The following is a 922,746-nucleotide window of genomic DNA, read 5'->3' on the forward strand; positions in this document are numbered from 1 at the left end:
CCGGCGTCGGGCCGGGGTCGGTGATGGTGAAGGCCGCGTCGCTCGTGTCGGAGGTGGCCACGTTGGCCGTGTCACTCACCCGCACCTTCGCCACCGTGGTCGCCGTGCCCGGCACCGTCCAGCTGTAGCTGCCCGCCGAGGCCGGCGTGCTGGCGGTGATGACGTTCCACGTGCTGCCATCGAGCGTGTACTCGAGCTTCACGTTCGTCACGTTGCTCGCCGTCCAGGTGATGGTCCCGCTGAGGCCACCCGTCCAGCTCTCACCCCCGTTGGGCGCCACCACCGTCACGCTCGCCGTGGGCGTCGTCGTGTCCGCCGGGATGAGGAAGTCCTTGATGACGGCCATGTGCTGCATGTTGGTGGAGCCGCTGTCACCGAACTGCGCCGGGGAGATGTCCGAGAGCGGCGTGTACACACGCGTGTCCACCACCACGCCCGCGGTGAAGGAGCTGGAGCCGAGGACCGTGGGCGTCTGGTAGGCGCGCAGGTCCAGGTCCACGAGCACGTGATCGTAGGGCTTGTTGCGGTTGGCGTTGGTGTCGGGGTCGCCCTTCTGGTCCACCGGATGCGGACCACTGGTGGTCACCACCTGCTCGAAGGTGGTGAAGCAGGACTCGGAGCGGCTGTCGGTATTGAAGTCCCCACCGATGGCCAGGTAATCGCCCGCGGGCACGAGCTCGTTGATGCGCTTCACCAGCTCGATGGCCTCGTTGTTGCGGTCACCGCTGGTGCCCGAGTTGAGCAGGTGCACGCTCACCACCCAGAGGTCCTTGGAACCCGGGGCGTCGATACGTGCCCAGGCGAAATCGCGGTTGGAGACGACCGGGTCATTCCACTGGCCCGATGCGAGGATGGGCCAGCGGCTGATGACACCGTTCGGAATCTGCGCCCCCGTCTCCCGGGAGTAATAGAAGCCCGTCCCGAAGGCGGTATCGACGAAGCTCCGGAGGGCGGCGGCCGAGTTGTCCTGGTAGTTGAACTCCTGGAGCATCACCACGTCCGGCCTGGTGCCCTGGAAGATGCGGATGCCCTCGCTCCCGTAGCTCTGGCCATTGCCGCTGGTGATGTTGGCGGCCATCAGCCGCACCCGCACGTCCGCGAGCGGGGCCTCGCTGGTGGACACGCCTTCGTCCACGGGCTCTCGCGAGTCCACGGCACTCCCACCACAGGCGGCGAGAGCGAGGGTGAGCAGCGGCGCCAGCAACCAGGACCAGCGCCCGGTCCGCGTCGAAAAGGTGGGGGAATGTCGCATACGAAGACTTCCTGCCCGCGAGGCGCGGGCGCGTGGGAGGAGGACAGCGGGCGCCATCATCTCCCATTTCCCCCCTGTCGTCTCGCAGCCCTACGGTGAAATTCCAGTCTGGCTCGCCGCGATGACGGAAAGGGCGACAAAGAGGTAGCGCAGCGCCTTGCCCAGGGAGACGAACGCGACGAAGGGCCCCCAGCGCATGCCCACGAGGCCGGCGGCGAGCACGAACACGTCCCCCACCACGGGCACCCACGCGAGGACGAGCACCGGAGCGCCCCAGGTGGCCAGCCGCGCCTGGGCCCGCTCCAGCCGGGGGCCCTCGTGGGCCCGGCGGCGTTGCACCCAGCGCCCCACCGGGCCCCCTCCCCCGCGCGCCACCCAGCGCCCCAGGAGGTAGACGGTGATGGCCCCGAGCACGTTGCCCCCGGTGGCCACCCCCACGGCCCATGCCGGGTGCACCCCTCCATAGATGAGCGCGGCCAGCACCGCCTCGGAGGGCGCCGGCAGCACGGAGCCCGCCATCACGGCCACGAGGAAGAGCCCGGGCAGGCCCCATTCGGCCAGTGTGGAGGGGTCCGGCATGGTGGCGCCCACTTTAGGACGTTCCCGCTCCCGTCCGTGCAGCCACGAACTCCCCGTACTCCCGGGAGGGATGGACGCCTGCCTGCCCATTCCTACCTTCTGGCCAACCCATTCCCCGTACCGAGGTCTCCCATGAAGCCTCTCGTCATCCTCGCGGCCACGGGCGCCGTGCTCGCCAGTGGACTCTGTCTGGCCCAATCCGCCCGGTACACCGTGAGGATCCGCGAGCTGTTCCTCCTGCCCGGAGTCTCCACCCCCACCACCAACCAGAGCGCCGTCGGCGAGTGGAAGGACGTGCTCCAAACCACCCTGACGACGGCCCAGAAGAAGAACCTCGCGATGCGGGTGGAGCTCGAGACCGGCCTGCACACGGACGCGCCCACGCGCGGCAGGGCCTTTCCCGGGGAGGTCTCCGCCCGGGGCCAGCTGGAGGTGCGTGTGCTGGTGGACGGCGCCCAGGTGGCCCCCGGCCCCCTCGTCATTTCCGAGAGCACCCAGCCGCAGATGACCCGCTTCGGGGACCTGCTCTCCAGCTGCGCCGACACCAACGCGGATGGCACCGTCCTCTTCGACGAGTGCATCTTCACCCTGGAGGAGCAGCGGCGCGTGCTCGGGGCGCTCGAGGCCCGGGCGCTCTCCTTCTCCCTGGACGACATCGACACCGGCACGCATGACCTGCGCGTGCAGGCGCGCGTCAGAGTCTCCAGTCAAGGCGCCAGCGGCTCGGCCTCGGCGGGCGCGTGGCTCGGCCGGGGCAGCATCAGCCTCGAGGAGGTGCGGCTGGTGAAGAGCTTCGACATCCCCGACTGAGCACGCTCAGGGGGCGGCCCTGGCGGGGACGAGCGAGGCCACCACGGAGAGCAGCTTCGAGGGATTCAGCGGCTTGGGCAGGTGCACATCGAAGCCCGCGGCCAGGGCACGCCGCCGGTCCTCGCTCCGGGCGAAGGCCGTGAGCGCCACCGCGGGGAGGTGCTCCCCGTTGCGCTCCCGCTCCAGGGCGCGGAGCTGACGAATCAGGCTGTAGCCATCCTCGCCCGCCATGCCGATGTCCGAGACGAGCATATCGGGCCGGAGGGAGCCGAACAGCGCCAGGGCCTCCCGGGTGCTCGCCGCGCGCATCACCTGGGCGCGACAGCCCTCCAACACCTCGGAGAGGAGCGCCAGCGTATCCGGCTCGTCCTCCACCACGAGGATGAGAAGCCCCTCCAGGGAAGGTGTCCCGGCCACCGGGGGCTGCGTGCCCCGCACCGTCCGGGCCTGAACGGACGGTGGTGGCTCCGGCGCACCCGGAGGGGCCAACGGCAGGGTGACGCGGAAGGTGGAGCCCCGACCTGGCCCCTCGCTGTGCGCCGACACGGAGCCCCCATGCATCTCCACCAGGTGGCGCACGATGGCCAGCCCCAGCCCCAGGCCTCCATGGGCGCGCGTGGAGCTGCTGTCGGCCTGGCTGAAGCGCTCGAAGACATGGGGCAGGAAGGCCGGGGAGATGCCCTCGCCCGTGTCCTCCACCTCCAGCCGGGCCTCGCTCTCCCCACGCTCCAGCCGCACCACCGCCTGGCCTCCCGCGGGCGTGAACTTGATGGCGTTGGTCAACAGGTTCCACACCACCTGCTGCAAGCGCTCGGCGTCCACGGACAGGGGTCCCACATCGGGGGCGACCTGAAGGGACAGCCGCACGCCCCGGGCCTCGGCCGCCGGGCGGACCGCATCGAGCGCCGCCTCCAGCACCGGCAGGGAATCCAGTGGACGCACGTCCAGCCGCAGCTTCCCCGTGACGACCCGGCTGATGTCCAGCAGGTCCTCGATGAGCTGCGTCTGCGCCCGCGCGTTGCGCTCGATGGTCTCCAGGGCCCGCCGGCGCTTGTCCTCCGGCATCTCGCGCGTGCGCAACAACTGGGCCCACCCGAGGATGGAGGTGAGGGGCGTGCGCAGCTCGTGGGAGAGCGTGGAGAGGAACTCGTCCTTCATCCGGCTGGCGGCCTCGGCCTCCCGGCGGGCCTGACGCTCGAGAACCAGCAGGCGCTCGCGCTCCTGTTCGGCATGGGCCTTCTCCATCGCCACGGAGGCGATGTGGGCCATGGTCTCGATGAGGTGCAGCTCGTGCTCCGTCGGGGCCCGTGGATCCTTGTAATACATGGCCAGCGTCCCCAACACCCGCCCCTCCGAGGAGAGGATGGGCCCGGACCAGCACGCCTGCAGCCCGAGCTTCTTCACGAAGTCCTGGTAGGGAACCCAGTTGGGGTGCGTCTTGATGTCCGTCACCACCACCATTCGCTTCCAATACGCGGCCGCGCCGCAGGAGCCCACGGTGGGGCCGATGGGCAGCCCCTCGACGGCGGCGTTGTAGGCGGGCGGCAGGCTCGCCCCAGCACCCACGTGGAGGAGGCCGGCGTCATCCAGCAACAACACCGAGGCCATCATTCCCGGGCTCAACAGCTCGATGGCGCGGGTGATGGACAGCAGCATGTCCGGCAGCGGAGTGCCGCGAGCCACCAGCTCCAACAGGCGGTTCTGCATCGCCAGACGCGCTTCCACCTGGTCGCGCCCATCGGCCTTGTCATTCACCGTTCCGGCGAGCGCCTCCAGTTCTCCCAACAGCACGTCCGATGTACCCGGCGAGGAAGCAGACGGATGCTCCATGGGAACCCCTCATTCACGCGAATCCTCATGAGGGGAACGCGCCAATCCCCATTCTATGAGCCGCGCGGAGTCGTCGCACGGCGGGCCCTCGTCCCCCCAGGCGTCGGCTTCGAGCGCCGCGCCCCGCGTCACGCCGCGGCGGCGTGGTCCAGCGAGCGCCAGGTGCCCAGCGCCCAGTCCTGCTCGTCCGGGTCGTCGAAGCTCACCACGCATAGCGCGCGGTGCGCTCCGGCCTCGCACAGCGCCGTCAGCCGGCACTCCTCCCGGCCCACGTGCAGCGTGGCCCTTCCACTCACCCGCTCCCCCTGGTGCTGGAACTCGTACGGCAGCGACTCCTCGGGTCCCGGTGCGATGCCGCTCACGTCCTGCAACGGCACGAAGCGCACGCTCCGCCGGTGGTCCCTCGCCACCCAGCTCCCATCCGCCAACCGCTGCTCGGCCAGCGAGCCGGGGATGCGGATCTCCCAACCCTCGGGCAGCGTCACCTGCACCGCCCCCCGCCGGTAGCCAATGAGCGAGCCGGATGGCGCCTCGGCGGCACGCCGCGACACCTTCTCCGCCAGCGTGCCTCCAATGCCCAGGAACCCCAGCACCTCCTGCCACTCGCGCCACGGGTACGGCAGCGTCGGGTCCTCCCGCCACGCCAGCTCCAGCAACCGGGCCACATCGCGGAACAGGTGCCGCTCCTCCTCCAGCAGCGGCGGGCGCCACACCATCTCCGTCCAGATGCGGCTGAGCGCGCGGCCCAGCCGCGTCGAGGCCCCCAGTCCAGGCTCCCACCACGGGAAGATGTCCCGGCCGTTCCGGGGATCCTCCAGCACGGCGCGCAGCCACGACTCGTCACGAGGGCCGAGGGGTGTCAGCAGGGCGCCGGGGTACTCGAAGCCGTGCCCCGAGCGCATGGACAGCGTGGCACCCGAATGGCCGAGCCTCCGGAAGTCCAACACCCGGCCCGCCATCTCCGACAGCCAGGCGAGCATGCGCGGCTCGATGTCACTCGCGTCCCCGGTGTGGAAATAACCCGTGGGGTCCCCCACTCCGGCGGTGGTGAGGGCGGGGTCGGCCCAGTCCACCTGGAGCGCGTCCCCCAGGGCGTGCAGCAGATCACACAGGTAGCGGTGGTAGCCGGGCCCCACCATGGAAGTGTTGGCCAGGACGACGACCCGCCCCTGCCCGGCGGCGACGATGGCCACCTCCTCCGCGGCCGGGTGCAGCCGCAGGAAGAGGACGGGTCCCTGGGGACTCTCCACCGTGCGTGAGCTCTCCAGCAGCTCCTCCGCGGCCTCATGGACCCAGCGCTCCACCTTCCGCAGCCAGGGCCGGGGAGCCTCGGGCGCGCTGAGCTCTCCCCCATACCAGCCAGCCAGTAGCAGCTTCACTCCCATCGCGTCGTCTCCTCTCCGTCCGGCGGCGGACCCATCCCCACGCAACGGGCGACAGGAGCCGATTATGTCTCGGACCCCGGGAAGAGGGGACAGCCATCAACTCCAGCGGATGTCATAATCGACATCGAGGGTCGCCAGCCGGTGACCCCGCACCACGAGCTCCTTCGCCGTGGACTGCTCCATCGAGTAGGTGAGGACGCCCTCGTTGTAGGCCATGGGCAGGAAGTCCCGGCGCATCTGCAACCTCGCCTGCTTGTCCCCCAGGTGCTCCACGGTGCGATTGCCATAGCTGACCGCGGCCCGGAAGGCGCTGGGAAAGCTGTTGACCACCCGAAGCGGATCCGTGCCGGCGAGCGCCAGCATCGTCTTGCCCACGGTGGATTGGTGGAAGTCCTCCGTGGCCCGCCTTCCCAGCAGGGTCATCACCGCGTCCCGCCCTCCGTGCTTCGGCCCGAGCAGGTCCGCGGCGGTGAAGACGGCCTTGAGGAAGTCCGCCACCGGGTAGCTGAAGAAGTCCACGTAGCGTTTGGCCCCGGCGGCCACGTAGCACCGGGCCCGGACCTCCTCTCCCCCGAGCTTCCGCACCGCTTCGAGCATCCCGTTGAAGAACATGCCGCGGCACGTGTCCGCGGGTGTGGCCAGGGTGAGCAGGTGCTCCAGGTCGGGGGCGGGGATGGCGGACGCGGTGGACATCGACACGGGGGGACCTCTGCGGGGGGCATGCCCGGTGAGCACTCGGCCGGTCACCGGGCAAGGGGGGAGGCCATTACACCCCAAAACGCCGCTCCCCGGGGTCACGCCGTGCGGATGGACGCCGCGGCCTCCAGCCCCAGCTCCGCCACCGCCACCTCGCGCATCCGGAATTTCTGGATTTTCCCCGTCACCGTCATGGGGAACTCGTCGACGAACTTCCAGAAGCGGGGAATCTTGAAGGTGGAGATGCGGCCGGTGCAGAAGCGGACGAGCTCCTCCTGGGTGACGGTGGCGCCGGGCTTGGACTTCACCCAGGCCATCACCTCCTCGCCGTACTTCTCGCTGGGCACGCCGATGACCTGGGCCTCGCTGACGGCCGGGTGGGTGTGGAGAAACTCCTCTATCTCGCGCGGGTACACGTTCTCGCCGCCGCGGATGATCATGTCCTTGATGCGGCCGACGATCTTCACGTAGCCCTCCTCGTCCATGGTGGCCAGGTCGCCGGTGTGCATCCAGCCGGCCGCGTCGATGGACGTCCGGGTGGCCTCGGGGTTGTTCCAGTAGCCGAGCATCACGCTGTAGGCGCGCGTGCACAGCTCGCCGGGCGTGCCGCGAGGCACCACCGCGCCCGTCCCCGGATCGACGATCTTCACCTCCACGTGCGGATGCACCCGGCCCACGGTGGAGACGCGCTTGTCCAGCGGGTCATCCAGCGAGCTCTGCGTGGACACGGGCGAGGTCTCCGTCATGCCGTAGCAGATGGTGACCTCGCGCATGTTCATGCGCGACTGGACCTTCTTCATCACCTCGATGGGGCACGGCGAGCCGGCCATGATGCCGGTGCGCAGCGAGGAGAAGTCGAACTCGCCGAAGCGCGGGTGGTCCAGCTCGGCGATGAACATGGTGGGCACGCCGTAGAGCGCGGTGCAGCGCTCGGCGCCCACCGTCTGCATCACCGCGAGCGGATCGAACGCCTCGCTCGGAATCACCATGGTCGCGCCGTGGGAGGTACAGGCCAGGTTGGCCATCACCATGCCGAAGCAGTGGTAGAAGGGCACGGGGATGCAGACGCGGTCCTCGGGCGTGAGGCCGATGCCCTCTCCCACGAAGAAGCCGTTGTTGAGGACGTTGTGGTGACTGAGCGTGGCGCCCTTGGGAAAGCCGGTGGTGCCGGACGTGTATTGGATGTTGATGGGGTCGTCGAACTGGAGCGAGGCCTCGCGGTCCGCCAGGGTGCGCTCGCTCACGCGGGTCCCGTTCTCGAGCAGCAGCTGCCAGTCATCGTCCAGCACCAGGGCGACGCGCAGGCCGGGGCAGCGCGGGCGCACCTCCTCCAACATCTTGCGGTAGTCCGACTGGCGGAAGCCGCGCGCGAGCAGCAGCACGCTGGTGCCGGACTGGTTGAGCGCGTACTCCAGCTCCGCCGTCTTGTAGGCGGGGTTGAGGTTCACGAGGATGGCGCCGATGCGGGCCGCGGCGTACTGGGCCACCACCCACTCGTAGCGGTTGGGGGACCAGAGGCCCACCCGGTCCCCCTTCTCCACGCCGAAGGCCAGCAGCCCCAGCGCCACCCGCGTCGTCACGTCCCAGAACTGGCGCCACGTGGCGCGGTAGCCCTGGGAGACGACCACCAGCGCTTCCCGGTCGCCATGGCGCTCGACGGTGCGCCGCAGGTTCTGGCCGATGGTCTCCCCGAGCAGCGGGGTCGTGCTGGTTCCGTGGACATAGGAAGGAGAGGGCATGAGGTGGATCCTCCCCGTCCCCCCTCGGCCCGCGCAAGCCCCGCGAGCACCACGGCCGCGCTTGTCGGGAACCGGACCGGGCTGTATGGGGGCGCGGTGAAGTCCCCTTCCATGAGCCCGAGCCTCGTCTGGATGATGGCCGCCGCCGCGGGCCTCGCCGTCGCGAACCTCTACTACCACCAGCCCCTGCTCGGAGACATCGGCCAGACGTTCCAGGCCTCGGACCGGGCGCTGGGGTTCATCCCCACGTTCTCCCAGGTGGGCTATGCCCTGGGCCTGCTGCTCGTCGTGCCGCTGGGTGACAGCCTCGAGCGGCGGCGCGTCATCGTCATCATGACCGTGCTGGTGAGCCTGGCGCTGATGGGCGTGGCGCTGGCGCCGAACCTGCCGTGGATGGTGGTCGCCAGCGGCCTGGTGGGGGTGACGACGGTGGTGCCCCAGCTCATCGTCCCCTTCGCGGCGCACCTGGCGCCCGAGACCCAGCGGGGCCGCGTGGTGGGCACGGTGATGAGCGGGTTGCTCATCGGCATCCTGCTGTCGCGCACCGCCTCGGGATTTCTCGGGGTGCAGTTCGGCTGGCGCGCCATGTTCTGGCTCGCCGCGGGGCTGATGCTGGTGCTGGCGGTGGTGCTGCGGCTCACCCTGCCGAGCCTGTCCCCGAGCGCCACCCTGCCCTACCCCGCCCTGCTGCGCTCCCTGGGCGGACTGGTGCGCGAGGAGCCCCTGCTGCGGCTGCACTCGGTGCTGGGGGCCCTCACCTTCGGCTGCTTCAGCGCCTTCTGGGCCACGTTGGCGCTCTACCTCCAGTCCATGCCCCAGCGCTACGGGGCCCAGGTGGCGGGGCTCTTCGGCGTGGTGGGCGTGGCCGGCGCCATCGCCGCGCCACTGGTGGGGCGGTACACCGACACGCGCGGAGACCGGCGCATCAACGCGCTCGGCATTGGCATCCTGTTCGCCTCCTTCGGGGTGCTCTGGCTGCTGGGCCAGTGGCTGTGGGGCATCGCGCTCGGCGTCATCCTCCTGGACCTGGGCGCGCAGGCCAACCACATCTCCAACCAGACACGCGTCTACTCGCTGCGCCCCGAGGCCCGCAACCGGCTCAACACCGTCTACATGGTGACGTACTTCGCCGGGGGTGCCACCGGCGCATGGTTGGGCAGCCTGGCCTGGAGCCACTGGGGCTGGAGCGGCGTCTGCGCCGTGGGCGGAGCGCTGTCACTCACCGGGTTGCTGGTGCTGGGGCTCGCCCGGCCGAAGCGCCCGGCGGCCTGAGCGGGCCCGCCGGGCGGCGATTCAGCTACTTGTCCTTGCAGGGCGAGGGCTCACGCAGCGCGAAGCCCCTGCCCAACGTGCCGAGGGTGCCCTGCAGGCACACGAGGCCGAAGGGCCCCCGGTAGCTGGCGGGCAGCATCACGCTCCGGCCGTCCTCGGTGGTGCCGGTCTTCAGCGGGAAGGGGGAAGCGCCGCCTTCGGTGACCTTGAGCCACAGCCGGGTGCGCTGGCCCTCCGCGAGCGCTGGCGAGGGCCGGGGGGCCCGGCTCGCATCATCGGAGCGGCGGCCGTTGTGGAAGCGCAGCACGGAGCCGCGCTCGTCCACCTGCAGCAGGCCCCAGAGCTCCACGAGCTCTCCGGCCTTGGGCGTCCAGTCGAACGCCTGGCCCTCGACACGAAGCGCGTAGCGGTCATTGGACACCACGCCGCGCACCAGCTCGGAGAATCCGGCCTCGGCCAGGTAGCGGCCGGAGACGCGCACGAGGCCGGGGGCCGGTTGGCCCTGGGCCAGGGTGCTCAAGTCGAGCGGGCGGTAGGCGGTCTCCGCCGGAGCGGCGGCCAGCAGCAGTGCGAGCGGCAACAGGTACATGGCTCACCGCGCCTGGGAGAGGAGGGCCTGGAAGAGCGACGAGGCGTCCGCGGAGAGCCGGGGCTGTAACAAGCCCTCCGGCAACACGTCCGCGTCCTGGCCCGTGAGGCCCGTCAGCACCTTCATCTGCACGTCCACGCCCGACACGTCCGAGCCGACCCGGAGGATGGCGCAACTGGTGCTGAGGCCCGTGGTGTAGCAGCCGGAGTAGTCGCCAGCGCCCAGCTTGCCGTCACCGTTGACGTCCTTGTACGCGAGGACGATGTAGTCGGCCGGCTCCACCTGGAGCGAGTAGTTGGAGCTCTGGGACGAGGAGCGGAACTGGCCTCCCCGCGTCTTGAACGAGCGCTCGTCGCACTTGCCGTCGACGACGTGGCAGGCCTCCAGGACCGCCCCCTGCAGGGAGGTGCCCAGCGGGGCGGTCACCTTTCCGGTGATGGCCTTGGTGCTGTAGGGCAGCGAGCCGGGCAGCCGCGCCACCACCGCGTAGGGCGATGCGCCGTTGAGCGCCTGCACGGTGATGCTGGCACTGCCGCCGGTGCCACGGCCCACCAGGTAGCTCATCGAGCGCGTGGTGCCGGTGGCGCCACTGCTCAAGGGGCTGTAGCCCAGCATGGACCAGCTCCCGTCACGCAGGTTGATGCCCTGGTAGTCGTAGCCCGTGAGCAGCCCCGTGTGGTCGAGCATGAGCGTGGTGGCCCAGTCGAGCATCAGCTCGGGGAAGGGAGAGCCCGTGTGCGCCTCCAGGTTGGCGATGCCCTTGTCGGGGCCCGCGGACCACCCGCGCCAGAACTGGGCGTGCCCCTTTCTCTCCGCCGCGCGCCAGATGAGCAGGAAGTTGTAGCCGTAGATGCTCAATCCCTCCTGGGGCGCCTCGGGCCGGCTCGCGTACACCGTGCGGAAGCCCTGGGGAGAGATCAGGCTGTAGCGCGCGTAGGGCTGGACCTCGCCCACCTGCGTGCCCAGTCCCGCCAGCTGCTGGGCGGCCATGGCGCTGCCCTCCTCGATCCACAGCTCCTCGACGGGACGCTCGGGGACGGAGAGCACGCGCGTGCTCGTGGCGATCTGGTGCTTGAGCTCGTGCACCATGGTGGAGGGCATGGAGACGCTGAAGTAGCGGGCGCGGGTCATCCCGGAGAGGGTGCTCGGCGTGGCGGCGTAGAAGATGTCGCCCTCGTTGCTGCGGATGCCGTACGGCGCCGTCTCCGCGTCGGTGAACAGGTCGGCGGGATGCACGTAGCCCAGCAGACCATCGGGGCCCAGCAGGCGGCTGAAGATGATGAAGATCTTCCCATTCTGGTCCACGTCCGAGAAGTCACCGAAGTACTGCCGATCGGACGGCACCACCTTGGTCTCGAAGTCGTTGGCGAGGCTCTGCAGCTCGGCCTCGGAGAAGTCGCTCGCGTCCTCGTTCTGCACGAACCAGTAGGCATTGGCGCTCGCGTGGCGCAGCGTGGCGGTGATCTGCTGCTGCGTGTCGCCGCTCATGATCCAGAAACCGCACCGCAGGGTCCCCACCGTGTACGGGCCGGGGCACGGGCCGATCGGCGTCTGGGCCTGGGCGCGCAACTGGCCGGCACGGCTCGAGGGGCTGACCCCCGCCTGCTTGAGCCGCTCGGCCCACCGCAGGCCCTGCTCCAACCGGCGCAGGTGCGCGTCGGAAGGCAGGGAGGACGCCTCGTCCGCCTGGAGGCCCGCCGCCTCGGGGCTGGTGCTCATCATCCGCTGGAGCTCGGGCATCAGCCCCTGCGCCGTCATGCCGCTGGTCGTGATGCCGTACTGGAAGCCATCCACCTTGGAGGACTGACTGGCGTGCACGGGGATGATGGCCACGCGTTCCTCGGCCCCCAGTGACGAGAAGGTCACCGTGGCCTTGCCGCCCACGAAGTCCTCGGGGCGCAGGTACTTCACGTTCTCCGACATGGGCTGGTGGTTGCCGGAGCCCTTCATCTGCAAGGCGATGTCGATGCCCATCACGGGCGGAGTGACGGCGACAGCCTCCGAGCCCCCCTTCACATACTGGCCCGAGTAGTCGCCATCATCGAACGCGTCGTTGTTGTTGGAGTCCTTGACGGCGATCACCTGATAGTTGCCGGCGGCCAGGCCGTCGAAGCTGTAGGCGGCACGCGAGCCCGATGCCTGCAGCACCACCCGCTTCGTGTTGCTGGAGTCGAGCGAGCACTCGTTGTTGATGACGAAGCACGCCACCAGCTCCGTCCCCTTGATGCTGACTCCGACGGGCGCCGACACCGAACCTCGGATGTAGAGGCTGCCGGGCTCTGGCTCCGGTTTTCCCGGGCAGCCGAACAAGGGCACGGCGAATCCCGCGCAGGCGAGAAGCTGGAGGAACCTTCGCATCGACTCTCTTCCTTTCCGATGGGGAAACAGGACGGACCGGGCCACGGAACCACGGGAATGAAGCCCCCCCGTCCACGCGGCCCGCGTCGCATCGGCACGGCAGCCTACACCCCGGCCTCGTGGCGATTCACCTGCCAAACATTCCCATTTACCGAGACGTCACGCGAGCGATGCGGGTCGAGCGATGGACGGAGTCGTCCGCTCGGAGGGAGGAGGAGCCGGGCAACCATGCCTCCACGCCCCCTTGCCGTGGGTGCGAGCCGGTACGACCCTCAAGGCGATCCACACCCCAAGGAGGCGGCGATGGCGGACAGGCGTCGGCATGGCATGGAGCGGCAGGGACTGGGCCAGGACCCGGAGCGGGGCACCCGGCGAGATGTCACGGAGCGCGGGCGGGACATGGGCCGCACGCGAGAGGCCCGCGACGAGGATCGGGGCCCGGGCCGCGGCTACCGCGAGGAGGACCGGGACCGGGGCCGCTTCGGGGGTGGCGGAGGCATGAGGGGCAGCGGCTACGGCGATCGCGACGTGGGCCGCTACGGCCGGGGCTACGAGTACGGTGGTGACGAGGACCGGGGACGTTTCGACCAGGACAGCCGTGAGGAGTACCAGCGTGGCGGGCTGATGCGGGGCGCGCCGGGCGTACGCGCCGCTGGCGGCCCCGGCGAGGAGTTCGGCGAGGGCTTCTGGAGCGAGGTGACGCGCGAGCGCACCCGGGGCGACTTCAACCGCTACGGGGACCGCGGCGCCGTGCGCACGCAGCCGTACGACACCGACCGCTGGGACCGGGGCACCTACGCCCTGGGCGCCGCGAGGGACCCCGAGGACATGCGGCGCTACGGCTGGGGCGAGGGCTGGAGCCAGGACCAGGGGAACGATCGCGGCTACGAGCCCCCGCGCGTGCAGTCCTCGTACATCGAGCAGCGCCCGCGCACCGGCTACGCCACCAGCCCCACGCGGGACATGGACCGCGAGATGGGCCACGGCGCCGGCCGTGGCGGCATGCAGGGCGCCTATCCCTACTACGAGCAGTCCCCCGAGCTGCCCCGGCGCCAGGGCCGGGGGCCGCGCAACTACCAGCGCTCGGATGAGCGCATCCGCGAAGATCTCTGCGAGCGGTTGATGCGGGGCTGGATGGATGCCGATGACGTGGACGTCCGGGTGGAGAAGGGCGAGGTCACCCTCACCGGCACGGTGAAGAGCCGCGACGAGAAGCGCGCCATCGAGGACGTGGCCGAGGACATCCTCGGCGTGAAGGAGGTCCACAACGAGATCCGGGTCGCCCGCGAACAGCAACGCGACCAGGGACAGGAGCGCCGGGTCGAGGATCGGGGCTCGAAGCAGGAAGGCCGGACGCTGCAGTGAGGCGGCGCCCCACGCAACCCGCAAGAGAGGAGTCCACGAATGGCACGGCGTGACAATGACGGTTACGGCGACAGCTACGGCCAGGAGCAACGCTTCCCGGTGCGCGCGCGGCGCATGGAGCGTCCGGTACAGGACCCAGGTCCCCGGCGCGGCGAGCCGGGCCGCCCGGGGTACGGCTCGTTCGGTGCCGAGCGGGGCTACAACCAGGGTGGCTACGGGGGGATGGGCGCCTACGAGCGCGGCTACCAGCCTCGAAGCTACGACGCGATGCTGGAGCGGACGGAGGCACGGCGGGGTCCGGTGCGCCCGCCGCGCGGCTACCAGCGCGCGGATGACCGCATCCGCGAGGACGTCTGCGAGCGGCTCATGGAGGGGCCCGTCGACGTGGGGGACGTGGAGGTCACCGTCAAGGACGGCGAGGTGACGCTGATGGGCACGGTGGAGGAGCGCTGGGAGAAGCGCGCCATCGAGGACATGGCCGCCCACGTGCGCGGAGTGCACGACGTGCACAACCGCATCCGCGTGAAGCCCCGGGAGGACAGGCCGGTGGCCCAGGAGGCGAAGCGGCTGCGCGAGGAGCGTCCCCAGGAGCCGCGGGGCGATCAGCCGCACATGGGCTCCTGACGGCCCGCCGCGCCCGAGCGGGGGCGCGAGGGGACCCCGGCCCCACTCAGGCCAGGCCTTCCGCGCCCTCCTCCTCGTCCTCGCCATCCAGCTCCCGGCCCCGGGGCATGTCCACGATCGCCCCGAGTGGGTAGATGGTGAGGTGCCGCTGGGGCTCGCTGCCGTGGCTCACCGTCTCCAGGTGGTAGCGCGAGACGAGCCGGTGCTGCAGCTTGCGCAGCCGGGGAGGCCTCGGGGCCAGGGGCACCGCCACGCTCTCGCTCAACACGCGCTGGATGGCATGCTCGGCCTCGCTCACCGCCTCGCGCACCTGATCCTCGTCCACGCCCTCGGCGATGAGGAAGGCGTCGCGCAGCACCCGCCGCATCTCCGACGAGCTGTTGCGCTTGATGGCCAGCACGCGCGCGCCCGTCTTCTCCGACACCTTCCGCAGCTTCGGATCATTCGCCCGCGAGCGCAGCGTGATGACGACGTCCGCGTTCTCCAGGCGGCCCGCCACGCGCGCGTCCGCGCCAATGTCCCTCAGCACCCGCTCGAGCAGGTCCCTGCTGGCCGCGTGCGCGTAGATGCGCGTCGTGCCCTGACGAAGGCCGGGCTCGCGCCGGGGCGGCGGTGCCACCCGGGACGGCGCTCGACCCGCAGCGGGCTCCCGGGAAGTTTCCCGGGTCGGCCCCCTCGAGAGCCCGCGAGGGGCCTCGACGGCTCTGGGCGGCAGCGGGGCCACCGACTCGGGCTCCTCCTTCACCTCCACCTGGCCCTCGACGAGCAGGCGCCGCTCACCACCCACGTTCTCGCCCGCCAGCAGCCGGTCCACCGACTGGGCGGTGTCGCGGTGCACCAGCACCTCGTCGCGGTTCACCATCTCCACCACCACGTCGAAGGTGGGCGGAGCACGGCGCTCGCTGATCGTCTTCTGCGTGCGCCGCCGCCGCGCCTCCTCGTCGCTGAGCGTGACGACGTGCACGCCGCCGACCAGGTCCGACAGCGTGGGGTTGAGGACGAGGTTCTCCAGTGTGTTGCCGTGAGCCGTGGCCACCAGTTGCACGCCGCGCTCGGCGATGGTGCGGGCCGCGGCGGCCTCGGCCGAGGTGCCGATCTCGTCGACGATGATGGCCTCGGGCATGTGGTTCTCCACCGCCTCGATCATCACGTCGTGCTGCCGGTCCGGCCGCGACACCTGCATGCGGCGCGCGCCGCCGATGCCCGGGTGGGGGATGTCGCCATCGCCTCCAATCTCATTGGAGGTGTCCACCACCATGACGCGCTTGCCCAGGTCATCGGCGAGCACGCGGGCCACCTCGCGCAGCTTGGTCGTCTTGCCCACTCCGGGCCGGCCGAGCAGCAGGATGTTGAGGCCGCTGCCGATCAGGTCCTTGAGCATGTCGATGGTGCCGAAGATGGCGCGCCCCACGCGCAACGTGAGGCCCACGACCTTGTTCTGCCGGTTGCGGATGGCGGAGACGCGGTGGAGGGTGCGCTCGATGCCGGCGCGGTTGTCCTCGCCCACCGAGCCCACCTGCCCCAGCACGTGCTCCAGGTCCTTGCGGGTGACGGGAGTCTCGGACAGGCGCACCACGCGCCCGGTGAGCCGGGCCTCGGGCGAGCGGCCGAGGTCCATCACCACCTCGAGGACCTCCGCCGGAGACAGCTCCTTCATCGCCGCCTGCAGGGGCTCGGGCAGGACACTCACGAGGAGCTGGAAGTCGTCATGGGGAACGGCAAGGGCGTCGCGCGAGCTCATGGCGTGTCTAAAGGTGAATCCTTCCGAGTCGGGTTGCACGTGTCCCCGCGGCCGAGGGGCAACGAGGCACCCGATGCTAGCGAGCATCCAGGGGCACCGCTCCCTTCTCGTGACTGGGTACGCCGCGACACCCTGCATAGCTCAGCAACAAGGGCATGACTGGAGGCCGTCGCCCCCAGCCTCCACGCCCGAGGAGCAACCTCATGGCCCGATACGACAAGGACAAGAAGCTCGACCTCCCCCAGAACCCGAACCACATCGACAAGCCCAAGGGCGCGATGAGCATCCGCGAGGCCGCCTCGATGGAGATGGAGGAGCACTCCACCGGAACCACCGTCATGCGGGGGAAGGCGGTGCACGGTTTCGGAAACGGGACCGACACGTCGAAGCGACATGGCGACACGCGGCCCATGGAGATGCGGATGATGGAGGTTCCCATGGACACGGGCCCGCAGCCACCGAGCCCCGGTGAGTCGGTGACGCGGATCATGGACATGATCTTCCAGCTCCCGTTCCACGCGCAGCTCAGCGTGATGCGGATGATGGCGCCCAGGGTGCTCGGGGCCATGGACGCGAGGGACCTGGACAACTTCCTGCGCGACCTGCGCTCGGAGATCTCCCGGGTGGAGTCGAGCGAGGAAGGCACTGGAACGCGCGTCACGGAGACGCCGGACATCCAGGGGACGTGAGCGACGTCGTCCCCACCGGCCAACGTGGGGGGGGCTCGCCCTCCACCGAGGGTGCCTCCCCGCTCCGCTCAGTCCTTCTCGTCCCGGCGCGCGGGGGTGCCCAGACCGAGCGCCGAGGAGCGGATTCCCGCGCTGGCGCTGGTGGCCATGAACCGGAGCACCTGCCGCGGGTCCTCCATCATCTTCTTCAGCTCGCCCCCGAGCTCCTGGAACAGGCTCCGGTAGACCTCCATCTTCTCCGCATCGGAGAGCGGGGAGGCATGTCCCAGCGGTGGCAACCGCCGCTGCCAGGCGCGCGAGCGCAGCAACTGCGTGCGCAGGAAGTCCAGGACATCGATGGGCGTCGGTGGCATGAGGCCCACCGAGATGGAGATGGACTCCTGCTCCGGCGCGCTCACGTGGTGCCAGTAGCCGCCGGGAATGTAGAGCCAGTCACCGGCCTCGAGCCGGCACTCCTGCACCGGCGTCCGCTCGCGCGAGACGTCCGGTGCATCGGTGAGTGTCTCGTGGAGGGGGGTGGGGTTGAGCGTGTTGCGCCGCAGCAGGTAGCTCTTGGCCCCCAGCGTCTGGAAGATGAAGACCTCCTCCGGGTCGCAGTGCCAGCCGAAGCTGCCGTGGCCCGCGGGGGTGCAATAGAGCTGCAGGTTGACCGTGCCTTGCAGCTCGGCGGAGAGGGTACGCCCCAGCTCCGCGAGGCCGGCGTCGTGCCGGTCCGCGTGCCGCAGGACGATGGAATATCCCTGCGCGTGGAGCGCGCGGGCCTCTCGGGCGCTCGCGGGCCTGGGGCCGGTCCACAGCTTGCCATCGCGCACCAGCAGCAGGTCGCACGCGGGCGTCTCGATGAGGCGCTCGGCGGTGTCCCACGTCGCCAGCTCCCGCAGCTTCGCCGCGGTGGAAGGCCGCGCGAGCGGTTGCTGGAGGTAGTGCTCCTGGAAGAAGACGGAGCGCGGAAGGTCACCCAGCAGGGTATCGATGAGCATGACGCGAACATTGTACCGGAGAGACAACCCTCGGGGAGGGATGTCACACGGTGGAGCTCGTGGAGGGAGACGAGACGGGCAGGTAGCGCAGTCCCTCGGGAAGCCCGCTCCTCTCCGGTCAGCCCCGTGGCGCTTCTGGACCCGAAGCGGCGGTGTCGCGATTCAGGGCCGCGAGCCCCACCGTGGGCCCCTCGTATCCCTGGCCGAAGCCCTTGGCTCCGGGGTCCAGCGGATGCGTGCCCGAGAAGAGGCTCCTCGCGCGGCCGAACAACCAGCGCACGCCCTGGAGCCCGTCGCGCAGGAGCGCCCGGGGTGCCTCACGGGACAGGAGCGGCGGCCCCTTCAATGTCCCCGACGCGGTGTCCGTCGGCATCGGGTTGATGCCCACGCCCAGCTCGTAGACCATCTTCCCGCCGAGCGAGGCGGTGTACAGCGCCGCCACGTTCGCGAGCAGCCCGAGCACGGTCTGGCCCACCGAGGGAGGCCGGCTCAGCCGCCACAGCGTCACGCCCACCGCCCCCAGCGTGATGCAGGCATTGCCCAGACCATGGAGGAACACCATGTCCCGAGCGCGGGGTTCCTCGAGCTTCACCTCCTGGGAGGCGGCCAGTCCGGCCAGCCCCGAGAAGAGCGCGCTCACCGTACCGGCCACCCAGAGCCGCCGGCCCACCTTCGCCCAGGCCCGGTCCCCGCTGGTGACCGCGATGAGATCGGCCACCGCCGCGGTGGGCAGCAGGGCCAGTGGAGCGTGAACGACAGAGGGATGGAGTTCGTGAAGGAGCATCTTCATGCGGGGAGGGTAGGCACCCCGCCGCTTGAGGCTCGCTCCCCTGCTCGGAGACCATCCGCCACGCGCTGAGTCCGACGGGACCCGAGCACGGAGAGCAGGCGGACCTGCGCTGTCCTTCCTTCCGTGGAGGACACCAGCCACGGCTGGCCTCTCCCCAAGAAGGCCCGACGGTGAGCAATTTATGGCTGCGCGAACCCAAGGGCCCACACCATGACAGCGTCTGACAAGGAACGAAGAATCGCGACGGACCAGGGTGGCGAGCAGGCTCCCGAGGACATTCCTCCGAAGGAGACCCGCTCGACCGGTCCGGATCCGATCCCCTCCCCCCCTGGAGGAAAGGCCTCGACGGCAGCCGGCGAGGACAACCAGAGATGTGCATCGGACACCATCAATGAAGGCGACGGGAACTACCTGGAGCCGCCAGACTGAACAGGAGGACATGACTCCGCCACCCGGCACCATGCGCCCTGCTCTCTTTCGGGTGGGCGGCGGCGCGGCCCCGCTATAGCGTCCCGGTGCGGAGGGAATGTCGATGAGAGTCATGGTGACGGGCGGTGCCGGCTACATCGGGAGCGTGGTGACGGAGGAGTTGCTGCGGGGGGGTGACGAGGTCGTCGTCTACGACAGCCTCTACAAGGGTCACCGGGAGGCGGTGGTGGAGGGCGCCACCTTCGTGAAGGGCGACCTGCTCGACACCGCGCTGCTGCGCGAGACGCTCGTCCAACACAAGGTCGAGGCGGTGGTGCACATGGCGGCCGACTCGCTGGTGGGCGAGTCGGTGAAGGTGCCAGCGAAGTACTACCGCAACAACGTCCTCGGGGGGCTCAGCCTGCTGGACGCCATGCTCGGGGCGGAAGTGAAGTACCTCGTCTTCTCCTCCACCGCCGCCGTCTACGGCGAGCCCGCGAAGCAGCCCATCGAGGAGAGCAATCCCACCCAGCCCACCAACCCGTATGGCGAGACGAAGCTGGCCTTCGAGCGGGCCCTGCGCTGGTACGACGGAGCCCATGGGCTGAAGTACGTGAGCCTGCGCTACTTCAACGCCGCGGGCGCCACCGAGCGCAGTGGCGAGCGCCACGATCCCGAGACCCACCTCATCCCGCTGGTGCTCCAGGCGGCGACGGGCCAACGGCCTGAGGTCACAATCTTCGGCGATGACTACCCCACCCTGGATGGCACCTGCGTGCGCGACTACGTCCACGTCGTGGACCTGGCGCAGGCGCACATCCTCGCCCTGCACGCGCTGGCCAAGGGACACCCGAGCTCCATCTACAACCTGGGCTGCGGCGGGGAGGGCTACAGCGTGAAGCAGGTGATCGACTGCGCCCGCCGCGTCACGGGCCGGGAGATTCCCGTGCGCAAGGGGGCGAGGCGGGCGGGAGATCCGGCGGTGCTCATCGCCAGCTCCGCGCGCATCGTGCGGGAACTCGGCTGGCGCCCCACGCAGCAGAAGCTGGACGCCATCGTGGAGTCCGCCTGGCGCTGGATGCAGCGCAACCGCTAGCGCACGAGGACGAGGAAGGACAGCGGCGCGTCAGTCTTCTGGCGCCTCGCGCCCCTCCACCACCGTCGCCCCGAGCTCCTTCGCCAGTCGCACCGGCTCCGCCCGCGAGCGCTTCGCGATGGCCTGGGCCAGGGGTTCGGCGTGCGTCGTCACCCAGACCTGGCTGTGCATCGAGGCATCCACGATGAGCCGGCCGAGGGGCTCCAGCAGGTCCGGGTGGAGGCTCGTCTCCGGCTCGTTGAGCGCGAGGAACGCCGGGGGCCTGGGGCTCAAGAGCGCCGCCAGGAGGCACAGGTAGCGCAGCGTCCCGTCCGACAGCTCGCGCGCCGCCAGCGGACGCAGCAACCCCGGCTGGTGGAGGAAGAGACTGAAGCGCCCCTGTGGCGCCTGCACCTCCAAGCGGGAGCCGGGGAAGGCATCCTCGAGGGCCCGCTCCAGGGCCTCGTGGTCCCCAATCTCGATGATGGTCCGCAGGGCGGCGGCCAGGTCGCGCCCGTCATGCGCCAGCACCGGAGTGCGCACGCCCACCTGCGGCGAGCGCATGGGGGCGTCCGGATCCGTGCGGAAGTGGTGGTAGAAGCGCCACATCCGCAGCGTGCGCTGCAGCTCGGACAGGCGCGGGAAGCGGTGCGGCTCTGCGAGTTGGGACAGCACCGACTCGCTGGCCCAGAGCTGCGCGGGGAACGTGGTCCGGTTCCCCTCCGAGTCGCGCACGAAGGCCGTGCGGTCCTTGCGCTCCATCAGCACCGCGCGCCGCTTTCCCTCCACGGTCCACAGGTGCTCCTCCTTCACCTCCGGGTCCAGGTTGAAGAGGCTCAGGGGTTTGCGCTCTTCGTCGAGGATGGGCGGCACCGGACCGAGGCTCAGCTCGTACGCGAGCTCATCCAGGGTGACGCCCACCGTCATGCGCACGGGCTTCTTGTCGCGAGAACCCGCCCAGAGGACGCTGGGCACGCCGCCCTCCTCCGCGAGCGTCTGCGCCAGCCGGCCCTCGGCCGCGGCGGACAGCAGGTAGAGCGAGCGGTAGAGGTTCGTCTTCCCGCTGCCGTTGGGCCCCACGATGACGGTGAGCGGCCCGACGGGAAGGACGAGCTTGCGCACCGAGCGGTACCCGGCGACCTCGAGCTGGGTGATGGGCATGATGATGAACCCTAGAACACGCCCGGGACCCGGTTCAGGGGTATCTTGACCGGTTGGCTGCACATAGAAAGAGCTGGCACGTGTTAGCAAGCCCCCTTCCGCGTTGAGCGGGCCTGGTCTGGTCATTCTCCATGAGAGAGCACTACCCGCGCGTACGTCTCTACAAGAACAAGCTCGTCGGAGGGAGCCACCTCTTCATCCGGGAGAGTGTGAGCATCACTCTTTATATGAGGCGTTCCTACCAGGAGGTAGTGCAGCAGGTGATTCGCTCCCTGGAAGCGTATCGCCACGAGATCGGGCCCCAGGCGCTCGGTTGGTACGTCGACCCAGATAGCGGCGACTGGGAGCAACTCGAAGACAACAGCTGGGCGAACTTGCGGCAGGTGTTGCTCACGGGAACCGTCGCCCAACTCTGGCTGAGTGAGTCCCCCAGTGACACCACGGGCTACGAGGTTCTCTATTATGGTCGGCTGCTCGACGTGGCCGATGAGGGTGAAACGAGCGTGGTGTCCTTCCGCCTCCCCACGGAATACCTGGAAGAGCACGGGCCAGGGCAGGTGCGGAAGCTGGCGCTGGAACTGGCGGCGGAGCTGCCCTTCGCCTCAGGCCACGCGGGCATCGTCTTCCACTTCCCGGAGAGCACAATCGGCACCACGGAGCGCATCCGAGACCTGTCCTTCCGCCATCCCGGTCTGGACATCCCAGGAGTGCACTTCGAATCCCTTTCCATCGGCACGCGGGTGGACGGAGTGCACTGGCTGAACTTCCTGGGCCAGCCCGTCCTGGGCGAGCTGGGCGGCGCTACTGGCCTGCGACAGCGTCTTCACTCGCCCGGCACCACCGTGCAGGAGCTCGACGGAGAGCGGGCGGTGGTGACCCTGGGCCAATGGCCGGAGGCAGGCGATACGGAGCAGGGCCACACGCTACCCGCGTACCGCGAGCTGGCGCGCGTACTGGAACCCTGGCTGTACATGGACCGCTCTCGCTGGGACGGCTTCAGCGAGGAGGACATGCGGCGGTGGGAGCGGCGCTTCCTCGACTGACGCGCGTTGCCACCCAGGTGACACTGCACCGCCCGTGAGAACTCGCGCCGCGTGAGAAGCACCCAACCGCGCATTCTCAGAGCGTGCGAATCACTCACGGTGCATGTCATGCAGCTCGCTCGCCTGCCCCCCTGCGGGCATGTGTGCCGTACAGGAGACAACGCACGTGCGCGAAGCGCCATCCTCCCACACTCCCCGTGCCTGAAAGCCATTCCTAGTTCTAGGCCCTCACGCGCTGTGCGTGCCTCGAACAAGGGGGATGGTGTGGGACTGGAACACGCGACGCTCCGAGGCCTCTTGCGGCCCGCGAGTCAGCTGATGGGCTGGCCGCTGATGGCCGCCCTCTGGGTGGCGCCCGCCTGGGCCGAGACGCCCGCTCCGCAGCAGGAAGGAGAGATCTCCAACCTCGCCGAGAGCGCCTCGTCCAAGCATCAACTGGACTCCTCGTTGGACAGCGAAGACGAGGAGGCCCCTCCTGAGTTCACCCTCGGACCCGTGGAGCAGGTGCCCCCGGGCGAGCGCCGCTGGGTGCACAAGTTCGAGCGCGCGGACCTCACGTCCTACTTCGCCGAGGGAGAGCTCGCGAAGGCCAAGGACGCGTATGACCGGGGCCGCTACCGCACCGCCCGGCAGATTCTGGAGAAGCAGGACGCCACGCCTCCGGTGCGCTACCTCCGGGCGATGAGCGCCCTGCGCATGGGCCAATGGGCCACGGCGGCCGAGGAGCTCGCGTCGCTGGCGGAGGCGCACCCGCCCCTGCGCGACTACTGCCACTTCGAGGCGGCCCGCGCCTACGAGCGGCTGCGCAAGTGGACCGAGGCCGTCCAGCACTACTCGGCCGTGGCTCCCGGCGCCCGGCGCTACGAGGAGGCCCGCTTCGGCATGGCGTACATCCTCGAGAAGAAGAAGCGGGACTACGCCGGGGCCCTGGCGGCCCTCACCCCGCTCGTCCAGACGGAGACACCCAAGCCCAACAACCCCGCCCAGGCCGAGGCGTGGCTGACCATCGCCCGGCTGGCGCGCTACCAGGCCGACTACAACGGCGAGCACCGCGCGCACCTCGCGGTGTGGGCGCTCCATCCCTTCTCCAGGGAGGCGACGGAGGCCGTGAAGGGCCTGCGTGACCTGCCCTACGTGCCCAAGTGGAAGGTGGCGCGCGCCGAGACGCTGCTCTCCCTGCACCACAACCTCGAGGCGTTGGACATGCTGGAGCGGCTGCTGCCCAAGATGGAGCTGCCGGATCCGCTCGCCTGCCGCGCGCAGTTCGCCTACGGCACGGCGCTGCGCAAGGAGCGCAAGCACTCGCTGGCCATCCGCGCGCTGCGGCCCGTCGTCGAGCAGTGCCAGGACACCGCGCTCCGCCCGCGCGCCCTCTACGTGCTGGGCTACTCGGAGTCGGTGGTGGAGCCGGAGAGCTCCATCGCCACCTACCTGAAGCTGGCGCAGGACTACCCGCAGCACCCCTACGCGGACGACGCCCTCTTCTACGCGGCCGGCAAGGCGCTGGAGCGCGGTGAGAAGGCGGCGGCCATGAGCTACCTGGACCAGCTCATCGCCCGCTATCCGGAAGGCAACTTCGCGGCCGAGGCCCTCTTCCAGCGCTTCTGGGTGTACCGCGCCGAGAGCCAACCCGACGCCGCGCTCGAGGCGCTCTCCCGCATCGAGGCCCTCCAGGGCAAGGGCTCCACGCACGAGTCGGTGCAGCGGGCCCGCTACTGGCGCGCGCGCATGCTGATGACGCAGAGCCGCGCCGCGGAGGCCCATGCGCTGCTGGAGCGGGTGGCGGCCGAGGGCGCGGCCACGTGGTATGGACTGATGGCGCGCTCCCGTCTGGCGCGTGAGGCGCCGGAGCGCGCCCGTGCCATCACCGAGAAGCTGCGCGCGCCCGTGAGCGTCATGGACGTCTGGCCCCTGGACGCCGGCACCCTCGCGAAGGATCCGCACTTCATCACCGGCATCGAGCTGCTGAGGCTGGAGCACCGGGAGGGGCCCGCCGAGCTGCTGGCCGTGGACCGCAAGGGCCGCAGCGAGGAGTCCATCCGGCTGCTCTTCCACATCCTCAACACCACCGGCTACGAGCGGCACGCGCGCCCCATCGCCTGGGCCCTGCGTCGCGAGGGACTGGCCGCGCCCACCGAGGCCGAGACGCGCCTCATCTACTCGGCGGCCTACCCGCACGCCTTCCGCGACCTGGTGGTGCGGCACAGCCGCGCGGCGCGGGTGAACCCGGACCTGATGCAGGCCCTCATCCGCGAGGAGAGCGCCTTCAACCCCAGGGCGCGCTCGTCCACCGGGGCGCTGGGGCTTGCCCAGCTCATGCCGGCCACGGCCTTCGCGGTGGCGCGCCAGCTCAACGTGACGCTGGCCACGCCCACGGCGCTGCTCGAGCCCCGGGAGAACATCCGCCTCGGCTCGGCGTACCTGGGCAGCCTGCAGCGTCGCTTCGCGGGCAACCCGGCGCTCGCGGTGGCCAGCTACAACGCCGGCCCCGGCGCGGTGGACCGCTGGCTGTCGCGCTTCCCCGACGCCGAGCTGGACGAGTGGGTGGAGCAGATTCCCGTCGAGGAGACGCGCCTCTACGTCAAGCGCGTGCTCGGCAGCGCCGCGACCTACCAGCTCCTCAACGCCTCGGACTCGCTCACCACGCTGGCCTTCGGGGAGCGCGGCTCCAATAATGCGGGCTCGCGCTGAGCCCCATGTCCATCGACGAGATCCACGAATCCAACACCCGGTTCCATGACACCTGGCGCTTCTTCGCCAGGAACAGTGTCGCCGGTGAGGTGCTCGACCTGCCCGAGGTGTCCATCGCGGCGAGCAACGTCGCCTGGTCGATGATGAACGCGGCCTTCCTCCCCGGTCCCGTGGAGACCGAGGAGGCCCTGACGCGGGCCGCCGCCACCGCCGCCCGCTACTTCGCGGCGGGCAAGCACGGGTGGATGTTCGCCCTGTGCGAGGACCAGCTGCCGCCCCGGCTGAGGACGCGAGCCGACGGGCTGCTGGCCCCACACGGGTTGACGCCCTCCATGGTGGCCACGGGAATGGTGGCCGAGCGCCTCGCGCCGCCCATGCGGCCCCTTCCGGTGATGGACATCCGCCAGGCCAGGGATGCCGAGGGCCGGCAACAGCTGTGCGACGTCAACTCCCGCTGCTACGACATGCCGATACCGATGGGGCGCGAGGCCTTCGACGTTCCGGCCATCTTCTCGGGGGACGGCAGGGGCTATGTCGGCTTCCGCCAGGGAGAGGCCGCCACCAGCACGGCCGTCATCCGGGTGCACGACGTGGCCTACATCAGCATGGTGGCCACACTGCCCTCGCACCGGCAGCTCGGCTGCGCCGAGGCCGTCATGCGGTACGCGCTCGACGAGGCGAAGCGGGCCTGGGGCATCGAACGCACGGTGCTGCACGCCACCCCGGTGGGGCTTCCCGTGTACCGCCACATGGGCTACCGGCCCGTGACGCGCCTCCACTTCTACATGGCGGCGCCCCCCCGGGGCCGGTGAGCCGGCTCAACGGCTGGCGGAGGGCAGCGCGAGCGCGCTCCGCAGCTCACGCAGCTTCGCCTGGATGGCGCGTGCGTTGGCCGGCCCCATGCGCAGCAGGTGCTTCTGCGCGGCGCCGAGCTGCTCCAGCTCCGGAGCCGCGTAGGCGTAGTGCACGCCGGGCGTGTCCACCACCTCGATGTCACCCTCGGGCACGGGCGTGTCGAGCAGCCGCTGGATGGCGCTCGCGAGCGTCTGGTCGAAGCGCTGGCCGGGGCGGCTGATCTCCTTGGAGGCCTCGTCGATGAGTGGCGCGAGCGTCCGGTACACCCGCGCGGTGGCCTGCGTGTCGAGCGAGGTGAGGACGCGCGCCACGGGGTCATAACGGGCGAAGCTCTCGGGAGCGATGACGGTGCGGCCATCGCGCTCGGCGACCTGGAAGGCCCCCTGGGGCGCCAGGAACGCGAGCGCGGCGCGCGGGCTCTCGCCCTCGGCGATGTTGCCGACGGCCGAGGTGAAGCGCCGCACGAGATCCTCCGCGGAGGCGAGCCACTTCTGAAGCTCGGGCAGGGAGGACAGCGGGCCCACCAGCTCGCGCACCCGGGCATCGCTCTGGGACAGCGACGGCAGGCGCTCGGTGGGAGTCCCGGCGTCCTCGCCCGTCGAGGGGGCCGGAGCGGCGGCCACCGGCTCGGCGGGAGTGGCCGGAGCCGCCGGTTCCTGCTTCTCGCCGCGCAGGAAGTACCAGCCGAGGCCGGCCCCCAGCACCAGGACCACGACGATACCCGCCACCAGGGCCTTGCTAGAGGACCTGGGCGGCGGTGCGGCGACGGGGGCACCTCGAGGCTGCTGCGGATCGCTCATGATTCCTCCTGAGGGATGCGTGCCACGTACTGCTCCAACCGGGCGATGCCCAGCTTCTTCATTCGACTCTGCAACGTGGAGGGTTTGAGACCCAACAGCGCCGCCGCGCCTCCGGGGCCGTAGATGCGGCCCTGCGTCAACGCCAACACGCGCAGGATGTGCTGGCGCTGCACCTCCTCCAGCGTGGGCACCGCGCCCTCCGGCAACGGTGACGGCGGCAACGGCTCCGCCTTCGTCCCCGGCGTGCGCAGGGGCAGGTCGAAGGACTCCGCCCCCAGCTCCGGCTTGCGCGACAGGATGGTGGCCCGCTCCAGCGCGTTGGCCAGCTCGCGGATGTTGCCTGGCCAGTCATAGGCCGCGAGCCGCGCGATGCCGTCCGCCGTCACCTTCATCCCCCGCCGCCCGGTGCGCTTCGCCAGCTCCGCCAGGAGGAACGCGCACAGCTGCGGCAGGTCCTCCAGCCGCTCGCGCAGCGGGGGCAGCCGCAGGGGGAAGACGCTCAGCCGGTAGTACAGGTCCTCCCGGAAGCGCCGCTGGGCGATGGCCTGCTGCAGATCCACGTGGGTGGCCGCGAGGATGCGCGCGTCCGAGCGCACCGTGCGATCGCTCCCCACCGGCTCGAAGGTCTTCTCCTGGAGGGCCCGCAGCAGCTTGGCCTGGAGCTCCACCGGCAGCTCCCCCACCTCGTCCAGGAAGAGCGTGCCTCCGTGCGCCATCTGGAAGCGCCCCGCCCTGTCGCGCGTGGCGCCCGTGAAGGCCCCCTTCACGTGGCCGAACAGCTCGCTCTCCAGCAGCCCCGCGGGAATGGCCGCGCAGTTGAGCGTCACGAAGGGCCCCTCCGCCCTCGCGCTCCAGCGGTGCACCGCCCGCGCCAGCCGCTCCTTGCCCGTGCCCGTCTCACCTAGCAACAGCACCGGCGTGTCCGTCTCCGCCACCTGCCGCCCCCGGAGCGCCAGCTCGCGCACCGCCGGGCTGCGCGACGTCTCCAGCACCCCCACCTCGTCCCCGCCCAGCTGCGACTCCAACAGCCGCGCGTGCTCGTGCTCCCGCCGGTGCAGCACCTCGAAGGTGCTCTTCTGCTCGGCCTGCTGCAGCGAGGTGGCCAGCATCTGCCCGTACACCTCCACCAGGTCCACCACCGCCTGCGGGTACGTCTCGCACTCCGTCCTGTCCAGCGTCAGCAGGCCGTAGCACCGCTCCCCCGCGCACAGCGGCACCACCATGCACGAGTGCCCCGGCGGCAGGTCGAGCACCCCATCGAAGGGGTCTCCATCCCCGTGCGCGTGGTCCTCCTGGGTGAAGGCCCGGGCGCGGCGCGTCTCCAGCGCCTGGCCCAGCGTGGGAAAGTCCGTCAGCTTCAGCTCGTGGCGGCGCACCTTCTCCGAGGCCAGCGGCCCCCGCGCCGCCACCGACACCAGTTTCCCTTCTCGCAACAAGAAGAGGGTCGCCAGGTCGAAGCGCACCACGCGGGTGAGCCAGTCCAGGCCCCGGCGCAGCAGCTCCCCCACGGCCTCCTCGGAGGTCGCCAGCTCGATCAGGTCCCGGGCATCCCTCAGGGGTCCGGTTCGCGTCACCGCAACGATGTCGTCCGCCATGCGTCCGTTTAAATAACCGGAGCGGCACCGAAATGTCAGTGGCGCCGGACACCGAAATTTCGGTATGCACCGGTCCGGCGGCGTCGTTCAGGGAGTGAGGAGGAGTCAACCCTTTGGAATCACGGGTGGCGTTTCCCTGGCACGGAGGCTGCTCCAAGTAGTACGCGAAGAAACCCTTAGCCGGTCTGCCAGGCAGGCAGGCCTCAACAACCCAAAGGAGTCGAACCAAATGCTGACCGTTGGCGACAAGCTTCCCGCATTCAACGTGACTGGCGTGGTGAGCCTGGAGAAGGGCAAGGAGTTCAAGGAGATCAACCAGGACACCTACAAGGGCAAGTGGCTGGTCCTCTTCTTCTGGCCCAAGGACTTCACCTTCATCTGCCCGACCGAGATCGCCGAGTTCGGCAAGCGTGAGAAGGACTTCCAGGATCGCAGCGCGCAGGTGCTCGGCGTGAGCACCGACAGCGAGTACGTGCACCACGCGTGGCGCACGCACCACCCGGACCTCAAGAACCTGCCCTTCCCGATGCTGGCCGACATCAAGCGCGAGCTGAGCACCGGCCTGGGCGTGCTGCACAAGGACGCGGGCGTGGCGCTGCGCGCGACCTTCATCATCGACCCGCAGGGCATCATCCGGCACGTGTCGGTGAACGACCTGTCGGTGGGCCGCAACGTGAGCGAGGTGCTCCGCACGCTGGACGCGTTCCAGACGGACGAGCTGTGCCCCTGCAACTGGCAGAAGGGCGAGGAGACCCTCACCAAGAAGCTGGCGAAGGCGGGGTAATACGCCATGGCGTCGCTCGAAGTCGTTCGCGGTGAGCTGGCGGATGCCCACAGGGACACCCGCCTCAATCTCCAGTCGGTACTGGAGAGTGGCAGCCTGACCCCCGAGCAGCGCTGGGGGGTGGCGGTGGCGTGTGCCTTCGCGGCTCGTAACGAGAAGCTGAAGGAAGCCATCCTCCACGAGGCCCGCCAGGCGCTGGGCGAGAAGGCCGAGCCCGTCGTCGAGGACGCGCGCGCCGCGGCCTCGCTGATGGGGATGAACAACGTCTACTACCGGTTCCGCCACATGGTGGGGAAGGAGTCGTACTCCACCAAGCGGGCCGGCCTGCGGATGAACCGGCTGGTGCAGGTGCTCACCAACAAGGTGGACTTCGAGCTCGTCTGCCTGGCGGTGAGCGCCATCAACGGCTGTGAGATGTGCGTCCAGTCGCACGAGAAGGTCGTCATCGAAGGCGGCCTCTCCGAGGACCAGGTGCACGATGCCGTCCGCATCGCCTCGGTCGTCCACGCGGCGGCGGTGGGCCTCGAGTCGTAGGCGTTCCGCTTCACGCTGACATCAGACGCGCCCTCCGGTGGAAACGCCGGGGGGCGCGTCGCTTTCCGGCACAGCGCATCCAATTTCCAAACGACACGCGAAAGGACGAACACATGTACCGCAGCCCGAGCCCCCTTCCCGAGCAGAGCCGCTCCGCCATCTCCGCCACCCTCAACGAGCGCCTGGCGGATGGATTGGACCTGCACAGCCAGATCAAGGTCGCGCACTGGAACATCAAGGGTCCGCAGTTCGCGGCGCTGCACCCGCTCTTCGAGACGTTCGCGGTGAGCCTGGCGACGCACAATGACTCCGTGGCCGAGCGCTCGGTGACGCTGGGAGGCAAGGCGTACGGCACCACCCGGCACGTGGCGAAGACGAGCCGCATCCCGGACTACCCGCAGGAGACGACGAGGGACCTGGAGCACGTGCGGCTGCTGGCCGAGCGCATCGAGGCCTACCTGACCGGCGTGCGCGAGAGCCGCAAGCTGGCCGAGCAGTACCAGGACACGGACACGGTGGACCTGCTCACCGGCATCATCACCGAGTTCGAGAAGCACGCCTGGTTCCTGCGCGCCTCGCTGGAAGGCTGAGAGAGTCAACGCGAGGAGCCCCGCCATGGCAGACCCGGAGTCCGCCCCCACGCGCACGGACAAACGTGCGCTGAGCACTCAGGAGGTGCGGCTGCTGCGCCGGGTGTTCGCCGAGGGCATCTCCTACGAGCCCGTGCGGCTGGTGCGGATGGCCACCATTGTCGCACGGGTCAACAACAGCCGCGCCTTCGTGCTGGGCAACACCCTGCACCTGCCCGACGCCGAGTACGAGCGCTTCGCCCGGGGACAGAACCCGTCCCTGCTCGTCCACGAGGCCACCCACCTCTGGCAGTACCAGCACCACGGCTGGAGCTATGCCGTCGAGGCGCTGTGGGCCCAGGGCCTCGGGGACGGCTACGACTACGTGAAGGCCCTGCGCGAGGGGAAACCCTGGCGGAAGATGAATCCCGAGCAGCAGGCCCAGCTGCTCCAGGACGCCTTCCGTGCCGGGTACTTCGATGTCCCCGAGACTCGCTTCGGCGTGGTGGGCAACGCCGTCGCGGTCATCCGCTCCAACCGGGCTCCTCCCCAGGGCTACGCCGACTACACCCCCGTCCTCGTCGAGGCCCTGGAGGAGCTGCGCAAACCCTCGTGAGGGCTACTCCTGGACTTCGTCTTGCCGTCCTTCAAGGAAGGGAACGGGCAGCCGGGAGTGCGCCCGGATGCCCGCCCGTCCTGATTCAGCGCGCCTGGTTGGCCGCGACGGCCTGCCCGGGGTTCACGCCCATCTGGTACAGCGTGAAGGCCCACAGGTCGGAGTACTCCTCGATGACCTTGGTGGTGGGCTTGCCGGCGCCGTGGCCCGCCTTCGTCTCGATGCGGATGAGCACCGGGGCCTCGCCGGCCTGCGCCTCCTGGGCGGCGGCGGTAAACTTGAAGCTGTGGCCCGGCACCACGCGGTCGTCATGGTCCGCGGTGTGGACGAGCATGGGCGGGTAGCGCGTGCCCGGCTTCAGGTTGTGCAGCGGCGAGTACGCCTGGAGCGCCTTGAACTCCTCCGCGTTCTCCGAGGAGCCGTAATCGCTCGCCCAGGCCCAGCCGATGGTGAACTTGTGGAAGCGCAGCATGTCCATCACGCCCACGCCGGGCAGGGCCACGCCGAACAGCTCCGGACGCTGCGTCACCGCCGCGCCCACCAGCAGGCCCCCGTTGGAGCGGCCGGTGATGGCCAGCTTCGGGGTGGACGTGTACTTGTTGGTGATGAGCCACTCGGCCGCGGAGATGAAGTCGTCGAAGACGTTCTGCTTCTTCAGCTTCGTGCCGGCCTCGTGCCACTCGCGGCCGTACTCGCCACCACCGCGCAGGTTGGCCACGGCCCAGACACCGCCCTGCTCCATCCACACCAGGCTGCCCACGCTGAAGCCCGGCGTCAGCGACACGTCGAAGCCGCCGTAGCCGTACAACATGGTGGGGTTGTTCCCATCCAGCTTCAGCCCCTTCTTGTGGCTGAGGAACATGGGGACGCGGGTGCCGTCCTTGCTCGTGAAGAAGACCTGCGTCGTCTCGTACTGCGACGGGTCGAACTTCACCTTGGGCGCCTTGTACACCTGGCTCTGGCCGGTCTTCAGGTCATACCGGTAGATGGTCGCGGGCGTGGTGTAGCTGGCGTAGGAGTAGAAGGTCTCCGTGTCCGTGCGCTTGCCGCCGAAGCCGATGGCGGTGCCCAGGCCGGGCAGAGCCACCTCGCCCAGGGGCTTGCCCTCGCGCGAGTACAGGCGCACCTGTGAGCGAGCATCCTTCAGCACGTTGACGATGAACCGGTCATTGACGAAGCCCACCGAGGAGATCGGCTCCTCGCCCTGGGGGAGGATCTCCTTCCAGTTCTTGCGCTCCGGCTTGCGCAGGTCGATGGCGACGATGCGGCCACGCGGCGCGTCCAGGTCCGTCTTGAACCAGAAGAGCGTCCCGTCGTTGTCGATGTAGTCGTAGTCCGCGTCCCAGTCGCGCAGCAGCTCGACGACCTTGGCCTTGGGATCCTTCAGGTCCTTGTAGAAGACGAGGTTCTTGCGCTCGGTGCCGCGCGAGACGTTGATGAGCAGGTAGCGCCCATCGTCGGTGACGTAGCCGCCGAAGCCCCACTCCTTGTGGTCCTTGCGCTCGTAGACGAGGATGTCCTCGCTCTGCGGCGTGCCCAGCTTGTGGAAATAGAGCTTCTGGAAGTAGTTGGCGCCGCTCATCGCCTCGGCGGCCTTCGGCTCGTCATAGCGGCTGTAGAAGAAGCCCTTGCCGTCCTTCGTCCACGAGGCGCCGGAGAACTTCACCCACTTGATGATGTCCGGCAGGTCCTTGCCGGTGCGCACGTCGCGCACGTGCCACTCGACCCAGTCACTGCCGGAAGCGGCCAGACCGTACGCGAGCAGGTTGCCGTCATCCGAGACGCGCATGCCGCCGACGGCCACCGTGCCGTCCGCGGACAGCGTGTTCGGATCCAACAGCACCCGGGGCTCGGCCTCGAGCGAGTCGGCCGTGTAGAGCACCGACTGGTTCTGCAGACCGTTGTTGCGGCTGAAGAAGTAGCGGTTGCCCTGGCGCGAGGGCACGCTGAACTTCTCGAAGTCCCACAGCTCGGTGAAGCGCTGCTTGAGCTGCGCGCGGCCCGGAATCTTCTCCAGATAGCCGAAGGTGAGCTTGTTCTGGGCTTCGATCCACTGGCGGGACTCGGGGGAGTCCGGGTTCTCCAGCCAGCGGTACGGATCCGCCACCTTCGTGCCGTGGTAGTCGTCGACCACGTCATCCTTGCGCGCGGCCGGATAGGCGGGGCGGGAGGAGGCCTGGGGGGCGGAGCTCGCCGGAGTGGAGGCGGCGGTCTCGCTGGAGGCGGGAGCCTGGGACGCGCTGGAGGACTGGGCCTCCAGCTGCGCCGGAGCATGACTGCAGTGCGTGAGCCAGAGGGCGCACGCGGCGGCGGAGAAAATGCGGATTCGCATGGTGGCGCGCGAACCTACCAGCCCGGGGGCGTATTTCCGAAACGGGCCATGACTCGCCGCGTCGGAAGCGCCCCCGGGGGCGCGCCGTCCACTCACCACACCTTGACGCGCTTCTCGGGCGGCAGGTACGCGCCGTCGCCCTCCTTCACACCGAAGGCGTTGTAGAACTCGGGCATGTTGCGCACCACGCCGTTCACCCGGTACTCGCCCGGGGAGTGCGGATCGGTGAGCAGCTGCTGCCGGAGCGCGTCGTCGCGGTTGAGCGAGCGCCACACCTGGGCCCAGCCGAGGAAGAAGCGCTGGTCGTCGGTGAAGCCCTCGATGACCGGGGCCTTCTTGTCACCCAGCGACAGCTTGTAGGCCTTGTAGGCCACCGTCAGGCCGCTCAGGTCGCCGATGTTCTCACCCAGGGTGAGCTTGCCGTTGACGCTCATGCCCTGCAGCGGGCTGAAGCCGGAGTACTGGTCCGACAGCATGCCGGTGCGCTGCTGGAAGGCGGCCTTGTCCGTCTCGCCCCACCAGTCGCGCAGGTTGCCGTCGCCGTCGGAGCGGGCGCCCTGGTCGTCGAAGCCGTGGCTGATCTCATGGCCGATCACTCCGCCGATGGCGCCGTAGTTGGTGGCGTCATCCGCCTCGGGGTTGAAGAACGGCGGCTGGAGGATGGCGGCCGGGAAGACGATCTCGTTCATCGTCGAGCTGTAGTAGGCATTCACCGTCTGCGGCGTCATGCCCCACTCGGCCCGGTCGATGGGCTTGCCGAGCCGGTTGATGATGCGGGCGTACTCGAACGCGTCGGACCGCTTCATGTTGCCGTAGAGGTCCGCCTTGTCGATGGTGAGCGCGGAGTAGTCGCGCCACTTCTCCGGGTAGCCGATCTTCACGGTGAACTTGGACAGCTTGGCCTGGGCCTGGGCCTTGGTGGTCGGGCTCATCCACTCGAGCTGGTCGATGCCCTGCTTGAAGGCGACCTGCAGGTTCTTCACCAGCTCCTGCATGCGGGCCTTGCTCTCGGGGCTGAAGTTGCGCTCCACGTAGATCTTGCCCACCGACTCGCCCAGCGCGCCCTCCACCGCCTCCACGCCACGCTTCCAGCGGGGACGGTTCTCCTGCAGGCCCTGCAGCGTCTTGCCGCGGAAGGCGAAGTGGGCCTCCTCGAAGGGCGTGCTCAGCAGGGGCGCCGCGTTGTCGAGCAGCTTGAAGGTGAGGTACTGCTTGAGCACGGGCAGCGGCGTGCTGGCCAGCAGCGCGTCCGCGGCCTGGAAGTAGTCCGGCTGGCGCACGACGATGCCCGGCGTCTTCTCCGCGCCCAGGGCCTTGATGTAGCGCGACCACGAGAAGCCCGGGGTGAGCTTCTCCAGCTCGGCCACGCTCTTGAAGTTGTAGGTGGCCTCACGGTCGCGGTTGCGCACGCGGTCCCAGTGCTTCTCCGCCAGGGAGGTCTCCAGGGCCAGGATGGCCTTGGCCGCGCCGGCCGGATCCTTCTCCCCGCCCAGACGCATCAGCGTCTCGATGTAGGTGAGATAGGCGGCGCGCGTCTCGGCCAGACGCGCATCCTGCTTGAGGTAGTAGTCGCGGTCCGGCAGGCCCAGGCCACTCTGGTTGACGTAGGCGATGTAGCGGTCCGCCTGCTTCGCGTCCTGCCCCACGAAGAGGACGAACGGCGTGGGGACACCCGCGCGCGTCAGCTCGGCGAAGAGCTCGGGGAGCTGCTGCTTGTCCTGGAGGGCGGCGATGCGGTTGAGATCCGCGCGCGCCGGCTCGAGACCGAGCGCCTGGATGCGCTCCGTGTCCATGAAGCTCTCGTACAGGTCGCCGATCTTCTGCGCGTCCGTGCCGGCCTTCTTCTCCTTGGCGGCGGCGACCTCCTCGATGATGGTGCGCAGAGCGGCCTCGCTCTTGTCGCGCAGCTCGATGAAGGAGCCATAGCGGCCCTTGTCCGCCGGAATCTGGGCGGTCTTCAGCCACGTGCCGTTGACGTAGCGGTAGAAGTCATCCTGGGGGCGCACGCTGGAGTCGAAGTTCTTCGTGTCGACGCCGAGCGCCCGCGGCTTGGACGCCTGGGCGGACGGGGTGTTCTGGGTGGTGGCCGTGCACCCTGTCAGGAGGAGGCAGGCCCCGAGCGCGCCCTGCGCCCAGGAGTTGCGGAGGAACTTCTTGCTGTTCATGAGTGCTCGCTGTGCTGTGTCGGGTGAAACGAAGGCCGCCAACCCGCCAGGCGGGGAAGAATTCCCAAGGCCCCCTGGATTCCGCCAGCCCGTCGGGTGGGCGCATGGTGCCCGAGCCGGACGAGGAGCATCCACCCACCCCCCGTGAGCCCCTCCGACACGGAGCGTCGTGACTGGGGATGGGCCCGAGGGCCTACCTTGCCCTGGCTCCACCTTCTTCCAGACAATACCCGCCATCGGGACAATCCCTGTCCATCACACCCTCCGGGGGGCACATGCAGAGGCTGAAGAACAAGGTCGCGGTCATCACTGGCGGCGGCGGCGGTATCGGCGCGACGACCGCGAAGCTGTTCGTGCAGGAGGGGGCCAAGGTCCTCATCGTGGGCCGCTCCGAGGACAAGCTGCGCAAGGCGATGCAGGAGATCAACCACGAGAACATCAGCTACACGGTGGCGGATGTCTCGAGCGTGGAGGACACCCAGCGCTATCTCCGGGAGGCGGTGCAGCGCTATGGCGGCATCGACGTGCTGGTGAGCAACGCGGGCGTCGAGGGCCCCTTCAAGCCCATCCTCGAGCACTCCGTGGAGGACTTCGACCAGGTGCTGGCCACCAACGTGCGCGGCGTCTGGCTCTCCATCAAGTACGTCATCCCCGAGATGCAGAAGCGCGGCGGTGGGAGCATCGTCACCACCTCGTCCATCATGGGGATCTCCGCGTTCCCGGGGCACTCGGCGTACACCGCCAGCAAGCACGCGGTGGTGGGACTGTCGCGGGCCCTGGCGCACGACGGCGCGCCGTTCAACATCCGGGTGAACACGGTGTGCCCCGGCGTCATCGACAACGACATGATGGCGGCGGCCCACCGGCGCATCGCGCCCGGTGCCGAGGAGCAGCTGAAGAACACCCTCGCCTCCCGCGTGCCCGCCAAGCGCTACGGCACCAACGAGGAGATCGCCCGCCTGTACCTCTTCCTCGCCAGTGACGACAGCAGCTACTGCACGGGCGGGGTGTACACGGCGGACGGCGGAGTCACCGCCGGCATCATGTAGCCGGCGGGACGAGGAGCCCCGGCCCTCAGCCGCTCACCGCCTCCGCGGACGCGGACGCGGTGAAGCCCCGGGCCGGGCGCCGACGGTCCTCCTGGTAGCGCCGCGCAATCCACTGGCCCACGGGCCGGGCGCCCAGGGCCGCGCGCAGCTCCGCGATCGCGGGGGACACCGCCTGGCCGGGGCGGTGGTAGGGAGAGCCCTCGGGGCCCATCAGGGGAGCGTAGAGGGACGCCGCGGCGATGTCCGCGATCGACAGGGACGCGCCCACCAGGTAGCGCGAGGGGTCTCCTCCAATCTCGCGCTCCAGCCGGTCGAGCCCCTCCAGCAGCTTCACCCGGGACTCCTCCACCTTGGGGGGAGTCAGCTGGTACTGGCGCCGGATGACCACCTTGATGACGGGAACCAGCGCACGCCCGAGCAGGCGCAGCGGTGGGGGAAACGCACCGAACATGAGCGGCGTGATGTCCACGCCACCGCCGAAGAGCTGCGCGTACACCCAGCGGCGCACGTGCTTGCCGGCCGTCTCGTCGAAGTAGGCCTCCAGCTCGAGGACACGCTCGCGCTCGGGGCCCGAGGCGGGAATCAGCGCGGGAGCCGACGGGTAGGCGCGCTCCAGGTGCAGGGCGATGTCGGTGGAGTCCGTGACGACGGTGCCGCGGTCCACCAGCAGGGGCACGGTGCCGCGCCCCCCCTTCGTGAGGCGCTTCGTCACCAGGCGGTGCGGGCCGGGAAGGAGGTTCTCGATGCCGTAGGAGAGGCCCTTGGCGTCGAGGTTCCACCGGGTCTTCTCGCAGTAGTGCGAGATGGGGAACTGGTACAGGGTGCGTTCGGGATGGGGCATGTCGGGAGCCTCGGAGGCAAGCGCGCCCGGAGCATGCCGTTCCCCCGTCCCCCGGTACAGCCGGTCCGGACACCAGTTGTCACCCGCATCGACCCGGGTGTGCAGTCCCCTGCACGGACTCCCCCTCCCCCCCTCGGGACTTCGGGGGTTTGCGCGAGGCACGCGGGTTGCTCTCCCAGGCCTGCGCCCCCCGCCCTGTGCAGTGGGCCTCCATCCAGAGGACAATCCCCCCCCATGAGAATTCAAGCCTGCCTCGCCCTCGTCATCCTCTCCACCGCCTGCGGCAAGGAGCCGCCCACGAAGGAGGAGATCGAAGACGCCCGCGCGCGAGTGGACCTCGCGGTGCTCGCGGCCAACCAGGTGCGCGTGGCGCTCGAGGTGCTCGGAATCCTGCCCGTCTACACCTGCGGCGAGTCGCGGCGCACCTTCGTGGGCCGGGCCGCCGAGGGCGCCCGGTCGAAGGTGGCCTGTGTCACCGCCACCGCCGAGTCCCTGGACGACGCCTCGGACGCGGTGGTGCTCTCCTTCCCCGACACGGGCTGCTCCGTGGGCGGGCGCTCCGTGTCCGGGCAGAGCTCCTTCATCTACAACGGCGGAGAGGAGCGGATGGACCTCTTCGCGGATCTCCGCCAGCTGAAGGTGGAGGGACAGCCGCTCCAGGCCAAGGTGGGCTACGGCACCTGCAGCGACGAGAAGCGCTTCTGGGCCGAGAGCGCTGGCGACCTGCCGGGCCGGGCGAACAGCAGCTACAGCGTGAACGCGAACGTAGGCGTGCGCGACGGCGTCCCGATCATCGGCGGCACCACGCTGGTGCTCAACGGCCCGGGCGAGGTGACCGGCACCCTCGGCACGGACCGCGTCACCTTCTCCGAGCTGCAGTACGAGGTGGGTGAGTATCTCCCCAAGAAGGGCGAGGCCCTCATCGAGACGGCCAAGGGCCACCAGGTGCGGGTCAACTTCAGCGAGGTGCTCTGGCGCCTGGGCAAGGTGGAGGTGGAGATCGACGACCGGGCCCCCATCACCGTGCCCGTCATCCGCTGAGCCCGATGAGGTAGATTGCGCGGCATGACCGCCCCAGACTCCCGCCCCACCCCTGGAATGCTCGCCCGTGCCCTGAAGACGGTCGGGCGACTCACCAGCTCCGAGACCCGCTCGGGCAAGGTCTTCGCGAAGGCCGAGCAGGGCCTCACCCAGGTGGCCGCGCGCCTCGCCGAGAGCCCCACCTTCCTGCGCCTCAGCGGCGGGCTGATGCGCCGGGGCTTCAGCCTGCAGATCCGCCGCACCTCGGTGATGGAGAAGACGCTGCACTCGCTGCGCGTGCCCACCGCCTCCGAGGTCGAGGTCCTGCGCGACCAGCTGCGCCGCATGGGAGATCAGGTGGAGGCGCTCGGCTCGCAGCTCGAGCACGTGGTCGAGCTGTTGGAGCGCCAGGAGCAGCAGTCGGCCCCCCCTTCCGACGTGCCCCCCGCGCCCCGCCGACGCCGGACCAACGCCGCCCGATAGCGCGCCTGGACCATGCCCCGGACCCCCCAGCAGTACCAGCAGCTCAAGGAGGAGCGCAGGAGCGCGCTGCTGAAGGCGGCCCGCGAGGTCTTCGCCCGCCGGGGACTGGCGGCCACCAAGATGACGGACCTGGCCGCCGCGGCGGGGATCAGCTACGGGCTCGTCTACCACTACTTCCCGGACAAGGAGTCCGTGTTCGCCACACTCGTCGAGGAGGCGATCCAGGACGGCATCCGGCTCCTCACCGCGGAGCGGCAGGGTCCCGGTACACCCTGGGAGCAGCTCCAGCGGTTCTGCGCCCAGATATTGGAGCACGTCCGGGAGGAGACCTCGATTCCGCTCATCCTCGTCCAGGCGCGCGCCAGCGAGAGCATCCCCGCCCCGGTCCAACGGGCCCTGGAGCGCTACACCACCCAGTTCTTCCAGCAACTGGTGGAGCTCATCGAGGCCGGACAGAGCGCGGGGCAGATCGTGAAAATCCCCGCCGCGGAGCTCGCGCGGCTCCTGTTGTCCACCGTACAGGGGCTCGCGCTGACGCAGGTCCTCCCCCGGCCGGACGACGCCCCGTTTCCGGCCACCGACACCGTGCTCCGGCTCTTCAGACCCTGACACACAGGAGCGCCCCGCCGCGCTATGGTGGGGACTCCTGCTTCCCGGAGTCCCCCCGTGAATCGGCCCGCCCAAGCCTTCCAGCGGATCCGCTCGTTCGTCTCGTCCCAGGTCGACGTCTCGCGCTCGCTCGCGCAGGCCCTGCAGGACCGCTCCATCAACCCCTACCCGTACCTCAAGCCCTTCATCGAGAAGGCCGCTGGCGTGCGCGAGCCCCCCATCAGCCCCACGCCGCACTCGGTGGTGTACACGCGCGGCAGCATGCGCCTGTTGCGCTACGCCGCGCCCCGGCGCCGCCACCGCACGCCCATCCTCTTCGTCTACTCGCTCATCAATCGCTGGTACATCCTCGACTTCCTGCCCGGGCGCAGCCTCATCGAGTACCTCACCCGCCAGGGCTACGACGTCTACGCCATCGACTGGGGCATCGCCGGCCCGGACGAGCAGAACCTCAGCTGGAGCGAGCTGCTCGGTGGCCACCTGCGCAGCGCCGTGCGCTGGACGCTGCGCGTGAGCGACAGCGAGGACCTGACGCTCTACGGCTACTGCATGGGCGGCACCATGTCCCTGGCCTACACGTCCCTCTACCCCGAGGGCGTGCGCAACCTCGTGGTGCAGGCCACCCCCGTGGACTTCAGCAAGGGCGGCATCTACTCGCTGTGGACGCAGCAGCGGCACTTCGACGTGGACTCGCTGGTGGACGCCTACGGCAACGTGCCCACCTACGTGCTGGAGAGCGGCTTCTTCATGGCCGGCCCCGTCCAGCGCATCACCAAGTGGCTCGACGTGTGCCGGCAGATCGATGACCCGGGCTTCGTCACCACCTTCCTCGCGCTGGAGCGCTGGGGCTCGGATGCCGTGCCCTTCCCCGGCGAGGTCTACCGGCAGTACATCCGTGACTGCTACCAGCAGAACCTCTTCTGCCAGAACCGCATGGAGGTGGGGGGCGAGCGCGTGGACCTGGGCAGCATCCAGTGCCCCGTGCTCAACATCATCGCGGAGCAGGACAACATCGCCCCGCCGGCCATGAGCGAGCCGCTGCCGGACCTGGTGAAGGAGTGCGAGACGATGCGCTTCCCGGTGGGCCACATCGGCCTGTCGGCTTCCAGCAAGGCGCCGGTGAAGGTCTGGCCGCGCATCGCCGCCTGGATCGGGCAGCACTCGCGGCCCATGGAGGGAGGAGAATGAACGAGGTGCGAGTACGGGAAGAGGGAGCCCAGGTGAGGGAGGGCTCCATCCGGCTGCGCGACGGGCGCCGGCTGGCGTACGTCGAGTCCGGGAACCTGGAGGGCAGTCCCGTCATCTTCCTGCACGGCAATCCCGGCTCCCGCTACATGCGGCACCCGGACGACGGGCTCACGGCGAGCCTGGGCGTGCGGCTCATCACCCCGGACCGTCCCGGCTACGGGCTGTCCGACTTCCAGCGGGGACGCACCCTGCTGGACATGCCCGCGGACATCGAGCAGCTGGCCAACGCGCTGGGGCTGGGCCGCTTCGCCGTCATGGGAGTGTCCGCGGGAGGCCCCTACGTGGCGGCCTGCGCGTACCGCCTGGGCGAGCGGCTCACGGGAGCGGCCATCATCTCCGGCTCCGCGCCCTTCAACCGCAGCGGGGCCGTGGAAGGCGTCAACCGGGACTACCGCACCGCCTACGCCCTGGCCACCTGGCCGCACTGGCTGCTGCAGCCGATCATGACCCTCCATGACAGGTCCGTGCGCCGCCGGCCGGATCGGGCCCTGGCGGCGGTGATGGCGCACTGCTCCGCCGATGACCGCGCCGTGCTGTCGGACCCGCTCATCGGCTCGCAGGTGCAGGGCTTCCGCACCGAGGCCACGCGCCAGGGCGTCCAGGGCATGGCGCGGGAGGCCCGGCTGCTCACCACGCCCTGGGGCTTCCCGCTCGGGGACATCCGCGTGCCGGTGCACCTCTGGTACTGGGAGGGAGACTCCATCGTGCCGCAGCAGATGGGGCGCTACCTGCACGCCCGTATCCCCCACACGGTGCCCCACTTCCTGCCGGGCGGAGGGCACTTCTCCATCTATACGCATTGGAAGGACATCCTCAGGGAGCTCGTCCTCCGCTAGCGTAGGGGCGTGAGCGACGACATCTCCCTGCCAGCGTTCCGCACCGTGCCCCGCACGGGCGTCATCTATGTCACCACCGAGGCCATGCGCCGGGGCTACCGGGGCGGAGACCCCGAGTGGTGCAACCTCGGCCAGGGCCAGCCCGAGACGGGCGAGCTTCCCAACTCGCCCCCCCGGGTCGGCAGCGTCACGGTGGACGTGAACGACCTGGAGTACGCGCCCGTGGCCGGCCTCTGGGAGGTGCGCGAGGCCATCGCCTCCCTCTACAACCGGCTCTACCGGCGCGGCCTGCCCAGCCAGTACAGCGCGGAGAACGTCTCCCTGTCCGGCGGTGGCCGGGCCGCCCTCACCCGCGCCGCGGCCAGTCTCGGCACCGTCAACCTCGGCCACTTCCTCCCGGACTACACCGCCTACGAGGAGCTGCTGGACGTCTTCAAGGCCTTCACCGCCATCCCCATCCTCCTGGAGGGCGAGCGCGGCTACGCCTTCACCCACGAGGATCTGCGCCGCGAAATCCAGGGCCGGGGCCTGTCCGCGCTCCTCTTCTCCAACCCCTGCAACCCCACCGGCAAGCTGGTGCAGGGCGAGGAGCTCGCGCGCTGGGTGTCCGTGGCCCGTGAGCTGGAGTGCGGCCTGCTCATCGACGAGTTCTACTCGCACTACATCTGGACGGGCCGCCCCGGCCAGCTCCCGGTGGAGAGCGCCGCGCGCTACGTGGAGGACGTCAACAAGGACCCCATCGTCCTCTTCGACGGCTTCACCAAGAACTGGCGCTACCCGGGCTGGCGCATGACGTGGACGATTGGCCCCCGCCAGGTCATCGACGCGGTGTCCAGCGCGGGCAGCTTCCTGGATGGTGGCGGCAGCCGGCCCCTGCAGCGCGCGGCGATTCCCCTCCTGGACGAGCAGGCGGTGGTGAAGGAGACGCTGGCCATCAACCACCACTTCCGCGAGAAGCGCGACCGCTTCCACTCGCGCCTGGAGCGGCTGGGCATCCGCACGGACCGCCCACCCGATGGCACCTTCTATGTCTGGGGAAATGTCTCCGGACTGCCCCCGCCCCTCAACGACGGCATGGGCTTCTTCCGCGCCGCGCTCGACCAGAAGATCATCACCGTGCCTGGCGAGTTCTTCGACGTGAACCCGGGCAAGCGGCGGGCCCGCCCCTCGCGCTTCCGCAGCTACGTGCGCCTGTCCTTCGGACCCTCCATGGAGGTGCTGGAGAAGGCCCTGGGCCGGCTGGAGGCGATGGTGTTGCGCTACACCGGCGGCTGAGTGGCTCGTGCGGGTGACGGACCCCGGGGGTGCCTTCCTGGCCGCTGCCCGGGCAACCCCAAAAGGGAGTCACATTTTTCGTCCGTCACACTTTCGCGGCCCATCACAAATGTCGGCGCGGGAACTCCAATTCAAGCGAGTGGCAAGGAACGCATCATGCGCCGGCCACTCATCAATCCCCACAATTGGAGCATCCCAAGATGAGTATGATGAGGTGGAACGAGGATGAGGCTCGCCGACTGGTCCTCGGACAGCTGGTGTCGCTGGTGGAAGGTGTGCGGACGCTCGCCATTCGCACCCAGCAGGGCAAGTTCCGCAAGCACGAGCCGATCTCCGTCTTCCGGCCCCAGACGCTCCAGGAGCTGATGGGTCAGGTGGAGGTGGAGCTGGAGAAGCTCGCCACCGAGCACGACCAGCTCCGGGACTTCGCCAACGCGATGCGCGCCCTGCTGCACCGGCTCCCCGTCACCAGCCCCCGAGAGATGTACGACGCGGTGATGGACGCCTCGGAGCAGTGGCTGGGCGACGTGGCGGACGAGGACGCCGACGGCCTGCGCTCCGACTCGCAGCACCCCTCGCAGCTCGAGGAGGTGTCGCTCCTCATCGACGACCTGCGCCGCGAGCGCCGCAAGCCCACCCGGCGCGAGAAGCTGGCCATCCACATGGCGCACGAGGAGCTCGCCAACGGCGCCCGCCTGCAGCTGCCCTACAAGCCCCTGCCCATCCCGGGCTTCGGCGACACGCAGACGAACATGTCCGTGACCGACCCCGGCGAGGGCCACATCGCGGGCACCACCACGCGCGAGGAGTGGATGCGCGGCGTGCTCGTGCACGTGGAGCACCTGGAGCGCGGGCACCAGGACCGCGAGTCGGTGGAGTCCTACCGGATTCCCCGCATCCTCAACGTGGCCAAGGTGCGGCTGCACGTGGCCGGCCGCGCGCCCGTCACCAGCTTCATCGGGCGGCCCATGTTCGACAGCGGCAAGTTCCACCTGGACCTGTGGAAGACGGTGCAGACCATGGCCGGCACCTGCACCGCCATGTTCCAGCTGGGCGTGGCCGAGTGCAAGGTGGCCATGGAGCGCATGACGGCCTCGCAGATCCTCGAGTTCATGCGCAGCCTGCGCAGCAACATCCTGCGCGACACGCGCACCCAGCTGCTGTCCGCGGCCTTCAACCTCAACACGCCCATCCTGGATGACCGCGACGGCGGCTCGCGGCTCGTCACCGGCCGGAAGGAGATCGGCCTGCTGGGCATCGAGCTCGTCAAGATGGGCGGCTTCGACAAGGTCACCTGGGACGGCTCGGCGGACACGTACCCCAGCGTGCCGGTGATGGAGCAGCTCACCCATGCCGAGGCGCTGGAGCTGGTGCACCGGGCACACGAGCGCGGGCTGCGCACCTACTTCTCCGCGGGCTTCCGCTTCCCCCACATCCCCCTGGCCGTCTACACCGGCGTGGACGGGGTGGGCATCGGCGGCGCGCAGATCCTCCGGTACATGGACTCGCGGACCGGCTACCACGGCCCCTTCCAGCCGGAGAACATCTCGCGCATCCTCGCCATCCGCGACGAGGCCGCTCGCAGCCCCCTGGGCCGCGCCGCCGCCCTGCTCGCCCGGCTCGACTGGCTGTCCTCCCAGCGCCGCCTGGATGACCGCCAGGAGCAGCTGCGCATCGAGCTCTACGAGGCCCTGTCCCGCCAGCAGGTGGACGGCCTCCTGCGGGACATCGACGCCCAGCCCGCCGCCTGAGGCGCCCCGCTCCACCCCCTGAAGAACCGCAATGCCCCCGCCGGGCGCGAGCCCGAGCAACTGGTCCGACAGTCGGACCAGTTCGCGCGAAGCGCGCCCGGCGGGTCCCCTCCCCCATCCCTCGAGCACCCCACTGGAGGTGCTCCTCCCCCCTTGGAGAGACACCCGATGCAGCCCGCAGCCGTGACCCTGGAGGAGCCGCGCTATATGGAAGCCACCGCCACCGTCCGGGCCGAACCGTGCACCTTCGTGCTCTTCGGCGCGTCCGGAGACCTGGCCCGGCGCAAGCTCCTGCCCGCGCTCTACCGCCTCGCCCTGGAGGGCCACCTGCCCCCGGAGTCCGCCATCGTCGGCGCGGCGCTCCCGGTGATGAGCACCGAGCAGTTCCGCGCCAGCATGCGCGAGGCCCTCGAGTGCGCTCCCGGGGTCGGCCCGGTGGACGAGACGGCCTGGCACGCCTTCGCGCGCAGGCTCCACTACCTGTCCATGGACCTCTCCAGCTCCGAGGACTACCGGCGCCTGGGCCACCTGCTCGAGCGGGTGGACCGCGAGCACGGCACGCACGGCAACCGCGTCTTCTACCTGTCGCTCGCGCCCACGCTCCACGCGGAGACGGTGCGCCACCTGGGAGAGCTCGGGCTCACGCACGGCCGGGGCTGGTCGCGGCTGGTGGTGGAGAAGCCCTTCGGAACGGACCTGGAGACGGCCCAGTCCCTCAACCGGCACATCCACCGCTACCTCGACGAGTCGCGCGTGTACCGGATGGACCATTACCTGGGCAAGGAGATGGTCCAGAACCTGCTCGTGCTGCGCTTCGCCAACCGCATCTTCGAGCCGCTGTGGGACCGCGGGCACATCGACCACGTGCAGATAACGAACGCGGAGACGGTGGGCGTGGAGGGACGCGGCGGCTACTACGAGAAGGCGGGCGTGGTGCGCGACATGCTGCAGAACCACCTGCTCCAGGTGCTCGCGCTCGTGGCCATGGAGCCGCCCTCGAGCCTCTCGCCGGAGGCGGTGCACGACGCGAAGATGGAGGTGATGGCGGCGGCGCGTGCCTTCTCGCCCGAGCGCATCCGCACCGAGTGCGTGCGCGGCCAGTACGGCCCGGGGCTGCTCGGCGGCCAGCTCGTGCCCGGCTACCGGCAGGAGCCGGGCGTCGCCCCCGACTCGCGCACGGAGACCTTCGCGATGCTGACGATGCGCTTCGACAACCCGCGCTGGGCCGGCGTGCCCTTCTACGTGCGCTCCGGGAAGCGGCTGGCCCGGCGGCTCACCGAGGTGGTGGTCCAGTTCAAGGAGGGGCCGCTGGGCCGGGGCTCGCCCAACCAGCTCCACCTCCGCATCCAGCCCGACGAGGGCATCGCCCTGCGCTTCGCCACGAAGGCGCCGGGACGGGCGGCGCACCACCATGAGGTGGCCCTGGACTTCCGCTACGGGGACACCTTCGGCACCCGGCTCGCCGAGGCCTACGAGCGTCTGCTGCTGGACTGCATGCTCGGCGTCTCCACGCACTACGTGCGCAACGACCTGGTCGAGCGCGGCTGGGAGCTCATGATGCCCCTGCTGGAAGCCTGGGGCTCGAAACGCGACGAGGTGCCCCTGCACACCTACGCCGCGGGAACGTGGGGCCCCACCGCCGCGAGCGGCCTGGTGGAGGCCCAGGGCCGACGCTGGAACGGGTACTGAGTCCGGGGGTGGACACGGGGCGCTCACCTGGAGAGGAGGCGGGCGGCCCCGTGGCGCGTCCGGATCCCAGCCGTCCTGCCCCTCAGTCCGTCACATCCCTCGACCTCCCACTCAACCTTTGCGGCAGGAGGCGGAACCCTGGATGACCGGGCCACATGCAGAGGGCCTCCTGGCAATGAAGACCCGGTCAGGAGCAACGACAATCATGTTGCACGGTGAAACCCAGCTTCGCGGCAACAACCCTCCCGAGTCGCAGTTTCACGCCCGGGGACGCTTTGGCCGGCTCTTTTCGGGGCTACCCCCCTTCGCGCCAGACAACGAGAAGGTCCGCAAGGCGCTCTTCGAGATGGGCAAGCGGGGCGGATTGATGGACGCCAAGGATCCCGCCCCCGGTCAGCAGCCCGCTCCCGATGCCAAGAACGAGGACAACGACACCATCTCCGCGGGTTTCACCTTCTTCGGCCAGTTCGCCGACCATGATCTGACATTCGACCCGACCTCCATCCTGGAGCGGCAGAACGACCCGGAGGCCATCGAGAACTTCCGCACGCCGGCGTTCGAGCTGGACAACGTGTACGGCGCGGGTCCCCGGGTCTCCCGCCACCTCTATGACGTCAAAGACCCGGCGAAGTTCCTCGTCGAGAAGCTCGGGGGGCCGGACTCGCAGGATGACCTGCCTCGCAACAGCCAGAACACCGCGCTCATCGCGGATCCGCGCAACGACGAGAACGTCATCGTGTCGCAGTTGCACCTGGCGATGATCAAGTTCCACAACGCCATCGTCGATCGCCTGCGCGCCAAGGGCGTCCCCGGCCAGCAGGTCTTCGACCAGGCCCAGCGGATGGTGCGCTGGCACTACCAGTGGATCCTCCTCAAGGAGTTCCTCCCGAAGATCGTCGGGGAGGCGGTGGTGAAGGACGTGCTGCGCGACCACCCCAAGGACCGGCTCTTCCAGTGGAGGAACGAGCCCTTCATCCCCGTGGAGTTCTCGGTCGCCGCCTACCGCTTCGGGCACAGCCAGGTGCGCCCGGGCTACCGGATGAACACCAGCGGCCCGTTCGCCGCGGCCATCTTCAACAACACCCTGCCGGCGGACAACCCGGACCCGAACGATATGCGCGGAGGCAAGCGCGCTCCGCGGCGCTTCGTGGAGTGGGAGAACTTCTTCTCCATCGGCGACCCGACCCGGCGCCAGCTCAGCAAGCGCATCGACACGCGAATCTCGAGCGGGCTCTTCGGCCTGCCCGGTGGAGCCCCCGGCCAGCCGTCCCCGGATGGCGGCGGAACGCTCGCCAACCCGGAGTCGCTCGCGCAACGCAATCTGCTGCGCGGACTCGCCCTCCGTCTGCCCTCGGGCCAGGCCATGGCGAAGCGCATGGGCATCAAGCCGCTGAAGCCCGAGCAGCTCGAGGAGCTGAAGCAGTTCGGCGTCGGCTTCGAGAGCTCCACCCCGCCCTGGTACTACATGCTCCGGGAGTCGGAGCTGGAGAAGGGCAACGAGGGCAAGCACCTCGGCCCCGTGGGCGCGCGCATCGTGGCCGAGGTCTTCATCGGCGTGCTCCAGGGCGACCGGTTCTCGTTCCTCAACGCCAACCCGCACTGGCGTCCGGAGCTCGGCAACGGCAAGGGCGAGTTCACCATCGGTGACCTGCTGAAGATCGCCGGCGCCAAGCTGACGGCCTAGGTGCCAGAGCCCGCAGGCCGGGCCTCCCGAGAGGGGGGCCCTTCCTTTCCCCCTCCAAGGAGCAGAACGCACCATGGACTCACTCGAGCCTGGCCAGCCCTCGTCGAGGCCCCACTGGAGTGGTGCCACCCGGGAGGCGCTCGCTGCGGAGTTCCTGTGCATCGGCCTGTCCTACCGGACGGCCTCGCTGGCGGTGCGCGAGCGGCTGGCGCTCCCCGAGGTGGAGCAACGGGAGCTGCTGAAGCGGCTCGGGCAGGCGCCCACCGAGGCGCTGCTCGTCTCCACCTGCAACCGGGTGGAGCTGTACCTGGCCGCGCCGGACGTGGCCCAGGCGCGCCAGCGGGCCCGGGAGGAGCTGGGCCGGCTGGGAGGGCCCGAGGTGCTCGACTGTCTCTATGAGCACTCGGGAGAGGCCGCGCTGACGCACCTCTTCCGGGTGGCCTCCAGCCTGGACTCCATGGTGCTGGGCGAGGCGCAGGTATTGGGCCAGGTGAAGGACGCGCTCGAACGCAGCCAGGCGGCGGGCACGGTGCGTGGCGAGCTGGCACGCATGTTCGCGGCGGCCTTCCGGTGCGCCAGGAGGGTGCGCTCGGAGACGGCCATCGGCATGGCAGCCACGTCCATGGCCGGCGCGGCCGTGGCCCTCGCCAGCAAGGCCGCGGAGGGCCTGGAGGACAAGACGGTCCTGCTGGTGGGAGCGGGCGAAATGGCGGCACTGGCCGCGCGCCACCTGAAGCAGGCGGGGGCCGGCCACATCCAGGTGGTCAACCGCACGCGGTCGCGCGCCGAGGCGTTGGCGGCCGAGGTGGGCGGCACCGCGTACCCCTTCGAGGAGCTGTTCACGCTGCTCGCCTCGGCGGATGTCGTGGTGAGCGGCACGTCCTCACCCGAGCCCCTCTTCACGCGGGAGAACGTGGCGGAGGTGCTCGAGGCACGGAGGCACCGGCCGCTCGTCATGGTGGACCTGGCCGTGCCCCGCAACATCGCCCCCGAGGTGGGCACGCTGGAGCAGGTGCGAGATCTGGACCTGGACGACATCCAGAGGTTCGTGGCCCACAACGAGGCCGTCCGGGCCGAGGAGGCACGCAAGGCGGGCGTGATGGTGGTGGAGGAGGTGACCCGCTTCATGCGCGACCGGGCCGTGCGCGAGGGAGTGCCCGTGCTCTGCCGCCTGCGCCAACGCGCCGAGACCATCGCCCGGGCGGAGGCGGAGCGCACGATCGCCTCGCTCGGTGAGGGCCTCACCGCCCGGCAGCGCAAGAGCGTCGAGGCCATGGCGCGCGCCATCGTCAACAAGCTGCTGCACGAGCCCACGACCCGGCTGCGGACGCTGGAGGCCGGACAGGACGGAGAGCGGATCGCCGGGGTCGTCGCCAGTCTCTTCGGGCTCGAGCCCCACTGAGCCGGCTCCGCTCAGCGCCTCCGGGGGCGCGCGAGGGCGAGACGATGCACGGCCTCGCGCAGCTCCTGGGGAGTCAGGGAGGCGAAGCCCAACCGGAAGGCGGAGGGGCCCCGGCCCTCGAGCGCGAAGGAGCGGCCTGGAGCGACGCGCACTCCATGGGAGGCCGCGCGCGCCACCCAGTCCGCCGTGTCGAGCGCCTCGTCCACTCGCGCCCAGAGCGCGAGTCCACCGGCGGGAATCTCGAAGTCCACGGAGCCGCCGAGCTCACCGCGCAACGCCTCCACGAGCGCGTCCCGGCGGACGAGGTACTCCCGGCGGGCCTTGCGCGCGTGGCGCTGGAGCTCGCCCTCCTGCAGCAGCTCCGACACGGCACGCTCCAACGGGGCATCGCCCTGGCGATCCACCACCATCCGCAGGGCCGCCAGGGCGCTCACCAGCGGCGCCGGAGCCACCACGTAGCCGAGCCGCAATCCCGGAGCGACCAGCTTGGAGAGCGAGCCCACGTAGACGACACATCCGGCGCGATCCGAGCTCGCCAGGGGCAGCACGGGCCTGCCCTCGTAGTGGAACTCGTGGTCATAGTCGTCCTCCACCACCGCCACGCGGGCCTCGGCCGCCAGGCGCAACAGCGCCATCCTCCGGGCGGCGGTGAGGGTGACGGTGGTGGGGTACTGGTGGTGCGGCGTCACATAGACGGCACGTACCGGCTGCTTCGCCAGCAACGCCTGGAGCGCGTCCACCTTCACCCCCTGCGCATCCACCGGCAGGCCCACGAGCCGGGCTCCCGCCAGACGCAGCGCGTCCCAGGCCGGCCGGTACCCGAGCGCCTCGACGGCCACGACATCCCCCGGGCGGATGAGCGCGCGCGCCACGAGGAAGAGCGCCATCTGGCTCCCCCGCGTGACGAGCACATCGTCCGCTCCGGCGGCGAGCCCCCGCGTGCGGCTGAGCATCCCGGCGAGGGCCTCGCGCAGACCGGGCTCTCCGCGCGCATCGCCCACGCCCAGCGTCGTCCGGGCGCGGCTGGTCAGGACCCGCCGGAAGGCACGCGCCAGCGCCATCGAGGGAGCCAGCCGCACGTCGGGAGCACCATCGTTGAACTCCAGCGTCCCCCTGGGCGGCGGAGCCACCCGCTCGGGAGCCACCTCCTCCTGGGGAAAGGGAAAGCCCGGCCGCGCGGGCATCCGCTGACGGGGCGTCCCACCAAACCCCTTCGGTGCCGCCACCGGGAGCGCCGTGGAGACGAAGGTGCCGCGAGAAGGCTCGGCGGAGGCCCACCCCTGGTGGATGAGCTCGCGGTAGGCCGCGTCCACCGTGTTGCGGTGCACCCCGAGCGACCGCGACAGCGCCCGCGTCCCGGGGAGCGCGTCGCCCGGGGACAACCTCCCGCGCTCGATGTCACGGACGACGGCGCGTGCCACCTGCACGAAGAGCGGCACGGTCGAGGACGGATCCACCTCCAGGGTCAGCTTCCAGGTGCGTAGCACCGGCCCAGTGTACTTCGCCAAACCGGCTCTTTCGAGGGTGCCAGTCGCTCTCTACCTTTCTCCTCGCTCGACGCGCGGGAGCAACCGCGCCAGCCACACGAGGAGGCCATTCCATGAGCCAGAGCAGCCCTGCCCAGGTCACGAAGTACCACTCCGCGGATTTCGACAAGACACCACCCCGCCCGCGCGTGGTGATGCCCGACAAGCTCTTCCATCCGGCCGTGGAGGGCGCCGGCCAGAACGAGGACTACTCGAAGGAGCGCAAGCACCCCGTCTTCTTCGTGGACCTGCCCTCGCATGCCATCAGCATGACGATCGGCTGGCTGGAGCCGGGCCAGTCCTCCAACCGGCACCGCCACACCTACGAGACCGTCCTCTACGTCCTGGAGGGCGAGGGGTACTCGGACATCCACGGCAAGCGCATCCCCTGGAAGGAGGGCGATGCGCTCTACATCCCCGTGTGGGCCTGGCACAACCACGTCAACACCCACCCCACGAAGCGCGCGCGCTACCTCGCCTGCGAGAACGCCCCCATGCTGCAGAACATGGGAGGCATCGCCCTGCGCGAGGAGGTGCCGGAGAAGGGCCACTCGCTCGCCCACGCCGATGGGGAGGAGGCCTGACATGGCGCGCAACGTCCCGCTCCGCGGCATCATCGGCTACACCATCACCCCCTTCCGGCTCGACGGGAATGTGGACCTCGACCTGCTGCGTACGCTCACCGGGCGCATGGTGGCCTCGGGCGTCCACGCCATCGCGCCGCTCGGGAGCACGGGCAGCCTGCCCTATTTGAATGACGAGGAGCGCGAGGCCGTCGCCGAGACGACGGTGAAGGCCGTCGCGGGCCGGGTGCCAGTGATGGTCGGCGTCTCGAGCCTCACCACCGAGCGGACCGTCCACCACGCCCGCTTCGCCGAGCGCGTCGGGGCGGACGCGGTGATGATCATCCCGATGAGCTACTGGAAACTCACCGAGGAGGAGATCTTCCGGCACTTCGACACGGTGGCCCGCGCCACGTCCCTCCCCATCATGGCCTACAACAACCCGGCCACGGGTGGACTGGACATGACGCCGGAGTTCCTCGCGCGGCTGCTCGAGATTCCCAACGTCACCATGGTGAAGGAGAGCACGGGAGACATCGGGCGGATGCACCGCCTGCGCCAGGTGGCCGGTGAGGAGGTGGCCTTCTACAACGGTTCCAACCCGCTCGCCCTGGCGGCCTTCGCCGCGGGGGCGCGTGGCTGGTGCACCGCCGCGGCGCACCTCATCCCCGGGCTCACCCTGGAGCTGTACCGGGCGGTGGTGGAGAAGGCCGACCTCGCGGCGGCGCGGCGGGTGTTCCAGAAGCAGCTCCCGCTCCTCCAGTTCATCGTGAAGGGCGGCCTGCCTCGCACGGTGGCGGCGGGACTGGAGCTGCTCGGGACCGAGGTGGGACCCCTGCGTGCTCCCCTGCTTCCGCTCCCCGAGTCGGAGGTGGAAGCCCTGCGGCGCATCCTCACGACCCTCGAGGCGTGAGGAGCGCGCGCCTCACAACCACAGCCGCCAGAGCAGACCGATGCGGGTGGTGTAGCCGACGACCGCCCGCTCGACACGGCCCTCCGAGGAGAGGAAGAAGGTGGTGGGGAACTGGTCGACCTGGAAGGCCCGCATGCTCTCCGGGCCCCCCAGGTACACCGGGTAGTCCACGCCCTGCTCCCGCATGAACCGGCGTACGTCCTCCTCGTCCTCGTAGGCCACCGCCACGGAGACGACGTGCGCCGAATCTCCCGCGGTGCGCCGGAGCGCCGAGACGTTCGAGGACTCGACCTTGCACACGCCACACCAGGGCGCCCAGAAGGTGAGCACCACCGGCTTGCCTCGCAGCTCGGACAGCCGCACCTGCTCGCCGGAGAGGGTCCTCAAGGCGAGCTCCGGCGCGGCGGTTCCCGCCTTCGGCAGACGCCGTGTCTGCCAGGCCGCCACCGCCGCCAGGATGAGCACCACCACCGCCAGGTCCACGGCCCAGCGCACCCACCAGCGGGTGCGCACTCGATTCCAGGATTCCCTCAGGCCCACCAGCATCCGTCCTCGGTTCCGGCTGAGACGGAGCCACTCCGTCCAACGGACAGTCTACGCCGGGAAAGGGGTCAACGGGCCCACCATGTCCGGCGGGGTCCGGCGAGCCCGCCCCTCTCCAGGGGCCCCGTGCCACAGCGCGCCTGGTCGTCAGAGTGACTTCAGGTACTCGAGCAGGTCGCGCTTCTCCTCGTCGGACAGCGCGGTCCCATACTCGTGCCCCGCGTTGCCGTTGCCGGGCATCGACACGTCGAAGGTGAAGCGCGGCGCGCCGGAGACCTCGGTGACGTAACCGACCCGCTCCGGGTCGTACTCCTGCTGGCCCATGGGGAAGCGCGCCGGACGTGCCGAGGCCGGCTGCAGCAGGTGCCACAGCGTGGGCACGGAGCCGTTGTGCAGGTACGGCGGAGTCGCCCAGACGCCATCCAATGGCCGGGCCACATAGCCCTCGGGAGCGCGCCAGTAGATGAGGCCAGGGTCCAACGGTTGAATCTCCTCGGCCCTCATGCCCTCGCGCGCATACGCCCGCTGCTTCACCCGCGAGAGCACGTCCTGCAGCGCGGCGGGGAACGGCAGCCCCTCCACCTCCGCCCCGAAGCTCCGGGCCCGGTTCCCATCGGTGCGCACCTCGGACAGGGGCACCACGCTGCCCGTGGGACCATGGCAGCTCTGGCACTCGCGAGCGAAGAGCTGGCTCCCGCGCTCGATGCGCGCCGGGTCCAACTTCCCGAAGACGTCCTGGGGCCACCGGGGCGACTCAATCTTGCGCGAGAGCCGCTCGAGCTCCGCCAGGTTGCGAGGAAGGATGGAGGACGCGAAGGTCTTCGGGTCGACCGTCGCGCCCATGCCGAGCGCCTGGCCGATGTTGCGCTCCATCATCGCGTTGGTGTTCCCATCCCAGTGCAGCCACGGCTGGGTCTGGAACTCCCAGAGGCAGGGGTAGCTCACCGGGGACACGAGCACTCCCGCCGCCCTGGGCCCGAAGAGCACGCCACGCGCCACCCCGAAGGCGTCGACCCGGCCAGGGCCCGCGTAGGTGCCGAACTTCAGCTTGCCCAGGCGCATGAAGTACAGCAGGTGCCCCCGCAGCAGACGGATGGCATCGGGCACGGTGCGCACCTGCTTCCGGCTCAGCTCGTGGACGTACTGCGTGAGCTGCTCATCGAACTCCCGCACCCGCTCCGGCTCCGGCCCGAGCGTCGGAGGCCCACACGGCGTCGGAGTCTGGGAGCCGCAGTACCACTCCACCTGGGCCACGAGCTTCTCCTGAGCGCTCGACTCCCCATCCGGCGTCAGGTCCGTGTCGGGATAGGCCACCTGCAACCGCGCGGCGTCCACCGGTCCGTCGAAGCGCCTCGGTCCGCCTCGCGTCTGCTCGGGCAGGTGCATCGCCAGCCGCTGGAGGAAGTCCAGCAACCGCGAGCGATCCGCGAGCGTCCTGGACAGGACCTCGACCGCTTCCCGGTTGAAGTCATCCATGCTGAGGAGGCTCGGCGCACCATCCACCCGCACCCGGCGACCCCGGTAGTGGAACTCGCCCACATGGCAGGCCGCGCAGTTGACGCCCACGCGCGCCGCGGGTTGACGCTCGCTGGAGGGGACGAGCGCCACACCCACCGGCAATCCCTCGGGGTGCTCGGGGTCCGCCAGCAGGCCGAAGCGCTCGGGGTCATCCAGGAAGGACTGGAACCCGCTCACCCGCCCCTCCAGGGTGGCACGGCTCGGGAGCGCGCGGAGGACGGCGAGCCAGAGGTGCTCGTTGCCCTGGGGCAGGTGGTAGAACTCCTGGCGCTCGCGCCGCGACAGCCCGCCCTCACCGCCGCCGCCCGTACCGGGCTCGGGTGACGGAGAAGCGCGTGGAGCCGAGGCACAGCTCCCCAGCACTCCCGCGAGGACCAGCCAGACGAGCACCCCCCCAACCTTCTTGCCGCCCATACCGCTACCTCCGCGTCTCCGCCGAGAGAGAAACAGGCCCGCCCTACTTGGGAAGTCCCTCGGTGCGGTTCAAGTGGCAAAGGGGCCGCTCGGACCTGGGAGCGATGGAAGGCACCACTGTCCGACAGTGGAGTGGTCCAGAAGGGAGGGTTGCTCCGTTCGATTCCGCTCGAGCCGCGCGGCTCAGGGTCCCGTGCGCGACGGAGGAGCACCGAAATCCAGCGTGTACTCGCGCGTCACGCGGGACAGCTTGCGCTCCAGACGCTCGATGCGGCGCCGCGAGGCGTCGGCGCCCTCGGCGGACGCGGCGAGCCTCGCGTGTTGCAGGGCTCGCGGGAGATCCTTGAGGTCATGTTCGTACAGCTTGGCCAGGGAGAGGTGCAGGGGCGCCGCCTTCTCCCCCCGGGCCGAGGCGAGCGCCTTGTGCAGGTTCGCCGCCGCCGTCTGGTCATCCCCCACCCTCCGGGACAGCCGGGAGGCCAGCGCGAGCGCCTCGACGCCCACCGCCCCCGGGTCTCCCGCGGCGGCGGCCCGGGCGAAGGCATGGGCGCGCTCGTAGTCCCGCGCTCGCAGGGCCACCCCCGCGAAGCCGAGCAGGTCGCGCGGATCCTCGCCCTCCGCGCCACTCGCCCGGAAGCGCCGCACCAGCACGCCCAGCAGCGCCGCCAGCAGCAGCAGGTCGTTCGCGTTGTGCTCCAGCACCGGTGTGAGGTCCGAGCCGTCCGAGCCGCGCAGGAAGCGGAAGTAGAGGTCCGGAATCAGCGAGCCGTCCACGTCGTCCACCCGGTGGTAGCCGAGCACCTGCTCCTCCAGGTGAACCAGCCGCGTCCCCGAGCCGCGGTACTTGAAGACCCGGCGCGCGCAGTGCAGCAGGTCCAGGTGCGGCAGCTCGGCGGGCGGGGGCACGCGGTTGAGCACGAAGCGGGTGCGCAGCAGCGGCCAGTCGAAGCTCTTGCCATTGAACGTCACCAGGCAGGAGGACTCCGCCATGCGCTCGGCCAGCACCCGCAGCATGGGCGTCTCCTCACCCAGCCGGGAAAGGAAGAGCTGATGCACCCGCAGCGAGCGGCCCTCGAACCACGCGAGCCCCACCAGGAAGGGCACGGTGCCCGTCCCTCCCGCGAGCCCGGTCGTCTCCGTGTCCAGGAAGAGCATGCGCTGGAAGTCCACGCCCGCCAGTCCCGGCTGCAGCGCGAGGCTGGCCACCAGCGGCGCCTCCACGTCCAGGGCCTCCGCGAGCGGTGCACTGCCGTGCTGGTGGTCCGGAGGCAGCAGGCGCTCGGCGACATGGACCACGCCGTGGGGCGTCGTGCGCGGCTGGGCGGGAAGCGGGCCCGGACGTGGACGCGGCGCGGCGGAAGGACCCCTGCGCGCGACCGCCGCCTCCTGACGCTCGGCCCAGTCGCCGAGCATCCGGCGCAGCGCGACGATTCGCGGGTCCGGCTCCTTCCGGGGCGGCTCCGGAGTGGGAGGAGCCTCCGGCGAAGCGGCCGGAGCTTCCACCGCCGGGGAGACGGACGCCTCTGGCTCCGGGGCTTCCGGAGCGGGAGACGGCTTCGCCGCCGGCTTGCCACCGGGGCCGATACCGCCGAGCCGTGCCAGCTTTCGCTTCAGGTCCACGGCGCGCCTCGTCTACTGCAGAGCCACGACCCCGAGCGCCGAGAGGATCTCGAGCCCCAGCCGCTTGCGTGGATGAGAATCGACCGGCGCGCTCCCGGGCATGGCGCCCGCGGCCGGCCCGATGCATGCGGGGCACCCGTCCTCGCACGCGCACGACTCCAGCAGCCTGCGCGCGCGCCGCAGCAATTCCTCGCGCTGGTCGAACAGACGCGCGGCCAGCCCCACGCCGCCGGGCACGTTGTCATAGAGGAAGATGGTCGGGTCGAAGCCCACGCCGCCGTCCTTGCGCGGCGGCCCGTCCGCGTCGTCCTTGCTCCCGAGCGTCTTGCCGAGATCCCTCGGGTCGATCATCAACCCCACGCAGGCCACGGTGCGCAGCGCGCTGGCGATTCCCCGGAGCGCGTCGATGACGGCGGGCCGGGGCGCGCCCAGCGAGCGCACCACGGTCTCCGGCACGGTGAGCCAGAGCGAGGTGGTGTGCATCTGCATCTCGGGCAGGCGCACGTCGCCGTAGCCCACGTTCTCGTGCGTGTGGAACTTGATCTTCTTGTAGCCCACCACCTTCTCGATGACGCTCACCTCGCCCATGCCCGCGTGGAGGTCCGGGCCCATGGCGGCGCCCTGGTCCTCCTGGATGACGTTGACCCGCACGTACGTCATCGCGTCGGTGAAGTAGTCCGGCGCCACCTTGCGCACGTAGGCCTTGTGGTTCTCGTAGTCGAAGCGCTCGACCTGGTACTGCTCGGCCTCGTGCTGGTAGATGGCCTGCTCGTGCAGCATGGTGTGCGCCGAGCGGAAGTCCATCTCCGCGAGCGTCCGGTCCGTGCCCAGCTCGATGATGACCACGTTGTCCCAGCCCACACTGCGCAGCGAAACGTGGTTGGCCGGGTACGCATCCGCGGACCAGTGGAACATCTTGCGGCCCTCGGGGCCCGGCGTGGGATGCACCACCTCGTGCTGCGCGAGGAACCCGAGCGCGTCCGTGGTGGACTCGGCCGGCACGTCCCCGAAGGTGTCTCCCTCCTCGAAGGGCAGCTCGAAGGCTGCGCACTTGAGGTGCTGGACGAGGATCTCCACGTTGTCCGGATCGATGCGCGCGTGCTCCACCGGGGCACCGGTGAGGTACTTCGGGTCACCCGCGAGGTACTGGTCCAACGGCGCGCTGGAGGACACGAGGAGCGCGAGGCTGCCCGCGCCCCGGCGTCCCGCGCGGCCGAAGCGCTGCATCAGCGCCGCCACCGAGCCCGGGTAACCGGCGCACACCACCGCGTCGAGCGAGCCGATGTCGATGCCCAGCTCCAGCGCGTTGGTGGCCACCACGCAGCGCACCTCGCCCGCGCGCATGGCGGCCTCGGTGGCCCGGCGCGTGCCCGGGAGGTAGCCACCCCGGTAGCCCTGGATGAGGTTGGGGTCCATCTTGTCCGCGATGAACTGGTCGCGGAGGTACTTGAGCATCACCTCGATGTTGTTGCGCGACTGGCCGAAGAGCAGCGTGGACACCTCGGCGCGCACCAGGTCCGACACCAGCCGCACCGCGCTCTTGAGGTAGCTGGCGCGGATGCCCAGCTCCGCGTTCACCACCGGCGGGTTGTAGACCATGACCCGGCGCTCGCCAGCGGGCGCGCCGCTCTCGGAGACGAGTGACACCTCGCGGCCCAGCATCCGCTCGGCGTGGGCCTTCGGGTTGCCGATGGTGGCCGAGGCCAGCACGAACACCGGCGACGAGCCATGGAAGGCGGCCACGCGCTGCAGCCGGCGCAGCACGTTGGCCAGATGCGAGCCGAAGACGCCGCGGTAGGTGTGCAGCTCGTCGATGACGACGTAGCGCAGGTTGGAGAAGAGCCGCGCCCAGTTGGCGTGGTGCGGGAGGATGCCGGTGTGCAGCATGTCCGGGTTGGTGAGCACCACGCCGCTGCGCTCACGAGCCGCGCGCCGGGCATCCCCCGGGGTGTCCCCGTCGAAGGTGATGGCGCCGTGCTCCAGGCCCGCCTCGCGCATGAAGACGCGCAGCGACTCCTCCTGATCCCTCGAGAGCGCCTTGGTGGGGAAGAGGTAGAGGGCGCGCGCCTGCGGCTCCCGCGCGAAGCGGTCCAGCAGCGGCAGGTTGTAACAGAGGCTCTTTCCCGAGGCGGTGGGCGTGGCGATGACGAGGCTCCGTCCGGCGCGAGCCAGTTGGAAGGCCTCGGCCTGGTGGGAGAAGAGCCGATCGATGCCACGGCGCTCGAGGGCCTCGCGCACCTGGGGCGCCACGTCCTCGGGGATGGGCGCGTATGAACCGGCCCGGGCCGGCGTCACCTCGTCGAGGACGAAGTTGGGCCAGAGTTGCTTGTCGTCGCGCCAGCCCTGGAGGACGGCCTCGAGACCACGCGGACCCGCCCAGGGCTTGCGCCGGGCACCGGCGAAAGCCCCCTCTTCCTTCTCACGCTTCATGGAGCGCGGCACTGTACAGACGTGCACCCGGCGAGGCAACGCGCGAGCGCTCTCCTTCTCCGCCGGGGCCCGGACGAGCGTCGTGACATGGACTTCCGGGGGTTTGTCCCCGCATCGCGGCACCCGGAGCCTCAGCGCACGTTGTGCGCAAATGGATGCCCCCTTCCGTCACTCCTGGCGCTCTCACCTCGCCGATCTGCCAGAGGGAGCGGACTTGAGGAGGTCCAGCGAGCGCCACAGGTACCAGCTCGCCACGGTGCGCCAGGGGCGCCAGCGCTCACCGTGAGCCAGCAGTTCCTTGGGGCGCGGGAGCTCGGAGAGTCCATACGTGAGCATGAAGCCCTTGCGGATGCCGTAGTCGTCCACCGGCAGCACGTCCGGACGGCCGAGCCGGAAGATGAGCAGCATCTCCACCGTCCACTGCCCGATTCCACGCACCTTGATGAGGTGCTCCACCAGCTCGGCGTCGCTCATGCGCTTCGCCCGGGCCAGCGTGGGCACCTCGCCCTCCAGCGCCTTCGCCGCCAGGTCTTTCAGCGCCGCCGTCTTGGCGCCGGAGAGTCCCGCCTCGCGCAGACCCTCCACCGGATGGGCGAGCACCGCCTCTGGCGTGAAACGCTTCCCCGTCCCCACGCGCTCGCAGACCCGCCCGAAAATGGTGGCCGCGGCCTTGCCCGTGAGCTGCTGGTAGACGATGGACTCCGCCAGCGCCAGGAAGGGGCTCTGAATCGAATTCACCTTCATGGTGAAGGGCCCCACCCGCTTCATCAGCTCACCGAGCACCGGATCGGCCTTCGCCAGCGCCCTGCGCGCAGCGGGTGTGAAGCCCTCCGGCAGGAGGCTCTCGGTGGAGGGAACGGCGTCGGTGGTGGGAAGGGCACGAGCGGTCGCGGCGGGCATGGACCCATCGTGCCATCCGCGCGCGCTCCGCGCAGCACCGCTCGACACGACCTACTTCGACGGCAGGGGGAGGAAGGCCACGCCGTCCAATCCCAGGCGCTGGCAGGCGTCGACGAAGCGCTCGGTGCAGACGATGACGCCGGAGAAGTCCTCCAACCGGAACAGATCCCGGTCGTTGGGAAGCGTGCTGGCGTCCAGCAAGAGGTCATCAGGCAGCGAAAGACCAAAGCGGAGACAACGAGAGCAAGGGGGGTCGTGATGGGAGGGAAGACAGTCCGGGTGAGTACGACCCTGGGGAAGGATTTCCAGCTCGAGAAACTCGGGCGAATTGCGCTGGCGAAAGCGGAGCTCGGTACGGCACCCCTTGAGCCCTCGCAGGCCCTCGGCCTCGAGCTTCTCCAGCGCCTCGCGCTGCACCAGCAGCCACCAGGGGTCGGGAGACGCGAATGACCCGAAGCGGCCCCGGGCATTGCCCACCAGCGGGCCCAGACCCGCTCCCGGTTGCAATACGGCTCCCGGAGGCAGCAGGGGGCGAACCAGCGCACACAACCTCTCGTATTCTTCGATGGGCTCTGCCCGAGCTTCCTCGAAGTCGGCCAGGGAGAGCACCGGGCTCAAATCCACCGACGGATACACCTTGGAGCCGCCACTCCAGGTGGCCTTGCAGGCAGGGCACTTGAAGATGCCCGGGAGCCCCCACTTGTGCACGGCGTCAACGCTACCCGTGTAGCCCAATGACCTGTCCTGCTTGATCCTGAAATGGTGCATCCGCAGTTCCTTGCCCCCTTTTAACCGCAGTAGTACGGCACGAGTGGGCCATCTACCCCGAATCGCATCATGAGTTCGCCCGCGAAGCCCCAGATCTTCTCTGGGAGTGCTCCTTCATTCCGCTCCTTGAACTGACGCCAGGCCTCATTCCACTGACCACCTTCGGGCCCTCCACTGTGCAGCCAGGTATGGAAGCTCTTGGGGAGGCGAATGGTGAAGGCGTGGATGTCGATACCTTTGCTCTTGAACCACAGAGCCAGCACTCGCTGCTGAGGGAAGATGTGGTGCTTCTCGAAGGGCTCACGCGCGATGAAGCACTGGTGCAGGAAGAGCCTGCGCGCGCTCGACTCGCGAGTCCTCCAGTTGTGCCAGGGGATCTCGAAGATGGGGGCCGCGTGGCTGCGCTCGGAGAGCGGGTGACCCCACCAGCGGCTCGCACTCGGACCCTCCACCAGGGGCGCGCGGAACATCGGAGCGGGTGCCGAAGGCGGAGCCACGGCCTGCGCCAGGACCACGGCGTGGGGCGCCACCTCCACCACGTCCTGGCAGCGCCAGATGGCACAGCGCTCCTCGTCGCACAGCGGCACCACGCAGGTCGGGTCCGCGCGGGCCTCCTCCCATGAGGAGGACACCACCTCGGGCGCCTCGACCTCCTCGCGCACGTCGGGTGCCGAGGTGACACAGCCGCTCAGCAGTACGCCGAGAAGCGCGAGACACATCCAGGAGCGCGGGAAGCCCATGCTACCCGCCGCCGCAGGCCTCTCCGTTCGTAAACCACGGTACAGACCAGGTCGGCCTTCGCCAGTACCTTGCGCACCTCGGGCAGCGGGCTCCGCGCAGCACCACTCGACGCGTCCTACTTCGACGACACGGGAAAGAAGGTCACGCCATCCAGCCCCAGGCGCCGGCAGGCATTGACGAAGCGCTCGGTACAGACGATCGCGGTGGAGAAGTCCTCCAAGCGGAACAGGTCCAGGTGTTCGGGAATCGTGCTGGAATCCAGCAGGAGCAACGAGTCATCAGGCCGGGTGAGCCCGTTGCGTCTACAGCGAGAGCACGGAGGTTTGCGATTCCGAGGCAGACAATCCGGATGCGCTCGGCCCAGAGGGAGCAGTTCTAGTTCGAGCAGCTCGGGCGAGTTGCGCTGGCGAAAACGGAGTTCGGTCCGGCACCCCTTGAGACCTCGTAGGCCCTCGGCTTGGAGCTTCTCCAGCGCCTCGCGCTGCACCAACAGCCACCAGGGGACGGGAGACACGAGGGGCCCGAAACGGCCTCGGGCATTGCCCACGAGTGGGCCAAATTCCGACCCCGGTTCCAACACCGCCCCCGGAGGTAGAAAGGGACGAACCAGCTCACACATCCTTTCGTACTCCTCGATGGGCTCGGGCCGAGCCTCCTCGAAGTCGGCCAAGGACGCCACTGGGGTCAAATCCACCGAGGGATAATCTTTGGAACCGCCACCCCAAGTGGCATTGCAGGCAGGGCAATTGGAGAGGCCCGGAAGCCCCCATTTGTGCACGGCGTCAACGCGGCCCGTGTAGCCCGACGACCTGTCTTCCTCGACGATGAAATAACGCATCCTCGTGCTCACTCTTCAGTCGCAATAGTACGGCACGAACGGGCCACTCACTCCGAATCGAATCATGAGCTCGCCCGCGAAGCGCCATATTGCATCCGGGAGGGCGCCACTGTTGTTTTTCCGGAACTGACGCCAAGCCTCATTCCACTGACCACCTTCGGGGCCACCACTGTGCAGCCAGGTGTGGAAGCTCTTGGGGAGGCGGATGGTGAAGGCGTGAATGTCGATGCCCTTGATCTTGAACCATCTGGCCAGCACTGGCTGTCGCGGGAAGATATGGTGCTTCTCGAAGGGCTCACGTGGGATGAGGCACTGGTGGAGGAAGAGCCTGCGTGCGCTCGACTCCCGGGTGTTCCAGTTGTGCCAGGGGATCTCGAAGATGGGGGCCGCGTCGTTGTGCTCGGCGAGCGGGCGGCCCCACCAGCGGCTCGCACTCGCACCCTGCACCAGGGGAGTGCGGGACATTGGAGCGGGAGCCGAAGGCGGAACCACGGCCTGCGCCAGAACCACGGCGTGGGGCTCCACCTCCACCACGTCCTGGCAGCGCCAGATGGCGCAGCGCTCCTCGTCGCACAGCGGCACCACGCAGGTCGGGTCCGCGCGGGCCTCCTCCCATGAGGAGGACACCACCTCGGGCGCCTCGACCTCCTCGCGCACGTAGGGCGCAGAGGTGGCACAAGCACTCAGCAGTACGCCGAGAAGCGCGAGACACATCCTGGAGCACGGGAAGCCCATGCGGCCCATGCTACCCGCCGCCGCATGCCTCCCTCTCCGCTCTCGAACAGTCTCCGCCCGTGGACTCAGCGGATCTTCTTCGACTGCAGGCCCTTCACCGCCGGGCCGTTGAGCACCTCACCCGTCGGGCTGTAGCGCGCCCCGTGACACGGGCAATCCCAGGAGCGCTCGGCCTTGTTCCAGTGCACGTGGCATCCCAGGTGCGTGCACACCGGGCTCACCGCGTGCACCGCCCCGCCCTCCTCCTTGAACACGGCCACCTTCTTCCCATCCACCTCCAGGATGCGGCCCTCCCCGGGCGGCACCTCGGACAGGTCATGTCCCTCCGGTTTCGACAGCCGGTCCGCCACGAAGTGGAACGCCACCTCCGCGTTCTCCTGGATGAAGTCCTTCGCTCCCGCCCTCGGCTTCACCCGCGTGGCGTCGTAGAGCGCCGCGTACGGGTTCTGCCTCCCGAGGATGAGGTCCGTGAGGATCATCCCCGACAGCGTCCCGAACGTCATGCCCGTGCCGGAGAAGCCCGTGGCCACCCAGACGTGCCGTGAATTGCTGTTACGCCCGATGTATGCCAATCCGTCCGCCGGCTCGATGACCTGACCCGACCAGCGGTAGTCGATCCGTGTCACCGGGAAGCGCCGCCGCGTGTATGCCTCCAACGCCTCGTAGTGGCGCTCGGTGTCCTCCTCCGTCCCCACCTTGTGGTCCTCGCCCCCGACGATGACGTAGTCCACCCCCTCCACCTTCTGGGTGCGGATGTAGTGATACGGATCCTGGCTGTCGTAATAGAGCCCCGCCTCCAACGGGCCCTCCAGCGGCCCCGCCACCGCGTACGTCCGATACGGATACAGCTTCGTGTGCAGGAAGACGCGGTTGAGCGGCGTCGTGGTCGCCTCCACCACGTCCCGGCACGTGATGACGCCATGCGGGGTGTGCACCCGGCACGGGACGCCCTCGCGCAGCTCCGTCATCTGCGTCTCCTCGAAGATGTAGCAGCCGTCCCCCTGAATCCCCTCGGCGAGCGCCAGCAGGTACTCGCGCGGGTGGAACTGCGCCTGATCCTCCACACGCAACGCCAGCTTCACCGGATACGGCAGCGGCACCTCGTTCGTCAGCATGCACATCAGCCCCGCCCGCCGCGCCGCATTGGCCTCGCGCTCCAGGTCCCGCGCCTCCCGCTCCGTCTCCGCGTAGCGGTACCCGGGCACCCGTTGGAAGCCGCACGAGATGCGCAGTTGCTCCACCAGCCCGGCGATCTTCTCGATGGCCGCGCGAGTGGACTCGGCGGCCATGCACGCGCCCTTCTCTCCGAAGTCCGAGGCCAGGGTGTAGTACGGCGAGTCCAATAGCTCGGTGAGGTGCGCCGTGGTCTGCCCCGTCTGCCCCGTCAGCAGCCGGTGCATCTCCACCACCGCCACACGCTTGCCCTCCTGCTTGAGCAGGTACGCCGTGGTGAGGCCCGCGATGCCTCCGCCAATCACCACCACGTCCACCTCGAGGTCCCCCTGCGGCGCCGGGTAACGCCGCGCCGGGGTCGTCTCCGTCCACAGCGACTTGTGCGTGCGCTCTTCCACCATGTCCTACACGCTAGGAATGCGGCCGAAGGGCGGGAAGGCGGCCCACCAGGCGGCCTCGCCCGCCTGCCTGTCCTCCATTGAAGCTTTGAGGTGTGCACGAGCCAACACCCCTGTCGGCGGGGAGTTGGCCATTCGCCCCGGGTGACGCAGAACCATGGTGATCCTCGGCATCATCGATCCGTAACTCCCGACCCGTACCCCGAGGACACCGGAGCGACGCGTCTTGCCATCCACCGCCGCCCTGCCGTCGCCGCCCGCGCCCGGCTCCGAGGCGCGACTCGCGTTCGCCGAGTTGCTGCTCGGGTGCGACGACGCCCGGACCTGCGCCGAGGCCGCGGTGGCGTGGCTCGTGCACAACGCGGGCGTGCAGCAGGTGCTGTGCCTGGCGCCCGATGAGTCGGACTCGCACTGTCTCGTCCCGCTCGCCTGGCATGGCCTGTCCAGCGCCGAGAGCTTCGTGCTCGCCCTGCATGACGCGAAGCATCCCCTGGTGGAGGCGCTGCAGTGGACCGAGCCCCACTGGTTCCATCCCGGCCAGCTCCCCATGGAGCTGCCCATGGCCAGGACGGGCCTCTTCACCCTGTCGCTCGGCAAGGCCAGCCCGGGCACTCCCTCGCCCGGGCTGCTGCTGGTGGCCTCGCCCGTGCCGGAGCTGTCCCCGGACGTCCCCTGGCTCGCCGGTCACCTGGGCATGCACCTGACGCGCCTGTACAAGGGCCGTCAGCTCTCGCGGCTCGAGGCGGCCTCCACCGAGCTGGCCGCCCGGGTGAATGCCGCCACCGAGGAGCTGGCCACGCAGAACGAGTTGCTGCGCCGTCAGGCCATCCAGCTCGAGCAGGCGAGCGCCGCCAAGTCGCAGTTCCTCGCCAACATGTCCCACGAGCTGCGCACGCCGCTCAACGCCATCCTCGGCTACACCAACATGCTGTTGCAGGGCGTCAACGGCGAGCTCCCCCCGCCCCAGCGCCGCAGCCTCAGCCGCATCGACTCCAACGGCCGTCACCTGTTGGAGATCATCAATGAAATCCTCGACATCACCCGCATCGAAGCGGGCCGGATGCCGCTGCACCTGTCCGAGTTCCGCCTCCCCGAGCTCGTCCAGGAGGTCATGGCCGAGTTGGATCCCATCATCGTGCGCTCGAAGCTGGCGGTGAGCGCCTCGCTGGAACCCAACCTGCCCCCGGTGCACAGTGATCGGCAGAAGGTGAAGCAGATCGTCGTCAACCTGCTGTCCAACGCCCTGAAGTTCACCCACGAGGGGTCCATCAAGGTGTTGGCGTCGTACGAGTTCGCCACCGCCACGTTCCACATCGCCGTGGAAGACACGGGCATCGGCATCGATCCCTGCCACCAGGAGAAGATTTGGGAAGACTTCCAGCAGGTGGACAGCTCGCCCACTCGCGCCTATGGAGGCACGGGCCTGGGACTGTCCATCTGCCGCCGTCTGGCCACCATGCTCGACGGTCGCATCTCGCTCAGGAGCGCCCCGGCCCAAGGCTCGACGTTCACGCTGTACCTTCCACGACGCACGAGGCGGACATGAACAGCATGGCTCGAAATGACAGCTCGCCCCTCGTCCTGATCGTCGACGACTACCAGGATGCCCGGGAGATGTACGCGGAGTACCTCGAGTTCTCCGGCTTCCGCGTGGCGGAGGCCCGCAACGGTCTGGAGGCCATGGAGAAGGCCTTCGCGCTGCACCCCTCCGTCATCCTCATGGACCTGTCCCTGCCGGTGATGGATGGCTGGGAGGCCACCCGGCGGCTCAAGAACGATGTCCGCACGCGCTGCATCCCCGTGGTCGCCCTCACCGGTCATGCGCTGGACGGGAACTCGCGCGAGGCGCAGGACGCCGGCTGCGATGCCTACGTCATCAAGCCCTGCCTGCCGGACGCGCTGGTCCGCGAGGTCGAGCGGGTGCTGGCGGCCGTGTCCCCGGCGGCCTAGCAACGCACGCCCGCCCGCTGGACGAGCAGGTCTCGCTTTTCTCCCTTGAGCCTCACGCGACGTGAGGGTGTACCCATCCTCGCAGCCACACAGCGGTGTGGTCGAAAGGAGCGTGCCTCATGCGGCCCGAGACCCTGAAGGTGGGCGAGCTTGCCCGGAGGACCGGGCTGTCCATCCGTACCCTGCACCATTACGACGAGCTGGGCCTGCTCTCTCCGTCGCTTCGCACGGAGGCCGGTTACCGGCTCTACACCCCGGAGGATGTCGCCCGGTTGCAGCGCATCCTCTCGCTCCGCCAGCTCGGCTTCTCGCTGGAGGAGATCAAACGCTGCATCGACGAGCCCGGCTACTCAGCAGTCCGGGTGCTCGAGCTGCATCTCGCGCGCGCTCGCGAGCAGCTCGCCCTCCAACAGGAGCTGTGCCGGCGTCTGGAGTCGCTCGCCACGCAGCTCCGGTCGGCGGAGACGCCCTCCGTCGAGCAACTCGTTCAAACCATCGAGGTCATGACCATGTTCGAGAAGTACTACACCCCCGAGCAGTTGAAGGAGCTCGAGGCGCGCCGGCAGGCACTCGGCGAGGACGCCATCCGCCAGGTCGAGCAGGAGTGGCCGCAGCTCATCGCCCAGGTACGCGCCGAGATGGAGAAGGGCACCGACCCGGCCAGCGAGCCCGTGCAGCGGCTGGCCCGGCGCTGGGGCGAGCTCGTCCGCGCCTTCACCGGCGGCAACCCCGGCATCGAGAAGTCGCTGGGCACGATGTACCAGCAGGAGCCCTCGGCCGGCGCCAGGTTCGGGCTCGACCCGCGGCTCTTCGACTACGTGAACCGCGCCATGGCCGCGGCGAAGAAACCCGAGTAGCACCAGGGCCCCTCAGCGCCCCCTGGTCACCTTCTCCGCTTCGAGGACGATGGAGTCGGCCCAGGGGGGCAGCTTCGCCCAGCCGGCGGTGTACTCGGTGCGTGCGTAGAACCCACCGCCCGCGCTTCGCGCCACGATGAGCTGGCCGAGGCCCTCGTTCCCGCGCCGGTACTCGACGCGGAACACTTCACGGGGAGCACCCCCGGGCGGCTCCTCGCCACGACCGAGGAAGTCCGCCTGGGCTGGCGCGAGCAGCCACACGCGCTCGTGCCACTTGCGGGCCGTCTCGTCCGGCGAGTCCGGCGTCTCGGGAGGCACGAGCTCCGCCGGACGCCGCGCCCGCTGACGGACGAGGAAGGTACGCGAGGTGTTCCCCAGGGTGACGGTGAGAGCGTCGTACTCGCCGGCCCCGAAGGCATGCAGTGTCCGATCCACCAGACGGTTGGCGGCATTCTCCAGGTCCGGCAGCAGCGAGGGGCCGAGGAGGAAGACGCGCCCATCCGCCTCGCGCCGCAGGTACGGGCTGCCCCAGCCGATCGAGGCTCCCGCCAGGGTGAAGACGTGCTCACCACTGCTCAGCTCCACCACCAGCTTCCGGGGGCTGTCCTTCAGCCCCACCTCGGCCAGGGTCTGTGCGTCCAGTACGCCCAGGCCCCGCGTGGCCCGCAGCGGCGCGAAGCGGGTGAAGAGCTGCTCGGCGATCTCGTTCGCCCGCAGCTCGCGAGGAGCCGAACCGGGCCCCGGCTTCGTTCCCAGCCGCAGCCACAGCGCACCATCCCCGGAGCCCTCGCGGAACAGCTCCACCCAGCCGGACGCGTCCTCGTAGCGCACGCGCTCCAACGCCTGCTTCGGCGCGTCCAGCACCACCTCTTCTCCGGGGAGAACCGCTGGCTCCCGCTGCCAGACGAGGAAGGCCGCGACCAGTCCCGCCGCCGCCAATACGCCTTGGAGCACCACGCCCCGAGCCCTCATGGCGCGCCCCCACCAGGAGCCCGGGGTGCACGCCTCCGGCCCCGGCTCCGCGTCACGAGGAAGCCCGCCCCCAGCACCATTGCTGGAACCAGGAAGACGGCCGAGTAGAACCAGACGACGTCCTTCTGGCGGGTGTGCTGCAGGGGCACGTCCTCCTCGTTGGACACCTCGCCCGCCAGCTCCTCCTCGCCGAGCAGCCAGAGCACCGTGTCCACCAGCAGGTAGGGATTGCCGTAACCGCGCGGGCCTCCGTCGGTCATTACGTCCGAGTCGCCCATGGCCACCACGCGCGCGGGCGAGGCGCCCGAGACGCCCGCCTTCTCCACCGCCACCACCAGGGGCCAGGCCCGCCGGGGCTCTCCCTCATTCGGGATGAAGTCGTGATTGGTGTCCTGGAACGTCTCCGCGGATGCACGCACCGAGACATCGTGCTTCACACCCTTGGGCAGGGGCTCCACTGACTCGAGTGCCGTCGCTCCGGGGAAGACGATCGACGCCTCGCTGCCCAGTGAGGCCAGTGTCCCAACGGAAACATGAGAGGAGAAGCTCGCCGTCACCAGGTTGCCCCGGTCGCTCTGCTGATGGCTGATGCGCAGGTAACGCTGGTCGTTCGCCAGCGGGGCTCGCAGCAGCTTCAGCCCCAGGGGCTCCAGCAGCGGTTCGAGCCCGGGCCCGTCCGGCTCCAGCGCGAGCCACAGCCGCCCACCGTGCTCCACGTACCGTCGCAGCGCGGCGAGCTCCTCCGAGGTGAAGTCGCGCTCGGGCCCCACCACCGCCACCACCGCCGCGTCGCGAGGCACCTCCGTCTCCAGCCCCTCGGCCACGCCCAGCGTGCGCACCTCCACGTTCAGCACGCGCAGCCACTCCTCGAGCTGTGACAGGCCGGGCCGGGCCTTCTCCAGCGCCGTGGCGGCCTGGGGCATCAGTCCCCGCTCGCCATGGCCCACGGTGAGGTACAGCACCCGGCGAGGACGGGCCACCATCCGCAGCCGCCGGTACACGTCCTCGTCCAACCGCTGCAACTGGCCTCGGGCGCGCTCCAGCTCCAGCGGTATCTTCAGCCGTTCGTGGCGCTGGCCCCGGCTGAACACCACGGAGCCGTTCTCCCCCACTCCCATCGACTTCGCCCGCGCCGGCTCCACCGCCTGGTCCAACACCTCCACCTTCAACAGACCGGACTCCCGCGACAGCTCCCGGAAGTACTGCTCCAGGGCCTGCCTCACGTCATTGGCGGGTGGGAAGAAGAGCGTCACCTCCACCGGCGCATTGAGGCCTCGCGCCAGCTTCCGCGTGGCCTCGCCCGGCCGCGCGGTGCGGAAGTACGCCAGGTCCCACGAGACGTCCGCCTGCGTGGCCACGTACATGGTCGAGAAGGCGAAGACGAGCGCGAAGGCCAGCCCCAGCCCCGAGTGCAGCGCGGCGCGCACCCGTCCCATCTCCAGCACCGGCCCTCGCGCCATGGCCGCCACCGCCAGCTCCACCAGCACCAACGGCAGCAGCGTGGCGGCCAGCAGCGCGGGGAAGAGCGCCGCCAGCACCACCGCCAGCCTGGGCGCCTGCTTCTTCAACGGCACGCCCCACGGGGCCACGTCCGAGGAGAGGACGTAGAGCGCCAGGCCCAGCCCTCCCAGCAGGAAGAGGCCGAGCAACCACCGCTCCAGCCTCCGTCCATCACCCGAGGCCCGCGCCGTTCTCGTCACGCGCCACGCCACCGCGAGCAGCACCAGCGCCAGGCCCAGCCCGCTCAGCACGAGCCGCCCCGTACCAGCGCCCGCCACGCGCTCGCCGAGGAACACGGACACCAGGCCCACCACGTACAGCACGGACACCCAGGGCGAGGGCCGGAGGCTCATCGCCACCTCCGCGCCTCGAGCACCCGCGTGGCGGCGAAGAGGGCCACGTAGGTGACGAGCAGGTAGTAGACGACGTCGCGCACGTGCACCACGCCCGCCTGAAAGGGTTGGAAGTGCTGGTTCCACAGCGCCAGCGCGCCGAAGACATCCGAGAGCGGCTGCTCGGTGATGCGGGCCAGCAGCCAGCACGTCAGCAGCGCCACCAGCATGCACCCGGAGAGGACGGCGGCCAGCACCTGGTTGCGCGCCAGTGCCGAGCCGAACGTGCCAATCGCCAGCGACGCACTGCCCAGCAGCAACAGCCCCAGGTACCCGGCGGCGATGTGCCCCACCGACAGCTTGCCGTGCACCATCACCAGCAGCGGCATGAACACCGTGGCCAGCGTCATCAGCGACAGGAAGGCCAGCGCCGAGAGGAACTTGCCCAGGACGATCTCATGGTCCTTCACCGGCGAGGAGTACAGCAGGGGCAGCGTGCCCGCCTGCCGCTCCTCGGCCAGCAGCCGCATGGAGATGAAGACCGAGGCCACCAGCGTGGTGCCGCTGGAGAAGAAGAAGAAGAGCGAGAGCACTTCCGAGGAGCGCTTGCTCACCCCGCCCAGCGCGTAGGCGTTGAAGAGCAGGCCGTCCACCGCCAGCACCATGGCGATGATGATGTACCCCTGAAAGGTGCGCAGGTAGGCCGCGAGCTCCCGGCGCGCGATGAGCAGCGTGCGCATCATGACGCGGTCACCTCCTGACCCCGGGTGAGGCGCAGGAAGAGGGACTCGAGCTTCTCCGTCCCCCGGTCCAGCCGGAGCAGCTCCAGGCCCGCCCCCACCACCGCCTGGGCCACCCTCGGCCGCAGCTCCGCCGGAGCGTCCACCCGGAGCGTCATCACGCCCTCGGCCTCGGCCACCACGTGCACCGGCCCCACGGCCGCGAGCGCCGCCAGCACCCGCTCCCGCTCGCCCCTCACCTCCACCTCGATGAAGCCACCGCCGCCCAGCCGCTGGCCCAGCTCCTCCTCGGTGCCCTGGGCGACGATCTCCCCATCCTTGATGACGAGGAGCCGGTCACACGTCTGGCTGATCTCCGACAACAGGTGGCTGGAGACGAGCACCGTGTGCGCGCCCCGCAGCCCGCGGATGAGCGCGCGCATCTCCACCATCTGCCGGGGATCCAATCCGCTGCCCGGCTCGTCGAGGATGAGCAGCGCCGGCCGGTGCACGAGCGCCTGCGCCACCCCCACGCGCTGCCGGTAACCGTGGCTCAGCGAGGAGATGGGCGCGTCGTCCACGTCGCGCAGGCCCGTCTTCTCCTCGGCCTCGGAGACCCGGGCGGACACCTCGCGCGAGGGCACGCCCCGCAGCCGCGCCACGAAGGCGAGGAACTCCCCCACCAGCATCTCGTCGTAGAGCGGCGGCGTGTCCGGCAGGAAGCCGATGCGCTGACGCACCTCGTGCGGATGGCTCACGACGTCGTAGCCGTCGATGACGGCCCGTCCCGACGTGGGCAACAGCACGCACCCGAGGATCTTCAGGGTGGTCGTCTTGCCCGCCCCGTTGAGCCCCAGGAAGCCGATGACCTCGCCCCGCTCGATGTGGAAGGCGAGCTCCCGGATGGCCGCGTGGCTGCCGTAGTACTTGGTCAGCCCCTCGACGTGGATCATCGGGGCGTTCTTTCGTGAGCCCCGAGCGAAGTCAAGGCGGGCCGTCCGTCACCCGTGGCGGAAGCGAGGCCCCTCGGTCGTCTTCCCGAGCGTGAAGCGCAGGGCCTGCTCCAGCGTGGGGTGGATGAAGGTGAAGCCCTGGCGCTCGGCGGCCTCCGGGCGGAGGTGGGCACTGAGGAGGAGCGTCTCCTGGCCCATCTCGCCGAAGAGGGTCCTCACCGCGCTGGCGGGCAGTGGAACCAGTGCCGGCCGGGAGAGCACCTGTCCCAGGGTCCGGGCGAGCTCCGCCTGCCGCACGGCGTTCGGCGCCACCGCGTTCACGGGCCCGCGCAGCCCCTCGTCGAACAAGGCGAAGTGGACGAGGCCGATGACGTCCTCCAGGGAGACCCAGCTCATCCACTGCCGGCCATCTCCGATGCGGCCACCTCCTCCCGCCTGGAAGGCGGGGAGCATCTTCGCCAGCGCACCACCCCGGGAGCTCAGCACCACCCCCAAGCGCAGGTGCACCACGCGGATGCCGGCTTGCTCCGCCGGGGCGGTGGCCGCCTCCCACTCGCGGGTGACGTCGGCGAGGAAGCCCTCTCCGGACGTGCTGGACTCGGTGAGCACCTCGTCACCCCGGTTGCCGTAGAACCCCATGGCCGATGCGCTCACCAGGACCCGCGGCGGGCGAGCCAGACGTGCGAGCGACTCGCACAGCACCCGGGTGCCCTCGACACGGCTGCGACGGATGAGGGCCTTGCGCTCCTCCGTCCAGCGCCCATCGGCGATGGGCGCCCCGGCCAGGTGCACCACCGCGTCCACCCCCTCCAGCGCGACCAGGTCCATCTCCCCCTGGCCCGGAGCCCAGGCGATGTCCCCGGCCTCGGGCTGACCGCGCACCAGCCGCCGCACCCGGTGGCCTCCCGTGGTGAGGAAGGGGACCAGCGCGCTCCCCACCAGCCCCGAGGTGCCGCTCACCGCCACCGTCAGCGGCTCCCGCCCGGCGAAGGCCGCGTGCCGCCGCAGGTCCTCGCGCGTCACCGCGTGGCGGTAGGCGAACATCCGCTCCAGCCGGTGCCGCGCGTAGCCGCCCCCCACCACGCGCCCGAGCGCCCCCACCGGCAGCGCGTACTCCACCTCATCCTCCAGCACCGTGCCGCCCGAGGGCTCGTCCCACATGCGGTGGGTGTGGACCCACCGGGCGAAGGGCCCCGACTCCTGCACGTCCTGGAAGAGCGAGCCGGGAACATACCGGGTATGCCGCGCCACCCACCGCAGGGGCACGGGCCCCAGGTTCATGCGCAGCACCACCCGCGTGCCCTCGCGGATGCCATCGCCCTGCTTCTCCTCCACCTCGACAGGCTCCCAGGGAGGTGTCAGGCGCTGGAAGGCCCCCTCGCGGGCGTGCCAGGCGAATACCGCCTCGGCATCCACGGGCATCTGGCTGCGAGCCTCGAACACCTGCGACTTGCCCATCGTCCCCTCCGGAGTCCAGATTGCGCCCTACAGGCATGCTTACCTCGGACCTCCTCACACGGGCAGTGGAAACGCTGAAACGCGGTGGCGTCATCGCGCTGCCGACTGAAACCGTCTATGGCCTGGCGGCCAATTGTGAGGACGAGCTGGCCGTACGCCGCGTCTTCGCCATCAAGGGTCGCCCCGCCACCCACCCGCTCATCGTCCACGTGGCCCGCGCCGAGGAGCTCCCCTCCTGGGCCCGCCACATCCCCGAGGACGCCTTGCGCCTGGCGAAGGCCTTCTGGCCGGGGCCGCTCACCCTCGTGCTGCCGCGCACCGCGCGCGCCACGGACGCCGTCACCGGAGGCCAGGACACGGTGGCCGTCCGCGTGCCCAACCATCCCCTCGCCCTGGCCGTGCTGGACGCCCTGGGAGGCGGCGTGGCCGCGCCGAGCGCCAACCGTTTCGGCAAGGTGAGCCCCACCACGGCGGAGCACGTGCGCGCGGACCTGGGGGACGAGGTGGACCTCATCCTCGATGGAGGCCCGTGCACCGTGGGCCTGGAGTCCACCATCATCGACCTGAGCGGCCGGGAGCCGGCGGTGCTGCGCCCCGGAGGCCTGCCGGTGGAGGAGCTCGAACGCGTCCTGGGACGCAGGGTGCCGGTGCGGACCTCGGCCACGGTGCGCGTCTCGGGCAGCCTCGCCTCGCACTACGCGCCCCGGGCGGGGGTGGTGCTCTCCGAGCCCAGGGACGTGGTCTCTCGCGTGGAGGCCCTCCGTGCCCAGGAACAAAGCGTGGGCGTCCTGGGGCCTCCGAGCCTCACCCTCCCCCCGGGAGTCCCCCGCTATGACGTGCCGGAGGACCCGGCCGGCGCGGCGCGCGTCCTCTATATGCGGCTGCGCGAGGCGGACCAGCAGGGCCACGACGTGCTGGTGGCCTGTCTCCCCAGGGCCGAGGGCCTGGGCGTCGCCGTGAGGGATCGCCTGGCCCGTGCCGCCGCGCCCCGGCCGGTGGGGGGTTGAGGGTGGCATCGCGCCCATTTCAAGCCTCGGGCACACTGCCGTAGACTCCAGGACACCGCGAAGCGCAAGTCCCTGCTTCCCTACCCCAGGAGTCTCTTCGTGAACCGGCGCCTCACCGGCCTGCTCGCCGCTCTCTGCCTCACCTCCGCCTGCAAGGAGGATCCTGTCGGCAAGATGGAGCCCATCGCCGCCACCCCCGAGATGGCCGCCAACGTGCTCAAGGCCCGGCAGGCCGAGAAGAAGCCAGCCCCCGCGCCCGAGCCGCCGCCAGATCCCTCCAAGGTGACGCTGCGCTGGAAGCTCGACGCCCCCATCGCCTTCCGTCTCACCACCACCTCCGAATCCGCGCCTTCGGCCGCCAAGGACAAGAAGGGCCAGGACTCCGAGTCTGCGGCCGCCTCGGGTGAGGCGTCCTCCATCTTCGTCCTCGAGAAGACCGGCTCCGGCGACTACGCCTTCCGCATCGTCCCGCAGGGCGAGGGCGGCGAGGCCGAGCAGGGCACCATGAGCGAGCGTGGCTTCGTGCTGGATGGGCTCGCCGGGCCGCTGCGCAACACGGCGGTGCTGGTGCTGGAGCTGCCGAGGGATCCGGTGGGCAAGGACTCCACCTGGGCGCTCGGCGCGGATCTGGTGGATCTGGGCGCCGTGACCAACTTCGTGGAGAAGAAGGCCGAGCGGAAGAACCAGGTGAAGCTCACCTCGCTCGCCCCCGCGGAGAACGGCGAGCAGGTGGCGACGCTCGAGTACGACCTCTCCGAGTCCCTCTCCGGTCAGCTCCGTCCGCAACCCCCGGCCCGCAAGCCGAAGGAAGCGCCCGGGAAGAAGGCCGCGGGCGGGCACGACGACCACGCGGACGAGGCCGCTCAGGCCCCGACGGCCCAGGCCGCCTCCGCCGAGGTGCGGATGACGGGCCGGGGCGAGTTCCTCGTGAAGGCGGGCCGCTGGCGCTCGTGGGAGGGCACCCTCACCACGCACGTGGAGGGCACCACCCTGCCCGGCACGGCCAACGGCGAGCGCACGCTGCGCCTCACCCCGGTCGATCCGGTACCGCCGGAGCTGCTGCAGCCGCAGGCGAAGAAGTAGCCGCGGCCTCCGACTCGCGGACGAGCCGCACCACGGCGTCCGCCCAGGCGGGGTCCGCGTTGAGCGAGGGGACGAGGGTGAGCGACTCGCCCCCGCTCGCGAGGAACTGGTCGCGCCCGCGCAGGGCCACCTCCTCCAGCGTCTCCAGGCAGTCGGAGACGAAGGCCGGGCACATCACGGCGAGGCGCTTCACCCCGCGCGCGGCCAGCTCCGGCAGCACGAAGTCCGTGTACGGCTTCACCCACGGCGTGCGCCCCAGGCGGGACTGGAAGGACACGCTCCACCCCTGGGGCTCCAACCCCAACCGCTTCGCCAGCTCCCGCGCCGTGGCGAAACACTGGGCCCGGTAGCAGTGGCGGTTCGCGTCGGTGATGGCGTCGCAGCACCCGCCCGAGGCCAGGCAGTGCCGCCCCGAGGCATCCGTCCGGCGGACATGGCGCTCGGGCACCCCGTGGAAGCTGAAGAGGACGTGGTCCGCCCGTGCCTCGGTGATGACGGGGCGCGCCACCCGCGCGAAGGCATCCAGGAAGGCCGGGTGGTCGTAGAAGGCCGGCACGGCGCGCACGTTGGGCACGTCCCACGGCTCGGACAGCACCTCGTAGGTGCGCGCCAGCGAGGAGCCCGAGGAGGACGGCGCCTCCTGCGGGTAGAGGGGCATCACGGTGAAGTCACTCACCCCCCGTGCCCGGAGCCGCGCCACCGCGTCCGGCAGGGACGGGTTGCCGTAGCGCATGGCCAGCTCCACCTCGTACTCGCCGGCCAGCCGCTCGGCCACGGCCTCCGCCAGGCCCCGCGAGTACACCATCAGCGGCGAGCCCCGCTCCGTCCAGATGGTGCGGTAGGCGTGCGCGCTCTTCGGCGAGCGGAAGGGCAGGATGATGAGGTTGAGGAGGAACCAGCGCCCCACCGGGTGGATGTCCAACACGCGCGGGTCGCTGAGGAACTCCCGCAGGTAGCGGCGCACGGCGCCGGTTTCAGGAGCATCCGGCGTCCCCAGGTTGACCAGCAGCAGGCCCTTGCGCGTGGAGCTCATGGCCTAGTGCAGCGCGTGGGGTTGCGTGAGGGCGAACTCGCCGATGCGGGCCTCGAACTGACGGCCGTCCGCCCGCTCCATCGTGTAGGTGCCACGCATGGAGCCGAACGGCGTGCGCAGCTGCGCCCAGCTCGTGTACTCGAAGCGCTCGCCGGGACCCAGCCGGGGCTGCTTGCCCACGACGCCCTCGCCCCTCACCTCCTCTATCTTCCCGGTCGCGTCGGTGATGATCCAATGGCGGCTGCGCAGCTGCGCGGGCTCTCCGCCCTCGTTGAGGATCTCCACCGTGTACATGAACGCGTACTGGTGGGATTCGGGGGCACTCCGCTCCGGCCAGTAGGCGGGCTTCACGGTGATGCGGATGCCTTCAGTGGTGGTGGACGACATGCCCCACAATTGGCTGGCTCGCCGCCCGGACGCAAGCCAAACGAACCAGCCCGCGGGGGCTCAGGGGTTGGCGCCTTCCCGGTCCCGCCGCTGCTGCTCCAGTTGCGCGGGCACCTCCGGCTTGGGCCAGATGAGCGAGGCCACGATGGAGGCCACCAGGATGCCTCCGATGATGCCCAGCGACAGCCCGATGGGGACGTGGATGTCGAAGAAGACGATGAGCATCTTCGTGCCCACGAAGCCGAGGATGGCGGCCAGGCCCACCTTGAGCAGGTGGAACTTCTCCATGAGGCTCGCCACCACGAAGAAGAGCGAGCGCAGGCCCAGGATGGCGCACACGTTGGACGTGTAGACGATGAAGGGGTCCTGGCTGATGCCCAGCACGGCGGGGATGGAGTCCAGGGCGAAGAGCAGGTCCGTGGCCTCCACCACCATGAGCACCAGGAACAGGGGCGTCACCTTGCGCCGGCCGTCCTCGATGGTGAAGAAGTTGCTGCCCTCGCCCTGCCGGGCCACCGGCAGCATGCGCCGGGACAGCTTCACGATGAAGGTCTGCTCGGGGTCCGCGGCATCGTCGTCGTCCTTGGAGAAGGCCATCTTCGCCGCGGTGAAGACGAGGAAGGCGCCGAAGAGGTAGAGCAGCCAGTGGAAGCGCTGGACGAGCGCGGTGCCAGCCAGGATGAGCACGGCGCGCATGATGAACGCGCCCATGATGCCCCAGAAGAGCACCCGGTGCTGCACCTCCAGGGCCACCCGGAAGTAGGCGAACACCATGAGGAAGACGAAGAGGTTGTCGACCGAGAGCGCGTACTCGATGACGTAGGCCGTCACCCACTGCATGGACTGGGCGGTGGTCCAGTAGCCGAAGTACCAGAGGCCCCCGCAGAACAGCAGGCTGAGGACGATCCACACGATCGTCCACCCACCCGCCTCCTTGGGCGTCACCACGTGCTCCTTGCGATGGAAGAGGCCCAGATCCATGGCCAACATCGCCAGCACGAAGACGTTGAAGCCCACCCAGAGCGCGACTTGTATGTTCACGAGCGTGTTTCCCCGATGCGGCTGGAGACAGCCAACCCCCCCGTATAACGGGCGGGAGACCGGCAGTCGACATCCTTGAGAGTCCAAACTTCCGCCCGGGTGACTATTCCGTCGCCGGGCGGCGCAGGACCACCAGGGCCCGTCCGGCCACCATCACGGTGCCCCCCGCGGGCGTATGGGTGTGCAGGGACACGCGTGACTGTCCGGTGTCCGCCACCTCCTCCCAGTCCGCGCCCCACTCGATGGCCGGCAGGTGGAAGGTGATGGGCTCGTGGTGCACGTTCATCAGCACCAGGAGTGTGTCCCCGACGATGCGGTTGCCCTCGTCGTCCGGCGTGGCGATGGCATCGCCGCCCAGCAGGAAGCCGATGGAGGGCAGGTAGGGCTTCTCCCAGTCCTCCTTCTTCATCTCCTGCCCGTCCGGGCGGAACCAGGCCAGGTCCTTCAGCTTGCTGTCCCAGATGTGGGAGCCGCGGAAGAACTTGCGCTTGGTGAGCACCGGCTGCTCGCGGCGCAGCCGGCTCAGGGCGATGGTGAAGTCCAGCAGCTTGCGCTGGGAGTCGTTGAGGTTCCAGTCCACCCAGGACAGGGCGTTGTCCTGGCAGTAGGCGTTGTTGTTGCCGCGCTGGGTGCGGCCCATCTCGTCGCCGGCCAGCAGCATGGGCACGCCCTGGGACAGGAAGAGCGTGGCCAGGAAGTTGCGCTTCTGCTGCTCGCGCAGGGTGTTGACCACGGGGTCGGTCGTCTCGCCCTCCACGCCGCAGTTCCACGAGTGGTTGTCGTTGGCCCCGTCCCGGTTCTCCTCCAGGTTCGCCTCGTTGTGCTTCTGGCTGTAGGTGACGAGGTCGTGCAGGGTGAAGCCGTCGTGGGCGGTGATGAAGTTGACGCTCGCGGTGGGCTTGCGGCCGCTCAGCGCGTACAGGTCCGACGAGCCGGTGAGCCGGTAGCCGATCTCCGCCGCCTGCCGCTCATCGCCCTTCCAGTAGCGGCGGATGGTGTCGCGGTACTTGCCGTTCCACTCGCTCCACAGGACGGGGAAGTTGCCCACCTGGTAGCCGAAGTCGCCCACGTCCCAGGGCTCGGCGATGAGCTTCACCCGGCTGAGGACGGGGTCCTGGTGCACCATCTGGAAGAAGGCGGCGCGGGTGTCGTAGCCGTGCCTGTCGCGCCCCAGCGTGGTGGCCAGGTCGAAGCGGAAGCCGTCCACGTGCATCTCCTGCACCCAGTAGCGCAGCGAGTCCATGACGAGCCGGAGCGCGTACGGGTGGGTGGCGTTCCACGAGTTCCCGGTGCCGGTGAAGTCCTGGTAGTAGCGCGGATCCTTCTCCGACAACCGGTAGTAGGCGGAGTTGTCCAGGCCCTTGAAGGACAGGGTGGGCCCGAGGTGGTTGCCCTCGCAGGTGTGGTTGTAGACGACGTCGAGGATGACCTCGATGCCGGCGCGGTGGAACGCCTTCACCATGGACTTGAACTCGGCCACCTGGCCGCCGCGCGAGCCCGAGGAGCTGAAGCGCGCGTCCGGGGAGAAGTAGCCCAGGGTGCTGTAGCCCCAGTAGTTGGTGAGGCCCTTGTTGACGAGGAAGGGCTCGTCCACGTGGGAGTGGACGGGGAGCAGCTCCACGGCGGTGACGCCCAGCTTCTGCAGGTGCTCGAGGATGGCCGGGTGGGCCATGGCCGCGTAGGTGCCGCGCAGGTGCTCGGGGATGGCGGGGTGCAGCTTCGTGAGGCCCTTGACGTGGGCCTCGTAGATGAGCGTCCGGTTCCAGGCAACGGAGGGAGGGCTGTCCCCGTCCCAGTCGAAGTCATCGGTGAGCACCACGCCCTTGGGCACGCCGAGGGCGCTGTCACGGGTGTCGAAGCCGAGGTCCTGCTCCTCGTGCCCGGGCACGTAGGCGTACACGGGCGAGGAGAAGTCCACCTGCCCGTGCAGGGCACGGGCATAGGGGTCCACCAGCAGCTTGTGCGGGTTGAAGCGCAGGCCGCGCCGGGGCTCGTAGGCCCCATGGGCGCGCAGGCCATAGAGGGTGCCCGTCTGCAGCCCCGGGATGAAGCCGTGCCACACGTGCTGCGTCTGCTCCGGCAGCACGTAGCGGCGCAGCTCGCGCGAGGGGTCCTGCGAATCGAAGACGCACACCTCCATCTTCCGCGCATGCTCGCTGAAGACGGCGAAGTTGACTCCGTTACCAAGGTACGTGGCGCCCAGGGGATACGGCTTGCCCGGTAGCACCTCCGCCCGCTTCATCCATCACTCCTCTCCAACAACACCAGCGGGAAGCCCGCCAGCAGGGGAGCCAGGGGCAGCACCGCGCCACCCGCCTGACGACCCGGCCGGACCTCCTGCCCGGTGAACACGTCCCGGAACGTCATGCTCGCATAGGAACCGGGCAGCTCCAGCGACGTTTCTTCATACGCCCCCGCCAGGCCCCCGGAAGCAGCCAGGGCGGAGAGCGTATGGCGCGGTGCGGCGGCGATGACGACGGACTGTCCGTGTTCCCGGGCGAGGGCGATCGCCGCGTCCGCGCGCGGGCCCGCCAGGGTGAGCGCCCGGTACCCGCCATGCCGGAAGAGGGCCGCCTGGCGCTGGCGCAGGCGCAGACCCTCGGCCAGCACGAAGAGCTTGATGCGGCCATCGTCCATGTTCGCCGTCAGCCGGGTGCACAGCCCGGCCCGGTCCGCCTCCGCCTCGCGGTCCAGCGCCTCCAGCAGCCGGGCCCGCAGGGTGTAGTCCACCGGCCGGCGGTTGTCGGGGTCCACCAGGGACAGGTCCCACAGCTCGCAGCCCTGGTAGGTGTCCACCACCCCGGGCGAGGCCAGCTTCATCAGCTGCTGACCCAGTGCGTTGTGCTGCCCGGCCCGCTCGATGTGGCGCTTGAAGGAGCGGATGTCATCCAGGAAGGCGCGGCTGCTGGCCGGGTCCAGGCAGGACTCCACGAAGCGCGACACGGCCTCCTCGTAGGACGGATTGGTGTTGGTCCACGAGGTGCGGACCTTGGCCTCCTTGATGGCCTTGAGCATGTACTCGCGGACGCGGTCGCGGAACCGCGTGAGGGCCTCCCCGGAGAGGGAGGGGCCCATGGGCCAGGCGCCCACCACCGTCTGGTAGAAGAGGTACTCGTCATTGGGGCTGGGCGCGGGTCCCTCGGGCAGCGAGGCGCGGTGGGGCGCGGTGAGCTTCGACCAGCGAGCCACCCGCTGGCGCCACTCCTCGGGCACCTCCGAGAGGACGTTGATGCGCGCGCGCACGTCCTCGCTGCGCTTGGTGTCGTGCGTGCTGGTGGTGAGCATGCTCGCCGGCCAGTGCTCCGCGCGCTCCTGGTTGCGAGAGTGGAAGACGTCGTCGGTGGTGCCGAACTGCTCCGGCTCTCCCCCCACCTCGTTGAGGGAGACAAGCCGGTTGTAGACGTAGAAGACGGTGTCCTCCAGCCCCTTGGCCATGACGGGGCCCGTCACCTGCTGCACCTTCATGGCGAAGGCCAGCATCTCCGCCCGCTCGTGCGGCCCCAGGTGCTCCGGGTAGCGCCGCAGCAGCACGTCCCCCAGGAAGTCGAAGATGCTGGCGTTGAGGGTGGCGTTGCGCGCCTTGGCGTGCCGCAGCGTGTCCTGGATGTAGCGCACGTCGCGCTCGTCCAGCTCCGGCCGCCAGTCGTCCACGTAGGTGCGGTAGACGGGGAAGAGCGCGATGAACTCCGCCAGCGCCCGCCGCAGGCTGTTGAGGGTGAAGTCGCGCGAGCGCCGGTTCATCTCCGACACGCGGTTGAGCCGGTGGGCGAGCACGTTCAGCTCGCTCGACATGAAGTCGCGCAGGATGAGGCGCTTCTTCTCGTAGACCAGCTCCTCGAAGTCCACCGCTTTACCGATGAAGCGGTAGTACGTCTCCGTCAGCGACGCCTCGGCGTCCGGCCGCACGAAGATGCCCCCCACCGCGTTGGCGAAGCGGTACCCGGTGGTGCCGTGCACCGCCCAGCCCTCGGGGATGCGCTCGCGGCCCCCTTGAATCTTCTCCACCGCCACGAAGAGCGCCTTGCGCAGCGGCGAGTCCACGTGCGCCCCCGCCTCCGCCTGCCAGCGCTCGCGCAGCCGCCGCTCCACCTCCGGCCACTTCGCGGACAGCTCGCGATGCTCGGCGTCGAAGAGGGCCCTCGCCCGCTCCACGAAGTACTGCTCCTGCAGGTTGAGGAAATAGGCCGTCGGATCATAGAGCCCGTCCGGGTGGTCGATGCGCAACCCGGTGACGCAGCCCTGACGCAACCAGTCGAAGATGCGCTGGTGGGCCTCGGCGAACACGTCCGGGTCCTCCACCCGGATGGCGGCCAGCCCGTTGATGTCGAAGAAGCGACGGTAGTTGATCTCCTCCCCCGCCACGCGCCAGTCGGCCAGCCGGTAGCAGCACCCCTCCAGCAGCGCGTCCAGCTCGTCGAAGGAGCGCGGGTTGCCCGGGGTGCCGTTGAGGGCCCGCACGTTGGTCTCGATGTGCGCGGCCATCTCGGGGCTGGCCTCGGCCAGGGCGGCCAGGCGGCGCTTGATGACCTCCTTCTCGCGGTTGCGCTCGATGACCAGGGAGCGCTCGGTCTCCGTGCGCGCGGGCAGGTTGCGGATGGCGGTGAGGATGGAGTGCAGCTCCAGCAGGTGCGGATGCTCCGCCCCCAGCCGGCTCTCCAGCCCCTCCAGGTCGCGGCGCAGCACCCGCCCGTACTGCCCGGGGGCCACCGGGAGGACGCGGTCGTAGTAGTGGACCCGGAAGGCCCCGTCCTGGAAGCCCAGCCTCAGCTCGCCCCGCTCCAGCACCACCCCGTACTGATCCCCCAGCACCGGCAGGAGGACCTTGTCCTTCAGCTCGTCCTTCACCGGGCTCCAGTCGATGTCGAAGAAGCGCGCGAACAGGGACGAGGGGCCGTTCTCCAGCACGTCGAACCACAGCGGGTTGAAGGCGTCGATGCCCATGTGGTTGGGCACCACGTCCAGCACCTGCCCCAGCCCGTGCTCGCGCAGCGTGGCACAGAAGGCCGCGTGCTCCTCGGCCGAGCCCACCTCCGGGTTGAGCTGCTTGTGGTCCACGCAGTCATAGCCGTGGGTGCTGCCCGGGCTCGCCTTGAGGTAGGGCGAGCAGTAGATGTCCGTCAGCCCCAGCCGAGCCAGGTAGGGCACAATCTCCCGCGCGGCGGTGAAGGGAAAACCCTTGTGCAATTGAATGCGGTAGGTGGACAGCGGCGTGGCGCGGCCCAGCAGCTCCTCCCGCACGCGCCCGTACAGCGTCCCAGCCAGTGCATCCACGCTCGCCTGCCCCATCACCCCGTCTCCTGCCGACACAACCGTCCCCTCGAGTCGCATATGCATGCAGTCCTAGGGCCGACGGGCGCTCCTGACCACCACCGAGGCGCCGTTCCGCACGCTAGCCAACGCTCTTCCGACCGACCGCCCCCCTGAAATGCAGAGGGCTCGCCACATGTGCGGTGGCGAGCCCTCCAGGCCTTGCGGCCGATGAAGCCGGTGCCTGGCTCAGGTCAGGTTCTTGTTCACCAGCGCCGTCATCTCGAACATGGTGACGGACTTCTTCCCACCGAAGATGGGCTTGAGCTTGTCGTCGGCGTTGATCTGCCGCTTGTTCTTGGCGTCCTGGAGGTTGTTCTTCTTGATGTAGTCCCAGATCTTGCTGACGACCTGGGTGCGGGGCAGCGGCTTGTTGCCGACGATCTCCGCCAGAGCGGCGGACGGAGTCATCTCCTTCATGAACGCCGCGTTCGGCTTGCGCTTGCCAGCCGCGGACTTCTTGGCGGCGGGAGCCTTCTTCGCGGCGGGAGCCTTCTTCGCGGCGGTGGTCTTCTTGGCGGCCATTCTGTTCGGATCTCCTCCCCCTGATTCGAGTGTCCAGGGGCGTTGCACGGCTTGTTCACACCCTGAGCCGTCGAGCGCTCCTAGCACGCCCGAGGCCGAAAAACAGCCCTCCGCTGCATTTTTCCCTCTGAGGGCCGAGGGGAAAATAGTGGTTCTCCCTCGGAAGGGAAGAGTGTTTTCTCCGGGAAAGCACACCATGTTGAACACACTCATCACTGGCGCGAACGGTTTCCTGGGCTCCTGGCTGGTGCGCGCGCTCACCGCGCGGGGACATGTAGCGGCCTGTTTCATCCGTCCCGGAAGTGACGTGTCGAGTCTGATCGGGTTGGAGTACGAGAGGGTGGAGGGAGACGTGACGGACGCGGCCAGCCTGGCCCGCGCCGTCCAGGGACGGGACGTGGTCTTCCACCTGGCGGGCCTGCGCCGCGCCGCCACCCGAGAGGACTTCCTGCGCGTCAACGCCGAGGGGACACGGCTGTTGTGCGAGGCCCTGGTGGCCACCTCCGGGAAGAAGCCGCGGCTGGTGCTGGCCGGCTCGCTGGGTGCCTCGGGGCCCTCCACGAGGGAGCGGCCCCGGACAGAGGAGGACCCCCTGCAACCCGCGGAGTGGTACGGCGAGAGCAAGGCCGAGGCCGAGCGCATCGCCTTCTCGTACGCGGACCGGCTGCCGGTGACGGTGGTGCGCCCGCCGCGCATCGTGGGGCCGGGGGACCGGGAGAACCTCCTCATCTTCAAGCTGGTGTCGCGGGGCCTGCGGCTGGAGCTGGGCGGTGGCCCCCGGCCGCTGACCCTGGTGGACGTGGAGGACGTGGTGGACCTGCTGCTACTGCTGGCCGAGCGCGAGGAGGCCCTCGGCCAATCCTTCTTCGTAGGTCACCCCCAGCCCCTCACGCTGGAGGAGCTGCAGGACATCGCGGCCTCGGAGCTGGGGGTGAAAACGCGCACGGTGCGACTGTCGCCTGGTGTACTGACGGCGCTGGCGAGCGTGGCGGATGGGGTGACGCGGGTGACGGGCCGGCGCCTGCCCCTCAACCGGAAGTTCGCGCGGCAGCTGCTGGTGCCGGCCTGGACGTGCTCGAGCGCCAAGGCCGAGCGCCTGCTGGGCTTCCGCGCCACGAGGGACCCCGCCGACTCCATCCGCCGCAGCGCTCGCTGGTACAGGGAGCAGGGGTGGTTGTGAGCTGATGCGTCATCACAATCCGGGCGGTGCCACTCCAAATCTCTCAGGAGACATCGCATGCAGCCCACCCCCACACTCCCCATCGCCCCGCTTCCCACCCGAATCGTCCTCCCCAATCAGTTCGAGCTGGCTGGCAAGGGCATCTCGCTCAGCTTCTCGACCACCAGCATCACCGGCCAGCCCCTTCTGCATTACAAGGACGCCAGGCACGAGGTGAACGCGAGGGGAGATGAAATCCGCCAGGTGGAGACGGAGATCGGCACCCTGGTGACCATCACCCTGGAGCCCGACGCCGACGCGGGCGCGCTCCTCTTCACCGTGTTGATTCCCCGGGCACAGCTCCGGGACACCGCGAGCGAGGTGCGGATCACCACCGAGGGCGTGCTCACCCGCAGCCGCTTCCCCCGGCTCCCCGCCAACGCCCAGCTCCAGAAGTACAGCGTGGTCCCCCTCCGCGGCAGCGCCCACTTCATCGTGTCCTGAAAGCCGTCGCGAGCAGGTCGCCTCCTATCCCACACGAGAGGAGTGGAGGCGCCTGCCCCCGGAAGCGGAGCGCTGCGTCGGGCCCTCGGGCATCCAGGCAGCCAGCCCGAGCTGGCCCTTTTGCGGGAAATCAGCGGTTGCTCGACTGCCCCACGCGGTCGCCCCCGTCCCGCCTTCTCCGTCGCATTCGGCGAATTCAGCGTCCATTAGCGCGGTTGACACACGCCGGACTCCAATGTCAGGAAGCCCGCCTTGTCCATGCCCGCGAAAGCTGCCTTCTACGATGTCGACGGGACGCTGGTGAAGACCAACGTCGTCCACGTCTACGCCTATTACGCGATGAACCGGGGCTCGCTGCTGGGGACCCTCGGGAGGACCCTGTCCACCGCCGCCAGCGTGCCCCTCTTCGCGGCCATGGACGCGGTGAACCGCAAGGCCTTCAACGAGTTCTTCTACCGGTACTACGCCGGCCTCTCCGAGGACCGGCTCATCTCCATCGCCGAGGACATGTTCGAGGACGTGCTCAAGCCCGCCCTCTACGAGCAGACGCGTGACCTCATCGACCAGGCGCGCCGCGTCGGTTGCCGCATCGTGCTCGTCACCGGAGCGCTGGACTTCAGCATGCGCCCGCTGGCCCGCTACCTGGGCGCGGACGACATGATCGCCAACAAGATGCAGTTCGTTGGCGGCAAGGCCACCGGCAAGGTGATTCCCCCGATCATCGAGGGAGCGAACAAGGCCAACGCCATCCGCTCCTACTGCGTCCGCGAGGGCCTGGCGCTCGACCAGTGCCATGGCTACTCCGACAGCGCCTCCGACTACGCGATGCTGTCCGTCGTGGGACGGCCCACCGCCGTCAACCCGGACATGCGCCTGCGCTCCATCGCCCGGGCCTACAACTGGCCCATCCTCGACCTCAAGTAACGGAAAGCCCTCCTTCGACATGCGCCCGCTCAAGACGCTCCAGAAGCTCTACGACGAGGAAAGCCAGGTGGTCATCACCGAGAAGGGCAGCCCCCCGCGGGCGCTCTTCTCCGGGGAGAACTTCCTCCTGGAGAACCTGCCCGTGGGCACCCGGGTCATCTTCCCCCGGCCGCCCCTGGCCGGTGTGCCCAACGTGAAGGCCGCCATCCGCTGGGCCATCAACCACCCCGAGGGCATGGAGCCGCTGCACGCCCTGCTCCGCCCCGGCATGCGGCTCACCTGCGTCATCGACGACATCTCCGTCCCGCTGCCTCCCATGGCCACGCCGGACGTGCGCCAGTCCATCCTCGAGGTGGTGCTGGAGCTGTGCGCCGACTCGGGCGTGGACGACATCCACCTGATCATCGCCAACGCCCTGCACCGCCGCATGACGGAAGGCGAGATGCGGCGCATGGTGGGCCAGAAGATCTACGACGCCTACTACCCGGAGCGGTACTACAACCATGACGCCGAGGATCCGGACGGCATGGTGGAGCTGGAGCGCACCCCGTGCGGCTCGCACGTGGTGGCCGTCAACCGGCGCGTGGCCGAGAGCGACCTCGTCGTCTACGTCAACGTCAACTTCGTGCCCATGAACGGCGGACACAAGTCCATGGGCACCGGCGTGGCCAACTACGCGAGCCTCCGGGCGCACCACAACCCGAAGACGATCCGCGAGTCCAAGAGCTACATGGAGCCGGGCCACAGCGAGCTGTACCGGCGCAACGAGCGCATCGGCAAGGCGATCGACAAGCACCTCAAGGTGTTCCACATCGAGACGTCGCTGAACAACCGCATGTTCGGCCCGGGCGTGGACTTCCTCCACAAGAAGGAGGAGGACTACACCGAGGGCGACCGGCTGAAGTTCCACGCCATGCGGTACGCGCTGTCGAAGATGCCGCGCGCGGCGGCGCGCAAGGTGCTCAACTCCATCCCAGCGCCCTATGACGTGACGGGCGTGTTCGCCGGAGCCACCGAGCCCACCCACGCCAAGACGCTGGAGAAGAGCTGGCAGCAGTACGTGGTGCCGGTGCAGGGGCAGAGCGACATCGTCATCTTCCCCATCCCCTTCATCTCGCCCTACAGCGTCAACTCCATCCTCAATCCGCTGCTGGTGCAGGTGATGGGGCTGGGCTACTTCTTCAACCTCAACCGCGGCGTGCCGCTGGTGAAGAAGGGCGGCGTGCTCATCCTCACCCACCCGGCCTTCGACGAGTTCGATCCCGTCCAGCACCCCAGCTACATCGAGTTCTTCAACCGGGTGCTGCCCGAGACGCGCGACGCGGTGCAGATCGAACAGAAGTACGAGCGCGAGTTCGCCGAGAACCCCAGCTACGTGCACCTGTACCGCAAGGGCAATGCCTACCACGGCGTGCACCCGCTCTACATGTGGTACTGGGGCGAGAACGGCCGCCAGCACGTGGGCAAGGTCATCGTCGCGGGCGCGGAGAACAACCACGTCCCGGCCCTGCTCGGCTGGGACCGCACCGACACCCTCACCGAGGCCATCGAGGAGGCGCGCGGCTTCATGGGCCGCTCGGCCAGCATCAGCCTGCTGCGCATCGCCCCCACCGTCATGGTCGACGTGAAGTAAGCCCCCCGAGTCCCCCACGATGAGTCTCCCCGAGCTGAACGTCACCCAGGTCTTCACCGGCAAGCGCCTGCTCTTCGCGGGCTCCACCGGCTTCGTGGGCAAGGTCACCCTGTCCATGCTCCTGTCGCGCTACGGCGAGGTGCTGGACAAGCTCTATGTGCTGGTGCGCAAGGGCAGTGCCCCGTCCGCCGAGCGGCGCTTCTTCGACAAGGTGGCCACCAGCGAGCCCTTCCAGCCGCTGCGCGACACCTACGGCGATGAGGGCGCCCTGGAGTTCATCCGCCGCAAGGTGGAGGTGCTCGACGGCGACATCACCGACCCGCTCATGGGCCTCACCCCCGAGCAGGCGGATGCGCTCACCGGCAAGGTGGCCGCCATCATCAACTGCGCGGGTCTGGTGTCCTTCAACCCCTCGCTGGAGGTGGGCCTCAACGTCAACACCCACGGCGTGAAGTACACCGTGGAGCTGGCGCTCAAGTGGGGCGTGCCGCTGGTGCACATGTCCACCGCCTTCGTGGCCGGCAACCGCAGCGGGCTCGTCTTCGAGGACGAGGACGTGGTGGGCTACTTCCCGCGCAAGGACGAGCTGGACGGGCGCGACTTCAGCCTGGAGCAGGAGCTCGCGGACGCGGAGAAGATCGTCGCCCGGCTGCGCGAGCAGGCGGATGACAAGGCGCTGGCGTCCCTCTTCCGCAAGAAGGCGCTGGAGCGGCTGGAGCAGGAGGGCCGCGACGCCACGGACGAGAAGACGCTGCGGCTGGCGGTGGGCCGCGAGCGCAAGCTGTGGCTGTCCGGCGAGCTGGTGCGCGCCGGCATGGAGCGGGCCAAGCACTGGGGCTGGCCCAACACGTACACGTACACCAAGAGCCTGGGCGAGCAGGTGATGGCCAGCACGCCGGGCCTGCGCTACGCCATCGTCCGGCCCTCCATCGTGGAGTCCGCCCAGCACTTCCCCTTCCCGGGGTGGAACGAGGGCTTCACCACGTCGGCGCCGCTGGCCTTCGCCGGCATCAAGGGCCACCGCAACATCCCCGCGGGCGAGCGCGCCATCCTGGACATCATCCCGGTGGATCAGGTGGCCGGCGCCACCATCGGCATCACCGCGCACTCCATCCAGGTGGAGGAGCGGCGCGTCTACCACCTGTCCAGCGGTGACGTGAATCCGTTCTACGCCAGCCGCTCCATCGAGCTGGTGGGCCTGTACCGGCGCCGCTACTACCGCAACAAGGAGACGGGCAACGCGCTGCTCAACGAGCTGCGCTCGCGCGTCGAGCCGATGCCGGTGAGCCGCCCGGTGTTCGAGAACCTCAGCGCCCCCATGTTCGTCAAGGGCGCGCGCTTCCTGCGTCAGGTCATCGACGAGGTGAAGCCCGCCTGGGGCGCGCCCGCGGTGCAGGCCGTGCTGGAGCGCGCCCGCGAGAAGCTGGACGACGTGGAGAACCAGGCCATGAGCCTGGTGGGGCTCATCGAGCTCTTCCTCCCCTTCCTCTACGACAACCGCTACGTCTTCCGCTGCGACAACACCCGCTCGGTGTACGCGCGGATGGACCACCATGACCGGGTCCGCATCCCCTGGGCCCCGGAGGCCATCGACTGGCGCGTCTACTTCCTCGACACCCACCTGCCCGGCCTGGAGAAGTGGGTGTTCCCCGGCCTCGAGGAGGAGACGAAGAAGCGCACCGTCATCCCCGCGAACAGGGACCTGTTGGAGATGCTCGAGGCCAGCGTCAACGCGTGGCGCCACCGGGTGGCCTTCCGCTACGCCGCCGACGAGAAGGAGGAGCGTCTCACCTACGGCGAGGTCAACCGCTACGCCAACCGCGTGGGCAGCTTCCTCCTGAAGGAAGGCGTGAAGCGCGGCGAGCGGGTGATGATCCTCTCGGAGAACCGGCCCGAGTGGCCCGTCTCCTACTTCGGCATCCTCCGCGCGGGCGGCACCGCCGTGCCGGTGGATCCGAGCCTCACCGAGACCGAGGTGGTCAACATCGCCCGCCGCTCCGAGGCGAAGGTGCTGCTGCTCTCGGAGCAGACCGCCGAGGACCTCCCCGGCATCCAGGCGTCGCTCGCCGCCGCGGGCCTGTCCACGCGCGTGGCCAGCCTCGCCGAGGCGATGAGCGGTGACCCGGCGTACCCGGACAACATCGGGCCGGTGCGCCGCACGGCCGCCGCGGACGACGTGGCCAGCCTCATCTTCACCTCGGGCACCACGGGCACGCCCAAGGGCGTGATGCTCACCCACCGCAACTTCGCCTCGCTCATCGCGAAGCTGGCGGGTGCCTTCGACGTGGGCGTGGGCGACGGCGTCCTCTCCGTGCTGCCGCTGCACCACACCTTCGAGTTCTCCGCCGGCTTCCTCACGCCCTTCTCGCGCGGCACGGAGATCACGTACATCGACGAGCTGACCTCGGACCGGCTGGGCGAGGTGTTCGAGACGGGCCGCGTGTCGGCGATGATCGGCGTGCCCGCGCTGTGGCAGTTGCTGCACCGCAAGGTGACGCAGGAGATGGCGAGCCGGCCGCCACTGGTGGAGCAGGCGCTCAAGTCGCTCATGGCGGCGCACGGCGAGCTGCGCAACCGCAGCAGCCTCAACCTGGGCAAGCTGCTCTTCTGGCCGGTGCACCGCAAGTTCGGCGGGAAGATCAAGTTCCTGGTGTCGGGAGGCTCGGCGCTGCCGGACGACGTGCACAAGGCCTTCCACCAGATGGGCTTCAACATCATCGAGGGCTATGGCCTCACCGAGGCGGCCCCGGTGCTGACGGTGTCCGAGACGCGCGTCAACAAGCGCCAGCCCGGCACGGTGGGCAAGGCGCTGCCCGGCATCGAGCTGCGCATCCTCGACCCGGACAACGAGGGCATCGGCGAGGTGCTTGCCCGCGGCCCCAACGTGATGACGGGCTACTTCGGGGACAAGGAGTCCACCGAAGCCGTCCTCAAGGAGGGCTGGCTGTACACCGGTGACCTGGGCCGCCTGGACGCCGAGGGCCGGCTGTACCTGATGGGCCGCAAGAAGGACGTCATCATCGATGCCAACGGGAAGAACGTGTACCCGGACGAGCTCGAGGAGGTGTACGGCCCCCACGCGCACATCAAGGAGCTGTCCATCGTCGGTCTGCCCGACGAGGCCGGCGGCGAGAAGGTCGCCTGCCTGTGCGTGCCCGACTACAAGGACCGGCCGCGCGAGGAGGTGCGCCGCGAGCTGGAGGAGCACTTCCGCAAGACGGGCATGGAGATGCCCTTCTACCGCCGCGTGAAGGTGCTGCGCTTCTGGGACGGTGAGCTGCCGCGCACCTCGTCGCGCAAGGTGAAGCGCAAGGTGGTGGTGGAGGAGCTCAAGCGGTTGGAGCGGCTGGCCTCCTCGGGCGAGAAGGCCCGCGAGAAGGTGCAGAGCACCGGCGGCGTCGCCGACTGGCTCTACCCGCTCATCGCCGAGGTGGTGAACAAGCCCCTCGCCGACATCCGCCCCGAGGCCCGTCTCTCCGTGGACCTGGGTCTGGATTCGCTGATGCTCACCGAGCTCTCGGTGGCCCTGGAGCAGGCCGGTGTGCCGCTGCCCGCGGTGAACGATTTGACGCACGTGCAGACGGTGGACGACCTGCGCAAGCTGGTGGTCGCCAGCGGGCGCCGCCCCGCCGTGGAGACGCGCGCCAAGGACATCTCCCGCGAGGCCGAGAAGTCCGAGGAGGTCGAGATTCCGGTGCCGGAGCCGCTGGTGGCGGTGGGCCGGCAGCTGGTGCGGCTCGGACAGCAGGCCATCTTCGGCGGCATGTTCGACGTGAAGGTGACGGGCGAGCCGTTCATCCCGATGAACCGCAACTTCCTCGTCATCGCCAACCACACGAGCCACCTGGACATGGGGCTCATCAAGGTGGTGCTCGGCGAGCAGGGACAGCGGCTCACCACGCTCGCGGCGCGCGACTACTTCTTCGACACGCCCCTCAAGCGCGCGTACTTCGAGAACTTCACCGACCTCATCCCCATGGACCGGCACGGCTCGCTGCGCGAGTCGCTGCGCATGGCCGGCAGCGCCCTGCAGCAGGGCTTCAACCTGCTCATCTTCCCCGAGGGCACCCGCTCGACCACCGGGGAGCTGCTCGAGTTCAAGCCCACCCTGGGGTACCTCGCGCTCACCTACAAGGTGGACGTGCTGCCCATCTACGTGAAGGGCGCCTACGAGGCGCTGCCCAAGGGCCGCATGCTGCCCAAGTCGCGCGACCTGGGTGCCCACATCGGGCCCGCGCTGACGTACGAGATGCTGCGCGCCAAGACGCAGGGCATGGCGCGCTCGGAGAGCTACCGCTACGCCACGAAGCTGGCCGAGGACTCCATCCGGGCGCTCGCCGCCGGCCGGGTGCTGAGCTTCGCGGAGTCCGCCACGGTGGAGGAGCAGCGCCGCGCGCTGTCCTCGGGAGGGAGTGAGTCGTGAAGCTGCTCGTCACCGGAGGCACCGGTTTCCTGGGCGCGCATCTGGTGCCCAAATTGGTGGCCGCGGGCCATGAGGTGCGTCTCATCGGCCGCTCGAAGCCCGCGGGTCCGGCCTTCGAGAAGGCGGAGTACGTCCGCGGGGATTTGAAGGACCGCGAGGCGGTGCGGCGTGCACTGCAGGGCGTGCAGGCCGTCTACCACCTGGCGGGGCTCGTCTCCTTCCAGGACAAGGACGCCCGGCGCATGTACGAGCTGCATGTGGACGCCACGCGCGAGCTGCTGCATGACGTGCGCGAGGCCGGTGTCCAGCGCGTCATCCTCGCCTCCACCTCGGGCACCATCGCCGTGTCCAAGGAGGAGCGCGTCGGCACCGAGGACGACGGCTACCCCATCACCGTGGTGGGCCGCTGGCCGTACTACCTGTCGAAGATCTACGAGGAGAAGCTCGCGCTGGAGTACTGCCGCAAACACGCCATCCCCCTCGTGGTGCTCAACCCGAGCCTGCTCATGGGCCCGGGAGATGACCGGCTGAGCTCCACGTGGACGGTGATGAAGTTCCTCCAGGGAGAGATTCCCGCCATGCCCGGCGGGGGCATGTCCTTCGTGGACGCGCGGGACGCGGCGGATGCGTTCGTGAACGCGCTGACGCGCGGCGAGGTGTACGGCCGTCACCTGATGGGCGTGAACCTGACGATGTCGGACTTCTTCCACCGGCTGGAGCGCCTGTCGGGCGTGGCCGCGCCGAGGTTGAAGCTGCCCGCACAGGTGAACGTGCTCGGCGCGAAGCTGCTGGAGCGGGTGGCGAAGTGGCGTGGGACGAAGCCCACCCTGGACCCCCAGGAAGTGGACATCGGCGAGCACTGGTTCTGGCTGGACGCCTCGAAGGCCGAGCACGAGCTGGGCTTCCAGGCCCGCGACGTCCACGAGACGCTGCACGACACGGTGCAGTACCTGTACACGCGCATGGCTCCTGGCCACCTGCCGGGCACCAAGGGTCGGATCGAGGGGCTGCGCGAGGGGACCTGAGTGGGAAGACCCTCACCCTGGCCCTCGGGTTAAACCCTCTCCCCCTGGGAGAGGGAGGGAGGGTAGGTGGGTGGAGTGGGAGCGATAGAGGGACTAGCCGACCACCCGGTTACGCCCGGTCTTCTTCGCCTTGTACAGGTTGGCGTCCGCCACCTTGATGAACTGTAGCGGCTCCACCATGTCCGGCGTCATGTCCGCCACCCCGATGGACAGCGTGACGGGAATCTCCTGGTTCTCGAAGGCGAACTGCTTCTCCTCGATGGACCGGCGGATCTTCTCCGCGAAGATGCGCGCCTTGTCCCCACCGTCCTCGGGGACCACCAGCGCGAACTCCTCGCCACCGTAGCGCGCGAAGCACTGCTCCTTGCGCACCAGCCGCTTGATGGTCTGCGCCAGCTCGCGCAGCACGTAGTCACCCGCCAGGTGCCCGTGCACATCGTTGATCTTCTTGAAGAAGTCGATGTCGAACATCGCCAGCGTCAGCGGGCGCCCGTAGCGGTGGCAGCGCCCCATCTCCCTCTCCAGGTACTCGAGGAAGTAGCGCTTGTTGTTCACCCCGGTCAGGCCATCCACGATCGTCAGCGTGTAGATGGTCTCGTGGTACTGCAGCTCCACGTTGTCGCCGGTGAGGAACTTGAAGATGGAGCCGCCCACCTTGATCAAATCCCCACTGCGCAGCGGCGTCTCCTGCGTCACCTCCTGGTCGTTCAGGTAGGTGCCGTTGGTGGAGCCCAGATCCTGCACGAACATCCTCCCCTGCCTGCGGAGGATGCGCGCGTGCTTGCGCGAGACGTTGTCGAGGTCCACCACGATGTGGTTGCCCTCTTCACGCCCGATGGTGAACTCGCTCTCCTGGAGCGTGTACTTCTTCCCCAGCTCCGGCCCGTGAATCTGCACGATGCAGCATTCCGTCTCGACCGGATCATTGGCGAGCTCCTTGATCGAGGAGATCTTGGTTACTCGGGTTTCGTCGCCAGCCATCGCCTGGAAGACATAGCACGGCTCCCCAGGTGGAAGCCACGAGGGCCCGTCACCCCCCGGTTTGGGTACTCAACGAACGCTCCCCAGCGGCCTTGCAGGGCCCGTACCCCTGACTAACGTGCCGGGCCTATGGCCAAGACGCTGGCAATGATCCTCGCAGGGGGCGCCGGAACCCGGCTGGAACCCCTCACTCGTGAACGCGCCAAGCCAGCCGTTCCCTTCGGCGGGCGCTACCGCATCATCGATTTCGTGCTGTCCAACTTCGCCAACTCCGGCATCTACCGGATGAAGGTGCTCACCCAGTACAAGAGCGACTCGCTCAACAAGCACCTGTCCCGGGCCTGGCGCATGACGGCCTTCCTCGGCCATTACGTCGAAACCGTGCCCGCCCAGATGCGGACCGGCATGGACTGGTACAAGGGCAGCGTCGACGCCATCTACCAGAACCTCAACATCATCACCGACGAGGAGCCCGACTACATCTTCGTCTTCGGCGCCGACCACGTCTACCGCATGGACTGCCAGCAGATGCTGGACTTCCACGTGGAGCGCAAGGCCACCTGCACCGTGGCCGCCATCCCCGTCCCCATCGAGGAGGGCAAGGAGTTCGGCATCATCGACGTGGGCCCGGACGGGCGCATGCGCGGCTTCGTGGAGAAGCCCAAGAACCCGCCCCCCATGCCCGGCAACCCCCGGATGTGCCTGGCCTCCATGGGCAACTACCTCTTCTCCACCGACTCGCTCGTCAAGGAGGTGGTGCGCGACGCCGCCGACGAGGCCAGCGCCCATGACTTCGGCAAGTCCATCATCAGCCAGCTCTACAAGCGCGAGCCCGTCTACGTGTACGACTTCGCCCAGAACGTCCTCGCCGGCCAGGAGGAGAAGGAGCGCGGCTACTGGCGGGATGTGGGGAATATCGACACCTACTACCAGTCCAACATGGACCTGGTGGAGGTGGACCCCATCTTCAACCTCTACAACGACCGCTGGCCCATCTACACCCAGCCCAACAACTTCCCCCCGGCCAAGTTCGTCTTCGCCGACCGGGAGAACAACCGCGTGGGCCACGCCACCGACTCGCTGGTGAGCGAGGGGTGCATCATCTCCGGCGGCCATGTGAACCGCTCGGTGCTCTCACCCAAGGTGCGCGTCAACTCGTTCTCCGAGGTGCAGGACTCCATCCTCTTCGAGAACGTCACCATCGGCCGGCGCTGCCGCATCCGCCGCGCCATCATCGACAAGAACGTGGAGATTCCTCCCGGGATGACCATCGGCTACGACCTGGAGGAGGACCGCCGCCGCTTCCACGTCACCCCGGGCGGCGTCGTCGTCATCCCCAAGGGCATGAAGGTGGCCTGAGCCCCTTCTCCCCCTGGATGAGGGCCGGGGTGGGCAACTTCCCCACCCCGAGCCCGAACCCGAGAAGCTCAGCGGAAGGCGGACTTCACCTCGGGCTTGTTGAGCACCACCAGCGACCAGATGCCCGCCGGGATGCCGATGCAGCAGCACGGCCCGAAGCAGGGAATGATGGCGATGATGGAGGCGGCAATGGCCAGGCCGAAGTTCTCCAGGTTCTTCATCTTCAGGGCGCCGAAGAACGTCACTCCGCTCAGCGCGAGCGTGAGGATGTTGCCGATGACCCCAAAGGACTGGGAGCGCTCGAGCCACGGGCGGAACTGCGCCATGTTCGGATCATTGAGCATCTCCGGAGGAATCCCCCCGGCGCCCAGGAGCGCCTGAACAAACCCCAGCAACGCGGCCGCGACGCCCAGACCCGCCGTCACCATCAACAGGATGGCCGGCGTGGACACCTCCTGCCGGGCCGCGGCCGTGTTCGTCGGTCCAGGCCCTCCCGGATAGTTCCCCGGAATGTTCTCCATGTGTGTTCCCCTCTTCTGATGTGGGTGAAGCTTCCGCGAGCCATGGGGGCTCGCTCCGGGACCGATTCCACCCGGAGGCGAGGGGGAGCGCCAGAGAATTGACGCGTCAGGCCTTGAAGGTCATCAACGGAGCCAGCCGCGCCACCTCCCGGACGATGCCGGCCTCCACCTGAGAAGCCACCACCGGGCCAATGGGCTTGTAGGCCGCCGGCGCCTCCTCGATGCGGCGCTCGGCCCGCAGGGTGATGCAGTCCACCCCCCTCAGGCCCAGCACCTCCTCCCTCTGGTCCGCCCCTCCCCGCGCCATGGAGAAGCGCGAGCGCGCCCGCCCCGCTCCATGCGACGCCGAGGCCAGCGCCTCGGAGTTCCCCAGCCCCACCATCAGGTAGGACGCCGCCCCCATGGAGCCGGGGATGATGACCGGCTGCTCCGCCTCCGCCGGGCACGCGCCCTTGCGCGCCAGCCACCCGCCCTCCCACGGCAGGGTGAGGTTGTGCGGCACGTCGTAGACGAGCGGCGCCTCCACGTCCCCGAACAGCTCCCGCAGGGTGAGCCGCAGCAGTTCCGCCAGCAACAACCGGTTGAGGAAGGCGTAGTTGGCCGCCGTGGCCTCGGCCCGGAGGTACTCGCGCACCAGCGCCGGGTCCGCCAGCGGGAGGATTCCGCTCTCCGGGAAGGGCGCCCCCACCGGCCACGCCGCCCGCGCCCGCTCCAGCCACGTGAGCCCCACGTGCTTGCCCATGTCCCGCGAGCCCGAGTGCACCATGAACGCGAGCTGTCCCTCGCGCACACCCCACTCCCACGCCCGCGCCCGGTCCAGCACCGCCTCCACCCGCTGCACCTCGACGAAGTGGTTGCCCCCACCGATGGTGGCCAGCCCCGGGTCCCTCACCACGCCCTCCCGGCGCAGCCCCGTGGGCGCCCACGACGGGTCCCCCTCGAGCGCCCCACCCAGGTGCACCCGCATGGACTCCCGGTCGAGCTGCCCCAGGTCCGCCTTCGCCACCACACCCAGCGGGGCCTCCAGCGTCTCCAGGAGCCAGCCGGGCAGGCCGTCCCGCAGGAGCGCCTCCACCGCGCGCGAGCCCAGCGCCACGTCCCGCGTGCCGAAGAAGTAGTGGCCCTTCATCCGCTCGACGAAGGCGTCGCGGCGGGCGAGGAAGGCCTCCACGGGGATGTCGGCGACATGTAGGCGCATGCCGCAGTTGATGTCCGTGCCCACCGCGGCGGGTACCACCAGTCCCTCCGTGTGCACCACCGAGCCGATGGCCACCCCGGAGTCTCCCGGGTGGAAGTCCGGCGTGGCACGCACGCGCTTCACGCTGCCGCCGCCCGGGTGCTTCAGCGCGGCGAGCGCGGCGAGCTGCTGGAAGGCCTTGCCCTCCACGGGCAGGTCCGGTGGGAGGAGCACCTCGGCGGGCGGCGCGTTCTCATCGCCCTGGAGGCGCACCGTGTAGACACGACCGTCGTACGTCACATCGAGCCCCTCACGGGCGAGCGCCCGCAGGAGCCGGTTCAGTTTCGGCTGCATGACCTTCTCGGAATCTGGCCCGCGCCCGGAGGGGCACGGGGGACCTGGACGAATGGATTCGAGACCTCGGGTCAGCAGCCGCGGTCGGGGCGCATGACGCGCCCGGCACCACCAGGGACGGCCCGGTCCGGCACTCCCTGACGCTCTCCCCATCTGCTGGGGCCGCCGGGTCGGAAAGGGAGGGGGGAAGCCGATTTCGTGGGCTTCGCGGTATGTTGCACATCATTGCGGCGGGAGAGCAGCTTTGTCGCGGGGGGGAAAGCAACCCATGACGATGGCCGACACGCATGGAATAGGCGCGGGATTGGAAGCTTCCGACCTGATGAAGAACCCAGTCCTGGCCGAGTCAGCCGCCCTCGGGTTGCTGCTCCAGGTAGGCGCCAGCCTTCAGGCCATGCTGATCGTCGACAGCCATGGACAGGTCGTCTGGATGGACGAGGCGCTGGCCACCGCCAACGGCTGGAAGGACGGGGAATCCGAAGAGCAAGCCGCCGAGGAGGTGCTCGGCTCCCTGCCCTGGCTCCTCACGGCGCTTCGCACCGCCTTCACGGGCAAGGAGGCGATCGCCGAGGGCGAGTCCCAGGGGCAGCGGACCCGGGCCGTCGTGCTTCCCGTTTTCGGGAACAAAGGCCAGCTCCTGGGCGCATGCGCCCGCCTGAGCCCGCTCGAGTCCACGCCCCCCGTGCCCACTCCCCCCGTGGAGGAGCTGCGCCAGGAGCTCACCCAGACCCAGCGGCAGTACGACGAGCTCATCCACAACATCGACGGCATCGTCTGGGAAGCCGATACGAGCTTCCGCTTCACGTTCGTCAGCCAGCAGGCAGAGCGCCTGCTCGGCTATCCCATCCAACAGTGGATGCAGGAGCCGGACTTCTGGCGCAAACACGTCCATCCCGACGACCGGGACTGGGCCTGTTCCTTCTGCGTGAAGGCCACGTGGGAGTGCAGGCCCCACGAGTTCGAATACCGCATGATAGCCGCCGACGGGCGCATCGTGTGGCTGCGCGACATCGTCACGGTGAAGTCGGAGAACGGCAGCCCCCTCAAGCTCCAGGGCATCATGGTGGACGTCACCGAGCAGAGTCAGGCCCGGGAGCGGCTGGAGCACACGGTCTCGCTGCTGCGCGCCACGCTCGACTCGACCGCGGACGGGGTCCTCGTGACGGACCGCCATCAGCGCATCACGGCCTTCAACCAGAAGTTCCAGGACCTCTGGCGGATTCCCGATGCTCCGCTGGACACGCGGGATGGCAAGCAGCTCCTCGCGGCCCTGCTCCCCAAGGTCCAGCACCCGGAGCAGTACGCCACACGAGTCCGCGAGCTGTACGCGACACCGGAGCTGGAGGGCTTCGACACCGTGGAGCTCCGCGACGGACACATCCTCGAGCGCTACTCGCGCCCCCAGCGGCTGGGAGACACCACCATCGGCCGCGTCTGGAGCTTCCGGGACGTGACGGCGGAGCGCCGCGCGCAGGCGGAGCGGGAGCGGTTGCTACACGAGGCCCACGAGGCCATCCGTGTGCGGGACGACTTCCTCTCCATCGCCTCGCACGAGCTGAAGACGCCCCTCACGCCCCTCAAGCTCCACCTGCAGATGCTCAAGCAGCGCTCGGCCACGGGGCAGCCCCTTCCTCCCCAGCTCGCGGAGAGGGCGCTCGCCCAGGTGGGACGGCTCTCGGCGTTGATCAGCGACCTGCTGGACGCCTCGCGGGTCGAGGCGGGGCGATTGGAGATGCAACGCGTGCCCGTGCATCTCCGGGAGGTCATCCGCGAGGTCCTCGAGCAGCTGCGCCCCGTCAGTCCCCACCACACGCTCGAGTACGAGGCGTGCGCGGAGGACGTCCTCGTCCAGGGAGATCCCGGCCGGCTCGAGCAGGTGATGACGAACCTGTTGGAGAACGCCCTCAAGTACAGCCCCACGGGAGGGGAGATCCGCGTCACCGTCAACCGCACCGGGAAGGAAGTGCTCGTCTCGGTCGCGGACTCCGGAATCGGCATCCCGGCGGACCAACAGGCGCACCTCTTCGAGCGCTTCTTCCGGGCCCGCAACGCTCCCATCTCGGGCTTCGGCGGCGTGGGCCTCGGGCTCTACATCTGCCGCGACATCATCGAGCGCCACGGCGGCCGCATCTGGGTGGAGAGTGAAGCGGGGCGCGGCTCGACCTTCCGCTTCACCCTGCCCCTGATGGCGGGCGAGGCGTAGCACCCCGCCGGCCAACACTCCCGGCTCAGGCCGGCTGCTTCACCGCCTGCGGCCGCTTCTCGAAGGCCATCAGCGTCTGGGCGATCTCCTGGTTCACCGCGCGCAGCAGATCCTGCTTCTCGCGGAACGGGAGGAACGCGCTCTTGAAGCCGGAGACGATGATGGTGGTCAGGTCGTCCAGCGACAGCCCCAGCTCCTTGTGCGACAGCCACAGCTCCTTGGTCACCGTGGTGTCGGTGATGAGCCGGTTGTCGGTGTTGATGGTCACCCGCAGGCCGTAGTCGAAGTAGAACTTGAGCGGGTGCGAGTCCAGGCTGGACACCGCGCCCGTCTGCACGTTGGAGGAGGGGCACACCTCCAGAGGAATCCGGTGGTCGTTCACGTAGTTGAGCAGATCGCCATCCTCGCGCAGACGCGTGCCGTGGCCGATGCGGTGCGCCCCCAGGTAGTGGATGGCCTGGGAGATGGACTCGGGCCCGAAGGCCTCGCCCGCGTGCGCCGTGCAGTTGACGTTGTTCTTGAGGATGAGCTGGAAGGCGTCCTTGTGGTCCTTGGCCGGGAAGCTCGCCTCGGCGCCCGCCAGGTCGAAGCCGATGACGCCCCGGTTCTTGTAGGCCACCGACAGCTCCGCCAGCCGCATGGACGTCTGCGGGTTGATGTGGCGGATGCCGCAGACGATGACGCCGTACTTGATGCCCGTCTCGCGCTTGGCCACGCGCAGACCCTCGAGCACCGAGTCGATGACCGTCGTCATCTTCAGGCCCTTCTGCAGGTGCAGCGCGGGCGAGTAGCGCACCTCGATGTAGCGCACGTTCTCCGCCGCCGCGTCCACCGCCAGCTCATAGGCCGAGCGGTAGAGGGCCTCGGCCGTCTGCAGCACCGAGAGCGTCACGTCGAAGGCCACCAGGTAGTCCTCGAGGCTCTTGCACACCTCGCCCATGTGGATGGCGCGGGCCAGGCCGTCCTCGGTGTCCGCGGGCAGCTTCACCTTCTGCTGCTCGGCCAGCTCGAGGATCGTCTTGAGCCGCATCGAGCCATCCAGGTGGCAGTGCAGGTCCGTCTTGGGCAGCGCGAGGAGCAGCTCCTCGGTGACGGGAATGGCCGGGGGCGGGGCCCAGTCGGACCGGCGTGCGGCTGAGGGAATACCAGTCGAGCTGGGGAGCTCGTCGTCGCGAATCGAAGCCATGTCGGGTTCCTTCCTTGCCAACCATCCTAGGGGTCTGAAAATCCTCTCTCAACCATGCCGCCCCGCCTCCCACAGCGCCTCCTCTTACCGCTCGCCGTCGTGGCGCTGATGGCAGCCTGCCGGCAACCCGCCGACAGACTCTTCGCCACCTCCACCGACGCCCCCTCCCGCTCGGGGCTGCTGCCCCTGGGGGACGGGGTGCTGGTGGGCAACGAGGCCGGCAGGCTCCTGAGGCTGGACCGCCAGGGAGAGACCGTCTGGCGCGTGGAGCTCGGCCGCGAGGTCGCCGCGCGCCCCTCGGTGTCCGGGGACAGTATCCTCGTGGGAACAGTGGGCGGAACGCTCGTCAGCCTCACGCTCGCGCAGGGGACGGAGCGCTGGCGACTCACCGGGCAGCCACCCATGCTCACCTCGCTCGTCTCGGACGCGAACGCCGTGTACGTGGTGGCCCCGGACGGCACCGTGCGCGCCCACGCCGTGGACTCCGGCGCGGTGCGGTGGAGGCACCCGCTCCCCTCGGGCGCGCCCCGCCCCGACGCCACACGCCCCCTGCCCTCTCCCGTCCTCTTCCAGGGCCTCGTGGTGGTGGCGCTCGGGGAGGCGGGGCTGTTCGCGCTCTCGGCCGAGGATGGCGCGGTGCGTTGGCGCCAGCCGCTGTCTCAGGTTCTGGGAATGGAGGCCCAGGGTGAGGTGCTGTACGTCTCCACCCGGAAGGGAGAGGTGCTCGCGCTCGGGCTCGCCGATGGGCAGGTGCGCTGGAGGCGGACGCTGGCCGCGGCCCTCTCCAGTCCTCCGAGCCTCGCCCGGGGCCAGGTCTGGGTAGGCACGGAGGACAATCTGCTCCTGGCCCTGGCGCCTGGGGACGGGCGCGAGGTGTCTCGACTGGCCCTGCCCGCGCCCCTGGTGACGCAGGTGACCGGGTTCCGGGACTGGGTGCTGGTGCCCACGCGCGGCAACCAGGGGTGGTTGCTCGCGCTCGAGCCCGCGAAGGGGCCTCCCATCTTTTCGCTGCGGCTGGATACGCCGCTGCTCAGCCCGCCCGTGGTCCTCGGGGATCAGCTCTTCGTGCTGGGGCATGATGGGCGCGTGCTCTCGTGGCGGCTCCAGCCTCCGAAGTCATGAGCCAGCACACCCTTCGGGTCTGGGGAGCGCTGGCCCTGATCGTGCTCGTGATCGGCTGACGAGATCCGCAGAGAGGGCAGCAGGCTCAACAAACTGCGGACTGAACGGGCACTCCGATAAGGAATTCCTACATGGCAGGCCGCTACTTCGATCTGTTCGAGGATGTCTATATCCCGGACCGCTGGCACCTCCTGGATCAGCCCGTGGATGAACAGGGGCAGGAACTCCGGACCTGGCTGTTCAGGCGGGGCGAGCCCGTTCACATCGAAGGGCGAATCCGGATCCCCATCTACATCCCAGGAAAGGCACTCGACTTCTCCTTTATGGCGGGTGTGCCCATTCCCGTGGTGCATGCCAGGGTAGCGACCATCTTCGCCGAGCTGGCTCCTGGCGATGTACAGCTCATCCCTGTGGAGGTGGACGGGCAATCCGAGCCGTACGTCCTCCTCAACATCACGCGCGTCGTGAAGTGCATCGATGATGAAACGTCCGATGAGGTGCGCCACTGGAAGCCGGAGCATGGACGGCCAGAAAAGGTCGGGCAGTACCAGTCCGTGATCGGCATGCGCATCGACCCCTCCAAAGTGGGCGATGCGCAGGTGTTCCGCACCTGGGGATGGAGCGGGACCATCATCGTCTCCGAGGCCATCAAGAACGCATTGGAGCGCATGGGGGTCACGGGGCCGAAGTTCACGGAAGTCACCGGCCCGAGCGCCATCAGCGAAGAGGAGCGCACGTACAGCCGCAAGTGCCGCGAGCTCTATGAGTCGGCGGACACCGCCCGTGACACGGTCTGGCGCTCCCTGGGCACGCTGGACAAGGAGGCCATCACCCCCATTGCCATGAGCAGCTCGTGGCCGGGCCGCCGGGAACTCTGGCGCGTCATCCATCGCGAGTCAGGGCGAACCCTCCTCGTGACTCACGGGCTCTCCGACCCGTTCATCACCCGCCTGGAACCGTCCGTGGGCTTCGGCCTGGAGCTCGCCGTGGAAACGAACCAGCCTCTCGAATCCATCGAGGCGAGCTGGCCCTTCATGCTCCTCGAAAGGGTCGCGGCGGAGGTGGCGGCGCATGAGCGCGTGCGCGAGCGGCTGAAGGCGGGCCTCTTCTCCATGGAGGTGTCCGGCGAGGGCATGCCCGAGTCGCTCGTCACCAGCGAGGGGCGAGTGGCCGTGCTGCTGGGCGTGCAGTCGCGCACGTTACCGGGCCACTTCTCCACCCCCTTCGGAGACGTGCGGCTCGTCACGGTCAAGGCCCTGCTGCCAACGGAACTGGCCTATTTGCTGGAGCACGGCGCGAAGGGCCAGGCCGAGCTGGCGCGGCGATTCGTGGAAAGCGGCGAGGAACACCTGTCCCAGGTCCGGCAACGGGCGGTCGTGTAGCGCGTTCTCGACGGACTCAGCCCAGGGAGCGCATACCCTCACCCCGACCCTCTCCCAGAGGGAGAGGGAGAGGAGGGACTCAGCCCGGCAGCAGGAAGCGGGCGATGACTCGCTTGAGACCCACGGCTCCACCGAAGTCCACCGTCACCTTCGCGTTGGGTCCGTTGCCGTCCGCCGAGATGATCTTCCCCATTCCGAACTGCTCGTGGCGCACCCGCATCCCTCGCACGTCCCCTCCCACCCCGTCCATGTCCGAGGTCTGCGAGTAGGAGCGGTCCACCCGCGGTCCGTCGTCCTCGTCGCCCCAGTTGCGCTTGCGCTGCACCATCGGCGCCGCCTTCGGCGCGGGCGTCTCGATGTCCTGCTCCGCGAAACCGAACAGTGACTGCGGCACCTCCCGCAGGAACCGCGAGGGCGGGTTGTAGCGCAGCTCGCCGAACAGCGAGCGGCACTGCGCCAGGCTCACGAAGAGCCGCTTGCGCGCACGCGTGAAGCCCACGTAGCAGAGCCGCCGCTCCTCGGCCATCTCCTCCCCGTCCGGATCATCCGCGGCCAGCGAGCGCGAGTGCGGGAAGACCCCGTCCTCCAGCCCGGTGATGAACACCGCGTCGAACTCGAGCCCCTTCGCCGCGTGCAGCGTCATCAGCGCCACCCGGCCCTCTCCCACGTCCGCGTCGGCCTCGCCCACCAGGCTGATCTGCTCCAGGAAGGCGTTGAGCGCGGGCACGTCCGCCGTGAGCGGCGAGGAGTCCAGCCCGTCCTCCTCCGGTGGGGTGGGCGCGGCGTCCTCCCCCTCCTCGTCTCCCACCGAAGAGGCCGCCACCGCCGCGGCCGCCCGGTTGAGGTCGAACTCCTGCGCCGCACCCAGGAACTCGCGCAGGTTCTCCGCGCGCGTCAGCGACTCGTCACTGCCCTCCGTGACGAGCGACTCCACCAGGTGCGTCTCCTTCAGCATCTGGTCCACCGCGCTCGCCGCGTCCTTCGACTCCTGCGCGCAGGCATGCAGCGAGGACACCACCGCGTGGAAGCCGGAGAGCCGGCGCACCGCCGCCGAGTTGAGGCCGGCGATCCGCTCGGGTGCCGCCGTCGCCTCGTACAGGCTCACCCCCGCCTGGTTGGCCCAGTCCACCAGCCGCTCCACCGTGGTGTCGCCGATACCACGCGCCGGCGTGTTGATGATGCGCAGCAGGTCCGCGTCCGAGCGCGGGTTCACCATCAATCGCAGGTAGGCCGCCGCGTCACGCACCTCGGCCCGGTCGTAGAAGCTGCGCCCGCTCACCAGCGTGTACGGCACGCGCGCCAGCCGCAGCGCCTCCTCCAGCACGCGGCTCTGCGCGTTCGTCCGGTAGAAGACCGCCATCCCCGAGTACTTGATGAAGCCCTCGCGCTGCAGCTCGTGGATGCGTCGCGCCACCTCCTGGGCCTCGGCGCGCTCGTCCCGGTTCATCAGCAGCGTGAGGATCTCGCCCTTGGGCCGGTCGCTCCACAGCTTCTTCGGCATGCGCCGCGAGTTGCGCGCGATGACCGCGTGCGCCGCGTCCAGGATGTTCTGGTCCGAGCGGTAGTTCTGCTCCAGCTTCACCACCCGGGCGCCCGCATACGCCTGCGGGAAGCCGATGATGTTGTCCACGCTCGCTCCGCGCCAGCGGTAGATGGACTGGTCGTCATCGCCCACCACCACCAGGTTGGCGCGCGGCGGCGGCGCCAGCAGGCGCAGCAGCTCGTACTGCACGGGGTTGGTGTCCTGGAACTCGTCCACCAGGATGTGCTGGAAGCGCCGCCGGTACTGCTCCAGCACGTCCGGGCGCTTGCGGAAGAGCGCCACCAGCAGCAGGAGCAGGTCTCCGAAGTCCACCGCGTTCGCCGCGCGCAGCAGCCGCTGGTAGGCCCGGTAGGTCTTCTGCACCACCATCCCGCGCAGATCCTCCGTGTCCACCGCCATGTCATCCGGCAGGCGCGCCGCGTTCTTCTCCTGGTCGATGCGGTGGAGGATCTCCCTCGGCTGCATCACCGGGTCCACCCGGACCTCGCGCATCGCGCGCTTGATGAGCTGGAGCTGGTCCCCGTCATCGTAGATGACGAACGAGGGAGTGAGCCCCAGCAGCTCCGCCACCGACTGCTCCCGGAGGACGCGGCGCAGGATCATGGACGCCGAGGAGTGGAAGGTGCTCACCACCAGCTCGTGCGCCTGGAGTCCGAGCAGATGCACGAGCCGCTCCCTCATCTCCCGGGCGGCCTTGTTGGTGAAGGTGACGGCGAGGATGCGCCAGGGGGCGACGCCGCGCACCTGGACCAGGTGGGCCACCCGGCGGGTGATGACGCGCGTCTTGCCACTGCCCGCACCGGACAGCACGAGGAGTGGACCATCCCCGTGGAGGACGGCTTCCCGCTGGGGATCGTTCAGGTCTTTGAGGAGTTCGTCGGCGTTCAAGGCAAGGTGCTTTTCTAGAGGCAAACCTTGCTTCTAACGAGTTTCCGCCCGCCGGGAAGGACGTTCCACGGTGGTCCTCGCCCGCCCGCCCTCCCAGGAAGCCTCTCGCCGGAGGGGAACACCGGCGGCATCAACACCCGCAGTCGCAGTTCTCCACCACCGCCCCGGCCACCTCGGAGCCGTCCTCGCGGATCACCCGCGCCGTCTGTGCCGGCCAGGAGTCGTGCAGGAGCAGCTCCACCTGCCCGTCCCCCTCCAGGTCCATCACGCCCGCCACGCGGCCCCCATCCAGGTCCTTCACGGACAGCACCCGCTCCTCGCCGCCCGGCCCCACCACCACGGCCCGGGTGAGCTGCTCGTTGTAGTCGCCGCCACACTCCGCGTTCCCCTCGCCCGTGATGAAGCGCACCATCATGAAGACGACGTGCCGCCCTTCCGAGGAGAAGCCGAACCCCCTCACGTCCTCGTTCAGCTCCTCCTGCACCTGCTCCGCCCGGAGCCGGCCCTCGGCGAGCAGCGTGGCGAAGCCGGCGGACCGCCTCAGCGCGTCCTCCTGGGCGGCCAGCACCTCGGGAGAGGCCTCGTTCCCGGCCGCGTAGAACACCGGCGCCTTCGTGCCCGCGGGCAGGGCGAACACCACGTCGCTCGGCGTCATCGCGCAGTCCAGCTCGGCGAAGGTCCACGCCCGTCCACAGCCCGGCGCGTCCGGCGGCGGCTGCTGCTGGAAGTAGCCGAAGTGCGGCTTGCCCCGGTTGATCCTCGCGAACCCCGACACCTTGCACCCGGCCTGCACCGCTCCGGCCGCGCCGTAGAGGTCCACGTCGTCCCCCTTCGTGAAGAAGCCGGTCGGATCCTCCTCGGCCGGCGCCATCCACAGGCTCCGGCGCTCATCCACGGGCGAGAGCCCGGTCTGGTCCTCCGCGGCCCCCAGCAGCATGAAGGTGCGCCCGTCGTGCACCTCCACGAAACGCGGCACCGCCCCCTGATTCCGGGCCTCGGCGCGCTCGGCGGCGGCCTGGGCCTCGGCACGGCAGGTGGCCGCCTTCTCCTCGCGGTTGGGATCCAACGGCCCGGCGTTCTTCACGTACGCCTCCAGGCCCGCCTCCGACAACTGCTTCCGGTACTCCTCGGCTCCCGCCTTGTCCGCGAAGGCCTTGGCCACCACCACCTCCAGGCACGGACGCAGGTTCCGGAAGGCATTGGAGGACAGCCGGTCCGGCTCCGCGGGCAGGCCCGTCTTCTTCAGCGCCGCCAGCGCCCCGGTCCCCTCCCCCGGCGTGGCCGAGGAGTGGATGATGACCAGCCAGTTCCTCGCGTAGCGCGCTTCGGGTGGCGGGGTGACCACACTGGGAGTGGAGGCATCCAGCGTCGAGGCGGCCGGGGCCATGGGCGGCTCCTCGGAGGCACCACAGCCTCGGAGACTCCCACACCCGGACACGGCCAGCAGGACGAGGAAGAGCAGGCGCGACAGTCGAGGCATGGACGATGTTCTATCAGTAGAGTCGCGCCATGTCCGACACCCAGGCCCGCCCCACCCAGGAGCAGCTCGACCGCTTCGCCGAGCTGTTCAACCAGAGTCAGACGATGCGGTTCTTCGGTTTGCGGTTGAGCTTTCCCCAGGGCGAGAAGGTGGTCGTCACCCTCCCCGAGGTCCGCCCGGAGCACCGGGGCGGATTGGGCACCGCCGCCATCAACGGGGGCGTCATCTCCGCCATGTTCGACTACGCCATCGGCTGCACGCCCGCCCTGTTGGATCCCTCGCGCCGCTCGGCCACCATGCAGCTCTCCATCAGCTTCGAGCGCCCCCTCCGGGGCGACACCGTGCGCGCCGAGGCCACCATCGACAACGCCGGCACCACCACCCTCTTCGCCTCCGCCCGGCTGTATGACGCACAGGGGCAGGTGTGTGCCCGCTGCCAGGGCGTGGTGAAGTTCTCCCAGCTGAAGTGGGCCTCGGGAGAGAGCCCGGCCGTCAATTGAGCCCCCTGACGCACCCCTTCCGATATGTCCACCCGCACGGGACGTTTCCCAGGCACCGGAGAGCAGGAGGAGCCCGGCGGGCCAACGGAAGCCCGGGAAGACGCGAGGGGTGCGTCCTTGGTGCGGCCAGTGCGAGACCTGGAGGGACTGCGTGAGGACGAGGCCGGGCTCGCACGGCGTGCCCTCGCGGGGGAACGCGCGGCCTGGGACGCCCTCGTCTCCCGCTACCACCACCGCGTGGTGGTCTCGCTGCTCGCCCGCGGTATCCGGGTGGATCGGGCCCACGAGCTCGCCCAGGAGACGTGGGCGCGCCTCATCCAGCAGCAACAGAAGGGGATGCTCACCGAGCTGCGCCTGCCACAACTGGCCCTCGCCCAGGCGGCGTTCCTCGCGGCCGACGAGGCGCGCCGGGTCCGCCGCGAGTCCCTGGCGGGCGCGGTGGAGGAGCTGCCCGAGTCCCACCATCCGGTGGACCCCTCTATGTCCGCCGAGCGGCGCCTGCTGTCCGAGGAGCAGCTCTCCCGGGCCCAGGCGGCGCTCCAGCAGTGCTCGGCGAGCGCCCAACGCGTCTTTCAACTGGCGTGCGATGGTCAGGAGCTGCCGCACGCCGAGGTGGCCGCGCGCGTCGGCTTGTCCGTGCAGCGCGTCCGACAAATCCTGTGCGAGGTCCGCAAGAAGCTGCGGAGCGCCCTCGAGGAGGAAGCACCATGAGCCAGCACATCCGTCCGGCCGACGCCGAGCAGTACGTCCTGGGCGCGCTGGAGCCGGAAGCCGCGGCGGCTCTCGAGGCCCACACGCTCGACTGCCCGCCATGCGCCAGCATCCTCCAGCGCGAGGCACTGCTGGAGGAGCAACTGCGTGAGGTGGCCCAGGCCCCCGCCCCGGAGCCTCGGGTCATCCGCCCCGCCCGCTGGCACCGGGCCCGGCTGGCCGCCGCCGCGGGCGTCATGGTGGCGGCGGCGGCCGCGGTGTCGTTCCTCGTGCTCCGCCCCGAGCGGACCGTGCCAACACCGTCACAGGACGAGGACTTCCCAGTGATGGCCCTGCCGATGGACCTGCCGTCGACTCCGGAGCGGCTGGTGGCGTGCCCCGACCTGGCGAGCCAGGAGGCGTGTGCCTCGGAGGCCCTGGCCCGCGGGCTGCTGGTGCAGTACCCCCAGGGCGTGGGAGAGGTCCCCCGCTACGAGGGGCACGCGGGACTGCCGAAGGGCGCGCTCGACGCCGAAGGGCCCTATTCGCTGTGAGAGACTCCGCCATGATCGATCGGATGAAGCACGGCCTGACGCTCCTGTGGTTGGCGGCGTTCGCCCTGGGCGGACCCGCCTCGGCCGCCGACGACAAGAAGGGCCTGCCCGAGGGGTGGTTCGTCACCGAGAGCTCGCCCCAGCTCTACGAGGCGGGCCTGGACACCCAGGGTCCGTGCGAGGGCAACCGCAGTGCCTGGCTGCGCTCGCGCCAGGGAGAGCCCGCCGGCTACGGCACCTTCATGCAGGCCTTCGGCGCGGGGGCCTTCCGGGGCAAGCGGCTGCGCTTCTCCGCGGTGGTGCGCACCGAAGACGTGAAGGGCTGGAGCGGACTGTGGATGCGGGTGGAGGGGGAGGATGCGCGCGAGCCGCTCGCCTTCGACAACATGCAGTCGCGCGCGCTGGTGGGGACCACGGCCTGCAAGCGCCACGAGGTGGTGCTGGACGTGCCCCAGGACGCCAGGTCCATCATGGCCGGGCTGATGCTGAGCGGCACGGGCAAGGCGTGGATCGGCGCCGTGCGCTTCGAGACGGTGGACACCTCGGTGCCCGTCACCAACCTGCTCGCGGACAGGGGACGGCGCGAGGAGCAGCCCACCGGACGCATCGGCGACGTGTGGTTCAACCGCAAGCAGGTGGAAGCCAGCAACTACCGCGCCCTGCTGAAACCGGACGGCTCCTGGAGCGACAACTACTCGAACACGCTCTCGGTCAGCGGCGGCACGGTGCGGGGAACCTGGAGGCAATTGCCGCTGCGCCTCACCGTCAAGACGGAGGGCTCCTCCACCCGCCTCGAGGGGCAGTGGGGCAGGGAGCCGGTGCGCATCGAGCTGAGCCCGGAGAAGCTCACGTTGAAGCACGGCATCTTCGAGCGGGAGCTGACGCGCGAGGACGAGCGCCCCGAGTACGACCGCAGCTGCATCCGCTACCGGCGTGGCGACGGCCTGTCCCGGAGCGATGAGATCGACGTGTGCGGCGAGGCGCTGCGCCGGGAGCCACCCCTGGCGCAGCTGGTGCTCGCCTTCCTGAACAACGGCTTCCGCGCGGTGCCGCCACCGCACGTGCGAATCCCCGCGCCGTCCACGCCCCCCAGGAACGTGGCGGCACCCGACAGCTCGCACTGAGGGGCCGCGCTCGCCCCTGGCGCCAGTACGCGGGATGTGCTGAGCATCCCGCGCATGGAAACGCAAACACGCACCGCGGTGGTGGCCGGCGCGAGCGGGCTCGTCGGAGGTTCGCTGCTCGACACGCTGCTCGACAGTCCCCGGTACCGGGAGGTGCTCTCCCTGGGCCGGCGCCCGCTGTCCAGGCAGCACCCGAAGCTCGTCCAGCGGACGGTGGACTTCGCCCGGCTCGCGGAGGAGCCCCTGCCCCCCGTCGATGATGCCTTCTGCTGTCTGGGCACCACCATCAAGAAGGCCGGCAGCCAGGAGGCCTTCCGCGCCGTGGACCATGACGCCGTGCTGGCCTTCGCTCGGGCCGCGAAGCAGGCGGGAGCCCGGCGCTTCCTGGTGGTGACGGCGCTCGGCGCCAACCCGCGCTCCCGCGTCTTCTACAACCGCGTGAAGGGCGAGGTGGAGGAGGCGCTCAAGGGACTGGGCTTCGAGTCCCTCGTCATCCTCCAGCCATCGCTGCTGCTCGGAGAGCGCGCCGAGAGCCGTCCGGGCGAGCGTGCCGCCATCGTGGCCTCGCGGGTGCTCGCGCCACTGCTGCGACCGCTCGGGAGCCGACCCATCGAGGCGCGCACCGTCGCGCGGGCGATGCTCGCCCTCGCGCTCGATGCGCCCCAGGGGGTGCGGTTGGCGCCATCGGGAGAGCTGCAGGAGCTCGGCCGGTAGCGCCGGAGCGCGCTCAGGGCGCTTCCTTCGTCTCGAGGATGTTGAACTCCACGCGGCGGTTCTTGTCGCGGCCCGCGGCCGTCGCGTTGGTGCTCACCGGCTTCGTCTCGCCGTAGCCCACCGCCTCGAGCCGCTCGGGCGCGATGCCATCCTGCTCGACGAGGTGCTTGCGCACGCTGTTGGCGCGACGCTGGGAGAGATCCTGGTTGAAGGCATCCGCGCCCTGGCTGTCGGTGTGGCCCTCCACTCGCACCTTGGAGACATGCGGGTTGGCACGCAGCACCTGCGCCACCTGCTTCAGCAGAGAGAAGGAGCGCTCGAGGATCACGTCCTTGTTCGTGGCGAAGTAGACCTTCTCCAGGATGACGATCCGCTCCCGCTCGAGGCGTACCTTCTCCTTGCCCTGATCCGGGCAGCCATCCTCGTCCTGGACACCGTTGATGGTCTCCGGCTCGGCCGGGCACTTGTCGGCCGCGTCCGCGACACCGTCATGGTCGTTGTCCGGATCCGGGCAGCCGTCCGCGTCCTCGAAGCCGTCCTTGTCCTCGGCCACCTGAGGGCAGCGATCCTGGTCGTCCGTCAGGCCATCCCCATCCGAGTCCACGGGCGGCGGGGGAGGCAGCTCGTCTGGACAGCCGTCCGTATCCTCGAAGCCGTTCGAGCTCTCCGCGACGTCGGGGCAACGGTCGTTGACGTCGAGGATGCCATCCTGGTCGGTGTCCGGATTCGGGGGCGGCGGAGGCTCGGTGCGCACGGGCTCGACATGCCGGGCCTCGGTCCAGGCGATTCCCGCGAACAGCCGGAAGGCCGGCGTGCCATAGCCACGGGTGATACCGGGGCCACCGCCCAGGTGCGCCGCCAGCGAGTCCGTGAAGTGGTACCGCAGGGCGGCGAGCAGCTCGAGCGGGCTCTCCTCGACCTGGGTCTCCTTCAGCCCGAGCGCGCCCGCCAGGGTGGCCTCGGCGGAGATCCGGTGCGAACCGAGCTGGAAGGGCAGCTCCGCCCCCAGGCCGTAGGCGAGCTCGTTGCCCGCGTTCAGGTTGTAGAACCGCGCACCGGGCTGGAGGTTGACCCCCACGTTGGCGAGCACGCGCGGGCCTCCGTCCCTGCCCCACTCACCGAGCAGTCGAGGAAACACGGCGACGCCATCGCGGCCGAGGAAGTCCCTGCCGCCCGAGGTGGGCAGGAGCACCGGCACGGCGATACCCAGGCGCAGCCCGCTGTCGGTGGAGAGCAGGCGCGCCTTGGGTACCAGGCGCAGATCTCCCACGCCGGTGACATTCAAGCCCCCGGGGAGGAGGGGGGACACGGACGCGGCGGAACCGGAGCCCTGGGAGGTGATGGGCAGCGCCACGCCGAGCTCGAACCGGTCGAAGAGGGCGACGGAGCCCATCAGGTCGAAGGTGAACTGGTCCCTGACGATCTCGTAGACGAAGTCCCCGGTGCGGGGCTTGAGGAAGTTGAGCGGATCCTTCGCGTAGTTGAAGGAGAGGCCCAGGTTCCAGTCGAGGTGCTGCCCGACCTGGGCGCCGTGAACGCCCAGCACATCGCGCGAGCCCGGGCCCGGCTTGAACTGCTGCACGTCGATGGCCTGGGAGGCGGACTGGGCGTGCGCAGGCGCCGAGACGAGCACGGTGGCAAACAGGCCCAGGAGCCCCCACCCCGCCCTCGAACCGCGGAGCGCCTGGCGACGGCGCAGCAGCGGCAAGGAGAGCAACGACAGCAGCGGCAGCAACGTGCTCGTGCCGGTGGAGGAGCAGCCACGGCCCACGACGGACAGATCGTCCGAGTAGTCGTACGGCTTGCCACCCGCGTTGACCTCCTCGCCATCCAGGGAGCCACCGTGATCGGTGTCGGGATCATTCGGGTCCGACTCCGTGTCCCCGAGGCGGCCGTCATGGTTGGCGTCCTCCCTGCCATCCTCGAGGCCATCACCATCCGAGTCCGCGTTGAGCGGATCGGTGGTGGTGGACGGGTCGGTGTCCGGAGTGAAGAGCGACGGGTCGGTGCCAGTACCCTCGGCCTGTGTCAGGCCCCGCTCCAGGCCATCACTCAGCCCATCACCGTCCGTGTCGGGATCATTCGGGTCGGTGCCGAGCTCGACCTCGTTCGTATCCTCGAGGCCATCACCATCGGAGTCCACCGCGCCCACCGTCACGGTGACGTTGACGATCGTAGTGTCGCTGCTGCCATCGGACAGGGTGTACGTGAACGTCACCGACCCAATGAAACCGGACGCGGGCGTGAACCTCACGCCATCGCCATTGGGCGTCACCTCCACCGTCCCGCCCGTGGTGGGCTGCGTCACCGCCTCGACGAAGAGCGACTCATCGGTGTCCGGCGCGATCGAATCGTTGGCCAGCACGTCCAGCGTGGCGGCACTGCTTTCCTCCTTCAACGGGAACGTGTCGTCCACGCCCGTCGGAGGATCATTCACCGGCATCACCATCACCCACACCGAGGCCGTGGCCGTGCCCTCGTAGCCGTCGGACACCGTGTACGAGAACTTCACGATCCCGTTGAAGTTGGACTCCGGGGTAAAGGTCACCAGGCCGTTGGACAGCTTCACCGTGCCGCCCTCGTCAGGCTGGGACACCTCCGTCACCCTCAGCAGCACACCCGCCTCCGGCTGAGGGGTGTCGTTGGCCAGCACGTCCACCACGCTCGAGGCGCTGTCCTCATCCACCGCCACCTCGTCGTCCATCAAGGCCAGTGGGTTGTTGTCCGCGAGCACCCCGGCGATAGAGGTACCCCTCGTGGGTGCCACCTCCGGAATGCTCCCGGAGGATGGCGCCGCCGAGCACGCGGCGAGAATCCCCACGAGCAGGCCAGCCAGGGCGCTGGAGCGGAGAGGACTTTCGGAACGAATGGAGAGCTTCGGACTTCGGGAATGGCTCATGGATGGATCGCAGCCGGCTCTCACGGTCAGGAACGAACGGCGACCGTGGTGCGCGGCAGCTCCCGCTCTGGGATGGAGGAAGGTTCTGGGTTCGAGGCGGCTGGAATGTCGCGTGGCCTGGGGCTCGCGCGAGAAGACGCCGCTCAGGGCGGCGTCGTGACACGCCGCCATGCTTCGAGATGAACCGAGGCACCGTGCATGCACGCATCACTGCGTGACGTACTGGTAGACCTCGCCCGTCACCGAGAAACCACCTCCGCCGCCGGGCCCTCCTCACGTCGGCGAGCACTGCCGACGCGTCCATCGCGGGTGTTTCAGAAGGTGAAGTCCCGCTCGAAGATCTCGTTGTTGCCCACCCGCACCATCAGGTGGGCGGTGCGACCGCCGCCAGTGCCGAGATCGAACTGGAGACCTTCCGGACCTTGCTGGGGCTTGAGCGAGGGCTTGCCAGGGGCGAGGAACACAGCCGCCGTGACGGGACGCCCCACGAGGGGTTGAACCAGGAGCCGGGCCCGCTGACGCTCTCTGACGAGCACCACGCGGAACTCCCGCCGCTCCTCCAGCACATCACGCTGCTCGGGATGGCGCGCGGCACCTGGCCTGCGCGCTGGCTCCGCCGAGCGCGAAGAGCGGGCGGCGGGGGCGGGCCGCTCCTGCTCCTCCATCGCCTGCTCGATGGCGTCGTCCCCCTCCTCCAACGCCCAGATGGCCTGCGCGCACTCCAGGCAGTCCTCCGTATGGCGATCCACCCAGGCCAGCTCGCTCGCGGACATCATCCCCATGTCGAAGCGCCACAACTCCTCTTCGCTCAGGTGTAGCGGCTGACGCTTGGGGGGAGCTTCGACGGACGCGGTGCTCGACAGGTCCGCGCGGCACGCCGGGCAACTGTCCAGATGGGGACTCGGCCGCTCGGGTTTGTTGCCCAGGGCGGCCATGAAGTCGTCGCACTCGGCCCGGTCGCTGAACCACCAGGCCCGCGCCCGCTCGGCGGCATCGAGCATGTCGCGCTCGGCTCTGCGCTGCGGGTTGAGGGGGATGAACCAGCGGGCCTTCGGACGCAGTGCGGTGTCCAGACGTCCCAGGCCCTCGCGAAACGAATTCAACCGCCGTGCTGTCTCTGCCTCGAGCGGACCATGAAGTGATTCCCACTGCGTTATCGCGCGGAGGGCTGATTCGGCCCTGTCTCGCGCGGAGAGACCTTCCACGGAGGAGGTGCGCCACAACTCCGCCTCTTCTCCTCCGTCCCCGAGCGCCACCTCGGCGGCCTCCTCCGCGGCGCGAAGGAGCGCGGGTTGCAGCGTCTCGGGCTTCTGCGCCCGGAGCCAGGCGTCGATGTCATCGCGAGAGAGGCCCCGAAGGGCCCGCTCGACACCCTCTCCTCCCAACCGCTCGCCGCGCCGGAGGATGTCCCCAATCAGCACGAGCGAGTCATTCCTGGGAGCGCCACCCCGAGCGAGCTGCTCACGCCGGGCCTGATAACGAGAGAGTGTGTCATTCATCGCGTACCCTCCTCCGGGTACAAAGGGCTCACTCCCTCCCGCCCTCCTTCTGGAGGTCGAGCAGATAGAGCCGCAGGTAGGCCTGTGCACGGCTGACGCGCTTGTACGAGTTGACCACGCTGATGTTGAGGCGTCGGGCGCATTCCTCGTGGTCCTCTACGTCCTGGTGGTGGTACAGGTCCCACGCACCCGCTTCCTTGGGATGCTCTTGCTGGAGACGCTCGAAGGCGCGCCAGTAGACTTCCTGGGCCTCGGTGCGCTCCTCGCGCCGGCGCGACACTTCCACCGCGCGGGCCACCTCGGAAGGTGGCTCCTCCATGACGTCATCGGGGTCCGCCGAGGCCGGAGCGAGGTCCTCGCGCTGGCGCCGGTAGAAGTCGATGGCCACGTGCTTGACGATGCGCAGGAAGAACGTCTTGGGAGACGCGCTCCGCCCGGGCATCTGCTCGGAGACACCGCGGAACTGGTCCAGGCCGCGGTCGAGGAACTTGCCGACCGCGTCCTGGTAGAGCTCATCGGCATCCGCCGGGGAGCCGCGGCCGTAGCTGGCCTGGATCTTGGAGATGACGTAACGGGCCGGACGGGCCCAGCGCTCGCAGAGCGCGCCGAGCGGAGCCCCGACGGCCTCGCCCGCGGCGCGGCGCTGGAGCACCTCAGCGAAAAGTTCGTCGTCCGTGAGTTCGTTGAACACCGGAAGGACCTCGGAGCACCGCCAGGAGGCACGAGCCCCCCGCCTGGGCAGGGTGGGGTTCGGTGAAACGGCGGGTCAAGGTAGCACGACGGCATCCGAAGACAGCCTCCCGAAGACACGGTCCCGGGTGTCCGACAGCAGGCACACGGGGGGTGTCCAGAAGGCAGGGACGGAACCCACCCTGGCTTCCTGACAACGATTTTCCGGTCCATTTTCGACCCGTTTTCCCGGTTCCGGGCCCTCGGGCGTCCCCCCACCCCGACAGGGGTACGAGCGGCCTGGACGACCTGACGGGCCCCATCGGTTGGCGTATTGTCACCCCTTGGAAACTCCCAGGGGGAGGAGGACAGGGAATGTGGGGATCCCACCCGGACGTCGAGGCCCCACCCGCTCGGCAGCACGAGGCACGACCCGAGGGCGGGGGGACCCGGCCCGGGGAGGTCGCGGACGCCCGCCTCCTGGTGATGGGAGAGCCTCACTCCGACCTGGCGGGTGTGAAGGCCATGCTGGCCCCCCTGGGTCAGCCCGTACACGAGACCGTCGACTGGAACGGGGAGCTCGAGGCCCTGCTCGACATGGAGCTCGCCTGCATCCTCGTGGACGCGCGCCAGGGCTGGTCCGTGGGCGTCGAGACGGCCCTGCGCCTGCGCGACCAGGAGAGGACCCGGCACATCCCCCTCCTCCTGCTCGCGACGAGCGCCTGTGACCGGGCGGACCTGCTGCGCTGCTGTGGGCTGAGCACGGTGGACTGCCTGCTGGAACCCATCCACCCGGAGTTCCTGCGCGCCAAGGTGGGGATGTTCATCGAGCTCCACCGCCGGGAGCGCACGCTGCGGGCGGCGCTCGACCGGGCCGAGCGCGCCGAGGCGGTGGCACGCGAGAGCGAGCGCATGCTGCGCACCCTGCTGGGAAATCTGCCGGGCATGGCCTACCGCTGCCACGACACGCCCGGCTACCCCTTCTCCTATGCGAGCCCGGGTGCGCTGGAGCTCACCGGCTACGGCCCCGAGGACTTCACCAGCCATCGCGTGTCCAGGGAGGAGCTCATCCACCCCGACGACCTCCGGAGGGTGCGCGAAGGCATCCAGATGGCGCTCGACGCGCGCACGCCCATCACCCTCACCTACCGGATCCGCACGCGCACCGGCAAGGAGCGCTGGGTATGGGAGCGGGGGGTGGCCATCCATGAGGAACCCCAGGCCGAGCTCCCGATCCTGGAGGGCTTCATCACCGACATCACCCCGCTGCACCGCGCCGAGCAGGAGCGGGAGGAGCTGCTGATCCAGGCGAGGGCGGAACACGGCCGCATGGAGACCATCATCCAGCAACTGCCGTGCGCGGTACACATCGCCGAGGCGCCCACGGGGCGGACCCTGGCCGTCAATGCCCGGGCCGAGCAGCTCCTCGGACACCCGATGATCGAGGTGCGCTGCCTCCAGGACTTCGCCCGTTACCGGGCCATCCACGCGGACGGAAGCCGGTACACGGCGGAGGAGTACCCCATCGCGCGGGTGCTGCTCACCGGGAAGGCCCAGCCGGAGGAGGAGGTGCTCTATGATCGGCCCGACGGCTCCGTGCGGGTCTTCCTCATCAGCGCCGGGCCCATCCTGGACAGACAGGGGCAACTGCAGGCGGTGGTGGCCAGCTTCATCGACATCACCGGACTCAGGCGTGCCGAGCGGCGCCAGGCCTTCCTCGCCTCGGTGAGCGAGACGCTGGCCAGCTCGCTCGACTACGAGGCCACGCTGGCCCACGTGGTGCAGCGGGCCGTGCCCGTCCTCGGGGACTGCTGCACGCTGGACATGCTCGAGCCGGATGGCTCCATCCGCCGGCTGGCGGTGGCCCATGTGGACCCGGGCCGGGCGGAGCTCGCCTGGGAGCTGGCCCGGAGCTACCCCATCCGCCTCGATTCGAACGGCGGGTCGGGCGCCGTCATCCGCACCGGGAAGACACAGCTGACGGCCGAAATCCCCGACCACGCCCTCGCCCGGTTCGCGCGCGACGCCCGGCACCTGGAGCTGCTGCGAGGGCTCAGGGCCACCTCCGCGCTGGTCGTCCCCCTGCACGCCCGCGGCCGCACGTTCGGAGCGCTCTCCCTCGGCTACGGTGGCCCGGGCCACCGCTATGGTCCCGAGGAGCAACTGCTGGCCGAGGAGCTGGCGCGCCGCGCCGCGCTCGCGGTGGACAACGCGCGCCTCTACCGTGAGGCCCAGCTCGCGGTGCAGCTGCGCGACGAGTTCCTCTCGGTGGCCTCGCACGAGCTGAAGACGCCCCTCACGCCCCTGCACCTCAAGCTCTCCGCCCTGTCGCGCGAGCTCCCGCGCTGCTGTGTAGGGGACACCCGCTCGCAGGGCCTGCAGCGCCACGTGGACGTGGCCAGACGCCAGGTGCACAAGATGTCCACGCTCATCAACTCGCTGCTCGACGTCAGCCGCCTGTCGCAGGGGAAGCTGAAGCTGGAGCCGGAGGACACGGACCTGGGCGAGGTGCTGGCCGAGGTGGCGGCCTGGTTCGTGCCCGAGGCGGCCCGGGTGGGCTCGGAGCTGCGGGTGGAGGGAGAGACGCGGGTGCCCGGCTGTTGGGACAGGCTGCGGCTGGAGCAGGTCGTCACGAATCTCATCTCCAACGCCATCCGCTACGGAGCCGGCCGTCCCATCATCGCCCGGCTGGAGGTGGAGACGGACCTGGCGCGGCTGGTGGTGCGGGACCAGGGCATCGGCATCGCGCCCGAGGCCCAGGAGCGCATCTTCGGCAAGTTCGAGCGGGCCGTGTCGGACCGGCACTCCGGCGGCCTGGGACTGGGGCTCTACATCACCCGGAGCATCGTGGAGGCGATGGGCGGAAGCATCCGCGTGGAGAGCCGCCTGGGCGAGGGCTCCACCTTCACCGTCGAGCTGCCCCGCTGTCAGGAAGGCCGGTGAGCGCGCGTCCTTGTGCGCGAATCCCATTTCAGGCACCCGGCCGGAGAGGCCCTACAAGCTCGCGGTGGTTCGACGCCACCGCACTGACCTCGAAAATCAGCCAGACCGGCTTCTCCACTCGGGCGCCCACTCCTTTCGAGGAAGCATCACCATGTCTCGCACCATCGTCATCGGAGACCTCCACGGCTGTTACGACGAGGCCCTGGAGCTGCTCGACCGGGTGGGAGCCACCGCGAGCGACCGGATCATCTTCACGGGTGACCTGGTCGACCGGGGTCCCAAGCGCCGCGAATGCGTCGAGCTCGCCATGCGGCACGAGTCCATCCTCGGCAACCACGAGGAGAAGCACCTGCAGCAGCGCCGCCGCAAGGACGCCGACCTCCTTCCGGATCACCTGGAGACCCGGCAGGCACTCGGCCCCGAGCACCTGGAGTACTTCGCCACCCTGCCCCACTTCATCCGCCTGCCCGAGTACAACGCCGTCGTCGTCCACGCGGGCGTCCTGCCCGGCAAGACGATCGAGGCGCAGGATCCCTACCACCTGCTGCACGCCCAGTGCGTGAGGCCGCCGGATCGCAAGAGCTTCTGGCCCTCGAAGGCCCCGGCCGACCACCGCTTCTGGACGCACCACTGGAAGGGCCCCGAGCGCGTCATCTTCGGACACACCGTCTTCGACCGGCCGCTCGTCACCGAGCACGCGGTGGGCATCGACACCGGGTGCGTCTACGGCCGCTCGCTCACCGCGGTGGTGCTCCCCTCGTGGGAGCTCGTCTCGGTGCCCGCGCGGCTGACGTACCGGGGCGGCAAGGACGTGACCCTGATCCCCATCCACGGCGACGTGAACGTGTTCTCCTGAACCCTTTCCAGCGCCGGTGGCCCCCCAGGACACCGCGCGCTATGGTCCCGCCCCGGACCCTCGACAGGGAATCGGAGTGACAACGAACACGCGTGCGTGGCGCTGGGGACCTTTGCTGGCCGTGACCGTGGGGGCGCTCTCGTCCCTCCACTGCATCGAGCTGCCCACGAAGTCCTTCTCCTGCTCGACGGACGAGGACTGCGAGGGGCTGAAGGGTCCTGCTGGAGAGTCGTTCGTCTGTGTGAACGGAGGCTGGTGCGCCTCGCCCGAGCAGTCGGATGCCGGTGTCCCATCGGACGCGGGGACGGACGGCGGCATCTGCCCGCAGAGCTCGACGCCCGCCTCCTGCTCCACCTCCAACTGGTGTTGGGACAACCCGCTCTCCGAGGGCCGCACGCTGATCACCGTCCGAGGCAGATCCGCGACGGACGTCTGGGCGGTGGGGGACAGGGGGGTGGCCCTGCACTGGGATGGCAACTGCTGGGCCCGCATGCCGCCCGGCAACACCCAGCCCCTGCGCGCCGCCTGGCCCGCCGCGGGGAAGACGTGGTGGTTCGCCGGAAACGGCGGCACCCTGTTCAAGTGGGATGGCTCGACCTGGGCGTCCCAGACCCTCGCCGAGCAGTTGATCATCCATGACATCGAGGGGACCTCGGACACGTCCGCCGTCGCTGTGGGGCAGTCCGGCTCCATCTACACCTTCAATGGTCAGCAGTGGAGCGCCCAGTCCTGGGACGCCGGCAGCGCCCCGCCGGATCTGCTGGCCGTGTGGCCCGTCTCGAACACCGAGGCCTGGGCGGTGGGCAGGGGCGGCACCCTCGCGCGTGGAGTGGATGGGCGCTGGTCCATCGTCAGCAGGTCCGGGCCCGGGTCCGTGGACCTGATGGCCATCGCCGCCGGAGCGGATGCCGGTACGGCCCATGCCGTGGGCAGGGGAGTCCTCGTCACCTATTCCAACTCGACGTGGTCGCCGTCCAGCTACGCGACGTCCTCCACCCCCCTCAATGGCGTGTGGACCAGCGGCGGCGTCACGCGGATCGTCGGGCCCGCGTCGAACATCCATGTCCTGGGCAGGTCCGCCACCGAGCCGAGTGGCACGCCCCAGGTGCTCAACTCCATCTGGGGCAACAACGAGGCGCTCTGGGCGGTCGGGGTCTCGGGCACCATCGTGCGGCGGGGGACGACCCAGTGGTCGGAGGTCCCCGGCGGCGTGACGCGCGCCCTCAACGGCTTCTGGGGCACCGATGAGCTCAACCTCTGGGCGGCCGGAGACAACGACCTGCTCATGCGCCGCGAGAACAACCTCTGGTCGCCCGTGACGCCTCCGGAGCAGGGCACCTTCAGGGCCATCTGGGGAAGCGGGGAGCTGCTGGTGGTGGCCACGAGCGGAGGCAAGCTCCACGCGTTCAAGAACGGCCAGTGGGCCCAGGAGGCTGGCGGCAACACCAGCGTCAATGCCCTCTGGGGAACGGGGTCTTCACCGGTGTGGGCGGTGGGCGACAATGGACTCGTCTGGCGCCGCAATGCCGATGGCACCTGGACCGACGAGGGGAAGCTCGGCACCGATCGGATGAACGCCGTCTGGGGCTCCTCCCCCACCGATGTCTGGGCGGTGGGTAATGGCGGAGTCATCCTCCACCGGGACTCGGCGGGATGGAGCAGGCAGAAGCTGGCCACGGCGACGGATCTCTTCGGCGTGTGGGGCTCGAGTCCGAGTGACGTGTGGGCGGTGGGCAACGGCGGGGCCATCTACCACTACGATGGCAGGGCGTGGACGACCACCCCCACCCAGGTGGGGAGCCAGATCTTCCGCGCCATCGCCGGACGGAGCGGCGACAGCGTGTGGGCCGTGGGTGACAATGGCGCCATCGCGTTCTGGAATGGGAGCGGTTGGACGGCCCAGGTGAGCGGAGTCGACGAGAGCCTGCGCGCGGTGTGGGTGACCCCGGGCACCGTCTGGGTGGGTGGCACCAATGGGACGGTGCTCCGACTGAAACCGTGACAACGCAGTACTGGGGCTGACCACCGGGCGAGCAGGGGAGCCCTCATGTTGCCGCCGCCAGGGGGCGGGTTCTCTGATAAGGTCCCCGCCTGTTTCGATGGCCCAGCCTCCCTTCATAGCGTGTCCCACCTGTGGACTGCGCGTCGCCCAGGGCACCGAGAAGTGCCCTCAAGACGGCACGATGCTCGGTGACGACCCCTCCGCCGGGAAGACGCGGCTGACGCCGGCCCAGCCGAGCCCCGCCGTCGCGATGCCCGCCCAGACCCAACCGGCCATGGGCGTCGGGGCCTTCAGGGCCAACCCCGGCTCGCAGAGCGGCATCCCGAGCGTCGCCGATCCACTGCTCGGGACGCAGCTGGGTGAGTACGTCATCCAGGAGCAGATCGGCATCGGCGGCATGGGCATCGTCTACCGGGGCGAGCAGCCGTTGATCGGCAAGAAGGTGGCCATCAAGGTCCTGCGGCCCGACGTGGGCGATCAATCCATGTACGTGGAGCGGTTGCTCGTCGAGGCCCGCGCGGTCAACGCCATCCGCCACCGGGGCATCATCGACATCTTCAGCTTCGGCAAGATGCCGGATGGCCGCCAGTACTTCGTCATGGAGTACCTGGAGGGCACCGCGCTCGACACCTGGCTCGACATCCGCGGCCCCCTCTCCGTGCACGAGGCGATCCGGCTGTCCGACGAAATCCTGGACGCGCTCACCGCCGCGCACGAGGCCGGCGTCATCCACCGCGACCTCAAGCCCAACAACATCTTCCTGGCGCGGCAGCCCGGCGGCGGCCACTACGTGAAGGTGCTGGACTTCGGCCTGGCCAAGCAGCTTTCCAACAACCCGGGGCTCTCGCAGCAGACCCTGCACGGGTTGATCATCGGGACGCCGGAGTACATGGCGCCCGAGCAGGTGCGCGGCGATCCGGTGAGCCCCAAGACGGACCTCTACGCGTTCGGCATCATCCTCTTCCAGTTGCTGACCGGGCAGCGCCCCTTCACGGCCAAGGCGCCCATGGAGTACCTGGTCCACCACCTGGAGCACACGCCGCCCTCGCCGCTCGAGCTGAAGCCGGAGCTGCCCCCCGCGCTCGCCAGGCTCGTGCTGCGGCTGCTGGAGAAGGCGCCGGCCGCGCGCCCCTCGGCAGAGGAGGTGCGTGCCAGTCTCCAGGAGATCCTCGACGGCCTGCCTCTTCCGGAAGGCACGCGCCCCTCGCGGGAGATGCGAAGCATCATGGTGGCCAGCCCGGAAGTCCGGCCAGCCTCCCCCCGGCAGGAGAAGCCGGAAGTGAGCGCCGCCCCGAGTGTCACGCCGCCGCGGTTCCCCGCCCGCCTGGTGGCGGGAGTGGCCGCCGGGTTGCTCCTGCTCACCGCTGGCGTGGCGGTGCTGCTGCGGAGTCCGGCTCCGAAGCCCGTGGCCACGCCCCTGGCCGCCCCCGTGACCGAGGCCCCGGCGAAGCCCACCCCGGCGAAGCCCGCCACCGAGCTCGTCGCCAACCCCAGCCCCGCCATTCCCCCTCCCGTGGTGGAGAACACCCCGCCGAGCCCACCTCCCACTCTCGTGGAGACCCCTTCCCGCGCGAGCGGCCCGTCCAAGGTGAACACCGAGCGCAAGCCGTACCTGCTCACGCGCATCGCGCGCCTGGAGCGGAAGCTGCTCAAGAGCTCGCTGTCCGCGGACGAACAGGAGAACGCGCGCAGCCTGCTGAAGAAGGCACGCGCCCGGGCGGAGCGCGCCTCGACCGCCGACGAGCGCAAGGAGGTAATGCTCAACCTCGACATCTGGGAGCGCCAGTACCTGAGGAACTGACATCCTCGCCCCCGGGACGGACGTGTGCCACCATGGGGCCACATGTTTCCCCTGGTGTTGGCGTTGCTCGTCGCGCAGACCCCCGCCCTGGCGGACGAGATCGAGGCGAAAGGGCTGGTGGTGATGGTCTCTCGCTACGAGGGACTCACGCCCATCGAGGCCGTCACCCTGGCGGATCGGCTCTCGAAGGCCCTGCAGAACGCGAACGTGCCGGTGGCGATGGACGCACTCGAGGTGACCTCCCAGCTCGGTGAGCAGCGTTCCCCGGCATCCTGCCAGGGCAAGCCCGAGTGCTTCGCGAAGCTGGGACGCGAGCTCGGGGTGGCGGCGGTGGTGATCATCGACTCGAGCAAGGTCTTCGATGACCTGCCCATGCGCATCGTCCTGCTGGACACGCAGGAGGGCCAGACCGTCTTCAAGCGCAGCTACACCGCGTCCGCCCTGCGGCCCGCGGAGCTGGACCTGGCCTTCCAGAGCGCCAGCCAGGAGATCAAGAAGACCCTCACGGGAACGGACTCCCTGTCAGCCGACGCTCCCAGGGCGCCAAACCTGTCCCCCACGGCCCAGGCCCCCGGCCTGACCGGACTCGGCCTGCCCAGGCCCACGCCCGTGAACATCACCCGGATAGGCGCCGGGGTGGCCGGAGCCGCGGCCGTCACCTTCCTGGTGCTGGGGTTGTCCCAGGCCGCGCGGCTCCAGAGCGAACGGTCACCGGGCGTGTCCTCCTGGACCTACGACCAGGCGAGGACGATCCGGGAGAAGGCAAATACCCGGCTCACCATCTCGGGCATCTTGGCTGGAGTCTCGGGCGCGCTGCTCGTCACGAGCTTCGTGCTGCCCTCGGAGCCGGAGCCGGCGAAGTAGGTCGCGTACGGGGGAGCCGGAGGGGCCCGTCAGTTGCGAAGTCTCGTGTGCTCAGGGGGCTTGCGCGGCAGCCGGACGCCGAAGGTGGTGCCATCGGACGCCGTGGATCGCACATCGATGGTGCCGCCGTGCGCCCGGACGATGTGGTCCACGATGAAGAGCCCGAGACCGATGCTGCGGCCCGCGGAGTCCGCCTGGCTCGTCCCCCGCCGCATGGGCTCGAAGAGGTGTGAGAGGACGGCGAGCGGAATGGGAAGCCCCTGATTGTGGACCTCCAGCACCACGCTCTCGCCATCTCCAAGCGTCCGCACCAGGACCGGGGTCTCCGGCGGGCTGTACTTCAAGGCGTTGGTGATCAGGTTGGTGAGGATCTGCGCCACCCGGTCCGAGTCCCACTCCCCCTGACCATCACCGGTCGCCTCGATGCGCACCTCGCGCTCGGGGAAGGACATCCGGGTCTCCTCCACCACGCTCCGGGTGAGGTGGTGCAGCTCCATGGGCATCCGATAGAGGGAGATGCCGCCCCCCAGCCGGGCCTTCGTGAAGTCGAGCAGATCCCGGACCATGCGGCTGGCACGCTCGGCCGAGGACTGGATGCGCACGAGCGTCTTGAGGGCGCGCTCGGCCAGGTCCTCGCGGCGCAGCAGGCTCGCGACCCCCAGGGAGATGGCCGTGATGGGGTTGCGCAGATCATGGCTGACGATGCCGATGAGCTGCTGCTCGAAGTCGGTGCGCCGCCGCTCCTCGGCCCGGGCGAGCTCCTCGCTCCGCTTCTTCTCACTGATGTCCCGGTAGAAGACGGCGATGCCTCCGTCCCGCGTGGGGTAGACGCTGACGTCCACCCAGAGATCCCGGGGCGGGTAGTACTCCTCGAAATGCACCGGCACCCGCTCGCGCATGGCCCGGTGGTATTCGATCCAGAACTTGCTGCTCGGCTCCGCGGCCGCGGGCCAGACCTCCCAGAAGTTGCGATCCAGGATCTGGGTGCGAGGCCTTCCGGAGAGGCGCTCCTGGCTGCTGTTGACGAAGAGGACACGGAAGTCCTTGTCGAGCACGACCAGGGCATCTCCGTGGTTCAGCACCTCCAGGACGAGCTGGAGCCGCTCCTCCGCGAGCCCGGCCCGCGTGCGCTGCTCGGTGAAGCGCTTGCGGATGTCCTCCTTCTCCACCGCGTTGCGGACCGCGCGGAACAGGCTCTCGGGCGTCACCTCCGACTTCACCAGGTAATCGGACACCCCGCTCATGAGTGCCTCGACCGCGATCCGCTCGTTCCCTCGCCCGGTCACCATCACCACGGGCGGCCGGAGGTACCCCTCCTCGGCCCGCAACCGGCGCAGGAAGTCCAGGCCACTAAGGCCTGGCAGCTCGTAGTCCAGGAGGACGCAATCCACCTGCTCGCGTGCGCAGAGCTCGAAGGCCTTGTCGACGTCATCCTCTTCCAGGAAGCGGAAGGTGTACTCACCGGTCTGCTCCAGGTACGTGCGGAACACGTGCCGATCCTCTGGACTGTCCTCCAGGAGGAGCAACGTCACGACACGAGCACTCATCTCCGGCTGCCCTCCCCTTCAGGGAGAACGATGTAGTCCAGCCAGAAGTCCTTGAAGAGTCGGATCATTCTCTCGAACCTCGGCAGGTCCACGGGCTTGAGGAGGTAACCACTCGCACCGTGCGCATATGCGCTCTGTACGTCCTTTGGATTGCCCGAGGTGGAGAACACTAAGACGGGGATGCTTTTGAGACGCGGGTCATTCTTGACGTGCTCGAGCACCTGCCTGCCGTCCAAGCCAGCGAGGTTCAGGTCCAGGAGGATGAGACCCGGCCAGGGCGCTTTCTCCGGATCCGCGTAGCGGCCGGTCTGGTGGAGGAACTCGAGCGCCTCTTCGCCCTCGGTGCAGCGGTAGAGGGGATTGGGGATGGACTCGCTCTGGAAGGTCATCTGGAGCATGTCGAAGTCCTCGTCATTGTCCTCCACCACGAGGATGGGCGGAGCGCGGTTCACTTTCCGCCCTCCGTGGAGACGGGTGCTCCCTGCTCGCTGCCGAGGGTGAAGAAGAAGGTGGTGCCCACGCCCGGCTGGGACTCCAGCCAGATGCGGCCGTTGTGCCGCTCGATGAGGCGCTTGACGATGGTCAGCCCCGTGCCGGTGCCACCGCCGAACTTGTCGCGTCCGTGCAGGCGCTTGAAGATGCGGAAGACGGTGTCGTGGTACTCGGGCTTGATGCCGATCCCATTGTCACGCACGTAGTAGGCGGTGCCCCTGTCGGACGTGCTCATGGAGCCGATCTCCACCCACTTCTTGTCCTTGTCGTTGTACTTGATGGCGTTGGTGAGGAGGTTGGTGAAGACCTCGGCCATCCGCACGCGATCGCACCGCGCGGGCGGCAGGGGCGTGGGGACGCGGACCTCCACCTGGGCCTCGTCGATGCGCGGCTTCATCAGCTCCAGCACCGACGCGAGGACCTCGTTGAGGTCCGTCTCCCGGAGGGAGAGCTCGGTGCGGCCCACCTGCGAGTAGTGCAGCAGCGAGTTGATGAGGCTCTCCATCCGCTGCGTGAGCCGCACCACCGTGTCCATGCGCTTCTGGTTGGTGGGATTGAGGCCCTGCCCCTCCTCCCGCAGGACCAGACTGGTGTAGTTGTGGATGCCCCGGAGCGGCTCCTTGAGATCATGGCCGGCGGCGTGGGCGAAGGAGTCCAGCTCCACGTTGCTGCGCTCCAGCTCCGTGTTGAGCTTGAGCAGCTCCTCGCTGCGCTGCAGGACGATGTCGATGATGTTCCTGCGCAGCTCCTCCGCCGCCTCCACCTCGTAGTCCTTCCAGGGCAGGGACTTGCCGCGCACCGTCTCCTTCCAGAGGGCGAAGGACTTGCGCGGGTGGAGCCGCAGCTGGTCGTCCCGCATGTCCACCGGCTTGTTCGGATTGCCGCCCCACTCCACCGTCTGCACCACCTCCGGGCGGAACCACAGGACGTAGTTGTGCCGGCCCCGGGACATGGGCGCGGCGATGAGGCCGGCCGCGACGTCCTTGAACTCCTCGGCCTCGGGGTACACCCGCGAGAGGCACGTGGTGGCGAACACCTCCCGCTGCTCCGGCCTCTCACCCAGCCAGCGGATGAGGCCCTGGAGCTGCTCGTCCGAGGGGGCGGTGCCGACGATGGTCGTCTTGCCGTTGAAGTAGACGGCCGCGCCACTGGCGCCCGTCAGGTCGAGCAGCTCGGGCGGCGGGTGGCAGAGCCCCTCGGCGAAGTCGAGGTTGCGCGTCATGCGCTCCAGCAGCCGGGCCTGGACGGCTCTGGCCCGGAGGCGCTGGTCGTAGTTCTCCTGGTCCTCCTTGGTGGAAAGGAACGAGGACATGAACTCGCCGACGAACTCGCACGCCGTGCGCACCTCGTAGGGGACGTACTTGGGGCCGGACACGTGCGTGCAGGAGATGAGGCCCCAGAGGCGCCCCTGCTCGAGGAGCGAGATGCTCATCGAGGCATACGCCCCCATGTTGTGCAGGTACTCGAGGTGGATGGGTGACACGCTGCGCAGCACGCAGAAGGACATGTCGAGCGGTCCGAGCGCCGCCTCCTCCGGCAGCCCGAGCATGCGCGCGGGGACGTAGTCGACGGTCGGGATGATGCGCAGCCAGTTGAGCGTGTAGAGCTCGCGGGCCTGGCGGGGAATGTCCGAGGCGGGGAAGTGCAGGCCCATGTACGGATCGGCCTTCTCCACCCGGTCCTCGGCGAGCACCTGGCCGTTCCAGTCCGTGTCGAAGCGGTAGATGATGACGCGGTCGAAGCCGGTGAGCCGGCGCACCTCCCGGACGGCCTCCTCGCACAGGGCGCGCAGATCCCTGGCATCGCGCAGGCGCGACATGGAGCCGCGCGCCTGGTGGTAGAAGCCGAAGAAGGGCGGCGCCTCCTGTTCGGTCGCGGGCTCGAGCTCGAGGATGAGCCGGCCCGTGTGCCGGTGCGCGATGCCATTGAAGAAGCGCTCCTGGCCATGGGCCTGGAGGGACAGCTTGAGCGGATTGTTGTCCGCGAGCCGCTCCGACAGGAGGCTGGCGCGAACGCTGGCGGCCTGGGACTCCGGTAGGAGCGCCTCGAGCGCGGTCTCCAGCAGGGCCTGGGCGGGGAGTCCGAGCAGGGCCTGGGCGTTCTCGCTGACCTGACGGATCGTCAGCGCGGGCTCCTGGAGCACCAGCAGCACCCCATGGGGCTGGATGCCCCCCGGAATGTGGATGGGATCCTTGTCACAGTTGGTCAGATCCACTCCCTGACCAGGCCCGGCTGCATCCGTCCTCATCAACTCGTCCTCCACACGAGAGCCTCATGCCACCCGTCTGGCCGGGCCGCCGTCCCCTTAGACCAGAGTGGTGCCCCCCTGCCCCCCCAGCTTACGCCTGGACAGCCGCCTGCTGGCCGAATGTTCAACTCCGAGCACCGGTTGGAGGCTCGGGTGGGGAGTGAAGAAGGTCATGCCCATTCTCGTCCGCCCCCCTGTTATGGGACCCAGCGGAGACAGGCCCGATGGAGCCTCGAACCCGGGCGTATACCTTGCGACAAATGTTCATCGGTCTCAGTGAGATGCACGCGCGCACCCGCGAGCACGACTGGGCCTCCACCCCCGTTGGTCCGGTGGAGACCTGGCCCCAGAGTCTCAAGGCGCTCGTCCGCACACTGCTCTCGTCGAGCTACCCCATGGTGCTGACCTGGGGTCCGTCCTTCACCCAGTTCTACAACGATGCCTACTCGAAGCTGATAGGCGACGGCCACCCGGCGGCGCTCGGCCTGGACATCCGGATCACCCTCGCCGCGTCGTGGGACACGCTCGGCCCGATGATCCACCAGGTGATGACCACCGGCGTGGCGAACTGGACACCCGCCCTGATGCTCCTCATGGAGCGCTCCGGGTACCGCGAGGAGGCCTACTTCAGCGTCTCCCACGCCCCCGCCGAGGACGACGAGGGGCGGATCGTCGGCATGCTCGCCGTCTGCAGCGAGGTGACCCAGCAGTTGCTGGGTGAGCGGCGGACGCGGCTGCTGCGGGACCTGGCCTCCCGGGCGGCGGAGACCCGGAGCGTCGAGAAGACCTGCCGCGATGTCGCCGCCGCCATCTCCGGACATCCCCTGGACGTGCCCTTCGCGCTCATCTACCTGCGCGGCCCGGATGGCAGGACGTTCACACGCCACGGGACCATCGGGCTGGAGGAGGAGAACCCCTCGAGCCCGGCCACGGTGGATGTGGAGAAGGAGGGCGACGGCATCTGGTGCCTGAGGAGCGCGGCGGCTGGCGAGACGATCCTGCTGGGGGATGTCGAGCGCCGGGTCACGCTGACGGGAGGCCCGTGGAAGGACCCGGTCCACTCGGCGCTGGTGATGCCCATCGCCTCCTCGGGGCAGACAGCCCCGCTCGGCGTGCTGGTGGTGGGGCTGAGCCCCAACCGCGCGCTCGACGAGGGGTACCGCTCCTTCTGCGAGCTGCTGGCGGGACAGGTGTCGGTGGCGCTGCGCAACTCCCGGGCCTACGAGGAGGAGCGCCAGCGCGCCGAGGCCCTGGCGGAGCTCGATCGCGCCAAGACGACCTTCTTCAGCAACATCAGCCATGAGTTCCGCACGCCGCTGACGCTGATGCTGGGGCCCGTGGAGCATCTGCTCGCGGGGAACGCGGGACCGATGCCGGAGGCCGCCCGATCCGAGCTCGAGGTGCTCCACCGCAACGCGGGGCGGTTGTTGCGGCTCGTCAACACGCTGCTCGACTTCTCCCGCCTGGAGGCCGGGCGGCTCGAGGCCCACTACGCCCCCCTGGAGCTCTCCGCGCTGACGGCGGATCTCGCGAGCAGCTTCCGCTCGACGGTGGAACGGGCGGGCCTGGAGCTCACCGTGGACTGTCCGCCGCTGTCGCGGCCCGTCTACCTGGATCGGGACTCGTGGGAGAAGGTCGTCCTCAACCTCATCTCCAACGCCTTCAAGTTCACCTTCGAGGGGGAGATCTCCGTCCGCACCCGGGAGCGCAACGGGCGCGCCGTGCTCGAGGTGAAGGACACCGGGACGGGCATCGCCGCCTCGGAGCTGCCGCGCATCTTCGAGCGTTTCCACCGCGTGAAGGACACCCGCTCCCGGACCCATGAGGGCACGGGCATCGGGCTGTCGCTGGTGCAGGAGCTGGTGGAGCTGCACGGAGGCACCGTGAGCGTGGACAGCACCGAGGGCCAGGGGACGACCTTCACCATCGAGCTCCCCTTCGACTCCGTGCACCTGCCACCCGAGCGCATCCGCGCCCCCGACACCCTGAGGGCCACCACGACCGGAGCGGCCCCCTACATCCAGGAGGCCTCGCGCTGGTCCAACGAGGAGGTTCCCGGGCCACGCGCGCCTCGTCCGGACAACGCCCCGGTGACGGGAAGCCCCCCCCGCGGCCGCGTGCTGCTCGCGGACGACAACGCGGACATGCGGGACTACATCCGCCGGGTGCTGTCCTCCGAGTTCGAGGTGGAGGCGGTGGCGGACGGGCAGGCCGCCCTGGAGTCGGCGCTGGCCCATCCTCCGGACCTCGTCCTGTCGGACGTGATGATGCCGCGACTGGATGGCGTGGGGCTGCTGCGCGCGCTCCGGGCCGCCCCGCATACGAAGGATCTGCCCATCCTCCTGTTGTCCGCTCGCGCGGGCGAGGAGGCCACCCTCGAGGGACTCGCCTCCGGAGCGGATGACTACCTCATCAAACCCTTCTCGGCCCGCGAGCTGCTCGCCCGGGTGAGGACGCGCTTCGAGCTGATGCGCATGCGCCAGGAGGTGGCCCGGGAGCGGGCGCGGGTGGAGCACCTCATGGAGGCGGTGCGCGCGCGCGACGACTTCCTCACCGTCGCCTCGCACGAGCTGAAGACCCCGCTCACCTCGTTCCAGCTCAACCTCAACGCCATCGAGCGTGGGTTGAGCCATCTGTCCCAGCACAGCGTCGGCGAGCGGCTGGACGTGGCGCGCCGCTCCGTCCGGCGGCTGGCGAGGCTCATCGAGACGCTGCTGGACGTGTCGCAGCTCACGACGGGCCGCCTGCAACTGGAGCCCGAGCGGGTGGACCTGGCGTCGCTCGTCGGCGAGGTGGTGGCGGACAGCCAGGACGAGGCCCGGCGCCAGGGGACCTCTCTGAACGTGCACATCGAGTCTCCCCTGACGGGGTGCTTCGACCGGGACCGCATGGAGCAGGCGGTGCACCACCTGGTGTCCAATGCCCTGAAGTTCGGCCAGGGGCGGCCGGTGGAGGTCTCCCTGCGGTCGAACGGCAACGGCGCGGTGCTGACGGTCGTGGACCATGGCATCGGCATCCCCCCGGCGGACCGGGCGCGCATCTTCGAGCGCTTCGAGCGGGCCGTGTCCGTGAGGAACTTCGGAGGCCTGGGGCTGGGCCTCTGGGTGACCCGGCAGGTGGTGGAGGCCCACCAGGGGGCCATCCACGTCGAGGACACCCCGGGCGGTGGCGCGACCTTCCACGTCCAGCTGCCGCGCCATGGCCGTGGAGAGGGGCCGGGTACACCTCCGAATTGAGGCGGCCCGTCAGGAAGAGCGGGCCGCCGCGTCCCTCCGGGCAGAACTTCTGGAGGGGCACATGACCACCCACAACCCGACCACCCCCACGCTCCCCGAGGCCCAGCAGGGCCCGGCGGAGAAGCTCCTGGACCTGGTGCTCGGAGGCTCCGCGCACCTGTGGCACAACCGGCCCGGCCTGGATGTGAACGGCGTCTGGCATCCGGCCCAGGGCGCGAGCGCGGACCTCGTGCGCCGCGGCACCCCGGTCCAGCCCGGCCTCTTCGTCCCCGCGACGGTGAAGCTCTACCGCCAGCTGCTGGACATCTACCGGCTCAACACGGACCTGATGGCGCACTTCGCGTCCTACGCGCTCACGCAGACGGACTGGCGTGATCTCAAGGTGGCCACGTGCGCGCTGATGCTCGTGCAGAGCCACTCCGGACAGCCCGTCCGCGACGACGACGGCACCATCGCGTTCCACGACGACGACTTCCGCGCCATCGGCGAGGCCATGGTCCTCCACTACGAGCGCAAGTCCACGCGCATGCTCACGCCCAAGGCGGTGCTGCGGGTGGCCGAGCTGCTCGAGACTCCGGAGATCGCCCGCCTCAACCGCGAGGCCGGCTTCGGCGACCCCGCGTCGCGCAAGCCGCCCCTCGGCCGGTGGAAGAGCGTGGCGACGCGCTGGCTGCGCGTGCGTGAGCAGAACCTGCCCATGCTCCAGGGCCTGGTGAAGGCCGGCTACAAGGAGACGCTGAAGAGGATCGCCCGCAAGGCCGGCTACAAGCCGCTGACGCAGGCCTTCTTCGAGGTGCTCGGCTGGAAGCAGAAGCAGGCGGACGCGGGCCACCGCGAGGTGGGCCTGGAGGGACTCACCCTCCTCAAGCGGGAGCGCTTCGACGGGCTCTCTGAGGCGGAGATCTGCGAGTGGATCGAGCTGGAGCGCCTCTCCTACAAGGAGGTGGTGGGCCGGCTGCCCAAGGACGTGGGCCTGACGCCGGCCATCATGGCGGCGCTGCTGCCCTCGCTGTCGGACCGTGACTTGCGCATGCTGACGCCCACGCTCGAGGAGCTGGGGTTGCTGTCGGACCCCACCATCCGCGCGCGCTGGGAGAAGGCGGTGCAGGCGGCGACCGACCAGCGGGCGCTCCACATCGTGAAGAACGTCCGCAGCCAGGAGCTGAAGGCGAAGCTGGAGGAGGCGAGCGACAACGCGGCGAAGGCGGCGGTGGAGGAGGCGACGGCGGAGACGGACGTGCGGGTGATGTTCCTCATCGACAAGTCCGGCTCCATGGAGGGTGCCATCGAGCAGTCCAAGGAGGCGCTGTCGCGCATCCTCGCGGGCTTCCCGCTGGACAAGCTGCACATCGCGACGTTCGACACGATGGGGACGGTGCTCAAGCCCAAGGCGGCGAGCCGGACGGCGGTGCAGCACATGCTGCAGGGCATCAAGGCGTCGGGGGGTACCGCGCACGCGGCCGGTGTGCAGGCGCTGCACCGGGCGGGAGTGCGGGTACCGGAGGAGGCGAAGCTCATCGTCATCGTCGTGGGTGACGAGGCCGGTGAGTCGGGTGACCAGCTGGCCAAGGCCTTCCGCGAGTGCGGCTACGGCGTGGCCGCGCTGGCGATGCTGGTGAGTGTGGCCAGCAACGCCAACCGGGGCAGCACCGTGCGCACGTGCGCGGGACAGCTCCAGGTGCCGTTCAGTGAGGTGTCGGTGGACCAGTTCGATGACCCGTACCAGGTCCCCCGGGTGCTCAAGGCGCTGTTGGACGCGCCGAAGGCGGCCGGGCCCAGCCGCCAGTCCGGCTGGGTGGAGCGGGTGATGCGCACGCCGCTGTTGAAGGTGGCGTGAGAGAGGAGTGGGTGTCGTGGACTACCGGAAGTTCCTCGGGAAGGTGGAGTCGGAGGTGCTGCCCTACTTCGGCGGTGCCACCGTCGACGCGGCCTCGCGGCGCCTCCGCGTGTCCACGCCGCCCGCTCCGGGCTGGTGGCGCTTCGACGTGCAGGGGCGCACCGCCACCGCGCGGGAGCCGGCCGAGCCTCGAGGGCTCGACGGGCTCCCGCTCGTCCGTGGCCATCTGTGGGGCTCCAGGCTGGTGCGCGAGGGCGCGGTGGCCGAGCAGGTGCAGTTGCTCCCGGAGGAGGAGCCGCCGCGCTTCTCGCCCGTGCGTACGCGGCGCTGGCATGACGGGACGCTCGTCTTCGAGGAGCTCGAATTCGAGGGCGAGGCCGAGGGCACCACGCGCCTCGTGCTGGAGGAGGGCCGGACGCTCGCGGAGGTGAAGGCCGTACCGGCCTCGCTGCGGGCGGCATTCGGCTACGCGGTGTTGGAGAGCGCCTCGCATGCGCTCGGCATCCGCTTCTCCCCCGTCGAGGTGCGTGGACAGGTGCTGACGGTGGCCGAGGGAGGCCCGCCCGCGGCCGAGGCCTGTTTGCGGAGGCTGGCAGCCGGACGCGAGGCCCAGGTGCGGGTAATGGAGGCACGGCTGCGGGCCCTGGAGGACCAGCGGCGGCGGGAGGAGGAGGCTCTCCGGCTGCGGGCGGAGCTGTCGCGGCTGCGGAGCCACCCACGCCACCTGGAGCGACAGGCGCAGGGCATGTCTCGGGTGGAGCGATCGCTGGAGTCAGCGGGGGCGCGGCTGCTGAGCACGAGGCGCCTGGGCAACGAGCGGCTCGAGGTGACGTTCGGCTTCATGGGCGAGCGCTTCATCAGCATCGTGGAGGCGGACACGCTGCAGGTGGTGGACGCGGGCATCTGCCTGGCGGGGTCGGATCGCCAGGTGACGCTGGAGAGCCTGCCCTCGGTCATCCGAGAGGCCATCGAGGACGACGTGCTGGTCATCACCCGGCACGCGTGAGACGCCCCTCTCCCTCTGGGAGAGGGGCGGGGGTGAGGGTCTACGCATGCGACAGCGAGAGGTCTGCCTGCTCATCGGCCGTCAAGGGACAGTGCTGTGGAGCGATGCCTCGGACAGTCCCGTCTTGCTGCCGGACTCCCGCGCGCGCTGGGAAGCCATCTGGCGGCTGCGCGGTGAGCTGGAGGAGATCGCCCACAGCCACCCGGTGGGGCCATTGGGCTTCAGCGCCGAGGACGAGACGACGATGGCGGCACTCACGGAGGCACTCGGCCGTCCCGTGCGTTTCTCGGTGGTGGCGCCCACGGGGATGGTGGTGCGAGAGGGCGGCGAGGACGTGCGCGTCACCGAGGAGCCCGAATGGGTCCCGCGCCTGCGGGCGGAGTCCGGGATGACGCATGGACCCAGCGGAAAACCCTACCAGGTGTAGACCAGGTTGAAGTCCGCTCCGGGATCCCGGTAGTCCGTCAGGGTGACGGTCGGCTCGAGTCCGGACACCGAGCGGATCAACTCCCGGTACATGCCGAGGATCCACGCCGGCCCCGTCACCTCCTTCTTGAAGAGGAGCCGGGCGGAATTGGCACTCAGCTTCTCGTACGCGCGCTCACCATGGCTGGTCGCGGCCCTGGCCGAGGCCGTCGTCGCCGCCAGGATCTGGTGCATGTCCCGACCCGGGAACTTCCACATGGCCCGGCCGAGCGGGGACGCGACGTACCCGCGCGCGGAGAACACGCCCAGCTCCTCCATCGCCTCCGCATAGGAGATGCCGAGTTGACGCTCGACGGCGCTCGCCGCCGCATCCATGACGCGCAACTGTTCGACGACGGGAAGGGTGTAGGCCGCGCCTTGCTCCAACGACGGAGCCACGGCCCGGACCTCCCCGACGGCCTCGGGCCCCAGTCGCTCCTCGACATACGACAGGGTGGAAGTGAGGAACTGCGCCTGGGTTCTCGCCTCGGGTGGCGACAGGGCGATGCGGCGCAGCATGGCGTCTCTCGTGTCCATCACCCGAAAGTCTATCGCCGTCCCCTCAGCCGCTGCCATCGGCCATCCGGCGTCGCCGCATGCACTCCGCTCCTGGGGAGGTCCGTCCATACACGCCTCACATCCTCGTGCCGCGCGCCAGCGGTGGCGTGCTTTCGTGCTCGTTCCAGAACGGAACAACCGCCCGCCCGTTCTCCGGGCAATCGAAGAACCAGAAGACGAAGTGCATGCTCCGCGCGCGAGCTAGGATGGAGCGCGTGAGCACGGACCATCCCGAGGACAGTGGGCGTACGGATCGCTGGCAGAGTCTGGTGGCGGGGGCCTTCCTGCTGGAGGAAACACTGGCCTCCAAGGAGGGCCCCGGGGATACGTCTGGCGCAATCCCCCCAGCCCTTCGCTACCTGGACAGCCTGCTCGAGGTCTTCCCCTCGAGCCTGGATCCAGTGGAGGACTTCGAGGGCTACGCCGTCCGGCGGATGGCCCTCGCCCTGCGGCGCGCCCTGGAGCAGGGCGGCCGCTGAGCGGGCCTCGAAACGGCACGCTACACCGGACGGATCTCCGGGCGGGACTCGCCCAGCCCGACCGGAGGCCGCTGCTCGAGCTTCTGTTCGATGGATTTCACGCCGAACGCGCTGGGGTCCAGCTGCTCGCGGCCCACGAAGACCTGGCGGGCACGGCCCAGCAACCACCCGAGCCCCTTCACCGCGTCGCGCAGGAGCCGCGCGGGCGCCTGGCGCGAGAGCAACGGCGGGCTGCGCTGGTCGAGCTCCTCGCCCTTCATGGTCAGATCCTTCACACCCACGCCGTGCGTGTACACCATCTCGCCGCCCAGCCAGCCGGTGTAGGAGGCGAAGGCGAACGCGCCCAGGCCCAGGATGTTGGAGAGCAGGGAGGGCCGGTGGCTCGCGCGCCACATGGCGACCCCGAAGGCCCCCAGCACGATGGTCACGTTGCCAAGACCATGGAGGAACATCATGTCCCGGGTGTGCCGCTCCTCGACCTTCACCTCCTGCGAGGCCGCCATCCCGGCCAGGCCCGCCAACAATCCACTCGCCGCCGTGGTCCACCACAGCGTCCGGGCGGCCTTGTCCAGCCTCCGGTTGCCGGAGAGCGCCGCCGCCAGGTCGATGACGACCGTGGATGGAAGCAGCGCCAGCGGCGCGTGGATCAACGTCGGGTGCAGCTCGTGTACGCGAGTCTCCATGGAATTCCTCCTCATCTCCGAAACCTTGGGGCGCGACGCTCGGCGGACAACCCGCCCCGCCGGACTCCTGGATGCCCCACCCCCAGGCAAAGAGACGCCTCCAGGGAGGGGCGGACGAGGAAGCACTCCCATTGCCAGGAAGGGCGGGCGTGGGCAGACCACCAGCCCCCGGAGGCGGGGCCTCGGGAGGACACGATGAAATCGACGGGGCTGATGCTGGTGCTGGCGGGGCTCGGCCTCGTCGTCATCGGGCTGCTGGTGTACTCGGGCGCGCTGTCCTGGTTCGGACGGCTGCCAGGTGACGTGCGCTGGGAGGGTGAACACACCCGCGTCTACGTCCCGCTGGTCTCGATGCTGCTGCTCTCCGCGCTGTTGAGCCTGATCTCCTTCGTGGTGCGCCGGTTCCTCTGACCCCCGGCGCTTCACTTCATCGAAGCCTCGCGGCCTCGCGATGCTTACGCATTCGTCGGATGGAGTTCACTCCATCCAAGACGCTGCTTGGGTGTGGACCCGTAGTGACTAGGCTTGCACCCGCTCACCTCAAGGAGGAGCACCGCATGTCGATCGAATCGCGCCCGCCGCAGGAGGCCGAACAGCAGAACACGGCCGAAATGATAGCCCCCACCGCCAACCCGCCCGAGCAGGCCCCCGCCTCCGTGACGCCCACGGGCCAGCCCGGCGCCCGGCGCAAGATGGGCAAGTCGGGGCCTCCGGGGCCGGCCAGGAAGGGCCGCACCGTCGCCAGGCGCAAGCCGGAGAAGAAGCGCCCCGCCCCCGCTGGCCAGAAGCGGGCAGCCGCGGCCCGCAAGAACACGCGGGCCACCAGCAAGACCTTCCGCGAGAAGGAGGGCTGGAGAACCGAGCCCAAGGTGGGCGGCCGCAAGCCCTCGGCCTCGCAGAAGAAGGGTCCCAGCAAGAAGGCGGGACCAGCCCAGAAGACCCTCGCCAAGCGTCCCACCGCCAAGCGTCCCACCGCCAAGCGTCCCACCGCCAAGCGTCCCACGGCGAAGACCGCCGCCCGGCGCACGGTCGCCGCCGCCAAGCGCGCCGTGAAGCGGGTCACCGGACGCCGCTAGACGCCCTCCCCTCCCCTCACGGGCCGGCGGGCCGAGGGGCCTGGATGCGCCGCGCCTCGAGCAACCGGCGGAACACGCTCTCCTTCTGGGAGGAGACGCACACCGCGTGCCCATCGAGCTCGCCGCACACCACCGCCTCCGGATGACGCAGGAAGGGCGTCAGGTACGAGGGGTGCACCACGTAAACGGTCTCGGGTTGGAACTCGCCGCGCTCGGCCTCCTGCTGGAGCGCGGTGCAGTAGGCCCGCGCCAGCACCGGGTCCACGCGCGCCAGGTACGCGCTGTTGAAGGTCATTCCCAGCGCCGCCGCCTGGTACGCGAACATGGGGCTGAAGGGCGCGCCGGGCCCGGGGTACGGGCAGCCCCGGCCATTCCCATCGTGCAGTTGCGGCGGGAACAGCACGAGGTGCCGGTAGTCGCCCTTCATCCGCTTCCACGCGGAGGGGTTCAAACCATTCCAGGCCTGGCTCTGGAAGCGCTCCCGGGCCACGGCGCGGCCGAGGTCGAACACCTGCACGCCCACGGCGAGGGCGAGCAGCCCGATGCCCACCCAGGGCCGGCGGCGCCACGCGCCCAGCACGAGCGCGAGGCCCCCCGTCAGCAGGGCGTAGTGCAGCGGCCAGATGAAGCGCCCCGAGGAGCGGAACGGCTCCACGAACCGCATCACCGGCTGGTAGAGCCCGCTCAAATCCAGCACCGGCCGCCCCGCGAGGGTGACGCGCGCGGAGAGCGCGTACACCCCCAGCAGCAGGCAGCACACGGCCAGGGGCACCGCGCGCTTCCACCGTGGCGGCTCCTCCGAGCGCCGCATCAGCCGGAGCACGAGCGAGGAGCCCACTCCCAGCACCAGCAGGAGCAGGACGCCCGCGCCCAGGTAGCCGAACCCCTCGTACTGGCCCCGTGCCGTGCCCAGGGTGGGCAACAGCCTCGACCAGTCCATGGGGTTGATGAGCGTGAGCAGGTCGGACGAGACGTCGCCGAAGCCCTCGATGCCAGCCGGGGTGCTCGTGCCCAGGTAGCCGAGCACCCAGAAGAGGCCCAGCAGGAGCACGACGAGCCCACCCAGGCCGAGCCCCACCCCTCGCCAGGAGAGCACCCGGTCCACCAGGCGCAGCCGCAGCAGCGCCGCCGCGCCGAGCGCCAGTGCCATGGCCGACAGGTAGGGGTGGAGGGTGGCGCTCAGGCCCACCAGGAGGAAGGTCACCGCCACGGCGCGCCGCGCCGCCGGCTCATCCGGCCAGTCGCGCAGGTTCACCCAGAGGAGCCCGAGGACGAGCCAGTGCGCGCAGAGGCTCTCGTGACCCAGTCGCCACATCAGCACGGGCGCGAGCGCGAAGAGCATCCCGCCCAGCAACTGCGCGACCCGGTGGGAGGTGAACAGCGCCGTCAGCCGGGAGCCCACGAAACCCTGGAGGAAGAAGCACAGCGCGAGCCAGGGTCCCACGTACTGGAAGGGAAAGGGCAGCACCCCGGCGAAGGGCCGCAGGAGCAGGGCCACCAGGGGCGTGGAGTCCGTGAAGCCCACCGTCGTCCCGAGCGGATGGGCCAGGCCGGGGATGGCCCCGAGGGGGAACTGGAAGAGCGGCTCGTTGCGGAAGAAGAGCCAGCCCACCAGGTGCGTGGACCAGTCACCCACCATCAACCAATCCACCTCGCGGGGGTCGAGCGCACGGTCCCCGTGGCCCTGGATGAACCAGAACACGCCGAAGGCCCCGGCCAGCACCGCGGCCACGTACTCCCGCCCCCGTTTCCACGTGCTCATCGCCCCTCCGACTGCGTTCCACCTCACCCCCACCCTTACCGGAAGGAGGGGGCGAGCGTCTCGCCTTCCCGTGAGCCAGGGAGGCGTCCGAGCACTTCCAGCGGCAGGTAGCCCGGAGCTCCAACGGAATTCCCGCTCGCGGAAGGTGGACGGAACGGGAGGGGATTGCCATGGTCCGCTCCATGCGAATTGCTCGTCTGCTTCCCCTCTGCACGCTGGCGTTCGCGGCTCCCGCGCTCGCCGCCCGCCCCCCTGGAAAGTCCCCCATGACGAAGCCCGCCGAAACGAAGCCCGCCGAGACGAAGCCGTTCGATCTCGAGGCGGAGACCCGTGCCTGGCACCAGAAGCGCATCTCGAACCTCACGTCCGAGGACGGCTGGCTCACCCTGGTGGGGCTGCACTGGCTCAAGGAGGGCGACAACCGCTTCGGCTCGGCCGCGGAGAACGACCTGGTCTTCCCCGCCGGGACGCCGGAGCGCATCGGCACCCTCACCCTCAAGGGCAACAAGGTGACGCTGGCCGTCCAGCCGGGAGTCCCCCTCACCCGGGCGGGCCAGCCCTTCACCGGGGGCGAGCTGCGCACCGATGCCGACGGTCAGCCGGACGTGCTCTCCCTGGGCACGCTGCGCTTCTTCGCCATCCGACGGGGCGAGCACATCGGCATCCGGGTGAAGGACACGGAGGCGCAGGCGCGCAAGCAGTTCCACGGCATCCCCACCTGGCCGGTGAGCGCCGCCTGGCGCATCGAGGGCCGCTTCGAGCCCGCCACCACGCCGCGGAAGATGTCGGTGCCCACGGTGCTCGGGACGGTGGAGGAGATGAGCTCTCCGGGCACGATCGTCTTCACGGTGAACGGCCAGGAGTACCGGTTGGACCCGGTGCGGGAGCCCGGCGACGACAAGCTCTTCATCATCTTCGCGGACCCGACCAACCGCACGGAGTCGTACGGCGCGGGCCGCTTCCTGTACGCGGATGCGCCGAAGGACGGGAAGGTGGTGCTCGACTTCAACCGGGCCTACAACCCTCCGTGCGCCTTCTCTCCCTACGCCACGTGCCCGCTGCCGCCGCCGCAGAACCGGCTGAAGGTGCGCGTGGAGGCCGGCGAGAAGCGCTACGGCGACCACTGAGCGTCAGGAACACCGCCTCCCACACGTCTCCCCGCGCGACACCCCGTGCGCAAGGAGACGTGACATGGCGACGCTGAACATCACCTACAACGGTCTGTCCTCGGACCTGCCGCTCGAGCTGGACGGCCACGTGACGGACGTGGACGTGAGGCGCATCGCCGTGGAGGTGGTGCGCTCGGGTGGGGCGCCGGGGATGCACATCGCCCACCTGCGCGAGGACGCCTTCAACCACTACGTGGTGGACCGGTTCCGCGGGCCCCGGGGCGAGGAGCGCATCTACCTGCGGCCCAAGGTGCCCTTCGGGGCGTGAGGAGGGCACCCCATGCGCATCATCTTCTGCGGGGTGGGTGCCATCGGCTCCACGGCGGCGATGCTGTGCCGCAACCTGGAGGCGACGCTCGTCTTCATCGACTTCGACCGGGTGGAGTCGAAGAACCTGCTGGCGCAGGCCTTCGTGAAGCCCTCGGTGGGGAAGAACAAGGCCGAGGCGCTGAAGCTCCAGCTGCTCAACCTGCACGGGGTGAAGGCCGAGTCCTTCGGCGTGCGGGTGACGCGCGACAACGTGGCGGCGCTGTGCGGGAGCGCGGATCTGCTCATCGACTGCTTCGACAACCAGGAGAGCCGCCTGCTGTTGAGCGGGTTCGCCCGGGGCGCGGGCAAGCCGCTGGTGCACGGGGCGCTGGCGGCCGACGGCACCTTCGGACTGGTGCGCTGGGACGAGCGCTTCGTCCCCGACGCCGAGGACACCGTGGGACAGGCCACGTGTGAGGGAGGCGCCCATCTGCCCCTCATCGGTCAGCTCGGCGCCACGCTCGCGCGGGTCGTGCAGGACTTCATCCAGCACGGCACCCGCCGCGACGCCATGGTGAGCCTCGTGGCGGTGACGCCCACGGCCTCCTGAGCATGCACATGTACACTGAACATGCACATGTACACTGGAGGGTCGTGGAGTGAACGATGTATCCTGCGCTCGCCGATCGGGGGGTTCCGATCGGTCCGTACACCACACCAACCCAGGAGACGACACCATGGCCAACGAGAAGAAGACCAAGAAGATCAAGGAGCTGTTCGTGCAGGACCTCGCCCGCATCCAGGGTGGACGTGGTGAGACGGCCAAGCCCTCCGTGATGATGCCCCCCAACACCACCCTGGCCTGTTGTGAGGAGGCGAACGACGGCTGCTGCGCCGTCGACTAGTCCGCCCGCACGGGTATCTGGCGCGTGCCGTCCGTCCGAGGCACGCGCCTCGTGGTTCCCCAGCGAGGGGCCGAGCTCGCGCCGCTTGGGCGGTGCTGGAGCCGCGTGGTACCCACGAAGCGTGCCTCGCTCCAGCCTCGCCACCGTCTTGCGCCGCTACCCGCTCCGGCTCCAGTCCGAGGAGGCCGACTGCGGCCCGGCCTGCCTGGAGATGGTGGCCGCCTACCATGGCGCCCGGCACGCGCTGGCGACTCTCAAGGAGATGACGCACGTCCAGGCCTTCGGCACCTCGCTGTTGGATCTCGCCACCGCCGCCCAGCAGCTCGGCTTCGAGGCCCGGGGCGTCCATGTGGAGGAGCCGGGAGAGCTCGAGGACGAGGAGGGCCGCGCGATGCTGCCCGCCATCGCCCACTGGAACGAGGACCACTTCGTCGTCCTCTATGAGGTGACGCCGAAGGAGGCCGTGGTGGGAGACCCCGCGGTGGGGCTGCTCCGCGTGCCGCGCGAGAAGCTCGGCCAGCACTGGAACGGCATCCTCCTGCTGCTCGAGCCCACGGAGGCGCTCTTCAAGCCCGGTCAGCTCCCGGGAGCGCCGGCCACGCGCCGCCCTCACGTGCTCGGCCGATTCCTGCGCGGGCTGTGGCGCTACCGCGCGCTCATCGCCCAGATCGCCCTGGCCTCGCTGCTCCTCCAGAGCCTGGCGCTCGCCCAGCCCCTGCTGTTCCGGGGACTGGTGGACAAGGCGGTGGGAGGCAAGGACGTCTCGCTGCTCGGGGCCATCGGCGTGGGGCTCGGGGTGTTGATGCTGGCGCAGGTGGCGGTGACGCTCGTGCGGGGCGCGACGCTCTTCCTGCTCTCCAGCGGCTACTCCATGCTGCTGCTGACGCAGTTCTGGAAGCGCCTGCTGTCGCTGCCCATCTCCTTCTTCGCGCGGCGCCACCGGGGCGACCTGCTCAGGCGCCTGGAGGACCACCAGCGCATCCGGCGCACCCTCCAGGGCGCGACGGCCTCGGCGATGCTCGATGCCGTCATGCTGGTGGGCTACGGGGTGGTGCTGTTCCTCTATGACCCCATCGTCTTCGCCATCTTCCTGGCGGGCATGACGCTGTACGCCGGGTGGACGACGCTGGTGCTGATGCGGCGCACGCGGGCGGACACCGAGCGCTTCCGGGTGAGCGCGGACTCCAGCCGCCTGGAGATGCAGATGATTGGCGGCATCCAGACGCTCAAGGCCTGCGGGGCCGAGCGCCAGGCGCGGACCCAGTGGGAGCGGCTCCAGGCGCGAGACCACGCCGCCACCCGCCGCCTCTGGGGACTCGACCTGGCGCACCAGGCCGGTGCCCAGCTGCTCAACCAGGCCATGTACGTGGGCATCCTCTTGTACGAGGCGCGCCTGGTCATCTCCGGGAGCCTGACGATGGGGCAGATGGTGGCCACGCTCGCCATCCTCGGCCTGGTGCTGGCGCCCCTGCAGAACCTCATCGCCTTCGCCCAGCACCTGCAGGACGTCCTGGTGTCCCTGCGCCGGGTGGGGGTCGTCTACGAGACGGAGCCCGAGCTCACCGACGATGCCCCCGTGGAGCCCGCGCTGAAGGCCGCGCCGGAGATCGCCCTGGAGGGCGTCACCTTCCGCTACGGCTCGCCGCACGAGCCGCCCGTGCTCGATGACGTGAGCTTCACCGTGCCCGCGGGGAAGATGACTGCCATCGTGGGCCGCTCGGGCGCGGGCAAGACGACGCTCACCCAGGTGCTCTACGGCCTGTACCGGCCCCAGGCGGGGCGCGTCCTCTACGACGGCAAGCCCCTCGAGGACTTCAACCCCGCGAGCCTGCGCCGCTCGGTGGGCTTCGTGTTCCAGAAGACGGACATCTTCGACGGCTCGCTGGCGGAGAACATCGCGCTGGGGGACCCGAGCCCGGATCGCGAGCGGCTGCTGTACGCCGCGCGCACCGCGTGCCTGGACGACCTGCTCGCGCTCCCCCGGGGGCTCGACACGCGCATCGGGGAAGCGGGCATCAAGCTGTCCGGAGGCGAGGAGCAGCGGCTACAACTGGCGCGCGCCATCTATCGGGATCCCCGGGTGCTCTTCCTGGACGAGGCCACCAGCCACCTGGACGCGACGCTCGAGCGCGCCATCACCGAGGCGTTGCGGCGCGAGGCCCAGGGACGCACGCTGGTGGTGGTGGCGCACCGGCTGTCCACGGTCCGGCGCGCGGACAAGATCGTCGTGCTGGAGAAGGGGCGCGTGGTGGAGGAGGGCACCCACGAGCAGCTGGTGGCCCTTCCCGGCGGACGCTACCGCGCGCTGGTGGAAAACCAGATGGAGGGCTGAAGGCATGCGCACCGAGCACGACGACGAGAAGGATCCCGCCCTCACGGAGGAGATCCGCGCCATCCTCCATCCGAGAGCCCGGCTCACGATGTGGCTCACGGTGACCCTGGCGCTGGGACTGGGCGCGGCGGCCTGGCTGGCCTCGCGCACGCTGCTGGCCGCCCTGTGGCGGTAACGCGCGAGTGGAGTGTCCACGAAGTCTCTGGACATGGTCCGAGGGCCCGTGGATGTCCCCTCTCCCTCTGGGAGAGGGCTAGGGTGAGGGTCTTCCCCCCTGGAGCGCATGACCCCATGGGAGTTCACAGAGGACGGTGAGGGGGGCGGTTGCGTGCCGCAATGCGAGCCGGGGCGAGGAACACGAGGGTGACGACCCTCACCCCCCGCCCTCTCCCAGAGGGAGAGGGCGCATGCGCAACACGATTCTGTCCACGAACTTCATGGACACTCCACTAGCGACGGGTGGGGGCCTCGCCCCGCGCCGCCCGGGCCAGGGTCCGCGCGAGATGGCCCAGGATGTCCGAGCCCGCGCGCGCGTCGAAGCCGAGGAACATGGCCGACGCGTTGAGCTCCAGGAACTTGAGCACCCCGTCCGCGCCGCGCTTGAGGTCCATCCCCGTCCAGCGCAGGCCGAGCACCTCGGCGGCCTTCACGCACTGGCGGGCCACCTCGGCAGGCAGCTCCACCTGCTCGACGCGCTCCTCGTTCTGCCGGAAGTCGAGCGCGGAGGACGTGATGCGCAGGCTGGCGATGATCTCCCCATCCAGCACGTAGACGCGGATGTCCTCACCGGGCAGCAGCTCCTGGAAGGTGACGGGAGCGGCGTCCAGCGAGCCGAGGCGCTCGTCGGTGAGGTCCTCGGCGAAGAGCTCCTTGGTGGCGGCACCGCCGGTGACGGGCTTGTAGGCCACGCGCTGGCCGGCGGCGAAGCGGCGCACGGCTTCCGCGTCATTGGTCCAGAGCGTCCTCGGCACGGGCAGCCCGGCGGCCTTCAGCAGTGCCAGCTGCGTGGGCTTGGGGGTGCGCCAGTCGGACGAGGGGCCGTTGTACAGGGGCACGCCCAGGGCCTCCCAGCGCCCCATGAGGCCCTTGAGCAGGGTGGCCTTCTCGCGGAAGACCACCAGGGTGGTGCGCCAGTCGTCCTCCATGTCCTCGGAGACGTCCACGCCCATGGCCAGCGGGTGGCCGTGGAACTGGCGCACGTAGACGGCGCCGGGCCGCCCCACGGGACGGCCATCCACGGTGATGCCCTCCAGGTCATCCGACAGCGACACCCGCGTCTTCTCCGGGAAGGCGAGGCTGTCCAGCACGAAGGCTTCCACGCCCTCCTCGCCCAACCGGCGCGCCACCACGTCCACGTGGATGTCCTCGGGCGAGCCCACGAGGAGCACGGGCCCCGCCTGCGTCTTCTCCGTCATGGTGCCTTCCCTTCCTGCCTCTTCGTTTCCGGTGGCGCGAGCACCGACAACAGCCCGGGCCGTACGCACCACGCCTCGACATGGGAGAGGGGCGCCTCGCACCTGCGGTCATCGAAGAAGAACGCGGGGACGCCGGGGGTGCGCTCGACCTTGAGCATGGTGGCCGCTCGCACCTGGGCTCGGGCCGTCTCTCGCGCCGCCTCCAGGGCGCCCCTGTCCAGGCCGGTGAGGGCGGCCAGCTCCGCCAGCGGCTCGGGGGCCTTCATCAGCTCGCGGACCGCCTGCTTCGCCGCGCGGAACGCCTGGAGGAACACGCCGCCGCCGAACGCCACGCCCACGCAGGCCAGCGCCTCGCAGAGGGCGACCTCCCTCGGGTTGCCCGGCTCGATCGGGGGTACGCCCACGTGGACGCGCAGCACGTCACCGTGACGGGCCACCACACCCTCCAGCTGCTCCAGCAGGGGGCCACACTGCTTGCATCCAGGGCTCGCCAGCATCACCAGCGTGTGCGGTGCCCCCTCCCCTCCTCCCAGGCGCACACCCACCGCGCCCGCGTCCACCGGCAGCGCCTTCTCGCCCGTGAGGCGCGCCAGGGACGTGAGGGGTGAACGCTCGAGCCGTGCCCGGTCGCGCTCGCGCGAGTCGTCCTCCTCCTTCCGGGAGAGGTGGGGCACGGTGGAGGACAGGAGCAACCCGAAGAGGAACACCAGCAGCAGCGCCGCGGGCAACAGTCCCTCGGGAGGCAGCGACACGCGCGGAGCGAGCCCCAGGAGGAACACCGCCGCGCCCGCCGCGTCCACGGCGTGCACCGCCATGCAGAGGGTGCAGAAGCGCCGCATGCGGAGCTGCACCACCACCAGCAGAGCGGAGACGGGCAGCGTGGGAAGGAAGGCCGCGCCCGCCAGCCACGCGGGCGCCACGCTCCCGGAGAGGGCCGAGGTGCACTGCACCAGCAGGGAGGCACCGAAGAAGGCCGCGCCCAGGCCGGACAGCGGCACTCCGGCGATGCGCGCCCAGTCCGAGAGGAGCACGCTCTCGCAGTCCACCGGCCCGCCACCGCCGCACAACACAGAGGCCTTCTGGCCTCGCGTCCACGCCAGCGCGGTGAGGGACGCGGCCAGCCCCAGCGCGGTGAGGCCCGCGAGCAGCGCGCCCGGCCCCCGCACCCCGGCGGGGAGCGCCGACGTGGCGAGTCCCAACAGGAGCACCGCCATCACGCCCAGTCCCCAGCGCACGACGGGGGAGGACGAGGAGCCAACGAGCCCGGTGCGCGGCCGCCACTCCTCCAGCAGCAGCTCACGAGCGCGGCGCGGAAGGTAACCGCGCTCCGGCGCACCCTCCCCCTGGGGCTCCAGGAAGACGATGACGCCGCTCCACAGCGAGACCAGCTCGTCCCGGGTCAGCTCCTGACTGCCATTGCGACTGTCCCAGACGCGGACGCCCGCGGCCCCGGGCAGCACCGCCTCCAGCAGACCGAAGCCCTCCTCCCCGTCCACGACGAAGTGGAGGATGGCGGGCAGCTCCGAGGCCTCCGTCTCCTCCAGCGTCTCCAGGTCCCCCTGCCCCGCCGTGGGCTCCAGCCCCACCGAGCGCGCCACCTCCACCGCGGCCAGCAGCGAGGTGGGCTGCGGGTGGCTCCTGAAAGCCTCGCGCACGTGGGCCCGGGAGTAGCGCAGGCCCCGGCGCCGGACGACCTCGGCGAGCGCCAGGGCCGGGGTGTCATGGGGGAGGGAGGAGTCGCGGAGCATCGGGCGCGGAAGAGAAACCACAAAAGGCGCACGGGGGCGAGCCCCGCCACGCCCGATGCCGCGAGAGGCCTACAGCGCCGTGGCCTTGCCGGCCTCCAGCCGCAGCACCTTGGCCGGAGCCGCGACCTTCTTGAGCTGGCCCTCGAGCTCCTCGGGGTTGCCCTTGAGGAGTGGGAAGGTGCCGTAGTGCATGGGCACCAGGGACTTGACCTTCAGCAGGCGGGCGGCCCGGGCGGCCTCCGCGGGGCCCATGGTGAAGTGACCGCCGATGGGCAGCATCGCCACGGTGGGCTTGAACTGCTCGGCGATGGTGGCCATGGAGGCGAACACGCCGGTGTCACCCGCGTGGTACAGCGTGGGGCCGTTGGCGATCTCCAGCACGTAGCCCACCGGCGCGCCGGCGTACTGGGCGGGGGACTTGTCGTCGGCGGCGTAGCTGCTGGAGTGCACCGCCTCCACGAAGTGGATGGTGACGTCCTTCACCTGGAAGGTGCCGCCCGCGTTGGCGCCCACGCCCTTGTCCTGGGGCAGGCCCAGCAGGTTGATGAGCTCGTAGGAGCCGAACACCTGCGCGCCCGTCTTCGTCGCCAGCTCCTTGGCGCTGCCCGCGTGGTCGAAGTGACCGTGGGTGACGAGGATGGCATCCACCGTCTCCGGCGGCTGCACGCCCTGGGGCGCCTTGGGGTTGCCCAGCCACGGATCGATGGCGATGACCGCGCCGCCCGGGGTGCGCACGAAGAAGCCGGCGTGGCCCCACCACGTCACCTCCGTCTTGCCCTGCGCCGCGGCCGGCTTCGCGCCCTGCCCCTTGCCCTGGGCCGCCGCCGTCCCGCCCACCCCCATCAGTGCCGCCGCCACCACCACTGCCATCAGATTGGTCCGCATGTACGTCCCCTGTCGAAACGAGAATGACCGTCGCGGAGCCCTGGGCCCTCGCGAACGCGCGATCGACTAGCGCGCCCTCACGGCTTGCTCAATCCCGATTCGACCGTCGACGTCAGAACGCGACACCAAAGGCCAGCCGGGGCGTGGGGACGAGCTCCACCCGGATGGCCTCCTCCTCCTCGGACGACTCGAGGTCCGGGATGGCCCGGTACTGGGCCGAGAACCCCGCCGCGAGCGTGAAGCGGTTGAAGAACACCAGCGTCCAGCCGACGCTCCCGCCGACTCCCAGTCCGAAGGCCTTGCGCAGCCCCTGCTCCCGGCGCTCGCGCTGATAGTCCACGGCGACCTCGGGCCCGAAGTAGATGCCGCTCGGGGCCTTTCCAATCACGAAGATCCTCGCCCCCAGCGTGCCGCCCAGCGTCAGGTGCCAGGAGCGCTCGGCGCGGCCATAGGCGAACTCGGGCGCCAGGTAGAGCGAAAAGCCCCGGCTGAGCGCCCGTTCATACTCGACCCCGAGCCGCCGCTCCTTGAGCACCAGCGGGTTGAGGGTGAAGGTGTTCCAGGGGCCCTTGTCCTCGGGAGGAGGCGCCGGCTTGCCGATCTTCGACAACCACTCCTGGAAGCGAGTCAGCGCGTCGTCCTCCGCCAGCGCCACGCGCGGGCCGAGGACACACAGGGCGGAGAGCAGGATCAGCGTGGCTCTGGACATGGAAACCGCGTGCCTCACGGCACCGTCAGCGGCCTGGGGGCGAGTCGGCGCATCGCACGCCCGGAGAGCACGTCCGCCAGCGCCTCGTCGACGGGCAGTCCGGGGTGCTTCATCAGCCACATGAACTCGCCCGACGGGTTCACCTCGAGGAAGACGTGCCGCCCTTCGGGGGTGACGATGAAGTCGAACGCACCATAGTTGAGCCCCAGCGCGTCCATCAGCTTCAGCACCTGCGCGTGGAGGGGCTCGGGCAGCGTGTAGTGCTTCCACGCGCTGACGAGCGCCGCGCCCTCGCGACGCCAGTCCTCACGGGCCCTCGGCAGCGCCTGCGAGTCGATGGAGGCCGCCATCACCCGGTCGCCCACCACCGTCACCCGCAGCTCCATCGCCTTGACCACGCGCTCCTGGAACGTCATCGGGCACAGCTCCAGGCCGTCCAGGTCCTCCAACTGCTTCGCCTCCAGGGGCGTGGTGAAGACCACCTGCTCCTGGCCCTTCTCGTAGACGGCGAACGACGCCATCATCTTCGTGACCACGCCGCCGGGGCAGCTCGCGGCGAAGGCGCGCACCGCCTCTGGATCATTGGTCATCAGCGTGCGCGGAACGTCCATCCCCAGCTCGCGCGCCAGCTTGAGTTGCAGCGGCTTGTGCTCCGAGCGACGCACCACCTCGAGCGCGTCCAGCTGGAAGACACCGAGCGCCGCCATCATCCCGAACACCACCCGCCGGCTCTCCTCCACCGAGGGGGCGCGCAACTGGGGATCCATGTCCTGGGGAATGCGCGAGCCCGTCGCGTTGCGGCGGTACCAGACGGCGGTGACATCCGCCAGCTCGAGCACGCCCTCGGGACCGGAGAGCCGCCCGCCGCCCGCCTCGTCGAGCGAGAGCTGGAGGTCGGTGGGGAACAAATCCGTATTGAACCGGTAGACCCGCGTACCGCGGGACTCGAGGGCTCGCGCCACGGCACGGGGCGCCTCGTTGTCCTGGGAGTGGGTCACGATGAGGATCGTCATGTGTAGGGAATCCGTGTGTGCCCGTCAGAGGGAGCTGCCCTCGGAGGCGAGCGCCTCGGCCAGGGCCGCCGCGATGGGCAGGCCGAGCTCCTTCTCGAGCATGCCCCACTCCCCGCCGGGGTTGACCTCGAGGAAGACGTGCCGTCCCTCGGGTGTGACGATGAAATCCGCGGCGCCGTACACGAGCCCCAGCTCGGCGACCAGGCGCACCAGGCGCGCCGACACTTCCGCTGGCAGCGAGCCCGTCTCCCAGCGCACCTCCTCCGGCCGGGAACGACGCCAGTCCACCTGGCCGGCCACCGAGCGAGAGGCGTCGATGGCGCCCACGAAACAGTGCTCGCCCACCACCACCACCCGCAGCTCGCGCAGCTTGTCGATGCGCTCCTGGAAGACCATGGGGCTGTAGCGCAACCCCTCGAGCTCCTCGAGGTGCTCGGGGCCGATCGCGCTCGTGTACACGAAGGCCCCTCCCCCGGACATGGACTGCGTCAGGGGCGTCAGCATCTTGGCCACCATCCGGCCATTCACCTGCTCGAAGAGGGCACGCACCCGGGCCGCGTCGTTGGTCACCAGCGTGCGCGGCACTTCCAGTCCGAGCGCATGGGCCAGCCGGAGCTGACGCGGCTTGTTCTGCGCCGGCAGGTCGGCGTCCAGCGGGTTGACGAAGCGGCAGCCCGCCGCCTCCAGTCCGTCCAGGAAGCCCTCGAGCGCCGCCCTCGACTCGCGCACACAGCCCTCGCGGAAGGCGGGGTCCAGCGACTCATCGAGCCGGGGCATCACCAACCGGCGCAACCACACCGACCGGACATCCTGCCCGCGCAGCTCGCCGGACGCGGTCCGCAGCGTCACCTCGGCGCCCTCGTGCCCCAACGCGGACGTCAGCTCCAGCTCGGCCGGAAAGCCATCCGTGTTGATGCGCAGCGGGCGGACCCCCCGCCGCGACAGCTCCTCCGCCACACGATCGACGGTGTAGTGGTCACCGCTGTGGGTGAGGAGGAGGACGATGTCGCGGTCAGGGGGCGTCATGGGTCACGAGGCGCGAAACCGAGCGCCAGCAGGTGGTTTAGATGCCACCCTCGTCGCCGTCCGAGGGGTACTTCATGGTCTGGTTGGCCAGCGAGGCGGACTCCTCGTCACCGTCCGAGGGGTACTTCATGGTCTGGTCCTCGTCGCTGTCCGAGGGGTACTTCGTGGTCGCACCACCCGCCACCTGCTCCAGCTCCTGCTCCTCGAGCAGTCGCGCGAAGAACGGCTTCTTGTTCTCAAGGGTCTTCTTCATGGTCCAGCCTCCTTGGTGCTGATCTGTCCTGTCTTCCAGGCGGTTGTACGAGCAACCGCAACCACTATGGATTTCCGACTTATCCAGATCAAGGCAAACCCGTTGTATCGCGCCCCCCTGACGCTCTGACGTGGCAGCGGGGCTTACATCACGTGTGAGCGACTACACTCGAAGACAACCCGGCTCCACGCATTCTCATTCGAGGGGAAAAATCGAGGGGAAAATACCGTGTCAGGGTTCATGAGGCCCGGCGTCTCTTCCCCATGAAAGGAGCGGTGACGATGCGAACGATGACGCAGCCGGGCACGATGAATCCGAAGCAGCACGACAACCATGCCGGTCTCGCCAACGTGCGCGTCAGCGCCTTGCCGGCCCCCTCCTCGCAGTGGCGGTATCAGCGCTATCCCGTCGTGAAGCGCGGTTTCCGCGGGTGCTTCGACTGGAGCCCCCACCCAGGCCTCTTCTGATGCTCCGCCTCCCGAGTGTGTGAGGCGGTGGCGAAGGAGGCCGGGTGCCCGAAAGGGTCCCGGCCTCTCGCATTTCCAGCCTCATCCATCCGGGGACGTAGAGCGTTACGCGAAGACGCACCGGCCTGTAGAGCCGGAGCCTTCAATGGCCCGCTGGGTTCGACTCCCAGCGTCCCCACTCGGCGGTGGAAGCACCGGTTCGCTGACAATTGAATCGCAGTGGTGAAGCGCCGCCTGCCTTCGAGAGAGGCGGCACACGCCTCCGTAGCTCACGGGTAGAGCATCCGCCTCTTAAGCGGACGGTGAGGGTTCGAGTCCCTCCGGGGGTACACATTCCGGGATCGTCCAATGGGTAGGATGGCGGGCTCTGACCCCGCAGATGCAGGTTCGAGTCCTGCTCCCGGAGCTGTAGCGGCAATGCAATACATTTCACGGTAGCTCAATGGCAGAGCGGGCGGTTGTTAACCGCCGTGTTGGGGGTTCGAGTCCCTCCCGTGAAGCTTCATCGGGATGTAGCTCAGCCTGGACGAGAGCGCGTGCTTGGGGTGCACGAGGCCGTCGGTTCGAATCCGGCCATCCCGACTCTGTTTGAAGTTGTCTTTCCTGGGTGTAGCTCAACTTGGTGGAGCGCGCGGTTCGGGTCCGCGAGGCCGCAGGTTCAAATCCTGTCACCCAGATTTTTGATGTTGGTTTCGATGCGGAGTGGGACCGGACGTCCCACCGGGCCTCATAAGCCTGGGCCGCAGGGTTCGACTCCCTGCTCCGCGACTTCATCATGCCGTCCTGGCGTAGGTGGTCCGCGCGCCCGTCTGAAGAGCGGGAGGACCGGGTTCGATTCCTGGGGACGGCACTCGCAGTACACGCAACACTTGTAGGCCGCGCTCCGGGAGCAGCCTGGACTCCAAATCCGGGCGTGCGGGGTTCGACTCCTCGGCGGCCTGTCGTCATCTGCACTGCAACAGGCTCCCCAACCCGTCCGCGTGGCCCAATCGGGAGAGGCGGCTGGCTCAAACCCAGCTCACGTGCGAGTTCGACTCTCGCCGCGGACATCTCACCCCGAAGGAAACCCCGAGTCATGGAGACGCTGGTCCTCAGCCCATCCTACGAACCCGTGGCACGGATCTCCTGGCAGCGCGCGATGATGCTGCTGTGGCAGGGCAAGGTCGAGGTGGTCGAGGAGTACGACGACCGCATCGTCCGCTCCGTCACCCTGGAGATCCGCATGCCCTCCGTCATCCGCTTCCTGCGCGGCGAGCGGCGCAAGGGCCGCGGCATCAAGTTCAGCCGCGACAACGTCTACATGCGAGACAGCTGCCGGTGCCAGTACTGCGGCCGGAAGGTGTCCCGCCCCGAGGCCACGTACGATCACGTCGTGCCCCGGGCCCAGGGCGGCCGCACCACCTGGGAGAACATCGTGATCGCCTGCGTGCCCTGCAACCAGAAGAAGGGCGGGCGCACGCCGGTGCAGGCGGGGATGAAGCTGCTCTCATCTCCCGAGAAGCCTCGCAAGCTCCCGGGCTCGGTGCAGCTCACCTTCGCCTACGAGAAGGGCATGCCCATCTCGTGGAGGAAGTTCCTCCGTGACGTCGCGTACTGGCACACGGAGCTGCAGGAGTGAGCGGCGGGTGTGGGGGGCCACCAGAGGTGGCTCCCTCCGGACCTGCTCCGTGACAGGAGCGGATTCCGACCGGGGAAGCCAGAGGCGACCCCGGGCCCGTACGCCCCGCACGCCGGCAGGCGGATCCTGCTGCCGGCACCCCTCCACCTTTCGCCATCCACTCCCCCGCGTCCGTGTATACCATGCGCCACATGGCCAGAATCGCCTTCCTCCCCATACCGACTCCGGGGCACATCAACCCCACCTTCAAGCTCGCCAAGGTGCTGCGCGCCCGGGGTCACGAGGTGATCTACTCCAGCCTGCGCGACGTCGAGGATCCGATCCTCGCCGAGGGCTTCGCCTTCGAGCCCGCCTTCGAGGAGCAGTGCCCCAAGGGGATGATGCCGCAGGTCGCCGCGAAGCTGGCGGAGTTGCGCGGGCCGCGACTCTTCTTCTACGCCCGCGAGGTCATCCGGTGGAACAACCTCCTGATGCATGAGATGACCCACGGCGGCATCGAGCGGCAGCTCTCCCGGCTGCGCCCGGATCTGATCCTCGTGGACGAGATGCTCCTCCACGCCCGCATCATCGCCTACGGCAGCCGCATCCCCACCCTCGTGCTCAACACGACGATTCCGGAGATGGAGCCCGGCCCTCGGCCCTCAGGCATCCTCAACACCCTCCGCCACGGGTTGCGCAAGAGCTACAGGGAGGCCATCAACCACCTGCTGCATCTCCTCGGCCTGGACTCTCCCATTCCCACCGGCCGGGCCATCGACGAGCTGAGCCGCAAGTACGACTACCCGCTCCCCCCCGACCCCGACGGCATCATCCGCCTCAGCAACCCGCGGATCCCCGAGCTGGTGCTCAGCCCCCGGGAGTTCATCGAGACAGGCACCACCCGCACCGCCGGCCAGTGCCACTACCTCGGCCCCTGCCTCGACCTGGAGCGACAGGAGCCGGACTTTCCCTGGGAGCGGCTCGCCGAGGGCAAGCCCCTCGTCTTCCTCTCGCTGGGCACCCTGTCCTTCGGCGCTCCGGAGAGCCGCGCATTCTTCGAGCTCTGCCTGCGAACCGCGGCCCTGCGGCCAGACTGGCAGTTCGTCCTGGCCACCGGCTCGGTGATCCCCACCTCGCTGGGCACTCCTCCGCCCAACCTCCTCGCTGTCCAGCAAGCCCCCCAGTTGCGGCTGCTGCAGCGCGCGGCGGCCATGGTCACCCACTGCGGATTCAACAGCGCCAAGGAGTGCATCTACTTCGGCGTCCCCATGGTGGCCATTCCCCAGCGGGCGGATCAGCCCCAGGTGGCCCACCTGGTGGCCCACCACGGCCTGGGCGTGCGCAGCTCGCTCCCCGAGCTCACTCCCCAGAAGCTGCTGGCCCTGCTGGACGAGGTCACCACCCGCCCCGCCCTGCGTGGCACGCTGGAGGCCATGCGCGCCCGCTTCCGCGAGACGAACTCGGACGACCACATCGCCTCCACCCTCGAGCGCTTCCTGCCGACCACCCCGGCCAGGGCCCTGGCCGACTGACCCACCCCTGCATGAGACGGGAGCTCCGCGCCGGCCACCGTGAGGCGGCCCGGCGCGCGCCGCTCTCCCGCGTCAGCGGCCCACCAGCGCCGCCAGCGCCAGCCGGTAGTCCTCCGCGAGCCGCTCGACGGTGGAGCGGCGGTGCACGTTCTCGCTGTACACCCAGTCCATGTGCAGCTTGTCGCGCAGGATGCGGCAGTTGACCATGAGCAGGTGGCGGCGCACCACGCGCAGGCTGTAGGAGAGGCCCGACGACTCGCGCGCCACCCGGAAGCCGGTGGTCTCCGGCTGTGACTGCTCGGTGAAGCCGCCACGGTAGTTGAAGAGCACCCGCGGCTGCGGCAGCGCGCGCAGCGTCCCCATCAGCTCCTCGTCCCCGCAGAGGTAGCGCAGCATGCCGTGGCCAATGCCCCGCTCGGGCACCGCCCGGAGTTGCTCGCGCACGGCCTGTAGCCGCTCGACGGGGCCCTGACCCTCCTCCACCTCCAGCAACAGCGGCACCAGGTAGTTGATCCACCCCACCGTGCGCGACAGGTCCAGGTGCTCCAGCACGTCGCGGCCGTGGTCCTCCAGGTCCACCAGCAGGCTGCGCTGCCCGCTCCAGCGCGTGAGCGACTCCGCCAGGGCCGTCAGCAGCAGGTCGTTGATGCGGATGTCCCGCTCCACCGAGACGGCCTGCTGCAGCGCCCCCGTCAGCTCCGCGTCGAGCACCACCGACACCGTGCGCGCCGAGGCCCCCGTGTGCAAACCGCCGGGGAAATCCTCCGGCAACGGGCCCACCTCGCGCCGCGCCTTGGACAGCCAGTAGTCGGCCTGCTGCCGCACCTCGCGGGTGCGAGCCACCTCCACCATGCGGTCCGCGTACGCGCGCAGCGACGTCGTCTTGGGCGGCAGTTGTACCGGCTCGCCCATGCGCAGCTGGGTGTAGACCGTCAGGCAGTCCTCCCAGAGGATGGGGAACGAGTAGCCGTCGCACAGCGTGTGGTGCGCGAGCAGTAACAGCCGGCAGGGCCGGTCCGGGCCCAGGTCGAAGAGCGCCAGCCTCATGACGGGGCCGTTCACCAAATTCAGGCTCTGCTGCAACCTGGCCGCCTCGCGCTCGATAGCCTCCTGCGACTGCTCGTCCGGCACCGCCGTCAGGTCCACATAGGCGAAGGCGCCGTCATCCCCCGGCGGGGCGATGAGCTGACGCCAGCCATCGGGCCCGGGGATGGAGCGCACGCGCAGCGCGTCGTGGTGGAGCAGCACGTGGCGCACCACCTCGCGCAGCAGCTCCGGCTCCAACCGCACGTCCACCTGGAAGAAGGACGAGATGTTCCACATGTGCCGATCCGGATCCTCCGTCTCGAACGACATGTGCTGGTTGGGCGTGAGCGTGAGCGGACCCACCACCGCCCCCTGCTCGGCCTCGACCAGGCGCGCGGTGCCGGCCACCGCGGCCAGCTCGCCCAGCCGCTGGTGCTGGAAGAGCTGCTTGGGGCTGATGGCCAGTCCCGTCCGGCTGGCGAGCGCCACCACCCGCAGGCCCTTTAGCGAGTCGCCTCCCAGGTCGAAGAAGTTGTCATCCAACCCCACCCGCTCCACGCCCAGCACCTGGGCCCAGATGCCGGCGAGGGTGATCTCCACCGAGGTGGTGGGCGGCACGTAGGCGCTCGCCTGACGGCCGCGCGTGGCCTCGGGCGCGGGCAGCGCCTTGCGATCCACCTTGCCGTTGGGCGAGAGCGGCAGGGAGCCCAGCATGACGAAGGCCGGGGGCACCATGTACTCGGGCAGCCGATCCCTCAGGAAGGCGCGCAGCTCGGCCACCGGCAGCTCCCGCCCGGGCTCGCGCGGCACCACGTAGGCCACCAGACGCTTGTCGCCCGGCGTGTCCTCGCGCGCCACCACCACCGCCTCGCGCACCGGCGGGTACTGCTCCACCACCGCTTCGATCTCCCCCAGTTCCACGCGGAAGCCACGGATCTTCAGCTGATGGTCCACGCGCCCGAGGAACTCGATGCTCCCATCCGGCAGGTAGCGCGCCCGGTCCCCGCTGCGGTACAGCCGACCGCCCGGCTCGGGGCTGAAGAGGTCCGGCACGAAGCGCTCGGCCGTCAGATCCGACCGCCCCAGGTAGCCGCGTCCCACCGCGTCGCCGCCGATGTAGAGCTCGCCGGGCACGCCCACCGGCACCGGTTGCAGGTGTGCATCCAGCAGGTACGTCCGGACGTTGGGGATGGGGCGGCCCAGCGGCACGGAGCTTCCGGCGCGCGAGCCACCGCCGCGAGGCACGTGCTGCGTGAGCACGCCCACGGTGGTCTCCGTGGGACCGTAGTGGTTGAAGACCTCGCACTGCGGCGCCAGCTCGTGGACCCTGTCCACCAGCGCCCAGTCCAACCGGTCTCCCCCCAGCACCAGCCGCCGGCGCGGGAGCACCCACTCGGGCACGGGCGAGGAGAGCATCGCGCCGAGGTGTGTCGGGACGATCTTCAGCCCCTCCACCGCGTGGCGGTTGAAGTAGTCGGCCAGCGCTCCCGGCTCCAGCGCCCGATCGCGCGAGAGCAGGTGGAGGGTTCCGCCGTGGCACAGCGTGGGGAAGATGGAGGTGTTGCCCAGGTCCGCCGCCAGGGTGGAGATGGAGGCGAAGCCGAGCCCCGGCTCCAGCCGTAGGCGCTCGGTGACACCGCGCAGGTAGTTGGTGAGCTGGCGGTGCTCGATGGCCACGCCCTTGGGCCGTCCCGTGGAGCCGGAGGTGAAGATGGCGTACACGAGGTTGCCGGGCGTGGCGGTGGGAGGAGGCCGGGCCGAGGACTGGCGCGCCAGCACCTCCCCATCCGTGTCGAGGCAGATGGCGGGCCCGGCATGACCGACGAGCCGCTCGAGCAGCGGCCGCTGGGTGACGAGCACCGAGGCGCGGGCCTCCTCGAGGATGGTGCGGAGACGCTCACTGGGGTGGGTGGGATCCAACGGTACGTAGGCGCCACCGGCCTTGAGGATGCCCAGCATGCCGACGATGGCCTCCACCGAGCGCTCCAGGTAGAGCCCCACGAGCACCTCGGGCCCCACGCCCAGCGAGCGCAGGTGCCAGGCCAGGGCGTTGGCTCGCGCATCGAGCTCGCGGTAGGTGAGCCGGTCCTCCTCGTACACCACCGCCACCGCCTCCGGGGTGCGCTCCACCTGGGCCTCGAAGAGGTCGTGGAAGCAGGCCGGGGCGAAGGGCTCGCGCGTCTCGTTCCACTCGCCCAACACCCGGGCGCGCTCCTGCTCCGTGAGCAGCGGCAGCGAGGAGAGGGGCCGCTCCGGCTCGGAGACCACGCCCTCGAGCAGGGTGCGCAGGTGTCCGGCCATGCGGGAGATGGTGGCCTCGTCGAACAGGTCGCTGTTGTAGCCCAGCGAGCCGCCGAAGCCCTCCGGCCCATCCGAGAGCGAGAGGATGAGATCGAAGCGCGCCGTCTTGCTCTCCGTCTCCATGTCGCGCAGCACCAGACCGGGCAGCCGCAGGGGCGGCATGGGCGCGTTCTGAAGGGTGAACATCACCTGGATGAGCGGCGAGTGGCCGAGGCTGCGCACCGGCTGCAGCTGATCCACCAGCTTCTCGAAAGGGATGTCCTGGTGGGCGTAGGCGCCCTGCGTGGTCTCGCGCACCCGTCCGAGCAGCTCCAGGAAGGACGGGTCGCCGTGGAAGCGGGAGCGCAGTACCAGGGTGTTGACGAAGAATCCCACCACGCCCTCCAGCTCACTGCGCTGGCGGCCGGCGATGGGCGAGCCCACGCTGATGTCCTCCTGCCCCGAGTAGCGGTGCAGCAGGAGCTGGAAGGCGGCCAGCAGGGCCATGAAGGGAGTGGCCTGGTGCTGCTGGGCGAGCGCCACCAGCCGCTGGGACAGCTCGCGCGGGAGCCGCAACGGCAGGTAGGCCCCGCGGTACGTCTGCACCGCCGGGCGGGGACGATCCGTGGGCAGCTCCAGCACCGGGGGCACGCCCTCGAGCTGCGTGCGCCAGTACGACAGCTGCGCCTCCAGCGCCGGGCCCTGGAGCCACTCGCGCTGCCAGGCCGCGTAGTCCACGTACTGCAGGGGCAGCGGCGGCAGCGGCGAGGGCCGCCCCGCGGAGGCGGCCTCATAGAGCGCCACCAGCTCGCGCACGAGCACGCCCAGGGACCAGCCGTCGGTGACGGCGTGGTGCAGCGTGAGCTGCAGGAGGTGCTCCTGCTCTCCCAGCCGCAACAACAGGGCGCGCACCAGCGGACCCCGCTCCAGCTCGAACGGCCGGCGCGCCTCCTCCGTGGCCCGCTGCAACGCCCGCTCCTGGCGCAGCGCCTCGGGCACCTCGCGCAGATCCTCTCGCACCAGGGTCAGGTCCGGCTCCTGGGAGACGACCTGCACGGGGCGCCCCTCCTCGGAGCGGAAGCTCGTACGCAGCGACTCGTGGCGACGGCAGAGCTCGAGCAGGCCGCGCTCCAGCGCCGCCACGTCGAGCTGCCCGGTGAGCCCCAGGGTGAGGGGCACGTTGTAGAGCGAGAGGCCGGGCTCGAGCTGCTCGAGGAACCACAGCCGCTGCTGGGCGAAGGAGGTGGGGTACGAGTCGGCCCCCCTCGGCTGCGGCGGAATGGAGGTGGGCCGGGACGTCCCCGCGGCCACCAGCGCGGCCACGGTGGGGGAGAGCCTCGCGAGCGTGGGATGGGCGAAGAACTCCCGCATGGGCAGCTCGACCCCGAAGGCATCCCGGATGCGGGAGACGGCCTGGGTGACCACCAACGAGTGCCCGCCCAGGTCGAAGAAGTCGTCGTGGAGGCCCACGCGCTCCACGCCGAGCACCTCGGTCCAGATGCTGGCGAGCCGCTGTTCGAGCTCGCTGCTCGGGGCGACGTAGTCGGAGCCGCTGGCGGAGACCTGGCCCGAGGGGACCGGCAGGGCGTTGCGGTCCACCTTGCCGCTGGAGTTGAGCGGGAGCGCCTCCAGGGTCACGAACGCGGAGGGCACCATGTACTCCGGCAGCTTCTCCTGCAGCCAGGTGCGCAAGGCGGCGGGCTCGGCATCGCCGGAGTCCACCACGTAGGCCACCAGGCGCTTGTCGCCGGGCACGTCCTCGCGAACGACCACCACGGCCTCGCGCACCGAGGGGTGCTGGAGGAGCACGGACTCCACCTCACCCAGCTCGATGCGGAAGCCACGCACCTTCACCTGGAAGTCGAGGCGGCCGAGGAACTCGAGCGAGCCATCCGGCAGCCAGCGGACCTTGTCGCCGGTGCGGTACAGGCGCGCCCCGGGCCGGCCACCGAAGCAATCCGGCACGAAGCGCTCGGCGGTGAGCTCCGGGCGGCCCAGGTAGCCACGGGCCAGACCCGCGCCACCGATGTACAGCTCGCCGGGCACGCCCACGGGCTGCGGTTGCAGGTGCGCGTCCAGCACGTACACCTGCACGTTCTGGAAGGGGCGGCCAATGGAGATGCGGCGAGGATCCACCTCGGTGCTGAGGGTGGCGCAGATGGTGGACTCCGTGGGGCCGTAGGCGTTGATGAAACGCCGCCCCGGCTTCCAGCGCGTCACCAGCTCGGGCGTGCACGCCTCGCCCGCGGAGGTGAGCGCCTCCAGTCCCTCGAGCCCCTGGGGATCGAGCTGCGCCAGCACCGAGGGCGTCAGCGTGGCCGCGGTGATGGCCTGCTCGCGCAACAACCGCTGCAGGGGGGCGCCGGGCATCCGCTCCTCGGACGACGCCAGCACGAGGCAGCCACCCGCCATCAGCGGCGGGAGGATCTCCCAGACCGAGGCGTCGAAGCCGATGGAGGCGAACTGCAACGCCCGTCCGCCGGGACGCAGGGCCATGGCCTCCACGGTGAGCAGGGCGGTGTTGCACAGGGCCTCGTGCCGCAGCAGGGTGCCCTTGGGGCGGCCGGTGGAGCCGGAGGTGTAGATGACGTAGGCGAGGTTGTCGCCATCCACCGCGACCTCCAGATCGCCCTCGTCCTCGCGCTCTACCCGGGCCCAGTGCTCGTCCATGAGGAAGACGTGGCCGCGCCGGTCCAGCAGGTACTCGAGCTCCGAGTGGGTGATGAGCACCGGGGCCCATGCATCCGAGGCGATGAAGTCCAGGCGCTCGGAGGGCAGGCTGGGATCGAGCGGCAGCCAGGCGCCACCGGCCTTGAGGGTGGCGAGCATCGCCACCACGAGGTCCTGCGAGCGATCCAGGCACAGGGAGACGATCACCTCGGGGCCCACGCCCAGCCGACGCAGGTGGCGGGCGAGCTGGTTGGCGCGGGCGTTGAGCTCGCCGTAGGTGAGCTGCTCGGAGCCGAGGCGGACGGCGGGAGCATCCGGCGTGCGGCGGGCCTGGGCCTCGAAGAGGCGGTGGGCGAGGGCCGGCTGGGGCAGCTCGCGGCGGGCTCCGTTCCACTCCACCAGCGACTGGCGCTGCTCCGCCCTCGTCATCAGCGGCAGCTCGGAGAGGCGAGACCGAGGCGAGGCGAGCGCGCCCTCCAACAGCGTGCGCAGGTGGCCCACCATGCGGGTGACGGTGCTCTCGTCGAAGAGATCGGTGCAGTACTCCAGGTAGCCCGAGAAGCCCTCGGAGTCCTCGGTGAGCTCGAGGGCGAGGTCGAAGTTGGAGGTGGGGTTCTCCACCGGCAGGGGCTCGAACGCGAGCCCCGGCACGCGCAGGGACTCACGGGGGGAGTTCTGCAGGGTGAAGAGGGCCTGGAAGAGAGGTGACCGGCTGAGATCGCGCTTGGGCTGGAGCTCCTCCACCAGCCGCTCGAAGGGGATCTCCTGGTGGGCATGAGCGCCGAGCGTGGTCTCGCGCACCTGGTGGAGCAGCTCGCGGAAGCTGGGGTCGCCGGCCATGCGGGCGCGCAGCACCAGGGTGTTGGCGAAGAAGCCGATGAGGCGCTCGCTCTCCGCGTGGCGGCGGCCCGCGATGGTGGTGCCCACGAGCAGGTCATCCTGTCCGGAGTAGCGGTGGAGCAGGGTCTGGTACGTGGCCAGCAGCACCATGAAGGGGGTGACCCCCTCGGCACGGCAGAAGGTCTGGAGGGCCTCGGCGAGGGCCTTGGGCAGGTGCACGGGGAGGTGGGCACCCCGGAACGACTGGACGGCGGGACGAGGCCTGTCCGTGGGCAGCTCCAGGGCATGGGGCACCCCGGCGAGCTGCTGGCGCCACCAGTCGAGCTGGGTCTCGAGCGTCTCGCCCTTGAGCCACTCGCGCTGCCAGGCCGCGAAGTCGGCGTACTGCACGGGCAGCTCGGGGAGCTGGGACTGGCGCCGCCGCACGGCGGCGTCATACAGCTCGACGAGCTCACGCACGAGGATGCCGGTGGACCAGGCATCCGAGATGATGTGGTGCACCGTGAGCACGAGGGCGTGCACGGACTCGCCCAGCTTCAACAGGAGCGTGCGCAGGAGGGGGCCGCGCGCCAGGTCGAACGGACGCTGTGCCTCCTCGGAGGCGTGCCGCAGGGCCGCGGCCTCGCGCTCGCTCTCGGGCAACGTGGTGAGGTCCACCACCTCCAGCCGTTGGAGCGGCTCGGGAGCGATGACCTGGAACACCTGGCCATCGCGGCCCTGGAAGGTGGTGCGCAGCACCTCGTGACGCGCCGCGAGGGCCTTGAAGCTGGCCTCCAGCGCCGCCACGTCGAGCTGTCCCTCGAGGCGCAGTGCCGCCGGAATGCCATACAGCGCATTGCCCGGCATGAGCTGATCGAGGAACCACAGCCGCTGCTGCGCGAAGGACAGGGGCAGCGGGCGGTCGCGATCCACGCGCCGCAACGGGGACAGCGCCAGTGCGTGATCCGCCTTGCCGGCCGACCCCAGGCGTGCCGCCACCCCCTCCACCGTGCGAGCCTCGAAGAGGGTCCGCAGGGGGAGTTCCACATCCAGAGCGAGACGGATGCGCGAGATGGCCTGGGTTGCCAGCAGCGAGTGGCCACCCAGCTCGAAGAAGTCATCGTGGATGCCGACCTTCTCGACGCCCAGCACCTGCGCCCAGACCTCGGCCAGGCGCTGCTCGGTGTCGTTCCGCGGCGCCACGTACTGCCGCTCCGGCAGCACCGCCTCCAGGGCCGGCAGGGCCTTGCGGTCCACCTTGCCATTGGGCGTGAGCGGCATCGCCTCCAGCCTCATGAACGCCGAGGGCACCATGTACTCCGGCACCCTCTTCTTCATGTGCTCCCTCAGCCCCTCCACTCCGGGCCACCCCTCCTCCCCTCCCACCACGTACCCCACCAACCTCTTGTCCTGTGCACCCTCTCCCCGAGCCACCACCACCGCTTCCTTCACCCACGGGTGCTCCAGCAGCGCTCCCTCTACCTCTCCCAGCTCAATGCGGAAGCCACGCACCTTCACCTGCGTGTCCTGGCGTCCCAGGAACTCCAGCACCCCGTCCCCCCTCCACCTCACCACGTCTCCGGTGCGGTAGAGCCTCTCCCCTTCCTTCGTGCTGAAGGGACTAGGCACGAACTTCTCCGCCGTCTGCTCCGGATTGGCCAGGTAACCGCGCGCCAGTCCGTCTCCTCCCACGTACAGCTCTCCCCTCACCCCCACCGCCACTGGCCGCATGTGCTCGTCCAGCACATACACCTGCGTGTTTCCTATCGGCCTCCCAATCGGCACCACCGCCCCTTCCTGCCCCTCCTCCTCCATCCTCCAGCAGCTCGTGAACAGCGTGCTCTCCGTCGGGCCGTAGCACGCCGTCACCGGCACCTTCAGCTCTCCCAACACCCTCCTCACGTGCGGCGCCGACACCACGTCTCCTCCCGTCAGCAGCTGCCTCACTCCTCGCAGCCCCTCCAGGTTCCCCTCCACCATCTGCGCGAACAGTCCCGCCGTCAGGTGCAGCGTCGTCACCCCGTGCTTCTTCAGCACCCCCTCCAACTCCTTCACGTCCCCCGGCGGCTGCGGCGGGTACACCACCAGCCTTCCTCCGTTGAGCAGGCTGCCCCACACCTCCAGCGTCGAGGCGTCGAACGTCACCGGTGCAATGAGCAGGAATGTCTCCTGCGGCCCCAGGTGCGCGTAGTCCACCCCCTTCACCGTCCTCAGCACCCCTCGGTGCTCCGTGCACACTCCCTTGGGCTTGCCCGTACTGCCCGACGTGAAGTCGATGTAGGCTAGGTTTCTCGGCCCCACTCCGCTCTCCACCCTCTGGGCGGACTCGCGGCCAATCTCCTCCTTCTCCAAATCCAGCACCACCACGCGCCGCCCCTCCACCGGCAGCACTCCCAGGTGCTTGCTCTCCGTCACCACCACCCCCGCCTGCGCCTCCCCCACCATCTGCTCCAGGCGCTCCCTCGGGTAGCTGGCCTCCAGCGGCACGTAGCACCCTCCCGCCTTCACGATTCCCACCAGCGCCACCACCAGCTCCACGCCGCGCTCCACGCACAGCGCCACCCTCGCCTCCGCCCCCACTCCCCTCTTGCGCAGGTACTGCGCCAGCCGGTTGGCCCGCTCCTCCAGCTCCCCGTACGTCAGGCGCTCCTCTCCAAACTCCACCGCCACCGCTCCCCGCCTCGCCTCCACCTGCCTCTCGAACTCCGCCACCACCGTGTCGCTCGGGTACTCAACCTCCGTCTGGTTCCACTCCACCAGCACCCGCTGACGCTCCTGCTCCGTCAGCACCTCCACCTCCACCACACGCCGCTCAGTGTTCGCGACGAGCCCTTGCAGTGCCGCCTTCCACTGGCCCAGCAGCTCGCGCGCGCCCGACTCCTCGAAGCGCTCACCCGAGTAGGCGAGCTTCAACCGCAGCGCGTCTCCGGGCAGCACAGCCGCCGTCAGCGCGTAGTTCGTGCGCTCGGTGCCCCGCACGTCCCGGATGTCCAGGATGGACGCCCTCTGCCGCAGCGACGCATCCACCGGGTAGTTCTCGAACACCAGCAGGCTCTCGAACAGCGGCGTTCCTCTCGCCACCTCGCTCCAGCCCTGCACCCTCACCAGCGGACTGTGCTCGTACTGCCTCTGCTCCGCCTGCTGCCTCTGCATCTCCTTCAGCCACGACTCCACACGCTCGCCACCGTCCACCTTCACACGCACCGGCAGCGTGTTGATGAACAGGCCCACCATCTCCCCCACTCCCTCCAGCTCCGGCGGCCTTCCCGCCACCGTCGCCCCGAACACCACGTCCTCCTCCCCCGCGTGCCGGCTCAGCACCAGCGCCCACGCTCCCTGCACCAGCGTGTTCACCGTCACCTGCTGCTTCTGCGCGTACGCCTGCAGCGCCGACGTCTCCTCCTTCGTCAGCTCCAGGCCCACCTCGCCATGCGCCTCGCTTCCCCCTCTGCGCTCCAGGGGCAGCGGCGTCGGCGCGCGGAAGCCCTTCAGCTGCTCGCGCCAGTACGCCTCCGCATCACCCAGCCCTTGCCGCTGCAGCCAGGCGATGTACTCCCGGTACTCCGGCCTGCGCCCCAGCTCCACGTCCTGATGGCGGCTGAAGGCCCCGTAGAAGGTGAACAGCTCTCCGAACAGCAGACCCAGGCTCCACCCGTCCAACAGCAGGTGGTGGTGCGTCCACACGCACCGGTATGCCTTCTCCCCCACCCTCATCAGCGCCACCCTCATCAGCGGCGCCTTCCCCAGCTCGAATCCCCTCGCCTGGTCCTCTCGCAGGTACTCCTGGAGCTTCCGCTCCTGCTCCTCCGCGCTCAGTCCCCTCCAATCCCTCTCCTCGAAGGGCAGCGCCACCCGCTTCTGCACCACCTGCCGCGGCTCCTCCAATCCCTCCCACACGAAGCTCGTCCGCAGCACCGCCGTCCGATCCACCACCGCGTTCCACGCCCCACGGAACGCCTCCACCTCCAGCGCTCCATTCACCTCCCACGACATCTGCTCCACGTACAGCCCCGTCCCGGGCTCCATCAACGCGTGGAACAGCAGTCCCTGCTGCAACGGCGACAGCGGGTACACCTCCTCCACTCCCTCCCGCCCCTTCAGCACCCGCTCCAATTCCTCTCCACCCAGCCCCGCCAGCGGGAAGTCCACTCCCGTGTACCTCCCCGCCTCCTCGCCGCCCCGATCCTCCACCACCCTCTCCAGCGCCTCCACGAACTCCTTCGCCAGGCGCTCCACCGTCCCCTGCTCGTGGACCTCCTCGCTGTACGTCCACGTCACCCGCAGCTCTCCACCCACCACCACCACCGTCACGTCCAGCAGGTGGCTGCGCTGGCCCTTCGGGCTCTGCGACGGGCCCACGCCCTCCAGCGCCAGTCCGAAGCGCGGCGTGCTCTCCAGCGTCGCGTCGAGCTGCCCCAGGTAGTTGAAGCTCACCTGCGGCTCCTCCACGCCCTCCAGCCTCTCCTCCCGCACGTGCCTCAGCAGCCCGTAGCCCAGGCCCTTTCCAGGCACCCGCCGCACCGCCTCCTTCGCCGCCCTCACCGCCTCCGCGCCACCGGCTCCGGGCCTCACCTCCATCACCACCGGATAGACCGTCGTGAACCAGCCCACCGTCCGCGAGATGTCCACTCCCGCCACGACCTCCTCGCGCCCGTGGCCCTCCACTTCCACCGCCACCCGCCCCTGCTTCGTCCATCCCGCCAGCACCTGGGCCAGCCCCGCCAGCAGCACTTCCTCCGGCCGGGCCCGATACGCCCCGGGCACCTCCTGCAGCAGCGCCTTCGTCTTCTCCGCGCCCAGCTTCACCGCCACGTTTCTCGCCGAAGCCACGCGGTTCCCACCGCCCTGCCGGTCCACCGGCAGCTTCCCCAGTCCCTTCGTCCGCTCCTGCCAGTACGCCTTCTCCTTCCCCAGCTCCTCACCCCGCGCGTACTCCCACAGCTTCTCCGCCCACTCCTGGAAGGACGTCGTCTTCGCCGGCAGCTCGACCTTCTGCCCCAGTTCCAGCTGCTCGTAGGCCCGCTCCAGGTCCTCCACCAGCACCCGCCACGAGACGCCATCCACCACCAGGTGGTGCGCCACCAGCAGCAGCCTCGCGCTCCGTCCCTGGCCTCGCTCGATGAGCGCCGCGCTCAGCAGCACTCCCGAGCCCAATTCCAGACTCCGCTGCACCTCCCCACCCACCTCCTCCACCGCATGGGCCTGTGCCTCCTCGGCAATGCCAGACAGGTCCACCCGGCGCACCTTCACCTTCGCGCCCAGGCCCGCGTTCTCCTGCCTCCAGCCCCCCTCACCCCGCACGAAGCGCATCCGTAGCGCGTCGTGGTGCTCCACCACCCGCTGCAACGCCTCCTCCAGGCGACTCACGTCCAGGGGCTGCTTCACCTCCAGCAATAGCGCCTGGTTGAAGTGCGCGGGCTCCTCCCACTCCTGCTCCAGGAACCACTTCTGGATCGCCGTCAGCCTGATGGGACCCTCCACCACGCCCTGCCACGCCTCCACTCCCACGCTCTGTCCCACCACCTCCGCCAGCTCCGCCACCGTCTGCCGCTGGAACAGCAGACGCGGCGTCACCCGCACTCCCACCTGCCTCGCGCGCGCCACCACCTGCAGGGTGAGAATCGAGTCCCCTCCCAACGCGAAGAAGTTGTCGTGCACGCCCACCCGGTCCAGGCCCAGCACCTTCGCCCAGACCTCGGCCAGGCGCTGCTCGGTGTCGTTGCGCGGCGCCACGTACTGCCGCTCCAGCTCCGGCCGCACTCCCTCCGGCGCGGGCAGGGCCTTGCGATCCACCTTGCCGTTGAGCGTCAGCGGCAGCGCCTCCAGCCTCACGAAGGCCGCGGGCACCATGTATTCCGGCAGCTTGCGCTTCAAATGCTCGCGCAGCCCCTCCACTCCGGGCCAACCCTCCTCCTTCCCCACCACGTACCCCACCAGCCTCTTGTCCTGTCCCGCCTCGCCCCGCGCCACCACCACCGCTTCCCTCACCCACGGGTGCTCCTGGAGCACCGCCTCCACCTCACCCAGCTCGATGCGGAAGCCACGCACCTTCACCTGCGTGTCGATGCGTCCGAGGAACTCCAGCATCCCGTCCGCGCGGCGCCGCACCCGGTCTCCCGTGCGGTACAGCCTCGCTCCCGGCTCGGTGCCGAAGGGGTGGGGGATGAACTTCTCCGCCGTCAGCTCCGGCCGCCCCAGGTAGCCGCGCGCCAGTCCCACGCCTCCAAGGCACAGCTCACCCGCTACACCTACCGGCACGGGCCTCAGCCCCGCGTCGAGCACGTAGAGCTGGACGTTGGCCAACGGCGCGCCAATGGGCGGCACCCGCCCATCGTCCACGCACTCGACCAGCGAGGCCACCACCGTTCCCTCCGTGGGGCCGTACGTGTTGACGAACCGCCGCCCCGCTCCCCAGCGCCGCACCAGCTCCGCCGAGCACGCCTCGCCGCCGGAGATGACCACCTTCAGCTCCGGCAGCCCCTCGCTCGGCGTGGCCGCCAACGCCGCGGGCGTCAGGCTCAGCGTGGTGATGGACTGACGCCGCAGCAGCTCCCACAGCGCCGGCCCCGGCACCAGCTCCTCCGCCCGCGCCAGGCACAGCGTGCCTCCCGCCGTCAGCGTGGTGAAGATCTCCTCCACGGAGATGTCGAAGCTCGCGCTGGAGAACTGCAGCATGCGGCTGCCCGGCCCCACGCCGTAGGCCTTCGCCTCGGCACTCACCAGGTTGCACACGCCCCGGTGCTCCACCAGCACGCCCTTGGGCTGGCCCGTGGAGCCCGAGGTGTAGATGACATAGGCGACGTTGCCCGGCCCCACCGCGGCCGGCTCCAGCTCGCCCGACGGTAGCGGCTGCTCCTCCTGCGCATCCAGGCACAGCGTGTGCGGGCGCTTCTCCGGCAGCCGCGAGAGCAGCGACTGCTGCGTCAGCAGCACCCGCGCCCGGCTGTCCTCGAGCATGAAGGCCATTCGCTCCGGCGGCAGGGACAGCTCCATCGGCACCCAGGCGCCCCCGGCCTCGAGCACGCCCAGCATGGCCGCCACCAGCCGCGGCGAGCGCTCCATGCACAGCCCCACCCGCACCTCCGGCCCCACCCCCAACGCGCGCAGCCGCCGCGCCACGCCCCGGGCCCGCTCCCGCAGCTCCCGGTACGTCACCCGCTCGCCCTCGAAGCTCAGGGCCACCGCCTCCGGCGTGCGCTCCACCTGCGCCGCGAAGAGCTGGTGCAGGCACGCCTCCGAGGGGAAGTCCGCCCGGGTACGGTTGTACTCCTCCAGCACCTGCCGGCGCTCGGCCTCGTTCAGCAGCGGCAGCGTGGACAGTCGGCGCTCCGGCCGCGCCACCGCGCCCTCCAGCAGCACCCGCAGGTGCCCCAACAGCCGCTCCGCCGTTGCCTCGTCGAAGAGGTCCGTGGCGTACTCCAGCGAGACCTCCAGCCACTCGGGCTTCTCCTGGAAGGAGAACGTCAGGTCGAACTTCGACGACCAGCCCGAGCCCTCCACCGGGCTCAGCTTCAGCCCCGGCAGAGAGCGCGCCTGGGGGCCGCTCTGCTGCAGGTCCACCATCACCTGGAAGAGCGGCGAGTGGCTCAGGTTGCGCGCCGGTTGCAGCTCCTCCACCAGCCGCTCGAAGGGCACGTCCTGGTGCGAGTACGCCCCCAGCGTCACTTCCTTCACCCGGGCGAGCAGCTCGCGGAAGGTGGGATCCTCCCCCAGGCGCGTGCGCAGCACCACGGTGTTGACGAAGAAGCCGATGAGGCCCTCCAGCTCCGCCTGCTGGCGGCCCGACACGGGCGCTCCCACGCAGATGTCATCCTGCCCCGAGTAGCGCGCCAGCAGGGCCTGGGAGGCGGCCAGCACCGCCATGAAGAGCGTGACGCCCTCGCGCTGGCACAGCGCCTTGAGGTCCGTCAGCAGCGCGGGCGGCAGCCGCAGCGAGCGGCTCGCCCCGCGGAAGGACTGCTCGGCCGGACGGGGCCTGTCCGTGGGCAGCTCCAGCACCGGCGGCGCCCCCGCGAGCTGCTGGCGCCAGTACGCCAGTTGCTTCTCCAGCGCCTCGCCCTGGAGCCACTCGCGCTGCCACACCGCGTAGTCCGCGTACTGCACCGCCAGCGGCGGCAGCACCGGCTCCTGCCCCTTGGAGAGCGCCGCGTAGAGCATCCCCATCTCGCTCACCAGCACGCCCATGGACCACTCGTCGGAGACGATGTGGTGCATCATCAGCAGCAGCACGTGCTCCCGCTCGGCCAGCCGCAGCAGCCGCGCGCGCAGCAGCGGGCCGCGCGTCAGCTCGAAGGGCCTGCCCAGCTCCTCGGCCGCCAGCCGCTGCACCCGAGCATCCCGCTCGGACGCGGGCAACGCGGAGAGGTCCGTCACCGGCAGCGCCAGCGGCGCGGGCGGCAGCAGCACCTGGATGGCGCGGCCCTCCTCCTCGCGGAACACCGTCCTCAGCGACTCGTGGCGGCGCACCAGCTCGCCCAGGCAGCGCTCCAGCACCGCCGCGTCCAGCGCCCCCTCCAGCCGCACGGCCGAGGGCAGGTTGTAGAGCGTGCTGCCCGGCTCCAGCCGGTCCAGGAACCACAACCGCTGCTGGGCGAAGGACAGGGGGAAGGCCGCCCCATCCCTCGAGCGCGCCACCAGGGGGGGACGCGTGGACTGTGACTTGTTCTTCTCGAGCTTGCGCAGGAGCAGCTCGCGCTTCTCGGGGGAGAGGGCCGCGATGCGCTGATGGATATCGCTCATGGGATGTCAGTCCTCTTGAGAATCGGTGTCGTCGGTCACCAGCAGCGATTCGGCCTCGTCCTGCGAGAGCTGCTCCAGCTCCGCGAGCATGGCTTCCAGCTCATCAGGGGCGGCTTCATCGGCCTGCTGCTGTACCAGGAAGGTGGAGAGGGTGGCGATGGTGGGGCTCTCGAAGAGCCGGCGCAGGGGGAAGTCCACCCGGAACTCGGCGCGGATGCGCGCGAGGGCGCGGGTGGCGAGCAGGGAGTGGCCTCCCAGCTCGAAGAAGTCGTCGTGCAGGCCCACCTGCTGGACGCCCAGCACCTCCGACCAGATCTGCGCCAGACGGCGCTCGGAGTCGGTGCGGGGAGGCTCGTAGGTGCGGGCGAGCTGGGGCCGCTCGGAGCCGGGTGCCGGCAGGGCGCGGCGATCCAGCTTGCCGTTGGGGGTGAGCGGCAGGGCCGGTAGCGCCACGAAGGCCGCGGGCACCATGTGCTCGGGCAACAGCCCGCGCAGGAAGGAGCGCAACGCCCCGGGCTCGGGGGTCTGTCCCTCGGCGGCCACCACGTAGGCAACCAGCCGGTGCAGGCCCGGAGTGTCCTCGCGAGCCACCACCGCGGCCTCGCGCACCGAGGGGTGGCCGGCGAGCACCGCCGCCACCTCGCCCGGCTCCACGCGGATGCCGCGCAGCTTCACCTGGTCGTCCACCCGGCCGAGGAACTCCAGCTCCCGGCCCGGCAGGAAGCGGACCCGGTCCCCCGTGCGGTACAGCCTGCGGCCGGGCTCCTGGCTGAAGGGGTTCGGGATGAAGCGCTCGGCCGTGAGGTCCGGACGTCCCACGTAGCCACGCGCCAGGCCCACTCCGCCCACATACAGCTCCCCGGGGATGCCCGGCGGCACCAGCCCCAGGTGCTCGTCCAGCACGTAGAGCTCCACGTTGGGGAAGGGCAGACCGAGCGTGGGGCGCTCCACGTCCAGCGCGGCGTTGAGGGTGGCGCAGACGGTGACCTCGGTGGGCCCGTACGCGTTGAGCAGGCGCCGGCCCACGCTCCAGCGGCGCGCCAGCTCCGGCGTGCACGCCTCGCCCGCGGAGATGACGGTGCCCAGCTCCGTCAGTCCCTCCGGCTCGAGCTGGGCGAGCACCGAGGGCGTCAGGGTGACATGGGTGATGTGCTGGTCCACCAGCAGCTCGCGCAGCGAGGGCCCCGGCAGCAGGGACTCGCGCGGCGCCAGGCACAGCCGGGCGCCCGCCAGCAGCGTGGAGAAGACCTCGCACACCGAGGCGTCGAAGCCCAGGGCCGCGAACTGCAGCACCCGGCTCTCGGGCTTCACCCCGTGCGTGCTCGCCGCCGCCAGCGCGGTGTTGCACAGGCCCCGGTGCGTGAGCAGCACGCCCTTGGGCTTGCCGGTGGAGCCGGAGGTGAAGATGACGTAGGCGGCGTTGTCGGGCCCGACGCCCGGCTCGGGCGGATGCTCCGGGTGACGGGCGAGCTCCGCCGCGTCCGCGTCCAGGCACAGCCGGTGGCCACTGTAGGGGGGCAGCCTGTCCAGCAGGGGCCGCTGGGTGAGCAGCACGGGGGCTCCCGCCTCACCGAGCATGAAGGCCAGCCGCTCCTGCGGGTAGGCCGGATCCAACGGTACCCAGGCGCCGCCGGCCTTGAGCACGCCGAGCATGCCCACCACCAGCTCCAGCGAGCGGTCCACGCACAGGCCCACGCGCACCTCCGGGCCCACGCCCAGGCCACGCAGGTGGTGCGCGAGCTGGTTGGAGCGCCGATCCAGCTCGCGGTAGGTGAGGTGTGCGCCCTCGTAGCTGATCGCGATGGCCTCCGGCGTGCGCGCCGCCAGCGCCTCGAAGAGACGGTGGGCCAACGGCTCGGGCGGCAGCTCCGTGCGCGTGTCGTTCCACTCCACGAGGAGCTGGTGACGCTCGGCGGAGGACAGCAGGGACAGCTCGTTCAGCCGCTGCTCGGGCCGCGCCACCAGCTCCTCCAGCACCTGGCGCCAGTGCTCCAGCAGCCGGCCGATGGTGTCCGGCGCGAAGCGCGAGGTGTCGTAGGCGAGCTTGAGCAGCAGCCGCGCGTGGGGCACCGCCGTCGCCGCGAGCGGGTAGTTCGTCCGATCGCTGCCGTACAGGTCCCTCACGTCGAGTGCCCCTGCCCGATCCTTCAGCGAGGCATCCACCGGGTAGTTCTCGAAGACGAGGAAGCTCTCGAAGAGAGGCGTGCCAGGAGGCAGCTCGCTCCAGGACTGGAGCCGCACCAGGGGCAGGTGCTCGCGCTGACCGAGCTCGAGCTGGCGGGCCTGGATGCGCCGCAACCACGGCAGCACCCGCTCTCCCGCCGGCAGGCGGACGCGCACCGGCAGGGTGTTGAGGAAGAGTCCCACCATGGACTCGACGTCCGGCAGCTCCGGAGGGCGTCCAGCCACGGTGGTGCCGAAGACGACGTCCTCCGTGCCCGCGTAGCGGCCGAGCACCAGGGCCCACGCACCTTGCACGAGGGTGTTGAGGGTGAGCTGGTGCTGGCGCGCGAAGGCGTTGAGCGCCGTGGTCGCCTCGGTGGGCAGGTGCAGCTCGCGCTCCACCACCTCGCCGGACTCCTCCGGCCGGCCGGGCCGGGCACCGGGAAGCGGCGTGGGCGCGGAGAAGCCCGCCAGCGCCTCGCGCCAGAAGGACTCGGCGCTGGAGAGCTCCTGACGCGCCAGCCACGCCATGTAGTCGCGGTAGGGCGGCGTGCGGCGCAGGGCGGGCTCTCGGCCCTGGGCGAGGGCCTCGTAGCTCTCGAAGAGCTCGCGCAGCACCAGACCCATGCTCCAGCCATCCAGCAGCAGGTGGTGGAAGGTCCAGACGAAGCGCAGCACCTCTCCCGGCAACCGGAGCACCGCGAGCCGCAGCAGCGGCGCGCGCGACAGCTCGAGGCCGCGGGTGCCGTCCTCGTGGAGGAAGGCTTTCAGACGCGCCGGCAGCTCGGCGGGCGGAGTGTCGCGCCAGTCATGCTCCCGCCACGGCAGCTCCACCCGGTCCTGGACGGCCTGGAGCGGCTCGGGGAGGTTCTCCCAGAGGAAGGCGGTGCGGAGGATGGGGTGGCGCTCCACCACCGTCTCCCATGCTCGGCGGAAGGCATCGAGCCGCACCGGGGCATGGAAGCTCCACGCGAGGTGCTGGACGTAGACGCCCGAGTCCGGAGACAGCAGCGCGTGGAAGAGCAGGCCCTGCTGCAGGGGCGAGAGCGGATAGAGGTCCTCCAGCCGCGGCACCTGACGCACCACCTGGGCGAGCGTGGCCTCGTCCACCCGGGCGAGCGGGAAGTCCGAGGGCAGGTAGCGCGCGGCGCCCGGCTCCTCGCGCCGGGAGATGAGCTCGCGCAGCGCCAGGAGGAAGCCCTGGGCGAGCGCCTCGATGGTGCCGCGCGAGTGGAGCGTCTCGCTGTAGGCCCAGGAGATCTCCAGGCGTCCGCCCAGCACGAGCCCCGTCACCTCGAGCACATGGCTGCGCGGGCCCGTGTTGCCCTGGGTGGGGCCCATGGGCTCCGAGGCCGGACGGAAGAGGCTCGAGGCCTCCGCCATGGCGTCGAACTGGCCCAGGTAGTTGAAGGCCACCTCCGCCGAGGACTCCAGCACCTCGGCGGGCGGCTGGTAGCGCAGCAGGCCGTAGCCGAAGCCACCGCCCGGCACGCGCCGCAGCGCCTCGCGCACGGAGCGCACCAGCTCGGCCGGCTCCGCGTCGCGCAGGGGCAGCCGCACCGGGTAGAGCGTGGTGAACCAGCCCACGGTGCGAGACAGGTCCACGCCCTCGAAGGGCGGCTCGCGTCCGTGGCCCTCCAGCTCGACCCGCAGCTCCCCCGCGCCCATCCACCGCTCCAGGCCGCGAGCGAGCGCCGCCAGCAGCACCTCGTCGATGCGGGCGTGGTAGGCGGCCGGCACTTCGCCCAACAGCAACCGCGTCTGCTCGGGCTCGAGCGACACCACCACGTTGTGCACGGAGTCGCGCGAGTTGAGGCCGCCCGGCGTGTCGCGAGGCAGCGAGCGCACCGGCTCGCGCAGCTCCGCCAGCCAGCGGGCGCGCTCCCCCTGCGCCTGCTCCGACAGCGCGTACGTCTCCAACCGGCGGGCCCAGGACGCGAAGGCCGTCGTCCTGCGCGGCAGGGACACGGGCTCGCCCCGGAGCCGACGCAGGTAGGCCAGCTCCAGGTCCTCCAGGAGCACGCGCCACGACACACCGTCCACCACCAGGTGGTGGAGGACGAGCAGCAGCCGGCCCGGACGGCCAGCGCCCAGGTCGAAGAGGGCGGCGCCCAGCAGCGGGCCCCAGCTCAGGTCGAAGCCCGCCTGCAGCTCGGCGGCCGCGGCGGCGAGGGCCTCGGACTGCCGGGCCTCCGGCAGTGAGGACAGGTCCACCCCCCGCAGGCGCACGGGGACGGGCTCGGCGAGCTCCTGCCGCCAGCCCTGCTCCGAGCGGGCGAAGCGCAGGCGCAGCGAGTCATGGTGCTCCACCAGGGACTGGAGCACCTGCTCCAGCAGGGAGGCGTCGAGCGGCTCGCGCGTGCTCAGCAGCACCGACTGGTTGAAGTGGTGGGGGTCGGGCAGCTCGCGGGCGAAGAACCAGCGCTGGATGGGGGTGAGGGGGACGAGGCCCGGGGCGGGGGCCTCCTCCTCGCGCACCTGGGCGAGCGGCACGGCCACCCGGGCCAGCGCGGCGAGCGTCTGGTTCTGGAAGAGCTGGGTGGGGGTGATGCTCAGGCCGGCCTGGGTGGCCTGCGCGACGACCTGGATGCTGAGGATGGAGTCGCCGCCCAGCTCGAAGAAGTTATCGTCCACGCCGACGCGCTCCACGCGGAGCACGCGGGCCCAGACCTCCGCGAGCAGCACCTCGTTGGGCGTGCGCGGCGCCAGCCAGACGCGGCCCTGGGGCTGGATGCTCTCGGGGGCCGGCAGGGCCTTGCGATCCAACTTGCCGTTGGTCGTCAGCGGCATCGACTCGAGCGTCACGAAGGCCGCGGGCACCATGTACTCGGGCAGGTGCGCGCGCAGCAGGGTGCGCAGCTCGGCGGCGTCGGGAGCGGCTCCGTCCCGGCCCACCAGGTAGGCCACGAGCCGCTTCTCGCCGGGCCCATCCTGCCGGACCAGCACGGTGACCTCGCCCACCCGGGGGTGACGGGCCAGCGCCGCTTCGATCTCCCCCAGCTCGATGCGGAAGCCGCGGATCTTCACCTGCGCGTCGATGCGGCCCAGGTACTCGATGTCACCATTGGGGCGGAAGCGCGCGAGGTCTCCACTGCGGTACAGCCGCTGTCCCCCGCCCTCGAATGGATCGGGCACGAAGCGCGTGGCGGTCAGCTCCGGCCGGCCCAGGTAGCCACGGGCCAGGCCCGCGCCTCCCACGTAGATCTCCCCCGGCACGCCCACCGGCACGGGCCTCATCCCCTCGTCCAGCAGGTACAGCCGCAGGTCCGGGATGGGGCCGCCGATCACGCTCGCCGTCAGGCCCTCCAGCGACTCCACCAGCGGCCGGTAGCTCACGTGCACCGTCGTCTCGGTGATGCCGTACATGTTGACGAGCACCGGCCTGGCACCGTACCGCGCCACCCACGGGCGCAGGCGCTGGGGATCCAACGCCTCGCCACCGAAGATGACCAGGCGCAGGGAGTTGGACCCCGCGTCGGCCTCCTCGGCCGCGGCCACCAGCGTGTAGAACGCCGACGGCGTCTGGTTGAGCACGGTGACGCGCTCCTGCTCCAGCAGCCTCAGGAAGTCCGCCGGCGAGCGGCTCGTCAGGAAGGGCACCACGACCAGGCGCCCGCCGTACAGCAGCGCGCCCCACAGCTCCCAGACAGAGAAGTCGAACGCGTACGAGTGGAAGAGCGTCCACACGTCCCGAGCGTCGAAGTGGTACCAGGGCTCCGTCGCGGTGAAGAGCCGCGCCACGTTGGCGTGCTCGATGAGCACGCCCTTGGGCCGGCCCGTGGAGCCCGAGGTGTAGATGACGTAGGCGAGGTTGCCCGGCGAGGCGAGCGGCACGGGGTTGTCGTCGCACTCGTCCGCGAGCGACCCGGCGCCCTCCAGCAGCACCACCGAGGCGCGGTGCTCCGGCAGGTGGCCGGAGGCGCTCCGCTGCGTCACCACCACGCGAGCCCCCGAGTCCTCGAGCATGAAGGCCAGACGCTCGCTCGGGTAGGCCGGATCCAACGGCAGGTACGCGCCGCCGGCCTTGAGGATGCCCAGGATGCCCACCACCATCTCCAGCGAGCGCTCCAGGCACAGGGCGACCACTTCGTCCGGACCCACGCCCAGCCGGCGCAGGTGGTGCGCCAGCCGGTTCGCGCGCTGGTTGAGCTCGCGGTAGGTGAGGTGCTCGCCCTGGAAGGTGACGGCCCGTGCGTCGGGGGCGCGCTCCACCTGCTGCTCGAACCACGTGTGGAGGCAGGTGTCACCGGGGTAGGCCGTGCGAGGGCCGCTCCACTCCCCCAGGAGCTGGTGGCGCTCCGCGTCGGTGAGCAGTGGCAGCTCGGACAGGCGAGTCCCCGGCGAGGACACCACGCCCTCCAGCAGCACGCACAGGTGTTCCGCCATGCGGCTCACGGTGGCCGCGTCGAAGAGGTCGGTGTTGTAGTTGAAGTTGGCGGAGAAGCCGTCCGCGGTCTCGACGAAGGTGAGGGTGAGGTCGAACTGGGCGGTGCGCGGCTCGAGGTCGACGACGCTCAGGTCCAGTCCCGGGAGGTGCAGATCGGGACCCGGGGCGTTCTGGAGGACGAGCATCGCCTGGAAGAGAGGAGAGCGTCCGAGGTCGCGATCGGGCGCGAGCGCATCGACGAGCTTCTCGAAGGGCACGTCCTGGTGGGCATAGGCGCCGAGCGTGGTGTCACGCACCTGGTGGAGCAGCTCGCGGAAGCGGGGGTTGCCGGCCATGCGGGCGCGCAGCACCAGGGTGTTGACGAAGCACCCGAGGAGCGGCTCGGTCTCGGGGTGGTTGCGCCCGGCGATAGGGGTTCCCACGCAGATGTCGCCCTGTCCGGAGTAGCGGTGGAGCAGGGTCTGGTACGTGGCCAGCAGCACCATGAAGGGGGTGACCCCCTCGGCACGGCAGAGCGCGTGGAGGGCGTCCGAGAGCGCCTTGGGGAGCAGGAGGCGCTGGTTGGCGCCGCGGTAGGTCTGCGCCGGGGGGCGGAGCCGATCGGTGGGGAGCTCCAGCGCGGGGGGAGCACCCTCGAGTTGCTGGCGCCACCAGGCGAGCTGGGCCTCGAGCGCCTCGCCCTGGAGCCACTCGCGCTGCCACACCGCGAAGTCGGCGTACTGCAGGGACAGCGCGGGCAGCCAGGACGGCTGATGCCGCACGGTGGCGTCATACAGCTCGGCGATCTCTCGCACGAGGATGCTGGTGGACCAGGCATCCGAAATGGAGTGGTGCACCGTGAGCACGAGGACGTGCACGGTCTCGTCCAGCTTCAACAGGAGCGTGCGCAGGAGGGGGCCACGCGCCAGGTCGAAGGGGCGCTGGGCCTCCTCGGCGGCACGCCGCAGGGCCGCGGACTCGCGCTCGCTCTCGGGCAGCGTGGTGAGGTCCACCACCTCCAGCCGTTGGAGCGGCTCGGGAGCGATGACCTGGAACACCTGGCCATCGCGGCCCTGGAAGGTGGTGCGCAGCACCTCGTGACGCGCCGCGAGCGCCTGGAAGCTGGCCTCCAGCGCCGCCACGTCGAGCTGGCCCTCGAAGCGCAGGGCGGCCGGGATGATGTACAGCGAGGTGCCCGGCATGAGCTGGTCGAGGAACCACAGCCGCTGTTGCGCGAAGGACAGCGGCAGCGGGCGGTTGCGCTCGGCGCGTCGGAGCGTGGGTGGCAACAGGGACAGGTCGACCTGCGCGGCCGACCGGAGACGCACCGCCAGTTCCTCCACGGTGGGCGCGTCGAAGAGATCCTTGAGCGCCACGTTCGCCCGCAGCGTGTTGCGCAGACGGGAGACCGCCTGGGTGGCCAGCAGCGAGTGCCCGCCCAGCTCGAAGAAGTTGTCCCGGGCGCCGACGCGCTCGACTCCCAGCACCTGCTCCCAGGCACCCGCCACGAGTCGCTCCACCTCGTTGCGCGGCGCCACGTACTCGCGCTCCGGCAGCACCGCCTCCAGGGCAGGCAGGGCTTTGCGGTCCACCTTGCCGTTGGACGTGAGCGGCATCGCTTCCAGCTTCATGTACGCCGAGGGCACCATGTACTCCGGCACCCTCTTCTTCATGTGCTCTCTCAGCCCTTCTACGCCGGGCCAACCCTCCTCCTTCCCCACCACGTACCCCACCAGCCTCTTGCCCTGCGCTCCCTCTCCCCTCGCCACCACCACCGCTTCCTTCACCCACGGGTGCTCCAGCAGTGCTCCTTCCACTTCCGCCAGCTCAATTCGGAAGCCTCGCACCTTCACCTGCGTGTCCTGGCGTCCCAGGAACTCCAGCACCCCGTCTCCCCTCCACCTCACCACGTCTCCGGTCCGGTAGAGCCTCTCCCCTTCCTTCGTGCTGAAGGGGTTGGGCACGAACTTCTCCGCCGTCTGCTCCGGATTGGCCAGGTAGCCACGCGCCAGTCCGTCTCCTCCCACGTACAGCTCTCCCCTCACTCCCACCGCCACAGGCCTCATGTGCTCGTCCAGCACGTACACCTGCGTGTTTCCTATCGGCCTCCCAATCGGCACCACCGCCCCTTCCTGCCCCTCCTCCTCCATCCTCCAGCAGCTCGTGAACAGCGTGCTCTCCGTCGGGCCGTAGCACGCCGTCACCGGCACCTTCAGCTCTCCCAACACCCTCCTCACGTGCGGCGCCGACACCACGTCTCCTCCCGTCAGCAGCTGCCTCACTCCTCGCAGCCCCTCCAGGTTCCCCTCCACCATCTGCGCGAACAGTCCCGCCGTCAGGTGCAGCGTCGTCACCCCGTGCTTCTTCAGCACCCCCTCCAACTCCTTCACGTCCCCGGGCGGCTGCGGCGGGTACACCACCAGCCTTCCTCCGTTGAGCAGGCTGCCCCACACCTCCAGCGTCGAGGCGTCGAACGTCACCGGCGCTATGAGCAGGAATGTCTCCTCCGGCCCCAGGTGCGCGTAGTCCACCCCCTTCACCGTCCTCAGCACCCCTCGGTGCTCCGTGCACACTCCCTTGGGCTTGCCCGTACTGCCCGACGTGAAGTCGATGTACGCCAGGTTCCTCGGCCCCACTCCGCTCTCCACCCTCTGGGTGGACTCGCGGCCAATCTCCTCCCGCTCCAAATCCAGCACCACCACGCGCCGCCCCTCCACCGGCAGCACTCCCAGGTGCTTGCTCTCCGTCACCACCACCCCCGCCTGCGCCTCCCCCACCATCTGCTCCAGGCGCTCCCTCGGGTAGCTGGCCTCCAGCGGCACGTAGCACCCTCCCGCCTTCACGATTCCCACCAGCGCCACCACCAGCTCCACGCCGCGCTCCACGCACAGCGCCACCCTCGCCTCCGCCCCCACTCCCCTCTTGCGCAGGTACTGCGCCAGCCGGTTGGCCCGCTCCTCCAGCTCCCCGTACGTCAGGCGCTCCTCTCCAAACTCCACCGCCACCGCTCCCCGCCTCGCCTCCACCTGCCTCTCGAACTCCGCCACCACCGTGTCGCTCGGGTACTCAACCTCCGTCTGGTTCCACTCCACCAGCACCCGCTGACGCTCCTGCTCCGTCAGCACCTCCACCTCCTCCACCCTCCGCTCGGTATTCGCGACGAGCCCTTGCAGCGCCGCCTTCCACTGGCCCACCAGCTCCCGCGCGCCCGCCTCCTCGAAGCGTTCACCCGAGTAGGCGAGCTTCAACCGCAGCGCGTCTCCAGGCACCACCGAGGCCGTCAGCGCGTAGTTCGTGCGCTCCTCCAGCCGCACATCCCGCGCGTCCAGCCGCTTCGCCTGCGCCCTCAGCGCCGCGTCCACCGGGTAGTTCTCGAACACCAGCAGGCTCTCGAACAGCGGCGTTCCTCTCGCCACCTCGCTCCAGCCCTGCACCCTCACCAGCGGACTGTGCTCGTACTGCCTCTGCTCCGCCTGCCGCCTCTGCATCTCCTTCAACCACGACTCCACACGCGCGCCGCCCTCCACCTTCACACGCACCGGTAGCGTGTTGATGAACAGGCCCACCATCTCCCCCACTCCCTCCAGCTCCGGCGGCCTTCCCGCCACCGTCGCCCCGAACACCACGTCCTCCTCCCCCGCGTGCCGGCTCAGCACCAACGCCCACGCTCCCTGCACTAGCGTGTTCACCGTCACCTGCTGCTTCTGCGCATACCCCTGCAGCGCCGACGTCTCCTCCTTCGTCAGCTCCAGCACCCACTCGCCCTGGCCCTGTGCTCCTGACCTCTTCTCCAGCGGCAGCGGCGTCGGCGCGCGGAAGCCCTTCAGCTGCTCGCGCCAGTACGCCTCCGCCTCGCCCAGCCCTTGCCGCCCCAGCCAGGCGATGTACTCCCGGTACTCCGGCCTCTTCTGGCCATGCGGCGCCTGCCCACCCACGAGCGCCTCGTAGGTGGAGAAGAGATCGCCCAGCACCAGACCCAGGCTCCACCCGTCCAGCAGCAGGTGGTGGTGCGTCCACACGCACCGGTACGCTTTCTCCCCCACCCTCATCAGCGCCACCCTCATCAGCGGCGCCTTCCCCAGCTCGAAGCCTCTCGCCCTGTCCTCTCGCAGGTACTCCTGGAGCTTCTCCTCCTGCTCCCGCGCGCTCAGTCCCCTCCAATCCCTCTCCTCGAAGGGCAGCGCCACCCGCTCCTGCACTACCTGCAACGGCTCCTTCAGCTCGTCCCAGACGAAGCTCGTGCGCAACACCGCCGTCCGCGCCAGCACGCCCTCCCACGCCCGACGGAACGCATCCACCTCCAGCGCTCCATTCACCTCCCACGACATCTGCTCCACATACAGCCCCGACCCGGGCTCCATCTGCGCGTGGAACAGCAGACCCTGCTGCAGCGCCGACAGCGGGTACACCTCCTCCACTCCCTCCCGCCCCTTCAGCACCCGCTCCAGTTCCTCTCCACTCACCCCCGCCAGCGGGAAGTCCACTCCCGTGTACCTCCCCGCCTCCGCGCTGCCCCTCCCCTCCACCACCTCCTCGAGCGCCTCCAGCCACTCCTTCGCCAGGCGCTCCACCGTCCCCCGCTCGTGGACCTCCTCGCTGTACGTCCACGTCACCCGCAGCTCTCCGCCCACCACCACCACCGTCACATCCAGCAGGTGGCCACGCTGGCCCCTCGGGCTCCGCGACGGGCCCACGTCCTCCAGCGCCAGTCCGAAGCGCGAGGACTCCGCCACCGCCGAGTCGAGCTGTCCCAGGTAGTTGAAGCTCACCTGCGCCGTCTCGACGCCCGCGAGCCGGCCCTCCCCCTCTCGCACGTGCCTCAGCAGTCCGTAGCCCAGGCCCTTTCCAGGCACCCGACGCACCGCCTCCTTCGCCGCCCTCACCGCCTCCGCGCCCCTGGCGCCGGGCTTCACTTCCATCACCACCGGATACACCGTCGTGAACCAGCCCACGGTCCTCGACACATCCACGCCCGAGACCACTTCCTCGCGCCCGTGGCCCTCCACCTCCACCGCCACCCGCCCCTGCTTCGTCCAGCGCGCGAGCACCTGCCCCAGCGCTCCCAGCAGCACTTCCTCCGGCCGAGCGCGGTACGCCCCAGGCACTTCCTGCAGCAGCGCCTTCGTCTTCTCCGCCCCCAGCTTCACCGCCACGCTTCTCTCGGAAGCCACGCGGTTCCCGCCGCCCTCACGGTCCACCGGCAGCTTCCCGAACCCTCTCGACCTCTCCTCCCAGTACGCCTTCTCCTTCCCCAGCCCCTCACCCCGCGCGTACGCCCACAGCTTCTCCGACCACTCCTTGAAGGACGTCGTCTTCGCCGGCAGCTCGACCTTCTGGCCTTTCTCCAGCTGCGCGTAGGCCCGCTCCAGGTCCTCCACCAGCACCCGCCACGAGACGCCATCCACCACCAGGTGGTGCGCCACCAGCAACAGCCGAGCGCTCCTCCCCTGGCCGCGCTCGATGAGCGCCGCCCTCAGCAGCACTCCCGAGCCCAATTCCAGGCTCCGCTGCACCTCCCCGCCCACTGTCCGCAACGCATTGGCCTGCGCTTCGTCGGCAATGCCAGACAGGTCCACCCGGCGCACCTTCACCTTCGCGCCCAGGCCCGCGTTCTCCTGCCTCCACCCGCCCTCTTCCCGCACGAAACGCATCCGCAGCGCGTCGTGGTGCTCCACCACCCGCTGCAGCGCCTCTTCCAGCCGACCCACGTCCAGCCGCTGCTTCACCTCCAGCAACAACGCCTGGTTGAAGTGCGCGGGCTCCTCCCACTCCTGCTCCAGGAACCACTTCTGGATCGCCGTCGGCCTGACGGGGCCTTCCACCACGCCCTGCCACGCCTCCACTCCGGCTCCCTGCCCCACCACCTCCGCCAGCTCCGCCACCGTCTGCCGCTGGAACAGCTGACGCGGCGTCACCTGCAAGCCTCGCTGCCTCGCCTTCGCCACCAATTGCAGGCTGAGGATCGAGTCACCACCCAGAGCGAAGAAGTTGTCGTGCACGCCCACACGATCCAACCCGAGCACCTGAGCCCAGACGTCGGCCAGGCGCTGCTCGGTGTCGTTCCGCGGCGCCACGTACTCCCGCTCCAGCTCCGGCCGTACCGCCTCCAGCGCGGGCAGCGCCTTGCGGTCCACCTTGCCGTTGGACGTGAGCGGCATCGCCTCCAGCCTCATGAACGCCGAGGGCACCATGTACTCCGGCACCCTCTTCTTCATGTGCTCTCTCAGCCCCTCCACTCCGGGCCACCCTTCCGCCCCGCCCACCACGTACCCCACCAACCTCTTGTCCTGCGCTCCCTCTCCCCTCGCCACCACCACCGCTTCCTTCACCCACGGGTGCTCCAGCAGCGCTCCCTCAACCTCCCCCAGCTCGATGCGGAATCCACGCACCTTCACCTGCGTGTCCCGCCGCCCCAGGAACTCCAGCACCCCGTCTCCCCTCCACCTCACCATGTCCCCGGTGCGGTAGAGCCTCTCCCCTTCCTTCGTGCTGAAGGGATTGGGCACGAACTTCTCCGCCGTCTGCTCCGGATTGGCCAGGTAGCCTCGCGCCAGTCCGTCTCCTCCCACGTACAGCTCTCCCCTCACCCCCACCGCCACCGGCCTCATGTGCTCGTCCAGCACATACACCTGCGTGTTTCCTATCGGCCGCCCAATCGGCACCACCGCCCCTTCCTGCCCCTGCTCCTCCATTCGCCAGCAGCTGGTGAAGAGCGTGCCCTCCGTCGGTCCGTAGCACGCCGTCACTGGCACCTTCAGCTCTCCCAGCACCCTCCTCACGTGCGGCGCCGACACCACGTCTCCTCCCGTCAGCAGCTGCCTCACTCCTCGCAGCCCCTCCAGGTTCCCCTCCACCATCTGCGCGAACAGTCCCGCCGTCAGGTGCAGCGTCGTCACCCCGTGCTTCTTCAGCACCCCCTCCAACTCCTTCACGTCCCCGGGCGGCTGCGGCGGGTACACCACCAGCCTTCCTCCGTTGAGCAGGCTGCCCCACACCTCCAGCGTCGAGGCGTCGAACGTCACCGGCGCTATGAGCAGGAATGTCTCCTCCGGCCCCAGGTGCGCGTAGTCCACCCCCTTCACCGTCCTCAGCACCCCTCGGTGCTCCGTGCACACTCCCTTGGGCTTGCCCGTACTGCCCGACGTGAAGTCGATGTACGCCAGGTTCCTCGGCCCCACTCCGCTCTCCACCCTCTGGGTGGACTCGCGGCCAATCTCCTCCCGCTCCAAATCCAGCACCACCACGCGCCGCCCCTCCACCGGCAGCACTCCCAGGTGCTTGCTCTCCGTCACCACCACCCCCGCCTGCGCCTCCCCCACCATCTGCTCCAGGCGCTCCCTCGGGTAGCTGGCCTCCAGCGGCACGTAGCACCCTCCCGCCTTCACGATTCCCACCAGCGCCACCACCAGCTCCACGCCGCGCTCCACGCACAGCGCCACCCTCGCCTCCGCCCCCACTCCCCTCTTGCGCAGGTACTGCGCCAGCCGGTTGGCCCGCTCCTCCAGCTCCCCGTACGTCAGGCGCTCCTCTCCAAACTCCACCGCCACCGCTCCCCGCCTCGCCTCCACCTGCCTCTCGAACTCCGCCACCACCGTGTCGCTCGGGTACTCAACCTCCGTCTGGTTCCACTCCACCAGCACCCGCTGACGCTCCTGCTCCGTCAGCACCTCCACCTCCTCCACCCTCCGCTCGGGGTGCGCCACGAACGTCGCGAGCACCTGCATCAGGTGCCCGCTCAGCCGCTCGACGGTGTCGCGCTCGAACAGATCGGTGCTGTACTCCAGGCTTCCCTGGAAGCCCTCCGCCGAGTCCGTCAGCGACAGGCTCAGGTCGAAACGGGACGTGCCGGCATCCACCGGCAGCAGGTGCGCACGAAGCCCTGGCAGGGTCTGCTCGGGCAGCAGCTCCTGCTGCTGGAAGGCCAGCATCACCTGGAACAGCGGCGAGTGACCCAGGCGCCGAGGGAGCTTCAGCTCATCCACCAGCCGCTCGAAGGGCACGTCCTGGTGGGCGTAGGCCTCCAGCGTCGCCTCGCGCACGCGCGCCAGCAGCTCGCGCAGCCGGAGCCCTGGCGCCACCCGCGTGCGCAGCACCAGCGTGTTGATGAAGAGGCCCACCAGCCCCTCCAGCTCGGTGCGGTTGCGCCCCGACACCGGCGAGCCCACGCACAGGTCCTCCTGCCCCGAGTACCGGTAGAGCACCACCTGCAACGCCGCCAGCAGCACCATGAAGGGGGTAGAGCCCTCGGCCTGGGCCAGCGCCCGCACGCGCTCGGACAGCTCGCGCGAGAGCCTCACTGGCAGGCTGGCTCCACGGAAGGACTGCTCGGGCGGACGAGGCCTGTCCGTCGGCAGCTCCAGCACCGGCGGCGCTCCCGCGAGCCGCTGGCGCCAGTACTCGAGCTGTGACTCCAGCACGGGGCCGCGCAGCCACTCGCGCTGCCACACCGCGTAGTCCGCGTACTGCACCGGCAGCGCCGGCAGCACCGGCTCCCGGCCCTCGGTGAGCGCGCCGTACAGCCGCCCCACCTCCCGCACGAGCACTCCCAGCGACCAGCCGTCCGAGACGATGTGGTGCAGCACCAGCAGCAGCACGTGCTCGCGCTCGCCCAGCCGCAGCAGCCGGGCCCGCATCAGCGGCCCACGGCCCAGGTCGAAGGACTTCCGGGCCTCCTCGGTGGCGAGACGCCGTGCCTCGGCCTCGCGCCCGGCCTCGGGCAGCGTCCCCAGGTCCACGACCTCCAGCCGCCACCCCTCCGGCGGCGCCGAGGTGACCTGCACGGCCTCCTCCGCCCGCTCGTGGAAGGTGGCCCGGAGCACCTCGTGGCGCCGCGACAACTCGCGCAGCGCCCCCTCGAGCGCCGCCACGTCCAGCCGGCCCTCGAGACGCACCGCCCCCGGAACGTTGTAGGCGGGGTTGCCCGGCTCCATCCGGTCCAGGAACCACAGCCGCTGCTGGCCGAAGGAGAGCGCCACCGGCCCCTCGTGCCGGCTCGCGCGCAGCGGCACCTGCTCCTGGAGTGCTCCCGCGCGCACCGCCGCGTCCACGCGCTCGGCCAGTCCGGCCACGGTGGGCGCCGCGAACAGATCGCGCAGCGGCAGCTCTACCTGGAAGGCCTGGCGGATGGCCGAGAACAGCTGGGTGGCCAGCAGCGAGTGCCCGCCCAGCTCGAAGAAGTCGTCATGCAGCCCCACCCGCTCCACGCCCAGCACCCGCGCCCAGAGCCCGGCCAGCAGTTGCTCGGTGGGCGTGCGCGGCGCGACGAAGCTCCGGGGCTCCAGCCCGGCTCCCTCCGGCGCGGGCAGCGCCTTGCGATCCACCTTGCCATTGGGCGTGAGCGGCAGGGCCTCGAGCACCACGAAGGCCGAGGGCACCATGTACTCGGGCAGCCCCTGCCGGACGAGCTCGCGCAGCGCTCCCGTATCCAGCGCCTGCCCCGAGCCCGGCACGAGGTAGGCCACCAGCCGCACGTCTCCCGGGGCCGGCGTCCAGGTGGACACCACCGCGGCCCTCACTCCGGGGTGGCGCGCCAGCACCGATTCGATCTCCCCCAGCTCGATGCGGAAGCCGCGCAGCTTCACCTGGTTGTCCGCGCGCCCGAGAAACTCCACCGTGCCATCCGCCCGCCACCGCGCCACGTCTCCCGTGCGGTAGAGGCGCGCACCGGGCTCGCCGAAGGGATGGGGAACGAAGCGCTCCGCCGTCAGCTCCGGCCGCCCCAGGTAGCCGCGCACCACGCCGGCTCCGCCGATGTACAGCTCGCCCGCCACGCCCGTGGGCACCGGCCGCAGGTGCCCGTCCAGCACGTACAGCCCCGTGTTCGCGATGGGCGTTCCAATCGGCACTGCCCCCGGCGCCTCGTCCACGCGGTGGGTGGAGGACCAGACGGTGGTCTCCGTGGGGCCGTACATGTTGATCAGCCGCCCCGGCACGAACCGCCGCAGCTTCTCGGCCAGCTCGGAGGGCAGGGCCTCGCCGCCCACGAGGAACTGACGCAGTCCCCCCAGGCCCTCGGCGGCGCCCGGCTCGAGCAGCAGCGCCCGCGCCAGCGACGGAGTGCACTGCAGATGCGTGGCGCCATGCCGGCGCAGCGCCGCCGTCACCGAGCCATCCGCCACCTCCTCGCCGTGCACCACCACCTTGAAGCCGCGGGAGAGCGTCCACAGCAGCTCGAGCACGGAGATGTCGAAGGAGATGCTCGTCACCGCCAGCCAGGTTCCCCCGGGGCGCGTGTCGAGCCGCTCGTCCATGCCGGCGAAGAAGTTGGCCACGTTGCGGTGCTGCACCAGCACGCCCTTGGGCCTGCCCGTGGAGCCCGAGGTGTAGAGCACATAGGCCAGGTTGTCCGGCCCCGACCCACCCGTCGCGGTGGGCACAGCTCCGCCCGCGTCCGCCTCATCCAGCGACACCACCCGCACGCCCTCGGCGGGCAGCGTGCCGGCCAGCGCCCGCTGCGTGAGCAGCAGCCGCGCCCCGGAGTCCTGGAGCATGAAGGCCAGCCGCTCGGCGGGGTAGCCCGGGTCGAGCGGCAGGTAGGCACCGCCGGCCTGGAGGATGCCCAGCAGGCCCACCACCATCTCCGGCGAGCGGCGGACACACAACCCCACCACCGTGTCCGGCCCCACGCCCAGCGCGCGCAACCGCCGAGCCAGCGCATCCACCCGCCGCGCCAGCTCCCGGTACGACAGGGACTCCTCGCCGCACACCACCGCCACCGCGTCGGGCGTGCGCGCCACCTGCGCCGCGAACTGCTCGTGGATGCAGTCCGCCGCGTACTCCCGCCGCGTCTCGTTCCACGCCACCAGCACCCGCCGCCGCTCCTCCTCCGGCAGCAGCGGCAGCGCGGACAGCCGCTGCTCGGGCTCCGCCACGGCGGCCTCCAGCAGCGTGCGCAGGTGCGTCGCCAGGCGCTCCACCGTCGAGGCATGGAACAGGTCCGTGCTGTACTCGAAGGCTCCCTCCAGGCCACGCGCGCCAGAGCCCAGGCTGAGCGTCAGGTCGAACATGGACGCCCCCGTGTGGACGTCCTCCAGACGCGACTCGAGCCCCGCCAGCTCGGGCCCCTCCTGCGGCGAGCGCTGGAGGATGAGCATGACCTGGAAGAGGGGCGAGTGGCTCTGGGAGCGCGCCGGTTGCAGCGCCTGCACCAGCAGCTCGAAGGGCACGTCCTGGTGGGCGTAGGCGCCCCCCATGACCTCGCGGACGCGGCCGAGCAGTTCCCGGAAGGAAATCTGTCCGGAGAGGCGGGTGCGCAACACGAGCGTGTTGATGAAGAGACCCACCAGCCCCGCCAGCTCGGGACGGCCGCGCCCGGCCACGGGCGAGCCCACGCTGATGTCCTCCTGCCCCGAGTAGCGGTAGAGCACCGTCTGGAAGGCGGCCAGCAGCACCATGAAGGGAGTGACCCCCTCGCGCCGGGCCAGGGCCTCGATGGCCTCCGCCAGGGACCAGGGCAGGTGCACCGGATGATGAGCGCCGCGAGAGCTCCGCACCGCCGGTCGAGGCAGGTCCGTGGGCAGCGCCAGCGTCTGGGGCGCGCCGGCGAGCTGCCGCCTCCAATAATCGAGCTGGGTCTCGAGCACCTCGCCCCGCAACCACTCCCGCTGCCAGCGCGCGTAGTCCGTGTACTGCACGGGCAGCGCGGGCAGCGCGGTCGGCTGGCCCTCGCGCAGCGCGCCGTAGAGCGCCGCCACCTCGCGCATGAGCACGCCCATGGACCAGCCGTCGGAGACGATGTGGTGCATGGCCAGCACCAGCAGGTGCTCGCGCTCGGACAGCCTCAGCAGCCGGGCGCGCAGCAACGGACCCTCGGCCAGCTGGAACGGCTGGCGCACCTGCTCACGGGCCCGCCGCAGCGCCTCCGCGTCCCGCTCCGCCTCCGGCAGCCCCTCGAGCGACTCCACCTCCAACCGCGACGGCGGCACCGGGCCCACCACCTGCACCGGGCGGCCCTCCACCACCGGGAACGTGGTCCTCAGCGCCTCGTGGCGCCGCACCACCTCCTCGAGACTCCGCTCCAGCGCCCCCACGTCCAGCGCTCCCCTCAACCGCAGCACGGCGGGGATGACGTAGGCGGTGCTCCCGGGCTCGAGCTGATCCAGGAACCACAGCCGCTGCTGCTCGAACGAGAGCGGCCCCTGGCTCTCCGCCAGCCGGCGCACCTGGGGCGCGCGCGTCCCCGAGGACTGGCCTCCACGCGCCTCGACGATGCGCCGCGCCAGGGCCCGGAGGCTCTCGCCCTGCAGCAGCAACTCCATGGGCAGGGCCACGCCCAGCACCTGCTCCACCTCGTGCGTCAGCTCGACGGCGGCCAGCGAGTCCAGGCCGTAGCGGGTGGCGGGAACCTCCGGATCCACCGTCTCGGGGCGCTCGCCCACCCGCGCCGCGAGCCGGGCCACCAGCCACGCCTCCACCTCCTCGGGGGTGGTGGGTGTCTGGACAACCTCATGGGGAGTGGCCTCGCTCGCGGGAGTCTCGGACCTGTCGCCCTCGCGCCAGGCGCCCACCTCCCGCAGGTCGCCTTCGAGGAACGCGGCCCGGCAGGCCCGCCGCTGGATCTTCCCGCTGGAGGTCTTCGGCGTGCTCCCTGGCTCGACCAGCACCACGGCGTGGGGCTGTACCTCGTGCAGCTCCGCCAGGCGCTGGCGGATGGCGCCCACCACCTCTTCGGTCGGTGCGGGCTGCCGGCGCGCATCCACTTCCTGGACGACGACGAGCCGCTCCTCGCCGCCCACGTCCACGGAGAACGCGGCGCCGCTGCCCGGCCGCAACGCCGGGTGGCTCTGCTCCACCGTCTGCTCCAGGTCCTGCGGGTAGAGGTTACGCCCGCGCAGGATGATCAGATCCTTGAGGCGCCCGGTGACGAAGAGCTCGCCCTGCTGGAGGAAGCCCAGGTCCCCGGTGCGCAGGAAGGTGGGCCCCTCCTCACCGGAGATCCGCGCGTGGAACGCCCGCTCCGTCTCCTCGGGCCGCTGCCAGTAGCCATGGGCCACGCTCGACCCCGACACCCAGATCTCTCCCACCGTGCCCGGAGGGCAGCGCCGCCCCGACTCCGGCTCGACGATGGCGACCTGGAGCTCCTCGAGCGCGCGGCCGCAGCCGACGAACGGCTGCGCTCCGGGGCTCCCCGGCTCCAGGGGCCGCACCTCGTTGCGCTCCAGCGCCGCCGCGTCCACGGCCCGCAGCACGGGTGGCTCGTCCTCGAGCCCACCGGAGACGATGAGGGTGGCCTCCGCGAGCCCGTAGCACGCGTAGAAGGCCTGCCGGCGGAAGCCGTGGGGGCCGAACGCCTCCTCGAAGCGCTCGAGCGTCCGCGGGCGGATCGGCTCCGCGCCGCAGAAGGCCACCTTCCAGCTGCTCAGGTCCAGGCCTTCACGCGCCGCGGGAGGAATCCTCCGCACGCACAAGTCGAATGCGAAGTTGGGGCCGCCGCTGATCGTCCCCCCGTAGCGGGTGATGGCTTCCAGCCAGAGCCGCGGCTGGCGCAGGAAGGAGAGCGGAGAGAGCAGCGCCGTGTGCAGTCCCACGTACAGCGGCTCGAGGATGCCTCCGATGAGCCCCATGTCGTGGTAGGGCGGCAGCCAGATGACGCCCACGCTGTCCGTCCGTGCGCCGAAGGCGCCCCGGATGAGTCCCAGGTTGTGCAGCAGATTGGAGTGGCTGAGCATCACCCCCTTGGGGGTGCCCGTGGAGCCCGAGGTGTACTGGAGGAACGCCAGCGACTCCCCCGTCATCTCCGGCCGCCGCCACGCCTGCTCACCGCCCTCGGGCAGCTCGTCCGTGGCCACCCAGCGCAGCTCGGCCAGATCCGGCGCCTGCTCGAAGAGCATCTCCCCCAGGCCCCGCACGAACGAGGTCGTCAGCACCACGCTGGCCCGCGCATCGCGGATGATGGCGCGCAGCCGAGGGAGCGTGCGCTCGAGCCGCGAGGGGTCGGGCGGGTAGGCGGGTACCGCCACCGCGCCCGCGTACAGGCAGCCGAAGAAACCCGCCACGTAGTCCAACCCGGGCGGGTACAGGAGCACCACCCGCTCACCCCGGGCCTTTCCCTCCTGGAGCACCGCGGCGATCCTCCGCGCGCGCCGATCCAGCTCCTCGTAACTCAGCGCCCCTTCTTCGGTCCCGTCATCCGCCAGGAACGTGTAGAGACGCTGCCCTCCTCGCACCGAAGCCCTGAGCTCGAGCAGCTCAACCAGCGTGGACGCATCGTTCAAGCGGGGTGTTCCGTTCATGATGTCCGAGCCATGTCGACGCGGCCGGGCCATCCACCTGGCCCGCCCACGGGAGGGGTGTCGCATTCTGCACAGAAGACACATCGCCAACAATGGCGCCGCCAGGAGCCCACACAACCCGTTGGGTCATGCGGTCAGCGGCGCTCACGAGACCCGTCACGACGGAGAAGAAAGGTTGACGGTGGTTCGAGGACGAGTCTCGTTTTCTTGTTGGCTTGGAGCTTCGCGGGGCTGCGAGCGGTCGTGCCGCTCACGCGCATCGGCTCGCTAGAACGAGGCGCCCACCTCGAACAGCCCCAGGCGCACGGCGGTGGCCTGACCGGGCCACTCCGAGCCCAAGCCCACGCCCAGCTCGACGAGGGAGATCTGCAGGCCGTCGACGTTGAAGCGCAACGGCGCCAGGGCGACCCCCACGGACAGGCCGGGGCCCACAGCGGGAGTGGGGTGCTCGGGCGTGATGAAGGTGAGCTGGCCGCCGAGGAAGCCCGAGAGCACCACCAGGGCGGCCGGCGAGTACAGGCCCCGGCGTTGGATGCCCGCGCCCACCCGCAGCAGCAGCGAGTTGCCCACCATGGTCAGGTAGTTGAGGTCCGCCTGGAGCAGGAAGCGATCCCTCACGGTGTCGCGCACTCCGCAGCCGCCCCCGACGCCTCCCGCCGTCCTCGCATCGGAGAGGTGAATCCCACCGCTCACGCCACAGTAGACGGAGAAGCGGTGCGCGGGCACCGCCTCGTCCTGCGCGCGGGCCGCTCCGGCCCCCAGCAAGGCCAGACCCAGCACTCCCGCGCACGCCGCGCGGCACGGCTTCGAGAAGCGGCTCATCGCGGACCTCCGGCCCAGTAGGCCAACGCCGCCGCCGACACCTGCACCGCCTTGCGGAAGGACACGGGATCCAACGTGGGAGGCAGATCCGACTCCCAGTGGTAGTTGGGGTTGCGGAAGTTGGCGGTGTCAGTGAGGAAGAGGGCGTTGCGGCCGGTGAACCAGAAGGGGGCGTGATCGCTGCGCAGCAGGTTGCCCGTCAGCGGGTAGGCCCCCCTCCCCGGAGACACGACGGGGACGACATTGATGAGGTGCAACGCCTGGCTGAGCGCGTAGAGGTCCGTGGCCTGCTGACGGGAGTCCTCATTGGCGAAGGCCGCCAGGAAGTCCCCCGTGTTGGGGGCGGGGAGGCCGGGCAGCGAGCCCTGGGAGCCCGGGCGGGAATCGTAGTAGCCGATGCAGTCGAAGACGACCGAGGCCACGAGGCGCTCACCGCCGAGCGTATCGACGTAGCGGTTGCTGCCCACCAGCCCCACCTCCTCGAGGTCGAAGCCGACGAAACGCACGGTGCGATCGAACCGGTATTGCGACAGCACCCGGGCCAGCTCCAGCACCGCCGCCACTCCGGAGCTGTTGTCATCCGCACCGCCGAAGTAGGCGTCGAAGTGGGCTCCCACCAGGACGACCTCTTCCGGCTTGGAGACACCGGGCAGCTCGGCGATGACATTGGAAGAGGACCAGCCACCGCCCTCGGCGATCTGACGGGAGACCTTCAGCCCATGCGAGCCCAGGGAGTCCACCATCATCTGCCCGGCGCGATCCCGCGTCAGGCTGCACAAGGCGGGGAAGTGCTCGTCATCCCAGACGGAACAGGGAAGGGGCGTGTCCTCCAGGTGGGCCTTCACCAGCTCGTCCACATGCCGCATGAGCCGCTCCTGATCCACCTGGGCGACCAGCTCCTCCAGGCGGGCCAGATCGGCCCCTTCCAGCGTCCGGGGAGTGCAGGTGACACCGAGCAGGGCCAGCGAGACCGCCAGGAGCTTGCAGGCCAGCCGCTTCATAGCATCCCTCCCAGGCGGACCAGCCCGAGCTGCCAGCGGGTGGTGGCACCGGCCGGCAACAGGCTCGAGCCCAGCTGCACCTCCGCCAGGCTCACCACGAAGCGGCCCAGCCGCAGCCGCAGGGGCGCCGCACCGAAGGCCAGGTAGAGCGAGCTGGAGAGCGCCTCATCCCGCCGTGACAGATCCCCCCCGCGCCAGAGCGGGAAGTCCTCCAGCCGGGTGAAGCCCGTCAACCCCAGCTCGGGGCCAGCCGCCACCTCCCAGAAACCCAGCCGGGCCGTGAGCCGGGCTCGCACGAACGCCTCCAGCGGGAGGCTGGCGCGCTCGAAGGGGAAGCCGGTGCGCAGCCCTCCGCCCCATTGCACCGCGCGTCCCAACCCCGCCTCGGCCACGGGCCGCTGGTAGGCCGCCTCGAAGGCGGTGACGGATCCACCCCTCAGTGGAGATTGGATGATCATCGTGGACACGGCCACGGAGATCTCCTGAACCGGCTCGGCGCCGGCCGCGGATGACAGCAGCAGGCCGGCCAAACCCAGCATGCCCCCTCTACCCAGATGCAAGCCCATGGAACTCCTCACGAGACGAGGCAACCGGCGGATGTTCCCGTTCCCGCTGGGGCAGTGTCAAACCCGCCGGATGTCTTTCCCCGCTGCCCGGTTTCCAACGCCGCCATGTGACCGCCGGACGGGTGAGCCCCCGTTGGCACGCGCCTACTGTCCCCGCTCCCGGCATCCCCCGCCGGAAGAGGGACGACACCTATGCGTGATGTGAAACCTGGACGCTGGATGCTGCTCGGCCTCGCGCTCGCCACCCCCTTGTGGGCCTGCGGCAATGACGACGACGAGGGCACGGACTTCGAGCGCGAGCGGATCGAAAGAGGGCTGGCCCTCTCGCCCGTGGCTCTCAACCTCCAGGGGAAGGACCGCGATCTGGTGGGCCTGGGCAGCTACATCGTCAACGCGCAGAGCGCCTGCAACGACTGCCACACCAACCCTCCCTTCCCCGAGGGGAATGATCCCTTCAAGGGTCAACCGGAGAAGGTCAACGCCGCGCACTTCCTGGCGGGTGGCGTGCCCTTCGGCCCGACCCTCGTCTCGCCCAACATCACCCCGGACGCCTCCGGCAATCCGGCCGGGCTGAGCTACGAGGACTTCGAGCGCCTCATGCGCACCGGCAAGGAGGAGGACGGCGACATCCTCCAGGTGATGCCCTGGCCCATCTACGGGAAGATGAGCGACCGCGAGCTGCGCGCCATCTACGAGTACCTGCGCGCCATCCCCCACGCCGAACCCGGGCCCTGAGCCGAAACGTCGGGCACCAGGACATAAGACCCGGAAAAGTTCGGAATTCGTCAAAGTCCCCCCACCCTGACGCGCGGCGTAGTGAACGCCCCCGTGCGTCGGGAGCATGGATGCACGCTGGACACAAACCCCGAAAGGGAGGACGCACATGGAGTGGCTCGAGTTCAGCCGTTGGTCTCCGGAGGTGGAGCAGCTCCTCGCGCGCCAGGCGGCTCGCCTGAGCGCCACGGCGCGGCCCTACCTCCCTACCCTGAAGCCCGAGAACGCCAGCACCCGGGCCCGGAAGCTGGAGGCGCTGCTGCGGCAGACGCCGGCCTCCAACCCCTGGGGGCACCCGGCCGCGGAGTGCTGAGCCTCGCGGCGGTGCCATGGCGGGCTCGCGCCCGCGCGATAGGGGCGGAAATGGCTCCGGCTCGGGAGTGCCGGGGCCCACCACTGCGTTTCAGCACGCTAGAGTGCCCCCCGCGCCCACCGAGGCGTTCCCGACCATGGCCACGAGGAAGAGCGAGGACAATGAGAGGCTCATCGACCGAGACCTGACCGCGCTGGCGCGGGACGGGAAGCTCACGGCCGCGTACGGCGTGGACGGTCCGGTGATGGAAGTGCTGGGCCTGCTGGCGCGAGGGGGCAAGCATCCACTGCTCTCGGGGGAGCCCGGGGTGGGCAAGTCCGCCCTGGTGCAGGAGGTGGCGCGCCGCATCACCGAGGGCCGCGTGGACGCGGAGCTGGCCCAGGCGCGGATGGTGGAGGTGTCCGTCGCCAACATCCTGGCGCGCAGCACCCAGCGCCAGGCGGCGGAGTCGTTCGAGGAGCTGCTGGCCTGGCTGAGCCGGCACCCCTGCCCCATCGTCTACATCCGGGATCTGCCCGCGGTCATCGGCGGCCCCCTGGCCCCCGTGGCCTTCCGGGCGCTGCGCACCGGGGGCATCCGCTTCATCTTCGAGACCGAGCCCAAGCGCGTGCAGGAGCTGCTGCGCGCGGACGAGTCGTTCTCCGAGCGGCTGCACCTCGTCCCCCTCCAGGAGCCGCCCGCAGAGCGGGCCCGGTGGATATTGGGCCGCGTGGCCGAGGAGCTGGAGCGTCAGCTGCACCTGCCCATCGACCCGGCGGCGTGCGACCTGACCCTGCGGCTGGCCTCCAAGTTCCTGCTGGCCCAGAGGCTGCCGCGCAAGGCCATCGAGCTGCTCAAGGAGACGGCCGCGGAGGCCGCCGGCGGGGCCAAGGACCGCGTGGGCCCCGAGGACGTCCTCACCCGCTTCTGCGCCACCACCCGGCTGCCGCGCTTCGTCGTGGACGACGCGATGGCGCTGGATCTGGAGGAGACCGAGCGCTTCTTCGGAGAGAGGCTGCTGGGGCAGACGGACGCGGTGCAGGCCGTGCTGCGCTCGGTGGCACTGCTCAAGGCGGGGCTCAATGATCCGCGCCGGCCGCTCGGCGTGTTCCTCTTCGCCGGCCCCACCGGCGTGGGCAAGACGCAGCTCGCCAAGCTGCTGGCCGAGTACCTCTTCGGCTCTCCGGACAGGCTCGTCCGCCTCAACATGGCGGACTTCCCCAACGACGGGGACGAGAGCGTCCCCTTCGGGGCCTCGTGGGCGCCCGCGCTCGAGACGAAGCGCGGCGAGCTGACGGCGCTGCTGGAGGGCAAGGTGTTCACCGTGCTGCTGCTCGACGAGTTCGAGAAGGCGGCGCGCAGTGTGCACGACCGCTTCCTGCAGCTCTTCGACGAGGGCACGTTCGTCAACGGCGCGGGAGAGACGATCTCCTGCAACAACACCGTCATCGTGGCCACGTCCAACGTGGGCGCGGAGGTGTACCGCGAGCCGGCCATCGGCTTCATGGGCTCGCGCCGTCCCGAGGAGCTCATCACCGAGGTGGACCGGCGCATCGCCGAGGCCTTCCGTCCCGAGTTCCTCAACCGCTTCGACGCCATCTGCCACTTCCAGCCGCTGACGAAGGTGGAGATCCGCAAGATCGCCCAGCGCGAGGTGGGCCGGGTGTTGGAGCGCGAGGGCATCCGGGCCCGAGGCCTGGACGTGGAGGTGACGCCCGCGGTGGTGGACCTGCTGGTGGAGCGGGGCTACTCGCCGCAGTTCGGCGCGCGCTACCTGCAGCGGGAGATCGAGAAGACGCTGACCGCGGCGCTGGCGGTGGAGATCGCCCGCCGGCCGCTGCCTCCGGGAGCACCGGTGCGGGTGGAGACGCGGCCGGGCAACAAGGTGGTGGCGGTGGCCGAGCACACGCCGCGCCCGCGTGAGGAGACGGCCCAGCTCGCGCTGCCCACGGAGAAGTCGGTGTCCGCGGTGAAGCGGCGGCTGGACAAGAAGTCGCTGCTCAACGAGATGGACCGGCTGGTGGGCCGGGCGCGGGCGCTGTCGGTGTCGGCGAACCGGCCGAGGCTGGAGGAGCGGCGCGCGGAGCTGCTGGCGGCGACCCAGGCGCCCAACCTGTGGGACGAGCCGCAGCGCGCGGCGTCGACGCTGCGGGCCTTCCGGACGGTGGAGGCACAGCTCAACGAGCTGGACCGGCTGGAGGAGCGGACCACCTTCGCGAGGCGGCTGGTGCGCGAGGCGAAGGGCGAGGCGCAGCTCGCGTCGGCGGCGAAGCAGGTGGAGGACGTGGCGCGCGAGGTGCAGATGGCCGAGGTGCTGGGAGCCGCGGGGGCGACGGACCACGGCGACGAGGCGCTGGTGGACATCTGCGCGAGCGAGACGGGCGAGGGACAGGACGCCTGGGTGCAGGAGCTGGCGACCATGTACCTGGGCTGGGCGGAGCGGCGCGGGTACGAGGCCACTGCGGTGGCGGAGGCGGAGGAGCCCTTCCGGGTGGTGGTGCGGATCGCCGGGCCTGGGGCCTACGGCTACCTGGCGGGCGAGGCGGGTCTGCACCGGCGCCTGGAGGAGGAGAAGCGCCAGCGCGCCTACGTGCGGGTGCACCGAGGCGGGCCGGTGGAGGAGTCGGTGAGCCTGGACGTGGAGGGCCGCGAGGTGAAGCGGCACGAGGGCACGTACCTGGCGCGGGTGAAGACGGAAGTGACGGTGCGGGACGAGACCACGGGCCGGATGATGACGCTGGCCGGCGCGGGCGAGCTGGACGAGATGAAGGACATCGCCTCTCGGGTGGTGAAGGGCCAGGGCGGCAGCAGCACGGCGGACGAAGCCCGGCGCTACCACCTGGGCCGAGGGGCTCGGGTGGAGGACCCACGCACCGGAGCTGGCACTCCGCGCGTGAAGGATGTGCTGCGCGGCGAGCTGGATGTCTTCATCGCCGCGTGGATCTCCCGTCCGCCCACGACGAGTCCCACTCCCACCGCGAACTGATTCGAGCAGGAGGAGCCCGCCGGGCGCGGTCCGCGCGAACTGGTCCGACAGTCAGACCAGTTGGCGCGAAGTGCGACCGGGAGGTCCTCTCCTCGTCGCGTTCAAGCGGCTGCCGTCGGATGGCCTAGGATGGAGGCATGAGCCATCCCCTCGATTCGCGAATGGCGAACACCCCCTGGCGGCTGTTGAGCCTGATGGTGGTGGCACTGGCCGTGCTCGGTGGCTGCCGCACCGTTCCCGTGCAGGTGTCTCCCCTGGCCTCGGAGCTGCGTTTCAGCGGCCGGGTGGACCGTGGGCACCCGGGAGGCCCCCGTCTCGCCTGGGGGGGCACGTCCCTGACCGCGCGCTTCACTGGTACCTCCATCGGCCTGCGCCTGCTCGACCTGCCCAAGAACGAGGAGCTCTCCCCCAACCGCTTCCGCTTCAGCGTGGATGGCGCGCCCTTCCGTGACCTCTACGTGGGCGAGGGACGCCTGCTCTACCGCCTCGCCGAGCACCTCCCCGAGGGCGAGCACCTGCTGCGCCTGGAGAAGGAGACCGAGTCCGTCGTCGGCGAGACCCAGCTCCTCGGGCTCGAGCTGGCTCCAGGCGCCCGATTGCTGCCCGCGCCCCCCGCCCCCTCGCGCCGCATCGAGTTCATCGGCGACTCGGGCCTCACCGGCTACGGCATCGAGGGCAAGAACGAGACGTGCAGCTTCAACGCGGAGACCCAGCGCAACTCCCTCACCTGGGCCGCCCTCGTCGCCACGGAGCTCCAGGCCGAGGCGGCCTTCATCGCCTTCTCCGGCAAGGGCGTGGCCGTCAATTACTCGAACGACCCCACCCCCACCCTGCCCCAACTCTACGAACGCACCCTCCCCTATCGCGAGGACAGCCGCTGGGACTTCCACGCGTGGGTGCCCGACGCCGTGGTCATCCAGCTCGGCGCCAATGACTTCTGGAAGGAGCACCCCGGTGAGGAACGCTTCCGCGGTGCCTACCGCTCCCTCGTGGAGGGCATCCGCGGCCGCTACCCCAACGCCCACATCCTCTGTGTCCTCGGCTCCAGCCTCATCGACGAGTGGCCCAAGGACGTCCATGCGCGCACCCACGCCCGCACGCTCATCTCGGGCGTGGTGGAGACCCTGAGTCAGGGCGGAGATGCCCGCGTGCACTTCGTCGAGGTGCCCGCCCGGCGCGAGGAGGAGGGCTTCGGGTGCACCTGGCACCCCAGCCGCAAGACGCACCAGCGCGTCGCCGAGCAGATGACGCCCCTGCTGCGCGAGCTGCTCGGCTGGCGGTAGTCCCGGGAGCCATCACGGCTTCGGCTGCCCGGGAGGCACCGCCGGAGAGGAACCCGGAGACAGCACCGAGTCACACACGCTCCCGTCCATCCACTGGCGCTTGCAGGCCTCGCGCAGGAGCGGCTCGCGGAACTGCCAGAGCATCGCGAAGAGGATGACGAGCGTGAGGACGATCCACGCCCCCGGAGAGCCCTGCTCCGCCTCATCGTCCTCCCGTACCCTCACGAGCACGGAGCGCAACACGTCGGTCCGGTCCACGGTGGCGTGCTTCGGCAGCCTCGGCCTGCGGGTGATGAGGGCCGCCAGGTCCCGTGTCACCATCAACCGGTCGTTGAGCGCCCAGCCCGAGCCCTCCAGCAGCAGCGCCAGGTTGCGCTTGCGCAGCTTGAGCCAGCCCAGCAGGCCCGACGGCACCATGACCAGGAGCGCGACGATGATCGCCGCCGAGACGATGTCGAAGAGCGTGAGCGACTTCGCCTGCGTCACGATGAACGCGAGTGACGAGCCCACCGCCGCGAACGTGATGCCCAGCGCCGCGATGAAGCCCGCCGGCCCCGCCACCGGAACCGCTGGCGCCGGAGCAGCGGGGGCACCCGCGGCGGGCACCGGAGCCGGCGTGAACCCCTTCTCCAGCTGCGCGTCGAGCGACTTCTCCCCGGCCGTCGCCATCCCCTCGATCTTCGAGGAGATGAAGCGGCCGATCCGCTCGAACGGCATCATCATCGCCTCCCACAGCGAGACGGGCTGGTGGAGGACCTGCGTCACCACGGCGTCGAACTCGCGGCCCTCCACGTCGTAGAACACGCCGCGCTTGCCCACCGAGAGGTAGGCGCTCCGGCCTCGCGTGGCGGGCACGGCCACCTCGTAGCTCGCTCCCCCCTCCTTCGCCACCACCTGGACGTAGAGGGTGCACGTGGTGCCCTGGCTCGTCAGCGCCGAGTGCGCCGCGCGGTTCGTCACCAGCACCGCCAGCCTGTACCGGAGCCCTCCCAGGATGAGCGTCCCCTTCTCCACCAGCGCCCGCCGCTTCGTCTGGTAGAGGTCCGGCATGCTGATGAAGTTGTTGGCGAACGTCAGCAGCCAGCGCTGATAGAGGATCAGCCGCTCCAGCTCCTCCACCGCGTCCAGCTTGTCCTTCAGCAACAGGTCCGCCCGGCACGCCACCTCGAGGGCGTCGAGGTCGGACTCGGAGATGTCCGGCAGCACGTCCACCAGTCCGCGCAAGGGGCTCGCGTCGAGCCGCGCCCACCACGCCAGGATGGCATCGGCCCTGGCGGACAGCTCCCGCCAGGCGGTATCCCCCAGTGTCGCCGCGTCCGCGGTGAGGGGCACGGCCACGTCCCGCCGGAAGGCCTCGAGCTTCTCGAACGCCGGGCCCCGGTACAGCCGGGACCAGCGGAGCGCTCCCCCTGGCTCGGGTGGCGCGATGGGCAACTCCGACACCGCTCGCGCGAGCGCCTGCGTGTCCCCGAGCGAGCCCTGCACCCGGCCCGCCTCCAGCTTGAGGCTCGTGACGGCCTCCGGCTGCGCCGCGACCAGCCGGCACTGCAGGAAGTACGTGTCCAGCAGAGGCCGGACCTCCTGGATGCGCCGGGCCTGCTCCACGCTCCGCTCACCCCACACCAGCACCGACTCCCTTCCCGCCAGGTGCGCCAGCAGCGCGCTCCGCTCCTCCCGCGCGCGCTGGAGCATGGGCGGATCCACCCCCGCCTGCCCCGCCCGGTTCCTCACCTCGGGGAAGCTGGCCATGAGCTTCTCCGCCAGCGGGCGCAGCCGCTCGGGCAGGAACGCCGGGGCGACGATGCCGTCCCCGTTCTGCCCCGCCTCGAGCAGCGCCTTCTCGCTGGCCCGCACCTGCTCCAGGGAGATGCGCGTCCGATCCCCGGCCCTCAGCGTCTCCAGCAGGATGCCGGCCACGTCCCGTAGCTTCACCCCCTCCTCGGAGAGCGCGTCCAGCTCGAGCACCTCGCTCGCCGCGTCCGCGCCCTGGTACGACTTCAGCAACTTCGCCGTGTGCTCGACGGCGGCGCGCACCTCGACGACCCGGATGCGCTCGTTCCGGTCGGTGTCGACAAAAGTGAGAAAGCCCCGGTCGCAGTTGAGACCCTCGAGTGGACAGGCCGTGGCCAGCCACTGGGTCTCCGGGATGCGGACCGCCTCCACGAGCACCTCGAACGAGGGGATGGAGACCTGGAGCGAGCCGCCATAACGGCGGTACACGAGCGGTCGTGCCATATGGCGGCGCAAGAGAGCACACCCGTCCGTCCGATACCCGTCCGACCCGACGCGCACGTGCGCTGGCGAACGCCGGGCCGGCTGACAGTCCGCCCGCCCGCCTGCTCGCTCCAAGCCTCGACCTGCTTGCATCCAACCCCCTCACCGGGGCATGTCAGATGGCGTGAGCCAGACAGAGCCGCAGCAGATGGGGTCGATCGACGTGGGGACAGGCCAGCGGGGGCCCATCTTCCGCGCCTACACGGAGCAGCGGCGCCCCCGCTTCCAGCTCCGCTACCTGCTGTACCCCGCCGCGCTGTTGCTCATTGGCGGCCTGGGCGTGTGGACCGTGTCGTACCGCCAGGAAGCCGTCCCCTTCCGCCTCGACACCTACCGGGGCCTGCGCACCGTGCACCGGGGGATGTCGCCCCAGGACGTCAAGGGCATCCTGGGCCAGCCCATCGCCCGGGAGATGCGCGGCAACCTGGAGTGCTTCCAGTACGGCCGCCCCAGCCTCAAGGTGCCGTACTACACCCTGCACACCCTCTGCTACGAGGGCGGCAAGCTGCGCGAGGTGTCCGCGCGGCGCTACAACTCGTGGGTCGTGACGAGCGACGGCGCCATCAGCCCGGCCCCCCTCGAGGAAGAGGAAGCCCCCGCCGCCCCCGCCAGCAACAGCTCGCCGGGCCTGGCCACCACGCCCCAGCCGTAAGGGTGCCCCTCAGGGCCCACGCGGAAGCCGGCGCGCCACCTCGAGCAGCAGGACGCGCCGCCGCAGATGGTCCACGTCGTAGAGCGCGATCGCATCATCCACCACCACCGAGGGCAGGGACGCACCGTGTCCCTCCTGCTTCACCGGTCGCGGCGAGCCACGCTCCTGGCCCTGCGACGGCAACGCGGCCGCCACGGCATCCAGCGCGTCGCGGATGCGGCGATAGGTCTCCACACTCAGGTGGGCGAGCTGGTTCCAGGCGGGTGGGCTGATCTCGACGGTGTACACGGTGGACGAGCTTCGAGGTGTCACGAACCTCCATATACTTTGAGCACAAAGCACGCCAGTTCTCAGTCCTCTTGAAAAAGACTGCCCGCCAGGCGAGTTCAGTACCGGACAGAGGCTTCCACAAACCGTGGACTGAGACAGGGGCCGGGTCTCCGCGAGGGTTCCGCGGCACCCACCGCCCTCGGGAACAAGGCCGCTGACGAGTGCCGTCCAATCCCGCGCCGCGCCATCCAGCGCTGGACGTTCGCCGAACACCCGCTCGACGCTCCGCGTGCAACGCCCCCGGTGCACCCGCCACACCCTGCGCGCCGCGCTCCACCCCGGAGCCGGTGGTCTTCCTCATCCAGACCGGAGTGTGCGCCATGCGTGTCGATTCCCTTCAGGCCCTCGCCTGTCTCCTCCTGCTGTGGGGCTGCACGGAGGTGGAGCCTCCTGAGACTCCGCCCGTTTCTCGCAAGGAGGTAGCGGTGGTGGCGGTGCCTTCCCGTTTCACGGACACGGAGCTCGTCGACGGCCTCGACAGCGCCACCTCCATGGCCATCGCTCCAGACGGACGCATCTTCGTCTGCGAGCAGAAGGGCCGGCTCCGGATCATCCAGGACGGCAAGCTGCTGACCGAGCCCTTCCTGTCGGTGGGCGTCGACGCCAACGGGGAGCGGGGGCTGCTCGGCGTGGCGTTCGATTCCAACTTCCCCGCCCAGCCCTACGTGTACGTGTATTACACGGCCACCGGGCCCTCCGTGCACAACCGGCTCAGCCGCTTCACCGCGAGCGGCAACCGGGCCGTGTCCGGCAGCGAGAAGATCCTCCTCGAGCTCGAGCCGTTGGGAGCCAGCGTCCACAACGGAGGCGCCCTGCACTTCGGGGCCGACGGCAAGCTCTACGTGGCCGTGGGGGAGAACTCGCGCTCGGAGAACGCACCGAAGCTCGACACGCTGATGGGCAAGCTCCTGCGGCTCGAGAAGGACGGCACCATCCCCTCGAGCAACCCGTTCTACACGCGCACCACGGGCGTCTACCGGGCCATCTGGGCACTCGGCCTGCGCAACCCCTTCAGCTTCGCCGTGCAGCCGGGCACCGGCCGCGTCTTCATCAACGACGTCGGAGCCAACGAGTGGGAGGAGCTCAACGAGGGCGTCGCCGGGGCCAACTACGGCTGGCCGGACACGGAGGGCCCCACGAGCGACTCGCGCTTCCGCGCGCCGCTGTTCGCCTACCGGCACGGCACGGGCACGGACAGGGGTTGCGCCATCGCCGGAGGCGCCTTCTACAACCCGGCCGCGCTCCAGTTCCCCGCGGAGTACGTGGGGCGCTACTTCTTCGCGGACTACTGCAACGGGTGGATCCGCACGTACGACCCGAAGGATGGCGCCGTGGCCCTCTTCGCCACGGGACTGAAGGCGCCGGTGGACCTCGACGTCGGGCCGGACGGCAGCCTCTACTACCTGGACCGCCAGGACGACTCCGTGCACCGCATCCGTTACACGACGGACAGCGAGGCGCCCGTCATCACGCGACAACCCGAGAGCCGGACGGGAGTGCCCGGCCAATCCGTGACGTTCACGGTGAGCGCCTCCGGGACGCCCCCCCTGCGCTACCAATGGCAGCGCGATGGCAGGGACCTGGCGGGGAAGACGTCCGCCAGCCTCACCCTGGCGGTGGCCCTCGCGGACTCGGGAGCCCGCTTCCGGGTGCGGGTGTCCAACGACTTCGGCTCGGTGCTGAGCAACGAGGCCGTCCTCACCGTGAGGAACGACACCCCACCCATCGCCACCATCACCGCCCCCGCGACGGGGACGCTCTACACCGCCGGGAGCACCGTCCGCTTCGCGGGCCTCGGCACGGACGCCGAGGACGGCACGCTGCCGGACAGCGCCTTCACCTGGCGCGTGGACTTCCACCATGACGACCACCTGCACCCCTTCCTGCCCTCCACGAACGGGGTGAGGAGCGGGACGTTCACCGTGCCCACCGAGGGCGAGACCGCCGCGAACGTGTGGTACCGCATCCACCTGCGGGTGGAGGACTCCAGCGGGGTCACCCACGAGACCTACCGGGACGTGTACCCCCGGAAGGTGAAGCTGCGGGTGGACACCGAGCCGGCGGGACTCCAGGTGACGCTGGACGGACAGCCCCAGGTCACACCGCTGGAGGTGGAGAGCGTGGTGGGCATCGTGCGCACGCTCGGGATCGTCTCCCCCCAGGTTCGGGGCGGGACGACGTACCTCTTCGACCGCTGGTCGGACGGAGGCGGCCCGACGCATCCCACCCCCACGCCCTCCGCCGACACGCGCTACACGGCGGTGTTCCGCACGGGGGTGGACCCGGGCACCGGCACGGGCCTGCGGGCGGAGTACTTCAACGAGGTCAACCTCTCCCTGAAGGCGCTGGAGCGGGTGGACACCACCGTGGACTTCCGCTGGGAGAGCGGCGCTCCCAACCCGGCCCTGGAAGTCGACACCTTCTCGGTGCGCTGGACGGGGAGCGTGGTGCCCCAGTACTCGGAGACGTACACCTTCCATACCCAGACCAACGACGGCGTCCGGCTCTGGGTGGACGGGAAGCTCCTCATCGATGACTGGGCGGCGCACACCACCACCGAGAACACCGGCACCCTCACGCTCGAGGCGGGCCGCGCGTACAGCCTGCGGATGGAGTTCTACGAGAAAACGGGTCTGGCCATCGCCCGGCTGCTGTGGTCGAGCCCCGGCCAGACCCAGGGCAAGAAGCAGGTCATCCCCCAGGAGCGGCTGAGACCGACGCCTCCCTAGCCTCGAAGCGGGCGGCCGGGCATCTCCCCCATTGATTCATTCGCGCGTTTGCGGCACCAAGCGCATTCCGCTCGTAGCGACGAGGTACCACCATGCCCAGCACGCACCTGACCTTCTCCTCCGCCGAGGCCCACCGCGACTGGCTGGAGGGCCAGTCCGCCCTGCCCCGAGGCTTCCGCGTCGGGCGCACGCGCCTGGAGTTCATGCCCGCCGAGGTGGCGAAGCCGGCGAAGATGAACCTCACCCTCATCGTGCTCGACGAGCCGACCCCGGCGTTCGCGGCGATGTTCACGAAGAACGCCTTCCCGGGAGCGCCGGTGCTCATCGGTCGCGAGCGGCTGAAGGAGCCCACGCTGGGCGCGGTGGTGGTGAACAACAAGGTGAGCAACGTGTGCGCGCCCGGAGGCGTCGAGGCCTCCGAGCGGCTGTGCGCGGCGGTGGCCGGGCAGCTGGGGCTGAGCGCCTCGCAGGTGCTGCCGTGCTCGACGGGCGTCATCGGCTGGCGGCTGCCTGTGGACGCGATGGTGGAGGCGGTGCCCCAGGCGGTGTCCACGCTGGCGGCCGGCTCGGTGATGCCCGCCGCCGAGGGCATCATGACGACCGACCTGTACGCCAAGGTCCGCCGGGCCCGGGTGGGCAACGGGAGCATCGTGGGCATCGCCAAGGGCGCGGGGATGATCGAACCCAACCTGGCCACCATGCTCGTCTTCCTGATGACGGACGTGGACGTGCCGCGCGAGGACCTGCGCACGGCGATGCGCTCGGTGGTCGCGAGGACGTTCGGCTGCATCAGCGTGGACAGCGACACGAGCACCTCGGACACGGTGGCGCTGCTGTCCTCGAGGCAGGTGCCCTGCCCGAGCCTCCGGGAGTTCGAGGCGGCGCTGGAGCAGGTGTGCGCGGACCTGGCCGAGGACGTGGTGCGCAACGGCGAGGGTGTGCACCACGTCATGCGCGTGAGGGTGAGCGGAGCCCCGAGCGAGGAGGTGGCGCGGGGCATCGGCAAGTCGGTGGTGAACTCGCCGCTGTTCCAGTGCGCGGTGAACGGGAACGACCCGAACGTGGGCCGGCTGGTGGCGGCCATCGGCAAGTACGTGGGGGCGCACCACCCCGAGGTGGACCTGTCGGGCTGCACGCTGCGCATGGGCGGCCGGGTCATCTTCGAGCGAGGCACCTTCCGCCTGGACAACGAGGCGGAGAAGGCGCTGGTGGCCCACATGAAGGGCGCGGAGCTGTACGCCAGCGTCCCGCCCGCGGACGGGCTCACCTTCCGCCCGCCGGTGACGTTCCCGCCGCACGAGCGCTCCGTGGAGATCGACGTGGAGCTGGGCACCGGCCCGGCCAGCGGCACGGTGCTCGGCTCGGACCGCAGCCACGAGTACATCAGCGAGAACGCGGACTACCGCAGCTGAACAGCGGCTCCAGCCTCCGCTATCTGGCGGGGAGCAGATCATCTACGCTCCGGGCATGCCTGGAGCGGACGAGCTTCGAGAAGGAAGAGCGTTGAACCAGCCGATGTATTTCGCGGAGCTCACTGTCGAAAACGTCCGTTGTTTCAGCTCGCGGCAGGTGCTCGATCTGCGTGATGGCAACGGCCGACTCGCCCAGTGGACGGTCATCCTGGGCGACAACGGGGTCGGCAAGACGACACTGCTGCAGTGCCTCTATGGCATGAAGCCGACCGTGCTGCCGCCCATGCCCGGTGCGATGGTCGGTACCGTCCCTGACTCCACCTACTGGGCCCCCGAGCTGAAACAAGGGCTTCGCCGGAGCTTGAGCGAGGAGGACAGTCAGCTCAAGGCCAGCATCGCCATCGGTACCTCTCTCGGCGATGCGAGCGATGCCACCGCGCTCCTGTCCCTGGACGAGCAGTGGAACGCGAGGAAGGCGAGCGGCTCCCAGTACAGCTCGATGAATGCCGACATGTTCTGCTGCGGGTATGGGGCCTCTCGGCGGCCCGGGCGGACCGCGCTCTCGGCGGACTCCCGGCCCTGGGCAGCCGCCACCCTCTTCTCCGACAGCGCCGAGCTCATCAATGTCGAGGAGTGGTTGCTCCAGGCGGACTACTCCGCTCGCTCGAACGCACCCGGGGCCAGCAAGCGGTTCGAGCACATCCGCGAGACCATCCTGCGACTCCTGGAGAACGTCTCCGCGGTTCGCATCGAGGGGCTCGACAAGGTGCCACCCCAGCCCATCGTGCAGCTGGAAACCCCGTATGGATGGGTGCGGCCGCACCAACTCAGCCTCGGCTACAGGGCCATGCTGAGCTGGGTCCTGGATCTCGCCAGCCGGATGTTCGAGCGCTATCCCACGAGTGAAGATCCACTCTCCGAGCCCGCGGTGGTCCTGGTCGATGAGATCGACCTGCACCTGCACCCCCGATGGCAGCGCGACATCGTGAGATTCCTGAGCGAGCGCTTCCAGAGGACCCAGTTCATCGTCACGGCCCACAGCCCCCTCATCGTCCAGGCAGCGGAGAACGCCAACCTGGTCGTCCTCCACCGTGCGCCCGACGATGGGGATCATGTCTTGATCCAGAACGACCCGGAGATCGTCCGGGGCTGGCGGGTCGACCAGCTCCTCACGAGCGACCTCTTCGGTCTCACGAGCGCACGTCCGCCAGGATTCACGAAGCTGCTCGAGCGCCGGGGTGAGCTGCTCGAGAAGGCAACACGTACCCCGGAGGAGGAGCAGGAGCTCGCCAACATCGAACGCGAGCTGCAGTCGATGCCGACGGGCGAGACGCCAGAGGACATCGATGCGGGCAAGACGATCCGATGGTTCGCCGAGCAGCTCCGAAAGGACACGGCCCACTCGTGATCCGGATCGTCCGTCCCGAGGAGCCACCAGAGGTTCTCGCCAGGAAGGGCTCCACCCTGGTGCGAAACATGCTCGCCGAGTACCACTCGGATCCTCGGAGCTATCAGGATGGCTCCAAGGCATTCGAATTCGCTCAAGGCGTGTATGGACACCGTGACGTCAAGAAATGCCTCTCGAACGCGCAGCACGAGAAGTGCGCCTACTGCGAGGTACGAATCGTCAGCGATGCCGGAGACGTCGAACACTTCCGGCCCAAGGCATGTGTGCGTCAGGGCAAGGACCAGCCCAAGCAGAGCCCAGGCTATTTCTGGCTCGCCTACACGTGGAGCAATCTTCTTTATGCCTGCTCTCGCTGCAACCGCGAGCACAAGCGGGACCTCTTCCCACTCACGGATCCAACGGCCCGTGCCGATGCCCTACGCGAGGAGGGAAGCACGGCGGGGGAAGCTCCGCTCCTGCTGGACCCCGCCACCGACACGCCAGAGCTCCACATTCGTTTCAACGGGGAACGCGCCGAGCCCCTGAATGAAGGACGGCGTGGACGCATGACCATCGACGTGCTCGGACTCAATCGCATGAGGCTATTGGAAGCACGCCGGGAGAGGCTCGAGCACGTCCGAAAGAGGTTCAATACCTTGCGCCTCGTGCGAGCAGGCCTCTTTCCCATGAACCACCCCGAGGCACGGGAACATCTCCACGACCTGTGCCGGGAGATCCTCGCGGCGACGGATTCCCGTGCGCCCTTCGCGGCGATGATCCGCGGCGCGGTGCGACAGTGGTTCGCACCGGACCTGGAATTCCCCTGCTCCGAGGAACGACTCGTGGCCTGGGCGCTCACGCTCCAATGAAGGTCCGGAGGCGCTCGACCACGAGCTCCGGTTGCCGGATGGGCAGATCGTGGCTCGCGTCCGGGATGGTCTCGCAGACGATTCCCGGCACGAGCGAGCGCGCGCGGGCCATCACCGTCTCCGCATCGTAGATGCGCTCCTGCTGGCCCACGAGGAGGAGCGTCGGCACCTGGATGCGCCGCAGCACCTCCTCCTTCACCACCGCCGGCCATGGACCGCGGTACCAGCCGAAGTGCCGGAGCCCCGTCCACATCACGTCCCCGATTCCGCTCATCACCGCGTCGTACAGGCCCCCCGCCTCCTTCGGCGGAACGGCCGCCCACCGCAGATGGGCGTGAACCCACTCGCGCCGCTTCCAGAACAGGAAGGGAAAGCCCCGCAGGGCGAACTCGGTATTGAAACGGACGAAGGTGGCTCCCGGGGCGATCATCACCAGCTTCGACACCCGCTCCGGGGCCCGCGAGGCGTACTGCGCGGTGAGCCAGCCTCCGTACGACATCCCGCCCAGGTTCGTCCGCGACAGCCCTAGCGCGGTGAGCAGCTCGTCCAACCAACCGAGGAGCTGCTCGACCCGCGTGATGGGACGATGCGGCACGCTGAAGCCGTGATCGCCCGGCAGGTCCACGGCGTAGACCCGGAACGACTTCCCGAGCTCCAGGGCGTTCGCCGCCCACATGCCGGAAGAGACCTTGAACCCGTGGAGGAGCACGAGCGGCGGTGCCCCTTCCCTCCCCCACACCTGCACCCGGGTGCGCGCGCTCGGCGTCTCGACGTCCCGGGACTCGGGTGCGGTGGTCCACAACGACAGCAGGTGCTCATACGCCCGCCGGAAATCAACCTCTGTCTGGGAGCTCATGCCAACCCCACCTCCTTCTCACTCCAGGACCACAGCCGCTCGGCGAGCCCGCGGTCATTCGCCTTCTTCGACACGGAGACGATCTTCTTCTTGTAGAAGTACTCGCCCGAGACACGGGTGACGTCCTCGCTCGCCGCCAGGTACACGGACGTCTCGGCGCCCTGCGCCGGAGTCAGGAAGAACGGCTTGAGCAGGGCCAGGATGGCTCCGCCGAAGCCCGTCTCCCGATCCTTCCCGAGCTGGGTGCCCACCGCTCCGGGGTGCAGGCTGTTGGCGGTGACGGCGGTGCCTCGCAGCCGCTCCGCGAGCGCCTTGGTGAACAGGATGTTGGCGAGCTTGGACTGCGCGTAGCCCTTCCACGCGCCATACTTCCGGGTGAGGTGCGGGTCATCCCAGTGGATGGACCCCACCTTGTGCGCGCCCGACGAGACGTTGATGATCCGCCCCTGCGGCGCCCGCTTCACCTGCTCCAGCAGCAGGTTCGTGAGCAGGAAGTGGCCGAGGTGATTGACACCCAGCTGCGACTCGAAGCCGTCCCGCGTCGCCTGCCGCTTCAGGGAGAAGACCCCCGCGTTGTTGATCAGCACGTCCAGGACCTCGTGCCGGGCCTGGAAGCTCCGGGCGAACTCCCGGATGCTCCCGAGCGAGCCCAGGTCGCACTGCATCAGCTCGACCTTGCCCGGCCCGCCGTGCTGGAGGGCCTCTCGCAGCGCGGCCTCACCCCGCTCGGCACTGCGGCAGACCATGACGACCTTCGCGCCTCGTCGCGCCAGCTCCACCGTCGTGGCCAGCCCCACTCCCGAGTTGGCACCGGTCACGAGCACTGTCTTGTCTTTCATCTGATGGGCTCCTGGATTCAATCCTCGACCATACCGGGAGTGCGTGCTCACATGAAGGAGCGCAGTTCGGGGGGCTGTCCCCATTCCAGGAGGACCCATGTCCGCGTCGCCGTACGAGCTCGTCATCTCCAACGGACTCTTCTTCGACGGGCAAGGCAGCCCGCCCCGGGTGCGCCACCTGGGCATCCGTGACGGCCTCGTGGCGGACATCAGCGAGTCGCCCCTGCCACGGGGGCCCGGCACGCGCGTCATCGACGCCACGGGCCGCTGGGTGATGCCCGGGTTCATCGACCTGCACACGCACTACGACGCCGAGGTGGAGCTGGCCCCCTCGCTCTCCGAGTCCGTCCGCCACGGCGTCACCTCCGTGATGGTGGGGAGCTGCTCGCTCAGCCTCGCGGTGGGTAAGCCCGAGGACCTCGCGGACCAGTTCTGCCGCGTGGAGGCCATCCCCTACGACACGGTGCGCTCGCTGCTCGAGCGCAAGAAGGACTGGAACACGCTCGGCGAGTACCTCACCCACCTGGACGGGCTGCCGCTGGGACCCAACGTGGGCTCCTTCGTGGGCCACTCGGCCATCCGGGCCCACGTGATGGGGCTGGAGCGCAGCCTGGATGACAGGGTGAAGCCCTCCTCGGAGGAGCTGGCCCGGATGGAGGCGCTGCTGCGCGAGGGACTCGACGAGGGCTACGCCGGCCTCTCCATCATGACGCTGAAGTGGGACAAGATCGGCGGGAGCCGCTCCATCCGCAGCCGGCCCCTGCCCTCCACCTTCGCGAGCTGGTCCGAGTACCGCCGCTTCACGCGCATCCTCCGCGAGCGAGGCCGCGTCTTCCAGGGCGTGCCCAACATCACCACCAAGGTGAACGTCTTCCTCTTCCTCTGGGAGAGCATGGGGCTGTTCCGCCAGCCGTTGAAGACGACGGTCATCTCCATGATGGACAGCCGGGCCAACCGGGGCATCCACTGGCAGGTGGGCCTGCTGTCGCGCCTCTTCAACCGGGTGCTGAAGGCGGACTTCCGCTGGCAGGCGCTGCCGGAGATTTTCGACCTGTGGTCGGACGGCATCGACCTGGTGGTCTTCGAGGAGTTCGGCGCGGGAGCGGCGGCGCTGCACCTGCAGGACGCAATGGAGCGCAGGCACCTGCTGGAAGACCCGGAGTACCGGGCGGCGTTCAAGCGGCAGTGGAAGAGCAAGCTGCTGCCCAAGGTGTTCCACCGGGACTTCAACCAGTCCGAGGTGCTGAAGGCGCCGGACCCGTCACTGGTGGGCCGCTCGTTCGCGGACATCGCTCGCGAGCGCGGACAGGACGTGGTGGACACCTTCCTGGACCTGGTGGCGCGCTACGGACCGGAGCTGCGCTGGTACACGGTGATGGCCAACGACCGGCCGCGCGCGCTGGAGTCCATCGTGAGCCACCCGGACGTGCTCATCGGCTTCTCGGACGCGGGGGCGCACCTGCGCAACATGGCGCACTACAACTTCCCGCTGCGCATGCTGCGGCTGGTGCGCGAGGCGGAGAAGCGCGGCGAGCCGGTGATGTCCATGGAGCGCGCGGTGCACCGGCTCACGGGGGAGCTCGCCGACTGGCTGGGGCTGGACGCCGGGACGCTCGCGCCGGGCCGGAGGGCCGACGTGGTGGTGGTGGACCCCGAGCGGCTCGGCGCCGGGCTGGACGTGCCCCAGGAGTCCACCCTGGAGGGCTTCGACGGCTTCGTCCGGCTGGTGAACCAGAACGGTGGCGCCGTGGAGACCGTGCTCATCAACGGCCGGCTCGCGGTGCACGCGGGCGCGCCCATGCCCGAGTTGGGCCGGGAGCGCGGCTTCGGACGCGTGCTGCGCGTCTCACATCTTCCGCAGTCGGATGCGGCGCACCTTGTGGTCGGGTCCCTTCACGAGGATGAGCCGCGCGCGTGAGCGGGTGGGCGCGATGTTCTGCGCCAGGTTGGGGCCGTTGATCTCCCCCCACACGGACTCGGCGCGGGCGATGGCCTGCTCCTCGGTGAGCTCGGCGAAGCGGCGGAAGAAGGAGCGCTCGTCGCGGAACGCCGTCTGCCTCAGGCTCAGGAAGCGGTCCACGTACCAGCGCCGGATGTCCTGCTCGTGCGCGTCGACGTAGATGGAGAAGTCGAAGAAGTCGGACAGGAAGATGTGCGCCGGCTTCCCGCCCGCCGCCGGCCCCGTCTGCAGGACGTTGAGCCCCTCCAGGATGACGATGTCCGGCCGGCGGATCGTCACCCCCTCGTCGGGGACGATGTCGTAGACGAGGTGCGAGTACATGGGCGCGGTCACCTCGGCGCGTCCGGCCTTGAGCTCCGCCAGGAAGCGCACCAGGCCTCGCCGGTCATAGCTCTCGGGGAAGCCCTTGCGGTGCATGATGTTGCGCTCGGTGAGCACGCGGTTGGGGAACAGGAACCCGTCCGTGGTGACGAGCGCCACGTGCGGATGGTCCGGCCACCGCGACAGCAGCGCCTGGAGGATGCGCGCCGTGGTGCTCTTGCCCACCGCCACGCTGCCCGCGATGCCGATGATGAAGGGCACCTTCTGGGTGAAGCCACCGAGGAACGCCTGCTGCGCCGTCCACAGGCTCTGTGTCGCGGCCACGTGGAGGTTGAGCAGCCGGGACAGCGGCAGGTAGACGTCCGCCACCTCCTCGAGATCCAGGTGCTCGCCGAGCCCCCGCAGTCCCTCGACCTCCTCCGCCGTCAGGGGGAGCGGGGTCGCGGCGCGCAGGGCCCTCCACGCATCGCGCTCGAAGTCGACGAACATGGAGGCGGTCTGTGGCTTGGGTGCGGACATGGAGCCCTCCTCCCTTGTGAGGGCGGGTCATCCTACCGAAGCGTCCAGCGCTTGACGGAGTCGTCGTGAGCTGTTCGCTCGTCCACGCCCGCAACATCGCGAGAGCAACACTCACACTGATAGCGACAAATAGGCGTCACTCGGATTGCACTATTGGCGGCATTTTCTCTCTCGACCACACACTCGAAGTGTCGTTGGGAGGTGCACAGTGAAGAATCCAGTGAGGGTCGGGTTACCTGCCGCGATGCTGCTGTGGACGGCCACCCTGGCCTGTGGCCCGGCGGAGGAAGCCCCCGGGGACGAGGAGCCCGCCAGCCAGCGCCAGGCAGCCCGCTCCTCCAACAGCGAGACGCTCAACGGACTGGCCTTCAATGGCCTCGCCTTCAATGGACTGGCCTTCAACGGCCTGGCCTTCAACGGGCTGAACAGCGCCAGCTTCTCGGCCTGGTTCCAGCAGAACGACTCGCTGGCAGACATGGTCATGCGGTACGTCGTCACCTGTGCCGTGCCGGCCGGAGAGACGCGCATGTACACGGATCCCCAGGGAAGGACGTACGTGTGGGCGGGCTCGCTGGGGCTGGCGCCGGACTGGGCCAACGGCCAGCCGGCGACCGTGAGGGAGCAGCAGCTCGTCTCCGGGTGCCTGGCCGCCCACGTCAACAAATACGGGCGGACCGTCCCCATCTCCATCCTGGGCGCCAACGCGCGGGGGCAGCCCATCCCCACCACCCAGGCGGAGCTCCAGGAGTTCTCCCAGCGGGAGGGATGCTTCTTCGGCAACCTCTTCAAGAACGAGGGCATCTACGTCGGCAACGACGCCAGTCCGCTGGGCAGGAACAGGAGCAGCGTGCGGGCCTGTGCGCTCTCGGGCAGGAGTGACGAGTGTCCGCCGATCGTCCCCATCGGGAGCTGCGCCGCGAGCTGCACGCCCGACGCCACGAACACGTACTACACGCGGTGCAACCGCAACGGCATCACCTACGTCCCCCTCATCACCCGCATCCATCCCCAGGACATCTACGTGTGCGGTGACGGCACCTGCCAGTTCACCGAGTCCTGTGGCATCGGCCTGAGCACCGTGCAGTGCACCCTCGACTGCGGCATCTGTCGCTGAGCGCCGGGCACCGAGCGCTACTCACCCGCCGCCTTGAAGATGAAGGGGTACGTCACGGTGACCATCCCGCCCCCCTTGAGCTTGGGGAACACCCACCCGCGCACGCGGCCGGCCACGCACTTCTCCAGCTCGACGTTGCCCGCGGTGGACTGAGACACCTCCGAGGAGGCGACCGAGCCCTCCGCCGAGATGATGAAGCGGACGGCCACCTTGCCGGACAGCGCCGGGTAGCGGTTGAGCAGGCTCTCGTAGCAGTAGCGCACCTGCGAGCGGTTGAGCTGGATGACCCGGCGGATGAGGTCGCGGTCCAGGGGATTGGAGACTTGTGGCTCCTCGGCGGCGAGGCCCACCGTCACGCCCTGCTTCTGCCCCACCCGCGCGGGTCCGTTGCCATAGTCGGACTCTCCCGTGGAGCGGCCTCGGAGTCCCGCGTTGCCGACGAGGCCGACCGTCTCGCCGCCCCCGTTGCCGCCGGGACCGGAGCGCAACCCCAGCATGCCGAGGTTGCCAGCGCTGCTGGTCCGGGTGCTGCCCACGTGTCCCAGGGCGCTCGCGAAGCTGCTTCCCGGGCCCTGGAAGAGGTTGGCGGTATTCACTCCGCCGAGCAGCCCCCGCGCGACCTCGCGGGCATCCATCCGCTTCCCCTTCGAGCCCTTCGTGGAGAGGAGCGGCCCCGGTAGGGCCTTCAGGGGCTTCTCCGCCCGCGGCTCCGGTTCGCGTGGCCGGCTGGCCTCCCGCCGGACCTCGCGCTCCTTCTTCACCGCGTCGAGCTGCTGGAGCAGCCGATTCTTCTGGACCTCGGGCGGCTTGACGATGAGCTTCGCGATGCGCGACTGGCCTCTCGCGAGCTCATCCGCGAACCCGGCCGCGTCCGCGTCGTGGTTGGCGGCGCTGATGACGAAGAAGCCCGCGAGGAAGAACGTCACCAGGAAGATGTTGAGCAGGGTGGTGTCCAGCGAGTCCGTCAGCCGCGCCACCACCGGACGGGGCACCGGCTGGAAGCACACCTCCAGCACCACGCCGCCGAGCTCCACCCGGAGGAAGTCGTCCATCTCCAGCGCGAGGGCATAGGCCTCGCCCTCGTGCGCGGCGAGCCCGGACTCGATGACCGCTCGCAGGTCGCGCGTGTCCCCGCTCCGGGTGAGCTCGCCCTTCATCCTCCCCGTGAAGCAGACGGTGAAGCCCTTCCCGTCGGTGCGCAGCACCTCGAAGCGGGGCGCGCCCAGCCGGGCATCCCCCATGACGAAGTCCACGCCCGCGGCACTGCCCACGCTGAAGCTCTTGCGCGCACCCGGAGCGACGAAGAACTCGCCCACGTCACGGTCTCCCCAGAGGAAGCGCAGGCCCACCCCGAGCGGTCCACGGGCCTTGCGCGGCACCGCCCGGCGCTCGCGCGGCACGGCCACGGGGGAAGGCGCGTCGGGCACCGCCACCGCGGGAACCGGCACGGCCTGGGGCGGGATTGTGCTCGTGGCCACTGGCGCCGGTGGCTCAACGGGCCCGGCACTCTCGACGGCGGAGGCGAGGTTGCGCGCGGCCACCTCCGTGGGGTTCTCCAGGCGGAGCGTCGTGCCGCCCACCTGGAGCTCATCCCCGAAGGTGATGCGACTCTTGCTCACCCGTCTGCCATTGACGTGGGTCCCCCCGATGCTGCCCATGTCCGTGATGAACAGACCGCCGTCGGCTCCCACCTCGATGACGGCGTGGATGCGGCTGACCTTCTCGTCCTCCAGACAGAGGTGCGCGGACGCGAGGCGGCCGATCTTGATGATGTCGCGCTCGAAATCCCGGGACGTGACGAGCACGTCCCCCTTGAAGACCTTGAGTCTGACAGGAATGGCCATGGTGGCTCCGATGCGTTGATGGAGCACCAGACACCCCGCGCGGCCACGGGTTCCCGCGAAGTCGCGGGGCCTGCTCAATCCAGCGGTGTGAACTCGCTACAGATGAAGCCACTGCCCTCCTCGCCCGAGGAGAACATCGCCCGCTTCGGGAAATGGTGGACGGGGTCGTAGTCCACATCCACCCGCGCGGAGGTGTTCAAGCCCGACTCCACCTGCTGGAAGAGGGTGTCGATGGTGGGCGCGCTGTCCACGTCGATGCCGGGTGTGGGCGCGGTACCCTGGCCGACGTAGCGCACCGACACCACCTCGTCTCCCCGCACCTCGATCCGCCACGGCCCCCGCCCGGGCGCGAAGCCCGTCACCGTGTAGTCGTAGCGGTAGTGCTCGGGGTGCGTCTCGTTCCAGGCCTCGCGCTCGGTGCTCCACTGCGACTGCTCGCTCCCGCAGCCCACCAGACCCCACGTCAACAGCAGACCCAGACACCACCCGATGCTCACTCTCCTGTTCATGTCCTTCCTCGATAGGCATGCGTGGCGCTCCCTGCTCCGCCAGCGGTGTGCCCGCCGACCGTGCAAGCCATGCGCCGGGCCGGGCTCCCTCGGAACAGCGCGAGGAGCGGGCCTGTGAGCCTCGAATATTCGAGGGGGCCTCGTGGATTCACGGAGGCCCGGACGTCCCCGCGCGGCTGTGGCACAGTCGCGCTCGTGAACCGCTCCGCACTCCTCGTGTTGCTGCTGCTGTCCTGTGCCGTGGCCTGCTCGCGCCGCATGGAGTCCCAGGCGCTCGGTGTCCAGTACGAGCCCCCGCCGGGCATGACCCCGCGCGCCGAGGAGTCCGGCCCGCCCGCCGTGGCGCGCTTCGAGGGCGGGCTGGAATTGCGCTCGGTGCAGGGCACGCCGCCCAAGCTCGAAGCACCTCCAGAGGAGGTCCTGGCCGCGGCGGGTGTCCCGGTGCCGGGGACGAGGCTCAATGCCACGCAGGGCACGCTCACCGCGGGTCCGGTGGCGCGCTACGAGTTCCAGCAGGGCGGGTCCCGGACCCTCGTGTACTTCCTCCCTCGCACCGACCGGTTCGTGCTCGTCCTCTATACCGCTCCGGAGCGCGACTACGGGCCCGGCTCCGCGAGGGTCGAGCGCTCGCTCTCCACCCTGAAGCCCACGCGCTGACCCGGGGACGTCCCGGGACCTTCCCTCGCCGTGCTTCCTCCTGGGAGGATGCCGGCCATGTCACCCCAGCGCCTGCTGCTGCTGCTGTCCGTCCTCGCCACGCTCCCCGCCTGGGGTGAGGCCGGCCTCACACTGACCGAGCCTCCCGCCTGGGTGGAGCCCACTCCGGTCGATACGCAGCGCCCGCTGCGCGCCGAGGACGCGGTCTCGGGCCTCCATCAGCTGCTGTCCGAGGAGCAGGTCCGCGTCTCGCCCGAGCTGACCGAGCGCTTCCACCGTCAGGTGCGGCGCGTGGCCAGCAGCCGGGGCGTGGAGGAGGGCTCCAAGCTCGAGGTCACCTTCTCCAACGCCCACGAGCGCCTGCGCCTGCACGGCGTCTGGCGCACCCGCGATGGCGTGCGCACCCAGATTCTCCGCGCCGAGGACGTGAAGCTGCTGCAGCAGGAGCGCGGGCTGGACCTGGGCATCTACCGCGACGAGCGCACCGCCCTCGCCTTCCTCCAGGACGTGCGCGCGGGGGACCTCCTCGAGGAGGCCTATACCGTGGAGAACACCCACCCGCTCTTCAAGGGACACCACCTGGACTCGCTCGTCCTCGCGAGCGAGGTGCCCGTGGCCCACTTCGTCCACCGGCTGCTCGCCCCGGCGGGACTGAAGCTCCACTTCAAGACCCATGGCACGCAGGAGGCCCGGCCCGTGGAGCGCGACGTGGGCGGACTGCGCGAGTACCGGTGGGAGCGCGAGGACGTGCCCGCCTTCGAGCCGGAGCAGGGAATCCCCTCGGACCTGGCGGAGTGGCCGCACGTCCAGGTGAGCAGCTTCGGGAGCTGGGCCGACGTGGCCTCCTGGGGCCTCGCGCTGATGGAGGGCATGCCGGAATCCCCCGAGGTGAAGGCGCGGGCCGAGTCCTGGCGCTCCCTGCCCACCGAGGAGGCGCGCTTCCTCGCGGCGGTGCGCTTCGTCCAGGACGAGGTGCGCTACCTGGCGATCGCCATCGGCCCCAACACCCACCAGCCCCACGCGCCGGAGCAGGTGCTCGCCCAGCGCTTCGGCGACTGCAAGGACAAGGCGCTCCTGCTCACCACCCTGCTGCGCACGCTGGGCATTCCCGCGCACGTGGCCCTGGTGAGCGCCCACCGGCACGGCGGTGTGGACCACCTGCTCCCCTCGGCCTGGGCCTTCGACCACGCCATCGTGCGCGCCCAGGTGGCCGGACGCACCGAGTGGGTGGATGCCACCCAGACGCATCGGCGCGGGCGGCTCGGCGCGCGGAGCCCGCTCCCCTACGGGAAGGCGCTCGTGCTCGCTCCCGGCACCACCGCCCTGGAGTCCATTCCCCAGCCCGCCGCCGAGGGGCCGGAGGTGGACACGCGCTACGTGCTCTCCGTGAACGACGACGGCACCGGGGCACTCGCCATCACCAGCCGCCACACGCGCGAGGGAGCGGACAGCCTCCGCTCGTTGCTGGCGGGACTGTCGGCGGAGCAGCTCTCCACCCGGCAGCTCGAGCAATACCGCCCCCTCTTCCCCAAGCTGAAGCCCGAGGGCACTCCGCGCGTGGTGGATGACGAGAACACCAACACGTTGACGCTGGAGGCGACGTACACCCTCGAGGACGCCTGGGCCAACGGTGGCCTGAAGGTCGCGGCCCCGCAGGTGGGCGGGCAGCTCGCCCTCCCCCGGCGCACCGAGGGGCGCTCCTTCCCCCTGGAAGTGGACCACCCCACCCACCTCCGCGTGCGCTGGGAGGTCCACTCCGATTCGCTGCTGAACGTGGCCTCGGAGCGGCACACGGTGGAGGGCCCCGCCTCCCGCATGGAGATGACGGTGACGTCCGACCTCGGCGGATTCACCTACCAGGTGGAGTACCGCAGCCTCGCGGACCGGGTGGCGCCGGACGCGATGGCCCGGCACACCGAAGCCGTGGGGAAGATGGGCCCCCTGCTCGGCCTGTCCTTCGCCGCGCCGGTGGGTACCGTGCTCTCCGCCAACGTCTCCACGTCCGACTCCTTCCTGCTCTCGCGCGAGGTCAGCCTCGCCCTCAGCGCGGTGTTCCTGCTGGTGCTGGCGGTCTTCGGGCTGGGCCTCCCCCGGCGCATCCGCGAATTCGTCCAGAAGCGCCGGACCCGGCAACAGGCCCGCCGGGCCTCACCGGGCGACGTGCGGTACCTGCGCGAGCGCGAGAAGCGCGAGAAGGAGGAGGAGGGAGCGCGCCCCATCCTCGTGGACAGCCTGGAGCAGGCCGATCAGCACATCCGCAAGGAGCGCTGCTCCTGCGGCGGTACCTTCGAGCGCGTGCCGGATGCCCTGCAACTGCGGCACACGGGGAGCGACGGCAGGAACATCACCGTCCTCCGCGTGCGCTGCACCTCCTGCCACGCGCCCCAGTTCCTCTCCTTCGACGTGCGGCCCAGCTGAGTCACACGCGCCGGCTCACGGGCACGGCTCCGCGTACCGCACGGAGCTGCCCACGACCTCCGTGCCGTTGCCGACGAGGGCGTACCAGTAGCCAATGCGCACCTCCCCCAGGGGCCCCAGCCCGAGCGCGTACTCCCAGGGGTGGGTCACCCCTTCCTTCCCATCGAGGGCGATGATGGGAGTGTAGGACCAGGACTGACGCCCCGCGGGCAGGAAGGCACGAACGAGCTTGGGATTCTCGAAGCGGTCCAGCACCGCGTGGAGGTTTCCCCGCGAGTCCGCCACCAGATCGAGCGCGATCCCAGCGGAAGGTCCCACCTCCTCGATCCGCCAGCCGCCGTCCTCCTTCACCGCGTGCTGGACGTACGAGCCACCGTACGAGTAGAGCAGGTGGGGACGCATCGAGGAATCGATCGCCAGCACGGGCTCATTGCCCGAGATGTCCGCGACCCGCTCCTGCATCCAGGTGCCCGAGGCATTGGTGGCGTAATAGATGCCGGACTCGGCATTGGTATGCCAGGCGATGTGGGCATGGCCCCAGGCGTCGACCGCGAGATCCGCTCCGCCGCTACGGGACTGGATGCCGAGATCCGTGATCACCCACTGCCCGGACCGGTTGGTCGCATGGGCGAGGCGGCGCTCGCTGCCCGTCTCCATATCGAGAAGGACATGGGCGAAGCCGGACGGGTCGAGGGCCAGCGCGACCGGAACGCCACGGGCGATCGCGGTGCTCTGCCAACTGACGGATCCGCTGTAGGCGTAGACGGTGCTGCCGGAGTAATCGACAACCAAGTGCCGGCCGCCGTCCGCGTCGATGGCGAAGCCCCGCACGTATCCTTGCAGCTCGCCCGCTTGAATCAGCGCATGCCCCTGCCCCATTCCGCCCACGAACACCTTGCCCTCGTCGGTCATGGCGAGATACCCCAGGCCCTGGGAATCGAAGGCAAAAGCCGCGCTCTCCACATCCACGGCGACCTCCCGCGACCGCCGCCCCTCCACGCAGGAGGCATCCGGCAGACCCCCGTCCGATAGGCCCCCGTCCGATGTGCCCGCGTCCGATAGGCCCCCGTCCGATGTGCCCCCGTCCGATAGGCCCCCGTCCGATGTGCCCGCGTCCGATAGGCCCCCGTCCGATAGGCCCCCGTCCGATGTGCCCGCGTCCGTCATGATCGGAGGCAGACCCGCATCGCCTCCGACCTTGTCCGGAGGCGGGCCTCCATCCTGTGTGTCCTGCACATAGGTGTTGTGGTTCTCGAAGATGATGTCGATCTGGATGGGATCGCAAGCGCCCAGCAGGAGCGAGGTGAGCACCACGGCGGGCGGAAGGACGTGGGGGAGTTTCATGAAGGCGTTCCTCGGTTGGGTGTGCTGTCGGAGATACGAAGCGAGGAGCGCCGCCGGGTCGTCCGCCCTCTCTTTTTCCTCACGGCTCAATGCCCGAGCGACAGCTCCACGCCCCACGTGGCGCCCCACGCCTCCTCGCCATCCGCGGTGATCCGGTCCGTGCCGATGAAGCCCGCCGCGCGCAACCGCCAGGAGTCCATGCGCGCCACCACGCCGCCCGAGAGGTGGCCGGACAGCACGGTGGGATCGCCCTGCAGTCCTCCCCGGAACTTCACGCCGATCAGACTCCAGCCCGCGGCGGCCTCCACGAACGGACCCACCCGCCCGGGACCCTGGAAGCCCGCGAGTCCCTGCACGGACAACCGGTGGAGGGTCACGTCGGCCAGGGACAGGAGCGAGAGGGCGTAGGAGACACGCACGCCCAACGTATAGGGCGCCGAGGTGCGCAGGGCGACGCTCGGCCCGGTGGTGAAGCCCCCGAGCCCGAGCGGCGTCCGCGCGACCACGGCCCCCACCTCCCAGGGAGAGGGGGGCTCCGGCACGAACGCGGCGAGGGGCACGTCCAACGGCACCACCCTGCCCGGCACGAAGTCCACCGGAACGAAGGACGAGGTGGACACGTACCGCTCGTAGAAGCTCCGGTCGAAGGCCACCGAGAAGAGCCCGCGCCGCAGGGCGTCCTCCACCGGCCCGCGCTCCTGCAGCTCGCGCGGACGCAGCCGGGGCACGCCAGCACCGAGCTGCGCGAGCGCGATACGGGCCTCGGCGGTGGGCGTGCGCACCCAGTAGGCCTCCCGGACGGGCAGGCGCAGCGCGAGCGGCTGTCCCTCGGCGCGCCGCACGTCCGCCAGCCTCCGGCCCTCCTCGTCCTCCACCGAGATGCGCGCATGCTCGAACTCCGCCGGGAGCAGGAGGCTCGGCCCCTCGGGCGAAGGGCCCACCAGCGGGCGCCGGGGATCGCGCGCGGGAGCCTGGGCACGGACGGAGAGCCGGGCGGGCAGCGCCTTCACCCCCTGCAACGAAGCGGCGACGAAGCCGGCCAGCTCGCTGTACTCCACCGCGCCATCCCCGTTGACGTCCGCCCCTCCCATCAGCCCCGAGCGCACCACGTGGCTGAAGACGCCCGCGCGCAGGCGGGACCACTCGTGCGTCTCGCCGGTGTCGCTCTCGGCGAAGAGGGCGCCCACGTGGGGCCTCGCGGCGAGCTGCTCGCGCTCCAGCGTTCCACGCAGCTCCGCCAGCACCGCCGCGTCCGCCTGTCCCCGGCTGCCCACCACGCCCGAGGCCCGGCACGCATCCACGATGACGTGGACGAAGTCCGCCCCGAGCGGGTCCACCAGTTGCGCGTAGAAGGCCGTCCGGTCCAGCCGTCCGCCCTTCACGGTGAAGTAGGCACGGCCGACCTCGTCGGTGTTGCCATGCCCCACGTAGACGAGCAGCACGTCCGTCCGCCGCCCCGTGGCGTGGTCCGCCTGGATGGCGCCGCGCAGGGACTCCACCGCCCGGGACACCTCCTCGGGCGTGGGCGGCCGGACTCCCGACGCCAGCACCGCGGCGCCCGTCTGGCGCGTCTCCGCGTCGGGCTCCACCAGCAGCGTGGTCTCCACGCCCAGCCGCCGCAACAGCTCCGTCCACAGCACCCCGTCGTCGTCCGCGTAGCGCAGCGGAGGGAGGGCCGGGTCATCGCTGGCGTTGTGCGCGATGACGAGCGCGCGGCGCACGGGCGGGGCGGCGAGGCCCTGGGAGGCGGCGAGCAGCACCACGGCCGCGAGCAACGTTCCCCAACGGCGGCGAGTCATGGAGCGTCCTCTACCCGAACCGGCATCCGGAGCACCACCGCACCCGGGATGACCTCACCCCGCAGCGCTCCGAGCGCCGACCGGGGCGAGTCCGCGAACGCGGCGGTGACCTCGGCCGTCCCCGGGGACATGGGGAGGGGAATGGTGGCCTCCAGCGGCTGCTCCGCGCCCGGACGGCCGGCGACGGCGTAGGGACCCTCCGTCACCTGGAGCCCGGCTCCGCGCACCTCCACCGCGACATGCGACAGCGGCGCCGACGCCCCCACGGCGAAGGCCAGCACCGAGTCCGGTGGACACGCCTGCTCCCGCTTCAGCTCACGAAGGGGCTGCTGCCGCACGGCGCAGAACACGCGCAGCACGGCACCAGGGGGAAGCCCCACGCCCCGGGATTGCCACTGCCCGACGTCGCCGGGGTGGACGAGCACCAGCGCCGCGAGGCCCAGCGCCGCCACGAGCCCTCCCACCATGGCCAGCGGGGGCCACCGCCAGCGCTCCGCCTCCGAGGCCGCCGCCGACAGCGCCGCCGCGAACCCCGTGTCCGCCAGCACCGCCACCTCCAGCTCGGTGGGGACGTGGAGGTCGCCGCGCTCCAGCATGCGGTGGGCCTGGACCAGCCTCTCGTATCGGCCCCCGCACCGCGCGCAGGCGTGGGCATGTCTCAGCAGCCGGGCGGACTGGCGCGGGGACAGGGTCCCCTCGGACCAGCGCGCCAGCAGGCCATCCACGTGCTCGTCGAACCACCTCATATGCCACTCCCCATTCCACACAGGGCGATGAAGGCCACGAGGAGTCCCTCCGTGGCACGCGAGGAGGCGGGGGCGGAGTCATCCAGCCACCCCCGGACCCGCAGGTATTCGGTGAACCGCGTCCGCAGGTGGCGCTCGCGCACCCGCACCTCGCCGCGCGTGAGGTGGAGGCGCTCGGCGGCCACCTCCTGCGAGAGTCCTTCCATGAAGCGCAGCCGCGCGAGCTCCCGCGTCACCTCGGGCAGCCCATCGAGGAACTCGCGCACCAGCGTGCGCACCTCGGACTCCAGCGCCCGCTCCTCGGGGCCGCTGTCCCCGGCGGGGACCTGGTTCAGCTCGGGGATGTCGTCCAGCGGCACGGCCTCGCGAGCCACGCGGCCCGAGGCACGCAGCAGGTCCAGGGCCGTGGAACGCGCGATGGTCAGCAAGAAGCCGAGGTAGGGCCGCACCCCGTCATAGGCCTGGCGCATGGCGGGGCGGAAGGCGCGGACGAACGTCTCCTGGTGCGCCGCGTCCAGGTCCAACGCCCCCAGCGTGACGCTGTCCACCCCCGCCGTGGAGCGCACCTGGAAGCGTCGGGCCAGGTAGCGCACCACCTCCGGCGAATAGGCGCGGTACACCCGCGTGAGGGTGGCACGGTCCCCCTCGCGGAATGCCCGCAGCACGGCCTGATCGCTTCCGCTCGGCAGCAGCACGACGCTCCTGTTTTCCAGCCCTTTTCCAACATACGAGGCGAGCCCGCCGGTCTGGTCGTTCGAGGTGTCGGAATCGTGCCGGAAACCCGCTCCGGCGGAAAATCACACGGGCACGAAAAGCCCATCTGAAAAGCCCATCTAGCCCATCTAAAGAGAGACGGAGCGTCAGTGGTCCGAGCCACAATGCGCCCCCCACACAGGAGACGACATGAGCATCGGAAAGCCAGCCGCTGAGCCCCTCTGGTTGCAGGGACGTGACGCCGTCGTCGAGAACGATCAGGGTGTGAAGTGGCGCCACGGCCGCCCGGACTATCACCTGACGCGCATCACCGTGGACAAGGAGCGCACGCGCCACTTCCCGGCGAACTCGCTGGAGATGGTGGCGGAGAACCTCGTGCGCGTGTTCGAGATGGAGGTCTCGCACAAGGCCGATCCCGCGCAGTGGATATCGGTCGTGCTCGACAGGTTCCGCACCAACGTCAACGGCGGGCCGTGGGCCAGCGCCCAGGACATCGCCGAGCGGGGCAGCTACAACCTCTTCATCGGTGACACGCCGTACTACAAGGCCAGCGAGGAGACGTTCGAGTCGTCTCACGACATCTTCCACACCGCCTTCCCGGAGGGCTTCTTCTGGGAGGTGCTCGAGGTGTACTCGCCGCCTCCGACGGTGAGCTTCAAGTGGCGCCACTGGGGCAACTTCACCGGCCCCTACAAGGGCCAGCAGCCCACCGGCAAGCGCGTGGAGATCTTCGGCATGAGCGTGGCGCGCGTGGCCGAGGACCTGCGCATCCTCGAGGTCGAGCACTACTACGACAACAGCCAGTTCCTCCGTCAGATCGCCACCGGCTGCCCGATGCACGCCGCCGCGGCGAAGTAGCCGGACCCACACCGTCTGGCTCGACGGACCCACGCCCCCGGTCACATCCGTGGCCGGGGGCTTCGTTTTTCGGGCACCGGACCTGTCAGCCGGATGGATATGCTGCCAGGCCTCGACACCATGTCCGCCTCGCCCCTCACCTCAGAGCAGGCCCTGGCCCTCGCGCCGGACTCCTCCTCGGCCTCCGCCGGCCAGAAGCTGGCCACGGAACGCTCGTGGCAGGGACTCGGCCGGGATGAACGCGCGGCCTGGGGCGAGTGCAAGGGCAGCGCCCTGTACCAGGTGCGCATCGACCTCTCCGACCTCGCCACGAAGTGCACCTGCCCCAGCCGCAAGTTCCCGTGCAAGCACGCCATCGGGCTCCTGCTGCTCGTCGCGGCGGAGCGTCTCCCCTCGGGACAGCCGCCCACGTGGGTGGAGGAGTGGCTCTCCAAGCGGACCTCCACCGCCGAGCGCAAGGCGAAGCGTGAGGCCGCCGGAGCCGAGGGCGCCGCCCCCGCCGACCCGGAGGCCCGCGCCAAGCGCACCGCCGAGCGCCATACCCGCGTGCAGCGGGGACTGGAGGCCCTGTCCCTCTGGATGGAGGACCTGGTGCGCGGCGGCTTCGCCGGGCTCGAGGCGGAGACCGCCATGTGGAACACCCAGGCGGCGCGGCTGGTGGATGCACAGGCTCCGGGCCTCGCGTCCCAGGTGCGCCAGCTCGCGGCGCTCCCGGGCAGCGGCCCCGACTGGCCCCGGAAGATGCTCGAGAGACTCGGGCGCCTCGCGCTCGTCACCGAGGCCTGGCGGAGGATGGACCAGCTCGCGCCTCCCCTCGCGGCGGACCTCCGCTCCGTGGTGGGCATCCCCCTGCGCGAGGAGGAGGTCGTCGCCCAGGGCGAGCGCCTCGAGGACACCTGGGTCGTCGTCGGCCAGGAGGTCGAGGACACGGAGCGCGTCCGCGCGCAGCGGACGTACCTGCTCGGAGCCACCTCGGGCCGCACGGCGCTCGTCCTCCAGTTCGCGGCGGGCCCCGGCGCGCGGTTCGCCGAGTCCTTCCTCCCCGGCACCGCCTTCCCGGCGGAGCTGGTGTACTGGCCAAGCGCCGCGCCCCAACGCGCCCTCGTCCACGAGCGGAAGGGCGACGTCCGTCCCTGGCTGGAGGCCCTGCCCTCGCTCACGCTCGATGGGCTCTGTCAGCGGTTCGCCGACGAGCTGGCCCGGCAGCCCTTCCGCGAGCGCACGTTGGCGCTGCTCGGGGCGGTGGTACCCGTCGTGGATGGCAGGCGGCGCTGGTGGCTCCGGGATGCCACCGGCGCGGCCGTCCTCCTCGGCCCGAGCGACCGGTGGCGGCTGCTCGCGCTCTCCGGTGGCCAGCCGCTCGACGTCTTCGGTGAGTGGGACGGGGAGGAATTCCGGCCCCTGAGCACCCGCGTGGACGGGCGCTTCCTTCCGCTGGGAGGCCTCTCGTGAACGAGCTCGACGCCCTGACACGCCTCGCCACGCTGGGGACCTCCCGCTCTCCGGAGCTCGGGGCCACGGCCGGAGTGGAGGGCCAGGTCCTCCGCGCGCTGGAGGAAGTCCCCCTGGAGAAGCGCCTCCTGCTCGCGGCGGGGGCGCGCTCGGTGGCGCGGGCCGCGGGACGGAAGCTCGCCCGGCTGGAGACGCGAGGCGACGTGGCCCCGCCCGACACGCTCCCCGTGTGCCCGCCGCGCGTGAGCGCCGTTCTCACGGAGCTTCTCGTATCTAATGATGTGGAGGTGCTGCGCGAGGCCTTCGAGCTCCTGGCCCGCGCCCGCCGCCGGCTCCCGCCGGAGCTGCTCCCGCGGGTGCTCGGGCTCAAGGAGCGCGCGCTGCGCGTGGCGGCGGAGCCGGTGCTCGGCGAGCGCGGCCTGTGGCTCGCCCACCAGAATCCCGAGTGGCGCTCCGACACGGACACCCCAGCAGTCGACCCGGCGGACGCCGAGCGCGTGTGGACGGAAGGAACGCCCGAGGAGCGGCGCGCGGCGCTCGTCCAGGCGCGGAGCACCGACCCGGCGAAGGCCCGGGCGTGGTTGCAGGCCACGTGGGCCCAGGAGAAGGCCGAGCACCGCGCCCGGTTCCTGGCCTGCCTCGACGTGGGGCTGTCCCCGGAGGACGAGTCCCTGTTGGAGCTTGGCCGGAAGGACCGCGCGGCCGCGGTGCGCGAGGTGGCGCGGTATCTGCTGGCCCGACTGCCCGAATCGGCCTTCGCGCGACGCATGCTGGAGCGGGCCCGCGCCGTGCTCACCTGGGAGAAGCCGGCCACGCTCCGCGTCCATTTCCCGGACAAGTGGGACGCCGAGGCCGAGCGCGACGGCCTGGACAAGCCACCGGCCGGTGTCGGCCAGAGCGAGCACTGGCTCATCCGCCTCCTCGAGGCCATCCCCCTGAGCACCTGGGAGAGCGGCTTCGAGGCCACACCGGGGCAGCTCGTCGGCGCCGCCGCGCGGACGGACCACGCCATCGCCCTCACGGAGGGCTGGGCCCAGGCGCTCCGGTTGGGAGTCTCCTCCGCCTGGGCGATGGCCCTGCTCGGCTTCTGGACGCGCTGCGAGTCGAAGGTGCTCGACGCCGAGCGGGCCCAGACGCTGGCCATCTCCGTCATGGAGCAGCTCCCGCCCGCCGAGCGCGCCGCGCGCACCCTGCGCATCCTCCTGCGCTCCGAGTCCCTGCCCTCGTTGGACCGGGCCCTCGCGGTGACGTCCGCGCCGTGGCCGGCGGATCTCGGCCATGCCTGGCTCCAGTCCCTGCGCGAGCTGTACGACCCGAGCACCCGGGCCACGGCCCTTCTCGGCGCCCTGCGGAAGGCGTCCACCGCCCTGCCGCCGCAGTGCCTGCCCAACGCCGTGGATCCTCTCGTGCTGCCCTCACCGCTCCAGCGTTGGAACCCGGAGCTGAACCGCTTCCAGCAGACCGTCTCGCTGCGCCGCATCTTGTACGAGGAGTTGAAACCGTGACCGCTACCGCCCTTCTGCGCCAGCACGCCGAACAGCAGTACGCCGAGGAGCTGGCCGAGCTCGCCAAGGCCGATGACCGCCCGAAGCCCGAGGGCTGGAAGCTCTCGCCCTGGGCCGTGCGCACCTACCTGCTCGGCGGCCAGCTGCCGAGTGGCTTCAAGGTGGGAGCCAAGTACATCGGCAACGCGCGGCTGGTGGAGATCGCCGTGGCGACGCTCGCCACGGACCGGGCCCTGCTGCTCTACGGGGTGCCGGGCACCGCGAAGTCGTGGCTGAGCGAGCACCTCGCGGCGGCCATCTGCGGGGACTCGACGCTGCTGGTGCAGGGCACCGCCGGCACGGACGAGGCGTCCCTGCGCTACGGATGGAACTACGCGCGGCTGCTGGCCGAGGGCCCCTCGGAGAAGGCCATGGTGCCCAGCCCGGTGATGAGGGCCATGCGCGAGGGCAAGCTGGCGCGCATCGAGGAGCTGACGCGCATGCCGGGCGAGGTGCAGGACGCCCTGATCACCCTGCTGAGCGAGAAGACGCTGCCCGTGCCCGAGCTGTCCAGCGAGGTGCAGGCCCACGCGGGCTTCAACGTCATCGCCACGGCGAACAACCGGGACCGGGGCGTGAACGAGCTGTCGAGCGCCCTCTTGCGCCGCTTCAACACGGTGGTGCTCCCGGTGCCCGACTCGCTGGAGCAGGAGGTGGAGATCGTCGAGAAGCGCGTGGCGGAGCTCGGCCGCACCCTGGCGCTGCCGGCGGAGAAGCCGGCCCTGGAGGAGATCCGCCGGGTGGTCACCCTCTTCCGCGAGCTGCGGGGCGGCGCGACGACGGACGGCGCGACGAAGCTCAAGACGCCCTCGGGCTCGCTGTCCACGGCGGAGATCATCTCGGTGGTGAACGGCGGCCTGGCCATGGCGGGCTACTACGGGGATGGGGTGCTCCGGGCGCCGGACATGGCCGCGGGCCTGACGGGTGCCATCGTGAAGGATCCGGTGCAGGACCGGGTGGTGTGGCTGGAGTACCTGAAGACGGTGGTGAAGGAGCGCGAGGGCTGGAAGGACCTCTACCGCGCCTGCATGGAGGTGCTGTGAGCGCGGAGGCGGGCGCGTCGGTGCACGTGCTCGGCGTGCGGCACCACGGCCCGGGGAGCGCGCGCAGCGTCCGGGCCGCGCTCGAGCGGCTCCAACCGGACGTGGTGCTCATCGAAGGCCCGCCGGACGCGGACGCCCTGCTGCCGCTGGCGGCGCACGCGGAGATGAAGCCGCCCGTGGCGCTGCTCGTCTACTCGGTGGACCACCCGGCGCGGGCCGTCTTCTATCCGTTCGCCGTCTTCTCGCCGGAGTGGCAGGCCCTCCAGTACGCCCTGGAGCGCACGCTGTCGGTGCGGTTCATCGACCTGCCGCAGATGCACCGGCTGTCCCCCGAGGACGAGGGCGCCGAGAAGCCCGAGGCCGTGGAGCAACCCGGAACGCCCCGGGCGGATCCGCTCGGAGCGCTCGCGCGTGCCGCGGGCTACGAGGACGGTGAGCTCTGGTGGGACCACCTCATCGAGCAGCGCCAGAACCCCGAGGGCGTGTTCGAGGCCGTGCTGGAGGCCATGAGCGCCCTGCGCGAGGGCGAGGGAGAGCTGTCCCCCCACGAGGCCCGGCGCGAGGCCCACATGCGGCGGAGCATCCGCCAGGCGAAGAAGGACGGCTTCCAGCGGATCGCCGTCGTGTGCGGCGCGTGGCACGCCCCGGCGCTCGTGCAGCAGCGGCCCGCGAAGGAGGACGACGCACTGCTGCGCGGCCTGCCGAAGGCGAAGGTGGCCGCCACGTGGATTCCCTGGACGTATGACCGGCTCGGCTGGCGCAGCGGGTACGGCGCGGGCGTGGAGTCGCCGGGGTGGTACGCGCACCTGTGGCTGTCGCCCCAACGGGCGGTGACGTCGTGGGCGGCGCGCATCGCTCACCTGCTCCGCGACGAGGGGCTGGACGCCTCCTCCGCGAACGTCATCGAGACGGTGCGGCTCGCCGAGACGCTCGCGGCCCTGCGAGGCCTGTCCTCGGCGGGGCTGGCGGAGCTGAGGGACGCGGCGCTCGCGGTGCTGTGCGGCGGAGACGCGACACCGCTGGCGCTCGTCCACGAGAAGCTCGAGGTCGGCACCGGGCTGGGCGTGGTTCCCTCCGAGGTGCCCTCGGTCCCGCTCGCCCGGGACCTGGCCGCGCTGCAGAAGTCGCTGCGCCTGCCGCCCTCCGCCGAGAGCAAGGTGCAGGAGCTGGACCTGCGCAAGGACATGGACCGCGAGCGGAGCCGGCTGCTGCACCGCCTGCGGCTGCTCGACATCCCCTGGGGCACACCGGAGGAGGACCCCCGGAATTCGACGGGCACCTTCCGCGAGACGTGGCGCCTGAAGTGGGACCCCGAGCTGGCCGTGCGCGTCGTCGAGGCGAGCCTCTTCGGGAACACGGTGGAGTCGGCGGCGACCTCGCGCGTGGTGACCCGCGCGGCGGAGGCGACCGAGCTCGACACGCTGACGGCGCTGCTCGACGCGGCCCTGCTCTCGGAGCTGTCCGCCGCCATCGACACCGTGCTGCGCCACGTGCAGGCGCTCTCCACGCGCTCGGCGGACGTGCCGAAGCTGCTGAACGCATTCCCTGCCCTGGCGCACGCGGTGCGCTACGGCAGCGTCCGCGAGACGCCCACCGGCCCCATCCTCGCCATCGCCGACGGGCTGTTCGAGCGCATCCTCATCGGCCTGCCCGGGGCGTGCGTCTCGCTGGATGACGAGGCCGCGCACCAGCGCCGGGACCAGCTGCGCGCGATGCATGCCGCGGTGGCGCTGCTGGAGGGCGGGGAGCGCACGGAGGAGTGGGCCGAGACACTGGGCCAGCTCGTGCACCGGGACGCCGTGCACGGGCTCCTGCGCGGGGCGGCGCTGCGGCTGGGGGTCGAGCTCGGACGGGTGCGGGACGAGGAGCTGGGGACGCTCTCCCGGAGGGCCCTGTCGCCGGCCGTGCCTCCCGCCGAGGCGGCGGCGTGGCTGGAGGGGCTCGTGTCGGGGAGCGCGCTGCTGATGCTGCACCGTCAGGACCTCTGGGCGGCGCTGGACGGCTGGCTCGCGAGCCTCACGCGGGAGTCCTTCGTCGAGCATCTGCCCCTGGTGCGGCGCGCGTTCGCCGACTTCAGCACCGCCGAGCGGCGCGCCATGGGGGAGCGGGTCAAACAGCTCTCCTCCGCTCCGGCGGGGGGACGAGAGCAGGCGGCCACGGAGGAGCTGGACGCGGAGCGCGTGGCGCGGGTCCTTCCGGTGCTGTCCACCATCCTGGGAGTGCGAATCCATGAAGTCGCCTGAAGAGGAGCGGCTGGAGCGCTGGAGGCTCGTGCTGGGCGAGCCCGCGCAGTCGACGCTGGGAACGCCCCTGGGCGAGGCGGAGCTGCGCATGGACCGGGCGCTCTCGGCGCTGTACGACTCCGAGCGCAAGGGAGGCCTGGGAGGCTCCTCGCCGCACGTGACGCGCTGGCTGGGGGACATCCGCGAGTACTTCCCGGCCTCGGTGGTGCGCGTGATGCAGGGCGATGCGATGACGCGGCTCGGGCTCACGGAGATGCTGTTGCAGCCGGAGATGCTCGAGGCGGTGGAGCCGGACGTGTCGCTGGTGGCGACGCTGCTCTCGCTGCGCAAGGTCATCCCGCAGAAGACGAAGGAGACGGCGCGCAAGGTGGTGCGCAGGGTGGTGGACGACCTGGAGCGGCGCCTGCGAGCGCCCACCGAGCGGGCCGTCCGGGGCGCGCTGTCGAGGTCCTCGCGCACCCGGAGGCCGAGGGCGGGGGAGATCGACTGGGAGCGGACGCTGCGGGCGAACCTGGGCAACTACCAGCCGGAGCGCAAGGCGGTGGTGGTGGAGAAGCTGGTGGGCCAGGGGCGCAAGCGCTCGAGCCTGCGAGACGTGGTGCTGTGCATCGACCAGAGCGGCTCGATGGCGGCCTCGGTCGTCTACTCGAGCATCTTCGGGGCGGTGCTCGCCTCGATGCGTGCGGTGACGACGCGGATGGTGGTCTTCGACACGGCGGTGGTGGACCTGAGCGAGGAGCTGTCGGACCCGGTGGACCTGCTGTTCGGCACGCAGCTGGGCGGTGGCACGGACATCGACCGGGCGCTCGCGTACTGCCAGCAGCTCGTCACGCGGCCGGCGCAGACGATCCTCGTGCTCATCACGGACCTGTACGAGGGAGGCAATGCGCAGCGAATGATTCAACGGGCCGCGTCGCTGGTGCGCAGCGGCGTGGTGGTCATCTGCCTGCTGTCGCTGAGCGATCAGGGCACCCCGGCCTATGACAGCCACAACGCCGCGCAGCTGGCGGCCCTGGGCATCCCCACCTTCGCCTGCACACCGGACCAGTTCCCGGAGTTGATGGCGGCGGCCATTCAACGACAGGACATTGGAGCCTGGGCGGCGCGCAACGACATCCAGCTCGCGCGCTCGGGCTGAGCCGGTTGTGCTTTCATCCAACGCCCAATGAGAAAGCACACAGCCAGTCGAACAGCGGTGAAGGTGGGCCGAATCCTCGCGATGCTCGCTCGACAGCCCCGGTTCGCGCCACTGCTGCCAAGGGGAGCCGCGGAGGCCTCGGAGCGGCTCATGAAGCAGGTGGGGCTGCTGAAGCCCTGGATGCTCCAGATTCTCGGCGCGCCCTGGTACGGCCGCCTGATCATCGCCATCGAGGGGCACACCCTTCCGGGTATGTCCCTGGAGATCGGGCTGCGCAAGCGCTTCATGGACGATGAGACCCGCGCCGCGCTGGCGGCCGGTACGCGGCAGGTGCTGGTCGTCGGAGCGGGGCTCGACACGCTGTGCTGGCGGCTGGCTCCCGAGTTCCCGGAGGTCACCTTCGTCGAGGTGGACCACCCGGCCAGCCAGGCGATGAAGCGCGAGGCGCTCGGCGGCCTGGGGCCCCTGCCCTCCAACCTGCACCTGGCGGAGGCGGACCTGGCCCGCGTCCCCCTGGACGAGGCGCTCTCCCATGTTCCGGTATGGCGGAAGGAGGCCCCGAGCGTCGTCATCATCGAGGCGGTGCTGATGTACCTGGACACGGCCAGCGTGTCGGCCTTGCTGAAGGCGGTCCACCGGAGCACCGGGCCCGGGAGCCAGCTGCTCTTCACGTGCGTCCGCAATGACGAGCACGGACGGCTCCAGGCGGGACCGGCCACCCGCTGGGTGACGGAGGTCGGGCTGCGGCTCGCGGGCGAGCCACTGCTCTGGGACATCCGGGCAGGAGAGCTGGCCTCCTTCATGGAGCGGCACGGCTTCCGGTTGGACGAGTCTCCCGAGCGGGTGGATCTGCACCGCCGTTACCTGGTACCCGCGGGCATGCCGGAGCAGCCCGTGGGGGGAGTCGAGTTCCCGGCCGCGGCGGAGAAGCGCTGAGCGTCGAAAGCGGCGCACCCAGAGTCGAGAGCCTCACTCACACCGGGTGGGATCGGGCTCCCTCCTGGCGTAGGGCAACGATTTTTCCCACCCCCCGAGGCACTGGGCAGAGCGCTCCATCGGCCCCACCCTCCCCTCACCAATCCATGGGGAGGTAGGGGATGAGAAAGTGGCGTGGGATGGCACTGGCCTGCTCGCTGGCACTGGGGTGCGGCGGGCCGCTACCGGAGGAGGACGTGCAGGAGGGCGAGCGCTCGCAGGCCAGCGCTCCGAGCGAGCAGGGCGAGGGGGAGCTGGGCGCGATGTGGGAGCGCGCGGAGCCAGGCACCGCGCGGCTCGTCAAGGACATCTTCCCCCCGGTCCTGGGGCCGCCGTGGTTCGGGCCCTTCCCGGAGAGCCTCACGGCGTTCCGCGGGAAGCTCTACTTCGCCGCCAACTTCGAGGATGGCCGCAGGGAGCTGTGGAAGAGCGACGGAACCTCGGTGGGCACCGTGCCGGTGAAGAAGTTCCCACCGCTCTCCGGGTTCTCCTTCCCCAACTCGCTGACGGAGCTGACGCCGCGGGGCTCGCGGCTCTTCTTCGTGGTGAGCGACGAGGAGCACGGCCGTGAGCTGTGGGTCAGCGATGGCTCCACCGGGGGAACGCGGCTGGTGAAGGACATCGCTCCGGGGTCCGCGGATGCCTCCCCGTTCAACCTGAAGCTCGTGGGGGACACCCTGCTCTTCTTGCGCGTCGTCCCCGCGACACCGTCCACACCCGAGCGCACCGAGCTCTGGAAGAGCGATGGCACCGAGGCGGGCACGGTGCGGGTGAAGGACCTGGGACCCGAGTCGTCGCTGATCTTCTCGCAGACCATCGTGGGCGACACGCTCTTCTTCGTGCTCTCGGATCCGGAGCACGGGTCCGAGCTGTGGAAGACCGATGGCACCGAGGCGGGCACGGGGCTCGTCAGGGACATCCGCCCGGGAGCCGACAGCTCCTTCCCATTCCATCTCACGGCGGTGGGCCCGTACGTCTTCTTCACCGTCACGACCGAGACCAACGGCTCCGAGCTGTGGAGGAGCGACGGCACCCCGGCCGGCACGGTCCGCGTCGAGACGCTCTCGCCGGGCCCGGAGAGCTTCAACCCGCGGCTGCTCGGCCCCATCGGGAACTGCCTGTACCTCACGCTGTCGGATCCCTCCGACCACCGCCTGCGCCTGTACAAGCTGAAGGTGGACGAGGCGGGCGGCGTCTCCCGGAGGCTCGTCTCGACCCTCCCCAATCCCTTCGCCGACCAGCCCGACTCGGATCCGTTCATCACCACCTTCACCGTCGCGGGCAGGAAGCTCTTCTTCGCGATGGCCATCTCCAGCTCGGGCCCGGCGCCGCGCGACGCCCAGCTCTGGGTGACGGATGGAACGGGCTCGGGCACGAGGCTGCTGCACCAGCCGCTGAGCCTGTTCGACGAGTTCGGGACCACGCTCCACACCCTGGACGACCGCGTCCTCTTCAGTGGCGCCGATGACACCCGGGGCCTGGAGCTCTGGGTGAGTGACGGGACGGTGGCCGGTACCCGGCTGCTGCAGGAGCTCGCACCGGGCGGGGCCTCCTCGTTCCCGCAGGCCTTCACCCGCGTGGGCACGAAGCTCTTCTTCGTCGCCAACGACGCGGTCCACGACGGCGAGCTGTGGATGCTTCCGCTGAATCGCTAGCACCCGACCCGCGGGAGGAGGCCCGCGAGAGCGTCGCGGGCCTCCCGGGCTCTACCGGGCGAACAGGCCGCGCAGGCAGAGGGCCACGTAGGCGGCGGAGAGCCCCGCCATGGCCGACTGGGACACGATGGCGGCGGGCCGTTCGAGCTTGTCACCGCGCAGCAGCGCGGGCAGCCGGGCGAGCGCCCGAGCCGTCCCCAGGAAACCCAGCAGCCCGAGGAGCGCCGAGCCTCCCACCACCGCCTTCCGCTGGGAGCCGCGCCGCCCCAGCAACCCGAGGCCGAGGGCAGCCGTTCCGAAGCCCGCGGGGATGAGTGCCGTCTTGTGCTGCGCTCCCGTCGCGACGAACCCGCCCACTCCGAGCGTCGTCAGCAGGGTCCCGTACCCGAGCGTCCAGTTCTCCACGCCATACCTCCTCGATTTGGATTCACCTGGGCCCGAGAAAGGGCCCCGGGAAATCTGGGCATGGCGCTGGAGTTCTGCTCGACTCCGCCTACTTCCCGACCCGGGTGAGGGTGGCGTTCTGGATGATGGTGCCTGGATACGTCTTCCCCTCTCCCGTGAACATCAGGTTGCCGGAGTAATTCAACTGGACAGCCTTGCCGGAGAGTGAAGCCATTCCGTTCGTGATCGTCTTGGTGAACGTGTAGCCATTCTGCACCTGGGTGCAGGCGGTTCCAGGCCTGAGGGTCGCCACATCACCCTCGACATCCGCGGGATAGGTACACGGTGTCCCCGCCGCCGGGATCTCGGAGATGAGGATGTCCGAGTCGGTCCCTTCCGAGATGCGGTAGGTGAACGAGAGCGGGTTGGTCGAACTCCCCTGGCCCGTCAAGGTGACGGTGGCGGTGCCCGCCACGTTGTAGGTGCCGTGGAACCGCTGACCGCCGAAACCACAGCCAGAGGTGGTGAGCGCGAGCAGGACAACGAGGGAGAGGGACAGGTTCTTCATGATGGCTCCTGGGGGTGTCATCGCGGCGCGTGGATGGATGAGAGGCATTGCCGCGTGTGCGCCGCGCCTGATGCAGGAGCCCTGCCAATCACGGAGGCAGCGGCGTTCCGAGTGACACATCCCTCGAGACGGCCCGTCGGCCATCCGGAAAGCAGGACGGAAATCCCGCCAGCGGGACGGAGCAGCCGTCAGTGCAGGAGCGGAACGGGTGAGCGTTCCGGATGACGGGGGAGCTCCACCGTGAAGACCGAGCCGGCCCCCAACGTGCTGCACACGCAGATGGAGCCACCCAACCGCTGGACGATCTCCCGGACGATCCACAGCCCCAGACCGAAGCCGCCGTAGTGCTGCTCGGACACGGCCCGCTCGAAACGCTCGAAGATGCGCACATGGTCCCGAGGCGCGATGCCGATCCCCTCGTCGCTCACGGTGAGCCACACGGTGTCCGCGTCCGAGCGCAGCTCCACCCGGATGGGCCGGCCCTTTCCGTACTTGATGGCGTTGGTGAGCAGGTTGATGACCACCTGCTCCAGACGCAGCCGGTTCCACTGCCCCACCGCGGGCGCGTCCACTCCGGCCAGCACCAGCATGCTGCCAGAGCGCGACATGTCCTCGTGGAAGCGCGTCACCACTTCACGCACCACGTCGGCCAGGTCCACACGCTCGAGCTGGAAGGACAGGTACCCTTCCTTGATGCGGGAGATGTCCAACAGCTCGTCCACCAGGTGCCCCAGCCGCTCCACCTGCCGGGAGATCACCCGCGCCTTGCTGGACACCTCTCCCGGCCCGAGGGGCCGCGCCTGGTGGGCGCCGCGCAACAGGCTCTGCGCCTGCAACCGCAGCGCCGTCAGGGGCGTTCGCAACTCGTGCGAGGCGATGGAGAGGAACCTGTCCCTCAGCTGGATGGCCTCGTTCGCCTCCTCGTACAATCGGGCGTTCTCCACCGTCATCGCCATGCGGCGCGCCACGTCTCGCGCCAGGGCCAGCTCGGTCTCGCCTGGGTGGCGCGAGGGAGAGGAGGTGAAGACGACGGCACCGAGCACCCGGCCGTGGATCGACAACGGCAGCCGGAGGGAGGAGCCCTCGGGCCCGGTGACGCGCATGTGCCCGGCGACCGGCGGGCCTCCCCGAGGCTCGGGCTCGAGCAGGACCCGCGATTCGGGCAGCGAGCGGAGCCGCTCCTCCTCGTGAGCATCCTGGTGGAACACCGCCACCCGCCGCAGCCGGCCGTCCCTGTCGAGCAGCTCCACCATGCACCCCTCGGCCACCAGGGGCACCACCAGCCGCACGGCCCGGGCGAGCACGGCCTGGAGCTCGAACCCCTCGGCGAGCACGGCGCTCAGCTCCGCCAGCAGGGCGAGGCGCTCGCGGGCGGCCTCCGACTCGGCGTGCGCCGTCTCAGCCGCCCGGGCCTGGAACTCCAGCGCGCGGCTGGCGCGCAGCTCTATCTCCGTCATCACCGAGATGGCCAGTGCCACGAGGATGTCCAGATCGCCATCCGTCCAGGCACGCGGCCGGGTGTCGATGACACAGAAGGTGCCGATGACCTCCCCCTCCGAGGCCGTGAGGGGAACGCCGGCGTACGCCACCACGCCGAGCTGGTCGATGGCCAGGTTCTCCCGCAGCACGGGATGCTGGCGTGCGTCCTCGATGAGGAGGGGCTGGCCCGTGGCCACCACGTGCATGCAGAAGGAATGGGTCAGGGGCGTCTGGCGGACGTCACACCAGGGGGGAGGCAGGCCCACGCAGCTCTTGAAGAACTGCCGGTCCTCGGCCACCAGGGTGACGAGTCCCACCGGGACGCCAATCACCCGCGTGGCCAGCCGGGCCAGTCGATCGAATGCCTCCTCGGCGGGGGTGTCCAGGAGGGCCGTGTGGCGCAGGACCTCCAGCCGGCGCTCGCGGCAGAGGGCGGGCTGGAGCTCCCTCGGCGCCGCATTCCGCTCCGCGCCATGTTCCAGCCCTCCGGTATGAGATGCGGAGTCGGACACAACCCCTCCTGAGCAGGGAACAGCATCGGTTCCGGAGCGATTGCGACCAGAGGGAGAACGGAGCGCCCGAGCCCCCTCTCAACGCTCGCGAGCCGGGCCCAGGTCCGGCTTCAGCGCCATCAACAACACCGGGCCGAGGAACGCATCCGCCAGGCCCGCCACCCACAGCGTCATCCCGGTCAGCAGGCCCAGGTGGGCGATGCCCTCGAAGCGGGAGAGCTGCAACAGCAGGAAGCCTCCCGCCACCGCCGCCGAGGTGACGAACATCGCCCGCCCGCACTCGTTGAGCGACTCCAGCGCCGCGCGCCGGTGCGGAGCCTCGGCCCCCTCGGCCTTCAGCGCCAGGTAGCGCCGCTTGAAGCGCACCAGGTACTGCAGCGTGTCGTCGTCCGCGATGACCAGCGCCATGCTCGCGATGATGACCGTGGACGGCTTCAGGCTGATGCCCAGCAGCGACATCGTCCCGAACAGCACGCCCACCGGCAGCACGTTGGGCACCAGACCGATGAGCGCCAGCTTCACGCTGCGCAGCACCAGGAAGAACGCCAGGAAGCTCACCCCCAGGGCCGACAGGAAGCTGCGCAACAGCCCCTGCGTCAGCATCCCCGTCACGTGCTCGGTCATCGCCAGGTTGCCCGTCACCGTGGCCCGGTAGCCCGGCGGCACCTCGCGCGACACGAAGGCGCGTGCCGACTCCACCAGCTCGTGCATCCGCTCCGAGCCCACGTTGGGCAGCAGCGCCACCACCCCCGCCGCGCTCCGATCCCCCGACAGCACCGTGTCCAGCGGCTGGTACTTCGCCAGCCGCGTCACCGCCCGCGCCGTGGACGCCTCGCTCTTCTCGAGCAGCCCCAGCGGCCCGAACACCGCCCGGTACACCGGCTCCAGCAGGCGCGGCAGGCTCACCACCGGCGGGTGCTCGGGGAGACCCGCGAGGTACGCATCCACCCGCTCCTGGAAGCCCAGGGCCTCCGGCGACAGCGCCGCCCCCTCGCGCCCCCGCTCCGGCTCCAGGAACACGGCCAGCGGCACCAGCCCGCCCAGCGCCCCCTCCGCGTACGTCAGCTCGGCCGCCAGCGGCGAGTCCTGCCGCAGGTCATCGAACACGCGGTACTCGTGCCGCAGCCGCGTGATGGACAGCACGCTCACCACCGCCACCGCGGAGGCCAGCACCAGCACCCGCCGGGGGCGGTGCACCACCTGCCGCTCCACCCATGCCAGCACCGAGTCCAGGGGTCGCGTCCGCGAGGCCTTCAGCTCCCTGCGAGCCCGCGCCGCCGAGGCCCTCGAGCGCAGCGAGAGCACCCACGGCAGCACCAGCATGTTGGCCCCCCACGCCAGCACCACGCCCAGGGCGGTGGCCAGACCGAACTCCCACACCGCCGTGAGGCCGATGAAGCCCATGGACAGGAAGCCCGAGGCGATGACGAGCTCGGTGGCCAGACACGGTCCGGCCGCGTGGGCCATGGCCTCGATCAGGGCCCGTGCGTACGGCGTGCCCGCGCGGCGGCGCTCCTCCAGGTCCGACAGCACGTGCACCGTGTCCGTCAGCGACACGATGAGGATGACGATGGGCGCGAACGAGGTGAGCACGCCGAAGGGCACCCCCACCCACCCCATGGCGCCCACCATCCACAGCCACGACACCACCAACGTCGCCGCCGTGGCGAGCACGGACCAGAGCTCCCTGTACGCGAACGCCACCAGCCCGAGGATGACGAGCAGCGCCAGGGGCAGCAGCAGCCCCATGTCCTCCTCCACCATGCGGGCCAGCGTGGCGCGCACCGCGGGCGCCCCCGATAGTGTCAGCTTCACCTCCGGCCCCGCGTGGCGGGCCAGCAGCTCCCCCGCCGCCAGGGTGAAGGCGCGCTCGGCCAGGATGCGCTCGACCCCCGCCCCCGAGGAGAGCGCCACCTGCACCACCGCGAGCTCCCGAGTGGGGTGCACCAGCACCCGGGCCAGGGGCTCCTTCCGGGCCTGGGCGAGCGCCTCGCGCAGAGCCTCCCCGCTCCCCCGCGACGCCTCGGGGAAGAGGAGTCCCTCCACCGTCATGGCCGACGCGGGCCCCACCACGTGCCGCACGCGGGGCAGGCCGCGCAGCGCCTCCTCCAGCTTCGCCAGCGAGGCCAGCCCCCCGGGGGTGAAGACGCCGGGGCCCTCGGCGATGACGAACACCTGCGAGTCCTCGCCGGGGAAGGCCCGCCGGTAGCGATCGAAGTCCGTCTTGGCCGCGTCGCCGATGGGGTGCATCCGCTCGATGGAGGGATCCATCGGCACGCGCGCGGCCCCCAGGACCGCCACCGCGCACAGCGCGAGCAGGCCCAGGCCCAGGGGCCACCGGCGGGCCAGCAGTCGCTCGAAGAAGGAGAGCCAGGTCACGACCGCTGCCTACGCCCTCCGGAGAGGAAGTACAGCATCTCCTTGCGGAAGCCGAACGGCTCGCGGGCGTGCGGAGGCAGCCCCACGGGCGCGGTGGCCGTCTCGGGCTCGGGCCAGCGCACCGTGCCGAAGACGACGTCCCACACCGTCAGCGTCCCGCCGTAGTTGCCCTTCCCGTCCTGACGGTGGTGGTGGCGGTGGTACGCCGGGCTGATGATGAGCCAGTCCAACCACCCCAGCGAGTACCCGCGCGCCGAGTGGTGGTACGTCAGCACCACCGAGTACAGCGCGAAGTAGAGCTGCACGGACAGGGGAGAGAAGCCCAGCCCCGCGAGCAGCGCCACCATGGCCGTGCCCGACAGCACCACCTCCAGCGCGTGCGTGTGCGTCACCATCCACACGCTGAAGTGCTCCTCGCGGTGGTGCTGGAAGTGGAAGCGCCAGAGGAAGGGGTGCTGGTGCTTCACCCAGTGGCTCAACCAGCTCACCAGCTCGGCCACCAGCATGCAGGCCACGAAGTCCACCACGGGGGGCAACAGGCCCGGCCGCATCAGCGTCGGCAGGTGCGCGTGGAACCACGCTCCCGCGGACTGCACCGCCAGCGTGGGAACGAAGCTGGTCACGAAGAAAGCCCAGTTGCGCCGCCGCCTCGGCCCCGCCTCGAAGCTGTCCGCCCGGAACTGCGGGTCGCGCAGCTCCAGCAACACCAGCGTCAGCATCGCCAGGGCCGTCCCGGTGTGAAGCATTCCTAGGATGTTCATCCGTGAACGAGACTTGCACGAGCCGGGCCGTGACGCCCAGGCACCCCGTCCCCTCCGCCAGCCAGGTGGGAAGGAGGAGCACCTGTGCACGGCGTGACACGCAAGTCGTGCAGCACAGGGACCAACCAGGGGAGCCCGTCCCGAGGGGCGAGCAGAACGGACTTGCAGGAGTCCTGCCCTTTCACTATCTCTCATGAAGGTGCCGAGGGGTGCCTGCCCGAAAAAGACGACGTCACCCTCGTTTGTCCCCGCGGTTCGACATGTTCGTTCTCGATGAATTCCTTCCACGGCCCACACTCGGGTAAGGGCCGACGACGAGGGACTTTTCATGGGAACCGACTCCCGCGCAGCCGTCACTCCCCTCCCACTCCGCGAGTGCAAGATCCGAGCGTCGTTCCTGCTCAAGGATCTGCTCTCTCCCGACACCCAGCGCTCCACCCGAGCGGCTGAGCGTCTGCGTGCCCTTCCGGCCTTCGCGGGCCAGACCCTGGGAGAGGTGCTCGCGAGCAAGGAGCGGATCCGCCGCAAGCATGCGCTCGCCGTCATCGCCCGCGAGCAGGGTCACGCCTCCTGGGAGGAGTTGAAGAACGCTCGCGGCGAGGAGGAGGAGACCCCTCCCCAGGTCGACTTCGAGCGCTTCTTCATCCAGCACTCGAGCGTCTTCCTCAACCGCTGGTTCTCCTCCTACCCGGAGGCACTCGCCTCGCTCCGGGCCATGGGGGGCTACCTCTTCCCCTACCGGCGGCAGTTCTTCATCTGCGAGGCCGACTTCCTGAAGGCTCGCGGCGTGGATGCCGCGGATCCCGACTGGGAGCGGATGGGACGCAACTGGGTGGAGCCGCTCGACCCGGCCGCCCGCGCACGCCTCGAAGAGAAGCTCATCGCGCTCGGCTACGAGAGCTGAAGCGCAGTCCCTTCACATCACGACACGAGGAGAATCCGCATGTCTTCCACCGATGACCGCGCCGCGCGCGGCGGTCCGACTTCGCGCGCCGAGCTGAAACGAGCCTACAAGGAGAAGCCGCCCCCGATGGGGGTGTTCATCATCCGCAATCGCGCCAACGGCAAGGTGCTGGTGGGCTCGGCCCTCAACATGCCGGGCGCGCTCAACCGCGCCCGCTTCGAGCTGGACAGGGGGATGAGCCGCAACCTCGAGCTGCAGGAGGACTGGCGGCGCCACGGGCCCGACAGCTTCACCTTCGAGCAGCTCGACGTCCTGAAGCCGCCGGAGGAGCCGGGCGCGGATCCAAAGGAGGAGCTGCGGGTGCTGGAGTCGCTCTGGCTCGAGCGGCTCCGACCCTACGGTGAGGCCGGCTACAACACCCCGCCGGAGTGAGACCCCGTCCCGGCGTCGGGCGCGGGGTCCACCAGCGAGCGCAGGTCCTGGGAGGAGAACGGCTTGTCGATCCGGCGGTTCTTCACCTGGCTCAGGAAGGTGCGGGCCTTGGGCGTGAAGGCGCCCCCCGTCATGAACACCATCCGCTCGGCCAGCTCGGGCGAGTGGCGTGAGAGCTCCTGGTGCAGCTCCACGCCGCTCATCTCCGGCATCATCACGTCACACAGGATGAGGTCGAAGCACTCTCCACCCGTGAGCCGCTCACAGGCCTCTCGCGCGCTCGTCAGCGTCACGACCTCGTGATCACGCTGGAACGTCCGGCGGATGGCCATTCCGATCATGGGCTCGTCATCCACCACCAGGATGCGGCAGCGCCGTGGCGCCGCGACCTTCACCGGGGTGCGTGGTGGCTCGGCTGGCCGCGCGGCGGCCGCCGCCTTCAGGGTGACGTGGAAGACGCTCCCCTTTCCGACGCGACTCTCCACGCCCATGCGTCCACCGAAGCTGGTCACGATGCCGTGGCAGATCGACAGGCCGAGCCCCGTTCCCACTCCGATGGGCTTGGTGGTGAAGAACGGCTCGAACACCCGCTCCAGGTTGTCCTCGGGGATGCCCGCGCCCGTGTCGTGCACCTCGATGAGGACCTCCGAGCCCTGGGCGCGTGTGACGACGCGGATCTCGTTGCGCTCCACGTGCCCCTCCGGAATGGCATGCGCGGCGTTGACGAGCAGGTTGAGGAACACCTGTCCGAGCCGTCCCTCTTGCGCCTCGACCGCGAGCGGCTCGCCATAGTCACGCACCAGCCGCGCGCGGTGCTTGAGCTCGTTCATGGCCATGCCGATGGACATCTCGAGCACGCGGTGCACGTCCACGGACTCGGGGCGCGCGTCCTCGTCCACGCGCGAGAACATCTTCAACTGCCGGACGATGTCACTCACCCGGACGGCCCCCTGCCGGGTATCGGAGAGCAGCTCGCGGGCCTCTCTCCGCGACCCCTCGGACAGCTCCGCCCGTGGGAGGACGCTCGTCTCCAGGTGGTCGAGGTTGGAGATCACATAGGCGAGCGGGTTGTTGATCTCATGCGCGACGCCCGCGGCCAGGACGCCGAGCGACGCCATGCGGTCCGCGCGCAGCAGGCGGGCCTGCAACTGCCTGCGCTCGGTCAGGTCGCGGACGCACCACAGCAGGCACGGCTTGCCATCGAACATCATGGGGACCTGGGTGATCTCCACGAGCGAGTGGCCGCCCGCCTCGCGCAGGACGCGGTTCTCCCTGGGAGGAATCGGGCACCCCGAGCGCAACGACTCGGAGATGTCATGCTGGAGCTCGACCCACGCTTCCGGTTGAAGGAACTTCTCCCCCAGCGCGGTGATCGATTGCCCCACGAGCTCTTCCCGGGACGAGCACCCCAGCAGGGTGACGAGCGCGGGGTTGGCGTAGATGAGATGATCTCCCTCCTGCACGCTCACGCCATCGGGGAGCCGCTCGATGAGCTCGCGGAAGCTCTCCTGGGAGCCGCGCAGCGCCTGCACCGTGCGCGCGTGCTTGAGCGCATAGCGGATGGACCGCCCCAGGAGCGTCGGCGTGAGCTGGGACTTCTGGAGGAAGTCGTCGGCCCCGGCCTCCTCGGCCTGATGGTCGATGGTGTCGTCCTCCTGCCCGGTCAGCAGGATGAACGGGCCATGCCATCCGCGTTGCCGGGCCCGTTGGAGCAGCTCGAGCCCCGTCATCGAGCCGAGCCGGTAATCCAGCAGGCACACGTCATGACGGCCGGACTCCAGCGCCGCCAGGGCCTGCTCGCAGTTGGCCACCCACTCGAGCACCACCCGTCGCGGACCGATGGAGCGCAGGCAGTCCCGGGTCAGGATGAAGTCGTCCTCGTCATCCTCGACGAGCAGCACCTGGATGGGGGAAGCGTTGGCCTCAAGGCTCATGGGAGCGGCGCGCGGGTGGCAGCTCGACGATCTGGAACCAGTGCTTGTCGAGCACCCTCACGACATCGACGAGCCCCTCGAAGGTCACCGGCTTGGTGATGAAGCAGTTGGCCCCCAGGTCGTAGCTGCGCAGGATGTCCTCCTCGGCCTTGGAGGTGGTGAGGACCACGACGGGGATCATCTTGAGCACCGGGTCGGACTTGATCTCCCGCAGCGCCTCGCGGCCGTCCTTGCGGGGCATGTTCAGGTCCAGGAGGATCAACCCGGGCCGGGGGGAGTCCTTCGGGTCGGTATAGCGGCCGCGGCGGTGCAGGTAGTCGAGCAGCTCCTCGCCGTCCTCGACGAACCGGAGCTCGTTGACGAGCCGGCTCTCCTCCATCGCGGTGCGGGCGAAATCCCGGTCGTCCGCGTCGTCATCCGCCATCAAGATGGTTACGGGCTTCTTCTGCTCCATGATGTCTCTCACTTGTACATGTGCCGCTGGAGCGGCAGCGTGCCGATGAAGGCCGACCCGGCGAGGCCAATTCCCAAATGAGTTTTTCCCCTCTTGGACACGCTCCCCTCAGCCGCCAGCTCTACGGCCGGAGAGAATTTCTACGAGGGGAACGTAGCATGGAGGCAGACGAGGTGAAGCATTCGTCACCTCGGACAGACAGGCATGCCAGGACTCGCACGTGCTGTCTGGGAAGGCGCTGGCGGGTGCTTCTCCCGTTGCTCCCTGGGAGGGTGGTGCACCAGGCGCCCGGCTCGAAGCGGGTGTGCCGGGGTATGGTCCAGGACATGTGGAACCCGGAGAAGGAGCACGAGGCCATCGCGGCGTTGTTCGGGGGCAAGGGCATCGTGCGTGTCTGGAACCTGTACACCGGCGAATTCACTCCACCGTTCACGGCCGTGCTCGCGTGTGAGCTGGAGCCCGGTGGCAGCGTGGGCCCCCACGTCCAGAAGGAGGACGACGAGCTCGTGCTCGCGCTGGAGGGGCACGGCGCCGCGTACGTCGATGGACAGCGTGTCGCGCTCGAGCCCGGAAGCCTCGTCGGCCTGGCGGTCGGGAAGACCCTGGCGCTGGAGAATGCCTCCAGCGAGACCGCGCTGCGCTACCTCATCATCAAGGCGCGCTGAGCCTGGGCTAGAGTCGCCACCATGAAGGCCCTGCTCAACCAGTTGGATGCGCTGCCCCCCGGAGACGCCGTCTTCGATCTCGACAACACCCTGCTCGTCGGAGACATCGGCGAGGCCACCCTGCGGCGTCTGCTGCACCGGCTGCCCCCACGGGCCGCCTCCCTCCTCGGCACCACCGATCCTTGGGGCGCCTACGAGGCGCTGGCGGCTCGCGACTGGTGCGGAGCGGGCGACGTGGCCGCCCAGGCCCTGGCCGGGCTGAGCCCCGGCGAGGTCGAGGCGCTCGCCACTGACGTGCTGGAGCGGGGCGAGGTGCGGCTCAACCCGCACACCGTCGAGTTGGCCCGAGCGCTCTCCCGGCGCCACCGGGTGTGGATCCTCACGGGCTCGGCCGAGCTGCTCGGACGGGTGGCGGGGGCGCGCATGGGCATCGAGCGCGTGGTCGGCATGCGCCTGCGCGAGGTGGAGGGGCGGCTGAGCGATGAGCTGCTGCCGCCCTGCACCTGTGGCGAGGGCAAGGTCCTGGCCACCCGCCAGCTCATCACCGAGCGCCCGGTCTTCGCCATCGGAGACTCCCCAACGGACCTTCCCGTCCTGCGACTGGCCACGGTCGCGCGGACGCTCGGGAAGATCGCCGGCAGGGAGTTCCCCGCCCTGGAGACGTGAGCAGGCAGGGGAGCGAGGAAGCCGGCGTACGATTCCTGAGGGCGCCCGGCCTCCCATGCCCATATATGTAGGCGCATGCTCCATGTGATTCCCCTGGGAGGACTGGGTGAGATTGGCCTCAACGCCATGGTCATCGCCTGCCGGGGGGAGATGCTGCTCATCGACTGCGGCTTGATGTTTCCCCCCAGCGGCACACTGGGCGTGGACATCGTCGTGCCGGACTTCACGTACCTGCGGCAGAACGCCTCGCTGCTCAAGGGCATCGTCCTCACCCACGGCCACGAGGACCACGTCGGCGCCCTGCCCTTCCTGCTCAACGACGTGCCCGTGCCCGTGTACGGCACCCGCTTCACGCTCGGCATGGTGCGCAACCGGCTGGAGGAGCTGGGCGTGGAGGCGGACCTGCGCGAGATAGAGCCCCGCAACCCCTTCCGGGTGGGGGCCCACTTCACCGTCGAGGCCTGCCGGGTCACGCACACGGTGCCGGACGCGGTGGGCTACATCGTCCGCACCCCCGAGGGGCCCGTCATCCACACCGGCGACTTCAAGCTGGATCCGGACCCCATCGACGGCCTGCGCACGGACCTGGAGCGCTGGGGCGAGCTCGGCGACGAGGGCGTGCTCTGCCTGCTGTCCGACTCCACCAACTCCGAGCGCACGCACGAGACGGGCAGCGAGCGCGAAGTGGAGCAGACCTTCGAGCGGCTCTTCCGCGATGTGCAGGGCCGCATCGTGGTGAGCATGTTCGCCTCCAACCTGCACCGCATCCATCACGTGCTGCAGCTGGCGCAGAGGCTGGAGCGCAAGGTCGTCACCATGGGCCGCAGCATGGCGCGCAACATCGAGATGGCGCGCCAGCTCGGGTTCCTCCCCGGCATCCATGACGCCCTCTTCGTCCCCCTGGACGCGGCGCCCACGGTGCCCGCCGGGCGCCTGCTGGTGCTCGCCACCGGCTCCCAGGCCGAGCCGCGCGCCGGCCTCTCGCAGCTCGCCGCCGGAGACGGTGCCCTGCGCCTGGAGCCCGGAGACATGGTCGTCCTCAGCGCCCGCGCCATCCCCGGCAACGAGCGCGCCGTGTCCGGCCTCATCGACCAGCTGCTCTGGCGCGGTGCCCGCGTCATCTACCCGGAGCTGGAGCCGGGCGTGCACGTCTCCGGCCACGCCAGCCAGCCCCAGCAGCGGCGCGTGCTGGACCTGGTGCGCCCGCGCAACTTCGTCCCCATCCACGGCGAGCTGCACCACCTCCACCGCCACCTGGCCACGGCGAAGGAGTCCGGGCTGGCCCCCGCCAACCTCCTGCTCGCCCAGGATGGGGACTTGCTCGTCTTCGAGGAGGGCCAGGGCCGCTTCGCGGGCAGTGTGCCCACCGGCCGCATCTACCGGGACCGCTTCGGAGGAGGTGTGGTAACACCCGACATCCTCCAGGATCGCACACGGATCGCCGAGACGGGGCTGATCGTGGCCGCCCTCGTCATCGACCGGGCGAGCCTGTCCGTGATGGCGGGGCCGCAGCTCACCGGCCAGGGACTGAGCCTGGACGAGCAGGTGTTGCTGCCCCGGGTGGCGGAGGACGCCCGCGCCTTCTTCCTGGAGATGTCCCCCCAGCTCCGGGGGGATGACGCCCGGGCCCGGGAGGAGCTGGCACGCGCCGTGCGCCGGGCCTTCAAGCTGTATACATCCAAGCGGCCCGTCGTGGTGCCGATGATCATCAAGGTGTGATAAGGGCGCGAACTGCCATGCCTTCCTTCGACGTCGTCTCCAAAATCGATATCGCCGAGCTCGACAACGCGGTCAACCAGGCCAAGAAGGAGATCTCCACCCGTTACGACTTCCAGGGCGTCAACGGGGACATCGTGCTCGCTCCGGACAAGACCTCCATCACGGTGAAGGCCAACAGCGAGGAGAAGGTCCAGGCCGCCAAGGAGGTCCTGCTCAACAAGCTGGCCAAGCGCGGCATCTCGCTGCTGGCGCTGGAGTACGAGCCCATCGAGAAGACGGGCCTGTCCAACGTGAAGCAGCTCATCAAGCTGCAGCAGGGCATCCCGGTGGAGAAGTCCAAGGAGCTGGTGAAGCTCCTCAAGGACTCGAAGATGAAGGTCCAGGGCTCCATCCAGGCCGATCAGCTGCGCGTCACGGGCAAGAACAAGGATGACCTCCAGGCGGCCATCGCCCTGTTCCGCAAGGAGCAGGACCGGCTGCAGCTCGACATGCAGTTCACCAACTTCCGGGACTAGCCGTGCGCGCACTCGTCGTTTCCGCCGTGCTCGGGGCGCTCGCCCCGGTGGCCGCCTCCGCCCAGGAGCAGGAGCCGGCTCCGGAGCAGCAGCGTCCCACCAAGGCCGTGCCCTCGCTGCCCAAGGCCCCGAAGCTGGATGGGGACCTCAAGGACTTCCCCGGCACGCTCACCCTCAAGCCCCCCGCGTCCATGGACGCGAGCGCCTCCTTCACGGCCCGCGCCGGGTGGCGCAAGGACATCCTCTACGTGGGGGTGGAGGCCACGGACGATCAGCTCCAGGCCGGAGACGTGCTCACCCTCACGCTCTTCTTCCCCGATGCGGGGGCCACCGCGAGCGGCCACGTGTTCCGCTTCGCCTTCGACGGCAAGCGCGCCTCGCCGCCGGAGAGTGGCACCTCCGAGTTCGCCCAGAAGCTGGTGGACGCGGGGGTGAAGCGCAAGGACAGCAACCTGGCACTCGAGGTGGCCATCCCCGCCCGTGCCCTGCCGCGCATCCCCGCGGTGGAGCCGCTCGTCCTCGACCTGTGTCTCACCTATGACGACGTGGATGGAGCGGGCGCCAAACCCGTCCCCGTCACCAACTGCAAGGACGGGAGCATGGTGGGGGATGCCCTCAAGCTGCCGGACGACTTCCGCAAGGGTCTCAAGCTCAAGCCCCCGGAGGGCGTGGTGGCACTCGAGGGTCAGCCGGACGGCTGGCTGGGCTACGGCGTGCTCCACTATCCGCTGTGGGTGGAGGCGGACGCGCCCCTGACCCCTGGCCTGGTCAAGGCCCTGGTGGCCCCGAATGCCGTCTCCGCGGAGAAGGTCGGCGTGAATGTGCCGGAGACGTTGTCCCTGCCGGATGGAAGGCCCCTGCTCGCGGTGTTGACGGGCGACAATCCGTACACCTCGGACGGCAAGTGCAACGCGGACAAGGAGTTGCGCCTCGCCCTCTACCTCGTGAAGGGGAAGACGGCACAGCGGGTGCTCGAATGGCCGGCCGCCACGTGTGGGCTGGGCCGAGCGACGAATGTGGTGCTCGATGAAGAGGGCGCGTTGAGCATCGGTTACTCGAACGGCCCGACCATCAACTTTGCTTGGAGTGGAGACCACTTCGAGCGGACCGAACTCGGAAAGCGGTAAGAGCTGTGCAGAATCCCCCCGATACCAAGAACCTCTACATGATGACCCTCGGCTGCCCGAAGAACCGGGTGGACTCCGAGGTGATGCTGGGCACCCTCAAGCAGCGGGGCTACGCCCTGGTGCAGGATCCCTCCGAGGCGCAGGTCATCGTCGTCAACACCTGTGCCTTCATCGGGCCCGCCAAGCAGGAGTCCGTGGACTCCATCCTGGAGATGGCCGAGTTCAAGAAGTCGGGGGCGTGCAGCACGCTCGTCGTCACCGGCTGTCTCTCGCAGCGCTACGGCGCCGAGCTGTCCAAGGAGATGCCCGAGGTGGACCATTTCCTCGGCACGGGCGCCTACGCGCAGATCGGCGACCTGCTCGCCGCCGAGGCCAGCCCGCGTCAGGTGATTCCGGACCCGGACTACATCCACGACGCGAAGACGCCGCGCGAGAACTCGATGCCGTCCTACACGGCATACCTGAAGATCTCCGAGGGCTGCGACAACGCGTGCGCCTTCTGCATCATCCCCACGCTGCGTGGCGGCCAGCGCTCGCGCACCATCGAGGACATCGTCGCCGAGGCGAAGCGCCTGTCCGAGCAGGGCGTGCAGGAGCTGAACCTGGTGGCGCAGGATCTGACGGCGTACGGGCATGACCTGCCGGGCAAGCCGAAGCTGCATGACCTGCTGCGCGAGCTGGTGAAGGTGGACGTGCGGTGGATCCGCCTGCACTACGCCTACCCGCGCGTGTTCACCGACGAGCTCATCGAGCTGATGGCGACGGAGAAGAAGATCGCCCGGTACCTGGACATGCCGCTGCAGCACGCGAGCGACAAGCTGCTGCTGTCGATGAAGCGCGGCCGGGACTCGAAGTTCCTCAAGGAGCTGCTGGCGAAGCTGCGCGCCCGCGTACCGGGGCTGGTGATGCGCACCTCGATGATCGTCGGCATGCCCGGCGAGACCGAGGAGGACTTCGAGATGCTCAAGGAGTTCGTGAAGGAGCAGCGCTTCGAGCGGCTCGGCGTGTTCCAGTACTCGGACGAGGAGGGCACGGCGGCGTACGAGTACGAGAACAAGGTGCCCAAGCAGACCATCGAGCGCCGCTGGCGCGAGGTGATGGCCATCCAGAAGCGCATCAACCGCGAGCAGAACAAGAAGCTGGTGGGGCAGCGGATTGAGGTTCTGGTGGAGGGCCCGAGCGAGGAGTCCGAGCACCTGCTGGTGGGCCGCCACGAGGGCCAGGCGCCGGAGATCGACGGACTGGTCTACATCAACGACGGTCTGGCCTACCCGGGCGAGTTCGTCACCTTGGAGGTGACGGAGGCGCACGACTACGACCTGGTGGGCAAGGTGGTCGAGCGGCCGAACCCGAAGGACCGCGTGCACAAGCCGCGTGACTCCTTCCCGATGGCCGTGGTGCCGTCGGCGCGGTGATAGCGCTCAGGGCTCGCTGAAAGGCCAGTATCGGGCAGTTGGAAGGCGGTCCTCCCCATGGAGGCCGCCTTTTTGCTTTCTCAGGGACGCGCCGACCGCCCCGTGGCCATTGCACGCAGCCACTCCCACTCCACATCCAGCTTTCGGATGTCGTCCGGAAGACGCGCCTCCTCTTGTGCCGACAGCAGTCCGGCAGCAGCACGAAGGCTGGTATACGCAACTCCCCTGAGCTCAGCGTCCGCGCTCTCGTTCAACGCGACACGCGCAAGCACCCTGAAGGTCTCTTCATCAGGGGAGCCACAGCGCTCGACCATCGAGCCAGCGGAGCGGGCGGCGAGGAGCAGCACCTCCAAATCCTTCTCTCGCCCCTCCAGCATGGCCCGAAGCATGGGAAGCGTGCGCATGTGCCCCCAATGGAGGCACAAGGCCCAGATGGCCTCATACCGCAGCTCGACATCAGGGCTCTTCATCAACTCCAGCCCTGCATCCACGACCTCATCGGATGGAGGTGTGCCCTTGTCCAACTTGAGTTCTCGAAGGGCATCCAGGATCTCCTCCGTGTCGTTGGAGGTCAGGCGCCGCACTCGCTCTCTATTGTCCACTCGGACCACCTCCAGAAAGGGCTCCCTCCATCCGAGAGATCATGACCCTGGCCTTGTCTATCGTCTTCTGGAGATACGAACGTACGTCGGTTGAGTGTGCCGGGTTCTCCAAACTGCCTTCAAGCGCTCTGACATGCCTCTTGAGGTCTCTCATGGACTGGAGCATCTCGCGCCGATGATCCCAATAGCCCCCACCAGGCTTGGGGATCCGCTGGCCAGCAAGCTCCTTGGCGACCCCCTCGAAATCACTCGGCTTCGCATGATCACGAATGATGTTGTCTATCTTGGTGACGTGCCTGGCTTGTGAATCGAGTAACCCTTGCGGTAGGGGAAACGCCGTTACTGGCCCTCACTTGTGAATTCTGATCGGGTGGCGAACCGTCGCCCTGCCTCATGGAAGTGGCGGCTACGGCCGTGGGCGCCAACACCACGGTCAGTTGCTTGGCGCCCAGCGCCACCGACCGTACCTGCCCCGCCGCCTCCAGCATCACACCCATGCGCGCCGGTGAGGCCAGCGCCGCTCGTCCGAAGCCCGGAAGCTTCGGCCCCTTGCTCACGAAGTTCGTCTCACCCGACAACGCCGCCGTCGCCAGCAGCAGCAGCACGCGCATGCCACTGTCCCCCAGCACCCGACCGAAACGGTGGCCCGCCGCCTTCATCTCCTCGGTGGTGGTGGCGCGCTTCGTCTCCTCCAGCAACTTCCAGCCGGCCTCCACCATGGACCACACCGGCCCCAGGCCCAGGTACGCCACCAGGTACAAAGTCAGTATCGCCGCCAGTCCCTTGGTCACTGGCTCGGGAATCATCAACGTGAGCAGATAGGTGCTCATCGCCGTGCAGACCATGAGCTTGAAAGCCAGCGGATCCAGGTACTCGCTGATGGGCACGGCTGCTCCCTCCCACACGGTGTCCATGGCGGACGAGAGCGCCAGCCGCATGCGTGCCAGCATCTCTGGAGGCGGCGCGCCTGTTGGCGGCACGAGGCAGCCATCCGTGGAGTCCAAGAGTACGCACTGACGATCCATCATCCTCTGGGCCGGGTCTCGCGAGCCTCCTTCCCAAGAAGCGCGCTGTATCCCGCCTTCTCACCGAGGCATGTCCACGGCCAGGGGCATGTCCAGTAGCAGGTCCGCCAGAGACGAGACGAACTCCTCCTCGCGGACTTCCACCGGCGGAGGTTCAGAGGCCGGCGGGGTGTAGACAATGGGCGCGCCCTGACCTGTGTCCAAGCGAATCTGGGGCCCGCTCACACAGCCCACCAGCCAAGGCACCACCAGCAGCAATCCGAGCCCACTCCACGTGCCGCGCATATGCCTCTCTTTTCCCAACAGGTTGGGAGCGTGACACAGGTGCGTAAAGGGCACATCCTGGTGGCCAGAATCCTTCTCGATGGCCGTGGTGCCGTCGGCTCGGTAGCCGCGGATGGGAACCCCGGACGATTGATACCCTCACCCCGTCCCTCTCCCAAAGGGAGAGGGGATAGTGGGTTCAGTGAGGGTCCTCGGGTTCCTGCTCGCGTTCCTTCTGTGTCGGTGGCTTCGGCGTATTGCTTCGCCGAGGCACCGCCATCGTGTCTCCCAGCGGCGTCGGCTGACACTCGCAGACCGTCCGCCCCGTGCTCGGCTGGTGCACGAAGATGCACGCGTTGGGGCATTCCTGCAGTTGCCCCTCCTCGAACAGCGCCAGCGTGTACCCGCGTACTGATTTCAGGGCCTCGCTGCACTCGGGCATCGACTGCGCCAGCCTCGGCCACGGCACCAGGTGCTGTGTCGTCGCGCCCCGGCTCGTCGGCGCGAACGAGAACCCCACCTTGCAGTCCAGTGGCAGCGGCTTGCCGTCCTCGCCCAGCGGCTCCAGGTGCACCCGGCCGCCCTCGGGCAGGTCTCGGAACACCGCCCCCGTGACCGCCGTCCGCCCCTCCGCACCTCGCCTCACGTGCAGCCCGAAACAGGACTCCTCCCGGAGTTCCTCCGCGTTCGGGGCTCCCGATCTCGCGCAGCGCTGGCGGTCCTCGACGACCTGCACGCGCGGCCGGCGCAACACCAGCGTGTCTCCCTGCACGTCCACCGTCGTGCGGAAGTGGCCCCAGACGTCCGGTCCGATACGGCCCAGCGTGGTCGGATTCCTCCACCCCACCCCGGCCTCCATCACCAGCGGCTTCACCCCCACGTCCGAGGACAGCTCCACAGCGTCCACCACGTAGGCCCTCGGGGGCAGATTGGCCGCGGTCTCCAGCGGTTGTATTCCCTGCGCCTCCGCGGCTCCCATCGCGAGCCGCGAGAAGGGCTCACGCGTGCTCAGCACGTAGGGTCCGGTGAGGGCCGCCTCTTCCTGCGTCACCCGCGCCGCGATCAGCGGCCAGTCGCCCACCGGGTCTCTCGTGAGCTCGAGCCGGTACACCTCCTCGGCCGGGTCCGCCCCGGGAGCCGCCGCCTGCGCCAGGTACTCCGCGCGCGGGCGCGACTTCTCGAAGGTCACCTCCCGCCGCAGCGGGTCCACCGTGAAGGCATACGCAGACAGTACGTCCGCCCCCAGCGTCACCGAGCAGGTGCGCTCGCCGGTGAGACCCATGCCTCGAGGTCCCAGCGGAACACTCCCCACCCGCAGGCCCGGCACGCGCACCAGCGGCCAGTCTCGCAGGCCTCCGGGTCCGGCGTAGACGTCCGGCACACGCGCATTGCCCATGATGGGCGGCGGGGGCATCTTCTCATCCCAGCAGCCCTCGGATACCGCCGAGAGCGCCCGGGACACGTCCAGCACCACCGGCACCGGACGTCCATTCAAGTGGCCCTCCACCACGAGCCGCAGGTGGGGCGAGGGCAACAGCGGCAGCGTCTGGTCCGCGAGGCTGCCCGGCCGCTCGGGCGCGGCGGGACCCGCCGCTCCCCGGTGACACCCGGCGAGCACCAGCAACAGGGCCCCGAGACGCGCGCTCCGCACCGGCTACTTCCGCTGCTGCGTCTTGGTGAAGTCGTCGATGCGCGTGCCCTCGGGCGGGTTGAGCTTGAAGGCGTCCGCCGCGACACCCACGTTCGTCTTCAGGTTCAGGAAGGCGATGGCGTTCTCGCTGCCGTCCGGATCCACCACCGTGCTCTTCAGCACCTGCGCCGTCTTCGGGTCCACCTCCAGGCGCACCTGGCGGAAGCGCGGCTCGTTCTTCAGCGGGTCCAGCACCAGCAGCGTGCCCTTGCAGTCCTTGCACTCGCCCTTGGAGATGGAGAACTCGTTCGCCAGATTCCCCTGGCCGAAGAGGAACGTCACCGACGCCGACAGCTGGCTGGTGTCGATGCGACCCACGCTCAGCGTCTGCGCCTCCGGGTCGAACGCGTACACCTTCTCGCCGGCCAGCACGAAGGTGCGCTTGGAGGGCTTCTCGTACTCCCAGCGCATCAACCCCGGCTTCTTGTAGATGACCTTGCCCGTCGAGGTTTGCGTGCGCCGCAGCGCCTTGTACTTGTAGTCCTGCTTGAAGTCGGACGAGAAGTCCTGCGTCTTCTCGTAGAAGGCCTGCATCCGGTCCACCAGGTCCTTCACCTCCGGAGTCATCTTCTTCTCGGCGGCCTTCGGCGCCTCCGCCGGCTTCGGAGCCTCGGCGGCCTTCGGCGCCTCCGCCTTGGGGGCGGCCTGGGGAGCGGGCGCCTGCGCGGCGGGCGCCTGGGCGACCACCTGGTGGGAGACAGTGGCAGGCGCCGTGGCCATCACGGGCGCGGCCAGCAGGGTCACGAGCAGCTTCTCGAGGTACATGGCTTGAGCTCTCTCCAGGCGGGCGCTCGGCCCGCGGTTCCAACTGTACCTACAGACGGGCCCCCGGCCCCTGCATTCAAGGCCTGGACGGGGGCTGCTTCTTGAAGATGCGCCGCCGCTGCTTCACGGCGAGCACGTAGAAGCGGTCACGCAGTTCCTGGGCCTCCGCCTCGGTGAGGTCTCCCACGCGCCCGAGGTGCTCCTCGCGCCAGGAGATCGCCCGGGTGATGGAGGCCGACGCGGCGGCCGAGATGTTCAGGCTCTGGCTGAAACCGCGCATCGGAATCCAGAAGGTGCCGTCCGACTGCTCCAGCACCTCCTGGCTCACGCCCTCGCGCTCGTTGCCGAAGACGAGGGCGATCTTCGAGTCGAAGCGCAGCGAGTAGAGGCTGGTGGCGTCCTCGCGGATGGCCGAGGCGTACAGGGCGAAGCCGCGCGACTTGAGGTGCTCGCGGCACGAGGCGAAGTCCTTGTAGAGCTTCACGTCGAGCCACTTGTCGCAGCCCTGCGCCACCCGCGAGTTCGGCATGAAGGGCGCCTCGGGGTTCACGATGACGTGCACCTCCTGGAGGCCATTGGCCTCGCAGGTGCGCAGCACCGCGGCCATGTTGAAGCTGTCCTCCAGCCGATCCAACACCACCGTGAAGGTGCGCGTGCGCTGGGAGATGACCTTGTCGATCTTCTCCTTGCGCACGTCGAGCAGGAGGGCCTCCGCTTCCACCGGAGCCTTCTCGAGCTTCTCGTAATGAGGACCGCCGCCCGCCATCGCGTCAGGACCTCCGGGCCCGCTTCGGCGCGGCCTTCTTCGACGCCGCCTTGCGCGCCGGTGCCTTCTTCGCCGCCTTCGTGGCCACCTTCCGGGCCGCCGCCTTCTTCACGGGAGCCTTCTTCGCCACGGTCTTCTTCGCGGCCACGGCCTTCTTCGCCGGAGCCTTCTTCACGGGCGCGGCCTTCTTCGCGGCCACGGCCTTTTTCGCGACCGCCGCCTTCTTCGCCGGAGCCTTCTTCACGGGCGCGGCCCTCTTCGCGACCGCCGCCTTCTTCGCGGGGGCCTTGACCGGAGCCTTCTTCGCCGCGGCCTTCTTCACGGCGGGCTCGGAGGGCCGCGCGGCGGGAGCCTTCTTCTCCGCCCGGGGCTTCGGCGGCGGCTCCACGTGCAGCTTGTCCGTCTTGCCGGTGAAGAGCACCTCGGCCACCGCGTCGAGCAGCGGCTGCATGCCCTGGCCCGTGGCGCACGAGACGGGGAACACGGCGATGCCCCGCTTGCGCATCTCCTCTGTCACCGTCCCGAGCCGCTCCTGCGCGTTCGGCAGATCCAGCTTGTTGGCCGCCACCACCTGCGGCTTGCCCGACAGCTCCTCGCTGTACTTGCGCAGCTCCGTGTTGAGGACGTCGAAGTCGTGCAGCGGATCACGCCCCTCGCCCTCGGCGCCCATGTCCAGCAGGTGGATGAGCACCTTGCAGCGCTCCACGTGCCGCAGGAACTGGAGCCCCAGCCCCACACCCTCGCTGGCGCCCTCGATGAGACCGGGGATGTCCGCCATCACGAAGGACAGGCCGTCCTTGTACTGGACCAGGCCCAGGTTCGGCACCAGCGTGGTGAACGGGTAGTCGGCGATCTTCGGCCGCGCCCGGCTCACGATGGAGATGAGCGTGCTCTTGCCCGCGTTGGGGAAGCCCAGCAGCCCCACGTCGGCCAGCAGCTTCAGCTCCAGCCGCAGGGTGCGCTCCTCGCCCTTGGTGCCATCCTGGGCGAAGCGCGGCGTCTGCCGCGTGGAGGTGGCGAAGTTCATGTTGCCCAGGCCACCCCGGCCGCCCTGGCACACCACCACGCGCTGGTCGGCATCGCTCAGGTCCGCCAGCAGCTCGTCGGTGTCCGCGTCCCGGATGAGCGTACCCACCGGCACCTTGAGGACCAGGTCATCCGACGAGCGGCCATTGCAGTCGCTGCCCATGCCCTGCTCACCGTTCTTCGCCCGGTGGTGCTGCTGGTAGCGGTAGTCCAGCAGCGTGGTGAGCTGGGGATCGGCCACGAAGATGACCGAGCCTCCATCGCCCCCGTCTCCACCGCTCGGACCGCCGCGATCGACGTACTTCTCCCGGCGGAAGGCAACGGCCCCGTTGCCTCCGTCCCCGGCCTTCACGTGGATGCGGACTTCATCGACGAATTTCATCCCAGACCCCAGAAATGCGGAACGGGCCGCCTCCACGTCCACCGCCCGAAGGCACGTGGACCGGGAGCGACCCGCTCACGAGGCAAACAGGGACCCGCTACGCGCGGGCCCCTTCAGACGACGACGCCTGGACTAGGCGCTCGCCTGGGCCGGATAGACGGAGACCTTCTTGCGGTCCCGTCCCTGGCGCTCGTACTTCACCACTCCATCCACCGTGGCATAGAGGGTGTAGTCACGACCGAGCTTCACGTTGGAGCCCGGGTGGATGACCGTGCCGAGCTGCCGCACGAGGATGCTCCCCGCGCTGACGGTCTCGCCCGCGAACACCTTCACGCCGCGGTACTGCGGATTGGAATCGCGACCGTTGCGCGAAGAACCCTGTCCCTTTTTATGAGCCATGACACCGATCCCTGATGCTGCCGGCGCGCCACTCGACGCTCCGGGAAGTTGTGACCCGGACTAGCCGGAGATGGAGGTCACCTTGACCTCGGTGTAGGGCTGACGGTGGCCACGGCGGCGCGTCCAGCCCTCCTTCTCCTTGCGGAAGTGCAGCACCTTGCGGTGCTTGTCCTGGGCCAGGATCTTGCCCACGACCTTGGCGCCCGACACGGTCGGCTGCCCCACCTTCGGGCTGTCGGAACCACCGAGCATCAGGACGTCGTTGAAGGTCACCTCGGTGCCCACGTTCCCCGAGACCTTCTCGATCCGGAGCACGTCGCCCTCGGCCACGCGGTACTGCTTCCCGCCCGTGCGAATGACTGCGTACATCGTAGAACCCCTGGTTTTTGTCCGGGTTGTTTCAACCCGTGAAAGGCCGGAGTGCATTTCCTCGGACGGACCTGCCCGAGGATGCAAAGGGGGCCCGATCTACGGGAGAAGACCAGGGGAGTCAAGGCAAGATGGAGGGTTGCCGCACACCCGGTGTACCCCGCCACTCCCCGAATCCCCTCCTGCCCGACTGTGGACAGGACAGGCCCGCCTCCCGCCCGGTCGGCTGCCCGCCCGGTAGGATGCCCCTTTTCCCTCTTCTAACAAGGAGTTGGCCCCATGCGGAAGTCTGGATGGGTGCTCGTCCCCCTGGCCGCCGGGTTCTGGCTCGCCGGGTGCCGGAGCACCGCCTGCGCGGATCTGGCGGCGGCGTACGCCGACGTGGATCAGAAGGCCCGGCCCTGCATGGAGCGCGCGCCCCTGCCCGCCCTGGACCCGAGCCGGTGCGAGCAGAACCTCCACGCGTGCGCCGAGGACGACGTGACCACGATCGAGAGCCAGGTCAGGTGCTACCAGAGGCTCGACACCTGCCAGCCCGGCCAGAAGGACGCCTTCCTCCAGGACATCACCCTGTGCGACAGCAGGGCCCTCAGCAATCCGTGCGAGGCGGCCATCTTCTAGGTGGCCGGTTCACCCCCGGGCGGTTCACGTCACGCCCGGGTGACGGCTACAGTGTGCGCGCCATGTCGCGTTCCTCCCGTCGCATCCCGCTCGTCAACCTGTCCCATTACCGCTCCGGCAACCCCGAGGAGCGCGCTCGCTTCGTCCGGGTGTTCGGCGAGGCCCTCAAGGAGTTCGGCTTCGTCTCCGTGGAAGGACACGGCATCGAGGACGCGCTCATCCGCCGCACCTACGCGGACGTGGAGGCCTTCTTCCGCCTCCCGGAGAACGTGAAGCACCGCTACCACGTCCCCGAGTTCGGCGGGCAGCGCGGCTACACCCCCTTCGGCAAGGAGCACGCGAAGAACCGCACCGTCGGCGACCTCAAGGAGTTCTGGCACGTCGGCCGCGACCTCCCCGAGGGCCACCCGCGCCGCCCCGACGTCGCCGCCCACAACGTCTGGCCCGAGGAGGTCGCCTCCTTCCGCGCCAACACGCTCGAGCTCTACCGCGCGCTCGACGAGGCCGCCTCCGTGATGCTGCAGGCCATCGCCGAGTTCTTCGGCATCGACCGCAACACCTTCAGCGACATGGCCCAGGACGGCACCTCGGTGCTGCGCGTCATCCACTACCCGCCCCTCAAGGACAAGTTCATCCCCGGCGCCGTCCGCGCCGCCGAGCACGAGGACATCAACCTCATCACCCTGCTGTGCGAGGGCACCGCCTCGGGCCTCGAGATCCTCACCCGCGATGGCGAGTGGATTCCCGTGGACACGCTGCGCGGGCAGATCGTCGTGGACTCGGGTGACATGCTCAGCCGCATCACCAACAACGTCATCCCCTCCACCACCCACCGCGTCGTCAATCCGCCCTCGGCCGCCGAGGACAACACGCGCTACTCCATGCCCTTCTTCGTGCACCCCTATCCGGAGTGCGTGCTGAAGCCGCTGCCGGGCACCGTCACCCCCGAGAACCCCGGCCAGCCCCCCATCACCGCCGACGCCTTCCTCAAGCAGCGTCTGCGGGAGATCGGCCTCATCAAGTAGCCTGGTCATGGAACGGTCTTTGGGCCTTCAACGAACCCGGTGAGCAGCAGCTCCGCCGAGAGCAGTGGTTCAACGAGGGCCTGTTCGCCCAGCCGCGCGGCCCGCGCCACGTGCGCCACGCGGTGAATCCCCAGCAGGTGGCGAGCCGTCCGCTCCCATGGAGACGGGTCCACGCCTGCCCCGCGAGCAGGAACGACTTCGGGGCTGGCACGGGTAGTGAACCTGTGGCACTAGAATTCGCATCATGGACGACAACGCGCGCCCCTCTCGCCGTCCGCGTCCGTGGGTGCTCCTGGCAGTGGTGCTCATCACCGGGGCCGTGCTCGCGGCGCTCGTCCTGTCCGCTCGCCACTCGCGTGCCCCCGAGTCCGCCAGCACGCCAGCCGACTCCAGCCTTCCCTCGCTGCGCGGCGAGACATTCCGGGTGCTGCTCATCGGAGACCCTTTCGCGCTGGCCATCCAGGAGGCCTCCGCCGAGTTGGAGCAACTCACCGGCGCCAGGTTCGAGCTCGAGGTGGTCGGCTACGATGACGTGCGGCGGATGACGCTGCGCAACGCCCAGGACAAGCTCAGCGCGTACGACATCGTCAGCGTCGACGCGGTCTGGATGGGCGAGTACGGGGAGCGGAACGTGCTGCTGCCTCTCGACGAGCTCATCTCCCGCTCGCGCGCCCAGGTGGAACCCGAGGACTTCCTGGACATCGCCTACGCCCAGGGCCGCTACCAGGGGCGACAGCTCGGCCTGCCCATCCAGACACACGCCGAGCTGCTCTGGTACCGCGAGGATCTGCTGGCCGCCGATGGCCTGCGGCCGCCCCGTACCACCGAGGAGTTGCTCGCGGTGGCGCGGCAGTACCAGAAGCCGGAAGCCGGCAACTACGGCATCCTCTGGAACGGCCAGCGGGGCCAGCCCTTCGGCCAGCAGATGGCCCACTTCTACGCCGCCTTCGGCCAGCCGCTGCTGGACGCCCGGGGCCGCCCCACCCTGAACACCCCCAAGGGCGTGGCCGCGGCCCGCTTCGCCCTGGAGCTGCTGAAGGTGTCTCCCCCCGATGTCGTCAACACGGCCTGGGACCAGCGCCCGCTCCGCATGGCCCGGGGGAGCGTGGCGATGACCTACGAGTGGGGCGCCCGCACGTACCTCGTGGAGGAGACTCCCTCCTCCGTCGTGGCGGGGAAGGTCGGTTACACGGCGGCGCCTCATGCGCCCGGCGAGGCGGCGGTGACGCCCATCGGCACCTGGAGCCTCGGCATCCCCGCCAACATCGGCCCACGGCGCGAGCTGGCCTGGCAGGCGCTCGTCTGGCTCACCTCGCGCGAGACGCAGCGGTTGCTGGCGGGGCACGGCAGCGGGGGCATGCCGCGCAAGAGCCTGCTGCGCGACCCCGAGCTCGTCCGCCGCTACCCGGTGTTCTCCGTCATGGACCAGCTCGGCCAGGCCGGCCAGCTCCAGGACTGGATGCGCCCCGCCGTGCCACAGTGGCCCCAGCTCGCCGAGATTCTCGGCACCACCTACCACGACATGCTCCTGGGCCGGCTGACACCCGAGCAGGCCGCGGCCCAGGCCCAACAGCAGGCGGAAGCCCTGTTCCCGCCCCCCTCCGCGGAACCTTGAGATGGCCGAGGGACCTCCTCCCCAGCGCGCCGGAACACCTCTACCCGCGGCCGGGAGGCGCCCCTCGCTGCTGCGCTCACCGCTCTACCTGCGCATGGTGGCGCGCGTGGCCCTGGTGCTGCTCATTCCAGCGGCCATCACCTCCATCTACAACATCCAGCGCTCCTCCTCGGCGCGCATCGAGTCCAGCCAGCCACAGTTGCTGCAGGCCACCGAGGCCAAGGCCACCGCCGTCGAGGCCATCCTCCTGCGCTCCATCAACAACGTGCTCCTGCTCGGCCAGGCTCCGCCGCTCCAGCGCTACGCCAATGCCCTCGCCACCACCCCGGCCCCGCCCTCGAGAGACGTGGAGGACCTCTTCCATGGCTTCCTCCGCCGCTCCGGCGGACTCTTCGATGGCATCAGCGTGCTCGACCGCACCGGGCAGGAGCAGCTGACCGTCTCCCTCGAAGGCCGGAGCACCCGGCTGAAGCCCGGGTCCTCGGAAAAGAACGAGGCGCTCCTGTCCGGAGCCATGGGCCTCACCAGCATCTCCGGCCAGCTGGCGCCCGTCTTCGTGAGTCCTATCGAGCTGGCCACCACACCGGACGGACGCCCGCTGTCCCCACCCCGGCCCTTCATCCGCTACGCCTCGCCTCTCTTCGCGCTCGACGGCAGCGTCGCCGGCGTGCTGGTGGTCTCCGCTCCCCTGACGCCCCTCCTCCAACCGCTCACCCCCAACGAGACCTCGGACCACGTGTACCTGGTCGATGCCTCCGGCGACTACCTCTCGGGCCCCGAGCCCCAGCGGCTCCATGGCGGCCAGCGGGGCACCGGCATCACCCTGCGCACCGAGCGCCCGGAGGACGCCGGGGAGATCCTCGGCCGGCCCAGAGGCACGCTGCTGGACACCCCCAACCGGCCCGGCTTCCTCCAGGCCTTCGCGCGCATCCGCCCCGCGGGCCATGCCTCCATCCAGTGGACCGTGGTCACCGAGAGGCCCCTCTCCGCCATCCTCGCCAGCGAGCGGGCGATCGGACTCGTCATCCTCGCCACCACCTTGGGCTCGCTGCTGCTGGCGCTGCTGGTGACGCTGCTCTTCGCCCGCGGCATCGTCATCCCCATCCACCAGCTCGCCACGGCGGCGGGCGCCATCAGCCAGGGAAGATGGGAGACGCCACTGCCCTCCCTCGACCGCCATGACGAGCTCGGCGAGCTCACCGATGCCTTCACGAGGATGGGCCGGCAGCTCCAGTCCGCCTGGCGCGACCTGCAGCAGCACGTGGACGACCTCCAGCGCTCCGAGGCCGAGCTGCGCTCCAGCCGCAACCTGCTGCAGGCGCTGATCGACCACAGCACCGCCGTCATCTACGTGAAGTCGGTCAAGGGTCCCTACCTGTTCGTCAACCGGCAGTTCGCATCGCTGACGAAGCACTCCCCCGAGGACATGGTCGGCAAGACGGATGACGAGATCTTGTCGCCCGAGTGGGCCGCCAGGCGCAAGGCGGAGGACCAGCAGGCGCTGGACGCGGCGGGCCCGGTGACACACGAACAGGAGATACCCCTGTCGGATGGCATCCATACCTATCTGTCCGTCCGCTTCCCGCTGCTCGATACCCACGGCGAGGCCTACGCGGTGGCCAGCGTCGCCACCGACATCACGGATCGCAAGCGCGCGGAGGAGGTGCTGCGCCGGGCCCATGACGAGCTCGAGCAGCGGGTGCAGGAGCGCACCCAGGAGCTGCGCGAGGCCCACCTCCAGCTCGTGGAGTCCGCGCGCGTGGCCGGGCGCGAGGAGATCGCCACCACCGTCCTGCACAACGTGGGCAACGTCATCAGCAGCGTCAAGGTCTCCGCCTCCATCATGGAGAGCCGGCTGCGCCAGTCGCGCATCCAGCCCCTCACCCGGGCCACCAGCCTGCTGATGGAGCACCAGGAGGACCTCGTCCGCTACCTCACCGAGGACCCGAAGGGAAAGCTCCTCCCGCGCTACCTCTCCGCGGCCACCGAGGCGCTCGTCGAGGAGAACACGAACCTCCTGAAGGAGATGGAGGGGCTGCAGAACAACCTCGACCACGTCACCAACATCATCGCCGTGCAGCAGTCGCTCGCCTCCCGGACGATGCAGATCCTCGAGGACGTCGACGTGTGCGCCACCGCCGATGACGCCCTGCGCATCCAGCTGCGTCAGTCGCTCGACATCGAGGTGCTGCGCGACTACACCGAGCTGCCGAGACTCCACACGGATCGGCACAAGTTGCTGCAGATCCTCGTCAACCTGATCAGCAACGCCAAACACGCCCTGATGGCCTCCCAGTCGCCACGGCGCCGCCTGGAGGTGCACATCCGCGACATCGGTGAGTACGTTCAGCTCCAGGTGAGCGACAACGGCATCGGCATCCCCGCGGAGAACATGCTGCGCATCTTCCAGTACGGCTTCACCGCCAAGAAGGACGGCCATGGCTTCGGGCTGCACAGCTGCGCGTTGCACGCCCGCTCCATGGGAGGCTGCCTGCGCGCGCACAGCGACGGGCTCGGCCGGGGCGCGACGTTCACCCTGGAGCTTCCGTGGAACCCGAAGAGCGAGGAACCGTGACCTCCCCCGCCCTCGGCCGCGGACTGCTCCTGCTCGGCTGGCTCACGGCGGCGCCAGCCCTGGCCCAGGCCGAGGAGCCCCGCCCGCTCATGCGCCCGGGCAACCTCGACCTCCGCCTGGAAGGAGCCGCCTCGCTCCTCCCGCTCTCCGTGGAGGCCGGCGCCGCCGTGGACCTCGGGGTCATCCAGGTGGGCCCCGGCACGCTGTCCCTCGGCGCGGAAGTCGACGTCAACCAATGCGCGCTCGCCTGCTGGGTGCCGAACCTGTTCTCCGAGCGCGATGTCTCGCGCCGTGACTTCTCCGGCTTCGGCCGGCTGAGCTACCACTTCACCCTGGCCGACCGGAACTACCGCAAGGCGGACCTCTACGGCGTCCTGCTCGGGGGCGTGATGGAGACGCGCACCACCGTCACCGCCCCGGACTACCGCTACGAGGGCCGGGGCCGTGCGCCGGCCTTCGGCATCGGTCTGGGTGGCAACTACTTCCCCTCGCCCGAGTCCCGCTTCTTCGTGGGGGGCGAAGCCCGCCTGCGCTTCTCCACCGGCGACTACGCGCTCACCCTCACCCGAGGCGAGCATGCGTTCACCCGGGAGGAGCGCCGGTGGACCCGTCTGGGGCTGAGCACCGCGTTCTTCCTGGGGGTCCGGCTGTTCTGAGGACGGCTCAGGCCAGGGGCAGCGTGAAGATGAAGGACGTGCCCTGGCCCAGGGTGCTCTCCACCCGGATCTTCCCACCGTGCGCCTCGACGATGCCCTTGACGATCGCCAGGCCCAGGCCCGCGCCCATGTGACGCGTGTGGCGCGCCTGCCAGAAGCGATCGAAGACGTGCGGGAGGGCGTCGGGCTCGATGCCCGTGCCCGTATCCGAGACGGAGAAGCGCACCCACCTACCGTCCAGCTCCGCCCGCAGGTGGATGGAGCCTCCCGAGGGCGTGAACTTGATGGCGTTGCCCACCAGGTTCTGGAGCACCTGGAGCACCCGCGCCCGGTCGGCGCGCACGGGCGGCAGGGGGGAATCCCGGGTCGCCTCGAGCCGGAGGGCCTTGGCCCCGGCGAGCGGCTCGAGCGTCTCGAGCGCCTGCGAGAGCAGCCGGGACACCTCCAGCGGTTCGGGATCCAACGACAGGCGCCCGGCCTCCATACGGGCCACCGCCAGCAGATCCTCGATGAGCCGGTTCATGTCGCCCACGGACTGGCGGATCCGCTTCAGCGAGTCGCGGGCCCGGTCTCCCTCGTGCGTCTGGGGAATCTGGTACAGCTCGATGGCGCTGCTGAGCAGCGAGATGGCGCTCAGGGGCGAGCGCAGATCATGCGAGACGATGCCGAGCGTCTCGTCCCGCACGGCGATGGCCTGCTGCGCCGTGTGGTACAGGCGCGCGTTCTCGAGCGCCAGGGTGGCGCGACGCGCGACCTCTCGGACCAGGGTGTACTCCTCGACGCCGAAGCGCCGCGCCGGGCAGTTCAGCACCAGCGCGAGCACCCCCAGCATCCGCTCCTGGATGCGCAGGGGAATGGCCAGGATGGGCGCGTCGGAGAGCACCACCGGCTCTCCCGTCCGGGCCGCCTGCTCCAGGGCGGTCCCCACGGGACCCCCGAGGCCGGAAGGTCGGGTGAGCACCTCCCGGAGGGAGCACTCCAACTCCGGCTCGACCGCCGACACCACGGAGGCCTGGCCCGCCGGCTGCCCGCCATCGGCGGTGAGGATGCATCCGTCCGCGAGCCCTGGCACCACGAGCTTCACCACGGCCCGCAGGGTGTCCTGGAAGTCGAGCGAGTACGCCAGCGTGGCACCCACCTCGGCCAGGAAGCGCTGCTGCTCCTCGGCACGCCGCTGCTCGGTGATGTCCCGCAGCACGGCCGTGAACACCTGCTCGTTGCCGAGCTCGAGCCGGGTGATGGAGACCTCCGCCGGAAACACCTCGCCGCTCTTGCGCTGGCCTTCCACGCACAGGCGCGCGCCCATGCGGCGGGAGGCCACCTCGGCCGACGCCGCGAAGCTCCGCATGTGCTGGTCATGCACCTCGCGCCGCGTCTCGGGCAGGAGCAGCGAGAGCGGCTGGCCCAGCACCTCCTCGGGCGTGTACCCGAAGGTGTGGCGCGCGCCCTCGTTGAAGATACGGATGCGCTGCTGCCCGTCCACGGCGATGATCGCATCCGCCGCGGACGAGACGATGCCCCGCAGCTTCTCCTCGGAGGAGCGCAGCGCCTCCTGGCTCACACGCTGCTCGGTGATGTCACGGAAGTAGACGGAGAGGCCCTCGGTGGAGGGATAGGTGACGAGGCGCAACCACCGGTCCGAGAAGGTGGAGGGCAGCTCGGCCTCGAGTGGCCGCTGCTCACCCACCGACTGGTGGAGAAACGCATGGAGCCGCGAGCCCACCATCCCGGGAAAGACGCTCCACATGCTCTGTCCGAGCAGCTCCTCCCGATTCCGGCGGAGGTAGACCTCCGCGTTCCGGTTCACGTAGGTGAAGCGCCACTCCCGGTCGTACGCGACGAAGCCATCGGAGATGCGCTCGAACACCGCGAGGAGGTGCTCGCGGGCCGCCCTGACCCGCTCCAGCTCCAGCGTGGCCGCCTCCAGGCGGGCCGACCTCTCGCGCACGAGCTTCTCCAGCTCCGTGGGGAGCTGCTCCCGCGCCCGCTGCCGCTCGGTGACGTCGCGGGCGATGTGGAAGGCCCCCACGAGCGTCCCCGTCGAATCCCGGAGGGGGCGGAAGCCGAACTCGTAGACGTTCTGGCTGCGTTGCGCGCTCCCGAGGGCGGCGATGGTGGAGTACTGCGCTCCCTGGAGCGCCCGCTGCCACGACTCCACCAGGATGGCCTGTTCACACGGCAGGTGGGCCAGGGCATCCCGCAGGTCCATCCCCAGCTCGATCGGGACGCCGAAGCTCCTGATGAACTCTTCCCGGTAGGCACGGTTGAAAGCGGTGAAGCGGAAGGACGTGTCCAGCGCCGCGATGAGCTCCTCGCTGCTCTCGACGAGGTGCCGCAGGATGCCGTCGGCGGCCCCGCCCGAGACGGCATTGGAAAGGGGCTGCTCTTGATTGGCTGGAGAGAGCGCCTGTGTCGAACACAGGTGGGCTACCGGCGGGGGCGGGGGCATGGGCAGAGCGATCGTTTCTGGAAGCGCAACCTCGCGATCCTACCCAACTGACCTCCTGTTCACACGAGCCGCGAACGTTGGAGTTGCTTCCCATCACCCGTCAGAGGGTCCAGTGCACGGACAGGTGCAGCTGGGCCGAGGGCCGGAGCTCCACCGAGCCATCGTATCGGGGCGCGCGCGTGAGCCCGGCGGAGCCCTCTACTCCCAACAGGAGCCGCTCCGACAAGGAGTACGTCACGCAGGCGAAGGGCCCCACGCCCCAGATGAGTCCCCAGCGCGGAGGCTCCTCGATGCCGAAGATGCGGCCAGCCTGCTCCTCGTCCACCCGGGCGATGGATTGCCGCACCCAGGTGCCCTGTCCCTCGGCCCCGAGGGTGAGCTCCACCGGCCCCGCTGGCAACAGGAGACCCCCGCCCAGCGAGAGCCGCAGCTCCGTCTGGGAGAGAGCGAAGGTCTCGCGCTCCATGCGGGCGCGCGTGAAGCCCAGCCGCGCGTGCGCCACGAACCGGGAAACGCGGTGCCTCAACCCCACCTCGCCGAAGTGCTCCGGCGCCATGCCGCGCACCGAGCCGGAGGACAGGGCGTAGCCGGCGCTCACCGACCAGGGGCGCGGCACCAGGGGCTGGCTCCCCCGCAGGCGGGCCCGCTCGAGGGGGACCCGGATGAAATCGGCGCGTGTCAGCACCCGCTCCGTCCGCCAGCCGAGCAGCACATCCGTGGCCTCCGCGAACCGTCCCTGGGGGAGGACCACCCGGTAGCGGCCGGGCTTCACCGCCAGCCGCTTGGACTCGCCCCGGTACTTGCGGATCTCCGCCACCAGTTCCTGCTGGTGGTCCGCCACCCAGAGGCTGCCCTCCACGTCCTCGCCGAGCACCAGGCTGGCCCCGAGCCGCGCCGGGCGTGCCATCACCCATTCGCCCCAACCGCTCGAGCGGATGTCGAAGCTCGGGTGCTGCGTCCCGGCGCCGCTCAGCGTGGAGCCCGCGAGGGTGTGGCGCCAGGCATGCGCATAGACCTCGGACAGGGTGATGGCGCCATCGCCATCTCCATCCGCCAGGCCGTGCAGGGCCGAGAGCACATGGTGCGTGAAGAGCGAGCCACGCAGGGAGGGCCACTCCTGGGCGGGCTCTCCCTCCGCGGCCGACATCAGCAGCACCGTCCCCTCCACCTGGGAAGGAACCTCCAGGCGGACCGGAACCTCCTCGGAGACGGGCACACCCCCCTTGGCGCGGGAGGCCACGGGCGTGCGGCACGCATCCAGGATGGCGAGCCGCAGGGTGAACGGCGAGGCCGAGAGCACCTGCTTCAGCTCGGCCAGGGGCAACCGCGTTCCCTCCAGGTGCAGCGCCTCCGCGTCGGCATGGGAGGAGACGTAGAGCACCAGGGCACTCGGTCCCTGGGGTCTCTCGCGCGCCAGCACCCGTTGCGCCTCGGCCAGCGCGCGACGGACCGCCGCCGCGTCTCCCGCCGTCACCAGGAAGGCGTGCTCGGGAGAGACCCCGCCCAGTTCCAGCAGCAGCTGGTGGAAGCGCCGGGCATCCGCCTCGGCGTACTCCAGGGGCACATCTCCACCGACGCCCACGTTGCTGCCCACCACCACCGCCACCCGCAGCTCGTCCGCCACCCCGGCGGCCGACACCCCGGAGCACAGCAGCAGCGCGGCCAGCGCGCCCCACCTCACCGCGTCCCCTTCTGGTGGAAGCGCGCCACCGACTGGCCCGGCAATCCGGTCTCCTCGAAGCGCAGCCCGCCGGCCCGCTCGAAGGCGCCGCGCAGGGCCGCCTCGATGTCCCGCTCCTCCATCGGCTCCGGGCTCAGGAGCAGGGTGATGCGCTCCTCGCCCCGCGAGTCGTCCAGCACGACGCCGCCCGGCAACAGGTGCTCGCCTGGCGCGAGCGGCGCACCGCGTGTGCCACCAGCAGGGAAGTAGCGGGTGAAGTGGCCCGCCTCATCCAGGTTGGCGATGAAGACGTGGCCCTTCTCCGGGAGGACCACGCGGAAGCGCAGCGTGTCTCCTGGCAGCAGCGGCGTCCCTTCCGGCACGGGAACGGCGGGCCGCCCCTCGCGGCTGACGAGCACCTCCAGGCGCACCGCGGGCGCACCCTTGAGGTGGACGGGGAGCGCGCCTCCTCCTTCCGCTCCTGGTTGAAGCACACGCGGCGGCACCATCAGGAGGACCAGGGCCACGGCCACCGCCGCGGGGAGCACACCGAACGCCCACACCGACCGCCTCCACCAGGAGACGCGACGCTCCCGCTCCACCACGCGCGCCGCGAAGGCACGTGCCGGCCGGGCCTGGAGGAAACGGGCTCGCTCCTCACGAAGCGCCGCCACCCGTGCCTCGCACGAGGCACAGGCCCGCACGTGCTCCTCCACGTCCGGAGCCCGAGGCTCGCTCCCGGGCGCGAACGCCAGCGTCTCGAGCGCCAGCGCCGAGGGATGGCCCGCCTCGCGGGAGGCCCGGAGGGACTCGAAGTCGCTCATCCTGTACCTCTCCTGGCCTTGCCTCCCGTCAACAACCGGGTGGCCACGACCTTGAACTGGGCGAGCCGCTCCTTCACCGTCTTGCGCGAGCAGCCGAGGCTCTCCGCCACCTCGTCCTGCGTGAGCTCATCCAGGTAGTAGAGGATCGCGGTGTCACGCACCCGATCCTTGCACGCCGCGAGCACCTGACCGAACAGATGCAACTGCTCGGACGGGCCCGGAGCGGCGACCTCCTCGGGAAGGGACGCCTTCACGTCCTCGGAGGGAATCTGGCGCGCGCGTCGGCGAAGCAGGTCCACGCAGTGCCGATCCGCGATGCGGTAGAGCCAGGGCAGCGGCGCTTCACCCTGGAGCGTGTGCGCGTAGCGCCAGGCGCGCAGGAAGACTTCGTGCAACGCATCATCCGCCTCGGCCTCGGATTGCAGGAGCCGGACGCAGCGGCGGTGCACGGCATACCCGTACAGCGCATACCATTGCTCGAGCGTCGCCGCTTCCATCCCCTCCTCACGGGCACGCGTGCCGCGAGCCCTCCAGCGCCAGCGAGGTGGAGGCCGGGAGCGAGACGAATGACGCGGGCCCGCCCTCGGGCCGCTGGACGCCGAGGAGGCTGAAGCCCCGAGGCACCTCGCGAGGCCACCGCTCCCACGCGCCCGAGCGCTCGGACGGAAGGGTCCCATCCAGGAAGAGCACGGCCAGCCCCGAATCGAGTGAGGTGGCCACCACACGCTCCCCTCCCGCCCCCTCCGAGCCCAGGTCCAGGCTCCCGTTGCCGTTGTCGTCCTGGAAGAAGACGATCCACCCGAGCGCCAGACGGCCCCGCCCACCCGACGGCTCCAGCGCGAGCTGGGCGGCCGGTACGGGAGTCGTGGACAGAGGTAGGACGAAGCTGGAGGGGAAGTGCGGCTGGAAGGACGTCGGCTGTAGGAGTGCCTCCCGCTCCGTCCCGCACGAGGACCCCTCCGCCAGCAGCAGCGAGGCGAGCCGCTCCGTGGCGGCGAGCTCCGGCGCCCACGCCAGGGTCATCGCCGTGGGGCCCTGCCCGCTACCCACCTTCGCGCGGAGCTCGCCCTCCAGGATGGCCACCGGCTCGACCGGATACGTCTCATCCGCCAGCCCATACTCCCCGCAGCCGGCCACGCCCACCGCCAGGGTGGTCAGCCACGAGGTGAGCCGCGACACGTGTGTCTGAGGATGGGTCATCCGCCGTTCTCCGGTCTCCGGCGCCGCGGCGCCAACAGTGTCACCAGCCCGAGCAGCAGCGCCCCCGCTCCCGCACCAGGGGCGGCGCTGCACCCCTGGGGCTTGCTCGTTAGCTGACGGAGCTCGGGCTCCGCCTCGACACAGTCTACAGCGGGAGCCCCGGGCGGGTAGATGGAGCACATGGCCTGCCGCGAGCCCTCGTCGATGGCACTCGAGGAGCCCTGCCCCTGGTAATGGGGATACATCGTCGAGCGGGAGTCCGGCGAGTGCGCCAGGCCCAGTGCATGCCCCAGCTCGTGCGTCACGGCCCCCTGAAGGTCCACGGTGGGGGTCTGGGAGAAGAAGGCCACCGCGTTGAGCTCGATGTCCGTGTCGAGCACCTCGCCCGAGCGCATCCGGAAGGTGCTCGTCGTCATGGCCAGGGTCTCCGTCCCGTGCCGCCAGCAGTCCTCGCTCTCCGGCTGCGTACAGGCCCGATCCCTCAGGAGGATGATGTTCTCGTTCGGGCCAGAGGGGACGTAGCCCACCTGCCGCGAGGCCGTGACGGGCCCCTCGGAGAGGCGCAGGCTCGTGCACCCCGCGAGGATTTCATCCCAGCCCTGGAGCGCGAGGCCCACCGACGCCTGGCGCGCCGTGCAATCCGGTTCTCCGGACATGCACTGCTGCTGGTGGAAGGTGAGCGTGCTGCCCCCTGGCCACCACAGGCAATGTCCCTCCGGTGCGCTCTCGGTGGGAGGCGTGCGCGTCCGGACGAAGGGAGGTGGCGACGTCGGCTCGTCGAGAGCGGGAGAAGCCGTGTCATGGACCCCCCCGCGCACCTGCTCGCGAAGCACCTGGAGCGCCATCGTCCGCGCCTGGGTGGGCACGGGCTGGAGCGACAGCGGGTCTACCAGCCGCAGCGCCTCGGGGAGCACCGCGCTGGCGAGCACCTCACGGCCATTCTCCGAGCGGTGGACGCGGAACGCCCCCTGGGCGAGGCCCACCACGCGCGGTCCCTCCGTACCGTGCGAGAGGAAGAGCACCACCTCCTCACCGGGAGCGAGCTCCGGTGCACCGCTGACGTCCTGACGGAGGTCTCCGACGATGCCGCCCGGCAGGACGACGTGCAGGGAGGAGCGCGCCGCCGAGCCCCGGAGAAACTCGGTCACCGAGACCTCCACGTCGGTGACGATGCGCCCCGTGTCCTGGACCTGGCGGCTGGTGGTGCGCAGCACCCGGCCATGGACCACCAGCTCCGAGCTCCGGGTCAGGGCGGGCACATCGAGCGCCAGGGAAGTGGAGGCCCGTGCCACGGGCGAAAGCATGCAGAGGGCCAGGGCACCAAGCAGGTGAACCCATCCGGGGTGACTCATCGTGTTCCTCCTGGGGTGTTTCGCGTCACATCGACCCCAGGACCGAAGCAGCGGGGAAAATTGGCACCCTCTTTTTTCTCAGCGCCCGGGCTCTGCCTCCGCGCCGGTGACGGTGCTCAGCAGTTCCCGGTAGAAGCGCACCATTCCCAGCCAGGCGTCGACGGAGAGCCGCTCGTCGGTGCCGTGGAAGCGTTCCAGGTCCTCCGGGGTCACCACCATGGGGCTGAAGCGGTACACGTTGGCGGAGACGGCCGAGTAGAACCGGGAATCCGTCCCTCCGACGACGAGCGTGGGGGCGACGATGGTCGAGGGAAAGGAGCGCCGGATGGTGCGCGCCAGGGCGCGGTAGGCCTCCGTGCTGGTGGGCGAGGAGGGGGAGGCCTCACGGTGGTCCGGAAGGGCGCGAACCTCCACCCGCGCGTCGTTCACGGTGGCCCGCACGTGAGCGAGCACCTCCTCCACGGAGTCCCCCGGGAGGAGGCGGAAGTTCACCACCGCCCGCGCTTCCGAGGGCAGCACGTTGTCCTTCACGCCCCCGCTGATGCGGGTGGCGGCGGTGGTGGTGCGTACCAGCGCATTGGAGGAGGGGGCGCGCGTGAGCTGGGAGAGGACGAGGGGACGGAAGAGCCAGAGGTTGGCGAACGCCAGGCGCCGCGAGAAGGGCATCTCGGGCGCCAGGTGCGCGAAGAGGTCGCGCGCCGGACCCTCGAGCCTGGCGGGCAGGGGGTGCCGCTCCAGGGCGCTCACGCTCCCGGCGATGACGCCCACCGTCGTCTGGGGCGGCGGCATGGAGGAGTGTCCGCCGCCGGCCCGGGTGAAGAGCTCCACGCTCAGGCCGCCCTTCTCCGCGATGCCGATGAGCGCCACGTCGTCCGTCACCCCGGGGACGATTCCGCGGGTCACCACCTGTCCCTCGTCCAGCACCAGCTCCGCCTTCACGCCACGGGAGGCGAGCAGCGCGGCGAGCGCCCTGGCGCCCTCACCATGGGTCTCCTCGTCGTGACCGAAGGCCAGGTACACGGTGCGGCGGGGAACGACGCCCTCCGCCAGGAGCGCCTCCACGGCCTCCAACTGGGCCACGAGCCGGGACTTGTCGTCCATCGCTCCCCGCCCCCAGACGAAGCCATCGGCCACGCGGCCCTCGAAGGGAGGATGGGTCCACCTGCCTTCCGTCGAGGGCTCCACCGGCACCACATCCTGGTGGGCGAGCAGGACGAGCGGGGGCAGGGATGAGTCCGAGCCCTTCCAAGTATAGAGGAGGCTGTGGTCCGCCACCACCTCGCGGGCGAGGTGCTGGTGGACGAGGGGAAAGGTCTCCGCGAGGTACCGATGCAGGCCCTGGAAGGCCTCTGCGGCCGGTGGCCCCTCCGAGAGGGAGATGGTGCGGTAGCGCAAGACACCGGCCAGGTGCTCGGCCGAAGCCGGGGCGAGCGCGAGCGGCGGGAGTGGCTCCACCACCACCTGCCTGGACTCCAGGCTCAGTGCTCGTATCAGGCCTACCGCCACCAGGAGAAGCAGTCCGCCGCCCAGCACCACCCCCACCCACTTGAGAATGCCGAGTCTCCGTCTCATCCGCGTCACCTCCACGAAATAACCGAGCCTGGGTGTCAGCTTCCGCCCTTGGGCCGACCGTGTTCCATCACCCAGTCCAGAGCCAGGCGAACCCGGGAAGAGAGCAACCGCCGGGAGGGGTATACCGCGAACATGTCACGTGGCTCGACCGTGCGCCCCGCCACGGTGAGCCGCACGAGCGCCTTGCCCTGCTGTTCGATGGCCTCGTCAGCGGCACGGACCACCCCCAGCCCCTGGACCGCCGCGGCGATGGCCACCTGCGGATCGTTCACACAAAGACGCTCGTACGGCCGGAGCTCCTCGATGGAACCGTCCCGCCGACGGAAGCGCCAGGTGCCACCGGGCTGGCCGACGATGGCGGGCACGGAGCCGAGCGAGCCTCGCTCGAGCTGGGTGCGGCCTTTCAGGACCTGTCGCACGAAAACCGGTGAGGCGGCGAGCGCGAAGGGAATCGACCACAAGCGCCGCGCCACCAGATCTCCGTCCTGAACGGGTCCAGCGCGGAAGGCCAGATCGATGCCTTCCTCGACCAGGTCCACCACGGAGTTGGTGAGCGCGAGCTCCACGGTGAGGCGGGGATATCGGGCGGCGAAGGAGAACAGCGCTGGCGCGATGCGCTGTGCCCCCGTCATCACGGGAGCCGTCACCCGGAGCCTGCCCGAGGGCTCGTCCTCGCGATCCGCGGCCTTGTCGAGCACCGATGTCAGCTCATCGAGTAACGGCCCGGCGCGCTCGAGCAGCCGCGCGCCCTCATGGGTGAGGCCCACGCGCCGGGAGGTGCGCTGGAGCAGGCGCGCCCCCAGGGTCTCCTCCAACTGAGCCACCCTGCGGCTCACCGTGCTGGTGGGCACTCCCGTGCGCCGCGCCGCCTCCACGAAGCTCGAATGCCGCGCGACGGCCACGAAGATGCGCACATCCTCCAATGACATCATCCCATCCATGGGATGGAGCTTGTCACGTCATCCCATGGCCGCCAACCGGATGCCCGCGCTACGAATGGGCCATGAATCTCGAAAACCAGCATGTCGTCGTGATTGGGGGCTCGTCTGGCATTGGCCTCGGAGTGGCGGAGGCCTGTTTGAAGGGCGGAGCCTCGCTGACCCTGGTGGGCCGTTCGCCCCAGAAGCTCGCGGAAGCCGCCGCCCGACTCGGGGCGACACACCGCGTGCGCACCTTCGCCGCCGACGTGACCGAGGAGGCCCAGGTGCGGCGGCTCTTCGAGGAGCATCCGCCCGCGCACCACGTCGTGGTCACGGCGGTGCATGGCCACTATCAACCCATTCGCCAACTCGAGCTCGCCGAGGCGCGCCGCACCATCGACTCCAAGCTCGTGGCGGCGATCCACGTCGCCAAGCACGCGCGGCTCGAGCCCAACGGCTCGCTCCTCTTCACCACGGGAATCGCGGCGGACCGGCCAGGGCCTGGCGGGTCGGTCGTCGCCGCGGTGAACGGCGCCCTCGTCTCACTCGTGCGAGCCCTGTCGCTGGAGCTCGCGCCGATCCGGGTGAACGCGGTGTCCCCGGGTTGGATCGACACTCCCTTCTGGGACCGCTTCGCGGGCGACGCCAAGGGGCAACGCTTCGAGCAGCACGCGCGCCGCCTTCCCGTGGGTCGGGTGGGCACCCCCTCCGACATCGCCCACGCAGCCCTCTTCCTGATGGGCAACGGGTTCACCACCGGCGAGGTGGTGCATGTCGATGGGGGACACCGGCTCGTCTGATTCAGCGGGCTCCGCCTACAGCCCTCACCGCAGCGCCTCGGTGGCACTCGCGGCGGTGAGGGACTGGTCGAGCCAGCGCTCCAGCGTGCCCGTGTCGGCGCAGCCCTCCAGGTGCGCCTCCTGCTGCGCGCTCAGTGCCAACCCGCGCTTACCCAGGACCTTGCGGATCGACGCGCGCAGACCCGCTTGGAGCCCCTCCGCCCTTCCCTCCTTGCGGGCCAGCGACAGAGCGCCTCGCTCATCCTGGATGGCCATGCCCGCGCGGATGTACGCGTCCCACTCCTCCTCGGTGAAGCCCGCGGCGCGCGCCGCCTCCAGCGCACCCGTGTAGGGCTGCTCCGCCAGCACCTCCGGCACCACCTGCAGGTTGCTCGCCTCCCGGAAGAAGTAGGCCCACTTCTCCACCGCCGTCCTCGGCGGACGCGAGGCGTCGTACTTGGGCAACTCCAGGAAGACGAACTGCAACTGTCCCAGTCCTCGCGCGCCCCCGTGCTGCTCCTGCATCCGCCAGCGGCTGAGCATCGGCACCTGCGGCGCCTCCCTCCTGGGCCACAGCTCGAAGTCGCACACCGTCACCCCGATCACGTCATCGAGGTCCGGGTACACCTGGCCGCCCTGGAGCTGTCCGGTGTAGGCCTTGGCCACGTTGTAGACGACGCGCTTCTCGAAGCCCTCCACGTTGAGCACCTGCATCTCCACCACGTACCGGGTGCCCCGCGCGTCCACGCACTTGACGTCCACGATGGAGAACTTCAACTCCTGGACCGGTGGCCGCTGCTCGGGCGAGAGCAGTTCCACCTCCACCACCCGGTGCGCCTCGTCCAGCTCCAGCAGGCCGTTGAGCAGGGCGATGAGCAGGGGCTTGTGCTCCTCGATGCCGAAGATTCTCTTGAACACGAAGTCCGTCTTCGGGTCCGCGAACAGGGGGCGCATGCCCTTCATCTAGCGCGCCGGCTGGCCGTTGTCGCCCCCCCCCGCAGACATCACCGCTCGGAGTCGCCCAGCCTGCCGAGCGCATCCTTCACCTCGCGCCCCTGCTCCTGTTGCCCGCTCCGCGTGAGCACCCGCCAGGCGGCCTCCAACACACGTCTGGCCTCCGCGCGATCACCTCCCGCGACCAGCACCTCGCTCAAGGCGAGCGCGGCCCGCCCTTCACTCACCGCGTCCGATGCCTGACGTGCTGCTTCGACCGCCGCCTCGAAGTGCTGACGTGCCCGAGACCCGTCCCCGCGTGCTCGCGCGACGCGGCCCAGTCCCATGTGCGCCTCCACCGCGCCCAGGGGCTCGTTCAACTCGCGTGAGAGCTCCGCCGCCCGGGCGTAGTACGGCTCGGCCGCCACGCAGTCATTCCCGCGCATGCACAGCACGTCTCCGACGGCCACCGCCTGGAACATCACTCCCCAGCGGTATCCCACCTCCTCTCGAAGCGAGAGCGCCCGCCGGTGCTGTTCGAGCGCTTGCTCCAACCGCCCCGCCTCTTCATCGGCGAAGGCCAGGTGTCGGAGCGAGAACGACTGTTGGAGCGCGTCTCCCGCCTCGCGGGCGCGCTCCAAGGAACGCTCGAAGAAGGGACGCGCTGCTTCGAATCCCTCCCGCCACTGGTGTACGAGCCCCACGTAGAAGAGTGACTCCGCCACCCCTTTCGTGTCTCCGTGTGCCTCACGCAGGGCCAGCGACTCGCGGAAGAGAGAAAGGCAGTGATCCCACTCCCCTTCGTTCTGGATGAGCTTGCGCCAGTAATACACCCGCCCCTTGTGCAGCAACGCTGCTCCCCGCAGCACAGGATCCCGCTGACCGGCGGGGCCCTCCTCCAACGCCGTGAGTATCGCGAGCGCCCGAGCCCGCACCTCCCGGTCCTTCCGCCCAAGTTCTACCAGGACACTCCCCCAGGCCAATTCCACCTGGGGCAGCCGGGGATCTCCCGACGCCCGCGCATCTCGAGCCGCACCCTCCAGCGCCCGGGCGCTCTCCATCCAACGTGAGGCGAGGAGGTCGGCGGGAGCCGCCGCGAGCGCCGCGCCGATGCGATCCTCCACGGGACCGTTCGCACGAGGTCCAGCGCAGGCCAGCGCCAGCGCACCTACGACGAGTCCCATCCACCAGGACTTCCTCCGGAATCGAGCCCGCATGTCTCCTCCACCGGCACCGGGCGTCCATGCCCGGGCAGGTCTCTCATAGAGGCATCCGGCGCACGGAGGATGGCCCCTGGGCCGAGCCGCGGGAGGCTGGGACGAGCCGCGTCCGGACGGGGATGAACCGGGAGGAGGATTCCCGCCCGGAACAACTACAACGGGCGGCCCAGACGCTCTTCCAGGCGGGCCCGGAAGGTTCTGCTGAGGGTCAGCTCATGTCCGTCTCGCAGCACCAGCCGGTGATCACCTCCCGGGGTGGGCCGGATGGAGCGGATGCGGTCGAGGTTGACGATCGTCGAGCGGTGCACCCGCGCGAAGCTCCGCGTGGGGAGCTGAGCCTCCAACCCTTCGAGCGTCTCGCGCACCAGGTATTCCTCGCGACCGACGTGCACGGTGACGTAGTTGCCCGCGGCCTCCAACCAGTCCACGTCCTCCACGCGCACCAGGAGTGTCTCGCGCGCGGTCTTCACCACCAGCCGCTCCAGCCATGGCGCGGCGGGGGTCTCGGGAGAAGCGGGGTGCGAGAGACGTTGGAGAAGCATGGAGAGCTCGGGCGGCAAGGTCGACGGAGGGGATTGCCGCAGCCGCTCCCGTACCCGGGCCAGGGTCCGCGCGAACCGCTCCCGATCGAACGGCTTGAGCAGGTAGTCCACCGCCGAGGCCTCGAAAGCCCGCACCGCGTGCTCCTGATAGGCGGTGACGAAGATCACCAGCGGCATGGGAGGCTCGAGCGCCTCCAGCACCCCGAAGCCATCCCGCTCGGGCATCTGCACGTCGAGGAAGACGATGTCGGGACGCTCACGCCTGAGCACCTCCAATGCCTCCACCCCATCCGCACACTCGGCGACCAGTTGCACATCGGGAGCCTGGGCCAGCAGGGCCCGAAGCCGGGCCCGCGCGAGCGGCTCGTCATCCGCGAGGACGGCGCGAATCATGCCGTGGAGCTCCGAAAAGGCAGCGTCAGCCGGGCGATGAAGCCGCGAGGTTGACCTGGAACCAGCTCGACCGCCCCCAGCGGGCCATACAGCCGCTCGATGCGGGCACGCGTGTTGCGCAACCCGACGCCCTCGCGCAGCTCGCGAGGAGGACCTACGCCATCATCGCGCACCTCGAGCTCCAGCCGCTCCGCCACGCGCTCGGCGCGCACCACCACCTCGCCGGGTCCGCGCCTCGGAGCGATTCCATGGCGGATGGCGTTCTCCACCAGGGGTTGGAGCAACAGCGCGGGGACCCGCGCGCCTCGGATCTCCTCGGGCACCTCCAGCCGCACCCGGAGCCGATCGGAGAAACGTGTCTGCTCGATGTCGAGGTACGGCGCGAGCAGCGCCAGCTCCTCCGCCAGGGAGATCTCATGACGGCCGGCGCTGGCTCCCTCCAGGCTCGCGCGCAGCAGCTCGCTCAACCGGCTCACCATCCGATCCGCCGCCTCGACGTCCTGGTGCATGAGGGCCGAGATGCCGTGCAGGGCATTGAAGAGGAAGTGTGGATGCAGCTGGCTGCGCAGGAGCTGGAGTTGGGCCTGAGCGAGCTGGGCCTCCAACTGGCTGGCGCGAAGTTCCCGCTCCGCCAGCGCCCGGATGGAGCGAAGCGCCAGCAGCGCCCCCACGATCGCGAAGTAGACGAGCACCTCGAAGTCGGTGGTCTTGGAGAGCAGGAAGAGGAAGTCCCCCCACGCCTCGCGCCATGTCCGGGAAAGCCCCAGGAAGACATGGCGTCCACTGGCGACCAGGGCCAGGTGCACCAGACCGAAGCCGAGCGACGCCACCGCATGAATCCCGAGACGCCACGGCCACCGCCACGCAACCGTGCGCTCGAAGAGCGCGGCGATGAGGGGCACGAGCAGGGCCCAGGAGAACCACTCCACCGCCCCGCTGCCGAGGGCCTCGGCCCAGCTCACGGGCTCCCCCCGGCTGGCGCGGTAGATGGAGATCTGCACGCCATACAGCAGCGCCAGCAGCGAGAAGCCGGCGACGGCGAGAGCCGGGAGGAACCAACGGCGGGTGGTGGGCGACGTGGTCACGGAAGTTCCGGCCAGCATCGCTCATCGGGAGCAGGCTTCGCCACGGGCAGGCCGGTCCTCCCCCGAGGACTAATCGCCCAGCTTCTTCTTCAGCAGCTCGTTGACCAGCGCCGGGTTGCCCTTGCCCTTCATCGCCTTCATCACCTGGCCCACGAAGAAGCCATAGCTCTGCTTCTTGCCCGCCTTGTACTTCTCCACCTCGGCGGCGTTCTTCGCGAGCACCTCGTCCACCACCGCCTCGATGGCCCCCACGTCGCTCACCTGCGCCAGGCCCTTCTCCGCGATGATGGCCTCCGGGTCCTTCCCCGTCCGGAACATCTCCCCGAACACGTCCTTGCCCGCGTTCGCCGAGATGGTCCCCTTCTCCACCGCCCCCAGCAGGTTGGCGAACTGCACCGTCGAGAAGCGCAGCGTGGTGACCGTCCCGCCCTCGTCCTTCAGCAGCCGCAGCAGCTCCCCGAGGAACCAGTTCGACAACCGCTTGTAGTCCTTGAAGTGCTGCGCCACCGCCTCGAAGTAGTCCGCCAGCGGGCGCTCCGCGCACAGGATCTTCGCGTCGTACGCCGGCAGCCCGTACTGGCTCATGAAGCGCGTCACCTTCGCCCGGGGCAGCTCCGGCAGCGACTTCGCCACCTCGTCGATCCGCTCGTTCGTCACGTGCAGCGGCGGAAGGTCCGGCTCCGGGAAGTAGCGGTAGTCGTGCGCCTCCTCCTTCGAGCGCATCGAGCGCGTCACGCCCTTGTTCGGGTCGTACAGCCGCGTCTCCTGGTCCACCTTCCCGCCCGACTCGATGACGTCCACCTGGCGGGCGATCTCGTACTCGATGGCCTGCTTCACGAACCGGAATGAGTTGATGTTCTTCAGCTCCACCCGCTGGCCGTACGCCGTGGCGCCCTTGCGCATCACCGACACGTTGGCGTCACAGCGGAACGAGCCCTCCTCCATGTTCCCGTCGTTCACCCCGAGGTACACCAGCACGTCCCGCAGGGCCTTCAGGTAGTCCACCGCCTCGTCCGCGCTCCGCAGGTCCGGATCGCCGACGATCTCCAGTAGCGGCACCCCCGCGCGGTTCAGGTCCACCAGACTCTCGCTCGCCGAGGCGTCGTGCACGCTCTTGCCCGCGTCCTCCTCCATGTGGATGCGGCGGACGCGGATGACCTTCTCGCCCTCGGCCATGTCCACCGTGAGCGTCCCGTGCTCGCAGATGGGCTGGTCGAACTGGGTGATCTGATAGCCCTTCGGCAGGTCCGGATAGAAGTAGTTCTTCCGGCTCCACACGCTCGTCTTGTTGATGGTGCAGCCGAGCGCCAGCCCCGTGCGGATGGCGTACTCCACCACGCGCGCGTTCAGCACCGGCAGCACGCCGGGCAAGCCCAGGCACACCGGGCAGGTGTTCTGGTTGGGCGCCGCGCCGAACTCGGTGGAGCAGCCACAGAAGATCTTCGTGTTCGTCAGCAGCTGGGCGTGGACCTCGAGCCCGATGACTGGCTGGAAATCGCTCAGGGGCATGGCCTCTCCCGGAAGTGCTCTCTCAGATGGGCGCCAGGCGCCGCGTGAAGTCGTGCTCGCGCTCGAAGGCCCGGGCAATCCGCAACAGCTTCGCCTCGTCGAACGGGCGGCCCATGAGCTGCAACCCGATGGGCAGGCCCGCCTTCGTGAAGCCACACGGCAGCGACAGGCCGGGCAGCCCCGCCAGGTTGCACGGCAGCGTGCACACGTCCATGAGGTACATGGACAGCGGGTCGTTCACCTTCTCGCCCAGCTTGAAGGCCGGCACCGGCGAGGTGGGCGTCACCAGCGCGTCCACCTGGGCGAACGCCTTGGTGAAGTCCTCGCGGATGAGCGTCCGCACCTTCTGCGCCTTCAAGTAGTAGGCGTCGTAGTACCCCGCCGACAGCGCGTAGGTGCCCAGCATGATGCGACGCTTCACCTCGGGGCCGAAGCCCTCGTCGCGCGTCATGCCGTACATGTCCTTGAGCCCCTTGACGTCACGCGCCCGGTGGCCGTAGCGCACGCCGTCGTAGCGGGCCAGGTTGCTCGAGGCCTCCGCCGGGGCCAGCAGGTAGTACGTCGCCAGGGCGTACTTCGTGTGCGGCAGCGAGACGTCCACCAGCGTGGCGCCCAGCCGCTCGTACTCCTTCAACGCCGAGCGCACCGACGCCTCCACCTCGGGGTCCATCCCCTCGACGAAGTACTCGCGCGGCACGCCCAGCTTCAGCCCGGCCACCCCCTGCTCCAGGTCCGCCAGGTAGTCCGGCACGTCCGCCGGCGCCGAGGTCGAGTCCAGCGGATCATGCCGCGCCAGCACCTTCATCAACGCCGCCACGTCCCCCACCGTGCGCGCCATGGGGCCCGGCGCGTCCAGCGAAGAGGCATAGGAGATGACGCCGTAGCGCGACACGCGCCCGTAGGTGGGCTTGAGACCCACGGTGTTGGTGAGCGCCGCCGGCTGGCGGATGGAGCCGCCCGTGTCCGTGCCCAGCGTGCCGAACACCTCGCGCGCCGCCAGCGCCGCCGCCGAGCCTCCCGAGGAGCCTCCCGGCGTGCGCGTCACGTCCCACGGGTTGTGGCAGGGGCCGTAGGCGCTCGACTCGTTGGACGAGCCCATCGCGAACTCGTCCTGGTTGAGCTTGCCGAGGATCGGCATCCCCGCTTCCTTCAACAGCCGCACCGGGGTGGCGTCGTACGGCGGGACGAAACCCTTCAGGATGCGCGAGGCGCAGGTGGTCTCCACGCCCTCGGTGAGGAAGATGTCCTTGACCGCCACCGGCACGCCATCGAACGGCCCGTGCGGATTGCCGGACTTGCGGCGCGCGTCACTGGCCTCGGCGGCCGCCAGGGCCCCGCGCTCGTCCAGCCGCAGGAAGGCCTTCACCTTCCCGTCCACCTGGGAGATGCGCGCCAGGCATGCCTGGGTGGCCTCCACGGAAGTCACTTCCCCCGAGGCCAGCTTCGCCGCCAGCTCCAGCAGGGTGAGATCGGTCAGCTGCATGGCGTCACTCCAGGATCTTCGGGACGGCGAAGCTGGTGCCCACCTTGGCCGGCGCGTTGGCCAGCGACTTCTCCGGTGGCAGCGAGGGCCGCGTCACGTCCTCGCGCAGCAGCGAGGACGCGAGCGTGGCGTGCGAGGTCGGCTCCACGCCGCTCACGTCGAGCTCCTGCAACTGCGCCACCGCGTCCAGGATGGCGGAGAGCTGCGTGGCGTAGCGCTCCTCCTCCTCGGGCGTCAGCGACAGCCGCGCCAGGGTGGCCACGTGTCGGACCTGCTCGACGGTGAGCTTCATGGGCCTCCTCCGCGCTACTTGTTCTTGAACAGGTTGAGGACGGCGCCCATCCACTTGCCACTGTTCTCGTGCGACATCTGCTGCTGGAGCCGCCCCAGCTCGCCCGCGTCCAGGAAGATGCCGTGGCAGTTGAAGCAGGTCTCGATCTCCACGTCGCCGTGCTTGACCGGCTGCAGGTCCATGCCGCACTTGGGACACTTCATCCAGTGGAGCTTCTTGAGCTCCTCGCGCTGCTGGGCGGCCAGTGAATGGGCCTGCTCGAGTGCCAGCTTGCGCTTCTTCTCGATCTCCTCGCGCGCGAAGTATTCCTCTTCAGTCGACGACGGCTTGTCCGGGTGGGCCATGATGTAGGTCTCCTGGGTCCTGATACTCGGCCAGGGCAAGATACATGCTCCGCCCCCGGCTGGTGCTTCAAAGTGGTAGCCCCGTGTACCTCTGGACGGCCAGCCGGAAAATTGACCGCCCCCCCTCCCTCCCTACACTCCGCGGACGGCTGCTACAGCCCGCTACGGGGAGTGTGAGGAAGTCATGGCGGAACGGAAGGCCAGAGCGGAGAAGACGGTCCTTTCGAGGCAGGACATCGCCACGCGCCGCAAGGCGCTCGCGGAGAAGAAGGCCAAGAGAGGGGGCGGAGACGCGGGTCCCGGTCAACGGGCCCTCGTGGGCCTCTTCCTGATGGTCGCCTCGGTGTTGTCCTTGATCTCGGTGGCCACCTTCGACGTGAGGGACCGCAGGGGCCCGGGATTCCAGAACGCGGTGGGCCCCATGGGCCACCTCGTCGCCGAGGCCCTGCGGGGAATGCTCGGGGTGTGGGCCTATCTGCTCCCCCTGTGCGGCGTCTACGCGGCCATGGTGGTCTTCGTGGGAAGCCGGGAGCGGCGCCGCTGGCCGCAGCTGGTGGCCTTCGTGCTGCTGACGCTCAGCGGCGCGGTGCTGGCCCAGCTCTTCCTGGGCAACCAGCCCGGCCAGGCCCACCCGCCCGGCGGCTTCGTGGGCGCCACGCTCGGCGGCATGCTGGTGGGGCTGTTCTCCACCGTCGGCACCGTCATCCTGGTGACGTCGGTGTGCGCCGCCGCGCTCATCGTCGGCACCCAGTACACCTTCCTCAAGCTGTGCTCGCTGGCGTGGGCCGGCGCCACCGTGGTCGGCCGGCGCATCCAGGAGAACGCCCTCACCTTCTGGGAGCAGCAGAAGGTCAACTACAAGGAGCGGCAGGAGCGCCTCGCCCAGGAGAAGGAGGAGGAGGCCGCCTTCCTCGCGCAGCTCGAGGAGGAGGAGGCCGAGCTGGAGGAGGCCGAGCGTCTGGCCGCGGACGCCGAGGCCGCCGAGGCGGAGGCCATGGCCGAGGAGGCCGTGCGTCTGGCCCGCCAGGAGGAGAAGGAGCGCGCCGCCGCCGCGAAGCAGGCGGCCAAGGAAGCGCGCGAGGCGGGGAAGAAGAAGCCCTCCGACGAGCCCGCCAGCACGCCCGTCATCGTCACGCCGCCCGCGCCCTCTCGTCCGGCGCCGGGAGCGGATCCGGTGTGGGCGTCCTTCCTGGCCCCCTCGGGCGCCGCCAACGCGGTGCCCAACCCGCCGCCCCCCGGGCCCGCCGAGGCCCCTCGTGGCAAGCGGGGCAAGACACCGAACATCGTCACCGGACCGGCTCCGGCCGCCGAGCTGCCCGAGGCGGCTCCAGCGGACGAGGCCATGGCCGCCCGGCCCGTGGCCTCGGGGCCCGCCGCTCCGGCGGCTCCCGTGGTCTCGGCGGCGCCCTCGGCCCTCGTGCCGGCTTCGCCCTCGGCGCTGGCAGCGCGCACGCCGCTCATCGTGGAGCCCAAGGCCCCGCCCAAGCCCACCGCCGTCGTCGCCAAGAAGAAGGAGCTGGAGTTCCAGTTCGTGGGCGGCCGCACCAGCTTCTCGCTGCCCCCGCTGGACGTGCTGGAGATCGAGAAGAAGGAGCGCTCCGCGCTGGACAAGGAGGCCTTCCTCACCACGGCGGAGAAGCTGCGCGCGAAGCTCGCGGACTTCGGCATCTCCGGCGAGGTGGTGGAGATCCGCCCCGGCCCCGTGGTCACCATGTACGAGTTCCTCCCGGGGCCCGGCATCAAGGTGAGCAAGATCGCCGCGCTCCAGGACGACCTGGCCATGGCCATGGAGGCCATGCGCGTGCGCATCGTGGCGCCCATCCCCGGCAAGGGCGTGGTGGGCATCGAGGTGCCCAACCGCGATCGCGAGACGGTCTACCTCAAGGAGATCGCCGAGCAGGACGTGTTCCAGAAGTCGGCCAGCAAGCTCACCATGTGCGTGGGCAAGGACATCGAGGGCATGCCGTACGTCTTCGACCTGGCCAAGGCGCCCCACCTGCTCATCGCGGGTACCACCGGCTCCGGTAAGTCCGTGGCGGTGAACTCGATGATCATGAGCATCCTCCTGAAGTCCACGCCGGAGGAGGTCCGCTTCATCATGGTGGACCCGAAGATGCTCGAGCTCTCCGTGTACGAGGGCATCCCCCACCTGCTGCTGCCGGTGGTGACGGACCCGAAGAAGGCGGCGCTCGCGCTGCGCTGGGCCGTGGAGGAGATGGAGCGGCGCTACCAGATGCTCTCCGAGGCGGGCGTGCGCAACATCGCCGGCTTCAACAAGTTCGTGGAGACGCAGGACGCCGAGAAGGCCAACGCGAAGCCCGCCGAGGAGTCCGCCAGGAAGGTCGCGCCGAAGAAGCCCAGGAAGGTGGTCGTGGTGGATGTGGCCACGCCCGAGGACGCCATCATCGAGGAGTCCACTCCGGCCAGCGCCAGCGCGGGCCCCGGGGTCGCCGCGCCCAGGGACGACATGGAGGACCTGCGCGAGGCCCTGCCCGAGCCCGAGGAGGCTCCGGTGGCCGCCGAGGCCGCGGGCGAGGACGACGACGACGGGATGTCCGATGCCGTGGAGGCCGCGCTCGATGCCGCCGGGGACTCGGAGTCGTCCCGGGAAGAGAAGAAGGAGTGGAAGAAGCTGCCCTACATCGTCGTCATCATCGACGAGCTGGCGGATCTGATGATGGTGGCCAGCCGCGAGGTGGAGACGTACGTGGCGCGCCTGGCGCAGATGGCTCGCGCGGCCGGCATCCACCTGATGGTGGCCACGCAGCGTCCGTCCACGGACGTCGTCACGGGCATCATCAAGGCCAACTTCCCCACGCGCATCAGCTTCATGCTGCGCTCGAAGCCGGACTCGATGACGATTCTGGGCACGGTGGGCGCCGAGGCCCTGCTGGGCATGGGCGACATGCTCATCATGCCGCCCACGAGCGCGCACCTGCAGCGCGTGCACGGCGCCTTCGTGTCGGAGAACGAAATCAAGAAGGCGGTGGACCACCTCAAGTCGCAGGGCAAGCCCGTCTACGACGAGTCCATCCTCAAGCCGCGCGACGAGGACTCCGAGGGCGGTGGTGGCGAGGAGGACGAGCTGTCCGACGAGCTGTACGACCAGGCGCTCGCGACGGTGAGCGAGATGCGGGCGGTGTCCATCTCGATGCTCCAGCGCAAGATGCGCATCGGCTACAACCGCGCGGCGCGCATGATCGAACGCATGGAGCGCGATGGCGTGGTGGGCCCGGCCGACGGCGCCAAGCCGCGCGAGGTGCTCATCCGCGGCGTGGGCGAGATGCCCGGAGCCGGCGCCGCCTGAGCGGGATGTGCGGGAGGGAGGCCCCGGGGAGGGGGCCTCCTTCGTGTCAGTGTTTCCGTATATCTTCAGCGGAAATGACACCCTGGCATCGCCCTCCCGTTTCCCCGAGGAATGGGAGCCCTCTTCTCGTCTTCACGCTGAGTGCTTGTCTTACATTGCTTTTCACGGCCTGTTCTCCCACGGAGAACGCCCGGGAAGAGACCTCCGGAACCCAGCCCTCCGCCAACGTCTCGCCCCCCTTTGACATACAGGCAGTGATCCGCCGGGTGGGCCTGTCCTTCCGGTCCGAGGGAGGAGCCTTCACAGGCAGTCAGGCGACGTACACGGCCCGTGTCGGAGCGGACGGTTCCTTCCAATTCTCTCCGCGCCACCAGCGGGAGAACCCGAGCACCGTGGCCGCCTTCGGGGCTCCGGACAGCTCACGGCGGGCGCTGGAGCGCGAGCCGAAGCCGCTCGTCACGGGCAAGCCGCTGCGGGTGAGGACCGAGTCGATCTCCCGTGGAGGGCGCTCGCTCCTGGATACAGCACGGGCGTCGGTGCGTGAGGACGGTGCGCTGGCGCTGGAACGGGGCCCGGTGGTGGAGGTGCTGCGGAACGGCGAGGAGGGATTGGAGCAGCGCTGGGAGCTGGCCTCGAAGCCCACGGGTACGGGCGACCTGGTGGTGCGAGTGGAGCTGGCGGGCCTGGAGTACTTGGGCGTGACGGAGCAGGGGCACCACTACGTGGACCCCGAGACGGGGCTGGGGGTGCGCTACGGCAAGGCGACGTGGGTGGATGCGGAGGGAGTGAGGACCGCGGTGGAGCCCATCCGCGAGGGCGGTGCGCTGGTGATGCGCGTGCCGGCACGGGTGCTGGAGGGCTCGGCCTGGCCGGCGGTGCTGGACCCGATCATCTCCCCGGAGATCAGCCCCGACACCCCGGTGCCCGCTCCCGCCGACGGTTCGGATTCGTCTCCCACGGTCGCCTACGGCGGCGGCATCTACCTGGTGGTGTGGTCCTTCACCACCTACAACGAATACGACATCAAGGCCACGCGGGTGCGCGCCTCGGACGGTGCGGTGCTCGACGTGTCGGGTATCTTGCTGGCCTCCGGGACGAACAATCAGATCGTGCCCACCGTGGCCTCCAACGGGAGCGACTTCCTGGTGGCCTGGGTGGACAGTTCTGGCTTCGGAAGCGCCAGCATCCGGGGCGCGCGCGTGCGAGGCTCGGATGGAAAGGTGCTCGATGGCTCCGCCCTCAGCATCTCGACCGGCTCGGGCAGCCGGTTCGCGCCCTCCATCGCCTCCGACGGTGCCAACTACTTCGTGGTCTGGGACGACACGCGGTCCTACTCGTATTCCGACATCTACGGCACCCGGGTGCGAGCGTCGGATGGTGCGGTGCTCGACTCCTCGGGCATCGCCATCTCCACCGCGACCTACGGCCAGTCCAGCCCGGCCATCGCCTTCGACGGAAGCAAGTACCTGGTGGTCTGGTACGACGACCGGAGCGGAACGGCCGATATCTACGGCGCACGGGTGAGTACGAATGGTGCGGTGCTCGACTCCTCGGGCATCCCCATCTCCACGGCCACCGGCGGTCAGTACTCCCCCACCATCGCCTTCGCTGGAGGCCACTTCCTCGTCGCGTGGGACGACAATCGGAATGGCTCGTCGAGCGACGTCTATGCCGCGCGGGTGAGAGCCTCGGATGGCGTGGTCCTTGACCCCTCGGGCATCCCCATCGCGACGGGTTCCGCGAGCCAGGGTGCGGTGTCCGTCGCCACCGATGGAAACCGGTTCCTGTTGGTGTGGCAGCACTCCACGGGTTCGAGCAGCTACGACGTCCACGGCGCGCGGGTCGGGGTGGATGGAGTGGTGCTCGATACACCGGGGGCCATCCTCTTCGCGTCCGCCACGGATTACGAGCGGGTTCCGGCCGTGGCTTTCGATGGGAGCCACTTCCTGGTGGTGTGGGAGGGCTATCAATCCAGCCGCTATGACATCTACGGCGCGCGGGTGAGGCCCTCGGACCTGACGATCCTCGACACGCCGGGGAAGATGCTGTCCACCCAGGCCAACGCCGAGGGGTCGCCCTCCGTGGCCGCTGGCCGTGACAGCTACCTCGTGGTGTGGCAGGACACGCGGGACCTGAGTGGCCGCTACGACGTCTACGGCGTGCGGGTCCGGGCCTCGGACGGGACCGTGCTCGACCCCGCCGGCATCCCCATTGGCACGGCGACCAACTCCCAGGCCTCTCCCGCCGTGGCGTTCGACGGGAGCAACTTCCTGGTGGTGTGGAACGACTACCGGAACAACAGCAGCACGGGCTCGGACATCTACGGCGCACGGGTGAGGGAGTCGGACGGAGCCGTGCTCGACGCGACGGGCATCGCCATCTCCACCGCCTCGCGGGACCAGTGGCCGCCCGCGGTGACCTTCGGCGACGGGTACTACTTCGTCACGTGGCACGACTACCGCAATGGCTCGACCGCGGACGTGTATGGCGCGCGCGTGAGGGCCTCGGATGGCGTGGTCCTGGAGCCGCAGGGCATCGCCGTGACGATCGCGGCCCAGGACCAGCAGTACGTCTCCACCGCCTTCGGCGGCGGCCACTTCCTGGTGGTCTGGAGTGACTCGCGGATCAGCACGTCCAACACCAACATCTACGGCGCGCGGGTGAGTGCCTCGGATGGCGTGGTCCTCGACAGCGCGGGCATCGCCATCACCACCGCCACGGGCAACCAGTCCTTCCCGGACGTGGCGTTCGATGGGAGCAACTTCCTGACGATCTGGCAGGACCTGCGCAACACCGCGGGGGCGGACATCTACGGCGCTCGGGTCAGGCCCTCGGATGGCGTGGTGCTCGACACAACGAACCTCCCGCTCTGCACGGAGGCCAGCTACCAGGGAATGCCCGCCCTGGCCTTCGATGGAAGCACCTACCTGATGGTGTGGCGGGACAACCGCAATGGCGTGTCCCGGCTCAATGGCTCGCGGGTGAAGCCGGATGGCACCGTGCTGGATGGGACGGGGTTCCTCATCGCCGACATGACCGCGACCACGTCGAGCACGACGGTGCCCGCGGTCGCCTCATGGGGCAAGGGGCGGTTCCTCGCCGCGTATGAGCCCTACGACGCGGTGGCCCGCCAGCTGCGCGCCAAGGTGAGGCTGATCGGAGACCCCGTGAATGGCTCGAAGTGCGCGAGCGCCGAGGAGTGCACGAGCGGCTACTGCGTCGATGGAGTCTGCTGCAATACCTCCTGCGCGGATGGAACATGCGGCTCGGGAACCTGCACACCCCTCCCGCCTCCTGACATCACCTGCCCGGCGGACGTGGTGGCCGAGGCCACCAGCGCCAGTGGCGCAGTCGTCGACTATCCGGCCGCCACGGCCACGGGGTCCGCCCCGCTCTCGTTCACGTACAGCCAGGACTCCGGAACGCGGTTCGCCCTGGGCACGCACACCGTCACGGCCACCGTGAAGGATGGCCTGGGCCGCACGGACACCTGCTCCTTCACCGTCACCGTGCACGACACCACCGCGCCCGCCCCGCGATGTGGGGAGGACCTCGTGGTCGAGGCGACGAAGCCCGACGGCGCCGCCGTGAGCTACACGCAGCCCACGGCCTCGGATGCCGTCACGGCCGCCCCGAATGTGTCGGTGAGCCATGCGAGCGGTAGCCTCTTCCCGCTCGGAGTGACGCGGGTGCTCGTCACCGCGAAGGACGAGGCGGGCAACTCCGCCACCTGCTCCTTCACCATCACCGTGCGTGACACCACCGCCCCCACCCTCTCCTGCCCCACGAACGTGACGGCGGAAGCCGCGGGTCCCGAGGGCGCCACCGTCAACTACCCATCCGCCACCGCCGAGGACGCCGCGTCCTCGACGACGCTCCGCTACAGCCAGGCGGCCGGGACCCTCTTCGGCCTCGGAACCACCGACGTCACGGTCACCGCCACGGATGGGGCGAACAACACCGCCTCGTGTGTCTTCACCGTCACCGTGCGGGATTCCACGCCTCCGACCCTCGCCTGTGGCGCGAACCTCGAGGCCGAGGCGACGGGACCGGACGGAGCCAGCGTGGACTTCACGTTGCCCACCGCCACGGACGCCGTCTCCGCCACGCCGGTCCTCACGGCCAGCCACGAGCCCGGTGCGCTCTTCCCCCCAGGCGCCACGCGCGTCACCGTGAAGGCCACGGACGTGGCCGGCAACACCAGCGAGTGCTCCTTCACCGTCACCGTGCGCGACACCACCCCGCCCGAGGTGGGCTGCCCGGGCAACCTCACCGCCGAGGCCCAGGACGCCACTGGCGCCCCTGTCGTCTTCTCCGTGCCCGCGCCGCGTGACACCGTCACGCGCTCGCCCACCGTGTCGAGCAGCCACGCTCCCGGCAGCCGCTTCCCCCTGGGCACCACCGAGGTCGTCCTCTCGGCCTCGGACGAGGCGGGTAACAGCGCCTCGTGTGCCTTCACCGTCACCGTCCAGGACACCACGGCGCCCGCCCTCTCCTGCCCGGCGGACGTGGCGGTGATGACGACGAGCGCCGCCCCCCAGGGCATCCCCGTGGAGTACCCGGCCGCCACCACCTCGGACGCCGTGTCCACACCCGTGCTGAGCTACAGCCGCGCCACGGGCGAGCTTTTCACGCCGGGAGTCACTCCGGTGACGGTGACGGCCAAGGACACCGCGGGCAACAGCGCCACCTGCACCTTCCAGGTGAAGGTGGAGCAACGCATCGCGGTGCAGGTTCCGGCCGCGCAGGGATGCGGGTGCGCGGCGGGCAGCGGCACGCCGGAGGGTCTCGGCTGGGGTGCGCTGCTGCTGCTCTCCTGGGGCGTGAGCCGCCGCCGCATCGCCCCCAGGGTGTGAGCGGCGTGAAGCATTGCATCCCGCCCTCTTTTCTTGAGAGGGCGGGAGTCAGGAGGCCAGGTTGAATCCTCTCGAATCATGAGATGACGCGCGCCCGTCCTTCAGGGTGAGCGTTTCATCCGAAAGCCTTCACACGGTCACGGTATAGTCGGAAACCCGAAGAAGACAGGCGTGCATTCTTTCACACCCTGGGGTTTTTCCAGCTACCTTGTAGGTCGTGATGAAGACTCACACATCCTCTGGTCCCAAGCAGCGCACGTGGAGGGTGCTCGCCGCCCTGGTGGGAGCGCTGTCCGCCCCACCCGCGTCAGCCCGCGACGGGGTCCCGAGCCTGGACGTCAATCGCTTTCATCCCGCGCCGGGCTCCGGCCGGTTGCTCACCGTCGACCTGGCCGACGTAGGCCGCTCGCAAGAGCTGGTGTCGCAGCTCCTGCTGCACTACGCGGATCTCCCGCTGGCCTACACCTTCGGCGAGCAGGTGACGGGCAAGCTGGTGCGCGACCGCGTCACCGCCGACCTGTCGTTCGCCTATTCCCTGCTGGACAGGGTGCAGCTCAGCGTGGCCCTGCCGGTGACACTCCACCAGGCCGGCGATGTCATCAGCTACCCGGACGTGGTGACGCGTGAGCCCCGCGCGCTCCCGAGCATCTCGGGCAGCGGGGTGGAGGACCTGCGGCTGGGCCTCAAGGGGCGCTTGTGGAGCAACGAGCACTTCGGCCTGGGCGGAGTGGCCGAGGTGGTGGCCCCCACGGGCAACGCGGAAAGCTACCTGGGCTCGTCGAGCATGACGGGCTCGGCACAGCTCATCGGCCACGCCCGGTTCCAGCGGTTGACGGTGGCGCTCAACCTGGGCTGGCGGTGGGCGGCGGCCGAGCAGCAGCTGCTCAACATCCGGGCGGGCCACGGCCTGCTCTACGGCGCGGGCGTGCAGGTCGAGGTGGCGCGCCCCGCGGATGTGCCCATCTCCGTGCTCGGCGAAGTGTATGGGCTGGCCGCTCCACGGCTGGGCGATACCGTGAGCAGCCCCGCCGAGGCGATGCTGGCGGGCAAGGCGCAGGTGCGCGACTGGAGCTTCTTCCTCGGCGCGGGCTCGGGGCTCAACTCCGGCTACGGCGAGCCCCGGATCCGGGTGATGGCGGGCCTGGCCTACAGCTGGCAGTACAAGCCCGCCCCTCGGCCGCCGGCTCCGCCCGTCCTCCAGGTGACTCCGACGCAGCCGGCCATCACCGTGGAGGACCAGGACGTCCGGCTGCGCCTCTGGGAGCCGGTGTACTTCGCCTTCGCCAAGGACACCATCGACCCGGTGAGCTTCGCGCTGCTCGACGAGGTGGCCCGCTTCATCCGCGAACACCCCGAGCTGGGCCCCATCCGCGTCGATGGCCACACGGATGACGTGGGGAGCGACCAGTACAACCTGGACCTGTCGCAGCGCCGGGCCCGGGCCATTGTCGAGTACATGGGAAAGAAGGGTGTCCCCGTGGAGCGGCTGAGCCCCGTGGGCTACGGCAAGCGCTGCCCGCTGCTCTCCAACACGACCGAGGAGGGCCGTGCCACCAACCGGCGGGTGGACTTCATCCTCGTCAACCGCGAGCGCCGCCATCCCCGCCCGGGCGAGTGCCCCGAGCTGCCCTCCGCCCAGGCGCGAAAGTGAGGAGCGAGTCATGCGCAATGCCTCTTGTCTGATGATGTTGCTGCTCACCGCCGTGGCCGCTCCGGCGTCCGCCCTCGAGGACGTCAACTGCAACGGCATCGATCGTTCGGTCGAGAAGGACCCCTCGGCGGCCACGCCGCGCGACTGCATCGACTACTTCCGCAACGGCTCGTCGTGCGTCTTGAGGGAGCTCTCCCCTCGCCGCTCCTGTGATGACTATGTCGCGCCAGGTCCTGGCCAGGCGGCCACCTGCAGCAGCCAGCTCGCCGGGGACCAGGACGCGGACCGGCTCGGGGACTCGTGCGACAACTGCCCCACCCTCCTCAATGCCGACCAGCAGGATGGAGACGCGGACGGCGTCGGGGACGTCTGCGATATCTGCCCTCGGAATGCCAACGCCGACCAGCGGGACTCGGACGGAGACGGGCTGGGCGATGCGTGCGACAACTGCGCCAGCCGGGCCAATGCCGACCAGCGGGACTCGGACGGAGATGGGGTCGGAGATGCCTGTGACGTCTGCCCCGCCGTGCCCAATGCCGACCAGCGGGATTCGGATGGAGATGGGCTGGGCGATGCATGCGACAACTGCTCCAGCCGGGCCAATACCGACCAGCGGGACTCGGACGGAGACGGGCTGGGCGATACCTGCGATGTCTGCCCCTCGGCCCCCGGCACCAGCCAGCAGGACGTGGATGATGACGGGGTCGGCGATGCGTGTGATGTCTGTCCCTCGGCCCCCAACCCGGGCCAGGAGGATACGGACGGGGATGGGAGGGGGAATGCGTGTGATGTCTGCCCCAGGGCCGCTGGTACCAGCCAGGAGGACACGGATGGCGATGGGCTGGGCGATGCGTGCGACAACTGCCCGCAGGAAGCCAACCCCGATCAGGCGGAGTCACCGCTCTACCCGGGGCTGGGCGAGGTCTGCACCCCTGGCATCCGGGGTGGCGCGGGCTGCTCGTTGGGCGGAGGCGGCCTGGGCGGAATGTTGGGAGGGGGCGCGCTCGGGGTAGTGCTGGTGCTGCTCGGCATGAGCCGCCGACACAAGCGGACACGCTGAGGGCGTGACCCGAGGGCCACGGGGCGGGATACAAGTCCCGCTCATGACCGTTGCCTCCACGATGATCGTCACCATCAACCGCTTCCGGACCTCCGCCGAGGAGGCCAATCGCCTGGAGGCCTCCTTCCGGGAGCGCTCGCGCAAGGTGGACCAGTACGAGGGGTTCCTCGGGCTGGAGGTGCTGCGCTCCTTCGAGCCCGAGCCCGAGTTCCTGCTGGTGACGCGCTGGCGGGACCGCGAGTGCCTGAAGGCCTACTTCCAGTCGGAGGACTTCAAGGCCACCAAGGCGGCGAGCGCCAGACAGGACGCCACCTTCAGCATGTACGAGGTGGTGGCGCAGTGAGCAGCTTGTAGGGTCCGAACGGCTTTCTCGTATGCAACCGGGCCGGCATCCGTTAATGCGAGCCCCCCTATGGCTGAACGTCTCGCCCTCTTCGCCACCACCGCCCGCGGTACCGAGGACCTCCTGGCCGAGGAGCTGAAGGAGCTCGGCGCCCGCCGGATCCGCCAGGACCGGGGCGGGGTGCGCTTCATGGCCTCGCTCGACGAGGCGCTGATGGTGTGTCTCTGGTCGCGCATCGCCATGCGCGTGCTCTACCCGCTGGGCGAGTTCGAGGCCCGTGGCGCCGAGGGCCTGTACGACGCCGTGGCCAGCGTGCCCTGGGAGGAGCACCTCACGCCGGAGACGACCTTCGCGGTGGAGGCCACGCTCAAGGACAGCGAGCACAGCCACACGGGCTTCGTGGCGCTGAAGGTGAAGGACGCGGTGGTGGACCGGATGCGCGAGAAGGAGGGCTCACGGCCGGACGTGGACCCCCGCGACCCGGACGTGCGCGTGGTGGCCCACCTGGTGCGCGAGCGGCTGTCGCTCTCGCTGGACCTGTGCGGCGAGCCCCTGCACCGCCGGGGCTACCGGGTGCGCCCGACCCCCGCCCCGTTGAAGGAGACGCTCGCCGCGGCCCTGCTGCGCGCGGCCGGCTACACCGGTGAGGAGGCGCTGGTGGACCCGATGTGCGGCTCGGGAACCATCCTCATCGAGGGCGGCCTCATCGCCCGCCGCCGCGCCCCTGGCATCGCCCGGGACTTCGCAGTGGAGAAGTGGCCGCACCTGGGCGCGCGGGCGCGCGAGCTGCTCGAGGACCTGCGCGCGGATGCCCGCCGAAACGAGCGCAAGGTGACGGTGCCGCTGCTCGGCTTCGACAAGGACCCGGAGGCGCTCGAGGCGGCACGGCGCAACGTGAAGGCGGCGAAGCTGGCGGAGGAGATCGTCATCGAGGAGGGCGACGCGACGAAGCTCCCTCCCCTGCCCCCGGGCGGCGGGCTCCTGCTCACCAATCCCCCCTATGGAGACCGGCTGGGCTCGGGCGGGCAGAAGGGGATGAAGTCCTTCTATTTCAAGCTGGGCGACAGCCTGCGCTCGCTGCCGGGCTGGCGCGTGTTCGTGCTCTCGGGCAACCCGGCCTTCGAGAGCGCCTTCCATGCGCGGCCCCGGAGCCGGAGGGACCTGTGGAACGGCCCCATCGCGTGCACGCTGCTCGGCTACAACCGGGTGCCGGTGCGCGGGGAGGCGGAGGGCTCAGAAGCGCCGCTCGGTGTGCCGGAGAATGCGCAGGATGTTGCTCCGGTGCGTCCAGAGGATGAGGGCGAAGAGCAGGGCTGAGAGCCACGCATACTCGGGGGCACGGGCGGTGAGGGAGGCGACGACGACGGCCGTCACCCCACCGGCCAGGGAGCCGATGGAGCTGACGCGCCAGGCCGCCACGAGCCCCGCGTAGACGAGCGCCCCGGCGATCGCCGCCAGCGGCACGAGCACGGCGATCACCCCGAGCGCGGTGGCCACGCCCTTGCCTCCGTTGAGCTTGAGCCAGATGGGGTAGACGTGACCGAGGAAGGCGGCGAGCCCCACGGCCGCGTGTATCCGAGGTTCATCGGGCATGAGCCACTGCGCGAGGGCCACGGCCAGGGCGCCCTTGAGGGCATCCAGCAGCAGCACCACGGCGCCGAGCTTCTTGCCAGCCACGCGGGTGACGTTGGTGGCGCCGATGTTGCCACTGCCGATCTGACGGACGTCGACGCCACGGAACCAGCGGGTGAGCAGCACGCCGAAGGGCACGGAGCCCGCCAGGTAGCCGAGCAGGACGAAGGCGACGGCGTGCATGCGGAGGCCCCTAGGCGAGCAGGTAGGGGAACTTCGTCTTCACCACCACCCAGGCGTAGTTGGTGAGGAGGAGGAGGGCGGCGGCGATGCGGACCCAGTGCCACTCCCTGGGGGAGAGCCGCACCTGGGGGATGGGCATGGCGAAGACGAGGTGCAGCACCGTCACCACCACCATGAGGGCGAAGAAGAGGGCGGCCACCGTGCCGAGCGGGTTGGCGTCCCAGGCCCCGGCGAAGTTGAGGTGGGCCACCCGATCCGCCACGCGCGTCAGCCCGCAGCCGAAGCAGGGCCAGCCGGTCGTTTCCCGCAGGGCACAGCCCCAGAAAGGAATGATCTTCGCCACGGGGACGTAGCGGGCGATGAGCAGCCCGACGAGGCCCACGAGGCCGAGCACGTCGGTGAGACCGAAGGTGCGGTTGGGCTTGGGGAGGGTGACCTTCACGTCGGATAGTGTAACCGGGATTCCGGGCGTCTTGCCCGGACAAAGGCTTCGGGCTATCCCCTGGGGGATGAAGACCTTCCGCTCCGCCCTGCTGACGCTGTTCGCCCTCCCCCTCGTGGCGCTCGCCGAGGCCCCGGCTCCGGCCGCGGCGCAGAAGCCCGCCGCCAAGCCCGCCGTACAGGAGAACTGCCCCCACCCGGAGACGCCGGCCGATGCGAAGCCGGCCTCGGGCTGGACGCTGACGCGCGGGGAGGCGCTCAAGGGGGCTCCGGCCGTGAAGCTGACCGACCTGCTGGCGAAGCCGCAGGGCCACGATGGCAAGACGGTGCGCGTGGAGGGGCAGGTGCGCAAGGCCTGCCAGAAGAAGGGTTGCTGGATGGAGCTGGCCGAGGGCGCGAAGGGCGCCGGGGTGCGGGTGACGTTCAAGGACTACGGCTTCTTCGTGCCGCTGGACTCGGCGGGCTCGTCGGCCCGGGTGGAGGGCGTGGTGAAGGTGTCGGAGCTGAGCGAGGACATGGCGAAGCACTACGAGGCCGAGGGCGCCATCGTGCCCCGTGGCGCCGACGGCAAGCCGCGCGAGGTGCAGCTGGTGGCCACGGGCGTGGAACTGCGCCGCTGAGCGATGGCACGCAGCTTCAGCATGAGGGGCGTGATGGGCGCGGCCGACCGGGCCGTGCAGTACGCCCGGAACTGGCTCCTGGTGACCGAGCCCGGCTCCCGCGTCCATGACGTGCAGGAGGACCCGCGATTCCAGCATCGTGGGGTGGACCTGCTGTGGGAGCTGCCCTCGGGAGAGGTGCGCGGCATCGAGGTGAAGGGAGACCGGCAGCCGCGCCGTCGGCGCTACTTCTTCGAGCTGGTGTCCAACCTGGAGCGGGACACACCGGGCTGCTTCCTCTACAGCGGCGCGGATCTGCTGATGTACGTGTTCCTGGCGCAGGGGGAGCTGCACGTGTTGCCGCTGAAGGCGGTGCGCGAGTGGTTCCTGCCGAGGGCGAAGTCGTACGAGCTGCGGCACACCTTCACGCAGACGGGAGCCATCCGCTACACGACGGTGGGAGCGGTGGTGCCGGTGAAGGACGTACAGGAGGCGGTGCCGGAGGTGAAGTTCATCCCCCTTCCCCGCCGGGGACGTACGGCCGAGGAGGCACAGTCCGCCGGAGAAGAGATGCCGGGGCAGCCACCAGCACAGGAGAAACCCGAGGAAGACGTGCCCTACTGAGGGAAGACCCTCACCCTGACCCTCTCCCAGAGGGAGAGGGGACATCCACGGTGAGGAACCAGGTTGGACCCTCTCCCCCTGGGAGAGGGACGGGGTGAGGGTATGGGGAGCACTCGGGTTCCCCTCTGTGCGCCGTGACACGGGTGAGGGCACTGGAACACATCCCCTCACCCTGACCCTCTCCCGAAGGGAGAGGGACTGTGCCCTCAGTGCTGGTGCTGATGACGGCGGTGACCCGGGTGGGCCTCGTCGTGGGCCTTCTCGACGCGGGCCCGATCGTTGGCGAGCGCGGCGAGCGCGGTGCGGTCGCCGAGCTGCTTGTGGGCGTGCTCGAGGCGGGCGACCAGGTCCAGCGCGAGGTGCCAGTCCTGGGTGCGCTCGGCCTCCTCCAGGAGGGGGCGGCCCACGGCGGTGACCTTGTCGTTGGCACCGAGGTGCAGCAGACCATCCACGGCGAGCACGCGCGAGAGCGGCGAGCGCGAGCCATCCGAGGCCACCTTCTGCAGGTCCTCGAGGGCCGCGTCGCGCTCGCCCCGGGCGGCGCGGACGATGGACTTGGAGACACCGCGGCGATCCGGCAGGAGGAACTCCTCCAGGTCGGCGAAAGCGTCGGCGTGCCCGGCGTGACCGGCCTTGGCGAGCATCTCGGCGAGGTCGTCGAAGGCGCGGGCGGCGCGCTCGTCGAACACGCGCAGGGCCTCCTGCATGAAGCCGGGCTCGGGCTCGCCCTTGTCATTGACGGGCAGGCGCTTGCGCAGCTCGTTCATGCGCTCGAAGGCCGGGCCCACGGGGGCCTGCTGCGAGCCCTGGAGGAGCTGTCCCAGGGAGCCCATGAGCTGGGCAAGACCCTCGGAGAGGTCATACGGAGCGGCCCGATCCGACAGCCAGCGCCGCCACAGCTCTCCGGCGGCGGCATAGGGGAAGGGGGCGAACTGGCCAGTGCCCTTCCACTGGGGCATCCAGCCCTCGGCGATGCTACCGGGGTACTTCTTCTCGGCGAGCTGACGGAAGTCCGCCTCGCTCACCTGGACACCGTAGTGCCCGAGCGTGCCGATGATGGCCTCCGTCGAGTAGTCCTTCAGCCCCTTGCGCTGCCACGCCTTGTCCACGCGATCCGTGCTCACCGCTGCCACAAGCCTCCTGGCGCCTGGAAACGGCGCGTGCGGCCTTCTAGCAGAGAGCGGGCGGCCCGGGGCAAGGCCCGCCCGCGCCAAGCGTCAGACGTAGGGCGGAGCCACGTTGGGGACGGAGGGCCAGACGGTGGCCCGGCGTCGGCCATCCTCCACCCGGCGCGCCAGGTAGGGCTGGCAGTCGCGCTCCTGGAAGGCGCGCTTGAAGGCGGCGAAGCTCCCACCGGCCTTCCAGGCGTCCATGGCGGCCAGACCGGCCTCGGGGCCGCACTGGGCCAGCATGTACTCCACCCAGGCCCAGCGGGCCGAGGTGGGCCGCACCTCGGCGCGCCCCTTGAGGCCCTTGCGCAGCCGCTCCAGGCGGTTCTCCACCTCGCGGATGCCGGCGAAGGGGGCCCCGTCCAGGGGCGTATTGCGCTTGGCCACGAAGGGCGCGACGCCCAGGGCCACCGGAAGGATCTTCGACAGCTCCACGGTGAATCGCGCCAGCTCGTCGATGTCCGCGTCCTCCTCCAGGGGAAGACCGACGACGTTGTACACCTTGAGCTGTCGCATCCCCGCCGTCTTGGCGAAGTTCGCCGCCCGGAGGATCTGCTCCTCCGAGTGCTTGCGGTCCACCAGGTCCCGCATGCGCTGCGAGGCCCCGTCCGCGGCCACGGTGAGGTTGGTGGCGCCCCCGCGCCGCAGCTGGTCCACCAACTCCTGGGTGAGCCGATCGGCGCGCAGCGAGGACACACCCACCTCGCGGCCGGAGTCCACGAGGGTGCGCAGCAGTTCGACGATGCGCGGGTGGTCCGTCACGGCCGCGCCCACGAGGCCCACGCGCTTCGCGTGCTCGGGGATGAGCGACAGCACGCGCTCGGGCGGCACGGTGCGCATGCCGCCATTGGTGGTGCGCCGCATGACGCAGTAGTGGCAGCCGCGCGAGCAGCCGCGCTCGGGCTCGATGAGGAACATCGAGCGCAGCTCCGTGTGCGGGGTGACGATGGCCGAGCGCGCCGGCAGCCGCGCGTCCGTGGCCTTGGCGACGTGGTAGCGCTGGCCTCCCCTCCCGGCCACGCGGAAGCCAGGAACGGCCGCCAGGTGCGTGAGGAGCGCGTCCTTGTCCATGGACGCCGCCGCCTCCAGCAGGACATGGATGAGGTCCTCGGCCTCGCCCTGCACGAGCACGTCCGCGAAGGGCTCGAGCGGATCCGGATTGGAGAAGGTGAGGGGCCCACCGGCCACCACGAGCGGGTGGCGCTCGTCCCGCTCCTCCCGAAGGAGGGGAATGCCGGACAGCTCCAACATGGAGAAGAGCCCGGTCAGCTCCAGCTCATAGGCGACCGAGAAGGCCAGCATGTGGAAGCTGGAGACGGGGGCCTGCGACTCGAAGGAGAAGAGGGGCGTGCGCGTGCGGCGGTACGCCTCCACGTCATCCGGGAGGAAGGCGCGCTCGGCGGTGGCCCCCGGATGCTCATGAATCTCCCGGTACATGGCCTGGTAGCCGAGCGAGCTCATGCCCACGTGGTAGGGGCTCGGGTAGCAGAGGGCCACCCGGTAGGGCGCCTCCTTGCGGAGCGTGCCCTGCTCATCGGCCAACAAGGCCGCGACGCGTTCGACGAGTGAGTACCGACCCTCCATGCACCTTCCTGGGAAACGAGGCTGAGACAGTGATCAACCGTGCATAAACACCGCGGCCCCGCGCTGCCACTCCCGCGTGGGGGAGGAGCAACCGGGGCCGCGATTCAACCCCCGTCCGAGCCGGAGCCCGGACGGGTGGATTGCCGCCTAGCTCTTCGTCGGCTTGAAGGACGGCGGCCGACGGGCCGGCGCGCACACGCCCGCCGCGTAGATCTTCGTGCGGCCGTAGTCCTCCTCATCCACGACGACCACGTTGTTGAGCGTGGTGTCGCACTTCACGTCGAAGTCCGGGTTGAGGCCGGAGCCCTCACCGCAGTCCGCGTCCGTCTCGCAGGCGACCGTCGGCCACAGGGCCCACACCTCGTACTCCGCCTTGCAGCCCGTGCCGTCGCCGTACACCAGCGTGCCACGCAGCTGGGTGCCCGGAGCCGACGGATCCGAGTACACCTGCACGTCCTTGAAGAGGTACTCGGCCGTCTGGGCCGGCACGCGCACCTCGTCACCGAAGCCATGAGGCGGCGTGAAGACGATCTCCTTGGCCGCCACCCGGGTCTCGGTGAAGCCGTTCGCCGTGCACATGCTCTCGTCGTCCGGCTGCTCGGTGAAGGTACCGGACATGTTGGTGGCGTCGGCGGGGGTCGCGGTCCCTTGCAGGCGCGACTCCTCGTGCGTGGTCAGCACCGGCTTGCCGTTCGGGTAGAAGGCCGCCGTGTCGTCGTCGTTCGAGTCCTGGATGGGGTACACGAACGTGGTGAGCGAGGCCTGTCCGTTGGGGCGGATGGCCAACTTGGACCCCATGCTCTGGGCCTTCTGCTCGGCCGTGGCGTTGGGGTTGATGTACTTGAAGACGCCGAGTTGCTCACCCGTCAGCTTGCCGCAGGACGTGGTCGCCTGCGCCTGGTCCTTCAGGGTGTACTTGGCCGTCCAGTCCGTGGCGTCCTGGACGATGCAACCAGCCGACGGCTGCTCGAGGTTGCAGCCGGAGATCATGCCGGCCGCGCCCAGCACGGCCACTGCAGTAGAAATACGCTTGGTCATGTTTCTCGAATCCAATTCCGGCTGGAGTTCCTAGAAGGTGTACTTGATGCCGAAGCGGATCTGCCGCGGCGTCTGGTACTGGGTCGGCTTCTTGAAGTTCTTGTTGAGGTCGTCGTCGGTGAGGGTGCCCTCATCCTGGAGCGTGTCCTCGTTGATCTTGGTGACATGCTCCGGCTTGAGGTTATCGGGCGTCACGCTCTTGTCGGTGACCGGCCGCACGCTGGCGAACGTGTAGTTGTTGTCCAGCAGCGTGGCCTCCTGGAAGTTGAAGATGTTGAACACGTCCAGGGTCACGGACACCACGTTGGACTTCGTCACGCGGTAGTTCACACCGACGTTGGAGTCGATGTTGTGCACCCACGGGGAGCGGCCCGCCGTGCCACGCTGGAGGATGAAGGCCTCGCTGGTGCCGTAGGTCGGGTGCGCGCCGATGTAGCTGACGGGCGAACCGGAGTTGCCGCGGTACGACAGACCGATGCTCGCGGTCAGGTCCTTGGAGAAGTTGAACTCCTTGGCGCCGAACACCTTCACCGAGTGGGTGCGGTCGTACGGCAGCAGGCCCTCACGGTTCACCAGCAGCGAGCGCAGGTCGAAGTCCGACAGGATGTTCGGATCCAACTGCTCGTTCTCCGGACGGAACAGACCGGGGTAGTTACCGAACAGCTTCGACCAGGTGTAGCTGGCCTGCGCCAGCCAGCCATCGGCGAAGGTGCGGTTGAGGAACACCGTCACCGCGTCGTAGTTGCGCGTCGCCTTGGGGAACGCCGAGGCGAAGCCCTGGCCCGGGTTGCCCAGGAAGTACGTGTTGCCGTCATCGTTGCTCATGTCCTCGATGACCGAGTTCATGTTGCGGTGCGTGTAGGACGCACCGGCGCGGATGTTGGCGAACAGCTCGTACTCGGCACCGACGAGGTACTCATCCGAGGACTGCGCCTGGATGTTGGGGTCCACCGGCTCCTTGTCCGACTTGCCGCCGCTGAACCTGAAGCTCGGATCCAGGCCGTAGTCGTCCTTGGTCTGGAGGACCGTGGAGTCCTGCACGCACTGGTCGTGGCCCGCCGGCGTGTCGAGGATGGCCGGATCGCACGCGCCCACACCCGCCTTGCGGCTCGCCTGGTAGCGGCTCTCGGAGGGGAAGTTGCGGTCCAGCAGGTTGATGGGCACCTGCTCGTAGTAGCGCGCGAAGTTGGCGAACACCTTCATGCGGCCATTGGCGAGCGGGTCGACGATCACACCCACGCGCGGGGAGACCTGGTTGCCCAGCACGAAGGCCAGGTTGCGGTCACCGCCGTACAACCACTGGGTGTCGTAGCGCACGCCCACGTTCAGCGTCACGCGGCTGGCGATCGTCCAGCTGTCCTGGAGGAAGCCACCGGCGGTGGTGCTGGTGGACAGCGACTGCTGGGTGGGGGTCCCGAACGCGGTGTCCGGACCGGTCTGGTAGCCGTAGCGGCGGTAGTCCTGCCAGGAGCCGCCGGTGAGCGACTCGCGCAGACGCACGCCACCGGGGAACGCCTTGAGCTGATCGTAGCTCAGCAGCTCCACGTCCGCGCCGGCCTTGAGCACGTGGTTGCCGAGCAGGCTCAGCAGGTACGTACCCTTGGTGTTCACCTGCACGCGGTCCAGCTTGCCATCCGAGATGGCGGAGTAGCCGCCCGCGGTGTAGTTGAACGCCGGGCAGGCCACCGAGCCCGGAACGGTGTCGGCGGCGCCCTCGTTGCAGAGCGCGTCGATGTTGTCGTAGCGCTCGAAGTAGCCGATGGAGCGCGGGGCGCGGTAGGTGATCTCCGACAGAGCGGCCAGGCCCGTGGGGTCACCCGGGCGGCTGCCGTCGGACGGCAGGGTGGCGGCCGTCTGGTGGAACCAGCCGACGTTCGCGTCCAGCAGGAACTTCTTGTCCGCGAAGGCGCCCGCGTACTTGAGGGCGAGGGCCGTGGTACCCGAGATCTCCTGGATGGTGCCGAAGCTTTCGGGCTTGCCGTTGAGGCGCGTCGGGAGCCGGCCCGTCTGCGGGTCGATGGCCAGCGCGCGGGCGCTACCACCACCCGAGACGCTCGGCGTGCCCGTGACGGACAGCGACACGTTGTGGTCCTGGTTGAGCAGGTACGTCAGCTTGCCCATGTACTGCAGGGAGCGGGCCGTCCCCAGGTAGTCGCGCGAGGAGCCCGGGATGGGCTCGGTCATCGTGAGACCCGTCACCGGATCCGTGCGGGGCACCGCCACCTGGGACACCTCACCCGTGTCCGGGTCCGTCTGCGTGACCACGTCCGTGAGGATGCGGTTGACGCCGCGGGTGTGGGTGTAGCGGCTGAACGACGGCGACACGCCGGCGAAGAACCACAGCTTGTCCTTGATGATCGGACCGCCGAGGGTGGCGCCCACGTCACCCAGCACATCCAGCGCGCTGACGCCGGTGACCACCGAGCCATCGTTCACCACCGTCGCGGGCGTGCCACCCAGGGGGCCCGGAGTGACGCTGCCGAAGATGGTACCGTGGAACTCGTTGGAGCCGGACTTCGTCACCGCGTTGATGACACCGCCGGTGGAGCGGCCGTACTCCGGCATGTAGCCGCCGGTGATGATGTTGACGTCCTGGACGAACTCGACGCTCAGCGGGCTGGCGTTGATGCCGAAGGCCGGGTCGTTCGTGGACAGGCCGTCCACCACGTACCCGTTCTCGGGAGACGTGGTGCCGTTGATGGACACGCCGTACGAGTCGTTCTGCGCGCCAGGGGCCAGCTCGGCCAGGCTGTCGAACGAGCGCGCCGCTCCGCCCTTGCCGCCAGGACGGTTCACCGCGATGCGCTTGATGAACTCCTGATCCACGTTGACGCCCGTGCTCGTCGAGCCGACGTCGATGGTGGGCGGCCGGGCGGTGACCTCGATCACCTCCGAGAAGTTCTCCGGCAGCAGCTCCACGTTCACGCGGATGGTGCGGTCCAGACGCAGCTGCACCTCCGAGCGCGAGAAGGGCTTGAAGGACTCCTTGTCGAACCGCAGCGTGTACACACCGGGCGGCAGCTGGGGAATACGGTACTGGCCCTGAGCGTCCGTCACCACCACCTGCTCTCCCTGCAGGTTGGGCGAGGTGGCCGTGATGACGACATCACCGACCGGCTTCTTCGAATCGGCACTGACAACCTGACCGACGATCACGCTATCGGCATAGGCCGCGGTCCCGTACGAAAGACCGGCGACCACGACCACTCCGGTTGCCCGGAGCATTCGTTTCACTTGCATGCTGGGAACCCCTCCAAGGTGGGCTTTTGCTGCAACTAAAATGGTCGAGGAAAATATCGGAGGTCCACCACTTGTCAATATGCCGTTGCTTTTTGGTGACTACTGGGGCATTGCGCGATCACGCAGGTGAACCTCCAGGGTGGGGTCACTTGCACCCGGCCAGGGTTTTTGTAATGTAGCGCGCCTTTTGCGATCCTGGCGGGACTGTGGTGGGTCTCCATTAGGAGTAGAGGAGCGTAGCGCATGTTCGACTCTGTCCTTGACCGTGGGCAAGGCCCCAAGTCTCGCGTCGGCGTGGGCGCCGTCATTTCGGTCGTCCTGCACGTGGGGCTGTTCGCCGCGGCACTCTGGCTCTCCACCCGTCCTGCCAAGCAGGAGGAGAAGGAAGTGGAGGTGACGTTCAAGCAGGCCATGGCGCCGCCGATGGCGGCCGCGCCCCCGCCTCCCCCGCCGCCTCCTCCGGCCAAGAAGAAGAACTCCACCAAGAAGCCGGTGGTGAAGAAGCCGGACGTGATCGTGCAGCCCAAGGAGATCCCCCAGGAGAAGCCGCCCGAGGTGGAGCCGGATCCGAACGCCGCGGAGGAGGAGGCCAGTGAGGAGGAGGTCGAGGGAGGCGTCGAAGGCGGTGTCGAGGGCGGTGTGATCGGCGGCGTGGTCGGTGGCGTGGTTGGCGGAGTGCTGGGCGGTCAGCTGGGCGGCACGGGAACGGACGTGCTGCCGTTCGGCGCGGGAATGACTCGCCCCGAGAAGCTTTCTGGTCCGCAGCCTCAGTATACTCGCGAGGCTCTCGAGGCCCGCGTGCAGGGCCTGATGATCGTCAAGTGCGTCATCACCACGGAGGGCAAGATCGAGCGGTGCCGCATCATCAAGCCCCTGCCGCACATGGAGCAGGCCGTCCTGGACGCCCTGTACGCCGCGCGCTACCAGCCCGTGACGTTCCAGGGACGCCCGGTGCAGGTCGACTACACCTTCAACATCCGTTTGAGCCTGCCCCGCTGAGGGACGGGCTCCCCGCCTAGTCGTCATTGCCGTATTCCACCCGCGCTCGAGGAGGAGCGCTTCCCCCGACCATGCAATTCACGCTTACCGATATCTGGCACCACACGGGCCTCTTCGCCCGCTGCATCATCTTCGCTCTGGCGATCATGTCCGTCGCGTCGCTGGTCGTGATGGCGGAGCGCGTCATCGTGTTCCGCAAGACCCGCAAGGACTCGCGCAACTTCGCCGCCAAGATGGGCGCCATCCTGGCCAAGGGCGATCTGCAGCAGGCCGCCAACACCAACATGGGCAAGGAGATCGGCCACCTGGGCCGCGTCATCGGCTCGGGCCTGACGGCGTACCGGATCAGCCCGTCCGACAAGGACGTGGCGGTGGAGTCCGTGTCGCGCGCCCTCGAGCGTCAGGCGCAGCGTGAGGTGCAGAGCCTCAAGCGCGGCCTGGGCATCCTGGCCACGGTGGGCTCCACGGCCCCGTTCGTGGGTCTGCTCGGCACCACGATGGGTATCGTGAACGCCTTCCAGCTCATGGCGCAGGCGGGCTCGGGCGGTCTGGGCACCATCTCGGCTGGTATCGCCGAGGCGCTCATCACCACCGCCTTCGGACTGCTGGTGGCCATCCCCGCCGTTATGGCCTACAACTTCCTGTCCGGCTGGGTGGACTCGCGCGCGGTGGACATCTCCGAGTCCTCCAACGAGTTCCTGGACGTGGTGGCGCGCAACCTGGGTGGTGGCGCGCACACCCCGCAGCAGGGTTAGTCCATCCGAGAAGCCCGCCTCCTCGTGCGTCGGGTCCCCGTGAAGACGGGGACCCCACGTGGGGCGGGCACGCTCTTTTCCTGCAACAGGTGCACGCATGGGAATGTCCGTAGGTGGCTCCCAAGGGGGCCCGAAGAGCGACATCAACGTCACGCCGCTGGTGGACGTGGTGCTGGTGCTCCTCATTATCTTCATGGTCGTCACGCCCATGCTCCAGCGTGGCAAGTCCGTGAGCCTGCCCAAGGCCGCCAAGGTGGAGGACTCGGAGAAACAAGGGAATGATCCGGATCCGGTCATCCTCTCCGTCACCACGGACAAGAAGATGTTCCTGGAGCAGGACGAGCTCGACGCGGCCGGCCTCGAGGGCAAGCTGCGCGAGACGCTCGCCTACCTCCCCAACAAGAAGATCCTTCTCAAGGGTGACAGCGCCCTCACCGTGGGCGACGTGCGCCAGGTGATGGAGATCACCCGCAAGGCCAAGGCCAAGAAGATCTTCCTCGGCGTCGAGGAGCTGAAGAAATAGCCATGGCCAAGACGCGCAAGTGGGTCAAGCCCGCGACCCCACCCAACTCGGAGATCAACGTCACGCCGCTGGTGGACGTGGTGCTGGTGCTCCTCATCATCTTCATGGTCGTCACGCCGCTCCTCGAGAAGGACATCGAGGTGCGCATTCCGGAGACGGAAGACGTGCCCGTGGAGCAGATGCCCCAGGACAACAACCAGCTCATCGTCAAGCTGGACGCCAACGGCACCTACTCCATCAACACGGATCCGGTCACCCCGGAGGAGTACGTCAACAAGCTCAAGCGCATGCTGGCCGCCAAGACGAAGGAGGACCGCATCGTCTTCTTCGTGGCGGACGACAAGGCGAACTACGGCAAGCTGGTGGCCGCTTTCGACGGCGCCAAGCAGGCCGGCGCCTTCGTGCTGGGCATGGCCACCGAGGACATCCCGGCGGCTCCGGCGGGTGACCCGGGCGCCGCTCCGGCGGGCGATCCCGCGCCCGCTCCGGCTCCTTAGTCTCAGCGTGATTCACAACCAGGGGCTCGTCGGCTAGAGTGTAAAATTCTCATGGCCGACGAGCTCCTCGTCTTCGAGCAGACCATCGAAGCAGTCTTCGTACGCGCGCTGCACGGGCGCCTCCCGCCCGGGTGCAAGGTGCGCCTGCGCCAGGCGGGGTTGGATCTCGACCAGAAGCTCCGCCCCGCCTACCCCTTCGACTCGTGGATGGCGTTCCTCCGCATCACGGCGGAGGAGCTCTACCCGGGCGAACCGCTGGATGAGGGTGCCTTCAAGATTGGCGAGGCCTGCATCGACGGCTTCCGCGAGACGATGCTCGGCCGGGCCGTGCTCTCGCTGCTGCGCGTGCTGGGCCCCAAGCGGGCGCTGATGCGAGCCACGCAGAACTTCCGGGCGGGCAACAACTACACCGAGTCACGCCTCAAGGAGCTGGGCCCGCGCCAGTTCGAGCTGTGGATGAACGAGGTCGGCTCGCTGCCCACGTTCACCGCGGGCATCATCCACGCGGGCCTGCGGACGGCCGGCGCGGAGAGCATCCGCGTCGACCTGTCCGGCTACAACGGTCACGCCTGCACCTACTGCATCAGCTGGAGCGAGGCCTCCGTCTCCTCGGGCGTGGCCGGCAGGGGCGACTCCAAGGCCGCCACCAGGTCCGGGTCCATCAGCTCCCTGTAGATGAACTCGGCGATGAGCCCCGTCACCATCCAGATGGGCAGGATGTAGAGCGACGTCATCTCCCAGAGGATGGCGCCGCTGTCCGCGTAGTACCAGATGCGGTAGCCCGTCAGCTTCTCCAGGAAGACCCCGCTGAGGCCCTCGAAGACGAGGATGGCGAGGCCGTAGAGCACCGCGCGCAGCAGCGTGGGCTGGCGGAAGGTGCGACGGTAGATGGCCTCGATGAAGTAGAAGCAGGCCACGCCGTAGATGAGGAACATCCACAGCGAACACTGGCCGTACGCCGTGACGACGGGCGTGTCCCAGATGTCGTTGAGGCCCAGCCGGTCATCCACCCGCCACTGGAAGCGGAAGAGCATCTCGAGCAGCGGTACGTGCCGGGCGATGCGGACCAGGTTGTAGAAGAAGATCTCCGACGACAGGCCCACCATTCCGTAGAGGCAGAAGCGGAAGATGGCGAACGTCAGCTTGAGCCGGGCATTGCGCTTCAGGTCTGCGCGGCGGACGTGAACGGAGCGGGAAGAGCTATCCGAGGTCGGGGCCGAGGCGGTGTGTTCCATGGCACACCAGAGTACCTGAATTCCACGCTGGCTGTCCCCTTCCCTTCCTACGGTACGAGCGCTGCTCCCGGGATAGAGCCGCTCCGCCCCCTGGGACGTGCCATCCGAGGCCGAGGACGCACCGACGAGAGGTTCTCCTCGGAGAAGGGCCCGGTACGCGCATTGCTCTCGCGTGGCGAGGACCATTTGGAGGGCGGGACATGCTGGCGCGGGTGCGGTCGGGGGCGTTGATGGGCATCGACGCGGTGGTGGTGGAGTGCGAGGTGGATATGGCCCTCGGGTTGCCCTACTTCAACGTGGTCGGGCTCCCGGAGGGGGCGGTGCGCGAGTCCAAGGTGCGCGTCGTCTCCGCGCTGAAGAACTGCGGCTTCGAGCTGCCCTCGAAGCGGATCACCGTGAACCTGGCCCCGGCGGACATCCGCAAGGAAGGGGCGGCCTTCGAGCTGCCCATCGCGCTGGGGGTGCTGGCGGCGGCGAAGCTGATGGAGGAGGAGCCCCTGTCGCGCTACCTCTTTGGCGGCGAGCTGGCGCTGGACGGGTGGGTGAAGCCCATCAAGGGCGTGCTGCCGCTGGCCGTGGCGGCGCGTGACGGGGGCTACGAGGGGGTGATGGTGCCGGCGGCGAACGCGGCCGAGGCCTCGCTGGTGGAGGGCATCCAGGTGCTGTCCGTCCAGCACCTGCGCGAGGCGGTGGACCACCTCACCGGGGAGAAGCCCCTGACCCCCTTCCTGCGCGAGAACGGCTCCCCCACCCTCCTCCGCAGGCGCCAGGCCCCGCTCGACATGTCCGACGTCCGGGGCCAGGGGGACATCAAGACGGCCCTGGAGCTGGCCGCCGCTGGAGGCCACAACGTGATGCTCTGCGGCCCTCCGGGCTCGGGCAAGACGATGCTGGCCCGACGGCTGCCCGGAATCCTCCCCGCCATGACGTTCGAGGAGGCGCTGGAGGTGACGAAGATCTACTCCGTGCTCGGCCTGCTCGGAGAGGACCAGGCGCTGATGCGCGAGCGGCCCTTCCGCGCCCCCCACCACACCATCTCCGACGCGGGGCTGGTGGGCGGGGGTCCGGCCACAAGGCCCGGAGAGCTTTCCCTGGCGCACCATGGCGTGCTCTTCCTCGATGAGCTGCCCGAGTTCCGAAAGAACGTGCTGGAGGTGCTGCGCCAGCCGCTGGAGGAGGGCTCCATCCACCTGGCACGAGCCACCCAGCACGTCACCTATCCCTGCCGGGTGATGATGGTGGCGGCGATGAACCCCTGCCCGTGCGGCTACTTCAACGTCCCCGGGCGGAGATGCAAGTGCCTGGAGCACCGGGTCTTCGACTATCACTCGCGGGTAAGCGGTCCCCTGCTGGACCGCATCGACATCACCCTGCAGACGCGCCCGGTGGAGTACCACCACATCTCACGCAACGGCGAAGAGGAGCCCCCGAGCACCTACTACCGGGAACGCGTGGAGGCCGCCCGCGAGCGCCAGCGGTTCCGCTTCCGCGACGAGCCAGGAGTGTACTGCAACGCGCAGATGCCGGTGCGGCTGGTGCACCGCTACTGCAAGCTGTCCCTGCTCGCCGAGAAGAAGCTCCAGGTGGCCATGCAGAGCTTCGGCCTGTCCGCACGCGCCCACGACCGCATCCTCAAGCTGGCGCTGTCCCGGGCGGACCTCGAAGGGCACGACCGCATCGAGGACGCGGACATGCACCTCGCCATCGGCTGCCGGCAGATCGACCGGCGGGACTGGATGCACGCCAACATCCATGGAGGCACGCCTCCCCCACGGGATGTCTTCAGCCAAGTGCGGCGTCCCGCGGGGGACTTCCGGTCCCCGGAGGACTCTTGAGCGTGCCCTCCCCCACCCTCACGGGCCGCACCAGCTCGGGCAACGGGCCGGTGATGAGACGGGCCGAGCGCTTGAAGGCGACGTACGAGTAGGCCCAGTCGAGGAGCACGGCCAGCTTGCTGCGGAATCCGATGAGGAAGAGGATGTGGATGCCAAGCCACGCCATCCACGCGGAGAAGCCCGAGGACTCGAAGCGCTGGAAGGCCACCCCCACCGCCTTGCCGCGCCCGATGACGGCGTAGGTGCCCCGGTCCCAGTAACGGAAGGGCTCCATCGGCTTGCCCTCCAGGATGCGGCGGATGTTGCGCGCGGCGTGCTTGCCCTGCTGGATGGCCGCGGGCGCCACTCCGGGGATGGGGTTGCCATCCTGGACGAAGTGCGCCAGGTCCCCGATGACGAAGACATCCTGACGGCCAGGGACGGTGAGCTCGGGTGATACGTGGACGCGGCCCGCCCGGTCCAGCGGCACGCCCAGCGAGCGCGCCACCGGAGAGGCGGCCACCCCAGCGGCCCAGATGGTGCTCCACGCCGGGATGCGCTCCTCGCCGATGTACACCCCCGTCTCGTCGATCCGGGTGACTCGCGTGTTCGTGCGAACCTCCACCCCCAGCTTCTCCAACGCGCGGCGAGCCTTCTCCGAGAGGTCCTCCGAGTAGACGGGCAGCACGCGCGTCTGGCCCTCCAGCAGGAGGATGCGGGCCTGCGAGGGATCGATGTTGTGGAAGTCCTTCGCCAGCGAGTGGCGGGAGATCTCCGCGAGTGCGCCGGCCATCTCCACGCCCGTGGGCCCCGCGCCGATGATGACGAAGGTGAGCAGCTCGCGACGGCGGACCGGATCCGGCTCGCGCTCGGCCATCTCGAAGGCCAGGAGCACCCGGCGGCGGATCTCCAGCGCGTCGTCGATCGTCTTCAATCCCAGGGCGTACTTCGCCCACTCGTCATGGCCGAAGTAGGAGTGCGTCGCCCCGGTGGCGATGACGAGGTAGTCGTAGGACAGCTCGCCGTCGGCCAGCAGCACGCGCTTGTTGGCCACGTCCACGCCCGTCGCCTCGGCGAGCAGGACCGTCGACTCCCGGCTCAACAGGCCGCGGATCGGCGAGGCGATCTCCCCCGGGCTGAGGGTGGCCGTGGCCACCTGATACAGCAGGGGTTGGAACAGATGATGGTTCTGCCGGTCCACCACGGTGACCCGCACCGGAGCGTTCCGCAGTGCACGCGCCGCATACAGGCCGCCAAAACCACCACCCAGGATGACCACATGGGGAAGCTTGTCGCGTAGGCCCGTCATGTTCAGGAAATTCCTCCCGGCGGACTCGAATTCAAGGCAATCGACGCCCCCGCGTCTACCCCGTACCCGGCGGCGATGGAGCGAGCTAGAAGGCCGGGTGATGAAGCTCCTGTCCCCCCTCATCGCACTCTTCCAGGCCGTCTTCCTCATCCTGTGGCTGGTGTTCTGGATTACCGTGTCCGGGCTGGCGGCGATCCTCACGCTCAACGGGGAGCTGCCGCTGGTGATGGCGCGGCGCTTCTGGGCATCCATGCACTGGCACATCACCGGCTCGCCCCTGCTCGTGGAGCCGCTGCCGGACGTCGACTGGAGCAAGCCCCACATCTTCCTGATGAATCACCAGTCCGCCTTCGACATCCCCGTGGCGTTCGCGGTGATTCCGGTGAACATCCGCTTCATCGCCAAGCACGTGCTCAAGTGGATTCCCTTCCTGGGCTGGTACATGGTGGGAACGGGGATGATCTTCCTCAACCGCTCCAACCGGCGCGAGGCCATGCGCAGTCTGAAGCTCGCGGGTGAGCGCATCCGCGCCGGCTCCAACATCCTCGCCTTCCCCGAGGGGACGCGCTCGAAGGACGGGCGCATCCTCCCCTTCAAGAAGGGCTCCTTCGTGCTCGCCGTGGAGGCCGGGGTGCCCATCATCCCGATGGCCATCGAGGGCACGCGCGGGATGCTCCCGAAAGGCAGCATCCGACTGAGGCGCCACACCATCCGGGTGAAGGTGGGCCAGCCCATCTCCACCGCGGGCATCAAGGGCCCCGCGCGCGAGGCCCTCATGAACCAGGTGCGTGACGTCATCATCCAGCTCCACCGGGACATCGGCGGTGAGGGAGGCGTGCCGCAGGAGTCCCTCGCCTCGGGGAACGACAAGAACGTCGACCTCGCGGACCGCCCGATCTGAGCCCCACTCCCCTCTCCCTCTGGGAGAGGGACGGGGTGAGGGTACCCGTCACCGTCCTCCTCCCGTGAACACCCCGCGCCCTCCGCTCCACCGCGCGGGACCCTTCACGCGGAACGAGACGCCTCCGTGCCGCGAGCCCCGAGTGAAACGCGAGCGGCACGGCCATTGCTCAAGCTCCTCGCGGCGCGCCCGGGCCACTCCGGTACCGAGGCGCGGCCCCACTCATGAAGGGCGGCGAGGAGCGACGATGAACAAGCTGACGGAGAAGTTGAAGGCGGTGGCGGCGGCGGTGGCGGCGATCGAGAAGCAGTTCGGCAAGGGCGCGGTGATGCCGCTGGGCGGCGAGGTGCGCGAGCAGCGGGTGGCGGTCATCCCGTCGGGCTCGGTGGGGCTGGACCGGGCGCTCGGGGTGGGCGGCTACCCGCGCGGGCGCGTGGTGGAGATCTTCGGCAACGAGTCCTCGGGCAAGACGACGCTCACCCTGCATGCCATCGCGCAGGTGCAGGCGCAGGGCGGCGTGGCGGCCTTCATCGACGCGGAGCACGCGCTGGACGTCAACTACGCGCGCAAGCTGGGCGTGCGCGTGGAGGAGCTGCTCATCTCCCAGCCAGACACCGGCGAGCAGGCGCTGGAGATCACCGAGCAGCTCGTGCGCTCGGGGGCGGTGGACCTGATCGTGGTGGACTCGGTGGCGGCGCTGGTGCCGCGCGCGGAGATCGAGGGCGAGATGGGGGATGCGCACATGGGCGTGCAGGCCCGGCTGATGAGCCAGGCGCTGCGCAAGCTGACGGGCGCGGTGAGCCGCTCGGGGTGCTGCATCATCTTCATCAACCAGATCCGCATGAAGATCGGCGTGGTGTTCGGCAACCCGGAGACGACCACGGGCGGCAACGCGCTGAAGTTCTACTCCTCGGTGCGCATGGAGATCCGCCGCGCGAGCAACCTCAAGGACGGCGAGACGGTGGTAGGCACGCGGGCGAAGGTGAAGGTGGTGAAGAACAAGGTGGCCCCGCCCTTCCATGAGGCGGAGTTCGACCTGCTGTACGGCGTGGGCATCCACCGCGCGGGCGAAGTGCTGGACCTGGGGGTGCAGGCGGGGCTGGTGGACAAGGCTGGCAGCCACTTCAGCCTGCGGGGGGAGCGGATCGGCCAGGGCCGGGACCGGGCCGCGGAGTGGCTGCGCGAGCACCCGGATGCCATGGAGGCGCTCGCCCGAGAGCTGGTGGGGACGGCGCTGCCCGTGCCCCCGCCGAGCGCCAACCCCGAGCTGGAGATGCCCGCGGCGGTCGCCTAGGCGCCGAGCGCGTCGAGCGACACCGCGGGCACCGGGAGGCGGCGCTGGCCCGCGCGCAGGTACAGGTGGCCGCCCTCGTCCTGCTCCAGCAGCTCGCCGAGCTGGTACTGGGCGTCCCGGGAGAAGCGCGCCTTGCCCCGGCCGCCCTTCACCCCACACGTGAGGACGCCATCGGGACCCACGGCGAGGGAGGCCGGCTCGAGCGCCTCGGCGGTGCGATCGCTCAGGCGCACGGACACCCGCTCGTCCGGGGTGACGTCCACGGTACGCACCTCGTAGGCGGCGTCCTCCACCTGGACGTAGCACCAGTCCTTGCCAATCTGGAGCTGGTAGCGGCCCTCGTCATCGAGGACGAGCGACGTGTTGAAGAGCTCGATGATGCGCGGGTGCTCGATGGGCTCGTCGTCGTGCCACCAGCGCAGCCGGGCATCGAGGCGGATGCCGCTGTCCTCGCGGGTGTGCCAGCGCTTGCCGAAGGGCGGAGGGCCCGAGGGCGGTGTGGGTCCTGAAGGCGGTTGTGTCACGCGTGTTATCTGCTCGCCCGAGGGCGGCCGGTCAAGCCGACACGCCCGGCGCTACCAGTTCCGGACAAGCTCGGTGTAGCCGCGGAAGGCCACGGCGCCCCAGAAGTTCACCAGCACCCCGAGGACCACCGCGACCTGCACCGCCCGGTTGCGCAGGGACCAGCCGCCGATGGCGAAGAGGAGCAGGAGGTAGGGCGTGTAGTCGATGCTGAACCGGAAGCCGAACTGCATGTAGCCGTCGTTCTGGTAGAAGAGCCCGGGCAGCGCCGTCACGGCCAGCGTGAGCCACAGCGGCCAGTGCAGGCGCGGCCTCAGCTTCGGCACCACCAGGAAGACGAGCAGCGGCAGCGTCAGCAGCAACGACAGGCCATGCGGGTCGTACGCCAGACGCAGCGGATTCAGCGAGATGTCCGGCAGCTCGAGGAAGGCCGCCCGCAGGTTGCGCGGGAGGTAGACCAGGTTGAACAGGCCCCACCGGTCGATGTCCACGTTGACGCGGTTGTTGTAGAGGAACGCGTGGCCGAACTCGCCCGGGCTGCCGAAGCGGTAGAGGTTGTAGGCCGCCGCCAGCAGCGCGAGCGGCGCGGCCCCGAGGGCGAACAGGCCCAGCTTGCGCAGCGCGGGCTTCCAGTGGGAGCCCAGCTCGCGCAGTTGAGCGAGCCGCCTCTCCGGCCCGGGACACAGCGCCTCCAGGACGAAGAAGAGCCCGGCGAACAGCAGCGGCGTGCGGGTGAGCGTGGCCATGGAGAAGAAGAGGCCCGCCAGCACCGGACGGTGCGCTCGCACCGCGTTGCGCACGTAGAGGCAGGTGAAGGCCACGCCCATGACCTCCGCGCTGAACCACACCTCGCCGCGAATGGCCGCGTAGAAGAAGAGCGTGCCGAAGGCCAGGATGAGCGCCAGGCCCACGTTCTCCGTGCGGTCACGCTCCGTCTCCCCATCCTTCGCCAGGAAGCGCAGCAGCGAGAAGAAGAGCGCCACCGCCAGCGCCCCCACGATGACCCCGAACGAGGTGTCGTTGAACTGGTAGCCGTGCAGCGCCACGAAGGGCAGCATCACCACCGCCGGGAAGGACGGGAAGCTCACGTACCAGCGGTCTCCCGGTTGCAACCGGCCCTCGCACCGCACCTTCTTCCCCGCCACCTCGCGCACGCACGCCCAGTCCTCCAGGTTGGGCAGCACCTCGGGGTCCAGGTCCAGCCGCCCCTCCAGCCACGCCTTCGCCTGGTACACGAAGTGCGGGGCCTCGCTCTGCCGCAGGAAGCGCTGCGAGCTGAAGCTGGCCAGCACCGCGAAGCTCACCAGGAAGAGCACCACCTCCACCCGGTATGCCGCGAGCCACATCCGCAGCGCCGTCCCCACCACCCCTCCCCCAGCCTCCGGGTGCACGGCGCGCTCCCCGGACTCCGCGGGCGCGCCCGTACCGGTGTCGGAGGGGCTCTCGGGAGCCGGAGGCGAGGCCATCCGGGACTCGGAGGCCACCTCGGAAGCGGGCGACGCGGGCTCGCGCGGCGGGGCGGAGGACGGCTTGGGACGCTTGGACTTGGAGCGGCTCATGGGGTGGAAGGCGCGGTCAGCAGGCGCTCACGCAGCAGTTCGAGCGCATAGGAGGCGGCGAAGAGACGCACGAGGTCCCGATCGCCAGAAATGGAGAAGCGCTCACAGCGGGTGGGAGCCCCCTCCGCCGCGAGCGCACAGTAGACGGTGCCCACCGGGTCCTCGGGAGTGCCCCCCGTCGGGCCCGCGAAGCCCGTCACGGACAGGCCATAGGTCGTCCCGCAGGCGGCTCGGATGCCCTCGGCCATGGCCACCGCCACCGGATTCGACACGGCTCCGTGGCGGGCCAGCAGCTCGGCCGGAACCCCGGCCCAGGCCGTCTTCATCTGCTCGGTGTAGACGACCGCGCCGCCCATCAGGAAGCTGCTCGCTCCGGGCACCGCGGTGAGCTGCGCCGCGATGAGGCCTCCGGTGCAGCTCTCCGCGAGCGCCAGCGTGGCCCGGGCCTCCGTCAGCAGCTTCGCCAGCACCGCGGTGTAGGTGTCCCCATCCGCGCCGTACACCGCCAGGCCGAGCTCCCGGCGCGAGGCGGCCTCGGCGGCGGCCAGGGCGGACTCGGCCTCGGCCTGGGAGGCAGCCTCCGCCATCAGCTTGAGCTGGTTCTCCGGCGCGTGCGTGCGGAAGCCGAACACCACCCGGGGGTGCGCCGCGGCCAGGGGAGCCACGCGCTCGTCGAGGACGGACTCGGCGATGCCCACCGTCCGCAGCAGGCGGAAGGCGCGGTACGTGCGGTCCGGCTTCTTCTCCAGCTCCGAGCGCACGCGCGGCATCACCTCGCCGTCCACCAGCGCCCGGTACTCGCGGGGTACTCCCGGGAGGAAGAAGAGCCGGCAGCCTCCCATGCGGACGATGAACAGGGGCGCGGCGCCCACGGGGTTGGGCACCACCTCCGAGCCCTCGGGGACGAGCGCCATGCGGGCCACGTTGGGCGCCAGCTCCCGGCCCCGCTTCCTGGCGCGCTCGCGGAGGAACTCGAGGGTCCCCGCGTCCTCGACGAGCGGCACGCCCGCGGCGGCGGCGGCACACTCGGCGGTGAAGTCATCCGCCGTGGGGCCCAGCCCACCGGAGACGATGACCACGTCCGCCCGGCTCGCGCCCTCGCGCAGGGCGCGGGTGATGTCCTCGCGCACGTCTCCCACCAGCACCACCCGCGTCACCTTGATGCCCAGCTCGAAGAGCCGTGCTTCCAGGTACGGACTGTTGGTGTCAGGGGTCAGGCCGGTGACGAGCTCGTCACCGGTACACAGGAGCTCGACGCGCATGGGCGGGGCATCCTAGCGGCCCGCGCCGCCCCCGGCACGCACCGAGTCACGGACTACCGGGTGAGCGTGTCACCCTCGTCCTCATCCTCATCTTCCTCCTCGTCGTCCTCCTCATCGAGGACGGCCGCGGCGACGCCCGCTCCGGTCCCCAGCTTCCGGGCCACGAACCGGTTGCGGACCAGGAAGGCGGACTCCAGGAGGCCGAAGCCGAGATAGGCGAACGAGTAGGCCACCAGCACGTAGGCCGGGTGGAAGCGCGTACCGATGATGACCCCGCTGGCGAGCACCAGCATCAGGACGAGCGCCGAGCGCGGAGACAGGCGCAGGTCCTTGAAAGTCCGATACCGGACAGTGGACACCATCAGCAGCGCGAGCGCGACCACCGCCACCGCCACGGGGACACGGGCCTCGGCGGCGAGCACCTCACCACCGGTGGCGGCGTGGTGGGCGATGATCATCGAGACGAACACGCTGGCGGCCAGCGGGATGGGCAGGCCAACGAAGAAGCTCCCCCCACCACCGTGGGGGTTGCGCATGGCCAGCACGTTGAAGCGGGCGAGCCGCAGGGCGCCGCAGGCCGCGAAGGTGAAGGCCAGGAACATGCCCAGGAAGCCCATGGGCTCCAGCGCCCACTTGTAGGCCAGGAGGCCGGGCGCGGCGCCGAACGAGACCACGTCCGCCAGGCTGTCCAGCTGCATCCCGAAGTCGCTCTGGGTCTTCGTCAGGCGGGCCACGCGGCCGTCGAACCCGTCGAAGAACATGGCGAAGAGGATGGCCAGGGCCGCCTGGTAGAGCTGCGTGGGGCCCGCTTCACCGGTACACAGGGTGAGCGCGTAGAAGCCGCAGAGGATGGAGGTGACGGTGAACAGGTTGGGCAAGATGAACAACAACTTGCGGGGTCTCACGTTCTCCTGCCTCCTCTGTCGGCCATCGGCCGTTCCGGTTCAAAGCCGGGGGAGAACGGACCATAGCAGGGTTTTATTTGCCCGGTCTTCGTGGAGGGGTGATGGACGCAGCGCGTTGGGCCCTGTGGGTCGTGGTGGCGGTGCTCGCACTGGCCGCGGTGAATGGCCTGTGGATTTTCGGGGTGCGCCGGAGGTATCGGCTGCGCACGACCTCGCCTCAGCGCCTGAGAACCCGCTGCGAGGATGGGTGGGAGTTGACCCTGTATGAGCGGCGTGCCGCGCACCGGCGCTTCGAGGAGCCGGTGCTGCTGTGTCACGGGCTGGCCGCCAATCGCTGCACCTTCGACTTCGAGCCGCCCTACTCCATGGCCCACTTCCTGGCCGAGGCGGGCTTCGACTGCTTCAGCGTGGAGTTCCGGGGTATCGGTGACTCACGGCCCTCGCCCCGGGGACGCCGCTGGCCGGACGTCACCGTGGACGACCTGGTCACCCAGGACGGGCCCGCGCTCATCCAGGAGGTGCTGGCCCGGACCGGAGCGAGGCGCGCGTTCTGGATCGGCCACTCGCTGGGCGGGCTGGTGGGCTACGCGGTGGCTCAGGGACCCGCCGGGGCGATGCTCGCTGGGCTGCTCGCCCTGGGCTCGCCCGTCTTCTTCTCGAGGGATCCGCTCCTGCACAGGCTCATCCACATCGGCGCCCGGGCCGCGTGGCCCCGAGGCTTCCGCAACGAGTGGTTGAGCCACACGATGGCGCCCTTCCTCGGCTACGCCACCCTGCCCCTGTCGGACGTCATCATCAACCCGAAGCACATCCTCCCGCCCATCCAGCGCAAGGTGTACGCGAACATGATGTCGTCGATGAGCCGCAACGTGCTCCTGCAGTTGCGCGACTGGCTCGAGCATGACGCCTTCCGCTCCTTCGATGGGAGCGTGGACTGGCGCGCGGGGCTGGCGAAACTGTCGCTGCCGGTGATGGTGATGGGCGGGAGCATGGACCGGCTGTCCCCACCGAAGAACCTGCGCGCGCAATACGAGCTGATCGGCTCACCGGACAAGAAGCTGCACGTCTTCGGCTGCGAGCGGGGGGACAAGATGGACTACGGGCATGGCGACCTGCTCTTCGGCACGGGGGCGCCGATCGAGGTCTACCCCGAGATACGCGACTGGATGGCGGTCCGCGCCACGGCGCTCCCGCTGGGCTCGGTGCAAGTCCCCTCTCCCTCTGGGAGAGGGCTAGGGTGAGGGTCTTGCCACGCAGCGCGCCTCGGGCCCCGGGGTGCTCCGAGCAGGGTCCTCACCCGTCACACGGCCCAGCCGCACCTGGGCGCCCCCCTCGCAGTCGGCCCACACGAGCCCCGCGGCATTCTCCCGCGCCGTGAGCGCATCCGCGCGCAGCACGCCATTCTCCATGGCGATCAGCGCGGGCCCGCCCGAGCCTCGCACCACGAGCCCCTCGGCCGTCACCTGCCCCAGCGTCTCCGCGTGCACCCCGGCCTCCTGGCACGACTCCAGGGACACGTCGCGCAGCCTCACCCGCGAGCCCTGCGCGCCCAGCACGCCCACGCCCGCCACGTTTCGCACCACGAGCCCCTCCACCTCCACGTCCGCGTCACGCAGGTGCAGCCCGTCACCGGAGTCGCCCCCATGCGACGTCAGGCGGGTGATGACGGCCTGTTGAAGCCGCAGCCGCCCGCGCGTGACCGCGATGCCGTACTCATCCGCCCCATCCACGCGGACGTCGCGCAGCACCAGGTCCGAGCCCACCAGCAGCATCGCGCCGTAGTTGCCGCTGCCCAGCACCACCGTTTCCTTCATCTCTCCTGTCGAACCAATGAGCACCACGCCCGCCCGCACCGCGCGCACCGAGGTGAACCCCCGCGCCTCCAGCGTGGTCTCCACGGTCTGCAGGCCATACTCGTGTCCGGTGACGGTGACGTCCTCGAGCCGCAGCGAGCCCCGCTGGGCGAAGAGGCCCGCGTCGCGTCCCTCCTCCACGCTCACGTGACGCAGCCGCACCCGGCCCTCCACCTGGTACAGCGCCGTCAGCGGCCCGCGGAAGCGCACGGACTCCAGCTCCAACTCCACCTGCCGTGCCTCCACGCCGCGCCGGAAGGCGCCGGTGAACGTGCTCTCCCGCACCTCTCCGTGCGTGCCGCCCGACAGCAGCACGCCCACCGCCCGCGCCCCACCCGCCTCGAACACGCACCCGTCCGCCGAGAGGTGTCCCGCCTCCATCCGCACCGCCCCCTCGTCCTGCCCGCCGAAACGCACCGCCTCCAGCCGGACCGGCCCGGCGGCCTCCAGGCCCCAGACGCCCCCCTGGATACCCAGGCGCCTCACCGTGGCCCCCTCGGGTGCCCGCACCGTGGGCCCGGCTGCCTCCCCGACCAGCACGGAGCCCTCTCCCGCCCCCACCAGCTCCAGGCCGGCGGGCAGGACGAAGGGGCCCGGGTACCGTCCCGGCGCCAGGTACACCCGGAGCGGCGGCCCTCCCGCCACCTCCCGAGCCAGGGCGTGGGACAGCGAGGAGAAGGGCCTCTCTGGCGACCCGTCCCCGCCCTCCCGCCGCGCACCGTCCACCCACACCTCGGTCCACGCGGTGGACTCCCGAGGGGGGATCAGCGCCCCCGGTGCGTGACAGGCCGGAAACGTCAGACAGGAGATCATCAGCAGGCAGCGGAGCATTCGATCGCACACACTAATACCCGCCAGTCATCCGGGCCCATCTGGATCAGGAAGCTCCACGCAAGTGATCGAAATGACAAAGAAAAACACTTTCAATCGATCACATCCACACATGGCGCCGATCAGGAACCACGGCGGGAGGCGCGCCCTCTTCGTGCACTTCTCCTCTCTAGAGGAGCCTCGGGCTCCGTCAAATTCATCGCGATTCGCGCGGAGGCCGATCTACCGGCCTCCGGGCGGTTGCCAGCATTGACAGACAAAAGAGCGATTTGTTACCAACCCTGGGCTTTCGCATTTCAACGCGCACGGAGAAGCGGATGACCAAGGCAGAGCTCGTGGAGGTGGTGGCGGCGCAGTCCCGGCTGACGAAGAAGTCCGCCGCGGAGATTCTCGACATCGTCTTCGCCAACATCGGCAAGGCGGTGAAGAAGGACCAGCGCTTCAGCTACCCCGGCTTCGGCACCTGGTCGGTCCGCTCGCGCAAGGCGCGGAAGATCCGCAACCCGCAGACCAACGAGATGATGAAGCTCAAGGCCTCGAAGACGATCGGCTTCCGGCCCGCCAAGGAGCTGAAGAACTCGCTGTAGTCCGTGGGGCCCGCGAGCGCGCGAGCCAACCTTACTGGGGGCGTCGTCCGAGAGGACGGCGCCCTTGTCGTTTTCCGGCGTCCCCTCCCTCCCCGCGCTGCACGAAGGAGGGCTCCTCACCGGACTCGGTGGGGCCCAGCTCGTCGAGCGGATCGCACGGCATGCCCTCGCGCCACAGCTCGAAGTGCAGGTGCACTCCGGTGGCCATGCCCGTCTTGCCGGCCGCGCCCACCACATCGCCCTGCTCGAGCACCTCGCCGGGAGTCACCAGCACGCGCGACAGGTGGCTGTAGCGGGTGGTGGTGTCCCCGTCGTGCTGGATGACCACCTGGTTGCCGTAGCCCCCGTTCCACCCGGCCCGCACCACCACGCCTCCGGCGGCCGCCGTGACGAGCTGGCCCGACTTCGCCGCGAGATCCAATCCCTGGTGGTCCCGCTCCTCGCCGAGGATGGGGTGCAGCCGGCTGCCGAAGACGCTGGTGACGACCACCGGGTCCACCGGCCAGGTGAAGCGCGGCGCCCGCTTCGAGGGCTGAAGCTGAAGACGCCGCAGCTCGGCCATGCGCACCGCGAGCAGATCCACCCGGGCGAGCACCGCGTCGGCCAGGTCCGCGGGGATGTCACCGTAGGCGCGCGCGTCCTCCTCCAGCTCGGCCTCCAGCGTCACCCGGGCGCGCACCACGTCCAGCGGCGACGTCTTGCGCGTGGGCGTCCGGAGGAAGGCATCCAGGGCGACGTTCATCTCGCGCCAGTTCTCCACCTGGGCCGCCGGCATGGCCCCGCCCCGGGGCACCTGCGTCCGCGAGGCGCGCGCCTGCGTGGCGAAGGTCCCCAGCGCGTCCCGCAGCACCCGTGAGCCCGGGGAGATCAACACCTGCTCGGCGTTCTTCGGCCGGGACCTGACGACCCTGGCCGCGTCGTCGCGAGCTGGAGCCGCCGCCTCCGCGTCGGCCGGGGGCCGCTCGCCCTTCTTGGAGTACAGCTCGTCGAAGCTCATCTTCTGCCGCGCGCGAGGGGCGGTGCACGCGGAGAGGACCAGCAGCATGAGGGCGGCGAGGAGACGCAAGGCGCCGCCCAATCTATCACGTCGCGGGAATCAGCCAGAAACCGCCCGGCGGATGCGCACCAGGGCCTCCTCGATGTCCGACGAGGACACATCCAGGTGTGTCACCAGGCGAACGGAGCGGGGCCCCATGCCGGAGGAGCCGCAGAGGACGCCGTGAGCGGCCAGCTTCGCCTGCATCTCCTGCACCGGCAGCGGGAAGTCCGCGAAGACCATGTTCGTCTCCACCTGGGAGGCATCCACCTTCACTCCCGGCATCTCCGCCAGGCCGGCGGCGAGCCGACGGGCGTGGACATGGTCCTCGGCGAGCCGCTCCACGTGGTGCTCCAGGGCATGCAGCGCCCCGGCGGCGATGATGCCCACCTGCCGCATGGCGCCCCCGAGCCGCTTGCGCAGCCGGCGCGCCTCGGCGATGTGCTCCTTGGAGCCCACGATGGCCGAGCCCACCGGCGCCCCCAGGCCCTTGGAGAAGCACACGGCCGTGGTGTCGGTGAGGGAGGCCCAGGCCGATGCCGGCGTCCCCGTGGCCGCCGCGGCGTTGAAGAGGCGCGCCCCGTCCAGGTGGATGGCCAGCCCCGCCTTGCGGCCCGCCTCCACCACCGCGCGGAAGCGCTCCAGCGGCCACACCTTGCCACCGCCGCGGTTGTGCGTGTTCTCCAGCGACAGCAGCCGCGAGCGCGGGCTGATGAAGTCCGTGCGCACCGCCGCCGTCACCTGCTCGGGCGTGAGGAGCCCGCGCTCACCCGGCAGCCCGCCCGGCTGCACGCCCCACAGGCCCGACACGCCGCCGCTCTCGTAGTGGAAGATGTGGCTGTTCGCGTCGGCGAGGATCTCGTCGCCCAGGCGGCAGTGCAGGCCGATGGCGATCTGGTTGGCCTGCGTCCCGGAGGGCACGAAGAGGGCGGCCTGCAGACCGAGCTTCTCGGCGATGCGCTCCTCGAGCCGGCGCGCGGTGGGATCCTCGCCGTAGATGTCGTCACCCACGTCGGCCTCGGCCATGGCGCGGCGCATGGCGGGGGTGGGCTTCGTCACGGTGTCGGAGCGGAAGTCGATGGGTCTCATGGGTGTCCTGCCAGGTCGTGGAAACTGCTTTACTTCGGAGGTCGGTCTGTCATACAGCCGCCGCGTGGCACGCGAGAAGATGGAGTCCAAGCGCGGTAGGGCGGTGGAGGTGCTGGACCGGCTGGAACGGGCCATGCCGGACGTGCGCATCGAGCTGGACTATCGCACCCCGCTGGAGCTGCTGGTGGCGGTCATCCTCTCCGCCCAGTGTACGGACAAGCGGGTGAACATGGTGACACCCGCCCTCTTCCAGCGATTCCCGGACGCACGGGCCTACGCCCGGGCGAGCGCCGCGGAGGTGGAGCCCTTCATCCAGTCGTGCGGCCTGTACCGCGCCAAGGCGAAGAACCTGGTGGCGGCGGCCAAGGCGCTGGTGGACGAGCACGGAGGCGAGGTGCCCCACTCGCGGGCCGTGCTGGAGAAGCTGCCGGGCGTGGGACACAAGACGGCCGGCGTGGTGTGCATCCACCTGGGCGGAGACGACGCCTTCCCGGTGGACACCCACGTCAAGCGGCTGGCGTATCGGCTGGGATTCTCCCGGCACGAGGACCCGGACAAGGTGGAGGCGGACATGCAGGCCCTCCTGCCACCGGAGCGGTGGGCCAAGGGCCACCAGCTCCTGGTCTGGCACGGGCGGAGGACCTGCTTCGCGCGGGCGCCCGCGTGCGAGCGCTGCCCCGTGGCGGACCTCTGTCCCAGGAAGGGCGTGCCGGCTAGGCCGACGGACGATCCTCTCGCGACGCCTTGACGCGCTTCATCCGCTTGCGGATGAGCTCGCGCTTGAGCGTGGAGACGTGGTCCACGAAGACGGTGCCGTTCAGGTGGTCCGTCTCGTGCTGCACGGCGATGGACAGCAGCCCGTCGCACTGGAGCGTCTGCTCCTGGCCCTCGGTGTCGAGGTACTTCACCGTCACCACCGCGGCGCGATCCACGTCCTCGGACTCGCCAGGGATGGACAGGCAGCCCTCGTTGTAGGTCGTCTTCCCCTCCAGGGCGATGATCTCCGGGTTGATCATCGCCAGCGGCTGGGACTCGGGCTGGCGCGGCCGGGTGTCCAGGACGATGACGCGCTGCAGGACACCCACCTGCGGAGCGGCGAGCCCCACGCCATCGGCGGCGTACATGGTCTCGAACATGTCCTTGACCAGGGTGCGGATGGAGTCGTCCACCCGGGCCACGGGCCTGGCTTTCTGCTTCAGGATGGGATCGGGCCAGATGAGGATTTCGCGAACCATGGCGCCCCTCTTAACCCCGTGGGAACGGACGGGCAACCGGCCCGATGTCCCGGGGGCCCCGGTCCACCCGCCCCCGGACGCCTCCCCGCCCCACCAGCGGTCGGCCTCCGGACACCTCCAGGGTGCTGTCATCCCGAGTGTGATGAAAAAGACACTTGGTGGCTTTCCACCGGGCAGGTGTCCAGGCACACTGAAGCAGTCCGGATATCCCGGCAGTCCGGCTCAGGAGGAATTCACTGTGCTCCGGAAGACCTTCCTGCTCTCCGCCCTGTTGCTGAGCGCCTGCGAGCCCTCCTCGTCGCCCGCGCCCAACATCGTCTCCATCGAACCCGAGGAAGTGATGCGCGGCGAGGCGGCGACGATCGCGCTCGAGCTGGACGCTCCACTCCCGGTGAAGATCGATTACGGGAAGAAGACGGCGACGCTGCTGGGCACACCGACCCTGCGGATCGGCGGACAGGAGGTGGCCATCCAGGGGCTGGAACAGGACGGGACGCTGCTGGCCACGGCGCCCGCGAACCTGACGGAAGGGCTCCAGGACGTCCAGCTGGAGCTGGGAGACGGGAGCGAGTCGATCCGCGAGCAGGGTCTCACGGTGCTGCCACCCCCTCCCGCCCCGGCGCCCATGTCGGATGGGGGCATCGCGGGCCCGCCGCTCGACCTCACCGGCATCCAGATCGACCCCATTCCGGATCAGGTCCGTGACGTCCCGTTCGTCATCACCCTTCGGGCCGAGGGCCCGGAGGCGGCCGCCTTCACGGGGCAGGTGCTGATCAGCACCAACAAGGGACATGTCACCCCGAACATGAGCGGGGCCTTCACCCAGGGTGTGCGGCGGGAGCAGGTCGTCCTCGACAAGCAGGGCGGGAACATCATCCTCACCATCCGGGTCGGGGACAGCGTCGTCGCCCAGTCCAACCCCTTCAAGGTCTCGAAGTAGGCCGGCAGGGCCCCCCACTCAGTCGAGCAGGCTGCGGGCGTACTCCTCGCGCAGCCGGTCGTCCGCGAGCGCCCGGGCCGCCTCGCCCAGGGCGTTGGAGATCTGCTGGGCGCGGTGCTGGAGCGCCGGGTCCGGGTGCCCCGCGAAACGCAGCGGGTGGAACTCGGCGGTGAGCAGCGCGTAGGCGCGCTTCACCTCCTCGCTGCCCGCGGTACGCGCGAGCCCCAGCACGGTGAAGTAGTCTGCGTCCTGGATCTCCTCGAACTTCGACTCGAGCCGGCGCACGTCCAGCTCGCCGGGAGCCGCCTCGGAGGAGACCTCGGCGGCGGGCCGCAGGGTGATGAGGCCCAGGGCGCGCGCGACGGCGAAGACCTTGAGGGCCGTGTCCTGCGGCATCCCCGCGCCGAGCAGCAACTGCTCGAGCGTCTGCTCTCCGTCGACCTCCTCCAGGAGCCGCAGCTCGCGCGAGGAGAGCCCGAAGGCCTCCGGCGAGGGCTCGGGCTCCCCGCGGATGACGACCGCGCGCAGTCCGCCGGCGGCCTCCACGAAGGACTCGGTGGAGACGGCGTTGCGCAGGGCCTCGGCCAGCAGGTGCAGCAGCCGCCGGGTGGAGGCGGCGAGGGCCACCTCGTGCGGAGGTGGCTCCTCGGAGAGCCGGTACAGCGAGGAGGGCTCGGCGAGCGCGTCCAGGGCCACCTGCTCCGTGTAGCGCTGCACGAGCGGGACGACCTCGTTCTCGCGCACGTAGCCCCGGCCGCGCATGGCGTCGATGAGCGCCCCCGTGGAGGCACCGCGCACCAGACGCAGCTCGTTCTCCTGGCGCGCGTCGATGAGACCATCCGCCCGGGCGCGATCCACGAGCGACTCGTCCTGAGCGGAGGAGACCGCTCCCACCAGAGCCCCATCCTTCAACCAGAGGATGCGCAGGGCTCCGGCCACCTTGAGCTCCAGGCGGACCCCGGCGCGCCCCTCCTGCAGACGGGTGATGAGCCGCGCGAGCCCCTCCTGGTTGACACTGCCCGCGCGGGGGATGTCCACCTCGAAGCCACCGGGCACCTCGAGCGTGACGAGCGCCGCCTTCGCACGGGCCGCCATCTCCTCTGCCTCGGCGCGGGCCTTCGCGACGACCGCATCCGTCTCCGAGCGCACCTTCGCGACGGTCTGCTCCGCCTCGCGCAGCGCCCGCTCCTCGGCCTCGCGCCGGGACCTCTCCGCGCGGGCGAGGCGCTCGACCGACTCCGTCTCCGCCTGGGCCTTCGCCGCCTCGAGCCGCTCCACCTCGTGGGCGAGGAACTCCCGCTCCTCCCGCTCCTGGGCCAGCGTCTTCTCGAACCGCTCCGCCCGCGCCTCCAGCTCCGCGCGCACGAGGGACAGCTCCTCCCGCTCGCGGGAAGCCTCGTCGACCCGGGCCCGTGCCTCGAAGAGGGCCTGCTCGGCGGCCTCGGCTCGCGCTTCCGCCTCGGTCCGAGCCTGCTTCTCCTCGGCGGCCCTGGCCTGCATGGCGGCCCGTGCCTTCTCCGCGCGCTCGACCCGGGCCTCCAGCTCGACGCTCAATCGCTCCGCGGTGGCGGCCCGCGTCTCCGCGTCGACCCGCGCCCGCTCCAGCTCCTCGGCCTGCCCGTCCGTCGAGACCCGCGCCTTCTCCGCGCGCTCGGCCCGGGCCTCCGTCTCGACTCGCAACCGCTCCGCGGTGGCGGCCCGCGTCTCCGCGTCGACCCGCGCCCGCTCCAGCTCCTCGGCCTGTCCGAGCGCCTCGGCCCGCTCCCGCTCCGCCTCGTGGGCGCGCTCTTCCGCCTGGGCCCGGGCCTTCTCCGCCGCCTCGGCCCGCGTCTCCGCCTCGGTGCGAGCCCGCGCCGCGGCGTCGACTCGCGCTTCCGCCTCGCTCCGGGCCGACTCCGCCGCCTCGATTCGCGACTCCGCCTCGGCCCGCGCCTTCTCCGCCGCCTCCGCGCGAGACTCCGCCTCGGTGCGGGCCTTCATCTCCGCCTGCACGCGCGCATCCGCGCTGGTGCGCGCGCGGGCTTCCACCTCGGCCCGCGCCTTCTTCTCCGCGTTGGCCCGGGACTCCGCCTCGGCTCGCGCCTTCTCCGCGGCCGCGAGACGGGACTCCACCTCCACGCGGGAACGGGACTCGGCTTCCACACGGGCCTCGGCCTGGGTGCGCGCCTGGCGCTCCGCCTCGGCTCGCGCCTCCGCCTCCGCACGGCCCCTGGCCTCCTTCTCGGCGCGCGCCGTCACGTCCTTGCGCGCCTTGGCCTCCCCGTGGGCCCTCGCCTCCCACTCCTTGCGGGACTTCGTCTCCGCCTCGGCCCGCGCCTCCACCTCGGCCCGCGCGGCCTTCTCCGCCTCGGCCCGCGCTTCCGCCCGCGTCCGTGCCTCCGCCTCGGACGTGGCGCGCTGCTCCACCCTGGCGCGCTCGCGCTCCCGCTCCTCGGCCTTCGCCCGCCACTCCGCGAGCTGCGCCTCGAGCTCCGCGACCCGCGCGTTCACCTCGGCGAGCTGCTGCTCCCGCTGCGGCTGCAGCCGGGCCTCCCGCTCGCGCGTCGCGCTCGCCTCGGCCTCCACCGCCTGGCGCCGCTGCGCCTCGGCCGTGCGCGCCTGCTCGAGCTCCGCCTCCCGCGCCCGTGCCGCCTCCAACTGCCGCTCCACCTCGAGCCGCAGCGAGGCCTCGAGCCCCCGCTCCTCCGCGAGCGCCGTGAGCCGGACCCGCTGCGCCTCGGCCTCGCGCCGCAGCGACTCCTCCCGGGCCCAGGCCTCCTGCTTCAGCCGCTCCACCTCGGAGCGCAGGGACGACTCGCTCGCGCGCGCCGCCTCCACCTCGCGCTGGAGCGCGTCCAGCCGCGTCCGGGCCTCCTCGGTCTCGCGCCGCAGCGACTCCTCGCGGGCCTTCGGCGCGTCCGACTGCTTCTCCAGCGCGGACTGGAGCTCCGCCACGCGCTCCTCGAGCTCCGTGGTCCTGCGCTCCGCGTCGCGCCGGCGAGCCACCGCCGTATCCCGCTCGGACAGCACCTGCGCGAGCCGACGCTCCGCCCGCAGGATGCGGACCTCCAGCACCGCGAGCGCATCGTCCGACGAGAGGGAGGCCACGTCCGCCGCCACATCCGTCATCCCCGGCACGGGCCGCAGCGCGAACTTCGACGTGGTCTCCGGGACTGTCTTCGACGCGAGCCGGGCCTCCGCCGCGCGCCCCTGCTCCACCGCCGGAGCCGGTTCGGTCTTCAAGGACCCGGCTTCCACCGGCTCGCTCTTCACCGGCTCGCTCTTCACCGGCTCGCTTCGAGGCGATGCCGCGGGCTCGGAGTCGAACCAGTCCGAGCCCACGCTCTCCTGGTGCGGCTCCTCCCAGCCCTCCGGAGCGTCACCCTCCGTCGGCAACGGGGCGTCCTCCGGCACGGGCTCCAGGTCCGAGCCCGCCAGGTGAGGCTTGGATGGGCCCTCCTTCTCCGGCACCGCTGGGGCCGGCTCCACGTCGAAGAAGCCCACGTCCCCGAGCCGGGGCGCGGCCTTCGCCTCGGCCCGCTCGCGCTCCAGCGCCGCTTCGATCTCCAGCTGTGCGAGCCGCTCGGCCTCCGCGCGGGCCTCCGCCTCGACATCGACGACCTTCACCTGGGGCAGCGGACGCAGCGGCTCGACCGGCACCGACTCCGGAGCCGAGACCGTCACGGGCCCCATCTCGCCCGGCGACACGGCCGTGATGGTGGGAATCGCCGAGCCCATGGCGGGGGTCCGGGCGAAGAGCCCCGCGGAAGAGGTGGGCAGCGAGGACTCCTCCTGCTTGCGGCGGCGCCGGGCGGCGGCCTCGAGGCGGACCTCATCCTCCAGGCGCAGCATCTCCTTCTCGTCGGGCCCGCGAGGCGCCTCCACCGGCACCTGGCCCGACACGACCACCGCCTGCTCCGTCTGCCCGAAGAGCGACTCCGCCTCGTCTCCAGGGTCCGGCTCGGACAGGGCCGAGGCCCTCGGCGCGGCGCGCTCCGCCGGAGCCGGGTCCGGCGTGGCCGGGACGGTGGCCACCACCGCCTGCTCCGTCTGGGCGAACAGGTCCTCGGCATCGAGGGTGGACTGGAGCTTGCGCCCCTCGTCCGTCTTGGGCAGGTCGTCGAAGAGCGAGTGCTCCAGGGCGGCGTTGCGCACGGGCGCGGAGGACTTCTGGACGAGCCCCGGAGGCCCGGACCGCACGGGGGCTGGCTCCTCCACCGGCGCCTCCACGTCGTCCCGCACCGCGTACCAGGCCTCCGGGCCCGAGGGGGAGCGGATGACGGTGGCCACCTGCTCCACGAAGCCGGAGCCGTCCAGGGGAAGGGGCGCCACGGGGGCGGCGCTGCCGGGGACGGGCTCGCCGAGCAGCAGCACGCGTGCCAGCCGCATGTCCGGGTGCTGCCCGAGCTCCTCCAGGACGAGGGGGCCGCGCCCGCTCTCCACGCTCGGCGCCAGGATGATGAGCGCGGGCAGGTGATGGCCGAAGGCAATGAGGGCATCGGCCACGGAGGTGGCGAGGATGACCTCATAGCCCTCGCGCGCGAGCAGCCGGCGCACGGTGGCGATGGTGGCGATGTCGTCGTGGACGAGGAGGACCGATTCGGCCATTGGAAGCGGGCGCGAGTCTACAGCATGGCCGCCGGATCCACGTCGATCGTGACACGCACGGCGGACGGAATGTCCACCAGCTTCGCTTCCAGGCGGGCGAGCAGCGGGGCGAGCGCCGCATGGGTAGGGGCCTTGAGCAGCAACTGCCACCGGGTGCGGCCCCGGATGCGGGAGATGGGGGCGATGGCGGGCCCCAGCAGGCGCACCCCCCAGGAGGCGGGGGGCATGTTGCGGCCGATGAAGTCCCCGAGCAACCGGGCCACGCTGGCGGTCTGCTCGGCGCTCTCGCCCTCGAGGCGGACGGCGGCCATCCGGGTGTAGGGCGGCCAGGCGAGCACCTTGCGCCGCCCCAGCTCCCCCTCGGCGAAGCCGTCGAAGTCATGGGCGAGCATGCGCTTCACGGGCTCGGCGTCCGGGTTGTAGGTCTGCACCAGCACCCGGCCCGGGTCCTTCCCGCGCCCGGCGCGGCCGGCCACCTGGGTGAGGAGGTGGAAGGTGCGCTCGGAGGCGCGGAAGTCGGGGATGGCCAGCGAGGTGTCCGCCATCACCACGCACACCAGCGTCACCCCGGGGAAGTCGTGCCCCTTGGCCACCATCTGCGTGCCCACCAGGACGTCGATCTCCCGGCGGGCGAAGGAGGCGAGCAGCTCCGTGAGGCGCTCGGCGCTGGTGGCCGAGTCCCGGTCCAACCGGGCCACGCGGGCCTGGGGAATGCGCTCGGCGACCTCGGCCTCCACGCGCTCGGTGCCGATGCCCATCTTGAGCAGGGGCCCGGTGCACTCGCGGCAGTGCTCGGGCACCGGGTGGGCCACGCCGCAGTAGTGACACACCAGCCGGTTCTGCGAGCGGTGGTAGGTGAGGCACACGTCACACTCGGAGCACTTCACCGAGGTGCCGCACACCTCGCAGATGAGGAAGGTGCTGTGGCCGCGGCGGTTGAGGAAGAGGATGACCTGCTGGCCGCGGCCGATGGTCTCCGCCATGGCGTCGAGCAGCGGCGGGGAGAGGATGGGAGCCTCCTCCTGGGCGAGCGGCTCGCGGGGGCGCTCCTGGCGCAGGTCCACCAGTTGGATGGTGGGCATGGGCCGGTCGTCGACGCGGTTCTTGAGCTCCAGCTTGCGGTAGCGGCCGCGGCGGGTGTTCTCCAGCGTCTCGAGCGAGGGCGTGGCCGAGCCGAGCACCACCACGGCCCCGGCCTGCTTGGCGCGCACCACGGCCAGGTCGCGCGCCTGGTAGCGCAACTTGTCCTCCTGCTTGAAGGAGGGGTCGTGCTCCTCGTCCACCACGACGAGGCCGAGATTCTCCACGGGGGCGAACACGGCCGAGCGTACGCCCACGGCGATGCGCACCGAGCCCTTGCGCAGGGCCTGCCAGTGGAAGAGGCGCTCGCGGTCCTTGAGGGCCGAGTGCAGCACGGCCACGTCGGCGCCGAAGCGGCTGCGGAAGCGGCCCACGAGCTGGGGCGTGAGGGCGATCTCGGGTACCAACACGAGGCTGCCCTTGCCGTGCTCGAGCGCGCGCTCCACGGCGCGCAGGTACACCTCGGTCTTGCCGCTGCCGGTGACACCGTGGAGGAGGAAGGGCTGGAAGCCGCCAAGGTCAACGGCGGTGTGGAGCTCCGTCACCGCGGCGGCCTGCTCGGGAGTGAGCTGGTCGGGACGGCCCTGGGCGAGCCCCTCCTTCACCCCCGGGGCGATGACCTCCTCCTCGATGCGGACGAAGCCACGATCGACCAGCTTGCGCAGCGTCTCGCGGGCGCCGGGGATGGCATGGGCCACCTCCTCGATGGGGGCGCGGCCGCCCACCGCGAGGAGATAGGCGAGCGCGGCGGACTGCGCGGGGGCGCGGCGGAGGACGGCGGGCGCCTCGGGGACGAGCGCCACGGCGAACTCCTGCACGTCGGGCTTCGCCTGCTTCTCCTCCTCGGCCTTGGTGAGCCCGGGGGGAAGCGCGCTCTTGATGACCTCACCGAGCGGGTAGCGGTAGTGCTCGGCGGCGAAACGCAGGAGCGCGATGAGGTCCGGAGGGAGGGACGGCGAGTCCTCCAGCACCTTCATGATGGGCTTGAGCTTGACGCTCTCGCTCTCGGGAGGAGGCGTGGCGGGCCCGAGGAAGAAGCCGAGCGACATGCTGCGGCCGAAGGGCACGAGGATGCGCTGGCCCGGCGACAGACGGCCGGAGAGACCGTCGGGGACGACGTAGGTGAACTCGCCCCGGACAGGACGGCCGACGGCAACGGAGGCGAGGTTCGAGGGGCTCAAGGCGACAGGGGAGCACTGTAGCGGCGGCCTCTGACACCGGTAGTTTTCTGGCCACGGTGCACCCCGTGGACGCGCGCGATGTCCGGGAATGCACTGGGGGTGCTGGAGGCAGAAGGACGTCTTACGCGGAGCCCTGTTTCGTGGTGGTCAACGGGTGGGGTCCCCGAGGGTTCCACACGTACTCCTCGCTGAGCGTCAGCCGCATGTTGGTGAACCCGTGCCGCGCCACGAAGCGCTCGAAGCGCTCGGACACGGTCAGGACCCCCTGGAGCCCCCTGGGGTGGAAGATGTCCTCCCCCTGCCAGGTGCCCGACTCCAGGGTGAAGCCGTGAATGGCATCAATGCCCTCACAGCGGCACTCCTCACAGGTGGGAGTCTTCCCGTAACGAATGCGGCTGCGCGAAAGGTCCACCGCCGCGCGACCGAGGCAGGGCCTGACGGTGAAGTACTGAGGGACATTTGATGGCTTGGGGCTTCGCCGCTTCCTGCGCACCCGCATAACCTCCACTGGATGGAAGCCCTCGAGTCCCGTGAGGCCCTCGTCGCGCAAGGCCTGGGCCAACCGCTTGGACACAAGCAGGTCATCCCCGGAAAGATGAAGGAAATCCCCAAGTTCCTCACCGTGCAGCACCAGATCGACGCGATAGGGCGGCAGCCACGTCAGCATCCCGATAGGATCGCCGCACCGCGAGCAACGGGGGGCCTCTCCGAGGTTGATGGGCTCGACCGTATTGGCATCGGTATCGAAACGGGAGCCGTGGGCGTCTTCTTCCAGGTAGAAGAAGCGCGGTGGGACAGAGGGCTCAGAACCCATGAGGGAACCTCGCGCGAATCGCGCGTTACTCGGGCCGCTCGAAGCGGCGCGTCACCGTCATGGGGGCCTGCCTGCTGATGCTGAAGGTGCCCGGCTGCGTCCCCGGCTCCTTCCAGTATCCCCCCTGCTCGTCGAAGCCGAGCACCATGCACACCGGCATCTTCGCCCCGTTGGGCAACTCCGCCCGGGTCCAGTAGGTGTGGACCTTGTCTCCGCCCGTCCACATGAACCCGTACAACTTCGTGCCCAGTGGCAGCAGGTCGACCGCATCCAACTCTCGGATGCTGCTCACGATGGGCCCCGCGCGGAAATCGTCGAACTGGCTCAGCGCACCCGGCCGGTTGATGTCGAGCGTGACATAGCCCTGAGTGCCCGGTCCGAAGCCCCTGATGCTCATGGCGGCGAGCGCCTCCTGGGGACAATCCTGGGGCCAGGAGGGACTCACCGGCACGCTGGCGCACCCGGCCGACACCAGACACACAGCCGCCGCGAGCGACTTCATGAAGTCCATGTCCAGCGTGGGGGGCTCTACCTCGGGAGCCGGCGAGGAACTGGCAAGAGTCTTCGATTCACACATGAGGGAGTCTTCCTGTGTCAGGTGATTGGACTCGGAGGGTAGAGCAACCCGGCCCCCCTCCGCAGGCTGCCCTCCGCGAGAGCAGGTGACGAGCCCCGTACCAAACACGACCAACGGGACCGCGACCAGGACGAACGCCCCCCGATAACCCACCAGCCACCGGCGCACGAGCGCTCCGCTCTTCCATTCCGCGTGGGCATCCATATCAGCGCGACTCCTCCACCCGCACACTTCGGATTCCACCCGCCTCCCGCACCTCCAGGCGCACGGGCACCCCCGCCGCCTCCACCGACTCCAACACCACCAGGCCGGTGCTCCCTGGCTCGATGGGAGCCGCCATGCTCACCGTCCATCCACTGCCTTCCTCGCTCACCTCACCCGCCACCGGCAAACGCACGACCTCCGAGGCAAACCAGGGCCTCGCTCCCACATTGAGCACGATGAAAGTGATGGCCCGCCCATGAGCCGCCCGGTAGTCCCACGCGGTATTCGCGAGTACCCCGCGCCCAACGGTTCTGCCCCGGAACATGCCGGCGGTGATACCGGACTTGCCCATCACGCCCGAGAACACCAAGCGGGAGAACGGGCCGTCTTCGCGCCGGGACGATGCAACTTCCTGCTCCAGTTCCGGCCGGACGGAGCGCGGGCGCAGTTCCACGTCCACCCGTGCGTCCACTTCACCGGGACGCGAGACGAGTTGGAAGACGACCCGGGTGCGCATCGGGCCCTGAGCGAGGACTACCTCCAGCGGTAGTTTCTCGTCGGAGGCCAATTCCCGCCGCGGTTCGAGCAAGAGGGAGTGTCCGGCCACGTCCACCCAGACGAGGCGCCCTGGCCCCTCGTGATTCACCTCGACATGCACCACCTCCGCGTCGAAGCGCATGACGGTAGGGAGGCCTGGGGCAACCCTCAGCTCCGGCTCACTCCCAACGGGTACCCGGGCGAGCACGAGATGCTGCTCGCGGCGCACACGGACCTCGGGCGGCTGCTGGGCCCTGACGACGGTGGCGCAGAGGAACAGGGCCATCACGGCGGCCCGTTCGAGACGGAGTGGCATGCACATGACCTTCACGGTTCATGCGTATAACATGACCTGAGCCGTCCAGTACCAGCGCCGTCGAACACCTCTGTCGGGCGGACCGCGCGCGCGGTGCTACGGAAGCGCGTAGGAGTACGTGATGGAAGCGATGTCGAGGGTGCCGCTATCCACATCCCAAGGATCGCTCACCCGCTCCGCCCCACCTTCGACGATCATCTCTCCATTCACTTCACGAACCCGCATGGAGTGAAAGATATACAAGGCCATCTTGTTCTTGTTGTGCCTTGCGAATTCAACCTCCTTGCTGGTCAGGAAGACTCGGGAGCCGGCTGTTTGAGTGCCCTTCACCTCGACGAAGACCTCGCGCTCTCCGTCCCGCGCGTGAAGGTCAAAGGACCTCTGGCGCGAAACATCATCAATCCGGGTGAAGCCTTTCTTCTGGAAGTGCTCTCGGGCCCGCTTCATGGCCTCAAGCTCAACGGCTTTGCGGATCCGAGGATCGGAAGAGAACCCCTGTCCCATGGCGCTGCTGACATCAGCCGCCCATGGCACCTCCATGGGCTCGGCCACCAGCCTCACGGATGGAGGATGACTGGCTCCCTGAACCCATGAACTCCACGCCTCGGGGGCTCCGCGCAGAGCTTCCTCTGGCGTCCCCGCCCATCTGCGTGAGTGGAGCCAGGACACAGGGATCGGAGCCGAACCGAGGATGCGCAGCCGACAACGGTAGTTATCGACGAACCTTCCCTTCTCCTTGAAGCGGTCTGGCCACAGCGCCGTCATCTCGCAAAGACCCGTGAAGGTGACCCAGCCACTCTGATGCTTCACGAAATGCAGGATGGGTGGCAGCTCACTTCGCTTGCCAGCGTTGACGGCTGCCCAGATCTTCTCGAGGGTCCGGTTGCCAGGGAAGTCCGTGAAGCGCTTCCGTTGATGCAGCTTCGCGTCACCCCAATAAAGAACTGTCCCCTGCTCCAGATCGATGACGTCATCCCAGGGGTTGTAGCTACCACCCGTGGTTGACTTCTTCGTCACCAGGACCAGGACGGAGGGGAGCTTCGTGAACGGTGGCTTCGCGAGATACCGGAGCGCTCGAATACCCGGGGCGTTCGCCATCCCGCTGCGCGGAAGATTGATCCAGCGCATGAACTGGTCGTCAGGGTCCTTCGGCGAACCCTTGTCCCGATAGTGCTGCTTCGGGATGAAGGACTCCCGTCCCGGTTTGAAGAGCGCGTCCCTGGCCATGTTCCTGGAGGAAATCGGGCATGACCTTAGCCCGACCCACCAGTGCCGCAAACCCACTCAGGACCCAGAGGGTCCTCACAGGTTTCCCCTGGGGCAGAAAACGGCGGCGCGGCGAGCCAAGCCCCCGAGAAGGAGCCCGACCCGCCGCGCCGAGGCGGCCCGCGCACGGGCCGCTCTGTCACTCCGTCATGCCCTCAGCGGCTTCACGTTCCGCGGGCACTCCCAGTAGGTGTACTCGCAGGTGGCCGCCGTGGGGTCGCACGGCACCTGCATCACGGTGATGAGCTCGCACGGGTGCTTCGGCTCGTCCGACATGTGGCTCGCCGGAACCACCGGCACCTCGACCGGCGAGAGCCGCTCGAACCCGTGCCCCTCGAACGGCCGTCCCGCCTGCCGCGAGACGCCGCCCCGCTGCTCCTCCTGCTTCCGCTCTTGTGTCGGAGCCTCCACCGGCGTGCACACCACCGGCAGCACCGACGCCGTCCCCAACACCGCCCCCAACACGCACAGCTTCGTTCGCATGGAACCCCCTTGCGGCTGACACACTCCTCCACGCCGATGGCGCGTCGGTTCCGGTTCAGCAGCAAGGACGCAAACTACCCCAGGGGTCTGACATGCCCCGGGGCATCCCCGACGGTGGACCCCACCCCTCCCCTCACGGAGAACGGTTCCGGAGTCCAATCATTCCAGGCATTTACGAGCCCATCCCAGGCGGTGGGATCCCGGATATACGACCCCCGGAGTCATCTGTTCGTCCAGTGTCGGACGGTGCTCGATAGCACACGGACCTCGCGGTCCTCGGCCCTCATCCCCGGAGCATCGCCAGGGCCCGCTGGAAGTCCTCGGGCAGCGGAGCCTCGACGCTCACCGGCTCGCCCGTGAGGGGGCTCGGCAGCGAAAGCCGGAGCGCGTGCAGCGCATGGCGTTCCAGTGCCTTCGCCGCCGGGTGCGCTCGCGTCTCCTCCGGGCCGTACAGGGAGTCCGCGAGCACCGGGTGTCCCGCCTCCGCCATCTGCACGCGAATCTGGTGCGTGCGCCCCGTCTCCAGCTTCACCTCCACCAGCGTCGCCCCCTTCAGCCGCTCGCGCACCTCGTACGAGAGCGCCGCTCGCCGCGCCGAGCGCACCTTCGTCGTGAACCGTCTCGGGTCCTTCGGATCCCTCCCGTACGGCGCCTCGAGCCTGCCACTCTCGGGCGTCTCTCCCAGCACGAGCGCCCAATAGCGCTTGTCCACCCGCTTCTCCTGGAACGCCCGGTCGAGCGCCGCCACGGCCTCATCCGTGCGCGCGAGCGCCAGACACCCGCTCGTCTCGCGGTCCAACCGGTGCACCACTCCCGGCTGCGCCAGCCCCTCCACGTCGAACGGCGGCAGCCTCGCCGCCAGCAGCTCCACCACCGAGGGCACGTTCCCCGACGGCTCCACCACCAGGCCCGCCGGCTTGTTCACGATGACCAGCGCCGCGTCATCGTGGAGCACGGGCAGCTCGGGCCCCTCCACCGAGCGTCTCGCCGGGGCTTTCGGCGGGGGCCGGCTGACTTCAATCTCCTCGCCACCCCAGAGCTTGCGCGAGGCCTGGCACTTCTTGCCGCGGATGCGCACGTGGCCCTGCTCGATGAGCACACGCGCCCGCTCCAACGAGAGTCCGGGCACGTGCGCCGAGAGGTACTTGTCGAGCCGCTCGCCGGCGGACTCGCGAGGGACGGAGATCTTCTGGAGCGACATGGCGCCCCTCTTCTACGGCGGGGCTCTCCGAGAAACCACCCCGTGGGCTACCGCACCACGAGATCCGAGGGCTGCCGGGGCGCCACCTCGTAGGTGCTCTCGTACTGCGCCGACAAGCCCGTCACCTCGATGCGCTGCCCCACGGACAGGGCGCGCAACGTCTCCGAATCGAAGCCGGCCGAGCCGTGGACGTACACCTGCACCTCTCCCGAGCCATCATCGACATACAGCTCGTAGCCGTAGGGCAGCTCTTCGTGGACGGCCCGGGTCACGTTGGCGGAGATGCGCACCAGCAGGCCCTCGGTGGACTCCTTGACGTCGCCGGTGCGTACCTCCTTGGGCGTCACCAGTTGCGTGCCCTCCAGCTTCTCGACGGAGGCCGACTCGCTCTCGAGGATGCGCAGATTGGCCTCGTCGTTGAGCTTGCCCGTCACGCGGACACGGGTGCCCAGCCCGAAGTCGAGCTTCTCCGCCAGCTTCACGTAGATGCCCCCGGTGTTGTCCTGGAGGGCGAAGCCCTCGTTGCCCAGGGCCGACGAGAAGTTCCCAGGCACCACCGTGACGTAGCCCTCCACGGTCACCGTGGAGCCATTCTCCTGGGTGCGCGCCTGGGTGATGGGCGTGGACTTGGACGGCTCGGAGCCGGGGTCATCACAGGCGACGAACACCGCGAGCGACAGGCAGCCGAGGAGAACGCGCAGCCCGGTGGCCGCGCGCGAGGAAAACTCCATGCGGGAAGGGATCATGCGGCGCATTGTTGACGCCACGACTCCCCGCTCAAGCACCCGATGCGTCGAGCGTCGAAAACCCTTCAACCCGGAGCCGCGCCCCCCTGAAACTCAGGCCGAGGGCCTGGTGGCCGGCGCCGCGGGCACCTGCCGGCGCTCCCAGCGATAGATGGCGGCGACCAGCGCCAGAACGCAGACGAGCCCTCCCAGGAAGAAGGGCCGGCCGCTCACGAGGGCCGCGATGGCGCAGAACCCCGCCACCTCGAGCTTCCGCGCCCGGCTCACCGCCATGACCGTGCCGCGGTCGTAGCGCAGGCTGACGATCGCCGCCTCGGGCACCCGCAGCATCCGGCGGAAGAGCGCGAGGTTCTGCAGGTGGATGGAGATGACCGCGAAGCGCGTCATCACGAGGCCTCCACACAGGGCCTCCACCAGGTCCCTCGTCACGGACCACCCCAGGGAGTCCTCCACCCAGAGGAAGTACGCCGCGGCCCCGGGAAACACGAGCGCCCCGAGCACCAGCGTCACGATGAAACGCCGCGACAGCCACTGCCCCTTGTCCACCACCTGCTGGAAGATGGGATTGAGCTCGATGCTTCCCCCGGACTGCACTCGCTCCACCAGGTTTCCCCGCCTCTTCAGCCTCGCCGTCGCGACGGTGAGCAGATAGTCGGCGGAGTGCAGGACGAGCCACAGCACACAGATACCACCCGGACTCCAGAGCCACTCCATGGGAACTCCCTTCACCTGCGTCCTTCATCGTGCGCGGCGCGCCACCAGTCTCGCTTCGTGCCGGTCCTCCCCGGTCCACGCCTCGGTGTACGAGACGACCTCCAGGTACTGGATCAGCCGGGGCAGCTCGCCATCCTCCAACAGGAAGCGCGCCGAGGGATGCGGGTTCTTCTGAAGGTTGCTCCGGGTGGGCTGTGCGAAGACGAGCAGCCCGCCCGGCGCGAGCACCTTCGCGAACCCGGCGAACAGCGGCCTGAAGAGGAAGTTCAGGCACAGCACGACGTCGAAGGGGCCGGAAGGAAGCGGCTCCACCTCCACGTCCAACCGCTGCACCCGGAGGGCCACCCGCGACTCGCGCGCCTCCTCCGCGGCCCGCTCGAGCGCGACGTCCGAGACGTCCACCAGGGTCACCTCCAGGCCACGCCTCGCCAGCCAGAGCGCGTCATGCCCGGAGCCTCCCGCCACGTCGAGCGCACGGCCCGTGCTCGGCAGTTGGTCCGCCAGCGAGCGCAGGAACACGGAAGGCTCCTGCCTTTTCTCCTGCTCCCGGTAGCGGGTGTTCCACTTGCGCCGATCTTCCTCGGACATGGCTCCTCCCGGGCGAGCCTCTCTCGCCTCCTCCCACCCAGGATGCCACCTTCCTCCGGCTCGGCGATCTTCTCAGCGCCGGGTGTCTCGCCGCTTCTGCTGCCGGGCCTGCTCCGCTCGCAGCGCCCCGCCAATCCGACGCCCCGCCACCAGGGTCATCTTCGATACCGGGTTCCCCATCTTCTTGGGCTTGGCCGGACGCCAGGTCGGCTGGGTGCTCGGAAAGCGATTGTCCCTCATGGGTGTGTCCTCATCGGCCTCGGGAGACGGCGTTGGCATGGGACGGGAACGCCCGTCAGCTCGTTCAGAGACAAAGCATCTATTTCTGCAACGTCGCTCGGCTTTTGCCGATGCCCCACGGGCCTGGAGTGCTTGCACAGCGGCCTGGCGGCCATGACCCTCACCCCAGCCCTCTCCCAGAGGGAGAGGGAGCAGACACGGGCTCGACCCTAGGAGCGCGATACCCTCACCCCGACCCTCTCCCGGTGGGAGAGGGAGGGTTTGGCTCACTCAGAAGAGCGTGTCCGCGAGTTTTGCCCTCGTGTCTCCCGTGAGCACCGTGTAGCGCATCACCCGCTCCCCTCCACGCCAGACCTCGAGCGTCCGCGGCACCGTCTCGCCCGTCGCTGGCGAGCTGTAGTCCAGGAAGCGCACGTCCCAGGCCGTCCCCTTCCCGTCCTTGTAACGCACTCGCGCCGGACGGAAGCCCTCCTTGTAGACCCAGAACTGCGGCTTGCTCTCGGCGGCCCCTCCCAACACGTACGCCACCTCGCCTCCGAAGCGTCCCAGTGACGTCGTCCGGGGCTCGATCCCCAGCGAGCGCAGGTACGTCTCCACCAGCTCGCGCCCCTCCACCGCTGATTCCGCCCTCACCGCCAGCAGCGCGCACACCTGCTGCACCGCCTCCGTCAGCGCCGGAATCTCCGTGCCCTCCACCCGCTTGCGGCCCCCGGACACCACCGTCGCCACCGTGTTCCCCTCCAGTGCCTTCGCCTCGAAACGGCAGCGCCCCGGCACCTTCAGGTACATCGTTCCGTCCGCCTGCAGCTCCGGTCGATCCGCCGGCAGGCCCAGCGCCGCCCCGGCCTCCTTCACCCCAGGTCCGTAGAAACTCAACGAGCCGTCCGCCTTCACCGCCGAGAGATTCAGCTCCTCCCTCGCCCCCATCATCCGGCGCAGGATGGACCCTCCGGGCAGCACGTATGCGCCCGCGCTCACCGATGCCAGCACTCCCATCACGAGCAGCGCCCTCTTCACCGCTGCCCTGTCGAACAGCTCCTGGGAAAGGGCCTTGGTGGCCGACACGAAGCGCAACGCGGCTCTCGTCGTGGATGGGGTGGACATGGGGCGCCGAATCTAGTGATGGCCCTCCCCTCCATCAAGGCAGTTAGGATGCCCCCCCATGTGGCACCGTTTGATGCTCCTCCTGTTGGCCCTCGCTCTGTCCGCCCCCGCCCATGCCCAGGAGGAGACCGCGCCTTCCCTCTACCGCCATCCCCTCGCCGAGGACCTGCGCAACCTCCAGAGCGCTCGCGGCTACGGCCTGGGCGGCGCCTGGCGCGCCCTCGGGGTAGGTGCCGAGGCCGGTACCGGCAACCCCGCCGCCCTCGCCGCCTTCCACACCTACCGCATCGAGCTCACCGGCACCTGGGACTGGGTCGGCAAGGACGCCTCCGGCATGGTCGCCGTCGCGGACTCGTCCACCAGCGTGCTCGCCGGCGGCGTCACCTATCAGCTCGTCACCCTCGGCAAGGGCCCCCAGCGGGCCACCGCGCACATCAACACCGTGTCCATGGCCCTGCCCCTCGCCGACAGTCTCCTCATCGGCGTCTCCACCCGCTACCTGCTGCTGCGCGGGGCCCGCCAGGCCAACGCCGTCACCGGCGACGCCGGCATCCTCTTCCGCCCCAGCGAGGCCTTCGCCCTCGGTGTCTCCGGTCACAACCTCATCGGCACCGGCAATCCCGAGCTCACCCGCTACTACTCCGCCCATGCCGGAGTCCTCGCCGGCCTCCTCACCGTCGCCGCCGACGTGCGCGCCGACTTCGAGACGTACAAGCGCACCACGTTCACCTACAGCGGTGGCGTGGAGTACGTCCTCGGGCAGAGCTTCCCCATCCGCGCCGGCTACACCTGGAATGGTTTCACCCGCGCCTCGGAGCTGGGCGTGGGCATCGGCCTGCTGACGCCAGGAGGTGGGCTCGACCTCGCCTACCACCACGACTTCGGTGGTGAGCGAGGACGGCTCATCGCCCTCACCTTCAAGGTGCAGGTCCGCTGACGCTCAGCCGCGCAACGGGAGGTAGCGCTCCGAGGCCGCGAAGCGCACCAGCTCCACCAGCTCCTGCTCGCTGGACTTGAGGGCCCGCATCGCCGCCACGGCCGGTCCCGGGCCTCCACAGGCCACCAATCCCGCGCGGTTGGCCGAGTGGCGCGCCGCCTCCGCGAGCGCCGAGGCATCGAACTCTCGCTGGGCCGACTCCAGCAGCAGCAGCGCCCGCGAGCGCGCACTGGGGTGCAGCGCATCTCGCACCACGCGAGACTCGGGGCCGAGCTCCGAGCCTCCACGCAGCACCGAGGCCAGGATGGCCACCGCGCGCAGCAACTGGTCCTTCTTCAAGCAGCGCAGCGCGAGCAGATCCGGCCCGAGGCTGGCCAGGGCCCGCCCGGCGAAGAAGCGCAGCTCCGGCTCCGGCAGCACCTGGCGCACCGCGCTCCGCCCCACCAACAAGCGCGGGGCCCCCGGGTGGACGAGCGTGAAGGGAGGGCCCTCGTCCTCGGAGAGGAAGACCTCCGGAATCTGCACGTCGAGGATGCGCGAGACGAACAGCAGCGCCTCCTGGGCGGCCCGTGCACCGGGGCCCGCATCCGAGCGAAGGGGCTCGGTGGAGCCCGCGGCCCGTCCGAAGGTGGGAAAGAGGCGGCAGAGGGCGAGGCCCACGGAGGCGAGCAGCTCTCCCGCCGGTTTGCGCAGGCCGGGATGGCGAAGGCCCGCGCGCTCCTCGGGGGTGAGCGTCCGGCGCGGAGGCCGGGGGACAATATCCTTCCCGCCCTCGAGCGCCGAGGCCACCTCCGCCATCAGCGAGCCACGCGCCGTGTCGCCCCGGCTCATGAAGAAGGCCGAGAGCTCCCGATAGCCGGCCGCCTCGAGCGGACGCTCGCGCACGCGCTCGATGGCCGCCGGCCGCGCCTCCACCGGGGCCGCGGCCGGCGCGGGCTTGACGGGCGCGGGAGGCACCGTGGGGACGGAGGGCTCGGCGGGGCCGGGTCCTCCCCGGACACGGCGGCGCACGGGGTCCATCTTCCCGGGAGGCGCCTCCCAGGCGATGACCCGGGTGATCTCCACGGGCACGGGTGCGTCGGGAGGCTCGAGCGCGGGAGCGGGAGCGGGCGCGGACGCCTTGGCGGGGGCCTCTGGCTTCCAGGTGCCCAGCAGCTCGCCGACCGCGGGCATCTCGAGGACCGTGCGCGCCGACTCCGGCTCGGCGGCGGGTGGCGGGGCCGCTGGCGCCGCTGGCGTGGGCGTGAGCTCCACCGCGCCGGGCGGAGGAATGAGGACGCCGGTGCGCGGACCGCTCGACTCGCGCTTGGGGGCGGCGCTGCGAGGCGGCTCGGGGTGCAGCGTGGGCGCCGTGCGCTCCGAGATGGCCTTGCGGAGGTTGTCCGCCCGGTTGGCGTACACCTGCGCTCGGGCCGCGTCCCCGAGCGTCTCGCGGCAGAAGCGCGCGAGGCGCTCCCACGTGCCCAGGCGCTCCTCATCATCCTCGGTGGCGGTGGCGGCGTGCTCCAGGGCCCACGCGGCCTCGCCGTGCTGTTTGAGCGCGATGAGCCGGTCCACCAGCAGCAGCCACGCCTCCTTGTGACCGGGCTCGAAGCGCACCGCCTGGCGCAGCTCGGCGAGCGCGGCCTCGCGGTCTCCCAGGGCCTCCAGCGTGGCCACCAGCTCCAGCCGGGCCTTGCGCGCCACCAGCCCGCGCGGCTCACGGTCGATGCGGGCACGCAGCAGGCGGCTGAATCCGGCCTTGTCCCCGAGCTGCCGCGCCAGCGCCAGGAGCTTGTCCTGGGCGTGCACGTCCTCGGGGCTCTCCGCGAGCACCTCCGTCCAGGCCCAGTACGCCAGCTTCGCGTTGACGAGGGGCCCTCCGGAAATCTCCGCGAGGCACCGCAATCCCTCCACGCGGTAGGGCGAGCGGCGGGGCACGGCGGCGAGCGCCACGCGCAGGCGCTCGCAGGCACGGGCCCGGTCCGCCTCGGGCGCGCATCGGGCGAGCCCCATCAGCGCCGGGAGCGAGCCGGGATTGATGGCCGCCGCCGCCTCGAAGTCCGCGCGCGCCCGGGCCACCTCGCCGGTGGACAGCAGCCGCTCGCCGCGAGCCAGGAAGGCGGCGGCACGGGCCCGGGGGTTGCTCGCGCGCTGCACCGCCTCGTCGAGTACGCGCAGCACCACCCACTCGTCGCCGTCACCGTGCTCGGACACCAGCCGGACCTGCTCCGCGAGCGCGGCCTTGTCTCCGGTGAGGGCGACGATCTGCCCGTACACCCGGGCGGCGCCCGCCGGATCCCTCAGCTCGTCCTCCAGCAGCTCGGCGAGCCGCGTGAGGATGTCGGTGCGGACCGCCAGGTCCTTCGCGCGATCCGCGCGGGCCAGGTAGAACTGCGCCAGCTCGCGCCACGCCCGGCGCGCGATAAGCTGGGCCTCCTGGCGCGCCTCCTCCGGATCCTCCTGCCGGGGCACCAGCTGGCGCGAGGGCTCCGTGTCCTCGTCACCACTCCAGGGAACGGGAGCGTTGGCCTTGAGCCCGGCGGGTGGCGGAATGAGCGGGGCCTTGAGCCGCGACACCGGAGCCTTGGTGGAGGGCTCCTCCGGCCGGACGGTAGGGACCTCCAGGGTCAGACGGCGGTGGCTGAAGGCCGCCCCGGCGGAGTCGTCCCGCGGGGGAGCAGAAGGAGCCACGGCGACCCCGAACGGCAGCTCGGACGCCCCGGCGGTGACCTCGTCCTGCGACCAGACGGCCGGCATCTCGAGGACGGTGCGCGGCGACTCGGGGGATGGCTCCGCGGCGGCCCTGGCAGGGGGTTGGGGAGCGCGAGGCGCGAACCGCGCATCCGGCGGGCCCGAGGCCTCCACCGTGTGCTCGTCTTCCGTCCAGGGCGAGGAGAACTCGACGGTCTCGCTCCGATGGATCGGATCCTCGGTGGTGCGCTCCTCCTGGCGCCTGGGTGCCCGCGCTTCCAGGGGGGCGAAGGCGCTGGGAGGCGTGGTCTCGTGGCCGATGCGGCGGAAGAGGACATCGAGGAGCCGGCGGGCGTGACGGTCTCCGGGAGACTCGTCGACGAGCGCCTGGAGGGCCTCGATGGCGCGGGGGAGCTGGTTCACCCGGCGCAGCAAGCGCGCGAGCTGGAGCCGTACGGCGCGGCGGGTCTCTCCCCGGGTATTGCCGAGGGCGGAGGACAGCAGGGCGATGGCGGCGGCCTCGGTCCCCGCGCGCAGCGAGAAGGCGACGAGCACCGAGGCCAGGCGCGGCGTCATGGGCAGGGAGCGGCTGGCCCGCACCAGCTCACCGAAGGCCCGCGCCGCATGCCCCTCGTTCAACAGGCGGGAGGCACTCTGGCGGTGGCGTTCCACGAGATCGGGCACGTCAGCACCCTCCCTGGACGGAGGCATGCCAGCGGGCGAGCGCTGGCGCGCATCGGCCGTTTCCGGCGAACCGGCATCCTTGCCGTTTCTCACGCCACCCATGGGTGGGGCAGTCTACACAGGATGCCGCCTCCGGTCGTCACCGTCCTCCTGCCCGCCCGAAACGCCGAGCGCACCGTGGCACGCGCCGTGGAGAGCCTCCTCGGGGGGACGCTGCGTGAAATCCGGGTGCTGGCGGTGGACGACGGCTCCACGGACGGTACTCGAGAGGTGCTGCGGGGGCTGGCGGCGAGGGACTCCCGGGTGGCGGTGCTGGACGGAGGAGGCCGGGGGCTCGTCGCCGCGCTCAACCTCGCGCTGGCGCATGCCACCTCCCCCTACGTGGCGCGCATGGACGCGGATGACGAGGCGCTGCCCCGGCGGCTGGAGGCGAGCGTCGCGGCGCTGGAGGCGGACCCGGGACTGGGCGGCGTGGGCACGGGCGTGGAGATGTTCCGGGAGGATCAGCCGGTGAGCCCGTCGATGAGGGACTACGCGACGTGGCTCAACGGCCTCACCACCCCCGAGCGGCTCCACCGCGAGCGCTTCGTGGAGAGTCCCATCTGCCACCCCTCGGTGTGCCTGCGGCGGGAGGCGGTGGTGGCGGCCGGGGGCTGGGCGCACGGCGACTTCCCGGAGGACTATCACCTCTGGTTGAAGCTCATCGAAGCCGGCCTCCGGATGCACAACCTGCCCGAGGTGCTGCTGCGCTGGAGGGACAGCTCGGGGAGGCTGACGCGTACGGATCCGAGGTACGCGCACAAGCGCTTCATCTGGGTGAAGGCGCACTACCTGGCGCGCAGCCCGGAGGTGGCGGGACGGCCGCTGACGGTATGGGGCACGGGCCCGGGAGGGCTCGTCCTCACGCGCTTCCTGCTCGCGGAGGGAGCCCGGGTGGAGCGCTTCATCGACGTGCACCCGCGCAAGGTGGGCACGCGCATCCACGGGATTCCGGTGGAGCCGCCGGAGTCCCTGGGCGCACCGCGGGAGGACACGCACCTGGTCGCGGCGGTGGGCGTGCGCGGAATCCGGGAGGAGATTCGCGGCGCCCTGACGGCGCTCGGCTGGGTCGAGGGCGTACACTTCACCTGCGCCGCGTGACCCGCACTTCACCTGTGCCGCGTGACCCCTGGTGTAACCTCCCGGGCCTCAGACTGGAGCAGACCGAGTGAATCCATCCACCACAGCCCGCCCCGACCTGACCGACGCCCCCCGTCTCCCCGAGGAGCTGCGCCCCTTCCTGGAGGAGCTCCAACAGGACCTGACCCGCGCCGCCGGTGACAACCTGGCCGGGCTCATCGTCTTCGGGAGCGCGATCCGGGGTGGCTACCGGAAGGGCACCAGCGACGTGAACCTGGTGGTGCTGCTCCGGGACACCTCGGCTCCGAAGCTGCGGGACATCGCCCCCGCCATCAAGCGGGCCTGGCGGGCCCTGCGGGTGGAGCCACTGCTGCTCAAACCCTCCGAGGTGGCTGAAGCCACCGACGTCTTCCCGACCCGCTTCCTGGACATCCAGCGCCACCACCTCGTGCTCACCGGAGAGGACCCGTTCCACGACCTGCGCGTCTCGCCCGAGCACATCCGGCTGCGCGTGGAGCAGGAGCTGCGCAACCTGCTGCTGCGCCTGCGCCGCCGCTACATCGCGCTCGTGGAGGAGCCCGCCACCCTCTCCGCCCAGCTCGTGAGCATCACTTCGCCCCTCCTCGTCGAGTTGGAGACGCTGCTGCGCCTCACGAACCAACCCATCCCCCCGGGCGGCGAGGCCGCGCTGATCCAGGCCGCGGCACAAGCGTTCACGCTGGACGGCCCCGCGCTGCTCCAACTCCTGTCCCTCAAGGCGGGCACCGCCGAGCTGGACGAACCCGAGGTGCTCATCGAGCGCGTGCTCGCCAGCCTGGACAACGCCGCACGCGTCGCCCATGAGCTGGAGGGCCGGCTGTGAACCCCTTCGACCTTCCGGGACCGGAGTTCCTCGCCTTCTACGCCGTGCTGGCGATTTCGGCCGGGCTCGGCGCGTGGTGGCTGCGCAAGTACATGCTCGGGCCGGACGGACCGGTGGACGCGCGCATCACCGACCTCCACCCGTACGAGGTCTCCTTCCTCTCTGGCGGAATGGAGCGGGCCGTCGAGGCCGCTGTCGCCAACCTCGTCCGGCAGGAGTACCTCCAGGTGCTCCCGGAGAAGCGGGAGCTGACGATCCACAAGAAGCTGCACGCCCATCCCCATCCCCTGGAGGCGATGATCCATTCCACGGCCAACGGCGCGACGGTCGAGGAGCTGGTGAAGACCGCCCAGCCCCTGCGGGCGCGGCTGGAGCACCCGCTCCTCCGATTGGAGCTGATTCCCGATCGCGCCGCCGCCGGGAGGATCGCGCTCTACTCCTGCTTGCTCATGCTCGGAGTATTCGCCGTGGGCATGACCAAGGTGGTGATCGGCATGATGAGGGATCGGCCGGTCGGCTTCCTGTTCTTGATGTGCCTCTTCGTCCTGGGCACGGCGCTGTTCTTCGGCGCGCGGAGACCCCACCGGAACCAGCGGGGCGACATCGCTCTCGAGAAGCTGACCCGACGCAACGAAGCGCTGCGCACCAGTGTCTGCGCGAACGCCTCGGTGCTCGCGGGCAGTGACGTGGCGCTCGCGGTGGGGCTCTTCGGCGTCACCGCGCTGACGGGGACGCAGTTCGATGACCTCCAGCGCGCCCTGATGCCGGCGCCCTCGTCGGGTGGAGACGGGGGAAGCAGTGGCAGCAGCTGTGGTGGCGGCTGTGGAGGAGGAGGTTGCGGCGGTTGCAGCTGAGGAAGGTGGCCCATGGCGGATGAGGATCGCGAGGCCCTCGCCCGGGCCCAGGCCGCGCTGCTGGCCGCGTTGACGGGCCACGAGGAGCTGCCTCCCGGATTCGATCCCGAGCGGGTGCGCGCGGCGACGGAGGCCCTGGCGCACAAGCGCGAGCACTCGGTGGTGGCCACCTGGCCGGAGCTGGCGCGCGCGCTCGGAACCGAGCTGCATCCGCTGTTCGATCGATATGCCGCGGAGGAGCCACTGCCACACGAGGGAGGCCCCCTGGCGGACGGCTGGCGGTTCGCGCGGTGGCTGGAGGCCCAAGGCCACTTCCCAGCGGCGGCGACACTGGAGTCCCTGCGCGTGAGCCTGCGCTTCCGCCCGACGCCCGAGGGACTGGAGCCGCGACACGGGCCGGTGTTGCGCCTGCGGTGGTTGCGGCCACAACGGACACTGGTGCTGGCCATCCGTTGGAAGCCCGGCCGGGAGACCTGGTGGCGGTTGCGCCTTCCGTTACGAGCGCGCAAGCCCTAATCCCCTCTCCCCCTGGGAGAGGGTCAGGGTGAGGGTATGTGTTCCAGTGCCCTCAACCGAGTGACAGAGCACGGGGGGAACCCGAGTGCTCCCGATACCCTCACCCCGTCCCTCTCCCAGGGGGAGAGGGTCCAACCAGGTTGGCCACTGTGTAGGTCCCCTCTCCCTCTGGGAGAGGGCTAGGGTGAGGGTATTGAGGTTCTACCCGCGGGCCGCCACATCGAGCGGACGAATGGGCCCAGAGGGAACCACGACCCCCGCCGCCGCGAAGAAGCGGGAGAGATCCTCCGGTACGGGCGCCTCGAATCGCACGGGCGCGCCAGTCCGGGGATGCGCCAGTTCCAGCGCCTGCGCGTGCAACAAACACCGGGGAGCCTCAAGCCCCCCGGCCTTCGCCGCGCCTCCGTAACGCTTGTCCCCGAGAATGGGCGCCCCGAGCGCCGTCAGGTGCGCGCGCAGCTGGTGCGTCCGCCCGGTCTGGGGGAGCAATTCCACCAGACAGAAGTCCCTGCCCGCGTGCAGCACGCGGTACTCCGTGAAAGCGGGAATCCCATTGGCGGCGCGGGTCGCGCGCCAGCGTCCCGGCCGGGAGGGGTCCTTCGACAGTGGCAGGTCGATGGTGCCCTGGGACGGCAGCTCCACCGGGCCCACCGCGGCCAGGTAGCGCTTGCGAGCCCGGCCCTCGCGGAACTCCTCCGCGAGCGCGGTCGTCGCCTGGGGCGTCTTGCCGAACACCGTCACCCCGGACGTCTCCCGGTCCAATCGGTGCACCAGCCCCGCGGGCCTCTTCAAGTACTCGCCCACCCGGTCCACCAGACTGTCCCCCACCCGCCCTTCCGTGGGCTGCGCCGTCATCCCCTCCGGCTTGTCCACCGCGATGACGTCTTCGTCCTCATGAAGCACCCGGAGGCTCGGAGCCGGCGCCGGAGCTTCCGCGAGCGAGCTCTCCCCGCCCTCCTCCAACACCGCCGTCACCACCTGCCCCTGGGCCAGCCGCGCCTTCGCGTCCCGGCATCGGCGCCCGGCCACGTACACCGCGCCCACGCCCACCAGGCGCTCCGCCGCCTCGTGAGACAGGCCCAGCTCCGCCGCCAGGGCTTCGCTCACGGTGCGGCCCGTGAGGGTGGATTCGACTCGGAAGGTTCGGCGCTTCATCCGTCCGGACGTTACCAGCCCTTCACGTCCCTGATTCGCTCCGTGTGGACAGCCATCTCCCACCGAAGACGGTCGGGCCCCCGACTCCGCACGGTTTCCCCTCGGGAGGGGTTCCTGGCCATCCCCTTGCATTGGGCGCCGCCGCGTGTGGGAGGGCAACGACGCCCTCCAAAGGAGACGACGATGGAGCGCGTGGGAGTGAATGAGGAAGTGAATGAGATGTTGGAGCGTGTGCTGGGACTGGAGGGCCTGCGCGTGCGCGGTGCCAGCCTCCAACCCCACGGCCTGGTGGTGAACGTCCGGTTACGACTGCCCGCGCGCCGGTGCGGAATCTGTAACGAGTTCTGGAGTGGCTACGACACGCAGCCGGTGCGCCGGTGGCGCCATCTCACGCTGGAGCGTACGCCCGTGTGGCTGAGCTACGCGCCACGCCGCACGCAGTGCCCCGCGCATGGGGTCCGCGTGGAGCGCGTCACCTGGGCGGCGCACGACGCCCTCTTCACCACCGAGGTCGAGCAGATGGCGCCCTGGCTGTGGCACCGCCTCGGCGTCTCCGCCGCCTGCCAGATGACGGGTCTGTCCTGGCCCACCCTCAAGCGACTCATCCTCCGGCCCGTCGTTCCCATGCCGGACCTGAAGCGCATCGAGGAGCGCTACATCATCGGTACGGACACGCTGTCCCTCCGGCAGCATTCCCAGGACTTCGCGGCGGTGCTGGAGCAACTCGGCGGGCACGTGCCCTCCGCGCTCGGGGCTCCGCCACGGCCTCTGCCCGCGAGTGCCCTCTGAGGTATTCCAAGGACGAACGAGACCCTGGGGCCGTTGCTCGCCTGCTGCCCGGGAAACCTCGAAGGGGTGAGCTCTCGAGCCCCGGACTTGTAGCAGGCCCCACTCCGTTCTACGTTTTCGTAGAGAGGCATCACCATGGCCGACACCCAGATTTCCGCATACGTCTCCGACACCACCAAGGAGCTCGTCGAGCGCTATGTGGAAGCCCATGGCGTGAAGAAGGGCCGCCTCATCGAGGAGGCGCTGCTGCACCACCTTCAGGCGCTGCGCGAGTTGCCGGCCGACTTGATCATCCCGCCTCGAATCGTGGTGGAGCAGAAGACGTTCGAGCGCGTGGCCGCTCTGGCCAGGCGCCCTCGCAAGCCAACGAAGGCGCTCCGCGCGCTGATGGGTGGCAAGAAGGCGCGGTAGCCTGTCGTGGCCCTCGAAATCCGTAGGCTGCTCCAGGAAGACGACCGCTCGGGATTCCGCTCGGGCAACGTCGATCTCGACCGGTTCTTCCATCGCTACGCCGGACAGAACCAATTCCGCCATCACATCGGTACGACGTACGTCGCGGTCGAGGACGGAACGATCGTCGGCTTCGTGACTGTCGCACCTTCCGAGATCGCCGTCGCGGACCTCCCCGGGTCGCGGCGCAAGAAGTTGCCGCAATACCCGCTCCCCGTACTCCGCCTGGCACGGCTCGCCGTCGATGAACGGGCACAGGGGCGCGGTGTCGGAAGCGGCCTTCTTCGCGCCGTGTTCGTGCTCGCCCACCGCCTGGCCGATGAGTTGGGTTGCCTCGGGGTCGTCGTCGACGCGAAACCGGAAGCCGTCCCGTTCTACGAGAAACTCGGGTTCATCGACCTCGGAGCCAGGGCCGGCCATCTCGGCGACAGACCCGAACCACGGCCGATGTTCCTCGAGCTGGGGGCCATTCCGAAACCCGCTGCCTCGTGAACCGGGCCTTTCCCAGGGACGGAGGGTCCACCGCGCCACGCTCGGCTCGCTCGGGCCTTTTCCCCGGGGGACGAAGTGTCTACCTTGCGGCCCCCCATGGACCGTCCCCTCCCCTCCCTGCGCGCGAGCCTGGACGACTTCCTCGCCCAGCTGGCCACCCTCCATTACCGCCACGCCGCCGGCCTCTCCCCGGACCTCCCCCTCCGCGAGCTCTACGAGGACTCGCCCGAAATCGCCTCCGCCGAGGCCTTCGCCGCCGCCACCGAGGCCGTCCCCAAGGCCCAGGCCAAGGGCGACCTGCTCGGTGTCCGCCGCCTCCGCCTCCTGCGCGACTTCATCGCCACCCAGGTCGAGGAGGCCCTCGCAGCCCCCGAGGCCGAGGCCGTGGCCCAGCTCGAGGCCCGCGCCCGCCTCTCCGTGGACGACCAGACCCTCTCCTTCGGCGAGGCGCTCGGCCAGCTGCCCCATGAGCCCAACCGCGGCCGGCGCGCCCTGCTCGAGAGCGCCACGGGCGGCTTCCTCTGGGACAACCGGGGCCGCTACGGCACCCGCCGCGAGGCCGCCTTCCGCGTCACCGAGCGGCTCCGCGCCCCCAGCTACGTCGCCCTGCGCGAGGACGTCTCCGGCATCGACCTGAACAAGCTGGCCGAGGCCGCCCAGGAGACGCTGCGCCTCACCGAGGACGCCTACCGCGACGTGCTCGGCTACATGCTCAAGAAGGTGGAGCCCACGCTGCGCCCCCTGCCCTCGGGCAACGCGCGCAGGCACGACCTGCAGGCGGCCACCCAGGTCCCGTGGATGAGCGGCTTCTTCAAGCGCGAGGACGAGCTGCCCGCCGTCATCCGCTGGCTCGGCGAGTGGGGCTTCCACCCGGCCGCCCAGGGCCGCATCCGCATCGACGACGAGGAGCGCCCCGGCAAGGCCTCGCGTCCCATCACCGCTTCCGTGCGCGTCCCGGGCGAGGTGCGCCTCGTCCTCCAGCGACGCGCGGGCCTGGACGCCCTGGGCAGCCTCCTGCACGAGTACGGCCACGCCCTGCACCACGCCCACGTGAAGGAGGAGCTGCCGCTGGAGCTGCGGCGGCTCGGGGACGCCTCCGTCACCGAGGCCTTCGCCACCCTCTTCGAGCGGCTCCTCACGGAGGAGGAGTGGCTCAAGCGCTACCTGCGCCTGCCCTCGGCCACCGCGCGCGACGTCACCCGCCTGGCCGCCTTCCAGGGGCTCACCGTGCTGCGCCGCCACTGCGCGAAGCTGCCCTATGAGCTGTCCCTCTACACGCGCGGCCCCTCGCCCGAGCGGGCCGAGGAGTACGCCGACGCCCAGCGCCGCGCGCTCTTCGTCGAGCCGCACCCGGGCTTCTTCCTCTTCGACGTGGACCCGCAGCTCTACGTGACGCGCTACCTGCGCGGCTGGGCCCTGGAGGCGCGTCTCACCGCGCAGCTCACCGGGCGCTTCAACGAGGACTGGTGGCGCAACCCCGCCGCGGGCCGCTGGCTCCAGGGGCTCTTCGGGCGCGGGGGAACCGACGACGCCGAAGCGCTCTCCACGGAGATTTCGGCAAAAGGACTAGCGCTCCCCGAGGCGGGTGCCCGCCTCGTGGCTCTGCTCGACCGCTGAGCGCCAGCCCCGGGAACGGGGCCGTGGTGGCTACTTCTTCTTGCGCAGCGCGCGGACGATCTTGTCCTTCGTCGCGCTGGCGGCGGTGGCCACCTTGGGCTTGCTGGCCGACTTCGTCTGGCCGGTGCGCTCGCGCATGGCCTTCATGAGTTGCATCTCGATGAGGAGCAGCTCGTCACCCAGCTCCTCGTTGTTTCCAGCGGCACGAGGGAGCGGTGCGCTCTTGCTGGAGGTCCCGGCCCCGTGCCGCAGGCGAAGGACCTTCTCCTCCTCGGACGTCAGGGTGTGCGCCTTCTCCAGCGACGCCTTGACCTCCTTGGACGTCACCGTCGTGCTGCTACCGACCTTGCGCTCCATCTCCGCTCCCTTGCTCGTGGGCCCCTGAACATCCATTCATGTCGGACGCGCCTGGGCCGCAACCGTCGAGGATTCTAGAGAACGCAAGTATCGGGTCAAATTTTCTTCCAACAGGCCGCTGCCTCCCTGTAGCGGCCTGCCTCCCGCGCGACACCTGGCGGGTCAGTTTCCCTCCTCGTCCCCGGGCTCGTCCGTGGGGGTGCCGGTGCTGGGAGTTCCCTCTGCGCCCTCGGGCTTGTTGCGGGGAATTCCGAAGCGATCCAGCGCGTCCGCGATGCCCTGCGGCTTGTCCGCGTCGGGCAGGAAGCTCTCCGGCGGCTTCAACTGGGGGTCCTTCCCGATTTCACTCAGGGCGGAATCCAGCACCACCCGCAGCTCGGCGGCGCCGGCGGCGTCATTGGCGGGCACGGTGATGCGGCCGTCCAGGCGCACCTTGAGGACGACGGACGTCTGGGCATCCACCACCACCTCGCCACTGAGGGACTTGGGGGTGCGGTGCTCGAAGAAGGCCAGGCGGCGCTTCGTGGTCTCGTCGCGGCCGCCCTTGGGCTCCACGAGCGCGGGCAGCACCTGGGGCGTGGTGCCGGTGTCGCCTTCCGGACCGAGCTCCACGGCGTAGTTCCAGGCGGTGCGGCCCTCGTAGGTGACGGTGCCGCGGGGCGCCAGGTGCAACCGGCCCCGGAAGAGCGCGTCCACGTCACGGATGGCGCCGGTGAGCTCGGCGCGGGTGCGCTCGGCCATGCCGCGGTCGCGCAGACGCTGGCGGAAGGTGCCGTAGCGGTTGCGGGCGAACACCTGGCCGCCCACGCGCATCACCTCCAGGCCCTGGTCCCGGCTGTTCTCCAGCAGACCATGGAAGTCCCCGCTGACACCGCCCGGGCCGGCCCGGAAGGTGCGCGTCTCCGTCAGCTTGACGGGGACGGTGCCCTGCGCGCCGGCCCACTCGTAGCTGACGGTGGCCTTGTAGGAGTGGGGGCCGAGACGCTCGGTCACCTCGGCGGCATCCATGGAGAGGATGCGGCGGGCCACCCGGGGGTTGTCGGCGACGTCCTCGGGGGGCAGTTTCTCGGCGGCCGAGGCCACCACCTTGGGCGGGTCCTCGGGGGAGAAGATGCGCGCCTTGGCCGCCTTGTCGACGGGGTCCTGGCAGGCGACGGTGGCGAAGGCCAGAACGGCGGCGACGGTGAACTTCTGAAAACGGGTCACAACTCCTCCGGCTCCAGCAGGGGTTGCCCAAATTACGGGGCGTGCGCTGGAGCGGCAAGGGACGGCTTGCGCGCGCCAATGTACGGGATACAACCCCACTCATGCAGAACCTGCGTGACAAGCTCTTGAAGGCCGGCCTGGTCTCCGAGGACCAGGCGAAGAAGGCGGAGACGGCAGCCCCGAAGGCCGCACGCCCCGCTTCCTCCCAGGCACCCAGGCGTGAGGGACCTCCGCCGCACCGTGAGCACGAAGATCGGCCGCCGCGAGAGCAGCGCGGGCGCGACGACCGTCCGCCCCGTCGCGAGGGCCGTGACGGAGGCCGTCCGCAGGGCGGTGGCCGTCCACAGGGAGGTGGGCCACAGGGAGGTGGGCGTCCACAGGCTGGGCGGCCCCAGGGTGGACGTCCACAGGGCGGGCGGCCGAGCGGGGAGTCGGCTGGCGGCATCGTCCCCAAGCTTCCGCCGCTGCCGGGCTCGAAGGCGGCCCAGCGGATGGAGTCGAAGAAGCAGGTGGAGCAGGACCGGAAGCTGCGCGAGCTGGTGCTGGGTGCGCAGGTGCCGGTGGACGTAGGCGCCACCGTCTTCTACTTCATGACGCGCAAGGGCAAGCTGCGGCGCCTGGAGCTGACGGAGGCGCAGGCCAAGCAGCTGGAGAACGGCGAGCTGGGCGTGGTGGAGCGGCCGGAGCCGGCGCAGATCGAACACTCGCTGGTGCCCGCGGCGGTGGCCGAGCAGATGTACGCCCTCTCCAAGAAGGCGGTGCGTTTCCTGAACCGGAAGGAGTTGCCCATCGGCTTCATGAGCGACGACCAGGTGAAGGAGAAGCAGGCGGCGGAAGCGCGAGGCGAGGAGCCGGTGGCGGAGGAGGACGACGAGTCCCCCGAGACCGAAGCGGCCGCCGAGGGAACGCCGAGCCCCGAGGGCAGCACCGAGCCGACGCAGTCCTGAGACAACCCAACCCCCATCCCCCACTCCTCCCTCTCCCACTGGGAGAGGGTCGGGGTGAGGGTCTGGAGTGCCCCAGGTTGCCCCTGTCGGAGAGCGCCTACCGGTTGAAGTGGGCGGAGATGACGCTCGCCACGCAGCAGGTGAGCTTCTTGCCGGTGGGGATGTGCAGATACTCGTTGGGCCCGTGGGCGTTGCTGTTGGGGCCGAGCACGCCGGTGATGAGGAACTGGGCCTCGGGGAAGCGGCGGCCGAGCATCTCCATGAAGGGGATGGTGCCGCCCTCGCCCATGGCCATGAAGGGCCGGCCGAAGAAGGCGCGCGAGGCCTCATGGGTGGCGGCCTCCAGCCACTTCTCGAGCGGAGGCGCGTCCCAGCCGGCGCTGGCCTTCTCGCCCTCGAAGGTGACCTTGGCGCCGTAGGGAGGAGCGGCCTCCAGGGCCTGCTTGAGGGCCTGGGTGGCGGCCTTCGGGTCCAGCCGGGGAGGAATCCGCATGGACAGCTTCACGGAGGTGAAGGGGCGCAGCACGTTGCCGGCGCTGCTCAGGGTGGGCATGCCTTCCACGCCGGTGACGGAGAGCGCGGGGCGCCAGGTGCGGTTGAGGATCTGCTCGGCGCGGTCGGTGGTCACGGGGTGGGCGCCGGGGACCCAGGGGAACTTCGAGTACACCTCCTCGCCGAGCACCTCGGCGACGGCGGCGGCCTGCTCGCGGCGGGCGTGGGGGATGTGGACGTGCAGGCCCTCGACGCGGATGCGGCCGGTCTGCTCGTCCTCCACGCGGGAGAGAATCTGCCGGAGGATGCGGAAGGACGAGGGCACGATGCCGCTGGCGTCACCGGAGTGCACGCCCTCGGAGAGGATGTCCACGCGCAGGTTGCCGGAGACGAGTCCGCGCAGCGAGGTGGTCATCCACAGCTGCTCGTAGTTGGCGCAGCCGGAGTCCAGACACACCACGAGCGAGGCCTTGCCGATGCGCGGCGCCAGGTGCTCGATGTACGCGGGAAGGTCGTAGCTGCCGCTCTCCTCGCAGGCCTCGATGAGCACGACACAGCGCGCGTGGGTCACGTTCTGCTCGCGCAGCAGGCGGATGGCGGCGAGCGAGGCGAAGGCCGAGTAACCGTCATCGGCGCCACCGCGGCCGAAGAGCTTGTCGCCCTCGCGCACCGGCTCCCAGGGGGAGAGGCCCGCGCGCCAGCCGGTCATCTCCGGCTGCTTGTCCAGGTGGCCATAGAGGACGACGGTGTCGTCACCGCTGCCCGGAATCTCCATGTAGATGACGGGGGTGCGGTCCTCGCCCTTCTCGTTCTTGAGGCGCACCACCTCGACCTTGAGTCCGGGGATGTGCTTCGCCTGGGACTCACACCAGCCGGCGATGAGCTTCACCGCCTTCTCCATGTGGCCCTTGGCCGCCCAGTCCGCCTCGAAGGCGGGCGACTTGTTGGGAATGCGGATGTACTCGTGAAGCCTGGGGAGGATCTCCTCCTCCCAGATGCGCTCGGACGAGACGGCGGCGGTGGTGGTGTTCAGCCGGGGGCTGGTGCTCATGGACGGGCTCCGGGTTGATCGGAAGACGCTTCCCCCCATCTACACCACCCCGGGCCCCGATGTGTGGGTCGTGGAGGGCCGCAGGGCCGCTCTGCCAGCGAGCCCACATCGCCACCACCCAACCGGTAGGCGCCGTGATTCCCAACCCGGAGCAATCCTTTTCTCACCCCGGGTCACGCGCCTGCCCTCTTTGTCACCGGAGCGTGGAATCTCGCGCCTCCAACGGACCTTCGTGACGGAACTCCCCGGGCACATCGGGTGCACCCGGCGCCGCGCGGCACAACCAGCCCCGGAGGAACGATGAAGCGCGAGCGGTCATGGGGAAGAAAATTCGCGGGAGGGTGCGCGGCACTGATGCTGCTGACGCACTGCGGTGACAGGGAAGTGGAGGAGCAGCGGACCGGAGAGCCCGTTCCCCAGTCTCCCTCGGTCTTGAAGCAGGCACTGGCCACGAACCTCGTCTACCCCGCGAGCGCCGATGCGCGCGTGGATGTGACGTCCCCCTCGGCGAACTTCGGCGGCGACACGAAGCTGGTGGCGGATCTCTCGCCCAGGCAGGAGAGCTTCCTGCGCTTCACCGTCAACGCGTTGCCGGGCGCGGTGATGCGCGCGACGCTGCGGGTGTACGCCAGCGATGGCAGCTCGGACGGGCCGCGCGTGTTCAGCACCCATGGCGACTGGACGGAGAGCGGCGTCACCTGGACCAACCGCCCCTGGGCTCTCGGCGATGCCCTGGATGACAAGGGCGCCATCACGGGCGGCTGGGTGGAGTTCGACGTGACGAGCGCGGTGCGCGGCGCCGGCGAACACAACTTCCTGGTGGAGGGCACCTCGAACGACGGGTTGGACTTCCACTCGCGCGAGCACGGCCGGACGGACCTGCGGCCCCAGCTCGTCATCACCGTGAGCACGGGGTCCGAGTGCATGCCGCGCACGAACACCCAGTTCGTCGACGTCGAGCCGTACACCGACGCGTATTCCTCCCAGAGCGAGCCCACGCGCACGTTCGGCCGCGAGCCGGTGCTGCTGGTGGACGGCTCGCCCCGGCTGGAGAGCTTCCTGCAGTTCTACGTCACCATCGCCCAGGGCTGGCACCTGCGGGGCGCGAAGCTGAGGCTGTACGCCACGGACTACACCCCGGACGGACCGCTGCTCTATCGCACCACCGAGGATGTGTCCTCCGCTGGCCCTCTCTGGAACAACCGGCCCACCCCGATTGGCGCTCCGGTGGGCAACCTCGGCGCCATCGACGTCAACACCTGGGCGGAGTACGACGTGACGAGCACGGTGACGGGGGCCGGTAGCTACAGCTTCGGCCTCCTTCCCGAGTCCACCAACGGGGTGGACTTCGTCTCGCGGGACTCGCTCACGAGCGAGCTGCGCCCGACGCTGCGCCTCACCCTGGAGTCCGAGCCCTACTGCACCTACCGGGGCACGGGCGGAGGCCTCACCGGGTGGACGCGGCAGTACGGAGGCGCGGGCCCCGAGCGGCTCCAGGCCCTGGCCAGCGACGCCACGGGTGGCTTCGTGGCCGCCGGCCACTTCGGCGAGGCGTCCTTCCCGACCGGCACCGGCTTCGCCCTGGCGCGCTACGGCGCGGACGGCACGGCCGTGTGGAGCCGCCAGGTGACGACGGGTGACGTGCGGGTGCGCGCCCTCACCCTGACGTCCGAGGGCAACGTCCTCGTGGTGGGCAGCTACGGCGGCTCGCCGGACCTGGGCACGGGTCCGCTGCCCGCGGCGCCCGCGAGCTACGACAACCGCTTCTTCGACGCGTTCTTCGTGGCGAAGTTCTCGCCCACCGGCCAGCCCGTCTGGAGCCACGGCTTCGTGGCCAGCTACGACTATGGAGACGGCCCCGAGCCCCTGCCCGTCTTCGTGCAGGCGGTGGCCACGGATGGCACGGGCAGCCTCATCGTCGGCGGCGGCTTCCATGGCAAACTGGACCTCGGCGGGGGGACGCTCTTCGCGGGCTACTCGAGCGTCGAATTCACCGGAGGCGACGCGGTGCCCGGTGGCTTCCTGGCGAAGTTCTCCTGGGACGGCCAGCACGTCTGGTCCAAGGTCTTCCCCACGGCCCCGTCCATCGACGCGACCTCGGTCCGGACGGTGGCCGCGGACGCCTCCGGCAACGTGCTCGTCGGCGTGGAGGCGAGCCGCGACGACTACCTCTATTATCCGGCGAACGCCCCGTATCCGTTCATCGTGAAGTACGACGCCTCCGGCAACGAGCTGTGGCGACGGGTCTTCACCGGCACCAAGGGCTCCATCGTGGACGTGAGCCCGGTGGGCACCGACGGGGTGGCCTTCGTGGCCGACCTCGTGCTCACCTTCACCTTCGCTGGCAACACGTACACCGCGGGCGGAGGCGAGCCGGAGCTGCCCAATGGCAGCGACCGGAGCGTCTACCTCGGCACGTTGAGCGGCTCGGGGCAGGACGGGTGGATCCGCCTGCTGTCGCGCAGCACCCGCTCGGGTGCCAACTTCCGGGAGCTCGTCACGGGGGACGACGGCACGTTCTCCCTCACCGGCTTCGGAGACATCATGGACCTGGGCGGTGGCTTCCTGGGCAACCCGCGCCCCAACAGCTTCGGCAAGTACTCGCCCTTCGTGGCGCGCTACTCGGCCTCGGGTGGCTACCTGTGGGCGCGCACCTTCGACAGCAACCTCGAGGGCGAGGTGTTCTGGCCCGAGACCCGGCTCCACGTGGCGCCGCAGCCGGGAGGCAGCCTGGTGCTGGGCAGTGACTTCGAGTCCCCCGTCCTGCTCGACGGGCGCACTCATACGTCACGAGGCTCCGTCGACCTGCTCTACTTCCAGCTGAAGCCGTAGGGCAGTCCGCTTCCCACGTCAGAGGGGCTCGTCGACTCCCGACGGGCCCCTCCGCATTTGGCCACCCCGGCCACGACGCGTCGACTGGGCATGCGGTTCGGTGTTGCTCGACAGGAACCGGGCTCAGGGCCCGGCCACCGGCAGGGTGAAGAAGAAGGTGCTGCCGGCCCCCACCTGGGACTCCGCCCAGAGGGTGCCGCCGTGTGCATCCACGATGCTCTTGACGATGCTCAGCCCGAGCCCCGTCCCCCGCTCACTCACACTGGACGCCCGCCAGAAGCGCTCGAAGAGATGCGGCAGGTCCTCGGACGAGATGCCCGGCCCGTTGTCCTTCACCGAGATGCGCACCGACCCATCCACCTGCCGGGCCCGCAGGGAGATGGTACCTCCCTTGGCGGTGAACTTGATGGCATTGCCCACCAGGTTGGAGAGCACCTGGAGGATGCGCTCCCGGTCGGCGCGCACGCGCGGCAGCCCCGGGCACACCTCCACCTTCAATTCCTGGGACTTCTCCAGGACGAGCGGCTGGAGCACCTCGAGCGCCTGCCGGAAGAGCTCGTCCACCGTCCACGGCTGGGGCGCCAGCGGCATGGGCATCCCCTGTAGACGCGCCCGGTCGAGGAGACCCGCGATGAGGTCGCGCATCTGCCCTGTCGCCAGGAGGATGCTCTCCAGGTGGCGGCGGCCACGGTGCCGGCGCTCCTCGTCGGGAGGCCGCGCGGCCCTGAGGAGCATCTCGGCGTTCAACCTCACCACCAGCAGCGGCGTCTTGATGTCGTGGGAGACGACCGCGAGCATCTCCTCGCGCCAACGCACCGCCTCCTGCGCCTGCTGGAAGAGCTGCGCGGTGTCCACCGCCGTCGCGATGCGCTGGGCGAGCACTTCGAAGAGGGCGATGTCGGCCGGACCATAGCGCCCCGGTTGGGCGGCGATGAGGCTCAGCGTCCCGAGCGTACGGCCCCGCACCTGGATGAGCAGGCGGACGTTGGAGGGCAGACCCTCCCACTCGGCCCGCTCCACCGGCACGTGCCCCTCCGGTAGGCCCTCGGCGCTCGCCGGGGAGGCCACCCAGGGATGGGAGGCGAGGAGCCGGGCCACGAAGGACTCGCTCCCGGGAGGGGACCCGGTCGGCTCGACGGCCATCATGGCGATACGCTCGGTACCGCTGGGGCCCGACTGCAGGAGATCAATGACGCAGCAGTCGGCCCACGAGGGCACCAGCAGGCGCGCGATGCCAGGAAGCGAGGCGCGGTAGTCCAGTGAGGCGGCGAGCACGGCGCCAGCCTCGGCCATGAAGGCCTGGCGCCGGTGGGCCGTCTCGGCCTCCAGGTGTGCCTGGCGCTCGCGCTGCAGGAGCTCCCACTGGACACGCTCGAGCGCCTCCGCGCGCTCGCGCAGGTGCACCTCGCGCCGCAGGGCATGGTGCCGGTCCAGGGCCACCGCGAGCTGGCTGGCGACCGCATCGAGGAAGGCAAGCCCCTCCTCGACGAGCACCTGGGCCGCCTCCACCTGGAGCGTGCCGAAGACGCGCCCCTTGGCCACCAACGGGAGGGTGATGAAGGTCGGCGAGGCCCGCGCGGGAGACTCCGGGACGAACCACCCCCCCGGTCCTTTCCGCCCGACCACCGCCTCGCCCTGGGGCTCCACCTCCTTCACCCCCACCAGCCAGGCATACGTGGATGCTGCCTGCTCTGCCGCCAGGGAGAGCTGCGCGGCCGTCACCTCCCGCACGTGCCAGACGGTCAGGAGCGGGCGGTCCGGGTGGGGTTCGCCGCCCGGGTCCCTCCCCACGAGCAGGAGGGCGGTGCGCAGGAGCAGCGCCTGGGAGGTGAGCGCCATCACCTCGGGGAAGGTGCGCTCCGTTCCCTCGAAGCCGGCGAGCAGCTTGCTGATCTCATACAGGTAGTCGAGGTGACGCCAGGCATGCTCGAGCGCGCGGAAGGCCTGGGGAGGGCTCACCCGCGGTGCCTCGACATTCGACAGGCTCCCCTCGTCCACGAGATGACCCCCTGACGGTGGCCACCTCGCCGTCCGCCTCTACTTCCTGCGCTTCTGGCCGGGCGCCGGACCCCGTCTCTTCTTCACTTCCTTCTTCGCTTCACTGGAAGGTGGGGGCGCTCCCCCGAACCGGCTACCCAGCCGCAGTCCCCCAGCCCCGAGGAGGAGGCAATGGCTCCCCCTGTCGTGTATACTGCCACGGGTCTTCACCACGGTCAGCACCGGGACGAGCAGGCCGTTCTCCTGGGCGTAACGGCACATGAGGATGTTGTCGGCGAGTGGAGACAGCCCGTGCTCGCTGAGGGTGTCGGCGAGGAAGAGAGAGCGCGCTTCCAGGGTGAAGAGGCTCGTCACTCCCAGGCCACGCAGGCGGATGACCAGTCCGTAGAACAACCACCGCAGCTCCTCGGAAACCCTGCCCTGGAGCTCGATGTCGCTGACGCTGTCGAGCACCAACCGGGAGGGAGCCAGGCTGGAGACCCGCTCCTCCACGGCGTTGAGGAAGCGCGCCGCGTGCAGCTGCTCGCGCGGCAGGTAGAGGATCTCCACCGTCCCGGCCTCGAGCGCCTCCCGCAGCGGCAGCCCCATCTCCTCGGCCCCCTGGAGGAGCTGGGTGGGGCCTTCCTCCAGGGTGATGTAGAGGGCGCGCTCGCTGGTGCGCGCCGCCTCGAGCGCGAACTGCAGGCCGAGGGTGCTCTTGCCTGTCCCAGGGCTACCCGAGACCAAGGTCACGCTGCCGTCGAGCAGCCCGCCGCCCACCAGCGCATCGAGTTGCGGCACGCCAGAGGAGAGCCGCCCCCGGCGAGGCGCGAGCGGGATGCGCGGCTCTCGGGCCAACGACTCGTCGAGCCGCGGGAAGATGCGGACGCCCCCATGCGCGATGCTCATCGCGTGCCGGCCCCTGGCATGTGCGGTGTTGCGCAGCTTGTTCACCTCGATATAGCGGCGGCGCTCGAGGCCCTCCTGCTCCCACGAGAGGAGGACGAGCCCGTCCATCACCGTCTCCTCCACACCGAAGCGGGTGTACTGCGCCGTACCGGCGGGGACGTCGTTGGTGAAGAGGCCCACCGCCTCCTGGTTCTGCACGATGTTGGCCAGCCAGAACGCCTTGTCGCGCACGAGGCGCTTGTCGTCGATCTTGTGGAGGAAGACCGACATCGAGTCGAGCACCACGCGCCGGGCCCCGAAGGACTCGACGTGACGCTGCATCTCCAGGATGTGCCGATCCACCAGGATGTCCGGCTGGGGGATGAAGACGATCCGCACCAGCCCTCGTTCGATCTCCCGCTCCAGCTCCCAGCCCAGCCCCCGGGCGGTGGAGCACAGGCGCTCCTCGGTCTCCTCGAAGGAGAAGAAGATGCCCTTCTCGCCATGGTCCCGGGCACCCCGGTAGATGAACTCCAGCCCCAGCACCGTCTTGCCGGAGCCCGACACGCCCGAGACGATGATGCTCGAGCCGGGGGGGATGCCCTCGCCGAGGAGCTCATCGAACCTGGAGACGCCGGTCCGCAAGCGGCTGGCCTCCACCGGGCTCTGTCCGGTGCGGCGCTTGCGCCGCAGGGTGAGGCTCGGCGCGTAGACCTCGATGCCGGCTTGGGTGATGATGAACGGGTGCTTGTCGCGGCTGTGCCCGGTGCCGCGCATCTTGATGATCTGCAGCAACCGCTGCTGCTCCCCGGACAGCGAGCTCTGCGTGACGGTGATGATGCCGTCGATGGCGGAGAAGGCCGGGTGCTCGAAGTGGTCGGTGCTGTACTCCCCGAGCAGGAAGGTGGTGCACTCCCAGGCCATCAGCCGGACGATGAGCTCGTAGGTGAACTTGCGCAGCTCCTCGGCCGACTGGGAGAGGTCATCGAAGACCTTGTAGCTGTCGATGACCACCATCGAGGGCTTGAACTGCTTGAGCTGCTCCATCAGCAGGTTGGCCGTCAGCTCGAGCCCCTTGGTCCGGAGCATCAGTCCGAGGTCGATGAAGCGGATGCGTTCCTCGAGCAGCTTCGGATCGAAGAAGGAGAAGGGCCGCAGGTAGAGCAGCGTCTTGGCGGTCGGCTCGGAGAGGGTGTTGAAGTAGAGGACCCGGCCACCCTGGGTGGCGTGGTGGAAGCACACCTGCTGGGTGAGGATGGTCTTGCCCGAGCCCGGAGGGCCGGCGATGACCGCCGTCATTCCCTTGGGCAGGCCTCCTTGGAGGATGGCATCCAGGTTGGGAATGCCCGTCTCCAGCCGGTCGATCGGTGGCTTCTCACCTGGACCGCTCATGCCTTTCCACCCTTCTCTTCCGCTGGCTGGACCCGCACCTTGTGCAACTCCGCATGGAGGCCCGGCGTGAGGATCTCTCCGGTAAGAGCCCCGAGCACCCGCAGCAGTTCGACGACCAGGAACGCGAGGGACTCATCGAGCAACGCCAGCTCGAGGCCCGCGACGGCCGGGCCCAGTGGCCCGAGGTGCACGCCGCTCGTCTCGACCTTGAGCGCCGCGAGGTGCGGGAACTTCTCGGTCCCATGGTGGAGCACCCGGTCCACGATGGCCATGAGGGTGATCTCCCCCAGACTCAGGTGGGTCCGGCGCCAGAGCGCATCCAAGGCGCGGTCGTAGAGGTCGATCAGCTCTTGCGGCGACAGGGTCCCCGCCCAGCCCTCGCGCCAGGCCCTCACCGTCTCGCTGTGGATGTTCCGCTCGGACATCTCTGGGTTTCCACGGGCCGCAGTGGGGACTCGAAGCCGCTTGATGAGCCCTAAATCAGGAGTGACCGGGGAAGTCCACTCCCGAGAAGCGTGCCTGTCGGGTAGAGGCAATGCCCGAGCGAGAGCGAGCTCTCCTTCTCAGCTGAAGGCGTCGTAACCGGTGATGGCCTTGCCGAGCACCAGCGTATGCACCTCGTGGGTGCCCTCGTAGGTGAAGACGCTCTCCAGGTTGAGCATGTGACGGATGGGCGGGTAGGCATCGGTGACGCCGTTGGCGCCGTAGATGCTCCGGGCCACGCGGGCGATCTCCAGCGCGGCCTTCACGTTGTTGCGCTTGGCGAGGCTCACCATGACGGGCGTGGCCTTGCCCTCGTCCTTGAGGCGCGCCAGACGCAGCGAGAGCAGCTGCGCCTTGACGATCTCCTGCAGCATGTCCGCCAGCTTCTCCTGGGTGAGCTGGTAGCCGGCGATCGGCTTGTCGAACTGGCCGCGGGAGAGCGAGTACTCGCGAGCGCCTTCGAAGCAGGCGATGGCGGCGCCGGTGACGGCGAAGGCGATCGTCATGCGCGCGTTGTTGAGACAGGACAAGGGCCCGCGCAGGCCCGTGACGCCGGGCAGCACGTTGCCGTCCGGCACGCGGACGTCCTGGAAGGACAGCTCGCTGGTGGTGGAGGCGCGCAGGGAGAACTTCCCGGGAATCTCGCGAGCGGTGAAGCCGGGCATGCCCTTCTCCACGAGGAAGCCGCGGATGGACTCGGGACCACCGTCATCGGTCTTGGCCCAGACGACGGCCACGTTGGCGATGGTGCCGTTGGTGATCCAGGCCTTGGAGCCGTTGAGCACCCAGGAGTCGCCGTCCCGGCGGGCGCGAGTGCGCATGCCGCCGGGGTTGGAGCCGAAGTCGGCCTCGGTGAGCCCGAAACAGCCGATGATTTCGCCCCGGGCCATGCCGGGCAGGAAGCGCTGCTTCTGCTCCTCGCTGCCGTAGGCGTGGATGGGGAACATGCAGAGCGAGCCCTGCACGGAGGCGAAGGAGCGCAGCCCCGAGTCCCCGCGCTCCAGTTCCTGGAGACAGAGGCCGTAGCTGACGGTGTTCATTCCGGCACAGCCGTAGCCCTGGAGGTTGGCGCCGAGCACGCCCAGCTCGGCGATGCGGGGCACGAGGTGGGCGGGGAAGGTGCCCTCGCGGAAGTGCGTGCCGATGATGGGGAGCACCTCGGTGTCGACGAAGCGGGCGACGGTGTCGCGAGCGGCCTTCTCCTCGGGAGAGAGCAGGTCGTCGATGCGGAAGAGGTCGGTGATGTCCGCGCGGGGCATGGGGGAGTCCTCCGGGGGGTGAACGGATGGTGGCTTGTATCACCATCAGAGGGGTTTGAAGGTGCCCTCCCTCCATTTCTCCAGTGTCCACTCCGCGGAAAACCCCACCAGACCTTCAGCGTGTTTGGCGAGTTCGATCAGCACACGTTCCCCTTCGTCCGGCGCGAACTCCAAGACCGCCGCGGCAGCCCAGCAACGAGTGCCTGGGTCTGGATCGTCGAGCAACTTCAATAACTGACGCTGCGCATCCATGCCTCTTGCCCGCAGCTCCCGATGAATCGCAACGAGAAGATCGAACATGCGGTTTCCCTCCTTCGGCTTGCCCGCATAGATGGCACGCCACCTCTCGGCGGAAAGGGACCTGGTATTCTCAATCAACTCTCCCGTTGGAAGCTTCTTGAGGTCCGTCTTCTTCATGGGATGAGTCCAAACCGCCGCAGGATCCTCAATCCAAAAGCGCGTTGTTTCTCATATCATCGGGCGAGCCACACGAACGAGGGCCGGGTATTCTCCGGGGTCATGAAGACTTCCAAGAAGATGGCGGTGGTGACGGGCGCGAGCCGCGGTATCGGGCGCGCCCTGGTGCAGGCCTTCGCGAAGGAGGGCTACGAGGTGTGGGCCCTGGCGCGGGCCGCGGACGCGCTGGAGTCCCTCCAGCGCGAGACGGGCGACGCGGTGCGCCCGCTGGCGGTGGACGTGGCGGACGAGGCGGCGGTGCTCGCGGCGAGCAAGCGCATCCTGGAAGCGGGAACGCCCCGGGTGCTGGTGAACAACGCGGGCATCACCGTGTCGGCGCCGTTGAACAAGACGACGACGCAGGACTTCCAGAAGGTGATGGCGGTGAACGTGACCGCGCCCTTCCTCTTCAGCCGCGAGCTGATTCCGGCCATGGCGGCGGCGGGCGGCGGGCGGATCATCAACATCGGCAGCATCGCGGCCACCCGAGGGGTGAAGTACACCTCGGCCTACTGTGCCTCGAAGCACGCGCTGCTGGGGCTGACGAAGTCGCTCGCGGTGGAGTGGGCACGCAAGAACGTGACGGTGAACATCGTCAACCCCGGCTGGGTGGAGACGGACATGTTCTCCAACGCGAAGGCGGCCATCTCCAAGACGACGGGCCGCTCGGAGCAGGAGGCGCACGCCGCGCTGGCGAACATGAACGCGATGGGCCGGGTCATCCAGCCGGAGGAGGTGGCCGCGCTGTGCGTCTTCCTGGCCTCGGACGCGGCGGCCACCATCACCGGCGCGGCCTACAACATCGACGGTGGCGAAGCGGGCTGAAGCAGGGGCCGCATCGGGCGGACATCAGCTTCCCACGGAGTAGATCGCCTTGATTTCATAGTCATGGCGATCGTGGTTCTCGTCGCGGCTATGTGCCGACACACTCCAACGGTCCCCCACCTTCCCGTACGAGGCGGGGATCATCGGCGTGAGCGGAAGATCCTCGCCGAGTCGTTGCCGGACGATCCTCTGGAACTGGTCGTGGCCCGTGAGCGGTCCCTCGAAGAAATGGACCACACCGCTCTCGACGACCTTGTCCTGGAGCCAGGAGGTCACGTGGATCTCGGCCATCGCCCCCCACTCCATCTTCCTGACGGGGTGGACCGGAGTGCGAGCGGCTCGAGCGTAGAAGGCTCGCGCTTCCTGGATGCTCTCGAAGAGAGACCTGTTTCCACTTCCCAGCCGCTCCCACGCCTCTTCCTCGAAGAGGTCCGTGGCCTTTTGTAGAACGGAGATCAGCTGAGGCAGCCGACTCGAGAGAGAGCCAGAGCCATTCCTGGTTTTTCGTTTGGTCATGGAAGATTCCTCAGCGCGGCCAGCGCCACGCGGGCTTCGAGAGACGGTCAGCGAGAAAATCGGCCAGCACCTCGACCTTGGCCGGGCGCACCCGAGCCTCGGGCGTGACGAAGTAGAGGCCGCCCTTCGTCAGCGTCCAATCCGTCAGGATCGCCTCCATCCTTCCATCGCGGAGGTATTCGCTCGCGATGAACTCGGGCAGTTCCGCGATGGCGAGGCCCGCCAGGACGGTCGGCACCAAGGCATCCGCGTTGGTGACGCGAAGCCGTCCGCTGGGCGTGATGACCGCCTCGTCGCCAGCGGCATTGGCGAGCCTCCAGACGTCGCTCCGCGCACGATAGGCATATCCAAGGCAGTCACCCCCGTTCAGGTCGCGAGGGTGCTTCGGCCGGCCATGCCGCTCCAGGTAGCTCGGTGCCGCGACGATGAAGCGTGAGACCTGACAGAGGCGTCGCGCGACCAGCGATGGATCCAGGGACACCGCGATCCGCAGCGCCGCGTCGAAGCCCTGCCCCACCACATCCACGGTCGCATCCGAAAGATGAAGGTCGATCGACACTTCCGGATAGGCACGGAAGAACTCCGGCAACAGAGGTGTCACCCAGCGCAAGCCGAAGGACATCGGCACCGCCAGGCGGATGAGGCCGCGAGGCCGGGCGGACAGCTCCCGCGCCGCGCCCTCCACCTCCTCGGCGTCACGATAGATGCGGCTCGCGCTCTCAGCGATCGTCCGCCCGAACGCCGTCAGCGCCAGCTTGCGCGAGGTGCGGTTGAAGAGCCGCGCTCCGAGCCGCTCCTCCAGCCGGCTGACGCCACGCGAGACCGTCGCCACGGACAGACCCATGGCTCGCGCGGCCGCCGCGAACGACCGCTCCTCCACCACCTCGAACAGGAATGGTTCTTCCGCTACCTGCTCAAGGACGAGAGCGCCATCGATGCGCGTGATCGCGCCGTCTATGCCGCCGCCTATGCCAGCCGCGATGCGATCCGCGCGGGCAACGCCTGGTACCAGGCCTTTCCGCAGGACATCGTCGATGACGGGACCTACGCCAGGCTGACGATGCCGGTGCTCGGCCTTGGCGGCCCGGGCTACGGGTGGTTGAAGGCCACCCTGTCGGGCAAGGCCTCGGATCTGCGCGTGATCAAGGTCGAGGGCAGCGGACACTTCATCGCCGAGGAGAAGCCGGAGGCCACCCTCGGCTACCTCGCCGACTTCCTGAAATAGCCACCGCGCTCCACCGCCCTCCACGCTCAGGACCGGAGCAGATCATGAACGACACCAAGAACCATCCGAGCCAGCCCTCCCGCCGCCAGCTCCTGGGGATGATGGCGGGGGCGTCGGCCCTCGCCGCGGTGGGTGGCGAGACGCTCGCCGCGGCGGCGACGCGCCCCCTGCCCTCCGCCACCCCGAAGGTGACACCCTTTCGCGTCTCGATTCCCCAAGCGGCGCTCAACGACCTCGAGCGCCGGCTGGCGGCGACACGGTGGCCCGAGCGCGAGACGGTGAACGACTGGTCACAGGGTGTCCCGCTCGCCAAGGCGCAGGCGCTGATCGCCTACTGGCGTGACCAATACGACTGGCGGAAGTTCGAGACGCGGCTGAATGCCTTCCCCCAGTTCCGGACCCAGCTCGACGGACTCGGCATCCACTTCCTGCACGTCAAATCCTCCCATCCCGACGCGCTGCCGCTCCTCCTCACCCATGGCTGGCCCGGTTCGATCGTCGAGTTCCTGAAGGTCATCGGCCCGCTCACCGAGCCCACCCGCTACGGAGGAAAGGCCGAGGATGCCTTCCACGTGGTGATTCCCTCGCTCCCTGGATTTGGCTTCTCCGACAAGCCCGCGGAGACGGGCTGGGATGTCACGCGCATCGCCAGGGCCTGGGGCGTGCTGATGCAGCGGCTGGGTTACACGAAGTGGGTGGCCCAGGGCGGCGATTGGGGCTCCGGTGTCACCCATGCGCTCGGGCATCTCCGCCCGGACGGACTGGTCGCCGCGCACGTCAACTGGCCGCTCGTGTTTCCAGAGAAGCTGCCGGACCAGCCGACGCCCGAGGAGAAGGCCGCGATCGACGCCGCCGGGCGTTTCGCGAACGAACAGTACGGCTACTTCAAGGAGCAGGCCACGCGCCCACAGACGATTGGCTATGCGCTGGCGGACTCCCCGTCAGGCCAGGCGCTGTGGATCTACGAGAAGTTCCAGGCCTGGACCGACAACCAGGGCAACCCCGAGGACGCCCTGACGATGGACGAGATGCTCGACAACATCACGCTGTACTGGCTGACCGACACGGCGGCCTCCTCGGCGCGTATCTACTGGCAGAACTCGCAGGGCAAACCCTCCGGCTTCTCGGCGGGGCGCATCGAGCTGCCCATGGCGGCGACGATCTTCCCGCGTGAGCTCTACCGCGCGCCCAGGAGCTGGGCCGAGGCGATGTGGCCCCACCTGCTCTACTGGGGCGAGGTGGACAAGGGCGGGCATTTCGCCGCCTTCGAGCAGCCAGCGTTGTTCGCGGACGAGCTGCGCAAGGCGTTCCGCGCCATCCGGCGGGGCTGACGCCGCCGCCCCAAAACCTTCACCCATGAACTGACGAGGAGAATCGCAATGGCTACGAACGAACAGGTGATCCGCGCGCTCTACCAGGCCGCGGAAGTCCAGGACGTCAAGAAGTTCGTGTCGTTATTCGCGGACAGCGGCTATTTCTACGATGTGTCAGCGGGCCGCAAATATCATGGCAACGAGATTGGCCGCACGGTCGAGATTTATGCGACGGCATTCCCTGACATGCACCGGGAACTCCACGACTTCCATGTGAGCGGTGATGTCGTCGTCGTGGAGCTGTCATTGAACGGCACGCATCGGGGACCGTTGGAGCTGCCTGCTGGCACAATCCCCGCGACGGGCAGGGAGATACACGCGCCATGCTGTGACGTATTCAAATTGAAAGACGGCAAGGTCCAGTCGTTCCACTGCTATACGGCCGCGACAATCCTGTTGGGTCAGCTCGGGGTTCTCACGAATCTCGAAGCCGCTTTGACGCACCCGCCCGTGAAGTGAGCCTGCCCCGGTTTTGTGGACACACCTCATAAGTCGGCTGCACGGGAGGTAGTGTTCATGGAGCGAAGAAAGAGGCGGAGTTTCACCCCGGAGTTCAGGGCCGAGGGGGTCCGAAAAAAAAGCGGCGGCCTTCTTCGCGAAGGAGACCTCGAAGTGAAGTTCGAGTTCATTGACGCGGAGAGGGCCTGTTTCCCCATCGACTTCATGTGCCAGCAGTTGGGCGTATCTCGCTCGGGCTACTACGCCTGGAAGCAGCGCCCGGCGTCCGAGCGGGACAAGTCGGACCGGGCCCTGGCCGAAGAGGAACAGGGTTTGGCTGCTCGCAAGAAGCGCCGCTGGAAGCGCAGCGCCAGCTGACTCGCGCTCTGGCGCTGCAAGAACAGCCGAAGGAGCACGCCGGGCTGGCGGAGCCGCTCACGGGGATGGGATTGCTCCAGCTGGCGCGCGGCAGGCCCGCGGCGGCCGTGCCGTTGCTCGAGCGTGCGTCAAGGCTTGCGCCAGAGCAGGCGGGCACGGAGGTCCGGTTCGTGCTGGCACAGGCCCTCTGGGAGTCGAAGCGGGAGCGCCCTCGTGCCCTCGAGCTGGCCACCCGCGTGCATGAGGAATGGTGCCGCCGTGGCCACACGTCCAGGGCGGCCGAGGTGTCTCAGTGGCTGGAAGCGCGGCGGTGACTACTGAATCCGCTGCGGTCCAGAGCACGCCTTGACGCGATCCTTCGCGGTCGTGCCACTGTCCTTGGTGTACGAGTAGGGAACCGTGAACACGCTGCCGCCGACGTCCCGGGTGCTGGACGCCGAGGTGCCGGTGTAGACGTTCCCGCTGTCGATGGCGATCGCGCCCGGCGCTTGGAGCCAGTGCGGCCTGCTCGCGTTCTCGAAGTAGTTGCTCTCGACGCGCGCTTGCGCATTCTCCGCGGCGGTGATGCAGAAGTAGGTCGTGTTGAGCCAGTAGTTGTTGTAGAGGTGGGCCTGCATCAGGGCGCCGCCGAGCTTCGGGTTTCTTCCCGAGCTGGTGTCGTACCAGTTGTGGTGCCAGGTCATCCTGGCGTTGTTGGCGAAGTTCACGAAGCTGTGCTGACCGCCACACTGGTACGGAGTCCGCCCATCGATGTAGCTCCACGAGAGCGTGATGTAGTCGGGATGAATGCTGGTCTCGGCGGCCGTGGTGCCAACGTCGATGTAGCCATCGCTGATGAGCGCGAACGAGCAGTGATCGATCCACACGTGTTTCGACGAGGTGAGCGTGAATCCGTCACCCGCCTCGATGAGGCCCGGGTTCACGTCGCGGATGTCGAGATTGCGGAAGATCAAATTCTCCTGACTCCCGAGGTTGAACGACACTCCGTAGAGGGTGACGCCGTCGCCCATGCCAATCACCGTCTTGTTCGATTTGACGTTGAGGGTGGTCTCGTTGCGCGTACGGGTGGACGTCACCTCGTCCGAATTGCAGGTGCTCGCGACCCGGAACTCCTTGATGGATCTGCCCTGGGAGTCACAGGAGGCCTTCTTCTCGCATCCCGACACGGTGCGCGCCGCGGTCCTGAAGTCCAGATCATTCATGATGTGGAGCACACGGGCCTGGCCATCCTCCAGGTACTGCTTGAGCTGGCTCGTCGTCGTGACCTGGATCGGAGTGGCACTTCCTCCACCCGTGGTGCCACCGCCTTCGGCGGCGAAGCCGTTGGGTTTGTCGGAGAGGGAGAGGGTGCAGGGATCGCCACCCCCACTCGTGCCGCTGGCCACCAGCTTGAACTTCTGGTTCGTCGATCCCCCCCAACCCCACTGCTGTAGCCCCGTCCCGTTGCTCGTCCCCCCGCCGATGACGTCAATCACCAGGCCGCTGTGACGAGCTGTCAGCTTCACCGTACCGCCGCCAGTGTCCTCGACCAGGAACTGCTGGTAGGCCCCGCCCGAGCAAGACCACTGCTTGATCAAGGCGCCGCTGCTCGTCGATGCATCCGTGACGTCGAGGCACAGTCCACTGGAGACATTCTTGAGGCTGTAGTAGCCGCCCGACTGCGCGATGAACTGGAACTGCTGGGCAGCGCCCCCGCTGCAGGTGGAGATCACCGCCTCGGTACCAGCGCCCGTATTACCGCCCCTGGGTTGTACGCACTTGTCGCTTCCCACTCCGACGATGTTGTACGTCTTGCTGGTATCGACGGAGAGCGCCTCGACGGAGCCTCCGATGACCTCGTCCAACCCGCCATCAGAGGTGGCCACTCCGCAGCTCGGCGTGATGGCACCCACGAGGGACAGCAGAAACAAACGAGAAGCGGCTCCACGCATTCAGGCACCCCTTTCAATACAGCAGCTGAATTGGTTGACCCGCGGACCATAATGCGCAAAACAAACAAATCAAGACTAAGCAGGTGCCTGCATCCTGGAGAAGGCAGCCAGGAAGCGGCGCAATTCCTCTCGTTTTCTGGGAAAGGCTCGAGTCAGCGAGCCAGGATCACCAGGGTCAGTGCGGCCAGCGCGGGCACCGCCAGGAAGAAGAGCCTCGCCTGGAACCCCACTGGCTCGCTGGCGAACAGGCCCCAACAAGCGCTCCACGCGGGAGCTACGACCCGAACACCTCGTTGACCAGCGCGGTGCCGCCCGGCCGCCCGCGCAGCGCATCCGGGTTCTTCGTCTGCAGGTAGATGCTGATGGCCGGATCCCTCAGGATGATGGAGGCCCACTTCGCGTTGTCGAAGTTGCCGTTCATGTCCTTCCAGCTCAGGTTGGGGAAGGTGCTGGAGTTGTCCCCCATCAGCTCGAGCATCCGCTGACCCACCTGCTGCGGCGACTGGCCCGGGTACAGCTTCTCGAACGCCTTCTGCAGGGGGGACGGGTCCTTCGCCATGGCGTCGTAGACCTGGTTGCCGCCAATGCCCACCTGCCAGTTGCCCGAGCGCGGGGTGTAGGGCGCGAAGCCGTCCGGGGTGGCCGTCTCGTAGTTGGTCCGGTCCCCCTGGCGGTTGTCACCCAGGTTGCTCGCGCTGATGGGCGTCTGGGGCGAGCCGTCCGCCTGCTTGTAGCCGAGGTTGCCCACGTGCGTGAGCGCCTCGGTGACGGAGAACTCGAGCACCTTCTTGATGTCCTCGCGGCTGACACCGGCCGCCTCCAGCTTGGGCACCACGTCGTTCTTCACGTAGTTGAGCCAGTAGCGGTCCATGTTGGGATCGCCCGGCCTGGGCGCGTTCCGGACCGCGGCCTGGAGGGCGGCCTCGTAGCTGCCCGCGGGTGCCGGCGAGCCCGTGGAGGGCGTCACGCCTCCGGGGCCACTGTTGCCGGAGACCTTGTCCAGGGCCTCGGTGAGCGCGTTCCGCGTCCGGGGCCCGTAGTGCTCGCCCCCATCCCCCACGATGCCGTAGTCGGCCTGCAGCCGCGCCACCGCCGCGCGCGTCTTGTCGCCGTAGTGGCCACCGCCTCCGGACAGCACCGAGGCGTCCATGTAGCCAGCCTTCACCAGCGCCTGCTGCAGCTTCACCACGTCGGCGCTGTAGGTGGTGCCCCCGTCGTAGGCCAGCTGCGCGGAGGGCGCGCTCACCCCACTCGCCGTGCTGTTCGTGCCCGTGTTGCTCGTGCCCGTACCGCTGGTGGTGCCGCTGCCCGGCACCGCGCCTCCGCTCGGGGGCGCGCGCAGGATGAGCACCTGGTTGTTGCCCCTCATGAACCAGGGGTTCTTCTCCACGGAGATGTTCTGGGTGGCCAGGACCTCGCCCGAGGCGCTGACCACGTTGTTGCTACCAATGGACTGCAGGTGGCCGTTGACGTTGCTCTCGACCAGCTCGGTGTGCTGGCCGCCGTTGATGATGATGACGTCGCCAGGACGCGCGTCCTTCGGGTCCACCGCCGTCCAGCCGGCCGCCTGCAGGTCCTTGCTCAGCTGGACGACGTTGGCGTCCGCGGGCTTGCCGTTGAACAGGCCCGCCTGCTTCAGGGCCGCGCACACCGCGTTGGCGCAGTTGTTGTCCGGGTCGTTGCGATGGAAGCCATTGAGCGGCGTGTCCATGGTGCGCTGGCCCAGGTACTGCTTCATGTAGTCCACCGCCGCCTGGCCCCTGGCCGCGGACGTGTCCGCCAATTCCGGGTGCTGGATGCGGAACTCGTCGCTGGCCATGATTCGCGAGCGGCAGTTGCGCGCGAAGTCGCCATCCACTTGCAGGCCCGAGCCCTTCAACCACGACTGCTGCTCGGACACGCTCAGCTCGCGGCCGAGCAGTTCCTTGAAGCTCTCGTTGATGGTGTTCAACGCCGCCTTCTCGGGGCTCCCGTCGATCATGCCGTCGACGAACTCCTGGATGGCCTCCTGCGAGGTGGCACCGGACGCATTCGCCTGGGCGAGAATCTCCTCCGGGTTGCCGCACGCGCGGCCGAGCTTCGCCTGGAACTGGGATTCGATGTACTGCTTCGCCTGCGCGTCCGGCGTGCTGGCCGTCTCCAGGTTGGCGCGCATCACGCCGCCGTAGCCCACGCGGAAGGAGGGCTGATCGGACGACGCCAGCGTCGGGTTGGAGCCGCCACCTCCCGTGGCGAGCGTGTTGCGCCGCGCGGGCTCCTGGAAGGCGTCGGCATTGCGCGACGCCTCGGTCGCCTTCCGCGCCGCCTCCGCTGCCTTCCGTGCCGCCTCTTCAGCGCCGCTGGTATCGCTCTTGCCGCTGACGTTGTTGCTCGACCCGCTTCCGACGCTGGAGACCCCCATGATGACGCTCCTTGCAGCTCACCCGTGGCCAGGAGGCGAGCGCTCTCGCCCGGGCCGCGCGATGTTGAGTTCAAGGAAATCATCGTCCATTTGATACAAAATGTTTCCTCCTCCCCGACGATTGGTGCGCCAAGGTCCAGAGGAAGAAGAGGGCTGAGGGGGATTGACATCGGCCCGCCTCGCGGCCCCGTCCCATTCGGGCACGTTGGTTTCCCGCTGTCCCAGCCGGACCCGTGAGCTGTTCAGTATCCGTAGAGCATCTACGACTCCAGTGCGGTTGCCCTGCCGGTCTGGTACGCAGCGTGGACAGTCTGGGAGAGCCATTGCCACTGGCGGTTCGAGGGAGCAGGAGTTGGGATCAGTCCCCGTTGCTGACCCATGGCTTCGCCGTCCTGGTCACGACCGTGGCCCTGCTGATTCAGCTCCTTCTCTATCCCTACGTCAGGACCACGCCGTTCATCATCTTCTTCGGCGCGGTGATGCTCTCGGGGTGGAAGGGAGGATGGGGGCCCGGCCTGACGAGCACCGGCCTCTCCGCCCTGCTGGGCAGCTACTTCTTCCTGCCTCCGGGGCACTCGCTGGCCCTGCGCCACCGAGAGGTGCTGTCGGTCATCCTCTTCATCACCGTCGCCACCCTCATCACCCGGCTGAACGTGCGCGCGCGAGCCGCTCGGGCTGAGGCCGAGGCGCAGCGCGCACGGCTCCACACCCTCTTCATGAGGGCCCCCGCCATCATCGCCATCCACCGGGGACCCGAGCACGTCTTCGAGCTCAGCAACCCCCTCCATGCGGAGCTGCTCGGCCATCGGGAGATATTGGGCAAGCCGGTGAGACAGGTGCAGCCCGAGCTGGAGGGCCTGGGATTGTTCGAGCAGCTGGACCGCGTGTACCGGACGGGTCAGCCCTATTCCGGCCAGGAAGTCTCCGCCCCGGTGGGAGACCCCAGGCATCCGCGCACGGGCTACTTCAATTTCGTCTACCAGCCCATGCCCGGGCCGGACGGAAAGCCGGACGGGGTGATGGTCTTCAGCTCCGAGGTGACCGAGCAGGTGCTGGCGCGGCGAGGGCTCGAGGCCGCCGAGCGGCGCCTGACCACCATCACCCAGAACGCCAGACTGGGACTCCTGCTGATGGACGCCCGCCAGCACTGCGTCTTCATGAACCCCGCGGCCGAGAAGATCACCGGCTTCACCCTGGAGGAGGTGCAGGGCAAGCCCCTGCATGAGCTCATCCACCACACCCGGCCCGATGGAACGCCCTACCCCATATCGGAGTGCCCCATCGACCGGGCCCTGCTGACCCGGGCCCAGGATCAGGGAGAAGACGTGTTCGTCCGCAAGGACGGAAGCTTCTACCCGGTCGCCTTCACGGCGAGTCCCATCCTCGAGCGGGGCAAGGCGGTGGGCACCGTCATCGAGCTGAGGGACACCACGGAGGACAAGCGACAGCAGGCCGAGCGCGAACGGCTCCTGGCGGAGCTTCAGGAGGCCGTGCGCCTGAGGGACGAGTTCCTCTCCGTCGCCAGCCACGAGCTGAACACGCCGCTCACCCCGCTGAGCCTCAGGCTCCAGTCGCTCGCGCGGGCCATCGAGGCCGACCCGGACTCCCCCATGGCCGAACGTCTCCGCAAGGAGGTGGAGGTGATGCGCCGGCAGGTGAAGCGCCTGTCGGACCTGGTGAACGAGCTCCTGGACGTGTCGCGGATCAGCACCGGACGTATGAAGTTGCAGCTCGAGGAGGTGGACCTCTCGGAGGTGGCACGCGAGGTCGCGGCCCGCTTCAACCCCGAAGCGGAGCGCGCCGGGAGCGGGCTCGAGCTCCACGTGGAGGGGCCCGTCGTCGGCCGGTGGGATCGGCTCCGGCTGGAGCAGGTCCTGACGAACCTGCTGTCCAACGCCATCAAGTACGGGGCCGGCAAGCCCATCCACGTCCTCGTCGAGCACGGGGACGACCGTGCCCGGCTCCAGGTCCGGGATGAAGGCATTGGCATCCAACCCGAGGCGCTGGGGCGCATCTTCAATCGCTTCGAGCGCGCCGTGTCGGAGAGGCACTACGGAGGGCTCGGCCTGGGCCTGTATGTGACACGGCAGATCATCGATGCGATGGGCGGGACGGTGCGGGCCGAGAGCACGCCGGGCCAGGGAGCCACCTTCACCGTGGATCTGCCACGCCAGCGCGCGTCCAGCTGACCGGCGGCCTCACGAGTCCTCCAGCACGGTCTCCTCGGCGCGGCCTCCCTCCCGCGCGGCGCCCAGGGTCTCGCGCACCCAGCGGGCCAGTTCCGGCGGCCCGGCCTCGGGGCGCGCGCGCCGCGGCGGGGAGAGCATCCGGCGCACTTCCTCGGCGGACCCCGGCCTGTCCTCCGGCCTCCGCGCCAGGCAGGCCCGGAGCACGGGACGGAGCTCCTCGTCCACGTCCTCGAGCGGCCCCACGTCCGCCTCGCGGATGCGCTCCATCGTCTCCAGCGGCGTCTCCCCATCGAAGGGGCGCCGCCCGGTGAGCAGCTCGTGGAGCGTGGTGCCCAGGGAGAAGAGATCGCTCGCGGGGCCCACCGCGCCACCGCGCACCTGCTCGGGGGACATGTACGCGTACGTCCCCTTGCGCACCCCGGAGCGCGTCTGGTCTCGCAGCAGCGTGGCCTTGGCGATGCCGAAGTCCGCCAGCTTCACCTCGCCCAGCCGGGACACCAGCACGTTGGAGGGCGTGACATCCCGGTGCACCAGCCCCAGGGGCCGCCCCGCCTCGTCCTCCAGGCCGTGCACCGCGGCGAGCGCCAGGGCCAGCTCGTCCGCCACGAAGAGGGCCAGCGGCACCCCGGGCGGCCCGCGCGCCAGGAGGCTCGCCAGGTCCGCGCCCTCCACGTAGTCCAGCCGCACGTAGTAGGCGCCGTCCGCGTATCCCAGGTCGTGCACCCCCACGAGGTTGCGGTGGCTCAGCCTCGCGCCCAGCCGGCCCTCCTCGAGGAACATGCGCTCGTAGGTGGGATTGCCCTGGTGCTCGGGGCGGAGCACCTTGAGCACCACGCGCTTCTCGAAACCGCTGGCGCCGAAGGCCAGCGCGAGGAACACCTCGGCCATGCCCCCCGCGCCGAGCCGGCGCACGAGGCGGTAGGGGCCCAGCTGTCGCGGCAACTCCCTCACCCGGCCTAGACTAGCGCAACCCCGTGTCCGAGACCGTCCTCTCCACCCAACAGGATGCCCCCGGGAACACCCCGCCCCGGCGCTGCCAGCTCGTCGTCGTCGACGGGCCCGACACCGGGCGCGCGGTGGCGCTCGGGCAGACGCCGGTGCGGGTGGGCACGCGCGAGGGGTGCGCGCTGCGGCTGAGCGATCCGCGCGTCTCGGGCGAGCACCTGGAGCTCCACGCGGAGGCGGCGGGCTTCGTGGTGAGGGACCTGGGCAGCCGCAACGGCACACTCTACGAGGGCTCGCGGATTGGCGAGGTGCGGGTGCGCGTGGGAGCCACCTTCAAGGTGGGGCGGAGCTTCCTGCGCATCCAGTCCGAGGGGCAGCCGTGGGAGGTGGCCCCGAGCCAGGCCCGGCGCTTCGGAGAGCTGGTGGGCGAGAGCCTCGCCATGCGCGAGCTGTTCGCGGTGCTGGAGCACGTGGCCCCCACGGACACCACGGTGCTCATCCAGGGCGAGACGGGGACGGGCAAGGAGGTGGTGGCGCGCGCCCTCCACGAGGCGAGCGCCCGGCGCAAGGGGCCCTTCGTGGCGGTGGACTGCGGCGCGCTGCCAGAGGGGCTGGTGGAGAGCGAGCTCTTCGGACACGTGCGCGGCGCCTTCACGGGAGCGCTGGCGGCACGCTCGGGTGCCTTCGTGCGGGCCCATGGCGGCACGCTCTTCCTCGACGAGCTGGCGGGCATCCCGCCCTCGGTGCAGGCGCGACTGCTGCGCGTGCTGGAGGAGCGCCGGGTGCGCCCCGTGGGAGGCGACGCCGAGCAGGCGGTGGACGTGCGGGTGGTGGCGGCCTCGCGGGTGGACCTGTCGCTGGCGGTGGCCGAGGGCACGTTCCGCCCGGACCTCTACTACCGGCTGGCGGTGGTGACCCTCCCCCTGCCCCCGCTGCGCCAGCGCCGGGAGGATCTGCCGTTGCTGGTGGCGGACCTGCTGCGCCGCAGGGGCTTGGAGCCGGGTGTCATCCACGGCCCGGGGCTGGAGCTGCTCTCCGGGCATGACTGGCCGGGCAACGTGCGCGAGCTGCGCAACGTGCTGGAGCGGGCGCTGGTGCTCTCTCCCCGGGCGCACGGCTTCGAGGAGCTGCGCCTGTCACTCCAACCGCATGGCACGGGGCCGGAGGTGCCGCTGCGCACGGACCTGCCCTTCGCGGAGGCGAAGCAGGCGGTGCTGGAGGCCTTCGAGCGGCACTATCTGCGGGACGTGCTGGCCCGAGCGGGAGGCAACCTCTCGGAGGCCGCGCGGCAGGCCGGAGTGGATCGCAAGCACCTGCGAACCCTGGCCCGGCGCCACGGTCTCCTACCAGAAGACACCGAGCCGCCTTGACGGGAAGTACCCCCTCCGCGCCGGGCCATCCGCAGTACAGTGCGCGGCGAACGGACAGGAGGGAATCGATGGGCTGCTGCCATTACCACCCGGTGGGCGAAGGCTGTGACGGCGCCTTCACCGTGGACACCTCGCGCATCACCTTCGGCCGCGGCTGCCTGGCCGAGGTGGGTGACCGCGCCCGAGCGCTCGGGATGAAGCGCGTGGCCTTGTTCACGGACGAGCGCATGGCCCGGCTGCCGCACTTCCAGAAGGTGCACCAGTCCTTGAGCGCCGCCGGGCTGGACGTGGTCGTCTATACCCACGTGCACGTCGAGCCCACCGACCAGTCCTTCTTGGAGGCGGCGCGCTTCGCCTCGGAGGCCCGGCCGGATGGCTACATCTCCCTGGGCGGAGGCTCGGTCATCGACACCTGCAAGGCCGCCAACCTCTACGCCACGCATCCGGCGGACTTCCTGGCCTACGTCAACGCGCCCGTGGGCGAGGGCCGCCCGGTGCCCGGTCCGCTCAAGCCGCACATCGCCTGCCCCACCACCTCGGGAACGGGCAGCGAGGTCACCGGCATCACCATCTTCGACCTGCTCTCGATGGGAGCGAAGACGGGCATCGCCTCGCCCGCGCTGCGGCCCACCGAGGCGCTCATCGACCCGGACTGCACCGCGACCCTGCCCGGCGAGGTCGTGGCCGCCAGCGGGTTTGACGTGCTCTCCCACGCCTTGGAGTCCTATACCGCGCGGCCCTACGTGCGCCGTCCCGCACCGTCGCGTCCGAGCCTGCGGCCCATGAGCCAGGGCGCCAACCCGTGGAGCGACCTCGGCTGCCGCGAGGCGCTGCGCCTGATGGGCCTGTACCTGGAGCGCGCGGTGGCGGATGCGAACGACCACGAGGCCCGCGAGCAGTTGATGTGGGCCTCCACGCTGGCCGGCATCGCCTTCGGGAACGCTGGAGTGCACGCGCCGCACGGCATGGCCTACGCCGTGGCCGGCCTGGTGCGCGACTTCCGCCCCTCGGGTTATCCCCAGGACGAGCCCCTGGTGCCGCACGGCATGGCCGTCATCGTGAATGCCCCCGCCGTGTTCCGCTACACCGCCGAGGTGAGCCCCGAGCGCCACCTGGAAGCCGCGCAGTGGCTGGGCGCGGACGTGCGCGGTGCCACGCCCGGGGATGCTGGCGAGGTGCTCGCCGCGAAGATCATCCAGATCATGCGCGCGGTGCACATCCCCAACGGCCTCGGCGGAGTCGGCTACACCGAGGCCGACGTCGCGGCCCTCACGGAAGGCGCCTACCCGCAGCAACGCCTGCTCCAGAACGCCCCCCGGGAGATGACCCGGCCCGTCCTCTCCGAGCTGTTCCACAAGGCGCTGCGCTACTGGTAGGCGAAGCGAAGGCAACCGACATGTCCGAAGCCGAGAGCACAGACCGCTACCGCTACTTCCTGCCCATCACCACCCGGTGGATGGACAATGACGTCTACGGCCACATCAACAACGTCACCTATTACAGCTACTTCGACACCGTCGCGAACCACTACCTCATCCACGAGGGCGGCCTGGACATCGTCGCCAGCCCCATCATCGGACTGGTCGTGGAGTCGCGGTGCACCTACCGCGCCCCGCTCGCGTATCCCGACCGCCTCCGGGCGGGCCTGCGCGTGGACAAGCTCGGCAACCGCTCGGTGACCTACGGCATCGGAATCTTCAAGGAGGGCGAGGAGCAGGCCGCGGCCCACGGGTACTTCGTGCATGTCTTCGTGGACCGCCAGTCGCGAAAGGCGGTGGCGATGCCCGAGCGCCTGCGTGAGGCGCTCGCGCGAATCTCCGTGACCTGACCGGCCCTACCCCGCCCGCACGTCCACCACCACCGCGGTGATGTTGTCGTGCCCCCCGGCCGCGTAGGCCTCCTCCACGAGGGTCTCCGCGACACCGGCGGCGCTCCCCTGCCCCAACCGCGCGGCGAGGCGCTTGGGCCCGAGCGGCTCGTACAAGCCATCCGAGCACAGCAGGTACACATCCCCCGCGCGCACCTCGAGCCGCTGCACGGTGGGCTCGGCGGCGTCCGTCCCGAGCGCACGGGTGATGAGGTGCCCGTAGGGACTCTCCCTCCGCTCGGGCGTCTCGACTCCCGCCTGGCGCATCTCCTCCAGGATGGAGTGGTCCCGGGTCAGTGCCTCCAGCTGCCCGTCCCTCAACCTGTACAACCGGCTATCTCCCACGTGCGCCACGGCAGCGCTCCGGGCCCCGAAGGCGAGCGCCACCACCGTCGAGCCCATCTCGCGCAGCTTCCCCACGCGCCGCGAGAGCACCGCGCGCTGGGCGAGCCACGTGCAGTTGAAGAGCAGGTCCTCCTCGCGGCTGCGGCTCGGCCGGAGCCGGTGGGGCCAGGTGGCGTCGGGGTCGTGGGTCACGCGCTCGCAGAAGCCAGAGAAGGTGTCCACCACGCAGCGGCTGGCCACCTCACCGCCCTCGTATCCCCCCAGACCATCGGCCACCACGAACAGGCCCAGGTCCGCCCGCACCGCCCAGGCATCCTCGTTGTGGGAGCGGCGTCCCACGTGCGTCCATCCCGCGCTGTCGATTCGCATCGGCTGTTCCTCCTGGCCCCCGACAGGAGCAAGGGGGAGGCCGACGCCAACCCCGCGAAAAGACAGGACATCCTGGGGTCCGCACACTCCAGGGGCCCGGCCGGGGCGTCCACGCGGTGGGGACTCCAGACCCCAATCCGTTAGCGTGGCCCTCCATGGCCCAACCTCCCGCCTATCTCATCCGCACCGAGCGACTCGCCCTCCGCTGTCCCTCGCCGGAGCTGGCCGCCCTCCGTCAGGCCGCCGTCGAGGCCAGCCGCGAGGCGCTCCTCCCGTGGTTCACCTGGGCGAAGGACGAGCCCCGTCCCGTGGCCGAGCACGTCCAGGTGCTGCGCCGCCTGCGCGGCAGGTTCGACCTGGACGAGGACCGCATCTACTCGGTGCTCGATGCCGACGAGCGGGAGTTTCTCGGCGAGCTGGCGCTCTTCAAGCGCGCGGGAGAAGGCGCTCGGGAGCTGGGGTACTGGGTGAGCTCGCGGCACGCGGGAAAGGGAGTGGCCACCGAGATGCTCTCGGTGCTGAGCCGGCTGGCCTTCGAGGTGGATGGATTGAAGCGCCTGGACATCCAGGTGGCGGTGGGCAACGAGCCCAGTGCCGCGGTGGCACGCAAGCTGGGCTTCACGCTGGAGGGGACGCTGCGGCAGCGGCCCCGGAACGATGGGGGTCCCCCGGAGGACACGTGGCTCTTCACCCTGCTGGCCAGCGAGTACCCCACGAGCCCCGCCGCGCGCATGCCCGTGAAGGCCTACGACATCACGGGCGCGCTCCTCTTCGAGTCCGGCCGCCCGTAGGCCCTACACGGACGGCGCCTTCGGGGGCAGCGCGAGCGGCCAGAGCCGGGCCAGGTCCGCCCGCAGCGCTGCGGCGCTCGGGTACCGGTCGTCCGGCTTCTTCTGCATCAGCTTCAACACCATGCGCTCGAAGGGCTCGGGCAGGCCCGGGCTGAGCGTGCGCGGCGGCGTGGGCGGCTGCTGCACGTGCAGAATCATGAGCGGCACCGGCTGCGGGTGGCGGAAGGGCAGCTGCCCCGTGAGCACCTCGTAGGCCACCACCCCCAGCGAGTAGAGGTCCGTCGCGGGCGACACCGCGAACGCACCGGAGATCTGCTCGGGAGCCATGTACTCGGGAGTACCGAGCACCGCGCCCTGCGCCGTCACGCCCGCCACGTGCGCGCTCTTGGCGAGCCCGAAATCCATCAGCTTGAGCACGCCCGGCTTCGTGACGAAGAGGTTGCCCGGCTTCACGTCGCGGTGCAGCACGCCACGCCCATGGGCATGCTCCAGCGCGGCCGCCGCGTGCGTGAGCCACCGCAGCGCCTCCGCCAGCGTCGGACGGGGGCCCAGGAGGCGGTGCTTGAGATCCTGCCCCACCAGCAGCTCCGTGGTGAGGAAGTGCCGCTCCCCATCCGTCCCCACGTCATGGACACGCACGATGTTGGGATGCTCCAGCCCCCGCGCGTGCTCCACCTCCTGGCGGAAGCGGGCGATCTGCGAGGCATCCGCGCTCGGCAAGGCGAGCACCTTGAGGGCCAGGTGCTCACCGGTGGTGAGGTCCGTCACCTCGTGCACCATGGCGCTGCCGCCGGAGCCCAGCCAGCGCTCCACCCGGTAGCGCTCGGCCACCACCTGCCCCGGGATGAGCCCCCGCACCGAGACGGGGTGGGTGCCAGAATGAGGATGATCGCTGCTCCCCAGCAGCAGCGTGCGCGCCGGGCCGCTCCCGCGCGAACGGGGCACGGCGGCCTGGGCCTGGACCGGTGCCGGCACCGCGCTCTCCTCGGGGTTGAGATACGCCACCCCGCTGTCGTGCTCCTCGTCCGTCACGGCAGCACCCCTCCCTCTCCCATGGCGTCAGCCGACGAGCAGCGACACGTTCGAGGCCACGCCATTGCCCTCGATGTCCAGGTGCGGCGTGGGCAGGTTGTACTCGGCCGCGGCCGTGGTGGCCTCCATCATGATGGGGCCGGAGATCTCCGGCGGCTCGCCGTGGCACAGCAGCGCCACCACGTGCTCCACCGTCCACCGCCCCAGCCGCTGGATGGACACCTGGCCGTTCTGCATCCGGGCCGTCTCCGCCAGCTCCGTGCTGCCCAGCAGCTTCTCGTCCACCGAGCCACCCAGGTAGCCACGCGCCAGCGTCAGCACCCGCTCCAGCACCGCGTTCCACGCCTGCAGGTGCGAGCGGTCCTGGGCCTCGTCCATGATGTCCAGGCCCACCGGCAGCTTCTCCATCCGGTCCATGAACGTCTGGATGAGCGGCCCGCGGATGAGGCGCCCGTGCTGCGGCGCGATGATCTCCACCGCCGGCTCCAGCTGGCGGATGGTGGCCACCACGCGCTGCAGCGCCAGGTTCACCGGCATGTAGATTTGATGGAAGGCGCGGATGCCATTCCAGTCGGACTCATCCGCCCACAGGCCCTGCGCATTGACGTCCGTGACGCCGCCGAACAGGTCGCCCGTGAAGAGCACGCGCGTCTCCGGATCGTAGAGCATCACCGCGCCGCGGAAGTGGCAGAAGGGCGAGGGCACCGGCAGCAACCGGTGGCCGGTGGGCACGTTGAGCCCGTGGCTGAACTTCTCCGTGGCGATGAAGCGCCCGCGCGGCAGGTTCTGGTGGACGATGAGCCGCCAGGTGTCCTCGGAGCAGAGGATGCCGGCCTTGGGCGCGTAGCGCGCCGAGATGATGCTCGCCGACGAGCCCACGTCCGGGTCCTGGTGGTTGATGAAGACGGCGCTCAGCCTGTCCAGCCCACCGATGAGCGACGTCACCTTGGTGGACACCTGGGCGAAGTCACTGCTCGAGCCCGGGTCGATGAGCAGGTTGAACTCGTTGGGCCGACCCGTCTTGGGGTCCGTGCCCCGGAAGCGGCGCAGGTACGGGTTGGCGTAGAAGATGTTGCCCGGCTCGCGCTTGCCCACCCAGAAGGTATCGGGGGCGATCTCCACGGGGACGAGCCTCAGGTCATTCGCCTGGCTGTCGGAGGGACGAACGTTGCTCGGGGGCGTGTTTCGGTTCGGAAAGGCCTGGCTGCTGCTCATACGAGCACTCGGTGCTGGGGTGGGGCCCCTGGGGGAGGGGCGGGAACACCTCAGCCCATAGCAAGGCATGGGCCGAACCCTTCAGCCCCTCCGCCCCTCGCAATCACCCCAAAATCCAGGGTCTTCGCCCACCCGCGGACGCAACCGCTGCGCGGCCTCGCACCGGGCCGCAAATCATGCGCTCCCCGACATGAAGCGAAACCACCCGTTCCATGAGTCCCGCTTTCAGGGAGCCCGAACGGGACCCTTCCCTCCGCCCAGCTCGTCCACCTGCTCCTGGGCCTCGTTCACGTCCTTGGAGTACTCGTCCAGGTAGCGCTGGCGCTCCTCGCTCGTCCACTCGTCCGGAGAGAATCTGTCCGGGGTGTACTCCTGGGTGGCGTGCACGTAGCCGGCGAGCGCCTTCACCAGCGAGCGATCCGGATCTCCCTGCTCCCGCAGGAGGAAGCCCTCCACGTCCCGCAGCTTGAGGGGGAAGGCGGGAGCGGCATCGCGGATGAGCTTGCCGAAGACGGTGAGCTTCACCTCGCGCGCCCCGGCCTCCAACTCCTCGTTGAAGGACACATAAGCGAAGGGAATGCCCGCCTCGTCATCCACCCGCCCCGCCATCACGTAGCGGCCCGGCTTGCGGACCTGGAGGCCGACATAGAGCTGCAGGGAACCGTTCTCCACCACCTCGCGCACCTTGCCGGTGAAGGTGGCGGGAGGCGCCGGGGTGAACTGGATGTCGAAGAAGGCACCGCCCTCGGCACCGTTGCCGCCGCGCACGCGGAACTCGACGCGCAGCGTGCCCTCGAACATGGCGAAGCCCTGGCGGGCCGGCTGGAAGCTCCCCGTCCACGTGCCATCGCCGGCCACCTCGTCGCCGTTGCGCCCGGAGTCGTTGAAGTCCAGCGGCACCGAGCTGACCTTCTCGGCCGCCACCATGTGCGGCGCCTCGTGGGCGAGGGCCGAGTGCACCTCGCACGGCAGGGGATCGCCGGTGTGAGCGTTCTCGCAACCCACGAAGAAGCGCACCACCTCGTCGCCCACGACGAAGACCTTCTCCTGCTTGAGCTTCAGCGAGATGTCCCGCTGCTCCTTGCCCAGGGGCTGCTTGCGCTCGGGCGAGGCTGGGTAGATCTGATCCGGGTGCTCCTGGATGGGCCGCGACTCGTGCGGATAGCGCGTGGCCTGGCGATAGGACTCGAGCGTGAAGCGCGCCCGCTCCAGCCGCTTCTCCCAGAGCTGCCGCTGGGCCTCGCGCTCGGCCTCCTCGGGCGAGAGGGACGTCTGGGCCACGGGGGCCGGTGAAGCGGGCCGCGCGGACCCGCGAGGGGGCGGCCCGGCCGGCTCGGGAGCCGACGGGAGCGGCTCCTGACCGGGCGCGGATGTCTCCACCGCCCCCGGCCGGATGAGCCCCACGGATAGCAGCACCCCTCCAACTCCCAACACGAGAGGAACGAGCAGGAGGAGCCACCGGCCACGGCGCGGGGGACGCTCGGACCGGGGAGGAGTGACGGAGGGGCTGCCATTCGGAGTCATGGGGATACGTCCAATGCTGCCAGAAGCGGCTCAGTAGGCGTAGGTGGCCATGTCGGCGCGCACGGGCCCGACGATGCCGCCCCAGGTGCCGTTGGAGTAGTGGTTGTAGGCCTCGCCATCATCGCGCAGCTCCACCGTGTGGTAGGACCACTTGGCCCGGCCGTCGCTGCACGCGCTGGTGCCCGTGTTCAGCGTGCCGCCGCAGAACAGGTCACCGGGGTTGCAGTAGGAGCCGCCGGAGGAGCCGGAGACCCCCCCCGTGGAGTGATAGGCCACGGCCTCGTCGTCCTGGCCGGGGAGGATGCCGGAGTAGGCCGTGCCCTTCGAACCGGCGAAGTGGTAGAACCACTTCGCGGTCGTGGTGTTGTGGTTGTACATGGCGCGCGCCGTGGTGGTGACCAGGTCGCTCACGAGCGGCTCGCTCATGGCCCAGTCACCGTGGTCGGCCAGCTCGCTGCCGCCGCCGGCGCCCGAGGCCACGTCCACCCACTTGATGTTCCAGCCCGTCTGGGTGGTGCCGTCGGTGTTGCCACACACGCCGCTGGAGTTGGGGACGGCGTTCTTCTTGTAGCGCGCCGAGGTGCCGTACAGGGACAGGGCGTAGCCGATCTGCAGATCGCCCGCGCTGTGCGCGGCGATGTAGCACCAGTTGGCGCCGGTGCAGAAGCAGTCGAGCGCGTCGCGGACGCGGAAGTTCTCGACGGAGATCTTCTGCGTGCCGTTCCAGTTGACGGCCTTCTTGTTCACGCCGGCCGCGGTGGTGCTCGAGCCCCAGTAGCTGAAGTCAGCGTAGTTGCCACGCTGGGTGCTGCCGCCGTTACGACCGTGGATCCACAGCGAGTAATTGGTGGCCGACGCCTCCGCGCCCACCAGGGCGGTAGCGGCGATGATGGCCGTGCTGAACAGCTTCTTCATGGGAACGCCTCCTGCTCGAACTTCCATGGGGGAGCCCGCCCGGCTGCCTGCCGGACGGACGGAGGCGACTGTACTGCCAACTTCTCAAAAACTGAAAACCTTCCATTCCCATCAAACGAGAATCTCCTGACACAACGTGTCAGAAGGGGATTCCTTGACGCCGCGTGTCAGGCGTCCAGACACGGGGAGGGCGACGCCCCGCCCGCCGCGTGGGGAGGGGGCGGGCGAGGGGCTGGGGAGGGATGTGTGAGGCGGATGCATAGCTTGAGTCGCGTCATCTCCATTCCGCTGCAGGAGGAGGCCCTGCCCATGTCCTCGCTCGACGTTCCCTTGACGCTGTTGGATCCCGAAGGCGGTTGGATCAATGCGCCCGTGCACGTGCACGACCTGCGTGGCCGGCCGACGCTGCTGTACTTCTGGTCCGAGCTCAGCAAGACGAACCAGGAGCAACTGCCGAAGATCAAGACGCTGCTGGACGAGTTCATCCCGAAGGGCCTGCAGGTGGTCGGCGTGCACGTGCCCATGGACGGAGAGGATCTGGGCCACGCGCTGGACACCAACGACATCGAAGCCATCGTGAAGAAGATGGGCTTCCGCCACCCGGTGGCGGTGGATGACGGCTCGATGGAGCGGGCGTACGGGGTGGAGGATGTGCCCACGTTCCTGGTGTACGACGCCTTCGGCATCCTGCGCTTGAGGGTGACGGGAGAGGACGCGACGAACCTCGAGCTGAGACGGCTGCTGGAGCGGCTCACCGGACCCGAGGCCACCACGGGTGCGTTCGCGCCCTGAAGAGAGAACAGCGAGGAGCGACATGGCAGGCCGGAACAAGAAGGAGGCCTCCCGACTGTCGCTGGGAGCCCTGACCGCCGCGGGAGTGGGAGCGGTGATGGGGCTCCGGGCGCTGCTGCGGGAGAAGGTGAGCTTCGAGGGCCGAACGGTGCTGTTGACGGGCGGCTCGAGGGGATTGGGCCTGGTGCTGGCCCGCCAGTTCCTGAAGGAGGGAGCGCGAGTCATCCTCAGCGCGCGGGAGGAGGTGGAGCTGACGCGGGCGCGCGACGAGCTGGAGAAGGACGGGGCGGGCGAGGTGCTGGCGATCCCCTGCGACGTGAGTGACCGGGTGCAGGTGGAGGCGATGGTGGCGCAGGTGCACGAGCGCTTCGGGGCGGTGGACGTGCTGGTGAACAACGCCGGCACCATCCAGGTAGGCCCGCTGGAGTCGATGACGGAGGAGGACTTCGACGAGGCGATGGACGTGCACTTCTGGGCGCCGCTCTACACGACGCTGGCGGTGCTGCCGGAGATGAAGCGGCGGGGCTGGGGGCGGATCGTGAACATCTCGTCGATTGGCGGGAAGGTGAGCATCCCGCACCTGCTGCCCTACAGCGCGAGCAAGTTCGCCCTGGTGGGCCTGTCGGACGGGCTGAGGGCGGAGCTGGCGCAGGACGGCATCCTGGTGACGACGGTGTGCCCGGGGCTGATGAGGACGGGAAGCCCGCCCAACGCGTTCTTCAAGGGCAACCACGAGGCGGAGTACGCGTGGTTCGTGCTGGGAGACTCACTGCCGGGGATGTCGATGAACGCGGAGCGTGCGGCGAGGAAGATCGTCGAGGCGTGCCGGCGAGGGGACGCGGAAGCACTGATCGGCATGCCGGCGAAGGTAGCGGCGCTGGCACGGACACTGGCACCGGGCCTGACGGCGGCGTTCCTGGCGCACGTGAACCGGATGATGCCGCAAGACAGCAGCACGGACAGGCACCGGGGCCGGGACAGCGAAACACCCCTCACCCGCTCCTGGGTGACGCAGCTGACGAGGCGAGCCGCGCAGAAGAACAACGAGGAGCTGCTGCACTAAACAAACAAACACCCCTCTCCCTCCGGGAGAGGGACGGGGTGAGGGTATCGAGCCTCCCAGGTTGTCACCGAGTCAACACCCTCTCCCTCTGGGAGAGGGCTGGGGTGAGGGTCTACCAGGAGCGCTCCGAGTCACCCACCGCCCGAAATGAGAAGACAGGGCACACTGCGCCCGCCAGAGGTGCCCCCGTGCGGGAGCACCCAGTCGGAGGGAGAGCACATGGCGGAGCAGTACGACAACGTGGGAAGCAAGTACGAGCAGTTCAAGAACACGGCCCCGCTGCCGATCCCGGAGAGGCACACCTTCCTGAAGCTCGTGGGGGATCTGCGAGGCAAGAGCGTGCTGGACCTTGCGTGCGGAGCGGGCCACTACACGCGGATGTTGAAGGAGCACGGAGCGGAGCGGGTGGAGGGAGTGGACATCTCGCCGGAGATGGTCCAGCTCGCGCGAGGCAAGGAGCAGGAGCAGCGCCAGGGAATCCAGTACCACGTCTCGGACGCGGCGGCGCTGCCCCGGCTCGGCGGCTTCGACCTGGTGACGGCCGTCTACCTGCTGAACTACGCGAGCACGAGGGACGAGCTGTTGCGAATGTGCCGGAGCGCGCATACCAACCTCGAGGCGGGAGGCCGCTTCATCGCCGTCACCATCGATCCGCAGTTCGACCTGAGCCGTTCGAACTGGGCGAAGTACGGCTTCGAGGTCCTGAGCGAGCGATACGAGAATGGGCGCCACGTCTGCCAGGCGAGGTTCCTGACGGAGCCCCCGGCGCCCATCGAGTACTTCCGCTGGCCCGCCGCCACCTACGAATCGGTGCTGGCGGAGGCGGGCTTCCGGGAGCTCACCTGGCATCCCTTCGAGATTCCCGCCGAGGCGCTCGCCAGGTTCGGCGAGGCGTTCTGGCGGGAGTACCAGGAGAACCCGCTGCTCATCGCCCTGAGCTGCCGCAAGTAGGGAGACAGGTCACGCCTTGGAGGGGTCGCCCTGCTCGACCTCCTCCCACCAGCGGCCCTTGTACTCGGCGGCGCGGGAGAGCTGCTCGCGCAGGGCCTCGATCATCTTCACGTTACCGTCCTGCTGGTAACCCTTCAGCGCTTCCTGACACCGGGGGACGCGCTGGAGGAACTCGCGGAGCCCGTCGAGGGTGAGCTCGGGCGCGTACATGCCGTAGCCCAGCTTCTCCAGGTAGAGGGCGTTGAGGACCTGTTCGAACTGGCCGCCGACGGGCAGGGAGAGCATGGGCTTGTGGAGGTAGACGGCCTCGCTCATGAGCGTGTAGCCGCCACCGGCGACGACGGCGCGGGAGGTGCGCAGGTCGTCGATGAAGCCCTTCTCGCTGAAGGGGCGGTAGGTGAGGTTGCCGTCCTGGAGGTCCTCGGTGATATCGCGGCGCAGGCCGTAGACACGGCAGGGGATGCCGCTCTTCTTGAGGATCTCCGGCAGGGCGGTGTTGGTGGTGGAGGTCTGGTAGACGAGCAGGTGCTCGCCGGGCTCGGACTTCGCGGAGAGGATCTCCGGCCGGAGGATGGAGGGCAGGAGCGTGGTGCGCTCCTTGCGGACGGGCGGGTAGAAGAAGGTGGTGACGAGGTAGTGGAAGCACCCGGGCAGCTTGGACTTCACGATGGCGCGCGTGCCCTCGAAGGCGTCCTCCCAGCCGGAGAGCAGCGCGGGATCATGCTTGCAGCGGTTGATGATCTGCATGTTGTCCACGCTGACGACGGGCAGGCGGTGGTTGCGGGCGAAGAGGTAGCTGAAGCTCTCGAAGTCGCTCACCACGACGTCCGGCTTGAAGTCCTCCACGAGCTCGAAGTACTGGCGGATGTTGTGCGGCCAGCCCTTGACGGCCCCGGAGACGTTCTGGAGCACCGTCTGCCACTTCTTCACCGAGTTGCCCTCGTAGGCCAGGGTGAAGCCCCAGATGCCGTGCACGTTCTCGAAGCGCTTGGCCAGGTACTCCTTGGCGCGCCCGGAGACCACGATGTGAACCTCGTGCTCCTTGATGAGCTCCTCGAGCAGCACGCGGGAGCGGGTGGCGTGCCCCATGCCTTCGCCGACGACTCCGTAGAGGATTCGCATGGGGGCGAGCATACGCGGGATGTGGCGCATTGGCCCACGCGGCGGTAGCGTCGCCCCCCATGCAACCAGGGACGGACCCCAAGACCCAGGGGGCGCGTGGCGGAGTGAGCCGGGCGGCCCTGCTGGGGCTGTGCGGCGGCATGATGCTGGGCGGACTCTTCTTGCTGATCCAAGGATTGAGGACGCGCCTGGCCCCGGCGGACTGCGCCGACCTCTCGGAGATGGAGTGCGGCTTCATGCGGGACACGGCCATCGAGGTCGGCCGCACCCAGAGTGTCGTGGGGGCGGCACTGCTGGCGCTCGCGGTGGCCGTGGTGGTGCTGATGCGCTCGCGCACGCGCCCGGACGCCTAGCGAGGGCCGCTCTCCCCTCCTCCGTCAAGCATCCGGACAGGCGAGCCGGGTTAGTGGTTTTGCCGACGTGGCGTAGACCGGCTAATTAGCTCTAGCCTCGACATAAGGCTTCGGTTAGGAGAGGCGCCCTCTTATGCAGCTTGAATCCTTGAAGATGTTTTGTGACGTGGTGGAGACGGGCTCCTTCTCGCGGGCCGCGCAGCTCAACCACGTGACGCAGTCGGCGGTGAGCCAGCAGATCCGTGCGCTGGAGAACCGCTACGAGCAGAAGCTCTTGTCGCGCAGCGCGCGCCAGGTGACGCCGACGCCGGCGGGCGAGCGCCTGTTCCGGGGATGCAAGGAGATCCTCGCCCGCTTCGCCGAGGTGGAGAACGAGATCCGCGAGCAGTCCACGGAGGTGGCGGGCACCACGACGGTGTCGACCATCTACTCGGTGGGCCTGCACGAGCTGCGCAACGTGCAGAAGCAGCTCCTGAAGACGCACCCCAAGGTGAACATGCGCCTGAACTACCGGCGCAACGACCAGGTGTACGACGACGTCATCCTGGGAGCGGCGGAGATTGGCATCGTGGCCTACCCGCAGCCGCGCGCGGGCGTGGACATCCACCCCTTCCGCGACGACAAGCTGGCGGTGGTGTGCTCGCCCAACCACCCGTTCGCCACCAAGGCGAAGGTGAGCCTCACGGCGCTCTCGGGCGTGCCCTTCATCGCCTTCGACCGCGAGGCCCCCACGCGCAAGGCGCTGGACCGGCTCTTCCGCGAGAAGAACCTGGACCTCAACCCGGTGATGGAGATCGACAACGTCGAGACCATCAAGCGCGCGGTGGAGATGGGCATCGGCGTGGCCATCCTCCCCTCGTCCACGGTGTCGGCCGAGGTGGCGCAAGGCACGCTGGCGTCCAAGCCCTTCGCCGAGGGTCCGGTGTCCCGGCCCATCGGCCTGCTCATCCGCAAGGGCAAGTACCTGGACCGCGCCTCGGCCGCGGTGCTCGAGGCCTTCAAGCTGGCCGAGGCCACGGGCGACGAGGGTTAGGCGGCCGTCTCGATGCCGCCGTGGGAGGGCGCCAGCGCGTCCAACCACGGCGTCAGCAGCCGCGCGCACTCCTCGGGGTGCGTGAAGTAGGGCACGTGGCCCGCCCCGCGCAGCAGGTGCCGGGGCGTGCCCGGAGGCAGCGAGGCCGCGAGCCGCTCCATCGTGGACGCGGGCACCAGCACGTCGCGGTCTCCCTGGATGCACAGGCAGGAGACGGGCAGCCCGCGCAGCTCCGGCGGAGGCGGCTCGCCGCGGATGGCGAAGGCGCGGTGGAGCGTGGTCATCCGCTCCAGGGAGGTGGTGGGTACCACCTCGGGCACCCGCGCCGTCGGAATGCGCTTCCACGCGGCCAGGGCCGCCGTGAAGGGCCCGGGGCGTCCCAGGACGGCGATGGGCCCCATCAGGGCGATGACGTTGCCGCGCAGCCCCAGGTGCTCGGGCCGGGTGAAGGAGCCGAGGAAGGCCACCCCCCGCACGGCGCCGGCCGCGGCCAGATGCCCGGCCACCATGCCTCCGAAGGAGCTGGCCACCACCGCGTCCGCCTCGCCGGCCGCCATGAGCACCTGGCGGGCGAGCGCCCCCGCGCCACGGGCCGCGAGACGTCCTTCCGGGTACTCGACGAGAACGGGCCGGGCCACCTCCGCCAGCCGCTCGGCGAGCGCCTGGAAGCCCGCGCCCCGTGCTCCCAACCCGGGCAGCATCAGCACCCGGGGACCCATGCCTCGACCCAACTCCGTCAGCTCGACCACTCGACGCATGTGACTCCTCGCGAAACGCGCTCCGAACACCGCCCGCGCGCCGCTTCTGCCCGCCCGCGCACGCCTCCCTGGAGAGCGGCCGGGCGGCCGTCAGCGCCTACCAGGAGAGCTCCATCTCCGAGTGGCTCAGGCTCACCCGCTTCCCGGACACCTTCACGTTCGCCATCCGCAGGGAGTCGAAGAGGCCCCGCGTCGCGCCCTCGACGTACTCCATGGGGAGGGTGTTGCCCTCGAGCACGAGGGCGCACGCGTTCGAGCCGCTCCACCGCACCGAGCACCCGCCGTGCTGCACCGACGTCCGGTAGACCGAGGGGAGACTGTGGAGCAGCTGCTTCGGCCCGCGTCCGGCCAGCTTCACCAACACCCGCCCCGCCGAGGACTCCAGGTAGTCCGACACCACCTGGGTGCCCAGGTGCCGCATCGCCGCGTCGAAGCCTCCGTGCTTCTCGTCCAGGGCCCATGCCGCGGCGTAGAGCAACCGATTCAACGAGCTGACGGGGTAGGAGAAGAAGGCCCTGAACCTGTCGCCTCCAGCGGCCTGGATGCACTGGCTCAACACCACCGCGTCCCCCAGGCCTCGCACCACCTTCAACGCGCCGTTGAAGAAGAAACCGTGCAGGGTGTCCCCGGGCCCGGCCAGGGCCAGCCGTTGCTCCAACTCCTGCTGTGAGCCCGTCTCCGCCACTTCTCGCACGAGAGTGCCCCCGCTCAGCCCCGCTCCTCGGGAACTGTCATTGTGCGACTCACCACCAGCGGGTCAAGACACGCTGCGTGCCAACCGGCGGGAGTCTCCGGGTAATTCGCTCGAAACCCGTGGACCCCGGGTATCCGCCTCATGTTGGAGGATGGACGTCACACGGGAGGCCCCCCCGGGGCATGCGCGGTCAACCCGTCTACACTCCAGTGCCATGAGCGCGCTGACGACAGGTGACGTCATCGGAGGGAAGTGGCGCATCATCCGTCTGGCCCTTGGCGACGAGCCCGGCTCGGAGTTCCGGGTCGAGCCAACCGGCGGAGGGGCAGCCCGGCGGCTCACCCTGTGGCGTGCGCTGAGGGCTCCAGCGCCCATCGAGCTGGAGCGCTTCGCTCAGGCCGTGCGGACGGGCGACCGGTTGGGGATGCCCACCTTCCCGCCGGTGGAGGACGTCGGGTTCGACACGGCCCGCGAGGCGCTCTGGCTGGTGCGCGAGTGGCGGAACGGGGAGTCGCTGCCCTCGGCACTGGGAGGGCTCCACCCGGTGGGGCTCGACCTCCCCATCCTCCAATCCCTGGCGGAGCAGCTGGCGGGAGCCCTCGCCGCCGCCCATGCCGCGGGCGTCGTCCATGGACGGTTGCGGCCTTCACGGCTGTTCGTCGCCCCCTCGCCCCGAGGCATGCGGCTGTCCCTGCTCGACCTGGGACTGGAGTCCTTCCGGAGGGAGAGCGGACACGACTGGTTGAAGCCGCCCCAGATGGGAGCGGACTACGTGGCCCCCGAGTCGGGGCACCCCAGTGCCCTGCCAGCCTCCGCCGACGTCTTCTCCTTCGGCCTCATCGTGAGGGACATGCTGGCCACCCGGCGGGACGGAGCGTGGAAGGGACGCTGGGAGCCCTGGGTGGAGCGAGCCACGGAGGCGGCTCCCGGCAGCCGGTTCGGCTGCGTCATCGAGGCGCTGCGAGCGTTGCGGCCCGTGCTGAAGTCCTTGCCGGATCTCCCACCTCCACCGCCACCCAACTACGAGCGCGAGCTCGACAAATAGGACTGAATCGCCGCCTGTTGAGGAGACAGCGCCGGACGCGAGCGTACGACGTGCCGGGGGGCCATGCTCGATCCTCAGTCAATCCATGGCGTACTCGTTTTGAGCCTGGACCCCACGGGACAGATCCTCTCCTGGAACCGAGCCTGCGAGGAGGCCACGGGTTGGACACTCGACGAGGTTCGTGGACGGAGACTCGCGGACCTCGGGCCAGGAGGCCTGGCTCCAGCGGGAGCCCATCCAGGATGCGAGGGCGTCGCCCCGCCTGCTCCTCGCCGGTTCGAGGGTCCACTCCCGACGCGCGAGGGGACGGTGCGCTGGGTCGACTGGGCCACGACGCCGCGCATCACCACGGAGGGCCATGTCGAGGAGACCCTCGCCATCGGACTCGACATCAGCGGCCGGAAGCAGGAGGAAGAGCTGCGGATCCTCTTCGAGGAAGCGTCCGACGGCATCACGCTCGCGGACCCGGAGGGACGCTACCTCGCGGTCAACCCGAAGCTCTGCGAGATGCTCGGCCGGACACGCGAGGAGCTGCTTTCGATGACCGTCGCGGATCTCGTCGTGCCGGAGGAGGTGGCGCGCTTGTCCGAGGTCCGGGAGAAGCTCCTCGCCGGGAAGGTCGACGTCGGTGAGTGGAAGATCAGACGCGGGGACGGCAGCCTGGCCACCATCGAAGTGAGCACCCGGATGCTGTCCGACAAGCGGTGGCTCGCGTTCGTCCGGGAAGTGTCCGAGCGCAAGCGCGCCCAGGAAGAGCGTGAGCGCCTCCTCGGCGAGCTCGAAGCGAAGCGGCGCTGGCTCCAGGCGGTGCTCGACACCGTCCCGCTGGGGGTGATCCTCTTCGAGCCCGGTGGCCGGATCTCCTTCAACGCCCGGACCGAGGAGCTCTTCGGCCTGAAGCTCTCTCCCGAGGGGGGAAGCGTACAGTACCGCAGCCGCGTCTTCTTTCCCGACGGGACGCCCGTTCCGCCGGATCAGCTCGCCTCGAGCCGGGTCCTTCGGACGGGAGAGACGCTCGTCGGCGTCGAATACCTCGTCGAGCACACGAACGGCTCGCGGCTCCCCATCCTCGGAAGCGCCGCGCCCATTCGAGACACCAACGGAGAGATCATCGGAGGCGTGGGCGTATTCCAGGACATGAGCGAACGGATGCGGACCGAAGAGGTCATCCGAGCCAACGAACGTCTCTTGAACGGCATCTTCGAGCTGCTCCCCGTGGGCGTGTGGATCGCGGACCAGACGGGGCGCATCGTGCGCACGAACCCCGCCGGGCAGCTCATCTGGGCCGGCGCCCGCTACGTCGGAGTGTCCGAGTTCGGCGAGTACAAGGCCTGGTGGGCCGACACGGGCAAGCCGATCGCCCCGGAGGAGTGGGCGTTGGCGCGTGCACTGACGAAGGGCGAGACCTCCCTCGGCGAGCTGATCCGCATCCAGTGCTTCGACGGCACGTACAAGACGGTCATCAACTCGGCGCTGCCGCTGTACGACGAGCACCGGAAATTCACCGGGGCGATCGTCGTCAATGAGGACGTCACGGACTTGCTGGAGGTCGAGGCGGCGCTGCGCCACGCGGTACGGGCACGGGATGAGATGCTCGGCGTGGTCTCCCATGACCTGAGAAGCCCGCTGCAAGCCATTGATCTCGCCGCGAAGCAGCTCTCCAACCGGGTGAGGAAGGAGGGCGGCGGCGAGTGGATTCACGGCATCGTCGAGCGCATCCTGCGCTCCAGCCGCACCATGCGAACGCTCATCGAGGATCTGCTCGACATCGTGAGCATCGAGGAAGGACGGCTCTCCGTTCAGCTGAGCACGGTCGAGCCCTCGGCGCTCGTCCACGAGGCGGTCGAGTCACAGCAATTGCAAGCGGAAGACAAACAGCTCCTGCTGGTGGCAGAGGTGGGCCCTGGTCTGCCGCCGGTCTCCGCGGACCATGACCGCATCCTCCAGGTACTCTCCAACCTCGTCGGAAACGCGTTGAAGTTCACCCCTGCTGGCGGACATGTGTCGGTCCGGGCCGTCGCACGGGGTGACGAGGTGCTCTTCTCCGTCACGAACACCGGCGCGGGAATTTCCGAGGAACAACGGCGGCACATCTTCGATCGTTTCTGGCAGGCGGACCCCGCGGACCGGAGAGGACGGGGCATCGGGCTCGCCATCGCGAAGGGGCTCGTCGAGGCACACGGGGGCCGGCTCTGGGTCGAGAGCGAGGTTGGCCGGTGGGCGACCTTCTCCTTCACGGTCCCCGTCATGCCGCCGAAGACCACGGAGTAGAACGGCCCCCACCGCTCAATACAGCTTGCGCAGGCGCGCGGCGAAGAAGCCGTCCCAGCCCTCGGGGCCCGGCAGCGTGCGCAGGTACGCCTGGGTGAGCGGGAGCTTCACCGACTCGTGCGGCACCGGCGGCTCCGCCGTCCACTCCGGGTGGCTGCGCAGGAACATCTCCACCTGGTCCTGCCCCTCCTGCGGCTCCGACGTGCACACCGCGTACACCAGCAGCCCTCCGGGGGGCACCGACTCCTGGCAGTTCTCCAGGATGCGCCGCTGCAACACCGCCAGCCGGCCGATGTCCTCCGGCTTGCGCCGGTAGCGCAGCTCCGGGTGCCGCCGCAGCGTCCCCAGCCCCGAGCACGGCGCGTCCACCAGCAGCGCGTGGAACTCGCCCCACTCCTCCGGGAAGGGCTGCGAGGCATCGTGCGCCTGGGCCTTCAGCCGCCCCGACAGGCCCAGCCGCTTCGCCTCGGATTCGATCTTTCGCAGCTTGTTGGCGTGCAGGTCCACGGCCACCACCTCGTGCTTCTCGGCCAGATGGCACGCCTTGCCGCCCGGCGCCGCGCAGGCATCCAACACCCGCGCCGTCTCCGGGATGTCGCCATACACGCCCACCAGTTGCGCCGCCTCGTCCTGCACCTGCCACAGGCCCTCGGCGTAGCCGTACACGTCCTCCAACCGCCCCACCGGAGGCATCACGATGCCCACCGGAGACACCGCCGTGGGCCTCACCTCCAGCCCCGTCTCCCGCAACTGCTCCAGCAGCGCGTCGCGCGTCACCTTCGAGGTGTTCGCGCGAATCACCACCGCGGGTGTCTGGTTGTTGGCGGCGAGCATCGCCTCGGCGCGCTCGCGGCCGAACTGGCGCACCCAACGCTCCACCAGCCACCGCGGGTGGCTCTCGCGCACGGACAGGTACTCGAGGGCATCGCTCTCCGGGGGCAGCGGCTGCGAGGGCAGGGAGGACAGCTTGCGCAGGATGGCGTTGACGAAGCCCGCCGCGCGCACCAGCCCCACGTCCTTGAGCGCCTGCACCGTCTCCGCCACCGCCGCGCGCGCTGGCACGCGCGTGTAGAAGAGCTGGTAGGCCCCCACGCGCAACGCGGCGAGCACCTTGTCCTCCAGCGCGTCCAGCTTGCGGTCCGCGAAGCGGGTGATGGCGTAGTCCAACGCGAGCTGGCGTCGGGTGGAGCCGTAGGTCAGCTCGGTGATGAGCCCCGTGTCGCGGGGATCCGCTGGCGGCGACTCCGAGAGCACCGTGTCGAGCACGACGTTGAGGTACGCATCCGTGGCCCGGACGCGGCTCAGGACCTGGATGGCGATGGCGCGCGCGTTCATCCTTCTCTTCCTACCCTTCCAACCGGGTCATCATGTCCACCAACTCCGAGTCCGACAGCTTGCTCACGGGCATGGTGGAGAGCGTGAGGCGCTGCAGGCAATCCTCCAACATGTCCCGGTAGCCGCTCTCGGCGGCGGCCCCGAGCTGCACCTCGGTCCACTTCGCGCGAGCCCAGGTGGCCAGCTCCGAGGGCGTCATCCGTCCCGCGAGCCGGTCGGCGATCTTCTGGCGCACCAGCGCCCGGGAGAGGAAATCCGCCGCGGGCGTGCCCTGCGCGCCCTTCACCTTGCGGCCCAGCGTCTTGCGCGGCGAGGCGGGCTCCGCTGGCGCTTCCACCTTGCGGCCCAACGTCTTGGTGGCCCCGCCCGGAGCGCGCGCCAGCGCCTTCGCCGGTGCATCGGCCGCGCGGGCCAGGGCCCTCGACGGAGACACGGCCAGGGCCTTCTCCGGAGGCGTCTCCTGCCGCCGACGGCCGAGCGTCTTCACCGGCCCCGAGGACTCCTCGGCCTCTTCGTCCTCCGCCTCCTCGTCCTCGGAGGCCTCCAGGTCGGCCTCCTCCTCGTCCGACTCCGTCAGCTCGCCGGTGAGGTCGCCGTTCGCGAAGCGCTCGAGCGCCTCGAGGTACGACTGGAAGCCCTGGCCCTCGATGGTGGCGGCACAGGCCTCGGCCACCACGGACTCCCGCTCACCGAGCCGCTCCAGGTAGACCTCGATGGCGGGCACGCCTACCGCCTCCAGCGCCTCCATGAGGGGGTAGGAGCCGAAGAGGCCAGCGGGGCTCACCACCACGCCGTCCAACCGGGAGCGCTCGGCATGCAGGGTGTCGAGGAGGACGCCTTCGTGATTGGACTGCACCACCTTCAGCTCCAGCCCCAGCTCCGTGGCCCGGGCATTCAGCGCCGCATCGAGATCCGCGAGCCTTCCACCCTGCCGGCCTTCCCGCTCGCCCAGCAGGTTCAGGTTCGGTCCGTGCAGCACCAACAGCCTCTTGCCCATGTTCCGCGTCCTCTCCTAGGTATCAAAGGGCCGGCTGCCCGGCGCCAGCTTGCGGCCCGCGAGGAACTCGCCCGCCGCCATCACCCGCTTGCCCTCGGGCTGCACCTCCAGCAGCACCAGGGAGCCCTCCCGGCACGCCACCTCCAGCCCCTGCGGCCCGGCGGACAGCACCGTGCCCGGCTCGCCACGCCCCTCCCCCACCCTCGCCCGGTGCACCTTGAACAGCTTGCCGTCCAGGGTGGTGAAGGCACCCGGCCACGGGGTGAAGGCGCGCAGCCGCCGCTCCAGCTCCACCGCGGGCCGCGTGAAGTCGAGCTTCCCGTCCTCCTTCTGGATGATGGGGGCCAGCACCATGCCCTCCGAGGGCTGGGGCACCGGCTTCAGCTCGCCGCGCAGGTACGCGGGCAGGCACTCTCGCAGCAGCTCCCCGCCCAGCTTGGACAGCCTGTCGTGCAGGGTGGCACTCGTCTCGTCCGGGGCGATGGGCAGACGCTTCTCCGCCAGCACCGGTCCGGTGTCGAGGCCCTCGTCCATCACCATCAGCGCCACGCCCGTCTCCTTGTCCCCATGGGCGATGGCCCACTGGATGGGGGCGGCGCCCCGGAAGCGCGGCAGCAGCGAGGCGTGCACGTTGAGGCACCCCTTGACCGGCGTCTCCAGCAGGTCCTTGGGCAGGATCTTGCCGTAGGCCGTCACCACGGCGACGTCTGGATTGAGCTTGCGCAGCTCGTCGGAGAAGGGAGGCGTGCGCAGCTTCTGGGGCTGGAGCACGGGCACCCCGCGCTCGAGCGCATAGGCCTTCACCGGGGAGATGGAGAGCGCCTGGCCACGGCCCTTGGGCTTGTCGGGCTGGGTGACGACGGCCACCACGTCTCCGATGTCGAAGAGGGCGGCCAGGGAGGGCACGGCGAACTCGGGCGTGCCCATGAAGACGATGCGGGGACGGGTCATATCGGGGGACTCTTCTCCTGCACCGGGGCGCGTCAGGCAACGGACTTCAGCGCACCCGAGGTGGGACCTTCGATGGCCTGACGTTTGCGGGCTCGGATGGAGCCGAGGATGCTGAGGGCGGCCTGGGTCTCCTGGGTGGTGGCCAGGGGCCCCAGGGTGTCGATGACCTCGGAGAGCAGCCGCGCCTCCTCGGCCTCGCGCTCGCGGATGCGGTCCACCGCCTCGCTGAAGCGGTCGAAGAAGCCGCGCAGCTCGTCCTTCTGACGCAAGGGGCGCATGCGCGGGTAGCGGCCGGCGGCGAGCGTCGCGATGTAGAGGCTCATCACGTAGACGGGACCGGCCACACGGTGGGTGAGGACGAGCCCGAAGAGGGCCAGCACCCCCGCCACGCCCAGCGCACCCAGTCCTGTGAGCCACAGCAGCGTCTCGCCACTGGTGACCACGGCCATGGGGGTGGGGTTGCTCATCAAGGACATGTGCACCCGGTACGCGAGCACACCGACGAGCAGCACCCCGCCTCCGCCGAGCGCGGCGAGCCGGAGGATGTACCGGAGTTGGAAACCGGCATCGAGCAGGAATTTCCGGCGCACGACATGAGGGCGGGTGGAAGGTTGAGTATCGACGGACATGGCGTTGAGCAGCGTACTCCAATCTCCCGGGTCGGTTTGCTCCTTCCGACAGGACGGGTTTACACGAAAAGCGTTGTCAACCCGCAACCAGCAACGGGGGGCCCCATGATTCGCCTACTCACCGCCTCGAGCCTGACGCTCGTGCTCCTTCTCACCCTGCCCGGGTGCAAGGTGGATCCGACCTCCCCGGACTATTGGGAGAAGAGCCTGGGCAAGGCCCGGCGGCCCCAGGACAAGGTCCGGGTCATCGAGACCCTGCGCAGCTCGGGCCACCTCGACGCACGCTTCCTGCCCATGCTGCACGAACAGCTCGCCTCGGAGCGGAAGCCCGAGGTGAGGGCGGCGGTGGCCAGGGCCCTGGGGGACATGAAGAACCCGGCCTCGGTGGGCCCGCTGGGGAGCGCGGTGGAGGTGGGGGCCTCGGACTCGGCCACGAACCTGCTGAACAAGGAACTGGCGGCGGCCTTGGGAGAGATTGGAGACCCGAAGGCCGCGCCGGTGCTGTTGAAGCTGCTGACCGCGAGGGACAACTACACACGCATCGAGGCGGTGGATGCGCTGGGGCGCATGCGCGTCTCCGAGGCCGTGGAGCCGCTCGTGCAGCTGGCCACGGACGAGGGGGCGGAACCCTTCCTGAACCGCAAGGCCATCGAGGCGCTGGGACGCATCGGGGACGCACGGGCGATACCAGCGCTGATGCGGACGCTGACGAAGGAGCGCCGGGGGGTGTCCTTCTACGTGGAGAGCTCGTTCTCGCTCTTCCAGCTGGGCCAGCCGGCGGCGGATGCGCTGCTCGCGGCGCTGGAGGGCAAGGACGCCGAGCTGACGCAATGGGTGAGGAAGAACGGCATCAACCCGGCGAGCTACTCCTTCAAGGCGGCGGAGATTCTCGGAGACCTGCGCGAGCACCGGGCGGAAGGCACGCTGGTGCAGCAACTGGCGTTCAAGAACGAGGATCCGCGGATCCAGGCCGGAGTGAGGGCGCGAGCGGCGGATGCGCTGGCGAGGATGCGCTCGGCGGCGGCGGTGAAGCCACTGGCGGCACTGGTATCCGAGCCGGATGCGGGATTGAGGCGGGAGTACACGCACGCGCTGACACGGCTGGGAGGGCGCGAGGCGCTACCGGCATTGGAGAAGGCGGCGGGCCAGGGGGACTGGTACGCACGAGAGGCGGCCATCGAGGCGCTGACGATGCTGGGGGATGAGAAGGAATTGCCCGCGGTGGAGAAGCTGGCGGCGGCGGAGCCGGCGAAGACGGCGGCCGAGTGTGAGGAGTTGGGTGGCGAGGGCTGCGGCGACCCGGCGGCGTTGGGGAAGAAGCGGGCGGAGACGATTGCCCGGCACGGCAAGCGGCTGGAGGCGGCGAAGGCGTGCGGGGCGGACGCGGGCTGCTGGGCGAAGAAACTCCAGGACGAGGACAAGGGCGTGGTGGCGCGCGCGGCGATGGAGGTGGGCCGAGGCAAGACGGCCGCGCATGTGGGAGCGCTGTTGGCGCGGATGCTGGAGAAGGATCCGAACACGCGGATGGCACTCATCCTCGGGGTGGAGTGGCTGGTGGAGGACACGAAGGAGGCCGCGGCCCAGGTGAAGAGCGCACTGCCCGTGCTGGAGAAACAGCTCACCGAGGAGAAGAGCCGCACGGAGTACGTGAGGGCGAACGAAGACCTGCGGCGGCTGGTGGCGAGGGTACAGCGGCGGAAGACCTGACCCCTGCCGTCTACCTCCCCGCGGCCCATCCAGTGGCTTGACGAGCGGACCCGTCTCCCCGTGTGATTCCGGGATGACGGTTTCCAGCCCAGGCGGCTCGCCGGGGAGGTGCGTGTCCACCCGTCGCTCCCGGATGGAGTGGCACCTCGGTTCGGTCCTGCTGACCCTGGCGCTGCTGGGAGGATGCGCTACGGGCCATCCGCGAGGGAGTGCGCTGGGCGGCTTCGGCCTGCACTCGCGCTCCTCGTCATCCCGCCATGACTTCGGATCGCGACGGCTGGACACCTCCACCGCGACAGAAGCAGCGGCGGGTAGCGCGGGAGGATTTCCCGAGCAGACGGTGGACGAGTCCGGAGCAGGTGGGGTGCTCGCCCCCTTCCTGGCGTGCACCTCGCCCTCCGAGTTCATCGAGTCGCAGCGCGGGGTGGACATGTCCCAGCTCGTGGAGGGGCTGGATGACTGGTCCGCCGTCCGGCTCGGTGCATTGGGACCGCTACGCGCGGGCGCCGACATCCTCAACCACAAACGCGCCGCATTCCTCGTCACCGTCGTCCGGGAATACGGAGCCACCCGCGCCGAGCCATTCGCCCTCTTCATCGTCCACTCGGCCTTCGACAATGACGTGCGCGAGGTGCTCGGGCTGCTGGCCCGGGGCAAACACCTCGGCGAGACACTGGGGCGAATGGGCGCCGTCCGCGAGGCGTTGAGCCAGCGGGGAATCAACGTGTCGGATTACCAGGACCGCCCCGAGCGCCTCGGAGACATGGCGCGGGGCCTGGCCACTGCCGCCACGGAAGCCCTTTCCACCAGCGAGCTGCGCCAGGGCGCGGTGGCCCTGAAATACTCCGTTCAGCGAGGGCAGGTACCGCAGCCCTACCAGGAAGCCCTCGACGAGGTAGAGCGGGCGGAGATGCAACAGGCCCTCTCGCCAGGGAGCGTAACGCTCAGGAGCTTCGACGCGCTGACGTTCGGAGTGCCAGTGGGCTTCTACAACCTGGTGGCCGGCACGTGTCACGGCGTGTACTCGCTGTCCCAAGGTCGCTACGAACAGGCCACGCGCGAGCTGTCGGCCGCGGCGGTGCTGGTGGGCTTGTACGCCGGAGGCAAGGGGGTGCGTTACCTCGCCGAGACCAGGGGTACTCCGAGCGTTGGATGGCGACGGGAAGGGCGGCTCCCGGTACCGGAGTTGGGCTTCCAGGGACTTTCCGAGGTGGTGGAGCGGCTCTGGGAGCGTCTGGGTGGAGAGGGCATTCGCGAGCTCGCCAGGTACATCCAAGCCAACCGTGAGGCGGCCCTGCTGGTGTACGAGGGCGGAGAGCCCGCGGCCCTGGCCCTGTACGAGGCCCGGGGCAATGTGGCGAGGGCACAGGCATGGTTGTCGGAAGCCAGACCCCAGCATGCGAGCCCCACCCCGGCGAGAGCCGGTACTGGCAAGGGATTGGGTGGTGTGGCCTCACTGGTGGACGAGGCAACGGGCCACGGCCGGGAGGTGGTGGAAGCCAAACTCGCGTGGGCGGAGCTCGAGTCGGAGGGCCCACGCCTGTCTGGAAACGTGGCGGTGCTGGAGAAACAGCGCCCTTCGGTGGACACCCCGCCACCGGGGGCCCAGGGAGGCGTGCTCTGGCACGAGTACGTCGCCTACTGGGAGACGCGCCTGGGGGAGCTGAAGAAGGGCCAGGCAGCGAAGCCACCCCTGGCTTGGGAGGGTTACGAGAAGATGCGGGGGCTGTTCGCCCGGGGACTGGCGTTCGAGCGTGCCATGGTGTCCCTGTTGCGAGCAGACGCGGCCCTGCCCCGAGCCATGCGCCGATACCTCCAAGACTTCAACAGCCCGCGCATCGAGACGAACGTGGGCGTGGCCAAGCGGGGCACCGAGGGGGTGCGCTTCGCGGATGTGCTCGTCTTCGAGGCAGAGCCCCTTGCAGGACAGCCTCCTCGCGTGGAGACATTCAGCTTCAAGAGCCGCAACCTGTCACTGCTGGAGGAAGACGATTTGACGGCACAAATGGTGGCGGACGCGAGCGAAGCCCTGCGGTATTACGGCGAAACGCTGAACATCCGCCGGCGCGCTCTGGAACTTTTCGACAAGCAGGTGCCAGTCCAGAAGGTCCGCCTCATTTACGAAGGCGGCGAGCTCAGGCCCAAGAAGCCCCAAGAGCAGAAGGCTGCCGTGGAAGAAACGGGGAGGAAGGTCAAGGGAGTGGAGGTGCTGTTCCAATGAAGAGGCTGAAGTCATCGGACTTGAAGGCGGAGGACAGCCTCACCTTCACGTTCGAAGGTGCCTTCGACCAGCAAGCGGCACTCGATCGCCAGTTGGAGCCCGTCCTCCAGGCGCTCGAGGAGTACGCGGGCGAGTGGATGCCGGACGTCGTTGAAGGCAAGCGACAGCGCAAATACTCCCGCGCCGCCATCTGGAAGTCCATGGAGGAGAAGCGCGACGAAAACAGCACGTCCATCGTGCTCGGTCGCACGAAGTGGCCCGTGCTGTATATGCGACTCCGGCTCTACTTCCCGCCGCTCCCTCCCGAATTGCGCATCACGCTCGAAGTGAAACCCCTGTCCTTCTTCTCCGAGGCGGAGCGCTGCCGGAAACTCGTGGACATGGTGCGCGCCTGGGCCACCCACCATCCAGTCACCCACGCCGACGCCAGCAGCCTGGCAGAAGACCAGTTGTCGGACGCCCCCTTCTTTGGCCGCGATCTGCAGACCTCGGTGAGAGACGGGTTCGACAAGCTCTACGCGCTGTCCTGGCTCAACGTCTTCGGCCCCAAGCTGGTGGAAGCCGTCGGCCGCGAGCGCATGCTGTCCACGCCAGCCCACCGGGTGGAGGAACTCCCCAACGGCTCCATCCTCCTGGTGACGTGGCCCATCGCCGCCGACTTCGCCAGCGACGAGGCACGCCAGGCCCAGGCCCGAGCATTCGTCCACCTCCGGCCAGACCTGGTCCTGGACACCGAGCTCAGCACCCTGCGCGAGCGCAGCGCAGCGCTCGCTCCCGTGGAGCCCCGCTTCCACCCTGACCTGGCGCCTCTCCTCTCGCGCGTGGTGGACCACGTCACCGTCGGCGAGCGCCAGCGCAAGATCGCCGAGCTCAACGCGTACCAGCCACCCAAGCCGGACGAGTGGCTCCCCGTTGAGTCCGCCCTCCCCCCGGACGTGGAGGACCCGGAGCGCGTGCGCCAATACTACGCTCACCTCGCCGAACGCCTCGTGGCACTCCTGCACTCCAAGGTGCCCTCCGTCCTCGAGGAGACCCCCGAGTCACTCACGGACGTCGACGCCTACTTCTGGTGCGAGGACTTCCCGAGGGTCTTCGAGCGCGAGCGCATCGACGAGCACGCGGTACCCGCCGTGGCCGCGTACCTGGGTGAGGTGCTGGTACGCAACCTCGGCGGGCAGTGGATACCTCGCAAGAAGCTCGGGGAGATGCAGGTGCGCGTTGGCCCGCGCGTCTGGTTCCCCTACGTCCGGGCCCACCGTTACATGCGCTCGCGCCAGTCTCTGCTGGACCACTCCCTCACGCAGCTCTACCGCGTCGCCGAGCGCCATCGTTCCTGACCGGAGTCCCCACTAGTGAGGACCCGGGGCGTGGTTGGCCTCGCCCTCCTTGACCTCCACGAACTGCATCATGCCGTGGTCCTCGTGGAACAAGATGTGGCAATGGAACGGGAACACCCCGATGTAGCGCTCGTAGCGGGTGAGCAGCTTGACCGTCTGCTGTGGGAGCACCACGATCGTGTCCTTCCAGAGCACCTTCCCATCCGGCATCTCCACCATGAAGGGATTCACGTGGATGTGGAACGTGTGGTCCAGCGCGTTGGGATTGCCTGGGAGCGCCGGGTCGATCGAGGTGATGACCCACCGATCCACCCTGCCGAGCTTGAGTTGGAGTGGCGGATCATCGGGATCGAACTGCTTGCCGTTGATCAGGAACGTCGCGACGCCAGTGGCCGGGTCGATGGCGGAGGAGAACACGACTTTCTGCTCGGTGATCTTCTCGTCCTCATCCAACTCGATGGGGGGAAGGGCATGGGGCTTCAGTTCCTCCTCGGTGGGCAGCCGCCTGTGGCGCACTGGCCAGCGCTTCACCACGATGCGGGCCAACACCCGGCGCTCCGGGACGAGGTCGGCATCTTCCTTCATGTCCATCAGCAGGTAGACGCCCGGCGCCAGCGGCGTGCCATCCTTTTCCACCGCATGCACCAGCACGTCCGTGCGGTAACCGGAGTACAACTCCGTCGTCTCCACCTTGTCGAGCCGGCCCGTGGTGATGCCGTCATGCGCGATCTGGTACTGGGGAATGACCTTCTGTGGGTCGTCCTCTGAAACCAACCGGACCTCGAGCCGCTCATGGGCGCCGGCATGGAGGAAGCGCCAGCGGTGCACGTCGCCTCGCGCCATGTGGATGGTGGGCTCGAACTCGCCATTGACGGAAAAACGCAGCCCCAACCTCGTGCTGAGACTGGGCATGCCTTCAAGCCCAGGCCGGAACGGCTCGTCGGACTCATCCAGTCCGTTCACCACCTGGCTCGGATCATCGGGGTCCTTGACGCCTGGCCTGAAGAGAATCTCCTGGAAGAAGAAGATGTGCTCCTTGGCCGCGCGGATGGGGGGCAGCTCATCAATGGCTCCCCGGATGATGAGGGGGCCAGCCATGCCACTGGCGACCTGGACGGCCGTCGAGCCGTGCTTGTGAGCGTGGTACCAGTAGGTCCCCGGCGGATGGTCGTTGGGAATCTTGATCTCGTAATGAAAGTGCTCGCCAGGGGCGATCTGGACCTTCACGTTGTCCGAATTGCCGGCCGGAGAGACATGCAACCCGTGAACGTGGAGATTGGTCGTGTTGAGACCATGCATCCCGTTCTCGTGCCCCGTGTCCGAACCAGGCTCGTCGTGACCGGACTCCCCGTGCTCGGGCGCCTCATGACCGGGCTCCTCGTGCTCGGACTCCTCGTGAGGGAGGAAGTTGCTGATCGCCACGAGCAGCGTGTCCCCCGGGCGCCGCTCGATGAGGGGCCCCATCAACTTCCCATTGTAGGAGCGCAGCTTGACCTGCTCCTCCACCATCTTCCCGGTCGCCGAGTCGAACCGGACGACGGTATTGGTTGCGTACTTCACATCGAGCTTCACGGTCTCATCCTTCTTCTTGTGAAGCCGTGATTCGAGGTCCTGCATGCCTTTCTCTTCGATCATCGTGTCCGCTCCGGGTGGTAAGTAGGGTTCAGCCCATCACCAAGATTGAGGTGGACCGGCGCGGATGTGATGCTTCCTCCCGCTGCTATTGGCTCACCCGGAAGTGCGAGGGACCTGTCACATCGCACACGACCCCGGAGACACGAAGGGAGGTGACGGCTCGCTCGCCACCTCCCTTTTCCAACCGCCCTTTCAGCCAGTTGCCTCGAGCTCTTGCTCCCTGAGCTCTTGGAGGATGCCCAACGAGCTGGCCACCTTGTTGAATCCCGCATACACCGACATGAACAGGAGCAGCTCCTCCAACTCCGCGAGCGTCATTCCCTGCTTGAGCGCCATGTCGACGTGGGTCTTGTAGGGGCCGCCGGCATTGACGTTGCCGCACACGATGTCGATGGCGATCGTGATGAGCGCCTTGGTCTTCTGGTCGATCAGCGGCAATCCCCACACCTCGCCAGCCGAGCGGATGCAGAAGTCGCCCCACCGCTGGCTGATCGACTTCAGGGCGGCCTGGAGCTCCTCGTCCCCCAGCACCGCGTTCTTCTCGATCGGAATCGAGCTCATCGTTGCTCCTCCTTTCTAGGCATCCATGGGGGGGCGGCCGGTCAGCATGAGGTGGGTCACGTCCTCCCTCAGCTGGTTGGTGGCACCGATGTTCGTGATGAGCTCGGCCACCATGGAGCTCCGCTGGCCGGCGAGCGTCATCCGGTCGCCGTAGACGAACGTATGGGCCTTGCGCTCCGGGAAGGGGCTGAGCTGCTTGACGTACTTCCCCAGGTCCGTCACCGCGCCCGTGAACGCGCTCGAGGCGAAGAACGCCTCCATCTCCAGCCGGGACTGGAAGGCGATCTCCATGGCCGCCTGGTATTGCTTCTCCGGTGCCTCGCTGTGCGAGACGCCGGCCGCGTCCGGGCGGGAGTTGTCCACCTCGTCGAACAGGTGCAGACGGAGCTTGAGAACCCGGTCGCTCTCCGCGAGGGCGGGCGCGAGGCGCTCCGTCAGGTGCTGGCGGAAGTCCTCCACGGGGATGCCATCGGCCTTGCGCAGCAGCACGTGGAACTTCTGCGCGCCCACCGCGCCGTTGGGCGAGCCGTCGTCGAGGCGGTCGACGTAGGTCCTGCTGTTGCCCGGGGACGAGTTGTACCCGATGGCCTTCCGGAACAGGTTGTGCTCGTCATCCATCAGGATGGCCGCGGCCTGGAACCACGTCCGGCGGTCCTCCTCGCTCCTGAACGTCAGCTCGGCGATGCCGTCGAACTGGTCCTCGTCCGGAGTGGAGGTGTCCACTCCCTCGATGGTGGGCCAGGTGCCCCCCTCGTTGTGGGCCAGGTGGAACTGCCAGTACTGGTGCTGCCCCGGCAACCGGGCGCAGACGGGGCCGTGGACGTTCCTCCAGTAGTGACTGAACAGCTCCAGGCTGATCCCTCGCCGCTTCCACAGGAGCACGTAGAAGGCCACCCTGCCGTTCTGATCCCTGCTCGCATGATTGCTCGTCTTCATTGCTACCTTCCTCCTGGTTGGGGGGCACTGGCCCGTTCGATCTCCCGGATGAACAGCTCCATGAACCGGTCCACGACCGCCGGGTGCTTGCCGGTGATGAGGTCGCCGTCGACGACCAGCTCAGCCGTCCCATCGCCCTCGTAGACGACCTCTCCCCCGGCGTTCTCCACGTCGCAGAGGATGTTGTGCGCGCAGGTCACCCGGCGGCCCCGGATCAGCTCGGTGTCCGCGCAGAAGAGCCACAGGCTGTGGCAGATGGCGCCCACCTTCAGCCCCGGCGTCCGCATGACCTTCCGGAGGAATTCCACCGCGGGGGCCTGGTTCTTCTGCCCCTTCTTCACCGTGACCTGGTACCGCAAGCGATCCATCGCATAGGCACCGATCGCGATGATGCCCTGGTAGTCCTTGGGGTCGGCGTGGGCCACCTCCTTCGAGACCACCACGTGGTCCTCCACCTGGCCATTGTCTGGATTGGCTCCGAAACGCAGCGACGCGTTCCCCCACAGCGCGGACATGTACTCGACCTCGTAGCCCCGCTGTGGAAAGTACTCGTTGAACCTGCGGAACTCGGTCTGGTCGAAGTGCTCCTCGATGAGCACGCCGATCCTTTTCCTGCTCTGGCTTGGCATCTGTCGTCTCTCCTGTCTCGAAGGCGGAGTCCGGCCGCTCAGGTCGTGATCTGCTTCAGCAGCCGGTCCGGGGCGAAGACGTCGCGGTAGAAGGTGAGCTGCTCGGTCTTGAGGTAGCAGCCGCCGCGATCCCCGCGCCTCATCCAGGTCACGTTTCCCTTGGCCAGGGTCTCGTTCGTCTCGTCATCCACGCACTTCCACTCGAAGTAGACGATGTCGTGGTGGAACATGACGATCGGCCAGCACATGGTGACGCCCGGCTGGGCGATGAGCGCCCACCAGTGCCGCTCGCGCTCCTTCTGCTGCTCCAGCCCGAAGTAGGGGCCGTCCTGGCACAGATAGACGAGATCCTCCCGGTACTCGCCCGCCAGGATATCACCCCGCCCCTGCCTCAAGGCCTCGCAGTGCGTGGGCCACCAGGCCTTGTTCTCCCGTTCGATCTGCTCGAGCGTGTAGTCGGGTCCAATCGCTGGCAACGTGGCCTCCTTCTTCGCCACGAGCCTCTCTCCCTCCGCGATGAGCTTCGCCCTCAGCTCCTCGGGAACCAGGCCCGGCCTCGAGTAGTCCGCGATGAGCTCCGCGTAGTAATTGAGCCGCTTCTTCATGGAATGACTGTCCTTTCTGGATCGTGTTGGCGCCGATCCGCGCGCGTACGTCTCCTGTCGTCCCTCGACTCAGGCGTCGAATGGGCTGTCGGGGCCCTGGTAACGAATGACGAGCATGGCGATGTCGTCCGACTGCGGCGCTCCGGCGGCGAAATGCCGCACGTCGGCCATGACGTCCCGCACCAGGTCGGGCAGCTTCAGATCACGCAAGCGATCGAGCGTGGTCTGGAGGCGCTCCTCGGTATACAGATTGCGCTGCTCGTCCATCGCCTCGGTGATTCCATCGGTGTAGAGGAAGATGCAGTCTCCCTCTCGCAGGGTGATCTTCCCCGACTTGAACTGGAACCCGGGCGCGAAGCCGAGCGCGATCCCCGTCTTCTTCTCCAGCATCGTCACCGGCGCCTCGCGGGGCACGATGAAGGGAGCGTTGTGCCCTCCGTCGCAGTACTCCAGCTCACCGGTACGCACGTCGAGCAGGCCGCAGAACATGGTCACGAACATCAGCGCTTCATTGCTCTCGGCGAGCGCGTCGTTCACCTTCGCGATCGCGTCACAGAGGCTCGCGTTGGAAGGGACGTGGTTCTTGATCAGGGTACTGGTCACCGCCATCAGCAGCGCCGCGGGAACCCCCTTCTCCGAGACATCTCCAATCATGAAGAAGAACCGGTGGGGGTCGACCCAGAAGTAGTCGTAGAGATCTCCCCCGACCCCGAGGGCTGGCTGGATCAACGCGTGGAGAGCGAACTCGTCACGGTTCGGGCATTTGGGGAGGAGCTTCGGCAGGAGCCCCCGTTGGATTTCTTGCGCGGCGTTCATCTCGCTCTCGATCCGCGCCTTGTTGGCGACCGTCGCGCGAAGGCTCTCGGTTCGCGCCGACAGCTCGGTGGCCAGCTCCAGGACGAGCTTCGCCAGGTGGCAGATATCCTCGTCACCATCCTCCTGAACCAGCGCCCCGAGGCGGCGTCGGACCCCCTCGCCCGGAGGAAGACCCAACCTCACCATCTCCTGGGCGATCGCGATCAGCTCCTCGTGCTGTGGGCTCCTCGGGACTCCTGAGGAGACGTGCCCGGGTGACAGCATGCGTTGCGTGCTCATCTCAATCACCTCCGTCATGTCTCGCCCCGGCGCCTGTACATCACCAGGGTCGTCCTGTTCTTCAGACCGGTGCTCTCGTGATGGAAGGCGTCCACGCTCTTCGTGATGAGGAAAAGTCCCAGCCCGCCCATCGCCCGTTCATCCAGCGGGCAGGTCAGATCCTCTTCGGTGGGCAGCGACACCGACATCACGTCGAAGGGCACGCCGGTGTCCTCGATGTCGAGGGTCAGCGCCCCCGGGTCGAGATGCATGCTCAGCACGAGCATTCCCGTGAGCCCCGCCTCGGCGTAGCCGTGGACGATGATGTTCGTCGCCACTTCATCCACGGCGAGGCGCAACCGATAGGAGGCGTGGCCGTCGAGCCCCGCGGCAGCCGCCGCCGCGAGGGTGAAGGCACCGATCGGGGCGAGCGACTCCAATGTTCCCGGGAAGCTCACGGCGCTCATGCGGGCACCCTCCTCCGTTCCAGGGCCAGCGATTCGGGCAGCTCGTCGAGGAGCGTGACGCTCTGGTGGATGCCGGTGAGCTGGAGGGTCTGCAGCACGCTCTCCTGTGCTCCGACGAGGATGAGCTCCACGTCCTTGCCCAGCTTCTGCTTGGCGAAGATGAGGACACGCAGCCCGGCACTGGCCATGTACCGGAGCTCCTTCAGAACCAGGACGAGGCGCTTCGGCTCACGGGTGGCGGCGAGCTCCACCATCTCCTTGAGCCTGAACGCCGAGGAAGCATCCAAGTCACCCATGAGCTCGATGAGAGCCGTTCCATCCAACACATCCAAAGAGACTTCCAGTGCCATGAGACCACTCCTTTTGTTCATTCAATTGACCGCGATGAGAAGAAGGCCAGGCTTCCGGCGCGGCACTCCGGAGGACGGCCTCGCCCGACCCGGGCGCTATCTCGAAACCAGGATCACCACCGACCGCGCTCCCACCAGGAGCTCACGCTGCTCGGGCAGCCGGGGCTCCGTGCCCGGCTCGTAGCTGTCATCGGGAGCGTCCGCGCCGGTGTTGGCGAAGACGTGCCAGCTCCCTCCGGCTGGAGGCGCGGGCAGCTCGACGGTGAGCGGCTCCCAGTGACCATTCATCACCACGTAGAGGGAGTCGTCTGGCATCTGGCCGTCACGCGCGTAACGCCCATCCAGCATGAACGCGAGCAGGCGCGACTCCGGTGACCAATCCGCGAACCAGGCCCGGGTCCCGTGCCAGGAGATGTCCGAGGAGCCCAGCCCGAGGAAGTCCGAGTTGCGCGGGTGCCGCGCCGACCGCAGCACCGGGTGCTGCTTGCGGAACGCGATGCAATTCTTCACGAAGCGCAGCAGCCCGCTCCGGGACTCGACGAGCGACCAGTCGAACCAGGACAGCTCGTTGTCGTTGCAATAGTTGTTGTTGTTCCCCGCCTGGGAGCGGCCCACCTCGTCGCCCGCGAGCAGCATCGGCACACCCTGGCTCACCATCAGCAGGGCCACCGCGCTCTTCATCCGGCGCAGGCGCAGCGCCTGGATGTGAGGATCATCCGTGTCCCCCTCCGCCCCCGAGTTCCAGCTCAGGTTGTCATCGCTCCCATCCCGGTTGTCCTCGCCATTGGCCTCGTTGTGCTTGTGGTCGTAGGAGACCAGGTCATGGAGGGTGAAGCCGTCGTGGCAGGTGATGAAGTTGATGGAGGCGGTGGGCCCCCGGCCGTTCCAGCCGTAGAGGTTCGGAGAGCCCTGGAGGCACTGAGAGAGCTCGCCAAGCTGGCCGGAGTCACTCCGCAGGAATTTGCGCAGCGTGTCCCGGTACTTCCCGTTCCACTCGGCCCAGCGGCCATAGGCGGGGAAGCTTCCAACCTGGTAGAGCCCGCCCGCGTCCCAGGCCTCGGCGATGAGCTTGCACTTGCCGAGGATCGGATCGAACGCGAGGGCCTCCAACAGCGGCGGGTTCGACAGCGGCCGGCCGGAGGGATCCCTCCCGAGGATGGCCGCGAGGTCGAAGCGGAAACCATCGATGTGGAACTCCGACACCCAGTAGCGAAGGCTGTCGAGCACCATGTCGCGGACCACCGGGTCATTGCAGTTGACCGTGTTCCCGACACCGCTGAAGTTGAAGTAATAGCCCTCGGGCGTCAGCATGTAATACGTGCTGTTGTCGAGCCCCCGGTAGGAGATGGTGGGGCCGTGCTCGTTCCCCTCGGCCGTGTGGTTGTAGACGACGTCGAGGATGACCTCGATGCCCTGGCGGTGCAGTTCCTTCACGAGCGTCTTGAGCTCGTCCACCTGCATGCCGAACCTGCCGGTGGCGGCGTAGCCGGCCTTGGGCGCGAAGAAGCCGACGGTGTTGTAGCCCCAGCAGTTGAGCAGCCGCTCTCCGGTGCCCGGGTGCGTCCGGCTGTTGTCGAACTCGTCGAACTCGAAGATGGGCATCAGCTCGATGCAGTTGACGCCGAGCTCCCGGAGGTAGGGGAGCTTCTCCATCAGCCCCGCGAAGGTTCCGGGGTGCCGCACTCCCGAAGAGGGGTGACGGGTGAAGCCACGAACATGCGTCTCGTAGATGATGGAGTCCTCGAGCGGAATCTCCAGAGGCCTGTCGTCCTCCCAGTCGAAGTCCTCGGGGACCAGACAGGAGCGGTACTGGAAGGGCCGATTCCAGTCGGGCGGCTCGCCCCACACGTTCCGGCCGGAGATGGCCTTCGCGTACGGGTCCATCAGGACCATCCGGGGATCGAAGCGCTGGCCCGAGGCGGGGTCGAAAGGCCCGTCCATCCGGTAGCCGTATTCGATGCGCTCGATGTCGAGGTCATAGACCGTCATGGCGAAGACGTCGCCAATGCGGAACTCCCTCGGGAAGGGAATCTCCGCGAGCGGCTCGGCCGAGCCCTTCTCGAAGAGGACCAGCGTCGCGGCGGTGGCCCGGCGCGAGAAGACCGAGAAGTTCACTCCGCCGGGCACCAGCGTGGCCCCGAAGGGGAGCGGTCTCCCCGCGCGCAGCCGGAAGCTGCCGTGGGTCCTCTGGGGTTGGTTGTCGATCCGCTGCGGGCTCATCATGGTCACGCACTCCTCTGATCGGGGGAACCGGCGTCTGGCGCGCGCTGCTCCTCGAACGAGCCGGGCAGCGCCTCCTCGAGCGTCTTCGTCACCGAGAAGAACCGCAGGAACCCCGTGATGCTCATCACTTCCTCGATGTCCTGGCAGACGCCCACCAGGGTGAGCCGCGCGCTCCGGGCGAGGGCCTCGCGGTGGAGCAGGAGCAGGGAACGCAGGCCGGCGCTCGACATGTACGTCGTCCGGGTCATGTCGATCAGGAGCGCGGCCCCCTCTCGGAACCGCGATGAGAGGGTCTTCTCCAGCTCGGGAGCGGTCCTGCCATCGATCTCTCCCGAGATCTCGGCAACGGTGAAGTTTGGGTAGTCTTGGATCTGGATTTCCATGGCGTGGGTCTCCTGGGTGGGTGAGGTCACCGGTCAACGGGCTCGAGGCGCACCCTGAACTTGAGGGTCGTCCGCGTATCGGGCAGGCGGACGGTGAGCCCGTCGGCATCGAAGTCGGAGTAGGGCTCCCCATCGGCGGTCACGCTGCCGATGCGGATCCGGCCCGGAGGGAGGATGTCGGGCGCGACGCGGAGCAGGCCGTCCTTGAAGGCGCCCGGCCGAGGCTTGAAATAGAAGTCCATCGGCTGCTTCGTGATGAGCAGGTTGGTGTAGACGGCGGCCAGGTAGCAGAGCTCGAAGGCGTGATAGCCGCTCATGGAGTGGCTGCCCTTGAGCCGCTCGTTGCCCATGAGGTACGGCACGCCGTTGGCGAGCACGTTGAAGTAGACGGCGCCGTCCTCGTGATCGAGGAAGAACGCGTTGTAGAAGGACGAGGCCTCGCGGGCGTGGCGCAGCGCCGTCTCATCCCCGAGCGAGCCAGCGAGGATCAGGTAGGCGAGGATGGCCTGCTCCTGCTGCCACCAGGCCTTCCGGTCGTGCCACGTGAAGTGGTACTGCGTCTTGCCCGGGCGGAGCATCCGCTCCATCACGTCGTACCAGCCGCCGCGCTGCCGGTCCGAGCCCACGGCCGGCATCGTCTCGCCGAGGGCGCGCGCGAGCTCCACGTACCGCGCGTCCGGCCGGAGGTGGTGGATGCGCATCAGGTTCCAGGCGATCTTCGCGTTGTGGCCGACCACCGCGCGGTCCTGCTGCCACCGCCACTCGCGGTCGGGGCTCCAGTCCTCGTGGAAGCGCTCCTGCACGAAGGGGCTGCGGAAGGGCTCGGGGAAGCGCCGCACGATGGTGTCGGCGGTCTCGGCGAGGAAGTCGGCGTAGCGCTCGTCGCCGGTGGCGAGGAAGAGGTTGAGCAGATAGGCCGGCGCGTGGTCCCCCACCGAGTTCCAGTTCTTGCGCGCGCGGTTGTCACCGAGCCGCGGACTGCGCCCATCGAGGGTGATCGGATCCAGATGGGAGAAGTAGCCGCCCTGCTCGGAGGGGTCGCGGAAGTACCGGCGGAAGAGGGAGACGGTGCGCTCCGCGTCCTCCAGGATGCGCGGGTCGCCGGTGATGCGGTAGGTCTGGACCGGCCCGGCGAGCGCGTAGATCTGCTCGTACGCGGGGATGGCGTCGTAGTCGTCGCCGAACTCGGAGGCGAAGATCTTGTCCTCCACGGCTCCGACGCGATCCTTGACGGTGGAGGCGCGAACCTTCTCCTCGTGGCCCGATCGCACGTCGATGCCGTGGTACCAGTAGACGATGTCGTCCTCGACATCCCGGAAGCGCATGTGCTCCCGGAGGTACTCGGTGCCCTTCTCGGCGGCCTCGAGGTAGCGATCCTCTCCCGTCATCAGGAAGGCCGTGGCGAAGCCGTAGACGAGGCGGGAGATGGTGTCGGTCTCCTGCCGGACGGTGGCCCGGCTCAACTTGCGGCCATCGAGGCTGATATGGGTGCGGTATTGGCTGTAGTCGATGGGGCCGCCCTCGAACTGGGCACGCAGGTAGAACTCACTGAGCTCCTGGATCTGCTGGATCCACCAGTCCCGCTCCTCGGCGCGGTACCTGCCCGGCTCATCCCCCACGAAGGTGAGCTGCTGCGCCTCGAACTCCAGGCCGCCATCCTCCGGGTAGAAGGTGCCGTAGACATAGAGGTAGCACCCCGGCACGAGCATCTCCTTCATCTTGTCGGTGCAATCCCGATAGGGCTCCCCCAGGTTGCGGAGAAGTTTCGCGTGGGCCGCGGGGGCAATGCCGATGGAGAACTCGCGTCCATCCGACGTCTTCAGCTTGAAATCGCCGGACACGGGGTCGGCGGAGACGACGTATCCCGCGATCAAATCGGAGAAGGAGAAGTCGGTACCTTTCATCTCAGCGTCCTTTCTGGGTAACTGCGCTGTTGGGGTAGAGGAGAAGTCGCTGGATGTGATGGAGCGCACCCGTGGCGTCCGGGGCATGACGCACCGCGGGACTCCGGGGAGGGCCGAGCAGCCGTCACACCCGTTGGCGGCCCGTCGCTTGCCTGCTGAGAACCGCTCCTTCAGCCCTCGAAGCGCCTCGGGCCGCCGTGGAAATGGCGGTCCAGGAAGGCCTCGGCGGACTCCCGCGCGGCACGCGTCTCGGACGAAGACCCACCGTCCTCGCCCCAGTCGGCGAACCGCGCGCGCTCCAGCACCGACGACGGGCGCGGGTCCGTGTCGGGCCCGAGGACGCGCTCCACGGCCGAGAGCAACGCGTGCGCCTGAGCCACCACAGCGAGCGCCTCCTCGAACGAGACGCGCTTCCCGGCCAGCTCATTGAACAGCCGGCAGTCGTAGCGGCGGCAACCTTCCGGGCGCTCCGCGTAGACCGAACACCGCCGGTCCTTCAAGGCCGTACAGCCCTGCCGGACGGCGGGCGAGCCATCCGCGAGCGCCACCACGTCGAGCCCGGTGCGCCGGGCCGCTTCGACTTCGGAGCCCTGGAGCGGAACGTGGCTGAAGAGGTTGCCGTCACAGCACAGGCCGCAGCGACGGCACAGCTCGGACAGGGACATGGAGCTTCAGCCCACCTCGCGCACCGGGGGCTCGTCCCCACCCTCCGAGCCGTCCTCCTCGGGGCTCGCGGGCGCGGGCTCGTCCTGGAACGCGCTGGGCAGCAGGTTGAAGGGCAGCACCTTGGCCAGGGCCACCAGCAGCAACAGCCCTCCTGGCGCCGCGAAGATGGCGAGCGCCGGAATCGCCTTGGCCACGTCGATCAACTGCGCCCGCATGCGCTGGCGCTCCTCGGCGGTGAGCGGCTGCCTCCGCGCCGCCTTGGTGAGCAGGTGGTACAGCTCGCCCGTCTCCCGGACCTCCTGCATGAGCCGGTGGAAGTTGCGCTCCATCGTGTCCTGCATGCTCGACACGAGGTCCTCTCCCATCACGTCGGCCGCGGAGGACACGGTGAAGACATCCACCACCGAGCGGTTCTTCGCGTAGAACTCGGCGACCTCCAGCTCCAGTTGGTGCACGGTGCTCTCGGGCACCCGGAGCGCCAGGGCCAGCCGCTCGATGAAGGCGCGCTCGCCCCGGGAGCGCCGGCCGTCCACCAGCGAGGCCAGCAGCGTCTGCTCCAGGATGAAACGCCGCAGGTCCACGCTGCGCACGTCCTTCACCGCCGTCTTCAGGGGGTGGCGGCGCTCGAAGGACTCCCTCACGGCGGCACGCAGCTCGCCCTCCAGCGCGTGCGGAAGTCCCAGGTCCTCCACCTGGCGGAGGATGGCGCGACGCGCCGAGTAGGTGGGTGGCCGATCCACGCACGCCAGGCCCGTGAGCACCTCCACGAGCAGCGCCTTCTGCCGGGCGGCGAAGTCGATCCGGCGCCGGGCCATCTCCCGGTTCAACCCCTGGCGGGCGAAGTAGTCGAGCGCCTGCCTACCGAACATGTGCGCGTCCGCGTAGAGCGCCCCATTGTGGAGGACGAGCCCGTAGGCCGGATCTCCCGACAGCGACAGGGCGCGGCGCTCCAGCGCGTCCTCCACCCTGCTCCACAGCCGCCGGGGCACCTCGTGCCCCTGGCGCAGCTTCTCCTCGAGGGCCTGGGCCTCGTCCAGCTGTCCGGTGAGGATGGCGAAGAGGAGCAGGAGCTGCTCGCGGCGGGGGCCCGCGGGCGTACCGGCCAGGGAGGCGATATCCAGGGCCATGCGCGCCAGGGTGCGCACCACCGCGCGGAAGAGCAGCTCCTCGGGAGCCCCCTCGGCGGGCAGGCCGCCCACCCCGTCCGCCGGAGTGCCGTACAGCAGACCGCTGGCACGCAGCATCCGGCGCAGGTACGCGCGGGCCCGGGCACGCCCAGAGAGGGACTCGGGGAGCTCCAGAGGCACGAGGAGCCCCGGCGCGCGCCCATGGGCCGCGACCGACTCCTCGAGCAACGAGGAGAGCCATCCCGCCTTGCCTAAGTGCATGGGAGCTCCACCCCAGGTGACACCCCGGGCAGCGGGCAGGGAATAACCTACTTCGCCGCCCCGGCGCCACCGGTGCCCCCCGGAGACAGGGAGGAGAGGCCGGAGCGAGGGCCCCGCCACCGGTGCCCCCCGGTGCCCGGTGGGCCGCTTGTTCAGCGGGCGAACACTCGTCCCGAGGCAAATCTGGTGGCCCTGCACGGCGAGGTGGACAGCCCCACCGGCGAGGGCGTACGGGTCGCGAGGTATACGCTAGGCTGCTCCGCCCGTGGACCATCGCTTCCAGGTCAACCTCAGGGGGGTCATCGACCTCCTGTCCCACCACCTCTACAGCACGCCTGGCGTGTTCGTGCGCGAGCTGTTGCAGAACGCCACCGACGCCATCCGCGCCCGGCAGCACCTGGAGCCCGCCCACCGGGGCTCGGTGCGGGTGGAGCTCATCGAGAAGCAGGATGGTGGGCCGCCCACCCTGCTCTTCAGCGACGACGGCGTGGGGCTGACGGAGGAGGAGCTGCACCGCTTCCTGGCCACCATCGGCGAGAGCTCCAAGCGCGAGACGCTGGAGGCCCGCCGCAACGACTTCATCGGCCAGTTCGGCATCGGCCTGCTCTCCTGCTTCATGGTGTGCGATGAGCTGCTGGTGGTGACTCGCTCGGCCCGGGGGGATGGCGGCACCATGGAGTGGCGGGGCCGGCATGACGGCACCTACTCCGTGCGGCCGTCCGAGCACCCGCTGGAGCGGCCGGGCACCCAGGTCTTCCTCGTCGCCCGGGCGGATGCCGCCGAGTACTTCACCCCGGAGCGGGTGCGCCAGCTCGCGGTCCATTATGGGGGGCTGCTGCCCTTCCCCATCCACCTCGGCGTGGACGGCCGCGTCGAGCACCTCAACCCGGACCTCCCGCCCTGGCGCCGCCAGTACGCGAGCGCGGCGGAGCGTCGCGCGGCGCTGCTGGCCTACGGGCGCGAGGTGTTCGGCGTGGAGTTCGTGGACTGCATCCCCCTGCGCGCGGAGGCGGGCCAGGTGGAGGGCGTGGCCTTCGTCCTGCCCTTCTCGCCGCACTTCAACGCCCGGCAGAAGCACCGCGTGTACCTCAAGGACATGCTGCTGTCCGAGAGCGCGGAGAACCTGCTCCCCGAGTGGGCCTTCTTCGTGCGCTGCGTGGTGAATGCCCAGGGCCTGCGCCCCACCGCCAGCCGCGAGTCCTTCTACGAGGACGCCACGCTGGCGCGTGCCCGCGAGTCGCTCGGTCAGTCGCTGCGTCAGTACCTGGTGGACCTGGCCACGCACGAGCCCCGCACCCTGCAGCGCCTCATCGCCCTGCACGGCCTGTCGGTGAAGGCGCTCGCGCTGGACGACGATGACTTCTACCGGCTCATCATCCACTGGCTGCCCTTCGAGACGACGCTGGGGATGATGACGCTCGAGCACTACCGCCAGTCATTCCCCACGGTGCGCTACGTCACCCACCTGGATGCCTTCCGGCAGGTGGCACGCGTGGCGGCGGCCCAGGGGCTGTGCATCATCAATGGCGCCTACACGCACGACACCGCGCTGCTGGAGAAGCTGCCGCGCGTGTTGCCGGACACCCAGGTGGAGCTCTTCTCCGCGGCGCAGCTGCCCCAGCGCTTCGAGGAGCTGACGCCGGAGGAGCGCGACGCGGTGGCCCGGCTCCGGCAGGTGGCCGAGGAGGCCCTGGAGCCCTTCCGCTGCGAGGTGACCCTCAAGAAGTTCCTCCCCCCCGAGGTGCCCACGCTCTACGGGGACGTGGACGATGGGGCCTTCCGGCGCGACGCGGAGCGCGCCCGCGAGGAGACGGACGAGCTGTACGCCGCCATGCTGGAAGGAGCGCTGGCGGAGTCCCGGGAGGAGGAGCGGCCGCAGCTGTGCTTCAACTTCCTCAACCCGGTGGTGCGCCGGCTGGCCCGGGTGAAGGACGACGCGCAGCTCAAGCTGTCCGTGGAGATGCTGTACGTGCAGGCGCTGCTGCTGGGGCATCGCCCGCTCAACGCGCGGGAGATGGCGCTGCTGAACCGGGGGCTGCTCGGCCTCATCGCGGCGCGCCTGGACGAGGACGAAGGCTCAGGGGGAGTACATTGACGGAGCTGGACTGGCGCGAGCAGGTCGGCAAGCTGCTCGGGCGCGCGGAGAGGCTGGAGCCGGGCGAGGCCAAGGTGATGGCCCTGGAGGAGGCCGCGCGGCTGGCGGACGCGCACGGTGACGTGCCGCTCGCCTTCGAGGTGCGCGACGCCCTCATCGACGCGGCCACCTTCGGAGGCTTTCCGGACCGGGCGCTGGTGGCCTTCGCATGGTGCCGCGGACAGCAGCAGCGGGACCCGGAGCGTTTCTCCCCCGAGCCCCTGCTGTGGAAGCAGAAGTGGGTGGTGGGCCGGCTCGACGAGTTCCCCCACATCAGCCGCAAGCAGATAGAGGGCGCGCTGGATGATGTGGAGCAGTGCTTCGCAAAGGCGGGCGCGGGACGGCGGGCGGTGCTGAAGCTGCGCTACCAGGCCGCTCGGGACATGGGCGATGACGCGGCGGCCGAGTCCTTCTGGGCCCAGTGGGTGAAGGAGCCGCGCGACCACCTCACCGACTGCCGCGCGTGCGAGCTGGACGATGAGTTGGACCACCACATCGACCGGGGCGAATACGCCGTGGCGCTGGAGAAGGCCCGGCCCCTGCTGGAAGGGCGCAGCACGTGCGCCGAGGTGCCCCACCTGACGCTGGGCAGCGTGCTCTACCCGCTCTTCAAGTTGGGACGGCTGGAGCAGGCGCGGGACAGTCACCTGCGCGGGTATGAGCTGGTTCAGCGCAACCGTGAGTTCCTCGCCACCCTCGGCGAGCACCTGGAGTTCCTGGCGCTCACGGGCAACGTGGAGCGCGGGCTGAAGCTCTTCGCGCGCCACGTGGGGTGGGCGCTGGAGCACTCGAGCCACCGCGACCGCTTCACCTTCTATACGGCCTCGCTCGCGCTGATGGAGCAGGCCCTGGCGGAGGGGCACGAGCGCGTGACGCTCTCGCTGCCTCGCACCTTCACGTTTTACTCGCCAGGGGAGGAGTACGAGACGCGAACGCTTCGCGGCTGGCTGGCCTCCCAGGCCGAGGGCATCGCCGCGAAGTTCGACGCTCGCAATGGGACGGACCGCTTCCACAAGCTGCTCGCCCGCGCCAGACAGCTGGGCACGGAAGTCGTGCCCTTCCCCATCGAGGCCCCCATCCTCCCCTCTCCCTCCGGGAGAGGGACGGGGTGAGGGTAGCGGGAACCTCGGATTGAACCCGTGAACCCCTCTTGAGGTCACGGGTTGGAGCACCGTGACGGGTACCCTCACCCTGACCCTCTCCCGGAGGGAGAGGGGATTGTTGTTGAGCTCACGGCCGCTTGTCGGGGCTCTCCGTCTTGGACGGATCTCGCTCCACCACGGGGCCGAGGATCTCGTCGATGCGCCGCATCATGTCCGCGCTCAACTTCACCCCCGCCGCCTTCACGTTCTCCTTCACCTGCTCGGGCCGTGACGCGCCGATGATCGCCGAGGACACATTCGGGTTCTGTAGCACCCATGCCACCGCCAGCTGCGCCAGCGACAGGCCCACCCCGTCCGCCACCGGCTTGAGCTGCTGCACCCGCGTCAGCACGTCATCCGACATGAAGCGCCGGACGAAGCGCGAACCCTTCTCGTCCGTCGCCCGGCTGCCCTCCGGCGGCTTCTGTCCCGGCTTGTATTTGCCCGTCAGCACCCCCTGCGCGATCGGTGACCAGACGATCTGCCCCACCCCCAGCTCCTTCGAGGTCGGTACCACCTCCGCCTCGATGACCCGCCACAGCATCGAGTACTGCGGCTGACTGGAGATGAGCTGGAAGCCCAGCTGCCTCGCCAGCTTCACGCCCTCGCGGAGCTGCTCCGCCGTCCACTCGGACACGCCGATGTAGAGCGCCTTGCCCTGCCGCACCACGTCGGCGAAGGCCTGCATCGTCTCCTCGAGCGGCGTCTCGACGTCGTACCGGTGCGCCTGGTACAGGTCCACGTAGTCCGTCTTCAGCCGCCGCAGCGAGCCGTTGATGGACTCCAGGATGTGCTTGCGCGACAGGCCCCGATCATTCGGTCCGGGACCCGTGGGCCAGTACACCTTGGTGAAGAGCTCCAGACCCTCGCGCCGCTGGCCCTCCAGGGCCCGGCCGAGCACCTCCTCCGCGCGCGTCCCCGCGTAGACATCCGCGGTGTCGAAGGTGGTGATGCCCTCGTCGAGCGCGGCACGGACGCAAGCGAGCGCCGCCGCCTCCTCGACCTGGGAGCCATGGGTCAGCCAGTTCCCGTAGGAAATCTCGCTGACCATGAGACCACTGCTACCGAGATGTCGGAAGTTCATCCGCGCGACTTAACCCGCGCCACGGCGCCGACACCACCGCGACCCCGTCAGCCTTCCGCCAGTGGACGGGCTGGAAGCGAGACGGTGAACACAGTCCCGTCACCCGGCACGCTGCGCACCGCGATCTCCCCCCCGAGCCGCCGCACGATGTTGCGACTGATGGACAGTCCCAGTCCCGTCCCCGTCGAGCCCTTCGTGGTGAAGAAGGGTTGGAAGAGCCGGGGCAGGAGCTCCGAGGGGATTCCAGGCCCCGTGTCGCTGACCTCGATGACGGCCAGGTCCGCCTCGCGCCGGGTGGTGACGCGGATCTCCCCGCGCCTGCCCGCCCCCTCCGCGATCGCCTGCGCCGCGTTGACGAGCAGGTTGACGAAGACCTGGGAGACCGGCCCCGGGCTGCCCCGCACCAGGAGTCCCTCGGCCAGCTGGGCCTGGACGTCCGCCCGCTGCGTCGTCTCGATGCGCGCGATGCGCAGCGCCGAGCGGATGGCCTCGTTGAGATCGAACCACCCCCCGTCCTCGTCATCCGTGCGCGCCAGCGAGCGCATGTCCCGCACGATGTCGCTGATCCGGTGGGCGCCCTCGCGCGCGTCCAGCACCGCCTGCTCCAGCTCGTCCAGGTCCACCTGGGCCCCCCGGCGCAGCGCCGCCAGCTGGTCCCGGATGAAGCCGAGGTTGCTGAGCACGTAGGCCGCCGGGTTGTTGATCTCATGCCCGATCCCCGCCGCCACCTGCCCCAGGGTCGCCAACCGTTCGGATGCCGCGAGCTGGCACGCCAGGCGCCCGTTCTCCAGCGCCAGCACGATATGGCTGGAGAGCACCGCCGTGCGATCCAGGTCCTTCTTGCCGAACATGCGCGCGCTCTCCCTGCGCAGCAGGCCCAGCACCCCGAGCACCCGCTCGCCCACCGCCAGGGGATAGAGGATGAGTGATGCCCCCATCCCCAGCCCCAGCTCCCGGTTGGGGCCGAGCCGCCGATCCTCCAGGCCCGGAGCCACGAGCGCCGGGGTCCGATCGATGGACAGCGCTTGCACGACCTTCTCCCCCAGCTCGCGCAGCAGGTAGCCCTCGGCCTCGGAGGCCACGCCCCGCTCGTGCGCCACCTGCAACCGCCCCTGCACATCCAGCATCAGCAGCACCACCGCGTCCGCGGCCAGCAGCGACTGGCTCCCCTCCACGATGGCCTGGGGAAGCCGCTCCAGCTCGTTCGTCGAGAAGAAGGCCTGGCTGGCCCGCACCAGATCCGTCGAGACGTTGAGCCGGTAGCGGTCGAGCGCGCGCGCCACGCACGAATACATCTCGTGGATGTCGAACGGCTTGCGGATGAGATCGAACGCACCGGCCCTCATGCATTCGATCGCGGTCTCCACCTCGGCATAGCCGGTGGCGACGATGACCTCGGTGGCCGGCAGGGCCTGCTTCACCTCGTGCAGCAGCTCGAGCCCGCTCATGAAGGGCATCCGCACGTCGGTGATGACCAGGCCGGGTGAACACTCGCGCAGCACGCGCAGGGCCGCCTTGCCGTCGGACGCCTCGCTGATGGCGTACCCCTCCTGCTCCAGCTGGTACCGGAGGAGCAGGCGCATATCCCGTTCATCGTCCACGACGAGGATCTGCTCAGGCATGGGGGAGCTCCGGGTCGGCGAGGGGGTGAGGACGGCGGGGGTTCCGTTGGAAGGGCGCGGGTTCACGCGGAGACCTCCGTGTGGTGCACCAGCGCCGCGGGGAGCCACAGACGCACCGTGGTCCCGGCGCCGAGCACCGTCTCCACGTCGATGTGGCCTCCGTGCGACTCGATGATGCTGCGGGTGATGGACAGGCCCAGGCCCGTCCCCTGCCCGACCGGCTTGGTGGTGAAGAAGGGATCGAAGATGCGCTGGAGCACGTCCGGGGCAATCCCCCTCCCGGTGTCCCTCACCGCCAGCTCCACCCCGTCACGCCCCGGCGAGACGCGCGCCTCGATGGACACGCGGCCCCCCGGCGGCGTCGCATCCAGCCCGTTGCCCACCACGTTCAACAGCGCGGACTCGAGCTCCGCCACACGGCCCTCCAGCTCGGGCAGGCTCGCTGGCGAGGAGACGATCCCCAGACTCACCTCGCCGTGCCGGGCCTGCCCCATGGCCAGCTCACACACACGCTCCAGCAGGGGTCCCACCTCGATGCGCTCGCGCGCCGGGCTGCTCCTGCGGGAGTAGTCCAGGAGCGTCCGCACCAGCTGGGCGCAGCGCTGCGTCTGCTTCTCGATGGACAGCAGCGCCATGCGCGATGCCTCGTCCTGGGAGGGCTTCCTCAACAGCCCCTGCGCGAATCCGAGGATGATGCCGAGCGGGTTGTTGAGCTCGTGCGAGAGGCCCGCCACCAGCGTGCCCACCGCCGCCATCTTCTCCGACTGCACCAGCGACTCGCGCAGCCGCGTGTACTCGCGCAAATCTCTCACGATGCAGACATGTCCCTGCACCTGCCCCATCGCGTCGAGGATGCGCGACAAGGTGACCTGCACCGGAATCGTGCCCGCCTTCGCCGTGACGAGCGACAGCTCCACCTCCACCGGTTCGTTGTCACTGGCGCGGGCGAGGAGCGCGGAGAACAGCTCGCGCTCCTCCTCGGGAACCACCCTTTCCAGGAAGGGCGCCCCCAGCATTTCCAGCCGTGGCCACCCGAAGAGCTTCTCCGCCGCTGAGTTCCAGACGTGGATCCACCCCTCCCCGCCCACCATGATGATGGCATTGGGAGACGTGGAGGTGATCTGCGCCAGCAGGGAGAGATGGTCGCGCGAGCGCTCCAGCTCGACGGTGTGCTCCTCGAGCTGCTCGAGCATCAGGTTGAAGGTGCCCGCGATGGCGTCCAGCTCGTCCCGCGATTGGCCCGGGATGCGCTGGCTCAGGTCCCCACTGTCGATGATGCGCCGCATGGTGGCCTGAAGCCGTTGCAGCGGGCGCAGCATGAGCCGGGCGCGCCAGATGAGCAGCAGCGCCAGCAGGAGGACCAGCACCCTGCCGCCGCTGCTGGACACGGTGGCCATCAAGCAGCCCACCAGGACCACGTCGATCAGGATGAAGACGAGGACATGCTTGCCCTGGAAGCGCCGGAGGACGTTCACGGAGTCGCCTCACGGCTCGGCCACCCGGGCGTCTTCTCCTGTGCCACGGCCACGCCGCACAGCAGCGCGAGGCCGAGCTCTCCTGGCACCCGTCGTTCCATGACCGCCCCCGGAAATCCCGTCAGCTCAGGATATACGAGCCCGGGTCGGAGGCGAGACCCACCCTGAAATCGTCACGGGTGCCGGGGGACCGCGCCCGGCACCCCAGAGGGTAGGTTTTACTCTCAGCGCTTGAGATTGCGGAACGGGTTGTTGAAGGGCTCGGCCGAGGGCTTCTGCGGGGCCGGAGCCTTTCCGCCCGCCTGCTTTCCCGCTGGGGGGCGCGGCGACCCACCCGCCGGGCGGGCCTCGCTCCCCGAGGAGCGTGGGGCCCCAACGGAGGGGGCGGCCGGGGAGCCCTCGGTGACGGCGCGCACGGACAGCGCGAGTCGCTTGCGCGCCAGGTCCACGCTCAGCACCTTCACGGTCAGCCGATCACCCACCTTCACCACCTCGCCCGGGTCCTTCACGAAGCGGGTGGAGAGCTGGGACACGTGGACGAGCCCGTCCTGGTGTACCCCCACGTCGACGAAGGCCCCGAAGGCGGTGACGTTGGTGACGACGCCCTGGAGCACCATCCCCTCCTTCACGTCCTCCAGCTTCTGCAGATCCTCCCGGTAGGAGGGCGCGGTGAAGTCGCCACGCGGGTCGCGGCTGGGCTTCTCCAGCTCGGCGAGGATGTCCTTGAGCGTCATCTCTCCCAGGTCCGGCCCCAGGTAGCGCTTCGGGTCGATCTTCCGCACCAGCGCGCTGTTGCCCACCAGCTGCTTCACGTCGACGCCCAGGTCCTTCGCCATGCGCTCCACGACGCCGTAGCGCTCGGGGTGCACGGCGCTGGCGTCGAGCGGCTCGGGGCCGTGCACGCGCAGGAAGCCCGCCGCCTGCTCGAACGTCTTCGGGCCCAGCCCACTGACCTTCAGGATTTCACGACGCGTGGTGAAGCGGCCCTTGGACGCGCGGTGCGAGACGATCTTCTTGGCCAGCGTGGGGCCGATGCCGGACACGTGCTCCAGCAGCTGCGGCGACGCGGTGTTGACGTCCACGCCCACCGCGTTGACGCACGAGTCCACCACCTCGCCCAGCTTCTTCTTGAGCAGGCCCTGGTCCACGTCGTGCTGGTACTGGCCCACGCCGATGCTCTTGGGGTCGATCTTCACCAGCTCGGCCAGCGGGTCCTGCAGCCGGCGGCCGATGGACACGGCGCCGCGCAGCGACACGTCCAGGTCGGGGAACTCCTCGCGGGCCACCTCGGAGGCCGAGTAGATGGAGGCGCCCTGCTCGCTCACGGACACCACGGGCACCTGCGAGCCGAGCGCCTTGAGCACCTCGCGCACGAAGGTCTCCGCCTCGCGGCTGCCAGTGCCGTTGCCCACGGCGATCAGCTCGGGCTTGTGCTTGAGGATGATGGCCCCGCACTGCTTGGCGGCGGCGGCGCGCTCGCTCCCGCTCTTCTCCGTATAGAGCGTGGCGGTGTCCACCAGCTTGCCGGTGCCGTCGAGCATGGCGGCCTTGACGCCGGTGCGCAGGCCGGGGTCCAGCGCCAGCACGGGACGGCCTCCCGCGGGCGCGCTGAGCAGCAGGTGGCGCAGGTTCTGGCCGAAGACGACGATGGCCTCCCGGTCCGCGCGCTCCTTGAGCTCGTTGCGCAGCTCGGACTCCAGCGAGGGGCCCATGAGCCGATCCCACGAGTCCTCCACGGCGGCGCGCAGCTCGGGGGCGAACGGGGACTGGGGCTTCGTCACGACGCGCGAGGCGAGCGTGCCCTTCACCTCGTCATCCGGGAGGGCCAGCTGGATGCGCAGCACCTCCTCGGACTCGCCGCGCAGCAGCGCGAGGATGCGGTGCGAGGGCGCCTTGGACAGGTCCTCCTCGTGGTCGGCGTAGTTGTCGAACTTGGTGGCCTCGTCCTTCTTCTTCGCGACGACGGCCGAGCGCAGGCGGCCCTTCTGCACGCACAGCTCCCGGGCCGAGCGGCGCAGGCCCGCGTCCTCGGCGACGCGCTCGGCGCAGATGTCGCGCGCCCCGGCGAGCGCGGTCTCCAGGTCCGGCACTTCCTTGTCCGGATTGACGAACGAGCGCGCGCGGGCTGAGACGTCGTCCTTCTTCCCCGCCTCCTGCTTCCAGAGCAGATCGGCGAGCGGCTCCAGGCCACGCTCGCGGGCGATGGCGGCGCGGGTGCGGCGCTTGGGCTTGTAGGGGAGGTAGAGGTCCTCCAGCTCGGTGCGCGTCTTCGCGCGCTGGAGCGCCTGGGCCAGCTCCGGGGTGAGCTTCCCCTGCCCCTCGATGGTGCGGAGGATGGTCTCCCGGCGTGAATCGAGCTCGGCGCGCTCGGTGGCACGGTCCAGGATGGTCTGGATCTGCACCTCGTCGAGGCCGCCGGTGGCCTCCTTGCGGTAGCGGGCGATGAAGGGGACGGTCGCCCCCTCCTCACTCAGGGCCAGGGTCCGGTCCACCTGCTCGGGCTTGAGCCCCAGTTCCTTCGACAGCTCGACGGCGTAGGCGTGCATGGCGACACACACCCTACACCACCCCACACAAGATTGCGAGTGGGTGGAAGGGGGGCCAGCGGCAGCCTGTCCGCCGGCCCCCGGAGGTTCACGGCTTGTCCGAGGGCACCTCGCCCGTCAGTACGCAGATCTTCACGTCCGGGTCGCACTTCACCGGGAAGACGGGGTTGATGCCCGAGCCGCGGTTGCGGCCCGCCGCCGGGTTCGGCTTCGGGTCGCACTTCGTCTCATCGGGCTGGCCGTTGGTGGCACACGACACCACGGGCCAGATGCCCTTCACCGTGTAGTCGGCGGTGCAGCCATTCTCGGTGTAGCGCAGCTCCGCGGTGAACTGCGTGCCCGGAATGCCCGGCGTGTTGTAGATGCGCAGGTTGGACCACTCGTAGACGAGGCTGAGCGGCGCCTTGCTGATGCCGCTGTAGCGCGACTCCAGACGCGCCGTGCCGAGCGAGGGCACCTCGCAGAAGTTGTCCGACCCCGGAGCGTCCGTGGTCAGCTCGCCCACGGAGTTCGGCTGTCTGGGCGCGTCCGGATCCACCTGGGTGTCCTTGTGCGCCAGCTCGTCGCCCATGCGCTGGGTGCGAATGGCCACCGTGTCCCGGGCACTGGGGTCCTCGCTGAAGTACTTCTCCAGGCCCACCACCGCCGGCTTGAGCTGGGCGCACGCCTGGCTCGTGTCCTGCCCAGGCTTGGGCGTGTAGACGGTGATGAACGACCCCTTGGCCACCACGCACTGCGGATCCTGCTGATAGGCACCACAGGCGCCCAGGGTGAAGGCGGACAGCACCGCGCCCGTGCTCAATCCAATCGATCGAAGATTCATGGAGTCTCTCCCGGGTGCGAGCACTAGAAGCTCAGCTTCACGCCGAAGCGGATGGACCGAGGCGTCTGGTACGCGATCGGCTTCTTGAAGTTGGGGTTGACCTCGCTCGGCGTGATGGCCGTGGGGTTGTCCAGCGGCGAGGAGCTCACGTAGACGCGGCACCTGCCGCCATCGTCCCGGCAGCCCTCCACGTCGTCCGGCGAGCCACCATTCTCGATGGGGTGCACCTGGGTGAAGGTGAAGGTCTGATCCACGGCCGTCACCTGCTGGAAGTTGAAGACGTTGAACGCGTCCAGGGTGAGGCTGAGCATGTAGTCGCCGGACAGCTTCCGGTTGAGGCCCAGGTGCGCGTCCACGTTGTGCACCCAGGGCAGCCGGCCCGCGCTGCCACGCGGCAGGATGAACGTCTCCGAGCCGCTGCGCCGCGGGTGATAGCCCAGGTAGTTGAGCGGCGCGCCCGAGCGGGCCCGGTAGCCGCCACCCACGTTGATGCTCATCTGCTTGCCGAGCTGGAACTCCCTGGCGCCAAAGGCCTTGAAGGAGTGCGTGCGGTCGCCGGGCAGCGGGCCGTCGCGGTTGACGGTGAGCGACAGCAGGTCGAAGTCGCGCGTCAGGTTGGGGGAGATCTGACCGGTGTCCGCCCGGAACAGACCCGAGTAGTTGCCGCGCAGCGACGACCACGTGTAGCTGACCTGGGCCAGCCACTGATTGGAGAAGGCCTTGTTGTAGTAGAGGCTCACCGCGTCGTAGTCGCGGCGCGCTTCCGGGAAGTCCTCCGAGTAGCCCTTGCCCGGGTTGCCCAGGAAGAAGGTGGTGCCGTCGTCGCGGCTCATGTCCTCGATGACGTCGTTGAGGTAGCGCCGCGTGTACGACAGGCCCACGCGCCCGAGCAGCAGCTCGTATTCGCCGCCCACGACGAACTCATCGCTGGACTGGGCGCGGATCTTCGGATCCACCGGCACGCGATCACCGCCCTCGGAGATCCACCGCTGGCTGGAGCTCGAGGGGCTGCCGCTGACCTGCTGATTGCCAGCGCTGTTGCAGTCCCCACCGGGCGCGAGATCCGCGGCATCCCTGGGGTCGCACCGGGGCGAGTTGTAGAAGGTCGACAGGAGCTGCTGCTGGGGGAACGACAGGTCCGCCATGTCGAGCGGGACGTTCTCGTAGAAGCGCGCGTAGTTGGCGTAGAGCTTGGAGCGCCCCTGCTGGGTGAAGTCGTAGATGACGCCGACGCGGGGCGACCACTGGTTGGGCAGGTGCAGGCCCACCTTGCCGTCCAGGCCCCAGATGGTCTGCGCGTCGTAACGCACGCCCGCGTTGACCGACACCTTGTCGAGAATGGACCAGCTGTCCTGGACGAAGCCGCCGACCGTCAGCGAGGTGGAGGTGCCCGCCTTGCTGGCCAGGAACACGGGCTGGTCCGGCGCCTCGAGGTAGCCGTACTGGGTGCGGCTCTCGAAGCACGTGCCACTGGTGCACTCGCGCCAGGGAGTCAGACCGGTGCGCGCACGGTCGTTGAAGAAGCTGGCGCCCTCGGCGTCGAAGCCGGCCTTGATGACGTGGTGGCCGAGCGCCTCGAGCAGATAGGTGCCCAACACCTTGCCCTGATAGCGGTCCAGCTTCGAGACGCTGATGGTGCCGGGTCCGCCCGTCGTGTACGAGGTGACCGGGCAGCGGGTGGCGCTCACCCCCGCGGGCAGCCCCTCGGGAGAATCACAGACGGAAGGGTCCGGGAGCTGCTCGTACTCGGTGATGCTGTGCCAGTCGCGCGTCGTCGTCCCGCTGTTCGCCACGCTGCGCGAGCGCCGCCACGTCACGTTGGGCGTCGCGGAGAGTCCGTACCCGCTGGAGAGCCCCGAGCCATCCGAGGGAAGGATGGAGGCATCCTGGTGGTGCCAACCGACCGTTGCATCGAGCAGCAGCGTCTTGTTGAAGAAGGAGGAGGTCTGCTTGGCCACCACGTCCAGCGCGCCGCTCGTGCGGCGGGTGGCGATGGAGTCATAGGCGCCCTGGACGTACGCGGTGCAGGACAGCCCGCTGCACACCTCCGGCGCCCCGTCGCGGCTGAAGGAGTAGCGGCCCGCTCCACCCGAGCGGGTCGGCGTGCCATACACCGACAGAGACAAGGTGTGGTCCGGGTTGAAGAGGTAGGTGAGCTTGCCGATGTACTGGACGGTCCGCTCGTCCGCGAAGCGCGCCGTCCGCGTGCCCTCGATGGGCGTGGCGACCTGCAGGGTGGTGGCCGGGTCCTTGCGCGGCTCGCCGATCCGATCGCAGCCGTTCGCCTTGTCCACCGCGGTGCAGATGTCCAGGGTGCTGAGCTGACGCTCCACCAGGATGCGGGTGAACGAGGGGGCCACGCCCGCGTAGAACCACAGCTTGTCCTTCACGATGGGGCCACCCAGCTCGAAGCCGAAGTCTCCCTGGTTCCAGGGTGTCCCCTGGGCGGAGATGACGCTGCCCGCCTGAGCAATCTCGGGGGCCCCCGTCTGCAGGAAGCCCGGGGCCACGTTGCCGAAGAGCGAGCCGTGGAACTCGTTGGAGCCGGACTTGGTCACCACGTTCATCACGCCGCCCGTGGAGCGACCGTACTCGGGCATGTAGCCACCCGTGATGATGTTGACCTCCTTGACGAACTCCACCGAGAGCGGCGTGCCGATGGTGCCCACCGCCGGGTCATTCACCGACAGGCCATCCACCACGAACTGGTTCTCGGGCGACGTGCCGCCACTGATGCTCACGCCGTACTGGTCGTCCTGCGCGCCGGGGGCCATCTCGGCCAGGGACTCGAAGGAGCGCGCCGCCGAGCCCTTCGAGCCCGGGCGGCTCACCGCCAGGTTGCGCAGCAGGTTGGAGTCCACGCTCATGCCCGACGCGCTCGAGCCCACGTCGATGGTGGGCGCGGTGGCCGTGACGACCACCTCCTCACTCAGGCCCTCCTCCGGCAGCAACTCCACGTTGAAGCGGATGGTGCGGTCGATGAGCAGCTGGATGCCGTCGCGCGAATAGGGACGGAACCCCTCGTGCTCCACCCGGAGGGTGTAGAGGCCCGGCGGCAGCTGGGGAATGCGGTACAGGCCGCTGGCGTCCGTGAGCACGGTCTGCTCGCCCTGGAGGCTGGGGGAAGTGGCCGTCACCACCGCGTCCTGCAGCGGCTTCTTGTCGGCGGTGTTGACGATCTTTCCGGTGATGACCGCGGTGCCCTGGGCCCAGGCGCTGGCCCCGAACAGCAACAGCAGGACACACAAGCCGCGAGCGAGTCGAACGTGTGAAAGCAAAGGTGACGCCCCCTCCTAGGAAGTCAGGTCTACCTTTGCCACATTTTCGTCAAAGTTGGGAAATCAATACCCGTAGCGGATGATTCGCTCCACCCGGTAATTCCCGGCGGGCTCCACCGGCCGCAGCAACATCAGCTCCGCGGGCTGCTCCACCCGCAGTGTGAGGGCGCTCCGGGGTGGCAGGGGCAGCACGTCCCCTTCCTTCACGCCCCCGGGAGGGAGCGGCACCACCGTGAGCCCGGTGCCATCCACGAGCTCCACGGCGCCGTACACGCGCAGGTCCCCCAGTTCCTCGATGGTGCCCGTGAGCACCACGGAGCGTGAGCCCTCCCGGTCGCGCACCGCCAGGGTCGCCGCCACGCCGACATCCGCGAGGAATGCAGCCCCCGCCTCGCCGAAGACATGAGCGCCCCGGATGACGAGGTGCAGCAGGCCCTTGCTCTCATTGAAGGGGATGGACTCGTAGCGCGCGACGTCCGCGTGCTCCACCGCTCCGCTCGCCAGCGCCTCCAGGGCGGTCACCAGGGCCACGAAGTTGAGCCGGAGCAGCGGCACATCCGGCTCGGCCGAGGGCCATGGGCCGGTCTCGATGAGCACGGTGGGCGTGCCCCAGCGCACCAGGTTGTCGCCGAAGGCGCGGGTCTCGAAGGAGTCGTCGTAGCGGCCGATCTGCCCGGGGGCGAGCGGCTCCAGGGCGTCCCGGATGACGGCGCACACCTTCTTGGCGAGCACCCGCCCCGGGTTGTCCCCGCGCGCCACGTCGAAGGGCGGAGCCAGCAGCGAGATGGAGGCGGGCCGGCCCGTGCCGCCCACCGCCGTGCGCCAGCTCTGGTTGTGCAGGTTGAAGCCGAGCGACGGCTGGAGCCGGTCCCTCACCGCCTTGAGCGTCCGCCCCTCGGGGGTCTGGAGCGCCAGCGCGTCCCGGTTGATGTCGATGCCCTGCGCGTTGCGCCGCTGGAAGCGCTCGGCGCCATCCGGGTTGAGCATCGGCAGGGCGTGCAGGGTGAGCGCGGAGAGCAGCCGCGCCACCCGGGGGTGCTCGCGGTGGCGGCGCACGTACTCGAAGAGGTCGAGGAGCGCCGTCGTGGCGGTGGGCTCGTCCCCATGCATCTGGGACCAGAGGAGGATGTGCCGGGGGCCGCCGCCGAACCGGACGAGGTTGAGCGAACGCCCCTCCACCGAGCGGCCGACCTCCTCGAGGTGGAACAGGTCCGGCGCCAACTCGTGGAGTCGCCGCAGCCGAGCCTCCACGAGGGCGTGGCGGACGAGAGCGGGGGGAGGCAGGTCCTGGGGATGGATCTCGGACCAGAGGTCGGAGAGCTCGCGGGGAGCGGCGGGGGCGGACGGGGTCATGAGCCTGGCCGGCAGGATGCCACGTTTGCCGAACCGCCGGTTCCCCCTGGTATCTTCCCGCCGCCTCGCGAACACCGCGCCGGGTGTCACCTCTCCAGGAGTCTCTTCATGATCTGCAACATCGAAGACCTACGCCAGCGGGCCCGCCGGCGGCTGCCCCGGGCCGTCTTCGAGTACGTGGATGGAGGCGCCGAGGACGAGTACACCCTGGGGGCGAACCGGAGCGCCTTCGAGCGCTACCTCTTCCGGGCCCGTGCGCTCGTCGACGTGAGCACGAGGGACCAGTCGACCACGGTGCTCGGAGAGAAGCTGGCCACACCCCTCATCCTGGGGCCCACCGGGCTCGCGGGGCTCGTGGCCCCCTGGGGCGAGGTGCTCGCCGCGAAGGCGGCGGCCAACAAGGGGGCCCTCTTCACCCTGAGCACCATGTCCATCTGCACCATCGAGGAGGTGGCCGCCGCGGCGCCCCCGCCGCTCTGGTTCCAGCTCTACGTGTGGAAGGACCGGGGCATCACGCGCTCGCTGGTGGAGCGGGCGCGGGCGGCCGGCTACCGCGCGCTCTGCCTCACCGTGGACGTGCAGGACATGGGCAACCGGGAGAAGGACCGGCGCAACGGCTTCATCGTGCCGCCCCGTGTCACCCTCTCCAACTTCCTGGACGTGCTGCGGCACCTCGGGTGGGTGATGCGGATGTCCCGGAGCCCGCGCGCCACCTTCGGCAACTTCATCGAGACCGGCGCCCTGCCGAAGAAGGACGCGGTCTCCGTGGCGGGCTTCACCAACAGGCAGTTCGATCCGTCCGTGAGCTGGAAGGACATCGAGTGGCTGCGCTCCATCTGGTCGGGGCCGATCGTCCTCAAGGGCATCTCCTGCGCCGAGGACGCCCGTCTGGCGGTGGAGCACGGCGTGCAGGCGCTCATCGTCTCCAACCACGGCGGCCGGCAGCTCGACTTCCTCCCGGGGGCGCTCGACGTGCTGCCGGAGGTGGTGGACGCGGTGGAGGGCCGCGCCGAGGTCATCCTGGATGGAGGCATCCGCCGGGGCTCCGACGTGGTGAAGGCCATCGCGCTGGGAGCACGGGCCTGCATGGTGGGCCGGCCCTTCCTCTACGGGCTGGCCCATGATGGACAGGCCGGCGTGGAGCTCAGCCTGGACATCCTCTCCAAGGAGATCGACCGGACCCTGGCGCTGCTCGGCCGCCCCAGACTCGCGGATCTGGATCGCTCCGCGCTCCGGCTGGACATGCTGCACTCGCAGTCCGAGTCCCGGGCTCCCGCCCTGCGAGTCCTCGAGGGTGCGCGAGGCCTGCCCGCGGGGAGCGCGACGGGGACGTGAGGGGGGGAAGGTGCCAGGGAGGCCCGAACGGACTATGACGGGCCTTCATGCTGCCTGAACCCATCCGCCACGCGATCGACGTAGCCAGCAACGCCGTCTGGGGGCCCTGGACCATGGCCCTCCTGCTCGGGACCGGCGTGTTCCTGACGGTGCGGCTCCGGTTCGTCCAGGTGGCACGCTTCCGGGACGCGCTGCGCGCCATGGTGCCGACCCAGGCGAGCGGCGCCGGCTCGCTGAGTCCCTTCCAGGCGTTCATGACCGCGCTCGCCGCGTCCATCGGCACCGGCAACATCGCGGGCGTGGCCACGGCCATCGTGAGCGGTGGACCGGGGGCGCTGTTCTGGATCTGGGTGTATGGCTTCTTCGCCACGGCCATCAAGTACTGCGAGGCCGTGCTGGGCATCCGCTACCGCCAGGTCCATGGGGAGCGGCTGTCCGCGGGCCCGATGCACTACCTGAAGGACGGACTGGGCTCGCCGAAGCTGGCGTGGCTCTACGCGCTCATCGCGGGCGTGGCCGCCCTCACGACGACGCCCTTCACCCAGCCCAACTCCATGGCCGTGGTGCTGCAGAGCCAGTTCTCGATTCCGCCCCTGGCCTCGGGCCTCGTCATCGCCGTGCTCACGTGGCTGGTGGTCATCGGCGGCGTGAAGAGCATCGGCCGCGCGGCCGAGCGCCTCGCGCCGCTGAAGGTGGGCCTCTACCTGGCCGGCGGGCTCGTGGTCATCCTCACGCATGCCGCGCGACTGCCCGAGGTGTTCGCGCTCGTCTTCCGTGAGGCCTTCTCCCTGCATGCGGCCGGGGGTGGCGCCGCCGGGGTGGGGATGATGGTGGCCATGCGCTACGGCATCGCCCGGGGCATCTACGCCAACGAGGCCGGGTATGGCACCGCGGCGGTGGCCTACGGCACGGCACGCACCGAGGCCCCCGTGCAGCAGGGGCTCCAGGCGGTGATGGAGGTGTTCATCGTCTCGTGCGTCACGTCGACCATCAGCGCGCTGGTGATCCTGGCGAGCGGCGCGTGGACGTCCGGGCTCACGAGCACGGCCGTGGTGGCCCAGGCCTTCAACACCGCCATGCCCACCGTGGGCGGGTGGATCGTCGCGTTCTGCGCCTTCCTCTTCGGCTACACCACGCTGATTGGCTGGGCCTACTACGGCGAGCAGTTCCTTGAGTATGCCATTGGACTGCGCGTCACCCTGCCCTACCGCTGGCTCTACTGCGGCCTGGTCGTCTTCGGCGCCATGGGCAAGGTGGAGACCATCTGGGCCTGGGGAGATCTGATGAATGGCTTGCAGGTGTTCCCCAACCTCGTGGGCTTGATTGGCTTGAGCGGCGTGGCGGCGTCGACGCTGCGCCAGCAGTCCAAGCCGCAACAGGCGGAGCCCGCCGCGCCCGTGGCGTGATCTTCCAAGAGGTCGGCCCAGGGTTGGCTGGTGCATGGCGCCGAATCCCGGCATTTGTCCCCACCCTCAACCTGACCTATACCCGCGCAGGACGGGCGATCCACGCTCGGAGAGACGATGCTCGAACGGTTGGAGCTCCATCACGTCGGACCGGCACCGAAGTTGGAATTCGACTTCGCGCCCCGGCTGAATCTGCTCACGGGTGACAACGGGCTCGGGAAGACGTTCATCCTGGACGTCGCATGGTGGGCACTGACCCGCTCCTGGGCCGGCTCCCCCGCTTTGCCCCACCGGGGGCAGGGTATCCGCCCCACCATCTCCTTCCGGTACAGGAGCAAGACCACCACTGTCGACTCCTCCAGCGAATACGACTTTCAGCAGCAGGCCTGGACGCCCAAGCGTGGGCGACCCGGCAACCCGGGGTTGGTGCTCTATGCCCGCGTGGATGGCTCGTTCTCGGTCTGGGATCCGGCGCGTAACTACTGGAAGAACGCGCCTACCCTGGGAGTGAATGCCCCGGACCGGCCCCTCGCCTATCACTTCACGCCCTCTCAGGTCTGGGATGGACTGCAGCCAGACGGCAAGGTTCTCTGCAATGGCCTGATCCGCGACTGGGCCTCCTGGCAGGGTCGCAACAACGAGCCCTACCTGCAGCTCTTGAAGGTGCTGGAAGTACTCTCCCCCTCGGATGAGGAACGCATCGTTCCAGGAGAGCTCACCCGCATCAGCCTGGAAGACGTACGCGACATGCCGACGCTCCGGACTGCCTATGGTCAGGAAGTGCCGGTGGTACATGCCTCCGCTGGGGTCAAGCGCATCATCGCCCTTGCCTACCTGCTCGTGTGGACCTGGCAGGAGCACATCCAGGCAAGTCGCCTGCTCAATCAGGACGTGACCCGGCAGATCATCTTCCTGATCGACGAGGTCGAAGCGCACCTGCATCCACGCTGGCAACGGACCATCCTGCGCTCGCTGCTGAGTGTGATGGAGGCCCTCACGGGCGCTGATGATGTGGAGATCCAGGTTGCCGCCGTGACCCACTCACCGCTCCTACTCGCCTCGCTGGAACCGCTGTTCGATCCGCAGCGAGACGCGCTCTGGCATATGCAATTGGTCAACGGAGAGGTGACCCTGGAGCGGGAGGCCTGGCGGCGGCGCGGCGACGCGAACTCCTGGCTCATCTCCGACGTGTTCGCACTGGGCGAGCCCCGCTCCCTGGAGGCGGAGCAGGCCCTCCAGCGTGCCGAGGATCTGATGCGCCGCCAGGACGTCCAGCGCACGGAGTTCGACGAGGTCCAACAGAAGCTGAGGGAGAGTCTTCCGGACGTCGATCCGTTCTGGGTGCAGTGGCGGTTCTGGGCGAGGCAGTCGGGACTCGAGAAATGATCCGCGTCGAGAAGCAGCCCGAACCCCGTCCACCCGACTTCGACTTCGATGGGGAAGTCCGCCAGCCCGGTTTGAGTGCCCTGGCCGAACTGACGGGGCAGGCCCCCACGCTCAGCCGCCCAGGTCCTCGCATCCGGAAACAAGCGGATCGGCTCGAGGACCTGAGCCCCAAGGTGCTCCGTCAGTACGACTACTGGACCCGGGCGCTCGATGCGCTTCACGCGGCCTATCGGGGCATCTGCGCCTACTCATGCTTCTATATCGAACCCATCGCTGGACCGACGGTGGATCACTTCGTCGCCATCACGAGCGCCGCGCCTCGTGAAGCCTACGAGTGGAACAACTACCGGCTTGCATGCTCGTTGATGAACGCATGCAAGAACGCCTTCGCGGACGTCTTGGATCCATTCGACGTGCGCGACGGCTGGTTCGTGCTCAACCTGGACACCTTCGAGGTCGACCCCGCGAAAGACCTCGAAGCGGATTTGAAGAAGCGCGTGGAAGACACGTGCGACCGCCTGAAGCTCAACTCCCCCGAGTGCAAGAACATGCGCCGCCGGTGGTTCAACATGTACTGGACCCCCAAGGACCCCACCCGGCCCGTTCCACTGTGGTTCTTCGAGGAGCATGCCCCCTTTCTCGCTCGTGAGATGCGCCGACAGGGCCGCGTTCGCCCCGAGGACCAGGAGCGTGCGGACGGCACCTGAGGGAGGCGCGGGCCCTCAGTGGAGGAGCCGGTACACCTGCTCCAGCAGCACCGCGCACAGCAGGCCGCCGTAGGTGCCCAGCACGTAGCCGGCCACCGCCAGCATCACCCCCACGGGTGCCAGCGCCGGATGGAAGGCCGCCGCCACCACCGACGCGGAGGCCGCTCCCCCCACGTTGGCCTGCGAGCCCACCGCCGCGAAGAAGATGGGCGCCCGCAGCAGCCGCCTCGCCCCCAGGGTGAAGCCCGCGTGCACCGCCATCCACACCACCCCCACCGCCACCATCGCCGGCGCGTCCAGCAGCCGCCGGAAATCCGCCTTCGCGCCAATGGTCATCACCAGTACATAGAGGAACAGCGCGCCGATGCGGCTCGCTCCGGCACCCTCCAGGTTGCGCAACGGGGTGAACGAGAGCGCCGCCCCCACCGTCGTCACCAGGATGACCACCCAGGTGAAGCCCGTGATGATGGTGCCGATGTCCGGCAACTGCCTGGCGATCGCCGTGCACGCCACCGTGGTGCCAAACCCGATGGTGAGGATCCACACCAGGTCCGACAGGCTCGCGGGCCTCAGCACCGAGGCGTGGAAGCGCTCCACCTGCTCGCGCACCACGTCGATGGCCCGCCGGTCCGCGCCCATGCGCTCGTCCATCTGCCGCTCGCGCCCCGCGAAGTAGAGCAGCACCGCCGTCCACATGTTCGACACGCCCACGTCCACCACCACCATCATGCTCAGCGTGTCTTCCCTCGTCCCGATGCTCTGCCCGATGGCCACGAAGTTCGCGCTGCCGCCAATCCACGAGCCACTGAGCGCCGCCAGCCCCTTCCACGCCTGCTCACCGAGCTCCGCCGGCATCCAGTGGCCCAGCAGCAGGTACGCGAGCGGCCCCCCGATGATGATGCCCGCCGTCCCCGCCAGGAAGAGCACCACCGCGTTGCGCCCCAGCCGCGCGATGGCCTTCAGGTCCATCGACAACACCTGGAGCACCAGGCTCGTCGGCAGCAGGTACGCCGCCACGAAGCCGTAGAGGTCCGACTTCGTGGGGATGACGCCCGTATTCGAGAGCAGCGTGGGGACGAAATAGACGAGGACGAGCATGGGCAGGACCCTGAAGACCCGCGCGCCCACCGGGTGCCGCTCCGCGAGGAACAACAGCGCCAGCACGGCCAGCAGCACCGTGAGCACCGCCATCGGGCTCTGGATGAGCGGCTCCGTCATGGGGAGCCCTGGGGCTCCACGCCCAGCCCGGGCCCGTCACCCAGGCGGATGTAGCCCTGCTCCACCGGGTGCCCGCGGAAGGGGTCCGCCGAGATGAGCAGGTTGCCGTCCAGGTCCAGCCAGTCCACCAGCGGCCCCAGGTGCGCCGCCGCCGCGATGCCCACCGACGTCTCCACCATGCACCCCAGCATCACCTTCAGCCCGCAGGAGCGCGCCGTCTCGATGAGGCGCAGCGCCTCGCGGATGCCTCCGCACTTCTGCAGCTTCACGTTGATGCCGTGGTAGCCCTCGGCGAGCTTCGGCACGTCCACCGCCATCATCACCGCCTCGTCCGCCACCAGCGGCAACGGCGAGCGCTGGCGCAGCCACTTCGCTCCCTCCGTGTCCGCCGCCGGCAGCGGCTGCTCCACCAGCTCCACCCCCTGCCCCGCCAGCCACTCGATGTGCTTCAGCGCCTCCTCGGGGGCCCAGGCCTCGTTGGCGTCCACCCGCACCGTCTTGGGCGTGGCGGCCCGCACCGCGCCGAACGTCTCACGCACCGACTGTGCGCCCAGCTTCACCTTGAGCACGGGGTACGGCTCCGCCTCGCGCACCTTGCGCACCAGCGTCTCCGGGTCGTCGATGCCGATGGAGAACGACGTGAGGGGCATCCGCGCCGCGTCCAGGCCCAGCATCCGGTAGAGCGGCGCCCCGAGGCGCTTGCCCGCGAGGTCGTACAGCGCGATGTCCAGCGCCGCCTTCGCCGCGTGGTTTCCCGGCAGGGCCTCCTCGATGCGCTCCGAGAGCACGCGGAAGTGACGCAGGTCCGCCCCCTCGAGCACCGGCGCCAGCTTCTGGAGCGCCTCGGTCACCGTCTCCGCGGACTCGCCATAACGCACGTTCGGCGCGGCCTCGCCCCGGCCCACCAGGTCTCCCTCTCGAAGCTCCACGAGGACGTTGCGCTTCGAGGTGCTGGTGCCTCGCGAGATGGTCCACGCGTGGCGGAGGGGTAGCTCGATGGTTCGGACGGTGAGCGGGAGCGGCATGTCGGGGAGCCTCCAGGGGCGTCGCCATTACCACAGGCCGGGAGGCCCGGTCTTCTCCGTTCCTCCCCACGGCGCCACGGACTCCCATACACTGGCGGCATGCGCCCCCTGCTCTTCGTTCTCGCCCTCCTGGCCGTGCCGGGTTGTGGCCACGCCGCCGGCCCGTCCCGGAGCACTCCGCCCCAAGCGGCCGGGGAGATGCGCACGCTGCTCGCCGAGCTCATCGCCGTGGACACCTCCAACCCCCCGGGCAACGAGGCCGCCGCCGCCCAGGTGGCCGCGCGGTGGTTGCGCGAGGCCGGCATCGAGTCCCAGCTCGCCGAGCCCGCTCCCGGACGCGCCCACCTCATCGCCCGGCTGAAGGGCAACGGCCGCGCACGCCCCGTCCTGGTGCTCGCCCACCTCGACACGGTCCCCGCCCGGCGCGAGGAGTGGGCCTCCGACCCGTGGACGCTCACCGAGCGCGATGGCTTCCTCTACGGGCGCGGCGTTCAGGACAACAAGGGCATGGTGGCCGCCAGCGTGCTCGCGCTGCGGCGGCTGAAACGCGAGGGGACGAAGCTCTCGCGTGACGTGGTGCTCGTGCTCAGCGCGGACGAGGAGGTGGGCTCCAACGCGGGCATCGGCTGGCTGCTGGAGCACCACCCCGAGCTGCGCGAGGCGGAGCTCGCCCTCAACGAAGGAGGCCTCACGGAACTGTCCGAGGATCGCGCCCGCGTACGCTTCGTCAGCCTCCAGGCCGCGGAGCGCGTGTCACGCAACGTGGTGCTCAAGGCCACCGGGCCCGGCGGTCACTCCTCGGTGCCTCCGGCCGCGCCCAACCCCATGGTGCGTCTGGCCGCGGCGGTGGCTCGCGTCGGAGCCCTCACCTTCCCCACCCGGCTCACGCCCGTGACCCGGTTGAACGTGGAGGGCCGCGTGAAGGTGACAGGCGGTGAGCTGGGCCAGGCCCTTCAACGGCTCGCGGCCACTCCGGATGCGCCGCCCCAGGAGGCGGTGGACACCATCGCCCGACTGGAGCCGGCCCTCGCGGCCGTGCTGCGCACCACCTGCGTGCCCACCGTCTTCAACGCCGGCACCCGGCCCAACGTCATCCCCGCCACCGCCGAGGCCACCATCAACTGCCGGCTGCTCCCCGACGAGGACATCCAGGCCGTCCGCGCCCGGCTCGTCGAGGCCGTGAACGACCCGGACATCCAGGTGCAGCTGGACATGAAGCCTCCGGACTCGCCCGCCTCACCCGTGGGCGACAACGCGATGTTCCGCGCCACCCGGGCCGCCGCCGCCCGCGTGTGGCCCGGCGCCCCCGTCTTCCCCCGCATGTCCACCGGCACCACCGAGTCCACCGCGCTGCGCCGCGCCGGCATCCACGCCTACGGAATCGACCTCTTCGCCCTCACGCCGGACGACGCCCGGACGGCCCACGCGCCCAACGAGCGCGTCCCGGTGGCCTCGCTCCAGCCCGGCGCCGAGTTCGTCCACCTGCTGCTCTCCGAGCTGGCGAAGTGAGCCCTCGGACACTCCCCCCGACTGCATTCACCCGAGCCCCATGAAGACCCTGACGACTGCCCGAGTCCCGCTGTATCTGGTCCTGCTGGCATCGACGCTGACGGCCTGTGCCTGGCAGGCACGGCCCATGAACCCATCCACGGAGGAAGGCCCGGTGGCGAGAATCTGGAGAAAGAGCGCGCAGGCGCGTGACTTCGAGCGCTTCACCCGCCAGGGCACCGCGCTCACCGCGGAGGGCGCGCTGGAGCTCGACGCGGCGACGGCCCGCTCCGCGCCCGATCCGTTCCCCTCCCACGTGCCGCCCGACACGACGACGCCTCCCGCTCCGGGCAGCTACGTCTTCGGCGGCGCCAGCTCGGAGGAGCTCTCCGTCCCCGCTGGCTTCGACAACGTGGTGCCCTCGTTCGACGCGCTCACCCCGCCCGGCACGTGGGTGCGGCTGACGCTCGCCGCGCGCGTGGAGGGCCAGTGGACGAAGGACTACGACTTCGGCGTCTGGGCCTTCGACCAGGGCACCGTGGTGCGCCACAGCAAGGATCGCCAGGAGGACGCACAGGGCCGCGTCCTCACCGACACCCTCGCCCTGAAGAAGAAGGCGGACGCGCTGCGCATGACGGTGTGGCTCTTCTCCTCCAAGCCCGGCGTGAGCCCCCGCGTCCGCTCGCTCGCGGCGGCGATGACAGACACGGCCCGCACGGCCGCGGACGAGGCCTCGGACCAGCGCGCCTGGGGCACGGTGCTGGACGTCCCCGGCCGCTCGCAGATGCTCTACCCTCCGGATGGCGGCGCCTGGTGCTCGCCCACCTCGACCTCGATGATCCTCGCGTACTGGGCGAAGAAGCTGGGCCGCGACGACCTCGTGGTCACGGTGCCAGTGGCGGCCGAGTACATCCATGACCGTGTGTATGGCGGCACCGGCAACTGGCCCTTCAACACCGCCTACGCCTCCGCCCTGGGTGGCGGCGCCCTGCACGCCCTGGTGGCTCGCTTCGACTCGTTCACGCAGGTGGAGCGGCTCGTCTCCGAGGGCATCCCCGTCAGCATCAGCATCTCCTACGAGCCGGGGGAGCTGACGGGCTCGCCCATCACCCGCACGGACGGGCACCTCATCGTGGTGAAGGGTTTCACCTCCTCGGGAGACGTCGTCTGCAACGACCCCGCCTTCCCCAACGACGAGACGGTGAACGTGACGTACAAGCGCCAGGAGCTGCTGCGGGCGTGGGACCACTCCCGCCGCGCGGCCTACGTCGTGTGGCCCGCGGGCACCGAGCTCCCCTCCGGCGCGCTCACCTTCGTGAACTGAGGCGCCTCAGCGAACCTCGGGGCAGTCCCAGATGCGCTTCGTGGTGCTTCCCGAGGTGTAGCTCCGACAGGTGCACACGTAGTCCGTGTAGATGCCATCCGTGCAGCTCAGGATCGAGCCGACAGAGGTACAGGCCGTGTTGTCGAGATCCCAGCAGTACGGCTGCGGGGGCGGGAGGCGGCTCTGGAGCTCCGCCTCCGAGCCCTCCTCCTGACTCACGATGACGACGGGCTCGCTCTCGGGGACGGGAGTGGGCTCGGAAGCAGCGGCGAGTGCCGGCAGGGCCAGCCCCAGGATGACGAGGAACGCCTTCTTCATGTGCTTGCTCCAGGATGTGGGAAACGCAGCCCCCACGGCATGCCCGTGGAGGCCGCGAGGTTCCAGCTAACAACCCGCTCGGAGAAAGCGCAAGCTCAAGGATTTTCTCGATTTGTGCAACTAGACTACCCGCCGTAGCAGATGCCGCCGCAGAGGGCCTCCACCTTCCCGCCCGGCATGAGGAAGCGGTTCACCTGCTCGCGGCTCTCGGTGTCGCGCCGCACGGCCTCGTGGACGCCGTTGTCCTGCGGTGGCAGGTCGGCCACGGTGCCCGGCAACGGCTCCGGCAGCTTGAAGTCGAACTGGACCAGCGCCGAGCCGTCGACCTCGCCCTCCTGGGGCGGGAGCCACGGCACCTGCTTCGTGGCGGGGAGCTGCTGCACCAGACCCATCGCGCGGGAGTGCAGCTCGGTGGCCACGTTGGGTACCTGGACATCTCCCAGGCCGTACTGCACGAGCACCCGGCGCGACGCGGGCCCACCGGCGTACGTGTTCGCCAGCACGTGGGGCGCGTAGGTGAGCGGATCGATCCGGTCGAAGCCCGTCTGCGTGAGCGCCGCGAACTTCTGCTGGTCGAGCGCATCCGGCACCGTCTGGGCGATGGTGGAGAGGAACTGACTGAAGGGCCTCGCGCGGAACATCATGAACGAGAAGTCCGCCCCTCCCACGCTCAGCACGCCCCGCTCCACGTGAGGCGAGAGCGCCAGGTAGGTGCCTCCGAGGATGTGACCCTGGCTGATGCCGTAGAAGTACGTCTGGGCCGGATCGTACACGAGCACGCCGTTGTCCTTCAGCGCGGCCAGGTCCCGCAGCGTGGTGCGCGCCGCGTAGGTGACGGCGATCTGGTTGGCCATGGCCTGGTGCACGCGATCCGTGAAGCGCAGGGTCTGGCCGGGAGTGGTGGCGATGGCGCCCAGGACACCGGGGGCATCCGCGGCGGACATGCCCCACCAGTCCACCGTGAGCACCACCATCTTCGTGGCCTCGAGGAAGGGCCGCATGAAGGAGGTGGAGTCCGCCTCGCTCCGGCTCCCGAAGAAGCCGTGGCCATATTGGAGGAAGCGCACCGGCGCCACGGACTGGCCCCAGACGCTCCGGGGAATCTGGAGCGTGAAGGCCACCTCCGTGTCTCCATTGCGCCGCACGCGGCCCTGCTCATCCCTCGCGAGCAGCGCGCCCGGTTGGGCGTTCTCCATGAAGAGTGGCACGCGCAGCGTACCGAGGATGCGCCGGGCGATGTTGGCGTCCACGTTGTCCTTCACGTCCATCACCGTGACGACGGGAGGCGTGGCCTCCAGGGCCTCCATCGCGAGGCGCCGCACGTCGAGCATGTCGCGGGTGACGTTCTCCTCGGACTCGGTGGTGAAGTCCCACGCCAGCTGGAGCTCCGCGCGCGGAATGCCCGCCGCCGCGAGCGCCGGGAAGATCCGCTCCTCGTAGCGCTGGGCGAGGGGTGCCAGGAGCGGATCGCCCCCCGTCTGGCCGTCGCGGATGCGGCGGAAGCCCTCGGGGACGGGCACCGGACTGCCATCCTTCGCCTTCAATCCGCGCAGGGCCACGATGTAGCGGGTCTGGTCGCGCAGCCGCACCAGCGGACGCAGGAGGAGCGCGCGGCGCGCGTCATTGGAAGCGCGCGGATCCAGCTCGGCGAAGTGGAGCACGCCCTCGCCCCGCTCGGCGTCCAGCAGCACCGTGGCCCCGCTGGTCGCCGCCGTGGGACCCTGGATGGACGGCAGGTTGGAGACATCCACGCCACCGGGAAAGAGCGCGAGGATCTGCGTGCCGTGAGACCAGCCGTCCGCCGGGTGCAGCTCCGTGAAGTCGAACGCCGTCCCATCCTTCGCCTTCAGCTTCGCCGCCTCGGAGAGCCGCACGCGGTGGCCCGAGGGCAGCGTCGCGTCCTCCGCGAGGAAGTAATCCGAGGGGAACGGCAGGAGGCAGTCATTCTCCGACGCCAACGGGTTGCACCCCTGGGTGACCTCTAGCGGCGGGAGGTCCTTCGGGGGGAGCTGCTCCCCTCCCTCGGGATCCGAGCAGGCGGCCAGCGCCACCACCACCAACGGCAAGGTCCACGCACCGCGTCTCCTCATCCACTCCCACATAGGTTGCACGCTCCTTGTCAGCACCGGCGGGAAGCCGTCCCGGGGGTTTAGCCGGAGGCAGCGCGTGCGGGAAGCTGGAGGCCGAGCGTCGCTAGATGCTGACTTCACTCAAAGTGACGTATTCTCGCGGGCCTTCCAGCAGGCGCGGCAGCTCTCGAGCTCCGGCTCCCCCCACCATCGACCATGCACCAGCCCCGCACCCTCATCGATCTCCTAGAAGAGCGAAGTGCCACCCGTTCCGAGCAGCGCCTCTACACCTTCCTGGAGGAAGGGGACGGGGAGGGAGCTCCGCTGACGCGCGGTGAGCTGTACGAGCACGCGAGACGGATCGGTGCCGCCCTCCAGGAGCTGGCGCCCGCGGGCGAGCGCGCGGTGTTGCTCTATCCCCCGGGAGCCGAGTACCTCACCGGGTTCTTCGGGTGTCTCTTCTCCGGGCTGGTGGCGGTGCCCGCCTATCCGCCGGATCCCTCGCGGCTGGAGCGCACGCTGCCGCGGCTGCGGGCCATCATCCAGGACTCGGGGGCCACGGTGGTGCTCACCACCTCCTTCGTCCTGTCGATGGCGGAGCTGTTCTTCCAGGACGCGCCCGACCTGAAGGCGCTGCGCTGGGTGGCCACCGACACACTCGAGCCGAGCGGCGCGGCCTCCTGGCGCAAGCCCCCGGTGAGCGCCGACTCGCTGGCCTTCCTCCAGTACACCTCCGGCTCCACCGGCACGCCCAAGGGCGTGATGCTCAGTCACGCCAACCTGCTGCACAACCTGGAGCTGATCCGCGGAGCCTTCCAGACGCGCGATGACAGCGTGGGCGTCATCTGGCTGCCGCCCTACCACGACATGGGGCTCATCGGCGGCATCCTCGTGCCGCTGTACCAGGGCTTCCACACCGCGCTGATGTCGCCGCTGTCGTTCCTCAAGCGCCCTCGCTCCTGGCTGGAGGCCATCACCCGCTTCGGTGGCACCATCAGCGGCGGTCCCAACTTCGCCTTCGAGCTGTGCGTCCGCCGCATCCCGCCCGAGGAGCGGGAGGGGCTGGACCTGAGCCGCTGGGAGGTGGCGTTCTGCGGCGCCGAGCCCATCCGCGCCGAGACGCTCGACCGGTTCACCGAGGCGTTCTCGCCGCGAGGCTTCCGCCGCGAGGCGTTCTATCCCTGCTACGGGCTGGCCGAGGCCACCCTCATCGTCTCGGGCGGAGCGAAGTCCGAGCCGCCTCGCCCGCGCGCGGTGGATGCCTCCGCGCTGGAGCATGGCCGTGCGGTGGAGCCCCAACCACGGGGCGAGGCCCGGACGCTGGTGGGCTGCGGCGGGACGCTGCGGGACCAGCGCCTGCTCGTGGTGGATCCGGAGTCGCTCCGGGAGCTTCCGGCCGGCGAGGTCGGTGAGCTCTGGGTGGGCGGCCCCAGCGTGGCCCAGGGCTACTGGCGGCAACCGGAGGAGTCGGAGGGCATCTTCCGTGCGCGCACCTCCACCGGGGAGGGACCGTTCCTCCGCACCGGAGACCTGGGTTTCCTCGAGGGCGGCGAGCTGTACGTGACCGGGCGGCGCAAGGACCTCATCATCCTGCGCGGCCGCAATCTCTATCCGCAGGATCTCGAGCTCACGGTGGAGCGGAGCCACCCGGCGCTGCGGCCCGGGTGTGGTGCCGCCTTCGGTGTCGAGATGGACGGCGAGGAGCGGCTGGTGGTGGTGCAGGAGGTGGACCCGCGCAAGCTGGATGGCGCCGCGGAGGACATCTCGGGCGCCATCCTTCAGAGGCTGGCGGAGGGGCACGAGGTGCGGCCCCATGCGCTGGTGCTCATCGAGCCGGGCAGCCTGCCGAAGACCTCCAGCGGCAAGGTGCAGCGCCGCGCCTGCCGGGCCGCGTTCCTCGCGGGCGAGCTGCGCGCGGTCCATGCATGGCACGCCTCGGGGTCCGCCGCGCCGGCCGCATCCGCTCCGGCGGCCCCCTCCCCCGCCCCTGTCACCGTCGCCAGTGAGCTGGAGGAGCTGGTGCTGGCGCGGATCTCCACGCGGCTGGGCGCTCGCGCGGAGTCATTGACGCCGGACATGCCGCTCACCCGCCTGGGCCTGGACTCGCTGGCCGCGGTGGAGCTGGCGCACGCGCTGGAGAAGGACCTGGGCGTGGCGATTCCCATGGAGACGCTGCTGCGCGGGGCGAGCGCCTCGGAGCTGGCCCGGGAGATCTCCGCGCGGAAGGCGGCCGGTACGCGCCAGTCGATCCCCCGTGCATCCCGTGCCCGGCCCCTGCCGCTCTCCTTCGCGCAACAACGGCTGTGGTTCCTCGACCGGCTGGAGCCGGGCAGCGCCTTCTACAACGTGCCCGTGGTCTCCCGATTGAACGGGGCCGTGGATGTGCCCGCGCTCGAGCGGAGCCTTCAGGCCCTGGTACGGCGGCACGAGACACTCCGCACGGTGTTCCTCGAAGAGGGGGGCGAGCCGAACCAGCGCATCCTGGGCGAGTTGGACCTGCCGCTCGCCTTCGTGGATCTGAGTGGATTGCCGGAGGAGGCGCGTGAGCAGGAGGCCCTCCGGCTCTCGCGCGAGGAGGCCCGGCGCCCCTTCGAGCTCGCCCGGGGGCCGCTGCTCCGGGCCACCCTGCTGCGCCTCGGCGCCGAGCGACACCTGCTGCTACTGACGCTGCACCACATCATCGCGGATGGCTGGTCCATGCGCGTCCTGGTCCGTGAGCTGGAGGAGCTCTATGGAGCCTTCTCCGCCGGACGCACGCCCGCCCTCGCCGAGCTGCCCATCCAGTACGCCGACTACGCGGTCTGGCAGCGCGAGTGGCTGCGCGGCGAGCGGCGTGAGGATCTGCTCGGCTGGTGGCGGACGTACCTCGCCGGAGCGCCTCCCGTGCTGGAGCTGCCCGGGGACCGCTCCCGGCCCAAGGCGCAGACCTATCGAGGGTCGCAGGTGGTGCGGCGGCTCGAGCGGGCGGCCTGGGAACAGGTGAAGGTGCTCGCGCGGCGCGAGGGCACCACCCCCTTCGTCACGCTGCTGACCGGCTTCCAGCTCCTGCTGCACCGCTACACCGGTCAGGAGGACATCGTGGTGGGCGTGGACACCGCCCACCGCTCCCGTCCCGAGACAGCGGGGCTCGTCGGTCTGTTCGTCAACCAGCTCCCCGTGCGAGGCAACCTCGCCGGAGCGCCCACCTTCCGTGAGCTGCTCGGACGGCTCCACCAGGAGGCGCTGGGCGTCTGGGCCCACCAGGATCTGCCCTTCGACGAGCTGGTGCGCGGGCTCAACCCGGAGCGCAGCCTGTCCCATGCGCCGATCTTCCAGGTGAAGCTGGTGCTCCAGGATGCCGCATCCGAGCCACGGGGACCGGCGGGCCTCTCCCTGGAGAGCACCCTGGGTGATACCGGCGCCACCAAGCTCGACCTCACCCTCTCCGTGACCGATACCGTCAGCGGCCTGGAGCTGCTCTGCGAGTACGCCACCGATCTCTTCGACGCGGACACCGTCGCCCGCATGCTGGGGCACCTGTGCATCCTGCTGGAGGGGGCCGCCGCCGCGCCCGAGCGTCGCGTCTCCGAGCTCCCCCTGCTCTCCGAGACGGAGCGTCACCGCGCACTGGTGGAGTGGAGCCGCACCGGGCCCGCCGCGCCAGAGGACCTCGCGCACCGCCTCTTCGAGGAGCAGGTGCGTCTCACCCCCGAGGCCACCGCCGTCTCCTTCGGGGAGCGCTCCCTCACCTACCGGGAGCTGGACACACGCGCCAACCAGCTCGCCTGGCATCTCAGGTCCCTCGGCGTCGGGCCGGACGTGCTGGTGGGCGTGCACCTGGAACGCACGCCGGAACTGGTCGTGGCGTTGCTCGGCGTGCTCAAGGCGGGTGGAGCCTTCCTCCCGCTCGATACCAGCTACCCGCCCGCCCGGCTGGAGCTGATGCTGCGCGAGGCCCAGGTGCCCGTGCTGATCAGCCGCGAGGAGCTGGCCGACCAGCTGGCCTCGCAGGAGCTGCTGGTTCTCCTGGACACGGACCGCGCCGCGCTGGAGTCCCAGCCGGAGACGGCGCTCTCGCCAGCGCCGGCCGTCACTCCCTCGCATCTGGCCTACGTCATCTTCACCTCCGGCTCCACCGGTACCCCCAAGGGCACGCTGCTGGAGCACCGTGGCCTGTGCAACACCGCCCGTGCCACCCATGAGGCGCTGGGCCTGCGTCCCGGCGGCCGCATGCTGCAACTGGCGGCCATCGGCTTCGATGCCTCGGTCAGTGAGATCTTCTCCACGCTGCTCTGTGGCGCGGAGCTGGTCCTCGCCTCGCCGGAGTCGCTGCTGCCCGGCCCTCCCCTGCAGAAGGTGCTCGCGGAGAAGCGCATCACCGTCATCACCGCCACGCCCACCTCGCTGGCGCCGCTGGAGCCGGAGGCGCTGCCGGAGCTGGCGGTGGTGGCTTCCGTCGGTGAGGCGTGCACGCCGGAGCTGGCCAGGAGATGGAAGGTAGGCCGCCGCTTCCTCAATGCCTACGGCCCCACCGAGGCCACCGTCTGCGCGACCATCGAGCTGGAGGTGGATCCCCGCCAGCCGTCGATCGGCCGGGCCATCCCGGGCGCCCAGGCGTACGTGCTGGACGCGCGGATGGAGCCCGTGCCCGTAGGCGTTCCCGGCGAGCTGTACGTGGGAGGCCCAGGGCTGGCTCGCGGCTACCTGCACCGTCCCGCGCTCACGGCCGAGCGCTTCGTGCCCAACCCCTTCGCCACCCTCCCGGGAGAGCGGCTGTACCGCACCGGGGACCTGGTGCGCCTGCTGCCGGATGGACGCCTGGAGTTCCTCGGGCGGCGCGATGCGCAGGTGAAGGTGCGCGGCGTGCGCGTGGAGTTGGGAGAGGTGGAAGCGGCACTGGCCCAGCACCCCGGCGTGCGCCAGGCGGTGGCCGTCCTGCGCGAGAGCGCGGGCGAGGCGCGGCTGGTGGCCTACGTGGTGGCGGGTGAAGAAGTGGAGCCGACCGCTCTCCGGCGCTTCCTCAAGGAGCGGCTCCCCGACGCGCTGGTGCCCTCCGCCTTCGTGCGGATGGACGCGCTCCCGCTCGCACCGGGTGGCAAGGTGGATCGCCAATCGCTGCCCTCGCCCGACTCGGTGAACCCCGCGCCGGATGCGCCCTTCGCCGAGCCTCGCTCCGAGCTGGAGCGGCGCATCGCCTCGGTCTGGGCTCGCGTGCTCCAGGTTTCGCGCGTGGGTCTGCACGACCACTTCTTCGAGGACCTGGGCGGAAGCTCGCTGCTGGTGGTCAAGGCGAGCACGCAGCTCCGCGAGGAGCTGGGTCAGGAGGTGCCCGTCACCCATCTCTTCGAGCACCCCACCGTGCACGGGCTGGCCACGCGGCTGGAGCGGGAGCTTCCGGCGACTCCCTCCGAGCCCGCGCCGCGGCGCAAGTCCTCCGAGGAGGACGGCTCCGGCGACATCGCGATCATCGGCATGGCCGGGCGCTTCCCCGGCGCCCGCGATGTCCACGCCTTCTGGGAGAACCTCCGTCAGGGCGTTGAGTCCATCTCGCGCTTCACTCCGGAGGAGCTGGAGCCGTCTCCTCTGTTCTCCGATTCGCTGCGCGACCATCCGGACTTCGTCCCCGCGGGCGGGGTGCTCGAGGGCGCGGATGGGTTCGATGCCAGCTTCTTCGACCTGTCCCCACGCGAGGCGCGGTGGATGGATCCGCAGCAGCGGCTCTTCCTCCAGTGCGCGTGGAACGCCCTGGAGGACGCCGGCTACGACCCGGAGCGCTTCCAGGGACCCATCTCGCTGCATGCCGGCGCGGGCACCTCGAGCGTGCACCTGCTCTCGCTGCTCGGCCAGACGCGCAAGGACCCGGCCTCGTTGTTCGAGGCCCTGGGGACCACCAGCGGCGAGAACGTGGCCACCAAGACGGCCTACAAGCTCGGACTCGGCGGTGAGTGCCTCAACGTCTACACCGCCTGCTCCACCGGCCTCGTGGCCGTCCACCTCGCCTGCCAGAGCCTGCGCACCCACCAGTCGGACCTGGCGCTGGCCGGCGCGGTGAAGGTCTCGCTGCCTCAGCGCACCGGGTACCTCTTCCAGGAGGGGATGATCCTCTCTCCCGACGGGCACTGCCGCGCGTTCGATGCGAGCGCCCGAGGCACCGTCCTGGGCAACGGCCTGGGCGTGGTGGCGCTCAAGCGGCTCTCGGATGCCCTCCGTGATGGGGACCATGTCTACGCGGTCATCAAGGGCTCGGCCCTCAACAACGACGCGGCAGCCAAGGTCAGCTACACCGCTCCCAGCGTCCAGGGACAGAGCGAGGTGATTGCCCGGGCCCTGGCCTCGGCCGGCGTGGACGCCTCCACCATCGGCTACGTGGAAGCCCACGGCACCGGTACCCCGCTGGGAGACCCGATAGAGCTCGCGGCGCTCACCCGCGCCTTCCGCGCCCAGACCGGGCGCACGGGCTACTGCGCGATCGGCTCGGTGAAGACCAACATCGGGCACCTGGACACCGCCGCCGGTATCGCCGGCCTCATCAAGGCCGCGCTCGCGCTGCATCATGGCGAGCTGCCCCCGAGCCTCCATTTCGAGCGGCCCAACCCGGAGATCGACTTCGAGCGCGGCCCGTTCTTCGTGAACACGGCCCTGCGCGCCTGGGAGCGCGGAGAGGGCCCGAGGAGGGCGGGCGTCAGCTCGTTCGGCATCGGTGGCACCAACGCCCATGTGGTGCTGGAGGAGGCCCCCCGCCAGGACGGTGGGAAGGGCAGCCACCGCCCCCGTCAGCTCGTGACGCTGTCCGCCCGGAGTGCCTCCGCGCTGGAGGCGATGACCCGCGCGCTGGCCGACTTCGTGGAGGCCCACCCGGCGGTGGATCTGGCGGACCTGGCCTTCACCCTCGACATGGGCCGCAAGGCCTTCGAGTACCGTCATGCGCTGGTCGCCGGGGACGCCGAGGGGCTCGTGCGCGCGCTGCGCAAGCCGGGCGCTCCGTCCGAGGTGCGCGACCTCGCCACCGCCCGCTCCCGCCGGGTGGCCTTCCTCTTCCCCGGTCAGGGCGCGCAGTCCGTCCGGATGGCCCAGGAGCTGTACGCGTCCGAGCCGATCTTCCGGCGTGAGCTGGACGCGTGCCTGGAGCTGCTGCCGAAAACGGGGCTGATGGAGGACTTGCGCCCGGTGCTCTTCCCCGAGCCGGGCACCGAGGCCCATGCGGAGGCGTGTCTCGCCCAGCCGCGCTTCGCGCTGCCCGCGCTGCTGTCCGTGGAGTACGCGCTCGCACGGCTGTGGATGGGCTTCGGCTTCAAACCCTCCGCGCTGCTCGGCCACAGCTTCGGCGAGTACGCGGCGGCGTGCCTGTCCGGCGTGCTCTCCCTGGAGGACGCGCTCCGGCTGGCCGTCCTCCGCGGGGAGCTCATGTCCCGGCTCCCGCCCGGCGGCATGCTCGCGGTGGGGCTCTCCGCCGAGGAGGTGGCGCCGCTGCTCTCCAGTGGGCTGGAGCTCGCCGCCCTCAACGGCCCGGATCGCTGCACGGTGTCCGGCCCCGTCGAGGCGCTGGAGGCACTGGAGCGCACACTGTCCGCGCGCCGCGTGGGCGTGATGCGCCTCGCCTCGGCGCACGCGTTCCACTCGCGCGCCGTGGAGCCGGTGATGGCCGAGCTGGAGCGGGCCGTGGCCGGACTCACGCTGAACGCCCCCGCCATTCCCTACGTGTCCAGCCTCACCGGCACGTGGATCCGCCCCGAGGAAGCGACCTCCCCGCGCTACTGGGCCCGGCAGATGAGGGAGCCGGTGCGCTTCGCCGCCGGACTGGACGCGCTGGTGGAAGCGGGCTGCGGCTGGTTCATCGAGGCCGGCCCGGACCAGGGCCTCACCGCGCTCGCCCGGCTGCGCCTGCGTACCGAGCGTGAGGCGTTGGTGGTGCCCTCGCTCCGCCGGAGCGGCACTTCCTCTTCCGATACCCAGACCCTGCTGGAATCGCTGGGAGCGCTCTGGCGCGCTGGCGCGGCCGTGGACTGGAAGGGCTTCCACGCCCACGAGCACCGCCGCCGCCTCTCGCTGCCGGGCTATCCGTTCGAGGAGAAGCGGATCACCCTGGAGGAGCGGCCCGTGCTCCCCCTGCCGGAACCGGCCGTCGCTCCCGCGCCCGTTGCCACCGTGCCGCGGCCCGCGGCGCCCGTGACTCCCGAAGCGCCCGTCCAGCGTGCACCACCCCAGGGTGACATCCAGCAGCTCCTGACGGAGCTGTGGCGCGAGCGGCTGGGCGTGGAGGAGATCGGCCCGGACGACAACTTCCTCGACCTGGGCGGCAACTCGCTGATGGCGGCGCAGCTGCTCACCCGGTTGCGCGAGACGTTCCGGGCGCAGATTCCACTCAGCGACCTGTTCGAAGCGCCCACCATCGCGGGCCTCGCCGCGCGCATCGAGGCCCGGCTCCGGGTGGAACAGCCGGCCAGCGAGGCTCCAGCGGCGGCGATGCTCCCCGTTCCTCGGACCGGGGAGATTCCCCTGTCCTACGTGCAGGCCCGCGTCTGGGAGATGGAGCTGAAGGAGCCGGGCAGCTCCATCTTCAACGAGCCCCTCGCGATCCGGATCTCCGGCGCACTGCGGCCCTCCGTCCTGGAGCGGAGCCTCAACGAGGTCATCCGCCGGCACGAGTCCCTGCGCACCGTCTTCCAGCAGGTGGACGGCAGGGCCGCGCCGCGCATCCTCCCGGAGGTACGCATCTCCCTGCCCGTGGTGGACCTGCGCGACTTCGCCGGGGACCGCGAGGCCGAGGCGATGCGGCTGGCCCGCCTCGCGCCCGCCGAGCCGTTCCCGCTCGACCAGGGTCCACTGGTCCGGGTGCAGCTGCTCCGGATGGCCGAGGCCGAGCACGTGCTGCTCCTCACCATCCACCACATCGTGGCGGACACCCTGTCCCTGGTGAACTTCATCCGGGAAGCGGTGGCCCTCTACACCGGCTTCATCCACGAGCAGCCCGTGCCCCTGCCGGAGCTGCCCATCCAGTACATCGACTTCACCGTCTGGCAGCGCCGTGCCTTGTCCGACGGCACGCTCTCGGCGCAGCAGGCGTACTGGCGCAAGCAGCTCGCGCGGCGGCCCGCTCCCCTCCCCCTCGCGCTGGACCGCCCCCGAGTCATCGGCGCGCGTCGGCGTGGCGCGCGTCACGCGTTCGCCTTCCCCAGGGCACTCGGCGTGGCCCTGAACGCCTTCAGCCACCGCGAGGGCCTCACGCCATTCATGACGCTGCTCACCGGCTTCAAGGCACTCCTGGCCCGCTGCTCGGGTCAGGAGGACATCCTCGTGGGCACCTCCATCGGCAACCGGACCCGCCCCGAGCTGGAGCCGCAGATCGGCTACGTGGCGCACGCCCTGGCCCTGCGCACCTCCCTCGAGGGCGACCCGAGCTTCCGCTCGCTCGCGCTCCGCGTGCGCGACACCACGCTCTCCGCCTTCGCCCACCCGGACGTGCCCTACGAGCAGCTCCTGGAAGAGCTCGAGCCCGGTGAGGAAACGCGGCTGTCCCGCCTGTTCGACGCCATCTTCCTGCTGCACGCCCAGGGCGTGTCCGCGCCCATCCTGGAGTTCCCGGGCCTGCGGCTGAGCTACTTCGACGTCACCGAGCTGCCCGCGCAGTACGGCACTTCGCTCGCGGACATCACGCTGCTGATGCGCGAGGACGCGCAAGGCTTCTCCGGCACGCTGGAGTACGCCGTCGACCTGTTCGACGCCTCCACCATCGCTCGGCTCCTCTCGCAGTTGGAGGCGTTGCTCTCCGATGCGATGGCCTCGCCGGACAAGCCCCTGTCCCAGCTGTCCCTGGATGGAGCCCCGGAGCGGTCCGGGGGGCCAGTGGCCAGAGCCTCCGAGGTGGCATCGCTCGCGGCCCTGCTGTTCGCCCGGGCGGAGCGCACCCCGGACGCGGTGGCGCTCCGTCGAGGAGACCAACGCCTGACCTGGCGGGCCCTGCGTGCGCACTCGCTCGCGCTCGCGTCCGCGCTGCGCGCTCGCGGCGTGGGCCCTGGTGTCCCCGTGGCCGTGTGTCTGGAGCCCTCGCCCGAGCGTGCGGTGGCCCTGTGGGGTGTGCTGGCTTCCGGCGGAGCCTATGCGCTCGTCCCCTGGGAGCAGCGCGAGGAGCTGTCCTCGCTCGGGCTGGAAGGGGCCGCTCCCCTGCTCATCACCACCGCCACATCGCCGCTTCCTCCGGGACTGGACGAGAGCCGGGTCATCCGCCTCGCGCTCTCCGACGAGCTCCCGGCCGAGGCCCTCATGCCCGCGGTGGATGCGGACGGGCTTGCCTGCCTGGTGCGCGAGACGGACGACGGCAAGCGTCCGCGCGTGATGTGGAGCCACCGCAACCTGCTCCACCGCTTCGCCGCGTTGGATGCACGCCTCGACGTCCGCTCGGGCGAGGTCTGGCTGAGCGCCCCGGACGCCTCCGCCGACCCGGCGGGCCTCGAGCTGCTCTGGGCGCTCGTCCGCGGGCTCCAGGTGGTGTTCCCGGCGCGGCCTCCCGCACGGCTCGTGGCGCTCCGCCCCGAGCAGACCGGGACGCGGCCGTTGGACTTCAGCCTCTTCTACTTCGCCAACGACGCGGAGGCCTCCGGCCGGAAGAAGTACCAGCTCCTCATCGAGGGAGCGAAGTTCGCCGACACGCACGGCTTCAGCGCGGTATGGACGCCGGAGCGGCACTTCCATGCCTTCGGAGGCCCCTATCCCAGCCCCACCGCCACCAGCGCGGCGCTGGCCATGGTCACCGAGCGCGTGTCCCTGCGCGCAGGCAGCGTGGTGCTCCCGCTGCATGACCCGATTCGGGTGGCCGAGGAGTGGTCCGTCATCGACAACCTCTCCGATGGCCGCGCGGGCGTGTCCTTCGCCACGGGCTGGAACGCCAACGACTTCGTCTTCGCGCCACGGAACTTCACGCAGCGGGCCGAGGCCGTCCGGCGCGGAGTGGAGGAGGTGCGCACCCTCTGGAGTGGTGGCACCGTGCGCCGCACCAACGGCACCGGGAACGAGGTGGAGATCGCCATCCGTCCCCGGCCGGTGCAGGCGGAGCTGCCCATCTGGATCACCGCCGCGTTCAATCCGGAGACCTTCCGGCTGGCGGGAGAGCTGGGCACCGGCCTGCTCACCAACGTGCTGGGACTGGGACAGGACTTCGAGGAGCTGGCCCGGAAGATCGCCATCTACCGCGAGGCGCGGCGCAAGGCGGGGCACGGCCGGGGCCACGTGGTGCTGATGCTCCACACCTTCGTGGCGGGCAGCCAGGAGGACGTGAGGCGGCAGGCGCGCGAGCCGCTCATCCGCTACTTCCGCAGCTCGGTGGAGCTGGTCAACGGACTGGTGGCGAGCCAGGGCATGGGCTTCGACGTGCGCGACCTCACGCCCCAGGATCTGGAGGTCCTGCTGGAGCAGGGCGTCTCCCGGTACCTGGAGGCGGGCGGGATGTTCGGCACGCCGGAGACGCTCATGGCCCGGGTGGAGCAGCTCCGCCGGGCGGACGTGGACGAGGTGGCGTGCCTCATCGACTTCGGCATGGGCCAAGAGGCCGCGCTGGAGGGACTGCGGCACCTGGATGTGCTGCGCCGCCGGAGCCAGGAGGGTGTGGCTCCCGCGCCAGTTGCCCCGGTGCTCGTGGAGGCCGATGTCACCCAGGCCTTGGTGGAGTCGCTGCGCGCCTTCCCCCCGGCGCACTTGCGCTGCACCGTCGCGCTCGCCCAGACGCTCGCGAAGATGCCGGATGCCGCCGAGGTTCTCGGCCCGGTGCGCACGCTGGTGCTGGACGAGGCCGATGGGCTCCCGGCGGATCTGGCCGCGGCGCTGAAGCGGGCCGCCTCCGCCCGAGTGGTGGCGCCCGTGTCCCTGTTGCCCGGTGCGAGGGAGACCGCGCCCCAGGGCTCGCGCTTCGTGTTGGATGCGTCGGGACGCCGCGCCCCGGTGGGCGTGGTGGGTGAGCTCTTCCTCGGCGGTGATGCGGTACCGCTGGGCTTCTGGAAGGCGCCGGAGGTGACCCGGGCCCGGATCCGTTCCTCGCCCGAGGGCACCGGCGCCCGCCTGTATGGCACCGGCACTCCCGCCCGCTACCGCGCGGACGGAGAGGTGGAGCTCCTCACGCCCACGTCCCGGCGCCGCCCGGCCCAGGTGGAGCCGCCACCGAACACCTCCGCCCCGGTCCGCACCGAGGCTCCCACGAGCCAGGGCGGTGTCATCGCGCGCGTGCCTCGGACGGGCCTGCTGCCACTCTCGTACGCGCAACAGCGGCTGTGGTTCCTGGACCAGTACCAGCCGGGCAGCGCGCTCTACAACATGCCGGCCGCGATGAGGCTGGAGGGCACGCTCGACGTGGCCGCCCTCGGGCGGGCCTTCGCCGAGCTGATGCGCCGCCATGAGGCCCTGCACACGACCTTCCAGGCCCATGAGGGCACTCCGGTGCAGGTCATCTCCCCCACCGTGGCCTGGGCGCTGGAGGTGGAGGACCTCGGGCATCTCCCGGAGTCGGAGCGGGAAGCCGAGGGCATGCGCCTGGCGCGCGAGGAAGCGTGCCGGCCCTTCGATCTGTCCCAGGGGCCCCTGCTGCGCCCGCGGTTGCTGAAGCTGTCGGCCCGGGAGCACCTGCTGCTGGTGACGATGCACCACATCGTCTCGGACTCCTGGTCCGTCGGGGTGCTGACCCGCGAGGTCGTCACGCTCTACGCGGCGTTCGCGGCTGGCAAGCCGTCGCCTCTGCCGGAGCTGCCCATCCAGTACGTGGATTACGCGGTGTGGCAGCGCGAGTGGCTGCAAGGGCAGGTCCTGGCGAGGCAGTTGGAATACTGGAGGAAGCAGCTCGACGGGGCTCCGCCCGCGCTGGAGCTGTCCACGGACCGGCCGCGCACCGCGGACACGAACAATCCCGGCGCCTCGTTGAGGGTGGAGCTGCCGCTGGCGCTGACCCAGGGGCTGAGGGCGCTGTGCCGGCGTGAGAAGGGCACGCTGTTCATGGGCCTGCTGGCGGGATTGCAGACGCTGCTGGCGCGCTACACGGGACAGGAGGACATCTGCGTGGGAGCGCCCATCGCCGGGCGCAATCAGGCACAGACGGAGGGGCTCATCGGCTTCTTCGTCAACACGCTGGTGCTGCGCTCCCGACTGGAGGGCAACCCGAGCTTCCTGGAGCTGCTGAGGCAGGCGAAGGAGGTGACGCTGGGAGCGTACGCGCACCAGGACGTGCCCTTCGAGAAGCTGGTGGAGGTGTTGCAGCCGCCGAGGCAGCCGGAGCACACGCCCTTCTTCCAGGTGGCGCTGGTCCTGCTCAATACGCCCACGGCGGAGCTGACCGCACCCGGGCTCACCTTCCGGCCATTGGAAGTGGACAGCGGCACCGCGAAGTTCGACTTCACGCTGATCGTCGTCGAGACGCCTCGTGGACTGAGCACCACGCTGGAGTACCGGAGCGACCTGTTCGAGGCCGCCACGGCCGCGAGGATGATGGAGCACCTGCGCCTGCTGCTGGAGGACGCGGTGGCCCATCCCGAGCGGCGCCTGTCCGAGCTGTCCCTCATGTCCGAGGCGGAGCGGCGCCGAGTGCTGGTGGAGTGGAACGCCACCACCACGGCGGGCCCCTCTCGCCCCGTTTGCGTGCACACGCTCGTCGAGGCCCAGGCCGCGCGCACTCCCGACGCGGTGGCCGTGGTCTTCGAGGAGCAGCGTCTCACCTACGCGCAGTTGGAGCACCGGGCCAACCAGCTCGCCCACGCCCTGCACGCGCAAGGCGTACGCCCCGGCGACAGGGTGGGCCTGTGCCTGGAGCGCTCGCTGGACATGACCGTGGCCGTGTTGGGTGTCCTCAAGGCCGGTGCCGCCTATCTCCCGCTCGACCCGGGTTACCCCTCCGAGCGCCTGTCCTTCATGCTCGAAGACGCGGGGGCACCCCTGGTGCTCACGCACTCGCGTCTGGCCTCCTCGCTTCCTACGCGGGCCCGAATGCTGTGCGTGGACGGCGAGGCGGAGGCGCTCTCCCGCCAACCCGCCCATGCTCCGGCACTCGCGCTGTCACCCGAGTCCACCTGCTACCTCATCTACACCTCCGGCAGCACGGGCAGGCCCAAGGGGGTCGCGCTGCCTCACCGCGCCCTCTCCAACCTCTTGGAGTGGCAGCTGCGCCAGTCCGTCCACCCCGCCGCCACCACCCTACAATTCGCCTCCCTCAGCTTCGACGTCTCCTTCCAGGAGCTCTTCTCCACCTGGTGCGCTGGCGGCACCCTCGTGCTTCCCTCCTCCGAGGTGCGCCAGGACATGCCCGCGCTCCTCGCGTACATGGCCCACCACGGCGTGGAGCGGCTCTTCCTGCCCTTCGTCGCCCTTCAGGCCCTGGCCGACGCCGTGGCTCATGGGGCGAGAGTCCCCGAGCGTCTGCGCGAGGTGGTCACCGCCGGTGAGCAGCTCCAGGTGACACCCGCCCTGGTGTCCCTCTTCGAGCGGCTTCCGGGGTGCGTGCTGGAGAACCAGTACGGCCCCTCCGAGACTCACGTGGTGAGCGCCTACCGGTTGCAGGGCCCTCCCGCCTCCTGGCCCCGCCTCCCTCCCATCGGCACTCCCCTGCCCCATACCCAGCTCTACGTCCTGGACTCCCAGGGCCAGCCGTGTGCCATCGGCGTACAGGGCGAGCTGTTCATCGGCGGCGTGCAACTGGCGCTCGGCTACCACGCCCGTCCTCAGCTCACGTCCGAGAAGTTCCTGCCCGACCCCTTCCGCCCGGGTGGCCGGCTGTACCGCACCGGTGACAGGGCCCGCTGGAGGGCCGACGGTACCCTCGAGTACCTCGGCCGCCTGGACGGACAGGTGAAGGTGCGTGGCTTCCGCATCGAGCAGGGTGAGGTGGAGGCCGCCCTGCGTGAGGCCCCAGGAGTGCGCGACGCGGCCGCCGTGGTGCGTGAGGACACTCCGGGTGACAAGCGGCTGGTGGGCTATGTGGTGCTCCAGCCCGACACCGCCTGGGAGCCCGAGGCCCTGCGCCAAGTACTGGCGCGCCGTCTGCCCGAGTACATGGTGCCCTCGGCCCTGGTGCGACTGGAGGCTCTGCCACTCACCCCCAGTGGCAAGCTGGCTCGCCGCCTGCTGCCCGTACCGGACGCGGACAGCCTGCGGGGCTCGGCCCCCTTCATCGCCCCTCGCAACGCCCTGGAGCAGACGCTGGCCGAGGCCTTCGCCAGCGTGCTGGGCCTGCCGCGCCTGGGCGTCACCGACAACTTCTTCACCCTGGGCGGCCACTCGCTTCTGGCCACTCAGGTCGTCTCCCGCCTGCGCTCCGGCCTCGGCGTGGAGTTGCCCCTGCGCGAGCTGTTCGAGTCCCCCACCGTTGAGTCCCTCGCCCTCCGCATCCAGTCGCGTGCGACAACCGAGGAGCACAAGACTCGCGCGCCGGTACTCATCCCGCGCACGGGGCTGACCGAGGCGGAGTTGTCCTTCGCGCAGCAGCGGCTGTGGTTCCTGGACCAGTACCAACCCGGCAGCGCGCTCTACAACATGCCGGCCGCCCTGCGGCTGGAGGGTGTGCTCGATGTGGCCGCCCTGGAGCGTGCCTTCACCGAGCTGGTCCTCCGTCATCAGGTACTCCGCACCTCCTTCCGGGTCCGCGAGGAGAAACCGGTCCAGGTCATCGCCCCCGTCTCGCCCTGGACACTGGAGGTAGTGGACCTGGGTCACCTGTCGGAGTCGCAACGGCAAGCGGAGGCCCTGCGTCTGGCGCACGAGGATGCGCGCCAGCCGTTCGACCTCGTCCACGGGCCGCTGCTGCGCACCCGGCTGTTGCGCCTGGCGGAGCACGAGTTCCTGCTGCCCATCACCCTGCATCACATCATCTCGGACGGCTGGTCCATCGCCGTGCTGATCCGCGACATGGTGGCGCTGTACGAGGCCTGCGTCACAGGGAGGCCATCGCCGCTGCCCGAGCTGCCCATCCAGTACGTGGATTACGCAGTGTGGCAGCGCGAGTGGCTCCAGGGCGAAGTGCTGGAGCAGCAGCTCGGCTATTGGCGGAAGCAGCTCGACGGGGCCCCGCCCGCGCTGGAGCTGCCCACGGACTGGCCGCGCACCGCGGACACGAAAAACCCCGGCGCACCGATGCAGGTGGAGCTGCCGCTGAAGCTGATTCAAGAGCTTGGAGCGCTGTGCCAGCGCGAGGGCGCCACGCTGTTCATGGGCCTGCTGGCGGGATTGCAGACGCTGCTGGCGCGCTACTCGGGACAGGATGACATCTGCGTGGGAGCGCCCATCGCCGGACGCACCCAGGCCCAGACAGAGGGGCTCATTGGCTTCTTCGTGAACACGCTGGTGATGCGCACCCGGATGGAGGGTAACCCCTCGTTCCGAGAGCTGCTCGGACGGGTGAAGGAAGTGACGTTGGGGGCGTACGCGCACCAGGACGTGCCCTTCGAGAAGCTGGTGGAGGTGTTGCAGCCACCGAGGCAACCGGAGCGCACGCCGTTCTTCCAGGTGGCTCTGGTGTTGCTCAACACGCCCACGGCGGAGCTGTCCGTCCCCGGGCTCGACCTGCGGCTGCTGGATCTGGACACGGGCACCGCGAAGTTCGACTTCACGCTGACGCTGCGCCAGACGGCTCAGGGCTTGAGTGGTGTGTTGGAGTACCGGAGTGACTTGTTCGAGGCCACCACGGCCGCGCGGATGATGGAACACCTGCGACTGATGCTGGAGGACGCGGTGGCCCATCCCGAGCGCCGCCTGTCCGAACTGTCCCTCATGTCCGAGGCGGAGCGGCGTCGGGTGCTCGTGGAGTGGAACTCCACCATGGCGAGCCCCTCTCAGCCCGTCTGCGTCCACACGCTCTTCGAGGCCCAGGCCGCACGCACTCCGGACGCGGTGGCGGTGGTCTTCGAGGACCAGCGGCTCACCTACGCGCAGCTGGAGTGCCGGGCCAACCAGCTCGCCCATGCACTGCGCGTCCAGGGCGTGTGCCCCGGTGACAGGGTGGGCCTGTGCCTGGAGCGCTCGCTGGACATGACCGTGGCCGTGCTGGCCGTCCTCAAGGCCGGTGCCGCCTACCTCCCCCTCGACCCAGGCTACCCCTCCGAGCGCCTGTCCTTCATGCTCCAGGATGCGAACGCATCCCTGGTGCTCACGCACTCGCGTCTGGCTTCCCTGCTGTCCGCGGACTCGCGGGCTCGGGTGGTGTGCATGGACAGCGAGGCAGAGTCCCTCTCCCGCCAGCCCGCCCATGCTCCGGCACTCGCGCTGTCACCCGAGTCCACCTGCTACCTCATCTACACCTCCGGTAGCACGGGCAAGCCCAAGGGTGTCGCGCTGCCTCACCGCGCTCTGTGCAATCTGCTCGAGTGGCAGCTGCGCCAGTCCGTCCACCCCGCCGCCACCACCCTGCAATTCGCCTCCCTCAGCTTCGACGTCTCCTTCCAGGAGCTCTTCTCCACCTGGTGCGCTGGCGGCACCCTCGTGCTTCCCTCCTCCGAGGTGCGCCAGGACATGCCCGCGCTCCTCGCGTACATGGCCCACCACGGCGTGGAGCGGCTCTTCCTGCCCTTCGTCGCCCTTCAGGCCCTGGCCGACGCCGTGGCTCATGGCGCTCGCCTCCCAGAGCTTCTGCGCGAGGTAGTCACCGCCGGTGAGCAGCTCCAGGTGACACCCGCCCTGGTGTCCCTCTTCGAGCGGCTTCCGGGGTGCGTGCTGGAGAACCAGTACGGCCCCTCCGAAACTCACGTGGTGAGCGCCTACAGGTTGCAGGGCCCTCCCTCCTCCTGGCCTCGCCTCCCCTCCATCGGCACGCCTCTGCCCCATACCCAGCTCTACGTGCTGGACTCCCAGGGCCAGCCGTGTGCCATTGGCGTGCAGGGCGAGCTGTTCATCGGCGGCGTGCAGCTGGCCCTCGGCTACCACGCCCGTCCTCAGCTCACGTCCGAGAAGTTCCTGCCCGACCCCTTCCGCCCGGGTGGCCGGCTGTACCGCACCGGTGACAGGGCCCGCTGGAAGGCCGACGGTACCCTTGAGTACCTCGGCCGCCTGGACGGACAGGTGAAGGTGCGTGGCTTCCGCATCGAGCAGGGTGAGGTGGAAGCCGCCCTGCGTGAGGCCCCAGGAGTGCGCGACGCGGCCGCTGTGGTGCGCGAGGACACTCCGGGTGACAAGCGGCTGGTGGGCTACGTGGTGCTCCAACCCGACACCGCCTGGGAGCCCGAGGCCCTGCGCCAGGTACTGTCCCGCCGTCTGCCCGAGTACATGGTGCCCTCGGCCCTGGTGCGTCTGGAGGCTCTGCCACTCACCCCCAGCGGCAAGCTGGCCCGCCGCCTGCTGCCCGTACCGGACGCGGACAGCCTGCGGGGCTCGGCCCCCTTCATCGCCCCTCGCAACGCCCTGGAGCAGACGCTGGCCGAGGCCTTCACCAGCGTGCTGGGCCTGCCGCGCCTGAGCGTCACCGACAACTTCTTCACCCTGGGCGGCCACTCGCTTCTGGCCACTCAGGTCGTCTCCCGCCTGCGTTCCGGCCTCGGTGTGGAGTTGCCGCTGCGCGAGCTGTTCGAGTGCCCCACCGTTGAGTCCCTCGCCCTCCGCCTCCAGTCGCGTGCGACAACCGATGAGCACAAGACTCGCGCGCCGGTACTCATCCCGCGCACGGAGCTGGCCGAGGCGGAGCTGTCCTTCGCGCAGCAGCGGCTGTGGTTCCTGGACCAGTACCAACCGGACAGCGCGCTCTACAACATGCCAGCCGCCTTGCGGCTGAAAGGCTCACTCGATGTGGCCGCCCTGGAGCGCGCCTTCACCGAGCTGATCCGCCGTCACCAGGTGCTCCGCACCGCCTTCCAGGTCCGCGAGGACAAGCCGCTCCAGATCATCGCCCCAGCCTCCTCCTGGGCTCTGGAAGTGGTGGTCCTGGATCACCTGCCAGAGTCGCAGCGGCAAGAGGAGGCCCTGCGTCTGGCGCAAGAGGATGCGCGCCAGCCGTTCGACCTCGCCCACGGGCCGCTGCTGCGCACGCAGTTGCTGCGTCTGTCGGCTCGGGAGCACCTGCTGCTGGTGACGATGCACCACATCGCCTCGGACGGCTGGTCCATCTCCGTGCTGATCCGCGAGGTCGTCACACTCTACGGGGCGTTCGCGGCTGGAAAGCCGTCACCGCTGCCCGAGCTGCCCATCCAATACGTGGATTACGCGGTGTGGCAGCGCGAGTGGCTCCAGGGCGAAGTGCTGGAGCAGCAGCTCAGCTATTGGCGGAAACAGCTCGACGGGGCCCCGCCCGCGCTGGAGCTGCCCACGGACTGGCCGCGCACCGCGGACACGAAAAACCCCGGCGCCTCGCTGCAGGTCGATCTGCCGCTGGAGCTGACTCAGCGGCTTGGAGCGCTGTGCCAACGCGAGGGCACCACGCTGTTCATGGGCCTGCTGGCGGGATTGCAGACGCTGCTGGCCCGCTACTCGGGACAGGATGACATCTGCGTGGGAGCGCCCATCGCTGGCCGCACCCAGGCCCAGATGGAGGGGCTTATCGGCTTCTTCGTCAACACGCTGGTGATGCGCACGCGGATGGAGGGTAACCCCTCGTTCCGAGAGCTGCTCGGACGGGTGAAGGAAGTGACGTTGGGGGCGTACGCGCACCAGGACGTGCCCTTCGAGAAACTGGTGGAGGTATTGCAGCCGCCGAGGCAGCCTGAGCGCACGCCGTTCTTCCAGGTGGCGCTGGGACTGCTCAACACGCCCACGGCGGAGCTGTCCGTCCCCGGGCTGAGTATCGAGCCTCTACCGCTGGATATCGGTACCTCCCGGTTCGACTTCACGCTGACCTTGAGCCAGACGGCTCGGGGTCTGAGTGGCGCACTGGAGTACCGGAGCGATTTGTTCGAGGCCGCCACGGCCGCGAGGATGATGGAGCACCTGCGCCTGCTGCTGGAGGACGCGGTGGCCCATCCCGAGCGCCGCCTGTCCGAGCTGTCCCTCCTGTCCGAGGCCGAGCGGCACCGGGTGCTGGTGGAGTGGAACGCCACCACCACGGCGGGCCCCTCTCGCCCCGTCTGCGTGCACACGCTCTTCGAGGCCCAGGCCGCACGCACTCCCGACGCGGTGGCGGTGGTCTTCGAGGAGCAGCGACTCACCTACGCGCAGTTGGAGCACCGGGCCAACCAGCTCGCCCACGCCCTCCACGCGCAAGGCGTGCGCCCCGGTGACAGGGTGGGCCTGTGCCTGGAGCGCTCGCTGGACATGACCGTGGCCGTGTTGGGTGTCCTCAAGGCCGGTGCCGCCTACCTCCCCCTCGACCCGGGTTACCCCTCCGAGCGCTTGTCCTTCATGCTCGAAGACGCGGGGGCCCCCCTGGTGCTCACGCACTCGCGTCTGGCCTCCTCGCTTCCTACGCGGGCCCGAATGCTGTGCGTGGACGGCGAGGCGGAGGCGCTCTCCCGCCAACCCGCCCATGCTCCAGCGTGGGAGCTGTCGCCCGAATCCACCTGCTACCTCATCTACACCTCCGGCAGCACGGGCAAGCCCAAGGGTGTCGCGCTGCCTCACCGCGCTCTGTGCAACCTGCTCAAGTGGCAGTTGCGTCAGTCCGTCCACCCCGCGGCCACCACCCTGCAGTTCGCCTCCCTCAGCTTCGATGTCTCCTTCCAGGAGCTCTTCTCCACCTGGTGCGCTGGCGGCACCCTCGTGGTGCCTTCCTCCGAGGTGCGCCAGGACATGCCCGCGCTCCTCTCGTACATGGCCCACCACGGCGTGCAGCGCCTCTTCCTGCCCTTCGTCGCACTCCAGGCCCTGGCCGACGCCGTGGCTCATGGGGCGAGAGTCCCCGAGCGCCTGTGCGAAGTGGTAACGGCCGGTGAGCAGCTCCAGGTGACACCCGCCCTCGTCTCCTTCTTCGAGCGGCTGCCCGGGTGCGTGCTGGAGAACCAGTACGGCCCCTCCGAGACTCACGTGGTGAGTGCCTACCGGTTGCAGGGCCCTCCCGCCTCCTGGCCCCGTCTTCCCTCCATCGGCACTCCCCTGCCCCACACCCAGCTCTACGTCCTGGATGCACAGGGCCAGCCCTGTGCCATCGGCGTGCAAGGCGAGCTGTTCATCGGCGGCGTGCAACTGGCGCTCGGCTACTACGCTCGCCCTCAACTCACGTCCGAGAAGTTCCTGCCCAACCCCTTCCACCCGGGTGGCCGGCTGTACCGCACCGGTGACAGGGCCCGCTGGAAGGCCGACGGCACCCTCGAGTACCTCGGCCGCCTGGACGGACAGGTGAAGGTGCGTGGCTTCCGCATCGAGCAGGGTGAGGTGGAGGCCGCCCTGCGTGAGGCCCCAGGAGTGCGCGACGCGGCCGCCGTGGTGCGTGAGGACACTCCGGGCAACAAGCGACTGGTGGGCTATGTGGTGCTCCAGCCCGACACCACTTGGGAGCCCGAGGCCCTGCGCCAGGTGCTGGCGCGCCGTCTGCCCGAGTACATGGTGCCCTCGGCCCTGGTGCGTCTGGAGGCCCTGCCACTCACCCCCAGCGGCAAGCTGGCTCGCCGCCTGCTGCCCGTGCCGGACGCGGACAGCCTGCGGTCGGCTCCCTTCATCGCTCCTCGCACGGACACCGAGCAGCGGCTCGCAGTGCTCTGGCGTGAGCTGCTCGGAGTGGAGCAGGTGAGCGCACGGGACGACTTCTTCGAGCTGGGAGGCCACTCGCTGCTGGCCACGCGGCTGCTCTCTCGCATCCGCGGCGCCTTCCAGGTGGAGCTGCCCCTGCAGGCGCTCTTCGAGGCCCGGACCCTGGCGGAGCAGGCCGTGCGCGTGGAGGCACTCGCCGGCAAGAACTGGCGGATCCAGATTCCGCCGTTGCGGCCCATGCCGCGCCAGGAGCGGATGCCCCTGTCCTTCGCGCAGCAGCGGCTGTGGTTCCTGGAGCAGCTCGAGCCAGGTCTTCCCACCTTCAACCTCCCCTTCTGCCTGCGGCTCGAGGGGGCGTTGGATCTGCGTGCGATGGAGCACACCTTCCGGGAGGTGGTGCGCCGGCACGAGTCGCTCCGGACCGTCATCCAGGAGGGGCCGGAGGGTCCCGCGCAGGTGGTGCTCCCCTCGGCGGAGCTGGTGCTGGCCCGGGTGGACCTGAGGGAGCTGCCGCCCGAGCTGCTCGAGGAGGAGGCGCGGCGGCTGAAGGAGGAGGAGGCCCGGAGGCCCTTCTCCCTGTCGAAGGGCCCGCTCCTGCGCGCCTCGCTGCTGTGGCTCGAGGATGAGGTGCACCTGCTGATGCTCACCCTGCATCACATCGCCTCGGACGGCTGGTCCCTGGGCGTGCTGGTGCGCGAGGTGATGGAGCTGTACGCGGCGCACCACGAGGGCCGGCCCGCGCGGCTGCCCGCGCTGCCGGTGCAGTACGCGGACTACGCGGCGTGGCAGAGACAGTGGCTACGGGACGAGGCGCTGGAGGCCCAGTTGGGCTACTGGCGCCGGCAGTTGGAGGGGGCGCCCACGGTGATGGAGCTGCCCACGGACCGGCCAAGGCCCGCGGTGCGCACCTACCGGAGTGGCACGCTCCTGTCGACGTTGAGCGCGGAGCTGGCGCGGAAGCTGGAGGCGCTGGCCCTGCGCGAGCGGGCCACGCTCTTCATGGTGCTGATGACGGGATTCCAATCCCTGGTGCACCGTTACAGCGGACAGACGGACGTGGTGGTGGGCACGGACGTGGCCAACCGCAACCACATGGAGACGGAGCCGCTCATCGGCTTCTTCATCAACCAGCTCGTCCTGCGGCTGAGGATGGAGGGGAACCCCACCTTCAGCGAGCTGTTGGAGCAGGCGAAGCGGGTGTCGATGGAGGCGAGCTCGCACCAGGACGTGCCCTTCGAGGAGGTGGTGCGAGCGCTCAACCCGGAGCGCAGCACGGCCCACGCGCCCCTCTTCCAGGTGAAGCTGGTGCTGCAGAACATGCCCCTGTCGGCGCCCGTGCTGCCCGGATTGAAGCTGAGCCACGAGGAGCCGGTCGACTCCCCATCCAAGCTGGACCTGACGGTCCTGGTGAACCCGACGGCCGAGGGGCTGGTGTGCTCGTGGATGTACAGCGCGGACCTCTTCGAGGCCTCCACGGTGGAGCGCATGGCGCGGCACTTCCAGCGGTTGCTGGAAGGCGTGGTGGCGCAAGAGGGGCGGCAGCGGCTGTCCGAGCTGCCCCTGCTGACGGAGGAGGAGCGGCGGCGGGTGGTGGTGGAGTGGAATGACACCGCGGCGCCGTACGCGCGGCGGTGCATCCACGAAATCATCTCCGAGCAGGCGGAGAGGGAGCCGGACGCGGTGGCGGTGGTCGCCGGGGACGAGCAGCTCACCTACGGGGAGCTGGAGCGGCGGGCCAACCAGCTGGCGCACTGGCTGAAGGTGCTGGGGGTGGGACCGGAGATGCGGGTGGGCCTGTTCGTGGAGCGGCGGGCGCACGCGCTGGTGGGCCTGCTGGGCATCCTCAAGGCGGGCGGGGCCTACGTGCCGGTGGATCCTTCCCTCGCGCGCTTCCCGGAGCGGGTGCGGCACGTGCTCGATGACGCCCGTGTTCAGGTCATCGTCACCGAGGAACGACTGGCGGACGAGCTGCCCTCGCGGAGTGGATTCCTCGTGTGCCTGGACGCCGGGGACGGGCTGATCGAGTCCCAGCCGGAGGAGGCGCCCGCGAGCGAGGTATCGCCGGGCAACGCGGCGTACGTCATCTACACGTCGGGGAGTACGGGACAACCGAAGGGTGTGTGCATCGAGCACCAGCAGCTGGCCTGCTACGTGGCGGGTGTCAGCCGGAGGCTGGAGCTGCCTCGGGGGATGAGCTTCGCGTCGGTGTCGACGCTGGCGGCGGACCTGGGGCACACGGCCCTCTTCCCCACGCTGTGCGCGGGGGGCACGGTGCACCTGGTGGAGAAGGAGACGGCCTCGGACGCGGGGCTGATGGCGGCCTACGGACGGAAGCACCGGGTGGAGGGATTGAAGGTCGTCCCGACGCATCTGGAGGCGCTGCTGGCGGGCGAGGACGCACAGGCACTGCTGCCGCGCCGGAGGCTGGTGCTGGGCGGAGACAAGTCCGAGTGGGCGCTGGTGGAGAAGGTGCACGCGCTGGCGCCGGAGTGCGAGGTGTACAACCACTACGGCCCGACGGAGACGACGGTGGGCGTGCTCGCGCAGAAGGTGGAGCGCGGGGTGCGAGTGCCGGGGGCGCAGACGGTGCCTCTGGGCCGACCGCTGGGCAACGTGCGGCTGTACGTGCTGGACGGGTACGAGCAGCCAGTGCCACCGGGCGTGCCGGGAGAGCTGTACATCGGTGGAGAGAGCGTGGGCCGGGGCTACCTGGGACGCCCGGAGCTGACGGCGGAGCGCTTCGTACCGGACCGCTTCAGCGGTGAAGCGGGTGCGCGGCTGTACCGAACGGGAGACCGGGTGCGGTGGCTCGAAGGCGGCCGCATCGAGTTCCTCGGCCGGGTGGACCACCAGCTGAAGATCCGTGGCTACCGGGTGGAGCTGGGTGAGGTGGAAGCGGCGCTGGGCCAACACCCCGGCGTGGGCGAGTGCGTGGTGGTGGCGCGCGAGGAGACCGGCGGTGGCAAGCAGCTGGTGGCGTACGCGGTGGGCAAGCCGGGGCACGAGCTGGAAGAGCGGGAGTTGCACCAGTACCTGGAGGAGCGGCTGCCGGACTACATGGTGCCCGCGGCCTTCGTGGTGCTGGAGGCGCTACCGCTGACCTCCAATGGAAAGGTGGACCGGAAGGCGCTGCCGGCCCCCTCGCGAACGAGGGCGGAAGAGGCATACGTGGCGCCGCGCACCGAGACGGAGCGGAAGCTGGCGGCGCTCTGGCAGGAGCTGCTCGGCGTGCCGCGCGTGGGGGTGCACGACCATTTCTTCGAGATGGGCGGGCACTCGCTGTTGGCGACACAGGTGGTGGCGCGCGTGGGGACGCTGTTCGACGTCCAGATCGCGGTGATCGACCTGTTCGACGCCCCCACGCTGGAAGGACTGGCGGCGCGCATCGAGGCGGGCACCACGTCGGATTCGCCGCTGGTGGCGCTGAGGAAGGGTGGAAGCCTGAGGCCCTTCTTCTGCGTGCACCCGGTGGGGGGCAGCGTGCTGGGGTACCTGGAGCTGTCGAGGCGGCTGGACGCGGAGCAGCCCTTCTACGGACTGCAGGTGCCGGCGAGTGGGTCCGGAGAGACGGTGGAGGAGATGGCCGCGCGCTACCTGGAAGCCATGCGCGAGGTGCAGCCCGAGGGCCCGTACCTGCTGGGAGGCTGGTCCATGGGCGGGAGGGTGGCCTACGAGATGGCGAGACAGCTGAAGGAGCGGGGCGAGCAGGTGGGGCTGCTGGTCATCATCGACGTATGGGGCCAGGGCGGAGAGGCAGAGGAAGACTTCACCGGGGAGGGAATGGTGGGACGGGCGGTGCTCCAGTTCGCCGATCACCTGTCGCGGCTGTCGGGGATACATCCAAGGGCAGCGGAGGTGCTCGGACAGGTGGATGCGGTGGAGCTGAGGTCCGTGCTGGAAGGAGAGCCGGGAGCCGGTCTCCACCTGGAGGAGGAGGCGTGCGAGGAGCTGCGGGCGCTCTGGCGGGTGTATGCGCGCAACCGGAGCGCCGCGCGAGCGTACGTGCCAAAGCCCTACGAGGGCTCACTGGTGCTGCTGCGAGCCGCCGAGGGTCCCGAGGACCAGGAGGAGGACCTGGGCTGGGGCGAGCTGGCGCGAGGAGGAGTGGAGGTGCACGAGGTACCGGGAGACCACTTCAGCCTCATCGCCCTGCCGCACGTGGAGCACCTGGCCGCACGACTGCGTGCATTGCTGGAACGGGTCCAGAAGGAGGGAAAGCTCCAGCAAGCCAGCTAGTGTTTCGCACGCCGCCTCTCCCATAGGGAAAGGGAGAATCCACGGTGAGTAACCAGGTTAGACCCTCTCCCTCTGGGAGAGGGACGGGGTGAGGGTATGGGGTGGACTCGGGTTCCCCATTGCCCCGAGGTCCATGGGTTGGAAGACCGGGACACCTACCCTCACCCTAGCCCTCTCCCAGAGGGAGAGGGGACATACACGGGACCACTTCAGGCGGCCACGAACTGACGCTCCACCAGACGTCGATAGAGACCCTCCTGGCCCATGAGCGCGGCGTGGTCACCGCTCTGCACCACCTTGCCGCCCTCGAGCACCAGCACGCGGTCCGCGCCAATCACCGTGGACAGACGATGGGCGATGATGAGCGTGGTGCGGCCCTTCATCAACCGCTCCAGGGCCTCCTGCACCAGGTGCTCGCTCTCCGCGTCGAGCGCACTGGTGGCCTCGTCCAGCACCAGCAGGCGCGGGTTCTTGAGCACCGCGCGAGCGATGGCGATGCGCTGCTTCTGCCCACCGGACAGCTGCACGCCGCGCTCGCCCACCAGGGTGCGGTAGCCCTCGGGGAAGCGGGAGATGAACTCATGCGCGTTGGCGGCGCGAGCGGCGGCCTCTACCTCGGAATCCGTGGCGTCGGCGCGGCCGTAGCGGATGTTGTCCGCGATGGGGCCGGAGAAGAGCATCGGCTCCTGCGCCACCGAACCGATCTGCTGGCGCAACCACTCGGGATCCAACGTACGCAGTTCCTTGCCGTCGACCAATACACGCCCGCCCTGCGGGTCGTACATGCGCGCCAGCAGCGCGGCGAGGGTGGACTTGCCTCCGCCCGAGGGCCCGACGAGAGCCACCACCTCACCCGGCTGGAGCACCAGATCAATCTCCTGGAGCACGGGCACATCCGGGCGAGAGGGGTAGGCGAAGCGCACGGCCTGGAACTCGACCAGGCCGCGGAGCTCGCGGATGCGCTCGCCGCCGGTCGAGGGCATGGAGGGCTGACGATCGAGCATCTCGAACACGCGCTCGGCGGAGCCCGAGGCGCGCATGAGGTCCGCCCAGATGTCCGTCAACCCACTCAGGGCCGTAGCAACCATCACGGAGTAGACGAGGAACGAAGTAAGGCTGCCCATGGAGAACTCGCCGCGCAGCATCAACCGGCTGCCGTACCACAGCACCACGGACGCGGCGGCGAGGCCCGCGAAGGAGGTGCTGGCGACATAGGCGGTGGACAGGCGGGAGCGCTCGTTGGACAGCTCGACGGCGTGCTCCAGGCTGTGTTGGTAGCGCCCCACCTCATGGCGCTCGGCGGCGAAGGCGCGCACGGTGCGGATGCCGGAGAAGACCTCGTCCGCGACACCGTTGGCCTCGGCCAGCGCGGCCTGCACCTTGCGGGAGGTCTGCCGGATGCGGCGGCCGAAGAGCACGGTCGCGACGACCACGGGGGGCACGATGGCCAGCATCAGCAGGGTGAGCAGGGGCGAGGTGTAGAGGAGCAGCGCGAGCCCCCCCACCGCCTGGGCCCCGCTGCGCAGCGCCGTGGCGATGTTGCCGCTCACCGCGTTCTGCAGCACCTGGGTGTCCGCGGTCAGCCGGCTGGTGATCTCCCCTGTCTTGTGCTCGTCGAAGAAGGCCACCTCCTGGGACACGAGGCTGGAGAACAGGTCATGCCGCAGCCGCGTCACGATGCGCTCGCCGGCGCTGACGAAGAAGTAGAAACGCAGTGCCTCGGAGCTGGACTGCAACGCGAAGACGGCGATCATCCCGAGAGCGGCCCGGTCGATGAGGGCCTGGTTCCGCGATCCGAGTGCCTCATCGATGATGAAGCGCAGGGCCTGCGGAAAGACCAGGGTCATGCCACTGCCAAGCAGCAGGAAGAAGATGCCCACGGACAGGGCGCGCCTCTCCGAGCGGGTCAGGCTCAGGATGCGGCGCAGGAGGACAGGGGAAGAGACCTTGGACATGGGGGGCGATGGCTGTCAGGCGGCGGGCTGATACCGGCCGGAGGAGTACTGGGCGATGAGGCGAAGCGATTCCCGAGCGGTCTCGCGCAACTTCGCGATGAGGACGGAGTGGATCCACATGTCCTCCGTCAGGCCGACCACTGAGATCTCCTCCTCCATCACGTGACTCCCTCGTGCCAGCCAGGACGCGGCGGTCGGCATCCTAAGCGAGTCCCACCGCTCCTGCACCATGCCTGCTCGGGGAGCAGGCGTGCCGGGAGGACACAATAGTAAGGGGCCGTCCCCCTCGCGGGAGACGGCCCCTGGGTACTTCAGGCACTGAAGGCTCGGACTACTTCACGGCCTTCACGCGCTGGCGCTTCTCGGTGTGACCCTCGGCGGGCACCTCGCCCTCGGCGGGAGCCGCGACCGCCGCGACCGCCGGCTTGCCGATGCCGTACTTCTCCAGCACCTGCCGCTCCACGTCCTTGGACACCTCCGCGTGGTCGCGCAGGTAGTCCTTCGCGTTCTCACGGCCCTGGCCGATGCGCTCTCCCTTGAAGGAGAACCAGCTGCCGCTCTTCTCGATGATCCCGTCGTTCGACGCCAGGTCGATGAGGTCTCCCTCCTTCGAGATGCCCGAGCCGTACATGATGTCGAACTCGACCTCCTTGAACGGAGGCGCCACCTTGTTCTTCACCACCTTCACGCGGGTACGGCTGCCCACCACGTTCTCGCCATTCTTGATGGCGCCCACGCGGCGGATGTCCAGGCGCTGCGACGCGTAGAACTTCAGCGCGTTACCGCCCGTCGTCGTCTCGGGGTTGCCGAACATCACGCCGATCTTCATGCGGATCTGGTTGATGAAGATGACGCACGTCTGGCTCTTGCTGATGGTACCGGTGAGCTTGCGCAGCGCCTGGCTCATCAGGCGGGCCTGCACGCCCATGTGCGCATCGCCCATCTCGCCCTCGAGCTCGGCCTTCGGCACCAGGGCCGCCACCGAGTCCACCACCAGCACGTCGATGGCGCCCGAGCGCACCAGCATCTCGGCGATTTCGAGGGCCTGCTCGCCCGTGTCCGGCTGGCTCAGCAGCAGGTCATCGGTGCGCACGCCCAGCTTGCGCGCGTAGCCGATGTCCAGCGCGTGCTCGGCGTCGATGTAGCCGGCCACGCCGCCGCGCTTCTGCGCCTCGGCCACGATGTGGAGGCAGAGGGTCGTCTTACCGGAGGACTCCGGCCCGTAGATCTCCACGATACGACCCCGGGGCACGCCGCCGACGCCCAGCGCGATGTCGAGCGAGATGCTTCCCGTCGAAATGGCCTGAACATCCCGAACCAGCGGCTCCTCGTTGCCGAGCCGCATGATCGACCCCTTACCGAACTGGCGCTCCACAGCGGACATCGCCAGTTCGATCGCCTTCTCCTTCTCTGGATTCACGGCCATTTCGTCTTGCTCCTTGCGTATGCGGCGAGCCACCCCGGCCCACCTGAACTCGCGTTTAGTACGCGATGTGAAGACCCTAGTCCATCCCTCTGACATGACCCACGGCGTTCAGCGCCGAGGCAGCAAGAGGAGCAGCCAGGCCAACAGTCCGCCCACCCCGCTGAGGGTCCCGTAGTAACCACCGAGACTGCCCAGGTATAGCTGAACGACCGACAGGACGAGCAGCCCCAGCAGGCCCGCCCGCCGGGTGTCCGAGCGTTCATCACCCCACAGTGCCGTCACCAGCCCCATCAGCGCCAGCCCCATGAGGAAGAAGAGGGGCAGCCCCAGGGCGCTCTTCCCCTCCGTCAGCTCCGGGGGAAGGAACACCCACTCGCCGACGAACCCCGTCCCCAGCACCCCCGCCGCCAGCGCCCCCTTCGTCAGGAGCCCCTTCCGGGTGGGCCGGGACTGGTTCCGCAGGTACTCCAGGTCCTCGGGGCGTACCTCCAGCGCGTAGGGGTAGCCGAGCCCCACCAGGGTCTCGACCGCCACGCCCCGGCACGTCCGGCCCTCCGCCTCCTCCAACCCCTCCAGCTGGCCGCTCTCCAGGAGATGAAGGAGCAGGTCCGCCACCTCGCGCGAGCCCCCCTCCGACCCCAGCGCCTCCAATTCCCGGTTGAGGTGCCCCGCCAGGGCCGCGCGCTCGGTGCCAGAGGCCGCCCGGGCCTGCTCGACGAGGGGCGGCACCGCCCGCATCGCCTCTCGCGGGGGTAGAGGTGCGGGAGCGCTGTCCGGCGCCTCCCAGGGGGCCAGGGATGGCACCTCCGATCCTGGCTGGTCCTCGCGGGGTCCGGAGCCGGGGGGGCGGGTATGGGTGGTGCTGGACACGGTCGGGACTGTAACGGCCGGCTCCGCCCGCCTTCAAAGCTTCCCGCCAGGCCGCTCCCGGGAGCTTCCGGCAGCGGACGCGAGCGGGCCCCGTCCCGCCTCCTGGAGGACAGCTCCCCCCACCCTCCAGGGAAGCGTTAGAGTGACGATACCTTGCCGGCCATCCCCCCTCCCCCACCACCTTCCACCAAGACCGTGGAAATCCCCTCGCGTCGCTTCGGGCGCTACGTGCTCCGCTCGCGGCTGGGCTCGGGAGGCATGGCGGAGGTGTTCCTCGCGGAGGCGCGGGACGAGAAGGGCAGCCCCTTCAAGGTGGCGCTGAAGCTGATGCGCAAGGACGTCAGCGCGGAGGCCTTCGCCGACGAGGCGGACCTGATGGGCCTGCTGGAGCACCCGAACCTGGTGAGCCGGCTGGAGATTGGCGAGGCCTTCGGGCGCTACTTCATCGCCATGGAGTTCCTGGTCGGTGGAGACCTGGAAGGGCTGCTCCGGGTGCACCACCAGCAGGGGCGCGACATCCCGGTGGCGATGGGCGTCCACGTGTGCATCGAGGCGCTGAGGGCGCTGGCGTACTTCCACCAGGCGCGCACGCGCAGTGGCCGGCCGCTGGAGCTCGTCCACGGGGACGTGAACCCCTCCAACATCTTCTTCTCCGGGCAGTGCGAGGTGAAGCTCGGTGACTTCGGCGTGGCCAAGGCGCGCGGGCTGGACCTGGGGCCGGAGGACGGGGTGACGGCGGGCAAGCTGCACTACCTGTCGCCGGAGCAGACGCGCGGGGACACGGTGACGCAGGCGTCGGATCTCTTCTCGCTGGGCATCGTCCTGCACGAGCTGGTGCTGGGTGCCCACCCCTTCGAGCGCGGCAGCGACGACCCGGACGTGGTGATGGCGGCCATCCAGGCGGCGAAGCTGAACCTGCCGGACACGTTGGACCGGAGGCTCGCGGCGGTGATCCGCAAGGCGCTGGCACCGGACGTGAATCAGCGCTACCGCACGGCGGGAGAGTTCGCTGGAGCACTCTTCACCTGGGCGTTGGACACCGGACAACCCTTCAGCGCGCGCGAGGTACAGAGCGCGATGCAACAGGCCCTCTCTCTCGCACTCTGGGAGCGGGAGAAGGGCCGCCCGTAGTCGGACGGAGCAGATCCTTTTGACAGCGTCCGAACCCGCCCATAGGTTGGCGCGCGTCGCTGGTGCCCGGGCAAGTGCCTGGGCTTGAAAGGGAATCCGGTGTGAATCCGGAGCTGCCCCCGCAGCGGTAAGCGAGAACGAATCCGCCCACACGCACTGGCCGGGAGGCTGGGAAGCGGACGGTATTAGGAACCGGCGTCAGCCGAGTGCTCGCGAGCCCGAAGACCTGCCAGCACCTGCCTCTGGGAGAAATCCAGCGGCAGCTCGACCTGGAAGCCTCGTGGGGAGGCGGGAGGTCCGAGCGCCGCGGGTTCATTCCGTGGCGGTCCCGGCCTGTCTCTTCTCCTCGTGTCTTCGGGTTCACGTGGTCGCGAACGCAGCTCGCGGCCCAGACAGTGCGCGAGGAGCAGCATGCTGAACGGAAGCCACATCCCGGGACGCGAGCAGGGCGCGCCGCCCCTGCCCGCCCATCTCACCTCCGAGACGACCCCCACGCCCCCCACCACCATGCGGGTGCGCAAGCGCAATGGAACGCTCGAGGTCGCGGACCTGAACAAGATCGTCCGAGCGATCAGCCGGTGTTGCGACGGGCTGCGCCAGGTGGACGCCATCCGCATGGCGACGAAGACGATCGCTGGCCTCTACGACGGCGCCTCGACGAAGGAGTTGGATCAGCTCTCCATCCAGACCGCCGCCTCGCTGACGCTGGAGGAGCCCGAGTACGCGAAGCTCGCGGCGCGGCTGCTCGCGACGTACATCGACAAGGAGGTCTCCGGGCAGGAGATCCACTCCTTCTCGCAGTCCATCGCCGCGGGCCACCGGCTCGGGCTGGTGAACGAGCGCGTGGCCGGGCTCGTCTCGGCGAACAGCCGCAAGCTGAACGACGCGATCGACCCCTCGCGCAACCGCCTCTTCGAGTACTTCGGGCTGCGCACGGTCTACGACCGCTACCTGCTCAAGCACCCCCAGACGCGCGAGGTGCTCGAGACGCCCCAGCACTTCTTCATGCGCATCGCGGTGGCGCTCGGGGACACCATCGCCGACGTGCTCGAGCTCTACCGGCTCTTCTCGATGCTGGAGTACGTGCCGAGCTCCCCCACCCTCTTCAACTCCGGCACGCGCCACGAGCAGCTCTCGTCCTGCTTCCTGCTGGACTCGCCCGAGGACGAGCTGGCGAGCATCTACCAGCGCTACATGGACGTGGCGATGCTCTCGAAGTTCTCGGGGGGCATCGGGCTGGCGTACCACCGGATCCGCTCGCGCGGCTCGCTCATCGAGAGCACCAACGGGCACAGCAACGGCATCGTGCCGTGGCTGAAGACGCTGGATGCGTCGGTGGCCGCGGTGAACCAGGGCGGGAAGCGCAAGGGCGCCTGCTGCGTGTACCTGGAGACCTGGCACGCGGACCTGGAGGAGTTCCTCGAGCTGCGCGACAACACCGGCGACGAGGCCCGGCGCACGCACAACCTGAACCTCGCCAACTGGATCCCCGACCTCTTCATGAAGCGCGTCGAGGCTGATGGGAACTGGTCCCTCTTCGACCCGAAGGCGGTGCCGCACCTCACGGACCTGTACGGCGAGGCGTTCGAGCGCGCCTATGAGAAGGCCGAGGCGCAGGGACTCGCGCACAAGACGGTGAAGGCCCGCGAGCTCTACGGGCGCATGATGCGGACGCTCGCGCAGACCGGGAACGGCTGGATGACGTTCAAGGACAAGTCGAACCGGGCCTGCAACCAGACGGCGCTGCCGGGCCGCGTCGTCCACCTCTCGAACCTCTGCACGGAGATTCTCGAGGTGACCTCACGGGACGAGACCGCCGTCTGCAACCTCGGCTCCATCAACCTCGCGCGGCACACGCTGGCGAACGACGCCGGTGGCGTGGCCTTCGACTGGGACAAGCTCGCGAGGACGGTGCGCTCCGCGGTGCGCCAGTTGGATCGGGTGATCGACCTCAACTACTACCCCATCGACTCGGCGAAGGGCTCGAACCAGCGCTGGCGCCCGGTGGGGCTCGGCCTGATGGGCCTGCAGGACGTGTTCTTCCAGATGCGCCTGCCCTTCGACAGCCCCGAGGCGCGCACGCTCTCGCGGAGGATCTCCGAGGACATCTACTTCCACGCCCTGTCCGCCTCGGCGGAGCTCGCGGCCGAGCGCGGTGCCCATCCGAGCTTCCAGGAGACGCGCGCGGCGCGCGGCGAGCTCCAGTTCGACGCGTGGGGAGTGATGCCCGAGGACCCCACGCGGTGGGAGGCGCTGCGCGCCCGTATCAAGTCCGTGGGGCTGCGCAACTCGCTGCTCATCGCCATCGCGCCGACGGCGACCATCGCGTCCATCGCGGGCTGCTACGAGTGCATCGAGCCGCAGATCTCCAACCTCTTCAAGCGGGAGACGCTCTCGGGCGACTTCCTCCAGGTCAACCGCTACCTGGTGGAGGAGCTGAAGTCCCTGGGGCTGTGGAACGAGGACATGCGCTCGCGCATCAAGCTGGCGGAGGGCTCCATCCAGTCGCTCGGGGAGATTCCCGCCAACGTGCGCGCCATCTACCGCACCGCGTGGGAGCTGCCGATGCGCTCGCTCATCGACATGGCGGCGGACCGGGGCGCCTTCATCGACCAGAGCCAGTCGCTCAACCTGTTCATCGAGTCGCCGAACATCGGGCAGCTGAGCTCCATGTACATGTACGCCTGGAAGAAGGGGCTGAAGACGACCTACTACCTGCGCTCGCGTCCGGCGACGCGCATCGCGAAGGCCACCGTCGACGTGTCCCGGAATGGCACGGCGCACCCCGAGGCCGGTGGTAGCGCGCCCGCTCAGGCGGCCCCCAGGCCCACGGAGGAGCAGGCCATCGCCTGCTCGCTGGAGAACCCCGAGAGCTGCGAGGCCTGCCAATGAGCGCCGTGACGCCCCTGGTGCGCTCCAACGCGACGCCGAAGACGGGTGCGCGCCTGTTGGATCCGGGCCTGAACCTGACGCTGCGGCCGATGCAGTACCCGGCCTTCTTCGAGATGTACCGCAACGCCATCAAGAACACCTGGACGGTGGAGGAGGTGGACTTCTCGACGGACGTGGGCGACCTGCGCTCGAAGATGACGGCGGCGGACCGGCACCTCATCCAGCGCTTGGTGGCATTCTTCGCGACGGGCGACTCCATCGTGGCGAACAACCTCGTGCTGAACCTCTACAAGCACGTGAACTCGCCCGAGGCGCGCATGTACCTGTCGCGGCAGCTCTACGAGGAGGCGCTGCACGTGCAGTTCTACCTCACGCTGCTCGACACGTACGTGCCGGACCCGGCCGAGCGCGCGAAGGCCTTCGCGGCCATCGACAACATCCCGAGCATCCGGGAGAAGGCCGCGTTCTGCTTCAAGTGGATGGACTCCATTGACGAGCTGGAGCGCTTGGAGACGCGGGAGCACCGGCGGCGCTTCCTGCTGAATCTCATCTGCTTCGCGGCCTGCATCGAGGGGCTCTTCTTCTTCGCGGCGTTCGCGTACGTGTACTTCCTGCGCTCGCGGGGGCTGCTGCACGGGCTGGCGGCGGGGACCAACTGGGTCTTCCGCGACGAGAGCGCGCACATGGCCTTCGCCTTCGAGGTGGTGAAGACGGTGCGCCGCGAGGAGCCGGACCTCTTCGACGCGGAGCTGGAGCGGCAAGTGGCCACCATGCTCGACGAGGCGGTGACGTGCGAGCTGCGGTTCGCCGAGGACCTGCTGGGGCTCGGCGTCGCGGGACTCTCCGTGCGCGAGATGCGGCAGTACCTCGAGTACGTGGCCGACCAGCGGCTCGCGATGCTGGAGCTGCCGAAGCGCTACGGGGCGAAGAACCCGTTCGGCTTCATGGACCTGCAGGACGTGCAGGAGCTCGCGAACTTCTTCGAGCGCCGCGTCTCGGCGTACCAGGTAGGAGTCGCCGGAGAGGTCACCTTCGACGCGAACTTCTGAGCGCTAACTCCCTGGCCTGGGTGGCGGACCAACTGCCGCCGCTGTTCATCCCAGGACACCCGACATCCCTGGAGAACAGCGGCTCCCCCTCCTCCCCACGAGCACCGTTCGAGGTGCGGGAGTCCTCACGGCTCCCGCAGGAGGGGAACCATGAAACGGCAATGGACAGGGATGGGCCTCTGCGGGGTCCTGATGCTGTTGGGACTATCGGCCTGCGGCGGTGTCGTCGTGGAGCCGTCCACCGAGGCGGTGGAGGAGATCGCCCAGGAGCACCGGCGGGAATCGACCCCGCCGGAGCAGAAGTGGGTGCGGAACATCCTCGCCACCACCGAGAGCGAGACGGTGGCCATCCGGCATGACCCGCGAGGCAACGTCGTCGTCCTCGTGACGGACATCGGCGGCCCCATCGACTTCGGCGCCGGGCCCATCAGCCCACCGGCCTCGGCATCGGGCTCGCGCATCGCGGGGCTCGCGAAGTACGCCCCCGATGGCAGCCTGCTGTGGGGCATCATCCTCTCGGGCGAGCCCACCGCCGAGCTGCCCGGAGCCGGCGCCTTTGGCGCCGCGATGACGGTCGATTCGAAGGGCAACATCGTGCTCTCCCTGAGTGTCGGCGGCCGGCTCGTGCTGGATGGCGTGACGATGACGATGGGCGAGCACCTGCTGAAGCTCGACCCGGACGGACATGCCCTCTGGGCGCTCCGGCTGCCCACCCGCGCGCGGGAGGTCGCGGTGGACAGGAAGGACCGCATCGCCATCACCGGCACCCTGGAAGGCGCCACCGAGTTCGACTTCGGCGAGGGCCCCATCACGGGCGCGGACTTCCACGCGTTCGTCGCGAAGTATTCCTCGCGGGGCGAACTCGAATGGGTCTTCGTCGATGACGTGGTGGCCAGGACCGATGCGCTCACCGCGGACGAGCACGGGAACTTCTACTTCGGTGGCATCCGCTTCCCGGAGCTCCCCAGCGGGGTCGGCACGCCCTACCTGCGCAAGGTCTCCTGCGATGGCGAGGGCGAGTGGTCACGCGGGCTCGAGGGCAGCACGGGCGCCATCTTCGATCTCGCGGCGCGCGACAACCGCGTCGTCGCGGTGGGCATCTTCAACGGCTCCTTCGAGTTCAGGGGGCGGACGTTCACCGCTCCGGCGGACTTTCCGTCCAACGGCATCGCGCTCGCCTTCACGGGGAGTGGCAACGAGCGCTGGGCCCGGCAGACGCCGGGTCTGCTCGTCTCCGTCGACATCGACAACCGCGGTGGGGTGCTCGTCGCGGGTTCCGAGGTAGCCCAACCCGACGCGCGGCTGTTCATCGCCCGCTTCCTCCTGAGCAACGGCCGCGTGGACTGGTCGCGCGGCTTCAACGAATTCTCGGCCGCGGTGGACTCCTCGGCGAACAAGAAGGGAGAGATCGCCGTCACCGGTGATGGCCCCATCTACGTCATCCAGTTCGGCCGCTGAAGCCTGGCGGTGGAAACGACAACGCCCGGGGGCCTCGAAAGGCATCCCCGGGCGTTGATGAGGACCGAGCTGCGGTCCGGGCGCGGCGGACTACTCGACCGTCACGCTCTTGGCGAGGTTGCGCGGCTGGTCCACGTCGTTCCCGCGCAGATCCGCCACGTGGTAGGAGAGGAGCTGCATCGGGATGGTGGCCACCACCGGCGCGAGCAGCGCGCTGGCGGCGGGAATCCGGATGATGTGGTCGGCGAGCGTGGCCACGTGCGTGTCATCCTCGTCGATGATGGCGATGACCTTGCCACCGCGCGCCCGCACCTCCTCGATGTTGCCGATGATCTTCTCGTAGGCGACGTGCGGCTGCTTGGGGGCGATGATCACCACCGGCATCTTCTCGTCGATGAGCGCGATGGGGCCGTGCTTCATCTCGCCGCCGGCGTAGCCCTCGGCGTGGATGTAGGAGATCTCCTTGAGCTTGAGCGCGCCCTCGAGCGCCACCGGGTGCATGGGGCCGCGGCCGAGGAAGAGGAAGTCCTGGGCGCCCATGAACTCGCGCGCCACGCGCTTGACCGAGGGCTCGCACTTGAGCACGTCCTCGATCATCTTGGGCACCTCGGTGAGCGCGGTCAGGTGCTCCTGGGCCGCCTTGACGGTGAGGGTGCCACGCATGCGGCCCAGCTTCACCGCGAGCAGGTAGAGGCCCACCAACTGCGTGGTGAAGGCCTTGGTGGAGGCCACGCCGATCTCCGGGCCCGCGTTGGTGAGGATGGTGATGTCCGCCTCACGCGTCATGGCGCTGCCGATGACGTTGCACAGGGCGAGCGCCGTCGCGCCGCGCGCCTTGGCCTCCTTGAAGGCCGCCAGCGTGTCCGCCGTCTCGCCGGACTGGCTGATGGCGATGGCCAGGTGCGTGGGCTCCACGATGGGATCGCGGTAGCGGAACTCGCTGGCCAGCTCCACTTCCACGGGGAGGCGCGCCAGCGACTCGATCATCGCCTTGCCGACGATGCCCGAGTGCCACGAGGTGCCGCACGCCAGAATCGTCACCTTGGTGAGCGCCCGGACCTTGTCGGCGCTCAGGTTCCAGCCCTCGAAGTGCACATCGCCCTCGGAGAGGAGCATGCGGCCACGCAGCGTGTCCGCCACGGCGCGAGGCTGCTCGTGAATCTCCTTGTGCATGAAGTGCTTGTGGCCGCCCTTCTCCGCCATCATCGGCGTCCAGTCGATGCGGCGGGTGGGCCGGTTCACCTTCTGGCCGGAGCGGCTGTAGATGTCCACGCTGGCGGCGGTGATGACGGCCAGGTCACCCTCCTCCATGTAGACGAAGTCGCGCGTGTGCTCGAGCAGCGCCGGCACGTCGCTGGCCACGAAGTTCTGTCCCTGGCCCAGGCCCAGCACCATGGGCGAGGAGTCCTTGGTGCAGACGATCCGGTTGGGGTCGCTCGTGGTCACCACCGCCAGGGCGTAGGTGCCCTTCACCTGGGCGATGGCCGCGCGCACCGCGTCCGGCAGATCCACGCCCCGCTTGAGCTCATCGGAGATGAGGTGGGCGAAGACCTCGGAGTCCGTCTCCGAGGAGAAGTGGTGCCCCTTGGCACGCAGCTCCTCCTTGAGCGCCAGGTGGTTCTCGATGATGCCGTTGTGCACCACCGCCACACCGCCATAGGTGTGCGGGTGCGCGTTCTCGTCCGAGGGGCGCCCGTGCGTGGCCCACCGCGTATGGCCGATGCCGATATTGCCCTGGGGCGTATCCGCCTGGACCCGGTTCTCCAGGTTCTTCAGCTTGCCCGTGGCGCGAACCACATTGAGCGTGTTGCGGTGCACCACCGCCACGCCCGCGGAGTCATACCCGCGGTACTCGAGCTTCTTCAGCCCGGAGACCAGAATGGGAGCCGACTCCTTATCCCCAACGTACCCAACAATGCCGCACATGTTGTCCGTCCTCTCACGCCCGAGCCCCCGTTTGCAAATTCCGGGGGCAGTTCCACCCACACCGGGCGACACCTGTCACCCGGGAGACAAGCAAATCGCGGGCCGACTACCCCGCCGAGGCCTTGTCCGACTTGGAAGGACCAGCTTCCGCGGACTTGGCCATGCGCGCCTTCTTCCTCTCCACCCAGCCTTCCATGTTGACCTGTGGCGTGCGTGACACAGCGAGGCTGCCAGGAGGCACATCTTTCGTCACAGTGGTGCCCGCACCGACATACGCACCGTCCCCGACTTTCACAGGGGCCACCAGCTGCGAGTCGGAGCCGATGAAGACGCCGTTGCCCAGCTCGGTGACGTGCTTGTTCACGCCGTCGTAGTTGCAGGTGATGGTACCGGCCCCCACGTTCACCCCGGAGCCGATCTTCGCGTCGCCCAGGTAGGCCAGGTGGTTGGCCTTGGAGCCGCGGCCGATGCGGGCCTTCTTCGTCTCCACGAAGTTGCCCAGGTGCACCTCCTCGGCGAGGTCTGTCCCGGGGCGCAGCCGGGAGAACGGGCCGAGGATGCAGCGCTCGCCCACCCGCGCCTCCTCCAGCACGGTGTACGGCTTCATGTTCGTCCCGTCGGCCACCGAGGAGGCGTGCAGGACGCAGCCCTGTCCGATGGTGACGTTGCGGCCGACCACGGTGGCCCCCGACAGCGTCACCATGGGGCCAATCTCCGTGTCCGACCCGATGGCCACGCCCTCCTCGATGTAGGTGGTGGCCGGGTCCGTCAGGGTGACGCCGTTGCGCATGTGGCCCTCGTTGATGCGCGTCTGGAGCGCCCGGGCCCGCGCCGCCAGCTCCACACGGTCGTTCACCCCGGCCGTCTCGCCGAAGTCGGCGTCGATGGCGGCCACCGGGCCCTGGGTAGCGGCCATCTCCACCAGGTCCGTCAGGTAGAACTCCCCCTGCGCATTGGTGCTGCGGATGTTGGCCAGCGCCTTCCACAGGAAGGACGACTCCACCAGGTAGAGGCCGGCGTTGCACTCGCGTACCTGGCGCTGCTCGGGGGTGGCGTCCTTGTGCTCGACGATGCGCACCACCTTGCCCATCTCGCGGATGACGCGACCGTAGCCCGTCGGATCCGGCGGCTGGGTGGACACCATCGTCAGCACGCCGCCGCTCTTGTCGTGCGCGGCCACCAGCGCCTCGAGCGTCTCGCGGCGCACCAGCGGCACGTCACCGTAGAGGATGAAGACGCGCCCGTTGAAGTCCTTCAGCGCGCTCTCGGCCGAGCGCACCGCGTCGGCCGTGCCCCGCTGCTCCTTCTGCAGCGCGAAGCGCAGGGGCGCGGTGGGGAAGTGGGCTCGGATGGAGCGCTCCACCTCCTCGGCCTGGTGGCCCACCACCGGCACCACCGGAGAGGCACCCAGTTCCAGGGCCCGGATGAGGGGATAGGCACAGAGGGGTTTGCCGAGGATGGGGTGAAGGACCTTGGCCTTCTCCGACTTCATCCGCGTGCCCTTGCCCGCGCACAACACCACCGCCGCCAAAGGAGCTGTCATGGCGGCGATTACTAGGGACGCGAGCGCGACACGTCAACCGCGGGCCGACGGGCGCGCGGGGCGAGTGCCCTCCGCATGCGCCTTCACGGAAACGGACAACGTGTTGCTCTGCACGGTGATACCGAACGTCGGTTTGAGGAAGACCGTCGTCACCGGGACTTCCGGCGGGGTCGACTGCGTCTTCACTGTCGTCAGGTTGGCGTTCATGTTCCCCCCGGCGTCGCCGAGCGTCTTCCACAGGATGCCCTCTCCCATGGGCCGGTCAAACTGCTGACCGAGCGTGCTGGCGTCCGCCGGACACTTCGTCGCGACGAAACCGTTATGTGGCGATGCCGGGCGTCGGCGGGATACTCCAGAACCCGCACGCTGTGAAGCACGAGTTGCGAGCCCGACATGGAGGCGTTGCACGTGGAGACGGTAAAGATACGGACTCACCAGATGTGGTGGAGCGTGGCACTGGTGGCGCTGCTGGTGGTGGCGTGGCCGGCGTGGGCGGCGAGGCCGTACCGGGGCGGAGCGGTGGCCACGGCACACCCCATGGCGAGCGAGGCCGCGCTGCGGATGCTGCAGAAGGGCGGCAACGCGGTGGACGCGTCGGTGGCGGCGGCCTTCACGCTGGCGGTGGTGGGGCCCTATCACTCGGGGTTGGGCGGTGGCGGCTTCGCGCTGGTGCACGACGCGAAGGCGGGTCAGACGCGGGTGCTGGACTTCCGCGAGGTGGCGCCCAAGGCGGCCACGCGCGACATGTACCTGAAAGACGGCCAGGTGGTGCCGGGGCTGTCCACGGACGGCGCGCTGAGCGTGGCGGTGCCCGGCGCGGTGGCCGGCTACCTGGAACTGCTGGAGAAGCACGGGAAGCTGTCGCGCGCGGTGGTGCTGCAACCCGCAATCGAGGCCGCGCGCAACGGCTTCTGGGTGTCTCCCAAGTACCAGGCGCTGGCCAGCCTGCGGCGCGACTGCCTCCGGCAGGACCCCGAGGCCGCGCGTCTCTTCCTCTCGAAAAACGAGAATGGCGAATTGGACGTGCCGCCCATCGGCCACCTCGTGCGCCAGCCGGAGCTGGCCCGCACGCTGGAGGCGCTCGCGAAGAGTGGCGCCAAGGCCTTCTACTCGGGCCCCCTGGCCCAGGCGATGGTGGACACGGTGAAGGCGGGCGGCGGACTGCTCACGCTGGAGGACCTCAAGGGCTACAAGACGCGCACCCATGAGCCACTGGAGGGCAGCTACCGCGGCCACCGCATCCTCACCATGCCGCCGCCGAGCGCGGGCGGACTGGCGGTGCTGCAGGTGCTCGGCGCGATGGAGCGGCTGCGCCCCAAGGGCGTGGACTACCGCAACCCCGAGGACCTCCACCTCTACACGGAGGCGGTGCGCCGCGTGTACGTGGACCGGGTGAAGTACCTGGGCGACCCGGCCTTCGTGAAGATTCCCATGGAGCGCCTCACCTCCTCCGGCTACGTGGCGGACCTGGCCGGGAGCATCGACCCGAAGAAGGCCACGCCGAGCGCCTCGCTGCTCGCGCCGATGGAGGGCTCCACCGGCTCCACGCTGAAGAACCCGAACGACACCTGGTACGACCCGGCCGCCCCGCAGCCGGAGAAGAAGAACACCACGCACATCTCCGTCATCGACAAGGACGGCAGCGCGGTGGCCCTCACCACCACGGTCAACTACGCCTTCGGCTCGTGCCTCGTCGCCAAGGGCACCGGCGTGCTCCTCAACGACGAGATGGACGACTTCGCCGCGCGGCCCGGCGTGCCCAACGCCTACGGCCTGGTGACGGGCGAGGCCAACTCCATCGCCCCGGGCAAGGTGCCCCTGTCCTCCATGTCCCCCACCCTCGTCTTCACCAGGGAGGACCCGAAGAAGGTGATGCTGGCGGTGGGCAGCCCGGGTGGCTCCACCATCCCCACCACCGTCATCCAGGTCATCGGCAACCTCGTCGACCACGGCATGGACCTGACGCGCGCGGTGGGCGAGGGCCGGCTGCACCACCAGTACCTCCCGGACGAGCTCTGGGTGGACCGCTGGGGCCTGGAGCCCGCCACGCAGGCGGCGCTGGAGGCCAAGGGCCACAAGATTCGCAAGCAGGAGGCCTGGGGTGACGCCGAGGCCGTCTACAGCGACCCCCGGACGAACCTGCGCTACTCGGCGAGCGACCCGCGCAACGAGGGCGCCGGCCTGGGCCAGGACTGACAGAACCGAGAACACCCGTGCCCGAGCCGCTCCTCCATCTCTTCGACGCGCACCTGCACCCCGAGACCCTGAGTGATCAGGACCTCGAGTCCATGCGCTTCTTCGGCGTGGAGCGGGCACTGGTGATGGCCCACCACTTCCCCGAGCCCACGCCCAAGGCGCTGCGCAAGCACTTCGACGACCTGATGTACCGGCAGCTCCCGCGGTTGGAGAAGCTGGGCATCCGCGCCTGGGCGGCGCTGGGGGTGCACCCGCGCTGCATCCCCCGCCGCGGCCTGTCCGAGGTGCTCTCGAGCCTCCCCGAATACTTCCAGGGCGGGCGCGTGGTGGCCCTGGGCGAGACGGGACTGCACGCGGGCGGCATCGAGGAGGAGGAGGCCTTCCTCGAGCAGCTCGCGCTCGCGCGTCAGCTCAAGCTGAAGGTGGTGGTGCACACCCCGGCCCACGACAAGGAGCGCCACACCCGGCGCATCCTCACCCTGCTGCGCGAGTCCGGCGTGCGCCCCTCGCGCGTGCTGGTGGACCACGCCAACGGCCGCACCGTGCGCAACATCCTCGGCTGTGGACACTGGGCGGGATTGACCCTGCACCCCGATGCACTGCGGGCCGAGCGCGCTGTCGCTCTGGTTCGTCGACTCGGCAGTGAACGGTTGGTGCTCAACTCGGATGCCGGCGATGGCGCCGGAGACATCCTCGGGCTCGCGCGCGTGGCCAACCTGCTGGCCAAGGCGAAGCTCTCGGAGCGAGTGGTGAAGCGCGTGGCTTGTGAGAACGCCGCGCGCTTCTACCGGCCTCGCTGACTAGTGAAGCGCGCTGGACTCCTCGGGGTGCAGCGTCAGCCGCTGCGCCGCGTCGTCCAGCCTGGCCTGCACCGGGATGCCCCGGTGCCGGTACTGCGCCAGCGAGTCCGCTACCTCGTCCAGCAACAGCTGATAGCGCTCGTCCAACTCCACGGCGATCAGCATCATCGTCTCGCCCGCATCCTCGACACCCGGGCGGTACACCTGGCAGCGCTGGAACCGCGCCCAGCGGCCATTCGCCATTTTCACAAGCTCGCCGTCGTAAGCCATGCGCAGTCCCCCTTTTCGACGAATCGTCGGGAAGTGGAAGTGAATGGACGCACTGTAAGCACAAATTTTCCGCTCGTCACCCCCCCAGCTGAAAATTCGTGAAAGGCCCCTGATATTGGTCGTTTACCCGACGCTTTCCCTCGTGGCGGCACCTCTTCCCAGCCGAGCGGGATCCATCGTGTAAATTTGCTGAGCTGTTAAGTTGTTGATTTCTAATGCTTTGCGTCGTCTGGATGCGTCAACGGGCCGACACTCGCGCGGAGGACCCGGGAGAGCAGCCGCTCTCGGAGCACCTCTCGGGGGGGGTGAACGACACGGAGAGGGCCCTCGTCGTCGCGGTGGCATGGGGGCACGCCATCCCTTAGATTGACGGGGATGAAGTTGCCCCAGTTGTTCCGCCGCGATCGAACCGTCATCAAGCGCGCGGACGCGCAGGACCAGGCCGAGAAGCTGCTGGCCGAGTCCCTCCGTGTGCTGAGCCAGGTGTGCTCGAAGGTCGCCGACCTCATCGAGACCCAGCGCCTGGAGCGGGCTGGCTACTCGCAGAACACCTATCTGCGGCGGTTGGACGACGCGCCGAAGACGGGCCCGGAGCGCAAGAAGGAGTAGGGCTCCGCCTCGCATGGATCATCCCGACGAGCTCCCCGCCTGCCTGGGCCCCGCCTCCGGCTGGCTGGCGCATGGCAAGTCGCCGCTGCCCCTGCCAGCCCTCGACGACGAGGAGGGAGCGCGGCTGCCCGAGGGGCTGCCACCCGTGGTGGATGCCCATGTGCACCTCTTCCCGGACGCCGTCTTCGAGGCGGTGTGGCGCTGGTTCGACCAGCACGGCTGGCCCATCCGCTACAAGCTGCACACGCCGCGGGTGGTGTCCTTCCTGCTGTCGCGGGGGGTGAGCCGGGTGGTGGCGCTGCACTACGCGCACAAGCCGGGCATGGCGCGCTTCCTCAACACCTACGTGGCCGAGGTGGCCCGGGCCGAGCCGCGCGTGTGGGGGCTGGCCACCGTGCTGCCGGGCGAAGAGGGAGCGGCGGAGATACTGGCCGAGGCCTTCGCGGCGGGACTCAAGGGGGTGAAGCTGCACTGCCACGTGCAGTGCTTCGCCCCGGACGCGCCCGAGCTGCACGAGGTGTACGCCGCCTGCGCGCGGGCCGGGCGGCCGCTGGTGATGCACGCGGGCCGCGAGCCCGCCAGCCCCCAGTACAAGTGCGATGTGCATGCCCTCTGCTCGGCCGAGCGCGTGGAGCGGGTGCTCAGGGACCACCCAACCCTGAAGCTGTGCGTGCCCCACCTGGGGGCGGACGAGTTCGACGCGTACGAGCGGCTGCTGGAGCGCCACGACAACCTCTGGCTGGACACCACCATGGTGCTGGCCGGCTACTTCCCCATCCCCCTCCCCCGCCGTTTGCTGGAGGTGCGCCCCGAACGCATCCTGTACGGCACGGACTTCCCGAACCTGCCCTATGCCTGGGACCGGGAGGTGAAGCAGTTGTTGGCCCTGAAGCTGGGGGACGAGGTGGAGGCGGGCATCCTGGGGCAGAATGCCCTCCAACTTTTCGAAGGGTGTTGAAAAGCGGGCACACCCCTTCCGGAACCGGGAGGGCATTCGCATGTTGCCCCCCATAGAATCTGCCTTCGCTGTTGGAAGACTCTTTCGAGGCCCCGCCATGTCCTACATCCTGGTCGTCGATGACGACGCGAGTCACCGCACGCTCATCTGCGATGCCCTAGAGGAGATGGGCTACCGCACGGAGCAGGCCGCCAACGGGCGCGAGGCCCTGGACACGCTCGAGGGCGACATACCGCAGGCGGTGCTGTTGGACTTGCGGATGCCCGTGATGAGTGGCTGGGGGCTGCTGGACGCGCTCAAGAAGATGCCGAGAGCACGAGGGCTGCCGATCATCATCATCTCGGGCTACGGGTTCGAGTGGGAGGCGGAGCTGGTGGGAGCGGCGGGCTACATCTCCAAGCCGGTGGATCTGGACAAGGTGAGGATGACGGTCCAGCGAATCATCGGCCCGCCGGAAGTGGCCATGGTGCACTGAGCACCACCCCACCCCCTCTCCCTCCGGGAGAGGGACGGGGTGAGGGTATCCGTCCCCCGCCCCGATCCGTGGAACAAAAACCGCGAGTCTCAAGCGAAGACGACGGTCTTGTTCCCGTGCAGCAACACGCGGTCCTCCAGGTGCCAGGCGACGGCGCGCGCGAGCACGTTGCGCTCGACGCGGCGCCCGATGCGGACCAGATCCGCCACGGCATCGCGATGCCCCACCCGATGGACGTCCTGGTCGATGATGGGACCGGCGTCGAGCTCGGCCGTGACGTAATGCGCCGTGGCACCAATCAGCTTCACGCCGCGGGCGTGCGCCTGGGCATACGGGTTGGCGCCGACGAAGGCGGGCAGGAAGCTGTGATGGATGTTGATGATGGGCTTGCCGAAGCGGGTGATGAAATCCGCGCTGAGGATCTGCATGTAGCGGGCGAGGACGATGAGGTCCACGTCATGGGCCCGCATCAGCTCCAGGGCGGAGGCCTCGGCTTGAGCCTTGGTCTCCGAGGTGACGGGGATGTGGTGCAGGGGGACACCGAAGGGGGCGACCACCTCGCGCGCATCCGGGTGGTTGCTCACCACGAGGGGGATGTGGGCGGCCAGCTCGCCCTTCTTCAGCAACCAGAGCAGCTCCTGGAGACAGTGGTCCTGCTTGGAGACGAAGATGGCCATGCGCTTGACGCGCGCGGCGGGGGTGAGCTGCCACTGCATGCCGAAGCGCTCGGCCACCGGCTGGAAGGCGCTCGCCAGCGAGGAGAGGCGTGCCTGGAGCCCGGGGAGGTCGAACTCCAGCCGCATGAAGAAGCGCAGGTCATCGGGCTCGGTGTGCTGATCCGAGTCCACCACGTTGGCGCCCTGCTCGTAGAGGAGCTGGGACACGGCGGCCACGACACCGGGGCGGTCCGCGCAGGTGATGAGGAGCCGGGCGCGATCCACGTCTGTCTGAGAGGAGGAATCCATGAGGTGCTCGAAATTGGGGCCTGGGCTCATCCTACGCCAGAGGCAGCCCCCTCTATAGGAGAGACCTCGGGCAGGAGGGGGATTGTGTAGGGGTGGTGGAGTCGGGTGAGATCCCGCCCTCTCATGTCCGCGATCCCCCCTGAACTGGCCGTCAACGCCCACGGGCTCGTGAAGCGCTTTGGCGACTTCACCGCGCTCAACGGGATGGAGCTCACCATTCCCCGAGGCGCCTTCTACGCCTTCCTCGGCCCCAATGGAGCGGGAAAGTCCACCACCATCGCGCTGCTCACGGGCGTGTACGCGCCGGACGCCGGACGGATTTCCCTGCTGGGAGTGGACGCGGTGGCGAAGCCGCTGGAGGTGAAGCGTCACATCGGCGTGGTGCCCGAGGAGCTGAGCCTCTTCGAGCGGCTGTCCGGGAGGCAGTACCTCACCTTCTGCGGGAGGATGTACGGCCTGTCCGGGGACGAGGCGGCGGCGCGGGCGGCGGAGCTGCTCGAGCTCACGGAGCTGACGTACAAGGCGGGAGCGCTGGTGGCCGAGTACTCCAAGGGCATGCGGAGGCGGCTGGCGATCGCGGCGGCGCTCATCCACGCGCCGGAGCTGGTGCTGCTGGACGAGCCCTTCGAGGGAATCGACGTGCTGGCGGCGGGAGTCATCCGCGAGCTGCTGCGCGAGCTGAGCCGGCGGGGAGTGACCCTGCTGCTCACCACGCACGTGCTGGAGATCGCGGAGCGGCTGGCCACGCACGCGGGCGTCATCCGAGGCGGGAGGATGCTGGACCAGGGGACGGTGCGGGAGCTGATGGAGCGCTACGACGCGCCCTCGTTGGAGTCCGTCTTCGAGAAGCTGATCGCCGTGCCGGCCGCGCGCAACGCGAAGCTGTCCTTCTATGGAGAGGCCCCGCCCGCCGGGGAGGAAAAGCGCCGGGGGGCGGCATGAACCGGGCGGCCGCGCCGGGCTTCTTCCGGCACCTGTGGCTGTTGTGGGGCCTGCGATTGAACATCGGGCTCAACCAGGGGCCGGGGAAGAACCGGCTGATGGCGGTGGGCGCCTTCCTGTTGTCGAGCGCTCCGGCGTGGGGCCTGGGCGTGACGTTCTACGGGCTGATGCGCCTGCCGACCATCGCCCGGAGCGACGTCTGGCCCTTCTTCATCCTCAACCTGCTGTGCTTCGTCACGTCGGCGGTCTGGGTGGCCTGGCCGCTGATGAGCGCGGGCGTGGACGACCATTCGGAGCTGAGCCGCTACGCGCCCTTCCCCATCTCGCCCTTCCGGCTGCTCATCGCCTCCACGGTGGCGAGCCTCTTCGAGCCGCGCGCGTTCGTCTTCTACGCGCCGTTGACGGGGGCGGCGCTCGGCTTCGCCTCGGTGCACCCGGTGCGCGTGAAGTGGTTCGCGGTGGCGCTCTACGTGCTGTTCGCGCTGCTGAACGCGGCGTGGAGCCGGGTGGGGCTGCACCTGGTGCTCAACGTGCTGCGCGAGAAGCACAGCGCGCAGCTCATCGGTGGCGGCTTCCTGGTGTTCCTCACGGCCGCGTCCTTCATCCCGCCCATCGACACCTCGTGGCTGACCACCGCCATGGGCGAGGGGGGCATGGACAAGCTGGACATGGCCATCATCATCGACGCCACCATCGCCCTCGGACGGGTGCCTCCGGGCTTCTTCGGGGACGCGCTGCTGGAGCTCACCTACGGCTACCGGCGCAACGCCCTGGCCAATGGCGTGGGCATGGTCTTCTTCACGCTGCTGGGGCTGGGACTCGCCTACGCGCTGCTGCTGCGCTTCCACCGCAACGTGGGCCGCGGCGGCGCCTCGGCGAAGGCCTCCGGGGACTCCGACCCGTTCGCCCGGACGCGCACCCGGTACACCACGCTGGTGGTGCGCGAGGCGCTGGACCTGTGGCGCAACCCACGCGCGCGGCTGCTCGCGGCGGTGCCCTTCGTGCTGGCCATCCTGCTGAAGCTGACCTCGGGACGGGCCCTCTTCGAGTACCTGCTGGGCGCGAGCGTGGATGCGTGGCTGATGGGCGGCCTGTGCATCTATGGCGCGGTGGTGATGGCGTCCACGTTCTCGCAGAACACGTTCGCCTATGACGGGCACGGGCTGGCCATGCTCATCGCCGCGCCCGTGGAGCTGGGAGACGTGCTGCGGGCGAAGAACCGGGTGCAGGGCCTGGCGGCGGGCGCCATGGCGTTGCTGGTGGGCGTCTTCTACCGGGTGTACTTCGGCAGGGGCTCGGCGCTGGACTTCCTGTGCGCCATGGCGGCCGTGCTGGCCGTCGTCCCCGTGCTGCTCGCGGCGGGCAACTTCCTGTCCCTGTACTTCCCGGTGAAGTTCCACGCGAGCCTCAAGCGCCGGGACAAGCTGCCCCTCACCGCATCCATGCTCGGCATCGGCGCGGCGAGCGTGGGGTGCGCCCCCTTCGTCTGGGCCCTGCGCTTCGCTGGCGAGAGCGGACCCGACGGGCGGACACTGGCGATGATCGCCCTGTGCGCGGCGGTGAATGCCGTGCTGTACCGCGCGCTGCTGCCCCTGGCCCTGCGGCTGCTCGACCAGCGCCGGGAAATCGTGCTGCGCGCGGTCACCCGGGAGTGACAACGCCCCAAGTGCCCTTCTGACCCCCGTGGTAGAAAACCGCCATGCCCATCGCCGAGCTCAACCACCAAGGCATCTATTTCGAGGACTCCGGCGGCTCCGGCCCCGCCCTCATCCTCGGTCACGGCTTCCTCATGGACGGCCGCATGTTCGACGCGCAGGTGCGGGCGCTCGCCCCCGAGTTCCGCGTCATCCGCTGGGACGCTCGTGGCTTCGGCCGCACCCGTTGGGATGGCAAGCCCTTCAACCTCTACGATTCAGCCGCGGACTGCATCGCCCTGCTCGACCACCTCGGCATCCAGCGGGCCGTCGTCGGCGGCATGTCCCAGGGCGGCTACTGCGCCCTGCGCGTCGCGCTCCGCTACCCCGAACGCGTCCGCGCCCTCGTCCTCATGAGCACCCGCGGCACCGTCGATGATGAGCAGACCCGCGCCGGATACCGACAGGTCCGGGACCTGTGGGCCACCCCGGGTGCCGCGGAGAACATCATCCAGAGTATGGCGGGCGGCATCATCGGGGACGAGCGCTTCTACTCTCCCTGGCTCGACCGCTGGCGCCAGGTTCCCAAGAACCACTTCGTCGCCGCCATGAACAACCTCATCGATCGCGATGACATCCGGCCCCGGCTGAACGAGATCCGCTGCCCCGCCATCGTGGTCCACGGGCTCGCCGATACCGGAATTCCTCCGTCCGAGGGCGAGTACCTCCACACGGCCCTCCCGGGCAGCAAGCGCTACGTCTCCGTCCCGGGCGCCGCGCATGCCGCCAACATGACCCACCCCGAGAGCGTCAATCCGGCGCTCGTGGAGTTCCTGCGCGCCCACGCGTGAGCGGGGAGAGGCCCGCCCGCCTACTGCCGCTGGAGTGCGAAGTCGAAGCGGATGACCACCGATTCGCCCACCTTCAAGGTGCCCAGCATCAGGGTGGGCGGGCGCACTCCCCAGTCGGGCATGCGGAGCGTGTACCGGCCCCGTACCCGCAGACCCCCTTCCGGGGTTTGCGTGGCGCGGACATCCAGGTCGATCGGCTTCGTCACGCCGGCCAGCGTCAGCTCGCCGTGGATGTGCAGGGGCACCTGGCCGTCCTTCACCGCCCCCACCTCATAACCACTCATCTGGAAGCGGATGGTGGGGTGCTGCCGCGTCCGCAGGGCGTTGTACATGTGCTCGTTCATCGTCCCGTTGGCGCAGTCGAGCCGCCCGGCGGGAACCTCCAGCACCCCCTCGCGCACGGCCCCCGCCAGCTGTTCGAGCACGAGCGCTCCCCCACCCTCGCCAGGAGTGAGCCGGGCCGTCACCCCTTGCGCCTTGCACGTGAAGTCACGCACCGTGGACGTGCCGTCGATGGCCAGCTCACCACCGGGTTGGAGGACCATGCCGGGCTGCGCGGCGACCGCACCCGCCCAGGCGAGTGTCATCAACAGAGGAACAAGGCGTTTCATGGCTCGACCTTCCTTTCCGTTTCCGGCGGCGGGGGCGGCTGGAGCTCGAGGACCAACTGCCCGGCGACGGGCACCTGGGACTCGATGCGCACCGGTAGCCGGCGTTCATCATCCGTGAGGTACAGGCGCAACACGCCCCGGCCGCCGAAGCGCTTGGGGTCGCGCACCTCCATCTCCACCAACACCGTGGAGAACTCCCCGGCCGGCACGCGCAGCACCTCACGCCGCAGCACGCGCACCACCACCGGGTTGCGCCGCGCATCGAAGTGCCGGTCCAGCCGGGAGACACTCCCGGGAGTGAGCGGCAGCATGCGCAACGCATAGAGAAAGGACAGCTCGTCCAGGGGCTCCGTCGAGGCGCTCCGTCCCCGCTCGTCCCGCCGCGCCCAGCGCTGCTCGTCGGGGAAGATGTCCACCTGCTCCCGCACCGAGTTGAAGGGGACGCGCTCGTCCACCTCATAGCGCAGCGCCGCCATGCGCCGGGCGCTCAACCACGAGCGCGAGTGGTGCCGCACCGGCACGGGCCCCACCTTGGTCTCGAAGTCGAAGCGCAGCAGCACCACCGGCTCTTCGCGCAGCGGCGGGGCGGGCTCCACTCGCAGCCACCCCGTCCCGCTCCGCCCATGCCGGCCCAGCGAGACCTGATAGGCGAGCACCTCGCCTTCCGCGAAGGGGCGCTCCCCGCCAGGCTCCTGGGTTCGAGCCGCTGGCGCCAACCCCAGCAGTCCCACGAGCAGGAGCGCCGCCCGGAGAGGGACGGTGGGGCGGAGGGCATTCCATGGAGGGTGAATGGGGTCGGGCATGGGGCACTCCGCTCGGGTACGCCCACCTTCTCTTCAATCCATATGCCGCGAACGGCGGCGGCCAGGGCACTCCCAGGGGGAGACACGCACGCGTGCCGGGGACGCAAGTCCTGCGCGGGAACCCACCTCCGCGCAGACCGTGCATGTCCCCAGGCCATTCCTCCCTGGGGAGTCGCGTTGGCTCACACCTTGCTCTGACGTCCGCACGTCAAGACAAAGGAAGACATCATGAGAACCACCAACCTCGTAGCAACCCTCGCCGCGATGCTCCTGGGAGCGTCTGGCGTTGCGCACGGCGCGGAAGTCCTCCGGACGGACAACGCGCGGATGGACGTGGGCGGCAGGCTGCAACTCCTGGGCTTCGGCCAGAAGCTCGAGGATGGGCAGCGCAGCGACGAGCGGCTCTACCTGTTCCTCAAGCAGGGTCGGCTCAGCCTCTCGGGCAACGTCGATGCGTGGCGGTACAGGGTGATGATCGCGATGGGTGGCGAGGATGAGATCAAGGCCCCCACGCCGGGAATCTCGCTGGGCCTGCTGGACATGTACGTGGATGTTCCGCTGAGCTTCCTCGGCAACACCTACGTGAGGGTGGGCCAGTTCAAGGTGCCCTACGGCCGTGAGCGGCTCACCGACTCGGGCTCGCTGCTCTTCGCGGACCGCTCCATCCAGAACATGGCCTTCCGCGTGGGCCGGGACGTGGGCGCGGCCTTCTACACCCAGCTGGGCCCCGCGGTGGCGGGCCTCGGCATCTTCACGGGCGGAGGCAGGGACATCCCCGAGCGGTACCTGCCGCAGACGCTCGGCACCCCGATGGTGGTGCTCCGCGCGGGCTTCGACGGCGGGCTCGGCGAGGACGTCTTCGCGACGCGGATGACCCAGGACGTGCCCGACAAGGCTCAGCTGGCCTTCTTCGTCAACGGCCTCTACGTGAAGGACTCGCTGGTGGGCCACTCGACGGTGTTCAACACCAAGCCCGCGGAGAAGTCGCTCCTGCTGAACGGAAACTGGAACCCGTTCGTCGGTCAGGCGCCCTACAACCTGGGCAAGCTGTGGCAGGTCGGTGCCGACATCGCGATGCGCGCTCCCGCGGGCCCGGGCGTCCTCTCGGCGGAGGTGGAGGGCAACTTCGGCGTCTACCAGAATGACTACGGAGACCTGCGCGTCCCGGGCGGCCGGGCCCAGGTGGCGTACCAGTGGAAGCCCGTGGAGGTCGCGCTCCGGTATGCCTTCATCCGGCCAGACGACCGCTTCGCCGTGGGTGAGGCGCCCATCACCGGCACGCGCGCCATCCAGGAGGTGACACCCTCGCTGACCTACAGCTTCAAGGGCTTCAACGCGAAGATCATCATGGACCTGCCCATCCTGCTGGGGACTCCGGTCATCTTCGAGGAGTCGGTGGGCTCGTATCTCCTGCTGGAGCAGCCGGACCAGACGGCGCTGCTGAAGAAGGGCGCGCCCATCTCGAGGCAGAACGTCGTCGAGGGACGGTTGTTGGTCCAGGCGAGCTTCTGACAGCCCCTCGCGGCCGGCCGGGGCCCCGGCTCACTCCCCGGCCCCGCCCGCCTCCTCGTCCTCTTCCGGTCCCTGGCGCCAGTCCGGGGACTGGAGTTGGGAGAGCATCTCCCGGGCCTCGCTGAAGTCGGGAGCCAGGGCCAGCGCCCGCTCGAAGCACTCCAACGCCCGAGCATCCTGCCGCAGGCGCACATGGCACATCCCCTGGTTGAAGTACGTGCCCGGCTCCTCGTCGCACAGCCGCAGCGAGTGCTCGAAGAACGTCAGGGCCTGCTCGGGACGGTCCATCACGTAGAGCAGTATCCCCAGGTGGAAGGCCAGGTCCTCCTCCTCCGCGCCGAGCGGGTAGTCCGTCTCCCACACCTGCTGGATGGCCCAGCACACCTCCTGCCGCAGCGGCTCGTCCGCGGACTCGGCCTGGGCCACCAGCACGGGGAAGATGTCCATCAGCATGCCGGAATCCCAGCCGCTCCATCGCAGGGCCGCCAGGAGCTCCTCCAGCGACATCTCCTCGTAGTGCTTCGCGAGCCGCTTCAGGAGGGTGGAGTAGTCGTCCGGTCCGAACTTCTCGATGGCCTCCTCGTACGCCAGCTCCGTCTCACCATGGCCGTCCGGCGGCTGGCCCAGGAGGAAGGCAGCCACGTGCAGGCTCACGTGGCGGTGGATGGGACGCAGCACCTGACCGTCCCGGCGGCGGAAGTACTGGCCGATGGCGTCGTAGTTCACCATCAGCGAGAAGGCCCCCCCGTGCTTCACCAGGCTCACTCCGGACGAGCGCTCCCGAAGCTCGTCCTCGCTGGCGTGGCCCTTGTCTCCGGAGAGCAGCAGCAGGCGGTCCCCCGCGAGCCGTTGCAGCCGGCGGAGGCACCGCAGCGCGCTGGAGGGGAACAGGAACGTCGTGTCGTCCAGCCGCTCCTGGTAGTCCGCCAGGATGCGGTCCAGCTCCACGTCCCCATAACAGGCGCCCTCCGCCGGGTGGTCCTCGAAGGACACCACGGCTCGCTCCAGGAGGTCCGGCGCGGCCAGCTCCGGCTCGGGCCGCGGGGAGGCGACGGAGACGAGGCACTCGTGGAGGACGCCGTCGTGCAGGGAGAAGGCGTCCTGCGGAATGCTGTCGAAGAAGTAGTTGGCCACCAACGCCAGCGGATTGGCCACCGTCCCCGGCGCCAGGACGATGCCGGAGTGGCGGAGCTCGAGCTGCTCGTCGCGCTCGGCATCGAAGCGGGCGATGTCCAGCAGTCCCTCCTCCAGGAAGGGCTGGAGGCGTGGATGGGACAGCCAGAACTCGAGGTTGCGCTCCGGCAGGTCCGTCATCACGTACCGGAAGGCCACGTCCCTCAGCTGGGAGCGAGCGCGCAGCTGCCGGAAGGCCTCCAGGAAGTGGAAGGCGAAGCGCCCCGCGCCGGCTCCGAGCTCGATGAGGTAGAAGGGCTGGCCCGGGTCCGGCGCCAGGAGCCGGCCGCCCTCTCCCCGAGCGCCCCCGCACCAGTCCCGCATCCAGCCGAGCACCACCTGCGCATAGGCCCGGCCGATGACGGGATTGCTGGTGATGAAGTTCGGAACGAGGCCCTGACGCCAGGCCTCGATGCCCTGGTGCTCGAAGAAGGCCCGCTGACATCCCCAGAGCAGGGAACGCGACAGGCGCTGATTGCGCTCGAGGACGAACTGGGGCGGGTGGGGTTCGGTGGCCATCTTGGCTAGGGCGGTGTCCCAACGTCCCACCGGAGGTGGGGAGCGTCAAGCGAACGCCAGGGGCGGAGGGGGGCACGACGCACTTGACGATCGAGCATCGGGCACCTAACTCCCCCCCGCATGAAAATGAACAACGTGTTGTGGCTGGTGGGAGCGGTGGGACTCCTCGGTTGTGGTGACTCGACCCTCGCCGGCATCACGGGCAAGCAGGTCGACGCGGTGAGCGTCGCGGCCGACAACACCTGCGACGCCTACGAGCGCTGCGGGGAGATCGGCAGCGGCAAGGATTTCACCAACCGCGACGAGTGCATCACGAACCGCAAGTCGTTCTGGAACGATCGGTGGTCGATGGCCGACTGTGACGGGATGATCAACGGAGACAAGCTCCAGTTCTGCCTGGACGCCATCAACTCGACCTCGTGTACCGACATCTTCGACAAGGCCGACACCATCTACACGAAGTGCGCGAAGTCCGACGTCTGCAGCGGCAAGCAGTAGCACCGGGCTCGAGTCGCACCACACGGTCGTGGGGGCCCCGGCTCCACTGGAACTGGCCGAGGCCCCTGTGCTTTCCTTTCCGGATGGAAAGACCCACCCCGCTCTCCCGCGCGTGGCGCACCGCCGCGCTGCTCTCCAGTCTCTGCTTCGGCCCCCTGGCATCCGCCCAGAGCGCGACTCCCCCGGAGAAGATCGTCGGCTGGTACGGCTTCGAGGTGACGGCCGATCATGAAGTGAAGTGCCGGAAGATGACCCAGGCCGACTCGAAGACCTTCAAGGATTGCCAGACCACCAGCAGCGGGGTCTTCGAGTGCCGCGTCGACGACGAGAAAGCCTTCTGGGTCTACAAGAAGAAGAAGGCCTGCGACCAGGCGCTGAAGGCCTGGAGCTCGGATGAGTTCCAGGGATGAGCGGCGTACGCGATGAGTTCGAGGCGTGGCGGCAACGCAGGTTGGCCGAGCTGACGGAGGAGCGGAACGAGCTCACCGGCCAGCGCGAGCACCTCGATGCGAGGAAACGCCCCGCCCTTCCCACGGGACCTGCCGGCGAGGAGATCGCCCGGACCCTGGGGGAATTCCTCCAGCGGAACCGGTGCGAGGAAGGCACACTGGAGATGACCCGCATCGAGAACGGGGAGACCGAGCAGTTCGACTCGCTCGTGTATGCCACGGGAGCCAATGGCCAGCCCGAGAGCTTCTTCCAGTTCCGATTCGAGCCGTTCGCCACCCTCGCGGAGAAGCTCCTTCAGCAGTACCCGGGGAACGGCGTGCTCACCGTCCGGGTGGACCTGATCGCGCGGACTTCCTCGGTGACCCTGATGGGCGCGGCGGAGGTCAAGAGCCTGCGGGAGCTGGAGCAGCTGGAGAATGCCACGAGGCAGGTGGACGCGCGGCTGGCCTATTTTCGTAACGTGGCGCCGAGTGACGAGCCCTTCGGCCCCGAGCTGGCCTGGAGCGTGGCGAGGAGGTTGAAGACGGGTGCGTCGCTCGGATTCAGCCACCGCGACTACTGCGGCATGGGCCTGTACAAGGACGAGGATGAGAGCTTCGTCTACGCCTCGCTGTGGGACGGGTTCGGCGGCCAGGAGGTGCGGCGGTTCGAGGACGAGGAACACCTCGCCCGATGGCTCGCCCAGCAGAGCGACCTCTCACTCTCCAATTACGGCGATGACTTCGCCTTCTTGAACCAGACCCTCAATCGCAAGCGCCTGGAGGAGTTCGTCAACACCTGAAGCGACCGGCACGCCCGTCGCACCCGCTCAGTGGACGATGAAGTCGAACCGCTCGATCGCGGCCTTGAGCTCGTCCTCGGTCGTGCCCGAGCGCTTTGCCTCGGCGGGCGCGTAGAATGTCGTCGCCACTACCGAGGGAACCTCCTTGTAATCGCCCTCCAACGTGACCGGACGAAAACTTCCTGGCCACTCCACGCTCGTGAGCTCGTGGCCTCTGCCGATGGGATCGAGGATGGTGAAGCAGGGCCAACGCGGCAATCGCAACGTCCGCATGTCGCAATTGTGGAAGCGGCACAGGTCCAGGCGGGCCTCGGAGAAGTCACAGTCCTCCACATGGCCGTGCTCGCCCCCAGAGGTGTACCCGGGAAAGGACCCGAAGTCGCAACCCAGCATGCGCCCCTTGAAGCGGCAGCCCTCTAGCGACGCGCTTACCCAGTCCCGATGGTTCCTCAGCTCCTGCTTGAGGTCGATGGTGCAGTCGATGAAGCGCGCTTCTCGGATGATCAACCGACTCGCCGGCACGCGAACAACGACCGCGCACCGCCGAAGCGTGAGGTTTGGCCCGAGATAGATGAGACGGTCTTTTTCGGCGATCAGCTCCAGCCGCTCGCCATCGAGCTCTCGATCCTTGTGGATGATGTTGCCGAGCCACATCTCCGCGCTCCTCAGAAGAAGATCATCCGGTAGAGCTCGCCGGCCATCCGCCGCCCATGCACCGCGAAATTCTCCGCCGTCCCGGAGAGCACCTCGTACTTCTGCCCTCCCGGTGCTGGGTCTACCACGTCCACTCCTCTGCCATTCCACATGAGGTGCTCGAACTCACGTTTGAGCCGTGCGTGCACCCATCGCCCACGCGCCAGCGCCTCCATGCCCGCCTCGCGCAGCTCGGCGAACGTAGTGGCCTCGTGCGCCCGGTGCGCCATGCGGGCCCACCCGTCCACGAGCCCCCACACCGTGTCCACCCCCAGCCAGGCCACGAGCAGAATCGACAGCCCCGCGGCCGCTGCTTTCGTACTCGGCTCGGGCACCAGCCAGAGCGCGAGATACAGGCCAGCAGCCCACACCAGAGAGGAGAGCACCGCCCTGGGGCTCAGCTCCCGCCCCAGGGCCTGCCTCGTCTCATCCAATACGGTGCCGAAGGCCAGGGCGAGCGCCAGCGTGCGCCGGTCGTCCGTGCGCAGATAAGGCCCGTCATCGAAGAGGCCCAGGCAGTCACCGCCTCCGTGACCCTCGCACCAACTCAGGTACCTGGCGCGGAGTGCCGCCTCCGCCTCGGGGACAAGAGGGCCCTTGTCGTCCAGGGGCACCAGACTGAGGACACGGTCGCGGTACACCTCGGCGAGCAGTTCCTCCTCCGGCATGGCCTGGAACAGCCACTGCGCGGCCTCCCGGGGCGTCCCCTCCACCCGTAGCCGACCGGCGAGTTGCCACATCGCCCGCTGAAACTCCGCCCTCGTGACGGCTACCTCCCGGGTGGAACCTCCGGGCGCGAGCACGTCCAACTCGACGACAATCACTGGCTCGAGCGGAGAGGCTCCCGGTCGGATCACCTGCTCCCTCTGCACCACCGGTGTCGCTCGTGGCCGGTAACCGCTCACCCCAACCGAGTCCCCCCCGGGAGCGCGCGTGGCACACGCGGCATGGAGGAAGAGGACAATCAGAAACAGAGCCCTCGACCCCGCCCACTGCGGAGGACCCCGTGAACCATCTCGCCGTGTGCCCTCGCCCACCTCCTCGTCAGGACAGCTGCTGTTCCTCGCCATGGGAGGCGCCTCTACCGCACCCGTTCGATCTGGTACTTGCGTCCCTTGATCCGGCCCTCGCGCAGCCGCTGGAGTGCCACGCGCGCGATGCTCCTGGCGACGGCGACGTAGGCGTGATGATCGTGGATCTCGATCTTCCCGATGTCCGAGGCCTTCAGCCCGCCAGCCTCTCCCGTCAAGGCTCCGAGGATGTCTCCCGGCCTCATCTTGTCCTTGCGTCCGGCGGAGATGAAGAGCGTCTCCCAGGCCGCCTCCAACGACACGCCGCTCGCCGGGGGCTGCGCCTCCACGCTCGCGCGCTCCATCTTCACTCCCGTGGCGAGCTCGATGCTCTCGACCTTGCGCTCGTCTCGCGGCGTGGTGATGGAGATGGCCAGGCCCCTTCTTCCCGCGCGCCCCGTACGGCCGATGCGGTGCACGTAGGGCTCGGGCTGTGAGGGCAGATCGAAGTTGATGACCGCATCGAGCGCCTCGACGTCGATGCCTCGGCCCGCCACATCCGTCGCGATGAGCACCCGGGCGCTGTGATTGCGGAACTTCGCCATGACGTCATCGCGCGCCATCTGCTCCATGTCCCCCTGGAGACCGTCCGCCCCCACCCCCGCCTCCACCAGTGCCCGCGTCAGCTCGACGACCGTCGCCTTGAGGTTGCAGAACACGATGGCCGAGGTCGGCTGGTACTGCCGCAGGATTCTCAGCAGGAGCGCCGTCTTCTCCTCGGGCTCGCACGTGTAGCGCAGCTGTTGGATGTCCGGAGCCGCCTCGGCCTCCGCGACCGTCACGCGCACCGGCTCCTTCTGGAAGGCACGGCTCAGCGCCTCGATGTCCGGGGGAAACGTGGCCGAGAAGAGCACCGTCTGCCGCGTCGGCGGAGTCTCCCCCAAGATGCGCTCCATGTCCTCCCGGAAGCCCATGTCGAGCATCCGATCGGCCTCGTCGAGCACCACCGTGGCGAGCTGACGCGTCTCGAGTGCCTCCCGCTGCAGCAGGTCCAGGATGCGCCCCGGCGTCCCGACGGCGATGTGGGCGCCCTTTTCCAGCGCGTTCACCTGGGGCCGGACAGGTTGGCCCCCCGCGAGCACGAGCACCTGGAGTCCCGGCAATCTCCGGCCCAACCGGCGGAACTCTCCGGCCACCTGGGCACAGAGCTCCCGCGTCGGACAGAGCACGAGTGCCTGAAGCCTCCGCCGCTGCAGCTGGATCCTCCGCAGAATCGGAAGCGCGAAGGCCGCCGTCTTCCCGCTCCCCGTCTTCGCCTGGCCTACGAGATCCCGACCCTGCAACAACACCGGAATGCTCTGGGCCTGGATGGGCGTCGCGGTCCGGAAATCCAGTTCCTCGAGGACCTGCAACAGCGGCGGTGAGAGGGCGAGCTCGGAAAAGTTCATCGGGGCCTCGAGGGAGCGGAGGCCCTTGTAGCAGCCTTCGCAACCCGAGTCCGCGCTATACCCTCACCCCGTCCCTCTCCCAGAGGGAGAGGGGTGTTGGCCCCTCAGTAGGACAGGCCGTACTTCGCCGCCTTCTCCTTCACTCCCTTCATCACGTTCGCGTCGAAGGAGTCCTCCTTCTCCGCCACGTTCTTCGCCCTCCAGGCGTCCCGCTCCGCCGCCAGCTTCGTCGCCTTCTCCTCCAGCGACTTCTTCTCCTCCGCCAGCTGCTTCACCTTCGCCTCTCGCCCCTTCGCGTCCAGCCCCTTCAGCTCCTGCGGCAGCTCGTCGTCCTTCACGCTCGCCAGTGCCTCCGGTTGTGACGCCAGGTCCACCGCTCCTCCCACCGCCACCGGCGCGCTGCTCACCGCCGCCGCCGCCGCTGGCGCCCTCCCCGCCCCCCGCGTCGTCTTCAGGAACTGGATGCGCTCGGCCGCCGCTTCCGGCGCCAGCTCCGCCATCTGCTCCGCTCGCGCCTGGTTCGCCAGCTGCGCCTCCTTCTTCCCCGCATACAGCGTCTTGCGCGCCAGCTCCGCGTTCACCTTCGCCAGCTCCGCGTCGTACGGCGTCGCCACCGCCACCATCCCTCCCGACTGCTCCAGCGATTCGTACCTCCCGTCCGTCAGCTTCGCCGCCAGCTTCCAGCTCCTCTCCGTCTCCGTGTCCGCGCCACAGCGCACCGTGTTCACCACGATGTGCTTCTCCGCCGCCCTCTTCGCCCAGTGGTTGAAGTTCCAGTCGTCATGGCGATCCGCTGGCGGCGCGTCCCCCACCAGGAAGATGAGCTTCATCGTCTCCCGGCTCTGGTCCCACGACAGCTTCGACACCGCCTCGCCCAGGCCTCGCCCCACGTGCTCCGGCGTGTCCCCTCCCCCATCCGCCTGCAGCTTGCGCAGGTGCGTGAAGATGCCGTCCAGGTCCTCCGTCAGGTCGTACCGCCTCGTCACGTACTCGTCCCCCACGTCCCGGTACGCCACCAGCCCCACCCTCACCTGCGGCGTCGGCTTGCCCTGGGCGATCCGCGACGCGATGGAGAAGATCTTCTGCTTCGCTCCCTCGATGAGCCCTCCCATCGAGCCCGTCGTGTCCAGCACGAAGACCACGTCGATCCTCGGCCGCGCCTGCTTCTGCTGGGACGGGGGCTGCTGCTGTGCCTGGGGCTGCTGGGCCGGTGCGCCCTGGCCCTGGGCGGGCTTCTGGGGGGCCTCGGCGAGGGCCAGGGGAGACGCGAACGTGAACAGGGCCAGCGCGGCCCCGAGAACGGGGCGCGAGAAGGGCTTCAGGGTCATGGCAGGGGCTCCGGGGAGAGGAAAACCGGGTTGAAATTCCAGCGCGCGCTCGCTGATGGAACGGACGAGCCGCCCGTTGGGTCTACGCCTCCGGTTGCACCTCGTGCTCCCCCAGGGTGGCGGCTACGCGAAGCCGCTCACCGCCACCCTGGAGGCCCAACCACGTGGGCACCTACAAGAGGGCCCTGTCCGTCTTCCAGTGACTCACGCCAGGTCGAACAGCAGCGCCTCGAGCGGCTCGGAGGCGCTGAGCACCAGGCGCGACTCCTCGGACACGGCCACTCCATCCCCGGCCTTCAGCTCCACGCCGTTGAGCGTGCCCTTGCCCCTCGCCACCTGCAGCCACGCATGCCGGCCCGGGGCCAGCGCGTACTCCGTCTGCTCGCCCTTGCCCAGGAGCGTGCTGTACAGCCGCAGATCCTGGTGCACCTTCAGCGCGCCATCCGTCCCCTCCGGAGACACCACCAGCCGGAAGCGGCCCTGGCGCTCCTTCTCCGTGAAGGCCTTCTGCTCGTAGCTCGGCGTCAGGCCCTTGCGCTCGGGGAGGATCCAGATCTGCAGGAAGTGCAGCTCCTCGCCGCTCTTGTTCATCTCGCTGTGCAGCACGCCGGTGCCCGCCGTCATGCGCTGCACCTCACCCGCGCGCAGCACCCCGAGCGTGCCCATGCTGTCCCGGTGCTCGATCTGCCCCGAGAGCACGTAGGTGACGATCTCCATGTCCCGGTGCGGGTGCGTGCCGAAACCGCTGCGCGGCGCCACCCTGTCCTCGTTGATGACGCGCAGGGCGCGGAAGCCCATCTGGTCCGGGTCGTAGTAGTCCGCGAACGAGAAGGTGTGGTGGCTGTCCAGCCAACCGTGGTTCGCATGTCCGCGCGCTTCAGAGGGTCGAACGATCATCATGGGGTACTCCTGTTCTCCAATTTCCTTCGATGCACGAGAGCCCGGAAGCGATTCGCCGCGTGCGAGCAGCGTCCCACCCATCAGGCCCGTTACGCCGGCCACCAGCCCGCCAGTCACCTGACGTCGGCCGAGCGGCCGGCCAGCCTCTCTCTTCTTCATGCCGCCTTCTCCAGCGCGGCCGCCTTCACCACCTGCACATCGAGCTCGATGTCGATGCGCTCGCCCACGAACACCCCGCCCGTCTCCAGCGCCTTGTTCCACGTCAGCCCGAAGTCCTTGCGGTCGATGCTCGTGCGAGCGCTGAAGGCCAGGCGCTCGGTGCCGAACGGATCCGTCACACGGCCGAGGAACTCGGTGTCCAGCACCACCTCGCGCGTGAAGTCCTTGATCGTGAGGTCCCCCACCACCTGGTAGCGGTCCTTGCCCACCGCCACCACGCGCCTGCTGCGGAAGATGACCCGCTTGAAGGCCGCCACGTCGAAGAAGTCCGGCGAGCGCAGGTGGGTGTCACGCGCCTCCAGCTGCGTGTCGATGCTCGCCGCTTCGATCTTCACCTCCGCCTGCGCGCCCGTGAGGTCGTCGCCGTTCACGAACAGCCGGCCCTCGTAGCGGCTGAAGCGGCCGTGCACTCGGGCCACGACCATGTGCCGCACGGTGAAGCCGATGGAAGAGTGGGTGGTGTCGATCCGCCAGGTCTCGATGGACATTGGAGTCGTCTCCGTGAAGGGTGCCTCTACACCCCTTCCTTAGAGCAATCCCCTTGCCAACACCCAACCCCCTGGAATCATTGGGCACCACCCTTCCGAGCCTTCGCGGACCTCTCAAAATGAGATGGACGGCCTCTCATTGAGAGAACGTCTCGTGCTCATTCCGAAAGGCTCCGAGCAGGCGCCCGGTGCGACCCCCCTGGCCGGTGGCTACCTCATCCGGGAAGGTCCTCGGAACACGGGGGGTAGCAACATGGACGTCAACGAAGTCATCGACAGGGCTCGCGACGCCTTCAATGTCCGGCGCGTCTTCGGAGAACCCATCCAGCAGGGCGAGGTGACGGTGATTCCCGCGGCCTGGGTGAGCGGTGGGGGCGGCGGAGGGGGCGGCGAGGGCTCCGCCCCCGAGGGAGCGGAGGCGGCGGGTGGCACCGGCAAGGGCTTCGGCAGCGGCTTCGGTCTGCGGGCCCGTCCGGCCGGCGCCTTCGTCCTGAGCAAGGGCAAGGTGCGCTGGATGCCGGCGGTGGACGTCAACCGCATCATCCTCGGCGCCCAGGTATTGGTGGGCCTCGTCCTGGTGACGTTCGGCCAGCGGCTCGTGCGCCTCCTGCTCCAGGAGGGGAAGCCCCTCCGGAAGCGGTTCGCGAAGTAGGGAGGCGCACCGCGCGCCCCCTCGCTCAGAACTGGACGGGGCCCGGTGTGAGGCGCTGGGACATCACGCCATTGCCCAGCGTGCCGTACAGATTGCCGCCCCAGCTCGCCACGGAGCCGTCGGACACCAGGGCCAGGGTGAAGGCATCGCCCGCGGCGACCCGCTTCACGTCCGTCAGCCCCACCACCTCCTTGGGCTGGGGGCGCGCGTCGTTGGTGCCATCCCCGAGCTCGCCGTGGGCATTGTTCCCCCAGGTGACGAGCCCACCGTCGGGGAGCAAGCCCACGGAGTGACTCGCCCCGGAGGCGAGGCCCTGGACGCTCGTCACCGTCTCCAACCGTACCGGCAACGGGTTGGGCACGGTGGTGCCGTCTCCGAGCTGGCCACTCGCATTGGAGCCCCAGGCCCACACCGAGCCCTCGCCGTCCAGGGCAAGGGAGTGGGCCGCTCCAGCGACGAGGGTCTGGACGTCCGACGGACCCACCGCCCGCACCGGGACGAGGCTCCCGGTCGTGGTGCCGTCCCCGAGCTGCCCCAAGTCGTTGCCACCCCAGGCCCACACCGCGCCATCCGAGCGCAGGGCCAGGGAGTGGGAGTCTCCCGCGGCGACACTCGCGACATCCGCCAGCTTCACCACTCGCACCGGGACGAGGCTCCCGGTCGTGGTGCCATCCCCGAGCTGCCCGGAGGTGTTGCTCCCCCAGGCCCACACCGTGCCGTCGCCCTTCACCGCCAGCGAGTGGAAGGATCCGGCGGCGATGGCCTTCACGTCCGTCAGCTCCAGCACCTGAACCGGCACGGACCGGTCGAAGCGCGAACCGTCGCCGAGCTGGCCCTGTTCGTTCAGACCCCAGGCCCACACCGTGCCATCCGAGCGCAGGGCCAGGGAGTGGGAGGCTCCCGCGGCGATGGCGGTGACGTCCGTCAGGCCCTCCACCCGCCCCGGCTTGGAGCGGCCGATGGCCGTGCCATCCCCGAGCTGGCCATGGATGTTCAGGCCCCAGGCGGACACGGTGCCGTCCGCGTGCAGCACCAGGGCGTGGTGGGCGCCGGCCGCGAGCGCCGCCCCATCCGTCAGCCCGGAGATGAGCACCGGGCTCCCGCGGAAGCTCGTGGATGCCTCCGCCAGCTGCCCATACTCGTTGCTGCCCCACGCCAGGAGCGTGCCGTCCTCTGACTGCGCCAGGGTGTGCTGGTAGCCAGCGGCGATGGCCACGACGTCCGAGACTCCCGGCACCTGGGCCGGCAGCGAGCGCGGATTGGAAGTGCCCTCCCCGAGCTGCCCGAAGTCGTTGCCGCCCCAGCTCCACAAGGAGCCATCCGCCAGCAGGGCCAGGGAGTGCGAGTGGTTGGTCGCGATGGCCGTGACCTTCGTCAGCTCCCGTGCCCGCACCGGGAGGTAGCTCGATTCGGTGGAGCCCGTGCCGAGCTGGCCGTAGTTGTTGTCACCCCAGCCCCACACCGAGCCGTCGCTCGTCAGCGCCAGCGAGTGGTAGTAGCCGGCGGAGATGGCCGTGGCGCCCGCGAGCTCCGGCACGAGCACCGGCAGGCTTCTCGCGGTGGTGGTGCCATCCCCGAGCTGGCCCCGGAGGTTGAAGCCCCAGGCCCACACCGTGCCGTCGCTCTTCAACGCCAGCGAGTGGTTGGAGCCGCTCGAGACGGCCGTGACGTCCAGCAGCCCCCGCACCTGCACCGGGGTGGTGCGCCAGAGCGTGGTGCCATCCCCGAGCTGCCCACTGTCGTTGAGCCCCCAGGCCCACACCGTGCCGTCGGAGCGCACCGCCAGCGCATGGTAGGGGCCCGCCGAGAGGCTCACGACGTTCGAGAGCCCCTGCACCTGCACGGGCGCGGTGCGCGAGATCTGCGTGCCCTCCCCGAGCTGGCCATAGGTGTTGTCACCCCACGCCCACACCGTGCCATCGCAACGCAGCGCCAGGGTGTAGGCGGCTCCACCCGAAACGGCCACGACACACGTGAGGCTCCGCACCCGGGTGGGCGTGGCCCGGTGGAGGGTATTGCCGGTGCCCAGCTGTCCCTTGCCGTTGTTCCCCCAGCCCCACACGGCGTTGTCGTCGCGCACGAGCAGCGAGTGGTGGTAGCCCGAGGCGAGCAGTGAATCGCGCGGGCTGCCCCTCATCTGGACGGGGGTGAAAGCGGAGCTGGTGACGCCATTGCCCAGCTGGCCATAGGTGCTGTCGCCCCACGCCCACACCGTGCCATCGGTCCGCAAGGCCAGGGAGGACCGGGTCCCGACCGCGATGGTCGCGATGCGGGAGAAGCTCGGCACCGGCACCGGCACGTTCACGGAGGTGCTGTTCCCCGTACCGAGCTGCCCCTGGCCGTTGCGCCCCCACGCCCAGAGCGAGCCATCGGTGCGCTGCACCAGCACGTGGTTGCTCCGGCTGGCGACGGACACGCCGTCCGTGACGGCCACCACCTGGACCGGCGCGTACTGCGTCTGGGTGCTCCCATCACCGAGCTGGCCGTACGTGTTGTCTCCCCAGGACCACGCCGAGCCATCGTCCTTCACCACCACCGAGTGGTAGGCCCCCGCGCCGATGGACCGCACTCCCTTCAGCCCCGTCAGCTGCACGGGGACGTTGCTCGACACGTTGGTGCCATCGCCGAGCTGGCCCGTGCCGTTGTAGCCCCAGACCCACACCGTGCCGTCGCTCTTCAACGCCAGCGAGTGGTAGGTGCCCGCCGCCACGGCCACGACCCCCGTGAGGCCCCGCACCTGCACCGCGGTGGTGCGCGGGTTGCTGGCGAAGGCGCCATCCCCGAGCTGTCCATGGTTGTCATAGCCCCAGGCCCACACCGTGCCGTCACTCTTCACCGCCAGCGAGTGGTAGGTGCCCGCCGCCACGGAGGAGACCCCCGTGAGGCCCGTCACCCGCACCGGGCTCGTGCGCTGGACGTTCGTTCCATCACCCAGCTCGCCATGGATGTTGTCGCCCCAGGCCCACACCGTGCCATCACCCTTCACCGCCAGCGAGTGGTAGGTGGCCGCGGCGATGGCCCGCACGGACGTCAGCCCCGGCACCTGCACCGGCAAGGCGCGCAGGGTGTGGGTGCCATCTCCCAGCTGGCCATAGTCGTTCTGCCCCCAGGCCCACACCGTGCCGTCCGACTCGCGCACGGCGAGGGCGTGCAGCTCTCCGGAGGCGATCCGCTCCACCCCGGAGAGGCCCTGCACCTGACCCGGAAGGGGACGCCAGCTGGCGCTGCCATTGCCGAGCTGGCCGGAGTTGTTGAGACCCCAGCCCCGCACGGTGTTGTCGCCCAGCGCGAGCAGGGAATAGGAGTTGCCACAGGCGAGGGCCTGCACGTCCAGGAGCTCGGGCACCCGGATGGCGACGCGCTGCACGCTGGCCCCCGCCGCGCCCACCTGGCCCAGGCTGTTGTCCCCCCAGGCCCACACCGTGCCGTCGATGCGCCGCGCGATGGAGTGGTAGGTGCCACTGGCGACGGCCGTGATGTTCGACAGGCCGAGCACGCGCGTCGGCGTGGGGGACGGGGCCGTGCCCTCGTTGCCGAGCTGGCCATAGGCGTTGTCACCCCAGGCCCACACCGCGCCGTTGGAGTCCACCGCCAGGCTGTGGGCCCCACCGCCCGCGATGGCACTGATGCCCGTGAGGCCGGAAATGCGCACCGCCTTGGCATGCGTGGCGGCGGTGGCATCACCGAGCTGTCCGAAGTAGTTGCTGCCCCAGCCCCACACGGTGCCGTCCTGGAGCAGGGCCAGTCCATGGGAGTCACCGGCGGCGATGGCCTTCACGCCCGACAGCCCCTGCACCTGCACGGGCGTGGCGCTCGAGGTGGTGGTGCCATTGCCGAGCTGGTTGGCGTCGTTGGCGCCCCAGGCCCACACCGTGCCATCCCCCTTCATCGCCAGCGAGAACGTGTTGCCGGCGGCGATGGCCTTCACGTCCGTCAGCCCCGACACCTGCACGGGCGTCAGCCGCTGGCTGGTGGTGCCATCCCCGAGCTGCCCCTCGCCGTTGCCACCCCAGGCCCACACCGTGCCATCCGCCTTCAGGGCCAGCGAGTGCGTGTTGCCAGCGGCGACGGCGGTGATTCCCGTGAGCCCCTGCACCTGCACCGGGCTCAGCCTCTGGGCGGTGGTGCCGTCCCCGAGCTGGCCCTGGCTGTTGATGCCCCAGCTCCACACGGTGTCCGCCGGCGTCACGAACAGCGAGTGGCCCGACCCACCCGCCAACCGGTACGGCCGGCCCTGCACGATGATGACGGTGACGGGAGCACGCCGGGAGGCCAGCGTCCGCTCGTCGCCCTCTCCGCCCGCGCCACACGCGGCCACCAGCGAACTCACGAGCAACAGGAGCGTGACACCCAGGCTCCTCGACACGGTACTCCCCATCATGTGCGTTCCTCTCTCCTCATGCCCCGGCATTGAAGCCACGGTGGCTTTTTCCGGGTTTCCAGACCCCGCCTGTTAACCCACGTTCACCGTATATGTAAATAAATGCAGTGGAGATTCACCCGGACGACATCCGACTCGCGGGTACGCCAGAGTGTTACTAGGTTGACGCTCCCATGAACGTTGACCCCTCCCGCCGTCAGGCCGCTCTGGAGGCCCTCGCCCTGGACGATGACGCCCTGCTCAAGGCCTGCGAGGTCGAGTACTTCATCGCCTCGGGCCCCGGCGGCCAGCACCGCAACACCACCGCCAGTGGGGTCCGTCTGACCCACCCGCCCACCGGGCTGTCCGTCACGGGCACCGAGCGCCGCAGCCAGGTGCAGAACAAGGGCGCCGCGCTCGAGCGCCTGCGCGAGGGACTCCAGGCGCTCACCTACGTGCCCAAGAAGCGCCACAAGACGAAGCCCACCAAGGGCTCGCAGCGGCGCCGTCTGGAGACGAAGAAACGAGAAGGCGAGAAGAAGGCCCAGCGCAGCAAGAAGGGCCTCTGGTGAAAGGGAGCCACGCCGTGCCCACGCTCGAAGACGCCATCGCCCTGGCCGTGGAGGCCCACCGGGGCCAGCGGGACAAGGCCGGACAGACGTACATCCTCCATCCCCTGCGGGTGATGCTGCGCCTGAACGGGGAGCTGGAGCGGATGGTGGCCGTCCTGCACGACGTGGTGGAGGACTCGCCCTATACGCTGGAGCGGCTGCGCGGGCTCGGCTACCCGGAGGAGGTGCTGGACGCGCTGGAGCACCTGACGAAGCGCGAGGGCGAGACGTACGAGGCCTTCATCGAGCGCGTCCGTCCCCACGCGCTCGCGCGCCGGGTGAAGCTGGCGGATCTGGAGGACAACATGGACGTGCGGCGGCTGCCGGCCGTCACCGCCAAGGACGCCGAGCGGCTGGCTCGCTACCGGGCCGCCTGGGCCCGGCTCACGCAGGCCTGACGCGTCCGGACGGCCGTCCGGCTCACCAGGAGAACTCCAGCTCGATGCTGAGCTCGCCCGTCTTGCGCGCGCGCACCTTCGCGCCGCGCATCCCCAGCTTCGTCGCCATCGAGACGGCCGCGCCCTCGTGGTACGCCAGCGGCATGAGGGTGCGCTGGATGGCGAGCACGCCACTCTTGGGCCCGGTCCAGGTCACCTCGGGCTTTCCGTAGCTCGTCAACACCCAGTAGAGCGTCTGCAGGGTGCCCATGATCTGCTGGGGAGCCGCTCCGGCCTGCTGCATCGCCGTCCGGCCGACCGGGGTCTCCATGTAGCTCTCCCCGGCCCTGAAGCCGATCTGCCGCAGGGCCTCGCCGAAGCTGCCGTACCGGCCGCTCAGCGCCTGGGCCGCGGCGGCGAGCAACAACAGCAGAGAGCGCGTGGGGTAGTTGAAGAACTCCGCGAAGGACTTCTCCCCGCTCGCCGCCATGCAGCGCTTCACCACCGCCTCGCTCTCCCCGAGGTCGCGCACCACTCTCAACGTGGAGGTGAACAGGAAGCCGCGCGTGGTGTGCTCCGGCGTCGCCAGGCTCAACCGATGCTGCAGATCCTGCTCCGCGTCGTAGGTGCGATCACTGCTTGGGGCCGACTCGGTACTCATGCTCGCTTTCCAGCGGCCTCGAGCTCGGAGAGCGGCGCCGCGCTCCTCCATATTACAACGTGTTGCGGGCGCTGCTCAGGCTCATGAACGATCCGGAGCAAACCCCGGAAGAGCCGATGAACGCCTGCATGCCCCCTGACCAGGAGAGGTCAGAACCTCGGCGGTGGTGACGGCGGGCCGTCCGGTGGGCAGGCGGACGCACGGAGGAAACCGGTCTGTCGGTCTTACCGTCTCCCGTCCAATGCGCCGCGTCACGTCCCGATAAGGCCGTGAAATCACACCCCCTTTCCCCGGAGCACCCTGGCACGCGGGATGCTCTCCCCCTGTTCGCGAAGACAGAGGGGCAGGACGGACGGGGTTGGGTGGGTTGGGAGTCGGGAGGGGCCGCTGGGGGGCGGCTCCTCCCGATTTTTCTCGTCTGGACTACGCCTTGGCCAGCTGGCGCATCACGTACAGAAGGATGCCGCCGTGCCGGTAGTAGTCGAGCTCGTTCGGCGTGTCGATGCGGCACAGCGCGGTGAACTCCTTGGTGCCGCCCTCGCCCGTGGCCTTCACGGTGAGCTTCTTCTGCGGCGCCAGGTTCTCCGCGATGCCGACGATCTCGAACGTCTCGTGACCGGTCAGGCCCAGGCTCTGCGCGTCCTGACCCGCCTCGAACTGCAGCGGCAGCACGCCCATGCCGATGAGGTTCGAGCGGTGGATGCGCTCGAAGCTCTTGGCGATGACGGCCTTGATGCCCAGCATCGCCGTGCCCTTGGCGGCCCAGTCACGGCTGGAGCCCGTGCCGTACTCGGCGCCCGCGAGCACCACGAGCGGAGTGCCCGCCTGCTGGTACTTCATGGAGGCGTCGTAGATGCTCATCCGCTCGCGGGTGGGGATGTGGACGGTGACACCGCCCTCCACGCCCGGCACCAGCAGGTTCTTCAGGCGGATGTTGGCGAAGGTGCCGCGCACCATCACCTCGTGGTTGCCGCGGCGGGCGCCGTAGGAGTTGAAGTCCTTCGGCTCCACGCCCTGCTCCATGAGGTACTTGGCCGCCGGGCTCGTCTTGGCGATGTTGCCCGCGGGCGAGATGTGGTCCGTGGTGACGGAGTCGCCCAGCAGCGCGAGCACCTGGGCGCCCTTGATGTCCGAGAGGGGCTTGGGCTCGGCGGGGATGTTCTCCAGGAAGGTCGGCTTGCGCACGTAGGTGGACTTGGGGTCCCACTTGAACGTGTTGCCGCCGCCCGACTGGAGCTGCTGCCAGAGCTGGTCGCCCTCCATGGCGCGGGAGTACTGGCTGCGGAACTGCTCGGGCTTCACCGCGGAGCCGATGAGCTGGCGGATCTCCTCGGCGGTGGGCCAGATGTCCTTGAGGTACACGGCGGCGCCGTTGCGGTCCGTGCCCAGCGGCTCGTTGTCCAGGTCCCTGCCCACCTCACCGGCCAGGGCGTACGCCACCACCAGCGGCGGCGAGGCCAGGTAGTTCATGCGCACGTGCGGGTTGATGCGGCCCTCGAAGTTGCGGTTGCCGCTGAGCACCGCGGCCACCACGAGGTCGCCCGTGGTGACGGCGTCGGCCACCGGGTCCGGCAGCGGGCCCGAGTTGCCGATGCAGGTGGCGCAGCCGTAGCCCACGATGTGGAAGCCGAGCGCCTCCAGGTAGGGCATGAGGCCGGCCTCCTTGAGGTAGTCCGTCACCACGCGGCTGCCCGGGGCCAGGCTCGTCTTCACCCAGGGCTTCACGTTGATGCCGCGCTCCACCGCCTTCTTGGCCAGCAGGCCCGCGCCCAGCAGCACCGCCGGGTTGGAGGTGTTGGTGCACGAGGTGATGGAGGCGATGACGACCGCGCCGTGGCCCAGCTCGTAGCTCTGGTTGCCCTGCTTGACGGTGACGGTCTGCTTGAGGCGCTCGGGAGGCACCGGGGCCGCGGAGGCCTTGGCCTTGCCGCCGCCCTCGTCGTCCTCGCCCTTGCTCTTGCCAGCGGAGAGCATCTCCACCAGCGACTTCTCGTAGCCGACCTTCATGTCCTTGAGGGGCACCCGGTCCTGCGGGCGCTTGGGGCCGGCGAGGCTCGGCACCACCGTGGACAGGTCCAGCTCCAGCGTGTCGCTGAAGACCGGGTCCGGCGTGCTCTCGGTGTGGAAGAGGCCCTGCTCCTTGTAATAGGCCTCGGCGAGCGCGACGAGCTCCGTCGGGCGGCCGGTGAAGCGCAGGTAGTTGAGGCTCTCCTCGTCCACCGGGAAGAAGCCGATGGTGGCGCCGTACTCGGGCGCCATGTTGGCGATGGTGGCGCGGTCCGGCAGCGACAGGCTCTTGAGGCCGTTGCCGTGGAACTCGACGAACTTGCCCACCACGCCCTTCTTGCGGAGCATCTGCGTGACGGTGAGCACCAGGTCCGTCGCGGTGGCGCCCGCGGGCAGCTTGCCCGTCAGCTTGAAGCCCACCACCTGCGGGATGAGCATCGTAATGGGCTGGCCGAGCAGCGCGGCCTCGGCCTCGATGCCGCCCACGCCCCAGCCCACCACGCCCAGGCCGTTGACCATGGTGGTGTGGCTGTCGGTGCCCACCAGCGTGTCGGGGCACACCACGTTGCCCTGACGGAAGGCCACCTGGGCCAGGTACTCCAGGTTCACCTGGTGGCAGATGCCCACGTCGGGCGGCACCACGCGGAAGTTCTTGAACGCGTTCTGGCCCCAGCGCAGGAACGCGTAGCGCTCCTTGTTGCGCTCGAACTCGAGCTCGGCGTTGGCGCGGAAGGCGTCCGAGGTGCCGAACACGTCCACCTGGAACGAGTGGTCGATGACCAGGTCGGCCGGGTTGCGCGGGTTGATCTTCGCGGGATCGCCCCCCATGGCGGCGAGCGCCTCGCGCATGGCGGCCAGGTCCACCACCGCGGGCACGCCGGTGAAGTCCTGCAGCAGCACGCGGGCCGGGTGGAAGGAGATTTCAGTGTCCGGGTCGGCCTTGGGGTTCCAGGCGAGCATCTTCTCGATGTGCTCGCGCTTCACCACGCGGCCATCCTCGTAGCGCAGCAGGTTCTCAAGCAGGATCTTCAGCGAGAAGGGCAGGCGCGCGACCGAGGCGTTGTCCTTGCCCACCTTGGCGAGGCTGTAGAAGTCGTACGTGGCCGAGCCCACCTTCAACTGGCTCTTGCTCTTGAAACTGTCCGTCATTTGTAAGTGCCGTCCTTCCTTACCGTCCGCTGGGATCGAGCGTCTTCTAGGCTCGTCGAAAGCGGCTTGCAAAGGGTTCCTGCGGGGGGTTCCAGAGGAGAACGGATGGGGGACTTTCACCGTCCGTCCGGGTCGACCGGCACCCCCGAGGTCACACGCTCGAGTCGCCCTCGGGCAGGGAGCGCTCCGCGAGGACGCGGGCGGTACGCCGCAGGCGCTCGGCGCCGATCCGCATCAGCGCGTCGCGCATGCCCGGCTGGCTGAAGATGTGCCGCTCGCACGCCGAGCGATCCAGCCGCAGCAGCAGGCACGGGACGTCCGCGCGCACCATCGCCGTCACCGGCTTGTCCAGCAGCAGGGAGATCTCCCCGAGTACGTCGCCCTCGCGCAGCACCGGGTAGGGCGTCTCATGGCCGTCCGGGTGCACGTGGTAGGGGGTGCACCGGCCGCGCAGCAGCAGGTAGACGGCGTCTCCGGTGGCCCCGGCGGTGAGCAGCGTCGTGCCCGCCTCCACCCGCTGGAGCCGGAACTCGCGCGCCACCACCCGCTGCTGCTCGTACGGCAGCAGCGAGAACATCGGGTGGGTGCGCAGCAGGTTGTCCACCGCGCGCCTGCGGCAGAAGGCCTCCACCACCCGCATCAGCAGCGGATGCCGGCCGGACACCTGCAACAGCCGCTCCCGCGTCAGCTCCAGCAGCACGGAGGGGACGGCCGCCACCAGGCCCGCCGGCCGGGGCCCCTCGGCCAGCAGCGTCAGCTCCCCGAAGGCCCCGCCCTCCACCACCGAGGGCCCCGCCTGCCGCGAGCCGTCCTCCAGCGTCCGCACGATGTCCGCGCGCCCCTCCACCATGAAGACCATCGACGCGCCCTGCTCGCCCTCGCGCACCACCGTCTGGCCGGTCGCGCACGTGCGCACCTCCACCGCGTCGAGCAGGGCCACGAACGCGTCACGGTCCAGCAGCGAGAAGAGGGGCACCGACAACGCCGGGTTCTCCCGGTCCAGCAGGGCCTCCACCTCGGCGGACGTCAGCTCCCCCGGGCCCTCGGCATGGCGCGCGTAGAGGCCCGCGATGAGGGCCTGGGTGCGGGTGTGCGCCGGTTCGAGCCTCGTCAGCGCCTTGCACGCCACGATGGCGCGCAGCAGCTGACTGCCATGGGCCCAGGCCTTCGCGAGCCCCTCGTAACCGGCGATGGCCTCCTGGGTGCGCCCCTCCGCCTCGAACCGCCGGAACTCGGAGAGCGCCACGTCCAGGCGCCCCCAGGCGGCCAGTTGCCCGGCGCGATCCCTCTGCCGAAGAAAGCTGTCCGCTCCGTCCGCCATTTGTCTCATGTTCTCGGAGGGCGCACGCTACCACCGTACCTGGAATTGACTAGCGGTGTTTACCGTGTGAACTCCCAGACAGAGCACGCCCGACCTCGAGGCACCGCCGTATCGAATCTTGAGAAACGGAGGTGCCTCGCGCGCGTCCGAGCCTACCGCCGACGCTTCAGGGAAGAAGGGGGCAGCTTCTGCCCGCCGGCCAGGGCCGGGGCGAACAGGTCCCCCACCTTGTCCAGGCGTCGGCGCACCGTACCGAGGGTGAAGCGTGTGGGATCCAACCGCCGCGTCACCTCGGACCACTTCAAGGGCGTGGACACCGGAGCGTGCGGCAGGGCGCGCAGGGAGTACGGCGCCACGAGCGTCTTGCCCCAGGCGTTCTGGTCCGCGTCCAGGTACAGCCGCCCCTGCCGCTCACGCTTGGCCCGCGCGGTGGTGGCCAGCTCCGGGTGCTCCCGGGCGAGCGCCTCGAATGTCGAGTGGGCGAACTCCCAGACCTGCTCGTAGGTGTGGCCGGGAGCGAGCGGCACCAGCACGTGCAGGCCCCGCTTGCCGGACGTCTTGGGCACGCTCGTCAGCTCCAACCCCTCCAGGTGGCGCCGCAACGAGGTGGCCAGCTGGATGAGGTCATCGAAGGTCCCATTGCCCGGGTCCAGATCGAAGAACACCCAATCCGGCTCCTCCAGGTGCCCGACCCGGCTCGACCAGATGTGCAGGGTGAGCGCGGACTGGTTGGCGAGCCACAGCAGCGACTCGGGCCGGTCCACCACCACGTGGGGCAGGTCTTTCGCCTCGTGGTGGTGGATGCACGCGGTGGTGAGCCAGTCCGGCGTGCCCTTCACGCCCTGGCGGAAGAAGCCCGGCTCGTCCACCCCTCGCGGCCACTGCTGCAGCGCGAGCGGCCGTCCGGCGAGCGCCGGCACCATCAGGGGCGCCACGTCCCGGAAGTAGGCGAACACGTCCGCCTTGGTGAAGCCCGGCTCGGGGAAGAGCACCCGCTCGCCATGGGTGAGCGCCACCAGCGGCGTACGGCCCTGCCTGGTGGTGGTGGTGGCCTCCTGCTCCTTGCGAGCCACGGAGGTCCTGCCCGCGGCCGCCGCGCCCCGGCGCACCTTGGTCCCGGTCCGCCGGTGGGGGCCTCGCGAGCTGGCCGCCTTCCGCCCCGAGTCACGCACCGGGGCACTGCGCGGCCGCTCCCGCACGCACTCCTCGGGGCGCTTGTCACTGCGTAGACCCTGGAAGGAGGGATGGCGCAGACGGCCGTCCTCGGTCCACTCGGTGAAGGCCACCTGGGCCACGTAGCGGGGCTTCACCCAGCGCGCCTCCTCGTTGCGCAGGGCGTCCCGAACGAAGGGAGCGTCCTCCACCGGCGACTTCTTCACCACGTCGCGCGACAGACGCGAGAGCAGCTCGCGCCGCACCTTCGCGCTGTAGCCCGTGCCCACCTTGCCCGCGTAGTGCCAGCCCTCGCCCTCGCGCACCGCCACCAGCAGCGAGCCGAGCTCCGGCCGCTCGTTGGCCATGGGCGTGAAGCCCACGATGGCCACCTCCTGGTTGGCCTGCACCTTCAGCTTGAGCCACGTGGCGCTCCGGCCCGGCGTGTAGGGGCTGCCCACGCGCTTGGCCATGACGCCTTCCCATTCGTTGCGCCTCGCCTCCGCCAGCGCCTCGCTCGCGCTGCCCTCCACCCGCTCGGCGAGCGCCAGCGGTGGCTTCACCCGCGCGAGGAGCCGCTCGAGTCGCTCGCGGCGCTCCTCCAGTGGCAGGGCACGCAGGTCTTCCCCGTCGAGCCACAGCAGGTCGAAGATGACGAAGCGCTCCTCGGCGCCCTGGCCGAGCAGCTGGAAGCGCGAGCGGCCGTGCGCGTCCAGGGCCACGATCTCCCCATCCACCACCGTCTCGTGCTCGCCGAGCGTCTCGAGCGCCCGGGCGATGGCCGGGAAGCGGAGGGACAGGTCATTCGCGCCGCGCGACTGAAGCGCGACCCGGCCTCCCTGGAGCCCGGCGAGCGCGCGGAAGCCGTCGTACTTCACCTCGAAGCGCCAGTCGGCCCCCTCGGTGGCGTCCACCTGGGCCAGCGTCGCCAGCATGGGCGAGCCCACCCGCTCCAGCAGCGCCTCGGGCGTGCGGACGCGCGTGGCCCGGCGCGAGGGACTCGCTTTTCGCGCGGACTTCTTTCGCGCCGACTTCGCGGTGGCGGCGCTCCGGGTGCGGCGCGTGGGCCCGCGGGTGGCGCGCTGTCCGGACTTCACGGACTCGGGGCGCTCCGCCGCGACGTCGTAGCCGGCCCGCTCGGTGCCGTCCTTTGCTTTGAAGCACAACCACTGCGCCTTCTTCCCACTGGGACGCGTGCGGATGAGGTGCCACTCCCCCTCGAGCTTCTGTCCGTGCAGCGCCACGTGCAGCCTCCCCCGAGCGAGCTGCTCGGAGGCCTGGCCCGGCGGCACCGTGTCGAAGGTGCCCGAGTCCCAGAGAATCGAATCGCCCGCCCCATAGCTGCCCTCGGGGATGCGGCCCTCGAAGGTGGCGTAGGCCAGCGGGTGGTCCTCGGTCTGCACCGCCAGCCGCTTGTCCGCGGGGTCATAGCTGGGGCCCTTGGGAATGGCCCAGCTCACCAGCACCCCGTCTATCTCCAGCCGCAGGTCGTAATGCAGCCGCGTGGCGTCGTGCTTGTGCACCACGAAGACGGGTCCACTCCCTCCACGCGGCGCCGGGACTTCCGGCGCGGGCTCGGAAGTGCTGGTGAAGTCACGCTTCTCACGGTAGGTACGCAATCGCTCCCGGGCGGAGCCACTGGGTCGTCGAGGGGTCGCCATACCCACAGGGTTGGCACGCCCGGCCGTTCCGGCAAAAGCCCGCCCGGCGGTTCACTGCCCTGCTCTCTCCAAAGGAGATCCGAGGGAGGCTGGCGAGGAGGCGTCCGGCTGTCTGGGGGGCCCGCCAGCAGGGCGGAGACGTCGTCCGGGGGTGGGCCCCAGTGTACAGTGAGAAGCCATGAATGAAGGTCAGCTGGATGACGTGATCACACTCACCCGGCAGAAACCCAGCGCAGGCGCTCAGTCCCGTCGCCGCGTTCCAGCCCTTACCATTGTCTCGCACCCCGACATGCGGCGGGTGGGTGAACGGCTCCTGCTGGGCGAGCTGCTCACCGGCGGGGAGGTGCACCTGTCGCGGATGGCGCCGGAGTTCGCGCGGCCCGGTGGCGGCGCGGGAGGGCCCCTCGGCGATCGCGGCCTGAGCAGGAAGCCGCTGCGCTTCGTGTCCGCCGGAGAGGGGCGGCTGCGGCTGCTCGTCGACGAGGGGGGCACCCAGGTGGTGGCGGGTGAGCCGATCCGGGGAGGCCGGGAGTTCGGACCCGAGGAGCTGACCCCGGGCGTCCCGCTCGAGCTCGCCGAGCGCGTGGTGCTCCTGCTGCACCTGATGGAGCCCGAGATGGACGAGCCCTCCACGGATCCGCTGGGCATGGTGGGTGAGAGCACGAGTACCCGGCGCGTGCGCGCACACATCGAGCAGATCGCCGACCTGGAAGTACCGGTGCTCATCCGGGGCGAGACGGGAACGGGCAAGGAGCTGGTGGCCCGGGCCATCCACGAGCGGAGCAAGCGCCGTGGCGAGCGGTTCATCAGCGTGAACCTGGGCGCCATCCCCAAGGAGCTGGCCGCCGCGGAGCTCTTCGGCGCGCACAAGGGCGCCTATACGGGCGCCACGAGGGAGCGCGAGGGCTTCTTCCGCGCCGCCCAGGGGGGAACCCTGTTCCTCGACGAGGTGGGCGAGGCTCCCCCCGAGGTCCAGGTGATGCTGCTGCGCGTGCTGGAGACGGGCGAGATGTACCCGGTGGGCGGGCACACCCCCGTCACCACGGACGTGCGCCTGGTGGCGGCGACGGATGCCAACCTGGAGGCGCGCATCCTCGAGGGACGCTTCAAGGCCCCGCTGCTGCACCGGCTGACCGGCTATGACATCCGCGTGCCGCCACTGCGCGAGCGCCGCGAGGACATCGGCCTGCTCGTCCTCCACTTCGCCCGCGAGGAGCTCGAGGCGATCGGCGAGTCCTGGCGTCTGAACCCCACCGACTCCTCCGCCGAGCCGTGGCTGCCGGCCTCGCTGGCGGCCCGCCTCGTCCGCTACTCCTGGCCCGGCAACATCCGCCAGCTGCGCAACCTGGTCCGGCAGCTGATCATCACCAGCCGGGGCCAGCCGCACCTGCGGGTGGATCCCCGGCTCGAGCGCGAGCTGGGCTCCGTCACGCCCCTGCCCGCGGGACGCGCCCTCTCCACCCAGGAAACGCCGGCGCCCAGGACGCCCCCCGCGCCCCGCCGCAAGCCCTCGGACATCTCCGAGCAGGAGCTCCTCGCCGCACTGCGGGCGAACTCGTGGGATCTCAAACCCACGGCGGATCAGCTCGGCATCCCCCGCTCCTCCATCTATGACCTGATCGACCGCAGCAAGCACATCCGCACCGCGGGAGACCTGAGCACGGAGGAGATCACCCGCTGCCACCAGGAGTGCCAGGGCAACCTGGAGGCCATGGTGCAACGCCTGGAGGTCTCCAGGCAGGCCCTGCGCCGCCGCATCAAGGAGCTGGGGCTCGAGACCTGAAGGCGTCCGGAACACGGTTCGACACCGCTCGACATGTCGAGACCCGCTCCGACGGCCAGATTTCCCGGCAATCCCCGTGGGTAGAGGCAGCGCGAATGACCCAACGGGACGGCATGCGCCTTGCTCTGGCCCGCGAGCGCCCGACATCGGGTAGATTGCCGGGCGCCACGACATTCACGAAGTCAGGAGGGGACGCCATGCAGCCCGAGAAGACGTCTATCAGCGATGAGAACGCGAACGATCCGGTGCAGGGAGCGGCGCTGCGGGTGACGGCGAACGCGAGTCGCCAGGGCGCGAGCACTCCGAACACCACCTACAGCCTGGGCCGGGTGGGCTCGAGCGTGGATGATGGTGGTGGGCACACGGATCCGCCCGACGTGGACGGGTGAGGGAGAGCACTCCACCCCGGCCCTCGCGTCCGCATGACTACCGCGGGCTGGCGAGGAGCTGCCGCAGGCGCGAGAGGTGACGCTGGCTCTCGCGCTCGAGGTTGTGATTGGCCGCCAGCGCCTCGTCGAGATCCTTCCGGGCCTGCTCGAGCCACCGCGGCTCGGAAGACGCCGTCACCTCGGCCCGCATGAGCCCGAGGCTCGCGCGCAGCAGCAGCGCGTCCGCCCATTGGGGGCGCTCCTTCACCAACCCCTCCGCCAGCGCGAGCCCCCGCTCCAGACTCGGAAGGGGCTCGAGTCCCGTCTCCTTCCGCCAGGAAGCCCATTCCCGGTAGAAGCGGCCGAAGGCCAGACGCACATCCTGATTCCCGGGCTCCGCCTCGAGTGCGCTCTGGAAGTCCGCCGCCACCTGCTCGAAGTCCTCGGCCCGGGCCTGTCCCCGCCGCGCCATCCAGAGGAGCCGGGTCGCGCGCACCTCCGCGAGACCCAGCAAGGTCTCGGCATCCCGGGGGTTGCGTTGGAGTGCCTGGAGGAAGGACTCGGAGGCCCGTGCCAGGCTCTTGCCGGGATCGCGCCCCTGCCCCAGCTCGAAGGCAGCCAGGGTATGGAACACCTTGCCCAGATTCGTCCGGGGGAGGGGGTGCTCCGGTGCCGAGTCGATGGCCTGCAGGTAGGCCCGCTCGGCCGCGCGTACGGCCGGAGCCGGATCCTCTCCACGGAAGACCGAGTATCTGGCGCGCCGGGCATTCACCCAGCCGAGGTTGTTGTACGCGGAGAACTTCCGCGGGGCCACACGGATGGCCTCCTCACACGTCGCCTGGGCCTGCTCGAGCCACGGTGCGGGCTCCTCCCCATGCTCCCAGGCCTCCTGCGCCAACTCGACCAGGACCACGCCCTTGCCGTTGAGGAGTGACACGGACCCGGCGTTGATGGCGAGCCCCCGCTGGTACACCTCGAGGGCCTTCTCCCACTCTGGCCGCGCATCCCCGCCCCGGGCCCTGCTGCTGCCGGCGAGCTGCACGTGGTACCTGCCCTCGTAGTCATGGAGCACGACGTGGCGGGGATTGAGCGCCCGCGCCGTCACCAGCGCCACCCGGGCCTGCTCCAGATCCCCGGCGGGCTCCGGGCCATTCGAACGGGAGGCGCGCAGCAGGTACGCGTTGATGAGATCGAGCCTGCCGAGCATCTGGCTCTCGTCCATCTGGATGGCCCCCCGGTAGGACGCGATGGCCTTGTCGAGCATGGGCAGCGAGTCCCGCCCGTTCTGCGCCTCGTACTCCGACCACGTCTTGAAGATGAGGCCCCGCAGGACGTGGAACTCATAGGACTGGTCCTTGGAGGCGATGTTGTCGAGGGACTCCACGGCCTTGCCGAGCTGCTCACGCGGATCCTCGTTGTGCGACTGTCGCTCCCTGCCCAGCCGCCAGTAGCCGCGGCCCATCTCCATCCAGGCCTCCGGCCGATCGGGCGCGAGCTTCTGGGCGGCCCGCGCGGCCTCCAGCGCGTTGCGTGCGGGTTCCCCCACGTCCTTGCCCTGGGTGGCTCGGAACTCCGCGAGCCGGCGATGGAAGCGCGCTTGGAGCACCCGGGCCTCGTAGTGGTCGGGAGCGGACTGGAGGACGCGCGCCACGGCCTGGAGGCCCCGCTCGAACGAGGGCTCGACATTCCCCTGCCCGTAGAGCTCCGTGTCCATCACGGAGGACTCGAGCTGCGCCATCGCGTGATGGACGGCGGGGTCGCTCCGGCCGATGTCCGCGGCCCGGGTGTACGCCTGACGGCTGGCATCGAAATCCGCCCGGGCCTTCTCGGGCTCACCCTGGTTCCAGCGCTGAAGGGCCCGGGCCAGGAGGATGTCCCCCCTCAACCTGGGGGCCGCGTAGAACTCGAGCTCCTTCTCGCCCAGCGTATCCAGGCGGACCAGCGCGTCATCGGGGCGATCCTCCAGGAAGGAGCCGAGCGCCGCCACGTAGGAAGGAGGGACCGGTGCGCCCTCGCTCTTCTCGAGGTAGGCGCGCGCCGGCTCCCGGTAGCGGCGCACGAGGTCCTTCTTGCGCGCCTCGCGCCGCTGCCCGGCGGAGGTGTCGCCGGGGTCCTCCCTCTTGCGCTGCTGCTGATAGCTCCGCTCCACCTCCAGGAGGAGCACCTGGTACATGCGCCCCATCACCTCGGCCAACGCGAAGGCGACCCGGGGCGTCTGATAGCCCCGCTGCCAGGCGGACTCCAGCTGCGCCAGGGCCTTCGCCTCGTCCCCGAGGGCGTGGTGGCCCATCCCCAGCGCGTAGTGGACGGGCCCCTTGTCCGCGTCCTCGGTCTCGAGCAGCTCGGCGTCCAGCTGGCGCATCCACGTGCGGATCCGCTCCCGGTCGGCGCTCGTGTCGTGCAGCGGGAGGAGGTAGGGGCGGCCGGCCAGGGCGTCGATCTCCGCCACCAGCTCGGTGGAGCGCAGCTCCAGGGCGGCGCGCCGCTCGGCCTGACGCAGCCGCAGGCCGGCGCCACCCAGGGCGAGCAGCACCAGGGCGAGCGCCCCCGCGGCCATGGCCACGAAGGCGCGGTGCTTGCGGGCCTTCTTGCGCAGGCGGTACCAGAGCCCCGTGGGCCGCGCCAGGACGGGCTCGCCGTTGAGGAACCGATCCAGGTCCTCGGCCAGGGCCCGCGCCGAGTCGTAGCGGGCGGAGCGGTCCTTCTCCATGCACTTGAGGATGATGGCTTCCAGATCCGCCGGGAGGTCCGGATTCAACGAGCGCGGCGGGCGCGGCTCCTGGGCGGCGATGTTGCTCAACACCTCCAGGCTGTTGCTCCCGGGGATGGGAAGCACGCCGGTGAGCAGGTGGTAGAACGTGGCGCCCAGGCTGTAGACGTCCGCCCGGCGATCCAACCGGCCCACCTCGCCCCGGGCCTGCTCGGGCGCCATGTAGTGCGGCGTGCCCAGCACCGAGCCCGTGGCCGTCACGCCCTCCTTGCAGTCGCGCGCCAGCCCGAAGTCCATCACGTAGGGCATGAGGACTCCGTCCCCGGTGCGCACCACCATGATGTTGGAGGGCTTGATGTCCCGGTGGACGAGGCCGGCGCGATGGGCCGCGTGCACGCCCTCGGCCACCTCCCGCATCACCAGCACCTTCTGCTCCAGGGGGAGCCTCGGGCCGATCTTGTTCAGCGTCTGCCCGTCGATGTACTGCATCGCGATGTAGGCCCGGCCCTGGACCTCGCCGACCTCGTACACCTGGCACACGCGCTCGTGGTGCACGCGGGCCTGTGCCCGGGCCTCGGAGAGGAAGCGGCGCATGTGCTCGGGGTCGTCATCCCGGACGAACTTGAGGGCCACGTCGCGGCGCAGCTGCGAGTCATGGGCGAGGAACACCCGCCCCATGCCGCCCTGGCCGAGCAACCTCACGGGCTGGTAGCGGTCCCACTGGACCACCGGAAAGCCCGGGGCCTCCTCGAGGGTGTGCTGCCGCGAGGGCAGCTCCAGCGTGGAGTCCTCCTCCGGATTTCCGCCGTCCCTGTACCGGTCCGTCTCCCGGGTGAGGATCTCCCTGCGCAGCGAGGCGAGCGTGTCCGCGGAGAGCCGCCCCCGCTCCATGAGCAGCTCCAGGGGACTCCGTGCCTGGAGGAGAGCCTCCGCGCGCAAGACACTGGCCTCCTCCTTGGAGAGGAGTCCCTCGGCAACGGCCATGCGCAGTTCCGAGTCATACCCATCGAACACGGGAAGTCCCCCTGACGGCGGCGAGGAGCGCCATGCTACAGCGACGGGACCGGGGGTGCATGACCCTGGAGGGTCCGGCCAGCCACTCCTATCGTCCGAGAATCGAGGAGGCGGACGAGCCAGGACGTTCCGACAGGTTGAATGTCGACTGGGGCATGTCGACCGTCATGTCCCGACCCCCCGCGTCCAGGGACTCCGTCATCCACGCCAGTGGAGCATTCAGCCGGAACCCTGGCTGCCTACGGCGTTGTTTCATGACGGCCCGGCTCCTACTTTCCCTTCGGCAACCCGCCACCAGGACGAGGAACCGGGAACATGCGGGAGCACATCGAGCCCCAGCACGAGAGAGCGCGGCAACCGGGGTCCGAGGACGTCCTGGAGGAGGTCGACTCCGAGCTGGACTTCGGAGACTCCTTCCTGGCGCAGGTGGCCCACTCCGTCCCCCAGGTGATGCGCAAGCCGAGACCCGGTGAGCGGATGGGCGGCAGGGACGGCCGCAGGTTCGAGATCCTCGAGGAGCTGGGAGGCGGGGCCATGGGGCTGGTGTTCCGCGCGCGGGACGCGGAGCTGCAGCGCGTGGTGGCGCTCAAGTTCCTGCTGCCGCGCGAGGAGGGGCCGGGCGAGAACCGCATGGTGGCGCTGCTCAAGCAGGAGGCCCGGGCGGTGGCCCAGCTCGACCACGAGAACATCGTCCGCATCTTCGACGTGTCCGAATGGGAGGGGGGCTCGTGGGAGCGACCGGTCCCCTTCCTGGTCATGGAGTGTCTGGAGGGAGAGCCGCTCTCCACGCAGCTCCAGCGGGGACTGCCCGGGCTCAAGCGCTCGGTGGAGATCCTCGAGAGCGTGGCCGCGGGACTGGCGCACGCGCACCAGCGGCACATCATCCACCGCGACCTCAAGCCCAGCAACGTGTTCATCACGCAGCGGGGGACGGTGAAGCTGTTGGACTTCGGACTGGCGTACCTCATGTCCTCCAGCTCGCCGGACGTGCCCAACCTGCCCACCGCGGGCACGCCCCCCTACATGGCGCCCGAGCAGTGGAGGGGCGAGGCACTGGACGAGCGGACGGACATCTGGGCGGCCGGCATCCTGATGTACGAGCTGCTCACCCGGGAGCTGCCCTATCCGAGCGCCTCGCTCGAGGAGCTGCGCGAGCACGTGACGTCGGCGGCGCAGGTCCCCACCCTGCGCCTGCGCCACCCGGAGCTGCCCGAGGAGGTGGAGCGGCTCGTGGCCTCGGCGCTGGCCAAGGAGCCGGCCCGGCGCCTGGCCTCCGCCCAGGAGCTGCGAGAGGAGCTGCGGGAGCTCGCGGAGCGGCTCGGGCTGCGGCAGGAGGCGCCGAGGGCGGTGGAGTTCCAGCGCCGGACGGTGACACTGGTGTCCTGCCGGTTGACGGGGTTCGAGGGCTCGCTGGAGCAGCTCGACCCCGAGGACTTCAGTGAGCTGGAGGCCACCTTCCACCGGAGCTGCGCGGAGCTCATCCAACGGCACGGCGGCTCCATCGCCCTGTCCATGGGAGACGAGGTGCTGGCCTGCTTCGGCTACCCCCTGGCGCACGAGGAGGACTCGGAGCACGCGGTGCGCGCGGCGATGGAGCTGGTGCGGCACTTCGCGGAGGGACATGAGCCACTCCCCTCCCCGGATGCCCGGCTGGCCGTGAAGGTCGGCATCCACACGGACGTGGTGGCCCTGGACGAGCGCGCCGGGGGACACCGGGGACAGGCGCTCGCCATCCAGGGCGAGGCGCCGCGGATCGCCAGCTGGCTGTCGCGACAGGCCGAGCCCGGCGCGGTGGTCCTCAGCGGCACCACCTGCAAGTTGGTGCGCGGGCTCTGCGAGCTCGAGGCGCTCGGCGGGCACGCCTTCGAGGGGCTGGCGGGAACGCTGAACGTGGACGTCTGCCGCCTGGTGCGCGAGCGGAAGGTGGTGTCCCGGTTCGATCGGTCGCGCGTCTCAGGCACGCTCACGCCGCTGGTGGGACGCGAGCGCGAGCTGGGACAGCTCCTCGACCACTGGGAACGGGCGCGACAGGGCCACGGCGGCTCCGTCCTGCTCGTTGGCGAGGCCGGCATCGGCAAGTCCCGCCTCGTCCAGGAGGTGCGCGAGCGGGTGGAGACGGAGCCGAGCCTGTGCCTGCGCTGCCAGTGCTGGTCGCAGTCCAGCACCAGCGCCTTCCACCCCGTCATCGAGATGCTCCAGCACCTGTGCCAGGAAGACGGCTCCGCGAGGGACCTCCAGGAGCAGCTGCGAGGGCTGGCGCAGCGCTCGGGCGTGTCCCCGGAGCACATGCGGGTGATGGTCTCCTTCCTCTCGCTGCCATTGCAGGGCGGGGAGCCGGCCTCGTCCCAGCTCTCGCCGGAGCGGCGCAAGGAGCTGGTGCTCGAATCACTGGTGGCCCTGTTGCTGCGGGCCGCGCAGGACCGCCCGGTGCTCGTCGTGGTGGAGGATCTGCACTGGGCGGACCCGTCCACGCTGCAACTGCTCGGCTCCATGATGGAGCGCATCGCGCGCGCCCGCGTGATGGTGCTGCTCAGCGCTCGCCCCGAGTTCCAGCCCCCCTGGCCTCCGCCCGGGTTCAAACGGCTCGTGCTGGAGCGATTGTCGGCGGATTGCACGGCGAAGCTGGTGCGGGAGTCCGCGCACGGCACGCGATTGACGGAAGAGACGGTGCACCAGCTGGTGGCGAAGACGGATGGCATCCCGCTCTTCGTCGAGGAGATGACGCACATGGTGCTGGAGCGGGCGCCGGGCTCGGGCGAGCTGCCCTCCTCCATCCCGATGAGCCTGCACGAGCTGCTGCTGGCGCGGCTGGACATGCTGCCCTCGCGGCAGAAGGCCCTGGCCCAGCTGTGCGCGGTGGCGGGACGCGACTTCACCTTCCCCCTGCTGGCGGCGCTCACCCGGCACGAGGAAGGCGGACTGCGCAGGGACCTGGAAGGACTGATGGCCACGGGGCTGCTGCAGCGGCAGGAGGAGGAGGAAGAAGACTCGGTGCCGGGCTACCAGTTCCGCCACGCGCTCATCCAGGAGGCGGCCTACCAGTCCCTGCTGCGCAAGACGCGGCGCCACCACCACCAGCGGATCGCCCAGGTGCTGGTGGAGCAGTTCCCCGAACAGGTGGAGACACGGCCGGAGTTGCTGGCGCACCACTACACGGAGGCGGGACAGTACGCGCTGGCCATCCAGCACTGGTCGCGGGCGGGGACGCGCGCCAGCCAGCGCTCGGCCAACCTGGAGGCCATCAGCCATCTGAAGAACGCCCTGCGGCTGCTGCACCACCTGCCGGATGCCGTGCAGCGCAAGGAGCAGGAGCTGCAACTGCGGATGGCGATGGGCTACTCCTTGATACAGGTGCATGGCTTCAGCTCGCCCGACCTGGAACAGACGTTCGGACGGATACGGCAGCTCATCCCCGAGGTGGGGGATGCGCTGCCACGACTGGAGCTGTCGTCCTGGGCGCCGTTCTCCTACTACACCGCCCGGGCGGAGCTGACCCTGGCGCAAGAGTTCGCGGAGCGGATACTGAACGCGGGCGAACGACACCACGACCGGCAGCTGCTCGCCCTGGGCTACCGCATGCAGGCGACGAACCTCTTCACCTGGGGGCGGATGCGGGAAGCCCGGACGAGCATCGAGCGCGCGCTGGAGTGCTCGGACTTCACACTCGAGGAGCACCGGGCCATGGCCCTGAAGCACCTGACCAACCCGCGAGTGGCCGTGCTGACGTATGGCTCCGTCGTCCTCTCGACCCTGGATCAGCCCGAGGAGGCCCGGCGCTACATGATGGAGGGACTGGAGCTGAGCGCGAGGATCGGCCATCCCAACACCACCGCCTTCGCGCTGACCTATTGCGCCCTGGGATGCCAGCTGCGCAGGGACGCACCGGGCGTCCTGCGATTGACCGATGAGAGCATCGCGCTCAGCCGGGAGCACCTGTTCCGGGTGTGGTTGGGCATGTCGACGCTCTTCCGGTGCTGGGCGCTGTCCGAGCTCGGACAACCGCGGGAGGCCCTGGCGCTCATGAGCAAGGGACTCGAGCACTGGAACGTCTCGGGCTTCCGGATCGGCATGCCCCACAACCTCGCCATGCTGACGGAGATCCACCTGAAGCTGGGACAGGTACGGGAGGCGTGGACGATCATCAACGAGGCCCTGGCGGTCCCGGACCAGACGGGGGAGCGCTCCTACGAGCCGCAGCTGTACCGGCTGCGGGGTGAGATCCTCCGCATGCTCGGCCAGGAGGAGGCGGCCCGCGAGGACTTCCTCCGAGGGCTTCGCATCGCCCGGGAGCAGGGCACGCGCACCTACGAGCGCCACGTGATGGAGAGCCTGGCACGCCAGGCCGCATACGTCGGCGAGCCTGAGCATCCGTCGTAACCATGGCGGACCTGACGGGACACCTGCCCTCCGGGGCGGGGCAGGCGTCGGCCGTGCCCGGTGTGTATGCACCAGGCGACGGAGCCATGGCGCACACGTGCAGGTGGTTGCCACGGACTACCCTGCGCAACCTGTAAAACAGATGGGGCCCGGCGGGCCCGTCGGAGGGTGGGGCGCGTGGGATTCTTACAGGAGTTCGAGGCCATCGACGTGGGGAACCCTCGGGAGAGGGCCCAGCTGCTGTCGACGTGGATGGAGCGGAAGCCGCTCGACCTTTTTGGAGAGCTGCGGGACGCGCGGCCGATCTTCACCCCGATGCCGGGACAGGTGCTCGTCACCCGGTACGCGGACGTGAAGGAAGTGATGGAGCGGGAGGACGTCTTCTCGGTGCGGCTCTACCAGAAGCGGATGGACCCGCTGGTGAAGGGCTTCGTCCTCGGGCAGGACGACGCGGAGGAAGCGACACGCGAGCACGACATCTCCATCCTGCGGCTGGCGGTGAGCCGCGAGGACCTCCCCGCGACGAGGAGCTTCACCGCGCGGGGTGTCGAGGCGACGCTGCGGACCGCGCGTCCCCAGGGCCGGCTCGACGTGGTCCGGGAGCTGGCCCGCCCCGTTCCCACGCGGTGGGCCCTCCAGTACTTCGGGCTCACCGGACTGGACGAGGCGACGCTGATGAGCCAGGCCCGGGCGCTGTTCCTGGACATCTTCATCAACACCTCCCAGGACCCGACGATCCATCAGGAGGGGCTGGCCGCCTGTGCGAAGCTGACGGGCTGGCTCGATACGCGAATCGCCCGGCGGCGCCGCTGGCGGTGGTTGCGCCGGTTCTCCCGGAGCGAGAACGTGCTCGACCGGCTGCTGGAGATGCAGCGCGTGCGCGCCACGCGACTCGACGACGTGGCGATCCGCAATGCGCTGATCGGCTCCATCACAGGGACGCTCGACAACGTCTCCACGAGCACCGCGAACATCTTCGACATGCTGTTGGATCGGCCCGAGCTGTTGCAGGCGGCGCGCATGGCGGCCCTGAGCGACGATGACCAGGCGCTGCGTCCCTATCTGATGGAAGCGCTGCGGTTCAAACCGCCGGTGCCCGCGCTCGTGCGGTATTGCGAGCGGACGTACTCGCTCGCCCAGGGCTCGCCGCGAGAGACGGTCATCGCGAAGGGCTCGGTGGTGGTGCTCCTGCTCTCCTCGGCGATGTTCGACCCCGAGGAGGTGGAGTCGCCGATGGAGTTCCGCACGACGCGCCCCACGAGCAGCTACCTGCACTTCGGAGCGGGGCCGCACACCTGCCTGGGCCGCTACCTGGGCATGGTGCTCATCCAGGAGCTCTGCAAGGGATTGCTGTGCCTCCAGAACCTGCGCCGCGCCGAGGGCCCCGCCGGCCAGGTGACGCGTACCCGGGAGGGCTTCCCGGAGTCATTGGAGGTCCAGTTCGACAGCGGCACCCCGGCCGGAGTCACCGTCCACTGACCGCGTCAGCAACGGTGGCGCCCGGTGTCATGCTGGAGAGGCCTCCTCGATGGGTTGATAGGGCAGCTCCAGCGTGAACGTGGCGCCACGCCCGGGCCCGTCACTGTGGACCGTCAGGGAGCCCCCCAGCTCCTGGGCCGCCACGGCACTGGAGTGCAGGCCGAAGCCGTGTCCATCCGTCCGGGTGGTGAAGCCGTATTGGAAGATGCGCGTGAGCAGCTCCTGGGAGATGCCCATGCCGTTGTCCTGGACCACGATGCGAACACGATCGGGCACGGGGAGCTCCAGCTTCACGGTCAGGATGCGCTGCTCCGCTGGCGTCGCATCCATGGCGTACTTGGCGTTGCTGATGAGATTGACCAGGATCATCAGCACCTTGTGCTTGTCCGTCATCAAGGGAGGCAGGAAGAGCAGCTGCCGGACCTCCTTCACCTGGTGACGGGTGAGCGCGGCCGCGTTGATGCGCAGCGCATCGTCCACCAGCGACGACAGGTGGACGGACTCGTTCAGCCGGGGTGTGCGGGCATGGTTCTGCTGCACCTTGACGATATCGCCGATGTGCTCCGTGTACCGGCCCACATCCTCCAGCAGGGTGAGGATCTCCTGGCGCTCCTTCAACAGGTTCTGTCCCAGCTTGTTCAGGAAGGGCATGACATTGCGCCCGCGCTCGTCCTGGGTGAGGAAGACCTGGAGGTCCGCCTGGTGCTCCTGGAGCAGGGTGGCCACCTTGCTCACGTGTTCCAACCGCAGCTCGCCCAACCTGTCCCGCGCCAGCTGGGAGGAGGTGTAGACGCTGTTGAGCACGTTGCCCACGTTGTGCAGCACGTTGGTGGCGATCTCCGCCATTCCCGCCTGCCGCGCCGTCTGCACCAGCTGCCCGTGGACCGTCTTCAACTCCCGGGTCCGCTCCTCGACGCGTTGCTCCAGTCCCTCGTTGGCCTGCCGCAACTGCTCCTCCCGCTGCTGGACCTTGTCGGCCATGGTCCGGAAGGCACCCGCCAGCAGTCCCAGCTCGTCCTCACGCGAGGTGTCCAGCGCCACCTGGAAGTCACCGGAGGCAACACGGTGGGTGGCCTGGGTGAGCGCCAGCAGCGGTTGGGAGATCTGGTTCCGGAGCACCTGGTACATGATGACCAGCTCCAGCAGAAGTGAGGCCAGGCCGAACAACAACACATAGCGCGCCGACCTCATGGCGGATGCGGTCACCACGCTCTTGGGCAGCACCGTGACGAAGTTCCAATCCGGCCCCTGCAGTCGGGCCACGGCGATGTACTCGCCATACTCGGGGAGCTCCAGGATGACCTCACCGGGCCGACGATTGCGCACCTTCTCGAAGAGGCTCCGCAGGTGGGCCCGCTCCTCCTCGGAAGCGAGCCGGGGGGGAACCCCACCGGCCGGCGGAGCGGTGCCCAGGATGTCGTAGCCCATGGTGGCGCCCCGCATGTCCAGCGCGGGATGAGCGATGAGCTGGCCGTCATCGCGCACGAGCAGGTTGTAGGTGCCGGGCAGGTGGTCGTTGATGGAGCGCGTCAACAGCTCATCCAGCAGGATGTCATGGGAGAACGACGCGACATGGCGCCCATCCATGTCCAGCGGAGTGTTCGCCGTGACCAACCAGTTCTGGGTGGGGGAGTACAGGTAGTTACCGGTCCAGGCCGTGTGCCGCAGCGGGTTCTTCGCGGGAGTGGTGATGGTGTAGTACTCGTACTCGAGTGTCGGGTCGTCCGTCGGGAGCTCCAGGGCCCAATTGGGTCTCGTGAGCCAGAACGTGATGACCGGTCCCTCCACCAGGGTGACGTAGGTATCCGTGAAGCGGGCGGTGAAGGCGGGCCCGTACTGAGTGATGACCTCGTAGGCGGCCAGGATGCGGCGGCGGAGCTCCGTATCGAGCTTCACGCCCGGGGGGACGAAGACGCTCGCCATCCGCGTCCCGTCGAAGCCCTCGGCGCGGGTGCGGACGGTGCCATCCGGCCACGGGGTGAACAGGCTGTCGAAGAGCGGATCTGGATCCTTCTGGCTCCAGGCCCGGATGCGCTCGTCCAGCGCCTTCCGGAGGAGGGCATGGTTGTCCTCCGCCAGCATGAAGATGGCCTGCTCCCGCTGACTGCGCTCCGCCACATGCCGCGCCAGCTGCTGGATGGCGTCCTCGCGCAGCGTGTGGAACATGTTCAGGTAGCTGGCGAGCGTGGTCAGGGCGATGACGATGCCAATGCGCACGCCCATCTGGATGAGGGTCGAGCGGGCCAGGGAGGCAGAGGGTCGGAGTGTGGGAGCTGCCATGCGAAGATGGTTCAACCCCTACCGGAGCGGGATGTTTCCCCCCCATGCGCTCCAGGGTTTGTCCAGTGTCTGTCCAGCCCGAGGGAATGAGCCTCCCAGGGAGCGCTCCCGTCATCGGCCTCCCAGTCTCCGAGAGCACGAGGCTCCCCCCAGGTGCCCGCCCAGCTTGAAGCGAGAGGCAGACCCCTACATCTGCGCCAGCGCGTCCTGCGATTCGGGGAGGACCTGACCGCCATCCACGATGAGCGTCTGGCCGGTGATGTAGCCGGCCTCGCGGCTGGCGAAGAACAGGGCGGCATGGCCGATATCCTCGACCTCGCCCAGCGTGCCGAGCGGCACCGCCGCCGCCATGCCCTTCATGTATTCCGGGCCCAGTGCCTGGAGACCCTCGGTCACGATGTTGCCGGGCAGCACGGCATTGACCGTGATGCGGTATTTCGCGAGCTCCATGCAGGCGGTGCGCATGAAGCCCAGTTGCCCGGCCTTGGTGGCGCCGTAATGGGTCCAGCCGGGAAAGCCGGTCACCGGGCCCGTGATCGACGAGGTGATGACGATGCGCCCCTGGTCGGATTTCTTCAGATAGGGGATGCAGGCCTTCACCGCGAGGAAGGTGCCCTTGAGATTGGTCGCCATCACCTCGTCCCAGGTCTCCGGCGACATGTCCTCCATCTTCACCTGTGGAAAGACGCCGGCATTGGCGCACAGCACGTCGATTCCGCCATGACGCTCGGCCGCCACCTGGGCCATCTTCTCCATGTCCTCGAACCGGGTCACGTCGGCGGAAAAGCCGCTGGCGGTGCCACCGGCCGCGACGAATTCCCGCGCCGTCGTCTCGGCCGCCTGGAGATCGCGCGCGACCACCAGCACCTTGGCACCGTGCCGCGCGAAGACCCGGGCGATCCCCTTGCCGATGCCCTTGCTGCCGCCGGTGACGATGACCGATTTCCCCTTGAGCGATTCCGCCAACATGATGCGCTTCCTCCGGTTCCTGTACTCCAGGTTCTTGTGTTCCGGGTGAGTGTATAGGAGGAGTGCCTGTGATCGGACGCTTCGCGTATCCAGGAGGAGGAGCCCCGTGCTCAAACTGCACCACCTCGTGAACTCCCGTTCGCAGCGCATCCTCTGGCTCCTGGAGGAGCTGGGGCTCGACTACGAGCTCGTCATCTACCCGCGCGACCCGAAAACGGGCTTCGCGCCTCCCGAGCTCAAGGCCATCCATCCGCTCGGCAAGTCCCCGCTCCTCGAGGACGATGGACGGGTGCTCGCCGAGTCCGGAGCCATCATCGACTCCGTCGTGCGCCGCCATGGGAAGGGGCGGCTCGCGCCCGCGCCGGACTCGGCCGAGTACGACGACTACGTGCATTGGATGCACTACGCCGAGGGCTCGGCCATGCTGCCCCTCATGCTCAACCTCTATGTGGGACGTACAGGCGAGGCGGGCGCGCCGCTCATGCCTCGCATCTCCAGCGAGGTGAAGAACCACCTCGGCTACATCTCGGGAGCGCTGGGGAAGCGGGACTACCTGGTGGGCAACAGCTTCAGCGCCGCCGACATCCAGATGAGCTTCGTTCTGGAAGCAGCGCGGCCCACGGGCGCCCTGGAAACCTTTCAATCCTTTCCCAACCTCGGCGCCTATCTCGAGCGGTTGCACGCCCGCCCCGCCTATCAGCGCGCCCTTCAGCGTGCCGGGACCGCCAACATCGGCGGCACGAGCAAGCGCTGACGACTCGAGCAGGCAGGAAACGGCGGATGGGCGCCCCGGCAGGCCCGTACCCGATACGCCGGAGCGCAAGGACGGCTCCCGCCGGGGCCCGTGACTACCTGCCCACGCTCCGACCGAGCGAGGCGAGCACCTCGTGGGCTTCCGCCACCATCGACGCGACGAGGGTGGCCGCCGGGCGCAGCTCGTGCACGTTGCCGCACGCCTCGCCCACCGTCAGGCCCATCTCCTCGAAGTCCCCCTCGGTCTGGACGGTGGGCAGGAGCGCGGAGAACCGGGGCATGGGCACGCGCTGACCTCCCATCTCGGTATGGCCGATGGGCTCGGTCGCCCGCAGCACCAGGGCCTCGGCCTCCCGCCCGGCCCACTCGCGCGCCACGCGGTTGCGCAGCACGCGCATGGCCTGGCCCGGCCATTCGGGGCCGAACAGCGTCGTGCGCACCGTGTCCCCTACTCCCGCGGCCAGCACCCGGCGCTTGTACTCGTCATGGGCCTGCGCCTCCTCACTGGCCAGGAAGCGGGTGCCACACCACACCGCTTCCGCGCCGAGCGCCAGCGCCGCCACCAGACCCCGGCCATCCACGATTCCCCCGGCGGCGATCACCGGCACGGGCTCCACCGCCGCCCGCACCGCTGGCAGCAGCGCGAAGGTGCTCGCCTCCGCCCGGTTGTGGCCACCAGCCTCCTCCCCCTGCGCGATGATCGCATCGACTCCCAGTGCCGCCGCGTCGCGCGCCTCCGCCACCGAGCCCACCTGGAGCCACACCCGCGTGCCCGCGCTCCGCAGCCGCTCCACGTGCGCGCGCCGGGGCAACGTCCAGAAGAACACCACCACCGCCACCCGCTCCTCGGCCAGCACCTCGACGTGGGCGTCCTCCACGAAGTCGCCAATGAGATCCACGCCAAAGGGGCGCGCGGTCAGCGCCCGGGTCGCCCGAACCATGGCGCCCAGGGCTGGGGGCGGCAGCATCGCCCCACCCAGCGTGCCCAATCCTCCGGCGTTGCTCACCGCGGCCGCGAGCGGAGGCCCCGCCACGAAGGCCATTCCGGCGCTGATGATGGGAACGTCCAATCCGTACTGTTCGGTGATCCGGGTCCTCATCACGGGATCCTCCTCCACTCCTCGCCCAGGAAGGCGAAACATTCGCGATCCGTGCTCAGGGCACGCGCCAGGTTGTCGAACTGCTTGCGGCCGTACGCGGCGAATGCCTCCATCATCCGCAGCACCGCGCGCCGTTGCGCGTCGGTCGCGGGCAGGTGCGCCAGCGAGGTGGAGCAGGTGGGCTCCCGCCAGTCCGGCGCCATCTGGCCGTAGAGCAGGTGGTGTGTTCCCTGGAGATAGACGAGGGGCGGGCTCGCCGGGTGGTCCACCGCGAAGCGCTCCGTGAGCGCACGCAGGTTGCCGAAGAAGGCACGCGACATGAGGTGCACGGACATGAGGGCCCAGTACTTGAGCAGAGGATCGTTCGGGTGGCGCAGCGTCTCGCGCCGGAACTCGTGCAGGGCCTCCATCTCCGGCCGGCCGTACACCTTGTCGAAGAACCACCACTCGAGCAGCTTCGCGGGCGTCCAGGGGATGCGGGCATCCATCTCCAGCACCTCCCAGTCATGGAAGAACAGCTCGGCCTCGGTGGAGAACGCGCGGCGCAGGAAGTCCACCGTGGGAGTACCGGGTCCCGTGGCGGGCTCCGCCACCCGACAGTCCTGGAGGTAGAAGGCATGCAGCGCGCTGATGCGGGGGGCGAACAGCAGCGCCGCACAGCGCAACGCGAAGACCGCCTCCGGTCCCCGGGCCTCGCGCAGCAGCGCGGAGACGGGGTGGCCCACGAAGTCGGCGTGGTGGCGGTGCCAGGCGGCGATGAGCTCCCCCTGCTCCGTGAAGCTCTCGGGCCGGGGGTTCCACGTCGGCGCCGGAAGCCGCCCGGCCTGGTACTCGGCCAGTTGCTCACGTACCCCCCTCATGCGCTCGCGCCGTTCGCGCGACAGCAGCGGCTCCGGCCCACCGGCCTCCTCCGCCATCTGCACGAAGCGGTGCATGAAGTCGTTCATCTCCACCGAGAGCGCATGCTTGCGCTCCACCAGCTTCAGGGCCCGCTCGGTCTGCTCGGCCGAGAACGCCACCGGCTCGAGCTCCGAGCCTCCCACGTGTCCCGACTCCCGCTCCAGGTGGTGCATGCCGAAGTAGACCGGGGTGATGCCCGTCTGCTGCTTCACCCGCACCGCCTGGCGCGTCGTGGCGGAGAAGAGCAGGTTGCCATCCTTCTCGAGCTGCTCCACATGCAGGTAACGGTAGGTGGGCGCCACCGCCTCATCACCGACGACCTCCTGGATGCGCCGGCTCTCCACGGCACGTCCCGGGTCGAGCAGGGGCGACACCCAGAGCGCCCACATCAGTGCGCTGGCATGCCGGGTACCCCACAGCTCGTCGAGCTCCAGCCCGCGGAAGTCCGCCAGGAAGAGCCGCGCGTGCGTCCGGTCCTCCTGGACATGGTGGTTGATGGTGTCCTCGAGCTTCGTGTCCTGCCCCGGCGCCCTCGTGTCTTCGCGGAACGCGAGATAGCGTTCGTTGTAGAAGGGAAAGGACATCACGAAGCCGAACAGGGGGATGAAGCAGTCATAGTGGCGCCGCGAGTCCTTCAGCTGAGGGTCGCCAATCCAACGGTAGAGTGGATGTCCCTCCAGCTCGCGGGAGAGGGTGTCCAGGTGTCCCAATGCAGCTCGCATGCTCGGTTCCTCGTGGGGGCGCCGGACCTGGTCAGCGGCCAGCTCCCGAGGGTTGAACCGATACATCTGTTACAGGGATACGAAAAACGGGGATTTGGTGGAATCATTCTTCCGAAAAACGGGAGAATGTGCCGATGGATGTCTTTCAGGCGATGCGGGTGTTCGCGAAAGTGGTGGAGTTGGATGGCTTTTCGCGGGCAGCTCAACGGTTGGGCATCTCCGCCACGGCGGCCTCGCGGCTGGTGGCCGATCTCGAGGCGAGGCTGGGAGTACGGCTGCTGAACCGCACGACGCGCAGGCTGTACCTGACCGACAGCGGGCGGAGCTACTACGAGCGGTGCACGCACATCTTGAACGACCTGGACGAGGCGGAGCTGACCATCGCCTCCACGGCGGGGCGGCCCCAGGGCCTGCTGCGGGTGTCGGCGCCAGTGTCCTTTGGCATCAAACACCTCTCGCCCCTGTTCCTGGACTACCTCGAGCGCTATCCGGAGGTGAAGCTGGAGCTGTCACTCGCCGACCGGCAGGTGGATCTGGTCGAGGAGGGCTATGATCTGGCCCTGCGCATCACCCATGAGTTGAAGACGATGCTGGTGGCCCGGCCGCTGGCCCCGGCGCGGTTGGTGGTCTGCGCGGCGCCCGCCTATCTCAAGCGTCATGGGGTGCCACGCACACCGGAGGATCTCCGTCGCCACAAGTGCCTGTGCTACACCTACGACGCGGCGCCCGGCACCTGGGAATTCGAGGGTCCATCGGGGTGCATCCGGGTCTCCGTGGAGGGCCCGCTCGCCACCAACAACGGAGACACGCTGCGCGCGGCGGCGCTGGCGGGCCGGGGCATCATCATGGAACCCACCTTCCAGGTGGGCGAGGACCTGAAGCAGGGCCGCCTCATCCGACTGTTGCCAGAGTACCCGTTGCGCTCCCTGACCCTCTACGCTGTCTATCCGACCCGCCGCTACCTCTCACCCAAGGTCCGCACCCTCGTCGATTTCCTGGTCGAGCGCATCACCGAGCCCCTTCCCTGGGACGCCTGGATGCGATGAGTCAAGCCGCGTCGGGCAGCGAGGGCGACGACTGCTCCAGGGGCACATGGCCCTCGGGGTCCTTCACCTTCGCGCGCCGCTCGTCGAGCTCCGCCCCCAGATGCTCGAAGGCCTCCTTGCCGATGACGCCTCGCTGGTAGGCCTTGAGGAGCGCGTCCTTCTCCACGATGAGCATGCGCCGCACCGCCAGGGAGCCAAGCCTGGTGGGGTAAGTCCTTTCAGGAGGGAGGTCCCGGTCGCGCTCGGGAGCAACTGGTCTGACTGTCAGACCAGTTCGTCCGGACCGCGACCGGAAGGTGCTCCTTCCTTTCCTGCAAGAGCACTCCTGAAAGAACCTACTCCAGCAAGAACGATGGGCTCATGGGCACGCGCCTACGGGAACGTCACACCCTCGAAGAACTCGCTCCTGGCGCTGCCATCTTCCCCGCGCAACTCGAGGGTGAAGATTCCTCGTGCCTCTCTCGCCGTCGCCTCCACCTCCACCACGACGAGGCGCTTCTCTCCCGGCGGGATGGGCTCTCGCGACCACACGCCAGGAGCCTTCAACTCCACGTGCTCGGGGCCCGTCAGCACCGCACCCGCGGGCCGCCAGGGCGTCTGCCCTATGTTCCTCAGTTCCATCCGCACGGCCAGCCGCACCACCTTCAGCGCCCCCTCCACACGCTCGGTGTCGGAGCGGTAGCTGTAAGCCTGCGCACTCCTGAGCGTGCTACCTGGACGTGCGGTGACGTCTCTGGAGATGTCCTTGGAAACAATGCCCCCCGTGCCCATGAGCCCTTTGTCGATGAGAACCGTGAGCCCCACCCGATCGCCGCACTCCGCCAGGAGCCGTGCCTTCTCTTCCTGGCACTGCTGGACTTCCGCTCGTGCCTGCTGCTCGCCCTCCCGGTAGGACAAGAGCGTGCGTGGATGGCGTGTCACCTCCACCTGCCGCTGGGCCTGGGTGGGGTGCACCACCAGTTCGAGGGTGGCGTTCATGGGGGCCGCTTCGTCCAGGAAGTAGACCGTCACTGGCACGCGCTCCCCAACCGCCAGCGCCTCCGTGGGAATGAGCGTGAGCGCATTCTCTCCTTGCAACACCACGCGGAACCACCGCTCCCGCCCGGCCAGTTCCACACGCCCCAACTGTGAGTCGAAGACCAGTGTGGTGGACAGTCCCGGATGGATGCACACCTCACCCGCCTTGCCTGGAGCATCCGCCATCAGCTCGATGTGGAGCGTGCCCACCTCGCAAACGGGAAGCGGAGTCCGTGAGGCGATATCGACGGGTGGTGCGGTGAGCAGCACGAGCCCCAGCAGGGCAACAGATGACAGGGCGAACACGGAGCGAAGACCTCCAGGGAGCGCGGACCAGACCGGAAACGTGGGCCTCTACCACACTTCCCACCCGGTAGTGTGCGGGCCACGCCTGGCCTCGTCCATCCACATCCCCAGCTGGTCCTATTCGAAGCGGTCCACCACCCTGAGCCGTGCGACAGGGTCGACCAGGATGATCCCCGACCCGCTGCCGGGCCTGAGTTCCAGGCCGACATTGTCACCTGTATCCAGCAGCTCCAGGCACACCTTGTACGTCTCCCCATTGGGCGTATGGGCCTCGGTGAAGCGGCCGTACACACGCCCCTCCCCGATGTAGAGCCTCCCGGAGATGCGGGTTTCGTCCGGCAATGCGAGCTGGCCCGAGGGCGTCCTCCAGTGGCCGGGTACGAAGACCGGAGTGTCTTCACGCACGGGAACGGACCTGCCCCGCACCAGGGACCATTCGACGGATGAGATCTCTCCAACACGCAGACCGAGCATGCGGGTCATGGTGTCCACGGCTCCGGCGGGACACTCCTGGGGAGGAGGCAGCGGGCGCATTGGAGGCACCTGCTGCTGTGCGCTCATGCAGGCCTGAAGGGCGGCGCCGGTGAGGCCAAGGCACGCGTTGCGCGCGGCGGCTCCCAGGTCCGAGGGCCGCGTTTCCCGCTGGGGGCCGGTCGTCTTCTGCTTCTTCACGGGGGCACTGTCCTTTCGGGGCGCCGCCGACGGGGCGACGGCCGCGGAGGTGGACTCCTCCAGAGGCGGAGCCGCGGCCCGTGCAGATTCCGGCCCCGGCCCCGGGGGCGCCACTTCCTGGCCAGCACTGGCTTCCCGCGTTGGAGACCCGGCGCGCGACACACCGGGTGGGGAGCGCGCGAGCCACCAGCCTCCCAGCGCCAGTCCCAACCCCACGCCCGCCCAGGCCACACGCCGCGACGCCCCGCGCGCCCGCCGCTCGCCGGCCGCGCGTGCCCTCTCGCGCAGTGGCACCTTCCAAGACTCGTCCGCCCGGGACCTCACCGCCTCCAACGCCTCGCACAGCGCCACGGCACCCGGGTAGCGCGCCTCGGGCGTCTTCTCCAACAGCCGCAGACACACCTCTTCCACCACCCGAGGCACTCGCGGGTTGACGATGTGCGGTGGCAAGGGCGCCCGGTGCAGCACGGCCTCCATGTCCACCCTCCCCTCCGCATCGACCCGGAAGGGGTCCCGCCCCGTCAGCAGCCGGTAGAGCACCACCCCCACCGCGTACAGGTCATCCCCCGGCCCGGCCCGGTAGTGCACGCCCTTCACTCCCGCGTTCTCCTCGCCGAAGCGCCACGCCTCGGGGCTGCGGTACTGGGGCGTGCCCGGGGGAAACAGGCCCTGGGTGATGGTGGGCGCCCGCGCGTAGTAGCCCACCCCGAAGTCCAACAGCACCGCCTGCCCGTCACGCTCGCGCACCAGGATGTTGGCTTCCTTCACGTCTCGGTGCACCACCTGCGCCTCGTGCACCACCGCCAGCGCACGCGCCACCTCCAGCACCCTGTCCACCACCCAGCACGAGTCCACGTCGTGCTCCCAGGCGTACACGTCCAGCGGCTGCCCCTCCACCAACTCCAGCTTCAGCCAGACGAAGCGGGGCTCCGTGTCGGGCCACTGACCAGCGCCCAGCTGGCGCACGAGGTTGGGATGCCGCAGGCGCGCCCCGATGGTGGCTTCGCGCCAGGCGCGCTCCTCACACTCAGCCAGGGGCATCATCTTGAGGGCGGAGCGGTAGCCCTCGGGGCCACGCACCCGGTACACGATTCCAAAGCCGCCCGCCCCCAGCACGCCCTCCACCACGTCGGCGCCGATGCGCGTGCCCGGGGGCAGCGGTGGCGTCTCGAGCGCATTCATGGCGCCTCCGCACGAAGCGGGTGGCCCGCGCGCGAGCCGGAAGAGTTGGATGTCCAGGGAAGGAGATGCATGACGGGCGGACACCCTACCACTTCCGCGGTTGGATTCGTGACGTGACTTTTCAGATATGCTAGGGAATCGTCATGCTCATGAATCCATCTCCTCGCATCCTCCGCGCCGCCCTCCTGCTCCCACTGCTGACGACCCTGCTGCTGACCACCGGTCCGGCTCTGGCCATCACCCAGCTGCCAGAGGGATGGAAGCCGGAGGTGCGCGAGCTGAACCTCCACGAGAATCCCCCCGCCGCGCAGAAGGAGGTCCGCGTGACGGAGGGAGTCCTGACGAGCCTCGAGGTCGATGACCCGCTCGACCTGGAGCGGACCACCCTCACGGGAGCCAGGGGGCGCATCCAGATGAGTCAGCAGGGGCGGTATCTGCTGCTGCTCGATGTCACGGGCAGCCTGGAGCCCGGCGAGCGGCTGCCCTTGTCCGTGGCCTTCGAGGACGGCTCACGCGTGGAGCTGACCCTGGTGCGCGGCCATCAAGCGGGCGACATCCGAATCAAGCTCCACCGGCGCCCACCTCCCTCGCCGGAGGAGTCGAAGAACATGCTGGCGAAAACCCTGGCGGATTTCGCCCTGGACTACGAGGCGGACATCCTGAGCCAGGGTCGTCTCGACTGCGAGCCCCAGGAGCAGGAGACGCCACGGATTGGAGCCGAGCCAGGGACGGTCGTCTACCATTGCAAGCCTGTCTCCACGTGCGGGCCGCCGAAGATGCCGTCCTTCCTCCACCGCCGTGAGCCCATGGGGAAGCTGACCATCAATGGAGTGGAATCTGGCGGCATCGCATTGGGGATGCTGGCCAACAGCGTGGCCTATCAATCGAGCATACAGACAGTGCTGATCGTGTCCATGTTCAACGTGGACACGAAGCATCACTGGCGTCTGGGCGAGCACGCGCTGCGGCGGGAGGCCACCGGAGAGACAGTGCCCCTGCGCTTCGTCCGGGCGGCCGTCGCCGAGGATGGAGAGAACTCCAGCCCCTACGGGTTGATGGCGTTCGTGATCGACACGCCGCCCTCCCCTACCGAGCGCTTCGTGCTGGAGGCGCTCGAGAAGGACGGCGGCTCGCGCCGCATCCGCGTGGAAGGCATCACGTTCGAGCCGCCCACCAGGCCCTGAGCTCGAGCTTCTCAGCGGCGTTGGAGTTCGCGGAGGAAGCCCCGTTCGAGTCTACTGTTGCTGGGGATGGGCGGCTCGCGGCCTCACCGCCGACGATGCGCCAGGGCCACCTGGGCCAGCTTCAGCATCCGCCGGCGGTCGGCCTCCGACAGCTCGAAGCGCTCGAGCTCGGCCGCCACCCCCTCCAGCTTCAACTGGCCGTCGACACATGCGTTGAGCCACATCGCGACGGTGGAGTCCTCGAACTCGCGCTCGCTGTAGGCGCTGAACTCGCGCATCAGGTCCGTGTACCGGCGGAGGTAGTACTTCTGGTGGTAGTCCTCGGCCCGGTAGAACGTGGCCAGCGGCAGGATGGGAAGGAGCAGGGGCCCGCTCCTTCCCGCCATGGCCTGCCGCGCGGTCGCGAACGCCCACCGCTTCTGCGACTCGTCGGCGTAGAAGATGGCGGCCATGTACTGGCGGCTGTAGGGCCGCTCGGTGGGATCCGCGTCCTTCCAGAAAGCGCCCAGCAACGTCTCATAGGAGATCCGCGCCGGGTCGTAGTCGATCTGCAAGGACTCCGTGTGGTCCCCGAGCCGCTCATAGATCGGAGCCGGCTGGGAGCCGCCGGTGTAGCCCACGCGGGTGCGGATGACTCCAGGTAGACGCCCGAACCGGGCGTCAGGGCCCCAGAATCAACTCAACGCGAGGGTGGCCGTCTCCACGCGGGTGGGAGCCATTGCGTCCACGGGCAGGAGCCGGGTGGCGGGAGCTTCGGCGTTCGGGGCTGGCTTCATGGCGTTTCCTCCACCTGCTTCTACGGATGAACCCGGCTCGAGGTTACATTTGTTCCTCACCTCGCCACGGATGAGCACTCAGCGAAGCTCGCGGAGGAAGCCCTGTTCGAGGTAGCGGGGTATTTTCTCACGCTCCCGGAGCACTCGAACTCTCAGTTCGGGATCCTCGTTCCAGCGCTCTCGTGGGGTCCGGAAGTAATTGACAGCTCTTACCATCTTCTTCACGGACGGCCAGTAGCGTTCCAGGGTCATGAGGCACCGGCGAGCCGCGAAGAGCTTGGTGACCGCGATGACGCTACCGATGTTCTCCAAGCCCCATGCGCGCTCGATGATGGGCATTGCGAATTCGACGTTCTCCCCCGTGTTGGTCGATTTCTCCTCGGTGAGGATGTTCTCGTCAGGAACGCCGCGCTCCACGAGCAGCCGCCGCATGACTCCAGCTTCCGACTCCATGAGCCTTCCAGTGAGCCCTCCCGTTGCGATGATCCTTCGGGCCAAACCGGTCCGCCACAGGTCCGCGGCAGCGTCGGCCAGAGACTCGCAGTGATGGGGAGTGCCGAAAACGAACACCAGTTCCGCCGGCTCGAGTGGCGTGATCGGCATCACGTAGTCAGCGATCTCGCGAATTTCGTCTGGAGACAAATCGGTCCGCAAAGAGAATGCTCTCGTAAGCAGGGTAGGCTGCCAGAACTCACTGTCAGCCCATCATGGGTCCGTCCCAACCCTACACCGCACCGGGAGGTGGAGGCATCTGCACGGCATTAGCCGTGTCCGAAAGCCCGCTGACACCGTTCGCCGAAGGGATCTGGTTGAGCGCCGCGCCCATGAGCGCTCTCGGAATGCAGCTCACCTCCACGATGACGGTGATCCGTCTCGGAGACGGGAGCCTGCTCCTCCATTCGCCGGTGGCGATGACGCCGGAGCGCCGCGCGGCCGTCGAGGCGCTCGGACGCGGACCTCGTGCACAACATCGGTCGGCCTGAGCATCGGTGGACCAGGCTCTACACGCGGACCATGGGCTTCCATGACCGCGTCGCCCTGAGCCGGATGATTCGTTGGACGGCGTTCTCCGATCGAGCCGCCGCGCGCAGGAGTCTTGAAGCCGTGCTGGCGCATCCGTTCGAGCGAATCGTCGTCGGGCACGGAGCTCCGCTCGGGGAGGGCGGTCGCGCCGCGCTCGCGCGGGCCTACGCGTGGTTGTTGCCGGCCACGGCGTAGCGACGCCTCAGGTTCTGCCGGGCTTGCCCGCTCCCACCTCAGCTGATGGTGGTGACGAGGCCTCCCTCGGCACGGAGCACCGCGCCGTTCGTCGCGGCGGACAGGGGGCTGGCCAGATAGGCGACCAGGCTGGCGATCTCCCCCGGATCGATCATCCGCTGCAGGAGCGAGGCCGACCGGTGCCTGGCGAAGAACTCGGCCACGATCTTATCGGCCGGGGCCTCGGGCTCAGTGGACACGCTGCGCAGGAAGTCGACGATGCCCTCCGAGTGCGTGGGTCCGGGTAGCACCGAGTTGACCGTCACCTTCGTGCCCTTCGTCAGGTTGGCGAGACCCCGCGAGATGGAGAGCTGCGCCGTCTTGGTCGTCGCGTAGTGGATCATGTCCGGAGGAATGGTGAGCGCGGACTCGCTGGAGATGAAGATGATGCGTCCCCAGTTGCGCTTCAACATGTCCGGGAAGTAGGCCCGCGACAGCCGCACGCCGCTCATCACATTGATGTTGATGTAGGAAAGCCAGTCGGCATCGGTGATCTCGGCGAAGGGCTTGCTCTCGTAGATGCCCAGGTTGTTGACGAGAATGTCGACGTCGCTCGCCTCCTTCTGGATCAAGGCCGCGCCCTCGGCGGTCGCCGCATCCGCCAGCACGCCGCGGATGTGCTTGCCGCCGGAGGAGCGGATGTCCTCCACCGCTCGGTCGAGCCTGGCCCGCGCGCGGCCGGTGATGATGACCTCGGCGCCCTCGACCGCCAGCGTCCGCGCGATCTCGAGGCCGATGCCGGCCGTGGCGCCAGTGACCAGCGCGGTCTTCTTGTTCAATTGCAGGTCCATGAGAACTCCCAGTCGGGTTTGAGGAAGGGGCGGCGTGAGCCGTGCCGTGGTGCTGACGGAATAACCCTTGCGTGCCGGGATGAACATTCACAGGATGGTTGCAATACTTGTGAACGGGATTCACGAATGGCGCGCATCCTCATGGAGCGCTCCGGCGAACTGGAGGTCTTCCTGCGAGTGGTGCAGGAGGGGGGATTCTCCGCGGCCGCCAGGAGCGTGGGCCTCACTCCGTCGGCGGTCAGCAAGCTCATCACCCGGCTGGAGACCCGGCTGGGCGCCCGCCTCTTCATGCGGACGACCCGGGCGCTGAGCCTCACCGAGGAAGGTGAGGCCTACTACCGGGCGGGACAGCGCATTCTCCAGGAGTTGAACGAGGCCGAGCAGGCCGCCGCCGCGGGCGCGGTACGGGGCCGCCTGCGCGTCAATGCGTCGCTTCCTTTTGGCTCCCAGTTCGTCGTCCCCGCCCTTCCCTCCTTCCTCGCGCGCTACCCCGACGTCATCGTGGATCTTAGCTTGACCGATGACGTGGTCGACCTGCTCGCCCAGAAGACCGATGTCGCCATTCGCACGGGCGACCTGCCCGACAGCGCGCTGCTCGCGCACAAGCTCGGGCAGAGCCGCCGCGTCATCTGCGCCTCACCCGCCTACCTCCAGCACAAGGGCACGCCGAAGACGCCAGACGAGCTTCGACACCACGACTGCGTGACCTTCAACTTCCGGCGCGCCCGCAGTGGCTGGCCCTTCCGGGAGGCGGGCGGCATCACTCAACAGGTCGTCGCGGGAAGCGTGCAGGTGAACAACGGCGAGACCCTGAAGCAGATGCTCCTGAACGGGGTGGGCATCGGCCGCCTGGGCCTGTGGCATGTGGCCGCGGAGCTCGAGGCCGGCCGCCTCGTCCCCCTGCTGGAGAAATACAATCCGGGCGACCTGGAGCTGATCCACGCCGTCCATGTAGGAGGCGGGCAGGTCCCGCACCGCGTGCGTGCCTTCATCCGCCACATGGTGGACACGATGAAGGCCTCGCCGCTGGCGGGTGGGTCCCGGTGAGCCCGAAGGCGCAACCTCGAGCACGGCCACCGCAAGCCGTGCCGAGCCTCAAGAGGTGGAGCGCCCGCCAATTTCCGGGAAGCGCTCGTAGGCCCGTTTGAGCGCGTCCAGGTGGGCGGGGTTGTCCAGGTCGAGCGGCGCGTCGGTGAGCCGCCACCACAGGTGGAACATGAGCGGCAATGGGGCTCGCCCGAAGAGGTGCACCATCGAGACCCGGGTCCCCAGCGCGTCCACGAGTTGATCAGCTTGCTCGAGCGCGCGCCGCCACTGCCGGGAGTTCCTGGGAAGATCATCCGCTACCTCGCCGAGGGGTTGCAGCACGACGATGTCCGGGTCCCCCCCACGCGTCCCTCCAGGGCCTCGATGATGGCGGGGGGCGGCACGTTAAATGGAACAGGTGGGCCATGCCTTGCGCGTAGACGGACAGGCTACCATCAGGCTGGCCGCCACCTCGGACGCTCTGCGCCTGGGGCACCGGTCCTGTTCGAGAATCGCGAGCGGGTTTAGCACCGAACGTGGAGTGCAGAGGAACAGCGCAGGGTCATCGGCGTCGTGAGCGCGAGGGCGGATCTCGGTCGCCATAAAGAACGAAGGCGGGGCTGAGGGGCAGGGGGGCGTGCGGGATGAGCGTCTCGACGAGGAAGCCATTGTCGCAGTACTCTGCGGCCTCGCCGCCGAACACTAGGCGCACTGCCTCCGCCTTCACGTCCCCGCTCAGGAACGAGGCGTCCTGGCCAGCCACCATCGCGAGCACCACGTAGGCCGGGTGGGCGCGCCACCGGGTGAGGAGCCCTCCAGGGTACTGGCGCGTGAATGTTTCTCCGCCCACAGCCGCGAGCCAGGCTCGGAGCGCCTCCTCCTCTGGCCCCGAAGAGGCTATCTCTGACACCCACAGCTCCGGCCAGCGCTCGCGAGCGAGCCGGGCTGCGGGGCCCGGGTCGACGCGTCGGAAGCACACCTCCAGCCGCTCCATGGGCGGCTCCGCTCCTCGCCACAGGCGCTGCCAGTTGTGGCTGCCGCCCAGGCCCGACTGCTCGAAGCCCCCCCGCGCATCCGCCTCGAACAGGAACTCCCCGGTGCTATCGTAGAGGTTGTACTGGAAACCCACCGTGCCGAGCTGCTCGGTGAGGCGCGCCAGGAGCGGTGCCTCCCCTTCCATGAGCAATTCGTAGGGCGCGCTCCGCAGGGCGCACCAGCCCGGCAAGGCGAGAAAGCCCGCGAGACCCCAGCGGGGGACGTCCTCGCCATGCCCGTACTGCATCGGATCGTAGGGCTCGGGCGTGCGCGGCGGGGGACGCACCTGGTGGCGCCCGGCCTCCTCGAGCAGCCGCTCCACCGCCGCTTCGAGCCGCCCGAGATCCGCCGTCTGCACGAAGGCGACGTTCATCCATTTTCCCATGGGACACCTCGGCTTTCCCCGGCCGCCTCACGCGCCAGGCCGGGGGCCAGGAGTCTGGCGTCAACAGACCGGAGAGTGGAAGAGGATGGAAGCGACGGATGCTGTGAAGCAGGTCGGGCTCTGCCCGGCCGTCCGCAACGACATCCTCCAGGCAGACGTAGTTGGCGACGAGCTCGGGGAATGCCTCATCCGGCAGCAGGCCGATGGCGCGGTCCAGCCAGACACGGAGCCCGGTGCCATCGAGCTTGTGGGCATGGGCGCGCACCTTCGCGCGGTCGAACCGGGGCATCTTCTCGCGCCGGCTCATCGGTCGAACGCCGCCTTGGCTCGGACCATGTGGAAGCCCTTCGGTCGCCAACCGTCGAGCCGGGCACCCAGCGCGTCGGGATCCTCGTCGTATATCTTCATGCGCGTCAGGCAGTACACCTGCCGCGCGCTCCCCTTCCAGGACCCGCTGTGTCCTGTGACAACTCACGTCATGTCACGACGGGAGGTGATTGCCGTGTGTCTGTCCGTGGCTCCCGACAAGAAACCGGTGGAGTCGCTGGTGGCCACCTTGGAGGATGTGTACGAGGCCGTGGGGCGCATGGCTCACGCCTTGTCATCCGTGCCCGAGCCTCTCCGCCTCCGGTGGCACTCGGGATGGGGACTGGCGGGGGGCGCCGCGGTGGGCGCCCTGCTCTTCGCCCTGGTTCATCTGGCTTCCGTGTCCCAATCTTCGAGCGGTCCGGAGCCTGTAGCGAACACCCCGCCAGCGCCAACGAGCCACGATGGCCAAGGCGAACCGACGGCTATTGGAAGGCCGGACCCCGTCAACGACGGTTGGCTCTCGGACAGCACGTCCCAAGGAGAACACGTGCTCGCCCGACCACTCCCGCGCGAGCCCCTCAAAGGACAGAAACGTCCACCCTGCACACGCTACACCGAGGTCGAGCTCATCGGCGCCTGCTGGGTGCCTCATAAGCTGAAGGCCCCCTGCCCGGATAACCTCTATGAGCACCAGGGCGAGTGCTACTTGCCCATGTTCAGCGTGAAGCCGCCACCCAGTCGCTCGGGCAGTGAGCGCGTCAGCGGCCCTCCTCGGCCCCTTCGGCTCGGGCGTCCTGAAGCCATGAGGAGAAGCGAAACGCGGTCCGAAGGCCCTCGTAGCCTGATGCTTGTTATCGCCAGGGCTCTTTATCCCTGACTTCTACCGTTTGAGACCTCGGGACCATCTCGGTAGACCGGACTATCTCATCATGTTCTCCAGCGGAGAACATGTCGGGCGCTCGTGGGGCCATTACCGCTTTCGCTCGGGCCCTAGTCTCTGAACCTTGCTGACCCCTCGGGACGAAACGTCCCTGCATGTCAGCCTTGGCTGCCGGTTGCCCTTCCCATGGGTTTTCCGGCAATTCACCCGATTGTCATTTGCTGCTCACGCAGCAACGGGCCTGTCAATAAGCCAGCCTTCGGACCGCATCAAAACAGTAGGACTCCACTCATGCGACTGTCAAGTCGCGCGTCTCGCGCCCACCACGGAGCGCTGGGTAATGTCGAGCACTGGCAGATACCGCGCGGTCTTGGGTTCGAACTGATGCACGATGGCGCTGCTATAGACCGTCGGCGTCAACATGCGGCCCAGCTCAATCACGAGCGCCACCGGTGCGGTCGTCACGATGTGAATCGATGCGGCAGGATGCCTCTTCTGGAGGTGCAGGAGTGCGGCCCTGAGCTGCGCCACGGCCTGGGGCCCTTCCTCCGGGAGCAGGGGGCGCCGTCGTGACGGCTGCAATCGGTAGGTATGGGCCTTGATGCTGGATGCGAGAGCGCGAAGTGACTCCTCGGCAATGGCTGTCATGCCTTCGATTGCGAGCAACACATCCTGCTTATCCGTCCCTCCTCCCGACATCCATGAAAGCTTGTAGCAGGGTTCCTTGACTGCCCTGGGCTCCAGTCCTGTGCCCGAGAATGGAACCCAGCGGTGAAGGTTTGGATCGAGCTGATGAATCTGGATGGGACGAGCCCGAGCCATGCTGTCCAGGCAGCGGCCAAGATAGGCCGCAGCGGGATAGGGCAGCGTCGCGAAGACATGCAGGGTTCCCTGAATCGTGTTCAGCGCCTGCTCCACTCCGCGCTCGAGTTCGAGCAGGGTCTTTTCCCAGGCCAGCTTGTTGACCGTGGCAGCGCGCAGACGCATGGACCTGTCAGAAGGGAGCCGCGGCGGGACTTTCACCACGAGGCCTGATGCGAAACCCACCGGAGGGCTGAATGACTGCTCGAAGCTCACGACCAGGGCGCCATCGTCCCATTCCGGTCGAACCGTGTTCCGGATGCGCTCCTGCCAGCCCGCCAGCGCGTCTCCCTGGAGGCAGTCGAGAAATCGCGAGTACCCTTCAGCCAAGGACCCCAGGGTGGCGGCCTTCTCCTCCTCGACGGCGATGCTCTCGCCATAGGCGTAGTAGCCACGGTGTGGAATCCGAACCGCATCCAGGTACGTGGAGAAGTCGCCCAGGCGCTTTCCATAGGCGGCTTCGAACAGGGCCTCGAAGCGGTTGACCGCGTCGCGAGTCCAGGAGCGCCTCAGCCGCTCCTCGCCCTCCTCCACGCGACTGAGGAGCGGGAACAGGGCAAGTGGACGGGCCGGGTCGACTCCTCGCTTCAGTTCCACCGCCTGCCGCCCGAACTCCGTCACCCCGTGCAGCGACTGCTGGTTGAGCGTGAACGCCAGGACCAGCTTGTCAGGCAGAATCACCGTCGACACACTCCCGAGGTCCGAAATCCCCGTGCGAGAGTCGAGCAGGACATAGTCGTATCGCTGCTTCCACTCGGCCGCGAGCCGGGTGAATGCCTCTCCGCGTTCCTCGTAGAATCGAACCCATGGGAAGTCGTGGACGCGCCTGGCATAGTCGCTGTCGAAGAGCCCCGCGCTCCAGAAGTCCAGCTTCGCCGCCGCGGCGGCTGTCGGCGCCCGGACACGAACGGAGTAGCCATACCGGTCCGATTCCAAGACCGACGTGACTGCATCCTGAACCTTCTCCCCTCCAGAAAGCCTGCTGGCGATCTCGACAAAGGCGTCGATGGTCCCCCGCTGCCTCGAGAAAGGCTTCTGGCGTGGCCTGCCTTTACGCGGCGGCTCCGGGTCGAGAAAGTACCGGTGGAGACCTGGGGCTTCGAGGTCGAAGTCGACGACGAGCACACGCCGCCCTTGTTGCGCGAGCAGCGTGGCCACGTTCGCGACAGCCATCGAGCGGCCGACACCTCCCTTGTAGGAGTAGAAGGAGATGATCTCACCCATCAGTGAAGCACCTCGACCGACCCGAACGCCGGGAAGCGACGCGTCGAGCCCTGGTCCGGCAGTGCTTCGCTGACGGAGCCCTTCCCTAGAGGAGGCGAGACCTCGCGTTCGCGAACGGCATCGACATGCTCTCGGAGGACATCGACCACTGCCTCCAGTGACAACGCTTCTCCAAGCCGCGCACGGATGTCGCCAGCCCCGGGTGCGACACGCTCCGCGAGGAACCTGCGATATCGCCGGAGGACCTCCGCATGGGACACCGGTGGGTCGGCCGTCTCGGCGCGGAGTATCAACAGCATGAGCACCAGCGGTTCGAGCACATCCACGCCCCCCCAGCCCCTGGGGTTCTTGAGCACCTGGTCGAGCTTCTCGTCGAGCCTCTCCGTGAGAGTCTTCCGCGCCGTCATAGCTTTCCCAGCTCGTCGGGAGCGACCGGTCGAATCGAGTGGCTCTCGGGCTCGTCGAAGAAGTGCTCCAGGTAGGTGGCCTCGTCGTGTCCAGGCGGGCCTGTCAGGGCGTCGACGTGATGAGCATCAACGGCCACCGTCACGTGATGAGACCAGCGGACGTCCAGGTCCTTGGGCTGGACGTACACAGCGCCCTCTGGCTCGATAACTCGCGCATGTGCCGCGCCATCGACTTCGAGCGCAACAGGAAGAATGGCCTTGGCCGCTCTCGCGCAGCGGTCCGAGGTGCGAGGGTGACGCCTCAAGACAGTGGCGACTCGCTTTTTCTGGCCGGGATTCCAGCGGATCATCGCCTCCACGATAACACTGCGCCCCCCATGACGGAGGAGCCCGGCTCAGCTCCGGCGACAAGTTCCCCGGGCCCGCCCTCGTCAGGGCGGGCCCTCCCTACCCGAGCCTCAGCGCCCGCGCTGGGACTCGCGCTTCTCCAGTTCCAGGATCTCCTCCACCACCTGCGGCTCGGCCAGCGTGGTGGTGTCTCCCAGGCTGTCCGTCTGGCCCTCGGCCACCTTGCGCAGGATGCGGCGCATGATCTTCCCCGAGCGCGTCTTCGGCAGCCCGCTCACCACCCGGATGCGGTCCGGCGTCGCCAGCGGCCCGATGATGCGGCGCACCTGCTCCTTCAGCGCCCCCACCAGCTGCTCCGAGCTCATCTCCTGCCCGCTCGGCTTCACCGTCACGTACGCGCAGATGCCCGTGCCCTTGATGTCGTGCGGGAAGCCCACCACCGCGGCCTCCGCCACCACCTCGTGCGCCACCAGCGCGCTCTCGATCTCCGCCGTGCCCAACCGGTGCCCCGACACGTTGAGCACGTCGTCCACGCGGCCCGTAATCCAGTAGTAGCCGTCCTCGTCGCGGCGGCACCCGTCACCCGTGAAGTACATGCCGGGGTACGCAGAGAAGTACGTCTCGCGGAAGCGCCGGTGGTCTCCCCAGATGGTGCGCGCCTGGCCCGGCCACGGCCGCTTGAGGCACAGGTTGCCCGAGACGTCATTGCCCTGGATCTCCTGGCCCTTCTCGTCCACCAGCACCGGCTCGATGCCGAAGAACGGCAGCGTCGCACTGCCGGGCTTGGTGGGCGTCGCGCCGGGCAGCGGCGTGATCAGGATGCCGCCCGTCTCCGTCTGCCACCACGTGTCCACCACGTCGCAGCGGCCCTCGCCCACCACGTCGTGGTACCAGCGCCACACCTCGGGGTTGATGGGCTCGCCCACGCTGCCCAGAATCCTCAGGCTCTTGCGCGAGGACTTCTTCACCCACTGGTCTCCCTCGCGGATGAGCGCGCGCAGCGCCGTGGGCGACGTGTAGAGGATGGTCGCCTTCAGGTCGTCCACCACCTGCCACATCCGGCTCGCGTCCGGGTACATCGGCGTGGACTCGAACATGACCGTCGTCACGCCGTTCACCAGCGGGCCGTAGATGAGATAGCTGTGGCCCGTAATCCAACCCACGTCGGCGGAGCAGAAGAAGACGTCGTCCGGGCGCAGGTCGAAGACGTACTCGTGCGTCATGGCCGCGTAGACGAGGTAGCCCGCCGTGGTGTGCATCACGCCCTTGGGCTTGCCCGTGCTGCCCGAGGTGTAGAGGATGAAGAGCGGGTCCTCGCTGGACATCCACTCCACCGGACAGGTGGAGCGGTACTTGACCATCTCATCCTCGAGCCACATGTCGCGGCCGGCCTTCATGGCCACGGAGGTGCTGGTGCGGCGGCTGACGAGCACCGTCTCCACCTGGGTGAGGCCGTCGAGCGCCTGGTCGACGATGGACTTGAGGGCCACGGCCTTGGGACCGCGCGGCGCCTCGTTGGCGGTGACGACGATGCGCGCCCCCGAGTCGAGGATGCGATCACGCAGGGACTCGGCGGAGAAGCCGGCGAACACCACCGAGTGCACCGCGCCGATGCGCGCGCACGCCAGCATGGTGTAGGCCACCGCGGGCGACATGGGCATGTAGATGCAGACGCGGTCCCCCTTCTGCACGCCTTGCGCCTTGAGCACGTTGGCCACGCGCGCCACCTGGTGCTTCAGCTCGCGGTAGGTGATGCGCTGATACTGCCCCGGCTCGTTGCCCGCCCAGATGATGGCCACCTTGTCGGGGTGCTTCTGCAGGTGCCGGTCCACCGCGTTGTGGCAGGCGTTGATCCGGCCACCGCCGTACCAGGAGAAGTCCACCTCCTGAAGGTCCACGTCGAGCACGTTCGTCGGCGGGTGGAACCAGTCGAGCCGCTTCGCCTGCTCACCCCAGAAGCCAACGGGGTCCTCGATGCTCTGGCGATACAGGCGGCGATACTCGTCGAGACTCTTCACGCGGGCCTGCGCGGTGATGGGCTCCTTCGGCGCGAAAAGCATGGTGTCTCCCCCAGGGGTCGGGATGGGTTGGATGGGGCGCTCCAAGGCAAGCCTCGTGCCCCACGTGGAAAGCCCGTGATTCCAGCAGGTTGCAGCATGCAGGCAAAGCACGGAGACGTCACGTGCGGAAACGGGCGTTACCTTCCGTAACATACCGGGCACATGACGCATCGTTCCATGCGAGCCACCCCGTGAAGCCCGACCTCCGCGTCTACGCCCTGCGGCTGCGCAACAGCTGGAAGTTCACGCTGCTGGTGACGGCGCTCGCCACGCTCTGCGCCGCGCTCTGCCAGAAGTACGACCTGTTGAACATGGGCGACGCCGAGCGCGCCTCCTATGACCAGGGCCTCACCTTCTTCGCCCAAGGGCACCCGCGCTCCCAGGACGTCGTCATCGTCGGCATCGACGACAAGACGCTGCAGGGCATCCGCGACAACGAGCGGTACGTGCGCAACTACGGCGTCTATCCCTACTCGCGCAACCTCTGGGCCCGCGTCTTCGAGCACCTCGTGGACGAGGGCGCGCGCGCCATCGTCTTCGACGGTGTGATGGACGAGCGCGGCACCGACGAGAGCAACGACCTCGCCCTCGCGCAGGTGCTGGAGGCGCGAGGCATCCCCCTCACGCTCGGCTTCAGCATCAACGCGGGGCAGCCCGCCCTCCCCCCGGTGCAACCCGTCAACCGGCTCCCCCGCCAGCCCACGCCGCCCCCCGCTCCCGCGCCGGACTTGCGCTCGGCCAGCGCGTCCGACGAGGACTTCGTCGAGGCGGTGCCCGCGGAGGGTGCCACCGGGGAGGACTTCGTCGAGATGGAGGCGCCTGCCGCCCTGACGCCGGAGGAGGTGGCGCGGGCGCTCGCCTTCCCCATTCAGCACCCCGGCATGTCCCTGCCCTCGCTGGAGCAGCGGTCGAGCGACAAGGGGACACGGCTCATGCGCCACCCGGTGCCGCCCCTGCCGGGACTGGTGCGCACCACGCCGGGCTTCGGGCTCGTGCTGCTGGAGGAGGACGAGGACGGGCGCCTGCGCCGCACCCGCTTCGCGTACTCGGACGGCTCCAACACCTACGCCACGCTGTCGGTGGCCGCGGTGGCGGACATCCTCGGCGCCGAGCGCGTCGAGCTGGCGCCGGGCCGGCTGAAGATTGGCCCCCGCGAGCTGCCCATCAACCCGGACGGTAGCGCCGAGCTGGACTTCGGCGGCGCGTGGAAGGACCGGTTCGAGGCGCTCAGCGTGTACGCGGTGCTGGAGGACTGGGCGCGCCAGGAGGAGCACCGGACGAAGGGCACGCCCTACGTGCCCGTCATCCCCGAGGGCACGTTCCGGAACAAGGTGGTGCTGGTGGGCGGGCTCTCCGTGGGCACCGGTGACGTGAAGGCCACGCCCTTCCAGAGCGAGGCCCCCGGGCTCGTCAAGCACGCGGTGATGCTGGAGGCGCTCCTGTCCGGCGGCTTCATCACCGAGGCCCCCTTCTGGGCCTCGCTCCTGCTCACCTTCTTCGTGGCGCTGCTGTCCGTGACCCTCATCACCCTCGCCCGCTCGCCGCTCTTGGAGATCGCCTGGCCGCTGCTGCTCTACTTCGGGTTCTTCCTCGTCAGCGGCGTGTTCCTCGAGCACGGCCAGGTGCACGTGCTGAGCGCCATGCCCACCTACGCGGGGGAGTTCGCCTCGCTGTCGGCGGTGGCCTTCAACCACATGTTCGCCAACCGCGAGCGCGAGCGGCTGCGCGAGGCCTTCAACCGCTTCCTGGACAAGACGCTGGTGGATCAGCTCGTGGAGCAGCAGAAGCTGCCCTCGTTGGAGGGCGAGACGCGGGAGATCACCGCCTTCTTCTCCGACATCCGCGGCTTCTCCTCCTTCAGCGAGCGCTTCAAGGACGACCCGAAGGCGCTGGTGGCCCTGCTCAACCGCTACCTCACCCGGGTCAGCTCCGTGCTGATGGCGCACGGGGCCTGTCTGGACAAGTACATCGGCGACGCGGTGGTGTGTCTCTTCGGCGCGCCGCTGGACATGAAGGACCACGCGGTGCGCGCCTGCCACGCCGCGCTCGCCGTGCGCACCGAGGTGGACGCGCTTCGCGCCGAGCTGAAGAAGGAGGGCCTGCCGGACGTCTACACCCGCATCGGTCTCAACTCCGCGGACATGTTCGTGGGCAACTTCGGCAGCGAGCACCTGCTCGACTACACCGCCATCGGGGATGGCATGAACCTGGCCTCCCGGTTGGAGGGCGCCAACAAGGCCTACGACACCGTCATCATGATCGGCCCGCGCACCTACGAGCTGGCGCGCGGGCACATCGAGGCGCGGGAGCTGGACCGGGTACGCGTGGCCGGCAAGGCGGAGGCGGTAACCGTGTACGAGCTGCTGGCCCGCGCCGGTGAGCTGTCCGCGGCGAAGCGCGCCACCGTGGAGCGCTACCACCAGGCGCTCGCGCTCTACCGGGAGGCCCGCTTCGAAGAGTCGTCTCGCCAGCTGAGAGAGGCGCTCGCGGCGGACCCGGAGGACGGCCCCAGCCGGACACTCCTTGCGCGCTGCGAACGTTACGCATTGAATCCCCCCGCCCTGCCCTTCGATGGCGTGGTGAGCCTGGAGAAGTGACCATGAGCCGTCAGAGACGTCCCGCGCTGCTGGCGCTGGTGTGCATGATGACCGGAGGCTCGGCCCTGGCCGTGTCTCCTCCCAATGGCACGCTGTACATCAAGGCGAAGAACACCCACTTGAAGGCCTCGAGCAGCCCCACCGCGGACACGCTCGAGGTGCTGCAACCCGGCAAGGCGGTCACCTACACGGCCCGCGTCCCCGGCTCGCCCTGGTGCAAGGTGCGGGTCGCCCTGAACAAGAAGGGCACCGTCGAGGGGTTCATCTATCAGGCCAACCTCTCCGTCTCGCCGCCCTCGATGGAGGTGACGAGCAAGAACCCGGGCAAGCCACTGTCTCCGGAAGCGTTCGCCTCCTCGGCGGCGGCCATCAAGGCCCTGGGGCCCGGGGCCATCGAGTACGGCAAGACGCTGAAGAAGCCCGAGAGCGTCGGGCAGCTCATCGCGCTCGAGAAGCTCGCCCGCTCCGTCGACGACAAGCAGGTGGCCGAGTACGCCCAGGAGGGCGGGCTGCCCACGGTGGTGGGTCTCACCCAGGTGGCGAAGACGTCGGCGAAGAAGGGAAGCAAGCGATGAACCGGCGCCGGATGACTCCCCTCGTGGCATGCCTGATGGTGGGTGGCCTCTCGAGCTGTTCCATGGTCCAGCAGCTCGCGCGCAACCCGGCTGAGACGCCGCAGGCGTTGAGCAGGTTGGGGCGGATCGAGGACGACCGCAAGAAGGCCGAGCGCCGCATCGACGAGGAGATGGGCAAGGACTGCATCGCACTGAAGGCGCGCACCATCTCCATCGAGGAAGAGTACGCCTTCGGCGGCGCGGTGAGCGTCAACTGGGTGAGCAAGGGGGGAGGACTCACCCAAAGTCGGGACGCCGAAGCACTGCACGTGCAGCTCAACCGGATCGGCAAGAACCTCGCGGCCCAGTCCAGCCGGCCCCACCTCACCTGGACGTTCGGGGTGCTCCAGTCCGAGGGCGTCAACGCGGTGAGCGGGCCCGGGGGCTATGTGTTCGTGACCGAGGGGCTGCTCGCGCGGCTGGACAACGAGGCCCAGCTCGCGGGTGTCCTGGCGCACGAGATCGCCCACATCACGGGCAAGCACGCGCTGAACGAGTACCAGAAGTTCCTCGTGGACCAGTGCGAGGGCGCCGTGAGGGCGGAGAAGGCGAAGGTCACGGCGGATGCGTTGAAGCAGGCCGGACGCGAGCTCATGGGACCCGCGCCAGTGATCCCCCCTGGTGAATGGTCGAACCTGTTCAAGAGTCTCGTGGGCCATATCGACTTCGACGCGTTGAGCAAGGACGCCATCAAGGCCATCACCGATGGCGTCGTCGCGCGCATGTCCGACAAGGGCTTCAGCCAGGAGGACGAGTTCGCCGCCGACACCGAGGCCGTGAATCTGATGGCTGCGGCGGGCTACGCCCCCGAGGAGTACGTGGCCTTCCTGTCGAAGCTGCCGGACAGCGGGCTCTCCACGGCCCACCCCAGCAAACAGAAGCGGCAGTCCCGGCTGAACAAGTACCTGGAGCAGCTGCGCGAGCCCGCCAGGAACAACGAGTTCACCACCTCCGTGGACCTCTCCCAGACGAAGGTCGTGCCCCTGCGCGACACGCTCCAGTCCCGGCACACGGGCACCGCCGCCCGCTCGAACTGAGCGGCGGTCCCCCTTCGGAGAGAGGAGCCCCACTCACCCGAGCCGGCCAGGCTCCAGGTTCAGGAAGTGGAACCGTGCGACGTAGCCGGTCCCCTTGGGGCTGCACGCATACAGCCCCGCGTTGGCCACCGCCCCCGGTCCGTCCTCGTGCAGGTGCGCCATGCGGATCTGCGACCAGCGGGTGCCGTCCAGGGACGTCTCCACGAGGTAGTCCGCGCCCTCCCGGCGGATGCGGAAGGACACCTCATCCACCTCCTGGGGCAGGTCCTGGGTGGCCCAGTCCGAATACCCCTGGTTCGTCACCACGGAGCCCAGGCGGTTGGGGCCATGCGGCTCGAACTCCACCGAGGTCTTCAGCCAGCAGTCCGGTGAGAAGCGCACCATCAATCCCGCCTGGTCGTACTGGTGCACCGGCTGGAAGCGGACGCGCGTGACGAGCACGAAGTCTCCCTCCACTGGCGCGTGGAGGAAGTGCCCGTTGTCCACCTGGAAGCCGTAGTGCGTGCGCTGCCAGTAGTCCGTCGCCGCGTCGGGAGTGAGCACGAGCCCCGGTTGTCCGGGCCGCACGGACCAGTGCTTCGGCTCGTGGAACCAGCGCAGGCGCGGCTCGAGGGTGGGGCTCGTGAAGGACTCGCGAAGGGGCGGGAACGAGGAGGTCATGGTGGAGAAGGAGTGGAGTGGAGTGGAGTGGAGCCTATGGGAAGGGCTCAGGGACGCCAGCTGATCTCCACCAGCACCCCGCCCGGAGCGCGGAAATAGAACAGCAGGGCACCGCGCCTCTGGTCGAGCGGGGAGACGTTCTCGACGCCAGCGGCGGTGAGCCGCTCGTGGAGCGCACGAACCGCCTGCTCCGTCTCCTGCAGGAAGCCGATGTGGAAGTCGGTGGGGTATTCGGTCGGGCTGTCCTTGCGGAACTGACTGAGGACGAGGACGAAGCCGCTCTCGTCCCTCAGGATGGACATCGCGTCCCTCCCCTTCGTGGTCTCGCAGCGGAAGCCCAGGAAGGCTTCGAAGAAGTCGCGAGCCCCGGGCACATCCGAGACGAACAGATCGAGGTGATTCAACCGCATGGCCATCTCCTTCAGGAGGTTCGGCGCGGTCGGGATGACCGGCCAGTGCCCGGAAGGGTCGCCATTCGAGATGTCGTGAGGCGTTCTCATGAAACCCACCCGAGCGCCCTGTGCACACACAGGGATTCTCGTCGTGGGTTCTCGCGCAACGCGCGGAGCAGAGCTTCCCGGGTGGGAAGGGATCGGGCTCACCAGAAAACCGATCCGGCCTTTTTCGACGGTGGGGAAGCTAGGGGACGGCCTCCCCGCAGTCAACGTCGCCCGTCCGCCCTGCGATAGACTCCGCCCGCATGCCCATCCAAGCGCGGCCACTCACACGAGAGGAGTTCGCCCCTTTCGGCGACGTCATCGGGCTGGAGCTCTCCGGTGGCTCCAGCGCCAACCAGGGAACGGCCACCCGGTATGATCGGATTGCCCAGCTCACCAGCAGCCGCCCGGGGGCCCAGCCCAACCTGGCCGTCTTCCGCTCGGTGGCCAAGGCCCTGCCCTTCGAGGTGCGCCTGCTGGAGCGCCACCCCTGCTCGACCCAGATGTTCGTTCCGCTGGCGTGCCGGCGCTTCCTCGTGGTCGTGTGCCCGGACGACGCGCGCGGTGAGCCGGACGTCTCACGCCTGCGCGCGTTCGTCTGCGGCCCCGGCCAGGGCGTCAACTACCGCGCCGGCGTCTGGCACCACCCCATCATCGCCCTCGACGGGCCGGCCGACTTCCTGATGCTCGCGTGGGAGGACGGCTCGGCGCGGGATTGCGAGGAGCGCCCCCTCGCCTCGTCCCTCCTCGTCACGAGCGATTGAGCCTCGCGCGCGCTCAGAGAATCTTGCGGAAGGCGTACAGCACCCGCTCGAAGAGCTTCTGCCACAGCGGCCGGCGGCGGAACACGTCCAGGTCCACCTCCCGGCAGCCCTGACAGTCGTTGCGGAAGGACTCCTCCAGCAGGCGCCCCAACCGCGGGTCCGCGAAGACGGCGTTCACCTCGTGGTTGAAGAGCAGCGACAACCGCTCGAGGTTGAACGAGCCGATGGTGCCCCACACCCCGTCCACCACCGCCGTCTTCGCGTGCAGCACGCAGCGCTCCCACTCGAAGATGCGGACTCCGGCGGTGAGCAGCTTCTCGTAGAAGGCGCGCGTGGCGTGCACCAGCCAGGGGTGATCGCTCTTCGCGTTGAGCAGCAGGCTCACCTCCACCCCACGCTGGGCGGCCTCGCGCAGCGCGGCCACCATCCTCCGGTCCGGGATGAAGTAGGCGGCGGCCACCAGCACGCTGCGCTTCGCGCGGGAGATGGCGTGCAGGTACGCGCGGTGGATGCTCCGGCGGCTGGAGAGCACCGCCAGCCCCACCTCTCCCTTGCGCTGCCGCGAGGCCTCACGCCGCCGCCGGTGGTTCTCGCGCCAGGTGCGGAACCGGTCCTGGAACGCCATGCGCCAGGTGGCCACGAAGCGGCGCTCCAGCTCGTGCACCGCCGGCCCCTCCACCTGCAGCACGTCGTCGCGCCAGCAGGCGCCCCCCTCGCCCTCGGGGGCCCAGTGGGCGGAGATGTTCACCCCACCGATGAAGGCCACCTCCCCGTCCACCGCGAGGATCTTCCGGTGGTCGCGCCGCAGCAGGTGCCGCAGGCCCCGGCTCAGGCTGTTGAAGGGCTTGAAGGGGCGGATGTCCACCCCGCGCGCGCGCAGGGATGCGAAGAAGTCGCGCCGGCTCGTCCACGAGCCCAGCGCGTCGTAGAGCACCTTCACGTGCACGCCGCGCTCGGCCGCCTCCACCAGCGCTTCCCCGAACAGCTCTCCCACCGCGTCGGAGATGAACATGTACGTTTCGAGGTGGATGTAGCGGCGGGCCCCCCGGATGGCCGCCAGCATGGCCGGGTAGGCCTCCACGCCATCGCGCAGCAGCTGGCAGGCGTTGCCCCGGAGCGGCGCGTGCTCACGCGGCAGGTAGTAGCGGGCGAGCAGCCTGGAAGAGACCTGGGGGCTCCATACCGGCGCATGAGCAGGCGGACACTCAACCTCCTGCTCCGGCTGTTCCCCGGTTCGCGTCCTGACTTCCGAGCCGATCCCCACCTCCCGCTCACGCATGGTGCTGAAAGGGTGGGAATGAACGGGCGATCCGGCAACCACCCGAGCCCGCCCCGGGGTCTTCCCCAAGGCGGTTGAAACGTCAGCTGACGGACAGCTTCGCTACAGCCCGAGCTCGGCGCGCTTCATCTCCGCCATGTAGGCGCAGCGCTGATCGTAGTCGCCCGGGAAGTACTGGCGGGTGTGGTCCAGCGTGGCCGAGGCCGCCTGCCAGTTGCTCTGGTTGACGTAGCTCTCCACCTCCAGCATCAGCTTGGCGCAGACGCGGTCCAGCTCCTTCTGCGCATCCTTCACGCGCTCCTGCGCCTCGAAGTAGAGGTCCGGCTTGGGCTCGGGGTGGGCCTCCAGCAGCATCCAGGCCTCGCGGAAGGACTTCCACGCCTCGTAGCGGTTGCGCGCGCCCACCGCCGCCGTCTCCATGTTCTTGCGGCCCCGGCTGTACGCCTTGCGCGCCTCGTCCACCAGCTGCTCGGGCGGAATCTCCGGCAGCAGCACCTTCTCCAGCCAGACGTTCCACACGCGCCAGGACTCCTCGCCCGGCGGGTTCTTCGTGTTGTCGAAGACGATGCGGTTCGTCTCGCCCTTCTTGAGGATCTGCCAGGGGATGACCACCTCGAGCATGCGATCCTGGCTGGCCAGCGTGTCCGCGGGCACCTTGGCCACGTTCACGCCGTTGACCGTCACCTCCACCTCGCCGTCGGAGATGCCCTGCGCTTGGTAGTGGAGGATGCCCAGCACGCGCGTGGCGGCGGTGTACTCCCAGTCGAACACCTTCTGGTCCGAGTTGTCCCACGTCACGCCATCGCCGTAGCCGAAGGAGTCCTCGATGGGCGTGGAGCTGAGGGTGGTGGGCTCGGGACCGCGCTGCACCTGGTTCTCACCGCCGAGCACCAGCCAGTACACCACGCCCATGAGACCCAGCGCCGTCACCACGGCCGCGCCGATGATGCCGCGGCGCACGTTGATGCTGGCGTCGATCCAGAAGAGCTTCAGCTGCGCCGCCAGACCCGGAGTCTCGCGCCGGATGCGGGCGCGCTCGGCGGCGGACAGTCCACCACCCCCCTTGTCCGGAGGGGCGGAGCGCGCCACCGCATTGGACGTGGGACGACGGCGCGGGGCCTCGGGAGCCGAGGCCGGAGCGCGCGCCAGGGCGGCGCCGGACTGCCCACCCGCGCGGGTGGGACGGGGCGGCGCACCCGTGGATGAGGTGGCCGGCAGGCTGGGACGGGTGGCCGTGCGTGGCGCCGCGTTGAGGGCCTGGATGGGGCGGGTGGTGTTGAGCCGCGCCTCCTCGAGATCCTCCTCGTTGGCGCCCTCGGGAGCCAGGGCCTCGCCCTTGTTGCGGTTGCGCTGGCGCGCCACCGCGTCCACCGACACGATGCGCGTGCTGTTGCCGTCGAACGTGGCGTTGGCGTCGGTGATCGGCTCCGGCGCGGCGAACTCGTCGCTCATCGGCTTGAAGACGAACACCACCGGCCCGAGCGAGAGCTTGTCTCCCTCCGCCAGCGACTGCTTCTCCTTCACCGTCCCGCCGTTCACCTGGGTGCCGTTGGAGCTGCCCAGGTCCTCGACGAAGTACTGGCCGTCCTCGGAGAAGATGCGGCAGTGGCGGCGGGAGATGCCCGCGTCGTACAGGACGACGTCACACTCGGCGACCCGGCCGATGAGGACGGAGTCCTGCTCGAAGGTGAACTCCTTCCCGGCCTCCTTGCCCTCGGCGATCGTCAGCTGGAAGCTCATGGCAACCTCAGACTCCTAGCACGGCCTTCGCCGCCCGGGCCACGGCCGCACGGGCCGAGGCGGGCTCGAGCACCTCGGCCTCGCCGCCGAACGATAGCACCCACTGCGTCAACCAGCGCTCATTGTCTCCCGCGACCCGCACCTCGACGCCTCCGTCCGCGAGCAGGCGGGCGTCCTCGCCGAAGCGCTCCCGGACATAGGGCGCCACCAGCTTGGAGAAGCGCACCCGGACGGCCGCGTCGGTCCGCGCCGGGTTGGGCACCTGGGCCCGGGCGTCCTCCCGGGGCTGGAAGAGGGTGTCGGTGACGGCCAGCCCCTCCATCCGGTCCACCCGGAAGAGCCGGTCGTCCTGACGGTTGAGGTCCCACGCCTGGAGGTACCACTGGCCGCGGTGGCTGAGCAGCTCGTGGGGCCGGACGCGGCGCGACTCGGGAGCACCCCGGCCGGGGGTGACATAGTCGAACGTCACCTCCAGCCGCGCGTGGATGGCCCGGGTGAGCGGCCCCAGCGCCTGCGGGGCCTCCAGGGCGGCGTCGATCTTCCGGTACATCGCCCGGAAGCGCTCGTGCGTGCCCGGCGGCAGCACGCGCTCGAGCTTCTCCACGGCGCTGCTCAGCGCGTCGCCCGCGGCCGGACGCAGCAGCTCCGCCGAGGCGGCCAGGGCCGAGGCCTCGCCCAGGGTGAGGCGCGGCGGCGCGGACAGGCGCTGGTCCAGGTCCACGTAGACGCGGTCGTTCTCGACGTAGATGTCGATGTAGTCGTCCGGGTTGAAGGGCGGCCGGCCCACGCAGGTGAGCAGGTCCAGGTCCTCCAGCAGGTGCTCCCGGCTGACGTTGAGGGCGCGCGCCAGCTCCTCCACGGTGATGCCGGGGCGCGAGGACACGTAGGGCACGAGGAACAACAGGCGGCGCAGACGCTCGTGGACACTCATGCCGCCACCTCACGAACGCCGTGCTTCTCGAGGATGCTCGTGGCCATCTCCTTCACCCGCGTCCGGGCCTCCTCGGGAGACTCCACGCGGCACGCGGGCCCGAGCTGCAGGCAGAAGCGCAGGAAGCCATCCAGGAACGTCACCGGCAGGTCCACGAGCACGCCCTCCCCCTCCGTGGCCGGGGCCACCGTGCCTCCGGGGAAGAGCGAGGCGGCGCGCGAGGCCAGCTCGCCGGTGAGGCGCAGGCGCACGTCCACACGCGGGTGGAAGCGGTGCTGCCAGGGGTAGCTGGCGACGTGGTCGTCGAAGGCGAAGCCCTCGGGCACCTCGAAGTCCGGAGAGCGCGGCCGGGCGGTGTTCACCTTGAGCGAGCGGATGCGGTGCACCTGGAAGGTGCGCACCTCCTGCCGCAGGTGGCAGTAGCCCACCAGCGTCCAGCTGCCCCGGCGCAGCACGAGCCCGTACGGGTCCACCTTGCGCTCCGTGGACTCCGGCCGCTTGGGCGACACGTACGTCATCTGCACCCACTTGTGCCCGGCACACGCCTCCCAGAGCTGCTCCAGGTGCGCGGCGAGCTGGGGGCTCGCCTGATCCGTGCCCAGCTCCATGCGCACACGCGGGGTGGGCAGCGCGTTGCCGGCGAAGAAGCCGATCTTCCGCAGGGCGTGCGACAGGTCATCCCGGCCCGGGAAGGCCCCGGAGGTGAGCGCGGCGCTGCCCGCCGCGTAGAGGACGGCCAGTTCCTCCTTGGTGAGGTCCACCTCGGGCAGGTAGTAGGCGTCGCGGTTGACGATGTAGCCGTCCTTCCGCTCGTCATCGCCCTGGATGTAGGTGAGAGGGAAGCCCAGTTCGAGCAGTTCCGCTTTGTCCCGCTCGAACTTGCGTTCGGCGGCGTCGTCGGAAATGCCCATGTAGTCGTGGGGGAAGTGCTCGCGCAGCTCCGCCCAGGAGATGGGTTCCCGAGCGTCCAGGAACAGCGCGACGAGATCGAGGAGGCGTTCGGTCCGGTCCATCGGAAGGTTTCGACAATGCGCAAAAGCGTCAGGTCGGGTCAAGGCAGGGAGCCAAGACGACGGGCTCGTGCCCGCTCACGCTCCGTACGAGCGTGGATCTACCCGGCCCCGGCGGGTCTGAACAGCTTTTTGCTGAACACGCGAGCAGGTGTGTCTTTTGGCGAGCGAAACCGACTTGTGAACGGAGGGCAGGCGTGCTCGGCCCCTGGACTCGCACCCGGCGCGTAACTGGGATATTCCTAGGAATCGACGACGTGCGCGCCTGGCCGGGGCGGGCTCGTCCGGCGGGATGCCCCGCGGAGGGGCGGAACGCACTACCTGGAGAGGACCCACCATGAAGCGCTCCACCCTCATCATGAAGGCATGGCTCGGGCTGGCGCTGGCGGTGGGACTCGTCTGCGTGGCCGCCGCCCCCCGGCAGGCCCAGGCCGAGCCCCTCTACTTCGCGCTGGAGGTGCGGCGCGAGGGCCGGCTGGTGGCCCAGCCCAAGCTGCTGGGAGAGACGGGCCGCACCGTGCGCGCCGAGCGCCGCAAGCCGGGCGCCAGCGAGCCCGACTACCGGCTGGTGCTGACGCCCACCGCCGAGGGCGAGACGTTCCACCTGGAGCTGGACCTGGTGCTCCCCGAGGTGAAGGGGCACTCGCAGCTGGCGCTGCTGCACGGGCAGGAGCGCAAGGTGCAGCTGGGCCGCTACCCCGGCGACCTGGAAGTGTCCCTGCTGCTCATGAAGGTGGACTCGCCGGAGTTCCGCGCGCTGATGGACCTGGCCGCGGATCCCGAGGACCGCGGCTCCGGCCGGGCCATCTGAGCCTCACCCCACCCGGGCCTCACAAGACGGCCAGGTCGTCCCGGTGCACGGCCTCGTCGAGGTACCAGTACCCGAGCACCGACTCGATGTCCGCGCTCTTGAGCCCCGCGATGCGCCGCAGCTCGCCGTCTTCATAGGCGCTGAGCCCGCGCGCGAACGCCTGCCCCTGGTCATCCACGAGGTCCACCGGGTCTCCCCGCCCGAAGTCCCCCTCCACGGCGCGGATGCCCGAGGGCAGCAGGCTGCGCTTGCCGACGACGATGGCCTCGCGCGCGCCCGCGTCCACGATGAGCCGCCCCTTGGGCTTGAGCGCGTGGGCGATCCACGCCATGCGCGCGCTGCGCCGGGTGCCGGGGGTCTCGAAGAGGGTGCCCACGGGCTCACCCGACAGCACGGCGCGCAGGCGGCCGGGCACGGCGCCCGAGGTGATGATGCAGCGGACGCCGAGCTCGGTGACGCGGGCGGCGGCGCGAATCTTGGTGGCCATGCCGCCAGTGCCCACCTGGGAGCCGGAGCCACCGGCCAGGGCGAGCAGCTCGGGGGTGACGGCGTCCACCTGGGGGAGCAGCCGGGCGTCCGGGTTCTTGCGCGGGTCCGCCGTGAAGAGGCCCTCCACGTCCGAGAGGACGATGAGCACGTCGGCCTCCACCACGCCCGCCACCAGGCCGGCCAGGGTGTCGTTGTCGCCGAACTTGAGCTCGTCCACGGAGACGGTGTCGTTCTCGTTGATGACGGGCACCACGTTGGCCCCGATGAGGCGCTCCAGCGCGTGCTTCACGTTCAGGTAGCGGCGCCGGTCCTGCACGTCCCCGTGCGTCAGGAGCACCTGGGCCACGCGCCGATCCGCCCGGCCGAACGCCTCCTCGTACGCCTGCATGAGACGGCTCTGGCCCACCGCCGCGCACGCCTGCTTGCCGGGGATGTCCTTGGGACGGGCCGACAACCCCAGCCGCTCGACGCCCAGGGCGATGGCGCCGCTGGACACCACCACCAGCTCCCGGCCCTGGGCCGCCCAGAGCAGATCCTCACCCAGCGCCTCGAAATGGGCCCGGTTGAAGCGGCCCGTGGCGTTCGTCAGGGCGTTGGTTCCAATCTTCACCACCACGCGCCGAGCGGCGCGCACCGCGTCTCGTCCAGAGAGATTCACGCGCCCAAGGTACACGGAGCGCGTGTCCCAAGCACGGGGACAGCCGGGCAGGCCTCGCACCCGCCCCCTGACATCCCCCAGATATCCCCTCTACCCGGAAGCACGCGCCCCGAGTGCGTGTTGTCAGATATCGGTCCGCGGAACAGTCAGGGGTGAATCCGGGGCAGAAGGCCCCTATCCTCTGGTTGAAGGCGAGACCGATGGCGGTGCGCGGACGCCCTTCCACCCGCGCGGGAGAAGGACTCTTTTGAAGGAAATCTACGGCAACACCCTGGGACTCAAGGCAAGCGAGCAGAGCCGGCTGCGCAACACCTACCGTCGCCGTGTCTCCCCTCATGAGATTGTCTCTCCGGAACTCGCCCGCCATCTCACCGAGCTGTCGAGCGAGACCAACCGGCAGGTCGGCGTCCTCCTCAACCGCAAGGGGGAGATCGAGTACGTGGTGGTGGGCAACGCCCACAAGCTGGAGCTGCCGGACATCGGCCGCGCCCGCGCCGGCCAGGTGCGTCTGCGTGGTCTGCGCCTGGTGCACACCCACCTCAAGAGCGAGCCGCTCACCAAGGACGACCTCACCGACCTCGCGCTGCTGCGCCTGGACATGGTCGCCGCCGTCGGCGTGGGCGAGACGGGTCTGCCCGGCATCCTCCACTACGCCCACCTCGTGCCCGAGAACGGCACCGGTGACTTCTGGCGCGTGTCCTCCCTGCCCAGCGTCCACGACGATCAGCCCGACGTGCTCGACACGCTCGAGGCCCTGGAACAGGAGCTCAACCGCAAGGCAGCCGCGCGCACCGTGAGCGGCCGGGACAAGGCCATCCTCGTGGCGGTGTGCCTCGATGGCAACCGCGCCAGCGCCGAGGCCAGCCTCGCCGAGCTCAAGGAGCTGGCGCGCACCGCCGGCGTCGAGGTGCTCGACAGCGTCCTGCAGATGCGCCGCGAGCCGGATCCGCGCTACCTCATCGGCCGCGGCAAGCTCGAGGACCTCAACCTGCGCTCCATGCAGGCCATGGCCGACGTCCTCATCTTCGACAAGGACCTCACCCCCTCGCAGGGCCGCCACATCAGCGAGGCCACCAGCCTCAAGGTCATCGACCGCACCCAGCTCATCCTCGACATCTTCGCCCAGCGGGCGCAGAGCGCCGAGGGCAAGCTCCAGGTCGAGCTGGCCCAGCTCAAGTACCGCCTGCCCCGGCTCGTGCAGAGTGACACCTCGCTCAGCCGTCTGGCCGGTGGTATCGGCGGGCGCGGCCCCGGTGAGACGAAGCTCGAGATCGACCGCCGCCGCGCGCGCGATCGCATCAACCACCTGGAGAAGCGCATCGACTCGCTCTCGCGCGAGCGCGAGGTGCGCCGGGCCCAGCGCAACCGGCGCGACCTGCCCGTCATCTCCATCGTCGGCTACACCAACGCGGGCAAGTCCACGCTCCTCAACGCCATCACCGGCTCCGAGGTGCTGGCGGAGAACAAGCTCTTCGCCACGTTGGACCCCACCAGCCGCCGCCTGCGCTTCCCCCAGGAGCGCGAGGTCATCATCACCGACACGGTGGGCTTCATCCGGGACCTGCCCAAGGACCTGGTGGCCGCCTTCCGCGCCACGCTCGAGGAGCTGTACGACGCGGATCTGCTCCTGCACGTGGTGGACGCGAGCGACCCCGCCCGCGACGAGCAGGTGCAGGCCGTCGAGGGCATCCTCGAGTCGCTGGAGCTGATGCAGAAGCCGCGCATGATGGTGTGGAACAAGGCGGACCAGCTCGCCCCCGACGAGGTGGAGTCGCTGCTGCGCACCCGCGGCGGCGTGGCCATCAGCGCCATCCAGCGCGAGGGCCTGGCCACCCTGCTGGCCAAGGCCGACACCACCCTCTTCGCCGAGGGCGCCTCGCAGAACCTCGGCGTCGTCATCACCGAGAGCGCCTCGTACGCCCTCGAGGGGGCCGACGCGGGTGCCTCCGAGGACCTCGGGGAGCTGGACGAGGAGTCCTCGCGGAGCCTCGGGGCCGCGTAGGCCCCCGGGCCCCGGGGTTGCGGGCCGGCACCGGGCACTCTACAGTCCCGGTGCCGTGCTCATGCCGCTCTCCCTGTCCTCCCTGTCGCTGCTCGCTCAGGTCAACATCCCCGGCATCGGGCCGGAGCTCGAGAAGCCCGCCTCGTCGGTGGACCCGAACTATTTCGAGCTGCTCGAGCGCAACAGCCACCTCGTCTACCCCGCCCTGGCCGTGCTCGTGCTCGGGCTGGTGACGCTCGCCATCCTCCAGGCCTCCAAGGCCCAGGACATGGACGGCGCCGCCAAGGCCGAGTTCAAGAAGCTCATCGTCGACGAGCTGCGCCGCTACCCCGCGGGTCTCGAAACCCCCGAGCTGGCCGGCGCCGTGGGGCTCGACCGCAGCAAGCTCGTGCGCCTGCTGGACCAGATGCAGCAGGATGGCGTGCTCATCTCGCACACCACCACCCAGCGCCAGACCGTGTGGCGGGTGAAGGGCGTGGGCGTCCGCACCTGGTGAGGCGCCCCCCTCCCCCGCATCACGTCAGCTCGGACTTGGGCTGACGCGTCATCAGCTCCACCACCGCGGCGCGGGCGTTCTTGCCCTCGTAGGCGATGGCGTACACCTGGTCGCAGATGGGCAGCTCCACGCCCAGCTTGCGCGACAGGTCCCTCGCGCTCTTCGCCGTCTTCACGCCCTCGGCCACCTGCTTCATGTCCCCCAGGATGTCCTGGAGCGAGCGGCCCCGGCCCAGCTCCATCCCCACGTGCCGGTTGCGGCTGAGCTCGCCGGTGCAGGTGAGCACCAGGTCCCCCATGCCCGACAGCCCCGAGAGCGTGAGGGGGTTGGCCCCCTTGCGCACCGCCAGGCGGGTGATTTCCGCCAGGCCCCGGGTGATGATGGCCGCGCGGGCGTTGTGGCCCATGCCCAACCCATCCGCCATGCCGGCGGCGATGGCGATGACGTTCTTCAGCGCTCCGCCGTACTGCACCCCCACCACGTCATTGGAGGTGTAGGAGCGAAACGTCTCCGTCTGCAGCGCCTTCTGGCAGCGCACGGCCACCTTCTCCCAGTGCGAGGCGATGGTGACGACGGTGGGCATGCGCTGCGCCAGCTCCTTGGCGAAGCTGGGGCCGGAGAGCACGGCGATATAGGGGTGGTACTGCTCCGGCAGGCAGTCCTCCAGCAGCTCCGTCATCGTCAGGAGCGTCTCGTTCTCGATGCCCTTGGCCACCGTCACCAGCGGCGCGTGCACCGGCAGGTACGGCAGCGCCCTGGCCACCACCTCGCGCGTGGCGTGGCTGGGCGTGGCCAGCACCACCAGCTCCGCCCCCGCCAGCGCCTCCTCCTGGCTCGTCGAGGCCCGGACGCGCGGCGAGATGGGGATTCCAGGCAGGTAGGTGGGGTTCTCGTGGCGGGTGTTGATGGCCTCGACAAGCTCGGGCTCCCGCCCCCACAAGCCCACCTGCTCGCAATTGACCGCGAGCACGTTGGCGAGGGCGGTACCGAAAGAGCCGGAACCAATGACACTGGCGCGCATGGAGCGAATCTCCGGGGGAGCGAGGAAGGGGGCGCAGCTTAGTCCACCCCCTCACGTGTCGGACAACAACCAGGCCGCACTTCCTCGTGGCCACGCGGGGGGCGGGTCGGTCTACCATCCGCCGCTTCCACACGGGTGCGCGAGGAGGAGCCAGGGATGAGGGCAGGCAGGGGCGTGGCGGTGATGCTGGCACTGGCGCTCGGCGCCTGCCGCTCGAGGGACTCGGGCCCGGCGGACGCGGGCGTGCTGCCCCCGCCGAGCGCCCTCTCCTGCGAGGCGCTCCTGTCCCCCGAGGTGCGCGAGGCCCTGCCCGGCTTCTCCGTGAAGGAGGAGCGCCCGTGCCCCACCTGCGGTCCGCTCTGCACCTTCCGCTCCGCGGAGCAGAAGGACACCGCCGTCTCCATCGCCTACGACTGCCGCAAGCGCCCCGAGGGCACCGAGCCGCAGGACCTGCTCGTCCCCGCGCTGCGCGCCGGAGGCACCGAGGTGCCCGCGCTGGGCAAGGCCGCCGTCCGCCGCGAGCCCGTGCAGGGCATGCTCCAGGTCTCCACCTGGGACGACGACACGCCCTGCGGCATCGTCGTCACCTGGCTGGGCAAGGACAAGGAGCGCGCACTGGACATCGCCCGCCTGACGCTCTTCGCCACCACCCCCGAGCGCCTCATGCGGGCCGGCGAGCCTCACGCCACTCCGGCCCCGGATGCCGGCCCGCCCTGAAGGACCCACCCCGAGGTGGGTCGGCATCCCACCCCAGGTGGAATCGACGACACCTGACGCGAGCACCCGGCGCGCCGTGGGGGTAAAGGAGAGGGGCCGTGCAGAGCTCACCCCCCTCCGTCATCCTCAGCTTCCGGCGCACCTTCGCGCTGCTCATCGTCCTGGTCGTGCTGCCGTCGGCCGGGCTGTCCGGCTTCGGCGTGGTGGCCATCATCAATGAGCGCGCCGCGGTGGAGAAACGCCTGGAGGCCGCCTGGCAGGGCACGCTGGAGACACTCGAGGAGGAGCTGCCCGCGGCCTTGAGGGCCTCGGACTTCGAGCTGGTGGAGGGCAAGCCGCGGCTGCTGGCCCCCGATGGACGCCTGCTGTCCACCCAGGACTCCTTCCAGGTGGAGGGCAAGGAGGTGCGCACGGCGAACGCGGAGCTCGCCTCGGCCCTGCAGGCCGTGGGGTTCTCGTCCACGGTCTTCCCGGCGGGCACCTCCCACTTCTCCCTCATGGTGGGCGGGCACGCCGCGCTCATCGCCGCCGAGCGCCGCGGGGACGTGGTGCACGGCGTCCGTCTGTCCCAGGAGGCCGTGGAGGCACTGCTCGCCGAGCGGGCCGAGAGCCAGGTGACGTCCAGCGAGCCGGTGCGCTTCGTCCTCATCGGCCGCCAGGAGCCCACGGGCGAGGGGCTCATGGGAAAGCTGGCGGCCGAGGTGGCCCAGGCCCGGGCCAGCGCGCTCGGGCCGCAGGTGCTCGCCGACCAGGTGCTGCCCCCACCGCTGCAGGACTTCCGGCTGGGCGTGGTGCCCACCGGGGAGGACCCGGTGGCGAGCGCCTCCACCCGCAACCGCGTGGTGTACGTGGTGCTGCTGGCCCTCTTCTACCTCACGCTCACCTTCGGCGTCGCCTACACCGGCCGCGTGCTGTACCGCGAGGCCAAGCTGTCGCGCATGAAGACGGACTTCGTGTCGCTGGTGAGCCACGAGCTGCGCACCCCCGTCACCTCCATCCGCATGTTCATCGAGACGCTCGCGCTGGGCCGCGTGAAGGACCCCGCCCAGATACAGCAGGTGCTGCAGATGCTCACCCAGGAGACGGAGCGGCTGAGCATCCTCGTCGAGCGGGTGCTGGACTGGGCGCGCATCGAGAGCGGACGCAAGGAGTACCACCGGGAGACCCAGCCCGTGGCCGCCGTGGTGGACACCGCCGTGGCCGCCTTCCGCGCCCAGCGTCTGGAGGGCGACATGCGGCTCACCGTGCACGTGCCCGACGCCCTCCCCCCCATCCAGGTGGATCGCGACGCCATCGCCGGCGCGCTGCTCAACCTGCTGCAGAACGCCTACAAGTACAGCGGCGAGGACAAGCGCATCGCCCTCTCGGTCCACTCCCAGGGGAAATGGGTGGGACTGACGGTGGAAGACCATGGCGTGGGCATCTCGCCACGGGACCGTAAACGCATCTTCGAGCGCTTCTACCGGGTGGACAACCTGCTCACGCGCAAGACGGAAGGCAGTGGATTGGGACTGGCCATCACCAAGCGCATCGTGGAGGCTCACGGCGGGCGCATCACCGTGAAGAGCGAACCGGGCAAGGGCAGCCGCTTCACCATCCAACTCCCCGTGGCAAAGGCATGAGCGACAAGCCTCGACGCATCCTGGTGGTGGAAGACGACCTGGCCATCCTCACCGGGCTGTCCATGAACCTGAAGTTCGAGGGCTACGAGGTCCTCCAGGCCCAGGACGGCCGGCAGGGCCTGGCACGCGCGCTCGACGAGGCGCCGGACCTGCTCGTGCTGGACGTCATGATGCCCGAGCTCAACGGCTTCGAGGTGCTCAAGGAGCTGCGCCAGCGCGGCCGGGACACCCCCGTGGTGGTGCTCAGCGCCAAGGGCTCGGAGATGGATAAAATCCTCGGCCTCAACCTGGGCGCGGACGACTACGTGGCCAAGCCCTTCGGGTTGCAGGAGCTGCTGGCCCGCATCAAGGCCGTGCTGCGCCGGCGCTACCCCGTCTCCGGACAACCCCCACCGCTCGCCTTCGGGGACGTGCAGGTGGACATGGCCGCCAAGACGGTGACGCGCGGTGGACAGCCCGTGGAGCTCACGGCCCAGGAGTTCAAGCTGCTGGCCCACTTCCTCGGCCACCCGGGGCGCACCTTCAACCGCGAGGAGCTGCTGAGCGCCGCCTGGGGCTACGACTACGTGGGCAGCGCGCGCACGGTGGACAACTTCATGCGCCAGCTGCGGCTCAAGCTGGAGCCCGACCCCGAGCAGCCCCGGCACTTCCTCACCGTCCGAGGGCTCGGCTACCGCTTCGAGCGCTGAGGGACCCTCCATCGGACGGAGTTGACGCTCCGCCTGACGCTCCCTATGAGGTGCCGGTGGGTTCAGCGCATCCATGGACATGGCTGGGCGTCCTGGCCGCGTGGGCCGGAGCAATCGGAACGGCGCACGCGACGGAGACGGACCAGTACTTCGCGATCGGCAAGTCTCCACGGGACTCGCTGGCCGTCCTCGACGAGAAGGTCAACCGGGAGATTCTCGGAGCCTTGGAACTCGTGAATCGAGGGGCCTGGGACAGCACCTCGTGCGAGGACCTCGCCTACCGCGTCCACCAGCGGTTCCGCATCTCGGGGCTCCACAAGATAGAGCTCTGGGCGGAGCACACGCCGCGCATCGAGCGGGTGCCCGCCGACGACGCCTACGCGCGCTTCCAGAAGGAGGACTCCGTCTACCGCAATGACCGCCTCTGGGACTGGGGCCTCACCTTCGGCGTCAAGGCGACGTTCAACGTCGCCGGCGTCCACATGGGCGCGGACAAGCTCTCCCACTTCTTCCAGACGGGATGGAAGTACCACGAGCTGTTCCTCGAGGACCGTCAGGCGGGAGTCCCCGAACGCGAGGCCCTCGAGCGGGCCATCCAGTACGGCGTGGAAACGGAGCGGAGTTCCCTCGGCCTGGCGACGACGGGCGTGTTCTCCTTCGGAGACCTCGAGGCCAACTACCAGGGGTTCCTCTTCTACCGGAGCCTGTGCCAGACGGAGAACCCGCGGCTCTTGAAGACCTCCGAGGGCTGGCGGCTCACGCGCCCGTTCGACTGGCGCGAGTACATCTCCCCCCGGTTCGACGAGAGCTACTACAACTCCGCCTTCACGCCGAAGCGCTGGAGCGAGGTCCGCACCAACCTGCGGCGGGACTACTGCCCGAAGCTCGACAGCGAGGCGTTCCGGGAGCACTACTGGCGCTACTCGCGCTTCCCTCGCGGCGCCGACGAGCTCAACGCCCGCTACGTCCAGGAGCTGATCGCCCGCGGTGAGCTTCCCCGGCAGGAGGACTACTCCCTCTGGGCCGCCTGCGGCCGGAGCCGGCCGGACTTCGGCTCGGGCGAAGTGGCGGCCGTCGGGGGAAGCCCCGGGCCCATGCCGCGTTACGAGACCCCGCGTTTCGACGACGCCATCCTCCGGCCCGTGTTCGAGCTCGCCGGTGGCGGCTTCCAGGGGGCCCGCGCCGATTGGAACGCCCTGCTCCGGATGCGATTCCAGCTCCGGGAGACCGTGGTGCCAGAGGACGCGTGGGACTCCGTGCGGACCCCGGAGTACCTGCTCTGGGCCTCGCTCGATGGGACGCTCGCGATGACTCCCGGGCCCCTGGGCGGTGGCCTGCGCGCCGAGCTATCCCATGCCGACCTCCGCCTCACCCCGGTGGAACAGCGCTTCGAGCTCAACGACGCGGCCGACGGCGGCATGCTCGCGGTCGGCGTGGTGCTGGCTCCAGCGCGTCTCACGCGCTTCCTCGCGTTGGACCGGAAGCTGGGCGTCACACTGTCCGCGGCCGGAGTCCGCGCGCGGCTGGGGACGAGCCTCGGCGAGCGGCAACGGACGCGGGTGTTCGCCTCGCTCGCGCTGGAGGCGCTCGGGTACAAGGCGGCCCTCCACCTGTCCGAGCTGGACGCCTTCCATGGAGTGCATGTCGCCACCCTGGCCGCGGAAGCCGGCGCGGAGCTGCTCCTCGGAGAGCGCTTCCGGCTCGGACTCGTCCTGGGCGGACGCGCGGAGCTCGGCCTGGGGTGGAGCCACGGTGGCCGCCGGTTCTCCGCGCCTTCGGACCTCGGGGCGTATGCCGAGGGGCAGGTGGACATGACGCGCCACCTGCGCCTGTTCGTCCGCGGACAGCTCGACGCCCTCCATGAGCCCGAGCCGGGCCGGCTCCTCTCCACGCCCGCCCTCCTCGCCGGCGCCGCGTTCAGGTTCTGAGCCCCGGGGGCTGGCGGACGCGCCCTACCCCTCCGCCACGCCGATGTGCCGCGAGTCCTCGGGATCGAAGGGCTTGCCGTCGAAGCGCCCGTAGCGCTCGCGGGGGGTGAGGCCCCCGGCCGCCATCGCCGCGTCCAGCTCCTGCACGGAGAAGGGCTTCAGCTTGAGGCGGCGGATGCCGAGCGGCGCGCCGGGCTGCCGGCGCTCGCGCAGGTGGAAGGAGAACCCCGGCCGGCGCGGCTCGAGCGCGGCGCCGGGGTCGTCCTCGTCGCGGTTCTGCGTGGAGGCGGGCTCGGTGGACGGGTTGAGCACGTCGTAGACGAAGAGACCCCCGGGGACGAGGTGGTAGCGCACGGTGGCCAGGAAGGCCTCGAGGTCCTCGTGCGTGCTCATCAGCCCCAGGGCGTTCTGGGGGGCGAGCACCACGGGGAAGCGCTCGGGCTGGCGCAGGGAGCGCGGATCCGCCAGGAGGAAGCGCACCCGGCCGGCCACCTCGGCCGACACCGAGGCCCGGGACTCCTCGGCGGCCCGCACCATCCGCTCCGAGGGGTCCACCCCCAGTACGGACAGCCCGTGCTCGGCCAGCGTCCAGGCCACGCGCCCGTTGGCCGAGCCCAGCACCAGCACGGGCCCACCACGCTCGGTCGCCTGGCGCGTGTAGAAGACAAGGTCGGGCTCCTGCCCGACAAGGGAGAGCGGCGTGCGGCCGCGCGCGTCGTTTCCGGCCATCGGTCTTCCGGAGTAGCACGGTTGGGGCCGTCGTGGGGTCAGGACCCTGCCTTGACTGGGCACCACGCTACCCATGTGCTGTCCGGGAGCCGACGCATCGGCCCTCCTTCGAGCGGAGCCGGGCTGGCACCGGGCTTGCGAAGCGGGGAGACGGGGGTGCCACGTAGGTACCCGGATTCACCAGAAACGGGTGGGCAGGGGCATGAAGGGTGGATGGCGGTGGGCGACGGCGCTCGTCGTGACGGGCGCGATGTGGGCGGGCTGCAAGCAGACGGGGCATGACCAGTCGGAGCACGGCAACCCCGGGCTGGATTCTCCCCAAGTCGAGGGGAATACACCGGACCCGGTGCCCGCTCCCGACGCGGGCACGGTGACCGATGGCGGAGGGAAGCCCGACGCGGGCACGCCACCGCCGCCTCCTCCTGTCGACGCGGGCACTCCGCCCCCTGTCGACGCGGGTACTCCGCCTCCTCCTCCCGAGGCGGACATCCAGTTCACCTCGGTCCCGGGCTGGCAGTTCTTCGGCACCCAGCACGGCGGGCCCCGGCGCGTCTACGGGGTGTCGGCCGACGAGGGGGGCAACGTCTGGGTGGCCGGTGGCGAGGACGGCCTCTTCCTGCTCCAGCCGGGCGCCACGCGGTACCAGCGCTTCACCCTGGAGAACGGGCTGCACCCCTACGGCTACATGGCGGACGGCAGCGACGCGCCAGGGCCCAGGTACCTCAAGGTCATCTCGGTCGCGGGCGGCCCCGCCGGCACCGTCTTCGTGGGCTACGAGGGCCGGCCCGGCAAGGGCAAGGACTACTGCGAGGACAACTGGGACCGCGATGACGGCATCGCCCCGGACCCGTCCCGCTACAAGAGCGGTGACGCGGACAAGGTGACGCTGCGCGCCGACGGCACCCTCGACGTGGTCCACTACGACATCTTCTCCGGTCCCAACGTGGTGCGCGCCGAGAAGCGCGGCCGCGAGAAGCTCTGCAACATCCTGCGCATCGCGTACGACAAGAACACCCAGAGCGTCTGGTTCGGCGGCAACCACGGCTTCGCCCGCGGCGACGCGCGCTTCACCGGCAACAACACCTGCAACGGACAGCTCTCCTGCGCCGGCGTGCTGGAGCACGTGCACCCGGCCATCAACGCCCTCAACGACAAGGGCGAGGACATCCTCCTCACCGACGCCTACTACGGCGTGGCGGTGCACCCCAGCGGCGATGTCTTCTTCGGCGGCTCCAACCGCACCACGCGCTTCCGCTACGGCACCAACGGCTTCGACTACTGGACCTCGCAGTCCGAGACGGAGGATGCCCCCTACATCTGGAACCGCTTCGACCTCTGGCCGGACAAGGTGGGCGAGCCGGGCGCTCCCAAGCCCAGCGAGCGCGTGGACGACAACGTGTCCGGCCTGGCCATGGCGGGCGACAACACCGTCTGGGTCAGTTCCTTCAGCAAGGGGCTCGCGCGGATGAACGCCGAGGGCGGTGACGTCCACTACGTCAACGTCGGCGTCCCGCAGCTGTCCGCCGTGGCCGTGGACCCGCTCGATGGCAGCGTGTGGACCGGCGCCCGCTGGCTCGGTGCCCTCTACCGCGTGAAGAATGGCGGCGTGCAGACCTACTGCATCGACTTCGGCACCCGCCTCTGCTCCAGCCGCATCTCCGACATCCAGGTCGACGGCCACGGCTCCGGGCGCCGCATCCTCGTGGGCTTCCTCGGCAGCGACGAGAACCGCATCCCCGGTGCCGTCGGCATCTACACCGGGAACTGAGGCACCGTGAGGAGGCCGGGTTTCCCCTCCTGGTTCGCGGAGGGGAACCCGGAGTCCTCGATACCCTCACCCCGTCCCTCTCCCGGAGGGAGAGGGGTGAGGGGCACCTGGCATCCCTCCCACCCGAGGGCCTCCAGCACCTTGGTCATGCCGGCTCGATGCGCTCCAGGGTATTCAGACCCTGATAACAGGAAGCTCCCCGTCATCAGGGATCGGGACGCGGTACGGATGGAATAGACCCATGAGCATCGAACAGTTCTGGAAGCTCATCGAGTCATCCCGGAGAGGCTTCAACCCTCACCGGATTGACGGAAACATGGAGCAGCAGAGCGAGGAACTCAGGCGGCTGCTGTTGAAGCTCCCCCCCGAGGAGATCATCGACTTCCGCAACCATCTCCTCGAACGGATGGCCACGGCATTCCACTGGGACCTGTGGGGGGCCGCCTACATCATCGCGGGCGGCTGCTCGGATGATGGCTTCGCGGACTTCCGGAGCTGGTTGATCTCGATGGGACGTCGTGTCTTCGAAAGCGCGGTGTCGAATCCAGAATCACTCCTCGACGTGGTCGATACGCCTGGAGTCGAGGACTTCTTCTTCGAAGAGTTTCCAGATGTGCCGGCACAGGCCTACGCGGAGCTGACAGGACGCGAGCTCCCCTCGTACGCGGGCCACTCCCCGGTTGGCCCCGCCGGACAAGCGTGGAGCGAAGACGAGGGGAACCTCGCGCGGAGGTTCCCCAAGCTCTGGGCTCGATACCACCGGGGATGAACCGCACGCCCTACTTCGCCAGCGTCCGGTATTTCTCGAACAGCGCCTGCTGACGGCTGGTGAGCGGCACCTGCTTCCCTCCCACCCACATGCCCAACGGCCGGCTGCTCACCTCCAGCGGGTCTCCATTCCACAGCACCAGGTCCGCCGTCTGACCCGGCGCCACCTGGCCTCCCTCCAACCCGAACGCCTCCGTCACATTAGTGGTGATGGCTCGCAGCGCGTCCGCGTACGGCAGACCCCACGCCACCGCGTTGCCCGCCTCCTGCGCCAGCGTGCGCACCATGTGCGACTCGCCCAGCGTGGAGATGAGCACCTTCACCCCCGCCCCACTCAGCAGCGCCGCCGAGTCCAACCGGCTGTTCAGCCCGTCGAACGTCGAGGGCAGGTTCTGCGTGGGCTGCACCACGACGGGTACCTTCGCCTCCGCCAGCTCCCGCGCCACCATCCACGCCTCGCGCCCACCGGCGATGACCAGCTTCAGCCCGAACTCGCGCCCGAGCGCCAACGCCGCCCGGATGTCCGACACCCGGTTGGCCGCCACCACCACCGGCATCGTCCCCGCCAGCGCCGGCTGCAGCGCCTCCAGGTCCAGCCGGCTCGCCGACAACGCGCGCATCCGGTTGTGCTCGAACTCGCTCTTCCGGTTGTTGTACGCCCGCGCGTCGAACAGCACCTCGCGCAGCCGCTCCAGCACCAGCGCGCGCGAGCCGGACACCGCGTCCCGGCCGGACAGGCCCAGGTTGATGTGCAGGGCCAGCGGCGCGCGACGCACCGCGCCATCCGTCGTCACCCACGCGCTCTGCCCGGACACCAGTCCGCCCGACGGAATCACGCCCGCCGCGACGACACCGCCCAGCCTCGCCACGGGCAGCGTCTCCGCCGCCGGGTTGAAGCTGTCGACGATGCGCAGCGCCGCGCGGATGGGCTCCTTGGCCGCCTCGCCCCGCAGCGCGTCATCCACCGCCGACTCCTCCAGCCCCACCTCCACCACGCCCAGGCCCGTGAGCGGATCCACGAAGCCCGGCGCCAGCACCCGGCCCTTGCCCTCCACCGCACGGCACCCCGCCGGCAGCGCGTCGAGCGCCCCCGCCTGCACCCGCGTCACCTGCCCATTCTCCACCAGCACCGAGGCGTGCGCCTGCCACGTCCCATTGGAGAGGACCGCCACGTCCTGGAACGCGGTGCACGCGTCGGCCTTCACCTCCAGCGGCTGGGCGCAGGCGGCGTCCTTCGTGGGCTCGCAACGGGCCTCGATTCCCGCGTCCTTCAACACCGGCACCGCCGAGGGCAACACCGCCAGCTTCGCCGAGGCCCCGGCGCGCTCGCCCAGCTCGAAGTCGCTCGCCTCCAGGGCACCATTCGTCACGTCATAGGTGACGACACCGTCCGCCCAGACGCGCTGCGCGCGGGCATACACGGAGAGCGGGTGGTTCTTCCACAACACCACGTCCGCCATCTTTCCCGGCTCCAGCGAGCCCGTCTTCTCCTCCACGCCCATCACCCACGCGGGGTGCAGCGTCACCCAGCGCAGCGCCTCCTCCTCGGTGATGGGGATGCCGGACTCGCGCGCCCGCCACATCGCCTTGCCGGCCTCCTGGTTGAGCCGCTGGATGCCCAGCGCCGAGTCCGAATGGATGACGGCACGCCCACCCGCCTGCGACACCAGGCCCGCGTTCTGCGGAATCCCATCCCAGGCCTCCAGCTTGAAGCCCCACCAATCCGCCCACGTGGACACCGCCACGTGCTTGTCCGCCAGCTGGTCGCGCAGCTTGTAGGCCTCCAGCGCGTGGTGGAAGGAGCGGATGGAGTAGCCGAACTCGTCGGCCACCTGGAGCATCACCGCCATCTCGTCCGCGCGGTAGCAGTGGTTCTGCACCAGCAGGTTGCCGCGCATCACCTCCGCCAGCGTCTCCAGCTGCAAATCCCGGAGCGGAGCGGGCCCTCCATCCTTCCCCTTCTTCCCCCAGGCGTCCCACTTCTCCATGTACTCGCGCGCCCGGGAGAAGGCCTGCCGGAAGCCGGCCACGTTGCCCATGCGCGTGGAGGGAGCACGCCGCTGCGCTCCCCCGTACACACGGCGGGGATTCTCGCCGCAGGCCATCTTCAGGCCGTCCTTCGCCCCGGGAAAGCGCATCTCCGCCGCCGAGCGGCCGAAGTGCAGCTTCACCGGGAAGCCTCGCCCTCCAATGAGGTTGGCGCTGCCCGGCAGCACCAGCATGGCGGTGATTCCACCGGCCGCCGCTCGACGCAGCCCCGGGTCCTGCGGCCAGAAGGAGTGCTCGGCGGACACCTCGGCCGTCACCGGCGCCGTGGCCTCGTTCCCATCGTTGTTGGCGACGCTCTCCGGCGTGGCGAACACGCCCAGGTGGCTGTGTGAGTCGATGATGCCGGGCGTCACGTAGAGGCCCGTGCCGTCCACCTCCTCGGCCCCGGGAGGGGTGGCCACGTCCGCGTTGCGCCCCACCGCCAGAATCTTACCGTCCGCGAAAGCAATGGCTCCGTCCTCGATGGCCGCGCCCGAGGCGGGCATCACCGTGGCGTGCCGCACCACCACCGCGCGCTCCTGACGCCACACGCGCGTCGGGGCGCCAGGAGAAGAAGCCCCCTTGGCGGGCTCGGAGGGGGAGGAAGCGCTCGAGGAGACGGTCGCGCAGGAGGTCAATAGCAACAAGGACAGGTGGCGATAGCGCATGGCCGTTCGTCGTATCACGGTAGAATCGCGCTCGCCCATGTCCTCCGCTCCTCCCACCCCCATCCCCATGCATACCCTCCTCGGCGAGCGGGCTCGCGGAGACAGGCTCGCGGAACAACAGTTCCATCTGGTGCTGCTGGACACCGAGCGCGCCGGCACCGTCTACCCGCTCAGCGGCGAGGTGCTGCGCATCGGCAAGGCACCCGAAAACGACGTCGTCATCGACCACCCCACCGTCAGCCGCAACCACCTGCTGGTGCGCCGCCAGGGCGACCGCTTCCTCGTGCAGGACCTCGGCTCCACCAACGGCACCTTCCTCGATGGTGCCCAGGTGCGCGAGGCCTACCTGCGCCCCGGTGCCCTCATCGAGGTGGGCGACGTGCGCCTGCGCTTCAGCCCCCAGGTGGCCCCGGTGGAGATCGCCCCCTCGGCCGAGGACCGGCTCGGCGAGCTGGTGGGCCGCAGCGTGCCGATGCGTCAGATTTTCGCGCTCCTCCAGCGCATCGCCCCCACGGACTCCACGGTGCTGCTGGTGGGCGAGACGGGCACGGGCAAGGGCGCCGCGACCAAGGCGCTGCACAAGCTGTCACCCCGGGCCTCGGGGCCGCTGGTGGTATTCGACTGTGCCTCGGTGTCGGACTCACTTATCGAGAGTGAACTCTTCGGCCATGAGAAAGGCGCCTTCACCGGAGCGGTGGGCCAGCGCATCGGCTGCCTGGAGCGGGCCCATGGCGGCACGCTCTTCCTGGATGAGATCGACGACCTGGCGATGGACCTGCAGCCCAAGCTGCTGCGCGCTCTCGAGGATCGGGAGTTCCACCGGCTGGGCGCCTCCACGCCGGTGTCCTTCGACGCGCGCATCATCGTGGCGAGCAAGAAGGACCTCTGGGCCGAGGCCCAGGCGGGCCGCTTCCGCGAGGACCTGTACTTCCGGCTGTCCGTCTTCACGGTGACGCTGCCACCGCTGCGCGACCGCAAGGAGGACCTCTCCCTGCTGGTGGATGCCTTCGGCGGGCAGGGGCTGTGGAGCCGGCTGACGGAGAAGGTGCGCGAGCAGTTCCTCGGGCACACGTGGCCGGGCAACGTGCGCGAGCTGCGCAACGCCATCGAGCGCGCCCGGCACATGGCGGACCTGCCGGAGATGGCCGTGGAGGGGCTGCTGCGCGAGTCCCCCCCCGAGGTGTCGGAGCCCACGGGCGAGTCGCTCCCGGTGGGCTACTCGGGCCCCTTCAAGCAGTGCAAGGACGAGCTGGTGCGCGCCTTCGAGCGCGAGTACCTCACCCGGCTGCTCCAGCGCACCAAGGGCAACATCGCCCGCGCCGCCCGCGAGGCCGAGCTGGACCGCAAGCACCTCTACTCGCTGCTGCACAAGTACGGCCTGGTGCAGAGCGAGGGAGACTGAGCGGGCAATCGGGCTCCCCACCGCGCGTTCTATCGTCCAACCTTCTGGAAGCCATCCGCCCCGACCGGAGACCCCAAGCCATGCGCATCCGCGCCCTGCCCCTGCTCCTGCTCACCTCCTGTACCGCGGCCCAGAACACCGTCGCTCCGGCCTCCCCTTCCCCGGTGGCTCAGGTCACCACCTCCTCCGCCCAGGGCCGGAAGCTCGACGCGGCCACGCCCCTGAAGACGGCCTCGAGCACGCCCTTCACCGTGTCCGCCGGGTGGTACGTCACCGAGCGGGACGGGCACCTGCTGCTCGAGGACCCCGAGCGGCAGCTCCGCCTCACCCTCCTGGAGGTGCCCGGCCCCTCCGCCGAGCGCGCCCTCGCCGCCGCCTGGAAGCAGACCCGGCCCGACTTCGCCCTCCCCGTGAAGCACGCGGCCCACCCGCCCGCACAGGATGGCTGGGACGAAATCTTCCAGAACACCTACGAGCCTCCGCCCCAGGAGGCGCGCGTCGTCGTCGGCCTCGCCCGGCGCAAGGGTGACACCAACTACGTCGTCCTCCTGGATGGCGCCGCGGCCGCCATGGATCGCCGGGGGGCCCAGGCCGCTCAAGTCCTCCTCGGCTTCAAGTCGGCCCGGCTCGGCGAGGAGTCCTTCGCCGGCAAGGCCCCGCTGCCGCTGACCGCCGAGCGCCTCCGGTCCTTCGAGTCCTTCATCGAGCAGGCCCGCAAGACGATGAAGATTCCAGGCGTGGCCGTCGCCGTCGTCCAGGGCAACCAGGTCCTCCTCGAGAAGGGCTTCGGGGCGCGGGAACTCGGCAAGCCGGAGCCGGTGACGCCGGAGACGCTCTTCCTCATCGGCTCCACGAGCAAGTCGCTCACCACGCTGATGATGGCGCGGCTGGTGGACGAGGGCCTCTTCGACTGGGACACCCCCGCCACCCGGCTCCTGCCCGACTTCTCGCTCGCCGACGCCGAGGTGACGAAGAAGCTCACCGTGCGCAACACCGTGTGCGCCTGCACCGGCATGCCGCGCCAGGACATGGAGATGATCTTCGAGTACGCGGGCGTCACCGGCGAGCAGCGCATCGCCGAGATGCGGCGGATGAAGCCCACCACCGGCATCGGCGAGACCTTCCAGTACAGCAACCCCATGGTGACCGCTGGCGGCTACATGGCCGCGCACACCGCCGAGCCCCTGTTCCCGCTCGGCCAGGCATATGACCGCGTGATGCAGTCGCGCATCTTCGACGCCCTGGGCATGAAGTCCACCACCTTCGACTTCGCCCGCGCGGCGAAGCAGGACCACGCCTCGCCGCATGGGATGACCCTCACGCTCGACTACACGCCCCTGCCCCTGTCCCAGGACGAGGTCATCGTCCCGGTCCGCCCCGCCGGCGGCGCCTGGTCCAACCTCCGGGACATGGAGCGCTACGTGATGCTCGAGCTCTCCAAGGGCCGCACGCCCGAGGGCCAGAAGCTCGTCTCCGAGGCCAACATGCTCGCGCGCCGCGAGCCGCAGGTGAAGATCACCGACACCATGAGCTACGGGCTGGGACTCATGGTGGGCGAGGACCACGGCGCCCGCGTCATCCACCACGGCGGCAACACGCTGGGCTTCAGCTCGGACATGTTCTTCCTGCCCGATGCCAACGTCGGCGTCGTCCTGCTCACGAACGTGCAGGGGGATGGCCCCTTCCGCAACGCCGTCCGCCGCAAGTTCCTGGAGCTGCTCTTCGACGGCCGCGACGAGGCCCGCGCCCAGCTCGACTTCGCCCTGAAGAACCAGCGCGAGCAGTCCGAGAAGGAGCTGTCCGCCATCCGCGCCAAGCCCGACCTGGCCTGGGTGAAGACCCTGGCCGGCACCTGGTACAACGCGGGCCTCGGACGCATCACCCTGCGCGTCGAGGGCTCGAGCGCGGTGCTCGACGCGGGCGAGTGGCGCAGCACCCTGGGCGAGAGGCGGGAGAAGAACGGCGCGCGCACGCTCGTCCTCATGGACCCGCCGATGGCCGGCACCGAGCTCCAGCCCCGGAAGGAGGCGGAGCACACCACGCTCGTGCTGGAGATGCCGCAACTGCGCTACGTCTTCGAGAAGCGGGCGGCCCAGGCCTCCAGCAGGCCGTGACGTGAGGAGGCCCGTCCCGGGCGCTCAAGGCGTGGGCCGGCGCCGCCTCGCCATCAGCGGGGCGAGCACTCCCAGCAGCAGCCAGGGCGCGTCCGCCGCGAAGCCCGAGACACAGCCGCACCCGGTCCCGGGCGGCTCGGTGCCCGGCGACGAACAGTCCTCGAAGAACTTCGGGAACACCGAGTACGGCTCCCGTCCCAACGCCCCAGCATCGGCGGCGAAGTAGAGGACGCCCCCCGTGAACGTCAGGTTGCCCGGTCCGGCCACGGTGGCATCGGCGCCCAGGTCCATCACCTGCTGGGTGCCCTCCTCCGTCCCGTCGCTCCTCCACAGCTCGGCGCCGGTGCCATCGTCCGCCACGAAGAAGAGCAGCGAGCCCCCGGCCGTCAGCAACCGCGGTGATGAGCCACCACTCCCGGGCTGGATGTCCCGGACGCGCACCGTGCCCACCGCCGTGCCGTCGCTCTTCCACAGCTCGGCGCCACCCAGGCCGTCATCCGCCGCGAAGTAGAGCACCCCGCCCACTGCGGCGAAGGAGCTCGGACGCGAGCCCTCGCTCCCCGCGAAGAGGTCCGCGAGCATCACCGTGCCCTCCGCGGTGCCGTCGCTCGTCCAGAGCTCGGAGCCATGCACGGTGTCATCCAGGCTGAAGAAGAGCCGGCCTCCCACGGCCCTCAGGTTCTGGGGCGCGGGGTGGGACACCCTGCCGAAGATGTCCCGGACGCGCACCGTTCCGGCTTCCGTCCCATCGCTCTTCCAGAGATCGATTCCCGAGGTGCCATCCGTGGCCACGAAGAAGAGCGTGTCCCCCACCACCGTCAGCGCCCGGGGGTTCGCGTTGGAATAGGTGCCCGTGGCGATGTCCCTGACGAGCACCGTGCCTTCCGCCGTCCCATCGCTCTTCCACAGCTCGATGCCATGGTCCGGAGCATCCGCGCCGAAGAAGAGCCTGTCGCCCACCACCGTCAGCGTCCCGGCCACCATGGAGCTCGCGACGCCGGGGTGGATGTCCTTGACCAGCGTCGTGCCGGAGAACGTCCCGTCCGTCACCCAGAGCTCGCGGCCCGTCACATGGTCGCCAGCGGTGAACCACGCCCTCCCGCCCAGCGTGACGATGTCCGTCGTCTCGCCGGACTCGGGCCCCTCGCCGATCTCCCGGACCATCACCGTGCCGACCTTCGTCCCATCGCTCCTCCACAGCTCGATGCCGTTGACGCCATCGTTCGCCAGGAAGAGGAGCATCTCCCCCAGCCGCGTCAGCCGGTTGGGCCTGGAGCCGTTCGGTCCGAGCTGGATGTCCTTGACCAGCACCGTGCCGGCCTGGGTGCCATCGCTCTTCCACAGCTCGGTGCCGTGAACGCCGTCATCGGCGACGAAATAGACCGTCTCCCCGATGCGCACGAAGGACGAGGGCAACGCGCTGCCCGGCCCCGGCGACACGTCCCCGAGCAGCGCCGGGGGAGGAGCGCATCCGGGAGCCGGACTCTCCGCCCGGACCCGCGGAGCGCTCCACACCAGCGCGAGCACCAGCAGCCCGCCCCATGCCATGGCTCGATGAACCATCCACTTCCTCCGAAAAACACGGGGGGCGCGGGCCCGGGGAAGGTCCCAGGAGCCTCGCGCCCCCCGCATGAGAGCCCGTCTGGAGCCGCGACTACGGGTTCGCCGGGTTGAAGACCTCCGACGAGGCCTGGTCGTGGTTGCTGGCGCCGCCCACCGCGAGCACCGTGCCGTTGTCCAGCAGCGTGGCCGTGTGCTGGAAGCGGTCCACGTTCATGGCCGTGGTGGCGCTCCAGGTCCCCGTGGCCGGGTCGTACAGCTCGGCCGAGTACAGGATGCCCTGGGAGTCGTGGTAGCCGCCCGACACCAGCACCTTGCCGTCCTTCAGCTCGGTGGCCGAGTGGTACCGGCGCGGCGTGCCCATGCTCCCGGTGGCCGACCAGGTGTTGGTGGCCGGGTCATACAGCTCCGCCGAGGCGCTGAGCGGCACGTCGAGGCCCGCGCCGCCCGCCACCAGCACCTTGCCATTCTTCAGCGAGGTGGCCGAGTGGTACGCGCGGCCCGTGCCCATGCCAGCCACGGCCGTCCACTCGCCCGTGGCCGGGTCATACAGCTCCGCCGAGGAGACGCGCGCACCGGAGGCATCGAAGCCACCCGTCACCAGCACCTTGCCGTTGGACAGCGGGGTCAGGGTGTGGAAGCGCCGGGCCGTGTTCAGGCCACCGGTGAACGACCAGGTGCCCAGACCCGGGTCATACAGCTCGGCCGAGGCCAGCACGCCGTCGCCATACTCCTCGGGGCTACCACCAGCCACCAGCACCTTGCCGTCGGGCAGCAGGACCGCGGCGTGGTGGAAGCGCAGCTGGTTCAGCCGGCCCGCCGACTCCCACTGGCCCCGCGACGGGACGTACAGCTCCGCGGTGATGCCGGAGAACACGTCCTGGCCACCACCGGCGACGAGCACCCGGCCATCCCGCAGCCGCGTGGCCGTGTGGCCGCGGTGCGTGGTGAGGCTGTTGCCCGTGGCCGACCAGGCCTTGGCCGCCGGGTCGTACAGCTCCGAGGTGACGTTGTAGCCGCCGGCCACCAGCACCCGGCCATTCTCGAGCAGCGTGGCGGAGTGCAGCAGGCGAGGCAGGGCCATGCCGCCCGTGAGGACCCAGCCCTTGTCACCCTCACCCCCCGTGCCACAAGTGCCGGAGGCGCCGGGGACGACCTTGACCGTGCGGGTCTCGCTGCCGACGTTGCCGGACGAGTCCTTCACCTCGTAGGTGAGCGTGTACGTGCCCGGTACCTTCGTATCGACGGAGCCGGAGACGGCCACCTGGGCGCTCAGGTCTCCCTCGCACCCGTCGTAGACGTCCACACCGGGCTCGACGTACGGGGTCTGGCACTCCACGGTCACCGTGGAGTCGCCGAACAGCGCCACGATGGGAGCGCGGGTGTCCAGCACCTTCACCGTGCTGGTGCAGGTGGCGGTGTTCCCGGAGGAGTCCTTGGCGGTGTGATTCACCGTCGTGGAGCCCGGCGGGAAGCTGCCAGGGCCATGGTCGGCGCTCACGCTCGGCTCACCGCAGTTGTCGGTGGCGACCGCCAGACCCGGGTCGAGCATCAGGTCCTCGGAGCACTCGGCCGCTACATCCTCCGGGCAATAGATGAACGGGGCCGTGCTGTCGGTCACGCGCACCCGTGCCGTGCAGGAGGACCGCAGGTTCGTCTGGTCCACGCACATCAACGTCACGGTGGTGTTGCCAGGCCCGAAGGGGCCCTCCGGCGACTGGGTGCAGGCGCTCAGGTCCCCATCCGGGTCGTACGAGCCATTGTTCACGGAACCGGTGCCGCACTGGTCGCCGGCCGTCACGTCCAGGTCCTTGCACAGGGCCACGGGAGGATGGGCGGTGGGCTCGCCAACGGACCTGCACGAGGCGCTGCAGGAGCCGGAGCCGTTGCCAGCACCGGTGTCGCACTCCTCGCCAGGGTCCTTCACGCCGTCACCGCACCAGTGCAGGCGGCACACGGCCGAGCACGCCGTCCCCGGGGTGCCATTCGTCAGAGAACCGGAGTCGCACTCCTCGGGGTACTGCACCACCCCGTCGCCGCACAGCACGGGGGTGGCACCGCGCGCCAGGATGTAGGGCACGCCATGCGAGCCGTCCGCGAAGTCCCGCGAGCCCGGCCAGCGGGGTCCCGTCGCCGCATCCCGGGCAATCACCAGCGCCGTGAAGTCCGCGTCCGGGTACACATCGAAGGCCTCGTGCACGGAGCAGTTCCAGCCGGAGAGGAGGCGATCCGTCAGGCCCTCGAGCGCATCATGACTGGCCACGATATGGGCGTCGTCGTAGCAGCCCACGCCCGTCACGGAGAAGGAACCGAACGGCTCGAGCAGCTTCACCTGCGTCTGCGATTTGATGGCGTGGTAGTAGCAGCTCAGGCTGATGTAGGCGCCCGTCTTGCCCTGCTGATAGGCCGCGAACCCGATGGAGTTCTGCGTGCCCGTGTACTCTTTGTGGAACGCGAAGTCGGTGCCCACGATGATGACGTTGCCGTCGACGACGGGGCCCCACACGTGGCGGTTGTTCAACGCCGCCTGCACCACCGTCAGGCCCGCGCACTCGGCATCCCCCAGGATGATGGCGCGATAGGTGGCGAAGTCCGCCGCGCTCATCGCGGCCCACTCCGCGTCGCTGACCAAGTGCACCTGGTAGCCCAGGCTCCTGGCCTGGCTCGCCTCGATGCTGTCCTCGCCATTGCTGACCGTGCTGTCCAGGATGAGCACCTTGTTGGTGCTGACCACCCCCGGCGGGCGCGCGCTCATGATGGAGCGCGCCGCGGCTGCCTTGGGCACCGGAGCCGGGGAGGACTCCGCATCCAACGACGACTCGCCGGTGCACGCGGTGAGCAGCAGCGCACCCAGGACACACAGCATCCGACCACGGATGCCGCTCCAACGCTTCTCCAGGGTATCAGACAGCATCCATACCCCTCCCCTCTCTTGGCTGGGACGGACCACGGCGACGGAGTCGTCTAACTCCTCGCCTCGTTCTCGGCACTCCCGTGATTGTCCGCGTACGGCCGACTCAAACCGGGCACTGTATTTTTACACCCGGATCACCCGAAAAATGAAATCAATCTCCCAGGGCCTACATCCCAGTAATACCAGGATGCCGCTCGGGATGTGACTCCAAGTGAGAGAGAGACCTCACGGGCGTGCGCGAGTACCGGCGAGGAAGTCAGCCAAGGTGGGCGCGTAGTCCACACCCAGGCGCTGGGGGACGTCATCGTGGTCGGCGCCCTCCACCACGACGAGCCGCTTGGGCTCCTGGGCCCCGGAGAAGAGACGCTCGGAGAACTCGGGGCGGACGAAGTCGTCCGCGGCGCCGTGCAACAGCAGCAGGGGCACCCCCCGCATGGCGCGGATGCGGCCCTCGGTGTCCCAGGCGCCCTGGGAGACGAAACCGGCGGGGACGTCCATGTTGCTGGAGTCCCCCACCAGTCCCTGCACGGAGCTGAAGGGAGACTCGAGAATGAGGGCCGCGGGGGACGTGTCCGCCGCGAGCTGGGTGGCCACCGCCGTGCCGAAAGAGCGCCCGTAGTAGACGAGCCGGTCCGCCGGAAGACCCGAGCGCGCGCCGAGCCAGGCGAGCGCCGCCCGGCTGTCCTCGAGCAGGCCCTGCTCGGTGGGCTCCACGTCGGTGGAGGTGCCCCAGCCGCGGTAGTCGAAGACGAGCACGTCGTAGCCGAGGTTGGCCAGGCCCTTGGGCCGGGCGATGTGCACGTCCAGGTTGCAGCAGATGCCGTGGAAGTAGAGGACGTAGCCGAGGGGCGGCTGCTGCGCGGACTTCACGTACGCGGCCCCCAGCCGCACGTGCTCGTCCACCACGAGCTCCACCGGCTCGATGCGGTCGGGGGACACCGTCTCCTCGGGCGTGTCGCCCTCGGCGGGGAGCGTGTAGTGGTCCACCCGCGTGCGCGAGTAGAGGAAGGGATCCAACGAGTAGCAGGCCCCGATGCCCACCGCGGCCAGCAGGGTTCCCAGCAGCAGCGCGCGGCGGCTCATCTCTCGTCACCTCCGAAGCGGTAGTTCACGCCCAGCACGACGCCCAGCGCCCCCATGCCCTGGAGGCCCTGCCAGTCCGCCGCGTTGAAGCGGGTGGCGTAATCGGGCTGGTACCAGCGCAGGTCCAACTGCACGCCCCACTGCCCCAGCCGCACCTCCTCGCCCGCCGCCAGCGACAGCAGGGGCCGCCCCCCCGCGAGCTGCACCAGGCCGGTGGCCGAGACATAGGAGAGGAAACGCCCGCCGAGCAGGTAGCTGACGGTGGGCGACACCTCGACGTAGGCGCGAGGGGAGGCGCGCCGCGAGGAGAGGACGCTGGTGAAGCCGTAGACGCGGCCGCCCAGGGAGACGGCCGGCACCGCGCCGTCCTGTTCGAGCACCAACCCGCTGCCTCCCACGTCCAGGCCCGCCACCCCGAAGGCGAGCGAGGTGAGGTGCGCATGGGCGGCCACGTCGACGCGGTCGGCCACGCCGTAGCGGGCGCCCACGGTGCTCAGCGGCACCGGAAGCACCGGACCCAGCTTCACCAGGGGCCCGCCGGCGGCCCCCTCGATCTGGAGGGTGCCACGCGGCACCGGGCGCACCTGGGTGGTCAATCCGCATCCCGTGGCGAGCAGGGCGGGAAGGAGCAGCAACGCGGTTCTCATCACGCTCCCTCCCATAGCGGAAGGCGGACTTCTTTGCCTCCGCTCCCTCCTATTGAGGGGGCTCGGGGCCAAAGCCCGCGTCGGACGCCACCGCCGAGAAACGCCCGCCGAGCGTCCGGCCCGCGCCGTAGCCCTCACCCTCCTTGAAGGACAGCGAGAAGTCGCCGCGCGTCGGCTCGCCCGGGTTGCCGCCCTCGTCCAGCACCAGGTCGCCGTTCTCCACCGGCGCGAAGACACGCGCCGGCTCGCCCGCCGCCAGGTGCACCACCGTCGCCCGCGCGTGCCCCGACGGCGTCTGCCCCGCCAGGTCCACCTCCTTCCCCGGCTTCAGCTCCAACCCCTCCGTGTCCACGCTCAACCGCACCACCAGGTCCACGTCCGTGGCCGTGCTGCGGTAGTAGCTCACCTGCAGCGCCTGGGCGTTGCGCTGCACCTCCACGCGCGACACCTCCAGCGGGAACAGGTCCCCCACGCTGCCCGACAGCGAGTTGTCCCCTCCACACCCCACCAGCACGCCGCACACCACCACCGCCAGGCACGCCACTCGCCTCACGGCTCCACCGCCAGCTTCACCACGCCCGAGTCCGGCGCGCGGTACGCCACCACCCGCTTGCCCGTGGACAGGAAGGCCAGCTTCGCCCCCCACCCGCCCGCGGCATCCACCAGCACGTCATTCCAGTTCTGCTCGATGAAGGCCGAGATGTGCAGCTCGTCCACGCGCGGGTCGCAGCTCTGCTCGTTGGCGCTCACGTTGTTGGAGCAGATGTAATAGGCGATGTGCGGCTCGTGATGCACGGGGTCGAAGGCCAGCGACGGGTACCAGCCGCCCGCGCCCGACTGGAACACCGGGTCCGGCTCCGACCAGGAGACGCCGTCCTTGGAGAAAGTATAGGTGAGCTTGTTGCTGGTGCGGTCCACCACCGCCACTCCGTAGCCCACCTGGCTGTCCCACCCGAGGCTCGCGCCCAGCTGCGTGTCGGAGACGGTCTGCACCCGCAGCGCCGTCGTCCAGGTGCCGTCCGGCTTGCGGCGCTGGAAGAGCACGTTGCGGCCCCGGGCATCCGCGCTATCCAGCACCTGGTCGTGCACCAGCGCGGGCTGTCCTCCCGCCATCACCATGGAGATGTGGCCGCCATACCCCGCCTTGGTGTCGGCCGACATGGCCAACATCCTGGGGGCCCAGCTCGTCGGGCCGCCTTCGACCAGCTCGAGGTCGCTGCCCTCCCAGTCCTGCTTGCCGAACTGGCCGTTGTGCCCGTCCCGGTACGCGACGTAGGCCTTCGTGCCGTCGAAGACGATGGCGGGGTTGAGACCCACCAGGAAGCCCGAGTCCGCCAGGGCGTTGCCCGTCGGCGCGTTGTTGCTCCGGGTGGCCGGGATTCTCTCCGCCCAGCTTCCGGGCGCGTTGCGGTACGACACGGCGAGATCGCTCTGCACCCACTCAACGGACTGGTCAGCACCACCACCGAGGTAGCTCACCGCCGCCTTGCCCGTGGAGTCGTACGCCACCGACACGCCACTCACCACCTCCACCGTGGCGACGCGCTCGGGCTGCGAGGCCTGGCCGTCCTTCCACTCGATGAAGCGAATCTCGTAGTTCTTCGTCCCCGTCACGCGGCTGATGTAGGCCACGCCGACCCGGTCCTGCGGCCCCACCGCGAGCGCGATCGGCTGCAACTCCGTGGCCGTCGTGTCGAGGACGACCCGGGTGAAGGGGGACAACCCGTTGAGGGTGTCGGTGTTGTCGTCGCCGGTGCCCGCATCGGGGGGACGCGGCTCATCGGGGGTACACGCCAACGCGAGCGCCAGGCCCAGCGCCCATCCCTGCCGTCTCATGGAGCGTCTCCTTGGTTGTGAATCAAGCAAGGACCCCATCCTACGCCAGCTGGGCTAGGCTTGGGCGTACATGGACCGGCGATCCTTCCTCCAGCGGTTGTCCTTCTTCGGTGGCGGCGTGGTGCTCCTCGGCGGCGCGGCCTGCAAGCGCGGCCCGTCCTCCGAGCCCCCCGCTCCCGCCAACACCCAGGCTGCGGCGGCGAACGACGCCTCGCCCCGCACCTTCACCCGGGCCGAGTACGCCGTGGTGGCCGCCGCCAGCGAGCGCATCCTCCCGCGCGACGAGGACCCCGGCGCGAAGGACGCGGACGTGCCCGCCTACATCGATCGGATGCTCCAGTCGCCGGAGCTCGAGCAGATGCGCCAGGACTTCATGCAGGGCGTGGCCGCGCTGGAGCGGCGCTCGCAGCGGATGTTCCAGGTGGGCTTCGCCCAGGCCACGCCCGCCCAGCAGGACGAGCTGCTCGGCCTCTTCAAGGACAGCCCCGCGGGCAGCGGCGAGGCGCACTTCTTCGAGCTGTTGATGGTGCTGACGCTGGAGGGCTTCCTCGGGGACCCGTCCTACGGCGGCAACAAGGAGCGGGTGGGCTGGAAGCTGGTGGGCTTCGACACGGTGGGCACGGTGGCCTCCGCGCCGCCCGAGGGACATGACGGCATGAAGTGCTTGAAGACGTGCGGGAGGCACCCGTGACGAAGGAGCCGGTGGACGTCTGCATCATCGGCAGTGGCGCGGGCGGAGCCCCCATGGCGCTGGAGCTGGGGCGCGCGGGCTTCAAGGTGGTGGTGCTGGAGAAGGGAGCGCACTACCAACCCAAGGACTTCATCCACGACGAAATCCTCAACAGCCGCCGCAACTTCTTCATGCCGCTGCCATGGGAAGAGCCCCACCTGGTACGCCAGGGCGCGGCGGGCCGCTACGAGCGCACCAACTCCGCGTGGACGGCCAACTGCGTGGGCGGCGGCACGGTGCACATGAGCGGCTACTTCTACCGGCTCAAGCCGGTGGACTTCCGGCTGCGCTCGACACTGGGCGCCGTGAAGGGCAGCACGCTCGCGGACTGGCCCATCTCCTACGAGGAGCTGGCGCCCTTCTACGACGTGGCCGAGGCCGAGCTGGGCGTGTCCGGCGAGGCCGTGCCCCACCCCTTCGCCGAGCCGCGCAAGGGCCCGTACCCGCTGCCACCGCTGGACGTGCACCCCATCGCCCGGGAGCTGGACCGGGTGTGCGGGGACATGGGGTGGCACAGCCTGCCCACGGCGCGAGGCATCATCAGCCGGCCCTACCGGGGACGCGCGGGGTGCGCCTACTGCGCGCTGTGCGGCAGCTACGGCTGTGAGATGGGGGCCAAGAGCGGCACCAACGCGAACCTCATCCCGGCGGCGCTGGCCACGGGGAACGTGGAGCTGCGCCCGCGGTGCATGGCGCGCTCGGTGGAGGTGGACAAGGAGGGCCGGGCCCGGAGCGTGGTGTACCTGGACGCGGACGGGGTGGAGCAGGAGCAGCCGGCGAAGGTGGTGGTGGTGTCCTGCACTGCGGTGGAGAGCGCGCGGCTGCTGCTCAACTCGGTGTCCAACCGCTTCCCGCGAGGGCTCGCCAACGGCAGCGGGCTGGTGGGCAAGAACCTCATCTTCAGCTCGTTCGGCGAGTCGCGCGCCACCTTCCGCGTGTCGAAGCAGAGCGCGGCGCGGCCGTGGCTGACGGACCCTGCGCCCTTCGTGAACCGGAGCGTGCAGGACTTCTACCTGATGCCGGACGAGCGCTTCGGCTTCCGCAAGGGCGGGACGCTGGGTTTCATGTGGACACACCCCAACCCCATCTTCGCGGCGGTGGGGCTCGCGGGCAGCGGCAAGAACGGCGTCTTCGGCAAGGCGCTGAAGGACCGGATGCGGGAGTACCGCGACTCGCGCATCCTCCAGTTCGAGGTGTATGGCGAGTTCCTCCCCACCCCGGGCACCTACGTGACGGTGGAGCCGGGCGTGAAGGACAAGTACGGCCTGCCCGTGGCCGGCATCACGATGGACCGCCACCCCATGGACTTCGCCGCCACGCGCTTCCTGGTGGAGCGGGGCGAGGAAATCCTGATGCGGCTGGACCCGGACGAGCTGAAGCGCGTGGGAATCGCCGGGGAGACGACCATCCTGCAGCACGGCACGTGCCGCTTCGGGAACGACCCGGCCACCTCGGTGCTGAACAAGGAGTGCCGGGCGCACGAGGTGCCCAACCTCTACGTGGTGGACGGCAGCTTCATGCCCACCGCGGGCAGCGTGCCCTCGACGCTCACCATCGTGGCCAACAGCTTCCGCGTGGCGCGAGGACTGGTGCAACGAATGAAGCGCAACGAGGTTCGACCCTCTCCCTCTGGGAGAGGGCCGGGGTGAGGGTCTACCGCGGGCCCGCGGCTCACGCGTTCCAGATGGCTTCGATCCGGGCGCGCACCTTGCGGCGCCCCTCGGCGAAGCCCGGCAGCGCCCGGAGGGGCTGGAGCACCGGGCAGTGGTCGATCCACTCCAGGTCGATGAGCGCCGTGTCCGCGGCCCGCTGGAAGTACGCCAGCGCCTGCTCCGCGTGACCGGCGATGCACAGCATCTCGGTGGAGATCTGGCACAGCAAGCTGACGAAGCGCGGGCTGCTCGCCTGGGAGAGCATCTGCTCGAACTCCGGCACCAGCGAGAGCACGTCCACATCACCGAGCACCACGTTCACGTAGTTCCTGCTCGCACGGGCCGGGAACTCCGGCTCGTCCGCCAGCAACGAGTCCCGGCACCGCCGCAGCTCCTCCTGGTTTCCCGTCCACGCGGCCACGCGCACGCGCAGGGACATGGCCCCGAAGCGGTGCTGGGTCGCCGCGCTCAGCCGCTCCATCGCCCACCAGTAGTCGTCCATCTTCCCGCGCAGGGCACTGCAACGGGCCAGCTCGAACAGCACCACCACATGGCTGGGATCCAACTCGTAGGCCAGCCGCAATCGGGGAAGGCCCTCGTCCGCGCGACCCGCCTCACACTGCAGGGTGCCGAGGTACTGCAACGTGGCCGGGTGCAGGGGCGCGATGTCCAGGGAGGTGCGCAGGGACACCACCGCCGCGCGCCAGTCGTCCTGCTGGGCGGCCAGCATCGCCCGCGCCAGGTGTGTCGTGGCCAGCTCCGGCGCCAGCCGCAGGGCGCGCTCCACGCTGGCGCGCCCTGCCGCGGCCCAGTCCCGCTCGGCACTCCGTGAGGCCGAGAACCACGCGCGCAGGCTCGCGATGGCGTGCAGCGAGATGGCCGGTGGGAAGTCCGGCGCCAGCTCCAGGCAGGACTCCAGCAGGCTCAGCGGACTGTCGGGGCCTTCCCGGAACGGCTCATGCACATGGACGGACGCCTGCCGGTACAGCGCCAGCGCCTCGGGGGGCGTGTTCGCGTGCCAGGCCGACAGCACCAGCTCGCCGCGCAACCCCTCGGCGATGCGGGGCACCAGCCGGTCCTGCAGCTCGAAGGCATCGGTGGAGGCGTACTCGAAGCGGCCACTCCACAACTGCGTACCGGAGCGGGCCTCCAGCAGCCGCACGGACACGCGCGTCTGCGAGCCCGCGCACTGCACCGTCCCGTCCACCACCAGCTCCACCCCGAGCTCCCGCCCCACCGTCCGAGGATCCCTCTCGTCGCGGAAGCGCGCCGTCACCCCACTGCCGGGCACGCGCAGCCCGCGCGCCCGCGACAGCTGGTCGATGATCGCCTCGGTCAGCGAGTCCCCCAGGTACTCGGAATCGCGCGGGCCCTGGAAACGCAACGGCAGCAGGGCCACGCCCTGCTTCACCGCCGGAGTCGAGGTGGAGGTGCGCGGCGTGTGGCGCGAGGACCCCGTCAACGCGGGGGGCGCGGGGGTGTTCGCCGTCATCGGCCCGAAGGTGGGCGGGCCCGACAGGGTGGGCTCCCCCACGCTGACGAGCCAGTCCCGCAACGCCCCGGCCAGCTCGAGCGCGCTCGCCGGCCGCTCCTCGGGAGCACGGGCCAGGCAGCGGGACACCAGCTCGGCGAGGGGCGCGGGGACGGTCGCGCGCGTCCGGAGCTCCGGCGCGGGCTGGCGCAGGCGGGCCAGCGCGGTGGCCCAGGGCGTCTCGCCGGAGAAGGGCAGCTCGCCCGTGAGCATCTCGAACAGCAGCAACCCCACCGCGTAGAGATCCGCGCGCGCATCCACCGGGTCGCCCGACACCTGCTCCGGCGCCATGTACATGGGCGTGCCGACGGTGCCCTGGGTCCGCGAGGCGGCCTCCCCCGCCACCGCGCGGGCGATGCCGAAGTCGGTGAGGACGACGCGCCCCCCCGACTCGACGAGGATGTTGGCTGGCTTCAAGTCCCGGTGCACCACCCCGGCGGCATGCGCCGCGGCCAGCCCCTCGCACACGGCCAGGGCGATGCGGGCGGCCCGTGAGGCGCTCAGCGGGCGCTCGCGGGCGAGCACCATCCGCAAGTCCTCCCCTTCCACGAACTCCATGGTGAGGAAGGACTGGCCCTCATGCGTTCCCAGGTCGTGCATCCGCGCCACGTGGGGGTGGGTGATGCGACGGGCGAGCCGCACCTCGCGGCTGAAGCGCTCGAACGCGTCCGAGCCGGCGTCCTTGCCGAGCTCCAGCGTCTTGAGGGCCACCACATCGCCGACGAGGCTGTCACGCGCCTGGTACACCGTGCCCATGCCGCCGCGGCCGAGCATGCGCAGGAGGGTATAACGCCCGGCGAAGAGCGGCCCGGGAACGGCTTCCTGGGGGAGGTGCTGCGCACCCGAGGGGCGGATGAGGGTCTCACCACCGTCGAGGGCGGATTCGGAGGGTCGGGGGTTCTCGGGCAAGGCGGCCATAATCTAACCCGCGCCCCCCGTGGCCCGCCATTCACACCCGGTACAAAAGCCCGGGCGGCACGAGACGCCCGTTTTTCCTATACCCTGCGCCCGTGAGCCATCCCCGCTACTTCGTCCCCCATGCCGCGAGCCCGGCCGAGCCCCTCCGGCCCGACCCTTCCGCGATGGTGCACGCGGTGGACGCGTTCCGCCTGGAGAGCCGGCTCCTCGGTGAGCAGGAGTGGCTGGTGGGCACCGACGCCCTGGGAGGCGTGATCGCCGTGCCCGCGAGCGAGCGCGACAACCTGCCCGCCTCCGTCAGGGCCCAGCTGACACACCACGAGGTCGCCTCCGGCCGCACGCCCCGGCGGCTCTCCGCCTCCGAGCTGTACTTCTTCTCCGTCGAGCTCATCGAGCACCCGGAGGACGCGCAGGGCGTCAACGACCCGGTCTATCTCTACGGCACCCTGCTCGGTCCCTGGCCGAGCGATTTCCCGGAGCGCGTCCCGGGCCAGCTCACCGTGAGCCGCGGCGACGTGCTCGCCGGGCTGGTGGCTGGCGGGCCCGAGGCCTTCCACTACGTGCAGGACGCGGAGAGCAGGTACGCCCCGCGCGCCTACCACGCGCTCCTCCCCGGCGACAGGCCCGAGCGCCTCGCCGAGGGCCGCGGGCTGGTGCTCGCCTATCCCGCCGTCCCCGCCGAGCTACAGACGCACAACGCCGCCAACGGTCCGGTGGTGGCACGCCTCATCCACGACGTCCTCACCCAGTTGCAGGCCTCCGCCCGTGAGCACAACGGCCCGGAAGCGCTCCGGGACATGGAGCTGCCCGTCCCCAGCCGCCTCATGGCCATCGCGGAGCTCGAGGTGCGCGGCTACGAGGTGAATGGCGACGTGGCCACCCTGCGGCGCAACCACCCGGGACTGGTGAACCGGCTCGCGGAGTGGCTGCGCCGGGAGAAGGTGAAGGTCCCCCCGGAGGCCACCGCGCCCGAGTTCCTCGAGCTCGCCCGCCGCGCCCTCGCGGCGCTCCCCGGCTGGCCGAGTGACTCCGAGCGCGCGCTCCGAGCCCTGGTGCGGCCCGGCAACGACACGCCCGCGAGGTCCATGCCCGTCACGCCCGGGGCCTCCTCCCCCGCACAGACGCCCCTCGTCCAGCGCCCGATTCCTCCTCGCGCGCCGCCCGCGCCCCCGCGCCCGAGCGACTGGATGAAGGACTTCCTCGACGCGCACACCCGCACTGGCGGTGCGAAACCGAAGCTCACCCTCGCGCAGGAGACGCCCGCGCGAGGTACGCCCTCGGTGGGCCCACCCGAGTGGATGGCCGACTTCGGCTCCGCGCCCGCTCCGGCCCGTCAGCCCTCGATACCCTCCAAGCCCTCCAAGCCGTCCAAGCCAGCCAGACCGTCCGCACCCGCTCCTACCGGGACGAAGAAGCCGGACTGGATGTCCGATTTCGAGGACTGAGCCCGGTTGCGGTGGCGGCTCTCGGGGCGATACCGTCTCCCCCCTCAGGAAAGAGGGGCAAAATGGGACACGAGAAACCGGTCGAGCCGTTTTCGGATCTCCATGTCGAGGAGGGGCGAGTGCACGCGGTGCTGCTGCACGACCCCACCGTCGAAGGCCTGGATATGGCCATCTACATGGACGCCTCCGGCAGCATGAAGGAGGAGTACGAGTACAAGCAGCCCTCGCGCACCTTCATGGAGTGGCTGCGTGGTGCGCCCCTCAAGGAGGCCTCCAACCAGGTCGAGCCCCAGGTGCAGTGGATGCTCGAGTACCTGGCCACCAAGGACCGCAACGGTCTGCTCCGCGTCGCCTACTGGGCCTGCGGCTCCACCGGCAAGGACGTGGAGGTGATCGGCGAGCTCAAGGGCGTGGACGTCAAGTCGTACAAGTTCCCCGGCCCGAAGAACCTCGGGGGCTACACGTACCTGGCGCCGGCGATGAAGGACTACGTGCGCTACCTGAAGGAGCAGGTTCCCAAGGGAGCCCGTCGCGGGTGCGCCGTGTTCGTCACGGACGGCAAGCTGCACGACTCGGACGAGGTGAAGGAGTTCTCGGCCCAGGTGGCGCGCGACGTCGCCGCCGGCAAGCTGCCGCGCATCAACTTCATCCTGGTCGGCGTCGGTGACAACATCGACGAGGACCAGCTCGAGGACATCGCTCACGAGGAGTTCCCGGGCGTCGGACACCTGTGGTGCCACCGCATCGCCGCGGAGATCACCCAGGTGGCCGAGCTGGTGGCCGTGCTGGTGGATGAGACGATGACCGTCGCCGCCGGCGGCACCATCTACGACGACAAGGGCAAGGTGCTGAAGACGTACGAGGGCCGGCTGCCCGCGGTGCTCGAGTTCGACGTGCCCGAGGGCACCGAGAGCTTCACCCTCGAGGTGAACGGCCAGCGCTACACCCAGCCGCTTCCCGAAGACGACCACGACGAGGAGCACCACTGATGGCCGGCCACGAAGTCATCGCCAAACCGTTCTCGGACGTCCACCGGGTGGGAAACCGGGTGGTGGCCACGCTGCTGCACGACCCGACCGTGGAGGGGCTCGACGTGGCCCTGTACATGGATGGCTCGGCGAGCATGGAAGACGAGTACGGCCCGCGGGGCGTGCTCGCCAAGCTCGCGCCGGTGAAGAACCTGGTCGAGCCGCAGATGCGGTGGATGCTCGAGTACCTCGCCAACAAGGATCGTGACGGCAAGGTGCGCGTGGCCTACTGGGCGACCGGCGACGGCAGCCAGCTCGAGGAGGTGGGCGAGCTCACCGGTCCGCAGGCCAAGGACTACCGCTTCCCGGGCCCCCGCTTCTACGGGAAGGCCACGGTGATGCTCCCGGTGCTGCGTGACTTCGTGGCTCACATGAAGCAGCAGGTGCAGGCCGGTGCCCGCCGCGGTCTGGCGGTGATCATCACCGACTCGCAGATCAACGATGGCAACGATGTGAAGGCCTACGCCACGCAGGTGGCGAAGGAGATCGCCTCGGGCCGCCTGCCCCGGATGAACTTCGTGTTCGTCGGGGTGGGCGACCAGGTGGACGAGGAGCAGATGGAGGCCATCTCCCACGAGACCTATCCGGGCGTGGGACACCTGTGGTGCCACCGCATCGCCGACCGCATGGAGGAGATGGCGGAGCTGGTGGCGGTGCTGGTGGACGAGACGATGACCGTCGCCGCCGGCGGCACCATCTACGACGAGAAGGGCCAGACGTTGAAGAGCTACGAGGGCCGGCTGCCCGCGGTGCTCGAGTTCGACGTGCCCGCCACGTGCAAGTCCTTCACCCTCGAGGTGGCTGGCCAGCGCTTCACCCAGCCCATCCCCGAAGAGCACGAAGACGAAGACCACGAGGAGGAGGAGGACCACGCGCCCGAGCCGGCGCGCGCCCCCGCCGCCCCTCCAGCCCGCAAGCATCGCGGCCACGGCCACTGACGAGGAGCGCCATGTCGGAGCAGAAGAAGATCGTCCGGGTGCTCGGGCACGTCCACGGACCTGGGTGCAAGCACGACCATGCGCATGAGCACGACCACGCTCATGAGCACGGCGAGAAGCACGTGCACGGCCCCGGGTGCAAGCACGACCACGCTCATGAGAAGCAGCACGCTCACGAGCACGGTGAGAAGCACGTGCATGGTCCCGGGTGCAAACACGACCACGACCATGCGCACGAGAAGGCGCATGTCCACGGACCTTCCTGCTCGCACGGTCATGACCACGACCACGCGCATGACCACGACCATGGTCATGAGCATGGACCCGGGTGCAGCCACGGGCATGACCACCATCACCCGCAGTCGACCCGGCGGATCCACCCGCCCGCGCACCGGGCCGCGGAGGGTGGCGGTATCGCGCTCCAGTTGGATCTCGAGGGCACCCTACCCGGCGAGACGGACGAGGTCGGCCGCTTCCAGAAGCTCGAGGCCGCCCTGGAAGCGCACCGCGGCATCTCCGACGTCCACCTCCGGAGGGACCTCGGCCACGCGGAGATCTGCATCCACTACCAGCCCGAGCTGGTGAGCGTGCAGCACCTGCTCTCGCTCGCCCAGAGCACCGGGGCCGTGGTGGCGGAGCGCTACAAGCAGCACACCTGGTTCGTGCGCGGCATGAACTCGGCCGACTCGGCGACGGTGATCGAACATGCCGTCAGCCGGATCACCGGCGTCCTCTCCGCGAGCGTGGCGTACGCGAGCGAGCGTCTGGTCATCGAGTACGACCGCGAGACGCTCACGCTGAGCGACGTGGAAGCAAACGTGAAGTCGCTCGGGTACGGGCTGGAGGTGCCCACCGCGGGCCATGCCTGCTCGCACCACGCGCACGGCGGCGGTCTGGCCCCCAAGCTCGAGCTGCCCCTGGTGGTGGCCTCCGGCGTGCTGCTCGTCGCCGGCTGGCTGGTCGAGCGCTTCGCTCCCGTCTCCGCCCTGGTCCCGACCCTCATCTGGGGCCTGTCGATGGCGAGCGGCGGCTTCTTCGCCATCCGCGGCTCGGTGCAGTCCATCCTCCAGCGCCGCATCGACATCGAGACGATGATGGTGGTGGCGGCGCTCGGCGCCGCGGTGCTCGGGGCGTGGTTCGAGGGCGCCTTCCTCCTTTTCCTCTTCAGCGCGGGCCATGCGCTGGAGCACCGGGCGATGGACAAGGCGCGCCGGTCGATCGAGTCGCTCAGCGCGCTGCGCCCCGAGATGGCGCGGGTCCGGCGAGGGGACGACATCGTCGAGCTGCCGGTGGGCGACGTCCAACGCGGCGAGCGCATCATCGTGCGCCCGGGAGACCGCGTGCCCCTCGATGGCATCATCCGCGAGGGCAAGAGCTCGCTGGAGCAGGCGGCGATCACCGGCGAGTCCATGCCCGTCCCCAAGAAGCCAGGGGACGAGGTGTTCTCCGGCACCATCAACTGCGAGGCGCTGCTGGAGGTGGAGGTCACCAAGCTGTCCTCCGAGTCGGTGCTGGCGCGCGTGGTGGACATGGTGGCGCAGGCCGAGGCCCAGAAGGGCCCCAACCAGCGCTTCGCCCAGCGGATGGAACGGACCTTCGCGCCGCTGGTGATGGGCGCCGCGGTGCTGTTCCCGGTGGTGCTCGTGCTGATGGGCACGCCGCTCAAGGAGGCCATCCTCCGGGCGGTGTCGCTGCTCGTCGCGGCCTCGCCGTGCGCGCTGGCCATCTCCACGCCCTCGGCCGTGCTGTCCGCGGTGGCGGCGGCGGCGCGAGGCGGCGTGCTGGTCAAGGGTGGCATCTACCTGGAGCTGCTCGGGAACATCCGGGCCATCGCCTTCGACAAGACGGGCACCCTCACCGTGGGGCGGCCCCGGCTGCTCACCAGCGCTCCGGCGCAGGGGGTGACTCGCGAGGAGCTGCTCGGCACCGCCGCGGCGGTCGAGTCGCTCTCCGCGCACCCGCTCGCGCGCGCGGTGGTGGACGCGGCGTCCGAGCAGGGCATCCAGGCCCCGGCGGGGAAGGATGTCGAAGCCATCCACGGCAAGGGCATCCGCGGCAAGGTGGGCGAGCAACCCGTGGAGGTCGGCAACCTCGCGCTCTTCGACGGGGACAGCATCCCGCGGGAGATCTCCGCCGAGGTGCGGAAGCTCGAGGAGGCGGGACAGACCACGATGGTGGTGCGCAAGGCGGGGCGATACCTCGGGGTGCTCGGCGTGGCGGACACCGTGCGCGGCGGAGCACACCTCGTCATCCAGAGCCTCAAGCAGGCGGGCATCGAGCGGACGGTGATGCTCTCCGGCGACAACGAGCGGGTGGCCAAATCGATCGCCTCGCAGGTGGGGATCGACGAGGCACGCGCGCCGCTGATGCCGGCAGACAAGGTCACCGCCGTGCGCGAGCTCGGCAAGCAGCACTCGGTGGCGATGGTCGGCGACGGCGTGAACGATGCGCCCGCGCTCGCCGCCGCCGCGGTGGGCGTGGCCATGGGCGGAGCCGGCTCGGATGCGGCGCTCGAGACGGCCGACGTGGTGCTGATGAGCGACGACCTCGCCAAGCTGCCCTTCGCCCTGGAGCTCGCGCGCAAGGCCACCGCGGTGATGAAGCAGAACCTGGTCATCTCCCTCGGGGTGAGCGGCATCCTGGTCATCGCCGCGGTCCTCGGGCTCACGCAGATCAGCCACGCGGTGGTGCTGCACGAGGGCAGTACGCTCCTCGTGGTCGCCAACGGGCTCCGGCTGCTCGCGTTCCGGCCCCAGCAGTCCGCGCCCGCTCCGCAAGGGGCGGTCGGCGTGCAGCCCGCCGCCAGCTGAGACGCGGTACCCCGCAGACGGGGCGGGAGGCTCCCTTCGAGCCCCGCCCCGTCCGCGTCTTCCCCTTCAAACAAGAGGCTCCCGATGGCGGATACCTGCATCCGTGACTGTCACGCGCTCGTCCCGGATACGAGCGGCGCGCTCACCGTCGTTCGCAACCAGGACATCCTGGTTCGTGGCAACCGCATCGCGGAGATCCGCCCCACCGGGCGTCCCCCCGAGCCCGGCGTCACCGTGCTCGAAGGGCAGCGGATGCTGGCCATGCCGGGGCTCATCAACACCCATACGCACGTTCCCATGGTGCTCTTCCGGGGACTGGCCGAGGACGTGTCCTTCGAGCGCTGGTTCAACGAGTTCGTCTGGCCCCTGGAGAGCAACCTCACCGAGGCGGATGTGTACTGGGGCGCGCTCCTGGGCCTGCTCGAGATGATCGAAGGCGGCGTCACCACGGCGGCCGACCACTACTTCTTCATGGACCAGGTGGCCCGGGCCGTCGAGGAGGCAGGCACGCGGGCGCACCTGGGCTGGGCCGTGTTCTCCAGCCGGGGTCGCGGCGTGCTCGATGAGACCGCGGCCTTCGCCGAGCGCTGGAAGGGCGGCGCGGGAGGCCGCATCACCACCTGCATGGCTCCCCATGCGCCCTTCACCTGCGACGACGGCTTCCTGCGTGCCTCCGTCGAGCATGCCAGCCGTATCGGTGTCGGCATCCACATCCACGCCGCCGAGGACATGAACCAGACGAACGCCAGCGTGGAGAGGCGCGGACTGACGCCCATCCAGGTGCTCAGGGACACCGGCGTCCTCAGTGTGCCCGCCCTCATCGCGCACGGCTGCGGACTGCTGCCCCAGGACATCGAGCTGCTCGCCCGGTATCGCAAGCACGTAGGCATCGCGCACGCACCGAAGACATATCTCAAGCTGGCCATGGGCATCACCCCCATCCACGCCCTGCGCAAGGCCGGAGTGGCGGTGGGCCTGGCCACCGACGGCGCGGCCAGCAACAACACGCTGGACGTCTTCGAGAGCCTGCGCCTCATGGCGCTGATGCAGAAGCACGAGGCGATGGACCCCGAGGTGATGCCCATTGCCGAGGCGCTCGACATCGCCACGCGAGGCAGCGCGGCGGCGATGGGACTGGGCGACCGCATCGGCACGCTCGCGCCCGGCTACCAGGCCGACATCATCCTCGTGGACACCCGAGGCGCGCATTGGCAGCCGCCTCACAACCTCACCGCCGGACTGGTGTACAGCGCTCGCGCCAGCGACGTGCACACCGTCATGGTCGACGGCCGCGTCATCCTGCAGGAGCGCCGTCACCTCACGCTCGACAAGGAGCGCATCCTCGCCGAGGTGGCCGGCACCATGGAGCGCATGGCCCGGCGCGTGCCCGAGGCCCGCATCCAGCGCTACCAGCCGTGAGGCGTACAGAGATGTCCATCCTCCAACGCCTGGGTGCAGGACTGCTCGTCATCGTCTTTGCGTCAGCCTGTGTGGTGCCGCGCTCCGTGGCGCGCCCCCCGGAAAGGCCATTGAACCATGCGAGGAACTGGGACTCCCTGCCTGCTCCCAACTCAGCATCGTCAACATTCCTCAAGGATGGGCGCTTTCGCCTCGTCCTGGAGCGCCCGCCACTGGAAGCAGAGCCACTCTCCGTCGCAAACGCTCGAGCCGCCCTCACTGCCTTCCGTGCTTCCTGGCCCTCCCTCCAGCCCCCACCGGGGCTGCGGCTGGCCTCCTACCTGCCTCACGGCACGGATACCTCCTGGCAACAGGCGCTCTGGCAGGACTACGCCAACCGCTACGGAACAGCCCGGCTCCCTATACCCAGCCAAATTGAGGAGCACCGATTTCGTCTGGCGCTTCAGCTCGCCCCCAAGTACATGCCCGACGGCTTCCGCGATGCAGCCCAGGAGCTGTTGACCGATCCGTTGTTCGTAACGGGTGTTCTGGCCTCCCTGATGTTCTACCTGGCCGCCTGGATGGCGCCGGAACCCCTCTTCACGAAGTCCGCGGCCATGGCAATGACCCTGGCGTTGATGCTCGTCTTCACGGCAGCGGAAGTGAAGAACGCCGCGATTGTGCTGTGGTCTCTCTACGAGCAGACGAATCAGGCTCGCACACTTGCGGAGTTGGAAGCCGCAGCAGAGCACTTTGGGAGAGCAGCGGGAGCCACGGTGCTGCGAATCATGATCATGATCGCAGCCCGGCAGGTGGGAAGACTGCTACCAGATGTCCCACCGGGAGGTCTCGGTGGTCTGCGGCCAGCCCCGTCCGGTCCTGTATTGCCGAACGGGGCTTCCGTGTCCTCCATCCAGGTTGCGGCGGACGGGAGCCTGCTGATGACGGCTGGCTCGGGAATGGGTGTGACTGCTCAATCCGCACGGCAGGAGTCCATCTGTAGCGACCGCAAGAGGGACGGCTATGAAGCGCACCACATGGCCACCAGCCGTAATTCGAAGTCCCCCCTCCGCGGTGGACCGTGGACGCCTCCATTCGAAGAACTCTTCGCTGAAGCGGGAATGAGCCTGAATGACGCGGCCAACATCGTCTACCTCAAAGGCCATTACGGTCCGCATCCCAAGGAGTACCACCAACGGGTGTACGACCGACTTCGCCTGGCCCTGAGCCGATGCGCTGATCAGGCAAGTTGCAGGGAGGCCCTCGTGGCCGAACTCAGGAAGCTTGCGGAGGAGATCTGCACTCCGGGCAGCATGTTGAACAGCATCCTCACGAGGCTCGCGTCGCCATAGTCGGCCGAGGACAAGGGCAATGACCCGGTACTTCAGACTCGTCGATGACAAATCCGTGCCCGAGCGTTGGCATCTGAAAAACCCGGTGGATGCGGAGGGAAACAGAGTCGATCCGTGGCAATTCGATGCTGGGCGTACCCTGGACATACAGGGAAGGCTTTTCTTCCGAATGAGCGTTCCAGGCGCCCCTCTCGACTTCACGGAGGCCGGATTCGCCATCCCCGTCATCCACGAGCGGGTCAAGATGCTCCTCGAGCGCCTGAACGTGCCAGAGGTGCAGTTCATCCTGGCCGAGGTCGAGTCACAGCCCGAACCCTATTTCGTGCTGAATCCGACTCTCCTCATTCCATGCCTCGATGAGGAGAGATGCGAGCGGGTCGTCCGTTGGAAACCAGAGGATGAAAGGCCGGAGAGAGTTGGCGAGTACCGGGTCGTGGATGGACTTCGTATCGACCCAACGAAGGTCGATGGTGCCCGCATCTTCCGCATCTGGGGTTGGCCCATGCTCATCGTTTCAGGAGACATCAAGCAGACCCTGGAGCGGGAAGCGGTGACGGGCACGGAGTTCATCGAAGTCTCCTAAAACCGGCATTTGTCAGTCCGGAACTGACGCCTCGGATGTTCTCAACTGAATCCCTCGTCGGGCCCACCTTCGCCTCCCGAGCATCGCCTGCCCTATGAATCCCCGAGCCGTACCAACGGGGGAGGCAGTCGATGCCAGCCAAGACGAAGCGCCCAGCGAGGCAGAAGACGCAGACGCGTTACGAGACAGGAACCCGGCGCAAGAACGAGCCACGCGCCGTACCACCTCTGGTGTTCGACCCATTCAAACCCGGGAGTGAACACCCGGACTGGGTGATGAAGGACTTCCCCACCTACGTCGAGCACTCGCACGAGGCCCTCGCGCGCAGCACCCGCGTGCTCGAGCACCAGGGAAACACCATCAGCATCACCACCACGTACGAGGTGCGGGTCAACGAGCGTCTCGTCACGCTGCACATGATGGTGGATGAAGAGGGCCGGCTCTGGTCCCACCTGTGCCCCTACCTGACCTTCGCGACGGCAACGGAGCTCATCCGCCATCTCATCGAGCGCATGCCGCACCTGTTCGAGTCGGCACAGCCCTCACCCGAGGATGACGACGAGGGTCGCCACACGAGCCACGGCGGACACGCGCATCACTCCGCCCATGTGCATGGGGGTGCTCGATGATCCGCCGGAACATCCTCGCCGACGAGGCCGCCAGGCAGCAGTTCATCGACGGCGTGCTGGCCCTCAAGGACCCGGCGCGCTTCCCATGGCCAGGACAGCAGGGGCTCTCCATCTACGACCTCTTCGTGTCCTGGCACCATCAGTCGATGATGCTCTTCACGCCGCCCACGCAGCGCGACCGCAACGCGGCCCACTCGGGCCCGGCCTTCCTGCCGTGGCACCGGTACTTCCTGTTGCGCTTCGAGGGGTATCTCCGAATCGCGCTCGGCAACCCGGAGTTCCGGCTGCCTTACTGGGACTGGGCCGCGGATGCGGCGCTGGCGGATCCGCGCCAGTCCCCCCTCTGGGCCGACGGCGCCATGGGCCGCTTCACCGCTCCTGCTGTCTGGCAGGTGCGTGTCGTCCCGGCGGAGCGGGGAATCACGCGCTTGTCACGACCACGGCCTCTGGCTCGCTCACCCGGCAGGGCCGGCGCGCTGCCCACCCGCGAGCAGGTGCGCGCGGTGTTGCGCGACCAGGTCCTCTACGACGCCCCGCCGTACAACAGTACCTCGAACGGTTTCCGCAACTACCTGGAGGGCTGGGAGGGTCCGGGGATCCACAACATCGTGCATGTCTGGGTGGGCGGCGACATGACGGACAGCACGTCACCCAACGACCCCCTGTTCTTCCTGCACCACTGCAACGTGGACCGCATCTGGCATGCGTGGCGGCGGCGCTACCCGAATGCCCCGTACGTCCCCGCCCAGAGCGCGGCGAACACCCTGGCCTTCCACCGGCTCGATGACGCGCTCTACTCGGTCTTCCGGGAGACCACACGGGTCACTCCGCGCGGCATGTTGGATCCGCTGGCCCCCGGTGCTCCCTTCAGCGCGAACGACCGCTACGACTACGACACGCTCGCGGACCTGCAGGCCTGAAACGACCCGGGGTCCTGCTTCGACCCCGGGTTGCTCAGACTCCTCGCTCGCCCATCACCCCGCCGAGCGCACCGGCTGGGGCTGGAAGCCATCCATCAACGCTTCCATGAGCCGCTCCACATCCTCCAGCGGCACTCCCTGGATGGTGAGAAGCGTCTTGCCCCGCTGGAAGTTCGTCTTGAGTTGCACGCGGGCCCCCTTCGAGAAGTGCCGCGAGAAGCACTCCCGCATGAACTCGACGCGGGCGGAGTCCGTGGTGGGCATGGTCGCGCGGGTCGGGTTGCGCTTGTGCTTCACGGCCTGCCTCAGATCCTCCAGGCTGCACTCGGCGAAGGGCTTTCGCTGCACGGCCCCGCCTTCATCCGGCACATCGATCGGTGTGGCGCCCGGCTCCCCTTCCGCAGGCTGGATCTCAGCCACCTGCAAGTAGGTGCGCAGCGTGATCAGCTTCACCACGCCATACATCCCGCATGCCTCCTCGGTGAACTCCCGCGCCACGGTGCCGTACCGGGTCAGGGTCGCCTGCGAGAGTTCCTCGAAGTGCTGGCTGAAGTACGCCTGGGCATTCTCGTACCCGTTCTTCTCCGCCAACTGGTTGTCCACGGTGTGGTTGTAGAGCAGGCCGATGTTGTAGTGCCCGGCGTTGCCTTGTCTCAGGTAGGTGCGGATGGAGTCCGCCACCTGCTCGAGCGTCAGCTCGGAAAGGGTTTTGCTACCATTCGTCTGGACCATGAATTGCCCCCTCGATGTGGAGCGGCCGCGGGAATCGCGGCTCGGGTCCGGCATGAGCAACGCCCGCGCCAACGCGGCGCCTCGTAAAAACAAGTACTTGCGTGAACGAAGCGCACAGGGAAATCCCACCGCTCGGAGGAACCATCCGCGAGCTGGGACTCCTCTGCGTTTCACTCCTCACCGGTGAGGAGTGGAACGTGCCGGGTGCATTCCACTGCTCAACTGGTGAGGAGCGGAACGTGCCGGGTGCGTTCCGCTGCTCAACCGGTGAGGAGCGGAACGCAGCGGACTCCCTCCGAAGCCACCTGGAGGTATACAACGGCGGAAGTAAGGAGGAGGCCGCGCATGGCTGACGAAAAGACCTGGAAGGGCGGACGGCTGGGACCGTTCCACATCAGTAAGCGGTACAAGAACGTGGCGGTGGACCTGGGCCGACTCTATGAAGCGGAGAACATCCGCACGGGCGCCCCGGCCCTGCTGCTGATGCCCGGAGCACACGCGAACTGGGAGCCCGAGGATTCCTGGCTCGTGCGCGTATCCGCCCAGACAGAGCCCCCCTTCATCTCGATGGAGGTGGAACAAGCCCCCTCCTCCGGCCAGCTGTCGAAGCTGTCCGACATGCTCGACCTCCTGACTTCCACCGTCGAGCGGTTGGAGAAGAACGAGGAGGCACGCGCCCATCTGACAGGCGGACCGGTGGGCACCTGGAAGCGGTGGGTAGGGCGTACGCGTCGGCTGCTTCGCTCACGAGGTTGGCTGGTTGTCGCGGGCCTCGCCGTCACCCTGAGCGCGGTCATCTGGTCTCGCGTCTCGCAAGACCCCGAAGGACCCAGGGGCGAGCAGCGAGCCGGCGCCGGGGTGGGCGAGTTGGCGACCAGCGAGGACAAGGCGCCAGACATGGTGGACCTCACCCGCTCGGGTGCAACAGCCATCGCCTATCCGCTGCCCGCGAAGCCATTCAGCGACCAGGCCAAGGCTCCCTGCTATCCCAAGTCGGGAGAGGTGGAGATCAACGGCGGGTGCTGGGTGGAACTGGCAAAGCGCCCGCCCTGCTACGAGAGGCAGGCCGAGTACCAGGGCAAGTGCTACATGCCGGTCTCGGCACGCTCCCATCAGCAGGGCGAGCCGCGCTCACTCCAACCGTGAGCGCGGTGCTCCCGCCGCCCCGGTGCCTCAGTTGTCCAGCGCGTCGTAACTGATCCAGTTCTGGATGTCCGCGAGCTGGTCATCAGGCAGCGAAGCGTTTCCGCCAAGCGGCATGCGGGCGCCAACGATGATGCCGTCGCCCGTGAGCTTGTTCCACAGGTAGCTCTTGATCGGATCGCCGGGGTAGATGAGCTGGAGCGAGGGCTTCTGGCTCGAGGGCTTCAACAGGCGCTGGCGGATCTCGCTGGGCGTCCCACTGAGCAGATCCAGCCCTCCCTGAGGATCGCTGCCACCGTGGCAGCCGCCACAGCTGGACTGGAGGATCGGCAGCACTCGCCCGCTCCAGTTGGCGCCAGTGCCCGCGAGGTTGAGCGCCGCCGGGTCCTCCGAGTACGAGCACTTGTTGTAGTCGATGGCCGAGCCCAGGTTCCACTGCGTGGCCGCCGGGTCCAGGCCCTCGATGAAGCACATCAGCGCCAGCATGTCCGTGACCGACGGCGGCTGGTTCGCCAGCGGCATGCGCGTGCCCGGAATCGCTTCGTTCCGCATGGTTCCGCGCAGGCGCGCCACCAGGTAGCTCTCCTCGGGCTTGCCCGGATTGATGAGCGGCACGTTCTTGCCCTCGCGGAAGCCGTAGACCTTGTTGCGGTTCTGGTCCCCCTGGACGATGCCGCTGGCCACCAGGCTCTCCACCGCGTCTCGCTGGTACTCGGTCACCTCGGCGAAGAGGTGGCGCCGGTCACCGAGGATCCACCAGTTCGTCTTGTAGCTGGCGAAGGGCAGCGCCTGCACGTCCCCCTTGTCGTTGATGAAGTTGCGGATGAAGGTGCCGGTGGCGTTGACGCGGTCCCCATCGACGGGCACCGGATCGTGCAGGTACAGGTGCAGGCCCGCGGTGGTGTCGTCCGGCCGCGTGCCCCTCGGGTCCAGCTTCGGCGTCTCCCCGGGGAAGAGCTCGAAATAGCCGATCTCGATCTCCCGAAAAGCGACGGAGTCCTCGGTGAAACGAAAGCGGTCACCCAGCCGCTCGCATCGGTCGTACACACCGCTCGGGTTGCCGGACTGCACGTTGCACGGGGCCCCGATGGACGCCGTGAAGGTGGCCGGCGTGTGCAGGTCCGGGTACTCCTTCTGGTTGTGGCACACGCCGTTGGTGCCACTGCACGTGCGCATCACCAGCTTGCGGTGCAGGTCGATGCCCGTGGGGTACGTCTGCTGGGCCTTCAGCACGTCCGCGTTCGAGCCCTCGTACGGCGCCACATCCGAAGCCGAACCCACCTGGGGACGATTCGGGTCGAAGGGGATGTTGCCGGGGTCCCCCGGGGGAATGGGGGGATCACACGCCAGCGCGAGGGCCGCGAGAGCGGAAACGAGAGTGGAGCGCTTCATGCGAAGAAGTCCTCGATGGGGGCGTCCGAGGGGAAGATGCCCTGGTGGTCGGCACCGAGCAGGTCCATCATCGTCTTGAGCACCGAGCGGTACGAGTACACCTTGCCAGTGGCCTTGAGGTCCGAGGCGCGCACTCCGCCGAGGCTCTTGCCGCCCTTGCCCGCCGCGGTGATGACGCCCCCCATGAAGGGCATGGACATCCACCGGGTGGCCAGATCGCTGCCATGGTCGCTGCCGTTGGCGGAGTTGTAGCGGCTGCCGCCCGTGGTGCGGCCGAACTCGCTGCCCAACACCACCAGCGTCTTGTCCCAGTACGTCCCGCCCTCGGGGTGCTGCATTTTCTGCAAGGCCGTACGCAGGCCACTCACCAGCCGGTTGGCCGCGTCCATCTCGCCCGGCAGCTCGGCGTCCTCGCGAGAGTGGAAGTCGTACCCGCCCTGGTTGAGGAACACCGCCGGGCAGCCGAAGTGGAACAGGCGCAGCGCGAGCGCCGCACGCAGACCGGTGCCGTCCGTGCCCAGCAGCGTCCGCAGCTCGCGGTTGCTGATGCCGTCGTGCACCTCGTCGGAGTCGCTGCTCACCCGGAGCATGGAGTCCCGGAAGATCTTCCCGTAGTCGCTCGAGGCCTTGCGCGTCTGCTGGTACGTGTCCACGCCCCCGCGCAGCGCCGTGTGGAGCCGCTCGCGGAAGCGGGTGTCGATCTGGGTGGGCAATTTGGCCGCCCAGGCCGGCAGGCTCGAGTCCGGATCCATGCTGAAGCGCTCGAAGCCGCTGCCCTCGAGCACCGGCGGCCGGTAGGTGGCGTACTCGCCCGCGCCCGTCGCCATGCCCGCCTCGCCCAGGCTGAAAGCCGGCAGCAGGGTGATGCCCCGCGAGGCCGCCTCCGCCACGCGCTCGCGCACCCCGTAGTTCACGAAGGTGAGGAAGCCCGTGGCGCCTCCCACGTAGCCCGTGAGGAAGCGCTCCAGGCCCGTGCCGTGGCCACCGTCCGCGCGCGCCGCGAAGGGCTCATGGTCCACGCACGGCAGCACGCACATCTCGTTGGTGAACTCCACCACCGGCTTCATTCCGGCATCTCGCCGGGCCTTGTTCGCCTCACCCTCCAGCCAGCTGGCGCGCTCCAGCAGCTTCGTGGCACCCCATTCGGTGCCAGAGGCGCGCTTGTCCGAGCGGCCGAAGGGGTTGAACTCGTCCGCCACGTCGCCGTTGAAGGCCGTGGTGAAGCGGAAGCCGCCGGAGAGGCGGATGTAGATGAGGTGGCGCACCGAGCCGCGCCCGGACGTCTGGGCTCGGGCCGCGGAGGGCAACCAGAGGTGGGGGAAGGCCAGCGCCGCGGTACCGGCGCCCAGCCCCTGCAGCAGCCGGCGGCGGCCGAGGGTGACGGGCTTCTTGTCGTCGGAGTCGGACATGGGACGGGGGCTCCGGGGCTAGTAGAAGACGCGCTCCGCGCTCGACAGCAGCACGAAGCAGTAGGGACGGGCGAACTCTTCCGCGGAGCACAGGGTGCGGGCGCACTCCGTGCCCGCCTCCCGGGCCTCGGCCCGCTCCGCGGCATCCGGCGAGCGGCCGATCAGCACCCGGTACTGGTGGGTGGCGATCTCCTCGGCCAGGGCCGCGTTCACCGCGCGGCTGGGGCTCATGCCCTCGGGCAACAGCTTCTCCACCGCCGCGCCCTTCGTCTCCGGGTCGAGCGTGGGGTTGCACAGCGACTGGACGAAGGACAGCTGGGTGGCCGTGGTGAGGATGCTCACCACGCGGAAGCGTCCGCCCGTCACGTTCTCCGGGCAACCGCCCAGGGTGCGCGCCAGCTCCGAGTAGCGCTCGTCCACCTCGCCCTCGTCGTCGATCTTCCAGCGCGACGTCTCCAGCACGCGGTAGGCGGCGATGCTGCCCGACTCCAGCAGGTCCTCCGGCTGGCTGATGCGGTGGTCGCACCCCGGCAGCTCGTAGCCGGTGTTGCGCGCCATGGAGTCGATCCAGACCTCCGCGTCCACCTGCTTGAGCGGGCCATACGTCCACCGGTAGGCGGAGGGCGAGGCGCCCTCGGCCGACTGGAGGTAGGCCACCGAGGTGGCCACCGCGTAGTGCACCGAGCGGATGTCACCGTCGTTCTCCAACAGCCAGCGCACCAGCTCCTGGCGCACCTCGGGCACCCTGGCGGACAGGTCGTAGCCCAGGTACTGCACGAGCACGTCGTCCACCGCGCGCTCCCAGAAGGCCAGGTCGCGGGCGAGAACGCGACCCGGAGTCTGCAACTTCGACCACTCCTCGGGGCTGAGCAGCCCGCTCCACAGCGTCAGCTCGCGCAGGCTCGGATCCGTCGCCGCGCGCAGGTCCGGGGTGAAGATGAGCTCGTTGTAGCCCCAGAGCACGCTGGCGCACTCGCCCTTGGCCGACTCGTCCACGTTGCCGGCGTCATCCAGGCAGCGGAAGCGGATGAAGGCGTCCGGCAGCCGCATGCCCAGCTGCGGGTGGTCGTAGTAGCCCGAGTGCCACAGCTTGTAGAGGCGCGCCATGTCCGCGCGCTCGTGCTCGAAGGGCGGGCGGCCCAGGAAATGGGTGAAGAGCGCCTCGGCCTTGTCGCCCGGGTCCGCGTAGCGGCGGGTGAGCACCGGGTGGGCGCTCACCACCGCCGCGAAGAGGTCATACGGCACCTTCCCGCGGTACAGCTTCTCCACCAGCCGATCCATGTCGTAGATGGCCTGGAGGCTCGTCACCTCGTTGCTGTACAGGAAGCGATCCGCGGTCCGGCGCTGCTGGACGAGGATGAACTCATCGCCGTCCATCAGCTTCTTCACCGTGGCGCCCCACCCGCCCGAGCACGTGGCCTCGGCCTCGTCCGCGGTGGGCACGCGCCCCACCATGTCGACGAAGAGGCGGCGGCAGGCCTCGGCCTGCTGGATGGGACGGTGGGGCAGGCCCACGCCCCACAAGCTGCGGCACAGCCCGCGGTTGACGGGATTCTGCAGGCCCGCGCCGTTGCAGTACGCCACGCAGTCCGCGCCACAGTCGGGCGGGCGCGAATCGGCCGGCGGCGGCACGTCTCGCGCGGCGGGCAGGAGGTCATCACCGCCCGGGAAGTTGCCCGGGGTGAGGGGCTCGCCGTTGCCCACCATTCCTCCGGGACCGGAGGCCACCTGCTCCGGTTCGAAGGAGTAGGTGGGCTGGCAGGCGGCCAGCATGGCGAGGACGGGGAGGAAGAGCGAGCGACGGACAGCCATGCGCGACTCCCGGATGAAAGGGGGGTGCCTCAGAGAGAGAACTCGGCTCCGAGCGTGAGCCCCAGACGCAGGCCCAGGGTGCTCCAGTTCTTGGTGAAACGGAGCCCGGAGAGCTCCTGGCTCGTGAAGAAGAGGTACTGCTGCTCGGCCTGCGCGACCACGTCCGCGCGCAGCCAGATGCGCTCGGTCATCTGCCGCCGCGCTCCCACCGTCGGGCCCGCCAGCCAGCCCACCCGCGGCAGGCTCCACACGTGCACGCCCTGCTCCTGCAGCCGGCGGATCTCCGCCGCGAACTCGCGGTTGGGAATGAGCAGCGACATCCCCACGCGCCCGCCGAAGATGACCTCCGTCTTGTCGGCCACCGGCAGGCCGTACTCACCGGAGATGAAGACCTCGTTCAGCAAGCCGAAGCCGAACTCCCGGCCACCGCCCGCGGCGTAGTTGCCGAAGATGCGCAGGCCCGCGCCCACGCGCAGCCGCTCACTCAGCACCGTGACGGGCGTGTTCAGCCAGGCCGTGGCGGACAGGAAGCCCGCGCTGGAGTAGTCGAAGGACTCGTCCCGGCGCGAGGTGTTGATGCCCTGCTCGCCCGTCATCCGCGAGCTCTCCAGGAAGACGTCGCCTCCCACACCGACGCGCGTCCGGCCCTGGGCAGTAGGCGCCGCGGCCGGGGCAGGAGCCGGAGTGGACCGGGCCGGCGGAGTGGATTTGGCCGGAGTGGAGCGGGGAGCGGGCCGGGCCGCCGCCACCACGGGCTTGGGCTCCAGGGCGGGACGGGGCGGCGCCTCCTCGGACTTGCTCTCCGCGACGGGCGCGGGCGTGGGAGCGGGCGCGGCCGCCTCGGCGGGCGGAGGCTCCGGGGTAGATGGAGCCGCCTGGGGCGCCGGAGCCGGTTCGGAGGCCGGAGCCGTCTTCGACGTCTTGGACGTCTTCTTCGAGGCGCTCGTCCGGGACGACTTCTTGGACGACTTGGGAGCGGCCTCGACTACCGGAGCGGCGAGCACCAGCAGCGCGGAGAGGACGCCGCAGCAGACACGAGGGAGCGGCTGGAACATGTTGTGCGAGCGGGGGAAGAGCGGCACGTGAGACTCGGGTGGGAGGACTCGGTCCGCGGGAGTCTACTCCAAAACAGTCGCCTCCTCCCGCGGCCCATCCGGACACGGGAGGAGGGACGACGCCACGAAGGCTCAGCCGTGACGGCGGCGGAGCAGGGTCACACCCGCGGCGGCCAGCACGAACATCATCGCGGGCGCACCACCGGTGGAGGAGCAGCCACCCGGCTCCTCGTTGTCGTCAGGTGTCGGATTGTTGCCCGCGGCGGTGACGGTCACGTTCAGCGTCGTGGTCGCGGACATATCTCCCACGGCGTTGCCGTTACCGTTGGTCGAGTTGCCAGCACCAAAGAGGGTGACGGTGCCCGCCGTGGAGGGGGCGATCAGCGAGAAGTCGAAGCGAGCCTCGCCGTTGCTGAAGGCCTTGGCCGCCTTATGGGTGAGCTCACCCGCTTCCTTCTTCTGCTCCGTGGCCGAGCCCGGCTCGAGAGAAGCGGCCGCGTCACTCGCCGCCACGTTCATGCCCGCTTTCACCGCGGCGCCGCCACGGATGATGAGGGTGTACTGGCCCGTCGCGCCCGCGGCGAGCGTCGTGGGACCCGAAATCTCGACCGTGGGAGCGGTACCACCGTTGTGGCACATGGTGCACGGCTGCGACCCGGACTTGCCGGAGGAGCCCGTCTTACCCGCACCGAAAGCGAAAGCCGACGTGGACAGCAGGCTGGCCGCGAGTACACCGGCGGCGCCATACGATAGGAACTTCATCCAACCTCCATGAGAGAGGGTTATCTACTTAACTCGCTTTGCTCCTTCATCCCATGACTCTCTGACACACTGCGTGAGCACCTCCCGAACTCCGGGCCGTACAGGCGAAGAAGAGCGGTATGGATGGAAAATCTCCCTACATGAGGTCCTGCCGACACCACTCCGTGACAGGTGGGTGCGAGTAGTGTGTCGGCCCGCGTCACGTCACGCGCGATTCGAGGGCGAAGAGACATGCGCAAGCCGTTGATCGTGGCAACCGTCCTGGTGGGACTGGGTCTGGTGTTCTTCCTCGCCTCGCGCGCGGGAGAGCCGGGCGACAAGGAGAGCAACCCCGTGACGGCGAGCGCCGCCGGCACGGTGCCGCAACCGGAGAGCCCCGAGGATCTGGGCGCGCGAGGCACGGCCGACGCGGGCAGCACCCCCCTGCTGGCCCAGGTGCCCACCCAAGAGGACGGAGTGCTGGAGGTGGAAGTGGTCGCGGGCGGGCAGCCGGTGCCCGGCGCCAGTGTGCGGCTGTACTGGCGCGGCGCGAGGGATCCAAACCTCGACGAGGTGTCCTGGCGGCTGGCGAGCACCGGCACCACGGATGCGAAGGGACGGGTGAGGCTCGCCTCGCGGCCCGGAAGCTACCTGGTGGCGGTACACGCGCCAGGCCACGCGGCGCTGCGGCGCGACGTGGTGCGCCCCCTGGGCGAGGCCCTCACCCACCTGCGCCTCACGCTGGAGGCGGGACAATCCCTCACCGGCCGCACGGTGGTGGGAAGAAGGAACGAGCCCCTGCCCATGGTGGAGCTGGTGCTCACGGCGCATGGCCGTGAGTTGGAGCTCTGGCAACGTGCCGAGGCCCCCGCCGAGGAGCGCGTGTATGCCTCGAGTGACGAGCGCGGGAACTTCCGCGTGGACGGGCTAGCCCCCGGTGGCTACCTGCTGGAAGCGCGGGCACCAGGGTATGCCAGGAAGGTGCTGCGCCAGGTGAAGGTGCCGACGGAGGGGCCGCTGACGGTGGCCCTCGAGGAAGCGGGCGTCATCGAGGGCTTCGTCGAGGACTCGCGGGGCCGCCCGGCCTCGGGCGCCGAGGTGCAGGTGGGGAGTCGCGGTGCGTCCCAGGTGGTCACCACCGGCGAGGGAGGCGGCTTCTCCGTCGAGGTGGAGGCCGGCATCCACGTCCTCTCCGCGCGGCGCGGCGACGAGGCGGGCTCACTGGACAAGCCCGTCGTCGTGAGCATGGGGAAGACGGTACGCGACGTGCGGTTGCGGCTCGGTCCTGGCGCGACGCTGGAGGGCCTCGTGGTGGCGAAGTCCTCGGGCGCTCCCGTGGCGGGTGCCCATGTCGATGTCAGCCCCCTGGGCAACAGCGGGGACTCGGGCCGGGCGGTGACGGACGACACGGGCCACTTCTCCGTGAGCGGACTGGCCCCTGGCAGCTACGACGTGGTGGTGAATGCCCCGGGGTTCACCCAGCTCATCCGGAGCGGGCCGACGGTGGCACCGGGTGAGCGCTTCTTCCTCGAGCTCCATCTCTCGGGCTCCGGCGCGGTGGAGGGCCACGTCCGAGATGCCGCCGGCCAGCCGGTGGCGGGCGCGCGGGTGGTGGGCGGAAGCACGGGCGACGCCTCCGCGGAGGCCCGTAGCGATGCCGAGGGCGCCTACCGCATCGAAGGGCTCTCCACCGGCGTCCAGTACTTCCGCGCCAGTCGGAAGGGAGCGGCGCTCGGAGCGACCCGCTCCGTCGAGGTGACGGAAGGCGGCAAGGCGCGGCTGGACTTCACCCTGGAGGAGACGGGCACCGTGGAGGGCCTGGTGCGCTCGGCCTCGGGGCCTCTCCCCTCCGAACCGTTGTCGGTGCTGGTCTTCGCGGAGGCTCGGAACGGTGCTGGACCGTCGAGCATGGGCCGGACCGAGGTCGACGCATCCGGCAACTTCCGGCTGACCCTGCCCGAGGGCAGCTACCGCATGCACGTGATTCCCACCGAGGGCCGCATCTCGCACACTCCGCAGCCGAAGCTGGTGCAGGTGGAAGCGGGGAAGACCGTCCGGGCGGAGCTGACCTGGAAGGAGGGCACGCGCAATGCCTATACAGTCCAGGGCATCGTCCTCGAACCGGATGGCATGCCCTCTCCGGGGGCCGAGGTCACGCTGAGCACCCAGGCCCCGCTCTTCCTGATGGCGATGGCCCTCACGGATGAGGAGGGCCGCTTCACCCTCTCCCCGCCCTCCAGGAAGGAGCTCGCCGACGCCCGTGCGACGCTGAACGTGCGCAATGGTGCACGCGGCGCGGAGGTCGCGGACGTGAGGCTCGGGGAACAGAACGTGGTCGTGAAGCTGCGGCCCGCCACCACCCTGCGCGGACGGGTGGTACGTGCCGACGGACAACCCGTGAGGAGATTCTCCCTGCTCAGCCAGCCCGTGAGCCGACAGACAGGCAGGGCCCAGGCAGAGAGGGAGTTCCAGGGCGACCGCTTCGAGCTGCGGGACGTGCCCGCCGCCCCCGTGAAGCTGATGGCGTGGACGGAGGACGGGGCGAGTGGAGAGGCCCAGGTCACCCCCACCTACGAGGCAGCTGCCGAGGTCCTGCTCACCCTGAAGTCCACGGCGGGCGTTCGCGGCCGGGTGGTGGACGAAACCACGAAACAGCCCATCGCCGAGGCCCATGTCTTCGTCGAGGGCGACAGGTACAGCAACAAGAGGAGCGGCCCCGATGGAAGCTTCCTCCTCGAGGGACTGCCCGCGGGCGAGCAGACCCTGGCAGTCTCCTTCGGCATGTTCAGGAGCACCGCGCACACGGTGACCCTGGTGGAAGGACAGGTGCTCGACCTGGGCGACATCGTGCTTCCCACCCCCAGGACGAACGCCGGCACCATTGGTGCGTACTTGCTCCAGGGTGGTGACGAGCTGGTCATCGGCCAGATGATACCGGACGGCCCCGCGGCGCGCGCGGGACTGAGGAGCGGCGACACCCTGCTGGCGGTGGATGGCACCCCGGTGACGGACTACCTGGATGCCATGCAGCTGCTCAATGGCGCTCCCGGCTCCACGGTGGTGCTCGAGGTGCGGCGCGCGGGCACGAAGCGGACCATCTCCATCACCCGCGCCACCTGAGGGCTCAGCGGTTGCGCTGCGGCACCACCTCCACCTTCATCACGTAGCGCGCCTGCATGTCCGAGGAGAACTCGATGAGGTGGTCCCCCACTCCGGTGAGGTCCGCCTCGCGGGAGAACTCGCCCTGCTTCTCCACCGTGTCCAGCGCGGTGCGCCCGCTGACGGACTGGCGGATGCGGGCGCGGCAGCCCTCCTCGTGGAAGGTGACGACCGTCTCCTCGCCCGCGGCGATGACGTCTTCCAGGAAGAAGTGCACGCGCACGGTGGCCGCCTCGGGCACCTGGACGATGAAGCGCCCCTGGCCGGGGAAGCGGCCCTCGGCGTAGCTCTCCGGCCCGAGAATGCAACCCGCCATGGTGCTGCACACCGGCCAGGCCGCGTCACACGTGTCCGCCACGCGGCTGCCGATGAAGTCCGCGCGCGAGCCTCCACATCCCAGCCCCAGCACCAGGGTCAGCGGCAATCCGACACGCGACAGTTGGGACAGCACACCCAAGGTTGTTAGAAATCGTGTCATCGTCCGAACCTCATCCGAGGAGGAGCCGTTCATGCGTCTGCGTCCCTTGTGGCTGTCCGTCATCTTCGTTGCTCTGGCGGGCTGTGGTGGAAACGATGAGCCGCCCGTGGAGCCCCAGCTCTTCGTGGACCGGGAGAGCATTGGCTTCGGGCAGGAGTACGGCACCGGAGCGTACGTCAATCAGCAGATCTCCGAGTCGCTCTACATCGAGAACAACGGCCAGCAGACGCTGGAGATCACCGAGGTGACGAAGTCGGGTGCCACCCAGTTCACCGTGACCCTGCCCGAGCAGCTCGCCAAGGGCGAGCCGGTGCGGCTCGAGTACGGCAAGCGCACCTTCATCCAGGTGGACTTCAAGCCCACCCAGGCGAAGAAGTACGAGGCCAAGCTCCTCATCAAGTCCAACGCCGCCAACGCGCCGGAGAAGGAGATCGCCATCTCCGGCGTGGGCTACAACCCGTGAGGTGACCGGGTTCAAGGCTGCCGGGTGAAGAAACAGCCCGGCACCGCTCCGCCATCCGCGAACGTCCCTCCATCAGGGACCGGGCAGCTGGCGGACCCGCCGTCGAGGGTGGTGTAGGACTTCGGATAGCCGGTGTGCGCGGTGCGCAGCGTGTAGTCCGCCTGTCCGTAGTCCATCCGGTCCACGCCGCTCACGGCCACCTTGAGGACGTTCCCGCGCATGAAGCGCGGCTCGAGGCAGGAGCAGGCGTAGGGCTGCACCGTCACCTTGGTGGTCGTCGGCCCCCGCTCCAGCTTGTACAGCGGCTGCAGGTTGCTCAGGCTGCCGGCCGGCGAGTGCCAGGCGCGCAGCGGCTCTCCCCGGTACGCGAGCGTCAGCGGCTGCCCGGCGCTGCCGGTGGACACCTGCGTGCAGACTCCGCCGTCCAGCCGGTCTCCATCGCAGAAGGCCAGGTCCAACGCGAGCCCGTAGGGCGTGCCGCCATCGGACAGGTTGTCCACCTCCCACTGCAGCTCCCAGGTGCGTTCGGCCGAGCCGCCGGGCAGTTGGAAGGAGAAGGTGTCCACGTCGGTGTTCACGGCCTCGTAATCCCCGGGGCCGCGCACGCCCTGCCCCTTCACGGGGTCGTTCCCGACGAGCCGTCCCTGGCCGTAGGAGATGGAGCCGTGCACCTCGAAGGCCGCACCGGTGGGCGGCGCGGGGAAGGTCGCGGCGGCATCATCGCTGGCCATCTGCACCTGCGGCCGGGGCGAGTCCATGCCCTCCGAGGGGTGACTGGCCTCGTCCGGGTCGTCCAACCACTCCACCTCCAGGCGGTAGTCCTTGTCGTCCGCCCAGTTGGTGCCCTCGTCCTGGACGAGGAAGTAGTAGCGCGAGGTGGTGGTGTGCGAAGGCACCGGCAGCGCGCCCCCGAAGTTGCGCAGGTTGGGGAGGTACTCGGACTCCTCGCGCGAGGAGCGCAGGCACAGCGGCGTGGCGTTGTTGCACCAGCCGTCCACCAGCGCCCTCACCGTCGAGTCCGTCCCGTAGCCATTGCCCTTGGGGCACACGTTGGCCTTGGTGACGCAGTCGGAGGCGGAGGAGCCCGTCACCTCGGTGAGGACGTACACCAGCCGGTCCGCGAGGCCGGGCAGCGGCGGGAAGCGGCCCCCCGAGGACAGGGGAACCAGCCGGTAGCGCAGCACGGTGGGCGCGGTGTTCGTCGCCACATCCACCGCGAACCAGTCCTTGTCTCCCATCGAGCCCAGGCGCCCGGTGAAGGATGTCCTGCCCGCCGAGGGGGTGCTCGTCGTGGCGGAAAGGGCGGCCACCTTCGCCCGGCTCTGGGTGTCGTTGCCGGTGGAGAGGTCGTTCGGGTCCGCCTCGTCCAGCACCTTCACCTCCAGCGTGTACTTCAGGCGCAGGTCTCCGGGCGGAGTCTGAGTGGAAGTGCCGCTGTTCCAGGCCTGCACCTGCACCTGCCACCTTCCCGCGGCCCCTCCCCGGCGCGCGGCGGCCAGGTCCGCGGCCAGCACGTTGGTGCGCACGCGCTCCTCGAACTCGGCGTTACCGTCCGGACGCAGCAACCTGTACGAGAGGATGTAGGCGGGGGGAGGCTCGGGCGGAGGGATGTTCGGCGCCGTCAGCCGCACGTAGACGATCTTCCCGGCCGGCACGTCGAAGGCGAAGCGGTCCACGTCCCCCGCGGTGGCCAGGTACCCGGAGCCGCTGCCCGCGAGGACGCCGCCCTGGTTCGTCAGTGCCACCGGCGTGGCCTTGTCCGCCGTGTCGTTGGGCTCGTTGGCGTCCGGGTTGTCCAGCACCTCCACCGTGAGGGTGTACGGGTTGCGCGCGTCGAAGCCGGGACGGCTCGGGTTGGCGGCCTCGTCGGAGAGCAGCAGCAGCAGCTTCGCGCCCGGCTGGGCGAAGGGGACGACGAACTCGATGGGCCTGGGCTGGCCCTGACCGTGCGAATCCACCAGGCGCGGTGCCAGAGCACCGCCGTCCTCCTTGAGGAGGCTGACGGCCAGGTTCACCGCGGTGATGGGCGTGGTGTAGACGGCGGTGACACGCACCAGCGAGCGCGGCCCCACGTCCGCGGGCATCTGCACGCTGTACCAGTCGCTGTCCCCCCCGAAGGAGATGTAGCGCTCCAGCGGCTGGCCGAGCGTGAGCTGGCACTCCGCCGAGGTGAGCGCCTCCTCACGGGTGTTGCAGAGGTCGGGCACCTCCTGCTCGCCCGCGTCCGACGAGTCGTCCGGATTCTGCGAGGGACAGGCGGTGAGCACGAGGAACACGAGCGGCAGCAGTCGCAGTCGGGCGGAGGGGGACATGGCAACCATGTGAGGCCCCGCCGGAGCGGGGGTGGGGGTTTCCGGGCGCCCTGCTCAGGGCGTGGTGGGAACGGGACGGCCGGGGCAGCCGTCGACGAAGTCCTCGGGGGTGACGCGGATGACGCCGTCCACGGGGGACTTGATGCCGCCCAGCGGGTAGCGCGCCCCCTGGAAGCGGAAGTGGCGCACCATCGTGCGCGCGGTGGGGTCGTCCGCGGGAATCATGGCGGCGGACAGGTAGAGGTCGTTGTAGCCCGCGCCGCGCAGCACCGTGCCCGCGTCGTCCGTGTCGCCCTGGGTGGGGGCCAGCAGCACGTTGTCCACGCGGAAGTCGTAGCACTGGCGACCCAGGTCATCCGGAGGCCCCGCCGCCTTCAGCGTGTAGCGGTAGCCGTCCGTGGACAGGTTCGCGGTGTCCACGTCCACCGGGCTCGTGTGCATGCGCAGCTCGGAGCGGCTCACCACGCCGTCGTTGTCCGGGTCCTGCTCCAGGTCGTTGCTCGCGCCCTGCGTACCCCCGAGCCACTCCACCCCGTCCGGGATGCCGTCCCTGTCACTGTCCACGCGCTCGGAGTTGGTGCCGATGAACTGCTCGTCGCAATCCAGCAGCCCATCGCAGTCCGAGTCCACGCCGCGCAGCGAGGGCGGACAGCCCGGGTCCAACCCGCCACCGTCCGGCCGGGCGTAGCCCAGCGGGTTGAAGTCCACGCCCAGCTCCCGGAAGCGCACCTCCACCCCGTCGCTGAAGCCATCCCCGTCGGTGTCCGCCTTCGCGGGGTCGGTGCGCACCTGGGCCTCGCGCTCGTCGGTGAGCCCGTCGCCGTCCGTGTCCGCCGTGTCCAGGGGGCTGCCCGAGGGCGCGGAGAAGTTGGAGGCCACCAGCTCCTTGAGGAGGAAGGAGCGCCGCACCTGGCCGAAGCGGAAGTCCAGGAAGTTGATGGGCTCGTCGTTGCGGAAGTCGCGGAAGTTGCCGCCGCCCAGCGCCGCCATCGTCGACAGCCGCTCCGCGTTCTGGTTGATGAGGAGCATGGGGCAGCCGCCGTCACCCGCGGTGCCATCGGGCAGCAGCTCGCACACCGTGCTGACCGGCTGGAGGGGCTGGAACACGTGCACCGTGTTGACGCGCACGTCCTCCACCAGGTCCTTGAGCTGGCGGATGCGCACCACGGCATCTCCTCGCAGCAGGTCCCTGTCCTGGTCCGTCGTGGGCCTGCCGTCGGAGAGGAAGATGACGGAGTAGCGCGCCTGGGCCAGCGCCTCCGCACCACCGGGCTCCAGCCGGCTGCGGGAGATGTCCCGGTTGATGAGCGAGTAGATGTCCGCCAGCGGCTTCACGAAGTCGGTGGCGTCGCGGTTGGGAGAGGTGTCCGGGTTGCGGTAGGTGAGCAGCCGCTGGACGAGGTTGAGGCGCTTGTTGTTGTCCAGCTCGGACACGCGCACGAAGCCGTCCTCCACGGTGGGCGGCGCGCCCGACTGGGTGAGGTAGGCCGTGGTGCTGCCGGCGAACACCATCACCGCCAGGTACACCTCGTCATCGGTGGGCAGGCTGTCGATGAGCTGCACCAGCGCGGTGGCCCGGGTGCCGTCCGGGTCGCTCACGTTCATGGACTGACTGGCGTCCAGGGCGGCGATGATCTTGATGGGCCGCACCACCTGGTTGGAGCCCACCGTGCACACCTGCCCCTCGAGGGCGACGGCACGGTCCACCGGCACCTCCTGGTCCCTCCGTCCGTCATAGAGGTAGGCGTCCGTGCAGGCCACCACCGCCACCACGCAGGCCAGCCCCAGCGACACCGCGACCGCAGCCCGGCTCATGGACGGGCCCCCACGCAGCGGTTGCGGTACTCGGTGTCCTCGTTGAGCTGGTCCGGTCTCACGAAGTTGCCGTCCTCCAGCGTCAGCTCGGGACCGAGCGGCGCGCGCACGCTCGGCGGCGCGTACTGGGCCCAGGCACAGGCGGTGCGCCAGACGCCGTAGTCGGTGGCCACGCCGCTCTCGGGAGCCTCGGCGAACCACACCTTGAAGAGGTTGAAGCCCTGCTGCACGCCCGCGCGCGAGGGCGGCGTGACGAGCTGCAGGTTGGAGACGGTGAAGTCGTAGCAGACGCGGCCGTTGGCCAGCACCTCGGCCTGCACCTCGTACTGGTAGCCCTGGCGCTCGTAGAAGGCCCGGTCCCGCCGCGTGGGGTTGCTCTCCGAGCGCAGCTCCAGCTCGTCCGGAATCCCATCCCCGTCCGTGTCGATGCCGGACGCATTGGGGGTGAGCGGATCCAACCCGTAGCGGGACTCCAGCAGGTCCGGCACGCCGTCACCGTCGCTGTCCACGATGCCCGAGTGCGTCTTCAGGTACGCCTCGGCGAACTGTGACAGGCCGTCTCCGTCCGTGTCCGCGCACCGGCAGCTGGGTGTCAGCGGAGACTGCGGATCGCACCCGCGCGTGTCCTTGGTATTGGCCGCCTTGAAGCCCTGGTCCGAGCGCAGCACCTCGAAGCCGTCGCTGAAGCAGTCCCCGTCACTGTCCTCCGTGAAGGTGTTGGTGCCCAGGGAGAAGCCGTTGTCCTGGGTGTCCGCCACTCCGTCGCCGTCGCTGTCCGTCTCGCGCGACTCCATGCCCGGTACCGCGGAGAGCGACTGCACCATCAGCGTCTTCATCACGTTGCGCGAGGCGAAGGACGAGTAGTCCAGCGCGCCCAGGCCCAGCTCGGAGATCTCCGTCCTGTTGTTGAACTCCTGGTACACGCCACCGCCCATCTCCGCGAAGCGCTTGAGCAGCCAGGAGGAGATCTTCTTGGCCTCCTGCGGGTAGCGGGCCGGGTCCACGCCCGGGTAGACGCCGTAGAGGTCCTGGCAGATGGGGCCGCACAGACGCACGGACTCCTCGTTGAAGAGGAGCACCGTGTGCATGCGGATGTCGCCGACGTTGTGCTGCTCCTTGAGCTCCATGAGCTGCCGCACGTAGCTGAAGAGCTGGAAGTTCTGGTTGCGGTCCGTGCCCGCGATGTAGCCAGTGATGGCGTCCGGATCCTCCGGGTCCATCAGGTTGCAGAACTCACGCGCGCTGGCCGAGTCCTCCCACGTCAGGTCCGGCTGGTCCGGCGAGGCGTACTGGCCGAGGGAGTCGTTGGCCGAGCAGCGCGGGTACGGCGTGCCGTCGGTGAGGAAGACGACGACGTAGCGGGTGCGCGGCAGCTCCGCCGGGCGCGTCTTGGCCACGTCGGTGATGTCGCCGGAGATGACCTTGTAGGCCTCGGCGAGCGCGCCCTGGTAGTCCGTGCCCTTGCCCAGCTGGCTCTGCAGCTGGCCGATGTACGAGTCGATGCCGGAGGCCGCGGTGGGCCGGGCGAAGCGGTTGCCCGTGCTACCGGGCCAGGGGTTGCGGATGTTCGTCTCGAAGGGGACGACGGAGACCTGCACGTTGGGCTGCGCGCGGAACTGATTCACCAGCCGGCGCAGCGCCCGCACCCGCGCGGGCTCGTCGGTCCCCTGCCCGAGGGCGAGGATCTCCGGGCGCTGGCAAAAGCCGGTGCCCTCCTGCGAGCCCGGCGGGTCCGACACGCACATGCTGCCGGACTGGTCGATGACGATGACCACCTTCACCGGGAAGCCGCTCGGGTCGGGCGTGCTGGAGCACACCCGGCCCTTGAGGGTGAGCCGGTCATCGATGTTGGACTGCTCCTGCGCGAGCGACTCGACGAGCGTATCGGTGCAGCCCGACAGGGCCAGGAGGCCCGCCACGAGCAGCGTCTGGAGTTTCAGGCGGCGCATTCGGTGCGGACCTCCTCGGGACGACGGGTTTTCAGGAGCGCCGACGGCGGCGCAGCAGGGCGGCCAGGGCAGCGCCCAGGGCGAGCCCTCCACCGGTGGCGGGGAAGGCGGAGCAGTTCCACCCGCTGAGGCTCTCGTTGGCCACCTGGAGGGCCAGCTCGGAGGTGGACTCGCGCCGGCCGGGGTAGGCGCGGTCGTCGAAGGCCAGCTTCGCGCGGAGCTGAAGGACGTAGTCGCCATCCTGGTCCGCGGTGAAGGTGGGCTTGTTGCCGTCGACATAGGCGTACTCCCAGTGGCGGCTCATGGTCACCGCGCCCTGGGGATTCTCCACCACGGACGAGGAGCCCTCGGGACGCTTCGTGACGGTCCAATTGTACTCGATGGCCACGCCGTTGCGGTTGGCGAACAGGGGCAGGCGCACCTTCTCGCCCTTCTTCAGCGCCAGCGTGCCGCCGCCGTGCACGGTGAAGGGAGACTTCGGATCCAGGCAGTTCTCGGGGTGCTGCGGGTCGATGACGACGCAGTAGCGCGCGTCGCACACGTCTCCCACGTGGTCCCCGTCGTCATCCGCCTGGTCGGTGTTGGCGTTGTCGGCGCAGTTGTCCTTGTCGTTGAGGATGCCGTCCTCATCCTTGTCGGGATCGCACGGGTCTCCCGCGCCATCCTGGTCCGTGTCGTGCTGGTTGGTGCTGGCCAGGGCGGGGCAGTTGTCGAAGCTGTCCAGGACGTTGTCCCCGTCGCGGTCCACGTTGCACAGGCTGCGGTCGTCCGGCAGCTTCTGGTCCGTGTTCTGCACGCGCGGGCAGTTGTCGTTGCCATCCAGGATGGAGTCGTCGTCGTCGTCCGTGTCGCACACGTCGCCCGGCGCGTCCCCGTCCAGGTTCTCCTGCTTGGGGTTGGGCACGAGCGGGCAGTTGTCGCTGGCGCCGGCCACCCCGTCGTTGTCCGGGTCCGGATCGCAGTCGTCGCCGATGCCGTCGCCGTCCGCGTCCTTCTGCTGGAGGTTGGCCAGCGCGGAGCAGTTGTCGCAGACGTTGCCCACCCCGTCGCTGTCGTCGTCCTCCTGGCCGCGGTTGGAGGAGAAGGGGCAGTTATCGTTGCCGTCCGACTTGCCGTCGCCGTCGCCGTCATCCGTGTAGGACAGCGTCTTGCCGTCGTCGGTGTAGGCCACCCAGACGGAGCAGCCGCAGCCACAGCCGCAGCCGCCACCCTCCTCCTTGGGACGGCCGCACTGTGTGCCCAGGCACTCCGGGTTGTCCGCGCCATTGGTCTGGGCCGGCGCTGGGGTCGGCATCAGGAAGAGCACTCCCATGGCGAGCACGGGGACGATACGAGCGAGTTTCATGGTGACTCCTTTCAGCGCCGAGCCATTAGCAAGAGTCGATCCGTCCGCCGGGCCTGGGGAAGGGCTGGAATTTCGCGGGGTTGCGCGCGGCGAAAAGCATGGAGGACAACGGGTGGGGGGCGGCCCCCCCAAGGGGCCTGGGGGGAGGACCCTACACCTGGGGGCTCAAGTCCCCAGGATGAAATCGTCGGGCGTGAAGGTGAGGGTGCCGGAGGGAGTGCGGCCCTCTTCCTCGGAGTAGCGCAGGGAGCGGATGTAGAGCGCGCCGATGCCAGAGCCGCGAGGGTCGTTGTCCCGGCCCACCTGCATATAGAGGTAGATGTCGTTGGTGCCGGAGGGGATGCGGCGGCCGGGGAAGATGGGGTTGGGCCGCTCGAGAGTGGGAACGAGGGTGACGTTCTCCGCGCGCACCGCGTAGCAGGCGCGGCCGTCCGCGGTGGGCTCCGCCTCGGCGAGGGAGTAGCCGTAGCCGCGCTCGGTCTGGAAGGCGATGTCGGCGCTGAGGGGGTCGCCATGGGCCTCCACCTCGGTGATGTTGGGGATGCCGTCGCGATCGCTGTCCAGCAGGTCCTCGGCGAGCAGGGGGTTGGTGTTGGCGAGGGCCTCGACGAGGTCCGGCAGGCCGTCGCCATCCGTGTCTCCCACGCAGGGGTCGGTGCCCAGCACGCGCTCCTCGCAGGTGTTGAGCCGGTCGCCGTCCTCGTCCAGCGCCGCGTTGCAGCCGGGGATGGGGTCCACGTGGCCCGGCGTGGGGTCCAACCCCATGCGCAGCTCGATGCCGTCCATGACCCCGTCCTGGTCGCTGTCGGGGATGGTCGGGTCCAGGCCGCGCGCCAGCTCGTCCGAGTCCGCCACCCCGTCGCCATCGCTGTCGGGCAGGAACTGGCCGGCGCGCACCACCACGTTGCGGTTGAAGGCCAGGAAGCGCTTCATCTTCAGGTTGCTCTGCAGCGACGCGTAGTCGAGGCCGCCGAGCGCGGTGGGCAGGCTGACGAAGTCCGTCGTCACCGCCTCGGTGCCTCCGGCGTTGGCGATGGCGGCCACCTGGGCGGCGGTATGGGCCTCGGCCGTGTTGCGCACGTAGACGGGCTGCACCGTCACCTCGCCGGCGCCGAACTGCTGGACGAGCGCCTTGAGCTCCCCGGTGACGGCCGCCAGCTCGCACTGGCTGCAGGCCGAGGAGTCCGGCAGGTTGCTGCAGCGCGAGTCGATGCCGGCGTTGAAGACGGGGCTCTCACAGCTGAGGTCCTCGCTCGTCACCACCAGGACGACGAGGTAGCGGGTGCGGGCCACGTCGCCGGGGCAGCTCGTCTGCATGTCTCCGGAGAGGATGCTCTTGGCCAGCTTCAGCGCCGAGCGCATGCTGGTGGGCCCCGACTCCTGGTAGGTGGCGTAGCGCGGGACGGAGGCCTGCAGGGCGGTGGCGTCGTCGAAGCGGCCCAGCAGGCCCGTGGCCACGGTGTGGAAGGCCACCAGGCTGAACTTGATGTAGGGCACGGAGAAGCGGCTGGCGAGCGTGCCGAGGGCCTCGGAGACGGAGCCCTTCATGTCCTCGGGGAGCCCCGCCCCGCCCTGCACGGCGAAGAGGACCTTGACGGGGAAGGCCTCGCCGCCGGCCAGCGGCACGCAGACGTTTCCGGTGAAGTCGGCCCGGTCCTTGCCGCTGGGGCCCCGCCCGTCGAGCGCATAGAGGCCGGCGTCGGAGCACGACAGCAACAGCACGGGAACCAGGAGCCAGGCGATCCGCGGGAGGGCGCTCATTCGGAGGGATTGTAGAACCCAGCCCCGGCGGGGAGCGCAAGTCCCTGGAGAATGGTGGGCCAATGTCTCGCGGATGCCCACAAGAGCCTCGGGTGAGGATATGGTGGGGGGAAGCACCCGTTTCCCGGCGGCCCTCCGCATGTACCTGCGCAGCCTCACGCTCCAGAACCTCAAGCTCCTGCGGGATGTCGCCATCTCCTTCACCCGTGACGATGGGGAGGTCCGCCCCTGGACCGTCCTCGTGGGGGAGAATGGGCTGTGCAAGACGACCATCCTCCAGGCCATCGCGCTCGCGGCGAGCGGCTCGTCGCTGGGCAGCGAGCTGGCGGATGTCACCTCGTTGCCGGACCGGCGCCTGCCCTCCACCGAGCTGATGCTCATCGGCGCCGAGTTCACCTTCGGCCAGGAGGGCCACAAGGCCCGGAGCTACCCCGGCCTGGAGACGAAGCACTCGCTGGCGCCCTTCGTGAGGAGCTCCATCGCGGCCAAGAACACCTGGCGTGAGCTGGTGGGCAGCTCGAGGTACGTAGGCGTCGAGCACACGCTCGTCTTCGATCCCATCCGCGAGGCGCGCCGCACGCAGCTGCCGGACTGGTTCGTCGCGGGTTATGGCACGGCACGCGCCCTGCCCCACCCCAAGTCCATCATCCAGGGGGAAGGGCTGTCGGACCCCATCAAGCAGCGCCTGGAGAACCTCTTCGGCCAGGGAAACCTGATCGCCACGGGCTTCGCCGACGTCTTCGAGCCGGCCCAGGCGAAGGCGTTCAGCCGGGTGCTGAGGCAGGTGCTCATCCAGGGCAAGCTGGTGCCGGGCGTCATCGACCTGGAGCTCCAGAGTCACGGAATCGTCCGCACCCGGAAGGACCTGGTGGACGCGCACTGCTTCGAGTTCCACCTGGGTGGCCACAAGGTGAAGATTCCGGCCACGTGGCTGTCGCAGGGGTACCAGGGGGCGATCGCGTGGCTGGCGGACCTCATCGGCCACATCCTCCTCGAGGCGGGCCGGCCGGTGGCGCCGGAGAAGATGGAGGGGCTGGTCCTCATCGACGAGTTGGATCTGCACCTGCATCCACGCTGGCAGGCCGCGCTCATTCCGGCGCTGAAGACCGTCTTCCCCCGGCTCCAGTTCGTCGCCACGACCCACTCGGCCATGACGCTGCCCGGGCTGGAGCAGGACGAGGTGCTCGTGCTCCGCCAGGACGAGGACGGCAACGTCTACGTCGCCCCGGCCCCCACGTCGCCCTCGTGGCTGACGGGCAGTGAGATCTTCGACGCGTTCTTCGACAGGAAGGGCACACCGCCCAAGGGCGCCGCGCCCCGCCGCAAGCCGCCCGCGCCGGAGAAGAAGCTGGCCCGGAAGACGGCGGCCAAGACGAAGCGGAAGTGAGGCAGGGCGACCTCCTCACTTCATAGGGGGGAACCATGCAACGAACAGGGCCCGGAGCTCGTCACGGGGCGAGCCGTCCGATGTTGGTGGTCGTGGGACTGGCACTTCTGGCTTCAGGGTGCGTGTCGACGAGTGCATCCCAGTACTCGGGCGGGTTCGCGCTCACACAGGTCGAGTGCAACCAGACGGACACCACGGTGAGCTGTTGTCTCAAGCAACACCCCGGGGAGTATGAGAGGTGCGGGGCGGTTGCTCCGAGCACTCCGCCCGCGCAGCCCAACTACCTCCCTCCGGGAGAGCCCCCATCGGAGTCCGCTCCGATTCCCGAGCTTCCGACCCAAGAGGAACGAGAGCGATGGGACAAGGAAATCTGCCGGCCCCATTACGCGAAGTGCATCCGCGCCGGAGGTGACAGCATCTACGGCCGAAAGAGGGGCGAGACCCAGTGTCAAGCCTGCTACGACGCCTGCAGACGGCACGGGTTCTGGCCTTGGAAAGCCAATGAGAAGCCTTGTCCGGGAGCGTGAGCATGGAGCACGCACGACAAGAGCGCGCCCCGACATTCGGCCAAGAGGTGGATGGTCTCTTCCTGAGGCTGATCGAGGCTCAGGCATCCTATGCGGAGTACAAACGCGAGCTGCTGAAGCTGGAGAAGCGTTGGCTTCAGAAGGTAAGGACCCCGGCTCAGCGCCTGCTGATACAGCGCAATATCACGAAAACCATTCTCACCGAGGCGTTCGCCTTCAACATGGGGTGGAAGGAGTTCGGCCCTTTGTTGCGACGACTCCAACGGCTTGGCTTTCGTGATCTCGGAATGCGTGTTCACGTCACCTGTCTCTACGTCCAATCGTTGGATCTGTTCCCAGAACGAGCCCGCGAAGCATGGGACATGCTGGACGACACGGAGCGGAAAGCGCTCCGCCTGCGCCGGGAGCATCCCCTTCGGCGGGAATATCTGGAGTCCATCAACCACGCGAAGAAGGTGGCACGGGTTCCACGGCCACCTTCCCGCTGAGACGACCCCCCCCCCTGCCTCTACAGCGTGAGGAGCCAGGCCAGCAGGTCGTCCTGCTCCTCGGGCGTGAGCGCCTTCATGTTCCCGTGCGCGGGGCCGGACATCTCCGCCACCGCGCGCAGCGCGAATCGCGTGCCCACCGCCAACCGGTTGCCGTCACGCACCTCGAAGCCCGCCGCCCCACTGCCCAGCATCGGCCAGATGTCCCATGCCCCTACCAGTGACGGCGGCGCGAATCCCGGCACCAGGTCCTGCTGCTCCAACCTCAATGGCAACGCGTTCGGCGTTCCCACCTCCTGGAAGCGCCCGCGCGTCCTCGGGTCCTGGTCCGTGGTGAAGAGCGGCGCGGGGTGGCACCCGGTGCAACCGCCCTTCCCCTCGAAGATCTCCCGGCCCGCCGCCGGCCTCCCGTGCCGCCCATCCGGCAACTCCACTGTCTCCCGTGGCGCGCCGTGCTCGTCCCGGAAGGGATTGGGCGGCGTGGGCATCAGGGACACGTAGAGGGTGAGCGCCTCCACCTCCGCGTCCGTGAGGTTCGGGTTGTGGAAGCGGTTGCGCCCGCCCACCGTGCGCATCGTCTCCGCCAGACTGAACGTGCTCGCCGGGGTGAAGTACGGCGGCGTGTCGCGGCTCCCGAGCGCCGTGGGCGAGCGGTAGATGCGCATCGGCCGCGTCTTCTCGAAGAAGACGCCTCCCGTATGGCCCTCGAGGTGGCACGCGTCGCAGCTCATCGCCGTGCGTCCCAGGTCCGCGTAGTAGAGCACCTGCCCCAACCGCCGCTTCGCCTGCGTGCGCATCTCCGTCACCGGCCACTGCCGCACCACCCGCGCGCGGCCGGCCCGGGCCTCGGACACGTCCACCACCGCCACCGTCCCCGTGTGCCGGTTGAGCACGTAGAGGGAGCGCCCGTCCGGCGCCAGCGCGAGCGACCGCGGCCCCGCGTGCAGCTCCACCCCGGCCCGTTTCGCCGTCCCGAAGTCCGCCGCCGGCCTCACCAGCGGCGTGCCCTCCGGCAGTGGCATGGCCACCTCCTGGAGCACCTCCAGCCGGCGCGCGTCCAGCACGCGCACCACGCCCAGCCCCACGTCCGCCGCGTACAGCAGCCCCGCCTCGTCATCGAGCGCCAGGCCCTCGGTGATGCCCGCGCCGAAGCCCCGGTGCCGCACCACCTCGCCGCGCTCCGGGTCCAACTCCGCCACGCCGCCGTTGGGGCTCACCTCCATGCGCTTCGCGTTGGGCCCCACGTTGGGCCCCAGGCTCGCCAGGAAGAGGCGGCCCTGCTTCTCCGAGGCCACCAGTCCCCGCGCGGCCTTGCCTCCCATCACCTGCGCGGAGAACCCCTCCGTCCCTCCCCCGAGGATGGGCACACCCGGCAGGGGCACCAGCGTCGACACGGGCGCGCCGTCCTCCTGCCGCAGCAGCTCCACCTGCCCCGTCTGCAGCCCCCCCACCGCGAGCAGCCCCTTCCAGCGCGCCAGCTGCCGGGGATTCGGGTCCACCCGCGCCGTCCACACCGCGTGCCCGTCCTCCAACGAGAGCGCGTGCACCGAGTCCCGCACGTGCTCGGCCACGAAGGCCACGCCACGAGCCCCATCCACCACGAGCCCCAGCGCCCCGGCTGGCGCGGGCAACACGCGCGGTGCGCTCCCGGGCACACCCAGCGAGTACAGGTGCAGCGCCCCCGCCCAACGGTGGGCCACCGCGAGCCACGGGCGCCCTCCCGTATCCTTATATGTCGAGAGCGCGCTCGGCCCATCCCCGGCCGCCAGCCGCTCCACGCGTCCGCTGGCCACGTCCAGCGCGAACACCGTGTCCGTCGGCGGCGAGGCGATGAACAGCGTGCCTCCCTCCGGAGAGAGCACCATCTCCGTCAGGTCCGGGAAGGCCGCGTCATTCACCACGGTGAGGCTCGCCTCTCCCTCGGTCTCCACCTCCGGGGGCCCGGCCAGCCGCGCCGTCACCACCGCCTGCACCTGCTCCGCCGGGATGCCCAGGTCCGAGGGCAGGCGCACATAGGCATGCCTCGAGTCCAGCACCGTGAGAGGCAGCTCGCGCGACAGCGGGGGCCCCAGCACCAGGCGCAGCCCCGGCACCAGCCCCTCGCCATGGACGGCGAGCGGCTGCGAGGTCTGGTTGCTCGTCAGACGCGGGCCCACCGCATCCAGCCGCGGGTGGGCTACCCGTCCAGGCCGTGCGCCATGGCGCCACAGCACCACACCTGTAGCAGCCAGCATCAAAAGCGCGGCGAGCGCCGCGAGGAGGCGAATCGAGCGTTTCAAGGCACCACCGTCACCGGGAGCAGCACTCCACCTTTTCCAGCCTAACCGCAAGTTGCTGGCTCCGCGTTGACAGGTTGGTACACGCATCGCTTAACCTGCCGGGCTCATGCTGCGCTTCATGTCCTCCTTGGTGATCGTCGGCCTCGTTCTCTCCCCGTTGGGCTCTGAAGCCTGGGCGCAGGGCCGTACGCGCGCGGCGAAGGCCGCGGCGGCCAGAGGCAAGAACCGCGGCAAGGCCGCGCCGCCCAAGGCGGAGAGCGCGAAGCAGCAGCAGGCGGAGCCCGCCTCGGCCCGGGTGAGCGACCCCGTCCCCGGCGAGCCCGCCGCGGCCGCCTCGGGAGCGCCGCCCACGCGCGGCCCCGCCCGTATCGACTTCGATGACCGGCTCATCCAGGGACAGACGAACAAGTCCGGAGCCGTCTATCTGTACGACCGCAAGGAGCTGAAGACGCGGTCGATGATTCGCGAGCGGGAGAACTTCCGCTCGGAAATCCTGTCCACCGTCTACGACCAGCCGTAGGCATCCGGGAACTGAGGGCGCCTGCGCCAGGAGGAGTAGCGGTGAGCGGTCAGCAGACGGTTCTCCAGGTTGTCATTCTACGTGATGGGTTGCTCGTGGGCACCGAGGTGTTCACGCCAGGCTCGTACGTGCTCGGCTCGGGTCCAGCGTCGGACCTGCGTCTGGACGACGCGAGCGTCGGGGCCCGCCACGCCGTCCTCTATTTCCAGAACGGGCGCGCGGCCATCCAGGACGCGGGCTCGAGCTCGGGCATCTACGTCAACGGCCATCGCGTCTCCGCGTGTGAGATCCGCTCCACGGACGAGGTGCTCTGCGGCCCCTTCGTGCTGAAGACCCGGGTGCTGTCGCAGCGGCCACGGGACGAGCGGCCGCAGCCGCCTCCCGAGGTGGCCGCGCTGCTCGGTGCCGCGCCGCCCCCGGTGGCGCCCGCGCAGGCCCAGGCGCCCGTGGCCGCGCCGGTGCCTCCGGCGCCCACGGCGCAGCAGCTCGCCGCCACCCAGCCCATCGCGAGGCTGTCGGGCGCGGTGAGGCCCGTGGCGCCCGTGCCGTCTCCACCGCCCGCGGTCACCGTGGCCGTCACGCGTCCCACCGCGTCGCCGGCGTCGCTGGCCGCCACGGCCGTCTATGGCTCGGGAGCCGTCCCGGCCCGTGCCGTCCCGCCGCCCGCCGTCCCCGAGCCCGTGCCAGCGGCCACCATGCCCTCGACGCGCCGCCGCGCGGCCCCCCAGCCGGTGCAGGCCACGGGCCCGGCGCTCGTGCTCGCGGATGAGATGCTCGCGGACCTGCCGGTGGAGGAGCCACCCGCGCGGGCAGCCGACACGGAGATACCGTGGGAGCAGGAGGCGGCACCGCTCGACCGTCCCACGCACGCGCCGCGCCTGGAGCAGGGCCGGGGCCCCGCGCAGCTCTACCTGGAGCTCTACTGGGGCGCCGTGCGCCGTGACGCGCGCCGCTTCGCGCCTGGAAAGAAGGTCCAGGCGGCCGCGGACGAGCGAGCCCCCATGCCGCTGTGGGGCTTCCAGCTCCCGGACGAGCCCTTCACGCTGGCGGAGACCGCCAGCGACGCCTTCCGCCTCTACGTGCCCAAGGGGGCGCAGGTGGAGCGGACCGGCCCTGGCGGCCGTTACGAGCGGATAGCGCCCAACGCCCTGGAGGCGGAGGGAGGGCGCCGCTTCATCACCCTGCGCTCGGGCACCGCCGCGCGCCTCACCGAGGGGAAGATGTCGCTGGTGGCCTACGCGGCCCCGCTGCCCGAGAAGGTGCGCATCAACCCGCTCCAGGGCCTGCCCTGGCTGGCCATCGCGAGCTTCCTCTTCTTCAGCTCGGCCTTCGGCGGCTTCATCGCCTTCATGCCCAAGCGGCCGGAGGGCGCGGACTTCACCCAGAAGAACCTGCCGCCCGTGGCCCTGCGCCTGCTCGCGCCCGAGCCGAAGAAGAAGGAAGAGGCCAAGAAGAAGCTCGAGTCCATCAAGGAGAAGGCCAAGAAGCAGGTGGCCAAGAAGGACACCCCGACGCCGGTGGCGCCGCAGCCTCCCCCTCCCAAGGAGGAGAAGCCGGCGCCCGTTCCCAAGGCGGTGGCCGCCGCGCCCGAGGCCAAGGCCCTCAAGGCGCTCGCGAAGCTGTCGGCCGCGGGCCCCGCCACCAAGGACCTGTTGGCCGCGGTGGACAAGCTGGGCAGTGGCCCGGGCAGCAAGAACGCGAAGAACTCCAACTTCAAGCTCTCCGGCCTCATCGGCAAGGCGCCCATCGCCAACGCGGGCCTGGGCACCTTCGGCCTGGGCGGCGGGGGCAAGGGCGGCGGCGCCACGCTCGGCGCGGAGATTCTGCGGGGCAAGGGCGGCGGCGGCATCGGCGCGCTGGGCGCGGGCGGCGTGGGCAAGGGCAAGGTGGGCGGCACGGTGGCCCGGGCCAGCGCGCGCACCATCGCGGCGCAGGGCTCCATCGATCGCGAGGCCGTGGCCAAGGTGGTCAACAGCCACCTGCAGGAGGTGTACGCCTGCTACGAGCGCGCGCTGCTCAAGGAGCCCGGCCTCGCCGGCAAGGTGGTGCTGGAGTGGACGATCGGCACCAACGGCCGCGTGGTGGCCACCAAGACGAAGTCCTCCACCCTGCGCAGCCCCTCGGTCGAGGCCTGCATCCTCGGGGGACTGAAGACGTGGACGTTCCCGCCCGCCAAGGGTGGCGCCGTCATCATCACCTATCCCTTCATCTTCAACTCGGTCGGCTACTGATGCGCTCCCCAGCGCGTCGGGCCGGCTTCCGCCAGGACCGAACCGTGCGAAACGCCCTGCTCCTCCTCTCGAGCCTCCTGCTGCCCGGGCTGGCCCATGCCCAGGCCGAGGCCCTCGAGAACCCCGGAACCGTCTCCGCCGTCCAGGAGCGTCAGTACCGGATGAACCACGAGCTGACGCTCGGCGTGGGCGTGCTGCCCGCGGACGCCTTCTACAAGGGCGTGCTGGGCAGCGTCGGCTACACCTACCACTTCAGCGACAGCTTCGCGTGGCAGGTGGGCCGGGGCAGCTACAGCTACAACCTGAAGACGAGCCTGCGCGAGCAGCTCGAGCGCGACTTCGACGTGGCGCCCACCAACGCCGCCTTCGAGGAGCAGGTGCAGTGGATGGTGGGCTCGGACCTGGTGTGGAGCCCCATCTACGGGAAGATGGCCATCAGCAACCGCTCGGTGGTGCACTTCACCGGCTTCCTGCTGGGCGGCGCCACGGTGATGAAGCTGTCGCGCTCCGATGGCTTCCGCCCGGCCGTCAACCTGGGCGTGGGCGTGCGCGTCTTCACCAGCCGCAACGTCTCCTTCCGGTTGGACGTGACGAACAACACCGTCTTCGTGGGCGGCACCCGGCTCATCCAGGTCCCCACCTTCCAGCTGTCCACCGCGTTCAACTTCGGCGCCACGGAATGAGTCCCCGCCCGCTTCTCGCCGCGCTCGTCTCCGCCGCGCTGCTCGCCGCGCCCGCGTCCGCCAAGGACCCGGCCGGTGGCGCGCCGGCGGCCACTCCCGCTCCCGCCGCTCCGGCCACGCCCGCCGCCGCGGCCCCGCCGAAGGACGCTCCGCCGAAGGACGCCCCTCCGCCTCCGCCCGAGAAGGTGCCGGACGAGGTGTTCGACAAGGCGCTGGCGGACTACTTCGCCGGCAACCCGCGCGCCGCCGCCGGGCCGCTCCACGCGTGGGTGTCCGCGGCGCCGCGGACGCACGAGAACTACGCCTGGGGCCAGTACTTCCTGGCCCGGAGCCTCATCGACCTGGGCTTCACCCATGCCGGTGGCGTGTACCTGGCCCGCATCGCGCGCGAGCGCTCCAACCCCAACGTGCTGCCCCGCGCCCTGGAGACGCTGCGCGAGCTGACGGATCGGCCGCACGACGAGGTGATGATCGACGAGGAGGTGTTCGGCGCGCTGGACCTGGGCTTCCTGCAGGAAGAGGCGGGCGCCTACGCGCACTACCAGCAGGGGTTGGTGGACCTGCGGGTGGGCAACGAGCGCTGGGCCAACACGCACTTCTCCAAGCTGCCGGAGGGGAGCGCCGAGGCGAGCCGTGCGCGCTTCGCGCTGCTCGTCACGCGGCTGCGCGAGGTGAAGGAGCCCAACGACGAGCTCATCGAGGACTTCCTCGGGCTGTCCAAGGACGAGAAGCTCACGCGCGAGTCGCGCAACGAGGCGGCGCTGGCGGTGGCGCGGCTGCGCTACGAGCGCCAGAACTACAAGGGCGCGCTGGAGGCCTACCAGCTGGTGAAGCTGCCGGAGTTGGATCCGGGCCGGGCCACGCTGTACCTGGAGGAGGCGTGGACGCGCTACAAGCTGGGCGAGCCGCGCGCGTCCATGGGCATCCTCACCACGCTGGACGCGCCCTCGTTCCGGGACGAGTTCCTGCCGGACAAGTACCTGCTGCGCGCGCTCATCTATCGAGACTTGTGCCACTACCTGCCGGCCAAGCGCGCGGCGAAGGAGCTGACGCGGCGCTTCGCGGACTCGCTGGAGAGCATCCGCAACCGGGAGGACCTGACGCAGGATCCGCGCATGCGCCGGGCCGCGAGCGCCCATGGCAACACGAAGCGCGCGGCGCGGTTCCTGGAGGTGCTGGAGCTGGAGGGAGAGCGCCTGGGCCGCTACGCGGGCAGCTTCGGCGAGCGGCTCTACACGCACCTGACGAAGACCTATGACCTGGCGCATGCCGAGGCCCAGCGCGTCTACCAGTCGAGGCTGGAGGAGGCGGTGAGGCAGGAGGCGGACACGCTGCTGCGGGCGACCGAGCAGGTGCGCCTGATGGAGTACGAAGTGGGCCTCAAGCTGTACGAGCGAGTGAAGAAGGGTGCCAAGGCGGCGGCGCCGCCCGAGGAGGAGCTGCTGTCCCCCTCGCAGGTGGGCTTCACCTTCGACGGCGAGTACTGGAACGACGAGCTGCGCTCGTACCGGGTCCGCCTCGACAGCCGCTGCATCGAGGAGAACCCATGACCGGCACCCTGACCGGCCTGCTCGTCGCGGCGATGCTGGCCGCTGGCCCCACCCCGCGCCCCTCGGGCCCCGCGGGCGTCAACCCGCTGGTGTCGAAGGCGAAGGAGCGCGAGGAGCTCATCGAGAAGCTCAAGCGCGACATCTTCAAGGTGGACCGCGCCATTGGCGAGACGGAGCGGCTCATCGCCAAGAGCCGCAACGCGCCGTACCTGCCGGACCTGCAGTTCCGGCTGGCGGAGCTGTACGTGGAGAAGAGCCGCTACGTGTACTACCTCCAGGCCGAGCAGCGTCCGGCGGGGGCGAGCGGCGCCATGGTGTCGCCGGAGACGCGGCTGCTCAAGCAGAAGGCCGTGCAGATGTACTACCGGCTGCAGCGCGAGTGGCCGGACTTCCACGACGGCGACAAGGTGCACTTCTACCTGGCGCACGAGCAGCGCGAGCTGGGCTCCTTCGAGGACATGCTCAAGACGCTGGACGACCTGGTGCGCAAGTACCCGAGCAGCCCGCTGCGGCTGGAGGCGCTCCAGATTCTGGGCGACTACCACTTCGAGAAGTCGGACCTGGCGGCGGCGGAGAAGCACTACACGACCATCCTGGAGGCGCCGCCCTCGCCGGTGCACGACCTGGCCCGCTACAAGATGGGCTGGATTCGGGTGAACCAGGCCAAGCACGCGGAGGCGGTGCCCTTCTTCGAGGCCGCCGCGGCGAGCGCCCCGCTGCCCGGGGTGGACGTGCAGAAGGCGCTCAACGTGAAGCGCGAGGCGCTGTTGGACCTCGTGTACAGCTACACGGAGGCGAAGCCGGCCAAGGGCGCGCTCAACTACTTCGAGAAGCTGAGCGACAGCCGGGCCACGTACGCGCTCGCGCTGGACAAGCTGGGCAACCGCTACTTCATCAAGGCGCAGTACGAGTACGCCATCCCGGCGCTGCGCAAGCTGATGGAGATTCAGCACGACCCGGAGATGGACCTGGAGCGCTCGCAGAAGCTGTACGACGCGCTCAAGGCGGCCAAGGGCAAGGTGCTGCCGGAGCCGGAGGACCTGCGCTTCCTGGTGCGCGCGGCGGTGACGAGCAAGACGGACCCGGAGCTGGACGAGGCCGAGCGGAAGAAGCACCTGGCGGAGCTGGAGGAGATGGGGCGCGACCTGGCCACGCAGCTGCACGTGGCGGCGCAGAAGAAGGAGGACAAGGGGCTGTACCTGAGGGCGGCGGCGGCCTACCGCGAGTACCTGGGACTCTTCCGGCCGGAGCAGTACGTGCGGACGATGATGAAGAACCGGGCGGAGGCGCTGTTCGCCGCGAAGGAGTTCCCCGGGGCCGCGCGGCAGTTCGAGGAGCTGGTGCGCTACGAGGCGAAGGCCAAGGACGAGCAGGGCTCGGAGGCGGCGATGTACGGGGCGCTGCTGGCGCACTTCTCCACGGTGAAGCCGGAGGAGGCGCAGCGCCGCAACGCCTTCGAGGTGGCGGATGCGCGGCAGGCGCTGAAGCTGATGGGAGCGGACTACGTGTCGCGCTACCCGAAGAGCCCGAACGCGCTGGAGGTGAAGTTCAACATCGCGCGCGCCTACTACGAGGACGGCGAGTTCCCCAAGGCGGCCGAGCTCTTCACGGCCTTCGCGCTCACGCACCCCACGCACAAGGACGCGACGGCGGCGGGCAACCTGGCGATGGACAGCCTGCGGCAGGTGAATGACTTCAAGGGGATGGAGGAGACGGGCCAGAAGTTCATCGGCTCGCCGTTGCCGGTGGCCTTCCAGAACGACGTGAAGCGCATCCTCACGCAGACGCGCGCCGAAGCGCTGGACGAGCTGGCGCTGAAGAGCTCGCAGGAGACGGGCGACGTCATCGAGGGCCTGCTGAAGGTGGCCAACGAGAACAAGGGCGCGGAGATTGGGGAGAAGGCGCTGTACGGGGCCTTCACGGCGGCGCGAGACAAGCGGGAGCTGCAGCGCGAGCGGGAGATTGGAAAGCGGCTGGTGGACGAGTACCCGAAGAGCCAGTTCGTGCCGGACGTGTTGCTGACGCTGGGTCGGCACGCGGCGGAGGCGGCGGCGTTCACCGAGGCGGCGGGCATCTTCGAGACGGTGGGAGCGAAGCTGGGCTCGGACGTGGCGGCGGTGGATGGCTGGCTGACGGGAGCGCGGCTGCGGCAGGCGCTGGGGCAGTTCCGTGAGGCGGCGAGGGACCTGGAGGCGGCATCGGAGGTGGCGGGGGCGCGCAAGGCGGAGGTGATGGTGCAGCTGGCGGAGGCGCACCTGAAGTCGAAGGACTACGCGAAGGCGAAGGCGGCGGCGGAAGTGGCGCTGAAGCTGGACAAGACGAGCGCGGCGGCGGTGGCGGTGCTGGCGGAGGTGCAGGCGACGACGGCGGTGAAGGACGCGCCGGACGGGCTCATCAAGACGCTGACGGCGGCGGTGCAAGGGCCGAACGGACAGACGGAGGAGGCGGCCAAGGGCCTGTGGTACCTGGGAGAAATCCTGTACCGCGCGTACAAGGACCTGGGGTCGGACAAGGTGGAGGAGAAGGTGTCGGCGCTGCAGGGGTTGGAGGGCGTGTACACGCAGGCGGCGTCACTGGGGTACCCGGAGTGGGCGGTGGCGTCGTTGTGGAAGGTGGGCCTGGCATACGGACACCTGGCGGACGTGGTGGAGGCGACACCGACACCGGCGGGGTCCTCGGCGGCGGACGCACAGGCCTTCCGCAAGGCGGTGGCGGAGCAGGTGGCGCCGCTGAGGCAGCGGGCGCAGGACGCCTTCGAGGCGTGCGTGTCGCGAGCGGAGTCGCTGGAGGTATTCAACGCGGCGGTGGTGGGCTGCCGGACGAAGACGGAGACGGTGGCGCTGCCGGTGCCCGCGCCTGGGGCCTCGTCGCAACCCTCCTCGCTGGAGGAGCTGCGCAAGAAGGCGGAGGCGGCGCTGACGGCGGAGGCGCTGGAGGCGCTGGGGGTGGGCTACCTGAGCGCGAACCAGTTCGGGCTGGCGCAGCTGACGTTGGGGCGGGTGACGGAGCTGCAGGACACGAGGGCCTCCGCGCATAGCGCCTTGGGCTGGGCGATGCTGAACCAGGGGGACGCGATGGGTGCGCGCGAGGCATACGCGAAGGCACTGGAAGCGGACCCGACGTACGACAAAGCGAGACTGAACCTGGCGGCGCTGCGATGCCGCTTCGGTGACACCGAGGGGGCGAGGCGGGAGCTGTCGGTGCTGAAGGACGTGGGAGGCCTGAGTGGTCCCGACGTGGACACCGGGTGGAAGGCATGCAAATGAGCCCCCGGGTTCCGAGCACCCTCTCCCTCTGGGAGAGGGCCGGGGTGAGGGTCTTCCCCGCCCTCCTGGCGCTCCCGCTGGTCGCCTGCGCGCCCGCCAAGGTGCTGGAGGGCAGCGTCACGCCCCTCCTGGACCTGAGCTACGAGCGAGCCGAGGCCCAGGCCTCGCAGACGGAGGTCACCGTGAGCTTCCTGCGTCCACAGGGAGCGGGAGAGGACACGCTCCTGAAGGTGACGGCGAAGCTGGAAGGAATCACCCTGGAGCCGCGGGTGGCCATCGATCTGGCGCAGCGGGTGGGCAGCGACACCGAAGGCCCGCGGCGAGGCACGGTGAGCCGCAGCGTGCTGGACGAACCGGCGCGCCAGTTCCCGGCCATCGAGAGAGGGGAGCTGGTGTTCGACGGGTACCTGGACTCGGGGAAGAAGGTGGAGGGGGAGCTGCACATCACCTTCACCAACGGCACCGACGTCTACTCTGGCCGTACCATCTTTGGCCGCTTCGAGGCGACCGTTCCATGAAGCGCACAGTCCTGCCATTCGTGCTGCTGCTCGCCGCGGCGTGCGGCCCCCGCTACGGGATGAGGGTCCCGGACAAGCTGGTGGAGAAGCTGCCGTACGAGAGCCGAATCGAGCTGTTGGAGTCGGAGAACGACCTGGCGTTGGCCATCGACACGGTGGACGAGGCCAGCAACGAGGTGCTGCGGGCGCGCGACGCCATCCGGAGGGCGAAGGCGCGGGAGTCGGCGGCCGAGGAAGAGGAGAACCGCGCGGCGGACACGGCGTCGCGGGAGGTGGCGAAGCTGGCCATCGAGGAGGCGCGGGCGCGGGTGACGTACCTGAGGGCGAAGCAGCGGCTGAACGTGGGGCTGCGGGACGTGGAGCAGCTGGCGCTGCGCTGTGCGTTCGCGCGCTACGAGCTGGCGCGGCTGCAGTCGACGCGCAAGGCGAAGGTGGAGGGGAGCGAGAAGCTGGACGTGAAGAAGTACGAGGGGCAGGTCTCCCAGTGTGAGGCGAAGGTGAAGGAGGAGCGGGCGGAGTTGGCGGAAGACAGTGCTCAGGAGAAGACAGCGCGGGAGGCCTGGGAGGTGAAGAAGGCCGCCCTGGCGAAGAAGACTTTCGACGCACGCGCGAGCCCCTACGTGGAGAACCTGTGATGACGCGAGCTGGCCTGCTGATGTTGCAGCTGCTCACCGCCCAGACGCCCGCGGTGGAGGCGGCGCCGCCGGAGGAGACGGTGGCGGAGTCCGCGCCGCGAGCGGAGATGTCCGCGGAAGCGGAGAAGCTGTACCGGCTGGGGACGGCCTTCCTGGCGCAGGGGCAGCCCCGGAAGGCGGTGGCGCCGCTGACGAAGCTGACGGAGCGTGAGCCGGAGCTGCTGCCGCCGAAGGTGGCGCTGGCCCGAGCGCTGCGGCTGTCGGGGGAGACGGACAAGGCGCGGGCGCTGCTGGACGCGGCGCTGGCCACGTGGCCGCAGGAAGCGGGGCTGCACGCCGAGCGCGGACTGCTGGCGAGGGCGCTGGACGAGCGGGACACGGCGATTGCGCGCTTCACGAAGGCGGTGGAGCTGTCGCCGAGGGACGCGGAGTTGCGCTTCAACCTGGGCGAGGCGCTGCAGCGCGCGGGGAAGACGGACGAGGCCATTTCGGCGTACCGCGAGGCGTTGAAGCTGGACGAGACGCTGACGTCGGCGCGGGTGAACCTGGGCAAGGGGCTGGCGGACAAGGGGCTGGCGGGAGAGGCACAGGAGACGCTGCGGGAGGCGACGCGGCTGGCGCCGAGGGACGCGGAGGCGCACTACAACCTGGGCGTGCTGCTGATGCGCGAGGGCACGCTGGACGGTGCGGTGTCCGCGTACGAGAAGGCGTTGGCGGTGGCGCCGAAGCACGCGCTGGCGCACAACAACCTGGGAGTGGCGCTGGACGCGCAGGGCAGGCACGACAAGGCGCTGGAGAGCTTCCGCAAGGCGGTGGCGGCGGACGCGAAGTACGCGGAGGCGCACTTCAACCTGGGGATGGCGTACTTCCGCAAGGACGACCACATCCGGTCGACGAAGCACTTCGAGAAGGCGCTGGCGCTGGAGCCTCGGAGGGCGAGCGGCCCGTACACGCAGCTGGGGGCGAGCTACCTGGCGCAGGGCAAGCGGGACCGGGCGGTGGAGGCCTACAAGAAGGCACTGGAGGCGAGCGCGGAGGACGGCAAGCCGAACACGGAGGCGTGGCAGGGGCTGGCGAGGGCGTACCTGGGGATGGGCAAGGTGGACGAGGCGGTGGCGACGCTGGCGAAGGCGGTGGAGGGCTTCCCGAAGGACGCGAGCGCGCGGGCGGCGTACGGAGACGCGCTGTTGGCGAAGGGGGAGTTGGACGGAGCCATCGCGCAGTACGAGGAGCGGCTGGAGCTGGAGCCGACGACGGAGGCCCGGCTGGCGCTGGCGAAGGCGTACGCGCGCAAGCGGGTGGGAGCGAAGGCGGCGCCGCTGTACGAGGCGGTGCTGGAGGAGGAGCCGGAGAACGCGGCGGCGAAGCTGGGGCTGGCGGACCTGTACCTGGCGATGGGGAACTACGACGGGGCGGAGAAGCAGCTGAAGCCGAGGGAGGGCGAGGAGGCGGACACGGCGGCGCTGGCGAGGCTGGGCATCCTGCACTCGAGGCGGGGGCGGCCGGACCTGGCGGTGCCGGAGCTGGAGGCGGTGACGAAGAAGGATCCGGCGCAGCTGGACGCGAGGGCGGAGCTGGGCTTCCTGTACCTGCGAGGCGGGGACAAGGAGAAGGCGGTGAAGGTGTTGGGGGACGTGGTGGCGTTGGAGCCGGGGCACGCGTACGGACTGCTGTACCTGGGGCACGCGCTGTACCAGTTGGGGAAGCCGAAGGAAGCGGAGCAGTCCTTCCGGGGCTCGGTGAAGATGGATCCAGCGTTTGGAGAGCCGCACTACGCGCTGGGCCAGTTGCTGGAGGCGTCGGGGAAGCTGGTGGAGGCGAAGGCCGAGTACGAGAAGGCGGCGGAGCTGCAGAAGGACCACCCGGACGCGGCGGCGGCGGCGAAGCGTCTGAGCAGCGCGAAGTAGCCCGCTCGAACACAGACCCAACCCACCATCCCCTCTCCCTCCGGGAGAGGGTCTAACTCGATTCCACACCGTGGATGCCCCCTCTCCCTCTGGGAGAGGGCTGGGGTGAGGGTCTACCCGGGCGTCCCATCCTCACGGCGGATACGGCAACTCCAGGATGAACGTGGCCCCGAGCCCGGGCCCCTCACTCTCGGCCACCAGGGATCCCCCCAGCTCCTGAGCGGCCAGCGCACTGGCGTGCAATCCAAAGCCGTGCCCGCCCTCGCGAGTCGTAAACCCATGCTGGAAGATGCATGTGAGCATCTCCTGTGGAATCCCCACGCCGTTATCGCGGACCGAGATGCGGAGGCGGCCCTCCGCGGGAGCGTCGATTCTCAGGACCATGCGCCTGTGGCCCGAGGGGACGGAGTCCACCGCATACCGGGCGTTGCTGATCAGGTTGACGAGGATCATCAGCACCTTGTGCTTGTCGGTCGTCACCGGAGGCAGAGGAGCGAAATGCCGTTCCACCTGGATGTCGGAGCGGCCGAGCGCGGCGACGTTGATGCGCAGGGCGTCCTCGATCAGCTCCGCCAGCTGAACCTGCTCATGAAGCTTGGGGGCGCTGGCGTAGTTCTGCTGGACCTTGACGATGGTGCCGATGTGCGCGGTGTACCGGCCCAGGTCGTCGAGCAGCGACAGGATTTCCTGCCGCGACTCCGTCAGGTGTTGCCCCAGCTGGACCAGGAAGGGAGCGACGACGCAGCCGCGCTCGTCCTGGGAGAGGAAGGTCGCGAGGGAGGCCTGATTCTCCTCGAGCAGTCCCCCTACCCTGCCCACGTGCTCGAGCTTCATCCCGCTCAACTGCTCCCTGGCCAGGGTCGCCGAGGTGAAGACGCTGTTGAGGACATTGCCCACGTTGTGCAGCACGTTGGTGGCGATCTCCGCCATGCCGGCCTGCCGCGCCACGCCCACCAATTGCTGGTGGAGCGCCTGCAGCTCGCGGGTGCGCTCCTCCACGCGCTGCTCCAGCCCCTCGTTGGCCTGACGCAGGGCTTCCTCGCGACGCTGGACCTCCTCGGTCATCACCTGAAAGGCGTGTGCGAGCCGCCCCAGCTCGTCCTTGCGTGAGACATCCAGCGAAACCGTGAAGTCACCGGCCGTCACCTGATCCGCGGCGCGGGTGAAGGCCAGCAGCGGGCGGGAGAGCTGGACGTTGAGCACCCAGTACATGATGGCCAGCTCCAGGGCGAGCGAGAGGACACCGACGAAGAGGACATAGCGCGCGGCCCGGAGGGCGGGCCGGGTCACCGCGTGCTGGGGGAGGACGGTGGCGAAGTACCAGCCGGGGCCCTTGAGCCGTGTCACGGCGATGTATTCGCCATACTCCGGATCCTCGACGATGACCTGCCCGGGCTGGCGTCCCTTCACGTGCTCGAAGGTACTCCTCAGGTGGGCGCGCTGCTCCTGGGAGATGGAGGGATCGGGCTGCCCGGTGGCGGTCAGGACGTCGGGGGCATTGGAGGAGCCATCCTTCATCAGCTCGGGGTGGGCGATGAGCAGACCATCGTCGCGGAAGATGATGTTGTAGGCGTCGGGCAGGTGGTCGTTGACGGTGCGGGCCATCAACTCCGTGAGCAGGACATCGTGGCCGATGGTCGCCACCAGGCGGCCCTCCATGTCCAGCGGGGTGGAGACGGAGACCATCCAGTTCTTGCTGACCTTCTCGCGGTAGATGCTGGACCAGACCGTCTGCCGCTCCGGGTTCTTGTCGCGCTGGCTGCTGAGCCAGAGCTCATTGCTCTTGGACGACGGGGTGCCCTTGGACTTCGACTGGACGACCGACAGCTTGGAACCGACCTTCCGGCACCAGTCGGGGTACTCGGGCCAGTAGACGGAGACCGCCCCTTCCGGCAGGGAGATGAAGGTATTGGCGAAGCGGACGTGCATCGCGGGCCCGTGCTGGGCGAGCACGTCGTACGAGGCCAGGAAGCGGCGGAGGAGGTCGGCGTCGGGCTCGAAGCCCGCGGAGACCATGCCGCCGGGCATCTTCGTTCCGTCGAAGTGCTCCAGGCGGCAGCGGATGGCGCCATCGGGCATTCGGGCATAGAGGCTGTCGAAGTGGGCGGTCGGATCCTCCTGGCCCCAGGCGCGGATGCGCTCCTCCAGGGACGCCTTGAGGAGGGCGTGGTTGTCCTCCGCCAGTACGAAGAGGGCCTGCTCGCGGGGGACTCGCGCCTCGACATACCGCGCCAGCTGTGCGAGCGCCTCGTCGCGCACGGAGTTGACCAGGTGGAAGTAGCTGACGAGTGTGGCCAGGGCGATGACCCCGGCGATCCACACCCCCATCTTCAGGAGCGTCGAATGGGCCAGGGCTGTCTGGGGGCGGGCGACGGCTGGCGGCATCGCCCCGGATCATGCCATGCCTGCGGGAAACACTTCTCACCCCCCGAGAATGAACCCGGGGGAGTGGGGAACCCAACCACTCAGCGCAGCTTGCGGCGCAGGTGGTTGAGCAGGTCGATGCGGGTGATGAGGCCGATGAACTCGTCCCCGTCCATGACGATGGGCACGAAGCCCTTGTCGAGCAGCGGGAGCAGCTCGCGCACGGGGGTGCGCACGTCCACGGTCTGCAACCGGGTGGACATGACGTCGCGCACCGGCAGGCGCAGGCGCGTCTCGTCGTCGACGGCGGCGAGCAGCAGGTCGGACTCGTCGATCATCCCCACCACCCTGCCCCCCTCCAGCACGGGGAGCTGGGAGACCTCGTAGAGCTTCATCCGCGCGTAGGCGACGAGCATCGTGTCCGAGGGGGCCAGGGTGACCACGGCCCGGTCCGCGTAGCGGCGGGTGATGACGTCGCGCAGGTCCCCATGGAGCTGGCGCGGCAGGAAGCCCTGGTCCGCCATCCAGAAGTCATTGAACATCTTCGACAGGTACTTGTTGCCGCTGTCGCAGACGAAGGTGCACACGCGCTTGGGCGTGGTCTGCTCGCGGCAGTAGCGCAGGGCCGCGGCGATGAGCGTGCCGGAGGACGAGCCCGCGAGGATGCCCGCCTGCTTGAGCAGCAGGCGGGCCGTCTCGAGGCTCTCCGCGTCGGAGATGGAGTAGGCCTTCTTCACCCGGGACAGGTCCGCGTTGGGGGGGAGGAAGTCCTCGCCGATGCCCTCGACGACCCAGGAGCCCGCCTTGCCCATGGTGCCCGTCTTCACGTAGTCCGCGAGCACCGAGCCCTGGGGGTCGGCGAGCACCATCTCGCACTCGGGGATGGCCCGGGCGAAGTAGCGAGACAGGCCGGCCAGGGTGCCGCCGGAGCCGACGCCGCACACCATGGCATCCAGCCGGTTGCCGAGCTGGGCGGCGATCTCCGGGCCGGTGGTGGTCTCGTGGGCCAGCGGGTTGGCGGGGTTGGCGAACTGGTTGACGTAGAAGCCCCCCAGCTCTCGGGCGATGCGCTCGGCCATGTCCTGGTAGTAGTCGGGGTGACCCTTCTCCACGTCCGAGCGGGTCATGATGATTTCGGCCCCGAGCGCCTTGAGGTGGAGGACCTTCTCCTGGCTCATCTTGTCGGGGATGACGAGCGTGAGCCGGTAGCCCTTCTGGGAGGCGACGAGGGCGAGCCCCAGGCCGGTGTTGCCGGCGGTGGCCTCGACGAGGTGCTTCTGGTGGGGGCCGAGCAGGCCGGACTGCTCCGCGGCGGAGATCATCGACAGGCCGATGCGGTCCTTGATGGAGCCGCCGGGGTTGTGGCTCTCGAGCTTGAGGAAGAGCTCGCACGGGCCCGTGTCGAGCTGGGTGACTCTCACCATGGGGGTGTTGCCGATGAGGCCGAGGAGATCGGTGGGAAGGGGTGCGGAGCGCATGGCCGGTCAGAGTACATGAGCGGCCCGAAAGAAGAAGGCGGCGGTCATCGCAACGTTGAAGATCGTGATTCCAGCCCGGAGGAGATGCGAAGGAAGACGCCGGGTGACACGCGCGCCGGCATGGCCGCCCACCACCGAGGCGGCGAGCATGACGCAGGTCTGCGGCCACCAGACCGCGTTGGCGGCGACGAAACAGAGGACCGCGATGGAGTTCGTCGCCCCGACCAACAGCGTCCTGGCCGCGTTCATGGCCTTGATGTCGGAGAGGCCCACCAGGCTCCAGACCGCCATCATCATGATGCCGACGGCGCCTCCAAAGTACCCCCCGTAGGTCCCCAGCAGGAACTGGCCACAGAGGAGCGTCCGCGGGCCGATGTGGAACCTCCGGCGAAGCACCGCGCCCACCCGCCGGCCGAAGGCGAAGGCCAGCGTCCCCATCAACAACAGCCAGGGAAGGATGACATCGAAGGCCGTCCGGGGTGTGACGAGCAACAGCAGCGCACCGGAGAGACCACCGGACAGGCTCGCCAGGAGCATGGCGCGCATCGAGACGCCCTCGAAGGCCCCGAGGTCTTCGCGATAGACCCAGGCACTGGCGAGACTGCCCGGGAACAGCGCGACGGTGCTCGACGCGTTGGCCGGGACGGGGGGCACCCCGGCGAAGACCAGCGCGGGCAGGGTGATGAAGGAACCGCCGCCCGCGGCCGCGTTCATCGCTCCCGCGAGAAGGCCCGCACCGAACAAGAGGAGGAAGTGTTCCATGCGGCGAGCCTGCGCCCCCTGCCCTCGACGGACAATGCGGGATAAGCTGAGTGTGCCTTCGGCTCCCCCGAAGGCTGGAGGACCGACGGAATGGAAGCGACGTCGCGCTTCGACCTGACCGACCTGCGACTGTTCCTCCAGGTGGTGGAAGCGGGGAGCATCACGGGGGGTGCCGAGCGGTCGCACCTGGCGCTGGCCTCCGCCAGCGCACGCGTGCGAGGCATGGAGGAGGCACTCGGTGTGCCGCTGCTGCTGCGCGGGCGCCGGGGCGTGCAACCGACGGAGGCGGGGCGGACCCTGGTCCACCATGCACGTGTCGTCCTGCTGCAGATGGAGCGGATGCGGGACGAGCTCGGCGAATACGCCCGGGGACTCAAGGGTCACGTCCGTCTGCAGTGCAATACCGCCGCCCTCACGGAGTTCCTCCCCGAGGCGCTGAGCACCTTCCTGACCACGCATCCCCATGTCGACGTCGCCCTGGAGGAGCGGCTGAGCCATGAGATCGTCCAGGCGATCGCCGAGGGCCGGGCGGATATGGGCATCGTCTCGGACTCGGTCGACCTGTCGGGGCTGGAGACCTTTCCCTTCCGCATGGACCGGCTGGTGCTGGTGACGGCGCGAGCGCATCCCCTCGCGGCACGGCGGAGCATCGGCTTCACCGAGACACTCGAGTACGACTTCATCGGACTGAGCGAGGACAGCGCGCTCCAACAATACCTGGCGGGGCACGCGGCGCGCGCCGGACGGCGGATGAGCTACCGGGTGCGCCTGCGCAGCTTCGACGCGATCTGCCGGATGGTCGAACGCGACGTGGGCATTGGAGTGATTCCAGAGACCGCGGCCGAGCGCTGTCAGCGCTCGATGGCGCTCCGGCGGCTCCGGTTGACGGATGCCTGGGCGACCCGCCAGCTCACCCTCTGCGTACGCCGATTCGCCGAGCTGCCAGCCTATGCCAGACAGTTGCTCGAGGCGCTCAGGGCCTGAGAATCCAAGGCCGGGCAACCGCCTCATTCCGTATTGAAACGTCGAGGGTCCGGCATTAGCAAGGGCGCGAACGTCGAACGTCAGGAACCCCCCCGTGAGCATCAAAGTTGGTGACAAGGCCCCCGATTTCACGTTGCCGAAGCAGGACGGTACCCCCGCGAACCTGAAGGAGCTGCTCCAGAAGTCGGCGGTGGTGCTCTACTTCTATCCGAAGGACGATACGCCGGGCTGCACCAAGGAGGCGTGCTCGTTCCGTGACTCGTACGAGGCCTTCAAGGACGCCGGAGCCGAGGTGGTGGGCATCAGCTCGCAATCGGCGGCCTCCCACGAGGCCTTCGCGGCGAAGTACCGGCTGCCGTTCACCCTGGTGAGCGACGAGGGCGGCAAGGTGCGGAGCCAGTACGGCGTTCCGAGCACGCTGGGGCTGCTGCCCGGGCGGGTGACGTACGTCATCGACCGCGACGGCACCGTCCGGCACGTCTTCAACTCGCAGCTCAACGCCACGCGCCACGTCACCGAGGCGCTGAACATCGTCAAGCAGCTCACCGGCAAGACGGCCAACTGAGCCGTCACGGGCTCACGGCCGGGGCCAGCCGAGCAGCACGGCCCCGAGCATCACCAGGCCCGCCCCCACGAGCTGACGCCGTCCCATCCGTTCACCCTGGAGCGCTCCGAGCCCCAGGGCGAACGCGATGGACGTATTGCGCAACGTGAGCACGGCCCCGGTCCCACCGTGCACGAGCGCCATGAGCAGCAGAGAGAAGGACAGCGTGCAGAGCACCCCGGCGGTCACGAGCAGCAGGGGCCGGGTCATCACCTTGCGGAACAATGCGCCCCAGCCCGCCTCCTCCCGGCGGCGCTGAAGGACGAGCAGCGGAAGGGCCACGCCGAGGGACAGGGTGAACAGGGCCGGAGGCGGCACCCCCTCGCCCAGGGCGCGCTTGTAGCTGAGGTTGAACCCGGCGATGCACGCGGCGCTCGCGAGGGCCCAGAGCACGCCCTCGCCCACCGTGCCCCGAGGCCGCTCGAGGTTCATCCCCGCCATGCCCAGGGCCACGGCGGCGGCGCCCGCCACGGACGCCGGGGTGAGACGCTCGCCCAGCCACAGCACGGACGCGGGCCAGACGAGCAGCAGCGCGCCACCGCGGGCCACGGTGTACGCGAGCCCCAGGGGCGCACGGCGCAGCGAGCGCGCGAGCGTGACCAGGTAGCCGCTCTCCAGCACTCCGGCCACCAGCGACCAGAGCAGGGCCCATGGGGTGGGGAACGCCGTGCCCTCCAGGCCGAGCGCCCACAGCCCTCCGCACCCCACGGTGACGGCGATGACGCCCACCACGGCGGATTCGGGGTCCTCGTGACGCTTGAGGAGCGCGTTCCACAGCGCGTGGAAGAAAGCGGACGACAGCACCAGCACCAGCGCGGCGGAGTTCACCGGGCCTCCGAGAAACGGGATGATGAGCCCTCGAACACGGGGACTCAAGAGCACTCGATAAATCCGGGAGGTGGCAAGCTCAGGCGGCCAGCCCACGTCGTCGGCGAGGCGACTCACCCGCGAATCGACGAAAGACGCGGCGGAAAGCCGCGGCGTCGGCGTAGCCCACCTGCGCGGCGATTTCGTCGACCGATGCGTGCGTCGTCTCGAGCAGATGTGCCGCGCGACTCACGCGGATGCGTTGCACGAGCGCGTGCGGCGTCATTCCGAGGCTCGCGTGGACTCGGCGAGCGAGCGTCCGTGGAGACACCGCGGCCACGCGAGCGAGCTCGTCGAGAGACAGCTGACGGTCGATGTTTTGCACGATGAAACGTTCGACCGCTCGCAGCCCGGGGTCGGACACGCGGAGATGCTCCATCACCATATAGCGGGCCTGGGAGGGCCGCTCGTCGAGGACGAGGTAGCGCGTCACGAGATGCGCCACGGAAGGCCCCGTCAGCCGTGCGACGAGCGCGAGCATGAGATCCGCGTGAGCCAGCGCGGAGCCGGCGGTGAGGATTTCCCCGGCGTCGACCACCATGGACTCGGCCGAGAGCGACACCCTGGGAAACATCCGAGCGAACTGCGGGGCGAGCCACCACGTCGTCGTCGCGGTCCGCCCCTCGAGGAGGCCCGACGCAGCAAGCACGAACGTGGCCGAGCACGACGCGGCGAGCATCACGCCCTTGGCAGCTGCCTTCGCGAGGAGGTCCGCGGCGCGTTGTGTGTCCTTTCGGGCCAACAACTTATCGACGGTTCGCCCACTGGCCGCGAACATCCCCGGCAAGACGACGACATCCCCCTTGCGGAGCCCGCGAAGGCTGAACGCGCCGTCCACCGCGACCGTCCGCCCGGCGGCGGAACGCACCGACCGGCCGTCGAGTGACACCACACGCTGGCGCAGCACCCTCGTCCCAGGATGCAACAGCGTGCGCCCGGCGTCGATGAGCTCCGCCGCCGTGCCGACGACGTCGAGCCCCACGCCGAGCGCGCTGTCGGCCACACCCTCGAGGACCATGTGCACGAACATGTGGCAAGGATAGACCGAACATTGTCGTTACCGCCACTGGCCGGAGCGCCTCGGTCCTTGCAAAAAGGAGCTCATGAACATCCGACAATCCGTCGCACTCGTCACAGGCGCCAATCGCGGCCTCGGTCTCAGCCTCACGAAAGCGCTGCTCGCTCGCGGCGCCAAGAAGGTCTACGCAGCGGCTCGCACCCCCGCCTCGAGCTCCATGGACGGCGTCGTGCCGGTGGTTCTCGACGTCACGAAGCCAGACACCATTGCGGCCGCGGCTCGTGAGCTCGGCGACGTCACGCTTCTCGTGAACAACGCTGGCATCATCCGCGCGCGGGGGCTCCTCGCTGGAGGCATCGTTGCGACCGCACGCGAAGAGCTCGAGACGAACTACCTCGGACTCCTCGCTGTGAGCGAGGCCTTCGCTCCCGTGCTCGCGAAGAACGGTGGCGGCGCGATCCTCAACGTCTTGTCGGTGCTCAGCTGGTTGGCACCGCCGGGTTCGACGACCTACGGCGCCTCGAAGGCCGCGGCCTGGGCGCTGACCAATGGGCTGCGTGCGGAGCTTGGCTCGCAAGGCACCCAGGTGACCGCCGTGCATGTCGGCTATATCGACACGGATATGGTGCGCGGGCTCGACGTGCCGAAGGTGCCGGCCGAGGAGGTCGCACGACTGGCGCTCGATGGTGTGGAGGCCGGGGCCGACGAGGTGCTCGTCGATCAGCTCACCAGGACGGTGAAAGACGGCCTGTCGCGTGGGCTGTATCTCCGCTCCCCCTCGGCCCCCAGGGGATGAGGAAATCCATCATTGGTATCGCGCAACGCTTACGGGCTGAAAGGACACGAAATATGACGACGAAGAATGGGCAACTGACTGCTCCGAACCTGACCATCGAAGCGGCGAACGGCGTGAGGTATGCCTATCGGCGCTTCGGCAAGACCGACGGCTCGGCGACGCCGCTCGTGTGCTTCGTTCACTATCGCGCCAATCTCGACAACTGGGACCCGGCGCTCGTCGATGCGCTCGCTGCTGAGCGCGAGGTCATCCTGATGGACAACGTCGGCGTCGCCGGCTCGAGCGGCAAGACGCCTGACACGGTCGCTGAGATGGCCCATGGCGCAATCGCCTTCGTCGATGCGCTCAAGCTCGCGCGCTTTGACATCCTGGGCTTTTCGCTCGGTGGCTTCGTGGCGCAGGAGTTTGCATTGATGAGGCCGCATCAAGTACGCCGCCTGGTTCTCGCCGGAACGGGCCCCCAAGGCGGCGAGGGCATGCACATGTACGTGCCAGAAGTGCTCGAGATTGCGCTCCGCGAGACGATCGACGCGGAGGCGATGCTGACCATCTTCTTCGAGAAGTCGGAGTCGAGTCGCGCGAAGGGCCGCGAGTTCATCCAACGCCTCCGCCTGCGGCAGACCCATCGAGACGTCCCTGTCACCAGGGATACCGCCAACGCGCATATCACCGCGATCTCGACTTGGGGTATCCCGGACGCGTCGAAGCTCTCGCGCCTCGCGGCGATCAAGCAGCCGACGCTGGTCGCCAACGGGGACAACGACATCATGGTACCAACGGCCAACTCCTACCTGATGGCCAGGCATCTTCCGAATGCGCAGCTGCGAATCTACCCGGACGCTGGGCACGCATTCTTGTTCCAATATCCGGAAGAGTTCGCCGCTGACGTGAACCGCTTCCTCGGTCGCTAGCCAGACTGCAATCTCAGGAGCGCAACATGAGCGAGAAAAGCACCATCATTTTCGAAAAATCAACGCCGAAGATCGCCACCATCACCTTCGCGAATCCGCCCGTGAATGTGATCGCGCCGGAGACCGTGACACGACTGCACGAGCTCCTCCATGAGCTCGAGAATGACGTTCGAGTTCAGGTTGTCATCTTCACGAGCAACATCAGCGGATTCTTCTTCAATCACTTCGATCTCCGGCAAGCCGACAAGTTTCCGTTCATCCCAGGCCCAGACTCCGTCCCCATGTGGGTCGACCTGGTCATTCGCCTTTCGAAGGCACCCTTCTTGAGCATCGCGAAGATCCGCGGACGAACGCGCGGAGGGGGCAACGAGCTCGCTCTGGCGTGCGACTTGCGCTACGCGAGCCGCGAGCACGCCATCTTCGGGCAGCCGGAAGTCGGCACCGGCATCCTGCCAGGTGGTGGTGGCAGCGAACGTCTGCCACGCCTCATCGGGCGTGACCGCGGCCTCGAGGCGATTGTCACCAGCCAGGACTACGATGCTGAGCTTGCCGAGCGATACGGCTGGGTCACGCGAACCTTGCCCGACGCCGAGCTCGATGGATTCGTGGAAAGGCTCGCGACCCGCGTCGCTTCCTTCGACAAGGCCGTCGTGGCTGCCGCCAAGGCTCAAGTCAACCGGGCGTCACTGCCTCCGGACGCTGATTTCGCCACGGCATATGCGGAGTACACGCGCTCGCTGGCGGGACCGGGCTTCCAGGCCAGCTTTGCGCGGCTTGGTAAGCAGTTCGCCGAGAAAGGCCTCGAGGTCGAGCATCGGCTCGGCGAGTACCTCGGCATCGCCAACGCGCATCCCTGACACGCCTCCAACCATCCGGGCCCACCTGCGCGGGCAAATGCCCAGGTGGCCCATCCGGGACACCAAACCTCCTGCGACACGCCCGCCCGCTCGCCCACCTCGAAACATGTATTCGAGATGCACGATTTGCGCGCGCCGGCCCCCCTGAACGCACCGCTTGCGCACACGGCGCGTGCGAGCCCGAGGGGAGAAGCCTGGAACGGGGTTTGCTCTGGGAGTCGCCAACCTGCTGACACCCTCCTTTCAGGAAGCCCGGTCATGCGACACCGCAAACTCTGGTTCGGCCTAGGCGCCGTCGTCCTCGTCTCCTTCCTGGTCCTGGGGGGCCAGGGAGTGCGCATCTCGCGCACGCTCCCGCCCATCCCCGAGAAGGTGATGACGCCCGAGGGCACGGTGCTGCTCACGGGCGAGTCCATCATGCGCGGGCAGAACGTGTGGCAGTCCATCGGAGGCCAGCAGGTGGGCTCGGTGTGGGGCCACGGGGCGTACGTGGCGCCGGACTGGAGCGCGGACTGGCTGCACCGCGAGGCCACCTTCGTGCTGGACACCTGGGCACGCGAGGAGGGCCTCACCTCCTATGCGGAGGCTCCGGCCGAGCGGCAGGCGGCGCTGCGCACCCGGCTCACCGCGCAGATGCGCACCAACACGTATGACGCCCAGACGGGCTCGGTGACGCTGTCCCCGGTGCGCGCCGAGGCGATGCGGGCCAACGCCGCGCACTACGCGGACGTCTTCTCCAAGGGCCGCGCGGCCTATGCCATCCCCGAGGGCGCCCTCACGAACCCGGAGAAGCTGAAGGACCTGGGGGCGTTCTTCTGGTGGACGAGCTGGGTGGCGTCGACGACCCGGCCCGGCGACACCGTCACCTATACGCAGAACTGGCCGCACGAGCCGCTGGTGGGCAACCAGCCCGCCGCGGGCGTGACGCTGTGGAGCATGGCGTCCGTGGTGCTGCTGCTGGCCGGGGTGGGCGCGCTCCTGTGGTACCTGAGCGGGAAGAAGGAGGACGAGGAGCCTGTGCCGCCCGAGAAGGATCCGTTCTCCGGGCTCCAGCTCACGCCGAGCCAGCGAGCCACGGGCAAGTACTTCCTGGTGGTGGTGGCGCTCTTCCTGGCGCAGGTGGGGCTGGGCGGGGTGACGGCGCACTTCGGGGTGGAGGGAGCAGGCTTCTACGGCGTGCCGTTGGCGAAGTACCTGCCGTACGCGGTGACGCGCAGCTGGCACACGCAGCTGGGCATCTTCTGGATAGCGACGGCGTGGCTGGCCACGGGCCTCTTCGTGGGCCCGGCGGTGAGCGGCGTGGAGCCGAAGTATCAGCGGGCGGGGGTGAACTTCCTCTTCGTGTGCCTGCTCATCATCGTAGTGGGGGCGCTGTTCGGACAGTGGGCCTCGGTGCAACAGCGCATGGGCAATGGGGACTACTGGTACTGGTTCGGCCACCAGGGCTGGGAGTACGTGGACCTGGGCCGCTTCTGGCAGATCTTCCTCTTCGTGGGCCTCTTCGTGTGGCTGTTCCTCACGGCGCGGTCGGTGTGGCCGGCGCTGAAGAAGCCCTCCGAGGGCCGGCCGCTGCTGGTGCTCTTCGTCATCTCGTCGATGGCCATCGCCTCCTTCTACGGAGCGGGGCTGATGTACGGGCAGCGCAGCCACATGGGCATGGTGGAGTACTGGCGCTGGTGGGTGGTGCACCTGTGGGTGGAGGGCTTCTTCGAGGTCTTCGCCACGGTGGTGATGACGTTCCTGTTCACCAGGCTGGGGGTGCTGTCGGCGCGCACGGCGGTACCGGCGGTGCTCTTCACCACGGTGCTCTTCCTGGCGGGAGGAATCATCGGCACGTTCCACCACCTGTACTTCTCGGGGACGCCGGCGGCGGCGATGGCGCTGGGGGCGACGTTCAGCGCGCTGGAGGTGGTGCCGCTGGTGCTGGTGGGCCGCGAGGTGTGGAGTCACATCCGGCTGTCGCGACTGCAGGGGTGGATGCAGCAATACCGCTGGCCCATCCTGTTCTTCATCGGGGTGGCGTTCTGGAACCTGGTGGGAGCGGGGCTGTTCGGCTTCCTGATCAACCCGCCGATCGCGCTCTACTACATGCAGGGGCTGAACCTGACGCCGCTGCATGGACACACGGCGCTGTTCGGGGTGTACGGGATGCTGGGGATCGCGCTGATGCTCTTCTCGCTGCGGATGATGCAGCCGGAGGCGAGGTGGAAGACGAGGCCGCTGGCGTGGGCGTTCTGGAGCATCAACGCGGGGCTGGTGTTGATGGTGGTGCTGTCGCTGCTGCCGATCGGGGTGTTGCAGACGAAGGCGGCCATCGAGCAGGGGACGTGGTGGGCGCGAAGCGCGGAGTTCCTGCAGACGCCGCTGATGGACACGCTGAGGTGGCTGAGGGTGCCGGGGGACGTGCTCTTCGCGGTGGGGGCGCTGCTGCTGGCGTGGTTCATCGTGGGGCTGAAGACGGGCTGGTCGCTGGAGCGAGCGGAAGCGCCGCGCCCCCAATCGGAGCCCGAGCGTCTCGGAGCTGCGGCCCCGGCACACGCCATCCTCCGCCGTCGCTAAGTCCCCTCTTCTTCACCACCATCATCCCCTCTCCCAGAGGGAGAGGGTCTAACTCGATTTATGCCCCCTCTCCCTCTGGGAGAGGGCTGGGGTGAGGGTCTACACCCCGTTCACCCGCCCGTTTACCCGCCTCGAGGCGTGCCGCACTCGGCACAAAACCGGGCCTTGGCAGCCAGCTCCGTACCGCACTGGGTGCAATGAACGGCCTTGGCGACCAGGGGCTTGCCGCACTCGGCGCAGAACTTCCCGCCCTTGGTACGAGCCCGGCAGTGGGGACACGCCACCACGGCCTGCTGGGCCTTCATGTCCAGGCCCTCCACCTGGTCCACCTTGCGAGCCTTGTCCCAGGCCTGCTCCACGGAGACCCGGGCCTGGATATGCGCGGCCTCTTCCTCCATGTTGGGCGCGCACGCCTCACACAACCCGCGGGACTCGTTCCAACAGGCCTCGGGGCAGACCCACTTGCCACAGCGGGTGCAGTGCTGGAAGTGCGTCTTGGCCTCGGTGACGGCCTCGGAGAAGGCATCATCCCAGGCGCTGCCGCGTAACGCATCCTTCACATGGTCGCCCGCGTAGGCGGCGCGAGACACGGCGCCGCCGAAGATGGAGCCGGCGGCGCGCAGGAAGCTGGCGGCCAGACCCACCTTGTTGGTGATGAAGGTGGACATGTGCCCGTTGCCGCACTTGTCGCAGTGGAACTCGAACTGGAAACCGCTGTCGTTCGAGCGGTCGGTGTAATTCCGGGTGAACTGGATCATCGCCATGGGCGTGGGCCTCCTCCTCGGACAACTCGGCGTCCCGTACGCTAGCACCGTCGGTGGGGGGTTGCCCTCGGAGAGCGGAAGGAGCTACCACCCGGCCCCGCGGTTCCATACCCGGAAGAGGGGGAAGTGCATGAACAAGAAGGTCCTGGTGGGAGTGGGCATCGGCTGTGGCTCGCTGGTGCTGCTGGCGGTCATCGGCGTGGGAGTGGGGGCGTGGTGGCTGAAGCGGCAGGTGGGCGACTCCATGTCGTCGATGATGGCGGCGGGGCAGAAGATGCAGGCGATGGGGCAGGAGCTGGCGCAGCTCGAGCGGCAACATCCCTTCACGGCGCCGGCCGAGGGTGAGGTGCTGGCGCTCTCGGAGGCGCGCGTGCTCGACTACCTCGGGGTGCGCGAGGCGGTGTTGCCGGCGTTCGCCGAGTTCGAGAAGCAGTCCCAGGGCTTCCAGGAGGAGCACCAGGACTCGAAGCAGGCGGACTTTGGCGCGGCGATGAAGGCCACCGAGATGATGACCGAGCAGCTCACCCGGGTGCACGGCTCCTACATCGAGGGCCTGAAGAAGCACCGCATGTCGCCGAGCGAGTACCACGCCATCACCCAGACGCTCTACGCCTCGACGCTGGAGGGCATCACGGAGCAGGAGCAGGAGGAGGCGGCGGCGGTCCGCGAGGAGGCACTCCAGCAGGTGCGCGAGCAGCTGAAGGACGGCACGCTCGACGCCGAGCAACGGGCCGCGCTGGAGGAGGAGGAGCGGCAGCTCGAGTCCATGGGAGAGGAGGCCGCCCAGGCCCCTGCCCTCTCCGAGAGCGCGAAGGTGGCGGTCGCCACCAACCTGAATCTGCTGGAGAAGCACCGGGAGCGCATCGAGCGGGCCGGCAACCCCGGCATGGACTCGGTGCTCCTGGGCACGCTCGCCGAGGCCGGGACTCCGGCGGGCGCGGCCCAGGACACGCCCTGACGGGGGACTACTTCGTCCAGACGGCGTAGTTGGTGCCGGAGGTGGCCAGCGTCCAACCGGTGCCCGGAGACCAGTCCCCGGGGCCGATCTTCATGGCCACGCTGCCGCTGTTGCCGGTGATGATGGCGGCGTACTTGCTGGTGTCCGCGACCTGGATGCTCACCGCCGAGGTGGAGGTGATGCCCTTGGACTTGCGGATGGACATCAGCTTCTTGATCTGCGCGGAGTTGCCCCAGTCATAGAAGTGCACCCAGTAGACACAGGGGATGCCCGGGTGGGTGAGGATGTAGGCGTAGCCCTGCATCACCTTGTCGCTGGGGAAGGGCCAGTGGTTCTGACCGCTGCTGGGGTAGCTCGGGCCGGTGTCGTGGTTGTCGATGAAGGTCACCGACTTGGCCGCCCACCAGCCGATGGCGCCCGAGGGCTTGCCGGCGCTGTCCTTGAGCCGCCAGAACTCGTTGTACTGCACGGCCTGCTGGAGGATGCCCTTGGTGGTGAAGTCGAACACCGCCGATTTGCCACCCGTGGCGTCGATCCAGTTCATCAGCAGCTGCCGGTGGGCGTCGGGGTTGCCGAGGTTCAGGTCCGTCCACAGCTCGCCCACGGAGAAGTAGGGCACGGTGGCGGAGTTGTAGGCGCCCACGTAGGAGCCGGCGTAGCCCTTCACGTAGTCATAGCGCCAGCCGTCATAGCCGATGCTGGACTTGAGCCAGTTCATCCAGCCCTTGAGGTCGCTCTGGACGGTGGCGTGGGTGTGGTCCAGGTCGCGCGCGGCGCTGTAGCCGTCACCGGTGTCGGTGTTGCCGGTGGCGCCCGTCCACTCGTCCCCGCGCGTCACCGACCAGGAGCCCCAGGTGGGGTTGGTGAAGTCCGCCCAGTTGGTGGTGCCCACGCGGTGGTTGATGACGATGTCCGCGATGGCCTTCACGCCGTAGGTGTGCAGCGCGCCGATGGCCGACTTGAGCTGCGCCTCGGTGCCGTACTTGCTGTTCTGCACGTAGAGCTGCCGCGGCAGGTAGCCCTCGTTGGAGGCCGCGTCACTGGAGGGCGGCAGCCACACCATGGTGAAGCCGCTCGCGCCGATGTCGGAGGCCTTGCCCTGGATGGAGCTCCACCAGGGAGACGTCTGGTACGACGTCCAGTGGAAGCCCTGGAGCATCACGTCGCCGCTGTTGCCATCCAGCGGCCCCGCGAAGGCGGCGAACGGCGCCAGCACCAGGGACAGGGGAAGGACCGCACGAAACACGTTCTTCTGGAGCACTCGGTTCTCCGGGGTAGGGAGGGAAAGCGGGGAGGCGCTTTACTGCTCGTTTGCTGAGCAAGCGAGAGGCTCGGATATTAACGTCCGCGAAAGGACGGTCCCATCACAGCCCCATCGAAATCTTTTGGGATTGAAAAGGGTGGGGAGCGCGGCGCGTGGGGGTTAGGATGAGGGCCATGGCCGAACAGTCCCCTCCCTATTGGGTCCTCATCTCGGTCCTGTTCAGCTCGCAGCCGTTGTCGCCCGGGTTGGCCATGACGCTGCACCAGGCGGCGTACGACCTCTATCGGCGTGGCGACTCGGTGCAGCCCGTGGCGGGAGACCTGCTCACCGGCAAGGTGCACAACCTGCGCAAGGACGTGCAGATGGGCGCCATCGCGGGCCCCGCCTTCGAGGCGGAGATCGAAACGGAGCGCGGCTCCGGCGTGGTGCGCTTCCTACTCACCCGCCAGGGGCTGGAGATGATGGCGTCCGGCGCGCCCGTGGAGCCGCCCGCGCCGCCGCGCCCGCGCTACCTCAACTGAGCACGTCCGCCTCGCGGGCGGGCCTCAGTGCAACCGCACCTTCTCCGCGCGCTCCTTGCCCTGGGGCTTGGACTCCTTCGGCGGACGGGGCCGCTTGTGCGTCACCATGCGGGCGATGCCGTAATAGAGCTGCTCCTCGGTGTACACCTTGCGCACGTGGGGCGTGCCGGGGACGTAGGCCGGGCCGGGCCGCTCCAACCACTGCAGCACCTTTATCTCCCCCGAGTACGAGAACAGCTTCAGCAGCTCCGGCGGGCAGTGCTTGAGGTAGCGGCGCACCAGCGGCTTCAACCGGCGGGAGAACTCCTTGCCCAGCACCGAGTGCCTGCGCCCCGCGTGCAGCGTGCCGTCGAAGCGCCGCGACATGTGGAAGAGCTCGTGAATCACCGTCTCGATGCGCCCCTGGGCCGTGGAGGAGCGGAAGAAGAGCGGGCGCAGGGTGATGCAGTAGAGCATCCGCCGGCTGCGGATGCGGACGATGGGCTTGCGGCGTCCGGTGCGGTCCGTGCTGCGCCCACCCCGGAAACACAGCGGCTTCACCGTGCCCCGGGAGGCCCGCCGGGCCTCGCCCGCGATGACGAGGATGCGGCTGGCCCTCACATGGGAGAACTCGGGCATCTTCGCGGCGATGTCGCGGATGAGGGCGCGGACGGCCTTGTTGAGGTTCGGGCGACGAGGGGCCACGGTGTAGTCAACAGTGTACCTGAAAACCCCTTGAGGCCAGACGGAACCGGACCCACCTTGGCGGGCATGCGTTCCGCCCCGCGTGCCATCGTCCACCTCCTGACGCTCGCCGCCTGGGTCGCCGGGTGTGCCTCCACGCCATCCGCCGCGCCCGAGGGTGGCCCCGCCTCGCTCGAGGCCCAGGAGACCACCGTCGCCTCCCAGGGCCTCGCCGAGGTGACCCTCCGCTACGCCGGACAGCTCACCAGCCCCGGCCCCGCCGTGCTGGAGAAGGCCGACTACGAGCTCGTCTCCGACGGGCAGGTGGTGGAGAAGGGCTCGGCGCCGCTGGGGGTGACACTGGCCCCCGGGGCCGCCACGCCCTTCGCCTTCCAGGCCGAGGCCGCCTACGTACGGGGCACGGAGGACCTGCGGGCGATGAGCCAGCGGGGAGGGACGGTGCTCCTGGCGCTGCGCGGCGTGCTGACGGTGCGCTCGGGCGACACCGTGCGGACGCTGCCCTTCGCCGCCTCGAGACAGGTGCGCGTGCCGCGGCTGCCCGAGGTGCGCATCGAGAGCCTGGAGGGGGCGCGCTACTCGGAGGAGAAGGTGGACCTGCTGCTGCGGCTGGGGGTGCGCAACCCCAACCCCTTCCCGCTGCGGATGGATGGCCTCAGCTGGGCCGTCACCGTGGGAGGCCGGAAGCTGGGCGAGGGGACGCAGGGCAAGTACGACACCGTGGACGCGGCGGCCACTGGAGTGTATCCCGTGGAGCTGGCGGTGACGACGGAGACGTGGGGGCAGGACGTGAGGGCGCTCATCGCCAAGGGGACGCTGCCGTATGAGGTGGCGGGTGAGCTCACGGGCCCGCTGGTGCGCGTCCCCTACTCGCTGTCCGGAGACGTGAAGCTCAACGTGTCGCGGTAGTGCCCATCTATTTCCTCGGAGAAGACCCGGAGCTCTTCCCTCCCCCGGAGAAGGCGGACCGCAGCGGCCTGCTGGCGGTGGGGGGAGACTTGAGTCCCCAGCGCCTGCTGGCCGCGTACTCCCAGGGCATCTTCCCCTGGTACAACGAGGGCCAGCCCGTCCTCTGGCACTCGCCGGATCCGCGCTTCGTGCTGGAGCCGGACAAGCTGCACGTGGGCCGCTCGCTGCGCAAGACGCTCAAGGCCGGTGTCTACGACATCCGCTGGGACACCGCCTTCGAGCACGTCATCACCGAGTGCTCCCGCGTGCCGCGCCCCGGGCAGAACGGGACGTGGATAACGGACGAGATGCGCGAGGCCTATGTCACCCTGCACGAGCTGGGCTTCGCGCACTCGGTGGAGGCCTGGGCGGAGGGCGAGCTGAAGGGCGGCTTCTACGGCGTGTCGCTGGGGGCGGCCTTCTTCGGAGAGAGCATGTTCGCCCACGCGCCGGACGCCTCGAAGGCGGCCTTCGTCACCGCGGTGGAGCGCTTCCGCGAGTGGGGCCTGCACTTCATCGACTGTCAGGTGGAGACGGAGCACCTGGCGCGCTTCGGCGCCGAGCACTGGCCGAGGAAGCACTACCTCCAGGCGCTCGCCCGGGCCCTGGAGGAGCCCACGCGGCGCGGGAAGTGGACGGGCACCTGAGCCGGCGGCTCACCCCGCCGCCCGGGTGGAGGCCTCCGGACTCCCCTGGGCCTTCGCGGCGCCATCCATCGGCAGCTCGAGGGTGAAGGTGGCCCCCTGGCCGAGGCCGGCGCTCGTGACGAGGAGGGCGCCCCCCATCTCCTCGGCCGTCAGCGCGCTGATGTGCAGCCCGAAGCCGTGCCCCTCCTTCTTCGTGGTGAAGCCCTGGGTGAAGAGCCGCTCGAGGTTCTCCGCGGAGATGCCCACGCCGTTGTCCCGCACGGAGATGCGCAGCCGCTCCCCGTCCCGCTCCACGCGGATGTCCAGCTGCTTGTCCTCGCGCTGGCTGTCCAGCAGCGCGTGGCGCGCGTTGCTCACCAGGTTCACCAGGATTTGCAGCAGCTTGTGCCGGTCCACCACCACCGGCGGCAGCTCGGCGTACTCGCGCCGCAACTGGATGCCCAGCCGCTCGAAGGACACCGCGTGCAGGCGCAGCGCGTCGTCGATGAGCTCCGGCATGGACACCCGCTCCATCACCCCGGAGAAGCGGGCGTTCTTCTGCTGCATGCTCACCACGAGCTTGATGTGGTCCACGCTGTCGCTCAGCCGCCGCATCTCCTCCAGCACCGTGTCCCGCTCCCGTGAGAGCTGCTCCCCGAGCGCCTGGAGGTAGGCCGGGAGCTGCCGGCCCCGGACGTCCTTCGTGAAGAAGGTGGTCAGGTCCGCCTCGTGCTCCCGCAGCAGCTCCGCGCTCTTCACCAACCCGGCCAGGCGCAGGCTCCCCATCCGCTCGGTCACGAGGTGGGCCGACACGTTCACGCTGTTGAGCGTGTTGCCCACGTTGTGCAGCACCCCGGTGGCGATCTCCGCCATGCCCGCCCGCCGCGACACGTCCAGCAGGCTGCGGTGCATCTCGCTCAACCGCGCCTCGGCGTCCTTGCGCGCCGTGATGTCACGGCCGACGAAGAGCGCCCCCACCACCTGCCCCCCCTCCCCCAGCACCGGGCTGATGAGCGTCTCCAGCGTCACCCGCCGACCCCCCAGCTGGTAGTTCGACTCCACCCGCACGCGCTGCCCGGAGAGCGCCTGCTGGAGCCGCTCCCGCATGCGCTCGCGCCGCTCTGGAGGAAAAGCCTCGAGGATGGACCGGTCCGGCGGCCCATCCTCCACCCGGAACTCGGGGAAGAACGTCCGCACCGCCTGATTGGCGGTGATCAACCGGCCCTCCCCGTCGAGCGCAACCACCATGTCGTCCGTGCTCTCGATGAGGCTGGTGAGCTGCCACTCCCGCTTGCTCAGCACCGACAGGGTCCGTGTGAGAGCCGTGTGGGACTCCTGGCGCGCCAGGACGTGGAGCGAGTTCAGCGCCCAGCCCCCCAGGAAGGAGCCGCCGGCCAGGACGCTCATCATCCGCGACATCTCGTCCGGGAAGAGCGGACGCGACAGGTCGAAGCCCACCTGGAGGAGCGGTTGGAGCAGCAGCGCGTTGAGCCCGAAGAGCAAGGTGAAGAGCAGTCCCAGCCGGACGCCCAGCAGATAGGCCGCCAGCGCCGGGAGCAGCATGTGCGCCGAGTGCGTGGCCGCCTGCTGCGTGCCCATGGACAAGGAGGCGGCGATGATGCCCACCGACAGCAGGGAGCACAGCAGCAGCGAGGGCAGCCGGGGTGAGCGCGATCGGCGCGCCAGCACCAGCACGCCCACGTAGCCCGCCAGGACCCCGGGTCCCGCCACCAGGAAGAACGAGCGGAGCGGCGAGCTCAGCCCGGAGAGCGACATCTGCGCGGCCATCACCAGGTTGAGGACCGTGGCGCCCACCAGCACCCGGTAGCGGCCGAGCTCCTCCGGAGGCAACCGCCGCTGCTCCTCCGACAGGAAGCGATCCAATACCCCCAGGAACCACGCTCGCGAATCCCAGCGCATCGCTGTCCCCCCAGCCCGTGCGCGCGGTGACCGGCCTCTCGCGGTACGGCCCAGGGGGAATGATGAAGAAGAATCTGCCCCCGGGCAATGAAGCCCGGGGGGGCGAAGTGTCACACCGAGAACTCCCCCTTCCGCGAGGGCGCGGCGGGCAGCAGCACCCGGAAGGCGGTGCCTCGGCCCGGCGTGCTGTCCACGGTGATGTCTCCCCCCAACCGCGTCACGATTCCGTGACAGATGGACAAGCCGAGCCCCGTGCCCGTCCCCACCGGCTTCGTCGTGAAGAAGGGCTCGAAGAGGCGGCCCAGGTTCTCCGCTGGGATGCCGCAACCATTGTCGCGCACCTCCACCTCCACCCGGCCGTCCGCGCCCCGCCGCAGGCCCAGGTGGATGGAGGGCTCGGCGCGGCCCGCCAGGGCATGGGTGGCGTTGATGATGAGGTTGAGGAACACCTGCCCCAGGCCGTGCTCGCTGCCCAGCACGAGCGGCACCTCCTGGAAGTCGCGGACCACGCGGATGCCCGGGCGCAGCGCCTCGCCCGTCATGGAGAGGGACAGCTCCAACACCGCGCGCACGTCCACCGGCTCGCGCGGCGGCTCATCCATCCGGGCGAAGAGCCGCACGTCCTGGACGATGCGCGCGATGCGCTCGGCCCCGAGCACGGCGTCCTGGCAGGAGTCGCGCAGCTCCTCCCGCATCTCCACGCCCTCGTCCATGCACGGCAGGGACGCGAGCCCCCGATGGACGTGGCGCAGGTTGGACAGCACGTAGCTCAAGGGGTTGTTGACCTCGTGGGCGAGCCCCGCCGACATCCGCCCGAGCGCCTCCAGCTTCTGCGCGTGCAGCAGCCGCGCGTTGGCCTCCTCCAGCGCCCGCGTCCGCTCCGCCACCGCCCGCTCCAGGTCCTCCATCCGCTGGTGGCTGGCGCGCAGCAGCTCCCACTTCTCGCAGAGCGCGTGCGCCATCTGCCGCACCTCCATGTTGTCGAAGGGCTTGCGCAGGATGAGCAGCCGCTCGTTGGCGCCCAGCTTCTTCGCCAGGTCCTCCCACGAGTAGTCGGAGTGCGCGGAGCAGAGCACCACCTGCAGGTCCGCCTCCTCCCGCCACATCCGCAGCGTGGCCTCCACCCCGTCGATTCCCGGCGGCATCCGGATGTCCACGAAGGCCATGGCATACGGGCGCCCCTCGCCCATGGCGGCCCGCACGCGCCGCACGCCCTCCTCCCCGTTCGTCGCCGAGTCCACCTCGAAGGCGGAGACCCGCACGCGCCCCGGGACGGACCCGAAGAGCATGGACTCCATCGCATCCAGCTCCGCGAGGTCCTCTTGATGGGCGAGGATCTTCCGGAAGTCCTGGTGGATGGACGGGTTGTCGTCGACGACGAGGATGCGCCGGCCATCCCTTGTGTCCGCGTTCATTCCATGGCCTCCCTGCTCGCCTGCTCGCGCAGGGGCAGCTCGATGATGAAGGTGGCGCCCTGGCCGGGCCCGGCGCTCTCGCAGCGCAGCTGACCTCCCAGCTCCTCGGCCGCCAGCGCGCTGGCGTGCAGCCCGAAGCCATGCCCACCCTTCTTCGTGGTGAACCCGTGCGCGAAGAGCCGCTCGAGGTGCTCCGGCGAGATTCCCACCCCGTTGTCCTCCACTTCGATTCGCAGCACCCGCTCCGCCCCTTCCCGCCGCACGTGGATGGACAGCTGCTTGTCCTTGCGCCCGCTCTCCATCAGCGCGTGCCGCGCGTTGCTCAACAGGTTCACGAGGATTTGAAGCAGCTGGTGCCGGTCCACCAGCACCGCGGGCACCTCGGCGTAGTCGCGCTGGACGCGGATGCCCAGCTGCTCGAAGGAGGTCGCGTGCAGGCGCAGCGCGTCGTCGATGAGCTCCGGCACCGGTACCTCCTCCACCCTGCCGCCGAAGCGCGCGTTCTCCTGCTGCATGCTTACCACGGACTTGATGTGCTCCACGTTGCGCGCCAATCCCTGCATCTCCACCAGCAACCGCTCGTGCTCCTTCATCAGGTGTTGCGACACCGAGGCGAGGTACTCCGGAAGCCGGCGTCCCCGATCGTCCTCCAACAAGAAGGCGGGCAGCCGCGCCTCGTGCTCGCGCAGCAGCTCCACCGCGCGCACCAGCTGGGGAGCCCGCGAGCCGCGCAGCCCCTCCATGACGAGCGTGGCCGCGACGTTGACGCTGTTGAGCGTGTTGCCCACGTTGTGCAACACGCCGGTGGCCACCTCCGCCATGCCCGCCCGGCGTGACATGTCCACCAGGTTGCGGTGCAGCTCGTCCAGCCGGGCCTCGGCCCGCTTGCGCTCGGTGACGTCCCGCCCGAACAACGTCACCCCCACCGCCCGTCCCTCCTCGCCCTGGATGGGGTGCAGGGAGAGATCCAACGTGATGGGGCGCCCCTCCTGCTGGAAGGGGATTTCATAGCGGACGGGCTGCCCTCCCAGCGTCCGGGCCAGGGCCGCGCGCCACGTGGCCCGCGTCTCCTCCGCGGACTCCTCGTCCAGCGCATCCCCCCGCTTCACCTCCCGTCCGAACGCCCGGCGGAACATCCGCCTCGCCGCCGCATTGGCGATGACGATGTTCCCCTGTGGGTCCAGAGAACACACTGGATCATCCGTGTTTTCCAGGAGGCTGCGCAGCGTGCGCTCGTTCTCGCGCACCGTGGCGATGGCCTCGTCACGCGCGTAGCAGAACAGCGCGCTCACCCCCCAGCCGAGCAGCAGGACGAAGGCATCCATCACGCCCGAGGCCCACTGGCCAGGCCGGGCGAAGAGCGGCTCCAGGGTGCCGAACCCCGTCAGGCTGAGGGGGAGGAAGACACTGGCGTTGAGACAGAAGAACGCCGTGACGACGAGCCCCGTGCGCACCCCCATCAGGTAGACCGCCAGGGCCGGGATGAGCATGGCCGTCGCGTGCGAGGCGATGGCGGGATGGGGCATCGCGAAGGTGGCACCGATGTAGCCGGCCACGAGCAGGCAGCACACCAGCATCGACGCGGGCCGGAGGGAGCGCCCCCGGCGCAGCACCCCCAGCACCATGCCGAAGAACGCCGCCATCACCAGGCCCAGCGCGAAGCGCGGAACGCTCACCTCCCGGAAGAACGACGCCGACAGCGCCAGCACCAGGTTGAGGAGCACCACACAGAGCGTGCACCCCACCAGCACGCGGTAGCGGCCGAGCTCGTCCGGCGGCAGCTGGCGCTGTCGCTCCGTCAGGAACGCATCCAGCCGCCCGAGCAACCACGCACGAGGCCCTTGGCCCATGACGAGAGATTCCTTTGGCTCTGGCATCCCGGATGGTCGGTCCGTGAGTGTCCATTAGAGGACCCTCTTTATATCGCACACGAGCGGCCCCCATGACAAAAGCCACGAGCCCACCAGGGGGCCCGTGGCTTGCCTGAAGTCCGCTCGCGCCCACGCCCTGCTTGCGGGACGCAGTCGCCTGCTCGCTCACATCACCGGGGGTGGGGACTCCTGATGCTCGGCCATGCGCAGCAGCTCTCGGTTGCGCCAGCTGTCGATGGCCCGCTGCATGTCGTCGCGCATGGAGACCAGGTCGTCGCGGTTGGCCACGGACTCCACCTTGGGGAACAGCGCGCGCTCCTCCTGTCCCACATGCTCGGTCACCATCCGCTCCAGACGCGAGCACAGCTCCATCAGCCTCGGGTCGTTCTGCTTGACCTGGAGGAGCTCCGACACGAGCCGCTTCACCTCGGCGTGGTCCTGGAAGGACTCGTCGATGAGGCCGTCCACGCCCTGCTCCCGGGCGAAGGGATAGAACAACTGCTCCTCCAGCGCCGCGTGGATGGTGAGCGCCTCGGCCACCTTGCCCAGCAGGGAGATGCGCTCGTCCTCATCGCTGGCCTTGAGGCGCCGGAACAGATCGTCGACTTCCCGGTGCTGCTGCTTCAGTAGTTCGATCGCGCTCACGGTTTTGGCTCCTTGGGGTCTTTCCCCGCCGGATTTCGTCCCCCGCCACACACTCCGCATGCTGGAGACGGGGGACAATCGGCGGGGAGCCCCGGCCCTCACACCTGCCCGCCTGGAAGGCGGCCGTGTCAGTCGCGAGCCACCTGACGGAAGACGGCCAGGGAGCGGCCGGTCAGCTCGAAGTGGCCGGAGGGCACCGGCTCCTCGGGGCCCCGCTTGTCGTCCGCGGTGTAGAACTCGATGACCCACCGGAAGCCCTCGGCCGGAGGAGGCACGGTGAAGCGCACGGGCTCGTGGTGGGCGTTGAGCAGCACCAGCAGTGCGTCGCCGATGATGCGCTGGCCGCGCTCGTCGGGCGTGGGGATGGCGTCACCGCCCAGGAGGAACGCGAGGGAGCGGACGAAGGGCTTTTCCCAATCCCCCGCGTCCATCTCCGTGCCATCCGGGCGGAACCAGGTCAGGTCCTTGTACTCCGAGTCCCAGATGTGTTTGCCCTGGAAGAAGCGGCGGCGCTGCAGCACCGGCTGGCGGTGGCGGAACTGGATGAGCCGGGAGGTGAACTCCAGCAGGGCCTCGCGGCGCTTGTCGAGGTTCCAGTCCACCCAGGACAGCTCGTTGTCCTGGCAGTAGGCGTTGTTGTTACCGCCCTGGGTGCGCCCCATCTCGTCGCCAGCCACCAGCATGGGCACGCCCTGGGAGAGGCAGAGCGAGGCGAGCAGGTTGCGCTTCTGGCGCTCGCGCAGGGCGATGATGCCGTTGTCCTCCGTCTCGCCCTCCACGCCGCAGTTCCACGCCTGGTTGTCGTCGGCGCCGTCACGGTTGTGCTCGCCGTTGGCCTCGTTGTGCTTGTGGCTGTAGGTGACGAGGTCGTGCAGGGTGAAGCCGTCGTGGGCGGTGACGAAGTTGATGCTGGCCTGCGGGCGGCGCTTCGCCTCCTGGTAGAGGTCCGAGGAGCCCGTGAGACGGTGGCCCACCTCGCCCGCGAGGTTCTCGTCGCCCTTCCAGTAGCGGCGCAGCGCATCGCGGTACTTGCCGTTCCACTCGCGCCAGGGCGCGGGGAAGCCGCCCACCTGGTAGCCGCCGAGCCCCACGTCCCACGGCTCGGCGATGAGCTTCACCCGGCCGAGCACCGGATCCTGGTTGATGATCTGGAAGATGGGGGCATGGGGGGAGAACTCACCCTTGCCCACGCGGCCGAGCACGGTGGCCAGGTCGAAGCGGAACCCGTCCACGTGCATCTCCTCCACCCAGTAGCGCAGGGAGTCGACGATGAGGCGCGCCGCCTGCGGGTTGGAGGCATTGAGGCTGTTGCCGCAGCCGGTGAAGTCCAGGTAGTAGCGCGCCTCGGGCATCAGCCAGTAGTAGGAGACGTTGTCGATGCCCTTGAGCGACAGCGTGGGCCCCAGGTGGTTGCCCTCGCAGGAGTGGTTGTAGACGACGTCGAGGAGCACCTCGATGCCGGCCGAGTGCAGCGCCTTCACCATCGCCTTGAACTCGTTGACGGCGGCGCCGGGAGTCTGGCGGCTGGCGTAGCGCTGCTCGGGGGCGAAGTAGCAGAGGGTGTTGTAGCCCCAGTAGTTGGACAGCCCCTTCTCGCCGAGGAAGGAGTCATCGGCGAAGGCGTGCACCGGCAGCAGCTCCACCGCGGTGACGCCCAGCTTGAGCAGGTGCTCGATGACGGCCGGGTGGGCGAGGCCCGCGTAGGTGCCACGCTGGTGCTCGGGGACCTTGGGGTGGCGCATGGTGAGGCCCTTGACGTGGGCCTCGTAGATGACGGTCTTGCGCCAGGGCACGTCCGGACGGCGCTCGTTGCCCCAGTCGAAGTAGTCACCCACCACCACGCTCTTGGGCATGCCCGCGGCGCTGTCCCGCTCGTCGCGCATGAGGTCCTGCTGCGCGTGCCCGAGCGGGTAGCCGAAGACGGGCTGGGACCAGTCCACCTCGCCATGGAGCGCCTTGGCGTACGGGTCCACCAGCAGCTTGAAGGGGTTGCAGCGCAGCCCCTTCTGCGGCTCGTACGGCCCGTGGACGCGCAGACCATAGAGCGTGCCCGACTCCAGTCCCGGCACGTAGCCGTGCCAGACGCAGTCGGTGACGCCCGGCAGGTCGAACCGCTCCACCTCCTTGGAGGGGTCCTGCGGGTCGAAGAGACACACCTCGACACGAGTTGCAGCCTGGGAGAAGACCGCGAAGTTCACTCCCGTCCCATCGAAGGTCGCGCCTCGCGGGTACGGCTTGCCCGGCCATACTTCCCTGGTCATAGACGTCGGAATCCTTTCCAACACGGTGCTTGGGAGATGTGTGTGCCCGGGGAATCTGTGCGTGGAGGTCCCGCTATTCAAGGACTGCACGCTTCGTCCGACCCGGGACAGACGGAGTGTCCAGCAACCAGCGGCCAGGGCACCCCACCGTACGGTTCCGCACGCACGGGACCTGGGGACACTCGAAGGATCTCCACCCGCTCGTCCAAGGTGCGCGCCGCCTTTCAAGGGAAAGGGAGAACGCACATGAAGCGGATGATTCAGGGTTTCCTCGTCGCGGGTACGCTGGTCCTCGGTGGCTCGGCGCTCGCGCAGCAGGGGGCCAAGGCCCAGGGCAAGGGCGGCACGGCCGAGTACCGGGGGTTCGTCGTGCCCACCGACACGAAGGCCCTGCTCGAGCGGCTGCACTACACCAACCAGCTGGAGATCAAGCTGGGCAAGCTGGCCCAGCAGAACTCCACCAACCCGGACGTGAAGTCCTTCGGCGAGACCATGGTGCGTGAGCACACCGACGCCGACGAGAAGCTGATGTCCTATGCGCAGAGCCAGGGCATCAAACTGGCGGACATGCCCAAGCCGATGAACGACATGGAGAGGAAGGCCATGGCGGCCGACAAGGCCGTCACGGAGGAGCTCCAGGCGCTCAAGGGCGCGCCGTTCGACTCCTGTTACATCGCCAACCTGGTGGGAGACCACGACGCCACGCTCGGCAAGCTGTTGGCCGGCCGTCAGGCGATCGGCACCGACAACGCGCAGCTCACCACGCTGGTGGATGACCTGACCCAGCACGTGGCGCAGCACCGGCAGCAGGCCTACTCCGTGCTCAGCAAGTTGAACCCGCAGGCGACGGGCGTCGGCGGCGCGGGCAGCGACATGCAGCCGGAGAGCGAGTCGGGCACGGGCGGCCACATGGGCACGCACCCGGGCGGCGGCACCCAGCCGAAGAAGTAGTCGCGGTCCCCGGCCGGGCCCCGGCGCGTCGGAGAAGACTCCCTCGCGCCGGTCCCCGGTGGGAGGCCGGCCCCCCGGGCATACCCGCCGCATGCCTGCATGGAGGGCGCGAGAGCGTCTTTCCCTGGTGCGCTCCTGATGGTAGTGGAAAAGGAAGAGCACCTCCTTCATGGGAATCGCTGACAGCCCATATCGGCGCGATCGACAGAGCGCCCGATGGACGGTCCTGGTGGGCGCGACTTGCGCCCTGACCCTGGCCGTGCTGGTCGGCGTGTGCTCGGCGGATGCTGGCGCTCGTGTGAGCACGGAGCCCCGAGGGCCCTCCGTGGCGCAGGGGTCCCAGCGGAAGAGCTCGGTCTCGGCCGATCTCCCCGGGAGCCAGGAGCGGCTGGTCGGCGTCCATGATCCATCGGTCCATGGCCGGCTGGAGCTGTCCCGGACGCCCCACAAGCCCACCCCACATCCCAAGCGAGCCGATCCACGCCTCGAGCTCGCGGTGCGGCAGGAGGCCCGGCTCGCGACACTGACGCGCACGCTCTTGTCGTGCACGTGGAGCGTGAGCCAGGGCCGCATCGCGGATCGGCCGGTGGTCGCCAACTGTCCCGCGCAAGGACCTCCGCGGACCGCGTGACGCTCCGGTCCCAGAGGTAGAGACGCGCTGGCCGCACGCATGGCTCGGTATACGAGACGGGTGTGCCCGCGCGTCGTGAATCCATCCCTTCGCCGCGCCAGCAGGACTGGCGCACGAGAGACACGCCTTGCGCGCAGAACACGATCTTTCCAAGTCCCCCGCCCCCCTCGAGTCCCCCTCGCCAACGACCCCGGAGGCACCCGTCCCGAGCGAGTTCCACGCCCCATGGCAGACGTCGCGGCTCATCCTGGCCCTGATCGTCTGCCTGGGCATCATCTTCGCGGCCGTGGCGTACGAGAAGTTCGGCTGACGGGCGAGTGAGCGACTCCCCGGGCGCCGACCCCAACCCGGCCATGCGGACGGGGTCGGCGCCACTTTCCATGTCCCCCCCGCGCATCTGGCGAGGTGGGTCAGCACATTGATTTCCAGCGGTACTTCTCAGCGGGTGATTGGCGATGCACGGAGCTCACGATTTCCTCAAGGCCCTGGCGATGGTCCTCTGCGTCGCGGCGGTGACGTCCGTCGTCTTCCAGCGACTGCGTCAACCCGTGGTGCTGGGGTACATCCTCGCGGGGCTCATCATCGGCCCCCATGTGCCCATTCCGCTCGTCGCGGACGCCACCATCGTCCAGACCCTGTCGGAGCTGGGCGTCATCCTGCTCATGTTCTCGCTCGGGCTGGAGTTCAGCCTGCGCAAGCTGTTCCAGGTCGGCCCGACGGCGGGGCTCACGGCCGTCATCCAGTGCAGCCTGATGATCTGGCTCGGCTTCGTGGTGGGCCGGGCCTTCGGGTGGACGGCGCGCGAGAGCATCTTCACCGGGGCCATCATCGCCATCTCCAGTACGACGATCATCGCCAAGGCGTTCGACGAGCAGGGCATCCAGGGCAAGCTGCGCGAGCTGGTGGTGGGCGTGCTCATCGTCGAGGATCTCATCGCCATCCTGCTGATGGCGGCGCTCACGGCGATCTCCACGGGAGCGGGGCTGTCGGCCGGTCAGTTGACCCTCACCGTGGGACGGCTGGCCCTGTTCCTGGTGGGGCTGGTCGCGGTGGGCCTGCTGCTCGTGCCGCGCACGGTCCGCGCGGTGCACCGCCTGAACCGCCCGGAGACGCTGCTGGTGTCGAGCGTCGGCATCTGCTTCGCCACCGCGCAGCTGGCGCAGGAGTTCGGCTATTCGGTGGCGCTCGGCGCGTTCCTCGCGGGCACGCTCGTGGCCGAATCGGGGAAGGAGAAGGACGTCGAGCACCTGGTGCAGCCGGTGCGCGACATGTTCGCGGCCATCTTCTTCGTGTCGGTGGGAATGCTCATCGACCCGGGGCTCATCGCCCAGCATTGGGTGGCCGTGGCCGTGCTGACGCTGGTGGTCATCGTCGGGAAGCTCGTGGGTGTCGGGCTGGGCGTGTTCCTCACCGGCAACGGGACACGCACGGCGATCCAATCGGGCATGAGCCTGGCGCAGATCGGTGAGTTCTCCTTCATCATCGCCGGCCTGGGCCTGTCGCTGAACGCCACGGGGACCTTCCTGTACCCGGTGGCCGTGGCCGTGTCCGCCATCACCACGCTGACCACCCCGTTCCTCATCCGGGCCTCGGGGCCGGTCGCCAACTACGTGGACCGGAAGCTGCCCGGACCGCTCCAGACGTTCGCCGCCCTCTATGGGACGTGGGTGGAGAACCTCCGCGCCGCGCCCCCGAGGCAGACGGTGGGCGCGAAGATCCGCCGCACCATCCGCCTGCTGCTGCTCGACTCGGCCCTGCTCACCGCGCTCGTCATCGGGACGTCCGTCGCCCTGAAGAGGATCTCCCTGGCCATCGAGAGCACGGTGGGGCTGAGCGCCTCGGTGGCGCGCCTGCTGGGCATCGGGCTCGCGGTCGTCCTCGCGATTCCCTTCGGCGTGGGCATCATCCGGATGGCCCGCCAGCTGGGCGTGCTGCTCGCGGAGACGGCCCTGCCCGCCTCCACGGCGGTGAAGGGCAGGCTGGACCTGGCCGCGGCCCCGCGCCGCGTGCTCGTGTTGACGCTCCAGCTGGCGAGCCTCCTCATCGTGGGAGCCCCCATGGTGGCCCTCACGCAGCCCTTCCTCCCTGGCGTCCAGGGCGCGGTCGCGCTGTTGCTGCTCCTGGTGGTGTTCGGCGTGGGGTTCTGGCGCAGCGCCACGAATCTCCAGGGACACGTCCGGGCGGGCTCCCAGGTCATCGTCGAGACGCTCGCGGCCCAGTCCCACGGGGGGAGCACGAAGGCGCACGATGCGAGCCTCGAGGCGCTCCACCCGGTGCTGCCCGGGTTGGGCGAGCCGACTCCCATCCGGCTCATGGCCTCCAGCCCGGCGGTGGGGCGGACGCTCGCGGAGCTGAACCTGCGAGGGATGACGGGAGCGACGGTGCTCGCCATCAAGCGCGGCGAGGGGGGCGTGGTCGTTCCCACGGCGAACGAGCAACTGCGCGAGGGAGACATCCTGGCGCTCGCCGGCACGCATGACGCGATCGACGCGGCACGAAGCGTGCTCGATGGAAGCGGAGCCCAGCCCGAGCAGGCGGTGCCCTGATCGGGTTGCGCATGCACCCTCTCCCTCTGGGAGAGGGGACATCCACGGGACCCACTCCAACTGACTCAGGGCATGGGGTCGCCGGGCTTGCCCGCGTCGGGAGGCTCTGGCCGCCGCACGGTGGCGCGGTCCTCCAGCGGGACGCGCCCCACGGACTGGCGGAACAGCTCCCACAGCGCCCGGCGGTGACCCTCCGGGGTAGCAGTGCCATCCAGCACCGCGCCCGCCCCGCGGTAGCTCACGGTGAGGCCCGAGCCCTTCAGCGCGCTCGTCAGCGCCGCGAGCTGGTCCTGCAGGACGGGCAGCTCGAAGGTGAGCTCCAGATCGCGCGCCAGATACACGTCCGTCTTCAGCAGCGCGCGCAGGGCCTCGCGGCAGCGCACGTCCTTCACGTGGACCGTCAGGGAGCGCTCGGAGCCCTCGGTGGCCTTCAGCCCCGGGCAGGCCTTTCGAGCCGCGGCGAGCAGCTCCGCGGAGGGCTCGGGCTCGGGGGGCCGCCCTGGCGCGCCCACCCCCAGCCGCCACACGGCGAACTTCCCCTCCGCGTACAGCAGCAGCAGCGTGCGCCCCGGCTTGAGGGGCGTGAGCAACAGCTCGTTGCTGCCCTGGAGCACCTCCGCGGTGACGACGGAGGGGTCCTCCACCTCCACCCAGTCCACCGCGCTCAGCTTGTGGAAGCGCTCCTTACCCGGCTCCAGAGAAACCGAGAGGTCCACGGGCCAGGCCGAGGCGCGCGGGGCGGAGAGTGTCAGCAGGAGGACGGACAGGGGGGGGAGCAGCCGGAAGAGCCCCCGCCGGAGGGAGCGGGAGCGGCTCACTGGTGGACGCACACGCATCGGGATTCTCTCGGAAAGTGTGCGTGTGCTCTTACCACGGGGTATGTAGAGAAGCCGTATGCCTCCTACCTGGGCCCTCTGGACTGCCTGCCTGGCCCTCGTCTTCACCCGAGGATTCATCGCCGCCGCCGAATCGGCCCTGTATGGGACCTCGGACCTGAGCGCGCAGGAACTGGCCAAGACGGCCCCGGTCTCTGGTGGCCGGGTGCTCCGGCACAAGACGGAGCGGGAGGCCACCGCCACCGCGCTGCGAGTGGGCATGGTGCTCAGCGGCTTCCTGGCCGCCGCCATCGGGGCCTTCGTGCCGCCGCAGTTGCTCAACTTCACCCGTCTGGGCGAGGCGCCCTGGCTGAGCGTGGCCACGGTGCTGGCCGGCTCCCTGCTGGTGGGCCTGCTGGCCACGCTCGTCGAGGTGACGATGCGCGGCCTGGCCAACGCCGGCCCCGAGCGCTGGGCGCTGCGCCTGTCGTGGCTGGTGTCGCTGCTCGTCCTGCTCTTCTACCCGCCCATGCGCCTGCTCATGGGGCCCATCAACCTGGTGGCGCGCGGCTTCGGGCGCACCCTGCGCTTCGAGCCCCCGCCTCCGCCGCTCGAGGAGCTGGAGAAGCTGCTCGCCGCCCAGGCGGCCAAGGAGGAGGTGGACCAGAGCGCGCCCCAGCTCATCCGCTCCATCTTCGAGCTGTCGGACAAGCGCTGCCGGGACGTGATGGTGCCGCGCACGGAGGTGGTGTGCGTGGACATCTCCACCCCGCCGGAGGAGGTGCTGCGCCTCTTGGCGGAGGAGAACCACTCGCGCATCCCCGTGTACCGGGACGACGTGGACCACATCCTCGGCGTGCTGCACGCGAGAGACCTCATCCCGCTGCTGCAGCACCCCGAGCTCATCGTCCTGCAGGACACCATCCGGCCCGCGCACTTCGTCCCATGGCTCAAGCCGATTGGAGACCTGCTACGCGAGATGCAGCGCAAGAAGATCCACATGGCCATCGTGGTGGACGAGTACGGCGGCTTCATGGGGATCGTGACGTTGGAGGACATCCTCCGGGAGATCGTCGGAGACATCGGCGACGAGTTCGAGGTGGAGGAGAAGCAGGTGGAGAAGCAGCCCGACGGGAGCTTCCTGGTGGACGCGGCCCTGGAGGTGGATCAGTTCACCCAGGCCTTCGGCTTCCCGCTGCCGGAGGGCGACTTCGACACGCTGGGCGGCTTCCTGTCCTCGCTGGCGGGCCACCTGCCGGACGTGGGCGAGCGCTTCACCTTCAACGGCTGGGCCTTCACCGTCCACGCCAAGGAGGGTGCGCGCATCGACCGCGTGCGGATGATGCGGCTCAAGACGCCCACCAAGGAGCCCACGCCGCCCAAGGAGCCCCCGACCAAGGAGCCCGCGGGCCAGGAGCTCAAGGCCTGAGCGTCAGTCGAACGCCAAGCCTCGGGAGTCAGCGACGGCGACCGCGCAATCGCTCCAGCTCCGAGAGGGCCTCGGCCAACCTGCGCTCGGACTCCTCGCGTCGGTGAGCCTCCTGGGCGAGCCGCTGCTCCAGCTCGGCGCGCACCTGGGCCTCCTCGGTGCGGTGAGCCTCCGCCTCTCCCACCATCCGCTCGAGCGTGGAGATCATCTCGTCCGCTTCCGGCAGCGCCGCCCGGCCGTGATAGAAGCGCAACCGCTCGCCCTCGAGCTGCAACTCCAATCCGAGCACCTCGGACGTGTAGAACCCCTGCTGCGGCACGATGGGCTGGTAGACGCGCCGCCCCTCCCCGGCCAGGCGCCAGCCGGTCAGCTTCAGCCGCCCCCGGTCGAAGAGGAAGTACTCGCGGATGCCGAGCCGGGCGAAGCGCTCCACGTTCCGCTCCAGGTCCTTGCGCCGCTCGCCCGCGACATGGATTTCCAGGGCCAGGTCGAGCCCCCTGCCCTCGGCGCTCACCACCCAGCGCATGCGCGAATGGGGCTCCACGTCCATGACGGCGATGACGTCGGGAGCGAACATGCGCTCGCCCGGGTAGTACACGGGCAGCTCGCACCCCAGGTACACCTTGCGTCCGATGCGGGAGAAGAAGCCCCCCAGCACTTCGCGCGCACGCACCTTGGCGTCGAAGTGCGGGTCTCCTTCAGGAGGATTGGCCTCGGAGACCGGAAACTCGGACGGCAGGCTGTCGAGGATGCGGGCGCGCTCGTCGGGCATGAGCCGCTCCCAGAGCTCCTGGGGGGGCGCACGCGGGTCGTCCGGATCGACGCGATAGGAGTCAGCGCACATGGTGCTGTAGACACACTAAGTCCCTCCAGGGAGGTGACCAAGGGGGGTCGGCGAACAAGCGTCCACCTGCCCCCAACCCCACCTTGGACATGGGGCCAGGAGACGTGACTTTAGCGGTCAGGTCAAGCCGTCCGATACCCTGCGCCGAGCCTCACTCCGGCGCGAGCACCATGGGCCGGAAGTACTGGAGCCGCAGGGTGCGCTCGGCGCGGAAGGGCAGCAGGCGCACCGTCTCTCCACCGAAGTTGAGCGCCACGCCGCCGCCCACCTCCACCCGCCACGTGCGCGGAGGAACCTCGCTCCCGCCCGGCTCGGACTGGAGCGGGAAGGACACCGTCAGGGTGCGGCGCTCGTCCGAGGCCAGGCGCAGGCTCACCCCGCGCGTGCCCACCGCGTAGCGCCGGCCATCCATCCGCAGCTCGAAGTCCACCCCCGTCACCTCCGCGTCCCAGAAGGTGGGGTTCTCCACCTCCAGGCGCAGGGTGAGCTCACCCGGGCCCTTGGGGGAGAAGGCGAGGCCCACGTCCTCCACCTTCACCGCCTGGTCCATGGCATGCGGGCGCAGCGTCACCCCGGCGCACCCAGCGAGCCACGGCAGCACGAGCAGCGGCGCGAGCCAGCGCATCAGCCCCCCAGGAGCGGCTTGAGCGCATCCACCGTGAGCGGCCACCCGGTGCGGCGCGACAGCACCTCCAGGGCGCGGATGAACTCCGCCGCCGACTGGAAGCGGCGCGCCTTGTCCGCGAAGAGCGCCTTGCGCACCACCTGCACCGCGTAGTCCGGCAGCTCCGGCTGCACGCTGGACAGCAGCGGCGCCCGAGCGTCGCGCACCCGGTGCATCAGCTCCGCCTCGCCGTCCCCGGTGAACAGGCGCCGGTTGGACAGCAGCTCCCAGAGGATGACGCCCACCGAGTACAGGTCGCTGCGCGTGTCCACCGGCTGGCCCAGCACCTGCTCCGGGCTCATGTACGACACCGTGCCGCGCAGCGCGCCCGTGTCCCCGCGCATCACCCCTTCCACGTCCGCCACGCCGAAGTCGGTGAGCTTCACGTCCCCGGCCACGCTCAGCAGGATGTTGGCGGGGTTGACGTCGCGGTGGACGATGGTGGCACCGCCCTCGCCCGCCTTGGCGCGGTGGACGTAGTCCAGCGCCTTGAGGACGCACCAGGTGATGTAGCAGGCCGCCGCCGGAGGCATCGCTGCGCCCGCCTTCATCAGCAGCTCCTGCATGAAGCCCAGCGTCCGGCCCGCCACCAGCTCCTGCACCATCAGGTAGTCCGGCCCGGCCTTGAAGAGACGGAAGGTGCGGACGATGTGCGGGTGGCGCAGGCGCACGGTGAGCTTCGCCTCGTCGACGAAGGCCTTCACGTACGCGCCATCGTTGCGGTACGTGGGCAGCAGCCGCTTGAGCACCACCTCCTCGGGCTCCCCGGGCGAGCGCTGCGTCGAGGCCTTCGCTCGCACCTGGAACACCTCGGCCATCCCGCCTACCGCGAGCCGGCCGATGACCTCATAACCTCCCAGGTCCGCTGCTTGTTGCGACACGATTCGAGCCTACTCCGCTTTTCGTTGGAGCCGCACTATTCCGTCAGCAGGGAGGCGAAGAGGCGCTCGTATTTCCGGGCGGAAGCGGCCCAGGAGAAGTCCCGGCCCATGCCCCTGCGCCGGAAGGACAGCAGCCGCTCCGGCTCGGCGTAGAGGGCCTGGGCGCGCCGCAGCGCCGCCAGGAGCGCCGCCGGGTGGAAGGCCTCGAAGAGGATGCCATCCCCGTCCATGCTTCCGTCCACCGTGTCCACGAGTCCACCGGTGGCGCGGACGATGGGCACGGTGCCGTAGCGCAGCGAGTACATCTGGTTGAGGCCGCACGGCTCGTAGCGGCTGGGCATGATGAAGAAGTCCGACCCCGCCTCCACCAGGTGGGACAGCCCCTGGTCGAAGCCGATGTACGTGCCCACCTGCTCGGGGAACTGGTGCTGGAGGGCGCGCAGCCCGTCCTCGAAGCGGGCCTCGCCGCTGCCCACCGCGACGAAGCGGATGTCGGACTGGAGGGCCTGGGGCATCACCTCCAGCAGCAGGTCCACGCCCTTCTGCCAGGCCAGCCGCGAGACGATGCCGAACACGGGGGCGTCGGTGTCCTCGCGCAGCCCGGCCTGGCGCAGCAGCGCGCGCCGGCAGACGGCCTTGCCGCTCAGGTCGTTGGCCCCATAGCGGGCGGGGAGATACGTGTCCGCCTCCGGGTTCCACTCGTGCACGTCGATGCCGTTGATGATGCCGGTGAGCACCCCGCGCCGGCGGCGCAGCAACCCATCGAGGCTGGCACCGCCCTCGGGCTCCTGGATCTCCTTGGCATAGGTAGGCGAGACGGTGGTGAGGGCGTCGGAGAACTGGATGCCGCCCTTGAGGAAGTTCACCGCGTCCCAGAACTCGAGCCCGTGCTCGGCGTTGAAGAGGTCCCACGGCAGCCCGAGCTCGTCCATGACGTGCTTCCCGAACTGGCCCTGGTAGGCGAGGTTGTGGATGGTGAGCACCGTCTTGGAGCGGGCCAGGGCGGTGCCCTGGAAGCCGCGCTGGAGCGCCACGGCCGTCAACCCGGTCTGCCAGTCGTTGAGGTGGATGATGTCCGGGAAGAAGCGCAGCCGCTGGGCGAGCTGGAGGGCGCCGATGGAGAGGTAGGCGAAGCGCCGGTGGTTGTCACCGAACTCGCCCCAGGTGTCGCCGTAGATGCCGGAGCGGCCGTAGAAGTGCTCGTTCTCCAGGAAGAGGATTTCCAGGTTGGGGGCCTGGCGGAGGGAGAGGATGGGACCGCGCTCGAGGCCGAAGGGGAAGCGCAGCTCCAGGTGGTGACCGGTGGGGGTGAGACGCGAGTCCTGGATGGAGGCGTACCGGGGGGTGACGACCTTGACCTCGTGGCCGAGCGCCGCGAGCTCCGCGGGAAGGGCACCGGCTACGTCCCCGAGCCCACCCGTCTTGGAGAAGGGTGTGACTTCGGAGGCCACGTAGAGAATCTTCATGAAATGAGACGATGCCGTGTGTGACGGGCGAGTCAACCCAAACACGCGGCTCGCACTCTGGGAGTGGGTTGGTATGGTAGGGGGCGTGGAGCTACCCAAGGATCCGATCGAACGTTTCGCGGCCCTCTATGAGGAGGCGAAGCGCGTCATACCGGTGGACCCCAACGCCATGGTGGTGGCGTCGGTGGGGCCTGACGGCAAACCGTCCACGCGCGTGGTGCTGTTGAAGGACTTCGACGCGAGGGGCTTCGTCTTCTACACCAACCTGGAGAGCCGCAAGGGGCGGGAGCTGCTGGCGCACCCGTGGTCAGCCCTGTGCTTCTTCTGGCAGCCGCTGGAGCGGCAGGTGCGGGTGGAGGGGCGGGTGGAGCGGGTATCGGACGCGGAAGCGGACGCATACTTCCAGAGCCGGCCGAGGGGGAGCCAGGTGGGGGCGTGGGCGAGCCTGCAGAGCCAGCCGTTGCCCTCGAGGGAGGAGTTGGAGGCGAGGGTGGAGGAAGTGACGCGCAAGTACGAGGGCAAGCAGGTGCCGAGGCCCGCGCACTGGTCGGGACTGAGGGTGGTGCCGGAGCGAATCGAGTTCTGGCACGCGAGACCGAGCCGTCTGCATGACCGGCTCGTCTACATAAGGGAGGGAAGCGGCTGGAGAACGGAAGTCCTCTACCCGTAGTCCCCGTCCCCCAGCCCCCAACACCCCCCAACAACCCCTCTCCCCCTGGGAGAGGGACGGGGTGAGGGTATAGAGGAACCCGGGTTGGACCCCGAGTCCCTTACCAGGGCAACTCCTGCCCATCGTGGTCGAAGAACCGGCCCCCGTGCTCATCGGAGAGCCGGTCGATGACTTCGAGCATGGAGCGAACGGACTGCTCGGGGCGAAGAGGAGCCTGGGGCCCGCCCATATCGGTCTGGACCCAGCCCGGGTTGAGGGCGATGGTGACGAAGCCCTCGCCGCGCAGCTCCAGGTGCATGTTGCGCATGGCCATGTTGAGGGCGGCCTTGGAGAGGCGGTAGCCGTAGAACCCGCCCATGCCGTTGTCGGCGATGGAGCCCATGCCCGAGGTGATATGGACGACGCGGCGCGCCGAACCGAGCCGCAGTGAGGGCAACAGAGCGGCGGTGAGACGCAGGGGCCCGAAGGTGTTGACGGCGAGGGTGCCGGCGACGTCGTCGAAGTCGAGTCCGGACAGGGGCTGGTTCTTGCCGAAGACGCCGGCGCTGTTGATGAGGACGTCGAGGGGCTGGCGCTCGCCCAAGGAGGCGGCGAAGTCCCTCACACTCCGAGGATCCGAGACATCGAGCGGGTGGACGCGGAGGCGGCCGTCGGAGGAGCGAGCGAGCTCCTGGAGGTGGCGGGCGTCGGAGGGGGCGCGGACGCCCGCGTCGATGGAATCACCCCGGTGGAGCAACTGACGAACGAACTCGAGACCCAGACCGCGACTGGCTCCTGTGATGGCATAGCGCATGGCCCCATTAAATGTGCCTTGGGGCTGCAAAGACATGACGCCTCGCGGCACTTGACCGGGGAGTGATGACCGGTTGAAACCGGTATTTGCACCAGGAGTGGAACCAGTCACATGAGCGTCGTGATCATCGGAGGAGGGGTCAGCGGGTTGACACTGGCCCATGGGCTGCGCGCGAGGGGAGCCGAGGTGACGCTGTTGGAGGCGGGGGCGCGGCTGGGGGGCAACATCCAGACGAGGAAGAGGGAGGGCTTCATCACGGAGGCGGGCCCGAACAGCTTCGTGGACCGGGAGCCGAGCCTGAGGGAGCTGGCGGCGAGCCTGGGAATCGAGGGGCGTATCCGAGCGGCGGACCCGGGGGCGAAGAGGCGCTACCTCTACACGCGAGGGAAGCTGAGGGCGCTGCCGATGTCGCCGCCGGCCTTCCTGAAGTCGGACATCCTCCCACTGGGAGCGAAGCTCCGGATGGCGGGGGAGCTGTTCACGCGGCGTGCGCCCGAGGGGGACGAGTCGCTGGCGGCCTTCGGGCGCCGACATGTGGGGAAGGTGGCCACAGAGGTGCTGGTGGATGCGATGCAGACGGGCATCTACGCGGGGGACGTGGAGGCGCTGAGCGTGGGGGCGGTGTTCCCGCGGGTGGTGGAGCTGGAGAAGAAGCACCGGAGCCTGGTGCTGGGCATGGCGAGGGCGAGGGCGGAGGAGCGCAAGGCGCTGCCGCCGGGAGAGGGGGCGCCGAAGCCGTCGGGGGCGGTGTGCTCGTTCGACGGAGGCCTGGAGGTGCTGGTGGAAGCGCTGGCTCGGGCGCTGGGGCCTGCGGCGCGGACGGGTGCGCGAGTGACGGGGCTGAGGCGGGAGGGGACGGGCTGGAAGCTGGCGGTGGAGGAGCACGGACGGCAGGCGGAGCTGGAGGCGGACCAGGTGGTGCTGGCAGTGCCGGCGTACGTGGCGGCGGGGCTGCTGAGGCCGCTGGACGAGAAGCTGGCGACGCGAATGGAGGGCATCGCGTACGCGCCGATCGCGGTGGTGCACCTGGGCTTCGCGCCGGGCTCGATGCCGCCTCCGGACGGCTTCGGCTTCCTGGTGCCCACGGTGGAGCGGAGACGCATCCTCGGCACGATCCACGCCTCGTCGACGTTCCCCTGGCGGGCGGAGGGAGGACGCATCCTCTATACGTGCATGGTGGGAGGGGCGAAGAGGCCGGACCTTGTGGAGCTGGACGAAGAGGCGCTGGTGACGCTGGTGCGCGAGGAGCTGCGGGAGCTGGCCGGGGTGACGGCCGAGCCCATCTTCTCGGAGGTCATCCAGTGGAAGCGGGGCATCCCCCAGTACAACGTGGGGCACCTGGACCGGGTGGCGGCGATCGACGAGGGAGTGGCGCGCTGGCCGGGGCTGCACCTGACGGGCAACGCCTACAAGGGCATCGGCATCCTCGACTGCATCGTCCACGCGAAGTCGCTGGTGGACACGCTCGCGCGCTGAGGCTCGGGGGAGACCGTTCACGGGTGGCATCCGACCGCTCGCCGGGACGGTCTCCCATGTCAGGGGCGGACGAGACACTCTCCGGATGACCCCCACACCGGAGCCAACCATGCGCGCCTCGCTGCTCGTGCCCCTGGCCGTCGTCCTCTTCCCGCTGGTTCTGCTGGGTGCGCTGGCACTGGGCGCCAGGGAGACCCGGGAAGCGAGCCCGTGAGCCTCACCGCCTGGGCCGGGACCGGGTGGTATGCTGGGACGCGGTCCACCATGAACGAAGGCTCCATCGTCCGCGCCACGCTCAAGGCGCTCCTGGTGCCCAGGCGGCTCATCCCGATCGTGCTCGTGAGCCTGCCGCTGGTGGCGGCGCAGGCGCGCTTCAGCCACCAGAGCATGGCGGGCCCGCTGGGCGTGCTGATGTGCGCCGTGTGCGTGGCGGTGGCCCCGGTGTCCTACCGCGTCATCTTCCCCGAGGGACTCGACTTCAGCCACGGAGGCATCCGGCTGCTGCTCTACGCCACGGTGGGAGTGGGCGTCGTGCTCTCGGTGGGCGTGGTGCTGCCGCAGTTGCTGGACATCGGGCGCACCTTCCTGACGGACCGGTACAGCCTGGCGGTGTGCATGGCGCTGTTCCTGGTGGGCGGATGGGGACTGGGGAGGGACATCGGCTTCGAGGAGAGCCTCGCCCGAGAGAGGGCCCGTGCGGCGCGGCTCGAGCTGGAGGCGGAGCAGGCGCAGCTGCTGGCGCTGCGCAGCCACCTGGATCCGCACTTCCTCTTCAACACGCTGAACGCCATCGCTGAGTGGTGCCAGACGGATGGAGCGGTGGCCGAGGCGGCCGTGCTGAGACTCTCCGCCATGCTGCGCAGCGTGCTGGCCGGGGTGAGGGCCGCCACCTGGCCGCTGGAGCGCGAGCTGGAGCTGGTGCGCACGCTGTTCGACCTGCACCTGCTGAGAGATCCGGGCCTCTTCCAGCTCTCGGTGGAGGTGGAACCAGGCCTGGAGTCATTCCCCGTACCGCCGCTGGTGCTGCTGCCACTGGCGGAGAACGCGGTGAAGCACGGGCCCGCCGCCGGCCACCGCGGGCCCATCACCCTCACGGTGAGGGCACGAGGCGACGAGCTCGCCTTCACCCTGGAGAACCCCGGCGCCTCCAAGGGGCCGCGCGAGGGAAGCAGTGGACTGCCCACGGTGGAGCGCCGACTCGCGCTCGCCTACGCCGGACGCGCGAGCCTCGCGCTGACCAGCGAAGCCGAGCGCACCCGGGTGGCCGTCACCCTGCCCCGCTCCGGCCCCGTGCCCGGCATCATTACTTGAGCGGACTCAGGTTCCCTTTTCACTGTATTGCCGGAGTGAGTGCCGGTTGGTCATGTCCTTCAGCCCCCTCCCCCACGCCTGCTGCAACAGCGGGAGCAGGTGTCAAGTATCGCGCTCCCACGCGCTTTCGGTGATGGTTGCCAGTAACAAGCACTTTTGAGTTTAAGTTGCTTGCCCTGTGACAGAGCAGTAGAGCGCTTCCTTCATGCATATGCAGATTCTCTGCGCCTTTACTTCCTCATCAGCCATAATGCTCTTTAAAGTTGGCTGCTCGCTCCCGTTCACACCCAACACTCGCTCATCAACCATCAGGCGCTACAGTCCAGGAGTCACAATTAATGCACAAAAAACACAGATCCTCAAAACTCATCAAGCTCGACCAAAAGCGCCAAGCAGTTAAAAACCTCGAGAGCTACTGGCTCGACCCAAACGAGTACATGTCTGACATCGCCAGACTGAAACTCGAAAGCCCAATGACTATCAGGATGGCGCTGCGAGAGGCCCCCAGCACAGCCATACGCCTATTCGCTACTGGGAATCCATTCCCCAACACATACGACTCAATCTCAAAACACCCCACCACACATTTCTCCGAAAACATAGCAACCGAACTCACATGGACCACGGAAGTACTTTGCCAGCTCTCTCAAGAACTAAACACGTTCCTAGAGACCAAGCGTCATTTCGATCAAGCACTCTTGCGAAACGACTTTTCCGCAGCCCAATACAATCTAGATCAAATACAAAAAGAATTCGGCCAATCCTTTTGGCTCATAAACTCACACCTATTATTGGCTGAATATCGCGGCGGCCTAAAGGAGAATCGCGAATTCCTCCAGACTCTCAGAAACAACAGCCCCCAGCAATACACCCAATTCATCGCAGCATATTACAGCCAGCGCACAGAAAAAAACCTATCAAGCTCAAATTACGACAAAGAAGTAGCGTCTTTTCGAAAAGCATTCGCAGACCAACCGGAACGAGACGCCCCGGTGGAGCACATCTGCTTCATACTCGCATTTTCAAGCCTGGACAATTACAAACATCTAGACTACATCCTTCACAGAGAAAGCGTACATCCAGCTATCGATCGCTACGCGAATTACATCAGGATCCTCTCCATTCTTCAAGCTACGGCTGACGCGGAACTACTTCAGACAGTCCGAGCATGCGTACTCAGGGCATCAGAGCAGTTTCGAGATTCACGCCTCTTAATGCTCCGACATCTCCACGAGCCATCAACACCGGTCAAGCCGTCAGAACAGGGGCGCCTGTTGATGACAGCCATTGATTCATACACATCCGGAGACTATCAAAGCGCAGAAAAGCTATCTCTCGACGCACTAAACAAGTATCCGGATTGCTTTGAATTCTATGAATTAAACGCAGAGGCATCACTCCATCTTGAGCAAAAACCTTCATCTCCTTTCGCTCAACAGTCGCTGGCAAGTGAAATCCTAAACGCTACGTTTGACGTTCTGAACAAAAGCGACAAGACAGTTGACTCACTAAGACTCTTAAGAAAACTCGCAGGCAGCCTAGATGGCATGCAGCTTGCTGATCAACTCTTGGCGTTCGTGCTGAACCAGGAGAACCCTCGCCATGCCCTCAACCCACGCCTGTTCGGCGCGATCAACAGTTCGGCACCGACGCCCAGGGTATCGTCTCTGTTTCGCGCAAGATCTGATTCTCGAAAATACCTCGATCAACTCACAAAAATAACTCCAGTAGAATCAACAGCAAGACTGTTCGCCGCCGTACATGGAGATCCGCCTTTTTCCCAACCTGTCACAGGAATACCCGAAACAAGGTGGCAGAACTATAAAGCATACGCGCTGATGCGCTCTGGCGATTTCGCGGGGGCTGCATCCATCTACAGGCAATTGCTCGATAAAAACAGAGCATCACCGCCGCTCAAACAAAGAGCAACCCTCGGTCTTCTGGAATGCCTGCTAAACACTCGCCAATTCAGAGAAAGCGCCGAACTAATAGTTGACACCTATTTAAACCAAAGAGCATTACTTATCTCGGTTTCTCTAGACGAACTGGTAAAGAACTGCCAAGAAAACCCAGATAGCGCCCTAGCAGGCGACATTTGTTGGCCAATCGCATGCTACATTCACTACTCCAACAAGGGTGAACTCAAAGAGAATGAAGCTCTGTATTACGCGTGCGAAGACTTTTTGAATTCCATTGAAATCGAACGACCGAGTGAATTGAACCAAATTGCTGAATCGCTCGACCAGCGCAAACTTATCTTCTTCTTACGATACATATGCATTCCCGAAGTCTTGGATTTCTCGATAGCATACGGAAGTTCCGCTGACCTGGAGAACGAGAGAATCAAGATTTGCCAGTGGCTGCTCCTTCTTGATCCAAAAAACGCGGAAATCTACTCACGAGAAATCTCTGAACTCACGCAAGCCGGAATGATTCGCAGTGCAATGATCCACTTGGATGAAAGCAAGGTCTACATCGACACCAAGGGAATCGCACACTCACTTGACTCTCTATTCAAGGAGAGATTTGAACGATACGTGTCTTACTCACGTCTCGACCAAGGACTGCGTGCCAACTTGTCACTCAAAGGCATCTCCTTCAAAGAGGACGAAGACATCTTCGTTGTCAGTGATGCCGGCTTGCATCAATTCAGTGAACTCTTCAACGAGTTAAAAAACAGATTCATATCAAGCAATGAGTACGGCTTGGACTCCTACCTGAGCGTGAGAATCCGCCACGGAACATTATCCGGTCAAATCAGGAGTCAATTCGAGAAGGAAAACCTAATAACTCGCCGCAGCAACTCCGACGGAGCCTATGACAAAAACGACTTCTGGTCTGAACGAGTATTCTCTCGCTTTGGCTCTGCAATCGAAAATAGCGCCGACGCATTCTTGCGTGAATTCTCGCATCGCATTGATTCAATAATTGAAACAGTAAAAAGCAAGTGGATCCAAATCAAAGGCCCATCCAACGCGGGAGAAGGCCTTTTTGACTTCGACTACACAAACAGCCAAATACTAGACCTTTACATCAAAAACATAAAAACAACAACATACAATAGTTTTTTGCAAGCGATCTTCAACGAACTCTGGAATCGAACAACCGACAATCTTGCAAGGGTTGTCAACAGAATAAAAGTCGAGCTCAGAGAGCAACTCACAGAAGCTCTCGACACAGTAGCTGGAAAAATATTCGACCTTCATGGCGAGATCCGGCACTCCTCATTTGGAGATGCTGTGACCCGATGTCGCACGGGCATTCAGAACGAAATCGAAACGATTTCTGCTTGGTTCCGGGCGGCAAGCGAGAAGGCTGCGCCAGATTTCAAGTTCACCCTGCTCTCCGAAACAGCAACAGAGGTCGTTCGCAGATGCTTCCCGACTTCATACCTTTGGCTAGAGACATCGATATCCACCCAAGAGACATTCAAGGGAGAGTCGTTCGCAGGATTCGTTGACGTTCTCTTCATATTGCTTGAGAACATTGTACGACATTCTCGTCCACCGTTTCGGCCCAAACTCGATGTCTCGGTACAGGATAGCCGACTCTCGCTCCGAGTCTCGAACCCAATAGGCCCATCTGTCGACACTCCAGTTCTACAAGCAAAAATATCAAACCTAAACAACATCAAATCCAACACGACCTTGGCAAGGACAATTCGCACAGAAGGGGGCAGCGGCTATTACAAACTGCACAAGCTTATTCGTCACGACCTGGATAGAGGTGAGGACTACTCCGTCTCCATCAGCATAACTGACGCCGGAGCTTTCGAGGTGATAATCGAAATGGGACTCAAGGGGCTGCTGCATGCGAATTCTCGTCATTGAGGACGACCACAACAAGGCCAAGAAGATATGTGATTTTCTTCGAGAAGCCGCATCAGATGCAAATATCAATGAACGGCGTGCATATCAAAGCGGCCTCAAGGAGGCGATAACAACCGTACCCGACCTGATAGTTCTCGACATGACCATGCCCACATACGAAATCTCCTTGGCGGAGAAAGGAGGAAGAATCCGCCCATACGCAGGTAGAGAAATCTTAAGCGCAATAAAAAGGAGAAAATTAAAATCCAAGATAGTAATCGTCACTCAATTTGAAAGCTTTGGAGAGGGAGCAGATGTCATGACACTTGAACAGCTCAAGACGAAGCTCCAATCGGAATTCCCCGACAACTATCTAACAACCATATTCTACCAACCATCAGAGTCGAGCTGGCGTGATCATTTGGAACAGACTCTAAACAACGTTCGACTAATCATTGAAGGATAAGACCATGATAAAGATCCTCATCGTCGACGACGACGTCTCAAAGGCAAACAAGATTCGAGACGTTGCCTCCTCATTCCTTGGCGGCAGCGAATTTGAGATATCGACAACAGGAACGATTACTGACGCAGCCCCATTCTTGCGCAGCACTCTATTTGATCTGGTGGTCTTGGATCTGAACATTCCCATCCGGGCGGACGAGGAACCACGTAGCGACGGCGGAATACGTTTATTGAAAGAGCTGCGACGCAGAAAGGAGTGGAAGCGACCCACACACATTTTAGGACTTACCGCTTTCGACAATCTTGCAAAAGAGTGCGAAAGTGAGTTTGATGGAGATCTCTGGCATATCGTCCATTACGACCCCTCATCTGACTCATGGGAAGAGCGTCTTGGACGAAAGCTCGTACACATAGTGGAGACCCATAGCGCTCGCCGAGATGGATACTCATGCGACCTGGCTGTTATCACTGCCTTGCATGAAATCGAGCTTGAGAGTGTACTGGAACTTCCCGGGAATTGGCAAAAAAAGCCTATCGACGGGGACGAGACGATCTATCATGTTGGCAGCTTTACACGAGACGACAAGAAATTATCTGTCGTTGCGGCGTCCGCGACTGAAATGGGAATGCCTGCTGCGGCTGCTCTGACAATGAAGATCATTGAGAACTTCCGGCCCAGGTATGTCGTAATGACAGGTATAGCCGCTGGGGTAAAAGGAAGCTTCGGCGACATATTGATAGCCGACCAGTCATGGGACTACGGAAGTGGGAAAAACAAATTCATAAAAAGGCGGGGTAGCATATTTGAGCCAGCGCCTGTCGCAATTCCGCTTAGCCCACTCTTAAAAGCAAAAGTAAGCTATTTCTTGATGTCAAAAAAAACAGTCCGAGAGATCCGTGAAGGATGGACAAGAAGTCAGGTCCCGACGGAGTTGAAAGCCCGACTAGGCCCAATCGCATCCGGCGCTGCAGTTCTTGAAAACAAACCCTTGATCGATGAGATAGTTGAACATAATCGAAAACTGATTGGCGTAGAAATGGAGACCTATGGTGTTTTTGTTGCAGCACGGGCAAGCAAAGCACCTCGTCCTGACGCGATGTCAATCAAGTCAATTTGTGATTTCGGAGACGCCAATAAAAACGATGAATATCAAGCCTATGCAGCATATACTAGCTCAAAATTCCTGTACGAATTCGCATTGTCCGAGCTATGCGACATCGAGCATAACATCCCCTGACTTACTTCGCGCCTCTTTCAATCCCGAGTACCCAAAGGATTTCAAAGCTTGAGCGATTAGCCCAAGCGCAACGAGAGTCGGGAATGAGATGAGAGGAAATCAGACCGAGAAGTCTCGCCGCATCCAACGAGTTGCTGCCGCGCGGACCGATACGACGCGAGCACGGTACCGCTCGCACAGCTCCCGCAACACCTAACAACGTTGAGGCATGCCGCAGCGGGCTGCACTTGTGTGCAGCCGCACGCTGCCGACGCCCCCCGGTAGCACCGGTAGCCACCGCGCGCGCAGAACTTCCACCACTACTTAGTTCGAGTTTCGCACTTTTGGACGGGGGTCAAGCCACCGCCCTCAAGGAGCCAGGCAGGAGCAAGAGGAGGTTTTGTCGACCCTGCTCGGCATGAGGGTTCGCAGAAATCGCGGCGCGCAGACAGGCGTAGCGCAGGGTGGTGAGCATGTCGGCGAAGGAGGGGCGTAGCTTGTGGCGGTACCAGGGCCGAAAGGGAGGCTTGTAGAGGGTATGGCCCTCCTGGGCAAACCACAGCACCGTCAGGCTGTAGAGGAGCATGGCCAGAGGCGCGGTACGTCGCACGGCCTGACGGCTCCAGCCTTGCGGCTCCTCGAAGCCCAGGTGGCTCTTGCTGCCCTGGAAGGCCTCGTCGATGGACCAGCGCCCCGCGTATCCACCCAGCACCCCCTCGACGGACGTCTCGGTGGCGGTGGAGTAGAAGGCTTGCACGGGACGGCCACCCGTCAGAGGCTCGACGGCTACCACCTTGAGAGGTCGCTGGTGCGTATTCCGGCCATCGTGATCACCCAGATCGGTCGATCGTGATCAGGTGGATCGGTCATCGTGATCGGAGCGAAGCGACGCTGACCGGGGACCTACTTCTCCGCAGACTCCTCCTTCCTGCGGGAGGGGCCCTTTAACACGACCCGATGGGAGTTATGTAGCACCCTGTCGCAAATAGCGTCGGCTACCGTCGGGTCCCCCAGGTGGTCGTGCCACTTCGTGGTGGGCAGCTGGCTGGTCATGAGGGTGCTGCGGTTGCCGTACCTGTCCTCGAGAATCTCGAGCATGTCCCGGCGCTCCTGCTCCTTGAGTGGAGCCAGCCCCCAGTCGTCGATGACCAGCACGTCCACCTTGGCCAGACGCGCCAGCACCCGCGCGTACGAGCCATCCGCGTGTGCCAGCGTCAGCTCGTCGAAGAGCCGGGGCGCTCTGCGGTAGAGCGCCTTGTAGCCCTTGCGGCACGCAGCCTCCGCCAGTGCGCAGGCCAGGTACGTCTTGCCGGTCCCCGTGGCTCCCGTAATCACCACGTTCTGGTGCTCGGCCACCCAGCGGCACGAGCCCAGCTGGCGCACCAGACTCTTGTCCAGCTCGCGCTTGGGCGCGTAGTCGAGGTCCTCCAGGCTCGCGCTGCTCAGCCGCAGCTTCGCCTCGCGCAGGCAGCGCGCCGTACGCGCGTTCTCCCGGTGCAGCCACTCGGCGTCCACCAACATCCCCAGCCGCTCATCGAAGGACAGCTTCGCCAGCTCGGGGTCCTTCTGCTGCCGTTCCCACTCGGCCGCCAGGGCGGAGAGCTTCAGGGAGTGCAGCTTCTGCATCGTCGGTTCGTTCAGCATGTGCTTGTCCTCGGGTGTGTGGCACCTGCTTGGGTGCCGCGGTGTTGGAGAGCTTCGTCGTCGCGCGCCGGCGCACGCAGTGCGACGGCGCGCCCCTCACGCACGAGGCTCGTGGGTAGCGTGAGGGTCAGTGGTAGTAGTCGCTGCCGCGCACGTTCTCGTGCGTCTGCGCGGCGAGCTCCGGTTGCGCTTCGTCCGTTGGTGGGGCGAGCCGGTCCAGCCCATTCTGGAGAATGGAGTCCACGTGCCGGAAGGAGCGGGCGCTCACGGCCAGGGCTCGCGTGCACGCCGCCTCCAGCCGCTCGTTGCCGTAGCGCCTGGCCAGCCGCAGTATCCCCAGGCAGGAGCGGTAACCCAGCTCCGGGTGAGGACGCTCGCGCAGGATGCTCTCCACCAGCTTCTGGGTGTTGGGGCCGATGGTGCCCGCCCAGTGCACCAGCCGCGAGGGCGTCCACTCCAGGTGCTTCTGGTGCGCCTTGGGCATGTGCTCCGGCTGCGTGGTGTGCCGGCCCCGCTCGTCGCTACGCACGTGACTCGCCACGCGCTCGCCGCGCTGGTACAGCTCCACCGTGGTGGCCGTCACTCGCGCCTCCAGCACCTGGTGCACCAGCGCGTACGGCACCGAGTAGAAGTGATGGTGCACCTGCACGTGGTAGTCGATGTTGACTCGCACCTGCTTCCACTCGCCGTAGGTGAAAGCCTCGGCCGGTAGCGGCCGCAGCGCCGGTTTGTCCAGCCGCTCGAAGAGCTCTCTCCGGCTCGCGTCGTACAGCCTCATTTTTCGGTTATTGAGGTCCTCCAGCAGCTCGCCAATGCGCTCGTTGAGCGCCTCCAGCGAGAAGAAGGTGTGGTGGCGCAGCCGCGCCAGTAGCCAGCGCTGCACCACCAGCACGCCCACCTCCACCTTCGCCTTGTCCCGGGGCGAGCGCGGGCGCGCTGGCAGCACCACCGTGCCGCAGTGCCGCGCGAATTCCTCGTACGTGCGCTGCACTCCCGGCTCGTAGCGGCACGCGCGCGTCACCCCGCTCTTGAGCTGGTCAGGCACCAGCGCTCCCGGCACGCCACCGAGGTACACGAAGCAGCGCTGGTGACTGGCGATGAAGTCCGGCCCTCGCTGCGTGCGCGTGGCCTCCGCGTACGTGTAGTTGGAGGCCCCCAGCACCGCCACGAACAGCTCCACCTCCACGCGCTCGCCCGTTGTCTCGTCCACCAGGTGCGGCTTGTTTCCCGAGTAGTCGACGAAGAGCTTTTCTCCCGCCCGGTGCTCCTGCCTCATGGTGAGCCGGTGTTTGGCCAACCACTGCCGGTAGTACTCGCAGAACTGCGTGTAGCGGTACCCCTCCGGGTGTTTCTCCAGGTACTCCAGGTGCAACAGCTCCAGCGTGACGCCGGGCTTCTTTCTCTCCGTGTGGATGTACACCGGGTCGGGCAGGGGCCTCTGGGCCGTGGGCTTCGGCACGGCGCCATACAGCCGCTCCTCCAGCTCCTCCTCCCGCATCTGCTCCACCTGCTCCCAGCTCAGCTTCGCCGCCGCAGCGCGCGCCAGCACGCTCCCCACCGCCCCCGCGCTGATTCCCAGGCTGCTGGCCACCTCCCGGTGGCTTCTCTTCTGCTCCCACTTCTGCCGTAGCACTTCTCGTATGTGACGCATGGACAGTCGCTCCGTGGCCATCGGCCCTCCTCGCGGAGGGCCGTCGACGAATGCCGTCCAGCGTGCTCGCTCGGCTCGCCCGCCCTCCCGCGTCCGGTTGCTACCAGCCGACGGGCCCCGTAGGGCGAACCACCTGACCTCCAGCGTAGTCCTCGGGCACCTTGGCCCGCTGAGCACGATGGCCGATCCCGGTGATCACGATGCTCCGATCTCGCTGATCACGATGCTCCGATCCTGGTGATCACGATGGGCCGACGCGCGCAGCTGGGGTACGGCGTACCAGTGAGCCACGGCCTGCACCACGCGCACCTTGTCCTGGCGGCCATACAGCTCGAGCGTCAGACGACGGGCCTGCTGCTGCTCGAGCATCTGTCGCGGCGAGGGCAGACGCTCTCCACGTCTGCGCGGCCGGCCCCGAGTACCAGGGCGATGCTCAGGAGGCGGTGCGTACAGGCGCGCATCCAGCGGCAGACGGCTGGTGAGGTCGCAATTGGACGGCAGGTGGGCCAACACGCTCTGCCCACCGTAGGCGGAGTCGGCGTACACGTGGAAGTGTCGTTGAGGGCAACTGCCGCACAGGCGCTGCAGCAGTTGCACGGCCAGCTCGGGCCGGGTGCGGTACGTCATGAGCCAGCGAGCAGCGGCCTTCTGGTTGAGGTAGAGGCGGAAGAGAATGGGCAGGCTGAAGAAGCGGCCCGGAATGCAGGGCAGTTGCACGCGTACGGCCAGCACCACCCAGGAGTGGCCCCAACTGGTCACCGCGTACCTGCGGCTGCTGGCCAGAGGGTCATGGTGCATACCGGCGCCGAATACCTTCAACCCATGCTTGCGAGCCAGGGTGTCATCAAGAGTGAGCGGCACGGGGCCCGGCGCCAGCAGGGGCACAATGAGGTGGAAGAGCGCCAGGCCCAGCGCGTCCAGGCTCCAGCGCGCCGCGGCGAACAGCCGGTAGTAGGCCGAAAAGTGTTTGGGGCCAGCGGCCCCCACCGCCACCAGCACCCCGGTGAGGGTATGCTTGCCGGCGAACAGCCACCCCTTCACCAGCGTTACCAACGAGCAGAGCGTGGGCGTCGTCATGCTGGCGCCCATTTGCAGCACCAGTTGCAGGAACATGTCGGGCAGCATCATGGCGGGTCTCCTGTCGGGCCGAGGCGTTGTCTGTCCCGTTCAGCAACCCACCTCTCCCGTCAGCTTCTCCTTCATGACTTCTAATGTCCTGCTGACGCGCTCTCCAGCTTCGCTCCCCTGTGCCATCTTCAGGCAAGCTGGAAGGCGCCACCGGGAGCGAGGGCTCCTCTGCCCACCAGCTCATCCGCTGCTCGCTCCTCCTGAGCGCTCAAAACTGCGAAACTCGAACTTAGTTCACCTACTACATGGGGCACAGTAATGGTGACCTCTACCTGTGAGGGTAATCTGTCCAACCCCCTGACGCAGCTGCCTCGCCAAGTAGGAGCCACGCCTGGAGGGTAGGATGATTCTGAGCCACCGTGCACATCCTGGATAGGAGACCCGGCCCGGTGCAAACGATAGGTTCAGGCCCTCTCGCGAGTGGGGAGGACATGAGGGGAACGCCTGGAGAAGAAGACCGGGTCGAGCTGAGAGGAAGCAGAGAAGGTGGGGCCGTACCTGCTGCGCGAGCAGATGCCGCAGGACGAGCACGGCCGGGGAGCCCTCTATAGGGCCACGAACGAGAAGAACGGGGCTACGGCCCTGGTGCTCAATCCCGCCACCGTGGAGGGCAAGGTGCCACTGAAGGACTGGCGGGTGCGCTACATCTCCTCGGCCTCTCCCAACTATCTGGCCCTAGAGGTAGAGGACTCGCGCTGGTCCGTGGCCTCCGACGGACACTCGGTGGAGGCGCTGGTGTGCCTGTTCGAAGGTGTGCGTGAGGGAATGATGCGCATGGCCGACGCATTCCCCTCCTCCAGCGAGCCTCACCCCTGGCGGCGACTGGGACTGGTACTGGCAGGCTGCGCTGTGGCGTGCACTCTGGTTTTCGCGCTGCTCCACAGCGCTCCCGCGTCCCCACCGCCAAGCGAACCGAGCCATGTGGCGAGAACCGCGCGCGAGCCCTTGGACCACGAGGTGCCGATGCATCCCGGAATGTCGGACGCGTTCACCAGCGCGCTGGATAACACCACGACCCAGGAACAACCCGGGCTCGCCCGACCCCTGCCGCGCGAGCCTTTCAAAGGGCAGAAGCGCCCCCCCTGCACTCGCTACACAGAGGTCGAGCTGGTGGGGGCCTGCTGGATGCCTCACGAGTTGAAGGCACAGTGCCCGAATGCCCTCTTTGAGCATCAAGGCAAGTGCTACGCGCCCGTCTTCACTGCCCCGCCGCCGCCTCAATCGATCGAGCAGTGACTGCTGATCATTCCCAGTCGTACGCCAGATCGAGGATCTTGCCCGCCGTGTCCAGGCTGAAGGTCCATTTCAGCGAGACATCCTTGCCATACACCGCTCGATAGATGCGCTTGCGCTGTTCACCGTCCCTACGGTCCTCGAGCAGGCTCATCCGGTGGAGGGGCGGAAGGAGGGCGTTCTCCGGGGTTCCAAACCCACGCAGTATCGGCAGGAGTTCCTGCTGTGCGCGCGGCGCGAATGCGGCGTCATCGAGCTTGCCGTTCAACAGGCCCTCCACGGCTCCGCGGAGCACGGTGGTCAGGGCAGGCTCCGAGTCCGTGATGCCCTCGTCCAGCGCGGGCAGAGGCGGCAGGTAGAAGCTCGCGACGTTGGGAGCCAGGAACGGGAGGAGTCCCTGCTCGTTGGTCAATACGATGACCGTCAGCTTCTTGTCCGGGGCGCGCAGCACGTCGGCGAGCGAGCCGCCACCGGAATGCCCGAAGGTTGGCAATCCCCGCAGCTTGCCCAGGGTGAACGCCACGCCGAAGCTGCCCGCGCGACCGTCGTTCAGCTTGAAGGCCGTGGCGGCGACCTGCTGCGTCTTCGGGCTCAGCAGCGTGCCCTGGTCCATGGCCACGGCCCAGCGGGCGAGGTCCTTCACGCAGGAGAACGCTCCACCGGCGGCATAGGCGTGGACCGGATAGAGGAACCAGACGCGCCGCTGCGCGCCCTCCGCGAAGCGGTAGGTGGTGGCACGGTGCGGAATGACATCCGCGACGCGCGCCGGCCCTTGCTGCTGCGCATGCTCGTAGCGCGTGCACGAAAAACCGAGCGGCTCGAAGATGCGGCTCCGGAGCAGCTCCTCGAAGCGCTGGCCCGTGACCTTCTCCAGCACATGGGTGAGCACGACGAAGTCTGTCAGGCCGTATTCGCTGCGCTCGCCGGGCGTATAGGCCAGAGGCTCCTTCCTGGCGGCCTCGTACCGCTCGGCGACCGAGGCGGCGCTCTCCTGGTCCTCGGGATTGTCTTTCAAACCCGACGTATGGGCGGCAAGGTGCCGGAGGGTGATGGCTTTCCAGCTTTCCGGCGCATCGGGCAGGTATTTCGAGACAGGCTCGTCGAGACCGAGCTTGCCCTCCTGCACGAGCAGCATCACCAGCGTGCCGGTGTAGATCTTGGTGGCGGAGGCAACCTGGAACGAGGTGTCGGGCCCGACCTTCGCCTCGGATTCCAGGTCCGCGATGCCGTACGTGGAGATCCTCTCGATCTGACCGTCACGAACGACGGCCAGGGCCGCGCCGGGGACATGGTGCTTCCTCATGACCGCCTGGATGTAGTCGTCCACGGAATCAGCGGGCGCGCCGCCGCGCGCCTCGTCGGAGCGCGACGGATTTTGCGTCGCGCAGCCAGCGGCGAGCAGGAGCGAGGCCAGGACCATGCGGTGATGAGCGATTGAGCACATACGGCCCAGCCTCCCATTCGCGGATCGAGTGTCAACGAATTCGAGTGACGTACCCCACCCTCCCCCATCCAGGCCGAGGCACGTTCACGGAGGGCTCAGGCGCTCATCACTTGTGAAGCGACAGTCCCCTCACGGCCTTGTCGACCTGCTTCCGATCGCCGCGCACCGCGAGGCCCACCAGATCGAGATCCTCCGGATTCTCAGCCCGGAGCGCGGCGCGGTTGGCCTCGTCATTTCCCGTCGAGAACATGGCGCCCACGTAGACGGCGGCGGTCAGTCCCCGCTCGAGGGCGGCCCGGTGCGCGTCCTGGAGTTGTGCGCGTGTGGCGCTGAAGACGAGCATCGGCTGACCGAGCAGCCGGCTGTAGCGTCGCCCCGCGGCATCCTCGTAGGGCTCGCCGATGGCATCCGGAGCCGATGCGGCGATGCCGGTGGCGAGAAAGGCGGTGACATTCAACCTCTGCCATATGGCGAGGTCCTCGCGCACGATGAGCGCGACCTTGGTCGTGAACTGCTCGGGCATGTTTTCCTCCGTTGGCGCCGAGCATCCTCAGCGGTGGAGGGACTTCCCGTCTGGAACGTTCGTGCAGATCGCACGGTAGGCCGCGGGGGTCAGCCCGAACGCACGGCGGAACCAGCGGCCCAGGTGGCTCTGGTCGGCGAACCCCACGGCGGCGGCGACGGCCGCGGGAGCCTCGCCCGCCGCGAGCTTCCGGCGCGCGGCGGCCAGACGCAGTTGCACGAGGTAGGCGTGGGGCGGCAGCCCGTAGGCCGCGCGAAAGGCCCGTGACAACTGAAAGCGGTCCGCGCCGCAGAGCCGGGCGAGCTCTTCGAGCCCCAGGTCCTGCTCCATCTGCTCGCGCAGCAGGTCACGGGCCCGGCGTGCGGCGCGGGTCGCCGCCCCTCCCGCTCTGGCCATCACGGACGCGCCGAGGTGGGGATTCAGTGCCTCCGCCAGGGCGTCCAACGCTCCATCCCGCGCGAGCCGCATCTCCGGCTCGTGGAGCATCCAGAACGCCCGGCGGATGGCGCCCGCGAGCCGGGGTTCGTCATTGAGGATCGCCTGGAAGCCGGCCTGGTGGTGCGGGAAGGCACCGTCCGCCGCCCGGGTACAGGTCTCGAGCAACCAGGACGGCTCCAGATAGAGCATCAGGTACGTGAAGCCCGCTTCGCCCCGGGCCTGCCCGTCATGGATCTCTCCAGGTTCGATCAGGATGACTCGACCCGGCGTGCTGCGGTGAATCGCCCTCCGGCAGGAGAACTCCTGGAGTCCCTGCTCCGTCACCCCGACGAGGTACGCGTCATGAAAGTGCGGATCGTAGGCATGGCCGGTGAAGTGGGCCCGGATCGTCTCGATGCCCGTGGCCGCATCACGCGAGATGTCGACCCAGTCCTCACCTGGCGCGGAGGCGTGCGGAGCTCTAGGAGGATGCAAGCGCGTTCCGGACATCGTTGCGCTGGAATGATAGCACCGCCCCAGGCCTCCACCCGCGGCTACTTCCCGGCCGCCGCCACCGGCCTGCCACCGGCGCTGGCCGGCACCACCGCGAGCCGGCAGCTCACCGGCAGCGTCAGGGCAACCTCCTCCAGCGATACGGCCCGCTGCTGCACGGCACCGGGCGGCGTGCACTCCACGGGCGCCAGCGGAGCGGACTCGACCTGGGCGGTGGCGGTGAAGGCGCGGGTGCGCTTCACCCAGAGTTCGAGCAGCTCGGCACGGTGGGACTCGGGGTCGCGCAGCGCGGGGGCGGGGTCCGCGAACGAGGCGACCAGCTCCTGCTTCTCCGCCTCGGTGGCGGTGGTGCGCGCCAGCTCGAGCAGCTTCGCCACCAGCGCCGAGCGGCCCCAGAAGTCCAGAGTGGCGGGCAGGGCCACCTCCAGCGCGCCGTGCACCACCACCTGCCCCCGCGCGGAAGAGTCCGACGACATCTTGCGCCCGTAGCCCGCCGCCTCCACGCCGAAGCCCGACAGACGCGGCACCACCTCGGACTTCGTGGCCTCGGCCGCCGCGCGCACGTAGCGGTCCACCGCCGCCTTCAGCACCGGCAGGGCCTTCTCGGAGGAGTCCGTCTCCTGGCGCAGGGAGAAGCGCACCACGAGCATGTCCGGACGCACCGTCTTGTCCGAATCCACCGCGACCGCTTCCGGAACGCCCGGCGGGCTCGAGAGCGACGAGAAGTCCGACGCGCGTGACACCCCCGCGGATCCACACGACGAGGTCCACAGGCAGGACAGCAGCAGGCACGCGGGAAACGAAAGACGGCGCGGGGACATGAACAGGGCTCCAGATTCCGGACAGGGTGTGGATACGGCCACGGCCAGGGACATCACCAGATGGCACCGGGGGCCGGATATCCGCTCGTTGACCGAGTGCCCGTCATCGGCCCGGTGCTCGGACCTGCCCCTCCCTGTAGACTCCCGCCATGCCCGATGAGTTCCGCTTCTTCGTGGATGGACGCATCCCCGTACTCAAGATGCACTACGAGCCCCGGCCCGGCCCGGCCGTCCTCGTCCTGCACGGACTTGGTGCGAACGCGGATGCCCAGCGCTGGGAGCTGAACGCGCTCGCCACCTGGGGCCTGAGCGCCATCGGCGTGGACGCCCCGCACCACGGTGCCCGGCGCGATGCATGGCTCGATGAGATGTCGTGGCTCGGCCCGCCCGAGTCCCATGCCCGCCTGCTTCACGCCATCCTCGAGGCGGCCCATGATGTCTCACGGGTCATCGACCACGTGGCGTCCGAAGGCCACTGGCCCATCGGGCTCGCCGGCATCTCGTTCGGCGCGTACACGGCGCTGACCGTGGCGGCCAATGACTCGCGGGTGCAAGCGACCGTGTCCATCCTGGGCTCGCCGGATTGGACTCCTCGGGAGGGGCCCATCACCGATGAGATTCGCGAGCTGATGCACCACGCGCCGGTCCACCGCCCGTGGGACTGCGCGCGCCACCCGCTGCTCCTGCTCAACGCGGGCCGCGACAGCGTCGTACCGCCGCATTGGGCCCGCGACTTCGCACGGACGCTCTGGGAGTGGCATCCCGGGTTGGGCTCGCACGTCGAGCACTTCGAGTATCCGGAGTCGGACCACATGATGCGGCAGGAGGATTGGGACGATGTCTGGCGCCGGGCGCTCGGCTTCCTCCGGCGCCACCTCTACCGCGAGTGAACGCACCAGAATCTCGAAAAGCGGGAAACAGCGAAGGGGGTGAGCCAGGAGGGCCGTTCAACTAAAAAGCGTGGGAGCCGGGCGGGATGCGCCTGCCCGGGTTCGAGGAGAACTCCCCCCCATGACCGCCCCCACGAGCTCGCCCCTGCCCTCCTACGATCTCTTCGCGCCGGAGGTGCTGATGAATCAGACGCCGCTGATGCATCGCATCCGCGCCGAGAATCCGTTGGCTTGGATTCCCCAGATGCACTCGTGGCTGCTGACGCGCCATGCGGACATCCTCGCGGTGCTGAAGGATCGCCGTTTCGCTCCCTCCAACATGGCGGGCTGGATGGGCCGCCTGACGCCCGCGGAGCAGGAGGAGCTGCTCCCGATGCGCAAGTCCATCGAGCTGTGGATGGGCCACACCAACGAGAAGGACCACCTGCGCTTCCAACTCCTGCTCAAGCGCTACTTCACGCCCACCACCGTGGACGGGCTGCGCCCGCGCGTGCGCGAGTTCACCGAGGAGCTGCTCGAGCTCGTGAAGGACCGGGGTGGCATGGACGTGGTGAAGGACCTGGCCTATCCCCTCCCCGCCAACGTCATCGCGGAGATGCTGGGCGTGCCCACGCGTGATCGCGAGCAGCTCCAGCTCTGGTCGCGCGACATCACGGCCATCTTCACGCCCTCCTCGGACATCCACCAGCTGCGCCGCTGCCAGCGCAGCGTCCTGGAGATGCAGGACTACATGCGGCCCATCATCGCCGAGCGCCGCCGCGAGCCCCGGCAGGATCTCATCAGCATCCTCGTGGCCGCCGAGAAGGAAGGCGCCATCCACAGCGAGGAGGAGATCGTCACCAACTGCGTGCTGCTGCTCTTCGCGGGCCACGAGACGACGGCCAACCTCATCGCCAACGGGCTGGTGCTGCTCTTCGAGAACCCCGAGCAGTTCGAGCAGCTCAAGGCGAAGCCGGAGCTGATGCCCTCGGCGGTGGAGGAGATGCTGCGCTGCGACGGTCCCGCCGGAGCCATCACCCGGGTGAACACCGAGCCGGTGGAGCTGGCTGGCCGCGCGTTGCCCCCGGGACAGCACATCTTCCTGGCGCTGAGCGCGGGCAACCGGGACCCCGAGGTGTTCCCGGATCCGGACCGCTTCGACATCACCCGCAAGCCGAACCGGCACATGGCCTTTGGCATGGGAGCCTTCTACTGCCTGGGCGCGGCCCTGGCGCGCATGGAGGCGGACGAGTGCTTCCGCGTCCTGCTGCGCCGCTTCCCGAACATCCGGCCCGCGTACCAGACGCCCGACTGGCGCCCCACGCCCCCCATCGGTCACCACCTGGAGACGCTGCACGTGAAGTTCTGAGCGGGAGTCACCCGCTCGCGGTGACGTGGAGCTGTTGGAGGCCGCGGATGACGAATCCGCGGCCGTAGTGCGGGGTATGGGGTTGGGTGAGGCCGAGGCCGGGAGTGTGCCGGGCGAGGGCGTGGAGGGCGATCTGCATCTCGAGGCGGGCCAGGGGCGCGCCGAGGCAGTAATGGATGCCAAGGCCAAACGTGAGGTGCGGGCCCTCGGTGCGGTCGAGGTCGATGGCATCCGGCGCGTGGAACTTGCGCGGGTCGCGGTTCCCGGAGGCATACAGCAGGGCGACCTCGGTGCCGCGCTTCAGGAGGATGTCGCCGTGCTGAACATCCTCGAGCACCCAGCGTTCGAACATGGGAAGGGGCGTGTCGTAGCGGAGGAGCTCCTCCACGGCGCGCTCGAAGAGGGGCGAGGGACGCTCGGGGTGTTCGCGGGCGTCGCGAACGAGGCGCTCCCAGTGTTCCCTGTGCAGGAGGAGGTTGCGGACGGCGGCGGTCGTGCCGTTCACGCTGGCCTCGTGCCCCGCGTTGAGGAGCAGGATGCACGTGCCGATGAGCTCGTCCTCGGTGAGGCGGTCTCCGCGTTCCTCCGCTTGGGCGAGGGCGCTGATGAGATCGTCCCGGGGCGTGACGCGGCGCTCGGAGAGGAGCCGCCGGAGGCAGGCGCTGAACTCGAGGACGGCGTCGTTGGCGGCGCGCTGCTGTTCCTCCGAGTACCCGAGCTCGTAGAGCTTCACGATCGCCGCGCTCCAGGGGCGCAGCCACTTGCGGTCCGGTTCGGGGACGCCGAGGAGCTCCGCGATGACCGTCACGGGCAGGGGTTCGGCGTAGTCCGTGACCAGATCGAAGGGACCGCGCCCGACGAGACCCAGCACCTGTTGCTCCACGATGCGGGTCACACGTCCACGCAAGGCTTCCACACGCCTGGGCGTGAACGCTTGCATGACGAGGGCGCGCAGGCGGGTGTGTTTGGGAGGCTCCGCGTCGAGCGGATGGTTGTCCTGGAAGTGATCGAACGCCGCCTGCCTCGGGTCGGGTGGAGGCCAGCCGAGCTCATCGCGGGACAGGACGTGCGTGATGCTGCGCCCGAGGCGGCGGTCGCGCAACAGGGCGCTGATGTCGTCGTAGCGGGTGAAGAACACCTTGTTCCAGCGGGGCTCGAGGAAGACGGGCGTGGTCTCGCGCAGGCGCGCGAGGACCGGGTACGGATCTCGGATGAAGTCCGGATCGTTCAGGTCGAGCTCCAGCGTGGGAATGTCGGTGGTGGGCATGCGGCCTCCTCATGCCCACTGTAGACGAGATCCGCGCGGGGCCCGGCATCCCGCGAGTCCAGCTCAGGGCACTGTGTAGAGGCCGACCACGTTCGGATCGAGCGTGGAGCTGACGAGGCGGATGCCGGTGGCGGTGCTGACGCTCGTGGGGCTGGTGACGCCCAGATCCGCCAGCGAAAACGTGACGGCCCCCAGCTTCGACTGAATCGTGCCCGCGGGGCTGCCGGTGACGCTCGAGACACCGCTCGTGTAGTTGATCGTCGCCAGCGCGTTGGACGTGTTGCCCGCGGCCGAGGCGGTGAACTGGCTCGCGAGCAGGGAGAGCGAGAACGAGCCGACCTGATTGTTCGACGCGTCGATCAGCGTGACGACGGTGTCGTCGCCGATGGTGCCGGAGGCGAGGGCGCTCTCGACGATGAAGAAGCGGGTCTTCGCGGTGAAGGCCGTGCCGAGCTGGAAGTTGCCCGTGCCCAGGTTGTTCGCGCCGTCCTGGACGGTGAGGCCCGAAGCGGCCGCATTGGCGGTCGCGGGCGTGGAGCCACGCGAGTTGGGCGTGTTGGTCCCCGTGATGCCACTGGCCGTCGCGCCGACGAGGTTCGTGAAGGTGCCCTCGGAGGTGGTGAGGGAGCTCAACTGCGCGATGCCGGTGAGGTTCGCCGGGGTGCCAGCCGTCACCGAGCCCGTGAAGCTCGCCCCCGTGGCGGGCCTGGGCGCGGAGGACGCGCCCGGGTCGGGCAGAGTGGAGAACTCGTAGGCGATGCGGTGCAGGTTGGAGGCATCGGTGGCGCCAATGCCCAGGTCGGCCGCCGCGCTGCCCGAGCCGGTGGACAGGCCGCGCGGGTCGGCCCCGGTGATCTTCGTGAACAGCACCGCCGCGGAGAGGTAGCTGCCGTATTTGCTCGCATGGCGGCTGTCCGAGGCGCTCCAGAGGTTGAAGGTTCCCGGGGAGGTTCCATTGGAGGGATCCGGATCCGCCAGACCCTGGTCGATCGCGCGCAGGAACCCGTCCCCCACCCGGGCCACGCCCGTGAAGCCCAGGTCGTAATGGGCCTTGAAGTACGCGTTGCGCAGGTCGCTCTGCATCGCTTGCAGGCCCGCGGTGCCGGCCGTGTACCCCTGGTTCGTGACCGACGTGGGCGAAGCCCAGGTCTCGTACAGGAACACCCTGGCCGCCGGGTTGCCCGTCAACACGAGGTTCCGCAGGTTGCCGGCACCGGTGAAGAAGGCCGTGGGATTGCCCCCCCGGGCGGTGGGCAGGGGAACCGTGCTGTTCTCCTGCAGGACGACGGTGTCCCAGGCGCGGCCGATGATCGCCGCCTTCGTGGCGTAGTGCCCGCCGAGGGTCTCGCCGCTGACCGTCTCGATGGTGACGTCGTAGGCCAACCCGGCCTGGACGGTCAGCTTCTTGAAGATGCCCGGCACACCGCCCTGCCCTGCTCCGTTGGCATCGGTGATCGCGCCCTTGTTGTACGAGTAGACCGGCTCCTCGTGGCCGTGGGTGAAGCTGTTGCCGACGAAGAGGATGCTGCCCCGGGAGCCGGTCCCGCCACCGGAGATGCCCAGCGTGAGCGTCTCCCACTCCTTCGCCGCGGCGGCGGAGGCAACGACGGTGCTGCCGCCAGCGTTGACCGCGGAGACGAACTGGCCGCTGACCGTCGTCTTCAGCGCGATCTTGTCGCCGTTGACGATGTCGCCGGTGCCGCTCAGCTTCACGATGCTGAGCTCTTCCCAGGCCAGGGGCGTCGTCGCCGTGAACCGGATGTTGCCGCCGCCGCCGTTGGTCGCCGAGCCCCACTGGCCGCTGCTCGACTGCAGCGTCACCACGTCTCCGCTGACGAGCGAGCCGCCGTTGACGTCCGTGAGCGTGAACGTCTCCCACTCCTGGGCCTGCGTGCTGTACGCCATCAAGTCGGCGCCACCGCCCTGATCCGCGACGAGGTAATGGCCCGACCAGGTCCGCAGGGAGACCGTCAACCGCGTCGCCGCGAGCGCCGCCTCCTGGGCGCCAGTGGCCTCGTCCTGCTCCAGCTCCGGGCCGCCAGCACAACCGGCGCTGACCGCGAGCAGGCTCATGGCCACGAACCCCCTCAGACGTATCCGGCGGGGGGGGCTCACGGGGAACGACTCATCCGATCTGGTGCGGCGCATGGAGATTCTCCTCCTCGATGGCGAGGATTCACGACAAAGACCATCTGAAGGAGAATACGCGTTTTACCTGGAAAGGATGATGCTTATTCGTCTCGAACCCTCAGAGCCCCGAGGGAGCGCGGGGAGCGGACGCGGAGGCCGCTGAGGAACGGGGCTTGCCCGCCGCGTCGGCGGCCTCCGTCCAGGTGACGTGATAGGCGCAGCGCTCACTGCCGTTCTTGCGGCAGGGCCCGGAGGAATCATGGGTGAGCAGGGCCGTGGGCTGGAACCGCTGCGCCATCGCGATGATGATGCCCTGGTCGAAGTCACACGGATACGGCGTGGTGCTCTCGAGGGTGATCAGATTCTTCCCCGGAACATGCGCGTAGCCGTAGTGCCCGATGCCCTCGCGGATTTCACCCGTGACGGGATTGAACATGGCCTCCCCCTCCACGGCGTGATTCATGTGATAGGCGATCTCGATGCATTTCAAGGCACTGTGAATGTCCGTCACCGTCGGCGGAAAGACCGCGTTCTTCGGAGTCGTCATCCCCGACTGATAGAGAAGGAAGTTGCCGAACTCCTTCTCAATCCGATTCAGGACATTGAGCCAACGCTCGAGCGGGTACCATCTGCCCGCGTCGAACTTTACCGTCCCGCTGCCATCATCGATGCCCAGGCCCTCCTCGACGAGGATGCTGTTGGCGATGAGGGTGAACGACCCGAATCCATCGATGACGATCTGCAGATTCGAGCCCAGGACCTGGAATTTTCCGGCATCGATATGGCTTCTCATGGCCATACCTTAAGCAAGCCATGTGCCCGGCCACATGAGCGGCTCGCGGCCACAAGTGACCGCGAAATTTCTGAGGCCATGATGCCCAACGCCAGAAAAGTCAGCGCAGCCCGCTTACCGGTTTGAAGTCATCCATGACCGCGATGTCATTCATGACAGCGTTATTCGAGGCGGCACGCCTCCTCGAAGTCCAGCCGGGGACCACGCGGGTGCAATCTTGCCGGGTCTCCGTAGCCGAGGTTGAGCAGGAAGTTGCTCTTCCAGGAGGTGCCCGCGAGGAAGGCCGCGTCCACCTTGGCGTTGTCGAAGCCCGCCATGGGACCGCAGTCCAGTCCGAGCGCGCGGGCGGCGAGGATGAGGTAGGCCCCCTGGAGCGAGCCGTTCAGGAGCGCCTGCCTCTCGCGAGCCTCGGGCGGCAGCTTGTCGAACACCGCCTTCATGTCCCTGGCGGGGAAGAGCCGGGGCAGCTGCTCGTGGAAGCGGGTGTCGTAGGCGACGATGACCGTCACCGGGGCGGTCATCGTCTTCTCCACGTTGCCGGCGGACAGGGCGGGCTTGAGCCGCTCCTTGGCCTCGGGGCTCTTCACGAAGACCAGGCGCGCGGGGTTGGAGTTGGCCGAGGTGGGCGGCATCCGGGCCAGCGTCCACAGCTGGCGCAACAGCGGCTCCTCCACGGGGCGCGCCGCCCAACCGTTGTGAGTGCGCGCCTCGAGGAAGAGCGTGTCGAGAACGTCGGTATCCAGGGGAGTGTTGCGTGGGTGCATTCCTCCGTGCGTAGCGGAGCGGCGGCCCCCACGCAAGCCGCCGCATCCGCTCAGGCCGTGCCGCGCCTGGGCGTAATGACGGCGGAGGCGAAGCGCTCCATCTCCTCGAGCTGGGGACTCATCTGGAGCAGCAACAAATCCACCCCGGCGGCCTCGAACTCGGCGATGCGCTCGCGCACGCGCGCGGGCGTGCCCACCAGCCCCGGCCGCAGGCCCCGGTTGGACACCGAGTACTCCTTGATCTTCAGCTCCCGCTCCAGCTGCGTGCCGGACAGCCACTGATCGAAGTTGGCGAAGCCCGGGGCCTGGGGATCCAACGTGGTGATGCGCTCGACCTCGGCGTCGGCCTCCGCCTGGCTGTCGCGCACGATGGCGTAGGCGGCCATGCCATAGCGCATGGGGGGCAGACCCTCCCGCTCGCGGCGCGCGCGCATGTCGGCGATCTTCGAGGAGATGACCTCCGGCTCGTCGCCGTGCATGACGTAGGCGTCACACTGGCGGGCGATCATCTGCTTGGCGGCCTCGGACTCACCGCCCGCGTAGAGGGTGGGACGGGGCGAGGCCAGGGGCTTGGGCTCGCAGATGGCATCCTTGAGCTGGTAGCGCTGCCCCTCGAAGCTGAACGGGGTCTGGGACCACAGTCCGTCCACCACCCGCAGCCACTCGGTGGTCCGCGCATAGCGGTCATCGTGCTGGTCGAACTGCAGGCCGTATTGATTGGCCTCGTCCGCCCACCAGGAGGACACCACGTTGAGCGCCAGCCGGCCTCCGGCGATGCGGTCGATGTTGGCGGCCTGCTTGGCGAACAGGGCGGGGTGGTGGAAGTTGGGGCGCACCGCGACCATCAGCTCGAGCTTGTGCGTGACGGCGGCGAGCGCCGCGGCGGTGGACCAGGCGTCCATGGCCGGCTCGCGCACGCCCTTGATGTCATTGAGGTTGAGCTCGGCGATGAGCGTCAGGTCGTAGCCGATCTCCTCGGCCCGGCGGCACAGCCGGCTCATGTACTCCCAGCTCGCCTCCATCTTCTCGTCGCGCACGTTGCGCAGCCAGCCGCCGAAGACGGGGGCCCAGAAGCCGTACCTCATGCCGCCTCCCCGCGCCGCCGGGCGGCCAGGACCTCGAGGAGGTAGTCCGCCAGCTTCTCGTGCGGCTCCCACCCCAGCACCTCGAGGGGTTTGGCCACGAAGTTGGACAGCCCGTTGATGTCGTAGAAGCGGCGCGTGCCGTCGCGGTCGTCGATCATGTACTCGATGCCGCACAGCTCCATGTTCGCCGCGCGTGAAATGGTCTCCACGGCGCGGATGGTGTCGGCGTCCAGCGTGGTCTGCTCGATGGTGATCTTGGGTTTGCCCACCATGCACGCGTCCGCGGGGCACAGGTCGAAGGAGCCGCCGTCGGTGGTCAAGGAGATGGCGTAGAGGAAGCGTCCGGCCAGGGTCTCCGCGCGCACGATGCGGCTGCCGCGGGTGGGGATGTACTCCTGGACGAGCGTGACGCTGTCGATGCTGGTGGGCGTGGTGCCGTCGGCGACGGCCTGGACGAGCTGCTCCATGCTGTCATAGCGAACGACGCCGGCGCCCGAGCCGCCGATGTTGACCTTGACCACGATGGGGAAGCGCAGGCCCTGGGCGGCGCGGGGCAGATCGGCCCGGCGATGCACCACGCGCGTGGCCGGGGTCGCGTAGCCCAGCGAGTTGATGAGCGACAGCTGGCGGGCCTTGGACGTGTCCACCGCGAGGGTCGGGTTGCCGTTGATGATGCGGGCGCCGCACTGCTCCCAGTGGGAGTAGAGGGACTGGGCGTAGAAGATGCCGTGCTCGTCCTGGCGCAGGAAGGAGCTCATCGCCACGCGGCTGAAGATGACCGGCGCGGGCGGCGTGCGGTCATTCAGGTCGAAGAAGTGCTCGTCGAGGCGCAGCGGCACGTAGGGGATGCCGCGCCGCTCGAGCGTGGCGAACAGGGGCTTGAACCACTCGGGGTGCTCGTAGAAGACGGCGAGCTGGGGCTGGGTGCTCATGGGGGGGTGTCACCTGAAACGGGGGGCGGGGAAATCGGGCGAGCACCTTAACAACGTGGGCCTGGCGCTGCACGCACGACCAGAGAAAAAGGGTGCCCGCCATGGACAGAAAGTCCGCCAGCGTTGCACCTGGAGTGTCAGAGCCCTCGTTAGAGTAGCAACTGAGTTTGATTTGAACTGCTGGTCGGTTACGCACAACCCAAGGGGTCTGTCTGTGAATTCAATTTCCAAGAAGATGATGTACGCCGCGTGTTTCGCGCTGGCGGCGGCATGTGGGCCGGATGCTCTCTCGGGGGCGGAGGTCCCGGAGCTCGCGCCGAAGCCCGACCTCGCGGCGCTCCGGCAACCGCTCGCGGGAGATTGCACCACCACGTATTCGCTCACCAAGGACGTGGCGAAGACGAACCTGTCAGGTACGGTGGGCAGCTGGTCCTGCATCTACAAATTGACCGTCCCGAGCGGTGCGGCGGGGCTTGCGTTCAAGACGTCAGGCGGGACGGGTGACGCGGATCTGTACGTCCGTTATGGCCTCACGCCGGACGCGACCTCGTACGACTGCCATTCGCTGAGTACGACCAATGAGGACCAATGCCTCATCGCGTCGCCCCAGGCCGGTACGTATTACGTCCGGCTCTACGGATACGGCGACTACACCGGCGCGAGCCTGACGGGTACCTACGGAGTGTCCTGCACCAGCACCACCATCATGGACGTGGGGCGCACGTATTCGAACATCAACGCGCCGCAGGGACTGTTCTCGTGCGGGTACCTGCTCACGGTTCCTTCCGGCGTGAACAGCGTGACGTTCACGACTTCAGGGGGCACGGGGAACGCCGACCTCTACGTCCGCAGAAGCGACTGGCCCAGGGCGGACACGTACGATTGCAGGTCGACGGGCTACAGCAACAGCGAGACGTGCACGTTGTATTACCCGAGCGCTGGAACGTATTACATCAAGCTCTACGGCACCTCCGCGAGCAGCGGGGTTCAGCTCCTGGCCACCCTGGATCGCCCCTATACCGCGTCCGTCCTCGTTCGCGGACAGCCCTACGTCGACGTCTCCATGTCCGCGGGCGAGCAGCGCCGGTACGAAATCGACATGCCGTGGGGAAAGAGTGACGTCCAGTTCTTCACCTCCGGCGGCACCGGCAACGCGAACCTGTACGTGAAGTACGAACAGGCGCCCACTCCCTATTCCCATGACTGCAGGAATGAGAATTACGGGAATGACGCCTCGTGCCTGATGGGCTGGGGCAAGACGGGCCGCTACTACGTCCTCGTCGAAGCGAAGGAAGTGCCTGTCACCGGCCTGCGCATCGGCGTGAGCTACACGGACTACTACAACTAGTCGTCGGGGACCCGAGACACGGCTGTCAGGGTCTCGAATTTTCCACGGAACATGACGGGGGCGTCGGACAAGACGCTTCCGCACAGGGGCTCGCGTCGCGGGAGTGGACTGGTCCAGCGTTTGCTGATGGCCCGGCACACTCGAAGTGCACGGGAGTCGTGGAATGAAGAAGACCTGTAGCCTGGCGGTATGCCTCCTCACGGCAACGGCGTGGGCCCAGCCCGGGGAGCCCTCGGTGTCCGTCTGGGTCCAACCCGTGGGCACGCTCGCGTTCGGGCTCGCGGGGCCGCTGGTGGGCCCAGGCACCTCGTACCTCACGCTGCCCGTGGGGATGAACGTCCCCCTGAGTCCCACGCAGGAGCTGGTGTTCGAGGTCACCCCCTTCCTGAGCCGCCAGGACTGCGAGGGCCCCTGCAGCACGCGCGCACTCGCCCTGGCGGTGGGGAGCGCATGGAGCCTGTCTCCCCATTCCTCGCGGGGCAGCTTCTTCATCCAGCCGAAGGTGATGGGGCTCGTGTCCCGGGACAAGGGTGTCTCCGGCGGCGACAGTCCGTGGATGGAGACGGGAAGCCAGCTCTCGCTGGGGCTCGACGTGGGCTACCGCGTGAGGAGCGAGCACCTCTTCCTGGCGTTCGTGCTGGGCGGCAGCGTGGGGAGGGGCTGGAACGTCCCGGCCTCCAGCTCGAGCATCTTCACCTCCTTCCTCGACTGGCCCCAGGGCCGTCGCGAGAGCAAGTGGGTCTACGATCTCAACCTCAATCTCCTACGAATCGGCGCGAGCTTCTGACGAACGAGTGCTGGTGGAACCGGAGAACACGACCGTACACTGCCGCCCCCTTTTCCACGGGAGTGCGCCCTCATGAAGCTCGGTTACGTCATCCTCTACGTCCCGGACGTGCCCGCCACCGTCGCCTTCTACGAGAAGGCCTTCGGCCTGCAACGCCGCTTCCTCCATGAGAGTGGCCAGTACGCGGAGCTGGAGACCGGCGTCACGGCGCTGGCGTTCGCCTCGGAAGGCATGGCGAAGCAGAACGGACTCACCGTGCGCTTCCACCGGCCGAAGGAGGACGCGGCCGCGGTGGAGGTGGCGCTCGTCACGCCGGATGTCGAGGCCGCCTTCGAGCGCGCGGTGAAGGCTGGCGCCCAGGCCGCCCAACCCCCCAAGCAAAAGCCCTGGGGGCAGACGGTGGCCTACGTGCGGGACCTCGACGGAGTGCTGGTGGAGCTCTGTACCCCGATGTCCGCTTGATTCCCGCCGCTCCCAGCGGTGGGAGCGCGTCGGCGGATGTAGTCATCCGCACGCGGACAGGACCCGCCCTCCTCGGGAAACCAGGTGATGACCCGAAAAACGGGGATCGGCGCTCTAGAAGGCAAGAAGTCGCCGCCAATTCCGTTTCATGGGGCCGATCCCGAGGAGAGCAACATGTCCCGTATGAGCGTGTACCGTTGTTTGTCGCTGTTGGGCGTCGTGGGTGGACTGGGTGGATGCGCCGCCAACGAGCTGGAGAGCGCCGAGGAGACCGCCCAGCTGCGGAGCGCGGCCATCGTGTCGAGCATCACGGAGGGTGACTATGTCATCCGCTCGGCCATGACCAACAAGTGTGTCGACATCTCCTCGTCCAGCACCGCGGACGGAGCCAAGGTGCAGCAGTGGGACTGTAACGGCACCAACGCGCAGAAGTTCCACATCTCCCCGACGTCGGATGGTTACTGGAAGATCATCAACGTCAACAGCAACAAGGCGATCGACGTCAAGGACGTGAGCACCGCGCAGAACGCCCTGTTCCACCAGTGGACGTACGTCGGCGGGAACAACCAGCAGTTCAAGTTCGTGGCCCGGGGCAACAACCAGTTCAGCATCCATGTGCGCCACACGGACATGGTCATGGACCTGTACTGGGGCTCGGCGAACAACGGCACGGAGTACGTCCAGTACCCGTACACCGGCACCGCCAACCAGCTCTACACCTTCGACAAGGTGGACGGCACCACGCCTGGCAACGGACTGGGCGCGATCCTCAGCGAGTCCACGTTCAACAGCATGTTCCCGGGCCGCAACCCGTTCTACAGCTACAGCTCCCTGGTGGCGGCGGCGGCGACCTTCCCCTCGTTCGCCACCACGGGCGACACCGACACCCGCAAGCGTGAGGTGGCGGCCTTCCTCGCCAACGTCGCGCACGAGACCGGCAACCTCGTCTACATCGAGGAGATCAACAAGAGCGTGATGTGCGACACCAGCTGGGGCCCTCCGGGCTGCGGCTGCGCGCCGGGCAAGATGTACTACGGCCGTGGTCCCATCCAGCTGTCGTGGAACGGCAACTACTGCGCCGCCGGCAACGCGCTCGGGCTGAACCTCATGAATGACCCGGACATCCTCTCGCGGGATGCGACCGCCTCCTGGCGCTCGGGTCTCTGGTTCTGGAACACGCAGACGGGCGCGGGCTCCATGACGGCGCACAACGCCATGGTCAACAACGCTGGCTTCGGCGAGACGATCCGCACCATCAACGGCGCGCTGGAGTGCAACGGCCGCAACCCCGCCCAGGTGCAGAGCCGCATCGACAACTACCTGCGCTTCACCAACATGCTCGGCGTGAGCGCTGGCAGCAACCTCGGCTGCTAGTCCCCGTCGGAAGCAGACGCAGTGGGGCCCACTCTCCCTCGCGGAGGGTGGGCCCGTGGCCGTTCCCCCCGCCCTCTCGAGAAACCCATGAAGTCCTCCTCACGTGCCTCCCGTCTCACGGGTGCGCTGGTGGGCCTGTCCCTGTGGACCCTGGCTCCCGCCGCCTCCGCCCAAGCCCGCTCCCTGGAGCCCCGCCTCGCCGCCGACAAGCGGGCCCAGCGAGAGCTGCCCGCCGGAACGCCCGTGGAGCGCCTGGTGGTGAAGTTCCACGAGGGCAGCCGCGTCCGTCTGCGCGGAGAGGCCCTCGTCTCCCTCGCCGCCGAGCGCTCCGAGGTGGAGCGTTCCCTGCTCGCGAACCGTGGCCTCTCCGAGGCCCGCCTGAGCCGTGACGTGCGGTCCGTCCAGGCGCTGCTCGAGCGCGCGCCCCGCCTCGGCGCTCCCCGCCGCCTCTTCACGGAAGCGGAGCTCTCGCTGGAGCTGCGCAAGGAATTCGGCGAGGCCCAGAGCGGGCGCCAGCTGGCCGACCTCAACCTCTATTACGAGGTGCCCCTGCTGCCGCGCACCACCGCGGAGGACGTGGCGGACCTGGTGGCCGAGCTCAACGCCCTGGACAGCGTGGAGGTGGCCTATGTCCAGCCGCCCGCCGAGCCCGCCATGGTGAACTTCGGCATGGACGAGGCCCTGCGTGGCCTGCTCGCCGCCGTGGACATCTCGCCCACCACCCCGCTGTACGAGGCCGACCAGGGCTACCTCAACGCGGCCCCCACGGGCGTGGACGCGCGCTATGCCTGGACGGTGCCGGGAGGCGACGGCTCCGGCGTGCGCTTCGTCGACATCGAGGGTGGCTGGCGCACCTCCCACGAGGACATGCCCGGCCTGTTCACCCAGCTCGGCACGCAGATCAATGACATCGGCTGGCGCAACCACGGCACCGCGGTGCTGGGCACGGCCGTCGGCGTGGGCAACGCCTACGGCGTGAGAGGCATCGCGTACGGGGCGACGACGGGTGTGTCGGGCATCGGCAATCAATCGGCCGCCAGCGCCATCACCAGCGCGGCGTCGGCCGTGGGCCGCGGCGGCGTCATCCTCGTCGAGCTGCATGCGCAGGGGCCCGCGGACAGCACGCCCTGCACCTGCAACCAGGGCCAGTGCAACTACATCGCCATGGAGTACTGGCAGGGCGAGTTCGACGCCATCTCCACGGCCACGGCCAACGGCGTGACGGTGGTGGAAGCGGCCGGCAACGGCAGCGCCAACCTGGACGAGGGCGCGTACGGCAATGCCTTCAACCGGAGCGTGCGTGACTCGGGCGCCATCCTGGTGGGCGCCAGCGGCGCCACGACGCGCGCCCCCACGTGCTGGACGAACTTCGGCTCGCGCGTGGACGTGCACGGCTGGGGCGAGAACGTCGTGACGATGGGCTACGGCGACCGCTTCGGCTCGGCGTACGGCGAGGACCAGTACTACACCTCCACCTTCAGCGGCACCTCCAGCGCCTCGCCCGTCGTCGCCGGCTCGGCCCTCAGCATCCAGGGCGCGGTGCGGGCCCGGGGCCAGGGCGCCCTGGACCCGCGCGCCGTGCGCTCGCTGCTGGCCAACACCGGCACGCCACAGGCCTCGGACTCCCGGAAGATCGGGCCCCTGCCCAACCTGAGGAAGGCCCTCCAGGCGGGGTTGCTGCCCATCAACAGGTACCGCTCCTTCCAGGTGGTGACGCCGAACTTCACCAACCGTTACATGCGCCACGCTGGCAGCCTGGGCTACACCGAGGTGGTGGACGGCGCGAGCAGCACCACGCTCAAGCAGGACGCGACCTTCAAGATCATCCCCGGCCTGGCCGACGCGAGCTGCTACTCCTTCGAGGCGCGCAACTTCCCCGGCAGCTACCTGCGCCACCAGAGCAACCGCGTCCGCCTGGACGCGCGCAATGGCACGGCGCTCTTCGATCAGGACGCCACCTTCTGCGCGCGAGCGGCGCTCGACGGCTCCCAGAACGTGTCGCTGGAGGCCAGGAACCTGTCCGGCTCCTACCTGCGCCACCGCAACGGCGAGCTCTGGGTGGAGGCCATCGCGAACACCCAGGGAGACCGCCAGGACGCGACGTGGGCCGTGGTGACGCCGAGGTGGAGGAACGGCATGGACCTGCCGGTGAACACCTACCGTTCGCTCCAGGTGGTGACGCCGGGCTTCACCAACCGCTACCTGCGCCACCAGAACAGCCTGGGCTACACCGAGGTGGTGGACGGCGCGAGCGACTCCACGCTCAAGCAGGACGCGACCTTCAAGATCGTCGCCGGCCTGGCTGACGCGAGCTGCTACTCGCTCGAGGCGCGCAACTTCCCCGGCCGCTACCTGCGCCACGCCTCGGATCGCGTCCGCCTGGACGCGCGTGATGGCACGGCGCTCTTCGATCAGGACGCCACGTTCTGCGCGCAGCCGGCGCTCTTCGGCACGGGCACCTCGTTCGAGTCCTACAACTTCCCGGGCCGCTACCTGCGCCACTCCGACTCCCAGGCCTGGCTCGCGGGGGGCGGGGCGTCCACCGGTTGGGACAAGGCCCTGAGCTTCAGCGAGGACGCGAGCTGGAACCTCGTATCCCCCTGGGCTCCCTGAGCCTCGGCCGTACACCGTCGCACCACGCCTCCCTGGCACATGGGCCGGGGGGGCGGCCTCATCCGTCCTCGTAGCGGCGCCAGCGGGGGCGCACCTCCCATGTCGGGTCAGCACCGGGCCGCAGCTCCACCTCCTCGGCGTGGGCCTCCGAGTAGTACTCCTCGAAGCGCTGCACCAACAACGTGTAGCGCCCCGGCGGCAGCCCGCGGACACGGTACAGCCCGTTCTCGTATGTCGCCCTGACGCCCCGCCCTCGTAGCGAGGAGAGCCCATCCGGTTCGTCCGGCAGCGCGTGCGCGCCCGGAACGAGCCACACCGCGGAGACCGACTCCGCCACCCGGATGCTCGCCGTCCCCGAGCCTTCCAACTGGAGATCCACCGTCACCGCGCCCCTGGCGGGGACCTCCACCCGTCTCGGCAGGAACGCCACCGCCTGCGTCCCGGCCATCGCTCCCTCCACGTGCAGCACATGCGGGCCCGCCGGTACCGCGCGCAGCACGTACCGCCCTCGCCAGATGACCGCCGTGCCCACCGAGGCGTCCCGCTCGTCGCGCAGCTCGACCCGGCCCGCCTCCACCGCAAGGCTCCCCGAGAGCACCTGCCCCTCCACCGTCGCCCCCGGCTCCAGCTCCACCACCACCTCGTCCCGCCCCTCCGCCACCGTCAGCTCCACCGCCCGGTATGACGAGTGGAGCACCGTCAGCGGCAGCACCCCCTCCCCTCCGACCGTCAAGGTGAAGCTCCCGTCCCCCCGCGTGCGCGCCTGGGGAATCTCCTCCGTCCTCCGCCGGTAGGCGCGCCTCGACGCGAAGCCCTCCTCCACCGTGGCTCCCGCCACCGGCGCCCGCGTCACCGCGTCCACCACCCGCCCCCGCACCGTCCTCTTCGCCCGCAGCACCACGTCTCCCAGGGCCACGTCCTCGCCCTGCCGCACCTGCACCACCCGATGTGTCGTGCTCAGCCCCGGTGCCTTGAACCACACCCGCTGCTCCCCCGTGCCCCGCATGGCCACCGAGAACTGGCCCTCCGGGTGGCTCATGCTCCGGCTGTCCACCTCGAAGCGCGTGACGGGCGTGCCATCCTCGCGCACCACCCGCCCGGACACGTGCGGCAGCCGCGCCAGCACCAGGCGTACCTCCTCCGTCCCTCGCGCCAGGACGTTCCACTCGCGCGGGGCCGCGATCTCCAGTCCCTCTCCGCTCGCCTCCACGTCGAGGAAATACCCGTCCTTGTAGGCGGTGACGGCCCAGGCCTCGCCTCGCAGCCGCGAGAAGGTGAAGCGCCCGTCCGGCCCGGTGCCCTCCATGTCCAGCCCCTCCCCGCCCTCGTCCTGGTACGGCTCGCCCGGCCTCACCCGCGCGAACTCTACCGGCGTCGCCCGCACCATCGCGTACTCCAGCGGCTTGCCCTCCCCATCCACCACCACCCCCGCGAAGCCGCCCTTGCCCTCGGTGAGCCGCAGGCGCACCCGCCCCTGCTCCGTGCCACGCACCTCCACCTCCCCGTGTGCCACGCGCCGCGACAGCACCCGCCTTGCCGTCACCTCCACCTTGAATCGCCCGGGCAACAGCCCGCTGAACACCCGTCGGCCATCCATCCCGGTGGCGCCCTGCTTCGTCTGCCGACGCATCCGCTGGTGCTCCTGGAGACCCGACGCGGTCCCCGCGCGCCGCTCGGGCTCCAGCTTCACCCACGCGTCGACGACCGGGCGCTCCGCCTCGTCCACCACCTCTACCTCCACCGAGGCGCCCCGCCGCAACACCACCTTCACCTCGCGGGCCGGCGCCTGGAGCGTCAGCCGAGCATCCAGGAAGTCCTTGTGCTCGGGCACGAGGTACCAGGTGCCAGGCTCCGGCCCCTCCAGCATGAACGAGCCGTCCCGGCGAGAGGTGTCCCAGCGGCCCACCCTGTCGAAGAAGTCCGAGCCCTCCACGGGCTCCACGCGGTACACCTCCACTCCGCTCACGGGCGCGCCTGACTCGTCCACGGTGTGGCCCTCCACCAGCACGGAGGGCTCCAGCGTCACATCCAGCTCCTCCGAGTGCTCGTACGGGCGCGCGGGAAGGCGGTACTGCTGGTGACGCTCGGAGTCGAAGAGGAAGCGGTACGTCCCCGGCCCGGGCAGCGCGAGCAGGTAGCGCCCCTGCGCATCCGTGAGGGTGTGCCACTCGAAGGAGCCGTACTCCCCGGCGCCCCGAGCGGCATCGACCCGAGCGCCCGCGATGGGATGGCCCGCCTCGTCGGTGACGCGCCCGCTCAGCCCGAGCCCCATGCCGGGCGCGAGCTCCAACACCACCTCCTCCACATCCAGCCCGGGCTCCACCGTCACCCGCCGCGCCGCGAGCAGCTCGTCCCGGCGGACCGTCACCTCATAGGAGCCCGTGCGAAGCCCCTCGAAGGTAAAGAGTCCCCGTGAGTCCGTCATGGCTTGCAACCGGCGGTGCTCGCCGGTGAGGAGGACGGTGAGACCCTCGGCCGGCCCGCCTCCGGCCTCCACCCGGCCGGAGACGCGCCGGGGCCTGTACAGCGTCACCTCCTGCCCGACGTCGAACGCCGAGCTCATCCGGACGACCGCCGGCAGCAGGCCCTCCTTCTCCACCAGGAGCGTGTACTCACCCCGAGGCAGCGGGCCGAGGATGGCGAAGCCATCGTCCCGGGTGGACTTCTCGAAGAGGCGCCCGGGCGCGTGGAGCAGGGCGGTGAAGCGCGCGCCCGCCAGGGGCCGTCCGTCCTCGTCGCGCGCCACGCGGGAGAGCCACGTGCCCTCGTCCACCCGGAGCTCGACCCCCTGCGCGCCCGCTGCCACCTCCGGGTGCACGCCGGCATGGCGCTCGCTCTGGGCCCACAGCGTATGGGAGCCGGCTTCCAGTCCCTCCAACCGGAAGCGGCCCGCCGCGTCCGTGACGACGCGCGCGAGCGGAAGCGCATCGTCCTCGTGCGCGACCACCCACTCCGCGAGCTGCGCTTCCACCGAGCCACACCCCAGCTCCAGCAGCTCCCGCGCACAATGGTCCTCACAGCGGCAGGGCTGATCCACGAGCGCCTCGCCCGGCTGAGGCGCGGTGGCGATGACCACGATTCCAGGCACCGGGCCCTCGGGACCCACCACCGTCCCCTCGATGGCCAGCGAGCCTCGTGGAGACGAAAGGGGCATGGCGAGCAGTTCGGACATCATTGAGGCCGCGGGACCGGCGGAACCCTGGGAGCTCGCATCCGTGGACGGGCCGGGTTCCGCGCGGCTCTCCCCGCGAGACCCGACGAACCAAAGGAGCGCCGCCACCAACACGAGGGCAGCGGCCACTCCGGGAATCAGCCATCGCCGCATGGGGGCCTTTCTTCGTCATGACTCATTCAGCAACGAACCCTCCCCACCTACCAGGGGATGGGCCTGCGGTTGAAGAAGAGTCCACCCGTGGGACCCTCGGGCGGGAGCGTGGCGGCCCAGACGAGGATGTCCGCGCCCCGCTCGACGCTGCGTGCCGCATGACGCCCGCCCATCTCGGTCCGCACCCAGCCGGGGCAGACGGCGTTGACGAGCAGGTGGCGGGGCTTCAGCTCCTCGGCCAACAGACGCGTCAGCGCGTTGAGGCCCAGCTTGGAGACACGGTAGGCCGAGCCCGGCCAACCCCTGGCCTCATACACGCCGGCCCTCACGTCCTCGACGAAGGCCCGGAGGTGCGCCAGCAGCCTCTCCCTCGGCGGGGGCGGATCGAAGCGCTTGCGGAGCGAGGGCGGATAATCGTTCAACCAGGCCAGGCTGCTGGACACCATGACGATGCGCCCATGCTCCTCCACGAGCGGCAGCAGGCGCTCGGTGACGAGCAGCGGCCCGAGGAAGTTCACCGCCACCGTGTACTCGGCGACGTGGGCGTTGAAGCCTTCCATGGCAACGCCCGCGTTGTTGATGAGCGCCGACAGCCGGACTCCCTGCTGCTCCAGGCGTCCCGCGAGCGCGGCGAGACTCTCCGGGGAAGCAACATCCAGGGGCTCGAAATGGATGTCGAGTCCCTCGGAGCGAAGCGTGTCGCAGGCCCGCTGCCCCTCGGAGAGATCAGGGGCCGTCAGCCACACACGCCAGCCGAGACGTCCCAACTGGCGGCAGGCCTCCAATCCCAGTCCACGGTTGGCTCCCGTGACGAGCGCTATTCCAGTTGTCTGTTTCATGCGCCCCATCACCTCCGCACGGAAGGATAACAGCCTCCCGAGCCCCACCGTCCCGAGTCATGAATTTCCATACTCTTCAAAGGGTTGAAATTTCACCATGGGTGAACAACGGCTTCACCCAGGAACCTGTCCAAGACAATGAGCTCGTGGACTTCACCACCAGGGACGGCCCCAACACCCGGGCCCCGTGGTTCGCGGCAGGCGGACACAAAAAGGATCGCGCGAGACCCGGTGGCTCCTTATCTAGTGCGCCGCGCTGTTCCCATGGCACCTGGAGACCACCCATGAAGATTCGCACCCGCCTCTTGCGCACCCTCGCCGTCGCGGCCCTCACGGCCACCACCAGCGGGGGGCTCCTGCCTCCCGCCGCACAGGCCGCCGCTCCGCAGGTCAGAACCCAGGCCCCGGGCTTCTACCGCATGATGCTGGGCGACTTCGAAGTCACGGCGCTGTCCGATGGCACCGTCGCGCTTCCCGTGGACAAACTGTTGACCAACACCCGGCCCGGTCAGGTCGAGAAGCTGCTGGCCGCCGCGTACGTCAACCAGCCCGTCGAGACCTCGGTCAATGCCTATCTGATCAACACCGGCTCCCGGCTGGTGCTGGTGGATACGGGCGCCGGTAACCTGTTCGGCCCGGACGTTGGCAATCACTTGCTCGAAAACCTGCGGGCGGCGGGCTACCAGCCGGAGCAGGTCGACATGGTACTCATCACCCACATCCACATCGACCACTCGGGCGGGCTGATGGCGGGTGACAAGCGGGCCTTCCCCAACGCCGTCGTGCGCGTGGACAAACACGATGCCGACTACTGGCTCAGCACCGCCAACCTGGAGAAGGCTCCGGCCGACAAGAAGAGCCATTTCCAGCAGGCAATGGCCTCGCTCAACCCGTATGTCGAAGCGGGCAAGCTCCAGACCTTCGATGGCGACACCGAGCTGGAGCCCGGCATCCGGGCCATCGCGTCCCGGGGCCATACTCCCGGACACAGCTTCTACGCCGTGGAGAGCAAGGGGCAGAAGCTCGTGCTGTGGGGTGACATGATGCATGTCGCCGCGGTGCAGTTCCCCGAGCCGTCGGTGACCATCCAGTTCGACGTCGACTCCAAGGCGGCGGCGGCCCAACGCAAGAAGGCCTACGCCGATGCCGCGAAGCAAGGCTATTGGGTGGGCATCGCCCACGTCTCGTTCCCGGGCATCGGCCACGTGCGCGCCGAGGGCAAGGGTTATGAGTGGGTCCCCGCCAACTACAGCCTGGTCCGGTGATTCAGCGGAAGGCTTCGTCCTACTTTCTCGGCAATGTTAGTGTCCGCCCCCACCCCAAGGAGACAAACATGAACTTCTATCACTTCACCGTTCCTCAACTCATCCGGACCCTGGGCCAGGTGCACCAGTGGCTCGACAAGGCGCAGAAGTACGCCGAGCAGAAGAAGTTCGACGTCAACGTGCTGCTGACCGCGCGCCTGGCGCCCGACCAGTTCCACTTCACGCGGCAGGTCCAGGTCATCACCGACAACGCCAAGGGCACCGTCGCGCGCCTCGCGGGCGTCCAGGCCCCGGCCTTCGAGGACACCGAGAAGACGGTCGACGAGCTGCGGGCGCGCATCGACAAGACGATCGCCTTCCTGAAGACGCTCACGCCGGAGCAGTTCCAGGGCGCCGCCGAGCGGACCATCACCCTGCCCTTCCTGCCGGGCCAGGGCATCAAGGGGAGCGATTACCTGGTCGCCTTCGCCCTGCCGAACTTCTACTTCCACGCCGCGACCGCCTACTCCATCCTGCGCCACAACGGCGTCGACGTGGGCAAGGGGGACTTCCTCGGCGAGCTGCCGTTCTTCGCGCTCCCCTCGGGCACCTGAGCCCCCTGGCTCGGCGCGTCCCGGCTCAGCGCGCCGCCATGCTCGACTTCTCCGTCATGCCCAGCTCGATGAGCATGCCGCGGATGAGCTCGGCCTCCTCACGGCCATTCAACGGCCGGGAGTCCGCCCAGGCGACGCCCAGCGCGAAGTCACAGCCGAGTGGCGTCGGATCCGCCTTCGTGCACGTCTCCAATCCATCCCGCGAGGACCATCCGGAGAGCACGAGGGAGGAGCCGGTTCCCAGGGGTTCGATCTCCGCGTAGAAGACGGAGCCGATGCTCGTGGAGTCCACCTCGGAGGAATTGCGCTTCGAGGAGGTGCTCAGCTGGGCCACCGTCTCGCGGAAGCCCTTGAACTGGTAGACGAGCTTGCCGGGAGCCGTCTCCCTCCGGTTCACCAGCGGAAAGCCGCGCCGGGTGAGGAGCTCGATGACGCGGAGGGCCAGCTCGTCGGGAGCCTGGGCGCTGGTGAAGTGCGACTGTTCATAGGTCAGGTAGCGCCAGCTGTTCCCGCTGATGTAACGGGTGGGGAAACAGGCGGAGCCGAACACCAGCGGCAGCAGGAGGACGATGAGTCGGGACATGCGCATGGCCGCCATGACGCGCGGCCAGGCGCTTTATTCAATTCGTCAGTGCTTGCTGGCGGTCGGCCGCACGATGATCTCGCTGACGTCGACGTCCGCGGGCTGCTCGATCGAGAACAGGATGGCCTTGGCCACGGCGTCGGCCGGAATCGCGATCCGGCGGAACGCCTTCATGCCCTCCCGCGCCGCGGGATCCGAGATGCTCTCGGCGAGCTCCGACTCGGTGACCCCCGGGGAGATCACCGTCACCCGGATGTTGTCACCCGCCTCCTGACGAAGCCCCTCGGAGATGGCCATGACGGCGAACTTGGTCGCGCAGTACACCGCCGCCGTGGGAACGACCGAGTGGCCTCCGATGGACGAGAGGTTGATGAACTGTCCGCCCCCCTGCTTCTTCATCAGCGGCAGACCGGCGGCGATGCCATGCAGGACGCCCCGGATGTTCACGTCGATCATCCGGTTCCATTCGTCGACCTTCAAGGCCTCCAGCATGGACAGCGGCATGACCCCCGCGTTGTTGATGAGCACATCCACGCGGTCGAACGTGTCACGCGCGAAGCCGACGAACGCGTCCATGTCCTCTCGGCGGGTCACATCGAGCTGCCGGTACCGGGCCGAGCCGCCCTCGGCGACGATGGCCTTGGTGAGCGTCTCGAGCCTGTCGGTGCGCCTGGCGCCCAGCACCACATGAGCGCCGCGTCTGGCCAGCAGCCGAGCAGTCGCCTCGCCAATACCGCTGCTCGCCCCGGTGATGGCAACGACCTTCCCTTGAATTCCAGACATTTGTAATCTCCGTGATGGGTTGTCTCAGAAGCCCCGCGGCGGGTGGGCCGTGGAACTGAGCGAAAACTAAGACCGGGGTGGATGAGGCCGGTAGACCATTACCCGCCAGTTCTTGCCTGATCCTGCAAGCCCCCGCGAAGACGTCAGGGCGCGCCCGGCTGGCCGGAGTTAAGCTGGAGCCCATGGCAACGACCCCGCAGCTTCTGGCCGAGCTGGCCGCGTCGATCGAACGATTCGCTCCTCGGGATGGAGTGCACCCGACGGCGATCGAGCGCCTGTCCCTCATTCGCGCTTCGCGGCCCGGTGAGGAGCCGCTCCATGCCGTTCACCAACCCGCGGTGTGCGTCATCGCCCAGGGCAGCAAGCGGGTGATGCTAGGCGAGGAGGTGTACCTGTATGACGCCTCCCGCTACCTCGTGGCCTCGGTGGACCTTCCCATCACGGCCCAGGTGGTGCAAGCCACGCCCCGGGCTCCCTATCTCTGCTTTCGTCTCGACATCGACCCGGCCGAGCTCGCCGACCTGGTCCTCCAGGCGGGCCGGCCCGCTTCACCCCAGCGGAGCTCCTCCCGGGGCATGTTCCTCGGGCAGATCTCCCCGGTGCTGCTGGAGGCGGTGCTGCGGCTGGTGCGCTTGCTGCAAACGCCCGAGGACATCCCCGCGCTCGCGCCGCTCGCCGTGCGAGAGATCCTCTACCGCCTGCTCAAGAGCGAACACGGCTGGCACCTGCACCAGATCGCCACGACCGACAGCCAGGCGCAGCGCGTCTCCAGGGTCATCAGCTGGCTCAAGGAGCACTTCGCCGAGCCGCTGCGGATCGAAGACGTGGCGCGTCAGGTGCACATGAGCACGTCCTCGCTGCATCACCACTTCAAGGCCGTCACGGCGATGAGCCCGCTGCAGTATCAGAAGCGGTTGCGGCTCCAGGAGGCCCGCCGCCTCCTGCTCAGCGAGGACGTGGACGCGGCGACCGCGGGTTTCCGCGTGGGCTATGAGAGCCCTTCGCAGTTCAGTCGCGAGTACAGCCGCATGTTCGGGGCGCCGCCCGCGCGAGACCTGCGGCGACTGAGGGAGCATCTGGGGGTGTCGCTCGCTTCATGACCCGAGCGGAGGAGCTGGAGCGAACCGCTCTAGCTCAGGGCACGAGGCTCACTCCAGGCGAGCGTCCGCCCAGTCCGCATGGTCACAGAAGCCGCCATCCCCCGCGTCGCCCACGACCAGCCGGAGCTGCTGCCTGCCCTCGACGCTCACGTCCACGGACCGCGTCGCGCTCGCCCCCTTCATCGTGCCGCTCGTGAACAGCAGCTCTCCGTCCGCGTAGACGGAGAAGACCACGGAGCCCGCGCTGGCCGTCTCGTCATCCACGCCGATGTCGGACTTGAAGCGGGAGTACCCGCCCCCCACCAGGTCGATGACGAGCTCCGAGGCGGCGTGGACGCCCACGCCCTTGGCGTACGTCACCCCCGCCAGAGTGAGGGTGCGTCCGTCCGTCGAGCCCTGCTCGCCGTTGCTCCGGTCCCGCTGAGCGGGGCCCACGCCATTCTTCTGCGACACCCAAGGCAGGTCGCTCACATACACCCGGTTGTCTCGCATCACGACGCCATCCACGCCCATGGCGAAGAGCTTCTTCCCATACGTACCGGGTACGAACGTGTTCTGTTCGATCAGGATGTTGCTCGGGTTGATGCCGCTGCCGCCGTGCCCCGCGAAGATGGCATGGATTGGATGGGTGTTGGCGCCCATGTCGAAGACATTGCCACGAACGGTGATGTCGTGTGAGTCGTTGATGATGAAGACATGGCTGCTCCACGAGGTCGATTCCGTGTAGCTGCGCGCGAACGTGTTGCCAGCCACGGTGATCTCACGGCTCCTGTCCTCGATATGGATTGGCTCGAAGCGGTACCCCTCGAACGTGTTGTTCAGGAGATTCGCGCGCTGCACGTTCGCGAGCCCGATACCAAAGCCCGCGTGGTTCACGGTGCTCCGGTTGTCCCGGAAGGTGCTGTGGGAGACCTCGATGTCGGTCATCACGCCTTCGGGCGAGTTGAACTCGAGATCGTCGGCGAAGTTGCCCTGGAACGTGCTCTGGGTGACGACGATGCCAGAGACACGGGTCTTGTAAGCACCGGGCTGGAACCAGCCATAGGTCGTGTTGCGGATGGTGCTCTGCTCGAGGCGGAGGTTGCTGTGAATCGCGTCCGCGGCGCCCGGCAGGAAGATCAGGCCGTGCGCCACGATCGATCCGTCGGTGAGCCCGCCATCGACGGTCACCCGCCGCATCGTGAAGTTGCTCGTGGGGGGCAGGCGGATGAGCATGGCGCTGCACGTCGCCGTCCGGACCAGTTCCAGGTCCTCGAGCGTGACGTTCTTCCCGCCGATGCTGAAGAGCGAGCGATACGCCTCGTTGCTCGTGGTGTCGGCGTCCATGGAGATCCGCGAGGCCCCCGCGACACCGCGCAACGTCACGTTCGAGGGGATGTTCAGCCACGGCACCCCGGCCGTCGTCAGCACCCGGCAGTCGCCCGGGGGAATCAGCAGCGTCCCGCCCCCCGCGGTCGAGAGCGCCGTGAAGGCCTTCTGGAAGGCCGCGCGCTCGTCGCGGAGACCGTCGCAAACGGCACCGTACGTCCGCAGATCCACCTGGACCAGCGCCTCCCGGGTGGTCGAGACATCGACGGGGCTCGCGATGTCCTCCGCATCCGGGACGGTGTCCGGCGAACAGCCAGTGACGGCGGCGACGAGCAGGTTCCAGGCGCACAGCAGAGGGAGTCGGAGGGAATGTCTGTTTTTCATTGCCTCCCTTGAACACCGGACTCGCGACGATGTGTCACCGGGAGGAGCCTCCGTTCCCCCTCCTCCGCCTCGTCCTTCTGGCGCCGGGCGAATGGAGCGGGCTAGATCACCTCCCATGATGAAGAAGGTCCTCGTCCTCGGCGCCACGAGCGCCATCGCCCAGTCCACGGTGCGGCTGCTGGCCGCCCGGGGCGCGTCGTTGTTCCTGGTGGGCCGCAACGCCGAGCGGTTGGAAGCGGTGGCGAAGGATGCCCGGACGCGGGGGGCCACCCGGGTGGAGACCGAGGCCCTGGACCTCGATGACCTCGCCCAGCACGAGGCGCTGGTGGAGCGCGCGGCGACGGCGCTCGGGGGCCTGGATGGAGCCCTGCTCGCCCATGGCATCCTCGGCAACCAGGAAGCCGCGCAGCGCTCGTACGCGGAGGCGGAGAAGGTGCTGCGGACGAACTTCCTGAGCGCCGTGTCCCTGCTGACGCCGCTGGCCAACCGCTTCGAGGCGCAGAAGGCGGGCACCCTGGTGGTCATCTCCTCGGTGGCGGGAGACCGGGGCCGGCAGAGCAACTACGTGTACGGAGCCTCCAAGGGGGCCCTGAGCGTGTTCCTCCAGGGGCTGCGCAACCGGCTGGCGCGCTCGGGGGTCGCGGTGGTGACGGTGAAGCCCGGCTTCGTGGACACGCCGATGACGGCCGACATCAAGAAGAACGCGCTCTTCGCCACGCCGGAGAAGGTGGCTCGCGGCATCGTCCGGGCCGCAGACTCGGGCAAGGACGAGGTGTACCTGCCCGGCTTCTGGGGCCCCATCATGTTCGCCATCCGCGGCATCCCCGAGCGCATCTTCAAACGCATGAAGCTGTGAAGGGCCCCTCCCTCACTCGCCCAGCGCGTCGTTCAGCTCGCCCAGCTTGTTCTGGTAGCCCGCCTGGAGTTGGACGACCTTGCCGATGTTCGTGACGAAGAGGAACACCGACAGCAGCCCGATGACCACGAACATCAGCGTCCGCAGCGCGCGCATGCTGGCCTCGGTGTGCTCCCGGGACACCAGGGCGAGCACCGAATCCAGGTCGCCCGTCCGCTCGGCGGTGGCGACGAGCTGGAGCGACTCCCCGTCGAGCACGTCGAGCCACTCCACCACGTCCGTCAGGCTGGCGCCGGAGCGGAGGCGATGGATGGCCAGGGTGGCACGGGAACGCAGCAACGGGCTCCCGGAGGCGTCGAGCGCCATCCGCAGGCTCTGCCCCGCCTCCAACCCCGCCCCGAGCGCCGCGCCCAGCACGAGGCTGAAGTGGCTGGCCTGGAGCTCCCGGTGCACGCGGCCCAGCAGGGGCACACGCATGCGCAGGCGCGCCCAGTGCGGCTCGATGGCCGGGGCCGCCAGCACGAGCGGCGCCAGGAAGGCCCCCAGTCCGATGGACGCCACCAGGAGGAGATTGTGGATGAGGTGGGAGACGAACGTCGAGACGATCGCGTCCGCCTTCCCGGAGGCCATGATGCTGGTCGCGGTGTCCAGGAGGGAGCCGCCGAAGATGAACGCGGCCAGCAGGTAGCCGGGGTAGAGGCAGAGCATGACGGCACGCCAGCGCATCCGCTGGGCCTCCTGCATCTGCTCGACAATGCGCGCCAGGGCCGTATCGAGCGTCCCCGAGGCCTCCGCCGCCCCCAGCAGCTCCACCGTCTGAGGCTCGAACCAGCGGGGCTGACGCCGCATCGCCTCGGCCAGGCCGGAGCCCGCGGCCACGGCCTCGCCCACCTGGGCCACGGCTCGGCGGAATGGATCCCTCGCCGCACCACGCGACAGGTCGGAGAAGGCGATGGGCAGGGCCATTCCCGCCCGGATCATCCCGTGGAGCCCCTGGAAGAAGGTGAGGCGCGGCCGGTGCCGTGCCATCGCCACGAGTGGATGCCTGGCCCAGGCCGTGGCCAGCCAATCACGCCCCTCACGGGCCGGAACGGGGCGCTGTGCCGAGCGCACGGCGGCATTGCGCACCGGCGCGCTGGCCGCTCCAGCCTGGGGTTGGGTTGACGAGACCGAGGGCTCCACTCGGGGAGGCCTCGGTCTGTTCATGGGGTTGCCGTCTCGCTCTGCCACTCCCGCAGGTTAGGAGGAATCGGCTCCCCATTGCCAATCGGGGCGGCCGCCTTAGAAGTAGTCGAAGCGGTTCGAGATGTACGCGCTGAGGTGGTACTGGTTATTGCCGACGTAGATCTTGAAGTAGTTGCCAACGCCGCTGCTCAACCCGTAGGCCGTCCCGAGGCACTGAGTGCACACCGGGGCTCCGTTCTTGGTGACGTTCCAGTAGCCGTCGAGATGGTCGATTCCCGCGCTGGCCGTCAGGGAGACGAGCTGGAACTCGAAGATGTCCCCGGAGATGTTCTTGGCGCGAGCGTTGACGAAGGCCTGACCCGTGGCCTCGTTCCAGCTCAGGGAGCAGTTGCCGGACACGGCGGTGGCGTTGGGGGTCGACGGGCCGGACACGTACAGCGGTTGGGTCGACCAGATGCTGTGCACCTGGCCGCTCCAGGCGATGGCGGGGAACAGCGCGAACACGGCCAGCATGCCCATGCGAAGGTTCTTCATGGCGTCGTCTCCTGACGGGGTGTGAGCGCCTCGCGGCGCCTCACGGGGCTCGGACTCGGTGAGCATGAAAAACCCGATGTGCTTTATTGTCAATGAATACTGGTTTTACTTCTCTGTCATACCCAGGGCTGACTCCCCGGGGAGCATCGGATACGGTCGCAACCCTGCCGTGAATGGACGGGTCCCATGTCTCCTCCCCTGTTCCAAGCCTTGCATCATGTCGCCCTCATCTGCTCGGACTACGAGCGGTCGAAGCATTTCTATTCGGAGGTCCTCGGCTTCCGGATCATCCACGAGGTCTATCGGGCCGACCGCGCCTCCCATAAGCTCGACCTGGAGATCAGCCCGACGCAGCACCTCGAGCTGTTCTCGTTCCCGTCGCCGCCCGCGCGCCCGACACGTCCGGAGGCCTGCGGCCTGCGCCATCTCGCCTTCGCCGTTCAGGACATCGAGAAGACACTCGCGGAGCTGCGTGCGCGTGGCGTCGAGAGCGAAGAAGTCCGGGTGGATCCGGTGACCGGCCAACGCTTCACCTTCTTCCGGGATCCCGACGACCTGCCGATCGAGCTCTACGAGCAGGACATCCGTTGAGCGGTTGAAGCCCAGCGGGCACCGCCCGGCCGCACTGTGTCCGCCCGGCGAACGGTTGCCCACCAGAGCCATTGTCGTCCGGGCAGCGATCCCTACACTGGCGCTCCACCGCTGGAGGTACGGATGCCCCGCGAAGCTTCTCCTCGCCCGAGCCCGCGCAAGAAGACGCCCCGAGAGACCGCCGCGTCCGGTCTCCGAACGTTGGCCATCGACATCGGAGGGTCGGGCCTCAAGGCGCTCGTCCTCGGTCCGGATGGAAGTCCGCTCACCGAGCGCCAGCGGGTGGTGACCCCCAAGCCCGCTACGCCCAAGGCGGTGATGGGGGCATTGACGAAGTTGATCAAGCCCCTCGGCGCGTTCGACCGCGTGTCGGTGGGATTCCCGGGCGTGGTGGAGGAGGGCGTGACGAAGACGGCTCCCAACCTCCACACGGACTGGCAGGGCTTCGACCTCGCCCAGGCCCTGAGCAAGGCAACGGGCCGCCCGACCCGTGTGCTCAACGACGCCGGCGTGCAGGGGTTCGGCGTCATCGAGGGACGCGGCGTGGAGATGGTCCTCACCCTCGGCACCGGCATGGGCTGCGCGCTGTACGTCGATGGCAAGTACGTGCCCAATCTGGAGCTCGCCCACCACCCGTTCCGACACGGGAAGACCTATGAGGAGTACGTGGGCGACGCCGCGCTGAAGCGGGTCGGCGCGAAGAAATGGAACAAGCACGTGCAGCGGGTGCTGGAGCAGATCCAACCCATCTGGAATCCGCGGCGCATCTACCTGGGCGGCGGCAACGCCAAGCTCATCGACTTCCCGCTGCCGAAGAACGTGACGGTCACCGAGAACATCGCCGGGTTGCTCGGCGGGTTCGCGCTCTGGAAGGACGAGCCGCGGCCCCAGTAGGCCCGGCTGCTCGCCCTCCATCCGCCCCACGGAGCGCAAGGCGGTACAGCCTCATCCGGGCGTCCGCGATGCACACGATGAGGGGACGACGCGTGTCCGTCCCCGGAGCGCGTGACTCAGGTCCTCACGGATGGAGCGACATCATGGACAAGAAGGAATGGCTCAACCGGCCGATGGGCATCCCGGTGGATCCGGAGAAGCAGAAGGACCCCGAGGAGGACGGTGACAGGGTTCCCGCCGAGGGTCGCGCCGAGAGGCTCAACGACGTGACCGGCCAGAATGGAGGTCAGCGCTCCGAGGTCGGTCTGCCCTGGAAGGACTCCTCGCTCGAGAGGGGCCTGTCCGACGAGTACGACAAACACGGTGGGCGGGGTGAGCCCAAGGACGAGTGACTCCCGTCTCCCCAGCGTGCGAGCGGGCGGGCCCTCGCGTGAAGGTCCGCCCCGTCGCCGCGCCTCCGTGTGACGGTTATCCAGGAGAGGCCGGATGAACGTCTCCCCCTCCCTCGACAGGCCGCCACTCGTGACGGTGACTCCCGATGGGCTGTTCTGCCCACCGGGAGGTTTCCACATCGACCCCTGGCGGCCCGTGGCTCGCGCCCTCATCACCCATGCCCATGGGGACCACGCCCGGGGCGGCAGCCAGCGCTACCTCGGCGCGCTCCCCTCCCTGGGTCTGCTGCGCAAGCGGCTCGGCGCGGACTCGGACATCTCCACGCTCGACTACGGCGAGCGGCTGTCCCTCGGCGAGGTGACGGTCAGCTTCCATCCCGCCGGCCACGTGCTGGGCAGCGCGCAGATCCGCATCGAGCACCGCGGAGAGGTCTGGGTGGTCTCCGGCGACTACAAGCGTGACCCGGACCCGACGTGCGCTCCCTTCGAGCCCGTCCGCTGCGACACCTTCATCACCGAGGCCACCTTCGGCTTGCCCATCTACCGCTGGGACGACACCCGGCTCGTCGCCGAGGAGGTCCTGCGCTGGTGGGACGGCAACCGCGAGGCCGGCCGCGCCTCGGTGCTCTTCTGCTACGCCCTGGGCAAGGCGCAGCGGCTCCTCGCTGAATTGGCTCGTCTCACGGACCGCGAGGCGCTGGTCCACGGCGCCACTCACGCGCTGGTGGAGTGCTACCGCGAGGCCGGCGTGCGCATGCTCCCCACCCGCCCCGTCTCCGAGCTGGAGAAGGGCACCTCCTACGCCGGTGCCCTCATCCTCGCCCCGCCCAGCGCCGCCGGCTCCACCTGGATGCGCCGCTTCGGCGAGCACGAGACGGGCTTCGCCTCGGGATGGATGCGCGTGCGCGGCAACCGGCGCCGCCGGGGTTATGACCGCGGTTTCGTCCTCTCCGACCACGCGGATTGGCCGGGTCTGTTGCGCACCGCGAAGGAGACGGGCGCCTCTCGTGTCCTCGTCACCCATGGCTCCAGCGACACCCTCGCGCGCTACCTGCGTGAACACGAGGGCCTCGACGCGGCCCCCCTCTCCACCCCCTTCGAGGGCGAGACGGAGGACTGACACGTGCGGCGACTGGCGGACCTCTATGACACCCTCGATGCCACCACCTCCACCAACGCCAAGGTGGATGCACTCGTGGCCTACTTCCGTGACACCCCTCCTGAGGACGCCGCCTGGGGTCTGTTCTTCCTCACCGGCCGCCGCCTCAAGCGGCTCGTCCCCCCCAAGGCCCTCCGCGAGTGGGTCCGCGAGCTGACCTCCACCCCCGAGTGGCTCTTCGACGAGACCTACGCCGTCGTGGGCGACCTCGCCGAGGTCATCGCCCTCCTGCTCGATCAGACCGAGCGCCCTCAGTCCACCGAGGAGCTTCCTCTGTCCCGTTGGTTGGAGGAGCGGCTGTTGCCCCTCGCCGGCCTCTCCCTCCCCGAACAGCGCGAGCGCGTCACCGGCTGGTGGCACGTGCTCCCACGCCGTGAGCTGTTCCTCTTCAACAAGATGCTCACCGGCGAGCTCCGCGTCGGCGTCTCCGACACGCTCGTGGTCCGCGCCCTCGCCCAGCACGCCGGCCTCCCTCCCGCCGCCGTGTCCCACCGCCTCATGGGCACCTGGGCTCCTTCTCGCTCCTTCTTCGAGCAGCTCATCGCCCCCGATGTCTCCGATGGCGACCGCTCCCGACCCTATCCGTTCTACCTCGCCAGCCCCCTCGAACAGCCCGTGGAGCTGCTCGGTGACCGTCTGGGTTGGCTCGTCGAATGGAAGTGGGATGGCATCCGCGGGCAGCTCATCCGCCGCCAGGGCGGTGTCTTTCTGTGGAGCCGCGGCGAGGAGCTCATCACCGAGCGCTTCCCGGAAATCGCCGACGCCGCCTCCAGCCTCCCCGATGGCACCGTCCTCGATGGCGAGGTGCTCGCCTACGCGGATGGGCAACCGCTCCCCTTCAGCCTGCTTCAGCGCCGCATCGGTCGGCAGAAGTTGACCTCCAAGGTGCTCGCCGAGGCCCCCGCCGCCTTCATGGCCTATGACCTGCTCGAGCAGGATGGACAGGACCTCCGCGCGCTTCCTCTTCGCGAGCGCCGCGCTCGCCTGGAGGCCCTGCTCCGCGACCGGCCCCTGTTCCCCGTTTCACCGGTGATTGATTCGCCCTCCTGGGAGGCTCTCGCCAACGTCCGCCAGGAGTCCCGCTCCCGCAACGTCGAGGGCTTCATGCTCAAGCGCCTCGAGTCCCCTTATCAACATGGGCGTAAGCGCGGGGATTGGTGGAAGTGGAAGATCGACCCCTTCACCGTCGATGCCATCCTCCTCTATGCCCACCCCGGCCACGGTCGCAGGGCCTCCCTTTATACGGATTACACGTTCGCCGTCTGGAACGGCTCCGAGTTGTTGCCCATCGCCAAGGCGTACTCCGGCCTCACCGATGAGGAGATCGCCAGGCTCGACAGGTGGATCCGCGCTCATACCAAGGAGAAGTTCGGACCCGTCCGCTCCGTCGACCCCGTTCAGGTGTTTGAATTGCACTTCGAGGGTATTGCCGCTTCTCCACGGCACAAGTCGGGTATTGCCCTGCGGTTTCCTCGCATCGCCCGGTGGCGCTCGGACAAGGCTCCTCGTGACGCGGATTCCCTCGAGCGGTTGAAGGAGTTGCTCCATGCCCCCGCGTAGGCGCTCCAGGTCTCGAAGCAGCCTCACGGGCTCCCTCGTAGACCCTCACCCCGTCCCTCTCCCAGAGGGAGAGGGTTCAACCCGGGTTCTCCAGATACCCTCACCCCCGTCCCCTCTCCCGAAGGGAGAGGGTGAGGCTTTGCTCTCTTGGTTCCACGGACAGGGGTGGGAGCCTTTTCCTTTTCAATCGCAGGCTTGGGACTCTTACTCGCGTGGCCAGAGCGGCCTCATCCATGTCCCCACCGGCGCCGGTAAGACCTATGCCGCCTATATCGGCCCTCTCGCCGATGTCGCCCTCCATCGTCAGAAGGGATTGCAGATCCTCTATGTCACCCCCCTTCGCGCTGTTTCCCGTGACATCGAACTCGCTCTGAACGCTCCTCTGTCCGCCCTCGATGCCGATATCTCCGTCGAGAGCCGCACCGGAGATACTTCATCCTCCGTCCGCCGCCGTCAGCGCGAGCGCCTCCCCGAAGTCCTCATCACCACCCCCGAGTCCCTCTCCCTCCTCCTTTGCAACGAGCGCGCTCACGAGCTCTTCTCCTCCCTCCGCTGCGTCATCGTCGACGAGTGGCATGAGCTGCTCGGCTCCAAGCGCGGCACCCAGGTCGAGCTCGCCCTCGCCCGTCTGCGTCGCTTCTCCCCCCGTCTGCGCACCTGGGCCCTCTCCGCCACCCTCGCCAACCTCGATGAGGCCGCCCGCGCCGCCGTCGGTCCTCACGTCTCTCCGACCTTCATCCGCGCCGACCTCGCCCGCCCCGTCCGCATCGAGACCCTCCTCCCCGACTCCGTCGACGCCTTTCCCTGGGCCGGCCACCTCGGCTTTTCCATGTTGCGCAAGGTCGCCGACTGGCTCGACCCCTCTCTCTCCACCCTCCTCTTCACCAACACCCGCTCCCAGGCCGAGCGCTGGTACGAGGGGCTCCGCTTCCTCCACCCCGAGTGGGAGCACGTCCTCGCCCTCCACCACGGCTCCATCGACCGCGAGGCCCGCGAGCGCGTCGAGCGCGGTCTCAAGGACGGCGGCGTGCGTCTCGTCGTCTGCACCTCCTCCTTGGATCTCGGCGTGGACTTCGGCCCCGTGGAGCGCGTGGTGCAGGTGGGCAGCCCCAAGGGCATCGCCCGCACCCTCCAGCGCGCCGGCCGCGGCGCCCACCGCCCCGGTGCCACCGCCCACCTCCTCTTCGTCCCCACCCATGCCCTCGAGCTCGTCGAGATGGCCGCCGCCCGCCAGGCCCTCTCCCAGGGTGAGGTGGAGCCCCGCTCCCCCCTCCACCAGCCGCTCGATGTGCTCGCCCAGCACCTCGTCACCTGCGCCCTCGGCGGCGGTTTCACCCGTGAAGCCCTGCTCACCGAGGTGCGTGACACCCTCGCCTACCGCGACCTCTCCGAGGCGGACTTCGATCGCACCCTCCTCCTCGTCACCGAGGGCGGTCCCACCCTCCGCGCCTATCCGCAGTTCCGCCGCGTCCAGCGCCTCGAGGACCGGTATGTCGTCGCGGACGCTCGCGTGGCCCGCCTCCACCGGCTCAACGTCGGCACCATCGCCTCCGACGCCACCGTGGAGCTGCGCTACCTGAAGGGCCCCCGTCTGGGCACCGTCGAGGAGTCCTATGTCGGCCGCCTCCGCCCTGGCGACACCTTCCTCTTCGCCGGCAAGCGGCTCGAGTTCCGCATGATGAAGGACCTCACCGCCTATGTGCGCGCCGCCAAGGAGCGCGCCTCCGCCACGCCTCGCTGGAGCGGTGGACGGCTTCCCCTCTCCGGCTCCCTGGCCGCCGCCGTCCGCCGCGCCTTCCACGCCGCGCGCGAAGGGCACCTCGACTTCGCGGAGCTCGAAGCGGCCCGCCCCGTGCTCGAGGCCCAGACCCGCCTGTCCCGGCTGCCCTCGCGCGACGCGTGCCTCGCCGAGCTCTGCCACACCCGCGAGGGACACCACCTCTTCCTCTACCCCTTCGAGGGCCGTCTGGTGCACGAGGGCCTCGCCGCGCTGCTCGCCCTGCGGCTCACGCGGCTCCAGAAGGCCACCTTCAGCCTCGCGGTGAACGACTACGGCCTGGAGCTGCTCACCCCCTCGCCCTTCCCCTTCGAGGAGGCCCTGCGTCCCTCCCTCTTCACCCGCGAGCACCTGGTCGAGGACATCCTCGAGAGCGTCAACCTCGGCGAGCTCGCCCGCCGCCAGTTCCGCGACGTGGCACGCGTGGCCGGGCTGGTGATGCCGGGGCTGCCCGGCGCGCGCAAGTCCACCCGCCAGGTGCAGGCCAGTGCCGGGCTCCTCTATGACGTCTTCGCCCGCTACGAGCCGGACCACCTGCTGCTCGCCCAGGCCCGGCGCGAGGTGCTGGAGCAACACTTCCAGCAGGTGCGGTTGGTGAGCACCCTGGAGCGTCTGGAGCGCTCGCCCCTGGAGCTCGTCCACGTTCCACGTCCCACCCCGCTGGGCTTCCCGCTCGTCGTCGAGCGCATCGGCGCCACCCTCTCCAACGAGTCCCTCGTGGACCGGGTGGAGCGCATGAAGGAGAAATGGCTGCGCGAGGAATCACTGTCCGCATAAGCGGCACCGACGTGGACCTGTGCCCCGAGCGCGCCCTCCATTGGCCCGAGGGCGGCGTGCTCGCGGTGGCGGACCTGCACTGGGGCAAGCCGGAGAGCTTCCACCAGCACGGCATCCCCCTGCCCCCCGAGGTGCTGGAGGACGACCTCGCCCGCCTCTCCGCCGCGCTGCGCGCCACCCGTGCCCGCAGGCTGCTCCTGGTGGGGGACCTCGTCCACTCGCGCCGGGGCCTCACCCCCGAAGTGATTGAGCGCGTGGCCGCCTGGCGCTCCGGCCATGACGTGGAAATGGTGCTGGTGCGCGGCAACCACGACCGGCACCTGGACTCGCTGCCCGCCTCGTGGCGGATGGCCCTGGTGGAGCCCCACCTCGACGAGGGCCCCTTCCGCTTCTCCCACCACCCCGAGCCCGCCAGGGGGCGCTACGTCTGGGCGGGCCATCTCCACCCCACCGTGCGGCTCTCCACCGGCGCGGACCGGCTCCGCCTGCCCTGCTTCCACCTGGGCACCGAGGTGGGCGTCCTGCCCGCCTTCAGCGCCTTCACCGGTGGCATGGACATCCGCCCACGCTCCGGCGAGCGCCTCTTCGCCATCGCCGGAGACGCCGTGGTGGAGGTACCGCCCTCACGCTCCTCCCGTAGGACCCGGGGCTGAATCCCCTACCGCGCCTTCAGGCGCAGCCACACGCCATCCTTCGCGCGCATGCTGAGGCCGATGTGCAGCTTCGCCTCGCGTCCCGGGATGGCCGACACCTCGAAGCGCTGGGCGACTCGCGACAGGATGAGCTGCCCCTCCATCAGGGAGAACTCCTTGCCGATGCACGTCCGCGTTCCAGCCCCGAACGGCAGCCACGCCTGCTTGTGCCGTCCCTCGGAGCGCTCCGGCGTGAAGCGGTCCGGATCGAAGCGCAGCGGCTCCTCCCAGATCGCCGGGTTGCGGTGCACCAGGTACGAGAAGACCCCCATCGTGCTCCCCGCCGGAATCCGGAAGCCATCGAGCTCGTCCTCCTCCACCGTCTGGCGCGCAATCCAGTACGAGGGCGAGTACAGCCGGAGCGCCTCCTGGAACACGTTGCGCGAGTACAGGAGCTGCCGCAGGTCCGCGAACACGGGCGCGCGCTGGCCGAGCACTCCATCCACCTCCTCCCGCAACCGCCGGGCGGCCTCCGGATGCTGCGTCAGCAGGTGGAAGGCCCAGGCCAGGCTCACCGAGGTGGTCTCGAACCCGGCGACGAAGAACCCCACGGCCTCGTCTCGAATCTGTGCATCCGTCATCCGCTCGCCCGACTCGGCGTCCACCATGTTCAGCATCAGCGTGAGCAGGTTGTCCTCCGCCCCTCCCTTGCGGCCCTGGTCGATGACGCGGAAGAGGATCTCCTCGACGGTGCGGATCGCCTCCCGGTAGCGCGCCCGGCCCGGCACGGGCGCCCACTCCGGCAGGTTGTGCGTCATCATCCCGAACAGCATGTAGTCGATGATGTACGTCACCTCCCGGGCCGCCCGCTTCAAGTCCTCGTCCGCCAACCCGCTGCCGAACATGGTGCGGACGAGCACATCCATGGTGATGCCGGCGAACGCCTGGGCGATATCGAACGGCTCCCCCGTCCGCGCCGCCCCCTCCCATCTCCTCAGGTGCTCGTCGATGACCTCCACCATGCTGTCCGTCAGCGCCATCAGCCGCTGGTGGTGGAACGCGGGCTGCACCAGGCGCCGCTGCCGCTTCCAATACTCCCCCTCGCTCACCGGCAGCCCGTTGCCCAGGAACGTCCGCATCGAGTCCCACATGGGGCCGTTCTTCGAATAGTTCTTCTGATGGTCCACCATCACGTGCTGCACGTGCCGCGGGTGCGTCAGGATGATGGCCCGCGAGAAGCCCAGGTCCAGGGTGTACATGTCACCGTGCTTGCGCCGGGCCGCCTCCAGGAAATCGAAGCGATCCTTCAAGAGGCCGGGCAGGGCTCCGATGAGCGGAAAGCCCTCCACCTTCGGTGGCAATGGACGGGTCTGCTGATTCACGGCTGCGGAACCCTGACGGCTCATGCGTGTCACCTACTCCTCGGCTGGGGGCCCGATGCGCTCACGGGCCTTCGAGACCCGTGAAGCCTAGCGCGAGAGCTCTCACGGCCGCTCGCACCCGGCCCGGAGCCTCGTCCTCCATGCCAACCCCGAAAAACAGCACGGCGCGCACCGGGCGCCCCCCCATGGAGCGTCGTCCCGCGCTCGCCTACACTCGCGCTCGTGAGCCCCACCCTGCGTGTCCTCATCGCCGACGACGAGCTCGTCGCCCGCAAGCGCCTCGCGCGCCTGCTGACGGCCTTCCCCGATGTCTCGGTGTGTGGCGAGGCCGCCGATGGAGAGGCCGTGCTCGCCGCGGTGCGCGCCGGCGGCGTGGACGTGGTGCTGCTCGACATCCACATGCCCGGCCTCAGTGGCATGGACGCGCTCGCGCTGCTGCCCGAGGACGGCCCCCGTGTCGTCCTCGTCACCGCCCATGCCGACCACGCGGTGGATGCCTTCGAGCACGGCGCCGTGGATTACGTCCTCAAGCCCGTGGAGGCCTCGCGCCTGCAGAAGGCACTGGAGCGGGTGCGGGCCCGGCTCGCTCCCAAGGCGGCCCTGGAGGCAGGCAAGGGCTCCGCCGTCGAGCAGCTCGCTCGGCCCCTGGCCCGGCTCCCCATCCCCACCCGCCAGGGCATCGTGCTGGTGGACCCGGACACCATCTCCCACGCCACGCTCGAGGACGAGCTCGTCACCGTCTTCACCGCGCAAGGCGACTACCTCACGGACTTCACCCTCCAGGAGCTGGTGGACCGGCTCCCCACCGAGGGCTTCTACCGCGTGCACCGGCGCGCCCTGCTCAACCTCGCCCACGTCACCCGGCTGGAGCCGCTGGAGACGGGCGGGTACCTGGCACGCACCGCCCGTGGACACACGGTGGAGGTGAGCCGCCAGTCCGCCCGCGAGCTGCGGCGGATGCTCGGCCTGCGCCGGGGTGTGGAAGACGAGCCCGGGGCTTGAGGCCACTCGGTCAGGCCTGCGAGCATGCGCGCCATGCTTCAGCCAGACCCCTCCGTCTCCCCACTCTCCGGTGCGCTCTGCGCTGAACACGCCGACCGCCCGGCCGCCATCATCTGTACCCGGTGCGGAAGCTACGCCTGTGAGCTGTGCCTCCGAGGAGGGTTCGACCGCCGGGACTACTGCTTCCGCTGCGCGCCGGTCTCGGCGCCGCTCGCGGAGCCGGGCACCCGTCTCGTCGCCGCCCTCATCGACCAGTTCTCCATCAGCCTTCCCGTGTTCGTCCTGGCGTTCATCGGCGGCATCGTGGGCAATGCGGAGGGTGGCGAATGGCGAGCGCTCTTCTTCACGCTCATGGGGCTGATGGGAAGCCTCGGCGTGCTCGTCTACCAGCTCTACCTGCTCGTCACGAAGGGCCAGAGCCTCGGCAAGCGCACCATGGGCATCAAGGTGGTCCGCACCGATGACAGCCCGGTGGACCTCGGCCGGCTCATCTTCCTGCGCAACGTCGTGCCGGGGTTCATCGGCACCGCCACCTGCAACCTGTTCAGCCTCGCCGACCCGCTCTTCATCTTCACCGCCGACCGCCGGTGCCTCCACGACCACATCGCGGACACCAAGGTCATCCAGGTGAACGAGCACACCGGCTGACAGGCGTGCCCGTTCCCCCTGGCGTTTCACGTGCGCCGGGCGCGCTTCACGGCGTCATGCCGAAAGCCTTCCGGAAGAAGTCCACCGCGGCCCGCCGCGACTTCTCCGCCGCATCCGGCGAGGGCACCAGGTCCACCGTGCCTCCCTGGCCCGTATGCGAGTACGGGTCCTCCACCTGCGCGGCGGGCTCCAACCTGTCCCAGGCGTGCGTGGCGCCGGGGTAGACGGTCAGCGACACCAGGGAGCGATCCTCCGGCGACAGGCTGTCCACCAGCTTCTGGCACGAGTCGGGGTCGTCGTACTGATCGGCCTCGCCTGCCTGGATGAAGACGGGAGCGCCGGTGAGCGCACCGAACTCGTAGCCGGGAACGCGGTTGTAGGCCCAACACACCGGATAGAAGGGCGCGTATGCCACGAAGCGCTGTCCCGGCTCGGACTGCGCGGCGTACTTCCGGGTGGCGGCCAGCATCGCCATCACCCCGCCCCACGAAAAGCCCATGATGCCGATGCGCGAGGCATCGATGGTGGGCTGCGCCGACAGGTACTTCAGCGCGCCCCAGGCATCCGGCAGCGTCTCGGAGACCGCCTGCGGCCGCCCCTCCGCGCCTCCGGACAGGCCTCGGGCCGACCACATGTCGATTTCCAGCGTGGCGATGCCCGCCTCGTTCAGCGCCCGCGCGTGAAAGCTCCCCCGGCTGTCCACTCCGCTCGAGCCGTGGGCAATCACCACCGCGGGCGTCTTCCCCTCCGCGTTCGTGGGAAGGCTCAGCCGGCCCGCCACCTGGAGCGGCGTGGCCGTGCCGAGCGCCGGGAAGGACACGTACCGGTTGCGCGCCACCGGGGTCTGGATGAGCTCGTCCTTCGGCGGCTGCGCTTGCTCCTGGCACCCGGTCAGCGACACCGCGACCGACAGGCCGGCGATCCACGGCCACACGATGGACTTCTTCATGGCTCGACTCCACGGGATGGGGTTGGAGCCGCCATCCTATGGAGGGGGCCGCTCCGCGCACGACGCGCGCGGAGCCACCCGCCTGGCCTGTCCGCCCGACGACAACCGGGCGGAGAGACCCTCGCTCACCCCTTCGTGGCCAGGACCACGCGGTTGGGGAAGCTCGACTTGGAGCCGCGCAGCGCATTCTCCGCGGCGGAGATCAGCTCCTGCTCGTTGCGCGCGTGGTCCGGGAAGACGGCCACCGCGGCCGTCACCGTCACCTCGCCCACGGCCTCGCCGCTGCCCTCGGGCACGTCCAGCTCCTCCACCGCCTTGCGCAGCTTCTCCGCGTAGGCGCGCGCCCGCTCCAGGTCCGCGTTGCACAGGACGACCCCGAACACGTCCCAGTCGTACCGGGCGGCGATCTCCGAGGAGTTGTCGCTCCGGGCGTGGGTGACGGGGTCCTCCATCAGCTCGTTCACCAGGTGGGCCACCCGGCGCAGCAGCTTGTCGCCCTCGGCGTAGCCACGCGAGAGGTTGAAGCGCCGGAAGCCGTCGATGTCGATGAGCACCAGCGCCAGCTTCTGCTCCCGGCGCCGCGCGCTCACCAGCCCGGCGCTCAGCGCCTCCTGGAAGTAGCGGTGGTTGTAGAGCCCGGTGAGCCCGTCGCGGAACGCCAGCCGCTCGCTCTCCGGAATGAGCGAGACGGCCTTGGGGTCCCCCGGCCGCGCATCGCCCGTCTTGGGGCGCACACCCGGAGGAGGCGTCGTGCCCGGCTTGCCCGCCGCCGGCTTGGCGGGGCGCAGTCCGAGCTGCTCCTTGAGCTCCTGCACCATCTTGTCGCGGATTTGTACCAGCGCGGCGTTGTGCACCGCCTGGCCGACCGTGTTCTTCAACTCCTGCTCGGTGAACGGCTTCGTCAAGAAGTGGTTCACCCGCGCCTCGTTGATGGCCTTCTGGGCGTCCTCCAACTTCTGGGAGGCCGTCACGAGGATGCGCGCGGCATGGGGTTGAAGCTCGGCCACCTTCTTGAGGAGGTCGACGCCCATCAACCCATCACCGAGGTTCTGATCCGACACCACGGCATGCAGTTGTTCCCGCTGGAGGAGCTCGAGCGCCTCCTCCGCGGAGCGGGCTAGAAAGACGGTGAAGTCCTTGCTCAGGTAGTACTGCATCAAGGCCAGCATCGTCCGGTTGTCCTCGACGACGAGGACCTTCGCAGCAACAGGCTCACTCACCAGGGCAGACCAACCAACGAGAGGGGAGGAAGATGGATGGAGCGTCGCAAAGGTGAGGGGCTGCTCGCAAGTCCTCGTCGAAAGTCGTGACCCGGTTCAGTCCAGCGGCCACTCGTGGACCGGCCTGCCGGACGCCGCGTGCGACATATAACGCTCCAACAGAGCCCCCAGTGCGTCCGGCCGGGGCATGTGTGCTTCCAACCGGGCCAACATCTTCCGCTGCCAGCGTGCACCCGTCTGCTGAGCGCGCAATCGGGCCGCCACCACGGAAAGCAGCGAGTCCGCCTCCTCGGCCTCCACCCCGGCGCCCACCAGGCCCTGGCGGGCCACGGGCAGCAGCCGCTCCACCAGGGCCACGGCGGACAGGGGCCGGGGTGAGGGCGCGGTGCGCTCGGGCCACAGCAGCATGGCGTCCAGTCCCTCCTTGGACGCGCGCAGGAAGTTGCCTCGGGCGCACGTGAAGGGCAGCCCCGGCAGCAGCGACTCCATCTCGTCGGCGAGCCCCAGCGTCAGGCCCAGCAGCAGCGCTCCGTTGGCCAGCATGTCCACCACCGTGGGGCCCGCGGGCAGCGCGCGCATCTCGATGCGCACGTGGCCCCCCGCGCTCGGGTCGTAGATGGCGCGGTTCCAGCTCCACACGGTGCCCTGGTGCAGCCGCAGCTCGTCCAGCCGGGGCAACATGCCCTCGGCCAGGCGCGCGAGCGGCGACTCCGTGCCGAGCACCGGCAACAGCGGCGCGTGCAGCGCCACCGACTCGGCGAACAGCTCCAGCGCCCCCTGGCGCGCCCAGCCATGCCCGAAGGTGACGCGCCCGTGCTGCGGCGCCTCGGACGGGGCCTCGCCCCGGTCGTCCACCGCCTGCCGGAAGAGCGCCACGCGCGTCTCGTCCCACAGTCTGTGCCCCAGCAGGAAGGGCGAGTTGCCGCTCACCGCCAGCACCGGCGCCGTCGCCAGCTGGGCCGCGTTGTACATCCGCGCGAAGTCCGCCGGGTCCACGCGCAGGTGGTACTGCAACGAAGTATTGGCCCCCTCCAGCGTCACGTCGTCCCACTCCAGGGTGAGCCGGTCCTCTCCGCCGATGACCACGCGGATGGGCTCCTGGCGCCTGCGGCGGATGGCGGCCGACAGCGCCCGGTAGCGCGGCTGCGCCGTGAGGGCTCCGCTGCCCAGGTCCGCCTCGCGCAGCGTGGGGAGGATGCCCGTCACCACCACCCGCGCCCCCTGCGTGGCCGCCGCGCGCCGCACCTCCGCCAGCGCGCTCTCGAACTCCGTGCGCATCGCCGTGAAGGGACGCCCCGCCAGCGGCGCCGGGCACAGGTTGCACTCGAGGTTGAACCGGTCGATCTCCAACGTCACCCGCGGGTCCATCGTCTGGCTCATCACCTGCCGGTTCACCGGCAGCGGGTACCCGGCGGCATCCACCAGGAACATCTCCAGCTCGGCCCCGATGGTGCGTGGACCCACGCCGAAGCCCGGGCGTGCCAGCACCTGCCGCAGTGCCTCCAGGCTCTCGGTGAGCCGCTTGCCGAAGCGCTCATACTCCTCGGGATCGAACGTCTCTTTCTGGATTTGAAGGCCCATGGTGGCGGTGAATCAGGGAAAGGGAGGCGGAAGAGGAAAGGGCCCGGTATCGCGCGACCTGGAGGACGAGGCGCGTTGCTCCAGCAGCCGCCGCGCGAGGGCGAGCGCCTGCATGCGAATCTCCGGGATGGCCGTGGTCTCCCACAGCTCGCCCCGGCGAAGGGGCCCCAGGGTGAACAACACGGACGAGGGCTCGCCCTCCGCGTCCAGCAGCGCGCCCCCCGGATCCGTGGCCAGGCCGAGCCCCAGTGCATCCGCCCGAACGTGCCCGGAGGCCAACAGCCCGCGCAGCAGCGGGTGCGCGCGGGCGATGGTGCCATCGGGGCCGGTGCAGTTGATGACGTGCTGGACGAGCAGCGTGTCCTCGTGCACGAGGCCGCGTCGGCGGAAGCGCACCTCCACGCCCGGGTCCACGGGCCGGAAGCTGCGCACACGGGCCGCGTGGATGCTCAGCACGCCGGCCCGCTGGAGCCTCTCGAGGACCTCGCCCACCGCGGGGGCCATGCGGTGACGGTGGACCTCCCAGAAGGAGCGCAGGTGGCGCAGGAAGCGGCGCCGCTCCGGCTCGGACAGGCCCCTCCACAGCGAGGCGGTGTGGGGCCGCAGGGCGTCCACCACACCGCGCCAGTCATCGTCCTCGCGGGCGAACCGAGCCTCCTGGCGCAGCGTGCGCAGCAGGGAGCGGATGCGTGGGGGCTCCCGGAGCTCCACGAACGTACGGGCGGCGGCGGGGCGGTGGACGTGCGGGAGCAACCCGTGCCGGGAGAGGGCGTGGATACGCCCCTGGTGTCCCCGCTCGACCAGCGACAGCACGGTGTCCACCATCGTCAGGCCCGTCCCGACGAGCAGCACGGCATCCTGGGGCCCGACGCGCTCCAGGGAGCCCTCGAGCCAGGGCGAGCGGATGTAACGAGGGCTCGCATACAGGCCTCCGTCCTCCACCGACAGGTCGGAGGGGAGCGCGTTGCCCACCGCCAGCACCGCCGTCCGTGCCTCGAGCACCGGGCCGCCCTCGAGCGCCACCCGAACCGAGTCCCCCTCCTGGGCGATGGACACGACCTCACCCGACAGGAGCTCCAGGTCGACGCCCGGCGCCGCGTCCCGCCGGGCCTCGTGCAGCACGTCCTCCAGGTACTGGCCGTAGCGCCTGCGCTGCGCGAAGTCCCCTGGGCCCGTCCCCGGCTCGACACGCCGCAGCCACCGCAGGAAGTGCTCCGGGTCATCCGGGAAGGCGCTCATCCTCCCGGCGGGCACATTGAGCAGATGGCTCGGACTCTCCGTCGAATAGGCCAGACCAGGGCCCACGCGCCCCGTCCGCTCCAGCAGCGCCACCCGGAGGGGCTCTCGGGCCCCCCTCAAGAGTTGCGCCGCCAACAACGTGCCACTGGCGCCCCCACCCACGACCACCACATCCCATCGCCGCTCCATCCGCACACCAGGAGGGTAAGTCGCCTGGGGTGGCCCTACATCCCCCCTTGACTGTCTAGTCCCCAAGAGGGAACGAGCGATTCACGGACAGCCTGTCTGCCTGGTGTCCTGACGAGAAAGCCGGGGCAGCGTTCCCAGCCCGGCCCGATAGGAGGAGGAGTGGGCTCGAGACAGTGCTCCAAGCGAGGCGTGCTTGCCCTGGGGGTCCTCGCGCTGCTTTCCGGATGTGCCACGGGTGCCCCCATGGGGAGGCTGATCGCTCATCCTCCGACGAACCACCGTGCACCCACGCGCTACTCACAGAGCATGAACTCCGCGGTGGACGGCTGCCTGCGCAACCCCGGCTGCATCGCCGCGGCACCAAGTGACGAGGCGCTCATTCCCTGGCTGTCACGCGCCATGGGAGCGGCTCGGACCATCGTCAGCCTCAAGGATTTGCTCGATGCGGCGGAGGTGGCACGCGTCGAGTACATCCTGGTCGAGTGCGCCAAGGACGCGAATTTCAGGGTCAACGATGCGGATGAAGAGCTGAAAGGAAAGGCACCCACCGAGGAGCAGTGCAATCAGGTCGTCCGACAGGAGAATGGCAAGGACGTGACGCGGGCCATGGAACTCGGAAACAAGAAGCACGCGCTCGCCCTGGGCTGTGTCCAGAGAGAACTCGGTGGACTCTTCCCGGAGAACTTCACCGTGCAACCACGCTACAAGTACGACCCGCAAGTGGGACGCTGGCAGCGACTCGCCCCGGAACAGGTCGCGGAGTGGCTGAGGAACCAACTTTTCGACCTGCTGTTGGGAACGCTGGTTCCCGACCTCGTGATTCACGCCCCGGGCAACCCGAACAAGGTCCAGCGTGTCTACGACTTCAAATTCCCTTGCGTGCCCGGCAGGAAGAGCGCGCCCCAATGGAGGCCCTACCCCAAGGGACATCCTCATCATCCAAAGAATCAGCAACGGATGTACAAGGAGGCCCTTGGAGGAGAGCAGGATCCAGCCCTCGTCACGCCCCAACTGGGAGTCCAATGATGAGCGCGCACTACCCACGGATACGGCACTACAGCGTCTATGAGTCCGGGCGCTACCTTTCCATCCGTGAGAGCGTCGGCATCACCTTCTACATGCGGCACCCCCACCAGGAAGTAGCGCGGAGGGTATTGCATACCCTGGAGGTGTACCGCCGTGCGGTGGGACCGGGTGCGCTCGGCTGTTACCTGGACGAAGAAGGTGAATGGCGGAACCTCGACGACGAGGCATGGAAGCGCACCCGACAGGACCTTCTGTATCCCTCTGGGGCCAACGTCCAACTCGGTGGTGCATCGGATGACTTCTACGGATACGCCTTCACCTATTACGGTGAGCAGTTCGATGCGACCCGCCCCAGCAACGACAAGGGCGTGACGTGCATGGTGGCCTTCTGGCTCCCCACTGAATACCTGGAGGAGCATGGCCCGGCACAGGTGCGAGAACTGGCACTGGAGTTGGCGGCCGAGTTGCCCTTCAACTCCGGCCACGCAGGCCTCTCTCTTCTCTTCCCAGAAGCAGTCCTGGGCATGGCGGGACACATCCGCGACGTCGCCTTCCGCTACCCGGGCCTGGACATTCCGGATCAGTCCATCTGCATGGACATCGGCACACGGGTGAAAGGGGCGCACTGGCTGACCTTCCTGGGTCAGCCAGTCCTGGGAAGGCTGGGCGGTGCGGCGGGCCTACGGGCTCGCCTTCTCGCGCCCGACACCAGCGTGCAGCAAATGGAAGGGGAGCGTGCGCTCGTGACGTTGGGGAAATGGCCCGAAGCCGGGGACCTGGAACAGGGCCAAACACTGCCGGAGTACCGGGAGCTGGCGCGCCAGCTGGAACCCTGGTTGTACGAGCGCCAATGTGGCCGGAGCGGCTTCAGCTTGGAGGACATCCGCCGTTGGGAGCGCCGCTTCCTCGATTGAAACCTCCCACGAGGGGCGTGTAGGCAAAGGAAGGCCCGCTCACACGCCCCGGGACCCGGTTCCCGCAGTCCATGAGTCGGGCGCCCGGGTGTGTTATCGCTCGATGACCATGCAGTCCACGCCCGCCACCTCACCGGTCAACCTGTACGACCTGCCGCGTGCCGCCCTCGGCGAGCTGCTCGCCAGCTGGGGCTACAGCGCCTACTACCGCGACCTGCTCTGGGAGGCCCTCTACCGCCAGCAGGTGGAGTCCCTCGACTCCCTCCCCGGGCTGCGGCCGGACCTCGTCCGGACCCTTCAGGAGCGCACGCACCTGGAGCGGCCCTCCACCCACCATGAGGTCTTCAGCTCCGACGGCTACACCCGGAAGCTGCTGCTGCGGCTGCGCGACGGGCAGACCGTGGAGACGGTCCTCATGCGGTTCAAGGGCCGGGCCACCGTGTGCCTCAGCACCCAGGCGGGCTGCGCCATGGGCTGCGTCTTCTGCGCCACCGGACAGATGGGCTTCGTGCGGCACCTGTCGCCCGGGGAGATCATCGGCCAGGTGCTGCACGTCACCCGCATCCTCCGCGAGACGAACGAGTCCCTGCGCAACGTGGTGCTGATGGGCATGGGCGAGCCCCTGCACAACTACGACGCCACGCTGGCGGCGGTGGACATCATGGTGGACCAGCTGGGGCTGGCCCTGGGGCCGCGCTTCATCACCCTGAGTACCGTGGGCGTGGTGCCGGGCATCCGCCGGCTCGCGGACGAGGACCGGCCGGTGCAGCTCGCCGTCAGTCTGCACGGGGCCACGGACGCGGAGCGCGGCGCGCTGGTGCCCGCGGCTCGCAAGTGGCCCCTGGCCGAGCTGATGGACGCCTGCCGCTACTATGTGGAGAAGCGCAAGCGCCACATCTTCTACGAGTGGGCGCTCATCGCCGGGCAGAACGACACGCCCGAGCAGGCCCATGCCCTGGGCCAGTTGCTGAAGGGGATGGAGGCGCACGTCAACCTCATCCCGCTCAACCCCACGGTGGGCTACGGCCAGAACCCCAGCGGCCCCGAGGCCGTGCGCGCCTTCCAGGACATCCTGGCCGGCTACGGACTGCCCAGCACCGTGCGGCAGCGCCGCGGCATCGACATCGACGCCGGCTGCGGCCAGCTCAAGGCCGCCGTGGAGCGCCCTCGCCCCTCACGGCAGCCCACGACGGCCTGAGGACGAGCGCATCATCGACGTGTCCGTCGGCACTCGTTAGGATGACCCACCTATGGAGGACGCGGTTCCCATCCTCAATATGGAGCACCTCGCGCGGCTGCGCGAGCTCGTGGATCCCGAGGAGCCACAGGCGCTCGCGGACCTGGTGCACCGCTACCTCGCCAGCATCCCCCGGCAGCTCGAGGAGATGCGTGAGCTGCTGGCCGCGGGCAAGGCCGAGGCCCTGGAGCACGAGGCGCACGGACTGGCCGGAAGCAGCGGGATGTACGGGATGCCGCGCGTGCGCCAGTGCAGCCAGAAGCTGCAGGCCCGTGCGAAGCGCAACGAGCTGACGGGAGCGGAGGCGCTGCTGGCCGAAGTGGAGCGCGCCTTCGAGGAGGCACGACCGATGCTTCTGGCCGAGCTCATCGGGAAGCACGCCAGCCCTCCCAAGGTCACTCCCTGACCCTGGAAACGGGGCCGATGTGGCATCTTCCCCGGCCATGCCTCCCTCCTCCCCCCACGTCGCCATCGTCGGCGCCGGACCCGCGGGCTCGTCCGCGGCCACGTTCCTCGCCCAGCAGGGCGCCCGCGTGACGCTGCTCGAGCGCAACCACTTCCCCCGCGACAAGACCTGCGGAGATGGCTGCACGCCCCGCGCGTTGTGGATGCTGGAGCGGTTGGGGCTCGGAGCGCTGCCCGGCACCGAGGCCGCCATGGTGGACTCGGTCTACACCATCTCTCCGGGGGGCGTGGTGCTGGAGATTGGCATCCCCGCCCGCCTCTTCGGCGGCAAGGCCTGCGCCATTCCCCGCCAGGTGCTCGACGAGCGCCTCGTCCAGCGCGCGGTCCAGGCCGGCGCCGAGCTGCGCGAGGGCGTGCGGGTGGAGGGAATCGAGCGGGACGCGAGCGGCATCCTCCTGCGCTGCCGCGACGGTGAGCCCCTGCGCGCCGACGTGGTACTGGGGTGCGATGGCTCGCCCTCGGTGGTCCGGCGCGCGCTCGGGGCCCCCGACTTCCCGGAGCACGAGGGCGCCTTCGCCGTCCGCGCCTACTACGAGAACGTCCAGCTCTCGCACCCGCGCAGCATGGCCTTCTTCTGGGAGGAGGAGCTGCTGCCCGCCTACGGGTGGATCTTCCCGCTGCCGGGTGGCCGGGCCAACGTGGGGCTGGGCATGCGGGCGGACCAGCTCGCCGCGTCCGGGGCGAAGCTCCCCGAGCTGATGGAGAAATTCTGCGCGAGCCCCAACGTGGCCAGGGAGCTGGCCGGAGCCAGGCGCCTCGGGAAGGTGAAGGGGCACCACCTGCCGTTCGGCTCCTTCGCCCGGCACACCATCTTCGATCGGGCGCTGCTGCTGGGAGACGCGGCCGGCTTCGTCAACCCGCTCACGGGCGAGGGCATCGAGTTCGCCCTGGAGTCCGGAGCCTTCGCCGCCGAGGCGGTGGCCGAGGCGGTGGCCTCGGGAGACTTCTCGGCCCGGGGGCTCGGGGGCTACGGACGGCGCTGGGAGACGCGCTTCCGCACCGCGTTCCACCTCAACCGCCGGCTGATGCGCGCCTTCGAGCGCCCCCGGTTGCTGGACCGCATCTTCCGCGCGGCGGACCGCAGCGCGAGGGTCCGCGACGAGCTCATCGACATCCTGAGTGGCGAGGCCACGAGCATCTCCTGGCGCTTCCTCGCCGCGGTGGTGCTCGGGCGCTGAGCGGCACGCCCCGGAGAGTGTTCACCAGCGGAGCAGGCGCTCCCCACGCGCGGACGCGTACCACACGACACTGACACGTGGCCGACGCTCGCCCCCGAGGCCCCGATGCCCCCTTGCACGCCCTTGGCGCATGGGCACATTCTTCGTGCGGACGGCCAAACAGGGAGGTGGGCATGCTTTCCATCCACGAGCACGCAACTCTGGAAGAAGCGAGTGCGGAGCTGCTCGATTTCGTCCTCGAGCCGTCCAACTGGATGGCGTCACAACCGGCCAATCAGGCGCCGGCCTCCGTGCCGGGCGAGGACGTGCGCTACCAGCGGCGCGTGGGCCCGCTGCGCATCTTCGCCATCGTGGAAGTGGCGCCCTCGCTCGAGGTCTTCCTGCGCGTGGCCTTCCGCGCGCCCGGCCTCACGCCGGTGAAGGCCGCGGACCACCTGGAGAAGTTCCTCGCGCAGCGCCTGCCCCTCACGCCCAACAGCGAGTGGCAGGTGGAAGTGGATGATCGCCGGTGGATCCACTTCGTGCGCCGCTATGCCGCCCCGCGCCTGCAGGCCTGAGCGGCCCGGGCGGGCTCAGTGCAACGCCCCTCCGGGGACGTGCTTCTGCCCGCCCACCACCTGGCCATCCTTCACCTCGATGAGCCAGTAGCCCTCGCGCCCCGCCTGGGTGGAGGAGCCCGCGCCGAAGACATGCGGGCGCTCGGCGGTGGCCGGGTGGTGGTAGCGCTGGTGGATGTGCCCGTGCAGCACCGCGTAGCGCGGCCCCGGCAGCAACTGGAAGAGCGCCTGCGCGTCCCTCAGTCCGTGGAAGTAGCGATCCGCCCGGCCCTGGTGGGTGAGCGGCGCATGGTGCACCACCACCAGGAGCGCCCGGCCCGCGAGCCGCGGATCCTTCACCAACGCCGCCAACCCATCCAGTTGCGCCGGGCCGATGAAGCCATGGGCGAGGCCTGGCACGAAGGGCACGCGCGCGGACAGCAGCCCCACCACCGCGGCCTCTTCCCCCACCAGGCGCACGAAGGGGAAGGGCCCCTCGCGCCGGTGCTCGGGCAGATCGCTCTCCAGCAGGTGGCCGAAGTGGCGCGCGAAGCGTCCCACGCGGTGGCTGCCCGGAGTGAAGACGTCGTGGTTGCCGGGGATGATGGTGCAGCGGCGCGGATCCTCCGCCAGGGTGCCGAGCGACTCGCGCACGACCTGGAACTCCGGCTCCAGCGCGTACGCGGTGATGTCCCCGGAGAGGATGAAGTGGTCCGCCCCGAGCGCGTCGGCATCGCGCGCGATGGTGGCGAGCGTCTGGGGGGCCCGCGCGTAGGCCTTGCTGCGGCCTCCCACGGACAGCTCGGCCAGGGCGAGCCAGCGCCGCCAGCCGAGCTTGCGCAGGGGCAGGGAGAAGTAGTCCGCGGTGATGTGGACGTCGGAGCAGTGGAGGAAGCGCATCGGGTTCATCCAGGGCACGCCGGGTGACGCGGGCACGCCTCCCCGCCCGGCGGAGAGCCGGGAAGTAACCTTCCGCCGAGCCCGAGGCCAGCGAAAGCTGTGCACGCCCGGTCCAGGGACCAAGGTGGGAGCGGCGGGACCGCTCCGGGCGCGCTAGGCTGCCGCCCGGCAAACCCATGAGCTTCCGCGGACGCTTCGCGCCCAGCCCCACCGGCCGCATCCACCTCGGCAACGCCCGCAGCGCACTGCTCGGCTGGCTCCAGGCCCGCGCGGCCGGCGGCCAGTTCCTGCTGCGCATCGAGGACCTCGACCGCGCGCGCTGCAGGCCGCAGCACCTCGACGACCTGTACAGGGATCTCGAGTGGCTGGGACTGGACTGGGACGAGACGCCCCTCGTCCAGAGCCAGCGCGACGACGTCTACCGGGAAGCGCTGGAGAAGCTGGAGCGCTCGGGCCGCGTGTACCCGTGCTTCTGCACGCGCGCGGAGATCGCCCGCGCGGCGAGCGCCCCCCATGGCCTGAGCGAGGAAGGGCCGCGCTACCCCGGCACCTGCGCCTCCCTCACCCCCGAGGCCGTGGCCGAACGCGCCCGCACACGGGTGCCCGCCCTGCGCTTCCGGGCGGCCCCCGGCGAGTGGTGTTTCGAGGACGGGCTGCACGGCCGCTACTGCCAGGACGTGGCCACGGTGGTGGGGGACTTCGTGGTGCGCCGCAACGATGGAGTCGCCAGCTACCAGCTCGCGGTGGTGGTAGACGACACGGCCAGCGCCATCACCGACGTGCTCCGGGGGGATGATCTGCTGTCCTCCACCCCCAGGCAGCTTCAAATCTACGAGGCGCTCGGCGTGAAGCCCCCGCGCTTCTGGCACGTGCCCCTGGTGCTCGGAGAGGACGGCAAACGGCTGGCCAAGCGGGAGGGCGCCTTCGCGGTGGCCGAGCTGCGCGAGCGGGGCATCGCCGTCGAGCGGGTGCTCGGGCTGCTCGCGGCCTGGAGCGGCCTGGGGGACGGCGCCCCCATGACGCGCGAGGAGCTGGTGCGGAGCTTCCGTCCCGAGCGGCTCCCCCGCTCGCCCGTCGTCGCCCGGGAGGCGCTCTTGAAGGAAGCGCTGGGCCTCGAGGGTTGAGGGTGCACATGTCGGGCAGAGCCGTCTTCCTCTGGGTGGTCCTCCCCTTCGTGGCCCTGAGCGCGCTGGCGCTCTGGCTCACGAGGGACACGCCGGAGCACACCGTGGCCGAGCCCCCCTCGGCTCCGCCCGCCCCACCCCGCGCCCCCCCTGCCCCTCCGCCGGAACCCGCCCGGCCCGAGCCCCGCGTCGCCACGCCGCCCCCCCCTCCACCTCGCGAGGACGAGCCGATTCCCGATCCTCCCCCGGGCACCTGGGACAAGGAGGAGGTCGCGGTCGCCTTCCGGGCCATCCAACCGCTGGTACGCGAGTGCCTCCAGGACGCGTCCGTGCGCCATCCGGGTGCACAGACCGTGAAGCTGCGTTTCACCCTCGAAGCCCAGGGGGAGCGTGGCCGCTTCCAGGGCGCCGAGGTGGTGGAGAGCACCTTTCAGGACCCCTTCGTGCACGCCTGCCTGCTCGATGCTCTCGCCGACACACAATTTTCCGCCCCACCTGGGAAAGCCCCGCTCACCCTGAGCCACCCGTTCCACTTCCGGTCCGGGAAGGACGGAGGCCCTTGAAAACCACGGCATGGCATATGGTGTACTGCGCCACGACCGAGCGACATGCCCGTCACCGTCCAACAACTCACCTCCCAGGACAGCGATGCGCTGAAGGCGCTGCTCGCCAAGGATCCGGCACACAACATCTACCTGCTCGGATTGCTGGCGGAGTTCGGCATCGGTGACAGCCGCTCCAGCTACACCTATTGGGGCCGCTTCGATGGGAAGACGCTCACGGCGGCCGTCTTCGTGGGAGGAGGAGGCGCGCTGGTGGTGCCCTCGGCGGGTGACAGCGTGGCCACCGGGGTCATCGCGGATGCGCTGGCCGAGCGCGTGAGGCTCAAGGCGTCGGTGGGCGAGAAGCCCGCGGTGGACGCGCTGGTGCGCAGCCTGTGCGCGGGCAAGCCGCGGCTGTCCAAGACGCACCGCCTCTTCTCCGTGTCGGCCGACGACCTGGGGCCCTTCACCAATCCCCTGCTCCGGCTGGCGCGCGATGAGGATCTGGAGCGCCTGGTGCCCCTGGCGGCCGGAGCGGTGCGGGACATGTATGACCGGGACGCGCTCGCGGAGGATCCGAACTTCGAGGCGCGGGTGGCGCAGCGCGTGAGGGCCCGGCGCACCTACGTGCTGGAGGAGAACGGCGAGCTGGTCTTCAAGGTGGACATCGGCAGCCGCTCACAATTCGGGGCCGAGCTGGAGGGCCTGTACACGGTGCCCTCGCAGCGGGGGAAGGGTCACGCCACGCTGTGCCTGGGGCAGATCTCCCGCTTCCTGCTCTCCTCACTGCCGAGGCTCACGCTGCGGGTGGACGAGAAGGACGAGTCCATGGCGCGCATCGCTCGCAAGGTGGGCTACCTGGCCCAGCGCACCCAGCGGCTGGTGCTGGTGGAGTAGCGCTCGCGAGCGGGGCGGTTACACTCCGCACGCTCCATGTCCCGTCCCACGCCCGATCGCCGTCCCCTCTCCGGAGAGGGCCCCGTCATCCTCAAGGTCCCCAGCGACCCGCGCTGGCTTCCCCTGGCGCTCGAGCGCTTCGACGAAGTGCTGGTGGACCACGCCCACTGCGAGAAGAAGGCGGCGGCCAATGCCCTCTCGCTGTTGCAGGTCTACCCGGATCTGCCCGGCCTGCCGGCGCAGATGGCGCGGCTGGCCCGCGAGGAGAGCGCGCACCTGGCCCGGGTGCTGGACCTGATGGCGGCCCGGGGTCTGACGCTGGGGCGCGACGCGGGCGACCCGTACGCCCAGGGACTGCAGAAGGCCGTCCGCACCTCCGCCGAGGGGCGCAAGGTGGACCGGTTGCTGGTGGCCGCCGTCATCGAGGCGCGCTCCTGCGAGCGCCTCTCCCTCCTGGCCGAGGGACTGGAGGACCCCATGCTGCGCCGCTTCTACGGTGAGCTGGCCCAGTCCGAGGACGGCCACCAGTCGCTCTTCTACCGGCTGGCCGTCACCGCGGCGGGTGGGGACGAGGCCCCGGTGCGCGCACGTCTGGACGAGCTGCTCGACCACGAGGCCGGGGTGCTGAATCGCATCGGCCTGCGCGCCGCCATCCACTGACTCACCCGGCCTCGCTTCGCACCGGCCGCAGCGCCTCCAGGAAGGCGCTCAGGTCATCGATGTCGATGGGCTTCACGAAGTGATGGCGGAACCCCAGCGCGTGGCTGCGTGCGCGGTCCCCATCCTGACCGTAGCCCGTGAGCGCGGCGAAGACGGGGCTCGCATCTCCCATCCGCGCCCGGATGCGCTCGGCGACGCCGTACCCATCCACGTCGGGCAATCCGATGTCGAGCAGCGCCACATGCGGGCGCAAGGCATCGACCTGACTCAGCGCCTCCGCGCAGTCATGCGCCACGGCCACCTGGTATCCGTTCAGGCCCAGCAGGTCGGCCAGCCCCTCGGCGGCATCGACGTTGTCGTCGACGACGAGCACGCGCAGGGGCTCCCCGGACGCAGCCTCGACCATGGGGGCAATGCCTTCCCGCTGCTCGCTCGGGCCAGGCGGCGCCACGGCATCCTCGTGTCCCGGCAGCCAGACCGTGAAGGAGCTGCCCTGGCCGGGACCGTCGCTGTGGGCCTCGATACGGCCACCGTGCGCCTCGACGAAGCTCCGGACGAGCGACAGACCGAGGCCGAGCCCTCCCTCGCTCCGCTCCAGCGTGCGCGGCCCCTGGACGAAGGGCTCGAAGAGCCGGGGGATGAGGTCCGGTGGCATTCCCTGTCCATCGTCCTCGACGACGAGCGTGATGCCCCCGTCGCACGCGCGAGCCCGCATCTGGATGTGCCCGCCCGGTGCTGTGTACCGCGCCGCGTTCGTGAGCAGGTTCGCCACCACCTGCGTCAGCCGGTCGGCATCCCCCAGCACCCGCAGGCCCGAGGTGGGCACATCGACCTCGAGCGCGTGCCGCCACTGCTCGACCAGGGGGGCCGTCGCCTCCACCGCCCGGGCGACCACGGAGGACAGCTCGAGCGGTTCGCGGTGAAGCGACATCTGCCCGCGGGTGATCCGGGCCACGTCCAGCAGATCGTCCACGAGGCGGACGACGTGCCGGAGCTGCCGCGAGATGACCTCGTGCTCGGGCGTCCCCGCGAGGCCCCGCCGCCGGAGCAGATCCAGCGCGGTGACGATCGGCGCGAGCGGGTTGCGCAGCTCGTGACCCAGCATGGCGAGAAACGCGTCCTTCGCCCGCGTGGCCTCGACCGCTTCGGCCCGTGCCGCCTCGGCGGCGGCGAGGTTCGCGTCCCGCTCCCGCTCCCGCTCCCGCAGCAACCGTCCGGAGCGCTCCAGCGCCTCGCCAAGCCGCGTGAGCTCGCGCACGCTGGACGGCTCCATGCGGTGAGGGGCACCCTCCGCGAGGGCGGCCGCGGCGGTCGCGGCTCCCGTGATGGAGCGCTCGAGGTTCCGTGAGAAGACCCAGGCGCCGCCCACGCTCACCAGCAGCAGCGCGAACCCGAACCCTCCAACGATGAGCATCGAGCGGGTCACCGGCGCGTCCAGGATCCTCTTGGGAGTAACGACCGCCGCGATCCACCCTGAAGGCTGCGACCGTCTGAACGCCACGTAGACCGGCACGCCATCCATCGACGTGTTGGCGAACACGCCTTGCTCCAGGTCGTGGGTCTTCTGCATGAACGAGGACGTCGCCGGCTGTCCGACGAAGCGCCCGGGGTCCACGGTGCGGGCGGCCACGGTCCCCCTCGAGTCCACCAGCGTGCGGGTCCACTCCTCGTCGCCAGGGGCCTGACGGGTGACCACGCTCGTGAGGGACTCCGGCGTGATGACGGCCGTGAGCACGTACCGGAGCGCGCCGCCCCGCATCACCGGCACCCGGACGGGAAAGGCGAGCGCCCTTCGCGCGCCTCGGCCGACGGCGATGTTTCCGATGACGGGCTGGTGCGTCTCGACGACGCGGGCGAGGCTCTCCGGGTCGGCGATGGCCGGAATCGGGGAACCCCAGGGGTAGGCTGTATTCAACAGCGGCTGCCCATCCGGAGCGATCAGCAGCACGTGCCGCCACGCCGGCTGCGTGCGAAGCACCCGTGCGCACTCGTCGTGGAAGGCCTCCAGCTCACCCCGATCGAGATGGTCGGACTCGGCCAGCGCATGAAGCGTCCGGATGGAGCCCGACATCTCGCGCTCGAAGGCGGACGCGAGCGCGCGCGCCGACCGCAGCACCCGAAGCTCGACGGACTCGCGTTCCGTGCGAGCCAGTTGGAAGACCACGACCGCGGCGAAGGCGACGACGGGAATCAGCGTCCCGAGCGTGATCCGGACGAGATGCCAGCGGAGTGGGAGGGACTGGGAAGTAGAGAACAAGGAGGGCCCCGCGGGCACCGTACTGGAGCGCCACGGGGCTCGCAAACGAGGCCTCGCGCTCTAAGGACCCACCACGCGCTGACTCACCGGCTCCCGAGGCCGTGCCGGCTCGCCCCCCGCCTTCTGGAAGGGCCAGACGACGGGCACCACCGCGACGAGGAAGGCGAGCAGCAGGGCCGTCAGCGGAGTGCCCAACCGGAAGAAGTCGGTGAAACGGTAGTGGCCGGGGCCATACACCAGCACGCAGCTCGGCTCGAGGGGCGTGATGAAGGAGCAGCTCGCGGCCAGCGTCACCCCGATGGCGAAGGGGCGCGCATCCACCCCCAGCTGGGTGGCGGCGCCGATGGCCACCGGAAGCATCACCAGGGCCGCGGCCTGGTTGCTCATGGGCGCCGACAGCAGGATGGTGAGCGTCATCATCACGAGCAGCACCATGCGCGGACCTCCGTAGCTGCCGAGTTCCGCCGCGAGGCTGCCCAGGAACCTGCCCGCCCCGCTCTCCTCCATGGCCACGCCGAGCGCCATCATGGAGCCGATGAGCAGCACCACGCGCCAGTCCACGCGGAAGGCCCGCCGCGCGTCCACGCACCCGGTGGCGATCATCGCCAGCATGCCCGCCAGTCCCGCCACGGACAGCGGCACCAGATTGGCGGTGCCCGCCGCGAGCGCCCCGAGGAAGAGCACCACCGCCAGCAGCGACTTGCCGTAGCGCGGTGGCTGGTACTCCACGTCCCCGAGCACGAGCAGGTTGACGCCATCCGACAGCTCCTGCACCCGCTCCCGGGGGCCGCGCAGCAGCAGCACGTCACCCACCGACAGCGGCAGCGCGGACAGCGAGTGCCCGCCGAAGAGCCGCCCCAGCAGCTGCAGCTTCGTCAGCCGTTGGATGGCGGGCTTGCGGTGCAGCGCCAGCGCCACCAGCCCATAGCGCTCCAGGAAGAGCGTCTCCTTCAGGCTGCGGCCGATGAGCGGGCTGCCCGTGGGCACCGTGGCCTCCACCAGGAGGGTGTCCTGGGGCCGCAGGTCCGTGTCCGACAGCCGCATGTCCGGACGGATCTCGATTCCCCGCAGGTCCTTCACCCGGAGGATGTCCTCGCGGTTGCCCTCGACGATGAGGCGCTCGTCCCCCACCAGCCGGTACGTGGGCACCGCGGGCAGGGACTGGCCCTCGCGGATGACCCCGATGACGCGCAGCCCCAGGCCCTCCGTTATCTCCGCCAGCTCCTTGCCCTGGTAGCGCGAGTCGGCGGGCAGCACCGCCTCGGTGAGGTAGTCGCGCAGAACCCAGTCGGACACCGTGCCCTTGCCCACGCGCGACGGCAGCAGCAGCGGCCCGAGGAACACCACCACCAGCACGCCCAGCACCGCCACCGGGAGCCCCACCGGCGACAGCTCCGTCACCCCGATGGGCGCCAGCCCGAAGCGGGGGAAGGCCGCGGAGGCCACCAGGTTGGTGGAGGTGCCGAACAGCAGCACCATGCCTCCCAGCATGGAGGCGTACGCCAGCGGCAGCAGCACCTTGCTCTTGGGCACCTTGGCGCGGTGCGCCGCTCCGATGGCCACCGGCAGGAAGGCCGCCGTCGTCACCGTGTTGGAGACGACCGAGGAGAACGTCGCCACCACCACCATCATCGCCAGCACGAACGTCTGGTGCCCGAAGCGCGCGAAGAAGGCGAGCCGCTGCCCGACGAGCTGCACCACTCCCGTACTGGCGAGCCCTTCCGTCATCGCCAGCAGGGTGAAGATGAAGATGACGGTGTCGTTGCTGAAACCCTCGAAGGCCTGCTCGGGCGTCAACACCCCGGTGATCGCCAGCAGGCAGACCACCACCAGTGAGCTCACCTCGATGGGCACCACGTCGATGGAGAAGAGCACCAGCGCGACCAGCACGATGCCCAGCACGATTGCGATGGCCATGGACGCCCCCAACCTGTGCCCCCCTGTGCCGAACGGTGAGCCCTTCCCCCCGACGAAAGTCTGCTTCTGGATACTGGGGGTCCGATAAGTGAAATTGAAGGGAGTTGGGAGCGCCGGGACGGGGTGTGGCCGGGGGGGTTGTTGCTTTTATAGGGGGCAGCCAGGAAGGTTGCGCCCACTCAATTTCCGAGGAGACACGCGAATGGCCCCGACCCAAACCGCAGCGCTCCAGGGCAACGCTCCCACGAAGAACGCGGAGTTGCTGGCCTGGGTGGCGAAGATGGCGCAGATGACGCAGCCGGACAACATCGTCTGGTGCGACGGCTCGGAGGAGGAGAAGAAGCGCTTCACCGACCTGGCGGTCAAGGAAGGCATCCTCATCCCCCTCAACCAGCAGAAGCGCCCCGGCTGCTACCTGCACCGCTCCAACCCCAATGACGTGGCGCGTGTGGAGCACCTCACGTTCATCTGCACCACGAACAAGGAGGACGCCGGCCCCACCAACAACTGGATGGAGCCCGAGGCGGCCTACACCAAGCTCACCCACCTGTTCTCCGGCTGTATGAAGGGCCGCACCATGTACGTGGTGCCCTACGTCATGGGCCCGCTGGGCAGCCCCTACGCCAAGATTGGGGTGGAGCTGACCGACAGCGTCTATGTCGCCCTCAACATGCGGATCATGACCCGCATGGGGAAGCCGGCGCTGGACATGCTGGGGGACTCCAACGACTTCAACCGCGGCCTGCACAGCACGGGCGATCTCAACCCGGACCGCCGCTACATCTGCCACTTCCCCCAGGACAACACCATCTGGAGCTTCGGCAGCGGATATGGCGGCAACGTGCTGCTGGGCAAGAAATGCCTCGCCCTGCGCATCGGCAGCTACCTCGGGCAGCACGAGGGCTGGCTCGCCGAGCACATGCTGATTCTCGGCGTCACCAGCCCCAAGGGCGAGACGACGTACGTGGCGGCCGCCTTCCCGTCCGCGTGCGGCAAGACGAACTTCGCCATGATGATCCCGCCCAAGGAGTACGAGGGCTGGAAGATCGAGACCGTGGGCGACGACATCGCCTGGATGCGCGTGGGTCCGGACGGGCGTCTGTGGGCCATCAACCCCGAGGCCGGCTACTTCGGCGTGGCCCCCGGCACCAACTACAAGAGCAACCCCAACGCGATGGCCTCCGTCGCCAAGGACACCCTCTTCACCAACGTGGCCATGACGGCCGACGGCGACGTGTGGTGGGAGGGCATGGACGGCGAGGTCCCCGAGGAGCTCACCGACTGGCAGGGCCGGCCCTGGAAGCGCGGCAGCGGCGAGAAGGCGGCACACCCCAACAGCCGCTTCACCGCGCCCGCCTCCAACAACCCGGTCCTCAGCCCCAAGGCGAACGACCCCATGGGCGTGCCCATCTCCGCCATCATCTTCGGCGGCCGCCGCTCCAACACCGTCCCGCTCGTCATCCAGGCCTTCAACTGGACGCACGGCGTGTTCCTGGGCGCCACCATGGGCAGCGAGACCACCGCCGCCGCCACCGGCAAGGTGGGCGTGGTGCGGCGCGACCCCATGGCCATGCTGCCCTTCTGCGGCTACCACATGGGTGACTACCTGCAGCACTGGCTCAACATGCAGAAGAAGATCTCCCACCCGCCGAAGATCTTCCAGGTCAACTGGTTCCGGCAGGACAAGAACGGCAAGTTCATCTGGCCGGGCTTCGGCGACAACATGCGCGTGCTGGAGTGGATCGTGAACCGCGTCCACGGCCGCGTCCCCACCGAGGAGACGCTGCTGGGCTGGGTGCCGCGCGCCGACCAGGGCCTCAACCTCAAGGGCCTGGACCTCTCGCCGGATGCCGTCTCCGAGGTCACCTCCATCAAGGAGGACGAGTGGAAGGCGGAGCTCAAGAGCCAGGAGCCCTTCTTCGAGTCCCTGGGTCTCAAGGCCCCCGAGGCCCTCACGCTCCAGCGCAAGCTGCTCATCTCCCGCCTGGGCTCCTGAGCCCGGCGTGTAGGAGCGGCTGAGACTCACCGTCTTCCAGGGCCGTCCCGCCGTCAGGTGGGGCGGCCCCGCCGTTTCCGGCCCTCTTCGCCCCGTGGGGAGTTCAGGAGTAGGCTCTCCAACCATGCGATTGTTCCTGGTTCTGTTGGCGGCCCTGCTGCTCCTGCCCGTTCCGGCCCTCGCCCAACGCGGCGCGGCACGGGGCAACCCGAAGGAGCTCATCAAACAGGCCGAGCGGCTGTACGACCAGAAGAAGTACCTGGAAGCGGCGGAGGTGCTGGAGAAGGCGCACGAGGCGTCGCCCAATCCCGACCCGCGGCTGCTCTACAACATCGCCCGCGCGTACGACCAGGCGGGCAGGGAGCGCGAGGCCATCCAGTACTACGAGCAGTACAAGGCCAAGGGGACGGACCTGACGCTCATCAAGCGCGCCGACCTCTTCATCGACCGGCTGAAGCTGCAGCTGCAGAAGGAGGAGTCGCGGGCGGCGGCGACGGCCAGCGAGCGCAAGCGGTTGCAGGAGGAGGCCGCGACGGCCCGGAAGCGCGCGGACGAGGAGCGGCAGGCGGCCCGTCGCGCGGACGAGACCAACCAGCTGCGCCTCAAGGAGGCCTATGAGGACGCGCTGGCCGCGCGCAAGCGCATGCAGGTGACGTCCTTCGCCCTGGGCGGTGTGGCACTGGTGGGCATCGGCGCGGGCACCGTCTTCGGGCTGCAGGCCCGGAGCGCGCGCAGCGACTTCGACAAGGCCACGGAGTTGGATCCGAAGCTCGCGGCGAAGACCGCCACGCGCACCAACGCGCTGCTGGCGGACATCGGCTTCGGGGTGGGCGTGGCCAGCGCGGTCGCCGCCGTCCTGCTCTACCCCAAGGAGCCCCTGCCCCAGCCGGGCAAGCCCCGTGTGACACTGGCCCCCGCGGGTGCTGGCGCGGGCATGGAGGTGAGCTTCTGATGCGCGCGCTGAGCTTGATGGGAATGTTGTCCCTGCTGGCCACCGGGTGCAGCTTCACCACCGCGGGGGGGCTCGACCAGTGCGAGACGAGCGCCGACTGCGCCTCCAACCAGATCTGCACGCGCAACGTCTGCCTGCCGCTGCCCACCGGCTGCAACGAGAAGCCCTTCGGCTCCGCCGACCCCGGCGCCATCGCGCTGGGTGCCCTGGTGCCCGTGCACACCAGCACGGAGCCGGGCGCGGGCGTGGACGTGTCCGACGAGCAGGCGCTCAACGCCCTCCTGCTCGCGCTCGATGAGCTCAACCAGCGCGGCATCGTCGGCAAGCAGATCGCCCTGTACTACTGCGACACCTCGAGCGACGTGGAGCGCGCGCGCAGGCAGGCCGAGTGGCTGGTGAACGACAAGAAGGTGGCCGCGGTGGTGACGGCCGGCAGCAGCCAGTCGCTCGAGGTCGCCAAGGTGACCATCGGCAAGAACGTGCTGCTCATGAGCTACAGCGCCTCCTCGCCGGAGCTGACGGTGCTGGCGGATACCAACGGCGGGGCCGCCCCGGCGGGGCTCGTGTGGCGCACCTCGCCCTCGGACGCCATCCAGGGCAGCGTCATCGCCCACCTGCTGCGCACCGACAGCCGCTTCGGTCCCCAAACGACCACGAGCAAGGTGGGCATCCTCTATGTGGACGACCCGTATGGACAGGGCCTCGCCAACATCATCTCCGAGCGGCTGCTCAATGGGGACGTCTCCCGCCGCGTGCCCAACCGGACCTTCTCCTACCCCAAGCGCGGCGACGTGAAGTCGGCGGTGGATCAGCTCGAGATGTACGCGCCGAACCTCACCGTGCTCATCGGCTTCGCGGATGACGCGGCGGCCATCCTCAAGGAGGCCGCCACCCGGCCCACCCTCCAGCGGATTCCCGATGGCCCCCACCGCTGGTTCTTCTCCGACAGCGTGAAGGACGCGGCCCTGCTGACGGACTCGCAGGCGGCCGCCCAGGCGCGGGACTTCCATGGCACCGCCCCGGCGCAGGGCACCGGACAGGCCTTCAGCACGTTCCAGAACCGCTTCCTGGACAAGTACAAGAAGGACCCGGCCGCGTACGCCTATACCTCCAACGCCTATGACGCCATGTACCTGCTGGGGCTGAGCGCTTCCTGGTCCCTGGGCACCTCCAACACCGTGACGGGACCGAAGCTGGCCGAGGGACTGACGAAGGTGTCCACCGGCACGAGCAGCACCCAGACCCAGCTCACCAACTCCAACTTCACCTACCTGTCGACGGAGCTGGCCGCGGGCCGGAGTGTCAACGTGGATGGAGCCAGCGGCCAGTTGAACTTCGACGCCAGTGGAGAGTCGAGCGCCCCCGTGGAGCTGTGGCAGGTGGGGGCGTCGGGCTTCGTGACCATCCCCCCCACCCTGGATCCTCCGTAGTCCGGAGGAATCCTCACGGCCCGGGAACCGGCTCCTCGCGGTCGGCGCGGGACTCCAGCAGGACCGTGGCGGGCAGGCCGGGATGACGCTCGAAGAAGATGAGCGTCTTCCCGTTGGCCGCGTCCTCGATCTCCATGCAGTCGATGTTCCCGGAGTCCTCCACCTTGAGGTACACGCGCACCGGGTCATCGATGTGGTGCATGAAGTTCTGGTCGGCGTCGCCCACCGTCACCTCGAGGTCACCGCTCTCCGAGCCCTTCGTCTCCAGGTCGATCCCCATCAGGGGAAGCCTGCGTGCCATCTCCTGGTCGCCTATGTCCTGGTTCTCCACCTCGATTCGAACCGGGTAGGCCTGCGCTTGCCGGCCGAGCCGCTCGAAGTAGACGGCCCAGTTCTCCCGAGGAATCTCAATCGTCCGTGCCATGGCCACCTCCGCCATGAAGGTAGGTCCGCGTGCCCCACCCAGACACGGCGGACCCCCTTCCGGCAGGGACACGGCCAGGGCGCCATCCGGTGCCCCTCCACCCGACTAGCGCCGGGCCACGGCCTCCAGGTCGCGTGACGAGATGTCCGCGGCGCTCCCCTCGCCCCCGGAGGTGCCATCCCCTCCATAGGAGGTGACGATGGGCTTGCCGCCCTCGTTCATGTACACGTACTCGTTGCCCCACGGGTCCTTGGGCATCTGCTCCAGGGCCTGCGTCTCCACCAGCGCGCGCAGACCGCTGGCCGTGTCCGGGAAGTGGCCCTTCTTCGCGTAGTAGAGCTTGAGCGCGTTGTGGATGCTGCCGATGTCCATCCTCGCGGTGCTCACCTTCGCCTCGTCGAGCTTCGGAATCACGGCCACGCCCACCGCGGCCATGATGAGGCCGAGGATGGTGATGACCACCATGATCTCGATGAGCGTCATGCCGCGCTCGCGGCGGCGCTGCTTCTTCATCATCTTCTTCGCGTTCATACGTTCCCCTCGTGTCCGGCCTTCCGTCAGGCCACCGGGCCGCCTGTGCAACCGCCGCGCCCAACCCCCCGGCACGGGGGACTCCGAGGAGGACCGGGCCCTTCCACACGGCCCCACCGGGCCGCCCCTGCCAGCGCGTCCCGCGGGAGGCCCCCTCGCCTGACAGGCTGACAGCGAGTGGGTGCACGAGGACCCGTTCACCCCCCGAGTGAGAACAGGAGTGAGACTTTCCAGCCTGCCTACCTACTCCCCGAGCGAACTCAACTGCCGCTGTGGGAATAGAGAACCCTGGGAGCCCAACCGGGCACGCTGCCGCTCATTTCTGCGTGATACAGTCGACATCCCCCACGAGGTTCCGTACCTCGTCCGTCCCCCTTTGGGTTCGACCCGGTTACAGAGAGAGACCCGCATGGAAGCCATCGCCGTGGTGGGAATGGGTTGTGTCCTGCCCAATGCCCTTCGCGTTTCGGACTTCTGGAACAGCATCACCGCCGGCAGGGTGTCGCTGACGAAGGTCCCCGCCCGTGCCTGGAACCACGCGCTCCATTTCCACCCGGACCGATCAATTCCAGACAAGACGCACTGTGAGCTGGGCGGCTTCATCACGGACTTCGTCTTTGATTGGCGCAAGTACAAGGTGCCGCCGTCCGACGCGCAGCAGGTCAACCCGCTGCAGTGGATGATCCTGGAGGCGGGCACCCAGGCGCTGTCCGAGGTGCGCAACATCCCCAAGGACTCCACGTCCATCATCCTGGGCGCCACGGGCCTGGGCTGGCAGCGCGACAGCGGGATGCGGATCCGCCTGGAGGACATGCTGGACGCGGTGCGCTCCACGGCCGAGTTCCAGGCCCTGCCGGCCTCGAGGCAGCAGGAGCTGCTGGACGTCACGGCCATGCAACTGCGCGAGCGCCTCAAGGAGGTCAGCGAGGACAACGTGGTGGGCGCCTCGGCCAGCGTGGCCTGCGGGCGCATCAACATGCACTTCGACCTCAAGGGGCTGCACTACTCGGTGGACGCGGGCTTCGCCTCCTCCCTGGCGTCCCTGGACCTGGCGGTGCGGGGGCTGCGTGACGGCGAGTTCGACCTCGCCGTCGCTGGCGGTGCGAGCGAGATGCTGACGCCGCTGGAGTTCATCGCCTTCTCCAAGATGGGCGGGCTCTCCAGCCAGGGCACCATCCGGCCCTTCGCCGAGCAGGCGGACGGTACCCTGCTCGGTGAGGGGGTGGCCATGTTCGCCCTCAAGCGCTTGTCGGACGCGGAGCGGGACGGGGACACCATCTACGCGCTGGTGCGCGGCGTGGGCGGCTCGTCGGACGGCCGGGGCAAGTCGCTGGTGGCGCCGCGCAGCGAGGGCCAGGCGATGGCCATGCGCCGCGCGCTCGAGGACGCCGGCGTGGAGCCGGGCTCGGTGCAGTACGTGGAGTGCCATGCCACGGGCACCCAGGTGGGCGACGCCAGCGAGGTGCGGGCGCTCGCCAGCGTGTACACGGGCGCGCCGGGCGGCTCCATCGCGCTCGGCTCGGTGAAGGCCAACATCGGCCACCTGCGCGCGGGAGCCGGCGCCGCCGGACTGCTCAAGGCCGTGCTCTCGCTGCACCACGGCGTCATCCCCCCGCAGCCCGGCGTGGAGCAGGTCAACCCGAAGCTGGAGATGGAGCGCACGCCCTTCTTCGTGCCGAAGAAGGCCCAGTCCTACCGCCCCGACGCCCCCGCCCGCGCGGCCGTCAGCTCCTTCAGCTTCGGCGGCAACAACTTCCACGCGGTGCTGGAGGCGTACCGCCCCGCCGAGCGCCGCCAGGCCCCCGCCGTCCGCGCCCGTCCCAAGGACGAGCCGCTGGCCATCATCGGCCTGGGAGGCATCTTCCCCGGCGCCTCCAACGTGAAGGACTTCTGGAAGCGCCTGGTGGAGGGCTACGACGCCACCCGGGAGATTCCCAAGGAGCGCTGGGACATCGAGCGCTATTACGACCCGGACCGCAAGGACAAGGCCTACACGAAGCTGGGCTGCTTCGTGGACGAGTTCCCCAAGCCGAGCCTGGAGATGCGGATTCCTCCGGCGGCCTGGGCCTCGTTGGACCCCTCGCACGTGCTGATGCTGTGGTGCGCGGACGAGGCGCTCCAGGACGCGGGCTTCGCCCCGGACAAGTGGAACCGGGACCGGGTGGCCATGTCCTTCGCCTTCCTGCCCTACCAGGGCAAGAAGTTCCAGGCGGACACGCGCACGCACTGGTCCGAGTTCGCCCACGAGCTGAGCCTGACGCTGGAGAAGTCCGGCATGCCGGCGGCCACGCGCGACGCGGTGCTGCGCCGCGCCGAGGAGCGCTACAAGGCGAACCTCCCGCCCATCAGCGAGGACAGCCTCACCGGCTACCTGGGCAGCCTCAACGCCGGCCGCATCGCCAACCTGTACGACTTCCACGGGCCGCACATGGTGACGGACTCGGCGTGCGCCAGCGCCCACGCCGCGCTCCATGCCTCGTGGAAGATGCTGCAGCACCGCGAGGCCGACGTCGTCCTCACCGGCGGCGTGTGGTGCGACATGCTGCCCGAGTTCTTCATCGCGGCCTGCCGCTTCAACGCGCTGTCCGCCCACGGCAGCTTCCCCTTCAACACCAGGGCGGACGGCTTCATCCCCGGCGAGGGCGCGGGCGTCTTCGTCCTCAAGCGCCTGTCCGACGCCGAGCGCGACGGCAACCGCATCCACGCCGTCATCCGCTCCGTCGCCGGCGCCAGTGACGGCAAGGGCCGCTCCGTGCTCGCCCCCAGCGAGGCGGGCGAGGCCCTGGCGATGAAGCGCGCGCTGGCCGCCGCCAACATCCCCTCCGCGAGCGTGGACCTGGTGGAGGCCCACGGCACCGGCACCGCCCTGGGAGACGTGACGGAGGCCCGCGCCACCCACGCCGCCTACAGCGAGGGCCGCGACCGGCCCATCCTCCTCGGCTCGGTGAAGTCGAACATCGGCCACCTGAACGCCGCGGCCGGCACCGCCGGCATGATGAAGGTCACCCTCGCGCTGAAGAACGCCTTCATCCCCCAGTCGCTCAAGTGCGAGCCGCTCAACCCGAAGATTCCCGAGGGTGTGGAGGTGGTGGCCACCGCGCGTGATTGGCCCCAGCCCCAGGACGGCGGACCGCGCCGCGCGGGCGTCAGCGGCTTCGGCGTCGGCGGCGCCAACTTCCACACCATCCTGGAGGAGTACCGGCCCTCGCCGAAGAAGCCGGCGGCGGTGACGGAGGGCTCCTCGTCCGAGGGCGGTGAGCCCCGGCTCGTCGCCGTGGCTGGCGCGGACGCGCGCACCTGCCTGGCGCAGCTGGACAGGCTGTGCGAGTTGCCCGAGCCGCTCGAGGACACGCGCCAGACGCCCGAGGGGCCCTTCCGCATGGCCCTCACGGCGCGCTCGCGCGAGGAGCTGCGCAAGAAGCGCGACTTCCTGCGCAAGGCGGCTCAGACGGGCGGGGACCTGGAGTTCCTCGCCCAGTCCGGCATCTTCGTCGGAGGCCCGGAGTCCCCCCTGCGCGGCGCCCCCGTGGCCATCACCTTCCCCGGCCAGGGCGGCCAGTACGCGAACATGCTCCGCCCGCTCGCCCAGGCCTACCCCCTGGTGGCGCGCACGCTGGACGAGGCGGACGCCATCTACGTGCGGCTCACCGGGCGCACGCTCACCAGCGGCTTCTTCACGGACGACCCGCGCAGCTACCAGCAGAACGACGAGGACATCCACGCGGCCGTCTTCCTCGTCAACGTGGCGCTCTACCGCCTGCTGTCGGCCCACGGCATCCACGCGGAGTACCTCATCGGCCAGAGCGCGGGCGAGCTGGCGGCCCTGGTGGCCGCGGGCAGCCTCTCCCTGGAAGAGGGCCTGCGCGCCATCCACTCGCGCACGCTCGCCGTGCTGGAGATGCCCACCGAGGACCCGGGCCAGATGGCGGCGCTCTCCTGCCCCGCCGAGTTGGTGCCCGAGCTGCTCGAGGGACTCCCCGGCTACGCGACCCTGGCCGCGGACAACGGGCCGCGCGCCTGCATCGTCTCCGCGGACCGCCATGCCCTGCCCGAGCTGGTCAAGCGCTGCGAGGCCCAGGGCATCGAGTGCACCGTGCTGGCCGTCTCCCACGGCTACCACTCGGAGCTCATCGGCGCGGCCCGCCCCGTCTACCAGCGAGTGCTGGAGGGACTGCGCTTCCGCAAGCCCCAGGCGTGCCTCGTCTCCACCATCGACGCGGCCCCCTACGGCAACCGGCCCCCGAGCGAGTACCCCGCCTTCCTGTCCAGCCAGTTCGTCGAGCCCGTCCGGCTGCGCAAGGCCATCGAGGCCGCCCACCAGCGCGGCGCTCGCATCTTCATCGAAGCGGGCCCCAAGTGGTCCCTTACGCAATTCACTCGCGAGACCTTGAAGGGTAAGACCCACGGGGCTATCGCGTCGATTCATCCCAAGGTAGGTGACATGGAACAGTTCAAGCGCCTCGTGGGTCATGCGTTCGTCAACGGCGTCGGCCAGCTTTCGCCGGACGAGGCGGGTGGTTTCTCCCCGGCCGACGTCGAGGAGACGCTGCTCCAGATGCCGCTCGAGGGGGTCCTGGAGCCCGCTTCCGCCATGAAGGTGGCGCTCGCCCTGGGCGAGGAGTTCGGCGTGGACGCTTCCGGGGCCCGGCTGGAGCACCTGAGGACGTTCGAGTCCATCATCGCCCTGGTCGAGCAGCTGCGCGCCGAGGCGCCCACGTCCGCCTCCGTGGCGGCCCAGGCCCTGAAGCATGCGCCTCCCGCGCCTCCGGCGGCCCAGGCCCAGGCCCCGAAGCCGGCTCCCGCGCCGGCCCGGCAGCCCGAGCCCGCCGCGGCGCCGGACGTCGACCCCGTGGCCCTGAGGGAAGAGGTCCGCATCGTCCTCCTGGACAACGTGGTGGCCAAGACGGGCTACCCCGAGGACATGCTCGACCTGGACCTGGACCTCGAGGCCGACCTCGGCATCGACACCGTCAAGCAGGTGGACATCTTCTCGCGCACCCGTGAGCACTTCGGCGTCCCGAGAGACCCCAACCGCTCGCTGCGCGAGTTCAACACCCTGGGCAAGGTCATCGAGCACATCATCGAGCGCACGCTCGCGCTGAGCGCCAGTGCCGCCGCCTCCAAGGCGCCCGCCGCCCCGGCCCGTCCGAGCGCGCCGCCGCCTCCCGCTCCCGCCGCGGCCCGGCCGGCCCCCACTCCCGCCATCCCCCCGGCGCCCCGTCCCACCGCTCCCGCGATGACGGTGTCCCGGCCGAGCGCTCCGGCCGCCCGCGCCGAGCCCCAGCCCCGCGCCGCCGCGCCCGCTCCGGCCCCGGCCAAGCCCGCCGCCAACCTCGAGGACCTGAGCGAGCAGGTCCGCGCCGTCCTCCTGAAGAACGTGGTGGAGAAGACGGGCTACCCCGAGGACATGCTGGAGCTGGACCTGGACCTCGAGGCCGACCTCGGCATCGACACCGTCAAGCAGGTGGACATCTTCGCGCGCACCCGCGAGTACTTCGGCGTCCCGAGAGACCCCAACCGCTCGCTGCGCGAGTTCAACACCCTGGGCAAGGTCATCGAGCACATCGTCGAGCGCGTGCACTCCACGAGCGCCACGGAGCGCGTGGCCGCGGCGGTGCAGTCGGCCGCCGTCTCCGTGCCGCCCGCCCAGGTCGAGTCCATGGGCCGCTCGGGCAATGGCGCCAATGGCCATGCGGGCTCGCGCTCGGTGCGCGAGGCGCTGCTCGCCATGGACCTGCGCCAGGCCGGCGTGAAGAACGAGGAGCTGCGCAAGCTGGGTGAGGCCATGGCCTCGCGCCTGGGAACCGCCGCGCCCGAGGCGAACAAGGTCCGCACCCTGCAGGAGCTCCTCCAGCATCTGGTGAAGGACCGGTAGGCCGTGCAACCCGACACCTCGCAATATCCGCTGCTCGAGGATGTCTCCGAGGTTCTCCGGGGGGAGAGCGCGGTCGCCAAGCGCGACGTGCGCCTTCCCGCGGAGCTCGACGAGGAGCTGCGCACGCTGTCCGCCTCGCTCGAGCTGGAGTTCCTGGGCGAGGTCGGCTCGCTGGTGTACCCGGACCGCGTCCTGGTGGGGATGAGGGACGTGCGCTGGTTCCTGCGCGCCTCGGACACCTCCGCCGACGCGAAGCTGGTGGGGCGCGCCCGCCGCGAGGCGGATGGCGAGGTGACGATCTTCCTGTCCCTGGAGCCGGTGGTCGCCGGCTCCCTGCCGGGCACCGAGGAGGCCACCGAGGAGCCCATCCCCGTCTGCCGCGCCACCCTCCAGTTCGCGCACATCTACAAGCCGGCGCCCTGGCCCCAGCAGCAGCAGATGCTGGCCCCGCGCTCGGAGAACCTGCAGAACGGCAAGCAGCTCTACGCCTCCGTGGGCGGCCACGCCGAGCACGTGCCCGAGTCGCTCCAGGTCGTCTCCTGGGCCCGGATGAACGAGCTGGGCCGCATCCAGGGGGGCATCACCCAGCCGCGCCAGCTCACCCGGCTGCTGCCCGCCAGCCGCATCCAGGTGGCCCCCGCCGCGCTCGAGGGCGCGCTGCACCTGGTGAAGTGGCTGTGGTACGCCTTCTCGGGCGAGGGCTCGCGCGAGATGACCATCGCCGAGCTCCTCTGGTACCGCATGCCCCGGCGCGACGAGCGGCTGCTGGGCGAGGCCCGGCTGTGCGGTGCCAGCGTCGGGCTGGCCACCTTCGACGCGCACGTGCTCGGACAGGATGGGATTCCCGTCCTGGAGCTGCACGGCGTCGGCATGGCCTCGCTGCCCACCGAGGATCCCGCCCCTCCCGTGCCCCGTCTTGCCTGGCAGTCGTTCGTCAAGAGCCTCACTCCGCGATGACCTCCCCCACGAACATCCCTCTCGCCATCGTCGGGCTCGGTTGCAACCTGCCCGGTGCCGACTCCCCGTCGCGCTTCATGAACCTGGGCCTGGAGGGGATGCGCGCCCTGAAGCCGGCCCCGGAGGAGTGGGCGACCGGGCTGGGCCTCCACCACGCCCTGATGGGCGGCTTCGTCGAGGAGGAGGGCCGCGACTGGAAGCGCTTCCGCCTGCCGCCGAACCAGGTGGAGAAGATGCACCGCATGGATCGGCTGCTCCACCTGGCGCTCCTCCAGGCGACGGAGGACGCCGGCTACGGCCCCGAGAAGAGCCCGGGCGCCCGGTGCGCCATCTACCTCGGGGCCACCGGCCTCGGCGTGGACATGAAGATCGACCAGACGCTGCGCCTGCGCACGCCGGAGATGCGCGAGCACCTGGCGGCGATGCTGCAGGAGCACGCGGAGGGAGACCGGCTGCTGGAGGCCGTGGACCGGCACGTGTCGGAGCACACCCCGCCCATCACCGTCGAGTCCATTCCCACCACGGCCACCATCGTCGCCGGCCGACTCTCCAGCATGCTGGACACGCGGGGCGGGCACCTGGCGATCGACGCGGGGACGGCCTCGTCCCTGGCGGCGCTGAAGTTCGCCTCGCAGTCGCTGCAGCACGGGCACTGTGACGTGGCGGTGGTGGGCGCGGTGTCGCCGCTGCTCAGCCCCTCCTCCTTCGGTCTGCTGGCCGCGCGAGGCTGGCTGGCGGCGGAGGAGCTGCTCTCGCTCGATGCCCGTTCCGCGGGCACGCTGCCCGGCGAGGGCGCCGTGGCGCTCGTGCTGTGCCGGCTGGACGACGCGCTGGCGGATGGGCAGCGCATCTACGCCGTCCTGCATGGCGTCACCTCGGAGATGAACCTCAAGCAGGGCCTCTCGCGCATGTCCCGCCTGGTGGACCGCGCCGCGCGCACCTGCCTGGACATGACGGGGGTGGACCCGGAGCTGGTACGGCACGTGGAGATGCAGGCGTGCGGGATTCCCAGCCTGGAGGACCAGGAGCTGCTCGGCCTGAGGTCCGCGCTCGGCGCCACGCGCTCCGAGCTGTTGACGTTCTCCTCCGCCGCGCCCCAGGTGGGCTTCCAGCAGGCGGCCAGCGGACTGGTGTCGGTGATGCGCGCGGCGCTGGCGCTCCATGGTGGCATGCGGCCCCCCATCTCCGGCCTCACCACGCCGCGCTACGAGACGCAGAGCACGCTGGAGTGCCTCGCCCGCCCCACGAAGCTGCCGCCCCGCAGCTACGTGGGCGTCAGCTCGCTGGGCTGGGCGGGACTCGCCTACCACGCGCTGCTCGGCGCGGCGCCGAGCCGCGAGGCCACGCCCACGGTGCGCCCGGTCCGCGCGCCCTCGCAGAAGTTCGCCATCGTCGGCATGGGCGCCGTCGCACCGGGAGCCTCGGACGCGAAGTCGCTCTGGAGCAACATCATCACCAAGGCGGACGCCATCGGCGACCTGCCGCCCTCGCGCTTCAACGTCCACCGCATCCTCAACGGGCTCATGGGCCCCGGTGAAATCATCCCCCGGCTGGCGGGCGTGGTGGACCTGCCGGCGCCCGACCCTCGCTGGCTCAAGCTGCCGCCTCCACAGGCCGCGGCGTTGGACCCGGCCGTCGTCCTCTTCACCAAGGCGGCGGAGGAGGCGCTGGAGCAGGCGGGGTACCAGCCCGGCCAGTGGAACGGGCGGCGCGTCCAGGTGGTGGTGGGCCAGCTGCCCGCCCGCGCGAAGGAGTTCCAGACCGAGCAGCGCTTCGTGAGCGAGCGCTACCTGACGCTGGCCGAGGAGGCACTCCGGGCGCAGGGCATGTCGGCCCGCAAGCTGCTGCCGCTGCTGGAGACGCTGCGTCAGAGTCTGCTGTCCGCGGTGCCCCCGCTGGATGAGAACACGCTCTGGTACTACACGGGCATGACGTGCGCGACGCGGCTCGCCTCCATCCACGACTTCACCGGAGGCGTGATGGCGGTGGACGCGGCCTGCTCCAGCTCGCTGGCGGCGGTGCACATCGCCCTGCTGTCGCTGGCGAACCGGGAGGCCGACGCGGTGGTGGCCGGCGGCGTGGCCTTCAACCTGGCGCCGGAGTACGTGGCGCCCCTGGCCGTGCTCGGCTTCCTCTCCCCTCGCGGCACGTTCCCCTTCGACGATCGCGCGGACGGCTTCGTGCCAGCGGAGGGCGCGGGCGCCATCGTCATCAAGCGTTTGGAAGACGCGGAGGCGACGAAGGACAACATCCTCGCCGTCATCTCCGGCATCGGCTTCTCGAGTGATGGCCGGGGCACCACCCTGCTGGCGCCCAACCCCAAGGGCCAGGCGCGGGCGGTGGAGCGCGCGCTGGAGGACGCCAAGGCGCACCCCAACCAGGTGGGCCTGCTGGAGGCGCACGGCACCGGCACCCGGGCGGGAGACCTGTCCGAGGCCACCGCCTATGGCGAGGTCTTCCAGGCTCGCGGCCGTGACACCCCGGTGCCCATGGGCACCCTCAAGTCGCAGATCGGCCACACCTCGTCGGCCTCCGGCATGCTGGGCCTCATCAAGGCGGCCTTCGCGGTGAACCAGGCCTTCCTGCCGCCCATGAATGGCGGTGAGTTCCCCAAGTCGGAGATCCACTTCGACAAGCTGCCCATCTCCCTGTCGCTGGAGGGCCGGCCCTGGCCCACGCCGCGCGAGGGACGGAGGCTCGCCGGGGTGAGCACCTTCGCCCTGGGCGGCTCGAACTACCACGTCGTCCTCGAGGAGCACGACAACACCCACCGGATACCGAAGACGCCGGGACCGCAGCCCAACGTGATGGGCCAGCCCATCCCCAGCCGAGGGCTCTTCGCCCAGCGCTGGAGGGCGGACCTGACGCCGCTGTCGCTCTCCTCGGAGAAGCGCTACCCGGTGGCGGGCAAGAAGCTCCTGCTGCTCGGGGACGACCCGGGCATGGTGGCCTCCTTCACCCGCGTGCTGTCGGGCCGGGGAGCCCGCGTCCTCACGGTGCCCCTGGCGGGCATCACCGACCCGCTGGAAGTGGAGCGCAAGGTGCGCCGGGCCAGCGAGGACCTGGGCGGAGCCGACGGTGTCATCGACCTGGCCGCCTTCGGTCCGGCCGAGTACTTCCTCACGCTGGGCAGCGCCCGCTTCGCGCGCCGCACGGCGGAGACCACCGCGCGCTGGCACGGCACCGGACGCGCCCTGTACGAGCGCCTGGGTGACCCGAAGCGCACCGCCTGCTATGTGGCCGTCACCGCCATGGGAGGGGACTTCGGCTTCCTGGGCGACGGCGGCAACGTGCTGGGTGGCTCCACCGCGGGCTTCCTCAAGGCGCTGAAGCAGGAGCTGCCGGGCGCGATCATCAAGATCGTCGACTTCGAGCCGAGCACCTCGCACTGGGTGCTGGCGGAGACCGTCACGCGCGAGCTGGAGGAAGGCAGCGACCGGACGGAGATCGGCTACCTGGCCGGACGGCGCTTCGTGGTGGGCATGCGCCGGGCGGACTTCCCGGAGGGCAGCCCGGTGCTGCGCAAGGTGGACCCGAGCTGGGTGCTGCTCTTCTCGGGAGGCGGGCGCGGCGCCGTCTTCGAGGTGGCCAAGGCGGTGGCGCGGCTGGGCCCGAAGGTCATCCTCACCGGGCGCACCCCGGCCCCCATCGGCGCCGAGCCCTACCTGGCGCTCAACGACGAGGCGTTCGAGGCCTTCCGCAAGGAGGAGATGGTCCGGCGCAAGAAGGAGGACCCCACCCTCACGCCGGTGAAGTTCGCCGAGTCCTTCGACACCATCATCCGGGCGCGCGAGCTGTGGCGCAACCTCCAGGAGGTCTACGCGCAGGGGCTGCCCATCGAGTACGAGACGTGTGACATCCGAAACGCCGCGGACGTGCGGGCCATGGTGGACCGGGTGCGCGAGTACCACGGCCACATCGACGGGCTGGTGCACGGCGCGATGATCGAGGCCTCCAAGAGCCTGCCGGACAAGACGCCGGGGATGGTGGCGGCCACGGTGGACGTGAAGGTGATGGGCCTGGTGCACCTGCTGGAGGCCACGCGGCGGGACGATCTGAAGCTGGTGATGTGCTTCGGCTCGGGCGCGGGCCGCTTCGGCAACAAGGGCCAGACGGACTACAGCGCGGCGAACGACCTGATGAGCAAGGTCACCATGGCCTACGCCCACCGGGCGCGCTCGCACATGCGCTGCGTCACCATCGACTGGACGGCGTGGGAGGGCTCGGGCGCGGCGGTGCGCAACCGCGAGGTGGTGCAGGGCACCGGCGTCTCCTTCATCACCCCAGCCGAGGGCGCCTACTGGTTCATCAACGAGCTGATGCTGGGCCGCTCCGAGCGCGAGGTGGCCATCTTCGAGGAGCGGCTCTTCCGCGAGTGGCCCTTCCTGGGCGCCTCCGCCGAGGGCCCCGTGCCCCGGAAGGTGTACGACGACCGGGGCTTCCTGCTCGTGCCCTCGGACTTCCCGATGCTCGAGTGCGTGGAGGAGCACACCCCGGAGAAGCTGGTGGCGACGCGCACGTTCGACCTCAACAACGACCCGTTCCTGCTCCAGCACCAGCTGCACTCGGTGCCCATCATGCCGGGCACCTTCGGCTTCGAGATGCTGAGCGAGGGCGCGGCCCTCTTCCGTCCGGACCTGGCGGTGCTGCGCGGGGAGGAGCTGCGGATCGACACCCCGCTCAAGTTCTTCAAGGCGCCGCTGACGGGTGAGCAGTCGAAGGGAAAGCCGGTCCACGTCACCCTCACGGTGGAGGTGCTGGAGCAGCGCGGCGAGGAGGTGGTGGTGCACGTCGAGACCAGCAGCGAGCTGGCGCTGGGCGGCCGCTCCGACCTGACGCAGCGCCGCATCCACTTCCGGGGGCGCTTCGTGCTCGGACCGGCGCCGCGCCTGGAGCCCGGCACCGGAAAGCTGCCGGACGCGCTCCCAGGCGCGCGGGCGCGCTCCATCTTCCACCTGGCCAAGGAGCCCGTGTACCTGGGCCCGCTCTTCTGCCGCGCCGAGTGGGTCTACGTGGGCGAGCGCGAGGTGGAGGGCATCATCCGCGCCCCCCGGCAGCGGGAGATCTTCGCCCACGTGGCCCGGCCGCACTTCCAATACGACCCGCTGCTGCTGGATGCCGCCTTCCAGGTGGCCGCCAACTGGGACGGCTACCACCACGACCTGGTGTCCATCCCCATGGGCGTGGAGCAGATGATCCGCGGCCGGCTGCGGCGCACCGGTGAGTCCGCGTACGTGAAGGCGAAGCTGCTGCAGGTGGACGGCGACGAGGTCACCTACGACATCGAGGTGCAGGGCGAGGACGGAGCCCTGCTCCTGGGAGTGAAGGCGCTGTGGCTGCGGCGGTTGCGTCCCCGGTGAACGCTCCCGGGCCGAGGCCCTCCCGGCTCACGCTGCCCACGGGCCGGGAGGTGGTGCTCGGCTGGTGCGAGGTGGGGCGGGAGGACGCCGCCTCGCTCTGGCCCGCCGAGCGGGAAGCCCTGGCCCGGTGCAGGCTCGACAAGCGGCGCCACGAGCTCATCGCGGGCCGGGTGGCGGCCCATCGCGCCCTGGCGCTGCTGGCCCCGGCGGCACACGCGGAGGTCCTGGCCCGCCCCGGGGGACAGGATGAAGGGCGGCCCTTCTTCCCCTCCGCACCGGATGTCGCGCTGTCCATCTCCCACTCGGACGGGCTGGCGGTGGCGGCGGTCTCGCGAGGGGGGGCGCTGGGCGTGGACCTGGAGCAGCGGGTGGAGGCGGGCGGAGCCTTCCTGGAGGAGGCCTTCGCTCCGGGCGAGCACGAGGGCTATGCCGCTCCCTGCGCGGGCCGGGTGGAGCCGATCACCGCCGCCTGGGCCATGAAGGAGGCGGTGCTGAAGGTCTGGGGCGTGGGGCTGCGAGCGCCCCTGCAGCGGGTGGCGGTGCGGCCGGTGCTGCTCTCCGCGAGCGGAGAAGCCCTGTCGCTGCGGCTGACGCTGGAGGCGGAGGGGCTCCCGCCGGAGCTGGGCGTGCCCCCGGCGGTGCTGACCGGACTCCTGCTGGCGGGGGAGCACGGCCGGGTGCTGGCGCTGGCGGCTCCGGCCTGAGGGCTCAGACGTTGGCCGTCTTCTTCCCGGAGCGAAGGCCCTGGCCCTCCTCCGGCTCCGACCGGTTCTGCCAGCCGTACTTCTCGACGAAGCCCGTCACCCGCGCCACCACGCTGCGCATCTGGGTGGCGGCCTCGTCGCTCGTCTGCAGGCTCGCCATCGTCTGGTCCATGATCTTCTGCAGGTCGCTCATCGCCTGGAAGATCTGCCCGATGCCCTGATTCTGCTGGGTGACGGCCGCGGAGATCTGCCGCACCGAGCTCACGTTGTCGCGCACGATGTTGGTGAGCTGCCGGATGTTCTCCCCGAAGCCCTGCACCTGGGCGAGGCTGCCGTGCACCTTCTCCGAGCCCTGCTCGGACATGTCCGCCGTGTAGCGGATGGCGTTGCTCAGCTCCTCCAGCACGTCGTGCACCTTGTCGGTGGCCTTGATGGACTGGTTGGCCAGGTTGCGGATCTCCCGCGCCACCACGGCGAAGCCCTTGCCGTGTTCGCCCGAGCGCACCGCCTCGATGGCGGCGTTGAGCGCCAGCATGTTGGAGCGGTCCGCCAGCGCCTTCACCGTCTGGGTGATGTCGGCGATCTGCCGGGCGCGCTCGTCCAGGGAGCGGATGCTCGTGGCCATCTGCTGCACCTGCAGCTGGATGTCCGTCAGCCCCTGGAGGCTCTGCTCGATGGCGCCCTCGCCCAGGCGGCCGATCTGATCCGCGCGCTCGGCCTGCTTCAGCACGCCCTCGGCCTTCTGGGCGGCCAGCAGCGACGTCTGTTTGATCTCCTGCGCGGTGACCTGCGTCTCCTGGAGCGCCGCGGCGTGGGTGGAGAGCGCCTCCGTCTGCCGCTTGTGCGAGACGCCCAGCTCCTCGGCGGACTCGCCCAGCAGTTGCGCCGACTCACCCAGGGAGAACGAGAAGTCGCGCAGCTGCTCGAAGGCGGTGGCGGTGGCCCGCGACAGATCACCCACCTCGTCGGTGGACACCCACTTGGGCAGGGCGGGATTGCCCGCCACGAGCGACACGATGGAGCGCTCGACGGCGTCCGTGCCCGCGTGCTGCTGGCGCGCCAGCTCGAAGGCCGCCATGGACGCCACGAGCACCAGGAAGCCACCCACCAGGACCACCGGCAGCACCATGGAGCCCATGATGTCCTGGACGCGCTCCTGCAGGATCACCATCACCTGCGGAGGCAACATCTCCCGCAGATCCGCGAACAGCGCGTTGAAACCGGTCTGGGCCTTCTTCGCGATGATCATCCCCGACACCGTCAGGGTGCTCACCACGTACAGGGCGAAGCAGTAGGGCAGATACCAGCGCTGCCGGGGCCAGATGAACCCGCGGCCCCGCAGCTCCGCCTGCGGGTGCCGGTGGAACTCCTCGAGCGCGTAGGGGCGCAGCACCTTCTCGATGCGCAGCGACTGCCAGATGAAGACGATGCCCAGCAACAGCTCGAAGGCCAGCACCACCTGGGGAACGGCCCACACACTGCTGATGCCGTAGACGAAGGGCGGCCAGATGCTGAAGCTGAGGCCCGACGCGCCGTAGCAGGCATACAGGCCCAGCTCGATCCGCCTCGGCGCCTCGAGGATGCGCTGCAGCCGCGCCCCCGGGACATCGTCCGGCTTGTTCGCCAGGGCGTTGCGCGTCACGTGCACCGTCAGCCACAACGGAATGGCGAGACCAAATACGGGGAGAATCCAACTGACGTTGATCAGCGCGATCTTCCAGGCGAGGTCACCCTCCAGCCCCATGATCAGCACGACCATGTAGACGATCGGCACCACACCGAGCATCACCGCCAGCTGTTGCTCCAGGAGGACCTTGAGAATCAGCCGGTTCAACTGCGCCTTGCTCATGCGGCCACACTGTAACACCAGGGACATCCTCCACCTCCTTCCCAACCTGAAGGGGGGGAAACGAATTTTCCTCGGACGGTGAGCAGACGTGGGCGCGCATCGCTCGTCCGCTCTCCAGCTCCTTGATGCACCAGGGAATCGAATCCGCGTATCCTCGTTTACCGAGGCTCCCCGGAGTAGGCCTCGCCACCCCCCTGGTACCTTCAAAATGAACCCCAGCAAGCGCGGATTCGGACGAGCCGTCGTCATGGGAGGAAGCATCGCGGGCCTGCTCAGCGCCCGAGTGCTTTCCGAGCATTTCGAGAAGGTGGTGATTCTAGAAAGGGAGCGTCTCCCCGACGGGCCGGAGCAGCGCAAGGCGGTACCCCAGGGGCGGCACATCCACGCCATGCTGGAGGCGGGGCTGAAGGTGCTGGAGGAGCTCTTCCCCGGGCTGTTGGAGGAGTTGGAAGCGGGCGGCGCCGACCGCATCGACATGGGCCGGGACGCCGCCTGGTTCCACTTCGGGGCCTGGAAGCCGCGCTTCGTCAGCGGGTACGAGACCATCCTCTGCTCCCGCCCCTACCTGGAGTGGAAGGTGCGCGGACGCATCGTGGCCCTGCCCAACGTGGAGCTGCGGCAGGGGTACGCCGTCCAGGGGCTGCTCACGGAGGGCCCAGGGGGCCGGGTGACGGGAGTGAAGGTGGAGGGCCCGGACGGAGAGGAGACGCTCGCGGCGGATCTGGTCGTGGATGCCACGGGCCGGGGCTCGCGGGCACCCCAGTGGCTGGAGCAGCTGGGGTATGGCCGGCCGGAAGAGGAACAGGTCGGCATCGAGCTGGCTTACACGAGCCGCTTCTACGAGCGCCCCGCCCACTCGCGGAACGATTGGAAGAGCCTGGCGCTGTACGCGCGGGCGCCGGACAGCTGGCGCTCGGGCTTCCTCGCCAACGTGGAGGGCGGGCGGTGGATCGTCAGCCTCAGCGGGTACTTCGGTGACCACCCACCCACCGACGAGGCGGGGTTCCTGGAGTTCACCCGCGGCCTGCCCACCCCGCACATCCACGAGGCGCTCCGGGGGGCGAAGCCGCTGACGCAGCCCGTCATGCACAAGATACCGACGAGCCGGTGGCTGCACTTCGAGCGGATGCCGCGCTTCCCGGACGGGTTCGTGCTGCTGGGGGACTCGGTCTGCGCCCTCAACCCCGTGTATGGCCAGGGCATGACGGTCATCAGCCTGGGCGCGCGGCGGCTCGGCGAGTGCCTCGCGGCCCAGGCGCGCTCGACGCCGGGCAACCTCCAGGGGCTGTCGCGGCGCTTCCAGAAGGGGCTGGCCCGGAGCATCGGCCTGAGCTGGATGCTCGCCACCACGATGGACCTCATCTACCCGCGGACGCGGGGCAAGCGGCCCCCCGGGTTGAAGCTGCTGCAGTGGTCGATTGGCAACCTGGTGGACCTCACCTCGCTGGACGAGGCGTCCTGCGAGCGCTTCTACCGGGTCCTCCACCTGCGGGGCGGGCTGGAGGTGCTGCTGCAGCCGAAGCTGGCCCTGGCCCTGGCGGCCTACAGCCTCAAGAGCCTGTTCGTCCCGCTGGCCCAGCGGGTGAATCTGGACCGCATGCCTCGCGCGCCGGGAATCCGGACGCCAGCGGGCGGCGAGCGGATGGACACGGCCGCGTGACATTTGGCGCACCGGGAAGGGAGTTGTAGAACACTACCCGACACGGCCGTCCCCCGCTGGGAGCCCCCATCCATGCCTGAAGCAGTCAAGACCGAGACCGGCCGGAGCGACAACGCTCCGGTTGGCACCGTCACCTCCGAAGCCGCCAAGAGCGCGGCCGAATTCAAACCCTACATCCCCGCCGAGCGGACGGATGTGCCCGAGTTCACCCCGAAGGCCATCGGCATCGGCGTGCTCTTCGGCATCATCTTCGGCGCCGCCACGGTGTACCTGGCGCTCAAGGCGGGCCTGACCGTCTCGGCCTCCATCCCCATCGCGGTGCTCGCCATCTCGTTGCTCAAGAAGCTCGGTGGCTCGACCATCCTCGAGAACAACGTGGTGCAGACCATCGGCTCGGCGGGCGAGTCCATCGCCGCGGGCGTGGTGTTCACCCTGCCGGGCTTCCTCTTCCTGAGCACCGACAGCAAGGGCTCGAGCTTCTTCGAGTACTGGACCATCTTCACCCTGGCGCTGCTGGGCGGCGTGCTGGGCACGCTGATGATGGTGCCGCTGCGCCGCTCGCTCATCGTGAAGGAGCACGGCAACCTGCCCTACCCCGAGGGCACGGCCTGCGCCTCGGTGCTCATCGCCGGTGAGAAGGGCGGAGACCTGGCGAAGATCGCCTTCCAGGGCGTGGGCTTCGCGTTCGTGTACGCGCTGCTGCAGAAGATCGTCCGGCTCATCGCCGAGACGCCCGCGCTGGTGACGAAGCAGACGAACAAGTTCTTCCCGTCCGCCACGCTCAACGGCGACATCACCCCCGAGTACCTGGGCGTGGGCTACATCGTCGGCCCGAAGATCGCCGGCGTGCTGGTGGCCGGTGGCGTGCTGGCGTGGCTGGGCATCATCCCCCTGCTGGCCTCGGTGGTACCGCCGGACACCATCGCCGCGCAGCTGGTGAAGCTGGGCGAGCTCAAGAGCCTCACGACCGCGGGCGGCTCTGGCGGGTGGGATCCGGTGACGCACACCTTCGCCAACACGGCCACGGCCATCTACCGCGCCTACGTGCGGCAGATCGGCGCGGGCGCGGTGGCGGCGGGCGGCTTCATCACGCTGCTCAAGACGCTGCCCACCATCATCTCGGCCTTCAAGGAGAGCCTGGCGTCGTTCAAGGAGGGCGCTGGCGCGGCCGCGCAGAAGCGCACCGAGAGAGACCTGCCCATCACCTTCGTGCTCTTCGGCAGCGTGGGCCTCATCCTGGTGATGGCGGCCCTGCCCTTCCTGCCGGGCACGGTGTTCGGCCGCCTGCTGCTGGGCGTCCTCATCGTGGTGTTCGGCTTCTTCTTCGTGACGGTGGCCTCGCGCATCGTGGGCATCATCGGCTCGTCGTCCAACCCCATCTCCGGCATGACGATCGCCACGCTGATGGCCACGTGCCTCATCTTCGTGGGCATCGGCTGGACGGGTGACATCTACCAGCCCATGGCGCTGTGCGTGGGTGGCATGGTGTGCATCGCCGCGGCGAACGCGGGCGCCACGTCGCAGGACCTGAAGACGGGCTACCTGGTGGGCGCCACCCCGCGGGCGCAGCAGATCGGTCTGATGATTGGCGCGGTGGCGGCGGCGATCGTCATCGGCCTCACCATGAAGCTGCTGGACACGCCGACCGAGGCCCTGCGGGCCCAGGGCGTGGAGCACATGATCGGCACCCAGGCGTTCCCCGCGCCGCAGGGCACGCTGATGGCCACGCTCATCAAGGGCCTGCTGTCCTTCAACCTGGACTGGCAGTTCGTGCTGGTGGGTGTCTTCCTGTCGGTGACGATGGAGCTGTGCGGCGTCAAGTCGCTGTCCTTCGCGGTGGGCGCCTACCTGCCGCTGTCCACCACCGCGCCCATCTTCGTGGGCGGCGCCATCAAGGGCCTGTCGGACTACATGGCCAGCCGCAAGGGTGAGCACACGGAGGACTCCGAGCTGGGGCCCGGCAACCTCTTCTCCACGGGCCTGGTGGCCGGTGGCGCGCTGGCGGGCGTGGTGGTGGCCATCCTCTCGGTGAACGAGCGCGTCAACGCGGCCATCTCCAAGCTGTCGGTGGAGTCGGCGCTGCACCACGCCGTGGGCGAGAGCGGCTATCACCTGATCGGCGTCCTCGCCTTCGCCTTCATGGGCTTCGTCCTGTACCGCATCTCGCGCAGGCCCAATCCCTCGCACGGTTGATGCCTCGCGGGCCCCCACCCGCCAACCGAGCAGCCTGGAGCGCCCGGTGTGAGTCCCTCCGCCGGGCGTTTCTTTTCCCATGTGTCAAACCCACATGAACCGACATCCCCAGCGCGTCGCGCGGCGGACATTGAGAGGGCTTCGCCTGCTCAGAGCGCGCCTGTCGGTGTAAGATTGCAGCACGGTTGCCACTGACACTTCCGTCGGCACCGGGGGGAAGTCCTCGTGCGGGGAGACAGACATCACGACCCAGGTGCTCCATCCGCCGCGCGCCGGTGCTCCCACGATGTGTGTCCGGACCGGAGCGTGCTCAAATCGCCCCGGAGCCCACGACGGCCCCCCCTCCCCCAGCCCGCCCTCCGCGTCCCCCCGGCATGCGAGGCGGCCCCCCGCCCGACGCCATGACAGCCCTTCCCCTTTCCACGTCCCGTTTCGATGATCTGGCCGAGGGCCTCCTCCAGGTCCAGAACCACGCCCTGCTGCGGGCCATCCTCGACAGCGACACCGAGGGCGTGGTCATCGCCGACGTCACGGGCAAGCTCGTCTACCTGAGCCCCTTCGCCCACAAGCTCACCGGGGTCGCGTCGCTGGATGGGCCTCCACCCCAGTGGAGCGAGAACTACGGCGCGTTCTACCCGGACGCGCGCACGCCGCTGCCCTCGGATCAGCTCCCGCTCTTCCGGGCGCTCCAAGGGGAGGAGCGGCCCGAGGCCGACATCTTCGTGCGCAACGCCATGGTGCCGGAGGGCCAGCACATGCACGTGCGCGCCAGGCCCCTGCGCGACACGAAGGGGCAGCTGGTGGGCGCCATGGTCTTCGTCCGGGACACCGACGGCGAGCGCCGGGCCGAGGCCGAGCAGCGCCGCTCCGAGCAGCGCTTCCGCCTCCTGGTGGATGCCGCCCAGGAAGGGGTGTGGACGATCGATGACGAGAACCGCACCACCTACGTCAACCGCTACCTGGCCCGGATGCTCGGCTACTCGGTCAACGAGATGCTGGGCAAGCACGTCAACGAGTTCATGGACGAGGAGGGCGCCCGGCTCGCCGCCCATAACCTCGAGCTCAGACGCAAGGGGCTCACCGACATCCATGACTTCAAGCTCCAGCGCAAGGACGGCACGCCCGTGTGGACGCTGATGTCGTCCAACCCCATCCACGACGAGGAGGGCCAATACATCGGGGCACTGGCCATGGTCACCGACATCACCCGGCGCCGGGAGGCCGAGGAGAAGGTGCGCCAGCTCAACGAGGACCTGGAGCGCCGCATCGCCGAGCGCACCGCCCAGCTCGAGTTCTCCAACCGCGAGCTGGAGGCCTTCGCCTACTCGGTGGCGCATGACCTGCGCGCGCCCCTGCGCAGCATCTCCAACTTCACGCTGGCGCTGACGGAGGACTGCGCGGACAAGCTCGACACCACAGGACTGGACTACCTCCAGCGCATCCGCGCCTCCTCGCAGCGCATGGCCGAGCTCATCGACGGCATCCTCGCGCTCTCGCGTGTCAACCGCACCGAGTTCGTCGAGGCGGAGGTCAACCTGTCCGCTCTCGCGCGCAACATCTCCGAGCAGCTCCAGCGCTGGCAGCCCCAGCGCACCGTGCGCTTCCTCATCCAGGACGGACTGGTGGACCGGGGGGACGCGCAGCTGCTGCGCTCGGTGTTGGAGAACCTGCTGGGCAACGCCTGGAAGTTCACCCGCGAGCGCCCGGAGGCGGAGATCGAGCTGGGGACCTGTCAGACCGAGGGTGGTACGAGGCGCGTCTACTTCATCCGGGACAACGGGGCCGGCTTCGACATGGAGTACCAGAAGAAGCTCTTCGGCGTCTTCCAGCGCCTGCACACGCAGCAGGAGTTCGAGGGCACTGGCGTGGGACTGGCCACCGTGCAGCGCATCATCCTGCGCCACGGAGGCCGCGTCTGGGGCGAGGGCCGCGTCGGCCAGGGCGCCACCTTCTACTTCACCCTCCACGAGTCCTCCGGCGCCGCGCCGGCCCCTGGCTCGAAGACCTGAACCCGAGGAGCCACCTCCATGTATGAAGCGAGCCAGCGCGTCATTCTTCTCGTCGAGGACAACGCCGACGACGAGCTGATGACCCTGCGGGCCTTCCGCAAGAGCAACATCCACAACCCGGTGGTCGTCGTGCGCGACGGGGCCGAGGCGCTCGACTACCTGTTCATCCAGGGCAAGCACGCGGAGAGGGATCCGAACATCCGGCCCCAGGTGGTGCTGCTGGACCTGCACCTGCCCCGCCTCGACGGTCTGGAGGTGCTGCGGCGCATCCGCACCCACGAGCAGACCCGCACCCTGCCCGTGGTCGTCCTCACCTCCTCGAAGGAGGAGAGGGACCTGGTGGAGAGCTACCAACTGGGCGTCAACAGCTTCGTCCACAAGCCGGTGGACGTCACCGCCTTCTTCGAGGCGGTGCGGCAACTGGGCATGTACTGGCTCGTCCTCAACGAGCTTCCCACCCCGAGAAGGAGTGCGTGATGGCCACGCCACTGCGTCTGCTGCTCATCGAGGACTTCGAGGACGACGCCCTGATGGTGCTGCGTGAGCTGCGGCGCGGCGGCTACGACGTGACGCACACCCGGGTGGAGACGGCCGAGGCGCTGACGCGCGCGCTCGACGCGGGCCCCTGGGACGCCATCATCGCGGACTACGCACTGCCGCGCTTCGACGCGCTGGCCGCCTTCGCCCTGGTGCAGCAGCGGGGACTGGACGTGCCCTTCCTCATCGTCTCCGGGCAGATGGGCGAGGACACGGCGGTGGCCGCCATGAGGGCGGGCGTCCACGACTTCCTGCTCAAGGACCGGCTGGGCCGGCTGGGGCCCGCCGTGGCGCGCGAGCTGCGCGAGGCCGCGGTGCGCGCCGAGCGCCGGAGGATGCAGGAGCAGCTGCTGCTGTCGGACCGGCTGGCCTCGCTGGGGCTGCTCGCGGCCAGCGTGGCGCATGAAATCAACAACCCGCTCGCCTCGCTCATGGCGAACCTGGACTACGTGCTCAACCCCGAGCAGCGCCAGGAGACGGCACGCGTGGCGCCGCTGGCCCCCGAGCAGCAGCAGGCGCTGGACGACTGCATGCAGTGCGCCGAGCGCATCCGGGAGATCATCCGGGACATCAAGGTCTTCTCCCGGCCGGACGACAAGCAGCGCGGCCCGCTGGACGTGCACCGGGTGCTGGACTCGTCGCTGCGGATGGCGTGGAACCACGTCTTCCACCGGGCCCGCATCGTCAAGGATTACGCGGCGCGCACACCGGTGCTCGGCAGCGAGGCCCCGCTGGGCCAGATCTTCCTCAACCTGCTCGTCAACGCCGCCGACGCCATCCCCGAGGGCCAGAGCGACACCCAGGAGATCCGCGTGGTGACGCGCCAGGACGGCACGAGCCACATCCGGGTGGAGATCCACGACACGGGCAAGGGCATCCCCCCGGAGCTGCGCGAGCGCATCTTCGAGCCCTTCTTCACCACCAAGCCGACGGGGGTGGGCACGGGCCTGGGACTGGCCATCTGCCGCCGCCTCATCACGGAGATGGGCGGAGAGCTAGGCGTGGAGAGCGAGCCGGGACGGGGCACCGTGTTCCACATCCGCCTGCCGACGGCGCATGACCTGACCGAGCGGCCTCCACGGCCCACCAGCGACACGGCCCCCCGGCGATGCGTGCTGATCCTCGACGACGAGGCGGTCGTGGCCCGGGCCCTCCAGCGGCTGCTCTCCCCCCAGTGCGAGGTGCTCGTCTTCGTCCAGGGTCCGGAGGCACTGGCGCAGGTGGCCTCGGGCCGGCGCTTCGACGTCATCCTGAGCGATCTGATGATGCCGGAGATGAGCGGCCCCCGGTTCTACGAGGAGCTGGTGCGGCTGGCGCCGGAGCAGGCCCGGCGGGTCATCTTCATGACGGGGGGGGCCTTCACGGAGCAGTCGCGCGCCTTCCTGGCCAGCACGGGTCTGCCCTGCCTCGACAAGCCCATCGACATTCCACGGCTCCGGGCCCTGGTGGCGGCCACCCCCCCGCTGGGCGCCTGGGACACACGTCCTCCATCCACCGCCTGGAGGGCCTGAAGGGCGGACTTCCGATAGATGGCGAACGCTCGCTCCGCCGCCTGTACGACAATGAAGTAGGAACACCGCAATTCAGCGTCAGGTGCATCACGAATGGGCGTCAGGCATCTCAACCTGATGACGATGATGGGTCCGGATTGGGACCTCTGGGGAGGAGCCGATGAGCACAGCCCTGGTAAAACGAGCTTCGGAGCGCGCCGAGGAGGCGCGTGTCGTCGATGCGCGGGAGAACCGCAACAAGGTGCGCCAGGAGCTCGCGCGGAACATGTCCGGACGCTCTCTCGTCGAGCTGTGCCTGGATGTGCCGAGGGGAAGCGCCTCGAACGATGACTCCGAGCGCCTCTTCCTCGCCGGGCTGCAACGGCTGGAGCAGGAGCTGGGAGTGACCCCGGCGGAGATGGGCGAGGACGCGGCGGGCTACTACGGCCTCTTCGTGACGGAGCTGCCCGCGCTGCTGATCCGCCGGAGGGCCAGCCGCATCGAGGAGCAGTCCTCGTGGGATCGCCAGATGAGCATCGAGTGTTACGGCCTCGGCGGGAACCTCGGCGCCACGGGCAGGGTGCCTCGCTCGGCGGTGGGAGCCCCCGCCACGCGGTAGAGCCGGCCCCTATCCGCTCGTGGCCAGCACGCGCACGAGCGGCTCCAGCGCGGCGGAGAACACCTCCGGCGGAGGCAGCAGGGACAGCACCAGGAAGGCCCCGCCGGTGAAGTCGTAGAAGTAGCCCGGCTGCACCCCCACCCCCTCGTCCAGCAGGGCCAGGCACGTGGCCTCCTCGCCAGGCTCCAGGGGAATGCGCAGCACGGTGCTCCACCCGCCATGTGCGGGCACCACGTCCCAGCGGGCATCGCTCGGGCGGGCCTCGAGCAGCAGACGCCGGTTGTCCCGCACCCGCGCCAGCAACGCGGCCTGGAAGAGGGGCGCATGCGCCAGCAACCCGGGGAGGGCGAGCTGCACGGGGGTGTTGACCGGCAGGTACGTGTCCGCCACCAGCTCCAGCCGGGCCAGGGCCTCGTCGCGCACCGCGGCGGGCCCGCCCACGTGCGTCCAGCCCAGCTTGAGGCCCGGCAGCCCCGCCACCTTCGACAGGCCCGAGAGCGAGAAGGTGAGCATGGGCAGCTCGCGCCCGGCCACCGTGGGGACCCGGCCGGGCTCCGCGTCCCAGGCGAAGTCGGAGAACACCTCGTCGGAGAGGAGCGCCAGGCCGGACTCCGCGCACAGCGCGCCGAGGGACTCCAGCTCGCCCTCCTGGAGGAAGTGGCCGGTGGGGTTGCCGGGGTTCACCACGAGCACGGCGCGGGTGCGTGCGTCCCGCGCGGCGGCCACCTCGTCCACGTCCAGGCCGAAACCATGGGCGCGCGGCAGGCGGTAGGTGCGCGTCTCCACGCCCTCCAGGCGCGTGAGGTACTCGAAGAGGGGGTAGCTGGGGGCGGGGACGAGGACGTTGTCCCCGGGCTCGCACAGCAGCTTGAAGAGCCAGCCATAGGACTCGCTGGTGCTCGCGGAGAGGACGAGGTGCTCGGGCGAGACGCGGGCGCCGCGCGTGGCGAGGTAGGCGGCCACGGCCTGACGGGCGGACAGCAGACCCTGGGGCTCGGGCGCATAGCCGAGGGCCTCGACGGAGGCCAGGAGCACGGGCTCGGGGGCGGGCAGGCCCACGCGGGTGGGGTTGGTCTCGGTGAGGTCCAACAGGGGAAGCCCGCGGGCGCGGCGCTCGGCGAGCGCGCGTGCGAGGGGATTCCAGGTGCGGGGAAAGTCGGTCCGGGCGGAGAAGACGCTCACAGACCGGTCTGCAGCATGGCGGAGGCGACGCGGCGGATCAGCTCGCGGCGGATCTCCTGGCGGCAGTGCTCGACGGCCTTCGGATGGGGGTCCGGCAACGAGCCCTTGCGCGTGCGGATGGCGGTACGGACCACGAGCTCGACCTTGGCCGGCTCGATGTGGAAGAGCCGGTGGCCCTCCTTCTGAAGGAAGTAGGAGAGACCGCGCGCATCGAGGAGCTTGTGGAAATACCGCCTGGCATCGGCGAGGAGCGAGAGGTCGATGATGTCCGCCATTCGCCCGGCGTTCTCGCTCGGATCGAAACATGCGTCCATTTCGCGGCCGGGAGGCACGAAAACTTGCACTCCCGCGAGCATTTGGATCGCGCCGGAGGCCGATTTACCGGCCTCGCGCGCGTTTGGTGCCCTCGGAAGACAGCCAGCGGGCGACGAGTGGAGCGAGTGCCTTGCGGAAGGCCGCGTGACGGCGGCGAGGCTCCACCAGGTAGGGCACGGGGCCGAGGACCTGGACGCCGTGGCGCTCGGAGATGAGAGCGGGGTTGTCGCGCTCGGAGGGGTCGCGAGAGGGAGTGCTCCGGGAGAGGAGGACGGCCGCGACAGGGATGTTGCGCGCGGCGAGGGCCTCCAGGGACAGGGCGGTGTGGTTGAGCGTGCCCAGGCCCGCGCGGGCGACGAGCAGGACGGGAAGACGCAGGGTGGAGATGAGGTCGATGACGTCGTGGGAGGAGTCGAGTGGAACGAAGAGACCGCCAGCGCCCTCGACGACCACGGAGCCGTGCCGCAGCTGCTCCCATGCGGCGAGCGTGGTGTTCCAATCAGGCTCGCGGCCGAGGCGGCGCGCGGCGATGCCCGGGGCCAGGGGAGCGCGAAAACGGTGGGGGCAGACGAGGTCCAGGGGCAACTCACTCCGGGCGGCCTCGCGAAGGGAGAGGGCGTCCGAGGGAGCGGAGAGCGAGGAGCACCCGCTCTCATAGGGCTTGAACCCCTGGGGAGAGAGCCCGGCATCGGCGAGCAGGGACAACAGGGCGCGAGAGACCTGTGTCTTCCCGACACCGGTATCCGTGCCAGTGACGAAGAAACGAGCCCCCCTCCCCTCTCCCTTCGGGAGAGGGACGGGGTGAGGGTAGCGAGAACCACGGGTTGCCACGAGACCTCCCACTTGGACGACTCAGAGCCCGAGCGAGCGCAGCCCCTGGAGGGCGAGGTCCACATGGCCCTCGGTGTGCGCGGCGGAGAGACAGAACCGGAGGCGGCTGGTGCCCTCGGGGACGGTGGGAGGGCGGATGGCCTTCACGAGCAGACCGCGGGCGCGCAAGGCGCGGGAGGCCGCCACGGCCACACCGGGCTCGCCGACAATGACAGGGAAGATGGCGCTGCGGGGCTCGGCGGCGAAGCCGAGGGAGCGCAGGCCGTCGGAGAAGCGGCGGATGTTGCGCCACAGACGAGCGCGCAGGGCGTCATCGCGCTCGACGATGTCGACGGCGGCCTCGGCGGCGGCGCAGAGGGCGGCGGGGAGCGCGGTCGAGAAGACGAGGGGCCGGGCGCGGTTGAGGACGAGCTCCACCACGGGGCGGGAGGCGCAGATATACGCGCCCAGACCCCCGAGGGCCTTGCTCAAGGTGCCCATGCGGACGTCGACGGCATGCTCGAGCCCGAGCTCCTCGCACAGACCGGCGCCACGGGAGCCCAGGACGCCGGTGCCATGGGCCTCGTCGACGAGGAGGGCGGCGTCATGGGCGCGGCAGACGGAGACGAGCTCCCGGAGGGGAGCGTAATCCCCATCCATGGAGAACACGGAGTCGGTGACGACGAGCCTGCGGCGAGCGGGGGTGGAGGAGAGAGCCTGGTCCAGGGCCTCGACGTTGGCGTGGGGGTAGACGACGACGCGAGCGCGGGAGATGCGGCAGCCGTCGATGAGGGAGGCGTGGTTGAGGGCGTCGGAGAAGACAGCGTCCTCGGGGCCGACGAGGGCCTGGATGGTGCCGACGTTGGCGGCGAAGCCGGAGTTGAAGAGAAGTGCGGCCTCCGAGCGTTCGAAGGAAGCGAGACGGGCCTCGAGACGCTGGTGGGCGGAGGTATCGCCGACGACGAGACGACTGGCGCCGGAGCCGACGCCATGGGACTCCAGGGCGGCGGAGGCGGCGGCGCGGACGGTGGGAGACGAAGCGAGGCCCAGGTAATCGTTGGAAGCGAAATTGACGAGCGTCTCCCCACCCATGCGAACGAGAGGACCCTGGGGAGAGTCGAGGGGCTCGAGGAACCGCCGCAGGCCACGAGAGGAGAGGGAGTCCATGTCCTCCCGGGCCCAAGCCGTGGCCACCGTGGAAGCCCCCTCTCCCTCTGGGAGAGGGCTGGGGTGAGGGTCTACGCCCGCGGGAACAGGGCCAGGGATGCGCATCACCTGGAGGTATCCGGCTCCAGGGGGCGGATGCCGGCCTTCTCGAGGAGGGCCATGTCCTGGGAGTACTCGGGGTTACCGGTGGTGAGGAGCTTCTCGCCGAAGAAGAGGGAGTTGGCACCGGCGAGCATGCACAGGAGCTGGGCCTCCTCGTTCATCTGCATGCGGCCGGCGGACAGACGGACCATGGCGAGGGGCATGAGCAGACGGGCGGTGGCGATGGTGCGGACCATCTCGACGGTCTGGACGGGCTTCTGGTCCTGGAGGGGGGTGCCCTTGACGGCGACGAGGGCGTTGATGGGAACGGACTCGGGATGGACCTCCTGGTTGGCGAGGGTGAGGAGGAGCTTGCAGCGGTCCTCGACGGACTCACCGAGGCCGATGATGCCGCCGGAGCAGACGGAGATGCCGGCGCCGCGGACGCGCTCGAGGGTGTCGAGCCGGTCCTGGTAGGTGCGGGTGGAGATGATGTCGCCGTACTTCTCCTCGGAGGTATCGAGGTTGTGGTTGTAGGCGGAGAGGCCGGCCTCCTTGAGACGCCGGGCCTGACTCTCGGTGAGCATGCCGAGGGTGGCGCAGGCCTCCATGCCGAGCGACTTCACCCCGCGGACCATCTCCAGGACGCTGTCGAACTGGGGGCCGTCCTTCACCTCGCGCCAGGCGGCGCCCATGCAGAAGCGGGTGGCGCCGGCGGAGCGGGCCTTGGAGGCGGCGTCCAGGACGGAGCGAACGGACATGAGCTTCTCGGCCTCGAGGCCGGTGTCCTTGTGGTAGCGGGCGGCCTGGGGGCAGTAGCCGCAGTCCTCGGGGCAGCCGCCGGTCTTGATGGACAGGAGCGAGCACAGCTGCACCTTGTTGTCCTGGAAGACGGCGCGGTGGACGGACTGGGCCTTGTGGACGAGCTCCAGCAGGGGCAGCTCGTAGAGGGCGCGCACCTCGGGGAGCGTCCAGTCGTGGCGGACGACGACACCCGCGGGAGGCGCGGCGAAGTGGGCGTGACCGTGAAAGTCGTGGGCGGCGGAGTCGGACATGGGCTCCTCGGGGGTAGATGGAGCGCGCAAGGTGCGTGGATGGCCAGCCCTTGTCAACCACGCAGCGCGCCTGGGTTGACGACACCCGCCCCCGAGGAGGAGGGACCCGGAGAGGCAGGGAGAGCAACAGCCCCCTGCCCTACCGGGTCCCGGACATCAGGCGTGGATGCGCCGCCCCCGGCCAGCGAATCCCACGAGGGCTAGAACCACGATGGCGCCTACCACGGACATGATGAGGCCCGAGGGGTGCAGGTCGAAAACGCGGCGACCAGGCGAGAAGAGCGCACCGATGAAACCACCGACGAACGAGCCCACGATACCCAGGAGCATCGTCGCGATGAGACCCATGGACTGACGACCCGGCATGAGAGCGCGCGCGAGCAGACCCGCGACCAGACCCACCACGATGAACCAGATGATGCTCATCTCCGTTCTCCCTTCTTCGGAAGCCGCGGAGTGCGGCCCCAGTTGGAAGCAAACGTGGTGAGCCCTCCCCCCGGGCACAACTTGACGGAGGGTGCCGGGATGGGCACCCCCGTCTGCCCGCTCGCTCTCCGGACGGCCCGAGGGGGGAGAGCGGGCAGGCGTGCGGCGGGAAAGCGGGGAAACGTCGGTGGGGTGAGATAGAGAAGAGGCTCCATGGCGAAGGCGAAGACGCACTACACGTGTCAGGCGTGCGGGTACCAGTCGGCGAAGTGGTTGGGGAAGTGCCCCGACTGCGGCGCGTGGAGCTCGCTGGTGGAGGAGACCGAGGCGAAGGTGGACGAGAAGCGCCCGGCGTGGGGGGCGTCGGGAGGGGCGTCCAAGCCGGTGCGGCTGCGTGAGGTGAGCGGCGAGCAGGAGGAGCGCCGCAAGACGGGCATCGCCGAGTTCGACCGGGTGCTGGGAGGCGGGGTGGTGGACGGCTCGCTGGTGCTGCTGGGAGGAGACCCGGGCATCGGCAAGTCCACGCTGCTGCTGTCGGCGCTGGACAGGCTGGGCCGAGGAGGCCCGGTGCTGTACGTGTCGGGCGAGGAGTCGCTGCGGCAGACGAAGATGAGGGCCGAGCGGCTGCGGGTGGAGAGCGCGGACATCCACCTGTTCGCGGAGACGGACGCGGACCGGGTGCTGACGGTGGCCGAGGGCCTCAAGCCCCGGGCGCTGGTGGTGGACTCCATCCAGACGATGTACCTGCCGGAGCTGGGCAGCGCGCCGGGGAGCATCTCGCAGGTAAGGGAGGTGGCGGGGCGCTTCATGGCCTTCGCCAAGCGCAGTGGGGTGCCCACGTTCCTGGTGGGGCACGTGACGAAGGAGGGCTCGATCGCGGGCCCGCGCGTGCTGGAGCACATGGTGGACACCGTCCTCTACTTCGAGGGCGAGCGAGGCCACCCGTTCCGGATTTTGAGGGCGCACAAGAACCGCTTCGGCTCGACGAACGAGATTGGCGTCTTCGAGATGAAGGGGGCGGGGCTGATGGAGGTGCCGGACCCCTCGGCGCTCTTCCTGGCCGAGCGCCCGGCGGGCAAGGCGGGCAGCGTGGTGACGTGCACGCTCAATGGCACGAGGCCGCTGCTGGTGGAGGTGCAGGCGCTGGTGGCGCCCACGGGCTACGGCACGGCGCGGCGCACGGCGATTGGCGTGGATGGCAACCGGGTGGCGCTGCTGGCGGCGGTGCTGGAGAAGAAGGAGGACATCCCGCTGGTGGGGTGCGACCTCTTCGTGAACGTGGCGGGAGGCATGCAGCTGTCGGAGCCGGCGTGCGACCTGGCGGTGTGCGCGGCGCTGGTGAGCAGCCTGCAGAACCGGCCCCTGGAGGCGCACACGCTGGTGCTGGGCGAGGTGGGCCTGGCGGGCGAGGTGCGCGCGGTGGGCCAGGTGGAGCCGAGGCTGGCCGAGGCGGCGAAGATGGGCTTCCAGCGGGCCATCATCCCCAAGGGGAGCGCGAGGCGACTGGAGGACACGAAGCTGGAGGTGGTGGGCGTGGAGACGCTCTCCGAGGCCCTGGGAGCGATGTTCGACTGAAGGCGTGGTCTGGCGCTTCACGTGAGACTGGCCGCCCGCGACCCGTTCCGGTAGGTTGTGCCGCACCATGCGGAAACTCCTACTTTTGCGGTCTACCCGTCTCCTGGTCCTCCTGGCCTCCGGAGCCATGGCCAGGGAGGGCAAGGAGCATGCGCCCAACGAGAGGACGCTCATCCTCTCGGAGCACCCGAGGAGCGAGGCTTCCAAGGTGTACGTTGGAGGCCGCATCTCCACCGTGCTGCGCTTCGAGAAGCCGTGTGATCCCGAGCGGACGAAGATGCTGGGGTGGGAAGGGCACTTCGAGCCGTTGCTCTGCGGCGGCAGGTCGGTGGTTCTCTACCCTCTGCGCGATCTCACGCCAGAGGACCGGTTCATGCTGATGGTGACACTCACGGACGGGACGGAGATCCCCTTCATGGTCACCGCGCATCGGCAGACCTATTTCGACCGTGAGATCGACCAACAGGTGAACGTCTTCGCGAACCGTGAGGGATACGACGCGGTGCTCTCATCTCTGTATCGCGCGCTCGATAGCGAGCGGGAGCTGCGCGAGGAGAACGAGCGCCATCGCAAGGAAGAGAACTCGGTTGACCATGCCTACGCCACGCTGCTGGCCAACGGAGAGGTGAAACAAGCGCCCTTCCGTCCGAAGAAGACCATCCTCCTCAAGGATGGGGACACGACCGTGGTGGTCGAACTCTTTTCAGGGAAAGAAAAGGGGAAAGCAGCCGTGTTGGTAACGCTCACCAACGCATATTCCAACGAGCCGTGGAGACTTGGAGAGGCTCGCCTCACCTCCGATTTGACCCCACGCACGGCCAAACCGTTCGCGCTTCGCATGAACCAGGCCGAGATAGCCCCCGGTACGACAGGAAGAATCGCGGTCGTAGCGGACAAGAGTGCTTTTGCTTCGGGGCAAGGGTTTGCTGATTTGACCTTGGAGATATTCCGAGCCGATGGGTCTCAACAGGTGGCAGTTTCCTTGGACCACAGTCTCGCGATTGAGTAGGAGAACGGTCATTTCATGCCGAAGGTGTTCTTTTTCTCCGCCCTCATCCTGCTCTGTACCGCTGTCGGCTGTGCCACGACCACGGCAAACGTAGCTCTGCGCCCGGATGGAACTCCTGGCCCGGAAGAGTGCCCGGCCGAAGCCCATAAGGCGATGGGGTATGTGCGGCTGCATGTCGGAGACGCGGCTCTTGCGGAACTCGATGCCAATCAGGTGGGTGCGCAGCCCATCACGCTTTATGATGGTCCCATCGAGAGCGTCTTGGATGACAGCCTGGGAACGTTCGAAGCGGCGACCCGCTTGTACGGACGGGTCTGGACGAGTGGGCCCCAAGTCGTCATCCGGTACTACGAAGCCCATCCCCCTGGCGGCGAGAAGGTCCCTATCTGCGCAGTGGCCCGGCTCGGAAATGGCCAACTCAGGAAGCGTCCCGAATCGAAGCCTGGGACCGCCATCCTCGACTTCTCCGTTGCATCTGTGTTCGTCGTCGACTCGTTCCGGTGATTCGCCAGGGCCTCAAACGATTGGAGCTTCCTATTGCTGCCCAAGTTCATAATCCCAATTGTGTAACAGCCAGATCAGATCCGACGGACATGCACCGGAAACCCGCTCGAACGACCACGGATCGAGCGTGTTGAGCCGCTCTCGCTGAAAGGATGGATCAGCCACCACATCCCGGTGATTCAACTTGCCGGCATGCGCGAGCGCCAGAGGCATCTGCCGGAAGATAGCCTCGATACACTCTGCCCGCGTTGCCCGTCCCATGCGCTCCGCCGCAGCATCCAGACGCAAGCGCACCGAAGCTTCGCCCCCTGGACACCACGCATCCATGGCCCAGCCACAAGAAGCGCCCATCAGTTCCTCCAGGGAATGCGCTACCCCAAGAGTCTTGAAGAGGTAGCGCACGGATTGGAGTTGCTCCCAGAAGCGCAATACCGCGCGCAAACGCAGCACCGTGCGCTCCACGCTCCTCGGAGCATCCGGCGAAACCGCGAAGTACAGCGCGCCCCAGGCCGTCTCGCGAAAGAAAGCCTCGTAAGCATCCCTGGCAGGGAATACGTTCTGCCCATCCAGGGCGTCGGACAACCCACTCATGACATCCGACACCATGTACAACCGCCAGGTGGGACGCTCGTGTTGGAAATCCACCACCCCGTGCGCTACCACGACCTCGCCCGCGGGAACATCTAGCATCTGCCGAGGAGCAGGAAATGTACCGCCCGCGCGGTACTGCTCGCCACATCGCAAGCCCTCCCTCTTCGTCTTCTGCTGCACCGAGCGAAAGGTGCCATGCAGGAAGGACGGCAGTTGCAGCGAAGAGGATTGTCCTGGATCCATGGAGAGAGTCCTATCAAAGCGGGTCCTCAGCGAGGAAGGGAGATTCTGGCGGCGGCCGGTACCTGGGCCGGTGGGGCCGCAGTGGGTGGCGGTCTCGCAGGGAAGAGGATGACCTGTCCACCCTGCTGGACTGGCGGCTGCTGCCCACCCGTTCCCGAACCCATTTGGCCTAGAATCGCGCCCCAGAAAACCGCCGTCGCAGTGTTACCGATGATCTCAATGACAATGCCCACGGCCCCACTAAACGTGGCGAGCTTCTCGCGCCGGCTGACCATGCCCTCCACGGCTTGAGCCACCCACCCGCCGTATTGCCGCATCTCCTGCTCGGTGAGATTCACCCATTGCCCGGCCTCGTACGCCGCCGCCTGGGACTCGAAGCGCTGCTGGCTGCGAGTCCAATGGTACTGAACCACTCCGGGCTCAGGGTTCTTCCACTGCAGGCGCCAGATGTATTGCCCTCCCGCGAAATGAATCAGGATTTCTCCCTCGAAGTCCGTGCCACCCATGAAACGTCTACCGGCCGGGATGGCTCGGTTCAGCGCGGCCAGGTAGGTCCGAGCCTCCTCGCGACCTTCCTGAAGGCCCTGCTCATTCCAGGGTTTGACCTCGAAGAAGGCGCAGGAGCGAAGTATCGGTGATGTCCGGGCGGAGATTGCGTTCGCCTGGGAGAACACGAGACAAGTCCCCGAGCCTCGCTTTCTCAAGGATGGCATTTATTGTCTCCTTGTTGTAATAGGCTTCGCTCAAAGGATGATTCACTTTATACATATAGGCAATCATCCGGTGCGCAGCGTTGCCAAGAAAGAGCGCCCAGGGCATCTCCGAATCTGGATTGCGACCAGGGACGTTGTAGCCCTGAACAGTTGGGCCGGAAGGCTCCCCACCTGTTGGAGACCCGTCACTCATGGCCAGCAGGACGCGTGGCGATCGAGTGGTAACCTGCGGCGCCCTGAACTGTGACACCTCCTGGTTCCAGGCCGGAAAAGTCCGCTCACCAGAGGCCGTTGCACAGCCGGCAAGCACCGTTAGCAGAAACAGGACCACCCCACACCGCACGACCCAAGATATGGACATACACCAGACGGCAGTACGCACGAGCACCTCCTGCTCCACTCTACCAGCCAAGTGCGGAGTCAGAGCAGTAGACGCGAAGAGCCGCGCAATGCCCATGCCTCTCCCAGTCAGGTCATGTGGCAAACCTGCCCGGGCGGTCACACTCTCGACCTGGTGCCGTCTACATCCGAGCAGGCCACACTTGCCTAATGCCGACCGAGTTCCCGGTCCCAGCCAATGACCAGCGAGATCAACTCTCCCGTATACGCACCGGACACCCGCTCGAAAGACCTGGAATCGAGAGTAGCGAGGCGTTCACGCTGGAAGGAGGGGTCGGCCACCACGCTCCGATGCTTCAACTTGCCCGCATGCGCGAGGGCCCGTGGCATCTCCCGGAGCATGGCCTCGATACAATCTTCCCGCGTCGCACTCGCCATGCGCTCCGCCGCGACCTCCAGACGAGTCCGTACCGAGGCGCCTCCCTCTGGGTACCACGCATCCATGGCCCAATCACAGGAGGCCACCATCACCTCCTCCAATGTCTGCGCCCCTCCCAAGGGTTTGAAGAGATAGCGCGCGGACTGGAGCGGCTCCCAGAAACGCAGCACTGACTGGAGACGCCGCGCCGTGCGCTCCGCGCTCACGGCTCCCATGTGTGTCGTCGCGAAGAACAGCGCGCCCCACGCCGTGTCTCGGAAGAACGCTTCATAGTCATGCCTCACGGGGAATGGTCTCTGTCCATCCGGAGCCAAGAAGCCCATGACATGCGACACCATGTACAGCCGCCAGGCGGGACGCTCGTGTTGGAAGTCCACCACCTCGTGCGCCACCACGACCTCGCCCGGGGGCACATCCAGCATCTGCCGCGGAGCGGGAAACGTCCCGTCCGCCAGGTACTGCTCACCGCACCGCAAGCCCTCCCGCTTCGTCTTCTGCTGCACCGAGCGGAAGGTGCCATACAGGAAGGACGGCAGTTGCAGTGAAGCAGGCTCTCCAGACGTCATCGTGCCCGTCCTATCAAAACGGCCCTTCAACGAGGAAGAGACATGCCCACGGAGATCGACAGCTGCGTCGGGAGCGCAGGGCCGGTCAGGGTTGGGACTCGGCGGGTGGTCAGCCCAGGTGTCCGGTGCGGTCGCCGGAGCCGTGCCGACTGGAGACGTGCGACCAGATATGGCAGTGGAGTCCCATGCAGCGGCAACCCGACAGCTTCCGCCGATTCCACCTCGCCGCCGGGTGCGCCTTCCTGGCCGCTGGCCTCTTCGTCCTCTTCTACCGAGGCCCCGGCTGGCGATTCACCCGCGGTACGCTGGGAGATCTCTTCGTCGTTGGCTTTCTCTATCATCTGCTCAGCCTCTTCTGGCGAGGCTCCGCCACCGCTCGAGCCGGCGCGATTGCCTTGCTGGCCGTCGGAATCGAGCTGGCGCAATGGGCACGCCTCTTCACCTCGCGACCGTCGGATCCACTGGTGATCGTGACGGGCTCCACCTTCGATGTGGGGGACCTCCTGGCGTACGCCATCGGACTCGCCCTCGCGGTGATGTTCGAGCAAGGGTGGAGGAGGTACGCAACCACCAGGGCGAGGGGGGTCCGGTGATGGCTGGCGGATTCGAACAAAAATCTGTCCGATACGCGAAAGCGCGCCACGAGCGCCCGGGGCACATTGGGAACTGTCGACGGGGGGCACTCCCCCGTGCACTCACGAAAGGACAAGACCCATGAAGCGCAACTCCCTGATGGCCCTGGTGATGGGCGCACTGCTCGCGAGCGGCTGTGCGCCGGAGCTCATCGACTCCGAGCTGGCCAGGTACACCAGCGACGCCAACGGCTTCGACACGCACTCGTTCTTCTACGACACCGGCGCGGAGGTGGTGGTCTTCGATGCCCAGTTCACCGAGGCCGAGGCGCGGAAGGTGCTATCGGCGATTCGAGCCAAGACGAGCAACCCCATCCGCTACGTCGTCCTCACCCATCCCAACCCGGATAAATTCAACGGCGCGGCGGTGTTCCAGCGCGAGGGCGCCAGGGTGGTGGCCAGCGAGGCCACCGCGGCGGCCATCCCCGCGGTGCACGCGTACAAGAAGTACTACTTCACGAAGGTCGCCGGCATGTTCACCGACGACTCCTATCCCCAGCAGGCCACGGTGGACGTCACCTTCAAGGACAGCTTCACGCTGCCACTCGAGGGCGGCGCCGAGGTGGAGCTGAAGGTGCTCCGGCACCCGGGCGTCACCACCACGCAGACGGTGGCGTACCTGCCCTGGCGCAAGGCGCTCGTGGTAGGCGACCTCGTCCACTTCCGCACCCACGCGTGGCTGGAGGGAGGACTGCGCGAGGGCAAGGCGGTGCCGGATCTCGAGTCCTGGAAGGCCGCGCTCGACGAGCTGGCCACGTGGAAGGGCGCCACGGTGTATGGCGGCCGTGGAGAGAGCGCTCCCGTGGAGACTGTCATCGCCGAGCAGAAGCAATACCTCGACACGATGAGGGACCTGGTGTCCACGTACGCCACGGAGCTGGGTGACCGGAAGGCGCAGCTGTGCGGCGACGAGGCCGGACCCCACCATGAAGCGCTCACCCAGCGCGCCGCCCAAGCCTTCCCGCAGTACGCGCTGCCGTACATGGTCCAGTACAGCGTGTACGGACTGGTCAACCAGCTCGCCTGCGGCGGGTAGCCGCGGCCCCCTGGACCTGGGGCTCCGCGCCCCGAGCCACCCGCTGGCGGAAGTCCCGCGGGCGCTCGCCGCAGAAGGCGTGGAAGGCGTGGGTGAAGGCAGCGAGGCTCTCGAAGCCCACCTCGTAGGCCGTCTGCGTCACCCGCGCCCCTTCCTCGGCGAGCAGCTCCATGGCGCGCAACATCCGCGCATCGTGGAGGAACCTCCGCCACGTCGTCGCCGCCTCCTCCTCGAAGCGCCGCGAGAGCGTCCTCACGGACAGCCCCGCGGCGCGCGCCACGTCCTCGAGGAGGAGGGACTCTCCCAGGTGTTCGAGCGTGAAGGCCATGGCCTTCCTCAGCTCTGGCGTCCGGGCCCGAGGCAGGCGCCAGTCCTGTGCCGTCATGGCCCACTCGGGCAGCAGGTGCGCCAACGTCCCGAAGAAGCTGTCCGCCACGGGCTCCTTCGGCGGGCGTTCCGGGCCCCAGCGCGTGGAATAGAGAAGCATCTCCCGCGCCAGTGGCTCGATGATGAACACGCGGCACTCGCCCTCGGGAGGCGCGCGGACGAGCTTCGGCTCCAGGTACACCGTGCACAGACTCACCGGCTGGGAGGCCCGCACCCGGTGGAGCGTCCCAGCGCGCAGCCACGCCGCGCGTTGAGGAGGAAGGAGCCACTGCGCCTGCTCCACCTCCAGGTGCATTGCGCCTCGAGCCGAGTAGAGGAGCTGGTGCTTGCGGTGGGCGTGCCACCTGGAGCTGAAGGGAGCCAGTTCGTCGGCGAGGCAGAACGCCAGCGCCGGCATTACATCCACGTCCACCAGGGGCTTCGTCACACCACTCCCTCCCGCGCTCTCGACCTTGGGTGCCCCACTTCATCTCAGACCAGCGCGGGCTTTCCCTTGCGGAGCAGATTGAAGAGCTTGTCCCGCTCCAACACCTGGGAAGCGAAGGCACCCCGGACGAAGATGTCCTCGAGGACCTCGGCCTCGGCGTCGAAGTGGCCATTCTTGAAATGGTGCCGGGCCTCCACCTTGGCCTGGACATCCTGCTCGTCCTCGATGAGCACGTCCGCCTTCACGACACCTCCTACCCGGAGCGAGGGGTCGTCGTGGTGACACCAGACGACCTGGGTCTCCAGGTCTCCGCCAACCACCAGCTCCGCATCCGTGTCCACTCCGGCGGCGCGCAGCGAGCCCCCCACCACGAGCAGCCCTTCCGGGCCCACATTGCGCAGCACGCCCTCCACCGTGAGGTTCCCCGTCACGAGCAGGGGTCCCGTCAACTGCACGCTCCCCTCGAGCGTGAGGTTCCCTCGCACGAAGCGAGGCGCCTTGGAGAAGGACGTCGCCGGCTCCTCTGGCGGAAGGACATCACGGACGAGCCCCACCACCGCCATCGCGGTCCACGGCCGCTCCTTCCGGAGCGCCGCCGCGGCCTCGTCCCAGGACGTCGCCCCCTTCAGCACCAGCCCCTTCAGCACCCGCTCCACATCGGCCACGTCCTTGTCCTCGAAGTACCAGGACTTGATGATGGACGTCTTCTTCCGGGCCAGGGTATCCAGGAGGGGTTGGATGTCCAGCCTGCCGGCCCCACCGGAGGGAGGCTTCGCTCCCAGGAGTCCGGCGAGGTGGGGGTTCTCGTGGTCCAGGGCCTCTTCGGCGGGTGTACGTCCCGCCGAGTCCTTCCGGGTGGCGTCCGCCCCCGCCTCGAGCAGGACCTCGATGACAGGCCCCCGGTCCTTGAAACGCACCTGCTGGTGCAGCGGCGTCCAACCCTTGCCGGCATTGGGGTTGGCCCCGGCGTCGATGAGCGCCCGGGCCACGTCGGGCCGCTGCGCATTGAAGAGCGCGGACCGGCCGTCCTTGTCGAGCGCGTCCACCGGCACCCCACCCTTGGCCAACAGGGGAATGCAGGCCACGCCACCATGCTCGGCGGCGAGGTGCAGGGCCGTGGCCTTCTCCTCGTCGACGGCCGACGCGGACAGACCCAGGGCGAGCAACTCCTTCACCAGCGCCGCGTCATCCACCATGGCCGCCAGGTGCAGCAGGCCACGCCTGTCCTCGTCCAACGTCTCCAGGTTCGCGCCCAGCGCGCGCAGGGCCAGCACGCGACCGAGCCGGCCATTCGCTCCGGCATCGGGACCAAAGAAGGGAGCGGTATCCATCCCCGCGGCGAGCAGGAGACCCGCGTCCAGGGCCTTGGCCTGTTTGCCCTTGGGACGGTTGGCGGGTTTGCGCGCCCGCAGCCAGGCGATGAAGCCTTCATCGGAGAACGCGCCCTGCAGACCGCTGAAACAGCTCGCATCATCGTCATCGACGTCGATGACCCGCAGCTCGGGCGTCTCCTCGACCTGGGCGAGCAGCGCTTCGTAACCCTCCTTCGGGTTGCCCTGGCGCAGTGCGCGCCAGGCCTCGAGCCCCCGGCGTGCGCGCGCATGGTCCGGGATGTCACGCAGGGCCCGCGCCTCCTCCAGCGCGGCCTCCACCTCGTCGAGCTGCGCACCGGTGGGCCGTCCGCGCACCACCTCTTCCGCCCATTGACTCAGGGCCAGGGACCGCGCCCGCTGGGCGTCGCTCAACCTTCCACCCGAGCGGGTGCCCCGGGTCAGCACGAGGACCCGATCTCGAACACGCCAGTGCTCCGTCTTCAGCTCCCGCGCCCAACGCTCGGGCTCCGCGCGTCTCGACACGTCCAGCGCCCAGTTGAGGGAGTGCAGCGCCATCAAACGGTCCGGCTCGGCCTCCACCACCTGGCGCAAGAGCGGAATGGCTTCGTCCACCTGGGGCGGCATCTCGTCGAGAAGGCCGTCCACCTTCTTCATCAGCTTGGAGACATCCACTTTCTTCGTCGTATCAGGAGACCGAGCCATGGCGCGGCGATACTGCCATGAGGCCCCCCACGAAGCGGCGATGACTGCGTTGAATGGCTCCTCGTTCCCCCGGATCAGCTGATGGCGAAGATGCCAGTGCCTTGTTGAAAGGCATTTGGGTGGAAATCCCTGGAGCAGGGATTACTCAATGTCTCGCTGGGGGGAGTCGAACGAACCCTCCAGGGCCCTGGACCCCTTCCCGCGCACCCTCAGTGCGTACGCGCCTGCTCGTGGATGGAGGAGGGAAAGAAGCCACTCTCCATTTTTGAGAATCGGACATTTTCTCTGCTAAGCTGATGTACAGGTAATCAACGAGTGAGGTCGCTGCCGCTCACGGGAAAGGGCCCTGGCCTCAACTCCTGACGGTCTCCATGGCGAACATTCCTGGCTACACCCTTCTCGACACGCTCAAGTCGACGGGGGCAAGCATCCTCTATCACGCGCTCCGTGACGAGGACCGCCTGCCTGTCATCGTCAAGATGCCGGTGACGCAGCACTCCGGCGCTCGGGAGGCCGAACGCTACCGGCGGGAGCACGCCATCCTGCACCGGCTCCGGGACGTGCGTGGCGTCGCCAGGACTCTAGGGTACGAGCAGAGCCATGGACGCCCGGTGCTTCTGCTGGAGGGCGCTGGTGGCAAGGCCCTGTCCGATGGAGCAGGTCGTCCGCTGGGCATGGAGCGGTTCCTCGAGCTGGCCATCTCCCTGGCCTCGACCCTGGCGGAGATCCACCGTCACGGCGTCATCCACAAGGACCTCAAGCCCTCCAACATCGTCCTCCGGCCCTCGGGCGAGAGTCTCATCATCGACTTCGGCACCGCCATCGTCCAGACGGTGGAGCACGTGGACGCGGTGTCCACCACGCTCATCGAGGGGACGCCGGCCTACATGTCCCCGGAGCAGACCGGGCGCATGAACCGCTCGGTGGACCACCGCAGCGACCTCTACTCCCTGGGAGTGACGTTCTACGAGCTCCTCACGGGCACGCTGCCCTTCCACGGCCGCGACGCGCTCGAATGGTTCCACGCTCACATGGCCCAGCTCCCGCGGCCTCCGCACGAGCGCGTTCCGGAGATTCCCCCGGCCCTGTCCGCCATCGTGATGAAGCTGCTGGCCAAGGTGGCCGAGGAGCGCTACCAGAGCGCGGATGGCCTGAAGGCGGACCTGACGCGGTGCCAGGACGACCTGCGCCGGGGCGTGCGCGAGGAGTTCCCGCTGGGCGCGCACGACATCTCCCCCCACTTCCAGATGCCCCAACGGCTCTATGGGCGCGACGCGCAGGTCGCCACCCTGGTGAGCGCCTTCGAGCGGATCTCCCAGGGGGGGAGCCCGGAGCTCCTCCTCATCAGCGGCTACTCTGGCATCGGGAAGTCCGCGGTGGTCCATGAGCTGTACCGGCCGGTCGCGCAGCGGCGCGGCATCTTCCTGCAGGGCAAGTTCGACCAGTTCCAGCGGGGCATCCCCTACGCCACCCTGGCCCAGGCCATCCGCGGGCTGGCGCAGCAGCTGCTGGCCGGCACCGACGCGGAGCTCGAGCTCTGGCGCGAGCGCCTGCGGGAGGCCTCGGAGGGACATGGACAGCTCCTCGTGGAGCTGGTTCCGCAGCTGGAGCTCGTCGTGGGCAAGCAGCCCCCGCTCCAGGAGCTGCCACCCACCGAGGCGCAGGCCCGCTTCAACCGGGTCTTCCAGCGCTTCCTCGGCGCCGTGTCCACCTCCGAGCACCCGCTCGTCGTGTTCCTGGACGACCTGCAGTGGGCGGACCCGGCCAGCCTCCGGCTCATCCAGCACCTCATCACCCATCCGGATACCCCACCGCTGTTGCTGGTGGGGGCCTACCGGGACAACGAGGTCTCCCCGTCCCACCCGCTGATGCTGGCGCGCAAGGAGATGCAGAAGGAGCGCGTCCGGTTGACCGACATCCGGCTCGAACCGCTGAGCCTGGAGCAGCTCCAGCGGCTCGTCGCCGACGCGCTCCCGGGCGCGGGCCGGGAGCTCATCGAGCCCCTCTCCGCCCAGGTGCACGAGAAGACCGGTGGCAACCCGTTCTTCTTCATCCAGCTGATGCGGACGCTGAACCAGGACGGGCTGCTGACCCGCACGCCCGAGGGCTCCTGGCGGTGGGATGCCGAAGGCGTCCGCGCCCGGGGCTACTCCGACAACGTCGTCGACTTCATGGCGGGCAAGCTGCGCCAGCTCCCCGAGGTGACGCAGTACCTGCTGAGCCTGTCGGCATGCGCGGGCAATGTCTTCCCACTCCAGACGCTGGCCATCATCTCCGACCTGCCGGTGGGCGAGGTGGAGCAGGGGCTCGAGCCCGCGCTCCAGGATGGCCAGTTGATGCGCAGCGGCCTGGAGCAGTACCGCTTCATCCACGACCGCATCCAGCAGGCCGCTCATGCCCTCATCCCCGAGGAGCAGCGCAAGGCCGTCCACCTGCGCATCGGCCGACTGCTGCGGGCGAGCCTGTCCCCGGAGGAGATGCGGGAGCGGGTCTTCGACATCGTGAACCAGCTCAACGTCGGCGCGGAGCTGATCCTCTCATCCGAGGAGCGCCACGACGTGGCACGTCTGAACGCCGAGGCGGGCAGGAAGGCCCAGGCCTCGACCGCGCACCGCTCGGCCGTCGTCTATTTCACGACGGCCCTCCAGCTCCTGCCGGAGGAGTCCTGGGAGCAGGAGCACGCCTTCACCTTCGAGCTGCACCTCCAGCGGGCCATCAGCGAGTTCATGAGTGGCAACCCGGCCGAGGCGCGCCAACTCTCGCGGATGCTCCGCCCCAGGGCTCGCACCTCCGCGGAGCTCGCCGCGGTCACCTGTCTGCGCGGTGACATCCACGTCGCCGCCGACGAGAGTGACGAGGCCGTCGAGTGTCTGTTGGAGGGACTGGCCGCGCTGGGCATGCCCATGTCGCCCCATCCCTCCTGGGAAGAGGTGACGGCGGCCAACGCGGAGGTGTGGGCCCTGCTGGGGGAGCGCTCCATCGAGAGCCTCGTCGACCTGCCGGTGATGACGGACCCGGACACGAAGGCGGCGATGAACATCCTCTCCACCCTGTTCGCGCCGTCGCTCTTCACCGACCTCAACCTGCTCATCCTCCACCTCACCCGGATGGTCCTCCTGTGCCTGCGCCACGGCAACACCGAGTCCGCCGTGAACGGGTATGCCTGGTACGGCCTGATGCAGGGACATTGCTTCAAGAAGTACCGGGAGGGGCATGCCTTCGGAGCGCTCGCCTGTGCGATCGTCGAGCGCCACGACTTCTCCGTCTCCAGGGGCAAGGCGCTCTACGGCCTGGAGCTGGTCAACCACTGGACGCGGCCCCTCTCCATCTCGGTGGAGCTCATCCGCGAGGCCTTCCAGCACGCGGTCCCGGCCGGTGACTTCCAGACCGCCTGCTATTGCTGCAACCACACCGTCACCGACCTGCTGGCCCTGGGGCACTCGCTGGAAGAGGTCTACCAGGAATCGGTCGCACGCCTCGACTTCGTGCGCAAGGCCGGCCTCAAGGCCTCGCAGGACACCATCGTCTTCACCCAGCGCTACGTGCAGCAGCTGCGCGGCCTCTCCCCCTCGTTCGGCTCGTTGGACGGTGAGGATTTCAAGGAGGAGGTCCTCGAGTCCTCCCCGTCCTCGGCCCCCGTGGCCACCGTGCTGTGCTGGTACTGGATCCTCAAGCTACAGGCGCGCTACATGTGCGGCGCGTACGAGGAGGCACGCCAGGCCTCGGCCCGGGCCGGGGAGTTGGTCTGGGCTTCGATCGGCCACATCCAGCTGTTCGACTACCACCTCTACAGCGCCCTGTCCCTGGCCGCCTGCTACGAGGACGCGACCCCGGAGACACGGCGGGAGTACCTCGAGGCCATGCGGCGACACCATGCGCAGCTCGAGGAGTGGGCGAGCCACTGTCCCGAGAACTTCCGAGCGGCCGAACGGATGGTCTCGGCGGAGCTGGCCCGATGCCTGGGCATGCAGGACGAGGCGCTGTACGCCTACGATGCGGCACTCCAATCCGCCCGTGAGCATGGCTTCCTCCAGAACGCGGGCCTCGCCGCCGAGCTCGCGGCGCGATTCTGGAACGAGCGGCGGGTCCCCACCATCGCCCTGCCATATGCCCGCGAGGCCCGCGATGCGTACCGGAAGTGGGGAGCCGACGGAAAGGTCCAGCACCTGGAGGAGCGCTGGCCCTTGCTCGTGGCCTCGGCGGAGGGCCTGGACTCCTCCGCCTATGACACCTCGACGCAGCTCGACGCGCTCTCCGTGGTGAAGGTCCAGCAGGCCATCTCCGGAGAAATCGTCCTGGAGCGGCTGGTGACCAAGCTGATGGAGGTCGCCATCGAGAACGCCGGCGCCCAGCGCGGTGCCCTCCTGCTCCCGCATGGCAACTCGCTGCGGATCGCCGCCATCTCCAACGACTCGCAAGACGGCGTCCGGGTGTTCCCGGAGCAGGAGGAAGCCAACCTCGACTGCCTGCCCTGGACCCTCCTGGCCTACGTGCGGCGTACGGGCGAGCACGTGCTCATCGGCGATGCCTCGCGGCCCCATGCCTTCTCGTCCGATGCGTACCTCGAGCGGGGCCTGGCCAGGGCGGTGCTCTGTCTGCCACTGATGCGCAAGGAGGGGCTCGTCGGAGTGCTGTACCTGGAGAACCGCCTGGCCGCCGAGGCCTTCACTCCGAGCCGTCTCTCGCTGCTCGGACACATCGCCTCCCAGGCGGCCATCTCCATCGAGAACGCGCGGCTCTATGACGAGGTCCAGCGCGCCGAGACCGCCCTGCGCCAGGCCAATGACGAGCTCGAGAGACGGGTGGACGAGCGCACCCGGGAGCTCAAACAGACCCAGGTGCGGCTCGTGGAGACGGCGCGCGCGGTGGGCATGACGGAGATCGCCTCCAACGTGTTGCACAACGTCGGCAATGTCCTCACCAGCGCCGTCGTCAACCTGGAGATGACGCGTCAGGCCGTGGGCTCCTCACGGGTCGTCCGGGTGAGACAGGTGGCCACGCTGCTGGAGGAGCACCGCGGGCAGCTGGGGGACTTCTTCACGAAGGATCCGCGCGGGGAGCGTCTGAGCGACTATCTCTCCGCCCTCGCGGATGAGCTCCTGAGTGAGCAGGCGAACCTGCAGGAGAACCTGGAGGCGATGAACAGGTACATCGAGCACATCCGCGCCATCGTCCAGGTGCAGCAGACCTACGCGAAGACCTCGCTTCTCCTGGAGGAGTGTGACCTCGCGCAGCTCGTCGACGATACCCTGCGCATCCAGCAGGCGGCGCTCAGGCGCCACGGCATCGCCGTCACCCTCCAGATTGCTCGCGTCCCCCGGGTGCGACTGGACAAGCACAAGGTGCTGCAAATCCTCATCAACCTCGTCAGCAACGCCAAATACGCCCTGGCCGGGATGCCCGAGGGGCAGCGGCGGATGACCGTGCGGCTCACCGCCGAGAATGGGCGTGCGCGCATCCAGGTGGTGGACAATGGCATCGGCATCGAGCCGCAGGTCCAGGCGAAGCTCTTCTCGCACGGCTTCACCACACGCAAGGACGGTCACGGCTTCGGCCTGCACTCGAGCGCGCTGGCGGCGCAGATGCTGGGTGGAAGCCTGACGCTCAGGAGCGAGGGACCGTACCAGGGGGCCACGGCCACACTGGAGATTCCCATCGCGCCAGACAAGGCATGAGTCCGGGGGCTCCCCACGGGGACGATGACAACGTTTCGATTCCCCAGGCGGGCCTTGACGCATTGCATTGAAAGCTTGACGCATTGCATTGAGAACCCAGCTCCGCGGAGGCGTTCCCTGGGTCGTTGACCACATGAGGACGTTTCCACTGCCATGAGGCAGTAGATTTCCCGCGATAGGAAAACGAAAGCGTTCCACCCGCTCTCGCGTCGAGCACGGGAACCGGACCTGTTTGTCGATGAACAGGTTGCAATGAAAACGTTGTCATTGCATAAGGGACTCGGCTTTTAATGGTTTTACGAGGCGCGGGGCTCTTTCCTGTTTCTCAAGACTGCTGAAACATTTCATCCGGAGGGAAGTATGCAAAGACCGCATCCAAGGACCTGTTTCCTGGCGCTGGCTCCCCTACCGTTCCTGCTCCTGGCACTCTGGGGAGGAGCCGCGGCCGCGCAAGTGCACGTGGACAACCCGTTCGACGGTGCAACCGCCTACGTCAATCCTGACTACGCGGCGCTGATCGACACCTCGATCGCCAAGACGACCGACAGCACCCTCGCGGCGAAGATGCGCACGGTCAAAAAGTATCCGACCACGGTCTGGCTCGACCGCATCGCGGCGATTCATGGCGGCAGCGCGAACGGCGGCCGCAAGAGCCTGCGGGACCACCTGGACCTGGCGCTGGCGCAGAAGAAGCCGGGCCAGCCCATCACCGCGTCTTTCGTCGTCTACGACATGCCGGGCCGAGACTGCGCGGCGCTGGCCTCCAACGGTGAGCTGCCGCTGAGCGCGGAGGGACTTCAGCGATACAAGACCGAGTACATCGATGCCATCACGGCCGTCTTCGCCGATCCGAAGTACCAGGACATCCGAATCGTCACGGCGCTCGAGCCGGACGGCCTGCCGAACCTGGTGACCAACCTGAGCGATCCGGAGTGCGCCCAGGCCAACTCCACTGGCATCTACGTGGCGGCCTCGCAGTACGCCATCAACAAGCTGCACGCCATCCCGAATGTCTACATCTACATGGACATCGGCCACTCGGGCTGGCTGGGCTGGGACGACAACCGCCAGAAGACGATCGCGCTCTACACCACCGTGGTGGGCGCGACGACGGCCGGGCTGTCCAGCGTCGATGGCTTCGTGACCAACACGTCCAACTACACGCCCCTGGCGGAGCCGCACCTGGTGGACCCGAACGTGACCGTCGGCGGGCAGCAGCTCAAGTCGGCGAAGTTCTACGAGTGGAACCCCAATTTCGACGAGACCGACTTCGCGGCGTCCCTCTACACCGGCTTCACGTCCGCGGGCTGGCCGGCCAGCGTCGGCTTCCTCATCGACACCTCTCGCAATGGCTGGGGCGGACCCAACCGGCCGACGGGTGCGACCGGCACCACGGTCGACACGTACGCCAACTCCGGCCGCGTTGACCGCCGGGCCCACCGGGGCCTCTGGTGCAATCACAGCGGTACCGGCATCGGGCAGCCGCCCCAGACGTCTCCGGCTGGCTATGCCGCCTCGCACCTGGATGCCTTCGTCTGGATCAAGCCGCCGGGCGAGTCGGACGGCGCCAGCAAGGAGATTCCGAACAACGAGGGCAAGGGCGCGGACCCGATGTGCAACCCGGATTACGATACGAAGTACAACACGAAGACCGGGGCTCTGCCGAACGCTCCGCTGTCCGGCCACTGGTTCCATGAGCAGTTCGCGATGCTGGTCCAGAACGCGTATCCGGCCATCCCGCTGACCACCGGCGACAATGACCCGCCCTTCTCGCCGACGGGACTGACGGCCACCCCGGCCAACCAGCAGGTGACGCTCAGCTGGACCGCGGCGCTCGGTGCGACGAGCTATACCGTCAAGCGGGGCACGGCCAGCAGCGGACCGTTCACCAACGTGACGGCCGTGACGGGCACGACCTACACCCTCACCGGGCTGACCAATGGGACGACCTATTACTTCGTGGTCAGCGCCTCCAATGCCAACGGTGAGAGCGCCAACAGCAGCGCGGTCTCGGCGATTCCGGGTGAGCAGGTCCTGGCCGCGCCCACCAGCCTGCTCGCGACGGCGGCCAGCTCCAGTCAGCTCAACCTGAGTTGGACGGGCGTCGCCGATGCCACCGGCTACAACCTCTACCGCTCCACCTCGCCGAACGTGGCGATCACCGCGGCGAACCGTGTGGGAACCAGCGCCACCACCAGCTTCACCGACACGGGCCTGCTCGCCAGCACGACCTATTACTACAAGGCCACGGCCACCAAGGCCTCCCTCGAGTCCGCCGCGTCCAACGAAGCCTCCGCCACGACGCAGGCCGCCAGCACTGGCACCCTCTCCGTCATCTACCGCGACGGGGACAACAACGCCCCGAGCAACAACCAGGTCAGGCCCCACCTCCGGGTGAAGAACGGTGGCACCACGCCGGCCAACCTGGCGGAGCTCAAGGTCCGGTACTACATCTCGCTGGACAGCCCGGCCACCCTTCAGATCGTCTGTGATTGGGCTGTCCTGGGCTGCTCGAACATGAGCTTCCAGGCCGTGCAGCTGGCCTCTCCGCGGCCTGGCGCCACCCACTATCTGGAGGTCAGCTTCCTTGGCGGCACGCTGGCGGCGGGCCAGGACACGGGTGAGATCCAGCTGCGCGCGAACACGTCGAACTGGACGAACTTCAACGAGACGGATGACTACTCGTTCAAGGCCGGTCAGACGGCCTACGGCGAGAACACCCGCATCACCGTCTATCGCAACGGAACGTTGGCCGGAGGCATCGAGCCGTAGGCCTGGACTCACAGCCCCCGGCCGTCAGTCATACGGCTGGGGGCTGCCCCCGAGCTCCAACACGAAGTCGCTCGGCCGGCCACCAGGCTCGGGAGCATCGAGCAGCGTGAGCTCAGCGAGCCGTCGCGGGTGATGGGGGCTCGCTCGAGAGCCGAACGCGCCTGGCGCTGGAATTCACATTCCGCACCAGCGCACTCCTCCTGTGTGCAGCCACCCTCCTTCGCACAGTGAGTCCTCCCATGGTCGCCATCTCCCGCTCTTCCGCCCTCGCCGCCCGTAGGGGCGCGAGTGCCGCTCCGCCCACGCTCCGACTGGATTCGCGCGGGCCCGCCGTCGTCACCCTCCAGAAGAAGCTGAAGGCCGCGGGCTTCGACCCTGGCGCCGCCGATGGGGCCTTCGGCCAGAAGACGCTCGCCGCCGTGAAGGCCTTCCAGAAGGCCCATGGCCTCACCGCCGATGGCGTCGTGGGCCCCAAGACGTGGAACAAGCTCAACGTCAAGAAGCAGGGCCCCACCCCTCCCGCTCCTGGCGGCGGCCGCTCCGTCACCGGCTACGTCAAAGGCAAGGCCCAGCAGATCACCCTCTCCTCCATCCCCAACGGCAAGGAGATGCGCTCGGACGCGGCGGCGGCCTTCAACCGCATGCACGCCACGGCCAGCTCCGCCGGTATCAATCTCCACGTCAACAGCGGCTTCCGCTCCATGGAGGAGCAGCGCGCCCTCTACCAGAAGCACCTCAACGGCACCGGCAACCTCGCCGCCAGGCCCGGCTACTCCAACCACCAGGGCGGCATCGCCGTGGACGTCACCGTGGGCGCCACCAGCTCCGCCACCTACAAGTGGATGGAAAACAACGCGAAGCGCTTCGGCTTCATCCGCACCGTGCCCTCCGAGCCCTGGCACTGGGAGTTCCGCCCCTGAGCATGGCCCGGCCCTACCCCTTCGAGCCGGCCTCCTCACGTGACAGCAACGCGCGCAGGACGCGCTCACCCGTGGCGGGAATCCGGGTGACCGTCGCCCCGGTCGCATGGCGGATCGCATTGCAGACCGCGGGGGCCACCCCCACCAGGCTGACTTCGGCAACCCCCTTGGCTCCAAACGGCCCCTCTCCCGAGGGATGCTCGAGCAGGATGGGATGGATGCCGACCGGGACGTCGAGCGCGCCCGGAACCTTGTAGCTGCTCATCGAGGGATTGAGCAGGTGGCCCTCGCCCCACACCAGCTCCTCGGTCAGCGCGTAGCCGAGCCCCTGGACGAAGCCGCCCTGGATCTGCCCCTCCGCCGCCGCGGGGTTGATCGTCCGGCCCACGTCGTGGACGCTCCACGCCTCGAGCAGCTCGACCTTGCCGGTCAGTTCATCGACCTCGACCTCGGCCACCTGCGCGGCGAACACGAAGAAGCCATTTCCCATCGAGGCCAGTCCCTGGGCGGACGTCTGGCGGGTGTCGATCGGCGTGGGCGGGAACAGCCATCGGGAGCTGGCGATGATCGGGCCGCCCTTGAAGTAGAGGGCTCGCGCGGAGATGGCTCCGAACGTGACGGAGGCGTCGGGCGCCCCCTGCACTCCCACGATGCCGCCGGGCCGCAGCTCGAGCTGCTGCACCGGGCGGGAGAGCATCTCGCTGGCGTGCTCGAAGAGCTGCTGTTTGACCTGCTCGCACGCCTGGGTGATGACCCGGCCCACGGTGAAGGTGGTGCGAGTTCCTCCGGTGCACCAGTCGTAGGGCGAGACATCCGTGTCGGGGCCGCTGTAGTTGATCTGCTCGAGGGAGAGGCCCAGGGCCGCGGCCGCGCACTGGGCGAGCGCCGTGTCCGAGCCTTGGCCGATGTCCACGGCACCGGTGTTGACCGTGAGGGTCCCATCCTCGTTGAGCCGGACCGTGGCGCTCGAGCCCAGCAGCCCGGACACGTGCCCGACGGCCGCCACCCCGATGCCGCGCCGCTTGCCGGGTGAAGCGGCTCGCTGGCTCCGGCGACGCACCCAGTCCGAGGCATCCCGGGCTCGCTCCAGACAGTCCTTGAGCGTCCCGCTCTCGACGGGCGCTCCCCCGAGCCACCGCTCGCCCGTCTCGAGCGCGTTGCGGATCCGGAAGTCGATGGGATCCATGCCCAGCTTCTCGGCGAGCTGATCGACCTGGAGCTCGCTGGCGAAGTGGATCTGCGGGTTGCCAAAACCCCGGAACGCCGCGGCCCGGAGCCGGTTGGTGTACACGGCCCAGCACTCGATATCGACGTGGGGGATGCGGTACGGCCCGCGAGCGAAGTAGGACCCCACGCTGGCGACGAACGGCCCATCGTCGGCATAGGCACCGGTGTCGTAGACGATCCGGACCTTGCGCGCGAGGATGCGCCCATCCCGGGTCGCGCCGGTGCGCATGTGGATGCGGCACGCGTGGCGCGACTTCATCATCCGCATGTCGTCCGTGCGCGAGAGCGTCATCTTGACCGGAGCCCCGGCCGCCCGCGCGAGCGCCGCGGTGATGGGCTGGTTGGTCATCTCGGTCTTGCCGCCGAACCCTCCGCCCACCCGGGGGGCGATGACCCGGATCCGGGACATGGGGATGCCCAGCGCCTCGGCGGTGATGGCCTGCACCCGGAACACGGACTGGGTCGAGGTGTAGAGGGTGATCTTCCCGCTGTCGCGATCCACCGAGGCCAGCGTCGAGCACGGCTCCATGTAGATGTGCTGCTGCGCGGGAGTCTCGTACACGTCCTCGACGATGACGTCGCAGCGCTCCCACACCCCGTCCGGCTCTCCCTCGATGAGCCGGATGTGCGAGGCGGCGTTGGGGTGCCTGGCTCGCTCGGGGGATGCCGTCTGGAAGTCGAGGTAGGTGTCCCGCTGCTCGTGGAGGACGGGGGCACCCGGGCGCAGCGCCTCCTCGGGATCGAAGACCGCGGGGAGGACCTCGTACTGGATGTCGATCTCCTGGAGCGCTCTGCGGGCCGTCTGGAGATCGACGGCGGCGACCGCGGCCACGGGCTCGCCCTCATGGAGGACCTTGCCGCGCGCGAGCAACGGCTGATCCTTGAGGACGCTGCCCACGCGATGGTCGGGCAGATCCTCGGCCGTGAGCACGGCCCTGACTCCGGGCATGGCCCGGGCCCGGGAGGTGTCGTACGAGAGGATCCGCGCATGGGGATGAGGGCTGCCCAGCAGGGCGCCGTACAGCATCCCCGGCAGGGTCATGTCGTCGGTGTAGACCGCGCGCCCCGTCACCTTCTCGCGCGCCTCCAGGCGCGGCACGGACCTGCCCAGGATGTCTCCCACGGGAGTCGGGGTGGGACCCGGCTTGGGCGAATGGCTCATGGACGCTCTCCTGTCAGCGAAGCGATGGCCTCCACGATCCTCGCGTAGCCCGAGCATCGGCACGTGTTGCTGCCGAGGGCATGGCGGATCTCATCGACGGTCGGGTGCGGGTTGCGATCGAGCAGGGCCTTGGCGGTGATGACGATGCCCGGAATGCAGAAGCCGCATTGCACCGCGCCATGCTGGACGAGGGCCCGCTGAATGGGATGAAGCTCGTTGCCTGCCTCCACGGCCTCGATCGTGGTGATCTCACGGTCGCGGAGGGTGACTGCCAGGGAGAGGCAGGAGAAGACGGGCTCTCCGTCGACCAGGACCATACACGCCCCACAACTTCCCTGGTCACAGCCACGCTTCGTCCCCGTGTGACGAAGCTCCTCGCGCAGCACCTCGAGCAGGGTCCGTTCGGGGGCGACACTGAGCGCATGGGAAGCTCCGTTGACCCGGAGCGAGAGGGAGATCTTGTCAGACATGGGCGAGCTCCCGGGCCTGGGAGAGGGCGCGGCCGAGCAGGCGCGGAATCAACATGCGCCGGTACTCGGCCGAGCCGCGAACATCATCGAGGGGGGACGCGGCACTGGCGAGGAGTTGCCCCGCCGCGGCCACGTCATCCTCCCCGAGCACGGAGTGGATGAGCCGCTGGTCGGCCGCGGTCACGTGGAGCGGAACCGGCCCGCACGAGCCCACGACCACGCGAGCATGGACGCACCTGTCACCTTGCATGGAGAGGGTCAGCGAGATGGACACCGTGGGGTAGTCGCCCGCCACACGGCTGAACCGGAGGTGGTGGCCCACCGCGCCCTCGACGCCTCTGGGAATCAGGATCCGGGTGACGATCTCCCCGCGGCCCAGGGAGGTCTTGAAGCGGTCCACGAGGGCGTCCTCGATGGGGACGATCCTCCTGCCATTGGGGCCCGCGATCTCGACCCGGGCGGAGGCCGCGACCAGGGCCACGGGCATCTCGGTGCTGGGATCGGCGAGGCACACCGAACCGCCGATCGTGCCCATGTTGCGGATGCTCGGGTGCGCGAGCTGGCCCGCGGCGCTGCGCACGACCCCCATGGAGCCGCGCAGCCGAGTCTCGGCGGCCACGACCCGATGAGGCGTCATGGCGCCGATCCAGAGCCCTTCCGCGGACTCGGTGAGGGTGAAGAGCTCGCGCATGCGATGCAGGCTGACGAGCATCGCGGGGGCGATGTGACCCGCGTTCATCATCGCCACCAGCGTGGCGCCGCCCGCGATGCAGCGCGAGTGCTCCGTGGAAGCCAGGAGGGTGACTCCCTCCTCCACTGTTTCTGGCTCCGCGTATCTCATCGGTGCGAGGCCTCCTTCGCGAATACAGCATGGGCAAGCCCACGGCGGAATGTATCGAAAGACTGTCTCACCCTTCAGATGGAGTCGACTCCACCCAAGGCGCGACATCTAACTACACGAGCGGCGTGCGGTGGCTCTACGCGGTGGGCACGGCATTGGCCCGCTGCGTGCTTGGGCGCGGTTCGCCATGTCTGGACCGCATGACCTCTTCGCCCGCTATACCTTCAGTCACCCCGAGCGGGCCGAGGCCGAACTGCGCGCCGTCCTGCCCCCGCATGTCGTCTCGGAGGTGGACTGGACGTCCCTGCGGCGGGAGCCCGGCAGCGTGGTGGACCCGGAGCTGAGGGAGACCGAGAGCGACCTGCTCTTCTCGGCCCGGTTGCGCACGGGCCGCCCCCTGCTGCTGTACGTGCTGCTGGAGCACCAATCGACGGTGGACAGGTGGATGGCGCTGAGGATGCTGCGCTACGTGGTGCGCCAGGTGGAGCGCTGGCGTCAGGAGCATCCGGACAGCACACGACTCCCCCTCATCCTCCCGCTCGTCATGTACCACGGGCCGGAAGGCCGCTGGACGGCGCCGAGGCGGGTGGAAGAACTCTTCGAACTGCCGGAGGAGGAGCGGGAGCGATGGCGAGCGTTGGTGCCGCGCTTCGAGTACCTGCTCGATGACCTGACGGCCGAGCGGGAGGAGGCGCTGAGAGAGCGCCCAGGTCCGCCGCTGGCCCGGCTGGCGTGGCTCGTCCTGCGTCACGGGCGTAGTGAGGAACTGGCCCGGAAGTTGCCGGAGTGGGTGGCACTCTTCGCCCAGGTGCAGGAGGGCCCCGAGGGGGCCGAGCACCTGGTGGTGCTCATCCGTTACCTATTGTGGGTGGGGGATGAGGCAGTCCATGAAGCGGCCGAGCGGGTGTTACATTCGGTGGTGGATGCGCAACGAGCGGAGGCGTTGATGCGGAGCTATGGCGAGCAACTCATCGAGCGGGGACGCCAACAAGGCCGGGAGGAGGGCAGGGAGGAGGGGTTGGCGCAGGGGCTGACCCGAGGGCGTGCCGAGTACATCCTGCGGATCCTCTCCGCGCGGGGAGTGCACGCCGACGAGGCGGCCCGGGAGCGCATCCTCACGTGCACGGACGTGGCCACCCTCGATCGCTGGTTCGAGCGTTCCCTGAACGCCACCACGAGAGGGAGCCTGCTCAAGGTGGAGTTGGCGACACCGAAGTGAGAGGGTTGGGGTGACGCTCCGCCTTCCCCATGTCCACCCCGGCTCCCCTCACCTCCCGGTTGAAGGACGCACTGGGCTCGCTCTCGGCGCGCCTGCTCGCGGCCTTCCTGCTGCCCACCCTGCTCTTCCTCATCCTCGCGGGCACGGCCGTCTACGCCCTGGCGCGCTCCATCCTCGAGGACGAGCTGGGCAACAGCCTCTCGGCCATCGCCGCGGCCACGGCCAGCCAGGTCAGCGGCGAGCGGATGCTCACCATCGAGCCCGGTGACGACGTGGCGGGCACTCGCACGTGGCGCAACCTCGTGCGACTGCTCACCGAGGTGCGCGACCAGGGCGGCGTGCGGCGGCTCTACGTGGTGGACACGCGGGGCCGGGTGATCGCGGACGTCGGCGGCGAGCTGCCGGTGGGCGCGGAGGTGCCGGAGCTCGCGCGCGACAGGCTCGAGCTGTCCCGCGTGTTCTCCGGCCAGCGCGCGGCCAGCCAGGTCCTCTTCCAGGGCTCGGACGGGCTCCTCTACAAGACGGGCTACGCGCCGGTGCGCAACGCGGGCCAGGTGGTGGGCGCGGTGGCCGTCGAGGGCAGCGCGGCCTTCTTCGGGCCCCTGTCCCACCTGTCCCGCGGCTTCGCGGTGGCGAGCACCGTGGCGCTCGGGGTGCTCGCGCTGGTGGCACTCCTCACCGCGCGGGGGCTGGCGCGCCCGCTGCGGCGGCTCATGGACTCGGCGCTGCGCATCGGCCGGGGCGACCTGACGACGCCCGTTCCCCCGGAGCCCACGCGTGAAATCGGCGTCCTGGCGCGCGAGCTGGAGGTCATGCGCGAGGCCCTGGAGAGCCGCGACCGGCAGCTCAAGCTGATGCTGGCCGGCGTGGCCCACGAGGTGCGCAACCCCATCGGGGGCATCTCCCTCTTCTCGGGGCTGCTCGCGGAGGACCTGAAGGCGGGCGCCCACGCGGACGCCTCCGAGCACGTCTCCCGCATCCAGCGTGAGGTGGAGTACCTGCAGCGCATCGTCGAGGACTTCCTCGCCTTCGCCCGGGAGCAGCCCCTGTCACGGGCGCCGGTGGCCGCGCCGGACCTGCTCCAGGAAGCGAGCGGGCTGCTCGCGGCGGACGCGGCGGCCCGGGAGGTGACGGTGGAGGTGGAGGCGGATGTGGCGGTGCTGGAGGCGGACGGGAGCCTGCTGACGGCCGCGCTGGTGAACCTGGTGAAGAACGCGGTGCAGGCCTCGCCCCGGGGCGGCCGCGTGCGGCTCATCGGCCGGGGCCAGGGCCACGGCTACGCCATCCGGGTCGAGGACCACGGGCCCGGCGTGCCCGAGACCGAGCGCGAGCGCATCTTCGAGCCCTTCTTCACCACCCGGGAAAAGGGCACCGGCCTGGGACTGCCCCTGTCCCGCAAGATTGCCCGGGCGCACGGTGGAGACCTGCGGCTCGTCCAGGCCCCGGGCGTCACGACCTTCGAGCTCACACTCCCAGTCGGTGCGTCCTCCTCTCCCGGTGGACCAACCGGGTAGGCAGGCCCTCATCCTACCCTCCCCCATCCCAGGAAATTCACGCACCTGGGCGACCTGTTGCGCGGACGACAGCTCGCCCGCCGTGTCGGATCCAAGCCCATCAGGACGAAGTAAGAGACAGAGGGGGCAGGTTCCACCTCCATCCCCCTCGGAGGTTCTCTCGACGTGTCCCACCAGCCCGACGGAGATCTCACCGCGTACGACACCCTGCACCCTCTGTTCGGCGTCGCGGGCTCGGGGCAGCGGCTCGACACCGAGCGGGACCAGTTCCGCCTGCTGGCCGAGGCCCTGCCTCAAATCGTCTGGACGGCGCGGCCGGATGGCCACACGGACTACTTCAACCGGCGCTGGTACGAGTACACCGGCCTGTCCTTCGAGGAGTCCGAGGGCACGGGCTGGCAGCGCGTCTTCCACGCCGAGGACATGCCCGAGGCCACCCGGCGCTGGCAGCACAGCCTTTCCACCGGCGAGCCCTTCGAGGTGGAGTACCGCTGCCGTCGGCTCGACAACGTCTGGCGCTGGTTCCTCGGCCGCGCCATCCCCGTGCACAACGCCCAGGACCACATCGTGCGCTGGTTCGGCACCTGCACGGACATCGACGACCAGAAGCGCACCGCCGACGTGCACGGCTTCCTCGCCGAGGCCAGTGCGCTGCTCTCCATCACGTTGGACCCCGAGGAGACCGTGCACAACCTCACGCGCTTCATCGTCCCGCGGCTGGCGGACTGGTGCGCGGTGGACATGGTCCAGCCGGACGAGACCGTCGAGCGCGTCACGGTGACGCACGTCGACCCGTCGCGGGAGAGGTTCGCCTGGGAGCTGTCTCGCATCAACCCCGTGGACTTCCAGCACGCCACGCGGGGGCGCGGCTACGTCATCCGCACCGGCGAGTCGGAGCTGCAGGAGGTCATCACGGACGCGGCCATCGTCGCCTTCGCGAAGGACCCGGAGAAGGCGCGGCTGCTGCGGGGCCTGGGCCTGACCTCCTCCCTCATCGTGCCGCTGGTGGTGCGCGGGCGGACGCTGGGCTGCATCACGCTGGCGCAGGCCGACAGCGGCCGGCGCTTCTCCGCCGCGGACATGCCCATGGCCGAGGAGCTCGCGCGCCGCGCCGCGCTCGCCATGGACAACGCGCGTCTGTACCGCGAGAGCCAGCAGGCCACCCTCCGGGCCGAGCAGGCACGCTACGAGGCCGAGCAGGCGCGCGCGGTGCTGGACACCCTCCTCGACGCGGCCCCCGCGGGCATCGCCCTCTTCGACCGGGAGCTGCGCTTCATGCGCGTCAACCGCACCCTGGAGGTCATCAACCGCAAGTCCGCCGAGTCCCACCTGGGGCACACCCTGTCCGAGGTGCTCGCCACCGAAACGCCCGCGGTGGAGGACGTGGCCCGCACCCTCCGCGAGGCCCTGGAGAGCGGGGAGACACGGACGGTGGAGGCCACCACCCGGCTCGACGCCGCCGGCGAGCAGCTCGCCTGGCTGGCCCGCTACGCGCCCGTGCGCGCTCCGGATGGCACCACGCTCGGCGTGGCCTCCGTGGTGCTGGACATCACCGAGCGCAAGCGCGCCGAGGCCGAGCGCGAGCGCCTCCTCGCGGAGCTGGAGCGCAGCAACCAGGAGTTGGATCAGTTCGCCTACGTGGCCAGCCACGACCTCAAGGCCCCGCTGCGAGGCATCGCCAACCTGTCGCAGTGGATAGAGGACGACCTGAAGGACGTGATGACCGACGAGACGCGCGAGCAGATGCGGCTGCTGCGCGGGCGCGTGCAGCGCATGGAGTCTCTCATCAACGGCATCCTCGACTACAGCCGCGCGGGCCGGATGCGCGGCCGCCCGGAGCCCCTGGACGTGAGCCGGCTGCTGAGCGAGTGCGTGGAGCTGCTCTCCCCCCCGTCCGACACCTTCGTCGAGATAGCGCCCGGCATGCCCACCCTGCGCGCCGAGCGGGTGCCCCTGCAGCAGGTGTTCCTCAACCTGCTGGGCAACGCCTTCAAGCACGCCCGCAACCCGGAGGTCCGCGTGCGGGTGGACGCCCGTCCGGTGGGCGCCTTCTGGGAGTTCTCCGTCGCCGATGACGGCCCCGGCATCGCCCCCGAGTATCATGAGCGCATCTGGGGCATCTTCCAGACACTCCGGTCTCGGGACGAGGTGGAGAGCACGGGCATCGGCCTGTCGGTGGTGAAGAAGAGCGTGGAGGCGCGCGGCGGGCGCGCCTGGCTGGAGTCCGCTCCGGGCCAGGGGGCCACCTTCCGCTTCACCTGGCCCATGCATTGTCCGGAAGAAGGGCGCTGAGCGTGTCGCGCAAGACACTCAACATCCTCCTGGTGGAGGACGACGCGGTGGACGTGATGAACGTCCAGCGTGCGTTCAAGATGAATGCCATCCACAACCCCCTCTACATCGCCAACAACGGACAGCAGGCGCTGGAGATGCTGCGCTCGGGCGCGGTGCCGGCCAACAACCGGCTCGTCCTGTTGGACATCAACATGCCAAGGATGAACGGCCTCGAGTTCCTGCGCGTGCTGCGGATGGATCCGGATCTGCGCGCCACACCGGTGGTGATGCTCACCACGTCCAACGACGATCGGGACCGGGGGGAGAGCTACGCGCTCAACGTGGCCGGCTACCTGGTCAAGCCCGTCACCTTCCCGGCCTTCGTGGAGTTGATGGCCGCGCTCAACGCATACTGGATGCGGGTGGAGATGCCGTGAGGGCCGAGGAGCACATGGAGGAACAACCGCTGCGCCTGCTGGTGGCGGACGACGACGAGGTGGACCGGCTGGCGGTGCGGCGCGCCCTGCACCAGGCCGGCCTGTCCGCCCAGCTCGTCGAGGTGACGGATGGGGCGGCCGCGCTCTCGGCCCTGATGGAGGAGTCCTTCGACTGCGCGCTGCTCGACTTCCAGATGCCCGTCCAGGACGGCCTGGAGGTGCTGCGCAAGGCCCGCGCCGCCCTGGTGGAGACGCCCATCATCATGCTCACCGGCCAGGGCGACGAGCACATCGCCGTGGAGCTGATGAAGGCGGGCGCCACCGACTACCTCGGCAAGGCGGCGCTCACCCCGGAGCGGCTCAGCCACCTGCTGCGCCAGGCCCAGCGCCTGCATCAGGCGGAGCAGCAGTACCGCACGCTGGCCGAGGTGCTGCCCCTCACCATCTGGACGAGCCGGCCGGACGGCGTGCTGGACTACATCAGCCGCCGCGGGTTCGAGAACACCGGCATCCCCCCCGGAAACCCCGCGCTGTGGCAGCGCGCCGTGCACCCGGAGGACCTGCCCCGGCTGATGGAGCGCTGGCAGCACAGCCTGCGCACCGGAGACCCCTATGAAGTGGAGGTGCGCGTCTGGCGCGGCGACGGCACCTACCGCTGGCACCTCATCCGGGCGCTGCCCATGCGGGACTCGCGCGGCCGCATCCTGCGCTGGTTCGGCACCAACTCCGACATCGACGACCAGCGGCGGACCCAGGAGCGCACCACGCGCCTGCAGGCCGTCACCGCCGCGCTGTCCGAGGCCCCCACGCCCCGCCAGGTGATGGACGTCATCGTCCACCAGGGCGTGGCGGCACTGGAGGCCCAGGCGGGGGCGGTGTGGCTGGTGACCGAGGATGGGCAGGCGGTCGAGCTGGTGAGCACCACCGACAACGTGCGGCCGCTGACGCGGGGCATCGAGCGCATCCCACTCGACGTGCCCCTGGCGGTGACGGACGCGGTGCGCACGGACAGGCTCGTCTCCTACGCCGATGCCCTGGAGCGGGACCGGCGCTACCCCCTGCTCGCCGGGCAGGGATTCCCCTTCGAGGCCTCGGCGGTGATGCCGCTGCGCGGCAGCCGGGGGGTGATGGGCGCCCTGGTGGTGAACTTCACGCAGCCGCGCACGCTGTCCTCGGACGCGCGGGAGCTCATCCTCGCCCTGGCGCGCCAGGGGGCCCAGGCGCTGGAGCGTGCCCGCCTCTACGAGGCCGCGCAGCAGGCCCGTGCCGCCGCCGAGGCGAGCGAGGCCCAGCTGCGCAACCTGCTGGCGGAGCGCGAGCGGATGGAGGCCACGCTGCAGGAGCGGGACGAGCGGCTGCGCGCGGCCCTCTGGGCGAGCGGCACCGGCACCTTCCGCTGGGACATCCGCACCCGCGCGCTGGAGTGGGACGAGAACCTGGACCAGCTCTTCTGCCTGCCGCTGGGCCAGACGGTGCAGCGCCTGGACGACCTCTTCGCCCTGGTGCTCCCGGAGGACCGGGCCGGGGTGATGCGCCGGTGCGAGGCGTGCGAGCGCGAGGGCGCGGACTTCGACATGGACTTCCGCGTGATGGGGCCGGAAGAGCGCGTGCGGTGGATCAGCGGCAAGGGCAAGACGTTCGTCGACGCGAGCGGACGGCCCCTCTACATGACGGGCGCCTGCGTGGACATCACCACCCAGAAGCAGCAGGAGGCGGAGGCGCGCCAGCTGGCCGAGTTCGAGCAGCAGATTCTCGGCATCGTCAGCCATGACTTGCGCAACCCGCTGAGCGTCATCCGCATCTCGGCCTCCATGCTGCTGGCGCGAGAGGGACTGGATGAGCGGCAGAGCAAGGGCCTCACCCGCATCATCTCCGCCTCGGACCGGGCCACCCGCCTCATCCGCGACCTGCTGGACTTCAGCCAGGCGCGGCTGGGTGGAGGCATCCGCGTGGTGCGCAAGGAGATGGACGTCTTCGAGCTGGCGCGAGGCGTGGTGGAGGAGCTGGCCGCCAGCCATCCGGAGCGCGAGGTGGAGCTGGAGCAGGAGGGCGAGGGCTTCGGCCAGTGGGATGGAGACCGGATCGCCCAGGTGCTCGGCAACCTCGTGGGCAACGCCATCCAGCACAGCCCCGAGGGAACGCCGGTGAGGGTACGCTGTCAGGGCGTGGCAGGGGAGGTGCTCCTGGAGGTGCGCAACGAGGGCACGCCCATCGAGTCCGCACTGCTGCCCAACCTCTTCGAGCCCTTCCGCAGGGGACGCCAGGCGGGGAACGGCGCGGGGAGCGTGGGGCTGGGGCTCTACATCACCCGGCAGATCGTCCTGGCGCATGGCGGAGGCATCCAGGTGACGTCGAGCACGGAGGAAGGCACGCGCTTCGCGGTGCGGCTGCCGCGCCGGTCCGTCACGCCCGTCCCAATCCCTCGGGCCTGAGCTCCCTACCCCACGGGATGTCCCCTCTCCCCCTGGGAGAGGGTTAGGGTGAGGGTCTTCCCCTCTGCCCAGGAGCCTCCGTGAAGAACCCCGCCCCCATCCTCGGATTGCGCACCACCGTCTACCCCGTGACGGACCTGGTGAAGGCGAAGGACTGGTACAGCCAGGTGCTGGGCGTGGCACCGTACTTCGACGAGCCCTTCTACGTGGGCTTCAACGTGGGCGGCTTCGAGCTGGGGTTGGACCCGGACACCTCGACGTTGAAGCCCGGAGCCGGGGGCGCGGTGAGCTACTGGGGAGTGGAGAACGCGGACAGGGAGTGGGAGCGCCTGACGAAGCTCGGAGCCGAGCCCGTCAGTCCTGTCCGCGACGTGGGGGGTGGCATCCGGGTGGCCACGGTGAAGGATCCGTTCGGCAACCTGTTCGGCGTCATCGAGAACCCCCACTTCCCCAATACGGAGGGGTGACACCGCGCCTCGGCGATGGAGGACCTCAGCGGACGAGCGCCCGGGCCTTCTCCATCAGCCGCCGCAGCGGCGCCTCGTCCACCCGCGCCAGCGCCTCGTCCCACGACAGCCACTGCGCGCCCGAGGACTCATTCGGGTCGTGCGCCAGCGACTCCGGATCCTCCGCCACCACCAGGTAGCGCACGTCCAGGTGCAGGTGCTCCGGCTCGTTCTTGCGCGCCGGAATGGCGTGCACGTCCACGTCCAGAGGCCTGGGCGCGCGCTCGTGCAACCGCACCCGGCATCCCGTCTCCTCGCGGGCCTCGCGCAGCGCCGTGGCCTCCATGCTGCCCGCGTCCGCCGCCTCCGAGTGCCCGCCCGGTTGCAGCCAGCGGTTGAGCTTGCCATGAAGCACCATCACCACCCGCTCACCGGCCGGGTCCACCACCACCGCGCTGCCTGTGAAGTGCGCCCGCGGCTGCTCGCGAGAGAAGGGCCGCTCCAGCTCCGCGGCGAAGGCGCGCATCCGCGCCACGTCCTCGCGCTCCTTGTCATCCGTGGGAACGTGGCGGGCCAGCAGCTCGTGTAGGGAAGTCTGGGGAACGCTCATGGGGCGCGCATTCTGCCCTGATATAAGGTCACGTCCATGGCCCGCATTCTCGTCATCGATGACCACGACACCCTCCGCGAGGGGATGGCTGTCACCCTCACGCGCTCCGGCCACACGGTGACGGCCGCCCGCTCCGGCACCGACGGCGTCGCCGCCTACAAGAAGACGCCCTTCGACCTCGTCGTCACCGACCTGAAGATGGATGGGCTGGATGGCCTGGCCGTCACCCGGGCGATCAAGTCGTTGGATCCGGCCGCCGTCGTCATGGTCGTCACCGCCTTCGGCACCATCGAGACGGCCGTGCAGGCCATGCAGCAGGGCGCCTACGACTTCATCACCAAGCCCTTCACCCCGGACGTGCTGCGCGCCAAGGTGGAGAAGGGCCTGGAGCTGTCCTCCACCCGCCGCCAGGTGGAGCGCCTGTCCGCCCGCACCGAGGCGCTCGAGTCCGACGCCGCCTCCGCCCATGGCAACCTGCTGGTGGGTGACAGCGAGCCCATGCAACGGCTCGTCGGCATGGTGCGCAAGGCGGCCGCCACCGACGCCACCGTGTTCGTGCGCGGCGAGTCCGGCACCGGCAAGGAGCTCGTGGCGCGCATGCTCCACCAGCTCTCCCCGCGCAAGGACGGGCCCTTCATCGTCGTGCACTGCGCGGCGCTCGCCGAGACGCTCCTGGAGAGCGAGCTGTTCGGCCACGAGCGCGGCGCCTTCACCGGCGCCATCAAGCGCAAGCTCGGCCGCTTCGAGCTCGCCGACGGAGGCACCCTCTTCCTGGACGAGATTGGAGAGATTCCGCACTCCGTGCAGACGAAGCTGCTGCGCGTCCTCCAGGAGAAGGAGATTCAACGCGTGGGCGGCGAGGAGACGCTCAAGGTGGACGTGCGCGTGGTGAGCGCCACGCACCGCGACCTCCAGGCCGAGGTGAAGGCGGGCCGCTTCCGCGAGGACCTCTACTACCGGCTGCACATCGTTCCCCTTCTCCTGCCGCCCCTGCGCGAGCGCCCCGAGGACGTCGCCGCGCTCGCCCGCTACTTCGTGGCGAAGCACGCGCCGCGGGTGAACAAGCGCGTGAAGGGACTCGACGACTCCGCCCTGCGCGCGCTGGCCCGCTACGCCTGGCCTGGCAACGTGCGCGAGTTGGAGAACGTCATCGAGCAGTCGCTCGTCTTCGCCGAGGGCGAGACGCTCTCGGAGACGGACCTGCCGCAGCACCTCGCCAGCGCCGCCCCGCGCTCCGACGCCGGCCTGCCCGTGCCCATGGGAGACCGGCCCCTGCCCGACATCCTCGAGGACCTCGAGCGCCAGCTCATCGCCCGCGCCTACGAGAAGGCCGGCGGCGTGAAGACGGAGACGGCCCGGCTGCTCGGCATCAAGACGTCCGCGCTGTACTACAAGCTGGAGAAGTACGGCTTCATCTCCAAGGGCGAGCGCCCCGAGGAGTCCTGAGCAGCAACTTCGTCTGGCGGCTCGCGACACTGTAGATAAAGAGACCGAGCCCCTCGAAAATCCACCGCGCCACCATTCCCCCCGTGGTTTTCCGTCATTACCGTCCCTCTCCTCATGGCGCTCGCGCGGCCAACCTCCCGAAATCGCTCGGTTTTTTTCGGCGCACAGGCCGTGGGATGCGAAGTGGCCCTGGCATCTGGCTTGCTGTTAGGAGGGGTTTGATGAAGCGCGTCCTGCTCCCCCCGCTGCTGTTCCTCCTCCTGGGTACGCCCGTCTGGGCCGCCTCGGGGCTGGACACGCCGAGGGCCGAGGCGCGCACGGCGCGTGCGCAGGTGCGCGAGCTGCGCGACCGCCAGCAGTTGCTGCGCGCCGAGCTCAACACCCTGGCCGGACGCATCGAGTCCCTCAAAGCCGAGCAGAAGGGCCGGCTGGTGGCGGGCCCGGAGCTGGAAGGGGCACTGCGGCGCTCGCAGGAGCTGTCCGGGCAGCTCACCGGCCTGGCCCAGTCGCTCGCCGGGGCCGAGACCGAGGCCGAGCGGCGCAACCTGGCGTTGTACACGGCGCTCTCCGACGAGCTGGCCCGGGTGCGTCAGACGTGGGACGCCACGAAGGACCGGGAGGCCCGCGCCGGGCTCATCGCCCGCATGAGGGACCTGCGCACCGAGCGGGACGCGGTGCGCGCCGCGCTGCCGCCCTCCCAGGTGCCGGCGCTCGACGGCGCGCGGACGAGCGATGACCCCGAGGACATGCTGGAGCAGGCGGACGCCCTGCGTGATTCCGAGGACAAGGTGCGCCAGCGCCTCCAGGCCCTGCGCGCCCGCATCACCGAGGTCCGCGAGGAGCGGGAGCTGGACCGGCGCATGACCGACTTCCTGGGCGAGGAGTCCATGTTCGACGACCAGGACCGGCACATGCGCCTGCGCTTCGACTCCGCCACGAAGTCCGTCTCGGTGGAGCCCTCCCAGCGCGGGGGTGGACCCGGCGGCTCACTGTCCGAGAACTACAACCAGTCCCCGGGGACGACGGTGAACTCTCCGGCACCGCAGCCTGTCGACGACTCGGGGCCGACCATCCAGCCCTATTCCTCCCGGGCCTCCGACAGCCGCCCCCAGGTGGGCACGGTGCGCGCCCAGACGCTCGCCAGTGGAGACTCGGAGAGCCTGCGGGACTTGGAGGCGGAGGCGGCCCGGCTCGAGTCGCTCGCGCGAGAGCTGGGCTCCCGCGCGGACACCCTGGAGCGCAAGGCCCAGCAGCTGCGCTAGTTCAGAGCCGCACCTCCACGGCCAGCTTCACGTCGGCCTGCAGGCGCACCTCCTTCGAGGGCTTGCGGCCCTTGCCGCGCACGCCAATGCTCATGGAAGGCGCGGTGAGGAAGGGCTGGAGCTCCGCGCCCGTGAGGTCCAGCTCCAGCACCGGGTTGGGCGCCTTGAGGCCCAGCGAGGCGATGTTCTTCTTCTGGGCCACCAGCACCTCCCGGTCCCCCGCCTTCGCATAGAACTCCAGCGAGTCGAGGAAGGAGAAGTCCTGATCCGCCGGCGTGAGGATCTTCAGTTGCAGGGACTTCAGCTTCGCGGAGGACACCTGCTCCTTGGAGACGCCCTGGTTCTGGAAGTCCTGGTTCTGGTCGAAATCGATGCTGGAGAAGCTCCCGATGGCCGGAAAGGCATCGAGCACGGTGGAGATGCCCGTGGGGTCTCCTGGCACGCTCGTCTCGCCCTTCACCTCCGCGACGAAGGTGGGAGGCCCGCAGGCCACGAGCGAGAGCAGGGCACACACGGTGAGTACGGATGTGAGTCGCATGGTGCACAGTCTAACGGCCGTCCGGGCGGGCCGTCACCGCTCGACCAGGCTGGCCGCCCTCTCGTGGACAGGGCATGCGGTCGGAGCCCGGAGTATGGTGCGCCCGTTGAAACGGCTCCTCTCCACGCTCGTGGTGCTTTGCCTGGCGCTCGCCGGTGGCGCGCACGCCGCCGACCTGGAGGGAGCGCTGCGCGTGACGGGCCGGACGCTGCTGGACGGGAACGCGCCGCGCGACTTCTCCAAGGGGCGCCTGGGCTCCGGCGCCGCGGACCTGGTGTTCAGCCTGCTGGCCTCGGGCGAGGGCCGCTACACCGCGGACCGCTGGCAGCTGGTGGGCCGCTACGACGGGGGCGGCCGCAAGTACCTCACCTTCTCCGACGAGGACGTGCTGGTGCAGGCCGCGGCGCTGGAGGGCTCCGTCGCCCTGGGCACGTCGCTGGGACTGGGCGTGGAGGGGCGCGCCAAGGACCGGCGGGGGGGCAGCCGCGACTACTCGGACCTGATGGCGTCGGCCTTCGTGGAGTACGCCCCGGACGCCCGGCTGGCCCTGCGCCTGCGCGCGGGAGCGCAGCGCTTCCTCTACCGGCCGGACTTCGCCGCCAGCTTCGGCGGCCCCGCGGTGGGTTTCCTCGCGCGCTTCCGCATCGACCGCCGGCACGCCCTCTCCGCCTCTGGCGAGTATGGCTCGCGCCGCTACCCCTCCTCCGTGCGCTACCCGCCGGGGACGTCTCCGACGTGGACCGGGCGGCGGCAGGACGGCGCCCTGCTGGCGAGCGTGGGCTACACCTACAAGGGCCCGGTGGCGCTGGGGCTGACGTACACGTACCAGGAGGCCAGCTCCAACAGCTTCGGCGAGTCGGTGCAGCGCCACCGGCTGAGCGGCAGCGCCGGGGTACGCCTGCCCTGGAGGTTGATGCTGCTGGCCCAGGGCTCACTGGGTCTCAACCGCTACCCGGACGGCGTCTACCTCTCGCCCGACATCATCCTGCTCGAGGACGACGAGGCGCAGAACACGCTGTCGCTGAAGCTGGTCCGGCCCCTCAACGGACACCTGGACGTGGAGCTCTCGTTCGCGATGTACGGCACCCAACTGCCGCGCAACGAGCTGTACTACTTCCGCCAGGTGGGCGGAGTGGGCCTCACCTGGCGGCTGTGACCGGCCTCAGTCCAACCCGGACAGACGCTCGTCGATCTCCTCGGCGAGGCTGGCGTGGCTCTGGGCGAGCGCCGTATCCCGGGCACGGGTGAGCACCTCGCGGGCCTTCTGCGTCTGGCCGGCGCCCGCGTAGGCATCCCCCAGGGACACCAGGGCCGCGGCGTACGCGGGGTCCAACCGCACGGCCGTCTCCAGGGCCTGGGCCGCCTCGGCGTACTGCCGGCGCTCCAGGTAGGCCTTGCCCAGGGAGAAATGCGCCATGGGCGCGTCGGGAAACTCGGCCGCCATCTGCTTGAACTGCTCCAACCGGGCGTCGCTCATGGTCCGGTGATAGAGGAGAGGCATGTCCGTTGCCAAGCAAGACGTGCGCTCCCTCGCCGAGGCCGCCCGGGCGGCCTCCCGCGTGCTCGCCACCGCCCCCACCAGCCAGAAGGATGAGGCTCTCGGGGCCATGGCCCGCCACCTGCGCCAGGCCACCCCCGCCATCCTCGCCGCCAACGAGGCGGACATGGCCGCCGCGCGCACCGCCGGCAAGGGAGACGCCTTCCTGGACCGGCTGCTGCTGGATGCCTCGCGGGTGGAGGCCATGGCCCGGGCGGTGGAGTCGGTGGCCGGATTGAAGGACCCGGTGGGCGAGCAGACGGAGGAGTGGGACCGGCCCAACGGGCTGCACGTGCGCAAGGTGCGGCTGCCGCTGGGAGTGGTGTTGATGATTTATGAAGCCCGCCCCAACGTGACGAGCGACGCGGCGGCGCTGTGCCTCAAGAGTGGCAACGCGGCGCTGCTGCGCGGGGGGAGCGAGGCGGCGCGCTCCAACGCGGCGATCGCCTCGGCGCTGGCGGCGGGCGTCACCGAGGCGGGGCTGCCAGCGGCGTGCATCCAGCCGGTGCCCCCGGGCGAGCGCGAGACGCTGCTGGAGCTCTTGAAGCTGGAGGGATTGATTGATTTGTGCATCCCCCGGGGTGGAGAGGGGCTCATCCGCTTCGTGGCGGAGAACGCGCGGATTCCGGTGGTGAAGCACTACAAGGGCGTCTGCCACGTGTACGTGCATGGGGCGGCGGACCTGGAGATGGCCGCGCGCATCACCGTGAACGCGAAGACGAGCCGGCCGGGGGTGTGCAACGCCGCCGAGTGCCTGCTGGTGGACCGTTCGGTGGCGGAGCGCTTCCTGCCCCAGGTGGGCCGGGAGCTGGTGGCCAGGGGGGTGGAGCTGCACGGGGACGCGGCCACGGTGGAGGTGCTGGAGCGGGCCGGGGTGCCGGTGAAGCCGGCCTCGGAGGAGGACTGGGGGCGGGAGTTCCTGGACCTCGTCCTGGCGGTGCGGGTGGTGGACGGGCTGGACGCGGCGCTGGGACACATCGCCCGGTACGGTAGCGAACACACCGAGGCCATCGTCACGGCGGACGCGGCGGTGGCGGGGCGCTTCACCCGGGAGGCCCAGGCGAGCGCGGTGGTGTGGAACGCCTCCACCCGCTTCAACGACGGGGGCGAGCTGGGCCTGGGGGCGGAGATTGGGATTTCCACCAGTCGATTGCACGCTTTCGGGCCCATGGGCTTGCGAGAATTGACGAGTCAGAAGTACGTCATCCACGGGAACGGGCAGGTGCGCTAGGGTGGGCCCCAGGACACGTATGGCGACCAAGAAAACGGCGACGAAGAAGAAGACGGCGGCGAAGAAGAGCGCGGCGAAGACGCCGGCCGCCCGCAAGAAGCTGGCGACGAAGAAGACGGCGGCCAAGAAGCTGCCCGCCCGCAAGAAGACGGCGAAGAAGAAGGCCCTGACGCCAGCGGCGGTGCCCGCGGCTCCCGTGGAGAACCCGCGCGCCCATGCGCTGGCGCGCAAGATTGCCCACCTGCTGTCGGACAAGAAGGGCCTGGACATCGTCATCCTCGACGTGCGCGGGATGACGTCCTACGCGGACTACTTCGTGGTGGGCTCGGGCGAGAGCGACCGGCAGGTGTCCGCCATGGCGGAGCACGTGCTGATCAACCTCAAGGAGACGGAGAGCCTGCGCCCCATCGGCCACGAGGGCATGGAGACGGGCCAGTGGGTGCTGCTGGACTTCGGCGAGGTGGTGGCGCACCTCTTCTTCTCCGAGATGCGCGCCCACTATGACCTCGAGGGCCTCTGGGCGGACGCTCCGCGGGAGAAGGTGGCCTGAAGGTCCGGCTCCTCTCGATAGGCAAGGACCGCTCGGGCCTTTATGAGCCCGCGGTCCAGGAGTACGCCTCGCGCCTGACCCACTACACCCGCTTCGAGCTGCTGGAGCTGCCCGAAGCGGGTGGGAAGAAAGGCAAGGCGGGGGACGCCAAGGCCCTGGAGGCCGAGGCCATCCTCGCGCGCCGCAAGCCGCAGGACCTGCTGGTGGCGCTCGACGAGCGGGGCAAGCTGTTGGACTCGGTGGAGTTCAGCCGCTATGTGGGTCGCGCGCAGGATGGGGCGAAGGACCTGCTGCTCATCATCGGCGGTGACGAGGGCCTGGACGAGCGGGTGAGACAGTCCGCGGACCTGGTGCTCTCGCTGTCGAAGATGACGCTGCCGCACCGGCTGGCACGGGTCGTCCTGGTGGAGCAGCTCTACCGCGCCTTCACCCTTCTCAAGGGTGAGCCGTACCACAAGTAGCCGGCCCTCGCGCCTATCTGGCCGCCACGCCAGACAAGCCGTGCGCATCCATCGGCCAGGCCCAGGGGACGAGCACGACAAGCGCGGCGAGCGCCAACAGGGTGAGGGGCCCTCCGAGCCGGAAGAAGTCACTGAAGCGGTAGCGCCCGGGGCCGTACACCAGCAGACAGCTCGGCTCGAGCGGGGTGATGAACGAGCACGACGCGGCGAGCGCAATGCCCATGGCGAACGTGCGGGGGTTGACGTCCAGGCCCGCGGCGGCGCTCAACCCGATGGGCAACACCACGAGCGCGGCGGCCTGATTGCTCATCGGAATGGAGAGCACGACGGTCAGCACCATGAGGCAGAGCAGCACCAGGCGCGGCCCGCCCACGCCGGCGACCTCGGCCGCGAAGCTTCCGAGGAAGCGCCCCGCCCCGCTCTTATCCATGGCGAGACCGAGCGCCATCATCGAGCCGATCAGCAGCACCACCCGCCAGTCGATGCGGAACACGTGCCTCGGGTCCAGGCAGCCGGTGAGGACCATGAGGAGGACGCCCGCCATGCCCGCGACCGACAGGGGCACCGTCCCCACCGTGCCGAGGACGAGCGCGGTCGCGAAGAGGGAGATGGCGAGCAACGCCTTGGAGTGACGCGGAGCCTCGGTGATGGAGTCCCGCGCCCGTCCGTCCTCCTCGCCGACGCCCGTCCGGATGGGCAGGACCACTGGCGCCAGGAGGAAGAGGAGGACAATGCCGAGGAGCGCCACGGGAAGCCCCACCGGAGTGAGCTCGACCAGGCCGATGGGGCGCAGCCCGAGGCCGTCAAGGCGCGCGGAGACCACCAGGTTCGTCGAGGTCCCATACAGGAAGCTCATTCCCCCCAGGATGGAGGCGAAGGCGAGTGGCATGAGCACCCGGCTCCTGCGCAGGCCGACGGCCTTGGCGCCTCGGAGGGCGACCGGGAGGAAGGCCGCCGTGGTGATCGTGTTGGGGACGAAGGCCGAGAACACCACCACCAGCAGCATCAGCCCCAGGAGGAATCCCCGGGGGCCACGCCGGCTGAGGCGGGCCAGCCAGCCCCCGGCCCTGTGCATCACCCCGGTCGCCGACAGCCCCTGCGTCATCGCCAGGAGCGCGAAGATGAAGATGACCGTCTCGTTGGAGAACCCGGAGAAGGCCTCCGCCGGCGTGAGCACTCCCGTCAGCATGAGCAGGCAGACGATGGCGAGCGCCGTCACCTCGAGGGGAATCGTCTCCAGCGAGAAGAGGACGATGGCGATGAACACGATGGCCAGAACGAGTGCAATCCCAGTCATGTCGAAACGCTCCCAGAAGCAGAGAAGTGGGCCCACCTGGCCGCGGGCCCACCCCACCTCAGGCGGGAAGCGCGTACCGATGGGCGATGGCGCTACGGACCCGTCGGCGACTGTCCACCGCGGGGAGCTCGTAGTGCCGCTCGATGGCGGAGACCTCTCGGGCCAGCTCGTCGTCCCGGAGGACGTGCCGGATCCACCGTGAGTAGTCCCCGTGCCAGAGGTGGAAGAGCCACGTCCGCTCGTCCACCCCCTCCACCATCTGGCAGAAGCTGCTCAGGTTGTGGGCCCGCAGGTCGAGACTCCCCTCAGGCCCATGGAAGACGAAGCTCCCGGAGCCCAGGTCCCCCTCCACGTGCCCGTGGAGCAGGCGCAGGCGCTCCGCGCGCCCTGGCGGGACCCTCAGCCACACGGGCCAGCGCCCCTCGGTGATGAACCAGGCGAGCACTTCATCCTCCTGGCCGGCGCTGAGCCGGGTATCGGGAGAGGTCTCGTCGAGCGCCTCGGCCAACTGCCCGAGGGTCCGCGTGGGAGCCGGCCCGACCGCCACGGCGACATCCACCCGCCGAAGGAGGCAACGCGCCACCTCCCTCGGGTCCTCCACCACCAGGAGGGTCTCCCCCAGCTTCGAGGGGAGCCCCTCGGCACGCTCTCCGGCGGGCCACAGGTGCTGGGCTCCGTGGATGACGATCCAGTGCGGCCTCCCCGTCCGCTTGCGCATCAGCTCCAGTGCCGTGAACAGCTCGGAGCGGAAGCCCGGCTGCTCGTAGGGACGCAGCCCCGCGAGGTTGACCACGAGCTTCACCGAGGGGTCCGCCAGGGCGGCGATGACCTCGGACACGCGAGGCGCACGCAGCCGGCTTCCCAGCCTCACCATGTCCTCGCGCGGTTCGAAGGTCCCCAGGGGGTCGATGACACAGGGCTGGTACTTCTTCTGGATGATGCGCTCGAGGAACCCGAAGGCATAACGCGACCGTCCGCCGCCTCGCGGCCCCGCGACGAGGAGGTTGTCGCCATAGGCGGGAACGCACACCGCGTCTCCGACCCCATCGAAGCCGAGCAACAGCGCGTCATGGGGAATCCACCCCTTCGCCGCCTGGAGATCGTCGCGCACCAGGTCCTCGATGAGCTCGACCACCCCGGCCTCCGCCTTTTCTCTCGTCACGAAGGCAGCCCGCTCCTTGAGCGCGGGCAGGGCATCGGCCACGGCGACCGCGCACTCGCTCATCTCCAGGAGCGAATGGTCATTGGCCTCGCTCCCGATACCGACGACCTCGTGTGGAGACAGCCCGAGCGACAGGAGTGCCTCCTGGAGCCCCGCCCCCTTGTTGACGCCCGGAGGCACGGCCAGCGCCGACTCGCCACAGAAGAGGATCTGCAGCTCGAGACCGAGCTCGCGAACCGTCTCGACGAGGGCACACGCCTGCGACGCATGGGTGTAGACGACGACCCGGCCCCTCTCGATGGAGGAGGGCACACGCCGACGCAGAGCTCGCGTGAAGGACTCGGGAACGGGCTCGCGCAGGGACAGACTCTCGCGGCGGGTCGGCCAGTGCAGGACGGCGCCATTCTCCGCGATGACACAATCGAAGAGTTCCAGGCGGGGGCAGACCTCGGGCAGTTCCCCGAGCCGACGCGCGGTCACCAGGAGCGCGCGTCGTCCCGAGCTCCGCAGTTGCTCGAGCGCCGCCTCGATACGGCCGGCGGCGGCCAGGGTTCCATCCAGACTCATGGCCAGAGCCAGATAGCGCATGGGACCTCCGTTTCAGGTGAAGGACGTGAGAGAAAGGCCGCTTCGAGAATGCGGGTCCTGGCAAGGACCGGCATCGAGGGCGTGCCAGACGAGGACTCTTCCTCGCTCAACGACCGCTGGCGCCTCTAGGAAAGAGGAGCCGCGGCGCGGGAGAGAAGCCAGGCCGAGGCCCTGTGGAGCACGCACGAGCGCCGACACGCGCCTGCCCGGGACGTCTCATTCCTGTCGGGGGCTGGCGGTGGCAACGTGCGCATCTCGGCGATCCTGGGTTCACGACGATGCGCGGTCCACATCGTCCTCTTGGCCAACCCCTGCTCCGACGGGTTTGTTCCTCCGTCCCGGGGGTACACACCCGTGCGCTGGGGGCCTCCGGCCGTTGCATGGGGAGAACAAGCCGTTATAGTCGTGAGCTGGAACCCCGGGTGACCGAACTCATGATGACCCTCTGCCCAGCTCCGACGAAGGCCGGTACGCGCTGGGCCGTGGTGCGTCGAGTCCTGCCCGCCCATGGCCGGGCCACTGCCTGGCTTGGATTGCACGCCGCCCGCCCCCAGCTCTAGTCCCCGGCGCGCGGCGTTCCGCCCCCTTCGAAGACGGCCCTGACTCGCTCCTGGGTGACCCCTCGTCCTGACCGCCCGTGCGGTCGGACACGCAAGCCGCTCCGCGAGAGTGCCCGCCACCTTCCCCCACTGACCCAGGCCGCGAGCGCGGCCACTACCGCAGGAGGAGCATTGCCATGAGCAAAGAGCGACACATCATCGTCACGGAGACCGACCTCGAGCGACTCCAGCGTGTCATCGAGCTGCACGCCGACGGACGCAACGCCGAGCTGGCCGAAATGCTGGAGCAGGAGCTGGCCCGGGCCGAGGTGACGAGCTCCCAGGACGTCCCACCAGACGTGGTGACGATGAACAGCACCGTCGTCTTCGAGGATGCGGAGACGGGCGAGATCCGGCGGGTCACGCTCTGCTACCCGAAGGACGCTCGCAGCGACGAGGGCCGCATCTCCGTCATCGCTCCCATTGGGAGCGCCCTCCTGGGGCTGTCCGTGGGCCAGTCCATCCAATGGCCGGTCCCGGGCGGACGTACCAGGACGCTCCGCATCGTCGCGGTGCCGTACCAACCCGAGGCGTCAGGGCACTTCCACCTCTGACGCAGTGCTACCGGGCAGCTCGACCGCCCGTGCCGGCCCCCCACGTCAGGCACCGGACGCCGCGCGCGTCCGGCACGGCATGAACTCGCCCACTCCTCACGTCCGTGTCATTGCCTCGCCCCAGTCGTGGGTGGAGGGTGAAGCCATCCGACAGCTCGAAGCCGCCTCGCGACTTCCAGGCATGCGCTCCGCGGTGGGCTTGCCCGATCTCCACCCGGGCAAGGGGGCACCCGTGGGCGCCGCCTTCGCCTCCGAGGGCCTCTTCTATCCCTTCCTCGTCGGCAACGACATCGGCTGTGGCATGGGCCTCTGGGAGCTGGACCTGCCAGCACGCAAGGCGAAGCCGGAGCGCTGGGCGGCGAAGCTGGACCTGGATGGACCGTGGGGGGGCGACACGGATGCGGTGCTCGCCGACATGGGCGTGAAGCCCTGCGGCTTCGAGGCGGCGCTCGGCACGGTGGGCGGCGGCAACCACTTCGCCGAGGTGCAACGGGTGGACGCGGTGCACGACCCGAAGACCTTCACCTCGCTCGGCCTGGAATCGGATCGGCTCCTGTTGCTCGTCCACTCCGGCTCTCGCGGACTTGGCGAGGCCATCCTCCGGGCCCACGTGGACCGACATGGCACCGGGAGCCTCTCGGAGGACTCCGACGAGGCGCGCAAGTACCTCACCCGGCACGACCATGCCGTGGCCTGGGCGCGAGCCAATCGCGCCACCATCGCCGGACGGATGATGCAGGGCATCTGCGCGGCGGGACGGCGCGTGCTGGATGTCTGCCACAACAGCGTCACCCCGAAGCCCTTCGACGGGCACACCTGCTGGCTGCACCGCAAGGGCGCGGCGCCCTCGGACCAGGGACCGGTGGTGATTCCCGGCAGTCGCGGCTCGCTGAGCTACCTGGTGCTGCCCTTGGGCGACGGCGCGGGCCACGCCCACAGCCTGGCGCACGGAGCCGGCCGCAAGTGGACCCGCTCCAGTGCCCGCGAGCGCATGCGCGAGCGCTTCACCCCCGAGGCCCTCACGCGCACCTCCTTCAAGAGTCACGTCATCTGCGAGGATCGCGACCTGCTCTTCGAGGAGGCGCCTCCCGCGTACAAGGCCATCGACCGCGTGGTGCAGGACCTGGTGGACGCCGGGCTCGTCCGGGTGGTGGCGACACTCGCCCCCGTGCTCACCTACAAGACGCGCAGCCGCAAGGAATGAGCCTCGGCCAGACTCGTCTCGGCTAGGCTCGTTTCATGATCAAACTCTACCAGCTCCACCCCTCGGGGAATTGCTACAAGGTCCGCCTCCTCCTGCACCAGCTCGGGATTCCCTTCGAGACGGTGGAGACGAACATCAGCGCCGGAGAGACACGCACCCCGGAGTTCAAGGCGAAGAACCCCATCGCCAAGGTACCCACCGTGGAGCTCGAGCCGGGGGTGTTCCTCGCCGAGTCCAATGCCATCCTCTGGTACTTCGCGGAGGGCACCCCGCTCATCCCCTCGGACAAGCTGGAGCGGGCGCGGATGCTCCAGTGGATGTTCTTCGAGCAGTACAGCCATGAGCCGTACATCGCCGTGGCCCGCGCGTGGATCGCCTTCTACGGCGTCCCCCCGGGCAAGGAGCGGGAGCTCGAGGAGCGCATCCAGAAGGGCTATGCCGCCCTGGACGTCATGGAGGGCGAGCTGAAGAAGCGCCCCTTCTTCGCGGGTGAGCGCTACAGCATCGCGGACATCGCCCTGTATGCGTACACGCACGTGGCGGATGAGGGGCGGTTCGACCTGAGCCGGTATCCGGCCATCCGCTCCTGGTTCGAGCGGGTCCAGGCCCAGCCGAGGCACCTGCGCCTCTCCGACGCGGTGCCTCCCGCCACGCGCTGAGCGCGAGCACGGGACAGCGTGGCGTATCGCCACACCGCCCCAGAGGCCTCACGGCCCGGGTGTGGCGGAACGCCCCAACGGAGCACCTCCCGGAGTCCACCCGCCCGGGAGCGGCCCGATGGCACGCCCGTCGCAAGACCCCGCTCGTCTCGTACGCGAGGTCCGCATGATGAAGCAGCAAGCCAAGGTGGTTCGTTTCGCGGTGCCCGAGGGCCGTGGCGAATACGGAACGCAGGGGGAGCGGGAGATGCGTCGCTCCAATGCCCTGCTCGAGGAGACCGTCCGGCAGCGCACGGCCGAGCTGGAGCGGACCAACGCCCGGCTCGAGGAGAGCCTGCGGCAACTCCAGATCGCCCAGGCCCAGCTCCTCTTCGCCGAGCGGCTGGCGACCATCGGCCAGCTCGCGGCGGGCCTCGGCCATGAAATCAACAACCCGCTCGCCTTCATCCTCGGCAATCTCGACTACGTGCAGCAGCAACTGGCCCGGACCTCGGGCGCCCCCTCGCCGGAGGACAGCCAGGAGATGATGGAGGCGCTCGCCGACGCGCGGGACGGAGCCGAGCGCGTCCGCCTCATCGTGAGGGACCTCAAGGTGCTCTCCCACCCCAACGACATGGAGCTCGGCCCGGTGGATGTGGTGGCCACCCTGCGCGGCGCGGCGAAGGTGGCGGCGTACGAGGTGCGCGGCCGGGCCCGGCTGGTGGAGGCGCTGGACGCCGTCCCGCCCGTGAATGCGCACAGGGCCCGGCTGTGCCAGGTGTTCCTCAACCTCCTCATCAACGCCGCCCACGCCATTCCTCCGGGACAGGCGACGCGGAACGAGATCCGCCTCTCCGCCCGGATGGACGGCACCACGCGAGTCCTCGTGGAGGTGAGTGACACGGGGTGCGGCATCTCCCCGGGGAACCTGGAGCGCATCTTCAGCCCGTTCTTCACCACCAAGCCCGTCGGCGTGGGGACGGGACTCGGGCTGTCGGTGTGCCACGGCATCGTCACCGCGCTGGGCGGGGACATCTCCGTGGAGAGCGAGGTGGGCCGGGGCTCCACCTTCCGCGTGAGCCTCCCCGTGTACGAAGCCTCCTGCATCGAGGTCGGCTCATCCCGCGCCGCCTGACCTCACGCACCAGGCTTCGAGCCCTCCTCTGAGTTGGCCATGAGATGGAGGCCCACGTCGGGCACGACCTTGGGCTCGTCCTTCACCAGATGGAAGAACTGGTCGCGGAAGGCCTCCGGCGTCAGGTGGGCGACCTTGGCGAATCTGGCCAGCTCCTCCGGCTTGTCGAAGTCCTCCCGCTTGAGCCGGAGCATGAACCCGCGAGCGATGAGGTAGCGGTCCGAGTCGACATCCACCATCCGCACCCGGGGCCGCCCGGTGGCCGGGTCCTTCATCTCCTGGAACGAGATGGGACGGAAGCGCCCGTCGATCATCGACACCACCGCCTCGGTGCCACCCTGGATGATGTACCGGGCCGCGCAGTGACCCAGGTCGCGCGTGTACTCCATGTCGAACGGGATGGGGTCGGCGCAGCGCACCTCGTACCCGATGTACTTGGGAATGAGGGTGGCCTTGATGCCCAGGCCCTCGAGCCGCTCCTCCACGCCCTTGATGAGCACCTCCCCCAGGTTGATCTGCGCCACGTGGATGTTGCCCATGTGGTCGCGCGGCAGCTCCGTGTGCTTCGCCAGATCCTCGGGGTCGATGCAGTCGGCGAGGCCCTCGGCGATGAGGGCGATGCCATCCGGGCGGCCATAGGCCAGCCGCTTGATGACCGAGCCCGCGAGGATGTCCACCACGGTAGCGAACGGGACCCGGCTCTTGCGGAACTCCTCGGGGATGAGGGTGTTGGTCGCCCCCACCGACTTGCCGATGGCCAGGGCGAGGTGCCCCGCCTTCCGCCCCTGGGCGATGACGTAGTACCAGCGCGAGGTGGTCTTCGCGTCGACCATGAGGTTCTTCACGATCTCCACGCCCACGTGACGCGCGGTCTGGAAACCGAAGGTGCTCGTGTCGTCGGGCAGGTCGATGTCGTTGTCGATCGTCTTGGGCACGTGCACCACGCGGATCTTCCCGCGGGTCTTCTCCGAGATGATCTGCGCGAGCGTCGCGGTGCCATCACCCCCGATGGTGATGAGCATGCCCACGTCGAGCCGATCGAGCGCGTCGAGGGTCCGCTGGAGGTGCTCGGGGGAGCGGGTCGGGTTGGCGCGGGAGATGCCGATGTACGAGCCGCCCCGGAAGTGGATGCGGCTGGTGTCGGCGATGGTGAGGGGGACGACGTGGGAGATGTCTCCCTCCGCGAGCCACTTGAAACCATCCTGGATACCGATGACCTCCACCCCCGAGAGACAGGCCCGGATGGTGGCCGCTCCAATCACGCTGTTGATGCCCGGGGCCGGTCCTCCGGCGACGACGATGGCGAGCTTCTTCATGTCTCCGTCCCTTGTGGTTTCCCCACAGTCTGTCCCGAAGGAGCAGCGGAACTAAGCGAAAACCGGGGAGATTGCCAGATGGACGGTCGACATGAGCGGGTATCATCGTCCTCGGGAAACCAGCAGCCTACGAGGCCGCCATGCGCCAGATGCTGATGTGTCTGTTGCTCGCAGCTTGTCTACCCACCGAGAACGCCATCACGACATGGGCTGAGACGACAACGGCTCTCCTTGCCCACTACGCGCCGCCACTCGCGAAGCCCGCAGATGAGAAGGCGTCGCCAGCCCATGCTGACATGGCAGGAGGATGTACACCCCGTCGCCGGCCAGTGAACAAGAACCGATGCCTGGACTCGGCGGCCGCTGGTGCCGCGGTGTGGACTGCGTTCTGTGGAGACATCGAAGACGCCAGTCTCCGAAAGAGATGCTTCGAGGTCAGCCTGGAGAGCGAGCAGCGACGGAAGGGATTCTGCCATAACTTCTTCTAGGACTAGACAGCATGGCCAGTGAGTCTTTCGCGCAGAGGCTCGAACCCAGCAACAAGGCTTCCGGTCCCATCATCGCCGAGAGGGTGTTCGAGCTGAACGGACGGCCTCGGTCGGTTCGCGTGCGGATAAGAAAGCCTCGCCGTGACCCGAAGACCGGGAACCATTGGTGCACATTCCAGGTGTCCGGATTGGCGAAGGCGATGGGCTTCAAGGTATGGGGCATCGACTCGCTCCAAGCCCTTCAGCTCGCGGTGCGCGCGGCAGGAGAACTTCTGCGGGAAGAAGGCCACGACATCACGTGGTGTGGCGATCAGGATCTCGGATTCCCCAAGACGTATCCCTCCTTCCTTTCCGAATCGGCCTACTCACGGATCGAACGGATGATCGATCGTGAGATCGCCAGAGAGGAACGGCTCCCGCGAAAGAAACGGAAAGCACCTTGAGGATGCGTGGTGCTGTTCCCTGAGCCTCTGTGGCATGGTCACCCCCGACCGTTGAGGGGGGACCCACCCGTGCTGCAAGCGCTCCTCGAGCTGCTCTATCCGCCCGCGTGCATCGCCTGCGCGAAGGTGATGCCCGTGCGCGCCGCCTTCTGTGAGACGTGCGATCTCGCCGTGGAGCGCCTCCCCCCCGCGCGCTGCCGCACCTGCGCCGAGCCCGGCTCCTTCCCCCGCGACATCTGCCCCCGCTGCCGCGACCTGCCGCCCCCCTTCGCCCGCGCCTGCGCCCCCTTCGCCCACGAGGGCCCCGTCGCCCGCGCCATCCACCGCTTCAAGTACGAGGACCACCCGGAGCTCGCCCCCGCCCTCGCGGAGCTGCTCGCCTCCGAGTCCCGCCAGTTCCTCTCCCAGGCGCCCGACCTGCTCGTCGCCCTCCCCCTCCATGACCGGCGCTTCCGCGAGCGCAAGTACGACCAGGCCCAGCTCCTGGCCGGTGAGCTGGCCCGCGCCACGGGCCGCCAGGCCCCCGTGGGACTCCTCTCCCGGGCCCGGGAGACACAGCGCCAGGTGGGCCTCTCCGAATCCGACCGGGCCCGGAACGTGGCCGGTGCCTTCTCCGCCGCCCCCTCGGTCGCCGGCCGCGCCCTCCTCCTGGTGGACGACGTCCTCACCACCGGGGCCACCGCCCGGGCCGCCGCCGACGCCCTCCTGGCGGCCGGCGCCACCCGTGTCGAGGTCCTGACACTCGCCCGTGCCTTCTCGCTCGCTTGAACCCGACATTTCAGTTGCCTGCCCGCCTCCATCGGCGCATGCAGGGGAAGGCTCTCCGACGCCCGGCTGTTCACCCGCGCCGGCTCTCCCTGCCGGCCCTTTATTCCGACGGACGAGGAAAACGGATGTCCCGTACCCCACGGCTCGCCGCGCTCTCGCGCACCACCTGGCTCGTCGCCCTGCTCGTGCTCGCCTGCCCGCTGCTGACCCGGGCCGCCGCCGAGACCAGCGCCACCGCCGCCCGGGAACAGGCCGACGAGGCCCTGAAGCTCGCTTCCTCGCCCCGCGGGGCGGCCCAGCTCATCCGGCTGCACGCCTTCAAGGAAGACCTCGAGGACCTCACCCCCCTGGTGAAGACCTATGGCGAGGTCATCTCCCGGCGCGACAGCGACGCGGGCGCCCGCGCCACCGCGCACCTGCTGCTGATGGACCTGGAGCGCGCCCGCGGCCGCATGCAGCGCGCCTCCGAGCTGCAGGACGCCCTGGGCTTCATCGGCGAGTACTACGTCGTCGGCGGCTTCGACAACGAGGGCAAGTCCGGCTGCGATACGGACTTCGGCCCCGAGGCGGCCGCGTTGGATCTCACCGCCAGCTACGCGGGCGCCAAGGGCCGCCAGGTGTCCTGGCGCCGGCTCTCCGTCACCCCCACCGACGGCTACGTCGACCTGGGCACCGCGCTGCGCCCCAACCGCGAGGCCGTGGCCTACGCCCTCACCTGGCTGGAGGCTCCGGCCGAGACGCGCGTGGCGCTCGGCGTGGGCACCTCCGGCGCCTTCCGTCTCTGGGTGAATGGCGAGAAGGTGACCACCAGTGACAGCTACAACGCGCCCCGGCCCGACCAGTCGCGCGTCTCCGTGCGCCTGCGCAAGGGCTTCAACCGCGTCCTCCTCAAGGTGTGCCAGGACACGGGCCCGCTCGGCTTCTACCTGCGCCGTGACCCTCCCGCCCGCATCCGCGCCACCCTGCCCTCCCCCCTCCCCGTCCTCGCCAAGGGCCCCTCCGCCTCGCCCCAGGTGCTGCCCACCGTCACCTCCGCCATGAAGGACGCGGTGGCCAGGGCCCCCCAGGACGCGCAGCTGCGCGGCGAGTACGCCACCGTGCTCGACTTCTTCCGCGCCTTCGACGAGCGCGAGCACACCTCCACCGTGGAGGCCGACCGCGCCGCCTCCGCCGCCCCGCAGGACGTGCGGCTGCAGCTGCTGGCCGCCAGCGCCCACCGCGATGACCTCAACCTGCGCCGCCGCTTCCTCGAGGCCGCCTTCCGCGCCGATCCCACCTCCGTCCAGGCCCGCGTGGCCCTCGCCGAGCACGAGCTGGAGCGCGGCCACCCCGAGCGCGCCATCGAGCTGCTCAAGCCCGTGGTGGAGCTGGCCCCCGACTCGGCCGCCGCCCGCCTCACGCTGGCTCGCGCCCACGAGGCCCTGGGTGAGTCCGCCCGCGCGCACATGATGGTGGAGGAGGCCCTCCAGCGCCTGCCGCGCATCCCCCGCGTGGTGCGCTCCGCCGCCAGCTCCGCCCGCGTGCTGGACCGCCCGCAGGACGCGGTGGCCCGCCTGCGCGTGGCGCTCGCGCTGCGCCATGACGACCGCTCCAGCCGCGCCCTGCTCGCCCTGCTGCTGGCGGACATGGGTCAGGTGGAGGCCGCCGCGCGCGAGTACACCCAGCTGCTCGCGTTGGACCCCTTCGACAACTCCACCCGGCTCAAGCTGGCCGAGCTGCGCGCCGCCAATGGTCAGGCCGACGCGGCCACCGCCTGGTTCGCCGAGGCCCGCGCCCTCTCCCCCGACGAGCCCGAGGTGTACGAGCGCGAGGGCCGCGCCCTGCTCTCCGCCGGCCGCCGCGAGGAGGCCGTGTCCGCCTTCGAGCGCTCGCTGGCCCTGCGCCCGCAGAACCCCGCCCTCAAGGAGGCCGTGCGCACCCTCAAGGGCGAGTCCGCCAGCGCCGGCACCCAGTACCTCATCGACTTCAAGGACCTCCTCAAGGAGGCCGAGGGCTACACCAACGAGGACGCCGTCTACCTCGTGGACACCACCTACGTGCGCGTGCAGAAGAGCGGTCTGTCCGGCCGGCTGCAGCAGTTCGCCGTGAAGGTGCTCAACGCCCGCGGCGTGGAGGCCTTCCGCACCTACCCCATCACCTACTCGCCGGACCGCCAGGAGGTGCGCATCCTGCGCGCCCGCATCACCAAGCCGGATGGCTCCGTGGTGGACAGCTACGGCGAGAGCGACCGCAACATGAACGAGCCCTGGACGGGCATGTATTACGACTCCCGCGCCAAGGTGCTCTCCTTCCCCGCGCTCGCCGCCGGGGACGTGCTGGAGCTGCAGTACCGCCTGGACGACACCGCCCAGGAGAACCTCCTGTCCGACTACTGGGGTGACGTGGAGAGCGTCCAGGGTGTCTACCCGAAGGTGCGCTACCAGTTCCTCGTGGACATGCCCAAGGAGCGGCCCCTCTACTGGAACGAGAAGAAGCTGCCCGGGGTGACGCACGCCCGCGAGGACGTGGACACCGGCCGTGTCCTCTACCGCTGGGGCGCGAAGCACGTGGCCAAGGTGGTGCCGGAGCCCGGCATGCCCGGCTGGGCCGAGGTCGCCGCCAACCTCCACATCTCCACCTACCGCACCTGGGACGAGGTGGGCCGCTACTGGTGGGGCCTCGTGCGCGACCAGCTCACCCCCAATGACGAGCTGCGCCGCACCACGGACACCGTCCTCCAGGGCGTGGACCGCAAGGACCAGCAGGCAGTGGTGCGCGCCATCTACAACTTCGTGGTGACGAACACGCGCTACGTGGCGCTCGAGTTCGGCATCCACGGCTTCAAGCCCTACCGGGTGGACCGGGTGCTGTCGCGCCGCTTCGGCGACTGCAAGGACAAGGCGAGCCTCATCCACGCCATGCTGAAGGTGGCGGGCGTGGACAGCCGTCTGGTGCTGCTGCGCATGCGCAACCTGGGCGCCATCGACGGCGAGCCGGCCAGCCTCGCGGCCTTCAACCACGCCATCGTCTACGTGCCGAAGTACGACCTGTACCTGGACGGCACCGCCGAGTTCCACGGCGCGCGCGAGCTGCCCAGCGCGGACCGCCTGGCCAACGTGCTGGTGGTGGAGCCGGGCGGCAAGGCCACCTTCCTCACCACCCCCGAGGCCCGCCCCGAGGACAACGCCACCCGCCTCTCCATGGACCTGGCCCTCAAGCCGGACGGCAGCGCCGAGGTGTCTGGCGCCTCCACCGTGGGCGGGCAGATGGCGCCCGAGTACCGCCGCGCCTACCGCTCCGTGGCCTCGCGCCGCTCCACCTTCGAGCGCGCCTGGGCCCAGAGCTTCCCCGGCCTCAATGTCCAGGACGTGAAGCTCAACGACACCACGCGCCTGGATGACGACGTGCAGGTGGACTTCAAGATGGCCATCCCCCGCTTCGCCGAGGCCGCCCCCGGCCATCTGCGCTTCCTCCCCTTCGGCACCGGCCGCGCCTACACCCAGTCCTATGCCTCGCTCGCCGAGCGCCGCTTCGACCTGATGATGAGCGGCCCCTGGGTGAACCACTTCACCTTCCGCTACACCCTGCCCCAGGGCTACTCCGTCGCCGAGCTGCCGTCCAACCAGCAGGAGGAGACGCCCTTCGGCCGGGTGCGCCTCACCTACCGCCAGGAGGGCAACCAGCTCATCTGCGAGGGCGAGGTGGCCCTCACCGCCGCCCGGGTGAAGGCCGACGACTACGCGGCCTTCCGCTCCTTCCTCAACCGAGTAGACCAGGGCTTCGCTCGCAAGGTCATCCTGCGGGGTCCCGCTTCGCCCACTGCTGAACGTTGAGCCGGGGGGGCCTCCGGTCCCTTTCCGCGAATTCACGGGATATCCTCGTTACACGGCATGGGGGAGGGTCCGTGATGACGATGCGCTCGAAGGTGTGGCTGTTCGCGGTGGTGGCCATCGGCCTCGTCTTCGCGATGGGGGTGGAGCTCTTCAATGGCACCCGGCGAGGCATCCACACCCGTCAGTACCTGAGCCTCATCCAGGATCAGATCGACATCTACGGCCGGATGCACTTGAGCACCTGGCCCTTCCTGGAGGCGCTGAAGCACGCGCAGCGCGACGGCGGGAACATCACGCGCATCCTGCGCGAGCAGGACGCGCGCATGGACCAGGACTTCGCGCGGCTCGAGGCCATCAAGCGCCTGGAGCTGCAGCTGTCCTCGGCGAAGGACAAGCAGGCTCGGGAGGAGCGGTACCACGAGCAGCTCGCCTGGCTCCATGACGCCCAGCACCGGTGGGTGAAGCGGGCCGAGGAGCTCGCGCGCTCGGTGGAGGCGGGGACGCCCGTCTCGCCCGAGGCCTGGTGGGACCTGCTCCAGGACTTCGAGCGGGAGCTGGGCCAGCCCCTCACGGCCGCCATCCAGCGGGAGCGCGACGAGATGCAGTCGCTGCGCCGGGCCTGGGACGAGCGCTCACGGCTCGGCAACCGGCTGTCGCGGCTCGTCCCCGCCCTGGCGCTGGTGCTGGTGATGGGGCTCGCCCTGGCCATCCTGGACCCGATGCAGCGCGCCCTGCGCGAGCTGATCAGGGGCGCGGAGCACATCGGGCACGGGAAATTCGACCACGAGCTGCCCGTGAAGGGCGACGACGAGCTCGCCACGCTGGCCCGGGCCTTCAACCGGATGACCGTCGAGCTGCGCGAGCTGCTGCGCGAGAAGCAACAACTGGTGCGGGCCGAGGCCGAGGCCTCCGAGCGCGAGTTCCGCCGCTACAACGCCCTGCTGGAGGAGACGGTTCGCACGCGCACCACGGAGCTGGCCTCGGCCAACGCCCGGCTCCAGGACAGCCTGCGGCGTCTCCAGGAGACACAGGACCAGCTGCTCTTCGCGGACCGGCTCGCCACCGTGGGACGGCTCGCGGCGGGCGTGGGCCATGAAATCAACAACCCGCTGGCCTTCATCCTCGGCAACCTGCGCTACGTCCAGGACGAGCTGCGGCGGATGGAGAGCCTGCCCTCCGAGGAGAACCGGCGGGAGCTGCTCTCGGCCGTCACCGAGGCGTGCGAGGGCGCCGAGCGGGTCCGCCTCATCGCGCAGGACCTCAAGGTGCTCTCCCGCCCGGACAACGCCGTGCACGGCCCGGTGGACGTGAGCACGGTGGTGCGCGGCGCCGCGAAGATGGCCGCCCATGAGATCCGCCACCGCGCGCGCCTCGTCGAGGACTGCGAGGGAGTGCCGCCGGTGCGCGGCAACGGGGCGCGCCTGAGCCAGGTGATCCTCAACCTGCTCATCAACGCGGCGCACGCCATCGAACCGGGCCAGGTGGACCAGAATGAAATCCGCGTGAAGGCACGGGAGAGCGCCCCCGGCCGCGTCACGCTGGAGGTGAGCGACACCGGGTGCGGCATCCCCGCGGAGAACCTGGGACACATCTTCGAGCCGTTCTTCACCACCAAGCCGGTGGGCGTGGGCACGGGGCTGGGGCTGTCGGTATGCCACGGCATCATCACGTCGTTCGGCGGGGACATCACCGTGGAGAGTGAACCGGGCCGGGGCACCACCTTCCGCATCAACCTGCCGACCGCCGACGACGCCGGGGACGCGTGGCCCGCGCCCTCCACCCCGAGCGGGACGGCCTGAGGCGCGTCCTCCCCGCCTCAGCCCACCAGCAGCGCGGAGAGCAGCGTGCGCACCTCGGAGGGGCCCCCCACCCGGTAGCTGGCGCGCGTGTCCTTGCCGCCCGCGTGGATGGCGAGGCTCCCCACGGGCAGCGCGGCGAAGAGATCCTCGTCCGTGCGGTCGTCGCCGATGGCCACCACCAACGTGCCGGGGGCCATGCCGTCGATGACCCGCTCCACCACGCGGCCCTTGTTCACCCCGCGCGCGCGCACCTCCACCACCATGTCACCGGGCAGCACTTCCAACGGGCCATGGGCGAACACCTCGCCCAGGTGCAGGCGCAGCTCCCGCGCCTGCCGGGCACCGAACACCCGGTCCACCTGCCGGTAGTGCCAGGCGAGCGACGCCGACTTCTCCTCGAGGAAGGCGCCGGGCACACGCGCGACGAAGGATTCGAGCACCGGGCGCACCAGGCTCTTCCAATCGGTGGGCACTCCCTCGAGGACCGTCCAGGGCTGCTCGGCCGCGGGGCGGGACCACAGTCCGTGCTCGGCGTGCAGACCCACCGGCAACCCACCGAGCCACGCCTCCAGGGTCTCCCGGGTCCGTCCGCTGACGATGTGCACCCGGGTGCCAGAGCGGATGGCGAGCCGCCGCAGGAGATCCAACAGCTCCGCGTCCGGCGTGGCCAGCTCCGGCTTGGGCGCGAAGGGCACGAGCGTGCCGTCGTAGTCGATGAGGAGCAGCAGGTTGCGGGCCTCGCGCATACGGGTGAGCGCCGCTTCCGCTCCCGCCGGCTGGGTCCGCGGAGGCGGAGTGGGCACGGACTCGAGCACGTCCAGGAAGGAGCGCACCCACCAGTGCACGTCGTACTCCTTCACCCGGGCCCGCAGTGTCCGCATGCGCGAACGCCGCTCCTCCTCCGGCATCTCCAGCGCGGCCTCGAGCATGTCCGCCATGCCGTCCACGTCGTAGGGATTCACCATCAGGGCATCCGCCAGCTCGTCCGCGGCGCCGGCGAACTCGCTGAGCACCAGCACGCCGTCCTCGTCCGGACGCGCGGCGCAGAACTCCTTGGCCACCAGGTTCATCCCGTCACGGATGGGGGTGACGAGCATCACGTCCGCGGCGCGGTAGAGGGCGGCGAGCTGCTTCTCGTTGAAGGAGCGGTAGAGGTAGTGCACGGGCACGTTGTGCACACTGCCGTAGAGGCCGTTGATGCGCCCCACCAGCTCGTCCACCTTCTCGCGATAGGTGGCGTAGTCCGCCACCGCCGTACGGCTGGGCACCGCCACCTGGACGAAGCGCAGCCGGTTGCGCCACGCGGGCTCGCGCTCCAGCAACCGCTGCACCGCCAGCAACCTCCGGGGAATCCCCTTGGTGTAGTCCAGCCGATCCACGCCCAGCACCAGTTGCTGGCCCGCGCTCTTCTCCCGGTGCTGGCGCACGTCCTCGAGCACCCCCGGGTCGTTGGCGAGGTTCTCGAAGGACTGCGCGTCGATGCCCATGGGGAAGCCGCCCAGCCGCACTTCGCGCCCCTCGTAGGACACCCGGTCCACCACCGTCTCCAGGCCCAGCAGCCGCATGAGGGTGCTGGCGAAGTGGCGCACGTAGGTGAGCGTGTGGAAGCCAATGAGGTCCGCGCCCAGCAGACCGCGCACCAGCTCGGTGCGGTGCGGCAGGGTGCGGAAGATCTCACTCGAGGGGAAGGGGATGTGGTGGAAGAAGCCGATGCGCGCCTGGGGCAGCCGCGCCCGCAGGAAGGCTGGCACCAGCATGAGCTGGTAATCATGCACCCAGATGGTGTCCCCCGGCTGGTAGTGGCGTACCACCAGGTCGGCGAAGCGCTCGTTCACCCGGCGGTAGACGTCCCAGTCCCGGTCCTGATTGGGGACGCGGTCGATGAGGTAGTGGCACAGCGGCCAGAGGACGCGGTTGGAGTAGCCCTCGTAGAAGCGGCTGACCTCGCTGGCGCTCAGATGGAGGGGCACGCAGCGCAGCTCGGCGAGCCTGGCTTCCACGGCCGCACGCTGCTCCGGCGTGAGGCGTGAGACGTCCCCGGGCCATCCGATCCAGACGCCCCCCGAGCGCTCATGCGGGCCGCGCAGACCCGTGGCGAGCCCTCCGGCGCTACGGACCACGGAGACGCCATCCTTGTCCGCCTTGACGGTGACGGGGAGCCGATTGGAAACGAGCAGGAGTCTGGACATACGTCCCAGACGCTTAATCACGCACTCGGGGTATGACCACCCTTGAATCGAGGGTGATGCCTTGTGGCGAACCTTCACCCGCGCGGCGTGTCCACCCGAGCCGGGTGAGGAGTGTCGAATCCCGGCTCGGTTTCCAGATGAACGCATCCAGCAGGTAGTGCGTGGCCTGGGGCAGCGCGAGCAGGGGCACCACGAGCGCCAGCACGTCCGCGGGCAGCACCCACCCGCCGCTCTCGCCGAAGAGCAGGGGGCGCTCGTGCCAGACGAGCCTGTCCCAGAGGAGCTCCTCGCCCAGGGCGAGCACGATCAGCGGGAGCAGGAAGCCGGGCAGGCCCGCGCGCAGCACGGGACCGAGCCAGCCCTGGCCCCCCTCGGCGAGCCGCCCGCGCGTGTAGCGGAAGAGGAGCGCGAAGTAGGGCACGCCGTGCAGGAGGACATTCGTCACCGTGAAGCCGAAGTCGTCCCGGGCGAGCACGATGCCGCCGAACCACGTCACCCAGGTGGCGAGCACGAGCAGCACCTTGCCGGACTGGAGCCCCTCACCGCGCACGACGCGCGACACCTGGAAGCCCGCCCACGCCACGAGCACGAGCCCGTGGACGGCGAGGGCCCCGGTGCCCACCCACTCCGGGAGGCCGGAGAGGAAGTCGTTCTCCAGGAACCACCAGAAGGCGCGGGGCAGGTGGGCGTGCCACCAGATGACGGGGCCGAGCGTGGCGGCGTAGATGGCGGCGGCGTCGAGGACGCGCTCGGTGCCGGAGACATGGGCCTTGCGATCGTAGAGGGCCACCCAGCCGTACTGCTGGCGGACGAAGTGGAAGAGCGCGGTGTACGCGAAGAGGCTCCAGAAGACGCCCGGGGAGACGGAGTACGCGAGGACGCCCAGCAGGTACGCCACGAGCGGGGCCGCGAGGTAGAGACCGGGCCGGCGCCGCAGCTCGTCCTCGTCGAGGTAGGTGCGGAACAGGGTGGACCAGACGTGGGCCACGTCGACCCCGACGACGAGCAGCACCCAGGCCCAGAGGGGCGTCTCCCCCAAGGCGCCCAGCAGGGGGGCGGCGAGCAGGAGCCCCACCGAGACGAGCGCGCTGCCCGCGAAGACGGCGAGGTCCACGCCTCGGCCGAAGAGCCATGCCTGGGAGGGAGCGAGAAGACGGGACATCTCCCGGGAGGGTATCAGCCCGCCGGACCGCGTTCCAAAGCTGGAAGGAGGCCCCGCGCGGCTCCAACATCGCGTCGCCGATGCCTCCCGACCTGCCCCCGCCCCCCGCCCTCTTCCGCCGCCGGCTCCTCGTCGTGATGCTCATCACGGGACTGGTGCCGCTCGTGCTGCTCGGCTTCCTGGCCCGGCAGGCGCTCCAGGAGCTGCTCTCCGTGTCCCTGGCGCCCGTGGAGCAGGTGCTCGAGGAGCTCTCCACCGGACTGGCCCGGGAGGGCCACTCCCAGGCCGCGCTCGACGAGGCCCGCCTCAACCTCGCCCAGGCGGAGCTCGCCCGCCGCGCCCTCGCCCGCCGCACGCCCATGCTCATCGCGGCCCTGCTGCTCGTCTCGGCCACGGTGCTCACGGCCGCCGCCGTGCTGCTCGGCCGGGCCCTCACCCGCCCCGTCTCCACCCTCACCCAGGGCATGTGGTCCTACGCACGCGGAGACCTCTCCGTCCAACTGCCCGCCCCCGACTCGCCCCGCGACGAGCTCCAGTTCCTCCTCGTCCAGTTCAACCGCATGGGCCGCGAGCTCGCCGCCCAGCGCGAGCGCCTCAAGTCCGCCGAGCAGATCGCCGCCTGGCAGGACGTGGCCCGCGCGCTCGCCCACGAGCTGCGCAATCCGCTCACGGCCATGAAGCTCGCGCTGGCGCGACTCTCCCGCGCGGACGGACCTCCGGACGCCACCCGTATCGCCGAGTCCGTCTCCCTCCTGCAGGAGGAGGTGGAGCTGCTCATGCGGATGACCCGGAGCTTCTCCGACTTCGCCCGTCTGCCCGCGCCGCGCTTCCAGCCCGTCGCCCTGCGCCCCCTGCTCGCCGAGGTGTGCGCCCTGTATGAGGGCACTTCTCCCGTCCCCGTGGAGCTCCAGCCCGGCCCGGAGCCCACCCTCTCCGCGGATCCGGATGGCCTGCGCCGCCTCTTCGGCAACCTCCTCAAGAACGCCACCGAGGCCTCACCGTCCGGCGCCGCCCCCGTGCACCTCTCCATCGAGGCGCTCCCCTCCTCCGTGCGTGTCTCCATCCGCGACAACGGCGGAGGGATTCCCCAGGTGCTCGAGGGCCCCGCCCTCACCCGGGGACTCTTCAGCACCAAGCCCGGCGGCAGCGGCCTGGGACTCCCCATCGCCCAGAAGATCGTTCACGAGCACGGAGGCACCCTGCGTCTGGAGCCCGCGCCCGGGGGTGGCACGCTCGCGCGCGTGGAGCTGCCCCTCAGCCCTCCACCCGCTGGGGTACATCCATGAGAATCATCCTCTGTTGCTTGGGGCTTCTGTTCGCCGCACCCGCGTTCGCCAACTCGGTGGAGAACGGGCTGTGTCATGCGCGGCCCCAGCCAGTCGAGACGATGGAGAAGTCGGAGAAGCTCTGCCGCGCCTTCATACGTGCCCTGGGGCGCATGCCAGACGAGGCAATGAGGGAAGTGCAGACGATGTTGTCTCCCGAGAGCCTGGCACTGATGGGGACGATGACCGCGGCATGGCTCGGCAGCCAGGGCATTCCCGTGCTCGGCCAGGCCGTGGACGTGGCGCTGCTGGCGCTGGGCGCCATGATGGCCGCAGCACAGACGGCTGCCGTGAAGGACTCGCTGTGGCACTACGTCAACTCCGCGACCACCGCGAGAGATGAGGCGGGCCTCGACGCGGCGGCAGCACACCTCGCACGAGCCATGGCGACGGTGGGGGTGAGCGTCGTGACGTTCATCCTGATGAAGAAGGTATCCGGCAAGGTGCAGACGCGGCCAGGGCCACGCGAGCCCCCCTCGCTACTGCTCGAGCCCGTACCGGTAACCATGGGCGGTCGTTTGGGTAACACAGTGGGAGCCTCGCCGGGCGTCGTCCCCGGAGTTGGGGTAGCACCTGCGCTGGCCACAGCGGGTGGGCGCCCGACAGGAGGGCGGGCACAAGCGGAAGGCGAGAAACCCAAGAAGGTGGACCTCGAGGCCTTCAAGGAGTGGATTGAAAAGGTGAAACGGCGGCCCGCCCGCGAGGACTCGGAGTCCTACAGGTACCAGAGGAAACATGCGGGGCCAGAGGAAATGCATGTCTCTGGGGGTGGCGAGGAAGTCTGGGCGGACGGTGCTCGCCTGGAGAAGGCGAGGCTGCTCGAGATCAAACACATTGGCGATGCCGAGAGAAGCCCGTTCATTGCTGGCTCGAAGTGCGCCGAGAAAGCCCGGACCATGATTCTGAATGCACTCATGGACGAGTTCGCGCGTTACGCCGCGGTCATCAAGGATCCCCACACTCCTGTCGTGGAACTCGAGGTGATTGTCAACGATAGCAGGGCTGTTCCCCTCTTCGAGGGACTCCTGAAGAATTTTGGCATTCCAGGTGAGGTCGTCGTTCGTCCTTGAGACGGGGAGAAGGTGGATGAAGTTCTTCATCATGTCGGAAGATGGTGGATTGCCATCTGCCGCGGATTTCATTTCCAGTCTGAGCACGCGATGGCCCGGTGCCACGGTGAAGCCAATCTCCAATCCCCAGAGAAGCTACGCTCTGGAGTTCAGTGTCCCCATGACTGATTCGGCATTGGAGGGTTTGCTTGCCAGGACAGGCGACTCCATCACATTCGAAGGTGCTTCTCTTCGAGAGATATCTGGGTTCGTTCAGTGGTGCCGAACCCTTGTGCCCGCTCACCTGCCAGTCATTTTCTGCGATGAAAGCATGAATGGCGAGGTGAAGGTGACCCCGATGATGACAGCAGCGGAAATACTCGAGGCATTCCATGCAAGTGGAGGGTGACCCCTCAGCCCTCCACCCGCTGGGGCAGCTCCACCGTGAAGGTGGAACCCCGGCCCTGCTCGCTCTCCACGTGGATGTGTCCCCCGAGCAGGGTGACGATCTGCTTCGTGATCCACAGCCCGAGCCCCAACCCCCCATAGTGCCTATCCGGCACGGCCCGCTCGAAGCGCTCGAAGATGCGCGCCTGGTCCACCCCGGAGATGCCGATGCCCTCGTCCCGCACGCGCAGGCACACGCCCTCGGCGGTGGCCACGGCGGACAGCTCGATGGGCCGGCCCTGCCCGTACTTCACCGCGTTGGCTAGCAGGTTCGTCACCACCTGGTCCAGGCGCGAGCGGTCCCATCTCCCCACCAGCGGCGACTCCAGCGACAGCGACAGGGCACAGCCCGCCGTCTCCAGCTCCGGCCGCATGCGTGCCGCCACCTCCTCCACGAGCACCGCCAGATCCATCTCCTCGAGCACCAGGGGCAGTCGGCCGGAGGTGATGCGGCTCACATCCAGCAGATCTCCCACCAGTCTGTTCAACCGTTCCCCCTGCCGCTGACACGTGGCGACCCACTTCGCCACCCCGGCGCAGTCACCCGAGGTGGCCGCGTGGCGGACCAGGCTCTGCAACCCCAGTTGCAGCGCGGTGAGCGGTGTGCGCAGCTCGTGGCCGGCGATGCCGAGGAACTCCTCCCGCAGGGCGACGGCCTCCCGGGCCTCCCTGTACAGCCGGGCGTTGTCGATGGCGTACGACGCATGCGCGGCGTACTCCCGGGCGAAGGTGAAGTCGTCCTCGGTGAACGTCCGCTCCGAGGAGCCGAGCACCAGCACTCCCGCCACGCCGTGGGAGGCGGAGAGCGGGATGACCATCAGGGAGTGGATTCCGAGCCGCCAGCGCAGCTCCCGCCACACATCGGTCCGCTCCACGCGAGAGTCGGCCGGGAAGTCCATCACCGCCAGGAGCCGGGGTTGTCCCGAGACCATGGCCTCGTGGACGGGAGTCCCCTCGGAGATCGCCGGAAGCTCCGTGCTGGCGATGAGTGACTCGGCCGCGAGATTCTCATGGGTCACCGACACCAGTCCGAGCGTCCCGTCGGGCCTCCATCCGAACAGTGCCGCCGTGTTGGCGAGCGCGGGGACGCACAGCCGCGCCAGGGTCCGCGAGGTCTGCTCCGGGTCCAATGACGAGGAGAGCACCGCGCTGGACTCGGCCAGGAAGCGCTGCGCCTCCGTGGCCCGCTTGCGCGCGGTGACGTCCTGGATGGTTCCGATGGAGCCGCGGGGGCGGTGCGCCTCGTCGAAGAGCGGCACGGCGGAGATGACGAGGGTGCCGCGCCGCTGCCCATGCACCTCGAGCTCCAGCTCCACGTCGAGCACCTCCTGGCCCGTCGCGGCCGCCCGCTGCATCGGCAACTCCTCGGGCGCGAGCGCGCGACCCTTGTCGAGATAGCGGATCGGCTGGCGCTCCCCCTCGGGCGCGCTGAGCGAGATGTTGCTGTCGAGCGGCAGCCCGTGCAGCCGCGAGAACCACGTGTTCTGCCGGATGCGCTGGCACTCCCTGTCCTGGGCGATGCCGATGCCCACGGGAATGACGTCCAGCAGCGTCTGGAAGTCGGCCACCTGCCGCCGCAACTCGCGGTCGAGCGCCTCCGCTCGTGCCTCCGCCTCGTGGCGGGTGTGCTCCAACTCCTGGCGCAGCCGGTGCGTCTCCAGCGCGAACGCGACGCAACCGGCCAGATCCTCGGCGAGCGCCAGCGCGTCCTCGTCCAGGCGCGCGGCCCGCTCCCGCGTGGCGAAGGACAGGACCCCCACGAGCTGGTCGCCCAGGCGCAGGGGGACCGCCAGGCAGTCCAGGAGCCCAGCCTCCTGAAGGCGCGGCAGCGCCTCCTCCTCCGAGGACAGGGCCAGGAGCACCTGCTTGGAGGGCCCACGGAGCAACTCCGGCCGGCCCGTGCGGGCCACTCTCCGGGACAGCAGCGAGGGAGGACCGCTCGGCGGCCCATGCACCTGGCCGTGGGGCGAGCGGAAGGCGGCGATCCGCCGGAGCACTCCGTCCTGGAGCAGGTCGAGGTCACACCAGTCCCCCAGCTCCGGCAGCGCCACGCGGCCGAGGCTGCGGAACACGTCATCCCGCGCGACGCACGCGACCAGCGCCCGGCTCATCCGCCCGAGCAGACCGCCCCGAGAGGCGTGCCCGGGGCCGTGGCCCCCGGAGCCTCCCCCGGAGAGCCGCGCACCCGCCAGGGGCCTGCCCACTCCCTCGCTCCCGAGTTCCTGGAGAGAACTGGTGAGGAGTGCCTCACGGCGAGCGCATGACCCCAGGGCATGAGCGAATCCCACTGAAGCACCACGGATGCCCGCCTGCCTTTTCACGAAATGACCTCCCAGGGCGCGGGACTCCTCCGCCGCCCCCCTGGCTCCCTGCACTCAGCTCATCGCACTCTGGAACAACAGGAACTGGGCGTGCTCCTACTCCCCCAGGAGGCGCACACCACCCTGGGCGCCCCCGAGTCGACTACGCTGGACCCGTGGAAACCCCGCTCGCTCCCCCGCGCGCCCAGGCGCCCGGCCCCCGCATCCTCCTGGTGGACGACGACCCTGGCGTCCTCAAGGGGCTGCGGGGCCTGCTCTCCGATGAGGGCTTTTCCCCCGTGGAGGCCCGCTCCACCGCCGAGGCCGTGCGCCTCCTCGACGCGCCCGGCCCGCCGCCCGCGTTGATGCTGCTGGACCTGCGCATGCCCGGAGAGACGGGCCTGGAGCTGCTCGCCCGGCTGCCCAGGCCCCTGCCCGTCCCGGTGGTGGTGCTCTCCGGCGAAGCCTCGCCCGCCGAGGCCGTGCAGGCCCTCAAGCTGGGCGCCACCGACTTCGTGGAGAAGCCGCCCTCACCCGAGCGGCTCCTCACCGCGCTGCGCAACGCGCTCGTCCTCAGCGAGCTGCGCGAGGAGCAACAGCGGCTCCAGGAGGAGCTGGCCCGGCCCGGCCACCTCGTGGGGGACAGCCCCGCCATGGAGTCGCTGCGCAAGCTCATCGCCCGCGTGGGCCCCAGCGACGCCTCCATCCTCATCACCGGCGAGACGGGCACGGGCAAGGAGCGCGTGGCCCGGGCACTCCACCTGGCCTCGGGGCGCAAGGGGCGGCTGGTCGCCGTCAACTGCGCCGCCATCCCCTCCACCCTGTTGGAGAGCGAGCTGTTCGGCCACGAGCGCGGTGCCTTCTCCGGCGCCACCACGCGGCGGCTCGGCCGCATCGAACAGGCCCACGGCGGCACGCTGTTCCTCGACGAGCTCGGGGACATGCCGCTGGAGCTCCAGGCCAAGCTGCTGCGCGTGCTGGAGACGAAGGAGGTGGAGCGACTGGGGGGTGGCCTGCCCATCCCCGTCAACGTGCGCATCCTGGCCGCCACGCACCGGGAGCTCACACGCGCGGTGCAGGAGGGCCGCTTCCGGCAGGACCTGTACTTCCGGCTCAACGTGCTCCCCCTCACCCTGCCGCCCCTGCGCGAGAGGCCCGAGGACATCCTCCCGCTCGCGCGCGCCTTCGCGGCGGAGCTGGCCGGGCCGAAGGTGCCGCTGGTGCTGGCGCCCGGCGCGGAGGAGGCCCTGCGCGCCTGGCCCTGGCCCGGCAACGTGCGCGAGCTGCGCAACTTCATCGAGCGTCAGAACCTGCTACGGGGCGACGGCCCGCTCACCCTCACGCCCGAGTCCCTCTCGGGCCCCACGTCCCTGAAGGCCGCGAGCCCTTCCCGCCTCGTGCTCGGGCAGAAGAGCTACCGCGAGCACGTGGACGACTTCGAGCGCACACTCATCCAGGCCGCCCTGGAGGAAGGAGGCAGCATCGCCGCGGCCGCGCGCCTGTTGCAGGTGGACCGGGGCAACCTCTACCGCCGCGTCAAGGCGCTCGGCATCCCCGCCACCTGAGGCTCCGGGCGCAACCTGCCCCGGGGGGAGGATGGGAGAGCAAGAGAAGGCCCGCTCTCACGAGCCCGGTCGTTGGCATCCGGAAGAGTGCATCCTCACTGTGTGCTGTTGAGGCAGGCATGACGCTTCGAGCGCGCACGAGGGCCCTTCTCCTGGCTTCCTCGGCAATCTACGTCATCGTGGGTGTAATCTCCCTTCGCAGTGCCCAGCAATGGCTCGACGGCGAGCGGTGGGTCCGCCACACGCACGAGGTCCTGGGAGGGCTGCAGGAGGTCAGGGTCGGTGTGAACCAGGCGGAGTCGATGACCCGCGGGTTCGTCATCACCGGCTCCGATGAATTCCTGGACGGCTTCGCCGACATCGGGCAGCGGGTCCCCAGACAGCTCGACTCCGTGGCCCACCTGACGGAGGACAACCCGGTCCAGCAGGAGCACGTGAATCACCTCAGACGCCTCATCCTCAGACGCATGCAACTGCTCGGGTCCGCCGTGGAGACGCGCGAACGGCAGGGACCCATGAACGGCACCCTCTCCCCCATCCTGCTGGCGGGGCACGCCACCATGGATGAGATCTCCCGGGCCATCCAGGCCATGAGCGCCGAGGAGAACAGGCTCCTCGCGGTGCGCAGCGAGCGGGCCCGGGCGACCGCCCGCTTCACCATCGCCGCCATCTCCACGGGAATCGTGGCGACGCTCCTGCTCTTCTTCCTCAGCAAGCAGGTGCTCACCCAGACGCTCAATCGTCCCGTCGATCTCCTGCTCGAGGGGGTGGGCCAGTTCTCGGCGGGCGCGCTCGGCTTCCGGATCCCCCTGCCACCGGGCGACGAGCTCGGACGAATCGCGGCGGCCCTGAACCAGATGGCCCAGACACGCGACGCCGTCGAAACCGAGCTCAAGAAGACGAGCGGGTTGCTCGATTCGATCATCTCGGCCATGCCGCTCGCCGTCCTCGGTCTGGATGGAAGGGGCCGGGTGACGACGTGGAACCCCGCCGCCACCCACCTCTTCGGGTGGACCTCATCCGAGGTGCTCGGCTCCCCACCGCCCATTGCGCTGAGGAGCCAGCACGGGGGGCCGGACCCGCAACAGGTCGTCGAGATGGAATGCACGCGGCGTGATGGCTCGCGGGTGGAGACACGGGTCATCACGTCCGAGCTGGTGGCCGGGCGCGACCCGACGGGGACGCTCGCCATCATCGAGGACATCACCCAACGCAAGGAGATGGAGCGCGAACGGGAGCGGCTCCTGGAGTCCTCACGGCGGCTCGCGCATCGCCTGGAGGCGATCGTCCATGCCTCGATCGCCATCGGAGACGAGGTGTCGAGACCCGGCGGCGCCTCCCGGGTGCTCCAGTGCATCGCCGAGTGGGCCCGGAAGCTCACCGGCGCGGACTACGCGGCCCTGGGGATCGGCACCGAAGCCAGCAAGCCCTTCCACCCCTGGGTGTTCAGCGGCATGGACCCCGACATGGTCATGCGGCTCGGGCATTCCCCTCGGCCCCTGGGGCTGCTCGGGTGGGTGGCGCGGCAGGGACAGGCCATGCGCGTGGAAGACGTGCGCAAGAGCCCCCTCTTCCAGGGCTTGCCGAACGGGCATCCCGAGATGGGTCCGTTCCTCGGCATCCCCGTCCGCTACGAGGCCAGGAGCGTGGGCAACCTCTACCTGGCGAACAAGGTGGGGCGAGCCGCCTTCACGGAGGAGGATCAACGCATCATCGAGCTGCTCGCCGCCTACGCGGGAGTCATCATCGAGAACAGCAAGCTCCACCGGGGCCTGGAGACGGAGCGCAACCGGCTGCGCTTCCTGTCCCAGGCCAGTGAGAGCCTGGTGCGTTCACTCGATGACGAGGAGCTCGTGCGGCTCATCGTGGAGCTGCTCGTCCCCGAGCTGGCGGAGATGGCCAGCGTGGATCTCCTCGTGGAGGACGCCGAGGGCCAGTGGGTGGTCCGGGCCGCGGAGCGCGTCCCGGGCGGGCCCACATGGCGGGGCGCGTCCCAGCGCATCCGTTTCGAAATCGGCTCACGCCATCCCGTCCTCCGCGTCATCCACTCGCGGGAGCCGCTGGTCCTGAAGGAGGAGGTCACGCTCGGCCTCACGACTCTGGACGAGGATGGCGCCGCGGCGCTCCCGCTCGCCCGCGAGGCGATGATCATCCCCTTGAACGTGGGAGAGCAGACGCTCGGAGCACTCACGGTGGCCTCGGCGCGGGCGGGCCGCTACACCGACGAGGATCTGGCGCTCGCCCGAGACCTGGCGCTCCGCGCGGCCATCTCGCTCGACCACGCCAGGCTCTACCGGGAGGCGCAGCAGGCGTTGAGGAGCCGGGAGGAGGTGCTCGCGGTCGTCTCGCATGACCTCCGCAACCCGCTCAACGCCCTCGCGCTCTCGACGCGGCTGCTGCCCAGGGTCCGGGACAACGAGGCGCTCTTCACCCGGCACGTGGCCGTCGTCCGCGGCACCGTGAACCAGATGAGCCTGCTCATCGAGGATCTGCTCAACGCGGGTGCGATCGAGGCCGGACGCCTGTCCCTCCAGCGGATGCCCCACGAGCTCGCGGACTGCCTGCTCGAGACCGTGGAGATGCTCCGGCCGGTGGCCCTGGAGAAGGAGCAGCACCTCGAGCTCCAGCTCGACCCCGGGCTCCCCCTGCTCATGTACGACCTGCCGCGGATGAAGCAGGTGGTGTCGAACCTCGTGGGCAACGCCATCAAGTACACGGGCAGCCACGGCACCATCCAGGTCTCCGCGCGGCGCGTGCGGGAGGAGCTCGTCGTCTGCGTCCAGGACACCGGCCCCGGAATCGCCGCCGAGGACCTCCCGCACCTCTTCGACCGCTACTGGCGTGTCCGGGGCGCCGCCCAGTCCGGTACGGGCCTGGGGCTGTACATCGTGAAGGGCATCATCGAGGCCCACGGCGGGAGGACGTGGGTGGAGAGCGAGGTGGGACGGGGAAGCCGGTTCTACTTCTCCCTTCCGCTCTCGCAGCCCCCCGCCGGGCGTGAGCTGCCCACCTGAACGGGCTCCGATGTCATTAGAACATCACCCCCACGACATCGAGGATGTGGAGATGACATCCTCCCCAGGATTCGGGCACCGTGTTTTCGCGCACTTGCCGCGCCAGGTGACCTGGAACGCCACGTGCTCCTCCCGTCTCGCATGAACCGCTTCGCACTCCTTCTCAGCCTCCTCTCCTTCACGGCCACTGCCCAGGGGACCGCCGACACCGGCACCCCGCCGACCACGCCCGCTCCGGCCCAACCCTCCACGCCCGCTCCGGCCCCGCCCCCCACGCCCGAGGCTCCCGCGGAGTCCGCGGCGCCACCCGCGCGAGAGGACGATCCCTGCCTCTCCGAGGATGAGGACGAGGGCGACTCCGACGTGCTCGCCGCGCTGCGACTGAGCATCAACGGCGAGACCCGCGCGCTGGCGGGAGTGGAGCTCCAGGGCCTCGAGCGCCTCTCGCAGGCGCAGGTGCGCAACCTGGCCCGCGTTCCCGCCAGGGGGACGCTCTCCCCCGAGCAGGCGGCGATCGTCCTGCGCCGGCTGGCTCGCACGGGGCTGTTCACACGGGTGACACCCACGGTGCGGCTCGCGGAGGGCTCGACCCCGGTGCTGGTGGTGGTGCTGGAGGAGCAGCCCTACGTCACGCGCGTGGACCTCGAGGGCCTGCGCGAGGACGAGCTCCGGGAAGTGCGCGACGAGCTGTTCCGGCTCCCACCGTACTCCACCAACGACGACAGCGACGATGACGACGATGACGAGGATGACATCAACGTGCGCATCGACACGGAGCACGGTCGGGTGGAGATCTCCACCCGGAAGAGGACCTGCCCGGCGCCGTACCCGCCCCGGGAGCTGCTGGCCTCCTTCAAGAAGGGCGAGCTCCACCCGGGTTTCGTGTGGCGGGGCCTGCCCGCGGCGCTGGAGCGCGGGCTGGATGAGCTGCACGACGAGGGCTACCCGCTCGCGACGATCGACGCCGCGCTGACACCGGACGGGGTGCTGACGGTGCGGGTGGACGAGGGGCGGGTGGAGGCGGTGGAGGTGTCGGGCGTGGACGAGGACGTGGCGGAGCAGGTGCGCGAGGTGCTGGGCATCAAGCCCGGCGACGTGCTGCTGCGCAGCGACCTGCGCCGCGCGTCGAGGCGGCTGGAGACGGAGATGCCCTTCCTGTCGCTGAGGGACGTGGAGACGCTCCCCTCGGAGGACACGCGCTTCCAGGAGGAGCGCGAGGAGGGCGGCGCGCGGCGCTACCGGCTGGTGCCCGAGGAGGAGCGGCGCGAGCGGAAGAAGCACCGGGAGGAGGAAGAGGAGGAACTGACCTGGAGCGAGCTGGCGAAGAAGTGGGAGCGCGCGTCCGAGGACGCCATCACCACCGTGGGCCGGCGCGTGGTGGTGCACGTGAAGCCCCGGGGAGCCTCCTTCGACGTGGACCTCATCCCCATGCACACGCAGGTGACGGGCTTCGCGCCCGGCCTGTCGGGCTCGGTCGACCTGTGGGACGTGCGCAACCGGGCGCACGTGAAGCTGGACGCGGCGCTGACCATTCCGCTGCGGTGGGGCGGCCAGCGGATTCCGGAGGACCCGGAGCAGACGAAGCTCCAGCGCCGGCTCAACTGGCTGGTGGGGGCGAAGGCCCAGGTGCCGGTGCTGCGGCTGGCCGAGATCGGCATCCAGCTGCACGACTTCACGGACACCTTCGACCGGTGGCGGCTGGGGGCCATCGACTCGTTCATCTACTCCGCGCTCCTCAACCGTCCGGACGCGGAGTACTTCCGGCGCAGCGGGCTCACGGGCTTCGCCACCTGGCGGCTCGGGACGCAGTGGCTCCTCGGGGCCGAGTACCGGAGGGACACGTACGAGTCGCTGGTGAGCTTCTCGCCGCCCTTCTCCCTCTTCCGGCGCGACTCGGCGCCCTTCCACAACCCGGAGGTGGACGAGGGGAAGATGACGTCGGTGGTGGGCCGCCTCGAGTACGCGAGCGACGCGGCCCGGGCGGAGGGCGTGGGCTCGCTCTTCCGCAGCCCCGAGCTGTCGCTGCTGCGGCACGACTGGGAGTGGCCGGAGCGCTCGGCGGTGCACAGCCTGCTGACGGTGGAGGTGGGCAGCCCCGAGCTGGGAGGAGATGACCGGTTCCACTTCTGGAAGGTGGTGAGCGACTCGGTGCTGTACGTGAACACCGGCCATGACTCGGGGCTGCGGCTGCGAGTGCGCGCGGCGGGAGGCGAGGACCTGCCCCTGCAGAAGCGGGAGGCGCTGGGCGGGTGGGACGGGCTGCGCGGCTTCGCCTTCAAGGAGTTCCGGGGAGACGCCTCGTTGCTGGCGAGCGCGGAGTACCGGTGGGGCTTCCTCGGCGCCTTCGCGGACGTGGGGACGGTGCACCGGGGCGAGGCGGGGTGGATGGACCCGAGGCTGGGCGTGGGCGCGCAGCTGTACTTCGGAGACTCGGTGCGCTTCACGGCGGCGTGGCGCACGGACGAGCGGGCGGCGCTCGTGCCCGAGGCGCGGCTGCTCTTCGTGCGGACGTTCTGAGGCGTCATGGGGGCACTCGGCATGAGCGCGAGGAGGTGGCTCGGCGCGGCACTGGTGGCCGCGGTGGGCCTCCTCGCGCCCCCGGTCCGGGCGGAGGAAGCGGCCCGGGTGACGTGCTCGGCGACACGGGTGGGGCGGCGGGTGGTGGTGCGGCCCGAGGCCTTCGCCCTGGTGGCGCCGGAGCTGGAGCGGTTGATGCGGCTGGGGCTGGCGGGGCGGCTGGAGGTGGAGCTGACGCTGCTGCGCCGCCGGACGCTGTGGTTCTCCGAGCAGGTGGACGCCACGCGGCTGACCCAGGTGCTGGCCTGGTCGTCCAAGGAGGGCGGCTGGGTGCTGGACGGCAGGCCGCTGACGGAGAAACCCGAGCCGCTGGAGTTGGAGCGGGTGGCGTGGGTGCTGGAGGAGGAGCCGGAGGCGGAGAGGACGTTCGTGGTGGAGGTGGGGGTGCGGCTGCAGGTGGTGACGGCGGCGAGCCTGGGGAAGGTGGCGCGGTGGCTCACGCAGGGGGAGAAGACGGAGGCGGAGCGCTCGTCGCTGACCCGAGGCCTGCTGCTCACCGTGGCGGAGGACCTGACGCGCGGGGCGGAGGGACGCTGCACCGTCCAACCGCTGTAGCGGATCCGAGCCAGGGGCCTCGTTCCTCGGACGACCGGGCGAGCGTGCCTCGGCCAGGTGTCCGGCGTCCGGGTGTCTGACACCTCGTACGGGAGTACGATCCGGACGCGGGTTGGCGTCACGGAACGCCGGGCCCCGCCGGAAGTGATGCATGCACGATGAACGAAAGGCGGACAGCGGCGCCTCGTCCGACGTGGAGCGGGACCTGGAGCAACGGTTGCGGCTGGTGACCCCGCGACACACGACTCGCGGCATCCTGTTCAAGGCCACCTTGAAGGCCGTGCGGGAGCTCGGGGGCACCGAGGACGTGGTGCGGCAGTGCCTGGAAGCGACCGGGGAGAAGGAGTTCCTGGACTTCTTCAACTACCCCACCAGTGCGCTCCTCCGGTTGCTCACCGCCGCGGGGCGGGGGCTGAGCTCCAGGTATGGGAGCGTCGAGGAATCCCTGCGACAGCTCGGCTGGAAGTCCGGGGAGAGCTACATGGCCTCCGTGGTGGGTCGGTCGGCACAACTGATGAACGGCACGGACCCGAAGCAGTGGGTGGGCACCCTGCAGACGCTCTACAAGGTCGTGATGCCCTACGGGGAGCCGACGGTGCACTGGAGGGGGCCGAAGCGGAGCATCCTCGCCATCCAATGCACCTTCACCCCGCTCCCGTACCACGAGGGGGGCGCACTCGCGATCGCCGGACGGCTCGGGGTGGAGAACGTGCGGGCGCGCGCGCGGCCCACGGGAGAGCTCAGCATCGACCTGGACCTGTCCTGGGATTGAAAGACCCGGGCGGTCCCCGCCACCTCTCCGCTTGACTTCTCCGGTCACCTCGCCAATACCACCTTTCCGGTAACCCTCGCGGGGTGGGCTGCCCGTGCGGGGGAAGGAGAGGATCCATGGGCAAGCGGAGCAAGCGGCGGCAGACGGGAGGCGGAGGGCTCGTCACGGAGCGTCTGCGCGCGGCGCGGGTCTCGGTCGATGCGCTCCTCGAAGAAGGCCGTACGGCGGAGGCCCGTGCCGTGCTCACCCGGCTCGGTTCGCGATTTCCGGACGACCCACGGGTCCTGGAGGCACTCGTCGACCTGACCTACGAGGTCGGCGATACGCAGGGCTATCAATGCGCCGTGGAGAGGCTGCTCCCACTCCGTCCCGATGACCCCGATCTCGCGCTGGCCCTGGCGGCGGCGGCACTGGTCAACCTCTACCCGGTCACCGCCATCCAGGCCTTCCGTCGGTTCCTGGCGCGATGGCCCTCGCACCCGAACGCCGCCGAGGCCCGGCAGACGCTGGAGCAGCTGGAGAAGGCACTGCCGGAGGTGCGCTCCGGGCTCGGGCTCGCGGAGGAGGGAGAGAAAGGCGAGCGGATTGCCCTGGAGCACGAACGCATCCAGCACCTGCTCGCCTCGGGGCGGGCGCATGAGGCGCGAGAGGCCGCGGAGGCCCTGCACGTGACCTGGCCGCGGATGCCCGCGATCCTCAACAACCTCGGGATGGCGGCCTGGACGGAGGGGGACTCCGCCAGGGCGGAGGCCGCCTTCTGGCAAGTGCTCGAATCCCATCCGGACAACGTCCATGCCCTCGCCAATCTGACGCGCGTGTTCCTGCTCTCCGGCCGCACGGAAGAGGCCCACGCGGTCGCCAAACGGCTCGAGGCCTCCACCGCCCCGGCGGATGAACGCTGGCTGAAGATCGTCGAGGCGCTCACCTACCTGGGCGATGACGTGGGGGTGCTCGAGACCTTGGAGAAGATGGAGCGGGGGCAGCGGCCCCAGCTGCCCTCGTCGGAAGCCCAGCTGCGGCACATGGCGGCTGTCGCGGCGCTACGCCTGGGTGACTCCGACCGGGCCTCGCGTTTGTGGGTGGAGGCATTGGAGCTGGCACCCGACCTGGAACCCGCCCTCCGCAACCTCGAGGCGCTCGACCTGCCCGTGGCCCTGCGTCCCGCACCGTGGGCCTTCGAGCTGTCCAGCTGGCTGCCACCGGTCCGGATCAACGCGCTGGGCACGCGTCTGGCGGAAGCGAGTGAGAACGACAAGGAGAAGCGGCGTCTGGGAGCCCTCCTGATGGAGGAATTTCCCGAGCTGCGGCCTCTCGTTCCCCTGCTGTTGGACCGCGGGAGCCCGGAGGGGGTTCGATTGATCCTCGGCTTGTGCGACCTGATGGAGGAGGTCCCCTTCGTCGAGGAGCTGAAGCGCTTCGCCCTCGGCGAGCGGGGCGCGCTGGGAGATCGCTTCCGTGCGGCGCGCGTCGCCCTGCTCGCGGGCGCGGCCCGTGAGGACGAGATGCTGCTCTGGACGGGCAAACGCCGGCAGCCCTACCGCTGGCTCGACATCGAGGTCTCCACCACGGCCCTGAGGCAGAAACACACCCCCAAGGTGGAGCGGCTGCTGGAGCGCTCCGTCGAGCTGCTCCAACTGCGGCACGGAAGGAAGGCGGAGCAGCTCCTCCGGGAGGCGCTCGCCCTCGAACCGGACTCGCCCGATCTGATGAACAACCTGGCCGTTGCCCGTCAGGTGCAGGGACACACCGAGGAGGCGGAGCGCATGATCGAGGAGGTTCATCAGCGCTGGCCTGACTATTTCTTCGGCCGCTGCGCGGTGGCCCGCCTTCGTATCCAGACGGGACGCCTGGAGGAGGCCCGCCAGTTGCTCGAGCCCCTCCTGTCCCAGCGCATCCTGCATGTATCGGAGGTGTCCGCGCTCTGCGCGGCCCATATGGAGCTGCTGCTCGCCGAGAAAGACGAAGAAGGCGCCTGGGTCTGGCTCCACATCCTGGAGACCTCCCATCCGGGAGATCCCCAGGTGGAGCTCTACCGCGACAGACTCGAGCTCATGGGAGGCCGGCTACCCGAATCGTGGATGCCGTGAGGCACTCAGAGCCAGCTCGGCCCGGCCCGGCCGAGGCCCTTCAGCGCCCGCTCCGCCGCCTTCACCCCGAACCAGTTGGCCTCCTCGAAGAGGGCCATGCCGCCCAGGTCCGAGTGGGCGAAGTGCAGCGCGTCTCCCAAGCTCTCCTGGGCCGCGAGGCGCTCCGGGCCCCACATGAAACCCGGCGAGGGCCGCACCATGGCGTGCCCCCAGCGCATCACCTCCAGGCGCCGGGCCTGCTCGGCGATACCCGGGTGCGCGGCCATGAGGTCCGCCATCACCAGTCCCTCCCACTCGGCATGGCCCGCGGAGAGCACCTTCTGGCGCTCGGCCTTCACGTCCAGCCCGGCCATGGGCAGGTACCAGGTGAGCACCGTGGGCCCGCTCTCGTCCATGCGCAGCTGCTGGTGCGTGGCCACCACGTAGCCCAGGCTGCGGCTCTCGTAGAAGACGTTGTCCCACGCCAGCGGGAAGCCCCGTGAGAGGGGCGCCTCCGAGAGCGTCAGGTTCGCCACCACCCAGGGCCCGTACTGGAAGGCACCCAACCACCCGGGGCGCTTCTCCCGCCAGGGAGCCACCACGTGCGCCGCCACGAAGCGCGGGCAGGCCAGCACCACCTGCCGGGCCCGGTACGCCCGAGGCTTCCCCGTCCCCGCCTCCACCGCGTCCACCCGGCAGCCGCCCTCCACGGGCTCCACCGTGTGCACCAGCACGTCCCGCTCCACCTGCCCCGGTTGGAGCGAGGACAGCAGTTGCGCCACCAGCCGCCCGTTGCCCTCGGGCCAGCTCAGGAAGCCCTCGCTGCGCTCGCCCTTCCCGTCCTGCCGCGCGGCGAAGTACCAGATGCCCGCCCACGCGGAGACGCCCTCGGCCGTGGTGCCGTAGTCGTCCCGGCACGCGTAGTCCACCAGCCAGCGCAGCCGGGGCGAGCGGAAGCCCTCCGCCTCCATCCACCGCGCCATGCTCACCTTGTCGAGCGCCGTCCACTCGGCGTCGTCGCTGCTGAGCGCGGTGGGCACGGCGAAGGCCTTGCGCCCCTTCGCGTCCCGCGCCGCCCCGAAGGCATTCATCCGCGCCTCGAAGCGCTCCAGCTCCGCCAGGTCCTCCGGGCTCGCGCCCGCGCGCAGGTACAGGCCCTCGTACCACTCGCCCTTGTAGAAGAGGCGCTCCTCGGGCTCGCGGATGAGCAGCTCCTCGGAGAAGGTGGGGGAGCCCTGCGCGTCCACGCCCGTCACCGCGCCCATCTCACGCAGCAGCCGCACCACCGGCCCCGAGTCCACCAGCGGGGCTGGCAGGTAGTGCGCGCCCCAGGGGTACGCGGACACCTCGTTGCGCCCCGAGCGCGACGTGCCGCCCACCTCCGAGTCCAGCTCCACCACCCGCACGTCCTTCACGCCCGCGGCCGCCAGCCGCCACGCCGCGCTCAGGCCCGCCACGCCCGCGCCCACCACCAGCACGTCCACCGCCTGGGCCTCCGTCGCGCGAGGCAGCGGGCCTCCCCGCAGCTTGTGCCCCACGTCCACCGCCCGGTCCACGATGGCCCCGGGCACCGGCTCGCGCGGACGCGTCCTCCGGCAGGCACTGGCCGCCACCGCCGAGCCGAGGAACGCGGCGACGAGTTCCCGCCGCGTCAGTTCCACCGCCGCCACTCCTCCTCGTAGTAGTGGACGAGCACCTGGTTGTTGAGCCGGTTCACCTCCGCCGGCAGCGGCCCCATGTCCATGGGGAACAGGAAGAGCGAGGCGTGCGTGTCCTCGGAGAGGAAGCGCAGCCCGGGTGGCAGCGGGCGGCGCGGCAGCGTGCCCTCATGGGCCACGAGCACGTAGCCCCACTCGCCGAAGGAGGGCACCAGCGCGTGGTACGGCTGCGTCCAGAAGCCCGCGGCCGCGAGCGTGGTGTTCACGCACCAGAAGGAGCGCCGGGCATAGAGGGGCGAGGTGCTCTGGACGACGGCTACCCCGTCCGGCGAGAGCCGCTTCTTCAGCAGCCTGTAGAAGCCCGTGGTGTACAGCTTGCCCAGCGCGAAGTTGTTGGGGTCCGGGAAGTCCACCACGATGACGTCCCAGGACTCGCCCTCGTCCCCGAGGAACTTCATCGCGTCCGTGTTGATGACGTGCAGCCGAGGGTCCGTCATCGCGTGCGCGTTGAGCTCGGCCAGCTCGCCGTACCGCGTGGCGAGCCCGGTGATGGCGGGGTCCAGGTCCACCAGGGTGAGGTTCTTCACCTCGGGGTACTTGAGGATTTCGCGCGCCGCGAGCCCGTCCCCGCCGCCGAGCACCAGCACCCGCTCCACCCGGCCCGCGCGCACCATGGCCGGGTGCACCAGCGCCTCGTGGTAGCGGTACTCGTCCACGCTGGAGAACTGCAGGTTGCCATTGAGGTACAGCGAGAAGCCCCGCTTGCCGCGCGTCAGGACGATCTTCTGGTAGGGCGAGCTCGTCGCGTGCACCACCTCGTCCGCGTAGAGGTGTTCCTCGGAGAAGTCGGTGAGCCGGTCCCCCAGGACGAAGCCCACCACGAGCAGCAGGCTGAGCAGCACCGCCTTCACCCGCAGCCGCAGCGGGTGGGCCAGCACCGGCGCCAGCAGCCACGTGCTCCACAAACCCACCAGCGCGTTGAGCAGCCCGAAGAGCAGCGAGGTGCGCACCAGGCCCAGCTTCGGCACGAAGAGCAGCGGGAAGGAGATGCTCGCGGCGAGCGCGCCCAGGTAGTCGAACGTCAGCACCTGGCTGACCAGGTCCTTGAACCGCACCTGGTCCTTGAGGATGCGCAGCAGCAGGGGAATCTCCAGCCCCACCAACGTGCCGATGGCCAGCACGCTCCCGTACAGCGCCACCCGGAAGACGTCCGTGAGGGCGAAGGTGAGGAAGAGCAGCGGCGCGCACAGGCCGCCCACCAGCGCCACCCCCAGCTCCACCTCCACGAAGCGCTGGGGCAGGCCGCGGTCGATGAAGCGCGACAGCCAGCTGCCAATCCCCATGGCGAAGAGGTAGCCGCCAATCACCGTGGAGAACTGGGTGATGGAGTCGCCCAGGAGGTAGCTGGCGAGCGTGCCGACGATGAGCTCGTAGATGAGCCCACATGTCGCGATGACGAGGACGGTGACGAAGAGGAGCGTCTTGTTCAAGCGGGGACTGCCTGCCGCGGGACGTCAGCCCGAGATGGCCGCGGCCACGATGATGGCTAGGCCGATGATGAAGGAACCCATGACGATGCCGAGCGCCGTGTTCTGGTCGACCTCGATCTCCTTGTGCACGTCGAAGGGCATGATGAGCCGGAAGATGAACAGGCCCGCCACGAACACGGCCAGCCCCACCAACGAATACACGAGGCTCGCCACCAGGTTGTCCAGGCTCACCACCACTGCCAGCACGCCGAGCGACATCACTTCCCTCCCATGAAACCGCCAGTCCAGTAACGCCCTCCGCTGCCGCGCGTGACCGCCTGGCCACGCTCGGCGCGGGTGAAGGGCTCCCAGCCGGAGAACGCCACCAGGGCGTAGAGGACGACGATGATTGCACCGAAATACTTCATGGACTGCCTCCCTCAATCATCCGAGCCGGACCCCAGGTTGCTCTCCGCCCAGCGCGCGGACTCGAAGCTGGAGGAGCGGAAGAACGCGAACAGGGGCCCGATGAGCAGCAACACCAGGGAGACGCAGAACCAGGAGGCACGCGGGGCGTCACTGACGAGCGTCACCCGGTAGCTCTGCCCCCGCGCCGCGCCCTCGAAGAACGCCGTGGTGCGCAGCGTGTAGCGCCCCGGCTTCACCGCGGACAGGTACTCGTCCTCCTCCTTGCTGCCATCCGACCACGTGCCGTCCGAGTCCGTCCCGTAGTAGTAGCCCACCTCGTCGTAGAAGGAGATGACCTCGCCGCTCTCCTCGTTCACCAGGTCGCCCTGGACGCCGAGCCAGTTGTTGCCCACCGGTGAGAACAGCTCGGCGCGCATGTTGCCCCGCTTGTGGATTTCGAAGGGCTTGCTGAAGTGCACGGCCGAGGGTGTGCCGGATTGTGCGTCCGGATCCAACCTCACCTCCTGCACCAGCACCGTCTCCCGGGCGGCCAGCACATTGACCAGGAGGAAGATGGCGAGCAGCGCCACGCCCCAGATGCTCGTCCACTTCCACACGGGAGCGCTCGAGTGCGGGTTGGGCTGGCTGGGGGCGATGCCGTGGGGCACCGGCAGGGACTCCTTCAGCTGGAAGGCGTCCCGCACCGTCTCGGGAGGCAGGTACTCGCCGCGCGTGTACGACACCTCGTTCTCGGTGCGGTCCACGTTCACCGAATACGGCGGCGCCACGTACTCCTCGGCCTTCGCGGCCTCGCCCGCCTGGACCTCCCAGTAGAACTCGCCCAGCACGGTCTCGGTGACGGCCGTCACGGCCTGGAAGGCCCGGTAGCGCCGGCCCTCCAGGTGCGCGGCGGTGCCCTCGGCCACCGCCACGTCGCCCGCGTCCAGCGGCTCGAGGAACACCCAGTGTCCGTTGGAATTCATCAACCAGGTGAAGCCGCGCCCCCGGTTGAAGAGGAGGTACTCCTCCCACGGGTAGCGCACGCCCTCCACCGTGCACGAGCGCACCAGGAAGCCGATGCACACCCACTCGGCGCCCTTCAGCTTGCCCCGGGCACCCAGGGGAATCAGCGGCGCGTGGTCCGGCTTCTCCAACAGTTGGAGGAAGGCCAGCCGGCCCTGGCTCGCGTCCAGCAGCGCGCCACAGTAGGGGCAGGCCACGCGCTTCGTCCGGTCCGGAGCGCGCAGCTCCAGCGAGCCGTTGCAGTTGGTGCAGCGCGCCTGCTGCAGCGCCACCTTCTTCACCCTGGGCCGGAGCTGATCCGGCGGGATGCCCAGCTCCTCCAGCTTCAGCTTCCTGCCGATGAAGACCTGGGGGTCGCTCGCCCCGGTGCCGAAGTCCAACGTGACGAAGACGCCGCTGCCCCCCGTGGCGTCCACGTAGTGGCTGTCCGCGCTCGGGTCCACGTCGCTGGGGAGCTGCCCCGCGGCGGCCACCACGCGGCCGTGCCCCCGCTCCTCCACCACGAGCCGCTTGCCTCGCAGGCTGAAGCGGTGGCCGGGCGAGAAGTCCTCCAGCGACAGGCCCGCCTCGGTGCCCATGTCCGTCAGGAGGTGGAAGGCGCCCTCGGACTCGGAGAGCCAGCCAGTGCGCCCGTCGTCGAACTCCACGTACCACTCGTCCCAGGGGCCCGCGCCGTGGTCCTTCTGGAGGTGGCCCACCAGCCGGTAGCCGTCACGGCCGATGCGGCCCTCCACGTTGAGCTGCAGGGGCGAGTCGGTGTCGACGATGGCGCCAATCTTCCCGTGCGCCTCGAGCCGCAGGCCCTTCTTCGCCACCACCGTCTGGCAGTGGCCGCACACCACCACCAGCGCGGTGCCAGCGGTGAACTCGATGGGAGCCCCACAGGAGGGACAGTTGCCCTGCGTCACGCCTCCACCCCCCGAGGCAGCTCACGGACGCGGCAGGAGGCCGCGCCCAGGTGCCGCGCCAGCAGCGCCTCGAAGTCCGGGCGCGAGCGGGGGCGGCAGCAGTAGACGTTGAGCGCGGCGAAACCGTGCTCCGGAAAGGTGTGGACGGCCAGGTGGCTCTCCGCGAGCAGCGCGAGCCCGGTGACACCGCCCGGCTCGGGGAAGACGTGCCACTGCGGCTGGCCCACCACCTTCAGCTCCAGCAGCACGATGAGCTCCTCGAAAAGGGCCGCGAGCGCACGCGCATCCTTCAGGCGCTCCGCCAGGCACCCGCTCGCATCCACCAGCCACTCCTGTCCGGTCGTCAGCGTCCTTCCTCCGCGTGGAACACCCACCTTCTACCACGGCCTCTCCTCCGGGTGGCCACCCTGGGGAAAGGAAGGGCCCGGCCCTGATACGATCCGGGCCGTATGCCTCGGAAGGACCTCGTTCCCGTCGCCCCCCCTCCCCCACCCGAGGGGGAGAACTCCGCTCCCAACACCCTCCGGACGCCCGAGACGGGCGCGGTGGCCAGACTGCTGCGCTCGCTGCGCGGACTGCCCGAGGCCCGGCGCGAGTACGGCCCGGGCAGCATGGGACTGGCCGGCTGGTTCAAGGCGGAGACGGCGCCGCCCACGGACGTGACGGCCCGCTTCCGCGAGGTGTACCAGCGCGTGCGCGAGGACGAGCCGGTGCTGCCGGACGAGGCGAAGCGCCACCTGTACCTGCTGGTGAAGGGGATGCTGGGGGACGAGGTACCGAGCTACCTGGAGGACAACCAGCGGCGCCTGGAGAAGCGGGGCCTGGAGACGCGCGAGGTGGCGGTGGACACCGAGGGGCGGCTCACGGCCAACGTGGAGGTGGTGCGCGACGCGCTGCTGGACGCCATCCACTTCGGCCGCACGGTGGTGCTGGTGGGACACAGCAAGGGGGGAGTGGAGGCGATGAGCACGCTGTCGCTCCATCCGGAGCTGCGCCGGCACGTCCGGGCGATGGTGGCGCTGCAGGCGCCCTTTGGAGGCTCGGTCATCGCCAACGACCTGGTGGCGACGCCGTCGCTGCGGCGGCTGCTGGACGTGGCGTTTCCCTCGCTCTTCCAGGGGGACGCGGCCTCGGTGGAGGACCTGTCGTACGCGAAGCGGATGGAGTTCGTGCGGCGCCACCCCTACCCGGCGGACGTGCCCACGGTGGCGCTGGCGACGTCGAGGCTGTCGCGGCGCTCGTTGATGAGGCCGCTGTGCGCCTACGTGAACGAGCGCTACGGCTGGGCGTGCGACGGGCTGGTGAACGCGGTGGACGCGGAGGTGCCGGGCTCGCGCGTGGTGCGGCTGGACGACATGGACCACGCCGAGGCCGCCCTCACGGGCCTGCCCGGCTTCTCCAACTACTACCCGGGCGACATCACCGAGACGATGGTGGCCCTCGCGCTGGAGTCGCCGTCACGAGGGCTACAGCAGGGGTGAGGGCAGGGAGCGCTTCTCGTGAGGGAGACGGATTTCGTTCTCCAGTTGGAGTCCGTCCGTCCAGTTCCCAGCGTCGGCGTTCAACACCAACTGTCCCGCGATTCTTTGCAGGGTGATGTGCTCTCCGTTGAAGAGAAGGACTCCGTCCCGACCTTGTTCCAGCAGGAGCATCGTCGCGCGCAACATGAGTCGATAGCCTTCCTCATACGCGCCTTCGCTGGTGGAGAGACGGAATCCCACGGACAGATCGGGACTGAAATGGAACCCTTCCTGGATGATCGACTTCCCATCCAGAGAAGGCCTGATTGCGCTGACCCATAGAGAAGGCCCGATCAGGTGTTTGTCATCACCCCACTTCAAGCCGAACCGATCCGCCAGGAGATTCAGGGCCTGTTCGGGGCTCAAGTCGGTTGAGATTTCCAAGCTGTTGTCCAGCCCCATGCATTCCCTGTTTCGTCATGGAAAGAGTGGAACGACCCTGCCCGCCTTGATGCCAAGGACTTTTTCCAGTCCTGGGATTGACCAATCCGCAGGTACACATCCTGACGCCAGGACTCGAACATCAACCAACGAGAAGCACCAGCACCACGGCCGTCCAGGTCAGCCTCACGAAAGCTTCTCCTGGTCCCGACCGACGCAACTCGAAGAGACCCCACCGACCCGCTCGTCGCCGTCAACGAGCGGGTCGGAGTCCAACCTCACGCCACGGCCGTGCGGGTCGCGGCGACCGCTGGAGCGAACCGCGCCATCACATCCCCCACGTACACGTAGGACAGGTACGTGGGCGACGTCTCCGCCTGGCTCTGACGCAGACGCTGGAGCGCCTCGCCCACGGTGAGGTGCGACTCCTTCAGGTCCGACACGAGCTGCTCCACCGCGTGGCGGGCATGCGCGTCCTGCACCGGCCACAACGGCGCGATGAAGCCGGAGAAGCTCCTGCTGACGAAGGCCTCCGCCCAGCCTCCCATCCCGCCGAGCACGTCGTTGGCCGCCCCCACCTCACAGGCGTTGAAGAGCACGAGCGGCCGGAACTTCTGGCCCAGCTTCACCCGGGAGTTGCGCACCTGCAGCGTCTCCAGCTCACCGTCCTCCAGGTAGATGCGGGAGGGCGACGCCCCCTTCCCGCTGTACTTGCCGTGTCCGGCGAAGTGCAGCAGCCCGACGGGCTTCTTGAGGTAGGTGCCCTCCATCAGCTCCATGACGGGCTTGAAGCAACCCGTCACCCGCTGCGCGTCGAACCGCCGGACGAGCTGCCGCGACTCCTCCTGCGCCTCCGGGAGCGGAGCCAACTCCGGATGCCCATCGTAGTCCGGCGCGATGGTGACGATGTCCCCCTTTGGCAGGCGCGCCGTCAGCGACGTCTGGTAGTCCAGCAGCCACCGCGCCACCGGGTGCTCCATGCACAGCAGCCCCGCGTCGGGCACGTCCGCCGAGGGCACCATCAGCTCCCAAGGGATGTGCGGGTCATCGGTGATGAACTGGATGGGGAAGCCCGGCCCGTACGCCTCGCGCAGCGCGCGAAACGTCTGCCGGAAGGCCTGGGGCGTCCGGTCGTAGAGCTGCTCGCCCATGCCCAAGAACCAGGAGAAGTGCTTGCCCGACCGCAGCTCGCGGGCGGTGGTGGCCACGCTCTGGAAGAACTCGGCCGGATCCGAGCCCAGGTCCAGATCACCCGAGAGCCTGGACGGCAGCCCCTCGCACTCCACGCCCACCTGGAGCATCCAGTACAGGCGCCGCGGGTTGCCCCGATCCAGACGGTGGATCTGCACCGTCAGGGTGGGCTTCTGGGCATCGAGCTCCAGGGAGAACGTCCCCCCCTCCTGAGCTCCGGCGGAAGCGGACGCCTCACCCGGCGAGGCCGACACCGGCGTCGCACCCGACGGACCACCACGCGCCGAGGAAGGCTCCGAGGAGGAAGGACCGGGCTCGCCCGTCCCCGCGGACTCGATGGGGATGCGCCGCCGGGCCGCGCCGCAGAAGCGCCCGCCGTACTCGAAGGTGGCCACCACGACGAGCTCCCCCGAGGCGCCCTCACGCACGGTGGCGTTGAACGTAGCGGAGAGGGAGTCCTGGTTGCGCCGCACCCGCACCTCGCCCGTGTCCCCACCAGGCTCGAACTTCAGCTCCGAGCACAGCAGGCGCACCTTGATGGACAGCTCGCTCCAGTTGGAGTCGAGCCCCGAGAGCGTGATGCCGGAGGACTCCGTGTTCACATCCAGTGCATCCCGCAGCAGGTCCACGGTCAGCGAGAGCCGCTGTCCCGGACGCGCGGGCCCCACCGGCTTCACCGAAGGATGACGGGTGATGGTGTGCTCCTCGTCCCGGGCCTGGGGCTCGGGAGTGGACGGAGCCTGGGGCTTCGCTCTCTGTTCGGTGGGCGAGGCGTGCTCCAGGCGAAAATCCGTCCCAGGCTCCGAGCTCGAGAAGCTCCACCCTCCCCCCGCGAGCGGCTGGGTCGGCAACACCTTCACCTCACCGTCATCCCCCGACTGCGCCAGGTCGCCCTCGCGAGGGAAGACGGCGAAGACGTTGGCCACGGGAACGACCTCCGGGCCTCCCTTGACGGAAACGCGGTACACGCCCGGCGGCAGCGGGTGCTGCTCACCCGTGTAGAAGCCATCCGGCCCGCGATTGAGCGGCACCCGGAACATCAGCCGCGGCATCTCCGCGTGGGTGACGTAGGCCATCAGCGGCGAGACGAGCTCCGCCGAGGGACGCACGCGCAGGGTGATGGGCTCGTCGTGCGCGTACGCGTCCTCGATGTGCAGTGAGAGCTGCCTCGGCGCCCGCTCCGGCGTTCCGGGGCGGTACTTGTTGAGATCGATGCGCTGGCCGGTGAGCACTCCCTCCAGGTGGGCGAGCACCTCGGCCGCGTTCTGCAGCGAGGCGTGCGAGGTGGGGCTGTACATGGCACGCTCGTGGTGCCGCTCCTCCACCGGCATGGCGGACACGCGCGGCACGGTGCCATCACCCGCGTTGTCCGTCCCGTCCGGATCGCTGTAGAGCATCTCCAGTCCGGAGGCGGTGAGGCGCGCGCCCTGCAGCGTGGGCTGGAAGATGCCCACCACGGGGTGGAGGGCATACCCGCGCTCGAGGTACTCGGCGCCCCTGGAGTTGGACTCCATCTCGCTCACGATCTCCTGCTGGAAGGCGAGGCCCGCCGCGGCCTTCGTGGGATCGAGGTTGGGGATGCCCCGGGCCTCCCCCGGCCGCACCAGGCTGCCATCCGGCATCTGGATGCAGCGGTAGGTGGGCAGCAGCTGGTACGCCGAGGGCAGCGAGCGCACCATCTCGGACAGGTCGAAGAGCTTCACCGGCCCGAGGCTCTTGCGGAAGCCCAGCGCGAGCGCCTGCAACGCCATGAACGAGCCACGGTGGGGCGTGCCGAAGGTGATGAGTGCGCGGGTGTGCTTCCAGCCGCCGAGGCACTCGAGGAAGTAGCGGGAGACGATGCCTCCCATCGAGTGCCCCACGAGGATGAGGCGCGAATCAGACGAGCCGCCGTGCTTGTTGCGCCAGTCGTGCAGCCAACGCTCGGCCTCGCGGGCGAAGCGCTTCGCGGTGATGCGGATGTCGCGCCGCCAGTCGTAGGCGAACGTGAAGAAGTTCTTGCCGGGCTCGAGACCGAACCGGCTCACCAGCGTCTCCGACACCTTGGTGTAGCCGTCGACCTTCCAGAAGCCGGGCAACAACTGGACGTCGGGAATGGGCTTCGTCGCCCTCACCCCGTCATCGGCGAGCTCGCCGCCGCTGTCGGACTTCAGTGCGAGCGACTCCACGCTGCCACCGCGGCTCACCAGCGCGCGAAAGAACGCTCCACCCGAGAGGCCCCAGATCTCCTTTCCGTCCCGCTCCAGCACGCTGCCGAGAAGACCGGGCAGCAGAACGACGACATCCTTGGTGATGGCGGCCATTGCTTCCTCCAGAAGGAGCACCCCCGGCACTCGTACGCGTGAGGGCCCGAGGAGCTGACGATTCCCAGGATTCTACGGTTCCCTTCCCACCTCCCGTGAGGCGGCGAAGGTACGCGACTGAACGCTCCGGGCAGGCGTGCGAGCTTCTGAACAGCGGTTCAGTCCGAATCATTCCCCGCTCGCTCGGGTTGCGAGCCCTCGCTCGCTCTGTAGGATGCGCGCCCCATGCGCACCCGAATGCTGACAATAGGACTCCTCGTTCTCTCCCTGACCGCCTGCTCGAAGGACAAGGACAAGCAGGCCGAGGGAAAGAGCACCACGGGCACGACGCCCCAAGCGACCCAGACCGCTCCGAACAACACGGGAACCCAGACGGGCACCCAGGCGGCCGAGCAGAAGGCTCCTCACGGCGCCAGCGCCGCGCCGCGGAGCCGGCCTCCCGCGGAGAACCCCGGGCCCTGGCAGAAGAAGGCGCTGGCGGGCCAGGCGCTGTTCGCCACACTCGAGACGAGCGAGGGCGACATCGTGGTGAAGCTCCTCTCGAAGGACGCGCCGCTCACGGTGGCGAACTTCGTGGGGCTGGCGACCGGTGAGCAGACGTGGAGGGACCCGAAGTCGGGCGAGGTGAAGCAGAACACGCCGCTGTACCAGAACGTCATCTTCCACCGGGTCATCCCGGGCTTCATGATTCAAGGTGGAGATCCGCTGGGCCTGGGCTCGGGCACGCCGGGCTACAACTTCGAGGACGAGTTCCAGAGCGGCCGGTCGTTCGACAAGACGGGCCTGCTGGCGATGGCGAACCGGGGTCCGGAGACGAACGGGAGCCAGTTCTTCATCACGGTGTCGACGCCGCAGCACCTGAACAACCGGCACACCATCTTCGGCGAGGTGGTGAAGGGCTACGACGTGGTGGAGAAGATCGCCACGGTGCCGACGGCCCAGGCGAACCGGCCGGTGAAGGACGTGGTGCTCAAGAAGGTGTCGCTCAGCGACGAGCAGCCGAAGTAGTGGAGCCAACGATGCGAAGGGTGAGCACGCGCCTGGGAGAGCTGGACTGCCAGGTGCTCGACGCGATTCCCGAGGGAGCGACTCCGGAGCTGGCGGTGGTGCTGTGCCACGGCTTCGGGGCGCCGGCGACGGATCTGGTGCCGCTGGCGCAGGAGCTGGTGGAGCTGAAGCCGGAGCTGGCGCCGAAGGTGCGGTTCGTGTTTCCGGCGGCGCCGCTGTCGCTCGGGGTGATGGGTATGCCATTCGCCCGGGCGTGGTTCCACCTACCCCAGGAGGTGATGATGGGGCGGGAGCGGGACTGGGATTTGTTCGCGGTCTCGACGCCCGAGGGGCTGGCGCAGGCGCGGCGAGGGCTGATGTCGGCGCTGTCAGCGCTGTCGGCGGCGACGAAGCTGCCCTACGGGCGGATCGTCCTGGGAGGCTTCAGCCAGGGCGGGATGGTGACGACGGACGTGGCGCTGCGGCTGGAGGAGGCACCGGCGGGGTTGTGCATCCTGTCGGGGACGCTGATCTGCCAGGAGGAGTGGAAGCAGCGGGCGGAGAAGCGAAAGGGCCTGCCGGTGATGCAGAGCCACGGGCGCTACGACGACATCCTGGCGTTCCACCAGGCGGAGCGGCTGAACAAGGTGCTGACGGAGGCGGGGCTGTCGGTGGAGTTCCTGCCCTTCAACGGACCGCACACCATCGCGCCGGAAGTGCTGGAGCGGATGGCGGAGTTCCTGCACGAGCGTCTGTGAGCGAAGCAATCCCCTCTCCCTCTGGGAGAGGGCCAGGGTGAGGGTCATCCCCGGTCCCGAGGAGTCGAAGCATGTACCGTGCGAAGGAACTGACGGTGGCGACGTGGGGCCGGGGCTTCCACGACATCACGGACGAGGTGCAGAGGGCGGTGGCGGAGAGTGGAGCGAGGGAAGGCCTGTGCACGGTCTTCCTGCACCACACGAGCGCCTCGCTGCTGCTGTGCGAGAACGCGGACCCGGACGTGCGCAAGGATCTGGAGGCCTTCTTCTCGAGGCTGGTGAAGGACGGGGATCCGCTCTTCCGTCACGACGCGGAGGGCCCGGACGACATGCCGGCGCACATCCGGACGGTGCTGACACAGAACTCGCTCAGTGTGCCCATCCAGGGAGGGCACGCGAGCCTGGGAACATGGCAGGGCATCTACGTCTGGGAGCACCGGACGGCGCCGCACCACCGCCGGGTGACGATCTCGGTGTTGAGCTGAACCCCACCCCAACCCCCCAACAACCCCTCTCCCTCCGGGAGAGGGACGGGGTGAGGGTACCCGTCACCGTTCTCCAACCGGAGCCCTACTCCGCCGGCTCATGGGCCTCGAGCAGCTTGTAGAGCGTCTTCCTGTCCACATCGAGCAGTCGCGCGGCCTCGCTCTTGTTACCCCCCACGTGCTGAAGCACATGGGCCGCATAACGCCGTGACAACTCAGCGAGGCTCGGCATGTCCCCGGCCAGCCCGCTCAACTTCTTCGGGCCATCGCCGATGGGCTCGGGAAAGTCCTGCGGCCCCAACACGCCCGTCACATTCAGCGCGAGCGCCCGGGCCACCACGTTCTCCAACTGCCGCACATTGCCCGGCCAGTCGTACGCGGTGAGCCGGGTCATGACGTCACTCGTCACCACGGGAGCCACGCCCCCGCGTGCATGCAGCGAGGCGAAGTGCTCCACGAGGGCCGGAATATCCTCGCGCCGCTCACGCAGGGGCGGAAGGTGCAGGTGCACCACATCCAACCGGTAGAGCAGATCCTCGCGGAACAATCCCTCGGCCACGCGCTCCTTCAAGTCCTTGTTCGTCGCGGCCACGACGCGGACGTCCACCTTCACCGGGGCGCTCTCGCCCACGCGGCGGATCTCCCCCTCCTGCAGCGCGCGCAGCAACTGCGCCTGCACCTTGGGGCCCACATCGCCAATCTCATCGAGGAACAACGTACCGCCATGGGCCTCCTCGAAGAGACCGCGCCGGGCGCCGGCGGCGCCGGTGAACGAGCCACGGGCATGACCGAACAGCTCGCTCTCCATGAGGGACTCGGCGATGGCGCCACAGTCCACGGGGATGAACGCGCCCTGGGAGCGGGGCGAGCGCCGGTGCAGCGCGCGAGCCACCATCTCCTTGCCGGTGCCCGTCTCGCCGGTGATGAGCACCGGCACCGAGGTGGCCGCCGCGCGGGCCACCTGCTTGTACACCTCGAGCAGGGCCGGGCTGCGCCCCACCATGGCGCCGCGCTCCACCTGCTTGCGCAGCGAGCGGTTCTCCTCCACCAGCCGCTTCTGCTCCAGCGCCCGCCGGGCGACGCGGACAATGGCGTCCACGTCGAAGGGCTTGGACAGATAGTCGAAGGCACCCTGTTGAATGCTGTCCAGCGCGCCCTCGATGTTGCCAAAAGCCGTCACCACGATGACGGGGGTGTCCGGCAGCTGCGCGCGCACCGTGTTCAGCACGGTGAGCCCGTCCCCCGCGTTGGGCATGGCCATGTCGGTGAGGACGAGGTCGAACGGCCCATCCTCGGTGAGGCGAGCGGTGGCCTCCTTGGGGTCCGCGGCCTGGTTCACCTCGCCCAGCATGCCGAGCAGACGCTTCAACAAATCCCGCGCGTGGGGATCATCATCGACGACGAGGATGCGGGCAGGGCTCATGTACCGACTCCGCGAACAGGGGGCGCGACCTCGGCCGCGAGGGGAAAGCGGACCATGACGCGTGTACCCGAGCCCGGCTCCGAACGCACCAACAGCGTGCCCTCATGGGCATCCACCAGCCGCTTGGTGGTGGCCAGACCGAGCCCGTGCCCGGGACGGCCGCGGGCCTCCGGCGCCCGGAAGAAGGGCTGGAAGAGCTTCGCCTGCGTCTCCGCGCTCATGCCGATGCCGTTGTCGACCACCTCCAGCACCGCCTCGCTCCCCTCGCGCGCCACCTTCACACAGACGCGCGCGTCGGGCCGGCCCGCCGTGTACTTCACCGCGTTGGACAGCAGGTTCTGCGCGATGAGTTGCAACAGCTGCGAGGGGCACGACACCTTCACCCCGGACTCCACCTCGCGCTCCAGCGCCACGCCCTGCGCGGCGGCCGTCTGGCTCACCTCCAGGAGCAGCGTGGTGACGGCGGTGTCCAGCTCGCCCACCGTCGGCTCGCCCCGGGTGCCGGCGCGGCAGAAGCGCAGCAGCGCCTCGATGAGCTCGCCCATGCGCACCGCGCTGGACTCGCACAGCGAGATGAGCTCCAGCGCCTGCGGCTCCTTCACCGCCCCCGAGCGGCGCAGCAGCGTCAGGTAGCCCTTGAGCGGCGAGAGCGGCCCCATCAGGTCGTGCGCCACGCGCCGGGTGAAGGCATCCAGCTCCTGGTTGCGCCGGTCCAGCTCCTCCATCTGCTCCTGGATGGTGCGCTCCTGGCGCCTGAGCACCGAGGTGATCTGCCAGCCCACCGCCAGCGACACGAGCACCGCCAGCAGCGTCACCAGCCCCCCGTACGCGAGGTTGCGCACGCGCAGCGAGGCCAGGTGCGCCAGCAGCAGCCGCGCCTCGTCCGCGTTCTCCCGCGCGAGCTGCCCCGCCAGGCCGTCGATCTCCTCGGCCAGCGGGCGCACCTGCTCCACCAGATGGTGCCGGGCCTGCTCGGACTCCTGGCGATGGGAGAAACCCGCCGCGGCCCGCACCTGCTCGGCCAGCCGCATACAGGCCATGTTGAAGCGCTGCCACACCACGAGCGTGTCGTCTCGGGGCAGGTTGCGCGTGTAGTCCTTGGTGGCCTCGCGGATGTCCTCGAGGATGTCCTCCATCACCTCGTCCGCGTCCTTGCGCTGCTGGTCATCCGTGGCGCGGATGTGGGCCTCGATGGCGGACTCCAACGACAGGGCGTCCACCCGGATGCGGCCGATGAGCCCGGCCCGATCCATCGCCTCCTGGACGCGCTCGGCCACCTGGTGGCTGGTGCGCACCTCCGTCCACAGCGTGAAGGCGGCCACTCCCGACAGCAGCATCACCGCGAACAGGAAGCCGACGCGGTAGCCACGAATGGAGGTGCGGGTACTCACGGGGTGGCGTCAGCGGCGGGCGGCTGCGGCGGCGTGGACGGGGCCGGCGCGCCCTGCTGCGGCTGGCTGCGCCGCTTCGCCCGCGAGAGCGCCGCCTGGTACCACACGTCCTCCAGCTCCTCCTGGAGCGCCGTCAGCTCGCGCTGCCGCGTCACCAGCTGCGCGTTGTGCTCCGCCAGCGAGTGCCGCTCCGCCGTCGCTCGGCCCAGCTCCTCCTCCAACAGGCGGTTGAGCTGCGCGGACTCGGCCCGCTCCTGCGTGGCCACCTCCAGTGCGCTCTCCGCCTGGGCGAGCCGCATCGCCAGCTCCTCCACGCGCGCTCGCTCCTCCTGATACCGCACCTGCCATCGCTCCACCTCCACCGACACCAACGCCTGGGAGCGTACCTGAGGGGTCGCGCATCCTACCCACAACCCACCCATCCACACCGCGATGAAGAGGTACCGCATACCTTCGCTCCCGTCCTCCGAACGCACGCCATGCACGTCCGGGCCAGACCGGGCTCTACCGTCACCGGCTGACATGGGAGCATCCTCAAGACGCGGCGTGTCGTCAAAGACCGCCGCAGGTTTCTGGGGAGGGTGCCCCCAGGCCGGGCAGGCGCCATGGGGAGAATCTCCGCAACCCGATGATTGCTTCCCTCTGAACGAACGGTGGCACGGCGAGTGCTCCGTGTCGGGAACGCAACGCCGCAATGACGCGACGTTTCGTTGCTGCTCGGAGAATTCCACCATGAAGAACCTCTTCGCCGCCATCGTCCTGTCCGCCTCCGTCACCGCGTTTGCCTCCGAGCCCGCCAAGGCCGAGGCCGCCCCGGCCGCCGCTCCCGCCGCTGCCCCTGCCCCCGCCGCTGCCCCTGCCCCTACCGCCGAGCTGAAGGCCGAGGCGAAGCCGGAGGCCAAGGCCGAGGCGAAGCCGGAGCCCAAGAAGGCCGAGAAGAAGGCCTCCAAGAAGGCCGAGAAGAAGGCCGAGACCGCCGCCGAGACCAAGTAGTCCTTCCGCTTCGTCTCGAAGCTTCGATGAGGGCGCTTCCCGCGAGGGTGGCGCCCTCGTCGTTTCAGGGGCCCGGTGTGCCGTCGGGGCCAGGCCGTCCCCAGGGCGAGCGGGCGAGCACGAGGGGCCACTCCCGATGTCCCCGGGCTCAAGGAGCGCGGGGCGCCCGCGGCAGGGGCAGCTCCACGGTGAAGGTGGCACCCTGGCCCGGAGTGCTCTGGGCGGAGATCGTCCCTCCCATGGCCTGGACGATCTGGTGCGTCACGTAGAGCCCCAGCCCCAGTCCGCCATAGTGCCGCTCCGACACGCCCCGCTCGAACTTGCGGAAGATGAGGGGCAGCGTGTGCGGCTCGATGCCGATGCCCTGGTCCCGCACCACCAGGAGCGCCCGCGCCCCGGCGGCCTCGACGCGGATGGACACGGGGTGGCCCGCTCCATACTTGATGGCGTTGGAGAGCAGCTTGGAGACCACCTGCTCGAGCCGCGGTCGATCCCACTGGCCCATCACCGGCCCGTCCACCTCCAATGAGAGGGAGCATCCAACGCGCTCCGCCTGTGGCTGGAAGCGCGCGACCACCTCGCGCACCAGCGCGGCCAGGTCCACCTCCTCGCCTTCGAGGCGCAGCTGGCCCGAGCTGATGCGCGTCACGTCCAGCAGGTCGTTCACCAACTCCGACAGCTTCCTCACCTGACGGAGGCTCACCTCCAGGTGCCCGAGCATGCGCTGGAAGATGGGGGAGTCGCGCTGCGCCTCGACCTCGCGCACGAGCATTTGCAGCTTGAGCGCCAGGGGCGTGAGGGGCGTCTTCAGCTCGTGGCTGGCGACGGAGAGGAACTCATCGCGCAGCCGCACCGCGCGCTGCGCATCCCGGTAGAGCCGTGCGTTGTCCAGCGAGAGCGCGGCGCGCCGGGCGAGCTCCTCCGCGGCCGAGAGCTCCTCCGCGCCGTAGTGCCGCCCGGAGCGCGAGGTGGAGATGAAGGAGATGACCCCCAGGGTACGCCCGTGGGCCACCAGGGGGACGGCGATCAGGGAGACGGGACGGACGACGGCCATCAACCGGGCGTGCTCCTCATCGTGCGCATGCCAGGGCAAGCTCTCGGGAGGCATCTCCGGCAGCAGCACCGGCCGACCCTCGAGCAGCGCCTTCGTCGGAGGATGATGGGAATTGCCGTCCAGCCGGGCCGGGAAGCCGCGGACCCGCTCGACCAGGGGCTCATCCGAGGCATCCGCCACCACCACCTCCACCCGGCGCACCGAGCCGTCCTCGAGCAGGTCCACCAGGCACCAGTCGGCCAGCCTGGGGACGGCGAGCCGCGCCAGCGTGGAGAGCGTCGTCGCGTAGTCCAGCGAGGAGGCCAGTGTCGCGCCCGTCTCCACCAGGAAGCGCAGCAGCTCCTCGCGCCGGCGCCGCTCGGTGATGTCGATGACCGAGCCGATGTAGCCGAGGAACTCCCCGCCCGGCCCGAAGCGGGGAGCCGCCGCGTCGATGGCCCAGCGGTACTCGCCGTCCGCGCGACGCAGCCGGTAGTCCAGCCGGAAGGACGCGCGCCGCACATTGGCTTCGAGGAAGATGGCCTGGGCCAGCCTGGCGTCCTCGGGATGGACGGCGCTCAGCCACCCGAAGCCCAGCCCCATCTCCTCCGTCTGGCCGGTGAAGTCGTACCATTGCCGGTTGAGGTAGGTGCACCTGCCCTGCGTATCCGTCACCCACATCATCACCGGCGCGTGGTCCGCCATGTTGCGGAAGCGCGCCTCGCTCTCCTGGAGGGCCCGCTCGGCCGCCTTGCGCTCACCGATGTCCATGAGCGTCACCAGCACCCGGTCCACCCTTCCCGTCACCGCGTCCCAGGCGAAGCTGAAGAGCACCTCGAGGCGCTGACCGTCCAGCGTCTGCACGACCGACTCCGTCTGGAAGAAGGGACGTCCCTCGAGCAGCGCGGCCAGCTCCTCGATGAACACCGCCAGGCTCTCCGGCAGGATGACGTGGTGCAGCGAGCTCAACAGCTCCTCCTGCTTGGAGGCGCGAAACATCCGCAGCGAGGCATCGTTGACGCTCACCACGCGGACCAGCTCCAACATGCGGAGGGCGAAGCCCGGATGCGCGGCGCAGTGGGCGCGCACGTCCCGGATGCCCTGGCCCCGCAGCTCCTCCATCACCCGCGAGAAGTCCTCCTCCCAGATGGAGACCCCCACCGCCTGGACGATGTAGCGCGCGTGCGCCTCGCGCTCCTCGAGCTCGGCGATGCGGCGCAGCAACTGGGTCCGCTCATCTCCGGATCCAGTGCCGCGCCCCTCCTGGGAGCTCTTCCTGGGTGCCTTGGGCATGGGTTTCCGGGTGGCTCCCCCGCCACGTTGCCTCGGGAGGCAAGGGGGGTCAGCCTAGACGCAACCCACGGAGGGGTTCCAGGAATTCACCCGGGCGTGTCAGCGCCGAACACCCGGCTCGCTGGAAGAAAGATCCACCCCAGGTGTGTGGGAGCAAGTACCCGAGGAGCCATCACGAGAAGTCGGAGGACCCAGTAGACTGACACCACCTCCTCAGGTGCCCCCCCATGAAGATCGAGCCGGGCAACAAGCCCCGAGTGCCCACCCCCGCGCCCAAGCCCGCCACCCCCGCGACCCCAGCCGAGGCCCGGAAGCCTCTGCCCGTCCAGGATGGCTTCGATGACGGCTCGGCCCGTTCCGGTCCCCCGGCGCCTTCACGCCCCTCTGCCAGCGGCGTGGCGGCGGTGGGCGCGCGAGCCCCCCACGACATGGGCCCTCCCCTCCCCCTCCCCCCGGCCGCGCTCGACAGGCTGGGTGAGGCGGACAAGGCGCGGCTCCACGAGCTGGCCCGAGGCAGCCTGGGCACCGACGCCCGGACGAACCTCGGCCGGGTGGTGGACGCGTCTGGCTTCCAGCACCTGGACGCCGAGCAGCAGGCCCAGGCGCTGCGCACCTTCCTGAGCGCCCCCCCCTCCTCCCCCACCTCCACCGGCCACCTCACCTCGCTGCTCAGCGGCGCCGGCTTCCAGTCGCTCTCCCCCGCCAACAAGGCCCAGGCCCTGGACGTCTTCCGCCAGACCTCCGTCGACGGGCGCAAGCACCTGGTGGACCTGAGCCACCGCACCGTCAACGGCCGCACCGCCCTGCTGGACACCGACGAGGACGGCCACACGCTCCTGTCCAGCCTGCATGGGCTGGCCACCGGGCAGTTGGAGCCCTCTCTGGCCGCCCACGGCATCCAGCGCGAGGACCTGCTCTGCTCCGTCATGCGGGAGGCCGCCAGCCCGGGGCAGCTCGCCGCGCACGACGCGCTCTGCCAGCGCAACCCGGCCGAGTACGTCCGCATCCTGCGGGGCCTCACCTCCCCGTCCGGGCAGGTGCGGCTGCGCGATGGAGACACCCTGCGCCGCCTGCCCGACAGCATCCCCGTCCATACCGCCACCCAGCGCAGCTCCTCCGAGCGCCTCTTCGCGGCGGCGACGAGGCACCACGCCACCGACCCCAGCACGGGCATGGACAAGAGCCTGTTCCCCTAGCAGGAGCAGCGCGTCATCCCGCCCCTGAGCATCGAGGACTTCAAACGTCATGTCCGTCGGTGCTATCTCCCGAATTGAGTAGACGCGGAGGCCGACACACGTGCTGATCGATATTCCGGGAGGCCGTTTCCGCATGGGCCTCGAGCCGGAGCAGGAGTCCTCGCTCCGCTCGCTCGGAGGGAGGCGCAGCGCCTTCCCCTTCCACCTGGAGAAGCCCGCCCACGAGGTGACGGTCCACCCGTTCCGCATCGCCCGCGCCCCCGTGACGAACGCGGAGTTCGCCGCCTTCGTCGAGGCCGGCGGGTACCAGCAGGACACGTACTGGAGGACCCTGCTGGAGGAGAAGGATCTGGACGGTGTCGGCGTGCGCCAGGGCTTCGTGGACCAGACGGGCCGGCCCGGGCCGCTCACTTGGCGGGACGGGAAGCTCCCCGCGGGCAAGGAGCTGCACCCGGTGCACGGCGTGAGCTGGTACGAGGCCCACGCGTACTGCGCCTTCAAGAGCCTGCGGCTGCCCACCGAGGCGGAGTGGGAGCTCGCCGCGCGAGGCCTCGACGGACGGCTCTACCCGTGGGGCAACGAGTTCGACCCGACCCGGTGCGCCCACGGTGGCCGCCCGCGCCCGGACACCGTGCCGGTGGAGGACCTGGCCGAGGGCCGCAGTCCCTTCGGCGTGCTGCACATGTCCGGCAACGTGGCCGAGTGGGTGGAGGATCGCTTCCAGCCCTACCCGGGCTCGACGGCCCAGGACGTGGGGACACTCGACCGCACGGTGCGCAACGACTTCTACCGGGGCACGCCGGAGACGCTGCGCGCCACCGTGCGCACGCCGCACAGGCCCACGGACCGCTTCCCCGGGCTGGGCTTCCGCTGCGCCAGCGACGTCCAGCTCAAGGGCCTGGAGATCCGCTGACCTCCTCCGCGGGCGGAGACGCGGCCTGCGCGTGCTCGCGCTCCTGGATGCTCAGGAAGTGCGCGACGGCATCGGCCAGGGCCCGGTTGAAGCACTGCTCGAGGATCCGGACATCCTCCACGCGAATCAGCCCGTGCCCCGACTCCTCCACGAGATCGAGGATGCATTCCTGCAGGGACCCGTACTCACGCACGACGGCGGAGAGATCGAAGCCCGTGCGGAAGCGCTGCTCGCCGTGCTCCCATCCCAGGGGTGACACCCGATGCGTCTTGGGCGCCTCGCCTTCCTCCTCCCGGTGGAGGGCGGCGATCACCTCCCTCAGGAAGTCCGGGAAGTGATTCGCCAGCTCCGGCTCGGACAGGGGGCCGGGTGCATGATGCCGCCGGACCTGCTCCAACCAACGCGCGAAGAGCCGCTCCTTGTGGGCCTCCATCAAATCCGCGACGCTGAACATGGGATGCTCTCCTGGGAGTACGTTGGTACTGGCGCGGCCTTCCGCCCCGGCGAGCCGCCTCGGCTGCTCCCCAGACGGCCTGACTCGTTCTGGAGACAACCGCCGGGAGCGCGCCGAGGGGCACTTCGGCGCAGCCAGCCCCACACGCATCGCCACACCCCTCGCACCGACAGCAACACCTGGCGGTCCGGTATAGGTGGAAAACACCACCCGGAAGGCACTTCCACGCCTGCTTTCTCGCGGGTCCGTCACAACCCCCTGGCCCGTAGCGTTATGAAGCAGGCTGTACGCCTGGAAGCGGAGGGTTCTGCTACCCTGACGCCGCTTTCACGGCTCCTTCATGTCATCGCTCGACTCGACCGCCATCAGCCGGACGCACGCGCCGGATCTCATCCCCGGCTATCGCCTGGAGAAACTCGTCGGTAGCGGCGGAATGGGAGAGGTCCACAAGGCCACCCAGCTGTCCCTGAACCGCACCGTGGCCATCAAGCTGCTCAGCCAGCAGCTCGCCCAGGACGAGAGCTTCGTCGCCCGCTTCCAGAAGGAGGCCGCGGCGCTCGCCACGCTCCACCATCCCAACATCGTCTCCATCGTCGACAAGGGCAGCACCCCGACGACGTACTACCTGGTGATGGAGTTCGTGGACGGGGCCTCGCTGCGCGAGCGGATGCGCGCGTCCCAGGAGGATCCGTCCGAGACGGTGCGGACGATGGTGCAGATCTGCCGGGCCATCGAGTACGCGCACGGCCGCGGCGTCATCCACCGCGATCTCAAGCCGGAGAACATCCTCTTCGACGACCAGGCCGGCGGCATCCCCAAGGTGACGGACTTCGGCCTGGCCTCCTTCCTCGAGGACACCAGCACGCGCTTCGCCCTCACCAGCACGCACGTGGCCATGGGGACGCTGTCCTACATGGCGCCCGAGCAGAAGGTGGACGCCAAGACCGCGGACGAGCGCGCGGACATCTTCGCGCTCGGCCTCATCTTCTACGAGATGCTCGTGGGCGAGCTGCCCGCGGGCAGCTTCGATCCGCCCTCGCGCCGCAAGCCGGGAGTGGACCCGAGGCTGGACGGCATCATCGCGCGCTGCATCAAGCAGAGCCCCTCGGACCGCTACGCGAGCGTCTCGGATCTGCTCACGGACCTGCAGCCGCTGGCGCCCCAGTACACCACCGTGCGGCCGGGGAAGCTCGGCAAGATGCAGCGCCTGAAGCTGGCGGTGCGGCGCGCGGTGCGCGTCTGCCTCCAGGTAGTGGCCACGTTGTTGGTGCTGACCGCGATGGGCGTGCTGACCTGGCTCTATCTGCTCAACCAGGACAAGCGTGTGCCCATGGTACCGGGCGCCGCGCTCACCGCGGATCTGGGCCCTCCCTCGGCACAACAGATGGCCGGGAAGGTGGACACCCGGGGCGACGAGCGCAGCGCGAGCCTGGGCGAAGGATCCGACCTGCCCTCGCTGCTGGTGTCGGGCCGGGTCCTGGATACCAAGAGCCGGGCGCTCATCTTCCCGCTCGTGGAGGACAGCCAGTCGCGCGTGGGGCTCGCACGTCTGGATGTGGTGAACCTCGATGGCAACGTCGCCCGCCTCTCCGCCCGAGTGAGCGCGGAGGGCCCGGAGTCCACGTTCGTGGCGCGCCTCCGCGCCACGCTCTTCGGCCCCCCTCCAGAGCCGGAGGCCGCGCTGCTGCTGGTGGGCAGCACGGGCCGCTACGTGGCCCTCGTCTACAACGGGGAGGGCGGACCGCTCCGGCTCGACTGGAGCCTGGGCGAGCGCCGGGGCTCCATGCTGGGCTTCGACTCCCCTCCGAGCCCCGCCGAGCTCTGGTTGGAGGTGGATGAAGAAGGCGTCCTGAAGGCCTTCGCGGGCTCCAGACGCAACGAGAAGCGCCTGATCGCCGAGCCGCTCCACCTGGGTCCTGACTGGGCGGCGGAGTTCGGAGACATCACCCCCAAACCCTCCTTCGGCTGCATCGAGGGCACCTGCCGCGCCGAGAACTTCTCCTTCCAGGTCGAGCGCAGGGAGGTGGAAACCGAGGCCGTCGCCGCCGCGCCCAGGCCCGCTCCGGCGCCCGCGAAGGTGGCCCCGGCGCCCGCGAAGCGGCCGGCCACGAAGGCGTCCCCACCGTCCAAGGGTAAGCGTTCGAAGTAGCCAAGGCACATCTGCTCACAAGAGGATGTAGCCCAACCGGGTGCTTTGAATTATCCCTGTGCGCTCCATGCGCACGCTCACCCGCGGACTCACCGCGCTCCTGCTCGTCTCCGGCCTCCTGGCCGGCTGTGCCCACACCTCCTCTCCCACCGAGGTCCTCGAACGAGCCGCCACGGCGGCGCGCAATGGGGGAGGTGAGGCGCGGACGCTGGCGCTCGCCGGCTTCCATGCGTGGCTGGTGACGGGAGATCCGGCCGCGGCCCAGGGCCGCTTCGACGAGGCGCTGGCCAAGGATCCCGCCGACCCCTACGCCCTCTATGGCCAGCACCTGCTCGCGCGTCGCGCCGCCCAACCCCGCCGCGCGTTCGATGCCGCGCTGGCCGTGACGACCCGCGCGCCACGCCACCCGCTCGCGGTGCCCTCCGCGCGCTACCTGCTGGACATGGTGGGCATCTCTCCCGCGCTGGACGACGTCATCCTCACGGGCACGCAGGCGGCGCTCGAGGCCGGTGCCACGGGCGAGGCCGCCCAGTTGCTGCGCGCCTGCCGGGTGGCTGTCCTCGGCATCCGGGACGATCGCGCCGCCCAGGCCAGCGCGCTCAAGGACATGGGCGCGGCGGAAACGGCCACGCTGCTGGGGCCCTTCTCGCCCTGGCACATGCTCGCCATCGACGAGCCCACCCCGCCGGAGAAGGACGGCTCGCTGGCGGGCCCCTTCACCGGACCCTTCGGCCCGCTCGTGCCGCGCACCCTGCGCGCGCCGGACAGCCGGCTGGACGTGGCGGGCGAGCCGTCCACGGGCGATGTGTACCTGCTCGTCGTGGACGCGGAGGTGGCCGAGGCGGGCGCCTACGTGGTCCGCGCCGTCACCGCCTCCTCGCACAAGGTGATGGTGGATGGCGCGCCCCTGTTGGAGCGCCGCGCCTTCGCTCGCGCCAGCTCCACGGTGTCCGCGCGCTCCATCCAGCTCGCGGCGGGCCGGCACCGCATCCTCATCAAGCTGCTGAAGGACGAGCGCCCGGCCAACATCTCCTTCGCCCTGGCCCGCGTGGACGGGCGCCCGTCGGCCATCCGCTACACCCCGGCCACCGGCTCGGCGCCCTCCTCGTGGGGCTCGGCGCCCCGGGAGACCGAGGCGCAGCTCGTCTTCCCCGATGCGGAGAACCTGGCCGCCGCGCTCGCGGACGAGGCCGGCCCGCTGCTGGGGGACTTCATCGCGGTGCGTGACGGGATGGGGAGGGATCCGGATGGGGCCTGGCGGCTGATGACGCGCCTGCAGAAGACCACGCAGACGGCCCCCGTGCTCTCGCTGCGCGCCGAGCTGGCCGCGCAGGACCGCTCCATCCCCTCCAAGGTGGCACGTGGCCGCGCGACGAGGGACCTGGAGACGGCGCTGGCGAAGGACGCGGGCGACGTGGCCGCGCTGCTGCTGCGCGCGGAGCTGACCCTCAACGACGGGCAGGCGGCCTCGGCGATGGAGACCCTCAAGACGGCGCGCGCGGCGACGAAGACGCCCGACTGGCCCGTGAACCTGCTGGAGGCGCGCGCGGCGCTGGCGCTGGGGGTGGACAGCCAGGTGGAGGAGAGCCTGGAGGCGGCGCTGAAGCAGCAGCCCGGCCTGTGCGAGGCGCACACGCTGCGCTACGGGCTGGCGCGGCGCCGTGACGCGGTGGCGCGCGCGGACGAGCTGGTGGGCTCGCTGACGGGCTGCCCGGGGGCGATCGCCCGAGCCGCCGAGCACGCGCGGATGCGGGGGGACATGGCCCGCACCGCCGCCCTCTACCAGGAGCAGCTCACGCGCAACCCCGGGGACATGAGCACGGGCGTGGCGCTGGCGAGCGCGTACGTGGCGCTGCGCCGCTTCGACGAGGCGGCGGCCACGCTGCGGGCGCTGAGCGCGCTCTGGCCGCGCAACCCGAGGCCGCTGGAGAAACTGGCGGACACGCGCGAGCTGGCCGGGGACGCGGCCGGGGCGCTGGCGCTGCGCGAGCAGGCCCTGGCGCTGGACGGGAGCAACCTGTCGCTGCGCCGCGCCGTGGTGCGCGCGAGGACGGGACAGGAGGTGTTGCAGGCGCACGCCATCGACGGCCGGCAGGCCATCAAGGACTACGAGGCCAGTCCCGGCGCCGAGGAGAGCGCCGCCGTGTACGTGCTGGACGCGGCGGCCACGCAGGTCTACGCGGACGGCTCGCAGATCACCCGCATCCACAGCATCCAGAAGGCACTGGAGCAGAGTGGCGTGCAGGAGATCGCCGAGGTGAACCTGCCCGCGGGCGCGCAGGTGCTGGCGCTGCGGACGATCAAGTCGGACGGGACGGTGCTGGAGCCGGAGAACATCGAGGGCAAGGAGACCGTCAGCCTGCCGGGCGTACAGGTGGGGGACTACGTGGAGGTGGAGTATCTGCTGGCGGAGGGGTCACGAGGGCCCGCGCAGCCGGGCTTCAAGGCGTCCGACTTCTACTTCCAGATCGCCAACATGCCGGACCACCGGGCCACCTACACGGTGGTGGCGCCCAAGGGGACGGGCATGAAGGTGGACGCGCACAACATGAAGGCGCCCGCGCCGGTGGTGAAGGGCGACGAGGAGCTCTTCACCTACGAGGTGAGGAAGGTTCCCCCCTTCATCCCCGAGCCGGACAGCCCGCCCTCGAGCAAGGAATACCTGCCCTTCGTGTCGGTGGGCTCGGGCACCACGGGGAACGACCGGCTGGTGGCGGTGTACTCGGACGCCTTCCTGGACCGGGGTGCCATCAACTGGGAGGTGGAGGCGTTCGCGAAGGAGGCGGCCGAGGGCAAGCGCGGGCTGGAGGCGGCGAAGGCGCTGTACGCGGCGGTGATGAAGCGCTTCAGCGGCCGGGACGCGGGGCTGACGCAGTCGGCGGCGTCGTCGGTGGCGCAGGACCGTGGCAGCCGGCTGTGGGTGCTGAAGGCGGGGCTGGAGGCGCTGGGGATTCCGACGCGCGTGGTGGTGGTGCGCACCTTCTCGGCGGATCCGGCGGAGTACCTGTTCCCCGAGGAGTCGCTGCTGCCGTACGTGGCGTTGAGGGCGGAGGTGCCGGGGGAGGGGCCGGTGTGGCTGGACACCAACACGCGGTACGCGCCCTTTGGCGAGCTGCCCGAGACGGCGCTGGGCGAGCGTGACGCGTACCTGCTGCCCGAGCCGGGCCGTGCGCTGGAGAAGGTGAAGACGCCGGCGCTGACGCCGCAGGCGGGCAAGCAGGTGAAGCTGGCGCTGGAGCTGGGGCCGGACGGGCAGCTGCTCGGCAAGGGCGAGGAGGTGTACAGCGGCTTCCAGGCGGCGCAGCTGGCGGAGGCCTTCGAGGCCATCTCCGGAGACCGGCGGCGGCAGGCGCTGCAGGGTGCGGTGGGCCGCTACTTCGGAGGGGCGGAGCTGACGGACCTGAAGTTGGAGCGCGCGGAGGAGGTGGGGGCTCCCTTCACGGTGCGCTATGCGTTCAAGGCGTCGAGCTTCGCGCGGGTGGAGAAGGACAGGCTGGTGCTGCCGCCGATCACCATGCCGTCGATGCTGGGGAGACAGTACGTGCAGCTCAGCACGCGCGGCACGCCGCTGTACCTCGAGAGCACGGATGCGAGCCGGGTGCTGGTGACGCTGACGATGCCGCAGGGCTACCGGCTGTCGGATCCCCAGGCGCAGCTGAAGGTGGAGAGCCCCTTCGGGAAGCTGCTGCGTACGGAGAAGCAGGAGGGCCGAGCGCTCACCATCGACGAGACGATGCGAGTGGAGCGGGGGCGGGTGCCGGTGCGCGGGTACGAGGACTTCGCCCACTTCGCCGGCCAGGTGGACCTCATCCAGTCGAGAGACCTGGTGCTGGTGAAGTAGCACCCCGGAGCGGGGGGCACACGCTGGGCTGGAAGCCCAGGTAGCGGGCTCGGAATCCCGAGGAGATCCTCGAGGGTTCCGGGCCCTTTGCTTTGGCGGAATATCGCCCGCGCCCGAAAAACCATCACAAGCACGGCTCACGGCCTCGACCCGATAGGGGGATGAAGACCCCACGGGAATAGAGGAGGCCGTTGATGAACGAAGTCCGTCGCTTGCCTGAAACTTCCAGCCTCCGCTCCCTGGCGGGAGCCGCGGTCTTCGCGCTCGCTACACTCCTGAGTGGCCAGGCCCTCGGGCTCGACCGCGTCCCAGGAGGGCTGGCCGGGGAACCGACCCCTGGCGAATCCCGCTCGCGCCTTGGAGATGACACCCCACTGGCGATCCAGTCCTCGGCGATGCGTGGGGCAGGCGGTCTGAAGCTGGGCCTGGGTGGCGAGAGCACTGACTTCGAGGGGCAACTCGCCGCGACGCTCTCCGCGGCGCTCGTCCGAGGACCCTTCAGCAGCGTCGCGACGGTGATCGCCCAGAAGCAACCCGGCCTGCGCCTCGAGGGGCGCTATGCCCTCCCCACGCGGACGGAGCGGCGCACGCTGAGCCTCATCGCCACCACCACCATCTTCCCCGCCGAGAGGACGCGCGCCGCCATTGGCCTCGAAGCGCGGCTCGGCATGTTCCAGTTCCTGGCGGACGTCGCCTACGAGAACGCGCGCTTCCCGGCGCCACCACGGCGGTAGCGACCAGCGCCCTCACACCCGCCATGTGCCCACTCTAGCCAGATACGAGGTGGGCCAGGCCGCTCGCGGGCTCCCCTCTCCTTGTCCTGAGTTCAGCCCATCGCCCCACCCGGCGACCGAGAGCCGTTCATGAGCGTGTATCGCAATCGAAACTTCCTGCTGACCTACGCCGCGTCCTTCATCTCCCTGTTCGGCTCCAAGCTGCTGATGATGTCGTACGTGGCCTACATCTTCGAAGCGAAGGAGAGCGCCACGCACGCCTCCCTCGTGTTCGCGGCGGAGTGGGTGACCTGCCTGGCCGTCGGGCTATTCGGCGCGCGTCACATCGATCGCATGAATGCCAGACATCTGCTCATCGGCCTGAATGTCGTCGCCGCGTTCGTGACCCTGTTGTTCGTCAACTTCACCAGCCCCGAGCTCTACCCCTACGCGCTCGCCATCATCATCGCGCGGGCATTGCTGTCTCATTCCGTCAACGCCTCGAGGATCAAGGCGCTCGTCCAATTCTTCACCAAGGAAGAGACAGACACGTTCTCACCCGTCTTCAATTCGAGCCTGTTCATCGCGACGGCGCTCGCGGGAGCGGTGGGCATCTACATCCTCAGATTCATCAGCTTCACGACGGTCATCTACATCGACTCCGCGACGTTCCTGATCGCCGCGGGACTCTTCAGCTTCGTCAGGCCCAACAAGCAACGCCTCGAGGAGTCGAACGAGGCCGCGCGGGGCGAGATGGCCCGCGGGCTCGCGCACATCAAGAGTTCCTTCGGCGTCATCGCGAACAACAACACCCTGGCCTCCTCCGTCTTCTACATCATCCTGACCGTGACGTCATTCCAGGCGACCTACGAGATCCTGATGACCATCATCCCGCAGGTCTGGTTCAAGCTCGGCAAGTCCGGAACGGCGCTCTTCTTCACGTTCGAATCCGTATTCGTGACCCTCGGGGCCTTCCTCTATCAATACCTCAACCGCCGCGGGCACATCACCGAGACCAATCAACGCGTGCTGAACCTGGCCACGCTCACATTCGCCACCGTCACCTATCTCTTCATCTCCAGGCTCCAGAATCACCTCTACCTGTGCCTGATCGTCTTCAACGTGATGGTCATCGGCGTCGAGCTGCTCTGGACACACCATTTCAAGCAGATGATCACCCATATCCCACCCGCGAAGCTCGCCGCGGTCACCGGACTCCAGACAGCCATGGGGTACAGCCTGATGGGTGTCTTCACCTTCGTGTTCTCCAGGGGAGTCGACCGCCTGGGCATCAGCACGGCCATGTACCTCAACGTCCTGTTCCTGGCGCTCCTGGTCGGCGGTTGGGAGCTCCTGATGAAGCTCCGCTCGGCCCGAGCGACGGCGAGCGTGGAGGCGAACGATGTCACGGATTGATGACATCGCCGCCGATCGGACTCCACCCCTTGGCACGCACAACCACCTGGATGGAACAGACATGAAAAAAGCCTTCGTCCTGCTCGAAGTGATGAACCATATGGCCCTCGTCCTGAAAGAGGCGGCGGCACGCGGCCATCGCATCGTCGTGTTGAACCACAAGCCGTTGAGGGAGTCCGGACCCTACCGGGTGCCCAGGGAGCTCGTGGATGAGCTCATCTACATCGAGTCGTGGGAGGATCGGCCAGGGCTCCAGCGGATCCTCGAGGACCTCCACCAGCGCTACCAGGTCGTGGGGACCTATGCCGGCTTCGAGGGGACCCTGCCCTACGAAGCGGCGCTGAGGGAAATGGCGGGCCTTCCCAACAACGGGGCCGACAACGTGCGGTTTGTCCTCGACAAGGGGGCCGTCCGCAAGAAGCTCTACGCGGAAGGACTGTCCGAGCTGAAGTCCGTCCTCCTGTCCGAAGCGCGTCACTGGACGCAATGGCGGTTCAAGGGGTCGGCCATCCTCAAGCCAGTCAATGGCACCGGCAGCGCGCTCTGTTTCACCGTGTCGTCCCTCGAGGAGCTGCGCGAGGCCACGACGAAGATCGAAGAGGCCGCGGTCATCGATCCCCTGATGAAGCGCTACATCCTCGACCGGGGTGAGTTCGTCCTGGAGGAGAAGGCCGAGGGCGAGCTGCTGTCCCTGGAGTCATTGGTCTACCGCGGCGCCATCCACCCCATCGGGCTCAGCTCCCGCTATGTCCTGGCGAAGGATCCCGTGGTCGAGATGGGAGGCACCTTCCCCTACAGCCATCCGCGCCTGGACGAGATCATCGCCAAGAGCAAGGCCATCCACGAAAGCATGAAGATCTTCCATGGCTCGACCCACGTCGAGCTCATGGTCCCGAGGGAAGGTCCCATCGAGCTGATCGACTTCAACGTCCGCTTCGCTGGAATCGAATCGCTCATCTCCTTCAACCAGGCCTTCGGAATTCCCTATGAAGCCCGCCTGACCGACCTCGCTTGCGACATCGAGCCGGATCTCTCGTTCCTGGAGCGCCCCCCGGCGTTCACCGCTGAAGTCCTGCTGCTGCCACCTCCGGGAACCACCGAGCTCCAGGAGCTCGTCTTCCCTCCGGAAGCCGTCTTCTCGCGCCTGTTCAAGGAGATTGGACAGAAGCTCACGGGAAAGACCGATCAGTTGGATCACATCGGCTCCTTCGTCGTCAAAGCAGACACCGAGGCCGAGGTGAACCAGAAGGCCCTGGAAGCCAGACGTCGGGCCATCTGCAACGGCAAGACGCTCGGGGACAACATCAACAACCAGGTGATTCCCCCAGACATGCTGGCCGAAACCCCCTACCCCCAAGAAAAGGAAACCCACGTGCAACACGCCCTCCAGCAACCGGTCGCCGTCTCCAGCACCCAGGCCAGGGTCGATGAGCTCCTCGTGCGCCATGTCGCGCGTCACTTCCAGGGCGAAGCCCTCGCCACGCTGCAGGAGCGATTCCAGAAGGAGCACCTCGTCCCGCTCCGCGGCTTCTGCCCTCCGGAACTGTTCGAGTCGATCAAGGAGGAGGCCTCCCGCATCGTGGAGCGGTTCGGCGTCGCGCGGAACCTCGTGCTCGACATCACCGATGGCACGCCCCGTCACATGACGACGGTCGGGCAACCCATCATCAAGGACCACGGTCCGCTCATCCACGCCCTCTACTTCTCGCCCGTCCTGAAGGACATCCTGTCGCAGGTCGTCGGCGAGGAGCTCTTCACCTGCCCCTACGCGGGCGAACACTACGTCATCAGCCGGCTCCAGCGCTCCGGTGACACGCATGGCTGGCATTGGGACGACTACACCTACGGGTTCGTGCTCATCCTCGAGGCGCCGGACTACCGCGACGGCGGCTTCGTGCAGGGTGTGCCCCATACCTCCTGGGACAAGAAGAACCCGGACGTGCACGGCGCGCTGCTCAAGAGCCAGGTCAATTCGTATGCCTTCGAGCCCGGCGACGCCTACATCCTCAAGACCAACACGACGATGCACCGCGTCTATCCCATCCGTGGCAACGGCCGCCGGACGATCGTCAACACGACGTGGGCCTCCGCCGCGGATCTCCAGCAATCCATCACCCACGAGACCAACGACATCCTCTTCGGCGGCACCGCGCCAGGGCTGGCGTCCAACCAGTGAACATGGATCAACCCCCCATAAACGCCATGCACCCACGTGAAACGATGCAACACCTGCCCCGCTTCGTGCAGGGCTACTTGACCTTCGTGACCGGTGTCCCGCTCCCGGGCGAGCAACCGCTGATCCACTGGACCCCCGCCAAGGCCGCCCTCCTCGGCTTCGCGCAGACCGCCGCCGGGGTCGCGCTCGGCGCCTTCGCCCTCCGGCCCTTCACGCTCTGGTCGCTCCCGCTGCTCGTCCTGTCCTGGCTGACGACCGCGGGCGGCATGCGCCGGCTCGACGTCGTCATCGTCCATCAGACGCTTCACGGGAAGGTGGCGAAGACGGAGCGCGGCAACCGGATCCTCGGCGAGCTCATCACCACGCTGCTCTGGCGCGTGCCGTACGACCTCAATCGCAAGGAGCACCTGCTCCATCACGCGTTCCCCTGCTCGATGAAGGATGTGGACACGCGCTATCTGATCAGCACCGGCATGCGCCCGGGCATGACGCGCGGCGAGTACCACCGCTACATGCTCAAGATGCTGCTCTCGCCCAAGGCCCACTGGAGCTTCTTCTCGGGCCGCATCAAGGCCAACTTCACGCGCCACCAGCCGCGCTACCGGCTGGCGATGTCGATTGCCTATGCCACGATGACGCTCGGGTTCCTCGCGGCCACCGGGCTGTGGGCCGAGTGGCTGCTGCTCTGGCTCGTGCCGGCGTCGTTCTTCTTCCAGAACGCCACCTTCCTCTATACCCAGACAGAGCACCGCTGGTGGCTCTTCTCGCACGCGGAGAAGCTCACCCGGCAGCAGCGAGACGCGCTCAACTTCGCCCGGTTCTGCGGCGAGCCCACCCCCGACGTCGTGGGACTGACACCCGCCCGGCGCACGGCGGCCTGGGCGAAGTGGTGGATGCGTGTCTTCTTCGTGCACACGCCCTACCGCATGTTCGTCCTCGTGGGCGACACGGTGCAGCACGACCTGCACCACACGCGCCCCTCGTGTGACTGGGCCGCCTCGGCCTACGAGCGCCGCACCGACCTCACTGGCGGCACCCGGAACTACTCCGAGGTGTGGGGCTCCCTTCTCGACCACCTCTACGCGGCCGGACAGGTCCGGGCCCGGTGACGCAATGACCAACCTCCCTCCCAACCGCAGGTTGCACCCAGACATGAACAGTCAGAACGACAAGAGCCCCGCGACGGGCACCCGGATCCTGGTGGTCGATGGAACAGGTCGTGGTCACGCGATCTGCGACCTGTTCACCCGAACCCACCCGGATGTCACCGTCTTCTACGGCCCGGGCTGCGACGTCATCGATCAGGAGCGCATCGTGCCGGTGCCCTCCATCTCGCTGGACGAGCCACGGACAGCGCTCGACTTCCTGAAGGACAACCCGGTCGAGTTCGTCTTCGTCTCGAACATCGACGCGCTGTCGAGAGGCTACGTCGACGTGCTCCGCGCCCACGGCCACCGCGCCATCGGCCCCACCCGGGCGGCCGCGGAGCTCGAGTCGAGCAAGGAGCGTGGCAAGCGCTTCTGCTCCGACCACGGCATCCCGACCGCGCCCTACCAGTTCTTCACCGATCCGGAGGCGGCGAAGGCCTACATCCGCTCGCGGCCCTACGCCTGCGTGGTGAAGACCGACGGCCTCTGCAAGAACGGCGACGGAGCCATCGTCTGCAAGACGGCCAGCGAGGCCGAGGCTGCGGTGGACGGCTTCGCCCGCGAGTCCGGTGATGCCTTCCAGGTGGTCGTCGAGAAGCGCCTGGAGGGTCAGGAAATCTCCATCTTCGCGCTGCTCGACGGCGACAGCTACCTGCTGTTCCCGACGGCGCTCGACTTCAAGCGCGCGCTGGAGAACGACGCCGGCAAGAACTGCGACGGCATGGGCTCGATCGCCCCCCACCCGGCGGATGGCCCGACCCTGCGCGAGGAGATCCGCGAGACGTTGCTCGACCCGCTCGTCCGCGGCCTGCGACAGGAGGGCCTGGACTTCTCGGGCTTCATCTACGTCGGCGCGATGATGACCGACACCGGCCTCCACGTCATCGAGCTCAACGCCCGCTTCGGCGACTCCGAGGCGGAAGCGGTGCTGCCGGGCGTGCACAGCGATTTCACCCAGCTCTGCAGGGCCATCCTCGCGAAGGAGCTGCGCGACCAGGGCCTCGTCACGGACGGGTTCGTGCGCTGCTCGGTCGCGCTGACGCAGGGCCGCGTGGAATCGACGGATCCGGAGTCCCTCCCCGGCTGGCCGTTCGGCGCGTTCATCACCGGCCAGCCCATCACCGGACTCGACACCGTGGACCCGAGCGAGGCCACGCTCTTCTACGCGAACCTCCAGAAGGACGCCGAGGGCCGTCCGGTCACCTCGGGGGGCCGCGTCCTCCACGTCGTCGGCAAGGGCCTCTCGCTCGCTGGAGCGGTCGACGCGGCCTACGGCCAGCTGGGCCGCATCGCCTTCCCAGGCATGCGCTATCGCACCGACATCGGTGCCAGGCTCCTGGCGACCGGCGGTGCTGGCCACCGCGCCGCTTCCGAGGCTCCCGGGACGATCTTCGAGGACCGCGAGTCGGACGTGCGCTCGTACTCGCGCTCGTTCCCCACGCTCTTCGCCCGGGCCAAGGGGGATTGGCTCATCGCGCGGGACGGCACCCGCTACCTCGACTTCTTCGCGGGCGCCGGTGCGCTCAATTACGGCCACAACCCCGAAGCGCTCAAGCACCGCCTGCTCACCTACCTGGAGAGCGACGGTCTGACCCATGGCCTCGACTTCGCCACCTCGGCGAAGGCGGACTTCCTCCACACCTTCCAGCAGTACGTCCTCGCGCCACGCGGGCTCGATTACAAGGTCCAGTTCTGCAGCCCGTCGGGCACCAACGCCGTCGAGGCGGCGCTCAAGCTGGCACGCCTGGTGACCGGCCGCGGCAACATCCTCTCCTTCAGTGGCGGCTTCCACGGCGTGAGCATGGGCTCACTCGCCGCGACCGGGGCGGCGTATTACAAGCAAGGCCTCTACTCGTCGCTGCCCAGGACGACGCAGGTGCCCTACCCCGACTCGCCCCTGGGCAGGTTCAACAGCCTGGACTACCTGCGCCGACTGGTCGAGGACCCGAGCTCGGGCACCGAGAAGCCCGCGGCGATCCTGCTCGAGACGGTGCAAGCCGAGGGCGGCATCTACGTCGCGCCGGTGGAGTTCCTGCGCGGGCTGCGCGCCTTCTGTGACAAGCACGGCATCCTGTTGATCGTCGACGACATCCAGGCGGGATGCGGTCGCACGGGCACCTTCTTCTCCTTCGAGCGCGCCGGCATCCAGCCGGACCTCGTGACACTCTCCAAGTCCATCAGCGGCTACGGACTGCCGATGGCCGTCCTGCTCATCAAGCCCGAGCTCGACATCTGGCAACCGGGCCAGCACAACGGCACCTTCCGCGGCAACCAGCTCGCCTTCATCGCGGGGGCCGAGGCCATCCGTCAGCACTGGATGGACGGCACGTTCGCCGCCAGCACGCGGGAGAAGGGCGGCCTCGTCGCCGAATACCTCGAGCGTCACGTGACGCGCGTGTTCGGCGCACCGGTGCGTGGCATGGGCCTCATCTGGGGCATCGATCTGAGCGGCATCTCCGGCATCACCGCGGGCCAGGTGTCGAAACACTGCTTCGCCAGGGGACTGGTCATCGAGACCTGCGGCCGCCAGGACGACGTCCTCAAGCTCCTCCCGCCGCTCACCATCAGCAGGGAGAACCTCGAGCTCGGACTCGGAGTCATCGTCGAAGCGCTGCACGAAGCCACGTGCGGAGCGTTCAACCCCAACCTGAAAGTCGCGGGGTAGGACAGTGAATCCCATGAAACTGGTCGTACGGAAATTCGGTGGGGCCTGCTTCGAGCACCTCGACGGCTACAAGCTCATCGCCGGGCTCCTGGCGCGCGAGGAGGAGCGTCAGGCCGTGGTGGTGTCGGCGCGCAAGGGCGTGACGGATCAACTCCTGGCCCAGGTGGAGATGCTGGGCGGGGTTGGCTCCGACCATGCCGATCAGCTCGTGGCGACGGGCGAGCTGCAGAGTGCCTCGTTGCTCCTGCTCGCGCTGCACTCGCTCGGAGTACGCGCGGAGCTCATCCCGGCCGAGGAGGTCTTCGAGACCGACGGCATCCCCGGCAGCGCGACGGTGGTGGCGGTGCACACCGACAGGGTGCTCGCGGCGCTCGAGCGCGGCACCATCCCGGTGGTGCCGGGCTTCTACGGTGCCGGCAAGACGAGCCGGATCGCCACGTTCAAACGCGGCGGCTCGGACTACTCGGCCGTGGCGCTGGGCATCGCGCTCGGCGCCTCACATGTCGAGCTGTGCAAGGCCGAGACGGACGGCATCTTCGACAAGGACCCGAATGTCGATCCGACGGCGCGCAGGTTCAGCGTCCTGTCCCACCAGCATGCACTCGAGCTCGCCCGCGCTGGCGCCAAGGTGCTGCAGGCCGACTCGGCCGAGCTGGCGCTCCGGTGGAAGCTGCCGCTGATCGTCAAGCCGGCGTTCGCGCGCGGCGGCGGCACCCGGATCGGTTGGCCCGACCCTTTTGACGTGGCCGAGCCGTCCGCCGCGAAAAGCGCCTGATCGCAAACTGGAAGCACGAAAACCCCTTCCCCGGAGACACACCATGAAGACCGCGGTCATCATCGCATCGGCTGGATTCAGGAACTTCCACTTCGACCTGCTGAAGGCACCCGAGAAGGTCCGCTTCATCGGGCTCTTCACGGAGCAGGACATCGTCAACATGCCGGAGAGCCAGCTCCGGCGCTTCCATCAGGTCCACGTGGTGCCGTGCGGGGTGAAGGACCCCTCGCCACTGCTCTGCCCGCTGGTCGACCTCAACGCGGCGCGCTCCATCATCCGCGGGCTCCTGACGGAGACGAAGCGCGAGGACCTGACGGTGAACACCCAATTCGAATACGACGTGCTGCTCGCCTCGCAGCTCCGCTCTGAATTCGGCCTCCAGGGACCGAAGTACGAGGACATCCTGCCCTTTCGCGACAAGTACCTGATGAAAGAGAAGCTCGTCGCGAAAGGCGTGCGCGTGCCGAAGTTCGGCCGCTATGAGCCCGCGCGTTTCTCTCGCGACCCGGCCGCCTACTTCCGGCACATCACAGCCGAGGTGGGCCTGCCCTTCGTCCTCAAGCCGGTCGACTCGGCTGGCGCCGACGGTGTCCACAAGATCTCCTCGTGGAGCGACTTCGAGGCGCTGCGCGGCGACTTCGGTCGGGGATACGAGTACGAGGAGTTCATCCAGGGAACGATGTACAGCGTCAACATCATCTCGAAGGACCGGAAGACCGTCTTCGGCGGCGTGACCGAATACCTCGTCAACTCCTTCGACGTGCAGGCCGGCAAGGTCAACGCAGACATCAACCTGATCGACCACGACCCGTGGGTCGCGCGAATGGTCCGCTTCGCCGAGTCGGCGCTCGATGCGCTTGGCTGGCCGGACGGCGCCTCGCACCTGGAGCTCTTCCTCACCGACCAGGACGAGCTCGTCTTCCTCGAGGTCGCCGCGCGCTTCAAGGGACTGGCCGGACTGGCGGCGATGGAGCGCCACTACGGCATCGCCCTGACCAACCTTTCGTTCGAGCTGGAGACGGGGATCGAGAGCAGGCCGTACGACCAGGAGCAGGTCTACTGCTTCGACGGCGTGCTCCCGAAGAGGGGCGGCGTCATCGAGCGCCTCATCGAGCCCCAGGCCGAGAGCGAGTACAAGATGACGTGGAAGGTGCGGCCGGGCGACGTGACCGACCAGACCGACTCGCTGCAGGCCAACGCGGGGACCTTCCTGATGTGGAACAAGGACTACGAGGCGCTCTACCGGGACTTCAAACGGCTCGCCCACTACGAGCCGATCGTCTATCGGCCGCGTGCCTGACTTCCACTGGAGGGCCCCGTCCCTACTCGAACCGGCCGTGCCGGCCGGCACCGTGAGCGAAGCGCTTCGCGCCGGCCAGGGACTCCGACTCGAGCACCTGGATGCCGCCGCGGAACTCCTGGAGGAGAGCCTCCTCCAGGGAGAGCGAGGCCTGGGCATACGCCGAGCGCCGGTCCGCGTTCATGCAGGCCTGCGGGAACGCGGCGATCTCCCGGGCGAGCTGCTCGGCGGCCTCGCGTGCGTTTCCACGGGGCACCACGCGGTTGACGAGCCCCATCCCCAGCGCCTCCTGCGCTGACACCGGACGCCCGGTGAGGATGAGGTCCAGCGCGCGTGAGAGGCCAATCAACCGGGGCAGTCGCACCGTGCCCCCGTCGATGAGCGGCACGCCCCAGCGGCGGCAGAACACGCCCAGCACGGCGTCCTCCTCCGCCACGCGCAGGTCGCACCAGAGGGCCAGCTCCAGCCCTCCCGCGACGGCGTGACCCGAGATGGCGGCGATCACCGGCTTGCTCAGCACCATCCGCGAGGGCCCCATGGGACCATCCCCCTCGGGCTCGAGGCGCGGCAGCCGGCCCTCGGACACCGCCTTCAGGTCCGCTCCCGCGCAGAAGGTGCCGCCCTCGCCGAAGAAGACACCGACCTTCGCCTCGCCATCCGCGTCGAACGCCCGGAAGGCATCCGCCAGGGCCAGCGCCGTGGCTCCGTCCACGGCGTTGCGCACGTCGGGGCGGCTGAGGATGACGGTGGTGATGGGGCCGTTCTTCTCGACGCGGACGCTCATGGGGGGCTCTCTAGAATTCGTAGCGCGCGGTGGCCTGCGCACCGGTGAAGCGCAGCTCGATGGTGCCGTGCTCGCTCTTGTACTGCTCGCGCCAGCGCTGCTTCAGCGGGCCCAGGTCGAAGCTGGCGGTCCGGTTCAGCAGCGCCTCACAGGCATCCCCATTCGCATCGTGGGCCAGCACGAGCTCCGCCTGAGACCCACCCGCCGCCGTCTTCTGGAAGTCCCCCTTCCAGAGCAGGTCGTACGTGTGCTCCTTGCAGCCACCCGAGTGCATCACCTTCGCCACCAGCGTGTCGCCCTGGAGCTCGAGGCTCTGGATGATGATGTCGTCCTTGGGCGAGGGTGAGTCCGTCAACCGAAGAGTCTTGGGCGTGGAAGAGACGGCGGCTGGTGACTGCTGCTCGCCCGGAGGTGCTTCCACCGGCGCGTCCGCGGGCGCCTCGGCCTGGGGTGCCGGACGAGACGTATCACCGCTGGTGGAAGTCGAAGTCCCCGCACAACCGAGCAGGGTACAGAGAACGAGACCGCTCCAGATTGGCTTTCGCATGGCTCTCCTGACGGGACTCTCCGGGTCTGGATTCATCCGGAACACGGAGGTTTCGGGGATGACCCTCACCCTAGCCCTCTCCCAGAGGGAGAGGGAACCCACACAGGAGGGAATCCGGGGTCTACATCCAACCGAGCTGCAGCCGCGCCACGTCCGACATGCGGCTCTGATCCCAGGGCGGCTCCCACACCAGCTCGACGTTCGCCTCCTTCACCCCGGGCACGTCCTGCACCTTGCGCCGCACGTCGTCCACCAGCACCGGCCCCATCCCGCACCCCGGTGCCGTCACCGTCATCTGGATCTCCACCCGCTGCCCTCCCTCCGGCAACGGCGTCGCCTTGCACTGGTACACCAGCCCCAGCTCCACGATGTTCACCGGAATCTCCGGGTCATACACCGTGCGGAGCTGCTCCCAGACGCGCTCCTCGTCGAACGCGCCCTCCTCGGCCGGAGCCTCGGACTCGGCGGGCTTCGGGTTCTGCGCCACATAGTCGGCGCCCAGCGCATCCGCGTCCTTCTCGTCGATGCGCATCAGCTGCCCGTAGTCGCCCTGCACGGTCACGTTCCCGCCGAGCGTCTGCAGCACCCGCACCTCGGTGCCCGCGGGCACCATCACCCGCTCGCCGCTCGGAATCATCGTCACCTCGCAGTCGCGTGCGAGCGGTGTCAGTAATCCCCTCATCCGGACCTCCTCCCTACTCCGTCGAGACCGAGGACGCCTTGCCCTCGAGCGCCGCTCGCAACGCATGCCACGCCAGGCTCGCGCACTTCACCCGGGACGGGAACTCGTTCACCCCGGACAGCACCGCCAGCTTCCCCAGCGCCTCCGTGTCCAGGCCCGCGGGGCCCTCCATCACCAGCTTGTGCACCAGCTCGAAGAGCTCCTCGGCCTGGGCCCGCGTCAGCTCCTTCACCGCCCCCGTCATCAGCGACGCCGAGGCCCTCGAAATGGCGCACCCCTGCCCCACGAAGCCCACGTCCTTGATGACGTCGCCCTCCATCCGCAGCGTCACCGTGAGCTGGTCGCCGCACAGCGGGTTGTAGCCATCCGCCCGCCGGTTGGCGCCCTCCACCTCGCGGAAGTTGCGCGGGCGCTTGCCGTGCTCCAGCACCACCTCCTGGTAGAGGTCCTGCAGATCCGAGCTCATGCGAACACCTCCCGCACCTTGTGCAGCCCGCGCACGAGTGCGTCGATGTCCTCGCGCGTGTTGTACATCGCCAGCGACGCGCGCACCGTGGCCGCCACCCCGAAGCACGACAGCAGCGGTTGCGCGCAGTGGTGGCCCGCCCGGATGGCGACGCCATCGCGGTCCAGGATGGTCCCCACGTCGTGCGCGTGCACGTCCTCCATGACGAAGGACAGCACCCCCGAGCGCTCGCGCGCCCGGCTCATCAGCTTCACGCCCGGCACGCCCTCCAGCGCCCGCGCCCCGTACTCCAGCAGCTCCCGATCGTGCGCCGCGATGGCCTCCAGCCCCACCGAGTCCACGTAGTCGAGCGCCGCCGCCAATCCCACCGCCCCCGAGATGTCCGGCGTCCCCGCCTCGAGCCTGTACGGCAGCCGGTTGTAGACCGTCTTCTCCATGGTGACGGTGAGGATCATGTCCCCTCCGCCCTGCCAGGGAGGCAGCGTCTCCAGCACCGCGCTCTTCCCGTACAGCACGCCGATGCCCGTGGGCCCGAACACCTTGTGCCCGGAGAACGCGTAGAAGTCGCAGTCCAACTCCTGCACGTCCACCCGGAAGTGCTGCAGCGCCTGCGCCCCGTCCACCAGCACGGGCACGCCCTTGCCGTGGGCCCGCTTCACGATCTCCCGCACCGGGTTCACCGTGCCCAGCGCGTTGGACACGTGCGTCACCGCGAGCAGCCGCGTGCGCTCCGTCAGCAGCGCGTCGAGGTGCTCCATGCGCAGGTCACCCCGCTCGTCCACCGGCACCACCTTCAGCGTGGCGCCCGCCTGCTGGCAGAGCATCTGCCAGGGGACGATATTGGAGTGGTGCTCCATGGCGGTGATGAGCACCTCGTCACCGGCGCCCACCTTGCTGCGCCCGAACGTCTGCGCCACCAGGTTGACGGCCTCGGTGCAGCCGCGCACGAAGATGATCTCCTTCGCGTCGCGCGCGTTGATGAACCGGCGCACCCGCTCGCGAGCGCCCTCGTAGGCCTGGGTGGCCCGCTCGGAGAGCGCGTGCACGCCGCGGTGCACGTTGGCGTTGTCGTGCGTGTAGTAGCGCACCAGCGCGTCGATGACGGCCTGGGGCTTCTGCGTCGTCGCCGCGCTGTCCAGGTACACCAGCGGCCGGCCCCGCACCTCCTGGTGGAGGATGGGGAAGTCCGCGCGAATGCGCGCCACGTCCAGAGGTATCCCACTCATGCCCGTCCCTCCTTCGACGACCCTGGCAGCTTGCGCGCCAGCAGCAGCTCCACCTGCTCCCTCAGCGACGCCAGCGGCACCGCGCTCACTACCTCGGTCGCGAAGGCATGCGTCAGCAGCCACTCCGCGTCCGCCCGGGGAATGCCGCGCGAGCGCAGGTAGAAGAGCGCCTGCTCGTCCAGGCGGCCCACCGTCGCGCCGTGCGCGCACTTCACGTCATCCGCGAGGATCTCCAACTGCGGCCTCGCGTCCGCCATCGCCGCCTCCGACAGCAGGAGGTTGCGGTTGCTCTGGCGCGCATCCGTCCGCTGCGCGTCCGGCCGTACCAGCACCTTGCCGTGGAACGTGCCCCGCGCCTTGTCGTCCAGCACGCCCTTGTACAGCTCGCGGCTGGTGCAGTGCGGGTGCGCGTGGTCCAGGTTCGTCCAGTTGTCCAGGTGCTGCGAGCCGTGGCCCACGTACAGCCCGTTGAGGGTGCACTCGCCACCCTCGGCCGCGAAATAGGCGTGCACCTCGTTGCGGGCCAGCGCCCCACCCAGCGAGATGACGTGCGAGGCGAAGCGGCTGTCCCGCCCCTGCGACACGTGCAGGGCACCGATGTGGAAGGCCGTCTCCGACTCGACCTGCAGCTTGAGGTGCGTGACCCGCGCCCCCGCTCCCAGCACCACCTCCGTCACCGCGTTGGTGAAGGAGACGCCCGGCGCCGCGCCCACGTAGCTCTCCACCAGCGTGAGCTCGCTGTTCTCCCCGGCCTGAACCACCACCCGGGGGCTCGCCAGCGTCTCGGTGTTGTCACCGCGCGTGAGGAAGAGCAGCTGCACGGGCTCGGGGCACACCGTCCCGGGCGCCACCCGCACCACCGCGCCCTCCTCCAGCAGCGCCGCGTTGAGCGCGGTGAAGGCGCTCGCCTCCGCGCGCGCCCGCTGGCCCACCACCACATCCAGCGCCTCGCCGTCCTGGGACAGCGCCTCGCGCAGGCTGCCCACCGAGAGGCCCTTGGGTGCGCCCTCCAGCCGGGACAGTTCCCGGACGAACCAGCCATCCACGAACACCGCCAGCGGACCCGTGCCCGACAGGGAGAGCCGCGCCACCGCCGCCTCCACCCCCGCCTCGTGCACGGTGCGCACGGGGCAGAAGGCATGGCCGGAGATGGGCGCCACGTTCGTGTACTTCCAGTCCTCGTTCCTCGAGGTGGGGAAGCCCTGGCGCGCCAGCTGCGCGATGCCCTCCTGCCGCAGGGTGCGCAGCCACGCGGGAGCGCCCGCGGCCCTCTCCGCCTGGAAGCGCTCGGCCAGATCGAGGTAGTGCTGCAGCCCCGCCTCCGTCACGGCCGCGCCTCCTTCCCCGGGCTCTTGCCCTCGCCCAGCCACGCGTAGCCCTTCTTCTCCAGCTCCAGCGCCAGCTCGCGCCCGCCCGTGCGGACGATCTTCCCCGCGGCCAGCACCGACACCTTGTCCGGCACCACGTACTCCAGCAGCCGCTGGTAGTGGGTGATGACGAGCATGCTCCGCTCCGGCGAGCGCAGCGCGTTGATGCCGCCGGAGACGATGCGCAGCGCGTCGATGTCCAGCCCCGAGTCCGTCTCGTCGAGGATGGCCAGCTTCGGCTCCAGCACCGCCATCTGGAAGATCTCGTTGCGCTTCTTCTCGCCGCCGCTGAAGCCCTCGTTCACCGAGCGCTGCATGAAGGCCTGGTCCAGCTGCACCAGCTTGGACTTCTCCCGGGCGAGCTGGAGGAAGTCCATGGCGTCCAGCTCTTCCTTGCCCTCGGTGCGCCGCCGGGCGTTGAGCGCCGTGCGCAGGAAGTGCAGGTTGCCCACGCCCGGAATCTCCACCGGGTACTGGAAGGCCATGAAGACACCCGCGTGGGCGCGCGCCTCGGGCGGCAGGGACAGCAGGTCCTTGCCGTCGAAGAGCACCTCGCCCTTCGTCACCTCGTACGTCTCGCGGCCGGAGAGCACCTGCGACAGGGTGCTCTTGCCCGAGCCGTTGGGACCCATGATGGCGTGCACCTCGCCGGGCATGAGCTCCAGGTTGATTCCCTTGAGAACCTCGCGACCCGCCACGCGCACGTGCAGGTCCTTGATGCTGAGCAGCGGCTTCATCCCACGCTTCCTTCCAGGCTCACGCTGAGCAGCTTCTGCGCCTCCACGGCGAACTCCATGGGCAGCTCCTTGAAGACCTGCCGGCAGAAGCCATTGACGATCATCGATACGGCGTCTTCCTTCGAGATGCCCCGCTGCTGGCAGTAGAAGAGCTGGTCCTCGCCAATCTTCGACGTGGACGCCTCGTGCTCCACCTGCGAGGAGGAGTTCTTCACCTCGATGTACGGCAGCGTATGGGCGCCGCACTTGCTCCCGAGCAGCAGCGAGTCGCACTGCGTGTAGTTGCGCGCGCCCTCGGCGCTCTTGAGAACTTTCACGAGGCCCCGGTAGGTGTTCTGCCCGTGGCCGGCGGAGATGCCCTTGGACACGATGGTGCTCTTCGTGTTGCGGCCCAGGTGGATCATCTTCGTCCCCGTGTCCGCCTGCTGCCGGTGGTTGGCGAGCGCCACCGAGTAGAACTCGCCCACCGACTCATCCCCCTTGAGGATGACGCTGGGGTACTTCCAGGTGATGGCCGAGCCCGTCTCCACCTGGGTCCAGGAAATCTTGGCCCGCTCGTGGGCGATGCCACGCTTGGTGACGAAGTTGTAGATGCCACCGCGGCCCTGCTCGTCACCGGGGTACCAGTTCTGCACGGTGGAGTACTTGATGGTGGCTCCGTCCATGGCGACGAGCTCCACCACGGCGGCGTGGAGCTGGTTGGTGTCGCGCATGGGCGCGGTGCAGCCCTCGAGGTAGCTCACGTAGGCGCCCTCGTCGGCGACGATGAGGGTGCGCTCGAACTGGCCGGTGTTCTCCGCGTTGATGCGGAAGTAGGTGGACAGCTCCATGGGGCAGCGCACGCCCTTGGGCACGTAGACGAACGAGCCGTCGCTGAACACCGCCGAGTTGAGCGCCGCGAAGTAGTTGTCCGAGTGCGGCACCACCGTGCCCAGGTACTTCTTCACCAGCTCGGGGTGCTCGCGCACGGCCTCGGAGAAGGAGCAGAAGATGACGCCGGCCTTGGCCAGCTTGTCCTTGAAGGTGGTGGCCACGGACACCGAGTCGAACACGGCGTCCACCGCCACGTTCTGCAGCAGCTTCTGCTCCTCCAGCGGAATGCCGAGCTTGGCGTACGTCTTGAGGATCTCCGGATCCACCTGGTCCAGGCTGTCCAGCTTCGGCTTCTGCTTGGGCGCCGAGTAATAGATGATGTCCTGGTAGTCGATGGGCGCGTAGTCCACCTTCTGCCAGCGCGGCTCCTTGAGGGTGAGCCAGTGCCGGTAGGCGCGCAGGCGCCACTCGAGCATGAAGTCCGGCTCGTTCTTCTTGGCGGAGATGAGCCGGATGACGTCCTCGTTCAACCCGCGAGGAATGGACTCGGACTCCACCTCGGTGACGAAGCCCGCTTCGTACTGACGCTTCGTGAGCTCCTGGATGGTTGGCGTGCTCATGAGGGGACTCCTCCCGCGGTGGCGGGGGTGGAATTCGGGTTCTGGGCCGGGGCCGCCGGGCGCGAGGGCACCCCGAGGCCCACGAGGCGCGGCACCGGCGCGCACAGGTCCGCCAGGGTCAGCCGCCCGAGCGCGTCCTGGATGGTGCGGTTGATGACGCGCCAGTGACCGCGCACCCGGCACACCGTCTCCAGCTCACAGGTGCCAGCGGGCGGATGGGCGCCATGCGCGCCACACTCGGTGAGGGACACGGGCCCCTCGAGCGCGGTGATGATCTCCGTGAGGGGAATCTCCTCGGCGGGCCGGGCCAGGCCGTAGCCGCCGCTGGCGCCCCGGTGGGACACCAGCAGGCCAGCGCCCTGCAGCCCCTTGAGCACCTTGCTCACCGAGGGCAGGGGCACACCGGTACCGGCCGCCAACTCCCTCGCCGTGCGCGTCTCGTTCCCGGCGCGCGCCAGCTCGGTCAGCAGCACGATGCCGTAGTCGGTCATCTTGCTCATCCGGAGCATTCGGAATCTCTCCAGCCATCCTGCCCTCCGACTTCCGGGGGCCCTGGGCGTGGTGCTCTTTAAACAGGACTAACTTGGTCCGCATTAAAAATCGTGCCATCACGGGCTCGGCGTCCCGGTTGCTCCACGACTGGGAGTGAAGGCCCGCGCGCGCCCCCTCTCCCTCTGGGAGAGGGCTGGGGTGAGGGTCTACGCGAAGTCGCGTACTTCCCGGGGGGTACAGACACCGCCACCCGCGCGGAGCATCTTGCGCGGCGAACGCGGGAAGGGACCTGAGCGGGCCCGTTCCAACATCACCCCTTCATCAGAGAAGACATGAACAGGTTTTTCGCGGTGGGGATCATCGCGCTGTCGGCGCTTGCCGGCTGCGGTGGCGAAGACGACCCGGGGAGTGGAAACACGGGCGGCGGGAACACCGGCACCACGCAGAAGTGCAGCGCCGCGAATTGCACGGGCTGCTGCTTCAACAACGTCTGCCAGACGGGCAACACCGCAGCCGCCTGTGGCAAGACGGGAGTCGCGTGCGTTGCCTGTGGTTCCCTCCAGGTGTGCAAGACGGACCAGACATGCGGCGTGGACCCGAGCAGCGAGTGGCTCGTCCAACCGGTCTCGGCCCGGATCACCTCCAACAACAACGGCTCTTCCTGGGATGGTGAAGGTTCCGCGCCGGATGTCTTCGTCGCGATGAGGTGTCCGGGGTCGGACACCGTCTCCTCGACCTCCGAGATGGAGAGCTACAACCCGACGTGGACCACCGGTGGATGCACCGCGAAGGCGAGCCAGTTGCTGGCGGACCCGTGGGTGTTCCAGCTGTGGGACAGCGATGTCAGTAGCAACGACACCATCACCGGCACGTTGGGGTTCCGGTTCACCGAGCAGCACCTCATCGCGGGCACGGTCACCCTGGGTGCGTCGGGTGGGATGACGTCGATGACGGTGCAACTGAAGAAGCAGCCCTGAGGCAGCCGCTCAATCCCGGGCCGCCATGTACTTCAGGGCGGCCCGGTAGATGAGCTCCGCGCGGTTCACCGGCCGGAGCTTCCGGAAGATGTTCTTCACGTGCGTCTTCGCCGTCTTCTGCGAAATCTCGAGTTGGGCGGCGATGGACTCGTCGTCGTGGTTCTGGAGCACGTAGCTGGCGACCTCCATCTCCCGCGGGGTGAGCGGCGGGCTCCAGGACGCGGGCACGGGAATGGCGTACTGAATCGCATCGAGCACCAGCGTCCAGAGCCGCCGTCCGTCCCGATCCGGCATCCGGACGAACGTCACCCTCAAGGTCTGGTCCCCACGATGACGCTCCCAGATGTCCGACCCGGACTCCCCTGCATCCGCCAGGCGCACGAGCCAGAGCAGCCACTCCACCCATTCACGAGGAAGACCCGAGGAGCCAAGCTCGGAAGGGGAGAACCAATCCCGCAGCAACGAAGTGACCCGGGCCGTGCGCAGCACCTCCTTGCCCTTCGGGGTCAGCACCAGGCATTCCATGCGCTGCTGTTGGAGGAGCGCCTCCGGGAGCGGGCCGTGCGTCGCCACCCCACTGAACATCCGGCAGTTGCGGACCGTACGGGCCAGGACAGGCGTGACCGAT

General features: G+C 69.4%; 701 protein-coding genes, 10 tRNA genes, 5 pseudogenes and 1 riboswitch (2 of these 717 running past the window's edge). Of the genes and pseudogenes, 359 read left to right on the forward strand and 357 right to left on the reverse strand.

What is annotated here, in order from left to right; translation table 11 throughout:
- Together JRI60_RS39125 and JRI60_RS39130 are read right to left on the reverse strand one after the other, a co-directional pair.
- A protein-coding gene (locus JRI60_RS39125) for an endonuclease/exonuclease/phosphatase family protein (RefSeq protein WP_204221114.1) crosses the window boundary here: on the reverse strand, positions 1-1,252 show its 5' portion. The gene continues 371 nt to the left of window position 1, outside the view; the window shows 1,252 of its 1,623 coding nt (coding positions 1-1,252); the start codon lies at positions 1,250-1,252; its stop codon lies beyond the left edge, outside the window.
- A gap of 90 nt (positions 1,253-1,342) precedes the next feature.
- Positions 1,343-1,831, reverse strand: coding sequence for a YqaA family protein (locus JRI60_RS39130; RefSeq protein WP_204221115.1), 489 nt, complete (start codon positions 1,829-1,831; stop codon positions 1,343-1,345).
- 132 nt (positions 1,832-1,963) lie between these two features.
- Here JRI60_RS39130 and JRI60_RS39135 point away from each other — a divergent pair, with 132 nt between their 5' ends.
- Positions 1,964-2,641: a hypothetical protein gene (locus tag JRI60_RS39135; protein WP_204221116.1), complete on the forward strand. Its 678-nt coding sequence runs from the start codon at positions 1,964-1,966 to the stop codon at positions 2,639-2,641.
- A 6-nt stretch (positions 2,642-2,647) separates the two neighbouring features.
- Here the strand turns inward: JRI60_RS39135 and JRI60_RS39140 are convergent, their stop codons facing one another.
- The 4 genes from JRI60_RS39140 to JRI60_RS39155 form a co-directional block, all read right to left on the reverse strand.
- The gene (locus JRI60_RS39140; protein ID WP_239469989.1) at positions 2,648-4,471 is read right to left on the reverse strand and encodes a hybrid sensor histidine kinase/response regulator; all 1,824 of its coding nucleotides are present in this window, start codon (positions 4,469-4,471) and stop codon (positions 2,648-2,650) included.
- A gap of 128 nt (positions 4,472-4,599) precedes the next feature.
- Positions 4,600-5,856 carry a hypothetical protein gene (locus JRI60_RS39145; protein WP_204221117.1) on the reverse strand — a complete coding sequence of 419 codons (1,257 nt, stop codon included), beginning with the start codon at positions 5,854-5,856 and terminating at the stop codon, positions 4,600-4,602.
- Between the two features lie 96 nt (positions 5,857-5,952).
- Entirely contained in the window at positions 5,953-6,549 is a 597-nt protein-coding gene (locus tag JRI60_RS39150) for a DUF2378 family protein (protein ID WP_239470887.1), read from the reverse strand.
- Positions 6,550-6,650: 101 nt separating this feature from the next.
- Positions 6,651-8,291, reverse strand: coding sequence for an AMP-binding protein (locus JRI60_RS39155; protein ID WP_204221119.1), 1,641 nt, complete (start codon positions 8,289-8,291; stop codon positions 6,651-6,653).
- Between the two features lie 111 nt (positions 8,292-8,402).
- Here JRI60_RS39155 and JRI60_RS39160 point away from each other — a divergent pair, with 111 nt between their 5' ends.
- Positions 8,403-9,563, forward strand: coding sequence for an MFS transporter (locus JRI60_RS39160; RefSeq protein ID WP_239469990.1), 1,161 nt, complete (start codon positions 8,403-8,405; stop codon positions 9,561-9,563).
- Between the two features lie 25 nt (positions 9,564-9,588).
- Here the strand turns inward: JRI60_RS39160 and JRI60_RS39165 are convergent, their stop codons facing one another.
- Positions 9,589-10,152 carry a hypothetical protein gene (locus JRI60_RS39165; protein ID WP_204221120.1) on the reverse strand — a complete coding sequence of 188 codons (564 nt, stop codon included), beginning with the start codon at positions 10,150-10,152 and terminating at the stop codon, positions 9,589-9,591.
- 3 nt (positions 10,153-10,155) lie between these two features.
- On the reverse strand, positions 10,156-12,510 hold the full coding sequence (locus JRI60_RS39170) for a hypothetical protein (protein WP_204221121.1): 2,355 nt from the start codon (positions 12,508-12,510) through the stop codon (positions 10,156-10,158).
- Between the two features lie 303 nt (positions 12,511-12,813).
- Here JRI60_RS39170 and JRI60_RS39175 point away from each other — a divergent pair, with 303 nt between their 5' ends.
- Together JRI60_RS39175 and JRI60_RS39180 are read left to right on the forward strand one after the other, a co-directional pair.
- Positions 12,814-13,875: a BON domain-containing protein gene (locus JRI60_RS39175; RefSeq protein WP_204221122.1), complete on the forward strand. Its 1,062-nt coding sequence runs from the start codon at positions 12,814-12,816 to the stop codon at positions 13,873-13,875.
- A 39-nt stretch (positions 13,876-13,914) separates the two neighbouring features.
- Positions 13,915-14,499, forward strand: coding sequence for a BON domain-containing protein (locus JRI60_RS39180; RefSeq protein WP_204221123.1), 585 nt, complete (start codon positions 13,915-13,917; stop codon positions 14,497-14,499).
- Positions 14,500-14,545: 46 nt separating this feature from the next.
- On the opposite strand, the gene JRI60_RS39185 is transcribed toward JRI60_RS39180, so the two are convergent.
- The gene (locus JRI60_RS39185) at positions 14,546-16,240 is read right to left on the reverse strand and encodes a R3H domain-containing nucleic acid-binding protein (RefSeq protein ID WP_204221124.1); all 1,695 of its coding nucleotides are present in this window, start codon (positions 16,238-16,240) and stop codon (positions 14,546-14,548) included.
- 203 nt (positions 16,241-16,443) lie between these two features.
- Here JRI60_RS39185 and JRI60_RS39190 point away from each other — a divergent pair, with 203 nt between their 5' ends.
- On the forward strand, positions 16,444-16,929 hold the full coding sequence (locus JRI60_RS39190; RefSeq protein ID WP_204221125.1) for a hypothetical protein: 486 nt from the start codon (positions 16,444-16,446) through the stop codon (positions 16,927-16,929).
- 68 nt (positions 16,930-16,997) lie between these two features.
- Here JRI60_RS39190 and JRI60_RS39195 read toward each other — a convergent pair whose 3' ends face one another.
- Both JRI60_RS39195 and JRI60_RS39200 read right to left on the reverse strand, forming a co-directional pair.
- Positions 16,998-17,909, reverse strand: coding sequence for a JmjC domain-containing protein (locus JRI60_RS39195; protein ID WP_204221126.1), 912 nt, complete (start codon positions 17,907-17,909; stop codon positions 16,998-17,000).
- Between the two features lie 118 nt (positions 17,910-18,027).
- Positions 18,028-18,699, reverse strand: a complete 672-nt coding sequence (locus tag JRI60_RS39200; RefSeq protein WP_204221127.1) for a DUF2231 domain-containing protein — start codon at positions 18,697-18,699, stop codon at positions 18,028-18,030.
- A 526-nt stretch (positions 18,700-19,225) separates the two neighbouring features.
- Between JRI60_RS39200 and galE the strand changes: the two genes are divergently transcribed.
- Entirely contained in the window at positions 19,226-20,203 is a 978-nt protein-coding gene (galE, locus tag JRI60_RS39205; protein ID WP_239469991.1) for a UDP-glucose 4-epimerase GalE, read from the forward strand.
- A 30-nt stretch (positions 20,204-20,233) separates the two neighbouring features.
- Here galE and JRI60_RS39210 read toward each other — a convergent pair whose 3' ends face one another.
- Positions 20,234-21,343: an AAA family ATPase gene (locus JRI60_RS39210; protein ID WP_204221128.1), complete on the reverse strand. Its 1,110-nt coding sequence runs from the start codon at positions 21,341-21,343 to the stop codon at positions 20,234-20,236.
- Positions 21,344-21,474: 131 nt separating this feature from the next.
- On the opposite strand from JRI60_RS39210, the gene JRI60_RS39215 reads away from it, so the two are divergent.
- The 3 genes from JRI60_RS39215 to JRI60_RS39225 all read left to right on the forward strand — a co-directional run bounded on the left by JRI60_RS39215 (position 21,475) and on the right by JRI60_RS39225 (position 25,889).
- Positions 21,475-22,386, forward strand: coding sequence for a DUF3396 domain-containing protein (locus tag JRI60_RS39215; RefSeq protein WP_204221129.1), 912 nt, complete (start codon positions 21,475-21,477; stop codon positions 22,384-22,386).
- Between the two features lie 264 nt (positions 22,387-22,650).
- Entirely contained in the window at positions 22,651-25,077 is a 2,427-nt protein-coding gene (locus JRI60_RS39220) for a transglycosylase SLT domain-containing protein (protein ID WP_204221130.1), read from the forward strand.
- Between the two features lie 5 nt (positions 25,078-25,082).
- Positions 25,083-25,889, forward strand: a complete 807-nt coding sequence (locus JRI60_RS39225; protein ID WP_204221131.1) for a GNAT family N-acetyltransferase — start codon at positions 25,083-25,085, stop codon at positions 25,887-25,889.
- A 6-nt stretch (positions 25,890-25,895) separates the two neighbouring features.
- Here the strand turns inward: JRI60_RS39225 and JRI60_RS39230 are convergent, their stop codons facing one another.
- Entirely contained in the window at positions 25,896-26,732 is an 837-nt protein-coding gene (locus JRI60_RS39230; protein ID WP_204221132.1) for a DUF3014 domain-containing protein, read from the reverse strand.
- Positions 26,729-28,327, reverse strand: coding sequence for a sigma 54-interacting transcriptional regulator (locus JRI60_RS39235; RefSeq protein WP_204221133.1), 1,599 nt, complete (start codon positions 28,325-28,327; stop codon positions 26,729-26,731). Before JRI60_RS39235 ends, JRI60_RS39230 begins: the two co-directional genes overlap by 4 nt.
- Positions 28,328-28,556: 229 nt before the next feature.
- Between JRI60_RS39235 and JRI60_RS39240 the strand changes: the two genes are divergently transcribed.
- The 4 genes from JRI60_RS39240 (at position 28,557) to JRI60_RS39255 (ending at position 30,830) form a co-directional block, all read left to right on the forward strand.
- The gene (locus tag JRI60_RS39240) at positions 28,557-29,111 is read left to right on the forward strand and encodes a peroxiredoxin (protein ID WP_204221134.1); all 555 of its coding nucleotides are present in this window, start codon (positions 28,557-28,559) and stop codon (positions 29,109-29,111) included.
- A gap of 6 nt (positions 29,112-29,117) precedes the next feature.
- Positions 29,118-29,645 carry a carboxymuconolactone decarboxylase family protein gene (locus JRI60_RS39245; protein ID WP_204221135.1) on the forward strand — a complete coding sequence of 176 codons (528 nt, stop codon included), beginning with the start codon at positions 29,118-29,120 and terminating at the stop codon, positions 29,643-29,645.
- A gap of 113 nt (positions 29,646-29,758) precedes the next feature.
- Entirely contained in the window at positions 29,759-30,235 is a 477-nt protein-coding gene (gene dps / locus JRI60_RS39250; RefSeq protein ID WP_204221136.1) for a DNA starvation/stationary phase protection protein Dps, read from the forward strand.
- Positions 30,236-30,260: 25 nt separating this feature from the next.
- Positions 30,261-30,830, forward strand: coding sequence for a hypothetical protein (locus JRI60_RS39255; RefSeq protein WP_204221137.1), 570 nt, complete (start codon positions 30,261-30,263; stop codon positions 30,828-30,830).
- A gap of 85 nt (positions 30,831-30,915) precedes the next feature.
- Here JRI60_RS39255 and JRI60_RS39260 read toward each other — a convergent pair whose 3' ends face one another.
- Together JRI60_RS39260 and JRI60_RS39265 are read right to left on the reverse strand one after the other, a co-directional pair.
- A complete protein-coding gene (locus JRI60_RS39260; RefSeq protein ID WP_204221138.1) occupies positions 30,916-33,162 on the reverse strand; it encodes a prolyl oligopeptidase family serine peptidase in 2,247 nt (748 codons plus the stop codon).
- A 92-nt stretch (positions 33,163-33,254) separates the two neighbouring features.
- Positions 33,255-35,327, reverse strand: a complete 2,073-nt coding sequence (locus tag JRI60_RS39265) for a M13 family metallopeptidase (RefSeq protein WP_204221139.1) — start codon at positions 35,325-35,327, stop codon at positions 33,255-33,257.
- A 275-nt stretch (positions 35,328-35,602) separates the two neighbouring features.
- On the opposite strand from JRI60_RS39265, the gene JRI60_RS39270 reads away from it, so the two are divergent.
- Positions 35,603-36,376 (forward strand): SDR family NAD(P)-dependent oxidoreductase, encoded by a 774-nt coding sequence (locus JRI60_RS39270; RefSeq protein ID WP_204221140.1) that lies wholly within the window; start codon positions 35,603-35,605, stop codon positions 36,374-36,376.
- Between the two features lie 25 nt (positions 36,377-36,401).
- On the opposite strand, the gene JRI60_RS39275 is transcribed toward JRI60_RS39270, so the two are convergent.
- The gene (locus JRI60_RS39275; protein ID WP_204221141.1) at positions 36,402-37,217 is read right to left on the reverse strand and encodes a glutathione S-transferase family protein; all 816 of its coding nucleotides are present in this window, start codon (positions 37,215-37,217) and stop codon (positions 36,402-36,404) included.
- 234 nt (positions 37,218-37,451) lie between these two features.
- Here JRI60_RS39275 and JRI60_RS39280 point away from each other — a divergent pair, with 234 nt between their 5' ends.
- The 10 genes from JRI60_RS39280 to hemA all read left to right on the forward strand — a co-directional run bounded on the left by JRI60_RS39280 (position 37,452) and on the right by hemA (position 49,214).
- Entirely contained in the window at positions 37,452-38,258 is an 807-nt protein-coding gene (locus JRI60_RS39280; protein ID WP_239469992.1) for a hypothetical protein, read from the forward strand.
- Between the two features lie 24 nt (positions 38,259-38,282).
- On the forward strand, positions 38,283-38,720 hold the full coding sequence (locus tag JRI60_RS39285) for a hypothetical protein (RefSeq protein WP_204221142.1): 438 nt from the start codon (positions 38,283-38,285) through the stop codon (positions 38,718-38,720).
- A 12-nt stretch (positions 38,721-38,732) separates the two neighbouring features.
- Positions 38,733-39,329, forward strand: a complete 597-nt coding sequence (locus tag JRI60_RS39290; RefSeq protein WP_204221143.1) for a TetR/AcrR family transcriptional regulator — start codon at positions 38,733-38,735, stop codon at positions 39,327-39,329.
- A gap of 57 nt (positions 39,330-39,386) precedes the next feature.
- The gene (locus JRI60_RS39295) at positions 39,387-40,517 is read left to right on the forward strand and encodes an alpha/beta fold hydrolase (protein ID WP_239469993.1); all 1,131 of its coding nucleotides are present in this window, start codon (positions 39,387-39,389) and stop codon (positions 40,515-40,517) included.
- The gene (locus tag JRI60_RS39300) at positions 40,514-41,413 is read left to right on the forward strand and encodes an alpha/beta fold hydrolase (protein WP_204221145.1); all 900 of its coding nucleotides are present in this window, start codon (positions 40,514-40,516) and stop codon (positions 41,411-41,413) included. The genes JRI60_RS39295 and JRI60_RS39300 overlap by 4 nt, the downstream gene beginning before the upstream one ends.
- A 9-nt stretch (positions 41,414-41,422) precedes the next feature.
- Positions 41,423-42,688 carry a pyridoxal phosphate-dependent aminotransferase gene (locus tag JRI60_RS39305; protein WP_204221146.1) on the forward strand — a complete coding sequence of 422 codons (1,266 nt, stop codon included), beginning with the start codon at positions 41,423-41,425 and terminating at the stop codon, positions 42,686-42,688.
- Positions 42,689-42,888: 200 nt separating this feature from the next.
- Positions 42,889-44,439: a hypothetical protein gene (locus JRI60_RS39310; protein ID WP_204221147.1), complete on the forward strand. Its 1,551-nt coding sequence runs from the start codon at positions 42,889-42,891 to the stop codon at positions 44,437-44,439.
- Between the two features lie 168 nt (positions 44,440-44,607).
- Positions 44,608-46,128: a glucose-6-phosphate dehydrogenase gene (gene zwf / locus JRI60_RS39315; protein ID WP_239469994.1), complete on the forward strand. Its 1,521-nt coding sequence runs from the start codon at positions 44,608-44,610 to the stop codon at positions 46,126-46,128.
- Between the two features lie 205 nt (positions 46,129-46,333).
- Positions 46,334-47,812 (forward strand): peroxidase family protein, encoded by a 1,479-nt coding sequence (locus tag JRI60_RS39320; RefSeq protein ID WP_204221148.1) that lies wholly within the window; start codon positions 46,334-46,336, stop codon positions 47,810-47,812.
- Between the two features lie 73 nt (positions 47,813-47,885).
- The gene (gene hemA, locus JRI60_RS39325; protein ID WP_204221149.1) at positions 47,886-49,214 is read left to right on the forward strand and encodes a glutamyl-tRNA reductase; all 1,329 of its coding nucleotides are present in this window, start codon (positions 47,886-47,888) and stop codon (positions 49,212-49,214) included.
- A gap of 11 nt (positions 49,215-49,225) precedes the next feature.
- Here the strand turns inward: hemA and JRI60_RS39330 are convergent, their stop codons facing one another.
- Positions 49,226-50,722 (reverse strand): PLP-dependent aminotransferase family protein, encoded by a 1,497-nt coding sequence (locus JRI60_RS39330; protein ID WP_239469995.1) that lies wholly within the window; start codon positions 50,720-50,722, stop codon positions 49,226-49,228.
- Between the two features lie 92 nt (positions 50,723-50,814).
- Here JRI60_RS39330 and JRI60_RS39335 point away from each other — a divergent pair, with 92 nt between their 5' ends.
- Together JRI60_RS39335 and JRI60_RS39340 are read left to right on the forward strand one after the other, a co-directional pair.
- A complete protein-coding gene (locus JRI60_RS39335; RefSeq protein WP_204221150.1) occupies positions 50,815-51,324 on the forward strand; it encodes a cupin domain-containing protein in 510 nt (169 codons plus the stop codon).
- A 1-nt stretch (position 51,325) separates the two neighbouring features.
- Positions 51,326-52,216 carry a dihydrodipicolinate synthase family protein gene (locus JRI60_RS39340; RefSeq protein ID WP_204221151.1) on the forward strand — a complete coding sequence of 297 codons (891 nt, stop codon included), beginning with the start codon at positions 51,326-51,328 and terminating at the stop codon, positions 52,214-52,216.
- A 12-nt stretch (positions 52,217-52,228) separates the two neighbouring features.
- Here JRI60_RS39340 and JRI60_RS39345 read toward each other — a convergent pair whose 3' ends face one another.
- From JRI60_RS39345 to JRI60_RS39390, 10 genes are all read right to left on the reverse strand, one after another.
- Positions 52,229-52,762, reverse strand: a complete 534-nt coding sequence (locus JRI60_RS39345) for a TlpA disulfide reductase family protein (protein ID WP_204221152.1) — start codon at positions 52,760-52,762, stop codon at positions 52,229-52,231.
- 144 nt (positions 52,763-52,906) lie between these two features.
- Complete coding sequence (locus JRI60_RS39350; RefSeq protein ID WP_204221153.1) at positions 52,907-54,691, reverse strand: di-heme-cytochrome C peroxidase; 1,785 nt, start codon at positions 54,689-54,691, stop codon at positions 52,907-52,909.
- Positions 54,692-54,874: 183 nt separating this feature from the next.
- Positions 54,875-56,311 (reverse strand): ribonuclease H-like domain-containing protein, encoded by a 1,437-nt coding sequence (locus tag JRI60_RS39355; protein ID WP_204221154.1) that lies wholly within the window; start codon positions 56,309-56,311, stop codon positions 54,875-54,877.
- A gap of 12 nt (positions 56,312-56,323) precedes the next feature.
- Entirely contained in the window at positions 56,324-58,741 is a 2,418-nt protein-coding gene (locus JRI60_RS39360) for a DEAD/DEAH box helicase (protein WP_204221155.1), read from the reverse strand.
- Between the two features lie 183 nt (positions 58,742-58,924).
- Positions 58,925-59,641, reverse strand: a complete 717-nt coding sequence (locus JRI60_RS39365; protein WP_204221156.1) for a DNA-3-methyladenine glycosylase family protein — start codon at positions 59,639-59,641, stop codon at positions 58,925-58,927.
- Between the two features lie 51 nt (positions 59,642-59,692).
- Positions 59,693-60,409, reverse strand: a complete 717-nt coding sequence (gene sitI6 / locus JRI60_RS39370) for a SitI6 family double-CXXCG motif immunity protein (RefSeq protein WP_204221157.1) — start codon at positions 60,407-60,409, stop codon at positions 59,693-59,695.
- Positions 60,410-60,429: 20 nt separating this feature from the next.
- Positions 60,430-61,149: a SitA6 family polymorphic toxin lipoprotein gene (sitA6, locus tag JRI60_RS39375; protein WP_430384342.1), complete on the reverse strand. Its 720-nt coding sequence runs from the start codon at positions 61,147-61,149 to the stop codon at positions 60,430-60,432.
- Positions 61,150-61,265: 116 nt separating this feature from the next.
- Entirely contained in the window at positions 61,266-61,988 is a 723-nt protein-coding gene (gene sitI6 / locus JRI60_RS39380; protein WP_204221159.1) for a SitI6 family double-CXXCG motif immunity protein, read from the reverse strand.
- Between the two features lie 15 nt (positions 61,989-62,003).
- Positions 62,004-62,723 carry a SitA6 family polymorphic toxin lipoprotein gene (gene sitA6 / locus JRI60_RS39385; protein WP_430384343.1) on the reverse strand — a complete coding sequence of 240 codons (720 nt, stop codon included), beginning with the start codon at positions 62,721-62,723 and terminating at the stop codon, positions 62,004-62,006.
- Positions 62,724-62,788: 65 nt separating this feature from the next.
- On the reverse strand, positions 62,789-64,297 hold the full coding sequence (locus JRI60_RS39390) for an FAD-dependent oxidoreductase (RefSeq protein ID WP_204221161.1): 1,509 nt from the start codon (positions 64,295-64,297) through the stop codon (positions 62,789-62,791).
- Between the two features lie 223 nt (positions 64,298-64,520).
- Between JRI60_RS39390 and JRI60_RS39395 the strand changes: the two genes are divergently transcribed.
- From JRI60_RS39395 to JRI60_RS39405, 3 genes are all read left to right on the forward strand, one after another.
- Positions 64,521-65,840, forward strand: a complete 1,320-nt coding sequence (locus JRI60_RS39395) for a sensor histidine kinase (RefSeq protein ID WP_239469996.1) — start codon at positions 64,521-64,523, stop codon at positions 65,838-65,840.
- Positions 65,837-66,244 carry a response regulator gene (locus tag JRI60_RS39400; RefSeq protein WP_239469997.1) on the forward strand — a complete coding sequence of 136 codons (408 nt, stop codon included), beginning with the start codon at positions 65,837-65,839 and terminating at the stop codon, positions 66,242-66,244. Before JRI60_RS39395 ends, JRI60_RS39400 begins: the two co-directional genes overlap by 4 nt.
- 119 nt (positions 66,245-66,363) lie before the next feature.
- On the forward strand, positions 66,364-67,101 hold the full coding sequence (locus tag JRI60_RS39405; protein ID WP_204221162.1) for a MerR family transcriptional regulator: 738 nt from the start codon (positions 66,364-66,366) through the stop codon (positions 67,099-67,101).
- A gap of 12 nt (positions 67,102-67,113) precedes the next feature.
- Here JRI60_RS39405 and JRI60_RS39410 read toward each other — a convergent pair whose 3' ends face one another.
- From JRI60_RS39410 to JRI60_RS39430, 5 genes are read right to left on the reverse strand one after another with little or no spacing between them, the layout of a single operon-like run.
- Positions 67,114-68,073: a hypothetical protein gene (locus JRI60_RS39410; protein ID WP_204221163.1), complete on the reverse strand. Its 960-nt coding sequence runs from the start codon at positions 68,071-68,073 to the stop codon at positions 67,114-67,116.
- Entirely contained in the window at positions 68,070-69,926 is a 1,857-nt protein-coding gene (locus tag JRI60_RS39415) for a DUF4350 domain-containing protein (protein ID WP_204221164.1), read from the reverse strand. The genes JRI60_RS39410 and JRI60_RS39415 overlap by 4 nt, the downstream gene beginning before the upstream one ends.
- Positions 69,923-70,648: an ABC transporter permease gene (locus JRI60_RS39420; RefSeq protein WP_239469998.1), complete on the reverse strand. Its 726-nt coding sequence runs from the start codon at positions 70,646-70,648 to the stop codon at positions 69,923-69,925. The genes JRI60_RS39415 and JRI60_RS39420 overlap by 4 nt, the downstream gene beginning before the upstream one ends.
- Entirely contained in the window at positions 70,645-71,577 is a 933-nt protein-coding gene (locus JRI60_RS39425; RefSeq protein WP_204221165.1) for an ABC transporter ATP-binding protein, read from the reverse strand. The genes JRI60_RS39420 and JRI60_RS39425 overlap by 4 nt, the downstream gene beginning before the upstream one ends.
- 48 nt (positions 71,578-71,625) lie before the next feature.
- Positions 71,626-73,035, reverse strand: coding sequence for a TIGR01777 family oxidoreductase (locus JRI60_RS39430; protein WP_204221166.1), 1,410 nt, complete (start codon positions 73,033-73,035; stop codon positions 71,626-71,628).
- A gap of 65 nt (positions 73,036-73,100) precedes the next feature.
- Here JRI60_RS39430 and JRI60_RS39435 point away from each other — a divergent pair, with 65 nt between their 5' ends.
- Both JRI60_RS39435 and JRI60_RS39440 read left to right on the forward strand, forming a co-directional pair.
- On the forward strand, positions 73,101-74,042 hold the full coding sequence (locus JRI60_RS39435; RefSeq protein ID WP_239469999.1) for an L-threonylcarbamoyladenylate synthase: 942 nt from the start codon (positions 73,101-73,103) through the stop codon (positions 74,040-74,042).
- 99 nt (positions 74,043-74,141) lie between these two features.
- Positions 74,142-75,125: a hypothetical protein gene (locus JRI60_RS39440; protein ID WP_204221168.1), complete on the forward strand. Its 984-nt coding sequence runs from the start codon at positions 74,142-74,144 to the stop codon at positions 75,123-75,125.
- On the opposite strand, the gene hemH is transcribed toward JRI60_RS39440, so the two are convergent.
- From hemH to JRI60_RS39470, 6 genes are all read right to left on the reverse strand, one after another.
- Positions 75,070-76,158 (reverse strand): ferrochelatase, encoded by a 1,089-nt coding sequence (hemH, locus tag JRI60_RS39445; protein WP_204221169.1) that lies wholly within the window; start codon positions 76,156-76,158, stop codon positions 75,070-75,072. The genes JRI60_RS39440 and hemH overlap by 56 nt on opposite strands.
- Positions 76,159-76,161: 3 nt before the next feature.
- Complete coding sequence (gene apaG, locus JRI60_RS39450) at positions 76,162-76,545, reverse strand: Co2+/Mg2+ efflux protein ApaG (protein WP_204221170.1); 384 nt, start codon at positions 76,543-76,545, stop codon at positions 76,162-76,164.
- A 60-nt stretch (positions 76,546-76,605) separates the two neighbouring features.
- Positions 76,606-77,586, reverse strand: a complete 981-nt coding sequence (locus JRI60_RS39455) for a TerC family protein (protein ID WP_204221171.1) — start codon at positions 77,584-77,586, stop codon at positions 76,606-76,608.
- A 103-nt stretch (positions 77,587-77,689) separates the two neighbouring features.
- The gene (glgX, locus tag JRI60_RS39460; RefSeq protein ID WP_204221172.1) at positions 77,690-79,828 is read right to left on the reverse strand and encodes a glycogen debranching protein GlgX; all 2,139 of its coding nucleotides are present in this window, start codon (positions 79,826-79,828) and stop codon (positions 77,690-77,692) included.
- On the reverse strand, positions 79,825-82,872 hold the full coding sequence (gene treY / locus JRI60_RS39465) for a malto-oligosyltrehalose synthase (RefSeq protein ID WP_239470000.1): 3,048 nt from the start codon (positions 82,870-82,872) through the stop codon (positions 79,825-79,827). The genes glgX (JRI60_RS39460) and treY overlap by 4 nt, the downstream gene beginning before the upstream one ends.
- A 210-nt stretch (positions 82,873-83,082) precedes the next feature.
- Positions 83,083-83,418 (reverse strand): SWIB/MDM2 domain-containing protein, encoded by a 336-nt coding sequence (locus JRI60_RS39470; protein WP_204221174.1) that lies wholly within the window; start codon positions 83,416-83,418, stop codon positions 83,083-83,085.
- A 199-nt stretch (positions 83,419-83,617) separates the two neighbouring features.
- On the opposite strand from JRI60_RS39470, the gene JRI60_RS39475 reads away from it, so the two are divergent.
- The 6 genes from JRI60_RS39475 (at position 83,618) to JRI60_RS39500 (ending at position 93,086) form a co-directional block, all read left to right on the forward strand.
- On the forward strand, positions 83,618-84,598 hold the full coding sequence (locus tag JRI60_RS39475) for an NAD-dependent epimerase/dehydratase family protein (RefSeq protein WP_204229291.1): 981 nt from the start codon (positions 83,618-83,620) through the stop codon (positions 84,596-84,598).
- Positions 84,599-84,655: 57 nt separating this feature from the next.
- Positions 84,656-85,081, forward strand: a complete 426-nt coding sequence (locus JRI60_RS39480) for a hypothetical protein (RefSeq protein ID WP_204221175.1) — start codon at positions 84,656-84,658, stop codon at positions 85,079-85,081.
- Between the two features lie 258 nt (positions 85,082-85,339).
- A complete protein-coding gene (locus JRI60_RS39485; RefSeq protein WP_204221176.1) occupies positions 85,340-86,005 on the forward strand; it encodes an HAD family hydrolase in 666 nt (221 codons plus the stop codon).
- 19 nt (positions 86,006-86,024) lie between these two features.
- Complete coding sequence (locus JRI60_RS39490) at positions 86,025-87,638, forward strand: lactate racemase domain-containing protein (RefSeq protein WP_204221177.1); 1,614 nt, start codon at positions 86,025-86,027, stop codon at positions 87,636-87,638.
- 19 nt (positions 87,639-87,657) lie between these two features.
- Positions 87,658-92,061, forward strand: coding sequence for an AMP-binding protein (locus JRI60_RS39495; RefSeq protein ID WP_204221178.1), 4,404 nt, complete (start codon positions 87,658-87,660; stop codon positions 92,059-92,061).
- A complete protein-coding gene (locus JRI60_RS39500; protein ID WP_204221179.1) occupies positions 92,058-93,086 on the forward strand; it encodes an NAD-dependent epimerase/dehydratase family protein in 1,029 nt (342 codons plus the stop codon). Before JRI60_RS39495 ends, JRI60_RS39500 begins: the two co-directional genes overlap by 4 nt.
- Before the next feature lie 93 nt (positions 93,087-93,179).
- Here JRI60_RS39500 and JRI60_RS39505 read toward each other — a convergent pair whose 3' ends face one another.
- Positions 93,180-94,067: a GGDEF domain-containing protein gene (locus tag JRI60_RS39505; RefSeq protein WP_204221180.1), complete on the reverse strand. Its 888-nt coding sequence runs from the start codon at positions 94,065-94,067 to the stop codon at positions 93,180-93,182.
- A gap of 129 nt (positions 94,068-94,196) precedes the next feature.
- Here JRI60_RS39505 and glgC point away from each other — a divergent pair, with 129 nt between their 5' ends.
- Complete coding sequence (gene glgC, locus JRI60_RS39510; protein ID WP_204221181.1) at positions 94,197-95,426, forward strand: glucose-1-phosphate adenylyltransferase; 1,230 nt, start codon at positions 94,197-94,199, stop codon at positions 95,424-95,426.
- A 68-nt stretch (positions 95,427-95,494) separates the two neighbouring features.
- Here the strand turns inward: glgC and JRI60_RS39515 are convergent, their stop codons facing one another.
- Complete coding sequence (locus JRI60_RS39515) at positions 95,495-95,947, reverse strand: hypothetical protein (protein ID WP_204221182.1); 453 nt, start codon at positions 95,945-95,947, stop codon at positions 95,495-95,497.
- 106 nt (positions 95,948-96,053) lie between these two features.
- A complete protein-coding gene (locus tag JRI60_RS39520) occupies positions 96,054-97,478 on the reverse strand; it encodes an RtcB family protein (protein ID WP_204221183.1) in 1,425 nt (474 codons plus the stop codon).
- Positions 97,479-97,800: 322 nt separating this feature from the next.
- On the opposite strand from JRI60_RS39520, the gene JRI60_RS39525 reads away from it, so the two are divergent.
- Complete coding sequence (locus JRI60_RS39525; RefSeq protein WP_204221184.1) at positions 97,801-99,681, forward strand: ATP-binding protein; 1,881 nt, start codon at positions 97,801-97,803, stop codon at positions 99,679-99,681.
- A 25-nt stretch (positions 99,682-99,706) separates the two neighbouring features.
- Here the strand turns inward: JRI60_RS39525 and add are convergent, their stop codons facing one another.
- Entirely contained in the window at positions 99,707-100,867 is a 1,161-nt protein-coding gene (gene add / locus JRI60_RS39530) for an adenosine deaminase (RefSeq protein ID WP_204221185.1), read from the reverse strand.
- Between the two features lie 54 nt (positions 100,868-100,921).
- On the opposite strand from add, the gene JRI60_RS39535 reads away from it, so the two are divergent.
- Positions 100,922-101,989 carry a PQQ-binding-like beta-propeller repeat protein gene (locus JRI60_RS39535; protein ID WP_204221186.1) on the forward strand — a complete coding sequence of 356 codons (1,068 nt, stop codon included), beginning with the start codon at positions 100,922-100,924 and terminating at the stop codon, positions 101,987-101,989.
- 131 nt (positions 101,990-102,120) lie between these two features.
- Entirely contained in the window at positions 102,121-103,371 is a 1,251-nt protein-coding gene (locus tag JRI60_RS39540; protein ID WP_204221187.1) for an imm11 family protein, read from the forward strand.
- 79 nt (positions 103,372-103,450) lie between these two features.
- Here JRI60_RS39540 and JRI60_RS39545 read toward each other — a convergent pair whose 3' ends face one another.
- Together JRI60_RS39545 and JRI60_RS39550 are read right to left on the reverse strand one after the other, a co-directional pair.
- A complete protein-coding gene (locus JRI60_RS39545) occupies positions 103,451-105,802 on the reverse strand; it encodes an ATP-dependent helicase (protein WP_204221188.1) in 2,352 nt (783 codons plus the stop codon).
- A gap of 130 nt (positions 105,803-105,932) precedes the next feature.
- Complete coding sequence (locus tag JRI60_RS39550) at positions 105,933-107,282, reverse strand: hypothetical protein (protein ID WP_204221189.1); 1,350 nt, start codon at positions 107,280-107,282, stop codon at positions 105,933-105,935.
- Positions 107,283-107,311: 29 nt separating this feature from the next.
- Between JRI60_RS39550 and JRI60_RS39555 the strand changes: the two genes are divergently transcribed.
- The 5 genes from JRI60_RS39555 (at position 107,312) to JRI60_RS39575 (ending at position 110,864) form a co-directional block, all read left to right on the forward strand.
- Positions 107,312-107,782, forward strand: coding sequence for a PaaI family thioesterase (locus JRI60_RS39555; protein WP_204221190.1), 471 nt, complete (start codon positions 107,312-107,314; stop codon positions 107,780-107,782).
- A 120-nt stretch (positions 107,783-107,902) separates the two neighbouring features.
- Positions 107,903-108,493 (forward strand): RNA polymerase sigma factor, encoded by a 591-nt coding sequence (locus JRI60_RS39560; protein ID WP_239470001.1) that lies wholly within the window; start codon positions 107,903-107,905, stop codon positions 108,491-108,493.
- Positions 108,490-109,026 (forward strand): zf-HC2 domain-containing protein, encoded by a 537-nt coding sequence (locus JRI60_RS39565; protein WP_204221192.1) that lies wholly within the window; start codon positions 108,490-108,492, stop codon positions 109,024-109,026. The genes JRI60_RS39560 and JRI60_RS39565 overlap by 4 nt, the downstream gene beginning before the upstream one ends.
- A gap of 11 nt (positions 109,027-109,037) precedes the next feature.
- The gene (locus JRI60_RS39570; protein WP_204221193.1) at positions 109,038-110,150 is read left to right on the forward strand and encodes an AraC family transcriptional regulator; all 1,113 of its coding nucleotides are present in this window, start codon (positions 109,038-109,040) and stop codon (positions 110,148-110,150) included.
- 54 nt (positions 110,151-110,204) lie between these two features.
- Positions 110,205-110,864, forward strand: coding sequence for an oxidoreductase (locus tag JRI60_RS39575; protein WP_204221194.1), 660 nt, complete (start codon positions 110,205-110,207; stop codon positions 110,862-110,864).
- A gap of 13 nt (positions 110,865-110,877) precedes the next feature.
- On the opposite strand, the gene JRI60_RS39580 is transcribed toward JRI60_RS39575, so the two are convergent.
- The 3 genes from JRI60_RS39580 to JRI60_RS39590 form a co-directional block, all read right to left on the reverse strand.
- On the reverse strand, positions 110,878-113,631 hold the full coding sequence (locus JRI60_RS39580; RefSeq protein WP_204221195.1) for an Ig-like domain-containing protein: 2,754 nt from the start codon (positions 113,629-113,631) through the stop codon (positions 110,878-110,880).
- A 446-nt stretch (positions 113,632-114,077) separates the two neighbouring features.
- Complete coding sequence (locus tag JRI60_RS39585) at positions 114,078-115,262, reverse strand: hypothetical protein (RefSeq protein WP_204221196.1); 1,185 nt, start codon at positions 115,260-115,262, stop codon at positions 114,078-114,080.
- 28 nt (positions 115,263-115,290) lie between these two features.
- On the reverse strand, positions 115,291-115,953 hold the full coding sequence (locus tag JRI60_RS39590; protein WP_204221197.1) for an RNA polymerase sigma factor: 663 nt from the start codon (positions 115,951-115,953) through the stop codon (positions 115,291-115,293).
- Between the two features lie 353 nt (positions 115,954-116,306).
- Between JRI60_RS39590 and JRI60_RS39595 the strand changes: the two genes are divergently transcribed.
- From JRI60_RS39595 to JRI60_RS39615, 5 genes are all read left to right on the forward strand, one after another.
- A complete protein-coding gene (locus JRI60_RS39595; protein ID WP_204221198.1) occupies positions 116,307-118,874 on the forward strand; it encodes an ATP-binding protein in 2,568 nt (855 codons plus the stop codon).
- A 151-nt stretch (positions 118,875-119,025) separates the two neighbouring features.
- Positions 119,026-119,730, forward strand: a complete 705-nt coding sequence (locus JRI60_RS39600) for a metallophosphoesterase (RefSeq protein WP_204221199.1) — start codon at positions 119,026-119,028, stop codon at positions 119,728-119,730.
- A gap of 76 nt (positions 119,731-119,806) precedes the next feature.
- A complete protein-coding gene (locus JRI60_RS39605) occupies positions 119,807-121,732 on the forward strand; it encodes a hypothetical protein (protein WP_204221200.1) in 1,926 nt (641 codons plus the stop codon).
- Positions 121,733-121,829: 97 nt separating this feature from the next.
- A complete protein-coding gene (locus JRI60_RS39610) occupies positions 121,830-123,533 on the forward strand; it encodes a serine/threonine protein kinase (RefSeq protein WP_204221201.1) in 1,704 nt (567 codons plus the stop codon).
- Between the two features lie 42 nt (positions 123,534-123,575).
- On the forward strand, positions 123,576-124,397 hold the full coding sequence (locus JRI60_RS39615; RefSeq protein WP_204221202.1) for a hypothetical protein: 822 nt from the start codon (positions 123,576-123,578) through the stop codon (positions 124,395-124,397).
- Between the two features lie 29 nt (positions 124,398-124,426).
- Here JRI60_RS39615 and JRI60_RS39620 read toward each other — a convergent pair whose 3' ends face one another.
- Genes JRI60_RS39620 through JRI60_RS39630 form a run of 3 tightly spaced genes read right to left on the reverse strand, consistent with a single transcriptional unit; the run spans position 124,427 to position 128,684 of the window.
- A complete protein-coding gene (locus JRI60_RS39620) occupies positions 124,427-125,944 on the reverse strand; it encodes a sensor histidine kinase (RefSeq protein ID WP_239470002.1) in 1,518 nt (505 codons plus the stop codon).
- On the reverse strand, positions 125,941-126,396 hold the full coding sequence (locus tag JRI60_RS39625) for a response regulator (protein WP_204221204.1): 456 nt from the start codon (positions 126,394-126,396) through the stop codon (positions 125,941-125,943). Before JRI60_RS39625 ends, JRI60_RS39620 begins: the two co-directional genes overlap by 4 nt.
- On the reverse strand, positions 126,393-128,684 hold the full coding sequence (locus tag JRI60_RS39630) for an ATP-binding protein (RefSeq protein WP_204221205.1): 2,292 nt from the start codon (positions 128,682-128,684) through the stop codon (positions 126,393-126,395). Before JRI60_RS39630 ends, JRI60_RS39625 begins: the two co-directional genes overlap by 4 nt.
- A gap of 260 nt (positions 128,685-128,944) precedes the next feature.
- Between JRI60_RS39630 and JRI60_RS39635 the strand changes: the two genes are divergently transcribed.
- From JRI60_RS39635 to JRI60_RS39650, 4 genes are all read left to right on the forward strand, one after another.
- The gene (locus tag JRI60_RS39635) at positions 128,945-131,920 is read left to right on the forward strand and encodes an ATP-binding protein (RefSeq protein WP_204221206.1); all 2,976 of its coding nucleotides are present in this window, start codon (positions 128,945-128,947) and stop codon (positions 131,918-131,920) included.
- A gap of 61 nt (positions 131,921-131,981) precedes the next feature.
- Positions 131,982-133,757: a vWA domain-containing protein gene (locus tag JRI60_RS39640; RefSeq protein ID WP_204221207.1), complete on the forward strand. Its 1,776-nt coding sequence runs from the start codon at positions 131,982-131,984 to the stop codon at positions 133,755-133,757.
- Between the two features lie 16 nt (positions 133,758-133,773).
- Positions 133,774-134,763 (forward strand): hypothetical protein, encoded by a 990-nt coding sequence (locus tag JRI60_RS39645; protein ID WP_204221208.1) that lies wholly within the window; start codon positions 133,774-133,776, stop codon positions 134,761-134,763.
- Between the two features lie 46 nt (positions 134,764-134,809).
- Complete coding sequence (locus JRI60_RS39650) at positions 134,810-135,190, forward strand: hypothetical protein (protein ID WP_204221209.1); 381 nt, start codon at positions 134,810-134,812, stop codon at positions 135,188-135,190.
- On the opposite strand, the gene JRI60_RS39655 is transcribed toward JRI60_RS39650, so the two are convergent.
- Positions 135,178-135,765 carry a TIGR02265 family protein gene (locus JRI60_RS39655; RefSeq protein ID WP_204221210.1) on the reverse strand — a complete coding sequence of 196 codons (588 nt, stop codon included), beginning with the start codon at positions 135,763-135,765 and terminating at the stop codon, positions 135,178-135,180. The genes JRI60_RS39650 and JRI60_RS39655 overlap by 13 nt on opposite strands.
- A gap of 236 nt (positions 135,766-136,001) precedes the next feature.
- On the opposite strand from JRI60_RS39655, the gene JRI60_RS39660 reads away from it, so the two are divergent.
- Complete coding sequence (locus tag JRI60_RS39660) at positions 136,002-136,265, forward strand: hypothetical protein (RefSeq protein ID WP_204221211.1); 264 nt, start codon at positions 136,002-136,004, stop codon at positions 136,263-136,265.
- A 20-nt stretch (positions 136,266-136,285) separates the two neighbouring features.
- Here JRI60_RS39660 and JRI60_RS39665 read toward each other — a convergent pair whose 3' ends face one another.
- Entirely contained in the window at positions 136,286-136,948 is a 663-nt protein-coding gene (locus JRI60_RS39665; RefSeq protein ID WP_204221212.1) for a DUF2231 domain-containing protein, read from the reverse strand.
- Between the two features lie 195 nt (positions 136,949-137,143).
- Here JRI60_RS39665 and JRI60_RS39670 point away from each other — a divergent pair, with 195 nt between their 5' ends.
- Both JRI60_RS39670 and JRI60_RS39675 read left to right on the forward strand, forming a co-directional pair.
- Positions 137,144-137,359 (forward strand): DUF2905 domain-containing protein, encoded by a 216-nt coding sequence (locus JRI60_RS39670; RefSeq protein WP_204221213.1) that lies wholly within the window; start codon positions 137,144-137,146, stop codon positions 137,357-137,359.
- A gap of 146 nt (positions 137,360-137,505) precedes the next feature.
- A complete protein-coding gene (locus JRI60_RS39675) occupies positions 137,506-138,024 on the forward strand; it encodes a hypothetical protein (RefSeq protein ID WP_204221214.1) in 519 nt (172 codons plus the stop codon).
- Between the two features lie 16 nt (positions 138,025-138,040).
- Here the strand turns inward: JRI60_RS39675 and JRI60_RS39680 are convergent, their stop codons facing one another.
- A complete protein-coding gene (locus tag JRI60_RS39680) occupies positions 138,041-139,786 on the reverse strand; it encodes a DUF6311 domain-containing protein (RefSeq protein ID WP_204221215.1) in 1,746 nt (581 codons plus the stop codon).
- 182 nt (positions 139,787-139,968) lie between these two features.
- Here JRI60_RS39680 and JRI60_RS39685 point away from each other — a divergent pair, with 182 nt between their 5' ends.
- The 6 genes from JRI60_RS39685 (at position 139,969) to JRI60_RS39710 (ending at position 144,616) form a co-directional block, all read left to right on the forward strand.
- Complete coding sequence (locus tag JRI60_RS39685; RefSeq protein ID WP_204221216.1) at positions 139,969-140,913, forward strand: DUF1684 domain-containing protein; 945 nt, start codon at positions 139,969-139,971, stop codon at positions 140,911-140,913.
- A gap of 64 nt (positions 140,914-140,977) precedes the next feature.
- Positions 140,978-141,223: a hypothetical protein gene (locus JRI60_RS39690; protein WP_204221217.1), complete on the forward strand. Its 246-nt coding sequence runs from the start codon at positions 140,978-140,980 to the stop codon at positions 141,221-141,223.
- A 12-nt stretch (positions 141,224-141,235) separates the two neighbouring features.
- Positions 141,236-141,814 (forward strand): ThiF family adenylyltransferase, encoded by a 579-nt coding sequence (locus JRI60_RS39695; RefSeq protein WP_204221218.1) that lies wholly within the window; start codon positions 141,236-141,238, stop codon positions 141,812-141,814.
- A 127-nt stretch (positions 141,815-141,941) separates the two neighbouring features.
- Positions 141,942-142,109 (forward strand): hypothetical protein, encoded by a 168-nt coding sequence (locus JRI60_RS39700; RefSeq protein WP_204221219.1) that lies wholly within the window; start codon positions 141,942-141,944, stop codon positions 142,107-142,109.
- Between the two features lie 121 nt (positions 142,110-142,230).
- The gene (locus JRI60_RS39705; RefSeq protein ID WP_204221220.1) at positions 142,231-144,441 is read left to right on the forward strand and encodes a peptidase domain-containing ABC transporter; all 2,211 of its coding nucleotides are present in this window, start codon (positions 142,231-142,233) and stop codon (positions 144,439-144,441) included.
- A 4-nt stretch (positions 144,442-144,445) separates the two neighbouring features.
- Entirely contained in the window at positions 144,446-144,616 is a 171-nt protein-coding gene (locus tag JRI60_RS39710; RefSeq protein WP_204221221.1) for a hypothetical protein, read from the forward strand.
- Between the two features lie 274 nt (positions 144,617-144,890).
- Here JRI60_RS39710 and JRI60_RS39715 read toward each other — a convergent pair whose 3' ends face one another.
- The 7 genes from JRI60_RS39715 to JRI60_RS39745 all read right to left on the reverse strand — a co-directional run bounded on the left by JRI60_RS39715 (position 144,891) and on the right by JRI60_RS39745 (position 151,490).
- On the reverse strand, positions 144,891-145,856 hold the full coding sequence (locus JRI60_RS39715) for an ATP-grasp domain-containing protein (protein ID WP_204221222.1): 966 nt from the start codon (positions 145,854-145,856) through the stop codon (positions 144,891-144,893).
- Positions 145,853-147,604, reverse strand: coding sequence for a vitamin K epoxide reductase family protein (locus JRI60_RS39720; protein WP_204221223.1), 1,752 nt, complete (start codon positions 147,602-147,604; stop codon positions 145,853-145,855). Before JRI60_RS39720 ends, JRI60_RS39715 begins: the two co-directional genes overlap by 4 nt.
- Positions 147,605-147,673: 69 nt before the next feature.
- Complete coding sequence (locus JRI60_RS39725; RefSeq protein ID WP_204221224.1) at positions 147,674-148,489, reverse strand: metal-dependent hydrolase; 816 nt, start codon at positions 148,487-148,489, stop codon at positions 147,674-147,676.
- A 112-nt stretch (positions 148,490-148,601) separates the two neighbouring features.
- A complete protein-coding gene (locus JRI60_RS39730) occupies positions 148,602-149,198 on the reverse strand; it encodes a hypothetical protein (protein ID WP_204221225.1) in 597 nt (198 codons plus the stop codon).
- A gap of 14 nt (positions 149,199-149,212) precedes the next feature.
- A complete protein-coding gene (locus JRI60_RS39735) occupies positions 149,213-150,211 on the reverse strand; it encodes an MvdC/MvdD family ATP grasp protein (protein WP_204221226.1) in 999 nt (332 codons plus the stop codon).
- Positions 150,212-150,235: 24 nt separating this feature from the next.
- On the reverse strand, positions 150,236-151,237 hold the full coding sequence (locus JRI60_RS39740) for an MvdC/MvdD family ATP grasp protein (protein ID WP_204221227.1): 1,002 nt from the start codon (positions 151,235-151,237) through the stop codon (positions 150,236-150,238).
- 37 nt (positions 151,238-151,274) lie between these two features.
- Complete coding sequence (locus JRI60_RS39745; protein WP_204221228.1) at positions 151,275-151,490, reverse strand: microviridin/marinostatin family tricyclic proteinase inhibitor; 216 nt, start codon at positions 151,488-151,490, stop codon at positions 151,275-151,277.
- 281 nt (positions 151,491-151,771) lie between these two features.
- Here JRI60_RS39745 and JRI60_RS39750 point away from each other — a divergent pair, with 281 nt between their 5' ends.
- The 13 genes from JRI60_RS39750 to JRI60_RS39810 all read left to right on the forward strand — a co-directional run bounded on the left by JRI60_RS39750 (position 151,772) and on the right by JRI60_RS39810 (position 155,086).
- Positions 151,772-151,957, forward strand: a complete 186-nt coding sequence (locus JRI60_RS39750; protein WP_204221229.1) for a hypothetical protein — start codon at positions 151,772-151,774, stop codon at positions 151,955-151,957.
- 91 nt (positions 151,958-152,048) lie between these two features.
- Positions 152,049-152,135 (forward strand) — tRNA-Tyr (locus tag JRI60_RS39755).
- Positions 152,136-152,215: 80 nt separating this feature from the next.
- Positions 152,216-152,286, forward strand: a tRNA-Lys gene (locus JRI60_RS39760).
- 5 nt (positions 152,287-152,291) lie between these two features.
- A tRNA-Gln gene (locus JRI60_RS39765) sits at positions 152,292-152,363 on the forward strand.
- A 22-nt stretch (positions 152,364-152,385) separates the two neighbouring features.
- Positions 152,386-152,457 (forward strand) — tRNA-Asn (locus tag JRI60_RS39770).
- Positions 152,458-152,463: 6 nt separating this feature from the next.
- A tRNA-Pro gene (locus JRI60_RS39775) sits at positions 152,464-152,539 on the forward strand.
- 21 nt (positions 152,540-152,560) lie between these two features.
- Positions 152,561-152,634, forward strand: a tRNA-Pro gene (locus JRI60_RS39780).
- A 19-nt stretch (positions 152,635-152,653) separates the two neighbouring features.
- Positions 152,654-152,725 (forward strand) — tRNA-Met (locus JRI60_RS39785).
- A gap of 9 nt (positions 152,726-152,734) precedes the next feature.
- Positions 152,735-152,807 (forward strand) — tRNA-Phe (locus JRI60_RS39790).
- 23 nt (positions 152,808-152,830) lie between these two features.
- Positions 152,831-152,898, forward strand: a tRNA-Trp gene (locus tag JRI60_RS39795).
- Positions 152,899-152,931: 33 nt separating this feature from the next.
- Positions 152,932-153,006, forward strand: a tRNA-Leu gene (locus tag JRI60_RS39800).
- A 26-nt stretch (positions 153,007-153,032) separates the two neighbouring features.
- A complete protein-coding gene (locus JRI60_RS39805; protein ID WP_204221230.1) occupies positions 153,033-153,575 on the forward strand; it encodes an HNH endonuclease in 543 nt (180 codons plus the stop codon).
- Positions 153,576-153,766: 191 nt separating this feature from the next.
- Entirely contained in the window at positions 153,767-155,086 is a 1,320-nt protein-coding gene (locus JRI60_RS39810; protein ID WP_204221231.1) for a glycosyltransferase, read from the forward strand.
- Between the two features lie 72 nt (positions 155,087-155,158).
- Here JRI60_RS39810 and JRI60_RS39815 read toward each other — a convergent pair whose 3' ends face one another.
- From JRI60_RS39815 to JRI60_RS39835, 5 genes are all read right to left on the reverse strand, one after another.
- Positions 155,159-170,620: a non-ribosomal peptide synthase/polyketide synthase gene (locus tag JRI60_RS39815; protein ID WP_204221232.1), complete on the reverse strand. Its 15,462-nt coding sequence runs from the start codon at positions 170,618-170,620 to the stop codon at positions 155,159-155,161.
- Between the two features lie 6 nt (positions 170,621-170,626).
- Complete coding sequence (locus JRI60_RS39820) at positions 170,627-191,380, reverse strand: non-ribosomal peptide synthase/polyketide synthase (RefSeq protein ID WP_430384344.1); 20,754 nt, start codon at positions 191,378-191,380, stop codon at positions 170,627-170,629.
- Between the two features lie 267 nt (positions 191,381-191,647).
- Positions 191,648-192,202 (reverse strand): hypothetical protein, encoded by a 555-nt coding sequence (locus JRI60_RS39825; RefSeq protein ID WP_204221234.1) that lies wholly within the window; start codon positions 192,200-192,202, stop codon positions 191,648-191,650.
- Positions 192,199-193,203, reverse strand: a complete 1,005-nt coding sequence (locus JRI60_RS39830; protein ID WP_204221235.1) for a M28 family peptidase — start codon at positions 193,201-193,203, stop codon at positions 192,199-192,201. Before JRI60_RS39830 ends, JRI60_RS39825 begins: the two co-directional genes overlap by 4 nt.
- On the reverse strand, positions 193,200-193,742 hold the full coding sequence (locus JRI60_RS39835) for a hypothetical protein (protein WP_204221236.1): 543 nt from the start codon (positions 193,740-193,742) through the stop codon (positions 193,200-193,202). Before JRI60_RS39835 ends, JRI60_RS39830 begins: the two co-directional genes overlap by 4 nt.
- Before the next feature lie 246 nt (positions 193,743-193,988).
- Here JRI60_RS39835 and JRI60_RS39840 point away from each other — a divergent pair, with 246 nt between their 5' ends.
- The 4 genes from JRI60_RS39840 (at position 193,989) to JRI60_RS39855 (ending at position 199,104) form a co-directional block, all read left to right on the forward strand.
- Positions 193,989-194,504, forward strand: a complete 516-nt coding sequence (locus tag JRI60_RS39840) for a cytochrome C (RefSeq protein WP_239470003.1) — start codon at positions 193,989-193,991, stop codon at positions 194,502-194,504.
- A 148-nt stretch (positions 194,505-194,652) separates the two neighbouring features.
- A complete protein-coding gene (locus JRI60_RS39845) occupies positions 194,653-194,856 on the forward strand; it encodes a hypothetical protein (protein ID WP_204221238.1) in 204 nt (67 codons plus the stop codon).
- A 136-nt stretch (positions 194,857-194,992) separates the two neighbouring features.
- Entirely contained in the window at positions 194,993-197,821 is a 2,829-nt protein-coding gene (locus JRI60_RS39850) for an AAA family ATPase (protein WP_204221239.1), read from the forward strand.
- Positions 197,822-197,958: 137 nt separating this feature from the next.
- Positions 197,959-199,104: an SGNH/GDSL hydrolase family protein gene (locus tag JRI60_RS39855; protein WP_204221240.1), complete on the forward strand. Its 1,146-nt coding sequence runs from the start codon at positions 197,959-197,961 to the stop codon at positions 199,102-199,104.
- A gap of 12 nt (positions 199,105-199,116) precedes the next feature.
- Here the strand turns inward: JRI60_RS39855 and JRI60_RS39860 are convergent, their stop codons facing one another.
- Complete coding sequence (locus JRI60_RS39860) at positions 199,117-201,339, reverse strand: kinesin (RefSeq protein WP_204221241.1); 2,223 nt, start codon at positions 201,337-201,339, stop codon at positions 199,117-199,119.
- 163 nt (positions 201,340-201,502) lie between these two features.
- Between JRI60_RS39860 and JRI60_RS39865 the strand changes: the two genes are divergently transcribed.
- Positions 201,503-202,030, forward strand: a complete 528-nt coding sequence (locus tag JRI60_RS39865; RefSeq protein ID WP_204221242.1) for a hypothetical protein — start codon at positions 201,503-201,505, stop codon at positions 202,028-202,030.
- A 9-nt stretch (positions 202,031-202,039) separates the two neighbouring features.
- Here JRI60_RS39865 and JRI60_RS39870 read toward each other — a convergent pair whose 3' ends face one another.
- Positions 202,040-202,342 carry a hypothetical protein gene (locus JRI60_RS39870; protein WP_204221243.1) on the reverse strand — a complete coding sequence of 101 codons (303 nt, stop codon included), beginning with the start codon at positions 202,340-202,342 and terminating at the stop codon, positions 202,040-202,042.
- A gap of 338 nt (positions 202,343-202,680) precedes the next feature.
- Between JRI60_RS39870 and JRI60_RS39875 the strand changes: the two genes are divergently transcribed.
- The 4 genes from JRI60_RS39875 to JRI60_RS39890 all read left to right on the forward strand — a co-directional run bounded on the left by JRI60_RS39875 (position 202,681) and on the right by JRI60_RS39890 (position 208,757).
- On the forward strand, positions 202,681-205,089 hold the full coding sequence (locus tag JRI60_RS39875) for a PQQ-dependent sugar dehydrogenase (protein WP_204221244.1): 2,409 nt from the start codon (positions 202,681-202,683) through the stop codon (positions 205,087-205,089).
- 92 nt (positions 205,090-205,181) lie between these two features.
- Positions 205,182-206,501 (forward strand): bifunctional glutamate N-acetyltransferase/amino-acid acetyltransferase ArgJ, encoded by a 1,320-nt coding sequence (gene argJ, locus JRI60_RS39880; RefSeq protein WP_204221245.1) that lies wholly within the window; start codon positions 205,182-205,184, stop codon positions 206,499-206,501.
- A 91-nt stretch (positions 206,502-206,592) separates the two neighbouring features.
- Positions 206,593-207,909, forward strand: coding sequence for an AAA family ATPase (locus JRI60_RS39885; RefSeq protein WP_204221246.1), 1,317 nt, complete (start codon positions 206,593-206,595; stop codon positions 207,907-207,909).
- Positions 207,906-208,757: a hypothetical protein gene (locus JRI60_RS39890; protein WP_204221247.1), complete on the forward strand. Its 852-nt coding sequence runs from the start codon at positions 207,906-207,908 to the stop codon at positions 208,755-208,757. Before JRI60_RS39885 ends, JRI60_RS39890 begins: the two co-directional genes overlap by 4 nt.
- Here JRI60_RS39890 and JRI60_RS39895 read toward each other — a convergent pair.
- Together JRI60_RS39895 and JRI60_RS39900 are read right to left on the reverse strand one after the other, a co-directional pair.
- Entirely contained in the window at positions 208,744-209,613 is an 870-nt protein-coding gene (locus JRI60_RS39895) for an alpha/beta fold hydrolase (RefSeq protein WP_204221248.1), read from the reverse strand. The two genes, JRI60_RS39890 and JRI60_RS39895, sit on opposite strands and share 14 nt — an antisense overlap.
- Positions 209,610-210,452, reverse strand: coding sequence for an SDR family oxidoreductase (locus JRI60_RS39900; protein ID WP_204221249.1), 843 nt, complete (start codon positions 210,450-210,452; stop codon positions 209,610-209,612). The genes JRI60_RS39895 and JRI60_RS39900 overlap by 4 nt, the downstream gene beginning before the upstream one ends.
- A gap of 97 nt (positions 210,453-210,549) precedes the next feature.
- Between JRI60_RS39900 and JRI60_RS39905 the strand changes: the two genes are divergently transcribed.
- Positions 210,550-212,370 carry an N-acyl-D-amino-acid deacylase family protein gene (locus tag JRI60_RS39905; protein ID WP_239470004.1) on the forward strand — a complete coding sequence of 607 codons (1,821 nt, stop codon included), beginning with the start codon at positions 210,550-210,552 and terminating at the stop codon, positions 212,368-212,370.
- Here the strand turns inward: JRI60_RS39905 and coaA are convergent.
- Entirely contained in the window at positions 212,299-213,252 is a 954-nt protein-coding gene (gene coaA / locus JRI60_RS39910; protein WP_204221250.1) for a type I pantothenate kinase, read from the reverse strand. The genes JRI60_RS39905 and coaA overlap by 72 nt on opposite strands.
- A gap of 244 nt (positions 213,253-213,496) precedes the next feature.
- Here coaA and JRI60_RS39915 point away from each other — a divergent pair, with 244 nt between their 5' ends.
- Entirely contained in the window at positions 213,497-214,366 is an 870-nt protein-coding gene (locus JRI60_RS39915) for a hypothetical protein (protein WP_204221251.1), read from the forward strand.
- A 17-nt stretch (positions 214,367-214,383) separates the two neighbouring features.
- Here the strand turns inward: JRI60_RS39915 and JRI60_RS39920 are convergent, their stop codons facing one another.
- Together JRI60_RS39920 and JRI60_RS39925 are read right to left on the reverse strand one after the other, a co-directional pair.
- Positions 214,384-216,210 (reverse strand): TonB family protein, encoded by a 1,827-nt coding sequence (locus JRI60_RS39920; RefSeq protein WP_204221252.1) that lies wholly within the window; start codon positions 216,208-216,210, stop codon positions 214,384-214,386.
- Positions 216,211-216,284: 74 nt separating this feature from the next.
- The gene (locus JRI60_RS39925) at positions 216,285-216,719 is read right to left on the reverse strand and encodes a DUF6174 domain-containing protein (RefSeq protein ID WP_204221253.1); all 435 of its coding nucleotides are present in this window, start codon (positions 216,717-216,719) and stop codon (positions 216,285-216,287) included.
- A gap of 195 nt (positions 216,720-216,914) precedes the next feature.
- Between JRI60_RS39925 and JRI60_RS39930 the strand changes: the two genes are divergently transcribed.
- Together JRI60_RS39930 and JRI60_RS39935 are read left to right on the forward strand one after the other, a co-directional pair.
- Entirely contained in the window at positions 216,915-217,376 is a 462-nt protein-coding gene (locus JRI60_RS39930) for a hypothetical protein (protein ID WP_239470005.1), read from the forward strand.
- A gap of 57 nt (positions 217,377-217,433) precedes the next feature.
- On the forward strand, positions 217,434-219,794 hold the full coding sequence (locus JRI60_RS39935; RefSeq protein WP_204221254.1) for a DUF3857 domain-containing protein: 2,361 nt from the start codon (positions 217,434-217,436) through the stop codon (positions 219,792-219,794).
- 15 nt (positions 219,795-219,809) lie between these two features.
- Here the strand turns inward: JRI60_RS39935 and JRI60_RS39940 are convergent, their stop codons facing one another.
- The 4 genes from JRI60_RS39940 to JRI60_RS39955 form a co-directional block, all read right to left on the reverse strand.
- Positions 219,810-221,138 (reverse strand): hypothetical protein, encoded by a 1,329-nt coding sequence (locus JRI60_RS39940; protein WP_204221255.1) that lies wholly within the window; start codon positions 221,136-221,138, stop codon positions 219,810-219,812.
- Between the two features lie 86 nt (positions 221,139-221,224).
- A complete protein-coding gene (locus JRI60_RS39945; RefSeq protein ID WP_204221256.1) occupies positions 221,225-222,937 on the reverse strand; it encodes a caspase family protein in 1,713 nt (570 codons plus the stop codon).
- The gene (locus JRI60_RS39950) at positions 222,934-223,683 is read right to left on the reverse strand and encodes a hypothetical protein (protein ID WP_204221257.1); all 750 of its coding nucleotides are present in this window, start codon (positions 223,681-223,683) and stop codon (positions 222,934-222,936) included. The genes JRI60_RS39945 and JRI60_RS39950 overlap by 4 nt, the downstream gene beginning before the upstream one ends.
- A complete protein-coding gene (locus JRI60_RS39955; RefSeq protein ID WP_239470006.1) occupies positions 223,680-224,378 on the reverse strand; it encodes an RNA polymerase sigma factor in 699 nt (232 codons plus the stop codon). The genes JRI60_RS39950 and JRI60_RS39955 overlap by 4 nt, the downstream gene beginning before the upstream one ends.
- 208 nt (positions 224,379-224,586) lie before the next feature.
- On the opposite strand from JRI60_RS39955, the gene JRI60_RS39960 reads away from it, so the two are divergent.
- From JRI60_RS39960 to JRI60_RS39995, 8 genes are all read left to right on the forward strand, one after another.
- Complete coding sequence (locus JRI60_RS39960; RefSeq protein ID WP_204221258.1) at positions 224,587-225,255, forward strand: ester cyclase; 669 nt, start codon at positions 224,587-224,589, stop codon at positions 225,253-225,255.
- Between the two features lie 120 nt (positions 225,256-225,375).
- On the forward strand, positions 225,376-226,707 hold the full coding sequence (locus tag JRI60_RS39965; RefSeq protein WP_204221259.1) for an SWIM zinc finger family protein: 1,332 nt from the start codon (positions 225,376-225,378) through the stop codon (positions 226,705-226,707).
- A 287-nt stretch (positions 226,708-226,994) separates the two neighbouring features.
- Positions 226,995-228,212 carry a DUF5691 domain-containing protein gene (locus tag JRI60_RS39970; protein WP_239470007.1) on the forward strand — a complete coding sequence of 406 codons (1,218 nt, stop codon included), beginning with the start codon at positions 226,995-226,997 and terminating at the stop codon, positions 228,210-228,212.
- Positions 228,209-229,294 carry an ATP-binding protein gene (locus tag JRI60_RS39975; RefSeq protein WP_204221261.1) on the forward strand — a complete coding sequence of 362 codons (1,086 nt, stop codon included), beginning with the start codon at positions 228,209-228,211 and terminating at the stop codon, positions 229,292-229,294. Before JRI60_RS39970 ends, JRI60_RS39975 begins: the two co-directional genes overlap by 4 nt.
- Positions 229,291-231,537 carry a DUF5682 family protein gene (locus JRI60_RS39980; protein WP_204221262.1) on the forward strand — a complete coding sequence of 749 codons (2,247 nt, stop codon included), beginning with the start codon at positions 229,291-229,293 and terminating at the stop codon, positions 231,535-231,537. Before JRI60_RS39975 ends, JRI60_RS39980 begins: the two co-directional genes overlap by 4 nt.
- Positions 231,524-232,675, forward strand: a complete 1,152-nt coding sequence (locus JRI60_RS39985; protein WP_204221263.1) for a VWA domain-containing protein — start codon at positions 231,524-231,526, stop codon at positions 232,673-232,675. The genes JRI60_RS39980 and JRI60_RS39985 overlap by 14 nt, the downstream gene beginning before the upstream one ends.
- An 81-nt stretch (positions 232,676-232,756) precedes the next feature.
- Positions 232,757-233,611, forward strand: a complete 855-nt coding sequence (locus JRI60_RS39990) for a class I SAM-dependent methyltransferase (protein ID WP_204221264.1) — start codon at positions 232,757-232,759, stop codon at positions 233,609-233,611.
- A gap of 161 nt (positions 233,612-233,772) precedes the next feature.
- Complete coding sequence (locus JRI60_RS39995; protein WP_204221265.1) at positions 233,773-235,305, forward strand: ELWxxDGT repeat protein; 1,533 nt, start codon at positions 233,773-233,775, stop codon at positions 235,303-235,305.
- 51 nt (positions 235,306-235,356) lie between these two features.
- Here JRI60_RS39995 and JRI60_RS40000 read toward each other — a convergent pair whose 3' ends face one another.
- The 5 genes from JRI60_RS40000 to JRI60_RS40020 form a co-directional block, all read right to left on the reverse strand.
- A complete protein-coding gene (locus JRI60_RS40000) occupies positions 235,357-235,710 on the reverse strand; it encodes a hypothetical protein (RefSeq protein ID WP_204221266.1) in 354 nt (117 codons plus the stop codon).
- Positions 235,711-235,798: 88 nt separating this feature from the next.
- Positions 235,799-236,257 (reverse strand): hypothetical protein, encoded by a 459-nt coding sequence (locus JRI60_RS40005; RefSeq protein ID WP_204221267.1) that lies wholly within the window; start codon positions 236,255-236,257, stop codon positions 235,799-235,801.
- Positions 236,258-236,445: 188 nt separating this feature from the next.
- The gene (locus tag JRI60_RS40010; RefSeq protein ID WP_204221268.1) at positions 236,446-238,248 is read right to left on the reverse strand and encodes a sensor histidine kinase; all 1,803 of its coding nucleotides are present in this window, start codon (positions 238,246-238,248) and stop codon (positions 236,446-236,448) included.
- A gap of 78 nt (positions 238,249-238,326) precedes the next feature.
- Complete coding sequence (locus JRI60_RS40015; RefSeq protein ID WP_204221269.1) at positions 238,327-240,627, reverse strand: efflux RND transporter permease subunit; 2,301 nt, start codon at positions 240,625-240,627, stop codon at positions 238,327-238,329.
- On the reverse strand, positions 240,624-241,388 hold the full coding sequence (locus tag JRI60_RS40020; RefSeq protein ID WP_204221270.1) for a sterol desaturase family protein: 765 nt from the start codon (positions 241,386-241,388) through the stop codon (positions 240,624-240,626). The genes JRI60_RS40015 and JRI60_RS40020 overlap by 4 nt, the downstream gene beginning before the upstream one ends.
- A 328-nt stretch (positions 241,389-241,716) precedes the next feature.
- On the opposite strand from JRI60_RS40020, the gene JRI60_RS40025 reads away from it, so the two are divergent.
- Both JRI60_RS40025 and JRI60_RS40030 read left to right on the forward strand, forming a co-directional pair.
- Positions 241,717-242,292: a hypothetical protein gene (locus tag JRI60_RS40025; RefSeq protein WP_204221271.1), complete on the forward strand. Its 576-nt coding sequence runs from the start codon at positions 241,717-241,719 to the stop codon at positions 242,290-242,292.
- 39 nt (positions 242,293-242,331) lie between these two features.
- Positions 242,332-242,724, forward strand: a complete 393-nt coding sequence (locus JRI60_RS40030) for a GIY-YIG nuclease family protein (protein ID WP_204221272.1) — start codon at positions 242,332-242,334, stop codon at positions 242,722-242,724.
- Here JRI60_RS40030 and JRI60_RS40035 read toward each other — a convergent pair.
- Together JRI60_RS40035 and JRI60_RS40040 are read right to left on the reverse strand one after the other, a co-directional pair.
- Entirely contained in the window at positions 242,703-244,658 is a 1,956-nt protein-coding gene (locus JRI60_RS40035; RefSeq protein ID WP_204221273.1) for an ATP-binding response regulator, read from the reverse strand. The two genes, JRI60_RS40030 and JRI60_RS40035, sit on opposite strands and share 22 nt — an antisense overlap.
- Positions 244,648-245,112: a response regulator gene (locus JRI60_RS40040; protein WP_204221274.1), complete on the reverse strand. Its 465-nt coding sequence runs from the start codon at positions 245,110-245,112 to the stop codon at positions 244,648-244,650. The genes JRI60_RS40035 and JRI60_RS40040 overlap by 11 nt, the downstream gene beginning before the upstream one ends.
- 314 nt (positions 245,113-245,426) lie before the next feature.
- Between JRI60_RS40040 and JRI60_RS40045 the strand changes: the two genes are divergently transcribed.
- The 6 genes from JRI60_RS40045 (at position 245,427) to rimO (ending at position 251,219) form a co-directional block, all read left to right on the forward strand.
- The gene (locus JRI60_RS40045; protein ID WP_204221275.1) at positions 245,427-245,777 is read left to right on the forward strand and encodes a cupin domain-containing protein; all 351 of its coding nucleotides are present in this window, start codon (positions 245,427-245,429) and stop codon (positions 245,775-245,777) included.
- A gap of 21 nt (positions 245,778-245,798) precedes the next feature.
- Positions 245,799-246,443 (forward strand): HAD family hydrolase, encoded by a 645-nt coding sequence (locus JRI60_RS40050; protein WP_204221276.1) that lies wholly within the window; start codon positions 245,799-245,801, stop codon positions 246,441-246,443.
- A gap of 75 nt (positions 246,444-246,518) precedes the next feature.
- Positions 246,519-248,162, forward strand: coding sequence for a ribonuclease J (locus tag JRI60_RS40055; RefSeq protein WP_204221277.1), 1,644 nt, complete (start codon positions 246,519-246,521; stop codon positions 248,160-248,162).
- Between the two features lie 17 nt (positions 248,163-248,179).
- The gene (locus JRI60_RS40060; protein WP_204221278.1) at positions 248,180-248,677 is read left to right on the forward strand and encodes a YajQ family cyclic di-GMP-binding protein; all 498 of its coding nucleotides are present in this window, start codon (positions 248,180-248,182) and stop codon (positions 248,675-248,677) included.
- Positions 248,678-248,679: 2 nt separating this feature from the next.
- The gene (locus JRI60_RS40065; protein ID WP_204221279.1) at positions 248,680-249,804 is read left to right on the forward strand and encodes a hypothetical protein; all 1,125 of its coding nucleotides are present in this window, start codon (positions 248,680-248,682) and stop codon (positions 249,802-249,804) included.
- Between the two features lie 41 nt (positions 249,805-249,845).
- Entirely contained in the window at positions 249,846-251,219 is a 1,374-nt protein-coding gene (gene rimO, locus JRI60_RS40070; RefSeq protein WP_239470889.1) for a 30S ribosomal protein S12 methylthiotransferase RimO, read from the forward strand.
- An 80-nt stretch (positions 251,220-251,299) separates the two neighbouring features.
- Here rimO and JRI60_RS40075 read toward each other — a convergent pair whose 3' ends face one another.
- From JRI60_RS40075 to rplU, 10 genes are all read right to left on the reverse strand, one after another.
- On the reverse strand, positions 251,300-251,803 hold the full coding sequence (locus JRI60_RS40075; RefSeq protein ID WP_204221281.1) for a HEAT repeat domain-containing protein: 504 nt from the start codon (positions 251,801-251,803) through the stop codon (positions 251,300-251,302).
- A gap of 7 nt (positions 251,804-251,810) precedes the next feature.
- Positions 251,811-252,104, reverse strand: a complete 294-nt coding sequence (locus tag JRI60_RS55215; protein ID WP_204229294.1) for a polymorphic toxin type 28 domain-containing protein — start codon at positions 252,102-252,104, stop codon at positions 251,811-251,813.
- Complete coding sequence (locus JRI60_RS40085) at positions 252,085-252,759, reverse strand: hypothetical protein (protein WP_204221282.1); 675 nt, start codon at positions 252,757-252,759, stop codon at positions 252,085-252,087. Before JRI60_RS40085 ends, JRI60_RS55215 begins: the two co-directional genes overlap by 20 nt.
- A 147-nt stretch (positions 252,760-252,906) precedes the next feature.
- Positions 252,907-253,131: a hypothetical protein gene (locus JRI60_RS40090; protein ID WP_204221283.1), complete on the reverse strand. Its 225-nt coding sequence runs from the start codon at positions 253,129-253,131 to the stop codon at positions 252,907-252,909.
- 178 nt (positions 253,132-253,309) lie between these two features.
- On the reverse strand, positions 253,310-254,761 hold the full coding sequence (locus tag JRI60_RS40095; protein ID WP_204221284.1) for a hypothetical protein: 1,452 nt from the start codon (positions 254,759-254,761) through the stop codon (positions 253,310-253,312).
- 3 nt (positions 254,762-254,764) lie between these two features.
- Complete coding sequence (locus tag JRI60_RS40100) at positions 254,765-255,565, reverse strand: LolA family protein (RefSeq protein ID WP_204221285.1); 801 nt, start codon at positions 255,563-255,565, stop codon at positions 254,765-254,767.
- A gap of 76 nt (positions 255,566-255,641) precedes the next feature.
- Positions 255,642-256,331 carry a TrmH family RNA methyltransferase gene (locus JRI60_RS40105; RefSeq protein WP_204221286.1) on the reverse strand — a complete coding sequence of 230 codons (690 nt, stop codon included), beginning with the start codon at positions 256,329-256,331 and terminating at the stop codon, positions 255,642-255,644.
- A 4-nt stretch (positions 256,332-256,335) separates the two neighbouring features.
- Positions 256,336-257,739, reverse strand: coding sequence for a GTPase ObgE (obgE, locus tag JRI60_RS40110; RefSeq protein ID WP_204221287.1), 1,404 nt, complete (start codon positions 257,737-257,739; stop codon positions 256,336-256,338).
- Between the two features lie 132 nt (positions 257,740-257,871).
- Entirely contained in the window at positions 257,872-258,138 is a 267-nt protein-coding gene (rpmA, locus tag JRI60_RS40115) for a 50S ribosomal protein L27 (RefSeq protein WP_204221288.1), read from the reverse strand.
- 60 nt (positions 258,139-258,198) lie between these two features.
- On the reverse strand, positions 258,199-258,507 hold the full coding sequence (gene rplU, locus JRI60_RS40120; protein WP_204221289.1) for a 50S ribosomal protein L21: 309 nt from the start codon (positions 258,505-258,507) through the stop codon (positions 258,199-258,201).
- 279 nt (positions 258,508-258,786) lie between these two features.
- Here rplU and JRI60_RS40125 point away from each other — a divergent pair, with 279 nt between their 5' ends.
- From JRI60_RS40125 to JRI60_RS40145, 5 genes are all read left to right on the forward strand, one after another.
- Positions 258,787-259,128 carry a hypothetical protein gene (locus JRI60_RS40125; protein WP_204221290.1) on the forward strand — a complete coding sequence of 114 codons (342 nt, stop codon included), beginning with the start codon at positions 258,787-258,789 and terminating at the stop codon, positions 259,126-259,128.
- A gap of 62 nt (positions 259,129-259,190) precedes the next feature.
- Positions 259,191-260,153 carry an isopenicillin N synthase family dioxygenase gene (locus JRI60_RS40130; RefSeq protein WP_204221291.1) on the forward strand — a complete coding sequence of 321 codons (963 nt, stop codon included), beginning with the start codon at positions 259,191-259,193 and terminating at the stop codon, positions 260,151-260,153.
- Between the two features lie 244 nt (positions 260,154-260,397).
- Positions 260,398-261,768: an ABC transporter substrate-binding protein gene (locus JRI60_RS40135; RefSeq protein WP_204221292.1), complete on the forward strand. Its 1,371-nt coding sequence runs from the start codon at positions 260,398-260,400 to the stop codon at positions 261,766-261,768.
- 1 nt (position 261,769) lies between these two features.
- Positions 261,770-264,343: an ATP-binding protein gene (locus tag JRI60_RS40140; protein ID WP_204221293.1), complete on the forward strand. Its 2,574-nt coding sequence runs from the start codon at positions 261,770-261,772 to the stop codon at positions 264,341-264,343.
- Positions 264,340-264,999 (forward strand): hypothetical protein, encoded by a 660-nt coding sequence (locus JRI60_RS40145; protein WP_204221294.1) that lies wholly within the window; start codon positions 264,340-264,342, stop codon positions 264,997-264,999. Before JRI60_RS40140 ends, JRI60_RS40145 begins: the two co-directional genes overlap by 4 nt.
- 7 nt (positions 265,000-265,006) lie before the next feature.
- On the opposite strand, the gene JRI60_RS40150 is transcribed toward JRI60_RS40145, so the two are convergent.
- The 8 genes from JRI60_RS40150 to JRI60_RS40185 form a co-directional block, all read right to left on the reverse strand.
- The gene (locus JRI60_RS40150) at positions 265,007-267,448 is read right to left on the reverse strand and encodes a PAS domain-containing sensor histidine kinase (protein WP_204221295.1); all 2,442 of its coding nucleotides are present in this window, start codon (positions 267,446-267,448) and stop codon (positions 265,007-265,009) included.
- Positions 267,449-267,548: 100 nt separating this feature from the next.
- Positions 267,549-269,129, reverse strand: a complete 1,581-nt coding sequence (locus JRI60_RS40155; RefSeq protein ID WP_204221296.1) for a caspase family protein — start codon at positions 269,127-269,129, stop codon at positions 267,549-267,551.
- The gene (locus JRI60_RS40160; RefSeq protein ID WP_204221297.1) at positions 269,126-269,932 is read right to left on the reverse strand and encodes a hypothetical protein; all 807 of its coding nucleotides are present in this window, start codon (positions 269,930-269,932) and stop codon (positions 269,126-269,128) included. Before JRI60_RS40160 ends, JRI60_RS40155 begins: the two co-directional genes overlap by 4 nt.
- Entirely contained in the window at positions 269,929-270,429 is a 501-nt protein-coding gene (locus JRI60_RS40165) for an RNA polymerase sigma factor (protein WP_204221298.1), read from the reverse strand. Before JRI60_RS40165 ends, JRI60_RS40160 begins: the two co-directional genes overlap by 4 nt.
- A gap of 7 nt (positions 270,430-270,436) precedes the next feature.
- Positions 270,437-271,132, reverse strand: a complete 696-nt coding sequence (locus JRI60_RS40170; RefSeq protein WP_204221299.1) for a hypothetical protein — start codon at positions 271,130-271,132, stop codon at positions 270,437-270,439.
- Positions 271,129-272,484 (reverse strand): matrixin family metalloprotease, encoded by a 1,356-nt coding sequence (locus JRI60_RS40175; protein WP_204221300.1) that lies wholly within the window; start codon positions 272,482-272,484, stop codon positions 271,129-271,131. The genes JRI60_RS40170 and JRI60_RS40175 overlap by 4 nt, the downstream gene beginning before the upstream one ends.
- A gap of 78 nt (positions 272,485-272,562) precedes the next feature.
- A complete protein-coding gene (locus tag JRI60_RS40180) occupies positions 272,563-274,056 on the reverse strand; it encodes a M20 family peptidase (RefSeq protein ID WP_204221301.1) in 1,494 nt (497 codons plus the stop codon).
- 35 nt (positions 274,057-274,091) lie between these two features.
- On the reverse strand, positions 274,092-274,985 hold the full coding sequence (locus tag JRI60_RS40185) for a LysR family transcriptional regulator (protein ID WP_239470008.1): 894 nt from the start codon (positions 274,983-274,985) through the stop codon (positions 274,092-274,094).
- A gap of 74 nt (positions 274,986-275,059) precedes the next feature.
- Between JRI60_RS40185 and JRI60_RS40190 the strand changes: the two genes are divergently transcribed.
- A complete protein-coding gene (locus JRI60_RS40190) occupies positions 275,060-275,776 on the forward strand; it encodes an SDR family oxidoreductase (protein WP_204221303.1) in 717 nt (238 codons plus the stop codon).
- A gap of 24 nt (positions 275,777-275,800) precedes the next feature.
- On the opposite strand, the gene JRI60_RS40195 is transcribed toward JRI60_RS40190, so the two are convergent.
- The 8 genes from JRI60_RS40195 to JRI60_RS40230 form a co-directional block, all read right to left on the reverse strand.
- Positions 275,801-276,709: an Rpn family recombination-promoting nuclease/putative transposase gene (locus JRI60_RS40195; RefSeq protein ID WP_204221304.1), complete on the reverse strand. Its 909-nt coding sequence runs from the start codon at positions 276,707-276,709 to the stop codon at positions 275,801-275,803.
- A 50-nt stretch (positions 276,710-276,759) separates the two neighbouring features.
- Positions 276,760-277,872: a tetratricopeptide repeat protein gene (locus JRI60_RS40200; protein WP_204221305.1), complete on the reverse strand. Its 1,113-nt coding sequence runs from the start codon at positions 277,870-277,872 to the stop codon at positions 276,760-276,762.
- 188 nt (positions 277,873-278,060) lie between these two features.
- On the reverse strand, positions 278,061-278,843 hold the full coding sequence (locus JRI60_RS40205; RefSeq protein WP_204221306.1) for a LytR/AlgR family response regulator transcription factor: 783 nt from the start codon (positions 278,841-278,843) through the stop codon (positions 278,061-278,063).
- On the reverse strand, positions 278,840-279,928 hold the full coding sequence (locus JRI60_RS40210; protein WP_204221307.1) for a sensor histidine kinase: 1,089 nt from the start codon (positions 279,926-279,928) through the stop codon (positions 278,840-278,842). The genes JRI60_RS40205 and JRI60_RS40210 overlap by 4 nt, the downstream gene beginning before the upstream one ends.
- Positions 279,929-279,997: 69 nt before the next feature.
- Complete coding sequence (gene gatB / locus JRI60_RS40215) at positions 279,998-281,437, reverse strand: Asp-tRNA(Asn)/Glu-tRNA(Gln) amidotransferase subunit GatB (protein WP_204221308.1); 1,440 nt, start codon at positions 281,435-281,437, stop codon at positions 279,998-280,000.
- A 22-nt stretch (positions 281,438-281,459) separates the two neighbouring features.
- Complete coding sequence (gatA, locus tag JRI60_RS40220) at positions 281,460-282,920, reverse strand: Asp-tRNA(Asn)/Glu-tRNA(Gln) amidotransferase subunit GatA (RefSeq protein WP_204221309.1); 1,461 nt, start codon at positions 282,918-282,920, stop codon at positions 281,460-281,462.
- A gap of 4 nt (positions 282,921-282,924) precedes the next feature.
- The gene (gene gatC / locus JRI60_RS40225) at positions 282,925-283,212 is read right to left on the reverse strand and encodes an Asp-tRNA(Asn)/Glu-tRNA(Gln) amidotransferase subunit GatC (RefSeq protein ID WP_204221310.1); all 288 of its coding nucleotides are present in this window, start codon (positions 283,210-283,212) and stop codon (positions 282,925-282,927) included.
- 14 nt (positions 283,213-283,226) lie between these two features.
- On the reverse strand, positions 283,227-283,556 hold the full coding sequence (locus tag JRI60_RS40230) for a zf-TFIIB domain-containing protein (RefSeq protein WP_204221311.1): 330 nt from the start codon (positions 283,554-283,556) through the stop codon (positions 283,227-283,229).
- A 184-nt stretch (positions 283,557-283,740) separates the two neighbouring features.
- Between JRI60_RS40230 and JRI60_RS40235 the strand changes: the two genes are divergently transcribed.
- From JRI60_RS40235 to JRI60_RS40260, 6 genes are all read left to right on the forward strand, one after another.
- On the forward strand, positions 283,741-286,863 hold the full coding sequence (locus JRI60_RS40235) for a DNA translocase FtsK (protein WP_204221312.1): 3,123 nt from the start codon (positions 283,741-283,743) through the stop codon (positions 286,861-286,863).
- 254 nt (positions 286,864-287,117) lie between these two features.
- On the forward strand, positions 287,118-291,719 hold the full coding sequence (locus tag JRI60_RS54740) for an HYR domain-containing protein (RefSeq protein ID WP_204221313.1): 4,602 nt from the start codon (positions 287,118-287,120) through the stop codon (positions 291,717-291,719).
- Positions 291,720-291,939: 220 nt separating this feature from the next.
- Complete coding sequence (locus JRI60_RS40245; protein WP_204221314.1) at positions 291,940-293,370, forward strand: OmpA family protein; 1,431 nt, start codon at positions 291,940-291,942, stop codon at positions 293,368-293,370.
- A gap of 10 nt (positions 293,371-293,380) precedes the next feature.
- Positions 293,381-294,430 (forward strand): thrombospondin type 3 repeat-containing protein, encoded by a 1,050-nt coding sequence (locus JRI60_RS40250; RefSeq protein ID WP_204221315.1) that lies wholly within the window; start codon positions 293,381-293,383, stop codon positions 294,428-294,430.
- A 43-nt stretch (positions 294,431-294,473) separates the two neighbouring features.
- Entirely contained in the window at positions 294,474-294,773 is a 300-nt protein-coding gene (locus JRI60_RS40255; RefSeq protein ID WP_239470009.1) for an antibiotic biosynthesis monooxygenase family protein, read from the forward strand.
- A gap of 69 nt (positions 294,774-294,842) precedes the next feature.
- Complete coding sequence (locus JRI60_RS40260; protein ID WP_204221316.1) at positions 294,843-296,090, forward strand: THUMP domain-containing class I SAM-dependent RNA methyltransferase; 1,248 nt, start codon at positions 294,843-294,845, stop codon at positions 296,088-296,090.
- On the opposite strand, the gene plsY is transcribed toward JRI60_RS40260, so the two are convergent.
- Positions 296,007-296,588: a glycerol-3-phosphate 1-O-acyltransferase PlsY gene (plsY, locus tag JRI60_RS40265; protein WP_204221317.1), complete on the reverse strand. Its 582-nt coding sequence runs from the start codon at positions 296,586-296,588 to the stop codon at positions 296,007-296,009. The genes JRI60_RS40260 and plsY overlap by 84 nt on opposite strands.
- Positions 296,589-296,598: 10 nt before the next feature.
- On the reverse strand, positions 296,599-297,030 hold the full coding sequence (locus tag JRI60_RS40270) for a DUF2752 domain-containing protein (protein ID WP_204221318.1): 432 nt from the start codon (positions 297,028-297,030) through the stop codon (positions 296,599-296,601).
- A gap of 67 nt (positions 297,031-297,097) precedes the next feature.
- Here JRI60_RS40270 and JRI60_RS40275 point away from each other — a divergent pair, with 67 nt between their 5' ends.
- Positions 297,098-297,649 carry a DUF4920 domain-containing protein gene (locus tag JRI60_RS40275; protein WP_204221319.1) on the forward strand — a complete coding sequence of 184 codons (552 nt, stop codon included), beginning with the start codon at positions 297,098-297,100 and terminating at the stop codon, positions 297,647-297,649.
- 3 nt (positions 297,650-297,652) lie between these two features.
- Positions 297,653-298,252, forward strand: coding sequence for a hypothetical protein (locus JRI60_RS40280; protein ID WP_239470010.1), 600 nt, complete (start codon positions 297,653-297,655; stop codon positions 298,250-298,252).
- Positions 298,253-298,458: 206 nt separating this feature from the next.
- On the opposite strand, the gene JRI60_RS40285 is transcribed toward JRI60_RS40280, so the two are convergent.
- The 4 genes from JRI60_RS40285 to JRI60_RS40300 form a co-directional block, all read right to left on the reverse strand.
- Positions 298,459-299,376, reverse strand: coding sequence for a hypothetical protein (locus tag JRI60_RS40285; protein ID WP_204221320.1), 918 nt, complete (start codon positions 299,374-299,376; stop codon positions 298,459-298,461).
- Positions 299,377-299,469: 93 nt separating this feature from the next.
- Positions 299,470-301,005, reverse strand: coding sequence for a radical SAM protein (locus JRI60_RS40290; RefSeq protein ID WP_204221321.1), 1,536 nt, complete (start codon positions 301,003-301,005; stop codon positions 299,470-299,472).
- A gap of 147 nt (positions 301,006-301,152) precedes the next feature.
- The gene (locus JRI60_RS40295) at positions 301,153-302,043 is read right to left on the reverse strand and encodes a hypothetical protein (protein ID WP_204221322.1); all 891 of its coding nucleotides are present in this window, start codon (positions 302,041-302,043) and stop codon (positions 301,153-301,155) included.
- Positions 302,044-302,073: 30 nt separating this feature from the next.
- Complete coding sequence (locus tag JRI60_RS40300) at positions 302,074-305,283, reverse strand: TonB-dependent receptor domain-containing protein (RefSeq protein WP_204221323.1); 3,210 nt, start codon at positions 305,281-305,283, stop codon at positions 302,074-302,076.
- Between the two features lie 243 nt (positions 305,284-305,526).
- On the opposite strand from JRI60_RS40300, the gene JRI60_RS40305 reads away from it, so the two are divergent.
- The 5 genes from JRI60_RS40305 (at position 305,527) to JRI60_RS40325 (ending at position 308,732) form a co-directional block, all read left to right on the forward strand.
- Positions 305,527-306,282: an energy transducer TonB gene (locus JRI60_RS40305; protein WP_204221324.1), complete on the forward strand. Its 756-nt coding sequence runs from the start codon at positions 305,527-305,529 to the stop codon at positions 306,280-306,282.
- A 71-nt stretch (positions 306,283-306,353) separates the two neighbouring features.
- On the forward strand, positions 306,354-307,037 hold the full coding sequence (locus JRI60_RS40310; protein WP_204221325.1) for a MotA/TolQ/ExbB proton channel family protein: 684 nt from the start codon (positions 306,354-306,356) through the stop codon (positions 307,035-307,037).
- A 97-nt stretch (positions 307,038-307,134) separates the two neighbouring features.
- Positions 307,135-307,560: an ExbD/TolR family protein gene (locus JRI60_RS40315; protein ID WP_204221326.1), complete on the forward strand. Its 426-nt coding sequence runs from the start codon at positions 307,135-307,137 to the stop codon at positions 307,558-307,560.
- Positions 307,557-308,057: an ExbD/TolR family protein gene (locus JRI60_RS40320; RefSeq protein ID WP_204229297.1), complete on the forward strand. Its 501-nt coding sequence runs from the start codon at positions 307,557-307,559 to the stop codon at positions 308,055-308,057. The genes JRI60_RS40315 and JRI60_RS40320 overlap by 4 nt, the downstream gene beginning before the upstream one ends.
- A 51-nt stretch (positions 308,058-308,108) precedes the next feature.
- A complete protein-coding gene (locus JRI60_RS40325; RefSeq protein ID WP_204221327.1) occupies positions 308,109-308,732 on the forward strand; it encodes a DUF2378 family protein in 624 nt (207 codons plus the stop codon).
- On the opposite strand, the gene JRI60_RS40330 is transcribed toward JRI60_RS40325, so the two are convergent.
- Entirely contained in the window at positions 308,633-309,292 is a 660-nt protein-coding gene (locus tag JRI60_RS40330) for a hypothetical protein (RefSeq protein WP_204221328.1), read from the reverse strand. The genes JRI60_RS40325 and JRI60_RS40330 overlap by 100 nt on opposite strands.
- Positions 309,293-309,492: 200 nt before the next feature.
- On the opposite strand from JRI60_RS40330, the gene JRI60_RS40335 reads away from it, so the two are divergent.
- The gene (locus tag JRI60_RS40335; RefSeq protein ID WP_204221329.1) at positions 309,493-311,127 is read left to right on the forward strand and encodes a YifB family Mg chelatase-like AAA ATPase; all 1,635 of its coding nucleotides are present in this window, start codon (positions 309,493-309,495) and stop codon (positions 311,125-311,127) included.
- On the opposite strand, the gene JRI60_RS40340 is transcribed toward JRI60_RS40335, so the two are convergent.
- Complete coding sequence (locus tag JRI60_RS40340) at positions 311,075-312,415, reverse strand: NAD(P)/FAD-dependent oxidoreductase (protein WP_204221330.1); 1,341 nt, start codon at positions 312,413-312,415, stop codon at positions 311,075-311,077. The genes JRI60_RS40335 and JRI60_RS40340 overlap by 53 nt on opposite strands.
- Positions 312,416-312,515: 100 nt before the next feature.
- Here JRI60_RS40340 and JRI60_RS40345 point away from each other — a divergent pair, with 100 nt between their 5' ends.
- Positions 312,516-313,316, forward strand: a complete 801-nt coding sequence (locus JRI60_RS40345; RefSeq protein WP_204221331.1) for a lysophospholipid acyltransferase family protein — start codon at positions 312,516-312,518, stop codon at positions 313,314-313,316.
- A 247-nt stretch (positions 313,317-313,563) separates the two neighbouring features.
- Positions 313,564-314,610, forward strand: coding sequence for a recombinase RecA (gene recA, locus JRI60_RS40350; protein ID WP_204221332.1), 1,047 nt, complete (start codon positions 313,564-313,566; stop codon positions 314,608-314,610).
- Here recA (JRI60_RS40350) and JRI60_RS40355 read toward each other — a convergent pair.
- Genes JRI60_RS40355 through pssA form a run of 4 tightly spaced genes read right to left on the reverse strand, consistent with a single transcriptional unit; the run spans position 314,607 to position 318,858 of the window.
- The gene (locus JRI60_RS40355) at positions 314,607-315,134 is read right to left on the reverse strand and encodes a DUF1285 domain-containing protein (RefSeq protein ID WP_204221333.1); all 528 of its coding nucleotides are present in this window, start codon (positions 315,132-315,134) and stop codon (positions 314,607-314,609) included. The genes recA (JRI60_RS40350) and JRI60_RS40355 overlap by 4 nt on opposite strands.
- A gap of 51 nt (positions 315,135-315,185) precedes the next feature.
- On the reverse strand, positions 315,186-316,691 hold the full coding sequence (locus tag JRI60_RS40360) for a hypothetical protein (RefSeq protein ID WP_204221334.1): 1,506 nt from the start codon (positions 316,689-316,691) through the stop codon (positions 315,186-315,188).
- Complete coding sequence (locus JRI60_RS40365) at positions 316,688-317,953, reverse strand: competence/damage-inducible protein A (RefSeq protein ID WP_204221335.1); 1,266 nt, start codon at positions 317,951-317,953, stop codon at positions 316,688-316,690. Before JRI60_RS40365 ends, JRI60_RS40360 begins: the two co-directional genes overlap by 4 nt.
- Before the next feature lie 53 nt (positions 317,954-318,006).
- Positions 318,007-318,858 (reverse strand): CDP-diacylglycerol--serine O-phosphatidyltransferase, encoded by an 852-nt coding sequence (gene pssA, locus JRI60_RS40370; RefSeq protein ID WP_204221336.1) that lies wholly within the window; start codon positions 318,856-318,858, stop codon positions 318,007-318,009.
- A 101-nt stretch (positions 318,859-318,959) separates the two neighbouring features.
- Here pssA and JRI60_RS40375 point away from each other — a divergent pair, with 101 nt between their 5' ends.
- Positions 318,960-320,099, forward strand: a complete 1,140-nt coding sequence (locus JRI60_RS40375) for an alpha/beta fold hydrolase (protein WP_204221337.1) — start codon at positions 318,960-318,962, stop codon at positions 320,097-320,099.
- Here JRI60_RS40375 and JRI60_RS54745 read toward each other — a convergent pair.
- Positions 320,091-321,542: a right-handed parallel beta-helix repeat-containing protein gene (locus JRI60_RS54745; protein WP_204221338.1), complete on the reverse strand. Its 1,452-nt coding sequence runs from the start codon at positions 321,540-321,542 to the stop codon at positions 320,091-320,093. The two genes, JRI60_RS40375 and JRI60_RS54745, sit on opposite strands and share 9 nt — an antisense overlap.
- A 317-nt stretch (positions 321,543-321,859) precedes the next feature.
- On the opposite strand from JRI60_RS54745, the gene JRI60_RS40385 reads away from it, so the two are divergent.
- Positions 321,860-322,129: an HU family DNA-binding protein gene (locus tag JRI60_RS40385; protein ID WP_108073827.1), complete on the forward strand. Its 270-nt coding sequence runs from the start codon at positions 321,860-321,862 to the stop codon at positions 322,127-322,129.
- A 31-nt stretch (positions 322,130-322,160) separates the two neighbouring features.
- Here the strand turns inward: JRI60_RS40385 and JRI60_RS40390 are convergent, their stop codons facing one another.
- Both JRI60_RS40390 and JRI60_RS40395 read right to left on the reverse strand, forming a co-directional pair.
- Positions 322,161-323,195, reverse strand: coding sequence for a M23 family metallopeptidase (locus JRI60_RS40390; protein WP_239470011.1), 1,035 nt, complete (start codon positions 323,193-323,195; stop codon positions 322,161-322,163).
- A 30-nt stretch (positions 323,196-323,225) separates the two neighbouring features.
- Positions 323,226-324,254, reverse strand: coding sequence for a threonine aldolase family protein (locus JRI60_RS40395; protein ID WP_204221339.1), 1,029 nt, complete (start codon positions 324,252-324,254; stop codon positions 323,226-323,228).
- Positions 324,255-324,333: 79 nt separating this feature from the next.
- Between JRI60_RS40395 and nth the strand changes: the two genes are divergently transcribed.
- Positions 324,334-325,002, forward strand: a complete 669-nt coding sequence (gene nth, locus JRI60_RS40400; protein ID WP_239470892.1) for an endonuclease III — start codon at positions 324,334-324,336, stop codon at positions 325,000-325,002.
- On the opposite strand, the gene def is transcribed toward nth, so the two are convergent.
- A complete protein-coding gene (def, locus tag JRI60_RS40405; RefSeq protein ID WP_204221340.1) occupies positions 324,968-325,489 on the reverse strand; it encodes a peptide deformylase in 522 nt (173 codons plus the stop codon). The genes nth and def overlap by 35 nt on opposite strands.
- Before the next feature lie 238 nt (positions 325,490-325,727).
- On the opposite strand from def, the gene JRI60_RS40410 reads away from it, so the two are divergent.
- Positions 325,728-326,429, forward strand: coding sequence for a hypothetical protein (locus JRI60_RS40410; RefSeq protein ID WP_204221341.1), 702 nt, complete (start codon positions 325,728-325,730; stop codon positions 326,427-326,429).
- Positions 326,430-326,447: 18 nt separating this feature from the next.
- Here the strand turns inward: JRI60_RS40410 and JRI60_RS40415 are convergent, their stop codons facing one another.
- From JRI60_RS40415 to JRI60_RS40475, 13 genes are all read right to left on the reverse strand, one after another.
- Positions 326,448-331,016: a hypothetical protein gene (locus JRI60_RS40415; RefSeq protein WP_204221342.1), complete on the reverse strand. Its 4,569-nt coding sequence runs from the start codon at positions 331,014-331,016 to the stop codon at positions 326,448-326,450.
- A gap of 17 nt (positions 331,017-331,033) precedes the next feature.
- Positions 331,034-333,277, reverse strand: coding sequence for a replication restart helicase PriA (priA, locus tag JRI60_RS40420; protein ID WP_204221343.1), 2,244 nt, complete (start codon positions 333,275-333,277; stop codon positions 331,034-331,036).
- Between the two features lie 121 nt (positions 333,278-333,398).
- The gene (locus JRI60_RS53805) at positions 333,399-334,091 is read right to left on the reverse strand and encodes a hypothetical protein (protein WP_239470012.1); all 693 of its coding nucleotides are present in this window, start codon (positions 334,089-334,091) and stop codon (positions 333,399-333,401) included.
- 25 nt (positions 334,092-334,116) lie between these two features.
- On the reverse strand, positions 334,117-334,668 hold the full coding sequence (locus tag JRI60_RS40430; protein WP_204221344.1) for a hypothetical protein: 552 nt from the start codon (positions 334,666-334,668) through the stop codon (positions 334,117-334,119).
- Positions 334,669-334,873: 205 nt separating this feature from the next.
- Positions 334,874-335,725, reverse strand: a complete 852-nt coding sequence (locus JRI60_RS40435; RefSeq protein ID WP_204221345.1) for a DUF2381 family protein — start codon at positions 335,723-335,725, stop codon at positions 334,874-334,876.
- A 96-nt stretch (positions 335,726-335,821) separates the two neighbouring features.
- The gene (locus JRI60_RS40440) at positions 335,822-336,952 is read right to left on the reverse strand and encodes a protein NO VEIN domain-containing protein (RefSeq protein ID WP_204221346.1); all 1,131 of its coding nucleotides are present in this window, start codon (positions 336,950-336,952) and stop codon (positions 335,822-335,824) included.
- 186 nt (positions 336,953-337,138) lie between these two features.
- Positions 337,139-337,474, reverse strand: a complete 336-nt coding sequence (locus tag JRI60_RS40445) for a hypothetical protein (RefSeq protein ID WP_204221347.1) — start codon at positions 337,472-337,474, stop codon at positions 337,139-337,141.
- Between the two features lie 283 nt (positions 337,475-337,757).
- Positions 337,758-338,675 carry an RluA family pseudouridine synthase gene (locus JRI60_RS40450; RefSeq protein WP_204221348.1) on the reverse strand — a complete coding sequence of 306 codons (918 nt, stop codon included), beginning with the start codon at positions 338,673-338,675 and terminating at the stop codon, positions 337,758-337,760.
- Positions 338,676-338,722: 47 nt separating this feature from the next.
- Positions 338,723-339,421 carry a DUF5689 domain-containing protein gene (locus JRI60_RS40455; protein ID WP_204221349.1) on the reverse strand — a complete coding sequence of 233 codons (699 nt, stop codon included), beginning with the start codon at positions 339,419-339,421 and terminating at the stop codon, positions 338,723-338,725.
- A 93-nt stretch (positions 339,422-339,514) separates the two neighbouring features.
- Complete coding sequence (locus tag JRI60_RS40460; RefSeq protein WP_204221350.1) at positions 339,515-340,135, reverse strand: hypothetical protein; 621 nt, start codon at positions 340,133-340,135, stop codon at positions 339,515-339,517.
- Between the two features lie 24 nt (positions 340,136-340,159).
- Entirely contained in the window at positions 340,160-340,723 is a 564-nt protein-coding gene (locus JRI60_RS40465; RefSeq protein ID WP_204221351.1) for a class I SAM-dependent methyltransferase, read from the reverse strand.
- A gap of 72 nt (positions 340,724-340,795) precedes the next feature.
- Entirely contained in the window at positions 340,796-340,963 is a 168-nt protein-coding gene (locus tag JRI60_RS40470; protein WP_204221352.1) for a hypothetical protein, read from the reverse strand.
- A 270-nt stretch (positions 340,964-341,233) separates the two neighbouring features.
- Entirely contained in the window at positions 341,234-342,067 is an 834-nt protein-coding gene (locus JRI60_RS40475) for a hypothetical protein (RefSeq protein ID WP_239470013.1), read from the reverse strand.
- A gap of 58 nt (positions 342,068-342,125) precedes the next feature.
- Here JRI60_RS40475 and JRI60_RS40480 point away from each other — a divergent pair, with 58 nt between their 5' ends.
- Positions 342,126-343,004, forward strand: coding sequence for a hypothetical protein (locus tag JRI60_RS40480; protein WP_204221353.1), 879 nt, complete (start codon positions 342,126-342,128; stop codon positions 343,002-343,004).
- Positions 343,005-343,007: 3 nt separating this feature from the next.
- Here JRI60_RS40480 and JRI60_RS40485 read toward each other — a convergent pair whose 3' ends face one another.
- Positions 343,008-346,463 (reverse strand): tetratricopeptide repeat protein, encoded by a 3,456-nt coding sequence (locus JRI60_RS40485; protein ID WP_204221354.1) that lies wholly within the window; start codon positions 346,461-346,463, stop codon positions 343,008-343,010.
- Positions 346,464-346,484: 21 nt separating this feature from the next.
- On the opposite strand from JRI60_RS40485, the gene JRI60_RS40490 reads away from it, so the two are divergent.
- The 4 genes from JRI60_RS40490 (at position 346,485) to JRI60_RS40505 (ending at position 349,712) form a co-directional block, all read left to right on the forward strand.
- Positions 346,485-347,501 carry a glycosyltransferase gene (locus JRI60_RS40490; protein WP_204221355.1) on the forward strand — a complete coding sequence of 339 codons (1,017 nt, stop codon included), beginning with the start codon at positions 346,485-346,487 and terminating at the stop codon, positions 347,499-347,501.
- Positions 347,502-347,568: 67 nt separating this feature from the next.
- Positions 347,569-348,342 carry a nucleotidyltransferase domain-containing protein gene (locus JRI60_RS40495; RefSeq protein ID WP_204221356.1) on the forward strand — a complete coding sequence of 258 codons (774 nt, stop codon included), beginning with the start codon at positions 347,569-347,571 and terminating at the stop codon, positions 348,340-348,342.
- Complete coding sequence (locus tag JRI60_RS40500) at positions 348,339-349,196, forward strand: TIGR04222 domain-containing membrane protein (protein ID WP_204221357.1); 858 nt, start codon at positions 348,339-348,341, stop codon at positions 349,194-349,196. Before JRI60_RS40495 ends, JRI60_RS40500 begins: the two co-directional genes overlap by 4 nt.
- Before the next feature lie 12 nt (positions 349,197-349,208).
- Complete coding sequence (locus JRI60_RS40505; RefSeq protein ID WP_204221358.1) at positions 349,209-349,712, forward strand: hypothetical protein; 504 nt, start codon at positions 349,209-349,211, stop codon at positions 349,710-349,712.
- A gap of 201 nt (positions 349,713-349,913) precedes the next feature.
- On the opposite strand, the gene JRI60_RS40510 is transcribed toward JRI60_RS40505, so the two are convergent.
- The gene (locus JRI60_RS40510; protein WP_204221359.1) at positions 349,914-350,867 is read right to left on the reverse strand and encodes an RluA family pseudouridine synthase; all 954 of its coding nucleotides are present in this window, start codon (positions 350,865-350,867) and stop codon (positions 349,914-349,916) included.
- A gap of 183 nt (positions 350,868-351,050) precedes the next feature.
- Between JRI60_RS40510 and JRI60_RS40515 the strand changes: the two genes are divergently transcribed.
- The 4 genes from JRI60_RS40515 (at position 351,051) to JRI60_RS40530 (ending at position 354,215) form a co-directional block, all read left to right on the forward strand.
- Positions 351,051-351,656 carry a transposase family protein gene (locus tag JRI60_RS40515; RefSeq protein ID WP_204221360.1) on the forward strand — a complete coding sequence of 202 codons (606 nt, stop codon included), beginning with the start codon at positions 351,051-351,053 and terminating at the stop codon, positions 351,654-351,656.
- 135 nt (positions 351,657-351,791) lie between these two features.
- Entirely contained in the window at positions 351,792-352,067 is a 276-nt protein-coding gene (locus JRI60_RS40520; RefSeq protein WP_204221361.1) for a hypothetical protein, read from the forward strand.
- 6 nt (positions 352,068-352,073) lie between these two features.
- Positions 352,074-352,598 (forward strand): GNAT family N-acetyltransferase, encoded by a 525-nt coding sequence (locus JRI60_RS40525; RefSeq protein WP_204221362.1) that lies wholly within the window; start codon positions 352,074-352,076, stop codon positions 352,596-352,598.
- A gap of 96 nt (positions 352,599-352,694) precedes the next feature.
- Positions 352,695-354,215 (forward strand): peptidase M3, encoded by a 1,521-nt coding sequence (locus JRI60_RS40530; protein ID WP_204221363.1) that lies wholly within the window; start codon positions 352,695-352,697, stop codon positions 354,213-354,215.
- Positions 354,216-354,245: 30 nt separating this feature from the next.
- Here JRI60_RS40530 and JRI60_RS40535 read toward each other — a convergent pair whose 3' ends face one another.
- Complete coding sequence (locus JRI60_RS40535; RefSeq protein ID WP_204221364.1) at positions 354,246-354,572, reverse strand: hypothetical protein; 327 nt, start codon at positions 354,570-354,572, stop codon at positions 354,246-354,248.
- A gap of 162 nt (positions 354,573-354,734) precedes the next feature.
- Entirely contained in the window at positions 354,735-355,778 is a 1,044-nt protein-coding gene (locus JRI60_RS40540; RefSeq protein ID WP_204221365.1) for a hypothetical protein, read from the reverse strand.
- Positions 355,779-356,269: 491 nt separating this feature from the next.
- On the opposite strand from JRI60_RS40540, the gene JRI60_RS53810 reads away from it, so the two are divergent.
- Positions 356,270-356,725 (forward strand): DUF2058 family protein, encoded by a 456-nt coding sequence (locus tag JRI60_RS53810; protein ID WP_275439059.1) that lies wholly within the window; start codon positions 356,270-356,272, stop codon positions 356,723-356,725.
- A gap of 97 nt (positions 356,726-356,822) precedes the next feature.
- Here the strand turns inward: JRI60_RS53810 and JRI60_RS40550 are convergent, their stop codons facing one another.
- Positions 356,823-358,268: a M20 family metallopeptidase gene (locus tag JRI60_RS40550; protein ID WP_204221367.1), complete on the reverse strand. Its 1,446-nt coding sequence runs from the start codon at positions 358,266-358,268 to the stop codon at positions 356,823-356,825.
- Between the two features lie 354 nt (positions 358,269-358,622).
- On the opposite strand from JRI60_RS40550, the gene JRI60_RS40555 reads away from it, so the two are divergent.
- Positions 358,623-361,100, forward strand: a complete 2,478-nt coding sequence (locus JRI60_RS40555) for a DUF7594 domain-containing protein (protein WP_204221368.1) — start codon at positions 358,623-358,625, stop codon at positions 361,098-361,100.
- Positions 361,101-361,223: 123 nt separating this feature from the next.
- Here the strand turns inward: JRI60_RS40555 and JRI60_RS53815 are convergent, their stop codons facing one another.
- From JRI60_RS53815 to JRI60_RS40580, 5 genes are all read right to left on the reverse strand, one after another.
- Complete coding sequence (locus JRI60_RS53815; RefSeq protein ID WP_239470014.1) at positions 361,224-363,098, reverse strand: sensor histidine kinase; 1,875 nt, start codon at positions 363,096-363,098, stop codon at positions 361,224-361,226.
- A gap of 39 nt (positions 363,099-363,137) precedes the next feature.
- The gene (locus JRI60_RS40565) at positions 363,138-365,357 is read right to left on the reverse strand and encodes an ATPase domain-containing protein (protein WP_204221369.1); all 2,220 of its coding nucleotides are present in this window, start codon (positions 365,355-365,357) and stop codon (positions 363,138-363,140) included.
- Positions 365,354-365,782 carry a hypothetical protein gene (locus JRI60_RS40570; RefSeq protein WP_204221370.1) on the reverse strand — a complete coding sequence of 143 codons (429 nt, stop codon included), beginning with the start codon at positions 365,780-365,782 and terminating at the stop codon, positions 365,354-365,356. Before JRI60_RS40570 ends, JRI60_RS40565 begins: the two co-directional genes overlap by 4 nt.
- Before the next feature lie 138 nt (positions 365,783-365,920).
- On the reverse strand, positions 365,921-367,099 hold the full coding sequence (locus JRI60_RS40575; protein WP_204221371.1) for an acyl-CoA dehydrogenase family protein: 1,179 nt from the start codon (positions 367,097-367,099) through the stop codon (positions 365,921-365,923).
- A 45-nt stretch (positions 367,100-367,144) separates the two neighbouring features.
- Entirely contained in the window at positions 367,145-367,516 is a 372-nt protein-coding gene (locus tag JRI60_RS40580; protein ID WP_204221372.1) for a DUF2019 domain-containing protein, read from the reverse strand.
- A 102-nt stretch (positions 367,517-367,618) separates the two neighbouring features.
- Between JRI60_RS40580 and JRI60_RS40585 the strand changes: the two genes are divergently transcribed.
- The gene (locus JRI60_RS40585) at positions 367,619-368,380 is read left to right on the forward strand and encodes an SDR family NAD(P)-dependent oxidoreductase (protein ID WP_204221373.1); all 762 of its coding nucleotides are present in this window, start codon (positions 367,619-367,621) and stop codon (positions 368,378-368,380) included.
- Between the two features lie 24 nt (positions 368,381-368,404).
- Here the strand turns inward: JRI60_RS40585 and JRI60_RS40590 are convergent, their stop codons facing one another.
- Together JRI60_RS40590 and JRI60_RS40595 are read right to left on the reverse strand one after the other, a co-directional pair.
- On the reverse strand, positions 368,405-368,671 hold the full coding sequence (locus JRI60_RS40590) for a hypothetical protein (protein ID WP_204221374.1): 267 nt from the start codon (positions 368,669-368,671) through the stop codon (positions 368,405-368,407).
- 235 nt (positions 368,672-368,906) lie between these two features.
- On the reverse strand, positions 368,907-369,776 hold the full coding sequence (locus tag JRI60_RS40595; protein ID WP_239470015.1) for a LysR family transcriptional regulator: 870 nt from the start codon (positions 369,774-369,776) through the stop codon (positions 368,907-368,909).
- A gap of 186 nt (positions 369,777-369,962) precedes the next feature.
- Here JRI60_RS40595 and JRI60_RS40600 point away from each other — a divergent pair, with 186 nt between their 5' ends.
- From JRI60_RS40600 to JRI60_RS54985, 5 genes and pseudogenes are all read left to right on the forward strand, one after another.
- Entirely contained in the window at positions 369,963-370,121 is a 159-nt protein-coding gene (locus JRI60_RS40600) for an alpha/beta fold hydrolase (protein ID WP_204221375.1), read from the forward strand.
- 44 nt (positions 370,122-370,165) lie between these two features.
- Positions 370,166-371,452: an epoxide hydrolase family protein gene (locus JRI60_RS40605; RefSeq protein ID WP_204221376.1), complete on the forward strand. Its 1,287-nt coding sequence runs from the start codon at positions 370,166-370,168 to the stop codon at positions 371,450-371,452.
- 48 nt (positions 371,453-371,500) lie between these two features.
- Positions 371,501-371,953: a nuclear transport factor 2 family protein gene (locus tag JRI60_RS40610; RefSeq protein WP_204221377.1), complete on the forward strand. Its 453-nt coding sequence runs from the start codon at positions 371,501-371,503 to the stop codon at positions 371,951-371,953.
- A 57-nt stretch (positions 371,954-372,010) separates the two neighbouring features.
- Positions 372,011-372,256, forward strand: a pseudogene (locus JRI60_RS53820) (IS3 family transposase); the annotation flags it as partial.
- Between the two features lie 119 nt (positions 372,257-372,375).
- Positions 372,376-372,624 (forward strand): hypothetical protein, encoded by a 249-nt coding sequence (locus tag JRI60_RS54985; protein WP_343213358.1) that lies wholly within the window; start codon positions 372,376-372,378, stop codon positions 372,622-372,624.
- Here the strand turns inward: JRI60_RS54985 and JRI60_RS40620 are convergent, their stop codons facing one another.
- Together JRI60_RS40620 and JRI60_RS40625 are read right to left on the reverse strand one after the other, a co-directional pair.
- Positions 372,625-374,220: an RICIN domain-containing protein gene (locus tag JRI60_RS40620; protein ID WP_204221379.1), complete on the reverse strand. Its 1,596-nt coding sequence runs from the start codon at positions 374,218-374,220 to the stop codon at positions 372,625-372,627.
- Positions 374,221-374,515: 295 nt separating this feature from the next.
- Positions 374,516-376,642, reverse strand: coding sequence for a peptidoglycan-binding domain-containing protein (locus JRI60_RS40625; RefSeq protein ID WP_204221380.1), 2,127 nt, complete (start codon positions 376,640-376,642; stop codon positions 374,516-374,518).
- 368 nt (positions 376,643-377,010) lie between these two features.
- Between JRI60_RS40625 and JRI60_RS40630 the strand changes: the two genes are divergently transcribed.
- Complete coding sequence (locus JRI60_RS40630) at positions 377,011-378,831, forward strand: ATP-binding protein (protein WP_204221381.1); 1,821 nt, start codon at positions 377,011-377,013, stop codon at positions 378,829-378,831.
- A 9-nt stretch (positions 378,832-378,840) separates the two neighbouring features.
- Here the strand turns inward: JRI60_RS40630 and JRI60_RS40635 are convergent, their stop codons facing one another.
- Positions 378,841-379,773, reverse strand: coding sequence for a serine/threonine-protein kinase (locus tag JRI60_RS40635; protein ID WP_204221382.1), 933 nt, complete (start codon positions 379,771-379,773; stop codon positions 378,841-378,843).
- Between the two features lie 32 nt (positions 379,774-379,805).
- Between JRI60_RS40635 and JRI60_RS40640 the strand changes: the two genes are divergently transcribed.
- The 3 genes from JRI60_RS40640 to JRI60_RS40650 all read left to right on the forward strand — a co-directional run bounded on the left by JRI60_RS40640 (position 379,806) and on the right by JRI60_RS40650 (position 382,974).
- Positions 379,806-381,146 (forward strand): sigma 54-interacting transcriptional regulator, encoded by a 1,341-nt coding sequence (locus tag JRI60_RS40640; protein WP_204221383.1) that lies wholly within the window; start codon positions 379,806-379,808, stop codon positions 381,144-381,146.
- Between the two features lie 68 nt (positions 381,147-381,214).
- Positions 381,215-382,522, forward strand: a complete 1,308-nt coding sequence (locus tag JRI60_RS40645) for a hydroxyacid-oxoacid transhydrogenase (RefSeq protein ID WP_204221384.1) — start codon at positions 381,215-381,217, stop codon at positions 382,520-382,522.
- A gap of 20 nt (positions 382,523-382,542) precedes the next feature.
- Complete coding sequence (locus tag JRI60_RS40650; protein ID WP_204221385.1) at positions 382,543-382,974, forward strand: acyl-CoA thioesterase; 432 nt, start codon at positions 382,543-382,545, stop codon at positions 382,972-382,974.
- 6 nt (positions 382,975-382,980) lie between these two features.
- Here the strand turns inward: JRI60_RS40650 and JRI60_RS40655 are convergent, their stop codons facing one another.
- Positions 382,981-383,727 carry a PP2C family protein-serine/threonine phosphatase gene (locus tag JRI60_RS40655; RefSeq protein ID WP_204221386.1) on the reverse strand — a complete coding sequence of 249 codons (747 nt, stop codon included), beginning with the start codon at positions 383,725-383,727 and terminating at the stop codon, positions 382,981-382,983.
- 155 nt (positions 383,728-383,882) lie between these two features.
- Between JRI60_RS40655 and JRI60_RS40660 the strand changes: the two genes are divergently transcribed.
- Positions 383,883-384,518: a GNAT family N-acetyltransferase gene (locus JRI60_RS40660; protein ID WP_204221387.1), complete on the forward strand. Its 636-nt coding sequence runs from the start codon at positions 383,883-383,885 to the stop codon at positions 384,516-384,518.
- 3 nt (positions 384,519-384,521) lie between these two features.
- On the opposite strand, the gene JRI60_RS40665 is transcribed toward JRI60_RS40660, so the two are convergent.
- The 4 genes from JRI60_RS40665 to JRI60_RS40680 all read right to left on the reverse strand — a co-directional run bounded on the left by JRI60_RS40665 (position 384,522) and on the right by JRI60_RS40680 (position 389,204).
- A complete protein-coding gene (locus JRI60_RS40665; RefSeq protein WP_239470016.1) occupies positions 384,522-385,550 on the reverse strand; it encodes a serine/threonine-protein kinase in 1,029 nt (342 codons plus the stop codon).
- Between the two features lie 27 nt (positions 385,551-385,577).
- Positions 385,578-386,765, reverse strand: coding sequence for an MBL fold metallo-hydrolase (locus JRI60_RS40670; RefSeq protein WP_204221388.1), 1,188 nt, complete (start codon positions 386,763-386,765; stop codon positions 385,578-385,580).
- 225 nt (positions 386,766-386,990) lie between these two features.
- A complete protein-coding gene (locus JRI60_RS40675; protein WP_430384345.1) occupies positions 386,991-388,181 on the reverse strand; it encodes a choice-of-anchor X domain-containing protein in 1,191 nt (396 codons plus the stop codon).
- Positions 388,182-388,319: 138 nt separating this feature from the next.
- Positions 388,320-389,204 (reverse strand): hypothetical protein, encoded by an 885-nt coding sequence (locus JRI60_RS40680; RefSeq protein WP_204221390.1) that lies wholly within the window; start codon positions 389,202-389,204, stop codon positions 388,320-388,322.
- Positions 389,205-389,459: 255 nt separating this feature from the next.
- Here JRI60_RS40680 and JRI60_RS40685 point away from each other — a divergent pair, with 255 nt between their 5' ends.
- The 3 genes from JRI60_RS40685 (at position 389,460) to JRI60_RS40695 (ending at position 392,010) form a co-directional block, all read left to right on the forward strand.
- Entirely contained in the window at positions 389,460-389,996 is a 537-nt protein-coding gene (locus JRI60_RS40685) for a TlpA disulfide reductase family protein (protein ID WP_204221391.1), read from the forward strand.
- Positions 389,997-390,018: 22 nt separating this feature from the next.
- The gene (locus JRI60_RS40690; protein WP_204221392.1) at positions 390,019-391,059 is read left to right on the forward strand and encodes an SDR family NAD(P)-dependent oxidoreductase; all 1,041 of its coding nucleotides are present in this window, start codon (positions 390,019-390,021) and stop codon (positions 391,057-391,059) included.
- Positions 391,060-391,278: 219 nt separating this feature from the next.
- Positions 391,279-392,010, forward strand: a complete 732-nt coding sequence (locus JRI60_RS40695) for a class I SAM-dependent methyltransferase (RefSeq protein WP_204221393.1) — start codon at positions 391,279-391,281, stop codon at positions 392,008-392,010.
- A gap of 9 nt (positions 392,011-392,019) precedes the next feature.
- Here the strand turns inward: JRI60_RS40695 and JRI60_RS40700 are convergent, their stop codons facing one another.
- On the reverse strand, positions 392,020-393,132 hold the full coding sequence (locus tag JRI60_RS40700; RefSeq protein WP_204221394.1) for an MJ1255/VC2487 family glycosyltransferase: 1,113 nt from the start codon (positions 393,130-393,132) through the stop codon (positions 392,020-392,022).
- A gap of 59 nt (positions 393,133-393,191) precedes the next feature.
- On the opposite strand from JRI60_RS40700, the gene JRI60_RS40705 reads away from it, so the two are divergent.
- Positions 393,192-393,485 carry a hypothetical protein gene (locus JRI60_RS40705; RefSeq protein ID WP_204221395.1) on the forward strand — a complete coding sequence of 98 codons (294 nt, stop codon included), beginning with the start codon at positions 393,192-393,194 and terminating at the stop codon, positions 393,483-393,485.
- 133 nt (positions 393,486-393,618) lie between these two features.
- Positions 393,619-394,518: a LysR family transcriptional regulator gene (locus JRI60_RS40710; protein ID WP_204221396.1), complete on the forward strand. Its 900-nt coding sequence runs from the start codon at positions 393,619-393,621 to the stop codon at positions 394,516-394,518.
- Here the strand turns inward: JRI60_RS40710 and JRI60_RS40715 are convergent.
- Positions 394,515-395,276 carry an alpha/beta fold hydrolase gene (locus tag JRI60_RS40715; RefSeq protein ID WP_204221397.1) on the reverse strand — a complete coding sequence of 254 codons (762 nt, stop codon included), beginning with the start codon at positions 395,274-395,276 and terminating at the stop codon, positions 394,515-394,517. The genes JRI60_RS40710 and JRI60_RS40715 overlap by 4 nt on opposite strands.
- Positions 395,277-395,373: 97 nt before the next feature.
- Positions 395,374-395,970, reverse strand: a complete 597-nt coding sequence (locus JRI60_RS40720) for a TIGR02265 family protein (protein WP_204221398.1) — start codon at positions 395,968-395,970, stop codon at positions 395,374-395,376.
- Positions 395,971-396,184: 214 nt separating this feature from the next.
- Between JRI60_RS40720 and JRI60_RS40725 the strand changes: the two genes are divergently transcribed.
- Positions 396,185-397,015, forward strand: a complete 831-nt coding sequence (locus tag JRI60_RS40725) for a protein kinase domain-containing protein (protein ID WP_204221399.1) — start codon at positions 396,185-396,187, stop codon at positions 397,013-397,015.
- Positions 397,016-397,078: 63 nt separating this feature from the next.
- The gene (locus JRI60_RS40730) at positions 397,079-399,286 is read left to right on the forward strand and encodes a PAS domain-containing sensor histidine kinase (RefSeq protein WP_239470017.1); all 2,208 of its coding nucleotides are present in this window, start codon (positions 397,079-397,081) and stop codon (positions 399,284-399,286) included.
- A 15-nt stretch (positions 399,287-399,301) separates the two neighbouring features.
- Here the strand turns inward: JRI60_RS40730 and rsmB are convergent, their stop codons facing one another.
- Genes rsmB through JRI60_RS40750 form a run of 4 tightly spaced genes read right to left on the reverse strand, consistent with a single transcriptional unit; the run spans position 399,302 to position 403,198 of the window.
- The gene (rsmB, locus tag JRI60_RS40735; protein ID WP_204221401.1) at positions 399,302-400,621 is read right to left on the reverse strand and encodes a 16S rRNA (cytosine(967)-C(5))-methyltransferase RsmB; all 1,320 of its coding nucleotides are present in this window, start codon (positions 400,619-400,621) and stop codon (positions 399,302-399,304) included.
- 10 nt (positions 400,622-400,631) lie between these two features.
- The gene (locus JRI60_RS40740; protein ID WP_204221402.1) at positions 400,632-401,618 is read right to left on the reverse strand and encodes a type II 3-dehydroquinate dehydratase; all 987 of its coding nucleotides are present in this window, start codon (positions 401,616-401,618) and stop codon (positions 400,632-400,634) included.
- A gap of 15 nt (positions 401,619-401,633) precedes the next feature.
- Positions 401,634-402,569: a methionyl-tRNA formyltransferase gene (gene fmt, locus JRI60_RS40745; RefSeq protein ID WP_204221403.1), complete on the reverse strand. Its 936-nt coding sequence runs from the start codon at positions 402,567-402,569 to the stop codon at positions 401,634-401,636.
- 32 nt (positions 402,570-402,601) lie between these two features.
- Positions 402,602-403,198: a signal protein gene (locus JRI60_RS40750; protein ID WP_204221404.1), complete on the reverse strand. Its 597-nt coding sequence runs from the start codon at positions 403,196-403,198 to the stop codon at positions 402,602-402,604.
- A 105-nt stretch (positions 403,199-403,303) separates the two neighbouring features.
- Between JRI60_RS40750 and JRI60_RS40755 the strand changes: the two genes are divergently transcribed.
- The 3 genes from JRI60_RS40755 (at position 403,304) to JRI60_RS40765 (ending at position 408,463) form a co-directional block, all read left to right on the forward strand.
- Positions 403,304-404,905, forward strand: a complete 1,602-nt coding sequence (locus JRI60_RS40755) for a HEAT repeat domain-containing protein (protein ID WP_204221405.1) — start codon at positions 403,304-403,306, stop codon at positions 404,903-404,905.
- 112 nt (positions 404,906-405,017) lie between these two features.
- Complete coding sequence (locus JRI60_RS40760) at positions 405,018-407,126, forward strand: hypothetical protein (RefSeq protein WP_204221406.1); 2,109 nt, start codon at positions 405,018-405,020, stop codon at positions 407,124-407,126.
- Positions 407,123-408,463 (forward strand): hypothetical protein, encoded by a 1,341-nt coding sequence (locus JRI60_RS40765; protein WP_204221407.1) that lies wholly within the window; start codon positions 407,123-407,125, stop codon positions 408,461-408,463. Before JRI60_RS40760 ends, JRI60_RS40765 begins: the two co-directional genes overlap by 4 nt.
- 12 nt (positions 408,464-408,475) lie before the next feature.
- Here JRI60_RS40765 and JRI60_RS40770 read toward each other — a convergent pair whose 3' ends face one another.
- The 13 genes from JRI60_RS40770 to JRI60_RS40830 form a co-directional block, all read right to left on the reverse strand.
- A complete protein-coding gene (locus JRI60_RS40770) occupies positions 408,476-410,098 on the reverse strand; it encodes a multicopper oxidase family protein (RefSeq protein ID WP_204221408.1) in 1,623 nt (540 codons plus the stop codon).
- A 192-nt stretch (positions 410,099-410,290) separates the two neighbouring features.
- Positions 410,291-410,659 carry a carboxymuconolactone decarboxylase family protein gene (locus JRI60_RS40775; protein ID WP_204221409.1) on the reverse strand — a complete coding sequence of 123 codons (369 nt, stop codon included), beginning with the start codon at positions 410,657-410,659 and terminating at the stop codon, positions 410,291-410,293.
- A gap of 15 nt (positions 410,660-410,674) precedes the next feature.
- Positions 410,675-411,595 carry an EthD domain-containing protein gene (locus JRI60_RS40780; protein WP_204221410.1) on the reverse strand — a complete coding sequence of 307 codons (921 nt, stop codon included), beginning with the start codon at positions 411,593-411,595 and terminating at the stop codon, positions 410,675-410,677.
- A 2-nt stretch (positions 411,596-411,597) separates the two neighbouring features.
- On the reverse strand, positions 411,598-412,224 hold the full coding sequence (locus JRI60_RS40785) for a DJ-1/PfpI family protein (protein WP_204221411.1): 627 nt from the start codon (positions 412,222-412,224) through the stop codon (positions 411,598-411,600).
- Between the two features lie 38 nt (positions 412,225-412,262).
- Positions 412,263-412,829, reverse strand: a complete 567-nt coding sequence (locus JRI60_RS40790) for a hypothetical protein (protein WP_204221412.1) — start codon at positions 412,827-412,829, stop codon at positions 412,263-412,265.
- Between the two features lie 69 nt (positions 412,830-412,898).
- On the reverse strand, positions 412,899-413,924 hold the full coding sequence (locus JRI60_RS40795; protein ID WP_204221413.1) for a PP2C family protein-serine/threonine phosphatase: 1,026 nt from the start codon (positions 413,922-413,924) through the stop codon (positions 412,899-412,901).
- Between the two features lie 14 nt (positions 413,925-413,938).
- Positions 413,939-414,370, reverse strand: coding sequence for an ATP-binding protein (locus JRI60_RS40800; protein WP_204221414.1), 432 nt, complete (start codon positions 414,368-414,370; stop codon positions 413,939-413,941).
- The gene (locus JRI60_RS40805; protein ID WP_204221415.1) at positions 414,367-414,720 is read right to left on the reverse strand and encodes an STAS domain-containing protein; all 354 of its coding nucleotides are present in this window, start codon (positions 414,718-414,720) and stop codon (positions 414,367-414,369) included. Before JRI60_RS40805 ends, JRI60_RS40800 begins: the two co-directional genes overlap by 4 nt.
- A 96-nt stretch (positions 414,721-414,816) precedes the next feature.
- On the reverse strand, positions 414,817-416,943 hold the full coding sequence (glgX, locus tag JRI60_RS40810; protein ID WP_204221416.1) for a glycogen debranching protein GlgX: 2,127 nt from the start codon (positions 416,941-416,943) through the stop codon (positions 414,817-414,819).
- A gap of 2 nt (positions 416,944-416,945) precedes the next feature.
- Positions 416,946-417,326 (reverse strand): STAS domain-containing protein, encoded by a 381-nt coding sequence (locus JRI60_RS40815; RefSeq protein WP_204221417.1) that lies wholly within the window; start codon positions 417,324-417,326, stop codon positions 416,946-416,948.
- A 26-nt stretch (positions 417,327-417,352) separates the two neighbouring features.
- Complete coding sequence (locus JRI60_RS40820; RefSeq protein WP_204221418.1) at positions 417,353-419,230, reverse strand: AGE family epimerase/isomerase; 1,878 nt, start codon at positions 419,228-419,230, stop codon at positions 417,353-417,355.
- Positions 419,231-419,400: 170 nt separating this feature from the next.
- On the reverse strand, positions 419,401-419,895 hold the full coding sequence (locus tag JRI60_RS40825) for a YkgJ family cysteine cluster protein (protein WP_204221419.1): 495 nt from the start codon (positions 419,893-419,895) through the stop codon (positions 419,401-419,403).
- A gap of 6 nt (positions 419,896-419,901) precedes the next feature.
- On the reverse strand, positions 419,902-421,284 hold the full coding sequence (locus JRI60_RS40830) for an LETM1 domain-containing protein (protein ID WP_204221420.1): 1,383 nt from the start codon (positions 421,282-421,284) through the stop codon (positions 419,902-419,904).
- A gap of 265 nt (positions 421,285-421,549) precedes the next feature.
- Here JRI60_RS40830 and JRI60_RS40835 point away from each other — a divergent pair, with 265 nt between their 5' ends.
- Together JRI60_RS40835 and JRI60_RS40840 are read left to right on the forward strand one after the other, a co-directional pair.
- Complete coding sequence (locus JRI60_RS40835; protein ID WP_204221421.1) at positions 421,550-423,379, forward strand: HSP90 family protein; 1,830 nt, start codon at positions 421,550-421,552, stop codon at positions 423,377-423,379.
- Entirely contained in the window at positions 423,376-424,530 is a 1,155-nt protein-coding gene (locus JRI60_RS40840; RefSeq protein WP_204221422.1) for a hypothetical protein, read from the forward strand. The genes JRI60_RS40835 and JRI60_RS40840 overlap by 4 nt, the downstream gene beginning before the upstream one ends.
- Before the next feature lie 118 nt (positions 424,531-424,648).
- Here the strand turns inward: JRI60_RS40840 and JRI60_RS40845 are convergent, their stop codons facing one another.
- The 7 genes from JRI60_RS40845 to JRI60_RS40875 form a co-directional block, all read right to left on the reverse strand.
- Complete coding sequence (locus JRI60_RS40845) at positions 424,649-425,644, reverse strand: aldo/keto reductase family protein (protein ID WP_204221424.1); 996 nt, start codon at positions 425,642-425,644, stop codon at positions 424,649-424,651.
- 47 nt (positions 425,645-425,691) lie between these two features.
- Positions 425,692-427,266, reverse strand: coding sequence for a hybrid sensor histidine kinase/response regulator (locus JRI60_RS40850; protein ID WP_204221426.1), 1,575 nt, complete (start codon positions 427,264-427,266; stop codon positions 425,692-425,694).
- Between the two features lie 62 nt (positions 427,267-427,328).
- Positions 427,329-428,741 (reverse strand): sensor histidine kinase, encoded by a 1,413-nt coding sequence (locus tag JRI60_RS40855; protein ID WP_204221427.1) that lies wholly within the window; start codon positions 428,739-428,741, stop codon positions 427,329-427,331.
- Between the two features lie 224 nt (positions 428,742-428,965).
- A complete protein-coding gene (locus JRI60_RS40860; protein ID WP_204221429.1) occupies positions 428,966-431,287 on the reverse strand; it encodes a Tex family protein in 2,322 nt (773 codons plus the stop codon).
- 88 nt (positions 431,288-431,375) lie between these two features.
- Positions 431,376-432,110: a hypothetical protein gene (locus tag JRI60_RS40865; RefSeq protein ID WP_204221431.1), complete on the reverse strand. Its 735-nt coding sequence runs from the start codon at positions 432,108-432,110 to the stop codon at positions 431,376-431,378.
- A gap of 23 nt (positions 432,111-432,133) precedes the next feature.
- Positions 432,134-435,388 (reverse strand): TonB-dependent receptor, encoded by a 3,255-nt coding sequence (locus JRI60_RS40870; protein ID WP_204221433.1) that lies wholly within the window; start codon positions 435,386-435,388, stop codon positions 432,134-432,136.
- Positions 435,389-435,451: 63 nt separating this feature from the next.
- Complete coding sequence (locus tag JRI60_RS40875) at positions 435,452-436,741, reverse strand: M14 family metallopeptidase (RefSeq protein ID WP_204221435.1); 1,290 nt, start codon at positions 436,739-436,741, stop codon at positions 435,452-435,454.
- A 108-nt stretch (positions 436,742-436,849) separates the two neighbouring features.
- Between JRI60_RS40875 and JRI60_RS40880 the strand changes: the two genes are divergently transcribed.
- From JRI60_RS40880 to JRI60_RS40895, 4 genes are all read left to right on the forward strand, one after another.
- On the forward strand, positions 436,850-438,076 hold the full coding sequence (locus tag JRI60_RS40880) for an alpha-hydroxy acid oxidase (protein ID WP_204221437.1): 1,227 nt from the start codon (positions 436,850-436,852) through the stop codon (positions 438,074-438,076).
- Positions 438,077-438,123: 47 nt separating this feature from the next.
- Entirely contained in the window at positions 438,124-439,482 is a 1,359-nt protein-coding gene (locus tag JRI60_RS40885) for an alanine/glycine:cation symporter family protein (protein WP_204221438.1), read from the forward strand.
- Positions 439,483-439,599: 117 nt separating this feature from the next.
- On the forward strand, positions 439,600-440,868 hold the full coding sequence (locus JRI60_RS40890) for an AAA family ATPase (RefSeq protein WP_204221440.1): 1,269 nt from the start codon (positions 439,600-439,602) through the stop codon (positions 440,866-440,868).
- Positions 440,865-441,575 carry a hypothetical protein gene (locus JRI60_RS40895; protein WP_204221441.1) on the forward strand — a complete coding sequence of 237 codons (711 nt, stop codon included), beginning with the start codon at positions 440,865-440,867 and terminating at the stop codon, positions 441,573-441,575. The genes JRI60_RS40890 and JRI60_RS40895 overlap by 4 nt, the downstream gene beginning before the upstream one ends.
- A 15-nt stretch (positions 441,576-441,590) precedes the next feature.
- Here JRI60_RS40895 and JRI60_RS40900 read toward each other — a convergent pair whose 3' ends face one another.
- Positions 441,591-442,793 carry a DUF819 domain-containing protein gene (locus tag JRI60_RS40900; protein ID WP_204221442.1) on the reverse strand — a complete coding sequence of 401 codons (1,203 nt, stop codon included), beginning with the start codon at positions 442,791-442,793 and terminating at the stop codon, positions 441,591-441,593.
- Complete coding sequence (locus tag JRI60_RS40905) at positions 442,790-443,818, reverse strand: dipeptide epimerase (protein WP_204221443.1); 1,029 nt, start codon at positions 443,816-443,818, stop codon at positions 442,790-442,792. Before JRI60_RS40905 ends, JRI60_RS40900 begins: the two co-directional genes overlap by 4 nt.
- A gap of 99 nt (positions 443,819-443,917) precedes the next feature.
- Between JRI60_RS40905 and JRI60_RS40910 the strand changes: the two genes are divergently transcribed.
- Together JRI60_RS40910 and JRI60_RS40915 are read left to right on the forward strand one after the other, a co-directional pair.
- Positions 443,918-445,327 (forward strand): M20/M25/M40 family metallo-hydrolase, encoded by a 1,410-nt coding sequence (locus JRI60_RS40910; protein WP_204221444.1) that lies wholly within the window; start codon positions 443,918-443,920, stop codon positions 445,325-445,327.
- Positions 445,328-445,367: 40 nt separating this feature from the next.
- Positions 445,368-446,630, forward strand: coding sequence for a C39 family peptidase (locus JRI60_RS40915; RefSeq protein WP_239470019.1), 1,263 nt, complete (start codon positions 445,368-445,370; stop codon positions 446,628-446,630).
- A 6-nt stretch (positions 446,631-446,636) separates the two neighbouring features.
- On the opposite strand, the gene JRI60_RS40920 is transcribed toward JRI60_RS40915, so the two are convergent.
- Positions 446,637-446,948 carry a hypothetical protein gene (locus JRI60_RS40920; RefSeq protein WP_204221445.1) on the reverse strand — a complete coding sequence of 104 codons (312 nt, stop codon included), beginning with the start codon at positions 446,946-446,948 and terminating at the stop codon, positions 446,637-446,639.
- 125 nt (positions 446,949-447,073) lie between these two features.
- The gene (locus JRI60_RS40925; RefSeq protein ID WP_239470020.1) at positions 447,074-449,038 is read right to left on the reverse strand and encodes a hypothetical protein; all 1,965 of its coding nucleotides are present in this window, start codon (positions 449,036-449,038) and stop codon (positions 447,074-447,076) included.
- A 195-nt stretch (positions 449,039-449,233) separates the two neighbouring features.
- On the opposite strand from JRI60_RS40925, the gene JRI60_RS54750 reads away from it, so the two are divergent.
- Entirely contained in the window at positions 449,234-474,796 is a 25,563-nt protein-coding gene (locus tag JRI60_RS54750; RefSeq protein WP_204221447.1) for a non-ribosomal peptide synthase/polyketide synthase, read from the forward strand.
- Between the two features lie 209 nt (positions 474,797-475,005).
- Here the strand turns inward: JRI60_RS54750 and JRI60_RS40935 are convergent, their stop codons facing one another.
- From JRI60_RS40935 to JRI60_RS40945, 4 genes are all read right to left on the reverse strand, one after another.
- Positions 475,006-476,751 carry an ABC transporter ATP-binding protein gene (locus JRI60_RS40935; RefSeq protein ID WP_204221449.1) on the reverse strand — a complete coding sequence of 582 codons (1,746 nt, stop codon included), beginning with the start codon at positions 476,749-476,751 and terminating at the stop codon, positions 475,006-475,008.
- A 15-nt stretch (positions 476,752-476,766) separates the two neighbouring features.
- Positions 476,767-476,892 (reverse strand): hypothetical protein, encoded by a 126-nt coding sequence (locus JRI60_RS54755; protein ID WP_275439061.1) that lies wholly within the window; start codon positions 476,890-476,892, stop codon positions 476,767-476,769.
- A 190-nt stretch (positions 476,893-477,082) separates the two neighbouring features.
- The gene (gene recA, locus JRI60_RS40940; protein WP_204221451.1) at positions 477,083-478,177 is read right to left on the reverse strand and encodes a recombinase RecA; all 1,095 of its coding nucleotides are present in this window, start codon (positions 478,175-478,177) and stop codon (positions 477,083-477,085) included.
- A 108-nt stretch (positions 478,178-478,285) separates the two neighbouring features.
- Entirely contained in the window at positions 478,286-479,047 is a 762-nt protein-coding gene (locus JRI60_RS40945) for a hypothetical protein (RefSeq protein ID WP_204221453.1), read from the reverse strand.
- Between the two features lie 195 nt (positions 479,048-479,242).
- Between JRI60_RS40945 and JRI60_RS40950 the strand changes: the two genes are divergently transcribed.
- The 4 genes from JRI60_RS40950 (at position 479,243) to JRI60_RS40965 (ending at position 485,577) form a co-directional block, all read left to right on the forward strand.
- The gene (locus JRI60_RS40950; protein ID WP_239470021.1) at positions 479,243-480,178 is read left to right on the forward strand and encodes a serine/threonine-protein kinase; all 936 of its coding nucleotides are present in this window, start codon (positions 479,243-479,245) and stop codon (positions 480,176-480,178) included.
- A gap of 42 nt (positions 480,179-480,220) precedes the next feature.
- A riboswitch (cobalamin riboswitch) is annotated at positions 480,221-480,426 on the forward strand.
- 163 nt (positions 480,427-480,589) lie between these two features.
- Positions 480,590-483,070, forward strand: coding sequence for a ribonucleoside-diphosphate reductase subunit alpha (locus JRI60_RS40955; RefSeq protein WP_430384346.1), 2,481 nt, complete (start codon positions 480,590-480,592; stop codon positions 483,068-483,070).
- Entirely contained in the window at positions 483,067-484,119 is a 1,053-nt protein-coding gene (locus JRI60_RS40960) for a ribonucleotide-diphosphate reductase subunit beta (protein ID WP_204221455.1), read from the forward strand. The genes JRI60_RS40955 and JRI60_RS40960 overlap by 4 nt, the downstream gene beginning before the upstream one ends.
- Positions 484,120-484,269: 150 nt before the next feature.
- Positions 484,270-485,577 (forward strand): hypothetical protein, encoded by a 1,308-nt coding sequence (locus JRI60_RS40965; RefSeq protein ID WP_204221456.1) that lies wholly within the window; start codon positions 484,270-484,272, stop codon positions 485,575-485,577.
- A 90-nt stretch (positions 485,578-485,667) separates the two neighbouring features.
- Here the strand turns inward: JRI60_RS40965 and glmS are convergent, their stop codons facing one another.
- The 3 genes from glmS to JRI60_RS40980 all read right to left on the reverse strand — a co-directional run bounded on the left by glmS (position 485,668) and on the right by JRI60_RS40980 (position 489,301).
- Positions 485,668-487,503, reverse strand: coding sequence for a glutamine--fructose-6-phosphate transaminase (isomerizing) (glmS, locus tag JRI60_RS40970; RefSeq protein WP_204221458.1), 1,836 nt, complete (start codon positions 487,501-487,503; stop codon positions 485,668-485,670).
- A 106-nt stretch (positions 487,504-487,609) separates the two neighbouring features.
- The gene (glmU, locus tag JRI60_RS40975; protein ID WP_430384419.1) at positions 487,610-489,055 is read right to left on the reverse strand and encodes a bifunctional UDP-N-acetylglucosamine diphosphorylase/glucosamine-1-phosphate N-acetyltransferase GlmU; all 1,446 of its coding nucleotides are present in this window, start codon (positions 489,053-489,055) and stop codon (positions 487,610-487,612) included.
- Between the two features lie 24 nt (positions 489,056-489,079).
- Entirely contained in the window at positions 489,080-489,301 is a 222-nt protein-coding gene (locus tag JRI60_RS40980) for a hypothetical protein (protein WP_204221462.1), read from the reverse strand.
- Between the two features lie 183 nt (positions 489,302-489,484).
- Here JRI60_RS40980 and ggt point away from each other — a divergent pair, with 183 nt between their 5' ends.
- Both ggt and JRI60_RS40990 read left to right on the forward strand, forming a co-directional pair.
- Positions 489,485-491,242 (forward strand): gamma-glutamyltransferase, encoded by a 1,758-nt coding sequence (ggt, locus tag JRI60_RS40985; RefSeq protein WP_239470022.1) that lies wholly within the window; start codon positions 489,485-489,487, stop codon positions 491,240-491,242.
- A gap of 17 nt (positions 491,243-491,259) precedes the next feature.
- Positions 491,260-492,042 (forward strand): TatD family hydrolase, encoded by a 783-nt coding sequence (locus tag JRI60_RS40990; RefSeq protein WP_204221466.1) that lies wholly within the window; start codon positions 491,260-491,262, stop codon positions 492,040-492,042.
- Here JRI60_RS40990 and JRI60_RS40995 read toward each other — a convergent pair whose 3' ends face one another.
- A complete protein-coding gene (locus JRI60_RS40995) occupies positions 492,043-492,312 on the reverse strand; it encodes a hypothetical protein (protein WP_204221467.1) in 270 nt (89 codons plus the stop codon). It abuts the gene before it with no gap.
- A gap of 375 nt (positions 492,313-492,687) precedes the next feature.
- Between JRI60_RS40995 and JRI60_RS41000 the strand changes: the two genes are divergently transcribed.
- The 3 genes from JRI60_RS41000 (at position 492,688) to JRI60_RS41010 (ending at position 494,354) form a co-directional block, all read left to right on the forward strand.
- Entirely contained in the window at positions 492,688-492,921 is a 234-nt protein-coding gene (locus JRI60_RS41000; protein WP_204221469.1) for a hypothetical protein, read from the forward strand.
- 13 nt (positions 492,922-492,934) lie between these two features.
- Complete coding sequence (locus tag JRI60_RS41005; protein WP_204221471.1) at positions 492,935-493,879, forward strand: amidohydrolase family protein; 945 nt, start codon at positions 492,935-492,937, stop codon at positions 493,877-493,879.
- Between the two features lie 97 nt (positions 493,880-493,976).
- On the forward strand, positions 493,977-494,354 hold the full coding sequence (locus JRI60_RS41010) for a response regulator (protein WP_204221473.1): 378 nt from the start codon (positions 493,977-493,979) through the stop codon (positions 494,352-494,354).
- Between the two features lie 89 nt (positions 494,355-494,443).
- Here JRI60_RS41010 and purU read toward each other — a convergent pair whose 3' ends face one another.
- Complete coding sequence (gene purU, locus JRI60_RS41015; RefSeq protein WP_204221475.1) at positions 494,444-495,319, reverse strand: formyltetrahydrofolate deformylase; 876 nt, start codon at positions 495,317-495,319, stop codon at positions 494,444-494,446.
- A gap of 123 nt (positions 495,320-495,442) precedes the next feature.
- Here purU and JRI60_RS41020 point away from each other — a divergent pair, with 123 nt between their 5' ends.
- Genes JRI60_RS41020 through JRI60_RS41030 form a run of 3 tightly spaced genes read left to right on the forward strand, consistent with a single transcriptional unit; the run spans position 495,443 to position 498,746 of the window.
- A complete protein-coding gene (locus JRI60_RS41020; RefSeq protein WP_204221477.1) occupies positions 495,443-496,261 on the forward strand; it encodes an ABC transporter ATP-binding protein in 819 nt (272 codons plus the stop codon).
- Entirely contained in the window at positions 496,258-497,916 is a 1,659-nt protein-coding gene (locus JRI60_RS41025) for a hypothetical protein (protein ID WP_204221478.1), read from the forward strand. Before JRI60_RS41020 ends, JRI60_RS41025 begins: the two co-directional genes overlap by 4 nt.
- A gap of 44 nt (positions 497,917-497,960) precedes the next feature.
- Positions 497,961-498,746, forward strand: coding sequence for an alpha/beta fold hydrolase (locus tag JRI60_RS41030; protein WP_204221480.1), 786 nt, complete (start codon positions 497,961-497,963; stop codon positions 498,744-498,746).
- A gap of 20 nt (positions 498,747-498,766) precedes the next feature.
- Here the strand turns inward: JRI60_RS41030 and JRI60_RS41035 are convergent, their stop codons facing one another.
- Both JRI60_RS41035 and JRI60_RS41040 read right to left on the reverse strand, forming a co-directional pair.
- Positions 498,767-499,357, reverse strand: coding sequence for a YceI family protein (locus JRI60_RS41035; RefSeq protein WP_204221481.1), 591 nt, complete (start codon positions 499,355-499,357; stop codon positions 498,767-498,769).
- Positions 499,354-500,160, reverse strand: a complete 807-nt coding sequence (locus JRI60_RS41040; protein ID WP_204221483.1) for a DUF3108 domain-containing protein — start codon at positions 500,158-500,160, stop codon at positions 499,354-499,356. The genes JRI60_RS41035 and JRI60_RS41040 overlap by 4 nt, the downstream gene beginning before the upstream one ends.
- Before the next feature lie 228 nt (positions 500,161-500,388).
- Here JRI60_RS41040 and JRI60_RS41045 point away from each other — a divergent pair, with 228 nt between their 5' ends.
- Positions 500,389-501,672, forward strand: a complete 1,284-nt coding sequence (locus JRI60_RS41045) for a porin (protein ID WP_204221484.1) — start codon at positions 500,389-500,391, stop codon at positions 501,670-501,672.
- A 30-nt stretch (positions 501,673-501,702) separates the two neighbouring features.
- Here JRI60_RS41045 and JRI60_RS41050 read toward each other — a convergent pair whose 3' ends face one another.
- Entirely contained in the window at positions 501,703-503,364 is a 1,662-nt protein-coding gene (locus tag JRI60_RS41050; RefSeq protein WP_204221486.1) for an SAM-dependent methyltransferase, read from the reverse strand.
- Positions 503,365-503,484: 120 nt separating this feature from the next.
- Between JRI60_RS41050 and JRI60_RS41055 the strand changes: the two genes are divergently transcribed.
- The 3 genes from JRI60_RS41055 to JRI60_RS41065 all read left to right on the forward strand — a co-directional run bounded on the left by JRI60_RS41055 (position 503,485) and on the right by JRI60_RS41065 (position 505,093).
- A complete protein-coding gene (locus JRI60_RS41055) occupies positions 503,485-503,862 on the forward strand; it encodes a DUF6184 family natural product biosynthesis lipoprotein (protein WP_239470023.1) in 378 nt (125 codons plus the stop codon).
- A gap of 83 nt (positions 503,863-503,945) precedes the next feature.
- Positions 503,946-504,272: a hypothetical protein gene (locus JRI60_RS41060; protein WP_204221488.1), complete on the forward strand. Its 327-nt coding sequence runs from the start codon at positions 503,946-503,948 to the stop codon at positions 504,270-504,272.
- Positions 504,269-505,093 (forward strand): hypothetical protein, encoded by an 825-nt coding sequence (locus tag JRI60_RS41065; protein ID WP_204221489.1) that lies wholly within the window; start codon positions 504,269-504,271, stop codon positions 505,091-505,093. Before JRI60_RS41060 ends, JRI60_RS41065 begins: the two co-directional genes overlap by 4 nt.
- Positions 505,094-505,120: 27 nt before the next feature.
- Here JRI60_RS41065 and JRI60_RS41070 read toward each other — a convergent pair whose 3' ends face one another.
- From JRI60_RS41070 to JRI60_RS41095, 6 genes and pseudogenes are all read right to left on the reverse strand, one after another.
- A complete protein-coding gene (locus JRI60_RS41070) occupies positions 505,121-505,747 on the reverse strand; it encodes a hypothetical protein (RefSeq protein ID WP_204221490.1) in 627 nt (208 codons plus the stop codon).
- 209 nt (positions 505,748-505,956) lie between these two features.
- Positions 505,957-506,856: pseudogene (gene sitA5, locus JRI60_RS41075) on the reverse strand (SitA5 family polymorphic toxin); the annotation flags it as partial.
- A gap of 11 nt (positions 506,857-506,867) precedes the next feature.
- A complete protein-coding gene (gene dbpA, locus JRI60_RS41080) occupies positions 506,868-508,244 on the reverse strand; it encodes an ATP-dependent RNA helicase DbpA (RefSeq protein WP_204221491.1) in 1,377 nt (458 codons plus the stop codon).
- Between the two features lie 104 nt (positions 508,245-508,348).
- Complete coding sequence (locus JRI60_RS41085) at positions 508,349-509,572, reverse strand: vWA domain-containing protein (RefSeq protein WP_204221492.1); 1,224 nt, start codon at positions 509,570-509,572, stop codon at positions 508,349-508,351.
- A gap of 204 nt (positions 509,573-509,776) precedes the next feature.
- On the reverse strand, positions 509,777-510,472 hold the full coding sequence (locus tag JRI60_RS41090) for a pirin family protein (protein ID WP_204221493.1): 696 nt from the start codon (positions 510,470-510,472) through the stop codon (positions 509,777-509,779).
- Between the two features lie 155 nt (positions 510,473-510,627).
- Positions 510,628-511,179, reverse strand: a complete 552-nt coding sequence (locus tag JRI60_RS41095) for a YceI family protein (protein WP_204221494.1) — start codon at positions 511,177-511,179, stop codon at positions 510,628-510,630.
- 154 nt (positions 511,180-511,333) lie between these two features.
- Here JRI60_RS41095 and JRI60_RS41100 point away from each other — a divergent pair, with 154 nt between their 5' ends.
- A complete protein-coding gene (locus JRI60_RS41100) occupies positions 511,334-511,831 on the forward strand; it encodes a spore germination protein GerW family protein (protein WP_239470025.1) in 498 nt (165 codons plus the stop codon).
- A gap of 25 nt (positions 511,832-511,856) precedes the next feature.
- Here JRI60_RS41100 and JRI60_RS41105 read toward each other — a convergent pair whose 3' ends face one another.
- Complete coding sequence (locus tag JRI60_RS41105) at positions 511,857-516,212, reverse strand: hypothetical protein (protein WP_204221495.1); 4,356 nt, start codon at positions 516,210-516,212, stop codon at positions 511,857-511,859.
- A gap of 173 nt (positions 516,213-516,385) precedes the next feature.
- On the opposite strand from JRI60_RS41105, the gene JRI60_RS41110 reads away from it, so the two are divergent.
- Positions 516,386-516,763: a peptide chain release factor family protein gene (locus JRI60_RS41110; RefSeq protein WP_204221496.1), complete on the forward strand. Its 378-nt coding sequence runs from the start codon at positions 516,386-516,388 to the stop codon at positions 516,761-516,763.
- A gap of 14 nt (positions 516,764-516,777) precedes the next feature.
- The gene (locus tag JRI60_RS41115; protein WP_204221498.1) at positions 516,778-517,200 is read left to right on the forward strand and encodes a GTP pyrophosphokinase; all 423 of its coding nucleotides are present in this window, start codon (positions 516,778-516,780) and stop codon (positions 517,198-517,200) included.
- Positions 517,201-517,222: 22 nt separating this feature from the next.
- On the opposite strand, the gene JRI60_RS41120 is transcribed toward JRI60_RS41115, so the two are convergent.
- The 4 genes from JRI60_RS41120 to ligD all read right to left on the reverse strand — a co-directional run bounded on the left by JRI60_RS41120 (position 517,223) and on the right by ligD (position 525,088).
- Positions 517,223-517,840: a TIGR02265 family protein gene (locus JRI60_RS41120; protein WP_204221500.1), complete on the reverse strand. Its 618-nt coding sequence runs from the start codon at positions 517,838-517,840 to the stop codon at positions 517,223-517,225.
- Positions 517,841-518,263: 423 nt separating this feature from the next.
- A complete protein-coding gene (acnA, locus tag JRI60_RS41125) occupies positions 518,264-520,996 on the reverse strand; it encodes an aconitate hydratase AcnA (protein ID WP_204221502.1) in 2,733 nt (910 codons plus the stop codon).
- Between the two features lie 151 nt (positions 520,997-521,147).
- Positions 521,148-522,326: a cyclic nucleotide-binding domain-containing protein gene (locus JRI60_RS41130; protein WP_239470026.1), complete on the reverse strand. Its 1,179-nt coding sequence runs from the start codon at positions 522,324-522,326 to the stop codon at positions 521,148-521,150.
- 143 nt (positions 522,327-522,469) lie between these two features.
- Positions 522,470-525,088: a DNA ligase D gene (ligD, locus tag JRI60_RS41135; RefSeq protein ID WP_239470027.1), complete on the reverse strand. Its 2,619-nt coding sequence runs from the start codon at positions 525,086-525,088 to the stop codon at positions 522,470-522,472.
- 220 nt (positions 525,089-525,308) lie between these two features.
- Here ligD and JRI60_RS41140 point away from each other — a divergent pair, with 220 nt between their 5' ends.
- Both JRI60_RS41140 and JRI60_RS41145 read left to right on the forward strand, forming a co-directional pair.
- Complete coding sequence (locus JRI60_RS41140) at positions 525,309-526,913, forward strand: sigma 54-interacting transcriptional regulator (protein WP_204221505.1); 1,605 nt, start codon at positions 525,309-525,311, stop codon at positions 526,911-526,913.
- 197 nt (positions 526,914-527,110) lie between these two features.
- Positions 527,111-527,302: a hypothetical protein gene (locus tag JRI60_RS41145; protein ID WP_204221507.1), complete on the forward strand. Its 192-nt coding sequence runs from the start codon at positions 527,111-527,113 to the stop codon at positions 527,300-527,302.
- A 37-nt stretch (positions 527,303-527,339) separates the two neighbouring features.
- On the opposite strand, the gene JRI60_RS41150 is transcribed toward JRI60_RS41145, so the two are convergent.
- On the reverse strand, positions 527,340-531,005 hold the full coding sequence (locus JRI60_RS41150) for a serine/threonine-protein kinase (protein ID WP_239470029.1): 3,666 nt from the start codon (positions 531,003-531,005) through the stop codon (positions 527,340-527,342).
- Between the two features lie 315 nt (positions 531,006-531,320).
- Between JRI60_RS41150 and JRI60_RS41155 the strand changes: the two genes are divergently transcribed.
- Positions 531,321-535,382 (forward strand): protein kinase domain-containing protein, encoded by a 4,062-nt coding sequence (locus JRI60_RS41155; RefSeq protein ID WP_204221509.1) that lies wholly within the window; start codon positions 531,321-531,323, stop codon positions 535,380-535,382.
- A gap of 177 nt (positions 535,383-535,559) precedes the next feature.
- Positions 535,560-536,861 (forward strand): cytochrome P450, encoded by a 1,302-nt coding sequence (locus tag JRI60_RS41160; protein WP_204221510.1) that lies wholly within the window; start codon positions 535,560-535,562, stop codon positions 536,859-536,861.
- Between the two features lie 27 nt (positions 536,862-536,888).
- Here JRI60_RS41160 and JRI60_RS41165 read toward each other — a convergent pair whose 3' ends face one another.
- Positions 536,889-539,141 (reverse strand): sensor histidine kinase, encoded by a 2,253-nt coding sequence (locus JRI60_RS41165; RefSeq protein WP_239470030.1) that lies wholly within the window; start codon positions 539,139-539,141, stop codon positions 536,889-536,891.
- A gap of 186 nt (positions 539,142-539,327) precedes the next feature.
- Entirely contained in the window at positions 539,328-540,110 is a 783-nt protein-coding gene (fabG, locus tag JRI60_RS41170; protein ID WP_204221512.1) for a 3-oxoacyl-ACP reductase FabG, read from the reverse strand.
- A gap of 106 nt (positions 540,111-540,216) precedes the next feature.
- Between fabG and JRI60_RS41175 the strand changes: the two genes are divergently transcribed.
- Positions 540,217-540,864: a glutathione S-transferase family protein gene (locus JRI60_RS41175; RefSeq protein ID WP_204221513.1), complete on the forward strand. Its 648-nt coding sequence runs from the start codon at positions 540,217-540,219 to the stop codon at positions 540,862-540,864.
- A 94-nt stretch (positions 540,865-540,958) separates the two neighbouring features.
- Here JRI60_RS41175 and JRI60_RS41180 read toward each other — a convergent pair whose 3' ends face one another.
- Positions 540,959-541,963, reverse strand: a complete 1,005-nt coding sequence (locus JRI60_RS41180; protein ID WP_204221514.1) for an NAD(P)H-dependent flavin oxidoreductase — start codon at positions 541,961-541,963, stop codon at positions 540,959-540,961.
- On the reverse strand, positions 541,963-543,585 hold the full coding sequence (locus JRI60_RS41185) for a hypothetical protein (protein ID WP_204221515.1): 1,623 nt from the start codon (positions 543,583-543,585) through the stop codon (positions 541,963-541,965). The genes JRI60_RS41180 and JRI60_RS41185 overlap by 1 nt, the downstream gene beginning before the upstream one ends.
- 134 nt (positions 543,586-543,719) lie before the next feature.
- Here JRI60_RS41185 and JRI60_RS41190 point away from each other — a divergent pair, with 134 nt between their 5' ends.
- On the forward strand, positions 543,720-544,631 hold the full coding sequence (locus tag JRI60_RS41190; protein ID WP_204221516.1) for a LysR family transcriptional regulator: 912 nt from the start codon (positions 543,720-543,722) through the stop codon (positions 544,629-544,631).
- Between the two features lies 1 nt (position 544,632).
- Here JRI60_RS41190 and JRI60_RS41195 read toward each other — a convergent pair whose 3' ends face one another.
- From JRI60_RS41195 to JRI60_RS41205, 3 genes are all read right to left on the reverse strand, one after another.
- A complete protein-coding gene (locus JRI60_RS41195; RefSeq protein ID WP_239470031.1) occupies positions 544,633-544,806 on the reverse strand; it encodes a hypothetical protein in 174 nt (57 codons plus the stop codon).
- Between the two features lie 197 nt (positions 544,807-545,003).
- The gene (locus tag JRI60_RS41200) at positions 545,004-545,954 is read right to left on the reverse strand and encodes a DUF2381 family protein (protein ID WP_204221517.1); all 951 of its coding nucleotides are present in this window, start codon (positions 545,952-545,954) and stop codon (positions 545,004-545,006) included.
- Between the two features lie 117 nt (positions 545,955-546,071).
- Entirely contained in the window at positions 546,072-547,808 is a 1,737-nt protein-coding gene (locus JRI60_RS41205; protein WP_204221518.1) for a serine/threonine-protein kinase, read from the reverse strand.
- Positions 547,809-547,957: 149 nt separating this feature from the next.
- On the opposite strand from JRI60_RS41205, the gene JRI60_RS41210 reads away from it, so the two are divergent.
- Entirely contained in the window at positions 547,958-548,992 is a 1,035-nt protein-coding gene (locus JRI60_RS41210; protein ID WP_204221519.1) for a DUF2381 family protein, read from the forward strand.
- Between the two features lie 83 nt (positions 548,993-549,075).
- Here the strand turns inward: JRI60_RS41210 and JRI60_RS41215 are convergent, their stop codons facing one another.
- Both JRI60_RS41215 and JRI60_RS41220 read right to left on the reverse strand, forming a co-directional pair.
- The gene (locus JRI60_RS41215) at positions 549,076-549,612 is read right to left on the reverse strand and encodes a peptide-methionine (S)-S-oxide reductase (RefSeq protein ID WP_239470032.1); all 537 of its coding nucleotides are present in this window, start codon (positions 549,610-549,612) and stop codon (positions 549,076-549,078) included.
- Positions 549,613-549,846: 234 nt separating this feature from the next.
- Positions 549,847-550,371, reverse strand: coding sequence for a YdcF family protein (locus JRI60_RS41220; RefSeq protein WP_239470895.1), 525 nt, complete (start codon positions 550,369-550,371; stop codon positions 549,847-549,849).
- A gap of 221 nt (positions 550,372-550,592) precedes the next feature.
- Here JRI60_RS41220 and JRI60_RS41225 point away from each other — a divergent pair, with 221 nt between their 5' ends.
- Entirely contained in the window at positions 550,593-550,751 is a 159-nt protein-coding gene (locus tag JRI60_RS41225; RefSeq protein WP_204221522.1) for a hypothetical protein, read from the forward strand.
- Between the two features lie 273 nt (positions 550,752-551,024).
- Here JRI60_RS41225 and JRI60_RS41230 read toward each other — a convergent pair whose 3' ends face one another.
- Positions 551,025-551,816, reverse strand: coding sequence for an SDR family NAD(P)-dependent oxidoreductase (locus JRI60_RS41230; protein ID WP_204221524.1), 792 nt, complete (start codon positions 551,814-551,816; stop codon positions 551,025-551,027).
- A 126-nt stretch (positions 551,817-551,942) separates the two neighbouring features.
- Between JRI60_RS41230 and JRI60_RS41235 the strand changes: the two genes are divergently transcribed.
- Positions 551,943-552,863: a LysR family transcriptional regulator gene (locus JRI60_RS41235; protein ID WP_204221526.1), complete on the forward strand. Its 921-nt coding sequence runs from the start codon at positions 551,943-551,945 to the stop codon at positions 552,861-552,863.
- 48 nt (positions 552,864-552,911) lie between these two features.
- Here JRI60_RS41235 and JRI60_RS41240 read toward each other — a convergent pair whose 3' ends face one another.
- The 6 genes from JRI60_RS41240 to acs form a co-directional block, all read right to left on the reverse strand.
- Positions 552,912-553,184, reverse strand: a complete 273-nt coding sequence (locus JRI60_RS41240) for a DUF5953 family protein (RefSeq protein WP_204229495.1) — start codon at positions 553,182-553,184, stop codon at positions 552,912-552,914.
- 220 nt (positions 553,185-553,404) lie between these two features.
- Positions 553,405-554,250, reverse strand: a complete 846-nt coding sequence (locus JRI60_RS41245) for a hypothetical protein (protein WP_204221528.1) — start codon at positions 554,248-554,250, stop codon at positions 553,405-553,407.
- Between the two features lie 1,501 nt (positions 554,251-555,751).
- Positions 555,752-557,536, reverse strand: a complete 1,785-nt coding sequence (locus JRI60_RS41250) for a KGGVGR-motif variant AAA ATPase (protein ID WP_204221529.1) — start codon at positions 557,534-557,536, stop codon at positions 555,752-555,754.
- Positions 557,536-557,943: a hypothetical protein gene (locus tag JRI60_RS41255; RefSeq protein ID WP_204221531.1), complete on the reverse strand. Its 408-nt coding sequence runs from the start codon at positions 557,941-557,943 to the stop codon at positions 557,536-557,538. The genes JRI60_RS41250 and JRI60_RS41255 overlap by 1 nt, the downstream gene beginning before the upstream one ends.
- Positions 557,940-558,293, reverse strand: coding sequence for a hypothetical protein (locus JRI60_RS41260; protein ID WP_204221532.1), 354 nt, complete (start codon positions 558,291-558,293; stop codon positions 557,940-557,942). The genes JRI60_RS41255 and JRI60_RS41260 overlap by 4 nt, the downstream gene beginning before the upstream one ends.
- A gap of 108 nt (positions 558,294-558,401) precedes the next feature.
- The gene (acs, locus tag JRI60_RS41265; protein ID WP_204221533.1) at positions 558,402-560,351 is read right to left on the reverse strand and encodes an acetate--CoA ligase; all 1,950 of its coding nucleotides are present in this window, start codon (positions 560,349-560,351) and stop codon (positions 558,402-558,404) included.
- A 191-nt stretch (positions 560,352-560,542) separates the two neighbouring features.
- Between acs and JRI60_RS41270 the strand changes: the two genes are divergently transcribed.
- From JRI60_RS41270 to JRI60_RS41280, 3 genes are all read left to right on the forward strand, one after another.
- A complete protein-coding gene (locus tag JRI60_RS41270) occupies positions 560,543-562,948 on the forward strand; it encodes an adenylate/guanylate cyclase domain-containing protein (RefSeq protein WP_204221534.1) in 2,406 nt (801 codons plus the stop codon).
- A 2-nt stretch (positions 562,949-562,950) separates the two neighbouring features.
- Positions 562,951-563,523 (forward strand): SH3 domain-containing protein, encoded by a 573-nt coding sequence (locus tag JRI60_RS41275; protein WP_204221535.1) that lies wholly within the window; start codon positions 562,951-562,953, stop codon positions 563,521-563,523.
- A gap of 62 nt (positions 563,524-563,585) precedes the next feature.
- Complete coding sequence (locus JRI60_RS41280) at positions 563,586-564,599, forward strand: M48 family metalloprotease (RefSeq protein ID WP_204221536.1); 1,014 nt, start codon at positions 563,586-563,588, stop codon at positions 564,597-564,599.
- Between the two features lie 33 nt (positions 564,600-564,632).
- Here the strand turns inward: JRI60_RS41280 and JRI60_RS41285 are convergent, their stop codons facing one another.
- Together JRI60_RS41285 and JRI60_RS41290 are read right to left on the reverse strand one after the other, a co-directional pair.
- Positions 564,633-565,259 (reverse strand): DUF1349 domain-containing protein, encoded by a 627-nt coding sequence (locus JRI60_RS41285; RefSeq protein ID WP_204221537.1) that lies wholly within the window; start codon positions 565,257-565,259, stop codon positions 564,633-564,635.
- A 47-nt stretch (positions 565,260-565,306) separates the two neighbouring features.
- The gene (locus tag JRI60_RS41290; protein ID WP_204221538.1) at positions 565,307-565,759 is read right to left on the reverse strand and encodes a VOC family protein; all 453 of its coding nucleotides are present in this window, start codon (positions 565,757-565,759) and stop codon (positions 565,307-565,309) included.
- A 200-nt stretch (positions 565,760-565,959) separates the two neighbouring features.
- Between JRI60_RS41290 and JRI60_RS41295 the strand changes: the two genes are divergently transcribed.
- The gene (locus JRI60_RS41295; RefSeq protein WP_204221539.1) at positions 565,960-566,460 is read left to right on the forward strand and encodes an ureidoglycolate lyase; all 501 of its coding nucleotides are present in this window, start codon (positions 565,960-565,962) and stop codon (positions 566,458-566,460) included.
- Positions 566,461-566,473: 13 nt separating this feature from the next.
- Here JRI60_RS41295 and JRI60_RS41300 read toward each other — a convergent pair whose 3' ends face one another.
- The 4 genes from JRI60_RS41300 to JRI60_RS41315 form a co-directional block, all read right to left on the reverse strand.
- On the reverse strand, positions 566,474-567,739 hold the full coding sequence (locus JRI60_RS41300; protein WP_204221541.1) for a phospholipase D-like domain-containing protein: 1,266 nt from the start codon (positions 567,737-567,739) through the stop codon (positions 566,474-566,476).
- A gap of 102 nt (positions 567,740-567,841) precedes the next feature.
- On the reverse strand, positions 567,842-569,479 hold the full coding sequence (locus JRI60_RS41305; protein WP_204221543.1) for an FHA domain-containing protein: 1,638 nt from the start codon (positions 569,477-569,479) through the stop codon (positions 567,842-567,844).
- Between the two features lie 7 nt (positions 569,480-569,486).
- A complete protein-coding gene (locus JRI60_RS41310; protein WP_204221546.1) occupies positions 569,487-570,410 on the reverse strand; it encodes a helix-turn-helix transcriptional regulator in 924 nt (307 codons plus the stop codon).
- Complete coding sequence (locus tag JRI60_RS41315) at positions 570,407-571,423, reverse strand: helix-turn-helix transcriptional regulator (RefSeq protein WP_204221548.1); 1,017 nt, start codon at positions 571,421-571,423, stop codon at positions 570,407-570,409. Before JRI60_RS41315 ends, JRI60_RS41310 begins: the two co-directional genes overlap by 4 nt.
- Before the next feature lie 334 nt (positions 571,424-571,757).
- On the opposite strand from JRI60_RS41315, the gene JRI60_RS41320 reads away from it, so the two are divergent.
- The gene (locus JRI60_RS41320; protein WP_204221550.1) at positions 571,758-572,231 is read left to right on the forward strand and encodes a hypothetical protein; all 474 of its coding nucleotides are present in this window, start codon (positions 571,758-571,760) and stop codon (positions 572,229-572,231) included.
- Positions 572,232-572,250: 19 nt separating this feature from the next.
- On the opposite strand, the gene proB is transcribed toward JRI60_RS41320, so the two are convergent.
- Positions 572,251-573,378, reverse strand: a complete 1,128-nt coding sequence (gene proB, locus JRI60_RS41325) for a glutamate 5-kinase (RefSeq protein ID WP_430384347.1) — start codon at positions 573,376-573,378, stop codon at positions 572,251-572,253.
- A gap of 247 nt (positions 573,379-573,625) precedes the next feature.
- On the opposite strand from proB, the gene hflX reads away from it, so the two are divergent.
- Both hflX and JRI60_RS41335 read left to right on the forward strand, forming a co-directional pair.
- Positions 573,626-575,380 carry a GTPase HflX gene (gene hflX / locus JRI60_RS41330; protein ID WP_239470034.1) on the forward strand — a complete coding sequence of 585 codons (1,755 nt, stop codon included), beginning with the start codon at positions 573,626-573,628 and terminating at the stop codon, positions 575,378-575,380.
- Positions 575,381-575,441: 61 nt separating this feature from the next.
- Complete coding sequence (locus tag JRI60_RS41335) at positions 575,442-575,876, forward strand: hypothetical protein (RefSeq protein ID WP_204229316.1); 435 nt, start codon at positions 575,442-575,444, stop codon at positions 575,874-575,876.
- Between the two features lie 19 nt (positions 575,877-575,895).
- On the opposite strand, the gene JRI60_RS41340 is transcribed toward JRI60_RS41335, so the two are convergent.
- Positions 575,896-576,897, reverse strand: coding sequence for an NAD(P)H-dependent glycerol-3-phosphate dehydrogenase (locus JRI60_RS41340; RefSeq protein WP_204221551.1), 1,002 nt, complete (start codon positions 576,895-576,897; stop codon positions 575,896-575,898).
- A gap of 156 nt (positions 576,898-577,053) precedes the next feature.
- Between JRI60_RS41340 and JRI60_RS41345 the strand changes: the two genes are divergently transcribed.
- The 4 genes from JRI60_RS41345 (at position 577,054) to JRI60_RS41360 (ending at position 581,853) form a co-directional block, all read left to right on the forward strand.
- On the forward strand, positions 577,054-577,614 hold the full coding sequence (locus JRI60_RS41345) for a hypothetical protein (protein ID WP_204221553.1): 561 nt from the start codon (positions 577,054-577,056) through the stop codon (positions 577,612-577,614).
- Positions 577,615-577,712: 98 nt separating this feature from the next.
- A complete protein-coding gene (locus tag JRI60_RS41350; protein ID WP_204221554.1) occupies positions 577,713-579,236 on the forward strand; it encodes a sensor histidine kinase in 1,524 nt (507 codons plus the stop codon).
- Positions 579,233-579,925, forward strand: coding sequence for a response regulator transcription factor (locus JRI60_RS41355; protein WP_204221555.1), 693 nt, complete (start codon positions 579,233-579,235; stop codon positions 579,923-579,925). The genes JRI60_RS41350 and JRI60_RS41355 overlap by 4 nt, the downstream gene beginning before the upstream one ends.
- A 56-nt stretch (positions 579,926-579,981) precedes the next feature.
- Positions 579,982-581,853 carry a hypothetical protein gene (locus JRI60_RS41360; RefSeq protein WP_204221556.1) on the forward strand — a complete coding sequence of 624 codons (1,872 nt, stop codon included), beginning with the start codon at positions 579,982-579,984 and terminating at the stop codon, positions 581,851-581,853.
- Between the two features lie 24 nt (positions 581,854-581,877).
- Here JRI60_RS41360 and JRI60_RS41365 read toward each other — a convergent pair whose 3' ends face one another.
- A complete protein-coding gene (locus tag JRI60_RS41365; RefSeq protein ID WP_204221557.1) occupies positions 581,878-582,582 on the reverse strand; it encodes a class I SAM-dependent methyltransferase in 705 nt (234 codons plus the stop codon).
- 202 nt (positions 582,583-582,784) lie between these two features.
- Between JRI60_RS41365 and JRI60_RS41370 the strand changes: the two genes are divergently transcribed.
- The gene (locus JRI60_RS41370) at positions 582,785-584,350 is read left to right on the forward strand and encodes a hypothetical protein (RefSeq protein ID WP_204221558.1); all 1,566 of its coding nucleotides are present in this window, start codon (positions 582,785-582,787) and stop codon (positions 584,348-584,350) included.
- 241 nt (positions 584,351-584,591) lie between these two features.
- Positions 584,592-585,119: a DUF4240 domain-containing protein gene (locus JRI60_RS41375; protein WP_204221559.1), complete on the forward strand. Its 528-nt coding sequence runs from the start codon at positions 584,592-584,594 to the stop codon at positions 585,117-585,119.
- 10 nt (positions 585,120-585,129) lie between these two features.
- Here JRI60_RS41375 and JRI60_RS54760 read toward each other — a convergent pair whose 3' ends face one another.
- On the reverse strand, positions 585,130-587,853 hold the full coding sequence (locus tag JRI60_RS54760; RefSeq protein WP_275439062.1) for an amidohydrolase family protein: 2,724 nt from the start codon (positions 587,851-587,853) through the stop codon (positions 585,130-585,132).
- Between JRI60_RS54760 and JRI60_RS41385 the strand changes: the two genes are divergently transcribed.
- Complete coding sequence (locus JRI60_RS41385; RefSeq protein WP_204221560.1) at positions 587,852-589,216, forward strand: sigma 54-interacting transcriptional regulator; 1,365 nt, start codon at positions 587,852-587,854, stop codon at positions 589,214-589,216. The genes JRI60_RS54760 and JRI60_RS41385 overlap by 2 nt on opposite strands.
- An 80-nt stretch (positions 589,217-589,296) precedes the next feature.
- Complete coding sequence (locus JRI60_RS41390) at positions 589,297-591,330, forward strand: serine hydrolase domain-containing protein (protein ID WP_204221562.1); 2,034 nt, start codon at positions 589,297-589,299, stop codon at positions 591,328-591,330.
- 24 nt (positions 591,331-591,354) lie between these two features.
- On the opposite strand, the gene JRI60_RS41395 is transcribed toward JRI60_RS41390, so the two are convergent.
- From JRI60_RS41395 to JRI60_RS41420, 6 genes are all read right to left on the reverse strand, one after another.
- Positions 591,355-592,893 carry an ELWxxDGT repeat protein gene (locus JRI60_RS41395; protein WP_204221564.1) on the reverse strand — a complete coding sequence of 513 codons (1,539 nt, stop codon included), beginning with the start codon at positions 592,891-592,893 and terminating at the stop codon, positions 591,355-591,357.
- Between the two features lie 91 nt (positions 592,894-592,984).
- Positions 592,985-595,804 (reverse strand): kelch repeat-containing protein, encoded by a 2,820-nt coding sequence (locus JRI60_RS41400; protein ID WP_204221566.1) that lies wholly within the window; start codon positions 595,802-595,804, stop codon positions 592,985-592,987.
- Positions 595,805-596,029: 225 nt separating this feature from the next.
- Positions 596,030-596,887, reverse strand: a complete 858-nt coding sequence (locus JRI60_RS41405; RefSeq protein WP_204221567.1) for an alpha/beta hydrolase — start codon at positions 596,885-596,887, stop codon at positions 596,030-596,032.
- Positions 596,884-597,534 (reverse strand): hypothetical protein, encoded by a 651-nt coding sequence (locus JRI60_RS41410; RefSeq protein WP_204221569.1) that lies wholly within the window; start codon positions 597,532-597,534, stop codon positions 596,884-596,886. Before JRI60_RS41410 ends, JRI60_RS41405 begins: the two co-directional genes overlap by 4 nt.
- Positions 597,535-597,583: 49 nt before the next feature.
- Positions 597,584-598,087 carry a hypothetical protein gene (locus tag JRI60_RS41415; protein ID WP_204221571.1) on the reverse strand — a complete coding sequence of 168 codons (504 nt, stop codon included), beginning with the start codon at positions 598,085-598,087 and terminating at the stop codon, positions 597,584-597,586.
- A complete protein-coding gene (locus JRI60_RS41420; RefSeq protein WP_204221573.1) occupies positions 598,084-599,370 on the reverse strand; it encodes a hypothetical protein in 1,287 nt (428 codons plus the stop codon). Before JRI60_RS41420 ends, JRI60_RS41415 begins: the two co-directional genes overlap by 4 nt.
- Before the next feature lie 70 nt (positions 599,371-599,440).
- On the opposite strand from JRI60_RS41420, the gene JRI60_RS41425 reads away from it, so the two are divergent.
- Both JRI60_RS41425 and JRI60_RS41430 read left to right on the forward strand, forming a co-directional pair.
- The gene (locus JRI60_RS41425; RefSeq protein ID WP_204221574.1) at positions 599,441-600,061 is read left to right on the forward strand and encodes a gluconate 2-dehydrogenase subunit 3 family protein; all 621 of its coding nucleotides are present in this window, start codon (positions 599,441-599,443) and stop codon (positions 600,059-600,061) included.
- 53 nt (positions 600,062-600,114) lie between these two features.
- Entirely contained in the window at positions 600,115-601,749 is a 1,635-nt protein-coding gene (locus tag JRI60_RS41430) for a GMC family oxidoreductase (RefSeq protein WP_430384420.1), read from the forward strand.
- 22 nt (positions 601,750-601,771) lie between these two features.
- Here JRI60_RS41430 and JRI60_RS41435 read toward each other — a convergent pair whose 3' ends face one another.
- Entirely contained in the window at positions 601,772-604,192 is a 2,421-nt protein-coding gene (locus JRI60_RS41435) for a serine/threonine-protein kinase (RefSeq protein WP_239470035.1), read from the reverse strand.
- 101 nt (positions 604,193-604,293) lie between these two features.
- Here JRI60_RS41435 and JRI60_RS41440 point away from each other — a divergent pair, with 101 nt between their 5' ends.
- From JRI60_RS41440 to JRI60_RS41480, 9 genes are all read left to right on the forward strand, one after another.
- Positions 604,294-605,646: a hypothetical protein gene (locus tag JRI60_RS41440; protein WP_204221578.1), complete on the forward strand. Its 1,353-nt coding sequence runs from the start codon at positions 604,294-604,296 to the stop codon at positions 605,644-605,646.
- A 62-nt stretch (positions 605,647-605,708) separates the two neighbouring features.
- Positions 605,709-606,635 carry a vWA domain-containing protein gene (locus tag JRI60_RS41445; protein WP_204221579.1) on the forward strand — a complete coding sequence of 309 codons (927 nt, stop codon included), beginning with the start codon at positions 605,709-605,711 and terminating at the stop codon, positions 606,633-606,635.
- Complete coding sequence (locus JRI60_RS41450; protein ID WP_204221580.1) at positions 606,635-607,612, forward strand: vWA domain-containing protein; 978 nt, start codon at positions 606,635-606,637, stop codon at positions 607,610-607,612. Before JRI60_RS41445 ends, JRI60_RS41450 begins: the two co-directional genes overlap by 1 nt.
- 11 nt (positions 607,613-607,623) lie before the next feature.
- Positions 607,624-610,422, forward strand: a complete 2,799-nt coding sequence (locus tag JRI60_RS41455; RefSeq protein WP_204221581.1) for a heavy metal translocating P-type ATPase — start codon at positions 607,624-607,626, stop codon at positions 610,420-610,422.
- A gap of 84 nt (positions 610,423-610,506) precedes the next feature.
- Positions 610,507-611,841 carry an amidohydrolase gene (locus JRI60_RS41460; RefSeq protein ID WP_204221582.1) on the forward strand — a complete coding sequence of 445 codons (1,335 nt, stop codon included), beginning with the start codon at positions 610,507-610,509 and terminating at the stop codon, positions 611,839-611,841.
- Positions 611,842-611,852: 11 nt separating this feature from the next.
- The gene (locus JRI60_RS41465; RefSeq protein ID WP_204221583.1) at positions 611,853-613,172 is read left to right on the forward strand and encodes an AHH domain-containing protein; all 1,320 of its coding nucleotides are present in this window, start codon (positions 611,853-611,855) and stop codon (positions 613,170-613,172) included.
- Positions 613,173-613,191: 19 nt separating this feature from the next.
- Positions 613,192-613,755 carry an imm11 family protein gene (locus JRI60_RS41470; RefSeq protein WP_204221585.1) on the forward strand — a complete coding sequence of 188 codons (564 nt, stop codon included), beginning with the start codon at positions 613,192-613,194 and terminating at the stop codon, positions 613,753-613,755.
- A 131-nt stretch (positions 613,756-613,886) separates the two neighbouring features.
- Entirely contained in the window at positions 613,887-614,384 is a 498-nt protein-coding gene (locus tag JRI60_RS41475) for a hypothetical protein (RefSeq protein WP_204221586.1), read from the forward strand.
- A complete protein-coding gene (locus JRI60_RS41480; protein WP_204221587.1) occupies positions 614,381-615,304 on the forward strand; it encodes a tyrosinase family protein in 924 nt (307 codons plus the stop codon). The genes JRI60_RS41475 and JRI60_RS41480 overlap by 4 nt, the downstream gene beginning before the upstream one ends.
- A 54-nt stretch (positions 615,305-615,358) precedes the next feature.
- On the opposite strand, the gene JRI60_RS41485 is transcribed toward JRI60_RS41480, so the two are convergent.
- On the reverse strand, positions 615,359-616,036 hold the full coding sequence (locus tag JRI60_RS41485) for a hypothetical protein (RefSeq protein ID WP_204221588.1): 678 nt from the start codon (positions 616,034-616,036) through the stop codon (positions 615,359-615,361).
- Positions 616,037-616,381: 345 nt separating this feature from the next.
- Between JRI60_RS41485 and JRI60_RS41490 the strand changes: the two genes are divergently transcribed.
- Positions 616,382-617,182 (forward strand): hypothetical protein, encoded by an 801-nt coding sequence (locus JRI60_RS41490; RefSeq protein WP_204221589.1) that lies wholly within the window; start codon positions 616,382-616,384, stop codon positions 617,180-617,182.
- A gap of 27 nt (positions 617,183-617,209) precedes the next feature.
- On the opposite strand, the gene JRI60_RS41495 is transcribed toward JRI60_RS41490, so the two are convergent.
- From JRI60_RS41495 to JRI60_RS41515, 5 genes are all read right to left on the reverse strand, one after another.
- Positions 617,210-618,571, reverse strand: coding sequence for a hypothetical protein (locus tag JRI60_RS41495; protein ID WP_204221590.1), 1,362 nt, complete (start codon positions 618,569-618,571; stop codon positions 617,210-617,212).
- Entirely contained in the window at positions 618,568-619,980 is a 1,413-nt protein-coding gene (locus tag JRI60_RS41500; RefSeq protein ID WP_204221591.1) for a DUF1501 domain-containing protein, read from the reverse strand. The genes JRI60_RS41495 and JRI60_RS41500 overlap by 4 nt, the downstream gene beginning before the upstream one ends.
- Positions 619,981-619,998: 18 nt before the next feature.
- Positions 619,999-621,792 carry a hypothetical protein gene (locus JRI60_RS41505; protein WP_204221592.1) on the reverse strand — a complete coding sequence of 598 codons (1,794 nt, stop codon included), beginning with the start codon at positions 621,790-621,792 and terminating at the stop codon, positions 619,999-620,001.
- Between the two features lie 29 nt (positions 621,793-621,821).
- Entirely contained in the window at positions 621,822-622,874 is a 1,053-nt protein-coding gene (locus tag JRI60_RS41510; protein WP_204221593.1) for a hypothetical protein, read from the reverse strand.
- A 105-nt stretch (positions 622,875-622,979) separates the two neighbouring features.
- On the reverse strand, positions 622,980-623,609 hold the full coding sequence (locus tag JRI60_RS41515) for an MXAN_6652 family MXYO-CTERM-anchored protein (RefSeq protein ID WP_204221595.1): 630 nt from the start codon (positions 623,607-623,609) through the stop codon (positions 622,980-622,982).
- Between the two features lie 231 nt (positions 623,610-623,840).
- On the opposite strand from JRI60_RS41515, the gene JRI60_RS41520 reads away from it, so the two are divergent.
- Positions 623,841-626,708, forward strand: coding sequence for a carboxypeptidase regulatory-like domain-containing protein (locus JRI60_RS41520; protein ID WP_204221596.1), 2,868 nt, complete (start codon positions 623,841-623,843; stop codon positions 626,706-626,708).
- Positions 626,709-626,712: 4 nt separating this feature from the next.
- On the opposite strand, the gene JRI60_RS41525 is transcribed toward JRI60_RS41520, so the two are convergent.
- On the reverse strand, positions 626,713-627,198 hold the full coding sequence (locus tag JRI60_RS41525; protein ID WP_239470036.1) for a hypothetical protein: 486 nt from the start codon (positions 627,196-627,198) through the stop codon (positions 626,713-626,715).
- 58 nt (positions 627,199-627,256) lie between these two features.
- On the opposite strand from JRI60_RS41525, the gene JRI60_RS41530 reads away from it, so the two are divergent.
- On the forward strand, positions 627,257-627,688 hold the full coding sequence (locus JRI60_RS41530; RefSeq protein WP_204221598.1) for a hypothetical protein: 432 nt from the start codon (positions 627,257-627,259) through the stop codon (positions 627,686-627,688).
- A gap of 11 nt (positions 627,689-627,699) precedes the next feature.
- Here the strand turns inward: JRI60_RS41530 and JRI60_RS41535 are convergent, their stop codons facing one another.
- The 5 genes from JRI60_RS41535 to JRI60_RS41555 all read right to left on the reverse strand — a co-directional run bounded on the left by JRI60_RS41535 (position 627,700) and on the right by JRI60_RS41555 (position 636,870).
- Positions 627,700-630,000, reverse strand: coding sequence for a cell-cell cohesion protein MtsF (locus JRI60_RS41535; RefSeq protein ID WP_204221599.1), 2,301 nt, complete (start codon positions 629,998-630,000; stop codon positions 627,700-627,702).
- Between the two features lie 54 nt (positions 630,001-630,054).
- Positions 630,055-631,815: a VWA domain-containing protein gene (locus JRI60_RS41540; RefSeq protein WP_204221600.1), complete on the reverse strand. Its 1,761-nt coding sequence runs from the start codon at positions 631,813-631,815 to the stop codon at positions 630,055-630,057.
- On the reverse strand, positions 631,812-633,764 hold the full coding sequence (gene mtsD / locus JRI60_RS41545; protein WP_204221601.1) for a cell-cell cohesion protein MtsD: 1,953 nt from the start codon (positions 633,762-633,764) through the stop codon (positions 631,812-631,814). The genes JRI60_RS41540 and mtsD overlap by 4 nt, the downstream gene beginning before the upstream one ends.
- Positions 633,765-633,795: 31 nt before the next feature.
- Positions 633,796-635,109, reverse strand: coding sequence for a cell-cell cohesion MYXO-CTERM protein MtsC (gene mtsC / locus JRI60_RS41550; protein ID WP_204221603.1), 1,314 nt, complete (start codon positions 635,107-635,109; stop codon positions 633,796-633,798).
- Positions 635,110-635,274: 165 nt separating this feature from the next.
- Complete coding sequence (locus JRI60_RS41555; protein WP_204221604.1) at positions 635,275-636,870, reverse strand: thrombospondin type 3 repeat-containing protein; 1,596 nt, start codon at positions 636,868-636,870, stop codon at positions 635,275-635,277.
- Between the two features lie 139 nt (positions 636,871-637,009).
- On the opposite strand from JRI60_RS41555, the gene JRI60_RS41560 reads away from it, so the two are divergent.
- Both JRI60_RS41560 and JRI60_RS41565 read left to right on the forward strand, forming a co-directional pair.
- On the forward strand, positions 637,010-638,257 hold the full coding sequence (locus tag JRI60_RS41560) for an AAA family ATPase (RefSeq protein WP_204221606.1): 1,248 nt from the start codon (positions 637,010-637,012) through the stop codon (positions 638,255-638,257).
- Between the two features lie 529 nt (positions 638,258-638,786).
- Entirely contained in the window at positions 638,787-639,272 is a 486-nt protein-coding gene (locus tag JRI60_RS41565) for a hypothetical protein (RefSeq protein ID WP_204221607.1), read from the forward strand.
- Between the two features lie 20 nt (positions 639,273-639,292).
- On the opposite strand, the gene JRI60_RS41570 is transcribed toward JRI60_RS41565, so the two are convergent.
- Positions 639,293-641,506, reverse strand: a complete 2,214-nt coding sequence (locus JRI60_RS41570; protein WP_239470897.1) for an MtsA protein — start codon at positions 641,504-641,506, stop codon at positions 639,293-639,295.
- 151 nt (positions 641,507-641,657) lie between these two features.
- Here JRI60_RS41570 and JRI60_RS41575 point away from each other — a divergent pair, with 151 nt between their 5' ends.
- The 8 genes from JRI60_RS41575 to JRI60_RS41610 are packed head-to-tail and all read left to right on the forward strand — an operon-like array spanning position 641,658 to position 652,861.
- Positions 641,658-642,071 (forward strand): hypothetical protein, encoded by a 414-nt coding sequence (locus tag JRI60_RS41575; RefSeq protein WP_204221608.1) that lies wholly within the window; start codon positions 641,658-641,660, stop codon positions 642,069-642,071.
- A 41-nt stretch (positions 642,072-642,112) separates the two neighbouring features.
- On the forward strand, positions 642,113-644,302 hold the full coding sequence (locus tag JRI60_RS41580; RefSeq protein WP_204221609.1) for an AgmX/PglI C-terminal domain-containing protein: 2,190 nt from the start codon (positions 642,113-642,115) through the stop codon (positions 644,300-644,302).
- A gap of 44 nt (positions 644,303-644,346) precedes the next feature.
- Complete coding sequence (locus JRI60_RS41585) at positions 644,347-644,985, forward strand: outer membrane beta-barrel domain-containing protein (RefSeq protein ID WP_204221610.1); 639 nt, start codon at positions 644,347-644,349, stop codon at positions 644,983-644,985.
- Entirely contained in the window at positions 644,982-646,535 is a 1,554-nt protein-coding gene (locus JRI60_RS41590) for a hypothetical protein (protein ID WP_204221611.1), read from the forward strand. The genes JRI60_RS41585 and JRI60_RS41590 overlap by 4 nt, the downstream gene beginning before the upstream one ends.
- Positions 646,532-649,801, forward strand: a complete 3,270-nt coding sequence (locus tag JRI60_RS54765) for a tetratricopeptide repeat protein (RefSeq protein ID WP_204221613.1) — start codon at positions 646,532-646,534, stop codon at positions 649,799-649,801. The genes JRI60_RS41590 and JRI60_RS54765 overlap by 4 nt, the downstream gene beginning before the upstream one ends.
- Positions 649,798-650,319 carry a hypothetical protein gene (locus JRI60_RS41600; RefSeq protein ID WP_204221614.1) on the forward strand — a complete coding sequence of 174 codons (522 nt, stop codon included), beginning with the start codon at positions 649,798-649,800 and terminating at the stop codon, positions 650,317-650,319. The genes JRI60_RS54765 and JRI60_RS41600 overlap by 4 nt, the downstream gene beginning before the upstream one ends.
- Complete coding sequence (locus JRI60_RS41605; protein ID WP_204221615.1) at positions 650,316-650,954, forward strand: hypothetical protein; 639 nt, start codon at positions 650,316-650,318, stop codon at positions 650,952-650,954. Before JRI60_RS41600 ends, JRI60_RS41605 begins: the two co-directional genes overlap by 4 nt.
- A complete protein-coding gene (locus tag JRI60_RS41610) occupies positions 650,954-652,861 on the forward strand; it encodes a tetratricopeptide repeat protein (RefSeq protein WP_204221616.1) in 1,908 nt (635 codons plus the stop codon). Before JRI60_RS41605 ends, JRI60_RS41610 begins: the two co-directional genes overlap by 1 nt.
- A 132-nt stretch (positions 652,862-652,993) precedes the next feature.
- On the opposite strand, the gene JRI60_RS41615 is transcribed toward JRI60_RS41610, so the two are convergent.
- The 3 genes from JRI60_RS41615 to JRI60_RS41625 form a co-directional block, all read right to left on the reverse strand.
- The gene (locus tag JRI60_RS41615; protein ID WP_239470037.1) at positions 652,994-655,246 is read right to left on the reverse strand and encodes an ATP-binding protein; all 2,253 of its coding nucleotides are present in this window, start codon (positions 655,244-655,246) and stop codon (positions 652,994-652,996) included.
- A gap of 80 nt (positions 655,247-655,326) precedes the next feature.
- Positions 655,327-656,703, reverse strand: coding sequence for a pyridoxal-phosphate dependent enzyme (locus JRI60_RS41620; RefSeq protein WP_204221617.1), 1,377 nt, complete (start codon positions 656,701-656,703; stop codon positions 655,327-655,329).
- Between the two features lie 6 nt (positions 656,704-656,709).
- A complete protein-coding gene (locus JRI60_RS41625) occupies positions 656,710-657,465 on the reverse strand; it encodes a sulfite exporter TauE/SafE family protein (RefSeq protein WP_204221618.1) in 756 nt (251 codons plus the stop codon).
- Positions 657,466-657,555: 90 nt separating this feature from the next.
- On the opposite strand from JRI60_RS41625, the gene JRI60_RS41630 reads away from it, so the two are divergent.
- On the forward strand, positions 657,556-658,449 hold the full coding sequence (locus JRI60_RS41630; protein ID WP_204221619.1) for a LysR family transcriptional regulator: 894 nt from the start codon (positions 657,556-657,558) through the stop codon (positions 658,447-658,449).
- Positions 658,450-658,543: 94 nt separating this feature from the next.
- A complete protein-coding gene (locus tag JRI60_RS41635; RefSeq protein ID WP_204221620.1) occupies positions 658,544-659,014 on the forward strand; it encodes a peroxiredoxin in 471 nt (156 codons plus the stop codon).
- A gap of 12 nt (positions 659,015-659,026) precedes the next feature.
- Here JRI60_RS41635 and JRI60_RS41640 read toward each other — a convergent pair whose 3' ends face one another.
- A complete protein-coding gene (locus tag JRI60_RS41640) occupies positions 659,027-659,929 on the reverse strand; it encodes a DMT family transporter (RefSeq protein ID WP_239470038.1) in 903 nt (300 codons plus the stop codon).
- 31 nt (positions 659,930-659,960) lie between these two features.
- Positions 659,961-660,950 carry a GlxA family transcriptional regulator gene (locus JRI60_RS41645; protein WP_204221621.1) on the reverse strand — a complete coding sequence of 330 codons (990 nt, stop codon included), beginning with the start codon at positions 660,948-660,950 and terminating at the stop codon, positions 659,961-659,963.
- A 73-nt stretch (positions 660,951-661,023) separates the two neighbouring features.
- Here JRI60_RS41645 and JRI60_RS41650 point away from each other — a divergent pair, with 73 nt between their 5' ends.
- The 4 genes from JRI60_RS41650 to JRI60_RS41665 all read left to right on the forward strand — a co-directional run bounded on the left by JRI60_RS41650 (position 661,024) and on the right by JRI60_RS41665 (position 666,061).
- The gene (locus JRI60_RS41650) at positions 661,024-661,734 is read left to right on the forward strand and encodes an SDR family oxidoreductase (protein WP_204221622.1); all 711 of its coding nucleotides are present in this window, start codon (positions 661,024-661,026) and stop codon (positions 661,732-661,734) included.
- Between the two features lie 53 nt (positions 661,735-661,787).
- On the forward strand, positions 661,788-662,645 hold the full coding sequence (locus JRI60_RS41655) for an alpha/beta fold hydrolase (protein WP_204221623.1): 858 nt from the start codon (positions 661,788-661,790) through the stop codon (positions 662,643-662,645).
- A gap of 26 nt (positions 662,646-662,671) precedes the next feature.
- A complete protein-coding gene (locus JRI60_RS41660; protein WP_204221624.1) occupies positions 662,672-663,502 on the forward strand; it encodes an enoyl-CoA hydratase/isomerase family protein in 831 nt (276 codons plus the stop codon).
- 258 nt (positions 663,503-663,760) lie between these two features.
- Positions 663,761-666,061, forward strand: coding sequence for a nitric-oxide reductase large subunit (locus JRI60_RS41665; RefSeq protein ID WP_204221625.1), 2,301 nt, complete (start codon positions 663,761-663,763; stop codon positions 666,059-666,061).
- A 122-nt stretch (positions 666,062-666,183) separates the two neighbouring features.
- On the opposite strand, the gene JRI60_RS41670 is transcribed toward JRI60_RS41665, so the two are convergent.
- Positions 666,184-666,825: a zinc ribbon domain-containing protein gene (locus tag JRI60_RS41670; RefSeq protein WP_204221626.1), complete on the reverse strand. Its 642-nt coding sequence runs from the start codon at positions 666,823-666,825 to the stop codon at positions 666,184-666,186.
- Between the two features lie 130 nt (positions 666,826-666,955).
- Here JRI60_RS41670 and JRI60_RS41675 point away from each other — a divergent pair, with 130 nt between their 5' ends.
- A complete protein-coding gene (locus JRI60_RS41675) occupies positions 666,956-667,783 on the forward strand; it encodes a hypothetical protein (protein WP_204221627.1) in 828 nt (275 codons plus the stop codon).
- A gap of 7 nt (positions 667,784-667,790) precedes the next feature.
- Here JRI60_RS41675 and JRI60_RS41680 read toward each other — a convergent pair whose 3' ends face one another.
- The gene (locus JRI60_RS41680) at positions 667,791-669,044 is read right to left on the reverse strand and encodes a glucan 1,4-alpha-maltotetraohydrolase domain-containing protein (RefSeq protein ID WP_239470039.1); all 1,254 of its coding nucleotides are present in this window, start codon (positions 669,042-669,044) and stop codon (positions 667,791-667,793) included.
- Between the two features lie 176 nt (positions 669,045-669,220).
- Between JRI60_RS41680 and JRI60_RS41685 the strand changes: the two genes are divergently transcribed.
- Entirely contained in the window at positions 669,221-669,568 is a 348-nt protein-coding gene (locus JRI60_RS41685; protein WP_204221628.1) for a hypothetical protein, read from the forward strand.
- A 24-nt stretch (positions 669,569-669,592) separates the two neighbouring features.
- On the opposite strand, the gene JRI60_RS41690 is transcribed toward JRI60_RS41685, so the two are convergent.
- Entirely contained in the window at positions 669,593-670,252 is a 660-nt protein-coding gene (locus JRI60_RS41690) for a hypothetical protein (RefSeq protein WP_204221629.1), read from the reverse strand.
- Between the two features lie 66 nt (positions 670,253-670,318).
- Between JRI60_RS41690 and JRI60_RS41695 the strand changes: the two genes are divergently transcribed.
- Both JRI60_RS41695 and aat read left to right on the forward strand, forming a co-directional pair.
- The gene (locus tag JRI60_RS41695; protein WP_204221630.1) at positions 670,319-671,158 is read left to right on the forward strand and encodes an LEA type 2 family protein; all 840 of its coding nucleotides are present in this window, start codon (positions 670,319-670,321) and stop codon (positions 671,156-671,158) included.
- Entirely contained in the window at positions 671,158-671,844 is a 687-nt protein-coding gene (gene aat / locus JRI60_RS41700) for a leucyl/phenylalanyl-tRNA--protein transferase (protein ID WP_204221631.1), read from the forward strand. Before JRI60_RS41695 ends, aat begins: the two co-directional genes overlap by 1 nt.
- Before the next feature lie 9 nt (positions 671,845-671,853).
- Here the strand turns inward: aat and JRI60_RS41705 are convergent, their stop codons facing one another.
- The 5 genes from JRI60_RS41705 to glgX (JRI60_RS41725) form a co-directional block, all read right to left on the reverse strand.
- Entirely contained in the window at positions 671,854-673,743 is a 1,890-nt protein-coding gene (locus JRI60_RS41705; protein WP_204221632.1) for a two-component system sensor histidine kinase NtrB, read from the reverse strand.
- Between the two features lie 110 nt (positions 673,744-673,853).
- On the reverse strand, positions 673,854-675,158 hold the full coding sequence (locus JRI60_RS41710) for a hybrid sensor histidine kinase/response regulator (protein WP_204221633.1): 1,305 nt from the start codon (positions 675,156-675,158) through the stop codon (positions 673,854-673,856).
- Positions 675,155-677,008: a two-component system sensor histidine kinase NtrB gene (locus tag JRI60_RS41715; RefSeq protein WP_239470040.1), complete on the reverse strand. Its 1,854-nt coding sequence runs from the start codon at positions 677,006-677,008 to the stop codon at positions 675,155-675,157. Before JRI60_RS41715 ends, JRI60_RS41710 begins: the two co-directional genes overlap by 4 nt.
- A gap of 186 nt (positions 677,009-677,194) precedes the next feature.
- Entirely contained in the window at positions 677,195-677,674 is a 480-nt protein-coding gene (locus tag JRI60_RS41720; RefSeq protein ID WP_204221634.1) for a hemerythrin domain-containing protein, read from the reverse strand.
- A gap of 128 nt (positions 677,675-677,802) precedes the next feature.
- Positions 677,803-679,935 carry a glycogen debranching protein GlgX gene (glgX, locus tag JRI60_RS41725; protein ID WP_204221635.1) on the reverse strand — a complete coding sequence of 711 codons (2,133 nt, stop codon included), beginning with the start codon at positions 679,933-679,935 and terminating at the stop codon, positions 677,803-677,805.
- Between the two features lie 246 nt (positions 679,936-680,181).
- Here glgX (JRI60_RS41725) and JRI60_RS41730 point away from each other — a divergent pair, with 246 nt between their 5' ends.
- The 4 genes from JRI60_RS41730 to JRI60_RS41745 all read left to right on the forward strand — a co-directional run bounded on the left by JRI60_RS41730 (position 680,182) and on the right by JRI60_RS41745 (position 684,063).
- Complete coding sequence (locus JRI60_RS41730) at positions 680,182-680,886, forward strand: DUF4142 domain-containing protein (protein ID WP_204221636.1); 705 nt, start codon at positions 680,182-680,184, stop codon at positions 680,884-680,886.
- 229 nt (positions 680,887-681,115) lie between these two features.
- A complete protein-coding gene (locus JRI60_RS41735) occupies positions 681,116-681,517 on the forward strand; it encodes a hypothetical protein (RefSeq protein WP_204221637.1) in 402 nt (133 codons plus the stop codon).
- A 127-nt stretch (positions 681,518-681,644) separates the two neighbouring features.
- Positions 681,645-681,827 carry a hypothetical protein gene (locus tag JRI60_RS41740; protein ID WP_204221638.1) on the forward strand — a complete coding sequence of 61 codons (183 nt, stop codon included), beginning with the start codon at positions 681,645-681,647 and terminating at the stop codon, positions 681,825-681,827.
- Positions 681,828-681,972: 145 nt separating this feature from the next.
- The gene (locus tag JRI60_RS41745) at positions 681,973-684,063 is read left to right on the forward strand and encodes a cation:proton antiporter (RefSeq protein WP_204221639.1); all 2,091 of its coding nucleotides are present in this window, start codon (positions 681,973-681,975) and stop codon (positions 684,061-684,063) included.
- Positions 684,064-684,128: 65 nt separating this feature from the next.
- Here JRI60_RS41745 and JRI60_RS41750 read toward each other — a convergent pair whose 3' ends face one another.
- Positions 684,129-684,881 (reverse strand): hypothetical protein, encoded by a 753-nt coding sequence (locus tag JRI60_RS41750; RefSeq protein WP_343213360.1) that lies wholly within the window; start codon positions 684,879-684,881, stop codon positions 684,129-684,131.
- Positions 684,882-684,957: 76 nt separating this feature from the next.
- On the opposite strand from JRI60_RS41750, the gene JRI60_RS41755 reads away from it, so the two are divergent.
- Positions 684,958-686,307 carry a hemolysin family protein gene (locus JRI60_RS41755; RefSeq protein ID WP_204221641.1) on the forward strand — a complete coding sequence of 450 codons (1,350 nt, stop codon included), beginning with the start codon at positions 684,958-684,960 and terminating at the stop codon, positions 686,305-686,307.
- A 28-nt stretch (positions 686,308-686,335) separates the two neighbouring features.
- Here JRI60_RS41755 and JRI60_RS41760 read toward each other — a convergent pair whose 3' ends face one another.
- From JRI60_RS41760 to glgA, 4 genes are all read right to left on the reverse strand, one after another.
- Positions 686,336-687,151: a Uma2 family endonuclease gene (locus tag JRI60_RS41760; RefSeq protein ID WP_204221642.1), complete on the reverse strand. Its 816-nt coding sequence runs from the start codon at positions 687,149-687,151 to the stop codon at positions 686,336-686,338.
- Between the two features lie 151 nt (positions 687,152-687,302).
- Positions 687,303-687,776 (reverse strand): hypothetical protein, encoded by a 474-nt coding sequence (locus tag JRI60_RS41765; RefSeq protein ID WP_204221643.1) that lies wholly within the window; start codon positions 687,774-687,776, stop codon positions 687,303-687,305.
- Positions 687,776-688,633: a serine/threonine protein kinase gene (locus JRI60_RS41770; RefSeq protein WP_343213432.1), complete on the reverse strand. Its 858-nt coding sequence runs from the start codon at positions 688,631-688,633 to the stop codon at positions 687,776-687,778. The genes JRI60_RS41765 and JRI60_RS41770 overlap by 1 nt, the downstream gene beginning before the upstream one ends.
- Positions 688,634-688,731: 98 nt before the next feature.
- Positions 688,732-690,162 (reverse strand): glycogen synthase GlgA, encoded by a 1,431-nt coding sequence (gene glgA / locus JRI60_RS41775; protein WP_204221644.1) that lies wholly within the window; start codon positions 690,160-690,162, stop codon positions 688,732-688,734.
- 73 nt (positions 690,163-690,235) lie between these two features.
- Here glgA and pdxH point away from each other — a divergent pair, with 73 nt between their 5' ends.
- Positions 690,236-690,832, forward strand: coding sequence for a pyridoxamine 5'-phosphate oxidase (pdxH, locus tag JRI60_RS41780; protein ID WP_204221645.1), 597 nt, complete (start codon positions 690,236-690,238; stop codon positions 690,830-690,832).
- 100 nt (positions 690,833-690,932) lie between these two features.
- Here the strand turns inward: pdxH and JRI60_RS41785 are convergent, their stop codons facing one another.
- Positions 690,933-691,625: an SDR family oxidoreductase gene (locus tag JRI60_RS41785; protein ID WP_204221646.1), complete on the reverse strand. Its 693-nt coding sequence runs from the start codon at positions 691,623-691,625 to the stop codon at positions 690,933-690,935.
- Positions 691,626-691,736: 111 nt separating this feature from the next.
- Between JRI60_RS41785 and hemG the strand changes: the two genes are divergently transcribed.
- The 5 genes from hemG to JRI60_RS41810 all read left to right on the forward strand — a co-directional run bounded on the left by hemG (position 691,737) and on the right by JRI60_RS41810 (position 699,924).
- Positions 691,737-693,101, forward strand: coding sequence for a protoporphyrinogen oxidase (gene hemG, locus JRI60_RS41790; protein WP_204221647.1), 1,365 nt, complete (start codon positions 691,737-691,739; stop codon positions 693,099-693,101).
- A gap of 264 nt (positions 693,102-693,365) precedes the next feature.
- A complete protein-coding gene (locus JRI60_RS41795) occupies positions 693,366-694,412 on the forward strand; it encodes a sensor histidine kinase (RefSeq protein WP_204221648.1) in 1,047 nt (348 codons plus the stop codon).
- Between the two features lie 338 nt (positions 694,413-694,750).
- Complete coding sequence (locus JRI60_RS41800; protein WP_204221649.1) at positions 694,751-698,242, forward strand: tetratricopeptide repeat protein; 3,492 nt, start codon at positions 694,751-694,753, stop codon at positions 698,240-698,242.
- Positions 698,223-698,687 carry a hypothetical protein gene (locus tag JRI60_RS41805; RefSeq protein WP_204221650.1) on the forward strand — a complete coding sequence of 155 codons (465 nt, stop codon included), beginning with the start codon at positions 698,223-698,225 and terminating at the stop codon, positions 698,685-698,687. Before JRI60_RS41800 ends, JRI60_RS41805 begins: the two co-directional genes overlap by 20 nt.
- 4 nt (positions 698,688-698,691) lie before the next feature.
- Positions 698,692-699,924 (forward strand): hypothetical protein, encoded by a 1,233-nt coding sequence (locus JRI60_RS41810; RefSeq protein ID WP_204221651.1) that lies wholly within the window; start codon positions 698,692-698,694, stop codon positions 699,922-699,924.
- A gap of 334 nt (positions 699,925-700,258) precedes the next feature.
- Here the strand turns inward: JRI60_RS41810 and JRI60_RS41815 are convergent.
- The 4 genes and pseudogenes from JRI60_RS41815 to JRI60_RS41830 all read right to left on the reverse strand — a co-directional run.
- Positions 700,259-700,708, reverse strand: a pseudogene (locus JRI60_RS41815) (IS701 family transposase); the annotation flags it as partial.
- Positions 700,709-700,806: 98 nt separating this feature from the next.
- Positions 700,807-701,547, reverse strand: a complete 741-nt coding sequence (istB, locus tag JRI60_RS41820) for an IS21-like element helper ATPase IstB (RefSeq protein ID WP_204220289.1) — start codon at positions 701,545-701,547, stop codon at positions 700,807-700,809.
- A gap of 127 nt (positions 701,548-701,674) precedes the next feature.
- Complete coding sequence (istA, locus tag JRI60_RS41825; RefSeq protein ID WP_204220288.1) at positions 701,675-703,219, reverse strand: IS21 family transposase; 1,545 nt, start codon at positions 703,217-703,219, stop codon at positions 701,675-701,677.
- A 246-nt stretch (positions 703,220-703,465) separates the two neighbouring features.
- Positions 703,466-704,326, reverse strand: a pseudogene (locus JRI60_RS41830) (IS701 family transposase); the annotation flags it as partial.
- Positions 704,327-704,812: 486 nt separating this feature from the next.
- Here JRI60_RS41830 and JRI60_RS41835 point away from each other — a divergent pair.
- A complete protein-coding gene (locus JRI60_RS41835) occupies positions 704,813-705,562 on the forward strand; it encodes a hypothetical protein (RefSeq protein ID WP_204221653.1) in 750 nt (249 codons plus the stop codon).
- Between the two features lie 7 nt (positions 705,563-705,569).
- On the opposite strand, the gene JRI60_RS41840 is transcribed toward JRI60_RS41835, so the two are convergent.
- The 4 genes from JRI60_RS41840 to JRI60_RS54770 all read right to left on the reverse strand — a co-directional run bounded on the left by JRI60_RS41840 (position 705,570) and on the right by JRI60_RS54770 (position 709,277).
- On the reverse strand, positions 705,570-707,003 hold the full coding sequence (locus JRI60_RS41840; protein ID WP_204221654.1) for a serine hydrolase domain-containing protein: 1,434 nt from the start codon (positions 707,001-707,003) through the stop codon (positions 705,570-705,572).
- Between the two features lie 106 nt (positions 707,004-707,109).
- Positions 707,110-707,526 (reverse strand): DUF2000 domain-containing protein, encoded by a 417-nt coding sequence (locus JRI60_RS41845; protein WP_204221655.1) that lies wholly within the window; start codon positions 707,524-707,526, stop codon positions 707,110-707,112.
- A gap of 27 nt (positions 707,527-707,553) precedes the next feature.
- Entirely contained in the window at positions 707,554-708,438 is an 885-nt protein-coding gene (locus JRI60_RS41850) for an AraC family transcriptional regulator (protein ID WP_239470043.1), read from the reverse strand.
- Positions 708,439-708,497: 59 nt separating this feature from the next.
- Positions 708,498-709,277 (reverse strand): hypothetical protein, encoded by a 780-nt coding sequence (locus tag JRI60_RS54770; protein WP_204221657.1) that lies wholly within the window; start codon positions 709,275-709,277, stop codon positions 708,498-708,500.
- A gap of 149 nt (positions 709,278-709,426) precedes the next feature.
- On the opposite strand from JRI60_RS54770, the gene JRI60_RS41860 reads away from it, so the two are divergent.
- Both JRI60_RS41860 and JRI60_RS41865 read left to right on the forward strand, forming a co-directional pair.
- Positions 709,427-710,167 carry an alpha/beta hydrolase family protein gene (locus tag JRI60_RS41860; protein WP_204221658.1) on the forward strand — a complete coding sequence of 247 codons (741 nt, stop codon included), beginning with the start codon at positions 709,427-709,429 and terminating at the stop codon, positions 710,165-710,167.
- Between the two features lie 121 nt (positions 710,168-710,288).
- Positions 710,289-711,515, forward strand: a complete 1,227-nt coding sequence (locus JRI60_RS41865) for a cytochrome P450 (protein WP_204221659.1) — start codon at positions 710,289-710,291, stop codon at positions 711,513-711,515.
- A 7-nt stretch (positions 711,516-711,522) separates the two neighbouring features.
- Here JRI60_RS41865 and JRI60_RS41870 read toward each other — a convergent pair whose 3' ends face one another.
- The 6 genes from JRI60_RS41870 to JRI60_RS41895 all read right to left on the reverse strand — a co-directional run bounded on the left by JRI60_RS41870 (position 711,523) and on the right by JRI60_RS41895 (position 718,486).
- Positions 711,523-712,782, reverse strand: a complete 1,260-nt coding sequence (locus tag JRI60_RS41870) for a cytochrome P450 (protein ID WP_204221660.1) — start codon at positions 712,780-712,782, stop codon at positions 711,523-711,525.
- Between the two features lie 63 nt (positions 712,783-712,845).
- Positions 712,846-714,855, reverse strand: a complete 2,010-nt coding sequence (locus tag JRI60_RS41875; RefSeq protein WP_239470044.1) for a cell division protein FtsK — start codon at positions 714,853-714,855, stop codon at positions 712,846-712,848.
- 175 nt (positions 714,856-715,030) lie between these two features.
- Complete coding sequence (locus JRI60_RS41880; protein ID WP_204221661.1) at positions 715,031-715,705, reverse strand: hypothetical protein; 675 nt, start codon at positions 715,703-715,705, stop codon at positions 715,031-715,033.
- 161 nt (positions 715,706-715,866) lie between these two features.
- Positions 715,867-716,469: a malonic semialdehyde reductase gene (locus tag JRI60_RS41885; RefSeq protein ID WP_204221662.1), complete on the reverse strand. Its 603-nt coding sequence runs from the start codon at positions 716,467-716,469 to the stop codon at positions 715,867-715,869.
- A gap of 50 nt (positions 716,470-716,519) precedes the next feature.
- Positions 716,520-717,554 carry an LLM class flavin-dependent oxidoreductase gene (locus tag JRI60_RS41890; RefSeq protein ID WP_204221663.1) on the reverse strand — a complete coding sequence of 345 codons (1,035 nt, stop codon included), beginning with the start codon at positions 717,552-717,554 and terminating at the stop codon, positions 716,520-716,522.
- Positions 717,551-718,486 (reverse strand): ATP-grasp domain-containing protein, encoded by a 936-nt coding sequence (locus JRI60_RS41895; RefSeq protein ID WP_204221664.1) that lies wholly within the window; start codon positions 718,484-718,486, stop codon positions 717,551-717,553. The genes JRI60_RS41890 and JRI60_RS41895 overlap by 4 nt, the downstream gene beginning before the upstream one ends.
- 214 nt (positions 718,487-718,700) lie before the next feature.
- Between JRI60_RS41895 and JRI60_RS41900 the strand changes: the two genes are divergently transcribed.
- From JRI60_RS41900 to JRI60_RS53860, 5 genes are all read left to right on the forward strand, one after another.
- Positions 718,701-719,834: a PPC domain-containing protein gene (locus JRI60_RS41900; RefSeq protein ID WP_204221665.1), complete on the forward strand. Its 1,134-nt coding sequence runs from the start codon at positions 718,701-718,703 to the stop codon at positions 719,832-719,834.
- Positions 719,835-719,997: 163 nt separating this feature from the next.
- Entirely contained in the window at positions 719,998-720,621 is a 624-nt protein-coding gene (locus tag JRI60_RS41905) for a hypothetical protein (protein ID WP_204221666.1), read from the forward strand.
- Positions 720,622-720,693: 72 nt separating this feature from the next.
- Positions 720,694-721,083 (forward strand): VOC family protein, encoded by a 390-nt coding sequence (locus JRI60_RS41910; RefSeq protein ID WP_204221667.1) that lies wholly within the window; start codon positions 720,694-720,696, stop codon positions 721,081-721,083.
- 174 nt (positions 721,084-721,257) lie between these two features.
- A complete protein-coding gene (locus JRI60_RS41915; protein WP_204221668.1) occupies positions 721,258-722,457 on the forward strand; it encodes an RICIN domain-containing protein in 1,200 nt (399 codons plus the stop codon).
- An 87-nt stretch (positions 722,458-722,544) separates the two neighbouring features.
- A complete protein-coding gene (locus tag JRI60_RS53860; protein ID WP_239470045.1) occupies positions 722,545-725,070 on the forward strand; it encodes an AbfB domain-containing protein in 2,526 nt (841 codons plus the stop codon).
- Positions 725,071-725,128: 58 nt separating this feature from the next.
- Here the strand turns inward: JRI60_RS53860 and JRI60_RS54775 are convergent, their stop codons facing one another.
- Together JRI60_RS54775 and JRI60_RS41935 are read right to left on the reverse strand one after the other, a co-directional pair.
- Complete coding sequence (locus tag JRI60_RS54775) at positions 725,129-728,245, reverse strand: carboxypeptidase regulatory-like domain-containing protein (protein ID WP_204221669.1); 3,117 nt, start codon at positions 728,243-728,245, stop codon at positions 725,129-725,131.
- Between the two features lie 197 nt (positions 728,246-728,442).
- The gene (locus tag JRI60_RS41935; protein ID WP_204221670.1) at positions 728,443-729,234 is read right to left on the reverse strand and encodes an SDR family oxidoreductase; all 792 of its coding nucleotides are present in this window, start codon (positions 729,232-729,234) and stop codon (positions 728,443-728,445) included.
- A gap of 284 nt (positions 729,235-729,518) precedes the next feature.
- Between JRI60_RS41935 and JRI60_RS41940 the strand changes: the two genes are divergently transcribed.
- Both JRI60_RS41940 and JRI60_RS41945 read left to right on the forward strand, forming a co-directional pair.
- Positions 729,519-730,499, forward strand: coding sequence for an MBL fold metallo-hydrolase (locus JRI60_RS41940; RefSeq protein WP_204221671.1), 981 nt, complete (start codon positions 729,519-729,521; stop codon positions 730,497-730,499).
- Positions 730,500-730,567: 68 nt separating this feature from the next.
- Positions 730,568-731,092, forward strand: coding sequence for a DUF1993 domain-containing protein (locus JRI60_RS41945; RefSeq protein WP_204221672.1), 525 nt, complete (start codon positions 730,568-730,570; stop codon positions 731,090-731,092).
- 25 nt (positions 731,093-731,117) lie between these two features.
- Here the strand turns inward: JRI60_RS41945 and JRI60_RS41950 are convergent, their stop codons facing one another.
- Together JRI60_RS41950 and JRI60_RS41955 are read right to left on the reverse strand one after the other, a co-directional pair.
- The gene (locus JRI60_RS41950; RefSeq protein WP_204221673.1) at positions 731,118-731,681 is read right to left on the reverse strand and encodes a hypothetical protein; all 564 of its coding nucleotides are present in this window, start codon (positions 731,679-731,681) and stop codon (positions 731,118-731,120) included.
- Positions 731,682-731,720: 39 nt separating this feature from the next.
- Positions 731,721-732,458 carry an SDR family oxidoreductase gene (locus JRI60_RS41955; RefSeq protein WP_204221674.1) on the reverse strand — a complete coding sequence of 246 codons (738 nt, stop codon included), beginning with the start codon at positions 732,456-732,458 and terminating at the stop codon, positions 731,721-731,723.
- Between the two features lie 182 nt (positions 732,459-732,640).
- Between JRI60_RS41955 and JRI60_RS41960 the strand changes: the two genes are divergently transcribed.
- Positions 732,641-733,558 carry an AraC family transcriptional regulator gene (locus tag JRI60_RS41960; RefSeq protein ID WP_204221675.1) on the forward strand — a complete coding sequence of 306 codons (918 nt, stop codon included), beginning with the start codon at positions 732,641-732,643 and terminating at the stop codon, positions 733,556-733,558.
- Between the two features lie 48 nt (positions 733,559-733,606).
- Here JRI60_RS41960 and JRI60_RS41965 read toward each other — a convergent pair whose 3' ends face one another.
- Positions 733,607-735,250: an NPCBM/NEW2 domain-containing protein gene (locus JRI60_RS41965; RefSeq protein ID WP_204221676.1), complete on the reverse strand. Its 1,644-nt coding sequence runs from the start codon at positions 735,248-735,250 to the stop codon at positions 733,607-733,609.
- A 118-nt stretch (positions 735,251-735,368) separates the two neighbouring features.
- Between JRI60_RS41965 and JRI60_RS41970 the strand changes: the two genes are divergently transcribed.
- Positions 735,369-736,106 carry an SDR family oxidoreductase gene (locus JRI60_RS41970; protein ID WP_204229324.1) on the forward strand — a complete coding sequence of 246 codons (738 nt, stop codon included), beginning with the start codon at positions 735,369-735,371 and terminating at the stop codon, positions 736,104-736,106.
- Between the two features lie 12 nt (positions 736,107-736,118).
- Here JRI60_RS41970 and JRI60_RS41975 read toward each other — a convergent pair whose 3' ends face one another.
- On the reverse strand, positions 736,119-737,219 hold the full coding sequence (locus tag JRI60_RS41975; RefSeq protein ID WP_204221677.1) for a type II secretion system F family protein: 1,101 nt from the start codon (positions 737,217-737,219) through the stop codon (positions 736,119-736,121).
- Positions 737,220-737,387: 168 nt separating this feature from the next.
- The gene (locus JRI60_RS41980) at positions 737,388-737,825 is read right to left on the reverse strand and encodes a hypothetical protein (protein WP_204221678.1); all 438 of its coding nucleotides are present in this window, start codon (positions 737,823-737,825) and stop codon (positions 737,388-737,390) included.
- 186 nt (positions 737,826-738,011) lie between these two features.
- Here JRI60_RS41980 and gloA2 point away from each other — a divergent pair, with 186 nt between their 5' ends.
- From gloA2 to pdeM, 7 genes are all read left to right on the forward strand, one after another.
- Entirely contained in the window at positions 738,012-738,416 is a 405-nt protein-coding gene (gene gloA2, locus JRI60_RS41985; protein ID WP_204221679.1) for an SMU1112c/YaeR family gloxylase I-like metalloprotein, read from the forward strand.
- 123 nt (positions 738,417-738,539) lie between these two features.
- Positions 738,540-739,310: an ROK family protein gene (locus JRI60_RS41990; protein WP_204221680.1), complete on the forward strand. Its 771-nt coding sequence runs from the start codon at positions 738,540-738,542 to the stop codon at positions 739,308-739,310.
- A gap of 143 nt (positions 739,311-739,453) precedes the next feature.
- Positions 739,454-739,702: a hypothetical protein gene (locus JRI60_RS41995; protein WP_204221681.1), complete on the forward strand. Its 249-nt coding sequence runs from the start codon at positions 739,454-739,456 to the stop codon at positions 739,700-739,702.
- Positions 739,703-739,796: 94 nt separating this feature from the next.
- The gene (locus JRI60_RS42000; RefSeq protein WP_204221682.1) at positions 739,797-740,822 is read left to right on the forward strand and encodes a ligase-associated DNA damage response exonuclease; all 1,026 of its coding nucleotides are present in this window, start codon (positions 739,797-739,799) and stop codon (positions 740,820-740,822) included.
- 3 nt (positions 740,823-740,825) lie between these two features.
- Positions 740,826-742,421, forward strand: a complete 1,596-nt coding sequence (locus JRI60_RS42005) for an ATP-dependent DNA ligase (protein ID WP_204221683.1) — start codon at positions 740,826-740,828, stop codon at positions 742,419-742,421.
- Entirely contained in the window at positions 742,408-744,975 is a 2,568-nt protein-coding gene (locus JRI60_RS42010) for a ligase-associated DNA damage response DEXH box helicase (RefSeq protein ID WP_204221684.1), read from the forward strand. Before JRI60_RS42005 ends, JRI60_RS42010 begins: the two co-directional genes overlap by 14 nt.
- Positions 744,945-745,628 (forward strand): ligase-associated DNA damage response endonuclease PdeM, encoded by a 684-nt coding sequence (gene pdeM / locus JRI60_RS42015; RefSeq protein ID WP_204221685.1) that lies wholly within the window; start codon positions 744,945-744,947, stop codon positions 745,626-745,628. Before JRI60_RS42010 ends, pdeM begins: the two co-directional genes overlap by 31 nt.
- Before the next feature lie 5 nt (positions 745,629-745,633).
- On the opposite strand, the gene JRI60_RS42020 is transcribed toward pdeM, so the two are convergent.
- Positions 745,634-747,013, reverse strand: coding sequence for a cytochrome P450 (locus JRI60_RS42020; RefSeq protein ID WP_204221686.1), 1,380 nt, complete (start codon positions 747,011-747,013; stop codon positions 745,634-745,636).
- 198 nt (positions 747,014-747,211) lie between these two features.
- On the opposite strand from JRI60_RS42020, the gene JRI60_RS42025 reads away from it, so the two are divergent.
- A complete protein-coding gene (locus tag JRI60_RS42025) occupies positions 747,212-747,991 on the forward strand; it encodes a LytR/AlgR family response regulator transcription factor (protein WP_204221687.1) in 780 nt (259 codons plus the stop codon).
- 33 nt (positions 747,992-748,024) lie between these two features.
- The gene (locus tag JRI60_RS42030) at positions 748,025-748,639 is read left to right on the forward strand and encodes an RDD family protein (RefSeq protein ID WP_204221688.1); all 615 of its coding nucleotides are present in this window, start codon (positions 748,025-748,027) and stop codon (positions 748,637-748,639) included.
- A gap of 46 nt (positions 748,640-748,685) precedes the next feature.
- Here the strand turns inward: JRI60_RS42030 and JRI60_RS42035 are convergent, their stop codons facing one another.
- The 4 genes from JRI60_RS42035 to JRI60_RS42050 all read right to left on the reverse strand — a co-directional run bounded on the left by JRI60_RS42035 (position 748,686) and on the right by JRI60_RS42050 (position 753,817).
- Positions 748,686-749,588, reverse strand: coding sequence for a dienelactone hydrolase family protein (locus tag JRI60_RS42035; protein ID WP_204221689.1), 903 nt, complete (start codon positions 749,586-749,588; stop codon positions 748,686-748,688).
- Positions 749,589-749,713: 125 nt separating this feature from the next.
- Positions 749,714-750,808: a GGDEF domain-containing response regulator gene (locus JRI60_RS42040; protein WP_204221690.1), complete on the reverse strand. Its 1,095-nt coding sequence runs from the start codon at positions 750,806-750,808 to the stop codon at positions 749,714-749,716.
- 96 nt (positions 750,809-750,904) lie between these two features.
- Positions 750,905-752,389 (reverse strand): glutamate--cysteine ligase, encoded by a 1,485-nt coding sequence (locus JRI60_RS42045; protein WP_204221691.1) that lies wholly within the window; start codon positions 752,387-752,389, stop codon positions 750,905-750,907.
- Between the two features lie 12 nt (positions 752,390-752,401).
- Positions 752,402-753,817, reverse strand: a complete 1,416-nt coding sequence (locus JRI60_RS42050) for an FAD/NAD(P)-binding protein (protein ID WP_204221692.1) — start codon at positions 753,815-753,817, stop codon at positions 752,402-752,404.
- A gap of 318 nt (positions 753,818-754,135) precedes the next feature.
- Between JRI60_RS42050 and JRI60_RS42055 the strand changes: the two genes are divergently transcribed.
- The 6 genes from JRI60_RS42055 to JRI60_RS42080 all read left to right on the forward strand — a co-directional run bounded on the left by JRI60_RS42055 (position 754,136) and on the right by JRI60_RS42080 (position 759,194).
- Positions 754,136-754,843 (forward strand): hypothetical protein, encoded by a 708-nt coding sequence (locus tag JRI60_RS42055; RefSeq protein ID WP_204221693.1) that lies wholly within the window; start codon positions 754,136-754,138, stop codon positions 754,841-754,843.
- Entirely contained in the window at positions 754,843-755,757 is a 915-nt protein-coding gene (locus JRI60_RS42060; RefSeq protein ID WP_204221694.1) for a type VI immunity family protein, read from the forward strand. Before JRI60_RS42055 ends, JRI60_RS42060 begins: the two co-directional genes overlap by 1 nt.
- 103 nt (positions 755,758-755,860) lie before the next feature.
- Positions 755,861-756,955 carry a 23S rRNA (adenine(2503)-C(2))-methyltransferase RlmN gene (gene rlmN, locus JRI60_RS42065; protein WP_430384348.1) on the forward strand — a complete coding sequence of 365 codons (1,095 nt, stop codon included), beginning with the start codon at positions 755,861-755,863 and terminating at the stop codon, positions 756,953-756,955.
- 52 nt (positions 756,956-757,007) lie between these two features.
- Positions 757,008-757,400, forward strand: coding sequence for an Hpt domain-containing protein (locus tag JRI60_RS42070; protein ID WP_204221695.1), 393 nt, complete (start codon positions 757,008-757,010; stop codon positions 757,398-757,400).
- A gap of 37 nt (positions 757,401-757,437) precedes the next feature.
- Positions 757,438-758,637 (forward strand): NAD(P)/FAD-dependent oxidoreductase, encoded by a 1,200-nt coding sequence (locus tag JRI60_RS42075; protein ID WP_204221696.1) that lies wholly within the window; start codon positions 757,438-757,440, stop codon positions 758,635-758,637.
- 173 nt (positions 758,638-758,810) lie between these two features.
- Entirely contained in the window at positions 758,811-759,194 is a 384-nt protein-coding gene (locus JRI60_RS42080; RefSeq protein WP_204221697.1) for a hypothetical protein, read from the forward strand.
- A 15-nt stretch (positions 759,195-759,209) separates the two neighbouring features.
- Here JRI60_RS42080 and JRI60_RS42085 read toward each other — a convergent pair whose 3' ends face one another.
- A complete protein-coding gene (locus JRI60_RS42085; protein WP_204229326.1) occupies positions 759,210-760,073 on the reverse strand; it encodes a metallophosphoesterase family protein in 864 nt (287 codons plus the stop codon).
- A gap of 176 nt (positions 760,074-760,249) precedes the next feature.
- Between JRI60_RS42085 and gluQRS the strand changes: the two genes are divergently transcribed.
- From gluQRS to JRI60_RS42105, 4 genes are read left to right on the forward strand one after another with little or no spacing between them, the layout of a single operon-like run.
- Entirely contained in the window at positions 760,250-761,197 is a 948-nt protein-coding gene (gene gluQRS / locus JRI60_RS42090) for a tRNA glutamyl-Q(34) synthetase GluQRS (protein ID WP_204221698.1), read from the forward strand.
- 8 nt (positions 761,198-761,205) lie between these two features.
- Positions 761,206-761,760 carry an AgmX/PglI C-terminal domain-containing protein gene (locus JRI60_RS42095; protein ID WP_204221699.1) on the forward strand — a complete coding sequence of 185 codons (555 nt, stop codon included), beginning with the start codon at positions 761,206-761,208 and terminating at the stop codon, positions 761,758-761,760.
- 45 nt (positions 761,761-761,805) lie between these two features.
- Complete coding sequence (locus tag JRI60_RS42100) at positions 761,806-762,636, forward strand: GNAT family N-acetyltransferase (RefSeq protein ID WP_204221700.1); 831 nt, start codon at positions 761,806-761,808, stop codon at positions 762,634-762,636.
- 36 nt (positions 762,637-762,672) lie between these two features.
- A complete protein-coding gene (locus JRI60_RS42105) occupies positions 762,673-763,296 on the forward strand; it encodes a tRNA-(ms[2]io[6]A)-hydroxylase (protein ID WP_204221701.1) in 624 nt (207 codons plus the stop codon).
- Between the two features lies 1 nt (position 763,297).
- Here the strand turns inward: JRI60_RS42105 and JRI60_RS42110 are convergent, their stop codons facing one another.
- Positions 763,298-765,553 (reverse strand): hybrid sensor histidine kinase/response regulator, encoded by a 2,256-nt coding sequence (locus tag JRI60_RS42110; protein WP_204221702.1) that lies wholly within the window; start codon positions 765,551-765,553, stop codon positions 763,298-763,300.
- 60 nt (positions 765,554-765,613) lie between these two features.
- Positions 765,614-767,470 (reverse strand): SLC13 family permease, encoded by a 1,857-nt coding sequence (locus tag JRI60_RS42115; RefSeq protein WP_204221703.1) that lies wholly within the window; start codon positions 767,468-767,470, stop codon positions 765,614-765,616.
- A 202-nt stretch (positions 767,471-767,672) separates the two neighbouring features.
- Here JRI60_RS42115 and JRI60_RS42120 point away from each other — a divergent pair, with 202 nt between their 5' ends.
- From JRI60_RS42120 to JRI60_RS42130, 3 genes are all read left to right on the forward strand, one after another.
- Positions 767,673-769,466, forward strand: coding sequence for a phosphoenolpyruvate carboxykinase (GTP) (locus JRI60_RS42120; RefSeq protein ID WP_204221704.1), 1,794 nt, complete (start codon positions 767,673-767,675; stop codon positions 769,464-769,466).
- 124 nt (positions 769,467-769,590) lie between these two features.
- Positions 769,591-770,418: a tetratricopeptide repeat protein gene (locus JRI60_RS42125; RefSeq protein WP_204221705.1), complete on the forward strand. Its 828-nt coding sequence runs from the start codon at positions 769,591-769,593 to the stop codon at positions 770,416-770,418.
- Positions 770,418-771,848: an ABC transporter substrate-binding protein gene (locus tag JRI60_RS42130; protein ID WP_204221706.1), complete on the forward strand. Its 1,431-nt coding sequence runs from the start codon at positions 770,418-770,420 to the stop codon at positions 771,846-771,848. The genes JRI60_RS42125 and JRI60_RS42130 overlap by 1 nt, the downstream gene beginning before the upstream one ends.
- A 13-nt stretch (positions 771,849-771,861) precedes the next feature.
- Here the strand turns inward: JRI60_RS42130 and JRI60_RS42135 are convergent, their stop codons facing one another.
- Complete coding sequence (locus tag JRI60_RS42135) at positions 771,862-772,272, reverse strand: DUF5335 domain-containing protein (protein ID WP_204221707.1); 411 nt, start codon at positions 772,270-772,272, stop codon at positions 771,862-771,864.
- Between the two features lie 105 nt (positions 772,273-772,377).
- Positions 772,378-772,803, reverse strand: coding sequence for a type II secretion system major pseudopilin GspG (gene gspG / locus JRI60_RS42140; RefSeq protein WP_204221708.1), 426 nt, complete (start codon positions 772,801-772,803; stop codon positions 772,378-772,380).
- A gap of 409 nt (positions 772,804-773,212) precedes the next feature.
- Between gspG and JRI60_RS42145 the strand changes: the two genes are divergently transcribed.
- From JRI60_RS42145 to JRI60_RS42160, 4 genes are read left to right on the forward strand one after another with little or no spacing between them, the layout of a single operon-like run.
- A complete protein-coding gene (locus JRI60_RS42145; RefSeq protein ID WP_204221709.1) occupies positions 773,213-778,678 on the forward strand; it encodes a type I polyketide synthase in 5,466 nt (1,821 codons plus the stop codon).
- Between the two features lie 3 nt (positions 778,679-778,681).
- Positions 778,682-779,635 carry a hypothetical protein gene (locus tag JRI60_RS42150; RefSeq protein WP_204221710.1) on the forward strand — a complete coding sequence of 318 codons (954 nt, stop codon included), beginning with the start codon at positions 778,682-778,684 and terminating at the stop codon, positions 779,633-779,635.
- Positions 779,632-784,995 carry an SDR family NAD(P)-dependent oxidoreductase gene (locus JRI60_RS54780; protein WP_204221711.1) on the forward strand — a complete coding sequence of 1,788 codons (5,364 nt, stop codon included), beginning with the start codon at positions 779,632-779,634 and terminating at the stop codon, positions 784,993-784,995. Before JRI60_RS42150 ends, JRI60_RS54780 begins: the two co-directional genes overlap by 4 nt.
- Positions 784,992-785,699, forward strand: coding sequence for a 4'-phosphopantetheinyl transferase family protein (locus JRI60_RS42160; protein WP_204221712.1), 708 nt, complete (start codon positions 784,992-784,994; stop codon positions 785,697-785,699). The genes JRI60_RS54780 and JRI60_RS42160 overlap by 4 nt, the downstream gene beginning before the upstream one ends.
- 4 nt (positions 785,700-785,703) lie before the next feature.
- On the opposite strand, the gene JRI60_RS42165 is transcribed toward JRI60_RS42160, so the two are convergent.
- The gene (locus tag JRI60_RS42165; RefSeq protein WP_204221713.1) at positions 785,704-787,575 is read right to left on the reverse strand and encodes a methyl-accepting chemotaxis protein; all 1,872 of its coding nucleotides are present in this window, start codon (positions 787,573-787,575) and stop codon (positions 785,704-785,706) included.
- Between the two features lie 220 nt (positions 787,576-787,795).
- Between JRI60_RS42165 and JRI60_RS42170 the strand changes: the two genes are divergently transcribed.
- From JRI60_RS42170 to JRI60_RS42195, 6 genes are all read left to right on the forward strand, one after another.
- Positions 787,796-789,208, forward strand: coding sequence for an FAD-dependent oxidoreductase (locus JRI60_RS42170; RefSeq protein ID WP_239470047.1), 1,413 nt, complete (start codon positions 787,796-787,798; stop codon positions 789,206-789,208).
- Between the two features lie 72 nt (positions 789,209-789,280).
- Positions 789,281-791,401 carry an OPT family oligopeptide transporter gene (locus JRI60_RS42175; protein WP_204221715.1) on the forward strand — a complete coding sequence of 707 codons (2,121 nt, stop codon included), beginning with the start codon at positions 789,281-789,283 and terminating at the stop codon, positions 791,399-791,401.
- 401 nt (positions 791,402-791,802) lie between these two features.
- Positions 791,803-793,410 (forward strand): sensor histidine kinase, encoded by a 1,608-nt coding sequence (locus tag JRI60_RS42180; RefSeq protein WP_204221716.1) that lies wholly within the window; start codon positions 791,803-791,805, stop codon positions 793,408-793,410.
- Between the two features lie 18 nt (positions 793,411-793,428).
- A complete protein-coding gene (locus tag JRI60_RS42185; protein WP_204221717.1) occupies positions 793,429-793,887 on the forward strand; it encodes a response regulator in 459 nt (152 codons plus the stop codon).
- Positions 793,887-795,458 (forward strand): ATP-binding protein, encoded by a 1,572-nt coding sequence (locus JRI60_RS42190; protein WP_204221718.1) that lies wholly within the window; start codon positions 793,887-793,889, stop codon positions 795,456-795,458. Before JRI60_RS42185 ends, JRI60_RS42190 begins: the two co-directional genes overlap by 1 nt.
- Before the next feature lie 160 nt (positions 795,459-795,618).
- A complete protein-coding gene (locus JRI60_RS42195; RefSeq protein WP_204221719.1) occupies positions 795,619-796,056 on the forward strand; it encodes a citrate lyase holo-[acyl-carrier protein] synthase in 438 nt (145 codons plus the stop codon).
- A gap of 9 nt (positions 796,057-796,065) precedes the next feature.
- On the opposite strand, the gene JRI60_RS42200 is transcribed toward JRI60_RS42195, so the two are convergent.
- The 6 genes from JRI60_RS42200 to JRI60_RS42225 form a co-directional block, all read right to left on the reverse strand.
- Positions 796,066-797,238 (reverse strand): pyridoxal phosphate-dependent aminotransferase, encoded by a 1,173-nt coding sequence (locus tag JRI60_RS42200; RefSeq protein WP_204221720.1) that lies wholly within the window; start codon positions 797,236-797,238, stop codon positions 796,066-796,068.
- Entirely contained in the window at positions 797,235-797,552 is a 318-nt protein-coding gene (locus JRI60_RS42205) for a hypothetical protein (RefSeq protein ID WP_239470048.1), read from the reverse strand. Before JRI60_RS42205 ends, JRI60_RS42200 begins: the two co-directional genes overlap by 4 nt.
- Positions 797,553-797,616: 64 nt before the next feature.
- A complete protein-coding gene (gene bioD / locus JRI60_RS42210) occupies positions 797,617-798,258 on the reverse strand; it encodes a dethiobiotin synthase (protein WP_239470049.1) in 642 nt (213 codons plus the stop codon).
- Between the two features lie 147 nt (positions 798,259-798,405).
- Positions 798,406-799,530 carry an 8-amino-7-oxononanoate synthase gene (gene bioF / locus JRI60_RS42215; RefSeq protein WP_239470050.1) on the reverse strand — a complete coding sequence of 375 codons (1,125 nt, stop codon included), beginning with the start codon at positions 799,528-799,530 and terminating at the stop codon, positions 798,406-798,408.
- 104 nt (positions 799,531-799,634) lie between these two features.
- The gene (bioB, locus tag JRI60_RS42220) at positions 799,635-800,666 is read right to left on the reverse strand and encodes a biotin synthase BioB (protein ID WP_204221722.1); all 1,032 of its coding nucleotides are present in this window, start codon (positions 800,664-800,666) and stop codon (positions 799,635-799,637) included.
- Between the two features lie 156 nt (positions 800,667-800,822).
- Positions 800,823-801,092 carry a GlsB/YeaQ/YmgE family stress response membrane protein gene (locus tag JRI60_RS42225; RefSeq protein WP_204221723.1) on the reverse strand — a complete coding sequence of 90 codons (270 nt, stop codon included), beginning with the start codon at positions 801,090-801,092 and terminating at the stop codon, positions 800,823-800,825.
- Between the two features lie 213 nt (positions 801,093-801,305).
- Between JRI60_RS42225 and radA the strand changes: the two genes are divergently transcribed.
- The 3 genes from radA to JRI60_RS42240 all read left to right on the forward strand — a co-directional run bounded on the left by radA (position 801,306) and on the right by JRI60_RS42240 (position 804,180).
- On the forward strand, positions 801,306-802,667 hold the full coding sequence (gene radA, locus JRI60_RS42230) for a DNA repair protein RadA (protein WP_204221724.1): 1,362 nt from the start codon (positions 801,306-801,308) through the stop codon (positions 802,665-802,667).
- 127 nt (positions 802,668-802,794) lie between these two features.
- Complete coding sequence (locus JRI60_RS42235; RefSeq protein ID WP_239470051.1) at positions 802,795-803,676, forward strand: DUF2381 family protein; 882 nt, start codon at positions 802,795-802,797, stop codon at positions 803,674-803,676.
- A gap of 15 nt (positions 803,677-803,691) precedes the next feature.
- Entirely contained in the window at positions 803,692-804,180 is a 489-nt protein-coding gene (locus tag JRI60_RS42240) for a serine/threonine protein kinase (protein WP_204221726.1), read from the forward strand.
- 30 nt (positions 804,181-804,210) lie between these two features.
- Here JRI60_RS42240 and JRI60_RS42245 read toward each other — a convergent pair whose 3' ends face one another.
- The 3 genes from JRI60_RS42245 to JRI60_RS42255 form a co-directional block, all read right to left on the reverse strand.
- Complete coding sequence (locus JRI60_RS42245; RefSeq protein ID WP_204221727.1) at positions 804,211-805,014, reverse strand: hypothetical protein; 804 nt, start codon at positions 805,012-805,014, stop codon at positions 804,211-804,213.
- A gap of 26 nt (positions 805,015-805,040) precedes the next feature.
- Positions 805,041-805,688 carry a hypothetical protein gene (locus tag JRI60_RS42250; protein ID WP_204221728.1) on the reverse strand — a complete coding sequence of 216 codons (648 nt, stop codon included), beginning with the start codon at positions 805,686-805,688 and terminating at the stop codon, positions 805,041-805,043.
- A gap of 585 nt (positions 805,689-806,273) precedes the next feature.
- Complete coding sequence (locus tag JRI60_RS42255; protein WP_204221729.1) at positions 806,274-807,071, reverse strand: hypothetical protein; 798 nt, start codon at positions 807,069-807,071, stop codon at positions 806,274-806,276.
- A 185-nt stretch (positions 807,072-807,256) separates the two neighbouring features.
- Between JRI60_RS42255 and JRI60_RS42260 the strand changes: the two genes are divergently transcribed.
- On the forward strand, positions 807,257-807,664 hold the full coding sequence (locus JRI60_RS42260; RefSeq protein WP_204221730.1) for a DUF2809 domain-containing protein: 408 nt from the start codon (positions 807,257-807,259) through the stop codon (positions 807,662-807,664).
- Positions 807,665-807,785: 121 nt separating this feature from the next.
- Positions 807,786-808,739: an MBL fold metallo-hydrolase gene (locus tag JRI60_RS42265; RefSeq protein WP_204221731.1), complete on the forward strand. Its 954-nt coding sequence runs from the start codon at positions 807,786-807,788 to the stop codon at positions 808,737-808,739.
- Here JRI60_RS42265 and JRI60_RS42270 read toward each other — a convergent pair.
- On the reverse strand, positions 808,714-809,553 hold the full coding sequence (locus tag JRI60_RS42270) for an AraC family transcriptional regulator (RefSeq protein WP_204221732.1): 840 nt from the start codon (positions 809,551-809,553) through the stop codon (positions 808,714-808,716). The genes JRI60_RS42265 and JRI60_RS42270 overlap by 26 nt on opposite strands.
- Before the next feature lie 44 nt (positions 809,554-809,597).
- Positions 809,598-811,589: an ankyrin repeat domain-containing protein gene (locus tag JRI60_RS42275; RefSeq protein ID WP_239470052.1), complete on the reverse strand. Its 1,992-nt coding sequence runs from the start codon at positions 811,587-811,589 to the stop codon at positions 809,598-809,600.
- 371 nt (positions 811,590-811,960) lie between these two features.
- Here JRI60_RS42275 and JRI60_RS42280 point away from each other — a divergent pair, with 371 nt between their 5' ends.
- The 3 genes from JRI60_RS42280 to JRI60_RS42290 all read left to right on the forward strand — a co-directional run bounded on the left by JRI60_RS42280 (position 811,961) and on the right by JRI60_RS42290 (position 820,956).
- Entirely contained in the window at positions 811,961-817,264 is a 5,304-nt protein-coding gene (locus JRI60_RS42280; RefSeq protein WP_204221733.1) for a trifunctional serine/threonine-protein kinase/ATP-binding protein/sensor histidine kinase, read from the forward strand.
- 360 nt (positions 817,265-817,624) lie between these two features.
- Positions 817,625-820,036, forward strand: coding sequence for a glycoside hydrolase family 6 protein (locus JRI60_RS42285; RefSeq protein ID WP_204221734.1), 2,412 nt, complete (start codon positions 817,625-817,627; stop codon positions 820,034-820,036).
- Between the two features lie 239 nt (positions 820,037-820,275).
- Positions 820,276-820,956, forward strand: a complete 681-nt coding sequence (locus JRI60_RS42290) for a peptidoglycan-binding protein (RefSeq protein ID WP_204221735.1) — start codon at positions 820,276-820,278, stop codon at positions 820,954-820,956.
- A 13-nt stretch (positions 820,957-820,969) separates the two neighbouring features.
- On the opposite strand, the gene JRI60_RS42295 is transcribed toward JRI60_RS42290, so the two are convergent.
- The 3 genes from JRI60_RS42295 to JRI60_RS42305 are packed head-to-tail and all read right to left on the reverse strand — an operon-like array spanning position 820,970 to position 824,656.
- Positions 820,970-823,345: a xanthine dehydrogenase family protein molybdopterin-binding subunit gene (locus JRI60_RS42295; protein WP_204221736.1), complete on the reverse strand. Its 2,376-nt coding sequence runs from the start codon at positions 823,343-823,345 to the stop codon at positions 820,970-820,972.
- Positions 823,342-823,815 (reverse strand): (2Fe-2S)-binding protein, encoded by a 474-nt coding sequence (locus JRI60_RS42300; RefSeq protein ID WP_204221737.1) that lies wholly within the window; start codon positions 823,813-823,815, stop codon positions 823,342-823,344. The genes JRI60_RS42295 and JRI60_RS42300 overlap by 4 nt, the downstream gene beginning before the upstream one ends.
- The gene (locus JRI60_RS42305) at positions 823,808-824,656 is read right to left on the reverse strand and encodes an FAD binding domain-containing protein (RefSeq protein ID WP_204221738.1); all 849 of its coding nucleotides are present in this window, start codon (positions 824,654-824,656) and stop codon (positions 823,808-823,810) included. The genes JRI60_RS42300 and JRI60_RS42305 overlap by 8 nt, the downstream gene beginning before the upstream one ends.
- 187 nt (positions 824,657-824,843) lie before the next feature.
- Here JRI60_RS42305 and JRI60_RS42310 point away from each other — a divergent pair, with 187 nt between their 5' ends.
- The 6 genes from JRI60_RS42310 (at position 824,844) to JRI60_RS42335 (ending at position 832,999) form a co-directional block, all read left to right on the forward strand.
- Positions 824,844-825,875: an Rpn family recombination-promoting nuclease/putative transposase gene (locus JRI60_RS42310; protein WP_204221739.1), complete on the forward strand. Its 1,032-nt coding sequence runs from the start codon at positions 824,844-824,846 to the stop codon at positions 825,873-825,875.
- A gap of 29 nt (positions 825,876-825,904) precedes the next feature.
- Positions 825,905-827,389, forward strand: a complete 1,485-nt coding sequence (locus JRI60_RS42315; RefSeq protein WP_204221740.1) for a sensor histidine kinase — start codon at positions 825,905-825,907, stop codon at positions 827,387-827,389.
- 165 nt (positions 827,390-827,554) lie between these two features.
- Positions 827,555-829,681, forward strand: coding sequence for a PAS domain-containing sensor histidine kinase (locus JRI60_RS42320; RefSeq protein WP_204221741.1), 2,127 nt, complete (start codon positions 827,555-827,557; stop codon positions 829,679-829,681).
- Between the two features lie 2 nt (positions 829,682-829,683).
- Positions 829,684-830,100 carry a response regulator gene (locus tag JRI60_RS42325; protein ID WP_204221742.1) on the forward strand — a complete coding sequence of 139 codons (417 nt, stop codon included), beginning with the start codon at positions 829,684-829,686 and terminating at the stop codon, positions 830,098-830,100.
- Positions 830,101-830,114: 14 nt separating this feature from the next.
- A complete protein-coding gene (locus JRI60_RS42330) occupies positions 830,115-832,532 on the forward strand; it encodes a PAS domain-containing protein (protein WP_204221743.1) in 2,418 nt (805 codons plus the stop codon).
- Positions 832,533-832,612: 80 nt separating this feature from the next.
- Positions 832,613-832,999, forward strand: coding sequence for a VOC family protein (locus tag JRI60_RS42335; RefSeq protein WP_204221744.1), 387 nt, complete (start codon positions 832,613-832,615; stop codon positions 832,997-832,999).
- 25 nt (positions 833,000-833,024) lie between these two features.
- On the opposite strand, the gene JRI60_RS42340 is transcribed toward JRI60_RS42335, so the two are convergent.
- Positions 833,025-833,588: an NUDIX hydrolase gene (locus JRI60_RS42340; RefSeq protein ID WP_204221745.1), complete on the reverse strand. Its 564-nt coding sequence runs from the start codon at positions 833,586-833,588 to the stop codon at positions 833,025-833,027.
- Positions 833,589-833,624: 36 nt separating this feature from the next.
- On the opposite strand from JRI60_RS42340, the gene JRI60_RS42345 reads away from it, so the two are divergent.
- On the forward strand, positions 833,625-835,034 hold the full coding sequence (locus JRI60_RS42345) for a sigma-54-dependent transcriptional regulator (RefSeq protein WP_204221746.1): 1,410 nt from the start codon (positions 833,625-833,627) through the stop codon (positions 835,032-835,034).
- A 221-nt stretch (positions 835,035-835,255) separates the two neighbouring features.
- Positions 835,256-836,296 carry a TetR family transcriptional regulator gene (locus JRI60_RS42350; RefSeq protein ID WP_204221747.1) on the forward strand — a complete coding sequence of 347 codons (1,041 nt, stop codon included), beginning with the start codon at positions 835,256-835,258 and terminating at the stop codon, positions 836,294-836,296.
- Position 836,297: 1 nt separating this feature from the next.
- On the opposite strand, the gene JRI60_RS42355 is transcribed toward JRI60_RS42350, so the two are convergent.
- A complete protein-coding gene (locus JRI60_RS42355; RefSeq protein ID WP_204221748.1) occupies positions 836,298-836,834 on the reverse strand; it encodes a hypothetical protein in 537 nt (178 codons plus the stop codon).
- A gap of 106 nt (positions 836,835-836,940) precedes the next feature.
- Between JRI60_RS42355 and JRI60_RS42360 the strand changes: the two genes are divergently transcribed.
- A complete protein-coding gene (locus JRI60_RS42360; protein ID WP_239470053.1) occupies positions 836,941-837,990 on the forward strand; it encodes a hypothetical protein in 1,050 nt (349 codons plus the stop codon).
- Positions 837,991-837,996: 6 nt separating this feature from the next.
- Here the strand turns inward: JRI60_RS42360 and JRI60_RS42365 are convergent, their stop codons facing one another.
- Positions 837,997-838,335 carry a tetratricopeptide repeat protein gene (locus JRI60_RS42365; RefSeq protein ID WP_204221750.1) on the reverse strand — a complete coding sequence of 113 codons (339 nt, stop codon included), beginning with the start codon at positions 838,333-838,335 and terminating at the stop codon, positions 837,997-837,999.
- Here JRI60_RS42365 and JRI60_RS42370 point away from each other — a divergent pair.
- From JRI60_RS42370 to JRI60_RS42380, 3 genes are read left to right on the forward strand one after another with little or no spacing between them, the layout of a single operon-like run.
- Positions 838,334-839,602, forward strand: a complete 1,269-nt coding sequence (locus tag JRI60_RS42370; RefSeq protein ID WP_204221751.1) for a glutamate-5-semialdehyde dehydrogenase — start codon at positions 838,334-838,336, stop codon at positions 839,600-839,602. The two genes, JRI60_RS42365 and JRI60_RS42370, sit on opposite strands and share 2 nt — an antisense overlap.
- 19 nt (positions 839,603-839,621) lie before the next feature.
- Positions 839,622-840,152 carry a ribosome silencing factor gene (gene rsfS, locus JRI60_RS42375; RefSeq protein ID WP_204221752.1) on the forward strand — a complete coding sequence of 177 codons (531 nt, stop codon included), beginning with the start codon at positions 839,622-839,624 and terminating at the stop codon, positions 840,150-840,152.
- Complete coding sequence (locus tag JRI60_RS42380; RefSeq protein ID WP_204229330.1) at positions 840,149-840,613, forward strand: 23S rRNA (pseudouridine(1915)-N(3))-methyltransferase RlmH; 465 nt, start codon at positions 840,149-840,151, stop codon at positions 840,611-840,613. The genes rsfS and JRI60_RS42380 overlap by 4 nt, the downstream gene beginning before the upstream one ends.
- Before the next feature lie 13 nt (positions 840,614-840,626).
- Here JRI60_RS42380 and JRI60_RS42385 read toward each other — a convergent pair whose 3' ends face one another.
- Together JRI60_RS42385 and JRI60_RS42390 are read right to left on the reverse strand one after the other, a co-directional pair.
- Positions 840,627-841,910, reverse strand: a complete 1,284-nt coding sequence (locus JRI60_RS42385; protein ID WP_204221753.1) for an SLC13 family permease — start codon at positions 841,908-841,910, stop codon at positions 840,627-840,629.
- A gap of 58 nt (positions 841,911-841,968) precedes the next feature.
- A complete protein-coding gene (locus JRI60_RS42390; RefSeq protein ID WP_204221754.1) occupies positions 841,969-843,660 on the reverse strand; it encodes an HAD family hydrolase in 1,692 nt (563 codons plus the stop codon).
- 736 nt (positions 843,661-844,396) lie between these two features.
- Between JRI60_RS42390 and rnk the strand changes: the two genes are divergently transcribed.
- From rnk to JRI60_RS42410, 4 genes are all read left to right on the forward strand, one after another.
- Positions 844,397-844,813, forward strand: a complete 417-nt coding sequence (gene rnk / locus JRI60_RS42395) for a nucleoside diphosphate kinase regulator (protein ID WP_204221755.1) — start codon at positions 844,397-844,399, stop codon at positions 844,811-844,813.
- A gap of 79 nt (positions 844,814-844,892) precedes the next feature.
- Complete coding sequence (locus JRI60_RS42400; protein ID WP_204221756.1) at positions 844,893-846,017, forward strand: RNA ligase RtcB family protein; 1,125 nt, start codon at positions 844,893-844,895, stop codon at positions 846,015-846,017.
- Positions 846,018-846,052: 35 nt separating this feature from the next.
- Positions 846,053-846,676, forward strand: coding sequence for a glutathione S-transferase family protein (locus tag JRI60_RS42405; protein WP_204221757.1), 624 nt, complete (start codon positions 846,053-846,055; stop codon positions 846,674-846,676).
- Between the two features lie 166 nt (positions 846,677-846,842).
- A complete protein-coding gene (locus JRI60_RS42410) occupies positions 846,843-847,790 on the forward strand; it encodes a sensor histidine kinase (RefSeq protein WP_343213361.1) in 948 nt (315 codons plus the stop codon).
- 2 nt (positions 847,791-847,792) lie between these two features.
- Here JRI60_RS42410 and pfp read toward each other — a convergent pair whose 3' ends face one another.
- Positions 847,793-849,106, reverse strand: a complete 1,314-nt coding sequence (pfp, locus tag JRI60_RS42415; RefSeq protein ID WP_204221758.1) for a diphosphate--fructose-6-phosphate 1-phosphotransferase — start codon at positions 849,104-849,106, stop codon at positions 847,793-847,795.
- Between the two features lie 499 nt (positions 849,107-849,605).
- Between pfp and JRI60_RS42420 the strand changes: the two genes are divergently transcribed.
- From JRI60_RS42420 to JRI60_RS42435, 4 genes are all read left to right on the forward strand, one after another.
- Positions 849,606-850,037: a DUF6968 family protein gene (locus tag JRI60_RS42420; protein WP_204221759.1), complete on the forward strand. Its 432-nt coding sequence runs from the start codon at positions 849,606-849,608 to the stop codon at positions 850,035-850,037.
- A 69-nt stretch (positions 850,038-850,106) separates the two neighbouring features.
- Entirely contained in the window at positions 850,107-850,805 is a 699-nt protein-coding gene (locus JRI60_RS42425) for a ComF family protein (protein WP_204221760.1), read from the forward strand.
- A 125-nt stretch (positions 850,806-850,930) separates the two neighbouring features.
- Positions 850,931-854,617: a DUF3857 domain-containing protein gene (locus JRI60_RS42430; protein ID WP_204221761.1), complete on the forward strand. Its 3,687-nt coding sequence runs from the start codon at positions 850,931-850,933 to the stop codon at positions 854,615-854,617.
- 74 nt (positions 854,618-854,691) lie between these two features.
- Positions 854,692-856,416, forward strand: a complete 1,725-nt coding sequence (locus tag JRI60_RS42435; protein WP_204221762.1) for a sensor histidine kinase — start codon at positions 854,692-854,694, stop codon at positions 856,414-856,416.
- Between the two features lie 17 nt (positions 856,417-856,433).
- Here the strand turns inward: JRI60_RS42435 and JRI60_RS42440 are convergent, their stop codons facing one another.
- Positions 856,434-858,605, reverse strand: a complete 2,172-nt coding sequence (locus JRI60_RS42440) for a bifunctional alpha,alpha-trehalose-phosphate synthase (UDP-forming)/trehalose-phosphatase (protein WP_204221763.1) — start codon at positions 858,603-858,605, stop codon at positions 856,434-856,436.
- Between the two features lie 13 nt (positions 858,606-858,618).
- On the reverse strand, positions 858,619-859,767 hold the full coding sequence (locus JRI60_RS42445; RefSeq protein WP_204221764.1) for a hypothetical protein: 1,149 nt from the start codon (positions 859,765-859,767) through the stop codon (positions 858,619-858,621).
- 80 nt (positions 859,768-859,847) lie between these two features.
- Here JRI60_RS42445 and JRI60_RS42450 point away from each other — a divergent pair, with 80 nt between their 5' ends.
- The 3 genes from JRI60_RS42450 to JRI60_RS42460 are packed head-to-tail and all read left to right on the forward strand — an operon-like array spanning position 859,848 to position 862,550.
- Positions 859,848-861,053 carry a sensor histidine kinase gene (locus JRI60_RS42450; RefSeq protein ID WP_204221765.1) on the forward strand — a complete coding sequence of 402 codons (1,206 nt, stop codon included), beginning with the start codon at positions 859,848-859,850 and terminating at the stop codon, positions 861,051-861,053.
- On the forward strand, positions 861,050-862,162 hold the full coding sequence (locus tag JRI60_RS42455; RefSeq protein WP_204221766.1) for a restriction endonuclease fold toxin-2 domain-containing protein: 1,113 nt from the start codon (positions 861,050-861,052) through the stop codon (positions 862,160-862,162). Before JRI60_RS42450 ends, JRI60_RS42455 begins: the two co-directional genes overlap by 4 nt.
- A gap of 16 nt (positions 862,163-862,178) precedes the next feature.
- Complete coding sequence (locus tag JRI60_RS42460) at positions 862,179-862,550, forward strand: hypothetical protein (protein ID WP_204221767.1); 372 nt, start codon at positions 862,179-862,181, stop codon at positions 862,548-862,550.
- A gap of 4 nt (positions 862,551-862,554) precedes the next feature.
- Here JRI60_RS42460 and JRI60_RS42465 read toward each other — a convergent pair whose 3' ends face one another.
- Positions 862,555-864,792, reverse strand: a complete 2,238-nt coding sequence (locus tag JRI60_RS42465; protein ID WP_204221768.1) for a sensor histidine kinase — start codon at positions 864,790-864,792, stop codon at positions 862,555-862,557.
- A 272-nt stretch (positions 864,793-865,064) separates the two neighbouring features.
- Between JRI60_RS42465 and JRI60_RS42470 the strand changes: the two genes are divergently transcribed.
- From JRI60_RS42470 to JRI60_RS42495, 6 genes are all read left to right on the forward strand, one after another.
- Positions 865,065-866,453 (forward strand): sigma-54-dependent transcriptional regulator, encoded by a 1,389-nt coding sequence (locus JRI60_RS42470; RefSeq protein WP_204221769.1) that lies wholly within the window; start codon positions 865,065-865,067, stop codon positions 866,451-866,453.
- Between the two features lie 119 nt (positions 866,454-866,572).
- Positions 866,573-869,467: an ATP-binding protein gene (locus JRI60_RS42475; protein WP_204221770.1), complete on the forward strand. Its 2,895-nt coding sequence runs from the start codon at positions 866,573-866,575 to the stop codon at positions 869,465-869,467.
- Between the two features lie 141 nt (positions 869,468-869,608).
- A complete protein-coding gene (locus tag JRI60_RS42480) occupies positions 869,609-871,984 on the forward strand; it encodes a hypothetical protein (protein ID WP_204221771.1) in 2,376 nt (791 codons plus the stop codon).
- A gap of 21 nt (positions 871,985-872,005) precedes the next feature.
- Entirely contained in the window at positions 872,006-872,599 is a 594-nt protein-coding gene (locus tag JRI60_RS42485) for a hypothetical protein (RefSeq protein WP_239470054.1), read from the forward strand.
- Positions 872,600-872,750: 151 nt separating this feature from the next.
- Positions 872,751-873,371: a DUF2378 family protein gene (locus tag JRI60_RS42490; RefSeq protein ID WP_204221773.1), complete on the forward strand. Its 621-nt coding sequence runs from the start codon at positions 872,751-872,753 to the stop codon at positions 873,369-873,371.
- Between the two features lie 116 nt (positions 873,372-873,487).
- A complete protein-coding gene (locus JRI60_RS42495; RefSeq protein ID WP_204221774.1) occupies positions 873,488-875,458 on the forward strand; it encodes a tetratricopeptide repeat protein in 1,971 nt (656 codons plus the stop codon).
- Between the two features lie 5 nt (positions 875,459-875,463).
- Here the strand turns inward: JRI60_RS42495 and JRI60_RS42500 are convergent, their stop codons facing one another.
- From JRI60_RS42500 to speD, 6 genes are read right to left on the reverse strand one after another with little or no spacing between them, the layout of a single operon-like run.
- Positions 875,464-877,098, reverse strand: a complete 1,635-nt coding sequence (locus JRI60_RS42500) for an NAD(P)/FAD-dependent oxidoreductase (protein WP_204221775.1) — start codon at positions 877,096-877,098, stop codon at positions 875,464-875,466.
- Positions 877,089-878,585: a polyamine aminopropyltransferase gene (locus tag JRI60_RS42505; RefSeq protein ID WP_204221776.1), complete on the reverse strand. Its 1,497-nt coding sequence runs from the start codon at positions 878,583-878,585 to the stop codon at positions 877,089-877,091. The genes JRI60_RS42500 and JRI60_RS42505 overlap by 10 nt, the downstream gene beginning before the upstream one ends.
- A gap of 24 nt (positions 878,586-878,609) precedes the next feature.
- Positions 878,610-878,843, reverse strand: a complete 234-nt coding sequence (locus JRI60_RS42510; RefSeq protein WP_204221777.1) for a DUF350 domain-containing protein — start codon at positions 878,841-878,843, stop codon at positions 878,610-878,612.
- A complete protein-coding gene (locus JRI60_RS42515) occupies positions 878,843-878,992 on the reverse strand; it encodes a hypothetical protein (protein WP_204221778.1) in 150 nt (49 codons plus the stop codon). The genes JRI60_RS42510 and JRI60_RS42515 overlap by 1 nt, the downstream gene beginning before the upstream one ends.
- Before the next feature lie 12 nt (positions 878,993-879,004).
- Positions 879,005-880,903, reverse strand: coding sequence for a DUF4178 domain-containing protein (locus tag JRI60_RS42520; protein ID WP_204221779.1), 1,899 nt, complete (start codon positions 880,901-880,903; stop codon positions 879,005-879,007).
- Positions 880,900-881,277 carry an adenosylmethionine decarboxylase gene (gene speD, locus JRI60_RS42525; protein WP_343213362.1) on the reverse strand — a complete coding sequence of 126 codons (378 nt, stop codon included), beginning with the start codon at positions 881,275-881,277 and terminating at the stop codon, positions 880,900-880,902. Before speD ends, JRI60_RS42520 begins: the two co-directional genes overlap by 4 nt.
- A 75-nt stretch (positions 881,278-881,352) precedes the next feature.
- Here speD and JRI60_RS42530 point away from each other — a divergent pair, with 75 nt between their 5' ends.
- On the forward strand, positions 881,353-882,384 hold the full coding sequence (locus JRI60_RS42530; RefSeq protein ID WP_204221780.1) for an alpha/beta hydrolase: 1,032 nt from the start codon (positions 881,353-881,355) through the stop codon (positions 882,382-882,384).
- Here JRI60_RS42530 and JRI60_RS42535 read toward each other — a convergent pair.
- A complete protein-coding gene (locus tag JRI60_RS42535) occupies positions 882,370-882,825 on the reverse strand; it encodes a SitI3 family protein (protein ID WP_204221781.1) in 456 nt (151 codons plus the stop codon). The genes JRI60_RS42530 and JRI60_RS42535 overlap by 15 nt on opposite strands.
- Before the next feature lie 257 nt (positions 882,826-883,082).
- Complete coding sequence (locus JRI60_RS42540) at positions 883,083-886,298, reverse strand: lipase/acyltransferase domain-containing protein (RefSeq protein WP_204221782.1); 3,216 nt, start codon at positions 886,296-886,298, stop codon at positions 883,083-883,085.
- A gap of 225 nt (positions 886,299-886,523) precedes the next feature.
- Here JRI60_RS42540 and JRI60_RS42545 point away from each other — a divergent pair, with 225 nt between their 5' ends.
- The 3 genes from JRI60_RS42545 to JRI60_RS42555 all read left to right on the forward strand — a co-directional run bounded on the left by JRI60_RS42545 (position 886,524) and on the right by JRI60_RS42555 (position 888,528).
- The gene (locus tag JRI60_RS42545; RefSeq protein ID WP_239470055.1) at positions 886,524-887,306 is read left to right on the forward strand and encodes a peptidylprolyl isomerase; all 783 of its coding nucleotides are present in this window, start codon (positions 886,524-886,526) and stop codon (positions 887,304-887,306) included.
- Positions 887,307-887,317: 11 nt separating this feature from the next.
- The gene (locus JRI60_RS42550) at positions 887,318-888,043 is read left to right on the forward strand and encodes an alpha/beta hydrolase (RefSeq protein WP_204221783.1); all 726 of its coding nucleotides are present in this window, start codon (positions 887,318-887,320) and stop codon (positions 888,041-888,043) included.
- Between the two features lie 71 nt (positions 888,044-888,114).
- The gene (locus tag JRI60_RS42555; RefSeq protein ID WP_204221784.1) at positions 888,115-888,528 is read left to right on the forward strand and encodes a secondary thiamine-phosphate synthase enzyme YjbQ; all 414 of its coding nucleotides are present in this window, start codon (positions 888,115-888,117) and stop codon (positions 888,526-888,528) included.
- A gap of 85 nt (positions 888,529-888,613) precedes the next feature.
- On the opposite strand, the gene JRI60_RS42560 is transcribed toward JRI60_RS42555, so the two are convergent.
- Genes JRI60_RS42560 through JRI60_RS42570 form a run of 3 tightly spaced genes read right to left on the reverse strand, consistent with a single transcriptional unit; the run spans position 888,614 to position 891,791 of the window.
- Positions 888,614-889,951: a sigma-54-dependent transcriptional regulator gene (locus tag JRI60_RS42560; protein WP_204221785.1), complete on the reverse strand. Its 1,338-nt coding sequence runs from the start codon at positions 889,949-889,951 to the stop codon at positions 888,614-888,616.
- Positions 889,948-891,288: a sensor histidine kinase gene (locus tag JRI60_RS42565; RefSeq protein ID WP_430384421.1), complete on the reverse strand. Its 1,341-nt coding sequence runs from the start codon at positions 891,286-891,288 to the stop codon at positions 889,948-889,950. The genes JRI60_RS42560 and JRI60_RS42565 overlap by 4 nt, the downstream gene beginning before the upstream one ends.
- Before the next feature lie 50 nt (positions 891,289-891,338).
- A complete protein-coding gene (locus tag JRI60_RS42570; RefSeq protein WP_204221787.1) occupies positions 891,339-891,791 on the reverse strand; it encodes a hypothetical protein in 453 nt (150 codons plus the stop codon).
- Positions 891,792-892,074: 283 nt separating this feature from the next.
- Here JRI60_RS42570 and JRI60_RS42575 point away from each other — a divergent pair, with 283 nt between their 5' ends.
- A complete protein-coding gene (locus JRI60_RS42575; RefSeq protein WP_204221788.1) occupies positions 892,075-892,335 on the forward strand; it encodes a hypothetical protein in 261 nt (86 codons plus the stop codon).
- Between the two features lie 148 nt (positions 892,336-892,483).
- Here JRI60_RS42575 and JRI60_RS42580 read toward each other — a convergent pair whose 3' ends face one another.
- Positions 892,484-894,661, reverse strand: coding sequence for a PAS domain-containing sensor histidine kinase (locus tag JRI60_RS42580; RefSeq protein WP_204221789.1), 2,178 nt, complete (start codon positions 894,659-894,661; stop codon positions 892,484-892,486).
- Between the two features lie 227 nt (positions 894,662-894,888).
- On the opposite strand from JRI60_RS42580, the gene JRI60_RS42585 reads away from it, so the two are divergent.
- Both JRI60_RS42585 and JRI60_RS42590 read left to right on the forward strand, forming a co-directional pair.
- Positions 894,889-895,857, forward strand: coding sequence for a hypothetical protein (locus tag JRI60_RS42585; RefSeq protein ID WP_204221790.1), 969 nt, complete (start codon positions 894,889-894,891; stop codon positions 895,855-895,857).
- 100 nt (positions 895,858-895,957) lie between these two features.
- Positions 895,958-896,770, forward strand: a complete 813-nt coding sequence (locus JRI60_RS42590) for a formylglycine-generating enzyme family protein (protein WP_239470056.1) — start codon at positions 895,958-895,960, stop codon at positions 896,768-896,770.
- Here JRI60_RS42590 and JRI60_RS42595 read toward each other — a convergent pair.
- Positions 896,748-897,224: an RsbRD N-terminal domain-containing protein gene (locus JRI60_RS42595; RefSeq protein ID WP_204221791.1), complete on the reverse strand. Its 477-nt coding sequence runs from the start codon at positions 897,222-897,224 to the stop codon at positions 896,748-896,750. The genes JRI60_RS42590 and JRI60_RS42595 overlap by 23 nt on opposite strands.
- Positions 897,225-897,564: 340 nt before the next feature.
- On the opposite strand from JRI60_RS42595, the gene JRI60_RS42600 reads away from it, so the two are divergent.
- From JRI60_RS42600 to JRI60_RS42640, 9 genes are all read left to right on the forward strand, one after another.
- Positions 897,565-899,373: a serine/threonine-protein kinase gene (locus JRI60_RS42600; RefSeq protein WP_204221792.1), complete on the forward strand. Its 1,809-nt coding sequence runs from the start codon at positions 897,565-897,567 to the stop codon at positions 899,371-899,373.
- 67 nt (positions 899,374-899,440) lie between these two features.
- On the forward strand, positions 899,441-903,214 hold the full coding sequence (locus tag JRI60_RS42605; protein WP_204221793.1) for a DUF3857 domain-containing protein: 3,774 nt from the start codon (positions 899,441-899,443) through the stop codon (positions 903,212-903,214).
- Positions 903,215-903,408: 194 nt separating this feature from the next.
- Positions 903,409-903,948 carry a hypothetical protein gene (locus JRI60_RS42610; protein WP_204221794.1) on the forward strand — a complete coding sequence of 180 codons (540 nt, stop codon included), beginning with the start codon at positions 903,409-903,411 and terminating at the stop codon, positions 903,946-903,948.
- Positions 903,949-904,077: 129 nt separating this feature from the next.
- On the forward strand, positions 904,078-905,343 hold the full coding sequence (locus JRI60_RS42615) for an MFS transporter (RefSeq protein WP_204221795.1): 1,266 nt from the start codon (positions 904,078-904,080) through the stop codon (positions 905,341-905,343).
- Complete coding sequence (locus JRI60_RS42620; RefSeq protein ID WP_204221796.1) at positions 905,330-907,519, forward strand: ATP-grasp domain-containing protein; 2,190 nt, start codon at positions 905,330-905,332, stop codon at positions 907,517-907,519. Before JRI60_RS42615 ends, JRI60_RS42620 begins: the two co-directional genes overlap by 14 nt.
- 26 nt (positions 907,520-907,545) lie before the next feature.
- On the forward strand, positions 907,546-908,628 hold the full coding sequence (locus JRI60_RS42625; protein ID WP_204221797.1) for a fatty acid desaturase: 1,083 nt from the start codon (positions 907,546-907,548) through the stop codon (positions 908,626-908,628).
- A 43-nt stretch (positions 908,629-908,671) separates the two neighbouring features.
- The gene (gene ectB, locus JRI60_RS42630; RefSeq protein WP_204221798.1) at positions 908,672-911,332 is read left to right on the forward strand and encodes a diaminobutyrate--2-oxoglutarate transaminase; all 2,661 of its coding nucleotides are present in this window, start codon (positions 908,672-908,674) and stop codon (positions 911,330-911,332) included.
- Between the two features lie 13 nt (positions 911,333-911,345).
- Entirely contained in the window at positions 911,346-912,107 is a 762-nt protein-coding gene (locus tag JRI60_RS42635) for a hypothetical protein (RefSeq protein ID WP_204221799.1), read from the forward strand.
- Positions 912,108-912,150: 43 nt separating this feature from the next.
- Positions 912,151-913,407: an ATP-grasp domain-containing protein gene (locus JRI60_RS42640; RefSeq protein WP_204221800.1), complete on the forward strand. Its 1,257-nt coding sequence runs from the start codon at positions 912,151-912,153 to the stop codon at positions 913,405-913,407.
- A 22-nt stretch (positions 913,408-913,429) separates the two neighbouring features.
- Here the strand turns inward: JRI60_RS42640 and JRI60_RS42645 are convergent, their stop codons facing one another.
- The 9 genes and pseudogenes from JRI60_RS42645 to JRI60_RS42685 form a co-directional block, all read right to left on the reverse strand.
- Positions 913,430-914,191: a crotonase/enoyl-CoA hydratase family protein gene (locus JRI60_RS42645; RefSeq protein ID WP_204221801.1), complete on the reverse strand. Its 762-nt coding sequence runs from the start codon at positions 914,189-914,191 to the stop codon at positions 913,430-913,432.
- A 10-nt stretch (positions 914,192-914,201) separates the two neighbouring features.
- Complete coding sequence (locus tag JRI60_RS42650; protein ID WP_204221802.1) at positions 914,202-914,738, reverse strand: hypothetical protein; 537 nt, start codon at positions 914,736-914,738, stop codon at positions 914,202-914,204.
- Between the two features lie 121 nt (positions 914,739-914,859).
- Entirely contained in the window at positions 914,860-915,420 is a 561-nt protein-coding gene (gene sufT / locus JRI60_RS42655; RefSeq protein ID WP_204221803.1) for a putative Fe-S cluster assembly protein SufT, read from the reverse strand.
- 13 nt (positions 915,421-915,433) lie between these two features.
- Positions 915,434-915,886, reverse strand: a complete 453-nt coding sequence (sufU, locus tag JRI60_RS42660; RefSeq protein WP_204221804.1) for a Fe-S cluster assembly sulfur transfer protein SufU — start codon at positions 915,884-915,886, stop codon at positions 915,434-915,436.
- The gene (locus tag JRI60_RS42665; protein ID WP_275439065.1) at positions 915,883-917,112 is read right to left on the reverse strand and encodes a cysteine desulfurase; all 1,230 of its coding nucleotides are present in this window, start codon (positions 917,110-917,112) and stop codon (positions 915,883-915,885) included. The genes sufU and JRI60_RS42665 overlap by 4 nt, the downstream gene beginning before the upstream one ends.
- Positions 917,109-918,440 carry a Fe-S cluster assembly protein SufD gene (sufD, locus tag JRI60_RS42670; protein WP_204221805.1) on the reverse strand — a complete coding sequence of 444 codons (1,332 nt, stop codon included), beginning with the start codon at positions 918,438-918,440 and terminating at the stop codon, positions 917,109-917,111. Before sufD ends, JRI60_RS42665 begins: the two co-directional genes overlap by 4 nt.
- Positions 918,437-919,183 (reverse strand): annotated as a pseudogene (sufC, locus tag JRI60_RS42675) (Fe-S cluster assembly ATPase SufC); the annotation flags it as partial. The pseudogene sufC and the gene sufD, both read right to left, overlap by 4 nt.
- A gap of 29 nt (positions 919,184-919,212) precedes the next feature.
- The gene (gene sufB / locus JRI60_RS42680) at positions 919,213-920,649 is read right to left on the reverse strand and encodes a Fe-S cluster assembly protein SufB (protein WP_204221807.1); all 1,437 of its coding nucleotides are present in this window, start codon (positions 920,647-920,649) and stop codon (positions 919,213-919,215) included.
- The gene (locus JRI60_RS42685) at positions 920,646-921,158 is read right to left on the reverse strand and encodes an SUF system Fe-S cluster assembly regulator (protein WP_204221808.1); all 513 of its coding nucleotides are present in this window, start codon (positions 921,156-921,158) and stop codon (positions 920,646-920,648) included. The genes sufB and JRI60_RS42685 overlap by 4 nt, the downstream gene beginning before the upstream one ends.
- 315 nt (positions 921,159-921,473) lie before the next feature.
- Here JRI60_RS42685 and JRI60_RS42690 point away from each other — a divergent pair, with 315 nt between their 5' ends.
- Positions 921,474-922,118, forward strand: a complete 645-nt coding sequence (locus JRI60_RS42690; RefSeq protein WP_204221809.1) for a hypothetical protein — start codon at positions 921,474-921,476, stop codon at positions 922,116-922,118.
- 9 nt (positions 922,119-922,127) lie between these two features.
- Here JRI60_RS42690 and JRI60_RS42695 read toward each other — a convergent pair whose 3' ends face one another.
- A protein-coding gene (locus JRI60_RS42695; RefSeq protein WP_204221810.1) for a response regulator transcription factor crosses the window boundary here: on the reverse strand, positions 922,128-922,746 show its 3' portion. The gene runs 470 nt beyond the window's last position; 619 of the gene's 1,089 nt are visible here — the last part of the coding sequence; its start codon lies off the right edge, out of view; the stop codon is at positions 922,128-922,130.

The organism is Archangium violaceum (assembly GCF_016887565.1).
GTDB lineage: Bacteria > Myxococcota > Myxococcia > Myxococcales > Myxococcaceae > Archangium > Archangium violaceum_B.

Excerpts from the sequence above, each read along its gene's own strand:
- JRI60_RS39130 (WP_204221115.1), bottom strand. The coding sequence starts at position 1,831 with ATGCCGGACCCCTCCACACTGGCCGAATGGGGCCTGCCCGGGCTCTTC.
- JRI60_RS39135 (WP_204221116.1), top strand. The coding sequence starts at position 1,964 with ATGAAGCCTCTCGTCATCCTCGCGGCCACGGGCGCCGTGCTCGCCAGT.
- JRI60_RS39140 (WP_239469989.1), bottom strand. The coding sequence starts at position 4,471 with ATGGAGCATCCGTCTGCTTCCTCGCCGGGTACATCGGACGTGCTGTTG.
- JRI60_RS39145 (WP_204221117.1), bottom strand. The coding sequence starts at position 5,856 with ATGGGAGTGAAGCTGCTACTGGCTGGCTGGTATGGGGGAGAGCTCAGC.
- JRI60_RS39150 (WP_239470887.1), bottom strand. The coding sequence starts at position 6,549 with ATGTCCACCGCGTCCGCCATCCCCGCCCCCGACCTGGAGCACCTGCTC.
- JRI60_RS39155 (WP_204221119.1), bottom strand. The coding sequence starts at position 8,291 with ATGCCCTCTCCTTCCTATGTCCACGGAACCAGCACGACCCCGCTGCTC.
- JRI60_RS39160 (WP_239469990.1), top strand. The coding sequence starts at position 8,403 with ATGAGCCCGAGCCTCGTCTGGATGATGGCCGCCGCCGCGGGCCTCGCC.
- JRI60_RS39165 (WP_204221120.1), bottom strand. The coding sequence starts at position 10,152 with ATGTACCTGTTGCCGCTCGCACTGCTGCTGGCCGCCGCTCCGGCGGAG.
- JRI60_RS39170 (WP_204221121.1), bottom strand. The coding sequence starts at position 12,510 with ATGCGAAGGTTCCTCCAGCTTCTCGCCTGCGCGGGATTCGCCGTGCCC.
- JRI60_RS39175 (WP_204221122.1), top strand. The coding sequence starts at position 12,814 with ATGGCGGACAGGCGTCGGCATGGCATGGAGCGGCAGGGACTGGGCCAG.
- JRI60_RS39180 (WP_204221123.1), top strand. The coding sequence starts at position 13,915 with ATGGCACGGCGTGACAATGACGGTTACGGCGACAGCTACGGCCAGGAG.
- JRI60_RS39185 (WP_204221124.1), bottom strand. The coding sequence starts at position 16,240 with ATGAGCTCGCGCGACGCCCTTGCCGTTCCCCATGACGACTTCCAGCTC.
- JRI60_RS39190 (WP_204221125.1), top strand. The coding sequence starts at position 16,444 with ATGGCCCGATACGACAAGGACAAGAAGCTCGACCTCCCCCAGAACCCG.
- JRI60_RS39195 (WP_204221126.1), bottom strand. The coding sequence starts at position 17,909 with ATGCTCATCGATACCCTGCTGGGTGACCTTCCGCGCTCCGTCTTCTTC.
- JRI60_RS39200 (WP_204221127.1), bottom strand. The coding sequence starts at position 18,699 with ATGAAGATGCTCCTTCACGAACTCCATCCCTCTGTCGTTCACGCTCCA.
- galE (WP_239469991.1), top strand. The coding sequence starts at position 19,226 with ATGTCGATGAGAGTCATGGTGACGGGCGGTGCCGGCTACATCGGGAGC.
- JRI60_RS39210 (WP_204221128.1), bottom strand. The coding sequence starts at position 21,343 with ATGCCCATCACCCAGCTCGAGGTCGCCGGGTACCGCTCGGTGCGCAAG.
- JRI60_RS39215 (WP_204221129.1), top strand. The coding sequence starts at position 21,475 with ATGAGAGAGCACTACCCGCGCGTACGTCTCTACAAGAACAAGCTCGTC.
- JRI60_RS39225 (WP_204221131.1), top strand. The coding sequence starts at position 25,083 with ATGTCCATCGACGAGATCCACGAATCCAACACCCGGTTCCATGACACC.
- JRI60_RS39230 (WP_204221132.1), bottom strand. The coding sequence starts at position 26,732 with ATGAGCGATCCGCAGCAGCCTCGAGGTGCCCCCGTCGCCGCACCGCCG.
- JRI60_RS39235 (WP_204221133.1), bottom strand. The coding sequence starts at position 28,327 with ATGGCGGACGACATCGTTGCGGTGACGCGAACCGGACCCCTGAGGGAT.
- JRI60_RS39240 (WP_204221134.1), top strand. The coding sequence starts at position 28,557 with ATGCTGACCGTTGGCGACAAGCTTCCCGCATTCAACGTGACTGGCGTG.
- JRI60_RS39245 (WP_204221135.1), top strand. The coding sequence starts at position 29,118 with ATGGCGTCGCTCGAAGTCGTTCGCGGTGAGCTGGCGGATGCCCACAGG.
- dps (WP_204221136.1), top strand. The coding sequence starts at position 29,759 with ATGTACCGCAGCCCGAGCCCCCTTCCCGAGCAGAGCCGCTCCGCCATC.
- JRI60_RS39255 (WP_204221137.1), top strand. The coding sequence starts at position 30,261 with ATGGCAGACCCGGAGTCCGCCCCCACGCGCACGGACAAACGTGCGCTG.
- JRI60_RS39260 (WP_204221138.1), bottom strand. The coding sequence starts at position 33,162 with ATGCGAATCCGCATTTTCTCCGCCGCCGCGTGCGCCCTCTGGCTCACG.
- JRI60_RS39265 (WP_204221139.1), bottom strand. The coding sequence starts at position 35,327 with ATGAACAGCAAGAAGTTCCTCCGCAACTCCTGGGCGCAGGGCGCGCTC.
- JRI60_RS39270 (WP_204221140.1), top strand. The coding sequence starts at position 35,603 with ATGCAGAGGCTGAAGAACAAGGTCGCGGTCATCACTGGCGGCGGCGGC.
- JRI60_RS39275 (WP_204221141.1), bottom strand. The coding sequence starts at position 37,217 with ATGCCCCATCCCGAACGCACCCTGTACCAGTTCCCCATCTCGCACTAC.
- JRI60_RS39280 (WP_239469992.1), top strand. The coding sequence starts at position 37,452 with ATGAGAATTCAAGCCTGCCTCGCCCTCGTCATCCTCTCCACCGCCTGC.
- JRI60_RS39285 (WP_204221142.1), top strand. The coding sequence starts at position 38,283 with ATGACCGCCCCAGACTCCCGCCCCACCCCTGGAATGCTCGCCCGTGCC.
- JRI60_RS39290 (WP_204221143.1), top strand. The coding sequence starts at position 38,733 with ATGCCCCGGACCCCCCAGCAGTACCAGCAGCTCAAGGAGGAGCGCAGG.
- JRI60_RS39300 (WP_204221145.1), top strand. The coding sequence starts at position 40,514 with ATGAACGAGGTGCGAGTACGGGAAGAGGGAGCCCAGGTGAGGGAGGGC.
- JRI60_RS39310 (WP_204221147.1), top strand. The coding sequence starts at position 42,889 with ATGAGTATGATGAGGTGGAACGAGGATGAGGCTCGCCGACTGGTCCTC.
- zwf (WP_239469994.1), top strand. The coding sequence starts at position 44,608 with ATGCAGCCCGCAGCCGTGACCCTGGAGGAGCCGCGCTATATGGAAGCC.
- JRI60_RS39320 (WP_204221148.1), top strand. The coding sequence starts at position 46,334 with ATGTTGCACGGTGAAACCCAGCTTCGCGGCAACAACCCTCCCGAGTCG.
- hemA (WP_204221149.1), top strand. The coding sequence starts at position 47,886 with ATGGACTCACTCGAGCCTGGCCAGCCCTCGTCGAGGCCCCACTGGAGT.
- JRI60_RS39335 (WP_204221150.1), top strand. The coding sequence starts at position 50,815 with ATGAGCCAGAGCAGCCCTGCCCAGGTCACGAAGTACCACTCCGCGGAT.
- JRI60_RS39340 (WP_204221151.1), top strand. The coding sequence starts at position 51,326 with ATGGCGCGCAACGTCCCGCTCCGCGGCATCATCGGCTACACCATCACC.
- JRI60_RS39345 (WP_204221152.1), bottom strand. The coding sequence starts at position 52,762 with ATGCTGGTGGGCCTGAGGGAATCCTGGAATCGAGTGCGCACCCGCTGG.
- JRI60_RS39350 (WP_204221153.1), bottom strand. The coding sequence starts at position 54,691 with ATGGGCGGCAAGAAGGTTGGGGGGGTGCTCGTCTGGCTGGTCCTCGCG.
- JRI60_RS39360 (WP_204221155.1), bottom strand. The coding sequence starts at position 58,741 with ATGAAGCGTGAGAAGGAAGAGGGGGCTTTCGCCGGTGCCCGGCGCAAG.
- JRI60_RS39365 (WP_204221156.1), bottom strand. The coding sequence starts at position 59,641 with ATGCCCGCCGCGACCGCTCGTGCCCTTCCCACCACCGACGCCGTTCCC.
- sitI6 (WP_204221157.1), bottom strand. The coding sequence starts at position 60,409 with ATGCACCATTTCAGGATCAAGCAGGACAGGTCATTGGGCTACACGGGT.
- sitA6 (WP_430384342.1), bottom strand. The coding sequence starts at position 61,149 with ATGGGCTTCCCGCGCTCCTGGATGTGTCTCGCGCTTCTCGGCGTACTG.
- sitI6 (WP_204221159.1), bottom strand. The coding sequence starts at position 61,988 with ATGCGTTATTTCATCGTCGAGGAAGACAGGTCGTCGGGCTACACGGGC.
- sitA6 (WP_430384343.1), bottom strand. The coding sequence starts at position 62,723 with ATGGGCTTCCCGTGCTCCAGGATGTGTCTCGCGCTTCTCGGCGTACTG.
- JRI60_RS39390 (WP_204221161.1), bottom strand. The coding sequence starts at position 64,297 with ATGGTGGAAGAGCGCACGCACAAGTCGCTGTGGACGGAGACGACCCCG.
- JRI60_RS39400 (WP_239469997.1), top strand. The coding sequence starts at position 65,837 with ATGAACAGCATGGCTCGAAATGACAGCTCGCCCCTCGTCCTGATCGTC.
- JRI60_RS39405 (WP_204221162.1), top strand. The coding sequence starts at position 66,364 with ATGCGGCCCGAGACCCTGAAGGTGGGCGAGCTTGCCCGGAGGACCGGG.
- JRI60_RS39410 (WP_204221163.1), bottom strand. The coding sequence starts at position 68,073 with ATGAGGGCTCGGGGCGTGGTGCTCCAAGGCGTATTGGCGGCGGCGGGA.
- JRI60_RS39415 (WP_204221164.1), bottom strand. The coding sequence starts at position 69,926 with ATGAGCCTCCGGCCCTCGCCCTGGGTGTCCGTGCTGTACGTGGTGGGC.
- JRI60_RS39420 (WP_239469998.1), bottom strand. The coding sequence starts at position 70,648 with ATGATGCGCACGCTGCTCATCGCGCGCCGGGAGCTCGCGGCCTACCTG.
- JRI60_RS39425 (WP_204221165.1), bottom strand. The coding sequence starts at position 71,577 with ATGATCCACGTCGAGGGGCTGACCAAGTACTACGGCAGCCACGCGGCC.
- JRI60_RS39430 (WP_204221166.1), bottom strand. The coding sequence starts at position 73,035 with ATGGGCAAGTCGCAGGTGTTCGAGGCTCGCAGCCAGATGCCCGTGGAT.
- hemH (WP_204221169.1), bottom strand. The coding sequence starts at position 76,158 with ATGAGCTCCACGCGCAAGGGCCTGCTGCTGGTCAACCTGGGGACGCCG.
- apaG (WP_204221170.1), bottom strand. The coding sequence starts at position 76,545 with ATGTCGTCCACCACCACTGAAGGCATCCGCATCACCGTGAAGCCCGCC.
- glgX (WP_204221172.1), bottom strand. The coding sequence starts at position 79,828 with ATGAAGCGGGCGGAGGTGCTACCGGGCAAGCCGTATCCCCTGGGCGCC.
- treY (WP_239470000.1), bottom strand. The coding sequence starts at position 82,872 with ATGGGGCAGGCGAGCGTGGATGCACTGGCTGGGACGCTGTACGGGCGC.
- JRI60_RS39470 (WP_204221174.1), bottom strand. The coding sequence starts at position 83,418 with ATGGCCGCCAAGAAGACCACCGCCGCGAAGAAGGCTCCCGCCGCGAAG.
- JRI60_RS39480 (WP_204221175.1), top strand. The coding sequence starts at position 84,656 with ATGCAGCCCACCCCCACACTCCCCATCGCCCCGCTTCCCACCCGAATC.
- JRI60_RS39485 (WP_204221176.1), top strand. The coding sequence starts at position 85,340 with ATGCCCGCGAAAGCTGCCTTCTACGATGTCGACGGGACGCTGGTGAAG.
- JRI60_RS39490 (WP_204221177.1), top strand. The coding sequence starts at position 86,025 with ATGCGCCCGCTCAAGACGCTCCAGAAGCTCTACGACGAGGAAAGCCAG.
- JRI60_RS39495 (WP_204221178.1), top strand. The coding sequence starts at position 87,658 with ATGAGTCTCCCCGAGCTGAACGTCACCCAGGTCTTCACCGGCAAGCGC.
- JRI60_RS39505 (WP_204221180.1), bottom strand. The coding sequence starts at position 94,067 with ATGGCTGGCGACGAAACCCGAGTAACCAAGATCTCCTCGATCAAGGAG.
- glgC (WP_204221181.1), top strand. The coding sequence starts at position 94,197 with ATGGCCAAGACGCTGGCAATGATCCTCGCAGGGGGCGCCGGAACCCGG.
- JRI60_RS39515 (WP_204221182.1), bottom strand. The coding sequence starts at position 95,947 with ATGGAGAACATTCCGGGGAACTATCCGGGAGGGCCTGGACCGACGAAC.
- JRI60_RS39520 (WP_204221183.1), bottom strand. The coding sequence starts at position 97,478 with ATGCAGCCGAAACTGAACCGGCTCCTGCGGGCGCTCGCCCGTGAGGGG.
- JRI60_RS39525 (WP_204221184.1), top strand. The coding sequence starts at position 97,801 with ATGAAGAACCCAGTCCTGGCCGAGTCAGCCGCCCTCGGGTTGCTGCTC.
- add (WP_204221185.1), bottom strand. The coding sequence starts at position 100,867 with ATGGCTTCGATTCGCGACGACGAGCTCCCCAGCTCGACTGGTATTCCC.
- JRI60_RS39535 (WP_204221186.1), top strand. The coding sequence starts at position 100,922 with ATGCCGCCCCGCCTCCCACAGCGCCTCCTCTTACCGCTCGCCGTCGTG.
- JRI60_RS39540 (WP_204221187.1), top strand. The coding sequence starts at position 102,121 with ATGGCAGGCCGCTACTTCGATCTGTTCGAGGATGTCTATATCCCGGAC.
- JRI60_RS39550 (WP_204221189.1), bottom strand. The coding sequence starts at position 107,282 with ATGCCTCGACTGTCGCGCCTGCTCTTCCTCGTCCTGCTGGCCGTGTCC.
- JRI60_RS39555 (WP_204221190.1), top strand. The coding sequence starts at position 107,312 with ATGTCCGACACCCAGGCCCGCCCCACCCAGGAGCAGCTCGACCGCTTC.
- JRI60_RS39565 (WP_204221192.1), top strand. The coding sequence starts at position 108,490 with ATGAGCCAGCACATCCGTCCGGCCGACGCCGAGCAGTACGTCCTGGGC.
- JRI60_RS39570 (WP_204221193.1), top strand. The coding sequence starts at position 109,038 with ATGATCGATCGGATGAAGCACGGCCTGACGCTCCTGTGGTTGGCGGCG.
- JRI60_RS39575 (WP_204221194.1), top strand. The coding sequence starts at position 110,205 with ATGGAAACGCAAACACGCACCGCGGTGGTGGCCGGCGCGAGCGGGCTC.
- JRI60_RS39585 (WP_204221196.1), bottom strand. The coding sequence starts at position 115,262 with ATGAATGACACACTCTCTCGTTATCAGGCCCGGCGTGAGCAGCTCGCT.
- JRI60_RS39595 (WP_204221198.1), top strand. The coding sequence starts at position 116,307 with ATGTGGGGATCCCACCCGGACGTCGAGGCCCCACCCGCTCGGCAGCAC.
- JRI60_RS39600 (WP_204221199.1), top strand. The coding sequence starts at position 119,026 with ATGTCTCGCACCATCGTCATCGGAGACCTCCACGGCTGTTACGACGAG.
- JRI60_RS39610 (WP_204221201.1), top strand. The coding sequence starts at position 121,830 with ATGGCCCAGCCTCCCTTCATAGCGTGTCCCACCTGTGGACTGCGCGTC.
- JRI60_RS39615 (WP_204221202.1), top strand. The coding sequence starts at position 123,576 with ATGTTTCCCCTGGTGTTGGCGTTGCTCGTCGCGCAGACCCCCGCCCTG.
- JRI60_RS39620 (WP_239470002.1), bottom strand. The coding sequence starts at position 125,944 with ATGAGTGCTCGTGTCGTGACGTTGCTCCTCCTGGAGGACAGTCCAGAG.
- JRI60_RS39630 (WP_204221205.1), bottom strand. The coding sequence starts at position 128,684 with ATGAGGACGGATGCAGCCGGGCCTGGTCAGGGAGTGGATCTGACCAAC.
- JRI60_RS39635 (WP_204221206.1), top strand. The coding sequence starts at position 128,945 with ATGTTCATCGGTCTCAGTGAGATGCACGCGCGCACCCGCGAGCACGAC.
- JRI60_RS39640 (WP_204221207.1), top strand. The coding sequence starts at position 131,982 with ATGACCACCCACAACCCGACCACCCCCACGCTCCCCGAGGCCCAGCAG.
- JRI60_RS39650 (WP_204221209.1), top strand. The coding sequence starts at position 134,810 with ATGCGACAGCGAGAGGTCTGCCTGCTCATCGGCCGTCAAGGGACAGTG.
- JRI60_RS39655 (WP_204221210.1), bottom strand. The coding sequence starts at position 135,765 with ATGGACACGAGAGACGCCATGCTGCGCCGCATCGCCCTGTCGCCACCC.
- JRI60_RS39665 (WP_204221212.1), bottom strand. The coding sequence starts at position 136,948 with ATGGAGACTCGCGTACACGAGCTGCACCCGACGTTGATCCACGCGCCG.
- JRI60_RS39670 (WP_204221213.1), top strand. The coding sequence starts at position 137,144 with ATGAAATCGACGGGGCTGATGCTGGTGCTGGCGGGGCTCGGCCTCGTC.
- JRI60_RS39675 (WP_204221214.1), top strand. The coding sequence starts at position 137,506 with ATGTCGATCGAATCGCGCCCGCCGCAGGAGGCCGAACAGCAGAACACG.
- JRI60_RS39680 (WP_204221215.1), bottom strand. The coding sequence starts at position 139,786 with ATGAGCACGTGGAAACGGGGGCGGGAGTACGTGGCCGCGGTGCTGGCC.
- JRI60_RS39685 (WP_204221216.1), top strand. The coding sequence starts at position 139,969 with ATGCGAATTGCTCGTCTGCTTCCCCTCTGCACGCTGGCGTTCGCGGCT.
- JRI60_RS39690 (WP_204221217.1), top strand. The coding sequence starts at position 140,978 with ATGGCGACGCTGAACATCACCTACAACGGTCTGTCCTCGGACCTGCCG.
- JRI60_RS39695 (WP_204221218.1), top strand. The coding sequence starts at position 141,236 with ATGCGCATCATCTTCTGCGGGGTGGGTGCCATCGGCTCCACGGCGGCG.
- JRI60_RS39700 (WP_204221219.1), top strand. The coding sequence starts at position 141,942 with ATGGCCAACGAGAAGAAGACCAAGAAGATCAAGGAGCTGTTCGTGCAG.
- JRI60_RS39710 (WP_204221221.1), top strand. The coding sequence starts at position 144,446 with ATGCGCACCGAGCACGACGACGAGAAGGATCCCGCCCTCACGGAGGAG.
- JRI60_RS39715 (WP_204221222.1), bottom strand. The coding sequence starts at position 145,856 with ATGACGGAGAAGACGCAGGCGGGGCCCGTGCTCCTCGTGGGCTCGCCC.
- JRI60_RS39720 (WP_204221223.1), bottom strand. The coding sequence starts at position 147,604 with ATGCTCCGCGACTCCTCCCTCCCCCATGACACCCCGGCCCTGGCGCTC.
- JRI60_RS39725 (WP_204221224.1), bottom strand. The coding sequence starts at position 148,489 with ATGCGGACCAATCTGATGGCAGTGGTGGTGGCGGCGGCACTGATGGGG.
- JRI60_RS39730 (WP_204221225.1), bottom strand. The coding sequence starts at position 149,198 with ATGTCCAGAGCCACGCTGATCCTGCTCTCCGCCCTGTGTGTCCTCGGC.
- JRI60_RS39735 (WP_204221226.1), bottom strand. The coding sequence starts at position 150,211 with ATGACGATCCTCATCGTGACCCACTCCCAGGACAACGAGGCGCCCCGT.
- JRI60_RS39740 (WP_204221227.1), bottom strand. The coding sequence starts at position 151,237 with ATGACGCCCCCTGACCGCGACATCGTCCTCCTCCTCACCCACAGCGGT.
- JRI60_RS39745 (WP_204221228.1), bottom strand. The coding sequence starts at position 151,490 with ATGAAGAAGACCCTTGAGAACAAGAAGCCGTTCTTCGCGCGACTGCTC.
- JRI60_RS39750 (WP_204221229.1), top strand. The coding sequence starts at position 151,772 with ATGCGAACGATGACGCAGCCGGGCACGATGAATCCGAAGCAGCACGAC.
- JRI60_RS39805 (WP_204221230.1), top strand. The coding sequence starts at position 153,033 with ATGGAGACGCTGGTCCTCAGCCCATCCTACGAACCCGTGGCACGGATC.
- JRI60_RS39810 (WP_204221231.1), top strand. The coding sequence starts at position 153,767 with ATGGCCAGAATCGCCTTCCTCCCCATACCGACTCCGGGGCACATCAAC.
- JRI60_RS39815 (WP_204221232.1), bottom strand. The coding sequence starts at position 170,620 with ATGAGCGATATCCATCAGCGCATCGCGGCCCTCTCCCCCGAGAAGCGC.
- JRI60_RS39820 (WP_430384344.1), bottom strand. The coding sequence starts at position 191,380 with ATGAACGGAACACCCCGCTTGAACGATGCGTCCACGCTGGTTGAGCTG.
- JRI60_RS39825 (WP_204221234.1), bottom strand. The coding sequence starts at position 192,202 with ATGAGCCGCTTCTCGAAGCCGTGCCGCGCGGCGTGCGCGGGAGTGCTG.
- JRI60_RS39830 (WP_204221235.1), bottom strand. The coding sequence starts at position 193,203 with ATGAAGCGGCTGGCCTGCAAGCTCCTGGCGGTCTCGCTGGCCCTGCTC.
- JRI60_RS39835 (WP_204221236.1), bottom strand. The coding sequence starts at position 193,742 with ATGCTGGGTTTGGCCGGCCTGCTGCTGTCATCCGCGGCCGGCGCCGAG.
- JRI60_RS39840 (WP_239470003.1), top strand. The coding sequence starts at position 193,989 with ATGCTGCTCGGCCTCGCGCTCGCCACCCCCTTGTGGGCCTGCGGCAAT.
- JRI60_RS39845 (WP_204221238.1), top strand. The coding sequence starts at position 194,653 with ATGGAGTGGCTCGAGTTCAGCCGTTGGTCTCCGGAGGTGGAGCAGCTC.
- JRI60_RS39850 (WP_204221239.1), top strand. The coding sequence starts at position 194,993 with ATGGCCACGAGGAAGAGCGAGGACAATGAGAGGCTCATCGACCGAGAC.
- JRI60_RS39855 (WP_204221240.1), top strand. The coding sequence starts at position 197,959 with ATGAGCCATCCCCTCGATTCGCGAATGGCGAACACCCCCTGGCGGCTG.
- JRI60_RS39860 (WP_204221241.1), bottom strand. The coding sequence starts at position 201,339 with ATGGCACGACCGCTCGTGTACCGCCGTTATGGCGGCTCGCTCCAGGTC.
- JRI60_RS39875 (WP_204221244.1), top strand. The coding sequence starts at position 202,681 with ATGCGTGTCGATTCCCTTCAGGCCCTCGCCTGTCTCCTCCTGCTGTGG.
- argJ (WP_204221245.1), top strand. The coding sequence starts at position 205,182 with ATGCCCAGCACGCACCTGACCTTCTCCTCCGCCGAGGCCCACCGCGAC.
- JRI60_RS39895 (WP_204221248.1), bottom strand. The coding sequence starts at position 209,613 with ATGAGCTCCCAGACAGAGGTTGATTTCCGGCGGGCGTATGAGCACCTG.
- JRI60_RS39900 (WP_204221249.1), bottom strand. The coding sequence starts at position 210,452 with ATGAAAGACAAGACAGTGCTCGTGACCGGTGCCAACTCGGGAGTGGGG.
- JRI60_RS39905 (WP_239470004.1), top strand. The coding sequence starts at position 210,550 with ATGTCCGCGTCGCCGTACGAGCTCGTCATCTCCAACGGACTCTTCTTC.
- coaA (WP_204221250.1), bottom strand. The coding sequence starts at position 213,252 with ATGTCCGCACCCAAGCCACAGACCGCCTCCATGTTCGTCGACTTCGAG.
- JRI60_RS39915 (WP_204221251.1), top strand. The coding sequence starts at position 213,497 with ATGCTGCTGTGGACGGCCACCCTGGCCTGTGGCCCGGCGGAGGAAGCC.
- JRI60_RS39920 (WP_204221252.1), bottom strand. The coding sequence starts at position 216,210 with ATGGCCATTCCTGTCAGACTCAAGGTCTTCAAGGGGGACGTGCTCGTC.
- JRI60_RS39925 (WP_204221253.1), bottom strand. The coding sequence starts at position 216,719 with ATGAACAGGAGAGTGAGCATCGGGTGGTGTCTGGGTCTGCTGTTGACG.
- JRI60_RS39935 (WP_204221254.1), top strand. The coding sequence starts at position 217,434 with ATGTCACCCCAGCGCCTGCTGCTGCTGCTGTCCGTCCTCGCCACGCTC.
- JRI60_RS39940 (WP_204221255.1), bottom strand. The coding sequence starts at position 221,138 with ATGAAACTCCCCCACGTCCTTCCGCCCGCCGTGGTGCTCACCTCGCTC.
- JRI60_RS39945 (WP_204221256.1), bottom strand. The coding sequence starts at position 222,937 with ATGACTCGCCGCCGTTGGGGAACGTTGCTCGCGGCCGTGGTGCTGCTC.
- JRI60_RS39950 (WP_204221257.1), bottom strand. The coding sequence starts at position 223,683 with ATGAGGTGGTTCGACGAGCACGTGGATGGCCTGCTGGCGCGCTGGTCC.
- JRI60_RS39960 (WP_204221258.1), top strand. The coding sequence starts at position 224,587 with ATGAGCATCGGAAAGCCAGCCGCTGAGCCCCTCTGGTTGCAGGGACGT.
- JRI60_RS39965 (WP_204221259.1), top strand. The coding sequence starts at position 225,376 with ATGTCCGCCTCGCCCCTCACCTCAGAGCAGGCCCTGGCCCTCGCGCCG.
- JRI60_RS39985 (WP_204221263.1), top strand. The coding sequence starts at position 231,524 with ATGAAGTCGCCTGAAGAGGAGCGGCTGGAGCGCTGGAGGCTCGTGCTG.
- JRI60_RS39990 (WP_204221264.1), top strand. The coding sequence starts at position 232,757 with ATGCTCGCTCGACAGCCCCGGTTCGCGCCACTGCTGCCAAGGGGAGCC.
- JRI60_RS39995 (WP_204221265.1), top strand. The coding sequence starts at position 233,773 with ATGAGAAAGTGGCGTGGGATGGCACTGGCCTGCTCGCTGGCACTGGGG.
- JRI60_RS40005 (WP_204221267.1), bottom strand. The coding sequence starts at position 236,257 with ATGAAGAACCTGTCCCTCTCCCTCGTTGTCCTGCTCGCGCTCACCACC.
- JRI60_RS40020 (WP_204221270.1), bottom strand. The coding sequence starts at position 241,388 with ATGAACATCCTAGGAATGCTTCACACCGGGACGGCCCTGGCGATGCTG.
- JRI60_RS40025 (WP_204221271.1), top strand. The coding sequence starts at position 241,717 with ATGGGAACCGACTCCCGCGCAGCCGTCACTCCCCTCCCACTCCGCGAG.
- JRI60_RS40030 (WP_204221272.1), top strand. The coding sequence starts at position 242,332 with ATGTCTTCCACCGATGACCGCGCCGCGCGCGGCGGTCCGACTTCGCGC.
- JRI60_RS40035 (WP_204221273.1), bottom strand. The coding sequence starts at position 244,658 with ATGAGCCTTGAGGCCAACGCTTCCCCCATCCAGGTGCTGCTCGTCGAG.
- JRI60_RS40040 (WP_204221274.1), bottom strand. The coding sequence starts at position 245,112 with ATGGAGCAGAAGAAGCCCGTAACCATCTTGATGGCGGATGACGACGCG.
- JRI60_RS40045 (WP_204221275.1), top strand. The coding sequence starts at position 245,427 with ATGGTCCAGGACATGTGGAACCCGGAGAAGGAGCACGAGGCCATCGCG.
- JRI60_RS40050 (WP_204221276.1), top strand. The coding sequence starts at position 245,799 with ATGAAGGCCCTGCTCAACCAGTTGGATGCGCTGCCCCCCGGAGACGCC.
- JRI60_RS40055 (WP_204221277.1), top strand. The coding sequence starts at position 246,519 with ATGCTCCATGTGATTCCCCTGGGAGGACTGGGTGAGATTGGCCTCAAC.
- JRI60_RS40060 (WP_204221278.1), top strand. The coding sequence starts at position 248,180 with ATGCCTTCCTTCGACGTCGTCTCCAAAATCGATATCGCCGAGCTCGAC.
- rimO (WP_239470889.1), top strand. The coding sequence starts at position 249,846 with ATGACCCTCGGCTGCCCGAAGAACCGGGTGGACTCCGAGGTGATGCTG.
- JRI60_RS40085 (WP_204221282.1), bottom strand. The coding sequence starts at position 252,759 with ATGCGGCTGGCGCTCTCGTCCGCCATGGACACCGTGTGGGAGGGAGCA.
- JRI60_RS40090 (WP_204221283.1), bottom strand. The coding sequence starts at position 253,131 with ATGCGCGGCACGTGGAGTGGGCTCGGATTGCTGCTGGTGGTGCCTTGG.
- JRI60_RS40100 (WP_204221285.1), bottom strand. The coding sequence starts at position 255,565 with ATGTACCTCGAGAAGCTGCTCGTGACCCTGCTGGCCGCGCCCGTGATG.
- JRI60_RS40105 (WP_204221286.1), bottom strand. The coding sequence starts at position 256,331 with ATGGCGGGCGGCGGTCCTCATTACGAGAAGCTCGAGAAGGCTCCGGTG.
- obgE (WP_204221287.1), bottom strand. The coding sequence starts at position 257,739 with ATGAAATTCGTCGATGAAGTCCGCATCCACGTGAAGGCCGGGGACGGA.
- rpmA (WP_204221288.1), bottom strand. The coding sequence starts at position 258,138 with ATGGCTCATAAAAAGGGACAGGGTTCTTCGCGCAACGGTCGCGATTCC.
- rplU (WP_204221289.1), bottom strand. The coding sequence starts at position 258,507 with ATGTACGCAGTCATTCGCACGGGCGGGAAGCAGTACCGCGTGGCCGAG.
- JRI60_RS40125 (WP_204221290.1), top strand. The coding sequence starts at position 258,787 with ATGCGGAAGTCTGGATGGGTGCTCGTCCCCCTGGCCGCCGGGTTCTGG.
- JRI60_RS40130 (WP_204221291.1), top strand. The coding sequence starts at position 259,191 with ATGTCGCGTTCCTCCCGTCGCATCCCGCTCGTCAACCTGTCCCATTAC.
- JRI60_RS40135 (WP_204221292.1), top strand. The coding sequence starts at position 260,398 with ATGGACGACAACGCGCGCCCCTCTCGCCGTCCGCGTCCGTGGGTGCTC.
- JRI60_RS40140 (WP_204221293.1), top strand. The coding sequence starts at position 261,770 with ATGGCCGAGGGACCTCCTCCCCAGCGCGCCGGAACACCTCTACCCGCG.
- JRI60_RS40150 (WP_204221295.1), bottom strand. The coding sequence starts at position 267,448 with ATGCCCCCGCCCCCGCCGGTAGCCCACCTGTGTTCGACACAGGCGCTC.
- JRI60_RS40160 (WP_204221297.1), bottom strand. The coding sequence starts at position 269,932 with ATGAGCGACTTCGAGTCCCTCCGGGCCTCCCGCGAGGCGGGCCATCCC.
- JRI60_RS40165 (WP_204221298.1), bottom strand. The coding sequence starts at position 270,429 with ATGGAAGCGGCGACGCTCGAGCAATGGTATGCGCTGTACGGGTATGCC.
- JRI60_RS40170 (WP_204221299.1), bottom strand. The coding sequence starts at position 271,132 with ATGACCCATCCTCAGACACACGTGTCGCGGCTCACCTCGTGGCTGACC.
- JRI60_RS40175 (WP_204221300.1), bottom strand. The coding sequence starts at position 272,484 with ATGAGTCACCCCGGATGGGTTCACCTGCTTGGTGCCCTGGCCCTCTGC.
- JRI60_RS40180 (WP_204221301.1), bottom strand. The coding sequence starts at position 274,056 with ATGAGACGGAGACTCGGCATTCTCAAGTGGGTGGGGGTGGTGCTGGGC.
- JRI60_RS40185 (WP_239470008.1), bottom strand. The coding sequence starts at position 274,985 with ATGTCATTGGAGGATGTGCGCATCTTCGTGGCCGTCGCGCGGCATTCG.
- JRI60_RS40190 (WP_204221303.1), top strand. The coding sequence starts at position 275,060 with ATGAATCTCGAAAACCAGCATGTCGTCGTGATTGGGGGCTCGTCTGGC.
- JRI60_RS40195 (WP_204221304.1), bottom strand. The coding sequence starts at position 276,709 with ATGCGCCCCCTGTTCGCGGACCCGAAGACGGACTTCGTGTTCAAGAGA.
- JRI60_RS40200 (WP_204221305.1), bottom strand. The coding sequence starts at position 277,872 with ATGGGACTCGTCGTAGGTGCGCTGGCGCTGGCCTGCGCTGGACCTCGT.
- JRI60_RS40205 (WP_204221306.1), bottom strand. The coding sequence starts at position 278,843 with ATGATTCGCGCCGTCCTCGCGGATGACGAGCCGCTCGCGCGGGCCCGG.
- gatB (WP_204221308.1), bottom strand. The coding sequence starts at position 281,437 with ATGCCCCTGAGCGATTTCCAGCCAGTCATCGGGCTCGAGGTCCACGCC.
- gatA (WP_204221309.1), bottom strand. The coding sequence starts at position 282,920 with ATGCAGCTGACCGATCTCACCCTGCTGGAGCTGGCGGCGAAGCTGGCC.
- gatC (WP_204221310.1), bottom strand. The coding sequence starts at position 283,212 with ATGAAGCTCACCGTCGAGCAGGTCCGACACGTGGCCACCCTGGCGCGG.
- JRI60_RS40230 (WP_204221311.1), bottom strand. The coding sequence starts at position 283,556 with ATGGCCCACCCGGACAAGCCGTCGTCGACTGAAGAGGAATACTTCGCG.
- JRI60_RS40235 (WP_204221312.1), top strand. The coding sequence starts at position 283,741 with ATGGCGGAACGGAAGGCCAGAGCGGAGAAGACGGTCCTTTCGAGGCAG.
- JRI60_RS40245 (WP_204221314.1), top strand. The coding sequence starts at position 291,940 with ATGAAGACTCACACATCCTCTGGTCCCAAGCAGCGCACGTGGAGGGTG.
- JRI60_RS40250 (WP_204221315.1), top strand. The coding sequence starts at position 293,381 with ATGCGCAATGCCTCTTGTCTGATGATGTTGCTGCTCACCGCCGTGGCC.
- JRI60_RS40255 (WP_239470009.1), top strand. The coding sequence starts at position 294,474 with ATGACCGTTGCCTCCACGATGATCGTCACCATCAACCGCTTCCGGACC.
- JRI60_RS40260 (WP_204221316.1), top strand. The coding sequence starts at position 294,843 with ATGGCTGAACGTCTCGCCCTCTTCGCCACCACCGCCCGCGGTACCGAG.
- plsY (WP_204221317.1), bottom strand. The coding sequence starts at position 296,588 with ATGCACGCCGTCGCCTTCGTCCTGCTCGGCTACCTGGCGGGCTCCGTG.
- JRI60_RS40275 (WP_204221319.1), top strand. The coding sequence starts at position 297,098 with ATGAAGACCTTCCGCTCCGCCCTGCTGACGCTGTTCGCCCTCCCCCTC.
- JRI60_RS40280 (WP_239470010.1), top strand. The coding sequence starts at position 297,653 with ATGGCACGCAGCTTCAGCATGAGGGGCGTGATGGGCGCGGCCGACCGG.
- JRI60_RS40290 (WP_204221321.1), bottom strand. The coding sequence starts at position 301,005 with ATGGAGGGTCGGTACTCACTCGTCGAACGCGTCGCGGCCTTGTTGGCC.
- JRI60_RS40295 (WP_204221322.1), bottom strand. The coding sequence starts at position 302,043 with ATGACCAAGCGTATTTCTACTGCAGTGGCCGTGCTGGGCGCGGCCGGC.
- JRI60_RS40300 (WP_204221323.1), bottom strand. The coding sequence starts at position 305,283 with ATGCAAGTGAAACGAATGCTCCGGGCAACCGGAGTGGTCGTGGTCGCC.
- JRI60_RS40305 (WP_204221324.1), top strand. The coding sequence starts at position 305,527 with ATGTTCGACTCTGTCCTTGACCGTGGGCAAGGCCCCAAGTCTCGCGTC.
- JRI60_RS40310 (WP_204221325.1), top strand. The coding sequence starts at position 306,354 with ATGCAATTCACGCTTACCGATATCTGGCACCACACGGGCCTCTTCGCC.
- JRI60_RS40315 (WP_204221326.1), top strand. The coding sequence starts at position 307,135 with ATGGGAATGTCCGTAGGTGGCTCCCAAGGGGGCCCGAAGAGCGACATC.
- JRI60_RS40325 (WP_204221327.1), top strand. The coding sequence starts at position 308,109 with ATGGCCGACGAGCTCCTCGTCTTCGAGCAGACCATCGAAGCAGTCTTC.
- JRI60_RS40330 (WP_204221328.1), bottom strand. The coding sequence starts at position 309,292 with ATGGAACACACCGCCTCGGCCCCGACCTCGGATAGCTCTTCCCGCTCC.
- JRI60_RS40335 (WP_204221329.1), top strand. The coding sequence starts at position 309,493 with ATGCTGGCGCGGGTGCGGTCGGGGGCGTTGATGGGCATCGACGCGGTG.
- JRI60_RS40340 (WP_204221330.1), bottom strand. The coding sequence starts at position 312,415 with ATGACGGGCCTACGCGACAAGCTTCCCCATGTGGTCATCCTGGGTGGT.
- JRI60_RS40345 (WP_204221331.1), top strand. The coding sequence starts at position 312,516 with ATGAAGCTCCTGTCCCCCCTCATCGCACTCTTCCAGGCCGTCTTCCTC.
- recA (WP_204221332.1), top strand. The coding sequence starts at position 313,564 with ATGAACAAGCTGACGGAGAAGTTGAAGGCGGTGGCGGCGGCGGTGGCG.
- JRI60_RS40360 (WP_204221334.1), bottom strand. The coding sequence starts at position 316,691 with ATGAGCCGCTCCAAGTCCAAGCGTCCCAAGCCGTCCTCCGCCCCGCCG.
- JRI60_RS40365 (WP_204221335.1), bottom strand. The coding sequence starts at position 317,953 with ATGCGCGTCGAGCTCCTGTGTACCGGTGACGAGCTCGTCACCGGCCTG.
- JRI60_RS40375 (WP_204221337.1), top strand. The coding sequence starts at position 318,960 with ATGGACGCAGCGCGTTGGGCCCTGTGGGTCGTGGTGGCGGTGCTCGCA.
- JRI60_RS54745 (WP_204221338.1), bottom strand. The coding sequence starts at position 321,542 with ATGCTCCGCTGCCTGCTGATGATCTCCTGTCTGACGTTTCCGGCCTGT.
- JRI60_RS40385 (WP_108073827.1), top strand. The coding sequence starts at position 321,860 with ATGACCAAGGCAGAGCTCGTGGAGGTGGTGGCGGCGCAGTCCCGGCTG.
- JRI60_RS40395 (WP_204221339.1), bottom strand. The coding sequence starts at position 324,254 with ATGAGACCCATCGACTTCCGCTCCGACACCGTGACGAAGCCCACCCCC.
- nth (WP_239470892.1), top strand. The coding sequence starts at position 324,334 with ATGGAGTCCAAGCGCGGTAGGGCGGTGGAGGTGCTGGACCGGCTGGAA.
- def (WP_204221340.1), bottom strand. The coding sequence starts at position 325,489 with ATGGTTCGCGAAATCCTCATCTGGCCCGATCCCATCCTGAAGCAGAAA.
- JRI60_RS40415 (WP_204221342.1), bottom strand. The coding sequence starts at position 331,016 with ATGGCCGAATCGGTCCTCCTCGTCCACGACGACATCGCCACCATCGCC.
- JRI60_RS53805 (WP_239470012.1), bottom strand. The coding sequence starts at position 334,091 with ATGGGTTCTGAGCCCTCTGTCCCACCGCGCTTCTTCTACCTGGAAGAA.
- JRI60_RS40430 (WP_204221344.1), bottom strand. The coding sequence starts at position 334,668 with ATGTGTGAATCGAAGACTCTTGCCAGTTCCTCGCCGGCTCCCGAGGTA.
- JRI60_RS40435 (WP_204221345.1), bottom strand. The coding sequence starts at position 335,725 with ATGCCACTCCGTCTCGAACGGGCCGCCGTGATGGCCCTGTTCCTCTGC.
- JRI60_RS40440 (WP_204221346.1), bottom strand. The coding sequence starts at position 336,952 with ATGGCCAGGGACGCGCTCTTCAAACCGGGACGGGAGTCCTTCATCCCG.
- JRI60_RS40445 (WP_204221347.1), bottom strand. The coding sequence starts at position 337,474 with ATGCGAACGAAGCTGTGCGTGTTGGGGGCGGTGTTGGGGACGGCGTCG.
- JRI60_RS40450 (WP_204221348.1), bottom strand. The coding sequence starts at position 338,675 with ATGTCGCTCCAGAAGATCTCCGTCCCTCGCGAGTCCGCCGGCGAGCGG.
- JRI60_RS40455 (WP_204221349.1), bottom strand. The coding sequence starts at position 339,421 with ATGATCCCTTCCCGCATGGAGTTTTCCTCGCGCGCGGCCACCGGGCTG.
- JRI60_RS40460 (WP_204221350.1), bottom strand. The coding sequence starts at position 340,135 with ATGGAGTGGCTCTGGAGTCCGGGTGGTATCTGTGTGCTGTGGCTCGTC.
- JRI60_RS40465 (WP_204221351.1), bottom strand. The coding sequence starts at position 340,723 with ATGTCCGAGGAAGATCGGCGCAAGTGGAACACCCGCTACCGGGAGCAG.
- JRI60_RS40470 (WP_204221352.1), bottom strand. The coding sequence starts at position 340,963 with ATGAGGGACAATCGCTTTCCGAGCACCCAGCCGACCTGGCGTCCGGCC.
- JRI60_RS40475 (WP_239470013.1), bottom strand. The coding sequence starts at position 342,067 with ATGTCCACCCCATCCACGACGAGAGCCGCGTTGCGCTTCGTGTCGGCC.
- JRI60_RS40480 (WP_204221353.1), top strand. The coding sequence starts at position 342,126 with ATGTGGCACCGTTTGATGCTCCTCCTGTTGGCCCTCGCTCTGTCCGCC.
- JRI60_RS40485 (WP_204221354.1), bottom strand. The coding sequence starts at position 346,463 with ATGGGTGGCGTGAGAAACGGCAAGGATGCCGGTTCGCCGGAAACGGCC.
- JRI60_RS40490 (WP_204221355.1), top strand. The coding sequence starts at position 346,485 with ATGCCGCCTCCGGTCGTCACCGTCCTCCTGCCCGCCCGAAACGCCGAG.
- JRI60_RS40505 (WP_204221358.1), top strand. The coding sequence starts at position 349,209 with ATGGCGGATGAGGATCGCGAGGCCCTCGCCCGGGCCCAGGCCGCGCTG.
- JRI60_RS40510 (WP_204221359.1), bottom strand. The coding sequence starts at position 350,867 with ATGAAGCGCCGAACCTTCCGAGTCGAATCCACCCTCACGGGCCGCACC.
- JRI60_RS40515 (WP_204221360.1), top strand. The coding sequence starts at position 351,051 with ATGGAGCGCGTGGGAGTGAATGAGGAAGTGAATGAGATGTTGGAGCGT.
- JRI60_RS40520 (WP_204221361.1), top strand. The coding sequence starts at position 351,792 with ATGGCCGACACCCAGATTTCCGCATACGTCTCCGACACCACCAAGGAG.
- JRI60_RS40530 (WP_204221363.1), top strand. The coding sequence starts at position 352,695 with ATGGACCGTCCCCTCCCCTCCCTGCGCGCGAGCCTGGACGACTTCCTC.
- JRI60_RS40535 (WP_204221364.1), bottom strand. The coding sequence starts at position 354,572 with ATGGAGCGCAAGGTCGGTAGCAGCACGACGGTGACGTCCAAGGAGGTC.
- JRI60_RS53810 (WP_275439059.1), top strand. The coding sequence starts at position 356,270 with ATGGAGTCGAAGAAGCAGGTGGAGCAGGACCGGAAGCTGCGCGAGCTG.
- JRI60_RS40550 (WP_204221367.1), bottom strand. The coding sequence starts at position 358,268 with ATGAGCACCAGCCCCCGGCTGAACACCACCACCGCCGCCGTCTCGTCC.
- JRI60_RS40555 (WP_204221368.1), top strand. The coding sequence starts at position 358,623 with ATGCTGCTGACGCACTGCGGTGACAGGGAAGTGGAGGAGCAGCGGACC.
- JRI60_RS40565 (WP_204221369.1), bottom strand. The coding sequence starts at position 365,357 with ATGAGCGGTCCAGGTGAGAAGCCACCGATCGACCGGCTGGAGACGGGC.
- JRI60_RS40570 (WP_204221370.1), bottom strand. The coding sequence starts at position 365,782 with ATGTCCGAGCGGAACATCCACAGCGAGACGGTGAGGGCCTGGCGCGAG.
- JRI60_RS40575 (WP_204221371.1), bottom strand. The coding sequence starts at position 367,099 with ATGCCCCGCGCGGACATCACCGACCTCTTCCGCATCGACGACCTGCTC.
- JRI60_RS40580 (WP_204221372.1), bottom strand. The coding sequence starts at position 367,516 with ATGAAGAAGACGGACCTCAAGAAGCTTCCAACGGGAGAGTTGATTGAG.
- JRI60_RS40585 (WP_204221373.1), top strand. The coding sequence starts at position 367,619 with ATGAAGACTTCCAAGAAGATGGCGGTGGTGACGGGCGCGAGCCGCGGT.
- JRI60_RS40590 (WP_204221374.1), bottom strand. The coding sequence starts at position 368,671 with ATGGCCGAGATCCACGTGACCTCCTGGCTCCAGGACAAGGTCGTCGAG.
- JRI60_RS40605 (WP_204221376.1), top strand. The coding sequence starts at position 370,166 with ATGAACGACACCAAGAACCATCCGAGCCAGCCCTCCCGCCGCCAGCTC.
- JRI60_RS40610 (WP_204221377.1), top strand. The coding sequence starts at position 371,501 with ATGGCTACGAACGAACAGGTGATCCGCGCGCTCTACCAGGCCGCGGAA.
- JRI60_RS54985 (WP_343213358.1), top strand. The coding sequence starts at position 372,376 with ATGGGATTGCTCCAGCTGGCGCGCGGCAGGCCCGCGGCGGCCGTGCCG.
- JRI60_RS40625 (WP_204221380.1), bottom strand. The coding sequence starts at position 376,642 with ATGGGGGTCTCCAGCGTCGGAAGCGGGTCGAGCAACAACGTCAGCGGC.
- JRI60_RS40645 (WP_204221384.1), top strand. The coding sequence starts at position 381,215 with ATGGGCTGCTGCCATTACCACCCGGTGGGCGAAGGCTGTGACGGCGCC.
- JRI60_RS40650 (WP_204221385.1), top strand. The coding sequence starts at position 382,543 with ATGTCCGAAGCCGAGAGCACAGACCGCTACCGCTACTTCCTGCCCATC.
- JRI60_RS40655 (WP_204221386.1), bottom strand. The coding sequence starts at position 383,727 with ATGCGAATCGACAGCGCGGGATGGACGCACGTGGGACGCCGCTCCCAC.
- JRI60_RS40660 (WP_204221387.1), top strand. The coding sequence starts at position 383,883 with ATGGCCCAACCTCCCGCCTATCTCATCCGCACCGAGCGACTCGCCCTC.
- JRI60_RS40670 (WP_204221388.1), bottom strand. The coding sequence starts at position 386,765 with ATGAGCAGCAGCCAGGCCTTTCCGAACCGAAACACGCCCCCGAGCAAC.
- JRI60_RS40680 (WP_204221390.1), bottom strand. The coding sequence starts at position 389,204 with ATGAAGAAGCTGTTCAGCACGGCCATCATCGCCGCTACCGCCCTGGTG.
- JRI60_RS40685 (WP_204221391.1), top strand. The coding sequence starts at position 389,460 with ATGCATAGCTTGAGTCGCGTCATCTCCATTCCGCTGCAGGAGGAGGCC.
- JRI60_RS40690 (WP_204221392.1), top strand. The coding sequence starts at position 390,019 with ATGGCAGGCCGGAACAAGAAGGAGGCCTCCCGACTGTCGCTGGGAGCC.
- JRI60_RS40695 (WP_204221393.1), top strand. The coding sequence starts at position 391,279 with ATGGCGGAGCAGTACGACAACGTGGGAAGCAAGTACGAGCAGTTCAAG.
- JRI60_RS40700 (WP_204221394.1), bottom strand. The coding sequence starts at position 393,132 with ATGCGAATCCTCTACGGAGTCGTCGGCGAAGGCATGGGGCACGCCACC.
- JRI60_RS40705 (WP_204221395.1), top strand. The coding sequence starts at position 393,192 with ATGCAACCAGGGACGGACCCCAAGACCCAGGGGGCGCGTGGCGGAGTG.
- JRI60_RS40710 (WP_204221396.1), top strand. The coding sequence starts at position 393,619 with ATGCAGCTTGAATCCTTGAAGATGTTTTGTGACGTGGTGGAGACGGGC.
- JRI60_RS40715 (WP_204221397.1), bottom strand. The coding sequence starts at position 395,276 with ATGCGTCGAGTGGTCGAGCTGACGGAGTTGGGTCGAGGCATGGGTCCC.
- JRI60_RS40725 (WP_204221399.1), top strand. The coding sequence starts at position 396,185 with ATGAGCGCGCTGACGACAGGTGACGTCATCGGAGGGAAGTGGCGCATC.
- JRI60_RS40730 (WP_239470017.1), top strand. The coding sequence starts at position 397,079 with ATGCTCGATCCTCAGTCAATCCATGGCGTACTCGTTTTGAGCCTGGAC.
- rsmB (WP_204221401.1), bottom strand. The coding sequence starts at position 400,621 with ATGAACGCGCGCGCCATCGCCATCCAGGTCCTGAGCCGCGTCCGGGCC.
- JRI60_RS40740 (WP_204221402.1), bottom strand. The coding sequence starts at position 401,618 with ATGGGCAAGAGGCTGTTGGTGCTGCACGGACCGAACCTGAACCTGCTG.
- fmt (WP_204221403.1), bottom strand. The coding sequence starts at position 402,569 with ATGACCCGTCCCCGCATCGTCTTCATGGGCACGCCCGAGTTCGCCGTG.
- JRI60_RS40750 (WP_204221404.1), bottom strand. The coding sequence starts at position 403,198 with ATGTCCGTCGATACTCAACCTTCCACCCGCCCTCATGTCGTGCGCCGG.
- JRI60_RS40755 (WP_204221405.1), top strand. The coding sequence starts at position 403,304 with ATGATTCGCCTACTCACCGCCTCGAGCCTGACGCTCGTGCTCCTTCTC.
- JRI60_RS40765 (WP_204221407.1), top strand. The coding sequence starts at position 407,123 with ATGAAGAGGCTGAAGTCATCGGACTTGAAGGCGGAGGACAGCCTCACC.
- JRI60_RS40770 (WP_204221408.1), bottom strand. The coding sequence starts at position 410,098 with ATGATCGAAGAGAAAGGCATGCAGGACCTCGAATCACGGCTTCACAAG.
- JRI60_RS40775 (WP_204221409.1), bottom strand. The coding sequence starts at position 410,659 with ATGAGCTCGATTCCGATCGAGAAGAACGCGGTGCTGGGGGACGAGGAG.
- JRI60_RS40780 (WP_204221410.1), bottom strand. The coding sequence starts at position 411,595 with ATGAAGACGAGCAATCATGCGAGCAGGGATCAGAACGGCAGGGTGGCC.
- JRI60_RS40785 (WP_204221411.1), bottom strand. The coding sequence starts at position 412,224 with ATGCCAAGCCAGAGCAGGAAAAGGATCGGCGTGCTCATCGAGGAGCAC.
- JRI60_RS40790 (WP_204221412.1), bottom strand. The coding sequence starts at position 412,829 with ATGAAGAAGCGGCTCAATTACTACGCGGAGCTCATCGCGGACTACTCG.
- JRI60_RS40795 (WP_204221413.1), bottom strand. The coding sequence starts at position 413,924 with ATGAGCACGCAACGCATGCTGTCACCCGGGCACGTCTCCTCAGGAGTC.
- JRI60_RS40800 (WP_204221414.1), bottom strand. The coding sequence starts at position 414,370 with ATGAGCGCCGTGAGCTTCCCGGGAACATTGGAGTCGCTCGCCCCGATC.
- JRI60_RS40805 (WP_204221415.1), bottom strand. The coding sequence starts at position 414,720 with ATGGCACTGGAAGTCTCTTTGGATGTGTTGGATGGAACGGCTCTCATC.
- glgX (WP_204221416.1), bottom strand. The coding sequence starts at position 416,943 with ATGATGAGCCCGCAGCGGATCGACAACCAACCCCAGAGGACCCACGGC.
- JRI60_RS40815 (WP_204221417.1), bottom strand. The coding sequence starts at position 417,326 with ATGGAAATCCAGATCCAAGACTACCCAAACTTCACCGTTGCCGAGATC.
- JRI60_RS40820 (WP_204221418.1), bottom strand. The coding sequence starts at position 419,230 with ATGAAAGGTACCGACTTCTCCTTCTCCGATTTGATCGCGGGATACGTC.
- JRI60_RS40825 (WP_204221419.1), bottom strand. The coding sequence starts at position 419,895 with ATGTCCCTGTCCGAGCTGTGCCGTCGCTGCGGCCTGTGCTGTGACGGC.
- JRI60_RS40830 (WP_204221420.1), bottom strand. The coding sequence starts at position 421,284 with ATGCACTTAGGCAAGGCGGGATGGCTCTCCTCGTTGCTCGAGGAGTCG.
- JRI60_RS40845 (WP_204221424.1), bottom strand. The coding sequence starts at position 425,644 with ATGAACTTCCGACATCTCGGTAGCAGTGGTCTCATGGTCAGCGAGATT.
- JRI60_RS40850 (WP_204221426.1), bottom strand. The coding sequence starts at position 427,266 with ATGCCTGAGCAGATCCTCGTCGTGGACGATGAACGGGATATGCGCCTG.
- JRI60_RS40860 (WP_204221429.1), bottom strand. The coding sequence starts at position 431,287 with ATGCACGCCTACGCCGTCGAGCTGTCGAAGGAACTGGGGCTCAAGCCC.
- JRI60_RS40865 (WP_204221431.1), bottom strand. The coding sequence starts at position 432,110 with ATGAATCTTCGATCGATTGGATTGAGCACGGGCGCGGTGCTGTCCGCC.
- JRI60_RS40875 (WP_204221435.1), bottom strand. The coding sequence starts at position 436,741 with ATGACCCCGTCCGCCCCCGCCGCTCCCCGCGAGCTCTCCGACCTCTGG.
- JRI60_RS40880 (WP_204221437.1), top strand. The coding sequence starts at position 436,850 with ATGATCTGCAACATCGAAGACCTACGCCAGCGGGCCCGCCGGCGGCTG.
- JRI60_RS40885 (WP_204221438.1), top strand. The coding sequence starts at position 438,124 with ATGCTGCCTGAACCCATCCGCCACGCGATCGACGTAGCCAGCAACGCC.
- JRI60_RS40890 (WP_204221440.1), top strand. The coding sequence starts at position 439,600 with ATGCTCGAACGGTTGGAGCTCCATCACGTCGGACCGGCACCGAAGTTG.
- JRI60_RS40895 (WP_204221441.1), top strand. The coding sequence starts at position 440,865 with ATGATCCGCGTCGAGAAGCAGCCCGAACCCCGTCCACCCGACTTCGAC.
- JRI60_RS40900 (WP_204221442.1), bottom strand. The coding sequence starts at position 442,793 with ATGACGGAGCCGCTCATCCAGAGCCCGATGGCGGTGCTCACGGTGCTG.
- JRI60_RS40905 (WP_204221443.1), bottom strand. The coding sequence starts at position 443,818 with ATGCCGCTCCCGCTCACCGTCCGAACCATCGAGCTACCCCTCCGCCAC.
- JRI60_RS40910 (WP_204221444.1), top strand. The coding sequence starts at position 443,918 with ATGCGCCCCCTGCTCTTCGTTCTCGCCCTCCTGGCCGTGCCGGGTTGT.
- JRI60_RS40915 (WP_239470019.1), top strand. The coding sequence starts at position 445,368 with ATGAAGACCCTGACGACTGCCCGAGTCCCGCTGTATCTGGTCCTGCTG.
- JRI60_RS40920 (WP_204221445.1), bottom strand. The coding sequence starts at position 446,948 with ATGAAGAAGGCGTTCCTCGTCATCCTGGGGCTGGCCCTGCCGGCACTC.
- JRI60_RS40925 (WP_239470020.1), bottom strand. The coding sequence starts at position 449,038 with ATGAGGAGACGCGGTGCGTGGACCTTGCCGTTGGTGGTGGTGGCGCTG.
- JRI60_RS54750 (WP_204221447.1), top strand. The coding sequence starts at position 449,234 with ATGCACCAGCCCCGCACCCTCATCGATCTCCTAGAAGAGCGAAGTGCC.
- JRI60_RS40935 (WP_204221449.1), bottom strand. The coding sequence starts at position 476,751 with ATGTCCAAGGTCTCTTCCCCTGTCCTCCTGCGCCGCATCCTGAGCCTG.
- recA (WP_204221451.1), bottom strand. The coding sequence starts at position 478,177 with ATGGCCGTGAATCCAGAGAAGGAGAAGGCGATCGAACTGGCGATGTCC.
- JRI60_RS40955 (WP_430384346.1), top strand. The coding sequence starts at position 480,590 with ATGCTGAACGGAAGCCACATCCCGGGACGCGAGCAGGGCGCGCCGCCC.
- JRI60_RS40960 (WP_204221455.1), top strand. The coding sequence starts at position 483,067 with ATGAGCGCCGTGACGCCCCTGGTGCGCTCCAACGCGACGCCGAAGACG.
- JRI60_RS40965 (WP_204221456.1), top strand. The coding sequence starts at position 484,270 with ATGAAACGGCAATGGACAGGGATGGGCCTCTGCGGGGTCCTGATGCTG.
- glmS (WP_204221458.1), bottom strand. The coding sequence starts at position 487,503 with ATGTGCGGCATTGTTGGGTACGTTGGGGATAAGGAGTCGGCTCCCATT.
- JRI60_RS40980 (WP_204221462.1), bottom strand. The coding sequence starts at position 489,301 with ATGGGAGAGGGCATCCTGTGGAAGACGCTCGGCGACGCCGGGGGGAAC.
- ggt (WP_239470022.1), top strand. The coding sequence starts at position 489,485 with ATGTGGTGGAGCGTGGCACTGGTGGCGCTGCTGGTGGTGGCGTGGCCG.
- JRI60_RS40995 (WP_204221467.1), bottom strand. The coding sequence starts at position 492,312 with ATGGCTTACGACGGCGAGCTTGTGAAAATGGCGAATGGCCGCTGGGCG.
- JRI60_RS41000 (WP_204221469.1), top strand. The coding sequence starts at position 492,688 with ATGAAGTTGCCCCAGTTGTTCCGCCGCGATCGAACCGTCATCAAGCGC.
- JRI60_RS41005 (WP_204221471.1), top strand. The coding sequence starts at position 492,935 with ATGGATCATCCCGACGAGCTCCCCGCCTGCCTGGGCCCCGCCTCCGGC.
- JRI60_RS41010 (WP_204221473.1), top strand. The coding sequence starts at position 493,977 with ATGTCCTACATCCTGGTCGTCGATGACGACGCGAGTCACCGCACGCTC.
- purU (WP_204221475.1), bottom strand. The coding sequence starts at position 495,319 with ATGGATTCCTCCTCTCAGACAGACGTGGATCGCGCCCGGCTCCTCATC.
- JRI60_RS41020 (WP_204221477.1), top strand. The coding sequence starts at position 495,443 with ATGTCCGCGATCCCCCCTGAACTGGCCGTCAACGCCCACGGGCTCGTG.
- JRI60_RS41025 (WP_204221478.1), top strand. The coding sequence starts at position 496,258 with ATGAACCGGGCGGCCGCGCCGGGCTTCTTCCGGCACCTGTGGCTGTTG.
- JRI60_RS41030 (WP_204221480.1), top strand. The coding sequence starts at position 497,961 with ATGCCCATCGCCGAGCTCAACCACCAAGGCATCTATTTCGAGGACTCC.
- JRI60_RS41035 (WP_204221481.1), bottom strand. The coding sequence starts at position 499,357 with ATGAAACGCCTTGTTCCTCTGTTGATGACACTCGCCTGGGCGGGTGCG.
- JRI60_RS41040 (WP_204221483.1), bottom strand. The coding sequence starts at position 500,160 with ATGCCCGACCCCATTCACCCTCCATGGAATGCCCTCCGCCCCACCGTC.
- JRI60_RS41045 (WP_204221484.1), top strand. The coding sequence starts at position 500,389 with ATGAGAACCACCAACCTCGTAGCAACCCTCGCCGCGATGCTCCTGGGA.
- JRI60_RS41050 (WP_204221486.1), bottom strand. The coding sequence starts at position 503,364 with ATGGCCACCGAACCCCACCCGCCCCAGTTCGTCCTCGAGCGCAATCAG.
- JRI60_RS41055 (WP_239470023.1), top strand. The coding sequence starts at position 503,485 with ATGAAAATGAACAACGTGTTGTGGCTGGTGGGAGCGGTGGGACTCCTC.
- JRI60_RS41060 (WP_204221488.1), top strand. The coding sequence starts at position 503,946 with ATGGAAAGACCCACCCCGCTCTCCCGCGCGTGGCGCACCGCCGCGCTG.
- JRI60_RS41065 (WP_204221489.1), top strand. The coding sequence starts at position 504,269 with ATGAGCGGCGTACGCGATGAGTTCGAGGCGTGGCGGCAACGCAGGTTG.
- JRI60_RS41070 (WP_204221490.1), bottom strand. The coding sequence starts at position 505,747 with ATGTGGCTCGGCAACATCATCCACAAGGATCGAGAGCTCGATGGCGAG.
- dbpA (WP_204221491.1), bottom strand. The coding sequence starts at position 508,244 with ATGAACTTTTCCGAGCTCGCCCTCTCACCGCCGCTGTTGCAGGTCCTC.
- JRI60_RS41085 (WP_204221492.1), bottom strand. The coding sequence starts at position 509,572 with ATGACCCTGAAGCCCTTCTCGCGCCCCGTTCTCGGGGCCGCGCTGGCC.
- JRI60_RS41090 (WP_204221493.1), bottom strand. The coding sequence starts at position 510,472 with ATGATGATCGTTCGACCCTCTGAAGCGCGCGGACATGCGAACCACGGT.
- JRI60_RS41095 (WP_204221494.1), bottom strand. The coding sequence starts at position 511,179 with ATGTCCATCGAGACCTGGCGGATCGACACCACCCACTCTTCCATCGGC.
- JRI60_RS41105 (WP_204221495.1), bottom strand. The coding sequence starts at position 516,212 with ATGATGGGGAGTACCGTGTCGAGGAGCCTGGGTGTCACGCTCCTGTTG.
- JRI60_RS41110 (WP_204221496.1), top strand. The coding sequence starts at position 516,386 with ATGAACGTTGACCCCTCCCGCCGTCAGGCCGCTCTGGAGGCCCTCGCC.
- JRI60_RS41120 (WP_204221500.1), bottom strand. The coding sequence starts at position 517,840 with ATGAGTACCGAGTCGGCCCCAAGCAGTGATCGCACCTACGACGCGGAG.
- acnA (WP_204221502.1), bottom strand. The coding sequence starts at position 520,996 with ATGACGGACAGTTTCAAGAGCAAGAGCCAGTTGAAGGTGGGCTCGGCC.
- JRI60_RS41130 (WP_239470026.1), bottom strand. The coding sequence starts at position 522,326 with ATGAGACAAATGGCGGACGGAGCGGACAGCTTTCTTCGGCAGAGGGAT.
- JRI60_RS41140 (WP_204221505.1), top strand. The coding sequence starts at position 525,309 with ATGAATGAAGGTCAGCTGGATGACGTGATCACACTCACCCGGCAGAAA.
- JRI60_RS41145 (WP_204221507.1), top strand. The coding sequence starts at position 527,111 with ATGCAGCCCGAGAAGACGTCTATCAGCGATGAGAACGCGAACGATCCG.
- JRI60_RS41155 (WP_204221509.1), top strand. The coding sequence starts at position 531,321 with ATGCGGGAGCACATCGAGCCCCAGCACGAGAGAGCGCGGCAACCGGGG.
- JRI60_RS41165 (WP_239470030.1), bottom strand. The coding sequence starts at position 539,141 with ATGGCAGCTCCCACACTCCGACCCTCTGCCTCCCTGGCCCGCTCGACC.
- fabG (WP_204221512.1), bottom strand. The coding sequence starts at position 540,110 with ATGTTGGCGGAATCGCTCAAGGGGAAATCGGTCATCGTCACCGGCGGC.
- JRI60_RS41180 (WP_204221514.1), bottom strand. The coding sequence starts at position 541,963 with ATGAGGACCCGGATCACCGAACAGTACGGATTGGACGTTCCCATCATC.
- JRI60_RS41185 (WP_204221515.1), bottom strand. The coding sequence starts at position 543,585 with ATGCGAGCTGCATTGGGACACCTGGACACCCTCTCCCGCGAGCTGGAG.
- JRI60_RS41190 (WP_204221516.1), top strand. The coding sequence starts at position 543,720 with ATGGATGTCTTTCAGGCGATGCGGGTGTTCGCGAAAGTGGTGGAGTTG.
- JRI60_RS41195 (WP_239470031.1), bottom strand. The coding sequence starts at position 544,806 with ATGCTCATCGTGGAGAAGGACGCGCTCCTCAAGGCCTACCAGCGAGGC.
- JRI60_RS41205 (WP_204221518.1), bottom strand. The coding sequence starts at position 547,808 with ATGAATGCGCTCGAGACGCCACCGCTGCCCCCGGGCACGCGCATCGGC.
- JRI60_RS41210 (WP_204221519.1), top strand. The coding sequence starts at position 547,958 with ATGAATCCATCTCCTCGCATCCTCCGCGCCGCCCTCCTGCTCCCACTG.
- JRI60_RS41220 (WP_239470895.1), bottom strand. The coding sequence starts at position 550,371 with ATGCCGATCACGCCACTCGAGCCGGCGGAACTGGTGTTCGTTTTCGGC.
- JRI60_RS41225 (WP_204221522.1), top strand. The coding sequence starts at position 550,593 with ATGAGCGCTCTCGGAATGCAGCTCACCTCCACGATGACGGTGATCCGT.
- JRI60_RS41230 (WP_204221524.1), bottom strand. The coding sequence starts at position 551,816 with ATGGACCTGCAATTGAACAAGAAGACCGCGCTGGTCACTGGCGCCACG.
- JRI60_RS41235 (WP_204221526.1), top strand. The coding sequence starts at position 551,943 with ATGGCGCGCATCCTCATGGAGCGCTCCGGCGAACTGGAGGTCTTCCTG.
- JRI60_RS41245 (WP_204221528.1), bottom strand. The coding sequence starts at position 554,250 with ATGAACGTCGCCTTCGTGCAGACGGCGGATCTCGGGCGGCTCGAAGCG.
- JRI60_RS41250 (WP_204221529.1), bottom strand. The coding sequence starts at position 557,536 with ATGGGTGAGATCATCTCCTTCTACTCCTACAAGGGAGGTGTCGGCCGC.
- JRI60_RS41255 (WP_204221531.1), bottom strand. The coding sequence starts at position 557,943 with ATGACGGCGCGGAAGACTCTCACGGAGAGGCTCGACGAGAAGCTCGAC.
- JRI60_RS41260 (WP_204221532.1), bottom strand. The coding sequence starts at position 558,293 with ATGATCCGCTGGAATCCCGGCCAGAAAAAGCGAGTCGCCACTGTCTTG.
- acs (WP_204221533.1), bottom strand. The coding sequence starts at position 560,351 with ATGCTTTTCGCGCCGAAGGAGCCCATCACCGCGCAGGCCCGCGTGAAG.
- JRI60_RS41275 (WP_204221535.1), top strand. The coding sequence starts at position 562,951 with ATGAGCCGTCAGAGACGTCCCGCGCTGCTGGCGCTGGTGTGCATGATG.
- JRI60_RS41280 (WP_204221536.1), top strand. The coding sequence starts at position 563,586 with ATGGTCCAGCAGCTCGCGCGCAACCCGGCTGAGACGCCGCAGGCGTTG.
- JRI60_RS41285 (WP_204221537.1), bottom strand. The coding sequence starts at position 565,259 with ATGACCTCCTCGTTCCCGCCCCTTCGCGAGTCCTTCACGAGCCCCACC.
- JRI60_RS41290 (WP_204221538.1), bottom strand. The coding sequence starts at position 565,759 with ATGAGAACGCCTCACGACATCTCGAATGGCGACCCTTCCGGGCACTGG.
- JRI60_RS41295 (WP_204221539.1), top strand. The coding sequence starts at position 565,960 with ATGCCCATCCAAGCGCGGCCACTCACACGAGAGGAGTTCGCCCCTTTC.
- JRI60_RS41300 (WP_204221541.1), bottom strand. The coding sequence starts at position 567,739 with ATGCGTGAGCGGGAGGTGGGGATCGGCTCGGAAGTCAGGACGCGAACC.
- JRI60_RS41305 (WP_204221543.1), bottom strand. The coding sequence starts at position 569,479 with ATGAGCTTCCAGCTGACGATCGCCGAGGGCAAGGAGGCCGGGAAGGAG.
- JRI60_RS41310 (WP_204221546.1), bottom strand. The coding sequence starts at position 570,410 with ATGAGTGTCCACGAGCGTCTGCGCCGCCTGTTGTTCCTCGTGCCCTAC.
- JRI60_RS41315 (WP_204221548.1), bottom strand. The coding sequence starts at position 571,423 with ATGGACCGGACCGAACGCCTCCTCGATCTCGTCGCGCTGTTCCTGGAC.
- JRI60_RS41320 (WP_204221550.1), top strand. The coding sequence starts at position 571,758 with ATGAAGCGCTCCACCCTCATCATGAAGGCATGGCTCGGGCTGGCGCTG.
- JRI60_RS41335 (WP_204229316.1), top strand. The coding sequence starts at position 575,442 with ATGCCGCTCTCCCTGTCCTCCCTGTCGCTGCTCGCTCAGGTCAACATC.
- JRI60_RS41340 (WP_204221551.1), bottom strand. The coding sequence starts at position 576,897 with ATGCGCGCCAGTGTCATTGGTTCCGGCTCTTTCGGTACCGCCCTCGCC.
- JRI60_RS41345 (WP_204221553.1), top strand. The coding sequence starts at position 577,054 with ATGAGGGCAGGCAGGGGCGTGGCGGTGATGCTGGCACTGGCGCTCGGC.
- JRI60_RS41355 (WP_204221555.1), top strand. The coding sequence starts at position 579,233 with ATGAGCGACAAGCCTCGACGCATCCTGGTGGTGGAAGACGACCTGGCC.
- JRI60_RS41365 (WP_204221557.1), bottom strand. The coding sequence starts at position 582,582 with ATGGCCGGAAACGACGCGCGCGGCCGCACGCCGCTCTCCCTTGTCGGG.
- JRI60_RS41370 (WP_204221558.1), top strand. The coding sequence starts at position 582,785 with ATGAAGGGTGGATGGCGGTGGGCGACGGCGCTCGTCGTGACGGGCGCG.
- JRI60_RS41375 (WP_204221559.1), top strand. The coding sequence starts at position 584,592 with ATGAGCATCGAACAGTTCTGGAAGCTCATCGAGTCATCCCGGAGAGGC.
- JRI60_RS41385 (WP_204221560.1), top strand. The coding sequence starts at position 587,852 with ATGTCCTCCGCTCCTCCCACCCCCATCCCCATGCATACCCTCCTCGGC.
- JRI60_RS54760 (WP_275439062.1), bottom strand. The coding sequence starts at position 587,853 with ATGGGCGAGCGCGATTCTACCGTGATACGACGAACGGCCATGCGCTAT.
- JRI60_RS41390 (WP_204221562.1), top strand. The coding sequence starts at position 589,297 with ATGCGCATCCGCGCCCTGCCCCTGCTCCTGCTCACCTCCTGTACCGCG.
- JRI60_RS41395 (WP_204221564.1), bottom strand. The coding sequence starts at position 592,893 with ATGGTTCATCGAGCCATGGCATGGGGCGGGCTGCTGGTGCTCGCGCTG.
- JRI60_RS41400 (WP_204221566.1), bottom strand. The coding sequence starts at position 595,804 with ATGCTGTCTGATACCCTGGAGAAGCGTTGGAGCGGCATCCGTGGTCGG.
- JRI60_RS41405 (WP_204221567.1), bottom strand. The coding sequence starts at position 596,887 with ATGAGCCGCCGCGCGCTGCTGCTGGGAACCCTGCTGGCCGCGGTGGGC.
- JRI60_RS41410 (WP_204221569.1), bottom strand. The coding sequence starts at position 597,534 with ATGAGAACCGCGTTGCTGCTCCTTCCCGCCCTGCTCGCCACGGGATGC.
- JRI60_RS41420 (WP_204221573.1), bottom strand. The coding sequence starts at position 599,370 with ATGAGACGGCAGGGATGGGCGCTGGGCCTGGCGCTCGCGTTGGCGTGT.
- JRI60_RS41425 (WP_204221574.1), top strand. The coding sequence starts at position 599,441 with ATGGACCGGCGATCCTTCCTCCAGCGGTTGTCCTTCTTCGGTGGCGGC.
- JRI60_RS41430 (WP_430384420.1), top strand. The coding sequence starts at position 600,115 with ATGGCGCTGGAGCTGGGGCGCGCGGGCTTCAAGGTGGTGGTGCTGGAG.
- JRI60_RS41445 (WP_204221579.1), top strand. The coding sequence starts at position 605,709 with ATGGGACACGAGAAACCGGTCGAGCCGTTTTCGGATCTCCATGTCGAG.
- JRI60_RS41450 (WP_204221580.1), top strand. The coding sequence starts at position 606,635 with ATGGCCGGCCACGAAGTCATCGCCAAACCGTTCTCGGACGTCCACCGG.
- JRI60_RS41455 (WP_204221581.1), top strand. The coding sequence starts at position 607,624 with ATGTCGGAGCAGAAGAAGATCGTCCGGGTGCTCGGGCACGTCCACGGA.
- JRI60_RS41460 (WP_204221582.1), top strand. The coding sequence starts at position 610,507 with ATGGCGGATACCTGCATCCGTGACTGTCACGCGCTCGTCCCGGATACG.
- JRI60_RS41465 (WP_204221583.1), top strand. The coding sequence starts at position 611,853 with ATGTCCATCCTCCAACGCCTGGGTGCAGGACTGCTCGTCATCGTCTTT.
- JRI60_RS41470 (WP_204221585.1), top strand. The coding sequence starts at position 613,192 with ATGACCCGGTACTTCAGACTCGTCGATGACAAATCCGTGCCCGAGCGT.
- JRI60_RS41475 (WP_204221586.1), top strand. The coding sequence starts at position 613,887 with ATGCCAGCCAAGACGAAGCGCCCAGCGAGGCAGAAGACGCAGACGCGT.
- JRI60_RS41480 (WP_204221587.1), top strand. The coding sequence starts at position 614,381 with ATGATCCGCCGGAACATCCTCGCCGACGAGGCCGCCAGGCAGCAGTTC.
- JRI60_RS41485 (WP_204221588.1), bottom strand. The coding sequence starts at position 616,036 with ATGGTCCAGACGAATGGTAGCAAAACCCTTTCCGAGCTGACGCTCGAG.
- JRI60_RS41490 (WP_204221589.1), top strand. The coding sequence starts at position 616,382 with ATGGCTGACGAAAAGACCTGGAAGGGCGGACGGCTGGGACCGTTCCAC.
- JRI60_RS41495 (WP_204221590.1), bottom strand. The coding sequence starts at position 618,571 with ATGAAGCGCTCCACTCTCGTTTCCGCTCTCGCGGCCCTCGCGCTGGCG.
- JRI60_RS41500 (WP_204221591.1), bottom strand. The coding sequence starts at position 619,980 with ATGTCCGACTCCGACGACAAGAAGCCCGTCACCCTCGGCCGCCGCCGG.
- JRI60_RS41505 (WP_204221592.1), bottom strand. The coding sequence starts at position 621,792 with ATGGCTGTCCGTCGCTCGCTCTTCCTCCCCGTCCTCGCCATGCTGGCC.
- JRI60_RS41515 (WP_204221595.1), bottom strand. The coding sequence starts at position 623,609 with ATGAAGTTCCTATCGTATGGCGCCGCCGGTGTACTCGCGGCCAGCCTG.
- JRI60_RS41520 (WP_204221596.1), top strand. The coding sequence starts at position 623,841 with ATGCGCAAGCCGTTGATCGTGGCAACCGTCCTGGTGGGACTGGGTCTG.
- JRI60_RS41530 (WP_204221598.1), top strand. The coding sequence starts at position 627,257 with ATGCGTCTGCGTCCCTTGTGGCTGTCCGTCATCTTCGTTGCTCTGGCG.
- JRI60_RS41535 (WP_204221599.1), bottom strand. The coding sequence starts at position 630,000 with ATGTCCCCCTCCGCCCGACTGCGACTGCTGCCGCTCGTGTTCCTCGTG.
- JRI60_RS41540 (WP_204221600.1), bottom strand. The coding sequence starts at position 631,815 with ATGAGCCGGGCTGCGGTCGCGGTGTCGCTGGGGCTGGCCTGCGTGGTG.
- mtsD (WP_204221601.1), bottom strand. The coding sequence starts at position 633,764 with ATGCGCCGCCTGAAACTCCAGACGCTGCTCGTGGCGGGCCTCCTGGCC.
- mtsC (WP_204221603.1), bottom strand. The coding sequence starts at position 635,109 with ATGAAACTCGCTCGTATCGTCCCCGTGCTCGCCATGGGAGTGCTCTTC.
- JRI60_RS41555 (WP_204221604.1), bottom strand. The coding sequence starts at position 636,870 with ATGAGCGCCCTCCCGCGGATCGCCTGGCTCCTGGTTCCCGTGCTGTTG.
- JRI60_RS41560 (WP_204221606.1), top strand. The coding sequence starts at position 637,010 with ATGTACCTGCGCAGCCTCACGCTCCAGAACCTCAAGCTCCTGCGGGAT.
- JRI60_RS41565 (WP_204221607.1), top strand. The coding sequence starts at position 638,787 with ATGGAGCACGCACGACAAGAGCGCGCCCCGACATTCGGCCAAGAGGTG.
- JRI60_RS41570 (WP_239470897.1), bottom strand. The coding sequence starts at position 641,506 with ATGCTGGCTGCTACAGGTGTGGTGCTGTGGCGCCATGGCGCACGGCCT.
- JRI60_RS41575 (WP_204221608.1), top strand. The coding sequence starts at position 641,658 with ATGCTGCGCTTCATGTCCTCCTTGGTGATCGTCGGCCTCGTTCTCTCC.
- JRI60_RS41590 (WP_204221611.1), top strand. The coding sequence starts at position 644,982 with ATGAGTCCCCGCCCGCTTCTCGCCGCGCTCGTCTCCGCCGCGCTGCTC.
- JRI60_RS54765 (WP_204221613.1), top strand. The coding sequence starts at position 646,532 with ATGACCGGCACCCTGACCGGCCTGCTCGTCGCGGCGATGCTGGCCGCT.
- JRI60_RS41600 (WP_204221614.1), top strand. The coding sequence starts at position 649,798 with ATGAGCCCCCGGGTTCCGAGCACCCTCTCCCTCTGGGAGAGGGCCGGG.
- JRI60_RS41605 (WP_204221615.1), top strand. The coding sequence starts at position 650,316 with ATGAAGCGCACAGTCCTGCCATTCGTGCTGCTGCTCGCCGCGGCGTGC.
- JRI60_RS41610 (WP_204221616.1), top strand. The coding sequence starts at position 650,954 with ATGACGCGAGCTGGCCTGCTGATGTTGCAGCTGCTCACCGCCCAGACG.
- JRI60_RS41615 (WP_239470037.1), bottom strand. The coding sequence starts at position 655,246 with ATGCCGCCAGCCGTCGCCCGCCCCCAGACAGCCCTGGCCCATTCGACG.
- JRI60_RS41620 (WP_204221617.1), bottom strand. The coding sequence starts at position 656,703 with ATGCGCTCCGCACCCCTTCCCACCGATCTCCTCGGCCTCATCGGCAAC.
- JRI60_RS41625 (WP_204221618.1), bottom strand. The coding sequence starts at position 657,465 with ATGGAACACTTCCTCCTCTTGTTCGGTGCGGGCCTTCTCGCGGGAGCG.
- JRI60_RS41630 (WP_204221619.1), top strand. The coding sequence starts at position 657,556 with ATGGAAGCGACGTCGCGCTTCGACCTGACCGACCTGCGACTGTTCCTC.
- JRI60_RS41645 (WP_204221621.1), bottom strand. The coding sequence starts at position 660,950 with ATGTTCGTGCACATGGTCCTCGAGGGTGTGGCCGACAGCGCGCTCGGC.
- JRI60_RS41650 (WP_204221622.1), top strand. The coding sequence starts at position 661,024 with ATGAACATCCGACAATCCGTCGCACTCGTCACAGGCGCCAATCGCGGC.
- JRI60_RS41655 (WP_204221623.1), top strand. The coding sequence starts at position 661,788 with ATGACGACGAAGAATGGGCAACTGACTGCTCCGAACCTGACCATCGAA.
- JRI60_RS41660 (WP_204221624.1), top strand. The coding sequence starts at position 662,672 with ATGAGCGAGAAAAGCACCATCATTTTCGAAAAATCAACGCCGAAGATC.
- JRI60_RS41665 (WP_204221625.1), top strand. The coding sequence starts at position 663,761 with ATGCGACACCGCAAACTCTGGTTCGGCCTAGGCGCCGTCGTCCTCGTC.
- JRI60_RS41670 (WP_204221626.1), bottom strand. The coding sequence starts at position 666,825 with ATGGCGATGATCCAGTTCACCCGGAATTACACCGACCGCTCGAACGAC.
- JRI60_RS41675 (WP_204221627.1), top strand. The coding sequence starts at position 666,956 with ATGAACAAGAAGGTCCTGGTGGGAGTGGGCATCGGCTGTGGCTCGCTG.
- JRI60_RS41685 (WP_204221628.1), top strand. The coding sequence starts at position 669,221 with ATGGCCGAACAGTCCCCTCCCTATTGGGTCCTCATCTCGGTCCTGTTC.
- JRI60_RS41695 (WP_204221630.1), top strand. The coding sequence starts at position 670,319 with ATGCGTTCCGCCCCGCGTGCCATCGTCCACCTCCTGACGCTCGCCGCC.
- JRI60_RS41705 (WP_204221632.1), bottom strand. The coding sequence starts at position 673,743 with ATGCGCTGGGATTCGCGAGCGTGGTTCCTGGGGGTATTGGATCGCTTC.
- JRI60_RS41710 (WP_204221633.1), bottom strand. The coding sequence starts at position 675,158 with ATGAACGCGGACACAAGGGATGGCCGGCGCATCCTCGTCGTCGACGAC.
- JRI60_RS41715 (WP_239470040.1), bottom strand. The coding sequence starts at position 677,008 with ATGGGCCAAGGGCCTCGTGCGTGGTTGCTCGGGCGGCTGGATGCGTTC.
- glgX (WP_204221635.1), bottom strand. The coding sequence starts at position 679,935 with ATGACCAGGGAAGTATGGCCGGGCAAGCCGTACCCGCGAGGCGCGACC.
- JRI60_RS41730 (WP_204221636.1), top strand. The coding sequence starts at position 680,182 with ATGAAGCGGATGATTCAGGGTTTCCTCGTCGCGGGTACGCTGGTCCTC.
- JRI60_RS41745 (WP_204221639.1), top strand. The coding sequence starts at position 681,973 with ATGCACGGAGCTCACGATTTCCTCAAGGCCCTGGCGATGGTCCTCTGC.
- JRI60_RS41755 (WP_204221641.1), top strand. The coding sequence starts at position 684,958 with ATGCCTCCTACCTGGGCCCTCTGGACTGCCTGCCTGGCCCTCGTCTTC.
- JRI60_RS41760 (WP_204221642.1), bottom strand. The coding sequence starts at position 687,151 with ATGTGCGCTGACTCCTATCGCGTCGATCCGGACGACCCGCGTGCGCCC.
- JRI60_RS41765 (WP_204221643.1), bottom strand. The coding sequence starts at position 687,776 with ATGCGCTGGCTCGCGCCGCTGCTCGTGCTGCCGTGGCTCGCTGGGTGC.
- JRI60_RS41770 (WP_343213432.1), bottom strand. The coding sequence starts at position 688,633 with ATGGCCGAGGTGTTCCAGGTGCGAGCGAAGGCCTCGACGCAGCGCTCG.
- glgA (WP_204221644.1), bottom strand. The coding sequence starts at position 690,162 with ATGAAGATTCTCTACGTGGCCTCCGAAGTCACACCCTTCTCCAAGACG.
- pdxH (WP_204221645.1), top strand. The coding sequence starts at position 690,236 with ATGGTAGGGGGCGTGGAGCTACCCAAGGATCCGATCGAACGTTTCGCG.
- JRI60_RS41785 (WP_204221646.1), bottom strand. The coding sequence starts at position 691,625 with ATGCGCTATGCCATCACAGGAGCCAGTCGCGGTCTGGGTCTCGAGTTC.
- hemG (WP_204221647.1), top strand. The coding sequence starts at position 691,737 with ATGAGCGTCGTGATCATCGGAGGAGGGGTCAGCGGGTTGACACTGGCC.
- JRI60_RS41795 (WP_204221648.1), top strand. The coding sequence starts at position 693,366 with ATGAACGAAGGCTCCATCGTCCGCGCCACGCTCAAGGCGCTCCTGGTG.
- JRI60_RS41800 (WP_204221649.1), top strand. The coding sequence starts at position 694,751 with ATGCACAAAAAACACAGATCCTCAAAACTCATCAAGCTCGACCAAAAG.
- JRI60_RS41805 (WP_204221650.1), top strand. The coding sequence starts at position 698,223 with ATGCGAATTCTCGTCATTGAGGACGACCACAACAAGGCCAAGAAGATA.
- JRI60_RS41810 (WP_204221651.1), top strand. The coding sequence starts at position 698,692 with ATGATAAAGATCCTCATCGTCGACGACGACGTCTCAAAGGCAAACAAG.
- istB (WP_204220289.1), bottom strand. The coding sequence starts at position 701,547 with ATGCTGAACGAACCGACGATGCAGAAGCTGCACTCCCTGAAGCTCTCC.
- istA (WP_204220288.1), bottom strand. The coding sequence starts at position 703,219 with ATGGCCACGGAGCGACTGTCCATGCGTCACATACGAGAAGTGCTACGG.
- JRI60_RS41840 (WP_204221654.1), bottom strand. The coding sequence starts at position 707,003 with ATGTGCTCAATCGCTCATCACCGCATGGTCCTGGCCTCGCTCCTGCTC.
- JRI60_RS41845 (WP_204221655.1), bottom strand. The coding sequence starts at position 707,526 with ATGCCCGAGCAGTTCACGACCAAGGTCGCGCTCATCGTGCGCGAGGAC.
- JRI60_RS54770 (WP_204221657.1), bottom strand. The coding sequence starts at position 709,277 with ATGTCCCCGCGCCGTCTTTCGTTTCCCGCGTGCCTGCTGCTGTCCTGC.
- JRI60_RS41860 (WP_204221658.1), top strand. The coding sequence starts at position 709,427 with ATGCCCGATGAGTTCCGCTTCTTCGTGGATGGACGCATCCCCGTACTC.
- JRI60_RS41865 (WP_204221659.1), top strand. The coding sequence starts at position 710,289 with ATGACCGCCCCCACGAGCTCGCCCCTGCCCTCCTACGATCTCTTCGCG.
- JRI60_RS41870 (WP_204221660.1), bottom strand. The coding sequence starts at position 712,782 with ATGCCCACCACCGACATTCCCACGCTGGAGCTCGACCTGAACGATCCG.
- JRI60_RS41875 (WP_239470044.1), bottom strand. The coding sequence starts at position 714,855 with ATGAGCCTGCTCGCGGTCAGCGCCGGTTGTGCTGGCGGCCCGGAGCTG.
- JRI60_RS41880 (WP_204221661.1), bottom strand. The coding sequence starts at position 715,705 with ATGAGAAGCCATATCGATGCCGGAAAATTCCAGGTCCTGGGCTCGAAT.
- JRI60_RS41885 (WP_204221662.1), bottom strand. The coding sequence starts at position 716,469 with ATGCACCCACGCAACACTCCCCTGGATACCGACGTTCTCGACACGCTC.
- JRI60_RS41890 (WP_204221663.1), bottom strand. The coding sequence starts at position 717,554 with ATGAGGTACGGCTTCTGGGCCCCCGTCTTCGGCGGCTGGCTGCGCAAC.
- JRI60_RS41895 (WP_204221664.1), bottom strand. The coding sequence starts at position 718,486 with ATGAGCACCCAGCCCCAGCTCGCCGTCTTCTACGAGCACCCCGAGTGG.
- JRI60_RS41905 (WP_204221666.1), top strand. The coding sequence starts at position 719,998 with ATGAAGAAGACCTGTAGCCTGGCGGTATGCCTCCTCACGGCAACGGCG.
- JRI60_RS41910 (WP_204221667.1), top strand. The coding sequence starts at position 720,694 with ATGAAGCTCGGTTACGTCATCCTCTACGTCCCGGACGTGCCCGCCACC.
- JRI60_RS41915 (WP_204221668.1), top strand. The coding sequence starts at position 721,258 with ATGTCCCGTATGAGCGTGTACCGTTGTTTGTCGCTGTTGGGCGTCGTG.
- JRI60_RS53860 (WP_239470045.1), top strand. The coding sequence starts at position 722,545 with ATGAAGTCCTCCTCACGTGCCTCCCGTCTCACGGGTGCGCTGGTGGGC.
- JRI60_RS54775 (WP_204221669.1), bottom strand. The coding sequence starts at position 728,245 with ATGATGTCCGAACTGCTCGCCATGCCCCTTTCGTCTCCACGAGGCTCG.
- JRI60_RS41935 (WP_204221670.1), bottom strand. The coding sequence starts at position 729,234 with ATGAAACAGACAACTGGAATAGCGCTCGTCACGGGAGCCAACCGTGGA.
- JRI60_RS41940 (WP_204221671.1), top strand. The coding sequence starts at position 729,519 with ATGAAGATTCGCACCCGCCTCTTGCGCACCCTCGCCGTCGCGGCCCTC.
- JRI60_RS41945 (WP_204221672.1), top strand. The coding sequence starts at position 730,568 with ATGAACTTCTATCACTTCACCGTTCCTCAACTCATCCGGACCCTGGGC.
- JRI60_RS41950 (WP_204221673.1), bottom strand. The coding sequence starts at position 731,681 with ATGCGCATGTCCCGACTCATCGTCCTCCTGCTGCCGCTGGTGTTCGGC.
- JRI60_RS41955 (WP_204221674.1), bottom strand. The coding sequence starts at position 732,458 with ATGTCTGGAATTCAAGGGAAGGTCGTTGCCATCACCGGGGCGAGCAGC.
- JRI60_RS41960 (WP_204221675.1), top strand. The coding sequence starts at position 732,641 with ATGGCAACGACCCCGCAGCTTCTGGCCGAGCTGGCCGCGTCGATCGAA.
- JRI60_RS41965 (WP_204221676.1), bottom strand. The coding sequence starts at position 735,250 with ATGAAAAACAGACATTCCCTCCGACTCCCTCTGCTGTGCGCCTGGAAC.
- JRI60_RS41970 (WP_204229324.1), top strand. The coding sequence starts at position 735,369 with ATGAAGAAGGTCCTCGTCCTCGGCGCCACGAGCGCCATCGCCCAGTCC.
- JRI60_RS41980 (WP_204221678.1), bottom strand. The coding sequence starts at position 737,825 with ATGAAGAACCTTCGCATGGGCATGCTGGCCGTGTTCGCGCTGTTCCCC.
- gloA2 (WP_204221679.1), top strand. The coding sequence starts at position 738,012 with ATGTCTCCTCCCCTGTTCCAAGCCTTGCATCATGTCGCCCTCATCTGC.
- JRI60_RS41990 (WP_204221680.1), top strand. The coding sequence starts at position 738,540 with ATGCCCCGCGAAGCTTCTCCTCGCCCGAGCCCGCGCAAGAAGACGCCC.
- JRI60_RS41995 (WP_204221681.1), top strand. The coding sequence starts at position 739,454 with ATGGACAAGAAGGAATGGCTCAACCGGCCGATGGGCATCCCGGTGGAT.
- JRI60_RS42000 (WP_204221682.1), top strand. The coding sequence starts at position 739,797 with ATGAACGTCTCCCCCTCCCTCGACAGGCCGCCACTCGTGACGGTGACT.
- JRI60_RS42010 (WP_204221684.1), top strand. The coding sequence starts at position 742,408 with ATGCCCCCGCGTAGGCGCTCCAGGTCTCGAAGCAGCCTCACGGGCTCC.
- pdeM (WP_204221685.1), top strand. The coding sequence starts at position 744,945 with ATGGCTGCGCGAGGAATCACTGTCCGCATAAGCGGCACCGACGTGGAC.
- JRI60_RS42020 (WP_204221686.1), bottom strand. The coding sequence starts at position 747,013 with ATGAGCCGTCAGGGTTCCGCAGCCGTGAATCAGCAGACCCGTCCATTG.
- JRI60_RS42030 (WP_204221688.1), top strand. The coding sequence starts at position 748,025 with ATGCTTCAGCCAGACCCCTCCGTCTCCCCACTCTCCGGTGCGCTCTGC.
- JRI60_RS42035 (WP_204221689.1), bottom strand. The coding sequence starts at position 749,588 with ATGAAGAAGTCCATCGTGTGGCCGTGGATCGCCGGCCTGTCGGTCGCG.
- JRI60_RS42045 (WP_204221691.1), bottom strand. The coding sequence starts at position 752,389 with ATGGGCCTTCAAATCCAGAAAGAGACGTTCGATCCCGAGGAGTATGAG.
- JRI60_RS42050 (WP_204221692.1), bottom strand. The coding sequence starts at position 753,817 with ATGGAGCGGCGATGGGATGTGGTGGTCGTGGGTGGGGGCGCCAGTGGC.
- JRI60_RS42060 (WP_204221694.1), top strand. The coding sequence starts at position 754,843 with ATGAGCGCGCACTACCCACGGATACGGCACTACAGCGTCTATGAGTCC.
- rlmN (WP_430384348.1), top strand. The coding sequence starts at position 755,861 with ATGACCATGCAGTCCACGCCCGCCACCTCACCGGTCAACCTGTACGAC.
- JRI60_RS42070 (WP_204221695.1), top strand. The coding sequence starts at position 757,008 with ATGGAGGACGCGGTTCCCATCCTCAATATGGAGCACCTCGCGCGGCTG.
- JRI60_RS42075 (WP_204221696.1), top strand. The coding sequence starts at position 757,438 with ATGCCTCCCTCCTCCCCCCACGTCGCCATCGTCGGCGCCGGACCCGCG.
- JRI60_RS42080 (WP_204221697.1), top strand. The coding sequence starts at position 758,811 with ATGCTTTCCATCCACGAGCACGCAACTCTGGAAGAAGCGAGTGCGGAG.
- JRI60_RS42085 (WP_204229326.1), bottom strand. The coding sequence starts at position 760,073 with ATGCGCTTCCTCCACTGCTCCGACGTCCACATCACCGCGGACTACTTC.
- gluQRS (WP_204221698.1), top strand. The coding sequence starts at position 760,250 with ATGAGCTTCCGCGGACGCTTCGCGCCCAGCCCCACCGGCCGCATCCAC.
- JRI60_RS42095 (WP_204221699.1), top strand. The coding sequence starts at position 761,206 with ATGTCGGGCAGAGCCGTCTTCCTCTGGGTGGTCCTCCCCTTCGTGGCC.
- JRI60_RS42100 (WP_204221700.1), top strand. The coding sequence starts at position 761,806 with ATGCCCGTCACCGTCCAACAACTCACCTCCCAGGACAGCGATGCGCTG.
- JRI60_RS42105 (WP_204221701.1), top strand. The coding sequence starts at position 762,673 with ATGTCCCGTCCCACGCCCGATCGCCGTCCCCTCTCCGGAGAGGGCCCC.
- JRI60_RS42115 (WP_204221703.1), bottom strand. The coding sequence starts at position 767,470 with ATGGCCATCGCAATCGTGCTGGGCATCGTGCTGGTCGCGCTGGTGCTC.
- JRI60_RS42120 (WP_204221704.1), top strand. The coding sequence starts at position 767,673 with ATGGCCCCGACCCAAACCGCAGCGCTCCAGGGCAACGCTCCCACGAAG.
- JRI60_RS42125 (WP_204221705.1), top strand. The coding sequence starts at position 769,591 with ATGCGATTGTTCCTGGTTCTGTTGGCGGCCCTGCTGCTCCTGCCCGTT.
- JRI60_RS42130 (WP_204221706.1), top strand. The coding sequence starts at position 770,418 with ATGCGCGCGCTGAGCTTGATGGGAATGTTGTCCCTGCTGGCCACCGGG.
- JRI60_RS42135 (WP_204221707.1), bottom strand. The coding sequence starts at position 772,272 with ATGGCACGGACGATTGAGATTCCTCGGGAGAACTGGGCCGTCTACTTC.
- gspG (WP_204221708.1), bottom strand. The coding sequence starts at position 772,803 with ATGAACGCGAAGAAGATGATGAAGAAGCAGCGCCGCCGCGAGCGCGGC.
- JRI60_RS42145 (WP_204221709.1), top strand. The coding sequence starts at position 773,213 with ATGGAAGCCATCGCCGTGGTGGGAATGGGTTGTGTCCTGCCCAATGCC.
- JRI60_RS54780 (WP_204221711.1), top strand. The coding sequence starts at position 779,632 with ATGACCTCCCCCACGAACATCCCTCTCGCCATCGTCGGGCTCGGTTGC.
- JRI60_RS42165 (WP_204221713.1), bottom strand. The coding sequence starts at position 787,575 with ATGTCCCTGGTGTTACAGTGTGGCCGCATGAGCAAGGCGCAGTTGAAC.
- JRI60_RS42170 (WP_239470047.1), top strand. The coding sequence starts at position 787,796 with ATGGGAGGAAGCATCGCGGGCCTGCTCAGCGCCCGAGTGCTTTCCGAG.
- JRI60_RS42175 (WP_204221715.1), top strand. The coding sequence starts at position 789,281 with ATGCCTGAAGCAGTCAAGACCGAGACCGGCCGGAGCGACAACGCTCCG.
- JRI60_RS42180 (WP_204221716.1), top strand. The coding sequence starts at position 791,803 with ATGACAGCCCTTCCCCTTTCCACGTCCCGTTTCGATGATCTGGCCGAG.
- JRI60_RS42185 (WP_204221717.1), top strand. The coding sequence starts at position 793,429 with ATGTATGAAGCGAGCCAGCGCGTCATTCTTCTCGTCGAGGACAACGCC.
- JRI60_RS42190 (WP_204221718.1), top strand. The coding sequence starts at position 793,887 with ATGGCCACGCCACTGCGTCTGCTGCTCATCGAGGACTTCGAGGACGAC.
- JRI60_RS42195 (WP_204221719.1), top strand. The coding sequence starts at position 795,619 with ATGAGCACAGCCCTGGTAAAACGAGCTTCGGAGCGCGCCGAGGAGGCG.
- JRI60_RS42205 (WP_239470048.1), bottom strand. The coding sequence starts at position 797,552 with ATGGACGCATGTTTCGATCCGAGCGAGAACGCCGGGCGAATGGCGGAC.
- bioF (WP_239470050.1), bottom strand. The coding sequence starts at position 799,530 with ATGGACTCCCTCTCCTCTCGTGGCCTGCGGCGGTTCCTCGAGCCCCTC.
- bioB (WP_204221722.1), bottom strand. The coding sequence starts at position 800,666 with ATGTCCGACTCCGCCGCCCACGACTTTCACGGTCACGCCCACTTCGCC.
- JRI60_RS42225 (WP_204221723.1), bottom strand. The coding sequence starts at position 801,092 with ATGAGCATCATCTGGTTCATCGTGGTGGGTCTGGTCGCGGGTCTGCTC.
- radA (WP_204221724.1), top strand. The coding sequence starts at position 801,306 with ATGGCGAAGGCGAAGACGCACTACACGTGTCAGGCGTGCGGGTACCAG.
- JRI60_RS42235 (WP_239470051.1), top strand. The coding sequence starts at position 802,795 with ATGGCCAGGGAGGGCAAGGAGCATGCGCCCAACGAGAGGACGCTCATC.
- JRI60_RS42240 (WP_204221726.1), top strand. The coding sequence starts at position 803,692 with ATGCCGAAGGTGTTCTTTTTCTCCGCCCTCATCCTGCTCTGTACCGCT.
- JRI60_RS42245 (WP_204221727.1), bottom strand. The coding sequence starts at position 805,014 with ATGGATCCAGGACAATCCTCTTCGCTGCAACTGCCGTCCTTCCTGCAT.
- JRI60_RS42255 (WP_204221729.1), bottom strand. The coding sequence starts at position 807,071 with ATGACGTCTGGAGAGCCTGCTTCACTGCAACTGCCGTCCTTCCTGTAT.
- JRI60_RS42260 (WP_204221730.1), top strand. The coding sequence starts at position 807,257 with ATGCAGCGGCAACCCGACAGCTTCCGCCGATTCCACCTCGCCGCCGGG.
- JRI60_RS42265 (WP_204221731.1), top strand. The coding sequence starts at position 807,786 with ATGAAGCGCAACTCCCTGATGGCCCTGGTGATGGGCGCACTGCTCGCG.
- JRI60_RS42275 (WP_239470052.1), bottom strand. The coding sequence starts at position 811,589 with ATGGCTCGGTCTCCTGATACGACGAAGAAAGTGGATGTCTCCAAGCTG.
- JRI60_RS42280 (WP_204221733.1), top strand. The coding sequence starts at position 811,961 with ATGGCGAACATTCCTGGCTACACCCTTCTCGACACGCTCAAGTCGACG.
- JRI60_RS42285 (WP_204221734.1), top strand. The coding sequence starts at position 817,625 with ATGCAAAGACCGCATCCAAGGACCTGTTTCCTGGCGCTGGCTCCCCTA.
- JRI60_RS42290 (WP_204221735.1), top strand. The coding sequence starts at position 820,276 with ATGGTCGCCATCTCCCGCTCTTCCGCCCTCGCCGCCCGTAGGGGCGCG.
- JRI60_RS42295 (WP_204221736.1), bottom strand. The coding sequence starts at position 823,345 with ATGAGCCATTCGCCCAAGCCGGGTCCCACCCCGACTCCCGTGGGAGAC.
- JRI60_RS42300 (WP_204221737.1), bottom strand. The coding sequence starts at position 823,815 with ATGTCTGACAAGATCTCCCTCTCGCTCCGGGTCAACGGAGCTTCCCAT.
- JRI60_RS42305 (WP_204221738.1), bottom strand. The coding sequence starts at position 824,656 with ATGAGATACGCGGAGCCAGAAACAGTGGAGGAGGGAGTCACCCTCCTG.
- JRI60_RS42310 (WP_204221739.1), top strand. The coding sequence starts at position 824,844 with ATGTCTGGACCGCATGACCTCTTCGCCCGCTATACCTTCAGTCACCCC.
- JRI60_RS42315 (WP_204221740.1), top strand. The coding sequence starts at position 825,905 with ATGTCCACCCCGGCTCCCCTCACCTCCCGGTTGAAGGACGCACTGGGC.
- JRI60_RS42330 (WP_204221743.1), top strand. The coding sequence starts at position 830,115 with ATGGAGGAACAACCGCTGCGCCTGCTGGTGGCGGACGACGACGAGGTG.
- JRI60_RS42340 (WP_204221745.1), bottom strand. The coding sequence starts at position 833,588 with ATGAGCGTTCCCCAGACTTCCCTACACGAGCTGCTGGCCCGCCACGTT.
- JRI60_RS42345 (WP_204221746.1), top strand. The coding sequence starts at position 833,625 with ATGGCCCGCATTCTCGTCATCGATGACCACGACACCCTCCGCGAGGGG.
- JRI60_RS42350 (WP_204221747.1), top strand. The coding sequence starts at position 835,256 with ATGAAGCGCGTCCTGCTCCCCCCGCTGCTGTTCCTCCTCCTGGGTACG.
- JRI60_RS42355 (WP_204221748.1), bottom strand. The coding sequence starts at position 836,834 with ATGCGACTCACATCCGTACTCACCGTGTGTGCCCTGCTCTCGCTCGTG.
- JRI60_RS42370 (WP_204221751.1), top strand. The coding sequence starts at position 838,334 with ATGTCCGTTGCCAAGCAAGACGTGCGCTCCCTCGCCGAGGCCGCCCGG.
- JRI60_RS42365 (WP_204221750.1), bottom strand. The coding sequence starts at position 838,335 with ATGCCTCTCCTCTATCACCGGACCATGAGCGACGCCCGGTTGGAGCAG.
- rsfS (WP_204221752.1), top strand. The coding sequence starts at position 839,622 with ATGGCGACCAAGAAAACGGCGACGAAGAAGAAGACGGCGGCGAAGAAG.
- JRI60_RS42385 (WP_204221753.1), bottom strand. The coding sequence starts at position 841,910 with ATGACTGGGATTGCACTCGTTCTGGCCATCGTGTTCATCGCCATCGTC.
- JRI60_RS42390 (WP_204221754.1), bottom strand. The coding sequence starts at position 843,660 with ATGCGCTATCTGGCTCTGGCCATGAGTCTGGATGGAACCCTGGCCGCC.
- rnk (WP_204221755.1), top strand. The coding sequence starts at position 844,397 with ATGAGCAAAGAGCGACACATCATCGTCACGGAGACCGACCTCGAGCGA.
- JRI60_RS42400 (WP_204221756.1), top strand. The coding sequence starts at position 844,893 with ATGAACTCGCCCACTCCTCACGTCCGTGTCATTGCCTCGCCCCAGTCG.
- JRI60_RS42405 (WP_204221757.1), top strand. The coding sequence starts at position 846,053 with ATGATCAAACTCTACCAGCTCCACCCCTCGGGGAATTGCTACAAGGTC.
- JRI60_RS42410 (WP_343213361.1), top strand. The coding sequence starts at position 846,843 with ATGATGAAGCAGCAAGCCAAGGTGGTTCGTTTCGCGGTGCCCGAGGGC.
- pfp (WP_204221758.1), bottom strand. The coding sequence starts at position 849,106 with ATGAAGAAGCTCGCCATCGTCGTCGCCGGAGGACCGGCCCCGGGCATC.
- JRI60_RS42420 (WP_204221759.1), top strand. The coding sequence starts at position 849,606 with ATGGCCAGTGAGTCTTTCGCGCAGAGGCTCGAACCCAGCAACAAGGCT.
- JRI60_RS42430 (WP_204221761.1), top strand. The coding sequence starts at position 850,931 with ATGTCCCGTACCCCACGGCTCGCCGCGCTCTCGCGCACCACCTGGCTC.
- JRI60_RS42435 (WP_204221762.1), top strand. The coding sequence starts at position 854,692 with ATGACGATGCGCTCGAAGGTGTGGCTGTTCGCGGTGGTGGCCATCGGC.
- JRI60_RS42440 (WP_204221763.1), bottom strand. The coding sequence starts at position 858,605 with ATGTCCAGACTCCTGCTCGTTTCCAATCGGCTCCCCGTCACCGTCAAG.
- JRI60_RS42445 (WP_204221764.1), bottom strand. The coding sequence starts at position 859,767 with ATGTCCCGTCTTCTCGCTCCCTCCCAGGCATGGCTCTTCGGCCGAGGC.
- JRI60_RS42450 (WP_204221765.1), top strand. The coding sequence starts at position 859,848 with ATGCCTCCCGACCTGCCCCCGCCCCCCGCCCTCTTCCGCCGCCGGCTC.
- JRI60_RS42455 (WP_204221766.1), top strand. The coding sequence starts at position 861,050 with ATGAGAATCATCCTCTGTTGCTTGGGGCTTCTGTTCGCCGCACCCGCG.
- JRI60_RS42460 (WP_204221767.1), top strand. The coding sequence starts at position 862,179 with ATGAAGTTCTTCATCATGTCGGAAGATGGTGGATTGCCATCTGCCGCG.
- JRI60_RS42475 (WP_204221770.1), top strand. The coding sequence starts at position 866,573 with ATGACGCTTCGAGCGCGCACGAGGGCCCTTCTCCTGGCTTCCTCGGCA.
- JRI60_RS42480 (WP_204221771.1), top strand. The coding sequence starts at position 869,609 with ATGAACCGCTTCGCACTCCTTCTCAGCCTCCTCTCCTTCACGGCCACT.
- JRI60_RS42485 (WP_239470054.1), top strand. The coding sequence starts at position 872,006 with ATGAGCGCGAGGAGGTGGCTCGGCGCGGCACTGGTGGCCGCGGTGGGC.
- JRI60_RS42490 (WP_204221773.1), top strand. The coding sequence starts at position 872,751 with ATGCACGATGAACGAAAGGCGGACAGCGGCGCCTCGTCCGACGTGGAG.
- JRI60_RS42495 (WP_204221774.1), top strand. The coding sequence starts at position 873,488 with ATGGGCAAGCGGAGCAAGCGGCGGCAGACGGGAGGCGGAGGGCTCGTC.
- JRI60_RS42510 (WP_204221777.1), bottom strand. The coding sequence starts at position 878,843 with ATGTCGCTCGGCGTGCTGGCAGTGGTGGTGAGCCTGGACAACCTGGTG.
- JRI60_RS42515 (WP_204221778.1), bottom strand. The coding sequence starts at position 878,992 with ATGAAGTATTTCGGTGCAATCATCGTCGTCCTCTACGCCCTGGTGGCG.
- JRI60_RS42530 (WP_204221780.1), top strand. The coding sequence starts at position 881,353 with ATGCCTCGGAAGGACCTCGTTCCCGTCGCCCCCCCTCCCCCACCCGAG.
- JRI60_RS42535 (WP_204221781.1), bottom strand. The coding sequence starts at position 882,825 with ATGGGGCTGGACAACAGCTTGGAAATCTCAACCGACTTGAGCCCCGAA.
- JRI60_RS42540 (WP_204221782.1), bottom strand. The coding sequence starts at position 886,298 with ATGGCCGCCATCACCAAGGATGTCGTCGTTCTGCTGCCCGGTCTTCTC.
- JRI60_RS42545 (WP_239470055.1), top strand. The coding sequence starts at position 886,524 with ATGCGCACCCGAATGCTGACAATAGGACTCCTCGTTCTCTCCCTGACC.
- JRI60_RS42550 (WP_204221783.1), top strand. The coding sequence starts at position 887,318 with ATGCGAAGGGTGAGCACGCGCCTGGGAGAGCTGGACTGCCAGGTGCTC.
- JRI60_RS42555 (WP_204221784.1), top strand. The coding sequence starts at position 888,115 with ATGTACCGTGCGAAGGAACTGACGGTGGCGACGTGGGGCCGGGGCTTC.
- JRI60_RS42560 (WP_204221785.1), bottom strand. The coding sequence starts at position 889,951 with ATGAGCCCTGCCCGCATCCTCGTCGTCGATGATGATCCCCACGCGCGG.
- JRI60_RS42565 (WP_430384421.1), bottom strand. The coding sequence starts at position 891,288 with ATGCTGCTGTCGGGAGTGGCCGCCTTCACGCTGTGGACGGAGGTGCGC.
- JRI60_RS42570 (WP_204221787.1), bottom strand. The coding sequence starts at position 891,791 with ATGCGGTACCTCTTCATCGCGGTGTGGATGGGTGGGTTGTGGGTAGGA.
- JRI60_RS42575 (WP_204221788.1), top strand. The coding sequence starts at position 892,075 with ATGAAGAACCTCTTCGCCGCCATCGTCCTGTCCGCCTCCGTCACCGCG.
- JRI60_RS42580 (WP_204221789.1), bottom strand. The coding sequence starts at position 894,661 with ATGCCCAAGGCACCCAGGAAGAGCTCCCAGGAGGGGCGCGGCACTGGA.
- JRI60_RS42585 (WP_204221790.1), top strand. The coding sequence starts at position 894,889 with ATGAAGATCGAGCCGGGCAACAAGCCCCGAGTGCCCACCCCCGCGCCC.
- JRI60_RS42595 (WP_204221791.1), bottom strand. The coding sequence starts at position 897,224 with ATGTTCAGCGTCGCGGATTTGATGGAGGCCCACAAGGAGCGGCTCTTC.
- JRI60_RS42600 (WP_204221792.1), top strand. The coding sequence starts at position 897,565 with ATGTCATCGCTCGACTCGACCGCCATCAGCCGGACGCACGCGCCGGAT.
- JRI60_RS42605 (WP_204221793.1), top strand. The coding sequence starts at position 899,441 with ATGCGCACGCTCACCCGCGGACTCACCGCGCTCCTGCTCGTCTCCGGC.
- JRI60_RS42610 (WP_204221794.1), top strand. The coding sequence starts at position 903,409 with ATGAACGAAGTCCGTCGCTTGCCTGAAACTTCCAGCCTCCGCTCCCTG.
- JRI60_RS42615 (WP_204221795.1), top strand. The coding sequence starts at position 904,078 with ATGAGCGTGTATCGCAATCGAAACTTCCTGCTGACCTACGCCGCGTCC.
- JRI60_RS42620 (WP_204221796.1), top strand. The coding sequence starts at position 905,330 with ATGTCACGGATTGATGACATCGCCGCCGATCGGACTCCACCCCTTGGC.
- JRI60_RS42625 (WP_204221797.1), top strand. The coding sequence starts at position 907,546 with ATGCACCCACGTGAAACGATGCAACACCTGCCCCGCTTCGTGCAGGGC.
- ectB (WP_204221798.1), top strand. The coding sequence starts at position 908,672 with ATGAACAGTCAGAACGACAAGAGCCCCGCGACGGGCACCCGGATCCTG.
- JRI60_RS42635 (WP_204221799.1), top strand. The coding sequence starts at position 911,346 with ATGAAACTGGTCGTACGGAAATTCGGTGGGGCCTGCTTCGAGCACCTC.
- JRI60_RS42640 (WP_204221800.1), top strand. The coding sequence starts at position 912,151 with ATGAAGACCGCGGTCATCATCGCATCGGCTGGATTCAGGAACTTCCAC.
- JRI60_RS42645 (WP_204221801.1), bottom strand. The coding sequence starts at position 914,191 with ATGAGCGTCCGCGTCGAGAAGAACGGCCCCATCACCACCGTCATCCTC.
- JRI60_RS42650 (WP_204221802.1), bottom strand. The coding sequence starts at position 914,738 with ATGCGAAAGCCAATCTGGAGCGGTCTCGTTCTCTGTACCCTGCTCGGT.
- sufT (WP_204221803.1), bottom strand. The coding sequence starts at position 915,420 with ATGAGGGGATTACTGACACCGCTCGCACGCGACTGCGAGGTGACGATG.
- sufU (WP_204221804.1), bottom strand. The coding sequence starts at position 915,886 with ATGAGCTCGGATCTGCAGGACCTCTACCAGGAGGTGGTGCTGGAGCAC.
- JRI60_RS42665 (WP_275439065.1), bottom strand. The coding sequence starts at position 917,112 with ATGAGTGGGATACCTCTGGACGTGGCGCGCATTCGCGCGGACTTCCCC.
- sufB (WP_204221807.1), bottom strand. The coding sequence starts at position 920,649 with ATGAGCACGCCAACCATCCAGGAGCTCACGAAGCGTCAGTACGAAGCG.
- JRI60_RS42685 (WP_204221808.1), bottom strand. The coding sequence starts at position 921,158 with ATGCTCCGGATGAGCAAGATGACCGACTACGGCATCGTGCTGCTGACC.
- JRI60_RS42690 (WP_204221809.1), top strand. The coding sequence starts at position 921,474 with ATGAACAGGTTTTTCGCGGTGGGGATCATCGCGCTGTCGGCGCTTGCC.